The 817,777-nt window shown below is 72.2% G+C and carries 658 protein-coding genes, 6 tRNA genes, 3 rRNA genes, 26 pseudogenes and 5 riboswitches (1 of these 698 only partly in view); of the genes and pseudogenes, 428 read left to right on the forward strand and 265 right to left on the reverse strand.

Annotation, left to right across the window (positions count from 1 at the left end; translation table 11 throughout):
* The 7 genes from AY578_RS23165 to AY578_RS23195 form a co-directional block, all read left to right on the forward strand.
* Nucleotides 1-146, forward strand: partial view of a L,D-transpeptidase gene (locus AY578_RS23165; protein ID WP_215187902.1) — the final stretch only. 1,081 nt of this gene lie to the left of the window's left edge; 146 of the gene's 1,227 nt are visible here — the last part of the coding sequence; its start codon lies beyond the left edge, outside the window; its stop codon occupies nucleotides 144-146.
* A 152-nt stretch (nucleotides 147-298) separates the two neighbouring features.
* On the forward strand, nucleotides 299-1,540 hold the full coding sequence (locus AY578_RS23170; RefSeq protein ID WP_258905121.1) for a L,D-transpeptidase: 1,242 nt from the start codon (nucleotides 299-301) through the stop codon (nucleotides 1,538-1,540).
* A 117-nt stretch (nucleotides 1,541-1,657) separates the two neighbouring features.
* Nucleotides 1,658-2,425, forward strand: coding sequence for an enoyl-CoA hydratase/isomerase family protein (locus AY578_RS23175; protein ID WP_019524348.1), 768 nt, complete (start codon nucleotides 1,658-1,660; stop codon nucleotides 2,423-2,425).
* Nucleotides 2,426-2,604: 179 nt separating this feature from the next.
* Complete coding sequence (locus AY578_RS23180) at nucleotides 2,605-3,213, forward strand: ATP-binding protein (protein WP_078504567.1); 609 nt, start codon at nucleotides 2,605-2,607, stop codon at nucleotides 3,211-3,213.
* Between the two features lie 47 nt (nucleotides 3,214-3,260).
* Nucleotides 3,261-4,175, forward strand: a complete 915-nt coding sequence (locus AY578_RS23185) for a MerR family transcriptional regulator (protein WP_258905125.1) — start codon at nucleotides 3,261-3,263, stop codon at nucleotides 4,173-4,175.
* A 43-nt stretch (nucleotides 4,176-4,218) separates the two neighbouring features.
* On the forward strand, nucleotides 4,219-4,431 hold the full coding sequence (locus AY578_RS23190) for an EF-hand domain-containing protein (RefSeq protein ID WP_258905127.1): 213 nt from the start codon (nucleotides 4,219-4,221) through the stop codon (nucleotides 4,429-4,431).
* Nucleotides 4,432-4,549: 118 nt separating this feature from the next.
* Nucleotides 4,550-5,269: an NADPH-dependent F420 reductase gene (locus AY578_RS23195; RefSeq protein WP_258905128.1), complete on the forward strand. Its 720-nt coding sequence runs from the start codon at nucleotides 4,550-4,552 to the stop codon at nucleotides 5,267-5,269.
* Between the two features lie 15 nt (nucleotides 5,270-5,284).
* Here the strand turns inward: AY578_RS23195 and AY578_RS23200 are convergent, their stop codons facing one another.
* The 5 genes from AY578_RS23200 to gcvT all read right to left on the reverse strand — a co-directional run bounded on the left by AY578_RS23200 (nucleotide 5,285) and on the right by gcvT (nucleotide 10,385).
* A complete protein-coding gene (locus AY578_RS23200) occupies nucleotides 5,285-5,839 on the reverse strand; it encodes a glycoside hydrolase family 25 protein (protein ID WP_028961710.1) in 555 nt (184 codons plus the stop codon).
* Nucleotides 5,840-5,956: 117 nt separating this feature from the next.
* On the reverse strand, nucleotides 5,957-7,324 hold the full coding sequence (locus AY578_RS23205) for an L-serine ammonia-lyase (protein WP_136239243.1): 1,368 nt from the start codon (nucleotides 7,322-7,324) through the stop codon (nucleotides 5,957-5,959).
* Between the two features lie 166 nt (nucleotides 7,325-7,490).
* Complete coding sequence (gene glyA, locus AY578_RS23210) at nucleotides 7,491-8,750, reverse strand: serine hydroxymethyltransferase (protein WP_019524355.1); 1,260 nt, start codon at nucleotides 8,748-8,750, stop codon at nucleotides 7,491-7,493.
* A gap of 14 nt (nucleotides 8,751-8,764) precedes the next feature.
* A complete protein-coding gene (gene gcvH / locus AY578_RS23215) occupies nucleotides 8,765-9,142 on the reverse strand; it encodes a glycine cleavage system protein GcvH (protein ID WP_019524356.1) in 378 nt (125 codons plus the stop codon).
* A gap of 124 nt (nucleotides 9,143-9,266) precedes the next feature.
* Nucleotides 9,267-10,385 (reverse strand): glycine cleavage system aminomethyltransferase GcvT, encoded by a 1,119-nt coding sequence (gene gcvT / locus AY578_RS23220; protein WP_028961711.1) that lies wholly within the window; start codon nucleotides 10,383-10,385, stop codon nucleotides 9,267-9,269.
* Between the two features lie 36 nt (nucleotides 10,386-10,421).
* A riboswitch (glycine riboswitch) is annotated at nucleotides 10,422-10,545 on the reverse strand.
* Nucleotides 10,546-10,645: riboswitch (glycine riboswitch) on the reverse strand.
* Nucleotides 10,646-10,867: 222 nt separating this feature from the next.
* Between gcvT and AY578_RS23225 the strand changes: the two genes are divergently transcribed.
* The 10 genes from AY578_RS23225 (at nucleotide 10,868) to AY578_RS23270 (ending at nucleotide 21,674) form a co-directional block, all read left to right on the forward strand.
* A complete protein-coding gene (locus AY578_RS23225) occupies nucleotides 10,868-11,536 on the forward strand; it encodes an AAA family ATPase (protein WP_019524358.1) in 669 nt (222 codons plus the stop codon).
* A gap of 391 nt (nucleotides 11,537-11,927) precedes the next feature.
* Nucleotides 11,928-12,704, forward strand: a complete 777-nt coding sequence (locus AY578_RS23230) for an enhanced serine sensitivity protein SseB (RefSeq protein WP_258905141.1) — start codon at nucleotides 11,928-11,930, stop codon at nucleotides 12,702-12,704.
* Between the two features lie 118 nt (nucleotides 12,705-12,822).
* Nucleotides 12,823-13,605 carry an enhanced serine sensitivity protein SseB C-terminal domain-containing protein gene (locus AY578_RS23235; protein WP_019524360.1) on the forward strand — a complete coding sequence of 261 codons (783 nt, stop codon included), beginning with the start codon at nucleotides 12,823-12,825 and terminating at the stop codon, nucleotides 13,603-13,605.
* 434 nt (nucleotides 13,606-14,039) lie between these two features.
* Nucleotides 14,040-15,710, forward strand: coding sequence for an ABC transporter substrate-binding protein (locus tag AY578_RS23240; protein WP_028961713.1), 1,671 nt, complete (start codon nucleotides 14,040-14,042; stop codon nucleotides 15,708-15,710).
* A 107-nt stretch (nucleotides 15,711-15,817) separates the two neighbouring features.
* Nucleotides 15,818-16,822, forward strand: a complete 1,005-nt coding sequence (locus AY578_RS23245) for an ABC transporter permease (RefSeq protein ID WP_019524362.1) — start codon at nucleotides 15,818-15,820, stop codon at nucleotides 16,820-16,822.
* A gap of 1 nt (nucleotide 16,823) precedes the next feature.
* Nucleotides 16,824-17,783, forward strand: a complete 960-nt coding sequence (locus AY578_RS23250) for an ABC transporter permease (RefSeq protein ID WP_019524363.1) — start codon at nucleotides 16,824-16,826, stop codon at nucleotides 17,781-17,783.
* 6 nt (nucleotides 17,784-17,789) lie between these two features.
* Complete coding sequence (locus AY578_RS23255) at nucleotides 17,790-18,791, forward strand: ABC transporter ATP-binding protein (protein ID WP_019524364.1); 1,002 nt, start codon at nucleotides 17,790-17,792, stop codon at nucleotides 18,789-18,791.
* Nucleotides 18,788-20,026, forward strand: coding sequence for an ABC transporter ATP-binding protein (locus AY578_RS23260; protein ID WP_215048011.1), 1,239 nt, complete (start codon nucleotides 18,788-18,790; stop codon nucleotides 20,024-20,026). Before AY578_RS23255 ends, AY578_RS23260 begins: the two co-directional genes overlap by 4 nt.
* A gap of 71 nt (nucleotides 20,027-20,097) precedes the next feature.
* The gene (locus AY578_RS23265) at nucleotides 20,098-20,754 is read left to right on the forward strand and encodes a trimeric intracellular cation channel family protein (protein WP_019524366.1); all 657 of its coding nucleotides are present in this window, start codon (nucleotides 20,098-20,100) and stop codon (nucleotides 20,752-20,754) included.
* 59 nt (nucleotides 20,755-20,813) lie between these two features.
* The gene (locus tag AY578_RS23270; protein ID WP_019524367.1) at nucleotides 20,814-21,674 is read left to right on the forward strand and encodes a thioesterase family protein; all 861 of its coding nucleotides are present in this window, start codon (nucleotides 20,814-20,816) and stop codon (nucleotides 21,672-21,674) included.
* A 73-nt stretch (nucleotides 21,675-21,747) separates the two neighbouring features.
* On the opposite strand, the gene AY578_RS23275 is transcribed toward AY578_RS23270, so the two are convergent.
* Nucleotides 21,748-22,398 (reverse strand): TetR family transcriptional regulator, encoded by a 651-nt coding sequence (locus AY578_RS23275; RefSeq protein ID WP_019524368.1) that lies wholly within the window; start codon nucleotides 22,396-22,398, stop codon nucleotides 21,748-21,750.
* 114 nt (nucleotides 22,399-22,512) lie between these two features.
* On the opposite strand from AY578_RS23275, the gene AY578_RS23280 reads away from it, so the two are divergent.
* The 3 genes from AY578_RS23280 (at nucleotide 22,513) to AY578_RS23290 (ending at nucleotide 24,257) form a co-directional block, all read left to right on the forward strand.
* A complete protein-coding gene (locus AY578_RS23280) occupies nucleotides 22,513-22,680 on the forward strand; it encodes a hypothetical protein (protein ID WP_019524369.1) in 168 nt (55 codons plus the stop codon).
* Between the two features lie 47 nt (nucleotides 22,681-22,727).
* Nucleotides 22,728-22,994, forward strand: a complete 267-nt coding sequence (locus tag AY578_RS23285) for a hypothetical protein (RefSeq protein ID WP_019524370.1) — start codon at nucleotides 22,728-22,730, stop codon at nucleotides 22,992-22,994.
* A 93-nt stretch (nucleotides 22,995-23,087) separates the two neighbouring features.
* Nucleotides 23,088-24,257, forward strand: coding sequence for a cysteine desulfurase family protein (locus tag AY578_RS23290; RefSeq protein WP_136239238.1), 1,170 nt, complete (start codon nucleotides 23,088-23,090; stop codon nucleotides 24,255-24,257).
* A 24-nt stretch (nucleotides 24,258-24,281) separates the two neighbouring features.
* Here the strand turns inward: AY578_RS23290 and AY578_RS23295 are convergent, their stop codons facing one another.
* Nucleotides 24,282-25,004, reverse strand: coding sequence for an N-acetylmuramoyl-L-alanine amidase (locus AY578_RS23295; protein WP_161109014.1), 723 nt, complete (start codon nucleotides 25,002-25,004; stop codon nucleotides 24,282-24,284).
* 60 nt (nucleotides 25,005-25,064) lie between these two features.
* On the opposite strand from AY578_RS23295, the gene mnmA reads away from it, so the two are divergent.
* Nucleotides 25,065-26,195 carry a tRNA 2-thiouridine(34) synthase MnmA gene (mnmA, locus tag AY578_RS23300; protein ID WP_028961718.1) on the forward strand — a complete coding sequence of 377 codons (1,131 nt, stop codon included), beginning with the start codon at nucleotides 25,065-25,067 and terminating at the stop codon, nucleotides 26,193-26,195.
* Nucleotides 26,196-26,232: 37 nt separating this feature from the next.
* On the opposite strand, the gene AY578_RS23305 is transcribed toward mnmA, so the two are convergent.
* Together AY578_RS23305 and AY578_RS23310 are read right to left on the reverse strand one after the other, a co-directional pair.
* Complete coding sequence (locus AY578_RS23305; RefSeq protein ID WP_019524374.1) at nucleotides 26,233-27,012, reverse strand: alpha/beta fold hydrolase; 780 nt, start codon at nucleotides 27,010-27,012, stop codon at nucleotides 26,233-26,235.
* 81 nt (nucleotides 27,013-27,093) lie between these two features.
* Nucleotides 27,094-27,417, reverse strand: coding sequence for a DUF427 domain-containing protein (locus tag AY578_RS23310; RefSeq protein WP_136239237.1), 324 nt, complete (start codon nucleotides 27,415-27,417; stop codon nucleotides 27,094-27,096).
* 77 nt (nucleotides 27,418-27,494) lie between these two features.
* Between AY578_RS23310 and AY578_RS23315 the strand changes: the two genes are divergently transcribed.
* The 9 genes from AY578_RS23315 to gatB all read left to right on the forward strand — a co-directional run bounded on the left by AY578_RS23315 (nucleotide 27,495) and on the right by gatB (nucleotide 38,330).
* Complete coding sequence (locus AY578_RS23315; RefSeq protein ID WP_019524376.1) at nucleotides 27,495-28,034, forward strand: LOG family protein; 540 nt, start codon at nucleotides 27,495-27,497, stop codon at nucleotides 28,032-28,034.
* A gap of 18 nt (nucleotides 28,035-28,052) precedes the next feature.
* Nucleotides 28,053-28,751 carry an SDR family oxidoreductase gene (locus AY578_RS23320; protein WP_136239236.1) on the forward strand — a complete coding sequence of 233 codons (699 nt, stop codon included), beginning with the start codon at nucleotides 28,053-28,055 and terminating at the stop codon, nucleotides 28,749-28,751.
* A 131-nt stretch (nucleotides 28,752-28,882) separates the two neighbouring features.
* A complete protein-coding gene (locus tag AY578_RS23325) occupies nucleotides 28,883-29,884 on the forward strand; it encodes a methionine synthase (protein ID WP_019524378.1) in 1,002 nt (333 codons plus the stop codon).
* A 14-nt stretch (nucleotides 29,885-29,898) separates the two neighbouring features.
* Nucleotides 29,899-32,094, forward strand: a complete 2,196-nt coding sequence (gene ligA, locus AY578_RS23330; RefSeq protein WP_136239235.1) for an NAD-dependent DNA ligase LigA — start codon at nucleotides 29,899-29,901, stop codon at nucleotides 32,092-32,094.
* 260 nt (nucleotides 32,095-32,354) lie between these two features.
* The gene (locus tag AY578_RS23335; protein WP_019524380.1) at nucleotides 32,355-34,607 is read left to right on the forward strand and encodes a putative bifunctional diguanylate cyclase/phosphodiesterase; all 2,253 of its coding nucleotides are present in this window, start codon (nucleotides 32,355-32,357) and stop codon (nucleotides 34,605-34,607) included.
* A gap of 159 nt (nucleotides 34,608-34,766) precedes the next feature.
* Nucleotides 34,767-35,063 (forward strand): Asp-tRNA(Asn)/Glu-tRNA(Gln) amidotransferase subunit GatC, encoded by a 297-nt coding sequence (gene gatC / locus AY578_RS23340; protein WP_006130840.1) that lies wholly within the window; start codon nucleotides 34,767-34,769, stop codon nucleotides 35,061-35,063.
* Between the two features lie 6 nt (nucleotides 35,064-35,069).
* On the forward strand, nucleotides 35,070-36,566 hold the full coding sequence (gene gatA / locus AY578_RS23345; protein ID WP_136239234.1) for an Asp-tRNA(Asn)/Glu-tRNA(Gln) amidotransferase subunit GatA: 1,497 nt from the start codon (nucleotides 35,070-35,072) through the stop codon (nucleotides 36,564-36,566).
* Nucleotides 36,563-36,802 carry a membrane protein gene (locus AY578_RS23350; RefSeq protein WP_019524382.1) on the forward strand — a complete coding sequence of 80 codons (240 nt, stop codon included), beginning with the start codon at nucleotides 36,563-36,565 and terminating at the stop codon, nucleotides 36,800-36,802. Before gatA ends, AY578_RS23350 begins: the two co-directional genes overlap by 4 nt.
* Nucleotides 36,803-36,818: 16 nt before the next feature.
* Nucleotides 36,819-38,330 carry an Asp-tRNA(Asn)/Glu-tRNA(Gln) amidotransferase subunit GatB gene (gatB, locus tag AY578_RS23355; RefSeq protein ID WP_019524383.1) on the forward strand — a complete coding sequence of 504 codons (1,512 nt, stop codon included), beginning with the start codon at nucleotides 36,819-36,821 and terminating at the stop codon, nucleotides 38,328-38,330.
* Between the two features lie 69 nt (nucleotides 38,331-38,399).
* Here the strand turns inward: gatB and AY578_RS23360 are convergent, their stop codons facing one another.
* Nucleotides 38,400-39,203, reverse strand: coding sequence for an SAM-dependent methyltransferase (locus AY578_RS23360; RefSeq protein WP_215048005.1), 804 nt, complete (start codon nucleotides 39,201-39,203; stop codon nucleotides 38,400-38,402).
* Between the two features lie 185 nt (nucleotides 39,204-39,388).
* Between AY578_RS23360 and AY578_RS23365 the strand changes: the two genes are divergently transcribed.
* The 7 genes from AY578_RS23365 to AY578_RS23395 all read left to right on the forward strand — a co-directional run bounded on the left by AY578_RS23365 (nucleotide 39,389) and on the right by AY578_RS23395 (nucleotide 47,371).
* Entirely contained in the window at nucleotides 39,389-39,775 is a 387-nt protein-coding gene (locus AY578_RS23365) for a hypothetical protein (protein WP_019524385.1), read from the forward strand.
* 192 nt (nucleotides 39,776-39,967) lie between these two features.
* Nucleotides 39,968-42,214: an MMPL family transporter gene (locus AY578_RS23370; protein ID WP_019524386.1), complete on the forward strand. Its 2,247-nt coding sequence runs from the start codon at nucleotides 39,968-39,970 to the stop codon at nucleotides 42,212-42,214.
* Entirely contained in the window at nucleotides 42,192-42,761 is a 570-nt protein-coding gene (locus AY578_RS23375) for a GNAT family N-acetyltransferase (protein WP_136239231.1), read from the forward strand. Before AY578_RS23370 ends, AY578_RS23375 begins: the two co-directional genes overlap by 23 nt.
* A 47-nt stretch (nucleotides 42,762-42,808) precedes the next feature.
* Nucleotides 42,809-43,396 (forward strand): hypothetical protein, encoded by a 588-nt coding sequence (locus AY578_RS23380; RefSeq protein ID WP_136239230.1) that lies wholly within the window; start codon nucleotides 42,809-42,811, stop codon nucleotides 43,394-43,396.
* A 171-nt stretch (nucleotides 43,397-43,567) separates the two neighbouring features.
* A complete protein-coding gene (locus AY578_RS23385) occupies nucleotides 43,568-43,747 on the forward strand; it encodes a hypothetical protein (protein ID WP_028961726.1) in 180 nt (59 codons plus the stop codon).
* Between the two features lie 164 nt (nucleotides 43,748-43,911).
* Nucleotides 43,912-47,013 (forward strand): helix-turn-helix transcriptional regulator, encoded by a 3,102-nt coding sequence (locus AY578_RS23390; protein ID WP_258907479.1) that lies wholly within the window; start codon nucleotides 43,912-43,914, stop codon nucleotides 47,011-47,013.
* 43 nt (nucleotides 47,014-47,056) lie between these two features.
* Nucleotides 47,057-47,371 (forward strand): DUF6191 domain-containing protein, encoded by a 315-nt coding sequence (locus AY578_RS23395; RefSeq protein WP_215048004.1) that lies wholly within the window; start codon nucleotides 47,057-47,059, stop codon nucleotides 47,369-47,371.
* Here AY578_RS23395 and AY578_RS23400 read toward each other — a convergent pair.
* Nucleotides 47,364-48,506 (reverse strand): PQQ-dependent sugar dehydrogenase, encoded by a 1,143-nt coding sequence (locus tag AY578_RS23400; protein ID WP_161109063.1) that lies wholly within the window; start codon nucleotides 48,504-48,506, stop codon nucleotides 47,364-47,366. The genes AY578_RS23395 and AY578_RS23400 overlap by 8 nt on opposite strands.
* Before the next feature lie 121 nt (nucleotides 48,507-48,627).
* Entirely contained in the window at nucleotides 48,628-49,626 is a 999-nt protein-coding gene (locus tag AY578_RS23405; RefSeq protein WP_019524393.1) for an aldo/keto reductase, read from the reverse strand.
* Between the two features lie 75 nt (nucleotides 49,627-49,701).
* Here AY578_RS23405 and AY578_RS23410 point away from each other — a divergent pair, with 75 nt between their 5' ends.
* The 6 genes from AY578_RS23410 (at nucleotide 49,702) to serA (ending at nucleotide 59,685) form a co-directional block, all read left to right on the forward strand.
* Nucleotides 49,702-50,652 carry a 2-hydroxyacid dehydrogenase gene (locus tag AY578_RS23410; RefSeq protein WP_136239228.1) on the forward strand — a complete coding sequence of 317 codons (951 nt, stop codon included), beginning with the start codon at nucleotides 49,702-49,704 and terminating at the stop codon, nucleotides 50,650-50,652.
* Between the two features lie 402 nt (nucleotides 50,653-51,054).
* On the forward strand, nucleotides 51,055-54,084 hold the full coding sequence (locus AY578_RS23415) for a putative bifunctional diguanylate cyclase/phosphodiesterase (protein ID WP_258905242.1): 3,030 nt from the start codon (nucleotides 51,055-51,057) through the stop codon (nucleotides 54,082-54,084).
* Between the two features lie 231 nt (nucleotides 54,085-54,315).
* Complete coding sequence (locus AY578_RS23420; RefSeq protein ID WP_020700097.1) at nucleotides 54,316-56,166, forward strand: acetolactate synthase large subunit; 1,851 nt, start codon at nucleotides 54,316-54,318, stop codon at nucleotides 56,164-56,166.
* Between the two features lie 21 nt (nucleotides 56,167-56,187).
* Nucleotides 56,188-56,712, forward strand: coding sequence for an acetolactate synthase small subunit (gene ilvN / locus AY578_RS23425; RefSeq protein ID WP_019524397.1), 525 nt, complete (start codon nucleotides 56,188-56,190; stop codon nucleotides 56,710-56,712).
* Nucleotides 56,713-56,829: 117 nt separating this feature from the next.
* Entirely contained in the window at nucleotides 56,830-57,828 is a 999-nt protein-coding gene (ilvC, locus tag AY578_RS23430) for a ketol-acid reductoisomerase (RefSeq protein WP_136239226.1), read from the forward strand.
* Nucleotides 57,829-58,095: 267 nt separating this feature from the next.
* Nucleotides 58,096-59,685, forward strand: a complete 1,590-nt coding sequence (gene serA, locus AY578_RS23435) for a phosphoglycerate dehydrogenase (protein WP_019524399.1) — start codon at nucleotides 58,096-58,098, stop codon at nucleotides 59,683-59,685.
* 59 nt (nucleotides 59,686-59,744) lie between these two features.
* Here the strand turns inward: serA and AY578_RS23440 are convergent, their stop codons facing one another.
* A complete protein-coding gene (locus tag AY578_RS23440; RefSeq protein ID WP_202503512.1) occupies nucleotides 59,745-61,289 on the reverse strand; it encodes an MFS transporter in 1,545 nt (514 codons plus the stop codon).
* Between the two features lie 83 nt (nucleotides 61,290-61,372).
* Between AY578_RS23440 and AY578_RS23445 the strand changes: the two genes are divergently transcribed.
* The gene (locus tag AY578_RS23445; protein ID WP_019524401.1) at nucleotides 61,373-61,984 is read left to right on the forward strand and encodes a TetR/AcrR family transcriptional regulator; all 612 of its coding nucleotides are present in this window, start codon (nucleotides 61,373-61,375) and stop codon (nucleotides 61,982-61,984) included.
* Here AY578_RS23445 and AY578_RS23455 read toward each other — a convergent pair.
* Nucleotides 61,965-63,202 (reverse strand): annotated as a pseudogene (locus AY578_RS23455) (PucR family transcriptional regulator). The gene AY578_RS23445 and the pseudogene AY578_RS23455 sit on opposite strands and share 20 nt — an antisense overlap.
* A gap of 138 nt (nucleotides 63,203-63,340) precedes the next feature.
* Here AY578_RS23455 and AY578_RS23460 point away from each other — a divergent pair.
* Together AY578_RS23460 and pruA are read left to right on the forward strand one after the other, a co-directional pair.
* The gene (locus AY578_RS23460) at nucleotides 63,341-64,267 is read left to right on the forward strand and encodes a proline dehydrogenase family protein (protein WP_161109020.1); all 927 of its coding nucleotides are present in this window, start codon (nucleotides 63,341-63,343) and stop codon (nucleotides 64,265-64,267) included.
* Nucleotides 64,268-64,302: 35 nt separating this feature from the next.
* Entirely contained in the window at nucleotides 64,303-65,934 is a 1,632-nt protein-coding gene (gene pruA, locus AY578_RS23465) for an L-glutamate gamma-semialdehyde dehydrogenase (protein ID WP_019524404.1), read from the forward strand.
* A 67-nt stretch (nucleotides 65,935-66,001) separates the two neighbouring features.
* On the opposite strand, the gene AY578_RS23470 is transcribed toward pruA, so the two are convergent.
* A complete protein-coding gene (locus tag AY578_RS23470) occupies nucleotides 66,002-66,208 on the reverse strand; it encodes a DUF5988 family protein (RefSeq protein ID WP_019524405.1) in 207 nt (68 codons plus the stop codon).
* Nucleotides 66,209-66,545: 337 nt separating this feature from the next.
* Here AY578_RS23470 and AY578_RS23475 point away from each other — a divergent pair, with 337 nt between their 5' ends.
* From AY578_RS23475 to AY578_RS23490, 4 genes are all read left to right on the forward strand, one after another.
* Nucleotides 66,546-66,677, forward strand: a complete 132-nt coding sequence (locus AY578_RS23475; RefSeq protein ID WP_019524406.1) for a hypothetical protein — start codon at nucleotides 66,546-66,548, stop codon at nucleotides 66,675-66,677.
* An 89-nt stretch (nucleotides 66,678-66,766) separates the two neighbouring features.
* A complete protein-coding gene (locus AY578_RS23480; RefSeq protein WP_136239224.1) occupies nucleotides 66,767-67,810 on the forward strand; it encodes a 3-isopropylmalate dehydrogenase in 1,044 nt (347 codons plus the stop codon).
* A gap of 253 nt (nucleotides 67,811-68,063) precedes the next feature.
* On the forward strand, nucleotides 68,064-69,152 hold the full coding sequence (locus tag AY578_RS23485) for a branched-chain amino acid aminotransferase (protein WP_136239223.1): 1,089 nt from the start codon (nucleotides 68,064-68,066) through the stop codon (nucleotides 69,150-69,152).
* 277 nt (nucleotides 69,153-69,429) lie between these two features.
* Nucleotides 69,430-70,521 (forward strand): IS630 family transposase, encoded by a 1,092-nt coding sequence (locus AY578_RS23490; protein WP_215048594.1) that lies wholly within the window; start codon nucleotides 69,430-69,432, stop codon nucleotides 70,519-70,521.
* Here AY578_RS23490 and AY578_RS23495 read toward each other — a convergent pair.
* Complete coding sequence (locus AY578_RS23495) at nucleotides 70,518-71,951, reverse strand: cytosine permease (protein WP_019524409.1); 1,434 nt, start codon at nucleotides 71,949-71,951, stop codon at nucleotides 70,518-70,520. The two genes, AY578_RS23490 and AY578_RS23495, sit on opposite strands and share 4 nt — an antisense overlap.
* A gap of 153 nt (nucleotides 71,952-72,104) precedes the next feature.
* On the opposite strand from AY578_RS23495, the gene ureA reads away from it, so the two are divergent.
* From ureA to AY578_RS23525, 6 genes are all read left to right on the forward strand, one after another.
* A complete protein-coding gene (gene ureA / locus AY578_RS23500; RefSeq protein WP_019524410.1) occupies nucleotides 72,105-72,827 on the forward strand; it encodes an urease subunit gamma in 723 nt (240 codons plus the stop codon).
* Nucleotides 72,824-74,536, forward strand: a complete 1,713-nt coding sequence (locus tag AY578_RS23505; protein ID WP_258905270.1) for an urease subunit alpha — start codon at nucleotides 72,824-72,826, stop codon at nucleotides 74,534-74,536. The genes ureA and AY578_RS23505 overlap by 4 nt, the downstream gene beginning before the upstream one ends.
* A gap of 8 nt (nucleotides 74,537-74,544) precedes the next feature.
* On the forward strand, nucleotides 74,545-75,594 hold the full coding sequence (locus AY578_RS23510) for an agmatine deiminase family protein (protein WP_019524412.1): 1,050 nt from the start codon (nucleotides 74,545-74,547) through the stop codon (nucleotides 75,592-75,594).
* 59 nt (nucleotides 75,595-75,653) lie between these two features.
* Nucleotides 75,654-76,256: a TetR family transcriptional regulator C-terminal domain-containing protein gene (locus tag AY578_RS23515; RefSeq protein WP_019524413.1), complete on the forward strand. Its 603-nt coding sequence runs from the start codon at nucleotides 75,654-75,656 to the stop codon at nucleotides 76,254-76,256.
* A 341-nt stretch (nucleotides 76,257-76,597) separates the two neighbouring features.
* Nucleotides 76,598-78,199 (forward strand): citramalate synthase, encoded by a 1,602-nt coding sequence (gene cimA, locus AY578_RS23520; protein WP_215049361.1) that lies wholly within the window; start codon nucleotides 76,598-76,600, stop codon nucleotides 78,197-78,199.
* A gap of 87 nt (nucleotides 78,200-78,286) precedes the next feature.
* Complete coding sequence (locus tag AY578_RS23525) at nucleotides 78,287-79,636, forward strand: hypothetical protein (RefSeq protein ID WP_028961735.1); 1,350 nt, start codon at nucleotides 78,287-78,289, stop codon at nucleotides 79,634-79,636.
* A gap of 79 nt (nucleotides 79,637-79,715) precedes the next feature.
* Here the strand turns inward: AY578_RS23525 and AY578_RS23530 are convergent, their stop codons facing one another.
* Together AY578_RS23530 and hpnR are read right to left on the reverse strand one after the other, a co-directional pair.
* On the reverse strand, nucleotides 79,716-80,318 hold the full coding sequence (locus tag AY578_RS23530) for a YceI family protein (RefSeq protein ID WP_019524416.1): 603 nt from the start codon (nucleotides 80,316-80,318) through the stop codon (nucleotides 79,716-79,718).
* A 204-nt stretch (nucleotides 80,319-80,522) separates the two neighbouring features.
* Entirely contained in the window at nucleotides 80,523-82,022 is a 1,500-nt protein-coding gene (gene hpnR / locus AY578_RS23535; RefSeq protein ID WP_136239219.1) for a hopanoid C-3 methylase HpnR, read from the reverse strand.
* A gap of 290 nt (nucleotides 82,023-82,312) precedes the next feature.
* On the opposite strand from hpnR, the gene AY578_RS23540 reads away from it, so the two are divergent.
* From AY578_RS23540 to AY578_RS23550, 3 genes are all read left to right on the forward strand, one after another.
* The gene (locus tag AY578_RS23540; protein WP_136239218.1) at nucleotides 82,313-83,152 is read left to right on the forward strand and encodes an SDR family NAD(P)-dependent oxidoreductase; all 840 of its coding nucleotides are present in this window, start codon (nucleotides 82,313-82,315) and stop codon (nucleotides 83,150-83,152) included.
* A gap of 372 nt (nucleotides 83,153-83,524) precedes the next feature.
* Nucleotides 83,525-85,108, forward strand: coding sequence for an acyl-CoA carboxylase subunit beta (locus AY578_RS23545; RefSeq protein ID WP_215048780.1), 1,584 nt, complete (start codon nucleotides 83,525-83,527; stop codon nucleotides 85,106-85,108).
* Between the two features lie 15 nt (nucleotides 85,109-85,123).
* Nucleotides 85,124-85,315, forward strand: a complete 192-nt coding sequence (locus AY578_RS23550; protein ID WP_026243740.1) for an acyl-CoA carboxylase epsilon subunit — start codon at nucleotides 85,124-85,126, stop codon at nucleotides 85,313-85,315.
* A 495-nt stretch (nucleotides 85,316-85,810) separates the two neighbouring features.
* On the opposite strand, the gene AY578_RS23555 is transcribed toward AY578_RS23550, so the two are convergent.
* From AY578_RS23555 to AY578_RS23590, 8 genes and pseudogenes are all read right to left on the reverse strand, one after another.
* The gene (locus AY578_RS23555) at nucleotides 85,811-86,392 is read right to left on the reverse strand and encodes a GTP-binding protein (protein WP_026243582.1); all 582 of its coding nucleotides are present in this window, start codon (nucleotides 86,390-86,392) and stop codon (nucleotides 85,811-85,813) included.
* On the reverse strand, nucleotides 86,373-86,945 hold the full coding sequence (locus tag AY578_RS23560; protein WP_215048781.1) for a DUF742 domain-containing protein: 573 nt from the start codon (nucleotides 86,943-86,945) through the stop codon (nucleotides 86,373-86,375). Before AY578_RS23560 ends, AY578_RS23555 begins: the two co-directional genes overlap by 20 nt.
* Before the next feature lie 94 nt (nucleotides 86,946-87,039).
* Nucleotides 87,040-87,453, reverse strand: a complete 414-nt coding sequence (locus tag AY578_RS23565; protein WP_004983065.1) for a roadblock/LC7 domain-containing protein — start codon at nucleotides 87,451-87,453, stop codon at nucleotides 87,040-87,042.
* 10 nt (nucleotides 87,454-87,463) lie between these two features.
* On the reverse strand, nucleotides 87,464-90,790 hold the full coding sequence (locus tag AY578_RS23570) for a sensor histidine kinase (RefSeq protein WP_258905280.1): 3,327 nt from the start codon (nucleotides 90,788-90,790) through the stop codon (nucleotides 87,464-87,466).
* Between the two features lie 376 nt (nucleotides 90,791-91,166).
* Nucleotides 91,167-91,757, reverse strand: coding sequence for a GTP-binding protein (locus tag AY578_RS23575; protein ID WP_026243584.1), 591 nt, complete (start codon nucleotides 91,755-91,757; stop codon nucleotides 91,167-91,169).
* Entirely contained in the window at nucleotides 91,738-92,133 is a 396-nt protein-coding gene (locus tag AY578_RS23580; protein WP_006130593.1) for a DUF742 domain-containing protein, read from the reverse strand. Before AY578_RS23580 ends, AY578_RS23575 begins: the two co-directional genes overlap by 20 nt.
* 112 nt (nucleotides 92,134-92,245) lie before the next feature.
* Nucleotides 92,246-92,659: a roadblock/LC7 domain-containing protein gene (locus tag AY578_RS23585; protein ID WP_030216565.1), complete on the reverse strand. Its 414-nt coding sequence runs from the start codon at nucleotides 92,657-92,659 to the stop codon at nucleotides 92,246-92,248.
* Between the two features lie 9 nt (nucleotides 92,660-92,668).
* Nucleotides 92,669-96,303 (reverse strand): annotated as a pseudogene (locus AY578_RS23590) (sensor histidine kinase).
* A 606-nt stretch (nucleotides 96,304-96,909) separates the two neighbouring features.
* On the opposite strand from AY578_RS23590, the gene AY578_RS23595 reads away from it, so the two are divergent.
* The 9 genes from AY578_RS23595 (at nucleotide 96,910) to AY578_RS23635 (ending at nucleotide 100,961) form a co-directional block, all read left to right on the forward strand.
* Nucleotides 96,910-97,098, forward strand: coding sequence for a hypothetical protein (locus AY578_RS23595; protein ID WP_028961739.1), 189 nt, complete (start codon nucleotides 96,910-96,912; stop codon nucleotides 97,096-97,098).
* Between the two features lie 175 nt (nucleotides 97,099-97,273).
* Entirely contained in the window at nucleotides 97,274-98,050 is a 777-nt protein-coding gene (locus tag AY578_RS23600) for a fumarylacetoacetate hydrolase family protein (RefSeq protein ID WP_019523224.1), read from the forward strand.
* A complete protein-coding gene (gltX, locus tag AY578_RS23605; protein ID WP_078504513.1) occupies nucleotides 98,043-99,527 on the forward strand; it encodes a glutamate--tRNA ligase in 1,485 nt (494 codons plus the stop codon). Before AY578_RS23600 ends, gltX begins: the two co-directional genes overlap by 8 nt.
* A gap of 99 nt (nucleotides 99,528-99,626) precedes the next feature.
* Nucleotides 99,627-100,358: an HAD family hydrolase gene (locus AY578_RS23610; RefSeq protein ID WP_258905290.1), complete on the forward strand. Its 732-nt coding sequence runs from the start codon at nucleotides 99,627-99,629 to the stop codon at nucleotides 100,356-100,358.
* Between the two features lie 91 nt (nucleotides 100,359-100,449).
* Nucleotides 100,450-100,521: transfer RNA gene (locus AY578_RS23615), tRNA-Gln, on the forward strand.
* Between the two features lie 39 nt (nucleotides 100,522-100,560).
* A tRNA-Glu gene (locus AY578_RS23620) sits at nucleotides 100,561-100,633 on the forward strand.
* A gap of 62 nt (nucleotides 100,634-100,695) precedes the next feature.
* Nucleotides 100,696-100,768, forward strand: a tRNA-Glu gene (locus tag AY578_RS23625).
* A gap of 21 nt (nucleotides 100,769-100,789) precedes the next feature.
* Nucleotides 100,790-100,861, forward strand: a tRNA-Gln gene (locus tag AY578_RS23630).
* Nucleotides 100,862-100,888: 27 nt separating this feature from the next.
* A tRNA-Glu gene (locus AY578_RS23635) sits at nucleotides 100,889-100,961 on the forward strand.
* 47 nt (nucleotides 100,962-101,008) lie between these two features.
* Here the strand turns inward: AY578_RS23635 and AY578_RS23640 are convergent.
* Nucleotides 101,009-101,653 carry a MerR family transcriptional regulator gene (locus tag AY578_RS23640; RefSeq protein WP_019523227.1) on the reverse strand — a complete coding sequence of 215 codons (645 nt, stop codon included), beginning with the start codon at nucleotides 101,651-101,653 and terminating at the stop codon, nucleotides 101,009-101,011.
* An 87-nt stretch (nucleotides 101,654-101,740) separates the two neighbouring features.
* Here AY578_RS23640 and AY578_RS23645 point away from each other — a divergent pair, with 87 nt between their 5' ends.
* Entirely contained in the window at nucleotides 101,741-102,301 is a 561-nt protein-coding gene (locus tag AY578_RS23645) for a DUF4188 domain-containing protein (RefSeq protein ID WP_019523228.1), read from the forward strand.
* An 86-nt stretch (nucleotides 102,302-102,387) separates the two neighbouring features.
* On the opposite strand, the gene ndgR is transcribed toward AY578_RS23645, so the two are convergent.
* Nucleotides 102,388-103,101, reverse strand: a complete 714-nt coding sequence (gene ndgR, locus AY578_RS23650; protein WP_006130487.1) for an IclR family transcriptional regulator NdgR — start codon at nucleotides 103,099-103,101, stop codon at nucleotides 102,388-102,390.
* Between the two features lie 193 nt (nucleotides 103,102-103,294).
* Here ndgR and leuC point away from each other — a divergent pair, with 193 nt between their 5' ends.
* The 4 genes from leuC (at nucleotide 103,295) to AY578_RS23670 (ending at nucleotide 106,608) form a co-directional block, all read left to right on the forward strand.
* Complete coding sequence (gene leuC, locus AY578_RS23655; protein WP_019523229.1) at nucleotides 103,295-104,725, forward strand: 3-isopropylmalate dehydratase large subunit; 1,431 nt, start codon at nucleotides 103,295-103,297, stop codon at nucleotides 104,723-104,725.
* A gap of 6 nt (nucleotides 104,726-104,731) precedes the next feature.
* Nucleotides 104,732-105,325, forward strand: coding sequence for a 3-isopropylmalate dehydratase small subunit (gene leuD, locus AY578_RS23660; protein ID WP_019523230.1), 594 nt, complete (start codon nucleotides 104,732-104,734; stop codon nucleotides 105,323-105,325).
* Between the two features lie 277 nt (nucleotides 105,326-105,602).
* A complete protein-coding gene (locus tag AY578_RS23665) occupies nucleotides 105,603-105,833 on the forward strand; it encodes an SCO5555 family protein (protein WP_019523231.1) in 231 nt (76 codons plus the stop codon).
* A 136-nt stretch (nucleotides 105,834-105,969) separates the two neighbouring features.
* Complete coding sequence (locus tag AY578_RS23670; protein ID WP_019523232.1) at nucleotides 105,970-106,608, forward strand: HU family DNA-binding protein; 639 nt, start codon at nucleotides 105,970-105,972, stop codon at nucleotides 106,606-106,608.
* Nucleotides 106,609-106,707: 99 nt separating this feature from the next.
* Here AY578_RS23670 and AY578_RS23675 read toward each other — a convergent pair whose 3' ends face one another.
* Both AY578_RS23675 and cofC read right to left on the reverse strand, forming a co-directional pair.
* The gene (locus tag AY578_RS23675; RefSeq protein ID WP_031024169.1) at nucleotides 106,708-106,911 is read right to left on the reverse strand and encodes a hypothetical protein; all 204 of its coding nucleotides are present in this window, start codon (nucleotides 106,909-106,911) and stop codon (nucleotides 106,708-106,710) included.
* A 10-nt stretch (nucleotides 106,912-106,921) separates the two neighbouring features.
* A complete protein-coding gene (gene cofC / locus AY578_RS23680) occupies nucleotides 106,922-107,560 on the reverse strand; it encodes a 2-phospho-L-lactate guanylyltransferase (RefSeq protein WP_215188081.1) in 639 nt (212 codons plus the stop codon).
* Nucleotides 107,561-107,735: 175 nt separating this feature from the next.
* Between cofC and AY578_RS23685 the strand changes: the two genes are divergently transcribed.
* The 3 genes from AY578_RS23685 (at nucleotide 107,736) to AY578_RS23695 (ending at nucleotide 110,816) form a co-directional block, all read left to right on the forward strand.
* Complete coding sequence (locus AY578_RS23685) at nucleotides 107,736-108,557, forward strand: lysophospholipid acyltransferase family protein (protein WP_161232511.1); 822 nt, start codon at nucleotides 107,736-107,738, stop codon at nucleotides 108,555-108,557.
* Nucleotides 108,554-109,564, forward strand: coding sequence for an NAD(P)H-dependent glycerol-3-phosphate dehydrogenase (locus AY578_RS23690; protein ID WP_019523235.1), 1,011 nt, complete (start codon nucleotides 108,554-108,556; stop codon nucleotides 109,562-109,564). Before AY578_RS23685 ends, AY578_RS23690 begins: the two co-directional genes overlap by 4 nt.
* A 94-nt stretch (nucleotides 109,565-109,658) precedes the next feature.
* Complete coding sequence (locus tag AY578_RS23695; protein ID WP_019523236.1) at nucleotides 109,659-110,816, forward strand: D-alanine--D-alanine ligase family protein; 1,158 nt, start codon at nucleotides 109,659-109,661, stop codon at nucleotides 110,814-110,816.
* A 19-nt stretch (nucleotides 110,817-110,835) separates the two neighbouring features.
* Here AY578_RS23695 and AY578_RS23700 read toward each other — a convergent pair whose 3' ends face one another.
* Nucleotides 110,836-111,336, reverse strand: coding sequence for a DUF3515 domain-containing protein (locus AY578_RS23700; protein ID WP_019523237.1), 501 nt, complete (start codon nucleotides 111,334-111,336; stop codon nucleotides 110,836-110,838).
* 20 nt (nucleotides 111,337-111,356) lie between these two features.
* Entirely contained in the window at nucleotides 111,357-111,590 is a 234-nt protein-coding gene (locus tag AY578_RS23705; protein WP_004983019.1) for an Lrp/AsnC family transcriptional regulator, read from the reverse strand.
* A 206-nt stretch (nucleotides 111,591-111,796) separates the two neighbouring features.
* On the opposite strand from AY578_RS23705, the gene AY578_RS23710 reads away from it, so the two are divergent.
* Nucleotides 111,797-112,762, forward strand: coding sequence for a thiamine-phosphate kinase (locus tag AY578_RS23710; RefSeq protein ID WP_019523238.1), 966 nt, complete (start codon nucleotides 111,797-111,799; stop codon nucleotides 112,760-112,762).
* The gene (gene thiD / locus AY578_RS23715; RefSeq protein ID WP_020700041.1) at nucleotides 112,759-113,571 is read left to right on the forward strand and encodes a bifunctional hydroxymethylpyrimidine kinase/phosphomethylpyrimidine kinase; all 813 of its coding nucleotides are present in this window, start codon (nucleotides 112,759-112,761) and stop codon (nucleotides 113,569-113,571) included. The genes AY578_RS23710 and thiD overlap by 4 nt, the downstream gene beginning before the upstream one ends.
* Nucleotides 113,572-113,969: 398 nt before the next feature.
* On the opposite strand, the gene rpmB is transcribed toward thiD, so the two are convergent.
* Entirely contained in the window at nucleotides 113,970-114,155 is a 186-nt protein-coding gene (rpmB, locus tag AY578_RS23720; protein WP_004924906.1) for a 50S ribosomal protein L28, read from the reverse strand.
* A 266-nt stretch (nucleotides 114,156-114,421) separates the two neighbouring features.
* On the opposite strand from rpmB, the pseudogene AY578_RS33885 reads away from it, so the two are divergent.
* The 9 genes and pseudogenes from AY578_RS33885 to mutM all read left to right on the forward strand — a co-directional run bounded on the left by AY578_RS33885 (nucleotide 114,422) and on the right by mutM (nucleotide 123,461).
* A pseudogene (locus AY578_RS33885) lies at nucleotides 114,422-116,034 on the forward strand (DAK2 domain-containing protein).
* Nucleotides 116,035-116,172: 138 nt separating this feature from the next.
* Nucleotides 116,173-118,308 (forward strand): ATP-dependent DNA helicase RecG, encoded by a 2,136-nt coding sequence (gene recG, locus AY578_RS23735; RefSeq protein WP_258907490.1) that lies wholly within the window; start codon nucleotides 116,173-116,175, stop codon nucleotides 118,306-118,308.
* A gap of 83 nt (nucleotides 118,309-118,391) precedes the next feature.
* Nucleotides 118,392-118,979, forward strand: coding sequence for a 16S rRNA (guanine(966)-N(2))-methyltransferase RsmD (rsmD, locus tag AY578_RS23740; RefSeq protein WP_258905335.1), 588 nt, complete (start codon nucleotides 118,392-118,394; stop codon nucleotides 118,977-118,979).
* Between the two features lie 26 nt (nucleotides 118,980-119,005).
* Nucleotides 119,006-119,485 (forward strand): pantetheine-phosphate adenylyltransferase, encoded by a 480-nt coding sequence (coaD, locus tag AY578_RS23745; protein ID WP_006130469.1) that lies wholly within the window; start codon nucleotides 119,006-119,008, stop codon nucleotides 119,483-119,485.
* 113 nt (nucleotides 119,486-119,598) lie between these two features.
* Nucleotides 119,599-120,702: a F0F1 ATP synthase subunit B gene (locus AY578_RS23750; protein WP_258905336.1), complete on the forward strand. Its 1,104-nt coding sequence runs from the start codon at nucleotides 119,599-119,601 to the stop codon at nucleotides 120,700-120,702.
* A 131-nt stretch (nucleotides 120,703-120,833) separates the two neighbouring features.
* Entirely contained in the window at nucleotides 120,834-121,478 is a 645-nt protein-coding gene (locus tag AY578_RS23755; RefSeq protein ID WP_019523245.1) for a YceD family protein, read from the forward strand.
* A gap of 2 nt (nucleotides 121,479-121,480) precedes the next feature.
* A complete protein-coding gene (rpmF, locus tag AY578_RS23760; RefSeq protein ID WP_003951102.1) occupies nucleotides 121,481-121,654 on the forward strand; it encodes a 50S ribosomal protein L32 in 174 nt (57 codons plus the stop codon).
* A 19-nt stretch (nucleotides 121,655-121,673) separates the two neighbouring features.
* Nucleotides 121,674-122,492 carry a ribonuclease III gene (gene rnc, locus AY578_RS23765; protein WP_006130466.1) on the forward strand — a complete coding sequence of 273 codons (819 nt, stop codon included), beginning with the start codon at nucleotides 121,674-121,676 and terminating at the stop codon, nucleotides 122,490-122,492.
* An 84-nt stretch (nucleotides 122,493-122,576) separates the two neighbouring features.
* A complete protein-coding gene (mutM, locus tag AY578_RS23770; protein ID WP_258905401.1) occupies nucleotides 122,577-123,461 on the forward strand; it encodes a bifunctional DNA-formamidopyrimidine glycosylase/DNA-(apurinic or apyrimidinic site) lyase in 885 nt (294 codons plus the stop codon).
* Here the strand turns inward: mutM and AY578_RS23775 are convergent.
* On the reverse strand, nucleotides 123,434-123,835 hold the full coding sequence (locus tag AY578_RS23775) for a winged helix-turn-helix transcriptional regulator (RefSeq protein ID WP_258905402.1): 402 nt from the start codon (nucleotides 123,833-123,835) through the stop codon (nucleotides 123,434-123,436). The two genes, mutM and AY578_RS23775, sit on opposite strands and share 28 nt — an antisense overlap.
* Before the next feature lie 74 nt (nucleotides 123,836-123,909).
* Between AY578_RS23775 and AY578_RS23780 the strand changes: the two genes are divergently transcribed.
* The 4 genes and pseudogenes from AY578_RS23780 to AY578_RS23795 form a co-directional block, all read left to right on the forward strand.
* Nucleotides 123,910-124,359 (forward strand): GNAT family N-acetyltransferase, encoded by a 450-nt coding sequence (locus tag AY578_RS23780; protein ID WP_028961746.1) that lies wholly within the window; start codon nucleotides 123,910-123,912, stop codon nucleotides 124,357-124,359.
* An 83-nt stretch (nucleotides 124,360-124,442) separates the two neighbouring features.
* A complete protein-coding gene (locus AY578_RS23785; RefSeq protein ID WP_237490959.1) occupies nucleotides 124,443-124,820 on the forward strand; it encodes a hypothetical protein in 378 nt (125 codons plus the stop codon).
* 499 nt (nucleotides 124,821-125,319) lie between these two features.
* Complete coding sequence (locus tag AY578_RS23790; protein WP_019523251.1) at nucleotides 125,320-125,802, forward strand: hypothetical protein; 483 nt, start codon at nucleotides 125,320-125,322, stop codon at nucleotides 125,800-125,802.
* A 349-nt stretch (nucleotides 125,803-126,151) separates the two neighbouring features.
* Nucleotides 126,152-126,398, forward strand: a pseudogene (locus AY578_RS23795) (site-specific integrase); the annotation flags it as partial.
* Between the two features lie 20 nt (nucleotides 126,399-126,418).
* Here the strand turns inward: AY578_RS23795 and AY578_RS23800 are convergent.
* A complete protein-coding gene (locus AY578_RS23800; RefSeq protein WP_258905404.1) occupies nucleotides 126,419-127,786 on the reverse strand; it encodes a CAP domain-containing protein in 1,368 nt (455 codons plus the stop codon).
* A 175-nt stretch (nucleotides 127,787-127,961) separates the two neighbouring features.
* Between AY578_RS23800 and AY578_RS23805 the strand changes: the two genes are divergently transcribed.
* The 4 genes and pseudogenes from AY578_RS23805 (at nucleotide 127,962) to AY578_RS23820 (ending at nucleotide 134,348) form a co-directional block, all read left to right on the forward strand.
* Nucleotides 127,962-128,243, forward strand: a complete 282-nt coding sequence (locus AY578_RS23805; protein WP_020700042.1) for an acylphosphatase — start codon at nucleotides 127,962-127,964, stop codon at nucleotides 128,241-128,243.
* Between the two features lie 377 nt (nucleotides 128,244-128,620).
* Nucleotides 128,621-128,824 carry a hypothetical protein gene (locus AY578_RS23810; RefSeq protein WP_006130460.1) on the forward strand — a complete coding sequence of 68 codons (204 nt, stop codon included), beginning with the start codon at nucleotides 128,621-128,623 and terminating at the stop codon, nucleotides 128,822-128,824.
* A gap of 288 nt (nucleotides 128,825-129,112) precedes the next feature.
* Nucleotides 129,113-132,722, forward strand: a pseudogene (gene smc / locus AY578_RS23815) (chromosome segregation protein SMC).
* A 207-nt stretch (nucleotides 132,723-132,929) separates the two neighbouring features.
* Nucleotides 132,930-134,348 carry a sugar porter family MFS transporter gene (locus AY578_RS23820; RefSeq protein WP_026243587.1) on the forward strand — a complete coding sequence of 473 codons (1,419 nt, stop codon included), beginning with the start codon at nucleotides 132,930-132,932 and terminating at the stop codon, nucleotides 134,346-134,348.
* A gap of 248 nt (nucleotides 134,349-134,596) precedes the next feature.
* On the opposite strand, the gene AY578_RS23825 is transcribed toward AY578_RS23820, so the two are convergent.
* The gene (locus AY578_RS23825) at nucleotides 134,597-135,304 is read right to left on the reverse strand and encodes an SDR family oxidoreductase (protein WP_258905406.1); all 708 of its coding nucleotides are present in this window, start codon (nucleotides 135,302-135,304) and stop codon (nucleotides 134,597-134,599) included.
* Between the two features lie 61 nt (nucleotides 135,305-135,365).
* On the opposite strand from AY578_RS23825, the gene AY578_RS23830 reads away from it, so the two are divergent.
* A complete protein-coding gene (locus AY578_RS23830) occupies nucleotides 135,366-135,758 on the forward strand; it encodes a MerR family transcriptional regulator (protein WP_258905408.1) in 393 nt (130 codons plus the stop codon).
* 111 nt (nucleotides 135,759-135,869) lie between these two features.
* Complete coding sequence (gene ftsY / locus AY578_RS23835) at nucleotides 135,870-137,069, forward strand: signal recognition particle-docking protein FtsY (protein ID WP_258905416.1); 1,200 nt, start codon at nucleotides 135,870-135,872, stop codon at nucleotides 137,067-137,069.
* A gap of 99 nt (nucleotides 137,070-137,168) precedes the next feature.
* On the opposite strand, the gene AY578_RS23840 is transcribed toward ftsY, so the two are convergent.
* The gene (locus AY578_RS23840) at nucleotides 137,169-137,834 is read right to left on the reverse strand and encodes a bifunctional DNA primase/polymerase (protein WP_258905419.1); all 666 of its coding nucleotides are present in this window, start codon (nucleotides 137,832-137,834) and stop codon (nucleotides 137,169-137,171) included.
* A 447-nt stretch (nucleotides 137,835-138,281) separates the two neighbouring features.
* Here AY578_RS23840 and nsdA point away from each other — a divergent pair, with 447 nt between their 5' ends.
* The 5 genes from nsdA to ffh all read left to right on the forward strand — a co-directional run bounded on the left by nsdA (nucleotide 138,282) and on the right by ffh (nucleotide 146,057).
* Nucleotides 138,282-139,778, forward strand: coding sequence for a transcriptional repressor NsdA (nsdA, locus tag AY578_RS23845; RefSeq protein WP_136238600.1), 1,497 nt, complete (start codon nucleotides 138,282-138,284; stop codon nucleotides 139,776-139,778).
* 346 nt (nucleotides 139,779-140,124) lie between these two features.
* Nucleotides 140,125-141,465 carry an ammonium transporter gene (locus tag AY578_RS23850; protein ID WP_019523261.1) on the forward strand — a complete coding sequence of 447 codons (1,341 nt, stop codon included), beginning with the start codon at nucleotides 140,125-140,127 and terminating at the stop codon, nucleotides 141,463-141,465.
* Nucleotides 141,462-141,800: a P-II family nitrogen regulator gene (locus AY578_RS23855; RefSeq protein WP_006130453.1), complete on the forward strand. Its 339-nt coding sequence runs from the start codon at nucleotides 141,462-141,464 to the stop codon at nucleotides 141,798-141,800. The genes AY578_RS23850 and AY578_RS23855 overlap by 4 nt, the downstream gene beginning before the upstream one ends.
* 44 nt (nucleotides 141,801-141,844) lie before the next feature.
* Nucleotides 141,845-144,289: a [protein-PII] uridylyltransferase gene (locus AY578_RS23860; RefSeq protein ID WP_251144360.1), complete on the forward strand. Its 2,445-nt coding sequence runs from the start codon at nucleotides 141,845-141,847 to the stop codon at nucleotides 144,287-144,289.
* Between the two features lie 217 nt (nucleotides 144,290-144,506).
* Nucleotides 144,507-146,057, forward strand: a complete 1,551-nt coding sequence (gene ffh, locus AY578_RS23865) for a signal recognition particle protein (RefSeq protein WP_189903422.1) — start codon at nucleotides 144,507-144,509, stop codon at nucleotides 146,055-146,057.
* 97 nt (nucleotides 146,058-146,154) lie between these two features.
* Here ffh and AY578_RS23870 read toward each other — a convergent pair whose 3' ends face one another.
* On the reverse strand, nucleotides 146,155-147,009 hold the full coding sequence (locus tag AY578_RS23870; protein WP_258905424.1) for a methyltransferase domain-containing protein: 855 nt from the start codon (nucleotides 147,007-147,009) through the stop codon (nucleotides 146,155-146,157).
* Between the two features lie 587 nt (nucleotides 147,010-147,596).
* Between AY578_RS23870 and AY578_RS23875 the strand changes: the two genes are divergently transcribed.
* The 17 genes from AY578_RS23875 (at nucleotide 147,597) to AY578_RS23955 (ending at nucleotide 161,036) form a co-directional block, all read left to right on the forward strand.
* Complete coding sequence (locus tag AY578_RS23875; RefSeq protein WP_189903426.1) at nucleotides 147,597-148,193, forward strand: hypothetical protein; 597 nt, start codon at nucleotides 147,597-147,599, stop codon at nucleotides 148,191-148,193.
* Between the two features lie 282 nt (nucleotides 148,194-148,475).
* Complete coding sequence (gene rpsP, locus AY578_RS23880; RefSeq protein WP_019523266.1) at nucleotides 148,476-148,895, forward strand: 30S ribosomal protein S16; 420 nt, start codon at nucleotides 148,476-148,478, stop codon at nucleotides 148,893-148,895.
* 2 nt (nucleotides 148,896-148,897) lie between these two features.
* Nucleotides 148,898-149,137, forward strand: a complete 240-nt coding sequence (locus tag AY578_RS23885) for an RNA-binding protein (protein ID WP_003973401.1) — start codon at nucleotides 148,898-148,900, stop codon at nucleotides 149,135-149,137.
* An 83-nt stretch (nucleotides 149,138-149,220) separates the two neighbouring features.
* Nucleotides 149,221-149,784: a ribosome maturation factor RimM gene (gene rimM / locus AY578_RS23890; RefSeq protein ID WP_258905442.1), complete on the forward strand. Its 564-nt coding sequence runs from the start codon at nucleotides 149,221-149,223 to the stop codon at nucleotides 149,782-149,784.
* The gene (gene trmD / locus AY578_RS23895; protein ID WP_258905443.1) at nucleotides 149,781-150,614 is read left to right on the forward strand and encodes a tRNA (guanosine(37)-N1)-methyltransferase TrmD; all 834 of its coding nucleotides are present in this window, start codon (nucleotides 149,781-149,783) and stop codon (nucleotides 150,612-150,614) included. Before rimM ends, trmD begins: the two co-directional genes overlap by 4 nt.
* A gap of 130 nt (nucleotides 150,615-150,744) precedes the next feature.
* Nucleotides 150,745-151,095, forward strand: coding sequence for a 50S ribosomal protein L19 (gene rplS / locus AY578_RS23900; RefSeq protein ID WP_006130445.1), 351 nt, complete (start codon nucleotides 150,745-150,747; stop codon nucleotides 151,093-151,095).
* A gap of 45 nt (nucleotides 151,096-151,140) precedes the next feature.
* A complete protein-coding gene (gene lepB / locus AY578_RS23905) occupies nucleotides 151,141-151,884 on the forward strand; it encodes a signal peptidase I (RefSeq protein WP_258905444.1) in 744 nt (247 codons plus the stop codon).
* Nucleotides 151,877-152,977 (forward strand): signal peptidase I, encoded by a 1,101-nt coding sequence (gene lepB, locus AY578_RS23910; protein WP_136238605.1) that lies wholly within the window; start codon nucleotides 151,877-151,879, stop codon nucleotides 152,975-152,977. The genes lepB (AY578_RS23905) and lepB (AY578_RS23910) overlap by 8 nt, the downstream gene beginning before the upstream one ends.
* On the forward strand, nucleotides 152,865-153,833 hold the full coding sequence (gene lepB, locus AY578_RS23915) for a signal peptidase I (protein WP_037778337.1): 969 nt from the start codon (nucleotides 152,865-152,867) through the stop codon (nucleotides 153,831-153,833). Before lepB (AY578_RS23910) ends, lepB (AY578_RS23915) begins: the two co-directional genes overlap by 113 nt.
* A gap of 78 nt (nucleotides 153,834-153,911) precedes the next feature.
* Nucleotides 153,912-154,685, forward strand: a complete 774-nt coding sequence (gene lepB, locus AY578_RS23920) for a signal peptidase I (RefSeq protein ID WP_026243591.1) — start codon at nucleotides 153,912-153,914, stop codon at nucleotides 154,683-154,685.
* Nucleotides 154,675-155,202 (forward strand): NUDIX hydrolase, encoded by a 528-nt coding sequence (locus AY578_RS23925; RefSeq protein ID WP_019523273.1) that lies wholly within the window; start codon nucleotides 154,675-154,677, stop codon nucleotides 155,200-155,202. Before lepB (AY578_RS23920) ends, AY578_RS23925 begins: the two co-directional genes overlap by 11 nt.
* A 53-nt stretch (nucleotides 155,203-155,255) precedes the next feature.
* Nucleotides 155,256-155,564 carry a DUF2469 domain-containing protein gene (locus tag AY578_RS23930; protein ID WP_003993268.1) on the forward strand — a complete coding sequence of 103 codons (309 nt, stop codon included), beginning with the start codon at nucleotides 155,256-155,258 and terminating at the stop codon, nucleotides 155,562-155,564.
* Nucleotides 155,565-155,704: 140 nt separating this feature from the next.
* Entirely contained in the window at nucleotides 155,705-156,109 is a 405-nt protein-coding gene (locus AY578_RS23935; RefSeq protein WP_136238606.1) for a YraN family protein, read from the forward strand.
* Nucleotide 156,110: 1 nt separating this feature from the next.
* A complete protein-coding gene (locus AY578_RS23940) occupies nucleotides 156,111-157,733 on the forward strand; it encodes a YifB family Mg chelatase-like AAA ATPase (RefSeq protein ID WP_028961757.1) in 1,623 nt (540 codons plus the stop codon).
* Between the two features lie 311 nt (nucleotides 157,734-158,044).
* Nucleotides 158,045-159,238 carry a DNA-processing protein DprA gene (gene dprA, locus AY578_RS23945; protein ID WP_019523276.1) on the forward strand — a complete coding sequence of 398 codons (1,194 nt, stop codon included), beginning with the start codon at nucleotides 158,045-158,047 and terminating at the stop codon, nucleotides 159,236-159,238.
* Between the two features lie 286 nt (nucleotides 159,239-159,524).
* Nucleotides 159,525-160,367, forward strand: a complete 843-nt coding sequence (gene whiG / locus AY578_RS23950; RefSeq protein ID WP_019523277.1) for an RNA polymerase sigma factor WhiG — start codon at nucleotides 159,525-159,527, stop codon at nucleotides 160,365-160,367.
* 111 nt (nucleotides 160,368-160,478) lie between these two features.
* Nucleotides 160,479-161,036 (forward strand): TetR/AcrR family transcriptional regulator, encoded by a 558-nt coding sequence (locus AY578_RS23955; protein WP_136238651.1) that lies wholly within the window; start codon nucleotides 160,479-160,481, stop codon nucleotides 161,034-161,036.
* 37 nt (nucleotides 161,037-161,073) lie between these two features.
* Here AY578_RS23955 and AY578_RS23960 read toward each other — a convergent pair whose 3' ends face one another.
* Nucleotides 161,074-161,643 carry a M23 family metallopeptidase gene (locus AY578_RS23960; protein WP_420341332.1) on the reverse strand — a complete coding sequence of 190 codons (570 nt, stop codon included), beginning with the start codon at nucleotides 161,641-161,643 and terminating at the stop codon, nucleotides 161,074-161,076.
* 397 nt (nucleotides 161,644-162,040) lie between these two features.
* Here AY578_RS23960 and rpsB point away from each other — a divergent pair, with 397 nt between their 5' ends.
* The 12 genes from rpsB to AY578_RS24020 all read left to right on the forward strand — a co-directional run bounded on the left by rpsB (nucleotide 162,041) and on the right by AY578_RS24020 (nucleotide 173,982).
* Nucleotides 162,041-162,922 (forward strand): 30S ribosomal protein S2, encoded by an 882-nt coding sequence (gene rpsB / locus AY578_RS23965; RefSeq protein WP_019523280.1) that lies wholly within the window; start codon nucleotides 162,041-162,043, stop codon nucleotides 162,920-162,922.
* Nucleotides 162,923-163,076: 154 nt separating this feature from the next.
* Nucleotides 163,077-163,913 (forward strand): translation elongation factor Ts, encoded by an 837-nt coding sequence (tsf, locus tag AY578_RS23970; RefSeq protein WP_019523281.1) that lies wholly within the window; start codon nucleotides 163,077-163,079, stop codon nucleotides 163,911-163,913.
* 191 nt (nucleotides 163,914-164,104) lie between these two features.
* The gene (gene pyrH, locus AY578_RS23975; RefSeq protein ID WP_019523282.1) at nucleotides 164,105-164,863 is read left to right on the forward strand and encodes a UMP kinase; all 759 of its coding nucleotides are present in this window, start codon (nucleotides 164,105-164,107) and stop codon (nucleotides 164,861-164,863) included.
* Between the two features lie 120 nt (nucleotides 164,864-164,983).
* Nucleotides 164,984-165,541 (forward strand): ribosome recycling factor, encoded by a 558-nt coding sequence (gene frr, locus AY578_RS23980; protein WP_006136598.1) that lies wholly within the window; start codon nucleotides 164,984-164,986, stop codon nucleotides 165,539-165,541.
* A complete protein-coding gene (locus tag AY578_RS23985; RefSeq protein WP_136238607.1) occupies nucleotides 165,541-166,665 on the forward strand; it encodes a phosphatidate cytidylyltransferase in 1,125 nt (374 codons plus the stop codon). The genes frr and AY578_RS23985 overlap by 1 nt, the downstream gene beginning before the upstream one ends.
* A 133-nt stretch (nucleotides 166,666-166,798) precedes the next feature.
* Nucleotides 166,799-166,987: a hypothetical protein gene (locus AY578_RS23990; protein ID WP_028961762.1), complete on the forward strand. Its 189-nt coding sequence runs from the start codon at nucleotides 166,799-166,801 to the stop codon at nucleotides 166,985-166,987.
* A gap of 239 nt (nucleotides 166,988-167,226) precedes the next feature.
* A complete protein-coding gene (locus tag AY578_RS33890; protein ID WP_337662672.1) occupies nucleotides 167,227-167,739 on the forward strand; it encodes a pentapeptide repeat-containing protein in 513 nt (170 codons plus the stop codon).
* 317 nt (nucleotides 167,740-168,056) lie between these two features.
* Complete coding sequence (rlmN, locus tag AY578_RS24000) at nucleotides 168,057-169,163, forward strand: dual-specificity RNA methyltransferase RlmN (RefSeq protein ID WP_136238608.1); 1,107 nt, start codon at nucleotides 168,057-168,059, stop codon at nucleotides 169,161-169,163.
* 24 nt (nucleotides 169,164-169,187) lie between these two features.
* A riboswitch (TPP riboswitch) is annotated at nucleotides 169,188-169,293 on the forward strand.
* A gap of 76 nt (nucleotides 169,294-169,369) precedes the next feature.
* Nucleotides 169,370-170,458 (forward strand): thiamine ABC transporter substrate-binding protein, encoded by a 1,089-nt coding sequence (locus AY578_RS24005; protein ID WP_136238609.1) that lies wholly within the window; start codon nucleotides 169,370-169,372, stop codon nucleotides 170,456-170,458.
* The gene (locus AY578_RS24010; RefSeq protein WP_020700043.1) at nucleotides 170,455-172,110 is read left to right on the forward strand and encodes an ABC transporter permease; all 1,656 of its coding nucleotides are present in this window, start codon (nucleotides 170,455-170,457) and stop codon (nucleotides 172,108-172,110) included. Before AY578_RS24005 ends, AY578_RS24010 begins: the two co-directional genes overlap by 4 nt.
* Nucleotides 172,111-173,160 (forward strand): ABC transporter ATP-binding protein, encoded by a 1,050-nt coding sequence (locus tag AY578_RS24015; protein ID WP_136238610.1) that lies wholly within the window; start codon nucleotides 172,111-172,113, stop codon nucleotides 173,158-173,160. It begins immediately after the preceding gene.
* A gap of 24 nt (nucleotides 173,161-173,184) precedes the next feature.
* Nucleotides 173,185-173,982, forward strand: a complete 798-nt coding sequence (locus tag AY578_RS24020; RefSeq protein WP_136238611.1) for a maleylpyruvate isomerase family mycothiol-dependent enzyme — start codon at nucleotides 173,185-173,187, stop codon at nucleotides 173,980-173,982.
* A 98-nt stretch (nucleotides 173,983-174,080) separates the two neighbouring features.
* Here the strand turns inward: AY578_RS24020 and AY578_RS24025 are convergent, their stop codons facing one another.
* From AY578_RS24025 to AY578_RS24050, 6 genes are all read right to left on the reverse strand, one after another.
* Nucleotides 174,081-174,749 (reverse strand): LAETG motif-containing sortase-dependent surface protein, encoded by a 669-nt coding sequence (locus tag AY578_RS24025; RefSeq protein ID WP_136238612.1) that lies wholly within the window; start codon nucleotides 174,747-174,749, stop codon nucleotides 174,081-174,083.
* 314 nt (nucleotides 174,750-175,063) lie between these two features.
* Nucleotides 175,064-175,471, reverse strand: coding sequence for a VOC family protein (locus AY578_RS24030; protein WP_019523294.1), 408 nt, complete (start codon nucleotides 175,469-175,471; stop codon nucleotides 175,064-175,066).
* Nucleotides 175,472-175,571: 100 nt separating this feature from the next.
* Nucleotides 175,572-176,885, reverse strand: a complete 1,314-nt coding sequence (locus tag AY578_RS24035; RefSeq protein WP_258905458.1) for a hypothetical protein — start codon at nucleotides 176,883-176,885, stop codon at nucleotides 175,572-175,574.
* Entirely contained in the window at nucleotides 176,867-177,616 is a 750-nt protein-coding gene (locus tag AY578_RS24040; RefSeq protein WP_019523296.1) for an ABC transporter ATP-binding protein, read from the reverse strand. The genes AY578_RS24035 and AY578_RS24040 overlap by 19 nt, the downstream gene beginning before the upstream one ends.
* A 245-nt stretch (nucleotides 177,617-177,861) precedes the next feature.
* The gene (locus AY578_RS24045; protein WP_136238615.1) at nucleotides 177,862-179,235 is read right to left on the reverse strand and encodes an aspartate aminotransferase family protein; all 1,374 of its coding nucleotides are present in this window, start codon (nucleotides 179,233-179,235) and stop codon (nucleotides 177,862-177,864) included.
* Nucleotides 179,236-179,237: 2 nt separating this feature from the next.
* On the reverse strand, nucleotides 179,238-179,756 hold the full coding sequence (locus AY578_RS24050; RefSeq protein WP_037778339.1) for an Lrp/AsnC family transcriptional regulator: 519 nt from the start codon (nucleotides 179,754-179,756) through the stop codon (nucleotides 179,238-179,240).
* Between the two features lie 205 nt (nucleotides 179,757-179,961).
* Between AY578_RS24050 and AY578_RS24055 the strand changes: the two genes are divergently transcribed.
* From AY578_RS24055 to AY578_RS24065, 3 genes are all read left to right on the forward strand, one after another.
* Complete coding sequence (locus AY578_RS24055; RefSeq protein ID WP_028961770.1) at nucleotides 179,962-181,401, forward strand: gamma-aminobutyraldehyde dehydrogenase; 1,440 nt, start codon at nucleotides 179,962-179,964, stop codon at nucleotides 181,399-181,401.
* A 122-nt stretch (nucleotides 181,402-181,523) separates the two neighbouring features.
* The gene (locus AY578_RS24060; RefSeq protein ID WP_020700044.1) at nucleotides 181,524-182,057 is read left to right on the forward strand and encodes a hypothetical protein; all 534 of its coding nucleotides are present in this window, start codon (nucleotides 181,524-181,526) and stop codon (nucleotides 182,055-182,057) included.
* Nucleotides 182,058-182,066: 9 nt separating this feature from the next.
* Nucleotides 182,067-182,609 carry an HXXEE domain-containing protein gene (locus AY578_RS24065; RefSeq protein ID WP_026243595.1) on the forward strand — a complete coding sequence of 181 codons (543 nt, stop codon included), beginning with the start codon at nucleotides 182,067-182,069 and terminating at the stop codon, nucleotides 182,607-182,609.
* On the opposite strand, the gene AY578_RS24070 is transcribed toward AY578_RS24065, so the two are convergent.
* Together AY578_RS24070 and AY578_RS24075 are read right to left on the reverse strand one after the other, a co-directional pair.
* Nucleotides 182,604-183,296 (reverse strand): glycerophosphodiester phosphodiesterase, encoded by a 693-nt coding sequence (locus AY578_RS24070; protein WP_019523302.1) that lies wholly within the window; start codon nucleotides 183,294-183,296, stop codon nucleotides 182,604-182,606. The two genes, AY578_RS24065 and AY578_RS24070, sit on opposite strands and share 6 nt — an antisense overlap.
* 59 nt (nucleotides 183,297-183,355) lie before the next feature.
* On the reverse strand, nucleotides 183,356-184,480 hold the full coding sequence (locus AY578_RS24075; protein WP_106959516.1) for an adenosine deaminase: 1,125 nt from the start codon (nucleotides 184,478-184,480) through the stop codon (nucleotides 183,356-183,358).
* A gap of 656 nt (nucleotides 184,481-185,136) precedes the next feature.
* Between AY578_RS24075 and AY578_RS33895 the strand changes: the two genes are divergently transcribed.
* Nucleotides 185,137-185,388, forward strand: a complete 252-nt coding sequence (locus tag AY578_RS33895) for a DUF4190 domain-containing protein (RefSeq protein WP_019523304.1) — start codon at nucleotides 185,137-185,139, stop codon at nucleotides 185,386-185,388.
* 265 nt (nucleotides 185,389-185,653) lie between these two features.
* Here the strand turns inward: AY578_RS33895 and AY578_RS24085 are convergent, their stop codons facing one another.
* Nucleotides 185,654-186,244 carry a riboflavin biosynthesis intermediates N-glycosidase gene (locus tag AY578_RS24085; protein ID WP_136238654.1) on the reverse strand — a complete coding sequence of 197 codons (591 nt, stop codon included), beginning with the start codon at nucleotides 186,242-186,244 and terminating at the stop codon, nucleotides 185,654-185,656.
* 210 nt (nucleotides 186,245-186,454) lie between these two features.
* Between AY578_RS24085 and AY578_RS24090 the strand changes: the two genes are divergently transcribed.
* The 7 genes and pseudogenes from AY578_RS24090 to AY578_RS24120 all read left to right on the forward strand — a co-directional run.
* Nucleotides 186,455-187,990 carry a gamma-aminobutyraldehyde dehydrogenase gene (locus tag AY578_RS24090; RefSeq protein WP_028961774.1) on the forward strand — a complete coding sequence of 512 codons (1,536 nt, stop codon included), beginning with the start codon at nucleotides 186,455-186,457 and terminating at the stop codon, nucleotides 187,988-187,990.
* A 49-nt stretch (nucleotides 187,991-188,039) separates the two neighbouring features.
* Nucleotides 188,040-189,287 carry a polyamine ABC transporter substrate-binding protein gene (locus AY578_RS24095; RefSeq protein WP_258905462.1) on the forward strand — a complete coding sequence of 416 codons (1,248 nt, stop codon included), beginning with the start codon at nucleotides 188,040-188,042 and terminating at the stop codon, nucleotides 189,285-189,287.
* 4 nt (nucleotides 189,288-189,291) lie between these two features.
* A complete protein-coding gene (locus AY578_RS24100; protein ID WP_028961776.1) occupies nucleotides 189,292-190,479 on the forward strand; it encodes an ABC transporter ATP-binding protein in 1,188 nt (395 codons plus the stop codon).
* Nucleotides 190,479-191,408, forward strand: a complete 930-nt coding sequence (locus AY578_RS24105; protein WP_136238617.1) for an ABC transporter permease — start codon at nucleotides 190,479-190,481, stop codon at nucleotides 191,406-191,408. Before AY578_RS24100 ends, AY578_RS24105 begins: the two co-directional genes overlap by 1 nt.
* A complete protein-coding gene (locus AY578_RS24110) occupies nucleotides 191,409-192,209 on the forward strand; it encodes an ABC transporter permease (protein ID WP_019523310.1) in 801 nt (266 codons plus the stop codon).
* Between the two features lie 37 nt (nucleotides 192,210-192,246).
* Nucleotides 192,247-193,665: an NAD(P)/FAD-dependent oxidoreductase gene (locus AY578_RS24115; protein ID WP_258905463.1), complete on the forward strand. Its 1,419-nt coding sequence runs from the start codon at nucleotides 192,247-192,249 to the stop codon at nucleotides 193,663-193,665.
* 206 nt (nucleotides 193,666-193,871) lie between these two features.
* Nucleotides 193,872-194,228, forward strand: a pseudogene (locus AY578_RS24120) (chitinase); the annotation flags it as partial.
* Here AY578_RS24120 and AY578_RS24125 read toward each other — a convergent pair.
* The gene (locus AY578_RS24125) at nucleotides 194,167-194,802 is read right to left on the reverse strand and encodes a phosphatase PAP2 family protein (RefSeq protein WP_136238618.1); all 636 of its coding nucleotides are present in this window, start codon (nucleotides 194,800-194,802) and stop codon (nucleotides 194,167-194,169) included. The pseudogene AY578_RS24120 and the gene AY578_RS24125 sit on opposite strands and share 62 nt — an antisense overlap.
* A 474-nt stretch (nucleotides 194,803-195,276) precedes the next feature.
* On the reverse strand, nucleotides 195,277-196,611 hold the full coding sequence (gene gabT / locus AY578_RS24130) for a 4-aminobutyrate--2-oxoglutarate transaminase (protein WP_019523314.1): 1,335 nt from the start codon (nucleotides 196,609-196,611) through the stop codon (nucleotides 195,277-195,279).
* Nucleotides 196,612-196,889: 278 nt separating this feature from the next.
* On the opposite strand from gabT, the pseudogene AY578_RS24135 reads away from it, so the two are divergent.
* From AY578_RS24135 to AY578_RS24145, 3 genes and pseudogenes are all read left to right on the forward strand, one after another.
* Nucleotides 196,890-198,990: pseudogene (locus AY578_RS24135) on the forward strand (ATP-binding protein).
* 133 nt (nucleotides 198,991-199,123) lie between these two features.
* Nucleotides 199,124-200,685 (forward strand): annotated as a pseudogene (locus tag AY578_RS24140) (PucR family transcriptional regulator).
* Nucleotides 200,686-200,907: 222 nt separating this feature from the next.
* A complete protein-coding gene (locus AY578_RS24145; protein WP_019523317.1) occupies nucleotides 200,908-202,353 on the forward strand; it encodes an aldehyde dehydrogenase family protein in 1,446 nt (481 codons plus the stop codon).
* 62 nt (nucleotides 202,354-202,415) lie between these two features.
* Here AY578_RS24145 and AY578_RS24150 read toward each other — a convergent pair whose 3' ends face one another.
* Entirely contained in the window at nucleotides 202,416-205,259 is a 2,844-nt protein-coding gene (locus tag AY578_RS24150; RefSeq protein ID WP_215048058.1) for a glycoside hydrolase family 3 C-terminal domain-containing protein, read from the reverse strand.
* Nucleotides 205,260-205,626: 367 nt separating this feature from the next.
* On the opposite strand from AY578_RS24150, the gene AY578_RS24155 reads away from it, so the two are divergent.
* The 6 genes from AY578_RS24155 (at nucleotide 205,627) to AY578_RS24180 (ending at nucleotide 214,432) form a co-directional block, all read left to right on the forward strand.
* Nucleotides 205,627-207,315: an extracellular solute-binding protein gene (locus AY578_RS24155; protein ID WP_019523319.1), complete on the forward strand. Its 1,689-nt coding sequence runs from the start codon at nucleotides 205,627-205,629 to the stop codon at nucleotides 207,313-207,315.
* A gap of 25 nt (nucleotides 207,316-207,340) precedes the next feature.
* Nucleotides 207,341-208,405, forward strand: a complete 1,065-nt coding sequence (locus tag AY578_RS24160; RefSeq protein WP_136238622.1) for an ABC transporter permease — start codon at nucleotides 207,341-207,343, stop codon at nucleotides 208,403-208,405.
* On the forward strand, nucleotides 208,402-209,358 hold the full coding sequence (locus tag AY578_RS24165; protein ID WP_136238623.1) for a carbohydrate ABC transporter permease: 957 nt from the start codon (nucleotides 208,402-208,404) through the stop codon (nucleotides 209,356-209,358). Before AY578_RS24160 ends, AY578_RS24165 begins: the two co-directional genes overlap by 4 nt.
* Before the next feature lie 139 nt (nucleotides 209,359-209,497).
* Nucleotides 209,498-211,468, forward strand: a complete 1,971-nt coding sequence (locus tag AY578_RS24170; RefSeq protein WP_258905466.1) for a beta-galactosidase — start codon at nucleotides 209,498-209,500, stop codon at nucleotides 211,466-211,468.
* On the forward strand, nucleotides 211,465-213,684 hold the full coding sequence (locus AY578_RS24175; protein ID WP_258905467.1) for a glycosyl hydrolase family 95 catalytic domain-containing protein: 2,220 nt from the start codon (nucleotides 211,465-211,467) through the stop codon (nucleotides 213,682-213,684). The genes AY578_RS24170 and AY578_RS24175 overlap by 4 nt, the downstream gene beginning before the upstream one ends.
* A 34-nt stretch (nucleotides 213,685-213,718) precedes the next feature.
* The gene (locus tag AY578_RS24180; RefSeq protein ID WP_019523324.1) at nucleotides 213,719-214,432 is read left to right on the forward strand and encodes a glycoside hydrolase family 12 protein; all 714 of its coding nucleotides are present in this window, start codon (nucleotides 213,719-213,721) and stop codon (nucleotides 214,430-214,432) included.
* Between the two features lie 49 nt (nucleotides 214,433-214,481).
* On the opposite strand, the gene AY578_RS24185 is transcribed toward AY578_RS24180, so the two are convergent.
* Nucleotides 214,482-215,492: a LacI family DNA-binding transcriptional regulator gene (locus AY578_RS24185; RefSeq protein ID WP_215048056.1), complete on the reverse strand. Its 1,011-nt coding sequence runs from the start codon at nucleotides 215,490-215,492 to the stop codon at nucleotides 214,482-214,484.
* 273 nt (nucleotides 215,493-215,765) lie between these two features.
* Between AY578_RS24185 and AY578_RS24190 the strand changes: the two genes are divergently transcribed.
* The 7 genes from AY578_RS24190 to AY578_RS24220 all read left to right on the forward strand — a co-directional run bounded on the left by AY578_RS24190 (nucleotide 215,766) and on the right by AY578_RS24220 (nucleotide 225,081).
* On the forward strand, nucleotides 215,766-217,715 hold the full coding sequence (locus AY578_RS24190) for an acyl-CoA dehydrogenase family protein (RefSeq protein ID WP_136238625.1): 1,950 nt from the start codon (nucleotides 215,766-215,768) through the stop codon (nucleotides 217,713-217,715).
* A gap of 124 nt (nucleotides 217,716-217,839) precedes the next feature.
* Nucleotides 217,840-219,102, forward strand: coding sequence for a 1-deoxy-D-xylulose-5-phosphate reductoisomerase (gene dxr / locus AY578_RS24195; protein ID WP_136238626.1), 1,263 nt, complete (start codon nucleotides 217,840-217,842; stop codon nucleotides 219,100-219,102).
* Nucleotides 219,103-219,110: 8 nt separating this feature from the next.
* Nucleotides 219,111-220,403 (forward strand): M50 family metallopeptidase, encoded by a 1,293-nt coding sequence (locus tag AY578_RS24200; RefSeq protein ID WP_206310396.1) that lies wholly within the window; start codon nucleotides 219,111-219,113, stop codon nucleotides 220,401-220,403.
* A gap of 186 nt (nucleotides 220,404-220,589) precedes the next feature.
* A complete protein-coding gene (gene ispG, locus AY578_RS24205) occupies nucleotides 220,590-221,747 on the forward strand; it encodes a flavodoxin-dependent (E)-4-hydroxy-3-methylbut-2-enyl-diphosphate synthase (protein WP_136238628.1) in 1,158 nt (385 codons plus the stop codon).
* Nucleotides 221,748-221,849: 102 nt separating this feature from the next.
* The gene (locus tag AY578_RS24210; RefSeq protein WP_215189060.1) at nucleotides 221,850-222,698 is read left to right on the forward strand and encodes a GNAT family N-acetyltransferase; all 849 of its coding nucleotides are present in this window, start codon (nucleotides 221,850-221,852) and stop codon (nucleotides 222,696-222,698) included.
* Nucleotides 222,699-222,725: 27 nt separating this feature from the next.
* On the forward strand, nucleotides 222,726-223,289 hold the full coding sequence (locus AY578_RS24215) for a GNAT family N-acetyltransferase (protein WP_215189061.1): 564 nt from the start codon (nucleotides 222,726-222,728) through the stop codon (nucleotides 223,287-223,289).
* 88 nt (nucleotides 223,290-223,377) lie between these two features.
* Nucleotides 223,378-225,081: a proline--tRNA ligase gene (locus AY578_RS24220; RefSeq protein WP_215189062.1), complete on the forward strand. Its 1,704-nt coding sequence runs from the start codon at nucleotides 223,378-223,380 to the stop codon at nucleotides 225,079-225,081.
* A gap of 151 nt (nucleotides 225,082-225,232) precedes the next feature.
* Here the strand turns inward: AY578_RS24220 and AY578_RS24225 are convergent, their stop codons facing one another.
* Nucleotides 225,233-225,478, reverse strand: a complete 246-nt coding sequence (locus AY578_RS24225; protein ID WP_019526997.1) for a hypothetical protein — start codon at nucleotides 225,476-225,478, stop codon at nucleotides 225,233-225,235.
* A gap of 143 nt (nucleotides 225,479-225,621) precedes the next feature.
* Nucleotides 225,622-226,047, reverse strand: a complete 426-nt coding sequence (locus AY578_RS24230) for a helix-turn-helix domain-containing protein (RefSeq protein WP_240318796.1) — start codon at nucleotides 226,045-226,047, stop codon at nucleotides 225,622-225,624.
* A gap of 469 nt (nucleotides 226,048-226,516) precedes the next feature.
* Here AY578_RS24230 and AY578_RS24235 point away from each other — a divergent pair, with 469 nt between their 5' ends.
* The 3 genes from AY578_RS24235 to AY578_RS24245 are packed head-to-tail and all read left to right on the forward strand — an operon-like array spanning nucleotide 226,517 to nucleotide 228,407.
* On the forward strand, nucleotides 226,517-227,107 hold the full coding sequence (locus AY578_RS24235; RefSeq protein ID WP_215048052.1) for an RNA polymerase sigma factor: 591 nt from the start codon (nucleotides 226,517-226,519) through the stop codon (nucleotides 227,105-227,107).
* Nucleotides 227,104-227,931 (forward strand): BN159_2729 family protein, encoded by an 828-nt coding sequence (locus AY578_RS24240; RefSeq protein ID WP_202415756.1) that lies wholly within the window; start codon nucleotides 227,104-227,106, stop codon nucleotides 227,929-227,931. The genes AY578_RS24235 and AY578_RS24240 overlap by 4 nt, the downstream gene beginning before the upstream one ends.
* On the forward strand, nucleotides 227,928-228,407 hold the full coding sequence (locus AY578_RS24245; protein ID WP_019527001.1) for a hypothetical protein: 480 nt from the start codon (nucleotides 227,928-227,930) through the stop codon (nucleotides 228,405-228,407). The genes AY578_RS24240 and AY578_RS24245 overlap by 4 nt, the downstream gene beginning before the upstream one ends.
* A 441-nt stretch (nucleotides 228,408-228,848) precedes the next feature.
* Here the strand turns inward: AY578_RS24245 and AY578_RS24250 are convergent, their stop codons facing one another.
* From AY578_RS24250 to AY578_RS24260, 3 genes and pseudogenes are all read right to left on the reverse strand, one after another.
* Entirely contained in the window at nucleotides 228,849-229,754 is a 906-nt protein-coding gene (locus tag AY578_RS24250) for an aminoglycoside phosphotransferase family protein (protein ID WP_028961793.1), read from the reverse strand.
* Between the two features lie 51 nt (nucleotides 229,755-229,805).
* Nucleotides 229,806-230,270 (reverse strand): ferritin-like domain-containing protein, encoded by a 465-nt coding sequence (locus tag AY578_RS24255; RefSeq protein WP_019527003.1) that lies wholly within the window; start codon nucleotides 230,268-230,270, stop codon nucleotides 229,806-229,808.
* Nucleotides 230,267-230,834: pseudogene (locus tag AY578_RS24260) on the reverse strand (hypothetical protein). Before AY578_RS24260 ends, AY578_RS24255 begins: the two are co-directional and overlap by 4 nt.
* A gap of 221 nt (nucleotides 230,835-231,055) precedes the next feature.
* On the opposite strand from AY578_RS24260, the gene rimP reads away from it, so the two are divergent.
* From rimP to AY578_RS24305, 9 genes and pseudogenes are all read left to right on the forward strand, one after another.
* Nucleotides 231,056-231,574: a ribosome maturation factor RimP gene (gene rimP, locus AY578_RS24265; RefSeq protein ID WP_019527005.1), complete on the forward strand. Its 519-nt coding sequence runs from the start codon at nucleotides 231,056-231,058 to the stop codon at nucleotides 231,572-231,574.
* Nucleotides 231,575-231,576: 2 nt separating this feature from the next.
* A complete protein-coding gene (nusA, locus tag AY578_RS24270; RefSeq protein ID WP_019527006.1) occupies nucleotides 231,577-232,563 on the forward strand; it encodes a transcription termination factor NusA in 987 nt (328 codons plus the stop codon).
* Between the two features lie 101 nt (nucleotides 232,564-232,664).
* Nucleotides 232,665-232,985 carry a YlxR family protein gene (locus AY578_RS24275; RefSeq protein WP_078504666.1) on the forward strand — a complete coding sequence of 107 codons (321 nt, stop codon included), beginning with the start codon at nucleotides 232,665-232,667 and terminating at the stop codon, nucleotides 232,983-232,985.
* 148 nt (nucleotides 232,986-233,133) lie between these two features.
* Nucleotides 233,134-236,161 (forward strand): annotated as a pseudogene (gene infB, locus AY578_RS24280) (translation initiation factor IF-2).
* A gap of 177 nt (nucleotides 236,162-236,338) precedes the next feature.
* Entirely contained in the window at nucleotides 236,339-236,632 is a 294-nt protein-coding gene (locus AY578_RS24285; RefSeq protein ID WP_019527008.1) for a DUF503 domain-containing protein, read from the forward strand.
* A gap of 33 nt (nucleotides 236,633-236,665) precedes the next feature.
* Nucleotides 236,666-237,115, forward strand: a complete 450-nt coding sequence (rbfA, locus tag AY578_RS24290) for a 30S ribosome-binding factor RbfA (protein ID WP_019527009.1) — start codon at nucleotides 236,666-236,668, stop codon at nucleotides 237,113-237,115.
* Nucleotides 237,112-238,020 (forward strand): tRNA pseudouridine(55) synthase TruB, encoded by a 909-nt coding sequence (truB, locus tag AY578_RS24295; RefSeq protein WP_019527010.1) that lies wholly within the window; start codon nucleotides 237,112-237,114, stop codon nucleotides 238,018-238,020. Before rbfA ends, truB begins: the two co-directional genes overlap by 4 nt.
* Nucleotides 238,021-238,592: 572 nt before the next feature.
* A complete protein-coding gene (locus AY578_RS24300) occupies nucleotides 238,593-242,006 on the forward strand; it encodes a trypsin-like peptidase domain-containing protein (protein ID WP_258905470.1) in 3,414 nt (1,137 codons plus the stop codon).
* A 141-nt stretch (nucleotides 242,007-242,147) separates the two neighbouring features.
* On the forward strand, nucleotides 242,148-243,158 hold the full coding sequence (locus AY578_RS24305) for a bifunctional riboflavin kinase/FAD synthetase (RefSeq protein ID WP_028961796.1): 1,011 nt from the start codon (nucleotides 242,148-242,150) through the stop codon (nucleotides 243,156-243,158).
* Between the two features lie 16 nt (nucleotides 243,159-243,174).
* On the opposite strand, the gene AY578_RS24310 is transcribed toward AY578_RS24305, so the two are convergent.
* The 7 genes and pseudogenes from AY578_RS24310 to eccE form a co-directional block, all read right to left on the reverse strand.
* On the reverse strand, nucleotides 243,175-244,167 hold the full coding sequence (locus AY578_RS24310) for an ABC transporter ATP-binding protein (RefSeq protein ID WP_161108767.1): 993 nt from the start codon (nucleotides 244,165-244,167) through the stop codon (nucleotides 243,175-243,177).
* Nucleotides 244,164-245,213 carry an ABC transporter ATP-binding protein gene (locus tag AY578_RS24315; RefSeq protein ID WP_161108768.1) on the reverse strand — a complete coding sequence of 350 codons (1,050 nt, stop codon included), beginning with the start codon at nucleotides 245,211-245,213 and terminating at the stop codon, nucleotides 244,164-244,166. The genes AY578_RS24310 and AY578_RS24315 overlap by 4 nt, the downstream gene beginning before the upstream one ends.
* Nucleotides 245,210-246,145, reverse strand: coding sequence for an ABC transporter permease (locus AY578_RS24320; protein WP_161108769.1), 936 nt, complete (start codon nucleotides 246,143-246,145; stop codon nucleotides 245,210-245,212). Before AY578_RS24320 ends, AY578_RS24315 begins: the two co-directional genes overlap by 4 nt.
* Complete coding sequence (locus AY578_RS24325; protein ID WP_258905471.1) at nucleotides 246,142-247,098, reverse strand: ABC transporter substrate-binding protein; 957 nt, start codon at nucleotides 247,096-247,098, stop codon at nucleotides 246,142-246,144. The genes AY578_RS24320 and AY578_RS24325 overlap by 4 nt, the downstream gene beginning before the upstream one ends.
* Nucleotides 247,099-247,370: 272 nt before the next feature.
* Nucleotides 247,371-250,933, reverse strand: a pseudogene (locus AY578_RS24330) (SCO5717 family growth-regulating ATPase).
* Between the two features lie 259 nt (nucleotides 250,934-251,192).
* On the reverse strand, nucleotides 251,193-252,017 hold the full coding sequence (locus AY578_RS24335; RefSeq protein WP_136238637.1) for a hypothetical protein: 825 nt from the start codon (nucleotides 252,015-252,017) through the stop codon (nucleotides 251,193-251,195).
* Nucleotides 252,014-253,186, reverse strand: coding sequence for a type VII secretion protein EccE (eccE, locus tag AY578_RS24340; protein WP_370879076.1), 1,173 nt, complete (start codon nucleotides 253,184-253,186; stop codon nucleotides 252,014-252,016). Before eccE ends, AY578_RS24335 begins: the two co-directional genes overlap by 4 nt.
* A 338-nt stretch (nucleotides 253,187-253,524) precedes the next feature.
* Here eccE and eccB point away from each other — a divergent pair, with 338 nt between their 5' ends.
* Together eccB and mycP (AY578_RS24350) are read left to right on the forward strand one after the other, a co-directional pair.
* Nucleotides 253,525-255,048: a type VII secretion protein EccB gene (gene eccB, locus AY578_RS24345; RefSeq protein ID WP_019527757.1), complete on the forward strand. Its 1,524-nt coding sequence runs from the start codon at nucleotides 253,525-253,527 to the stop codon at nucleotides 255,046-255,048.
* A gap of 80 nt (nucleotides 255,049-255,128) precedes the next feature.
* Nucleotides 255,129-256,379, forward strand: coding sequence for a type VII secretion-associated serine protease mycosin (mycP, locus tag AY578_RS24350; protein WP_258905473.1), 1,251 nt, complete (start codon nucleotides 255,129-255,131; stop codon nucleotides 256,377-256,379).
* A gap of 28 nt (nucleotides 256,380-256,407) precedes the next feature.
* Here mycP (AY578_RS24350) and AY578_RS24355 read toward each other — a convergent pair whose 3' ends face one another.
* Nucleotides 256,408-256,719: a DUF397 domain-containing protein gene (locus AY578_RS24355; RefSeq protein WP_019527759.1), complete on the reverse strand. Its 312-nt coding sequence runs from the start codon at nucleotides 256,717-256,719 to the stop codon at nucleotides 256,408-256,410.
* A 338-nt stretch (nucleotides 256,720-257,057) separates the two neighbouring features.
* Here AY578_RS24355 and AY578_RS24360 point away from each other — a divergent pair, with 338 nt between their 5' ends.
* The 5 genes from AY578_RS24360 (at nucleotide 257,058) to AY578_RS24380 (ending at nucleotide 263,437) form a co-directional block, all read left to right on the forward strand.
* A complete protein-coding gene (locus tag AY578_RS24360; protein WP_019527760.1) occupies nucleotides 257,058-257,390 on the forward strand; it encodes a WXG100 family type VII secretion target in 333 nt (110 codons plus the stop codon).
* Between the two features lie 38 nt (nucleotides 257,391-257,428).
* Nucleotides 257,429-257,740, forward strand: coding sequence for a WXG100 family type VII secretion target (locus tag AY578_RS24365; protein ID WP_258905474.1), 312 nt, complete (start codon nucleotides 257,429-257,431; stop codon nucleotides 257,738-257,740).
* Between the two features lie 131 nt (nucleotides 257,741-257,871).
* The gene (locus AY578_RS24370) at nucleotides 257,872-258,393 is read left to right on the forward strand and encodes an SseB family protein (RefSeq protein WP_137207679.1); all 522 of its coding nucleotides are present in this window, start codon (nucleotides 257,872-257,874) and stop codon (nucleotides 258,391-258,393) included.
* Nucleotides 258,390-258,887, forward strand: a complete 498-nt coding sequence (locus AY578_RS24375) for a hypothetical protein (RefSeq protein WP_137207680.1) — start codon at nucleotides 258,390-258,392, stop codon at nucleotides 258,885-258,887. Before AY578_RS24370 ends, AY578_RS24375 begins: the two co-directional genes overlap by 4 nt.
* Before the next feature lie 23 nt (nucleotides 258,888-258,910).
* Nucleotides 258,911-263,437, forward strand: a complete 4,527-nt coding sequence (locus AY578_RS24380) for a putative T7SS-secreted protein (RefSeq protein WP_258905475.1) — start codon at nucleotides 258,911-258,913, stop codon at nucleotides 263,435-263,437.
* A 499-nt stretch (nucleotides 263,438-263,936) separates the two neighbouring features.
* On the opposite strand, the gene AY578_RS24385 is transcribed toward AY578_RS24380, so the two are convergent.
* The 7 genes from AY578_RS24385 to eccCa all read right to left on the reverse strand — a co-directional run bounded on the left by AY578_RS24385 (nucleotide 263,937) and on the right by eccCa (nucleotide 275,045).
* Nucleotides 263,937-264,272, reverse strand: coding sequence for a hypothetical protein (locus AY578_RS24385; RefSeq protein ID WP_136238642.1), 336 nt, complete (start codon nucleotides 264,270-264,272; stop codon nucleotides 263,937-263,939).
* A 574-nt stretch (nucleotides 264,273-264,846) separates the two neighbouring features.
* A complete protein-coding gene (locus tag AY578_RS24390; protein WP_258905476.1) occupies nucleotides 264,847-267,036 on the reverse strand; it encodes a PPE domain-containing protein in 2,190 nt (729 codons plus the stop codon).
* 1 nt (nucleotide 267,037) lies between these two features.
* Complete coding sequence (locus AY578_RS24395; protein ID WP_028961805.1) at nucleotides 267,038-267,454, reverse strand: hypothetical protein; 417 nt, start codon at nucleotides 267,452-267,454, stop codon at nucleotides 267,038-267,040.
* A 52-nt stretch (nucleotides 267,455-267,506) separates the two neighbouring features.
* Nucleotides 267,507-268,913: a type VII secretion-associated serine protease mycosin gene (gene mycP / locus AY578_RS24400; RefSeq protein WP_258905479.1), complete on the reverse strand. Its 1,407-nt coding sequence runs from the start codon at nucleotides 268,911-268,913 to the stop codon at nucleotides 267,507-267,509.
* A gap of 33 nt (nucleotides 268,914-268,946) precedes the next feature.
* Entirely contained in the window at nucleotides 268,947-270,506 is a 1,560-nt protein-coding gene (locus tag AY578_RS24405; RefSeq protein WP_258905480.1) for a WXG100 family type VII secretion target, read from the reverse strand.
* Complete coding sequence (locus AY578_RS24410; RefSeq protein ID WP_028961808.1) at nucleotides 270,506-271,027, reverse strand: DUF2563 family protein; 522 nt, start codon at nucleotides 271,025-271,027, stop codon at nucleotides 270,506-270,508. Before AY578_RS24410 ends, AY578_RS24405 begins: the two co-directional genes overlap by 1 nt.
* A gap of 55 nt (nucleotides 271,028-271,082) precedes the next feature.
* Nucleotides 271,083-275,045, reverse strand: coding sequence for a type VII secretion protein EccCa (gene eccCa / locus AY578_RS24415; protein WP_161108778.1), 3,963 nt, complete (start codon nucleotides 275,043-275,045; stop codon nucleotides 271,083-271,085).
* Nucleotides 275,046-275,207: 162 nt separating this feature from the next.
* Between eccCa and eccD the strand changes: the two genes are divergently transcribed.
* From eccD to AY578_RS24445, 6 genes are all read left to right on the forward strand, one after another.
* Nucleotides 275,208-276,677: a type VII secretion integral membrane protein EccD gene (eccD, locus tag AY578_RS24420; protein ID WP_258905481.1), complete on the forward strand. Its 1,470-nt coding sequence runs from the start codon at nucleotides 275,208-275,210 to the stop codon at nucleotides 276,675-276,677.
* Between the two features lie 211 nt (nucleotides 276,678-276,888).
* Nucleotides 276,889-277,176, forward strand: a complete 288-nt coding sequence (rpsO, locus tag AY578_RS24425; protein WP_006130415.1) for a 30S ribosomal protein S15 — start codon at nucleotides 276,889-276,891, stop codon at nucleotides 277,174-277,176.
* Nucleotides 277,177-277,691: 515 nt separating this feature from the next.
* A complete protein-coding gene (locus tag AY578_RS24430; protein ID WP_019527145.1) occupies nucleotides 277,692-279,905 on the forward strand; it encodes a polyribonucleotide nucleotidyltransferase in 2,214 nt (737 codons plus the stop codon).
* Nucleotides 279,902-281,281, forward strand: a complete 1,380-nt coding sequence (locus tag AY578_RS24435; RefSeq protein ID WP_028961811.1) for a M16 family metallopeptidase — start codon at nucleotides 279,902-279,904, stop codon at nucleotides 281,279-281,281. The genes AY578_RS24430 and AY578_RS24435 overlap by 4 nt, the downstream gene beginning before the upstream one ends.
* A 38-nt stretch (nucleotides 281,282-281,319) precedes the next feature.
* Entirely contained in the window at nucleotides 281,320-282,072 is a 753-nt protein-coding gene (gene dapB / locus AY578_RS24440; protein WP_019527147.1) for a 4-hydroxy-tetrahydrodipicolinate reductase, read from the forward strand.
* Between the two features lie 15 nt (nucleotides 282,073-282,087).
* The gene (locus AY578_RS24445; protein ID WP_019527148.1) at nucleotides 282,088-282,531 is read left to right on the forward strand and encodes a tetratricopeptide repeat protein; all 444 of its coding nucleotides are present in this window, start codon (nucleotides 282,088-282,090) and stop codon (nucleotides 282,529-282,531) included.
* A gap of 15 nt (nucleotides 282,532-282,546) precedes the next feature.
* Here the strand turns inward: AY578_RS24445 and AY578_RS24450 are convergent, their stop codons facing one another.
* Nucleotides 282,547-283,107, reverse strand: coding sequence for an SCO5741 family PH domain-containing membrane protein (locus tag AY578_RS24450; protein ID WP_019527149.1), 561 nt, complete (start codon nucleotides 283,105-283,107; stop codon nucleotides 282,547-282,549).
* 149 nt (nucleotides 283,108-283,256) lie between these two features.
* Here AY578_RS24450 and thyX point away from each other — a divergent pair, with 149 nt between their 5' ends.
* From thyX to AY578_RS24490, 8 genes are all read left to right on the forward strand, one after another.
* Nucleotides 283,257-283,997: an FAD-dependent thymidylate synthase gene (gene thyX, locus AY578_RS24455; protein WP_258905485.1), complete on the forward strand. Its 741-nt coding sequence runs from the start codon at nucleotides 283,257-283,259 to the stop codon at nucleotides 283,995-283,997.
* Nucleotides 283,998-284,220: 223 nt separating this feature from the next.
* Nucleotides 284,221-285,123 carry a 4-hydroxy-tetrahydrodipicolinate synthase gene (gene dapA / locus AY578_RS24460; protein ID WP_019527151.1) on the forward strand — a complete coding sequence of 301 codons (903 nt, stop codon included), beginning with the start codon at nucleotides 284,221-284,223 and terminating at the stop codon, nucleotides 285,121-285,123.
* Nucleotides 285,124-285,276: 153 nt separating this feature from the next.
* Nucleotides 285,277-286,962 carry a ribonuclease J gene (locus tag AY578_RS24465; protein WP_019527152.1) on the forward strand — a complete coding sequence of 562 codons (1,686 nt, stop codon included), beginning with the start codon at nucleotides 285,277-285,279 and terminating at the stop codon, nucleotides 286,960-286,962.
* Nucleotides 286,963-287,468: 506 nt separating this feature from the next.
* Nucleotides 287,469-288,996 (forward strand): 16S ribosomal RNA (locus AY578_RS24470).
* 307 nt (nucleotides 288,997-289,303) lie between these two features.
* A 23S ribosomal RNA gene (locus tag AY578_RS24475) occupies nucleotides 289,304-292,392 on the forward strand.
* 84 nt (nucleotides 292,393-292,476) lie between these two features.
* Nucleotides 292,477-292,593: ribosomal RNA gene (gene rrf / locus AY578_RS24480) — 5S ribosomal RNA — on the forward strand.
* The 16S, 23S and 5S rRNA genes sit together here, the layout of an rRNA operon.
* Before the next feature lie 99 nt (nucleotides 292,594-292,692).
* Nucleotides 292,693-293,370: a DegT/DnrJ/EryC1/StrS family aminotransferase gene (locus tag AY578_RS24485; RefSeq protein ID WP_258905488.1), complete on the forward strand. Its 678-nt coding sequence runs from the start codon at nucleotides 292,693-292,695 to the stop codon at nucleotides 293,368-293,370.
* 74 nt (nucleotides 293,371-293,444) lie between these two features.
* A tRNA-Thr gene (locus AY578_RS24490) sits at nucleotides 293,445-293,517 on the forward strand.
* 63 nt (nucleotides 293,518-293,580) lie between these two features.
* Here AY578_RS24490 and AY578_RS24495 read toward each other — a convergent pair.
* The gene (locus AY578_RS24495) at nucleotides 293,581-296,337 is read right to left on the reverse strand and encodes a SpoIIE family protein phosphatase (RefSeq protein ID WP_210636838.1); all 2,757 of its coding nucleotides are present in this window, start codon (nucleotides 296,335-296,337) and stop codon (nucleotides 293,581-293,583) included.
* Nucleotides 296,338-296,752: 415 nt separating this feature from the next.
* On the opposite strand from AY578_RS24495, the gene AY578_RS24500 reads away from it, so the two are divergent.
* From AY578_RS24500 to AY578_RS24545, 10 genes are all read left to right on the forward strand, one after another.
* Nucleotides 296,753-302,230: a HAMP domain-containing protein gene (locus AY578_RS24500; RefSeq protein WP_258905489.1), complete on the forward strand. Its 5,478-nt coding sequence runs from the start codon at nucleotides 296,753-296,755 to the stop codon at nucleotides 302,228-302,230.
* A 307-nt stretch (nucleotides 302,231-302,537) separates the two neighbouring features.
* On the forward strand, nucleotides 302,538-303,215 hold the full coding sequence (locus AY578_RS24505; protein ID WP_019526266.1) for a response regulator: 678 nt from the start codon (nucleotides 302,538-302,540) through the stop codon (nucleotides 303,213-303,215).
* Nucleotides 303,216-303,388: 173 nt separating this feature from the next.
* Nucleotides 303,389-306,157, forward strand: a complete 2,769-nt coding sequence (locus tag AY578_RS24510) for a DNA translocase FtsK (protein ID WP_215188190.1) — start codon at nucleotides 303,389-303,391, stop codon at nucleotides 306,155-306,157.
* A 252-nt stretch (nucleotides 306,158-306,409) separates the two neighbouring features.
* A complete protein-coding gene (locus AY578_RS24515; protein WP_019526268.1) occupies nucleotides 306,410-307,252 on the forward strand; it encodes a helix-turn-helix domain-containing protein in 843 nt (280 codons plus the stop codon).
* Nucleotides 307,253-307,345: 93 nt separating this feature from the next.
* Nucleotides 307,346-308,821 carry a 30S ribosomal protein S12 methylthiotransferase RimO gene (gene rimO, locus AY578_RS24520; protein WP_161107057.1) on the forward strand — a complete coding sequence of 492 codons (1,476 nt, stop codon included), beginning with the start codon at nucleotides 307,346-307,348 and terminating at the stop codon, nucleotides 308,819-308,821.
* A complete protein-coding gene (gene pgsA / locus AY578_RS24525; protein WP_258905498.1) occupies nucleotides 308,818-309,681 on the forward strand; it encodes a CDP-diacylglycerol--glycerol-3-phosphate 3-phosphatidyltransferase in 864 nt (287 codons plus the stop codon). The genes rimO and pgsA overlap by 4 nt, the downstream gene beginning before the upstream one ends.
* A complete protein-coding gene (locus AY578_RS24530; protein ID WP_019526271.1) occupies nucleotides 309,678-310,223 on the forward strand; it encodes a CinA family protein in 546 nt (181 codons plus the stop codon). Before pgsA ends, AY578_RS24530 begins: the two co-directional genes overlap by 4 nt.
* A gap of 109 nt (nucleotides 310,224-310,332) precedes the next feature.
* Nucleotides 310,333-310,713 (forward strand): helix-turn-helix domain-containing protein, encoded by a 381-nt coding sequence (locus AY578_RS24535; RefSeq protein ID WP_003993396.1) that lies wholly within the window; start codon nucleotides 310,333-310,335, stop codon nucleotides 310,711-310,713.
* Nucleotides 310,714-310,913: 200 nt separating this feature from the next.
* On the forward strand, nucleotides 310,914-311,384 hold the full coding sequence (locus tag AY578_RS24540) for a Dps family protein (RefSeq protein ID WP_019526272.1): 471 nt from the start codon (nucleotides 310,914-310,916) through the stop codon (nucleotides 311,382-311,384).
* 44 nt (nucleotides 311,385-311,428) lie between these two features.
* Nucleotides 311,429-311,704 carry a hypothetical protein gene (locus tag AY578_RS24545; protein ID WP_258905505.1) on the forward strand — a complete coding sequence of 92 codons (276 nt, stop codon included), beginning with the start codon at nucleotides 311,429-311,431 and terminating at the stop codon, nucleotides 311,702-311,704.
* A 118-nt stretch (nucleotides 311,705-311,822) separates the two neighbouring features.
* On the opposite strand, the gene AY578_RS24550 is transcribed toward AY578_RS24545, so the two are convergent.
* Together AY578_RS24550 and AY578_RS24555 are read right to left on the reverse strand one after the other, a co-directional pair.
* Nucleotides 311,823-312,656 (reverse strand): Fpg/Nei family DNA glycosylase, encoded by an 834-nt coding sequence (locus AY578_RS24550; RefSeq protein WP_019526274.1) that lies wholly within the window; start codon nucleotides 312,654-312,656, stop codon nucleotides 311,823-311,825.
* Between the two features lie 33 nt (nucleotides 312,657-312,689).
* Nucleotides 312,690-317,546, reverse strand: a complete 4,857-nt coding sequence (locus AY578_RS24555; RefSeq protein WP_258905506.1) for an ATP-dependent helicase — start codon at nucleotides 317,544-317,546, stop codon at nucleotides 312,690-312,692.
* Between the two features lie 106 nt (nucleotides 317,547-317,652).
* Between AY578_RS24555 and AY578_RS24560 the strand changes: the two genes are divergently transcribed.
* From AY578_RS24560 to AY578_RS24570, 3 genes are read left to right on the forward strand one after another with little or no spacing between them, the layout of a single operon-like run.
* Entirely contained in the window at nucleotides 317,653-318,681 is a 1,029-nt protein-coding gene (locus AY578_RS24560) for an AraC family transcriptional regulator (RefSeq protein ID WP_258905507.1), read from the forward strand.
* Nucleotides 318,633-319,310, forward strand: a complete 678-nt coding sequence (locus AY578_RS24565; protein ID WP_258907497.1) for an AzlC family ABC transporter permease — start codon at nucleotides 318,633-318,635, stop codon at nucleotides 319,308-319,310. The genes AY578_RS24560 and AY578_RS24565 overlap by 49 nt, the downstream gene beginning before the upstream one ends.
* Nucleotides 319,307-319,615 (forward strand): AzlD domain-containing protein, encoded by a 309-nt coding sequence (locus tag AY578_RS24570; protein ID WP_019526278.1) that lies wholly within the window; start codon nucleotides 319,307-319,309, stop codon nucleotides 319,613-319,615. The genes AY578_RS24565 and AY578_RS24570 overlap by 4 nt, the downstream gene beginning before the upstream one ends.
* Nucleotides 319,616-319,640: 25 nt before the next feature.
* Here AY578_RS24570 and AY578_RS24575 read toward each other — a convergent pair whose 3' ends face one another.
* A complete protein-coding gene (locus AY578_RS24575; RefSeq protein WP_258905510.1) occupies nucleotides 319,641-320,582 on the reverse strand; it encodes a hypothetical protein in 942 nt (313 codons plus the stop codon).
* A 78-nt stretch (nucleotides 320,583-320,660) separates the two neighbouring features.
* Here AY578_RS24575 and AY578_RS24580 point away from each other — a divergent pair, with 78 nt between their 5' ends.
* The 4 genes from AY578_RS24580 to recX all read left to right on the forward strand — a co-directional run bounded on the left by AY578_RS24580 (nucleotide 320,661) and on the right by recX (nucleotide 324,449).
* The gene (locus AY578_RS24580; protein WP_026244036.1) at nucleotides 320,661-320,855 is read left to right on the forward strand and encodes a DUF3046 domain-containing protein; all 195 of its coding nucleotides are present in this window, start codon (nucleotides 320,661-320,663) and stop codon (nucleotides 320,853-320,855) included.
* Nucleotides 320,856-320,914: 59 nt separating this feature from the next.
* Nucleotides 320,915-322,294 (forward strand): AI-2E family transporter, encoded by a 1,380-nt coding sequence (locus AY578_RS24585; protein ID WP_258905511.1) that lies wholly within the window; start codon nucleotides 320,915-320,917, stop codon nucleotides 322,292-322,294.
* A 226-nt stretch (nucleotides 322,295-322,520) separates the two neighbouring features.
* Entirely contained in the window at nucleotides 322,521-323,636 is a 1,116-nt protein-coding gene (gene recA, locus AY578_RS24590) for a recombinase RecA (RefSeq protein WP_019526282.1), read from the forward strand.
* A 3-nt stretch (nucleotides 323,637-323,639) separates the two neighbouring features.
* Nucleotides 323,640-324,449 carry a recombination regulator RecX gene (gene recX / locus AY578_RS24595; RefSeq protein ID WP_258905518.1) on the forward strand — a complete coding sequence of 270 codons (810 nt, stop codon included), beginning with the start codon at nucleotides 323,640-323,642 and terminating at the stop codon, nucleotides 324,447-324,449.
* A gap of 28 nt (nucleotides 324,450-324,477) precedes the next feature.
* Here the strand turns inward: recX and AY578_RS24600 are convergent, their stop codons facing one another.
* The 8 genes from AY578_RS24600 to AY578_RS24630 all read right to left on the reverse strand — a co-directional run bounded on the left by AY578_RS24600 (nucleotide 324,478) and on the right by AY578_RS24630 (nucleotide 331,126).
* Nucleotides 324,478-324,924: a rhodanese-like domain-containing protein gene (locus tag AY578_RS24600; RefSeq protein ID WP_258905520.1), complete on the reverse strand. Its 447-nt coding sequence runs from the start codon at nucleotides 324,922-324,924 to the stop codon at nucleotides 324,478-324,480.
* Nucleotides 324,921-325,466 (reverse strand): cupin domain-containing protein, encoded by a 546-nt coding sequence (locus tag AY578_RS24605; protein WP_019526285.1) that lies wholly within the window; start codon nucleotides 325,464-325,466, stop codon nucleotides 324,921-324,923. Before AY578_RS24605 ends, AY578_RS24600 begins: the two co-directional genes overlap by 4 nt.
* Nucleotides 325,467-325,574: 108 nt before the next feature.
* On the reverse strand, nucleotides 325,575-325,661 hold the full coding sequence (locus tag AY578_RS34140) for a putative leader peptide (protein ID WP_323807142.1): 87 nt from the start codon (nucleotides 325,659-325,661) through the stop codon (nucleotides 325,575-325,577).
* Between the two features lie 184 nt (nucleotides 325,662-325,845).
* Nucleotides 325,846-327,486, reverse strand: coding sequence for an FAD-dependent monooxygenase (locus AY578_RS24610; protein WP_258905521.1), 1,641 nt, complete (start codon nucleotides 327,484-327,486; stop codon nucleotides 325,846-325,848).
* Nucleotides 327,487-327,777: 291 nt separating this feature from the next.
* Complete coding sequence (locus tag AY578_RS24615) at nucleotides 327,778-328,683, reverse strand: amino acid ABC transporter permease (protein ID WP_019526287.1); 906 nt, start codon at nucleotides 328,681-328,683, stop codon at nucleotides 327,778-327,780.
* The gene (locus AY578_RS24620) at nucleotides 328,680-329,345 is read right to left on the reverse strand and encodes an amino acid ABC transporter permease (RefSeq protein ID WP_026244039.1); all 666 of its coding nucleotides are present in this window, start codon (nucleotides 329,343-329,345) and stop codon (nucleotides 328,680-328,682) included. The genes AY578_RS24615 and AY578_RS24620 overlap by 4 nt, the downstream gene beginning before the upstream one ends.
* Nucleotides 329,346-329,429: 84 nt before the next feature.
* A complete protein-coding gene (locus AY578_RS24625; protein WP_019526289.1) occupies nucleotides 329,430-330,266 on the reverse strand; it encodes a glutamate ABC transporter substrate-binding protein in 837 nt (278 codons plus the stop codon).
* Between the two features lie 83 nt (nucleotides 330,267-330,349).
* Nucleotides 330,350-331,126, reverse strand: coding sequence for an amino acid ABC transporter ATP-binding protein (locus AY578_RS24630; protein WP_026244040.1), 777 nt, complete (start codon nucleotides 331,124-331,126; stop codon nucleotides 330,350-330,352).
* Between the two features lie 281 nt (nucleotides 331,127-331,407).
* On the opposite strand from AY578_RS24630, the gene AY578_RS24635 reads away from it, so the two are divergent.
* Nucleotides 331,408-332,094, forward strand: coding sequence for a response regulator transcription factor (locus tag AY578_RS24635; RefSeq protein ID WP_019526291.1), 687 nt, complete (start codon nucleotides 331,408-331,410; stop codon nucleotides 332,092-332,094).
* 9 nt (nucleotides 332,095-332,103) lie between these two features.
* Nucleotides 332,104-333,537 (forward strand): sensor histidine kinase, encoded by a 1,434-nt coding sequence (locus AY578_RS24640; protein ID WP_019526292.1) that lies wholly within the window; start codon nucleotides 332,104-332,106, stop codon nucleotides 333,535-333,537.
* On the opposite strand, the gene AY578_RS24645 is transcribed toward AY578_RS24640, so the two are convergent.
* A complete protein-coding gene (locus AY578_RS24645; RefSeq protein ID WP_019526293.1) occupies nucleotides 333,516-334,511 on the reverse strand; it encodes a TAXI family TRAP transporter solute-binding subunit in 996 nt (331 codons plus the stop codon). The genes AY578_RS24640 and AY578_RS24645 overlap by 22 nt on opposite strands.
* A 131-nt stretch (nucleotides 334,512-334,642) precedes the next feature.
* On the opposite strand from AY578_RS24645, the gene AY578_RS24650 reads away from it, so the two are divergent.
* The 3 genes from AY578_RS24650 to AY578_RS24660 all read left to right on the forward strand — a co-directional run bounded on the left by AY578_RS24650 (nucleotide 334,643) and on the right by AY578_RS24660 (nucleotide 337,613).
* Complete coding sequence (locus tag AY578_RS24650; protein ID WP_258905522.1) at nucleotides 334,643-335,236, forward strand: DUF7010 family protein; 594 nt, start codon at nucleotides 334,643-334,645, stop codon at nucleotides 335,234-335,236.
* A gap of 72 nt (nucleotides 335,237-335,308) precedes the next feature.
* Nucleotides 335,309-336,835, forward strand: coding sequence for a tRNA (N6-isopentenyl adenosine(37)-C2)-methylthiotransferase MiaB (gene miaB, locus AY578_RS24655; RefSeq protein ID WP_028960148.1), 1,527 nt, complete (start codon nucleotides 335,309-335,311; stop codon nucleotides 336,833-336,835).
* Nucleotides 336,836-336,896: 61 nt separating this feature from the next.
* On the forward strand, nucleotides 336,897-337,613 hold the full coding sequence (locus AY578_RS24660; RefSeq protein ID WP_258905531.1) for a class III extradiol dioxygenase subunit B-like domain-containing protein: 717 nt from the start codon (nucleotides 336,897-336,899) through the stop codon (nucleotides 337,611-337,613).
* Nucleotides 337,614-337,681: 68 nt separating this feature from the next.
* Here the strand turns inward: AY578_RS24660 and AY578_RS24665 are convergent, their stop codons facing one another.
* Both AY578_RS24665 and AY578_RS24670 read right to left on the reverse strand, forming a co-directional pair.
* Nucleotides 337,682-337,951 (reverse strand): antitoxin, encoded by a 270-nt coding sequence (locus tag AY578_RS24665; RefSeq protein WP_161232638.1) that lies wholly within the window; start codon nucleotides 337,949-337,951, stop codon nucleotides 337,682-337,684.
* 24 nt (nucleotides 337,952-337,975) lie between these two features.
* The gene (locus AY578_RS24670; protein WP_258905532.1) at nucleotides 337,976-338,248 is read right to left on the reverse strand and encodes a hypothetical protein; all 273 of its coding nucleotides are present in this window, start codon (nucleotides 338,246-338,248) and stop codon (nucleotides 337,976-337,978) included.
* A 181-nt stretch (nucleotides 338,249-338,429) separates the two neighbouring features.
* On the opposite strand from AY578_RS24670, the gene miaA reads away from it, so the two are divergent.
* The 6 genes from miaA to hflX all read left to right on the forward strand — a co-directional run bounded on the left by miaA (nucleotide 338,430) and on the right by hflX (nucleotide 347,149).
* Nucleotides 338,430-339,368, forward strand: coding sequence for a tRNA (adenosine(37)-N6)-dimethylallyltransferase MiaA (gene miaA, locus AY578_RS24675; RefSeq protein ID WP_019526299.1), 939 nt, complete (start codon nucleotides 338,430-338,432; stop codon nucleotides 339,366-339,368).
* Nucleotides 339,369-339,476: 108 nt separating this feature from the next.
* The gene (locus tag AY578_RS24680; protein ID WP_258907499.1) at nucleotides 339,477-339,980 is read left to right on the forward strand and encodes a hypothetical protein; all 504 of its coding nucleotides are present in this window, start codon (nucleotides 339,477-339,479) and stop codon (nucleotides 339,978-339,980) included.
* A 467-nt stretch (nucleotides 339,981-340,447) separates the two neighbouring features.
* The gene (gene dapF / locus AY578_RS24685) at nucleotides 340,448-341,317 is read left to right on the forward strand and encodes a diaminopimelate epimerase (protein ID WP_019526301.1); all 870 of its coding nucleotides are present in this window, start codon (nucleotides 340,448-340,450) and stop codon (nucleotides 341,315-341,317) included.
* Nucleotides 341,318-341,613: 296 nt separating this feature from the next.
* On the forward strand, nucleotides 341,614-343,788 hold the full coding sequence (locus AY578_RS24690; RefSeq protein WP_258905535.1) for a RelA/SpoT family protein: 2,175 nt from the start codon (nucleotides 341,614-341,616) through the stop codon (nucleotides 343,786-343,788).
* A gap of 131 nt (nucleotides 343,789-343,919) precedes the next feature.
* Nucleotides 343,920-345,497: a M1 family metallopeptidase gene (locus AY578_RS24695; RefSeq protein WP_258905536.1), complete on the forward strand. Its 1,578-nt coding sequence runs from the start codon at nucleotides 343,920-343,922 to the stop codon at nucleotides 345,495-345,497.
* A 158-nt stretch (nucleotides 345,498-345,655) separates the two neighbouring features.
* Nucleotides 345,656-347,149, forward strand: coding sequence for a GTPase HflX (gene hflX / locus AY578_RS24700; protein WP_026244042.1), 1,494 nt, complete (start codon nucleotides 345,656-345,658; stop codon nucleotides 347,147-347,149).
* A 71-nt stretch (nucleotides 347,150-347,220) separates the two neighbouring features.
* Here hflX and AY578_RS24705 read toward each other — a convergent pair.
* Together AY578_RS24705 and AY578_RS24710 are read right to left on the reverse strand one after the other, a co-directional pair.
* Nucleotides 347,221-348,437: pseudogene (locus AY578_RS24705) on the reverse strand (trypsin-like serine peptidase).
* A 101-nt stretch (nucleotides 348,438-348,538) separates the two neighbouring features.
* Entirely contained in the window at nucleotides 348,539-349,762 is a 1,224-nt protein-coding gene (locus tag AY578_RS24710) for a trypsin-like serine peptidase (RefSeq protein WP_028960142.1), read from the reverse strand.
* A gap of 372 nt (nucleotides 349,763-350,134) precedes the next feature.
* Between AY578_RS24710 and AY578_RS24715 the strand changes: the two genes are divergently transcribed.
* Nucleotides 350,135-352,105 carry an ATP-dependent DNA helicase gene (locus AY578_RS24715; protein ID WP_026244044.1) on the forward strand — a complete coding sequence of 657 codons (1,971 nt, stop codon included), beginning with the start codon at nucleotides 350,135-350,137 and terminating at the stop codon, nucleotides 352,103-352,105.
* A 544-nt stretch (nucleotides 352,106-352,649) separates the two neighbouring features.
* Here AY578_RS24715 and lexA read toward each other — a convergent pair.
* Nucleotides 352,650-353,429: a transcriptional repressor LexA gene (gene lexA, locus AY578_RS24720; RefSeq protein WP_019526308.1), complete on the reverse strand. Its 780-nt coding sequence runs from the start codon at nucleotides 353,427-353,429 to the stop codon at nucleotides 352,650-352,652.
* A gap of 584 nt (nucleotides 353,430-354,013) precedes the next feature.
* Between lexA and nrdR the strand changes: the two genes are divergently transcribed.
* Entirely contained in the window at nucleotides 354,014-354,568 is a 555-nt protein-coding gene (gene nrdR / locus AY578_RS24725; RefSeq protein ID WP_136238806.1) for a transcriptional regulator NrdR, read from the forward strand.
* Between the two features lie 164 nt (nucleotides 354,569-354,732).
* Nucleotides 354,733-357,627, forward strand: coding sequence for a vitamin B12-dependent ribonucleotide reductase (locus AY578_RS24730; protein ID WP_019526310.1), 2,895 nt, complete (start codon nucleotides 354,733-354,735; stop codon nucleotides 357,625-357,627).
* A gap of 116 nt (nucleotides 357,628-357,743) precedes the next feature.
* Here AY578_RS24730 and AY578_RS24735 read toward each other — a convergent pair whose 3' ends face one another.
* Complete coding sequence (locus tag AY578_RS24735; RefSeq protein ID WP_258905543.1) at nucleotides 357,744-358,274, reverse strand: TerD family protein; 531 nt, start codon at nucleotides 358,272-358,274, stop codon at nucleotides 357,744-357,746.
* A gap of 157 nt (nucleotides 358,275-358,431) precedes the next feature.
* On the opposite strand from AY578_RS24735, the gene AY578_RS24740 reads away from it, so the two are divergent.
* The 3 genes from AY578_RS24740 to AY578_RS24750 all read left to right on the forward strand — a co-directional run bounded on the left by AY578_RS24740 (nucleotide 358,432) and on the right by AY578_RS24750 (nucleotide 360,762).
* Nucleotides 358,432-359,037, forward strand: coding sequence for a YdbC family protein (locus AY578_RS24740; protein ID WP_063823439.1), 606 nt, complete (start codon nucleotides 358,432-358,434; stop codon nucleotides 359,035-359,037).
* Between the two features lie 101 nt (nucleotides 359,038-359,138).
* Nucleotides 359,139-359,798, forward strand: a complete 660-nt coding sequence (locus AY578_RS24745) for a histidine phosphatase family protein (RefSeq protein ID WP_028960141.1) — start codon at nucleotides 359,139-359,141, stop codon at nucleotides 359,796-359,798.
* Between the two features lie 49 nt (nucleotides 359,799-359,847).
* Entirely contained in the window at nucleotides 359,848-360,762 is a 915-nt protein-coding gene (locus AY578_RS24750; RefSeq protein ID WP_019526314.1) for an ADP-ribosylglycohydrolase family protein, read from the forward strand.
* Between the two features lie 353 nt (nucleotides 360,763-361,115).
* Here AY578_RS24750 and AY578_RS24755 read toward each other — a convergent pair whose 3' ends face one another.
* Nucleotides 361,116-362,663 (reverse strand): MFS transporter, encoded by a 1,548-nt coding sequence (locus tag AY578_RS24755; RefSeq protein ID WP_028960140.1) that lies wholly within the window; start codon nucleotides 362,661-362,663, stop codon nucleotides 361,116-361,118.
* A 185-nt stretch (nucleotides 362,664-362,848) separates the two neighbouring features.
* Here AY578_RS24755 and AY578_RS24760 point away from each other — a divergent pair, with 185 nt between their 5' ends.
* The 3 genes from AY578_RS24760 to AY578_RS24770 all read left to right on the forward strand — a co-directional run bounded on the left by AY578_RS24760 (nucleotide 362,849) and on the right by AY578_RS24770 (nucleotide 364,962).
* Nucleotides 362,849-363,472: a TetR/AcrR family transcriptional regulator gene (locus AY578_RS24760; RefSeq protein ID WP_028960139.1), complete on the forward strand. Its 624-nt coding sequence runs from the start codon at nucleotides 362,849-362,851 to the stop codon at nucleotides 363,470-363,472.
* 94 nt (nucleotides 363,473-363,566) lie between these two features.
* Complete coding sequence (locus tag AY578_RS24765) at nucleotides 363,567-364,322, forward strand: ribonuclease HII (RefSeq protein WP_051101700.1); 756 nt, start codon at nucleotides 363,567-363,569, stop codon at nucleotides 364,320-364,322.
* Nucleotides 364,323-364,335: 13 nt separating this feature from the next.
* Nucleotides 364,336-364,962: a hypothetical protein gene (locus AY578_RS24770; RefSeq protein ID WP_019526318.1), complete on the forward strand. Its 627-nt coding sequence runs from the start codon at nucleotides 364,336-364,338 to the stop codon at nucleotides 364,960-364,962.
* Between the two features lie 126 nt (nucleotides 364,963-365,088).
* On the opposite strand, the gene AY578_RS24775 is transcribed toward AY578_RS24770, so the two are convergent.
* Entirely contained in the window at nucleotides 365,089-365,703 is a 615-nt protein-coding gene (locus tag AY578_RS24775) for a hypothetical protein (RefSeq protein ID WP_019526319.1), read from the reverse strand.
* Between the two features lie 212 nt (nucleotides 365,704-365,915).
* Nucleotides 365,916-368,081 (reverse strand): RecQ family ATP-dependent DNA helicase, encoded by a 2,166-nt coding sequence (locus AY578_RS24780; protein WP_028960138.1) that lies wholly within the window; start codon nucleotides 368,079-368,081, stop codon nucleotides 365,916-365,918.
* A gap of 141 nt (nucleotides 368,082-368,222) precedes the next feature.
* Here AY578_RS24780 and AY578_RS24785 point away from each other — a divergent pair, with 141 nt between their 5' ends.
* The 6 genes from AY578_RS24785 to AY578_RS24810 all read left to right on the forward strand — a co-directional run bounded on the left by AY578_RS24785 (nucleotide 368,223) and on the right by AY578_RS24810 (nucleotide 376,782).
* Nucleotides 368,223-369,869 carry a DUF4192 domain-containing protein gene (locus tag AY578_RS24785; protein WP_258905548.1) on the forward strand — a complete coding sequence of 549 codons (1,647 nt, stop codon included), beginning with the start codon at nucleotides 368,223-368,225 and terminating at the stop codon, nucleotides 369,867-369,869.
* Between the two features lie 86 nt (nucleotides 369,870-369,955).
* Nucleotides 369,956-370,714 carry an NUDIX hydrolase gene (locus tag AY578_RS24790; protein ID WP_019526322.1) on the forward strand — a complete coding sequence of 253 codons (759 nt, stop codon included), beginning with the start codon at nucleotides 369,956-369,958 and terminating at the stop codon, nucleotides 370,712-370,714.
* A 123-nt stretch (nucleotides 370,715-370,837) separates the two neighbouring features.
* On the forward strand, nucleotides 370,838-372,775 hold the full coding sequence (locus AY578_RS24795) for an ABC transporter ATP-binding protein (RefSeq protein ID WP_258905549.1): 1,938 nt from the start codon (nucleotides 370,838-370,840) through the stop codon (nucleotides 372,773-372,775).
* A 173-nt stretch (nucleotides 372,776-372,948) separates the two neighbouring features.
* Nucleotides 372,949-373,830, forward strand: coding sequence for a FadR/GntR family transcriptional regulator (locus tag AY578_RS24800; RefSeq protein WP_026244047.1), 882 nt, complete (start codon nucleotides 372,949-372,951; stop codon nucleotides 373,828-373,830).
* Nucleotides 373,831-374,258: 428 nt separating this feature from the next.
* On the forward strand, nucleotides 374,259-375,785 hold the full coding sequence (locus AY578_RS24805) for an RNA polymerase sigma factor (RefSeq protein WP_026244048.1): 1,527 nt from the start codon (nucleotides 374,259-374,261) through the stop codon (nucleotides 375,783-375,785).
* Nucleotides 375,786-375,939: 154 nt separating this feature from the next.
* Nucleotides 375,940-376,782: a S1 family peptidase gene (locus tag AY578_RS24810; protein ID WP_028960134.1), complete on the forward strand. Its 843-nt coding sequence runs from the start codon at nucleotides 375,940-375,942 to the stop codon at nucleotides 376,780-376,782.
* 513 nt (nucleotides 376,783-377,295) lie between these two features.
* Here AY578_RS24810 and AY578_RS24815 read toward each other — a convergent pair.
* A complete protein-coding gene (locus AY578_RS24815; RefSeq protein ID WP_019526327.1) occupies nucleotides 377,296-377,523 on the reverse strand; it encodes a DUF7455 domain-containing protein in 228 nt (75 codons plus the stop codon).
* A 439-nt stretch (nucleotides 377,524-377,962) separates the two neighbouring features.
* Between AY578_RS24815 and AY578_RS24820 the strand changes: the two genes are divergently transcribed.
* The 3 genes from AY578_RS24820 to AY578_RS24830 all read left to right on the forward strand — a co-directional run bounded on the left by AY578_RS24820 (nucleotide 377,963) and on the right by AY578_RS24830 (nucleotide 382,292).
* Nucleotides 377,963-380,089: a DNA gyrase/topoisomerase IV subunit B gene (locus AY578_RS24820; RefSeq protein ID WP_136238801.1), complete on the forward strand. Its 2,127-nt coding sequence runs from the start codon at nucleotides 377,963-377,965 to the stop codon at nucleotides 380,087-380,089.
* Nucleotides 380,090-380,238: 149 nt separating this feature from the next.
* Nucleotides 380,239-380,703: a DUF485 domain-containing protein gene (locus AY578_RS24825; protein WP_028960133.1), complete on the forward strand. Its 465-nt coding sequence runs from the start codon at nucleotides 380,239-380,241 to the stop codon at nucleotides 380,701-380,703.
* Nucleotides 380,700-382,292 (forward strand): monocarboxylic acid transporter, encoded by a 1,593-nt coding sequence (locus AY578_RS24830; RefSeq protein WP_028960132.1) that lies wholly within the window; start codon nucleotides 380,700-380,702, stop codon nucleotides 382,290-382,292. Before AY578_RS24825 ends, AY578_RS24830 begins: the two co-directional genes overlap by 4 nt.
* 85 nt (nucleotides 382,293-382,377) lie before the next feature.
* Here the strand turns inward: AY578_RS24830 and AY578_RS24835 are convergent, their stop codons facing one another.
* From AY578_RS24835 to AY578_RS24845, 3 genes are all read right to left on the reverse strand, one after another.
* On the reverse strand, nucleotides 382,378-383,058 hold the full coding sequence (locus AY578_RS24835; protein WP_028960131.1) for a response regulator: 681 nt from the start codon (nucleotides 383,056-383,058) through the stop codon (nucleotides 382,378-382,380).
* On the reverse strand, nucleotides 383,055-384,722 hold the full coding sequence (locus AY578_RS24840) for an ATP-binding protein (RefSeq protein WP_210636794.1): 1,668 nt from the start codon (nucleotides 384,720-384,722) through the stop codon (nucleotides 383,055-383,057). The genes AY578_RS24835 and AY578_RS24840 overlap by 4 nt, the downstream gene beginning before the upstream one ends.
* A gap of 63 nt (nucleotides 384,723-384,785) precedes the next feature.
* Entirely contained in the window at nucleotides 384,786-385,727 is a 942-nt protein-coding gene (locus tag AY578_RS24845; RefSeq protein ID WP_019526333.1) for a ferredoxin family protein, read from the reverse strand.
* 308 nt (nucleotides 385,728-386,035) lie between these two features.
* Here AY578_RS24845 and AY578_RS24850 point away from each other — a divergent pair, with 308 nt between their 5' ends.
* On the forward strand, nucleotides 386,036-386,275 hold the full coding sequence (locus AY578_RS24850) for a hypothetical protein (protein ID WP_019526334.1): 240 nt from the start codon (nucleotides 386,036-386,038) through the stop codon (nucleotides 386,273-386,275).
* A gap of 1 nt (nucleotide 386,276) precedes the next feature.
* Here the strand turns inward: AY578_RS24850 and AY578_RS24855 are convergent, their stop codons facing one another.
* A complete protein-coding gene (locus AY578_RS24855; RefSeq protein ID WP_258905554.1) occupies nucleotides 386,277-386,834 on the reverse strand; it encodes a DUF6082 family protein in 558 nt (185 codons plus the stop codon).
* 319 nt (nucleotides 386,835-387,153) lie between these two features.
* On the opposite strand from AY578_RS24855, the gene AY578_RS24860 reads away from it, so the two are divergent.
* The gene (locus AY578_RS24860) at nucleotides 387,154-388,212 is read left to right on the forward strand and encodes a CobW family GTP-binding protein (protein WP_258905555.1); all 1,059 of its coding nucleotides are present in this window, start codon (nucleotides 387,154-387,156) and stop codon (nucleotides 388,210-388,212) included.
* Here the strand turns inward: AY578_RS24860 and AY578_RS24865 are convergent.
* Entirely contained in the window at nucleotides 388,209-390,662 is a 2,454-nt protein-coding gene (locus AY578_RS24865; protein WP_019526337.1) for a DNA gyrase/topoisomerase IV subunit A, read from the reverse strand. The genes AY578_RS24860 and AY578_RS24865 overlap by 4 nt on opposite strands.
* A 567-nt stretch (nucleotides 390,663-391,229) precedes the next feature.
* Here AY578_RS24865 and AY578_RS24870 point away from each other — a divergent pair.
* The 4 genes from AY578_RS24870 to AY578_RS24885 all read left to right on the forward strand — a co-directional run bounded on the left by AY578_RS24870 (nucleotide 391,230) and on the right by AY578_RS24885 (nucleotide 396,075).
* Nucleotides 391,230-392,612 (forward strand): M16 family metallopeptidase, encoded by a 1,383-nt coding sequence (locus AY578_RS24870; protein WP_161231004.1) that lies wholly within the window; start codon nucleotides 391,230-391,232, stop codon nucleotides 392,610-392,612.
* Nucleotides 392,609-393,997: a M16 family metallopeptidase gene (locus AY578_RS24875; protein ID WP_161231003.1), complete on the forward strand. Its 1,389-nt coding sequence runs from the start codon at nucleotides 392,609-392,611 to the stop codon at nucleotides 393,995-393,997. The genes AY578_RS24870 and AY578_RS24875 overlap by 4 nt, the downstream gene beginning before the upstream one ends.
* Nucleotides 393,998-394,196: 199 nt before the next feature.
* A riboswitch (cyclic di-AMP (ydaO/yuaA leader) is annotated at nucleotides 394,197-394,362 on the forward strand.
* Nucleotides 394,363-394,374: 12 nt separating this feature from the next.
* Nucleotides 394,375-395,148, forward strand: a complete 774-nt coding sequence (locus AY578_RS24880; protein WP_019526340.1) for a M23 family metallopeptidase — start codon at nucleotides 394,375-394,377, stop codon at nucleotides 395,146-395,148.
* A gap of 222 nt (nucleotides 395,149-395,370) precedes the next feature.
* Nucleotides 395,371-396,075 (forward strand): GntR family transcriptional regulator, encoded by a 705-nt coding sequence (locus AY578_RS24885; protein ID WP_258905556.1) that lies wholly within the window; start codon nucleotides 395,371-395,373, stop codon nucleotides 396,073-396,075.
* Nucleotides 396,076-396,211: 136 nt separating this feature from the next.
* On the opposite strand, the gene AY578_RS24890 is transcribed toward AY578_RS24885, so the two are convergent.
* Nucleotides 396,212-396,493: an HPr family phosphocarrier protein gene (locus tag AY578_RS24890; protein ID WP_006136411.1), complete on the reverse strand. Its 282-nt coding sequence runs from the start codon at nucleotides 396,491-396,493 to the stop codon at nucleotides 396,212-396,214.
* Between the two features lie 174 nt (nucleotides 396,494-396,667).
* On the opposite strand from AY578_RS24890, the gene AY578_RS24895 reads away from it, so the two are divergent.
* From AY578_RS24895 to AY578_RS24935, 9 genes and pseudogenes are all read left to right on the forward strand, one after another.
* Nucleotides 396,668-399,523: a bifunctional acetate--CoA ligase family protein/GNAT family N-acetyltransferase gene (locus tag AY578_RS24895; protein WP_258905561.1), complete on the forward strand. Its 2,856-nt coding sequence runs from the start codon at nucleotides 396,668-396,670 to the stop codon at nucleotides 399,521-399,523.
* Nucleotides 399,524-399,574: 51 nt separating this feature from the next.
* Nucleotides 399,575-400,159 carry a DUF5998 family protein gene (locus AY578_RS24900; RefSeq protein WP_019526343.1) on the forward strand — a complete coding sequence of 195 codons (585 nt, stop codon included), beginning with the start codon at nucleotides 399,575-399,577 and terminating at the stop codon, nucleotides 400,157-400,159.
* Nucleotides 400,159-401,385: an alkaline phosphatase family protein gene (locus tag AY578_RS24905; RefSeq protein WP_028960121.1), complete on the forward strand. Its 1,227-nt coding sequence runs from the start codon at nucleotides 400,159-400,161 to the stop codon at nucleotides 401,383-401,385. The genes AY578_RS24900 and AY578_RS24905 overlap by 1 nt, the downstream gene beginning before the upstream one ends.
* 46 nt (nucleotides 401,386-401,431) lie before the next feature.
* Nucleotides 401,432-402,082: a thymidine kinase gene (locus AY578_RS24910; protein WP_019526345.1), complete on the forward strand. Its 651-nt coding sequence runs from the start codon at nucleotides 401,432-401,434 to the stop codon at nucleotides 402,080-402,082.
* Nucleotides 402,083-402,160: 78 nt separating this feature from the next.
* A pseudogene (locus AY578_RS24915) lies at nucleotides 402,161-402,233 on the forward strand.
* Between the two features lie 108 nt (nucleotides 402,234-402,341).
* A complete protein-coding gene (locus tag AY578_RS24920; protein ID WP_137208812.1) occupies nucleotides 402,342-403,478 on the forward strand; it encodes a leucine-rich repeat domain-containing protein in 1,137 nt (378 codons plus the stop codon).
* Nucleotides 403,475-405,232 (forward strand): ankyrin repeat domain-containing protein, encoded by a 1,758-nt coding sequence (locus AY578_RS24925; protein WP_215049310.1) that lies wholly within the window; start codon nucleotides 403,475-403,477, stop codon nucleotides 405,230-405,232. Before AY578_RS24920 ends, AY578_RS24925 begins: the two co-directional genes overlap by 4 nt.
* Nucleotides 405,233-405,334: 102 nt before the next feature.
* Entirely contained in the window at nucleotides 405,335-406,528 is a 1,194-nt protein-coding gene (locus AY578_RS24930; protein WP_136238792.1) for an AAA family ATPase, read from the forward strand.
* Nucleotides 406,529-406,539: 11 nt separating this feature from the next.
* Nucleotides 406,540-407,733, forward strand: coding sequence for a vWA domain-containing protein (locus tag AY578_RS24935; RefSeq protein ID WP_215048839.1), 1,194 nt, complete (start codon nucleotides 406,540-406,542; stop codon nucleotides 407,731-407,733).
* On the opposite strand, the gene AY578_RS24940 is transcribed toward AY578_RS24935, so the two are convergent.
* Nucleotides 407,730-408,458 carry an alpha/beta fold hydrolase gene (locus AY578_RS24940; protein WP_137208808.1) on the reverse strand — a complete coding sequence of 243 codons (729 nt, stop codon included), beginning with the start codon at nucleotides 408,456-408,458 and terminating at the stop codon, nucleotides 407,730-407,732. The two genes, AY578_RS24935 and AY578_RS24940, sit on opposite strands and share 4 nt — an antisense overlap.
* 150 nt (nucleotides 408,459-408,608) lie before the next feature.
* On the opposite strand from AY578_RS24940, the gene AY578_RS24945 reads away from it, so the two are divergent.
* Nucleotides 408,609-409,007, forward strand: a complete 399-nt coding sequence (locus tag AY578_RS24945) for a winged helix-turn-helix transcriptional regulator (protein ID WP_019526349.1) — start codon at nucleotides 408,609-408,611, stop codon at nucleotides 409,005-409,007.
* Here AY578_RS24945 and AY578_RS24950 read toward each other — a convergent pair.
* Together AY578_RS24950 and AY578_RS24955 are read right to left on the reverse strand one after the other, a co-directional pair.
* Nucleotides 409,004-411,133, reverse strand: a complete 2,130-nt coding sequence (locus AY578_RS24950; protein WP_215048838.1) for an SDR family NAD(P)-dependent oxidoreductase — start codon at nucleotides 411,131-411,133, stop codon at nucleotides 409,004-409,006. The genes AY578_RS24945 and AY578_RS24950 overlap by 4 nt on opposite strands.
* A gap of 109 nt (nucleotides 411,134-411,242) precedes the next feature.
* The gene (locus AY578_RS24955) at nucleotides 411,243-411,944 is read right to left on the reverse strand and encodes a TetR/AcrR family transcriptional regulator (protein ID WP_215048837.1); all 702 of its coding nucleotides are present in this window, start codon (nucleotides 411,942-411,944) and stop codon (nucleotides 411,243-411,245) included.
* A 112-nt stretch (nucleotides 411,945-412,056) separates the two neighbouring features.
* Between AY578_RS24955 and AY578_RS24960 the strand changes: the two genes are divergently transcribed.
* Nucleotides 412,057-413,412, forward strand: a complete 1,356-nt coding sequence (locus AY578_RS24960) for an MFS transporter (RefSeq protein WP_019526352.1) — start codon at nucleotides 412,057-412,059, stop codon at nucleotides 413,410-413,412.
* 1 nt (nucleotide 413,413) lies between these two features.
* Here AY578_RS24960 and AY578_RS24965 read toward each other — a convergent pair whose 3' ends face one another.
* Nucleotides 413,414-414,217 (reverse strand): VOC family protein, encoded by an 804-nt coding sequence (locus AY578_RS24965; protein WP_215048836.1) that lies wholly within the window; start codon nucleotides 414,215-414,217, stop codon nucleotides 413,414-413,416.
* Between the two features lie 207 nt (nucleotides 414,218-414,424).
* Between AY578_RS24965 and AY578_RS24970 the strand changes: the two genes are divergently transcribed.
* A complete protein-coding gene (locus tag AY578_RS24970) occupies nucleotides 414,425-415,273 on the forward strand; it encodes a sulfurtransferase (protein ID WP_026244052.1) in 849 nt (282 codons plus the stop codon).
* A gap of 106 nt (nucleotides 415,274-415,379) precedes the next feature.
* Here the strand turns inward: AY578_RS24970 and sepH are convergent, their stop codons facing one another.
* From sepH to AY578_RS24985, 3 genes are all read right to left on the reverse strand, one after another.
* Complete coding sequence (gene sepH / locus AY578_RS24975) at nucleotides 415,380-416,426, reverse strand: septation protein SepH (RefSeq protein WP_019526355.1); 1,047 nt, start codon at nucleotides 416,424-416,426, stop codon at nucleotides 415,380-415,382.
* A gap of 437 nt (nucleotides 416,427-416,863) precedes the next feature.
* Nucleotides 416,864-418,192 carry an FAD-linked oxidoreductase, L-gulonolactone oxidase family gene (locus AY578_RS24980; protein WP_136238785.1) on the reverse strand — a complete coding sequence of 443 codons (1,329 nt, stop codon included), beginning with the start codon at nucleotides 418,190-418,192 and terminating at the stop codon, nucleotides 416,864-416,866.
* Nucleotides 418,143-419,390: an MFS transporter gene (locus tag AY578_RS24985; RefSeq protein ID WP_028960112.1), complete on the reverse strand. Its 1,248-nt coding sequence runs from the start codon at nucleotides 419,388-419,390 to the stop codon at nucleotides 418,143-418,145. Before AY578_RS24985 ends, AY578_RS24980 begins: the two co-directional genes overlap by 50 nt.
* 150 nt (nucleotides 419,391-419,540) lie before the next feature.
* Here AY578_RS24985 and AY578_RS24990 point away from each other — a divergent pair, with 150 nt between their 5' ends.
* Complete coding sequence (locus AY578_RS24990; protein ID WP_136238784.1) at nucleotides 419,541-420,668, forward strand: ferrochelatase; 1,128 nt, start codon at nucleotides 419,541-419,543, stop codon at nucleotides 420,666-420,668.
* Between the two features lie 8 nt (nucleotides 420,669-420,676).
* The gene (locus AY578_RS24995) at nucleotides 420,677-421,486 is read left to right on the forward strand and encodes an inositol monophosphatase family protein (protein WP_028960111.1); all 810 of its coding nucleotides are present in this window, start codon (nucleotides 420,677-420,679) and stop codon (nucleotides 421,484-421,486) included.
* 220 nt (nucleotides 421,487-421,706) lie between these two features.
* Here AY578_RS24995 and AY578_RS25000 read toward each other — a convergent pair whose 3' ends face one another.
* Nucleotides 421,707-421,880 carry a hypothetical protein gene (locus AY578_RS25000; protein WP_019526360.1) on the reverse strand — a complete coding sequence of 58 codons (174 nt, stop codon included), beginning with the start codon at nucleotides 421,878-421,880 and terminating at the stop codon, nucleotides 421,707-421,709.
* A 441-nt stretch (nucleotides 421,881-422,321) separates the two neighbouring features.
* On the opposite strand from AY578_RS25000, the gene AY578_RS25005 reads away from it, so the two are divergent.
* From AY578_RS25005 to AY578_RS25020, 4 genes are all read left to right on the forward strand, one after another.
* Complete coding sequence (locus AY578_RS25005; RefSeq protein ID WP_003993508.1) at nucleotides 422,322-422,975, forward strand: response regulator transcription factor; 654 nt, start codon at nucleotides 422,322-422,324, stop codon at nucleotides 422,973-422,975.
* A 9-nt stretch (nucleotides 422,976-422,984) separates the two neighbouring features.
* Complete coding sequence (locus AY578_RS25010) at nucleotides 422,985-424,229, forward strand: sensor histidine kinase (RefSeq protein WP_136238783.1); 1,245 nt, start codon at nucleotides 422,985-422,987, stop codon at nucleotides 424,227-424,229.
* Nucleotides 424,230-424,621: 392 nt separating this feature from the next.
* A complete protein-coding gene (locus AY578_RS25015) occupies nucleotides 424,622-424,918 on the forward strand; it encodes a DUF4193 domain-containing protein (RefSeq protein WP_003993510.1) in 297 nt (98 codons plus the stop codon).
* 13 nt (nucleotides 424,919-424,931) lie between these two features.
* Nucleotides 424,932-425,876, forward strand: a complete 945-nt coding sequence (locus tag AY578_RS25020) for a hypothetical protein (RefSeq protein WP_026244053.1) — start codon at nucleotides 424,932-424,934, stop codon at nucleotides 425,874-425,876.
* A gap of 27 nt (nucleotides 425,877-425,903) precedes the next feature.
* Here AY578_RS25020 and AY578_RS25025 read toward each other — a convergent pair whose 3' ends face one another.
* On the reverse strand, nucleotides 425,904-426,374 hold the full coding sequence (locus tag AY578_RS25025) for a DUF3093 domain-containing protein (protein WP_019526363.1): 471 nt from the start codon (nucleotides 426,372-426,374) through the stop codon (nucleotides 425,904-425,906).
* A 92-nt stretch (nucleotides 426,375-426,466) separates the two neighbouring features.
* Between AY578_RS25025 and AY578_RS25030 the strand changes: the two genes are divergently transcribed.
* The 9 genes from AY578_RS25030 (at nucleotide 426,467) to AY578_RS25070 (ending at nucleotide 435,345) form a co-directional block, all read left to right on the forward strand.
* Nucleotides 426,467-427,051 carry a PaaI family thioesterase gene (locus tag AY578_RS25030; RefSeq protein WP_026244054.1) on the forward strand — a complete coding sequence of 195 codons (585 nt, stop codon included), beginning with the start codon at nucleotides 426,467-426,469 and terminating at the stop codon, nucleotides 427,049-427,051.
* Nucleotides 427,048-427,605 carry a dUTP diphosphatase gene (gene dut, locus AY578_RS25035; protein WP_019526365.1) on the forward strand — a complete coding sequence of 186 codons (558 nt, stop codon included), beginning with the start codon at nucleotides 427,048-427,050 and terminating at the stop codon, nucleotides 427,603-427,605. The genes AY578_RS25030 and dut overlap by 4 nt, the downstream gene beginning before the upstream one ends.
* Before the next feature lies 1 nt (nucleotide 427,606).
* Entirely contained in the window at nucleotides 427,607-428,359 is a 753-nt protein-coding gene (locus AY578_RS25040; protein ID WP_019526366.1) for a DUF3710 domain-containing protein, read from the forward strand.
* A 327-nt stretch (nucleotides 428,360-428,686) separates the two neighbouring features.
* Nucleotides 428,687-429,889 (forward strand): alginate lyase family protein, encoded by a 1,203-nt coding sequence (locus AY578_RS25045; protein WP_161107086.1) that lies wholly within the window; start codon nucleotides 428,687-428,689, stop codon nucleotides 429,887-429,889.
* Nucleotides 429,890-429,956: 67 nt separating this feature from the next.
* The gene (locus tag AY578_RS25050) at nucleotides 429,957-430,649 is read left to right on the forward strand and encodes an ABC transporter ATP-binding protein (protein ID WP_028960105.1); all 693 of its coding nucleotides are present in this window, start codon (nucleotides 429,957-429,959) and stop codon (nucleotides 430,647-430,649) included.
* A 222-nt stretch (nucleotides 430,650-430,871) separates the two neighbouring features.
* Nucleotides 430,872-433,418 carry an ATP-binding protein gene (locus AY578_RS25055; protein ID WP_215188174.1) on the forward strand — a complete coding sequence of 849 codons (2,547 nt, stop codon included), beginning with the start codon at nucleotides 430,872-430,874 and terminating at the stop codon, nucleotides 433,416-433,418.
* On the forward strand, nucleotides 433,415-434,092 hold the full coding sequence (locus AY578_RS25060) for a response regulator (RefSeq protein ID WP_215188173.1): 678 nt from the start codon (nucleotides 433,415-433,417) through the stop codon (nucleotides 434,090-434,092). The genes AY578_RS25055 and AY578_RS25060 overlap by 4 nt, the downstream gene beginning before the upstream one ends.
* Before the next feature lie 68 nt (nucleotides 434,093-434,160).
* Entirely contained in the window at nucleotides 434,161-434,559 is a 399-nt protein-coding gene (locus tag AY578_RS25065) for an OB-fold nucleic acid binding domain-containing protein (RefSeq protein ID WP_078504644.1), read from the forward strand.
* 3 nt (nucleotides 434,560-434,562) lie between these two features.
* Nucleotides 434,563-435,345: a DUF3159 domain-containing protein gene (locus AY578_RS25070; protein ID WP_019526372.1), complete on the forward strand. Its 783-nt coding sequence runs from the start codon at nucleotides 434,563-434,565 to the stop codon at nucleotides 435,343-435,345.
* 61 nt (nucleotides 435,346-435,406) lie between these two features.
* On the opposite strand, the gene AY578_RS25075 is transcribed toward AY578_RS25070, so the two are convergent.
* Together AY578_RS25075 and AY578_RS25080 are read right to left on the reverse strand one after the other, a co-directional pair.
* Complete coding sequence (locus AY578_RS25075) at nucleotides 435,407-436,075, reverse strand: potassium channel family protein (protein WP_019526373.1); 669 nt, start codon at nucleotides 436,073-436,075, stop codon at nucleotides 435,407-435,409.
* Nucleotides 436,075-436,746, reverse strand: a complete 672-nt coding sequence (locus AY578_RS25080; protein ID WP_019526374.1) for a potassium channel family protein — start codon at nucleotides 436,744-436,746, stop codon at nucleotides 436,075-436,077. The genes AY578_RS25075 and AY578_RS25080 overlap by 1 nt, the downstream gene beginning before the upstream one ends.
* 573 nt (nucleotides 436,747-437,319) lie before the next feature.
* On the opposite strand from AY578_RS25080, the gene AY578_RS25085 reads away from it, so the two are divergent.
* The 8 genes and pseudogenes from AY578_RS25085 to AY578_RS25120 form a co-directional block, all read left to right on the forward strand.
* A complete protein-coding gene (locus AY578_RS25085) occupies nucleotides 437,320-439,365 on the forward strand; it encodes an APC family permease (protein ID WP_019526376.1) in 2,046 nt (681 codons plus the stop codon).
* Nucleotides 439,366-439,434: 69 nt separating this feature from the next.
* The gene (locus AY578_RS25090) at nucleotides 439,435-440,763 is read left to right on the forward strand and encodes a class I SAM-dependent RNA methyltransferase (RefSeq protein ID WP_136238778.1); all 1,329 of its coding nucleotides are present in this window, start codon (nucleotides 439,435-439,437) and stop codon (nucleotides 440,761-440,763) included.
* A 419-nt stretch (nucleotides 440,764-441,182) separates the two neighbouring features.
* On the forward strand, nucleotides 441,183-441,548 hold the full coding sequence (locus AY578_RS25095; RefSeq protein ID WP_136238777.1) for a hypothetical protein: 366 nt from the start codon (nucleotides 441,183-441,185) through the stop codon (nucleotides 441,546-441,548).
* Nucleotides 441,545-441,826, forward strand: a complete 282-nt coding sequence (locus tag AY578_RS25100) for a hypothetical protein (protein ID WP_136238776.1) — start codon at nucleotides 441,545-441,547, stop codon at nucleotides 441,824-441,826. The genes AY578_RS25095 and AY578_RS25100 overlap by 4 nt, the downstream gene beginning before the upstream one ends.
* 679 nt (nucleotides 441,827-442,505) lie before the next feature.
* Nucleotides 442,506-442,814, forward strand: coding sequence for a hypothetical protein (locus AY578_RS25105; protein ID WP_161232246.1), 309 nt, complete (start codon nucleotides 442,506-442,508; stop codon nucleotides 442,812-442,814).
* Between the two features lie 477 nt (nucleotides 442,815-443,291).
* Nucleotides 443,292-446,702, forward strand: coding sequence for a P-loop NTPase (locus tag AY578_RS25110; protein ID WP_161107088.1), 3,411 nt, complete (start codon nucleotides 443,292-443,294; stop codon nucleotides 446,700-446,702).
* Nucleotides 446,699-447,634 (forward strand): hypothetical protein, encoded by a 936-nt coding sequence (locus AY578_RS25115; RefSeq protein WP_168713447.1) that lies wholly within the window; start codon nucleotides 446,699-446,701, stop codon nucleotides 447,632-447,634. Before AY578_RS25110 ends, AY578_RS25115 begins: the two co-directional genes overlap by 4 nt.
* 66 nt (nucleotides 447,635-447,700) lie before the next feature.
* Nucleotides 447,701-447,790: pseudogene (locus AY578_RS25120) on the forward strand (ISAzo13-like element transposase-related protein); the annotation flags it as partial.
* Here the strand turns inward: AY578_RS25120 and AY578_RS25125 are convergent.
* Nucleotides 447,781-448,086: pseudogene (locus tag AY578_RS25125) on the reverse strand (glycosyltransferase); the annotation flags it as partial. The pseudogenes AY578_RS25120 and AY578_RS25125 overlap by 10 nt on opposite strands.
* Nucleotides 448,083-448,883: a MerR family transcriptional regulator gene (locus AY578_RS25130; RefSeq protein WP_215047881.1), complete on the reverse strand. Its 801-nt coding sequence runs from the start codon at nucleotides 448,881-448,883 to the stop codon at nucleotides 448,083-448,085. The gene AY578_RS25130 and the pseudogene AY578_RS25125, both read right to left, overlap by 4 nt.
* A gap of 148 nt (nucleotides 448,884-449,031) precedes the next feature.
* On the opposite strand from AY578_RS25130, the gene AY578_RS25135 reads away from it, so the two are divergent.
* Nucleotides 449,032-449,184, forward strand: a complete 153-nt coding sequence (locus AY578_RS25135; RefSeq protein ID WP_237556981.1) for an SIP domain-containing protein — start codon at nucleotides 449,032-449,034, stop codon at nucleotides 449,182-449,184.
* Between the two features lie 34 nt (nucleotides 449,185-449,218).
* On the opposite strand, the gene AY578_RS25140 is transcribed toward AY578_RS25135, so the two are convergent.
* The 11 genes from AY578_RS25140 to AY578_RS25190 all read right to left on the reverse strand — a co-directional run bounded on the left by AY578_RS25140 (nucleotide 449,219) and on the right by AY578_RS25190 (nucleotide 469,999).
* A complete protein-coding gene (locus AY578_RS25140) occupies nucleotides 449,219-451,495 on the reverse strand; it encodes a hypothetical protein (protein WP_215047880.1) in 2,277 nt (758 codons plus the stop codon).
* Nucleotides 451,492-452,592 carry a hypothetical protein gene (locus AY578_RS25145; protein WP_137208790.1) on the reverse strand — a complete coding sequence of 367 codons (1,101 nt, stop codon included), beginning with the start codon at nucleotides 452,590-452,592 and terminating at the stop codon, nucleotides 451,492-451,494. Before AY578_RS25145 ends, AY578_RS25140 begins: the two co-directional genes overlap by 4 nt.
* A complete protein-coding gene (locus tag AY578_RS25150) occupies nucleotides 452,589-453,683 on the reverse strand; it encodes a protein kinase family protein (protein WP_158693597.1) in 1,095 nt (364 codons plus the stop codon). The genes AY578_RS25145 and AY578_RS25150 overlap by 4 nt, the downstream gene beginning before the upstream one ends.
* Before the next feature lie 184 nt (nucleotides 453,684-453,867).
* Nucleotides 453,868-456,681: a hypothetical protein gene (locus AY578_RS25155; RefSeq protein ID WP_258905601.1), complete on the reverse strand. Its 2,814-nt coding sequence runs from the start codon at nucleotides 456,679-456,681 to the stop codon at nucleotides 453,868-453,870.
* Nucleotides 456,682-457,072: 391 nt separating this feature from the next.
* Entirely contained in the window at nucleotides 457,073-460,495 is a 3,423-nt protein-coding gene (locus AY578_RS25160; RefSeq protein WP_258905603.1) for a tubulin-like doman-containing protein, read from the reverse strand.
* Nucleotides 460,496-460,608: 113 nt separating this feature from the next.
* Nucleotides 460,609-463,002 (reverse strand): vWA domain-containing protein, encoded by a 2,394-nt coding sequence (locus tag AY578_RS25165; protein WP_161231853.1) that lies wholly within the window; start codon nucleotides 463,000-463,002, stop codon nucleotides 460,609-460,611.
* 305 nt (nucleotides 463,003-463,307) lie between these two features.
* Entirely contained in the window at nucleotides 463,308-463,829 is a 522-nt protein-coding gene (locus AY578_RS25170) for a Pycsar system effector family protein (protein WP_161231852.1), read from the reverse strand.
* Complete coding sequence (locus AY578_RS25175) at nucleotides 463,826-465,139, reverse strand: hypothetical protein (RefSeq protein ID WP_161231851.1); 1,314 nt, start codon at nucleotides 465,137-465,139, stop codon at nucleotides 463,826-463,828. Before AY578_RS25175 ends, AY578_RS25170 begins: the two co-directional genes overlap by 4 nt.
* 20 nt (nucleotides 465,140-465,159) lie before the next feature.
* Nucleotides 465,160-467,973, reverse strand: coding sequence for a hypothetical protein (locus AY578_RS25180; RefSeq protein ID WP_258905604.1), 2,814 nt, complete (start codon nucleotides 467,971-467,973; stop codon nucleotides 465,160-465,162).
* A complete protein-coding gene (locus AY578_RS25185; protein WP_202503681.1) occupies nucleotides 467,970-468,962 on the reverse strand; it encodes a hypothetical protein in 993 nt (330 codons plus the stop codon). Before AY578_RS25185 ends, AY578_RS25180 begins: the two co-directional genes overlap by 4 nt.
* 311 nt (nucleotides 468,963-469,273) lie before the next feature.
* Nucleotides 469,274-469,999, reverse strand: a complete 726-nt coding sequence (locus AY578_RS25190) for a Crp/Fnr family transcriptional regulator (RefSeq protein WP_019526391.1) — start codon at nucleotides 469,997-469,999, stop codon at nucleotides 469,274-469,276.
* Between the two features lie 424 nt (nucleotides 470,000-470,423).
* On the opposite strand from AY578_RS25190, the gene AY578_RS25195 reads away from it, so the two are divergent.
* From AY578_RS25195 to AY578_RS25210, 4 genes are all read left to right on the forward strand, one after another.
* Nucleotides 470,424-474,581, forward strand: a complete 4,158-nt coding sequence (locus AY578_RS25195; RefSeq protein ID WP_019526392.1) for a SpoIIE family protein phosphatase — start codon at nucleotides 470,424-470,426, stop codon at nucleotides 474,579-474,581.
* Nucleotides 474,581-474,892 (forward strand): STAS domain-containing protein, encoded by a 312-nt coding sequence (locus tag AY578_RS25200; protein ID WP_019526393.1) that lies wholly within the window; start codon nucleotides 474,581-474,583, stop codon nucleotides 474,890-474,892. The genes AY578_RS25195 and AY578_RS25200 overlap by 1 nt, the downstream gene beginning before the upstream one ends.
* Nucleotides 474,893-474,998: 106 nt before the next feature.
* Nucleotides 474,999-475,412: an STAS domain-containing protein gene (locus AY578_RS25205; protein WP_258905605.1), complete on the forward strand. Its 414-nt coding sequence runs from the start codon at nucleotides 474,999-475,001 to the stop codon at nucleotides 475,410-475,412.
* Nucleotides 475,413-475,680: 268 nt separating this feature from the next.
* Entirely contained in the window at nucleotides 475,681-477,840 is a 2,160-nt protein-coding gene (locus AY578_RS25210; RefSeq protein ID WP_258905606.1) for a SpoIIE family protein phosphatase, read from the forward strand.
* Nucleotides 477,841-477,861: 21 nt separating this feature from the next.
* On the opposite strand, the gene AY578_RS25215 is transcribed toward AY578_RS25210, so the two are convergent.
* The 6 genes from AY578_RS25215 to AY578_RS25240 form a co-directional block, all read right to left on the reverse strand.
* Nucleotides 477,862-478,269, reverse strand: coding sequence for an NAD(P)-binding domain-containing protein (locus AY578_RS25215; protein ID WP_258905607.1), 408 nt, complete (start codon nucleotides 478,267-478,269; stop codon nucleotides 477,862-477,864).
* Nucleotides 478,270-478,542: 273 nt separating this feature from the next.
* A complete protein-coding gene (locus AY578_RS25220; protein WP_258905609.1) occupies nucleotides 478,543-480,750 on the reverse strand; it encodes a S1 family peptidase in 2,208 nt (735 codons plus the stop codon).
* 34 nt (nucleotides 480,751-480,784) lie between these two features.
* Nucleotides 480,785-481,285: a hypothetical protein gene (locus AY578_RS25225; protein ID WP_028960096.1), complete on the reverse strand. Its 501-nt coding sequence runs from the start codon at nucleotides 481,283-481,285 to the stop codon at nucleotides 480,785-480,787.
* Between the two features lie 64 nt (nucleotides 481,286-481,349).
* Nucleotides 481,350-481,739 (reverse strand): hypothetical protein, encoded by a 390-nt coding sequence (locus AY578_RS25230; RefSeq protein ID WP_019526399.1) that lies wholly within the window; start codon nucleotides 481,737-481,739, stop codon nucleotides 481,350-481,352.
* Nucleotides 481,736-483,736 (reverse strand): ALF repeat-containing protein, encoded by a 2,001-nt coding sequence (locus AY578_RS25235; protein WP_258905613.1) that lies wholly within the window; start codon nucleotides 483,734-483,736, stop codon nucleotides 481,736-481,738. The genes AY578_RS25230 and AY578_RS25235 overlap by 4 nt, the downstream gene beginning before the upstream one ends.
* 253 nt (nucleotides 483,737-483,989) lie before the next feature.
* The gene (locus AY578_RS25240; RefSeq protein WP_258905614.1) at nucleotides 483,990-485,234 is read right to left on the reverse strand and encodes an ALF repeat-containing protein; all 1,245 of its coding nucleotides are present in this window, start codon (nucleotides 485,232-485,234) and stop codon (nucleotides 483,990-483,992) included.
* A gap of 663 nt (nucleotides 485,235-485,897) precedes the next feature.
* Between AY578_RS25240 and AY578_RS25245 the strand changes: the two genes are divergently transcribed.
* Together AY578_RS25245 and AY578_RS25250 are read left to right on the forward strand one after the other, a co-directional pair.
* Entirely contained in the window at nucleotides 485,898-486,626 is a 729-nt protein-coding gene (locus AY578_RS25245; protein WP_019526401.1) for an endo-1,4-beta-xylanase XynA, read from the forward strand.
* A gap of 88 nt (nucleotides 486,627-486,714) precedes the next feature.
* Complete coding sequence (locus AY578_RS25250; protein WP_258905615.1) at nucleotides 486,715-487,833, forward strand: substrate-binding domain-containing protein; 1,119 nt, start codon at nucleotides 486,715-486,717, stop codon at nucleotides 487,831-487,833.
* On the opposite strand, the gene AY578_RS25255 is transcribed toward AY578_RS25250, so the two are convergent.
* Complete coding sequence (locus AY578_RS25255; RefSeq protein WP_215047873.1) at nucleotides 487,790-488,275, reverse strand: MarR family winged helix-turn-helix transcriptional regulator; 486 nt, start codon at nucleotides 488,273-488,275, stop codon at nucleotides 487,790-487,792. The two genes, AY578_RS25250 and AY578_RS25255, sit on opposite strands and share 44 nt — an antisense overlap.
* A 286-nt stretch (nucleotides 488,276-488,561) precedes the next feature.
* On the opposite strand from AY578_RS25255, the gene urtA reads away from it, so the two are divergent.
* From urtA to urtE, 5 genes are all read left to right on the forward strand, one after another.
* Nucleotides 488,562-489,815: an urea ABC transporter substrate-binding protein gene (gene urtA / locus AY578_RS25260; protein WP_215047872.1), complete on the forward strand. Its 1,254-nt coding sequence runs from the start codon at nucleotides 488,562-488,564 to the stop codon at nucleotides 489,813-489,815.
* 70 nt (nucleotides 489,816-489,885) lie between these two features.
* Nucleotides 489,886-490,770 carry an urea ABC transporter permease subunit UrtB gene (urtB, locus tag AY578_RS25265; protein WP_019526405.1) on the forward strand — a complete coding sequence of 295 codons (885 nt, stop codon included), beginning with the start codon at nucleotides 489,886-489,888 and terminating at the stop codon, nucleotides 490,768-490,770.
* Nucleotides 490,767-491,906, forward strand: coding sequence for an urea ABC transporter permease subunit UrtC (gene urtC / locus AY578_RS25270; protein ID WP_019526406.1), 1,140 nt, complete (start codon nucleotides 490,767-490,769; stop codon nucleotides 491,904-491,906). The genes urtB and urtC overlap by 4 nt, the downstream gene beginning before the upstream one ends.
* Nucleotides 491,903-492,688, forward strand: coding sequence for an urea ABC transporter ATP-binding protein UrtD (gene urtD, locus AY578_RS25275; RefSeq protein ID WP_215047871.1), 786 nt, complete (start codon nucleotides 491,903-491,905; stop codon nucleotides 492,686-492,688). Before urtC ends, urtD begins: the two co-directional genes overlap by 4 nt.
* Nucleotides 492,689-492,693: 5 nt before the next feature.
* Complete coding sequence (gene urtE, locus AY578_RS25280) at nucleotides 492,694-493,386, forward strand: urea ABC transporter ATP-binding subunit UrtE (protein ID WP_137208774.1); 693 nt, start codon at nucleotides 492,694-492,696, stop codon at nucleotides 493,384-493,386.
* 104 nt (nucleotides 493,387-493,490) lie between these two features.
* Here the strand turns inward: urtE and AY578_RS25285 are convergent, their stop codons facing one another.
* Nucleotides 493,491-494,867: a cryptochrome/photolyase family protein gene (locus AY578_RS25285; protein ID WP_215047870.1), complete on the reverse strand. Its 1,377-nt coding sequence runs from the start codon at nucleotides 494,865-494,867 to the stop codon at nucleotides 493,491-493,493.
* Between the two features lie 177 nt (nucleotides 494,868-495,044).
* On the opposite strand from AY578_RS25285, the gene AY578_RS25290 reads away from it, so the two are divergent.
* A complete protein-coding gene (locus AY578_RS25290; RefSeq protein WP_136237994.1) occupies nucleotides 495,045-495,845 on the forward strand; it encodes an SDR family NAD(P)-dependent oxidoreductase in 801 nt (266 codons plus the stop codon).
* A 61-nt stretch (nucleotides 495,846-495,906) separates the two neighbouring features.
* Here the strand turns inward: AY578_RS25290 and AY578_RS25295 are convergent, their stop codons facing one another.
* Nucleotides 495,907-499,449 (reverse strand): ATP-binding protein, encoded by a 3,543-nt coding sequence (locus AY578_RS25295; protein ID WP_258905620.1) that lies wholly within the window; start codon nucleotides 499,447-499,449, stop codon nucleotides 495,907-495,909.
* 149 nt (nucleotides 499,450-499,598) lie between these two features.
* Here AY578_RS25295 and AY578_RS25300 point away from each other — a divergent pair, with 149 nt between their 5' ends.
* The 5 genes from AY578_RS25300 (at nucleotide 499,599) to AY578_RS25320 (ending at nucleotide 504,973) form a co-directional block, all read left to right on the forward strand.
* On the forward strand, nucleotides 499,599-500,147 hold the full coding sequence (locus AY578_RS25300; RefSeq protein WP_258905621.1) for an SDR family NAD(P)-dependent oxidoreductase: 549 nt from the start codon (nucleotides 499,599-499,601) through the stop codon (nucleotides 500,145-500,147).
* A 57-nt stretch (nucleotides 500,148-500,204) separates the two neighbouring features.
* Nucleotides 500,205-501,473, forward strand: a complete 1,269-nt coding sequence (locus AY578_RS25305) for an MFS transporter (RefSeq protein WP_019526414.1) — start codon at nucleotides 500,205-500,207, stop codon at nucleotides 501,471-501,473.
* A 144-nt stretch (nucleotides 501,474-501,617) separates the two neighbouring features.
* Nucleotides 501,618-503,009, forward strand: a complete 1,392-nt coding sequence (locus AY578_RS25310) for an NtaA/DmoA family FMN-dependent monooxygenase (protein WP_026244058.1) — start codon at nucleotides 501,618-501,620, stop codon at nucleotides 503,007-503,009.
* The gene (locus AY578_RS25315) at nucleotides 503,006-504,217 is read left to right on the forward strand and encodes an LLM class flavin-dependent oxidoreductase (protein WP_258905625.1); all 1,212 of its coding nucleotides are present in this window, start codon (nucleotides 503,006-503,008) and stop codon (nucleotides 504,215-504,217) included. The genes AY578_RS25310 and AY578_RS25315 overlap by 4 nt, the downstream gene beginning before the upstream one ends.
* Nucleotides 504,218-504,289: 72 nt before the next feature.
* Nucleotides 504,290-504,973, forward strand: coding sequence for a phosphatase PAP2 family protein (locus AY578_RS25320; protein WP_136237998.1), 684 nt, complete (start codon nucleotides 504,290-504,292; stop codon nucleotides 504,971-504,973).
* Between the two features lie 138 nt (nucleotides 504,974-505,111).
* Here AY578_RS25320 and AY578_RS25325 read toward each other — a convergent pair whose 3' ends face one another.
* The 22 genes and pseudogenes from AY578_RS25325 to AY578_RS25430 form a co-directional block, all read right to left on the reverse strand.
* Nucleotides 505,112-506,437, reverse strand: a complete 1,326-nt coding sequence (locus AY578_RS25325; protein WP_019526418.1) for a glutamate-1-semialdehyde 2,1-aminomutase — start codon at nucleotides 506,435-506,437, stop codon at nucleotides 505,112-505,114.
* Complete coding sequence (rfbC, locus tag AY578_RS25330; RefSeq protein WP_019526419.1) at nucleotides 506,434-506,994, reverse strand: dTDP-4-dehydrorhamnose 3,5-epimerase; 561 nt, start codon at nucleotides 506,992-506,994, stop codon at nucleotides 506,434-506,436. The genes AY578_RS25325 and rfbC overlap by 4 nt, the downstream gene beginning before the upstream one ends.
* Nucleotides 506,991-508,196 (reverse strand): polysaccharide pyruvyl transferase family protein, encoded by a 1,206-nt coding sequence (locus AY578_RS25335; protein WP_215048201.1) that lies wholly within the window; start codon nucleotides 508,194-508,196, stop codon nucleotides 506,991-506,993. The genes rfbC and AY578_RS25335 overlap by 4 nt, the downstream gene beginning before the upstream one ends.
* A gap of 11 nt (nucleotides 508,197-508,207) precedes the next feature.
* The gene (locus AY578_RS25340) at nucleotides 508,208-509,155 is read right to left on the reverse strand and encodes a glycosyltransferase family 2 protein (protein ID WP_019526421.1); all 948 of its coding nucleotides are present in this window, start codon (nucleotides 509,153-509,155) and stop codon (nucleotides 508,208-508,210) included.
* 6 nt (nucleotides 509,156-509,161) lie between these two features.
* Nucleotides 509,162-510,457, reverse strand: a complete 1,296-nt coding sequence (locus AY578_RS25345; RefSeq protein WP_028960085.1) for an MATE family efflux transporter — start codon at nucleotides 510,455-510,457, stop codon at nucleotides 509,162-509,164.
* Between the two features lie 5 nt (nucleotides 510,458-510,462).
* The gene (locus tag AY578_RS25350) at nucleotides 510,463-511,746 is read right to left on the reverse strand and encodes a DUF4910 domain-containing protein (protein WP_019526423.1); all 1,284 of its coding nucleotides are present in this window, start codon (nucleotides 511,744-511,746) and stop codon (nucleotides 510,463-510,465) included.
* Nucleotides 511,734-512,759: an NAD-dependent epimerase/dehydratase family protein gene (locus AY578_RS25355; protein WP_019526424.1), complete on the reverse strand. Its 1,026-nt coding sequence runs from the start codon at nucleotides 512,757-512,759 to the stop codon at nucleotides 511,734-511,736. Before AY578_RS25355 ends, AY578_RS25350 begins: the two co-directional genes overlap by 13 nt.
* A gap of 4 nt (nucleotides 512,760-512,763) precedes the next feature.
* On the reverse strand, nucleotides 512,764-513,411 hold the full coding sequence (locus tag AY578_RS25360; RefSeq protein ID WP_026244059.1) for a PIG-L deacetylase family protein: 648 nt from the start codon (nucleotides 513,409-513,411) through the stop codon (nucleotides 512,764-512,766).
* Entirely contained in the window at nucleotides 513,408-514,208 is an 801-nt protein-coding gene (locus tag AY578_RS25365) for a glycosyltransferase family protein (RefSeq protein ID WP_019526426.1), read from the reverse strand. Before AY578_RS25365 ends, AY578_RS25360 begins: the two co-directional genes overlap by 4 nt.
* Nucleotides 514,205-515,440, reverse strand: coding sequence for a class I SAM-dependent methyltransferase (locus AY578_RS25370; RefSeq protein ID WP_028960083.1), 1,236 nt, complete (start codon nucleotides 515,438-515,440; stop codon nucleotides 514,205-514,207). The genes AY578_RS25365 and AY578_RS25370 overlap by 4 nt, the downstream gene beginning before the upstream one ends.
* Entirely contained in the window at nucleotides 515,437-516,702 is a 1,266-nt protein-coding gene (locus AY578_RS25375) for a glycosyltransferase (RefSeq protein WP_258905629.1), read from the reverse strand. The genes AY578_RS25370 and AY578_RS25375 overlap by 4 nt, the downstream gene beginning before the upstream one ends.
* Complete coding sequence (locus tag AY578_RS25380) at nucleotides 516,703-517,956, reverse strand: O-antigen ligase family protein (protein ID WP_370878989.1); 1,254 nt, start codon at nucleotides 517,954-517,956, stop codon at nucleotides 516,703-516,705.
* The gene (locus tag AY578_RS25385) at nucleotides 517,949-519,526 is read right to left on the reverse strand and encodes a right-handed parallel beta-helix repeat-containing protein (protein ID WP_258905631.1); all 1,578 of its coding nucleotides are present in this window, start codon (nucleotides 519,524-519,526) and stop codon (nucleotides 517,949-517,951) included. Before AY578_RS25385 ends, AY578_RS25380 begins: the two co-directional genes overlap by 8 nt.
* 9 nt (nucleotides 519,527-519,535) lie before the next feature.
* Nucleotides 519,536-521,479, reverse strand: a complete 1,944-nt coding sequence (locus tag AY578_RS25390; RefSeq protein WP_019526431.1) for a heparinase II/III family protein — start codon at nucleotides 521,477-521,479, stop codon at nucleotides 519,536-519,538.
* Complete coding sequence (locus AY578_RS25395; RefSeq protein WP_028960080.1) at nucleotides 521,476-523,674, reverse strand: bi-domain-containing oxidoreductase; 2,199 nt, start codon at nucleotides 523,672-523,674, stop codon at nucleotides 521,476-521,478. The genes AY578_RS25390 and AY578_RS25395 overlap by 4 nt, the downstream gene beginning before the upstream one ends.
* 16 nt (nucleotides 523,675-523,690) lie before the next feature.
* Nucleotides 523,691-525,628: an asparagine synthase (glutamine-hydrolyzing) gene (gene asnB / locus AY578_RS25400; RefSeq protein WP_019526433.1), complete on the reverse strand. Its 1,938-nt coding sequence runs from the start codon at nucleotides 525,626-525,628 to the stop codon at nucleotides 523,691-523,693.
* A gap of 3 nt (nucleotides 525,629-525,631) precedes the next feature.
* Nucleotides 525,632-527,191 (reverse strand): Wzz/FepE/Etk N-terminal domain-containing protein, encoded by a 1,560-nt coding sequence (locus tag AY578_RS25405; protein ID WP_136238006.1) that lies wholly within the window; start codon nucleotides 527,189-527,191, stop codon nucleotides 525,632-525,634.
* Nucleotides 527,188-528,557, reverse strand: a pseudogene (locus tag AY578_RS25410) (YveK family protein). The gene AY578_RS25405 and the pseudogene AY578_RS25410 overlap by 4 nt, the downstream one beginning before the upstream one ends.
* Nucleotides 528,547-529,806 (reverse strand): glycosyltransferase family 4 protein, encoded by a 1,260-nt coding sequence (locus AY578_RS25415; protein ID WP_019526436.1) that lies wholly within the window; start codon nucleotides 529,804-529,806, stop codon nucleotides 528,547-528,549. Before AY578_RS25415 ends, AY578_RS25410 begins: the two are co-directional and overlap by 11 nt.
* Entirely contained in the window at nucleotides 529,796-531,112 is a 1,317-nt protein-coding gene (locus tag AY578_RS25420) for a nucleotide sugar dehydrogenase (protein WP_019526437.1), read from the reverse strand. Before AY578_RS25420 ends, AY578_RS25415 begins: the two co-directional genes overlap by 11 nt.
* A 73-nt stretch (nucleotides 531,113-531,185) precedes the next feature.
* Nucleotides 531,186-532,664, reverse strand: coding sequence for a sugar transferase (locus tag AY578_RS25425; protein WP_215048196.1), 1,479 nt, complete (start codon nucleotides 532,662-532,664; stop codon nucleotides 531,186-531,188).
* Between the two features lie 841 nt (nucleotides 532,665-533,505).
* Nucleotides 533,506-538,020 carry a DUF6531 domain-containing protein gene (locus tag AY578_RS25430; protein ID WP_215048198.1) on the reverse strand — a complete coding sequence of 1,505 codons (4,515 nt, stop codon included), beginning with the start codon at nucleotides 538,018-538,020 and terminating at the stop codon, nucleotides 533,506-533,508.
* 96 nt (nucleotides 538,021-538,116) lie between these two features.
* Between AY578_RS25430 and AY578_RS25435 the strand changes: the two genes are divergently transcribed.
* Nucleotides 538,117-539,286, forward strand: coding sequence for a DUF6183 family protein (locus AY578_RS25435; RefSeq protein WP_020700060.1), 1,170 nt, complete (start codon nucleotides 538,117-538,119; stop codon nucleotides 539,284-539,286).
* Here the strand turns inward: AY578_RS25435 and AY578_RS25440 are convergent.
* Nucleotides 539,255-540,022, reverse strand: coding sequence for a GntR family transcriptional regulator (locus tag AY578_RS25440; protein WP_019523562.1), 768 nt, complete (start codon nucleotides 540,020-540,022; stop codon nucleotides 539,255-539,257). The two genes, AY578_RS25435 and AY578_RS25440, sit on opposite strands and share 32 nt — an antisense overlap.
* 374 nt (nucleotides 540,023-540,396) lie before the next feature.
* Here AY578_RS25440 and AY578_RS25445 point away from each other — a divergent pair, with 374 nt between their 5' ends.
* From AY578_RS25445 to AY578_RS25460, 4 genes are all read left to right on the forward strand, one after another.
* The gene (locus tag AY578_RS25445; protein WP_019523561.1) at nucleotides 540,397-541,674 is read left to right on the forward strand and encodes an extracellular solute-binding protein; all 1,278 of its coding nucleotides are present in this window, start codon (nucleotides 540,397-540,399) and stop codon (nucleotides 541,672-541,674) included.
* Between the two features lie 88 nt (nucleotides 541,675-541,762).
* Nucleotides 541,763-542,749, forward strand: coding sequence for a carbohydrate ABC transporter permease (locus AY578_RS25450; RefSeq protein ID WP_161231662.1), 987 nt, complete (start codon nucleotides 541,763-541,765; stop codon nucleotides 542,747-542,749).
* On the forward strand, nucleotides 542,746-543,579 hold the full coding sequence (locus AY578_RS25455; RefSeq protein WP_019523559.1) for a carbohydrate ABC transporter permease: 834 nt from the start codon (nucleotides 542,746-542,748) through the stop codon (nucleotides 543,577-543,579). The genes AY578_RS25450 and AY578_RS25455 overlap by 4 nt, the downstream gene beginning before the upstream one ends.
* A gap of 9 nt (nucleotides 543,580-543,588) precedes the next feature.
* The gene (locus AY578_RS25460) at nucleotides 543,589-545,079 is read left to right on the forward strand and encodes a glycoside hydrolase family 3 protein (protein WP_161231661.1); all 1,491 of its coding nucleotides are present in this window, start codon (nucleotides 543,589-543,591) and stop codon (nucleotides 545,077-545,079) included.
* Between the two features lie 139 nt (nucleotides 545,080-545,218).
* Here AY578_RS25460 and AY578_RS25465 read toward each other — a convergent pair whose 3' ends face one another.
* Nucleotides 545,219-545,812: a YdeI/OmpD-associated family protein gene (locus tag AY578_RS25465; RefSeq protein ID WP_210636688.1), complete on the reverse strand. Its 594-nt coding sequence runs from the start codon at nucleotides 545,810-545,812 to the stop codon at nucleotides 545,219-545,221.
* A 158-nt stretch (nucleotides 545,813-545,970) separates the two neighbouring features.
* On the opposite strand from AY578_RS25465, the gene AY578_RS25470 reads away from it, so the two are divergent.
* The 4 genes from AY578_RS25470 to AY578_RS25485 all read left to right on the forward strand — a co-directional run bounded on the left by AY578_RS25470 (nucleotide 545,971) and on the right by AY578_RS25485 (nucleotide 548,904).
* Nucleotides 545,971-546,366, forward strand: a complete 396-nt coding sequence (locus tag AY578_RS25470) for a cell division protein SepF (protein ID WP_019523556.1) — start codon at nucleotides 545,971-545,973, stop codon at nucleotides 546,364-546,366.
* Nucleotides 546,367-546,470: 104 nt separating this feature from the next.
* Entirely contained in the window at nucleotides 546,471-547,694 is a 1,224-nt protein-coding gene (locus tag AY578_RS25475; protein WP_028961690.1) for an ATP-binding protein, read from the forward strand.
* On the forward strand, nucleotides 547,687-548,067 hold the full coding sequence (locus tag AY578_RS25480; protein WP_028961689.1) for a nucleotide pyrophosphohydrolase: 381 nt from the start codon (nucleotides 547,687-547,689) through the stop codon (nucleotides 548,065-548,067). The genes AY578_RS25475 and AY578_RS25480 overlap by 8 nt, the downstream gene beginning before the upstream one ends.
* Nucleotides 548,068-548,433: 366 nt before the next feature.
* Entirely contained in the window at nucleotides 548,434-548,904 is a 471-nt protein-coding gene (locus tag AY578_RS25485) for a DUF6099 family protein (protein WP_136238020.1), read from the forward strand.
* Nucleotides 548,905-548,922: 18 nt separating this feature from the next.
* Here AY578_RS25485 and AY578_RS25490 read toward each other — a convergent pair whose 3' ends face one another.
* On the reverse strand, nucleotides 548,923-549,159 hold the full coding sequence (locus AY578_RS25490; RefSeq protein ID WP_136238021.1) for a hypothetical protein: 237 nt from the start codon (nucleotides 549,157-549,159) through the stop codon (nucleotides 548,923-548,925).
* Nucleotides 549,160-549,370: 211 nt separating this feature from the next.
* Here AY578_RS25490 and AY578_RS25495 point away from each other — a divergent pair, with 211 nt between their 5' ends.
* From AY578_RS25495 to argF, 5 genes are all read left to right on the forward strand, one after another.
* Nucleotides 549,371-550,294, forward strand: a complete 924-nt coding sequence (locus AY578_RS25495) for an LLM class F420-dependent oxidoreductase (protein ID WP_258905644.1) — start codon at nucleotides 549,371-549,373, stop codon at nucleotides 550,292-550,294.
* Between the two features lie 159 nt (nucleotides 550,295-550,453).
* Nucleotides 550,454-551,917 (forward strand): 3' terminal RNA ribose 2'-O-methyltransferase Hen1, encoded by a 1,464-nt coding sequence (locus tag AY578_RS25500; protein ID WP_136238022.1) that lies wholly within the window; start codon nucleotides 550,454-550,456, stop codon nucleotides 551,915-551,917.
* On the forward strand, nucleotides 551,914-554,484 hold the full coding sequence (locus AY578_RS25505) for a polynucleotide kinase-phosphatase (RefSeq protein WP_258905648.1): 2,571 nt from the start codon (nucleotides 551,914-551,916) through the stop codon (nucleotides 554,482-554,484). Before AY578_RS25500 ends, AY578_RS25505 begins: the two co-directional genes overlap by 4 nt.
* Nucleotides 554,485-554,621: 137 nt before the next feature.
* Nucleotides 554,622-555,845, forward strand: coding sequence for an arginine deiminase (locus tag AY578_RS25510; protein WP_019523549.1), 1,224 nt, complete (start codon nucleotides 554,622-554,624; stop codon nucleotides 555,843-555,845).
* A 73-nt stretch (nucleotides 555,846-555,918) separates the two neighbouring features.
* Nucleotides 555,919-556,926 (forward strand): ornithine carbamoyltransferase, encoded by a 1,008-nt coding sequence (gene argF, locus AY578_RS25515; protein WP_161107117.1) that lies wholly within the window; start codon nucleotides 555,919-555,921, stop codon nucleotides 556,924-556,926.
* 9 nt (nucleotides 556,927-556,935) lie between these two features.
* Here the strand turns inward: argF and AY578_RS25520 are convergent, their stop codons facing one another.
* Nucleotides 556,936-557,379: an ATP-binding protein gene (locus AY578_RS25520; protein WP_026243634.1), complete on the reverse strand. Its 444-nt coding sequence runs from the start codon at nucleotides 557,377-557,379 to the stop codon at nucleotides 556,936-556,938.
* A 318-nt stretch (nucleotides 557,380-557,697) separates the two neighbouring features.
* Between AY578_RS25520 and AY578_RS25525 the strand changes: the two genes are divergently transcribed.
* Complete coding sequence (locus tag AY578_RS25525) at nucleotides 557,698-558,525, forward strand: enoyl-CoA hydratase family protein (protein ID WP_019523546.1); 828 nt, start codon at nucleotides 557,698-557,700, stop codon at nucleotides 558,523-558,525.
* Complete coding sequence (locus tag AY578_RS25530) at nucleotides 558,510-560,888, forward strand: bifunctional salicylyl-CoA 5-hydroxylase/oxidoreductase (protein WP_258905649.1); 2,379 nt, start codon at nucleotides 558,510-558,512, stop codon at nucleotides 560,886-560,888. Before AY578_RS25525 ends, AY578_RS25530 begins: the two co-directional genes overlap by 16 nt.
* Nucleotides 560,889-560,900: 12 nt before the next feature.
* Here AY578_RS25530 and AY578_RS25535 read toward each other — a convergent pair whose 3' ends face one another.
* The gene (locus AY578_RS25535) at nucleotides 560,901-561,746 is read right to left on the reverse strand and encodes a PaaX family transcriptional regulator (RefSeq protein ID WP_019523544.1); all 846 of its coding nucleotides are present in this window, start codon (nucleotides 561,744-561,746) and stop codon (nucleotides 560,901-560,903) included.
* A 34-nt stretch (nucleotides 561,747-561,780) separates the two neighbouring features.
* Complete coding sequence (locus AY578_RS25540) at nucleotides 561,781-563,391, reverse strand: AMP-binding protein (RefSeq protein ID WP_258905650.1); 1,611 nt, start codon at nucleotides 563,389-563,391, stop codon at nucleotides 561,781-561,783.
* Nucleotides 563,392-563,509: 118 nt separating this feature from the next.
* On the opposite strand from AY578_RS25540, the gene AY578_RS25545 reads away from it, so the two are divergent.
* The 4 genes from AY578_RS25545 to AY578_RS25560 all read left to right on the forward strand — a co-directional run bounded on the left by AY578_RS25545 (nucleotide 563,510) and on the right by AY578_RS25560 (nucleotide 566,622).
* Nucleotides 563,510-564,637, forward strand: a complete 1,128-nt coding sequence (locus AY578_RS25545; RefSeq protein ID WP_028961682.1) for an acyl-CoA dehydrogenase family protein — start codon at nucleotides 563,510-563,512, stop codon at nucleotides 564,635-564,637.
* Nucleotides 564,634-565,032 carry a RidA family protein gene (locus tag AY578_RS25550; protein WP_136238027.1) on the forward strand — a complete coding sequence of 133 codons (399 nt, stop codon included), beginning with the start codon at nucleotides 564,634-564,636 and terminating at the stop codon, nucleotides 565,030-565,032. Before AY578_RS25545 ends, AY578_RS25550 begins: the two co-directional genes overlap by 4 nt.
* Before the next feature lie 41 nt (nucleotides 565,033-565,073).
* Nucleotides 565,074-565,898, forward strand: coding sequence for an alpha/beta fold hydrolase (locus AY578_RS25555; protein ID WP_258905652.1), 825 nt, complete (start codon nucleotides 565,074-565,076; stop codon nucleotides 565,896-565,898).
* 280 nt (nucleotides 565,899-566,178) lie between these two features.
* Entirely contained in the window at nucleotides 566,179-566,622 is a 444-nt protein-coding gene (locus AY578_RS25560; protein WP_136238029.1) for a DUF6299 family protein, read from the forward strand.
* A gap of 45 nt (nucleotides 566,623-566,667) precedes the next feature.
* Here AY578_RS25560 and AY578_RS25565 read toward each other — a convergent pair whose 3' ends face one another.
* Nucleotides 566,668-567,729: a PucR family transcriptional regulator gene (locus AY578_RS25565; RefSeq protein WP_028961679.1), complete on the reverse strand. Its 1,062-nt coding sequence runs from the start codon at nucleotides 567,727-567,729 to the stop codon at nucleotides 566,668-566,670.
* A gap of 587 nt (nucleotides 567,730-568,316) precedes the next feature.
* On the opposite strand from AY578_RS25565, the gene AY578_RS25570 reads away from it, so the two are divergent.
* The 4 genes from AY578_RS25570 to AY578_RS25585 all read left to right on the forward strand — a co-directional run bounded on the left by AY578_RS25570 (nucleotide 568,317) and on the right by AY578_RS25585 (nucleotide 577,171).
* Nucleotides 568,317-570,362 (forward strand): SPFH domain-containing protein, encoded by a 2,046-nt coding sequence (locus tag AY578_RS25570; RefSeq protein ID WP_019523537.1) that lies wholly within the window; start codon nucleotides 568,317-568,319, stop codon nucleotides 570,360-570,362.
* Nucleotides 570,363-570,486: 124 nt separating this feature from the next.
* Nucleotides 570,487-575,451 carry a DNA repair ATPase gene (locus AY578_RS25575; RefSeq protein WP_258905659.1) on the forward strand — a complete coding sequence of 1,655 codons (4,965 nt, stop codon included), beginning with the start codon at nucleotides 570,487-570,489 and terminating at the stop codon, nucleotides 575,449-575,451.
* Nucleotides 575,452-575,717: 266 nt separating this feature from the next.
* The gene (locus AY578_RS25580) at nucleotides 575,718-576,512 is read left to right on the forward strand and encodes an SGNH/GDSL hydrolase family protein (RefSeq protein ID WP_026243633.1); all 795 of its coding nucleotides are present in this window, start codon (nucleotides 575,718-575,720) and stop codon (nucleotides 576,510-576,512) included.
* A gap of 143 nt (nucleotides 576,513-576,655) precedes the next feature.
* Nucleotides 576,656-577,171 (forward strand): hypothetical protein, encoded by a 516-nt coding sequence (locus AY578_RS25585; RefSeq protein WP_019523534.1) that lies wholly within the window; start codon nucleotides 576,656-576,658, stop codon nucleotides 577,169-577,171.
* 213 nt (nucleotides 577,172-577,384) lie between these two features.
* Here the strand turns inward: AY578_RS25585 and AY578_RS25590 are convergent, their stop codons facing one another.
* The 5 genes and pseudogenes from AY578_RS25590 to AY578_RS25610 form a co-directional block, all read right to left on the reverse strand.
* On the reverse strand, nucleotides 577,385-578,632 hold the full coding sequence (locus AY578_RS25590; protein ID WP_019523533.1) for an MFS transporter: 1,248 nt from the start codon (nucleotides 578,630-578,632) through the stop codon (nucleotides 577,385-577,387).
* A gap of 177 nt (nucleotides 578,633-578,809) precedes the next feature.
* On the reverse strand, nucleotides 578,810-579,670 hold the full coding sequence (locus AY578_RS25595; protein ID WP_215048226.1) for an energy-coupling factor ABC transporter ATP-binding protein: 861 nt from the start codon (nucleotides 579,668-579,670) through the stop codon (nucleotides 578,810-578,812).
* The gene (gene cbiQ, locus AY578_RS25600) at nucleotides 579,667-580,416 is read right to left on the reverse strand and encodes a cobalt ECF transporter T component CbiQ (RefSeq protein ID WP_136238032.1); all 750 of its coding nucleotides are present in this window, start codon (nucleotides 580,414-580,416) and stop codon (nucleotides 579,667-579,669) included. Before cbiQ ends, AY578_RS25595 begins: the two co-directional genes overlap by 4 nt.
* 225 nt (nucleotides 580,417-580,641) lie before the next feature.
* Nucleotides 580,642-580,890: pseudogene (locus tag AY578_RS25605) on the reverse strand (energy-coupling factor ABC transporter substrate-binding protein); the annotation flags it as partial.
* Entirely contained in the window at nucleotides 580,887-581,606 is a 720-nt protein-coding gene (locus tag AY578_RS25610; protein ID WP_019523529.1) for an energy-coupling factor ABC transporter permease, read from the reverse strand. The pseudogene AY578_RS25605 and the gene AY578_RS25610, both read right to left, overlap by 4 nt.
* Before the next feature lie 30 nt (nucleotides 581,607-581,636).
* Nucleotides 581,637-581,819, reverse strand: a riboswitch (cobalamin riboswitch).
* A gap of 201 nt (nucleotides 581,820-582,020) precedes the next feature.
* On the opposite strand from AY578_RS25610, the gene AY578_RS25615 reads away from it, so the two are divergent.
* From AY578_RS25615 to AY578_RS25635, 5 genes are read left to right on the forward strand one after another with little or no spacing between them, the layout of a single operon-like run.
* A complete protein-coding gene (locus tag AY578_RS25615) occupies nucleotides 582,021-583,613 on the forward strand; it encodes an ABC transporter substrate-binding protein (protein WP_028961673.1) in 1,593 nt (530 codons plus the stop codon).
* Entirely contained in the window at nucleotides 583,610-584,602 is a 993-nt protein-coding gene (locus AY578_RS25620; RefSeq protein ID WP_019523527.1) for an ABC transporter permease, read from the forward strand. The genes AY578_RS25615 and AY578_RS25620 overlap by 4 nt, the downstream gene beginning before the upstream one ends.
* A complete protein-coding gene (locus AY578_RS25625; protein ID WP_161107126.1) occupies nucleotides 584,599-585,489 on the forward strand; it encodes an ABC transporter permease in 891 nt (296 codons plus the stop codon). Before AY578_RS25620 ends, AY578_RS25625 begins: the two co-directional genes overlap by 4 nt.
* Nucleotides 585,486-586,472 carry an ABC transporter ATP-binding protein gene (locus tag AY578_RS25630; RefSeq protein WP_258905666.1) on the forward strand — a complete coding sequence of 329 codons (987 nt, stop codon included), beginning with the start codon at nucleotides 585,486-585,488 and terminating at the stop codon, nucleotides 586,470-586,472. Before AY578_RS25625 ends, AY578_RS25630 begins: the two co-directional genes overlap by 4 nt.
* Nucleotides 586,465-587,124 (forward strand): ABC transporter ATP-binding protein, encoded by a 660-nt coding sequence (locus tag AY578_RS25635; protein ID WP_258905667.1) that lies wholly within the window; start codon nucleotides 586,465-586,467, stop codon nucleotides 587,122-587,124. Before AY578_RS25630 ends, AY578_RS25635 begins: the two co-directional genes overlap by 8 nt.
* A gap of 37 nt (nucleotides 587,125-587,161) precedes the next feature.
* Here AY578_RS25635 and AY578_RS25640 read toward each other — a convergent pair whose 3' ends face one another.
* On the reverse strand, nucleotides 587,162-588,229 hold the full coding sequence (locus AY578_RS25640; protein ID WP_258905669.1) for a hypothetical protein: 1,068 nt from the start codon (nucleotides 588,227-588,229) through the stop codon (nucleotides 587,162-587,164).
* Between the two features lie 198 nt (nucleotides 588,230-588,427).
* Here AY578_RS25640 and AY578_RS25645 point away from each other — a divergent pair, with 198 nt between their 5' ends.
* Nucleotides 588,428-588,937 carry a hypothetical protein gene (locus AY578_RS25645; protein WP_019523522.1) on the forward strand — a complete coding sequence of 170 codons (510 nt, stop codon included), beginning with the start codon at nucleotides 588,428-588,430 and terminating at the stop codon, nucleotides 588,935-588,937.
* A gap of 34 nt (nucleotides 588,938-588,971) precedes the next feature.
* Here AY578_RS25645 and AY578_RS25650 read toward each other — a convergent pair whose 3' ends face one another.
* Nucleotides 588,972-590,894: an SMI1/KNR4 family protein gene (locus AY578_RS25650; protein WP_258905671.1), complete on the reverse strand. Its 1,923-nt coding sequence runs from the start codon at nucleotides 590,892-590,894 to the stop codon at nucleotides 588,972-588,974.
* A gap of 140 nt (nucleotides 590,895-591,034) precedes the next feature.
* On the opposite strand from AY578_RS25650, the gene AY578_RS25655 reads away from it, so the two are divergent.
* Together AY578_RS25655 and AY578_RS34145 are read left to right on the forward strand one after the other, a co-directional pair.
* A complete protein-coding gene (locus AY578_RS25655; RefSeq protein WP_215049083.1) occupies nucleotides 591,035-591,265 on the forward strand; it encodes a hypothetical protein in 231 nt (76 codons plus the stop codon).
* Nucleotides 591,195-591,701 carry a protein kinase domain-containing protein gene (locus AY578_RS34145; RefSeq protein WP_370878990.1) on the forward strand — a complete coding sequence of 169 codons (507 nt, stop codon included), beginning with the start codon at nucleotides 591,195-591,197 and terminating at the stop codon, nucleotides 591,699-591,701. Before AY578_RS25655 ends, AY578_RS34145 begins: the two co-directional genes overlap by 71 nt.
* On the opposite strand, the gene AY578_RS25665 is transcribed toward AY578_RS34145, so the two are convergent.
* Entirely contained in the window at nucleotides 591,647-592,081 is a 435-nt protein-coding gene (locus AY578_RS25665) for an ATP-binding protein (protein WP_026243630.1), read from the reverse strand. The two genes, AY578_RS34145 and AY578_RS25665, sit on opposite strands and share 55 nt — an antisense overlap.
* Before the next feature lie 338 nt (nucleotides 592,082-592,419).
* Between AY578_RS25665 and AY578_RS25670 the strand changes: the two genes are divergently transcribed.
* From AY578_RS25670 to AY578_RS25705, 8 genes are all read left to right on the forward strand, one after another.
* Nucleotides 592,420-592,692, forward strand: a complete 273-nt coding sequence (locus tag AY578_RS25670; protein WP_028961666.1) for a helix-turn-helix domain-containing protein — start codon at nucleotides 592,420-592,422, stop codon at nucleotides 592,690-592,692.
* Between the two features lie 226 nt (nucleotides 592,693-592,918).
* On the forward strand, nucleotides 592,919-593,272 hold the full coding sequence (locus AY578_RS25675) for a hypothetical protein (RefSeq protein ID WP_019523518.1): 354 nt from the start codon (nucleotides 592,919-592,921) through the stop codon (nucleotides 593,270-593,272).
* A 7-nt stretch (nucleotides 593,273-593,279) separates the two neighbouring features.
* Nucleotides 593,280-593,921: a DUF5819 family protein gene (locus AY578_RS25680; RefSeq protein WP_258905679.1), complete on the forward strand. Its 642-nt coding sequence runs from the start codon at nucleotides 593,280-593,282 to the stop codon at nucleotides 593,919-593,921.
* 8 nt (nucleotides 593,922-593,929) lie between these two features.
* Nucleotides 593,930-594,946 (forward strand): HTTM domain-containing protein, encoded by a 1,017-nt coding sequence (locus AY578_RS25685; protein ID WP_251142888.1) that lies wholly within the window; start codon nucleotides 593,930-593,932, stop codon nucleotides 594,944-594,946.
* A gap of 21 nt (nucleotides 594,947-594,967) precedes the next feature.
* Nucleotides 594,968-595,819 (forward strand): serine hydrolase domain-containing protein, encoded by an 852-nt coding sequence (locus AY578_RS25690; protein ID WP_258905683.1) that lies wholly within the window; start codon nucleotides 594,968-594,970, stop codon nucleotides 595,817-595,819.
* A gap of 43 nt (nucleotides 595,820-595,862) precedes the next feature.
* Complete coding sequence (locus AY578_RS25695) at nucleotides 595,863-596,069, forward strand: hypothetical protein (protein ID WP_028961662.1); 207 nt, start codon at nucleotides 595,863-595,865, stop codon at nucleotides 596,067-596,069.
* 10 nt (nucleotides 596,070-596,079) lie between these two features.
* Nucleotides 596,080-597,531, forward strand: a complete 1,452-nt coding sequence (locus AY578_RS25700) for a phytoene desaturase family protein (protein ID WP_215049079.1) — start codon at nucleotides 596,080-596,082, stop codon at nucleotides 597,529-597,531.
* A gap of 180 nt (nucleotides 597,532-597,711) precedes the next feature.
* Nucleotides 597,712-598,785, forward strand: a complete 1,074-nt coding sequence (locus tag AY578_RS25705) for a hypothetical protein (protein ID WP_161232696.1) — start codon at nucleotides 597,712-597,714, stop codon at nucleotides 598,783-598,785.
* A gap of 7 nt (nucleotides 598,786-598,792) precedes the next feature.
* On the opposite strand, the gene AY578_RS25710 is transcribed toward AY578_RS25705, so the two are convergent.
* Nucleotides 598,793-599,260 carry a hypothetical protein gene (locus AY578_RS25710; protein ID WP_258905686.1) on the reverse strand — a complete coding sequence of 156 codons (468 nt, stop codon included), beginning with the start codon at nucleotides 599,258-599,260 and terminating at the stop codon, nucleotides 598,793-598,795.
* 92 nt (nucleotides 599,261-599,352) lie between these two features.
* Entirely contained in the window at nucleotides 599,353-599,577 is a 225-nt protein-coding gene (locus AY578_RS25715) for a DUF397 domain-containing protein (RefSeq protein ID WP_019523510.1), read from the reverse strand.
* A gap of 322 nt (nucleotides 599,578-599,899) precedes the next feature.
* Here AY578_RS25715 and AY578_RS25720 point away from each other — a divergent pair, with 322 nt between their 5' ends.
* Nucleotides 599,900-600,799 carry a helix-turn-helix domain-containing protein gene (locus AY578_RS25720; protein ID WP_258905688.1) on the forward strand — a complete coding sequence of 300 codons (900 nt, stop codon included), beginning with the start codon at nucleotides 599,900-599,902 and terminating at the stop codon, nucleotides 600,797-600,799.
* A complete protein-coding gene (locus tag AY578_RS25725) occupies nucleotides 600,796-600,987 on the forward strand; it encodes a DUF397 domain-containing protein (protein ID WP_026243629.1) in 192 nt (63 codons plus the stop codon). The genes AY578_RS25720 and AY578_RS25725 overlap by 4 nt, the downstream gene beginning before the upstream one ends.
* Nucleotides 600,988-601,072: 85 nt before the next feature.
* Here the strand turns inward: AY578_RS25725 and AY578_RS25730 are convergent, their stop codons facing one another.
* The 9 genes from AY578_RS25730 to AY578_RS25770 all read right to left on the reverse strand — a co-directional run bounded on the left by AY578_RS25730 (nucleotide 601,073) and on the right by AY578_RS25770 (nucleotide 611,201).
* Nucleotides 601,073-601,681, reverse strand: a complete 609-nt coding sequence (locus tag AY578_RS25730; RefSeq protein WP_136238044.1) for a dihydrofolate reductase family protein — start codon at nucleotides 601,679-601,681, stop codon at nucleotides 601,073-601,075.
* A gap of 58 nt (nucleotides 601,682-601,739) precedes the next feature.
* A complete protein-coding gene (locus AY578_RS25735; RefSeq protein WP_258905691.1) occupies nucleotides 601,740-603,317 on the reverse strand; it encodes a sodium:solute symporter family transporter in 1,578 nt (525 codons plus the stop codon).
* Nucleotides 603,314-603,592: a hypothetical protein gene (locus AY578_RS25740; RefSeq protein ID WP_158693619.1), complete on the reverse strand. Its 279-nt coding sequence runs from the start codon at nucleotides 603,590-603,592 to the stop codon at nucleotides 603,314-603,316. Before AY578_RS25740 ends, AY578_RS25735 begins: the two co-directional genes overlap by 4 nt.
* Nucleotides 603,593-603,657: 65 nt before the next feature.
* Nucleotides 603,658-604,716, reverse strand: coding sequence for a DUF2332 family protein (locus AY578_RS25745; RefSeq protein WP_240801014.1), 1,059 nt, complete (start codon nucleotides 604,714-604,716; stop codon nucleotides 603,658-603,660).
* A gap of 82 nt (nucleotides 604,717-604,798) precedes the next feature.
* A complete protein-coding gene (locus tag AY578_RS25750) occupies nucleotides 604,799-605,917 on the reverse strand; it encodes a citrate/2-methylcitrate synthase (RefSeq protein WP_240801015.1) in 1,119 nt (372 codons plus the stop codon).
* A 218-nt stretch (nucleotides 605,918-606,135) separates the two neighbouring features.
* A complete protein-coding gene (locus AY578_RS25755; protein ID WP_136238047.1) occupies nucleotides 606,136-607,353 on the reverse strand; it encodes a pectin acetylesterase-family hydrolase in 1,218 nt (405 codons plus the stop codon).
* A gap of 168 nt (nucleotides 607,354-607,521) precedes the next feature.
* Nucleotides 607,522-609,045, reverse strand: coding sequence for an FAD-dependent oxidoreductase (locus tag AY578_RS25760; protein ID WP_136238048.1), 1,524 nt, complete (start codon nucleotides 609,043-609,045; stop codon nucleotides 607,522-607,524).
* A gap of 51 nt (nucleotides 609,046-609,096) precedes the next feature.
* Nucleotides 609,097-609,792, reverse strand: a complete 696-nt coding sequence (locus tag AY578_RS25765; protein ID WP_206310368.1) for a TetR/AcrR family transcriptional regulator — start codon at nucleotides 609,790-609,792, stop codon at nucleotides 609,097-609,099.
* A 500-nt stretch (nucleotides 609,793-610,292) separates the two neighbouring features.
* Nucleotides 610,293-611,201, reverse strand: a complete 909-nt coding sequence (locus AY578_RS25770; RefSeq protein WP_136238112.1) for a restriction endonuclease — start codon at nucleotides 611,199-611,201, stop codon at nucleotides 610,293-610,295.
* A 239-nt stretch (nucleotides 611,202-611,440) separates the two neighbouring features.
* Here AY578_RS25770 and AY578_RS25775 point away from each other — a divergent pair, with 239 nt between their 5' ends.
* Nucleotides 611,441-612,238 carry an 8-oxoguanine DNA glycosylase OGG fold protein gene (locus AY578_RS25775; protein ID WP_136238051.1) on the forward strand — a complete coding sequence of 266 codons (798 nt, stop codon included), beginning with the start codon at nucleotides 611,441-611,443 and terminating at the stop codon, nucleotides 612,236-612,238.
* Nucleotides 612,239-612,866: 628 nt separating this feature from the next.
* On the opposite strand, the gene AY578_RS25780 is transcribed toward AY578_RS25775, so the two are convergent.
* Both AY578_RS25780 and AY578_RS25785 read right to left on the reverse strand, forming a co-directional pair.
* A complete protein-coding gene (locus tag AY578_RS25780; RefSeq protein ID WP_019523500.1) occupies nucleotides 612,867-614,396 on the reverse strand; it encodes a type II toxin-antitoxin system RelB family anti-toxin in 1,530 nt (509 codons plus the stop codon).
* Between the two features lie 93 nt (nucleotides 614,397-614,489).
* Complete coding sequence (locus AY578_RS25785) at nucleotides 614,490-614,693, reverse strand: DUF4236 domain-containing protein (protein ID WP_078504521.1); 204 nt, start codon at nucleotides 614,691-614,693, stop codon at nucleotides 614,490-614,492.
* Between the two features lie 454 nt (nucleotides 614,694-615,147).
* Here AY578_RS25785 and acnA point away from each other — a divergent pair, with 454 nt between their 5' ends.
* Complete coding sequence (gene acnA / locus AY578_RS25790) at nucleotides 615,148-617,871, forward strand: aconitate hydratase AcnA (RefSeq protein ID WP_019523498.1); 2,724 nt, start codon at nucleotides 615,148-615,150, stop codon at nucleotides 617,869-617,871.
* Between the two features lie 464 nt (nucleotides 617,872-618,335).
* On the opposite strand, the gene AY578_RS25795 is transcribed toward acnA, so the two are convergent.
* Nucleotides 618,336-619,328, reverse strand: coding sequence for an acetylxylan esterase (locus tag AY578_RS25795; RefSeq protein WP_215188194.1), 993 nt, complete (start codon nucleotides 619,326-619,328; stop codon nucleotides 618,336-618,338).
* A 254-nt stretch (nucleotides 619,329-619,582) separates the two neighbouring features.
* Here AY578_RS25795 and AY578_RS25800 point away from each other — a divergent pair, with 254 nt between their 5' ends.
* Genes AY578_RS25800 through AY578_RS25820 form a run of 5 tightly spaced genes read left to right on the forward strand, consistent with a single transcriptional unit; the run spans nucleotide 619,583 to nucleotide 625,350 of the window.
* Nucleotides 619,583-620,575 carry an ABC transporter permease gene (locus AY578_RS25800; RefSeq protein ID WP_019523496.1) on the forward strand — a complete coding sequence of 331 codons (993 nt, stop codon included), beginning with the start codon at nucleotides 619,583-619,585 and terminating at the stop codon, nucleotides 620,573-620,575.
* Nucleotides 620,569-621,450 carry a carbohydrate ABC transporter permease gene (locus AY578_RS25805; protein WP_028961648.1) on the forward strand — a complete coding sequence of 294 codons (882 nt, stop codon included), beginning with the start codon at nucleotides 620,569-620,571 and terminating at the stop codon, nucleotides 621,448-621,450. The genes AY578_RS25800 and AY578_RS25805 overlap by 7 nt, the downstream gene beginning before the upstream one ends.
* Before the next feature lie 59 nt (nucleotides 621,451-621,509).
* A complete protein-coding gene (locus tag AY578_RS25810; RefSeq protein ID WP_215188195.1) occupies nucleotides 621,510-623,165 on the forward strand; it encodes an ABC transporter substrate-binding protein in 1,656 nt (551 codons plus the stop codon).
* The gene (locus AY578_RS25815; RefSeq protein WP_258905704.1) at nucleotides 623,162-624,670 is read left to right on the forward strand and encodes a GH39 family glycosyl hydrolase; all 1,509 of its coding nucleotides are present in this window, start codon (nucleotides 623,162-623,164) and stop codon (nucleotides 624,668-624,670) included. Before AY578_RS25810 ends, AY578_RS25815 begins: the two co-directional genes overlap by 4 nt.
* The gene (locus tag AY578_RS25820) at nucleotides 624,667-625,350 is read left to right on the forward strand and encodes a hypothetical protein (protein WP_019523492.1); all 684 of its coding nucleotides are present in this window, start codon (nucleotides 624,667-624,669) and stop codon (nucleotides 625,348-625,350) included. Before AY578_RS25815 ends, AY578_RS25820 begins: the two co-directional genes overlap by 4 nt.
* Before the next feature lie 14 nt (nucleotides 625,351-625,364).
* Here AY578_RS25820 and AY578_RS25825 read toward each other — a convergent pair whose 3' ends face one another.
* Together AY578_RS25825 and AY578_RS25830 are read right to left on the reverse strand one after the other, a co-directional pair.
* On the reverse strand, nucleotides 625,365-627,323 hold the full coding sequence (locus AY578_RS25825; RefSeq protein ID WP_258905706.1) for an alpha-glucuronidase: 1,959 nt from the start codon (nucleotides 627,321-627,323) through the stop codon (nucleotides 625,365-625,367).
* A gap of 145 nt (nucleotides 627,324-627,468) precedes the next feature.
* Nucleotides 627,469-631,275 (reverse strand): GH92 family glycosyl hydrolase, encoded by a 3,807-nt coding sequence (locus AY578_RS25830; RefSeq protein WP_258905708.1) that lies wholly within the window; start codon nucleotides 631,273-631,275, stop codon nucleotides 627,469-627,471.
* A 674-nt stretch (nucleotides 631,276-631,949) separates the two neighbouring features.
* Here AY578_RS25830 and ngcE point away from each other — a divergent pair.
* The 9 genes from ngcE (at nucleotide 631,950) to AY578_RS25875 (ending at nucleotide 644,079) form a co-directional block, all read left to right on the forward strand.
* On the forward strand, nucleotides 631,950-633,293 hold the full coding sequence (gene ngcE / locus AY578_RS25835) for an N-acetylglucosamine/diacetylchitobiose ABC transporter substrate-binding protein (protein ID WP_019523489.1): 1,344 nt from the start codon (nucleotides 631,950-631,952) through the stop codon (nucleotides 633,291-633,293).
* Nucleotides 633,294-633,300: 7 nt separating this feature from the next.
* The gene (locus tag AY578_RS25840) at nucleotides 633,301-634,362 is read left to right on the forward strand and encodes a carbohydrate ABC transporter permease (protein ID WP_019523488.1); all 1,062 of its coding nucleotides are present in this window, start codon (nucleotides 633,301-633,303) and stop codon (nucleotides 634,360-634,362) included.
* A complete protein-coding gene (locus AY578_RS25845; protein ID WP_019523487.1) occupies nucleotides 634,359-635,267 on the forward strand; it encodes a carbohydrate ABC transporter permease in 909 nt (302 codons plus the stop codon). The genes AY578_RS25840 and AY578_RS25845 overlap by 4 nt, the downstream gene beginning before the upstream one ends.
* Before the next feature lie 231 nt (nucleotides 635,268-635,498).
* A complete protein-coding gene (locus AY578_RS25850; protein WP_019523486.1) occupies nucleotides 635,499-636,710 on the forward strand; it encodes an ROK family transcriptional regulator in 1,212 nt (403 codons plus the stop codon).
* Between the two features lie 134 nt (nucleotides 636,711-636,844).
* The gene (locus AY578_RS25855) at nucleotides 636,845-637,945 is read left to right on the forward strand and encodes an ABC transporter substrate-binding protein (protein ID WP_019523485.1); all 1,101 of its coding nucleotides are present in this window, start codon (nucleotides 636,845-636,847) and stop codon (nucleotides 637,943-637,945) included.
* 181 nt (nucleotides 637,946-638,126) lie between these two features.
* The gene (locus AY578_RS25860; protein WP_026243626.1) at nucleotides 638,127-638,918 is read left to right on the forward strand and encodes an ATP-binding cassette domain-containing protein; all 792 of its coding nucleotides are present in this window, start codon (nucleotides 638,127-638,129) and stop codon (nucleotides 638,916-638,918) included.
* On the forward strand, nucleotides 638,915-640,210 hold the full coding sequence (locus tag AY578_RS25865; protein WP_019523483.1) for a sugar ABC transporter permease: 1,296 nt from the start codon (nucleotides 638,915-638,917) through the stop codon (nucleotides 640,208-640,210). The genes AY578_RS25860 and AY578_RS25865 overlap by 4 nt, the downstream gene beginning before the upstream one ends.
* A gap of 257 nt (nucleotides 640,211-640,467) precedes the next feature.
* Nucleotides 640,468-642,402, forward strand: a complete 1,935-nt coding sequence (gene dxs / locus AY578_RS25870) for a 1-deoxy-D-xylulose-5-phosphate synthase (protein WP_019523482.1) — start codon at nucleotides 640,468-640,470, stop codon at nucleotides 642,400-642,402.
* Between the two features lie 180 nt (nucleotides 642,403-642,582).
* Complete coding sequence (locus tag AY578_RS25875) at nucleotides 642,583-644,079, forward strand: amino acid permease (RefSeq protein ID WP_019523481.1); 1,497 nt, start codon at nucleotides 642,583-642,585, stop codon at nucleotides 644,077-644,079.
* An 83-nt stretch (nucleotides 644,080-644,162) separates the two neighbouring features.
* On the opposite strand, the gene AY578_RS25880 is transcribed toward AY578_RS25875, so the two are convergent.
* On the reverse strand, nucleotides 644,163-644,558 hold the full coding sequence (locus tag AY578_RS25880; protein ID WP_136238057.1) for a PIN domain-containing protein: 396 nt from the start codon (nucleotides 644,556-644,558) through the stop codon (nucleotides 644,163-644,165).
* A 102-nt stretch (nucleotides 644,559-644,660) separates the two neighbouring features.
* Between AY578_RS25880 and AY578_RS25885 the strand changes: the two genes are divergently transcribed.
* Complete coding sequence (locus AY578_RS25885) at nucleotides 644,661-645,680, forward strand: PLL family lectin (RefSeq protein ID WP_019523479.1); 1,020 nt, start codon at nucleotides 644,661-644,663, stop codon at nucleotides 645,678-645,680.
* A gap of 51 nt (nucleotides 645,681-645,731) precedes the next feature.
* Here the strand turns inward: AY578_RS25885 and AY578_RS25890 are convergent, their stop codons facing one another.
* A complete protein-coding gene (locus AY578_RS25890) occupies nucleotides 645,732-646,814 on the reverse strand; it encodes an LCP family protein (protein WP_136238059.1) in 1,083 nt (360 codons plus the stop codon).
* Nucleotides 646,815-647,153: 339 nt separating this feature from the next.
* On the opposite strand from AY578_RS25890, the gene AY578_RS25895 reads away from it, so the two are divergent.
* From AY578_RS25895 to AY578_RS25915, 5 genes are all read left to right on the forward strand, one after another.
* On the forward strand, nucleotides 647,154-648,275 hold the full coding sequence (locus AY578_RS25895) for a PLL family lectin (protein ID WP_258905715.1): 1,122 nt from the start codon (nucleotides 647,154-647,156) through the stop codon (nucleotides 648,273-648,275).
* 371 nt (nucleotides 648,276-648,646) lie between these two features.
* Complete coding sequence (locus tag AY578_RS25900; RefSeq protein ID WP_019523476.1) at nucleotides 648,647-650,371, forward strand: stealth family protein; 1,725 nt, start codon at nucleotides 648,647-648,649, stop codon at nucleotides 650,369-650,371.
* Complete coding sequence (locus tag AY578_RS25905) at nucleotides 650,368-651,315, forward strand: hypothetical protein (protein ID WP_026243625.1); 948 nt, start codon at nucleotides 650,368-650,370, stop codon at nucleotides 651,313-651,315. Before AY578_RS25900 ends, AY578_RS25905 begins: the two co-directional genes overlap by 4 nt.
* A 9-nt stretch (nucleotides 651,316-651,324) precedes the next feature.
* Nucleotides 651,325-654,201 (forward strand): stealth family protein, encoded by a 2,877-nt coding sequence (locus tag AY578_RS25910; RefSeq protein ID WP_019523474.1) that lies wholly within the window; start codon nucleotides 651,325-651,327, stop codon nucleotides 654,199-654,201.
* A gap of 94 nt (nucleotides 654,202-654,295) precedes the next feature.
* On the forward strand, nucleotides 654,296-655,684 hold the full coding sequence (locus tag AY578_RS25915; protein ID WP_161107135.1) for a hypothetical protein: 1,389 nt from the start codon (nucleotides 654,296-654,298) through the stop codon (nucleotides 655,682-655,684).
* 92 nt (nucleotides 655,685-655,776) lie between these two features.
* Here AY578_RS25915 and AY578_RS25920 read toward each other — a convergent pair whose 3' ends face one another.
* The 5 genes and pseudogenes from AY578_RS25920 to AY578_RS25940 all read right to left on the reverse strand — a co-directional run.
* A complete protein-coding gene (locus AY578_RS25920; protein ID WP_161107136.1) occupies nucleotides 655,777-657,906 on the reverse strand; it encodes a 3-hydroxyacyl-CoA dehydrogenase NAD-binding domain-containing protein in 2,130 nt (709 codons plus the stop codon).
* Entirely contained in the window at nucleotides 657,903-659,120 is a 1,218-nt protein-coding gene (locus tag AY578_RS25925) for a thiolase family protein (protein ID WP_019523471.1), read from the reverse strand. The genes AY578_RS25920 and AY578_RS25925 overlap by 4 nt, the downstream gene beginning before the upstream one ends.
* Before the next feature lie 155 nt (nucleotides 659,121-659,275).
* Entirely contained in the window at nucleotides 659,276-661,099 is a 1,824-nt protein-coding gene (locus AY578_RS25930; protein WP_028961637.1) for a hypothetical protein, read from the reverse strand.
* A gap of 280 nt (nucleotides 661,100-661,379) precedes the next feature.
* Nucleotides 661,380-661,628, reverse strand: a pseudogene (locus AY578_RS25935) (substrate-binding domain-containing protein); the annotation flags it as partial.
* A pseudogene (locus tag AY578_RS25940) lies at nucleotides 661,626-661,829 on the reverse strand (hypothetical protein); the annotation flags it as partial. The pseudogenes AY578_RS25940 and AY578_RS25935, both read right to left, overlap by 3 nt.
* A 107-nt stretch (nucleotides 661,830-661,936) precedes the next feature.
* Here AY578_RS25940 and AY578_RS25945 point away from each other — a divergent pair.
* Nucleotides 661,937-662,116 (forward strand): annotated as a pseudogene (locus tag AY578_RS25945) (carbohydrate ABC transporter permease); the annotation flags it as partial.
* Nucleotide 662,117: 1 nt separating this feature from the next.
* On the opposite strand, the gene AY578_RS25950 reads toward AY578_RS25945, so the two are convergent.
* From AY578_RS25950 to AY578_RS25960, 3 genes are all read right to left on the reverse strand, one after another.
* Nucleotides 662,118-663,416 carry an HRDC domain-containing protein gene (locus AY578_RS25950; RefSeq protein ID WP_258905719.1) on the reverse strand — a complete coding sequence of 433 codons (1,299 nt, stop codon included), beginning with the start codon at nucleotides 663,414-663,416 and terminating at the stop codon, nucleotides 662,118-662,120.
* A gap of 445 nt (nucleotides 663,417-663,861) precedes the next feature.
* Nucleotides 663,862-664,524 (reverse strand): helix-turn-helix transcriptional regulator, encoded by a 663-nt coding sequence (locus AY578_RS25955; protein WP_006130493.1) that lies wholly within the window; start codon nucleotides 664,522-664,524, stop codon nucleotides 663,862-663,864.
* A 339-nt stretch (nucleotides 664,525-664,863) separates the two neighbouring features.
* Nucleotides 664,864-665,496 (reverse strand): DUF3000 family protein, encoded by a 633-nt coding sequence (locus AY578_RS25960; protein ID WP_019523465.1) that lies wholly within the window; start codon nucleotides 665,494-665,496, stop codon nucleotides 664,864-664,866.
* 204 nt (nucleotides 665,497-665,700) lie between these two features.
* On the opposite strand from AY578_RS25960, the gene hemE reads away from it, so the two are divergent.
* The 5 genes from hemE (at nucleotide 665,701) to AY578_RS25985 (ending at nucleotide 671,919) form a co-directional block, all read left to right on the forward strand.
* Nucleotides 665,701-666,768 (forward strand): uroporphyrinogen decarboxylase, encoded by a 1,068-nt coding sequence (hemE, locus tag AY578_RS25965; protein WP_136238063.1) that lies wholly within the window; start codon nucleotides 665,701-665,703, stop codon nucleotides 666,766-666,768.
* A 304-nt stretch (nucleotides 666,769-667,072) separates the two neighbouring features.
* Nucleotides 667,073-668,362, forward strand: a complete 1,290-nt coding sequence (locus AY578_RS25970) for an extracellular solute-binding protein (protein WP_136238064.1) — start codon at nucleotides 667,073-667,075, stop codon at nucleotides 668,360-668,362.
* A 10-nt stretch (nucleotides 668,363-668,372) separates the two neighbouring features.
* On the forward strand, nucleotides 668,373-669,314 hold the full coding sequence (locus AY578_RS25975) for a carbohydrate ABC transporter permease (RefSeq protein ID WP_215048527.1): 942 nt from the start codon (nucleotides 668,373-668,375) through the stop codon (nucleotides 669,312-669,314).
* Nucleotides 669,314-670,165: a carbohydrate ABC transporter permease gene (locus AY578_RS25980; RefSeq protein WP_019523461.1), complete on the forward strand. Its 852-nt coding sequence runs from the start codon at nucleotides 669,314-669,316 to the stop codon at nucleotides 670,163-670,165. The genes AY578_RS25975 and AY578_RS25980 overlap by 1 nt, the downstream gene beginning before the upstream one ends.
* Nucleotides 670,166-670,182: 17 nt before the next feature.
* A complete protein-coding gene (locus AY578_RS25985) occupies nucleotides 670,183-671,919 on the forward strand; it encodes a CocE/NonD family hydrolase (RefSeq protein WP_161231512.1) in 1,737 nt (578 codons plus the stop codon).
* Here AY578_RS25985 and AY578_RS25990 read toward each other — a convergent pair.
* The 3 genes from AY578_RS25990 to AY578_RS26000 form a co-directional block, all read right to left on the reverse strand.
* Nucleotides 671,908-672,951 (reverse strand): LacI family DNA-binding transcriptional regulator, encoded by a 1,044-nt coding sequence (locus tag AY578_RS25990; RefSeq protein ID WP_215048528.1) that lies wholly within the window; start codon nucleotides 672,949-672,951, stop codon nucleotides 671,908-671,910. The genes AY578_RS25985 and AY578_RS25990 overlap by 12 nt on opposite strands.
* A 52-nt stretch (nucleotides 672,952-673,003) precedes the next feature.
* A complete protein-coding gene (locus tag AY578_RS25995; RefSeq protein ID WP_136238066.1) occupies nucleotides 673,004-674,539 on the reverse strand; it encodes a glycoside hydrolase family 43 protein in 1,536 nt (511 codons plus the stop codon).
* An 87-nt stretch (nucleotides 674,540-674,626) separates the two neighbouring features.
* Nucleotides 674,627-675,505, reverse strand: coding sequence for a rhomboid family intramembrane serine protease (locus AY578_RS26000; protein ID WP_161107140.1), 879 nt, complete (start codon nucleotides 675,503-675,505; stop codon nucleotides 674,627-674,629).
* A gap of 132 nt (nucleotides 675,506-675,637) precedes the next feature.
* Between AY578_RS26000 and AY578_RS26005 the strand changes: the two genes are divergently transcribed.
* Complete coding sequence (locus tag AY578_RS26005; RefSeq protein ID WP_137209136.1) at nucleotides 675,638-675,988, forward strand: hypothetical protein; 351 nt, start codon at nucleotides 675,638-675,640, stop codon at nucleotides 675,986-675,988.
* A gap of 540 nt (nucleotides 675,989-676,528) precedes the next feature.
* On the opposite strand, the gene AY578_RS26010 is transcribed toward AY578_RS26005, so the two are convergent.
* Complete coding sequence (locus AY578_RS26010) at nucleotides 676,529-677,923, reverse strand: FAD-dependent oxidoreductase (RefSeq protein ID WP_136238067.1); 1,395 nt, start codon at nucleotides 677,921-677,923, stop codon at nucleotides 676,529-676,531.
* 37 nt (nucleotides 677,924-677,960) lie between these two features.
* Entirely contained in the window at nucleotides 677,961-678,983 is a 1,023-nt protein-coding gene (locus AY578_RS26015; protein WP_028961631.1) for a DUF4349 domain-containing protein, read from the reverse strand.
* 158 nt (nucleotides 678,984-679,141) lie between these two features.
* Here AY578_RS26015 and hemG point away from each other — a divergent pair.
* A pseudogene (hemG, locus tag AY578_RS26020) lies at nucleotides 679,142-680,601 on the forward strand (protoporphyrinogen oxidase).
* 5 nt (nucleotides 680,602-680,606) lie between these two features.
* A complete protein-coding gene (hemQ, locus tag AY578_RS26025) occupies nucleotides 680,607-681,338 on the forward strand; it encodes a hydrogen peroxide-dependent heme synthase (protein ID WP_019523452.1) in 732 nt (243 codons plus the stop codon).
* 4 nt (nucleotides 681,339-681,342) lie between these two features.
* On the opposite strand, the gene AY578_RS26030 is transcribed toward hemQ, so the two are convergent.
* The 3 genes from AY578_RS26030 to AY578_RS26040 form a co-directional block, all read right to left on the reverse strand.
* Entirely contained in the window at nucleotides 681,343-682,920 is a 1,578-nt protein-coding gene (locus AY578_RS26030) for an alpha/beta hydrolase (protein ID WP_215048932.1), read from the reverse strand.
* Between the two features lie 105 nt (nucleotides 682,921-683,025).
* Nucleotides 683,026-683,808 carry a TIGR04222 domain-containing membrane protein gene (locus AY578_RS26035; RefSeq protein WP_019523450.1) on the reverse strand — a complete coding sequence of 261 codons (783 nt, stop codon included), beginning with the start codon at nucleotides 683,806-683,808 and terminating at the stop codon, nucleotides 683,026-683,028.
* A 118-nt stretch (nucleotides 683,809-683,926) separates the two neighbouring features.
* A complete protein-coding gene (locus AY578_RS26040) occupies nucleotides 683,927-685,237 on the reverse strand; it encodes an MbnB/TglH/ChrH family RiPP precursor modification enzyme (RefSeq protein WP_215048933.1) in 1,311 nt (436 codons plus the stop codon).
* A gap of 205 nt (nucleotides 685,238-685,442) precedes the next feature.
* Here AY578_RS26040 and AY578_RS26045 point away from each other — a divergent pair, with 205 nt between their 5' ends.
* The gene (locus AY578_RS26045; RefSeq protein WP_028961626.1) at nucleotides 685,443-686,096 is read left to right on the forward strand and encodes a DUF7691 family protein; all 654 of its coding nucleotides are present in this window, start codon (nucleotides 685,443-685,445) and stop codon (nucleotides 686,094-686,096) included.
* A gap of 75 nt (nucleotides 686,097-686,171) precedes the next feature.
* Here the strand turns inward: AY578_RS26045 and AY578_RS26050 are convergent, their stop codons facing one another.
* The 3 genes and pseudogenes from AY578_RS26050 to AY578_RS26060 form a co-directional block, all read right to left on the reverse strand.
* On the reverse strand, nucleotides 686,172-688,238 hold the full coding sequence (locus AY578_RS26050) for a neutral/alkaline ceramidase (RefSeq protein WP_215048934.1): 2,067 nt from the start codon (nucleotides 688,236-688,238) through the stop codon (nucleotides 686,172-686,174).
* Between the two features lie 178 nt (nucleotides 688,239-688,416).
* Nucleotides 688,417-688,848: pseudogene (locus tag AY578_RS26055) on the reverse strand (alpha/beta hydrolase); the annotation flags it as partial.
* A 189-nt stretch (nucleotides 688,849-689,037) separates the two neighbouring features.
* Entirely contained in the window at nucleotides 689,038-689,757 is a 720-nt protein-coding gene (locus AY578_RS26060; RefSeq protein WP_215048935.1) for an aminoacyl-tRNA hydrolase, read from the reverse strand.
* A gap of 144 nt (nucleotides 689,758-689,901) precedes the next feature.
* Here AY578_RS26060 and gvpJ point away from each other — a divergent pair, with 144 nt between their 5' ends.
* Entirely contained in the window at nucleotides 689,902-690,270 is a 369-nt protein-coding gene (gvpJ, locus tag AY578_RS26065; RefSeq protein ID WP_258905723.1) for a gas vesicle protein GvpJ, read from the forward strand.
* Between the two features lie 90 nt (nucleotides 690,271-690,360).
* Here the strand turns inward: gvpJ and AY578_RS26070 are convergent, their stop codons facing one another.
* From AY578_RS26070 to AY578_RS26080, 3 genes are all read right to left on the reverse strand, one after another.
* Nucleotides 690,361-690,552, reverse strand: a complete 192-nt coding sequence (locus AY578_RS26070) for a hypothetical protein (protein WP_019523443.1) — start codon at nucleotides 690,550-690,552, stop codon at nucleotides 690,361-690,363.
* Between the two features lie 18 nt (nucleotides 690,553-690,570).
* A complete protein-coding gene (locus AY578_RS26075; RefSeq protein WP_136238074.1) occupies nucleotides 690,571-691,413 on the reverse strand; it encodes a polysaccharide deacetylase family protein in 843 nt (280 codons plus the stop codon).
* 98 nt (nucleotides 691,414-691,511) lie between these two features.
* The gene (locus tag AY578_RS26080) at nucleotides 691,512-693,038 is read right to left on the reverse strand and encodes an FAD-dependent oxidoreductase (protein ID WP_019523441.1); all 1,527 of its coding nucleotides are present in this window, start codon (nucleotides 693,036-693,038) and stop codon (nucleotides 691,512-691,514) included.
* A gap of 95 nt (nucleotides 693,039-693,133) precedes the next feature.
* On the opposite strand from AY578_RS26080, the gene AY578_RS26085 reads away from it, so the two are divergent.
* Nucleotides 693,134-693,493, forward strand: a complete 360-nt coding sequence (locus AY578_RS26085; protein WP_028961622.1) for an ArsR/SmtB family transcription factor — start codon at nucleotides 693,134-693,136, stop codon at nucleotides 693,491-693,493.
* A gap of 47 nt (nucleotides 693,494-693,540) precedes the next feature.
* Entirely contained in the window at nucleotides 693,541-694,026 is a 486-nt protein-coding gene (locus tag AY578_RS26090) for an SRPBCC family protein (RefSeq protein ID WP_019523439.1), read from the forward strand.
* A gap of 54 nt (nucleotides 694,027-694,080) precedes the next feature.
* On the opposite strand, the gene AY578_RS26095 is transcribed toward AY578_RS26090, so the two are convergent.
* The 3 genes from AY578_RS26095 to zapE all read right to left on the reverse strand — a co-directional run bounded on the left by AY578_RS26095 (nucleotide 694,081) and on the right by zapE (nucleotide 698,899).
* The gene (locus tag AY578_RS26095; protein ID WP_026243618.1) at nucleotides 694,081-695,478 is read right to left on the reverse strand and encodes an alkaline phosphatase PhoX; all 1,398 of its coding nucleotides are present in this window, start codon (nucleotides 695,476-695,478) and stop codon (nucleotides 694,081-694,083) included.
* A gap of 239 nt (nucleotides 695,479-695,717) precedes the next feature.
* Nucleotides 695,718-697,172: a SulP family inorganic anion transporter gene (locus tag AY578_RS26100; protein ID WP_028961620.1), complete on the reverse strand. Its 1,455-nt coding sequence runs from the start codon at nucleotides 697,170-697,172 to the stop codon at nucleotides 695,718-695,720.
* A 563-nt stretch (nucleotides 697,173-697,735) separates the two neighbouring features.
* On the reverse strand, nucleotides 697,736-698,899 hold the full coding sequence (zapE, locus tag AY578_RS26105) for a cell division protein ZapE (RefSeq protein ID WP_052183400.1): 1,164 nt from the start codon (nucleotides 698,897-698,899) through the stop codon (nucleotides 697,736-697,738).
* Between zapE and AY578_RS26110 the strand changes: the two genes are divergently transcribed.
* The 4 genes from AY578_RS26110 (at nucleotide 698,898) to msrB (ending at nucleotide 702,287) form a co-directional block, all read left to right on the forward strand.
* Nucleotides 698,898-699,692 (forward strand): pyrimidine reductase family protein, encoded by a 795-nt coding sequence (locus AY578_RS26110; protein ID WP_028961618.1) that lies wholly within the window; start codon nucleotides 698,898-698,900, stop codon nucleotides 699,690-699,692. The two genes, zapE and AY578_RS26110, sit on opposite strands and share 2 nt — an antisense overlap.
* Before the next feature lie 230 nt (nucleotides 699,693-699,922).
* Nucleotides 699,923-700,396: a hypothetical protein gene (locus tag AY578_RS26115; protein WP_026243616.1), complete on the forward strand. Its 474-nt coding sequence runs from the start codon at nucleotides 699,923-699,925 to the stop codon at nucleotides 700,394-700,396.
* Between the two features lie 80 nt (nucleotides 700,397-700,476).
* Entirely contained in the window at nucleotides 700,477-701,865 is a 1,389-nt protein-coding gene (murC, locus tag AY578_RS26120; protein ID WP_028961617.1) for a UDP-N-acetylmuramate--L-alanine ligase, read from the forward strand.
* A 14-nt stretch (nucleotides 701,866-701,879) separates the two neighbouring features.
* Nucleotides 701,880-702,287 (forward strand): peptide-methionine (R)-S-oxide reductase MsrB, encoded by a 408-nt coding sequence (gene msrB / locus AY578_RS26125; RefSeq protein ID WP_019523432.1) that lies wholly within the window; start codon nucleotides 701,880-701,882, stop codon nucleotides 702,285-702,287.
* 19 nt (nucleotides 702,288-702,306) lie between these two features.
* Here the strand turns inward: msrB and AY578_RS26130 are convergent, their stop codons facing one another.
* Nucleotides 702,307-703,683 (reverse strand): hypothetical protein, encoded by a 1,377-nt coding sequence (locus tag AY578_RS26130; protein WP_258905725.1) that lies wholly within the window; start codon nucleotides 703,681-703,683, stop codon nucleotides 702,307-702,309.
* Nucleotides 703,684-703,798: 115 nt separating this feature from the next.
* Here AY578_RS26130 and AY578_RS26135 point away from each other — a divergent pair, with 115 nt between their 5' ends.
* Together AY578_RS26135 and AY578_RS26140 are read left to right on the forward strand one after the other, a co-directional pair.
* On the forward strand, nucleotides 703,799-705,061 hold the full coding sequence (locus tag AY578_RS26135) for a molybdopterin-dependent oxidoreductase (RefSeq protein ID WP_136238078.1): 1,263 nt from the start codon (nucleotides 703,799-703,801) through the stop codon (nucleotides 705,059-705,061).
* The gene (locus AY578_RS26140; RefSeq protein ID WP_240801017.1) at nucleotides 705,028-705,525 is read left to right on the forward strand and encodes a hypothetical protein; all 498 of its coding nucleotides are present in this window, start codon (nucleotides 705,028-705,030) and stop codon (nucleotides 705,523-705,525) included. Before AY578_RS26135 ends, AY578_RS26140 begins: the two co-directional genes overlap by 34 nt.
* A 221-nt stretch (nucleotides 705,526-705,746) precedes the next feature.
* Here AY578_RS26140 and AY578_RS26145 read toward each other — a convergent pair whose 3' ends face one another.
* Nucleotides 705,747-706,961, reverse strand: coding sequence for a PucR family transcriptional regulator (locus tag AY578_RS26145; RefSeq protein WP_019523428.1), 1,215 nt, complete (start codon nucleotides 706,959-706,961; stop codon nucleotides 705,747-705,749).
* A gap of 183 nt (nucleotides 706,962-707,144) precedes the next feature.
* On the opposite strand from AY578_RS26145, the gene AY578_RS26150 reads away from it, so the two are divergent.
* On the forward strand, nucleotides 707,145-708,632 hold the full coding sequence (locus tag AY578_RS26150; protein ID WP_258905729.1) for an AMP-binding protein: 1,488 nt from the start codon (nucleotides 707,145-707,147) through the stop codon (nucleotides 708,630-708,632).
* Here the strand turns inward: AY578_RS26150 and AY578_RS26155 are convergent.
* Nucleotides 708,580-709,992, reverse strand: a complete 1,413-nt coding sequence (locus AY578_RS26155; RefSeq protein WP_161107151.1) for an MFS transporter — start codon at nucleotides 709,990-709,992, stop codon at nucleotides 708,580-708,582. The genes AY578_RS26150 and AY578_RS26155 overlap by 53 nt on opposite strands.
* 214 nt (nucleotides 709,993-710,206) lie before the next feature.
* On the opposite strand from AY578_RS26155, the gene AY578_RS26160 reads away from it, so the two are divergent.
* The 4 genes and pseudogenes from AY578_RS26160 to AY578_RS26175 all read left to right on the forward strand — a co-directional run bounded on the left by AY578_RS26160 (nucleotide 710,207) and on the right by AY578_RS26175 (nucleotide 717,358).
* Entirely contained in the window at nucleotides 710,207-711,901 is a 1,695-nt protein-coding gene (locus AY578_RS26160; RefSeq protein WP_215188222.1) for a fatty acyl-AMP ligase, read from the forward strand.
* Between the two features lie 26 nt (nucleotides 711,902-711,927).
* A pseudogene (locus AY578_RS26165) lies at nucleotides 711,928-713,460 on the forward strand (beta-ketoacyl synthase N-terminal-like domain-containing protein); the annotation flags it as partial.
* Between the two features lie 722 nt (nucleotides 713,461-714,182).
* Nucleotides 714,183-716,339 (forward strand): acyltransferase domain-containing protein, encoded by a 2,157-nt coding sequence (locus tag AY578_RS26170; protein ID WP_258905730.1) that lies wholly within the window; start codon nucleotides 714,183-714,185, stop codon nucleotides 716,337-716,339.
* A complete protein-coding gene (locus AY578_RS26175; protein ID WP_161107154.1) occupies nucleotides 716,339-717,358 on the forward strand; it encodes an alpha/beta hydrolase in 1,020 nt (339 codons plus the stop codon). The genes AY578_RS26170 and AY578_RS26175 overlap by 1 nt, the downstream gene beginning before the upstream one ends.
* A gap of 216 nt (nucleotides 717,359-717,574) precedes the next feature.
* Here AY578_RS26175 and AY578_RS26180 read toward each other — a convergent pair whose 3' ends face one another.
* From AY578_RS26180 to AY578_RS26190, 3 genes and pseudogenes are all read right to left on the reverse strand, one after another.
* A complete protein-coding gene (locus AY578_RS26180; protein WP_161107155.1) occupies nucleotides 717,575-718,327 on the reverse strand; it encodes a methyltransferase domain-containing protein in 753 nt (250 codons plus the stop codon).
* 1 nt (nucleotide 718,328) lies between these two features.
* Nucleotides 718,329-718,943: pseudogene (locus tag AY578_RS26185) on the reverse strand (TIGR04282 family arsenosugar biosynthesis glycosyltransferase); the annotation flags it as partial.
* Nucleotides 718,940-719,686: a glycosyltransferase family 2 protein gene (locus tag AY578_RS26190; protein ID WP_215189448.1), complete on the reverse strand. Its 747-nt coding sequence runs from the start codon at nucleotides 719,684-719,686 to the stop codon at nucleotides 718,940-718,942. The pseudogene AY578_RS26185 and the gene AY578_RS26190, both read right to left, overlap by 4 nt.
* Nucleotides 719,687-719,791: 105 nt before the next feature.
* Between AY578_RS26190 and AY578_RS26195 the strand changes: the two genes are divergently transcribed.
* Together AY578_RS26195 and AY578_RS26200 are read left to right on the forward strand one after the other, a co-directional pair.
* On the forward strand, nucleotides 719,792-720,523 hold the full coding sequence (locus tag AY578_RS26195) for a response regulator transcription factor (RefSeq protein WP_215189446.1): 732 nt from the start codon (nucleotides 719,792-719,794) through the stop codon (nucleotides 720,521-720,523).
* Nucleotides 720,524-720,528: 5 nt separating this feature from the next.
* On the forward strand, nucleotides 720,529-721,638 hold the full coding sequence (locus tag AY578_RS26200; RefSeq protein WP_019523419.1) for a sensor histidine kinase: 1,110 nt from the start codon (nucleotides 720,529-720,531) through the stop codon (nucleotides 721,636-721,638).
* 79 nt (nucleotides 721,639-721,717) lie between these two features.
* Here the strand turns inward: AY578_RS26200 and AY578_RS26205 are convergent, their stop codons facing one another.
* From AY578_RS26205 to AY578_RS26215, 3 genes are read right to left on the reverse strand one after another with little or no spacing between them, the layout of a single operon-like run.
* Complete coding sequence (locus tag AY578_RS26205; protein WP_215188202.1) at nucleotides 721,718-722,707, reverse strand: NAD-dependent epimerase/dehydratase family protein; 990 nt, start codon at nucleotides 722,705-722,707, stop codon at nucleotides 721,718-721,720.
* A 52-nt stretch (nucleotides 722,708-722,759) separates the two neighbouring features.
* Nucleotides 722,760-724,172, reverse strand: a complete 1,413-nt coding sequence (locus AY578_RS26210) for a sensor histidine kinase (protein WP_258907505.1) — start codon at nucleotides 724,170-724,172, stop codon at nucleotides 722,760-722,762.
* A gap of 38 nt (nucleotides 724,173-724,210) precedes the next feature.
* Nucleotides 724,211-724,900: a response regulator transcription factor gene (locus tag AY578_RS26215; RefSeq protein ID WP_215188203.1), complete on the reverse strand. Its 690-nt coding sequence runs from the start codon at nucleotides 724,898-724,900 to the stop codon at nucleotides 724,211-724,213.
* A gap of 293 nt (nucleotides 724,901-725,193) precedes the next feature.
* Here AY578_RS26215 and AY578_RS26220 point away from each other — a divergent pair, with 293 nt between their 5' ends.
* From AY578_RS26220 to AY578_RS26235, 4 genes are all read left to right on the forward strand, one after another.
* Nucleotides 725,194-726,351 (forward strand): ABC transporter ATP-binding protein, encoded by a 1,158-nt coding sequence (locus AY578_RS26220; protein WP_215048586.1) that lies wholly within the window; start codon nucleotides 725,194-725,196, stop codon nucleotides 726,349-726,351.
* Complete coding sequence (locus AY578_RS26225; protein ID WP_258905735.1) at nucleotides 726,348-727,046, forward strand: ABC transporter permease; 699 nt, start codon at nucleotides 726,348-726,350, stop codon at nucleotides 727,044-727,046. Before AY578_RS26220 ends, AY578_RS26225 begins: the two co-directional genes overlap by 4 nt.
* Entirely contained in the window at nucleotides 727,043-727,708 is a 666-nt protein-coding gene (locus AY578_RS26230; protein ID WP_137209112.1) for an ABC transporter permease, read from the forward strand. Before AY578_RS26225 ends, AY578_RS26230 begins: the two co-directional genes overlap by 4 nt.
* 75 nt (nucleotides 727,709-727,783) lie before the next feature.
* Nucleotides 727,784-728,740 carry an ABC transporter substrate-binding protein gene (locus AY578_RS26235; RefSeq protein WP_258905736.1) on the forward strand — a complete coding sequence of 319 codons (957 nt, stop codon included), beginning with the start codon at nucleotides 727,784-727,786 and terminating at the stop codon, nucleotides 728,738-728,740.
* Nucleotides 728,741-728,809: 69 nt separating this feature from the next.
* Here AY578_RS26235 and AY578_RS26240 read toward each other — a convergent pair whose 3' ends face one another.
* Genes AY578_RS26240 through AY578_RS26260 form a run of 5 tightly spaced genes read right to left on the reverse strand, consistent with a single transcriptional unit; the run spans nucleotide 728,810 to nucleotide 733,717 of the window.
* Nucleotides 728,810-729,406, reverse strand: coding sequence for a GTP-binding protein (locus AY578_RS26240; protein WP_019523411.1), 597 nt, complete (start codon nucleotides 729,404-729,406; stop codon nucleotides 728,810-728,812).
* Complete coding sequence (locus tag AY578_RS26245) at nucleotides 729,393-729,746, reverse strand: DUF742 domain-containing protein (RefSeq protein ID WP_019523410.1); 354 nt, start codon at nucleotides 729,744-729,746, stop codon at nucleotides 729,393-729,395. The genes AY578_RS26240 and AY578_RS26245 overlap by 14 nt, the downstream gene beginning before the upstream one ends.
* A 1-nt stretch (nucleotide 729,747) precedes the next feature.
* A complete protein-coding gene (locus AY578_RS26250; RefSeq protein WP_019523409.1) occupies nucleotides 729,748-730,179 on the reverse strand; it encodes a roadblock/LC7 domain-containing protein in 432 nt (143 codons plus the stop codon).
* Nucleotides 730,180-730,201: 22 nt separating this feature from the next.
* Nucleotides 730,202-732,664 (reverse strand): sensor histidine kinase, encoded by a 2,463-nt coding sequence (locus tag AY578_RS26255; protein WP_161107160.1) that lies wholly within the window; start codon nucleotides 732,662-732,664, stop codon nucleotides 730,202-730,204.
* A gap of 48 nt (nucleotides 732,665-732,712) precedes the next feature.
* Complete coding sequence (locus tag AY578_RS26260) at nucleotides 732,713-733,717, reverse strand: substrate-binding domain-containing protein (RefSeq protein ID WP_258905744.1); 1,005 nt, start codon at nucleotides 733,715-733,717, stop codon at nucleotides 732,713-732,715.
* A gap of 411 nt (nucleotides 733,718-734,128) precedes the next feature.
* Here AY578_RS26260 and AY578_RS26265 point away from each other — a divergent pair, with 411 nt between their 5' ends.
* The 6 genes from AY578_RS26265 to AY578_RS26290 all read left to right on the forward strand — a co-directional run bounded on the left by AY578_RS26265 (nucleotide 734,129) and on the right by AY578_RS26290 (nucleotide 741,093).
* Nucleotides 734,129-734,776 (forward strand): ScbR family autoregulator-binding transcription factor, encoded by a 648-nt coding sequence (locus AY578_RS26265; protein WP_019523406.1) that lies wholly within the window; start codon nucleotides 734,129-734,131, stop codon nucleotides 734,774-734,776.
* Nucleotides 734,777-734,850: 74 nt separating this feature from the next.
* Nucleotides 734,851-736,029 carry a damage-control phosphatase ARMT1 family protein gene (locus tag AY578_RS26270; RefSeq protein ID WP_137209108.1) on the forward strand — a complete coding sequence of 393 codons (1,179 nt, stop codon included), beginning with the start codon at nucleotides 734,851-734,853 and terminating at the stop codon, nucleotides 736,027-736,029.
* A 95-nt stretch (nucleotides 736,030-736,124) separates the two neighbouring features.
* Nucleotides 736,125-738,281: a germacradienol/geosmin synthase Cyc2 gene (gene cyc2, locus AY578_RS26275; RefSeq protein WP_028961601.1), complete on the forward strand. Its 2,157-nt coding sequence runs from the start codon at nucleotides 736,125-736,127 to the stop codon at nucleotides 738,279-738,281.
* Nucleotides 738,282-738,293: 12 nt separating this feature from the next.
* Nucleotides 738,294-738,764: a PDZ domain-containing protein gene (locus tag AY578_RS26280; protein ID WP_136238092.1), complete on the forward strand. Its 471-nt coding sequence runs from the start codon at nucleotides 738,294-738,296 to the stop codon at nucleotides 738,762-738,764.
* A gap of 189 nt (nucleotides 738,765-738,953) precedes the next feature.
* Nucleotides 738,954-740,081, forward strand: coding sequence for an aminopeptidase P family protein (locus tag AY578_RS26285; protein ID WP_019523402.1), 1,128 nt, complete (start codon nucleotides 738,954-738,956; stop codon nucleotides 740,079-740,081).
* Between the two features lie 64 nt (nucleotides 740,082-740,145).
* Nucleotides 740,146-741,093 (forward strand): aminoglycoside phosphotransferase family protein, encoded by a 948-nt coding sequence (locus tag AY578_RS26290; RefSeq protein WP_028961599.1) that lies wholly within the window; start codon nucleotides 740,146-740,148, stop codon nucleotides 741,091-741,093.
* Nucleotides 741,094-741,838: 745 nt separating this feature from the next.
* Here the strand turns inward: AY578_RS26290 and treZ are convergent.
* Nucleotides 741,839-743,584, reverse strand: a complete 1,746-nt coding sequence (gene treZ, locus AY578_RS26295) for a malto-oligosyltrehalose trehalohydrolase (RefSeq protein WP_028961598.1) — start codon at nucleotides 743,582-743,584, stop codon at nucleotides 741,839-741,841.
* A gap of 211 nt (nucleotides 743,585-743,795) precedes the next feature.
* Here treZ and AY578_RS26300 point away from each other — a divergent pair, with 211 nt between their 5' ends.
* The 3 genes from AY578_RS26300 (at nucleotide 743,796) to AY578_RS26310 (ending at nucleotide 746,285) form a co-directional block, all read left to right on the forward strand.
* Nucleotides 743,796-744,347, forward strand: coding sequence for an FHA domain-containing protein (locus tag AY578_RS26300; protein WP_028961597.1), 552 nt, complete (start codon nucleotides 743,796-743,798; stop codon nucleotides 744,345-744,347).
* A 142-nt stretch (nucleotides 744,348-744,489) separates the two neighbouring features.
* The gene (locus tag AY578_RS26305) at nucleotides 744,490-745,875 is read left to right on the forward strand and encodes a M14 family zinc carboxypeptidase (protein ID WP_019523398.1); all 1,386 of its coding nucleotides are present in this window, start codon (nucleotides 744,490-744,492) and stop codon (nucleotides 745,873-745,875) included.
* Entirely contained in the window at nucleotides 745,872-746,285 is a 414-nt protein-coding gene (locus tag AY578_RS26310; protein WP_202414606.1) for an SSI family serine proteinase inhibitor, read from the forward strand. Before AY578_RS26305 ends, AY578_RS26310 begins: the two co-directional genes overlap by 4 nt.
* A 937-nt stretch (nucleotides 746,286-747,222) precedes the next feature.
* Here the strand turns inward: AY578_RS26310 and AY578_RS26315 are convergent.
* The 3 genes from AY578_RS26315 to glgX form a co-directional block, all read right to left on the reverse strand.
* On the reverse strand, nucleotides 747,223-748,446 hold the full coding sequence (locus tag AY578_RS26315) for a M14 family zinc carboxypeptidase (protein WP_370878978.1): 1,224 nt from the start codon (nucleotides 748,444-748,446) through the stop codon (nucleotides 747,223-747,225).
* A 253-nt stretch (nucleotides 748,447-748,699) separates the two neighbouring features.
* Nucleotides 748,700-751,084, reverse strand: a complete 2,385-nt coding sequence (gene treY, locus AY578_RS26320; RefSeq protein WP_258905748.1) for a malto-oligosyltrehalose synthase — start codon at nucleotides 751,082-751,084, stop codon at nucleotides 748,700-748,702.
* Between the two features lie 156 nt (nucleotides 751,085-751,240).
* Nucleotides 751,241-753,376, reverse strand: a complete 2,136-nt coding sequence (gene glgX / locus AY578_RS26325; RefSeq protein WP_026243612.1) for a glycogen debranching protein GlgX — start codon at nucleotides 753,374-753,376, stop codon at nucleotides 751,241-751,243.
* 311 nt (nucleotides 753,377-753,687) lie between these two features.
* Here glgX and AY578_RS26330 point away from each other — a divergent pair, with 311 nt between their 5' ends.
* Both AY578_RS26330 and AY578_RS26335 read left to right on the forward strand, forming a co-directional pair.
* Nucleotides 753,688-754,929, forward strand: coding sequence for a DUF5919 domain-containing protein (locus AY578_RS26330; RefSeq protein WP_020700048.1), 1,242 nt, complete (start codon nucleotides 753,688-753,690; stop codon nucleotides 754,927-754,929).
* Between the two features lie 132 nt (nucleotides 754,930-755,061).
* The gene (locus AY578_RS26335) at nucleotides 755,062-755,829 is read left to right on the forward strand and encodes a 3'-5' exonuclease (RefSeq protein ID WP_019523392.1); all 768 of its coding nucleotides are present in this window, start codon (nucleotides 755,062-755,064) and stop codon (nucleotides 755,827-755,829) included.
* A gap of 143 nt (nucleotides 755,830-755,972) precedes the next feature.
* On the opposite strand, the gene AY578_RS26340 is transcribed toward AY578_RS26335, so the two are convergent.
* Nucleotides 755,973-756,836, reverse strand: coding sequence for a phosphotransferase enzyme family protein (locus AY578_RS26340; RefSeq protein ID WP_258905751.1), 864 nt, complete (start codon nucleotides 756,834-756,836; stop codon nucleotides 755,973-755,975).
* Between the two features lie 171 nt (nucleotides 756,837-757,007).
* On the opposite strand from AY578_RS26340, the gene AY578_RS26345 reads away from it, so the two are divergent.
* From AY578_RS26345 to mgt, 4 genes are read left to right on the forward strand one after another with little or no spacing between them, the layout of a single operon-like run.
* The gene (locus tag AY578_RS26345; RefSeq protein ID WP_026243610.1) at nucleotides 757,008-757,946 is read left to right on the forward strand and encodes a carbohydrate ABC transporter permease; all 939 of its coding nucleotides are present in this window, start codon (nucleotides 757,008-757,010) and stop codon (nucleotides 757,944-757,946) included.
* Complete coding sequence (locus AY578_RS26350; RefSeq protein ID WP_258905753.1) at nucleotides 757,943-758,776, forward strand: carbohydrate ABC transporter permease; 834 nt, start codon at nucleotides 757,943-757,945, stop codon at nucleotides 758,774-758,776. Before AY578_RS26345 ends, AY578_RS26350 begins: the two co-directional genes overlap by 4 nt.
* An 8-nt stretch (nucleotides 758,777-758,784) precedes the next feature.
* Nucleotides 758,785-760,086, forward strand: a complete 1,302-nt coding sequence (locus AY578_RS26355) for an ABC transporter substrate-binding protein (RefSeq protein ID WP_161107167.1) — start codon at nucleotides 758,785-758,787, stop codon at nucleotides 760,084-760,086.
* Nucleotides 760,087-760,141: 55 nt separating this feature from the next.
* Nucleotides 760,142-761,344 carry a macrolide-inactivating glycosyltransferase gene (gene mgt, locus AY578_RS26360; RefSeq protein ID WP_161107168.1) on the forward strand — a complete coding sequence of 401 codons (1,203 nt, stop codon included), beginning with the start codon at nucleotides 760,142-760,144 and terminating at the stop codon, nucleotides 761,342-761,344.
* 84 nt (nucleotides 761,345-761,428) lie between these two features.
* On the opposite strand, the gene AY578_RS26365 is transcribed toward mgt, so the two are convergent.
* Nucleotides 761,429-763,672, reverse strand: coding sequence for an MMPL family transporter (locus AY578_RS26365; RefSeq protein WP_258905756.1), 2,244 nt, complete (start codon nucleotides 763,670-763,672; stop codon nucleotides 761,429-761,431).
* A 389-nt stretch (nucleotides 763,673-764,061) separates the two neighbouring features.
* On the opposite strand from AY578_RS26365, the gene AY578_RS26370 reads away from it, so the two are divergent.
* On the forward strand, nucleotides 764,062-764,610 hold the full coding sequence (locus AY578_RS26370; protein WP_258905757.1) for a DUF1697 domain-containing protein: 549 nt from the start codon (nucleotides 764,062-764,064) through the stop codon (nucleotides 764,608-764,610).
* A gap of 190 nt (nucleotides 764,611-764,800) precedes the next feature.
* Here AY578_RS26370 and AY578_RS26375 read toward each other — a convergent pair whose 3' ends face one another.
* From AY578_RS26375 to AY578_RS26440, 15 genes and pseudogenes are all read right to left on the reverse strand, one after another.
* A complete protein-coding gene (locus AY578_RS26375; protein ID WP_136238096.1) occupies nucleotides 764,801-765,538 on the reverse strand; it encodes a sirohydrochlorin chelatase in 738 nt (245 codons plus the stop codon).
* 10 nt (nucleotides 765,539-765,548) lie between these two features.
* Nucleotides 765,549-766,439, reverse strand: a complete 891-nt coding sequence (locus AY578_RS26380; RefSeq protein ID WP_136238097.1) for an ABC transporter permease — start codon at nucleotides 766,437-766,439, stop codon at nucleotides 765,549-765,551.
* The gene (locus tag AY578_RS26385; RefSeq protein ID WP_028961582.1) at nucleotides 766,426-767,214 is read right to left on the reverse strand and encodes an ABC transporter ATP-binding protein; all 789 of its coding nucleotides are present in this window, start codon (nucleotides 767,212-767,214) and stop codon (nucleotides 766,426-766,428) included. The genes AY578_RS26380 and AY578_RS26385 overlap by 14 nt, the downstream gene beginning before the upstream one ends.
* 5 nt (nucleotides 767,215-767,219) lie before the next feature.
* Nucleotides 767,220-768,350, reverse strand: a complete 1,131-nt coding sequence (locus AY578_RS26390; protein ID WP_136238098.1) for an ABC transporter substrate-binding protein — start codon at nucleotides 768,348-768,350, stop codon at nucleotides 767,220-767,222.
* Between the two features lie 100 nt (nucleotides 768,351-768,450).
* Nucleotides 768,451-769,785 (reverse strand): sulfate adenylyltransferase subunit CysN, encoded by a 1,335-nt coding sequence (locus AY578_RS26395; protein WP_136238099.1) that lies wholly within the window; start codon nucleotides 769,783-769,785, stop codon nucleotides 768,451-768,453.
* A 2-nt stretch (nucleotides 769,786-769,787) separates the two neighbouring features.
* Nucleotides 769,788-770,726, reverse strand: coding sequence for a sulfate adenylyltransferase subunit CysD (gene cysD, locus AY578_RS26400; RefSeq protein ID WP_019523379.1), 939 nt, complete (start codon nucleotides 770,724-770,726; stop codon nucleotides 769,788-769,790).
* Nucleotides 770,723-771,292, reverse strand: a complete 570-nt coding sequence (gene cysC / locus AY578_RS26405; protein ID WP_019523378.1) for an adenylyl-sulfate kinase — start codon at nucleotides 771,290-771,292, stop codon at nucleotides 770,723-770,725. The genes cysD and cysC overlap by 4 nt, the downstream gene beginning before the upstream one ends.
* Before the next feature lie 5 nt (nucleotides 771,293-771,297).
* Entirely contained in the window at nucleotides 771,298-772,008 is a 711-nt protein-coding gene (locus AY578_RS26410; RefSeq protein WP_019523377.1) for a phosphoadenylyl-sulfate reductase, read from the reverse strand.
* Nucleotides 772,005-772,184, reverse strand: a complete 180-nt coding sequence (locus AY578_RS26415; RefSeq protein WP_019523376.1) for a hypothetical protein — start codon at nucleotides 772,182-772,184, stop codon at nucleotides 772,005-772,007. The genes AY578_RS26410 and AY578_RS26415 overlap by 4 nt, the downstream gene beginning before the upstream one ends.
* Nucleotides 772,181-773,896 (reverse strand): nitrite/sulfite reductase, encoded by a 1,716-nt coding sequence (locus AY578_RS26420; protein ID WP_136238100.1) that lies wholly within the window; start codon nucleotides 773,894-773,896, stop codon nucleotides 772,181-772,183. The genes AY578_RS26415 and AY578_RS26420 overlap by 4 nt, the downstream gene beginning before the upstream one ends.
* 161 nt (nucleotides 773,897-774,057) lie before the next feature.
* Complete coding sequence (locus AY578_RS33900) at nucleotides 774,058-774,141, reverse strand: putative leader peptide (protein WP_310887545.1); 84 nt, start codon at nucleotides 774,139-774,141, stop codon at nucleotides 774,058-774,060.
* A gap of 262 nt (nucleotides 774,142-774,403) precedes the next feature.
* A pseudogene (locus tag AY578_RS26425) lies at nucleotides 774,404-774,841 on the reverse strand (GNAT family N-acetyltransferase); the annotation flags it as partial.
* A gap of 82 nt (nucleotides 774,842-774,923) precedes the next feature.
* Nucleotides 774,924-776,198 (reverse strand): hypothetical protein, encoded by a 1,275-nt coding sequence (locus AY578_RS26430; RefSeq protein ID WP_136238101.1) that lies wholly within the window; start codon nucleotides 776,196-776,198, stop codon nucleotides 774,924-774,926.
* 207 nt (nucleotides 776,199-776,405) lie between these two features.
* Nucleotides 776,406-777,680, reverse strand: a complete 1,275-nt coding sequence (locus AY578_RS26435) for a GAF domain-containing protein (protein ID WP_136238102.1) — start codon at nucleotides 777,678-777,680, stop codon at nucleotides 776,406-776,408.
* 457 nt (nucleotides 777,681-778,137) lie between these two features.
* On the reverse strand, nucleotides 778,138-779,772 hold the full coding sequence (locus tag AY578_RS26440) for an acyl-CoA dehydrogenase family protein (protein ID WP_258905763.1): 1,635 nt from the start codon (nucleotides 779,770-779,772) through the stop codon (nucleotides 778,138-778,140).
* A 90-nt stretch (nucleotides 779,773-779,862) separates the two neighbouring features.
* Here AY578_RS26440 and AY578_RS26445 point away from each other — a divergent pair, with 90 nt between their 5' ends.
* Nucleotides 779,863-781,011, forward strand: coding sequence for a YihY/virulence factor BrkB family protein (locus AY578_RS26445; RefSeq protein WP_258905764.1), 1,149 nt, complete (start codon nucleotides 779,863-779,865; stop codon nucleotides 781,009-781,011).
* A 23-nt stretch (nucleotides 781,012-781,034) separates the two neighbouring features.
* On the opposite strand, the gene AY578_RS26450 is transcribed toward AY578_RS26445, so the two are convergent.
* Nucleotides 781,035-781,874, reverse strand: coding sequence for an NmrA family NAD(P)-binding protein (locus AY578_RS26450; protein ID WP_258905767.1), 840 nt, complete (start codon nucleotides 781,872-781,874; stop codon nucleotides 781,035-781,037).
* 81 nt (nucleotides 781,875-781,955) lie between these two features.
* Between AY578_RS26450 and AY578_RS26455 the strand changes: the two genes are divergently transcribed.
* On the forward strand, nucleotides 781,956-782,894 hold the full coding sequence (locus AY578_RS26455) for an AraC family transcriptional regulator (protein WP_033273953.1): 939 nt from the start codon (nucleotides 781,956-781,958) through the stop codon (nucleotides 782,892-782,894).
* A 9-nt stretch (nucleotides 782,895-782,903) separates the two neighbouring features.
* Nucleotides 782,904-783,605, forward strand: coding sequence for a helix-turn-helix transcriptional regulator (locus AY578_RS26460; RefSeq protein WP_191882781.1), 702 nt, complete (start codon nucleotides 782,904-782,906; stop codon nucleotides 783,603-783,605).
* 13 nt (nucleotides 783,606-783,618) lie between these two features.
* Here AY578_RS26460 and AY578_RS26465 read toward each other — a convergent pair whose 3' ends face one another.
* Complete coding sequence (locus tag AY578_RS26465; protein ID WP_093552126.1) at nucleotides 783,619-784,020, reverse strand: VOC family protein; 402 nt, start codon at nucleotides 784,018-784,020, stop codon at nucleotides 783,619-783,621.
* A gap of 197 nt (nucleotides 784,021-784,217) precedes the next feature.
* Here AY578_RS26465 and AY578_RS26470 point away from each other — a divergent pair, with 197 nt between their 5' ends.
* The gene (locus AY578_RS26470; RefSeq protein ID WP_258905769.1) at nucleotides 784,218-784,991 is read left to right on the forward strand and encodes an SDR family oxidoreductase; all 774 of its coding nucleotides are present in this window, start codon (nucleotides 784,218-784,220) and stop codon (nucleotides 784,989-784,991) included.
* Between the two features lie 28 nt (nucleotides 784,992-785,019).
* Here the strand turns inward: AY578_RS26470 and AY578_RS26475 are convergent, their stop codons facing one another.
* Nucleotides 785,020-785,928 (reverse strand): LysR family transcriptional regulator, encoded by a 909-nt coding sequence (locus AY578_RS26475; RefSeq protein WP_258905771.1) that lies wholly within the window; start codon nucleotides 785,926-785,928, stop codon nucleotides 785,020-785,022.
* 101 nt (nucleotides 785,929-786,029) lie between these two features.
* Between AY578_RS26475 and AY578_RS26480 the strand changes: the two genes are divergently transcribed.
* Nucleotides 786,030-786,677 carry a ThuA domain-containing protein gene (locus AY578_RS26480; protein WP_258905773.1) on the forward strand — a complete coding sequence of 216 codons (648 nt, stop codon included), beginning with the start codon at nucleotides 786,030-786,032 and terminating at the stop codon, nucleotides 786,675-786,677.
* A gap of 374 nt (nucleotides 786,678-787,051) precedes the next feature.
* Nucleotides 787,052-788,608 carry a carboxylesterase/lipase family protein gene (locus tag AY578_RS26485; RefSeq protein WP_258905775.1) on the forward strand — a complete coding sequence of 519 codons (1,557 nt, stop codon included), beginning with the start codon at nucleotides 787,052-787,054 and terminating at the stop codon, nucleotides 788,606-788,608.
* A 64-nt stretch (nucleotides 788,609-788,672) separates the two neighbouring features.
* Here AY578_RS26485 and AY578_RS26490 read toward each other — a convergent pair whose 3' ends face one another.
* Together AY578_RS26490 and AY578_RS26495 are read right to left on the reverse strand one after the other, a co-directional pair.
* Nucleotides 788,673-790,085, reverse strand: coding sequence for a PP2C family protein-serine/threonine phosphatase (locus AY578_RS26490; protein ID WP_370878979.1), 1,413 nt, complete (start codon nucleotides 790,083-790,085; stop codon nucleotides 788,673-788,675).
* 184 nt (nucleotides 790,086-790,269) lie between these two features.
* Complete coding sequence (locus AY578_RS26495) at nucleotides 790,270-790,770, reverse strand: hypothetical protein (protein ID WP_258905777.1); 501 nt, start codon at nucleotides 790,768-790,770, stop codon at nucleotides 790,270-790,272.
* A 108-nt stretch (nucleotides 790,771-790,878) separates the two neighbouring features.
* Between AY578_RS26495 and AY578_RS26500 the strand changes: the two genes are divergently transcribed.
* A complete protein-coding gene (locus AY578_RS26500; RefSeq protein ID WP_258905779.1) occupies nucleotides 790,879-791,412 on the forward strand; it encodes a 2'-5' RNA ligase family protein in 534 nt (177 codons plus the stop codon).
* A 144-nt stretch (nucleotides 791,413-791,556) separates the two neighbouring features.
* Nucleotides 791,557-792,087, forward strand: a complete 531-nt coding sequence (locus AY578_RS26505) for a hypothetical protein (protein ID WP_206310435.1) — start codon at nucleotides 791,557-791,559, stop codon at nucleotides 792,085-792,087.
* Nucleotides 792,088-792,101: 14 nt separating this feature from the next.
* Here the strand turns inward: AY578_RS26505 and rho are convergent, their stop codons facing one another.
* Both rho and mmuM read right to left on the reverse strand, forming a co-directional pair.
* Nucleotides 792,102-793,301, reverse strand: a complete 1,200-nt coding sequence (rho, locus tag AY578_RS26510; RefSeq protein ID WP_258905780.1) for a transcription termination factor Rho — start codon at nucleotides 793,299-793,301, stop codon at nucleotides 792,102-792,104.
* Between the two features lie 321 nt (nucleotides 793,302-793,622).
* Nucleotides 793,623-794,537 carry a homocysteine S-methyltransferase gene (gene mmuM / locus AY578_RS26515; protein ID WP_028961564.1) on the reverse strand — a complete coding sequence of 305 codons (915 nt, stop codon included), beginning with the start codon at nucleotides 794,535-794,537 and terminating at the stop codon, nucleotides 793,623-793,625.
* Nucleotides 794,538-794,634: 97 nt separating this feature from the next.
* On the opposite strand from mmuM, the gene AY578_RS26520 reads away from it, so the two are divergent.
* The 4 genes from AY578_RS26520 to AY578_RS26535 all read left to right on the forward strand — a co-directional run bounded on the left by AY578_RS26520 (nucleotide 794,635) and on the right by AY578_RS26535 (nucleotide 798,460).
* Nucleotides 794,635-796,929, forward strand: coding sequence for a winged helix-turn-helix domain-containing protein (locus AY578_RS26520; RefSeq protein ID WP_258905781.1), 2,295 nt, complete (start codon nucleotides 794,635-794,637; stop codon nucleotides 796,927-796,929).
* Between the two features lie 171 nt (nucleotides 796,930-797,100).
* On the forward strand, nucleotides 797,101-797,238 hold the full coding sequence (locus tag AY578_RS26525) for a LuxR C-terminal-related transcriptional regulator (RefSeq protein ID WP_258905784.1): 138 nt from the start codon (nucleotides 797,101-797,103) through the stop codon (nucleotides 797,236-797,238).
* Between the two features lie 385 nt (nucleotides 797,239-797,623).
* Nucleotides 797,624-798,139 carry a hypothetical protein gene (locus AY578_RS26530; RefSeq protein WP_028961562.1) on the forward strand — a complete coding sequence of 172 codons (516 nt, stop codon included), beginning with the start codon at nucleotides 797,624-797,626 and terminating at the stop codon, nucleotides 798,137-798,139.
* Nucleotides 798,140-798,262: 123 nt separating this feature from the next.
* On the forward strand, nucleotides 798,263-798,460 hold the full coding sequence (locus AY578_RS26535; protein ID WP_019523349.1) for a DUF8691 family protein: 198 nt from the start codon (nucleotides 798,263-798,265) through the stop codon (nucleotides 798,458-798,460).
* Nucleotides 798,461-798,485: 25 nt separating this feature from the next.
* On the opposite strand, the gene AY578_RS26540 is transcribed toward AY578_RS26535, so the two are convergent.
* Entirely contained in the window at nucleotides 798,486-799,901 is a 1,416-nt protein-coding gene (locus tag AY578_RS26540) for a DUF2252 domain-containing protein (protein WP_136239885.1), read from the reverse strand.
* A gap of 180 nt (nucleotides 799,902-800,081) precedes the next feature.
* On the opposite strand from AY578_RS26540, the gene AY578_RS26545 reads away from it, so the two are divergent.
* From AY578_RS26545 to AY578_RS26560, 4 genes are all read left to right on the forward strand, one after another.
* On the forward strand, nucleotides 800,082-800,519 hold the full coding sequence (locus tag AY578_RS26545) for an SHOCT domain-containing protein (protein ID WP_019523347.1): 438 nt from the start codon (nucleotides 800,082-800,084) through the stop codon (nucleotides 800,517-800,519).
* A 51-nt stretch (nucleotides 800,520-800,570) separates the two neighbouring features.
* Nucleotides 800,571-800,993, forward strand: coding sequence for a DUF7144 family membrane protein (locus AY578_RS26550; protein ID WP_019523346.1), 423 nt, complete (start codon nucleotides 800,571-800,573; stop codon nucleotides 800,991-800,993).
* A 128-nt stretch (nucleotides 800,994-801,121) separates the two neighbouring features.
* Nucleotides 801,122-801,949, forward strand: a complete 828-nt coding sequence (locus tag AY578_RS26555; protein WP_019523345.1) for a class II glutamine amidotransferase — start codon at nucleotides 801,122-801,124, stop codon at nucleotides 801,947-801,949.
* 60 nt (nucleotides 801,950-802,009) lie between these two features.
* Nucleotides 802,010-802,789: an isocitrate lyase/PEP mutase family protein gene (locus tag AY578_RS26560; RefSeq protein WP_028961559.1), complete on the forward strand. Its 780-nt coding sequence runs from the start codon at nucleotides 802,010-802,012 to the stop codon at nucleotides 802,787-802,789.
* A 12-nt stretch (nucleotides 802,790-802,801) separates the two neighbouring features.
* Here the strand turns inward: AY578_RS26560 and AY578_RS26565 are convergent, their stop codons facing one another.
* Complete coding sequence (locus AY578_RS26565) at nucleotides 802,802-803,380, reverse strand: TetR-like C-terminal domain-containing protein (RefSeq protein WP_136239886.1); 579 nt, start codon at nucleotides 803,378-803,380, stop codon at nucleotides 802,802-802,804.
* Between the two features lie 262 nt (nucleotides 803,381-803,642).
* On the opposite strand from AY578_RS26565, the gene AY578_RS26570 reads away from it, so the two are divergent.
* Complete coding sequence (locus AY578_RS26570) at nucleotides 803,643-805,364, forward strand: PHP domain-containing protein (protein ID WP_258905785.1); 1,722 nt, start codon at nucleotides 803,643-803,645, stop codon at nucleotides 805,362-805,364.
* Between the two features lie 48 nt (nucleotides 805,365-805,412).
* Here the strand turns inward: AY578_RS26570 and AY578_RS26575 are convergent, their stop codons facing one another.
* Nucleotides 805,413-806,666, reverse strand: coding sequence for an FAD-binding protein (locus AY578_RS26575; protein ID WP_258905787.1), 1,254 nt, complete (start codon nucleotides 806,664-806,666; stop codon nucleotides 805,413-805,415).
* Nucleotides 806,667-806,821: 155 nt separating this feature from the next.
* Here AY578_RS26575 and AY578_RS26580 point away from each other — a divergent pair, with 155 nt between their 5' ends.
* Both AY578_RS26580 and AY578_RS26585 read left to right on the forward strand, forming a co-directional pair.
* Nucleotides 806,822-808,144, forward strand: coding sequence for a radical SAM protein (locus AY578_RS26580; protein ID WP_019523340.1), 1,323 nt, complete (start codon nucleotides 806,822-806,824; stop codon nucleotides 808,142-808,144).
* Nucleotides 808,145-808,384: 240 nt separating this feature from the next.
* Nucleotides 808,385-809,895, forward strand: a pseudogene (locus AY578_RS26585) (cellulose binding domain-containing protein).
* A gap of 152 nt (nucleotides 809,896-810,047) precedes the next feature.
* On the opposite strand, the gene AY578_RS26590 reads toward AY578_RS26585, so the two are convergent.
* Nucleotides 810,048-811,169: a hypothetical protein gene (locus AY578_RS26590; protein ID WP_215189663.1), complete on the reverse strand. Its 1,122-nt coding sequence runs from the start codon at nucleotides 811,167-811,169 to the stop codon at nucleotides 810,048-810,050.
* A gap of 102 nt (nucleotides 811,170-811,271) precedes the next feature.
* Nucleotides 811,272-811,880: a TetR/AcrR family transcriptional regulator gene (locus tag AY578_RS26595; RefSeq protein WP_136239881.1), complete on the reverse strand. Its 609-nt coding sequence runs from the start codon at nucleotides 811,878-811,880 to the stop codon at nucleotides 811,272-811,274.
* Between the two features lie 111 nt (nucleotides 811,881-811,991).
* Between AY578_RS26595 and AY578_RS26600 the strand changes: the two genes are divergently transcribed.
* Nucleotides 811,992-812,444 (forward strand): anthrone oxygenase family protein, encoded by a 453-nt coding sequence (locus tag AY578_RS26600; protein WP_019523336.1) that lies wholly within the window; start codon nucleotides 811,992-811,994, stop codon nucleotides 812,442-812,444.
* Between the two features lie 120 nt (nucleotides 812,445-812,564).
* On the opposite strand, the gene AY578_RS26605 is transcribed toward AY578_RS26600, so the two are convergent.
* Nucleotides 812,565-813,194, reverse strand: coding sequence for an NUDIX hydrolase (locus AY578_RS26605; protein WP_258905791.1), 630 nt, complete (start codon nucleotides 813,192-813,194; stop codon nucleotides 812,565-812,567).
* A 627-nt stretch (nucleotides 813,195-813,821) separates the two neighbouring features.
* On the opposite strand from AY578_RS26605, the gene rsgA reads away from it, so the two are divergent.
* Nucleotides 813,822-814,934, forward strand: coding sequence for a ribosome small subunit-dependent GTPase A (rsgA, locus tag AY578_RS26610; protein ID WP_026243599.1), 1,113 nt, complete (start codon nucleotides 813,822-813,824; stop codon nucleotides 814,932-814,934).
* Nucleotides 814,935-814,989: 55 nt separating this feature from the next.
* Here rsgA and AY578_RS26615 read toward each other — a convergent pair whose 3' ends face one another.
* A complete protein-coding gene (locus tag AY578_RS26615; RefSeq protein WP_019523333.1) occupies nucleotides 814,990-815,994 on the reverse strand; it encodes a HEAT repeat domain-containing protein in 1,005 nt (334 codons plus the stop codon).
* A 7-nt stretch (nucleotides 815,995-816,001) separates the two neighbouring features.
* Nucleotides 816,002-816,682, reverse strand: coding sequence for a HEAT repeat domain-containing protein (locus AY578_RS26620; RefSeq protein WP_137209071.1), 681 nt, complete (start codon nucleotides 816,680-816,682; stop codon nucleotides 816,002-816,004).
* Between the two features lie 132 nt (nucleotides 816,683-816,814).
* On the opposite strand from AY578_RS26620, the gene AY578_RS26625 reads away from it, so the two are divergent.
* Nucleotides 816,815-817,777, forward strand: a 963-nt coding sequence (locus AY578_RS26625) for a bifunctional transcriptional activator/DNA repair enzyme AdaA (RefSeq protein WP_258905795.1), incomplete at its 3' end; no start/stop codon positions are given.

Consider the following 817,777-nt stretch of genomic DNA (forward strand, 5'->3'; position numbering starts at 1 on the left):
GCTGGTTCTTCGACCGCAGTCTGATCGGCGACGTCGTCGAGGTGGTGAACAGCAAGGACCGGACCGTCGCGCCGGACAACGGGCTCGGCGGCTGGAACATGAACTGGAAGGAGTGGAAGGCGGGAAGCGCGGTGAACGGCCGCTGACCGCACCCCCTCGGCCGGACCGTTGAACTTGGAACGGAACGGTGACAGAACCTCCGCACTTCACGCTCCTGGCCTGTGGTTACCATTCGCCGTGTGCGCGACAGGCGCGCTGGGGGGCCGGGTCCGGCCAGACCCGCCGAGGGGAGAAACAAGTGAACGTGGGGCCGATATCGGGGGCGTCGGTGGGCGCGCGGCGCGGCGGCAGGAAGCTGGCGGCGCTGGCACTCGGGGTGATGCTGGCGGTCACCGCCTGCGGCGGGGGACCGGAGCAGGGGTCCGGCTCGGGCGACGGCAAGGGCAAGGGCAAGGACTCCACGGCTGCGCGAAGCACGCAGTCCGAGGCCCGGGTGACGATCGCCCCGCGCGACGGCGCCAAGTCGGTGGAGACCAGCGGTGAGCTGAAGGTGACGGCCGCCCGGGGCAAGCTCACCGAGGTCGTCGTCAAGAACGCGAAGGGCAAGGCCGTCGAGGGCGCGATATCCAAGGACGGCGCCAGCTGGACGCCGTCCACCCACCTCGCCGCCTCCACCGCCTACACCGTGCACGCGGTCGCCGAGGACGCGGAGGGCCGCACCACCACGCAGGACTCCCGCTTCACCACCCTGACGCCGAAGGAGACGTTCATCGGGCACTTCAACCCCGAGGACGGCTCCACCGTCGGCGTCGGGATGCCCTTCTCCCTCAACTTCACCCGGGGCATCACCAAGCCCGACGACGTCGAGAAGGCCATCCGCATCACCACCGTGCCGGCCGTCGAGGTCGAGGGCCACTGGTTCGGCAACGACCGCCTGGACTTCCGCCCGCAGACGTACTGGAAGGCCGGCACCAAGGTCACCGTCGAGCTGAACCTGGACGGCGTCGAGGGCCGCGACGGCGTCTACGGCGAGCAGTCCAAGAAAGTCTCCTTCACCATCGGCCGCAGCCAGATCTCCGTGGTCGACGCCAAGAAGCACACCATGAAGGTGATCCGCGACGGCAAGGTGATCAAGAAGATCAAGGTCACCACCGGCGCCCCGGGCTACGAGACCTGGAACGGCAAGATGGTCATCAGCGAGAAGCTGACGGTCACCCGGATGAACGGCGAGACGGTCGGCTACGGCGGCGAGTACGACATCAAGGACGTCCCGCACGCCATGCGCCTGTCCACCTCCGGCACCTTCATCCACGGCAACTACTGGGGCGGCGACGCCTTCGGCAACCGCAACGCCAGCCACGGCTGCGTCGGCCTGCGCGACGTGAAGGGCGGCTGGGACAAGAAGGCCCCGGCGGCCTGGTTCTTCGACAACTCGCTGATCGGCGACGTGGTCGAGGTCAAGAACAGCGACGACGCGGTGATCGCGCCCGACAACGGCCTCAACGGCTGGAACATGTCCTGGGAGAAGTGGAAGGCGTAGGCCCTCCGTCCGTCCCTCCTACGGCCCCGGTGTCCGCACCGGGGCCGTAGGCGTGTCCGAGGGGTGTGAGCCACGGCACCGGCCCAGAAGGCGTTAGTCACCGTTAACCTGCTGGGCATGACCGTACATCTCGAAGTCGCCGAGGGCGTCGGCACGCTGCGCCTGGACCGCCCGCCCATGAACGCGCTGGACGTCGCCACGCAGGACCGTCTGAAGGAGCTCGCCGAGGAGGCCACGCGCCGCGAGGACGTACGCGCCGTGGTGATCTACGGCGGCGAGAAGGTGTTCGCGGCGGGCGCGGACATCAAGGAGATGCAGGCCATGGACCACACCGCGATGGTCCTGCGCGCCCGCGCCCTCCAGGACTCGTTCACGGCCGTCGCCCGCATCCCCAAGCCGGTCGTGGCCGCCGTCACCGGTTACGCGCTCGGCGGGGGCTGCGAGCTCGCCCTGTGCGCCGACTACCGGATCGCCGGGGAGAACGCCAAGCTCGGCCAGCCGGAGATCCTGCTCGGCCTGATCCCGGGCGCGGGCGGCACCCAGCGGCTCGCCCGGCTCATCGGCCCGTCCAAGGCCAAGGACCTCATCTTCACCGGCCGCCAGGTGAAGGCCGACGAGGCGCTCGCCCTCGGTCTGGTGGACCGCGTGGTCCCCGCCGGCGAGGTCTACACCCAGGCGCACGCCTGGGCGGCGAAGCTCGCCCAGGGCCCCGCGCTCGCGCTGCGGGCGGCCAAGGAGTCGGTGGACGCCGGGCTGGAGACGGACATCGACACCGGTCTCACGGTCGAGCGCAACTGGTTCGCCGGACTGTTCGCCACGGAGGACCGCGAGCGGGGCATGCGCAGCTTCGTCGAGGAGGGCCCCGGCAAGGCGAAGTTCCTGTGACGAGCAGTTGAAATCCCCGCAAGGGGCTTGCAGTTGACGTCATGTCTGATCCGGCCCCCTCGGCGGTACGCATTATGGGAGCCTTAACGCACCCTTAAGCCGTATCCGTGGAGGGGGCCCGTCGATTGCCCGAGCATGAGTCGTTTTCGCAGGTCGCGCAGGCCTTCGGAGCCATCGACATGCCCCTGGCACATGCCGGAGGACCCGGAACGGGCGGGGGCGCACGGGGGGCGTATTCCCTCGGAACGGCCCCGGCCGTGCCGGAGCGCCGCCATGATGGGGCCATGGCGGGGCTGGAAGGCATGGAACAGCCGCGGGGAGACGGACGCGCCATCGCGTCGCGCTGGTCGCCGACGGTCGAGGACGAACATGCCGTGCACGCGTTGGAGGTGCACGGCGACCCCACGGAGGGCGAAGTTCCGCTCCCGTCCCTTCCCGAGTCCGCCGCCGTCGCCCGCCGGCTGGTCCAGATCGTCATCCTGCGCCGCTGGGGTCTCACCCCGAAGCTCACCGAGGACGCCGTGCTGCTCGTCTCGGAGCTCGTCGGCAACGCCGTACGCCACACCGGCGCCCGCGCCTTCGGCCTGCGCATGCGGCACCGCCGGGGCTGGATCCGCGTCGAGGTCCGCGACCCGTCCCGCGCCCTGCCCTGTCTGATGCCGGTGCAGGAGACGGACATCAGCGGCCGCGGCCTGTTCCTCGTCGACAAACTCGCCGACCGCTGGGGCGTCGACCTCCTCTCCCACGGCAAGACCACCTGGTTCGAGATGCGCGTGGCGGACCGCTGACACCCGCGCTTGAGTCTCCACCCGCTGGAAGGCCCACACTCCCCGACATGACCCACGACGGCACCGGGCTCCTCACCATCGGGGCGCTCGCCCGCGCCACCGGCCTGCCCGTGCGCACCATCCGCTACTGGTCCGACGAGGGCGCCCTGCCGCCCGTGGCCCGGTCCTCCGGCGGCTACCGGCTCTATGACGCCGGCTCCGTCGCCCGCCTCGAGCTCATCCGCACGCTGCGGGAACTGGGCCTCGGCCTCGACGACGTACGCCGGGTGCTCACCGGCGAGGCGACGGTCGCCCAGGTCGCGGCCGCGCACGTGACCGCGCTGGACGCGCGGATCCGGTCGCTGAAGGTGACCCGCGCGGTGCTGTCGACCGTGGCCCGACGGGGCTCGACCGCCGAGGAGACGACCCTGATGAACCGACTCGCCCGACTGTCCGCCGCCGAACGCGCCCGCATCCTCGACGACTTCATGACGGAGATCTTCCAGGGGCTCGACACCGCGGACCCCGACATCCGGCAACGCCTGCGGTTCGCCGCGGCCGACCTGCCCGACGACCCCGCGCCCGAGCAGGTGGACGCCTGGGTGGAACTGGTCGAGCTGATCCAGGACCCGGAGTTCCGGGCCGCCATGCGCAGGATGATCGAGTTCAACGCCGCCGACCGGGGCCCCGACGTGCCCGGCGGCACCTCCCTGTGGTTCATGAGCCGCCTGATCCGCAGCGCCGGCGAGGCCCTGCGTGACGGCGTCGAGCCGGGCACGCCCAGCGCCGCGGCGGTGCTGCGCGACCTGATCGGCGACGCCGACCCGGCCGCCGTGCTGAAGCGCCTCGCGGCGGTGGCCGACCCGCGCCTGGTCCGCTACCGCGAACTGTCCGGCGTGGTGAACGGATGGGCCCGGCCCTCCGCCCACGCCGAGGAGTTCGGGTGGGTGGTCGCCGCACTCCAGGCGCAGGCCGCCGGATAATCTTGCCCGCGTCAGTACCAGCACGACGACGAGGGGCGAACCGGTGGCGGACATCGAGGAAGCACGCAAGCAGTTCGAGCGGATCGACACGAACGAGGACGGGTTCATCACCGCTGCCGAGTTCAAGACCGCGCTGGCCCAGGGCGGCGACTGGAACGTCACCGAGGCGGTCGCCGAGGCCGTCATCAAGTCGCAGGACCTGAACGGCGACAAGCTGCTGTCCTTCGACGAGTTCTGGATCCACCTGAACAAGTAGGACGGGACATTCCCCGGCGCCGGAACGCCGGCGCCGGGAATCCGCGCGTACGCCGTGCGGGGGGCGTACGGGCGACAGCGCACGGAATGGCCCGCCCGTCCCCGGGGTTGTGCCGATCATGGGGGTTTCCCCGGAAACCCCGGCGACATCGACCCCCGGAAGGGCGAGGCGAGCAGACATGAAGATCGGCATCATCGGCGCGGGCAACATCGGCGGAAACCTCACGCGGCGGCTCACGGCCCTCGGCCACGACGTGTCCGTCGCCAACTCCCGCGGCCCGCACACCCTGAAGGAACTGGCCGACGAGACCGGCGCGACCCCGGTGAGGGTCGAGGAGGCCGCGCGCGGCGCGGAGATCGCCGTCGTCGCCGTACCCCTCAAGGCCGTGCCGGACCTGCCCTCCGGGCTGTTCGACGAGGCCGCCGAGGGCCTGGCCGTCATCGACACCGGCAACTACTACCCGCAGCGCGACGGCAGGATCGCCGGCATCGAGGACGAGGGCCTCACCGAGAGCCGCTGGACCGAGCGCCAGATCGGCCACCCGGTCGTCAAGGCCTTCAACGGCACCTACGCCCGCGACATCCTGGACCGGCACCGCCCCGCGGGCGACCCCGAGCGCATGGCCCTCCCCGTCGCCGGCGACGACGAGGCCGCCAAGCGCAAGGTCCGCGACCTGATCGAGGAACTCGGCTTCGACACCGTCGACGCGGGCGGCCTCGACGACTCCTGGCGCCAGCAGCCGGGCACCCCGGTCTACGGCCTGCGCGGCAATGTCGACGACGTCACCCGCGCCCTGGCGGAGGCGTCCCCGGAACGCCCGGCGGATTTGCGCGGCTAGAACGGACCGGAGCCCTCAGGCCCCCGCCCACTCCCGCAGCGCCGACTCGCTGGAGAAGTCCGCCACGTTCTTGTCCAGCGGGTCGTCGGTGTACTGATGGAAACGCCAGTCCGCCTTGATGCGCGGTTTCCCGGCGGTGACGTAGTCGGCGATCCAGAGGCCGTCACCCGCGTAAGAGGTGGTGTCGTAGTTCAGCCAGAAATGCCGGTTGCAGTAGAGGATCACCTTGTGGTGGGGGCGGAGTTCCTTCACCTTGCGGATGAAGCGGTCCTTCTCGGAATTGCTCGCGTGCGAGCCGCCCCCGGTCGTCTCCCAGTCCACCGCGAGGATGTCCCCCCGCGTCTCGGGCGCCTTGCTGACGAAGTACTCGGCCTGTTCGGTGAGATTCCCCGGCCAGAGGAAGTGGTAGAAGCCGACCACCAGACCGGCGTCCCGTCCCCTCTTGGTCTGGGCGGCCAGTTTCGGATTCACGTACGAACGGCCCTCCGTCGCCTTGATGAAGACGAAGGAGAGGCCGTCCGTGTCGTACGAGGAGGACTGGTGGGAACTGACGTCGATGCCACGCAGCATGCAGGTTCTCCCGTGTGGTGCGGTGGGGGGACGGGAATTGATGGTTCCCCGTTTCAACCTGCTTGACGCAAAGCCCTGTTCAGCGCGGCCGTGTCGGCACCCGAGCCGGCAACCGGTTCAGCACTCGATGATGTTCACCGCGAGACCGCCCCGGGCCGTCTCCTTGTACTTCACCGACATGTCCGCCCCGGTCTCCTTCATGGTCTTGATGACCTTGTCCAGGGACACCTTGTGCGAGCCGTCGCCGCGCATCGCCATCCGGGCGGCGGTCACCGCCTTCACCGCGGCCATGCCGTTGCGCTCGATGCACGGGATCTGCACCAGGCCGCCGACCGGGTCGCAGGTGAGGCCCAGGTTGTGCTCCATGCCGATCTCTGCCGCGTTCTCCACCTGCTCAGGGGAGCCGCCCAGCACCTCCGCCAGCGCGCCCGCCGCCATCGAGCAGGCGGAGCCCACTTCTCCCTGGCAGCCGACCTCGGCGCCGGAGATGGAGGCGTTCTCCTTGAAGAGCATGCCGATGGCGCCCGCCGCGAGCAGGAAGCGCACCACGCCCTCCTCGTCGGCGCCCGGCACGAAGTTCATGTAGTAGTGCAGGACGGCGGGGATGATGCCGGCCGCGCCGTTCGTCGGGGCCGTGACGACCCGGCCGCCGGCCGCGTTCTCCTCGTTCACCGCCATCGCGTACAGGGTGATCCACTCCATCGCGAGCGCCTGCGGGTCGCCCTCGGAGCGCAGCTTGCGGGCGGTGGTGGCGGCGCGGCGGCGGACCTTCAGCCCGCCCGGCAGGATGCCCTCGCGGGACATGCCCCGCTCCACGCAAGCCCGCATCACGCGCCAGATCTCCAGGAGGCCCTCGCGGATCTCCTCCTCGGTCCGCCAGGCGCGCTCGTTCTCCAGCATCAGCGCGGAGATCGACAGGCCGGTCTCCTTGGTGAGCCGCAGCAGCTCGTCCCCGGTGCGGAAGGGGTACTTCAGCACGGTGTCGTCGAGCTTGATCCGGTCCGCGCCCACCGCGTCCTCGTCGACGACGAAACCGCCGCCCACCGAGTAGTACGTCTTGGCCAGCAGCTCCGCGCCGGAGGAGTCGTACGCCCACAGCGTCATGCCGTTGGCGTGGTAGGGGAGCGCCTTGCGGCGGTGCAGCACCAGGTCGTCGTCGAAGGAGAAGCCGATCTCGTGCGCGCCGAGCAGCCGCAGCCGCCCGCCGTCCTTGATCTTCTCCACGCGTTCGTCGGCCGACTCCACGTCCACCGTGCGCGGCGAGTCGCCCTCCAGGCCCAGCAGCACCGCCTTGGGCGTGCCGTGGCCGTGCCCGGTGGCGCCCAGGGAGCCGTACAGCTCCGCGCGCACCGAGGCGACGGAGTCCAGGAGGTCCTCGTTGCGCAGCCGCCGGGCGAACATCCGGGCCGCCCGCATGGGGCCGACCGTGTGCGAGCTGGACGGGCCGATGCCGATCGAGAACAGGTCGAAGACCGAGATGGCCACGGGAGGACTCCTCAGGGTTCGGCGGACGACGCTGTCCACCGGGGAAGGGCGGTTCAGTGGGCCGGACGGGGTGGTGAATCGTTCATGCGCCGCACGGTGCGGGGCACCGCGCCCACCGACCCAGTGTGCGCGATGCCCCGTACGTCCGTACAAAAAGCGGACGGAATTACCGCAGACCGGGGTACAGCGGGTGCTTCGCGGCCAGCGCCGCGACCCGGCCCCGGAGCGCCTCGGCGTCGTACGACGGCTTCAGCGCCTCCGCGATCACGTCCGCGACCTCGGCGAAGTCCTCGGCCGTGAAGCCGCGGGTGGCGAGGGCGGGCGTGCCGATCCGCAGACCCGAGGTGACCATCGGCGGGCGAGGGTCGTTGGGGATCGCGTTCCGGTTGACGGTGATCCCGACCTCGTGCAGCCGGTCCTCGGCCTGCTGGCCGTCCAGCTCCGAGTTCCGCAGGTCCACCAGGACGAGGTGCACGTCCGTGCCGCCGGACAGCACGTCCACGCCCACGGCCTTCACGTCGTCCCGCACCAGACGCTCGGCGAGGATGCGGGCGCCCTCCAGGGTGCGGCGCTGGCGCTCCTTGAACTCCTCCGAGGCGCAGACCTTGAACGCGACCGCCTTGGCGGCGACCACGTGCTCCAGCGGACCGCCCTGCTGGCCCGGGAACACCGCGGAGTTGATCTTCTTGGCCAGCTCGGCCGTGGAGAGGATCACACCGCCGCGCGGGCCGCCGAGGGTCTTGTGCGTGGTGGTCGTGACGACATGGGCGTGCGGCACCGGGTTCGGGTGCAGGCCCGCGGCGACCAGACCGGCGAAGTGCGCCATGTCGACCATGAGGTACGCGCCGACCTCGTCCGCGATCCGGCGGAACGCGGCGAAGTCCAGCTGACGCGGGTACGCCGACCAGCCGGCCACGATCAGCTTCGGCTTGTTCTCCTTGGCGAGCCGCTCGACCTCGGCCATGTCGACCTGGCCGTCGTCGCCCACGTGGTACGCGACCACGTTGTAGAGCTTGCCGGAGAAGTTGATCTTCATGCCGTGGGTCAGGTGCCCGCCGTGTGCGAGGTTCAGTCCCATGATCGTGTCGCCCGGCTTCAGCAGCGCGAACATCGCGGCCGCGTTGGCCTGGGCGCCCGAGTGCGGCTGGACGTTGGCGTGCTCGGCGCCGAACAGCTCCTTCACCCGGTCGATGGCGATCTGCTCGATCACGTCGACGTGCTCGCAGCCGCCGTAGTAGCGGCGGCCGGGGTAGCCCTCGGCGTACTTGTTGGTGAGGACCGAGCCCTGGGCCTCCATGACCGCGACCGGGGCGAAGTTCTCCGAGGCGATCATCTCGAGGGTGGACTGCTGCCGGTGCAGCTCGGCGTCGACCGCGGCGGCCACGGCCGGGTCGAGCTCGTGCAGCGGCGTGTTCAGAAGGGACATACGGCGTCGGCTCCTCAGCCCGCGATGAACGCGTCGTACTCGGCGGCGGACAGCAGGTCGGCCGGCTCGTCGGTGACCCGCACCTTGAACAGCCAGCCGCCCTCGAAGGGGGCCGAGTTCACCAGCGCCGGGTCGTTCACCACGTCCTCGTTGACCTCGGTGACCTCGCCGGAGACGGGAGAGTACAGGTCGCTGACGGACTTGGTGGACTCCAGCTCGCCGCAGGTCTCGCCCGCGGTCACCGTGTCACCGACCTCGGGGAGCTGGACGAAGACCACGTCGCCGAGCGCGTTGGCCGCGTGCTCCGTGATACCGACCGTCGCCACGCCGTCCTCGGCGGCCGACAGCCACTCGTGCTCCTTGCTGTAACGCAGGTCCTGGGGGTTGCTCATGGCCTGAATTCTCCTGTACGCGGGAAACTGCTGATGACGGGGAGGGCACGCCAAGCGGCCGGACGGGTGGGACCCCCGTGCCGCGGACGCGCGGGAAGCAGCCCGAAGGCCGGCTACGACGGTGTCACTTCTGCCGCTTGTAGAACGGCAGCGCCACGACGTCGTACGGCTCGTGGCTGCCGCGGATGTCCACACCGACGCCCTCGGTGCCCGGCTCCGCGTGGGCGGCGTCGACGTAGGCCATGGCGATCGGCTTGCCCAGGGTGGGGGAGGGGGCGCCGGAGGTGACCTCGCCGATCTTCTCGCCGCCGGCGACCACGGCGTACCCGGCGCGCGGCACCCGGCGGCCGTGGGCGACCAGGCCGACCAGGACGCGCGGCGGGTTCTTCTCGGCGCGCTCTGCGGCCTCGGCGAGGGCGGCGCGGCCCACGAAGTCGCCCTCCTTCTCGAACTTCACCACCCGGCCGAGACCGGCGTCGAAGGGCGTGAGGGAGGTGCTCAGCTCGTTGCCGTACAGCGGCATGCCCGCTTCCAGGCGGAGCGTGTCCCGGCAGGACAGACCGCACGGGACAAGCCCGTGGCCCTCGCCCGCCTTGGTCAGCGCCTGCCACAGCTCCACGGCGTGCTCCGGCTTCACGAACAGCTCGAAGCCGTCCTCGCCGGTGTAGCCGGTGCGGGCGATCAGCGCGGGGACCCCGGCCACGGTGCCCGGCAGACCGGCGTAGTACTTCAGGCCGTCCAGGTCGGCGTCCGTGAGGCTCTTCAGGATCGCCGGGGACTCGGGGCCCTGCACGGCCAGCAGTGCGTAGGCGTCGCGGTCGTCGCGCACCTCGGCGTCGAAGCCCGCGGCCCGCTCGGTCAGCGCGTCCAGCACCACCTGGGCGTTGGAGGCGTTGGCCACGACCATGTACTCGGTCTCGCCCAGGCGGTAGACGATCAGGTCGTCCAGGATGCCGCCGTCCTCACGGCAGATCATCGTGTAGCGGGCGCGGCCCGGCTTCACGCCCGAGATGTTGCCCACCAGCGCGTGGTCGAGGAGGGCGGCGGCCTGCGGGCCGGTGACCGTGATCTCGCCCATGTGCGAGAGGTCGAAGAGGCCGGCCCGCGTGCGCACGGCGGTGTGCTCGTCGCGCTCGGAGCCGTAGCGCAGGGGCATGTCCCAGCCGGCGAAGTCGGTCATCGTCGCGCCGAGCGACCGATGCAGGGCATCGAGCGCGGTGCGGCGGGGTTCGGTACTGCTCATCGGTCGGTCTCCCAGGGGGCATGACGGCGAGGTCGTTCCTCCCCATCTGTCATCGGAACCTGAGAGGTTCGCCATGACCACCGGTCCTACGGCGGTCAGGACTTGCACCTTGGGTGAGGCCGCCGGAGCACTGCGACGGCGGCCCGCTTTTCAGATGTGCCTCGCCCGCGCGGTAACGGTGCCTGAGAGATTCAAGGGAGGGACTTGCTCCTTCGGCGCCCCGGCGGCACAGGTGCCGGGGACTCTCCCGCGCGGATTCAAACGGCCGGTATGCAGTTGGCGCGCACATCATTGCACGCATCGTGGGACACCGGCAGGGGGCCCTTGCCGAGGGTGAACGGCTCGTGCAGGCTCGGTCACAGGGAGCTGTGACAGGCCTGTGTCGGAATGAGCACGCAACCGAGAGCGACCTGGCATTACCTTCTCTTTACACGCGGCGGGGATCGGACCTCCGTATCCGGCCCCAGGGGAGGACGACCACGGTGAACAGGCCCACGGCGTACGCCGGCACCACAGGCGTCGCGCTGCCTCGGCAGCACGCGTCCCGGGCCGCAGGCGCCCGGGACGCGGCTCCCGTCCCCCTCGTCCAGGACCTGCGGGCCCGCTCGGGCCGCAGCCCGCGCGCCCTGCTCTTCGGCCCCCGCGACCTCGTCGTCGTCACCGGGCTGCCCGGCAGCGGCAAGTCCACGCTGATGCGGCGCGCGGTGCACGGCGAACGGGTCGACTCCCAGGACGCCCGCGACCGCTGGGACCGCCGCATGCCCCGCCTGCTGCCCTACGCCGTCTACCGGCCCCTGGTGCGGCTCGCCCACTACGCCGGACTGCGCCGCGTGCTGCGCTCCGGCCGGCCGGTCGTCGTGCACGACTGCGGCACCCAGGCCTGGGTGCGGCGCTGGCTGGCCCGCGAGGCCCGCCGCCGCGGGGCCGCGCTGCACCTGCTGCTCCTCGACGTCCCGCCCGAGGAGGCCCTGGCCGGGCAGCTGGAGCGGGGCCGGGGCGTCTCGCGTTACGCCTTCCGCCGGCACCGCACGGCGTGCGCCCGGCTGCTGGAGGACGTGGAGTCCGGCCGGGTGCCGGGGGGCTGCGCCTCGGCGGTGCTCGTCGACCGGGACGCCGCGAACGCCCTGCGCCGGATCGGCTTCACCGGCTGACCGGTCGGCGTGAGTCCGGTGCCGGGCCGCCCCCTCGGTTTACTGGCCGGCGCACGCCCTGCGCGGGGGCCGGCCCTTCGGCTGACCGGTCGGCGTGAGTCCGATGCCGGGCCGCGACACAGGCCGACTTGGCCGGCGTGCGCCCGGTGCCGGATCGGCTTCACCGGCTGACCGGTCGGCGTATGCCCTGAATCGGGACGCGGGACCGGCCGACCGTCCGGGGCATGCCGGACGCCGGACCGGCCCTCCGGCCGACCGGCCGGCGAGCACCTCGCGCCGGGCCGCGGGCACCGGCCGACCGGTCCCCGAACGCCCTGTGCGGGACCGGCTCCACCGCTGACCGGCTAGCCTTTCCGTCAAGCAGTGGCATCAGGCAGACGGTGGGCGACAGATGGACTTCCCGGCGGACATCCCGGACCGGACGCACTTCCACCCGCACGGCGGGTGGCCCGGCAACGAACTGGAGGAGGCGCTCTCCGCCTCCCTCGGCGTCCCCTCGGCGGGAGCCCGCATCGTCGAGGTCCTCGGCCGCAGCTTCGTGTGGGTGCCCCTGCCCAACGGCGGCGGACCGCACAGCGGCCCCCTCGACCTGCCCACCATGGAACTGGACGGCCAGGCGTACGTGCCGGTCTTCAGCTCCGAGGAGCAGTTCCGCCAGGTCGTCGGCTCCCACATGGGCTGCACCATCGCGCCCGCCGTGGAGTTCGCCCGCGGACTGCCGCCGCAGGCCGGCATCGTCGTCAACCCGGGCGGCACGGTCGCCGTCCCGCTGCCGCCGGCCGCCGTGGCCGAGCTGTGCCGGGCCGGACGCTCCCCGTTGGAGGGCCCCGCGAGCGGCGGCCGCGTCCGGCTGTACGAACCGGACTGGCAGGACGACCCGGTGGACTTCCTCTCCGCCGCCTCGCAGGAGTTCGACGCCATCGGCGTGGTCGCGACCGCCCGCCGCTGCCTGGCCGCCGTCGAGACGGCCGACCCCGTGCTGTTCGTCGGCGTGGAGCTGCTGCACTGGGAGGGCGACCCGCGCGCGCTGCCGCTGGACGCCCTCGGCCGGGCGCTGGGCCGCAGCCCCGCCCGCTGGCCGGTCAACCTCGTCGTCCTCGACGTGGCCCAGGACCCGGTCGGCGACTGGCTGCGCGCCAAGGTCCGCCCCTTCTACCAGCGCGCCTGAGGCGCCCGCCCGATGCGCCGCGGGCGCAGCCTTCCGCGCACTGACCGCAGACCGCCGGAGGCCGTCGGCTTAAGCTAGGAGCATTGGCGGCAGGGTGTTGTACGGAGGGGCGATACAAGTGAGCGCTGGCACCGCGGCGGCCGGACAGGTCGAGCACATGCTGCGCCAGGTGACGCCCGGGCGTTACGACGCCTACGAGGCCTTGCTGCGCGCCCTCGCCACCCCCGCGTCCGGCAGGGTCTGGATGCTGCTCTGGCACGGCCAGGCCGGCTCGCCGGACGCCCAGTACGGGACCATGGAGGTCGACGGACACGGCTACGCGCCCTGCGTCACCTCCGCCCAGGAGCTGTCCGCCAGCGGCTGGAACCGTTCGTACGAGGTGGTCGACGGGCTCGAGGTGGCCCGCGCGCTCTACCCGGACCGCTACGGCCTCTGGCTCAACCCGCACGCGCCCGGCGGCGGCGTCGGCATCCCCTGGCTCGACCTGCGCCGCATCGCCGGCGGGCTCGACCAGCAGCCCGCCGGACCTCTGCGGCTGTCCGAACCGGCCATCGAGATCCCGCAGTTCTACGCCCTCCTCGCGCAGAACGCCCACCGCACCCCGGCCGTGCGCGCGCTGCGCCGCGCCTGGGTGCAGCCCGCGCTGGGCGCCCCGTACCTCGCCATCGGCCTGGACGTGTACGACACCTCGCCGCCCGCCGTGGAGTCGGTGCGGCAGATGATGCGGCAGTCGCTGCCCGCCGTGCCCGACGGACTGCCCGTCTCCACGGTCGCCCTGTCCGACGAGCACGACCCGGTGGCGATGTGGCTGCGTGTCAACGGGCGCCCGTTCTACGACCGTGAGGCGCACGCCCCCGCCCCCGCCGCGGGCTACGGCTATCCGCCCGCGCACCGCCTCTGACCGGTACGTCTTCCCGAGGCCCCCGGCGCGGCAGCCCCGCCGCCGGGGGCCTCGCGCATGGTGACGCAGCGTCACCCGTGTCCAGCATGTGGACAATGGGCGGTACTGAGGCTCCTGTCCCGACCCGTCTGCCGCTCGTTTTCCGTCAGATTCCGTCGATTGCGATCAGCGACCTTGTGCTGACCCCCTGTCACCTGCGGTTTCACCGCGCCTTCACGCCCATCCCGGGCTCCATGAGCGGCACTTGCCGGGGTGTCATTCATGTCCGCGGTGTTAAATCATCGCGCGAAGATGCCGGAACAGTCCCGTATGTCGTCTGTTCAGATCTCAGGTAGGTATCACCGCTATCCGGACTGTTCCTGACTCACTGCGAACGTCTGTAGTGTTCGGCCGGTCAAGATGCATCCACATAGCGGACCCGGAGTGGCCCCAGTATGCGCATATTCAAGACCCGAGCCGCTCGGGCGATCACGGCCGCGGTCGCGGTCGGCCTGATCGCCACGGGCTGCGCCAGCGAGCGGGACAGCGACAACGAGAGCGGCGGCAAGAAGGACACCTTCGTGTTCGCCGGTGCGGGCGACCCGGGATCCCTGGACCCTGCCCTCGCGAGTGACGGTGAGACCTTCCGCGTGACCCGCCAGGCGTTCGAGGCCCTCCTCGAGCACGAGTCGGGCGGCACCAAGCTGGTCGGCGGCCTCGCCGAGAGCTGGTCGAGCAACGACGCGGGCACCGTCTGGACCTTCAACCTCCGCAAGGGCGTGAAGTTCCACGACGGCGAGACGTTCAACGCCGCCGCGGTCTGCGCCAACTACGACCACTGGTTCAACTGGAAGGGCACCTACCAGTCGAGCGCGGTCTCCTACTACTGGCAGACCATCATGGGCGGGTTCGCGAAGAACGAGGACCCGGAGACGCCCGAGGCGAACTACAAGAGCTGCACCGCGAAGGACGAGAACACCGCCGTCATCGAGGTCAAGCAGCCCTCCGCGAACCTCCCCGGCGGCTTCTCGCTGAACGCCCTCGCCATCCACTCGCCGAAGGCGATCAAGGAGTACGAGAAGCAGGAGGCGACCGCCAAGGGCGACGCCATCACGTACCCCAAGTACAGCCAGGAGGCCGGCACGGTCGCCGGCACCGGCCCGTACAAGATCGTCAAGTGGAACAAGGGCAACAAGGAAGTCACCCTCGAGCGCTTCGACGACTACTGGGGCGAGAAGGCCAAGATCAAGAACCTGGTCTTCCGCACGATCGACACCGAGGAGGGCCGCCGCCAGGCGCTCCAGGCCGGTGACATCGACGGCTACGACCTCGTCGCCCCGGCCGACGTCAAGACCCTCGAGAAGGAGGGCTACGTCGTCCCGACCCGTGGCGTCTTCAACCTCTTCTACGTGGGCATGAGCCAGTCGGCGAACCCGGCCCTGAAGAAGAAGGAAGTCCGCCAGGCGATCGCGCAGTCGATCGACAAGGAGAACCTGGTCAAGACCCAGCTGCCCGAGGGCGGCAAGGTGGCCGACCAGTTCATGCCGGACACGATCGCGGGCTACTCCAAGAACGTCACGCAGTACCCGTACGACCCCGCCAAGGCCAAGCAGCTGCTGAAGAAGGCCGGCGCGCAGAACCTGACCATCGAGTTCTGCTACCCGACCGAGGTCACCCGCCCGTACATGCCTGCTCCGCAGGACCTGTTCGAGCTGATGAAGGCCGACCTCGAGAAGTCCGGCATCAAGGTCAAGCCGAAGGCCATGAAGTGGGCCCCGGACTACCTGGACGCCACCGAGTCCGGCTCCTGCGCCCTGCACATGCTCGGCTGGACCGGTGACTTCAACGACGGCTACAACTTCATCGGCACCTGGTTCGCCGGGTACGACAAGCAGTGGGGCTTCAAGGACAAGAAGGTCTTCGACGCGGTGAACGCCGGCTCGAAGATGGGCAAGGCCGAGGAGCGCACCGCCGCTTACGAGAAGGCCAACGAGGTCATCATGGACTACCTTCCCGGCGTCCCGATCTCGTCGTCCCCGCCGGCCATCGCCTTCGGCAAGAACGTCAACCCGCCGAAGGTGTCGCCGCTGACGCAGGAAGTCTTCTCCGAGGCCTCCTTCAAGTAGGCGAACCGGCAGGAAATCGATAACGGGGAGGTCCGCCCGGCCGTCGCAACTCGGCGGCCGGGCGGGTCCGTTCATGTAAGACAACACGCAAGAAAGGGGCAAGCGGGGTGCTGCGTCTCGTCGTACGAAGACTGCTCCAGCTCATACCCACGCTGCTCGGCCTGTCGGTTCTGCTCTTCCTGTGGCTCGACCGGCTGCCCGGTGGACCCGCCTCAGCGATCCTGGGGGAGAAGGCCACCGAGGCCGAAGTGGCGCGCATCAACCGTGCGCTCGGGCTGGACCAGCCCGTCTACGTCCAGTACTGGCGCTTCCTCAAGCGCATCGTCGAGCTCGATCTCGGCACGTCCACCCAGACCGGACAGCCGGTGTGGGACGAGTTCGTCCTGCGCTTCCCCGCGACCGTGGAACTGTCCCTCTTCGCGATCGTCATCGCGGTGGCCGTCGGCGTTCCGCTCGGTTACTTCGCCGCCCGCAACCGCGGCGGCTGGCTCGACGTCACCGCGGTCTCCGGTTCGCTCATCGGCATCTGTATCCCGGTGTTCTTCCTCGCCCTGATCCTCAAGGGCGTCTTCGCCGTGCAGCTCGGCATCTTCCCGAGCTACGGCCGTCAGGACACCGGCATCAACGCCACGGACGTGACCGGCTTCGCCGTCCTCGACGGCGTCCTCACCGGCGAGTTCGACGCGTCCTGGAACGCGATCATGCACCTGATCCTGCCCGCCGTCGCCCTGGCCTCCATCCCGCTCGCGGTCATCGTGCGTATGACCCGCGCCAGCGTGCTCGAGGTGCAGGACGAGGACTACGTGCGCACCGCCGAGGCCAAGGGACTCAAGCGCAGCGTCGTCCGCAGCCGGCACGTGCTGCGCAACGCGATGCTCCCCGTGGTGACCGCGGTCGGCCTGCTCACGGGCTCCCTGCTGTCCGGCGCGGTCCTGACCGAGTCCGTGTTCTCCTTCGGAGGCATCGGCTCCTTCATCCGGACCGCGATCGACGGCCGCGACTACCCCGTGCTCGTCGGCTTCATCATGTTCATCGCGATGGTGTACGTCCTGATCAACCTGCTGGTGGACCTGGCGTACAGCCTCATCGACCCGAGAGTGCGGGTGCACTGACATGAGCGTCGCCACCAAGACCGACAAGATCCAGCGCCTCGCGGAGCTCACCGCGACCAAGGAGACCAGCACCGGCGCCAGCCTGTGGCGTGAGGCGTTCCGCCGCCTCAAGAGCAGCAAGATGGCGATCATCGGCGCGGTCATCATCGCCGTCTTCGTCGTCATCGCCGTCGTCGGCCCGTACCTGACCCCGTACGCGCCGACCGCCCAGACCTGGCGCGGCGAGGTCTTCCCCAACCAGGGCAAGTTCGTCGGCCCGCGCGGCGAGAACTGGTTCGGCCTCGACCACCTCGGCCGGGACATGTTCTCCCGCATGTTGGTCGGAGCCCGCCAGACCCTGCTCGTCGGTGTCGTCTCCACCCTGATCGGCCTGGTCGCCGGCTTCCTGATCGGCGGTCTGTCCGGTGCGGCCGCGACCCTCGGCGGCGAGGCCGGCAAGCGCGTCGACTCCGTCATCATGCGCTTCATCGACATGATGCTGGCGCTGCCGTCGCTGCTGCTCGCGGTGTCCGTCGCCGCCGTCATGGGCCAGTCGCTCACCACCGTGATGATCGCGGTAGGTGTGGTCCAGGTGCCCGTGTTCGCCCGACTGCTGCGCGGCTCGATGCTGGCGCAGGGCGGCGCGGACTACGTGCTCGCCGCCCAGTCGCTGGGCGTGCGCAAGCGCCGCATCGTGACCTCGCAGATCATCCCCAACTCCCTCAGCCCGGTGATCGTGCAGGCCACGCTCTCCCTGGCCACGGCGATCATCGAGGCGGCCGCCCTGTCCTACCTGGGTCTCGGCAACCCCGACCCGGCGATTCCCGAGTGGGGCGTCATGCTCGCCCAGGCGCAGCGCTTCTTCGACAACGCGCCGATGATGGCGGTCTACCCCGCCGTCGGCATCATCATCACCGCCCTCGGCTTCACCCTCCTCGGCGAGGCCATGCGGGAAGCCCTCGACCCGAAGCTGAGGGGCTGAACCACCATGTCTCTGCTCACTGTCGACGAACTGACCGTCACCTTCGGCGGCCGTGGCCGCACGGCGTCCCGGGCGGTCGACGGCGTCTCCTTCGACGTCGACCAGGGCCAGGTCGTGGGCCTGGTCGGCGAGTCCGGCTGCGGCAAGTCCGTCACCTCCCTGGCCCTGATGGGCCTGCTGCCCGCGAAGGGTCTCACCATCGGCGGCCGTGCCGAGTTCGACGGCACGGACCTGTTCACGATGAGTCCGTCCGCCCGCCGCGACCTGCGCGGCAGCGAGATGGCGATGATCTTCCAGGACCCGCTGTCCTCGCTGAACCCGGTCGTCCCGATCGGCGTGCAGGTCACCGAGATCCTGGAGCGCCACCGCGGGATGAAGGGCGAGGCCGCCCGCAAGGAGGCCGCGCACCTGCTGGACCGGGTCGGCATCCCCGACCCGACCCGGCGGCTCAAGGAGTACCCGCACCAGCTGTCCGGCGGTATGCGCCAGCGCGCGCTGATCGCCATGGCGGTGGCCTGCGCCCCGCGTCTGCTCATCGCCGACGAGCCCACCACGGCGCTCGACGTGACGATCCAGGCGCAGATCCTGGAGCTGCTCAAGGAGCTCGTGGACCAGGAGGGCACCGCCCTGCTGATGATCACCCACGACCTCGGCGTGGTCGCCGGCCTCTGCGACCAGGTCAACGTGCTCTACGCGGGCAAGGTCGTGGAGTCCGCCGGGCGCCGCGAGCTGTTCGCCCACCCCACCCACCCCTACGCGCACGGACTGCTGGGCTCCATCCCGCGGCTCGACGCGCCCAGGGGCGAGCCGCTCAGCCCCATCCGCGGCTCGATCAACGACCGGATCGCCTGGGCCGACGGCTGCGCCTTCGCGCCCCGCTGCGACCGGTACGAGATGGGCTGCCTGACCGGTACCCCGCAGCTCGGCGAGCCGCGCGCGGCCGGTCACCAGGTGCGGTGCGTCAACCCCGTACTCGACGACGCGAAGGCCGAGGAGGTCCCCGCATGAGCCTGCTCGAACTGGACGGCGTCAAGGTCCACTTCCCCATCAAGAAGGGCCTCCTGTTCGACCGCACGGTCGGCCACGTGTACGCCGTGGACGGGGTGTCGCTGAAGGTCGAGGCCGGCGAGACCTACGGTCTGGTCGGCGAGTCCGGCTGCGGCAAGACCACCCTCGGGCGGTCCGTGCTGCGGCTGGTGGACATCACCGAGGGCTCCGTCGTCCTCGACGGCACCGACCTGGCGAAGCTGCCCGGCGAGGAGATGCGCCGCTTCCGGCGCCGGCTCCAGATGGTCTTCCAGGACCCGCTGGGCTCGCTCAACCCGCGGCAGAACATCGAGTCGATCCTGTCCGAGGGCATGATCGCCCACGGCATCGGCAAGGACCAGGAGGAGCGCCGGGAGAAGATCAAGGCCATCCTCGACAAGGTCGGCCTGCCCTCCAACGCGCTCGCCCGCTACCCGCACGAGTTCTCCGGCGGCCAGCGGCAGCGCATCGGCATCGCCCGCGCCCTCGTCCTCGAACCGGACGTGATCATCTGCGACGAGCCGGTCTCCGCGCTCGACGTGTCGGTCCAGGCCCAGGTCATCAACCTGCTGGAGGAGCTCCAGGAGGAACTCGGCCTGACGTACGTGGTGATCGCCCACGACCTCGCGGTGGTCCGGCACATCTCCGACACCATCGGCGTGATGTACCTGGGTTCGCTGGTCGAGGAGGCGCCGAGCGACGCGCTCTACGCCGAGCCGAAGCACCCGTACACCAAGGCCCTGATGTCGGCCGTGCCGGTGCCGGACCCGGAGGTGGAGGACAAGCGCGAGCGGATCCTGCTCACCGGCGACCTGCCCTCGCCCGCGAACCCGCCGACCGGCTGCCGGTTCCACACTCGCTGTCCGTGGGCCCAGGCCGAGCGCTGCGCGACCGAGCGTCCCCAGCTGCGGGACGTCGGCGGCGGCCACCGGGTGGCGTGCCACTACGCGGAGGACATCGCGTCCGGGAAGCTCCGGCTGACCAAGGGCGAGGTGGTCTCGGCGACCCGCGAGGGCGTGGACGACAACCCGGAGTCGAACACCGAGGCCGAGGACGCCCCGGCGAAGGTCCCTGCCCAGGCGGAGAAGGTCTCGAAGGACGAGAAGCCCGCCGAGGCGGAGAAGGCCGACGAGAAGCCGGCGAAGACCGAGAAGAAGCCTGAGAAGGCCGAGGCCGCCAAGGCCGACGAGGCTGAGGAGCCCGAGAAGGCTGTGTAAACGGCACACCCGAAAGAAGCCCTCGCCTTGCTTTGCAAGGCGAGGGCTTCTTTCTACGCCACAATATGTAAGTGCTTCAGCAACTCTTCAGCCCGTCCGTCCTGCACACGCTCGACCTGATCGGCATCTTCGTCTTCGCCATCTCCGGCGCCCTGCTGGCCGTCCGGAAGAACTTCGACGTGTTCGGGATCGCCGTGCTGTCCGAGATCACCGCCCTCGGCGGCGGTCTCTTCCGCGACCTGATCATCGGTGCCGTCCCGCCCGCCGCCTTCACGGATCTGGGGTACTTCGTCACCCCGCTGCTGGCCACCGTCCTCGTCTTCTTCCTGCACCCGCACGTCGAGCGCATCCAGTCCGCCGTCAACGTCTTCGACGCGGCCGGCCTCGGCCTCTTCTGCGTCGTCGGCACCACCAAGGCGTACGACTACGGGCTCGGCCTCACCGCGTCCGCCTGTCTGGGCCTGGCCACGGCGGTCGGCGGCGGTGTGCTGCGGGACGTGCTCGCCAACGAGGTGCCCTCGCTGCTGCGCTGGGACCGCGACCTGTACGCGGTGCCGGCGATCGTCGGCGCGGCCATGGTCGCCCTCTGTCTGCGCTTCGACGTGCTGAACCCGTTGACCAGCACGACCGCGGCCGTCACCGCCTTCGTGCTGCGGCTGCTGGCGATGCGCTTCCACTGGCGTGCGCCCCGCGCCTGGCACCGGCGTTCGACGGTCAGTGAGGAGTGAGCGAAGCCGGCGAGTGAGCAAAGCTACCGCTTAGTATTATCTTCTTGTACTGTTCACCCATGCCAGAAGCAGCCTCCGCACAGGCCACCCGGGCCGTCATCGGTGACAGTGAGTTCGACCGCGACACCGCGCTCACCCAGCGGGAACCCGGCGTCTACGACATCGACCTCTCCGCCGGCTGGACGATCATCAACGCCGTCAACGGCGGGTACCTGCTGGCCGTCCTGGGCCGCGCCCTCGCGGACGCGCTGCCGCACTCCGACCCCTTCACGGTCTCCGCGCACTACCTGACGGCCTCCCAGCCGGGCCCGGCGGTCGTCCGCACCGAGACCGTCCGCACCGGGCGCACGCTCTCCACCGGTCAGGCGTCCCTCTTCCAGCGCGACGAGCAGGGCAACGAGGTCGAGCGCATCCGCGTCCTCGCCTCCTACGGCGACCTGGACTCCCTCCCCGAGGACGTCCGTACGACGGCCGTGCCGCCCGCGATGCCGCCGATGGACCAGTGCTTCGGCCCCGAGGACGGCCCCGCCCCCGTCGACGGAAGCTCCGAGATCGCCGGCCGGCTGATGCTGAAGCTCGACCCGGCGACCCTCGGCTGGGCCCTCGGAAAGCCGTCCGGCAAGGGCGAGATGCGCGCCTGGTTCGGTCTCGCCGACGGCCGGGACCCCGACCCGCTCGCGCTGCTGCTCGCGGTGGACGCGCTGCCGCCGACCGCCTTCGAGATGGGCCTGACCGGCTGGGTGCCCACGGTCGAGCTGACCGTCCATGTGCGCTGCCGCCCGGCGCCGGGTCCGCTGCGCGTGTCCATCACCACCCGCAACCTCGCGGGCGGCTTCCTGGAGGAGGATGCCGAGGTCTGGGACAGCGCCGGCCGTCTCGTCGCGCAGTCCCGCCAGCTGGCGCGCGTGCGGCTGAGCTGAACCACCGGCGCCGAACTGCCGGTGAGGGGGCGGTACTGGGTCACCTGCGACCCCGTACCGCCCCTTCGCCGTGTCACCGTCCCCCGGCCGTGTCCGTCCCGTCGAGCCAGTGCCGGCGCCCCACATGGATGAGCCGCAGCTGACGGGCCGCCACCTTCGACACCCGCTCCCGCGCCCCGGGTGAACTCGCCGGCGCCTCCAGGAAGAGCGAGGCCGTGATCAGCATCTGGTCGACGTAGAGCTGGGCCAGCATCAGCAGGTCCTCCTCGCTCCAGCCCGCCGACTCCGCGTCCCCGGCCAGTGCCTCCCCGACCTCCGCCGTGAACCGGGCCAGCTGCTCCTGTATCGCCTCGCGGACCGGCCGTACCCCGCCGTGCCGCTCCCGGGCGACGAACCTCACATGGGCCGGGTGCGCGTCCACATGACGGGCGATCAGCTCGATGGCGCGCGCGATGCGCTCCTCGCCCTCGCCGGCCGGGGTCACCGTCGTCCGGATCATCGGGTGCAGGCTGCCCAGCGCCTCCTCCACCAGCGCCACGCCCAGGTCCTCCACCGACCGGAAGTGCCGGTAGAAGGCGGTCGGGGCGATCCCGACGGCACGCGTGACCTCACGCAGGCCCAGGCTGCTCAGGCTCTGGCCCTCCAGCAGTTCGAGCGCCGCGTCGAGGAGCGCCTGCCGGGTCTTCTGCTTCTGGGCCTGACGGATGCCGGACGTGTGACTCATGCCATGCAGTTAACAACTGTTCTCCCACATTGAAAAGTGAGAGCGACGCTAGACTGGGAAGTCAGTGAACAAGTGTTACTACAACCGTTCACCCAACCTTGGGGGATCCGACTCATGCTGTTCCTCGTCGCCGCACTGCTGCTGATGGGCGTCGTCCTCGGCGCCGTCGCGCACGCGCCGCTCACCTTCACCGTCGCCGCCGGCGCCGTCATCGCCGTCTGGCTCGGCATCTTCGCCCTGCGCGAGCTCCACGGCCACGACCGCGGCACCTCCGCGCACTGACCCGCACGGCCCGTCCGACCGCCCACCGACCGCAGGAGTCGATCACCATGCAGCTCACCGCACCGGCCGGCCGCCGCACCGGGATCCGCGACACCGACGGCATGGCCGTCGCGTCGTTCGTCCTGGGCCTGCTCGGCCTGCTCGTCCTCAACGTCTTCCTCGGCCCCAGCGCCATCGTGCTGGCGTCCGTCGCCCTGCTGCGGGGGACCGCGCGCCGCGGCCGCGCCCTCCTCGGCCTGGGCCTCGGCGTCGCCGACCTCGTGGTCCTCGCCGTGTTCATGCAGGCGGACGGCACGATCTCCTGGAGTTTCTGAGGGGCGGTTCCGCCGCACCCGCCGTCCGCGGGTCACATCCCGGCCACCGGAATCCGTGGGTCATGCACCGGGCCCCGTAGAATCGGCCCCACCATGGCTTACCTCGACCACGCCGCGACCACCCCGATGCTGCCCGAGGCGGTCGAGGCGCTCACCGCGCACCTGGGCGTCACCGGCAACGCCTCCTCCCTGCACGCCGCCGGCCGCCGCGCCCGGCGCACCGTCGAGGAGGCCCGCGAGACCCTCGCCGACGCCCTCGGCGCCCGCCCCAGCGAGATCGTCTTCACCTCCGGCGGCACGGAGGCCGACAACCTCGCCGTGAAGGGCCTGTACTGGGCGCGCCGCGACGCCGACCCGGCCCGCACCCGGGTCCTCGCCAGCCCCGTCGAGCACCACGCCGTCCTCGACGCCGTCGACTGGCTCGCCACGCACGAGGGCGCCACCGTCGAGTACCTCCCCGTCGACGCGCACGGCCGGGTCCACCCCGACACCCTGCGCGAGGCCATCGCCCGCAACCCCGACGACGTCGCCCTCGCGACCGTGATGTGGGCCAACAACGAGATCGGGACGATCCTGCCGGTCGCGGAACTCGCCGCCGTCGCCGCCGAGTTCGGCATTCCCCTGCACTCCGACGCGGTCCAGGCCTTCGGCCAGGTCCCGGTGGACTTCGCCGCGTCCGGGCTCGCCGCGATGACCGTCTCCGGCCACAAGATCGGCGGCCCGTACGGCATCGGCGCCCTGGTCCTGGGCCGCGAGCACACCCCCGTGCCCGTACTGCACGGCGGCGGCCAGGAGCGGCACGTCCGCTCCGGCACCCTCGACGTGCCCGCGATCGCCTCCTTCTCCGTCGCCGGACGGATCGCAGCCGAAGAGCGGGAGCGGTTCGCCCGGGAGATCGGACGGCTCCGCGACGACCTGGTCGCCGCGGTCCTCGAGGCCGTCCCCGACGCCATCCTCGGCGGCGACCCCGCCCCCGGCGGCCGCCTCCCGGCCAACGCCCACTTCACCTTCCCCGGCTGCGAGGGCGACTCCCTGCTGCTCCTCCTGGACGCCCAGGGCATCGAGTGCTCCACCGGCTCCGCCTGCACCGCCGGCGTCGCCCAGCCCAGCCACGTCCTCCTGGCCACCGGCACCGATCCGGACCTGGCCCGGGGCACCCTCCGCTTCTCCCTCGGCCACACCTCGACGGACGCCGACGTGGAGGCCCTCGCCAAGGCCATCGGCCCGGCGGTGGAACGAGCACGGGCGGCGGGACTGAGCTGAGGGGGTTCCCGGATCCCCGGGTGACTACGAACCCGGCGTGGGGCTCCCCGAACCCCCCGCCGGGGCGGCCGATCGTTTCTCCTCCGACTGTGCCGTGCCCGCGCGGCGGACCAGCTTGAGGTAGCGGTCCCAGTCCCAGTGGGGGCCCGGGTCCGTGTGGTCCGTGCCCGGGACCTCGACGTGGCCGATGATGTGCTCGCGGTCCACCGGTATGCCGTAGCGGGCGCATATACGGGCCGTCAGGCGGGCCGAGGCCGCGTACATCTCGTCCGTGAAGTCCTCCGGGCGGTCCACGAAGCCCTCGTGCTCGATGCCGACGCTGCGTTCGTTGTAGTCCCGGTTGCCCGCGTGGTAGGCCACATCCAGCTCGCGGATCATCTGCGTGATCCGGCCGTCCTTGCCCACGATGTAGTGCGCCGACGCCTTGTGGCCCGGGTCCTGGAACGCCCGCACCGCGCTGTCCAGGCTGCCCTGCGTGACATGCACGACCACCATGTCGATGCGGTAGTCGTCCGGCCGGTCGGCGCCGCGCCAGTTGGCGTCCGACGCGGCCACCCAGCGGGCGCCCGCGAAGTCGACCTCACCCGGCTTGCGCGGCTTGTCGATCCCGGGCAGCCGCCACCACAGCCGCGCCAGCTCGTCGCGCGCCACCGCCGCCGTGCCCGCCGCCGCCACGAGCCCGCCCACGATCAGCGCGCGCCGCCCGATGCGCCGGTCCCCGTCCTCGGATGCTCCCTTGGCCCCCATATGATCGTGAACGCATATCCGGCGGCCGCGGTTCCCGCGCCCCCGTACCCTGGAGGGGCTATGACTGACACCCCGCAGCGCACCCGCCCCCTCCGCGTCCTGGCCGCCATGTCCGGAGGCGTCGACTCCGCCGTCGCCGCCGCCCGCGCCGCAGAAGCGGGTCACGACGTGACCGGCGTCCACCTCGCGCTCTCCGCGAACCCCCAGTCCTTCCGCACGGGCGCGCGGGGCTGCTGCACCATCGAGGACTCCCGCGACGCCCGCCGCGCCGCCGACGTCATCGGCATCCCCTTCTACGTGTGGGACCTCGCCGACCGCTTCCGCGAGGACGTCGTCGAGGACTTCGTCGCCGAGTACGAGGCCGGCCGCACCCCCAACCCGTGCCTGCGCTGCAACGAGAAGATCAAGTTCGCCGCGCTGCTCGACAAGGCGCTCGCGCTCGGCTTCGACGCCGTCTGCACCGGCCACTACGCCAAGGTGATCCTCCGCGAGGACGGTACCCGCGAACTGCACCGTGCCTCCGACCTGGCCAAGGACCAGAGCTACGTCCTCGGCGTGCTCGACGACCGCCAGCTCGCCCACGCCATGTTCCCCCTCGGCGACACGGTCACCACCAAGGAGGAGATCCGCGCGGAGGCCGAGCGCCGCGGGCTCGCCGTCGCCAAGAAGCCCGACTCGCACGACATCTGCTTCATCGCCGACGGTGACACCCAGGGCTTCCTCGCCAAGCGGCTCGGCAAGGCCGAGGGCGACATCGTCGACGAGTCCGGCGCCAAGATCGGCACCCACGAGGGCGCGTACGGCTTCACCATCGGCCAGCGCAAGGGCCTGCGCATCGGCACCCCCGCCCCCGACGGAAAGCCGCGCTACGTCCTCGACATCTCCCCGGTGGACAACACGGTGACCGTCGGCCCCGCCGCCTCCCTCGACGTCGGCGCCCTCACCGCGATCCGCCCCCGCTGGTGCGGCTCCGCCCCGACGGGCCCCGGCACGTACACGGCCCAGCTGCGCGCCCACGGCGACGAGACCCCGGTGACCGCCGAACTCGTCGGCGAGGAGCTGCGCGTGCGCTTCGCCGAGCCGGTCCGCGGCGTCGCCCCCGGCCAGGCGGTCGTCCTCTACGACGGCACGCGCGTGGTGGGCTCGGCGACCATCGCCGCCACGGAGCGGGCCACGGCGGACGTGGCCTGACCGGCCCGGCCCCGGCGGTCCCCCGGGACCACCGGGATCAGCGCGAGAAGAACTCCGCCAGCACCGGCGCCAGGACGTCCGGTTCGGCCATGTGGGTCTGTCCCTCGAGGGTGCGGTACGTGCCCCGGGGGACCGACTCCGCGATCGCCCTGGCCGCCTGACGCATCCACACCGGGCTCGCGTCGCCCGCGATGGACAGCACCGGCGCCTCGATCTTCGCCAGCATCTTCCGCGGCACGCTCCCGTCGCCCATCACGGCGTCGTCGTACGCCAGGCTCGGCGCCAGCGCCTCCATGCCCGCCCACATCGGCGACTGCCGCGCGCTCCGGATCACCGCGTCATCGAGCCCGGTGAGCTGGAGGAAGAGTTCCACCGCGTCGCCCCGCCGCCCCTCCTCCAGGGCCGCCGTCAGGCGTTCCGTGTACCGGGCGCGCTCCGCCAGATGCTCCTCCGACATGGCGTACGGCGTCTCGTACACCGCGACCTGGCGCACCGGCAGCCCGCTCGCCGCCGCCCGCAGCGCCAGCGCGCCGCCCGAGGAGACGCCGTACAGCCCCGCCTCCCCGCCCGTCGCCTCGATCAGCGCAGCCAGGTCCTCCACCTCCCGCTCCACCGAGTACGGCGGTGTGTCACCGCTCGCGCCCCGGCCCCGGCGGTCGTAGACCACCACCCGGAACCGTTCGGAGAGCGGGGCGGCCAGCGGCGCCACCGTGGCGCCCGTCGACATCGCGCCGCTGACGAGGACGATCGTGGCGCCGCGGCCGGCGCTCTCGTAGGCGAGGGTGGTGCCGTCGCGCGAGGAGATGTTCTGGTCCATGTCTCACCAGACTGCCGCACGGCGCGGAAATCGTCGGTGAGGCGGACGGCGCGTCCGCCGATCACACCCCGTGCGCGCCGGTCAGCCCACTTCCGTGTCGTAGAAGCACAGGTGGTCCTTGATCGGCGCCACCGCCGGCTTCGGGTCCGGGTAGGACCACACCAGGTCGGGGGCGTCCGGCAGCGACCAGTACGACGCGGTCCCCTTGAACGGGCAGTACGTGTGCGTCGCCGACGGCGTCAGCAGGTCGAGCCGCACGTCCTCCGGCGGGATGTACCAGCGCGGGGGACAGCCCGTCTCGTGCAGCACCAGCGCCCGGTCGCTCTCCGCCAGCACGCGTCCGTCGCGCACCACGCGCACGCGCCGGCCGCCGGGCTCGACGGTGATCCGATGGCCTGTGGTCACGGCGTCCTCCTCGTCGTTCGGTCCACTCCTACAGCGTCCCCCGGGGCGGCCTTCTTCCCGGGCGTAGGCTGGCGCCCGTGAACATCTGTGTCTTCCTCTCCGCCGCCGACCTCGACGACCGCTACACACGCCCCGCGCGGGAGTTCGCGCGCCTGCTCGGCAAGGGCGGCCACACCCTGGTCTGGGGCGGCTCGGACGTCGGCCTGATGAAGGTCGTCGCCGACGGGGTGGAGGAGTCCGGCGGACGCCTCCTCGGCGTCTCGGTGGAGTTCCTCGCGGCGAAGGCACGCCCCGGCGTCGACGAGATGGTGGTCGCCAAGGACCTCGCCGAGCGCAAGCGACTCCTGCTGGAGAAGGCCGACGCGGTCGTGATCATGGTGGGCGGCACCGGCACCCTCGACGAGGCGACCGAGATCCTGGAGCTGAAGAAGCACGGCCACACCGACAAGCCGGTGGTGCTGCTCAACACCGCGGGCTTCTACGACGGCCTCAAGGAGCAGTTCCGCCGCATGGAGGACGAGGGTTTCCTGCCCCGCCCGCTGGCCGAGCTGGTCTTCTTCGCCGAGGAGCCGGTGGGCGCGCTGGCCTACCTGGAGGAGAGCCTGGGCGTCGCCTGACCGCGCGGTGATGCGAGCATGGCGGACATGGCTACACATGTGATCACCGGAGCCGGCTCCGGCATCGGCGCGGCCGTCGCGCGCCGCCTCCACGCGCGAGGGGACGACCTCGTGCTCCACGCGCGCGACGCGGGCCGCGCGAAGGAGCTGGCCGGCGAGTTCCCCGGTGCCCGCACCCTGGTCGGCGACCTGGCCGACCCCGACCGGCTCAGCTGGGCGTTCTCCCACCAGTCGCTGCCCGGCCAGGTCGACTCGCTGCTGCACATCGCGGGCGTCGTGGACCTCGGCCCCGTCGGCGATCTCACCCCGAAGAGCTGGCGCCACCAGCTCAACGTCAACCTCGTCGCCCCCGCCGAACTGACCCGCCACTTCCTGCCCCAGCTCCGCGCGAGCCGAGGCCACGTGATCTTCGTCAACTCCGGTGCCGGCCTCGCCGCCCACGCCGACTGGTCCGCGTACGCGGCCTCCAAGCACGGCCTGAAGGCCCTCGCCGACTCCCTCCGCCACGAGGAGCACGCCAACGGCGTCCGCGTCACGTCGGTCTACCCGGGCCGCACCGCGAGCCCCATGCAGGTGAAGGTCCACCAGCAGGAGGGCAAGGACTACGACCCGCAGAAGTGGATCGACCCCGAGTCGGTGGCGACGGCGATCCTCATGTCCCTGGACCTCCCGAGGGACGCGGAAGTGAACGATCTGACGGTGCGGCCAGGCAAGTAGAGCCTGTCCGGCGCTCGAGGACGAGGCCCGAAGGGCCGAAGGGGGGTCTGGGGGCGCAGCCCCCAGGGAACGGGAAGGGAAGGGGCGGCGGGGGCGAAAACCCCCGGCGCCCCACTGCGTACGCTTCCCGTGTGAACGACACCCTTCGCTTCGCCCCCGCCACCGGCATCGGCTCTCTCCCCGGCACGGACGCCAGAGAAGCCGCCAAGGCGGCCACAGGCAGCTTCGAGGACTTCCCCCACCTCCCCGAACTCCCCGCCCGAGGCCCCGGCGCCGACATGATCGGCCGCACCGCCGGCCTCCTCGTCGAGCTCTACGCGCGCGTGGAGCCCAGCGGCTGGCGGATCGGCGACCGTCCGGGCCGGGACACCCGCCGCGCCCGCTCCTGGCTGCGCGAGGACCTGGACGCGCTGGAGGAGTTCACGCAGGGCTACGAAGGACTCCTCAAGGTCCAGGCGGTGGGCCCCTGGACCCTCGCCGCGTCCCTGGAGCTGAAGAACGGAGAGGCCGCCCTCTCCGACCCCGGCGCCTGCCGCGACCTCGCCGCCTCCCTCGCCGAGGGCCTGCGCCTGCACCTCGACGAGGTCCGCCGCCGGGTCCCCGGCGCGCAGCTCGTGCTCCAGCTCGACGAACCGTCCCTCACCGCCGTTCTGCGCGGTCAGGTGAAGACCGCCAGCGGCTACCGCACCCACCGCGCCGTCGACCGCCAGATCGTCGAGGGCGCCCTGCGCGACGTCGTCGCCGTGCACGACGGCGGGCCGGTCGTGGTCCACTCGTGCGCCCCGGACGTCCCGTTCGCCCTGCTGCGGCGGGCGGGCGTGACGGGCATCTCGTTCGATTTCTCCCTCCTCACCGAGCGTGACGACGAGGCGATCGGTGAGGCGGTCGAGGACGGCACCCGCCTGTTCGCCGGTGTCGTGCCGGGCACGGACGCCCCATTGTCGGACCCTGCCGGTAGCGTCATGGGTGTCAGGACGCTCTGGCGCAGGCTGGGGCTGCGGCCGGGACTTCTCCCGGAGGCGGTCACGATCACCCCGGCGTGCGGCCTCGCGGGGGCCTCCCCGGGGTACGCGCGATCGGCGTACGCCCACTGCGTCCGGGCGGCGAGATCCCTCGCGGACAACCCTGAGTAACGGGAGGACACACGGTGGCCGGCGACAAGCAAGCGGAGACGACGAGCGTGCCCGCACAAGCGCGGGAGCGGCACGCCACGCTCGCCGAGCAGATCGAGGAGCACCGCTTCCGGTACTACGTGAAGGACGCCCCCGTCATCAGCGACGCGGAGTTCGACCGCCTGCTGCGCGAGCTGGAGCAGCTGGAGGAGCGCTACCCGGAGCTGCGCACGCCGGAGTCGCCGACCCAGAAGGTCGCCGGGTCCTACGAGACGGAGTTCACCTCCGTCGAGCACCGCTCCCGGATGCTCTCCCTGGACAACACGTTCAACGACGAGGACCTCGCCGCCTGGGCGGACCGCATCCACCGCGAACTGGGCGACCAGCCCTACCACTTCCTGTGCGAGCTGAAGGTCGACGGCCTGGCGGTCAACCTCACCTACGAGCGCGGCCGGCTGGTGCGCGCGGCGACCCGCGGCGACGGCCGCACGGGTGAGGACATCACGCCCAACGTCCGCACCATCGCCGAGATCCCGGACCGCCTCAAGGGCGACAAGGTGCCCGACGTCGTGGAGGTCCGCGGCGAGGTCTACTTCCCGATGGAGAAGTTCCAGGAGCTCAACGCCCGCCTGGTGGAGGCCGGCGAGAAGCCGTTCGCCAACCCGCGCAACGCGGCCGCCGGTTCGCTGCGCCAGAAGGACCCGCGGGTCACCGCCGCCCGCCCGCTGCACATGGTGGTGCACGGCATCGGCGTGCTCGAGGGCTACGAGGGCCTGACCCGGCTCTCCCAGGCCTACGAACTGCTGAAGCAGTGGGGCCTGCCGACCTCCCCGCACAACCGGGTGGTCGACGACCTGGAGGGCGTGCGGGAGTTCATCGCCTACTACGGCGAGAACCGTCACTCCGTGGAGCACGAGATCGACGGCGTCGTCGTCAAGCTGGACGAGATCCCCCTCCAGGGCCGCCTCGGCACCACCTCGCGCGCCCCGCGCTGGGCCATCGCGTACAAGTACGCGCCGGAGGAGGTCAACACCAAGCTGCTGAACATCCGCGTGGGCGTCGGCCGCACCGGCCGTGTCACGCCGTACGCGCAGGTCGAGCCGGTGACCGTGGCCGGCTCGGAGGTCGAGTTCGCCACGCTGCACAACCAGGACGTGGTGAAGGCCAAGGGCGTCCTGATCGGCGACACGGTGGTGCTGCGCAAGGCCGGCGACGTCATCCCGGAGATCCTCGGCCCGGTGGTGGACCTGCGGGACGGCAGCGAGCGCGAGTTCGTGATGCCGTCCGAGTGCCCCGAGTGCGGTACGCCGCTCCGGCCGATGAAGGAGGGCGACGTCGACCTGCGCTGCCCCAACGCCCGCACCTGCCCGGCCCAGTTGCGCGAGCGGCTGTTCTACCTGGCCGGCCGCAAGGCGCTGGACATCGAGCACTTCGGGTACGTCGCCGCCACCGCCCTCACCAGCCCGCTGGAGCCCGAGGAGCCGCCGCTGAAGGACGAGGGCGACCTGTTCGACCTCACCGTCGAGCAGCTGCTGCCCATCAAGGCGTACGTCCTCGACCAGGACAGCGGACTGCCCAAGCGGGACCCGAAGACCGGCGAGGAGAAGGTCGTCACCGTCTTCGCCAACCAGCAGGGCGAGCCGAAGAAGAACGCCCTGGCGATGCTGAGGAACATCGAGGCCGCCAAGGACCGCCCGCTGGCCCGGGTGCTCACCGCCCTGTCGATCCGTCATGTCGGGCCGGTCGCGGCGGAGGCGCTGGCCCGTGAGTTCCGCTCCATGGACCGCATCGAGCAGGCCACCGAGGAGGAGCTGTCCGCCACCGAGGGCGTCGGCCCGACCATCGCCGCCTCCCTCAAGGAATGGTTCGCCGTGGACTGGCACCGGGAGATCATCCGCAAGTGGAAGGCGGCCGGAGTCCGCATGGAGGACGAGCGCTCCGGCGAGGACGAGGGCCCGCGCCCGCTCGAAGGACTCACGGTCGTGGTGACCGGGACACTGGAGAACTTCACCCGGGATGGCGCGAAAGAGGCCCTGCAGAACCGGGGCGCGAAGGTGACCGGATCGGTCTCCAAGAAGACGTCGTTCGTCGTCGTGGGCGACAACCCAGGATCAAAGTATGACAAAGCGGTGCAGTTGAAGGTGCCGGTTCTGAACGAGGACGGTTTCCAGGTGCTGTTGGAGCAGGGACCCGACGCCGCGGCCGAAGTCGCCCTTTCGGCCGAGGAGTAGCGGTTGAAGCCCACCCGATAGGCGCATACCAGATGCATACGGGTGGCTGGGGCGCATTCGGGCAACCGTCGGCGACCGGTGCCCGTACAAGCCTTCAGCGGCCTACTGTTGAGATGTGCGCCTGCCGTGCCCAGTTGCGGTCGGGGCAACCCCCGTACCCGTGACGGGTCCGGGGAAGGGCTTTCCACAGCGGAGCCGCTGAGGGATGTCGGGCATCGGGCCGCGTGGCGTGGGCACCGCCGGCTGTGAGAGGGACGGGAATGGAACCGACCGAGAGCGCCGCCCCGGGCTCACGGCTGCGCCTGCGCCGCCTGGCGGTCGTCCGGCGGCGCGGCCGTGAGGACGGGCGGCCCGCGGAGCGACCGGACGCGCGGGGGCGCACCGGGTCGTGCGCCGCGGACACGCGCGACGCCGGCGCGGCAGGCCCGGCCGGCGGGCACGGCATCGGGGAGTCCGCGACGGAGACCGAACGGCACCCGTCCTGGCCCGCGTTGCCCACCGCGGTCGTCGCGGCGGCCGGCTTCGTCCTCGGGGCCGGCTTCCTGCGCGCCTTCACCGGCGGGCACGCCCTCTTCCCGTCCGGCACGGTCGGCTGGTCGCTGGCCGTGCTCACCGGCATCATCGTCGGCCACCTCGTGATGCTGGGCCGCTCCCGCTGGTGGGGCGGCACCGGCTCCGGCGCGGCCCTCACCCTCGCCGTGCTGCTGCTCTACGGCTGGGTCCCGTCCGGCATGGTCAGCCTCACCGTCGTCGTCCTGGTCGGCATAGCCCGCCGGGGCCGCTGGCGGCAGGGCGTGCTGCACGGCGCGGTCGACCTGCTCGGCATCGGCGCCGGAGCGCTCGTCCTGGCCGCGTTCGGCACCGTGCCGTCCGTCGAGTCGCCGTCCACCCCCGACACGTGGACCCTTTACACCGGTCCCGGCGTGGTGCTCGTCGCGGCCGCCTATCTCGCGGTCACCCGCACCCTGTTGTGGTACCTGCACACCCCGCGCTCCGGCCTGCCCACCGTCGCCCGCACCGCCCTGGTCCGCCAGGGCCTCGTCGCGGTCGCCCTGCTCGGCATCGCCCCGCTGGTGTGCGTGGTCGCCGACGCCAAGCCCGTGCTGCTGCCGCTGTTCGCCATCCCGCTGATCGCCCTCGACTCCACCCTGTGGATAGCCCGCGCGCGGGCCGAGGAGCAGCTGCGCGACCCGCTCACCGGACTGCCCAACCGGCAGTGGCTCCAGGAGCGCATCTGGACCGCGCTCGACGACGCCGAGCGGGCCGGCTCCCGCGCCGCGCTCATGCTCATCGACCTCGACCGCTTCCGGTCGGTCAACGACACCCTCGGCCATCTCGCCGGCGACCGGCTGCTCCTGCAGATCGCCGACCGGCTGAGAGCGGCCCTGCCGCGCGGGGCGGAGGCCGCGCGGCTCGGCGGCGACGAGTTCGCCGTGTTACTGCCCGCGGCGGACTCCACCACGTCCGCGACCCGCGCCGCCCGCGGACTCGTCGCGGCCCTCAGCTCCCCGCTCGACCTCGACGGGCTCACCCTCGTCCTGGAGGCGAGCGCGGGAGTCGCCGTCTTCCCGGACCACGCCTCCGACGCCGAAGGACTGCTGCGGCGTGCGGACGTGGCGATGTACCAGGCCAAGCGGGACCGCACGGGCGTCGAGGCGTACGAGTCCAAGCGGGACTCCAACACCCCCGACCGGCTCGGGCTGCTGGGCGACCTGCGGCGCGCCCTCGACGCGCACGAGGTGGAGCTGCACTACCAGCCGAAGGTCCGCTTCGACGGCCAGGTCGCCGGCCTGGAGGCGCTGGTGCGGTGGGTGCACCCGGAGCGCGGGCGAGTCCCCCCGGACGAGTTCATAGCCATAGCCGAGTCGTCGGGGCTGATGCCCCAGCTCACCGAGTACGTGCTGGAGACCGCGCTCGGGCAGGTCGCCGAGTGGCGGTCCCAGGGCCTGTTCGTGCCGGTCGCCGTCAACGTCTCACCGCGCGACGTCCACAGCCCCGGCTTCGCCGGCTCCGTCGCCGCGCGCCTGGCCCGGCACGGGGTGCCCGCGGGAGCGCTCCAGCTGGAGATCACCGAGCACGTGCTGCTCGAGGACCCGACGCGGGCCGCCGACACCCTCAACGCGCTGACCGGGCACGGCGTGAAGATGTCCCTCGACGACTTCGGCACCGGCTACTCCTCGCTGGTGCACCTGCGGCGGCTGCCGGTCAGCGAGCTGAAGATCGACCGCTCGTTCGTGGCCCGGCTCGCCGTCGACACGGAGGACGCGGAGATCGTACGCTGCACGATCGACCTGGCCCACTCCCTGGGGCTGCTCGTCGTCGCCGAGGGCGTCGAGGACGACGAGACGTGGGAACGGCTGCGGGACCTGCGGTGCGACGCGGTGCAGGGGTGGCTGGTCGCCGCCGCGATGCCGCCGGACGAGACCACGGCGTGGCTGCTGGCGCGGGGGTCGCGGGGGTGGCAGCGGCCCGCCGCGGCGTTGCCCGCGGCCACGGGTACGGCGGAGGACTGACCTCCGTCCGGGACACCCGCCGTGCCTCGGGTGCGGGTCCGCCGTGGCCGGCCGCGCGGTTCCCCGCGCCCCTCACGGGGCGAAGGGTTTCACGGGCACGGGTGCCCGCCCCATAGGATTGGTCCCAAACCACACACACTCACCCCAGAGGATCGCTGCATGCCTGGCATCACGCGCGAGGAGGTCGCCCACCTCGCCCGGCTGGCGCGTCTGGAGCTGAAGCCCGAAGAGCTCGACCACTTCGCGGGCCAGCTCGACGACATCATCGGCGCGGTCGCCCGCGTCAGCGAGGTCGCCGACCAAGACGTACCGCCGACCTCGCACCCGCTCCCGCTGACGAACGTCATGCGGGCCGACGAGGTCCGTCCCTCGCTCACCCCCGAGCAGGCGCTCTCCGGCGCCCCGGCCCAGGAGCAGCAGCGTTTCAAGGTGCCGCAGATCCTGGGGGAGGAGTAAACCGCCATGAGCGATCACATCATCAAGCTCACCGCGGCCGAGACCGCAGCGAAGATCGCCTCCGGCGAGCTCACCGCGGTCGAGGTCACCGAGGCCCACCTGGCCCGCATCGAGGCCGTCGACGAGAAGGTGCACGCCTTCCTGCACGTCGACCGTGAGGGCGCTCTCGCGCAGGCCCGCGCCGTCGACGCCAAGCGCGAGCGCGGCGAGAAGCTCGGCCCGCTCGCCGGTGTGCCCCTCGCGCTGAAGGACATCTTCACCACCGAGGGCATCCCGACCACCGTCGGCTCCAGGATCCTCGAAGGCTGGATCCCGCCGTACGACGCGACGCTCACCAAGCGCCTCAAGGACGCCGACGTCGTCATCCTCGGCAAGACCAACATGGACGAGTTCGCCATGGGGTCCTCCACCGAGAACAGCGCCTACGGCCCGACCGGCAACCCGTGGGACCTCACCCGCATCCCCGGCGGCTCCGGCGGCGGTTCCTCCGCCGCGCTCGCCGCGCACATGGCCCCGCTGGCCATCGGCACCGACACCGGCGGCTCCATCCGCCAGCCGGCCGCCGTCACCGGCACGGTCGGCGTGAAGCCGACGTACGGCGCGGTGTCCCGGTACGGCATGGTGGCGTTCTCCTCCTCCCTCGACCAGGGCGGCCCCTGCGCCCGCACGGTCCTGGACGCGGCCCTGCTGCACGAGGTGATCGCCGGGCACGACCCGATGGACTCCACCTCCATCGACGAGCCGGTCCCGCCGGTCGTGGAGGCCGCCCGCAGCGGCAGCGTCCAGGGCATGCGCGTCGGTGTCGTCAAGCAGTTCCGCGGCGAGGGCTACCAGGCCGGCGTCGTCCAGCGCTTCGACGAGTCGGTCGAGCTCCTCAAGGAGCTGGGCGCCGAGATCGTCGAGCTGGACTGCCCGTCCTTCGACCTGGCGCTCTCCGCGTACTACCTGATCGCGCCCTCCGAGTGCTCCTCCAACCTCGCCCGCTTCGACGGCCTGCGCTACGGCGTGCGCGTCGGCGACGACGGCACGCACTCCGCCGAGGAGGTCACCTCCCTGACCCGCGAGGCCGGCTTCGGCGACGAGGTCAAGCGCCGCATCATGCTCGGCACGTACGCGCTCAGCTCCGGCTACTACGACGCGTACTACGGCAGCGCCCAGAAGGTCCGCACGCTCATCAAGCGGGACTTCGACAAGGCCTTCGAGCAGGTCGACGTGATCGTCTCCCCGACGACCCCGACCACCGCCTTCCCGATCGGCGAGCGCGCCGACGACCCGATGGCGATGTACCTCGCGGACCTGTGCACCATCCCGACCAACCTGGCGGGCAACGCCGCCATGTCGCTGCCCTGCGGCCTCGCGCCGGAGGACAACCTGCCGGTCGGGCTGCAGATCATCGCCCCGGTCATGAAGGACGACCGCCTCTACAAGGTGGGTGCCGCCGTCGAGGCCGCCTTCGTGGAAAAGTGGGGCCACCCGCTGCTCGAGGAGGCTCCGTCGCTGTGAGTGCACTGACCAAGGCCAAGGGCTTCAAGAAGTCCCGGTCCGGTACGTACCTGTCCATGGCCGCCACCGCGTTCGGCGCGGTCGGCGTCGCCAAGCGGCTGAAGAAGGCGCGCGCCGAGAAGGACACCCTGGTCCTGATCGACGCCACCGTGTCCGCCGCCGCGATCGTCACCGGCCTCGCCATCCTCTACCGCGAGCTGAAGCGGCTGGGCGACGACGACGTCCTGCTGGGCTGAGAGGGAAGTTTTCACCGTGACCACCACGACCGACCTGGTGTCGTACGAGGACGCACTCGCGTCGTACGACCCCGTCATGGGCCTCGAGGTCCATGTCGAACTCGGCACCAAGACCAAGATGTTCTGCGGCTGCTCGACCGCGCTCGGCGCCGATCCGAACACCCAGACCTGCCCGGTCTGCCTCGGCCTGCCCGGCGCGCTCCCGGTCGTCAACGCGACCGGCGTCGAGTCCGCGATCAAGATCGGCCTCGCGCTGAACTGCGAGATCGCCGAGTGGTGCCGCTTCGCCCGGAAGAACTACTTCTATCCGGACATGCCGAAGAACTTCCAGACCTCCCAGTACGACGAGCCCATCGCCTTCGACGGCTACCTCGACGTGCAGCTGGAGGACGGCGAGGTCTTCCGCGTGGAGATCGAGCGCGCCCACATGGAGGAGGACACCGGCAAGTCGACGCACGTCGGCGGCGCCACCGGCCGTATCCACGGCGCGTCCCACTCCCTGCTCGACTACAACCGCGCGGGCATCCCGCTCATCGAGATCGTCACCAAGCCGATCGTGGGCGCCGGCGAGCGCGCCCCCGAGGTGGCGAAGGCGTACGTCCGTGAGCTGCGCGAGCTCATCCGGGCCCTCGGCGTGTCCGAGGCCCGTATGGAGATGGGCCAGATGCGCTGCGACGTCAACCTGTCGCTGATGCCGAAGGGCGCCGACAAGTTCGGCACCCGCAGCGAGACCAAGAACGTCAACTCGCTGCGTTCCGTCGAGCGCGCCGCCCGCTTCGAGATCCAGCGGCACGCGGCCGTGCTGTCGTCCGGCGGCACGATCGTGCAGGAGACCCGGCACTTCCACGAGGACACGGGGTCCACGACCTCGGGCCGCGTGAAGGAGGAGGCCGAGGACTACCGCTACTTCCCCGAGCCGGACCTGGTGCCGGTCGCCCCGTCCCGCGAGTGGGTCGAGGAGCTGCGCGCGGGCCTGCCGGAGCTGCCGCTGGTGCGCCGCAACCGGCTCCGCGAGGAGTGGGGGATCTCCGCCACCGACATGCAGGCCATCCTCAACGCCGGTGCGCTGGACCTGATCGTCGCGACGATCGACGCCGGCGCCGACGCGGCCTCCGCCCGCAAGTGGTGGATGGGCGAGCTGGCCCGCAGCGCCAACGAGTCCGGCAAGGCGCTGGACGAGCTGGCGATCACCCCGGCGCAGGTGGCCCGCGTCACCGAGCTGGTGGCCAAGGGCGACCTGAACGACAAGCTGGCCCGCCAGGTCATCGAGGGCGTCCTCGCGGGCGAGGGCACCCCGGACGAGGTCGTCGAGAAGCGCGGTCTGAAGGTCGTCTCCGACGAGGGCGCGCTCACCGCCGCCGTCGACGAGGCGATCGCCGGCAACCCGGCCATCGCGGACAAGATCCGCGGCGGCAAGGTCGCCGCGGCCGGCGCGCTGGTCGGCGCGGTCATGAAGGCCACGCGCGGCCAGGCGGACGCGGCCCGGGTGAAGGAGCTGATCCTTCAGAAGCTCGGCGTCGAGGGCTGAGCCCGTACGGCACGAGGGAAGGGGGCGCACCCGCCGGGTGCGCCCCCTTCCCTCGTGTGTCCGGCCGGGTCAGCGGCGGCGGCCCACCACGCGGGTGAAGCCCAGCGTGCGGCCCTGGTCGGCGCGCACCAGCCGCGCGTTCTCCCGGCCCATCCGCCGGTGGAACTCGTCGGTGTGGTGCTCGGCGACGACCTCGCTCCACAGCAGCCACTCCCGCCAGCCGTCCTCCAGCCGGTCGGCCGTCAGGACGTCCACCGCCCCGCTGCGCGTCCAGTGGCGGCGCCACCAGGCGGGGCTGTGGAAGCACCAGAACGCCGGCTCCCAGAAGGGCCGCAGGTGCTCCGGCGGTTCGCTGCCCTCGATCTCCTCGGCCAGGGACGGGACGACGACCCCGATCCGCCCGCCCGGCCTCAGCAGCCGGGTCAGCGTCGGCAGGTACAGGTCGTCGGTGCCGAAGTACTGGTAGGCGTCGACGGAGACGATCGCGTCGAAGGTCTCCTCCCCGAAGGGCAGGTCGTGCGCCTCCGCCAGGACGGGCTGGACGCGGTCGGCGACGCCCGCCTCGGCGATCCGGCGGGCGTTCTCGTCCGGGGTGATCCACAGGTCGGCGGCGGTGACCTGAAGGTCGTACTCCCGGGCGAGGAAGACGGACGTCATGGCGCGGCCGCAGCCCAGGTCGAGCACCCGGGCGCCGGGGCGCAGGGTGTCCAGGCCGAGGGCGGGGGCCAGCCACTCCAGCAGCCACAGCGCGTGCGGGCCCATCTGGTTGTCGACGGTCCACTGCGGATCGTAGGCGCTGCTGCGGGGGTAGCGGGGCAGGGTCAGGCGGCCGGCGAGGTCGTCGTGCGAGGTGTTCGGGGTGATGTCCGACATCGGTGAACGGGCTCCTTGAGGCCGTGGAGGGAAAGGGTCGCGTCGGAGGTCGGACGGACAAGCATCAAAGCACCTGCTTCGGCCGGCGGCGCACTGCCGCGGGGTGTCGGACCGAGGGACGCTAGCAGCCGTGCGGGTGGCCCCGCATCCACGTTTCCGGAGGTGAGGCGCTACGCTCCGGCGCCATGAGTGGACGCCCTGACTCCGACCTGCCCCCGGACACTCAGACCTCCCCGGAACCGGAGGGGGACGCCCCCGAGGAGGCCCCCGGGGACCACCCTGAGGTCGATGACGACGACCTTCTCGAGGAAGAAGACCTCCTCGCCGAGCAGGCCCGCCGCGCCCGCTGGGCCGCCGTCGGCACCGGAGCCGTGCTCGCCCTCGCCGGAACGGCCGCCGCGCTGCTCCGCGCCTCCGGGACCGCCCCGGCCCTCGTCCCCGTCGCCTACGCCTGCGGAGCGGCCGTCTGCGTCCTCGCGGCGGTGCTGGGCGCGCGCGGACGCACCCGCAGGTCGCTGTGGGCCGCCGTCGCGGGCGTCATGATCATGGCGCTGGGCGACCAGTTCGACTGAGACGAGCGGCCCGCGAACCCCCTGTGACCGGCCCCGGAGAAGAAATGTGAGTTAGTCCACGAAGGCGACAAACGATCATTTTCGCCTGTAACAGTGGCAGGGCATTGCTCATGCGTTCTTTGCGGACCGTTCGGCCGTTCGCCGCCGTTGTCCGCTCAAAGATCCACCCCGAGCCATACCGGGAGCACGCCTGTGGCAGCCCTAGCACGTTGGTGCGTTCAGCGCCGTCTGTTCACCGTTCTGCTGTGGCTCCTCGCCCTGGTCGGGATCGCGGCGGGCGCCTTCGTCGCCGGCTCCGCCTACTCGAACGACTACAAGGTGCCCGGCACCGAGTCGGGGCACGCCGCAGAACTGATGAAGGAGGGCTTCCCCTCGCTGGGGGGCGACAGCGACAGCGTGGTCTGGCACACGGCCTCCGGCACCGTCCGGGACAGCGGCGTCGAGCAGACCATGACCCGCACCCTCGACCGGCTCGAGGAACTGCCCGGCGTCGCCTCCGTGAGCGGTCCGTACGACGACGGGGGCGCCGGACGCATCAGCGCCGACGGCCGTACCGCCTACGCCACCGTGACCTTCGAGCACTCCGGCAAGGACATCACCAGCGGTGAGGCCGAGGCCGTGGTCAAGACGGCGAAGGCCGCCGAGACCGACGGGCTGGACGTCGAACTGGGCGGCAGCGCCGTCGAGCTGAGCGAGTCGTCCGGCGGGCACACCGCCGAGATCGTCGGCGTGGCCGTCGCCGCCGTCGTGCTGTTCCTCGCCTTCGGCTCCCTCGCCGCCTCCCTGCTGCCCATCGCCACCGCGCTGGTGAGCGTGGGCACCGCCTACGCGGGCATCGTGCTGCTCGGCCATGTGATGACCGTGGCGGACTTCGCGCCGATGCTCGGCATGCTGATCGGGCTGGGCGTGGGCATCGACTACGCGCTGTTCATCGTCACCCGGCACCGGCGCGGACTGAAACGCGGCCTGAGCGTCACCGAGGCCGCCACCAACGCCGTCGCCACCACCGGCCGGGCGGTCGTCTTCGCGGGCGCCACCGTCTGCATAGCCCTGCTGGGCATGCTGATCCTGCGTCTGAACTTCCTCAACGGCGTCGCCGTGGCGGCCTCGCTCACCGTGGTGCTCACCGTCGCCGCCTCCGTCACCCTGCTGCCCGCCCTGCTGTCGCTGATCGGCACCCGCGCCCTCAGCCGCCGCGAGCGGCGCCGGCTCGCCGAGCACGGGCCGGAACCGGAGATGCCCACCGGGTTCGCCGCCCGCTGGTCGGCGTTCGTGGAGCGCCACCCCAAGCTGCTCGGCGCGGTCGCCGTCGTCGTGATGGCCGTCCTCGCGCTGCCCACCTTCTCGCTCCACCTGGGCACCTCCGACCAGGGCAACGACCCGAAGACCTCCACCACCCGCCAGGCCTACGACCTGATCGCCGACGGCTTCGGGCCGGGCGTCAACGGGCCGCTCACCCTCGTCACCGAGGTCGACGACGCCCAGGACCGGCTCGCCCTGGACAACCTGGGCGCCACGCTGCGCACCACCGAGGACGTCGCCTCCGTGTCCCCGGTGACCTACAGCCAGGGCGGCGACACCGCCTTCCTCACCGTCGTACCGGAGTCGTCCCCGCAGTCGAAGCAGACCAGCGACCTGGTGGACCGGCTGCGCGAGGACGTGCTGCCGCGCGCCGAGTCCGGCACCTCGCTCGACGTGCACGTCGGCGGCGTGACGGCCGGCTACGACGACTTCGCCTCCGTCATCGTCGCCAAGCTGCCCCTGTTCGTGGGGGTCGTGATCGGCCTGGGCTGTCTGCTGCTGCTCCTCGCCTTCCGCTCCATCGGCATCCCGCTGAAGGCCGCCGCGATGAACGTGGCCGCGGTCGCCGGCGCGTTCGGCGTGGTCGTCATGATCTTCCAGTGGGGCTGGGGGAGCGATCTGCTCGGCCTCGGCAGCGCGGGCCCCGTCGAACCGTTCCTGCCCGTGATCATGGTGTCGGTGCTGTTCGGCCTGTCCATGGACTACCAGGTCTTCCTGGTGAGCCGGATGTACGAGGAATGGCTGGAGACCGGCGACAACCGGCGGGCCGTGCGCGTGGGCCTCGCCGAGACCAGCCGCGTGATCAACTCCGCCGCCGTCATCATGATCTCGGTCTTCCTCGCCTTCGTGCTCAGCGGCGACCGTGTGATCGCCATGTTCGGCATCGCCCTCGCCGCGGCCGTCGCCCTCGACGCCTTCGTACTGCGCACCCTGCTCGTGCCCGCGCTGATGCACCTCCTCGGCGGCGCCAACTGGTGGCTGCCGAAGTGGCTGGACCGGATCCTGCCCCGGATCAGCATCGAACCGCCCGAGTGCCGCGCCGCTCATGAGAGGCTGGCCGCCGTCACGGACGCCGGGGTCGCGGACGTGCTCGCGGAGGAGGAGCGGCAGCGGGATGTACGCGATACGACTGGGTGACGACGGTGCCGAGATGCGGCCCCTGGAGATCTGGCACGCCGAGGAGTTCCTCGCCCACCTGGAACGGGGCCGCGCGTTCATCAACCGCTTCGTCCCCTTCGGCTCCCGCGCCACCGACCTGGACAGCGCGCGGGAGGCGCTCCAGCGCTACGCCGATCTGCGCGCCGCCGACACGGCCTGGGTGCACGGGCTGTGGCTCGACGGCGCGCTGGTCGGCGGGGTCCTCACCCTGAACTTCGACGCGGCGGCCGGCACCTGCGAGCTCGGCTGCTGGCTGGAGCCCGCCGGCACCGGGCACGGACTGGTCACCCGCGCCATGCGCGTGCTGATCGACTGGGCCGTCGAGGAGCGCGGCATCCACCGCGTCGAATGGGTCGCCGCGTCCGGCAACACCGCCAGCGTCGCCGTCGCCCGCCGCCTCGACATGACCCGCGACGGCGTCCGCCGCGAGGCCCACCTTCACAACGGCGTACGGCACGACCTGGAGGTCTGGTCCCTGCTGGCCCCCGAGTGGCGCGCCCGCGCCACGCAGCCCGAAGATCGCTGACCCCGGCGTTAAGCGGAATCTCAGACGGTCTCCGTACGGTGCGGGACATGGCTGAGAAGACAGAGGACGAGACCGAAACCGGAACTACCACTACGACCGCGACCGCCGCGGACCCCGAGAAGCGGACGGCGGCGCGGACGGAGGAGCGGCCGGAGGAGGCCGTCGCCGGGCACGAGGAAGCGCCCGCGGCTGCTGAGGAAACCGCCGCCGAGAAGGACACCGAGCCGGCCGCGGCACCCTCCGGGACCGGACAGGGCGCGGCGGCGGTCGTCTCCGGGGCGCTCGGCCTCGTCTCCCTCACCGGTGGCTGGCCGGGCACGGTGGCCGCCGCCCGCGAGACCCTGGTGGGCCAGTTGCGCACAGCCGCCGACGCGAGCGTCGCCACCCAGATCAAGGAGGTCTACGGCGACGCCTGGGACGCCACCGCCCTGTGGGGCGGCCTGTTCGCCCTCGTCGCGCTGATCACCGGCGTGGCCGTCCTGGTCCGGCCCGCGTTCGGCGCGCCCGGCCGTGTCGCGCAGGCGCCGTGGATCAAGTCCGTCGCCTGGGCCGGCGTCACCCTCGGGGTGATCGGACTGCTGCTCGCGGTGCTCACGTACACGGGTGTGCTGCTGGGCCTGCCCGCGGCCTCCTGAGGAGGGCCCTAAGCACCCTCTTAGGTGCCGGCTTCCCAAGGCGCCCGACTTCTAAGGCGTCACCGCCCGCGAAGATATGGAACTCTCCCGATGCGGCCCGCCTGCCTTGGAGACGAAGGTGGAGGCATCGCAGAACGCGATGCCGACACCGGATCCGAGGGGGAAACCATCATGTTCGAGTTCGAGCTGCACCGGCTCCGCCACGACGAGCTGGTCCGCCGGGCCGAGGCGGAGCGCCGGGCACGCGAGGCGGTACGGGTCCGCCGCGCCGCCCGCCGGGCAGCCGCCGCACGCGGCGCCGAGCCCGAGAGCCATACCCGGCGCCGGTCCTGGTTCGCCCGGACCGCATGAGCACCGCCCAGGGGCGGCGGCCGCACGCAGGCGGCCGCCGCCCCGTCGTCGCCGCGCACACGGCCGGGGGAGACGCCGGGGACGGGAAGGACCAGAGGGAGGGGAGCGCCGTGCCGGTGCGCCCGGAGACGAAAACCGCTGCGCCGCCGCAGCGGGCGCGTGCGATGCTCGGGGGCGTGGAGACCAAGTCCGTCAGTCCCGTGTTCGTCGGCCGCACCGGCGAACTCGCCACCCTGATCGACGCGTTCGGCCGGGCCGGCGCCGGTGAACCGCAGGCGCTGCTGGTCGGCGGCGAGGCCGGGGTGGGGAAGACCCGCCTGGTCGAGGAGTTCGCCGCCGTCGTCCGCGACCGGGGCGGGGTCGTCGCCCTCGGCGGATGCGTGGAGATCGGCGCCGACGGCCTGCCCTTCGCCCCCTTCTCCACGGCCCTGCGCCAGCTGCGCCGCGCGCTGCCCGACGAGCTCGCGGCCGCCGCCGACGGGCAGGAGGAGGAACTGGCCCGGCTGCTGCCCGAACTCGCCGTCGCCGCCGCCCGCGAGGCCCGCCGCGACGAACACGGCATGGCCCGCCTCTTCGAGCTCACCGCCCGGCTGCTGGAACGGGTCGCCGCCGAGCACACCGTCGTTCTCGTCCTGGAGGACCTGCACTGGGCCGACGCCTCCACCCGCCATCTGCTCGCCTATCTCTTCCGCACCCTGCGCACCGGCCGCCTCGTCGTCCTCGCCACCTACCGCTCCGACGACATCCACCGCCGCCACCCGCTGCGCCCCCTCCTCGCCGAACTCGACCGGCTGCGCACCGTCCACCGTGTCGAACTGGGCCGCTTCAGCCGTGAGGAGGTGCACCGGCAGATCGCCGGCATCCTCGCCCGCGAACCCGAACCGGACAGAGTCGACGACATCTTCGAACGCTCCGACGGCAACGCCTTCTTCGTCGAGGAGCTCGCCGTCGCCGCCGACGAGGGCTGCCGCACCGGCCTCACCGACTCCCTGCGCGACCTGCTCCTGGTCAGGGTGGAGAACCTGCCGGAGAGCGCCCAGCGGGTCGTCCGGATCGTCGCCGAGGGCGGCTCCACCGTCGAGGACCGGCTGCTCGCCGCCGTCGCCGGACTCGGCGAGGACGACCTGATCGAGGCCCTGCGCGCCGCCGTCAACGCCGGCATCCTCACGCCCGCCCCCGACCGTGACGGCTACCGCTTCCGGCACTCCCTGGTCCGCGAGGCCGTCAGCGACGACCTGCTGCCCGGCGAACGCTCCCGGCTCAACCGCCGCTACGCCGAAGCCCTGGAGGCCGACCCCGCGCTCGTCCCCGCCGACGAGCGGCCCACCCGGCTGGCCAGCTACTGGTACCACGCCCACGACGCGGCCAAGGCCCTGCCCGCCGTCCTCGACGCCTCCGTCGTGGCCCGCCGGCGCCACGCCTACGCCGAGCAACTCCGCCTTCTCGAGCGGGCGATGGAGCTGTGGGACGCCGTCCCCGACACCGTGCGCGCCGGACTGCGGCCGCTCGACCACGCCGAGGCCTACCCGCCCCCGCCGCCCGGCTGCGACCCGTGTGACGACGACACCGCCACCCGGCCGCTGCGTTACCTCGACCTCCTCGCCGAGGCCGCCGTCGCCGGCCGTCTCTGCGGCGAACGCGAACGCTCCCTGAAACTCACCAGGCGGGCGCTGCGCCTCCTCGACGAGGACCCCGACCCGCTGCGCGCCGCCTGGTTCTGGGTGCAGCGCTCCCGGCTCACCCAGGCCCTCGCCCGCGGCGACGGCTGGGAGGAACTGGGCACCGCCCAGGAACTGGTGCGCGGACTGCCGCCCTCCGAGGTGCACGCCGAGGTGCTCTCCGCCGTCGCCGGCTGGTCGATGCTCCACGAACCCGGCCCCGACGCCATGGCCGACGCGGAACGCGCCGTCGAGTACGCCCGCATGGTCGGCGCGCACGACATCGAGCTCAACGCCCGGCTCACCCTCGGGGGCCTCATGGTCGACGCCGGCGACATCGAGGCCGGCCTCGCCGAGATGTACGAGGTCAAGGAGCGGGCGACCGAACTGGGCGTCGACATGGTGCTGGCCCGGTCCTTCGTCAACCTGCCCTCCGTGCTCGAAGGCGTCGGCCGCTCCGAGGAGGCCGTACGGCTCCTCGAGGAGGGGGTGAAGGTCACCCGGCGCCTCGGACTGCTGGACTCCGAGACGTGGGTGTGGGGCAACCTCGCCGAGTCCCTGCTGTCCGTCGGGCGCTGGGAGGACGCCGCCCGCGCCGCGGCGAGCGCACAGCGGATCGAACAGAGCGCCAAGCCGCGCGCCGGCGGCTCCGTGCGCCTGGCCCAGCTCGCCTACCTGCGGGGCGACACCGCCACGGCGGCCCGCTGCCTCGCCGAGGCCCGCGCCCACTTCGGCACCCACGACCCGATGCCCCAGTACGCCCTGCCGATGAAGTGGGTCGCCCTCCGCGTCGCCGCCGCCGAGGGCCGCCCCGAGGAGGCCCGCGCCGAACTGTCCGCCGCGCTCGACGCCGGCTTCCCGCCCGGCACCCAGCGCTACGCCTGGCCCCTGCTGCTCGCCGCCACCACCGCCGAGGCCGACCGGTACGGCGACCCCGCCACCGAACCGGGCCGCCCCGAGGTCCTCGGCCGGATCCGCGAGGCGGCGAGGAACCTCGCCACCGGGGTGCCCCTCTGGCAGGCCCACGACCAGTGGCTGCGCGCCGAACTGCTGCGCGCCGAGGGCCGGAGCGAGCCGGACGCCTGGGCCGAGGCCGTCGCCGCGCTGGAGCCGCTGGGACGGCCCCATGATCTCGCCTGCGTCCGCCTCCGGCTCGCCGAGGCGCTGCTGGCCGCCGGCGGGGGCGAGGACGAGCGGGCCCGCGCCACCGAACTGCTGCGCCTGGCCGACGCCGTCGCCACCCACCTGGGCGCGGCGCCGCTGGCCAGGGACGCCGCGCTGCTGGCCCGGCGCGGCCGCCTGGCGCTGACGCCCGCCCCGCGCGAGGAGCCGTCCCCGGAGCCCGCCGACCCGGCCGAGGCGCTCGGCCTGACCAGCAGGGAGCGGGACGTGCTGCGCCTGGTGGCGGCCGGGCACACCAACCGGCGGATCGCCGAGGAGCTGTTCATCTCCCCCAAGACGGCCAGCGTCCATGTGTCGAACATCCTCGCCAAGCTGGGCGTCTCCGGCCGCGGCGAGGCGGCGGCGGTGGCCCACCGCCTGGGCCTGTTCCCGGACGGATCCACCGGCGGATCCGGAAATCTCGCCGCCGCGCGACAATCGGTGTAGGACACAAGCGGCCCGGCACCCGGGGCCCTGCGGAAGGGGAGCGATGTTCAACGCCTTCGAGGAACTGTTCTCCCCCGGGCGCAAGCACACCCAGGACGAGCAGAAGCGCCTGGCGCTGACCCGGGAGGACGTCGGCGACGGCGACCCCGGACGCGGGCCCATAGACCTCGCCTCCGGGAAGGTCACCGTCCGCCGCCCGGCCCCGGCGGACGAGGAGACGGACGGTGCCGACGGCACGGGCGACGCCGACGGCACGGGCGACGCCGACACGGACGCCGCCGACGACACGGACGCCGCCGACGGCACGGGCGACGCCGACGGCCCCGGCGACGCCCCTGCGGGAGCGCCCGCTAGCTGACCTTCAGCTCCAGCACGCGGTCGTCCTCCGGCTTCGGGTCGCCCCGGCCGTCCGTGTTGCTCGTCACCAGCCACAGCCGGTCGCCGCCCGCCGCGACCACCGTGCGCAGCCGGCCGTACTCCTCCTCCAGGAACGCCTGCGGCTTCGCGGACGCCTCCGTGCCCTTCAGGGGTATGCGCCACAGCCGCTCGCCCCGCAGCCCCGCCATCCAGACGGACCCTTCGGCGTACGCGATGCCGCTGGGCGAGGCGTCCGCCGTGCTCCACTGCGCGATCGGGTTGTGGAAGCCGCCCTCGTCCGCGTGGCCCTCGGCCTCCGGCCAGCCGTAGTTGTCGCCCGGCGCGACGGCGTTCAGCTCGTCCCAGGTGTTCTGCCCGAACTCCGAGGCGAACAGCCGCTGTCGACCGTCCCAGGCCAGGCCCTGCACATTGCGGTGGCCGTAGGAGTACACGGGGGAGCCGGGGAACGGGTTGCCCGGGGCCGGCTCGCCGTCCGGGGTCAGCCGCAGGATCTTGCCGCCGAGGGACTTCTTGTCCTGGGCCAGCCCGGTGTCGCCCGTCTCGCCCGTGCCCGCGTAGAGCATGCGGTCCGGGCCGAAGGCGATCCGGCCGCCGTTGTGGACCACACCCTTGGGGATGCCCCGGAACACCGTGTCGGGCGCCCCGAGCTGCTCGCCCGCCGGCTTCCGCTCGTTGTAGAGCATCCGCACGATGCGGTTGTCGGAGGCCGAGGTGAAGTACGCGTAGATCATGTGGTCCGAGGCGAAGTCGGGGGAGAGGGCGATGCCCAGCAGGCCCCCCTCGCCCTCGGCCGCCACCCCGGGCACCTCGCCCAGCTCGGTCTTCTTCCCCGTCTCCCCGTCGATCCGGGTGATCGTGGCCTCGTCGCGCGAGGACACCAGAAGGTCGCCGTCCCCGACCGGGGCCAGGCCCCAGGGACTGTCCAGCCCCGTCGCCACCGTACGGACCACCGACACCGAGCCCTTCGCGGGCGGGGTCTCCTCCGCCTTCCCGGACGGGGAGGACGGGGCCGGGGCGGCCGAGGAAGCGGCGGCGTCCTTCTCCGGCGGCGCTCCGTCGTCGGAGGAGCAGCCGGCGGCCAGCAGCAGCGCGGCGGCGGCCAGCACGGCCGGCACGGCTCGTCGTTGCACGATCTCGTCCCTTCGACGCGGCGGGTTCTGTCTGTCATACACCGCTCGCGCCTCACAGGTTCCCGCTTCGCCGGCCCCGAACCTCGAAGCGCCGCGGGCCGGGATCTCAGTCCCACGACCCCTGGGCCGGCGGCAGATGCGCGATCTCCGCCAGGTCCTCGCCGGTCAGCCGCAGCCCGGCCGCCGCCGCGTTCTCCGCCACCCACCGCTCCCGCTTGGCGCCCGGCACCGGGACCACGTGGCGGCCGCGGCTCAGCACCCAGGCCAGGGCGACCTGCGCCGGGGTGACGTGCGCCCCGTGCCGGCGCGCGACCCGGCGCAGACCGGCCACGATCGGCTGGTTCGCCGCCATCATCTCGGCCGTGAACCGCGGGTGCCGGGCGCGCAGGTCGTCCGCCTCGAACCCCTCGCCCGGCGTCAGGGTCCCGGTCAGGAAGCCGTTGCCCAGCGGCATGGCCGCCAGGAAGCCCACGCCCCGCGCCTCGCACCAGGGCAGCAGCGTCTCCAGCGCCTCCGGCGACCACACCGACAGCTCCGCCTGCACCGCGCTCACCGGGAACACCTGCTGCACCCGCTCCAGCTGCCGGATCGTCGCGTCGTGCAGCCGCGCCCCCGGCCGCCGCGACGAGCGCGCCCCGACCGCGCACAGACCCAGCGCCCGCACCTTGCCCGCGCGCACCAGCTCCGCCATCGCGCCCCAGGTCTCCTCGACCGGGACCTCCGGGTCGGCGCGGTGCAGCTGGTAGAGGTCGATCACATCGGTCTGCAGCCGCCGCAGCGACGCATCGCAGGCCCGCTTCACGTACCCGGGGCGGCCGTTGGCCACGATGTGCTGGTCGCCCACCAGCAGTCCGACCTTCGTCGACACGAAGGCGTCGGCCCGCCGCTCCTTCAACACCCGCCCGAGCAGCAGCTCATTGGTGAACGGGCCGTACATGTCGGCGGTGTCGAGCAGGGACGAGCCCGCGTCCAGCGCCCGGTGCACCGCCCTCAGCGACTCCTCGCCGCGCTGCCTGGACGTGCTGTAGGCCCAGCTCATCGGCATGCATCCGAGACCCACCGCGCCCACCGAGAGCGCCGCCGCGCCGATCGTCCTGCGCTCCACCTGCTCGTGACCCTCCCTCTCCGGCCCCCCAACCTAACCTCTGCCGTCCTGGCGGCCTGAACTAGCCTCCGTGGCATGACTCCTGACGTGTGGCTTCCCATCCCCCCGGACGAGATCGACGGACTCCCCGAGGGGCCGCGCTACCACTTCTGGGGCGGCGGTGAGACCTACCCCACCGACCCGGAGGAGTGCGACGTCTACGTCGTGCCGTACATGAAGCCCGCCGAGGTGTGCCTGCGTCCGCTGCCCCGGATGCGGTCCGTACGCGTGGTGCAGACGCTGTCGGCCGGCATCGACCATGTGCAGCCCGGTCTGAAGGACCTCCCTCAGGGCGTGCGGCTGTGCAACGCGCGCGGGGTGCACGAGGCCAGCACCGCGGAGCTCACGCTCACCCTGATCCTCGCCTCCCTGCGCGGCATCCCCGACTTCGTGCGGGCCCAGGACCGGGGCGAGTGGCAGGGCGGCTTCCGGCCGGCGCTCGCCGACCGGACCGTGCTCATCGTCGGCTACGGCTCGATCGGCGCGGCCATCGAGGACCGGCTCGTCCCGTTCGAGCTCGCGCGGGTGGCGCGCGTCGCGCGCTCCGCGCGCACAACGGAGCGCGGGCCGGTGCATCCGCTCACCGAACTTCCCTCCCTGCTCCCGGAAGCGGACGTCGTCGTCCTGTCCACCCCGCTCACCGAGGGCACCCGGCACCTCGTGGACGCCGCCTTCCTGGCCCGGATGAAGGACGGCGCCCTGCTCGTCAACGTCGCCCGCGGACCGGTGGTCGACACCAAGGCCCTGCTCACCGAGGTGGAGAGCGGCCGCATCACCGCGGCCCTCGACGTCACCGACCCCGAACCCCTGCCCGCCGACCACCCGTTGTGGCGGGCGCCCGGCGTCCTGATCACCCCGCACGTCGGCGGGCCCACGTCCGCGTTCCTCCCCCGCGCGAAGCGCCTGCTGCGCGACCAGTTGCGCCGATACGTGAACCACGAGGAGCTTGGGAACGTGATCCTGGTGACGGGAACGGAAGACGCGTAGTCCGCTTCGAGTACCGTCCGCGACTCCCCGGGAGCGGTGGGTACTCGGCCAACCGTTGATCGTCACGGAGCGTAGAGAACCTATGTCCCTGAGTGACGATACTGGTGTATCGTCCCGACAGGGGCTGCGCGCCGCCGACCAACGGCGCGGGGGAGCGACACGGAGACTGTGAGGGGGGCGACGGGCGATGCACGGCCAGATGACCACCGATCCGACGCGGCGGATGCGTCGGCGGCGACACCGGCACGCGGACACGCACAGGCACGGTCAGCACATCCGGCGCGGCGGACGGACCGACGGCGCCGGCCCTCACCACCCACCCCGGCAGACGAGCCGGCGGACCCGGTCCCAGGCCCACCGGGGCCCTTGGAGCGCGGAGGCGGCGCGGACAGGGAGGGACCGGTGAGCGCGCCGCCGACCCCCGCCCTCGACGGTGCGCTGCGTCCCGCGTCCGCCCCGCGGACCCTGCTGCCCGCGGCGGCGGGCGCCGGCCGCCGCCCCGGCCCCGCGGCCCAGCTGGTCCTCGTCCTGGTCTGCGGCGCCTACGCCGTCGGCGCCGCGTTCGGCTGGGGGTCGGAGCGACTCGCCCTGGTCATGGGGGACTTCGGGCTGAGCGCCGCCGCCGCGGCCGCCGCCGTGTCCTGCGTGGTCTACGCCCGCAGCCGCCGCACCCGGTACCGGCCCGCCTGGATGCTGTTCGGTCTCTCCTCGGCCATGGCGTCCCTGGGCAACCTGGTCTGGGGCTGGTACGAGGTCGTGCTGCGCCAGGATGTGCCGAGCCCCAGCTACGCCGATCTGTTCTTCCTCTGCTTCGCGCCGCCCGCCATCGTCGGCCTGCTGGTGCTCGCCAAACGGCCCGTGACCAAGGCCGGCTGGGTGTGCCTCGGCCTCGACGCCTGGCTGATCGGCGGCTCGCTGCTCACCCTGGCGTGGAGCCTCGCCCTCGCCCAGGCCGCCAAGGCCGAGGGGCCGAGCGTCGCGCACACCGCGCTGTCCCTGGCGTACCCGCTGCTCGACATCGCCCTCGTCAGCATGGTCCTCGCGCTGCACTTCCGGCGCTCCTCGGTCAACCGCTCGGCGGTGAACACCGCGATCGGGGCGCTCGCGCTCACCGTGATGTGCGACGCCCTGTTCACCTCCCCGCTGCTGCACGCCGGCTACCACTCCGGGCAGATGCTCGACGCGGGCTGGTTCGCCGGGTCGCTGCTGCTGGCCTACGCCCCCTGGACCGCACCCCGGCGCGGCGCACCGGAGCGCGAGACGTCCACCCGCGTGGTCCGCGAGCACCTGCCCGGGCGGCGCACCGCCCCCGACCACCAGCACGGACCACCGCCCGGCGGGGGCGCCGGCCGGTACCAGCTCTCCCGGCCCATCGCCGGCTCCCTCGCCGCACTCACCCCGTACCTGGCGGCGGCCGTGTGCACCCTGGGGATCCTCTACAACGTCCTCAACGGCCGCAGCGTCGACCGGGTCGTGCTGATCACCGGGGGCACCGTGGCGCTGGCGCTCGTCGTGCGCCAGGGCATCATGCTCCTCGACAACATCACCCTCACCCAGGAACTCGCCCAGGCGGAGAACCACTTCCGCTCCCTGGTGCAGGGCTCCAGCGACGTCATCATGATCGCCGCCCCCAGCGGCGTCCTGCGCTACGTCTCCCCGGCCGCCGCCGGGGTGTACGGCCGCCGGGCGGAGGACCTGGTCGGCACCGAACTGGCCTCCCTGATCCACCCCGAGGACCTCGGCTGCGTGGTGCACGAGATCCGGCGGTTCCTCGCCGCCGACCCGGTGGAGGAGCCCACCACGCGCATCGAGTGCCGCTTCCGCTTCGGCGGTGGGGGCACCTCCCGCTCGGGCGAAGCCGAGAGCGGGGGAGGCTGGCTCAACGTGGAGTCCACCGTCAACCGGCACCACGGCGGCCTCATCTTCAACAGCCGTGACGTCACCGAACGGGTCCGTCTCCAGGCCCAGCTCCAGCACAACGCGGAGCACGACCCGCTCACCGACCTGCCCAACCGCGCCCTGTTCACCCGGCGCGTGCAGCAGGCCCTCTCCGGCCGCCGCGCCTCGGACCGGGGCGCCGCCCTGCGCGGCACGGCGGTGCTCTTCATCGACCTCGACGGCTTCAAGGGCGTCAACGACACCATCGGCCACCAGGCCGGGGACGAACTGCTGGTGCAGGCCGCCCGAAGACTCCAGGACGCCGTCCGCAAGGGCGACACCGCCTCCCGGCTCGGCGGCGACGAGTTCGCGGCGCTCATCGTCGGCGACGGCGTACGCGACCGGGACGCGCGCGAGCGGCACATCCTCGAACTGGCCGACCGGCTCAGAGTCACGCTCTCCCAGCCCTACGTCATCGACGGCAACGATGTCCGCGTCAACGCCTCCATCGGCGTCGCCTTCGCCGAACCGGGCATCGGCGCGGGCGAGCTGCTGCGCAACGCCGACCTCGCGATGTACCGGGCGAAGGCCGCGGGCAAGGGCCGCGTCGAGCTGTACAAGCCGCACATGCAGCAGGACGTCGTCCGCAAGGCGGAGCTGGCCACCCGCCTGCGCGCGGCGCTCCACCACGGCGAGTTCGCCCTGCTGCACCAGCCGGTGGTGAGCCTGGCGGACGGCCGGATCACCTCCGTGTGCGCCCAGGCGCGCTGGCGCTCCTCCCAGGGCGTGCTGTTCACGCCCGCGGAGTTCCTGCGCGTCGCCGAGGACAGCGAGAAGACCGCCGAACTGGGCCGCTGGGTACTGGAGGAGGCCGTCGAGCAGGCCGCCGAACGGCACGCGACGGGCCTGCCCGTACCCGTCGCCGTACGGCTGAGCGCCCGTCGGCTCCTGGACCGCTCGCTGCCCCTCGGTTCGGTCGAGGCGCTGCTCACCCGGCACGGCCTGCCGTCCGGCTCGCTGATCCTGGAGCTGGCCGACACCGACCCCCGGGTCTCCCTCGACGAGCTGGAGCGGCGGCTCACCGTGCTCAAGCGGCTCGGCGTACGGATCTGTCTGGACGGCTTCGGCAGCGGACGCGCGGCGATCACGGCACTCCGGCGGCTGCCCGTCGACATGCTGAAGCTCGACCGCAGCCTGGTCGACGGCGTGGCCGAGTCCGCTCGGCTGTACAAGATCACCCACGGGCTGCTGCGGATCGCCTCCGATCTCGGACTGCAGACCGTGGCCGACGGCGTGGACCTGCCCGGGCAGGCGGAGGCGCTGCGCGCCATGGGCTGCACCCACGGGCAGGGGCCGGCCTTCTCGGGGCCGCTCGACGAGTACCGGCTGCGCCGGGCGCTGGCCGCCGGGCGCTACCCGGTGCCGCACGCCCCGGCCGAGCCGGTATTGGCCGGCGGAGGCGGTTCCCCGGTGTACTCCACGGGGGTGACGGCGGTGCTCAAGAGCGCTACGACACTCCGCTCACATAATGAGACTCCCGTCCCACCCACTTGACAGTGAGTGTGCGCCGGGGGGAGGGTCAGTGCCATGCGCACCCGAATTCTCGTACTTGGAAAGCGCGTCGGCTGACGCTGAGCGACCAAAGCTCAGCGACCCACCACCCGGCGCGCTCCCCTCGCTTGCCTTACGGCACGAGGGGTTTTTTGTTGCACAGGCACCTGCCGAGCAGCACGCGTAACCCGCACGAACCTCGCAAAAACCCTCAGCATCGAGAAGAGAATGCCGATGACCGAGCAGGCCACCGGGGCCCATCACCCGCAGCCGCGGCCCCGTTCCGGAGGACAGCAGTCCGCCCCCGTCGAGCACGTCACGGGTGCGCAGTCCCTCATCCGCTCGCTCGAGGAGGTCGGCGCCGACACGGTATTCGGCATTCCCGGCGGTGCGATCCTTCCGGCGTACGACCCGCTGATGGACTCCACGCGGGTGCGCCACGTCCTGGTGCGGCACGAGCAGGGCGCGGGTCACGCGGCCACGGGTTACGCGCAGGCCACCGGCAAGGTGGGCGTCTGCATGGCGACCTCGGGTCCCGGGGCCACCAACCTGGTGACGCCCATCGCCGACGCGCACATGGACTCCGTGCCGCTGGTGGCGATCACCGGCCAGGTCGCCTCCAAGGCGATCGGCACGGACGCCTTCCAGGAGGCGGACATCGTCGGCATCACCATGCCGATCACCAAGCACAACTTCCTGGTCACCAAGGCCGAGGACATCCCGCGGGTCATCGCCCAGGCGTTCCACATCGCCTCCACCGGCCGCCCCGGCCCGGTGCTGGTCGACATCGCCAAGGACGCCCTCCAGGCGAAGACCACCTTCACCTGGCCGCCCGTCATGGACCTGCCCGGCTACCGGCCCGTCACCAAGCCGCACGCCAAGCAGATCCGCGAGGCCGCCAAGCTCATCACCTCCGCGAAGCGACCGGTCCTCTACGTCGGCGGCGGGGTCATCAAGGCCCGGGCCACCGCCGAGCTGAAGGTCCTCGCCGAGCTCACCGGAGCGCCCGTCACCACCACCCTGATGGCGCTCGGCGCGTTCCCCGACAGCCACCCGCTGCACGTGGGAATGCCGGGCATGCACGGTGCGGTCACCGCCGTCACCGCGCTGCAGAAGGCCGACCTGATCGTCGCCCTCGGAGCCCGCTTCGACGACCGCGTCACCGGCAAGCTGGACAGCTTCGCCCCGTACGCCAAGATCGTCCACGCCGACATCGACCCGGCGGAGATCGGCAAGAACCGCGCCGCCGACGTGCCGATCGTCGGTGACGCCCGCGAGGTCCTCGCCGACCTCATCCAGGCCGTCCAGAGGGAGCACGCCGAGGGCCACCGCGGCGACTACAGCGCCTGGTGGAAGGACCTGAACCGCTGGCGCGACACCTACCCGCTGGGCTACGACCAGCCCACGGACGGCTCGCTCTCCCCGCAGCAGGTCATCGAGCGCATCGGACAGCTCGCCCCCGAGGGCACGATCTTCGCGGCGGGCGTCGGCCAGCACCAGATGTGGGCCGCGCACTTCATCCAGTACGACAAGCCCGCCACCTGGCTGAACTCCGGCGGCGCCGGGACCATGGGCTACGCGGTCCCGGCCGCCATGGGCGCCAAGGCCGGCGCGCCCGACCGCGCGGTCTGGGCGATCGACGGCGACGGCTGCTTCCAGATGACCAACCAGGAGCTCACCACCTGCGCCCTGAACAACATCCCGATCAAGGTCGCCGTCATCAACAACGGCGCCCTCGGGATGGTCCGCCAGTGGCAGACGCTGTTCTACAACCAGCGGTACTCCAACACGGTCCTGCACTCCGGTCCCGACGACGTCAACCCGGAGGCGAGGGGCACCCGCGTCCCCGACTTCGTGAAGCTGTCGGAGGCCATGGGCTGCTACGCGATCCGCTGCGAGGACCCCGCGGACCTCGACAAGGTCATCGAGGAGGCCAACTCGGTCAACGACCGCCCGGTCGTCGTGGACTTCATCGTCCACGAGGACGCGATGGTCTGGCCGATGGTCGCCGCCGGCACCTCCAACGACGAGATCATGGCCGCCCGGGACGTGCGCCCCGACTTCGGCGACAACGAAGACGACTGAGCGAGAGAGACCGAAGAGATCATGTCCAAGCACACGCTCTCCGTCCTGGTGGAGAACACCCCCGGCATCCTGGCCCGGATCGCCGCCCTGTTCTCCCGCCGCGGCTTCAACATCGACTCGCTCGCCGTGGGCGTCACCGAGCACCCCGACATCTCCCGCATCACCATCGTGGTGAGCGTCGACGAGTTCCCGCTGGAGCAGGTCACCAAGCAGCTCAACAAGCTCGTCAACGTGCTGAAGATCGTCGAGCTCGAACCCGGGCAGGCGGTCCAGCGCGAACTCGTTCTGGTGAAGGTGCGCGCCGACAACGAGACGCGCTCCCAGATCGTCGAGATCGTCCAGCTGTTCCGCGCCAAGACCGTCGACGTCTCCCCGGAGGCCGTGACCATCGAGGCCACCGGGAGCAGCGACAAGCTGTCCGCCATGCTCCGGATGCTCGAGCCGTTCGGCATCAAGGAGCTGGTCCAGTCCGGCACCATCGCGATCGGACGCGGTGCCCGTTCGATCACGGACCGGTCGCTGCGCGCCCTGGACCGGTCGGCCTGAGACACCGGACGGGCGGCCGGGACACGGCCGGCCGCCCGTATCGCGAGACCCCCCACCTTCCCCCTCCCTCACCGTCATACGGTGGGACGCAACACCTGCACACAAGGAGAGAACCCAGTGGCCGAGCTGTTCTACGACGCCGACGCCGACCTGTCCATCATCCAGGGCCGCAAGGTCGCGGTCATCGGGTACGGCAGCCAGGGCCACGCCCACGCCCTGTCGCTGCGCGACTCCGGCGTCGACGTGCGCGTCGGTCTGCACGAGGGCTCCAAGTCCAAGGCCAAGGCCGAGGAGCAGGGCCTGCGCGTGGTGACCCCGTCCGAGGCCGCCGCCGAGGCCGACGTCATCATGATCCTCGTCCCGGACCCGATCCAGGGCCAGGTCTACGAGGAGTCCATCGCCCCGAACCTGAAGGACGGCGACGCGCTGTTCTTCGGCCACGGCTTCAACATCCGCTTCGGCTTCATCAAGCCCCCGGCCGGCGTGGACGTCTGCATGGTCGCCCCCAAGGGCCCGGGCCACCTGGTGCGCCGTCAGTACGAGGAGGGCCGCGGCGTCCCCTGCATCGCGGCCGTCGAGCAGGACGCCTCGGGCAACGCCTTCGCGCTGGCCCTGTCGTACGCGAAGGGCATCGGCGGCACCCGCGCCGGCGTCATCAAGACCACCTTCACCGAGGAGACCGAGACCGACCTGTTCGGTGAGCAGGCCGTCCTCTGCGGTGGCACCGCCGCGCTGGTCAAGGCGGGCTTCGAGACGCTGACCGAGGCCGGCTACCAGCCGGAGATCGCCTACTTCGAGTGCCTGCACGAGCTGAAGCTCATCGTGGACCTCATGTACGAGGGCGGCCTGGAGAAGATGCGCTGGTCGATCTCCGAGACCGCCGAGTGGGGCGACTACGTCACCGGCCCGCGGATCATCACCGACGCCACCAAGGCCGAGATGAAGAAGGTCCTCGCCGAGATCCAGGACGGCACCTTCGCCCAGACCTGGATGGACGAGTACCACGGCGGCCTGAAGAAGTACGACGAGTACAAGAAGCAGGACTCCGAGCACCTCCTGGAGACCACCGGCAAGCAGCTGCGCAAGCTGATGAGCTGGGTCGACGAGGAGGCCTGAGCCGATCCGTCCTGAGGGCCGGGGCACCACGCCCCGGCCCTTCGGGCGAACCCGGGGTAACGTCGGTGGTACGGCGTTGTCCATCCCGTCCGCCACGGACGGGTGATCCTTCCGAAGCGGCGTAAGACGACGCCCTCGGCGCCACTACACTGCTGCACTACATACGCGTCAGGCCCACAGCGTCGTGCGTCTTCCACGCGGCTAGCACTTCTTCACCGCCTGCGGCCGTCGGGACGGCCGTCCGCATTGGGACTTGTGAGGACTCACGTGAGCTCGAAACCCGTCGTACTCATCGCTGAAGAGCTGTCGCCCGCCACCGTCGACGCACTCGGCCCGGACTTCGAGATCCGGCACTGCAACGGCGCGGACCGAGCCGAACTGCTCCCCGCCATCGCCGACGTGGACGCGATCCTCATCCGCTCGGCCACCAAGGTCGACGCCGAGGCGATCGCCGCCGCGAACAAGCTGAAGGTCGTCGCACGAGCCGGCGTCGGCCTCGACAACGTCGACGTCTCCGCCGCCACCAAGGCCGGCGTGATGGTCGTCAACGCCCCCACCTCGAACATCGTGACCGCCGCCGAACTCGCCTGCGGTCTCATCCTCGCCACCGCCCGCAACATCCCGCAGGCCAACGCCGCGCTGAAGAACGGCGAGTGGAAGCGGAGCAAGTACACGGGCGTCGAGCTCGCCGAGAAGACCCTCGGCGTCGTGGGCCTGGGGCGGATCGGCGCCCTCGTCGCGCAGCGCATGTCCGCCTTCGGCATGAAGGTCGTCGCCTACGACCCCTACGTGCAGCCCGCGCGGGCCGCGCAGATGGGCGTCAAGGTGCTGTCGCTGGACGAGCTGCTCGAGGTCTCCGACTTCATCACCGTCCACCTGCCCAAGACCCCCGAGACACTGGGCCTGATCGGCGACGAGGCGCTGCGCAAGGTCAAGCCGACCGTGCGCGTCATCAACGCCGCGCGCGGCGGCATCGTCGACGAGGAGGCGCTGTACTCGGCCCTCAAGGAGGGCCGCGTCGCCGGCGCCGGCCTCGACGTGTACGCGAAGGAGCCGTGCACCGACTCCCCGCTCTTCGAGTTCGACCAGGTCGTCTGCACCCCGCACCTCGGCGCCTCCACGGACGAGGCGCAGGAGAAGGCCGGCATCGCCGTCGCCCGCTCGGTGCGCCTCGCCCTCGCCGGTGAGCTGGTCCCCGACGCGGTGAACGTCCAGGGCGGCGTCATCGCCGAGGACGTCAAGCCGGGTCTGCCGCTCGCCGAGCGCCTCGGCCGCATCTTCACCGCGCTCGCGGGCGAGGTCGCGGTCCGTCTCGACGTCGAGGTGTACGGCGAGATCACCCAGCACGACGTGAAGGTGCTGGAGCTGTCCGCCCTCAAGGGCGTCTTCGAGGACGTCGTGGACGAGACCGTCTCCTACGTCAACGCCCCGCTGTTCGCGCAGGAGCGCGGCGTCGAGGTGCGGCTGACCACCAGCTCGGAGTCGGCCGACCACCGCAACGTCGTCACCGTGCGCGGCACCCTGGCCGACGGCGAGGAGATCTCGGTCTCCGGCACGCTGGCCGGCCCCAAGCACGTCCAGAAGATCGTCGCGGTCGGCGAGTACGACGTCGACCTCGCGCTCGCCGACCACATGGTCGTCCTGCGCTACGAGGACCGTCCGGGTGTCGTCGGCACCGTCGGCCGCATCCTCGGCGAGGCCGGCATCAACATCGCCGGCATGCAGGTGGCCCGCGCGACGGTCGGCGGCGAGGCGCTGGCCGTGCTGACCGTCGACGACACGGTGTCCACGTCGGTGCTGGGTGAGCTGGCCGCGGAGATCGGCGCGACCTCCGCCCGGTCCGTGAACCTGGTCTGATCCGGTCCGGGACTCCGGGGGCGCCGCCCCCGGACCCCCGTTCGCCCTGAACGGGCTCGTCATCGGACGCCGGACGGGCTGAGATTCTCAGCCTGTCCGGCGTTTTCCGTGTCCGGGCGTACCCGGACGTTCCGCAGCCCGGCCACCGCGATCCCCGCCGCGAGCAGGAGCAGCAGCGCCCCGGCGATCGCCGCGCCCCGCATTCCCTCGGTGAACGCCTCGCGTGCCGCCGCGGCCAGGGCGTCTCCCGCGCGCCCCGGCAGTTCGGCGGCGACGGCGAGCGCCCCGCCGAGGGTCTCCCGCGCGGGCTCCGGCGCGGAGCCCGGCATCGCGTGCCGGTAGACGGCCGCGCCGATCGACCCGAGGGCCGCCATGCCCAGGGCGCCGCCGAACTCGGTGCCGGTCTCCAGCAGGGACGACGCCGAGCCCGCACGGTCCACCGGGACCGAGCCGAGCGCCAGATCGGTGAGCAGGGACATCACGACGACGATGCCCGATGCCATCACCCCGCACGCCGCCAGCACCAGCCACAGGGAGTCGGTCCCGGCCAGGGCGAGCAGCCCGTAGCCGCAGGCGGAGATGACGAACCCGGCGGTGACGACGTGCGCGCGCTCGGCCCCGCGCTGCACGATCGATGCGGCCACCGGGGCGGCGACGCCGATGAGGACCGACGGCAGCAGGCTCCACAGCGCGGCCTCCAGCGCGCTCTTGCCGAGCACCGACTGCAGATACTGCGTGGTGAAGATCGCGGAGCCCATCATTCCGAACGCCGACAGGGTGTTGAGGGCGAGCGCGGGACTGAAACCGTGCCCGCGGAACAGGGCGGGCGGGATCATCGGGGAGCGCGCGGTGCGCTGCCGGTGCACGAACAGCACGGCGAACAGCAGCCCGACGGTGATCGAGACGACGTAGCGGACGTTCCAGCCCTCCGAGGGCAGCTCCTTCAGGCCGTAGACCACGGGCAGCACGGCGGCCATGGACAGCGGGACGCTCGGCCAGTCGAAGCGGCCGGGGGAGGGGTCCCTCGACTCCGGCAGCAGCAGCGGGCCGAGGACCAGCAGCAGCGCCATCGCGGGCAGGTTGACCAGGAAGACCGAGCCCCACCAGAAGTGCTCCACGAGCAGTCCGCTCATCACCGAGCCGAGCGCGATGCCGCCCGTCATCACCCCGGACCACAGCCCGATGGCCTTCGCCCGCTGGCCGGGGTCGGTGAACATCGTGCGGACCAGCGCCATCGTCGACGGCATCAGGGTGGCGCCGCCGATGCCGAGGACCGCGCGGGCCACGATCAGCGTCTCCGCGGACTGCGCGTAGGCCGCGAGCACGGAGGCCGCGCCGAAGGCGGCCGCGCCGCACAGCAGCAGCCGGCGGCGGCCGATGCGGTCGCCGAGCGCGCCCATGGTCATCAGCAGGCCGGCCAGCACGAAGCCGTAGATGTCGAAGATCCACAGCTGTTGGGTGCCGGTCGGCTCCAGGTCGGCGCCGATCTCGGGGACGGCGAAGTAAAGGACGGAGACGTCCATCGAGACCAGCAGCAGCGGAAGCATCAGGACGACGAGCGCGGTCCACTCACGGCGGCCGGCCCGGTTCGGGTTCGGTGTCATGACGTCGACTGTACGCACGTATTATACGGCTGTCTAGAACGCTTGTATAAGACGCTCGTACGGGTGCGGGGTAGGCTGCGGCCATGGGACACCGTGAGGATCTACTCGAAGGGGCCAAGCGCTGCCTGCTCGCCAAGGGTTTCGTGCGCACCACGGCGCGCGACATCGTCAAGGAGTCGGGCACCAACCTCGCGTCGATCGGCTACCACTACGGCTCCAAGGACGCGCTGCTCGCGCAGGCCTACGTCTCCCTCGTCGAGGGCATGGGCGGCGCCTTCGAGGGCGACGGCGCCGTGGACGAGCTCGCGCCGGGATCGCTGGAGCGGTTCGAGCGGGTGTGGGCGAACATCATCGCGACCATGAAGGAGCCCGGCTCGGTGTGGCGGCTCAGCATGGAGGTGCTGGCCATGGGCGACCGGCTGCCCGAGGTGCGCGCCCATCTCGCGGCGGCCCAGCGCGAGGCCGGACGCGGTCTGGTGCCGCTGCTGATGGGCGGCCGCGAGGAGGACGTCTCCGACGCGACCGCCGACACCCTCGGCGCGTTCTACGTGACCCTGATGACCGGGCTGATCGCCCAGTGGACCTTCGACCCGGGCAGCGCCCCCGACGCGGAGCGGCTCACCGCCGGCCTGCGCCAGGTGGTCGAAGCGGCCACGTCCGCCGGGAACGGCGCTTCTACAGGCGGTGCGCCTTGAGCGCCATGTGCAGCAGCAGCCGGTCCTCGCCGTCGTCCAGGTCCAGGCCGGTGAGCCGCTCGATCCGCGACAGCCGGTAGTACAGCGTCTGCCGGTGCACGCCCAGCTCCGCCGCCGTGCGCCCGGCCTGGCCCGCGCAGTCGAGGTACACCTCGGCGGTGCGGGCCAGTTCCGTGTGCGCGGGGGACAGCAGCGGGCCGACGGCGGGGTCGTGGGCGGCGCCCGGGGACAGCGCGGTCAGCAGGCGGTACGGGCCGATCGACGCCCAGCGGGCCACCGGCCCGAGACGCGGCTCGGCCAGCGCGGCACGCGCCGACGCCGACGCCTCGTCCCAGGCCGTGCCCAGATCGGCCAGGCCCGTGCGGGGCGCGGCGATGCCCGCGGCGCCGGGGGAGGCCCGGACCGGCCCGTCGCCCCGCCGTCCCGGGCCCGCTCCAGCAGCCGCCCGGCCGCCGTCGTCGCCGGCGTCAGCACGTCGGCGGAGCGCAGCCGCAGCAGCAGCGCAAGGGATACGGCCGTCGCGCCCCACGGCAGCGTGCACAGCGCGGTCGCCCCCGGCACCGTACGCACCGAGGGCGCGTCGTCGGGGTCGGCGGACGGCCAGGGCGCGACGCAGACCACCGTGTGCAGGCCCTCCGCGCGGGGGCCGAGCGCGGTACGCAGCTCGGCCACCGCCATGTCCCGCTGCCAGCCCCGCTCCGCCGTCAGTACCGCCCGCAGTTCCCGCGTGAGGTCCGCGCCGTGCTGCGCCTCGTCCGCGAGCAGCGCGCCGATCCGCACCGTCACCCGCATGGCGGCCTCGAGCTGCTCCGCCGTGGGCCCGGGCTCGTCCTCCAGCAGCCACACATAGCCGAGGGCCACCCCGCGATGGCGTACGGGAAGGCAGACACGCCCCCGGTGCACGCCCGCCTCCGGGGTGCGGGGGATGTGGACCGGGCCGGTCGCGCGGGTGATGCCGAACCCCTCGAACCAGGCGCGGACGGCCGGTGTGGAGCGCCGGGTCAGGATCGAGCGGGCCCGCACCGGGTCCAGCGCCGACGGGTCGAGGTCGCCCTCGCTGTCGTACGCGCCGAAGGCGATCAGCTCGAAGTCCCGGTTCTCCAGGGTCGCCGGAGCGCCGAGAAGCTCCGAGATCTCGTCCACCAGCTCCTGGTAGTCGTCCCTGTATTCCGACGTCACCCGGGCATTCTGCCGCAAAAACCGGAGCCCTTCATACATCTGTCTGAGATCTCGCCCAGGGATGCGTGACGTCTGTCGATGGCCCAGGATCAGGGTCATCCTTAGGTTTCACGGTGGTTCTCCGTGCCGTCCCCGAACCGTCGGGTGGCGGCCTCTCGCAGCTTGTGGAGGTGCCCCGTGCTGGGTCCCGTGATTCTCGCCGCGTCGCGCAGCGACCGGATGCGACGCCTGATCTCGGCGGCCCCGGTGACCAAGCAGGTCGTCGACCGCTTCATCCCCGGTGAGACCGTGGACGAGGTCCTGCCGATCGTGCGGGAGCTCACCGACAACGGCCTCGAACTGACGATGGACGTCGTCGGCGAGGACATCACCACCCCCGAACAGGCCGAGGCGGCCCGTGACGCCTACCTGGAGCTGATCGACCGGCTGAAGCCGCTGGAGCTCGGCGAGCGCGCCGAGATGTCGGTGAAGCTGTCGATGTTCGGCCAAGCGCTCCCCGGCGGCCACGAACGGGCCCTCGCGAACGTCCGCCCGGTCGTCGAGGCCGCCGCCGAGATCGGCACCACGGTCACCCTGGACGCGGAGGACCACACCACCCTCGACTCGATGTTCGCCATCCATGAGGAGCTGCGGAAGGACTTCCCGCAGACCGGCTGCGTCATCCAGGCCTACCTCTTCCGCACCGAGGAGGACGCGCGCCGCCTCGCCGCCGCGGGCAGTCGCGTACGGTTGGTGAAGGGCGCCTACAAGGAGCCCGCCGAGGTCGCCTACCAGCAGAAGCACGAGATCGACAAGGCGTACGTGCGCATCCTGCGGACGCTGATGGAGGGCGAGGGCTACCCGATGATCGGGTCCCACGACCCGCGTCTGATCGCCATCGCCCAGGAACTGGCCCGCACCGCCGGCCGCAAGCTCGACGAGTACGAGTTCCAGATGCTTTACGGCATCCGCAGCGAGGAGCACCACCGCCTCGCCGCGGAGGGCCACCGCATGCGCGTCTACACGGCGTACGGCACCGACTGGTACGGCTACTTCATGCGGCGTCTGGCGGAGAAGCCGGCCAACCTCCGGTTCTTCGCCCGCAGCATGATCACCAAGGGCTGACACCACACCGCTCTAGATAAGGAGTTACGGAACCCATGGACGCTGTGACCCAGGTCCCCACCCCCGTCAACGAGCCGGTGCACGGCTACGCCCCCGGCAGCCCCGAGCGGGCCCGCCTCGAGGCCAAGCTCAAGGAGCTGGCCGACAACCCGATCGAGCTGCCCTGCACCATCGGCGGCGTCAAGCGGATGGGCGGCGGCGAGCGCTTCGACGTCGTGCAGCCGCACAACCACAAGGCCCGCCTCGGCACCTACGCCAACGCCACCCGGCAGGACGCGCAGGACGCCATCGACGCGGCTCTCGCCGCCGCCCCCGCCTGGCGCGCGATGGCCTTCGACGACCGCGCCGCGATCATCCTGCGCGCCGCCGAGCTGCTGGCCGGACCGTGGCGCGAGACCATCGCCGCCTCCACCATGCTCGGCCAGTCCAAGACGGCCCAGCAGGCGGAGATCGACAGCCCCTGCGAGCTGGTCGACTTCTGGCGTTTCAACGTCCACTACGCCCGGCAGATCCTCGCCGAGCAGCCCCCGGCCAACTCCCCGGGCGTGTGGAACCGCCTGGACCACCGGCCGCTGGAGGGCTTCGTCTACGCGATCACGCCCTTCAACTTCAGCGCCATCGCGGCCAACCTGCCGACCGCGCCCGCCCTGATGGGCAACGTCGTGGTGTGGAAGCCGTCCCCGACGCAGACCCACGCCGCCGTGCTGCTCATGCAGCTGCTGGAGGAGGCCGGGCTGCCCAAGGGGGTCATCAACCTCGTCACCGGCGACGGCATCGAGGTCTCCGAGGTCGCCCTGGTCCACCGCGACCTCGCGGGCATCCACTTCACCGGCTCCACCAAGACCTTCCAGTACCTGTGGAAGACGGTGGGCGCCAACATCGAGAAGTACCGCTCGTACCCGCGTCTGGTCGGCGAGACCGGCGGCAAGGACTTCGTCGTCGCCCACCCGAGCGCCGACCGCGCCGTGCTGAAGACCGCGCTGACCCGCGGCGCCTTCGAGTACCAGGGCCAGAAGTGCTCGGCCACCTCGCGCGCGTACATCCCGGCCTCGATCTGGAACTCCGGCTTCAAGGAGGAGTTCGCGGCCGAGGTGGACGGCATCAAGATGGGTGACGTCACCGACCTGTCCAACTTCATCGGCGCCGTCATCGACGAGCGGTCCTTCGCCAAGAACAAGGCCGCCATCGACCGCGCCAAGGAGGACCCGGCCTGCACGATCGTCGCCGGCGGCAGCTACGACGACTCGGTCGGCTACTTCGTCCGCCCGACCGTCATCGAGTGCGGCGACCCGGAGAACGAGGTGTTCCGCACCGAGTACTTCGGCCCGATCCTCGCCGTGCACGTCTACGAGGACGACAAGTACGACGAGATGCTGACCCAGATGGAGTCGGTGTCCGACTACGCCCTCACCGGCTCGGTCATTGCGGGCGACCGCGCCGCGGCGGCCTACACGATGGAGAAGCTGCGCTACGCGGCCGGCAACTTCTACATCAACGACAAGTCGACCGGCGCCGTGGTCGGCCAGCAGCCCTTCGGCGGCGGCCGTGCCTCCGGCACCAACGACAAGGCCGGCGCCCCGCAGAACCTGATGCGCTGGACGCTGACCCGCGCCATCAAGGAGACGCTGGTCCCGCCGACCGACTACACGTACCCGCACATGGGCTGACGTCCCGCGTGAGGTGACATGAGAGGGGCCGGGCGCATCACGCGCCCGGCCTTCGCGCTGTCCGGGGTCAGCCCGGCATCTCCGTCCGCTCCCACCACTCGTACACCGGCAGCCGCCCCTCCGGCGTGTCCGCCTGACGTGAGGTCGGCCGGAAGTGCTCGTAGCCGTTGCGCAGCTCGATCTTCACATCGGGGCCCGGGTCGGGGGCCGGGACGATCCGTTCGGGCAGATCGTCCGGCCCGCCTTCGAGGAACACCTTCGCCGTGTCGTTCATGCCGGTGACCGTTCCCCTCCCGCCCGGGGCAGTCGCCCGCCGGGGTCCGGGATCAGCCGAGTGGCCGAGCCCACATCGAAGAAAGCGCAGGTCAGCGGGGTGGTGAGGGTGCCGCCGTCTCAGATAGTAGGAAGCCCAAGTAATTGTGCAGACAGATGCGGCGGCCGCCCTTACTTTTGTAGGAGCCGAACGCATCGCTCCATCCAGCGAACGGCGGTTGTGAGCAGGCCCCGTGCAGGCGACCCCTGCGGCCACGGCTCCCCGCCCCTTCCGGCGTCTCGTGACCCTCCGCGCCTTGTCGAGTCCGCGCGTCTTTTCCCGAAGGAGTCGATCCGTCATGCCCGAGACGACCGTCCGCCGCCGCGTCCGCCGCTCCGCCCGCAGCGCCGAGAACGACCGCAAGAACGCCGCCGCCGCCCTGCAGCGCGCCCTCGACCGCCGGGACAACGGCGGCTCGACCGGCCACTGAGCCGCCGCCGGCCGGCCCCTGACACGCCCGAGGCGTCCGTATGCCGGACGCCCCATGTCATCCCGTGGGACGAGGAGTAGGGTGCCCGCATGTCTCGCAGCATCAATCTCGCAGTGATCCCCGGTGACGGCATCGGCCAGGAGGTCGTGGCCGAAGGCCTGAAGGTCCTCTCCGCCGTCCTTCCGCAGGATGTGAAGCTGGAGACCAAGGAGTACGACTTCGGCGCCCGTCGCTACCACGCCACTGGTGAGACCCTCACCGACGCCGACCTCGACGCGCTCAAGCAGCACGACGCGATCCTGCTCGGAGCCATCGGCGACCCGAGCGTCCCGTCCGGCGTCCTCGAGCGGGGCTTCCTGCTGAAGCTCCGCTTCGCCTTCGACCACCACGTCAACCTGCGCCCGTCGAAGCTCCTGCCGGGCGTCGCCACGCCGCTCGCCGGACAGCCCGAGATCGACTTCGTGGTCGTCCGCGAGGGCACCGAGGGCCCGTACACGGGCAACGGCGGCACCATCCGCAAGGGCACCGCGCACGAGGTCGCCACCGAGGTCTCCGTCAACACGGCCTTCGGCGTCGAGCGCGTGGTCCGCGACGCCTTCGCCCGCGCCCAGGCCCGCCCGCGCAAGAAGCTGACGCTGGTCCACAAGAACAACGTGCTGACCTTCGCCGGCCACCTGTGGACGAACATCTTCAACAAGGTGGCCGCGGAGTACCCGGACGTCACCACCGACTACATCCACGTCGACGCCGCGACCATCTACCTGGTCACCGACCCCGGCCGGTTCGACGTGATCGTCACCGACAACCTCTTCGGCGACATCATCACCGACCTCGCCGCGGCCGTCTCCGGCGGCATCGGCGTCGCGGCCTCCGGCAACATCAACCCGAGCCGCGAGTTCCCGTCCATGTTCGAGCCCGTGCACGGCTCGGCCCCGGACATCGCCGGGCACGGCAAGGCGGACCCCACCGCCACCGTCCTGTCCGTCGCCCTCCTGCTGCGCCACCTCGGTCACGACGCCGAGGCCGCCCGCATCGAGGACGCCGTCTCCGCCGACCTCGCGGAACGCGGCGGCCTGCCCGCCCGCAGCACCTCGGAGATCGGCGACGCCCTCGCCGCACGAGTAGCCGGCTGACCCGGCGCCCACCTCGACACACTCGAAGCCGCCGGGTCGCATCCGCACCCGGCGGCTTCGACGCGTTCCTCCGCCGGGTGACGTGTCAACGACCACCGGGCCGCATTCACCCTGTTTCTTCCGCTGCCTCCGCCGGGCGATAATCGAACGCGGAGCCGCGGATTGAGGGAATGCTCGGACGTCCTAGTACTGGCCACAGGCCGTACGGGCGTGTGCGCGGCCCGTCACTACAACCGGTGAAGGACAACCACTCATGACGACGCCCACGATCGAGCTCAAGCCCTCGGCCCACCCGCTGCCCGCCGCGGAACGCGAAGCGATCCTGGCCAACCCCGGCTTCGGCCGCCACTTCACCGACCACATGGTGACGATCAAGTGGACCGAGGGCCGCGGGTGGCACGACGGCCAGCTCGTCCCGTACGCGCCGATCTCCCTCGACCCGGCGACCACGGTCCTGCACTACGCGCAGGAGATCTTCGAGGGCCTCAAGGCCTACCGGCAGCCCGACGGGTCCGTCGCCACGTTCCGGCCCGAGAAGAACGCCGAGCGGTTCCAGCGGTCCGCCCGCCGTCTCGCCATGCCGGAGCTGCCGGTCGAGACGTTCCTCGAGGCGTGCGACGCCCTGGTCGCCCAGGACCAGGCGTGGGTGCCCGCGCACGGCGGCGAGGAGTCCCTCTACCTGCGCCCCTTCATGATCGCGACCGAGGTCGGGCTGGGCGTGAAGCCCGCCAACGAGTACCTGTTCCTGGTGATCGCCTCCCCGGCCGGCGCCTACTTCCCGGGCGGCGTGAAGCCGGTGTCCATCTGGGTCTCCGAGGACCGCGTCCGGGCCGTCCCCGGCGGCATGGGCGACGCCAAGACCGGCGGCAACTACGCGGCCTCCCTGCTCGCGCAGGCCGAGGCGGCCGCCAAGGGCTGCGACCAGGTGTGCTACCTCGACGCCGTCGAGCACAAGTGGGTCGAGGAGCTGGGCGGCATGAACCTGTACTTCGTGTACGGGGACAAGATCGTCACGCCCACCCTCACCGGCTCCATCCTGGAGGGCGTCACCCGTGACTCCCTGCTCGGTGTCGCCCGTGACCTCGGCTACGAGGCGGTCGAGGAGCGCGTCTCGGTCGATCAGTGGCAGCGCGACGCGGAGAACGGCACGCTGACCGAGGTCTTCGCCTGCGGCACCGCGGCCGTGATCACGCCCGTCGGCACGGTGAAGCGCGCGACCGGCGAGTGGCAGCAGAGCGGCGGCGAGCCGGGCGAGGTCACCCTCCGCCTCCGCCAGGCCCTCCTCGACATCCAGCGCGGCACGGCGGAGGACAAGCACGGCTGGATGCACAAGCTGGCCTGACGCAGACAGGGGGCCGGGGCGTCAGCCCCGGCCCCTCGTCCGTGTACGGCGCCACTAGGGCCTGTCCGGCGGATCATGCCGAGGACGCGGGGTCTGGCACGCCCATCTGCGGCGTTGTCGTCACTCGCCGACGCTCCGCGTCGACTCCCTCCTCCGCCTTGCAGCTGGACGCACCAGACCCCGCTCACCTGGGTTGCAAGACGCTGCGCCTTTCCCCCGACTTGATCCGCCGGACAGGCCCTAGTGACCTGAGTCGGAGATTCGTCGTTGGTTCGGTATGAGTCGTCCGGGTCCGAAGATTCCGCCGTTGTCGGTGACCGATGCCCAGCGGGCCGTGCTGGAGGGCTGGGTGCGTCGTCGCACGACGGCTCAGGCGCTGGCCCAGCGGTCGCGGATCGTGCTGGAGTGCGCCGAGGGGCACTCGATCATGGAGGTGTCCCGTCGACTGCGGGTCACTCCGGACACGGTCCGCACCTGGCGGCGGCGTTTCCTCGAACGGGGCCTGGACGGCCTGTCCGATGAGCCGCGGCCCGGTGTCCCGAGGAAGATCACCGACGCGGACGTCGAGCGGGTCATCGTCAAGACGCTGGAGGAGAAGCCGAAGAACGCGACCCACTGGTCGACCAGGTCGATGGCGGCGGCCACGGGCATGTCGCAGTCCGCGATCTCGCGGATCTGGCGGGCGTTCGCGCTCGCGCCGCACCGGTCGCAGACGTTCAAGCTGTCCACGGACCCGCTGTTCATCGACAAGGTCCGCGATGTCGTGGGCCTCTACCTCGACCCGCCGGAGAAGGCTCTGGTGCTCTGCGTGGACGAGAAGTCCCAGATCCAGGCTCTCGACCGGTCCCAGCCCGTGCTGCCGATGGTTCCCGGCACCCCCGAACGCCGCAGTCACGATTACGTCCGGGCCGGCACCACCACCCTGTTCGCTGCCTTGGAGGTCGCCACCGGCAAGGTTATCGGCTCCCTCCACCGGCGCCACCGGGCCGTCGAGTTCAAGAAGTTCCTGACGAAACTCGACAAGGAAGTCCCTGCTGACCTCGATGTCCATCTGATCCTGGACAACTACGTCACCCACAAGACGCCTGCCATCAAGCAGTGGCTGCTGGCCCACCCCCGCTTCCATCTCCACTTCACACCGACGAGTTCGTCCTGGCTGAACCTCGTGGAGCGGTGGTTCGCCGAGCTCACGCAGAAGAAGCTCAAGCGTGGCGTCCACCGCTCCGTCCAAGCCCTGGAACGGGACATCCGCAGCTGGCTCGCCGACTGGAACGAACACCCCAGACCGTTCATCTGGACGAAGACCGCCGACGAGATCCTCGACAAAGTCGCCGCCTACTGCCGACGAATCTCCGACTCAGGTCACTAGACCCGCTCCTCCTCCGGCGCCCGTACGGGGGTCACGGCCGCCGTGGCCTTTCCGGTGCCGCGCGTCGCCAGCACGTACGCCGCTCCGCCCACCGCGCCCGACAGCAGGAAGCTCGCGTCCACCCCTCCCGTCAGGGCGACCAGCGGCCCCTCGTACGCGGGCAGGGAGACGGCCAGGAGGCCGACGACCGAGCCGAGGGCCCAGGACGCCGTCGCCGGGATGTTCCAGCCGGCCGTGTACCAGTACGCCCCGCCCCGCGCGCGGCGGTTGAAGACCTGCAGGGCGTCCGCGTCGTAGACCCCCCGGCAGCGGACCGAGCCGATCAGGGTGATCACCGCCCACGGCGTCCCCACGGCCGTGAGCAGCAGCACGAACGACGTCATCGCGTCCTGCGCGGTCGACAGATGGTGCCCGGCGAAGACGCAGACCGTCGCGACCACCGCGACGACGTAGGTCGCCGTCGTGCGGGACGCGCGCGGCAGGATCGCGTCCAGGTCGAGCCCCATCGAGTACAGCATCAGCCCCGCGTTCCCCGCCGACCCGGCGGACGCGGCCAGCAGCAGCGGGATCAGGTACCAGCCGGGCGCGGCGTCGACCAGGGGCCCGGCGTAGTCGAGGGCGGCGCGGGCCGCGTACGCCGTGAACGTGCCGAACAGCTGCGGCACCAGCAGCCCCAGCATCAGCCCCAGCCAGGTCGCCCGCAGCACGCGCCGGGAGGAGAAGCGGGAGGGGGAGATGTAGCGGGTGTAGTCGCCGAGCAGGGTGATGAAGGCGATCGGCCCGGACAGCCCCGCGGCCACCGCGGCCAGCAGCCAGGTGGGCCAGTAGCCGTCCAGCAGATAGCCGCCCGTCTCCGGCAGCGCCTCGGTGGTGAAGTGCGGCGCGTACGCGAACACGCCCAGCACCAGCAGCGCCGTCATGCCGAACGCCAGCACCCGGGACATCGCGAGCAGCACCCGGTAGCCGTACACCGCGCCCGCCACCGTCGCCGCCGCGAGCAGCGCGTAGACCACGGTGTACGCCGTCCCGTCGGCCGGCAGGCCGAACAGCCGCCCCAGTACGCCCACCATCACGTCGCCGCCGATCCACACGGTCAGCGCGGTGTAGCCGAGCGCCAGCAGCAGCCCCACGACCGACCCCACCAGCCGCCCCCGCACGCCGAACTGCGCGCCGGAGGAGGTGGACAGGTTGGTCGCCGTGCGCAGCGACACCAGGGCCAGCGGCGCCGTGAACAGCGTGCCGACGACGGTTCCGGCCACCACCGAGGTGACCGACGACCACCAGTCCAGGCCGAAGGACGGCGGCAGCCAGCCGAAGACGATCACACCCAGGCAGAGGTTGGAGCCCAGCAGGATCGAGACGAGGTCCCGTGGACCGCTGGTGCGTTCCGCCTCGGGGATGGTGTCGACTCCGCGCAGTTCCCTCGGCATGGGCAGGTCTCCTTCAACGGTGCACGGACGAGTTTTGAGTGACGTTCAATGTGGCTTCTCCGGTCGCCTACGTCAATGGTTCCGTTCCTCGTTGCTCAGGTTTAGAGTGATGCTCTAATCGTGGGCGAGGGAAGGCAAGGAGGTGTTCACGGCGTGAGACTGACCCCGACGGAACGCGACCGGCTGCTGCTCTTCGGCGCGGCCGAGCTGGCCCGGGCCCGGCGCGCCCGGGGACTCAGGCTGAACGTGCCCGAGGCGACGGCCCTGATCGCCGACACCGTCTGCGAGGCCGCCCGGGACGGCGCGCGCCTGGCGGAGGCCGTCGAGCGGGCCCGGTCGGTGCTGGGCCCGGACGACGTGCTGCCCGGGGTGGCGGACGTGGTCACCGAGGTCCATGTGGAGGCCGTGTTCGACGACGGGTCCCGGCTGGCCGTCGTCACCGACCCCATCGGCGGCGGGCTCGGCGACGACGCACCGGGCGCCCTGCTGCCCGGTCCCGCGCACAGCGACCCCGCGCCGGAGGCGGTGGTGACCGTCACCAACACGGCCGCCGTGCCCGTCTCGGTCACCTCCCACTTCCACTTCTTCGAGGCCAACCCCCGCCTCGACTTCCCCCGCGCGGACGCCTACGGCATGCGGCTCGCGGTGCCCGCCGGCTCGTCCGTCCGCTTCGCACCCGGCGAGACCCGGCGGGTCGGTCTGGTGCCGATCGGCGGGGACCGCGTCGCCGTCGGCTTCGCCGGGCTCGTCGACGGCCCGCTGGACGCGCCGGGCGCCAAGGGCGAGGCGCTGCGCCGCGCGGCGGCCTGCGGCTACCTGGGCGCCACCGCCCCCGGCGACGACCGCCCCGGCGCCCCGGAAGGAGCGACGCGATGAGCCGCACCCTCGGCCGCGGGACCGGCGAGTACGACGGCCTCGACCCGCAGGCCTACGCCGCCACCCACGGCCCCCGCGCCGGCGACCGGATCCGCCTCGGCGACTCGGGTCTGGTGATCCGCGTGGAGTCCGACGCCCAGCGGTACGGCGACGAGTTCCTCGCCGGGTTCGGCAAGACCGCCCGCGACGGACTGCACCTGAAGGCCGCCTCGGTGCGCGAGACCTGCGACGTCGTCATCAGCAACGTGGTGGTGATCGACGCCGTCCTCGGCATCCGCAAGGTGTCCGTCGGCATCCGGGAAGGGCGGATCAGCGCGATCGGGCGGGCAGGAAACCCGGACACCCTCGACGGCGTGGACGTCGTCGTCGGCACCGGCACCTCGATCGTCTCCGGGGAAGGGCTCGTCGCCACCGCCGGCGCCGTCGACACCCACGTCCATCTCCTGTCGCCCCGCGTGATGGAGGCGTCCCTCGCCTCCGGGGTGACCACGATCATCGGGCAGGAGTTCGGCCCGGTGTGGGGCGTCGGCGTCAACTCGCCCTGGGCGCTGCGCCACGCGTTCTCCGCCTTCGACGCCTGGCCCGTCAACATCGGCTTCCTCGGCCGGGGTTCGTCCTCCCACGCGGCGCCGCTGACCGAGGCGCTCGCCGAGGGCGGCGCGTGCGGCTTCAAGGTGCACGAGGACATGGGCGCCCACACCCGCGCCCTGGACACCGCGCTCAGGGTCGCCGAGGAGCACGACGTGCAGGTGGCCCTGCACAGCGACGGACTGAACGAGTGCCTGTCGGTGGAGGACACCCTGCGTGTGCTGGAGGGCCGCACCATCCACGCCTTCCACATCGAGGGCTGCGGCGGGGGCCATGTCCCCAACGTGCTGAAGATGGCGGGCGTGCCGAACGTCATCGGCTCCTCCACCAACCCCACGCTCCCCTTCGGCCGGGACGCGGTCGCCGAGCACCACGGCATGATCGTCTCCGTCCACGACCTCAAGCCCGATCTGCCGGGCGACGCCGCCATGGCCCGCGACCGGATCCGGGCCGGGACCATGGGCGCCGAGGACGTCCTGCACGACCTCGGGGCCATCGGCATCACCTCCTCCGACGCACAGGGCATGGGCCGCGCCGGGGAGACCGTCCGCCGTACGTTCGCGATGGCCGGGAAGATGAAGGCCGAGCTGGGCGCGGACGGCGACGACGACAACGAGCGGGTGCTGCGCTACATCGCCAAACTCACCGTCAACCCGGCGATCGCGCACGGCCTCGCCCACGAGGTCGGCTCCCTCGAGGTGGGCAAGCTCGCCGACATCGTGCTGTGGCGGCCGGAGTTCTTCGGCGCCAAGCCGCAGCTCGTGCTCAAGGCCGGCTTCCCCGCGTACGGCGTCACCGGCGACCCCAACGCGGCCACCGACACCTGCGAACCCCTCGTGCTCGGGCCGCAGTTCGGGGCGTACGGCGCCACGCCCGCCGAGCTGTCGGTCGCCTTCGTGGCCCGCGCCGCCGTCGAGCGGGGCCGCGACACGATGCCCACCCGGCGCCGCCGCGTCGCCGTGCGCGGCACCCGCGGCATCGGGCCCGCCGACCTGCTGCACAACTCCCGTACCGGCGCCGTCGACGTCGACCCCCGCACCGGGCTGGTCACCCTCGACGGGGAGCCGCTGCGCTCCCGGCCCGCCGACTCGGTCTCCCTGAACCGCCTCTACTTCCTCTGAGGACCCGGATGAACACGCCCGCCGCCGACGGCTTCCGCATGCCCGCCGAGTGGACCCCGCACGAGCGCACCTGGATGGCCTGGCCCGGCCCCAACCCCACCTTCGCCGACCCGGAAGCCCTCGCCGCCGCCCGCACCGCCTGGGCCGAGGTCGCCCGTGCCGTGCGCCGCTTCGAGCCCGTCACCGTGGTGTGCGGACCCGGACAGTCGGCGCAGGCGCGGGAGCTGCTCGGCCCCGGCGTCGACACCGTCGAGCGGGAGCTGGACGACGCGTGGATGCGCGACATCGGGCCGACCTTCCTGACCGGCCCCGCGGGCCGGCTGGCCGCCGTGGACTGGACGTTCAACGGCTGGGGCGCCCAGGAGTGGGCCCGCTGGGAGCACGACGCGAAGATCGCCGCGCAGGTCGCGGACCTCGCCGGGGCCCGGACGTACCGCACGGACCTCGTCAACGAGGGCGGCGGCATCCACGTCGACGGCGAGGGGACCGTCCTGCTCACCGAGACCGTCCAGCTCGGCCCCGAACGCAATCCCGGCCGGACCCGGGAGGAGACCGAGGCGGAGATCCACGCCCACCTCGGCACCCGCAAGGCGATCTGGCTGCCGCGTGGCCTCACCGCCGACTATCCGCCGTACGGCTTCGGCACCCTGGGCCATGTCGACATCGTCGCCGCGTTCGCCCGGCCCGGCCTGGTCGTCGCCCACCACCAGCCGGACCCGGCCCACCCCGACCACGAGGTGACCGAGGAGGTGATCGGCATCCTCCGCTCCGCGACCGACGCCCGCGGCCGCCCCCTGGAGGTCGTCCCGGTCCCCGCCCCCACCAGGCTGGAGGCCGACGGCCACTGGGCCGACCACTCCTACATCAACCACTACCTGTGCAACGGCGGCGTGGTCCTGTGCGCCTTCGACGACCCCCGCGACGAGGAGGCCGCCGCCCTCTTCCGCCGTCTCTTCCCCACCCGCACGGTCACCCAGGTCGACGCCCGCCCGATCTTCACGGCCGGCGGCGGCATCCACTGCATCACCCAGCAGCAGCCGCGCGCGGCGGTCCGGTAGAACGTACGGGTGAACGTACTGCTCCCCGATACGCCCCGGCCCGCCCGGGAGACCGCCCGGTGACCCCCCGCCGCCGCACCCCCGCGCCCCCGCGTGAGGACGTGCTCGCCGCCGCCATGGCCATGATCGCCGAGCGGGGGCTGGAGAAGCTCACCATGGCGGCGCTCGGACGGGAGGTCGGGATGAGCAGCGGGCACCTGCTCTACTACTTCGGGTCCAAGGACGAGCTGCTGCTGCGCACCCTGGAGTGGAGCGAGGGGCGGCTCGGCGCGGAGCGGGCACGGCTGCTCGCGCGGTCCGGCACCGCCCGCGAACGCCTCGACGGCTACGTGGAGCTGTACGTGCCCGACGGACACCGCGACCCGCACTGGACGCTGTGGCTGGAGGTGTGGAACCGCTCACAGAACGCGGAGCCCGAGGCGCGCGACCGGCAGGCCGCCATCGAGGGCGCCTGGCACCGCGACCTGGTGGCGCTGCTCGCCGAGGGCGTCTCCCGCGGCGAGTTCCGCCCGGTGGACGCCGACCGTTACGCCGTACGGCTGCGCGCCCTGCTCGACGGTCTCGCCATCCACGTGGCGATCGGCCTGCGCGGCACCGGACGGACCCAGGTCCTGTCCCACGTACGGGAGTTCCTCGACGAGACGCTGGCCGCGGGCGCCTGAGCCCGGCCGGAAAGCACCGCCCCGCGTCTCACCGCACCGCGCCGGACGCCCGCATCCTGAGACGGGCGGTGGAAAGGCGGGCGGGTTGTGCCAAAATCCCCCCGTGCTCTCGTTCGCCACGATTATTGGCAGCAGGCGCGCCGGTCCGCAGTGACCGCACGTACGACACCGTACGGGCGGACACCGTCGTCCTCGACCCGCGCGCAGACCTCTCGCACCCGCGAGGGGTTTTTCTGTTTCTCGGCCCACCTGCAGCCGGGAACCGGGCGCGAGGGACCATGGGGGAACGGTGGAACCGGTCATTCCGGTAGACCGAGATCCAATACAGGAGCCTTCAGACCATGACCGCAACCAGCGAGCCCGACGACTCGTTCCACGTCTTCGACACCACCCTGCGCGACGGCGCCCAGCGCGAGGGCATCAACCTCACGGTCGCCGACAAGCTGGCCATCGCACGGCACCTGGACGAGTTCGGCGTGGGCTTCATCGAGGGCGGCTGGCCCGGCGCGAACCCCCGCGACACCGAGTTCTTCGCCCGCGCCCAGCAGGAGATCGAGTTCCGCAACGCCCAGCTGGTCGCCTTCGGCGCGACCCGCCGCGCCGGCACCACCGCCGAGCAGGACCCCCAGGTCAAGGCCCTCCTCGACTCCGGAGCCCCGGTGATCACGCTGGTCGCCAAGTCCCACGACCGGCATGTCGAGCTCGCCCTGCGCACCACCCTCGACGAGAACCTGGAGATGGTCCGCGACACCGTCTCCTACCTCCGCTCCCAGGGCCGCCGCGTCTTCGTCGACTGCGAGCACTTCTTCGACGGCTACCGCGCCAACCCCGCCTACGCCAAGTCCGTCGTCCGCGCGGCCTCCGAGGCCGGCGCCGACGTGGTGATCCTCTGTGACACCAACGGCGGCATGCTCCCCGCGCAGATCCAGGCCGTGGTCTCCACCGTCCTCGCCGACACGGGCGCCCGGCTCGGCATCCACGCCCAGGACGACACCGGCTGCGCGGTCGCCAACACCCTCGCCGCCGTCGACGCGGGCGCCACCCACGTCCAGTGCACCGCCAACGGCTACGGCGAGCGCGTCGGCAACGCCAACCTGTTCCCCGTCGTCGCGGCCCTGGAGCTGAAGTACGGCAAGAAGGTCCTCCCCGACGGCCGGCTGCGCGAGATGACCCGCATCTCCCACGCCATCGCCGAGGTCGTCAACCTCACCCCCTCCACCCACCAGCCCTACGTCGGCGTCTCCGCCTTCGCGCACAAGGCCGGACTCCACGCCTCCGCGATCAAGGTCGACCCGGACCTCTACCAGCACATCGACCCCGAGCAGGTCGGCAACACCATGCGGATGCTGGTCTCCGACATGGCCGGCCGCGCCTCCATCGAGCTCAAGGGCAAGGAGCTCGGCATCGACCTCGGAGGCGACCGCGAACTGGTCGGCCGGGTCGTCGAGCGGGTCAAGGAGCGCGAGCTCGAGGGCTACACCTACGAGGCCGCCGACGCCTCCTTCGAGCTGCTGCTGCGCACCGAGGTCGAGGGCAGGCCGCTGACGTACTTCAAGGTCGAGTCCTGGCGTGCGATCGTCGAGGACCGCCCCGACGGCACCCACGCCAACGAGGCCACCGTGAAGCTGTGGGCCAAGGGCGAGCGCATCGTCGCCACCGCCGAGGGCAACGGGCCCGTCAACGCCCTCGACCGCGCCCTCCGCGTCGCCCTGGAGAGGATCTACCCGCAGCTCGCCAAGCTGGAGCTGGTCGACTACAAGGTCCGCATCCTGGAGGGCAAGCACGGCACCCAGTCCACGACCCGGGTGCTGATCTCCACCTCCGACGGGGCGGGGGAGTGGTCGACCGTCGGCGTCGCGGAGAACGTCATCGCCGCCTCCTGGCAGGCCCTCGAGGACGCCTACGCGTACGGACTGCTGCGCGCCGGGGTGGAACCCGCCTGAGCTCCGGGGTCTCCGGACCGGCGGGCGACGGGAGCGCCCACCGGTCCGGATGCCCGTTTCGCGGCGTATTCGGGTAGCTTCGAAGATATGAAGGCCGCACCGTTGCGCACCCTCGTACGTCTGCTGATCGTGCCGGTGGCCGCCCTGCTGGCGGTCCTCCTGGCCGGCGCGCCGGGGGCGCACGCGGCCACGGACGTCTCCACCGTCGCCGAACACCTGCGCGAGAGCCCCGTCTACGTCGATCCCGACGCCCGCGACATCCTGTCGCAGTCCGACGCCGAGGCCCTCGCCAACAAGATCGAGGACGCGGACAAGCCCATCTTCGTCGCCGTCCTCCCGGCCGACTTCCCCACCCAGAACCTCTTCCGCGACCTGCGCACCGAGACGGGCATCACCGGCCTGTACGGCGTCCGCCTCGGCGACCGGTTCGACGCGCGCGCCGACAGCAGCGTGCTCAGCCGGCAGGGCGTGTCCAACCTGGTCGGGTCCGTGCAGGCCGCCGGGGACGCCAAGGCCCAGCTCAACGACTTCGTCGACACCGCGATCCGCAGCATCGACGGCGGCGCGCCCAACTCCTGGAGCGACGGCTCCGGCGACGTGCCCGTCGGCGGGCTGATCACGGTCGGGGCGCTGGTGGCGGCCGGCGGCGCCGGCGCGTACGCGGTGACCCGCCGCCGCAGGCGCCGTCATGAGGAGGAGCAGGCGGCCGCCCTGGAGAAGCTGCGCGTGGTGGTCGACGAGGACATCACCGCGTTCGGCGAGGAACTGGACCGCCTCGACTTCCACCCGGGCGAACCCGGCGCGGACGACGCGATGCGCGCGGACTACGAACGGGCCCTCGACGCCTACGAACAGGCGAAGTCGTACATGGCGGCGGCCCGCAAACCGGAGGACGTCCGGGCGGTGACCCAGGCGGTCGAGGACGGCCGGTTCGCGCTCGCGTCGCTGGCCGCCCGCCGTGCGGGCAGGCCGGTGCCGGAGCGCCGCCCGCCGTGCTTCTTCGACCCGCGCCACGGCCCCTCCGTGGCCGACGCCCTGTGGACCCCGCCCGGCGGGACGGAGCGCGAGGTGCCGGTTTGCGCGGCCGACCAGGCCCGTCTCGCGGAGGGCCGCGACCCCGAGGTCCGCGAGGTCGACACCGAGTACGGCCGCCGCCCCTACTGGGAGGCGGGACCCGCGTACGGCCCCTGGGCCGGCGGTTACTTCGGCGGCGGGCTGCTGCCCGGCCTGCTGGTCGGCACCCTGCTCGGCAGCATGATGTCCGGCCCTGGCTACGCGTCCGACTACGGCTCCGGGTACGGCGACTTCGGCGGCTACGGGGGCGGCGACGTCTCCGGCGCGGACTTCGACCCCGGTGACTTCGGCGGCGGGTTCGGCGGAGGCGACTTCGGCGGGGGCGGCTTCGGGGGCGGCGGGGACTTCGGCGGAGGCTTCTGACCCGGACGCGCGCCCCGGACACGCCGAGCGCCCGCCCTCCCGTACCGGGAGGAGCGGGCGCGCTCGGGTGCGGCCGGCGTCAGGACTTGCGGATCGCCGAGATGTCGAAGACCAGCTTGATCTTGTCGGACACCAGCATGCCGCCCGTCTCCAGGGCCGCATTCCAGGTCAGACCCCACTCGGAGCGTGAGATCTCGGCCTTGCCCTCGAAGCCGACGCGCTCGTTGCCGAACGGGTCCTTCGCGGCGCCGTTGAACTCCAGGTCGATGGTGATCGGCCGGGTGGTGCCGAGGATCGTCAGATCACCGGTGATGCGGTACCGGTCGCCGCCCAGGGCCTCCGCCTTGGTGGAGCGGAAGGTCATGGTCGGGAACTCGTCGGTCTTGAAGAAGTCCGCGCTCCGCAGATGGTTGTCGCGGTCGGCGTTGCCCGTGTCGATGCTGTTCATCACCACGTCGATCGAGGCCGTGGACTTGCTCGGGTCGGCGCCGTCGAGGTGCAGCTGACCGGAGAACTCCTTGAAGTGGCCCTTGACGTTGGTGACCATCGCGTGACGGGCGACGAAGCCGATCGTGGTGTGCGCCGGGTCCAGCTCGTAGTCGCCGGTCAGCGCTGCCAGGTCCGGGCTCACCGGGGTGTCGGTGGCGGTCTTGTCGTCGTCCTTGCGGCCGAAGAGACCCATGGTGTTCCTCCTGGGGACGGGGATGGGGACGGGATGATCCCGTTGAATGTTCAACTAACCGAACACCGCCCACCGTAGACCCATTCCCTTCAATCTTCAACATCTTTCGGGGGAGGTGTCGCGATCCGTTCGCTCGAACGCGTGAGAACGAGCGGTCGGCCTGAGCGGCCGGGCCGTAGGCGCCCGGCCGATGCGCGGCCCGGCCTAGTCCGGCAGCCGGCGGGCCGGGGCGCCCTGGGTCGCGCCGCGCGTGTGGATGTACAGCTGGCGCCGGTCGCCCACGTCGAGCCGCTGGGGGAGCGGCAGTTCGTGACGCACCGGACGCGCGTGGTCGGCGAGCTGCCGGCGCGGGTTGTAGACCTGGTTGAACTTCCACAGCATCCGGGCGAAGTTCGTCTGCCCGTGCGCCAGGTTGGCGGCCAGCACCCGCGCCGCCCCGAACGCCGTGCGCAGCCCCAGGTGCTTGCGGTTGATGACCGCCTGGGTGCGCACCAGCTCCTCGTAGAAGCGGTCCAGCGGCAGCGTGGTGGGCACCACCGCGTGCTGGATGTCGAACAGCCGGTAGTCCCGGGTGGTGAGCCGGCGCGACTCGGTGTGCCAGATCTCCGTGCCCGGGTACGGCGTCATCACCGTGAAGTGCACGATCTCCGGCACGGCCATCGCGAACTCCCGCAGCACCCGGAAGCGCTCCTCGTCCCAGGCCGGGTCCACGATCAGGTTGATGGCGACCCGGATGCCCATCTTCCGGGCCGTCTCCAGCGCCTTCAGGTTCTCGTCCGGGCTGACCCGCTTCCGGTACAGGTCGAGGCCCTCCGCGTCGATCGCCTCCATGCCGAGGAACATGTACCGCAGCCCCAGCCGCGCCCAGCGCTCGAACACCTCGGGGTGGCGCAGCAGCACGTCGGAGCGGGTCTCCAGGTAGTACTGCTTGCGGATGCGGCGCCGCTCCACCTCCGCGGCGATGGCGTTGCCGTGCTCCGGCCGGATGAAGGCCACGTCGTCCACGATGAACACGTTCGGCTCGCGGATCGCCGCCAGGTCGTCCGCCGCCGCCTCCGGGGACGCCTTGCGGTAGCTGCGGCCGTAGAACGTCCACGCGGAGCAGAACGAACAGTCCCAGGGGCAGCCGCGGGTGAACTCGATCGACGCGCACGGATCCAGCTCACCGATGAAGTACCGGCGCCGGCTGCGCATCAGGTCCCGGGCCGGCCGGGGCTCGTCGATGCTGTGCAGCATCAGCGGGGCGGGTCCGCGCCCCGACGCCGTCACGACACCCGGCACCCCCTCGACTCCGCCGTCCCGCACCGCCTCCAGCAGCGGCCCGACGGCGGGCTCGCCCTCGCCCCGGACCACGGCGTCGACGGCGCCCTTCGCCTGCTCGACGACCTCCTCGGCGACGAACGAGACGCTGTGCCCGCCGAGGAACACGAAGCAGTCCGGCAGCTCCTCCTTCACCCGCTCCGCCAGCCGGATCGCCTCGGGGATGTTCGCCAGGTAGTTCAGCGAGATGCCGAGCGCCTCCGGGCGGAAGGACCGCACCTCGTCGCGCAGCTTCCGCACGCTCAGCACCTGGAGGTCGACGACCCTCACCTCGTGGCCCGCCTCGCGGGCGGCGCCGGCCACCCGCTCCAGCCCCAGGGGTTCGAGCCGGAGGAAGATCTCGGAGTACATCAGGGCGCTGGGGTGGACGAGCAGCAGGCGCATGAGGGACCTCGTCACGGTGCCGGGAACAGGGCGGGACGTCCCTTTCGTAACCCGCCGCGCCGGGGCGCGTACTGCCCATACGCCCGCATGGCCCACGCGGCGGCACGCAGGAGTGGTTGCCCGGCGCGCCGCACCAGCCCCCGCGACCCCCGCGAATACCGGTGGTGGCGCCCTCCGGACGGCCGCCGCGGGGGCTGCCGCGACCGGGTCGCTGCGCTGGCGAGGTCCCCCGCACCGGGGGTGTCCTGAATGACGAGGCCCGCAGCGACAGCGCATGGGAGACCGTACTCGTGACCACCACCGGCTCCGATTCCACCTACGACCCCCCGGCGGACCCCGCCGTCTCCGCCGCGGCCGCGGCGGTCGAACAGACCCCGCCCCGCACGGACCGCCGCGTCGCCCTCGTCACCGGCGCGTCCTCGGGCATCGGCGCGGCCACCGCCCGGCGCTTCGCCGCCGGCGGCTGGCACCTGCTGCTCAGCGGACGCGACCGGCGACGCCTTGAGGAGACCGCCTCCGGCACGTCCGCGGTCCTGCTGCCCGCCGACCTCGCCGCCCCCGACGGGGCGAAGATGCTGGCCGAGGCCGCGCTGCGGGAGGCGGGACGGATCGACCTGCTGGTCGCCGGGGCGGGCATCGGCTGGGCGGGCCCCTTCCTGACCATGCCGCACACCGACATCGACCGGGTGCTCTTCCTCGACCTCAACGCCACCCTCCACCTGGTGCGCGAGGTGCTGCCCGCGATGGTCGCGGCCGGAAGCGGCCGGGTGGTGCTCGTCGGGTCGGTGGCCGGAGCGGTGGGCGTCCGCGAGGAGGCGGTGTACTCCGCCGCCAAGGCGGGCCTCGCCGCCTTCGCCGAGGCGCTCCGGCAGGAACTGCGCGACACCGGCGTCGGCGTCACCCTCGTCGTGCCCGGCCCCGTCGAGACGGGCTTCTTCGCCCGCCGTGGCCGCCCCTACCACCGCTCCTACCCCCGCCCCACCTCGGCCGGCCGCGTCGCGGCGGCGGTCTGGGACGCGGTGAGCGAGTCGCGGGACGACACGTACATCCCGTCGTGGCTCACGCTCCCGCCCCGCGTCCGTGCGCTGACGCCGGGGCTCTACCGGAAGCTGCTGGACCGCTTCGGCTGAGGGCGTCCGGGGCTCGCCCGCTCCCAGGGCGCGTACCGCTACGCTCTGCGTGAGCGACCCGACCCGAACGGGTGAACCCCGGGAACTTGGCTGGGATCACCCTGTACGGGAGGGGCCGGACCCCTTGAGATTTCCGGCTGCCGGACCCCGGCCGCGTCCGCGCTTCACTCCGGCAGAGGCATGCGCGACCCGCGTGTGTGAGGCGACTCTCAGCCGCCGGGCTTTGTGCGACCCCCACAAGCCGCAGGGCCTCTGAGCAGTTGGAATGCCTGCACAGCTCCCTGGTTCTGTTCAGTGCTACCAGGAAAAGACCCCGGAGACTGTGAGGAGTCGACGGCTCGCAATCAGCGGCGGGCTTCGTAAGGTCACTACATGACCGTTTTGGATGAGGCGCCGGGTGAGCCGACCGACGCGCGCGGACGTGTGGCCGAACTGCACGAGATCCGCGAGCAGGCACTGGCCGGCCCGAGCGAGAAGGCGACCCAGGCGCAGCACGCCAAGGGCAAGCTGACCGCGCGGGAGCGCATCGAACTGCTGCTGGACGCGGGCTCCTTCCGCGAGGTCGAGCAGCTGCGCCGGCACCGGGCCACCGGCTTCGGTCTGGAGGAGAAGAAGCCGTACACCGACGGTGTCATCACCGGCTGGGGCACGGTGGAGGGACGGACGGTCTTCGTCTACGCCCACGACTTCCGCATCTTCGGCGGCGCGCTGGGCGAGGCGCACGCCACGAAGATCCACAAGATCATGGACATGGCCATCGCGGCCGGGGCGCCGCTGGTGTCCCTCAACGACGGCGCGGGCGCCCGCATCCAGGAGGGCGTCTCGGCGCTCGCGGGGTACGGCGGCATCTTCCAGCGCAACACCAAGGCGAGCGGTGTCATCCCGCAGATCAGCGTCATGCTCGGCCCGTGCGCGGGCGGCGCGGCCTACAGCCCGGCGCTGACGGACTTCGTGTTCATGGTCCGCGACACCTCGCAGATGTTCATCACGGGCCCGGACGTGGTCAAGGCCGTCACGGGCGAGGAGATCACCCAGAACGGCCTGGGCGGCGCCGACGTGCACGCCGAGACGTCCGGCGTGTGCCACTTCGCCTACGACGACGAAGAGACCTGCATCGCCGAGGTGCGCTACCTGCTCTCCCTGCTTCCGCAGAACAACCGGGAGAACCCGCCGCGGGTGGACAGCTCCGACGCCGCGGACCGCCGCAGCGACGTGCTGCTGGACCTGGTCCCGGCGGACGGCAACCGCCCGTACGACATGGCGAAGGTGATCGAGGAGATCGTCGACGACGGCGAGTACCTCGAGGTCCACGAGCGCTGGGCGCGGAACATCATCTGCGCGCTGGCGCGGATGGACGGCCAGGTCGTCGGCATCGTCGCCAACCAGCCGCAGACGCTGGCGGGCGTGCTGGACATCGAGGCCTCGGAGAAGGCCGCGCGGTTCGTGCAGATGTGCGACGCCTTCAACATCCCGATCCTGACCTTCCTGGACGTGCCCGGCTTCCTGCCCGGCGTCGACCAGGAGCACGGCGGCATCATCCGCCACGGCGCGAAGCTGCTGTACGCGTACTGCAACGCCACGGTGCCGCGGATCTCGCTGATCCTGCGGAAGGCGTACGGCGGTGCGTACATCGTCATGGACTCGCAGTCCATCGGCGCCGACCTGACCTACGCCTGGCCGACGAACGAGATCGCGGTGATGGGCGCGGAGGGCGCGGCCAACGTGATCTTCCGCCGGCAGATCGCCGAGGCCGAGGACCCCGAGGCCATGCGGGCGCGCATGGTCAAGGAGTACAAGTCCGAGCTGATGCACCCCTATTACGCCGCCGAGCGGGGGCTGGTCGACGACGTGATCGACCCGGCCGAGACCCGTGAGGTGCTGATCCGTTCGCTGGCGATGCTGCAGACCAAGCACGCCGACCTGCCGTCGCGCAAGCACGGCAACCCGCCCCAGTAAGTGGGAGAACCGACGATGACGACACCTGACATCCGTGTGGAGAAGGGGCATGCCGAGCCGGAGGAGGTCGCGGCGATCGCGGCGATCCTGATGGCCCGCGCGGCCGCCCCGCAGACCGCAGCACCGGCCCACCGGGGCCGCCCCCGGGCCGGCTGGCGCCGCCTGGAACGCGAACCAGGCTTCCGAGCCCCCCACAGCTGGCGTTGACCCCAGAAGGGCCCCTCCTCTCCAGGAGGGGCCCTTCTGCAACCCCCTCAAGGGGCGCGAGGAACTGCGCGACCAGCCCCCGCCGGGCCGCACCCGGCGACGAACACTGCCCGGCACTTCCGTGGCCGTCGGGGGAGTCGCGCAACTCGGCGCCAACGAGGTGCCGCCTGCGCCCACCCGTGCCGCCCCGAGCGGCACGACTGCCCGCAGTTCAGCAGGGGCGCGGGGAACTGCGCGAACGACCCCCACCGGGCCGCACCCGGCGATGGACAGTGGGCGACACCTCGGTGGCCGTGTCGCGCTGCTCGGCGCTTACGAGGTGCCGCCTGCGCCCACCCGTGCCGCCCCGAGCGGCACGACTGCCCGCAGTTCAGCAGGGGCGCGGGGAACTGCGCGATCGGCCAGCGACTACCCGCACCCGGCGTCGCACCGCCGTACCCACGGAAACAGCCCCCGTGCCAAAAGGCACGGGGGCTGTTCTCACGTGGAAAGCGGCTAGCGCAGGCGCGCCATCAGCGCATGCTCCACCAGCGTGATGAGCGTCGACTTCGCGTCCGCCCGATGCCGCGCATCCGTCGTGATGATCGGCGTGTCCGGCCCGATCTGGAGAGCCTCCCGGACCTCGTCCGGGTTGTACGGCTGCTGCCCGTCGAAGCCGTTGAGGGCGATGACGAAGGGCAGTCCGCTGTTCTCGAAGTAGTCGACCGCGGGGAAGCAGTCCGCGAGCCGCCGCGTGTCGACGAGCACGACCGCGCCGATCGCGCCGCGCACCAGGTCGTCCCACATGAACCAGAACCGGTCCTGGCCGGGCGTGCCGAACAGGTACAGGATCAGGTCCTGGTCCAGGGTGATACGGCCGAAGTCCATGGCCACCGTGGTGGTGGTCTTGTCCCCGGTGTGGGTGAGGTCGTCGATGCCTGCCGAAGCAGACGTCATGACGGCCTCCGTGCGCAGCGGGTTGATCTCCGAAACGGCCCCGACGAACGTGGTCTTGCCCACGCCGAAGCCACCCGCCACCACGATCTTCGCCGAGGTGGTGGAGCGGGAAGGACCGCCGCTAGAGCTTGCGAAGTCCACTGAGCACCCTTTCGAGCAGTGTCACGTCTGGCTGGCCGCCGGCGTTTTCGTCGCCGCCGGGCTGATGGATGGCGACCAGTCCCGCCTCCGCCAAGTCGGCGACGAGGATCCTGGCCACGCCGAGAGGGATGGTCAGCAGGGCCGAGACCTCGGCCACCGACTTGATTTCCCGGCAGAGGTTGCAGATCCGCTGATGCTCGGGCAGCTGGCCCTGCATCTGGTGCGGCTGCGCGGTGGTGTGCACCAGCGCCTCGATGGCGAGCTGGTACCGCGGCCTGGTGCGGCCGCCCGTCATCGCGTACGGGCGCACCAGGGGGTTGTTGGACGCCCCGGCGGGCGACGCCTCGGGCGTGCGGCGCTGCGGCTGCACGGGCTGGATGCGCGGGCTCTGCGGCTGGTCGTACGGCGAGGGGCCGGGGCCCTGGGGCGCGTACGGCTGACCGTGCTGCGGCGTGGAGGGGTAACCGTACCGGTTCTGGGAACCGTCGTTCTGACCCTGGGCGGGGCCGTACGACCAGTTGCCCGCCGATGAACCGTCTGGGGGTGTTCCCACTTTCTCCTCCTCCGACTGTGCCTGGCACCCATCTCTGTGGAGCCGCGTCCCGAAACCTTACGGCCCCGGGACGCCATGTCGCACCGTCCGCTTGTCAGTTGAGAAGGCTCCCCTGGAGCTCCGCGCGAAGGTCCGGCGTGAGGACCGTACCCGCCCGGTCGACCAGAAGCGCCATCTCGTAACCAATGAGACCGATGTCCGCCTCGGGATGTGCGAGAACCGCGAGCGACGAACCGTCGGAAATGGACATGATGAAGAGGAACCCCCGCTCCATCTCCACAACCGTCTGATTCACGCTGCCGCCCTCGAAGATCCGAGAGGCGCCGGCGGTGAGTGAGGTCAGACCGGAGGCGACGGCCGCGAGCTGGTCGGCGCGGTCGCGGGGGAAGCCTTCGGACATCGCCAGAAGGAGTCCGTCGGCGGAGACCACCACCGTGTGGGACACCCCCGGGGTGTTGTCCACGAAGTTGGTGATCAACCAGTTCAGGTTCTGTGCCGCCTGGCTCATCGGGCTCACACTAACGCTCCTGGTTGTAGGTGCTGTCAGGACCGAAGCCCTGGCCGTTCGTTTCACTGCCTGCGGTGCGGCCTCGCTGGACACCGCGCCGCAGGTTGCTCAGCCTGCCCCGGACGTCCTCCGGGGCTCGGGAGACCTGTGGGCCCCCCTGGGGGGTCGTTTCGGCGGCTCCCTCGACCAGGTTGGCCTTCGGGACCCTCCGAGGCAGGCCGGAGGAGGTCACTCCGCCCGCCTTGGGCTTCCGGAGCGCCGAGGCCTGCTGCCAGCGCTCGTCGTTCGCCGAGCGCCAGCCGCTGCTGTCGCCGTTGCTCTCCGGGGTGTTGGCCGGGGGCTCCTGGCTGCCGTGTCCCGTGCCGCCCGTGCCGCCCGCGCCGTTCGCGGAGGACCCGCGGCGCGGAAGCCCGGCATCGGTCAGCGCGTGGGCCTCCGAAGGAGCCGGTCCCGGACGGTCGAAGCCTACGCTGTCCTGCTCGCGCGCGTCAGCGGCCTGCGAGGATTCCCCCTCCGGGGCCTGTGCAGGGTACTGGTCCTGGTAGCCGTTGCGGTAGCCGTCGTGCTGCGGCCAGTCGTCCTGCTGGCGCCGCTCGCCGAAGCCCGGGAACGAGCCCGTGGCGCCCGCGGGGGCCTGGCCGTTGCGCGGCTCGGCGTACGAGCCGTTCCGGTAGCCGCCGTTCTGCTGCTGGAAGCCGTCGTTCTGCTGGAAGGCGTCGTTCTGCGGCAGGTTGCCGTTCGGCGCGTAGTAGCCCTCGCCGTACGACTGCTGCTGCCGGCCGTCGTAGCCGGCCTGCCCGCCGTCGTCGTACGCCTGCTGGTCGTACCCGCCGCCCTGCTGCTGGTCCTGGTAGCCGTTGTCGTAGCCCTGGGCGTCGTAGCCCTGGCCGTTGCCGTAGCCGCCCTGACCGTCGTCGTAGCCCTGCTGCCGGCCGGCGAACTCGTCGCCGTAGCCGCCCTGCTCGCCGCCGTCCTGGGCGTTCCCGGCGGTCAACTCGCCCTGCTCCGGCTGCGACTGGGCCTCCAGGGCCGCACGCCGCTCCTCGCGCATCAGGGACCGGCCGACCGGGTCCAGCTCACGGATGTCGTCGGGGACGTCCGAGTAGCGGCTGTCGTCGAAGCCCAGCTCCGCGGCGGTGCGCATCGGCTGGCCGAAGTTCTCACCCTGGAAGTTCTGCTCCGGGATGATCTGCGAGACCATGAACTCGTCCTGGACCGGGGCCGCCTCGCCGCCACCGCCGTGGGTGATGGCGTCCGGCAGCATGACCAGCGAGGTGGTGCCGGCCTGCTCGCCCGAGGGGCGGAGCTGGACGCGGATGCCGTGCCGGTCGGACAGCCGGCCGACCACGAACAGACCCATGCGCTGCGAGATCGCGGCGTCCACGGTGGGCGGGTTGGCCAGCTTGTGGTTGATGTCCGCGAAGTCCTCGGCGGTGAGGCCGATGCCCTTGTCGTGGATCTCGATCATGATGCGGCCGTCGGGCAGACGGGTCGCGGTGACGCGCACCTTCGTCTGCGGCGAGGAGAACGTGGTGGCGTTCTCCAGCAGCTCGGCGAGCAGGTGCACGAGGTCGGTGACCGCGCGGCCGTGGATCTCGGCGTCCGGCACGCCGGACAGCTCGATGCGCTCGTACTGCTCCACCTCGGAGGAGGCGGCGCGCAGCACGTCGACCAGCGGGACCGGCTGGTCCCAGCGGCGGCCCGGCTCCTCGCCGGCGAGGACCAGGAGGTTCTCGCCGTTGCGGCGCATACGGGTCGCGAGGTGGTCCAGCTTGAAGAGGTTCTCCAGCTGGTCCGGGTCGGCCTCGTTGTTCTCCAGGTCGGTGATCAGGGTCAGCTGGCCCTCGATCAGCGACTGGTTGCGGCGCGACAGGTTGGTGAAGATCGCGTTGATGTTGCCCCGCAGCAGGGCCTGCTCGGCGGCGAGCCGGACGGCCTCGCGGTGGACCTGGTCGAAGGCGCGGGCGACCTCGCCGATCTCGTCCGTGGAGTTGATCGGGATGGGCGCGACCTTGGTGTCCACCCGGCCCGGGTCGGTCCGGGAGAGCTGGTCGACCAGCATCGGCAGGCGCTGCTCGGCGATACCGAAGGCGGCGTTGCGCAGCTGGCGCATCGACTGGCTCATCTGGCGGGCGACCATGCCGGCCAGGATGAACGCGGCGAGCAGCGCGAGCACGACCGCGGCGCCGGTGATGAAGGCGTCCCGCTGGGCGTCGGAGGCGATCTGCGAGGCCTCGTTCACGGCGGTGTCGGCGAGGTCGGACTCGATCTCGCGGTAGCCGTCGAACTTGAGGGTGTTCATCGCCCACCAGTTCTCGGGCGTGATGCCCTTGGCGGCGAGGTCCTTGCGGGCGGACTCGTCCGTGGTGGACAGGCGGCCCAGCTCGGAGATGAGCGTCTCCGGCTTGGCCGGCGGCGGGACGTAGTCCGGGTCGTTCTGCGCGGCGGCCTTCGCCATGGCGGCGCCCTCCGCCTGGATGCGCGCGGCGATCTCGTCCAGCTTGGCGTTGTCCGCCTCGGTGCCGCCGCCCTTGTACTCGTCGAGGGCGATGCGCTCGAGGTAGGCGTACGACAGGAAGGCCACGCGCTGGCTGGCGAGCTGGCTGTCGGTCGGGCCCGGCTTCACCAGCAGGTGCATGCCGATGGAGCGCTGCAGCGACAGAGCGGCCTTGGTCAGCGAGATCGCGTAGACCGTACGGCCGTAGCTGGTGACGTTGCCGGTACCGAGACCGAGCTCGTTGGCGATCTCCATCAGGGGGTGGGCGACGGCGACGTAGCCCTCCTCCGTCTCCACGCCCTTGAGCTTGGAGGTGTACGCGGCGGCGCGCAGCGAGGACAGCTTCGGCTCGGCCTCGCGGATGAGCTGGAGGCGGCGCTGCAGACCGGGCTTGTCCGGCACGTTCTGCGCGGCCTCGTCGAAGGCGTCGGCGGCCTTGTCGGTCGCCTCGCGTGCCTTGGAGACGTCCGGGTCGTCCTCGCCCTTGCCGCTCAGCAGCGGCACGGCGCTGACGTCACGCTCGTTGTAGAGAGCGTTGGCGTACGTGAGGGAGGCCCGCACCAGGCGGGCGGTGTTCTCGGCGTCCTGCGCCTCGGTCCACGTGTCGATCGAGCTCTTCACCTGGAAGCCGCCCATGACGAGGCCGACCAGCACGGGTATGAGCAGGATCGCGTTGAGCCTCGTGGCCACGCGCCAGTTCCGCGGGGACATACGTCCTCCGCTCTGTGCGGGCGCGGCCTTCGGCTCGGGACCGGGCACGGGGGCGGGCGCCGCTGTGCGCGGCGGCGGCGTGAAGTTGCCCCGGGCCGACGGCTCGGGACTGTTCTTGCTTCGCCTCACTCGACCAACAACCTCTCGGCGGTCGGCACCTTCGTCGTGCCGCAGTGTCTCAGAGCCCGGCATGCCATCGACTACTGAGTACGTCTTTGACCCATGGGCAGTTCAGGCATTCCAGCATGCCGACCAGCGCTCTTCCAAACATGGAAAGCGGGGGGTCCCGAGCGATGTAAGTCCCAGATAAAACGGTCATAAAGAGCGAGGGGCGCCAAATGACGAGGTCTTCGTGCGCACAGCGGTACCGCGCGACCGCGTCGCGTGTCGGCCTCACCCGATTCCTCTGCCGAAACGTTATGAACACCGGGGCCGGCCGTGTCAAAGGACACAGCCGGCACCTGTACATCTACGACAACCGCAGTATGCCGCTTTCGTTCTGCCTCTACCGGAGCCGCGCCATAAGGGCATGTTCGACCAGGGTGATCAGCGCACTCTTGGCGTCCGCGCGATGGCGGGCGTCCGTGGTGATGATCGGGGCGTCGGGCCCGATCTGCAGCGCCTCGCGCACTTCCTCCGGGGAGTAGGGCTGCTGCCCGTCGAAGCCGTTGAGGGCGATGACGAAGGGCAGTCCGCTGTTCTCGAAGTAGTCGACCGCGGGGAAGCAGTCGGCGAGACGGCGGGTGTCGACCAGGACGACGGCGCCGATGGCGCCGCGTACCAGGTCGTCCCACATGAACCAGAACCGGTCCTGGCCGGGCGTGCCGAACAGGTACAGGATCAGGTCCTGGTCCAGCGTGATGCGGCCGAAGTCCATGGCCACCGTGGTGGTGGTCTTGTCCCCGGTGTGGGTGAGGTCGTCGATGCCTGCCGAGGCAGACGTCATGACGGCCTCCGTGCGCAGCGGGTTGATCTCCGAGACGGCCCCGACGAACGTGGTCTTGCCCACGCCGAAGCCACCCGCCACCACGATCTTCGCCGAGGTGGTCGCACTTCTCTCGGAGACCGTCCCGCCGCTAGAGCTTGCGAAGTCCACTGAGCACCCTTTCGAGCAGTGTCACGTCCGGGGCGCCTGTCGCCTCGTCGCCGCCCGGCTGGTGCACGGCGACGAGTCCCGCCTCCGCCAGGTCCGCCACCAGGATCCGGGCGACGCCCAGCGGCATGTTGAGCAGTGCCGACACCTCGGCGACCGACTTCACCTCTCGGCACAGGTGGCAGATGCGCTGGTGCTCGGGAAGGAGCCCCATGAGCGCTGCCGGGTCGGCCGTCGTACTGATCAGTGCCTCGATGGCAAGCTGATAACGCGGCCTGGTCCGGCCGCCGGTCATCGCGTACGGACGCACCAGCGGCTGGTCGCCCTCGTCCTCGTACGGCTCCGCGTACGGATCATGAGAGGCGGTGGGCGGGGTCATGAATCCTCCGGGCGGGACAGCAAGTGGGTCAGTCAAGCTGTTTTCTGGGGCCGGTGGGGGGAATTGTGGCGGCCGGACGGTGATTTGGTGAGACGGGTGGTGCCGGGGCCGATCAGTGGAGCAGACTTCCCTGTAGCTCGGCGCGCAGGTCCGGGGTGAGGACCGCCCCCGCACGGTCGACCAGGAGCGCCATTTCGTAGCCGACGAGGCCGATGTCGCACTCGGGGTGCGCGAGCACGGCGAGGGACGAGCCGTCGGAGACGGACATGAGGAAAAGGAACCCCCGCTCCATTTCCACGACCGTCTGAGCGACGCTGCCGCCCTCGAAGATCCGTGAGGCGCCGGCCGTCAGGGAGGTCAGCCCCGAGGCGACGGCCGCGAGCTGGTCCGCGCGGTCGCGCGGAAAGCCCTCGGAGAGCGCCAGGAGGAGACCGTCGGCGGACACGACGACGGTGTGGGACACCCCAGGGGTGTTGTCCACGAAGTTGGTGATCAACCAGTTGAGATTCTGTGCCGCCTGGCTCATCGGGCTCAACTAACGCTCCTGCTGGTGAGTGGGCCGTGGGAAGCTGCCGGTCTGTGCGGACCCGGCCTGACGACCCTGTGCGATACCCCGACGGAGATTGGTCAGCCGGCCGCGCACGTCATCGGGGGCGCGCGAGACCTGAGGACCGCTCTGGTGGTTCTGCTGCTGAGCCGTGCCCGGGACGAGGTTCGCCTTGGGCACCCGGCGCGGCAGGCCGGAGGTGGTGACGCCGCCCGCGGCCGGCTTGCGGACGCGTTCGGCCTGCTTGACGAGCTCGTCGTTGGGCGAGCTGCGCCAGGCGGCATTGGACCGCTGCGAGCCTGTGGGGCCCTGCGGTTGGGGGGACTGCTGCTGGGGCTGCTGCTGCGGGGCGGCCGGCGCGGAGCCGTTGCCCTGCTCCTGCGCACCGCCCTGGCCGCCGCGGAACCAGTTGGTCTCCAGCGTGTCGTACAGCGGGGTGCGGCCGTCGCCCGGGCCGGTGGCCGGGGGCAGCGCCCACTGGTCGGACGGCTGGCGCTGCGGCTGCTGCGGGGCCTGGGGAGCCTGCGGACGCGGCGGGACGGGAGCCCCGCCGTTCACCTGCGGACGCTCGAACTGGCCCGTGCCGGACGGGTCGGAGCCGGGACGGGCGGGCAGCGCGTACTGGCCGGTCGAGCCGTTGTTCTGGCCCTGGGCCGGGTACTGGCCCGTGCCGTTGGCGTTGCCGTAGCCCTGCGAGGCGGGGAACTGGCCCGTGGAGGCCGGGTTCTGCGCGCCGTGGCGGCCGCCCTGCGGGGCGCCGAAGATGTCACCGCGGACGAACTGGCCCGTGTTCTGCGGGCCGTTGGCGCCGGGACGGCCGTACTGGCCGGTGTCCTGGCCGGGAGCGTGCTGCTGCTCGTCGAACCGGGGGATCTCCGCCGTGGCGCCGGGGCCCTGACGGTCGTCGAAGCGCGGCATCGCGGCCGTGCGGGAGACGTCCTCGTCGTGGCCGCGCGGGGCGTCCACCGAGGGGCGTGGCGCCGGCGGGCGGGCGTTCTCGTCGCCCCAGCTCGGCGTGCGCTGCTGGTCGCCGCCCGGCAGCTCCGGACGGTCGTTGCCGCGCGGCGGGAGCTGCGGACGGCGGCCGCGCTCGGGGGCGTTGCCCCGCTGCGGCGGCACCTGCCCCTGGTTTCCGGACGCGGCCTGCGGGGCGCTCGGGCCCTGCTGCCCGAAGCCGGCGCCCGCCGGAGCGGGACGGCCCTGCGGGGGAGCGGAGGGAGCGCCCGGGTCGAACAGCGAAGAGGTCTGGTTGCCCGCCGGGGGACCCTGCGGTCCCGGCCGCCGGGACCGCCCGAGCCGTCCCGCCCGGGCAGCGCGGCCGGGGCCCTGACCGGCCCCGAGACGCCCGCCGGGCGCACTCGCGCCGAGCGAACCGCCGCCGGACTGGCCGGCCCGGCGGAGCGCCGCGCGGCGGCGGCGCCCGCGGCGGCCTGCGCGGCGGCGGGACCGCCCGCGCCGCCCGGCTGACCGGGCTTGCCCTGCGGCTTCTTGCCGCCCTGGGCGACGTCGACGGGCAGCATGACCAGCGCGGTCGTACCGCCGGAGTCGGACGGGCGGAGCTGGATGCGGATGCCGTGGCGCTGCGACAGACGGCCGACCACGAACAGACCCATGCGGCGGGAGACGGAGACGTCCACGGTGGGCGGCGAGGCGAGCCGCTCGTTGATCGCCGCGAGGTCCTCGGGGGACAGACCGATACCGGTGTCGTGGATCTCGATCAGCACACGGCCGTCGGGCAGCGCGTGACCGGTGACCTTGACCTTGGTCTGCGGGGAGGAGAACGAGGTCGCGTTCTCCAGCAGCTCGGCGAGCAGGTGCACGAGGTCGTTGACCACGCGGCCGGCCACCTCGGTGGACGGCACGGCGGCCAGTTCGATGCGCTCGTACTGCTCCACCTCGGACGCGGCGGCGCGGAGCACGTCGACCAGCGGGACCGGACGGGTCCAGCGGCGGCCGGGCTCCTCACCCGCGAGGACGAGGAGGTTCTCACCGTTACGGCGCATACGGGTCGCGAGGTGGTCCAGCTTGAACAGCGAGGACAGCTGGTCCGGGTCGGCCTCGCGGGACTCGAGCTCGGAGATCAGCGACAGCTGGCGCTGGATCAGACCCTGGGAGCGGCGCGAGAGGTTGGTGAACATCGCGTTGACGTTGCCCCGCAGCAGGGCCTGCTCGGCGGCGAGGCGGACCGCCTCGCGGTGCACGTCGTCGAACGCCGCGGCCACACGGCCGATCTCGTCCCGGGAGTGCACACCGACCGACTCGACGGTGGTGTCGACGTCCTGCGGGTCCGACTCGGAGAGCTGCTTGACCAGGTCGGGCAGGCGTTCCTGGGCGACCTTGGTCGCGGTCTCCTCCAGGCGGCGCAGCGACCGGATCATGGACCGGGCCACGACGAAGGCGCCGACCAGCGACACACCGAGCACGAGAAGGATCAGCGCACCGGAGATGATCGCGTCGCGCTCGGTGGCGTTGCGCAGCTCGCGGGCCTTCTGCTCCATCTCCTCGAGCAGCCGGAGCTCGATGTTCTTCATCTGCTGGATCTTGGTGGAGCTGTCGTCCAGCCAGTCACGGTAGGAGCGCGCGCCCACCGACTGCAGACCGAACTCCGAGGCCAGCGCGCGGCCGGCGTACTCGTCGGTCGCCTTGATCGTGGGGTTGCCCTCTTCGATGGGCAGCAGCAGCTCGGCGGCGGAGTCCTCGCCGTAGATGCTCTTGAAGGCGCGCAGCTCGGACTTCTGGCTCTCCAGCGCGGACTGCGCGTAGAGCCGGTCGTTCTCGGCGATGTCGCCCTTGGTGGTGTTGCTCGCGGGCAGCGCGGCGGCCAGGACGGCGCGCTGGACCGACGCGTACTCCTTGGCGGAGGAGAACGACGCCAGGGCACGCGTGCGCTGGATCATGTCCGGGTTGCTGGTCGCCTCCGCCATGTCCTGCGACAGGTCGATCAGGTTCTCGATCAGGCGGTGGTAGCCCTCGACGCTCTGCGTGGAGTTGTTCTCCTGCTGGAACGCCGTGTTGCGGATCTTGGCGAGCTCGCTCAGGTCGCCGGCCAGCTGGACGAGGTTGTCGCGGACGCCCTTGAGGTTGCCGTCCTTGCTCGCCGCGTCGATCTCCTCGGAGCTGTCGAGGAAGTTCGACATCGCGCGGTCGGTCTTCTCGCGGTAGCCCTTGACCGAGAAGTCCGTGCCCTTGCCGCCGTGCGCGAGCGGACCGGCCGACTGGTCGCGCTCCTCCTGGAGCGCGTGCGCCAGCTCGGTGGCCTGCTTGGTCATGTCCGTCAGCAGCTTCATGTTGTCGAGCTGCTGGATGTCGTCCATCGACTGCTGGATACGCAGCGCGCCGAGCGAGGTGGCCGCGACCACCGGCAGCGCCAGCAGCGACACCAGGCGGGTCGAGATCCGCCAGTTGCGCAGGGCTATTCGCGAACCCGGGCCGACCGGGCCGGCGGGGGAGGCCGACGGGGCGGACGGGGGCGCGGACGGCGCGCCGGGGCGCTCGCCGCCGGGCGGGGTCGGGCCCTGGCTCTGGGCGTGCTGGGGCGAGGAGCTGACGGCCTTGGGGCCAGTCCCGCCCTGCGGCTCCGGCTCCGCCGAAGCGCTGCCATCCCTCTTGAAACGTCCCTGCACTAGCGTCGCAACCTCTGAACCAGGCGCCCCTCCGCGTGAACGGCGAGGCACGGTGTCGGCGTCATAGGGGCGCCCTGAATACGCCCCCGTGGTGGTCGTGATGATCCGGCGCCGGTTCCCCCATCTCACCGCCACTCGGCGCGTGGTCGCGCCCCCTGTGCGCCGGCTCGATCCCTGCGGCGGTCCGTGAGATTCCAGCACAGTGCCGGATCTCCAACAAGGCCCATGTGCTTACCCGTGACATACGTGACACCTCGTGTCCGCCCTATCACCAGCCGTAGACCGGGATCTTGCTCATTCCGGGCATACCGGGCCGGACCGTCGAGGGTGAGGCGGTGTCCCAGTCGGCATGATCAGGAGCGGAATGGTCGCTTCAGGGGGTCAATGTCCGATTCCGCTCACCCCGGAGTGCGTCCGGGATGCCCGGAATGTCATTCGCATCGTGAGCAAACTCACACCGAGATCACCGCTCCCGGCTCCCGGCCCCCGGGAATCGAATGTTTAGCCTGACGCTTTACAGAGGTGGCAGAACTGACAACCCGCGCCCGTCCGAGGATCCTCACGGACCCTCCGGGCGCCCGTGCACAGGACAGGGTCAAGTAAACAGTGAAGACGACGACGATGTTCCACAAGATCGCCAACCCGCGGCGCACCACGCTCGCGCACCTCGACGGTGCCGACGATCTGCAGAAGCCGGTCCAGCAGGAGCACCCCGTCGAACTCCCGGCCCAGACGGCCAACCCCAAGCGCACCATCCTCATGGAGATCCCGGTCACGGCCGGCGCCGCGAACTGACACACCGGTACGTACGCGCGGCCGCCGCGAAACGCTCAACGCGCGCCGCGCACCCACGAGGGGCGCCCCACCCGCCGAGGTGGGGCGCCCCTCGTCGGTGCGCCGGGCCGGTACCCCTGCGCGTTAGCCTGGAGCGTCAGACTCCAGCCGCTTCAGTCAAGGGGACCAGCATCCCGTGCGCATCGCCAGATTCTCCATCGACGGGAACGTCGCCTTCGGCGCGGTCGAGGGCGAGAAGCAGGACGAGCTCGTCCTGGACATCATCAAGGGCATCCCGTTCGCGGACTTCGAGCTCTCCGGCACCAAGGTCCCGGTGAGCAAGGTCAGGCTGCTGCCCCCGGTGCTCCCCAACAAGGTGGTGGCCTTCGGGCGCAACTACGCGGACCACGCGAAGGAGATGGGCAACGAGGTGCCCGACGCCCCCTTCGCCTTCTTCAAGCCCGCCACCTCGGTCATCGGCCCCGGCGACGAGATCCAGTACCCGTCCTTCTCGCAGGACGTGCACCACGAGGCCGAGCTCGCCGTGGTCATCGGCCGGCTCTGCCGCGAGGTCCCGCGCGAACGCGTCAAGGACGTGATCTTCGGCTACACCTGCGCCAACGACGTCACCGCGCGCGACGTCCAGAAGCGCGAGAAGCAGTGGGCCCGGGCCAAGGGCTTCGACACCTCCTGCCCGCTCGGCCCCTGGGTGGAGACCGACCTCGACCCGCACGACCTGACGATCCAGCTCACGGTCAACGGCGGCCAGCGCCAGCTCGGCCGCACCAGCGAGATGATCCACTCGATCGAGGACCTGATCGTCAACATCTCCGAGGCCATGACCCTGCTCCCGGGCGACGTCATCCTCACGGGCACCCCGGCTGGGGTCGGCCCCCTCCACGTCGGCGACGAGGTCGCCGTCACCATCGAAGGCATCGGCACTCTCACCAACAAGGTTGTCAAGCGTGGCTAGCGCATCCGGCTCCTCCGTCCGCGTCCGTTTCTGCCCGTCGCCCACCGGTAACCCCCACGTGGGCCTGGTCCGCACCGCCCTGTTCAACTGGGCGTTCGCCAAGCACCACGGCGGCACCCTGGTCTTCCGCATCGAGGACACCGACGCGGCCCGCGACTCCGAGGAGTCCTACAACCAGCTGCTGGACTCCATGCGCTGGCTGGGCTTCGACTGGGACGAGGGCCCCGAGGTCGGCGGCCCGCACGCGCCGTACCGCCAGTCGCAGCGCATGGACATCTACCGCGACGTGGCGCGGAAGCTGCTCGACGGCGGCTACGCCTACCACTGCTACTGCTCCCAGGACGAGCTGGACGCCCGCCGCGAGGCCGCCCGCGCCGCCGGCAAGCCGTCCGGCTACGACGGCCACTGCCGCGAGCTCACCGCCGCGCAGGTCGAGCAGTACCAGGCGCAGGGCCGTGAGCCGATCGTCCGGTTCCGGATGCCCGACGAGCCGATCACCTTCACCGACCTGGTGCGCGGCGAGATCACCTACCAGCCGGAGAACGTGCCGGACTACGGCATCGTGCGCGCCAACGGCGCCCCGCTGTACACGCTGGTCAACCCGGTCGACGACGCCCTGATGGAGATCACCCACGTCCTGCGCGGCGAGGACCTGCTCTCCTCCACCCCGCGCCAGATCGCCCTGTACAAGGCGCTGATCGAGCTGGGCGTCGCCAAGGAGATCCCCGCCTTCGGCCACCTGCCGTACGTGATGGGCGAGGGCAACAAGAAGCTCTCCAAGCGCGACCCGCAGTCCTCGCTCAATCTCTACCGCGAGCGCGGCTTCCTGCCCGAGGGCCTGCTCAACTACCTGTCGCTGCTCGGCTGGTCGCTCTCCGCCGACCAGGACGTCTTCACGATCGACGAGATGGTCGCCGCCTTCGACGTCTCCGACGTCAACCCCAACCCGGCGCGCTTCGACCTCAAGAAGTGCGAGGCGATCAACGCCGACCACATCCGCATGCTCGACGTGAAGGACTTCGCCGAGCGCTGCCGCCCCTGGCTCCAGCCCCCCCACGCGCCCTGGGCCCCGGAGGCCTTCGACGAGGCCAAGTGGCAGGCCATCGCGCCGCACGCGCAGACCCGGGTGAAGGTGCTGTCGGAGATCACCGACAACGTCGACTTCCTGTTCCTGCCGGAGCCGGTCTTCGACGAGGCGTCCTGGAACAAGGCGATGAAGGAGGGCTCCGACGCCCTGCTGCGCACCGCCCGGGAGAACCTGGCGGCCGCCGACTGGACGTCCGCCGAGTCGCTGAAGGAGGCCGTCCTGGCCGCCGGCGAGGCCCACGGCCTCAAGCTCGGCAAGGCCCAGGCGCCGGTCCGCGTCGCCGTCACCGGCCGCACCGTCGGCCTGCCGCTCTTCGAGTCCCTCGAGGTGCTGGGCAAGGAGAAGTCCCTGGCCCGCATCGACGCGGCCCTGGCGCGGCTCGCCGGCTGACCTCGCACCCGCCGAGCAGGGGCGGCCCCCGGACACCTCCGGGGGCCGCCCCTTCGCGTTCCCCGGTGCCCTCCCGCCCGTCCCGGTACCGTCGGTGGCATGGACATCCGCGCAGTGGTCTGGGACGTCGACGACACGCTGTTCGACTACACCTCCGCCGACCGTGAGGGCATGCGCGCCCACCTCGTGGCCGAGGGGCTGCTCGCGGGGTACGGCTCCGCCGAGGAGGCGCTGGCGCGCTGGCGGGAGATCACCGACCGGCAGTGGGCGCGGTTCGCCGCCGGCGAGGTCGACTTCGAGACCCAGCGTCGCGACCGCACCCGGGTGTTCCTCGGACGCGAGCTGACCGACGCCGAGGCGGACGAGTGGTTCGACCGCTACCTGGTCCACTACGAGTCCGCCTGGAGCCTGTTCCCGGACGTGCTTCCCGTGCTGGACGCGCTCGCCGCCAGCCACCGGCACGCCGTGCTCTCCAACTCCAGCCTGCACGTGCAGGACCGCAAGCTGCGGGTGCTGGGCGTGCACGACCGCTTCGAGGCGATCCTGTGCGCCGCCGAGCTGGGCGTCTCCAAGCCGGAGCCCGGCGCCTTCCTGGCCGCCTGCGACGCCCTCGCGCTGCCCCCGGAGCAGGTCGCCTACGTCGGGGACCACCCGGAGATCGACGGCCGGGGCGCCGCCGAGGCCGGGCTGCTCTCCGTGTGGATCGACCGCGCCGACGCCCACGCCACCCTCGAACCGCCGGTCGGTCCGCGCCGCATCGCGTCCCTCGCCGAACTGCCCTCCCTGCTGCGCGGCCATACTCGTTTTGGAGCGTCGACCTCCTTCAGGTAATGTTCTTCCTGCGCCGCGGGGAGCGGGCCGGAAGGCCGGAGCCCCGAAGCGCAGAACTTGAACGAGATCCCCTCCGGGGCTTGCGTTCCAGTGGCCTATGGTGTAATTGGCAGCACGACTGATTCTGGTTCAGTTAGTCTTGGTTCGAGTCCAGGTAGGCCAGCTCGCAGAGCTCATCTGCACCCGCGGATCACATCCGCAAGCCCCCGTTGTGTAGCGGCCTAGCACGCTGCCCTCTCAAGGCAGTAGCGCCGGTTCGAATCCGGTCGGGGGTACAGATCCTTCCCGCGAGGACAGTGAGGGTAGCTCCCCCTGTCGTCGATGCAGGATCGCTAGGGCCCCCGTTGTGTAGCGGCCTAGCACGCCGCCCTCTCAAGGCGGTAGCGCCGGTTCGAATCCGGTCGGGGGTACTGACTGGTCTAAACCATCATTGGTCTATGGTGTAATTGGCAGCACGACTGATTCTGGTTCAGTTAGTCTTGGTTCGAGTCCAGGTAGACCAGCAGGATCTGCGGAAACGCGTGATCCACGCCCCCGTTGTGTAGCGGCCTAGCACGCCGCCCTCTCAAGGCGGTAGCGCCGGTTCGAATCCGGTCGGGGGTACACCGGCGAAAGCCCTCCACCTCGGTGGGGGGCTTTCGTGCTGTCCGTCACTCGATGCCGTACCGGCGGGCCGACTCCTCCTCCTGCGCCAGCCGGTGCAGCGCGCGCAGCACCGGCTCGAACAGCACCGCGGACGCCACGGCCACCTCCACCTGCTCCTTCAGCGAGTCGTACGTCTCCATGACGTCGAGCTGCCGGGACGCCACCTGGTGCATCAGCCGCGCGTACGGCGCCATCAGCTCCGCGTCCCACGGGTAGCCGAGCCGCCGCAGTGTGGCGACCGCCACCACCAGCGAGCGGTGCACGGGGGAGAGGGACGCCAGCTCCCGCGAGGTCTCCCAGCCCAGCGACTCCAGCAGCCTGTCCACCTCCGCGCGGGCCGCCACCACGTCCGGGTCCTCCTCGTCCGGCTCCGGGTCCTGCGGCAGCGCCCACAGCGCCGCGCCCAGACGGATCGTGCGGCCCAGGGAGTCGTCGTCGACGTGGCTCAGCACCTCACGAGCCCTGGCCACCGGGATGCCGCCGACCTGGATCAGCGCGCGCACCAGCCGCAGCCGGCGCAGATGCTCCTCGTCGTACTCCGCCGTGGTCGCGTTGACGCGGCGGCCGGGCGGCAGCAGTCCCTCGCGCAGGTAGTACTTGATCGTCGCGATGGACACACCGCTGCGTTCGCTCAGTTCAGCCAGCCGCACCTCTTGCGCCTCTCATGGGATAGCGAGACTATCCAACGGTTCCTCCGGGAACCCGTCCAGGCCACCCTATGGATCCGGGAGTGAGGCATGCGGCGCAGGTTCGCCACAGCCGAGCGCACCACCGCGGCGGCGGAGGGCGACGTCGTCGTCCTGCTGATCGGCATGCGGATCAACCACTTCTGGGCGGTGCACCACTGGCTGCCCGTGCTGGCCTCCATGCCGCGCATGCTGCGCGAGCTCGGCAGGCGCCCCGGGAGCGGACTGCTCAGCCACGTCCTGCTCACGGCCTCCCCGCGGACCTACTACGTCGTCCAGTACTGGGAGTCCAAGGAGAAGCTCTACGCCTACGCGCACGCCCCGGGCACGGTCCATCACCGCGCGTGGACGTTCGTCAACGGCAAGGAGCGCGCGGGCAAGGTGCGCGGCCATGTCGGGCTCTGGCACGAGGCGTACGTGGTGCCGCAGGGCAACTACGAGGCGATCTACGCCGACATGCCGGCATTCGGACTCGCCGCCGCGCACGGGCGGATACCGCTGGAGCGGCGCGGCCGGCGCGCCAAGGACCGGTTCGCGTACCGGCCGGAGGGGTCCGCGCGGCCCGAAGGGGCGGAAAAGACCGCGCCGTCGGCGGTGGCCGACGGCGCGTGAGGCGGGGGAGGGGTCCGCCGCGGCGTTGAGGCGGACCCGTTCCCGCGAGGCGGGTTCGGTGGACGTGGGCCTGGAGGCGCGAGCCTTCAGGAGCGCCGGAGCGCCTCGGAGAGGCGGGCGGCGGCGTCGATGACGGCCTGGGCGTGCATCCGGCCCGGGTGACGCGTCAGACGCTCGATGGGGCCGGAGACCGACACGGCGGCCACCACGCGGTTCGACGGGCCGCGCACCGGCGCCGAGACGGACGCCACGCCCGGCTCGCGCTCGCCGATCGACTGGGCCCAGCCGCGGCGCCGCACGCCGGAGAGGGCCGTCGCCGTGAAACGGGCGCCCTGCAGGCCGCGGTGCAGCCGCTCGGGCTCCTCCCACGCCATGAGGATCTGCGCCGACGAACCGGCCTTCATGGTGAGCGTCGAGCCCACCGGTACCGTGTCCCGCAGTCCGGACAGGCGCTCCGCCGCGGCGACGCAGATACGCATGTCGCCCTGGCGGCGGTAGAGCTGGGCGCTCTCGCCCGTCACGTCGCGCAGGTGGGTCAGCACCGGGCCCGCCGTGGCGAGCAGCCGGTCCTCGCCCGCGGCCGCGGCCAGTTCGGCCAGGCGCGGGCCCAGGATGAACCGCCCCTGCATGTCTCGCGCCACCATGCGGTGGTGCTCCAGCGCCACCGCGAGGCGGTGGGCCGTGGGTCGTGCCAGTCCGGTGGCACCGACCAACCCCGCGAGGGTGGCCGGGCCGGACTCCAGGGCGCTCAGGACGAGTGCTGCCTTGTCCAGAACGCCGACGCCGCTACTGTTGTCCATGCAACGATACTTGCGTCTCACTCTGTGAAACGCAAGTTCAATTTCTCGTGGAACCCGCCACTCTTGAAGCACGAAGCAACGCGGCCCGTGGACCACCGGGCCTGACGGCGGACGCCCGGTGTCAGGGGCGCGGGCGCCGTCTCACAGATCTCTAGTTGGGCCGGAGGGCAACGTGCCGGCCGGAGGGAAAGCGATGGGTAGGACACTCGCGGAGAAGGTCTGGGACGACCACGTCGTCCGGCGCGCCGAGGGCGAGCCCGACCTCCTCTTCATCGATCTGCACCTGCTGCACGAGGTGACCAGCCCCCAGGCCTTCGACGGCCTCCGTAAGAGCGGCCGCCGGGTGCGCCGTCTCGACCTCACCATCGCGACCGAGGACCACAACACCCCGACCCTCGACATCGACAAGCCGATCGCGGACCCGGTCTCCCGGGTCCAGCTGGAGACGCTGCGCAAGAACTGCGCGGAGTTCGGCGTCCGGCTGCACCCGCTGGGCGACGTCGAGCAGGGCGTCGTGCACGTCGTCGGCCCGCAGCTGGGCCTGACCCAGCCCGGCATGACGGTGGTGTGCGGCGACTCCCACACCTCCACCCACGGCGCCTTCGGCGGACTGGCCTTCGGTATCGGCACCTCCCAGGTCGAGCACGTCCTGGCGACCCAGACGCTGCCGATGGCCCGCCCCAAGACCATGGCGATCACGGTCAACGGCGAGCTGCCCGAGGGCGTCACCGCCAAGGACCTGATCCTGGCGATCATCGCGAAGATCGGCACGGGCGGCGGCCAGGGCTACGTCCTGGAGTACCGCGGCGAGGCCATCGAGAAGCTCTCGATGGAGGCCCGGATGACCATCTGCAACATGTCGATCGAGGCCGGCGCCCGCGCGGGCATGATCGCCCCCGACGAGACGACCTTCGCCTACCTCGAGGGCCGTCCGCACGCCCCGAAGGGGGAGGACTGGGACGCGGCCGTCGCCTACTGGAAGACGCTGAAGTCCGACGACGACGCCGAGTTCGACGCCGAGGTCGTCATCGAGGCCTCCGAGCTGTCGCCGTTCGTCACCTGGGGCACCAACCCGGGCCAGGGCGCGCCGCTTTCCGCGTCGGTCCCCGACCCCGCCTCGTACGAGGACGCCTCGGAGCGGCTCGCCGCCGAAAAGGCCCTGGAGTACATGGGGTTGGAGGCCGGGCAGCCGCTGCGCTCCATCAAGGTGGACACCGTCTTCGTAGGTTCCTGCACCAACGGCCGCATCGAGGACCTGCGCGCCGCGGCGGACGTCATCAAGGGCCGCAAAGTCGCCGACGGCGTACGGATGCTGGTCGTCCCCGGCTCCGCGCGGGTGGGTCTGCAGGCCGTCTCCGAGGGCCTGGACGTGGTCTTCAAGGAGGCCGGCGCCGAGTGGCGGCACGCGGGCTGCTCGATGTGCCTGGGCATGAACCCGGACCAGCTCGCCCCCGGTGAGCGCTCCGCCTCCACCTCCAACCGCAACTTCGAGGGGCGGCAGGGCAAGGGCGGCCGGACGCACCTGGTGTCCCCGCAGGTCGCCGCGGCCACCGCGGTCCTCGGCCACCTGGCCTCCCCGGCCGACCTCGCCGCCGCCGACGACCGCACGCCCGCTGGAGTCTGATCAGTCATGGAAGCATTCACCACCCACACCGGCCGGGCCGTCCCGCTGCGCCGCTCCAACGTCGACACCGACCAGATCATCCCCGCCCACTGGCTCAAGAAGGTCACGCGGGACGGGTTCGAGGACGGGCTGTTCGAGGCCTGGCGCAAGGACCCCGAGTTCGTGCTCAACCGGCCCGAGCGCAAGGGCGCCACGGTCCTGGTGGCCGGCCCCGACTTCGGCACCGGCTCCTCCCGTGAGCACGCCGTCTGGGCGCTGCAGAACTACGGCTTCAAGGCCGTGATCTCCTCCCGCTTCGCCGACATCTTCCGCGGCAACTCGCTGAAGAACGGCCTGCTGACGGTCGTCCTCGACCAGAAGACCGTCGACACCCTGTGGGAGCTCACCGAGGCCGACCCCACCGCGGAGATCACCGTCGACCTCGAGGCCCGCGAGGTGCGCGCCGAGGGCGTCAACGCCCCCTTCGAGCTGGACGAGAACTCCCGCTGGCGGCTGCTGAACGGCCTCGACGACATCTCCATCACGCTGCAGAACGAGGCGGACATCGCCGCGTACGAGGCGAAGCGCCCGTCCTTCAAGCCGCGGACCCTCACGGCCTGACCCGCGCGCCGCCGAAGTCCTCGGCAGGGGTCGACTTTCGGCCACCGCGACATCGAAGCCCGTACCCCCGATCGGACCGATCGGGGGTACGGGCTTCTTCGTACCCGTTCGGCCCCGCGTGCCGTCTTGAGGGCCGCCAACTTGCCACGTTAAGAAGGTGGTTGCCGGGGTACACGTGTCACGTGGCCGTGGATCCCGGGTGTGTGCGGACGACCGTCGGGCGCGGCAGTTGCCCCCTGGGCAGGCGACAACTCGCCCCAGATGGCACAATCTGTGCATGGAACACGACGGCCAACTCCAGCTCTATACGGCGGTCGCGGTCCGGCTCAAGGAAGCGCACTCGAGGGTGCGCGCACTGCAAGTCCCGGAGGGCGTACGGATGGCGCTGACCCGGAAGCTGTTGGTCATTACGGCCGCGGCCAAGCACGATCTCGCCGGTGCGGCAAGGCGTCTGGAGCGGTTCATGGCGGACCTCGACGAGGGACGGATCCCCGACGAGGAACGCTGAACCAGTCGAGACAACCGAGTTCGTTGCGGCACAAGGGTGATTAGCCCGTTTCGTGTTTGATTTGCGGTATATATCTGCCTAACGTGCGAAAAAGCTTGAACACATTCGTTCTGGCGATGTCTCCGAAGGGGAAGACGTGAACAAGGCGCAGCTCGTAGAAGCGATTGCCGACAAGGTGGGCGGCCGCCAGCAGGCCGCCGACGCCGTCGACCACGTACTGGACGCCATCGTCCGCGCGGTCGTCGCGGGGGAGCGGGTCTCGGTGACCGGCTTCGGTTCGTTCGAGAAGGTCGACCGCCCCGCCCGCTACGCCCGCAACCCCCAGACCGGCGAGCGGGTTCGGGTCAAGAAGACCTCCGTCCCGCGTTTCCGCGCGGGTCAGGGTTTCAAGGACCTGGTCAGCGGCTCGAAGAAGCTGCCGCGCGGTGGCGAGGTCTCCGTGAAGAAGGCTCCCAAGGGCAGCCTCACCGGCGGCGCTTCGGCCACGGTGAAGAAGGCCGCGGCGAAGAAGACCACGGCCAAGAAGGCCGCCACCGCCAAGAAGGCGGCCGCGAAGAAGACCACGGCCAAGAAGGCCACCGCCAAGACCACGGCGAGCAAGACCACGGCGAAGAAGGCCCCCGCCAAGTCGACGGCCGCGGCCAAGAGCACCGCCGCGAAGAAGACCACCGCCAAGAAGGCCCCGGCGAAGAAGGCGACGGCCAAGAAGGCCCCCGCCAAGAAGTCGACCGCGCGCAAGACCACCGCCAAGAAGACCACCGCCCGCAAGAAGTAGCGGACGCCTCGTCCCCCCTTCGGGCAAGCGGTACTCACGTGTCGGGCCGGACTCCCCCGGGAGTCCGGCCCGCGGTGTGTCCGGGCGCCCCCGCGCGCGTCAGAACGTCTGCAGCGTCACCAGCGTGATCCGCAGGGACGCGCCCTCGCCCTCCGTCTCCAGCCGCACCCGCTGCCCGGGACGCAGCAGCCTCAGGCCGCCCGCGTCGAACGCCGCGGCGTCGAAGGGGACCGGGGTTCCGTCGTCCAGCAGCACCTGACCGCTGCGGCTGTCGGGGTCGTAGGTGTACGCGGTGGCCTGCATGTGCGGCAGCCTACTGCTGCCCCGCGGGCAGCCGCGCGGCGGCCGCGGCCGTGCGGGGACCGACGCCCAGCGCCAGGGCGGCCCGCAGATCCCGGCCGGTGTCCACGTCCTGGCGTACGGAGTCGACCGCGCCGAGGGGGAGCTCCACCGCGCCGGACGCCCGGTGCCGGGCGCGTGAACCGGCGCCGAATTGCGGCCGCAGTTCACGGCCGCGGCTCGCGGCGAGAAGGGTCGTGCCGATTCCCGCGGAATCCGCGAGAAAGGACCGCGGGAATTCCGCCGCCGCGTCCAGCACCCGGGCCAGTTCGGAAGGGCGCAGCGCCGGCAGGTCCGCGTTCAGCGCCGCCACCGAAGCCGCGCGGCGGGCGGCGCCCACCACCGTCGCGGCGTGGGTGAGCGCGGCGTTGAGCCCGGCCCGCGGAAGGTCCGGGACGGTCCCGGCGCCCAGCGCCGCCAGCTCGCGTGCCGCCAGGGCGTCGTTGGTGACGACCACCACATCGCGCACCGCCGGGCAGGCGAGCGCGGCGGCCACCGTGTCCTGGGCGAACGCCAGCGCCAGACCAGGCCGCAGACCGTCGTCCGCGGTGTCCGCCAGCCTGCTCTTGGCCTGCGGCAGGGGCTTCAGGGGTACCACCAAGGTCCACTGCACGAGTGTCGCGTCCCTCTCTTGTCACGGCCATTGTCACCCGGGGCGGCCGACGGCCGCGGCACCGGGCGTACGGTGTTCTCGACAGACCGGCGGCCCGGGGCGACACTTGTGCGGCCCGCCCGGCCTTGAGGGGGCCGGGACCTGGGCCAGTCGTCCGTAAGAGGAAGGTGTACTCGTGCCGCGCCGCAGAATCGGCTTCTGGTACCGCTTCGCCGCGGTGATCTGCAAACCGCCGCTGGTGGTACTGCTCAAGCGGGACTGGCGCGGAATGGAGAACATTCCGGCCGAGGGCGGATTCATCACCGCGGTGAATCACAATTCGCACATCGATCCTTTGGCCTACGCGCACTTCCAGTACAACACCGGCCGTGTTCCGCGATTCCTCGCGAAGAGCGGGCTTTTCAGCAAGGGATTCGTCGGCGCCGCGATGCGCGGCACCGGGCAGATCCCCGTCTACCGCGAGAGCACGGACGCCCTGAGCGCCTTCCGCGCCGCCATCGACGCCGTGGAGCGCGGCGAGTGCGTCGCGTTCTATCCCGAGGGCACCCTCACCCGGGACCCGGACGGCTGGCCCATGACCGGCAAGACCGGCGCCGCGCGCGTCGCCCTGCAGACCAAGTGCCCGGTCATCCCGGTCGCCCAGTGGGGCGCCAACGAACTCCTCCCGCCGTACGCCAAGAAGCCGCGGCTTTTCCCGCGCAAGACCAGCAGGGTGCTGGCCGGGCCGCCGGTCGACCTGTCGCGCTTCTACGACCGGGAGATGACGCCGGAGCTCCTCAAGGAGGCCACCGAGACGATCATGGCCGCGGTGACCCGCCTGCTGGAGGAGATCCGCGGCGAGAAGGCCCCCGAGACGCCCTACGACCCGCGCACCGAGCGGATGGAGCAGCGCCGCCGGACGCACGCGCAGCGCAACGGCCGCAACGGTCGGCAGGATCCCACCCGGGGCGAGCGCGCCGCCGTCAGGGAAGTACGCGAAGAGGGGCTGGGCACGTGAGCAAGCCGGTCAAGGCGGCCGTCTTCGGCACCGGATCGTGGGGGACGGCCTTCGGCATGGTCCTCGCCGACGCGGGCTGCGATGTCGTCCTGTGGGGACGGCGCCCCGAACTCGCCGAGGCGGTCAACTCCACCCGCACCAACCCCGACTACCTGCCCGGGGTCGAACTCCCCGACAATCTGCGGGCCACCTCGGACGCGGCCGAGGCCGCGCGCGGCGCCGACTTCACCGTCCTCGCCGTGCCCTCCCAGACGCTGCGCGGCAACCTCGCCGAGTGGCGGGACCTGCTCGCGCCGCGCACCGTGCTGGTGTCCCTGATGAAGGGCGTCGAACTCGGCTCCGCGATGCGGATGAGCGAGGTCATCGAGGACGTCGCCAAGGTCGGCCGGGAGCGGATCGCCGTGGTCACCGGCCCCAACCTGGCCCGCGAGATCGCCGCCCGCATGCCGGCCGCCGCCGTCGTCGCCTGCACCGACGAAGAGGTCGCCCGGCAACTCCAGACCGCCTGCCACACCCCGTACTTCCGGCCGTACACCAACACCGACGTCATCGGCTGCGAACTGGGCGGCGCGGTGAAGAACGTCATCGGCCTCGCCGTCGGCATCGCGGACGGCATGGGCCTCGGCGACAACACCAAGGGCTCGCTCATCACCCGCGGCCTCGCCGAGACCACCCGGCTCGGCGTCGCGCTCGGCGCCGACCCGCTGACCTTCTCCGGACTCGCGGGGCTGGGCGACCTGGTGGCCACCTGCTCCTCGCCGCTGTCGCGCAACCACACCTTCGGCACCAACCTCGGCAAGGGCCTGACCCTGCAGGAGACCATCGCGGTCACCAAGCAGACCGCCGAGGGCGTCAAGTCCTGCGAGTCGGTGCTCGATCTGGCCCGCCGGCACGGCGTCGACATGCCGCTCACCGAGACGGTCGTCGGGATCGTGCACGAGGGCAAGCCCCCTCAGGTGGCGCTCCAGGAGCTGATGTCGCGCAGCGCGAAGCCGGAGCGACGCTGAGCGACGGCCGGACGGCGGCCCCCCTCCGTTCGGCCCACGCACGGCGTTGCGGGCGCTGTATCCCCGCTCCGGCAGCGGGTACGCTCGTCGCGATATGAGCACCGAGAACCTCCCCCAGAGCCCCGACTCGCCGTCGCGCAAGCCGCGTGTGGCCGTCGTGTTCGGCGGGCGCAGCTCCGAGCACGGGATCTCCGTGGTCACCGCCGGCGCCGTCCTCAAGGCCATCGACCGGACCAGGTACGACGTCCTGCCGATCGGCATCACCCAGGACGGCCGGTGGGCGCTCACCGCCGACGAACCGGAACGCATGGCGATCACCGAGCGCCGCACGCCCAGCGTCGACCAGCTGGCCGAGTCCACGGAGGGCGCGGTCGTGCTCCCCGTCGACCCCGCGGACCGCGAAGTCGTGTACAGCGAGCCGGGATCGGTGCCCAAGGCACTCGGTGAGGTCGACGTGGTCTTCCCGGTGCTGCACGGCCCCTACGGCGAGGACGGCACGCTCCAGGGCCTGCTCGAACTCTCCGGCATCCCCTACGTGGGCTCCGGTGTGCTGTCCTCGGCCGTCGGCCAGGACAAGGAGTACATGAAGCGGGTGTTCACCTCCTTCGGGCTCAAGGTCGGCCCGTACCTGGTGATCCGGCCGCGCGAGTGGGCGCAGGACGAGGCCGCCGCCCGCAAGAAGATCGTCGACTTCGCCGGCGAGCACGGCTGGCCGCTGTTCGTGAAGCCCGCCCGGGCCGGCTCGTCCATCGGCATCACCAAGGTCGACGACCTCTCCGGTCTGGACGACGCGATCGCCGAGGCCCAGCGCCACGACCCGAAGATCCTCGTCGAGGCGGCGCTGCGCGGACGCGAGATCGAGTGCGGCGTGCTGGAGTTCGAGGACGGGCCGCGCGCCTCGCTGCCCGCCGAGATCCCCCCGCCGGACGCGCATGCGTACTACGACTTCGAGGCGAAGTACATCGACTCCACGCCCGGCGTCGTGCCGGCGCCGCTGACCGACGAGGAGACGGCCGAGGTGCGCCGGCTCGCGGTCGAGGCGTTCGACGCGGCCTCCTGCGAGGGGCTGGTCCGCGCGGACTTCTTCCTCACCGAGGACGGCGAGTTCGTGATCAACGAGATCAACACCATGCCCGGCTTCACGCCCATCTCGATGTACCCGCAGATGTGGCAGGCGACCGGCGTCGGCTACCAGGAACTCGTCGACCTGCTCATCCAGGCGGCGCTGCGCCGGTCCACCGGACTGCGCTGAGCCGGACCCCGCGCGCGTGTCAGGAGGCGATCCCCTCGGGGATCGCCTTCTTCACGGCCGGGGCCAGGTCGATCAGCACCCCCGTGCTGTCCCGCCCGTCGGCCACCTCGACCTCGACGTACGCCTCGCGGTTGGCGGTGGTGAAGCGCTGCACGCCGTCCTCGTGCCGCTCCATCAGCCAGTCGACGCCGTTCACCCCACCGGGCACCGCGTCGGCGTCCTGGCCGTTCGCGACCTTGGGATCGGTCATCTTCGGCGGCCGTGTGACACCGCACCGCAGTATGATCGCCACGCCGCCCCAGCCCGCGGTCAGTTCGGACGCGGGTTCGGGGTCGTCGCGGCTCTCACCGTCCACCGTCGCCGGCAGGACCTTGTCCAGGTTCTGACACAGCCCGGTGACCTTCGCGTCCGGGCTGGGAACCGCCGCGGACACGTTGTCGTCTGCCGAGGAGCAGCCCGCGACGGTGATCAGCACCGCGAGGGCGGAGCAAACGGCGTGCCGGTGACGGAAGGAGTTCACCGGGACAGGGTAGACGGGGGCTACAGATGCACCACCGGGCAGGTCAGGGTGCGGGTGATGCCGTCCACCTGCTGGACCTTGGCGACGACCATGCGTCCCAGGTCGTCGACGGTGTCGGCCTGGGCGCGCACGATGACGTCGTAGGGACCCGTCACGTCCTCGGCCTGGACGACTCCAGGGATCTTGCCGATCAGATCGGCGACGGTCGACGCCTTGCCGACCTCCGTCTGGATCAGGATGTACGCCTGTACCACGGAACCTCCAGGGCGGCCACGAGGATCATGTGGGGAAAAGGAACGCCACGGTATCGCGTCGCCGCTCGTCGCGGGGAGACCTGCGGGAACCGGGGACCCCGCGCCGGGGTACAGGCACGGGAGAAGTTGACGGTCAGTTCGACCGTAACGAGGACTCGGACGACCCGCGACCGGGCACGGACAGGGATAGAAGGGGCGTAAGGGAAATGAAGGGCACTGTTGGTGAGCTCGGGGAGTTCGGGCTCATCAGGGAGCTCACCTCCCGTCTCACCACCACCCCGGCGGTCCGGGTCGGCCCCGGCGACGACGCCGCCGTGGTCTCCGCGCCCGACCGGCGGGTCGTGGCCAGCACCGACGTCCTGGTGGAGGGGCGCCACTTCCGCCGCGACTGGTCCACGGCCTACGACGTCGGCCGCAAGGCCGCCGCCCAGAACCTCGCCGACATCGCCGCCATGGGCGCCGTGCCGACCGCGCTGCTGCTCGGCCTGGTCGTGCCCGCCGAACTGCCGGTGACCTGGCCCAGCGAACTCATGGACGGCCTGCGCGACGAGTGCCAGGTGGCCGGCGCCGCGGTCGTCGGAGGCGACGTCGTCCGCGGCGACACCATCACGGTGTCCATCACCGCCCTCGGCGACCTGCGCAACCAGGAGCCCGTCACCCGGGGCGGGGCGCAGCCCGGCGACATCGTCGCGGTGACCGGCTGGCTCGGCTGGTCCGCGGCCGGGCACGCGGTGCTCTCCCGCGGCTTCCGCTCCCCGCGCGCCTTCGTCGAGGCGCACCGGCGTCCCGAGCCGCCGTACCACGCGGGCCCGGCCGCCGCCGGTCTGGGCGCGACCGCCATGTGCGACGTCAGCGACGGACTGATCGCCGACCTCGGGCACATCGCCGAGGCCAGCAAGGTCAGGATCGACATCCGCTCCGGTGCGATCGACATCCCCTCGCAGATGAACGACATCGGGCAGGCCGTCGGTGTCGACCCCATGCAGTGGGTGCTGACCGGCGGCGAGGACCACGCGATCGTGGCGACCTTCCCGCCGGACGTGAAGCTGCCCGCCCGCTGGAAGGTCATCGGCGAGGTGCTCAACCCGTCCGCGCTGCCGCAGGTGACGGTGGACGGGGCGCCCTGGACCACCCAGGGCGGCTGGGACCACTTCGGGGACATCGAGTCATGAGCGCGCCGCCGAGGGTGCTCACGGTGGCCGGCTCCGACTCCGGCGGGGGAGCCGGCATCCAGGCCGACCTGAAGACGATGCTCGCGCTCGGCGTGCACGGCATGAGCGTGCTCACCGCGGTGACCGCGCAGAACTCCCTCGGCGTGCAGGGCGCCTGGGAACTGCCGGGGGAGGCGGTGCGCGCCCAGTACCGCAGCGTCGTCGACGACATCGGCGTACAGGCGGTCAAGACCGGCATGCTGTCCTCCGCCGAACTCGTCGGGACCGTCGCCGACTTGCTCGCCGACACGGACGCGCCGAAGGTCGTCGACCCGGTGGGCGTCTCCAAGCACGGCGACCCGCTGCTGGCGGCGTCCGCGCTGGACTCCGTCCGCACCAAGCTGCTGCCGGTGGCGACCGTGGTCACCCCGAACCTGGACGAGGTCGCGCAACTCACCGGAGTGCGCGTGGCCTCCGAGCCGGACATGCGGCGTGCCGCCGCGGCCGTGCTGGAGTTCGGCCCGCGCTGGGTGGTGATCAAGGGCGGGCACCTCGCCGGCGGCGCGTCCGAGGAGGCCGTGGACCTCCTCACGGACGGCACGGAGGAGCACTGGCTGCGCGCCCCCCGCCATGACAACCGCCACACCCACGGCACCGGCTGCACCCTGGCCTCCGCCATCGCCTCGCACCTCGCCCTGGGGCACACGGTCCCGGAAGCGGTTTCGGCGGCGAAGACGTACGTCACCGGAGCGCTGGCGTCGGGCTTCGCCCTGGGCGCGGGCATCGGCCCGGTGGATCACGGGTGGGCGCTGCGGCGCGGAGAAGCGTAGGACCCTGACGGCCGACGGGCGTGGGCCCACCCGGCAGGGCGGCAGAGCGGACGTGTCCCGTCGCCCCGCGGCCCGGGACGACCGCGTCGTGCCGCGACTGCCTGGACGGGACCGAACCGCGCCGTCGGGCGGCACCCGGCCGACGCGACCGGCACAGTCACGCGTCACGGCCGCCATCGACACCCCGCCGGGCGCAAGGCCGTCGGGCCCGGTCTCGGTCACCAGGCCGCCAGGCCCCGCTGAGCATCGAACGCCGCGTGCGGCGGCGCTCGCCCCCGTCGGTCACCCGGCCGTCAGGCCCACACCCCGCCGCCGGGCACAGCAAAAAGCCGGTCCACCGTGAGGTGGACCGGCCCGTTGCGGCGATACCGGCTGTGGCCGCGCGCTCAGCGATTGCGTCAGCGCGAGACCTTGCCGGCCTTGATGCACGAGGTGCAGGCGTTCACGCGCTTCGGCGTCCCGCCGACCACGGTACGCACACGCTGGATGTTCGGGTTCCAGCGGCGGGGCGTACGGCGGTGCGAGTGCGAGATGTTGTTGCCGAAGCCCGGCCCCTTGCCGCAGACGTCGCAGTTGGCAGCCACGGGTCACTCCAAAGACTTCAGATGCACTTACGGTTGATCCCGGCAGGCCGGGATCCAGATCCAGGACTCGGAAGAGCCGGAGGATCTGAGTGGCGTTGCCAGGGGAGACGCCCGATCGGATCGGGCAACCGGAGCAGCATACAACGGCTGCACCCGTACGACGAAACTAGCATGCCAGCTCACGGGGCCGCCTGCGGCCCTCTTCCGGCAGGCGGGGGCCCACCGTCTACGCTGCGTGCCACGTCCAGCAGCTCGAGGAGGCGCAGGTGCCGCAGGTGCCGCAGACGTTCGATGCTCTCGCGGTGCGTGCCTGGTGCGGTCTCGCGCTCGACGCGCTCGGACGGGCCCGCGAGGAGATCGACGCCATCAACGTCTATCCCGTGGCGGACGGCGACACCGGCACCAATCTCTATCTGACGCTGGAGTCGGCGGCCACGGCCGTGGAGGCGGTGTTCGCCGGTCACGAGGCGGGCGGCGGCGGGGATCCGGGACCCACCCTGGCCGACGCGGTCCGCGCGATGGCGCACGGCGCGCTGATCGGCGCGCGCGGCAACTCCGGGACGATCCTCGCCCAGCTGCTCCGCGGCATGGCCCAGGTGCTGGCCCGCGACGACGCCCCCGCGCACGCCGACGGGACCGGCCTCGGCCTCGCCCTGCGGCACGCGGCCGTCCTCACCGTCGCCTCGGCCGCCGCCGACGCGGCCGGGACGCCGCGGCGACTGCGGCGCCGTGGCCCGCGCCGCCTACGAGGGCGCCCGCACGCGCTCGCCGAGACCCCGGGCCGCTGGACGTCCTGCGCCCAGGCGGGCGTGGTCGACGCGGGCGGACGCGGCCTGGTGACCGTCCTGGCGGCGCTGGTCGAGACGCTCACCGGGACGACCCCGGGGAACGGCGGCACGCGGCCCGGGCTGCACGCGCGCGGAGGGCGCACACGTCGCGCTCCCTGCGCGGACGACGACGCCGTGCCGGGCCCGGCGCCCCGCCTTCGAGGTGATCTACCTGCTGGAGCCGAGGACGCGGCCGTCGCCCGGCTGCGGGAGCGGCTCGACGCCCTCGCGACTCCCTCGTCGTGGTCGGCGGCGACGGCCTGTGGAACGTCCATGTGCACGTCGACGACGCCGGCGCGCCGTGGAGGCGGGCGTCGAGGCGGGACGGCCGTACCGGATCCGGATCACCCACTTCGGTGACGGGACGCGCAGCGGGCGGGGCCGAGCGGGCGCCCGTCGAGCGCGTCCAGCGGGCCGTGGTGGCCGTGGTGCCCGGCGAGGGCCTGCCGGCCTGTACACGGAGGCCGCGCCACCGCCCCGGGGAGCCGCCCGCGAGCGGCGAGCTCGTCCAGGCCGTACGGCGCGCCCACGCGCGCGAGGTGGTGCTGCTGCCCAACGACGCCGAGCTGCGCCACACCGCCGCCGCGGCCGCCGAGCAGGTGCGCGCCGAGGGCGTCCGGGTGGCGCTCATCCCCACCCGGTCCGCCGTGCAGGGCATCGCGGCGCTCGCGGTGCACGAGCCGGAGCGCCGCTTCGACGAGGACGTGGTGGCGATGACCTCCGCCGCCGGCGCGACCCGGTACGCCGAGGTCACCGTCGCCGAACGGCAGTCCTGGACCATGGCCGGCATCTGCCAGGCCGGCGACGTCCTCGGCCTGGTCGACGGCGACGTGGCGGTCATCGGCCAGGACCTCACCGAGACCGCCCTGGCCGTCCTGGACCGCATGCTCGCGGCCGGCGGCGAGCTGGTCACCCTGGTCGTCGGCGACGGCGCCCCGGAGTCCGTCGCCGAACGCCTGGAGGCCCGGGTCCGCGAGGGCTACCTGGCCGTCGACACCGTCGTCTACCACGGCGGCCGGCAGGGCTCCGTCCTCCTCATCGGCGTCGAGTGACCCGTCCGCCGCCGCCCGGCGCGGACCGGGCGGGCGGCCCGCCGTCCCCGCTCTGTCAGTGGAGTGGTGTCCAATGGATCCGTGCCCGCACTGGACGAACCACTGAAGAGAGTGCTCGGCCCCGCCACCGCGAAGGTGATGGCCGAGCACCTCGGCCTGCACACCGTCGGCGACCTGCTGCACCACTACCCCCGCCGGTACGAGGAGCGCGGCCAGCTCACCCACCTCGCCGACCTGCCGATGGACGAGCACGTCACCGTGGTCGCGCAGGTCGCCGACGCCCGGCTGCACACCTTCGCCTCCAGCCGCGCCCCGCGCGGCAAGGGCCAGCGCTTGGAAGTGACGATCACCGACGGCAGCGGCAGGCTCCAGCTGGTCTTCTTCGGCGCCGGCGTCCACAAGCCGCACAAGGAACTCCTCCCGGGCACCCGCGCGATGTTCGCCGGCAAGGTCTCCGTCTTCAACCGCCGCCTCCAACTCGCCCACCCCGCCTACGAGTTGCTGCGCGGGGACGCCGAGGAGACCGTCGAGACCTGGGCGGGCGCGCTCATCCCGATCTACCCGGCCACCGCCAAGCTGGAGTCCTGGAAGATCGGCAAGGCGCTGCAGACCGTGCTGCCCAGCGCCCAGGAGGCCGCCGACCCGCTGCCGGAGTCGCTGCGCGAGGGCCGCGGCCTGGTCACCCTGTCCGAGGCGCTGCTGAAGATCCACCGCCCGCACACCAAGGCGGACATCGAGGAGGCCCGCGCCCGCCTCAAGTGGGACGAGGCGTTCGTCCTCCAGGCCGCCCTCGCCCGCCGCCGGCACGCGGACGCCCAGCTCCCGGCCGTGCCCCGCCGCCCGAGGCCCGACGGCATCCTCGCCGGCTTCGACGACCGCCTCCCCTTCACGCTCACCGAGGGCCAGCGCAAGGTCTCCGAGGAGATCTTCGCCGACCTCGCCACCGACCACCCCATGCACCGCCTGCTCCAGGGCGAGGTGGGTTCCGGCAAGACCATGGTCGCCCTGCGCGCCATGCTCGCCGTCGTCGACGCGGGCGGTCAGGCGGCCATGCTCGCGCCCACCGAGGTCCTCGCCCAGCAGCACCACCGCTCGGTCACGGAGATGATGGGCGAACTGTCCCAGGGAGGCATGCTCGGCGGCGCGGAGAACGCCACCAAGGTCGTGCTGCTCACCGGCTCCATGGGCGCCGCCGCCCGCCGCCAGGCCCTGCTCGACCTGGCCACCGGCGAGGCCGGCATCGTCATCGGCACGCACGCGCTGATCGAGGACAAGGTGCAGTTCCACGACCTCGGCCTGGTCGTCGTGGACGAGCAGCACCGCTTCGGCGTCGAGCAGCGCGACGCCCTGCGCGGCAAGGGCAAGCAGCCGCCGCACCTCCTCGTCATGACGGCCACGCCCATCCCGCGCACGGTCGCCATGACCGTCTTCGGCGACCTGGAGACCTCCGTCCTGGACCAGCTCCCGGCCGGCCGCTCGCCCATCGCCAGCCATGTCGTCCCGGCCGCCGACAAGCCGCACTTCCTCGCCCGCGCCTGGGAGCGCGTGCGCGAGGAGGTGGAGAAGGGCCACCAGGCGTACGTGGTCTGCCCGCGCATCGGCGACGAGGAGGACGGGGCCAAGGCGAAGAGGAAGTCCCCCGAGGACGAGGCGGAGAAGCGGCCCCCGCTCGCCGTCCTGGACACCGCCGAGCAGCTCGCGCGGGGCCCGCTGGCCGGACTGCGCGTGGAGGTCCTGCACGGCAGGATGCAGCCCGACGACAAGGACGCCGTGATGCGCCGGTTCGCCGCCGGCGAGGTGGACGTCCTGGTGGCCACCACCGTCATCGAGGTCGGCGTCAACGTCCCGAACGCCACCGTGATGGTGATCATGGACGCCGACCGCTTCGGCGTCTCCCAGCTGCACCAGCTGCGCGGACGCGTCGGCCGCGGCTCGGCCCCCGGACTGTGTCTGCTGGTCACCGAGATGCCCGAGGCGAGCCCCGCCCGTCAGCGGCTCAACGCCGTCGCGTCCACCCTCGACGGCTTCGAGCTCTCCCGCATCGACCTCGAACAGCGCCGCGAGGGCGACGTGCTGGGCCAGGCCCAGTCCGGGACCCGGTCCAGCCTGCGCATGCTCGCCGTCATCGACGACGAGGAGGTCATCGCCGAGGCCCGTGAGGAGGCCACCCGGATCGTCGCCGCCGACCCGGACCTGGAGCGCCTGCCCGCCCTGCGCACCGCGCTGGACGCGCTGCTGGACGAGGAGCGTGAGCAGTACCTGGAGAAGGGCTGACAGACTGGGGACCGGCCCCCGGCACGCCCGGACCGGCCCGGACCCGCACGAACCGACCCGCACCCACGACAAGGACCGAGGACATGACCCGCGTGATCGCCGGCGCCGCCGGCGGACGCCGCCTGGCCGTCCCGCCGGGGCAGGGCACCCGCCCCACCTCCGACCGGGCGCGCGAAGGACTCTTCTCCACCTGGCAGTCGCTGCTCGGCGGCCCCCTCGACGGCGAACGCGTCCTCGACCTGTACGCCGGCTCAGGCGCCGTCGGCCTGGAGGCCCTGTCCCGCGGCGCCGGGCACGTCCTGCTCGTCGAGGCCGACGCCCGCGCGGTGCGCACCGTCCGGGAGAACGTGAAGGCGCTCGGCCTCCCCGGCGCCCAGGTGAGGTCCGGCAAAGCGGAACAGATCGTCCGCACCGCGCCGCCGGAGCGGCCGTACGACATCGTCTTCCTCGACCCGCCCTACGCCGTCTCCGACGCCGATCTTCGGGAGATCCTGCTCACACTCCGCTCCGAGGGGTGGCTCGCGGAGGACGCCCTCGTCACCGTGGAGCGCAGCACCAGAGGCGGAGAATTCGCCTTCCCGCCGGGTTTCGAGGCCATCCGGGCCCGTCGTTACGGCGAGGGAACGTTTTGGTACGGTCGCGCCGCCTCTACGTGCGAAGACGCACGATGACCGGACCGGAGAGCGAGGAATCACCAGTGCGCCGCGCCGTATGTCCCGGGTCCTTCGACCCGATCACCAACGGACACCTCGACATCATCGCCCGGGCCTCCCGGCTGTACGACGAGGTCTACGTCGCGGTGATGATCAACAAGTCCAAGAAGGGCCTGTTCGAGATCGAGGAGCGGATCGACCTGATCCGCACCGTCACCGCCGAGTACGGCAACGTCCGGGTCGAGGCCTTCCACGGCCTCCTCGTCGACTTCTGCAAGCAGCGCGACATCCCCGCCATCGTCAAGGGCCTGCGCGCGGTCAGCGACTTCGACTACGAGCTGCAGATGGCCCAGATGAACAACGGCCTCTCGGGCGTGGAGACCCTCTTCGTCCCCACCAACCCCACCTACAGCTTCCTGTCCTCCTCGCTCGTCAAGGAGGTCGCGGCCTGGGGCGGCGACGTCTCCCACCTGGTGCCCGCCGAGGTCCTCACCGCGCTCACCGAACGCCTGCGCAAGGACTGAACGCGCCCCGCCGGAACGGACGTCAGGGGGCATCCGGTGTCCACCGGACGCCCCATGGCCGTACAGTCGTCCCGTCCGTCTCCAACACAGCTGTAGAGAGTGGCGAGCACACGGTGGACGTGCAGAAGAAGCTGGACGAGATCGTCGCCGCGGTCTCCAGTGCCCGGTCGATGCCCATGTCGGCGTCGTGCGTGGTCAACCGCGCCGAACTGCTCGCCATGCTCGACGAGGTGCGCGCGGCGCTGCCCGACTCCCTCGCCCAGGCCGAGGAGTTGATCGGCGGCCGCGAGCAGATGGTCGAACAGGCCCGCCAGGAGGCCGAGCGGATCATCTCCGAGGCGCACGCCCGGCGCGGCTCGCTGATCGCCGAGACCGAGATCGCCCGCCGCTCCCAGGCCGAGGCCGACCGGATCCTCGCGGAGGCCCGCAAGGAGGCCGAGGAGATCCGCGCGGAGGCCGACGACTACGTCGACTCCAAGCTCGCCAACTTCGAGGTCGTCCTCACCAAGACCCTCGGCTCCGTCGGCCGCGGCCGCGAGAAGCTGCTCGGCACCGGCCCCGGCCTCGACGAGCAGGGCTACGAGGACGAGGACGCCCCCGAGCGCAGCCACGACCCGGAGACGCTGCGCCGCAACGCGGACGCCTACGTCGACGTCAAGCTCGGCGCGTTCGAGGCGGTGCTCGCCAAGACGCTGGAGGCGGTCGGCCGCGGCCGGCAGAAGCTGCACGGCCGGATCGCCACCGACGACCTGGGCGCGCTCGCCGACGACACCACCACCGTCCAGCACTCCAGCGACGCCGACTACCTCGCCGACCTGGCCTCCCTCGCCGAGCAGGACGCCCAGGGGGGCCGCAGGGCCGAGCAGCAGCAGCCCGCGGTGCCGGACCAGCCGCCCCAGCCCCCGGCGCAGCCGTACGCCCAGCCGGAGCCCGTGTACGGCTACGACCAGCAGGCCGACCCCTACGGCGGCTACCAGCAGCAGTACGGCGGCGTCCAGGACCCGTACGCCCAGGCGGGCGGCTACGCCCAGCCCGACCCGTACGCGGCCTACCAGGGCTACGACCACTCCCAGCAGGCCTACGACCACGGCCAGCCCGCCCAGCAGGTCCCGCAGCAGCCCCAGCAGGGGTACGCGCTGGACGAGACGAGCCTGTTCGACACCAGCATGATCACGCCCGAGCAGCTCGAGGCGTACCAGCGCGAGCGGGGGCTCTAGGGTCCGATTGGGCCGTGGGCGGAAGGTCCAGTATCCTGGCTCTTCGGTCGCGCGTATGACCGCGATCCACGCTGCCCGGAACGCACCCGTACGGCAGCGACACCCTCTGAGCTCGAAGATCGAAAGCAGGAATGGCTCTGAACGCCCGCCTCGACCACCGCAACCCCCTCGTGTTCGACACGCACGAACTGGGGCGGCGGCCCGGTGCGCTGCAGCGCCTGACCCGTACGGTCGACGCTCCCCAGGACCTCGGTATCCAGGGAGTCGTCGGAGTGCCGGAAGGCGCCCCGGTGGAGCTCGAACTCCGGCTCGAGTCGGTCATGGAAGGTGTGCTTGTCACAGGCACCGGCCGTGCCAAGGCCGAGGGGGAGTGCGTAAGGTGTCTGGAGCCGCTCGAGCTGGAGCTCGAAGCGGACTTCCAGGAGATGTTCTCGTACCCTGACGCCGACGACCGGGGCCGCGTGATCGCGGAACCGGGCGACGACGCCGAGGACGACGAGGACCGGCTCCTCCTCGAGGACGGCCTGTTCGACCTCGAGCCGGTGCTGCGCGACGCGGTGGTGCTCGCACTGCCGATGCAGCCGGTGTGCCAGGAAGACTGCCCGGGTCTGTGCTCCGAGTGCGGAGCACGGCTGGCGGACGACCCGGACCACCACCACGACGCCGTCGACATCCGTTGGGCGGCTTTGCAGGGACTCGCCGGCACCATGAAGGACGGCGAGAAGGACGAGATGAGCGGCGCCGAAGCCGGCGTCGACGAGAAGCAGGAGAAGTAGCCGTGGCTGTTCCGAAGCGGAAGATGTCGCGCAGCAACACGCGCCACCGCCGGTCGCAGTGGAAGGCTGCGGTCCCCACCCTGGTTGCGTGCGAGCGCTGCCACGAGCCCAAGCAGCAGCACATCGCGTGCCCGTCTTGCGGCACTTACAACAAGCGCCAGGTCCTCGAGGTCTGAGCGGCTGGTGAGAGGCACTGTGTCCACGCCGAAGAAAAACTCTGCGGACAACCAGGCCTCGTCCCCAACGCTTCTGGAAGGGCGGCTCGGCTACAAGGTCGAGTCCGCCCTTCTGGTGCGTGCGCTGACCCATCGTTCCTACGCGTACGAGAACGGCGGTCTGCCGACGAACGAGCGGCTGGAGTTCCTCGGGGACTCCGTGCTCGGCCTCGTCGTCACCGACACGCTGTACCGCACCCACCCCGACCTGCCCGAGGGCCAGCTGGCCAAGCTGCGGGCCGCGGTGGTCAACTCGCGTGCGCTGGCGGAGGTGGGCCGCGGGCTCGACCTCGGCTCCTTCATCCGGCTCGGCCGCGGTGAAGAGGGAACGGGCGGCCGGGACAAGGCGTCCATCCTCGCCGACACCCTCGAAGCGGTGATCGGCGCGGTCTATCTCGACCAGGGCCTGGAATCGGCGGCGGAGCTGGTGCACCGTCTGTTCGACCCGCTGATCGAGAAGTCCTCGAACCTGGGAGCCGGCCTGGACTGGAAGACCAGTCTCCAGGAGCTCACCGCGACCGAGGGGCTCGGCGTTCCCGAGTACCTGGTCACGGAGACCGGCCCCGACCACGAGAAGACCTTCACTGCTGCCGCCCGCGTCGGAGGCGTCTCGTACGGCACCGGCACCGGCCGCAGCAAGAAGGAGGCGGAGCAGCAGGCCGCCGAGTCCGCGTGGCGGTCCATCAAGGCCGCGGCGGACGAGCGGGCCAAGGCGGCTCAGGAGGCCGAAGAGGTCGTCCAGGCCGCCGAGGCCGAAGCCTCCGGCAAGAGCGCCGACGCACCGTCGGCCTCCGCCTGACGCAGTACGCGCGACACGAGCGCCCGTCCCCCGAACCGGGGCGGGCGCTCGGTGCTCGTTCCACCGGTCCTGGGAGGGGACGCCATGCCCGAGCTGCCCGAGGTCGAGGTCGTACGGCGCGGACTCGAGCGGTGGGTCGCCCACCGGACCGTCGCCGACGCCGAGGTCCTGCACCCGCGCGCGGTGCGCCGCCACCTGGCGGGCCCGGACGACTTCGCGCACCGGCTGAAGGGGCACCGCATCGGCGTGCCGCGCCGGCGCGGCAAGTACCTGTGGCTGCCGCTGGAGGACACGGACCAGTCGGTGCTGGCCCACCTCGGCATGAGCGGCCAGCTGCTGATGCAGCCGCACGCCGCGCCGGACGAGAAGCATCTGCGGATCCGCATCCGCTTCACCGAGCCGCAGTCACCTGACGAGGGCCCGGCGGGCGACACCGAGCTGCGCTTCGTCGACCAGCGCACCTTCGGCGGTCTGTCGCTGCACGACGACACCCCCGAGGGCCTGCCCGACGCCATCGCGCACATCGCCCGCGACCCGCTCGACCCGCTCTTCGACGACGAGGCCTTCCACCAGGCGCTGCGCCGCAAGCGGACCACGATCAAGCGGGCGCTGCTCGACCAGTCGCTGATCAGCGGCGTCGGCAACATCTACGCGGACGAGGCGCTGTGGCGGGCCCGCATCCACTACGAGCGCCCGACGGCCGGATTCACCCGCCCCCGCACGCTGCAGCTGCTGGGGCACGTCCGGGACGTGATGAACGCGGCCCTGGTCGCCGGCGGTACCAGCTTCGACAGCCTGTACGTCAACGTCAACGGCGAGTCCGGCTACTTCGACCGCTCCCTGGACGCGTACGGCCGTGAAGGTCTGCCCTGCCGCCGCTGCGGGACGCCGATACGCCGGCGGGCGTGGATGAACCGCTCCAGCTACTTCTGCCCGCGCTGTCAGCGGGCGCCGCGCGCCGCGTCGTAACGCTCCCGGGCCTCGAGGACGGCGTCCATGCGGCCTTCGAGGAGGTGGATGAGCGCCATCAGCCGCTCGGTGACCTCGTGGCCCAGCGGGGTCAGTTCGTAGTCCACCCGGGGCGGGTTGGTCAGCTGCGCCTCGCGGTGCACGAGCCCGTCGCGCTCCAGCGCGTGCAGGGTCTGCGACAGCATCTTCTCGCTGACGCCGTCGACCCTCCGGCGCAGCTCGTTGAACCGCAGCGACCCCTCGTACAACGCCCCCAGCGTCAGCGCCCCCCAGCGCCCGGTCACATGTTCCAGCGTGCCGCGGGACGGGCAGGACTTGGCGAACACGTTGAACGGCAGGTCCCGGTCCTCCGGGGCCGACTGGGCGGTCGTCATAAGCTCAGCGTACTTCAGAGCAGCGCTCACCCAAGGGTGGCGCTTACTGCTGGTAAGCGAACGGGAGGCCGACCGTGCTGATCCGGGACGCCCGGCCCGACGAGGCCGGGGAGCTGACCGAACTGGCCCTCCGTTCGAAGGCCCACTGGGGCTACGACGAGGCGTTCATGGCGTCGTGCCGTGAGGAACTGACCGTCCGCCCGTCGGAGGTGGGGGAGCGGCGCGCCGCGGTCGCCGAGCGCGACGGCCGCGTCCTCGGCTTCACGACGGTGGACGGCAGCCCGCCGGAGGGCGCGCTGGGCATGATGTTCGTGGACCCCTCGGCCCTCGGCCAGGGCATCGGCCGCGCCCTCTTCGCCCACGCCCTCACCACGGCCAGGGCGGCCGGCTTCCACCGCCTGACGATCGACGCCGACCCGAACGCGGAGCCGTTCTACCGCGCGATGGGCGCGGTCCGGATCGGCGAGACACCGTCGGGGTCGATACCGGGGCGGGTGCTGCCGTTGCTGGCGGTCACGTTGTGAGGGCGGGGCGGCCGAGGGCAGGTGCCGACGAACGCCCCGCCCCACCGGGGCTTCTCCCGCCCCTGTTCGACCAGCCTGCGCGCATGCGCCATCTGGTGGAGTCGTTCGCTGTCGGAGCCCTCCGGCGCGGGCAGGCGATCGAGCAATTCCTCGGGCGTGCCGCGACGGAGACGCCGGCCGGAGTCCGGTGGGTGTCCGTGGAGCCGACGGAACGGGGCTTCGTCGTGACGCTCCACGCTGTCGAGGACGTGGGCGGAGGCCACTTCTGCGATCTCCTCGAGTTCCCGCCGCTCGACCCGGACGACGAGTTCGGCGAGGAACTCGGGGTCGAGCGGGAGCCGCTCGCCGCGATGGCTCTGGCCGAGGACAAGGCCGGGGCGGTCCGTGACCGGTGGGTCAATGCCGGTGTCGCCGGAGCCGAATACCGCGACTACGTGCGGGCCGGACGCCCCACCACGTGAAGGCGGGGCCGCCGTGGCGCGCGTCTGCCGACGCGGAACCCGCCACTGACGGCCCCTGCACGGGGTACGAGGGTGCTCCGACCCGCGCCTGGCTCAGTAGCCGAAGAAGTGGTGGGCTGGGTCCCTGACCTGCGACCACGCAATCGATCAACGCTGCAACCTGCGACTTAGCTGGCGGTGGTTGTCAGCGTTGGTCGCCCTTGGCTGCCCTCAGACGGCCCAGTGACGGCCCGAGAGGCAGCGGAGGATACCATTTCGATCATCGAAATTGCGTGTAGGCATCATGTAGATGTTGGGGTGGGTTGTGCGCAGGGGTTTGGTTTCATTGGGGGTCGTCGTGGCCCTTTCGGCGTCGGCTTGTGGTTCGTCGACTCAAGGGGTTGGTAGCGAAGAGGCTGTGGGAACGCCATCAGCGACCAGTGCGGCACCGGCTTCGCCTTCGGCGCCTGAAGGGTCGGCCTCGCCTTCCGCGTCCGAAGCGCGGAACAGCTTGGGGTCCGTGAGGCTGGCTGGTCAGCTCAAGTTCGGCCAGGCCTACGACTTCAAGCAGGACTCGAAAATCGACCGGACCGTCGCTGAGCAGGATGGCACGGTCACCGTGCTTGAGTACCGATCGAACGTCGCGCCTAATGCGGACCGGCCACAGGCCCTATACGACTTCCTGGACGGAAGGTTCTCTTGGTCCTCCCTCAAGGTGCGTGTCTGTCACGACGGGAGTGAGGGGGAGGCTGCTGATGACGACTTCGTGACCATCTCCGCGTGGCCATGGGCTCTTGAGTTGTCAGATGGCTCGCTAGCCAGTCCGTTCGCGGAAGACTTGGTTGGTTTTCCGAAGCCCTTGTATCCCACGGATGACGAAGAGCTCTATGCGGGAGCTTGCCGGACCGGGCACGTTGCCTTTGCGGTACCAGACGGCCAGAGCGTGGCGAGGGTTTTGTACATCAGGCAGAGTGCGCTTCCTGTCGCTTGGACCGATCGGTGATTCCCTAACCAACGGGCCATTGTTTCGGGGTGAGGTAGCGAAAGCACGGAACGGCTCGACTGTCGCACCGCGGTCGGCGTAGCGACTTTGGCCGGGAGCTGCTTTGGCGCGAGTGATCATGGCCCCGTAAGCTTCCGGCGCGTCGGGCAGTCTGTGGACCTGCCCGTTGAAGCGCGACGCTGGGGCCATGATCTTCGAGGCTCGCGCCAAAGTGGCTGGCTAAAGTCGCGGAGCCGACCGCCCCAGCCACGACATGTTCTGACCTCATGCCCGTGTGCCTGCCTCTTGGGCGGGAGCGGGCGACCGGCGGTGCCGAGCGGGGCGGAGACATGAGCGCGGGCGCCGCCGGCCGCCCGCTCGGCAGAACGGCATGCACGCGCTACGCCACTTCTACGCCTCGGTTCTTCTGGACGCGGGGGAGAGCAGCAAGGCTCTGAGCGAGTCCCTGGGCCCACCATGACCCGGGCTACACGCTGCGGACGTACACGCACCTGATGCCGTCCAGCGAGACCCGGACCCGGGCCGCCGTGGATCGCGTCTTCCAGGATGGGGACCCTACGGTAGACGGAGGGGAGACGGCCCAGGGTCAAAATTAGGTCTCTGAACTGCGGTTATCTCAGTAGCCGAAGTTCTGCGTCCACCAAGGACCGCCCGGGCCCAGGTGGACGCCGACGCCGAGGGTCTTGAAGTCGCAGTTCAGTATGTTCGCCTTGTGGCCGGGGCTGTCCATCCAGGCCTGCATGACGGACTCCGCGTCGGCCTGGCCGCGGGCTATGTTCTCGCCGCCGAGGTTGGCGATGCCGGCCGCCTGGGCGCGGTCCCACGGGGTGTCGCCGTCGGGGTCCGTGTGGTCGAAGAAGCCGCGGCCCGCCATGTCGTCGCTGAAGGCCGTGGCCAGCGCGGTCAGTGCGCTGTCCGCGGTGACCGGGCTGCAGCCCACCTTCGCGCGCTCGGCGTTGACCAGCCGCAGTACCGCCGCGGCGGCGGTGGCCTCGGCCGAGGTCTGGCCCTTGCCCTGGCTCTGGTCGCCCGCCTTCCGCTCGGCGCCGGGCGCCGTTCCGCGGTCCTGCGCCTGCTCCTCGGTCTTCTCCGGGGCGGCGGGGGACTCCGTCTTCTCCGGGGCCGTCCTCTCCTCCTCGGGCGCCTTCGCCGGCGCGCTCGGGGCGGACGGCGTCGCCGACGGCGCCGGGGAGGTCGCGCGGCCGCCGTCGCGGCTCGCGGGGGGCGACGCGTCGCGGCCCGGCGTCTCGACGGGGCCGGACGTACCGCCCTGCTCGGTCGGCAGGCTGGTCGCCACACCGGCGCCGGCCTGCACGTTGTCACTGGCGCCGCTGTCGCCGCCGAGCTTGTAGTTCTCCAGGCCCGGCACCGCGCCGGTGGCCACGGCGACCGTCCCGATGGCGACGGCGGCGGACACACCGAGCAGCCCGGTGCGGACCGGCGTCGCGGCCTTCTTCTTGCGGCGCCGACCGTTCGCCGGCGGCCGGTCGTCCGCGCCGACCGACGAGGTCACGCTGGTGCGGGCGGTCCGTACGGGGCGGGGCCGGGGCGTCACGTCCCACTCCGGGAGCGGGTCGCCGGCGAAGGAGTGGCCCGTGAAGTCGTACTCGGCGGTGCGGGGGCCCGGGACGGTCGGGGCGCTGACGGTCGGGGCGGTGACGGTGTCCGCGGCGGATGCGGTGTAGGCGTACGCGGCCGGGGCGGGGGCGGGGCCCGCGTCCGGGTAACCGCCCGTCGTCGCGAAGCCGGTGCCGCCGGCGGGGACAGCGGTCTCGTCCGTCGCGTACAGGTACGCCTCGCTGCGGGCGTACGTCTCCGCGTAGGCCTCCGGGTTCAGGTACGGCGCCGTGCCCATCGTGGGCGGGCCGTCGGCTCCGGCGCCTCGCGCGTCCAGGCCTTCACCGTAGGAGCCGTCGTGGTGGGTGACCCCGGCGGCGCGGCTCGTGGCGGCGCGGCCGGCGTCGGAGCGTCGGTGGCGTCCCATGTATGGCCTTCCTCGTCCTGGCGGTCGGCCGCGGCTCGCGACCAGCCCGAAACTCGACGATCACGAAACTCACACGAACGAGTGAGTTTCATATGAGATTCATGGGTGCGGACGCTACCGCATGACACACGGGGGCGGAGTGCCCGGTGTGACTTTGTCCGGTTAGGTTGCAGGCATGAGCGAGGATGTGCGACTGGTCGCCTGGGTCCGCGGACACGTCCAGGGCGTGGGCTTCCGCTGGTTCACCCGGGCCAAGGCCCTGGAGATCGGCGGCCTGCAGGGCTTCGCCCTGAATCTCGGCGACGGCAGGGTGCAGGTGGTCGCCGAGGGCCCCCGCGACCGCTGCGAACGGCTGCTGGAGTGGCTCCGGGACGGCGACACGCCCGGGCACGTGGACGGTGTGACCGAGATCTGGGACACACCCCGCGGCGGCTACGACGGCTTCGCGATCCGCTGACGGCGCCCGCCTGGCCGCCGTACCCAGGCCGGCGCGGCCCTCGCCCTGAGGCGTCCGGACGTAAAAAGTCCTGGTGATCGAAGCGAACGGCTTGTCAGAGGCAACTGCGCCCGCCAAGATGATCGCCACGCCCCGAGGACCCGCGAGGAACGCGACGCCGCCGCCGTCCGGCCGTATGCGCCCGGTTGTCCCCCAATACGGGGCGTGATCGTGTTGACCCTCAAACTTTTTGGTGAGACGCTGAAAGCCCCGCGCACCTTAGCTGTTTGGCATGGCTGAACGGCAGCACAACTCCAGGCCTGCCAAGCACCGCGGGTGCGAATCCCTCACGACCCACACCGCATCGGTCGGTCACTCATTGTGGAGGACCATCCATCATGGCAAAGGCGCTTCTCGGTTACGTCGGCGGCTCCGACCCGCGACTCCTCGCCGAGATGCGACGGCTCCAGCAGCGCGTCCAGGACCTGGAATCCGAGCTCGTGCGGATCCAGGCGGAGAAGGACGCCCTGAAGGCTGCCGCTTCTCACGACAGGATCATGGAGAGCGTTGACGCACACCAGGCGGAGCCTGCGCTCACCTGATCACTGCACGCTCCACGAACAGCACCGCAGTGGTCGGGCTTGCCCGTCACCACCGCCAGGCAGTCAGAACTGCAAGGGACGCTCCGGCGTCCCTTCTTTCTTCACCCCTCCGCGTCCCGAACCGCTGAGCCTGCCGTCTCCCCGCGGGGAGCCCCCGCGACCCCCGCGCGGCGCACTCTCTGTCCCGCGCACCTTTTCACTTCTCAACGTCTGGCATGCCCTGCGCGTTCACCCGCGAAACCGCGCGCTCATGGAGTGAGACATGCCCGCCCGGTAGAGTCCGACGGCGTGCACCTCAAGGCCCTGACCCTCCGCGGCTTCAAGTCGTTCGCCTCGGCGACCACGCTCCGGTTCGAGCCGGGCATCACATGCGTCGTCGGTCCGAACGGCTCGGGCAAGTCCAACGTGGTGGACGCCCTCAGCTGGGTCATGGGCGAGCAGGGCGCCAAGTCGCTGCGCGGCGGCAAGATGGAGGACGTCATCTTCGCCGGCACCACCGGCCGCCCGCCGCTGGGCCGCGCCGAGGTGTCCCTGACCATCGACAACTCCGACGGGGCCCTCCCCATCGAGTACTCCGAGGTCACCATCACGCGGATCATGTTCCGCAACGGCGGCAGCGAGTACCAGATCAACGGCGACACCTGCCGCCTCCTGGACATCCAGGAACTGCTCTCCGACTCCGGCATCGGCCGCGAGATGCACGTCATCGTCGGCCAGGGCCAGCTCGACTCCGTCCTGCACGCCGATCCCATGGGCCGCCGCGCCTTCATCGAGGAGGCGGCCGGCGTCCTCAAGCACCGCAAGCGCAAGGAGAAGGCGCTGCGGAAGCTCGACGCGATGCAGGCCAACCTCGCGCGCGTCCAGGACCTCACCGACGAGCTCCGCCGCCAGCTCAAGCCGCTCGGCCGCCAGGCCGCCGTCGCCCGCCGCGCCGCCGTCATCCAGGCCGACCTGCGCGACGCCCGCCTGCGCCTCCTCGCCGACGACCTCGTGAAGCTGCGTGAGGCGCTCCAGGCCGAGATCGCCGACGAGGCCGCCCTCAAGCAGCGCAAGGAAGCCGCCGAGGCCGAGCTGAAGAAGGCCCTCCAGCGCGAGGCGCACCTGGAGGACGAGGTACGCCGCCTCACCCCGCGCCTGCAGAACGCCCAGCAGACCTGGTACGAGCTCTCCCAGCTCGCCGAACGCGTGCGCGGCACCATCTCCCTCGCCGACGCGCGCGTGAAGAGCGCCACCCAGGCGCCCATCGAGGAGCGCCGGGGCCGGGACCCCGAGGACATGGAGCGCGAGGCCGCCCGCATCCGCGAGCAGGAGGCCGAACTGGAGGCAGCCCTCGAGGCGGCCGAACGCGCGCTGGAGGACACCGTCGCCCACCGCGCCGAACTGGAGCGCGAACTGGCCCAGGAGGAACGGCGCCTCAAGGACGTCGCCCGCGCCATCGCCGACCGGCGCGAAGGGCTCGCCCGGCTCAAGGGCCAGGTCGGCGCCGCCCGCTCCCGCGCCGCCGCGGCCCAGGCCGAGATCGAACGCCTCGCCGCCGCCCGCGACGAGGCACGGCAGCGCGCGGTCACCGCCCAGGAGGAGTACGAGGCCCTCCAGGCGGAGGTCGACGGCCTCGACGCGGGCGACGCGGAACTCGCCGAGCGTCACGAGGAGGCCAAGCGCGGACTCGCCGAGGCCGAGGCCGCCCTCACCACCGCCCGCGAGGCGGTCACAGCCGTGGAGCGCAAACGCGCCGCCACCCAGGCACGCCACGAGGCCCTCGCGCTCGGCCTGCGCCGCAAGGACGGCACCGGCGCCCTGCTCGGCGCGAAGGACAGCCTCACCGGGCTGCTTGGCCCGGCCGCGGAACTGCTGACGGTGACCCCCGGCCACGAGGTGCCGCTCGCGGCCGCCTTCGGCGCGGCGGCGGACGCCCTCGCGGTCTCCTCCCCGTCCGCGGCGGCCGACGCGATCCGGCTGCTGCGCAAACAGGACGCGGGACGCGCGGCCCTCCTGGTGACGGGCCTCGCTTCCGACACCGCGGGTGAAACCCCGCCCGGGGCCGCGGGGAACCGCGCACCCGGCCACGAAGCACCCGCACCCGGAACCCCCCTCCCCGCGGAGCACTTCGTCACCGGCCCCGACGACCTCATGCCGGCCGTACGCCGGCTCCTGCACGGCATCGTCGTCGTCGCCACCCTCGAGGACGCCGAGGAACTCGTCCACGCCCGGCCCGGCCTCACCGCCGTCACCGCCGAGGGCGACCTGCTCGGCGCCCACTTCGCGCACGGCGGCTCGGCCGGCGCGCCCAGCCTGCTGGAGGTGCAGGCCTCCGTCGACGAGGCCGCCGCCGAGCTGGAGGAGCTCGAGGTGCGCTGCGAGGAGCTGGCCGAGGCGCAGGAGGCCGCGGCCGCCCGGCGCCGGGAGTGCGCGGCCCTCGTCGAGGAGCTCGGGGAACGGCGCCGGGCCGCCGACCGGGAGAAGTCCGCCGTCGCCCAGCAACTCGGCCGGCTCGCCGGACAGGCACGCGGCGCCGCAGGCGAGGCCGAGCGTGCCGGGGCCGCCGCCGAACGCGCCCAGGAGGCTCTCGACAAGGCCCTCGCCGAGGTGGAAGAGCTCGCCGAGCGGCTGGAGACGGCCGAGGAGATGCCGTTCGAGGAGGAGCCCGACACCTCCGTGCGCGACCGGCTCGCCGCCGACGGGGCCAACGCCCGCCAGACCGAGATGGAGGCCCGCCTCCAGGTCCGTACGCACGAGGAGCGGGTCAAGGGGCTCGCCGGACGGGCCGACTCCCTGGACCGGGCCGCCCGCGCCGAACGCGAGGCACGCGCGCGTGCCGAGCAGCGCCGCGCCCGGCTGCGCCACGAGGCGGAGGTGGCCGCCGCCGTCGCCGCGGGCGCCCGCGGGCGCCCGCCAGCTGCTCGCGCACGTCGAGGTGTCCCTGTCCCGCGCCGCCGAGGAGCGCACCGCCGCCGAGGCCGCCAAGGCCCGGCGCGAGGAGGAACTCGCCCGCGCCCGCGGCGAGGGACGCGATCTCAAGGCGGAACTCGACAAGTTGACGGATTCGGTCCACCGTGGCGAGGTACTCGGCGCCGAGAAGCGGCTGCGGATGGAGCAGCTGGAGGCGAAGGCGCTGGAGGAACTGGGTGTCGAACCGGCCGGGCTGGTGGCGGAGTACGGTCCGCACCAGCTCGTGCCGCCCTCGCCCCCCGCCGACGGCGAACAGCTTCCGGAGGACCCGGAGCATCCGCGCAACCAGCCCCGACCCTTCGTGCGGGCCGAGCAGGAGAAACGGCTCAAGGCCGCCGAGCGCGCCTACCAGCAGCTCGGCAAGGTCAACCCGCTCGCCCTGGAGGAGTTCGCGGCGCTGGAGGAACGCCACCAGTTCCTCAGCGAGCAGCTGGAGGACCTGAAGAAGACCCGCGCGGACCTGCTCCAGGTCGTCAAGGAGGTCGACGAACGCGTCGAGCAGGTCTTCACCGAGGCCTACCGGGACACCGCCCGGGAGTTCGAGGGCGTCTTCTCCCGGCTCTTCCCGGGCGGGGAGGGCCGCCTGGTGCTGACCGACCCCGACAACATGCTCACCACGGGCGTGGACGTCGAGGCGCGTCCGCCGGGGAAGAAGGTCAAGCGGCTGTCGCTGCTGTCGGGCGGCGAGCGGTCGCTGACCGCGGTGGCGCTGCTCGTGTCGATCTTCAAGGCGCGGCCCAGCCCGTTCTACGTGATGGACGAGGTCGAGGCCGCCCTCGACGACACCAACCTCCAGCGGCTGATCCGGATCATGCAGGAGCTGCAGGAGGCCTCGCAGCTGATCGTGATCACGCACCAGAAGCGCACCATGGAGGTCGCCGACGCGCTCTACGGCGTCTCCATGCAGGGCGACGGCGTGTCCAAGGTCATCAGTCAGCGTCTGCGCTGAAGCGGCTTCAACTCTTCAAGATGTGAACCCCTGGCAGGGGAACGCTTCGACTCCTGCGTCTTTCAAGTCACAGCCGCCGACCTATTGACTTCAAAAGTTGAAGACATAGTCTCTGCAATGTTGTTTTTACCTTCAGGTGCCTACGGCAGAAACCTTGAAGGGCTGACCCCCCACCCGGCGATGTTGCCGGTGGCCCGAGGAGTACACGTGACCAGCACCGCGCAGGCACAAGCGTCAGGAGCCAGGACGGCTCATCCCGAACATCTCGGGCATGTCATCTTCATCGCCGCTGCCGCCGCCATGGGCGGCTTCCTCTTCGGCTACGACAGCTCCGTGATCAACGGCGCCGTCGAGGCGATCCGCGACCGCTACGACATCGGCTCCGCCGCGCTCGCCCAGGTCATCGCCGTCGCACTGATCGGCTGTGCCATCGGCGCCGCCACCGCCGGCCGGATAGCCGACCGCATCGGCCGCATCCGCTGCATGCAGATCGCCGCGGTCCTCTTCACGGTCAGCGCCGTCGGCTCCGCGCTGCCCTTCGCGCTGTGGGACCTCGCCTTCTGGCGCGTCGTCGGCGGCTTCGCCATCGGCATGGCCTCCGTCATCGGCCCGGCCTACATCGCCGAGGTCGCCCCGCCCGCCTACCGCGGCCGCCTCGGCTCCTTCCAGCAGGCCGCGATCGTCGTCGGCATCGCCGTCTCCCAGCTCGTCAACTGGGGCATCCTGAACGCCGCCGACGGCGACCAGCGCGGTCAGCTGATGGGCCTCGAGGCCTGGCAGGTCATGCTCGGCGTCATGGTGATCCCGGCCGTCCTCTACGGCCTGCTCTCCTTCGCGATCCCCGAGTCGCCCCGCTACCTGATCTCCGTCGGCAAGCACGAGCGCGCCCGCCAGATCCTCTCCGAGGTCGAGGGCAGCGAGATCGACCTCGACGCCCGCGTCACCGAGATCGAGACCGGCATGCACCGCGAGGAGAAGTCCAGCTTCAAGGACCTGCTCGGCGGCAGCTTCTTCTTCAAGCCGATCGTCTGGGTCGGCATCGGCCTGTCGGTGTTCCAGCAGTTCGTCGGCATCAACGTCGCCTTCTACTACTCCGCCACCCTGTGGCAGTCGGTCGGCGTCGACCCGTCGGACTCGTTCTTCTACTCGTTCACCACGTCGATCATCAACATCATCGGCACCGTGATCGCGATGATCTTCGTCGACCGCGTCGGCCGCCGTCCGCTGGCCATCATCGGCTCCGTCGGCATGGTGATCGGCCTCGCGCTGGAGGCCTGGGCGTTCTCCTCGAACCTCGTGGACGGCCAGCTGCCCGCCACGCAGGGCTGGGTGGCCCTGATCGCGGCCCACGTCTTCGTCCTCTTCTTCGCCCTGTCGTGGGGTGTGGTCGTGTGGGTCATGCTCGGCGAGATGTTCCCGAACCGGATCCGTGCGGCGGCGCTCGGCGTCGCCGCGGCCGCGCAGTGGATCGCCAACTGGGCGATCACGGCCAGCTTCCCGTCGCTGGCGGACTGGAACCTGTCCGTCACGTACGTGATCTACACGGTGTTCGCGGCGCTGTCGATTCCGTTCGTGCTGAAGTTCGTCAAGGAGACGAAGGGCAAGCGGCTGGAGGAGATGGGCTGACACCCCTCTTCCCTCTGCACCCGAGGGGTGGGGGTTACCTCCCCGCTGCTCCCGCCCCTCGTATGCCACCCCCCACCCGCCCTGGCTCGGATCTTCGAGCCGGGGCGGTGGCATGTTCCTGGGCGGGTGCGGGTTGTGCGGGGCCTGTCGCGCAGTTCCCCGCGCCCCTGAACGGGGTGGTGGCTGCGGAGTCGCATGGTGCGGCGCCGTTGGGGTTGAGCGCGCAATGCCCCGCGTCCCCGGGCGTTTCAGGCTGTGAGGAACTCGTGGAAGCGGGCGGCGAAGTGCCTCGGGTCCTGGCTCAGGGAGGACTTGACCATGGCGGTGAACTCGTCGGCCACGACCTCGTACACCTCGGACTCGACGCCGTCGAGGGCGGCTCGGGCGACCTCCGCCGCTGTCATCTTCGGTACGTCGAGGCCCTTCGTCATGTCGGTGTCGGCGGCACCGAGGTGGACCGAGGTGAGACGGGTTCCCTGTTCGGCCAGTTCCTGGCGCAGGGCGTTGCCCATGCTCCACACGGCGGCCTTGGAGACCGCGTACGCGCCGGTGCCGGGGAAGACGAACCACGACGCGGACGAGGCGATGGTGAGGATCGTGCCTCCTCCGTTGCCGGCCAGGACCGGCGCGAAGGCCCGGATCACGGACAGCGTGCCCCAGAAGTTCACCTCCATCGTGGCGCGGACGCCGTCGAGATCGCCGAGCAGGGTTCCGCCCCCGATCCCGGCGTTGTTGACCAGTAGGTCGACGTCACGGGCCTGCTCGGCGGCGGCCGCGACGGAATCGGGATCGGTGACGTCGAGGGCGAGGACCTCCACACCGTCAAGGTCGATCGACTCGGGCCGGCGGGCGGTCGCGTAGACCTTCGCGCCCCGCTCGGCGAGCTGGGCGGCGAGGTGGCGGCCGATGCCGCGGCCGGCCCCTGTGACGAGCGCGGTTGCTTTGTTGATGTCCATGCCGCGTACGCTAGAACCTCACGTCAGCGTGAGGTTCAAGCCGCGAGCAGCCGGAGGCGCGATGCGTATCGGAAAGGTCGCCGAACGGGCGGGGGTCAGCGTCCGCGCGCTGCGCTACTACGAGGAGCAAGGACTCGTCGTCCCCGCCCGCGGCGCTGGGGACCAGCGCGACTACGACGAGTCGGACGTCGAGCGGGTGAAGTTCATCCAGCTCCTCTACGCGGCCGGGCTGCCCAGCAAGGCGATCCTGCACATCCTGCCGTTCCTGGACACCCTCGTCGCCACGCCGGAGATGACGCGGCGGCTCACGGAGGAGCGGGACCGCATCCAGGTCCGGCTGGACGATCTGACCCGGGCGCGGGACCGGCTCGACGAGCTGATCGGCCTCGCCGGTCGGTACACGGAGTCGTCGACGGCCGAGTGCCGTCCGCCGCGGGAGCGGGCTTCCGCCTGACCGGCCCGGTGGGGGCCGGGCGCGCCGTTCCCCGCGCCCCTTCGGGGCGCCTCGGGCGGGGCGCGTCCGTATGGGGGGCGCGGGGCAGGCATGGCTGATACTGGACGGGTTATGGACATCGTCATCCTTGCTGTAGTCATCGCCGTGGTCGTGCTCGGCGCGCTCGGCGGGCTGATCGTCGGGAGCCGGCGCAAAAAGCCGCTGCCCCCGCCGCCGCCCGCCGCGCCCGACATCACCGCCCCGCCGGCCGAGCCGCACGTCGGCGAAGAGGCCGAGACGCCGCGGGAGGAACCGCGGCGCACCATCGAGGAGGTTGATCTTCCGGCGGGCGCCGGTCCCGTCATCGAGGAACCGCCCGCCGCCGAGGCTCCCGAGATCGAGATCCCGGAGCCCACCGCCGGCCGTCTGGTCCGGCTGCGCGCCCGGCTGTCCCGGTCGCAGAACGCCCTGGGCAAGGGCCTGCTCACCCTGCTGTCCCGCGAGCACCTCGACGAGGACACCTGGGAGGAGATCGAGGACACCCTGCTCACCGCCGACGTCGGCGTCCAGCCCACCCAGGAGCTGGTCGAGCGGCTGCGCGAGCGGGTCAAGGTGCTCGGCACCCGCACCCCCGAGGAGCTGCGCGCGCTGCTCCGCGAGGAGCTGATCACGCTGGTCGGTCCCGAGATGGACCGCACCGTGCACACCGAGAACCCCGACGGCGGGCCCGGCGTCGTCATGGTCGTCGGCGTCAACGGCACCGGCAAGACCACCACCACCGGCAAGCTCGCCCGTGTCCTGGTCGCCGACGGCAACACCGTCGTCCTCGGCGCCGCGGACACCTTCCGCGCCGCCGCCGCCGACCAGCTCCAGACCTGGGGCGAGCGGGTCGGCGCCCACACCGTGCGCGGTCCGGAGGGCGGCGACCCGGCCTCCGTCGCGTTCGACGCGGTCAAGGAGGGCAAGGAGATGGGCGCCGGCGCGGTGCTCATCGACACCGCCGGCCGGCTGCACACCAAGACGGGCCTCATGGACGAGCTCGGCAAGGTGAAGCGGGTCGTGGAGAAGCAGGCCCCGCTGGACGAGGTGCTGCTGGTGCTCGACGCCACCACCGGCCAGAACGGCCTGGTGCAGGCGCGCGTCTTCGCCGAGGTCGTCGACATCACCGGCATCGTGCTCACCAAGCTCGACGGCACCGCCAAGGGCGGCATCGTCATCGCCGTTCAGCGTGAGCTGGGCGTCCCGGTCAAGCTGATCGGTCTCGGCGAGGGCGCGGACGACCTCGCGCCGTTCGAGCCCGAGGCCTTCGTGGACGCGCTGCTGGGGGAGTGACACCCCCGGAGCCGTCCGGCCCCGTACGCGAGGAAGCGCCCGCCCCCGGAACCGTCGGGGGACGGGCGCTTCGCCGTAGGTCGCCGTATGTGAAGAGGGTCAGCAGCCCGAGCGGTGCGCCACGTACGCCAGCGTGCCCAGCAGCAGCCGCGCCTCCGGGGGGCGGGAGGCGGAGTCCAGGGCGGGGGAGCGGAGCCAGCGCACCGGGCCGAGGCCGGCGCGGTCCGACGGCGGCGCCGTGATGTGCGTACCGCCTCCCAGGCCGCGCAGGTCCAGGGCGGCCGGGTCGTCCCAGCCCATGCGGTACAGCAGGTCCGGCAGGGCCGCCGCGGCGCCCGGGGCGACGAAGAACTGGGCACGGCCGTCCGGGGTGGCGGCGACCGGCCCGACCGGCAGGCCCATCCGCTCCAGCCGCGCCAGGGCGTGGCACCCGGCGGGCTCCGCCACCTCGATCACGTCGAACGCCCGCCCCACGGGCAGCATCACCGAGGCGCCCGGGAACTCCGACCAGAGCGCCGTCACCTCGTCCAGAGGAGCGCCCGCGCGGATCACCGGCGCGTGCTCCAGGGGGTGGGCGCCCGGGGCCCGGCAGCCCGTACGCCCGCAGGAGCAGGACCCGGCGAGGGCGCGCACGCCCGGCACCACGTCCCAGCCCCACAGTCCCGTGTACTCCGCCACGACCGTGCCGTCCGAGGAGCGGCCCCGCCGCCGCGAGCCGGACCGGATGTCACGGATGCCCCGACTGATGCCGATCGTGAAGCCCATGCCCCCTCCAACGGGTCCGACGTACCGGTGGTTACGTAGCGGACGCAGTATGTGACTCTCTGTTTCCGGCTTCCCGGTGTGACCTGCGCCAACCAGCGCCTCGATGCGCGCGGGGTGGTGCGGCGGGTGTCGTGCGCCTCGGAGTGCACCGCTGCATCCACTCTTGTCTGTCCTGTGTCAAGTCAATCGCGGGACGGCGACGGTGCGTTCATTCGAAGGGGTGGCGAATGGTGGCGATTGAGGTTCCGCCATGGTGGGGCGGGTGATCATAGGGTTACTGTGTGTGCACGGCTTGGATGGGGCACATGCACTCGTGGGTATGCCGGAGGCAACTCGGCTTCCCGTTCGAAGGGTGGCAACCGCCGGACGGGCGGCCCCAACTACCGGCATTCTGATAGGGCTTGGCGCACTCGGCGACAAGTGGTCTTCAGGGATGGGGGCGTTCCAGTGAGCGGCAACGGCGGTGGCGGGACGAGTTCTGCGAGTGCGGGGAAGCGCCCGAACGAGCTGCTCACCTCATGGTTCGTCCGCAGCGGCTGGTCCAAGGGTGAGCTCGCCCGCCAAGTGAACCGCAGAGCGCGGCAGTTGGGCGCCAACCACATCTCCACCGACACCTCCCGGGTGCGCCGCTGGCTGGACGGGGAGAACCCGCGCGAGCCGATCCCGCGCATCCTCTCCGAGCTGTTCTCCGAGCGCTTCGGTGTCGTCGTCTCCGTGGAGGACCTGGGCCTGCGCACCACACGCCCGGCGCCCTCCGCGACCGGCGTCGACCTTCCCTGGACGGGCCCGCAGACCGTGGCCCTGCTCAGCGAGTTCTCGCGCAGCGACCTCATGCTGGCGCGGCGCGGCTTCCTCGGGAGCTCGCTGGCCCTCTCCGCGGGCCCGTCCCTCATCGAGCCCATGCAGCGCTGGCTCGTCCCCTCCCCGTCCTCCCCCCTGGCCAGGCCCGAGCCGGACGTCGCCCCCTCCTCGGCGCGCGCCCGCGGCCGGCTCTCCAAGCCGGAGCTGGACCTGCTGGAGACCACCACCGTGATGTTCCGGCAGTGGGACGCCCAGTGCGGCGGCGGACTGCGCCGCAAGGCCGTCGTCGGCCAGCTCCACGAGGTCACCGACCTCCTCCAGGAGCCACAGCCCGACGCCACCACCAAGCGGCTCTTCAAGGTCGCCGCCGAGCTCGCCGAACTGGCCGGCTGGATGTCGTACGACGTGGGGCTGCAGCCCACCGCGCAGAAGTACTTCGTGCTCGCCCTGCACGCCGCCAAGGAGGCCGGCGACCGGCCCCTCGGCTCCTACGTCCTCTCCAACATGAGCCGCCAGATGATCCACCTCGGCCGCCCCGAGGACGCCCTGGAGCTCATCCACCTCGCCCAGTACGGCAGCCGCGACTGCGCCAGCCCCCGCGTCCAGTCCATGCTGTATGCGATGGAGGCCCGCGCCTACGCCAACATGGGCCAGCCCGGCCGCTGCAAGCGCGCCGTCCGCATGGCCGAGGACACCTTCGCCGAGGCCGACGAGTGGGACGAGCCGGACCCCGACTGGATCCGCTTCTTCTCCGAGGCCGAGCTGTACGCGGAGAACAGCCACTCCTTCCGCGACCTGGCCTACGTCGCCGGCCGCAGTCCCACCTACGCCTCGCTCGCCGAGCCGCTGATGAAGCGCGCCGTGGAGCTGTTCGGCAAGGAGGGCGGCGAGCACCAGCGCTCCTACGCCCTCAACCTGATCGGCATGGCCACGGTGCATCTGCTCCAGCGCGAACCCGAGCAGAGCACGGTTCTCGCCACCGAGGCCATCAAGGCCGCCAAGAAGGTCCGTTCCGAGCGCGTCAACACTCGTATCCGAAAGACCGTGGACACCGCCGTACGTGACTTCGGGGAGCTCGCCGAGGTCGTCGAACTCACCGAGCGGCTCGCCGTCGAGCTGCCCGAGACCGCCCAGGCGGTCTGAACACCGAGGAACCCTGGACCCCGGCCGCGGCCGGCCCTCCCGAACTGCCCGACTCGGCTCCCCCATGCCAGTCATTCGGAAGGCCGGCCGCGGCCGGTCGTGTGTCTCCCCGGCCGCGGCTCACCGCCGTACACCGAAGATTGCGCCACGATAACGATCGGCGCGCCCCGGATCCGGCGGTTCACCGACCCGTAACACGCCGGGTGCCTTCGTCACGGCGGCGAAACAACGAGGGGCTTCCACCGAAACGGCGCTGCGCCAATCTTCATGGCGCATAACCGGCCCACCCCTCAATCCGCTCAAGGCTTCGCCCGCACGGGGCCGTACCAACGACGAGGAGACGCCGATGGCACAAGCCATCACCCTGGCAGCAGACGCGCCCACGCTGTCCGCCGCCAACACAGGGTTCATGCTCATCTGTTCCGCCCTGGTGATGCTCATGACCCCCGGTCTGGCCTTCTTCTACGGAGGCATGGTCCGGGTCAAGAGCACCCTGAACATGCTGATGATGAGCTTCATCAGCCTGGGCATCGTCACTATCCTGTGGGTGCTCTACGGGTTCTCCGTCGCGTTCGGCGACGACAAGGGCAGCCTCGTCGGCTGGAACTCCGACTGGGTGGGCCTGAGCAACATCGGCCTGACGGAACTGTGGGGCGGCACCACCATCCCGCTGTTCGTCTTCGCCGCCTTCCAGCTGATGTTCGCGATCCTCACGCCCGCCCTGATCAGCGGCGCCCTCGCGGACCGCGTGAAGTTCAGCGCCTGGGCGCTGTTCATCACCCTGTGGGTCAGCGTCGTCTACTTCCCGGTCGCGCACTGGGTGTGGGGCGAGGGCGGCTGGGCCTTCGACCTCGGCGTCATCGACTTCGCCGGCGGTACCGCCGTGCACATCAACGCCGGTGCGGCCGCCCTCGGCGTGATCCTGGTGATCGGCAAGCGCATCGGCTTCAAGAAGGACCCGATGCGTCCGCACAGCCTCCCGCTGGTCATGCTCGGCGCCGGTCTGCTGTGGTTCGGCTGGTTCGGATTCAACGCCGGCTCGTGGCTCGGCAACGACGACGGCGTCGGCGCGCTGATGTTCGTCAACACCCAGGTCGCCACCGGCGCCGCGGTTCTCGGCTGGCTCGCCTACGAGAAGATCCGCCACGGCGCGTTCACCACGCTGGGCGCCGCCTCCGGCGCGGTCTCCGGTCTGGTCGCCATCACCCCGGCGGGCGGCGCGGTCTCCCCGCTCGGCGCCATCGCGATCGGCGTCATCGCCGGTGTCCTGTGCGCCATGGCCGTCGGCCTCAAGTACAAGTTCGGCTACGACGACTCCCTCGACGTCGTCGGCGTCCACCTCGTCGGCGGCATCATCGGCTCCCTGCTCATCGGCTTCTTCGCCACCGGCAAGGGCCAGTCCGACGTCGAGGGCCTCTTCTACGGCGGCGGCCTCGACCAGTTCTGGAAGCAGTGCGCCGGTGTCTTCGGCGTCCTCGCCTACTCCCTCATCGCCTCCGCGGTCCTGGCCCTCCTCATCCACAAGACCATCGGTATGCGAGTCTCCGAGGACGAAGAGGTGGCCGGCATCGACCAGGCCGAGCACGCCGAGACCGCATACGACTTCAGCGGCGCGGGCGGCGGCGCGGCCCGGACGCCGGCCAGCAGCCCCGTCGCCCCGGCCGAGAGCAAGAAGGTGGACGCATGAAGCTCATCACCGCCGTCGTGAAGCCGCACCGGCTCGACGAGATCAAGGAGGCCCTCCAGGCCTTCGGAGTGCACGGTCTGACCGTCACCGAGGCCAGCGGCTACGGCCGCCAGCGCGGCCACACCGAGGTCTACCGCGGCGCCGAGTACACCGTCGACCTGGTGCCCAAGGTCCGCATCGAGGTCCTGGTCGAGGACGACGACGCCGAGCAGCTCGTCGACGTCGTGGTCAAGGCCGCCCGCACCGGCAAGATCGGCGACGGCAAGGTGTGGACCATCCCCGTCGAGACGGCCGTACGGGTCCGGACCGGCGAGCGCGGCCCGGACGCGCTCTGACAGCAGACCGACCGAACAGGAGTCGCCGGGTGACGAGGACGGACATGCACGGCCACGAACAGGACTCGGGACCCGGCGGCTACGCGGCGGCCCGGCTGCGCCTTCTCAACGAGAAGGCGCGGTCCGGGCCGCCGCGCCGTTCCGCCCTCGCCGGCCTCACCGACGAATGGCTCGCCGGACTCTTCGCGGCCGGCGCCCCCGGAGCGCGCGGGGTCTCCCTCGTCGCCGTCGGCGGCTACGGACGCGCGGAACTCTCCCCGCGCAGCGACCTCGACCTGCTGCTGCTCCACGACGGCGGCGACACCGAGGCCGTCTCCAAGCTCGCCGACCGCCTCTGGTACCCGGTCTGGGACCTCGGCCTCGCCCTCGACCACTCCGTCCGCACCCCGGCGGAGGCCCGCAGGACCGCGGGGGAGGACCTCAAGGTCCAGCTCGGCCTGCTGGACGCCCGGCACATCGCCGGCGACCTCGGCCTCACCACCGCCCTGCGCACCACCGTCCTCGCCGACTGGCGCAACCAGGCCCCCAAGCGGCTGCCCGCCCTGCGTGAGCTGTGCGAGGAGCGCGCCGCACGCCAGGGCGAACTGCAGTACCTCCTCGAACCCGACCTCAAGGAGGCCCACGGCGGACTGCGCGACGCCACCGCCCTGCGCGCGGTGGCCGCCTCCTGGCTCGCCGACGCCCCCCGCGAAGGACTCGCCGAGGCCCGCGGCCGCCTCCTCGACGTACGCGACGCCCTGCACCTGACCACCGGACGCGCCACCGACCGGCTCGCCCTCCAGGAACAGGACCAGGTCGCCGCCGAACTCGGCCTCCTCGACGCCGACGCCCTGCTCCGCCAGGTCTACGAGGCCGCCCGGGTCATCGCCTACGCCGGCGACGTCACCTGGCGCGAGGTCGGCCGCGTCCTGCGCTCCCGCTCGGTGCGGCCCCGGCTGCGCGCCATCCTGGGCGGCGGGAGGGCGCTGGGCGGCGGCAAGCCCGCGCCCGAGCGGTCCCCGCTCGCCGAGGGCGTCGTGGAACAGGACGGCGAAGTGGTGCTCGCCCGCGCCGCGCGCCCCGACCGCGACCCCGTGCTCCCGCTCCGCGCCGCGGCCGCCGCCGCCCAGGCGGGCCTCCCCCTCAACCTGCACGCCGTACGCCGCATGGCCGCCGGCGCCCGCGCCCTCCCCGCGCCCTGGCCCGCCGAGGCCCGCCAGCAGCTCATCACCCTGCTCGGCTCCGGCCGGCCCACCGTCGACGTCTGGGAGGCGCTGGAGGCCGAGGGACTGATCAGCCTGCTGCTCCCCGACTGGGACCGGGTGCGCTGCCGCCCCCAGCGCAACGCCGTCCACCTGTGGACCGTCGACCGGCACCTCATCGAGACCGCCGTGCGCGCCTCCGCCTTCACCCGCCGCGTCAGCCGCCCCGACCTGCTGCTCGTCGCCGCCCTGCTGCACGACATCGGCAAGGGCTGGCCCGGCGACCACTCGGTGGCGGGCGAGGTCATCGCCCGGGACGTCGCCGCCCGCATCGGCTTCGACGCCGACGACGTCACCGTCGTCGCCACCCTCGTACGCCACCACCTGCTGCTCGTGGAGACCGCCACCCGGCGCGACCTCGACGACCCCGCCACCGTGCGCTCCGTCGCCGAGGCCGTCGGCTCCCCGGGCACGCTGGAGCTGCTGCACGCCCTCACCGAGGCGGACGCCCTCGCCACCGGACCGGCGGCCTGGTCCTCCTGGCGCGCCTCACTGGTCGCGGACCTGGTCAAACGGGTCGCCGCCGTACTGGCGGGGCAGGCCCCGCCCGACCCCGAGGAATCCGCGCCCACCGCACAGCACGAGCGGCTCGCCCTGGAGGCCGTCGCCACCGGCGCGCCCGTGCTGTCCTTGCGGGCGCAGACCGAGCCGCCCGCCGAGCCCTCCGGCGACCCCGAACCGCTCGGCGTGGAACTGCTGATCGCCGTGCCCGACCAGGCGGGCGTGCTGCCCGCGGTGGCCGGCGTGCTCGCCATGCACCGGCTGACCGTGCGCACCGCCGAGCTGCGCTCGCTGGACCTCCCGGACGGCGTCGACGGCTCCGTGCTGCTGCTGGACTGGCGGGTCGCCGCCGAGTACGGCTCGCTGCCGCAGGCCGCCCGGCTCCGCGCAGACCTGGTCCGCGCCCTGGACGGCAGCCTGGACATCTCCGGCCGCCTCGCCGAACGGGACGCCGCCTACCCGAGGCGCCGCGGGGTGGTCGCCCCGCCCCCGCGTGTGACGGTCGCCCCGGCCGCCTCCCGGCACGCCACGGTGATCGAGGTCCGCGCGCAGGACGCCCCGGGCCTGCTGTTCCGTATCGGACGGGCGCTGGAGGACGCGGGCGTGAGCGTGCGCAGCGCCCACGCCGGCACGCTCGGCGCCAACGCGGTCGACGCCTTCTACGTCACAGGGACCGAGGGCCTGCCGCTCCCCGACGAGGAGGCGGTGTCGGTGGCGCGGAAGCTGGAGGAGACGCTGCGGGCGTGACATGCGGCGGTGCACGCGTTGAGCAGGGCGTGCTCCCCTCCGGCGCGGGGACGGACCGCCCGCTCAGCGGGTTCTGAAGACGGTCAAGGAATGCTCCTCGCGGCAGCGGGGGTCTGTCCCCGCCCGCCGGACGACGCGGGCGGGGACGATTTGCTTGCGGAGCCGGATACCCTGGAGGGCAGCCCAACCGCCCCCGACCCCGAGGACCGACGCCGCCGTGTTCGACACCCTCTCCGACCGCCTCAGCGCGACCTTCAAAAACCTCCGCGGAAAGGGCCGGCTGAGCGAAGCGGACATCGACGCCACGGCGCGTGAGATCCGCATCGCCCTCCTGGAAGCGGACGTGGCCCTGCCTGTCGTCCGCGCGTTCATCAAGAACGTCAAGGAGCGTGCGCTCGGCGCCGAGGTCTCCAAGGCGCTCAATCCGGCCCAACAGATCATCAAGATCGTCAATGACGAGCTGATCCAGATCCTCGGCGGCGAGACCCGCCGCCTCCGCTTCGCCAAGCAGCCCCCCACCGTGATCATGCTCGCGGGTCTGCAGGGTGCCGGTAAGACCACCCTCGCGGGCAAGCTCGGCAAGTGGCTCAAGGACCAGGGCCACTCCCCGCTCCTCGTCGCCGCCGACCTCCAGCGCCCCAACGCCGTCAACCAGCTCAGCGTCGTCGCCGAGCGGGCGGGCGTCGCCGTCTACGCGCCCGAGCCGGGCAACGGCGTCGGCGACCCGGTGAAGGTCGCCAAGGACTCCATCGACCACGCCCGCGCCAAGGTGCACGACATCGTGATCGTGGACACCGCGGGCCGCCTGGGCATCGACCAGGAGATGATGCAGCAGGCCGCGGACATCCGTGACGCGGTCAGCCCCGACGAGATCCTCTTCGTCGTCGACGCGATGATCGGCCAGGACGCGGTCAACACCGCCGAGGCCTTCCGCGACGGCGTCGGCTTCGACGGCGTGGTGCTGTCCAAGCTCGACGGTGACGCCCGCGGTGGTGCCGCGCTGTCGATCCGGCAGGTCACCGGCAAGCCGATCATGTTCGCGTCCAACGGTGAGAAGCTCGACGACTTCGACGCCTTCCACCCGGACCGGATGGCCTCCCGCATCCTCGACATGGGTGACCTGCTCACCCTGATCGAGCAGGCGGAGAAGACGTTCAGCCAGGAAGAGGCCGAGCGGATGGCCTCCAAGCTGGCGTCGAAGAAGGGCCAGGACTTCACCCTGGACGACTTCCTCGCCCAGATGGAGCAGGTCCGCAAGATGGGCTCCATCTCCAAGCTGCTCGGCATGCTCCCCGGCATGGGCCAGATCAAGGACCAGATCAACAACCTGGACGAGCGGGACGTCGACCGCACCGCCGCGATCATCAAGTCGATGACGCCCGGCGAGCGCCAGGACCCGGCGATCATCAACGGCTCGCGCCGCGCCCGTATCGCCAAGGGTTCCGGTGTCGAGGTCAGCGCCGTGAAGAACCTGGTCGAGCGGTTCTTCGAGGCGCGGAAGATGATGTCCCGCATGGCGCAGGGCGGCGGCATGCCGGGGATGCCCGGGATGCCGGGCATGGGCGGCGGCCCGGGCCGCGCCAAGAAGAAGCAGAAGCAGGCCAAGGGCAAGCAGCGCTCCGGCAACCCGATGAAGCGCAAGCAGCAGGAGCAGGAGGAGGCCGCGCGGCGCGCGGCGGCGGCCCAGGGCGGAGGTGCCTTCGGTCTGCCGCAGCAGGGCGGCAAGGACTTCGAGCTGCCCGACGAGTTCAAGAAGTTCATGGGCTGAGGCCGCTCACGACGGCCGGACGAACGCCGCAGGGGCGCTCTCCTCGTACGGAGGAGGCGCCCCTGCGGCGTTCGTTCGTTGTGGGTGCCCGTGCCGGTCAGGGCACGCGCGCGACGAGGTACCGGAACACGTTCGGCATCCACACGGTGCCGTCCGCGCGCTGGTACGGGTGGAGGGCCTCGGTCAGTTCCTTCTCGACCTGCACCCGGTCGGTCGCGGTGATCGCCGGGTCGAACAGACCCGTCGACTTCAGTCCCCGTACGGCGCTGTCCGCGTCCGCGTAGCCGAAGGGGCACGCCACCCGGCCCGAGCCGTCGGGCCGCAGTCCCGCGCGCTCGGCGACCCGCTCCAGGTCGTCGCGCTCGATGGGGCGCCAGGCGTCCGCGCCGCGCAGCGGTTCCGCCAGCTTGGCGGCGACCCGCAGCACGGTCGAGGTGGTGCAGCGCTCGGGCGGGCCCCAGCCGGCCAGCACCACGGCCGCCCCGCGTCCGGCCAGCGGCAGCGCCTCGGCGAGCAGCTCGCCCAGTCCCTCCGCGTCGCCGGCGAGGCACCCGATCGGTTCGAAGGCCGTGACCACGGTGTATCCGGCGGCGTCGGCGGGGCCCGCCTCGGCGGGGGAGCCCTGCACGATCCGGGTGCCGGTGCGCGTGGGGGTGTCCCGCTCGTCCGGCAGCAGCCGTTCCCGGGCGAGGGCCAGCCGGTCGGACGAGGTGTCCACGCCGGTGATCGCCGCGCCGCGGGAGGCCGCCATCAGCAGGGCCAGTCCCGATCCGCAGCCGAGGCCCAGCAGCCGGGTCGCCGGGCCCACGTCGAGTCGCTCGTACACCGCCTCGTAGAGCGGGACGAGCATCCGCTCCTGGATCTCGGACCAGTCACGCGCGCGTGCCCGCAGGTCCACGCGCGGGGCCGCCCCCGTGCGTGACGGGTGCTGCCGCACGAGCGTAGGTGTCATAGGTAAGCGCCCCAATCAGCCGAGAGTTGCCGCAGTGCCCGTTTTCCTGGCCCCCGTGCAGTGCGCCCGCACACCCCCCGTATGCCAGGTAACTCCGCCCTCGACGTGTCGTCCAGTGGAAGGAGGCGGCCGTTTGGTAGTTGCTCGTGCCAGTGGCAAGAATTCACATTCCGGTAATCGGGGGCCGCCCGGACGGTCACGGCGGGGACGTCCGCGGAACGGTTCCGGCCATCGGCGGCGGCGCTTCGCCGGGCGGGCCAGGGCCGGTTCGCGGTGCCGGGAGCGGACCCGGTAGGTTCTGCCGTCACGGCGTTCCGGGTGGACCGGACGCCGCCTCCCGCCACGAGCGCGGCCGAAAGGTCTCTTGCGCGGCCCGTGAGGCGCACGCGCACCGGCGCGTGCGGACCGGGTACACGCGGGGGCGTACGTCAGCCTACGCACCACCTTGCGGTGAGCTGCGAGGCTTCTCCGCAGATCAGCGCACCCGTGGTCGTCAGGACGCATCAGTGCCAACTGACGGGTACGTGCAAATTATTTGGGATGCCCCGGAATCGGAACACAGAGGCACCCAGGCTCGTTGTCATTACGTGAGCACGACACAGACACCACCTGTTCTCGCCGCAGAGCTGGCACAGGCGTGGGCCGACATTCAGCGGTACCACCCCGAACTGCCCGATCTTGCCGCGCCCGAGTCCCTGATCGGGGAGTCGTCGTCCGCGTGCGGGCACGAACTCTCCTTCGAGCGACTGCTGCACGAGGCAGTCCACGGCATCGCCGCCGCGCGCGGCGTGCGCGACACGTCCCGAGCCGGGCGGTACCACAACCGCAGGTTCCTGGCCATCGCCGAGGAGCTGGGCCTGGACCACCCCGAGGAGCCGCACCCGAGCAGCGGCTTCTCGCTGGTCACGCTCACCCCCGAGGCGAAGCGCCGGTACCGTCCGACGACGGAGCGGCTCCAGCGTGCCCTCAAGGCCCACACCGCGGCGACGGCGGGCGACAGCGCCCGCAGCTTCCGCGGTCCGGCCGCGCGGCACGGCTCGTCCGGCGGCGGGGTGCGCGTGAAGGCGGTCTGCGACTGCGGCCGCAACGTACGCGTCGTCCCGTCCGTGCTGGCGCAGGCGCCCATCGTCTGCGGCGGCTGCGGCAAGCCGTTCCGTATCCCGGAAGTCGTCGCGGCGAGCTGAGGCCCCGGCACCTCGTGGGTGCCGGGGTCCCAGCCCCGCCGGCCACCGGGCGCACCCGACGCGAAAAGCACATGCGCCGGGTGCCGCTTCGCCGTGCCCACGTGCGCTCACCCCGCGGCCGTCCGGCCCCTCAGGGTGTGGCACAATGGCTAGCTGTACTCGACAGCCGCACAGGACCCCTCTCTCCTCCGGCTGACGCGTCCATCGGGCACTCGGGTACCGCAACCCCACGCGGCCGTCCCGCCGTGCCCAACCACGTCAAATCCAGGAGAACCCACTCCCGTGGCAGTCAAGATCAAGCTGAAGCGTCTGGGCAAGATCCGTTCGCCTCACTACCGCATCGTCGTCGCCGACTCCCGTACCCGCCGTGACGGCCGGGCCATCGAGGAGATCGGCAAGTACCACCCGACGTACAACCCGTCGGTGATCGAGGTCGACGCCGAGCGCGTGGCGTACTGGCTCTCCGTCGGCGCCCAGCCGACCGAGCCCGTGCTCGCCATCCTGAAGAAGACCGGCGACTGGCAGAAGTTCAAGGGCGAGCCCGCCCCGGCGCCTCTGCTGCAGCAGCCCGAGAAGCCCGCCCGTCCGTCCTTCGAGGCGATCGGCGGCGACGACGAGGGCAAGGGTGAGGCCATCACCCAGAAGAAGAAGGCTGAGAAGAAGGACGAAGCTGCCGCTGAGTCCGCGTCGACCGAGGCCTGAGCATGCTCGAGGAGGCTCTCGAGCACCTCGTGAAGGGCATCGTCGACAACCCTGACGATGTGCAGGTCGCCTCGCGCAACCTGCGCCGCGGTCGCGTGCTCGAGGTCCGGGTCCACCCGGACGACCTCGGCAAGGTGATCGGCCGCAACGGCCGCACCGCACGCGCGCTGCGCACCGTCGTGGGCGCCATCGGCGGCCGCGGTGTCCGTGTCGACCTCGTCGACGTGGACCACGTCCGCTGACGCCGTAAGCAGCACCGGCTCGGGCCGGGGAGGGCCACTGGGCCGTCCCCGGCCCGCAGTCGTATGACAGGAGAACGAACACAGTGCAGCTGGTAGTCGCGCGCATCGGCCGCGCCCACGGGATCAAGGGCGAGGTCACCGTCGAGGTCCGCACCGACGAGCCCGAGCTGAGGCTCGGCCCCGGCGCCGTGCTGGCCACCGACCCGGCCTCCGTGGGGCCGCTGACCATCGCGAGCGGCCGGGTGCACAGCGGCCGCCTGCTGCTGCGCTTCGAGGGCGTCCACGACCGCACCGGCGCCGAGGCCCTGCGCAACACCCTGCTGATCGCCGACGTCGACCCCGAGGAACTGCCCGAGGGCGAGGACGAGTACTACGACCATCAGCTGATCGACCTGGACGTCGTCACCAAGGACGGCGAGGAGGTCGGCCGGATCACCGAGATCTCCCACCTGCCCACCCAGGACCTCTTCGTCGTCGAGCGCCCGGACGGCACCGAGGTGTACGTGCCGTTCGTCGCGGAGATCGTCACGGAGATCGACCTGGAGGAGCAGCGCGCGGTCATCGACCCGCCGCCCGGCCTGATCGACGACCGCGCCGAGGTGGCCTCCGCCCGCGACGCCGCGGAGAGCGGGGACGACGCCCGATGAGGCTCGACGTCGTCACGATCTTCCCCGAGTACCTCGACCCGCTGAACGTCTCCCTGGTCGGCAAGGCGCGCGCCCGCGGACAGCTCGGCGTGCACGTGCACGACCTGCGGGACTGGACGTACGACCGGCACAACACCGTCGACGACACCCCGTACGGCGGCGGTCCCGGCATGGTCATGAAGACCGAGCCCTGGGGAGAGGCGCTGGACACGGTCCTGGCGGACGGCTACGAGGGCGGCGCGCACCAGCCCGCCCTGATCGTCCCCACCCCGAGCGGCCGTCCCTTCACCCAGGAACTCGCCGTCCACCTCTCCGAGCGCCCCTGGCTGATCTTCACCCCGGCCCGCTACGAGGGCATCGACCGCCGCGTCGTCGACGAGTACGCCACCCGTATGCCGGTGTACGAGGTGTCCATCGGCGACTACGTGCTGGCCGGCGGCGAGGCCGCGGTCCTCGTCGTCACCGAGGCGGTGGCGCGGCTGCTCCCGGGCGTCCTCGGCAACGCCGAGTCGCACCGCGACGACTCCTTCGCCCCCGGCGCCATGGCCAACCTGCTCGAGGGCCCCGTCTACACCAAGCCGCCGGCCTGGCGCGGCCGGGAGATCCCGGACGTGCTGCTCAGCGGCCACCACGGGAAGATCGCCCGCTGGCGGCGGGACGAGGCGCTGCGGCGGACCACCGAGTACCGCCCCGACCTCATCGAACGCTGCGACCCCAAGGCCTTCGACAAGAAGGACCGGGAGATGCTGTCCATCCTCGGCTGGGAGCCGGACCCCGAGGGGGAGCCGTACGGCCGATTTTGGCGCAGGACCGGCGGCGTGGAACAATAGGCCGCTGTTGTGCGCCGTCAGGCGAGCGCCCCTGCCGCAGGGGGACACGACGCCCGCCCCGCACCGCACAGCCCGATCCGTTACCTAGTGCCGTTGATGACCTGCGGCATCAGCGAAGAAAGCAGACGACATGTCTCACCTGCTCGACTCCGTCGACACCGCGTCGCTCCGCAGCGACGTCCCGGACTTCCGTCCCGGCGACACCGTCAACGTCCACGTGCGCGTCATCGAGGGCAACCGCTCCCGTGTGCAGCAGTTCAAGGGCGTGGTGATCCGCCGCCAGGGTTCCGGCGTGCGCGAGACCTTCACGGTCCGCAAGGTCTCCTTCTCCGTCGGCGTCGAGCGCACCTTCCCGGTGCACACCCCGATCGTGGAGAAGATCGAGCTCGTCACCAAGGGTGACGTCCGCCGCGCCAAGCTGTACTACCTGCGTGAGCTCCGCGGCAAGGCCGCGAAGATCAAGGAGAAGCGCGAGAACTGAGCGCTTTACCGGCGTCATATCGCGGACGGATAGCATCTGGCCCCGATGGACACCGAAGCACAGCCGACGGAGCGCGACCGCTCCCTCCCTCCGCACCCCGAGGACTTCTCGGGCGCGCCGGGGCCGGAGGGGCGGTCGCGTTCCGCGTTGGTCCCGCGCTTCACGGACCGGCTGCCCGGCGGGCGGATCACCGTGACCCTGCTGCTCTGCCTGTTGTTCCTGCTGGCGGTCAACCTGTTCGTGGCGCGGCCCTTCGAGATCCCGAGCGGATCGATGGAGAAGGGATTGAGGGTCGGGGACCGCGTTCTCGTAAACAAGTTGGCATACACCTTCGGCGACGGACCCGCCCGCGGTGACGTGATTGTGTTCGACGGCACCGGGTATTTCGGTGACGCCGACTACATCAAACGGGTCGTCGGGGTGGGCGGGGACCATGTCGTCTGCTGTGACGGGGAGGGGAGGATCCGGGTGAACGGCCGGTCGGTCGACGAGTCGGGCTTCCTGTTCCCCGGCGACAGTCCCTCCGCGGTGCGCTTCGACGTCGTCGTGCCCGAGGGGCGGCTGTTCGTCCTCGGTGACCACCGCGGCAGCTCCCGCGACTCGCGTGACCGACTCGGGTCGCCCGGCGGCGGGATGGTGCCGGTGGAGAAGGTGGTCGGGCGCGCGGAGGCCGTCGTGTGGCCGTTCGGCCGCGCCGGCCGCCTGGCGCCGACGGACGCGTACGCGAAGGTGCCGGCGGGGGAGGCATCCGCGCACGCGGCCGCTCCGACGGGAGGCGGCCATGGGTAACCGCGGCAAGCCCCGCGGCGTGCCGGCCGGCGCCGCCGAGAACCTGCTGCCCACCGGGGCCCGGCGGGCCGTGTCCCCGGCCTCCGGCCGCACCCGCGCCGAGCGGCGCAAGCTGCAGCGCAAGGTCAAGCGCCGCCGCAGGCGCGGCGCCGTCAAGGAGATCCCCCTCCTCATCGGCGTCGCCGTCCTGATAGCGCTGGTGCTGAAGACGTTCCTCGTGCAGGCGTTCGTCATCCCGTCCGGCTCCATGGAGCAGACGATCCAGATCGGCGACCGCGTCCTCGTCGACAAGCTCACCCCCTGGTTCGGGTCCAAGCCGCAGCGCGGTGACGTCGTCGTGTTCAAGGACCCCGGCGGCTGGCTCCAGGACGAGCGGACCACGGTGAAGAAGGAGGACCCGGTCGGCGTCAAGCAGATCAAGGAGGGCCTCACCTTCATCGGTCTGCTGCCGTCGGAGAACGAGAAGGACCTGATCAAGCGCGTCGTCGGCATCGGCGGCGACCGCGTCCAGTGCTGCGACGCCCAGGGCCGCGTCACCGTCAACGGCGTCCCCCTGAACGAGGACTACCTCTACCCCGGCAACGCCCCCTCGCTGACGCCTTTCGACGTCACCGTGCCGGAGGGCCGCCTGTGGGTGATGGGCGACCACCGCGCCAACTCCGCGGACTCCCGCTCGCACCAGGACACCGACTACGGCGGCACCGTCTCCGAGGACGAGGTGGTGGGCCGCGCCATGGTCATCGCCTGGCCCCTCGGCCACTGGAACACACTCGACGAGCCCACGACGTACGCCTCCGTGTCCGACTCGGCGCCCGGGTCGATCGCCGGGGCCCCGTCGTCGCATAGGGTTGCCCCGGACGATCCCGGACAGCGTGAAGAGATTGTCCGACTCCCGAGCCCTGCGGAACTCCCGCTCGTTATGGGAGTGGTGGGCCTGCGCCGGGCATGGCGCGGGCGGCGGCAGAGAGTGAGGAGTCGGCGTGGGGGATGTGGCGGTAGGCGCACGGTCCGGTCAGGGCGGCGAGGAGCACCGCGGACACTCCGCGGGACCGGGCGACCCGGGCGCGGGCCACGCCGCGTTCTCCGGGAGTGACGGGCGTGTGGTCGAGGACGGCGGAGTGAACGAGGACGGGACGCGGACCGGCGGTCAGGAACCGGACGGCCCCGAGAAGGACCGGCCGAAGAAGCAGCAGCGCTCCTTCTGGAAGGAGCTGCCGATCCTCATCGGTATCGCGCTCGTCCTGGCGCTGCTGATCAAGACGTTCCTCGTCCAGGCGTTCTCGATCCCCTCCGACTCGATGCAGAACACCCTCCAGCGGGGAGACCGGGTCCTGGTCGACAAGCTGACCCCGTGGTTCGGCTCCGAGCCGGAGCGCGGCGAGGTCGTCGTCTTCCACGACCCCGACAACTGGCTCGCGGGCGAGCCGACCCCCGACCCCAACGCGCTGCAGAAGGTCCTCAGCTGGATCGGCCTGATGCCGTCCGCGGAGGAGAAGGACCTGATCAAGCGGGTCATCGGCGTCGGCGGCGACACGGTCGAGTGCAACGGCACCGGCCCCCTGAAGGTCAACGGCAAGGCGCTCAACGAGCCCTACGTCTACCCGGGCAACACCCCGTGCAGCCAGGACGACCAGGGAGGCCAGTTCAAGGTGAAGGTCCCCGAGGGCCACATCTGGGTCATGGGCGACCACCGGCAGAACTCGCGGGACTCCCGCTACAACACGGCCGACAAGAACCAGGGCTTCGTCCCCGTCGACAAGGTCGTCGGCCGTGCCGTGGTCATCGCCTGGCCGATCAACCGCTGGACCACCCTGCCCGTCCCGGACACCTTCGACCAGCCCGGGCTGAACACCCAGGCGCAGGACGCGGCGGCCCTGACGGTCGCGCCTCCCGCGCTCGCGCTGGCCGGCGCGGTGCCGTTCGTGCTGTGGCGGCGCCGTCGCGACTGAGGCGAGGAACCCCCGGTGCCCGCACCGGGGGCGCGGGAGGGCTGACCCGCCCGGGTACCGCCGGGTAGGGTGCCGCCCATGAGTGGTCAGAGCACGACGCGTACGGTCCCTGGCAGCGGCGGATCTGGCACGGCACGGACCGGCCGGACCGGGCAGGTGCTGTCCAACGTGGCCGTCGCGCTCGGGCTGGTGCTGTTCCTCGGCGGGTTCGCCTGGGGAGCGGTGGTCTACCGGCCCTACACCGTGCCGACCACCTCGATGGCCCCGACGATCGACGCGGGCGAGCGGGTGCTGGCCGAGCGCGTCGACGGCGGCGAGGTCCGCCGCGGCGACGTCGTCGTGTTCCGCGACGCCACGTGGTCGAACGCGCCCATGGTGAAGCGGGTCGTCGCCGTCGGCGGCGACACCGTCGCCTGCTGCGAGGACGGCAAGCTCACCGTCAACGGCAAGGAGATCGACGAACCGTATCTCCCCGACGACCCGATGGCGCGGTCCTCCGTCTTCCCCGAGGTGACCGTGCCGAAGGGCCGCCTGTTCCTGCTCGGCGACGAGCGCTCCGGGTCGCTCGACTCCACGGCTCATCTGACCGACGCCGCCGGCGGCACCGTCTCCCGCGACGCCGTCCAGGCCCGCGTGGACGCCGTGGTCTGGCCGATGGACGGCATGCTCGCCGAGCCCACCGGCTTCAAGACGCTCGGCCCGCTCTCCACACCCGGACCGCTGGCGAGCGTGCTCGCCGCGATCGTCGGCGGGGCGGTGCTGGTGCTGGCGGGAGCCGCGTACGGGCCGCTGGCCAAGCGTGCGGCCGCCTCCCGGGCCCGCGCAGGGGCGGGGAGCAGCGGTGGCCGCTGAGCCGGCCCCGGCCGCACCGGACACGTACGAGGGCGGGCTGCGCCGGGTCGCCCGGGTGGTGCTGCTCGACCCGCGGGACCGCATCCTGCTGCTCCACGGCCACGAACCGGACGACCCCGCCACCGACTGGTGGTTCACCCCCGGCGGCGGCGTGGAGGGCGACGAGACCCGTGAACAGGCCGCCCTCAGGGAACTCGCCGAGGAGACCGGCATCACCGACGTCGACCTCGGCCCGGTGCTGTGGCGGCGGCGCTGCTCCTTCCCCTTCGCGGGCCGTCAGTGGGACCAGGACGAGTGGTACTACCTGGCCCGTACGTCGCAGACGGCCACCGCGGCGACGGCCCTGACCGAGCTGGAACGGCGCAGTGTCGCCGGAGCGCGCTGGTGGACCTGCCCGGAACTGCAGCACGCCCGTGAGACGGTGTATCCGACCAAGCTCGCCGGGCTGCTGCGGACACTGCTCGACGAAGGCCCCCCGGCCGCGCCCGTGACCCTGGACACCGAAATCGTCCGGTGACTCCCGGGACTGGCGCACAATGGTGGGATCGCACGGCTGAAGGGGAACATGCCATGAGCGCCGAGGACCTCGAGAAGTACGAGACCGAGATGGAGCTGAAGCTCTACCGGGAGTACCGCGATGTCGTCGGTCTGTTCAAATACGTGATCGAGACCGAGCGGCGCTTCTACCTCACCAACGACTACGAGATGCAGGTCCACTCGGTGCAGGGTGAGGTGTTCTTCGAAGTGTCCATGGCGGACGCCTGGGTGTGGGACATGTACCGGCCGGCTCGCTTCGTGAAGCAGGTGCGGGTACTCACGTTCAAGGACGTGAACATCGAGGAGCTGAACAAGAGCGATCTGGAGCTGCCGAGCGGGTGAGGCAGAGCGGCCGTGAGGCTGTGAGGCGTGCGGGTTCACCCTCGCGGGTGGCGGAGTTGTCCACAGTCGCCGGGTTGTGCACGGGGCCCGGCGCGGGTCGGCGGTGATGCGTGACGGTTGGCGCCGGAGGTGGTGCCGACATGGACGCACGGCAGAACACGCAGGTACACGGTGAGCGCGGCGGGCAGGCCCGCGGGGCGCTCGGCAGGTACGGGGAGACACTGGCCGCGCGGCGGCTGACCCAGGCCGGGATGACGGTGCTGGCGCGCAACTGGCGCTGCGGCAGGACCGGCGAGATCGACATCGTGGCGCGGGACGGCGACGCCCTGGTCGTCTGCGAGGTGAAGACCCGCCGCGCCGATTCCTTCCAGCACCCCATGGCCGCGATCACCCCGGCCAAGGCGAGCCGGCTGCGCGGCCTGGCGGAGCGCTGGCTCCAGGAACACGGGGGAGCACCGCCCGGCGGCGTCCGCATCGACCTGGTCGGCGTGCTGCTCCCGAGGCGCGGCGCCCCCGTCGTCGAGCACGTCAGGGGGGTGGCCTGACATGGGATTCGCCCGTACGTGCTCGGTGACGCTCGTCGGCGTCGAGGGCGTGGTCGTCGAGGTGCAGGCCGACCTGGAGCCGGGAGTCGCCGCGTTCACGCTGGTGGGACTGCCGGACAAGAGCCTGACGGAGAGCCGCGACCGGGTCAGGGCCGCCGTGGTCAACTCCGGCGCCGAGTGGCCGCAGAAGAAGCTCACCGTGGGGCTGAGCCCGGCGTCGGTGCCGAAGGCGGGCTCGGGTTTCGATCTCGCTGTCGCATGCGCGGTCCTCGGCGCCTCGGAGCGGATCGACCCCCGCGCCCTGTCCGACATCGTGATGATCGGCGAGCTGGGCCTGGACGGACGGGTGCGTCCGGTACGGGGCATCCTGCCGGCGGTGCTGGCCGCGGCGGACGCGGGCTTCGAGCAGGTGGTGGTGCCGGAGTGCGCCGCCGCCGAGGCCGCCCTGGTGCCGGGCGTGTCCGTGCTGGGCGTGCGCAGCCTGCGCCAGCTCGTCGCGGTCCTCACCGACGAACCGGTGCCCGACGAGGAGCCCGAGGAGCCGGACCGGCCCGACCCGCTGATGGCGGGGCTGCGTGAACTCGGCGGCGGAGGAATCACCGGCATGAGCGGCGGCCCCGGCCGGTACGACCAGGAGCACGACCTCGCCGACGTCGTGGGCCAGCACGCGGCGCGCACGGCGGTCGAGGTGGCCGCGGCGGGCGGGCACCACCTTTTCCTGGAAGGCCCGCCCGGAGCAGGCAAGACGATGCTCGCCGAGCGGATGCCGTCCGTCCTGCCGCCGCTGGACCGCCAGGCGTCCCTGGAGGTGACGGCCGTGCACTCGGTGGCGGGCCTGCTGCCGCCGGGCCGCCCGCTGATCGACACCGCGCCCTACTGCGCCCCGCACCACTCGGCCACCATGCAGGCCCTCGTGGGCGGCGGCCCGGGGACAGGCCGGCCGGGAGCGGTGTCCCTGTCTCATCGAGGCGTGTTGTTCCTGGACGAGACCCCCGAGTTCAGCAGCAAGGCGCTGGACGCGCTGCGCCAGCCGCTGGAGGCGGGGCACGTGGTCATCGCGCGCAGCGCGGGCGTCGTGCGCTTCCCGGCGCGCTTCCTCATGGTGCTGGCGGCCAACCCGTGCCCCTGCGGCCGGTTCTCGCGCATGAACGACCGGTGCGAGTGCCCGCCCTCGGCGATCCGCCGCTACCAGGCCCGCCTCTCCGGCCCGCTGCTCGACCGGGTCGACCTGCGGGTCGAGGTCGACGCCGTCACCCGTGGAGAGCTGACGGCGGCGGGCGCACGGGGTGAGACGACCGCGACGGTCGCGGAACGGGTGCGTGCCGCCCGGGAACGCGCCGCCGCACGACTCCACGGCACGCCGTGGCGCCTCAACAGCGAGATCCCGGGCCGGGAGCTGCGCAGCCGCTGGCAGGCCGCGCCGGGCGCCATGGACGAGGCCGAGCGCAGCCTGGAGCGGGGCGTGCTGACCGCGCGGGGGCTCGACCGGGTGCTGCGGGTCGCGTGGACGATCGCCGACCTGGCCGGCCACGACCGCCCCGACGCGGGCGACGTCGCGCTGGCGCTGCAACTGCGCACGGGCGTGCCGCGCGGGGTGCCGATGGCGATCGGGGCGGGGGTATGAGCGGGGCGAGCGGGCCGGTCGGCCCGCCGTGGTACTTGGAGCCGACGGGTCCGGCCGGGCAGGCGGGGCGCGGTGACCGGCCGCGACCGACCGAGCCAGGCGGTCTGCCTGGAGGAGCCGGGGATGCCGGTCCGGCGCGACCACCCGGCCCGGACGGCCCGTCCGGGGATGCCGGGCAGGGAGGTCTCCCGCGACCGACCGGCCCGACCGGTCCGCCGGGAGGGGCCGGGGACGACGGCCCGGCGCGACCGATCAGCCCTGGCGGCCCTCCTGGGGAGGCCGGGCATCAGGTCGTCTCGCGACCGACCGGCATGGCGGGCCCGCCTGGAGCGACCACGCTCGACGGCGCCCCGCGACCCACCAGCCACGGCGGCCTCCTCGGCCGGATCTTCCTCACCCGCGTCCTCGAACCCGGTGACGAGACCGGCGGCCGCTGGGTGCGGGAGTTCGGGGTGGACGGTGTGGTGCGGCGGCTGAGGCAGCGCGGCGAGCCCTTGCCGGGCGTCAGTCACAAACGGTGGGCGGGGCTGCTCGCCCGGGCCGAGCGGGCCGACCCGCGCCGGGACCTCGCCGTCGCTCAGGACGCCGGCGTGCGGTTCGTATGCCCGGGGGACGCCGAGTGGCCCGGTCAGCTCGACGACCTCGGGGACACCCGCCCGCTCGGCCTGTGGGTGCGCGGCACCGCGGACCTGCGGCTCTGGGCGCTGCGTTCGGTCGCCCTCGTCGGCGCCCGTGCCTGCACCGAGTACGGCGCGTTCATGGCCGCCACCCTTGCGGCGGGACTCGCCGAGAAGGGGTGGATCGTCGTCTCCGGCGGCGCCTACGGCATCGACGGCGCCGCCCACCGCGGGGCGCTCGGCGCGGGCGGCGCGACCGTCGCCGTGCTGGCCTGCGGGGTGGACCGCCCCTACCCGCGCGGACACGCCGGACTGATCAACCGGATCGCGGAACAGGGGCTGGTGGCCGGTGAGTTGCCCCCTGGCGAGCATCCCACGCCCAGCCGCTTCATCCTCCGCAACCGTGTGATCGCCGCCCTCACCCGGGGCACGGTCGTCGTCGAGGCGGCCCATCGCAGCGGCTCCCTGGCGACCGTCCGCGCCGCCCGCCGCCTGGGACGCCACACGATAGGAGTGCCGGGCCCGGCCACCAGCGGCCTCTCCGCAGGGGTGCACGAACTGCTCCGGCAGGACGCGGTCCTCGTCACCGACGCCGACGAGATCGCCGAACTGGTCGGCGACATGGGAGAGCTCGCCCCCGAACGCAGAGGACCCGTCCTGCCCCGTGACCTGCTGGATCCGGCGGTCCGCCAGGTCCTCGCCGCGCTGCCGGCCCGCAGGGCGGCCCGCCCGGACGACATCGCCCGCACGGCGCAGACCACCCCGGACGACGCGATCGCGAAACTGTACGAGCTCCGAGCACTTGGTTACGTCGAACGACACGGCGACAGCTGGAAGTTGACGCGCCAGGCGATGATCTCGGTCCGGGGTGGTGCCGATGTCCGTTGACGCAGCGTGTTCGGCCGTCCGGGGGAACCCCGACACGCCCTGGAAAATACGTCAGTTGGGGTATCCGGGTGATCACGCAGAGCGACGGCTGTGCCCCGGCGGGACGGCCCCCGGAACGTATCTGCGCACGGCCCGGCCGCCGTTCTTCGCGCACCGCGACGCCGCAGTCACGCTACGCTCACGAGGGCTCATACACGGACAGCCCAGAACAGACACCAGAACAGACATCGGACAGACCACGCACCCAGGCAGTACCAGCCCACGGCAGAACGGCACTAGGCGACGAATGCCCCAGCACACCTCCGGGTCCGACCGGGCGGCGATCCCCCCAGCCGCCCGCGACGGTGGCAGCGTGCGGCCGCCCGCTCCCTCGACGCTCGACGAGCTGTGGCGGTCGTACAAGGCGACGGGGGACGAACGTCTGCGGGAGCAGCTGATCCTGCACTACTCACCGCTGGTGAAGTACGTCGCCGGCCGGGTCAGCGTGGGGCTGCCGCCCAACGTCGAACAGGCGGACTTCGTCTCCTCCGGGGTCTTCGGACTGATCGACGCGATCGAGAAGTTCGACGTCGACCGCGAGATCAAGTTCGAGACGTACGCGATCACCCGGATCCGCGGCGCGATGATCGACGAACTGCGGGCGCTGGACTGGATTCCCCGCTCGGTGCGGCAGAAGGCGCGCAACGTGGAGCGCGCCTACGCCACCCTCGAGGCGCGGCTGCGGCGCACCCCGACGGAGAACGAGGTCGCCGACGAGATGGGCATCACCGTCGGCGAGCTGCACGCCGTGTTCAGCCAGCTGTCGCTCGCCAACGTCGTCGCCCTGGAGGAGCTGCTGCATGCCGGCGGTGACGGCGGTGACCAGCTCAGCTTCATGGACACCCTGGAGGACACCGCCGCAGACAACCCGGTGGAGGTCGCCGAGGACCGGGAGCTGCGCCGCTTCCTGGCGCGGGCCATCAACACCCTGCCCGAGCGGGAGAAGACCGTGGTCACGCTGTACTACTACGAGGGCCTGACCCTGGCCGAGATCGGCAATGTGCTGGGCGTCACCGAGAGCCGGGTGAGTCAGATCCACACCAAGTCGGTGCTCCAGCTGCGCGCCAAGCTGGCCAGTTTCGGCCGCTGACCTGTCGCTGAGCCCGGCCGGTGCACGGGGTGACCGGCCGGGCGAACCCCTGGCCGCGGTGGGCGGGGCGTCCGTAAAGTGGACGTCGTGCCAAGGATTCGAGCGGCCTCCGTGGCCGAGCACCGGTCGATGCAGCGAGCCGCCCTGCTGGACGCGGCACGCTCCCTGCTGTCCGAGGGCGGTACGGAGGCGCTGACCTTCCCGGCCCTCGCCGAGCGCACGGGCCTCGCCCGGTCGTCCGTGTACGAGTACTTCCGCTCGCGGGCGGCCGTCGTCGAGGAGCTGTGCGAGGCCGACTTCCCCGTCTGGTCGGCCGAGGTCGAGGCGGCGATGGCGGACGCCGAGGGCCCCGAGGGCAAGATCGAGGCATACGTCCGCAAGCAGCTGGAACTGGTGGGGGACCGGCGGCACCGCGCGGTCGTCGCGATCTCCGCGAGCGAACTCGACGCCGGCGCCCGGGAGAAGATCCGCGCCGCCCACGGCGGGCTGATCGCGATGATCGTCGACGCGCTCGCAGAGCTGGGGCACGCCGAGCCGCGCCTCACCGCGATGCTGCTCCAGGGCGTGGTCGACGCCGCCGTACGCCGGATCGAGCTGGGGGCGGCCGAGCACCCCGACGTGATCGTCCGGGCGGCGGTCTCCCTGGCCCTGGACGGCGTCCGGGGCTGAAGCCGCCCTCCCGTCCGCCCAGGCGCCCCCGCGCGACTCAGGGCAACGGCGCCCCGAGCACCGGCAGGAGCCGGGACGGGCCCCGGTGCAGCAGCCACGGGGGCAGCAGCGAGAGCGGGTCCAGGTAGGTCTCGCCCCGCAGCAGACCCCAGTGGACGCACGGCGCCGTGCAGTGGGAGCCGCCCGCCTCCACCGTGCCGATCACCTCGCCCGCCCTCACCTCCGCGCCCTCCTCGACCGAGGCGCGGACGGGTTCGTACGTCGTGCGCAGCGGTGGATCCCCGGTCCCGGCGAGCTCCACCGACACGACGCCCTTCCCGGCCACCCGGCCCGCGAAGGACACCCGGCCGTCCGCGACCGCCCGTACCGGCGTCCCCGTAGCCGCGGCGAGATCCACGCCCCGGTGCCCGGGCCCGTACACACTCGCCGGCGGTTCCCAGCCACGCAGCACCCGCGGACGTACCCCCAACGGCCATGTACGGCCGATGGCCGGAACGGCGCCGTCGTCCGCGCCGGGGAGCGCCCCCACGACAGCCACCGGCGACCCGGCAGCCCCCGCCGCGAACAGCCGTGACGCCGGCGGCGCCAGCAGCGCCGCCACCGTCACGGCCACCACCAGCAGCAGCCGCACGCACCGCCTCGGCCAGCCCTCCCGCCCGCGCTCATCAGCCAATTCGCCCCGTTCGCGCCGCCCATGTCCCTCACTCCGTCCCAGTCCTCGCATGGCGGAAGCGTCTCCCGAAGACGTGGTCTCCGCCGGGACCTGTGGACGGACGGCCGGGTTGTGGACAACGGCGTCACCCGGCACCCCGCGGGTCCCGTACACTTCTGGTGGCGACCCGGGCCACCGGGTCGACTTCGCACGCCCCGACATCGGGACCGGTCACGGCCGTGGCCCGGTGTCAGCGCCCCTCGGTCCTTCGTGGCACGGCGCGTCGTGGGCGTCAGGCGCGGAAGCCGTCCGGCATCCGCGGCACAACCGAGAAATTCAAGGAGATACGGCCATGGCCGTCGTCACGATGCGGGAGCTGCTGGAGAGCGGCGTCCACTTCGGTCACCAGACCCGTCGTTGGAACCCGAAGATGAAGCGCTTCATCTTCACGGAGCGCAACGGCATCTACATCATCGACCTGCTCCAGTCGCTGTCGTACATCGACCGCGCCTACGAGTTCGTCAAGGAGACCGTGGCCCACGGCGGCACGGTCATGTTCGTCGGCACGAAGAAGCAGGCGCAGGAGGCCATCGCCGAGCAGGCCACCCGCGTCGGCATGCCCTACGTCAACCAGCGCTGGCTGGGCGGCATGCTCACCAACTTCTCGACCGTCTACAAGCGTCTGCAGCGCCTCAAGGAGCTCGAGCAGATCGACTTCGAGGACGTGGCCGCCTCCGGCCTCACCAAGAAGGAGCTGCTGGTCCTCTCCCGCGAGAAGGCGAAGCTGGAGAAGACCCTCGGCGGTATCCGCGAGATGCAGAAGGTGCCCAGCGCCGTCTGGATCGTGGACACCAAGAAGGAGCACATCGCGGTCGGCGAGGCCCGGAAGCTCAACATCCCGGTCGTCGCCATCCTCGACACCAACTGCGACCCCGACGAGGTCGACTACAAGATCCCGGGCAACGACGACGCGATCCGCTCCGTCACCCTGCTCACCCGCGTGATCGCCGACGCCGTCGCCGAGGGCCTCATCGCCCGTTCCGGTGGCGCCGGCGAGGGCAAGGGCGAGAAGGCCGCCGGCGAGCCGCTGGCCGAGTGGGAGCGCGACCTGCTCGAGGGTGAGAAGAAGGCCGAGGAGGCCGCTCCGGCCGCCGCCGAGGGCGAGAAGCCGGCCGAGGCCCCCGCCGCCGAGGCCCCGCAGGCCGAGGCCGAGCCCAAGGCCGAGCAGGCCTGACCGCTCCGTCAGAGCCGATGACGGCGGGAGCGGTGACATGACGTCCGCTCCCGCCGTTCACCCGTAGACCGGCGGTGGCCCGGGATCTGCCCACGAAGCGGTCCCGCCCCGCCGCTCTTCGAACCTCCAGACTTCGAGAAAGATTCACAGACTCATGGCGAACTACACCGCCGCCGACGTCAAGAAGCTCCGGGAGCTCACCGGCGCCGGCATGATGGACTGCAAGAAGGCGCTGGACGAGGCCGACGGCAACGTCGAGAAGGCCGTCGAGGCGCTCCGCATCAAGGGCCAGAAGGGCGTCGCCAAGCGCGAGGGCCGCTCCGCCGAGAACGGCGCCGTGGTCTCGGTCATCGCCGACGACAACTCCTCCGGTGTCATCGTCGAGCTGAAGTGCGAGACGGACTTCGTTGCCAAGGGCGAGAAGTTCCAGGCCGTCGCCACCGCGATCGCCGAGCACGTCGCCAAGACCTCCCCGGCCGACATCGAGGCCCTGCTCGCCTCCGAGATCGAGCCCGGCAAGACCGTCCAGGCGTTCGTGGACGAGGCCAACGCCAACCTCGGCGAGAAGATCGTCCTCGACCGCTTCGCGCAGTTCGGCGACGGCTACGTCACGGCGTACATGCACCGCACGATGCCCGACCTGCCCCCGCAGATCGGTGTGCTCGTCGAGCTGGACAAGCCGAACGCCGAGATCGCCAAGGGCGTCGCCCAGCACATCGCCGCCTTCGCGCCGAAGTACCTCTCCAAGGAGGACGTGCCGGCCGAGGTCGTCGAGTCCGAGCGCCGCATCGCCGAGGAGACCACCCGCGCCGAGGGCAAGCCCGAGGCCGCCATCGGCAAGATCGTCGAGGGTCGTCTCAACGGCTTCTTCAAGGACGCCACGCTGCTCGGCCAGCCGTACGCGCTCGACAACAAGAAGTCCGTCCAGAAGGTGCTGGACGAGGCCGGTGTCACCCTGAAGCGCTTCTCGCGCATCAAGGTCGGCATCTGAGTCCGCACCGCGACGGACGCGCGACCCCGATAGGGTCGACAGCAGTCGTTCGGACACGCGTCCACGCACGCGCGCGTGCCGGACGACAGCAGATCTGACGAGGAGGCCATTGCCGCATGGGATGCGAAACACGCCCCACCGGCAATGGCCTTCTTCGTATGTGCAACACGTGAAAGAGGCGGGATTCGACCATGACGACCAAGGCTGAGAAGAGCGACGACGGCAAAGTGCGCGGCCGGTTTCTGCTGAAGCTGTCCGGAGAGGCCTTCTCCGGTGGCGGAGGCCTGGGCGTCGATCCCGACGTGGTGCACGCCATCGCCCGTGAGATCGCGGCCGTCGTACGGGACGGCGCGCAGATCGCGATCGTGATCGGCGGCGGCAACTTCTTCCGCGGAGCCGAACTTCAGGTGCGCGGCATGGACCGTGCCCGCTCCGACTACATGGGCATGCTCGGCACCGTGATGAACTGCCTCGCCCTCCAGGACTTCCTGGAGAAGGAGGGCGTCGACTGCCGCGTGCAGACCGCCATCACCATGGGCCAGGTCGCCGAGCCCTACATCCCGCTGCGCGCCGTGCGCCACCTGGAGAAGGGCCGCGTGGTCATCTTCGGCGCCGGTATGGGCATGCCGTACTTCTCCACCGACACCACCGCCGCGCAGCGCGCCCTCGAGATCGACGCCGAGGCGCTCCTCATGGGCAAGAACGGTGTCGACGGGGTCTACGACTCCGACCCCAAGACCAACCCCGACGCGGTCAAGTTCGACGCCCTCGGCTTCGGCGAGGTCATCACCCGGAACCTCAAGGTCGCCGACGCCACGGCCGTCACGCTCTGCCGTGACAACAACCTGCCGATCGTCGTGTTCGAACTCCTCAAGGAGGGCAACATCGCCCGCGCCGTCAAGGGTGAGAAGATCGGCACGCTGGTGGGCGACCAGGCCGGGCACAACTGACCGGGGGATGGACAATGTCCTGCCGGTCGTGAACCGTGCAGGAAGAAGACGCGACGCAGCCGGCCGCCGACCCGACCGAGGACCGCAGCCGGGCCTACTCAAGACACGCAGGAGCAAGTGGTGATCGAAGAGACCCTCCTCGAGGCCGAGGAGAAGATGGAGAAGGCCGTCGTGGTCGCCAAGGAGGACTTCGCCGCGATCCGCACCGGCCGTGCGCACCCGGCGATGTTCAACAAGATCGTGGCCGACTACTACGGCGCGCCGACGCCGATCAACCAGCTGGCCTCGTTCTCCGTGCCCGAGCCGCGCATGGCCGTGGTGACCCCGTTCGACAAGAGCGCCCTGCGCAACATCGAGCAGGCGATCCGTGACTCCGACCTGGGCGTCAACCCGAGCAACGACGGCAACATCATCCGGGTGGTGTTCCCCGAGCTGACCGAGGAGCGCCGGCGCGAGTACATCAAGGTCGCCAAGGGCAAGGGCGAGGACGCGAAGATCTCGATCCGCTCCGTGCGCCGCAAGGCCAAGGAAGCCATCGACAAGCTGATCAAGGACGGCGAGGTCGGCGAGGACGAGGGCCGCCGTGCGGAGAAGGAGCTCGACGACACCACGGCGAAGTACGTCGCCCAGGTGGATGAGCTTCTGAAGCACAAGGAAGCGGAGCTGCTCGAGGTCTGATGAACGACTCTTCCTGGGGGACGCCGCAGACCGGGTACTGGGGGCCGTCCGACCAGGGACCCGGCCGGGGAGCTGTCCCGGCGGGTCCCGCGTACGATGCGCTCCAAGCACAGCAGACGCGGCCCATGCCCATCGTGCCTGAAGTACCCGAACACGGCGGAGACCAGGATGCGGACCGGGGGGCTGCTCGGCTGAGCGGCCCCCTGTTCCGAGACGAGCCGACGCGGGCCCGCCCCCTGCCGGGGGAGGTGCCGCAGAATACGGAGCCCATGCCCCACGCCCCGCAGCCGGCACCCGCACCGCAGAAGAAGACCGCGGGGCGGGACCTCGGCGCCGCGATAGGCGTCGGCGTCGGACTCGGCGCGGTGATCGTCGCGTCCTTGTTCTTCGTCAAGGCCGTCTTCGTCGGCGTGATCGCGGTCGCCGTCGTGGTGGGCCTGTGGGAGCTGACGACGCGGCTGGACGAGCGCAAGGGGATCAAGGCGCCCCTCGTGCCGCTGGCGCTGGGCGGCGCGGCCATGGTCGTCGCCGGGTACGCCCGGGGCGCGGAGGGCGCGTGGATCGCCATGGCGCTGACCACCCTGGCGGTGCTGGTGTGGCGCATGACGGCGCCGCCGGAGGGCTACCTGAAGGACGTCACGGCCGGCGTCTTCGCCGCGTTCTACGTCCCGTTCCTGGCGACGTTCGTCGCGATGCTGCTGAAGGCCGACGACGGCCCGTGGCGCGTGCTGACCTTCCTGCTGCTCACCGTGGTCAGCGACACCGGCGCGTACGCGGTCGGCTGGCGCTTCGGCAAGCACAAGCTCGCCCCGCGCATCAGCCCCGGCAAGACCCGCGAGGGCCTGCTGGGCGCGGTCGCCTTCTCGATGGCGGCGGGTGCGCTGTGCATGCAGTTCCTGATCGACGACGGCCAGTGGTGGCAGGGCCTGCTGCTGGGTCTCGCGGTCGCCGCGAGCGCCACGCTGGGCGACCTCGGCGAGTCGATGATCAAGCGCGACCTCGGCATCAAGGACATGGGCACGCTACTGCCGGGCCACGGCGGCATCATGGACCGCCTGGACTCCCTCCTGCCGACGGCCCCGGTGGTGTGGCTGCTGCTGGCGATCTTCGTGGGGGCGGGCTGAGGTTCGCGTCCTCCCCTCCTGCGGTGACATCGGGCCTCTGTCCTCTCGGACGGGGCCCGATTGCCGTGTACACGCCTCTCACGACCTGCGATCATGACCACGGGGATGGTCATACACACCGTGGGGGGACGCCGTGCGCAGCCTGATCGTGAATCTCGTGCTGGTCGTCGCAGTTTTCGCGCTGGTGCTGTTCGCGCTGGGCAGCGGCATGGGAGGGGTGGAGGTCTCCATCTGGCTGTGCGCGCTGTTGGCTTCGCTGGTGTTCGTGATCTCGCGGTACGTCCGCCGGCGCCGTGGGGTGCGGACGGAGCCGACGCACTGAGCACGTTGACCGAACTGCGTGATCGGGGCAGCGCGTCCTCAAGGGCCGCGGTCCTGGCGTTCGGTGCCTGTCACCGCCGTCTCGGCGAAGCGGAGCCTGACGGGGAGCGGGCGGACCGGCACTTCGCCCGGCTCCTCGCAGTGATCGCGGGGGCGGCGCCCTCGCAGGCGGCGGAGCGTGAGGCCGTCCAGTTGTTGCCGGCGGTGGGCAACGTGCCCGGTCACCGCTGTCCCATCTGTGTGAGGCCTGAGACACCCCTCCCCCGGCCGTCGGCCCCTGCGGGCGGTGACCTGACGGACGACGAGCGGGCGGAACACGCGGCTCGCCTGCGCGGACTGCTCTACCTGGCCTGCCCGGACGCCCCGGCCGGCGCGCTGGAGTACACCGCGGAGGCCATCACGCTGTGCGCGGAGGAGCCACCCGCGGAAGCGGTCCCGGAGGCGTCCCTTCTCGGCCGCCCCCGGCAGCCGTACGGAACGGACTTTCTGAACCTGTGCGGCGCGGACCTCCGCGGCGCGAACCTCACGGGAGCGGACCTGAGCCACGCGGACATGTACGGCGCGGACTTGTCGGGTGCGGACCTGTCCGGCGCGAACCTGAGCCACGCCAACCTGACGGGAGCGGGCCTGACCCACGCGATCCTGTCCGGCGGGGACCTGACGGACGCGGTCCTGACGGGCGCAGAGCTGACTGAAGCCGTCCTGACGGGGGCGGTGCTCGCGGGTGTTACGGACCTGCGTGTCCCGGAGTGAGGAGCGCTCGGTCCGCGAACGGCGGCCTTGGCTCACGACAACATCATGCGGGGCATCGTGGGCCTCATACGCCCGCCCCGGGCGGGCAGGGCCCGAGAAGCCGGCCATGCCGCGTATGACGATCCCGATCGAGAAGATGCGGCCCACAGCCCGTCTGACCGGCCCACGTACTTCGCACCGAGGGGCGCGCACCCCCGCCCGGGCCGTCTCCGGGCCGTCCGAGGGCGCTCAGGGGCGACCGGCTACGACCGCCCTCGACAGGTGTGGCCCCCGACACCCGCAGGTCACCCATCTCGATCTGCGACACTGGTACAGCCATGCCTAAGCCCGGAGAACTTACATTCGTCGCGCCGCGCGGAGCCAAGAAGCCGCCGCGGCATCTTGCCGATCTCACGCCTGCCGAGCGCAAGGAGGCGGTTGTCGCGGTCGGTGAGAAGCCGTTCCGTGCCAAGCAGCTCTCGCAGCACTACTTCGCGCGGTACGCGCACGATCCGGAGCAGTGGACCGACATCCCCGCCGGGTCCCGCGGGAAGCTGCGGGAAGCGCTGCTTCCCGAGCTGATGAGCGTCGTGCGGTACCTGTCCACCGACCAGGGGACCACCCGCAAGACGCTGTGGAAGCTGTTCGACGGGACGCTCGTCGAGTCCGTGCTGATGCGGTACCCGGACCGGGTCACCATGTGCATCAGCTCGCAGGCCGGCTGCGGCATGAACTGCCCGTTCTGCGCGACCGGGCAGGCGGGACTGGACCGGAACCTGTCCACCGCCGAGATCGTGCACCAGATCGTCGACGGCATGCGCGCCCTCCGTGAGGGCGAGGTGCCCGGCGGGCCCGCGCGGCTCAGCAACATCGTGTTCATGGGCATGGGTGAGCCGCTCGCCAACTACAACCGGGTGGTCGGGGCCATCCGCCGGCTCACCGACCCCGAGCCGGACGGCCTCGGGCTGTCCCAGCGCGGGATCACCGTGTCGACGGTGGGCCTCGTCCCGGCCATCCACCGGTTCTCCGACGAGGGCTTCAAGTGCCGCCTCGCGATCTCCCTGCACGCCCCCGACGACGAGCTGCGCGACACCCTCGTCCCCGTGAACACGCGGTGGAAGGTGCGCGAGGTGCTCGACGCCGGGTTCGAGTACGCGGCGAAGTCCGGGCGCCGGCTGTCCATCGAGTACGCGCTGATCCGGGACATCAACGACCAGGCGTGGCGCGGTGACCGGCTCGGGCGGATGCTCAAGGGGCGTCCCGTGCACGTCAACCTCATCCCGCTCAACCCGACGCCCGGCTCCAAGTGGACCGCGTCGCGGCCCGAGGACGAGAAGGCGTTCGTCGAGGCGATCGCCGCGCACGGTGTGCCGGTGACGATCCGGGACACCCGTGGTCAGGAGATCGACGGGGCATGTGGTCAGCTCGCCGCCACCGAGCGGTAGTCTGACCGGCGTCAACACATCTGCATATTCCGACAGGGGAGCGCCACAGCGCTGAGAGTGCGGCACCGGCCGCAGACCCTCCGAACCTGGCCCAGGTCATTCTGGGTAGGGAGATCGGTCATCACTCGAGCTGTTGCGCCCTGCCCGGGCCCCCAGGGGATCCGGGCAGGGCCGCGTCTCTTCCTGGTCACTCCAGGAGGAATCAAGTGGGCATCACCAAGAAGGTCACGGTCCTGGCCGTCGGGCTGGGGCTCGTCACGCTGTCCGCCTGCGGGTCGTCCAACAGGGACGACAGCGGCGCAGGCGGCGAGGGTTCCAAGACGGTGACCCTCGTCAGTCACAACTCGTGGGCCGTGTCCGAGGACGTCGTCGCCGCCTTCGAGAAGCAGTCCGGCTACAAGCTCAAGGTCCTTGAGGACGGCGACGCCGGGCAGGCCGTGAACAAGGCGATCCTGACCAAGGACAACCCCCAGGGCGACGTCTTCTTCGGCGTCGACAACACCCTGCTGTCCCGCGCCCTCGACAACGGCCTGTTCCAGTCCTACCAGGCCAAGGGATCGGATCAGATCCTGCCCGCGTACCGGGTCGACGAGGACAAGCACCGGGTCACCCCGGTCGACACCGGTGACGTCTGCGTCAACTACGACAAGGCGTGGTTCGAGAAGAAGAAGCTCACCCCGCCGAAGACCTTCGACGACCTGGCCAAGCCGGCCTACAAGGACCTCCTCGTCGTCGAGAACGCCGCCACCTCCTCGCCCGGCCTCGGCTTCCTGCTCGGCACCGCCGCGCAGTACGGCGACGACGGCTGGGCGGACTACTGGAAGAAGCTCAAGGCCAACGGCGTCAAGGTCGTCGACGGGTGGGAGCAGGCGTACAACGAGGAGTTCTCCGGCTCGGCCGGCGGCAAGAAGGCCAAGGCCGACCGCCCGCTCGTCGTCTCGTACGCCTCCTCGCCGCCCGCCGAGGTGATCTACGCCGACCCGCGGCCCGACACCGCCCCCACCGGCGTCGCCGAGGGCACCTGCTTCCGGCAGGTCGAGTACGCGGGTCTGCTGAGCAACGCCAAGAACCCCGAGGGCGGCAAGGCGCTGCTGGACTTCATGGCCGGCAAGACCTTCCAGGAGGACATGCCGCTCAACATGTTCGTGTACCCGGTGCGCAAGGACGCCCAGGTGCCCGAGGAGTTCGCGAAGTTCGGGCCGCAGGCGAAGGAGCCGCAGACCATGGACCCGGCGAAGATCGCCGACAACCGTGACCAGTGGGTCAAGTCGTGGACCTCGCTCGTACTGAAGTGAGCCCGCGCCGCCCCGGCTGGTGGCGCCGGAACGCGGCCCGGCTCGGTCTCATGGCCGTGCCGGCCGCGTTCTTCGCCGTCTTCTTCGCCTACCCGGTCGCCGCGATCGTCGCCCGGGGGCTGAAGACCGACGGCGGCTGGCAGCTCGGGCGGATCGCGGACGTGCTCACGCAGTCCGACATCCGCCAGGTGCTGTGGTTCACCACCTGGCAGGCCCTCGTCTCCACGGCCCTCACCCTGGTGATCGCCCTGCCCGGCGCCTACGCCCTGGCCCGTTTCGACTTCCCCGGCAAACAGGTGCTGCGCGCGGTGATCACCGTGCCGTTCGTGCTGCCGACGGTCGTCGTCGGCACCGCGTTCATGGCGCTCGTCGGGCGCGGCGGGCTGCTGGACGCATTGTGGGGCGTACGCCTGGACACCACGGTCTGGGCGATCCTCCTCGCGCACGTCTTCTTCAACTACGCCGTGGTCGTCCGCACCGTGGGCGGGCTGTGGGCGCAGCTCGACCCGCGGCAGGAGGAGGCCGCGCGGATGCTCGGCGCCTCCCGGTTCACCGCCTGGCGCACGGTCACCCTCCCGGCGCTCGCGCCCGCCGTGGCCGCCGCCGCGCTGATGGTCTTCCTCTTCACCTTCACCTCGTTCGGCGTGGTGCAGATCCTCGGCGGGCCGACCTTCTCCACCCTGGAGGTGGAGATCTACCGGCAGACCGCCGACCTCTTCGATCTCTCCACAGCAGCCGTCCTCACGCTGATCCAGTTCGTCGCCGTCGGCGCGATCCTCGCCCTGCACGCCTGGACCGTGCGGCGCCGCGAGACCGCGCTGCGGCTGGTCGACGCCTCGGTGACCGCCCGCCGTCCGCGCGGCGCCGGACAGTGGGCGCTGCTCGCCGGGGTCGTCGCCACCGTCGTCGTGCTCCTGCTCCTGCCGCTCGCCGTCCTGGTGCAGCGCTCCTTCGGCGGCGCCGGCCTCGCCTACTACCGCGCGCTGACCGAGGCGGACGGCGGGGTCTTCCTGGTCGCCCCGATCGAGGCGATCGGCAACTCGCTGAGCTACGCCGTCGCCGCCACCGTGATCGCCGTGGTGATCGGCGGTCTCGCCGCCGTCGCGCTGACCCGGCGCGACGCGGGACGGCTGGTGCGCGGCTTCGACGCGCTGCTGATGCTTCCGCTCGGCGTCTCCGCCGTGACCGTCGGCTTCGGTTTCCTCATCGCCCTCGACGAACCCCCGCTGGACCTGCGCGCCTCCTGGATCCTGGTGCCGCTCGCGCAGGCGCTGGTCGGCGTGCCCTTCGTCGTACGGACCATGCTGCCGGTGCTGCGGGCGGTGGACGTGCGGCTGCGGGAGGCGGCCTCGGTGCTGGGCGCGTCGCCGTGGCGGGCATGGCGCGAGGTGGACCTGCCGCTGGTGCGGCGGGCGCTGCTGATCGCCGCCGGGTTCGCCTTCGCCGTGTCCCTGGGGGAGTTCGGCGCGACGGTGTTCATCGCGCGGCCCGACAACCCGACCCTGCCGGTGGCCGTGGCGCGGCTGCTGGGACGGCCCGGGGACCTCAACTACGGGCAGGCGATGGCCCTGTCGACGATTCTGATGATCGTGTGCGCCGTGGCTCTGCTGGTGCTGGAGCGGCTGCGGACCGACCGGACGGGGGAGTTCTGAATGCCCACCGACAGCCCGACGCCCACCGGCAGCCTGCTGCGGCTCGAGGACGCGACCGTCCGCTTCGGCGGGCGGGCCGCGCTGGACTCCGTCGGCCTCGACGTCGCCGAGCACGAGATCGTGTGCGTCCTCGGCCCCAGCGGCAGCGGCAAGTCCACGCTGCTGCGCGCGGTCGCCGGACTCCAGCCGCTGGACGCCGGGCGGATCCTGCTCGACGGACGTGACCAGGCGGGCGTGCCCGCGCACAAGCGGGGCGTCGGGCTGATGTTCCAGGACCACCAGCTGTTCCCGCAGCGGGACGTCGGCGGCAACGTGGCCTTCGGTCTGCGTATGCACGGCACGCCCCGCGCCGAACAGACCCACCGTGTGCAGGAGTTGCTCGAGCTGGTCGGCCTGCCCGGGGCGTCCGGGCGGGCCGTCGCCGCGCTGTCCGGGGGTGAGCAGCAGCGGGTCGCGCTGGCCCGCGCGCTCGCGCCCAGCCCGCGGCTGCTGATGCTCGACGAGCCGCTCGGCCAGCTCGACCGGTCGCTCAGGGAGCGCCTTGTGGTCGAACTGCGCGAACTGTTCGGCCGGTTGGGCACCACCGTGCTGGCCGTCACGCACGACCAGGGCGAGGCGTTCGCGCTGGCCGACCGGGTGGTGGTGATGCGCGACGGGCGGATCGCCCAGTCCGGCACGCCCCTTGAGGTGTGGCAGCGGCCCGCCGACGCGTTCGTGGCCCGTTTCCTCGGCTTCGAGAACGTCGTCGAGGCGGCCGTCACCGACGGCGTCGCCGTCACGCCCTGGGGCAAGGTGCCGGTGCCGCCGGATGCCCCCGAGGGCACGCGGCCGCTGCTGGTGCGGCCCGCCGGGGTGCGGCTGGTCCCGGCCGGCGAGGGGCTGCGCTGCACGGTGACCGCGCGCACCTTCCGCGGCACCCATGTCGCCGTGCGCCTCCTGCCGGAGGACGCGCCACCGCTGGAGGCCGCCTGCGCGCTCAGGGACGCCCCTGAGGTCGGGGACGTCACCGGCGTGGAGTTCGACGCGGCGGAAATCGCCGTGCTCGGCTGATCGCCGTTGCCTAGGGTGTGCGGCATGACACGACTCGTACACACGCGCTACTGCGACGAGATCGCCCACCAGGTCGGGCAGTTGAGGGCGGTGGTGACCTCGGGGACGGACCTGTCCCGCACGGTGCCGACCACACCCGACTGGTCCGTGGAGCAGCTCGTACGGCACCTCGGCGGCGCCCTGCGCTGGGTGGCCCTGATGGTGCGGACCGGGGCCGAGAAGGAGGCCCGGGACGAGGACGTGCCCGACTTCGAGGGGCCCGAGGCGCGCGGGGACGCCGCCGCGTTGGACGCCTGGCTGGCGGAGAGCGGCGACCTGGTCGTCTCCGCCCTGCGGGAGGCGGGCCCTGACGCACGGGTGTGGAGCTGGGCGGGCGTCGACAACGCCGGCTTCTGGGCCCGCCGTATGACCCATGAGGTGACCGTGCACCGGGCGGACGCCACGCTCGCCGCCGGACTGCCCTACGACGTCGCGCCCGAGGTGGCCGCCGACGCGGTCGACGAGTGGCTGGAGATCGTGGAGTGGGCGCAGCGGACGCTCCCCGACGACGAGGTGCACGGACTGCGTGGCCCCCTGCGCACGATCCATCTGCACGCCACCGACACCGCCCCCGAGGTGAACGCCGAGTGGCTGGTGCGGCTCGACGAGGACGGGGTCTCCTGGCGCCGCGGCCACGAGAAGGCCACGGTCGCACTGCGCGGGCCGCTCACCTGGGTGCTGCTCGCCTTCTACCGCCGCATCCCGCTGGACGATCCCCGCATCGAGGTGCTCGGCGAGCGCGCGGTGCTCGAACACTGGCTGGAGCGGGCCACGTTCGGCTGAGGACGCGTACGCCACGGCGCACGTCGGGCTGACAGGCGCTCAACGGCGAGCGGCCCGCCCCCGGTTCAGGGACGGGCCGCAGGCGGTTCCGTGAGGCGTCAGCGCTGGCTGTTCGCCCCGCGGCGGCGCATGCCGAAGAACACCGCGCCGCCACCGATCGCGACCAGGGCGGCCGCGACACCGGCGATCACGCCGGTGTTGGAGTTGGCGCCGGTCTCGGCGAGGTTGGACTCACCGGCCGGGGACGGGGCGTTGTCCGACGTGTCCGCCGGGGGAGCGCTCTCCTCGGAGCTCTCCGACGGGGCCGGGGTCGGCTCCTCGCTCTCCTCGGCCGGGGCCGAGGTCTCCTGCGACGGCGTCGGCTCGGGGGACGGGGTCTCCTCGTCCTCCTTGCACGGCGTCGACGGCGTCACCAGGTTCGGCTTGATGTCCTGGTCCACGTACGGCTTGGCCGAGACGTGGATGCGGTACTCGGCGTTGGGCTTCCAGTCCTCCTCGAAGGTGATGGTGGTGCCCTCCTTGGACCCCTTGACCACCTGCTCGCCGACCTTCTCGATGTCGGCGCCGTTGTTCTGGAGGAACACGGTCACGGTGGCGGGAACGCCGGCCGGGTCGACGTCGGTGACGGTGATGACGCCCTTGTCACCGTCGCACTTGGCCTCGGCCGAGAACTCGTTGATGTTGCACGCCACGGCGTTGCCGGCGACACCGAGCGCGAGCGCGGCGGACGCGGAGACGACACCGAGGGCGCGCACGGAGCGGGTCACGGTACGGCGTGATACGGACAGAACTGCCACGTTTGTCCTTTACATGATGCGCAAATGCGGGGGGTTGAGGGAGGGGTGATGATGGATCAGCACTCCCATGAGGCTCCCAGGTCTATAAGCGCCACATAAGTAGTGTCAACGCATATGCCTACCGCAGGCCTGGGCTTTGCCTATTTGTTAACCACCCGCACGTTTACGCGCCGCGCGGACCGCGTCGATCCGGCCGAAGCGTCCGAGAACCGTCACCATCCGTGCGTACGACCGCAGTTGGGGTGGCGCCAGGTCAACAGCCCTGCCGCCACCCTACGTCGGCCTCAGCCCTCGATCGCCGCCGGGTCCATCCAGACGACCTCCCAGGTGTGGCCGTCGAGGTCGTCGAAGGAGCGGCCGTACATGAAACCGAGGTCCTGGGTGTCGCCGGCCACGGTGCCGCCCGCCGCCAGCGCCTTCTCCACCAGCTCGTCGACCTTCTCCCGGCTCTCGGCGCTCAGCGCCAGCAGCACCTCGCTGCTCTTGCGGGCGTCCGCGATCTCCTTCTTCGTGAACTGCGCGTACTTCTCCTTCGTCAGCAGCATCGCGATGATCGTGTCGCTGATCACGACGGACGCCGTGGACTCGTCGCTGAACTGCTCGTTGATGGAGTAGCCGAGCGCCGTGTAGAACTTCCGCGACGCGTCGATGTCCTCGACGGGCAGGTTCACGAAGATCATCTGCTGGTACATGACGGGGCCTCTCCCTCGCACTGTTGCCGTTTGAGGGGGTAGACCGAAGGGCCGCGCGGAACTCATCGCGCCGAGGGAAGGTTTTTTCGCCCGTCCTCGCTCAGCCGCCCAGCGGCCACGCCGACAGTTCGGCCACCGCCACGGTGAGCGGCCCGAACAGGGCGAGCAGCGCGACCGCGCGCAGGACGGCGGCCCGGCGCAGCGTGCCCGCGGGCGCCCCCAGCCGCCGCAGCGAGGCCGTGGTGTCGGCGTGCGCCTGCTTCGCCTCGACGGCCGCCGTGAGCAGAGTCGCCACCGTGCAGCCGGCCACCAGCAGCACCCCGAGCACCACGAGCGGACCGGCCGACGGGTCGTCCCGGTCGTGCAGCGACGCCATCGCGTACGCGGCCGACACCACCGCGCAGACCACACCCAGCGGGCGTCCGATGCGCGTCGCCTCCGTCATCAGCACGCGCCCGGCCAGCAGCCGCAGCGCGCCCGGCCGCACGGCCTGGAGCAGCCGCCCGCACAGGTGGGCGAGCGCGGGACCGACCAGGGCCAGTCCGAGGGAGGTCAGGGCCAGCCCGAGGAACGCGGCCGGACCGCCCCCGGAGCCGGTACGGCTCGTCAGCGCCTCCACCGCCACCCCCACCGCGAGCACCGCGACACCCCACGGCAGCCCCGACGGCGCCGCGGTCGGCACGGGCGGCGGGACGACGGCGGGGGAGCCGTCGGCGGTCTCCTCGGCCGCTTCGCCCTGTGTACCGTCCTGCTCCTGCGCCTCCGTGGCCGTGCTCCGTGCGCGCGCCGCGGCCCCGAACTGCCGCCCGAACCGCCCGTATGCGCCGAAGGACTCCCGCGCCGGGGTGCGCCGGTAGGCGCCGAACCGGCCGTACGTCCGTGCCGCCCGGCCCGCGCCCGTCACCGGCTCGCGCGGCCGCAGCGACATCGCCACCGCCGTGGACGCGCTCAGCGGCACCAGGGCCAGCAGGGTCAGCGCGGCCGGCAGCGGCAGGGGACGCCCGGCCGCCAGGAACTCCCGTGCGCCCCCGCCGAGGGGCATGCCGGTCAGGTCGCCGCGCAGCTGGAGGAAGACCAGCAGTGCCAGCACGGAACCGATCAGACAGGACGCGGCCGTGGTCGCCGCGGAGATCGCCATCAGCTTGACCGGGCCGAGCCCGACCGCCGACAGACCGGGCCGGGGCCGGGTCGCCGGATCGGTGCGGGCGACCGCGACCGCGAGATAGACGGTGGCCGCCAGCGGGGCCGTGCACCAGGCCAGCCGGAGCGCGGAGGCGGCGGGGTCGGGGTGGCTCAGGGCGTGGCCGAGGGCGCTCAGCAGCAGGAAACCCGTGCCGGCCGAGGCGCCCGCGACGAGGAGCCTGCGGATCTGGACGGCGGGCTGGGCCCCGAGGGTCAAACGGAGAGCGAGCACGCCGCCCGGCCTTCCGACTCGGCCGGTCCGGAGACCGGGGGGAGGTGCACGGTCCGTACGCACCGCCCGTCGAGCAGCGACACCGTGCGGTCGGCGAGGGCGGCGGTCTGCGCCTCGTGCGTCGCGAGGACCACGGTGATGCCGTGCGAGCGGGCCGCCGTGGTGAGGGTGCGCAGCACATGGGTGCGGTCGACGCGGTGCAGCGGCGCGGTCGGCTCGTCGGCGAACAGCACCGACGGCGCCGGGGCCAGCGCGCGGGCGATGCACACCCGCTGGCGCTCCGCGTGCGTCAGCTCCACGGGGTGCTTGCCCGCCCGGTCGCCGACGTCGAGGCGCTCCAGCCACTCCAGGGCGGCGGCCTTGGCACGGCGGCGGCCCGTGCCGCGCAGCATGAGGGGCAGCGCGGCGTTCTCCCACACGTTCAGCTCGGGCACCAGCACCGGGGCCGGGTCGATCCAGCCGAACCGGTCACGGCGCAGCCGCTCCCGGGCCGCCGGGCCCATGGTGTGCACGGGCACGCTGTTGAACCAGACCTCGCCGTCGTCCGCGCGCACCAGGCCGGACAGACACCGCAGCAGGGTCGACTTGCCGCTGCCGCGCGGGCCTGACACGGCGAGGATCTCGCCCTCCCGGACGCCGAGCGAGACCCCGCTCAGGCCGGGTGAGCCGTCGTCGTGCCGGAAGTGCAGGGCGCGCGCCCAGAGCACGTCGTTGTCCGGTGGGGCCACCATGGCGTACACCTCGGTTCGGATCGGAAATGCCGTGCGCTCTTCGGGTTAATACCCCGTCCGGGGGAACGAAGGGCGGGCCGATCGGTCACTGGGCACGCTAGGCAGGCGGTGGCGGACGGCAGGACAGCACGCGGCCCCGGGCCGCCGTTTCTCACTCGAACGGGCGGCTCCGGGGCCGGTGTTGATCATTCAAAGAGAAGATCGGTACCTCGGACGGCCTACGGTCATGACGGGCCGGGAAGGTCCTACAGCTTCGTCCACGCCTCCGTGAGGGTGGCGCGCAGGATCTGCTCGATCTCGTCGAAGGTCTCCTGGTTGGAGATCAGCGGCGGCGCGAGCTGGATGACCGGGTCGCCGCGGTCGTCGGCCCGGCAGTACAGACCGTTCTCGAACAGCTTCTTGGACAGGAAGCCGTACAGCACGCGCTCGGTCTCGTCGGCGTCGAAGGACTCCTTGGTCGCCTTGTCCTTGACCAGTTCGATGCCGTAGAAGAAGCCGTTGCCGCGGACGTCGCCGACGATCGGCAGGTCGTGCAGCTTCTCCAGGGTGGCGCGGAACGCGCCCTCGTTGTCGAGGACGTGCTGGTTGAGGCCCTCGCGCTCGAACAGGTCGAGGTTGGCGATCCCGACCGCCGCGGACACCGGGTGGCCGCCGAAGGTGTAGCCGTGCAGGAAGGTGTTCTCGCCCTTGTAGAACGGCTCGGCCAGGCGGTCGGAGACGATGCACGCGCCGATCGGGGAGTAGCCCGAGGTCATGCCCTTGGCACAGGTGATCATGTCCGGGACGTAGCCGAACTTGTCGCAGGCGAAGGTGGTGCCGAGGCGGCCGAAGGCGCAGATGACCTCGTCGGAGACCAGCAGCACGTCGTACTGGTCGCAGATCTCGCGGACCCGCTGGAAGTAGCCGGGCGGGGGCGGGAAGCAGCCGCCGGCGTTCTGCACGGGCTCCAGGAAGACCGCGGCGACCGTGTCCGGGCCCTCGAAGAGGATCTGCTGCTCGATCTGGTCGGCGGCCCAGCGGCCGAACGCCTCCGGGTCGTCGCCGTGGATCGGGGCACGGTAGATGTTGGTGTTCGGCACCTTGTGCGCGCCCGGCACGAGCGGCTCGAACGGGGCCTTCAGGGCGGGCAGTCCGGTGATGGACAGGGCGCCCTGCGGGGTGCCGTGGTAGGCCACCGCGCGGGATATGACCTTGTACTTGGTCGGCTTGCCGGTCAGCTTGAAGTACTGCTTGGCGAGCTTCCAGGCGGTCTCCACCGCCTCGCCGCCGCCGGTGGTGAAGAAGACCTTGTTGAGGTCGCCGGGGGCCTCGTGGGCGAGCCGCTCCGCGAGCTCCACGGCCTTGGGGTGGGCGTAGGACCAGACCGGGAAGAACGCCAGCTCCTGCGCCTGCTTGGCGGCCGTCTCGGCGAGCTCCTGGCGGCCGTGGCCGGCCTGCACCACGAACAGGCCCGCGAGGCCGTCGAGGTAGCGCTTGCCCTTGTCGTCGTAGATGTGGGTGCCCTCACCGCGGACGATGGTGGGGACGGGCGCGTTCTCGTACGACGACATGCGGGTGAAGTGCATCCACAGGTGGTCGTACGCGGACTTGCTGAGGTCCTTGGGGGTGTCGGTGCTCACGGTTATCGGGTTCCCCACATGTAGGTCTGCTTCTTGAGCTTGAGGTAGACGAAACTCTCGGTCGAGCGCACGCCGGGCACGGCGCGGATGCGCTTGTTGATGACCTCCAGCAGGTGGTCGTCGTCCTCGCAGACGATCTCGACCATCAGGTCGAAGGAGCCGGCGGTCATCACCACGTACTCGCATTCGGCCATCGCGGCCAGCGCGTCGGCGACGGCCTCCACGTCGCCCTCGACGTTGACGCCGACCATCGCCTGCCGGCGGAAGCCCACGGTGAGCGGGTCCGTGACGGCGACGATCTGCATCACGCCCTGGTCGAGCAGCTTCTGCACCCGCTGGCGCACGGCCGCCTCCGACAGACCCACGGCCTTGCCGATCGCGGCGTACGGCCGGCGGCCGTCCTCCTGGAGCTGCTCGATGATGGCGAGGGAGACGGCGTCCAACTGCGGTCCGCCGCCGTTCTTGGACTCGCGGGAGTCCCTCGGGTCTGCGCTTCGACTGGCCACGGGGCCACTGTGCACGACGTATCGACAGTTTCGCAAGGCTCGATCGATGAAATTCGTTGTTAACGAAGCTGTTGCTTGCGGATTTCGCAGATGCGGGGGGAGTGGGGGTGTTGAAAACGTCAGCGGTCCGTCTAGGGTGGGTGTCTCAGAGGTTGGACACCTCACATCCGTTCACACCCGACACCTCGGGCACCCACAAGGAACACCAGGAGGGCCTGCAGTGAGCACCGAGCTGCGTCGTCTGCGCAACTACATCGGCGGTGAGTTCCGGGACGCCGCCGACGGACGGACCACCGAGGTGGTCAACCCCGCGACCGGCGAGGCGTACGCGACGGCCCCGCTGTCCGGTGCCGCGGACGTCGACGCCGCGATGGCGGCGGCCGCCGAGGCCTTCCCCGGCTGGCGTGACACCACCCCGGCCGAGCGGCAGAGGGCGCTGCTGAAGATCGCGGACGCCTTCGAGGAGCGCGCCGAGGAACTCATCGCCGCCGAGGTGGAGAACACGGGCAAGCCCACCGGGCTGACCCGCACCGAGGAGATCCCGCCGATGGTGGACCAGATCCGCTTCTTCGCGGGCGCGGCGCGGATGCTCGAGGGCAAGGGCGCCGGCGAGTACATGGAGGGCCTCACCTCCTTCGTGCGCCGTGAGCCTGTCGGCGTCTGCGCCCAGGTGGCGCCCTGGAACTACCCGATGATGATGGCCGTCTGGAAGTTCGCCCCGGCGATCGCCGCGGGCAACACGGTCGTCCTCAAGCCGTCGGACACCACCCCCGCCTCCACCGTCCTCATCGCCGAGATCCTCGGCTCCGTCCTGCCCAAGGGTGTCTTCAACGTCGTCTGCGGCGACCGCGAGACCGGCCGTCTGATGGTCGAGCACCCGACCCCGGCGATGGCCTCCATCACCGGCTCGGTGCGCGCGGGCATGTCGGTCGCGGAGTCGGCGTCCAAGGACCTCAAGCGCGTGCACCTGGAGCTCGGCGGCAAGGCCCCGGTCGTGGTCTTCGAGGACGTCGACGTCGCCAAGGCCGTGGCGGGCATCTCCGAGGCCGGTTACTTCAACGCCGGCCAGGACTGCACGGCCGCCACGCGTGTGCTGGTGCACGAGTCCGTGCACGACGAGTTCGTCCAGGCGCTCGCCAAGGCCGCCTCCGACATCAAGACGGGCATGCCCGACGACGAGGACGTCCTCTACGGCCCGCTCAACAACCCCAACCAGCTCAAGCAGGTCGAGGGCTTCATCGAGCGGCTGCCCGCCCACGCGCGCGTCGAGGCCGGCGGCAAGCGGGTCGGCGACAAGGGCTACTTCTACGCGCCGACCGTCGTCTCGGGCCTCAAGCAGGACGACGAGATCATCCAGAAGGAGGTCTTCGGCCCGGTCATCACCGTCCAGTCCTTCACGGACGAGGACCAGGCCGTCGAGTACGCCAACGGCGTGGAGTACGCGCTGGCGTCCTCGGTGTGGACCAAGGACCACGCCCGCGCGATGCGGATGTCGAAGAAGCTGGACTTCGGCTGCGTGTGGATCAACACCCACATCCCGCTGGTCGCGGAGATGCCGCACGGCGGCTTCAAGAAGTCGGGCTACGGCAAGGACCTGTCGGCCTACGGCTTCGACGACTACACGCGGATCAAGCACGTGATGACGTCGCTGGAGGACTAAGGCCTTTTCGGCTGACGTTCGGCCCCGGACCGGTGCACCCGCCGGTCCGGGGCCGACGTGTTTCCCGGGAGCCGCCGCCAGGTGCTTTTGAACATGTTCAACTTCAGGCGTACGCTCCCGCCATGAGCGACAGAGCCGCCCTGCTCAAGGGCATTCGCGTGTGGCTGGTGTTCTTCGTCGTCTGTCTGGTGCTCAGCGGGGTCACGGCCTTCCCGCTGGTGCACGAACTGCGCTGGACCGAGGAGGCGTTGCGCTCCCTCGGGGCGCCCGAGCACCTCCCCGGCCTCATGGAGTGGATCGCACGCGTACGGGACGGGCTCGACACCGCCGACGCCGACCACCCCTTCCTGCTCTACGGCACCGACTGGCTGGCCTTCGCCCACCTCGTCATCGCGGTCGCCTTCCTCGGCCCCTACCGGGACCCCGTACGCAACATCTGGGTCGTGGACTTCGGCCTGATCGCCTGCGCCGGCGTCGTCCCGCTCGCCCTCATCTGCGGGCCGATACGCGGCATTCCCTTCTGGTGGAGCGTCGGCGACATGGCGTTCGGGGTGTTCGGCGCCGTCCCGCTGTACGTCGTCAGGCAGAAGATCAAGCGGCTGGAGGCGCTCACGGAGGCGGCTGTTCCGGGGGGCGCCGCCGTCCCCGCTCAGTAGCTTGGGCCCATGAGAAGTGAACGGGTGGGCGGGGCCGTCACGTGGGGGCTCCTGGGCGCGTGGGCCGTGCACGACCTGGAGGAACTGGCCACCGTGCCCTGGTGGTTGAGGCGGAACGTGCCCGAGCTGCGGAAGCGGTTCCCGCGGGTGCCGGAGGGTGTGTGGCGGCGGGCCGAGAGCATGGGGGCCGCCGAATTCGCCGCCGCCGTGGGGGTGATGGGGGCGGTCGTCGGCACGGCGTCGGCCGCCGGGCGGCTCACCGGAGGGCGGTCCGGCTTCTACCAGGGCGCGTTGACCGGCTTCGGGCTGCACGGCCTGATGCACATGGCCCAGGCCGCCGCCGTACGCGGCTACACCCCCGGCTCCGTGACCGCGCCGCTGGTCGTCCTGCCGTTCACGCTGTGGGCGCGGGGGCGGCTGCGGAAGGCCGGTGTGCTGCGTCCCGCGCGGCCGCGTGACGCGGTGGCCGGGCTCGCCGCCGCCGGGGCGGCCACGGTCGCCTCGCACGTGGTGGCGCGCCGGCTGCTCAGGTCGGCGCGCCGGCCGTCATGACGTGAGGCGGTCCCGCAGCGCGGACAGGACGTCGATGCGGTTGGTGGTGACCGAGTCCACGCCCGCGGCCAGCAGGCGGCGCATCGAACGGCGGGTGTCCGGGGTCCACACCGACAGCAGGTAGCCGTCGCGGTGGACGCGGTCCGCGAGGGCCCGGTCCACCAGGCTGAAGCGGTAGTTGAGCCAGCGCGGCCGGACCGCCTCCAGGAGCCCGGCGCGCGGCGGGGCGTGGGAGGTGTGGGTGAGCGCGATCTCCGCGTCCGGGTCCGCCGCCCGCACGGCCAGCATGGCGGGGGCGCCCGCGCAGTAGTACACGCGGTCCTCGGCGCCCTGGTCGCGGACGACGTCCACGATCCGGCGCACCGCGCGCTCGCCCGGGGCGCCGGGCAGGTCGATCATCACCCGGCTGTCCTCGGTCGCCGCCAGCGCGTCGGCGAGGGCGGGCACCCCGCCGTCGGTCACCTCGCGCACCTCGTCCCAGGTGAGGGACGCGAGGGGACGGTCGTGGTCCCACAGGCGGTCCAGCGTCGCGTCGTGCAGCAGCACGGGGACGCCGTCCCGGGTGAGCCGTACGTCGATCTCGACCGCGTCCGCGCCCCGCCCGATCGCCGAGCGCAGGGAGGGGAGGGTGTTCTCCCGGACGCGGTAGGGGTCGCCGCGGTGGGCCACGGCCGTCACGTTCTGCATGGTGCCCTTCGCGGGGGTGGGTCAGGTCGCGGGGGTGGGTCAGGAGGCTCGCGGGACGGTCAGGAGGTGAGCCAGGAGTCGGTGTACGTGTCGATCTCGGCCGCCAGCCGCGCCTTGCCTGCCGGGTCCAGGAACGACGCCTCGACCGCGTTCTTCGCCAGGCCGGCGAGGCCGCGCTCGTCGAGGTCCAGCAGGCGGGCGGCGACCGCGTACTCGTTGCCGAGGTCGGTGCCGAACATCGGCGGGTCGTCGGAGTTGACCGTCACCAGCACGCCGGCCCGGGTGAACTCCTTGATCGGGTGCTCGTCCAGGGTGGCGACAGCGCGGGTGGCGATGTTCGACGTCGGGCACACCTCCAGCGGGATGCGCCGCTCGGCGAGGTGCTGGAGCAGCTTCGGGTCCTGCGCGGCGCTGGTGCCGTGGCCGATGCGCTCGGCGCCCAGTTCGTTCAGCGCGTTCCAGACCGTCTCCGGGCCCGTGGTCTCGCCCGCGTGCGGCACCGAGCGCAGTCCGGCGGCGATGGCGCGGTCGAAGTACGGCTTGAACTGCGGGCGCGGCACGCCGATCTCGGGGCCGCCCAGGCCGAAGGAGACCAGGCCCTCCGGGCGCAGCCGGTCGTCGGTGGCGAGCCGCGTCGTCTCCTCGGCGGCCTCGAGACCGGCCTCGCCCGGGATGTCGAAGCACCAGCGCAGCACGGTGCCCAGTTCGCTCTCGGCCGCCTTGCGGGCGTCCTCGATCGCGTCCATGAAGGCGCGCTCGTCGATCCCGCGGCGGGTGGAGGAGAACGGGGTGATGGTCAGCTCGGCGTACCGCACCTGCTGCCGGGCCAGCTCACGGGCCACCTCGTACGTCAGCAGCCGCACGTCCTCGGGGGTGCGGACCAGGTCGACGACGGACAGGTACACCTCGATGAAGTGCGCGAAGTCCGTGAAGGTGAAGTAGTCCGCGAGGGCCTCGGGATCGGTGGGGACCTTCGAGTCGGGGTGGCGGGCGGCCAGCTCCGACACGATGCGGGGGGAGGCGGAGCCGACGTGGTGCACGTGCAGTTCGGCCTTGGGCAGTCCGGCGATGAAGGGGTGCAGGTCACGGACCTGTCCGGCGGTGGCCGCGGTGTCGTGGCGGTCGGTCAAGGTTCCTCCCCGGGAACGGCGTGCCCGTCCGGGTCGCGGCGGGACGCGGGTGATCGGCTGATCGGTGGTGCGGGGATCATCGTAGGCCCGGCGTACGCGGGAAGTGCGTGGGCCGTAGCATGACGGTTCGTCCGAGGAAGGGGTCGCAGCGCATGTCCGACGACGCACCGGCACCGGGGGCAGGGGACCGCACGGGGGAGGGAACGCCGTCGGCGGGTTCGTCCGCCCCTCAGGCGTGGCCGGCACCGGCCGACGGCGGGGCGCCGCACGTGGCCCCCCTGGACGGTTCGCTGGTGGACGCGCGGACCACGGAGACGGGTGGTCCGGCGGCGACGCGTGACGTCACGACCCCTGCGGGCGATCCGTGGGCGCTGCCCGGGGACCGGGCGGCGGGGGCCGGCGGGCCGGGGGAGACCGTGGTCGCGGGGGAGGGTGCGCCGTGGGCGGCGCCCACCGTGCACGATCAGCAGACGGTGACGTCTTTTCCGGCGGCCTCCGACACGGCGCCCTCCGGACCGTCCGGTCCGGCGTACGGGGGTGCGTGGGGGGCCACTGGGCCTGTCCGGCCGACGGGGGCCGATCCGTTCGCGCCACCTGCCGCGGGTGCGGCTGTGCCGCCGCCGCCCGTCGGGCCGGAGGGGCCGGGGCAGGTCCCTTACGGCTATCCGCACGCGGGGTACGCGGGTGGCGCACCCGTCGGCTGGGGAGGCGTGCCGCCGCTGCCGAGCAACGGCATGGGCGTCGCGTCCCTGGTGCTGGGGATCATCGCGGCGGCCGCGTTCTGTCTGTGGCCGGTGGCCATCGTGCTGGGTGTGCTGGCTGTGATCTTCGGGGCGATCGGGCGCGGCAAGGCGAACCGGGGCGAGGCGACGAACGGGGGGCAGGCTCTGGCGGGGGTGATCTGCGGGGCGGTGGGCAGTGCGTTGGCACTCACGTTCGGCGTGATCGTGCTGGTCACCTGAGCGGTGGGAGCGCCCCTTGGGGGCGCGGGGAACTGCGCGCCCAGCCACCGACTGCCCGCGCCCGGCGTTGCGCCCGGCGTTGAGGGGGTGCCGCTGCGCCCACCCGTGCCGCCCCTAGCGGCACGACTGCCCGCAGCTAGGGGGCTGCGGGGAACTGCGCGCCCAGCCAGGGACGGCTCGCACCCGGCGTTGAGGGGGTGCCGCTGCGCCCACCCGTGCCGCCCCTAGCGGCACGACTGCCCGCAGCTACGGGCTGCGCGATCAGCTACCGACCCCCCCGCAGTCGCCCCCGCGCCTCCATCAGCGCGAACCCCAGCAAATTAGGCCCCCGCCACCGGACCGGGTCGTTCGCCCCCTCCGCGTCCGCCGCCAGGCCGATCCCCCACACCCGGTCCACCGGACTCGCCTCGACCAGGACTCGCTCACCCGTGTCCAGAAGGAAAGACCGCAGCTCACCATGAGCTGCGAACTTGTGCACGCTGCCCTCCACCACGATCCCGAACCGCTCCCGCCGCCAGACCTCGTCGTCGAAGCCCCGGACCAGCCGGCCCGCCTTCTTCGCCTCCGACGGATGCCCCGCGGCCAGAACCCGCCGCTCACTCTCCGCGTCTGCGAAGAGGCGCGCCTTCGCCGCCATCATCCAGTGCTCCGCGGTCGCGTACTCCACGCCGTCGACGGTGAACGGGGACGGCCACCACTGGCTCAGGCAGCTCGCCCCGACGCGGCCGTCGGGCAGCGGACGGTGCCCCCAGAAGTGCAGGTACTTCACCCGCTCCCCGGCCCGCACCGCCTCGATCAGCGCCTCCCGGGACGCCACCGTTCGTGCGGTTCCGTCCACGCTCATCACCCCCGCCATGTCGTTCTGTGCGCAGAGCAGTCTCGCAGGCACCACGGACACTCCGTCCTGCCTTTTCCGTTGCCACTCGACACCTGGTCGACAGATTCCGTCGCGTAACCAAATGGCAACAACGGAATCACTTGTTGGAGTGCCTTCCCTCTGTCAGGATCGGCACTCAAATCGAGCTCAAGCCACGCCGCCCCCCTCGGGGACACGGAGGAGAGCGACATGCACAAACCCGGCTTCACCCCCCAGGACCGCTTCCCTGCCGCCGAACGCTTCGCGGACGGCGCGCAGTTCATCGCGGGCCGCCCGGCGAAGGGCACCTCGGGCCGCACCCACTCCGTGGTCGACCCGGCCACCGGCGCGGAGGTGTACACCTACGACCTCGCCGGCGCCGACGACGTCGACGCGGCCGTCGCCGCCGCGCGGGAGGCGTTCCCGGCCTGGGCCGGCTCCACCCCCGCCGAGCGCTCCGACGCCCTGCACCGGTTCGCCGCCGTGGTCGCCGAGCGGGCGGAGGACTTCGCCCGCGCCGAGTCGCTGCAGTGCGGCAAGCCGCTGAAGCTGACCCGCGAGTTCGACGTGCCGGGCACGACCGACAACATCGCGTTCTTCGCCGGCGCCGCCCGCCACCTCGCCGGCCAGTCGGCCGGCGAGTACTCGGGCGACCACACCTCCTACGTCCGGCGCGAGCCCATCGGCGTCGTCGGGTCCATCGCCCCCTGGAACTACCCGCTGCAGATGGCCGCGTGGAAGATCCTCCCGGCGATCGCCGCGGGCAACACCGTCGTGCTGAAGCCCGCCGAGCTCACCCCGCTGACCTCGCTGCTGTTCGCGCAGGCCGCCACCGACGCCGGCATCCCGGACGGTGTGATCAACATCGTCACCGGCACCGGCAAGGAGGCAGGCGAGCACCTGGTGGGCCACCCCGACGTGGCCATGACCTCCTTCACCGGCTCCACCGCCGTCGGCAAGCGCGTCGCGGAGATCGCCACCGCCACCGTCAAGCGCCTCCACCTGGAGCTGGGCGGCAAGGCCCCCTTCGTGGTCTTCGACGACGCCGACCTGGACGCGGCCGTCAACGGCGCCGTCGCGGGCGCGCTCATCAACACCGGTCAGGACTGCACGGCCGCCACGCGCGCGTACGTGCAGCGCCCGCTGTACGACGCGTTCGTCGAGCGCACCGCCGCGCTGATGGAGACCGTCCGTCTGGGCGACCCCTTCGCCCCCGGCACCGACCTCGGCCCGCTCGTCTCCCACGCCCAGCGCGACCGGGTGGCCGGTTTCGTCGAGCGTGCGCGTGCCTACGCGCGCGTGGTGACCGGCGGTGAGACACCTCTGGGCAATTTCGCCCAGGGTGCGTACTATCTCCCCACGCTGATCGCCGATGCGCCGCAGGACAGCGAGGTCGTGCAGTCGGAGATCTTCGGGCCGGTGCTGGTCGTCCTGCCCTTCGACACCGACGACGAGGGCATCGCACTCGCCAACGACACCCCGTACGGGCTCGCCGCCTCCGCCTGGAGCCGGGACGTGTACCGCACGGGGCGGGCCACCCGCGAGATCAAGGCGGGGTGCGTGTGGATCAACGACCACATCCCGATCATCAGCGAGATGCCGCACGGCGGCTACAAGGCGTCCGGCTTCGGCAAGGACATGTCCGCGTACTCGTTCGAGGAGTACACCCAGATCAAGCACGTCATGTTCGACAACACCGCGGTGGTCCGCAAGGACTGGCACCGCACCGTCTTCGGGGACCGATAGCAGCCAGGCCGCCCGACCCGCGGCCACTTCCCGAAAGGGCACCACGCGCATGGAGCAGTACGAGCCCGACCGCCTCTCGCCGGTCCAGCAGGCCGCGATACGGCGTAGTTTCCGCAACGGCAGGGCGGCCATGACCCGCCGTTCCCTGCTGCGCGCCTCGGCGGGCGGCGCCCTCGCGGTCGGCGGCCTGGGCGCACTGAGCGCCTGCGGCATCCCCGCCGCGGGGAACACCGAGGGCGGCGTCTCCGCCGAGGACCGCTCGGCCCAGGAGAAGACCGTGAACTTCTCCAACTGGACCGAGTACATGGACACCGACGACAGCGGACGCCGGCACCCCACGCTGGACGCGTTCACGAAGCGCACCGGCATCAAGGTCAAGTACACCGAGGACATCAACGACAACACCGAGTTCTTCGGCAAGATCAAGCCGCAGCTCTCCGCGGGCCAGGACACCGGCCGCGACATCATCGTCCTCACCGACTGGCTGGCCGCCCGTCTGATCCGCCTCGGCTGGGTGCAGAAGCTCGACGCCTCCAACCTGCCGCACGCCTTCGCCAACGTGGCCTCGTCGTACCGCACCCCCGACTGGGACCCGGGCCGCGCCTACTCGTACCCCTGGCAGGGCATCGCGACCGTCATCGCGTACAACAAGAAGGCGCTCGACGGGGTCGAGGTGAAGACCCTGTCCGACCTGCTGGACAACCCCAAGCTCAAGGGGCGGGTCGGGCTGCTCACCGAGATGCGCGACACCATGGGCATGGCGCTGCTCGACATGGACAAGGACCCGCGGTCCTTCACCGCCGACGACTACGACGCGGCCCTCGCCCGGCTGCAGAGGTCCGTCGACAAGGGGCAGATCCGCCGCTTCACCGGCAACGACTACACCTCGGACCTCACCAAGGGCGACCTCGCCGCCTGCGTCGCGTGGGCCGGTGACGTCGTCCAGCTCCAGGCCGACAACCCGGACATCGGCTTCGTCATCCCGGACAGCGGCTACATGCTCTCCAGCGACAACATGCTGATCCCCAACAAGGCCCGGCACAAGGCGAACGCCGAGCGCCTGATCGACTACTACTTCGAGCCGCAGCCGGCCGCCCAGCTCGCCGCCTACATCAACTTCGTCTGTCCGGTCGACGGGGTGAAGGAGGAGCTCGCGAAGCTCGACGAGGACGCGGCGAACAACCCGCTGATCCTCCCCGACAAGGCCATGCAGGCCAAGTCCCGTGCCTTCCGCTCGCTGAGCTCCGAGGAAGAGACGGCATTCGAAGGCAAGTTCGCGAAGCTCACTGGGGCGTGACGAGATGAAGACCACCGAAGAGACCACCGCGGCCGGCGGCGGCGACGTCCGCCTCACCGGCATCAGCAAGACCTACGGCGACTTCACCGCCGTGCACCCGCTCGACCTGACCGTCCCCGAGGGCTCCTTCTTCGCCCTGCTCGGCGCGTCCGGCTGCGGCAAGACCACCACCCTGCGCATGATCGCCGGCCTGGAGGAGCCCACCTCGGGCACCGTCCACCTAGGCGACCACGACGTCACCGCGCTGCCGCCGTACAAGCGGCCGGTGAACACGGTCTTCCAGTCCTACGCCCTCTTCCCGCACCTCGACATCTACGAGAACGTCGCCTTCGGTCTGCGCCGGCGCGGGATCAAGAGCGTGAAGAAGCAGGTCGAGGAGATGCTGGAGCTGGTCCAGCTCGGCGAGCAGGCGCGGAAGAAGCCGCACCAGCTCTCCGGCGGCCAGCAGCAGCGCGTCGCCGTGGCCCGCGCGCTGATCAACCACCCCAAGGTGCTCCTCCTCGACGAGCCGCTCGGCGCCCTCGACCTGAAGCTGCGCCGCCAGATGCAGCTGGAGCTCAAGCGCATCCAGACCGAGGTCGGCATCACCTTCGTGCACGTCACCCACGACCAGGAGGAGGCCATGACCATGGCCGACTGCGTCGCGGTGATGAACGCCGGCCGGGTCGAGCAGCTCGGCACCCCCGCCGACCTGTACGAGAACCCGCGCACCACCTTCGTCGCGAACTTCCTCGGCACCTCCAACTTCATCGAGGCCGAGGTCGACTCCACGGCGGGCGACGACATCGTGCTCAAGGCGGGCGGCGGCAAGCTGGTCCTGCACCGGGCCCGCGCGAGCGCGCCCGCCACCACGGGCGGCAAGATCCTCGCCGGGGTGCGCCCGGAGAAGATCTCCCTCACGCACGCCGACGACGCCGGCGAGATACCCGAGGGCCGCAACCGCATCACGGGCCGGATCACCGAGTCCAGCTTCATCGGCGTCTCCACGCAGTTCGTCGTCGACAGCCCCGTCTGCTCCGACTTCGAGGTCTACGTGCAGAACATCGACCGCGACCCGCGGCTCGCGCCCGGCGCCGAGGTCGTCCTGCACTGGAACCCGGCCCACACCTTCGGCCTCGACGCTGCCCAGTCCCTGCTTGCCGGGACAGTGGGCTCCGCGGGCGTCGAGACGGTCGAGGAAGAGGTCGCCTGATGGCCACGGTCACCGAGGCGCCGCCGACGCCGGCGCCCGTCGCCCCCGAGAAGAAACCGCCGCGCAAACGCGGCCGCTGGACGCCGTACCTGCTTCTGCTGCCCGGTCTGCTCTGGCTCGTCGTGTTCTTCGCGCTGCCGGTGATCTACCAGGCCTCCACGTCCGTGCAGACGGGCTCCCTGGAGGAGGGCTACAAGGTCACCTGGCACTTCGCGACCTACTGGGACGCGCTGTCCGAGTACTGGCCGCAGTTCGTCCGCTCGGTGCTCTACGCGGCCTCCGCGACCGTGCTGTGCCTGCTGCTCGGCTATCCGCTGGCCTATCTGATCGCCTTCCGCGCGGGACGCTGGCGCAACCTGATCATGATCCTGGTGATCGCGCCGTTCTTCACCAGCTTCCTGATCCGCACCCTCGCCTGGAAGACGATCCTCGCCGACGGCAGCCCGGTGGTCGGCGCCCTGGACGCGCTGCACGTCCTGGACGTCACCGCGTTCCTCGGCTGGACCGCCGGCGACCGGGTGCTCGCCACCCCGCTCGCGGTGGTGTGCGGTCTGACGTACAACTTCCTGCCGTTCATGATCCTGCCGCTGTACACCTCGCTGGAGCGGATCGACCCCCGGCTGCACGAGGCCGCCGGCGACCTCTACGCCAAGCCGTCGACCACCTTCCGCAAGGTCACCTTCCCGCTGTCGATGCCGGGCGTGATCTCCGGCACGCTGCTGACCTTCATCCCGGCGTCCGGCGACTACATCAACTCGGACCTGCTCGGCTCCACCGACACCCGGATGGTCGGCAACGTCATCCAGTCGCAGTTCCTGCGGATCCTGGACTACCCGACGGCCGCGGCGCTCTCGTTCATCCTGATGGCCGCGATCCTCGCCGTCGTCACGGTCTACATCCGCAAGTCCGGCACGGAGGATCTGGTTTAAATGGCCTTCGTCAATTGGTTCAAGCGCAACGTCGTCGTCATCGCGGGCCTGCTGACGCTCGCCTACCTCCTGCTGCCGAACGTCGTCGTCACGGTGTTCTCCTTCAACCGGCCGAAGGGGCGCTTCAACTACGAGTGGCAGCAGTTCTCCACCGACGCCTGGAAGGATCCGTGCGGGGTCTCCGGTCTGTGCGAGTCGCTCGGCCTCAGCCTGCAGCTCGCCTTCTGGGCCACCCTCGGCGCCACCCTGCTCGGCACGATGATCGCGTTCGCGCTGGTCCGCTACCGCTTCCGCGCGCGCGGCGCCGTCAACTCGCTGATCTTCCTGCCGATGGCGATGCCCGAGGTGGTGATGGCGGCCTCGCTGCTCACCCTGTTCCTCAACATGGGCGCCGAGCTGGGCTTCTGGACGATCCTGATCGCCCACATCATGTTCTGCCTCAGCTTCGTCGTCGTCGCCGTGAAGGCGCGCGTGATGTCGATGGACCCCCGGCTGGAACAGGCCGCGCAGGACCTCTACGCCGGACCGGCACAGACGTTCCTGCGGGTCACGCTGCCGATCGCCGCCCCCGGCATCGCGGCGGGCGCGCTGCTCGCCTTCGCCCTGTCCTTCGACGACTTCATCATCACCAACTTCAACGCCGGCTCGACCGTCACCTTCCCGATGTTCGTCTGGGGCTCCGCGCAGCGCGGCACGCCCGTCCAGATCAACGTCATCGGCACGGCCATGTTCGTGGTCGCCGTGGCTCTGGTGCTGGTCTCCATGGCCGTCGGCAACCGCCGCAAGCGGCAGAAGGCATGACCCGCTGATCCACAGTCCGCAGTAGGGAGTTGAGATCATGGCCCCGAGCGCCATGAGCCGTTGGACGCAGTCCCTCTCCGAGGCCCGGCCGGTCTCCTACTGGCTGGACGACCCCGGCCGCCCCGACCCCGAGCCGGCCCTGACCGAGCGGACCACCTGCGACCTGCTCGTCGTGGGCGGCGGTTACAGCGGACTGTGGACCGCGCTGATCGCCAAGGAGCGCGACCCCTCCCGGGACGTCGTGCTCGTCGAGGGCCGCGAGGTGGGCTGGGCCGCCTCCGGCCGCAACGGCGGCTTCTGCGCCGCCTCCCTCACCCACGGCCTGTCCAACGGGCTCGCCCGCTGGCCCGGTGAGATCCACACCCTGGAGCGGCTGGGCGCCCGCAACCTCGACGCCATCGAGGAGACGGTCGCCCGCCACTCCATCGACTGCGACTTCGAGCGCACCGGCGAGATCGACGTCGCCACCGAGCCGTACCAGGCGGAGGAACTGCGCGCCTGGTACGACGAGATCACCGCCCGGGATCTCGCCGACGGCATCGAGTACCTGGACACCGACGCGGTCCGCGAGCAGGTCGACTCGCCCACCTTCCTCGCCGGGCTGTACGACCGCCGGGGCGTGGCCATGCTCAACCCGGCCCGCCTCGCCTGGGGCCTGAAGCGGGCCTGCCTCGACCTCGGGGTGCGCGTGTACGAGCACACGCCCGCGCTCACCCTGAAGCAGTACGGCGCCGGCATGTCCGTCCGCACGCCGTACGGCGCGGTCCGCGCCCGCCGGGTCGCGCTCGGCACCAATGTCTTCCCCAGCCTGGTCCGCCGGGTCCGCCCCTACACCGTCCCGGTCTACGACTACGCCCTGATGACCGAGCCGCTCACCGAGGAGCAGCTCGACTCGATCGGCTGGAAGAACCGCCAGGGGCTAGGCGACAGCGCCAACCAGTTCCACTACTTCCGGCTCTCGTCCGACAACCGCATCCTGTGGGGCGGCTACGACGCGGTCTATCCCTACGGCGGCCGGGTGCGCGCCGAGTACGACGACCGGCCGGAGACGTACGCCAGGCTCGCGGGCCACTTCTTCACCTGCTTCCCGCAGCTGGAGGGGGTGCGCTTCACCCACGCCTGGGGCGGCGCGATCGACACCTGCTCCCGCTTCTCGGCCTTCTTCGGCACCGCCCACGCGGGCCGGGTGGCGTACGCGGCGGGATACACCGGGCTGGGTGTGGGCGCGACGCGGTTCGGCGCGGAAGTGATGCTGGACCTGCTGGCGGGGGAGCGGACCGAGCGCACGGAGCTGGAGATGGTGCGGAGCAAGCCGCTGCCGTTCCCGCCGGAGCCGTTCGCCTGGACCGGCATCGCCCTCACCAAGTGGTCACTGGCCAGGGCGGACGCGCACCAGGGCCGGCGGAACCTGTGGCTGCGGACGATGGACCGGCTGGGGCTGGGGTTCGACAGCTGAGGGGTGCGGGGCGGTGAGGGGAGCCGTCGGCGGCCGCGCGGGGGCTTGACAACCGAATTGGTCTGGACCAAATTGAGCGCGCTCCACCCCTCCAACTCCCCCTGCCCGGAGGCCCTTGTGGACCGCGCCAGACCCCACGCCCGCCGCCCCCTCGCCGCCCTGCTCACCGCCACCGCCGTCGCCGCGGCCGGCGTCACCGTCCTGACGTCATGGGCCTGGACGGCCAGTACCACTCCATGGGGGGCGCCGACTTCCACATCGCCATGACCGACATGCTGCTCACCGGCTTCCCGGTCGCGGGCGACGCGCACAACGTCTTCCCGCCCCTGCGTCCCGGCCAGGTCGCCGTCGGCATGCCCGCCACGGTCAACGCCGGCAACGGCCACGTGCCCCCGGCGGAGGTCGTCAAGACCCTCAACTGCCTGACGAAGAAGACCGACTGCGGCTCCTACACGACCCACGGCACCTGGCCGTCCCTGCGCGGCCTGATGACCTGGTCGATCAACTGGGACCGCTTCGGCGGCGGGGAGTTCCAGCGGACGTTCGACGGCTACTTCGGCTGACCAGCGCCACACCGGTCAGCAGCATCGCGCCGAGGCACCAGCTCCCCGCCACGTCCAGCGGCCAGTGGTAGCCCCGGCGCACCAGCCCGTACGAGGTGCCCAGGACCAGCAGGGCGCACAGCGCGACCAGCACCCGGCGTACGGCCGGTGACCCGAGGAGGGGGAGGAGCAGCAGGGTCGCCGTGCCGTACGCGACCATCGCCGTGGCCGTGTGGCCCGAGGGGAAGTAGCCGGTCGCCGGGGGGACGGCGGGGGTGCCGGGGCGGTCGGTCCAGGCCTTCAGCGGAACGACCAGTACGGGGACCAGGACCATGGCCGCCGCCCCGGCCGCGGGCGGGAGCCACCAGCGGTCCACACCTGTGGCGCGCAGCCGCCACGCCGTCATCGCCAGCGCGAGGGCCAGGACGGGCACGGCGACCGTGACGTTGCCGAGGTCGGAGAGGAGCTCGGAGGGCCGGTCGGGGTGGACCAGCGCGTCGCTCAGACGCTCGTCGAGGCCGAGGAGCGGGCCGTGGGCGAGGACCTGCCAGGTGATCAGGGCGAAGAGGACGAGCGGCACGACCAGCAGCAGCATGCGGGACAGCCTCGCAGGCGGAAGGGGGCGGACACGCCGGAGGGCCGGCACAAAGGGGGGTGTGCGCCGGCCCTCCGGGGAACGGCTTGCCGTGTCTGGTGCCCGGACGGCCGTCCGGATCGGAACGTCGCGCGCCCCGGGGGGTCTGGGGCGGGCGACCGTCCGATCGTGAGGAGACCCGGGACCCGCGGGCCCCGGTTGTGTGCGCGAGGGCACGACCAGGTCGAAGCTGGGGAGGCCCCGGCCTGAACCGCCCACAGTCCCCTGCGGGCGGGGTGTATCTCTCATCCGGGTAGAAACCTACGGCAGGGGGTCGCCCGGCGACAGGGCACACGGGGTCCTGTCATCCACCTCGCACACGTTCTTCACACGCTCTGCCGCTGTCCGGATCCGGCCGGCCGGCACAGGGGGTCCTGTGCGGCCCACCTGCCCCGACGCGGGATCCGGCACGGCGTCGGTCCGGAACCGACCGGGTCAGATGCGGGTGAAGGCCTGCTCGATGATGTCGAGGCCCTCGTTGAGCAGGTCCTCGCCGATGACCAGCGGCGGCAGGAAGCGCAGCACGTTGCCGTAGGTGCCACAGGTCAGGACCAGCAGGCCCTCCTGGTGGCAGGCCTTCGCCAGCGCGGCCGTCGCCTCCGGGTTCGGCTCCTTGGTGGCGCGGTCCTTGACCAGCTCGATGGCGATCATCGCGCCGCGGCCCCGCACGTCGCCGATGATGTCGAACTTCTCCGCCATGGCGGTCAGGCGGCCCTTCATGACCTCCTCGATCCGCTTGGCGCGGGCGTTGAGGTCCAGCTCCTTCATCGTCTCGATGGCGCCGAGCGCACCCGCGCAGGCCACCGGGTTGCCGCCGTAGGTGCCGCCCAGGCCGCCGGAGTGCGCGGCGTCCATGATCTCGGCGCGGCCGGTGACTGCGGCCAGCGGCAGACCGCCCGCGATGCCCTTCGCCGTGGTGATCAGGTCGGGGACGATGCCCTCGTCCTCGCAGGCGAACCACTGGCCGGTGCGGCAGAAGCCCGACTGGATCTCGTCGGCGACGAAGACGATCCCGTTGTCCTGGGCGAACGTGCTGATCGCCGGCAGGAAGCCCTTCGCGGGCTCGATGAAGCCGCCCTCGCCGAGCACCGGCTCGATGATGATCGCGGCGATGTTCTCCGCGCCGACCTGCTTGGACATCTGGTCGATCGCCTGCGCGGCGGCCTCCGGGCCCGCGTTCTCCGGGCCGGTCGGCCAGCGGTAGCCGTAGGCGACCGGCACGCGGTACACCTCGGGCGCGAACGGACCGAAGCCGTGCTTGTACGGCATGTTCTTCGCGGTCAGCGCCATCGTGAGGTTCGTGCGGCCGTGGTAGCCGTGGTCGAACACGACGACCGCCTGGCGCTTGGTGTACGCGCGGGCGATCTTCACGGCGTTCTCGACGGCCTCGGCGCCGGAGTTGAACAGCGCGGACTTCTTCGCGTGGTCGCCCGGCGTCAGCTCGGCGAGCGCCTCGGCGACGGCCACGTAGCCCTCGTACGGCGTCACCATGAAACAGGTGTGGGTGAAGTCGGCGAGCTGCGCGGAGGCGCGGCGGACGACGGCCTCGGCGGACGCGCCGACGGAGGTCACGGCGATGCCGGAGCCGAAGTCGATCAGACGGTTGCCGTCGACGTCCTCGATGATGCCGCCGCCGGCCCGCGCGGTGAACACGGGCAGCACGGAGCCCACGCCCTGCGCGACCGCGGCGGTGCGGCGGGCCTGCAGCTCCTGCGACTTCGGGCCGGGGATGGCGGTGACGACGCGGCGCTCCTGCGGAAGTGCGGTCATGCGGGGCTCCTGGGGGGTGTAACGGACGCTCGATGCTTCTTTTCCCGCAGGCTAGGGCGGGCCGAGAAGACTGGGCATGCTCCATGTGGGCGTTGTCCGGGGGTCCGGGTTGTCCGCGATGGACATACCCGCCGGACGGCGGCCGTGCCGACGCGGCGCGAAGGCGGTGTCCCGGCCGGATGCGGACCCCGGCCGTGCCATCGGTGGACCCCGCCTGTCGGGGCGTTAGATTGACCTGTCTGTAGGCGTACGAGGCGGCTGCTCAGGGGGCAGGGGCGATGGACAGCGAGGGTACCCAGGACGCGCGGGGCACGCAGGCCGGCCCCGTGCCGCGCCCGGCGGGACCACCTCAGGTACCGGCGGCGCCACCGCGCCCCGCGCACGCGCCGGGGACGCCGCCGCCCCCGGACGGCTCCACGTTCCTCGCCTGGCTGCGCACCCCACGCCCGGAGACGCTCCCCGGCATCTGGCGGTTCGGCCACCGGCCCCGCCCCGAGGAGGAGCCGGAGCGCATCCCCGGCCGTCAGCTGTTCAGCGGCGCGCTGATCGCGTTCCTCGTCGGCTGGCTGATCTGGTCGCTGCTGTGGAACGGCTACCTGGGCGGCTGGTGGCTGCTGCCGCTGTACGCGATGATCCCCGACTCCTGGGCCCAGCCGCACAGCTTCGCCTCCGTCGTGGTCGTCTACGCCTACTACGTGCTCATCGCCGGCGTCATCATGGTCGGCGTGGGCAGGCTCGGCCGCTGGGGCGAGATCTGGCGCCGCTACGGCCCGCCCGCCTGGCGCCGCACCCCTCGCGCCGAGCCCCCGCCCGCCCCCGAGGAGGACCCGGCCGCCTGGCCCGCGCTGGACGCGGCCGAGGCTCGCCGCCGACGGCCGCGCCGGGCTGATGCGGGACGTCGACCATGCCCGGATCGCCCGCGCCTGGCAGGGCGTGCGCACCGGCCGGCACAGCCTCGCCACCTTCACCGGGGCCGTGCTCAAGGACGGCGCCGCCGCCTGCCCGCACCCGTCCGGCGCCCGCGACCTGCCCGTCCGGCAGGCCCGCCACGACCTGCTCACCGGCCAGGTGCGGCTCGGCACCACCGCCGACGACCCGCGCAACCCCTACGCCTACCGCGGCGCCGGCCTCGCCCTCGGCACCGACCTGCTCGGCACGTCCATGCTGGTGGTCGGCCCCGCCGGGTCCGGCAAGACCGGCGGCGTCGTCCGGCCGGTCGCCGAGTCGCTGTGCCTCCAGGCGCTCGCCGGACGGACCGCCGTGGTGGTGGTCGGCGCGGCCGGCGCGGGCCTCGGCCCGTCCGACGCCTACGACGTCGTCATCCGCATCGGCAGCCCCGACTCCGTCTACGACCTCGACCTGTACGGCGGCACCACCGACCCCGACGAGGCGGCGGCCGTGCTCGCCGAGGCGCTCGTCGGCGACCTCGCGGACCCGCACCCCGGCAGCGACACCCGCCGCTCCACCACCGTCCTCGCCCAGCTCCTCGGACCGTTCCGCGCGGTGCACGGCCGCTTCCCCTCGGTGCCGGAGCTGCGGCAGCTGCTCGACGGCGCCCCCGCACCCCTGGCCGCCCTGCGCCAGGGGCTCCAGGAGGCGGGCCAGGAGTCGCTGCTGCGTGAACTCGACGCGCGGGAACGGCAGATGGGTCATCCCGGCGACGTCGGCGGCATCCTCGCCGACCGGGTGGCGCTGCTGGACCGGCCCGCCTTCGCCGGGTTCTTCGACACCTCCGGCGAGTCCCGGCCGTTCACCCTCAAGGCGCTCGACCACCCCGTCCGGGTACGCGTCGACCTTCCCGAGCGGGGCCACGCCGACGCCTCGCGGATGCTCGCGCGGCTGATTCTCGCCCAGTTCACCGCGAGCGTCACGGTGCGCGAGGACCGCTCCCTGTTCGCCTGCCTGGTGCTGGACGACGCCACCGGCGTGGTCACCCCCGAGGCCGTGCGCGGCATCCAGCGGCTGCGGTCCGCGGGCGCGGGCGTCCTGCTCACCCTGCGCACCCTCGACGACGTGCCCCGGCAGCTGCGCGGCCCGCTGCTCGGCGCCACCGGCTGCCGGATGGCGCTGTCCGGGGTGACCCCCTGGGACGGGCAGGACTTCGCCGAGGTGTGGGGGAAGGAGTGGACCGAGGCGCGGGACGTCACCGACCGGCAGATCATCGCCGAGAGCCCGGCAGGCAAGGCCGTGCACGCGCTGCGGCGGGCCATCACCGGCAAGGCGCCCACCGCTCGGGCGGTCACCGTCCGCCAGGTCGAGCGGGAGCGCTGGTCCGCGTCCGAACTGGCGCACGCGGTGCCCGCGGGCCACGCGGTGCTGTCGCTGACCACCGTGAAGGGGGAGCACGCGCCTCCGCTCCTGGTGGACCTGCGGGAGTGAGCGGCCGCGGCCGCCGGGGACCGTACGGTGAGGCAGAATCGACACAGGTCGTTCATACGAGACGGCCAAAAGATCACCGTTCTTGCACACCGACACCGACCCCCGACCGCCGAACCGAAGGCTCACCGCCCCGATGCCCCCGACGCTCGCCTCGCTCGTCCACCACTCCGCGCTCAAACTGACCGTGCGCGCGGGGGAGGACCGCCTCGACGCGCCCGTCCGCTGGGCACACGCCAGCGAGCTCGCCGACCCCGTGCCGTACATGGAGGGCGGCGAGCTGCTCCTGATCACCGCGCTGAAACTCGACGCGGAGGACCGGGACGCCATGCGCCGCTATGTGAAGCGGCTGGTCGGCGCGGGCGTGGTCGGACTCGGCTTCGCCGTCGGCGTCCACTACGACGACATCCCCGAGGCGCTTGTCGAGGCCGCGCGCGAGGAGGGGCTGCCGCTGCTCGAGGTGCCGCGCCGCACGCCGTTCCTCGCCATCAGCAAGGCCGTGTCCGCCGCGATCGCCGCCGACCAGTACCGCGCGGTCACCGCCGGCTTCGCCGCCCAGCGGGAACTCACCCGGCACGCCCTCACCGACGGTCCCGAGGGGCTGCTCGCCGCGCTCGCCTCCCAGGTCGACGGGTGGGCCGCGCTGTACGACGCCTCCGGGGCGGTCGTCGCCGCCGCCCCCGACTGGGCGGGCCGGCGCGCCGCCCGGCTCACCGCGGAGGTCACACGGCTGCGGGAGCGGCCCGCGCGCCCGCCTCCTCGGTCGTCGCCGGACCGGAGAACGAGGACCGGGTCGAGCTGCACTCCCTCGGCACCGGACGGCGCCCCCGCGCCGCGCTCGCCGTCGGCACCGCGTCCGCGCCCGGCACCGCCGAGCGCTACGCCGTCCACTCCGCCGTCGCGCTGCTCACCCTCACCACCGAACGCTCCCGCTCGCTGCACGCGGCCGAGCAGCGCATCGGCGCGGCCGTGCTGCGCATGCTGCTCGCGGGGGAGCCGGACCATGCCCGCGCGGTCGCGGGCGATCTGTACGGCGGGCTGCTCGACGCGCCGTTCCGGATCATCGTCGCCCAGGGGGCGGCGGAGGGTGACGCGTTGGGGGCCCTCGCCGAGGCCGCGGAGTCCGCGGCGGCGCGGTCGGGGGAGGCGGTGCTGGTGGTGCCGGAGGGGGAGCGGGTGGTCGTGCTGGCGGCGGACGGTGGCGCCGTCGTCGGCGCCTGCTGCGATGTCGCTGCCGCGCGGGAGGCCGCGCGGAAGGCGGATGAGGACGAGCTGGTCGTCGGGTTGTCGGCGCCCGCCGGCCCGATCGCCGCGTCCGCCGCTTACAAGCAGGCCGAGCAGGCGTTGTCCGTGGCGCGGCGGCGGGGGAGGGTGCTGGTGGAGCACGAGCAGATGGCCGCGGGGTCCGTGCTGCCGTTGCTCGCGGATGACGCGGTGAAGGCGTTCGCCGACGGGTTGTTGCGCGCGCTGCGGGACCATGACGCGACCGGACGGGGTGACCTTGTCGCCTCGCTGCGGGCTTGGCTGTCGCGGCACGGGCAGTGGGACGCGGCGGCGGCGGATCTTGGTGTGCACCGGCACACGCTGCGGTATCGGATGCGGCGGGTGGAGGAGATTCTGGGGCGGTCGCTGGATGATCCGGATGTGCGGATGGAGTTGTGGCTGGCGCTGAAGGCGACGGCGGCGGATTCGGGGTGAGGGGCGGGGGCCGTACGGCAGGAACGCCGGTGACTGCCACCCCCAGGGGCGCCGGGAACTGCGCGCTCAGCCCCCACGAACCCGCACCCGGCGTAGGCCAATCTGGCACGGACGTGTCCCGCACTACTCCGTCCCGGACAAACGCCGCCCCGCCGCCCCGCACCTACCGTGGTGCCCAGCAAACCCACGTACTCCTCCAACGCGGAAGGGCCGGGACTCACGATGACTTCCACCCACGCCTTCTGGCTCGCCGGCCGCCAGGCCACCGGCGAGACCGCCTTCGACGTCACCTCCCCCTGGGACGGCCGGGTCGTCGGCGCCGTGAGCGTTCCGACCGACGCCCAGGTCGAGGAGGCCGTGGCCGCCGCGTACGCCGTGCGGGACGAGTTCGCCGCCACCCCCGCCCACGTCCGGGCCGCCGCCCTGGACCACGTCAGCCGCCGGCTGGCCGAGCGCACCGAGGAGATCGCCCGGCTGATCTCCGCCGAGAACGGCAAGCCGATGAAGTGGGCGCGCGGCGAGGTCGGCCGGGCCGTGTCCGTGTTCCGCTTCGCCTCCGAGGAGGCCCGCCGCTTCAACGGCGGCGACGCCCAGCGCCTCGACACCGACCCGGGCGGCCAGGGCCGGCTCGCCTTCACGCGCCGCTTCCCCAAGGGCGTCGTCCTCGGCATCGCGCCGTTCAACTTCCCGCTGAACCTGTGCGCCCACAAGGTGGCCCCCGCGATCGCCGCCGGCGCGCCCATCATCCTCAAGCCGGCGCCGGCCACCCCGCTGTCCGCGCTGATCCTCGGCGAGCTGCTGGCCGAGACCGAGCTGCCCGCCGGCTCCTGGAGCGTCCTGCCGGTGCCCAACGACCGTATGCCCGCCCTGGTCCAGGACGAGCGGCTGCCGGTCATCTCCTTCACGGGCTCCGAGAAGGTCGGCTACGCGATCATGGACTCGGTGCCGCGCAAGCACTGCACCCTGGAGCTGGGCGGCAACGGCGCGGCCGTCGTCCTCGCCGACTTCTCGAGCGACGAGGACCTCGACCGGGCCGCGACCCGCATCGCCACCTTCTCCAACTACCAGGGCGGCCAGTCCTGCATCTCCGTGCAGCGCGTCATCGCGGACGCCTCGGTGTACGACCGGCTGCTGCCGCGCATCGTCGCCGCCGTGGAGGCCCAGGTCACCGGTGACCCGTCCGACGACGCCACCGATGTCGGCCCGCTGGTCAGCGAGGACGCCGCCAAGCGCGTCGAGACGTGGGTGGACGAGGCCGTCGCGGCCGGCGCCACGCTCCGCACCGGCGGCAAGCGCGACGGCGCTTCGTACGCGCCGACCGTGCTCACCGATGTGCCCGCCGACGTGACGATCTCCTGCGAGGAGGTCTTCGGACCGGTGCTCACGGTGCAGAAGGTGAACGGCGAGGCGGAGGCGTTCGCCGCCGTCAACGACTCCAAGTACGGCCTCCAGGCAGGCGTGTTCACGCACGACCTGCAGACCGCCTTCCGCGCCCACCGCGCCCTCGAGGTCGGCGGCGTGGTCGTCGGCGACGTGCCCTCCTACCGCGCCGACCAGATGCCGTACGGCGGCGTCAAGCAGTCCGGTGTGGGCCGCGAGGGTGTGCGGTTCGCGATGGAGGACTACACCTACGAGCGGGTCATGGTCCTCACCGGCCTCGCCCTCTGAGCGTCTGACACAGAGGGGCCCGGCACCGATGCGTTCGGTGCCGGGCCCTTCGCCGTTCCGGCTCAGGCCGTGAAGCCCAACCGTGCCACCCGCAGCGCCCCCTGCACCCGCAGCCGCAGGTCCCGTACCCCGCCGGGCGCCCCGTCGACGGGCTCGGTCAGCGTGACGTACGCGTACGGATCCCCCGTGGGTGCCTCCGGGGAGAGGGAGGCGAGCAACGGGCCGCCCTCCAGGGCGACTTCGACCGTGCCCGTGCCGGACACCTCCACCGACACCTCCCGCACCCCGGCGCCCAAGTCGCACCGGCGGTACAGCAGTTCGCCGTCCTTGCCGCCGAGCGCGGTCACCGCGTCGCCCGACTCCTTCGTGCGGTCGACGATCTCGGTGCCGCTCTGTTCGTCGAAGTCGGCCGTGTCCAGGCCGTGTTCGACCACCGGGCGCGGGGCGCCCGGCTCGCCCTCCAGGGTGACCGTGGTGCTCAGCCGCACGTCCTCGCTGGACGCGCCGGCCAGCAGTTCGTACGCCCCCGGCTCCACCCGCCACCGGCCGGCCGCCACGTCCCAGAAGGCGAACGCGGACAGCGGCAGGTCGAAGAGAAGGCGGGTGCTCTCGCCGGGGGCGAGCGTCACCCGGCGGTGGCCGAGCAGTTCGCGGCGGGGGCGCGGCACCGACGCGTTCACCGCCCGCCCGTAGAGCTGGGCCACCTCGTCCGCCGCGACCGCGCCGGTGTTGGTCACCTCGAAGGCGGCCCGCACCCCGGACTCCGTCACGTCGGCCGTCAACTCCCCGTAGGTGAAGGCCGCGTAGGACAGGCCGTGGCCGAAGTGGAACAGCGGGGCGCCCTCGAAGTAGAGGTAGGTCTGGCGGCCGCCGATCACGTCGTAGTCGAGGAGCTCCGGCAGGCCGGCGTCGTCGGCGTACCAGGTCTGCGGCAGCCGTCCGGCGGGGGAGACGTCCCCGGTGAGCACCCGCGCGAGGGCCGTGCCGGCCGCCTGGCCGCCATGCGCGGTCCACAGCACGGCAGGGAGGTCCGCCGCGTCCACCGCGTACGGGTAGGCGGACACCAGGGTGAGCACCGTGCGCGGGTTGGCGGTGCGGGCGGCGCGCAGCAGCCGCTCCTGCTGGGCGGGCAGGCGCAGGGTGGTGCGGTCCTCGGTCTCCCGGCCGTTGATGTGCGGGTCGTTCCCGGCGACCACCACGACCACGTCGGCCGCGGCGGCGGCGCGGGCCACGGCGTCCTCGCCGCGCTCGGTGACGACCAGCTCGAACACCTCTGGCTCGCCTTCGGCGGCCCGCACCCCGTCCGGGGTGACCCGCACGGGATGTCCGGTGCCCAGGTGGCGCAGCAACTGGCCGTCACCGTGCGGCTCCAGGCGGAACGTCTCCTGCACGACCCAGCCGCCCGGCTGGTCGGCGGAGGCGCGCAGACAGCCGTCGTCGGCGACGGAGAGGTAGCGGCCGTCCGGGGCGCGCAGGGTGAGCACGCCGTTCCCCCAGTCGACGAGGGCGAGTTCGGTGCCCTCCGGCGCGGTGGTGAGCGGCGGCAGGTCGGTGCGGCCCGCGAGCAGAGCCGGGTCCAGGGCGCCTTCCTCGCGCCGCGTCGTCTCCGGGGCGTCGGGCGCGGGCGGCACGTGGAGGAAGGCGCCGGCGGAGGTGCGCAGCAGGACGCGGTCGACGCCCTCGGCGAAGTCGACGCGGTCGGCGCCGAACCGCTCGTACAGGCCCTCCAGCGGGGTGGAGCGGTGGATCAGGCTGCCGCTGTACCAGTCGAGCTTGCACTCGTCGGCGAGCAGTCCGACCACGGCGATCCGGCCTTCCGGCGCGAGCGGCAGGAGACCGTCGTTCTTCAGCAGCACCACCGCCTGCTCGGCGGCCTCCTGGGCGAGCGCCCGGTGCTCGGGGGTGTCGAAGGCCCGCTCACCGGCGTACGGGTCACGGCCGGGGTCGAACTCGCCGAGCCGGAACCGTACCGACAGCTGCCGCCGGACCGCCGTGTCGATGTCCTCCTCGGTCAACAGGCCCTGGTCCAGCGCCCCCTTGATGCGGGCGACGACGGTCGAGCTGTCGGTGCCGTGGTCGGTGAAGCTGTCGACGCCCGCGCGCAGCGCCGCCGCCGTGGCCTCCTCGTGCGTGTCGAAGTAGTGCTCGGAGTCGACCAGGTTGGACGGGGCGCCCGCGTCCGAGCAGACCAGCAGCTCCTCGTCGGTCCAGGCGCGCAGATGCTCCCGCAGGTACGGCGACACATGGTTGGGGCGGCCGTTGACCAGGTTGTACGCCGGCATCACCCCGGCCACTGTCCCCGCCTCCACGGCGCCGCGGAAGGCCCGCAGGTCGTACTCGTGCAGCACGCGCGGCCGGACCGAGCTGGACGTGGTGTCCCGGCGCGTCTCGTTGTTGTGCGCCAGCCAGTGCTTGAGGACGGGCGCGGTCCGCCAGTACACCGGGTGGTCGCCGCGCAGGCCGCGGGTGTAGGCGGTGGCGATCGCCGAGGTGAGGCGCGGATCCTCGGAGTAGCCCTCCTCGTTGCGGCCCCACAGCGGGTGGCGCAGCAGGTTCACCGTGGGCGACCAGACGTTGAGGCCGACCCGCTCGTCGCGGGCGCGCATCGCGCGAGCCTCCCGGGAGACCGCCTCGCCCACCCGGCGCACCAGGTCCTCGTTCCAGGTCGCGCCCAGCCCGACGGCCTGCGGGAAGACGGTCGCCGGGCCCATCCAGGCGACCCCGTGCAGGGCCTCCTGGCCGGTGCGGAACGCGGCGACGCCCAGCCGCTCGACGGCAGGACCGAACTGGTGCAGAAAACCGATCCTCTCGTCCAGGGTGAGCCGCGACAGCAGATCGTCGATGCGCTCGGCGAACGGCAGGTCCGGGTCGCGGAACGGCGGCGTGGGCGGGGTGGGTGCGGTCACGTGGGTCCCCTCGGGATGGAGCGCTACGGCGCTTTCGAAGCGCTTCGATGCTCGATGGCCGCCAGGGTGGGTGTCAAGCATCCCGGTTGCTGGACCACTGAGTCCCCAGGTCGCCCCCAGGTGCACCTCGCCTGACTCTCCTCCCTAGTGATCGCGCATCCGTCTCAGGAATTATCGGACCGGGCCTTGTGTGCCACTGGGTGTTCACTTAACCTCGCAGCAACATCGAAGCGCTTCGACAGCGAGGCCGCCGTGATGGCGTGCACCTTCCGCCGGACGACCGCTTCCGATCGGCCAGTTCCACCGAAGACACCACAGCCGACGGCCACCTGCCGGGTGTCCTGGTGCGCCACGAAGGGTTGACGCAATGACGCCGAACGCCGCTTCCTCCTCCGGTCCGAGCCGGAGAGGCTTCCTCACCTCCACGGCGGCAGCCACCGCGGCGGTCGCCGTGGGGTCGCCGCTGCTGGCCGCCTGCGGCGGCGGGGGCCAGGAAGGCCGCAAGGAAGGCACCACCTCGGGCAAGGAAGCCGCGAAGATCCTCCCGGCGTTCGTGGCGTCGAGCGTCGTCACGCCCGACATCCCGGCGAAGAACGGCTCGGCGGTCGGCTTCACCCGGGCGATACCGACGGCCGAGCTGAAGACCTCCGTGCCGAAGACCCCTGGCAGCGGCGGGAAGCTGAAGATCATGTCCCCGTTCTGGGGCACCCCGCCGAAGGGCGACAACCCCTACTACACGGCGATGAACAAGGCCGTCGGCGTCGACGTCACCTGGCAGAACCAGGACGGCGTCACCTACGACCAGAAGCTCGGCGCGGTGCTCGCCTCCAGCGAGATCCCCGACGTGGTGGTCGTCCCCGGCTGGAACCTGATGGGCCGCATCCCCAGCGCGATCAACGCCAAGTTCGCCGACCTGGGCCCCTACCTCTCCGGCGACAAGGTGAAGGACTACCCGAACCTCGCCGCCGTGCCCACCGAGGCCTGGCAGCGCGGCATCTTCGGCGGCCGGCTGCGCGGCATCCCCATGCCCGCCCCGTACGTCACCGACATCGCGCCGCTGTACCGCAAGGACCTGTTCGCGAAGAAGGGCTACACCGTCCCGGGCAGTCCCGACGAGTTCCTGGCCTGGGCGAAGGAGGCCACCGATGCCAAGTCCAAGCTGTGGGCCTGCGACGACATGAAGTGGACGGCGTTCAACGTCTTCGGCGTCCTCTCCGGCGGCGACAAGGCGCTGTGGTGGAACCTGGAGGGCGACAAGCTGGTCAACCGCGTCGAGACCGAGCAGTACCTCGAAGCGCTGGAGTGGACCCGCAAGCTGTACGCCGCCGGGGTCGTCCACCCGGACGCGGTGCAGGGCAAGGCCGGCGGCGACGCGGGCAACCGGTTCACCGCCGGCGAGGTGCTGGTCTACAACCAGAACATCTCCGACTGGTGGGGCAAGACCGCCGAACAGCGCACCCAGAACGCCGACTTCGAGATGGAGGCGTTCGACTACTTCGGCCCCGACGGCGGCGACCCCACTTTGTGGGCGGTCCAGCCGGCCAACATCTTCACCTTCGTCTCCAACAAGGCCTCCGAGCAGCAGGTCAAGGACTTCCTGGCCCTCTGCAACTTCTGCGCCGCGCCCTACGGCACCAAGGAGTTCATGCTCACCGCCTACGGCGTCGAGGGCACCGACTACACCGTCGAGAAGGGCCTGCCGGTCAAGACCCAGCAGGGCGTCAACGAGGTCAACGGCGCCTACGACTACACCGGCAACCCGGCCCCGTACATCGCCTATCCCGACCTGCCCGAGGTCACCAAGGGGATGGTCGAGTGGCAGCAGCGCATGGGCGCCTTCACCAAGAAGTCGTCGTTCTTCGGGCTCACCGTCACCGAGCCCGCCCGCTGGTCCAACCTCGCCGACGACTTCGAGCAGCTCGAGGACGACGTGGTGCGCGGCCGCAAGAAGATCAGCGACGTGCAGCAGGCCGTGTCCGACTGGCGGAGCAGGGGCGGCGACGGACTGCGCGACTGGTACCGCAAGCTGCTCGACGACAACGGCTCGGCCGACTGACCCGGGGCGAGGCGAGGAGACGGCCGTGTCGCACAGCACGGTGCCCCGGGGCACGACCGAGGCGCAGACATCCCCGCAGGACGACGGCGGGACGACCGGGACCACCAAGGGCCCGGCCCCGTCCGGGAAGGGCGGGCGCGGGCCCCGCACGAAGAAGGCGGGACGGCTCGCGTTCGGGATCAGATGGCGACGCGACCGCACGCTGATCCTCATGACCGTGCCCGCCCTGCTGCTGGTCCTGGTCTTCAACTACGTGCCGATCCTCGGCAACGTGGTCGCCTTCCAGGACTACGACCCCTATCTCAGCGAGAACGGCTTCGTCGCCATCTTCGAGAGCCCGTGGACCGGGTTCGAGCAGTTCGAGCGGATCTTCGCCGACTCGGCCTTCTGGCACGCGGTGCGGAACACCTTCGTGCTGTTCCTCCTCCAGCTGGTGCTCTACTTCCCCGTCCCGATCCTGCTCGCGCTGCTCATCAACAGCGTGGTGCGGCCCCGGGTGCGGGCGGTCGCCCAGGCGGTCATGTACCTCCCGCACTTCTTCTCCTGGGTGCTCGTCGTCACCGTCTTCATGCAGATCTTCGGCGGCGCCGGCATCATCGCGCAGACCCTCCGCCGGCACGGCTACGAAGGGTTCGACCTGATGACGAACCCGGAGATCTTCAAGTACCTGGTGACCGCCGAGACCGTCTGGAAGGACGCCGGCTGGGGCATCATCGTGTTCCTCGCCGCCCTCTCCTCCGTCTCCAACGACCTGTACGAGGCCGCCGCCATGGACGGCGCGGGCCGCTGGCGCCGCATGTGGCACGTCACGCTGCCCGCGCTGCGGCCGGTGGTCGCCCTGCTCCTCGTGCTGCGCGTCGGCGACGCCCTCACCGTCGGCTTCGAGCAACTGCTGCTGCAGAGACAGGCGGTGGGCGTCGACGCCTCCGAGGTCCTCGACACCTACGTGTGGTGGAACGGCATCCGCAACCAGGACTTCAGCTACGCCGCCGCGGCGGGCCTCGTCAAGGGCGTGGTGGGACTCGGCCTGGTCCTCACCGCCAACAAGGTGGCCCACCTCATGGGCGAGCAGGGGGTGTACAAGAAATGACCGCCGTCCTCGGCACCCGCCCGGACCAGGAGAAGCCCCGGATGAAGAAACCCGGCCGCTGGTCCGCACCGCCCCGCCCGGTGTGGGAGGAGGAGCCGTCCCCCGCCGGACAGGCCGGCAAGGGGTTCGCCCTCGGCCTCGCCTGCCTGGCCATCCTCTTCCCGCTGTGGATCGTGATCGTCACCAGTCTGCAGACCAAGAAGACCATCGACGAGGCCGGCGGCCTGGTGGTGATCCCCAAGGGCATCACCTTCGTCGCCTACCAGGAACTCCTCGGCGGCGGACAGGTGCAGCGCGCCGCCCTGGTCAGCGTCGGCGTCACCGTCGTCGGCACGCTGTTCAGCATGGCCGTGTCCGTGCTGTGCGCCTACGGCCTGTCCCGCAGCGGCTCGCTGGGGCACCGCTGGATCCTGATGACCCTGCTCGCCACGATGTTCTTCGGCGCCGGGCTCATCCCGACGTACCTGCTGGTGCAGGCGCTCGGACTGACCGACACCTATCTGGCGCTGATCCTGCCGAGCGCGGTGAGCGTGTTCAACATCCTGGTGCTGCGCGCGTTCTTCATGAACATCTCGCAGGAGCTCGTCGACAGCGCCCGCATCGACGGGGCGGGGGAGTGGCGCATCCTGTTCCGCATCGTGATGCCGCTGTCCCGCGCGGTCATCGCGGTGATCTCCCTCTTCTACGCGGTGGGTTACTGGAGCGCCTGGTTCAACGCCTCCATCTACCTCACCGACCAGGACATGATGCCGCTGCAGAACGTCATGATCCAGCTGGTGCAGAAGCAGGAGCGGCCCGTCGGACTCTCCGCGCAGATCAACACGGGGCAGCTGTCGCCGCTGGCCATCCAGATGGCCGTGATGGTGCTGGCCCTGCTGCCGGTGGCCGTGCTCTCGCCCTTCGTCCAGAAGCACTTCAAGAAGGGGATGCTCACCGGCGCGGTCAAGGGGTGACCCCCTGTGCGGGACGCCTCCGGGCGTCCCGCGCCCGCGCGCATCCTCCCCGTCCGCCCCTTGCCCGAGGACCTGACATGCCCGTGCCCTCTCCCCGCCGGTGCCCCGCGCCCCCCGTCCCGTCCCGGGGAGCCGTCTGATGCCCCGCCTGGACGACGTCACCCGCGGCCGCATCCTCTACGGCGGCGACTGGAACCCCGAGCAGTGGCCCGAGGAGATCTGGGAGGAGGACGTCCGCCTGATGCGCGCGGCGGGCGTCAACTCCGTCACCCTCGGTGTCTTCTCCTGGTCCCGGATCGAACCCCGGCCGGGCGAGCGGGACTTCGGCTGGCTGGACCGGCTGATGGACCTGGCGCACGAGAACGGCATCGGCGTCGTCCTCGCCACGCCCACCGCCTCACCGCCGCCGTGGGTGGGCCGGCTGCATCCGGACACGCTGCCCGTCGACGCCGACGGCCACACCGAACTGTGGGGCGGCCGCCAGCACTTCTCGCACTCCAGCGCCACCTACCGCCGCCTGGCCGCCGCGATCACCGAGGACCTGGCCGCCCGCTACGCCGCCCACCCCGCGCTCACCCTCTGGCACATCAACAACGAGTACTGCACCCACGACCACGGCGACGAGGCCGCCGCCCGCTTCCGCATCTGGCTGCGCCACCGGTACGGCACCCTCGACGCCCTCAACACCGCCTGGGGCACCGCCTTCTGGAGCCAGACCTACGGCGACTGGGACGAGGTGCTGCCGCCCCGGCGCACCCACTACCTGAAGAACCCCGCGCAGGTCCTCGACTTCCGGCGCTTCACCTCCGACATGCTCCTGGAGTGCTTCACCGCCGAACGGGACATCGTCCGCCGGCACACCCCGCACCTCCCGGTCACCACCAACGTCATGCCGCTGTGGTCCGGGCAGGACGCCTGGCGCTGGGCCGAGGAGGAGGACGTCGTGTCCGTCGACCTCTACCCCGACCCGGACGACCCCCTCGGCGCGCAGCACGGCGCGCTCGTGCAGGACATGACCCGCTCGCAGGCGCGCGGCCCGTGGATGCTCATGGAACAGGCGGCCGGGGCGGTCAACTGGCGTGCGGTGAACCGCCCCAAGCCGCGCGGCCTCAACCGCCTCTGGTCGCTCCAGGCCGTCGCGCGCGGCGCGGACGCCGTCTGCTGCTTCCAGTGGCGCCAGTCCCGGCAGGGCGCCGAGAAGTACCACTCCGGCATGCTCGGCCACGCGGGTCCGGAAGGCCGCGCCCACCAGGAGGTACGCCGACTCGGCGCGGACCTGGCGCGCATCGCCCCGCACGTGAGCGGCAGCGCGGTCAGCGCCGACGTCGCGGTGCTGCACGACTGGCACGCCTGGTGGGCGGCCGACCAGGAGGGCCGCCCCTCACGGGAGACCGGCCACGCCGAACTGCTCGGCGCCTGGCACCGCGCCCTGTGGCGGGCCCATCTCACCACGGACGTCGTCCACCCCGAGCACGACCTCACCGGCCACCGGATGGTCGTCGTCCCGCAGCTCCACCTCCTCACCGACCGCGCCGCCGACAACCTCGTCGCGTACGTGCGCGGCGGCGGCAGCCTGGTCTGCGGCTTCGGCACCGGCGTCGTGGACGAGGACGACCGGGTGCGGCCCGGCGGCATGGACGAGCGGCTGCGCGCCCTCTTCGGCATCCGCACCCTGCACGAGTGGTGGCCGCTGGAGCCGGGCGCGACCGTGGACGTGGAGGGCGGCCTGCGCGGCACCCTGTGGTCGGAGGAACTGGAGGCCGACGGCACTGCCGAGGAGACCCTCGCCTACCGGGGCGGCGAACTGGACGGACTGCCCGCCGTGCTCCGCAAGGGCAGCGCCTGGTACGTCTCCACCCTCCCCGAACCGGACGCCCTGCGGGACCTGCTGGCCCACATCGCCGCCGGGGCGGGGGTGCGGCCGGTGCTGGAGGGGCTGCCGGACGCGGTGGAGGCGGTGCGCCGGGGCGGGCTGCTGTTCCTGCTGCACCACGGGCGGGGCGAGGTCACCGTGGACGTCCCCGGCACCCACCGCGACCTGCTCACCGGCGCCACCGTCACCGGCCGGGTCACCCTGGGCCGCTACGGCGTGGCGGTGCTGGCCCCATGAGCGGCGGGCCCGCGCACGGCACCTGGGAGCCCCGGCCCGCCGCCCGCTGGGAGGACGCCTTCCTGTGCGGCAACGGCCGGCACGGCGCCCTCGTCCTCGGCGACCCGGACGACGACCGGACCGTCGTCACCCACCACACCCTGGTCCGCCCGAACGACGACGCGGGCGGCAGGCACCGGCTGCCGCCCCTGCTGGCCGACGCGCTCCCCGGCGTCCAGGACCGGCTGCTGGCCGGTGACCTCACCGCCGCCGAGGACTTCACCGACGGACGCCCGCTGCAATGGGTGCGGCCCTTCCACCCGGCCTTCCAGATCCGCCTGCGCCACCGGGAAGGCGCCGACGACCTGGCCGGCTACCGCCGTCAGGCCGACTTCGCCACCGGCGAGGCCACCGCCCGCCACGACGGCCGCACCAGCCGCGTCTTCGTCTCGCGCGCCGACGACGTGATCGTCCAGCACGTCACCGGCCGCGACCTCACCCTCCGCCTCTCCCTGGACCACCGGCTGCCGAACGCGCCCGAGCGGCTGCGCGTCGGACACGGCGCCGTCCTCACACCGGAGGGCGCCCTGCTCAGCCTGCGCGCCCGCTACCCCGGGAGCGACCTCGCGTACACCGGGGTGACCGTGGCCGCGGTGACCGGCGGACGCACCGAACTCGCCCCGCCCGGGGTCCGGATCACCGGAGCCCGCTCGGTCCTGCTGCTCACCCGGGTGCTGCGGCACACCGGCGAGGCGGACGTGGTCGCCGAGGGCCGCGCCCTGCGCGACCTGCTCACCACGGACGGACCGGCGTACGACACGCTCCTGGCCCGGCATGTGGCCCTGCACCGCACCGCGTACGAACGGGTCACCCTCGACCTCGACGCCGACCCGGCCGAACGGGCGCTGCCCGGCTCGTCGTTGCTCGCCCGGCCGCGCAGCACCGCGCTGCTGGAGCGGCTGTTCGCGGCCGGCCGCCACCACCTGCTGTCGGCCGGCGGGATGTTCCCGCCCCGGCTCACCGGACTGTGGACCGGCGACTGGGACACCGCCTGGTCGGGCGGCTTCACCCTGGACGCCAACCTCAACCTCCAGACCGCGTCCGCCGCCGCGGCCGCCCTGCCGGAAGTCACCGAAGCCCTGGCGGCCTTGGTCCAGCGGCAACTGCCCCACTGGCGGGACAACGCCCGCGCCGTCTTCGGGGCCCGGGGCGTGGTCACACCCGCGCACACCGACGGGGAGTCCGGGCACAGCTACCACTTCAGCCGTGAGTACCCGCTCCACCTGTGGACCGCCGGCGCCGACTGGCTGCTCAAACCCCTCGTCGACCACGACGAGACCCACGGCGCCCGCGACCCGCGCACCGCCGCCGCGCTCGCCGAAGTGGCTGACTTCTACGAGGACTTCCTCACCCGCACGGGATCCGACGGACGGCTGGTCGTCGTCCCCTCCTACTCGCCCGAGAACCGCCCCGCGAACGCCGGCTGGGGCGCGCTCAACGCTGCCATGGACCTCTCCGCCGCCCGGCATGCCCTGCACACCGCCGCCGCGTACCACCCGCACCGCGCCGACCGCCTGCGCGCCCTGGCCGACCGGCTGCCCCCGCACCGGGTCAACGCCGACGGGGCGCTGGCCGAATGGGCCTGGCCCGGTCTGGAGGACACCTACGACCACCGCCACCTCAGCCACCTCTACGGCGTCTGGCCGCTGGACGAGATCACCCCCTACGACACCCCCGAACTGGCGGAGGCGGCCGCCCGCGCCCTGGAACTGCGCGGCCCCGAGAACGACTCCGCGCACGGCCACCTGCACCACGCCCTGATCGCCGCCCGGCTCCGGGACGGCAAACGGGTCGCCGACGCGCTCGGCCGGGTGCTCGACGGCGACTTCTTCCACGACTCCCTGATGAGCGCCCACTATCCGCGGCGGAACGTCTACAACGCCGACGCCGCGCACACCCTGCCCGCCGTGCTGATCGAGGCGCTCGTGCAGTCCACCCCGGACCGGCTGGTGCTGCTGCCGGCCCCGCTCCCGGCGCTCCCGAGCGGCCGGTTGACCGGCGTCCGCACCCGCTTCGGCGCCGCCCTCGACCTCACCTGGAGGCCGGACGGCGGCACCGCCGTGCTCCGGCCCGACCGCACCGCCCGCATCACCCTGTGGACTTCCGCCGGCGCCGAGCCGCTCCACCTGGCCGCCGGTGCGGAGCGCGTCGTACCGCTTCCGGCGGCGACGCGTTGACCAGGCACGTCCCCCCACCCATGGAAGGAACGCCATGGCACCGAAAACCCCGCGCGGGATCGTCCGGGCGCTGATCGCCCCCGCCCTCGCGCTCGGCGCGACCGTCGGACCGGCCTCCGCGCCCGCCCACGCCGCCGTCTGGAACTCCTGCGACCAGTGGGGCAACACCACCCTGGACGGCTACACCCTCTACAACAACATCTGGGGCTCCGGCGCCGGTTCGCAGTGCGTCTGGGCCAACTCCGGCACCAGCTGGGGCGTCTGGGCCGACCACCCGAACACGGGCGGCATCAAGTCCTACCCGAACAGCAAGAAGGTCATCAACAAGCCGGTCTCCTCGCTGAGTTCGCTCACCAGCACCTACCGGGTCACCGTCCCGTCGGTGGGCGCGTACAACACCTCGTACGACATCTGGGACACGGACTACGACTACGAGATCATGCTCTGGGTCAACCACAACGGAGCCGTGGGCCCGCTCGGCACCTCGCAGGGCACCGTGAGCCTCGGCGGCCACACCTGGAACGTGTACAAGGGGAACAACGGCGCCAACGAGGTCTTCTCGTTCCTGCGCACGTCCGACTCCACGTCCGGCACCGTCGACATCCTCCCCGTCCTGAAGTGGATCAAGGACACCAAGGGCTGGATGGGCAACGAGACCATCGGCGACGTGCAGTTCGGCTACGAGATCACCTCGTCCGCAGGCGGCCTCGACTTCCGCACCGACAGCCTCACCGTCTCGGGCGGCTGACACACATCCCCCTGTGCCGTCCGTACCGGTGCGGACGGCACAGGGCCGGTCAGCGCACCGGTGCGGGACCCGAACTCGCCCGGACCGTCAGCTCCGGCGGCAGCAGCACGACCTCGTCGCCACCCCGCCCGTCGAGCTTGGCGACCAGCTGCTCCACGGCCTGCCCGCCCATCTCCTGCGCGGGCAGGGACACCGACGTCAGCCGCACCGACGCCTGCAGGGCGACCGGTTCCGGGCAGACCGCCACCACCGAGACGTCCTCCGGCACGGCGCGGCCCTGCTGCCGCAGCAGGGCGAGGAGCGGCTCGACCGCCGCCTCGTTCTGCACCACGAAACCGGTGGTGTCCGGGCGTTCGTCGAGGATCCGGGCGACCGTCACGGCCGTCGCGTCGTACCCGCCCTCGCAGGGGCGGTGCAGCAGCCGCAGCCCGGCCTCCCGGGCGGCCGATCGCAGCCCGTCCAGGGTGCGCTCGGCGAATCCGGTGTGCCGCTCGTAGACCGCGGGGGCCTCGCCGATGACGGCGACGTCCCGGTGGCCCAGCCCGGCCAGGTGCTCCACGCACAGCGCGCCGGTGGCCTTGAAATCGAGGTCCACGCAGGTCAGTCCGGTGGTGTCGGCGGGCAGTCCGATCAGCACGGCCGGCTGGGAGGACTCCCGCAGCAGCGGAAGGCGCTCGTCGTCCAGCTCGACGTCCATGAGGATCATGCCGTCGGCGAGACCGCTGCCTGCGACCCGGCGGACCGCGTCCGGGCCCTCCTCGCCGGTGAGCAGCAGCACGTCGTACCCGTGGGTGCGGGCGGTGGTGGCGACGGCTATGGCGATCTCCATCATCACCGGCACGTACATGTCGGTCCGCAGCGGCACCATCAGGGCGATGATGTTGGACCGGCTGCTGGCAAGCGCGCGGGCGCCCGCGTTGGGGTGGTAGCCGAGCTCGCGGATGGAGCGCTCGACCCGCTGCCGGGTGGTGGCGGAGATCGACCGCTTGCCGCTGAGGACGTAGCTCACCGTGCTCGCCGAGACTCCGGCGTGCTGGGCGACCTCGGCGAGGGTGACCATCCGGCATCTCCCAGGTATGTGAAGCGCTTCGATACTGCGCTGAAGCGGCAAAGAAGCTTATGAGAACCGGTTCGACCCTAGCCCGCACCGGGTCACGATGTCCAGGCAGTCGAAGCGCTTCGACTGGCTACTTCCGCGCAACCGCCGCGGTAAGGGGTTCGGCCGGACGGCGGCACGAAGGGTGGTGGGGTCGCTACGAATCGGGTACATACGATCGAGTAGCACCGGTCCGTACCGCAATGACTCCATCCTATTCGCGGCGAGGTGAGCCTCATGTCCGCAGTACCCCAGACACCCCCGGCGCCGTCCCGGCCGACCGTCACCGAACGTGAGGCCCGGCAGGTCGCCGAGGCGGCGAGGGAGCAGGACTGGCGCAAGCCCAGCTTCGCCAAGGAACTGTTCCTCGGACGCTTCCGGCTCGACCTCATCCACCCCCATCCGCTCCCCGCCGACGAGGACGTCCGCCGCGGCGAGGAGTTCCTGGCCAGGCTGCGCGACTTCTGCGGGACGAAGGTCGACGGCGCCCTGATCGAACGCGAGGCGCGCATCCCCGACGAGGTGATCAACGGGCTCAAGGAGCTCGGCGCCCTCGGCATGAAGATCGACACCAAGTACGGCGGCCTCGGCCTCACCCAGGTGTACTACAACAAGGCCCTCGCCCTGGTCGGCTCCGCCAGCCCCGCCATCGGCGCGCTGCTCTCCGCGCACCAGTCGATCGGCGTGCCCCAGCCGCTGAAGATCTTCGGCACGCAGCAGCAGAAGGAGACGTTCCTTCCGCGCTGCGCCCGCACCGACATCTCCGCCTTCCTGCTCACCGAGCCCGACGTCGGCTCCGACCCGGCCCGCCTCGCCACCACCGCCGTGCCCGACGGGGACGACTACGTGCTGGACGGCGTGAAGCTGTGGACCACCAACGGCGTGGTCGCCGACCTGCTCGTCGTGATGGCCCGCGTCCCGAAGTCCGAGGGCCACCGGGGCGGCATCACCGCGTTCGTCGTGGAGGCGGACTCCGAGGGCGTCACCGTGGAGAACCGCAACGCCTTCATGGGCCTGCGCGGCCTGGAGAACGGCGTCACCCGCTTCCACCGCGTGCGCGTCCCCGCCTCGCACCGCATCGGCGAGGAGGGCCAGGGGCTGAAGATCGCCCTGACCACCCTCAACACCGGACGGCTCTCGCTGCCCGCGATGTGCGTCGGCGCCGGCAAGTGGTGCCTGAAGATCGCCCGCGAGTGGTCCGCGGAGCGCGAGCAGTGGGGCAAGCCCGTCGCGCTGCACGAGGCCGTCGGCTCGAAGATCGCGTTCATCGCGGCGACCACCTTCGCCCTGGAGGCCGTGGTCGACCTCTCCTCGCAGATGGCCGACGAGAACCGCAACGACATCCGCATCGAGGCCGCCCTCGCCAAGCTCTACGGCTCCGAGATGGCCTGGCTGATGGCCGACGAACTGGTCCAGATCCGCGGCGGCCGCGGCTTCGAGACCGCCGACTCGCTGCGCGCCCGCGGCGAACGCGCCGTCCCCGCCGAGCAGATGCTGCGCGACCTGCGCATCAACCGCATCTTCGAGGGTTCCACCGAGATCATGCACCTGCTGATCGCACGCGAGGCCGTCGACGCCCATCTGTCCGTCGCCGGCGACCTCATCGATCCGGAGAAGTCCCTCGGCGACAAGGCGCGGGCGGGCGCCGGCGCCGGCGCCTTCTACGCCAAGTGGCTGCCGAAGCTGGTCGCCGGACCCGGACAGCTCCCGGGCGCGTACGGCGAGTTCAAGCACGGCATCGACCTCTCCCCGCACCTGCGCTACGTCGAGCGCACCTCCCGCAAGCTCGCCCGCTCCACCTTCTACGCCATGTCCCGCTGGCAGGGGCGGATGGAGACCAAGCAGGGCTTCCTCGGCCGGATCGTCGACATCGGCGCCGAACTGTTCGCGATGAGCGCCGCCTGCGTCCGCGCGGAGCTGCTGCGCGGCCGGGGCGACCACGGCCTGGAGGCCTACCAGCTCGCCGACGCCTTCTGCCGCCAGGCCCGGCTGCGCGTCGAGGAGCTGTTCGGCCGGCTCTGGAGCAACACCGACGACCTCGACCGCAAGGTCGTGAAGAACGTCCTCGGCGGCTCCTACACCTGGCTGGAGGAAGGCGTGATCGACCCCTCCGGCGACGGTCCCTGGATCGCCGACGCCACCCCGGGCGAGAGCACCCGGGAGAACGTCCGCCGCCCGATCCGCTGAGCGCCCCGGGGAGGGGCCGGCCACGGCGCGCGTCCCCTCCCTCCGCTCCCCGCGCACGGCGGACACGCCCCCGGGGTGCCGGGGCGGGGGCCCGACGGCCGCCGCGACCGGACACAATGGGGCCATGACCGACGCTCCAGCCCCCCTCGCCGACCCGCACCTGGTGTACGACCCCGTCGCGGGAGACGGCCCGAAGGACGTGGTGATCCTCGGCTCCACCGGGTCGATCGGCACCCAGGCCATCGACCTCGTGCTGCGCAACCCGGACCGCTTCCGGGTCACCGCCCTGTCCGCCAACGGCGGCCGGGTCGCCCTCCTCGCCGAGCAGGCGCACCGCCTGCGGGTGCGCACGGTCGCCGTCGCCCGCGAGGACGTCGTACCGGAGCTGCGCGAGGCGCTGTCCGCGCGGTACGGCGCGGGGGAGCCGCTGCCGGAGATCCTCGCCGGGCCCGACGCGGCCACGCGGGTCGCCGCCTCCGACTGCCACACCGTGCTGAACGGCATCACCGGCTCCATCGGGCTCGCCCCGACCCTCGCCGCCCTGGAGGCGGGCCGCACCCTGGCCCTCGCCAACAAGGAGTCGCTCATCGTGGGCGGCCCGCTGGTGAAGGCGCTGGCCAAGCCCGGTCAGATCATCCCCGTGGACTCCGAGCACGCCGCGCTGTTCCAGGCGCTGGCCGCCGGCACCCGCGCCGACGTCCGCAAGCTGGTCGTCACCGCCTCCGGCGGGCCCTTCCGCGGCCGCACCCGGCAGGAGCTGGCGGCCGTCACCGTCGAGGATGCCCTCGCCCACCCCACCTGGGCCATGGGCCCGGTCATCACGATCAACTCCGCGACCCTCGTCAACAAGGGCCTGGAGGTCATCGAGGCGCACCTCCTCTACGACATTCCCTTCGACCGCATTGAGGTGGTCGTGCATCCCCAGTCGTATGTCCACTCGATGGTTGAGTTCACGGACGGATCGACACTGGCCCAGGCGACGCCCCCCGACATGCGGGGCCCGATCGCCATCGGCCTCGGCTGGCCCGAACGGGTCCCCGACGCGGCCCCGGTCTTCGACTGGAGCAAGGCGTCCACCTGGGAGTTCTTCCCCCTCGACGACGAGGCCTTCCCCGCGGTGAACCTCGCCCGGCACGTCGGCGAACTCGCGGGTACCGCCCCCGCGGTGTTCAATGCCGCGAACGAGGAGTGCGTCGAGGCCTTCCGCACCGGCGCGCTGCCGTTCCTCGGCATCATCGACACGGTCACCCGGGTGGTCGAGGAACACGGAACGCCCGACACGGGAACCTCACTGACCGTGCCGGACGTCCTCGAAGCGGAGAACTGGGCCCGTGCGCGGGCCCGCGAACTGACAGCCCGGACGGCGAGCGCGGAGGCGCGTGCATGACGACCCTGATGTTCATCCTCGGCATAGTCGTCTTCGCGGCCGGCCTGCTGTTCTCCATCGCCTGGCACGAACTGGGGCACCTGTCCACGGCCAAGATGTTCGGCATCCGCGTGCCGCAGTACATGGTCGGCTTCGGCCCGACCATCTGGTCGCGGCACAAGGGCGAGACCGAGTACGGCGTCAAGGCGGTCCCGTTCGGCGGCTACATCCGCATGATCGGCATGTTCCCGCCGGGCCCCGACGGGAAGCTGGAGGCCCGCTCCACCTCCCCGTGGCGCGGCATGATCGAGGACGCCCGCTCGGCCGCCTTCGAGGAGCTGCGGCCCGGCGACGAGAAGCGCCTGTTCTACACGCGCAAGCCGTGGAAGCGGGTCGTCGTCATGTTCGCCGGCCCGTTCATGAACCTGATCCTCGCGGTCGTGCTGTTCCTCATCGTGCTGATGGGCTTCGGCATCCAGCAGCAGACCACCACCGTCAGCTCGGTCTCCCAGTGCGTGATCTCGCAGAGCGAGAAGCGCGACGACTGCCGGAAGTCCGACCCGCAGTCGCCGGCCGCCGCGGCCGGCATGAAGGCCAAGGACAAGATCGTCGCCTTCGACGGGGTCCGCACCGACGACTGGGGCAAGCTGTCCGACCTCATCCGCGACAGCGCCGGCAAGAGCGTCCCGATCGTCGTCGAGCGTGACGGCAAGGAGGTGACGCTGCACGCCACCATCGCCACCAACATGGTTGCGAAGAAGGACGGCAACGGCACCTACGTCGAGGGCCAGTACGTCAAGGCCGGCTTCCTGGGCTTCAGCGCCGCCACCGGCGTCGTCAAACAGGACCTCGGCGAGTCCGTGACCTGGATGACCGACCGGGTCGGCGACGCGATCGACTCCCTCGCCGCCCTGCCGTCGAAGGTCCCCGCCCTGTGGGACGCGGCCTTCGGCGACGGCCCCCGCGAACCGGACTCCCCGATGGGCGTCGTCGGCGCCGCCCGCGTCGGCGGGGAGATCGCCACCCTCGACATCCCGGCCTCGCAGCAGCTCGCGATGTTCGTGATGCTCCTCGGGGGCTTCAACCTCTCCCTGTTCCTGTTCAACATGCTGCCGCTGCTGCCGCTCGACGGCGGACACATCGCGGGCGCCCTGTGGGAGTCGCTGCGCCGCAACCTCGCCAGGCTGCTGCGCCGCCCCGACCCGGGCCCCTTCGACGTGGCGAAGCTCATGCCCGTCGCCTACGTCGTGGCGGGGATCTTCGTCTGCTTCACGATCCTCGTCCTGATCGCGGACGTGGTGAACCCGGTGCGCATCTCCTGACCTGCCCGCACCACGACACCCGTTGTTCACGACGGCCCGGAACCCTGGTGTTCCGGGCCGTCGCCCTTTGAGTGGGTTTAAGAACGCGATGTGCTCGAGCCTTGGCCATTGCCGTAATCTCGGAGCCCGGAGCCCGCTGCTCACGGGGAGCCGGACCTTGATCCACGACTTGGGGTTGCACAGCAGATGACTGCGATTTCTCTCGGCATGCCGTCCGTCCCGACCACGCTCGCCGTGCGCCGGAAGAGCCGGCAGATCCAGGTCGGATCCGTGGCGGTGGGCGGTGACGCCCCGGTGTCGGTGCAGTCGATGACCACCACGCGCACGTCGGACATCGGTGCGACGCTGCAGCAGATCGCGGAGCTGACCGCGTCGGGCTGCCAGATCGTGCGGGTGGCGTGCCCGACGCAGGACGACGCGGACGCGCTGCCGGTGATCGCGAAGAAGTCGCAGATCCCGGTGATCGCGGACATCCACTTCCAGCCGAAGTACGTGTTCGCCGCGATCGAGGCGGGCTGCGCCGCGGTGCGGGTGAACCCGGGCAACATCAAGAAGTTCGACGACCAGGTCAAGGAGATCGCCAAGGCGGCGAAGGACCACGGCACCCCGATCCGCATCGGGGTGAACGCGGGCTCGCTGGACCGGCGGCTGCTGCAGAAGTACGGCAAGGCCACCCCGGAGGCGCTGGCGGAGTCGGCGCTGTGGGAGGCGTCGCTGTTCGAGGAGCACGACTTCCGGGACATCAAGATCTCGGTGAAGCACAACGACCCGGTCGTCATGGTCGAGGCCTACCGCCAGCTCGCCGAGCAGTGCGACTACCCCCTCCACCTCGGCGTCACCGAGGCCGGCCCGGCGTTCCAGGGCACCATCAAGTCCGCCGTCGCCTTCGGCGCGCTGCTCTCGCAGGGCATCGGCGACACCATCCGCGTCTCCCTCTCCGCGCCGCCGGTGGAGGAGATCAAGGTCGGCATCCAGATCCTGGAGTCGTTGAACCTGCGGCAGCGGGGTCTGGAGATCGTGTCCTGCCCGTCCTGCGGGCGCGCCCAGGTGGACGTGTACAAGCTCGCGGAGGAGGTCACCGCGGGCCTGACCGGCATGGAGGTCCCGCTGCGCGTGGCCGTCATGGGCTGCGTCGTGAACGGTCCCGGCGAGGCGCGCGAGGCCGACCTGGGTGTCGCCTCGGGCAACGGCAAGGGGCAGATCTTCGTGAAGGGCGAGGTCATCAAGACCGTGCCCGAGTCGAAGATCGTGGAGACGCTGATCGAGGAGGCGATGAAGATCGCCGAGCAGATGGAGAAGGACGGTGTGGTCTCCGGCGAGCCGCAGGTCGCGGTGGCCGGCTGACCGGGCCCTCCCGGCGGACGCGGGTTCCGGGGGCGGCGGCCCCCGGCATCCGCGGGTACAGTGCGGAAACCAGGCAGAACCCTTTTGTGTGAGGCCCCGCACGTGTTGACGCAGACCACCTCCCGGGTCCTCGAACCGAGCGACCTGGACGCCGCCCTCGCCGTACTCGACCGCGACCCGGTCGCCAACGCCTTCGTGACCGCGCGCGTTCAGATTGCCGGCCTCGACCCGTGGCGGCTCGGCGGCGAGATGTGGGGCTGGTACGAGGACGGCATCCTCACGTCGATGTGCTACGCGGGCGCCAACCTCGTCCCCATCTGCGCCACCCCGCGCGCCGTCCGCGCCTTCGCCGACCGCGCCCGCCGCGCGGGACGCCGCTGCTCCTCCATCGTCGGCCCGGCCGAGCCCACCGCCGCCCTCTGGCAGCTGCTCGAACCCCAGTGGGGCCCCGCCCGCGAGGTCCGCTCCCGCCAGCCGCTGCTGGTCACCGAGCGCATGCCCGACACCGTGGCGCCCGACCCGTACGTCCGCCGCGTCCGCAAGGACGAACTCGAGACGATCATGCCCGCGTGCGTGGCCATGTTCACCGAGGAGGTCGGCGTCTCCCCGCTGGCCGGCGACGGCGGACTGCTCTACCAGGCCCGGGTCGCCGAGCTGGTCGGCTCCGGCCGCTCCTTCGCCCGCTTCGACGCCGAAGGTAACGTCGTCTTCAAGGCGGAGATCGGCGCCGCCACCGACCGCGCCTGCCAGATCCAGGGCGTCTGGGTCGCCCCCGAGCACCGCGGGAAGGGCGTCGCCGCCCCCGGCATGGCCGCCGTCCTGCGCTACGCCCTCGCCGACGTCGCCCCCGTGGTCAGCCTCTACGTCAACGACTTCAACACCCCCGCCCGCCGCACGTACGCCACGGTGGGCTTCCGCGAGGTCGGCGCCTTCATGAGCGTGCTGTTCTGACGGGCGCGTCCCTGTAGTCTCCCCGGCATGCTGCGCTTTCCCGGTCACGGCCGCCCCCAGCCCGACGACATCGTGATCGGCCCCCTCGACCTCCCCTCCCACGTGGACGAGGCACTGGCCGTCCAGGCGGTGGCGTTCGGACTCGGCCCCGACGAGGTGGCCGTACGCCGGCAGATCGTGCTGCGTCACATGACCTTCCCCGGCGCCCGGGCCTTCGGCGCGACCGTCGCGGGACGCCTGGTCGGCTTCGTCTACGGCATGCCCAACGACCGCTCCCACTGGTGGTCCACCGTCGTCGAGCCCTATCTGCGCGCCCGCGGCCACGACGACTGGCTCGACGACTCCTTCGTCATCACCGAGCTGCACGTCCACCCCCGGCACCAGAAGCACGGCATCGGCCGCGCCCTGATCACCACGATCACCGACACCGCCGAACAGCCCCGGTCGATCCTGTCCGCGCTGGACATCGACAGCCCCGCCCGCCATCTGTACCGCTCGCTGGGCTACCAGGACCTCGCCCGGCAGGTCCACTTCCCCAGCGCCCCCACCCCGTACGCCGTCATGGGCGCCCCGCTGCCGCTGCGCTCCTAGGGCGTCGGGCGCCAACCGATTTCCGCCGTCCCGTCCCGCCCGGCTAACCTCGCCTTCATCACCTAGACGCAGCAGGAGTACAGGAACCATGGCGAACGCACCGGTCCAGCGCATGTCCCAGTTGATGGCGAAGACGCTGCGCGACGACCCGGCCGACGCCGAGGTCCTCAGCCACAAGCTGCTGGTCCGCGCGGGCTACGTCCGCCGCACCGCCGCCGGCATCTGGACGTGGCTGCCCCTCGGCAAGAAGGTGCTCGCCAACGTCGAGCGGATCGTGCGCGAGGAGATGGACGCCATCGGCGCCCAGGAAGTGCTCCTCCCCGCCCTCCTGCCGCGCGAGCCCTACGACGCCACCGGCCGCTGGGACGAGTACGGCGCCGAGCTGTTCCGCCTCCAGGACCGCAAGGGCGGCGACTACCTCCTCGGACCCACCCACGAGGAGATCTTCACGCTGATGGTGAAGGACCAGGCGTCCTCCTACAAGGACCTGCCGGTCATCCTCTACCAGATCCAGACGAAGTTCCGCGACGAGGCCCGCCCCCGCGCCGGCATCCTGCGCGGCCGTGAGTTCCTGATGAAGGACTCCTACTCCTTCGACCTCGACGACGACGGCCTGGCGCGGTCCTACGCCCTGCACCGCGAGGCGTACCAGCGGATCTTCGAGCGCCTCGGCCTCGACTACCGCATCTGCGCGGCGACCGCGGGCGCCATGGGCGGCTCCAAGTCCGAGGAGTTCCTCGCGCCCGCCGAGGCCGGCGAGGACACCTTCGCCGACTGCCCGAACTGCGACTTCGCCGCGAACACCGAGGCCGTCTCCTACGAGCTGAAGCCGGTGGACGCCGCCGGGGTGCCGGCCGCCGAGGACATCCCCACGCCCGACACCCCCACCATCGAGTCCCTCGCCGCGCAGCTCGGCGTCCCCGCCTCGGCCACGCTGAAGAACCTGCTGGTCAAGGTCGACGGCGAGATCGTCGCCGTGGGCGTGCCCGGCGACCGCGAGGTCGACCTGGGCAAGGTCGAGGCGCACTTCGCCCCGGCCGAGGTCGAGATGGTCACCGAGGCCGACTTCATCGCCCGCCCCGACCTGGTGCGCGGCTACGTCGGCCCGCAGGGCCTGGACAAGGTGAAGTACCTCGCCGACCCGCGCGTCGCGCCCGGCACCGCCTGGATCACGGGCGCCAACAAGGCCGACACCCACGCGAAGAACGTCGTCGCCGGCCGTGACTTCGAGGTCGACGAGTACGTGGACGTCGTGGTCGTCGAGGAGGGCGACCCCTGCCCCAAGTGCGGCACGGGTCTGAAGCTGGACCGCGCCATCGAGATCGGCCACATCTTCCAGCTGGGCCGCAAGTACGCCGACGCCCTCAAGCTCGACGTCCTCGGCCAGAACGGCAAGCCGGTCCGCGTCACCATGGGTTCCTACGGCGTCGGCGTCTCCCGCGCGGTGGCCGCCCTCGCCGAGCAGACCGCCGACGACAAGGGCCTGTGCTGGCCCGCCGAGGTCGCCCCGGCCGACGTCCACGTGGTCGCCGCCGGCAAGGCGCTCCAGACCGAGCTGGCCCTCGAGGTCTCCGAGAAGCTCGCCGCCGCGGGCGTGCGCGTCCTGGTCGACGACCGTGCGGGCGTCTCCCCGGGCGTGAAGTTCACCGACTCCGAGCTGATCGGCGTGCCCCAGATCCTGGTGGCGGGCCGCCGCTCCGCCGACCGCGTCCTGGAGCTGAAGGACCGCCGGACGGGCGAGCGTGAGGAGCTGACGGTGGACGAGGCGATCGCCCGCCTGACGGCGCGCTGATTCGCACGGCGCAGCCCCGGAATCGTCCCGGCCGCGGACGCCGTCGGTGTCCGTGGCCGGGACGACGCATGTCCGGAGGGCACACCGGCCCTGCCTGGGCGTCGCCCCGGGCGGAGGCTGTTCGTGGGGCGGCGGGCCTGAGGGGCGCCGGTCAGCACGCCTCCGCCGTCAGCGCGCGGCTCAGGATGCTCGCGGGGAGGTCGACGTGTTCGCCGCAGAAGCAGAGGAGGGCCGTGCCCGCGCCCTCGGGGGCGCCCAGGTCGACCGTGAGGAGTGCGCGCAGTTCCCGGACGACGTCGAGCAGATGGGCGCCGCGCGCCACCAGCACGCTGACCTCGTCCGGGTCCCACACCACGATGTCCGGCAGGTCGTCCGCCGTGTGAACGCGAATGCACATGACTGTCTCCCCAGGGGTGCGCAAGGGCACGGTGTTCCGCTTCGGGAGGCCAGCGGCTTCCGATCGTAGCGATGCCGGTGCGCACCTGTGGGGCTTTCGGGACATTCGTGGGGCGTCGGGAGGTTCCGGCCGTCAGGGGAGGATCAGGTGATCCTGCTGACCTGCAGCATGGCCTCCGCGTCCTTGATCAGCGCTCGTTGCCGGGCCTCCGGGAGCTGCCGGTACAGCTTCAGCAGCCGCGCCTCGCGCTCGTCGCGGCTGGGTCCCGGCACGGGACGCCCGACGGCCTCGAAGAACTCCTTGGGCGTCGTCCGCACGCCCCACCGCCGGAACACCTCGACCATGGCCCGCAGCTTCTCGGGCGGGATGCGGGACGTGCCGCGCGTACGGTTCATCCAGGCGTTCAGGGTCGGGTAGGAGATGCCGGCCTCGCGGGCGAGGTCCTTCTGCGTACCGCTCTGGGGAAGTGCGAGGAGGCGCTCGAGCAGTGCCGCCAGATCCTCACCCGGGGACTCCGGACCGCCCTCGGCGGTCCCGGGCGAAGATGGCAGAATCTGTCGGCTCGTCACGCGTCCGAGCATCGGTCATGCCCATCTACAAGCGCAAGTAGATTGCAGATCGATGGCCGGATCAGGGGGTGTGCGCCGGTGCATTCGGCCCCACTCGCGCTACCCTGCCCCGCCCTTCGTTCCTCCGTCCGCCCCCTCTGCGCCCTTTCACCCGTCGGTCGGAATATGCCCTGTCAACCTTGACCCGATCTTCATCTACATGAAGACTGTAGACGCTTTCGGGAGTCGGAACCCCTTGCGTCGACGGTCGGTTGCGCCGGCCGGACCCGTCCCGGCGTGCGCACATCCCTGTCCGCCGGTCCGCGTCGAACGCCCACCCGAAATCTACATCTACATGAAGATCGCAGACGTCGTGCGGTCGTGCCGGGCGGTCCGCCCGTCCTTGCCCACCCCTTACCGAGGAGCAACGAACGTGTCCTTAGCGACCACTTCACCCACCGCCGAGAGAACCACGGGCGGGAGAGACGCCGTGGGGAGAGCCCCCGTCGGGGGAGCCGCCCCGAGTGCGTCGGAGCCGGCCTGGCTGGCCCGGGCCCGCACCGGGGACCCCGAGGCGTTCGCCTTTCTCTACCGCGAGTACCGCGGCACGGTGTACGGCTATCTGCTGGCCCGCACCCGGGACCGGCACCTCGCCGAGGACCTGACCCAGGAGGTCTTCGCCCGCGCCCTGCGGAACATCTCCGGCTTCGCCTGGCGCGGCACCGACCCCGCCGCCTGGCTGACCACCATCGCCCGCAACATCCACCTCGACGAGCTGGGCCGCAGCCGCCACCGGCGCGAGATGCTCGTCGCCGAGTTCGGCGACCCCGGGCAGCCGGGCCCGGAACCGGAGACCCTGGTGCTGCGCGACCTGGACGCCGCCGACGCCCGCGAGACGGTGCACCGCGTCCTGAGCGCCCTCGCCCCGTCCCAGCGGGCGGCCGTGGAACTGCGGTTCCTCGGCGGGCTGTCCATCGAGCAGACCGCGCACACCATGGGCCGCACCGTCGGCGCGGTCAAGGCGCTGACGCACCGGGCGATGTGCCGGCTGCGGTGGGCGGCGGGGGCGGTGCCCGCGTGAACGAGTACCCGGACGCCGTCCCCGTCCTCCGCGTCACCGTGGCCGTGCCCGGCCTGCGCGACCTGTATCTCGCGTCCGTCTCGCCGCCGGAGGCGGTCGCCCTTTCACCGGGCGCCCTGCCGCACCCGAGCCTCCTTCCGCCGCCCGCGCCGACCGAGCTGGAACGCCAGGCCCTCGCCTGGGACGCGGCCCGCGAACGCGCCCGGTCCGTGGCCCTGACCATCGAGCGGGAGGTCGGCACCCACCCGGACGTCCGCACCGTGCGGGCCGACGGCGACACCGTGCACGTCCTGCTCAGCCTCGAACCGCCGTACGCCCGGTGGCCCGGCTGGTGCGCGTACTTCGGCATCACCGCCGCCGCCGAGTGCACCGCGCCGCACATCCTGGCGGGGGAGGGCAGCCGGGACGGGGTCCGCGTGACCGCCGCCGTCCAGCCGCTCACGTCCGGCCCGGACGGTGAGCCGGAGGGGGAGCACGCGCGGGGAGCGGACGCGGGGGGAGCGGACACCGAGGTGGAGGGGACCCCGGAAGCCGCAGCCGCACACCCCGACGACGAGCCGTCGCCGGACGGGCCGGCCGGGCCCATGCGCCCCTTCCTGCTCGGCGGCACGGCGTACGACCTGGCCCTGCCGTACCGCGACGCGCACGGCGAGACCTGGTACTTCCAGGGCCACCGCGCCTACGACGGCATGCCGCTGATGTCGCTCGACGGCCGCCCGGAGCGGTGCTCGCTGGCCCATGTGGCCGAGTACGCGGGTCCGTTGACCCCCGTGACGGAGTCGCCGTCGGAACCGGAACCGGCCCCGGACGAAGGGGACCGATGACCGCGCACGCACGGGAGGGGCTGCTGGGGCGGCTGGTGCGGCCTCGTCGGCCGGCCGCGGAGTCGGTGGACCGGCTGCGGCTGGAGCACGAACTGGCGGTGAGCCGGCTGCGGCTGGCGCGCTGGCAGCAGCACGCCGACGCGTACGAACGGCGGCTGGGCGACGCCGAGCGGGAGCGGGCGCACCTGTTGTCCTGGCTCGCGGCGCTGCATCCCGCCAGCGCGGTGCTGACCCCGCTGGGCGGGCCGGAACACGAGGGGACGCACCGGCTGTGTCTGATCGCCGGGGGCTGGCATCTGTCGTGGCACATACCGCCGGCGGATCTGGCGCTGTTCGCGCATGTGCCGTTCCGGGCGGAGTCCGGTGATGTGCATCCGGTGCCGGACGCGGTGGATCAGGGCGCGGTGATCCGTCGCCATGTGCGGCTGCTGGCGATGGAGGGGGCGGTTCAGGCGGGCCTGGCCGGCCCTCTCTGACCCCGGCACGGCCGAGACTCCGGCCGGCAAGCTCGGGAGGCCCGCCGACCGGAGCGCCCCCCTGCACGCGCAGGGGGGCGCACCCCCTCCGGCCGCCGCTGCGGGCAGTCGTGCCGCTGGGGCGGCACGGGTGGGCGCAGCGGCACCCCGGCGGCGCGGCACTGTTGTTACGGCGCTCAGCTCCGCTGTGCCGGTTGGTGTTCGGCTGCGGGCTGGTGGGGGCTGGTCGCGCAGTTCCCCGTGCCCCTCAGGGGCGCGGCACTGTTGTTACGGCGCTCAGCTCCGCTGTGCCGGTTGGTGTTCGGCTGCGGGCTGGTGGGGGCTGGTCGCGCAGTTCCCCGCGCTCCTTGAGCGTGCTGCAGGGGCCGGGGAGGCGTCACCCCGCGGTACGGGACCTGGGCGTGACGCCCGGCCCACCGGCGGCGTCACACGCCCCGCGTCCTAAAGCCAGCTCGCGAACTCCAGCAGGAGTTCCGCGTCCCTCTCGCGCCCGACCCTCCGCGCCCGCACCCCCGACTCCACCGCCCGGAACAGCGTCCACCCCCGCAGCCGCTCCCGGTCCACCTCCAGCGACTCCGCCAGGCGCCGCACCCGCCGCCGCGTCGTCGTCGCGCCCGACGGCTGGGCGATCAGGTCCTCCACACGGTCCCGGACCAGCCGCGCCAGGTCGAAGGCGTGCTCCCCGACCACCGGGTCGGGACCCACCGCGAGCCACGGCATCCGGTCCCCGGCCAGCACCTTGCTCTGCCGGAACGTCCCGTGCAGCAACCGGTGTTCGGGAGGCGACTCCAGCAGCTCCTCCCGCGCCGACAGCGCCGCGTCCACCAGCGGGGCCACCTCGGGCGCCTCGTCCGCCCCGGCCCGCATCGCCTGCGCCTGCCGCCCGGTGCGCTCGGCCACCGTCTCGAAGACGTGGCCCTCCGGCGGGTCCACCCACAGCCTGCGCAGGGTTCCCGCCGCCTCCAGCAGCGCCTTCGCCTCGGGAAGCGTCCGCACGGACACATCGGGGTGCAGCCGCTCCAGCAGCAGCACCCCCTCGGTGCCCTCGGACACCGGCTCGAGCAACTGCACCGCGCCCCGGCCGCCCCAGTGGGCCAGCGCCACCCGCTCGCTCTCCGGACGCGCACGGGGCGGCGCCAGCTTCAGCACGGCGGGCGTGCCGTCGGCCCTGCGGACGAGCACCACCAGGCTGCTGCGCCCGCCCGGCAGCTGCACCCGCTCCACCGTCAACTCGCGCCGCTCCACGGCCTCACGCGCCAGCTCGGGCAGCTTCTCCAGCCAGTCGTCACCCTCGGGCGCCGTCTCACCGAGCGCCCTCACCAGACGCCGCGGCGGTTCGAATGCCATGCGCGAGTCGTTCCTTCCTGATGTCACACGGTGCCGGAGCCCCCCGTCATGTCATGGCGCCGGCGCCGGGCCGCCCGGAGCCGTTCCGCTCCGCTCGGCGAGCCCAGGGAAGGCTACGCTCTCCCCGCTCCAGCGCACCGACCGCACCGCCGCCTCACGCATCGCCTCCGCCGCCGACCTGCGCCGTTCGCCCCCGCTGGAGCGCACCAGGTCGGCGTAGACGCCCGCCACCCGCATCTCCAGCTCCGCCGCCAGCCGCACCGCCGCGGCCGCGTCCGGCACCGGGAACGGCAGCGCGTACCCGGCCGCCGCCGCCACCGGCGTACCCCCGACGTCCTTCACGTCCCGCACCAGCGCGTCCCTGCGCGCCCGGTGCGCGTCGTACGCCGTGCGCGCCTCCGTGCGCCGCCGCTCACCGATCCGCCCGCCGACGACGCCGTAGCCGTACACCGCCGCGTGCTCCGCGGCGAGCGCCGCCTGCAGCGCCCGCAGCTCCTTGTCCTGCGCGTCACTCACCGTCGGGCCTCCGTCAGCAGGTACACGTGCGCGGCGCCGGACGCCGACACCGACGCCAGCAGCCGGGCCAGCTCGGCCGGCGCGGTCACCAGCTCCTCGGCCCGCCGGTCGGCGATCTCCCGCTCCGCGGCGGCCAGTTGCGCCAGCGCGTCCTTCTCGCTCGCGGGAACGGCGGGAGAGCCGGAGGCCGACGGTGACGACGACGGCGCGGCCGCCGCAGTGGCTTCCACGGAGGGGGCGGCGGACACCGCCGGCGACGCCGAGCCGTCCGCGCCCCCCTCGAACGCCTCCGCGTGCCGCACCACGTCCGCCCGCAGCGGACGCAGACGCTCCGCCAGCTTCGGGTGCGCGGCGGCGACCGCGTCGTACCGCGCGGCCAGCGCCCTGCTGTCCCGCCGCGCGCGCCCGGGTCCGCTCGGCGGCCGAGGGCCGCGCGGGGGCGGGGCCGCCCGGGTCGTCGGACCCGGCGGAACACCCCGCCACCAGCAGGGCCGCCGGGGCGGCGGCGAGCAGACTCCTTCTGCGCGGCCCCGAACGGGCGCGCGGAGACAGGGGGAACGACACGGCAGACGTCCTCGGGGGCTCGTGGCGAACGGGGCTGGAACAGGGATTCGGGCAGGGCCCGCGATCACCGTACCCGCAGGTCCGCCCGGCGCCCCTCAGCGGCACCCACGCCGACCGGGTGGACGGCAAGGGTGGACGGCAACACCCCTTGCGACCGGATACCCTTTGTGCAGACACGCGCACCGTCCCACAACAGCACACGCGGCCGAGGAGTCACCCGGATGAGCACCACCCAGAGCGAGAGGCTTCGAGAACTTCTGGAGCCGCTCGTCAGCTCCCAGGGCCTGGATCTCGAGGAGATCGCCGTGGACACGGTCGGCCGCAAGCGTGTGCTGCGCGTCGTCGTCGACTCCGACACCGGGGCCGACCTCGACCTGATCGCCGATGTGAGCCGCGCGCTCTCGGCGAAGCTCGACGAGACCGACGCGATGGGCAGCGCGGAGTACACCCTCGAGGTCGGCACCCCCGGCGCGGAGCGCCCGCTGACCGAGCACCGTCACTACGTGCGCGCCACCGGCCGCCTGGTGCGGTTCCAGCTCGCCGAGGGCGGCGAGCTGGTCGCCCGCATCCTCGCGGCCGACGACGAGGGCCTCGACCTCGAGGTGCCCGGCGTCAAGGGCCGCAAGGCCACCGCGCGCCGACTCGCCTTCGACGACATCGCCAGGGCGCGCGTCCAGGTCGAGTTCAACCGCAAGGACGACGCGTCCGACAAGAACAACAAGAAGGAAGAGGAGGCGTAGCCGTGGACATCGACATGAGCGCCCTGCGGGGCTTGGTACGGGAGAAGGAGATCTCCTTCGACCTGCTGGTCGAGGCGATCGAGTCGGCCCTCCTCATCGCCTATCACCGCACCGAGGGAAGCCGCCGGCACGCGCGCGTGGAGCTCAACCGGGAGACCGGACATGTGACCGTGTGGGCGAAGGAGGACCCCGAGGACCTCGAGGAGGGCCAGGAGCCCCGCGAGTTCGACGACACCCCGTCCGGCTTCGGCCGTATCGCCGCCACCACGGCCAAGCAGGTCATCCTGCAGCGCCTGCGCGACGCCGAGGACGACGCGACGCTCGGCGAGTACGCCGGCCGCGAGGGCGACATCGTCACCGGCGTGGTCCAGCAGGGCCGCGACCCGAAGAACGTGCTGGTGGACATCGGCAAGCTGGAGGCCATCCTGCCGGTGCAGGAGCAGGTCCCCGGCGAGACCTACCCGCACGGCACGCGCCTGCGGTCGTACGTCGTCCGGGTGGCCAAGGGAGTGCGCGGTCCGTCCGTCACTCTTTCGCGTACGCATCCCAATCTGGTGAAGAAGCTGTTCGCCCTCGAGGTGCCGGAGATCGCCGACGGCTCCGTGGAGATCGCCGCGATCGCCCGTGAGGCCGGTCACCGCACCAAGATCGCCGTGCGCTCCACCCGTTCGGGGCTCAACGCCAAGGGCGCCTGCATCGGCCCCATGGGCGGCCGTGTGCGCAACGTCATGGCGGAGCTGAACGGCGAGAAGATCGACATCGTCGACTGGTCCGACGACCCGGCCGAGATGGTGGCGAACGCCCTGTCCCCGGCCCGCGTCTCCAAGGTCGAGATCGTCGACCTGGCGGCCCGGTCCGCCCGGGTCACCGTGCCGGACTACCAGCTGTCGCTCGCCATCGGCAAGGAGGGGCAGAACGCCCGTCTGGCCGCCCGGCTCACCGGCTGGAGGATCGACATCCGGCCGGACACCGAGCAGGCCGGGGAATAGATCCAGGCCGCGATCCGCTGAGATCACGACAGCTTTGCTCGTGGCGTTGTTCGATTCTTGCCCCGGAGGGGTGAGGTCGGTCCGGGGAGGTAGACTGAGAAGTGTCTGGCCGGACACAGGCTGGCGCGTGCCCCGAGCGCACTTGCGTGGGGTGCCGCGAGCGAGCGGTCAAGGGCGAGCTGCTGCGGATCGTGGTGATGGAGGACGCCTGCGTCCCGGATCCACGCGGTACGCTGCCCGGCCGGGGTGCGTATGTGCACCCCGTACCGGCTTGTCTCGACCAGGCGGTGCGCCGCAGGGCGTTCCCGCGGGCGTTCCGCGTCCCGGGACCGCTCGACGTAAAGGCGTTGCGCCACTACGTCGAGCAGGCACAAGGTTGCCGATCAGCGGCCGAGACGCCGGCTGATCAGGCGACACGGTAAGAACTCGCCGTACGGAAACCCCCGTGCGGCCTGGTACCTCGCGAGTCGAAAGCAGGTCGAGATTGCGATGAGCACTCGATGAGTACGCGATGAGTACGCCCATGAACTAGCGACGGTCCGGACGCAACCCGGACCTCAAAGGAGCGAAGTGGCTAAGGTCCGGGTCTACGAACTCGCCAAGGAGTTCGGTGTGGAGAGCAAGGTCGTCATGGCCAAGCTCCAGGAACTCGGTGAATTCGTCCGTTCGGCGTCTTCGACCATCGAAGCGCCCGTAGTACGCAAGCTGACAGACGCCTTCCAGCAGGGCGGGGGCAACGGCAAGTCCGCCGCGAAGCCCGGCGCGCCCAAGAAGGCCGCCCCCAGGCCCGCCGCGCCCTCTCCGGCGCAGGCGGCGCGTCCGGCTGCCCCGAAGCCGCCGGCCGCCCCCAAGCCCGCCGCGGCCCAGCCGCCGGCGGCTTCGCCGGCTCCGTCGGCGCCCTCCGCGCCGGCTTCCGGTGCGCGTCCGACTCCGGGCCCGCGCCCCGCGCCGCGTCCGGCGCCGGCCGCTCCGGAGTTCCAGGCCCCGCCCGCCGCTTCCCCGGCCCAGTCCGGTCCGAAGCCCGGCGGCGCGCGTCCCGGTGCTCCCAAGCCCGCCGGCCGTCCCGCCGGTCCCGGTCAGGGCCAGGGCGGCCAGGGCCGTCCGGCAGGCCAGGGTCAGCGTCCCGGCGGCGGGGCGCCGCGTCCGGGCGCCCGTCCGGCCGGTCCGCGTCCGGGCAACAACCCGTTCACCTCGGGTGGCTCCACCGGTATGGCCCGTCCGCAGGCTCCGCGCCCGCAGGGCCAGCGTCCCGGTCCCGGCGCCCCGGCGCCGGTCCCCGTCCCAGGCCCCGGCCAGGGCGGCGGTCCCCGTCCGCAGGCTCCCGGCGGTGCCCGTCCCACTCCGGGCGGCATGCCGCGTCCGCAGGGCGGTCCCCGTCCCGGCGGCGGTCCCGGCGGTCCGCGTCCGAACCCCGGCATGATGCCGCAGCGTCCCGCTGCCGGCCCGCGTCCCGGCCCCGGCGGCCGTGGTCCGGGCGGTGCGGGTCGTCCGGCGGCGGCGCCGGTCGTCCCGGTGGCGGCGGCTTCGCCGGCCGTCCCGGCGGCGGTGGCGGTGCCGGTCGTCCCGGTGGCGGCGGCGGTTTCGCCGGCCGTCCGGCGGCGGTGGCTTCGGCGGCGGCGGTGGCCGTCCCGGCTTCGGCGGCCGTCCCGGCGGTCCCGGTGGCCGTGGTGGCACGCAGGGCGCCTTCGGCCGTCCCGGCGGTCCCGCGCGTCGCGGCCGTAAGTCGAAGCGGCAGAGGCGCCAGGAGTACGAGGCCATGCAGGCCCCGTCGGTCGGCGGCGTGATGCTGCCTCGCGGCAACGGCGAGACCATTCGCCTGTCGCGCGGTGCGTCGCTCACCGACTTCGCCGAGAAGATCAACGCCAACCCGGCGTCGCTCGTCGCGGTCATGATGAACCTCGGCGAGATGGTCACCGCGACCCAGTCCGTCTCCGACGAGACGCTCCAGCTCCTCGCGGACGAGATGAACTACACCGTTCAGATCGTCAGCCCGGAGGAGGAGGACCGCGAGCTGCTCGAGTCCTTCGACCTGGAGTTCGGTGAGGACGAGGGCTCCGAGGAGGACCTGGTCGTCCGTCCGCCGGTCGTGACCGTCATGGGTCACGTCGACCACGGTAAGACCCGGCTCCTCGACGCCATCCGCAAGACGAACGTCATCGCGGGCGAGGCCGGCGGCATCACCCAGCACATCGGTGCCTACCAGGTCACGACCGAGGTCAACGACGAAGAGCGCAAGATCACCTTCATCGACACCCCGGGTCACGAGGCGTTCACCGCCATGCGTGCCCGTGGTGCGAAGTCGACCGACATCGCGATCCTGGTCGTCGCGGCCAACGACGGCGTCATGCCGCAGACGGTCGAGGCGCTCAACCACGCCAAGGCGGCCGACGTCCCGATCGTCGTCGCGGTCAACAAGATCGACGTCGAGGGCGCCGACCCGACCAAGGTGCGCGGTCAGCTGACCGAGTACGGCCTCGTGGCCGAGGAGTACGGCGGCGACACCATGTTCGTCGACATCTCCGCCAAGCAGGGTCAGAACATCGACAGCCTCCTCGAGGCCGTCATCCTCACGGCGGACGCCTCGCTCGACCTGCGGGCCAACCCGAAGCAGGACGCGCAGGGCATCTCGATCGAGTCCCGGCTCGACCGCGGCCGCGGCGCCGTGGCGACCGTGCTCGTCCAGCGAGGCACCCTGCGGGTCGGCGACACGATGGTGGTGGGCGACGCCTACGGCCGCGTGCGCGCCATGCTCGACGACAACGGCAACAACGTCGCCGAGGCCGGACCCTCGACGCCGGTCCAGGTCCTGGGCCTGACCAATGTCCCGGGTGCGGGCGACAACTTCATCGTGGTGGACGAGGACCGTACGGCCCGTCAGATCGCGGAGAAGCGCGCCGCCCGTGAGCGGAACGCCGCGTTCGCCAAGCGCACGCGCCGTGTCTCCCTCGAGGACCTGGACAAGGTGCTCAAGGCCGGCGAGGTCCAGCAGCTGAACCTGATCATCAAGGGTGACGCTTCCGGTTCGGTCGAGGCCCTCGAGTCCTCGCTGCTCCAGCTGGACGTCGGCGAAGAGGTCGACATCCGCGTCCTGCACCGCGGCGTCGGTGCGGTCACGGAGTCCGACATCGACCTGGCGATGGGCTCCGACGCCATCGTGATCGGCTTCAACGTGCGCGCCGCCGGGCGTGCGCAGCAGATGGCCGAGCGCGAGGGTGTGGACGTCCGGTACTACTCGGTCATCTACCAGGCGATCGAGGAGATCGAGGCGGCCCTCAAGGGCATGCTCAAGCCGGAGTACGAGGAGGTCGAGCTCGGCACGGCGGAGATCCGCGAGGTCTTCAAGTCGTCCAAGCTGGGCAACATCGCGGGTGTCATCATCCGCTCCGGCGAGGTCAAGCGGAACACCAAGGCGCGCCTCATCCGCGACGGCAAGGTGGTCGCGGAGAACCTCAACATCGAGGGTCTGCGTCGCTTCAAGGACGACGTCACCGAGATCCGCGAAGGCTTCGAGGGCGGTATCAACCTCGGAAACTTCAACGACATCAAGGTCGACGACGTCATCGCGACGTACGAGATGCGCGAGAAGCCGCGCGTCTGACCGCAGCAGCACGCGATCGGGGCCGGTCGGCGGAAGCGAATTTCCGTCGATCGGCCCCGGCCGTTGCGTGTACGGTTCCCGTACCGGCGCCGCTGCGGCGCCCTTCCCCGGGGTACCGGCTCCGTCCGGGCCGGGGAGGTCCCTGATCCCGAACCGGCGGGTCATCCGGATGCACACATGTATGTGGGGACTCTGTCCTTCGACCTGCTCCTCGGCGACGTCCGCTCGCTCAAGGAGAAGCGCTCCGTCGTCCGTCCGATCGTCGCCGAACTGCAGCGGAAGTACGCGGTCAGCGTGGCGGAGACCGGGAACCAGAACCTGCACCGCAGGGCCGAGATCGGCCTCGCGGTGGTCTCCGGGGAATGGGACCACCTCACCGACGTCCTCGACCGCTGTGAGCGCCTGGTCGCCGCACGGCCCGAGGTGGAACTGCTCTCGGTTCGACGCAGGCTCCACAGCGACGAAGACTGAAGCAACACGTCAAGCACTTAAGGAGACGGACCAGTGGCCGACAACGCGCGTGCCAAGAGGCTGGCGGACCTCATCCGAGAGGTGGTGGCCCAGAAGCTGCAGCGCGGGATCAAGGACCCGCGGCTCGGCTCGCACGTCACCATCACGGACACCAGGGTCACCGGTGACCTCAGGGAGGCGACCGTCTTCTACACGGTGTACGGGGACGACGAGGAGCGGAAGGCGGCCGCGGCCGGCCTGGAGTCCGCCAAGGGCGTGCTGCGCTCCGAGGTGGGCCGTGCGGCGGGCGTGAAGTTCACCCCCACCCTGACCTTCGTCATGGACGCCCTGCCGGACACCGCGCGCAACATCGAGGACCTCCTCGACAAGGCGCGCCAGTCCGACGCCAAGGTGCGCGAGGCGTCCGCGGGCGCCACGTACGCCGGCGGAGCCGACCCGTACCGCAAGCCGGAAGACGACGAGACGGACGACACCGCCGAATGACCCAGAAGCAGACCCCGCCCGACGGCCTTGTCATCGTCGACAAGCCGTCGGGCTTCACTTCGCACGACGTGGTCGCCAAGATGCGCGGCATCGCCCGCACCCGCCGGGTCGGCCACGCCGGCACCCTCGACCCGATGGCGACGGGCGTCCTCGTCCTCGGCGTCGAGCGCGCGACCAAGCTCCTCGGCCATCTGGCGCTGACCGAGAAGGAGTACCTCGGCACCATCCGGCTCGGCCAGACCACCGTCACCGACGACGCCGAGGGGGACATCACCGCCTCCGCCGACGCCTCACGGGTCACCCGCGAGGCCATCGACGCGGGGATCGCCGCCCTGACCGGCGACATCATGCAGGTGCCTTCCAAGGTCAGCGCCATCAAGATCAACGGGGTGCGCTCGTACAAGCGGGCGCGCGAGGGCGAGGACTTCGACATCCCCGCCCGCCCGGTCACTGTGTCCTCTTTCTCCGTGTACGACGTCCGCGAGGCCGTCGCCGAGGACGGCACACCGGTGCTGGACCTGGTCGTCTCGGTCGTCTGCTCCTCCGGCACCTACATCCGCGCCCTCGCCCGCGACCTGGGCGCGGGCCTGGGCGTCGGCGGCCATCTGACCGCGCTGCGCCGCACCCGCGTCGGGCCGTACGGGCTGGACGCGGCGAAGACCCTGGACGAGCTCCAGGAGAAGCTGACGATCATGCCGATCGCCGAGGCCGCGGCGGCGGCGTTCCCCCGCTGGGACGTCGACGAACGCCGCGCCAAGCTCCTGACGAACGGCGTCCGCCTGGAGATGCCGGAGGAGTACGCCGGCCGGGGGCCGGTGGCGGTCTTCGGCCCGGAGGGGCGGTTCCTGGCGCTCGTGGAGGAGCAGCGGGGGAAGGCGAAGAGCGTGGCGGTGTTCGCCACGTGAGGATGGCCCCTTCGGGGGCCATTTTCGTTGAGGCTCGCCGCCCCTGGACGTGGTCCCGCTCCGCGCGCCGGGCGCCATGCCCCGGAGCTCCGCCCCGGACCCCGCTCCTCAAGCGCCGGAGGGGCTGGAGTGTGAGCGCCCGGGAGGGGCGTCCCCAGCCCGTCCGGCGTTTGAGGACGAGGCCCGCCAGGGCCGATGAGGGGGGTCTGGGGCGCAGCCCAGGGACGATGGGGGTCCCCCCGCTCGAGCGGAGCCGAGAGTGGGCGAGGGAAGGGGCGCGGGGGCGAATCCTGGGCGGCGGGCCCGCAGCACCCCCCGTGTCACAGAACCGACGGAGGCCGTCCGTGGAGCGGCGCGGCACGGGGTCGGCTCTGCGCCGCTCCACGGCCCCCCTCGGTTCCCCCACCCCTAGGGTCTATCCATCACCCCCTCCCTGTTCACCCTCACGTGCGGGCGCTCGGAGTGAACCGGGGGAGTGGAAGGGGGCGCGTTCCCCTGCCGCACTGCGCTGCTGATCACCGGGGCCCTAAGGTCACGGGCAAGGCACCAGGTACAGCACGGCAGGAGGCTCCATGATGCCGTCGCTCGACGCCCCGAGGTACGCCCTCGAGCGGTTCCGGCCCGCCGGGGACCCGCCGGCGGACCCCGGGCTGGTCGCGCTCCACGACCTGGCCGGCCGCCCCCGGGGCACCGGCTTCGTGGCCGACCTCCACGGCACCGTGATCACCGGCCACGAGGTCGTCGACGGCCTCCCCCGCCTCCTCCTGCACGGCGCGGAGGGCCGCCACAGCATCGTGACCGCCGACGCCGTCACCCCGCTTCCCGCCCTCGGCCTGGCCCTCGTACGCGCAGGCGACCTCGGTGTGGCCCCCCTCCCCGTCACCTCACGGGACACCGTGCCGACCGGCGCGTACGTGCGCATCCCCGCCGGCCGCTGGCGCGAGGCACGGGTGCTCGGGACGACCACCGTCACCTACACCGCCACCGACCGCACCCACCACGTCCCCGGCGCCCTCGAACTCGCCGTCGGCACGGCCGGCCGGGACGCGCTGCGGCTCGGCGGCGGAGCGGCCGGCGGCCCCGTGCTCGACCCCGTGACCGGCACCGTCGTCGGCGTCCTCGGCACCGCGCTGCGCACCGCCGCCTCCGACGTCGGCTTCGCCGTCCCCCTGCGCCCCACGGTTCCCGCCCTCGCCGCGCTGCTCATGGAGAACGCGGCCACGGTCCCCGCGTACGGGACCGATCTCAACCTCGCCGGTGTCGTCGGGCTCACCGCCGCCTCGGCGGCAAGGCGCGCCCCGCGGCCGATCGTGGAGCCGGTCGAACGGACCGCTGTCCGCGCCGAGTTGTACGCCTTCGAGCGCGGCGACGCGACCGTCCTGGGCCTTGTCGGCCCGCCCGGCAGTGGCCGCAGTACCGAACTCGCCGCCCTCGCCGCCCGCCGCCACCACGCCGGCCTCCCCACGCTGTGGCTGCGCGGGACCGACCTGTGCGAGGACGACACCTCCCTCGCCGACGCCGCCCGCCGCGCCCTGGCCCGGGCCGCCGCCGACGTGACCGCCTCGCTGCCGTTCCCGCCGCAGGACCCCGGCGACCTCGAGCCCGAGCGTCTCGCCGCGCTCGCCCAGGCGGCCGGACGCCCCCTGCTGCTCCTCCTCGACGACCCCGAGCAGATGGCGCCCGGCCTGTACCGGCGGCTCGCCGCGTGGACCGAGGAGACCGTGCGCCGGCTGCGCGCGACGGGCACCCGCCTGGTGGTGTCCTGCACCCCCGAGCACTGGGAGGAGGCCGGCCACCCGCCCGCCCTGCTGCACCACGGAAGCGCGTGCCCCGAAAACCTCCCGCCCTGTGTGGTCCTCGGCGACCTCACCGCCGACGAGGCCCGCGACGCCCGCGCCCGCTACGGCATCCCCGAGGGCGCCGTCACCGACGCCGACGCGGCCCACCCGCTGACCCTGCGCCTGCTCGCCGACGTCCGCTCCGACGTAGCCGCCACAGCGCCCGACGGCCCCGTCGACCGCGACGACGTCCTCGCCGCCCACCTGGACCTGACGTGCCTGCGGATCGCCCAGCGCCTCGCCGGGGGACTCGGCGCCCGCGGCACCGCCGTACGCCGTCTGGCCGTCCGGGCCGCCGGGAAGGCGCACGAGGCGGCCCGCCGCTGCCTCGGGACGGAGGACGGGGCGCTGGACCGGGCGTCGTTCGAGGAGCTGTTCCCCGTGTCCGGACCCGGGTCCGCGGTGGACAGCACCGACGCCACGGGGCCCGGCTGGGCGGACGCCGTCCTCGCCGAAGGGCTGCTCGTCCCGGCCGGGGACGGCTACCGGTTCGGGCACGAGGAGCTCGCCGACTGGCTGCAGGGCGCCCACCTCGACCTCGACGGCGCCCTGCACACCCTCGTGCACACCCCCGCCGCCGACACCGCGCCCGTGCCCCGCCACCGCATCGGCCCCGTCGCCGAGGCGCTGCTGTGCCTCGCCCGCCGGCACGGCCCCGCCCGGCTCGCCTCCCGTCTCGCGGACCTCACGCACGCCCTGGACGCCGACCCCGGCTCCTGGTGGGCGTCCCGCCTGCTCACCGGCGTCCTCATCCGCGTGCCCGACGCCGGCCCGTACACGGACGTGCTGCGGCTGCTCGCCGACCGTGTCGTGGCCTGGCGCGAGCAGCGGCGGACCGTCCCGCCCGAGCTGGGTCCCGCGTTCTGGACGCGGCTGCGGCTGCCCGTGGAGGCGCGCTGCGCCCTGCTGCGCCGCCTGGTCCTGGCCGACGGACCTCCGTGCGAGAGCGGTCCCCGCTTCCTCGACGCCGCCGCCGGACTGCTCACCGCCGACCCCGCGACCGTCCTGCCGTACCTCGTCCGCTGGTTCGACGACGAGCGGCCGCTGCCGGCCACCCCGCACGCCACCGTCGCGACCGCCGCGCAGGCCCTGCTGCACACCCACCGCCGCGCCGCGCCCGACGCGCTGACCGAGGCGCTTGTCGACAGCCCGCACCGGCGCGCCGACGAACTCCTCGCCGTGCTCGCCGAGGAGGAGCCGGGCGTCCTGTGCCGGGCCGTCGACCGCTGGGCGGAGGACCCCCGCCCAGCCCGCCGTGCCGCAGCCGTCACCCATGGCCTGCGGGTCGCGCCGTACGCCCGCGACCTCGGCGACCGCACCCTGCTGCGGTACGCCGCCCTCGCCGTCCTGGTGCGCACCGCCGACCGCGCCCTGCACGGCGGCGCCCTCGCCCTCCTCGTCCGTGACCCGGACAGCAGGGGACGCCACCTCGCCCGCGCCCTCGAACGGTTCGCGGCCGGCGACCCGCACTTCCCGGCGAGCGCGCTCACCGACGCCCTCACCACCCACACCGAACCCGTCCTCGAAGCGTTCCGTACCCGGCTCACCCAGGGCACGGACCCGGAGGACACCTTCCGCGCCCTCGCCGACGCCACCACGCCCGCCCTGGCCCGCCCGGTCGCCGCCCTCGTCCGGGAGGCGGCCGCCCGGCGGCCCGAGCTGACCGGCCGCGTCGCCGGGTACGCCGACCGCCGCATCGAGCTCGGCCCCGCCGCCCGCGCCGTGCTGCGCCTCCTCCTGACCGAGCTGCTCGACGGCGGCCCCCGCCCCCTGCGGGAGGCCCTCTCCGGCGTCCTCGCGGCACCCGGCACCTCCGCCTCGCGCCCCCTGCGCCGCGGCCTGCTCGACACGCTGCTCGAGAGGGAGACCGACCCCGGCGTGCTGGACGCGGTGCTGCGCGCCGCCGCCCGCACCACCGGTCCCGAACTGCGGGTGCTCGTCCACCGCACGGCACTGCTGCTCGTCCGCACCGCCGAGGGCGCCGTCCGCCTCGACCGCACCCTCGCCGACCTGGCCCGCCACGTGCCCGGCCTCGCGGCGGCCGTGGCCGGCTGGCTCACCGACGCCCCGCACGTGTGGGGACCGCTCGTCGGACCCGTCACCCGGGAGGTGATCGACGAGCTGACGGGCGCCGCCGTCCCCGTCTGACGCCACCCGGCGCGTGCACGTCGTCACACAGCCCCCATGCCGATGCGAGCCGGGGCCACCCGGCATGGCACTCTTAGAGCTGCGCAGAGAAGTCCACGGACTCGGGTTCGTCCGACAAGGTTTCGACAAGGAGCAGTCACAGTGCAGCGCTGGCGTGGCTTGGAGGACATCCCCCACGACTGGGGGCGCAGCGTCGTCACCATCGGCTCCTACGACGGAGTGCACCGCGGTCACCAGCTGATCATCCGGCACGCCGTCGACCGCGCCCGCGCGCTCGGCGTCCCCGCGGTCGTCGTCACCTTCGACCCGCACCCCAGCGAGGTGGTCCGTCCCGGCAGCCACCCGCCGCTGCTCGCCCCGCACCACCGGCGCGCGGAGCTCATGGCGGAGCTGGGCGTCGACGCGGTGCTGGTGCTGCCCTTCACCACCGAGTTCTCGAAGCTGTCGCCGGCCGAGTTCGTGGTCAAGGTGCTGGTCGACAAGCTGCACGCCAAGGCCGTCGTCGAGGGCCCCAACTTCCGCTTCGGCCACAAGGCCGCGGGCACGGTGCAGTTCCTCGCCGAGCAGGGCAAGGTGTACGACTTCGAGGTCGAGGTCGTCGATCTGTACGTGTCCGGTGACGCGGGCGGCGGCGAGCCGTTCTCCTCCACCCTCACCCGCCGCCTGGTCGCCGAAGGCGACGTCGAGGGCGCCGCCGAGATCCTGGGCCGCCCGCACCGTGTGGAGGGCGTCGTCGTCCGCGGCGCCCAGCGCGGCCGCGACCTCGGCTTCCCCACCGCCAACGTCGAGACGCTCCCGCACACCGCGATCCCCGCCGACGGGGTCTACGCGGGCTGGCTGCACGCGCAGGGCGAGGCGATGCCGGCGGCGATCTCCGTGGGCACCAACCCGCAGTTCGACGGCACCGAGCGGACCGTCGAGGCGTACGCCATCGACCGCGTCGGCCTCGACCTGTACGGGCTGCACGTCGCCGTGGACTTCCTGGCGTTCGTGCGCGGGCAGGCCAAGTTCGACACGCTGGACGATCTGCTGGAGCAGATGGGGCGGGACGTCGAGCGGTGCAAGGAGCTCGTCGCGGCCGCCGAGCAGAACGCCCAGAAGGCCGCCGAGCAGGCCGGTCAGCAGTCCGCCGAGCAGCACAAGGACGCCTGAGGTCCCTGCCGACGGATCAGCGTGCCGCCGCCCAGTGGCACGCGACCTGAGCGGTGTCGTCGCCGGTCAGAACCCCCGGGTCCCGCGTCCGGCACGCCTCGGCCACCCCGGCCCGTTCAGCCTCCCCGCCCGCCAGGATCTGACAGCGCGCCTGGAAACGGCAGCCGGACGGGACGCGGGACGGGTCCGGCGGCTCACCGGTGAGCACCACGGGGTCGCCGGGCGCCTCGGGGAGCACCGACAGCAGCGCCTGTGTGTAGGGGTGCCGGGGAGCGGTCAGCACCTGCTCCACCGGGCCGGTCTCGACGATCCGGCCCAGATACATCACCGCCACCCGGTCGGCGATGTTCCAGGCCAGCCCCAGGTCGTGCGTGACGACCAGCGCGGACAGGCCCAGGTCGTCGCGCAGACGCAGCAGCAGGGCCAGGATCTCGCCGCGTACGGACGCGTCGAGGGACGCCACCGGCTCGTCGGCGACGAGGAGTTCGGGCTCCAGCACCAGCGCGCCCGCGATCACCACCCGCTGACGCTGACCGCCGGACAGCTCGTGCGGATGGCGCAGGAAGAAGCGCTCCGGCGGCCGCAGCCCGGCCCGGGACAACGCCCCGGCCACCGCCGCCTGTTCGTCACCGCGGTGACCGTGGATGCGCAGCCCCTCGGCGACCGCGTCGTACACGGTGTGCCGCGGGTTGAGCGAGCCGCTCGGGTCCTGCAGCACCAGCTGCACCCGCTTGCGGTACGCCTTCAGGGAGCGGCCGGAGTACTCCAGGGGCCGCCCGTCGAAGGTGACGCCGCCCTCGGTCGGGGCGACGAGTCCCAGCAGGGTGCGGGCCAGCGTGGTCTTGCCGCACCCCGACTCACCGACCAGGGCGACGATCTCGCCGCGCCGGATGTCGAGGTCGACCCCGTCCACGGCCCGGGCGTCGGGCGCGCCGCGCCGCCCGGGGAAGGTGACGTGCACGCGGTGCGCGCGGAGCAGTGCGGTCGTCGTGGGGCTGGAGGGGGTCATGGGGTGCGGGGCCTCGCTTCCTTGCCGGGACCGGTGGTCTCACCGGGCGATGGGACGCCTTCGCGCGGCCGGGCGGGACCGGCGTCGTCGGGTCCGTCCCGCCCGATCCGTACGCAGGCCGCCCGCCAGGCCGTGCCCGCCTCGCGCAGGGGCTGGTCCTCGGTCGTGCAGGAGTCCAGCGCCACCGGGCAGCGCGGATGGAACGTGCAGCCGGACGGCAGCGCCGACGGATCGGGCGGGTCGCCGGGCAGGCCGCGGGGCGCGAAGCGTGAGGACGGGTCGCCGATGCGGGGGAAGGCGTCCGACAGGGCCCGCGCGTACGGGTGCCGGGCGTCCTCGTGGACCTGGGCGGCGGGACCTTCCTCGACGACCCGTCCCGCGTACATCACCGCGAGCCGGTCGCAGGTGTCGGCGAGCACTGCCAGGTCGTGGCTGATCATCATCAGCCCCACGTCCTGGTCGGCGACCAACTGCTCGATGAGGCGCAGGATCTGCGCCTGGATCATCACGTCCAGCGCGGTGGTCGGCTCGTCCGCGACGATCAGGCGGGGGTCGCAGGCGAGCGCCATCGCGATCATCACCCGCTGCCGCTGACCGCCGGACAGCTCGTGCGGGTACGCCGACGCACGCGCCGCCGGCAGACCCACCTGCTCCAGCAGCTCCCCGGCCCGCCTCCGGGCCCCGGCCGCCGTCGCGCGGCCGTGCAGCAATACCGGCTCGGCGATCTGGTCACCGATACGGTGCACGGGGTTGAGGGAGTGCATGGCGCCCTGGAAGACGATCGAGGCGCCGGCCCAGCGCACCGCCCGGACCCGGCCCCACTTCATGGCCAGCACGTCCTCCCCGTCCAGCAGGATCTCCCCGCCGACGCGGGCGCCCGCCGGGAGCAGCCGCAGCAGCGCCAGCGCGAGCGTGGACTTCCCGCACCCCGACTCGCCCGCGATCCCGAGCTTCTGGCCTGCCTCCAGCCGCAGGTCCACCCCGCGCACGGCCGCCGCGCCGCCCGCGTACGTCACCGTCAGGCCCCTCACCTCGAGCAGGCTCACCGGGACACCCCCAGCCTCGGGTTGAGGACCTGCTCCACGGCCCGCCCGCACAGCGTGAACGCCAGCGCCACCACCGCGATGGCGACACCCGGTGGCACCAGGTACCACCAGTGCCCGGAGCTCACCGCGCCCGCCTCCCGCGCGTCCTGCAGCAGCGCGCCCCAGGACACGACCGTCGGGTCGCCGAGTCCGAGGAAGGCGAGCGTGGCCTCGGCGAGGATCGCCGTGGAGATGATCAGGGTCGTCTGGGCGAGCACCAGCGGCATCACGTTCGGCAGAACGTGCCGGGACATGATGTGCCGGTGCCCGCCACCCAGCGCCCGCGCCCGCTCGATGTACGGCCGGGTCTCCACGGCCAGGGTCTGCGCGCGTACGAGCCGGGCGGTGGTCGGCCAGGTGGTCACCCCGATCGCCACCACGATGGTGAGCAGCGACCGCGGCATCACCGTGGCCAGCGCGATGGCCAGCACCAGCGTCGGCATCACGAGGAACCAGTCGGTGATCCGCATCATCACCGTCGCGTACCAGCCCTTGAAGTGCCCCGCCGTCACCCCGATCAGGGTGCCGATCGCCACCGACAGGACGGCCGCGAGCAGTCCGACCAGCAGCGAGACGCGTGCGCCCCAGATCACCAGGCCGAGCAGGTTCCGCCCGAACTGATCGGTACCGAAGGGGAATTCGGCGCTCGGCCCCTCCAGCGGTCCGCCGGGCGCGTCGGTCACGCTGTCCACGTCGTCGCCGACCAGCAGCGGGGCGGTGAGCGCCGGCAGCGCGAACAGCAGCAGGGCGGCGAGGCCGAACAACCCGGCCCGGTGGGCGCGGTACTGCCGCCAGAAACGCGCGGCCGAGTCCCGTCGGCGCCGCCACGCGAGGGAACGCGACGGGACCGCGAGCGCCGTCTGCTCCTTGATCGTTCCGTTCTCGGAAGTCATCGGCCCACCCGGGGGTCGAGCAGCGGATAGATCAGATCGGCCAGGGTGTTCATCACGATCACCGCGGCGGCGAACACGAAGAACAGCCCCTGCACCAGCGGCAGATCGGGCACGCTGAGCGCCTGGTAGAACAGCCCGCCGAGGCCCGGCCAGGAGAACACCGTCTCCACCAGGATCACCCCGGCCACCGTGCGGCCCAGGTTGATGAAAATCAGCGTCACGGTCGGCAGCAGCGCGTTCGGCACCGCGTGGCGCCGCCGTACGAGGTCGTCGCGCAGCCCCTTGGCGCGGGCGGTGGTGAGATAGTCGCTGCCCTTCTCCCACACATGCTTCGGCACGATCGGCACGTCCAGCGCCGTCATCGTGGCCTGCGGCTTCTTCAGCTTGATGACCAGCTGAGTGGGGCTCGGGGCCGTCACCTTCTCGAAGTTGGAGACGAAACTGCCGTTGGCGGTGGCCGCGCCCGGGTCGGTCATCATCGTGTTGAACGTCCACGCGGCGTCCTCGGCGGTGGCCTGCTCGCCGTCCGACCACGTGGAGTCGGAGCGGATCGTGTACGTCCAGGTCAGCTTGTCCGGGGAGGACTCCCACGTGGTGGCCAGACCCGGGACGACGTGGTTGTCCTCGGGGTCGTAGTTGGTGAGGTACTCGTAGGTGAGCCGGTGGATGCTGGTGTTGAGCAGCCGCACCGCGAGGAACGGGCTGAGCGAGTCGACGCTCTGCGCCACCGCGACCGTCAGCACCTTGCCGTCGTCGTCGGCGGCGTGGGCCTGCGACGGGGCGGGGCTGAGGGGCGTGGCGAGCCCGGCACTGAGCGCGAGCGCCGCGGCGCCGGCCGCCGCGACGAGCCGGACCTGGCGGGGGGTGCGGCCGAGAGGGGCGTGGGCAGGGGTGCCGAGTGGGGCGTGGGCAGGGGTGCGGTGGCGGCCGCCGTACTGATCGTTCGTGTCCATGGGCGCAGACCTCGTGTCGTCGATCGCACGGGTGGGACGGGTTGATCAGATGAGTGAGGGTGCGTCTATCAGCGGTCCGTGCGACCGTCAACGGCGCGAGCACCCCATGTGGCCTGCGGAAACGCTGAGTTGACGCAGAGTTTGCGCCCATTGGTCGAGACCGGTGACGCGGTGCTGGTGGGCGGCTGGCGGCGCGGATACGGGAAAGCGGCCCCTCGGTGGGAGGGGCCGCTTTCGGTTACGGGCGGGTGGGGTGGGTCGGGCTGCTGCGCCTACTGCCGGCCGGGGTACGGGGGGTAGGGCTGCTGGCCGGGCTGGGGCTGTTGGCCGGGCTGGGCCGGGGGCTGGGTGGGGTATCCCGGCGGCTGCGGCGGCTGCGGCGGCTGCGGCTGCTGCGGCTGTCCTGGCTGTCCCGGCTGGGCGTAGGGCTGGCCCGGGTGGGGCGCCTGCGGGTTCTGGGGGGCCTCGGGCGCCTGCTGGGGGTCCTGCGGCGGCTGGGGCTGCTGCTGCGGGTAGGCGCCCGGCTGGCCGGGGACGGCCTGACCCGGCACGTACGGCCCGGGGGCGGGCTGTCCCGGCATGGGCTGACCGGGAACCGGCTGACCGGGGTAGGGCTGGCCCGGGACCGGCTGGCCCGGCATGGGCGGGGCGGCGACCGGAGGCGGGTTGCCGTCGGACGTCCACAGTCCGTGCGACTGCTGGTGCCGGACGAAGTCCTCGGCGACCATCGCCGCGAGGTTGAAGTACGCCTCGCGCACCTTGGGCCGCATCATGTCGAGGTCGACCTCGGCGCCGGCGGCCAGGTGCTCGTCGAACGGCACGACGATGACGCCCCGGCAGCGGGTCGCGAAGTGGGACACGATGTCGTCGACCTTGATCATCTTGCCGGTCTCGCGCACACCGGAGATGACGGTGAGGGAGCGGGACACGAGGTCCGCGTACCCGTGCGCGGAGAGCCAGTCCAGGGTGGTGCTGGCACTGCTCGCACCGTCGACGGACGGCGTGGAGATGATGATCAGCTGGTCGGCGAGGTCCAGCACTCCGCGCATGGCGGAGTACAGCAGACCGGTACCGGAGTCGGTGAGGATGACCGGGTACTGCTTGCCGAGCACGTCGATCGCGCGCCGGTAGTCCTCGTCGTTGAACGTCGTGGACACGGCCGGGTCGACGTCGTTGGCGATGATCTCCAGACCGGAGGGCGCCTGCGAGGTGAACCGCCGGATGTCCATGTAGGAGTTGAGGTACGGGATCGCCTGGACGAGGTCACGGATGGTGGCCCCGGTCTCGCGCCGCACCCGGCGGCCGAGCGTACCGGCGTCCGGGTTGGCGTCGATCGCCAGGATCTTGTCCTGCCGCTCGCTGGCGAGCGTGGCGCCGAGCGCGGTGGTGGTGGTCGTCTTGCCGACGCCGCCCTTGAGGCTGATGACGGCGATGCGGTAGCAGGACAGCACCGGCGTGCGGATCAGGTCCAGCTTCCGCTGCCGCTCGGCCTCCTCCTTCTTCCCGCCCAGCTTGAACCGCGACCCGCCGGCCGCGGGACGGCTGCTCTTCGCCTTCTGCTTCTTGCTGTTGAGCAGGCGGTCCGACGACAGCTCGACAGCGGCGGTGTAACCGAGGGGCGCAGCACCGGGGTTGACCGGCTGCCGCTGGTCGTGCTGTACGGGCTGCGGCCAGGCGGTACCGGTCCGCGGGTCGACGGGGGGCTGCGGGGGCTGGGGTGCCTGGGGCGCTTGCGGGGGCTGGGCCTGGGGCGGGATGCCGGGCTGGGGCTGGTGGGCCTGCTGAGGCTGTTGCGGCTGGGGCTGGGGCTGGGGCTGGGGCTGCGGCTGTGCGGGCGGGGCGGGCTGCTGGGGGAAGCCGTAACCGCTGGGCTGGGCCGGGGGAGTGGGCGCACCCGGAGCACCGGCGGCGGGGCCGGGCTGGGGGAAGCCGTAACCGGCGGCCGGGTTGGCGGGCGCACCCGGCTGGGGCGTCGGCTGCGGCTGAGCGGGAGGCTGCGGGAACCCGTATCCGGGCTGCGCCTCGGGCTGGTGCTGCGGCTGGGTGGGCCCGGCGGGCGGGAAGCCGTACCCGGCGGGAGGTGCGGGCGGGGTCGGAGCCTGGGGCGGCTGCTGTGCGGCGGGCGTCGCAGGCTCGGCGGTGGGCTGGGGGAACCCGTAGCCGGGCTGCTGGGTGGGCGGCTGCGTGGGCCCGGCGGGCGGGAAGCCGTACCCGGCGGGGGGCGCGGGCGGGGTCGGAGCCTGGGGCGGCTGCTGTGCGGCGGGCGTCGCAGGCTCGGCGGTGGGCTGGGGGAACCCGTAGCCGGGCTGCTGGGTGGGCGGCTGCGTGGGCCCGGCGGGCGGGAAGCCGTACCCGGCGGGGGGCGCGGGCGGGGTCGGAGCCTGGGGCGGCTGCTGTGCCGCGGCAGCCGGCTGCGCCGGGGAACCGGCGGGGTTCCAGGCAGCGCCGGCTGGGGCGCCTGCGGCTGGAACGGCGGCTGCGGAGCGGGCGCGGCGGCCTCCGGCGCCTGCGGCTGCGGGGGCTGCACGGACCAGTCGCCGCCCGCCGGAGGGGCGCTCGGGAAGGCGGGCGCGGCCGGAGGCGCCGGAGGGGCGTCGACCGACGCCGGAACGGCATCCTCGGGCTCGTCGTCCTGCTCGCCCGCGCCGACGGCAACGGAGTCCTCGGGCTCGTCATCGGACGGCACGGCGTCCTGGGGCGCGTCCTCGGCCTCGTCATCCTGGGAGACTGCCGGAACGTCGTCCTCATCGTCCGCGTCGTCGGCAGCGGCGCTCTCGACGTCGTCGGGCCCGAAGGAGTCGACATCGAGAGCGTCAGACTCGTCGTCGCTTTCACCGGACTCGGAGGAGTCCTCGGAAGCGTCGTCCTTGGCGACGACGGGATCAACCGAAGCGTCGGAGCTGTCGGAGTCGGTGTCGGTGTCGGTGTCGACGTCGGTGCTGTCGGAGTGGGAGTCGGAGTCGGAGAGGGCCCCGTCCTCCTCCCCGGAGGCGACCTCCTCCCCGGAGGCGACCTCCTCCGCGTCCGCGTCCTCGTCCTGGACCTTCTCAGCCTCGGCCTTCTCCGCCTCGGCGGCGGCATCGCGCTCGGCGAACTCCCGCTTCAGGGCGGCGGCGGAGAAACGAATGGTGGCGCCGCTCTCGATGTCGCCCGAGTCGGTGCCGTCGGAGGGCTCGATGTGCTGCGACGGCCCCTGCCCGACGGGCATGACGGGCACGGCGGCAGGAGACACAGAAGCGTCGGAGGGAGCCGTCGCAGGCTTCTCCTCCTCCGCGTCCGATTCCGGCTGCTGCGGCTCGAACCCACTGCCGACAGGCAGCCGGGGCACGGCGACAGGCCCGCCGGAGGGCGGCGGGGGAGGCGTGAACGGCGCACCGGGCGCGGGCGCGGGCGCGGGAGGCGTGAACGGGGCGCCCGGAGCAGGCGCGGGCGCGGGCGGGCTGAAGGGCGCGCCGGGAGCCGGCGCGGGAGGCGTCGGAAGGGCGGACGGCCCGGAGGCCCCCACGGCGTGCGGAGGCGGAGTCAGGCCCGGCAGAGGCGGAATGGCCCCGGCGGACAAGGACGAAGAACTCCCCGAAGCCCCCGAACCACCGGAACCCGCAGACGAACCGGACGAGTCGCTGGAACCGGACTCGGAGTCAGAACCAGGGGTGGAAGCGGAGGAACCGGAGGCCGAAGCCGAAGTAGACGCCTCCGAGGCGTTCTGCGTGTACCAGGCCGGCGGCGCGTAGTCGATGGTGAACTCGCCCGTCGTCTCGACGGCGGACTCCGCGTCGGGCTGGTCATCGCCGGGGGTCGCCCAGCTCCCGTGCGTACCGTCCCGATCGCTGCTCACAGTTCCTCCTGGTTGGTCGAGCACCCTTGTGCCGTGCTGGGGGCGACCATCTGCCCTCCCCGTCAGGACGCCCGTACCCGTACGACAGGTTCTGGCGTCACACCGGTACCAGCCTAATCACCACGACAGCCACCCCGGGAGGCCCGTCCTCCGGGAACCCGGACGAAAGCCCGCCGACCGCAACGAACTCCCCCCGACGGAAAAGGCGCTGATCACGCGCCGCCCCCGTCCCCAAGGCGACGCCCTGACCGCCGGGACGTCAGTCCATCCGCCGAGGCGTACCGAGCAGTCCCACTTCCGCGTCGGTCGGCTGCGTCGTCACGTACTGCCGGTCGCGGTCGGAGCACCACAGGGTGACACCGTCGACGAGGGTCGGCAGGGCGTCGATGTCGGCACGGGGCAAGCCCATGGTGCGCCCCAGTTCGGCGGCCTCGTCCGGAGATATCCGCTGAACGCCCACAAGCCGGGCCTGCCGCACCAGCCGGGGGGCGACAGGGCTGAGGTAGGGCAGCAGCGTCAGCACCGACTGCCAGGGTCCGGACACCACGCGCCCCCGCGGAGGCCGCATTCCGCAGTCCCGCACCACCAGCACCGGGGTGCCGGCCGAGGCGCCCTGCGGGGGCACGCGCCCCACGCCGTACACCGAAAGCCCGTTCTGGCCGCCGCCCATGGCGTGCATCATCTGCGTCCAGGCCTGGGGCCGGCCGGTCTCCACGGCCACCCGCGCGCCGGTCGCAGCGGCCCGCAGCGCGAGCACCTGGGCGGTCCACAGACCGCCGATGAGCACGACGTCGTACGGCGTGGGCCGGTTCAACCCGAGGACGGCGGGCTGCCCTTGGGCGTCCACCCCGATGACGACACCGTCGTCCCCGATGGGCAGCGCGAGGCCGTCCAGGTCGTCCGCGGACAGGGTGTGCCGGCCATGGCGAGGCCCGAACAGCCCGAAGCCGAAACGCAACGAGCCACGAGCCCGCCGCCCATCGGCGTCCGGGACGGCCTGCCCGTCGCCCGCCACCGCGGCCGTACGCGGCGGCACGCCGTAGTCACCGGGCCCCTGCGGGCTCTGTGTCGTCATGGCCGTCACCGTGCGCCTCCGAGCGGCAAAGTGGCGAGCACGCCGGGCAGTTGCTCCCGGTCGAGCCGGGTCAGCGCAGCACCAGCGTCCCGGGCGGCGGCCTCCAACGCGCGCCGTGCCCCGGTCAGTTCCTCGGCGCTGCGTCCGGTCACCCGGAGGTGGCCGGTGAGCGACATCTCGCGCCGGTCGCCGGGGGAGAGGGTAAGGCTGATCGTGGTGGCGAGCGCGTGTACGCCGGTGACCCGGGCGACGAACTGGTGGAGGGACGTGCCCTGAGTGCCGCCCAAAGTGGGCCACTTGCGGATCCAGTAGGTGGTGTGGCGCCGGTTGTCGCAACGCCAGCTGCGGCTGGACTCCTCGGTACGCCGCTCCCGCCGGTCGGCCCGCCCCGCCTCGGCGGTCACCAGCGGATTGGCGCAGGCGGAGGTGGCGACGGCGGAGATCAGCTCCTCCTCGTCGAGCACGGTCGCACGGAACCCGGCGCCGGTCAGCCGGCTGGCCAGGTGGTCGGCGACGCGCACGACGCACTTCCGCGCGCCGAGCAGCCCGCCACCCCGGGCGGCCACGGCCTCCGGGCACAGTTCGGGGTCCAGCTTCAGCGCGATCCAAGTGATGCGCACCGCGGGAGCGCCGGTCTGCGCCTGCAGCGGCGCGTAATTGGTGACGGCGACCGACTGCGGCGGCAGATGCAACGCGGGCGCGGGCTGGGTGTGCAGCACCACCTGCGCCGACTCCAACCGGATACCGTCCACTTCGAGAGCGTCCCGCACCAGCGCCAACGGCAACGGCCGCCGGCTCCGCTCGGCCCGCAACGCCGTGGCGTCGGCCTCCACCTGCACCACAGCGGTGACGAAGGTCCCGTCCCCGACGATCCCGACGGGGCGGCGGTCACGTACGCCGTAGGAGGAGGTGCGCAGGGCCGGATCGCACTCGAGCACCGGCGTCAGTCCCGGCTCGGCCCCAGGCGGCAGTTCGAGGGCTGCGGCCCGCTTCTGCCGCGCCCGCAACGCCCGTGCGGTGGCGAGCCATTCGGGCAGGGAGCGCCCACGACGGCGGACCAGGGCGAGGACCGCCAACCCCACGGCGACGACCGCGCCCGGTACCAGCGCCGCAGGGCCGATCACCCACCCGACGAGCAGGAGGGCGGCGGCGATCTCCAACAGCACGAGTCGTTGCAAGCGGAACGAACCGCCGTGCCCCGTACGCACTCTGAGTTGGAGCGAACCCCGCGCCTGCCGGTCGTCGGCCGACGGCCCGGCGGCCCCCTCCGGCCCGATCGCCGGCGTTCGCGTCGCCCCCGCCGGGCCGCGCGCCCGCGTCCTCGAAGCCCTCACTCCATCCCCCGCTCTGCTCACAACAGCCTGAGCAACAACACCGTCAGCGGCTCAGAATGAGCTCGCGTACCCTACCCGTTCGCCGCACTCCGACGATCACCAGGCATAGTAGGGGGCCCGTCCGACAGCGGACGGCCGGGGATTCGCACCCGGGGCGGTAAATGGGGGAGCGGCAGGCACTGATGGCATCACGGCGGGACGAACTCAACGCCTACACCTTTGCGAAGCGGCGCATGCTGGCCGCTTTTCTGCAGCCCTCGCCGTCCGGATCGGAGGAAGGGGCGCCCCGGCCGCTGCGGGCCGTCGTCCCCAGTCTGGTCGTCGGCGTGCTGGTGCTGGGCGTCTTCGGAGCGTGGGGGATGTTCAAGCCCACGGCGCCCACGGGCTGGGACGAGCCCGGTACCCGGGTGATCGTGGGCAAGCAGTCGACGACCCGTTACGTCGTCCTCAAGACGGACGGCGTCACCCGCCTGCACCCGGTCCTCAACCTGGCCTCCGCACGCCTGCTGATGAAGGACGCGGGCTACCGGGTCGTCCAGGTCAGCGATGAGGTCCTCGACTCCGGCAAGCTGCCGCGCGGGCCGATCCTCGGCATCCCCTACGCGCCCGACCGCCTGCCCTCGGCCGAAGAGGCAGGCGAGGCCAAGCGCTGGGCCGTCTGCGCACAGCCCGGCGGCAAGGACGGGAAGGGAACGGTCCAGGAGGCCACGTTCGTGCTGGCCGACGCGGACCGGAAGAGGACCGACGACGCCGGCCGGCTGTCCGGCGGGGACGTCCTCTACGTGAGGACCCGCGCCGGTGAGCGCTACCTCGTCGACGCCCGCGGAACCGCGTACGCCGTGACCGGCGAGAAGTCCGACCCGCTGACCATCGCGCTCGTCGGCTCGCGCAAGCCCCAGCTCGTCACCGACGAGTGGCTCGCCACCCTGCACGAGGGCGACCCGCTCCGCTTCCCGGAACTCCCTTCCGGCGTCGGCGGCCCGGCGGACGTGCCGGGACAACTGTCGGAGGACGAGAACAGGGTCGGTATGGTCCTCAGGACGGAGACCGGCGAAGGAACCCAGCACTACGTCGTCCTGCCGGGCAAGGTGCAGCCGGTCACCGAGTTCACCGCGTGGCTGCTGATCTCCTCGCCGCAGACGGCCGAACTGAACATGAACGGCGAGGCCCGCACCGTGGGCCTGCAGGACTTCACCCCCGACCCCGAGCCCTTCGAGGGCCAGTCCGGTGACTGGCCGGACCTGCGCGTCCGCCAGGTCAACTCCTCCGACGGAGGACGGGACACCGTGTGCAGCGTGCTCCGGGACGTGGGCAAGGACAACTCGACGGTCCTCAGCACCTGGGCGGGCAGGGACTTCCCGGTGGAGATCACGGCCGACGGCACGAGCACGTATGTCACACCGGGAACGGGGCAGCTCTACACCCAGATCCAGGGCACGGCGTCCGACGCCGGATCCCTCTTCCTGGTGACGGACACCGGACTGCGGTACGCCGTCCAGGCGAACGGGGACAGCGACAGCGACACCTCGGACATCGGGGCCGATCCGGAAGGCGGGCCGGACGGCAGCCCCGAGCCCAGCGAGGCACAAGTCAAGCTCGGCTACCAGAACGTACGGCCGGCGAAGATTCCGCTGGCCTGGTCGGAGTTCCTGGCGAAGGGGCCGCGCCTCGACACCAACAGCGCCCGGCAGCCGCAGGGTTCGTGATCCGACGGCCAAGGGTGGACGACGCATGTCCACCTCGCGCGAACGGACCATGGACGACGGACGAGAAGAGGACCGAACCGGTGTCGCCGACGAAGGCCGCTCTGCTGGCCGCCGTAGCCCTGACCGCTCTTGGTGTCAGCCCGCCCGGAACCGGGGCCGCGCCCGACCAGGCCGGTCTTGCACGCCCGCAGGCGCCGGTGCGGCTCACGGGCAGCGGTGAGTGCACCTATCCCAGCGAGCGGCAGTTCAGGGCCCGCCCGTGGGCGCTGCAGCGCGTCCTGCTCGACGAGCTGTGGCAGGGCACCGACAAGGGCAAGGGCGTGCGGGTGGCCGTCATCGACACGGGCGTCGACGACAAGAACCCGCAACTCGCCGGGGCCGTCGACAAGGCGGCCGGGCTGGATCTGCTTGCCGGAGGGAAGGACGGCGACCCCACCGACGACCAGGTAGGGCACGGAACCAAGGTCGCGGGCATCATCGCCGCCCGGCCTCGGGAAGGTACCGGATTCGTCGGTCTGGCGCCCAACGCCACCATCATCCCCATCCGCCAGAACGACGCCGACAGCAGCGGCGACTCCGACAGCATGGCCCGGGCCATCGACCATGCCGTCGCCCGCGGCGCCGATGTCATCAACATCTCCCAGGACACCACCAAGCCGCTGTCCAACACCTCGGCCCTGGCCGAGGCCGTCCGCAAGGCAATCGAGCAGAAGGTCGTCGTGGTCGCCTCCGCGGGCAACGACGGCCTCGACGGCAAGCAGAAGAACACCTACCCCGCGGCCTTCGACGGCGTGCTGGCCGTCGCCTCCTCCGACCGGAACAACGAGCGCGCGGCCTTCTCCCAGACGGGAAGCTTCGTGGGGGTGGCCGCCCCCGGGGTCGACATCGTCTCCACGGTGCCCGGCGGCGGCCAGTGCACGGACAGCGGCACCAGCTTCTCGGCACCCTTCGCCGCGGGGGTGGCGGCTCTGCTGAAGGAGAAGCACCCCGGCTGGACCACGGCCCAGATCGTGACGCAGATCGAGCAGACGGCGGAGCGTTCGGTCAACGGCCATGACGACTTCGTCGGCTGGGGAGTGATCGACCCCGTCCGCGCCGTCCAGGAGTCCGACATCGCCGACCCCCCGTCGTCCCCCACCCCCGACCCGGGTGTGCCTCAGGCCAAGGCCCCCGACGTGGCCCCGTTCTCCCTGGCCGAGACACCGGCGGAACGCGACGAACGCCACGCCACCTACGCGCTGGGAATCACCGCCGTCCTGGTCGCGGTCGTCACCGGCACGGCTGTCGTGCTGCGCGACCTGCGCCGCCGCCGGCAAGCACGAGGAACCTGACGTGCCCGCCGCCGGCCCTTGCAGGAGGTCAGTCGGCGGCTGCCGCACCCTCCGGAGACGTCTCCAGGTCGAACTCACCGTCGCGCGCGCCCAGGACGAAGGCGCGCCACTCCGCCTCGGTGTACCGCAGCACCGTGCCGGGGTCGAGTGACGACCGCATGGCCACGGCGCCGCCGGGCAGGTACGCGATCTCCACCCGCTCCTCATGCGTCTCCGTGCCCGGGGCGCTGTGCCACTCGACGCCGGAGATGTCCAGCGCGTACAGCTCGTCCCGCTCGCGCTCCTTGCGCGCCTTGATCTCCTCGGGCGTCTCGCGCCCCTGGTCCGGCAGCTCTGCCATGGCGGAACGGTGTCCTTTCGTGACGTACCAACGATCCATCGGTCACCGTACTGGGGGTCGCTTCGCGAGACCCCCGGTTGACCGGATCACACGCTTCTGGCGGACGGTACCCGCCACGAACTGGCCTGTCCTCGCTTTGCAGTTGGAACCCCCACGTCAAGTGACTAAAGTGGCTTCGGTGCCACGAGTGTGGTACGGAACGGGGGCGGCGCGGCGCTGCGACCACGCGTCGCGCGGGGTGCAGCGGTTCTTGCCCGCCAGGACAGCCTGGATACCCATCCACGGCGGCCCGTCACGGTGGTCCCGGCCGCCGGTGCATCGAAGGAGGGCAAGCGACCATGAGCGTCAACTACAGCGACTCGGACCTGACCGAACTCGCGAACAAGATCCGCGACTTCCATACGGACGTGAGCAGCAGGGTGACGTCCCTCAACGCTGTCGTCGACATGATCCAGGCGGGCTGGCAGGGTGCCGCGGGCAAGGAGTTCGACTCCGTCCAGCGCGGCGTCAACCAGCACCTGAAGAAGATCCAGGACGACCTCGTCGACCTCGAGGACGTCATGCGGATGAGCGTCAAGGGCTTCAGCGAGCACGAGCAGCAGCGTGTCACGGAGATCCGGCAGGTGGACAACTCGTACCAGGTCACCAGCCGCATCACCGACCTCGCCTGACCGCAGCAACGCCGCCCGCTACCCAGGAGAAACGCACAGTGAGCGTCAATTGCGACCGCACCGCAGTCAACTTCGACACCGTCACCCAGGCCGCCCAGGACGTGCGCAAGACGGCCAAGGAGCTGTCCGACCAGCTCGAGGTCCTCATGCGCAAGGTCAAGGCCGTGGCCGAGACCTGGGAGGGCGAGGCGAAGACCGCCTACGGTGAGATCCAGCGCAGCAGCAGCTCGGAGATGGACCAGATGTGCCAGAAGCTGAACCGCATCGCCAAGCTGCTGGACGACTCGGTCATCGGCTACAAGGACACGGACCACGGCAACGCGGCCCGCTTCCGCATGCTGATGGGCTGACCCCCCGTCACCGACCTGAACGGACAAGAGGTGGCCCGCCCCGGGCCGCCTCTTGGCATGTGGGAAACACCACGAGCCGTGTCGCAAAGGCGCGTTGCGCGCCGTGAAGCGCATGTGTGATCTTTGGGCGCATGTGTGCGAACGGGGGAAGCACGGACACCACGGCTGCGCCGGAACACCCGGGTGAGCCGGACGACGAGACGCGCCTGGTCGAGGTCGTGCGACGCGCAAGGAACGGGGAGGCGTCACCTCATGACGTCTTCGAGACGTTCCTGCGGGCCCGCGTCTACTGCGAACGACCGGACGCTCCCGGTTTCCTGACCGTCACCGCGTCGGAGGTCCCGGGCGAGGACCAACCCGCCCCTCGGGGCTCCCGCATCCTCGACCTGGCCGTCGTCTCCGACGCCACCGATGCCACGGAGCAACCGACGCGGTTGGTTCCGGTGTTCACATCGCTGGATCAGTTCGCGCTGTTCACGGGCGGAGGAGCCTGGTTCTCGACGACAGGCGCCGACGTTCTCGGCCTGCTGCCGCCGGGGCTCGACGTGTGGCTGGACCCGGCCGCCGAGCATGCGGTACGCCTCACCTCGGCCGCCACGAGGATCGAGCCGGTCCTGCACATCTCGTACCGCTCCCGTGGGAGCGCGGCATGAGTGACGCCCAAGGATGGCTCATCCCGCTGGGCGCGGACGGAGGCGAGTTCAAGTGGGAGGTCCAGTTCCTCCAGTCGATCGCGCACCCCCTCGAAGAGTCCACGGCCGCCGCGCGGAAGATCTCCAAGGAACGCGCCGAGGCGGCCTTCGATCTGGCTTCGCTGGCCGGTGAGGACAAGACCGGGGCGAACGAAGTGACGGGCGCGGTCAACGACTTCCTCGACAAGTGGTGCCACGGCCTCGGCTGCATCGCGGACGACGCGGACGTGATCGTCGCCGCGCTGAGCGCCACCATCAACGACTTCCTGGTCACCGAGACCAAGACCCGGTACAAGGCCATGATGCTCGAGCGGCAGCAGCAGTTCGAGGACGACCATCCGGTCACCGAATTTTTCGAGGGGCACGGCATCGCGGAGAAGCGCACCGAGATCCGCGGCCGCCTGGAACCGGTCGACCGTGACGGCGGAACCGGCCCCGATCAGGCCCCGCGATAGAGGCAGGAGCAGGAACACCCAGCATGTCGGAGAAACGGTTCCTCTTCCGCCGCATATGGATCGGCCCCGACGACACCGTCCAGGACTGGGTTCCGGGAAAGCCCGCCGAACTCGACCGGCTGGTCAAGAAGCTCGGCGGTGCGGCGGCCCACTTCGGCGAGGGCGCGGAACAACTGCGCAAGCTCAACACCGATCCCTGGCAGGGCGAGGCCGCGGAGGAGTTCCGCAAGACGGTCAAGAAACTGCCCAAGGACCTCGACGAAGCGATGAACGCCTTCGTCGAGGCGGGCGTCGCCGTGCTCGCCTACCGCGAGGTGCTCGACGGGGCCCAGCGACTGACCCAGCGGATCCTCGACCACGAGGCCCCGCTCGCCCGCGACCTCTCGCGTCAGTACGCCAAGGCCGTGGACGACTACAACACGGCGGTCAAGGCCGGGGAGACGAGCCTTCCGACCCGGCCTCCCGAGACGGACCCCGGCAGAACGGCGATGGCCGAGCTCGTCGAGATGATCAACGGTGCGCAGGAGGACGTCGCGCAGGCAGCGACCACCGCCAGGCGGAGCCTCGACAAAGCCGCCGAGAAGGCCCCGAAACGGCCGAGCGGCTGGCAGCGCGCCACCGGAGGTGCGAAGGATGGCTGGAACGACCTCGTCGAGTTCGGCCTGGCGGTCAACCCGGGCCGGCTGCTGACCGAGCCGAAGGCCTACCTGCACGACGCGGCGATGGTCATAGACGGCGGCGTCAACGCGGTCAGGGACCCGATCGGCTTCTCGAAGGACGTCTACCAGGGCGCCTCCAACACCTGGGACGAGTTCCAGAAGGACCCGGCCCGCATGCTCGGGTACATGGCGCCCAGCCTCGCCGGGGGAGCGGCCTTCAAGGGCGCGGGCAGCCTGGCGCGCCACATGGACGGCCGTAACGCCCTCGGCAGTCCGACGGGCCTGGGCACGGCCGGCTCCCACGTGGACGGCAGCGACCCCGGCACCCACAGCGACGGCCACGCCACGCAGCACAACCCCACCGACCCGGTGGATCTGGCCACCGGCAAGATGTACATGCCGCAGACCGACGTGGCCCTTCCCGCGACGCTGCCCCTCCTGTTCAAGCGGCGCGCCGAGTCCGGCTACCGTGCCGGCCGCTGGTTCGGCCCCTCATGGTCGTCGACCGTGGACCAGCGGCTCGAAATCGAGCCCGAGCGCATCGTCTTCGTCCACGAGGACGGTCTGATCCTTGCGTACCCACATCCGGGGGAGGGTGGTACGAGCCTTCCCACGGAAGGACCACGCTGGGAACTGCGCTCCGAGTCCGATGGCTACACGATCATCGACCCCGCTGCGGGCCGCACCTGGCACTTCGCCCGGCACACCGACGCCCACGCGCTTCTGGAACAGATAGACGACCGCAACGGCAACCGGATCACGCTCGAACACGACGCCGACGGCACCCCCACAACCGTTACGCACAGTGGTGGCTACCGGATCCGTGTCAGCACGGAGGACCACAGGATCACCGCCCTCCACCTGGCTGGTGCCGCTCCCGACGGGGGCGACCAGGAGCTGATCCGCTACGGCTACTCCCCGGCGGGCGACCTCACCGAGGTGGTGAACTCCTCGGGCGTGCCCCTGCGCTTCACCTACGACGAAGCGGGACGCATCACCTCCTGGACCGACACCAACGACCGCGGCTACACCTACGAGTACGACGACCGCGACCGCTGCATCGCCGAGGGCGGCACCGAAGGCCACATGAGCCTGCGCATCGCGTACTCCGACCGGGACCCCGAGACGGGCCTGCGCACCACCACCGCCACGACGGGCACCGGACACGTCTACCGGTACTTCGTCAACGACCTGTGCCAGGTCGTGGCAGAGGCCGACCCGGTGGGTGCGGTGACCCGCTTCGAGCGGGACCGCTACAACCGCCTGCTGACCCGAACGGACCCGCTGGGGCACACCACGCGCTACACCTACGACGAGGCCGGCAACCTCACCTCGGTCACCCACCCCGACGGCAGCGAGTCGCAGGCCGACTACAACGACCTTCACCTCCCCACGACGGTCCGGCACTCCAACGGCACCACCACCCACCAGGCGTACGACCTCCGCGGCAACAGGTCGTCCACCACGGCGCCGACGGGCCACACCACCCGCTTCACCCGCGACGAGCAGGGCCGCCTGACGGGCGTCGTCGACCCTCTGGGCAACACGACGACGGTCCACTGCGACGACGCGGGACTGCCCGTACGTGTCGTGGACCCGCTCGGCGCGACGACGTCCTACGACCGTGACCCCTTCGGCCGGCCTGTCGCGATCACGGAGCCCACGGGCGCGGTGACGCGCCTCGAGTGGACGGTGGAAGGCCGCCTGGCCCGTCGCACCACGGCCGATGGCGGCACCGAGTCCTGGACCTACGACGGCGAGGGCAACTGCACGACCCACACCGACCGACTCGGCGGCACCACGCACTTCGCATACACGCACTTCGATCTGCTGACGGCGCGCACGGGTCCCGACGGCGTGCGCTACGAATTCGAGCACGACACGGAGCTGAACCTCACCCGGGTCACCAATCCTCAGGGGCTGACCTGGAACTACACCTACGATCCCGCGGGCCGCCTGGTCACGGAGACCGACTTCGACGGCCGCACCCTCACCTACACCTACGACGGAGCAGGTCGCCTGGCCTCCCGTAGAGACGTGCTGGGACAGACACTCTCCTACGAGCGCGACGCGCTGGGCCGGGCGACAGTCAAGCGCACACCCGACGGTGTCACCACTTACGCGTACGACCCGACCGGCCAGCTGATCGAAGCCGTCGGGCCCGACGGCACGACGGTGACGATTGACCGGGACATCCACGGTCGCGTCCTCTCCGAGACGGTCGATGGCCGCGTTCTCACCTACACCTATGACGACTTCGGCCGCCGCATGGCTCGCACGACCCCTTCGGGCGTGACCACCACATGGACCTACGACACGACGGGCCGCAGCGTCGGCATGACGGCCTCGGGACGCACCATCGACTTCGCGTACGACCCGGCGGGACGGGAAGTGACGCGCCGCATAGGTGAAGTGCTCACTCTGGACCAGGCGTACGACGCCCTGGGGCGCCTGACCACACAGTCGGTGACTGGCCCGGCCGGCCGCCCCGTGCAGCACCGCGCCTATTCCTACCGTGCCGATGGCAACCTGACCGCCATCGAGGACCAGTTGGCCGGCTCGCGCCGCTTCGAACTGGACCCGACGGGCCGTGTGACGGCGGTGCAGGCGGCGAACTGGACGGAGCGCTACGCCTACGACGAAGCCGGCAACCAGACGTCCGCGTCTTGGCCGACGTCCCATCCGGGCGGCGAGGCGACCGGCTCCCGCGATTACACGGGCACCCGCATCACCCGAGCCGGACGCGTCCGATACGAACACGACGCCCTGGGCCGCACCACCCTCCGCCAGAAGTCACGTCTGTCCCGCAAGCCGGACACGTGGCATTACGCCTGGGACGCGGAGGACCGCCTGACCTCGGTCATCACCCCGGACGGCACCCGCTGGAGCTACTCCTACGACCCCCTGGGACGCAGAACGGCCAAACGCCGCCTTGCAGCGGACGGGGAAACGGTCACGGAAGAGATCCTCTTCGCCTGGGACGGCACCACCCTCTGCGAACAGACGACGAGATCAGCGTCCCTCCCCAACCCGGTCACGCTGACCTGGAACCACCGGGGCCTGCACCCGATCACCCAGTCGGAACGCATCACCGCCGCGGACGCCCCCCAGCACGAGATCGACTCCCGTTTCTTCGCCATCGTCACGGACCTGGTCGGCACCCCTACCGAACTCGTCGACGAGCAGGGCGACATAGCCTGGCGCACCCGCAGCACCCTCTGGGGCACCACCACCTGGCCGACCTCCAGCACGGCCTACACCCCCCTCCGCTTCCCCGGCCAGTACCACGACCCGGAAACAGGCCTCCACTACAACTACTTCCGCCACTACGATCCGGAAACAGCGCGGTACTTCACGGCGGACCCACTCGGTCTGGCGCCGGCCTTCAACGTCAGCGCTTACGTGGCTAACCCGTTCACATGGAGCGACTCACTGGGTCTGGCACCCGACGGGTGCCCCAACGAAGAGCACCTCTTCCGCGGCACCACCCGAGGCTTCGACGCCAGCAGTGGCACTCAAGAGTCTGGATACACCCCAACTTCCACCGACCCAGGTGTTGCCACGGCCTTCGCCAGGCATTCCGAGCAGTACGGAGAAGCCGTGGTGCAAGTGATCCCCCGGAGCGCACTGGACGGTGTACCCCTGGAGTCAGGCTACATCCGAGCCGAAGCCGAGGTCGCGGTAGGCCTGCCGGCGTCAGAGTTGGCTCGGCGAGCAAGTATTCATCTGCCGTCGGACGTTGCACATGACATCCTTAAAGGAATGGGGATCCATGTACCGCAAGTAAGGACGTACGAGGGCATGAGCGACGCCTTGGAGTGGGACATCCCGAAGCTCACGTCGGAGCAAATCGCACAATTCCTGTCGGAGGCGTACAAATATGGAAAATGACAATGCGTGCGGGAAGTTGCAGATCTACTCCGTAGAAGATCGAGGGCCTACTCACGCCACTTGTGTCGTTCGCTGTGTAGGTGGGGTCGCTCGCACGGGACATCGATTCACCGCAAGCTCTGCGCCAGACTCCTTTGGTGAAAATATCTCTATTACGCTCACGCGTATCATCCGCTACGGCGAAACGGTGGATTTTGTTGATCCGCCTCACAATGCGAAAGTTGATTTCTCCGGCGAAGGCGTGAGTGTTTTGGAGCGAGGTGTGATCGTCGTTTCCCGGACGCTTTGACACGAGCGCCCAGACGCAGCCCTACCTACCGCAACCGTCAGCAGTCGTGGCGCAGTGGCGTTCCGCCCCCCGCGCCGACGCCGCAGCACATGCAGACGCTGTCGAGCCTGCTTTTCGCCCGCACCGCAGGACGTCACCATCAGACCCGCTACCGCGGTTATGGACAGTTGAGGCCCGGAAACGGCGCTTGCCGTGCTCGTCGTGTCTAGTTCACGCATGGAGTCCGGAAACGGGGCGGGGCGCTTCCGAGACGAATTCAGGGGAACTGTTGTTCGCGCGACTTCCTTGTTGTACTCCTCCGAGTCCTTCTCGAAGCCCTTGTCGATCTGCCCCAAACGTGAGTTGTCCAGGATGAGCCCTGCCTGCCTGCTTCAGGGAGTCGTACTCGGTACCGGAGAAGTTGGGCTTGTCCTTGCCCACCAGCGTGCGCAGGGCGCTGGACGCGACCTCGGCGAAGCGATCATTCGCTTCCCGCTTGAGATTCAACATCCGAGAGGTTCGCCGGCAACGAAATACGTTCTTGGCACTCGCCGACTCGATATGCATGCTTAGTGATAGCGTATGCGAAATCGGTAACTGCTTGACGCAGTTCCTCCCCTTTTGCGCGAGTCTCCCCGATCGTCCTTGCTTCGGTGATTAGAGAGTAGGACTGGACTGCCTCACCGGGATCGGTCCTTGGGGGAGTGCACGGAACGTATACGCTTACCAAACCGCCCGGCAGGGACAGAGCCTGCACTGGTCCCTTCCTGATCCGCACCAGCTTGTCGCCCCCACGCTTCCCCTTGTAGAAATTTATCCAAGTGGCAACGGAGGAATCAGAAGCCTGGGATTCGCCGGAGAGAGTAGATTCATCGCCGGAGTAGATGTAGCACGAGAAGAAGAAGTGTTGGCCGGGACTGCCGCTCCTGTCACCTTCTTCCGCGCTCCGGGAAGGTGGGAGAGCCCGTACAGCGGTCTCCCTGTCCACTGCGCCAGAGCATACTTCATGCGGAAGTTTCTCCAGCCCGTTGGTGAAGAGGAAGCGGTAACCGGTAAATCCTCCTGTGAGAAGGAGGCAACCCGCACCGATGTATAGCAGTGCCCTGGCATTCTTTTTCATGGATCTCATCACCGTCACAGCTCAGGCGCTCGGGCGCGCGTGTGTGTCTTCGAGTGCGCCGTCGCTGCGATTCCATCCGTCATTCACCGAGCCGCGGATCAGATCTCTGGTGGAGTCCACCGGAAGCTCGGAAGCGTGCGCTGCGATAGCATCGAGAGCAGACCACTGCGTCTGTTGTACGACAGAATCCTGGGCCCTGTTGAGATCCTTCCCTGTCCGATACAAAGAGTCATCCAGTGCTCCTTCCAACTGCTTACCGTCATAGAAGCGGTCGATGGCCATGCCTGATACGCCGGAGAAGAAGCCTCCAGCAGTTGCCGTAACAAGGGAGGAGACGGCAGGGAAAGAACTGGCGCCGACCCCGATTCCGGTGGCCACGATGGTTTTGATGAAATCTCCCTGCTTCTTGATGGCGTCGTTGTATTCCTTTTCGGTGCCGGTGGCACTCCCGATCCCGGAGTCTGCTGTCGAGTGAGCCACAATTCCCTGGATGTGGCCCGCGTTGTACGCAACCGTCTTGATCGCACTTTCTGTGCTTCCGTCGTACAAGGACGGATCGGCTACATGCGCCGCAAGAAGGCTTGCGGTATAGATGCTTTCACCATACTGAATTGCTGCCTTCCCGTCGGGGTCCCGGGCCACTTCGTAAAGGAAGCGTGTTACGTCCGTCCGGTCGAGCCCTTCGTACGCCTTGCTGGTTGTGAGGAGAGCTGCGTCGGCTCCGGGGCCAGCCAAAACGTTACTGATTTCCGGCATGTACGCCGAGGCAATGTGTCCGAAGCTCTCACCCAAGCCAGCCTTGGAAACGAGGCTGTCCCCGCCGCCAGATTCTGCGACCGCGTGGACGACGTTCTGGGCGATACCTACTTGTTCCCTGCTGTGAGGCGGAACCCCGAAGGCCGGCTCTCCTGGGGTGACACCAGTTACCGCTGCTTCCAAGGCCTTCCCCAAGGATTCGCCGCGGTCTGTGTACTTACTGCTCTCGAGCAAGTGGGTCAGATCGGGCTTGCTCGCCAGTGTTTCTGTAGCAGCCTCCGGGTTGCGGGAAAGTGCGTTCAGATAGCCGATCACGGGGTCTCGTCCGGTTTCCTTACCGAAAACAAGGTCGGCACCTCTTTGCCACATCTCATCCGTGTACTTCCCTTCACCGGCCGGAGCCTTGTCCACCTTCAGGAGGGCCTTGCCGTAGTCGTCAAGGAAGTCGGAATCGTACTTTCCGCTGCCCATCAGGCTGCTCATGACCTGGAAGCCAACCGCTCCGGGAGGGCGGTAGAAGGGGTCCCTGGAGTCAGCTTTAAAACTGATGTTTCCAGCGTCGATCACTCCCTGCTTCCACTGCTGCATAGCGCGAGATTCGGAGTGGGTCGCGTTGGCCAAGTTGGTGCTGAACTGGTCCTGAAACCCCTTCAGATCCTTCAGATCCGCCCCTTGAGCACCGGCATGGTTTTCCGACAGGTCGACCCAGAACTGAAGCGTTCCCTTCGCGCCGAGAGAAGTCGCGAACCTCTCATTGAACAGGGGGTCTCCCTCATGCTCCGCGAAGATGCCCCGCATGTGCTGGACCTGGGCCACGGAGAGGTCGCCCCCCTTGCGGGCGAGTTCGACCATCGCTTTGGCATCCTGGAGAGCCTCCTTCCTCCGCTGCTCCGCCTCTTTGATCGTGGTGGCGGTGTCCGTGTTGAACCCGCGCCCACTGCCGTTCGGGTCTGAAGTCAACGCATAGTGCAAGGCCGAGTCGGCGTCATCGGCATCCTTGAGGACGGATTCCACTCTCTTGTTGCAGTCCTGTACCGCGTTGAAATATCCTTTACTCAACGATTCGCGGTTCTCTACTGGCGCGGCAGAAGGGTCGCAGTAGACACGGCCTTTGGATGTGATCTTGAGGTACTTGTCTTCAGCTACATACTTCTCGATCTTCTTCAGTTCGTTCTTGGCTGCCTGAAAGGCGTCGAGTGCACTGCGCAACAGAGTGTGGACGTCGTGAGCCTCGTCAGAAGCCGCTTTCATTTGTTTTTCAATGAGGTCGAACTTCTCAAGAGCTTCAGTGGCTGTCTCACCCTTCCAGTCCGAGTCCCTGAGCCCCTTGGTGACGGTACTGCCGAAGGACCGGGCGATGGTGTCGAACTGTCCTGGCAAGCGCCGCCATGCGTCAACTGCGTCTGACAACGACGAGAGATTCACGGTGCGCAACTGTTGGTAGGTGATGGCCATGTCAGTTCTTGTCCCTGCCGTTGCCCGCTCGCTTGACGTCGCTGAGTCGTTCGGCCTCTTCAGCTTTGAACTCCGCTGCCGAGGCCTGAAGGTTTCCCTTGACCCCCTGCTCCAGCAGGCTCTCCAAATACCGCATCTGGGTGCGCCAGCGCTTCTGGAAGACGGCGACCCCCGAATCGGACTTGAATCCCTTCAGGCTGATGCCACTCGTCGCGCTCAGCGCCTTGTTGTCCGCGTCCATGAAGTTCTTGCGCACGGTTTCGGCGTTCTTTGATCTTTCCTCCAGCACGGAGGCGTCCACATGCAAGTGAGGTTGGGTCGTGCCACCCTCGGCAGGCAGCTGGTTCAGCTGCATGCTGCTCCGCTGCCGCGCGAGTGCGTTGCTGCGGGCCTGGCCCCACATCTCGTCGAATGACACGTCGGTTCCCTCGTGCTGTCCCGGATGGAAGATCGTGGCGGTGTGGCAGGCCTCAGAGATGCCGGCTTTGGTCGGACCCTGCCATCGGCGGCGGCGGGTTGGTGTGTCCCGGCGGTGGCCCGTAGGGCGGGGGCGGCTGCTGCGGCGCGTACGGGTAGGCAGAGGGCGGGAAGGGCGGAGCCGCCGGCGCGGGGGCCGGGCGCCGGCGACGGGCGCGGACCGCGGAAACGGCGACCGCCGCCGCGAGGAGAGCTGCGGCTCCCATACCCATGGCCACCCACGGAACGCCGCTGTCGTCCGAGTCATCCGCAGCAGATGCCGCGGGCTCCGCCTTCTCGGTAGCTGCCGTGCCGTCGTCCGCGTCCGTGGATGACGGTTTCTCCGTCGACGGAGGCGCCGAGGCAGCCGCTGCCAGGTCGGGCAAGGGGTATTCGTCGGCGGGGCCCGGGTCGCCCGGATTCTTCAGCGCGATGCGGGGCCTGACCATGCCGTACCCGACGGCGTCCGTGCGCTCGTCCCCGCTCTCGGGCTTCCCCGCCGTGTTCAGCATGACCCGCAGTACCTGGTGGTTGGTCCAGTCGGGGTGCTGGGACCAGATGAGGGCGGCTGAGGCCGAGGCGAGGGCCGTGGCCGAACTCGTACCTTCTCCTCCCTTGCAGACTTGGGTTCCGGCAAGGCAGGCGTTGACCATGTCGCTGCCCGGAGCGGTGAAATCGACCTGGGGGCCTCTCTGGGAGGAGCTCAGGACTTTGCCGTCCCTGTCGACCGCTCCTACGCCTACGACACCGGGCGTGGCCGCCGGATACTCCAGCAGATTGGACGCGTCTCCGTTGTTGCCGGCGGCTGCGAAGATCAGTTTGCCCTTGTCGATGGCGTATCGAACCGCCGAGGCAAGTTGCGGCGTTCCGACGTTCTCCCTGCCAGGCGTGTTCGGGTTGCCCATGGAGATGTTGATGATCTGGGCGTCGGTTCCTGCTGCGTAGCGGATTGCTCGCGACAGGACTCGCGAGTATTCCGCATTGCCGTCGACCTGCCCGAAGTCCTCCGTGGCATAGCGCGTCCGGATGGGAAGGATCTTGGCTTCCGGCGCGAGCCCGTACGAGCCGTAGAGGGGCCCTCGAGCGCCGGTTGCGGCGATGAGCGCCGCCATGCGGGTCCCATGGCCCTCGATATCGGTGTGCTCGTCGCCACGTTGCTTCGAGTAGTCCTTGCCGTCGAGAACCTGACCCTTCAGATCGGTCAGTGAGTCGTCGACACCGGAGTCGATGACCGCCACGGTGACCCCCCGGCCCTTGCTGACCTTCCACATCTCGTCCGCGCGCATGACGTCGAGATGCCATTGCATCGAACGGACCGACTCGGCGTGGGCCGGAGTGGCGGCGACGCCCACCAACAGCAGGCCGAGAGTGGCCGATGCCCACGAGAGGGGTCGCCGGGTTCGCTTGCTGCAGGTGCGCATGTGCCTTCCTGAGTAGGAGCGGGTGAGGGGAACTCAGTCGACCACGGGGGGTACTGCCCGCTGGTTCCGGCGACTCCAGGTCTCTTCCTCTTCCGAGAGATAGTCCGGCCTCTCGGAGCCGTCTCGCCGATCCCCGCGACGGGATGACGACGTCTGGACCGGGTGTGGGCCGGCTCCGGCGCGGGCGGCAGCGGGGCCATGGCTCGGTTCAGTCGCACCCGCCTGGCGTACCAAGCCCGCGCCACCGGGCGTGAAGGGGCGTGGGGTCGTGCGGCCTGGCTGGACCGGACGGTTGCCGATCACCCCGCCGGTTTCCGATGCGAGCCGTCGCGCCCCAGGGGCATTGCCGTGTCCCGGTACAGGACTTCCGCCCAAGGGCACACCAGGAGAAGATACGCGTCCAAGAGGCACTCGCCCTTGGCCGCTATCTGCACCGATGACCGTTCCACGCGGGATACCAGCAGAAGGACGGCCGGCCCCGGGGTATACCGGACGGCCTCCAAGGATTCCGGACTCGCGAGGCATACGCGGAACGCCCCCGCCGGTGCCCCCCTGACTCGGAAGCAGAGGGGGGCGAGTACCCGGCGAAGCTTGCGTGGGGCTGAGCGGACCCTGCGCACCACGGCCCATGGACGGTGGGGCGCCGATCGTCTGTGCGGGCAAGGAGACGTCAGGACGCGGCGCGTTGCCGGTGGGGGGCGCCGTTGCGTTGGTGGTTGCCGGGGCCCGAGTTTCCTGCGGTGTGGCTACGCCGTCGATATCCATGGTGGCGGGTCGTGAGTGAGCGATCTGCTCCGCGCTCGGAACAGGGGCCAAGTGGGGAGGCGTGCCGGATGCAGGACGCGTCGAACTCGGTGCCCCGGTTTCGTATCCCTCGGTGGTACGGACGGAGGATGCGCCTGTGGCGGACGAACCCTCAACACCCGGGGTGAAGTACTGCCCGCGTTCAGACGAGTCCTTCCAGCCCGAGGCTCCCAGATGCTGGGCCGGCGGCGAAAACGTAGGCGGCTGCACGCTGTTCACCTGGTACGCCGAGTACTCGTACGTCTGCGCCAGCTTCCGCAACTGCTGGATCGCCTCCGCCCGCGCCGCCTCCATCCGCTGCTGCGCGGCCGCGGCGTCGGACTGGGCGGTCCGCGCCAGCTTCCGTGCGTCGGGGTCGTTGCGGGCGCCCGGGTCCTGCGTCGCCGCGAGCGTCTTCCGGGCCTTCGCGAGGTCGGCCTTGGCCTGCGTCGTCTCGGACGTGGCGGGGATGGCCGCCTTGGCCTCGGCGACCGCCTGGGCCACCGTGGACAGCCAGCGGGAGGCGACTTCCGCGTACTGGCCCAGGCGCAGCGTCGCGGCCGCGCTCTGCCCGCCCCAGTCGCGGAAGGCGTCACCGCCCTCGCCCCGCCACTCGAGTCCCTTGACGTACGTCATGAGATCGTCGCCGATCTTGGTGATCGTCGACGAGGCCTTCGACAGCTTCGTCGCGAGTTGCGCGGCGCCCTCCGGGCTGGCCGAGTCCAGGAGAGCCACCAACTGCTCGTGGGTCATGGACTCGAAGTCGGTGCGGGCCGGCTGCGGTGTCCTGCGGCGTGCCTGCTCGCCCATCAGAAGCCAACCTTTTCCTCGGACTCGGACTGGGACACGGACGCGCGCGTGTCCGGCGTGGACGCCGACCGCTCGGCGTACGGATCACGCTCCGCCGCGTAGTACTTCTCCACCTCCGCGTTGACCGCCTTCATCCGCGCCTTGATATCGGCGTCCAGGTTCTCGTAACCCACCCGGGACGCCTGGACCGCGAGCCCCATACCTTCGATCTGCGCGTCCAGGGCCTTGGAGAGTTTCTCCAGCTCGTCGTGGACGATGGCGTACGAGTCGTAGAGGAACTGTGCTTCCTTGAACTCCGCGGAGCCCAGTTGCGACCGCTCGATGCGGTCCTTGCCGACCTTCGTCGGAGCGGCCTCCGAGTCGTCCAGCTCGCGCAGCAGGTCGTCCACGCGCTTCTTGAAGCCCGCCATGGCGCTGTGCTGGATGTCCAGCGCCATCGCGGGATTGACGTTCGACAGCGTGTCGAACGCCTTCCCCGTGTCCGGGACACCGCCGGTGCCGCCGCCCCCGTTCGAACTCACCTGGCCCGCCTCCCCGTTCCTCTCGAACGTCTCGTTCTGCGATCGGTCGATCACCCTAATGCCGTTGCGGAAGCAAGCCCACCTGAATCAGCGGCGTACCGCGCTTGCGCGAGACGAACACGCCACGCCCCGGCGGCATGGGCCGGGCCCGCACGTTGCCGAGGATGTCGCCCTCGCTGGGATCACCCGAAAGGATCACACCCTGGGCGCCCAGTTCCTTCAGGCGCTGCATGAACGACTCGTACATCGCCCGGGACGCCCCGGCCGAGCTGCGCGCGATGATGAACTTCACGCCCACGTCACGCGCGAAGGGCAGGTGCTCCACCAGCTGGCCCAGCGGGTTTCCGGAGCTGGTCGCGACGAGTTCGTGGTCGTCGACGACGACGAACAGTTGCGGGCCGCTCCACCAGCTGCGGTCGCGCAACTGCTGCGGAGTGATGTCCGGCTTGGGGGCCCGCTTCTCCATGAACTGGCGCACGGCGTCCATGTGCACCTGCATCGCCGACGCCATGGGGGCGTACTCGAGCAGATGGCTCTCCGGCACCGCCTCCAGCATCGTGCGCCGGTAGTCGCCGACCACGATCCGCGCCTCGGCGGGCGTGTAGCGCTCCGCGATCTGCTTGGCGATCAGACGCAGCAGGTTGGTCTTGCCGGACTCGCTCTCGCCGAAGACGAGAAAGAAGGGGTCGGTGTCGAAGTCGACGAACACCGGTTCCAGATTGGCCTCGTCGATGCCGATCGCGATGCCGTGCTGGGGGAACTCGAAGCCCTTGGGCAACTGGTCGGCGGGCAGCTTGCGGGGGAGCAGACGCACGGTCGGGGCCGCCGGACCTTGCCAGTTCTCCTTGACCGTCCGGACCAGGTGGGCCGTGGCGTCGGCCAGGTCGTCTGCGTCGGAGGACGAGTCGATCCGGGGCAACGCCGTCATGAAGTGCAGTTTGGCGGGAACTTGACCACGGCCCGGGACCCCGGTCGGCACGTTCATGGCGACCTTGCGGTCGAATTCGGAGTCCATCGCGTCGCCGAGGCGCAGCTCCAGGCGTCCGAGGATCTGGTCCTTGAGTACCGCGCGTACCTCCATGTAGCGCGAGGCGGAGAGGACCACGTGGATGCCGTAGCCCAGGCCCCGGGCGGCGATGTCGTTGACGACGCCCTCGAGGCCCTCGTAGTCGTTGCGGAAGTTGCCCCAGCCGTCGATGACGAGGAAGACGTCCCCCCACGCCTCTCCGGGCAGGTCGCCCGCCGCGCGGCGCCGGCGGTACGTGGTGATCGAGTCGATGCCGTGCGCGCGGAAGAACTGCTCGCGGCGGTTGAGGATGCCGGCGACCTCCGCGACCGTACGCCGCACGCGCTCCGGGTCGAGCCGCGACGCGACCCCACCCACGTGCGGCAGGTCGGCCACAGCCGTCAGGCCGCCACCGCCGAAGTCGAGCCCGTAGAACTGCACTTCGTACGGCGTGTGGGTGAGCGCGAAGGATGCGATCAGGGTCCGCAGCAGGGTTGACTTGCCCGACTGCGGGCCGCCGACCACCAACATGTGGCCTGCGGCGGCGGAGAAGTCCTGGTAGAGGACCTCCCGCTTCTGCTCGAAGGGCTTGTCGACCAGGCCGAGCGGGACCGTCAGGCCGCCCGGTGCGGAGTACTCCGCGGAGTGGAGCCCGCGCTCTGCGGAGACGGTGAGGGCGGGCAGCAGTTCGTCCAGCGCCGACGCCCGGTCCAGCGGGGGCAGCCACACCTGGTGCGCGGGGACGCCCTGCCCCTCCAGCCGCTGCACGACCACGTCCAGCACGGTGTCGGCCAGGGCGTCGTCCTCCTGCCGCGGCTCGGAGGTGCGTGCCCGGTCCGGATCCGGTGCCGCGTACACCATTGGCACGGGGGCCGCGGTGAACAGCGCGGGCCGCCGCTCGACGGGCGCGCGGCTGAGACCGGTTTCCGGGCCTGCCGTGCGGTACACGCCGGAGACGTACGCCGCCTTGAAGCGCACCATCTCCTCCGTGCCGAACTTCAGGTAACCCGAGCCGGGCACGGAAGGGAGATGGTAGGCGTCCGGCACACCGAGGGCCGCGCGCGACTCGGCGGCCGAGAACGTCCGCAGACCGATGCGGTAGGACAGGTAGGTGTCCAGTCCGCGCAGTCGGCCCTCCTCCAGCCGCTGCGAGGCGAGCAGCAGGTGCACGCCCAGCGAACGGCCGATGCGTCCGATCTGGATGAACATGTCGATGAAGTCGGGCTTGGCAGTGAGGAGTTCGCTGAACTCGTCGATCACGAGCACGAGCGAGGCGAGCGGCTCCAGCGGAGCACCGGCGGCGCGTGCCTTCTCGTAGTCGTGGATGTTGGCGTAGTTGCCTGCGGCGCGCAGAAGCTCCTGGCGCCGCTGGAGTTCGCCGCGGATCGCATCGCCCATGCGGTCGACGAGCGTCAGGTCGTCGGCGAGGTTGGTGATCACGGCGGCGACATGCGGCATGCGGGACATGCCCGCGAACGTCGCGCCGCCTTTGAAGTCCGCCAGGACGAAGTTCAGCGTCTCGGAGGAGTGCGTGACCGCCAGGCCCAGCACCAGCGTGCGCAGCAGTTCGGACTTGCCGGAGCCGGTCGCCCCCACACACAGACCGTGTGGACCCATGCCGTCCTGCGCGGCCTCCTTCAGGTCCAGCATCACCGGGCGGCCGTCCTCGCCGACGCCGATCGGCACCCGCAGGCGCTCCGGCGTCGACCGCGGCCTCCAGGTCCGCGCGACGTCCACCGCCGCCGCGTCCCCCAGCCCGAGCAGTTCGGTGAAGTCCAGGTTGGCGAGCAGCGGTTCGTCGTCGTTGCCGCTGCCCAGCCGCAGCGGAGCGAGTTGCCGCGCGAGCGCCTCGGCTGCGGGCAGCGACAGCCTGTCGGGCTCGCCCTCGTAGGCGACCCCGGCCCCGGAGTCGAGGAACAGCCGCTCCGGACGCACGACCACCGAGAGGTCCCCGCGGAGATGGTCCAGCTCACCGCTCACGACCTCGACGATGGTCACCCCCTGGATGCCCTCGGCGGCCGCGAACGCGGAGGTCGGCGGAACCATGCCGCCATCGAGGACGACGAGGATGTGCGGCTGGTCGAGGAGCGGCTGCCCGTCACGGCTGAACCGGGGGCGGCCCTCCAGCCGGTTCGCGAGCATGTGCTCCAGCTCGCCGAGGTCGTCCCCGAACAGGCGGCGCGTGCCGGCGCCGTCGAACGACCCCGCCACCTGGCAGTGCGGCAGCCACTTGGTCCAGTCCCAGCGGCCCACGGCTCCCGGAGCGGTCACCACGGCGACCACCAGGTCGTCGGGGGAGTGGAGGGTGGTGGCCTGCGCGACCAGCGCGCGCGCTGCGGCGTGGGCGCTGTCCGGTTCTCCGGAGACCGTCACGTGGTAGAAGGCGCGCAGGGAGACGGCGACCGGCAGACCGTCCAACTGACCGTGCACGGACAGGAAGCGCTGCATGGCGCCGGCGCACAGCGGCTCCAGCTCGTCCACCGGCGCTGTGTGCGGGGCGACCAGCGGGGTGGCCAGCTGCTGCGGTCCCAGACCCACCCGCACCTGCCCGAAGTCGGCGTCGCCGACGCGGCGTTCCCACACCCGGCTGCCCTCGGCGACCACCGCCCACAGCTGCTCGGGCGCGGGATGCAGGTACAGCTGCGCGTCCCGCTGGCGGCGGGCCGTCCCGCGCACCTTGCGGCGGGTCTGTGCGAGATACCGGAGGTAGTCGCGGCGCACGTCTGCCATTTGCCCCTGCGTACCCCTGCGGTACCGCACGATCTGGGCGACGACCATCGCGGCCGTCGACACCAGCATGACCACGCCCATGATCCGCATGAACGGGTGTGCGTTGGGAGAGGCGAAGTAGAACACCACCGACGAGCCCATGCCGAGCGTGGGCAGCACCTGCATGAGGACGCCCTCCTGCTGCCCGCGCGGCAACTCGGGAGGAGCTTCCAGTTGAAGCTCGTCCGAGGACACCTCGGGCGGCAGGGTGCGCGGTGGGCGCTTGACGACGATCTGGCTCACCGAGGCCTCAATCCCCCTGTGTGGACGGTCGGTTGTACACCGGCACCCCCGTGGTGACGGTCGTCCTCCACACCAGGGATCCTACGTGTCACCCCCGACAGAACTTGTCGGTAGGGTTGCGCCCCGCAGCGTACGCATCCGCGAAGCAGGGGGTCAGTGAAGGTGAGTACGACCACGGCGACGGGTTTCTGCAGAGTCACGGTGGTGGCCCCCGACAGCCGTATCGACGTGGCGCTCCCGGTGGACATCCCCGTCGCCGACGTCTACCCGGAGATCCTTCGTCTGACGGGTCAGGCCCAGCAGGTCGGCACTCCGACGGGATATCACCTGGTACGGCGCGACGGCAGGGTCCTGGAAGGCGCCCGCACGCTCTCCGACGAGCAAGTCCTCGACGGAGAGGTCCTCAGCCTGCGGCCGTTCGCCCACTCGCTGCCGCCCGCCGTGCATGACGACGTGTCGGACGCGGTCGCCTCGGCGGTGGTCCGCGACCGGCACCTGTGGAGCGACGACCTGTTGCGCGCCGCCGGACTGACCGGAGGCGCCCTGCTCCTGCTGCTGCTCGCGTTCGTCCTGTGGTTCACCGATCCGGTCCGGCACGACATGCACGGTCTGCCCAGCATCGTCGCGGGAGGCCTCGGCTTGCTGCTCACCGCCTTTGCGGGCGTCCGTGCGCGGGTCTACGACGACCGGGCCACGGCCGTAGCCCTGGGACTGGGCGCCCTGCCCCTGCTGCTCGTCGCCGGGTCGGGGATCATCGCGGCCCCGGCCGGGCAGGGGCCGGGGAAACTGCAGTTCATGCTGGGCTGCGCGGCGGTTCTGGTGGTGTCGGTGACCCTCCTCGCGTTCGCGCCCGGCTCGGACGCCCCCTTCGTGGCCGCGACCTTCCTGGCGGGGGTGGGCACCCTGGCCACCTTCGTCACGATCGTCACCGGAGCCTCCGCGACCGACGCCGCCGCCGTCTGCGCCCCCTCCGCGATCGCCCTGGTCGCCTTCCTCCCCGGTCTGTCCGTGCGCTTCGCGCGCCTCCCCATCGGCTATGCCGCCCCGCGTTCCGCCCTCCACGACGACTTCGAGGCGGACCCGTCGCAGGCGCCGGACGCCGAGGCCCTCGACGCCGAGCACATCGCCGCCCAGGCCCGGCGCGGGCACGAAATGCTGCTGGGGCTGGTGGGCGGCACGTCCGCCGTCGTCGTCGCCTCTGCGGCGGTCCTCGGCTTCTCGGACGACGTGTGGGCCCAGCTGCTGGCGCTCGCCGTGGGCCTGTCCATGCTGATCCGCGCCCGGCTGTTCCGGTACACCTCCCAGGTGGTCTGCGCCCTGGTCGCCGGCATCGGCGCCGTCGCGCTGCTGCTCGTGGGGATGGTGCTGAACCCTCCGGTCGAGGCCATGACGGAGTTCGTCCTGCACGGCGACAGGGGAGCGCTGGAACTGCGTACCCTGTGGCTGTCCGCGGCCGTGGCCGTCGGTGTCGCGCTGATCACCGCCATCGGTCTCGTCGTCCCCCGCAAGGGCCTCTCGCCCTTCTGGGGCCGCTTCCTCGACCTCACCGAGTCGGCCGCCCTGCTCACGCTCGTGCCGCTCTGCCTGGCCGCTCTGGGTGTCCTCACCGCGGTCCGGTCGCTGACAGGCTGAGGCTCCGGCGTGTCCGGCGTTCCCCGCAGCCGGGGGCGGAGGGCGGCGGAAGCCCTGGTACTCTGGCCCACGGCCGTATGTGTACGCACCCCCGGAGCCGCTCGCTCTGGAGGCCGCGCCCAGCGGATCCCCGCCTTCCGAGTCATGGAAGACCCCCCGAGAAGCAGACCGGGGGCACTCGGTGGCCACTCACAGATCATGAGGAGTACGCGTGTCGCTCGACGCCGCAGTGAAGAAGCAGATCATCTCCGAGTTCGGCACCAAGGAGGGTGACACCGGCTCCCCCGAGGTCCAGGTCGCTCTGCTGTCCCGTCGGATCTCCGACCTGACGGAGCACCTGAAGACCCACAAGCACGACCACCACTCCCGCCGTGGCCTGCTGATCCTCGTCGGTCAGCGCCGCCGGCTCCTGCAGTACCTCGCCAAGAAGGACATCCAGCGCTTCCGTGCGCTGGTCGAGCGCCTCGGCATCCGCCGCGGTGCGGCGGGCGCCAAGTAAGACGCCGTGAGGGGAGCGGTTCCCGGGACAAGGGGGCCGCTCCCTTTGCTGTACGTGCGGAGTGTCACTGCCCCTTTGTAGTGTGGTAGCACAACGCAAGAACTACGACTCAGCGTGATGACCGGCGCCGCATCGGGTATGCGACCCACGGACCATCACACCGGACGTCACCCGATGTCCCTCGCGGACGTCACCGACGTCCACCCCGGACGTCATCCGACGTCCACCCAGGAAGCCCTCCGGCTTCCGCCCGGACGTCACCCGACGCCCACCCAGGAAGCCCTCCGGCTTCCGCCCGGACGTCATCCGACGCCCACCCCGGACGTCACCCGACGTCCCCCGTACGAGGGGAAGCGCACCTCGCCGCCGCCGGTCCTCGGTAGTGGCCCCCGGGAGAGTCAACCCCGGGTGCTTCGATCGAAGACCGGCCCGCACCAGTGGAGCGCTTCTCCGCCCCGTCCCCTCGCCACACGGGCGAGCGGGGCGAAAGACGACAAGTAACGGAGAAAACGCTGGTGGAGAACGAGACCCACTACGCCGAGGCCGTCATCGACAACGGCTCCTTCGGCACCCGCACCATCCGCTTCGAGACGGGCCGCCTGGCCCGTCAGGCCGCCGGCTCCGCCGTGGCCTACCTGGACGACGACACCATGGTGCTGTCGGCCACCACCGCTTCCAAGAACCCCAAGGACCAGCTCGACTTCTTCCCCCTCACGGTGGACGTCGAGGAGCGGATGTACGCGGCCGGGAAGATCCCCGGCTCGTTCTTCCGCCGCGAGGGCCGTCCCTCCGAGGACGCCATCCTCACCTGCCGTCTGATCGACCGCCCGCTGCGCCCGTCCTTCAAGAAGGGCCTGCGCAACGAGATCCAGGTCGTCGCCACGATCATGGCGCTCAACCCCGACCACCTGTACGACGTCGTGGCGATCAACGCCGCCTCCGCGTCCACGCAGCTGGCCGGCCTGCCCTTCTCCGGCCCGATCGGCGGCGTCCGCGTCGCGCTGATCCGCGGCCAGTGGGTGGCGTTCCCGACGCACACCGAGCTCGAGGACGCCGTCTTCGACATGGTCGTCGCGGGCCGCACCCTGGAGGACGGCGACGTCGCGATCATGATGGTCGAGGCCGAGGCCACCGAGAAGACGATCAAGCTCGTCGAGGGCGGCGCCGAGGCGCCGACCGAGGAGGTCGTCGCCGCCGGTCTGGACGCCGCGAAGCCCTTCATCAAGGTGCTCTGCAAGGCCCAGGCCGACCTCGCCGCGAAGGCCGCCAAGCCGACCGCCGAGTTCCCGATCTTCCTCGACTTCCAGGACGACGTCCTGGAGGCGCTCACCGCGGCCGTCAAGCCCGAGCTCGCCCAGGCGCTCACCATCGCCGGCAAGCAGGACCGCGAGGCCGAGCTGGACCGCGTCAAGCAGCTCGCCGCCGAGAAGCTCCTGCCGGAGTTCGAGGGCCGCGAGAAGGAGATCTCCGCCGCGTACCGCGCGCTGACCAAGTCCCTGGTGCGCGAGCGCGTCATCAAGGAGAAGAAGCGCATCGACGGCCGCGGTGTCACCGACATCCGCACCCTGGCCGCCGAGGTCGAGGCCATCCCGCGCGTGCACGGCTCGGCGCTGTTCGAGCGCGGTGAGACCCAGATCCTGGGCGTCACCACGCTGAACATGCTGCGCATGGAGCAGCAGCTGGACACCCTCTCCCCGGTGACCCGCAAGCGCTACATGCACAACTACAACTTCCCGCCGTACTCCACCGGTGAGACCGGCCGCGTCGGCTCCCCGAAGCGCCGCGAGATCGGTCACGGCGCCCTCGCCGAGCGCGCCCTGATCCCGGTCCTGCCGTCCCGCGAGGAGTTCCCCTACGCGATCCGTCAGGTGTCCGAGGCCCTCGGCTCCAACGGCTCGACGTCCATGGGCTCCGTCTGCGCCTCCACCATGTCGCTGCTGAACGCCGGTGTGCCGCTGAAGGCCCCCGTCGCCGGCATCGCCATGGGCCTCATCTCCCAGGAGATCGAGGGCGAGACGCACTACGTCACCCTCACCGACATCCTCGGTGCGGAGGACGCCTTCGGCGACATGGACTTCAAGGTCGCCGGCACCAAGGAGTTCGTGACCGCCCTCCAGCTCGACACCAAGCTGGACGGCATCCCCGCCTCCGTCCTGGCCGCCGCTCTCAAGCAGGCCCGTGACGCCCGCCTCCACATCCTCGACGTGATGATGGAAGCGATCGACACGCCGGACGAGATGTCCCCCAACGCGCCGCGGATCATCACCGTGAAGATCCCGGTCGACAAGATCGGCGAGGTCATCGGCCCCAAGGGCAAGATGATCAACCAGATCCAGGAGGACACCGGCGCCGAGATCACGATCGAGGACGACGGCACGATCTACATCGGCGCCTCCGACGGCCCGGCCGCCGAGGCCGCCCGCGCCACGATCAACGGCATCGCCAACCCGACGATGCCCGAGGTCGGCGAGCGCTACCTGGGCACGGTCGTCAAGACCACGACCTTCGGCGCGTTCGTCTCGCTGCTCCCCGGCAAGGACGGTCTGCTGCACATCTCGCAGATCCGCAAGCTGGCCGGCGGCAAGCGCGTGGAGAACGTCGAGGACGTCCTCGGCGTGGGCCACAAGGTCCAGGTCGAGATCGCCGAGATCGACTCCCGCGGCAAGCTCTCCCTGATCCCCGTGATCGAGGGCGAGGACGACGACAAGAAGGACGACGCCGACAAGTGACGTCCCGTGGCTCCAAGGCGACGGCCCGCACCTCCTCGGAGGCGCGGGCCGTCGCCCGTACCCAAACCCTCATCAAGGGCGAGAACGGCATCGGCACGGTCCGCAGGACCACCCTCCCGGGCGGACTGCGCATCGTCACCGAAACCCTGCCCTCGGTCCGCTCCGCGACCTTCGGCATCTGGGCGCACGTCGGCTCCCGCGACGAGACCCCGGCCCTCAACGGCGCCACCCACTACCTGGAGCACCTGCTCTTCAAGGGCACGGCCACCCGCTCCGCGCTGGACATCTCCGCCGCCATCGACGCCGTCGGCGGCGAGATGAACGCGTTCACGGCCAAGGAGTACACGTGCTACTACGCGCGCGTGCTCGACACCGACCTGCCGCTCGCCATCGACGTGGTGTGCGACATGCTGACCGGCTCGGTGATCCGCGAGGAGGACGTCGACGTCGAGCGCGGCGCCATCCTCGAAGAGATCGCGATGACCGAGGACGATCCGGGCGACTGCGTGCACGACCTGTTCGCGCACACCATGTTCGGCGACAACCCGCTCGGCCGCCCCGTCCTCGGCACGGTCGACACGGTCAACGCCCTCACCGCCGACCGCATCCGCCGCTTCTACAAGAAGCACTACGACCCCACGCACCTCGTGGTCGCCTGCGCGGGCAACATCGACCACAACAAGGTCGTCCGCCAGGTCCGCGCCGCCTTCGAGAAGGCCGGCGCGCTCAAGGACCCCGAGGCGCAGCCGATCGCCCCGCGCGGCGGCCGGCGCGCCCTGCGCACTGCCGGGCGCGTGGAGCTGCTCGGCCGCAAGACGGAGCAGGCGCACATCGTGCTCGGCATGCCGGGCCTCGCCCGCACCGACGAGCGGCGCTGGGCCCTCGGCGTGCTGAACACCGCCCTCGGCGGCGGCATGTCCTCCCGCCTGTTCCAGGAGGTCCGAGAGAAGCGCGGCCTGGCCTACAGCGTGTACTCGTACACGTCGGGCTTCGCCGACTGCGGCCTGTTCGGGGTGTACGCGGGCTGCCGGCCCTCCCAGGTGCACGACGTGCTGAAGATCTGCCGCGACGAGCTGGACCAGGTCGCCGAGCACGGGCTGCCCGACGACGAGATCGAGCGCGCCATCGGCCAGCTCAGGGGCTCCACCGTCCTCGGTCTGGAGGACACCGGCGCGCTGATGAACCGTATCGGCAAGAGCGAGCTGTGCTGGGGCGAGCAGATGTCGGTCGACGACATGCTGTCCCGGATAGCCTCGGTCACCCCGGACGACGTGCGCTCGGTCGCCCGGGACATCCTGGGACGGCGGCCCTCCCTGTCGGTCATCGGCCCGCTGAAGGACAAGCAGGCGTCCCGGCTGCACGAGGCCGTCGCCTGACCCACCCCGGCACCACACCCGGTAAGGAAGCAACAGACATGAGCAAGCTGCGCGTGGCGGTCCTCGGCGCCAAGGGCCGGATCGGCTCCGAGGCGGTACGGGCGGTCGAGGCCGCCGAGGACATGGAACTGGTCGCCGCCCTCGGCCGGGGTGACAAGCTGGAGACCCTCGCCGAGACCGGCGCCCAGGTCGCCGTCGAGCTGACCACACCCGCCTCGGTCATGGGCAACCTCGACTTCTGCGTGCGCCACGGCATCCACGCGGTGGTCGGCACCACCGGCTGGACCGACGACCGCCTCGCGCAGCTCAAGGGCTGGCTCGACCAGTCCCCGGAGACGGGTGTGCTCATCGCCCCGAACTTCTCCATCGGCGCCGTGCTGACCATGAAGTTCGCCCAGATCGCCGCCCCGTACTTCGAGTCCGTCGAGGTCGTGGAGCTGCACCACCCCAACAAGGTGGACGCCCCCAGCGGCACCGCCACGCGCACCGCCCAGCTCATCGCCGAGGCCCGCCGCCGGGCCGGCAGCGCCCCCGCCCCGGACGCCACCACCACCGCCCTCGACGGCGCCCGCGGCGCGGACGTCGACGGCGTCCCGGTGCACGCGGTCCGGCTGCGCGGCCTCCTCGCCCACCAGGAGGTCCTGCTCGGCGCGGAGGGCGAGACCCTCACCGTCCGCCACGACTCCCTGCACCACAGCAGCTTCATGCCGGGCATCCTGCTCGGCGTGCGCCGCGTGGTGACCACTCCCGGCCTCACCTTCGGCCTGGAACACTTCCTCGACCTGAACTGAGCCGGTCCCACCCCTATGCGCGCGAAGATCTCCTACGCCCTCACGGCCGCCGTCCTGGTCGTCTACTTCGTCCTGGTCGGCAGCCGCGGCGTGCTGCTCATCAAGGCCGGCACGCTCCTCACGGTCACCTTCGGGGTAGCCGTGCTGATCCTGCCGGTCATCGGCGTGTGGTTCCTCTGGAAGAACACCCAGTTCGTACGGGACGCCAACCGGCTCGCCGCCGAGCTGGACGCCGAGGGCGGCCTGCCCGTGGACAACCTCAGGCGGCTGCCCAGCGGGCGGATCGACCGCGAGTCGGCCGACGAGATCTTCGCGCTGCGCAAGGCCGAGACGGAGGACGCGCCCGACGACTGGCGCAGCTGGTTCCGGCTCGCCGTGGCCTACCACGACGCCCGGGACACCCCGCGCGCCCGCAAGGCGATGCAGCGGGCCATCGCGCTGCGCAAGACCGCCTCCTGAGCGCGCGGGCGGGCATCAGGCGCGCCCGTACTCGTCCGCCCACGCCTCGACCGTGTCGGCCGCGCGGTCGAAGGCCAGCGGGTCGCGCCCCAGGAAGTCCGCGTTGTGCGAGGTCAGCAGCAGCGGCGCCTGCCCCTGCGCCGAGCGGCCCCGCCGGTTCATCACCAGCGCCTGCCCCTGCACGGTCCTGGGCAGCCCCAGCCAGCGCACCGGCTGCTGCACCGTACGCACCGCCGTGACCTGGTCCCAGGCCGTCGTACGCGTGCTCACGAAGGCCACGTGACGCAGCCCCCGGGCGCTCACCCACACCCCCATGCGCAGCAGCCGCAACGCGGCCACCACGATGAGCAGCGCGAACCCGAACACGGTGGCGGCCGACGCGGGCGTGGCCGTCGCCGCGATGATCACGGACGAGAACAGCACGAACGAGGCGAGCAGCAGCAGGACCGCGGCCGCGCCGACCCGCCAGGGGCCGGGCCGGTAGGGACGCCGCCAGCGGTCCCGGTCGTCGTACGGCAGCGCGACGTCGTCCGTCGTGTCGAAGGCGCGGTCGGCCGTCAGGAAGGGCAGGGGCACGGTGGTCCTCACTCGATCCATGCAGGGGCTGTGCCCGGTGAGGCTACCGATCTGTGTCACCCGTCACCAGCCTCGGGGGTCCGGACGGCCGCGCGTCCGCGCCGTAGAGTGGGCGGCGCCCCAGAAGTGATGGAAGGACCCTCCGCGCCGTGACCGACACCCCTGCCGACGACCTCAAGCCGAGTTTCCGCAGCGATGTGACCGTCGAGCTGGTGAAGCACACCGCGTCCGACGCCGACGTGCTGTTCGCCGCCCGTGTCTCGACCCTCGGCGAGCAGTCCCTGGACGAGCTGCAGAAGGACCCCGAGCGGTCCAAGGGCCTGATCAACTACCTGATGCGGGACCGGCACGGCAGCCCCTTCGAGCACAACTCGATGACCTTCTTCGTCAGCGCCCCGATCTTCGTCTTCCGCGAGTTCATGCGGCACCGGGTCGGCTGGTCGTACAACGAGGAGTCGGGCCGCTACCGGGAGCTCGAGCCGGTCTTCTACGTCCCCGACGCCGACCGCAAGCTGGTCCAGGAGGGCCGCCCCGGCAAGTACCGCTTCGTCGAGGGCACCGCCGACCAGCAGAAACTCGTCGGACGCGCCATGGAGGACTCCTACCGGCAGTCCTACGAGGCCTACCAGGAGATGCTGGCCGTCGGCGTGGCCCGCGAGGTCGCCCGTTCGGTCCTCCCCGTCGGCCTGTACTCGTCGATGTACGCCACCTGCAACGCCCGCTCGCTGATGCACTTCCTCGGCCTGCGCACCCAGCACGAGCTGGCCAAGGTGCCGTCCTTCCCGCAGCGGGAGATCGAGATGGTCGGCGAGAAGATGGAGGCCGAGTGGGCCCGCCTGATGCCGCTGACCTACGAGGCCTTCAACGCCAACGGGCGCGTCGCCCCGTAACGGGCGCCGTCCCGCGCCCCGGCGCGGCAGGCGAGCACTGATGTACGCATCAGCCGCGCGAAGTGTCCGTATTGCGACATTTCGTGAAGTTCATCTAGCCTGATCAAACGGGCCCGGCACTGCCTGAACCCCCGAGCAGGCAGTGCCGGGTCCCCCCTTGGCGGCCCTCCGTCGCCTCCCCCGAGGGAAGACCCCGACCTGAGCAACGAGTAGCGTGTAACCCATGGCTCCGACCTCGACTCCGCAGACCCCCTTCGGGCGGGTCCTCACCGCCATGGTCACGCCCTTCACGGCGGACGGCGCACTCGACCTCGACGGCGCACAGCGGCTCGCCACCCACCTGGTGGACGCAGGCAACGACGGCCTGATCGTCAACGGCACCACCGGCGAGTCCCCGACCACCAGCGACGCGGAGAAATCGGATCTCGTACGGGCGATCGTGGAGGCGGTCGGCGACCGCGCCCACGTCGTGGCCGGTGTCGGCACCAACGACACCCACCACAGCATGGAACTGGCCCGCGCCGCGGAGCGCGCCGGCGCCCACGGCCTGCTGGTCGTCACGCCGTACTACAACAAGCCCCCGCAGGAGGGCCTCTACCGGCACTTCACGGCCGTCGCCGACGCCGCCGAGCTGCCCGTGATGCTCTACGACATCCCCGGCCGCAGCGGCGTACCGATCAGCACCGAGACGCTCGTCCGCCTGGCCGAGCACCCGCGGATCGTCGCCAACAAGGACGCCAAGGGCGACCTCGGCCGCGCCGGCTGGGCCATCGCCCGCTCCGGGCTCGCCTGGTACTCCGGCGACGACATGCTCAACCTGCCGCTGCTCTCCATCGGCGCGGTCGGCTTCGTCTCCGTCGTCGGCCATGTCGTCACCCCCGAGCTGCGCGCCCTGGTCGAGGCGTACACCTCCGGCGACGTCCAGAAGGCCACCGAGATCCACCAGAAGCTGCTCCCCGTCTACACGGGCATGTTCCGCACCCAGGGCGTCATGACCACCAAGGCGGCGCTCGCGCTCATGGGCCTCCCGGCGGGCCCCCTGCGCGCCCCCATGGTCGAGTGCACGCCCGAAGAGATCGAGCAGCTCAAGATCGATCTTGCCGCGGGCGGGGTACAACTCCAGTAATCAGACTTCGCGCGCCCCGGGCGCGCAGAACGACTCCACAACTGAATACGCGGGCCACCGGTGCCCGCACATCCAACGACAACTGCTTCTGCACGAACGTCATGCGCGCCACGTGCCCAACCGGTACGTGGCGTGTGTGGTGAGGAGAGTCTTTTGAGTCATCCGCATCCTGAACTCGGCCCGCCCCCGCCGCTCCCCGAAGGTGGCCTGCGGGTCACCCCGCTCGGTGGTCTCGGCGAGATCGGCCGCAACATGACGGTCTTCGAGTACGGAGGCCGCCTGCTGATCGTCGACTGCGGAGTGCTCTTCCCCGAGGAGGAGCAGCCCGGAATCGACCTGATTCTGCCCGACTTCTCGTCCATCCGGGACCGTCTCGACGACATCGAGGGCATCGTCCTCACCCACGGTCACGAGGACCACATCGGCGGCGTCCCCTTCCTCCTGCGCGAGAAGCCGGACATCCCGCTGATCGGCTCCAAGCTCACCCTCGCCCTGATCGAGGCCAAGCTCCAGGAGCACCGCATCCGCCCGTACACCCTCCAGGTCGCGGAGGGGCAGCGCGAGCGCATCGGCCCCTTCGACTGCGAGTTCGTGGCGGTCAACCACTCCATCCCGGACGCGCTGGCCGTCGCCATCCGCACGCCGGCGGGCATGGTAGTGCACACGGGCGACTTCAAGATGGACCAGCTCCCGCTGGACAACCGCCTCACCGACCTGCACGCGTTCGCCCGGCTCAGCGAGGAGGGCATCGACCTCCTCCTCTCCGACTCCACGAACGCCGAGGTCCCGGGCTTCGTCCCGCCCGAGCGCGACATCTCCAACGTGCTGCGCCAGGTCTTCGCCGGCGCACGCAAGCGGATCATCGTGGCCAGCTTCGCCAGCCACGTCCACCGCATCCAGCAGATCCTCGACGCCGCCCACGAGTACGGCCGCAGAGTCGCCTTCGTCGGCCGCTCGATGGTGCGCAACATGGGCATCGCCCGTGACCTCGGATACCTCAAGGTGCCGCCGGGCCTGGTCGTGGACGTCAAGACGCTCGACGACCTCCCCGACAGCGAGGTGGTCCTGGTCTGCACGGGCTCCCAGGGCGAGCCGATGGCCGCGCTGTCCCGCATGGCCAATCGCGACCACCAGATCCGCATCGTCGAGGGCGACACGGTGATCCTGGCGTCGTCGCTGATCCCCGGCAACGAGAACGCGGTCTACCGCGTGATCAACGGCCTGACCCGCTGGGGCGCCAACGTCGTCCACAAGGGCAACGCCAAGGTGCACGTCTCCGGACACGCCTCGGCCGGCGAGCTGCTGTACTTCTACAACATCTGCCGCCCGAAGAACCTGATGCCGGTCCACGGCGAGTGGCGCCATCTGCGCTCCAACGCCGAACTGGGCGCCCTCACCGGCGTCCCGCACGACCGCATCGTCATCGCCGAGGACGGCGTGGTCGTCGACCTCGTCCAGGGCAAGGCCAAGATCGTCGGCAAGGTCCAGGCGGGCTACGTCTACGTCGACGGCCTCTCCGTCGGCGACGTCGGCGAGCCGGCGCTCAAGGACCGCAAGATCCTCGGCGATGAGGGCATCATCTCGGTGTTCGTGGTCATGGACGCCTCCACCGGCAAGATCACCGGTGGACCGCACATCCAGGCCCGCGGCTCCGGTATCGAGGACTCGGCGTTCGGCGACGTGATCCCGCGGATCACCGAGACGCTCGAGCGCACGGCCCAGGACGGGATCGTCGATCCCCACCAGCTGCAGCAGCTCATCCGCCGCACGCTGGGCAAGTGGGTCTCCGACACCTACCGGCGCCGGCCGATGATCCTGCCCGTGGTGGTCGAGGTCTGACGGATCGTCGAACGCCGCACACGCGTCAACCGGCAGCGGGGCGCCTCGATTTGCATCGGGGCGCCCCGCTCCAGTACGTTTACAACTCCTCCCGAGCGGGCACCCGGCCACTTCATGCGGTCGGACACCAGTGCCCGGTGAGGGTGGGAAAGCCGGCTCAGAATCTCTGATAAAGTCGGGTCCGCCGGAAAGGAAAGCGCGAAAGCGTCGACCTGGAAAGCACCGAGGAAATCGGATCGGAAAGATCTGATAGAGTCGGAAACGCAAGACCGAAGGGAAGCGCCCGGAGGAAAGCCCGAGAGGGTGAGTACAAAGGAAGCGTCCGTTCCTTGAGAACTCAACAGCGTGCCAAAAGTCAACGCCAGATATGTTGATACCCCGACCTGATCGGTTCGATCGGGTTGAGGTTCCTTTGAAAAAATACACAGCGAGGACGCTGTGAACGTCGGGATTATTCCTCCCGATGTTCCGCTCTCGTGATGTGTGCACCCGATTACGGGTAAACATTCACGGAGAGTTTGATCCTGGCTCAGGACGAACGCTGGCGGCGTGCTTAACACATGCAAGTCGAACGATGAAGCCCTTCGGGGTGGATTAGTGGCGAACGGGTGAGTAACACGTGGGCAATCTGCCCTGCACTCTGGGACAAGCCCTGGAAACGGGGTCTAATACCGGATACTGATCGCCTTGGGCATCCTTGGTGATCGAAAGCTCCGGCGGTGCAGGATGAGCCCGCGGCCTATCAGCTTGTTGGTGAGGTAATGGCTCACCAAGGCGACGACGGGTAGCCGGCCTGAGAGGGCGACCGGCCACACTGGGACTGAGACACGGCCCAGACTCCTACGGGAGGCAGCAGTGGGGAATATTGCACAATGGGCGAAAGCCTGATGCAGCGACGCCGCGTGAGGGATGACGGCCTTCGGGTTGTAAACCTCTTTCAGCAGGGAAGAAGCGAAAGTGACGGTACCTGCAGAAGAAGCGCCGGCTAACTACGTGCCAGCAGCCGCGGTAATACGTAGGGCGCGAGCGTTGTCCGGAATTATTGGGCGTAAAGAGCTCGTAGGCGGCTTGTCGCGTCGGTTGTGAAAGCCCGGGGCTTAACCCCGGGTCTGCAGTCGATACGGGCAGGCTAGAGTTCGGTAGGGGAGATCGGAATTCCTGGTGTAGCGGTGAAATGCGCAGATATCAGGAGGAACACCGGTGGCGAAGGCGGATCTCTGGGCCGATACTGACGCTGAGGAGCGAAAGCGTGGGGAGCGAACAGGATTAGATACCCTGGTAGTCCACGCCGTAAACGGTGGGCACTAGGTGTGGGCGACATTCCACGTCGTCCGTGCCGCAGCTAACGCATTAAGTGCCCCGCCTGGGGAGTACGGCCGCAAGGCTAAAACTCAAAGGAATTGACGGGGGCCCGCACAAGCGGCGGAGCATGTGGCTTAATTCGACGCAACGCGAAGAACCTTACCAAGGCTTGACATACACCGGAAACGTCCAGAGATGGGCGCCCCCTTGTGGTCGGTGTACAGGTGGTGCATGGCTGTCGTCAGCTCGTGTCGTGAGATGTTGGGTTAAGTCCCGCAACGAGCGCAACCCTTGTCCCGTGTTGCCAGCAGGCCCTTGTGGTGCTGGGGACTCACGGGAGACCGCCGGGGTCAACTCGGAGGAAGGTGGGGACGACGTCAAGTCATCATGCCCCTTATGTCTTGGGCTGCACACGTGCTACAATGGCCGGTACAATGAGCTGCGATACCGCGAGGTGGAGCGAATCTCAAAAAGCCGGTCTCAGTTCGGATTGGGGTCTGCAACTCGACCCCATGAAGTCGGAGTCGCTAGTAATCGCAGATCAGCATTGCTGCGGTGAATACGTTCCCGGGCCTTGTACACACCGCCCGTCACGTCACGAAAGTCGGTAACACCCGAAGCCGGTGGCCCAACCCCCTTGTGGGGAGGGAGCTGTCGAAGGTGGGACTGGCGATTGGGACGAAGTCGTAACAAGGTAGCCGTACCGGAAGGTGCGGCTGGATCACCTCCTTTCTAAGGAGCACTTCTTAACTCGGACTTGTCGGTCAGAGGCCAGCATGCGAGCGAACGTCCGCACTGGTTGCTCATGGGTGGAAAGCGTTGACTACTCGGCACACTCAGCCAACTCGGCCTGCTAGTACTGCTCTTCGGAGCGTGGAACGCAGACCACGGGGGGCGAGGGTGTCGGCACGCTGTTGGGTGTCTGAGGTACGCCGCATGGTCGCCTTCAGTGCCGCCCCAGTGCAACTCGAGCCGTATGGCTTGGGTGATGGGTGGTTGGTCGTTGTTTGAGAACTGCACAGTGGACGCGAGCATCTGTGGCCAAGTTTTTAAGGGCGCACGGTGGATGCTTGGCACCAGGAACCGATGAAGGACGTGGGAGCCACGATAGGCCCGGGGAGTCGTCAACCAGGCTTTGATCCGGGGTGTCCGAATGGGGAAACCCGCAGTCGTCATGGGCTGTCACCCTTGCCTGAACACATAGGGCAAGTGGAGGGAACGCGGGAAGGTGAAACATCTCAGTACCCGCAGGAAAGAAAACAACCGTGATTCCGGGAGTAGTGGCGAGCGAAACCGGATGAGGCCAAACCGTATGCGTGTGAGACCCGGAGGGGTTGCGCATTCGGGGTTGTGGTCTCTCTTTCATGGTCTGCCGCCATGAGACGAGTCAGAAACCGTTGATGTAGGCGAAGGACATGCGAAAGGTCCGGCGTAGAGGGTAGACCCCCGTAGTCGAAACGTCAGCGGCTCGTTTGAGAGACACCAAGTAGCACGGGCCGAGAAATCCCGTGTGAATCTGGCGGGACCACCCGCTAAGCCTAAATATTCCCTGGTGACCGATAGCGGATAGTACCGTGAGGGAATGGTGAAAAGTACCGCGGGAGCGGAGTGAATAGTACCTGAACCGTGTGCTACAAGCCGTGGGAGCGTCGCGTTGAGTGCTTGCACTCAACGTCGTGACTGCGTGCCTTTTGAAGAATGAGCCTGCGAGTTTGCGGTGTGTTGCGAGGTTACCCGGTGGGGAAGCCGTAGCAAAGCGAGTCCGAACAGGGCGATTTTAGTAGCACGCTCAAACGACCGAAGCGGAGTGATCTAGCCATGGGCAGGTTGAAGCGGAGTAAGACTTCGTGGAGGACCGAACCCACCAGGGTTGAAAACCTGGGGATGACCTGTGGTTAGGGGTGAAAAGGCCAATCAAACTCCGTGATAGCTGGTTCTCCCCGAAATGCATTTAGGTGCAGCGTCGTGTGTTCTTGCCGGAGGTAGAGCACTGGATAGGCGATGGGCCCTACCGGGTTACTGACCTTAGCCAAACTCCGAATGCGGTAAGTGAGAGCGCGGCAGTGAGACTGTGGGGGATAAGCTCCATGGTCGAGAGGAAACAGCCCAGAGCATCGACTAAGGCCCCTAAGCGTACGCTAAGTGGGAAAGGATGTGATCGCACAGACAACCAGGAGGTTGGCTTAGAAGCAGCCACCCTTGAAAGAGTGCGAATAGCTCACTGGTCTAGTGATTCGCGCCGACAATGTAGCGGGCTCAAGCGTACCGCGAAAGTCGTGTCATTCACACAATAGGGCCAACGCCTGTGTGGATGGGTAGGGGAGCGTCGTGTGCCGGGTGAAGCAGCCGCGGGAAGCGAGTTGTGGACGGTTCACGAGTGAGAATGCAGGCATGAGTAGCGATTCACACGTGAGAAACGTGTGCGCCGATTGACTAAGGGTTCTGGGTCAAGCTGATCTGCCCAGGGTAAGTCGGACCTAAGGCAGACCGACAGGCGTAGTCGATGGATAACCGGTTGATATTCCGGTACCCGCTGTGAAGCGTCAAACATCGAATCCAGTGATGCTAAGCCCGTGAAGCCGCCGGCTGAGTCTTCGGACGAGGTCGGGAGTGGGAGCCGGTGACCCGAGCTGGTAGTAGGTGAGTGATGGGGTGACGCAGGAAGGTAGTCCATCCGGGCGGTGTTGTCCCGGGGTAAGGGTGTAGCCGAGTGGTAGGCAAATCCGCCACTCATTGAGGTGAGACCTGATGCCGAGCCGATTGTGGTGAAGTGGATGATCCTATGCTGTCGAGAAAAGCCTCTAGCGAGTTTCATGGCGGCCCGTACCCTAAACCGACTCAGGTGGTCAGGTAGAGAATACCGAGGCGTTCGGGTGAACTATGGTTAAGGAACTCGGCAAAATGCCCCCGTAACTTCGGGAGAAGGGGGGCCATTCCTGGTGATGGCTTGCGCTCTGAGCTGGGGGTGGCCGCAGAGACCAGCGAGAAGCGACTGTTTACTAAAAACACAGGTCCGTGCGAAGCCGTAAGGCGATGTATACGGACTGACGCCTGCCCGGTGCTGGAACGTTAAGGGGACCGGTTAGCTCACCTTCGGGTGGGCGAAGCTGAGAACTTAAGCGCCAGTAAACGGCGGTGGTAACTATAACCATCCTAAGGTAGCGAAATTCCTTGTCGGGTAAGTTCCGACCTGCACGAATGGCGTAACGACTTCTCGACTGTCTCAACCATAGGCCCGGTGAAATTGCACTACGAGTAAAGATGCTCGTTTCGCGCAGCAGGACGGAAAGACCCCGGGACCTTTACTACAGTTTGATATTGGTGTTCGGTTCGGCTTGTGTAGGATAGCTGGGAGACTGTGAAGCTCGGACGCCAGTTCGGGTGGAGTCGTCGTTGAAATACCAGTCTGGTCGTGCTGGATGTCTAACCTGGGTCCGTGATCCGGATCAGGGACAGTGTCTGATGGGTAGTTTAACTGGGGCGGTTGCCTCCTAAAGAGTAACGGAGGCGCCCAAAGGTTCCCTCAGCCTGGTTGGCAATCAGGTGTTGAGTGTAAGTGCACAAGGGAGCTTGACTGTGAGACCGACGGGTCGAGCAGGGACGAAAGTCGGGACTAGTGATCCGGCGGTGGCTTGTGGAAGCGCCGTCGCTCAACGGATAAAAGGTACCCCGGGGATAACAGGCTGATCTTCCCCAAGAGTCCATATCGACGGGATGGTTTGGCACCTCGATGTCGGCTCGTCGCATCCTGGGGCTGGAGTCGGTCCCAAGGGTTGGGCTGTTCGCCCATTAAAGCGGTACGCGAGCTGGGTTTAGAACGTCGTGAGACAGTTCGGTCCCTATCCGCTGTGCGCGTAGGAGTCTTGAGAAGGGCTGTCCCTAGTACGAGAGGACCGGGACGGACGAACCTCTGGTGTGCCAGTTGTTCTGCCAAGGGCATGGCTGGTTGGCTACGTTCGGGAGGGATAACCGCTGAAAGCATCTAAGCGGGAAGCCTGCTTCGAGATGAGGACTCCCACCTCCTAGAGAGGGTAAGGCTCCCAGTAGACGACTGGGTTGATAGGCCGGATATGGAAGCACGGTAACGTGTGGAGTTGACCGGTACTAATAGGCCGAGGGCTTGTCCTCAGTTGCTCGCGTCCACTGTGTTGGTTCTGAAACCACGAACAACCCCATGTGCCACACATGGTGCGGTTGAGAGTTTCATAGTGTTTCGGTGGTCATAGCGTAGGGGAAACGCCCGGTTACATTCCGAACCCGGAAGCTAAGCCTTACAGCGCCGATGGTACTGCAGGGGGGACCCTGTGGGAGAGTAGGACGCCGCCGAACAATTCTTACAAGGGTTGGTCCCTGAACTTCGGTTCAGGGACCAACCCTTTTTTGTTGTCCGTCACTTGACGTTCACGTTGCCTGCCGAGCATCCCGAGTATGGGAATCGCTGCACTGCTCAGGGCGGCCGGCATAGGAGCCGGCGACGAGGTCGTCGTACCGGCCTTCGGCAACGTGGAGGTCGCGCGGGCCGTGATGCTCGCGGGCGCGCTGCCCGTGTTCGCCGACATAGACCCGGCGACGTACTGTCTCGACCCCTCCGCGGTCGGCGCGGCGCTGACTCCCCGCACCGCTGCGGTCGTTGCCGTCCACCGCTTCGGACACCCCGCCGATCTGGGGCAGTTGCGCGCCCTCGGACAACGGCGCGGTCTTCTGGTGCTGGAGCACGCCGAGTTGGACGCCTCCCGCGACGAGACCGCGCGGCGGCGGGAGCGGGCCGCGTATCTCGACGTACGGCTGCGGGGTGTGCGGACGCCCGGGGGAGGCGCCGGCCACAGCTACCAGCAGTACGTCGTCCGCGTACCCGGGAACGGGCGGCCCGACCGGGACGCCTTCGCACGTGCCGTACGGGCCAAGGGAGTTGCCTGCCGGATACCCGTGCCGACGCCCACGCACCGGCTGCCCGAGCTCCGGCGTGACGTGTCGCTGCCGGAGACCGAGCGGGCCGCCGACGAGACGCTCGCCCTGCCCGTCGACGGCTCCCTGACGAAGCGGGACATGCAGCGGACCGCGTCCGTGTGCAATGCGCTGGGAGGACTGCTCGCGCCGGCCCTCTGAGCCTGGTTGGGAGCACGGCTCCGTTCGGGGTATGATCTATTCCGTTGCCGCGAGGGAAACCGAAGCGACAACAGGCCCCTATAGCTCAGTCGGCAGAGCGTCTCCATGGTAAGGAGAAGGTCAACGGTTCGATTCCGTTTGGGGGCTCAAAGCCAAAAGGCCCCGCCCACTCGGGCGGGGCTTTTCGCATGCCCGGGCGCGGGCCGGGCGTCAGTCCTGCTGAAGGCCCGGCACGCGCATCGCGAGAATCGCCATGTCGTCCGACGGGGCGTCCGAGGCGAAGCGTTCCACCGCGCGCATGATGCGGGCCGCGACCGCGCCGGCCGTCAGACCCGTACACGTCGTCAGAACCTCGGCGAGACCGTCGTCGCCCAGCATCCTGGAGCCCTCACGGCGCTCCGTGACGCCGTCCGTGACGCACAGCAGGACGTCGCCCGGGTCGAGGGTCACCCTCTGCTCGTAGAGCTCCAGGTCCTCCAGGACGCCGAGCAGCGGCTGCGGTTCGGCTGCCGGTTCGACCGTGCCGTCCTGGCGGAGGCGCAGCGGCAGGGGATGGCCCGCGCAGACCACCTTCAGTTCCGCGCTGCCGTCCTCCTGCGGGCGCATCTCGCCGTACAGGAGCGTGAGGAAGCGACTGCGCTCGCCCTCGTCGAGGATCGCGGAGTTCAGGCGCTCCAGGACCGACGGGCCGCTCAGGCCCTCGCGCGCGAGGAGACGCAGCGCGTGCCGGGCGAGGCCGGTGACGGCCGCCGCGTTCGGGCCCGTGCCGCAGACGTCGCCGATGGCGAAGCCGTAGGCGCCGTCGCTGATCGGGAAGAGGTCGTAGAAGTCGCCGCCGACCTCGTTGCCCTCGCCGGCCGCGCGGTAGATGACCTCGACCTCGACGCCGTCGATCTGCGGCAGCTCCGGCGGCAGCAGACTGCGCTGGAGGGACTGGCTGATGGCCGTGCGCTCCGAGTACAGGCGGGCGTTGTCCAGGGCCAGGGCGGCCCGGCGGGACAGGTCCTCGGCCAGCTCCAGGATCTCCTGGCGGAAGTGCTCGTCGGTGGGCTTGCCGAGCGTCAGCATGCCGATGACGCGGTTGCGGGCCACCAGGGGCAGGACCACCGTCTCGCCGCCGACCGCGGAGGCCGTGGCGAGGGTCGGGCCAATGCCGGTGGTGACATGGCGGGTGGGCCCGCCGCTCAGGCCGAGGCTGCGCATGGACGTGCGCAGGGCGGCCTGGTGAGCGACCTCCGCGGGCGCCGACCAGACGCGGGCGCCGGGCGTGGGTACCGGGTCCGGCGGGGGGATCTTCGACAGCAGGGACTTGATGCCGTCGATGAGCTCCTCGTCCTCGTGCAGGACGTAGGACAGGTCCGGCTCGGAGGACTGGTCGGCGATCGTGTAGACCGCGCACCAGGTGGCGAGGGTCGGGACCGTCATCTGCGCCATCAGCGCCAGCGTCTGGTCCCGGTCGAGGGTGCCGGCCAGCAGGTCGGAGGCCTCGACGAGGAAGCTGAGGGAGCCGCGGCGCAGCCGTTCCAGCTCACCCAGGCGGGCGGACTCGACGGCCAGGGCGATGCGGTCAGCGGCGAACTGGAGGCGCAGCGCCTCCTCGTTGGAATAGCGGCCGGGCGCCTCCGCGGCGACCCCGAGGGAGCCGGTGAGACGGCCCTCGACCTTGAGGGGCACGGTGACGACCGAGCGCATCCCCGTGCCGTTGAGGAGCGGGACGGCGCCGGGGACGGCCGTGAGGTCCTCGTGGACGGCCGGCATGCGGGCGGAGCCGTAGCGGCCGGGGCCGCCCTCCACGGGGACGCGTGCGAAGCGCTGGCGGGCCGAGGGCAGGCCGGTGGAGGCGCGGACCTCCAGCTCCGTCTCGTCGTCGGTGGCGAGCAGCAGGAAGGCGGAGTCGCCGTCGAGCATGTCGCGGGCGCGCTCCACGGTGCGCTGCAGCAGGCCGTCGAGGTCGTCGGGGGCGGGGGAGCCGATGAAGACCTCGAACGGGTCGGCGCTCGGGCCCTCGGAGCCGCTCGGGGCATCGGTGGCGGGCGCCCGGAGCGGGGTCTGCAGAACCGCCCGTTCGTGGTCGCGTACCAGGAGACACACCGTTGACGGCTCGCCGTCGGTGTCGCGGACGCGCAGATGGGAGGCGTACACCGGGATGACGCGGCCGTGGGCGCCGCGGATGCCGTACGAGCCCTCCCAGCGGGACAGCTGGAGGGCGTCGGCGATGCCCGTGCCGGTGCCGGGGGTGTGCGGCCAGGCGGCGAGGTCGGTGAGGGGCTTGCCGGTGACCTGCTCCGCGCTGTAGCCGAACAGCTCCTCCGCGTCCTCGTTCCAGGCGGTGATGGAGCCGGAGCGGTCGATCTGGACGACGGCGACGCGGACCCGGGTGTCCGCGAGGGGCAGCAGGTGGGAGGGAAGGGCGGGACCGGCGGTGCGGGTGCCGACCGGGCGCTCGGGGAGGTCGAGCTGGAACCAGACGGTCTTGTGAGTGGGCGTGTAGTCGACGCCCCAGTGGCCGGCCAGGGCCGCGCAGAGCTGGAGGCCGCGGCCGCCCTCGCGGTCGGGGCTGCCCATGTCGACGGGGGAGCCCTGGAGGGGGATCTCACGCTCGGGATACCGGTCGGCCACCTCGATCCGGACGCCGTCCTCGCTGCGCAGACAGAGCAGGTCGGCGGAGGTGCCGGCGTGCACGACGGCGTTGGTCACCAGCTCGCTGGTCAGCACCACGGCGTCGTCGACGATGTCGCCGAAGCCCCAGCCCTGGAGGGTGTCACGGACAAAGGAACGGGCGCTCGCGACGGATCGTCCGACGGGCTCGAAGCTGGCGGCCGCGCGCGCGGTGATCACAGAACTCCTCGACCGGTTCTCGACGGGCATGGCTCCCTGGCCGGCCGGCTCGTGCCGCTGGTGCGGCAGGCCGTCCGTCGGCCGTGGGTCGTCCGGGGGCTGTTCCCCCGGGATCAGTCCGGTGGTCATGTTGTGCGGCCGCCCCTCCGATGCCCGCTCGTTCTCGTGCCACCGCCCAGGCCGGACGCGCCGGCGTGGCTGGACAGCCGCATGCAAGGTTACTTACCTTCGCGGTCCGAGCGGATGCCGGTCTGCAGTGTTTCCGTCCGAGGTGTTCGCCGTCCGGCGGGTGTGCGGACGATGTGCGAAGCTGCCGAACTGTTATGGCCTGGTTCCGCGGGGGTGAAACACTGGGCAGGCTTAGGGAAGGTCCGGGCAGGCAGTGTGGCGCCGGGGCCGGGTGGGCAGCAGCCCCCTGGCGGTGCCTCGGAACGTCGGGCAGGGCATCTCGGTCCAACAGGAACAGCAATCAGAAGCAACGGGAGCACCCTGGACGGTGTGACCGGGCACAGCGGTAACGGTCGACCCCTGCGGGAGGGACACAGTGGAGTCTGGCGCAGCGACGCGGAGCACGAAGACGACGCGCGCGAAAGGCGGACAGTCCCTGAGCAAGGCGGGGAAGGCCCGGGGCGGCACCGTGACGGTGGAGGCGGCGTCGATGAACCGCCTGCTGGGCGCCCTGGTGGCGATGCGGGACGGGAACTTCCGTAAACGCCTCACGGTGACCGGCGACGGTGTGATGGCGGAGATCGCCGCCGTCTTCAACGAGGTCGCCGACCGGAACCTGCACCTCACGGGCGAGCTGGCGCGCGTGCGCCGCATGGTGGGGCGTGAGGGAAAGCTCACGGAGCGGCTGGAGACGGGGCCCTCGGAGGGCTCCTGGGCGGCCGCGATCGACCATTCCAACGCCCTGGTGGACGACCTCGTACGGCCGGTCTCCGAGGTGAGCCGGGTGCTGTCGGCGGTGGCGGAGGGTGATCTGTCGCCGCGGATGGAGCTGCGGACGCAGGCGCCGGACGGGGCCGGGCATCCGCTGCGGGGCGAGTTCCTGAAGGTCGCGCGGACCGTGAACAACCTGGTCGACCAGCTGTCGACGTTCACCGACGAGGTCACGCGCGTGGCCAGCGAGGTGGGCACCGAGGGCAAGCTGGGCGGTCAGGCGCAGGTGCGGGGCATGTCCGGGTCCTGGAAGGACCTGACGGACTCCGTGAACACGATGGCGGAGCGGCTGACGGCGCAGGTGCGCGACATCGCGCTGGTGACGACGGCCGTGGCGCGCGGTGACCTGTCCCGCAAGGTCACCGTGCACGTCGAGGGGGAGATGCTGGAGCTGAAGAACACCGTCAACACGATGGTGGACCAGCTCTCCGCGTTCTCCTCGGAGGTGACCCGCGTCGCGCGCGAGGTGGGCACCGAGGGCGCCCTGGGCGGTCAGGCGCAGGTGCCGGGTGTGGACGGTGTGTGGAAGGAGCTCACCGATTCCGTCAACACCATGGCCGGAAACCTCACCGCGCAGGTGCGCGGGATCGCCGAGGTGACGACGGCGGTCGCCAACGGTGACCTGTCGCGGAAGGTGACGGTGCCGGCGCGCGGCGAGGTGGCGCAGCTGGCCGAGACGATCAACCAGATGACCGAGACGCTGCGGATCTTCGCGGACGAGGTCACCCGGGTGGCGAACGAGGTCGGCGCCGAGGGGCGTCTGGGCGGTCAGGCGAACGTGCCGGGCGCCGCGGGCACCTGGAAGGATCTGACGGACTCCGTCAACACGGTGTTCCGGAACCTCACCACCCAGGTGAGGGACATCGCGGCGGTCACCACGGCGGTGGCCAACGGTGACCTGTCGCAGAAGGTCACCGTGGACGTGGCCGGCGAGATGCTGGAGCTGAAGAACACCGTCAACACGATGGTCGACCAGCTCTCCGCGTTCGGCGCCGAGGTGACGCGGGTGGCGCGGGAGATCGGCGTCGAGGGTGAGCTGGGCGGTCAGGCGCAGGTGCCGGGCGCGGCCGGTACGTGGAAGGACCTGACGGACTCCGTCAACACCGCGTTCCGCAACCTGACCGGTCAGGTGCGCAACATCGCCCAGGTGACGACTGCGGTGGCCAACGGCGACCTGTCGCAGAAGGTCACCGTGGACGTCTCCGGCGAGATGCTCCAGCTGAAGAACACCGTCAACACGATGGTGGACCAGCTGTCGAGCTTCGCCGACCAGGTGACGCGGATGGCCCGGGACGTGGGCACGGAAGGCCGGCTGGGCGGTCAGGCGCAGGTGCCCGGGGTGTCCGGCACCTGGAAGGAGCTCACGGACTCCGTGAACTCGATGGCCGGCAACCTGACCTCCCAGGTGCGGAACATCGCCCAGGTGACCACGGCCGTGGCGCGCGGCGACCTGTCGCAGAAGATCGACGTGGACGCGCGCGGGGAGATCCTCGAGCTGAAGAACACCATCAACACGATGGTCGACCAGCTGTCGTCGTTCGCCGACCAGGTGACCCGTGTGGCCCGCGAGGTGGGCACCGAGGGCCGGCTGGGCGGTCAGGCGCAGGTGCCCGGTGTGGCCGGCGTGTGGCGGGACCTGACGGACTCCGTGAACGGCATGGCGTCCAACCTGACCGGCCAGGTGCGCAACATCGCGCAGGTGGCGACGGCGGTGGCGCGCGGTGACCTGTCGCAGAAGATCACCGTGGACGCGCGCGGGGAGATCCTCGAGCTGAAGAACACGCTGAACACGATGGTGGACCAGCTGTCGTCGTTCGCGGAGGAGGTCACCCGGGTGGCCCGCGAGGTGGGCACCGAGGGCATCCTGGGCGGCCAGGCGGAGGTGCAGGGCGTCTCCGGCACCTGGAAGGACCTCACGCAGTCCGTGAACGGCATGGCGAACAACCTGACCCTCCAGGTGCGCAACATCGCCGAGGTCACCACGGCGGTCGCCAAGGGCGACCTGTCGAAGAAGATCACCGTCGACGCCAAGGGCGAGATCCTGGAGCTGGTGACCACCGTCAACACGATGGTGGACCAGCTGTCGTCGTTCGCGGAGCAGGTGACCCGGGTGGCCCGTGAGGTGGGCACCGAGGGCATCCTGGGCGGCCAGGCGCATGTGCCGGGCGTCACGGGCATCTGGAAGGACCTGAGCGACAACGTCAACCTGATGGCGAAGAACCTCACCACCCAGGTGCGGAACATCTCCCAGGTGTCCGCCGCGGTCGCCAACGGCGACCTGACGCGGCAGGTCAGCATCGAGGCGCGCGGCGAGGTGGCGCAGCTCGCCGACACCATCAACACGATGGTGAAGACGCTGAGCGCGTTCGCCGAGCAGGTCACCAAGGTGGCCCGTGAGGTGGGCACGGACGGCATCCTGGGCGGCCAGGCGCATGTGCCGGGCGTGGCGGGCACGTGGAAGGACCTCACCGAGTCGGTGAACCAGATGGCGTCCAACCTGACCGGTCAGGTGCGGAACATCGCCATGGTCACCACGGCCATCGCCAAGGGTGACCTGACGAAGAAGATCGACATCGACGCGCGCGGGGAGATCCTCGAGCTGAAGACGACCATCAACACGATGGTCGACCAGCTGTCGTCGTTCGCCGAGGAGGTCACGCGTGTGGCCCGTGAGGTGGGCACCGAGGGCCAGCTGGGCGGCCAGGCGCGGGTGCGGGACGTGGACGGCACCTGGCGGGACCTGACCGAGTCGGTGAACGAGATGGCCGGGAACCTGACCCGGCAGGTGCGCGCCATCGCACGCGTGGCGACCGCGGTGACCCGCGGCGACCTGAACCTGAAGATCGACGTGGACGCGTCCGGGGAGATCCAGGAGCTCCAGGACTACATCAACAAGATGATCGCCAACCTGCGCGACACCACGATCGCCAACAAGGAGCAGGACTGGCTGAAGGGCAACCTGGCCCGTATCTCGGCGCTGATGCAGGGCCGCCGAGACCTGGAGGACGTCGCCTCGCTGATCATGAGCGAGCTGACGCCGGTGGTGTCCGCGCAGCACGGCGCGTTCTTCCTCGCGATGCCGCTGGTGGACGGCGAGGACCTGAACGCGGCCGACGAGGAGCAGTTCGAGCTGCGGATGCTCGGCTCGTACGGCTACTCGATGGGGTCGATGCCGACGTCGTTCCAGCCCGGTGAGGGGCTGATCGGAACGGCCGCGATGGAGAAGCGCACGATCCTGGTGGACCAGGCGCCCAGCGGCTACCTGAAGATCTCCTCGGGGCTCGGGGAGGCGCCGCCGGCGCAGGTGATCGTGCTGCCGGTGGTGTTCGAGGGGAAGGTGCTCGGCGTCATCGAGCTGGCGTCGTTCACGCCGTTCACGGCGATCCAGAAGGACTTCCTCAACCAGATCGCGGAGATGATCGCGACCAGCGTCAACACCATCTCGGTCAACACCAAGACCGAGCGGCTGCTGGCGCAGTCGCAGGAGCTGACCGAGCAACTCCGGGAGCGTTCGGCGGAGCTGGAGCAGCGGCAGAAGGCCCTTCAGGCGTCCAACGCCGAGCTGGAGGAGAAGGCCGAGCTGCTGGCCCGTCAGAACCGCGACATCGAGGTGAAGAACACCGAGATCGAGGAGGCGCGGCAGGTCCTGGAGGAGCGCGCCGAGCAGCTCGCGGTGTCGATGCGCTACAAGAGCGAGTTCCTCGCGAACATGTCGCACGAGCTGCGTACGCCGCTGAACTCGCTGCTGATTCTGGCCAAGTTGCTCGCGGACAACGCGGAGGGGAACCTCTCGCCGAAGCAGGTGGAGTTCGCCGAGACGATCCACGGCGCCGGGTCGGACCTGCTGCAGCTCATCAACGACATCCTCGACCTGTCGAAGGTCGAGGCGGGCAAGATGGACGTCTCCCCGACGCGCATCGCGCTGGTGCAGCTCGTGGACTACGTGGAGGCCACGTTCCGTCCGCTGACCGCGGAGAAGGGCCTGGACCTGTCGGTGCGGATCTCGCCGGAGCTTCCGGCCACCCTGCACACCGACGAGCAGCGGCTGCTGCAGGTGCTGCGGAACCTGCTGTCCAACGCGGTGAAGTTCACCGACTCCGGATCGGTCGAGCTGGTGATCCGGCCCGCCCGGGACGACGTCCCGCAGGCCATCCGGGAGCAGCTGCTGGAGGCCAGTTCGCTGACCGACCCGGACGCGGACCTGATCGCGTTCTCGGTGAGCGACACGGGCATCGGCATCGCGGCCAGCAAGATGCGGGTGATCTTCGAGGCGTTCAAGCAGGCTGACGGCACCACCAGCCGCAAGTACGGCGGCACGGGCCTCGGGCTGTCCATCTCGCGGGAGATCGCGCAGCTGCTCGGCGGTGAGATCCACGCGCAGAGCGAGCCGGGCCGCGGGTCGACGTTCACGCTGTACCTGCCGCTGCACCCGAGCGAGCTGCCGCCCAACGGCTACCAGCAGCCGCCCATGCCGGCGCTGGAGGCCGGTGACCTGGTGGCGTCGGCCGAGCTGCCCGCGCCGGAGGCCGAGACCCCGGCGGAGGTGACCTCGTACCGGGAGGCGCGGAACGGTCCGGCGGCGCTGTTCCGGCGCCGGCGCCGGGTCTCGCTCCAGCAGGACCAGCGGCCCTCCGCGGAGCTGGAGGAGTGGCCGGCCGTGGAGCAGGAGCCGCAGTCGGCGCGCACCCCGCGCAAGGGCATCCGCTTCGGCGGGCAGAAGGTGCTGATCGTCGACGACGACATCCGCAACGTCTTCGCCCTGACCAGCGTCCTCGAGCAGCACGGCCTGTCCGTGCTCTACGCGGAGAACGGCCGCGAGGGCATCGAGGTCCTGGAGCAGCACGACGACGTGGCGGTCGTGCTGATGGACATCATGATGCCCGAGATGGACGGGTACGCGACGACCACCGCGATCCGGCGGATGCCGCAGTTCGCCGGGCTCCCGATCATCGCGCTCACCGCGAAGGCGATGAAGGGCGACCGGGAGAAGGCCATCGAGTCGGGCGCCTCCGACTACGTCACCAAGCCGGTCGACCCCGATCACCTGCTGACGGTGATGGAGCAGTGGATGAGGGGGGAGTGAGACCGGCGGCGGCAGGGCATGCGAAGGTGACGGGGAACTTCCGAGGACGCGCGGGGTTGGCCACGCGTCGAGCGCGAAGTCGTGTAGAAGTGCGGTACACGGGGAACCTTCTGGTCTCCCGCAGCGTTTCCGGTACGTACACAGTGACATCGCGGTGACAGGGTGTGGCGACGAGCGGGGTGCGGCTACGATGACCGGCACAAGGACGGGCGGCGCAAGGGAGTCGTCCCCTGGGGCGGCACCCGCGGGTGCTGTGCCAGGTCCTGCGGACAGGGAGGGCCCCAAGCCGGGGCGAGGAGGGCGGGCCATGGTGCAGAAGGCCAAGATCCTCCTGGTCGATGACCGGCCGGAGAATCTGCTGGCGCTCGAGGCGATCCTCTCGGCGCTCGATCAGACGCTGGTGCGGGCATCGTCCGGGGAGGAAGCGCTCAAAGCACTGCTCACGGACGATTTCGCGGTCATTCTGCTGGACGTCCAGATGCCGGGCATGGACGGTTTCGAGACCGCCGCCCACATCAAGCGGCGGGAGCGGACCCGGGACATCCCGATCATCTTCCTCACCGCGATCAACCACGGCCCGCACCACACCTTCCGGGGGTACGCGGCGGGCGCGGTGGACTACATCTCCAAGCCGTTCGACCCGTGGGTGCTGCGCGCGAAGGTCTCGGTCTTCGTCGAGCTGTACATGAAGAACTGCCAGCTGCGGGAGCAGGCGTCGCTGCTGCGGCTCCAGCTCGAGGGCAGCGAGAAGGACTCGGGGGAGTCGAAGGAGTCCGCGGGGCTGCTCGCCGAGCTGTCGGCGCGGCTCGCCGCCGTCGAGGAGCAGGCCGAGGCGCTCACCAAGCAGCTGAACGACGAGTCGACGGACGCGGCCGCGGTCGCCACGGCGGCCCATCTGGAGCGCAAGCTCACGGGATTGCGGCGGGCGCTGGACGCCCTGGATCCCGGTACGGGAAGCCCGCCGTCGGTGTCCTCGCAGAACTGACCCCGCCCGCGCGGGCCTTGCTCGCGTCCGGGGGCGGTCCTCTTCCTGAGGGGCCGTCAACTCCGTGCCTCCGGGGCACCACGCGTCAGTTTCGCGCCGCGAAGTGGGCGACACGAACGGGTGAAGCATCCGCCACGCGTGTCACTCGCCGTCTCCCCCGGTAACCTCACACCATGGCCTCACGTCCCTCCGCAGCCAAGAAGCCGCCCGCGAAGAAGGCGGCCGCTTCCGCGAAGGCTCCGGCGAAGAAGGCCGCCGCCAAGAAAGCCCCGGCGAAGAAGGCGCCCGCCCGGAAGGCTCCGGCGAAGAAGCCCGCCCCCGCGCCGGCCCCGAATCCGACCAGTGCCGTCTACCGGCTCGTGCGCGCCCTGTGGCTGGGGCTGGCGCACGCCGTCGGCGCGGTGTTCCGCGGCATAGGGCAGGGCGCCAAGAACCTCGACCCGGCCCACCGCAAGGACGGCCTCGCGCTGCTGCTGCTCGGCATCGCGCTGATCGTCGCCGCCGGTACCTGGGCCGACCTCAAGGGCCCCGTCGGCGACCTGGTGGAGATCCTGGTCACCGGCGCGTTCGGCCGGCTCGACCTGCTGGTGCCGATCCTCGTCGCCGTCGTCGCCGTGCGGTTCATCCGGCATCCCGAGAAGCCCGAGGCCAACGGGCGGATCGTCATCGGTCTGTCCGCGCTGGTCATCGGCGTCCTGGGCCAGATCCACATCGCGTGCGGCTCGCCCGCCCGCGCCGACGGCATGCAGGCCATAAGGGACGCCGGCGGTCTCATCGGCTGGGGCGCGGCCGCCCCGCTGTCGTCCACCATGACCGACGTCCTGGCCGTGCCCCTGCTGGTGCTGCTCACGGTCTTCGGCCTGCTGGTGGTCACGGCCACCCCGGTGAACGCCATCCCGCAGCGGCTTCGGCAGCTCGGCATGCGGCTGGGGCTGGTGCACGAGCCGGAGCCGGACGAGTTCGGCGAGGACGACGAGCGCTACGAGGAGCAGTGGCGCGAGGCGCTGCCCCGGAGCCGCCGCGGGCGCCGCCCCGCGTCCCAGGAGTACGACCCGGAGAGCGCGGAGGAGGAGGCGCTGTCCCGGCGTCAGCGCCGCCCGCGCCGCTCCGCCGTGCCGCAGCCCGACGCCAACCGGCCGATGGACGCCGTGGACGTGGCCGCCGCCGCGGCCGCCGCGCTCGACGGCGCCGTGCTGCACGGCATGCCGCCCTCCCCGGTCGTCGCCGACCTCACCCAGGGCGTCAGCACCGGTGACTACGAGCCGACCACCCCGACGCCGGTCCCGTCCGCGCGCCCCCAGCAGGACGCGCCGAAGAAGGGCAGGTCCAAGCGGGACGCGCCCGCGCAGGAGGAGGGGACCGAGCAGCGGGAGCGGCCGCCCGCGGGCGTGCTCGACATGACCAAGGCGCCGCCGCGCGAACCCCGCGACCTGCCGCCGCGCGCCGAGCAGTTGCAGCTCTCCGGGGACATCACGTACTCCCTGCCCTCGCTCGAGCTGCTGCACCGCGGCGGTCCGGGCAAGGCGCGCAGCGCCGCCAACGACGCCATAGTGGAGGCGCTGCGGAAGGTGTTCACCGAGTTCAAGGTGGACGCCGACGTCACCGGCTTCACCCGCGGCCCGACGGTCACCCGGTATGTCGTCGAACTCGGCCCTGCCGTCAAGGTCGAGCGGGTCACCGCGCTCACCAAGAACATCGCGTACGCCGTCGCCAGTCCGGACGTGCGGATCATCAGCCCGATCCCCGGCAAGTCCGCGGTGGGCATCGAGATCCCCAACACCGACCGGGAGATGGTGAACCTCGGCGACGTGCTGCGGCTCGCGGAGTCCGCCGAGGACGACGACCCGATGCTGGTCGCCTTCGGCAAGGACGTCGAGGGCGGCTACGTCATGAGCTCGCTGGCGAAGATGCCGCACATGCTGGTCGCCGGCGCCACCGGTTCCGGCAAGTCGTCCTGCATCAACTGCCTGATCACGTCGATCATGATGCGGGCGACCCCGGAGGACGTCCGGATGATCCTGGTCGACCCCAAGCGCGTCGAGCTGACCGCGTACGAGGGCATCCCGCACCTGATCACGCCGATCATCACCAACCCCAAGCGGGCCGCAGAGGCGCTCCAGTGGGTCGTGCGCGAGATGGACCTGCGCTACGACGACCTGGCCGCCTACGGCTACCGGCACATCGACGACTTCAATCGCGCGGTGCGCGAGGGCAAGGTCAAGCCGCCCGAGGGCAGCGAGCGCGAGCTCCAGCCCTACCCGTACCTGCTGGTGATCGTGGACGAGCTGGCCGACCTCATGATGGTCGCCCCGCGCGACGTCGAGGACGCCATCGTGCGCATCACGCAGCTCGCGCGCGCGGCCGGCATCCACCTGGTGCTGGCCACCCAGCGGCCCTCGGTCGACGTCGTCACCGGTCTGATCAAGGCGAACGTGCCGTCCCGGCTCGCCTTCGCCACGTCCTCGCTCGCCGACTCGCGGGTCATCCTCGACCAGCCCGGCGCGGAGAAGCTCATCGGCAAGGGCGACGGGCTGTTCCTGCCCATGGGCGCGAACAAGCCCACGCGTATGCAGGGCGCCTTCGTGACCGAGGAGGAGGTCGCGGCCGTCGTCCAGCACTGCAAGGACCAGATGGCGCCCGTCTTCCGGGACGACGTCGTCGTCGGCACCAAACAGAAGAAGGAGATCGACGAGGACATCGGCGACGACCTCGACCTGCTGTGCCAGGCGGCCGAGCTGGTCGTCTCCACCCAGTTCGGATCCACGTCGATGCTCCAGCGCAAGCTGCGCGTCGGCTTCGCCAAGGCGGGCCGGCTGATGGACCTCATGGAGTCCCGTAACATCGTCGGACCGAGCGAAGGTTCGAAGGCTCGTGACGTTCTTGTGAAGCCTGATGAGCTGGACGGCGTGCTCGCGCTGATCCGCGGGGAGTCTGAAGGGTAGACGGCGGGAACACGGTCGTCGCGCCGGGACGTCCGGCCGGGTGATCGTGACCCTTCCGTAAGCGATCAACGAGCAACCGTTTCCCGTCGGCATACGTCAAGTTGAACGAAGTGTCGGACAGCAGGACGACCATCGGAATGTCGGGCCATTCCGATGGCGTACAAAGTACGAACGCCCGGTTGCCCCACCCCTTCGTACCCCACCTAGACTGAACCTCCAGCACAGGCGGCTACACGCTCGAAAGGCGCCCCCGTGTCCATCGGCAACTCCCCTGAAGACGAGCGTCCGTTCGAAGACGTTTCCGAGGAAGACCGCCCTTCCGTCTCGGTCGGCCGTGCGCTGCAGCAGGCGCGCATCGCCGCCGGGCTCACCGTCGACGACGTCAGTAGCGCCACCCGCGTCCGCATCGGCATCGTCCACGCCATCGAGCGCGACGACTTCGCGCCCTGCGGCGGCGACGTGTACGCGCGCGGGCACATCCGTACGCTGGCCAAGCATGTGAAGCTCGACCCGGCCCCGCTGCTCGCCCAGTACGACGCCCAGAACGGCGGCAGCCGCCCGGCGCCCACCCCGGCCGCGCCCCTGTTCGAGGCGGAGCGCATCCGCCCGGAGCGGCGCGGGCCCAACTGGACCGCCGCCATGGTCGCCGCGATCGTGGTCGTGATCGGCTTCGTCGGCTTCACGATGGTCAGCGGCGGCGACGACGGCGAGGCGACCGTCGCCGGCGACACCGAGCCGACCGCGTCGCCCACGCCCAGCCCCACCACCAAGACCGCCAAGCCCGTCGTGCCCGCGCCGGATCCGTCCGACAGCGCCATCGCCGCGGCCCCGCAGGACAAGGTGACCGTCAAGGTCGTCGCCGCCGACGGACCCAGCTGGATCTCCGCCAAGGACCACAACGGCAAGACGCTCTTCGCCGAGCTGCTCAAGAAGGGCGAGGACAAGACCTTCCAGGACAACTCCAAGATCGACCTGGTCCTCGGTGACGCCGGCGCCCTCGACCTGTTCGTGAACGGGAAGAAGATCGAGGAGGACTGGGGGCCGGGCACCGTGGAGCGCCTCACCTACACCAAGGGCGACCCCCAGGCCGGGTGACCGGCTCCACCGCACAAGCTCACCACGGGGTTGGCCGGGTCCGGCCAACCCCGTCGACATGGGGCGTCGCCGGGACGAAGTAGTCTTGAGCCCATGCCTGAACGCCGTACCGTCGCACTGGTCACCCTTGGCTGCGCCCGTAACGAGGTGGACTCGGAGGAGCTCGCAGGCCGTTTGGAGGCGGACGGCTGGCAGCTCGTCGAGGACGCCGAGGACGCGGACGTCGCCGTCGTCAACACCTGTGGATTCGTCGAGGCCGCGAAGAAGGACTCCGTCGACGCCCTCCTTGAGGCCAACGACCTCAAGGGACACGGGAGAACCCAGGCCGTCGTCGCCGTCGGCTGCATGGCCGAGCGGTACGGCAAGGAGCTCGCCGAAGCCCTTCCCGAGGCCGACGGCGTGCTCGGCTTCGACGACTACGCGGACATCTCCGACCGTCTGCAGACCATCCTGAACGGCGGCATCCACGCCGCCCACACCCCGCGCGACCGGCGCAAGCTGCTGCCCATCAGCCCGGCCGAGCGGCAGGAGTCCGCCACCGCGGTCGCGCTGCCCGGGCACGGCCCGGTCGACCTGCCCGACGGCCTCGCCCCCGCCTCGGGCCCCCGCGCACCCCTGCGCCGCCGCCTGGACGGCTCCCCCGTCGCCTCGGTGAAGCTGGCCTCCGGCTGCGACCGGCGCTGCTCCTTCTGCGCCATCCCCTCCTTCCGCGGCTCCTTCATCTCCCGCCGCCCCAGCGACGTCCTCAACGAGACGCGGTGGCTGGCCGAGCAGGGCGTCAAGGAGATCATGCTGGTCTCCGAGAACAACACCTCCTACGGCAAGGACCTCGGCGACATCCGCCTCCTGGAGTCCCTGCTGCCCGAACTGGCCGAGGTCGACGGCCTGGAGCGGGTGCGCGTCAGCTACCTCCAGCCGGCCGAGATGCGCCCCGGCCTGATCGACGTGCTGACCTCGACCCCCAAGGTCGCCCCCTACTTCGACCTCTCCTTCCAGCACTCCGCGCCCGACGTGCTGCGCGCCATGCGCCGCTTCGGCGACACCGACCGCTTCCTGGAACTGCTCGACACCATCCGGAGCAAGGCGCCCCAGGCCGGCGTGCGCTCCAACTTCATCGTCGGCTTCCCCGGCGAGACCGCGGCCGACCTCGCCGAGCTGGAGCGGTTCCTGAACCACGCCCGGCTCGACGCCATCGGCGTCTTCGGCTACTCCGACGAGGAGGGCACCGAAGCCGCCGGCTACGACGGCAAGCTGGACGAGGACGTGGTCGCCGAGCGGCTGGCCCGCGTCTCCCGGCTGGCCGAGGAACTCGTCTCGCAGCGCGCCGAGGAGCGGGTGGGCGAGACCGTGCACGTCCTGGTGGAGTCCGTCGACGAGGAGGAGGGCGTGTACGGCCGTGCCGCGCACCAGGCTCCCGAGACGGACGGCCAGGTGCTGCTCACGAGCGGCGAGGGACTGAGTGTCGGCCGTATGGTCGAGGCGAAGGTGGTCGGCACGGAAGGTGTCGACCTGGTGGCCGAGCCGCTCTTCGAGGGCTCGCCCGCGCGCACCGAGGAGGCGGGCAGATGACGGGTGTCCCGGCATCGGCGGCAGGTGGCCCCTCCGGCGCGAGGAGGGCGAAGGGCCCCGCGTCCGGGGGCCTGACACCGGCGTCCGGCCGCGCGCTCGCGCGGGAAGCCAGGGACACGGCTCCGGGCGGCTCCGGGGAAGGGCGGGCACGGCGTGAGGCGCCGAGCCCCGAGGAGGTCCACCCGCGGTCCTCGGACAGCACCGAGGCTGCGGAGGCGCAGGGCTCCACGCGTGCCCCGCGCGGCGGCAAGATCGCGGCGGCGGCCGTCGACCAGGCCAGCGTCTGGAACATCGCCAACCTGCTGACCATGCTCCGGCTGCTGCTCGTGCCGGCGTTCGTCATGCTGATGCTGGCCGACGGCGGCTACGACCCGGCCTGGCGCTCGCTCGCCTGGGCGGCCTTCGCCATCGCCATGATCACCGACCTGTTCGACGGTCATCTGGCGCGCACCTACAACCTGGTCACCGACTTCGGGAAGATCGCCGACCCCATCGCCGACAAGGCCATCATGGGTGCGGCGCTGATCTGTCTGTCCGCGCTGGGTGACCTGCCGTGGTGGGTCACGGGCGTCATCCTCGGCCGGGAACTGGGGATCACGCTGCTGCGTTTCCTCGTCATCCGTTACGGGGTGATCCCGGCCAGCCGGGGCGGCAAGCTGAAGACCCTCACCCAGGGCGTCGCCGTCGGCATGTACGTGCTGGCGCTGACCGGGTGGCTGGCGACGCTGCGGTGGTGGGTGATGGCCGCGGCGGTGGTGCTGACCGTGGCGACCGGACTCGACTATGTGAAACAGGCCATTGTGCTCCGCAGGCAGGGAATCGCCGAGCGCAAGGCGGCGTTGGAGGAGATGGAAGAGTGAGTTCAACGGCCACCGAGGTGGTGCGACTACTCACCGTGAACGGCGGGACGCTCGCGGTCGCCGAGTCGCTGACCGGTGGCCTGGTGGCGGCGGAGATCACTTCCGTCCCCGGGGCGTCCAAGGTCTTCAGGGGCTCGGTGACGGCTTACGCCACCGAACTCAAGCACCGGCTGCTGGGCGTGGACGCCACTCTGCTGGCCCAGCGCGGAGCGGTGGATCCGCAGGTGGCGGCCCAGATGGCGGCCGGGGTGCGCAAGGCGCTCGGCGCCGACTGGGGCATCGCCACCACCGGGGTGGCCGGCCCCGACCCTCAGGACGGACAGGCCGTCGGCACGGTGTACGTGGCCGTGGACGGCCCCTCCACGGACGGCGACGGTTCCGCCCCTGGCGGAAAAGTGCGCCATCTGCGGTTGAACGGCGACCGCGCGGAAATTCGTATGGAGAGTGTACGGAGCGTACTCGCACTGCTCCTCGCGGAGCTTGCGGGCGAACAGACCGGGAATGAGCGGGCACAGGATACGGAACGGAACGGGGGGTTTTGATGTTTGCAGCCCAGAGTGAACACGACATCGCTCCCCGCACGGCCGCGGCGCGAGGCGGTACGGTGGGGCGAGAAGGATGCGGCTACGCGGTCCGAGGAGGGAGCCACCGATGATTCTGCTCCGTCGCCTGCTGGGTGACGTGCTGCGTCGGCAGCGCCAGCGCCAGGGCCGTACTCTGCGCGAAGTCTCCTCGTCCGCCCGAGTTTCGCTCGGCTATCTCTCCGAGGTGGAGCGGGGGCAGAAGGAGGCGTCCTCCGAGCTGCTCTCCGCGATCTGCGACGCGTTGGACGTACGGATGTCCGAGCTCATGCGGGAGGTGAGCGACGAACTCGCTCTCGCCGAGCTGGCCCAGTCTGCTGCAGCGACCCCCAGCGAGCCCGTACCCACGCCGGTTCGGCCGATGCTGGGTTCCGTGTCGGTGACCGGTGTGCCACCGGAACGGGTGACCATCAAGGCGCCCGCCGAGGCGGTGGACGTCGTCGCCGCCTGAGCCCGGTGTCCGGCGCCCGCGCGGTGTTGAAGGTGTGAGATGCCCCGGTGAGGGCTCCTCCGGAAGATCCCGGAGGGGTGCCGCCGGGGTTTTCGCATGCCCGGACGGACATGGGGGAGCGGGGCGGGGCTGCGTTTGCCGGTGCGGCGACGGGCCGTCATCGTGGTTACGGAGGCGGGGGAACAGCCACGGAGGTGCGGATGTACGTCGTGAAGAGCCCGTTGTCCGACGAGAACCTGAAGACCGTTTCTGAGGCGCTGCAGGGCGCACTGGTCGATCTCATCGACCTTTCCCTGGTGGCCAAGCAGATCCACTGGAACGTGGTCGGACCGCGCTTCCGCTCCGTCCATCTCCAGCTCGACGAGGTCGTGTCCACCGCGCGCACCCACTCCGACACCGTGGCCGAGCGCGCCGCGGCGCTGGGCGTCTCGCCCGACGGGCGGGCCGCGACCGTGGCTGTGGGCAGCGGCATCGGCGTCACGCCCGAGGGCTGGGTGGACGACGCGGCGGCGGTGAGCGCGCTGGTGGACGCGCTGGGCGCGGTCATCGCGCGTATGCGGGAGCGGATCGCGGCGACCGAGGAGCCCGACCCGGTGACGCAGGACATCATCATCACGATCACCGCGGACCTCGAGAAGCACCACTGGATGTTCCAGGCCGCGAACGGGTGACCCGGCCGCGGGACCCGGCCCTTGCGCGGAGGAAGCGGCCCGCGGTGTGCCGGTGGGCCGTCGCCGTGGCGTTCACGGTCCTGTGGTGGTGGGCGGCGGCACGGCTGCTGCTCGTGCCCGGCGCCGGCGCCCTGGAGGGCGCGGTCGCGGCCGGCGGATGGGGACTGAGCGTGCTGCCGGTGCACTGTCTGCCCAAGGCGCGGGCGGACGGGGCGCTCGCCGCCGGGCGGTGGCGGCGGGCCTGGAGCGCGGGGCGCTCCCACGGTCGCCCTCGGGGCGGCCCTGTCGGCCAGGGCCCGACCGGCGGATCGAGCGGGTAAAGGAGCGGCGCTTGCAACCCGGGTGAGCGGGGTCTGGCGCGTCCAGCCCCACGCCCGCTCAGGGCAGTGAGAGCGGGCTTGCCATGACCCGTCCCCGGCATGATCCGCCGGCCAGGCCTTAGCGGGCGGGGCCCCGACGGCCTCGTGGCGCCGGGGCGGGGGCCGGTCCCGGCTGGCAGACGGGGCACCAGTACGTCGGGCGTTCGCGAGAGCCGTCGCCCTGTTCGGCCACCCGGATCGGCGTGCCGCAGCGCAGACAGGGGCGGCGGGCGCGGCCGTACACGTAGAGGTCCTGGCCGCGTCGGCCCGTGGTGTTGCGGATCGGACGGTCGCGGTTGAACTCCAGGAGCTTCCTGGCCAGCTCGGGGAGGCTCGCCATGCGGTCGGCGGGCAGCTCGCCGACGGGGAGCCAGGGCGTGACGTTGAGCAGGAAGCACAGCTCGCTCTTGAACACGTTGCCGATGCCCGCGAGGTTCCGCTGGTCCAGCAGGGCCTCGCCGAGTTCGCGGTCGGGGTCCTTGCCCAGGTTGGCCAGCGCGATGTCCGCGTCCCAGTCGGGGCCCAGCAGGTCGGGGCCGAGGTGGCCGACCGCGCGGTCCTCCTCGTCCTCGGTGCGGATCAGCTCCAGCACGGGGAGCCGGTAGCCGACGGCCGTGCGTTCGGCGTTGGCGAGGACGGCGCGGATCTGGTGCGCCGGGCCGCCGTTCCAGCGCTGCCCGGGCTCGAAGATCCGCCATGAGCCGTCCATCCGCAGATGCGAGTGCAGGGTCAGGCCGCCCTCGATGCGGGTCAGCAGGTGCTTGCCGCGCGCGGTGACGTCCAGCACCGAGCGGCCGGTGAGGTCGGACGTGGCGAAGCGGGGCACACGCAGATCGCTGCGGACCAGAACTCTGCCCGCGAGGGCGTCGTGCAGCCGTCGCGCGGCCTGCCAGACCGTGTCTCCTTCGGGCATGCGTCAAGGGTGACACGACCCGGCCGTACACGGTCAGGCGCGCAGCCGCAGCCCCCGCGGCGTCGCGACGAAGCCCGCGGTCTCCAGGAGGGCGCCCAGCGGGGACGTCAGCGCCGGGCTGCCGTTGACGCGCTCCACGGTGACCGTGCCGAGGGAGCCCGCGCGGGCCGCGTTCGCGAGCGCCTCCGCGGCCACCGGCAGCCTCGGGTCGTCGGCCGGGTCGGCTCCGGGATCGGCGGGCCAGGCCAGCACGGTCTTGCCGCCGCGCTCCATGTAGAGCGTCAGCTCGCCGTCCACCAGCACCACCAGGGAACCCGCCTTGCGGCCCGGCTTGTGGCTCGCGCCCTCCGGCGGCTCCGGCCAGCCCAGGGCCGCCCCGTAGGCGTTGGCCGGGTCGGCCGCGGCCAGCACGACGGCCCGGGACCCGCGGTCGGGGCCGGTACGGCGTCCGGCGAACGGGTCGTACGAGGGCCCGCCGCCGTTCTGCCAGGGCTGCTGCGCTCCCTGGGCGGCGAGGTCGCGCGGCGACACGTACTCACCGGGCTTCGAGGGCAGGTACGACATGTCGTCCCGGCCCTGCCCGAGCCCGTACGGGTCCGACTGCCCGCCGGACGGAGCGGGCACGTCCGGGGCCGTGTGCCCCTCCCCGCGCTCCCGGGCGTTGGCCACCGCGCGCAGGCGGTCCACGGCGCCGTCCATCGCGAACTGGGCGGCGCCGAGGCCCTCCACCACGTAGCCGCGACGAGCCTGACCGGTCTCCTCGAAGGCGGACAGCACCCGGTACACGGCGGAGAAGCCGCCCTCGACGCCCTCCGCCGCGACGGCGCCCCGGGTCACCACGCCGTGCCGGTCCAGCAGGGTGCGGGCCAGGGCGTGGGCGCGGACCGTGGTGTCGCCCTCGCGATCGGGCAGCAGCGACCAGCGGCCGGCGACGGTCGGCGGGCCCGTGCGGGAGGCGCTGCGGGCCGCCGCCGTGAGGGAGCCGTAGCGTCCGCGCGGCACCGCGCGCTTGGCGCGATGGGCCGTGGACCCGGCGGTGCGGCCGGAGCCGAGCAGGGCGCGCAGGGGATTGAGGGTGTCGTTGGTGAGCCGCCCGGACCAGGCGAGGTCCCACAGGGCGTCGGCCAGCTGCACGTCGCTCGCCTCGGGGTGAGTGGTGGCGCGCACCTGGTCGGCGATCTGACGGAAGAACAGGCCGTAGCCGCCGGACAGGGCGGCCAGCACCGACTCGTGCAGCGCGGTCGTCTCCAGCGGATGCGGGGGAGGCAGCAGCAAGGGGGCCGCGTCCGCCAGGTACAGCGACACCCAGCCGTCCTTGCCCGGCAGGGAACCCGCGCCCGCCCAGATCACCTCGCCGGACGCGGTCAGCTCGTCGAGCATGGCCGGGGCGTAGTTCGCCACCCGGGACGGCAGCACCAGTTTCTCCAGGGCGGAGGCGGGCACGGACGCGCCCTGGAGCTGCTCGACGGCGCGCAGCAGTCCGTCGATGCCGCGCAGGGAGTGGCCCTTGCCCATGTGCTGCCACTGGGGGAGGAACTGGGCCAGCGCGGCGGGCGGCACCGGCTCCAGCTCGTGCCGCAGCGCCGCCAGGGAACGGCGGCGCAGCCGGCGCAGCACCGCCGCGTCGCACCACTCCTGGCCGATCCCGGCCGGGTGGAACTCGCCCTGCACGACCCTGCCTGCCGCCGCGAGGCGCTGCAGGGCGCCCTCGGTGACGGCCACGCCCAGCCCGAAGCGGGCGGCCGCCGTCGCCGACGTGAACGGGCCGTGCGTGCGCGCGTACCGCGCGAGGAGGTCGCCCAGGGGGTCCTTCACGGGCTCCGTGAACGCCTCGGGCACGCCGACCGGCAGCGCCGTGCCGAGCGCGTCCCGCAGCCGGCCCGCGTCCTCGACGGCCGCCCAGTGGTCCTTGCCCGCGATACGCACCCGGATGGCGCGCCGCGCGGAGGCCAGCTCCTGCGCCCACTGCGGCTCGGCGCCCCGCTCGGCCAGCTCGGCATCGGTGAGCGGACCGAGCATCCGCAGCAGGTCGGCGACGCTCTCCGCGTCCTTTGCGCGCCGGTTCTCGGTGAGCCACTGCAGCTCGCGCTCCAGCTCCGTGAGCACCTCGGCGTCCAGCAGCTCGCGCAGCTCCGCCTGGCCGAGCAGCTCCGCGAGCAGCCGCGAGTCCAGCGACAGGGCGGCCGCACGGCGCTCGGCGAGCGGGGAGTCGCCCTCGTACAGGAACTGGGCGACGTATCCGAAGAGCAGGGAGCGGGCGAACGGGGACGGCTCCGGGGTGGTGACCTCGACGAGCCGCACCTTCCGGGACTCCAGGTCGCCCATCAGCTCGACCAGGCCGGGGACGTCGAACACGTCCTGCAGGCACTCGCGGACCGCCTCGAGGACGATCGGGAACGACCCGAACTCGCCGGCCACCTGGAGCAGCTGGGAGGCGCGCTGACGCTGCTGCCACAGCGGCGTGCGCCGGCCGGGGTTGCGGCGCGGCAGCAGCAGCGCGCGGGCGGCGCACTCACGGAACCGGGAGGCGAACAGCGCCGAGCCGCCGACCTGGTCGGTGACGACCTGGTCGACCTCGCCCTTGTCGAAGACGACGTCGGCGGCGCCCACGGGGGCCTGGTCCGCGTCGTACTCGGCGCCGGCCTTCGACGGCTCCTGGTCGAGCAGGTCCAGGCCCATCAGATCGGCGTCCGGCAGGCGCAGCACGATGCCGTCGTCGGCGTGCATCACCTGGGCGTCCATGCCGTACCGCTCGGACAGGCGGGCGCCGAGCGCGAGCGCCCAGGGGGCGTGCACCTGGGCGCCGAACGGGGAGTGCACGACCACCCGCCAGTCGCCCAGCTCGTCGCGGAACCGCTCCACCACGATCGTGCGGTCGTCCGGGATGTGCCCGCACGCCTCGCGCTGCTCCCTCAGGTACGACAGCACGTTGTCCGCGGCCCAGGCGTCCAGGCCCGCGGCCAGCATCCGCAGCCGGGCGTCCTCGTCGGGCAGCGAGCCCACCTCGCGCAGGAACGCGCCCAGCGCGCGGCCCAGCTCCAGGGGGCGGCCCAGCTGGTCGCCCTTCCAGAACGGCAGCCGGCCCGGCACGCCCGGCGCGGGGGAGACCAGGACCCGGTCGCGCGTGATGTCCTCGATACGCCAGGAGCTGGTGCCGAGCGTGAAGACGTCGCCCACGCGCGACTCGTAGACCATCTCCTCGTCCAGCTCGCCGACCCGGCCCCCGCCCTTCTTGGGGTCGGCGCCCGCCAGGAACACGCCGAACAGACCGCGGTCCGGGATCGTGCCGCCCGAGGTGACGGCCAGGCGCTGGGCTCCCGGGCGGCCGGTGATCTCGCCCGTGACCCGGTCCCACACCACGCGGGGGCGCAGCTCCGCGAAGGCGTCCGACGGATAACGCCCGGCGAGCATGTCCAGCACCGACGTGAACGCGGACTCGGGCAGCGAGGCGAACGGGGCCGCCCGGCGCACCACCGCCAGCAGGTCGTCGAACTGCCAGGTGTCCATCGCCGTCATCGCCACGATCTGCTGCGCCAGGACGTCCAGCGGGTTCGACGGGACGCGCAGGGCCTCGATCTCGCCCGTGCGCATCCGCTCCGTGACGACGGCGGCCTGCACCAGGTCGCCCCGGTACTTCGGGAAGACCACGCCCGTGGACACCGCGCCCACCTGGTGGCCCGCGCGGCCCACGCGCTGGAGGCCGGAGGCCACCGACGGCGGCGACTCGACCTGCACCACCAGGTCGACGGCGCCCATGTCGATGCCCAGCTCCAGGCTGGACGTGGCGACCACCGCGGGCAGCCGGCCCGCCTTCAGGTCCTCCTCCACCTGGGCGCGCTGCTCCTTGGACACCGAGCCGTGGTGCGCCCGCGCGATGACCGCCGGCGCGCCATGGGCGGCCCCGGAGCTGCCCATCAGCTCGGCGGGGGAGTGGTGCTCGTCCAGCGACTCGCCGGTGGCGCGCTCGTAGGCGATCTCGTTGAGCCGGTTGCACAGCCGCTCGGCGAGGCGGCGGGAGTTGGCGAACACGATGGTCGAGCGGTGGCTCTGCACCAGGTCGGCGATCCGCTCCTCGACGTGCGGCCAGATGGAGGGCTTCTCCGCGCCCTCCGAGCTCTCGGAGACGGGCGAGCCGCCCAGTTCGCCGAGGTCCTCGACCGGCACCACCACGGAGAGGTCGAACTCCTTGCCCGACTTCGGCTGCACGATCTCCGTCTTGCGCTGCGGGGACAGGAAGCGGGCCACCTCGTCCACGGGGCGCACCGTCGCCGACAGGCCGATGCGGCGGGCCGGCTTCGGCAGCAGCTCGTCCAGCCGCTCCAGGGACAGCGCCAGATGCGCGCCGCGCTTGGTGCCCGCGACCGCGTGCACCTCGTCGAGGATCACCGTCTCCACGCCCGCCAGCGCGTCGCGCGTGGCGGACGTCAGCATCAGGAACAACGACTCGGGCGTGGTGATCAGGATGTCCGGCGGACGCGTGGCCAGGGCGCGGCGCTCGGCCGGCGGGGTGTCGCCGGAGCGGATGCCGACCTTCACCTCCGGCTCGGGCATCCCCAGGCGCACGGCCTCCTGCCGGATACCGGTCAGCGGGCTGCGCAGATTCCGCTCGACGTCGACGGCGAGGGCCTTCAGCGGTGAGACGTACAGCACACGGCAGCGCTTCTTGGGGTCGGCCGGCGGGGGCGTCGAGGCCAGCTGGTCCAGGGCGGCGAGGAAGGCGGCCAGCGTCTTGCCGGAACCGGTCGGCGCCACCACCAGCACGTCCGAGCCCGCCCCGATGGCCTGCCAGGCCCCGGCCTGGGCGGCCGTGGGCGCGGAGAAGGCCCCCGTGAACCAGCCACGGGTCGCGGGGGAGAAGCCGTCCAGGGCGCGGCGCGGATCGCTGACCATGTTGTCCATCGTGCACCCGGCCACTGACAACCGGGCAGGTCCGGGTGCCGGCGGGGCGGCGTGGCGGCGGGTCCAGGGCGCCGGCGGGCCGCGTGACAATGACGGTATGGCGGAGACACGGAAGGAACGGGCGCGGCACTGGCGGTACGAGGAACTGCCCGGTGTCGACCTGCTGCGCGCCCGCTACATACGGAAGTCGTTCGTCCGGCACACCCACGAGCACTTCGTGATCGCCGCCATCGCCGACGGCGTCGAGGTCTTCCACCACGGCGGCGGCGACCAGTACGCGGGCGCGGGCGCCCTCGCCCTGGTGAACCCGGACACGCCCCACACCGGCAGGGCGGGCGTCCCCGAGGGCTGGCAGTACGGCGCCGTCTACCCGTCGCCGGACGTCGTGGCCGCGATCGCCGCCGAGACCACCACCCTGCGCGGCACCCCGGGCTTCGTCACCCCGGTCCTCGACGACCCGTACACCGTCCGGCTCGTCCACCAGGTGCTCCGGGCCACCGACGAGGGCAACGCGCTCGCCGCCGACACCCTGCTGCGGGTCGCGGTCACCCGGCTGCTGCGGCTCAACGGCGGCACGCTGCCCCGGCGCGAGGTACGCACGGCCGGCGCCCGCACCGCGGCACGCGCGCGTGCCGTGCTCGAGGAGGGCATGGCAGCCCCGCCCACCCTGGAACAGCTCGCCGCCGACCTCGGCACCAGCCCGTTCGCCCTGCTGCGCGCCTTCCGCGACACCTACGGCATGCCTCCGCACACCTGGCTCACCGACGCGCGCGTACGGCGCGCCCGGCGACTGCTGGACGCGGGGACGACACCGTCCGAGGCGGCCGTCACCGTGGGTTTCACCGACCAGCCGCACCTCAACCGGCACTTCAGCCGTATCGTCGGCGTCCCGCCGGGCGCCTACCAGCGTGAGCGCAAGAACGTACAAGACGCGCGGGGCGGGCTTTCCGTAACGTCCGGGGCGTGGCAGTGGAACGGACAGCAGAGCACGAGTACGCGGACATACGGTCCGATCACGGAGGGCATGACCCGGTCGGGGCCGGAGGGAAGCCGGACGGCGCCGTCGTCCGGGACGCCCTGGGCGTCGGGGTCGCCGTCGGACTCTCCGGGTTCGCCTTCGGCGTGACCTCGGCGGGCAGCGGGCTCAGCCTGCCGCAGACCTGCGCGCTCAGCCTGCTGGTGTTCACCGGCGCCTCCCAGTTCGCCCTGGTGGGTGCGCTGGCGGCGGGCGGCGGCGCCGTCACGGCCGCAGCGGGCGCGTTCTTCCTCGGCGTGCGCAACGCCTTCTACGGGCTGCGGCTGTCGCAGCTGCTGGCGCTGCCGCGCGCGGTGCGGCCGTTCGCCGCGCAGTGGGTGATCGACGAGACCACCGCCGTCTCGCTCGCCCAGCCCACCCGCCGCGCCGCCCGCCTCGGCTTCCTGGTCACCGGGCTCAGCCTCTACGTCCTGTGGAACCTCACCACGCTGCTCGGCGCGCTGGGCGCGGACGCCATCGGCGACACCGAGGCGTGGGGCCTGGACGCGGCCGGTCCCGCCGTCTTCCTGGCGTTGCTCGCCCCCATGCTGCGCACCGGCACCGAGCGGGCCGTCGCCGCGCTCGCCGTGCTCCTGGGGCTCGGCCTGCTGCCCGTGCTGCCGGCCGGCGTCCCGGTTCTGGTGGCCGCCCTGGCGGCTCCGGTCGTGCTGTGGGCGCACGGCCGCAGGACCGCCGCGCGCGCTCGCACGGAGGCTCACGCGAAGGAGGGACAGTGGTGAACATCTGGCTCGCGATCGGCCTGACCGTCGTCGGCTGCTACGCCGTGAAGCTCGCCGGGCTGCTGGTGCCCGCGGGCGTCCTCGAACGGCCCCTCGTCCGGCGCCTGGCCGCCCTGCTGCCCGTCGCCCTGCTCGCCGCCCTCACGGCCCAGCAGACCTTCGCGGACGGCCGAGCCCTGGTGCTGGACGCGCGCGCGGCCGGTCTGGCGGCCGCCGCGGTGGCGCTCCTGCTGCGCGCGCCGTTCCTGCTCGTGGTGGCGGCTGCCGTGCTGGTGACGGCGGGGGTGCGGGCGCTGGGCGGGTGAGCGCAGGATGCCCCGCCCGGCCGCCTCAGACAGGGCGGCCGTACGCGGTCAGGACGCGTAGCGCCTCGATCGTCGCGATGGGGCGTGCCTCCAGGAGCACGCCGGGGGTGGGCTCCTGGGCGCCCGGGAGACGGGGTGCGGGCCAGCCTCCGTCGTCCTGCTGCGCGGCCGCCAGCGCGTCCAGGGAACGGTCCATCTCCGCGTCGGTGAACCACGCCCGCGCCAGTGAGTCCGGGGTGCGGGCGTAGTCATGGGGGAAGGGGCGGTCGCCGGGGGCGTGACCGGAGGCGGCCGAAGTGGTCGGCCGGGCGCCGGACCCCTCCGGGTCGAGCACCACCAGCCCGTCCCGGCGTACCAGGTGCCCCAGCCGCTCGGCGGCGGCCTTGGCGCGGGCGCGGTCGGGGGCGTGGTCCAGGAAGAGCACCGCGGCCTCCACGTCACCGGGGCGGGCCGCCTCCAGGGACTCCACGGCCTGCCGGCAGAAGTCGGTCGCGCGGAACAGCCACGGGTGCCACACCTCGTTGCGGTGCAGCAGCCCCACCACCGGCGCGGTCGCCGACAGCGACCCGGGCGCGCGGGCCGCCCCACCGCCGTTCGCGTACGTGCCCACGGCCGGAAGCGCGCCCTCCGCCGTCGAGACGGACGTCAGGTAACGGCACACGTCCTCCGCGCGGCGCGCGTCGCAGCGCCCCACGGCGTCCAGCACCCCCAGCGCGCGTGCCGTGTGCGCAGGGAGGACGGCAGGTCCGCGCAGGGCGGGCTCCAAGCCGTGGCCGTAGCCGCCGTCGTCGTTCCGGTACGCGTCCAGGGCGGTCTCCACCGGGCCCGGGGCGCCGTCGCGGAAGTGGTGGGCGAACAGGCGCTGCTCCAGTACGCGCGCGGTGAGCCACACGAAGCGCTCCGCGCGCGCGAGTGCGCCGCGCGGCGGGGACGCCGGGGTGAGCGGTACGGCTGCGATGTCGGCCATGGCACCGACCGTAGGGGCGGGCACAGCCCCGCGGGGCCCGTGGCGGAGTGCCACCCCCGCAGGCGGGATACTGGGGGCATGCGGTTGACGGTTTTCTGGGAGCGCATGACGGAGTACTTCGGCGCGGGCTACGCCGACACCTTCGCGCGCGACCATGTCATGTCCGAACTCGGCGGACGGACCGTCCACGAGGCGCTGGCGGCCGGCTGGGACGCCAAGGACGTCTGGCAGGTGGTGTGCACCGTCATGAACGTCCCCCGGGAACTGCGCTGATCGTCACATAGGCCCCACGGGGGCGGACAGTTGTCGTGGCCGTGGGTGAGACTTGGGCCGTGGCAGCCACCGACGAGACCGGGCCCGCGGGCCAGAACACGACCGTGCCCGGCACGCCCCCGCCCGCCGGCCCGCCGGCGGAGCCCGCTCCCCGGGCGAACGCCCGGATGCCGCGATGGCTGCCGCGCGCCATGGTGCTCGCGCTCGCGCTGATCGCCGTCTTCCAGCTCGGCAGCTGGGCCTTCCACCAGCTCACCGGGCTGCTGATCAACGTCCTGATCGCGTTCTTCCTGGCGCTCGCAGTGGAACCCGCGGTGAGCTGGATGGCCGCGCGCGGGGTGCGCCGGGGCTTCGGCACCTTCCTCGTCTTCATCGGCACCCTGGTCGTGGGCGCGGGCTTCGTCACGCTGCTCGGCTCGATGCTCGCCGAGCAGATCATCAAGATCGTCGAGGACTTCCCGCAGTACCTCGACTCGGTGATCAACTGGATCAACACCCACTTCCACACCGAACTGCGGCGCGTCGACATCCAGGAGAACCTGCTGCGGTCCGACTGGCTGCGCAACTACGTGCAGAACAGCGCCACCGGCGTGCTGGACGTGTCCGCCCAGGTGCTCGGCGGACTCTTCCGGCTGCTCACCATCGCCCTGTTCTCGTTCTACTTCGCTGCCGACGGGCCCCGGCTGCGCCGCGCCATCTGCTCCGTCCTGCCGCCGGCCCGGCAGAGCGAGGTGCTGCGCGCCTGGGAGATCGCCGTGAACAAGACCGGCGGCTACCTCTACTCGCGCGGTCTGATGGCGCTGATCTCGGGCCTCGCCCACTACGTCCTGCTCGAGTTCCTCGACGTGCCCTACGCGCCCGTGCTGGCCGTGTGGGTCGGTCTGGTCTCGCAGTTCATCCCCACCATCGGCACGTATCTGGCGGGCGCGCTGCCCATGCTGATCGCCTTCACCGTCGCGCCCTGGTACGCGGTGTGGGTGCTGGCGTTCGTGGTCGTTTACCAGCAGTTCGAGAATTATGTGCTGCAGCCCAAGCTGACCGCCCGGACCGTGGACATCCACCCGGCGGTCGCCTTCGGCTCGGTCATCGCGGGCACGGCCCTGCTCGGCGCGGTCGGCGCCCTGATCGCCATCCCCGCCGTGGCCACGCTCCAGGCGTTCCTCGGCGCGTACGTGAAGCGGTACGACGTCACCGACGACCCGCGGGTGCACGGTCACCGCGGCCCGGACGGGGCGAGCGCCTTCGGCCGCAGGGTCCGGGGGCTGTGGGCCCAGCGGCGCCCGGAGAGCGGCGGCGCCGGGACGGCGGCGGGTGCGGGGGTGGCCGGTGCGGGAGCGGCCGGCTCCGGCGGGGGGGGTTCGGCCGGCGCGCGCGGCCGAGCCTGGCGACGGTGGGACGGCCGGGGCGCCGGGGCCGTCGTGAGGGGCCGGAGCCTCTGACGTCGCGGGGTGCGGATCCCCCCCGGCGGTGCGGCTTGACACGAAAATCGAACATCCATTCTTATGGAGGAGCCGGTGAGGCTCAACGCCGGGCGTTCTGCCCCAGTTCGCGTGGGTAGGGGCCCGGGTTATCCACAGGCCGGACGTGCGTCGGGGCGCGTTGTCAGTGGCAGGCGTTAGCGTCTTTGACGTGAAGCGATCGACTCAAGCAAACCGGGTGGAACCCATGGCAGGAACCGACCGCGAGAAGGCGCTCGACGCCGCGCTCGCACAGATTGAACGGCAATTCGGCAAGGGCGCGGTCATGCGCATGGGCGAGCGGTCGAAGGAGCCCATCGAGGTCATCCCGACCGGGTCGACCGCGCTCGACGTGGCCCTCGGCGTCGGCGGCCTGCCGCGCGGCCGTGTGGTGGAGATCTACGGACCGGAGTCCTCCGGTAAGACGACCCTGACCCTGCACGCGGTGGCGAACGCACAGCGGGCCGGCGGCCAGGTCGCGTTCGTGGACGCGGAGCACGCCCTCGACCCCGAGTACGCGAAGAAGCTCGGCGTCGACATCGACAACCTCATCCTGTCCCAGCCGGACAACGGCGAGCAGGCCCTGGAGATCGTGGACATGCTGGTCCGCTCCGGCGCCCTCGACCTCATCGTCATCGACTCCGTCGCGGCGCTCGTGCCCCGCGCGGAGATCGAGGGCGAGATGGGCGACAGTCACGTGGGTCTGCAGGCCCGTCTGATGAGCCAGGCGCTGCGGAAGATCACCAGCGCGCTCAACCAGTCCAAGACCACCGCGATCTTCATCAACCAGCTCCGCGAGAAGATCGGCGTGATGTTCGGCTCCCCGGAGACCACGACCGGTGGCCGCGCGCTGAAGTTCTACGCCTCCGTGCGTATCGACATCCGCCGTATCGAGACCCTCAAGGACGGCACCGAGGCGGTCGGCAACCGCACCCGCTGCAAGGTCGTGAAGAACAAGGTCGCGCCGCCCTTCAAGCAGGCCGAGTTCGACATCCTCTACGGCCAGGGCATCAGCCGCGAGGGCGGCCTGATCGACATGGGCGTGGAGCACGGCTTCGTCCGCAAGGCCGGCGCCTGGTACACGTACGAGGGCGACCAGCTCGGCCAGGGCAAGGAGAACGCCCGCAACTTCCTGAAGGACAACCCCGACCTCGCCAACGAGATCGAGAAGAAGATCCTCACGAAGCTGGGCGTCGGGGTACGGCCCGAGGAGGCCGCTGCTGCCGAGGCGGGCGCGGACGCCGCCGCCCCGGCCGAGCCCGCGGCGGTGCCGGCCCCTGCGGCCAAGGCCTCCAAGTCCAAGGCCGCGGCGGCCAAGAGCTGACCCGTGACCCGACGAACCGACTGGGCCGAGTACGAGTACGACGCCCCCGGTGTCCCACGGGGGAGGGACGCCGTGGGCGGCGAGGACCAGGCCGCCGGCGGTGACACGGCGTACGACGGCGCGGACCACGGCCTCCCGGAAGCGGGCGGAGGCGGAGGCAGGCGACGCGGCGGTCGTACGGCACGGACGGGTGGCTCGCGTGACGGCGGGCCACACGGTGGACGCGGGCGCCGACGCCGCTCCTTCGGCGAGGCGGCCGCGGCGGACGGAGGCGACTCCGACTCGGTGAGGGCGGAGCGGGAGGAACCTCCGGGGGACCCGGTGGAGCGGGCTCGGGCGATCTGCCTGCGGCTGCTCACCGGGACCCCGCGCACCCGGAAGCAGCTCGCCGACGCCCTCCGCAAGCGGGACATCCCCGACGAGGCGGCCGAGGAGGTGCTGTCCCGGTTCGAGGAGGTCGGACTGATCAACGACAGCGCCTTCGCGGACGCCTGGGTGGAGTCCCGGCACCACGGCCGAGGGCTGGCCCGGCGCGCCCTCGCCCGCGAGCTGCGCACCAAGGGCGTCGACTCCGCCCTGATCGACGAGGCCGTCTCCCGGCTCGACTCCGAGCAGGAGGAGGAGACCGCCCGCGAACTGGTCGCCCGTAAGCTGCGCGCCACCCGCGGGCTCGACCGAGACAAGCGGATACGCCGGCTCGCCGGCATGCTCGCCCGCAAGGGCTACCCGGAGGGCCTCGCCCTGCGCGTGGTCCGCCAGGCGCTGGAGCAGGAGGGCGAGGACACCGAGTTCCTCGGCGACGAAGGGTACTGAGCGAGCGCCCGACACCAGGGCGCCACGGCTACGCGGCCGCCGTCGTCACCGGCAGCCCTGCCGCCCGCCAGGCCTGGAAGCCGCCGACCAGATCGGTGGCCCGGCGCAGCCCCAGCCGGTGGAGGGACTCCGCGGCGAGGCTGGAGGCGTACCCCTCGTTGCAGATCACGACCACGCGCAGGCCGTGGCCCGTCGCCTCGGGGAGGCGATGGCTGCCGCGTGGGTCCAGCCGCCACTCCAGTTCGTTGCGCTCGACGACCAGCGCGCCCGGGATCAGGCCGTCCCGCTCCCGCAGGGCGGCGTAGCGGATGTCCACGAGCAGCGCGTCACCGGACCGCCAGGCGTCGTAGGCCTCCTGGGCCTCGACGCGGGGGTATCCGGCGCGGACCCGCTCCAGCAGCTCGTCGATGCCGGGCGGCCGGCCGTCGCCCTGGGCGGCGTGCACCTCGGCCTCCTCCGTCCCCGTCCCGCTCACTGCCAGTCCTCCGGACGCTCGACCTGCTCCAGGCGCAGGGTCTGGCCCGTGCGGCTGTAGCGGCGGATGCGCGGCAGCGGCGGGTAGTAGGCATGCACCGAGATCGCGTGCCGGTCCGTCGACTCGTTCAGCACCTCGTGCACATGGTGCCGGCCGAACGCCCGGCCCTGTCCGGTCGCCAGCCGCCGCTCACGGTCGACGCCCTCGGTCAGTTCGAGAGTCGTCCAGCCGTCGGTGGGGAGCCGTACGGCGAGCGAGTTCTCCTTCAGCTCGCCCGACGCGGTCATGAACGCGCCGACGGAGTCCGCGTGGTCGTGCCAGCCCGTGCCGGTGCCGGGCGGCCAGCCGATCAGCCAGGCCTCGCTGCCGCCCGGCCCTTCGAGCCGCACCCAGGTCCGGCCCTCGGGGTCGAGGGGGAGCGAGGCGATCAGATCGGCGTCGGCGACGGCACGCCGTACGAAATCGAGGAGTTCGGCCTGCGTAGGCGCGGACGCGGACCGGGATACGGACGCGGGGGCAGGGGCAGCGGGGGAGACAGACATATGCACCGTCCTGGTGGTGAAGTCGCGGAAGGCGCGCGTCGACGACGTCGTCCGGGAAGGCCGGGACGGACGGTCAGGGCGCGCGGAAAGGAGGGGGAACGTCGCGAATCAACAGGACGGGCGACACACGCAGCCCGCGTAGCGGAGGAGGTCCATGTGGACCCTCCGCCACAGGTGCACGCGGGTGTCGGTCATGAGCGGGAGTACACCATGGGGCCGCGAGGTGGTTCAACCGCTCGCCACGATGTGGACGTCGGCGTGGCGCGGAGGCTCCGGCGCTCGCGCCCGGGGCACGGAGGACGCGCCGAACGTGGTGGGGCGGGCGTGCGCGGGGCGCGGAGAACTCCGTCCGTCACGCGCGCTCAGCGCACCCCTCGCCTCACCGCGACCCCGCCCCCGCGTCCTCCCGAGCCCCCGCCTCGGCATCCGCGCCCGCCTCCGACGCCGTCCCGTTCACCGGTCCGCCCAGGGCCGTCTCCGCCGCCGCGTACATGTCCGCCGGGCGGACGCCGCTCAGGGCCGTGACGAGGTGGCCGTCGGGGCGGACGAGCAGGACCGTGTGGGCCGCCGCGCCCGGATAGCTCTCGGCGACCAGCAGTTCCGCGCGGTGCGGCAGCGCGGACACGGCGGCCGCCAGGCGCGGCATGATCCCGGCGGAGACCCAGTGCCGGCGTTCCCACACCCCCGTGCCCGGTGCGATCAGCACCACCAGCAGGGCGCCCCGCCCGAGCCGGTCCCTGAGCCGGACGAACGTGCCGTCCTCGGCGGTGACGACCACGTCCGTGACGGTCGCCCCGGGTGCCGTGGCGACCGGGGCCTCGCCCTCCAGACCGCCGGGAGCCAGGGGCGAGTCGGCGTACGTACCGGGCGATCCCAGCGCTCCGCGCCCGAGGTGACCGTCCGTCAGGAGCGTGTCGAGGCTGCGTGAGGAGCCGGGGACGTAGGTGCGCAGTCCGCCGCCGCCGCGCAGCAGCGGCAGTGCCTGGTCGGCCGCGCGCAGCCGGGAGGCGACGAGGGCGCGGCGCTCGGTCTGGTAGCTGTCGAGGAGCGCCTCGTGCGGGCCGTGGTGCCAGGCGAGGGCCAGTTTCCAGGCGAGGTTGTCGGCGTCGCGGAGCCCCTCGTCCAGCCCGTGCGTGCCCAGTGCGCCGAGGAGGTGGGCCGCGTCCCCGGCGAGGAAGACGCGGTCGGCACGCCAGCGCCGGGCCAGCCGGTGGTGGACGGTGTGCACGCCGGTGTCGAGGAGTTCGTACGGGGGCACCGTGCCGCCGTTCCAGCCGGCCAGGGTCTCCCGGATGCGGGTGAGCAGCATCTCCGGGGTGACCAGGTCCTTGCCCGGCGGCAGCAGCCAGTCCAGCCGCCACACCTCGTCCGGCAGCGGGCGGGCGATGATCTCCCCGGCGGAGGGGCCGGAGGTGCGCCACGGCGGGGAACGGTGCAGCAGCGCCTCGTCCTGCCAGGGGAGCTCGGTGCGCAGGGCGGCGACGGCGTGACGTTCCACCGCGGTGCGGCCCGGGAAGCGGATGTCCTGGAGCTTGCGCACGGTGGAGCGGGGGCCGTCGCAGCCGACCAGGTAACTGCCGCGCCACCAGGTGCCGGAGGCGCCCCGGGTGTGGGCGGTGACGCCGGACCGTTCCTGCTCCAGGGTGTCCAGCCGGCTGTCCACGGCGATCTTGACGAGCCGTTCGTTCTCCAGGGCGGCGCGCAGCGCGCCGGTCAGGACGTGCTGGGCGATGTGCAGGGGAGCGGCCTCGGCGTCCACGAAGGCCACCTCGTTCGTCACCTGCTTGCGCCGCATCGACCGCCATCCGGCCCAACGGAACCCCGCGTGGTCCAGGGACAGGCCGGTCAGCCGCTCCATCAGCGCGGCGGTGTCCTCACGCAGCACGACGGTGCGGGCGGGACGGGGCTCGTCCTTGCCCGGCCCCTCGTCCAGAACCACGCACGGGACGTCCTGACGCGCCAGTGCCAGCGCCAGCGTGAGCCCGACGGGCCCCGCTCCGACGACGATCACCGGGTCCACGGCGCGGCGCTCCCTGCTCGGAGTGACGTCGGGGAGGACGTGAGGGAACAGGGAGATGGAGCAGGGTGCACGATCACAGAACGTATGCAACCCATTGCCGGTGCTTGCGTCAAGTGACCGAAGAGCAGTGGCGATCATGAGCCGCCGCAGGAGCGGTCCCAGCATGTGACAGTTCATCACATGAGTCCACGGCGCATCGCTCATCCGCCACGGTGACGACGGCCGGTCACCGGCATGACTGTGGCCCGCCGTTCCCGGCGGGCCACAGTCATGTCAGGAGGGAGTCGCGCGTCAGACGCCGTCGGTCTTGTGCGGACCGCCGACCTCGGCCGCGTTGATGTCGTCGACGTCCTCGGCACCGAGCACCGCGCCCGTGCTGCGCTTGCTGCGGCGCAGGCGCGCCTCGAGCCAGGAGGCGAACGAGGTGAGGGCGAAGTTGAGCGCGATGAAGAGGACCGCGACCACGGTGAAGCTGGCGATCACGTTGGCGCCGTAGTAGCCGCTCATCGTGTTGGCCGAGGCGAGCAGCTCGGGGAAGGTGAGGACGGCGCCGCCGAGGGCGGTGTCCTTCACGATGACGACGAGCTGGCTGACGATGGCCGGGAGCATCGCGGTGACCGCCTGCGGCAGCAGGACCAGCCGCATCAGCTGGTTCTTGCGCAGACCGATCGCCATCGCGGCCTCGGACTGACCCTTGGGCAGCGACAGGATGCCGGCGCGCACGATCTCCGCGAGGACGGAGGCGTTGTAGAGCACCAGGCCGGTGACGACCGCGTACAGCGGACGGTCGTCGGAGCTGACGTCGGTGTACTCGGCGAACAGCGCCAGACCGAAGATCATCAGGACGAGCACGGGGATGGCGCGGAAGAACTCCACCACGATGCCGGCCGGGACGCGGACCCACGCGTGGTCCGAGAGACGGGCGATGCCGAGGACCGCGCCGAGCGGCAGCGCGATGATCACCGCGAGCACGGCGGCCTTCAGCGTGTTCTGCAGACCCGGCCAGATGTACGTGGTCCAGGCCTCGGTGCCGGTGAAGAACGGCTTCCACAGGGCCCACTCGAGCTGGCCCTTGTCGTCGAGGGTGCTGAACACCCACCACAGCAGGGCGGCGAGGGCGAGCAGGAAGACCACCGTGAAGATGACGTTCCGCCGCTTGGCGCGGGGCCCCTGGGCGTCGTACAGAACGGAGCTCATCGCTTCACCGCCACCTTCTTGCCCACCCAGCCGAGGAACAGGCCGGTCGGCAGCGTCAGAACCACGAAACCGAACGCGATGATCGCGGAGATCAGCAGCAGCTGTGCCTCGTTCTCGATCATCTCCTTCATCAGCAGCGCCGCCTCGGCGACGCCGATCGCGGCGGCCACCGTGGTGTTCTTGATGAGCGCGATGAGGACGTTCGCCAGCGGACCGACGGACGAACGGAACGCCTGGGGCAGCACCACGAGGCCCAGCACCTGGTTGAAGCTCAGGCCGAGCGCGCGGGCGGCCTCCGCCTGGCCGACCGGAACGGTGTTGATGCCGGAGCGCAGTGCCTCGCACACGAAGGCCGAGGTGTACAGGATCAGACCGAGGACGGCGAGCCGGAAGTTGATCGTTTCGAAGTCGTCCGCGCCGAGGCTGATGCCCAGGGTCTGGTTGAGGCCGAGTGACGTGAACAGGATGATGACGGTCAGCGGGATGTTCCGCACGGTGTTCACGTACGCGGTCCCGAAGCCGCGCATCAGCGGCACCGGGCCGACGCGCATGGCGGCCAGCAGGGTGCCCCAGATCAGGGAGCCGACGGCGGAGAGCACAGCGAGCTGCACCGTCGTCCAGAAGGCCCCCAGCAGGTCGTAATCTTCAAGAAAATCGAACACGATCTCCCGCGCTTCCGCGTGTAGGAATGCATGCCCCGGTGCGCCGCCCCGCGCAGGGGGCGGCGCACACGGTCAGGCGCTGCCTCAGCTCTTGATGTCGCCGATCTTCGGAGCGGGCTCGTTCTTGTAGTTGGCCGGGCCGAAGTTGTCCTTCACGGCCGTGTCCCAGCTACCGTCGGCGACCATCTCTTCAAGGGCCTTGTTGATCTTGTCCTTGAGGTCGCTGCCCTTCTTGACGCCGATGCCGTAGTTCTCGTTCGTCAGCTTGAAGCCGCCGAGCTTGAACTTGCCCTTGAACTGGTCCTGGGCGGCGTAGCCGGCGAGGATCGAGTCGTCCGTGGTCAGCGCGTCGACGGCGCCGTTCTGCAGACCGGGCAGGCAGGCGGAGTACGTCGGGTACGGCTGCAGCTGCGCCTTGGGCGCCAGCTTCTCCTTGACGTTCTGCGCGGACGTCGAGCCGGTGACGGAGCACAGCTTCGCGTTGTTCAGGTCCTCGGGCGACTTGATCTTGTCGTCGTCGGCGCGGAGCAGCACGTCCTGGTGGGCGAGCAGGTACGGGCCGGCGAAGTCGACCTTCTCCTGGCGCTCCGGGGTGATCGAGTAGGTGGCGGCGATGAAGTCGACGTCACCGCGCTGCAGCATCGTCTCGCGGTCGGCGCTCTTCGACTCCTTCCACTCGATCTGGTTCTCCTCGTAACCGAGCTTCTTGGCGACGTAGGTGGCGACGTCCACGTCGAAGCCCTCGTAGCCCTGCGGGGTCTTCTGGCCGAGGCCCGGCTGGTCGAACTTGATGCCGATCGTGATCTTGTCCTTGCCGCCGCCCGAGGACTCGTTGTCCCCGTCGCCGCCGCCGCAGGCGGTGGCGGTCAGGGCGAGGGCGAAGATGGTGGCCGAGGCGGCAGTGACCTTGCGGAGCTTCATGGTGCACATCCTTTTGACTGGTGAAGTGATGCGGCCCGGTCAATGTCCGGTGACGCAGGTCGGCAGGGGCGCGGCGCCGTGCCTCAGTGGTGCAGGATCTTCGACAGGAAGTCCTTGGCGCGGTCGCTGCGCGGGTTGCTGAAGAACTGGTCCGGCGTCGCCTGCTCGACGATGCGGCCGTCCGCCATGAACACCACGCGGTTCGCGGCCGAACGCGCGAAGCCCATCTCGTGGGTCACGACGATCATCGTCATGCCGTCACGGGCGAGCTGCTGCATGACTTCGAGAACCTCGTTGATCATCTCCGGGTCGAGAGCCGACGTCGGCTCGTCGAAGAGCATGACCTTGGGCTCCATCGCCAGGGCCCGCGCGATGGCGACGCGCTGCTGCTGACCACCGGAGAGCTGTGCGGGGTACTTGTCGGCCTGTGCGGCCACGCCGACCCGGTCGAGGAGGGCACGCGCCCGCTCCTCGGCCTCCTTCTTGTCCTTCTTCCGGACCTTGACCTGTCCGAGCGTCACGTTCTCGAGCACGGTCTTGTGCGCGAAGAGGTTGAAGGACTGGAAGACCATCCCCACGTCGGCACGGAGCTTCGCGAGCGCCTTGCCCTCGTCGGGCAGGGGCTTGCCGTCGATCGTGATCGAGCCGGAGTCGATCGTCTCCAGACGGTTGATGGTGCGGCACAGGGTGGACTTCCCGGACCCGGAGGGTCCGATGACCACGACGACTTCGCCACGGGCGATCGTGAGGTCGATGTCCTGGAGAACGTGCAACGCGCCGAAGTGCTTGTTGACGCTCTTCAGGACGACCAGATCGCCGGTCGCGGCCACATCTTCCTTGGCCACCGATACTTCGGTCATCGCTCTCAGGCTCCGTCCTCCTCGGTTTCGGAGGACAGTAGTAACCCTTCAGACCTGCGTCATTACATCTGAGGGGAATCTGAGCATCACGATCCGATAGCAATCGGACACCTGTCGTAGCACTTGTGAGCTGGAAAGCGTCCGCGCGAGGCAACGGTACAGAAGCGCAACCGGAATCCTCTTGACGTGGTCGTCCCTCATCGGCGTGACTGCAAGGTGCATCCCGGTGCGGCCATGATGGACACACCGGACAAACGGCCGACGAACCGAAGGGAGCCCTGGTGAGACTGCTGCTCGTCGAGGACGACAACCACGTCGCCGCGGCCCTGTCGGCCGTCCTGGCCCGCCACGGCTTCGACGTCACCCACGCGCGCAGCGGCGAGGAGGCACTCCAGGCGCTCGTCCCCGAGAGCGACGGCTTCGGTGTCGTCCTGCTCGACCTCGGCCTGCCCGACCAGGACGGATACGAGGTCTGCGGCAAGATACGCAAGCGCACCAGCACCCCCGTGATCATGGTGACCGCGCGCTCCGACGTGCGCTCCCGCATCCACGGCCTCAACCTCGGCGCCGACGACTACGTGGTGAAGCCGTACGACACCGGGGAGCTGCTCGCCCGGATCCACGCCGTCAGCCGGCGCAGCGTCCACGACGAGGCCACCGGCTCCACGGACACCCAGGTGCTCCTCGGCCCGGTGCGCATCGATCTGCCCACCCGGCAGGTCAGCGTCAACGGCACGCCGGTCCAGCTCACCCGTAAGGAGTTCGATCTGCTCGCGCTGCTGGCGCAGCGGCCGGGGGTGGTCTTCCGCCGGGAGCAGATCATCAGCGAGGTGTGGCGCACCAGCTGGGAGGGGACCGGCCGCACCCTCGAGGTGCATGTGGCCTCCCTGCGGTCCAAGCTGCGCATGCCCGCCCTGATCGAGACCGTGCGCGGCGTCGGCTACCGGCTCGTCGCGCCCGCGGCGTAGCGGGGCCGGGTGCACACACGACTCCTGCCGCTGCTCATCGTCCTGATGGCGGCCGTCCTGCTCGCCCTCGGCGTGCCGCTCGCGGTGAGCCTCGCCGGCGCCCAGCAGCAGAAGGTCGTCGTCGACCGGATCGACGACACCGCCCGCTTCGCCGCCCTCGCCCAGTTCGTCACCGAGCCCGCCGACACCTCCGGCGGCGACATCAACGAGCGCCGCGAGACCCTTGGCGCGGAGCTGCGCAGCTACCACGAGGTGTACGGCATCCGCGCCGGCGTCTTCTACCGCAACGACGCCCCCATGGCGCACGCCCCCGACGACTTCTTCCTGCCCCGCGCCGGGGAGGTCAGGGACGCCTTCGAGGAGGCGCTGCTCAGCCGCCGCAGCCACGACCCCGAGCAGGTGTGGCCCTGGCAGCGGAGCACCCTCGTGGTCGCCTCACCGGTGATCCGGGACGGCGACGTCGTCGCGGTCGTGGTCACCGACTCGCCCACCGGACAGATGCGGTCCCGCATCCTCCAGGGCTGGCTCGTCATCGCCGCGGGGGAGGCGGCCGCGATGCTGCTGGCCGTCGGCGCGGCGCTGCGGCTCACCGGCTGGGTGCTGCGCCCGGTACGCGTCCTCGACGCCACCACCCACGACATCGCCACCGGCCGGCTGAAGTCCCGCGTCGCCGAGGCCGGCGGACCGCCCGAGCTGCGCCGCCTCGCACGCTCCTTCAACGAGATGGCGGACAACGTCGAGAACGTGCTGGAGCAGCAGCGCGCCTTCGTCGCCGACGCCTCCCACCAGCTGCGCAACCCGCTGTCCGCGCTGCTGCTGCGCATCGAACTGCTCGCCCTGGAGCTCCCCGAGGGCAACGAGGAGATCGCCTCCGTGCGCGCCGAGGGCAAACGGCTGGCGCAGGTCCTCGACGACCTCCTCGACCTGGCGCTCGCCGAGCACAGCGCGCCCGACCTGCGGATCGTCGACATCGGCGCCGTGGCCGCCGAGCGGGTCGCCGCCTGGTCGCCGACCGCCGACGCCAAGGACGTCACGCTGACCGGCGTCTGCCCGCCGACCACCGCCTGGGCGGACCCGGTGGCGCTGTCCAGCGCGCTGGACGCGGTCATCGACAACGCGGTGAAGTTCACGCCGTCCGGCGAGACGGTGGAGGTGACCGTCGCCTCCCACGGCGACACGGCCACCGTCGTCGTCACCGACAACGGCCCCGGACTGACCGACGAGGAGCTGACCCGCGTCGGCGACCGCTTCTGGCGCAGCGGACGGCACCAGAACATCAAGGGCTCGGGCCTCGGCCTGTCCATCTCCCGGGCGCTGCTCGCCGCGGGAGGCGGCTCGATCACCTACGAACGGCACGAGCCGCACGGGCTGCGGGTGACCGTGAGCGTGCCGCGCAACGCCCCCGCGGGTGAGGCGGACGGTCAGGGCTTGACGGACCGGTAGTACCGGCGGGCGCCCTCGTGCAGCCGCAGCGGGTCGGTGTAGATGGCGGTGCGCACGTCGACGAGCTGCGCGGAGTGCACATGGGCGCCGATGCCGTCACGGCTCTTCAGCACGATCCGGGTCAGCCACTCGGTGAGCCGGGGGTCCGTGTCCGCGCGCGTGATCAGCAGGTTGGACACCGCCATGGTCGGCACGGCCGCGCCGAGCTGACTGCCCGGGTAGGCCGACTCCGGGATGTTCGTCGCGCGGTAGTAGCGAGTGGCCCTGCCCTTCTCGTGCACCTTCGCGATCAGCGAGGCGTCGATCGGCACGAACCGCAGAGCGGAGTCCTCCGCGTACTTCTTCAGCCCGTCCGTGGGCAGCCCGCCCGACCAGAAGAAGGCGTCCAGACCGTGCCCCAGGCGCCCGGGCCCGGTGTCGATGCCGTCCGCGGACGGCACGATGTCCCGCTCCGGGTCGATCCCGGCCGCCCGCAGCAGCCGGTTCGCGATCAGCCGCACCCCGGACTTCGGCGGCCCTATGGCGACCCGCTTGCCCCGCAGGTCGGCGACGGTACGGATGCCCGAGTCGGGCGCGACGGCGAGCTGCACGTAGTCGTCGTACAGGCGCGCCACCCCGCGCAGCCCGTCGGCGCCGGCGCGGCCCTCCTGCCGGTAGGTCTCCACGGCGTCGGCCGCCGCGAGGGCGAAGTCGGCCTGCCCGGTGGCGACCCGGCGGACGTTCTCCCAGGAGCCGTCGCTGGTCTCCAGCCGCACCTGGAGGTCGGGCATGTCCTTGTGGAGCGCGGTCCGCAGCAGCTCGCCGTACTTCTGGTAGACGCCGGCGCGGGTGCCGGTGCTCATCGTGATCGTCCCGCCGGGCGCCTCCTCGCGCCACGGCGCGACCCACCACAGCAGCAGCCCGAGCACCACGAGACCGGCGGCCGCGCCCCGCAGGGCCCGCCGCCTGCCGATGCGGGACAGCACGTGGGACATGCCGCGATCCTGCCAGCACGGTGCCCCCGCTGAACAGGGCGGAAATCACGGGGAGCGCGGCCTCGGGGCACGCGGACCGTGAAGTGGGAAAACCCCGGGCCGAGTTGACGCGGTCGCTGTAGCCTCCACCGATGACGTCCTCCACCGAGCCCGCGCCGACGCCGTCCGCTCCCGACGCCGAGTGCCTCACGCTCACCCGGCAGCTGCGGCGCCGGGGCACCGTCGTGCTGTCCGTGTTCGCCCTGGCCTGGGCCTTCGCGGGCGCCTCCGGCACCGGCACGGCGACGGACGCGGTGCCGGTGGCCGTCGAGGCGGCGGCGCTCGCGATCACGGCGGCCGCCCTGTACCTGGGCCTCCGCAAGGACGCCCGGCCGTCGCCCCGCACGGTGGACCTGCCGGCGAACTGGGCCCGCGGGGTGGGCCTCGTGAACGGCGTCGAGCTGCTGGCGATCGTCGCCGTGATCGCCGCGGCCAACGCCTCCGGACACCCGGAGTACATCCCGGCCGGCATCGCGCTCGTCGTGGGCCTGCACTTCTTCCCGCTCGCCCGGCTGTACGACCAGGGGCAGTACCGGTGGACGGGCGCGCTGCTCACGGCCGTGGCCGTCCTCGGCGCCGTGCTGGTCCTGGCGGGCGTGTCCGCCGAGACCGTACGGGCCGTGGTGGGTCTCGCCTGCGCGGCCGTCCTCTGGGCCTCAGCCTGTCACCTGGCCGTACGCGGCTGAGCCACCCGGCCGAACCGGGCGGGAGGGGAACACCGGGCGGAACCGCTCCGGGAAACGCCTACCCTTGTTGCCATGACCAGCAGCAGTGACCGGAGCCCCGCCGTGGACGTTCTCTCGACCAGGACCTACGAGATTCGCACCTACGGGTGTCAGATGAACGTCCACGACTCCGAGCGCCTCGCCGGGCTGCTGGAGGACGCCGGGTACGTCCGCGCCCCCGAGGGCTCCGACGGCGACGCCGACGTCGTCGTGTTCAACACCTGCGCCGTCCGCGAGAACGCCGACAACAAGCTGTACGGCAACCTGGGCCACCTCGCGCCGAAGAAGGCGAGCCGCCCCGGCATGCAGATCGCGGTCGGCGGCTGCCTCGCGCAGAAGGACCGCGACACCATCGTCAAGCGCGCCCCCTGGGTGGACGTCGTCTTCGGCACGCACAACATCGGCAAGCTGCCGGTGCTGCTGGAGCGCGCCCGCGTCCAGGAGGAGGCGCAGGTCGAGATCGCCGAGTCGCTGGAGGCGTTCCCCTCCACGCTGCCCACCCGCCGCGAGAGCGCCTACGCGGCCTGGGTGTCGATCTCCGTCGGCTGCAACAACACCTGCACCTTCTGCATCGTCCCCGCCCTGCGCGGCAAGGAGAAGGACCGCCGCCCCGGCGACATCCTCGCGGAGATCGAGGCGCTGGTCGCCGAGGGCGTCTCCGAGATCACCCTGCTCGGCCAGAACGTCAACGCGTACGGGTCCGACATCGGCGACCGCGAGGCGTTCAGCAAGCTGCTGCGCGCCTGCGGGAAGATCGACGGCCTGGAGCGGGTCCGCTTCACCTCCCCGCACCCCCGCGACTTCACCGACGACGTCATCGCCGCCATGGCCGAGACGCCCAACGTGATGCCGCAGCTCCACATGCCCCTGCAGTCCGGCTCCGACCCGATCCTCAAGGCGATGCGCCGCTCCTACCGCCAGGAGCGCTTCCTCGGGATCATCGAGAAGGTCCGCGCCGCCATCCCGCACGCGGCGATCAGCACCGACATCATCGTGGGCTTCCCCGGCGAGACCGAGGAGGACTTCCAGCAGACGCTGCACGTCGTCCGCGAGGCCCGTTTCGCGCAGGCGTTCACCTTCCAGTACTCCAAGCGGCCCGGCACCCCGGCCGCCGAGATGGACGGGCAGATCCCCAAGAAGGTCGTCCAGGAGCGCTACGAGCGTCTTGTCGCCCTGCAGGAGGAGATCTCCTGGGAGGAGAACAAGAAGCAGGTCGGCCGCACGCTGGAGCTGATGGTCGCCGAGGGCGAGGGCCGCAAGGACGACACCACCCACCGCCTCTCCGGCCGCGCCCCCGACAACCGCCTGGTGCACTTCACCAAGCCCGACCAGGAGGTCCGCCCCGGTGACGTCGTCACCGTCGAGGTGACCTACGCGGCCCCGCATCACCTTCTCGCCGAGGGCCCCGTCCTCGACGTGCGCCGCACCCGCGCGGGCGACGCCTGGGAGAAGCGCACGGCGGAGAAGGCGGCCAAGCCCGCGGGCGTGCTGCTCGGCCTGCCCAAGGTGGGCGTGCCCGAGCCGCTCCCGGCGGTCAGCGGCGGCTGCGCGGTCGACTGACCCGACAGCATCGGACCCGCCCCGACGGGCGGGTCCGTACGGCCGCAGTAGGCTGCTGATCATGCTTGTCGCCGCCGCAGCCTGCCCCTGCCCGCCGCTGCTCGTGCCCGAGGTCGCCGTCGGCGCCGCCCCGGAGCTGGACGCGGCGCGCGCCGCCTGCACGGACGCGCTCGGCGTGCTCGCCGCCTCCCGTCCCGACCTGCTGGTCGTCGTGGGCCCGGACGACTGCGCCGGGACGCATGCCTACCCGGCGGGCACCCCGGGCTCCTTCCGCGGCTTCGGCGTCGACCTGGACGTACGGCTGGGGGAGGGCGACGGGGACGGCGACGGCGCGGAGCTCCCTTACGGGCTGGCCGTGGGCGCCTGGCTGCTGCAGCGGACCGGGTGGGCCGACGCCTCCGTCGAGGGGCGGGGCGTGGGGGAGACCCTCGCGCCCGACGCGTGCCTCGCGGAGGGGCGGCGGCTCGCCGGGCGGGCGGACAGGGTGGCGCTCCTGGTGATGGGCGACGCCAGCGCCTGCCGCACCCTGAAGGCGCCCGGCTACCTCGACGAACGCGCCGCGCCCTACGACGCGGAGGTCGCCCGCGCGCTCGGCTCGGCCGACACGGCCGCCCTGCGCGCGCTGGACCCCGGACTGGCGCACGACCTGAAGGTGTCCGGCCGGGCGCCCTGGCAGGTGCTGGCGGGAGCGGCCGAGGGCGGCGCCGGTCTGTCGGGCGCGCTGCTGCACGAGGACGCTCCCTACGGCGTCGGGTACATCGTCGCCACTTGGTCGTAGGCGCGTACACGTGACCGAACGGCGGACGGCCGGGGCGTGATGCCCCGGCCGTCCGCCGTTCGTGCCGCTCAGGAGGCGGGGGGCGGTCCGGCCGGCGGCGTGGTGCCGCCCGCGTCCGGACCGGAGTCGTGCTTGTGCGCGAAGCGGTCCACGGCCTCCTTGGCCTTTCCCGTACCCGACTGGATCTTGTCGCTGTACTTGCCCTTGGTGCTCCGGTCGACGGTGTGCGCCGCCTTCTCCAGACCGTGCTGGATCTTGTCCTCGTGCTGCTGCGCGAGGCCGGAGACCTTGTCCTTGGCAGGGCCGAGCTTGGCCTTCAGATTGTCCAGGAGACCCATGATGTACCTTCCCTCGCGGCACGCTTACGTGCGGGCGCTGTCGCCGGCCTCGGTGTCGGCGGCCTTGCCGGACTGCTGCTTCGGGATGTCGACGCTCTCTGTGACGCCGGCCTCGTCGGACTCCTTCACCGGAGTCTCGGAAGCCGCCTTCGCCTCGTCGGCGACGGCCTCGGACTCAGGCGTCGCCGCCGTGTCGTCCGTACCGGTCCCCGTCTTCTCCCCGTCGCTCCGGGCCTCGGCCGCCGCTGTCTCTCCCGTGGTCTTCGACCTCCGAAAAAGTCGTGCAAAAACGCCCATATTCACTCCATACGTTACTCGTGCGGGCGAAATTCCGCGTAGCCCGGCGTGTCCATCCGTGTGAGCCGGGCGAGCGCCACCGTGATCCGGCGGCAGGAACCTCGAACGGGCAACGACCCGGCGGACCCCGCGTCACGTAACCCGTTCGAGAGCGGCCTGTGAGGTTTGGGAGACTGGATCGGTGAGCAGCGCACCCCACGCCCCCCGCGTCATCGCCGTCGTCGGCCCCACAGCGGCCGGAAAGTCCGATCTGGGTGTTTTTCTCGCCCAGCGGCTGGGCGGGGAGGTCGTCAACGCCGACTCCATGCAGCTCTACCGGGGGATGGACATCGGCACCGCCAAGCTGACGCCCGAGGAGCGCGGCGGCGTCCCGCACCACCTGCTCGACGTCTGGGACGTCACCGAGACCGCCTCCGTAGCCGAGTACCAGCGGATGGCCCGCGCGCGGATCGACGCGCTGCTCGCCGAGGGACGCTGGCCCATCCTGGTCGGCGGCTCCGGCCTGTACGTCCGCGGGGCCGTCGACAACCTGGAGTTCCCCGGCACCGACCCGGAGGTCCGGGCGCGCCTGGAGGAGGAGCTGGCGCTGCGTGGCCCCGGCGCGCTGCACGCCCGGCTCGCCGCGGCCGACCCCGACGCCGCCCGCGCCATCCTGCCCAGCAACGGCCGCCGCATCGTCCGCGCGCTGGAGGTCATCGAGATCACCGGGCGGCCCTTCACCGCCAACCTCCCCGGCCACGACTCCGTCTACGACACGCTCCAGATCGGCGTCGACGTGGCCCGCCCCGAACTCGACGAGCGCATCGCCCGCCGGGTCGACCGGATGTGGGAGGCCGGGCTGGTCGAAGAAGTGCGCGCACTCGAGGCGCAGGGGTTGCGCGAGGGGCGTACGGCGTCGCGCGCCCTCGGCTACCAGCAGGTGCTCGCCGCACTTGCCGGCGAGTGCACCCTGGAGGAGGCACGGGCCGAGACCGTCCGTGCCACCAAGCGCTTCGCGCGCCGTCAGGATTCGTGGTTCAGGCGCGATCCGCGGGTGCACTGGTTGAGTGGGGCCGCGGCGGACCTCCGGGAACTTCCGCAGCTCGCGATGGCGTTGGTCGAACGACCGGTTACAGCCTGATCACGTCCTGGCATCGGGACGCCCAGGCCGTCATCCGGGCCTGTGACACCGTGCCATCATCAAGCTTCGATCGACCAGTGGAGTCCTAAGTTGGGAGGGCGCGTGGCGATGGAGGCCGGCCCTCGCGACACCGCACACAGCACCGAGCATCTCGCCGCCGAGCGGGAAGCCCCGGAGCCGGAGAGCGGGCGTCTCAGCCCTGACGGCCCCGAGGAGACGCAGGGCGGTGTGACCGACGACGGTCCCGAGCCGGAGGAGATGTTCACCGGCGGGGACGAGGTCGAGGTCGAGCTGCGCCCGCAGCGCCGGCTGCGCGTCTGGCAGCTCGCCCCGATCGTCGCCCTCGGCGCGCTCGGCTCCCTGATGTTCGCCTTCCCGCTCGCCTTCGACTTCGGCGACAGCGGCGCGGTGATCGCCATGCTGGGGCTGCTGATCTGCTCCTGCGCGGCGGGCTGGGGCATGATGGCCGCCCGCAAGGTCGGCTACACCTGGCCGGGCCTGACCGCCCGCGGCTCGGGCCGCAAGTCCGACTGGCGCGTGGTGTCCGCGTACGCGGTGATGGTCGCGGCGGTGGTGGCCCTGGCGGTCTGGCGCGTGGCGCGCCTGCGCTGAGGGCCCCCGCTCCGCGAGGGCTGTCTCAACGCCCTCGGCGTTACCGCGCCCCGGCCGACGCGAACCCGCGCCACCGGGCGCCGCCGGCGCCGAGGCCCGTCCACATAGGCCTCGCGGCCCGCGATACCGCGTTCACGGCTGGGCTCGCGCTGAACCCACGGCTCTGAGCCCGACCCGCGCCGACCTCGCGGGGGCGCGGCCCGCCCGTGCCGGGCCTGCCTGTCGACTCACGCCGATCTGGGGCTCTGGCGGCCCGCGGGCGTCCGCCTTCTCTTCGCGACGCCGGCTCGCGTCATGACCCCTGGGGCAGGTCCGCCCGGGGGCCGGCCGCCGCCCCCTGGCGCCGGCCCTCGATGCCGCGCCATGCGGGCCGGCCCGCACTCCCCAGGGCGCAGGCCCGGGACGGTCCTCGCCTCGTCGTCCACAGGTGGCGATGCCGTCCCGCTCCCACCCCGTAGGATCGAGGAATGAGCACGCGGATCGCCTTCCTCAAGGGGCACGGCACGGAGAACGACTTCGTGATCGTGCCCGACCCCGAGAACGCCGTGGAGCTGTCGCCCGCGGCCGTCGCCGCGCTGTGCGACCGGCGCGCGGGGATCGGCGGCGACGGGCTGCTGCACGTCGTGCGGTCCGCGGCGCACCCCGAGGCGCGGTCCATGGCGGACGAGGCCGAGTGGTTCATGGACTACCGCAACGGCGACGGATCCGTCGCCGAGATGTGCGGCAACGGCGTGCGGGTCTTCGCCCGCTACCTCCAGCACGCCGGGCACGTCGGCGAGGGCGACCTCGCGATCGCCACGCGCGGCGGCGTCAAGACCGTGCACATCGCCAAGGACGGCGACATCACCGTCGGCATGGGCCGCGCGGTCCTCCCCGAGGGGGACGTCACCGTGGCCGTCGGCGACCGCAGCTGGCCCGCGCGCAACGTCAACATGGGCAACCCGCACGCCGTGGCCTTCGTCGCCGATCTGGCCGACGCGGGCGGCCTGTTCACCGCGCCCTCCTTCGCCCCGGAAGCCGCCTATCCGGACGGCGTGAACGTGGAGTTCGTCGTCGACCGCGGCCCCCGGCACGTGGCGATGCGGGTGCATGAGCGCGGCGTCGGCGAGACCCGCTCCTGCGGCACCGGCGCGTGCGCCGTCGCCGTGGCCGCCGCCCGCCGCGACGGCGTCGACCCGCGCCACACCGGCCTGCCGGTGACGTACACGGTGGACCTGCCCGGCGGCACACTCGTGATCACCGAACAGCCGGACGGCAGCATCGAGATGACCGGTCCCGCGGTCATCGTCGCCGAGGGCGCGATCGAGGCCGAGTGGCTGGAGAACGCCCTCGGCTGAATGGGGCGCCACATGATCTCCCGCCGTCCGGCCCTCGCCGCCGTCGATCCGCAGGACACAGCGGGTGGAAGGCTTCGGGATCATGGCTCACCGGCCACCCGATGGCGTGAAAACGACCGTGAACGGCCCGTCGCTCTTTGGAGTGATCCGTTTCACGGTCGGCCGGAGGCGGCCGGTCCGACCCCCCGCGGCTGGATAGCATCAGGCACCGGCCCGGACGGGGGATCAACGCCGTCTCCCAGGCCCGAGTCCGCCCTGGGGCGCCGTCCGCCGGATCCACGCAGCCGGAGGTGCTCATGAACGCGGAGGCCGCGAAACCTGCGACCCCTGGCCCGCTCGCACCGGGCCACGTCACACCGGCCGGGACGCGCCGCAAGTCCCGCCCCCGGCTCGACCTGCGCCGGCTGGGCCGCGCCGCCCTGCTGGGACCGTCCTCCGCCCGCGACCGGCTGCCCGACGCCATCGGCCACGTCGTCGAGGCGCACCGCGCCCATCACCCCGACGCCGACCTCGAACCGCTGCGCCGCGCCTACGTGCTCGCGGAGTCCTCGCACCGCGGCCAGATGCGCAAGAGCGGCGAGCCGTACATCACCCACCCGCTCGCCGTCACCCTCATCCTGGCCGAACTCGGCGCCGAGACCACCACGTTGACCGCCTCCCTGCTGCACGACACGGTCGAGGACACCGACGTCACGCTCGACCAGGTGGGCGAGGAGTTCGGCGAGGAGGTGCGGTATCTCGTCGACGGCGTCACCAAGTTGGAGAAGGTCGACTACGGCGCCGCCGCCGAGCCCGAGACCTTCCGCAAGATGCTCGTCGCCACCGGCAACGACGTCCGCGTGATGTCGATCAAACTCGCCGACCGGCTGCACAACATGCGCACCCTCGGCGTGATGCGCCCCGCCAAGCAGGAACGCATCGCCAAGGTGACACGTGACGTGCTCATCCCGCTGGCCGAACGCCTCGGCGTCCAGGCGCTCAAGACCGAGCTGGAGGACCTGGTCTTCGCGATCCTCCACCGCGAGGAGTACGAGAAGACCCGCGAGCTGATCGTCAACAACGCCGCCCGCGAGGACGACCCGCTCGCCGACGTCGCCGACGACGTCCGCAAGGTGCTCCGGGAGGCCGACATCCCGGCCGAAGTCCTCATCCGGCCGCGGCACTTCGTCTCCGTGCACCGCGTCTCCCGCAAACGCGGCCCGCTGCGCGGCGCCGACTTCGGCCGGCTGCTGGTGCTGGTGAACGAGGACGCCGACTGCTACGCCGTGCTGGGCGAGCTGCACACCTGTATGACGCCGGTGGTCTCCGAGTTCAAGGACTTCATCGCCGTCCCCAAGTTCAACCTGTACCAGTCGCTGCACACCGCCGTGGCGGGCGACGACGGCCAGGTCGTCGAAGTCCTCATCCGCACCCACCAGATGCACAAGGTCGCCGAGGCCGGCGTCGTCGCCCTCGGCAACCCCTACGCCGCCCCGCCGGAGGAGCAGTCCGCGGGCGACGGCGAGCGCGTCGACCCGACCCGCCCCGGCTGGCTGTCCCGGCTGCTCGAATGGCAGCAGGCCGCGCCCGACCCCGACACCTTCTGGTCCACCCTCCGCGAGGACCTCGCCCAGGACCGGGAGATCACGGTCTTCCGTCCCGACGGCGGCACCCTCGGCCTGCCCGAGGGCGCGACCTGCGTGGACGCCGCCTATGCGCAGTACGGCGAGGACGCGCACGCCTGTATCGGCGCCCGGGTCAACGGGCGGCTCGCCACGCTCAGCACCGTGCTCAAGGACGGGGACACCGTCCAGCTCCTCATGGACCAGGACGCGGCCTCCGCGCCGTCCCGCGAGTGGCTGGACCACGCGACCACCCCTGCGGCCCGCATCGCCATCCAGCGCTGGCTCGCCGCCCACCCCACCGCCGAGGACGCCGACACGCGCTCCCTGGCCGACGACGTCGAGACCCCCCGGCCGGCCGGGACGGAGGCCCCTCAGCCCTCCGGCGCCTACGCCCCGGACCCCGGGCGTCCCGCGGCCGCGCAGGTGCTGGTCGACCGGGACGGCGCGACCGTACGGCTGGCCGGCTGCTGTACGCCCGTACCGCCCGACGAGGTCACCGGATTCGCGGTGCGCGGGGGAGCGGTCACCGTGCACCGGACGGAGTGTCCGGCGGTGGCGCGGATGAAGAGCGCGGGGCGCACGGAGGTCGGCGTGCGCTGGGGCGAGGGCGCCGAGTGCCGGGTCACGCTGGTGGCGGAGTCGTTCGTCCGGCCGCACCTCCTGGCGGACCTCACCGAGGCGATGGCCACCGAGGGCGCCGAGATCGTCTCCGCCACCGTCGAACCGCCGGAACGGCAGCAGGTGCGCCACACCTACACCGTGCAGCTCCCGGACGCCGCCCAGTTGCCCGCCCTGATGCGCGCCATGCGCAATGTGGCGGGCGTGTACGACGTGAGCCGGGCGCAGCCGCAGGCGCAGGGCGGCTGAGGACGCCCCTCGGACCCGGCGCCCCCGGTCACGGCACCCGGCGCACACACCCCTGCGGTGTGATTACCCGATCGGGTGGGTCGGGAGCGCGCCGCCGCAGCCGTGCCCGCCCGCGCTGATAGCCGTGAGGCATGCCGCTCACCTCCCGGAACCCAGCGCTCCTCACCTCCCGTCGCCCCACCGCGCGGACCCCCCGACGCCCGGCGACCCGCGTCCGCCGCCGCACCGCCCAGGCCCTGCTCGCCTCCGCCGTCGGCGTCTGCCTGGTCGCCGCCGGCACTCCCGCCGAGCCGCTCGGCATCGGCGACCCCCTCTTCCCGCACCTCGGCAATCCCGGTTACGACGTGCAGGCGTACCACCTGGACCTCACCTATCCCGGCAGCAACGACCGGCCGCTCGAGGCCGTCACCACCGTCGACGCCCGGGTCACCGCCGAGCTGGACCGGATCAACCTCGACTTCGCCCACGGCCAGGTGCACTCCGTCGAGGTCGACGGCGAACCGGCCGTCTTCACCGGCACGGGCGAGGACCTGGTGATCACCCCCGACGACGACCTCGACCCGGGCGACTCCGTGCGCATCACCGTCCGGCACACCAGCGACCCCCGGCCCGCCGACCGTGAGGGCGGCTGGGTGCGCACCGCCGACGGCCTCGCCCTCGCCAACCAGGCCGACGCCGCCCACCTGGTGTTCCCGTGCAACGACCACCCCTCCGACAAGGCGATGTTCAGCTTCCGGATCACCGTCCCGGAGGGCTACACCGCCGTCGCCAACGGCCTCCCCACCGCCGTCGACCGCGCACCCGGCGCCACCACCTGGAGCTACCGCACCCGCAACCCCATGGCCACCGAACTCGCCCAGGTGTCCGTCGGCCGCTCCACCGTCCTGCACCGCGCGGGACCCCACGACCTGCCCCTGCGGGACGTCGTCCCCACCGAGCACCGCACCGCCCTCGAACCCTGGCTGGCGAAGACCCCGGCGCAGATCTCCTGGATGGAGGAGCGGGTCGGCCGCTACCCCTTCGCCACCTACGGTCTGCTGCTCGCCGACGCCTCCACCGGCTTCGCCCTGGAGACCCAGACGCTCTCCCTCTTCGAACGCGACCTGTTCACCGACCCCGCCCTGCCCGCCTGGTACGTCGAGTCGATCATGGTGCACGAGCTGGCCCACCAGTGGTTCGGCGACAGCGTCAGCCCCCGCACCTGGGCCGACCTGTGGCTCAACGAGGGCCACGCCACCTGGTACGAGGCGCTGTACGCCGAGAAGCGCGGCGGCAGGACCCTGGAAGCACGGATGCGCGCCGCGTACGAGTCCTCCGACGGCTGGCGCGCCGCCGGAGGAACGCCCGCCGCGCCGAAGCCGCCCGAGCCGGGCAAGAAGATCGGCATCTTCCGCCCGGGCGTCTACGGCGGCGCCGCACTGGTGCTCTACGCCCTGCGCCAGGAGATCGGGCAGGAGGCGTTCGACCGGCTGGAGCGCGCCTGGGTCGTCCGGCACCGTGACTCCAACGCCTCCACCGCCGACTTCGTCCGCCTCGCCTCCGAGACCGCGGGACGCGACCTCACCGGCTTCCTCCACGCCTGGCTGTACGACGACACCACCCCGCCGATGCCCGGCCACCCCGACTGGCGGTCGTCGAAGCGCGCCGTGACGGAGGAGCCCGGCCCGCACGGGCATCCCGCGCATCGGCCCGACGCGGGCGGGGAATAACACGGTGACGAGACGGGCCGTACCGTGCGACCATCGTCGGGTCCGCGCGACAGGGGAAACGGGAATCTCCCGGGGTACCCGGACGTTGTGGACAGTGACGGAAGGCCACTCGGCCGGATCCGTCGCCGCAGACGGCAACCCAACGACGTAAGGACCCAATGACCTCCTCTTCTTCCCCTTCCCAGGACACCAAGCGCTTCGCGCACAGCCATGCCGAGGGTCTTCGGGCCGATGCCCTGATGGAAGAGGACGTCGCCTGGAGCCTCGAGATCGACGGAGAGCGGGACGGCGACCAGTTCGACCGCTCCGAGCGCGCGGCCCTGCGCCGTGTCGCCGGCCTCTCCACCGAGCTCGAGGACGTCACCGAGGTCGAGTACCGGCAGCTCCGCCTGGAGCGCGTCGTGCTCGTCGGGGTGTGGACCTCGGGCACCGCGCAGGACGCAGAGAACTCCCTCGCGGAGCTCGCCGCCCTCGCCGAGACGGCGGGCGCCCTCGTCCTCGACGGCGTGATCCAGCGCCGGGACAAGCCGGACGCGGCGACCTACATCGGCTCCGGCAAGGCCGAGGAGCTGCGCGACATCGTGCTCGAGTCGGGCGCCGACACCGTCATCTGCGACGGTGAGCTCAGCCCCGGCCAGCTCATCCACCTCGAGGACGTCGTCAAGGTCAAGGTCATCGACCGCACGGCCCTGATCCTCGACATCTTCGCCCAGCACGCCAAGTCCCGAGAGGGCAAGGCGCAGGTAGCGCTCGCGCAGATGCAGTACATGCTGCCGCGGCTGCGCGGCTGGGGTCAGTCGCTGTCCCGGCAGATGGGCGGCGGCAAGGGCGGCGGCCTCGCCACCCGTGGTCCCGGTGAGACCAAGATCGAGACGGACCGGCGACGGATCCGCGAGAAGATGGCGAAGATGCGCCGGGAGATCGCGGAGATGAAGACCGGCCGCGAGATCAAGCGCCAGGAGCGCAAGCGCAACAAGGTGCCGTCCGTCGCCATCGCCGGCTACACCAACGCGGGCAAGTCCTCGCTGCTCAACCGGCTCACCGGCGCGGGCGTGCTGGTGGAGAACGCCCTGTTCGCCACCCTCGACCCGACCGTGCGCCGGGCCGAGACCCCGAGCGGCCGGCTGTACACGCTGGCCGACACCGTCGGCTTCGTCCGGCACCTGCCGCACCACCTGGTCGAGGCGTTCCGCTCCACCATGGAGGAGGTCGGCGACTCCGACCTGATCCTCCACGTGGTGGACGGCTCGCACCCGAACCCGGAGGAGCAGCTCGCCGCCGTGCGCGAGGTGATCCGGGACGTCGGCGCCACCGGCGTGCCCGAGATCGTCGTGATCAACAAGGCGGACGCGGCGGACCCGCTCACCCTGCAGCGGCTGCTGCGGGTGGAGCCGCACTCCATCGCCGTCTCGGCCCGCACCGGCCGGGGCATCCCGGAGCTGCTCGCCCTGATCGACAGCGAGCTGCCCCGCCCGTCGGTGGAGATCGAGGCCCTCGTGCCGTACACCCACGGCAAGCTGGTCGCCCGCGCCCACGACGAGGGCGAAGTGATCTCCGAGGAGCACACCCCGGAGGGCACCCTGCTCAAGGTGCGGGTGCACGAGGAGCTGGCGGCGGAGTTCGCGCCGTACGTTCCGACCCCGGCCGGCTGACCCGGACCGCGGACCACGACGAGGGCCCGCCCCCTGCCGAGTGCAGGGGGCGGGCCCTCGTCGTGTGCGGCTCAGCGGCCGCCGTAGGTCCTGCTCATGTTCTGGTACAGCGCCTCGGCCCCCGCGCCGAGCCGCGGGCCCGCGAGCCAGGTGTGGTCCAGCGGGCCGATCGAGGTGTTCGACACCAGCACCGTCTCACCGTTCACCACCCGGAACCAGCCGCCGCCGGACGAGCCGCCGGTCATCGTGCACCCGATGCGGTACATGTCCGGCAGGTTCGGGGCGAGCGAGAAGCGGCCCGGGGCGTCCAGGCACTTGAACATCCGCAGCCCGTTGTACGGCGGCGCCGCCGGGTAGCCCCAGGCGCCCATCGTGCCCGCCTGGGCCGCGTCCGGGTCGGAGAAGTCGACGTCGAGCGCGGCGCCGACGGTCTCCTCCAGGGACTTCGCGCCCTGCTCCGGCTGCACGTGCAGCACGGCGTAGTCGTACGCCGCCCCGTCGCCGCCGCTCTCCGAGCCGCCCTGGATCCAGCCGTTGGACGTCGACGCCCAGTCCGCCCACCAGTTGCCGTACGGGGCGATCTCCGCCGGGTCCGCGCCGCTCAGCTCGGCCTCGGAGCGGCCATGGTCGTTGTAGGCCGGGACGAAGACGATGTTGCGGTACCAGCCGCCGTCCGCGCCCGCGTGGACACAGTGCCCGGCGGTCCACACGAGGTTGGACTTCCCCGGGTGGTTGACGTCCTTGACCACCGTGCCGGAGCAGACGGCCGAGCCCTCGGGGGTGTCGAAGAACACCTTCCCGACCGGGGCCGCGTTCTCGTGGTACGGCGTCTTCTCCGCCTGCGCGGTCACCGGCGTCGGCTCAGGGTCGCTCAGCCCCTGGGCCGCGGAGGCGTCCTTCGTGGTGACCGTCTTCTCGGCCTCCTCGGCGTCCTGCATCCGCTCGGGCTTCCAGAGGCCCTCGATGACCGGGTTGACGAAGTCCCGCGCCTCGCGCAGCCACTCGTCCCGGTCCCAGTCCTTCCAGCCGCCGTCGCGCCAGTCGTCCACGTCGATGCCGTGGTCCTTCAACCGGTCGGCGAGGTCGGCCGGGACGCGGAGCCCGCCGCCCGCGTCGTCACCGGCTCCGGCCGTGCTCGCCGAGGCGTCGGGCCGGTCGGTCGCCTTGTCCTCCGTGGACCCGCGCCGCAGGCGGTCGCGGTGAGCGCCAGCGCGGCGAGCAGCGCGCTCGCGGCGAGGGCGGTCCGCCGTCCGCGCCGGCGCGGGACGGTCGGGGAGAGGGAACGCATGCTGTGGTGACCCCCGTCACTACTCAGAATTCGTGTGCCGCTGCGTCGGTGTTCCGTCGTCCGCCCCGGGCGCGCGGCGCCACCCGGGGCGGACGGTCCGGTCACTGACCGGCGAACTTCCCACTGACCGCGTCGTAGACGCCCTTGGCCTCCCTGCCGAGCCGCGGCCCGGCCAGCCAGCCGGTCGTCACCGGGCCGATGGAGGTGTTGGAGACCAGTGCGGGCTTGCCGTCCTGGCCGGCCGCGATCCAGCCGCCGCCGGAGGAACCGGCGGTCATGCTGCAGCCGATGCGGTACATCGTCGGGTCGGACGCGCTCAGCGAAAGCCGGCCCGGCTTGTCCTCGCAGGAGTACAGGGACTGTCCGTCGTACGGGGGCGCGGCCGGGTAGCCGATCGCCTCCATCTCCTTGATCTTCGGCACGGCGGGCGCGTTGAAGTCGACCGGCATCGCCGCACCGACCGTCTCCTCCAGCGACGTGCCGTCGCCGCCCTTCTCCGGGGTCACATGGATGACGGCGAAGTCGTACGAGGCGCCGTCACCGCCCGTCGCTCCGCCCTGCTCGATCCACTGGTCCGAGGTCTGCGCCCAGTCGCCCCACCAGACGCCGTACGGAGCGACCTCCTCCTTGGTGGCCCCGCCGATCTCCTTCGCCGACATGCCCGAGTCGTTGTACGACGGCACGAAGGCGATGTTGCGGTACCAGCCGCCCTTCTTGCCCGCGTGCACGCAGTGGCCCGCCGTCCACACCATGTTGGACTTGCCCGGGTTGGCCGGGTCCTCCACCACCGTCGCGGAGCAGACCATCGTGCCCTCGGGGGAGTCGAAGAAGACCTTCCCCGCGGTGGGCGCGTTCTCGTGGTACGACGGCGGCACGGCCTTCGCCTGCACCGGGTCCGGCGTGGGGTCGGTGACGCCCTGGTCGCCGGAGATGTCGTTCTCGTCGACCTCCGGCTGGTCGGGCTCGTCGGCCTCACGCATGCGGTCCGGGTCCCACAGGTCCTCGATGATCGGGTTGACGAAGTCCTGCGCCTCACGCAGCCACTTGTCCTTGTCCCAGTTCTTCCAGGCGCCGTCCCGCCACTTGTCGAGGTCGATCCCGTGCTCCTTGAGCCGGTCCGCGATGTCGTCCGGGATCTTGAGCTTGCCGTCGTCGGCCTCGGCCGTCGCCGAGGTGTCCGCGCTCGCGTCGGTGTCGCCCGACTCGCACGCGGTGGCGGTCAGGGCCAGCGCGGAGGCGAGGGCAACTGCCGCCAGCACGGGGGGCGTTCTGCGTGACCGCCTCCTCACGCGGCGAGCGGCGGACGACGGCCGTATGGATCGCATGATCTGAACTCCCCCTGAAATGAACGGTGGTGGTACGACGCCCGTCGTCACATCCGACCCGGACGAGTCGTTGGGCTGCTCCGACGGTTTGGGACAACGGCACCACACACTAGGCGTTCGCCGTGGGGGCCGTCCGACGGAACGGCAACGGTTCGGCTACAAGGCGTCTGACCTGGCCGGTCGTGTGCGGATCTCGTGGAGCGGGGGCGTGGGGCGCGGTGCGTGGTAGGGGTGGCGGTCCATGCGCGCGCCGCGCGCGGGGGTGGTGCTCCGGGCGCCGGGCCGCGCTTCGGGCGCGGGGCGCCGGCCGCCTCCGCGGCTCTCCGTGTGCGCGCACGATTGTCGGTGGGGGGCCGTAGGGTTGGTCGGGCTATGACTCAGCCCTCACTCCCCGAACTCCTGCATGCTGCCGTCACCGCTGTCGGCGGCACGGAGCGCCCCGGTCAGGTGGCCATGGCCGAAGCCGTCGCCGAGGCGATCGACGACGGCGCCCATCTGCTCGTCCAGGCCGGCACCGGCACCGGCAAGTCCCTGGGCTACCTGGTGCCCGCGCTCGCGCACGGGGAGCGGGTCGTCGTGGCGACGGCGACCCTGGCGCTCCAGCGGCAGCTCGTCGAGCGGGACCTGCCGCGCACGGTGGAGGCGCTGCATCCGCTGCTGCGCCGCCGCCCGGAGTTCGCGATGCTCAAGGGCCGGTCGAACTACCTGTGCCTGCACCGGCTGCACGAGGGCGTCCCGCAGGACGAGGAGGAGGGCCTCTTCGACCAGTTCGAGGCGGCCGCGCCCACCAGCAAGCTGGGCCAGGACCTGCTGCGGCTGCGCGACTGGTCGGACGAGACGGAGACCGGCGACCGCGACGACCTCACGCCCGGCGTGTCCGACCGGGCCTGGTCGCAGGTGTCGGTGTCCTCGCGGGAGTGCCTGGGCGCGACGAAGTGCGCGTACGGCGCGGAGTGCTTCGCCGAGGCGGCCCGCGAGCGCGCCAAGCTGGCCGAGGTGATCGTCACCAACCACGCGCTGCTCGCCATCGACGCCATCGAGGGCGCCCCGGTGCTGCCGCAGCACGAGGTGCTGATCGTGGACGAGGCGCACGAGCTGGTCTCCCGGGTGACCGGGGTGGCCACCGGCGAGCTCACCCCGGGGCAGGTGAACCGGGCGGTGCGGCGCGCGGCGAAGCTGGTGAACGAGAAGGCGGCCGACCAGCTGCAGACGGCCGCCGAGGGCTTCGAGCGGCTGATGGAGCTGGCCCTGCCGGGCCGGCTGGAGGAGATCCCGGAGGACCTCGGGTACGCGCTGATGGCGCTGCGTGACGCGTGCCGCACGGTGATCTCCGCGATCGGCTCCACCCGCGACAAGTCGGTCCAGGACGAGGACGCGGTCCGCAAGCAGGCACTGGCCTCCGTGGAGAGCGTCCACGACGTGGCGGAGCGGATCACCAACGGTTCCGAGTGGGACGTCGTCTGGTACGAGCGGCACGACCGCTTCGGGGCCTCGCTGCGGGTCGCGCCCATGTCGGTCTCGGGGCTGCTGCGGGAGAAGCTGTTCACCGACCGCTCGGTCGTGCTGACGTCGGCCACGCTGAAGCTGGGCGGCGACTTCAACGGCGTGGGTGCGTCGCTGGGGCTGGGCCCCGAGGGCGCGGAGGGGGACGACCTCCCGCAGTGGAAGGGCGTGGACGTCGGCTCGCCGTTCGACTACCCCCGGCAGGGCATCCTGTACGTCGCCAAGCACCTGGCCCGGCCTGCCCGGGACGGGGACCGCAAGGACATGCTCGACGAGCTCACGGAGCTGATCCAGGCCGCCGGCGGCCGCACGCTGGGGCTGTTCTCGTCGATGCGGGCGGCCCAGCTCGCGGCGGAGGAACTGCGCTCGCGGATCCCGGAGTACCCGATCCTCCTCCAGGGCGAGGAGACGCTCGGCGAGCTGATCAAGAACTTCGCGGCGGACCCGCGGACGTGCCTCTTCGGCACGTTGTCGCTGTGGCAGGGCGTGGACGTCCCCGGGCCCAGCTGCCAGCTGGTGGTCATGGACAAGATCCCGTTCCCGCGTCCCGACGACCCCCTGATGAGCGCGCGCCAGAAGGCCGTCGAGGAGGCCGGCGGCAACGGCTTCATGGCGGTCGCGGCGACGCACGCGGCACTGCTGATGGCGCAGGGAGCGGGTCGCCTGGTCCGCGCCTCGGGCGACCGGGGAGTGGTGGCGGTCCTGGATCCCCGCCTGGCGACGGCGCGCTACGGCAGCTACTTGAAGGCATCGATGCCGGACTTCTGGTACACGACGGACCGGAATCAAGTCCGCAAGTCCCTTGCGGCTATCGACGCGGCGGCCAAGCAAGCGGAGTAGGAACGGGGGCCTGGGCGCCCTGGTGCCCCGCCCGGGTGGGGTGGAGTCTCGCGGCCCCTGGGAGGCTGGAGAAACGGCCGCAGAGAGCCGCACACGCGCTCTTGCCCGCAGCGGGGCGGGGCCGGCCTGCGGCTCGGCGCCGGTGGAAGGGTGGGCGCCTACGCCCCGGGAGGGCGAAGGCGTGGCCCGCGGGAGCCCGCCGGGCTGAGCCCCTCCCGTCGGAACCGGTCCGGTCCGCGGCCGGCTGCCGCAACGCCGCGCACGCGAAAACGCCGCGCACGCGAAGTTGCGGGACGAAGCCGCCCTGCCCGGCGCATGTGGCCACGGCTCAGCGACTCCGGCCCGGCGGTGGCCGGAGTGTCCTCATCGGTGCGCGCCGGCACGGGGCGCCGTGAGCCGTGCCCGGGGCGTTTCCGGCAATACCGCGCGCTTTCAAGGGGCCAAGGCGCCCCCGGGCAACACAGGACCCCGGAACCGGCGCAGGGGTTCCGGGGTCCGGTCAGGGGCGGGGCGGGCCAAGGGGGTGGCCCGGCTCCCGTCGGGGTCAGACGCGGCGGAGGACGGCCACCACCTTGCCGAGGATCGTCGCGTCGTCGCCGGGGATCGGCTCGTAGGCCGCGTTGTGCGGGAGCAGCCAGACATGGCCGTCCTCCCGCTTGAACCGCTTCACGGTCGCCTCGCCGTCCAGCATCGCTGCCACGATGTCGCCGTTCTCGGCGACCGGCTGGCGGCGGACCGTGACCCAGTCGCCGTCGCAGATCGCGGCCTCGATCATGGAGTCACCCACGACCTTCAGCACGAACAGCTCACCGTCGCCGACGAGCTGCCGGGGCAGCGGGAAGACGTCCTCGACGGACTCCTCCGCGAGGATCGGGCCACCGGCGGCGATCCGGCCGACCAGCGGCACGTACGACGCGGCGGGCTTGCCGGCGGTGTCCGTCGGCTGCACGGTCGCGGCCTGGTCGGACCCCCGCACCTCGTACGCGCGCGGACGGTGCGGGTCACGGCGCAGGAAGCCCTTGCGCTCCAGCGCCATGAGCTGGTGCGCGACGGAGGAGGTGCTGGAGAGCCCGACCGCCTGGCCGATCTCCCGCATCGACGGCGGGTATCCGCGCCGCTGCACCGAGTCCCTGATCACTTCGATGACCCGGCGCTGCCGGTCGGTGAGTCCGGAGCTGTCCGCCCGGATGCCGGGAGGTCGGCCCGGCAGGGAGCGCTTGTGCGCCTCGGGATTCGTGGCTTCGTTCATCGCATGCACCGGCTCGATGCGGCCCTGGGAGCGGTCCTGGGCGGTGATGGCGGCACTGTCTGCGGTGGTGGTCACGTCGGCCCCTCTCGATGGTCTCCCTGCAGCACAACGGTAGATGCTTTCGAAAGGTTGCGCCAAACACACGTTCGAGTGAAAAATCGCGAATTGTGGCTCGCGTTCTTTCACCGAGGTGTATTGGTCGCCGCACTTCCTGCCGGACAAACGGGCCATTTGTTGTACTCTTCACCGCCGAGGTCTCCGCCGGGGCGGCGGCCTCGCGGTGCGCGGAGTCAGTCTGCCATCGTGGGGCCCCACGCGCGTGAAGCGACCCCGCCCTCTTCCGGAGCGGCACGCCCCCTCCCCGTCTCCGGCACGTCTTCTCCCCAACGGGGACGGGCCTCCGAGCGTGCGCGGGGAACGCCCGGGGGCGCCTCATGGGCAGACTTCCAGCTCCGGATTCCCCGTTCGGCGCGCGACACGCGTCTCACTCTCGATGTATGCGCCAATCCCCACATCTAGTGGTTGGATTGCAACAGCAGCCCAGAAGTTGTGGTCCCCCCGGTCTCCGAGGGCTCCGCGATCGCCTATGCTGGTGCTGCTTCGTGAGGCCCCTGGGGCCTGCGAGGTCATTGAGTCTGCTGTGAGGAGGGTTGGGATCCATGCACTGCCCCTTCTGCAGGCACCCCGACAGCCGTGTCGTCGACAGCCGTACGACCGACGACGGCACGTCGATCCGCAGGCGCCGCCAGTGCCCGGACTGCTCCCGTCGTTTCACGACCGTGGAGACGTGTTCGCTCATGGTGGTCAAGCGGTCGGGAGTCACCGAGCCGTTCAGCCGCACCAAGGTCATCAATGGTGTGCGCAAGGCGTGCCAGGGACGGCCCGTCACCGAGGACGCCCTCGCCCAGCTCGGCCAGCGGGTCGAGGAAGCGGTGCGGGCCACCGGAAGCGCCGAGCTGACCACCCACGACGTGGGGCTGGCCATACTCGGCCCGTTGCAGGAACTCGACCTCGTGGCCTACCTGCGGTTCGCGTCCGTGTACCGGGCGTTCGACTCGCTGGAGGACTTCGAGGCCGCGATCGCGGAACTCCGGCGGGCGGAGCGGCCCGCCGAGGGCGACGGGGGCGGCGACGGGGCCGCCCCGGGGAGCCAGGAAGACGACAGCGGGCAGGAGGGGACCGCGCAGGTCCCCGCGCCCGCTCCCGCCGGCTGAGCGGCGGTCCGGCCCCGGACGCGAGGGTCCGGGACCGGTTCGGCCGGCGGCGAAGAAGACCTGTTGCGGGCAGGCGAGTGGGTGCCCGCAGCATCAGACAGAACACCGTGCCACGGGAACATCGGGGCACTTCAGGGCGTTTTCGCCCGTATCAGGGAGGCGGCATGACAGAGACGGCGAGCGGTCCGGCACGTAGTTCCCGAGCCAAGGCGAGCAAGGCCGGCAAGGGACTTCGGGTCGAGCGCATCCACACCACCCCGGGGGTCCACCCGTACGACGAGGTGGCCTGGGAGCGCCGTGACGTCGTCATGACCAACTGGCGCGACGGCTCGGTCAACTTCGAGCAGCGCGGCGTGGAGTTCCCCGACTTCTGGTCGGTGAACGCGGTCAACATCGTCACCAGCAAGTACTTCCGGGGCGCCGTCGGCACCCCGCAGCGCGAGACCAGCCTCAAGCAGCTGATCGACCGCATCGTGAAGACGTACCGGAAGGCCGGCGAGGACAACAAGTACTTCGCCTCGCCCGCCGACGCCGAGATCTTCGAGCACGAGCTGGCCTACGCCCTCCTGCACCAGATCTTCAGCTTCAACAGCCCCGTGTGGTTCAACGTGGGCACGCCCCAGCCGCAGCAGGTCAGCGCCTGCTTCATCCTGTCCGTCGACGACTCCATGGAGTCGATCCTCGACTGGTACAAGGAAGAGGGCATGATCTTCAAGGGCGGCTCCGGCGCCGGCCTGAACCTCTCCCGCATCCGCTCCTCCAAGGAGCTCCTCTCCTCCGGCGGCAACGCCTCCGGGCCGGTCTCCTTCATGCGCGGCGCCGACGCCTCCGCCGGCACCATCAAGTCCGGCGGCGCCACCCGCCGCGCGGCGAAGATGGTCGTGCTCGACGTCGACCACCCCGACATCGAGGACTTCATCGAGACCAAGGTGAAGGAGGAGGAGAAGATCCGCGTCCTGCGCGACGCGGGCTTCGACATGGACCTGGGCGGCGACGACATCGCCTCCGTCCAGTACCAGAACGCCAACAACTCCGTGCGCGTCAACGACGAGTTCATGGAGGCCGTCGAGAAGGGCGGCAAGTTCGGCCTGCGTGCCCGTATGACCGGCGAGGTCATCGAGGAGGTCGACGCCAAGGCGCTCTTCCGCAAGATCGCCGAGGCCGCGTGGGCCTGCGCCGACCCGGGCATCCAGTACGACGGCGTCATCAACCACTGGCACACCTGCCCCGAGTCCGGCCGGATCACCGCGTCGAACCCGTGCAGCGAGTACATGCACCTGGACAACACGTCCTGCAACCTGGCCTCGCTGAACCTGATGAAGTTCCTCAAGGACGACGGCAAGGGCAACCAGTCGTTCGAGACCGAACGCTTCCAGAAGGTCGTCGAGCTGGTCATCACCGCGATGGACATCTCGATCTGCTTCGCGGACTTCCCGACCGAGAAGATCGGCGAGAACACCCGCGCCTTCCGCCAGCTCGGCATCGGCTACGCCAACCTCGGCGCCCTGCTGATGGCCACCGGTCACGCCTACGACTCCGACGGCGGCCGCGCGCTCGCCGGGTCCATCACCTCCCTGATGACCGGCACCGCCTACCGCCGCTCCGCCGAGCTCGCCGCGGTCGTCGGCCCGTACGAGGGCTACGCCCGCAACGCCGACGCCCACAAGCGCGTCATGAAGCAGCACGCCGACGCCAACGGCGCCGCCCCGCGCATGGACGATCTGGACAGCCCGGTGTGGGCCGCCGCCACCGAGGCCTGGCAGGACGTGCTGCGCCTCGGCGAGAAGAACGGCTTCCGCAACTCCCAGGCGTCCGTGCTCGCCCCGACCGGCACCATCGGCCTGGCGATGTCCTGCGACACCACCGGTGTCGAGCCCGACCTCGCCCTGGTCAAGTTCAAGAAGCTGGTCGGCGGCGGCTCGATGCAGATCGTCAACGGCACCGTTCCGCAGGCCCTGCGCCGCCTGGGCTACCAGGAGGAGCAGATCGAGGCGATCGTCGCCCACATCGCCGAGCACGGCAATGTGATCGACGCCCCCGGCCTCAAGCCCGAGCACTACGAGGTGTTCGACTGCGCCATGGGCGAGCGCGCCATCTCCCCGATGGGCCACGTCCGCATGATGGCCGCGATCCAGCCGTGGATCTCCGGCGCCATCTCCAAGACGGTCAACATGCCGGAGACGGCGACCGTCGAGGAGGTCGAGGAGATCTACTTCGAGGCCTGGAAGCTGGGCGTCAAGGCGCTCGCCATCTACCGCGACAACTGCAAGGTCGGCCAGCCCCTCTCCGCCAAGACCAAGGAGAAGGAGAAGGCCGAGGTCACGGAGAAGGCCGAGGAGACGATCCGCGCCGCGGTCGAGAAGGTCGTCGAGTACCGCCCGGTCCGCAAGCGCCTCCCGAAGGGCCGTCCCGGCATCACCACCTCCTTCACGGTGGGCGGCGCCGAGGGCTACATGACCGCCAACTCCTACCCGGACGACGGTCTCGGCGAGGTCTTCCTGAAGATGTCGAAGCAGGGCTCCACGCTCGCGGGCATGATGGACGCCTTCTCCATCGCCGTCTCGGTGGGCCTCCAGTACGGCGTGCCGCTGGAGACCTACGTCTCGAAGTTCACCAACATGCGCTTCGAGCCGGCCGGCATGACGGACGACCCGGATGTGCGGATGGCGCAGTCGATCGTCGACTACATCTTCCGCCGCCTGGCGCTGGACTTCCTGCCGTTCGAGACGCGCTCCGCGCTCGGCATCCACTCCGCCGAGGAGCGCCAGCGTCATCTGGAGACCGGCTCGTACGAGCCGGCCGACGACGAGGTCGACGTCGAGGGCCTGGCCCAGTCGGCGCCGCGCGCCCAGGAGCTGAAGGCGGTCTCCACGCCGAAGGCCGAGACCGAGGCGGCCAAGCCCGCCCCGAAGCAGGCCCACACCAGCGCCGAGCTGGTGGAGATGCAGCTGGGCATCCAGGCCGACGCCCCGCTGTGCTTCTCCTGCGGCACGAAGATGCAGCGCGCCGGTTCCTGCTACATCTGCGAGGGCTGCGGCTCGACCAGCGGCTGCAGCTGACGCCGACCCGCCAGGGCACTGCCCGGCGGTGAGACGGTGAGGGCGGTGGTACCGGGTTCCCGGTGCCACCGCCCTCGGGCGTCTTAGGCCCTGTACGCAGGGGCCGTTTCCCGGTGTCAGGCGCGGCGGGCGCCCATCGCGCGCGTGAAGTCGACCGGATCACCGTCGAAGCCGTGCACGCCCGCACGGAACTCCCAGGGGCCCGAGCCCTCCCGGACGAACTCCGCGACCGTGGCCGCCGTCGCGCCGAGCACGCGGCCGAAGTCGTCCTCCGCCAGCACGTCGTAGCCCTCACGGATGCGCAGCCCCGGGTTGCGCACCCCGGAGAACGTCCGCGGCGCCTGCTGTTGCTGTATGACGACGCCGACCACCACGCGCGCGTAGCGCGGGTCCAGGCGGTCCAGCTCCAGCGTCATCACCTCGTCGTACCCGAACCCCTTGCCGTCCTGGCTGTCCCGGTTGAGCGTGATGGTGCCGTCGGGGGAGCGGCTGTCGAAGTGCACCACGTAGACCGGGTCCCCGTGCGGGGCATCCGCCCCGTAGGGCGCGGCGACCAGATCGAGGTCGGTGGAGGGCTCCCCCGTCGGACTCGGATCCCACCGCAGCGCGATCTCGACCTTGCGGATCCCCTTGCCGATGCCGTTCACCCGTTGTCCCCTTCCTCGTGACCGTCCTGCCGGCACACCCCAACTACCGCAAAACCACGGCAGATTGTCCATCCTGCCACGCGTGCGCTCCCGGGCGCCGGTACGCAGTCGACGCGAGGGCGACCGGGGCCGCACTCCCTGGGCTTACGATGGCGCGGTGCTGGTCAAGTGGATTCGCTGCACCGTGGTGGACCGTCGGGGGTTCGAGCGGGGACAGCGGAAGTGGGCGGGGCTTCTGGGGGAGCCGGGATTTCGCGCGCAGGGCGGAGGCTGGAGCCGGGGGCGGCAGGACGTGGCGCACATCTTCTCCTTCTGGGAGAGCCGCGCCTTCTACGACTCGTTCATGGCCAGGTCCCACGACCGGCTGGCCTCCTCCCAGGCCGGCACCTTCAAGAACGCCCAGGTCCGACTGTTCGACCACCGCTTCGACGTGAAGACCGGGTTCGAGCCGCGCTTCACCGACGCCGATCTGATCCGGGTCGCGCTGTGCCGCGTCCACGAGGAACGCGCCGAGCACTTCGTGCTGATGCAGGAGAAGGTGTGGAACCCGGCGATGGCCGGCTCGCCCGGCATGGTGCGGGGGCTGTTCGGCGAGGCGCCAGGCAACGAATACCTCATCCTGTCGATGTGGCGTGCCGCCGCCGAACACGGTAAGTACCGCACCGAACGCGTGGAGCGACTGGCGCTGCGGGCGCAGACCGAGGCGGACGTCGCGGCCCTCGCGGGCGACCTCGTCGACATGGAGTCCGCCTGGACGGTGTGAGCGCGCTTCCGCGGTCGGGAGCGGCACACATGTGTGTGACAAATGCCGTACGGAACCCGCACGAGTGCCCGTAGCGCCCTCACCCGATCTAGGGTTTTGGCATGGCACGACCACGGCGCATCGTCCTTGTCCGGCACGGTGAATCAACGGGCAATGTTGACGACACCGTTTATGAGCGCGAACCCGACCACGCCCTCGGGCTCACCGAGCGGGGCAGGAAGCAGGCCGAGGCGACGGGCGAGCGGCTCCGCGACCTCTTCGGCCGGGAGCGGGTCAGCGTCTACGTGTCCCCGTACCGGCGGACGCTCGAGACCCTGAACGCCTTCCACCTCGACCCGGACCTGATACGCGTCCGCGAGGAGCCCCGCCTGCGCGAACAGGACTGGGGCAACTGGCAGGACCGCGAGGACGTCCGCCTCCAGAAGGCCTACCGGGACGCCTACGGCCACTTCTTCTACCGCTTCGCCCAGGGCGAGTCCGGCGCCGACGTCTACGACCGCGTCGGCGGCTTCCTGGAGAGCCTGTTCCGCAGCTTCGAGGCCCCGGACCACCCGCCGAACGTCCTGATCGTCACCCACGGTCTGGCCATGCGGCTGTTCTGCATGCGGTGGTTCCACTGGACCGTGGCGGAGTTCGAGTCGCTCTCCAACCCGGGGAACGCCGAGGTGAGGATGCTCGTCCTGGGCGAGAACGGGAAGTACACGCTGGACAGGCCCTTCGATCGCTGGCGCGATCCCGAGCCCTACCCGATCACCGGATAGGCGAGATGTACTGGAGTCGGCGAGAGCCGGATGGGAGAGTTGCGAGGCGATGACCACTGATCGTTCCCCGGAGGCGCGGCTCGAGCGCGCGCTGGCGAGCCTGCGCGGCCTGTCGGTGGGGGATGCGCTCGGCTCGCAGTTCTTCGTGCCGGTGAACTACCCCCTGCTCAAGCGCCGCGAACTGCCCGAGGGCCCCTGGCAGTGGACCGACGACACCGAGATGGCCTGCTCCGTAGTCGCCGTCCTGGCCACGCACCACCGCATCGACCAGGACGCCCTGGCCCACTCCTTCGCCCACCACCACGACTTCGACCGGGGCTACGGTCCTGCGGTCAACCGCCTGCTGCGCCTGGTCCGCGAGGGCGGCGACTGGCGCGAACTGGCCGCCGCCCTCTTCAACGGCCAGGGCTCGTGGGGCAACGGCGCCGCGATGCGCATCCCGCCCCTGGGCGCCTGGTACGCCGACGACCCCGAGCAGGCGACCCACCAGGCGGAGATCTCCGCCTACCCCACGCACCAGCACCGCGAGGCCGTGGTCGGCGCCATGGCCGTCGCAGCGGCGGCCGCCCTCGCGGCGGCGCCGGACGGACCGCCTGGCGCCGAGGACCTTCTCGACGGGGTCATCGCGCTGATCCCCGCGCGCAGTGCGGTGGGCGCGGGGCTGCGGCGGGCGCGCGACATGCTCGACTACGGCGACGCGGCCACCGTCGCGGCCGTCCTCGGCTGCGGACGGCGTACGACCGCCCACGACACCGTGCCCTTCGCGCTCTGGTCCGCCGCCCGCTCCCTGGGCGACTATGAGAACGCCTTCTGGACGACCGCGCAGGTGGGCGGCGACGTCGACACCACCTGTTCCATCGTGGGCGGGGTGGTCGCGGCCGGGCCGGCGGGGGCCCCGCCCGCGGAGTGGGTGGAGCGGGTGGAGCCGTTGCCGGAGTGGGTGACGCGGTCGGTCGAGGTCTGACGGCCTCGGTCTGTTGACGGCAGGCCGACCCCTTCGGAACTCTCCGTGTGCGACGGGAACTCTGCGTGACCGGCCGAGCGTTGTCGGTGTGTCGGCTGGTGGGCGGTGTGAGGTGCTGTGGGCCTTGCGGCGCTCGGGACAGGCTGACGCGTGTCGGTGTGGTGCCGGCGTGGGGTGCGGGCGCGAGTGTGCCGGGGGAGGGGTGTCGGATGGCCGTGTGGGCGGGAGTGCTGCTCGCGCTGTGTGCCGTGGTGCTGTCGCACGTGCTGCACGCGCGTCGGCCCGGGGTCGCCCCGCCGACCCCCGTGGAGTCGGCCGGTGCGCCGCCGGGCCGGGCGCGTGCGGTGGTCCCGTCAGCCGATGCCGGGTCCCGCCGTGCCGGACAGGGCCTCCAGGTCGCTCTTGCGGACCCGGATGACGAACCAGGCGACCGCCAGGGCCAGCACCGCCATCGCCGCCGCCGGGACGAACGCAGCGGAGATGCCCTGCGCGAGCACCTCGTGCCCCCAGGGCGCCGGAAGCTGATGGGTCTGGGCGAACTCCGCCTTCTGTTCCGCCGTCCCCTCGGCGAGGAAGGCCGGGACCTGCTTCTCCGCCTCGTCGCGGCCGGCCGTGCCGAACACCGTGGTGAGCAGCGCCAGGCCGACCGATCCGCCCACCTGCTGCATGGCGTTGAGCAGGCCGGAGGCGGCGCCTGCCTCGTGCTGGGCCACTCCGGAGACCGCGGTGAGCGTCAGCGTCACGAAGTTCAGGCCCATGCCGAAGCCGAAGACCAGCATCGGCCCGAGGATGCCGCTGACGTAGGAGCTGTCGGAGTCGATCAGCGTCTGCCAGGCCAGCCCGAGCGCGGCCAGCGTCGAACCGGTGATCATGAAGGGCTTGGGTCCGAACACCGGCAGGAACCGCTGCGAGATCCCCGCCCCGGCGGCGATCACGAACGTCACCGGAAGGAAGGCGAGACCGGCCTCGATCGGGGTGTAGCCGAGGACGTTCTGCACGAAGAGAACGATGTAGAAGAACATGCCGAACATCGCCGCGGCGAGGCTGAGCATGATCACATACGTGCCCGAGCGGTTGCGGTCGGCGAACATCCGCAGCGGCGTGATCGGTTCCTTGGCGCGGGACTCGATCAGCGCGAAGCCCGCCAGCAGGATCGCCGACGCGACGAACGAGCCGATCGTGACGGTGTCGCTCCAGCCCTCCTCGGCGGCGCGGATGAAGCCGTAGACGAGCGTGGCCATGCCGGCCGTCGACGTCACCGCGCCCGCGATGTCGAAGCGTCCGGTGTGCCGTTCGGACTCGTTGATGTACATCGGCGCCAGAACGGCGATCAGCAGGCCGATGGGCACGTTGACGAAGAGCACCCACCGCCAGTCGAGCCACTCGGTGAGCATGCCGCCCGCGAGCAGTCCGATGGCGCCGCCGCCCGCCGAGACCGCGGCGAAGACGCCGAAGGCCCGGTTGCGTTCGGGGCCCTCCGGGAACGTGGTGGTGATGAGCGCCAGCGAGGTCGGCGAGGCGATCGCGCCGCCCATGCCCTGCAGCACGCGCGCCGCGAGCAGCTGCCACGGCTCCTGGGCGAGCCCGCCGAGCAGGGAGGCGGCGGTGAACAGCAGGATGCCGGTCATGAAGACGCGGCGCCGGCCGAGGATGTCGCCGGCCCGGCCGCCGAGGAGCAGCAGCCCGCCGAAGGTCAGGGTGTAGGCGCTGACCACCCAGGTGAGATCGGTGGTGCTGAACTGCAGGGCATTCTGGATGTGCGGGAGCGCGATGTTCACAATCGTCGCGTCGAGTACGACCATGAGTTGACAGGCCGCGATGACGGCGAGGGCGATGCCGGGACGCCCTGGCCGGCGAGCCGCACCCGGCTTTGGATCCTGGAGCAAAGGAGAGGTGGTCACGATGGGTCCCCCACGGAAGAGTTAGTGAACGAGCGCGTTCACTGTTGCGTCAACGGTAGGAGCCCCCGACAGTGAACGCAAGCGTTCACTGAACGGCCGTCGTGTCGGCGCGTCCCCCTTCGGCGCCGTACGGCGGGTGCTTCATCCCCGAATGCCCGCTTCCTCTGCTCGTTGGAGAGAGTCAGATGGTTACTTCGAGCTGGGCCGCGGCCCAGGCTCAGACGGCCGCCTCCCGCCGCCGCGGCGCCGTACTGGAACGCGCGATCCTCGAGGCCGCGCTGGAGCAGCTCAGCACGGTCGGCTGGAACGGCCTGACGATGGAGGGCGTCGCCGCGGGCGCCCAGACGGGGAAGGCGGCCGTCTACCGGCGCTGGCCCTCCAAGGAGGACCTCGTCGCCGACGCCCTGCGTGCCGCACTGCCCGACTTCCGGGAGGCGCCGGACCTCGGAAGCGTCCGCGAGGACCTGCTGGAGCTGTGCCGCAGGGCCCGGGACGCCATGTTCTCCAAGCCGGGATTCGCCCTTCGCGCCGTCATTCACGAGTGCGACAACACCGAAGCCGAACGCTTCCACGCGGTGATCGTCAGCGGTCTCGTGGAGCCGACCCTCACGATGCTCCGCGAGGTGATCGAGCGCGGTATCGAGCGGGGAGAGGTGCGCCCCGACGCCGCCAACGGGTATGTCTTCGACACCATTCCGGCGATGATGATGTACCGCTCGAAGATGTGCGGCAGCGAATGGCCGGACGTCGATCTGGAGCAGATGATCGACCAGTTGATGGTCCCGCTGCTGCGCCCGCACCCCTCCTGACCGCACGCGTGATCACAAGGTGGTGACGGTGGTGTCCACAGTCCGGGAACCGGGGTGTCGCACGCCGAACCGGGCGGCGTACGCTAAGGGCGCCATGCCGTACGAACCACCTACTCACACCGTCGAGCGCTCACTCCGCGCCACGACCGGAGCGAAGATCGTTGCAGGTGTCGACGAGGTGGGGCGTGGTGCGTGGGCCGGCCCGGTCACCGTCTGCGCCGCGATCACCGGACTGCGCCGGCCCCCCGAGGGACTCACCGACTCCAAGCTCCTCACCGTCAAGCGCCGCACCGAACTCGCCGAGACGCTGCGGAGCTGGGTGACGTCGTACGCCCTGGGCCACGCGTCGCCCGAGGAGATCGACGACCTGGGGATGACCGCCGCGCTCCGCCTGGCGGCCGTCCGCGCCCTGGAGGGTCTGCCCGTCAGGCCCGACGCGGTCATCCTCGACGGCAAGCACGACTACCTCGGCGCGCCGTGGCGGGTCAGGACGGTCATCAAGGGCGACCAGTCGTGCGTGGCCGTGGCGGCGGCGTCGGTCATCGCCAAGGTCCAGCGCGACAAAATGATGGCCGAACTGGGCGCCGACCATGCAGACTTCGGTTTCGCGGACAACGCCGGGTATCCGTCCCCCGTGCACCGGGCCGCGCTGGAGGTCCGGGGACCCACCCCGCACCACCGGCTGTCGTGGGCGTATCTTGATGCGCTGCCCCAGTGGCGGCACCTCAAGAAGGCCCGCACCTGGGCGGAGGCGCGCGTCCCTGAGATCGAGGGCCAACTCGGCTTCGACTTCGGACCGGACGCTCGCACTGATGTGCCACCCGGCGCTGCCGACCGTGCCACCGTTTGATAAAAATCAGCTCATGCCTCTCATTCCCGAGGAGCCTCAGATTCACGAGAGTGCCCAGGGTCCCCGCGCCACGCCGTCCAGCGGCCGCACCGCGCCGACCCCCCGCCCCGTACCCGGTCCCCGCCCCGCGGCTCCGTCACGTCCCGGCCGTCCCGGCCCGCCGCGGCCGGCGCCTCCGGCCCAGCGCACCTCGCGTGACGCGGCCCCCGCGGCCAAGCCCGGCCCTTCGGCTGCGCCCGCTGCCGCCGACGGCCCGCAGATCCAGCTGATCCCGGCCTCCGTCGAAGGGGCGCTCGACGCCGCCGAGGAAGCCGTCGACCTGCTCCTGGACTCCGGCCGTGCCCCCGGCGACGTGCTGGTGATCACCACCGGTGAACAGCACCCGTGGGCCACCCACGAACTGTCCTTCGGTGAGGCGTCCTACTGGGCACAGCACGACGCCGGTGACGACGTCTTCTACACGGACGCCCAGGTGGCGGACCGTGCCAAGGCGCGTCCCGTCGTGGTGGTCGCCGTCAACGGCGGCCCCGAGTCCGTGACCGCCACCGCCCTGAAGGCGGCCCACTCCCGGGCCGGCGCGCTGCTGATCGTCTGCGGGGACCCGCAGCGCATCAACTCCGTGCTGGGTGCCGGGGTCTGAGCGGACGCCACGGCGCCGGTCGGCATCCGGGCGGGGGATCGTTCGTGCGTACGTGAAAGTCGGCGGCCACGGTGCCTTGTGCACCGGTGGCCGTTCGGTGCGCGGGGGCGGGCGAACGGACCGGCGTCAGCGGGCGGCCGCGCGGCGCAGCACGTCCGACGCGGCCCCTCCGGTGCGCGGAATCCGCGGCGGCGCCGCGGACATGGCGACCGGCTCCGGCTCCGAACCGGCGCTGGGATGGCGGCCGCCCCGGCCCTCACCCAGGACCTGCCAGCCGTCACGCGTCAGCGTGATGTACGCACCGCAGCGCAGCCCGTGCAGGGTGCAGGCGTCCCGCAGCCCCCACATCCAGGCTCCGTCCTCCTCCGTCCAGCGGGCGTCGCCCTCGCGGCAGTAGAGCAGGACGGCGGTGCGCACCGGGGTGCGGCGCCGCAGGTCGTGCGGGATGACCCGGCGCAGCTGGGCCAGCAGCGCGTTGCGGTACATCCAGCCGTCGGCGGAGGCGGAGCGCCGCGTGAACGACGCGCTCGCCCGGAGACGTTCGTCCGGATCGAGCACGGCGACGACCGCGGTCGCCGGGCCGGGACGGTGCCGGGCGTGCAGCCCGCTGACGACCTCGCGCGGACTGCGCAGCAGCGGGATTCCCGCGGCCGCCCACTCCGCAGGCTCGAGCACACGGTTGGCGGATACGGCGGACGACGACAGCGAAGCCGCCGAGGACGGAGCGAATCCGAAGGTCACGGTCCTCCCTTCGGCTACGCCCACACTGCGGGCGGTCGGATTCGGGGGAGCGCGCACGCAACAGAGCCCTACCTGGTCGGCGGGCGAGCCGTGCGGGTGCGTCCTTCAATTCTTCCTGTCGAACTTGGATGCGGCAACGAGCAATTGGGGCACGGGACCGTTATCGGCGGATCCGCGGCTAATATCCCCAGCCGCCGAATGCGGGCTTCCGGTCAGCCCTGTACGGCCAGTACCAGCGGCAGTACTCCCTGCGCACCCGCGCGCCGCAGCAGCCGTGCCGCGACGGCGAGTGTCCACCCCGTCTCGGTGTAGTCGTCCACCAGAAGCACCGGACCTCCGGCCCGCGCGAGTGCCTCCGCGAGCTCGGGCGGGACGGTCAGCGCGCCGGCGAGTGCCTTGAGCCGCTGGGCGCTGTTGCTGCGGGGGAGTTGATGCTGCTCGCCCGCGCTCTCCACCGTGCCGAGCAGCGGCAGCCGCCCGGTCTCCGCGATGTGCGCCCCGAGCGACCGGACGAGCTGGGGCCGCGTGCGCGAGGCGACGGTCACCACCCCGACCGGCCGGGGCTGGGCGTCGTCCACGCCGGGCGCCCAGCCGCCCGGTCCCTTGGCCCAGTCGGCGAGGACGCCCACCGCGGCCCGAGCGACATCGTCGGGCACGGGTCCGTCGGGCGCGTGCGGTGCGAGCAGCGGACGCAGCCGGTTGCCCCATCCGATGTCCGACAGCCGGCCGAGGGCACGTCCCTGTGCCGCCTGCTCGCCGGCCGGGATACGGCCCTTCAGGTCTACGCCGATCGCCGGGAGTCCGGTGGGCCACATGCGCCGCGGCTCCACCTCCACGCCCGCCTTGCCGAGGTCGGCGCGGGCCGCGTCCAGCGCCACGGCGGAGGCCTCGGCCGTGTAGCGGGCCCCCGCGCAGTTGTCGCAGCGGCCGCAGGGCTTGGCGCCCTCGTCGTCCAACTGCCGCTGCAGGAACTCCATCCGGCAGTCCGTCGTCGCCACGTAGTCGCGCATCGCCTGCTGTTCGGCCGCGCGCTGACGCGCCACCCAGGCGTACCGCTCGGCGTCGTACGTCCAGGGCCGGCCGGTCGCGATCCAGCCGCCCTTGACCCGCTGCACCGCCCCGTCCACGTCGAGCACCTTCAGCATGGTCTCCAGGCGGGAGCGGCGCAGCTCCACGAGCGGTTCGAGCGCGGGGAGGGACAGGGGCCGTTCGGAGCGCGCCAGCACGTCCAGCGTGCGGCGCACCGTCTCCTCCGGCGGGAAGGCCAGGGAGGCGAAGTACTCCCAGATCGCCTCGTCCTCCTTGCCTGGCAGGAGCAGCACCTCCGCGTGCCGGACACCGCGGCCCGCGCGGCCGACCTGCTGGTAGTAGGAGATGGGCGAGGACGGCGACCCCAGATGCACCACGAAGCCCAGGTCGGGCTTGTCGAACCCCATGCCGAGGGCGGACGTGGCGACGAGCGCCTTCACCTTGTTGGCCAGCAGGTCCTCCTCGGCCTGCTGCCGGTCGGCGTTCTCGGTCCGCCCGGTGTACGAGGCGACCACATGTCCGCGCCGGCGCAGGAACGCGGTGACCTCCTCGGCCACGGCCACCGTCAGCGTGTAGATGATCCCCGACCCGGGGAGCTGGTCCAGGTGGTCGGCGAGCCAGGCCATGCGGTGCGCCGCGTCCGGCAGCCGCAGCACGCTCAGACTGAGGCTCTCCCGGTCCAGCGGGCCCCGCAGCACCAGGGCGTCCGAGGAGCCGCCGGTGCCGAGCTGCTCGGCGACGTCGGCGGTCACCCGGGCGTTGGCCGTGGCGGTGGTGGCCAGGACGGGCACCCCCTCCGGCAGGTCGCTCAGCATCGTGCGGAGCCGCCGGTAGTCCGGGCGGAAGTCGTGGCCCCAGTCGGAGATGCAGTGCGCCTCGTCGACCACGAGCAGTCCGGTCGCGGCGGCCAGCCGGGGCAGCACCTGGTCGCGGAAGTCCGGGTTGTTCAGCCGCTCGGGACTGACCAGCAGCACATCCACGTCCCCCGCCTCGATCTCCGCCCGGACGGCGTCCCACTCCTCACTGTTGGAGGAGTTGATCGTCCGGGCGTGGACCCCGGCCCGGGCCGCGGCCTCGACCTGGTTGCGCATGAGCGCGAGAAGCGGGGAGACGATCACGGTCGGTCCGCTGCCCTGGGCCCGCAGCAGCGCGGTCGCCACGAAGTACACCGCGGACTTGCCCCAGCCCGTGCGCTGAACGACCAGCGCACGGCGCTTCTCGGCGACCAGCGCCTCGATCGCCCGCCATTGGTCGTCGCGCAGCCGTGCGGTGCCCGTGTCGTCGCCGACGAGACGGGCGAGCACCGCGTCGGCGGCCGTCCGGAGGTCCGTGTTGCTCGTGTGCTCCATGGGTCCCATACAACAGGACGGCGCCGACATCGGCTCAAGCCTGTGGACGAAGGCCGGCCTGCGGCGATGGGGGTGGCATGGACCTGATGGGACTTATCCACAGGAAAACCGGAATGTCGCAATCTGCGAGATGGTCACGACATGACGAACCAGAGCGGGACGACCGGTCCCTCCGAGAACAGTGACATCCCCATCCAGGGCGGGCCCGACGCGTCGGAGCCGCGCCGGGAAGCGGCCGTCGCCCCGGAAGCAACCGTTGGCCGGGAAGCGGCGGCGACCCGCGCCGAGGCGACCGCGCCGGTGAGCCGGGAGGACCGCCCTCCGCTCCCACCGGACCTGACCTGCACCGCCTACGAGAGCCACGGCGACCCGCAGCAGGTGACCCTGCGCACCCCGGCCGAGCTCGCCGACGCCGTGCCCTATCTCCTCGGCTATCGCCCGGAGGACAGCATGGTCCTCGTCTCCCTGCACGACACCGGAGGCCGGGGCAGGTTCGGCGGCCGGGCCAGGCTCGGCATCCCCGCCGACCCCGGTGACTGGCCCTCGGCCGCCCGCCAGCTCGCCCAGGGTCTGGTGACCGGCAGCGAGCGCCGGGGCTCCCGGCCCGAGCAGATGGTCCTCTTCCTGTGCCGGGAGCCGGGGCAGGGCGAGACCGGCCGGCAGGTCAAGGAGCGGCTGGGGCCGCTGGCCCAGGCCCTGCGGCTGGAGTGCGGAGCCCTGGACGTGCCGGTGATCGAAGCCCTCTGCATCTCCGACGGCCGCTTCTGGTCGTACTGCTGCGACGACCAAACCTGCTGCCCGGTCGAAGGGACGCCGATGGGTCTGCCCGGCACATCCGTGCTGGCCGCCGCGGCCGCCTACGCCGGGGTTCAGGTCCGTGGCTCCCTGCGCGCACTGCACGCCCGGCTCCAGCCCTGGGAAACCTCGGCCGCCCACGACCAGCGCCGCGCACTGGACGAGGCCGCGCTGAAACTGCTGCCCCGGATCGTCGACGCGGAGGACCGGAAAGCCGTCGCCGACGAGACCATGGAGCTGGCCGAGCGCCTCATGCGCCGCCTCGCCGACGCCCCACCCGTCTCCGGAACGCTCCCTTCGGACCTGCGCGACGACGAACTGATCACGTACGACGAAGCGGCCCTGGTGCTCCACGGTCTGCAGGACCGCCCCACCCGCGACCGCGCAGCGGCGTGGATGGAGGGCGACGAGGCGGCCCCGGCCCTCCGCCTGTGGCGTACGTTGGCACGCCGCTGCGTCGGCCCGTACGGGGAGTACGCCGCCGCGCCCCTCACTCTCGCCGGGTGGGTCGCCTGGTCCTCCGGCGATGAACTGGAGGCCCGGGAGGCACTCGCCATGGCCCTCGGGGCCGACCCGGACTATCTCTTCGCCCGTCTGCTGCACCAGGCGTGCAACGAGGGGCTCGACCCGGAGTCGATCCGCCGCTGCCTGCGGGGCGAGGGTGACGACGAGGACGAGAGCGAGGACGACAGCCCGGCCGAGGTGGGCGAGGCACCCGGTCACGGTGCGGGCGAGGCGCCGGAGCGGGACGCGTGCCGTGCCCCTGATCAGGACGCGGGTCCCGCGCCCCGGAGGCGCCGGATGCGGGCGTCCGGCCGCGCGGGGCGGTTCGCTCCCCGGGGAAGCGCCCCGACCGGGCGGGTGCCGCGCCCCCGCATGGCACCGGGCGGGGCCCGGCCCGGAGGCGCCGCGCGCCCCGGCGCCGTGAGCGGGCGCGGGCGCCGTCAGGAGGGTGTGCACTCGACGTCACTCAGGGAGGAGGCGGAGGAGTAGGGAGATGCCTGTACGGAAGGAGATCGGACGACGATCCGGCCGGTGAAGGGAGTGTTTATCGTCAGGCAGACGACTATGATCGCGGCATGCCCTACGACCCGTCAGCCTTTCCGCCTTTCGCCGTCACCGTGGACCTGGTCGTGCTCACCGTGCGACGTCACGCTCTGTGTGCGCTGGCGGTGCGCAGGGGAGAGCCTCCGTTCCAGGGGCGCTGGGCACTCCCCGGAGGGTTCGTACGGGCCGACGAGGATCTGGCGCAGGCGGCGGCGCGGGAGCTGGCCGAGGAGACAGGGCTGCGGGTTCATGATCCGGCCATGCCCACCCAGGACCACGGCGCCCACCTCGAGCAGCTGGCCACGTACGGCGACCCCAAGCGTGACCCGCGTATGCGGGTGGTCAGCGTCGCGCACCTCGCCCTCGCCCCGGACCTGCCGGCGCCCCGGGCGGGCGGCGATGCGAGCAACGCGCGCTGGGCGCCCGTGGACGAGCTGCTGCAGCAGGGCGGTTACGGCAGGGACGGCGAGCCGGTGGCGCCGCTTGCCTTCGATCATGCGCAGATCCTCTCGGACGGGGTGGAGCGCGCCCGTTCGAAGATCGAGTACTCCTCGCTGGCGACGGCGTTCTGCCCGCCGGAGTTCACCGTCGGTGAGCTGCGCCGGGTCTACGAGGCGGTCTGGGGCGTGGCGCTCGACCCGCGCAACTTCCACCGCAAGGTGACGGGGACCCCGGGCTTCCTGGTGCCCACCGGCGGCACCACCACCCGGCAGGGCGGCCGTCCCGCCCAGCTCTTCCGGGCCGGCGGCGCCACCCTGCTCAACCCGCCCATGCTGCGCCCCGAGGTCTGACACCGGAGAGGAGAGGGGAGGGGGCGGGGCCGGGGCCGGGACGCCTTCCCTGACCGTTCTCCCTCCGTGCAACGGGCCCTGCGGTGCCCGAAAAACCCGATATGGCGCGCTATCTTGCATCGGGTGATCCAGGCCATCGGACTGACCAGCATCCCCCGCAAAGAGCAGCCGCCCGCCGTCGACAACGTCTCCTTCGAGGCGCACGCGGGCCGCGTCACCGCTTTGCTCGGAGCACCAGGCGCGGGCAAGACGACGGTGTTGAGGCTCATGCTGGAGCTTCAACGCGGGCGCGGGATCACCTACTTCAGAGGCCGCCCGCTGCACCGCATCCCGCACCCCGCGCACGAGGTCGGCGTGGTGCTGGGCGACGTGCCGGGGCACCCCGCCCGCTCGGTTCGCGGTCACCTCCGCATGCTGTGCGCGGCCTCGGGGGTCCCGGCCCGGCGCGCCGACGAAGTGCTCGAAGCGGTGGGCCTGGTGAGCCTGCGCGACGAACGCCTCGGCAGCCTGTCGCGCGGCATGGACCGCCGCCTCGGCCTGGCCTGCGCCCTCCTGCCGGACCCGCACACCCTCGTGCTCGACGACCCCGCGCGAGGGCTCGCGGCGGGCGAGAGGCACTGGCTGCACGACATGCTGCGGGAACACGCGGCCCAGGGCGGGACGGTGCTGTGCAGCACCGCCGACCCCAAGGAGGCGGCGCGCTTCGCCGATCACGTGGTCACGTTGGACGGCGGACGGCTCGTCGCCGACCAGCGGGCCGCCGACTTCGCCCGCACGCGGCTGCGCCCCCGCGTCGTCGTCCGCAGTCCGCACGCCGCCCGCCTCTCGGTGCTGCTCGCCCAGCAGGCCCGTACCGCGCAGCGGTCCGTGGAGGTCGTACGGGAGGGCGGCAACCGCCTCTGCGTCTACGGCAGTACCTGCGCCGAGGTGGGGGAGACGGCCTTCCGGAACGGGATCGTCGTCCATCAACTGGCGGACGAGGTAGGGGACATGGGGCCGGGGGCGGGTACGGACGCGGAAGGCTCGCCGACGCCGGCGGCGGAGTCCCGGCCCGCGGCCGTAACCGACGCGCAGTCCGTTCCCGACCCGGATCCCGAAGCAGTGGCAGCCTCCGACCCCGGGCCGGAATCACCGACTCCCGAGCCTGAGGCCGCTCCCGCACCAACGACCCCGCCCGAGCCACCCCATCTCGCCCCCGACGACGACACCCCCCAGGCGGCACCCCCACCACAACCCGCCACCCCCAGCCCCGCCTCCGTCACCCTCCCGCCCCCCGTCCTCGTCCGCCCCGCGCCCACCCCCCTGCGGCCCGTCCGCTACGAGATCCGGAGGGCCGCCGGGGTGGCCACCGGTTACATCGTCGGGGCCTGCGTCCTCGCCGTGTCCGCGCTCACCGCCGTGCTGCTGGCACGCATCGGCCACACCCCGCAGCCGCGGCTGCTGGCAGCCTGGCCCGTGGAGTTGCCGCTGCCGCCCGCCGCGCTCGGGGCGGGGCTGCTCGGCGCGCTGGCGTTCGGTGACGAGTTCCGCCACCCCGCTCTCGCCGTGGACCGGGGGACCGTCCCGCGGAGGCTCGGACTGCTGACCGCGAAGCTGTTCGTCGCCTCGCTGACCGCCCTCGCCCTGGCCGTGCTGACCGTCGGCTGCACCGCGGAACTGCTCTACCTCGTCTACGGGAGCGAACTCGTCGCGCTCCCCGCGGACTGGCCCGCTCTCACCGCCGGGTGGCTCACCCTGGTCACGGGCTGCGCCTGGGCCGGAGTGCTGGCCGCGGGCGTCTTCCGGTCCACCACCGCCGGGCTCGCGGCGGTCGTCGCCGTGCCGCTTCTCGTCGTACCCGCCGTGCACACGATCACGGAGGGTCCCGCGGTGCGCGGTCCGGCGCCGCTTGCCGGGCGGTTGCGGGACGGGCTGCCGCTGCGCTGGCCCTTCGGCGGCGAGCAGCATCTGGAGGCGCTGCTGCGGCTGCTGGCCCAACCCGTGGGCGGGGCCATGGCGTTGTCGGTGCTGGCTCTCCTGTGCGCGTACGCGTTCACGGGTCTGCGGAGCCGAGTCCGATGACGTCCGTTGGAGACCGAGTTTGAGTTTCTCTGCCTTTCCCTGATCACAACTCCCCAGGAAAAGCTCATTTCTTTCCGATAAGGCGTCAATTGCGGCGAGGTGAGCGATCACCCTTTCGTGTGCTTTTCACCAAAGACCTCAAGGGAGTTGGAACCGACGCCGACAAAGGATGCGTGAGTACCCTTGCGCACACCATGATGACCGCCGCCCGCTCCGCCGACTCCGGCCTCGCGACCCCGGGCGAACTCGACCGCTACCCGTACGCGGAGACGCCCGGCACCGACCGGGGCCCGGTGTGGGACGGCGGGGATCCGGAGCTGGGCCGTGTGGGCCGGCGGACCGCGGGCACCCGCGGACGCGGGCTGCACGGACAACTGGTCCAGCAACTGGGACAGATGATCGTTTCCGGTGACCTGGGCGCCGACCGCCCGCTGGTGCCCGAGGAGATCGGCCAGCGTTTCGAGGTGTCCCGTACCGTCGTCCGCGAGTCGCTCCGCGTCCTGGAGGCCAAGGGCCTGGTCAGCGCCCGGCCGAACGTGGGCACGCGGGTGCGCCCGGTCAGCGACTGGAACCTTCTCGACCCGGACATCATCGAGTGGCGGGCCTACGGCCCACAGCGGGACGACCAGCGCCGTGAGCTGAGCGAGCTGCGCTGGACGATCGAGCCGCTCGCCGCGCGACTGGCGGCCGGACACGGCCGGGAGGACGTCCAGCAGAGGCTGACCGACATGGTGGAGATCATGGGTCACGCCCTCGGACAGGGTGACGCGCTGACCTTCGCCCGGGCCGACAACGAGTTCCACTCCCTGCTCATCCAGATCGCCGGCAACCGCATGCTGGAGCACCTGTCCGGAATCGTGTCCGCCGCGCTCCAGGTGTCGGGCGGCCCGGTCACCGGCTGTGAGCGGCCGAACGAGACCTCGCTGGCCCACCACGCCCGCATCGTCGACGCCCTCGCCGCGGGCGACGGCCCCGCCGCCGAGTCGGCCATGCGGCAACTTCTCACGGTCCACCCCGAGGTGGAGCGCGTGGTGCCCGCCCCGCGCGAGCACTGACCGCGTTTCCCCGACGGCTGGGTCCGGCCTGCCATCCCCCTCCTGTGGCGGAGTCGCGTCCGTGAGCCGTTCCCCGTCGGACCCTGCGGAACCGCCGGCGGTTCCGCAGGGTCCGACGGTACGAAAGACCTGACCCGGCCCTGGGGTGTCGGCCTCCTCGCCCCCGGTGCACGCTTCTGTCCTCATCTGCAAGGTTTTGACCGGTTACGGGGTGTGACTCGGGCCACGCGGAATGGGCGTAACGCTCCTGGGGAGAACGCGATGACCTAAGAGGTGACAGCCGCGGAGGGAATACGGACGCCGTTCACGGCGCTGTGCATCTTCCCGGCCCCCGCCCGCGCCGTCGGCCCATCCCCAAGCCGGCGGTCGGCCCCTGTCCACTGTGGACAGGGCCGGAAGCCGTTTTCCAACGTTCCGAGAGGTTGTTCGTGTCGGCCAGCACATCCCGTACGCTCCCGCCGGAGATCGCCGAGTCCGTCTCTGTCATGGCGCTCATCGAGCGGGGAAAGGCTGAGGGGCAGATCGCCGGCGATGACGTGCGTCGGGCCTTCGAAGCTGACCAGATTCCGGCCACTCAGTGGAAGAACGTACTGCGCAGCCTCAACCAGATCCTCGAGGAAGAGGGTGTGACGCTGATGGTCAGTGCCGCAGAGCCCAAGCGCACCCGCAAGAGCGTCGCAGCGAAGAGTCCCGCCAAGCGCACCGCCACCAAGGCCGTAGCGGCCAAGACGGCGACCCCCCGGAAGGCCACCGCCGCCGCGTCCGCGGCCCCGGCCGCCGACGCAGCCGCCGAGGAAGAGGCGGCGCCGAAGAAGGCGGCCGCCAAGAAGACCACCGCCAAGAAGGCGGCGGCGAAGAAGGCCACGGCCAAGAAGACCGCCGCGAAGAAGACGACGTCCAAGAAGGACGACGCCGAGCTGGTCGACGAGGAGGTCCTCGAGGAGACCAAGGTCGCGGACGAGCCCGAGGGCACCGAGAGCGCCGGCTTCGTGCTGTCCGACGAGGACGAGGACGACGCGCCGGCCCAGCAGGTCGCCGCCGCGGGCGCCACCGCCGACCCGGTCAAGGACTACCTCAAGCAGATCGGCAAGGTCCCGCTGCTCAACGCCGAGCAGGAGGTCGAGCTCGCCAAGCGCATCGAGGCGGGCCTGTTCGCCGAGGACAAGCTGGCGAACTCCGACAAGCTGGCGCCGAAGCTGAAGCGCGAGCTGGAGATCATCGCGGAGGACGGCCGCCGGGCCAAGAACCACCTGCTGGAGGCCAACCTCCGACTCGTGGTCTCCCTGGCCAAGCGCTACACCGGCCGCGGCATGCTCTTCCTGGACCTGATCCAGGAGGGCAACCTCGGTCTGATCCGCGCGGTCGAGAAGTTCGACTACACCAAGGGCTACAAGTTCTCCACGTACGCCACCTGGTGGATCCGTCAGGCGATCACCCGCGCCATGGCCGACCAGGCCCGCACCATCCGTATCCCGGTGCACATGGTCGAGGTCATCAACAAGCTCGCGCGCGTCCAGCGCCAGATGCTCCAGGACCTGGGCCGCGAGCCCACCCCGGAGGAACTGGCCAAGGAACTCGACATGACCCCGGAGAAGGTCATCGAGGTCCAGAAGTACGGCCGCGAGCCCATCTCCCTGCACACCCCGCTGGGCGAGGACGGCGACAGCGAGTTCGGTGACCTCATCGAGGACTCCGAGGCCGTCGTCCCGGCCGACGCCGTCAGCTTCACGCTGCTGCAGGAGCAGCTGCACTCCGTGCTCGACACCCTGTCGGAGCGCGAGGCGGGCGTCGTCTCCATGCGGTTCGGTCTCACCGACGGTCAGCCGAAGACCCTCGACGAGATCGGCAAGGTGTACGGCGTCACGCGTGAGCGGATCCGCCAGATCGAGTCGAAGACCATGTCGAAGCTGCGTCACCCGTCGCGTTCGCAGGTGCTGCGCGACTACCTCGACTAGGACGTAGCTTCCGCTACGGCCTGTCGCGCGCCGCTGTCCGTGAAGGCCCGGCCCCGCTCCAGGGGCCGGGCCTTCACGCTGTCGCGCGGGTGCGGGCCGCGATCACTTCCCTCACTGTGGGTGTCCAAGGTTCACCCCAGTGTGAGGAGCGTGCATGCGACGTCGACTTGCCAGGGCCCTGGCCCGGCCGCTGACCCTCGTGGCCGCGGGGACCGTCATACCACTGGCCTCGGCCGCTCCCGTCGCCGCCGACAGCGTCGTCGTCGGCGGCTTCCCCGTCGATGTGTCCCAGAGCCCGTACACCGTGGCGCTCTCCAGCCGTGACCGGTTCGGCGGTACGCGGGCGGGGCAGTTCTGCGGGGGTGTGGCGGTCGGACGGACCACCGTGCTCACCGCGGCCCACTGCATGGACCCCGAGGTGCTCGGCGCCTCCCCGGACCGGGTGCCCGACCTCAAGGTCATAGCCGGGCGTACGGAACTGCTCTCCGAGAGCGGTCAAGAGGTCGCCGTACGGAAGGCCTGGGTGAACCCGGACTACGACGGCGACACCAACTCCGGCGACTTCGCCGTGCTCAGCCTGGCCGAGCCGCTGCCCGCGGCCTCGGTCATAGGAATGGCAGGGTCGGGCGACCCTGCGTACCGCGCGGGCACGCCCGCCACGGTCTACGGCTGGGGGGACACCACCGGCTCCGGCAGCTACGCCGGCAGCCTGCACGGGGCGCGCGTACGGGTGCAGCCCGACTCCCTGTGCGAGAAGGCGTACTCCGGGGGCGCCAACGGCACCTACCGCGCCGAGACGATGCTGTGCGCGGGTGAGGCGGCCGGGGGCCGGGACGCCTGCCAGGGCGACAGCGGGGGGCCGCTCGTCGCCCAGGGGCGGCTCATAGGCCTGGTCTCCTGGGGAGCGGGCTGCGGCTGGGCCGGCAGCCCGGGGGTCTACACCCGCATCTCCGACGTCCTGGACACCCTGGGGTGGCCTGCGACGGCACAAAGCTGAGGGGCGCCTGCGGCCGCTGAGGGGCCTTGGCGGGGCCAAGCCTCCCAGGCCCCCGGCGGGCCCGGCGCGGGGCGTGTGAGCAGCATCTACGGCACTCAGCAGGGCCGCCGTGCTGTCACGGGGCCGCGTCCCATGACCCACGCCTGCTCCAGCCGCCTCCAGCGGCGCGGGGCGCCCATGCTGCAGTGACGGGCCGCGCCCGACACCTCACTGGGTGCCGGGTACCAGAGGAGCCCGCATGCAGCGCGCGACGGGGCCGCGCCCGACACCTCACTGCGGTGCCGGGCGCCGGAGGGGCTCGCATGCAGCGCGCTTGGGCTCAGAAGCGCACCTTCATCTGCGCCACGGTCGCGCCCGACCGTCCCAGCCGCCTCTCAGGCCACGGGCGTGCGACGGCCCCGCCCCACCCCAGCGGCAGCGAGAACGCAGACGGGCGGCGTCCTCCGCAAGGGAAGGACGCCGCCCGTTCGCCGGCCTGTGCCGGGCTGGCTGCTCGTCGTCGGACGCGAAGTGTCAGCGCTCCTCGTCAGGAGCGGCCTTCGGAGCGGTCAGCCGCTCCGTCTCGTCCTGTATCTCAGCGGCGATCTTCTTGAGTTCCGGCTCGAACTTGCGACCGTGGTGGGCGCAGAAGAGCAGTTCTCCACCGCTCAGCAGGACGACGCGCAGGTAAGCCTGGGCGCCGCAGCGGTCGCAGCGATCGGCGGCCGTCAGCGGGCTCGCGGGGGTCAGAACAGTAGTCACGTCGCCTCTTCTCTAGCTCGACGAGCTGTCGTACCAGGGTCAACATCCAACCAGCCCCAAAACGTTCCCGCTCGAGGCTTTTCCTCGAAAAAAATCTCCGAGGTGGCCGGCTGCTGCCGGTTGGCGGCGAATGTGCCGTAGTGCGTGTCTCTGTGTCGTACGGATTCGCGTCGTATCGGTGGTCGGCCCTCCCGGCTGGGTTGCCGGTTGTTCATGAGGACGTGCCCGGAGCCTAAATGGTTCATGCCTCGATGGGAACGTGATGTGTGCTTCACTCCATCGAGGGATCGAACACCCATGCGACTCTCGACTAGGGTGGGACCGAGACGAGGGTGGCGTTACAACGGCTCTACCAGGCCTCGGTACCCTCTCACCGGTGAACCAAGCCGCGCCCTTACCCAAGAGGGCCCCATCTGAAATTCAGCGAGGAGCGAACCGCGTGACCGCCGAGACGTCCGTGCCGTCGTCCACAGCGCTGCTGGCAGGAGCAGACCGGGACGGTTCCAACTACACCGCGCGGCACCTGCTCGTCCTCGAGGGGCTCGAGGCCGTGCGCAAGCGCCCCGGTATGTACATCGGGTCCACGGACAGCCGTGGCCTGATGCACTGCCTCTGGGAGATCATCGACAACGCCGTGGACGAGGCCCTCGGCGGCTACTGCGACCACATCGAGGTCGTCCTGCACGACGACGGCTCGGTGGAGGTCAAGGACAACGGCCGCGGCATCCCGGTCGACGTCGAGCCCAAGACCGGCCTCTCCGGTGTCGAGGTCGTCATGACCAAGCTGCACGCCGGCGGAAAGTTCGGCGGCGGCTCCTACGCCGCCTCCGGCGGTCTGCACGGCGTCGGCGCCTCCGTGGTGAACGCGCTCTCCGCGCGCCTCGACGTGGAGGTCGACCGCGGGGGCCACACCCACGCGATCAGCTTCCGCCGCGGCGTCCCCGGCGTCTTCTCCGGCCCCGGACCGGACGCGAAGTTCGAGCCCGGGAGCGGCCTGCGCAAGACCAAGAAGATCCCGAAGACCCGCAGCGGCACCCGCGTGCGCTACTGGGCGGACCGCCAGATCTTCCTCAAGGACGCCAAGCTCAACCTGGAGACCCTGCACGCGCGCGCCCGGCAGACCGCGTTCCTGGTGCCCGGCCTGACCATCGTCGTCCGCGACGAGTACGGGCTCGGCGAGGGCGGCAGCAAGGGTGAGGAGTCCTTCCGCTTCGACGGCGGCATCTCCGAGTTCTGCGAGTTCCTCGCCTCCGACCGGCCGATCTGCGACACGCTCCGCTTCACCGGGCAGGGCACCTTCAAGGAGACGGTCCCGGTCCTCGACGAGCACGGCCAGATGACGCCGACCGAGGTCACCCGCGAGCTCGGCGTCGACGTCGCGATGCGCTGGGGCACCGGCTACGAGACCACGGTCAAGTCCTTCGTCAACATCATCGCCACCCCCAAGGGCGGCACCCACGTCGCGGGCTTCGAGCAGGCCGTCGCCAAGACGATGAACGAGGTCCTGCGCGCCAAGAAGATGCTGCGCGTGGCCGAGGACGACGTCGTGAAGGACGACGCCCTCGAGGGCCTCACCGCGGTGGTCACGGTCCGACTCGCCGAACCTCAGTTCGAAGGTCAGACCAAGGAGGTGCTCGGCACCTCCGCGGCCCGCCGCATCGTGAACAACGTGGTCTCCAAGGAGCTCAAGGCGTTCCTGACCTCCACCAAGCGGGACGCCGCCCAGCAGGCCCGCGTGGTCATGGAGAAGGTCGTCGCCGCGGCCCGTACGCGCATCGCCGCCCGTCAGCACAAGGACGCGCAGCGCCGCAAGACGGCCCTGGAGTCCTCCTCGCTGCCCGCCAAGCTCGCCGACTGCCGAAGCGACGACGTCGACCGCAGCGAGCTGTTCATCGTCGAGGGCGACTCCGCGCTCGGCACGGCCAAGCTCGCCCGGAACTCCGAGTTCCAGGCGCTGCTGCCGATCCGCGGCAAGATCCTCAACGTGCAGAAGTCGTCCGTCACGGACATGCTCAAGAACGCCGAGTGCGGCGCGATCATCCAGGTCATAGGGGCCGGGTCCGGCCGGACCTTCGACATCGACGCGGCGCGCTACGGCAAGATCATCATGATGACCGACGCCGATGTGGACGGCTCCCACATCCGCACGCTGCTCCTGACCCTGTTCCACCGCTACATGCGGCCCATGGTCGAGGCCGGCCGGGTCTTCGCCGCCGTGCCGCCGCTGCACCGGATCGAGATCGTCCAGCCCAAGAAGGGCCAGGACAAGTACGTGTACACGTACTCGGACCGGGAGCTGCGGGACAAGCTCATGGAGCTCCAGAGGAAGGGCGTCCGCTACAAGGACTCGATCCAGCGCTACAAGGGTCTCGGCGAGATGGACGCCGACCAGCTGGCCGAGACCACGATGGACCCGCGCCACCGCACCCTGCGCCGGATCAACCTCACCGACCTCGAGGCCGCCGAGCAGGTCTTCGACCTCCTCATGGGCAACGACGTCGCGCCGCGCAAGGAGTTCATCTCCAGCTCCGCGGCCACGCTGGACCGCTCCCGCATCGACGCCTAGGAGCGCTCGGCCTCAGAAGGGGGGCCGCCGTCCCGGAGCATGACGGCGGCCCCCCTCCGTCATGCTCCCCGCACGCCCTGGTCACCTGATGGGGTGAAGCAGTACGGGAAGAAGAGTCAGGGAACTTCCCGTTCTGTCCATCCTTGGGTATGCAGCGAAGCAACGCGGGGGACGTGACCTACGACGATCCCTGGTACGACGCCCTGGCCTCGGGCTGGGGCGAATCCGCCGCGGCCGTGGCACTGCCGCCGGCCAGGCCCGAGCCGGCCGCCCCGCCCTCGGCGGCCGCCGACATCTACCTCGAGGTGCAGCGCAGCGCGGCCTTCCAGGAAGTGCGCCGCCGCTACCGGCGTTTCGTGGTCCCCGGAGCCGCCGCCTTCCTCCTCTGGTACGTCGCCTACGTCGTCACCGCCACCACCCTCCCCGGACTGATGGCGCGCCCCGTCGCGGGCGCGGTCAACGCCGGAATGCTCGCGGGTCTCGGCCAGTTCCTCACCACCTTCCTGCTCACCTGGGCCTATGTCCGCCACGCCCGGCTGCGGCGCGACCGCGCGGCGCTCGAACTGCGCTGGGACACCCAGGAGATGGCACGAGGCAGAGGCGGCGCGTCATGACGACCGACCACCGCACCACCGCCCTGCTGCTGTTCAGCGCCTTCGTCGCCGTCACTCTGATCATCACCACCTGGGTGAGCCGCCACCGCCAGGGCTCCGCCGAGGAGTTCTACGCGGGCAACCGTCTCTTCTCGCCGATGGAGAACGGTTTTGCCATCGCCGGCGACTACATGTCGGCCGCCTCCTTCCTCGGCATCTCCGGACTCATCGCCCTCGTCGGCTACGACGGCATGCTCTACTCGGTGGGCTTCCTGGTGGCCTGGCTGGTGGTGCTGTTCCTGGTCGCCGAACTGGTCCGCAACTGCGGCCGGTTCACACTCGCCGACGTGGTCGCCGCCCGGATGCGGGAGCGGCCGGTGCGCATCGCCGCCGGCACCTCCTCCGTCGCCGTCTCCGTGCTGTACCTGGTGGCGCAGATGGTCGGCGCGGGCAGCCTCGTCGCGCTCCTCCTCGGCGGCACCGGAGAGGCCGTGCAGGCCTGGACCGTGGTCGGCGTCGGCGCGCTCATGGTGATCTACGTGTCGCTCGGCGGCATGCGCGCCACCACCTGGATCCAGATCGTGAAGGCGGTCCTGCTGCTCGGCGGCACCGTCACCCTCACCGTCCTCGTCCTGCTGCGCTTCCACGGGGACGTCAACCGCCTGCTGCACACCGCCGCCGAACGCAGCGGCCATGGCGACGCGTTCCTCGCCCCCGGCCTCGCCTACGGCGGCGACTGGACCGCCCGCTTCGACTTCATCAGCCTCGGACTCGCCCTGGTCCTCGGCACGGCGGGCCTGCCGCACATCCTGTCCCGCTTCTACACCGTCCCCACCGCGCGCGCTGCCCGGCGGTCCGTGGTCTGGGCGATCGGACTCATCGGCGGCTTCTACCTGATGACCATCGTGCTGGGCTTCGGCGCCGCCGCCCTCATCGGCCCGGACGCCGTGCGGGCCTCGCACGCGTCGGGCAACACGGCCGTCCCGCTGCTCGCGCTCGACCTGGGCGGCGGCGCGGGCACCACCGGCGGAACGGTCCTCTTCGCGGTCGTCGCCGCGGTCGCCTTCGCCACGATCCTCGCCGTGGTCGCCGGGATCACGCTCGCCTCCTCGGCCTCCGTCGCCCACGACCTGTACGCCTCCCTGCGCCGGCCCGGCGGCAAGCCCCGCAGCGAGGTCGCCGTCGCGCGCGTCGCCGCCGTCGGCATCGGCGTCGTCGCGATCGCCCTCGGCCTGCTGGCCCGCGACCTCAACGTCGCGTTCCTCGTCGGCCTGGCCTTCGCCGTCGCCGCTTCCGCCAACCTGCCCGTGCTGCTCTACTCGCTGTTCTGGCGCGGCTTCACCACCCGGGGCGCCGTGTGGTCCGTCTACGGCGGTCTGATCCCGGCGGTGGTGCTGGTGCTGCTGTCCCCGGTGGTGTCCGGCAGCCCCGACTCCCTGTTCCCCGGCGTCGACTTCCAGCTCTTCCCGCTGCAGAACCCTGGACTGGTCTCCGTCCCGCTGGGCTTCCTCGCCGGCTGGCTCGGCACGGTCACCTCCACCGAGGTCCCCGACGAGGCCCGCCACGCCGAGACCGAGGTGCGGTCGCTGACGGGCGCGGGCGCGGCCTGACGAACAGCCGTTCCGGAGACGTACGGCGCCGGCATCCGTAGGGGAGGAGGGCACGGTTCCTTCCCCCGCCCCCACGAGCCGTGCCTCAGGCGCGGGTCGCCCACACGTAACGGTGTTCCGGGCGGCCCGCGTCCCCGTACCGCAGGGTCAGCGTGGCCCGTCCCGTGCGCTCCAGGAGCTTCAGATAGCGCTGGGCGGTCTGCCGGCTCACCCCGGTGCGTTCGGCGATCTCCTGGGCCGACAGCGGCTTCTCCGCGGCCGTCAGCGCCCGCCGTACGAGGTCCGCCGTGGTGGGGGAGTGCCCCTTGGGCAGCTGCGGCTCGGTCGCCTCCGACAGCGCGCCGAAGATGCGGTCCACCTCCGCCTGCTCCGCCTCGCCGCCGCCGTCCAGGGTGCGGCGCAGCCGCGCGTACGCCTCCAGCTTGCCGCGCAGCCCCGCGAAGGCGAACGGCTTGACCAGGTACTGCAGCGCGCCGTGCCGCATCGCCGCCTGAACCGTCGCCACGTCCCGCGCCGCCGTCACCATGATCACGTCGGCCTGGTGGCCGCGCCGCCGCATCTCCCTCACGACGTCCAGCCCCGTCTCGTCCGGCAGATAGTGGTCCATGAGGACGAGATCCACCCGGGGCACCGTCTCCACCCGCTCCAGCGCCTCGGCCGCGCTGTGCGCCGGACGTACGGCGTGGAAGCCGGGCACCTTGTCGACGTAGGCCGCGTTCACCCGCGCCACCCGGACGTCGTCGTCCACGACCAGGACCTCGATCACCGTGCCTCCTCGGCTGCCTTGGAGGGGGCGCCCGTGAGGGCGGCCGGCGGCTCCGGCTCGGTCAGCGCCTCCGGCAGGATCACGGTGAACTCGGCGCCCCCGCCCGGGGCCTCGCCCACGCGCGCGTCGCCCCCGTGCCGGTGTGCGAGCCGGCGCACCAGCGGCAGCCCGATGCCCCGCTCACGGTGGCCGGGCGGCTCCTTGGTGGACCAGCCCTCCGTGAAGATCAACTCCCGCTGCCCGGGCGGCACACCGGGGCCCGTGTCCCGCACCACGAGCACCGCCGTACGGCCCTCCGCGCGCAACTCGACCTCCACGCGCGCGTCGGGCGTACCGGCGACGGCGTCCAGCGCGTTGTCCACCAGATTGCCCACGACGGTCACCAGCCCGCGCGGGTCGACCAGCCGGTCCGGCAGGCGCGACCGGTCCGACAGCCTCAGGACCGCCCCGCGTTCGGCCGCCACCGTCGCCTTGCCCACCAGCAGCGCCGCCAGCAGCGGCTCCCGGATCCGCTCCGTGACCTGCTCCGACGTGGCCCGGTGGTCGCCCACCACCTCGCCGACGAACTCCACCGCGTCCTCGTACATCTCCAGCTCCAGCAGCCCCAGCAGGGTGTGCATACGGTTCGCGTGCTCGTGGTCCTGGGCACGCAGCGCGTCGATCAGCCCGCGCGTCGAGTCGAGCTCCCGGCCCAGCTGGTCCAGCTCGGTGCGGTCGCGCAGGGTGGCCACGGCGCCGCCGTCGTCCGTCGGCATACGGTTCGCGACCAGCACCCGCTGCCCGCGGACGGTGAGCAGGTCGGTGCCGGTCACCCGGCCCGCCAGCACGTCGGCCGTGCGGCCCGCGCCCAGCGCCTCGTCCGGCGAGCTGCCGACGGCCTCCTCGCCGATGCCCAGCAGCCGCTGCGCCTCGTCGTTCAGCAGACGGACACGCCCGTGGCGGTCCAGGGCCACGACGCCCTCCCGGATGCCGTGCAGCATCGCCTCGCGCTCCGCGAGCAGCGCGGCGATGTCGGAGAAGGCCAGGTCGCGGGTCTGCCGCTGGACCCGCCGGGAGATCAGCCAGGCCGCGAGCGCGCCCACCGCGAGCGCGCCGCCCGCGTAGGCGAACAGCCCCGGGATGGCATGGATCAGCCGCGCGCGGACGCTGTCGTAGGCGATGCCGACCGAGACCGCGCCGATCACCTCGCCGTCCGCGTCCCGCAACGGCACCTTGCCGCGCGCGGAACGGCCCAGGGTGCCCTCGTCGATCTCCATGACCTCACGGCCGGCCAGCGCCTCGCCGGGGTCGGTCGACACCAGGCCGCCGATCCGCTCCGGGTCGGTGTGCGACCAGCGCACGCCCCGCCGGTCCAGCACCACCACGTACTCCGCCCCGGTGGCCCGCCGGATCCGCTCCGCCTCCCGCTGCACCGGCCCGTCGGGCGTGGGCTTCGTGGCACGCAGGTCCTCGGCGATCTGCGGCTGCTGGGCGGTGGTCTGCGCGATCGCCAGGGCGCGGCGCATCGCCTGGTCGTCCAGCTGCTCGCCGAGCGGCGCGAGGAAGAGGCCGGTCGCCAGCACGGCGACTCCCGCGGCGATCGCCACCTGCATCAGCAGGACCTGGGAGAACACCCGCCGCGGCAGGCCGAGGCGCAGACGGCGAGCGGGGGTCGTGGGGGTCATGCCCCGACGGTACGTGGGGGAGGCGGGGGCGCCGTAGGGGGTGTGACGTGCTTCTCGTGGGGGTCAGCCGGCCATGGCCGCGGGGGCGAGCGCACGGACGTCGAGGACGTCCATCCGCGCGGGCGAGCCGAGGGGCGAGCCGCAGCTCTCCGGACGGGGCGGTCGGGAGGCGCCCTGCGCCACCTCGACGCGCCAGCGCCGCCCGTCGACGTGGGCGACGGTCACCGTCCAGTGGGGCGCGGCGCCCTCGGTCCGTACGACGCTCAGCGCCTCGGCGGCGTCCTCGCGCACGGCGCGCCGTACGGCCAGCTCGGCCGCCTGGCCGTGCCGCTCCCACGCGGAGGCGCCCCGGCACCCCTCGGTGACGATGCGGCCTTCCCGCACGCCGCACAGCACCTCCTTCACCGCGTGCGCCTCCGCCCGCCCGTAGGCGTAGCCGTACGGCAGCACCAGCACGGTGGGGGAGAAGCGGTGACCGCCGAGGTGGGTGACCTCCCAGACGCCCTCGACACCGGAGGACGCCAGCTCGGCTGCGAGGGGCCTGCCGAGCAGGGCGCAGCAGCGGTCGCGTTTGCCGTTGGTGCAGACGAGGGCGAGAGGGTCGCCGTCGTGGGGCGCGCCGCCCAGCACCGCGTCGAAGCTCGCGGTCTCGCCGCGGCCGAGGGCCGGGAAGTCGAGGTCGAGCAGGCGGGCGGGGTCGGTGGTGGTCGCGGAGTGCAGCCGGACGTCGCCCGGGACGGTGTGGGCGACGTACACGCGGCGCGTGGCGGGCATCCGGCTGTCCGCGTGGCGGCCGGGACGCCTGATGAGGGCGATGCGTACGCCGGTGCCCTTGGCAGCGGCCTCCAGGGCGCGGCCCAGGGCGGGGTCGAGATGGCTGGACGTGAGCGCCTTGGCACCCCACGGGCCGGGCTGCTCCAGCAGAAGCCAGGTCCGCGCGGTGGCCGCGGTCCCCGCGACGGGCTCGTGGAGCGCGCGGGAGACGGTTGAGCACGTGCTACTCACACAGGTGAGCCTAACCTGAGTTCCACTCCGGTGCCTTCTTGGCCCCCTGAGGTGCAATGCGCCCTACCTGCGTGGCATATGCCGAAAATGCCGGTGAGTAACAATGCTCGCGCACTTATCACCCTTGAGGGCTATTCCGGGAAAGTGAAGCCTCACGCCTTCGGGTTGCAGGGGTGTTACGTTCTCGGCGCGACCAGGTTCCACCCCTGTGCGCCTGTTTTCTTCAGCGGCGCGGACCTGCAAAGATACGCTCGCGCGTCGCGCGGCATCGAGCGCTGGTGCTCGTGCCCAGAGAACAGAGGAAATCAGTGAGTCAGATCGTTCGCCGTCTCGGCGTCGCTCCGCGTCTTCGAGGCAGTGCTACCGGGGCGACCTGCCCCGACTTGTTCGAGTTGGCCGATGGAAACTTCGCCGTCATCGGCACGGACGTCACTGATTCGCTGGAATCGCATCTACCCGCCGACGCTGCACGTGCCGACTATGAGCGCATCGTGGTGATTACCAGAGAAACCCTGGTCAAGGCGAAGCCGGACATCCCGGACGCTTAGGTCACTGATCGGTGGGCGGTTCGCCCACAACCCACCACTCGCCGGTGTCCGCTTCGTCTAGCTGCAGCAGAAGCTCGTCGATCATCTGAGCTATCTTGGCCTCCTCTGTCCCTTCGAGGCTGTCGCGATCGTGGCGTGTTGCTTCCCAGTAGTCCCTCACTATCGCGTTCTGGAACAAGGCTCTGGCGTGTTTGAAGAATTCGTCCAGGGTGAGGTTGCCGATGCGGTGGTAGTTCAGCAGGTTGGTGTACGCGGCGTTCGCGAACAGGTACTGTCGGCGCTTCTGGGTCGTGACAGGCACCTCGTACAGGTCCAGCACCTCGGCCAGTTCAGGGTCGTCAATTGCCTTGCTCAGCAACTCCCAGTGCTGCCGCTGCTGCATGGCCAGGTTGGCCCGCTGCTGATTGCTGGCCTGTTCTTCCAGGCGCTCAAGGCGCCGGTTGATCGCGTCCAACGTGCCCCGCTGTGCTGCCACCGCAGCGATTACCCCTGCAACCATCCCCAGACCGGCTGCGGTGACGGAGTGCAGCCTCCGCAGCCCCACGCTCTTTGTGCCCATGTCAAATACCCCCGATCAGGCCGCCGTCCGCCGGTCGTCGGGTGGTGGGTCGACTTCAGGGAACCGGCGAGCGGTGGGCGGCGCTTGCCGCCTTCCAGGGTGCCGAGCGGCTCTGATCGGCGGGAAGGCGGAGAGGAGGCGCACGGAGGGAAGCGAGGGTCGCACAATCCGGCGCCTTGTCAGACGTCTGCCCCGCGAATGCTGCTAACAATCGTTCACTTCGGGCTCGTTACGGGTACTCGTATCCTGGACCGTCAGTCGTTCGTCCGTGCGCACGCCGTCAGCGAGCCGGTGTGCGCACAGGTGTGAGAGGGGTCGTGTGTCGGAGCGGAGCAGCGGGCGGCAGATTCCGGTGGTCGTGCTGGCCGGATTCCTCGGCTCGGGAAAGACCACCCTGCTCAACCACCTCCTCCACCGCAGCGGCGGCAGCCGTATCGGCGCGGTCGTGAACGACTTCGGGGCGGTCGAGATCGACGCCATGGCGGTCGCGGGCGCCCTCGGCGACTCGACCGTGTCCCTCGGCAACGGCTGTCTCTGCTGTGCCGTCGACGCCAGTGAGCTCGACGAGTACCTCGAGCGGCTCGCCCGCTCCTCCGCCGGCATCGACGTCATCGTCATCGAGGCGAGCGGCCTGGCCGAACCGCAGGAGCTCGTCCGCATGGTCCTCGCCAGTGAGCTGCCGAACATCGTCTACGGCGGCCTCGTCGAGGTCGTGGACGCCGCCGAGTTCGACGAGACCAGGGCCGCGCACCCCGGCATCGACCGGCATCTGGCGCTCGCCGACCTCGTGGTCGTCAACAAGATCGACCGGGTGGACGACCCGGAACCGGTGCTGAAGACGGTTCGGGACCTCGTCGACCGCGCCGCCGTGGTGCCCGCCACGCACGGCCGGGTCGACCCCGAGTTCCTCTTCGACTGCCGGCCGAGCGAGGAGCGCATCGGGCAGTTGTCCTTCGACGACCTCCATCGGGACGACGCCCCCGAGCAGGAGCAGCACGCTCATCTGCACGCGGGCTACGACACCCTCTCCTTCGTGTCCGAGCGCCCTCTCGACCCCCGTCGCCTCATCGCCTTCCTCGACAGCCGGCCCGCAGGGCTCTACCGCATCAAGGGGTACGTCGACTTCGGCCCCTACGACGTGCGCAACCGGTACGCCGTGCACGCCGTCGGCCGGTTCCTGCGCTTCTACCCCGAGCCGTGGCCGGCCGGCGCCGGGCGGGCGACGCAGCTCGTGCTGATCGGGACCGGCCTCGACACCGGCGCCCTGCGCACCGAGCTGGACGCGTGTGTGAGCGACGACGCCCCACACGCCGACGACGAGGCCGGCATGTGGGGCGTCCTGCGCTACGTCCAGGAGGCCGAGGAACCCGAGGCCTAGACCGGCCCGGCCACCACGGCCACCGTCTTGCCCAGCGACACGCCCGAGCCGTCGCGGCGCGGGTCGATCTCCGGGAGCTCCACCGGGGTGCCGTTCTTCTGCGCCGCGCGCGCCGGGGCGGGGCCCGCCCAGGCCAGGGACAGGCAGTCCTCGCCCTTCAGGAACCGCTGGCAGCGCACGCCGCCGGTGGCCCGGCCCTTGCGCGGGTACTGGTCGAACGGGGTCAGCTTGGCCGTCGTCTGGACCGAGTCGTCGAGCGTGCCGCGCGAGCCCGCGACCGTGAAGACCACCGCGTCCGCCGCCGGGTCGACCGCCGTGAAGCTGATGACCTTCGCGCCCTCGCCGAGCTTGATGCCCGTCATGCCGCCCGCCGGACGTCCCTGCGGACGCACGATCGAGGCCGGGAAGCGCAGCAGCTGCGCGTCGTCGGTGATGAAGACCAGGTCCTCCTCACCTGTGCGCAGTTCGGTCGCGCCGACGATCCGGTCGCCCTCCTTGAGGGTGATGACCTCGAGCTCCTCCTTGTTGGAGGGGTAGTCGGGCACCACGCGCTTGACCACACCCTGCTGGGTGCCGATCGCCAGGCCCGGCGAGGACTCGTCGAGCGTGGTCAGGCACACCACCTGCTCGTCGTCCTCCAGGGACACGAACTCCGCCAGCGGCGCCCCGCCCGACAGGTTCGGCACCGGCATCGACTCCGGCAGCTGGGGCAGGTCGATCACGTTGACCCGGAGCAGCCGGCCCGCCGACGTGACCACGCCGATCTCGCCGCGCGCGGTCGCCGGGACCGCCGAGACGATCACGTCGTGCTTGACGCGCTTGCCCCCGGAGGTGTCGGTGAGCGGCCGGTCGTCGGCGGTGCGCGCCAGCAGACCCGTGGACGACAGGAGTACCCGGCACGGGGTGTCCGCCACCTGCAGCGGCACCGCGGCCGGCGTGGCCGCCGACTCCAGCAGCAGCGTGCGCCGGTCGTCGCCGAACTTCTTCGCCACCGCGGCCAGTTCGGACGAGACCAGCTTGCGCAGCTCCGCGTCCGAATCCAGGATCCGGGTCAGCTCCTCGATCTCCGCGTTCAGCCGGTCCTTCTCGGCCTCCAGCTCGATCCGGTCGTACTTGGTGAGGCGGCGCAGCGGGGTGTCCAGGATGTACTGCGTCTGGATGTCGCTCAGCGAGAAGTGCTCGATGAGCCGCTGCTTGGCCTGCGCCGAGTTCTCGCTGGAGCGGATCAGGCGGATGACCTCGTCGATGTCGAGCAGGGCCGTGAGCAGGCCCTCGACCAGGTGCAGCCGGTCGCGCTTCTTGCCGCGCCGGAACTCCGAGCGGCGGCGCACCACGGTGAAGCGGTGGTCGAGGTAGACCTCGAGCAGCTCCTTGAGGCCGAGCGTGAGCGGCTGGCCGTCGACCAGCGCCACGTTGTTGATGCCGAAGGACTCCTCCATCGGCGTCAGCTTGTACAGCTGCTCCAGCACGGCCTCCGGCACGAAGCCGTTCTTGATCTCGATGACCAGGCGCAGGCCGTGCTCGCGGTCGGTGAGGTCCTTGACGTCCGCGATGCCCTGGAGCTTCTTGGAGCCCACCAGGTCCTTGATCTTGGCGATCACCTTCTCCGGGCCGACCGTGAACGGCAGCTCCGTGACGACCAGGCCCTTGCGGCGCGCGGTGACGTCCTCGACGGTCACCGTCGCGCGGATCTTGAACGTGCCGCGCCCGGTCTCGTAGGCGTCCCGGATGCCGTTGAGGCCGACGATGCGGCCGCCCGTGGGCAGGTCGGGGCCCGGGACGTGCTTCATCAGGGCGTCGAGGTCGGCGTTGGGGTGCCGGATCAGGTGCCGCGCGGCGGCGACGACCTCACGCAGGTTGTGCGGCGGCATGTTGGTGGCCATGCCGACGGCGATGCCCGAGGCGCCGTTCACCAGGAGGTTGGGGAACGCGGCGGGCAGGGCGACCGGTTCCTGCTCCTGGCCGTCGTAGTTGGGCGCGAAGTCGACCGTGTCCTCGTCGATGGACTCGGTCATCAGACTCGTGGCCTCGGCCATGCGGCACTCGGTGTACCGCATGGCGGCCGGCGGGTCGTCGTTGCCCAGCGAGCCGAAGTTGCCGTGGCCGTCCACCAGGGGCAGGCGCATGGAGAACGGCTGCGCCATGCGGACCAGGGCGTCGTAGATCGACGCGTCGCCGTGCGGGTGCAGCTTTCCCATCACCTCGCCCACCACGCGCGCGCACTTGACGTACCCGCGCTCGGGGCGCAGGCCCATCTCGTTCATCTGGTAGACGATGCGGCGGTGCACCGGCTTGAGACCGTCACGCGCGTCGGGCAGGGCGCGGGAGTAGATGACCGAGTACGCGTACTCGAGGAAGGAGCCCTGCATCTCGTCGACGACGTCGATGTCGAGGATCTTCTCCTCGTACGGGTCGTCGGGCGGCGGGGTCTTCGTGCTGCGGCGGGCCATCGCTGCCGGCTCCTTGCTGAAGCGTGGGACGGGATCTGACGCGGACCATTGTGGACCTTCGCACTGACAGGGCGGGACCAGGACCCGGGTCCTGCCGCCCGGTTCGGCGCGGGTACGGCGGCGCGAGCAGGCTACGCGGCTCCGTCGCCGCGCACTTCGCGGGGTCGCCCTGCGGGCGGCGTCCGGGTCTTGGCGGGGCCGCCGCAGACCGCGCCCCCGCCTCCGCGCGGCCCCGTGACCGACGCGGCCCCGCATGAGCGTGACCCGCTCCCCGCCCGAGGGCGCCACCGTCCCCTCCGCGCACCGCCCCCCCGCCCCGGCGCACCCCACCCGCCCGCACCCCTCAGGCGCACGACGGCGCACCCCAGAGGCGACCCGGCGCACACCCCCCGTCACGCGCCGTGCGCTTCCGTCACCCCCGCACCACCCGCCCCACCAGGTTCTCGCTCTCGGCGTAGCCGCCCGGTCCGGGAACTCCACCGGCCGTCCGCACGCTTGCATACAGTGGCAGGACCGGCAGAAACGGCGGTGTCGACGACGACCGCCTCCGCGATCGAAGGGACGTACATGCCCATGGGTCACACGGCCACAGCCCAGGCAGGCTCCGGAGGCCTGACAGCGACCGAACACCGCCTGGCCAACGGCCTGCGCGTGGTGCTCTCCGAGGACCACCTGACCCCGGTCGCGGCGGTGTGCCTCTGGTACGACGTGGGCTCACGGCACGAGGTCAAGGGCCGTACGGGCCTGGCTCACCTTTTCGAGCACCTGATGTTCCAGGGGTCCGCCCAGGTGAAGGGCAACGGCCACTTCGAACTGGTGCAGGGCGCCGGCGGCTCGCTCAACGGCACCACCAGCTTCGAGCGGACCAACTACTTCGAGACCATGCCCGCCCACCAGCTGGAGCTCGCCCTCTGGCTGGAGGCCGACCGCATGGGCTCCCTGCTGACCGCCCTGGACGAGGAGTCCATGGAGAACCAGCGGGACGTCGTGAAGAACGAGCGCCGTCAGCGCTACGACAACGTTCCCTACGGCACCGCCTTCGAGAAGCTGACCGCCCTCGCCTACCCGGAGGGCCACCCGTACCACCACACCCCGATCGGGTCGATGGCCGACCTGGACGCGGCGACCCTGGAGGACGCCCGCCAGTTCTTCCGTACGTACTACGCGCCGAACAACGCGGTGCTGTCCGTGGTCGGCGACATCGACCCCGAGCAGACGCTCGCCTGGATCGAGAAGTACTTCGGCTCCATCCCCTCGCACGACGGCAAGCCCGCCCCGCGCGACGGCTCGCTGCCCGACGTGATCGGCGAGGAGCTGCGCGAGGTCGTCGAGGAGGAGGTCCCGGCGCGGGCGCTGATGGCCGCCTACCGGCTCCCGGAGGACGGCACGCGCGCGTGCGACGCGGCCGACCTGGCGCTCACCGTCCTCGGCGGCGGCGAGTCCTCGCGGATCTACAACCGCCTGGTGCGGCGCGACCGTACGGCCGTCGCGGCCGGGTTCGGCCTGCTGCGGCTGGCCGGGGCGCCGTCCCTGGGCTGGCTGGACGTGAAGACGTCCGGCGATGTCGAGGTGCCGGTGATCGAGGCCGCCATCGACGAGGAGCTCGCCCGGTTCGCCGAGGAGGGCCCCAGTGCCGAGGAGATGGAGCGCGCCCAGGCCCAGCTGGAGCGCGAGTGGCTCGACCGGCTCGGCACGGTCGCCGGGCGCGCCGACGAACTGTGCCGCTACGCCGTGCTGTTCGGCGACCCGCAGCTCGCCCTGACCGCCGTGAGCCGGGTCCTGGAGGTGACGGCCGAGGAGGTCCAGGAGGTCGCCAAGGCGCGCCTGCGGCCCGACAACCGCGCGGTGCTCGTCTACGAGCCCGTCGCCCCGGCGGCTGGTGACGCAGCCGCCGAAGCCACCGAAGCCGCCGCGGCCGCCGCCGACGAGAACGAGGAGACGTCGAAGTGACCGAGCTCGCCACGATGGAGTTCCACCCCCGGCCGCAGGCGGGCGAGGCCAAGCCCTGGGCCTTCCCGGCCCCCGAGCGCGGCTCCCTCGACAACGGCCTGACCGTGCTGCGCTGCCACCGCCCGGGCCAGCAGGTCGTCGCCGTCGAGGTGATCCTCGACGCGCCTCTGGACGCGGAGCCGGAGGGCCTGGACGGCGTCGCCACGATCATGGCGCGGGCCTTCTCCGAGGGCACCGACAAGCACTCCGCCGAGGAGTTCGCCGCCGAGCTGGAGCGCTGCGGCGCCACCCTCGACGCGCACGCCGACCACCCCGGCGTCCGCCTCAGCCTGGAAGTGCCGGCCTCGCGGCTCGCCAAGGGGCTCGGCCTGGTCGCCGACGCCCTGCGCGCGCCCGCCTTCGCCGACAGCGAGATCGAACGCCTGGTCCGCAACCGCCTCGACGAGATCCCGCACGAGCTGGCGAACCCGTCCCGCCGCGCCGCGAAGGAGCTCTCCAGGGAGCTGTTCCCGGCGAGCGCGCGCATGTCGCGCCCGCGCCAGGGCACCGAGGAGACCGTCGAGCGCATCGACTCCGCGGCCGTGCGCGGCTTCTACGAGAAGCACGTCCGCCCGGCCACGGCGACCGCCGTGGTGGTCGGCGACCTCACCGGCGTCGACCTGGACGCGCTGCTCGCCGACACCCTGGGCGCCTGGACGGGCTCCCAGGCGCAGCCGCGGCCCGTCCCGCCGGTCGTCGCGGACGACACCGGCCGCGTGGTCATCGTGGACCGCCCCGGCGCCGTGCAGACGCAGCTGCTGATCGGCCGTACCGGCCCGGACCGGCACGACCGCGTGTGGCCCGCGCAGGTGCTCGGCACGTACTGCCTCGGCGGCACCCTCACCTCGCGCCTGGACCGCGTCCTGCGCGAGGAGAAGGGATACACCTACGGCGTACGGGCGTTCGGCCAGGTGCTGCGCTCGGCCCCCGACGGCACGGGCGCGTCGCTGCTGGCCATTAGCGGCTCGGTCGACACCCCCAACACGGGCCCGGCACTGGACGACCTGTGGACCGTGCTGCGCACGCTGGCCGCCGAGGGCCTCACGGACGACGAGCGGGAAGTCGCCGTGCAGAACCTGGTGGGCGTGGCGCCGCTCAAGTACGAGACGGCCGCGGCCGTCGCGGGCACCCTGGCCGACCAGGTCGAGCAGCACCTGCCGGACCACTACCAGGCCGACCTGTACCGGCAGTTGGCCGCGACCGGCACGGTGGAGGCCACGGCGGCCGTCGTGAACGCCTTCCCGGTGGACCGTCTGGTGACCGTGCTCGTCGGTGACGCGGCGCAGATCAAGGAGCCCGTGGAGGCGCTCGGGATCGGCGAAGTCACGGTCGTCACGGCCGAGTAGGCGCGGCGGAACGCACGCGCGCGGGAGCCCCGGCGGCGGGAACGTCACCGGGGCTCCCTTATGCCCGAATTGGGGCGGAGGTTGCCTGTCTGCCCTGTGGGATGCGCTACAAAACCATGGATTCGTTTGGGGATTGCGAGATGTCCCGCTTAGCTTCGTGCGGGCTGTTCGTCGGGCAGTGCGCCGCATCCGCGGCACCGGACAGTCATCGCCGAGTCCCCGTACGGCGCGAGCCAGGGGAGCCGGGGACCCACACGTAGTCCCTGGGGTGAATCGGACGCCCGCGCGTGTCGCGAGGGTGTCCGTAGGAGACCTTCCTGCTCCGAACCCGTCAGCTAACCCGGTAGGCGAGAGGGAAGGAAAGGACCAGCTTGTACATGGCGTTCACCCGCGCCACCGGGAAGCACCGTCGTCCCAGCCGCGTCCAGCGCGGCACCGCCCGCGCCGCGGGCGTCGCGGCCCTCGCGGGCACCGGCGTCGTCGGCTCCTTCGCGGCCCCCGCGCTCGCCGCCGAACCGGCCGCCGCCCAGACCGGCCTCACCCCTGTCGTGACCCTCGGCGACGTGGTCGCCGACCGCATCGACGCCCAGGCCGCAGCCCAGCACGAGGCCGCCCGCGTGGCGGCCCAGGAGGCCGCGCGCAAGGCCGCCGAGGAGGCGGCCCGCGAGCGCGCCGTCGAGGAGGCGGAGAAGGCCCGCGCCGAGAAGGAGCGCGCCGCGCGTGAGGCGGAGCGCAAGCGCCTCAACACCTTCGTCTCCCCGATCCCCGGCTCCTACGTGTCGACCGGCTACCAGAGCGGCGGCGCCATCTGGTCGTCCGGCAGCCACACCGGGATCGACTTCCACGCCGCGAGCGGCACGCCCGTCCACTCCGTCGGCGTCGGCACGGTCGTCGAGGCCGGCTGGGGCGGCGCGTACGGCAACCAGGTCGTCATCAAGATGCACGACGGCACGTACACCCAGTACGGGCACCTGTCGTCGATCGGGGTGTCGGTGGGCCAGGAGGTCGCCGCCGGTGAGCAGATCGGCCTGTCCGGCGCCACCGGCAACGTCACTGGCGCCCACCTGCACTTCGAGGCGCGCATGTCCCCCGAGTACGGCTCCGACCTCGACCCGGTCGCCTACCTCCGGTCGCACGGCGTGAACATCTGAGGCGTCGTCGCGCCCTCCCCGCGGCGTAACCGACCCGCCCTCAAGCCCCGGCTCCCGCGAGCCGGGGCTTTCGCCGTTTTCGAACCCGTCCGCCCATGCGCCGCCTGTCCAAAAATTATGTATGGATTCCGGTCCGCCGTCGGAAATTGTCTCCGGTTGCAATAGAGTCACGAACGGACGTCAATCGTCGACGTTTCACGGGGATTAAGCCGGAGGTCGGTCATGCGTATTCCCGCGCACTCGGTGTGCACGGCGATCCGGGACGACATCGTCGCCGGTGTCTACGAGCGCGGGGGCCGGCTCACCGAGGAACTGCTCGCCCGCCGCTACGGGGTCTCCCGGGTCCCCGTCCGCGAGGCGCTGCGCACCCTGGAGGCCGAGGGGTTCGTGGTGACCCGGCGACACGCGGGCGCGTGCGTCGCGGAGCCCACCGAGCAGGAGGCCGCCGACCTCCTGGAGATGCGCCAGCTCCTGGAGCCGCTCGGCGCCTCCCGGGCGGCCCAGCGGCGCACCGACGCCCATCTCAGGGTGCTGCGCGGCCTGGTCAGGCTGGGGCAGGAACGCGCACGTCAGGGCAACAGCGACGACCTGCGCTCGCTGGGCGGCTGGTTCCACGAGACGCTCGCCCAGGCCTCCGGCAGCCCGGCGCTGACGTCGATGCTGACCCAGCTCAGGCACAAGATCGCCTGGATGTACGCGGTGGACGGGCCGCCCGACCCGGTCGCGTACTGGGCGGAGCACGGCGCCATCGTGGACGCCGTGGCACGCGGCGACGGCGAGCGCGCCCGGACCCTCACGGCCCTGCACACCGAGCAGGCGAACGCCGGACACCGGCTGCGGTTCGGCTCCGGAGCCGAACGCGCCGTCCGCACGGACCGTGTGAGGAACTCGCAACATCCCGTAAACATGACGGGCCTGCGCCATTAACACGAGTCCCGTATACAAAGAGGGCGGAAATCGCGGGGGCTTTTTCTGCTGCCCGGAAATGGGAATGAGAAAGGCCCGCCCGGTGGTCCGGGCGGGCCTTTCCGTGTCGCACGGCACTCGCGTGCGGAATTCGTGGTCAGACGGTCTCGGGGAGTTCCTCGAGACCCTCGGCGACCAGTTTCGCCAGACGGTCCAGGGCGGCGTCCGCGCCCTCGGCGTCGGAGGCGAGGACGATCTCCTCACCGCCCTGCGCGCCCAGGCCCAGGACGGCCAGCATCGAGGCCGCGTTGACGGGGGTGCCCCCGGCCTTGGCGATCGTCACCGGGACGCCTGCGGCCGTGGCGGCTCGGACGAAGATGGAGGCGGGGCGGGCGTGGAGACCCTCGGCCCAGCCGACGTTGACGCGGCGCTCAGCCATGTGTTGCTGCCCTTCGCTGTTCAGGGTTGTCTAGACCAGTCTTCCATATCGTGGCGCGTGCCCGGAGCGGCGTCCGGGACGGCCCGACGACCCCCGGGCCGCGGCCTCGGCCCGGCGGTCGTCACCACAGACTGCCTCGCGCCGCCGTCGGACGCGAGCCGTACTCTGGGGCCCATGCAGACCTCGTCGGACCGCCACGAGTACCCCGCCCACTGGGAGGCCGACGTGGTGCTGCGCGACGGCGGCACCGCGCGCATCCGTCCCATCACCGCGGACGACGCGGAGCGGCTGGTCAGCTTCTACGAGCAGGTGTCCGACGAGTCGAAGTACTACCGCTTCTTCGCGCCCTACCCGCGGCTGTCGGCCAAGGACGTGCACCGCTTCACCCACCACGACTTCGTGGACCGCGTCGGGCTCGCGGCGACCGTCGGCGACGACTTCATCGGCACCGTGCGCTACGACCGCATCGGCGCGGGCGGGCGGCCCGCGACCGGCGAGGAGGCCGACGAGGCCGAGGTCGCGTTCCTGGTGCAGGACGCCCACCAGGGCCGGGGCGTCGCCTCCGCCCTCCTGGAGCACATCGCCGCGGTCGCCCGGGAGCGGGGCATCCGCCGGTTCGCCGCCGAGGTGCTGCCCGCCAACACCAAGATGATCAAGGTGTTCACCGACGCCGGGTACACCCAGAAGCGCAGCTTCGAGGACGGCGTGGTGCGCCTGGAGTTCGACCTCGAACCCACCGACCGCTCCCTGGCCGTGCAGTACGCGCGCGAGCAGCGCGCGGAGGCCCGCTCGGTGCAGCGGCTCCTCGCCCCCGGCGCGGTCGCCGTCATCGGCACCGGCCGCGCGCCCGGCGGCGTCGGACGCAGCATCCTCGGCAACATCCGCGACGCCGGCTTCACCGGCCGCCTCTACGCCGTCAACGGGGCGCTGCCGGAGGGGGAGAAGGAGCTCGACGGCGTTCCCGCCTTCCGCTCCGTGCGCGACATCGACGGACCCGTGGACCTCGCGGTCGTCGCGGTGCCCGCCGAACGGGTCCCCGAGGTGGTCGCCGAGTGCGGCGAGCACGAGGTCCAGGGCCTCGTCGTGGTCTCCGCCGGCTACGCCGAGTCCGGCCCCGAGGGCAGGGAGCGCCAGCGCGCCCTGGTCCGGCAGGCCCGCAGCTACGGCATGCGGATCATCGGACCGAACTCCTTCGGCGTCATCAACACCTCGCCCGAGGTGCGGCTGAACGCCTCGCTCGCCCCCGACATGCCCCGCGCCGGACGCATCGGCCTGTTCGCCCAGTCCGGCGCCATCGGCGTCGCGCTGCTGTCCCGGCTGCACCGGCGCGGCGGCGGCGTCACCGGCGTCACCGGCCTGTCCACGTTCGTCTCCTCCGGCAACCGCGCCGACGTCTCCGGCAACGACGTCCTGCAGTACTGGTACGAGGACGCCGACACCGACGTCGCCCTGATGTACCTGGAGTCCATCGGCAACCCCCGCAAGTTCACCCGCCTCGCCCGCCGCACCGCCGCCGCCAAGCCGCTGGTCGTGGTGCAGGGCGCGCGCCACGGAGCCGGACCGCGCGGGCACGCCGTCCGCGCCACCCAGCTGCCGCACGCCACGGTCTCCGCCCTGCTGCGCCAGGCCGGGGTGATCCGCGTGGACACCATCACCGAACTGGTCGACGCCGGCCTGCTGCTCGCCCGCCAGCCCCTCCCCGCCGGACCCCGGGTGGCCATCCTCGGCAACTCCGAGTCCCTGGGCCTGCTCACCTACGACGCCTGCCTCGCCGAAGGGCTGCGCCCGCACCCCCCGCAGGACCTCACCACCGCCGCCTCCGCGGCCGACTTCCACGCGGCGCTCTCCCGCGCCCTGGCCGACGACTCCTCCGACGCGGTCGTCGTCACCGCCATCCCCTCGGTGGGGGAGGGCTCGGTGGGCGACGCGGCCCTGGCGGAGGCGCTGCGCTCGGCCGCCGCCGAGCAGCCCACCAAGCCGGTCCTCGTGGTCCACGTCGAACTGGGCGGCCTCGCCGAGGCCCTGTCCGCCGCGACGAGCACAGCGCCCCAGCCGGGCGCCGCCTCCGGCCCGGTCCCCACGGCGGGCGGCACACCGGCGGGGGAGCGCGCGGCACCCCGCACGGGGGCGGACGCCAAGGGCGCACCCGCACCACCCCCCGAGGGCGCCCACCCCATTCCCGCCTACCCCGCCGCCGAGCGTGCCGTACGGGCGCTCGCGCAGGCCGTGGCGTACGGGCAGTGGAGGCGGGACGCGGCCGACCCCGGCAAGGTGCCGGAGTACGAGGACATCGACGAGCGGGGCGCCGCCGCCCTCATCGACGGGCTGCTCGCCCGCGGCCAGGGCCTCACCCTCACCACCGAGGCCACCTGCGAACTGCTCGCCGCCTACGGCGTCCACGTCCACCGCGCCCTGCCCGCGCCCACCCCCGACGCCGCCGCCGAGGCCGCCCGCACCCTCGGCTATCCGGTCGCCCTCAAGGCGACCGCCCCGCACCTCAGGCACCGCGCCGACCTCGGCGGCGTCCGCCTCGACCTCGCCGACGAGGACCAGCTGCGCCGGGCGTACGCCGAGCTCACCGAGCTGTTCGGCGGCCCCGAGGAGCTGCGTCCCGTGGTGCAGCGGATGGCCCCGCGCGGGGTGGACACCGTGGTCCGCGCCGTCATCGACCCGGCGGCCGGCGCAGTGCTGTCCTTCGGGCTCGCCGGGGCCGCCTCCCAGCTGCTCGGCGACATGGCGCACCGCCTGATCCCGGTGACCGACCGGGACGCCACCTCGCTGGTCCGCTCGATCCGCACGGCGCCGCTGCTGTTCGGCTGGCGCGGCTCGGCGCCCGTCGACACCCCCGCGCTCGAGGAGCTGATGCTGCGGGTGTCGCGCCTGGTCCACGACCATCCCGAGGTGGTCGCGGTCACCCTGGAGCCGGTCGTCGTCGCCCCGTACGGCGTCAGCGTCCTCGGCGCCTCCGTACGCCTGGCGCCGCCGCCCGCCCGCGACGACCACGGCCCCCGGACCCTCCCCGCGTACTGACCCGGGGCGAGCGGTGCCTCGCAGTCGGTGGCCACCCGTAGGATGGGCCACATGGCCAAGACCAGTACGACGTCCCAGGGGCTGCGGGCGGCGATCGAGCGCAGCGGCTACTACCCGGCCCTCGTGGCCGAGGCGGTGGAGGCCGCCGTGGGCGGCGAGCCCGTGCGGTCGTACCTGGTCCACCAGGAGACGACGTTCGACCAGAACGAGGTGCGGCGGCACGTGACCGTGCTCGTCCTCACCGCCAACCGCTTCATCGTCAGCCACACCGACGAGCAGGCCGCCGACAGCACCTCCCCGACCCCCTACGCCACCACGTCCACCGAGTCGGTCAAGCTCGGCCGGATCTCGTCGATCGTGGTCAGCCGCGTGGTCGCCAACCCCGAGTCGTACACGCCGGGCACGCTGCCGCGCGAGATCGTCCTCACCATCGGCTGGGGCGCGGTCTCCCGCCTCGACCTGGAGCCGGCCGCCTGCGGCGACCCCGACTGCGAGGCCGACCACGGCTACACGGGCAGCTCGACGGCCGACGACCTGAGCCTGCGCGTCAGCGAGGCCGGTGACGGACCGGAGACCGTGCGCCAGGCGCTCGCCTTCGCCCAGGCCCTCTCCGAGGCGACCGCGGACCTGCACTGATGGCTCACCCCCCGCCCGCCGCCCACGACCGAGGACCCCTTGCCCCCGGCTGGGACACCCACCCGGAGCCCCTCGCGGTCGGCTCCGCGCCCGTCCCGGACTACGGCACCGGCTCCCTGGCCGACCTGCTGCCCACCCTCGCGGCGGGCCTCGGCGTCCCCGGCATGACCGCGGGCATCGGCGAGCTGACCCCCGCCGACCGCAACTGCGTCTTCCTCATCGACGGCCTGGGCTGGGAGCAGCTCAAGGCCCACCCGGAGGAGGCGCCGTTCATGACGTCCCTGCTGTCCGCCTCGCGCGGCGGCACCGGACGTCCGATCACCGCGGGCTACCCGGCGACCACCGCGACCTCCCTCGCCTCCGTCGGCACCGGCCTGCCCCCGGGCGCGCACGGCCTGCCCGGCTACACCGTGCGCGACCCGGACACCGGCGCGCTGATGAACCAGCTGCGCTGGCAGCCCTGGACCCCGCCGGGCGCCTGGCAGCCGTACCCGACCGTGTTCGAGCTGGCGCACCGCGCGGGTGTGCACGCCGCGCAGGTGTCCTCCCCGACCTTCGCCAACACCCCGCTGACCAAGGTGGCGTTGAGCGGCGGCACCTTCCAGGGGCGGCTGTCCGGCGAGGACCGCATGGACGCCGCCGCGGAGCAACTGGCCTTGGCCGACCGCGCTCTGGTGTACACGTACTACGCCGAGGTCGACGGCGCCGGCCACCGCTTCGGCGTGGACTCCGACACCTGGCGCGGCCAGCTCATGTACGTGGACCGCCTGGTGCAGCGCCTCGCCGAGCAACTCCCGCCGCGCAGCGCCCTGTACGTCACCGCCGACCACGGCATGGTGGACATCCCGTTCGACGAGACGCACCGCATCGACTTCGACGAGGACTGGGAGCTGAAGGCGGGCGTCGCCCTGCTCGGCGGCGAGGGCCGCGCGCGCCATGTGTACGCGGTGCCCGGCGCCGCAGGCGACGTGCTGGCGTGCTGGCGCGAGGTGCTCGGCGAGCAGTTCTGGGTCGCCTCCCGCGACGAGGCGATCGCCGCGGGCTGGTTCGGACCGGAGATCGACGAGCGGGTGTACCACCGGCTCGGTGACGTGATCGCCGCCGCGCGGGACGACGTCCTGCTCGTCGCCTCCGAGCGGGAGCCCAGGGAGTCGGCGATGGTCGGCAACCACGGTTCCATGACCCCTGCCGAGCAGCTGGTTCCCCTGCTCGAAGTACGCTCCTGACGCGCTCCGCCGTCCCTGCCCCCTGCCGAAAGGTTGCCGACCCCTGATGTCCGAGCTGGTGTTCTTCTGCGGAACGATGGACTGCGGGAAGTCGACCCTCGCTCTGCAGATCGAGCACAACCGGTCGGCACGCGGCCTGGTCGGCATGATCTTCACCCGTAACGACCGGGCCGGCGAGGGCAAGCTCTCCTCCCGTCTGGGCCTGGTCACGGACGCGGTGGAGGTGGAGGACGGCGCCGACCTGTACGCGCACCTCGTCGACCATCTCTCGCAGGGCCGCCGGGCGGACTACGTGATCGCCGACGAGGCGCAGTTCCTGGACCCCGAGCAGATCGACCAGCTCGCGCGCGTGGTGGACGACCTGGACCTGGACGTCTACGCCTTCGGTATCACCACCGACTTCCGCTCCAAGCTGTTCCCCGGCTCCCAGCGTCTGGTCGAACTCGCCGACCGCGTCGAGGTGCTCCAGGTCGAGGCCCTGTGCTGGTGCGGCGCCCGTGCCACGCACAACGCCCGTACGGTCGGCGGCGTGATGGTCGTCGAGGGCGCCCAGGTCGTCGTCGGGGATGTCACCGGCTCCGCGGACGAGATCGGCTACGAGGTGTTGTGCCGGCGCCATCACCGGCGCCGGATGACGGCGGCGACGGCGAGGGCGGCGGCGCTGGCACCGGATGTGCTGCCGGTGTCGTCGAGCTGAACGGGCTTGAAGGACCGGGTACTTTTCCAAACAAGTGATCGAATTCTGCGGCCGGTCCCGCTATGATCGTCGACTGGCAAGGCCGTAGCGCAGAGGTCGTCGCGCCCACGCATCAAGCTGGAGGACGTCGGTTCGAATCCGACCGGTCTTGCCGCCCTAGTCGTGGAGAAACGTCGACAGACGTCGGTCCGTCCTGGGCGGGCGGGGGCCATTCCGCCCCCGGCGGACCGGACACCGGCGACGGACCGGTGGAGTGGTGATGACGCAGCCGACCCCCGTGCGCTGCCCGGCGATCGAGCACCCGGACGTCCCGGCCGCCGATCCCGCGGGGCTGGACCCGCTGCTGGCCAGGCTCGGCTCGGACCGGACGGTGGAGGACGACGAGACCTTCCCGCTCGGCACCCTCCGCGCGGACGGCCGGGTCGACCTGTGCAAGCAGGGACTCGGAGCGGCGGGCGCCGCCCGGCTGATGCCCGCCACGGCCGCCTCCCCGCACGCCCGGCACGTGCTGCTCGGCACCAACGCCATAGGCGACGAAGGCGCGTTGACGGTAGCCCGCGCCCTCGCCGAGGGCCACGGCCTGCGCACCCTCTACCTCGGCTGCAACCGCATCGGCCCCGACGGCGTCACCGCCCTCGCCGACGCGCTCTCCGCCGACGGCACCGTCCGTGCCCTCTGGCTCAAGCGCAACCCGGTCGGCGACGACGGCGTCACGGCCCTCGCCGCGATGCTCCGCCGCAACACCACCCTGCGCACCCTCGACCTCGTCAACACCGGTGCCACGACGGCGAGTCTGCGCCTCCTGCTGGACGCCCTCACCGGCCGCCCGCACCCCGTGGAACGCCTCTTCCTCGGCGGGAACGGCCTGACCGCCGACTCCGCGGAGCTGCTCGCCGCGTTCGTCCGGGACGCCGGCGTGCGCGAGCTGTACCTGCCCGCCAACCACCTCGGCGACCGGGGCGCCGCCGTGCTCGCGGCGGCCGCCGCCGGCTCCGCACACCCCGTACGGCTCGGCCTGGGCGGCAACGGCATCGGTCCCGCCGGAGCACGCGCCCTCGCCGACGCCCTGGGCGGCATCGAGGCGCTCGACCTCGGACGGCCCATGTCGGAACGGAGCCTCGGCGCCCCCGCCAACGCCACCGGCGACGACGGCGCCCACGCCCTGGCCTCCGCGCTCCCCGGCAGCCCCCTGCGCCGGCTGGAGCTGCGCCACACCGGCCTCACCGGACGCGGCGCGAAGTCCCTCCTGGCGGCTGTCCCGGACGACTCCCCGCTGGAGTACGTCGGCCTGGGCCCCGGCCTGCCCCGCAAGGTGAAGCGCTCCTTCACCCGGCGTCTGCGGCCCATGACCGCCGCCCACCCCGACCTGCGCGCGACAGGGAGCGTCTACCGGTGAGCCGCCGCACCGCACCCGCGTGCTTCTCACCGGCGGAGGCGTCGAGTTGGCGCCGGATCCGCCGGTACGCCGTCCCGCGCACCATGATCGGGCGCGCGACCGAACGCCGTGTCGCGGGCGACTGGCGGGGCGCCTGCGCGGCAGCCCTTTTCGACGTCGGCATCGACCTGGCGGAGGTCGCCGAGCACTTCGGCCAGGACGTCGCCGACGCGCTGGAGGACGACCTGCGGCACCTGGTCCCCGATCTGGTGCGCTGGCACCTCCCCCGGAACCTCCACGGCTGGACCACCCTGGGCAACGACCGCACCGTCGTCCTCGCCCGCTACCGGCCGGCCGGCGCGAAGGAACGCCCCCGCGCCACGCCGTACCTGTACGTCACCACACCCGCGATGCGGCAGGGACCGCAGCGGGTCACCCTGAGCTTCGGCACGCTCCTCGACGAGGGGCCGGTCGGCGTCTTCGGCAGCACGACCGAGGACTGGCGGTACGCCCGGCACCTGTGGGACGCGCGGCACACCGCCGACCTGCGCGAGCACGCCGGCGGCCCCGGACGGCTGCCCTTCTTCGACGCGGAGGGCGGACTGCTCGGCCCGGACGCGCTGCCCTCCTCCGATCCCGGGGCGGGGGACGCGGCCGCCCGGGCCGAGTGGGCGACGCTGCTGCACGAGAAAGGGCAGGTCGCGGAGGCCTTCGCCGCGGCCGGCATCGACGCCGACCTGTCGGCTCCGCAGGGCGGCCCCGGCTGGTACCGGAGCGATCCGACGGGGCTCGTCGGCAGGTTCGCGCTCGACCACACCCGGCTCGAGCGGGAGGTCCGCCGCCTCCAGGGCGAGGGCGTCGGCGACCGCTTCCTGATCCCCGACGACTGGCGCACCCGGCTGCTGCTGGAACCGACGGCCACCGGTCTCGCGCTGAGGGTCGTGGACCACGACGAGGCCCAGGGCCTCCCCTTCCTGCCCGAGACGCTCTGGCGCAGGCTCCCCGACCTCGACCTGCTCCGGGTGGGCGGGATCGAGCGGGAACACCTGCATCCGCTGGTCGGCGAGCCCTTGTTCCCCGGCGTCCACCCCGAGGGCGGTGTCGGCGGCCCGCCGGGTCCCGACGCTCCCCCTACCGTCCGGGTGCGCTGCCGGGGCGAGTGGCACGAGGTCGGCTTCCGGCCGGGCGTCCTGCTCCGTATGCCGCACAGCGACGAGGAACAGCGGCGCGAGCGTGCCCTGCGCGCGTTCGGCGGCGCCGTCGCCGGATGCTTCGCCGTGGAGCAGACCTGGGCGTCGGGGGAGGGCCGGCTGCCGAAGGCGCTCCAGGCCCAGCGGGGCGACTTGTTCCTCCGCGCCCAGCACGGCGACACCGACGGCGTCCTCCAGCTCCTCGACATGGGCGTGGACTGCCGTGTCCGTGACGCCGGCGGCCGTTCCCTCCTGCACGTGCTGAACCTCGTCGACCACGAGCCGCTGCTGCCCCGGCTGCTCGCGGCGGGGCTCGACCTGGAGGCGAGGGACTCGCAGGACAAGACCCCGCTGTTCGTGGCGGTCGCCGAGGGCGGGTCACCGGCCCTCGTGGAGGCGCTGCTCGACGCGGGCGCCCGGATCGACGTCGAGGACCACATGGAGCAGTCGCTGGCGCACGTGATCCGCCGCTACCGCCGCTCCGACCTGAGCTTCCTCGAAAAGCGCGTGCGGGAGGAGTATCCGGACGTCGGCGCCGACTGGTGGGACGACTACCTGTCCCGCGACGACGAGGACGACGACTAGCGCGTCGGGACGGGCGGCCACCGACCCGCTCCCGCTCCCCGCTCCCGCGCGGCCCCGGCCCGCGCACCACGATCCCGCCCAGCACAGCGAGGAACCCCCGCCTTGACCACCGCCCCCGCCCCCGACCCGCTGGCCGCCGCCGACGCCCTCGTCTCCCGGCTGCGCGCCCGCCGCACCGAGCCTGCCACCAGCTCCCAACTGGAGGCCCTGGCGCTGGCGGTTACGGCCAACCAGCCCGTCCTCCTCTGGGGCGAGCCCGGCATCGGCAAGTCGGCCGGACTGGAACAGCTCGCCGCCGGACTCGGCCTCCCCCTGGAGACGGTCATCGCGAGCGTCCACGAGCCCTCGGACTTCGCCGGGCTGCCGATCGTCGGCGACGACCCGGCGGCGACCGGCGTGCCCATGGCCCCGCCGGACTGGGCGGTGCGGCTCCGGGACGCCGGGCACGGCCTGCTGTTCTTCGACGAGTTGTCCTCCGCGCCGCCGGCCGTGCAGGCGGCGCTGCTGCGGGTCGTGCTGGAACGCCGGGTCGGCAGCCTGGTCCTGCCCGACGCGGTGCGGATCGTCGCCGCCGCCAACCCGCCGTCGAGCGCCGCGGACGGCTGGCACCTCAGCCCGCCGCTCGCCAACCGCTTCGTCCACCTCCACTGGACCCACGACCCGGCCACGGTCGCGCGCGGCATGGCCGGAACCTGGCCGGAGGCGACGGTCCCGGTCGTCGACCCCGCCAAGGTCCCCGGCGCCGTGGCGCGGGCGCGCGGCGCCGTCTCCGGTTTCCTCACCGCCCGCCCCGGCCTGGTCCACCAGCTTCCCGGCGACGCGGAGACCCGCGGCCGCTCCTGGCCGTCCCCGCGCACCTGGGAGATGGCGCTGCGGCTGCTGGCGACGGCCTACGCGACCGGCGCGGGCCGGGAGGCCACGGCCGCCGCGCTCACCGGGGCCGTCGGGGACGGCGCCGGTATCGAGCTGCTGTCGTACCTGGAGCACCTGGACCTGCCCGACCCCGAGCGGGTCCTCGCCGACCCCGGCGCGTTCGCGCTCCCGGACCGAGGCGACCGGCAACTGGCCTTCCTCATCGCGATCGTGGCCGCCGTGCAGAGCGACCTCACCCGGCCCCGCTGGGAGGCCGCCTGGGCCGTGCTGGCCAAGGCGGTCGACGCGGGCGTGCCGGACGTGGCCGCCCGTGCCGCCGCCGACCTCGCGGCGATGCGCCGGCTGGACTGGCCCGTACCGCCCGGCATCGACGCGTTCCTCGATCTGCTGCAGCTGTCCGGGGCCCTGCCCGGCGGCCGCTGAGGCGAGCGGGCATGACGGACCCCCGCGACGGCCTGGACCGCACCAAACTCCTCGCCGCCCGCTACCGCGCGGCGCACGACCGCCCCTATCTGGCGTCGGCGCTGTACGCCCTCGGCATCGTGGCGAGCAGCGCGGTGCCGACGATGGGCGTGGACCGGCACTGGCGGTGCTACGTGTCGCCCGCGTTCGTCGACGCGACGCCCGTCGAGGAACTCGCGGGCGTGTGGATCCACGAGGTGGCCCACCTGCTGCGCGACCACCACGGCCGCGCCGGACGCCTCCCCGCGGCCGACCAGCGCGACCATTACCGCGTCAACGTCGCCCAGGACTGCGAGATCAACGACGATCTCCTGGCGGACCGTCTGCGCCTGCCCGCCGGACGCGTGGAACCCCGCCTCTACGGCCTGCCCGACGGGCAGTTGTTCGAGCAGTACCTGCCGGCGCTGCCCCCGCACGTCCGGGAACACGACTGCGGCTCGGGCGCCCACGGCACCCCCGCACCGTGGGAACTTCCGCAGGCCGGCGGCCCCGACGGGGTCGGCGAGGCCGAGGCGCAGGCGCTGCGCCGGCACACCGCCGAGGCGATGCGCGCCCACGTGCGCTCGCGCGGCTCCCTGCCCGGCGGCTGGCGGCGCTGGGCCGAGCAGGTCCTGGACCCCACGGTCGACTGGCGGCAGGCCCTGACCGGCGCGGTGCGGGAGGCCGCCGCCTGGGCGGGCGGCGCCGTCGACTACACCTACCGCCGTCCCTCGCGCCGTACCCCGGCGCTGCGCGGTGTGGTCCTGCCGAGCCTGCGCCGTCCGCTGCCCTGGGTGGCCGTCGTCGTCGACACCTCGGGCTCGATGGGCGACGCGGAACTCGCCGCCGCGCTGGCCGAGATCACGGGCGTCCTGCGCGAGGTCGGCGTCCGCGGCAACCGCGTCACCGTCCTCGCCTGCGATGCCGACGTGCACGCCGTGTCGCGGGTGACGTCGGCCGAGCAGGTCACGCTCGGCGGCGGGGGCGGCACGGACATGCGTGTCGGCATCGACGCCGCGCTCGCGTCCCCCGACCGCCCGTCGATCGTGATCGTGCTGACCGACGGGCTGACCCCCTGGCCCGCCGAAACCCCGTCCTGCCGTCTGATCGCGGCCCTGATCGGAGACGGCGCCCCCGAGCCGCCGCACTGGGTGGAAACGGTGCGCGTCCCGGCGGCGCCGGACTAACCGGCCACGTCGAGCAGCAGCTCGCTCAGCTCGACCGGCATCGTGATCATGCAGTCGTGGCCGGTGGGCAGCTCCCGCACCCGCGAGGGCGTCCCGTTGGGCTGGACCTCCGGCACCGGCCGCCGCACGATGCCCTCCGGGGTCGCGCCCACGCAGTGGACGTGGGTGCGGGGGACCTGGCGCAGCGCAGGGTTGTCCAGGCGCGCCGGCTGCTGGAGGCACAGCACCGGGTGGTCGGACAGCATGCCGCGCAGCCACTCCTGGTCCGCCGGGTCGGTCACCCCGAACAGGCCGAAGGGCGGAGGCAGTTCCGGCAACGGAGGGATACGCCACGGGGTGTCCGTGGAAGCGGCGGCGTCGATCAGGTGCTGGGTGACGGGCTGCGCGTCGACCGCGGTCTCGCCGTGCTCCGGCACCATCGCGTCCAGATACACCAGGTGCGCGACCCGCTCCGGGACCTCGTTCGCCGCCGACGAGATCACCAGCCCCGCGTAGCTGTGGCCGACCAGGATCACGTCGGTCAGGTCCTCGTCCTTGATCAGCCGGACGACGTCCTCGACATGGGTGTCCAGGCCGACCTCGGGGCCCAGCAGGTGCGCCTTGTCGCCGTAGCCGGTCAGGGACGGGCGGAGGACGCGGTGGCCGGCGGCCTCCAGCAGCGGGGCCGTACGGTCCCAGCACCGGCCGTCGTGCCAGGCGCCATGGACAAGAAGATAAGTCGACACGGGGGAGCCTTCCAGGAAAGGGGCATGAGAGGGCAGGCGGTTCCCTTCCGTGCCTCGGTACGCTTCAGGAACCGCCCGTTCATCGTGGTGCACCCGCCCGACCTGGGGCAATAAGGCACATTCCGGTGACCCGGTTCCCTGGAGGTAACCATGACCGCAGCCGACGACCCGTCACCGATGCCGCACCGGCAGGACCCGTGCCGCACCAGCGACGTCCTCGGCATCGTCGGCGACAAGTGGTCCCTGCTCGTCGTCCGCAACCTCAGCCAGGGACCGCGCCGCTTCACCGAACTGAAGCGCGCCACCACCGGCATCAGCCAGCGCATGCTCACCGTCACCCTGCGCAGCCTGGAACGCGACGGCATCCTCACCCGCACCGTCCACAACGTCATGCCGCCGCACGTGAGTTACGCGCTCACACCGATGGGCACGACCCTGCGCGAGGCCACCGCGCCGTTGCTGGAGTGGTCCCTCAGCAACCTGGACGGCATCCATGCCGCGCGGGACGCGTACGACTCCCGGCCGGAGACGACCCTGCCGCCCTCCTAGTCCGCCCGCCCATACCGCCGCCGCAACCCCTCCGCCAGCGGGGCCTCGGCGAAGGCGCCCGCCGCCACGCGTGCCGCGACCGTGCGGCGCACGATGCGGTCGGCCAGGGACGGGGCGTGGCGGGCCAGGGCCATCTCCGCCCGGCCGCGCCGTGTCGTCGCCACGTCGCGCGGGGCCCGGCGTGCGGTCACCGCGGCGACCACCGCCGACACCACGCCCTCCAGCGGCTCCGGCCGCGACACCCCGTCCAGGGAGAGGCCGGCCTCCCGCGTGCTGTCGTGGATCGGGCTGTTCACCATGCTCGGGTAGACCGTCGTCACGCCCACATGCGTGCCGACCTCCAGCCGCAGCGTGTCCGCGTACGCGGCGAGGGCCCGCTTGGACACCCCGTACGCGGCGGCCAGCGGCAGCGGCAGGACCGCCATCCGCGAGGCGACGAACACCACCCGGCCGCGCGCCCGTTCGAGGTGGGGGAGAGCGGCGGCCGTCACGTCCCACGCGCCCAGCAGATTGAGGCCGAGCTGCGCATGGACCTCCGTGGACGGCCGCAGCTCCGCCGGCGCCGGTCCGCCCCGGCCCGCGTTGTTCACCAGCACGTCCACGCCCCCGCCGAGCAGCCGTACGGCCTCCTCGACGCCCTTGGTCACCGACTCGGGGTCGGTCAGGTCGCAGCCCACCACCGGCACTGGCGCCGACGCGTCGGCATGCAGGTCCAACCCGACCACACGGGCGCCGAGTTCGGTGAACCGCTCGCCCAGTGCCCGCCCGAACGTCCCCGCCGCGCCCGTCACGATCACCCGCCGCCCCGCGAGCGGCGTCGCCTTCCGCACGCCCGCCAAGTCCCGCGCCACCTGGCGCAGATACTGGTCCACGTCGATCCGCATGTGCGGCCGTCTGTTGCCCCAGCGTTCCCGCGCGGCGTGCAGTTCGGTGGCGACCGACGCCAGCATCCGGTCCCGCGACGGCCTGCGCAGCCGCCCGGTCACGTACGCGGCGAGCAGCCGGCTCTGCGCCTCCACCACCGGCAGCGCCGATCCCGTCGACTGCATCAGTCCGACGAAGGACAGCGCCTCGTCGTCCAGCGGGAACACGTGCCGGTAGAGCGGGAGCCGGGCCGGGTCGGGCACCAATGCCGGGTCGAGGAACGGCACGGTCGCCCGGTACCCGGTGCACCACAGCACATGGTCCACCTCGTCCTCCTGCCCGTCCGAGAAGCGCACCCGGCGCCCCTCGAAACGCTCGATGCCCGCGCGTACGCCGATCTTCCCGGCGCGCACCAGCTCGGGGACCGTGTCGCTCAGCGTCGGGTGGTCCTGGAGCACGCCCTCCGGGGACGGCGGAAGCGCCGGACCCTCCGTGCCCCGCGCCGCCAGCCGCAGCATCGTCTGCGAGATCCGCTGGCGCAGCCGCCACGGCAGGACGGCGGCCAAGGCTCCGTTCCACTGGTCGGCCGGGCGGCCGAACAGCGTCTTGGGCAGCACCCACACCCCGCGCCGGGCGGAGATCAGCACCTCGTCCGCGTGCCCGACCAGCTCCGTCGCGATGTCCATCGCGCTGTTCCCCGTGCCGACGACCAGCACGCGGCGTCCCGCGAACTCGGACGGCTCGCGGTAGGCGTGCGCGTGGGAGGCGGTGCCCTCGAAGTCGCCGGGGTACGGCGGTTCCGGCAGACGCGGGGTGTGGTTGTGCCCGTTGGCCACCACGAGATGCGCGACCGTCTCCTCGTACGCACCCTCGGGGCCGGTCAGTTCGAGCAGCCAGCCGTCCTCGGTGCGCCGGGCGGCGGTCAGTTCCGTGCCCATCCGGAAGTGCCGGGGGACGTCGAAGCGCTCGGCGTAGTCCCGGACGTAGGAGAGAAGTTGGGCGCGGGTCGGGTAGTCCGGCCAGTCCTCCGGCATCGAGTGGTCCGAGAACTCGGTGCGCGGCTTGGACGTGTTGAGCCGCAGCCCCTCGTACGCGGCGGTGTCCGGAGCCGGCCGCCACAACCCGCCCAGCTCCTCGGCGCGTTCGACGCCGAACACCTCGACGCCCGCCTGGAGCAGCGCCTTCACGGCCGCGATCCCCGCTATGCCGCCGCCGACGACGGCCACCCGTCCCGGTCCCGCCGTGTCCCGCCCTGCACCCATCGTGTCCGCGCCCTTCCCGAGCCGCGCGGCCGTCCCATGAGGCCGCTCCGTGGAGTTATTCCAACGTGCGATGGATTATTACGTCGGACGAGTCACCGGCGCCAGACCCCTACGGCGTCTCCGTCCGCCCCGGCCCGTACAGGGCGTCGAGGAAGCGGCGCATCCACAGCCGGAACTCGTAGCGCTCCCGCTCCCGGTCGGCGGGGGCCGCGGCGGCCAGCGCGGTGACATGGCCGTGCGCCGCCCACACCAGGCTGCGCACCGTGACGTGCGGCGTGGTCTCCCGCACCGTCCCCGCCTGGGCGGCCTCAAGGAGCGCCCGCTCCACCTCGCCGTACAGCGGCAACGCGTACGCCTCGTCCAGACCCGCGCCCCGCGTCGGGTCCAGCCACCTGCGCAGCCACAGGAACGTGGTGTGCGGATGCTCCTCCAGGAAGTCCACGAACCCGTCCGCGAGCGCCCGCAGCGCCGCCGCCAGCGGCTCCCCGCCGGCCGGCGCGGCCTCCCGGAGACCCGCCACCAGCGGGGCCAGCGCCTCCCGCTCCGCCGCGTGCACCCGCTCGAAACAGGCGTCGTACAGCGCCTCCTTGGCGGGGAAGTGGTGGTGCAGGCTCGACACGTCGATGCCGACCCGCGCCGCGATGTCCCGCAGCGAGGTGCCCTCGGGTCCGCGCGCGGCGAACAGTGCCGTCGCCTCCCGCAGGATCAGTTCGCGGGTGGACGGGCCGCCGTCCCGCTCCGCCCGTCGGGGCCGGCCCGGTCCGCGCCGGGCGGGCCGCGCGGCGGAAGGTGTCTCGCTGCTCTTCCTCATCCGGCACAGTCTGGCTAGGATCCGCAGACCTCGCAATCCAACATTTGAGGGATTCATGAACGCCGCGACAGGATCCGAAGCCCCTCTCCCCGGACAGCCCACCCCCGCTGCGGTGACGGACGCCGGGGACGGCGCGGAGGTCCCCCGCCCCGCGCTCGTGCGCTACGCGCTCGGCTCGGCCGGCATGGGCGTCTACGTCACCGTCCCCGGCCTGCTGCTCCTGTACTTCCTCACCGACACCCTCGGGGTCACCCCCTGGCTGGCCGGTCTGGCGCTGCTCGTCCCGAAGGCCGTGGACATCGTCCTGCACCCGTTCGTCGGCTCCCTCTCCGACCGGGAACGCGCCCGCCGCGGAAGCCGGCTGCGGCTGCTGACGGCGGGTTGCGCCCTCGCGCCCGCATTCGTCGCCCTGTTCGCCGTCCCCGGCCCGGTGGCCGACCGTCCGTGGGCCGCCGCCCTGTGGGTCGCGGCCTGGTTCGTCGTCGCCAACGCCCTGTTCGCCGCGTACCAGGTGCCGTATCTGGCCACTCCCACCGACATGGAGATCGGCTACCACGGCCGCACCCGGGTGCTGTCCTTCCGGATGGTGGTCCTCACCGTCGGCATCCTCGCCGGCGGCGCGCTGGCCCCGCTGCTCGCGGGGGAGGGCGACTCGGTCGGCCGCTACGTCGTCATGGCCGTCGCCCTGGGCGCCTTCACCGTGGTCTTCCAGTACGTCGGCGTCGGCGGCGTACGCGACCTGCTGCCCGCGCGGGCCCCGACCGGGAAGACCGAGGACCGTCACGGACCCGCCCTCACCCAGGTACGGGACGTCCTGCGCCGCAACCGCCCCTTCCGCGTGCTGGTCTCCTGCTACCTCCTGGTGTCCACCACGACCCACCTGGTCCTCGCCGGACTGCCGTACTACGCACGGCACGAGCTGGGCCGCCCCGGCTTCACCACCGTCCTGATGGCCGCGTTCGTCGCACCCGCCCTGCTGACCACGCCCCTGTGGTTCCGTCTCTCCCGGAGCTGGGGCAAGCAGCGCTGCCTGCTGCTGTGCCAGGGCTTCTTCGTCGCCGGAGCGCTCGGCCTGGCGGTGGGGAAGTCGGCGGGACTCCTCGTCCCCGTGCTGTGCACGCTCGTCCTCGGCGTGTGCTTCGCGGGACTTCAGCTCTTCCCGTTCTCTATGGTCCCGGACACGGTCCGCGCGGCCGACGGCGACGAGACCGGACGCACCGGCGCCTACACCGGGGTGTGGACCGCGACGGAGGCCACGGGCGCCGCGGCCGGCCCCTACCTCTACTCGGCGGCCCTCGCCCTCGGCGGCTACGCGTCCGCGCGGGCCGGCGAGGAGGTCACCCAGTCGGGCGGCGCGCACACCGCCATCCTGCTCGGCTTCACACTCCTGCCCGCCCTCCTCATGGCGGCGGCGCTGGCGGTCCAGTCCCGGTACCGCCTCGACGCCCGCCTCTCGGCGCCCCGCTGAGTCACTCCGCCGTCCGCACCAGCGCGAACCGCGCCCCCTCCGGGTCCGCCACCATGGCGACGCGGCCGTGCTCGGTGTCCCGGGGGCCGCCGAGCACCTGGCCGCCGAGGTGCAGCACCTGGTCCACGGCGTCGTCGGTGTCCGCCACCGTGAAGTACGTCGTCCAGTGCGGCCCCCGGTCCCGGGGCAGCGCGTTGCCGAGGCCGTGGACGCCGGTCACCGGGCGGCCGTCCAGGCGGAGGGTCACGTAGTCCAGGTCGGCGGAAACGACCGGTTCCTCGTCGTAACCGAACACGGTCCCGTAGAACTTGGCCACATTCGTGGTCTCGAAGGTGGTCAGTTCGTTCCACGCCGGAGTGCCGGGCCGGCCGGTGACGCCGCCGACGGCACCGCGGGCCGTCTGCCAGATGCCGAAGACGGCGCCGCTCGGGTCCGAGACGAGCGCCAGCCGGCCCGCGTCGTCGGCGTCCAGCGGCCCCACGCCGACCGTCCCGCCGCACGAACGCACCACCTCGGCCGTCAGATCCACGTCGTCCGAGGCGAAGTACGGCGTCCACGCCGCGGGCAGCCGCCGGTCGGGGGACAGCACCCCGATCCCGGCCACCGGGTACCCGTCGAGCAGGGCACGCACGTACGGGCCCAGCGGGCGCGGGCCGGGCCGGAACTCCCAGCCGAACAGCGCCCCGTAGAACTGCTCGGTCGCGTCGAGTCCGCGCACCATCAGGCTCACCCAGCACGGTGTGCCGGGCGGGTGCCGGACGGACCCGTCGCCGTTCGGGCGGGCGTTCCCCCGTGCGTCGGTCATCGTCACTCTCTTCTCGGCCGCCCGTACGTCGGCCGTGTCCGCTCGCCCCCTGCGGGGGTCGTCCCGTGCCGGCGCGGCGGATCGTTCCCGCACCGCAGCCGACACCGTATGTGCCCGATCCCGTACGCCCGGTGACCGGATGTGCCCGGCCGAGCAGAGTAGCCGGACCGGGACGAGTCGGCCACCCCGTGCGCGAGGATGGTGACCATGAACGCCATCATCTCCGCAACCGAACTCGCGGACGCGCTGCGGTCGGAGCGTCCTCCGGTCCTGCTCGACGTCCGCTGGCAGCTCAGCACGGCAGCGGCGAGCGGTCAGCCGTTCGACGGACGCGCCGCCTACGCGTCGGGCCACATCCCCGGCGCCGTCTTCGTCGACCTGGACCGCGAACTGGCCTCCGCACCGGGCCCGCAGGGGCGCCATCCGCTGCCGGACCTCGACGTGTTCGGCGCGGCGATGCGGCGCGCGGGCGTGTCCGCGGGAACGCCCGTGGTCGCGTACGACGGCGGCATCGGGTGGGCGGCGGCCCGCGCCTGGTGGCTGCTGCGCTGGACCGGTCACCCGGACGTACGGGTCCTGGACGGCGGACTGCCCGCCTGGAACGGCCCGTTGGAGACGCGGGCGCCGACGCCGGCCGAGGGCGACTTCGTGCCGAAGCCGGCGGAGGGCGGCGTGCTGGACGCGGACGGCGCGGCGGCGCTGGCTCGTTCGGGGGTACTGCTGGACGCACGTGCGGGGGAGCGGTACCGGGGCGAGGTGGAGCCGATCGACCCCGTCGGCGGCCATATCCCGGGGGCGGTGTCGGCGCCGACGTCGGAGAACGTGGACGCGGACGGTCGTTTTCGGCCCGCGGCGGAGTTGCGCGCGCGCTTCGGTGAGATGGGTGTGGCGCAGGACGTCCCGGTCGGCGTGTACTGCGGTTCGGGCGTGTCGGCGGCGCACGAGGTACTGGCGTTGGCGATCGCGGGCATCCCGGCGGCGCTGTACGTCGGCTCGTGGTCGGAGTGGTCCTCGGACCCGCAACGGCCGGTGGCGGTGGGGCCGGATCCGCAGTGACGGGGCTGTATCGGCCCTGACGGGCCTCGTCCTCAAACGCCGGACGGGCTGATTCCAGCCCCTCCGGCGTTTCAGGAGCGGGGTCCGGGGCGGACCCCGGAGACAACTACTCCTGCTTCTTGCGCCGCGTTCCGAACACGATCTCGTCCCAGCTCGGCACCGCCGCCCTGCGGCCTGGGCGGACGCCGTCCGCCTCGGCCTGGCGGTCGGTCGAGCCGATGAGGCGGTCCCGGTGGCCGCCCACCGAACGCGGCATCAGCACATCCGCGTACGCGGACCCCGCGGACGCGGCCGGCGCCGGAGGTTCCTCCGCCTCGGGCTCGGACTCCGGCTCCTCGGCGGCCGGTTCGGTGCGCTCGGGCACCACCAGGTCGCCGCGGAAGCTCGGCACGGCCTCCAGCAGGCTGGTCAGCGAGTCGCGTTCACCCGAGGCCGTGGCCGCGGTGGACTCCTCGGCCGGCTCGGACGCCTGCGCGGGCAGGCTGGGCCGCTCGCGGTCGGCGGGGCGGTCCAGCGGACGGTCCCGCGGCAGCCGGGCGATGCGCGGCACGAACGGGAAGCTGGGCTCGGGCGCGGCGAGGTCGTCGGACTCGCCGATCAGCGAGCGGGCCTCGTCGTCGACGGCCTGGACGAGCCGCCGGGGCGGGTCGTACGTCCAGCTCGCCGAGTGCGGCTCGCCCGCGACCCGGTAGACCAGCAGGACCTCCCAGGTGCCGTCGTCGCGGCGCCACGAGTCCCACTGGACGGTGTCCTTCTCGGCGCCGCGCAGCAGCAGCCGCTCCTGGACGGCCTCGCCCAGCGGGGGGCCGGAGTTCTCACCGGGGCGGCGGACCGGCGTCTTGCGGGCGCGCTCGGCCATGAAGGCGCGCTCGGCGAGGACGGGGCCCTCGAAGCGGCGTACGCGGTCCACGGGGATGCCGGCCATCTGCGCGACCTCTTCCGCGGTCGCGCCCGCCCTTATACGGGCCTGGATGTCGCGGGGGCGGAGGTGGCTCTCCACCTCGATCTCGATCTGGCCGAGGCGGGGACGGTCGCCGCGCACGGCGGCGCGGAGCCGTTCGTCGATCGGAAGCGTGTACTCCGTGCTGTCCGCAGCCTTCAGCACCAGCCGTGTGCCGTCATTCGAGACGGCCACGACACGCAGTTCGGGCATGGGGACCTCCCGGGTGGTGCCTGCCGACGTCACGTGCGTCGCTGCTTCCGCTAGTCGAGTGTGGCCTGCCCGGGTGCAGCCTGCCACAACCTTGCCGAGTTGCCCGGCGTGTCGGGCGCGGGCCCTGGATCGCCGTTATGGCACGGTTACCTATTCGCAACGCTAAGTGACCAAATGCGTCACCCTGTGCAACTAGCCCCCTCCCGGCGGTCCTCCGAGGACCCGGGCACCCTGACGGGAGTCCGGACCCAGGGCTCGCAACAGTACTCCATTTGGGCCACGTGCGTGGATTGGCACGCCGTGCGAGTTCACGCAAGAGGTGGGACTTGGCCGCCGTTGCCCCACTCATCCACCCCTGGACGTGGGGGACTTGTGGGGAACTTCACGCAATCGTCAGATACGGAGGCAATGTCTGCGGCCTGACCGTGCCGTGGGCGCTACTCGCCCAGGACCCGCCGCAAGTAGTCGTTGCGGAACCGCCGTTCCGGGTCCAGCCGGTCCCGCAGCGCGACGAACTCGCCGAAACGCGGATACACCCGTGAGAGGTACTCGGCGTCACGTGTGTGGATCTTCCCCCAATGGGGTCGCCCCTCGTGCGCGGTGAAGATGCGCTCGGCGGCGGTGAAGTACCGCTGGTAGGGCGTCCCCTTGAACATGTGGACCGCCACGTACGCGCTCTCCCGGCCGGACGCCGTCGACAGGGTGATGTCGTCGGCCGGCGCGGTGCGCACCTCGACCGGGAAGCTCACCCGCAGCGGGGAGCGGTCCACCATCGCCTTCAGCTCCCGCAGCGTGTCCACGAGCGCCTCGCGCGGCACCGCGTACTCCATCTCCACGAAGCGCACCCGGCGCGGGGAGGTGAACACCCGGTAGGGGATGTCGGTGTACGTCCGCGCGGACAGCGCCCGGCTGGAGATCTGCGCGATGGCCGGAATCGTCACCGGGGCCGCGCGGCCCACCCAGTTGGCGACCTGGAAGACCCCGTTGGAGAGGAACTCGTCCTCGAACCAGCCACGGAGCGGCGGCACCGGGCGCTCCGGGCCCGCGCTGCGGTTGTTGCGCTTGGTGTTGGTGTTGCCGGTGTGCGGGAACCAGTAGAACTCGAAGTGCTCGTTCTCGGCGTGCAGCGCGTCGAACTCGGCGCACACCCGGTCGAACGTCATGGGCTCCTCGCGCGCGTTGAGGAGGAAGAGCGGCTCCACGGCGAACGTGATGGCGGTGACGATGCCGAGGGCGCCGAGTCCGATCCGGGCGGCGGCGAAGACGTCCGGGTTCTCCTTCTCGGAGCAGGTGAGCACCGAGCCGTCGGCGGTGACCAGTTCGAGGCCCTTGATCTGGGCGGCGATGGAGGCGGACTCACGCCCGGTGCCGTGGGTGCCGGTGCTGGCGGCGCCGGAGACCGTCTGCTCCATGATGTCGCCCATGTTGGTCAGCGACAGACCCTCGCGCGCGAGGGCGGCGTTGAGCCGCTTCAGCGGGGTGCCCGCCTCGACCGTGACCGTGCCCGCCTCGCGGTCGATCCTCCGAATCCCCGTCAGCAGCTGGGGGCGTATCAGCAGGCCCTCGGTCGCGGCTATGGAGGTGAAGGAGTGGCCGGTCCCCACCGCCTTCACCGGCAGTCCGTCCTCGGCGGCCCGGCGCACGGCGTCGGCCAGCTCGTCGACCGAGGCGGGCGTGACCTCCCGGGCCGGCCGGACGGAGACGGTGCCTCCCCAGTTACGCCACGTGCCGTTCCTCGCGCTCGTCGTGCTCGTCGTGCTGACCAACGAAGCCTCCCCGACCCGGCGCCGGCCGCTTGAGCCGGCGGTACCCGAGGAAACCGACCGCGACCGCGACGGCCCCGGCGGCCGCCGGAACCCCGTACCCGGCGCGCGCCCCGGCCGTGTCGATCACCCAGCCGCCGGCGGAGGAGCCGAGGGCGATGCCGACCGCGAGCCCGGTGCTCACCCAGGTCATGCCCTCGGTGAGCTGTGCGCGAGGTACGTGCTCTTCGATGAGGGACATGGTCGTGATCATCGTGGGAGCGATGGACAGACCCGCAACGAACAGCGCCACGGCCAGAAACGGCAAGTTCCCGACCAGTAGGAGTGGGATCATACTCACGGCCATGGCGCAAACGCCCAGCAGCCACCGGCGCTCGGGCGCCCCCGCGAAGTGCAGCAGTCCGAACACCAGACCGGCCACGCAGGACCCCAGGGCGTACACCGCGAGCACGAGGCTGGCCGCGGCCTTGTGTCCCTCCTCCTCGGCGAAGGCGACCGTCACCACGTCCACCGCGCCGAAGATCGTGCCCGTCGCCACGAACGTCGCCACCAGCACCCGCAGACCGCGCGAACGCAGCGCGGAGCCGCCGCCCTGGCGCGCACGCGGATGCGGCTCCGGCTCGGTGGCGCGCTGCGCGGTCAGCCAGAAGACGCCCGCCGCCAGGAAGCAGGCCGCCAGCAGCGGGCCGGCCTCCGGGAACCAGGCCGTGGACAGCCCGATGGAGACGATCGGGCCGACGATGAAGCACACCTCGTCGACCACCGACTCGAACGAATAGGCGGTGTGCAGGCTCGGGGTGCCGCGGTACAGCGCCGCCCAGCGGGCCCGGACCATCGCGCCGAGGCTCGGCACGCAGCCGATCCCCACGCACGCGGCGAACAGCACCCACTCCGGCCAGGAGAAGTGCACGGCGAGCAGCAGCACGGTCCCCGAGGACAGCGACAGCAGCGTGGCCGGGCGCAGCACCCGGCGCTGCCCGTACTGGTCCACCAGGCGCGACACCTGAGGGCCCACCAGCGCGGCGGACAGCGCGATGGTCGCCGAGAGGGCGCCCGCCAGCCCGTACCGGCCGGTCACCTGGGAGATCATCGTGACGACGCCGATGCCCGTCATCGACAGCGGCATCCGGCCGAGGAACCCCGCGGCGGAGAAGGCCTTGCTGCCGGGGGCGGCGAACAGGGCGCGATAGGGGCTGGGCACGGGGTCTCCGGAAGATCAGTAAGGTGCTATCGCAGTCGATACAGATTACCGGCGACATCACCCGTTTGCGCCGGTGATGTACGGCACCTTCTTTTCGCGGCACCCCCGGCCCCCGTGCCCGTTGTCGGCGCCGGGTGGGAGGATCGAGACATGTCTGACGTGCTCGATGCCAGTCCCTACGACGCCCTGCTCCTGCTCTCCTTCGGCGGCCCGGAAGGCCCGGACGACGTCGTCCCGTTCCTGGAGAACGTGACGCGCGGGCGGGGCATCCCCAAGGAACGCCTCAAGGAAGTCGGGCAGCACTACTTCCAGTTCGGCGGGGTCAGCCCGATCAACGACCAGAACCGCGCCCTGCTGGACGCCCTGCGCAAGGACTTCGCCGAGCACGGCCTGGACCTGCCGGTGTACTGGGGCAACCGCAACTGGGCGCCTTACCTGACCGACACCCTCCGCGACATGGTCCGCGACGGCCGCCGCCGCATCCTCGTCCTCGCCACCAGCGCCTACGCGTCCTACTCGGGCTGCCGCCAGTACCGGGAGAACCTCGCCGACGCGCTCGCCACGCTGGAGAAGGAGGGGCTGGAGCTGCCGAAGATCGACAAGCTGCGGCACTACTTCAACCACCCCGGCTTCGTCGAGCCCATGGTCGACGGCGTGATCCGCTCGCTCGCCGACCTCCCCGAGGACGTCCGGGACGGCGCGCACCTCGCCTTCTGCACCCACTCCATCCCCACCGCCGCCGCGGACACCTCCGGCCCCGTCGAGGCCCACGGCGACGGCGGCGCGTACGTCGCGCAGCACCTGGACGTGGCCCGGCTGATCGCCGACGCCGTCCGCGAGCGCACGGGCGTCGACCACCCCTGGCAGCTCGTCTACCAGTCCCGCTCCGGCGCCCCGCACATCCCCTGGCTGGAGCCCGACATCTGCGACCACCTCGAGGAGCGGAAGGCCGCCGGCGTCCCGGCGGTCGTCATGGCGCCCATCGGCTTCGTCTCGGACCACATGGAGGTCCTCTACGACCTCGACACCGAGGCCACCGCCAAGGCGCAGGAGCTGGGCCTGCCGGTGCGCCGCTCGGCGACCGTCGGCGACGACCCGCGCTTCGCCGCCGCCGTCCGCGAGCTGGTGCTGGAGCGCGCCGCGACCGAGAGCGGGCGGGACGTCACCCGGTGCGCCCTGGGCGCGCTCGGCCCCAGCCACGACCTGTGCCCGGTGGGCTGCTGCCCGGCCCGCGCCCCGCGTCCCGCCGCCGCGGGCGCCGACAGCCCCTACGCGTGAGGAGCCCCGTGACCGACCCCCTGCACGCGGAACTGCTGGAGCTGGCCCGGGAGGCCGCCCGGCGCGCCGGTGAGCTGCTGCGCGACGGCCGCCCTGCCGATCTCGCGGTCGCCGCCACCAAGTCCAGCTCGGTCGACGTCGTCACCGAGATGGACCTCGCGGCGGAGAAGCTGATCACCGGGCTGATCGCCGAGCGCCGCCCGGACGACGGCATCCTCGGCGAGGAGGGCGCCTCCACGGCCGGCAGCAGCGGCGTCCGCTGGGTCGTCGACCCCCTCGACGGCACGGTGAACTACCTGTACGGGCTGCCCACCTGGGCTGTCTCCGTGGCGGCCGAGCAGGACGGCGTGGCCGTCGCCGGCGCGGTGTTCGCCCCGATGCGCGGCGAGGAGTACCACGCGGTGCTGGGCGGCGGGGCGTGGGCCACCGGCGCGTGGGAGGGCGAGCGGCGCCTGGCCTGCCGGCCGTCGCCGCCGCTGGACCAGGCCCTGGTCTCCACCGGCTTCAACTACGTCGCCGACGTCCGCGAGGAGCAGGCCGAGATCGCCCGCCGCCTGATCCCGCTGGTCCGGGACATCCGCCGCGGCGGCTCGGCGGCGATCGACCTCTGCGACGTGGCGGCGGGCCGCCTCGACGGCTACTACGAACGCGGCCTCCACCCGTGGGACGTGGCGGCGGGCGCCCTGATAGCCCGGGAGTCCGGCGCCCTGACGACCGGCCGCCACCCGGACAGCCCCCCGACGTCCGACCTGACGGTTGCGGCGTCCCCCGGCGTGCTGGAACCGCTCCTCGGCCTTCTGAGGAAGTTCGGGGCGTAGGGATCGCCTGACGCCGCCGACCGTGTGGGACGCGGCCACGGTCCGGGCGGCCGCCGGCCCGAACGGCGGCCGGATGCCGGCTGGGCTGGGCCGGACCGCGTCCGTGGCGCCGCCGGCCGGGGCCTTCCGGGCGGCTGGTCGGCGGCCTCGCGCCCGCGTTCACGGCAACGGGCCCCGGTGGATCCGTCCACCAGGGCCCGTCGGGCGTTCCGTGCGCCGGTCAGGCGCTGTGGGCGCCGACTTCCACGCCGTGTTCGGCCGCGAGGCGGCGCAGGTCGTCGAGTTCGCCCTGTTCCACTTCGACGAGGAAGTCGTCGCCCTCGTCGCGGGCCCGCGACAGGTCGGACTCGGTCGCCTTTATGCGCTGCAGAAGTCCTGCGGTGAATGCGTCCATGCTGCGCCCCCTCGTCCTGGGTCGGTGGGTCGGTGGCACGGGGGTGTGCCGTCGGAAGGGACGATCACGTCCGTGGCGGATGCCCGGCGCCGCTCGGCCGGGCGGCGACGGTACCGGACATCCACGCCCGCTCTGCGGAAGCGGACCGTGTGCACCGCATGGTGGTGCGGTACAAGCAGAGCGTGATCGCGGGATGTAAACCCGTCCTCCCCAAGCTCCCTCCCGCGGAAACCTAACCTCGCGAGAAATTCTCGTATTCCCGCCCCGTTCGTCCGCACGTTCCCCGGCCCCGGGGCCGTCGGTCACCCCCTGTTCCGGCCGCCTTACAGCCGACTTACGGTCGAAAAGGGCAGGATGGAGGCAACAACACCCACCCGTACCCCCTGCCCGCGTGCGCGCCCTCGCGGCCCGCCGGGCGGGTCATGAGGAAGGACAAGCGACGTGCGCGTACTCGTCGTCGAGGACGAGCAGCTGCTCGCCGATGCGGTGGCCACCGGACTGCGCCGGGAGGCCATGGCCGTCGACGTCGTGTACGACGGTGCGGCCGCCCTGGAGCGCATCGGCGTCAACGACTACGACGTGGTCGTCCTCGACCGCGACCTCCCCCTGGTCCACGGCGACGACGTCTGCCGCAAGATCGTCGAACTCGGCATGCCCACGCGCGTGCTGATGCTCACGGCGTCCGGCGACGTCAGCGACCGCGTCGAGGGACTCGAGATCGGCGCCGACGACTACCTGCCCAAGCCGTTCGCCTTCAGCGAGCTCATCGCCCGCGTGCGGGCGCTCGGCCGGCGGACCAGCGTGCCCCTGCCGCCCGTCCTGGAGCGGGCCGGGATCAAGCTGGACCCCAACCGCCGCGAGGTCTTCCGCGACGGCAAGGAGGTCCAGCTCGCGCCGAAGGAGTTCGCCGTGCTGGAGGTCCTCATGCGCAGCGAGGGCGCCGTGGTCTCCGCGGAGCAGCTGCTGGAGAAGGCCTGGGACGAGAACACCGACCCGTTCACCAACGTGGTCCGCGTGACCGTCATGACCCTGCGCCGCAAGCTGGGCGAGCCGCCGGTCATCGTGACCGTGCCCGGCTCCGGATACCGGATCTGATCACCGACCATGGCTGCCACTCCCGCGCCCCCCACCGCGCCCCCCAAGCCCACCTGGGACCCCCGGTCGCCCACCCCGCTGCCGTGGCTGCGTCCCACCATCCGCATACGGCTCACGCTGCTGTACGGCGGCATGTTCCTGATCGCCGGCATCCTGCTGCTGTCGATCATCTACCTGCTCGCCGCGCAGGCCCTGCGCACCGGCAGCCAGCCGCTGTTCAAGATCGTCGACTTCGACGGCCTGAAGATCTCCAGCCAGGACTGTCCGGGCATCGCCGACGGCAACCTCTCGCTGACCGAGTTCAACAACGCGATCAGCGAGTGCATCGACCACCAGCGCCAGGTCGCCCTGGACAACCTGCTCAGCCGCTCCCTGCTGGCCCTGCTCGGCCTCGCCGTCATCGCCTTCGCCTTCGGCTACGCCATGGCCGGGCGCGTGCTGTCGCCGCTGGGCCGGATCACCCGCACCGCCCGCGCGGTGGCGGGCTCGGACCTGTCCCGCCGGATCGAGCTGGACGGCCCGGACGACGAGCTGAAGGAGCTGGCCGACACCTTCGACGACATGCTGGAGCGGCTCCAGCGCGCGTTCACCGCCCAGCAGCGCTTCGTGGGGAACGCCTCCCACGAGCTGCGCACCCCGCTGGCGATCAACCGCACGCTGCTCGAGGTGCACCTCTCCGACCCGAACGCCCCGGTGGAGCTCCAGCAGCTCGGCAAGACGCTGCTGGCCACCAACGAACGCAGCGAGCAGCTCGTGGAGGGCCTGCTGCTGCTCGCCCGCAGCGACAACCAGATCGTGGAGCGGGGCCCCGTCGACCTCGCGGAGGTGGCCGGCCAGGCCATCGACCAGGTCGCCGCCGAGGCGGAGTCCCGGCACGTCACGTTCCGCGGCACGCGCCGTCCCGCCGTGGTCCAGGGCAACGGCGTCCTGCTGGAGCGGATCGCCCTGAACCTGGTGCAGAACGCCGTGCGGTACAACATCCCGCAGGACGGCTGGGTGGAGGTCACCACGGACGTCCAGCACGGCCAGGCGGTCCTCGTGGTGTCCAACACCGGCCCGGTCGTCCCGGCGTACGAGGTGGAGAACCTCTTCGAGCCGTTCCGCAGGCTGCGCACCGAGCGGACGGGCAGCGACAAGGGCGTGGGCCTGGGTCTGTCCATCGTGCGGTCGGTCGCCCGGGCGCACGGCGGGCACATCTACGCGCAGCCGAGGGAGGGCGGAGGACTCGTGATGCGTGTCACCCTTCCGATCTGACATCATGCCCCGGCCCCGCCCCGTGTTCGCTTTGGGCGGAATTTTCGAGCACCCTCACGATCGAATTCATGTGTGATCGATCACAGGCGCGTCGATTCGGCCATCTACTCTCCGTGATCATGAACCCCGTCGTAAAGCCGGAAAAGTCCCGGTTTTCAGGGGTCCCGTTCACGGGAAGTACACGGTGAGGTGCCTTTGTAGTGCGGCATCGGGACCGTGTACGGTCCCCATCGCCATCCAAGCCGATCACTCATGAGGAGTCCGGTTGGGTGTCGATTGAGTAACAGACCTTGATGTGAGGCAAAATCTCCGCCTCAGGTCGGGCACAAGTCCGGCCTCTCACGCGTTACGTGCGCTGGAGACACCGCATACACCCAGAGGGGGAGAGCGACATGGCTACCGATTACGACACTCCACGCAAGACCGACGACGACGTCGACTCGGACAGCTTGGAAGAGCTGAAGGCCCGGCGGAACGACAAGTCGGCCTCGGCCGTGGACGTCGACGAGTTCGAGGCCGCAGAAGGCCTGGAACTGCCCGGTGCGGACCTCTCGAACGAAGAGCTGGCCGTCCGGGTCCTGCCCAAGCAGCAGGACGAGTTCACGTGCATGAGCTGCTTCCTGGTGCACCACCGCAGCCAGCTGGCCCGCGAGAAGAACGGCCAGCCGATCTGCCGCGACTGCGACTGAGGCGGGGTCGGCCGTGACTGGCTCGACCCCACCGCGGAAGCGCCGCTTCTTCTCGAAGGGAGCGGACCAAGGGTCCACCGAGGACCCACAGCACGACACGCGTGATCCCGAGCGAGGCTGGACCGGTGACGGGGCGGCCTCGCTCGAAGCGCCGGCCGGCCGGGGTGACCTCCCGGCATCCCTGGAGGTCACCGCGCCCGTGGCGCGCAGGCGGACCGCCGTCGTCCGGCAGAAGGCCCGGGAAGGCGTCCGCAAGGGCGGAGCACGCGCCCGCGCGGGCCTGGCGCACCTCGCCGACCGGATCATCGACATCGCCCCGCGTGTGCCCGTACGGGACCTCGCGACCCTGCGGGAGCAGTTCCCCGGGCTCGGACCCGAGGAGATCGCCGACAAGCTCGTGGCGGGCGCCGCCAAGGCCACCGCGACGGTCGGCGCCGGCGTCGGGGCGGCGGCCATGATGCCCGTCCCGCCCGCGATGCCGACGGAGCTGGCCGCCGAGGTCACCGGCGTCGCCGCGATCGAGCTGAAGCTGATCGCCGAACTGCACGAGGTCTACGGCGTACGACCAGCCGGCACCCTCGCCCAGCGCAGCACCGTGTACCTCAACTCCTGGTCCCAGGAACGCGGCATCGAGGCGACCAGGCCCTCCACCGTCAGCGCGGCGCTGAACAGCCGCATGAAGCGCGAACTGCGCCAGCGGATCATGAAACGCACGGTGCGCAACCTGCCGAACCTGATGCCGTTCCTCGTCGGAGCGGCCGTCGGCGCCGTGATGAACCGGCGCGACACCAGAAAGCTCGCCTCCCGCATCCGGGACGACCTGCGCAAGGTCCAGGTCCCCTGGGACGAACTGCCCGCGCTCCCCGAACTGGAGCGCCCCGCCGACGCCCTCCCCGAGCACGCCCTGGAGCTCGACATGGACGCCGGCCGCCACCGGAAGGACGACGGCCCCCGGTAAGCGCCCTGGGGTCCCGTGAGCGGGCCTCTACGAGGCGTCCGCCCCGTCCCTCGCCGCCCGGAGCGCCCGCGCCAGCCGCTCGGGCTCACGCGTGGACAGGAAGACGTACGGAGTGGGGTCCTCCGGGTCCGTGACCGTCACGCGCAGCGCGCCGGGGACGTACGCCCGCAGCAGCATGAACGCGCGCGGGTCGGCCTTCGGGCCGCGCCAGGCGCGCGCCTCCTCCGCGTCCAGCACCTCCGCGTCACCCAGCGCCGACGCCGGGATCTTCGCCTCGCCCGCGATCAGATGACCGTTCACGACCCGGATCCGCACCGAGCCGTACGCGCTCACCACGACCGCCGCCGCGGCGGTCCCGCCCGCCAGTCCGGCCAGCATCGGCAGCGTGCCGAACGGCAGCATGATCAGCGCGAGCGAGAGCCCGGCCAGGAGGCACAGGAACCACCAGGAGCGCGGAGCGGTGAGGCGTTCTTCGTACGGGGCGCCGGAAAGCTGCATGAAGCCAAGCTTGGCACGCTCCCGGCAGGGGCCCCGCGCCAGGGCGGACGCGTGCTCGGGCGCCTCACGGCGGGCGGGTAAGGTCTGCGGCTGTGAGTGGTAATTCCGCAGCTCTTCAGCCCCCCGCCGACGCCGTGCCGCCCGTGCGCCACCCCGACGCCCCCGCACCGGGCGAGCTCCTGGGCGCCCACTACGGGCAGTGCTTCGGCTGCGGCGACGAACAGCCCCACGGGCTGCACCTCCAGGCGCGCGCCGGCGAAGGCGTGTCGATCACCGCCGAGTTCACCGTGCAGCCCGCGCACCAGGGCGCCCCCGGACTCGCTCACGGCGGTGTGCTGGCCACCGCCCTCGACGAGACGCTCGGCTCGCTGAACTGGCTGCTCCGCGTCATCGCGGTCACCGGACGGCTGGAGACCGACTTCGTCCGGCCCGTGCCCGTCGGCACCGTGCTGCACCTCAAGGCCGAGGTGACCGCCGTGGCCGGACGGAAGATCTACTGCACCGCCACCGGACACATCGACGGCCCCGACGGACCGGTCGCCGTCCGCGCGGACGCCCTGTTCATCGAGGTCAAGGTGGACCACTTCATCGACCACGGCCGCCAGGAGGAGATCCGGGCCGCCATGGACGACCCCGACCAGGTCCGCCGGGCCCGCGCCTTCGAGGTGAACCCGTGAGCGCCGGCCGCGAGGCGCTCGAGGTGCTCATCCGGCGCGTCGACCCGGACGTACCGCTTCCGGCGTACGAGCACCCCGGCGACGCGGGGGCCGACCTGCGCACCACCGAGGCCTGCGAGCTGGCCCCGGGGGAGCGGGCCGTTCTGCCCACCGGGGTGTCTGTCGCGCTCCCGGAGGGGTACGCGGCCTTCGTACACCCGCGATCCGGCCTTGCCGCCCGCTGCGGCGTCGCCCTGGTGAATGCCCCGGGGACGATTGATGCCGGGTACCGTGGGGAGATCAAGGTGATCGTGGTGAATCTCGACCCGCGCGAGTCCGTGCGGTTCGAGCGCTTCGACCGGATTGCCCAACTGGTCGTCCAGCAGGTCGAGAGGGTGCGCTTCGTGTCGGTCGCACAGCTGCCCGCATCGGCCCGGGCCGAGGGGGGCTTCGGATCCACCGGCGGCCACGCCGCGGTGGAAGGTAAGAGCGGCACAAGCGTTCAGGCCGCCGAGGGCGGTACAGCGGGTGGGAATCGATACGCTTCGGTCGTATCCGACCGGGAAGGACAGTGACGTGTTCGGACGTCGCAAGAAGAGGGATGCCGCCGACGGTGCGGCCGGCGAGGCCGAGCAGGTCGTCGACGGTGTCGGCGCGGAGGCGGGCGAGGAGAACGGGCGCGTGAGGCTCGAGCCCGCGCCCCGGCCCGACGGGCCCTGGGACAGCTCCGAGGTCCGCGAGCCCGGCGAGGGCCGGGTCGATCTGGGCGGTCTGTTCGTGCCCGGTGTGGACGGCATGGAACTGCGCGTGGAGGTCGCGGGCGACGCGATCGTCGCGGCCACCGTCGTACTGCAGGACAGCGCCATCCAGCTGCAGGCCTTCGCCGCGCCCAAGCGCGAGGGCATCTGGGGCGAGGTCCGCGAGGAGATCGCCGCCGGCATCACCCAGCAGGGCGGCATCATCGACGAGGTCGAGGGCCCGCTGGGCTGGGAGCTGCGCGCCCAGGTCCCCGTACAGCTGCCGGACGGCACGGGCGGCTTCCAGGTGGTGCGGTTCGTCGGCGTGGACGGCCCCCGCTGGTTCCTGCGCGGAGTGATCTCCGGGCAGGGCGCGGTGCAGCCGCAGGCGGCGGGTCTGCTGGAGCAGATCTTCCGGGACACGGTGGTGGTGCGAGGGGACGGCCCCATGGCCCCGCGCGACCCGATCGTCCTGAAGCTGCCGAACGATGCGCAGATGGTGCCGGAGAATGTGCAGCAGGAGGAAGGGTCGCGGTTCGCGGGCGGGATGAGCCGGCTGCAGCGGGGGCCTGAGATCACGGAAGTGCGCTAGCGGAGTTTTTGTCGTGGCCCGCGGGGCCGGTCGTTCGCGGCCGGTCGCCGCGGGCCGCTGTCGTTCCCGGGGCCCCGCCCCGGACCCCGCTCCTCAAACGCCGGGGCCATAGGTAACCCGTCCGGCGTTCGAGGACGAGGCCCGCCAGGGCCGATGAGGGGGTCCGGAGGGCGGAGCCCCCGGGGTCGGGACGGGAAGGGGCGGCGGGGGCGAGTCACTTCGTGCGGCACCCCTTGACGCTGCATTGGTCTGGACCTACCGTCCCCGTTCAGCTCGGGTGTTCAAAGGAACGCCCACTGTTCATGTACGGGAACGGATGGCCCTCACATGTCCGCTTCACGCCCCCGACGTACCCGCCTCCTGTTCGCCCTCCTGACCACCGCCCTCGCCGGAACCCTCACCCTCCACCCCACCGCCCCACCCGCCCAGGCGGCGGCCCGCGCAACCTTCACCCACCCCGGCGTCACCGTCTCCAAGCCCCAGCTCGACTTCGCCCGCAGCAAGGTCCTCTCCGGCGCCCAGCCCTGGAAGACCGCCTACGACCGCATGGCGGCGAGCAAGTACGCCGACCTCAACCGCACCCCCACACCCCGCGCCATCGTGGAGTGCGGCTCGTACTCCAACCCCAACCTCGGCTGCACGGACGAACGCGAGGACGCGATCGCCGCGTACACCCAGGCCCTCATGTGGTACGTCACCCGCGACGCCCGCCACGCCACCAAGGCCATCCAGCTCATGGACGCCTGGTCCGCCGTGATCCGCGACCACACCAACAGCAACGCGCCCCTGCAGACCGGCTGGGCCGGCTCCTCCTGGGCCAAGGCCGCCGAGATCGTCAAGCACACCTGGACCGGCGGCTGGCCCCACCAGAACCGCTTCGCCACCGCGCTGCGCGACGTCTACCTGCCCGAGATCATCAACGGCTCGAACTCCAACGGGAACTGGGAGCTGACGATGATGGAGGCCGCCGTCGGCATCTCCGTCTTCCTGGACGACCGCGCCTCGTACGACAAGGCGATGGCGACGTTCCGCACCCGTACCGCCGCCTACGTCTACCTGGCCTCCGACGGGCCCCTGCCGAAGACCGTCCCCAGCCAGAACCTCGACACCCGCGACAAGATCGTCCGGTACTGGCAGAACCAGTCCACCTTCGTCACCGGCCTCACCCAGGAGACCTGCCGCGACCTCACGCACACCGGCTACGGCATCTCCTCCCTCTCGCACGTCGCCGAGACCAGCCGCATCCAGGGCCAGGACCTCTACGGCACCGACGTCGGCGAGCGGCTGCGGCACGCGCTCGGGTTCCAGGCGAAGTACGAGCAGGGCGAGCCCGTGCCCGGTTGGCTGTGCGGAGGCACCCTGCACCTGGGCCTCGGCCCGGTCACCGAGGTCGGCTACAACGCGATGCACAACCGCCTCGGCCTCCCCATGACCAACACCCAGGCGCTGACCGAGCGCACCCGCCCCTCCGGCACCAACAACCTGTTCGTCGCCTGGGAGACCCTCACCCACGGCGACAATCCCGCCTGACCCTGTTGATCGACCGGGCGCCGGACGGCGATACTGGCGCCCGGTCCACGGGGGAGGGCATCCGCACATGGGACGGACGATCACCGACGCCATGGTGCGCGTCGAGGACGTGCACAAGTCGTACGGCAGCGGCGCCGCCGCCGTGCACGCGCTGCGAGGCGTCTCCTTCGAGGTCCCGCGCGGCGAACTCGTCGCCCTCAAGGGGCGCTCCGGATCCGGCAAGACCACCCTGCTGAACATCGTCGGCGGCCTCGACACCCCCGACCGGGGACGCGTCGACGTCGACGGCCGGGACCTCGCCGGTCTCGACGAGGACGGCCTGCTCGCCCTGCGCCGCGACCACGTCGGCTTCGTCTTCCAGTCCTTCGGCCTCATCCCCATCCTCAGCGCCGCCGAGAACGTCGGCGTCCCGCTGCGGCTGCGCGGCGCGGACCCCCGCGAGCGCGAGGAGCGCGTCGAGCTGCTGCTGTCCCTCGTCGGCCTCGCCGACCACGCCGCCCAGCGGCCCGGAGAGCTGTCCGGCGGCCAGCAGCAGCGGGTCGCCGTCGCCCGCGCCCTCGCCAACAACCCCTCCCTGCTCATCGCCGACGAGCCCACCGGCCAGCTCGACGCCGAGACCGGACACGCCGTGATGGAACTGCTGCGCGCGGTCGTCCGCAGCGAGAACGTCACCGCGCTCGTCGCCACCCACGACACCACCCTCCTCGACCTGGCCGACCGCGTCCTCGAACTGAGCGACGGGCAGATCACCGAGCACTGACCGGCGGGCCGCCCGGCCCTCGCGTCAGGGTTGCGTCAAGGCCGGGCCCCGCGCCCCCGCCCGCGGTCGGGCCCCCGTGCACGGCGGCCTTGGGCCTGTCCGGCGGATCAAGTCGGGGGAAAGGAGCGGCGCCTTGCAACCCCGCGCCCCCGGCATGATCCGCCGGACAGGCCCTAACTAAGGTCGACTCCGCCAGGAGCACGACCGGAAGACAATGGGGCCATGGGACGCGGCAAGCTCAGGATCCACCTCGGCGCGGCGCCGGGCGTGGGCAAGACCTACGCGATGCTCGCCGAGGCGCGCCGCCGCGCCGAACGGGGCACCGACTGCGTCGTCGCCTTCGTGGAGACGCACGGCAGGCCCCGCACCGAGGCCCTGCTGACCGGCCTGGAGCAGGTCCCGTACAGATGGCTGGAGCACGGTGGCGCGACCGTCGCCGAGATGGACCTCGACGCCGTCCTCGCCCGCCGCCCCCGCGTCGCCCTCGTCGACGAACTCGCCCACACCAACGCGCCCGGCTCGCGCAACGCCAAGCGCTGGCAGGACGTGGAGGAGCTGCTGGCCGCCGGGATCGACGTGCTGTCCACCGTCGGCATCCAGCACCTGGAGTCGCTGGGCGACACCGTGGAGTCCATCACCGGCGTACGCGAGGCGGAGACCGTGCCGGACGAGGTGGTGCGCCGCGCCGACCAGGTGGAACTGGTCGACATGACGCCCGAGGCGCTGCGCCGCCGCATGGCGCACGGCAACATCCACCAGCCCGACCAGGTCGACGCGGCCCTCTCCAGCTACTTCCGCCCCGGCAACCTCGCCGCCCTGCGGGAACTCGCCCTGCTGTGGGTCGCCGACCGGGTCGACGCCCACCTTCAGCGCTATCGCAGCGAGCACGCCGTCTCCGCGATCTGGGGCTCGCGCGAGCGGATCGTGGTCGGGCTGACCGGCGGACCCGAGGGGCGCACCCTCATCCGGCGCGCCGCGCGGCTCGCGGAGAAGGGCGCGGGCGGACAGCTGCTCGCCGTGTACATATCCCGCAGCGACGGCCTCACCTCCGCCTCGCCCGGCGAGCTCGCCGCCCAGCGCACCCTCGTCGAGGACCTCGGCGGCAGCTTCCACCACGTCGTCGGCGACGACATACCGGCCGCCCTGCTCGACTTCGCGCGCGGCGCCAACGCCACCCAGATCGTGCTGGGCTCCTCCCGCCGCCGCACCTGGCAGTACGTCTTCGGCCCCGGCGTCGGCGCGACCGTCGCCCGCGACTGCGGACCCGACATGGACGTGCACATCGTCACCCACGAGGAGGCCGCCAAGGGCCGCGGACTCCCCGTAGCCCGGGGAGCGCCCCTGGGACGGCTGCGGCTCGCCTGGGGATGGACGGTCGGCACGGCGGGACCCGTCGTCCTGGCGGTGCTCCTCAGCGCCGTCGACCCGGGGCTCGCCATCGACATGCTGATGTTCCTCGCGGTGACCGTCGCCGCGGCGCTCCTCGGCGGACTGTGGCCGGCCCTCGCCTCGGCGGCCGTCGGCTCCCTGCTGCTCAACTTCCTCTACACCCCGCCCCTGCACACCTGGAGCGTCTCCGACCCGCGGAACATCGTCGCCATCGTCGTCTTCGTCGCGGTCGGCGCGTCGGTCGCGTCCGTGGTCGACCTCGCGGCCCGGCGCACCCAGCAGGCGGCCCGGCTGCGCGCCGAGTCGGAGATCCTGTCGTTCCTCGCGGGCAACGTGCTGCGCGGCGAGACCGGCCTGGAGGATCTGCTGGAGCGGGTCCGGGAGACCTTCGGCATGGAGTCCGCCGCGCTGCTGGAACGCGCCGGGGACGTCGAGCCGTGGACCTGCGCCGGACGGGCGGGCCGCGGCCGGCCGGTCGAACGGCCCGAGGACGCCGACGTCGAGGTGCCCGTCGGCGACCACATGGCGCTGGCCCTGACCGGCCGGGTGCCGCCCGCCGAGGACCGCAGGGTGCTGGCCGCCTTCGCCGCGCAGGCCGCCGTCGTGCTGGACCGCAGGCGGCTGCGCGAACAGGCCGACCGCGCCCTCGCCCTCGCCGAGGGCAACCGCATCCGCACCGCGCTCCTCGCCGCCGTCAGCCACGACCTGCGCACCCCGCTGGCCGGGATCAAGGCGGCCGTCTCCTCGCTGCGCTCCGAGGACGTCGAATGGTCCGACGAGGACCGCGCCGAACTCCTCGAGGGCATCGAGGACGGCGCGGACCGCCTGGACCACCTGGTGGGCAACCTGCTCGACATGTCCCGCCTGCACACCGGCACGGTCACCCCGCTGATACGCGGCACCGACCTGGACGAGGTGGTGCCGCGCGCCCTCGGCGGGGTGCCCGAGGACAGCGTCGCCCTCGACGTCCCCGAGACCCTGCCCATGGTCGACGCCGACCCCGGACTGCTGGAGCGGGCCATGGCCAACGTGATCGAGAACGCCGTGAAGTACAGCCCGCCCGGGGAGAAGGTGCTGGTCGCCGCCAGCGCCCTCGCCGGCCGGGTCGAGGTACGGGTCGTCGACCGCGGCCCCGGCGTCCCCGACGAGGCGAAGGAGCGCATCTTCGCGCCGTTCCAGCGGCACGGGGACGCCCCGCGCGGCGCCGGCGTCGGCCTGGGCCTCGCGGTCGCGCGCGGCTTCACCGAGGCCATGGGCGGAACCTTGAACGCCGACGACACGCCCGGCGGAGGCCTCACCATGACCCTCACCCTGCACGCGGCGGACGCCCGGCCGGAGGACGGCCGCGTCGCCGCCCGGAACGAAAGGCGGGCTTCATGACCCGGGTGCTGGTGGTCGACGACGACCCGGCCATCGTGCGGGCCCTGGTGATCAACCTCAGGGCCCGGCAGTACGAGGTCGACTCCGCCGAGGACGGGGCGGGCGCCCTGCGCACGGCCGCCGCCCGCCACCCCGACGTGGTCGTCCTCGACCTGGGCCTGCCCGACACGGACGGCGTCGACGTCATCCGGCGGCTGCGCGAGTGGAGCCGGGTGCCGATCCTGGTGCTGTCCGCGCGGCACGCCTCCGGCGAGAAGGTCCAGGCGCTGGACGCCGGCGCCGACGACTACGTCACCAAGCCCTTCGGCATGGACGAACTGCTCGCCCGGCTGCGGGCCGCCGTACGGCGCGCGGAACCCGCCGACGGGGGAGACGTGGTCGTGGAGACCGAGGCGTTCACCGTCGACCTCGCAGCGAAGAAGGTCCACCGAGACGGACGTGACGTACGGCTCACGCCCACCGAGTGGCATCTCCTGGAGGCGCTGGTGCGCGCCGGGGGCCGCCTGGTGGGGCAGCGGCAGCTGCTGCGGGAGGTGTGGGGGCCGTCGTACGGGACGGAGACCAACTACCTGCGGGTCTACATGGCGCAGCTGCGCCGCAAGCTGGAGGCGGACCCGTCCCGGCCGCGCCATCTCATCACCGAGCCCGGCATGGGCTACCGCTTCGAGAAGTGACGCGGAGCCGTTCGGACCGGGGAAGCAGGGGGTACGTAACCGTCAGTGCACCCCGGTACGCTTCAGATATGAGTGCTGTTCCTCGGTCCGAGAAGCCGGCAGGCCGGTTCCGCCGCATGCTCGACCGGCTCTCGTCCTCCCAGGAGGACCTGGAGTCGGAGGAGCTGCGCGAGGACGCCGCGACGGCCGGCTGCACGCGGATAGGTGACTGCCAGGACCGCGAGATCGTCACGGTTACTGGTACCTTGCGCACGGTCACGCAGCGTCCGCGCGCGGGAGTGCCGGCCCTGGAGGCCGAGCTGTTCGACGGCACCGCCGCGCTGGACGTGGTGTGGCTCGGCAGGCGCTCCATCACGGGGATAGAGCCGGGGCGCAAGCTGATCGCATCGGGCCGGATCGCCATGAGCCGTGGTCGCCGGGTGCTGTTCAATCCGAAATACGAACTGAGACCCCTCGGACGGGAGTAGCCGGTGACGTCGCTCGACAAGCCGACAACCGAAGAGACCTCCGCGGACACGTCCGCGGACGACGCCCGGGCGGTGACGGAAGCCGCCCTGTTCGAGGCGTTCGGCGGTGTCCGGGGCATGGTCGAGACGGTGCTGCCGGGGCTGCTCTTCGTCAGCATCTACACGGTCAACAAGAACCTGCACATGTCGGCGCTCGCGGCGCTCGGCGTGGCGCTCGTCATGGTCGTGGTCCGGCTGGTCCGCAGGGACACCGTGAAGCACGCGTTCAGCGGCGTCTTCGGCGTCGGCTTCGGCGTGGTCTTCGCGATGATGACCGGCAACGCCAAGGACTTCTACCTGCCGGGCATGCTCTACACCCTGGGCCTGGCCCTGGCGTACATCGTCACGGCGATGGCGGGGGTCCCGCTGATCGGCCTGATGCTGGGCCCGGTGTTCAAGGAGAACCTCTCCTGGCGCACCAGGAACCCGGGCCGCAAGAAGGCGTACACCAAGGCCAGCTGGGCCTGGGGCCTGATCCTGCTCGCCAAGTGCGCGATTCTCTTCCCGCTGTACTGGTGGGCGGACACCACCCAGCTCGGCTGGGTGCTGGTGGCGCTGAAGATCCCGCCGTTCCTGCTCGCCGTCTACCTGACCTGGGTGTTCCTGGCGAAGGCCCCGCCGCCGATCGACGTCTTCGCCGAGATGGAGGCGCAGGAGCGCGCGGAGGAGGAGCGGAAGGCGGCCGCTGCCGCGGGGGAGAACGCGGGCGAAGGGGCGCCGGCCGGCCGGCACCGTCGCCAGTCCTGAGGTTCGCTGTCGTACGTGAGGGGCGCCCGGATCACTCCGGGCGCCCCTCACGTTTCGGCTGTTACGCCTCCTTGCGGACCGACAGCAGGTCCTCCAGCTGCTCCTCCCGGGCCTGCGCGGCCACGAAGAGCAGCTCGTCGCCGGCCTCCAGGGAGTCCTCGCGGGTCGGCGTCAGCACCCGCGTGCCGCGGATGATCGTCACCAGCGAGGTGTCCTGCGGCCACTCCACGTCCCCGACCTGCGTCCCGGCCAGCGCGGACTCCTCCGGCAGGGTCAGCTCCACCAGGTTGGCGTCGCCGTGGCTGAAGCGCAGCAGGCGGACCAGGTCGCCGACGCTCACCGCCTCCTCCACCAGCGCCGACATCAGACGCGGGGTGGAGACGGCGACGTCCACGCCCCAGGACTCGTTGAAGAGCCACTCGTTCTTCGGGTTGTTCACCCGGGCGACGACCCGGGGCACGCCGTACTCGGTCTTCGCGAGCAGCGACACGACCAGGTTGACCTTGTCGTCGCCGGTCGCGGCGATGACGACGTTGCAGCGCTGGAGCGCCGCCTCGTCCAGGGACGTGATCTCGCAGGCGTCGGCGAGCAGCCACTCCGCCTGCGGGACGCGCTCCACCGAGATCGCGGTCGGCGCCTTGTCGATCAGCAGGACCTCGTGGCCGTTCTCCAGCAGCTCGCCCGCGATCGAGCGGCCCACCGCGCCGGCTCCGGCAATGGCGACCCTCATCAGCGACCGCCCTCCTCGTCGGGTCCCTTGGCGAAGGCCGCCTCGACCCGGTCGATCTCGTCCGTGCGCATCACCACGTGCACCAGGTCACCCTCCTGCAACACCGTCTGCGAGCTGGGCAGGATGGCCTCGCCGAGCCGGGTGAGGAACGCGACCCGCACACCCGTCTCGTCCTGCAGCCGGGAGACGCGGTGCCCCACCCACGCCGGGGAGGTGTGCACCTCGGCGAGCTGCACCCCGCCCGTGGGGTCGCGCCACAGCGGCTCGGCGCCCGAGGGGAGCAGCCGGCGCAGCATCTGGTCGGCGGTCCACCGGACCGTGGCGACCGTCGGGATGCCCAGCCGCTGGTAGACCTCCGCGCGCCGGGGGTCGTAGATGCGGGCGGCGACGTTCTCGATGCCGAACATCTCGCGGGCCACCCGGGCGGCGATGATGTTGGAGTTGTCGCCGCTGGACACGGCGGCGAAGGCGCCGGCGTCCTCGATGCCGGCCTCGCGCAGGGTGTCCTGGTCGAAACCGACACCGGTGACCCGGCGGCCGCCGAACGAGGAGCCCAGCCGGCGGAACGCGGTGGGGTCCTGGTCGATCACGGCGATCGTGTGCCCTTGTTCCTCCAGGGCGTGGGCCAGGGCGGAACCGACCCTGCCGCAGCCCATGATGACGATATGCATCGCGTTACACCGCGCTTCCTGCAGGCCGTGCGACCTTCATGACCTTCGTGCTCATGTCTCTCTTTCGGCTCGCCAGGCAACACGTCGCGGCCTGTTGGCGGCCGCCAGGCAACATCATGCCGGGGCCGGCGGGCGGTGACGCCCCTCGGGGGCGTCTCTGCATGCCGTAACCGACGGTACGGGCCTGGGCGGCCATACCGTCCGCGGCGCGGTGGGGGCCGGGCGCGCAGTTCCCCGCCCCCCTTTCGGGGCGCCTTCCCTCAGGGGCGCGGGCAACCCACGAGGACCTACCGGCGCGTGATGCTCCGCACGCTCGCGACAGCCAGCACCCCGAGGACGACGAGGCCGGCCGCTGCGCCGATGAGTTCTGCGGTCGTGTGCATGGGACCCTCCACGAGGCGTGGCGACAACGGCCGGTCATGTGGTCGTACAGGCATGGGACTCCCCCGAACTGCGCAACCCGCACCCCGGCGCCCCGACTTTTCACCCGGAGAGCAGCAGCCGTATGGATGCCGTATGGATCTGGGGTGGCGGGTGCGTCACCAGTCCCCGGACGGCTTACGATCCACACTTGTGTCCAAACTGACCGACGTGCCCAAACGCATCCTCATCGGGCGCGCACTACGCAGCGACCGGCTGGGCGAAACGCTCCTGCCGAAGCGCATCGCACTCCCCGTCTTCGCCTCCGACCCGCTGTCCTCCGTGGCGTACGCGCCCGGCGAGGTGCTGCTGGTCCTGTCCATCGCGGGCCTGTCGGCGTACCACTTCAGCCCCTGGATCGCCGCCGCGGTGGTCGTGCTGATGTTCACCGTGGTCGCCTCCTACCGGCAGAACGTGCATGCGTACCCCAGCGGCGGCGGCGACTACGAGGTGGCCACCACCAACCTCGGCCCGAGAGCCGGCCTGACCGTCGCGAGCGCCCTGCTCGTCGACTACGTCCTCACCGTGGCCGTGTCGATCTCCTCCGGCATCGAGAACCTCGGCTCGGCGGTCCCGTTCGTCGTCGAGAACAAGGTGGCCTGCGCGGTCGGCGTGATCGTGCTGCTGACGCTGATGAACCTGCGCGGGGTCCGGGAGTCGGGCACGCTCTTCGCGATCCCCACCTACGTCTTCGTCGCCGGCGTCTTCCTCATGATCGCGTGGGGCGCCTTCCGCGGGGTCGTCCTCGGCGACGACATGCGCGCGCCGACCGCCGACTTCGAGATCAAACCCGAGCACCCCGGCCTGGCCGGCTTCGCCCTCGTCTTCCTGCTGCTGCGCGCCTTCTCCTCCGGCTGCGCCGCGCTCACCGGCGTCGAGGCGATCTCCAACGGCGTCCCGGGCTTCCGCAAACCCAAGTCGCGCAACGCTGCGACCACCCTCGCGATGATGGGCCTGCTCGCCGTCACCATGTTCTGCGGCATCATCGCGCTGGCCGCCGCCACCGACGTACGGATGGCGGAGAACCCGGGCGAGGACCTCGTCCACAACGGCGTCCCGCTCGGCCCCGGCTATGTGCAGGACCCGGTGATCTCCCAGGTCGCCGAGGCCGTCTTCGGACACGGCAGCGTGCTGTTCATGATCCTCGCCGCGGCCACCGCGCTGGTGCTGTTCCTCGCCGCGAACACCGCGTACAACGGCTTCCCGCTGCTCGGCTCGATCCTCGCCCAGGACCGCTACCTGCCCCGCCAGCTGCACACCCGCGGCGACCGTCTCGCCTTCTCCAACGGCATCGTGCTGCTCGCGGGCGCCGCCACACTGCTGGTGTGCATCTACGGCGCCGACTCGACCCGGCTGATCCAGCTGTACATCGTCGGCGTGTTCGTGTCCTTCACGCTCAGCCAGATCGGCATGGTCCGGCACTGGAACCGGCTGCTGGCCGGCGAACGTGACCTGGCCGCGCGCCGCCACATGATCCGCTCCCGGGCCATCAACGCCTTCGGCGCCTTCTTCACCGGCCTGGTGCTGGTCGTGGTGCTGCTCACCAAGTTCACGCACGGAGCCTGGGTCGCCCTGCTCGGCATGTGCATTTTCTACGCGACGATGACGGCGATCCGCCGCCACTACGACCGCGTCGCCGAGGAGATCGCCGCGCCGGACACCCCGAGCGAGGACACCCTACGGCCGTCCCGCGTCCACTCGGTCGTCCTGGTCTCCAAGGTGCACCGCCCCGCCCTGCGCGCCCTCGCCTACGCGAAGCTGCTGCGCTCCGACACCCTGGAGGCGGTCAGCGTCAACGTGGACCCCGAGGAGACCAGGGCGCTGCGCGAGGAGTGGGAGCGGCGCGGCATCGACGTCCCCCTGAAGGTCCTCGACTCCCCGTACCGGGAGGTCACCCGTCCGGTGATCGAGTACGTCAAGAGCCTGCGCGCGCAGTCGCCGCGGGACGTGGTCTCCGTGATCATCCCGGAGTACGTGGTCGGCCACTGGTACGAGCACTTCCTCCACAACCAGAGCGCGCTGCGGCTCAAGGGCCGGCTGCTGTTCACGCCGGGTGTGATGGTCACCTCGGTGCCGTACCAGCTGGAGTCCTCCGAGGCGGCGAAACTGCGCGCCCGCAGGCGGCAGGACTGGGCCGCGCCCGGCTCGGTGCGCCGGGGACCCGCCGAGCGGGCGAAGGACAGCTCGTCGCGCACGTAGACTGGTGGGCTGTTGTCCCGGGCCGCCAGGCCCGCCCGCCCGTACCCGATGTTGTGGAGTCACCCCGCCATGCAGGCAGAACCGAGGAAATCACTGGTGGGGGAGGAGTACGAGGTCGAGATCGGCCCCGTCGCCCACGGCGGCCACTGCATCGCCCGTACGTCGGAGGGGCAGGTCCTCTTCGTCCGGCACGCCCTGCCCGGCGAGCGGGTCGTCGCCCGTGTCACCGAGGGCGAGGAGGGCGCGCGGTTCCTGCGCGCCGACGCGGTGACGGTGCTGGAAGCGTCGAAGGACCGTATCGACGCGCCCTGCCCGTTCGCCGGCCCCGGCCGCTGCGGCGGCTGCGACTGGCAGCACGCCAAGCCGGGCGCGCAGCGGCGGCTCAAGGGCGAAGTCGTCGCCGAGCAGCTCCAGCGGCTGGCCGGGCTGACGCCCGAGGAGGCCGGCTGGGACGGCACGGTGATGCCCGCCGAGGGCGACAAGGTGCCCGCGGGCCAGGTCCCGTCCTGGCGCACGCGCGTGCAGTACGCGGTGACGGCGGACGGCCGCGCGGGACTGCGCCGGCACCGCTCGCACGAGGTCGAGCCGATCGACCACTGCCTGATCGCCGCGGAGGGCGTCAGCGAGCTGGGCATCGAGAAGCGGGACTGGACCGGCATGGACTCGGTCGAGGCGATCGCCGCGACCGGCTCCCAGGACCGCCAGGTGGTGCTGACGCCGAAGCCCGGCGCGCGCCTCCCGCTGGTCGAACTGGACCGCCCCGTCTCGGTGCTGCGCATCGACGAGCGCAACGGCCAGGTGCACCGGGTGCACGGCCGCCCGTTCGTCCGCGAGCGCGCCGACGGCCGCACCTACCGGGTCGGCAACGGCGGCTTCTGGCAGGTCCACCCGAAAGCCGCCGACACCCTCGTCACCGCGGTCATGCAAGGCCTGCTTCCGCGCAAGGGCGACATGGCGCTCGACCTGTACTGCGGGGTGGGCCTGTTCGCGGGCGCGCTGGCCGACCGGGTCGGCGAGCAGGGCGCGGTGCTCGGCATCGAGTCCGGCAAGCGCGCGGTGGAGGACGCCCGGCACAACCTGGCCGACTTCCCCCGGGTGCGGATCGAGCAGGGCAAGGTCGAGTCGGTGCTGCCCCGCACCGGCATCACCGAGGTCGACCTGGTCGTCCTCGACCCGCCCCGCGCGGGCGCCGGCCGCAGGACGGTCGAGCACCTCTCCTCCCTGGGCGCCCGCCGCATCGCCTACGTCGCCTGCGACCCGGCCGCCCTGGCCCGCGACCTGGCGTACTTCCGGGACGGGGGGTACAAGGTGCGGACGCTGCGGGTGTTCGACCTGTTTCCGATGACGCATCATGTGGAGTGCGTGGCGATTCTGGAGCCGGTGAAGAAGGGCGTCTGACCTGCGGTTTTGCTGAAGAGGCAGGGTGTTCGACGTGTATTGCGGGAGCCAACACGTCGAAGCTCGTGCACCGGTCCCACCTGCGGTTTTTACGCTGGCGTGACAGGTGGGGCGGGTGGTTTTCGGGATTCCAACGCTCGTTTGACGCTGGAACTCGGCGGCAGGCGACATGCCGGAGGCTGCGCGCCACGTTGGCGGCTAGCCAGGACAGTTGCGCTGTGGGAAGAGCTGCGTGGCCCTGCTGCAGATGACTGCATCTGGCTACAAAGAGTGATGATCCAAGCGGTGGGGTCATGCTGCTGCGGGGGCTTTCCGTAGTGCTGGAACTTTCGATCGGGTGTTGTTTCAGGGGTGCGCTTGATATCTGCAGTGGTTCAGGTGCACGCTCGTCGGGACAGGGCAGGGAGAGGAGCGCGACGATGAGTGAGCCTGCGCAGGAGGCGGCCGACGTTTCGCAGCCGCCCATGCAGGTGGAGGCGATCCGCTCGGCCCTCGCGCAGGTCGCACCGGACCTGCTTCCCCGGTTCGACGAGGCGCGGGCGGCGGCCACGGCCAAGGCCCGGCTGAACGTCTCCGCGACGCCGCTGCGGAACTTCGTTCAGGGCTGGGCCGTGGAAGTGGCCATAGCGCGTAGGCCGGAGACGTCTGCCCGCCTCCGTGACTTGGAGGCGCGCGCGGCGAGGGCCGTCGGCCTGGACGAGGCACGCGCCATTGCCGCGGAGATCAGCAGCATCCGGCGTAGCGCCGCAGCCGAGGTGGGCCTTCATCAGGCGGGCGCTCGGTGAGCTTTGACGACCTCTGGGTATGGGAGTACGCCTTCCATGCCGAGGACGAGATCAGCTATCCGCAGGTCGTGCGGGACGAACTGAAGATCATTGCCGATCAGCTGGTCGAGATGGCGAACCTCGGTATTGATCCCGCCGAGCTCGGTGAGCCCACCTCGGGGACGGCCCGTCGGCATGACTTGCCGTGCGGAGGCTGGTTCACCACCCAGTCCCTGCCGTACAGCCGACCGCCCCTTCTTGCCGTGGTTGAAGTGATTCCACCGTTTCAACTTCTCTGAAAGATTTCCCGGGCGCGCGTGCAGGAGCTCGGTGCCGGTGAACTTCCACCCAGTCGACACCACGCTGCCGGCCAATGCAGCTGGAGGGACGGAGGCTGCGTGCATGACCGGGGGCTCGGCCATCCTGTGACCGATGCCCCGGCTCTCCGCCGCGTGCACTTGACCGCCCGCACGGTCGGAAGAAGTAGTCTCCCGATGGGACAAGGGCCGAGTCACGCAGTGGAGCGGCTGGCAGAACGACAGGACAGGCCCGGTAGTCGTCGGTGTTGAGCGACTCCAGGCGGCCGTAGGCATTGCCATGGTGGGCAGCAGCACTCCCCCTGGGCCGCCCCCGCCTGCCTTGACGTCCTGATTCCAGGCGTTGCTCCGGCCGTTGGGCCCTGTTTTGCAGCTCGGCCTGCTTGTGCTCCAGGAGCTTGCGGGCGAAGTGGCCGCCGCGCATCGTCACCATGACCTCGCGGTCCATGACTGGCCAACGTGTTGAGGCTGCCGATCGCCACTGTTCGCTCGTCGATCACTGCGGTCTTCCGATGCATGACGTTGACGGGAGGCCGCGCACCAGCACGAGACGGCCGCCCTCATGGGCCGGGACATTGTCGTGGTCCCCGGCGAGTGCTTGGACGTCGGGCGCGATCGGCGGTACCGTCGCACCCTCCTCGGTTCCTCCCCGACCAGTTGGATGCCCCTGCGCCTCGCAGGGCCCGAGCCGGACAGCGTCGAGACGAAGGGCTTCAGCGTCTCCGAGGCGGTGCAGAACGGCTCCTTGCTCACCTTGCAACGGGGCTTCCTCATCGCCAAGCTCAGCGAGCTGACGGTACGCGGACTATTGCGTGGCCGTGAACCGCGCCGCCTCACCCCCTCCGTCACCACTCGCCAGCACCCCGACAGAGACCCCCTGGGACCCGCGATCGAGGCCACCCTCGCGGAGCTCGGTGCCCGTGTCGCGGAGGAGAGGGAGTTGGAGCTCTTGCTGTCCGACCTCGTGTGAGGCGGCAGGGCATGCCGGGACAGGCGTTGCAGGGACACCGGGCGGTGTCCGACCCGCCCGGAGTTCGGACTGCGCGGATGACGGGAGCGGGTTTGATGTCCTCGGCGTCGATGAGGGTGCGAATGTCGTGCGGATCGGAGGTCCAGAGGGTGGCGCCGAGTCCGACTGCCGTGACGCAGTAGTCCCACCCGACTACCGCAGGATGCACAAGGCGCTTGTTTCCTGGGGGCGTCATGCTGGACTTGGCGGATCGCCAAGACGGGTGCGAAAACCGTTTCCTCCGTGCACAATTGACGGTCCGTCGCCTACGTCGGGGCGACCGGGGGTTATTCACCTGGAGACGACATGTCGGTGGGGAAGCAGGCCCTGTTCGAGCGGCTGGACAGGGGTCCGTCCTTCTTGTTCCTGGGGCAGAGCTATCTATCCATCGAAACGGGGCACGACCCGCTGGTAGGACCTCTAGCCAGGTCACTGGGTATGGACGACGTGCCCGAGACCGCCTACCAGGCAATTCTTGGTGCCGTCCCGGATAGCCGTGAGGCGGCTGTCAAGGCGCTCAATGATGCTGGACGTGCACTGGTACTGCCGCCGTCATTGAAGACCACGCTGGAGTTCCCTTGGAACGGCGTGCTCTCCTCGGCCGTCGATCCCTCGTGGCGGCTGGGTCTCAAACAGGACTGGCGGACGGTCCAGGAGACTGTGCCGCAGCGCGACCGGACGCGCCTGTCGCGCGACATGGCCGACGTCCAAGCGCTCATGCTCTTCGGAGGCGTTGATCAGCCGGTCGACGAGAGACCGCCCGCGACGAAGATGGAGTTGGCGCGACGCAGAGCGCTGGCAGCCGAGGCTCTGTCGCGGATCGTTACGGACGGACTGACCCCGCGGGGTTTGTTGGTGGTGGAGGGCTGGTCTCTCTGCGACTGGCTCGACCCCGAGACGCTCTACAGCCAGATCTGCGACGCGGTTCCGAACCAGGTGCACCTGTTCTCCACGACCGACGAAATCCTCGCGGACGAGTTCGTACGTGAGGCGATCAATCTCAAGGTGCTTGTCCCGCACCGGGAGACATTCGCCTCTCTGGTGGAGGAGGCGCGGAGCACCGGTCGTCTGAGCGACGGCGGCCCGACCACTACCTCAACCCACGCGGTACGCGTCGGCGACCGACGCCTGCCCATCGACCGGAGTCGCTGGCAGCGGATTCTGCCGCACGCCCGTCCGGTGGACGTGGACCTCCTCGACGATCCGCCTGCTGAGTCCAAGCATCGGCGCTTCCAGAAGTTCCGCGAGTTTCTTGGTGCGAGCGACGGTTCGCCGACCTGGTGGGCGCATGCCCGCGGCCTCCCCTTCCAGCGCAACTTCGAGAAAGACTTGACGGACTTGGTCGAAGATGCAGCCGCATCCCCGGAGCGACGGGGACCGCTTCTGGTTGTCGGTCAGTCAGGGACGGGGAAGAGCGTCGCTCTGGCTCGGCTGGCCTTCCAGACTGCCCGGACAGGTAGGCGAGTCGTCCTCCATATCCCGCGCAAGTCGACGCGCCCGGAGTTTCAGGCACTTGATGACTTCTGCCTATGGGCGGAGGAGCAGTCAGGGGCCAACACTCTGATCGTGTGGGACGGCATGTTGGAGCCTGAGGACTACCAGCGGCTCTTCGACTATCTGCGTAGCCGGGGCCGCAAGGTGGTCCTGGTCGGCAGTTGCTATTGGGACGAGGACCAGTTCGGCGACGGCGGTGGTAGAAAGCGTGGGCGGGCTGACAAACAGGTGAAGACGGCCCCCCGGTACCGGCGAAGTAGAGATTTCGTCGAGGCGCCGGCCACCATCGCCGGGAAAGAGCTTGACCGCTTCACCCGCTACCTGGCGGACTTTGGCATCGTCCTCAAGAACGCGGACGAGGCGGTCGTGGCCCGCGATCGGTCGTTCCTGTCGGCTCTATACCGCCTACTGCCCGACGCGCATGTTCCTCTGTCCCACGGCTTGGTGCTCGAGCTGAGGCGCTCCGAGGAGCGCCTGGGCAATGCCGCCCGTACGCGGATCAGCTACGAGCCGCCCACGATCATGGCGGCGGCCCTGGAGGAGGCCGGCCTGCTGCACGGCCTGGAAGCACTCCCGGACACCTTGGCAGAGGGGGCGTCCGCCTGGCAGGACGACCCATACGAGCGCCTCCTCAGCTTGATCCTACTGATTCACAGCCATGGCCTGCGTATGCCACTTGAGCTTGCCCTGCGCACCATCGGCCGCGACGGCGTCCGGAATCTTCCCGACCTGCTGAGTGGCATAGACATCATCCGCTGGGACGAGGATGAACAGGGCAACTACACCCTCGGAGGGCGTAACCAGTTGGAGGCAACCCTACTGACCGGCGCCCGCCGATGGGGGGAGGAGCGGGAGGCGGCTCAGATTGCGGAAGTGATCGAACTGGTCCGGCCTGATTCCCGAGCCCGTAATGGCGGCCCAGAGATCGAGTTCGTCATGGCGCTCCTCACCGCGATTGGCCCGCAGAAGAACCGGGAGCAGCGGAAGTACGGGGCCCAGTACCTGCTGATCGCTGACTCCATCGCCAAGCTGAGAATGATGGTCACCAACCCTGTGATTCATGCACGGCTCACCCACAAAGAGGTGAACATGCGGCGTGAGTGGGCGGTGTGGGACCAGCGTCGGCAGGGACCGGACGCCGAACTGCGACGCCGTGCTTTGAAGGCAGCGCAGGAGGCCGTGGACGAGGCGCTGCGGGAAGCGGAAGACTTGGGTCACCGGCGGGACATCCGCCTGAATCTCTACGTCGAGCAGGCCAGCATTCGTGGCTCCCAACTGTACGAATTGCTCCACTCCGGACCTGACGGCGGCGTTCCTCAGCCGTTGCCGAGTGAGGAGTACATTTCGGGCGAACTCGTGGAACTCAAGCGCAGCGTCCAGTCGGCTCTGGAGTGCGAAGCGACCAACTACTACCCGGTGGATGTGCTCTGCTGGGCGACCCGGGACACGTTCAAAGCGGGAGCGCTGTCGGACGAGGCTGCAGCCACGCTAGTCGGTGACTGCCTGAGCGCCCTGACAGTGATAGACCCGGAGACTCTTGAGCCCGGACAGGCTGGCCTCTACCACAGCAAGTTCGCGGAAATCGCCTCGCTGGCAAGCGACCATTTCCTGGCAGAGCAGCAGTTGAAAAAGCTTGAGGCGTACGACGAGCCGCTGGCCGCCTTCTTCTATGCCCTGAAAGTCAGTGGCTTCATCAACAATGAACCCGACCAGGAGGGCGTGCAGCAGGCTCTGAAGCATCTCAGGCGGAACCCCCTCCGGCTCCAAGATGAACGCTGCGTGCGCCTTGCCGTCGACCTGCTGTGGTTCGCGCGAACCGGTGAGCGATTCCTCTCTGGTGAGCGCCAGACCCTGCCGCTGGATCAGGCTGCCTGGCAGGAGTGCCTCGAGTTCACGGAACTTGCGTCGGCCTACGACGCGATGCCTTCGCTCAGGGTCCACTTCATGCGCGCGCTGGCGCTCTTCCACCTTGGCAGTATCGATCGGGCGATGGACGCGTTCCGAGACCTGGACCGGCTCTCACTGGAGCAGCGAGATCGCCGCCGCGTGATCAATGTCTACGTGTCGAGCTGGGAGGACGGTGCTCCCCGAGTCTTCCGGGCTCGAGTTCTGCGGGTAGATACGGACTTCCAGGGTGGTCGCTGTTGGGTCGAGGGGTACCAGCGGGAGCTCCCATTCAACCCCTCCGACTTCGGACCTGACCAAGCCGTCGAAGGAAGGACGCTTGACGCCTACATCTCGTTCAACATGATCGGTCCGCGGCTGGAGCCTCCGCGGAGACCTGGAGAGCGTCGTGGGCCCACGCTTCTGGGGCCTGCCGCCCGCCGGCAGAGCGAAGTGCGAGGTGCTCGGTGACAACGACGCATCCCACCCCGCCGGTCGCGCCCGAGGCCGCCTGGAATCGCATCACCGGCGTCCATCGGAATCTCGACCGGCTCGCCCGCCACCTGTTGAAGCGTTCAGCCGGCACGGACGTCAGTCTGCCTCCACCCGACTTCACTCACCCGCAGACCGCCTTCTTCTTCGCCACGATCTGGATGCGGGCGTGGTATTCGGAGGCATGGGCGGCCTCCAGCAGGTGGCTCTACGAACAGGCTGCGGCTCTGGGACACACGCCGCCCGAGAAGGACTTCGCGGACACGATGCGCCGGTTGCGCGCGTTTCTGGTCCATCACATGGACGCTTCGGTCTCCGAGAGCGAGGAGACCGAGCGAGTTTGCAACGAGTGGTTCGAGCGGGCCTGTGGGTCTGTCGTGCCCCAGTCCATCGTCGAATGGCAGCACTGCTTGGCCAGGCTGCTTGAACAGAACGAGGCTTACGCCCATTTCATGCTGGCCATAGCCAAGTCCGTCGAGCGCAGTCCTGAGAAGTCCACTTTGGTGCTGCAGTGGCGTGCCGCCTTGGAACGTCAGGACTATCCGCGTTACAGGAAAAGCCTTCAGGAGGCTGCGGGAGACCTGGGGCTTCAGCGGCTCAACGATCAGAAGCTGAACAGCATCCATGCCCGGTACCGGGTGCGGTGGGCCAGAGCACTTGAGAAGCTGGCGCACGACGCCGATTTCGAACGTGAGATCCGCCTGCGCGCCGAGTGGGCTCTTCTCGCCGACACGAGCGGAGCCTTGATCGTCTCTGCTTCGGACGTCATGGAGGCGCTCGGCCTTTCCCCCGGTCCCCAGGTCGCCCGCGCTCTGCGTCTTGCACAGGTCCTCCAGGAGTTCCACCCCGACGACTCGGCTGAACAGCTGCTGCAGCGCCTTTCCGTGCAGTGGACCGCTGTACGCCAGTAGCCGCACGCCGACAACGCCAGGGAGGTGGGCCGCGGGTCGGAAGCGCGGGCCATCCCCGTGGTTCTCATCACCATGAACTGGCGTGGCAGGCCCCTGACCAGCCACGAAGTCGTGGTCAACAGCATCGCCGCGACCCGCACCCGCACCGCCTGCACGTCCGACAGCAGGAGCAGGTCCGCGCCGTCGTCCACCGCGTCGGCGAAACCCTGGCCCAGTTCGGTGACGAAGGCGGCGGCGGTCCGCATCAGGCCACGCCTGCCCGTGACGTCACCCCGCGCCCGGGTGTCGGCGGGCAGGCCGCGGAACTTCAGTCCCGCCTCGCGTGCGAGAGGCGCGAACGTGTCCGTGGCGGCGAGGGTGACGTCGTGGCCGGCCTGGCGCAGTACGGCGCCCAGCCCCGTGTACGGGGCGACGTCGCCTCGCGACCCTGCCGCCGCGATCACGATTCTCATCGGCTTCCCTCGAGATCGGTGCGGTCACCGGAGTGGCGGGCGGCGTTGGCGTGCACCGCCTTGCGCAGATAGGCGGCCAGGCCGGGGCGTTGCTGCGACGGCGGTACGACCAGGGCGAAGGCACGCGGGTCGGCCACGAAGTCGTCCGCGATACGCCGGTGCATGTCGGGCGGGCAGGAGGTGAACCAGCGCGCGATGTGCAGGCGGTGTTCCTCGGCGAGGTCCATGGCCCGCCCGCCGCAGCTCGGCTCCCCCTCGTCGAAGGCCGCGAGCAACTCCGCCCGCCAGGCGGCGGCCTCGCCCATGAGGCGGGTCCAGTCCTCCTTGGTGTGGGCGTTCGCGCGCGCCATCGCCTCGCGCTGTCCCTCCGAGTGCGCCCACTTCAGCTCCGCCTCGGTGGCGTAGCTCAGGTCGAAGGCGACCTCGCCGAAGACCTCGAAGCGTTCCTCGGGGGTGAGGGGCACGCCGGTCCGCTGAACCTCGATGGCCCGTTCCGCGACCTCGGCCAGCCGCCGCAGCCTGGCGATCTCCTCGTTCAGTCGCCGCAGCCGGTCTTGGAGCCGCTCCAGGGCGTTCGCCTGCGGGTCGTCGAGGAGCGAGGCGATCTCCTCGAGGGGGAAGCCCAGTTCACGGTAGAAGAGGATCTGCTGAAGCCGGACCAGGTCCGCCTCGCCGTAGAGCCGGTAGCCGGCCGGGCTGCGGTCGCTGGGCGAGAGCAGCCCCGCCTTGTCGTAGTGGTGCAGCGTCCGCACCGTCACCCCGGCGAAGTCCGCGACCTGCCCCACGGAGTAGCTCATCCGCCTCCCCTTTCGTCGGCACAGAGCCTCAAGCCTGACGCAGGGGGAGGGTCAAGCCGTGCCCGGTGGAGGAGAGAGCCCTGCGGCGGCGCGTTGCTGGTGAGGGCGGAAGGGGGGCAGCCGGAGCTGGAGGGCGTGGAGGACCGCGTTGCCCCGGATCACCTGCGAGGCCCAGGCGGTCCGTGAGGCGCGGTCGTATCTCTTGACCGACCGGGGACTGCCGCGCCCGCAGGTCACCACGCGGGGCTACTGGCGCGTGGGCGCGGCGAACCATCCGGACCACGACTCCGGGGAGGACTGAGCCACCCCGCCCGCCGACCCCGGCAGCGGGGAGGTCAGTTCCCTTGCACAGGATGGGCCTTCTCGTACAGCGCGCGGGTGACGGCGAGCCAGGTCTCCTTCGGCAGCTCCGGGATGCGGTGCTCCTCCGCGTCGATCAGGAGTTCCTGGAGGATCCGGTGGTCTTCCGGCGCGTCGGACGAGGCGATCGAGCGCAGATACTTGGTGAGCCGCGGGACTTGGTGCTTCGTCGTCCGGGAGTCGACCAGCCAGGTGAAGAACCAGCGGACCATGCGGGCGGTGCGCCGGCTGTGCAGGTCGGCCGCGTACGGGTCGGAGAGGTCCGGGGGCGGCGTGATCCGGAAGTCGGCGGCCAGAAGGCCGGCCAGCAGCTCGCGGGCTGCCTCCTCCGCCTGGACCGCGTGCGGCAGGTGTTCGAGGATCATGTTCTGCGCCGCGTACGTCAGGGGCTGGCGCAGGAGCGACAGCAGGTCCTCGTGGTGGGTCTGCGACAGACGTTCCTCCGCGCTGTGCCGGAGGTCGGCGGCGCGTCCCGCACGGTTCGTCGCACAGGTCAGGTCCTCGGCCAGGGCGCGGATCTGGGACGTCCCCAGACGGGACCGGCGGCCCCTGTGCCCCAGCAGCTTCGAGACCGTCGACCGTCCTGCCACCGGCTGGTCGAAGAGCACCGGCAACGCCTCGTCCCGCAGGAAGCGTTGGTACTCCGGCGTCAGCCGGTCGGTGATCGCTCCCGATCCGGGGACCGTCGTGAAACCGGCTCCGGCCCCTGTCGTACGTCGGGTGGCGGGCGCGTCCAGGCCCTCCCGTGGCTGGAACTCAGGGGGCGCACTCGGCGCGGGCGGATACGGGGAGGAAGCGTCCGGCGGCCCTGGGTGCCCATGGTGGGTGACGGGACCTGACGGTACGGCGGGGGCGGGCCGCCCCGGTTCCTCCCAGGCGCCCGGCGTCTGCACGGTACCCGACGTCTCCCGGGTGCCCGGCGCCTGTTGCCGCGCCGTCGTCGGCTTCGCCTCCGGACCCGGCTGCGGGCCGGCCGACGGCGCTTGCTCGACCGGCTGTCGCTCCCACTCCGGCGAAGAGGTCCTGGCCGCGTCGGAGGCGGGGGCCTGCCAGGCCGGCGGAGTGGGCGACTCCCGGACGTCCGGCCGCGGCTGCGGCCGTTGCCGGCCGGGCGGAACGAGGTCCTGGGCGCGTCCTTGGGCCGGAACGGACGGAGCGGAGGACGGAGCCGGGGCAGGCGACGGAGCGGGAGACCGAACCTGGGCCGGGTCGGCCACGTGAACGGAACCCGTGTCCGTGACCTGCGCCCCGCCGTACCTGCCGGGCCACACCTCCCGGAGCAGGGCGTGGCAGCGCCGGTGTTCCGGGTCGGCCGAGTTCGGGTCGGTGTCCAGCAGCCGCCGGTACGGCACGTCGGACCGCCGGTCCAGGTAGTGGTCCACGAGCATGGTGGCGAGTTCGGCGGCGCGGTCCGTGCCGGGGTCCAGCAGATCGATCCGGCGCAGCCGGCCGTCCTCCGTGGGGGAGACGCGCCAGGCCGGGACGAACACCACCCGGTACGGCTGGTCGTCCCTCGTGTCGAAGGTGGCGAACTGCCAGCTCGCCGCTTCCCGCTCCCGGTCCAGAGAGGGGCCGAAGACGCACCACAGTCCCCACAACACCAGGAGCGCCGGCTCCGGCAGCTCCTCCGGCGGGGGCACAGTCCGATGCTCCCGGGCCCGGGCGTACGCCTCGGTCAGGGACTCGTCCAGTTCGCCCGCCAGGGCCGACAGCCGGGCCCCCGGGGTGCGGAGGAACTGGGCCACGAGACACACCAGCGGGCGCCGGACCAGAGGGACGTTCTCCCACATGCGGTCCCGCATGTCGGTGGCCAGGGCCTTGAGCCTGTCGCGTGACACCGGCTCGATCTCCCCTGTCACCTGGTCGGCCCAGCCCGGTGCGGCCCAGGGGGCCGCACCCAGACTGACGCAGTACAGCGGCACCAGATAATTCGCCGGACCCAGCAACGCGTGGCACACCGTGCTGTCGCGCCCCTGGGCGTCGGATCCCGGCGTGCGGCGGACCAGGAGGACGCGGCCGCCGGGGAGGATGTGCCGGACCACACTGGGTCGTTGCTCGCCGCCCATGACGCGCAGGACGGGGCCGAGCCGGTCGGCGAGGGCACGCGCCTCGGGCTCGGGGCAGGAGTGGGCGACCGCGGCGATCCCCGCGCCCCGGTGGCCCACGTTGCCGGCCCAGCGGAAGACGATCTGGTGCACCCGGTCGTCGGGTGCGGCCGTGTCGTCGGGCCGGCCGGGTCGTGCCGGTGTCACAGGCCCACCGCCGTCGCTCCGTCGGCGGCGCCGTCGTCGATCAGCCCGCACATCGCGAGCACCGACACCAGCGGTTCCAGGACCCGCAGCGGCCGGGTGCCGTGCGGGAACCGGCCCTCGTGGTCGTGACTGCCCGTCGCGGAGGCGAAGTGCAGGGTGCAGCGCAGCACACTGTCGAAGGGGGCGACCCACGCCTGCCCGGTGTGGTGGCGCAGGAACGCGTACGCGTCACGGCTCTCCTCCGCGAACCGGTCGGCCAGCCGCCCGTCCGGCGGAGGTTCGGCCAGCCAGCGGTCCACGGGAGGCTCGAACCGCACCAGATCGCTCTTGTTGACCACGACCGCCGCCGCCACCCCGAGGTACTGCCCGCTCGTGCGCGGCAGCCGGTCCAGCACGGTCTGGAACGCCGGATCGCCGCCCCTGGTGTGGCCGAGGTCGCCGCGCAGCGGGTCCAGGTACGGCATCGGCAGGGCCCGCAACGGGTCCACCACGAAGATCAGCGCGTCCACGCCCACCATGAAACGGGTCAGCGCATCGGTGCGACGCAGGTCCTCGCCGGCCAGGTCGAAGAACGCCACCGGCCGGGCCGTCCCATCGGGGCGGCTCAGCAGCAACGCGTCCACGAACGCCGCGAACTCGCCCGCGCTTCGGGTGTGTTCGAGCATCTCGCCGGACCGCAGCCGTTCCACCCGCTCGCTCATGAACGTCTGGTGGTCCTGCGGGTTCACCGACTGCATCTGGAGCCCGTACCGCTTCAGACCGCCGTCCGCGATCTCCGCGATCATCTGCGTGAGCAGATGTGTCTTGCCGGTGGCGGAGTCCCCGACCATCGCCACGGTCAGCGGAGCGCCGTTGGTCAGGTACGGCACCGGGATGTAGTGGGCCTGCCCGCCCTCGGAACTGCCGCACCGCTGATAGGCGGAGCGGAGGGTGTCGGCGAGGCGCAGCGGACTGATCCGCCGGTCCACGCGCAACTCCTCGAACATCTGCTTGTCGTTGCGGACGAACAACTGCTGTTCGTCGTACGTGATGATCTCCAGGCAGTACGGGCAGAGAACGTCCTGGGTGGTGGCCTCCGGCCCCATGGGAACAGTCATCGGCGGGTGTCTCCTTCGGACCGGCTCCCGCCGGGCTCGTGCGTGCCGGAGGTACGTCCTCCACTGATCCAGGTGCGCAGCCGGCCGCGCTCGCGGACCGGGTACTCGTAGCCGGTGAACGGCGGCGGCGCCTCGTCGTGCCGGGGCGGCGCGTCCGCCGTCCCGAGGTGCTCCTGCGCCGGGACGTACGGAGTGTGCGCCGTGGGAGGAGGGGGCGCGAAAGTGGCGTGCTTGCGGCGCCGGATCTCGTCGAACTCCCGGCGGTGCCGCTCCATCGGGTCCGGCAGCAGCGCGCCCGCCGCCTCGGCGGCGATCTCGGGCGCCAGCGTGCGCAGCAGCGCGTCCGGCGTCGGCCGGTCCGCGGCCTGACGGGCGAACACCGGTCCGAGCGTCTCCGCCACCGACCGCTGCGTGGCGAGGTCGGCCGGAGGCCCGTCGGGGCTTCCCGGGCGGCCGGTGACCAGGTGGTACAGCACCTGTGCCACGCTCCACAGCGCGTCCCGCGCGTCCGTCGTGCCCACCCCGGCCCGCTGCTCGGGCGAGGCGTAGGGCGGGATCCCGTACGGCACCCGGGGGCGCCCTGCCCGGACCACCGAGCCCAGGTCCCAGACCTGCACGCCCTGCGTGTCCACGCGGACGGCGCCCGGCACGATGCCCCGGTGCACCAGGCCGACGGCCTCCATCAGCCGTACCACCAGCACCAGATCACGCTCCACGACCCGCTGCTCGGCCATCGACACGCGCTCGGTCGGACCGGACAGCGGGCGGCCGCGCGGCACGGCGTACAGCACGAACGGCGTCAGGGTGTTGACGTCGTAACCGACCGGCGTCGGGAAGAGGCCGCCGAAGTGGGTGCCCGCGTAGGCGCGGTGCAGCGCCAGCGCGGCCGTGATCTCCGCCTGGAGCAGGGCGTACGCCTCCCGGTCCGCGCCCGCCTCGCGCGGCAGCCGGACCTGGAAGCCCTGCCAGCCGTCCTCGAAACGGACCGGCCGGGCCAGCGCGGGCGGCCGGACCAGACGGGGCCGGTCCGGACCGAACCTGGCCCGCACCCGATGCGTGACGCCCTGCGGCGAGACGAACGAGAACTCCACGGGGCCTTCCCGGGAGGGTGCGGGATCCTGTCGGCCGTCCGGCCGGAGGCCCGCCGCCGTGAACGGCTCCGCCGCCGGCCCGAAGCCGTCGGGGCGCGATGCGGGCCGCTGGTCGTTCACCATGACTTCCCCACTGTGTCGGTCCGTGTGCCCGGGGCACGGTCGGTCGTCGTCCTGACGCGGTTCACCGCTGAGCCCACTCCTCGCCCTGATCCGCGACGGTGCCGGTCGTCCCGTCGCCGGGAGTTGTGAGGGAGCCGTCCTGTGCCCAGGTGCGTACGCGCACGTTCTCCACCACACCGGCGCGCAGCGGAACCAGGCGCAGCGTGCCGGCGAAGCGGCCGGCCTCCGTCCACACCATCGCGGCCGGCTCTCCGTCGGGACCGCGCCCGCCAGGCGTCGTCTCGACCGACGGCCGTACGGCCTGGGGGGCGAAGGCGACGGACCGCGCCTCGGCCGGGTCCCGGCTGAGCAGCGAGAGCTGTGCGGGAGGACACAGCAGCAAGGGCCTGCCCTGCTCCGACCCGGTGTTGAGCACGTCCCTGACCCGCTGGACGCCGATGCCCAGCAGCGCCGCGGCGTCCGCCCGGGCCCGGTCCGGCCGGGCGTAGGGCGGAGTGGGCAGCACCCCGTTGTCACGCAGGCCCGCCCCGGCCGCCGCGATGGCCCGGGACACGGCGGTTTCCAGCGTCGCCGGTGCGCTGCCCCCGGGCCCAGCGCCTCCCGCGGCTCCGGAGGAGTCCGCGCGGCCGCGCAGCGCGGCAACCGTCGCGTCGGCCAGATCCGCCACCAGGGTCGGCACCAGATCGGGGCCGCCCTCGCCCGCACCCCGGTGCAGCCAGGGCGGGTCCACCGGAGGCACGGTCCGGGCGCGGTCCCCGGGTCCCTCGGCGCGCTGGCCCCAGCCGTCTCCAGACGCCTCGTCCGGTGCGTCGTCGGGCCAGTCGAGGTCCCCCCACGACGGCTCCGGCGGCTGTTCCTCCCCGTGCTCCGGTGCGGGGACGGATCCGGCCGGCGCGTGCGGTGCCGGGACGCTCGCCGGAGTTCCGTACGGTTCCCCCGCGTACGCCTGAGCCGTCTCCGGCCGTCCGGCCGGCCAGGACGACTCGTCCCAGCCGGGGTCGGACCAGCCGTCCGTACCGGCCGTACCCGTACCTGCCGTACCCGCGCCGGCCGTTCCCGCGCCGGGGGCGGACGGCGGGCCGGACAGCGGGTGTCCGGCGTCCGCCGCGACGGCCGCGCCCCGCAGCACCGCCGCGAGCGTCCGGGCGCCGTCGGCGAGCCGGGTGCGTTCCTCGGCCGCCCACCACTGGCGGTGCAGCGCGTCCGCCAGGGCCGCGTCCACCCGGGCCAGGCACGGCCCCAGACCGGAGATGCCTGTCGCCTCCCACCAGTCGGCGAGCCCCCGGCGCCACCACGCCCCGACGCACAGAACCGCGCCGAGCACACCGGCCAGCACACCCACGAGCACCAGCTCCCGCGGGACGCTCACCAGCAGCGTCAGACCGAACCCGGCACCCGCGCCCGCCGCCAGCGCCACGGTGCGGGCCGCAGCGGCCCCGTGCATCCGGCCGCCCGCCGCGCGGCCCGGCCGGACCGCGCGGGCCAGCGCGCCGCCGAGGAGGAACACCAGCGCCGGCACCAGCGCGAGCAACGTGCCGGGCCACGGCGCGAGCGCGGAGAGGAAGGCGGTGAGTGCCGTCGGCACCAGCCACCGCGCCCGGGCACGGGCGAAGTACAGCGGAACCGCGGCCGACACCCGTCCCAGGGACTGCTCCGGGCACGCCTGCTCCAGGTCCCCCAGCCGGGCGGCGGACGGCGTCGGGGCGACCCGTTCGGCGAGTGCCGTCAGCCGGGCCGCGACCGCGCGCAGCGGCAGCCCGGAGGTCAGCCAGTGCGCGGTGCAGCGTTGCAGTCCCTCGTCCGGGTCGCCGCCACGAGAGCGCCGTTCCCTCATCTCCGCGGGCAGTGCCACGCCCCCGTCGGACAGCCGGGCCAGCGCGTCGCCGCGCGGGACGCCGGGCGCGCCGCTGTCCCGGAGCACCCGGGCCACGACGTCCCGGTAGCGGCCGAGCGCGTCCGCCGCGCGGGCCGTCGACGCGGGCACCTCGTCCGCCGTCCGGCGGCCCGTCAGCAGTGCGCGGGCGTGGCTCAGTTCGTCCCGGTGTGCGGCGAGCGCGTCCAGGGCCCGCTCGCACGCGGTGCGGGCGGAGTCGGCCGCGCCGCCCGGACGCAGCAGCTCCGTCACCGGACGCTCAGGTCCCGGGCCGAGCAACTCGGCCAGCTGCCGCGGAAGTTCCTGCGCGGCCAGGGGCGCGGTGAGCGACGTCTCGGCCCCCGCGAAGCGGGCCAGCGCACCGGCCCACGCGCTGTCCCGCGCCTCAGGTGTCAGGTCGTGTTCCAGCACCCGCAGCGACAGGGTGGCCACCGACACCGGGGCGTCGCGCAGTTCGGCCAGCACCTTGTCGAAGATCTCCCGCACGCGCAGCAGATCGGTCAGCGCGGCCAGCGCCGCCTCCTTCTCCGCGCCGGGGTCGCCGGTGCCCTGGTCGTACCCCGCCCGCGGGTCGGGGGCCCACAGCACCCCCGTGTGGGACGACTGGAGCACGGACGCCAGCCGCAGCCGGCGTCCGCCCTCCGGTGCGGGGACATCCTCGTGCGGCATGTCCCGGTACGGCGGGTCCGGGTACGAAGCGGGCCGGTACGGCGTGTCCGGGGACGGGCTCACGGGGCGTCGCCGCTCCAGGTCGCCGGTCACCAGGCAGAGCAGACGCACCGCGCCCAGCGTCGGCGCGCCCGCGACCAGTTCGTACGCCTCGGCGTGCGCCGTCAGCCCGTCCGGGTCGTCCACCACCAGGAACCGCAGGTCGCCGGTGTGGTCCCGCGCGCCGTCCGGCAGCCGTGCGGCCATCCGGCGGCGCAGCCCGGAGCCGTCCTCGGGCACGTCCCGTCCGCCCCGGAAGTCGAGGACGACGACCGGGCTCTCCACGGCGGTCACGCGCTTCCCTCCCAGCTCTCGCGGGCGTCGCCGCCGGGCGTGATCTCCTCGTCGGGCCAGTCGGCGTCTCCGTCCGTGTCCGAGACGCCCCACGGCGCGGCCGAACCTGCGCCCGGCCAGCCGGTGTCGGGTTCGGCGCTGCGCGGGAAGGGCGGGTACTCCGGCGCCCGGGCGGGCGCCGGTCCCTGCGCGGGCCGTCCGGCCGGCGCGGGGCGTACCGGCCGGCCGGCGGGCGGTACGCCGCGCCGGGCCGGGCCGGCCGCACCACCCTCCGGACGTGGACGGTCCGCCGGGCCGGCAGCCGGGGGTGTCGGCCAGTGCCGGTCCGTTCGTCGTGGCGGCCGGCGACGCCACCCGCGGTCCGCGTCGCCGCCGTCCGTGCGCGGGCACCTCACCGGCGGGCGCGGACCGGGCGGGCGGACGCACGCCGCCGGCCGGCCTCGACGCCCGGCCTGCCGTGCGACGGCACGTCCCAGCCGTCGTCGCGGCGAGGCGCCCCGTCGTGCGGCGCGCCGCCGTACGGGCCGGCCTGCCGCCCGCCGTCCGCCGGTTCGAAGCGCTGCGGGAGTTCGGCGGGCCGCTGCTGCGAGGACCGGTCCCAGGCCCCGGCCTGGGACCCGCCCGGGATCCGGCCGGTGGTCCACGCGTCCTCCTCCGGGGGCCCTGCGTACGCGCCGCCGCTCCGGTTCTCGCGGACCCACTCCTCCAGGTCGCGCAGGGTGGGGTGGGCGGGGTTCTCGCCCTCCGGGAAGGGCAGGCCGAGCGCGTCGGGCAGGGTCTCCGCCCAGAACTCGCGCAGCCGGCGCGTCCAATCGGCCACCCGCGCGCCGTAGCGCCGCTCCCGCTCGTCCAGGAGCCGCAGCTGACGCGGCGCCACCTCGTGGACCAGCTGCAGATACAGCTCCGAGGGTTCGCTTCCCGAGGTGCCCAGCCCACGCGGCAGCGTGTTCATCACCACCTTGCAGTAGCTCTGCACGATGTTCTCCTCGGCCAGCAGCACCCAGCGCTCGTACGCCCGCAGCAGCCCGGCCCAGCTGGAGATGCCGTCCTGGTGGTCGGTGAGCGCCAGCTGGATGCCGAGCGCGTCCTCGCTGGGGTCGTCGTGCAGCCGGATGCGCAGCCGCTGCGGGGACGCGGGGTCGCCCTGGTAGTCGATCTGGCCGTTCCACAGCGCGCACAGCAGGCGGTTGAGGATGTGCGCCCGGTCGTCGGGCGTACTGGCCAGCCAGTCGTCCCGGTACCCGAGCCGCTGCCGCCAGCGCAGCACGTCCTCGTCGCGGCGGCTCTCCTGAGCCTTGGCCCACTGGCGCAGCACCTTGCGGGCCTCCGGCACCTCCGTGAGGCTCATCTCGCTGCGGAACAGCACCACGGAGATCGAGTCGGTGTCGACGGCACGGAACTCGATGGTCCGCTGGCTGTCCTGCGGCAGCCGCAGATGCTTCTCCAGATAGGTGTCCACGGCCGTCCGGCGCGAGCCCGGATAGGTGATGAGCACCTTCAGCCGTCCGTTGCCCTCGGGGGTGAACCCGGCCGGCAGCAGGCCGGCCAGCTTGTACCGGAACTGCTCCAGCGCCCGTGCGCTGACCTGCTGGGCCGCCTCGGCGTCACCGGCCTCGGCGGCCAGCAGCGTGCTCATCCTCGGCAGCAGCGCGCGCGACTGCCGTCCGTCGGGCCGCTCGGAGAACAACCGCTGCACCCGGTGCTTGAACGCGGCCTTCACCTCCGCCACGGCCGCGTCCGGGTGGTGCCTGCCGATCGCGAAGGCGCCGCGGCGCAGCTCGGCGTCGACCAGCTTGTGCATCAGTGCGGCCTCGTCGCCGTTGGGTCCGAGCTGATGGCTCTCCGCCAGACGCTCCATCAGCGCCTGGTAGAAACGGCCCAGGTTGCCCTGCGGGGGCAGCAGGTACGAGACGCCGGTGCGGTCGTCGTACAGCTCCTTGACCTGGGCCGCGTGGGCGCGCGGCTGGTCGTCCACGTGCTTGCGGAAGGCGTCGACGAGCGCGTGCACCTCGTTGCGCAGCAGGTTCGCGGCCTGCCTCCAGCGCGGTTCGTGCTCACTCCAGGCGCGGTGCCAGACCTTGTGGGCCCGCCACTTGTACCAGCGGTCCTGGGCCTCCAGCACGACGGCCACCTCGTCGTCCGTCCAGCGCGGACGCGGCCCCACCACCCGGCCCTTGATCCTCGGCACCGGCGGCGGCTGGAGGTCGACCCCGTTCGGCCGTGCCGGGTCCTGCCGGCGGTTGTCGAGCATGCCGAGGAAGCCGAGCCGGGCCACGGCGTTGGTCTCGTCCGGCACGCCCGACACCACCCGGCCGAGTGTGAAGAGGTCGGTCTTCGCCAGCAGTTGCTCCGCGGCCGTCCGCGGTGCGAAGCCCTCCACCAGCATCGGCATGCGGTGGGCGACCTGCCGCTCCAGGTCGGCCAGCAGCCGCCGCATCTGCTCCAGCCGGTCCCGCAGGGCCGTCTCGATCTCGCCGCTGCCGCGCGGCAGCGGGTCGGGGTCGGTCACCTCCAGCGGCTCGCGCCGCCACAGCTCGCCCAGCCCGGCGGCGGTGAACATCTCCCGGACCAGAGGCGCCGTCTCGTGCGGCACGGCGGTGGAGGGGTCGGTCAGCCCGGTCACCGCGTGGGCCAGCATCTTGGCCGCGACCAGTTCGGCCAGTTCGTCCAGCGGCGCCGTCATCGACGCGACCAGGCTGGTGGAGATGCCCTTGCGGCCGATACCGGTCGCGGAACGGGTCCGGCGGCTGACGTCGCCGTTGACGAAGTTGCTGGCGAAGGTCTGGTAGTCGTCGTCGCGTCCCCCGCCCTTCGCCTCGCCCAGATTGAGGTCGGTGCCGATCAGGGACACCACCAGGGACACGATGGAGCGGCGCAGATCATCGGGGCGGATACCGGCCGTCTGGCTGAACAGGAAGGCGGTGGGCACCGTGCCCGGCCGCAGCGACACCGGGTGGGTCTGCGGATAGCGGATGCGCAGCGACTCCCTGAGGTCCACGTCGCCCAGTTCCGCCTCCGCGTGCGGCGCGTTCTGCTCGTCGACCAGCCGGGACAGGTCCACCACCGCGCGGGCGGCGTTGAGTTCGGCCTCCCGGCCGCCGCCCTTGGCCTCGGGGAACGCCGACGGCATGACCACCAGCGGATAGATCCGCGCGCCCCGGAACCTCTTGTCCTTGAACGCCTGCCCGATCAGATGCAGGTAGTCCAGGAAGATGCCGGTGCCGGTGCCGCCTGCCACCGAGAAGGCCACGAACACGTCGCAGCCGTTGATGGTGTCGCCGCCGACCTCCTGGAGTTCCCCGCCGGCCCCTGCGATCGCGTCGATGGCCCGGTGCAGCGGGGTCAGCACCGGCGCGGGACCGTTGGCCAAGGTGGCGAACAGTGCGGCGCGGCCCACCGTGGGAAGCTGGCCGGCGCCGTTGCGCAGCGGGTTGATCTTGGGTTCGCCGCTCTGCGGCGGCAGCCAGTCGGACACCTCCTCGCGCAGCAGCGCGCGCAGCATCCGGGTCACCTCGGGCGAGCTCTCGTAGTCCGCGGGCAGCAGGTTGTGCGTGGCGCGCGAGGTGCGGCTGTAGGCCTGCCGGAGCGTCGCGTCCGCACTCAGGTGCGGCAGCCGGTGCAGCTCCGCGTCGCTGTAGTCCGCGTAGACGAACTGCAGGCAGGCGGGCAGTTCGTGCGGCAGCCTGCCGTTGCCGGTGAGGGCGGTGCCGTCCGGGCCGCAGAGCTCGGCGCGCAGCCGGCGCTCCAGTTCGGCGCCGATCAAACCGCCGGTGCCGCCGAGGCCGACGAACAGCATCGGCTGGAAGATCTTCATCGCTTCGTTTCCCCCCTGTCCGGTGCGTGGGCACCGGGCGCTGGACGGGTCTCAGGTCCCATGGGCGGGCCTGTCGTGGGTCGGTGGCGGCCGCACGCGCCGGCCGCCGGGTCTCAGGTGGCCTCGTCGAATTCGTCGTCGTACGAGGAGCCGCCGTACGGCGAGCCGCCGGCGGGGGAGCCGCCGTACGGGTCCCGGCCGCCGGTGCCGTACGCGTCACTCCGGGCGGACGTCGCCGTGACGGGCCGGCGCTGTCCGGGCAGCAGGTCCGCCAGCCAGCGGGGCGTTCCCGTCCGCGGGGCGGCCGTCCGTCCGTCGGCGCCGCGCTCCACCCGCAGCCGGACGTGGCCTTCCAACGGCACGTCACGGGCCAGCGCGTACGACTGGTCCCGCCCGTCCGGCGTGCGCAGCCGCACGCCGGTGCGCGGGTCGCGCTGCACGGCGTACCGGCCCATGGGGGAAGGGTTCAGCCGCGGGTTGGGGCCGTCCGGGTCCGACACGTCGAACCGGTACCAGGGGTCGCGCCTGCGCGGCACCGTCGTCTCGCTGGTGGTGCGCTCCCCGGAGTCGTCGGACACGGTGAGCCGGAGCAGCAGTCCCCCCGGCGAGACCCCCTCGCGCGCCTGCCTGCGATGCCACACGAACCAGCCGGCCAGTACCGCCAGGAGCACGGCGCCGGTCACCAGCGCCCACCACCAGCGGTCCCAGACCCGCGCGGGCCACGAGGGAACCGGGGTGACGTCCACCGTGACCAGCTTCGCGTCGAGCGGCCGGGCGGCCTCGTCGGCGTCCGACACCTCCAGCCGCGCGCTCAGCTCCCGCGGGCCCAGCCCGGAGCTCACGGTCAGCCGGCCGGCCTGGTCCACGGACTCGCCGGGGGCCAGCGTCACCTCGGTGAGGGAGAGGGCGAGGGCGCCCGGCTCGGTGTCCCGCAGCGACAGGCGCAGGGTGTGCGGCCGGTCCGAGTCGTTGGACGCCAGCAGCCTGAACGGCACGCTGCCGCCGGGGTGCGCCTGCGCGTCGTCCACGCGGAGCCCGGCGCGCACCTCGGGGTTGCGCGCGGCGGTGCGGGTCAGGAACGGCCGGTGGTCGGCGGTGAGTCCGACGGCACCGAGCACCCCGACGGCCTTGAGGGCGCCCTTCGCCGTGCGGGGGACCGTCACGGTGCCGGTGAAACGGCCGTCACCGGCGTCCTTGTCGCCGTCCTCCCCGTCGTCCGAGAGCGCGAGCGGCACGGGGTCGAAGCCGTCGCCCGTCAGCTGCCCGGACACCTTCAGCCTGCGCAGGTCAGCCGGGTCGACGACGCCCTGCTCGTCGCGGGTCTGGAGGGTCAGTTCGACGCGGGCCTTCTCACCCGGCCGGGGTGAGGCGGGCGTCAGGACGATGGAGGAACGCACGGCTCCCCGCCACTGCACGGAGACACTGGCCAGCTGGTCCCGGTGACCCTCCGGCGCGTCGAGCCGGACCTGCCAGCGCCCGGGTCTGGGGTCGGTGATGCGCAGCGACTCCACCTCGCCGCCCGCCCCGTTCAGCGTGAACGTGGAGCCGTCGGACCGGCTTCCGGGCTCGATCTCCCGGCCGCTCGGGTCGACGTACCTGGCCCGCACCGCGCGGTCGCCCTTGGAGACGACGATCGTGGCGAGCGTCGCCAGTGGCGAGAGCGGTACGGAGATGTCCGCCGGCGGGGTGTCCTTGCGCGGCGGGTCGCTGAGCAGACAACGGGCCCCGGCGAAGGCGCGCTGCACCGCGTCGCCCAGGGCCTGGGAGTCCGTCGCCCGGTCCGCGCGCGGACGGGCCGCCTCGAGGTTGGTGCAGCCGCCCCGGTAACCGCCTTCCGCCATGTCCCGCAGTGCGTCCATGTCGACGTCGTCGCCGAAGCCGAGCGGCCAGATCTGCACCCGGGCGGCGCGGGCCTCGGCCAGCGCCTTGACCAGCTCGCGGCGGCCGTTCTCCTCGCGGCTCTCCTTGTCCGTGCCGTAGGAGGGGCTGTCGCTCACGTCGAGCTTGCCGTCGGTGAGCAGGAAGAGGATGCGCGGTCGGTCGCCGCCGTGTTCACCCAGCCGGGTCACGGCCTGCCGGATCGCGCTCGGGAAGTCGGTCCCGGTGCCCTGGCCCTTGCCGCGCCGGGCCAGCTTGCGCAGGCAGCCGTCCATCTTCTCCTGTGCCACCGCGTCGAGCGCGGTCGTCGGGCACACCTCGTCCACCGGGCTCTGGTCGTCGTTGTCGGCGCTGGCGAACCCCAGGACGGTCATCCGCGACGCCGGGGAGATCTCCCCGACCGCGATCCGTCCGACGGCGTCCCGCTCCCGCTCCACGTCGGCCTCGCTCAGGCTGTTCGACTCGTCCACCGCGACGGCCAGGTCCACGGCGTCCGTGGCGCCGGCCGCGACCGGGGCGAGCGGCGTGGGCTGCGCCGTCCGCCCGAGCACGGCCGGCCCGAGGAGCAGCAGCGCCAGCACGACGGCGGTCCGCCGGACCCCGGGCAGCCCCCGGCGTCTCAGGGGCACCGTGGGGCTCGAACCGTCCGGCGCGCGGGCACCGGAGGCGGTGCGGACGTCGACCGTCCCACGGCGCCCCGTCGTCGCCGCACCCGCGTCATCCGTCGTACCGGCCCGGGATGCCGCGCGTCCGCCTCGTCCCCGTGCCGTGCGTCCCGCACCGCCGTACGCCGGTGCGGCGTCGTGTGCGTTCATGTCGTCCCCCTCCACTGTCACTCCATATGCCTGAATGTCGGGTGCGCGAGGCCTGTGAAGCCCCGCGTGTCCCGGTGCCGGCAGCCGGTGCCGCCTGTTCGCCCCCCTGCGTGCCGGGATCAGCCGAGCAGCAGCCCGGCCGTCGCCGCCAGCGCCCCCGGTACCAGCCAGACCGCCCCCCAGCGGATGCACCGGTACTTCCGGACGAGGATGTGGCTGTGGTCCACGGCCTGGGTCAGCAGCCAGGCGGTGACGTCCTCGCCCGCTCTGCCCACGGCCTCGGCCACGCCGCCCGCTCCGGTCGCCGCGTGCACCGCGACGACGTCGGCGAAGAAGGTGATGCCGGGCCCCACCCGCTCAGTTCCGCCGTGCGGCAGCACCGCCCGAACGAGTGACACGGAGCCCGCCAGCCACATCAGCAACCCGGCCACCAGCAGCACCAGTCCCGGCACGGAGGGCCGGTCCGGCGGGAGCTGCCCCGTCCCGACCACCAGCGGCGGCACGGCCAGGGTCACCGACAGCAGCACCGACGCCTTGGCGTCCGCCCGGCCGGTGTCCTCACGGACCGAGGCGAGCAGCTGCTCGGCGACGTAGCGGGCCTCCGGCACGATGGTCCCCGGCGCGTGGGGTGCGGCCGTCATCGTCCGCCGTCCCGGCCGTCCGTGCTCCCGTCCGACGGGTCGCCCCAGATGTCGTCGTCCTCGTGGGCCCCGCCACGGGATCCCGCCCAGGGGCCGGGGTCCGCCCCGGACTCCGTGTGCCCGGAATCCGTGTGCCCGGACTCCGTGTGCCCGGACTCCGGGCGGCCGGAGGGTTCGGCCTGGACGTACTCGAAGCCGTGGCCGTCGGTGTGTCCGGACGTGCCGTACGAGTCCGTCGCCGCGGGCGCGGCGGCCGGCGGCGCGACGACGTCCTGCGGCTCGCCCCACCAGTCGTCCTCCACCTGGTGCGGCGGTCCGGCCGAGGGCCGCGCCGTCCCGCGCCCCGGGGTGTCGTACGTCCCGGTGTCCCGCGCCGCCGTGGCGTCCGGCCAGTCCTGCGCAAAGGCCCCGGCGGATGCCGCGGGGGCCTGCGCGACCGGCGGGGGCGGCAGCGCGGTACGGGGCTCGAACCCCGACGACGGAAGCTGCGCCGTCCCCTGCCCGGGAAGCACCATCTGACGGATGTAGGCGTCCAGTTCAGGCGTGTTGATCCGCCCCTCGTGCGCCATCCGGATCAGGAACTCCCGGTTGGCGCGCTGGTCCTCGGCCTGGCTCTCCAGCATCATCTTGACGAGCCGGCCGACCTCGGCACTGTCGCCCGATGCCATCAGATACGCGTACTTCTCCGCGTCGGTGCCGTGCGCGATCGCCGCGAACCCACGGAAGCGGGCGGTCACCCGCTGCATCTCCGCCTCGTCCCTGCGGGTCCGGTTGACGAAGGCGATCTGTGTGCGGTCGGTGCCGACCTCGACGAACACGTCGGTGCGCAGTCCCACCTCGCGCCCGAGTCCCGCCCAGTGCCCCGCCTTGATGTCCCGCTGCACCGCCTGGTTGGCCTCGTGCGCCTGGTCCACGGAGTACCGGGCGGTGACGCCCTGAAGCCGGTTCACGATCTCAGGACCGAGGTCGTTCTCCACGCTGAACAGGCGCTTCTCCACGACCAGCCGGTAGTCGACGACCTCCCAGCGCAGCGTCACCCGGGTGTCGAAGAAGGTCGCCGCGCCGTGCGCCGGCAGCTTCAGCGTGAACGTGGTCGTGTGCCGTCCGCAGGCGACCTCACAGACACTCGTGGGCCGGGACCAGCGGCTGAGCCGGTCGCGGTGGTCGGCGCCCCGCGCGGTGATCACACTGTGCCCGCCGTCCTGGTAGTAGAGCACCGAGGCCACCTGCGCGCCGTAGTGCTTGAAACTCCGCCCCTGTACGGCCCGTTCACGCAGGAACGGCCCGGCGGGGTTGTCCGGGAGGGTCATGCCCTCTCCCTGTTCCACCGTCACCTCTGCTCCTCCCCCCGGCCGCCCTGGCCGCGTCCCGTCGCCGCCATCGCCGCCACCACATGGCGGGCGAAGGCAGCGGTCATCGGTTCTTCCGGCGCGTCCACCAGCAACCGCAGCAGCCAGCGCAGCCGTTCGGCGTCCCGACGGCCGCGGATCATCCGGGGCAGCAGCCACAGCAGCGCCTGGAGGATCTCCCCGCGAGGTCCGGCGGCATCGCTGTCCGCCGGCGACTCCCCGGCCGCCTGCTCGAACACATAGGCGCGGCCCGGCACTCCAGGTACCGCGGCGTCCGCCTCGGCGGCCCGCAGCCACGTGGCCAGGCCTTCCGTCGCGGCCTCGTGGGACAGCCGGTTCGCCAGCGCCCGCCACAGCAGGTCCGCCAGGGGCTCGGCCGCGCTCTCCACCGTCACGGCCACGGCCAGGGCCAGCGGCCAGTGCGCCCTCCGGGCCAGCTCCGCGTCGGTCGTCGCGACCGGCGCCCGGGGCACCGGCGGCCGTTCGTCCGTCCGGGTCAGGGCGTGCGGCCCGGCGCCGCCCGGCTGCCCCGGCGTCCTGCCCGCGAGCCGCACCCCGCCGGGCCTCCACACCCGGCCGGCGAAGGACGGTGCGGACAGGGCGGACTCGGCGGGCGGCTCGTCCGGGCCGTCGCCCGACTCCGCCTGCCACATGTCGTCGGTCCGCGCGCAGAACAGCCGTACGGCGCAGAGCATGGTGAGGTCGATCTGCTCGTCGGTGCCGTGCTCGGCCCACTCGCAGAGCACGGTGGCCGCCTCCCCGGCCCGGCTGCCGGCCACCAGCCGGGTCGCCCCGAACGAGGCGACGAGCGCATGGGCGCCGTCGTCCCGGCCGCCGATGCCGCACAGCAGCTCCATGGCCCGGCGGGTGTCGTCCACGATCCGGCCGGAACCGAGGGCCAGCGCCGCCGTCCAGCGCAGCGCCGGCACCGGGGCGTCCGCCCAGTCCTCCACCACACCCCGCACCGCCGACCGGTGCGGCTCGCGGCCGGCGGCCTGGTGGAGCGCGGTCGCGGCGAAGTAGCGGCGCCGGGTGTCCTCGGCCGCCGACAGCGGCCGGATGAGCTCCGCGAAGCCGTACCCGAGGTCGGCGGTGGCGAGTTCACCCGCGACCACGGCCGCGCGTACCCACACCTGTGGGCGGGGGTCGCCCGCCAGCCCGCGCAGCCAGCGCACCAGCGGGCCACGTGCCGCGTGATGGCGGTGCCAGACCTCGGCCAGCACCGAGCCCGCCAGCGCGGTGCCCCGGTAGCTGACCGTGCGGACCGGCACGGCCACCCCGCCCACCGACACCTCCTCACCGGTGCGCGCCTCCGCCCGGCAGGCGGCGAGCAGGCCGTCCAGGTCCTCCGCGAACACCGGCCGCCCGTGCGCCCGTCCGGGCATCCGTACGGCGAGGATCTGCTGGGCGAGCAGCTCGGCGGCGTCGGCCACCGAGCTGAGCGCCTCCCCGTCCAGCACCGCGAGCGCGATCCGGAACGAGGCCTCCCGCACCCGTGCCGCGGCATCGTCCATGAACGCGTCCGCCCCTTCCCGGTCCGGCGCGGGCGTCGGGGGCAGCGGGTCGGCCGCCCCCGAGAACCACTCGCGGGCCTGTCGGCGCGCGATGTGGCCGCAGCTGTCCAGGAGTTCGTCCCGGCTCACCTCGCCTCGCACGTGCTGGGCCACCCGTTCGGCGACCAGCTCCGTCTCGGACGGCCGCAGCGCCTCCGGCAGGATGCCCAGCGCGTCCAGGAACAGCGGGTGCTTGAGGATCTGTTCGCCCCGGCCCAGAGCGTCCGGGTCCGGGCAGTCCGCGAGGTGTCGTACGAGCTGCCACTCCAGCAGTTCCCCTGCGGGCGCCGGCGGACACGGCAGCCCGTAGCGCCCTTGCAGCAGATGACCGGCGGGCGACGTGGGGGAGACGACCAGCACCGCGTACGCCCCTTTCGCGGCGAGTCGCGCGGCCAGCGCGTCCAGGTGCAGTTCCTGCGGAGCCGTGAAGCCGGCCGCGCTCGCGGGAAGCTGGACCAGCAGACCGCCGCCGTCCGGCACACCGTCGGCGACCGCGCCCGGATCGGCGGTGAGCCGCCCCAGGTCGGACGGCGCGAGCCGGGTCACCCGGCCCCGGGTGAGGAGGACCCCCGTGCCCCCGCGGTCGTCGGGCTCCGCCGTCCCGGGCGCGGAAGTACCGGCCCCGGGCGCGGTGCTCCGGGCGGCGGCGGTCACCTCGTCCAGCAGGCAGAGCCCGGTGGTGAGGCGGCCGGTGCCGGGCGGGCCGCCCAGCACCAGGACACGGCGTGCGCGCAGCGCCCGCTTCAGCGTGGGATAGCCCGCCGGGGCCCGGTAGACCTGGCGCAGCCGGTCCAGTTCGTCCTCGGGCACGTCACCGAAGACGGGTGCTCCCGTGTCCCGGGCGCCGATGTACACGTCGCCGAAGTGCGCGCGGTCGAAGCTCGTGCGGTCGAAGACGCTGCTGTTGCCCCGGATGTCGAACCGGGCCTGTGCGGCCCGCTGGACCCGGGCCGCCGCGCGCGCCTCACCGGGGACCCCCGAGTCGGCCAGCGGGTCCCGGGTCGCCTCCCGGAAGCGCTGCTCCTGACGGTCCCGCTGCTCCGCGCGTTCCGCCTCGCCCATCCGGTCCCGGGCGCCGCCCGGGCCCGCCTCGCCGTCGGCGTCCTCGGCGGAATCCGGAACCGGCCGCCGTTCACCGTCCTGCCACGAAGGTTCGTCCCCTGCCCGCCACCGGTCCTGCCCGGTGGGTGCGTCCTGGGCTCCGGCGCCCTCGGCGCCCCCGTGTTCGTTCTGGCCGCTCACCGTCGTCCGTCCGTGAGGTCGTCGCCGTGCCCTTCCAGCCGGGTGCCGGGCGGGGCGGCGCGGTCCCCGGACCTCCGGCCGTCGGCGTCCCCGTCGCCCCGGCCTGCCGCGCCCGTGCCGCCCCCGAAGTGGACCGGTCCCTGGAAGGTGGCACGGTCCTGGACGACGCTGGGGCCGCCCTGCACCGTGATGTCCCAGTGGGCGCCGGATCCGGCGCCGACCGGCCACGCCTCCTTCCCGGCCGCCTGCCGTGCGGGTCCGTCGGCGAAGGGCCGGTCGCCCGGGGCCTCGGCATGCCCCGGGCCCCTTCCGGGTGGCCGGCCCTCCGCCTCGGCTCCCGTGGACGCGCCGCCCCCGTGCTCCCCCGAAGGCGCGTCCACGGGAAGTGTGTCGAACCCTTCGTCACCCGGCACCGCGGGCCGGGCCTCGCCCGGCACGTGGAACCACGCGGTCACCGGGCCCTCCTTCAGCTCGACCCGGGCCGGGCGGTACGCGGACGGCTCCACGAACCGTCCTCCGTGCCGGACGATCTCGTGGTGCAGCGACTCGGAGACCACCAGGACCAGATCGCGCCCCGAGCGGTCCAGCACCGTCCGGGTCACCTCCGAGTCCGCGAGCCGGCAGACCAGGTCCATGGCGTGGCCCGACAGACCCTCCTCGTCGTGCGTCACCGGACCCACGTGGAGTCCGACGCGCAGCCCGAGCGGGCGGGCCAGGTCCTCGTTCCCCGTCCGCTGCCGCTGGTGCACCTCCGCCAGCCAGGTGCCGAGCAGCCGGACCGGCGGGATGCGCGCGTCCACGGCGGCGATGAAGCCGTCCCCCCGGTCCTCCAGGTGCAGCATCGACCTCGCCACGCCCGCCGCCTCGAACGAGGCGTGGGCCAGGTCGTAGATCCGGGCGCGCATCCGCTTCTTCGCGCCGTCGAGGTAACCGCCCGAGCCCCGGGTGTCCACGCTCATCAAGGTCTTGTAGACGGCTCCGTCGGCCATCCGGCCACCCCCCTGTCGTGCCTGACTGACCGTCAGCATGGCGGCTCACGCCGGCTCGCGATGTGGCCGTTTACACATCCGGTGGCAGCACATGGATCCAGCGCCTGCAACGCACGCCCCGCGCGCTGCGCCGTTCTGCGCCCCGCACTCCAACACAACCTCAGGGACCCCTTGACGTGGACCAGTTGAGGTGATCTAGGGAAGGGGTGCCCGCGAGCGGGGGGCGGGGTGGGGGCCGAACCGTCGTCGGAGGAGGTGCGCAGTGGGGGCGGGAGCGGCGCCGGCGGTCGTCGGAGAACGTGCGCGAGGGCCTAGAACCCGATGTTTCCGCCGGCCGCCAGCAGGCGCAGCGCGTCGTGGTCGATCAGCTCGATGCGGCGGGGCCGGGTGCGGACGACCCCGGCGGTCCGCAGCAGCCGCAGCGACTTGGCGACCGCCTCGCGGGTGGCGCCGACCGCGTCCGCGAGGTCGTGCTGGGCGAACTGCGCGAGCACCGGGTACGCGTCCCCGGTTCCCGTCCCGTGCGTGGCCGTCGGTGCGGACGGCGCCCCCTGGAGGTCCGCGAGTTCCAGCAGCCGCCGGGCCACCCGCTGCAGCACGGTCAGGGAGGCCAGCGTGCGCCGTTCCTCGTCGGCGGTGCGCAGCCGCGAGACCAGCTGAGCCATGAGCACGGCCGACACCTGCGGATCGCGCCCGGCGAACGCGCGGAACCGGGCGCCCGGCACCACCAGGGTGCGGACCGGACCGAGCGCCGTGACGGAGGCGCTGCGCCGGATGCCGCCCAGCGCGGCCATCTCGCCCACGACCTCTCCACGCCTGCGCAGCGCCAGGATCAGCCGCGCCGACGACCGGTCGGTCGCCGTGGACACCACGGCCCACCCCTCGAGCAGTACCAGCACATGGCTGCTGTCGTCCTGCTCGTGCAGCAGGTGCTCGTCCGCCCGGAACGTCCGCTCGACACTGATCCGGAAAAGATCCTTCCGCGCTTCGTCGCTGAGAGCGTCGAGGAACGTGCGGTCCTGCACCACCAGAGCCATGTATCCGTCGCTTCCGGCAGAGGCCGGCGGTCCGGCCGAGGGGCGAGAGAAAGAGTGAGGCGGATGGGCCTGACACTGTACTCGCGCCCCGGCCGCGCCGTCCTGTACCGGCGGACACCGCCGTGACCTGTTCCACCGGCGCGCGGCTCCCTGCGGGGTGACATGGCCCGGCGAATGCGGGGCACGGGGGACCGGGACGGGAAGTCCACGTTCCCCGGCCACGCACACGGCACACGGGGCGGCTCGTGACGCCGTCGCGGTCGTCCGGACGGACGGCGCGAGGGGTCGCGGCGCACCGCCGTGTTCCGGCACGCGGCCGATGCCCCAGGGGCGGAACGCATGCCCGCGAAGGCGGACGGGGTGACCGCACGGAAGAACACGGGCGTGGCCGAAGGCACCGCCGGCATGAGAAAGAGGGGGTCGCGTGGAGCGTTCAGGCCTGCCGGGAGACGGCGTCGACGCGCAGGTGTTCACCTCCGACCCCGAGGTCGGCGCGGATCTCGCCCGTGTGGACTGGGCGGCGACACCGCTGGGCGCGCCGCGGGAGTGGCCGCAGAGTCTGCAGACGGCCGTCAGCATCCTGCTCTCCTCCCGGTTCCCGATGTGGATGGCCTGGGGCGAGGAGCTGACGTTCTTCTGCAACGCCGCCTACCGGCGCGACACCCTCGGCCGGAAGTACCCGTGGGCGCTGGGACGGCCCGCGAGCGAGGTGTGGGCGGAGATCTGGGGCGACATCGGCCCCCGTATCGACGCCGTGCTCGGCACGGGTCGCGCCACCTGGGACGAGGGGCTGCTCCTCTTCCTGGAGCGGTCCGGCTACACCGAGGAGACCTACCACACCTTCTCCTACAGCCCGCTGCGTGACGACGCCGGCCACGTCGTCGGCATGCTGTGCGTCGTCAGCGAGGACACCGAGCGGGTGATCGGCGAGCGGCGCATGGCCACCCTGCGCGACCTCGGCTCCGACCCCAGCGTGATCCGCACCGAGCAGGAGGTGCTGGCCTTCGCCGACCGGCAGCTGTCCCGCAACCCGCGGGACCTGCCCTTCACCCTCACCTACCTCTTCGACGGCGACGACGCCCGGCTCGTCGGCGCGACCGGCGTCACCCCCGGACCGCCCCTCGCGCCCCCCGTCCTCCCCGCATCCAGCGCCGAAGGCCCTTGGCCCGTCGCCGCGCTCGCCGACGGGGAGGCGCGGCTCGTCCCGCTGACCGGCGCCCCCTTCGACGGCCCGCCCGGCGGCGGCCGGCCCGAGCCGCCCGTGGAGGCGCTCGTGGTCCCCCTCCTCCAGCAGGGCAGCGCCCCGTACGGCTTCCTCGTCGCCGGGCTGAACCGGTACCGCGACCTCGACGACCGCTACCGGGGGTTCGTCGAGCTGGCCGCCGGACACATCGCCTCCGGCATCGGCAGCGCCCGCAGCTACGAGGCCCAGCAGCGGCGCGCCGAGGAACTGGCCGAGCTGGACCGGGCCAAGACCACGTTCTTCTCCAACATCAGCCACGAGCTGCGCACCCCCCTCACCCTGATCATGGGCCCCGTCGAGGAACTGCGGACCCGGCTCGCCGACGCGGGCGAGGACATACGGACCGAGCTCGACGCCATCCACCGCAACGGGCTGCGGCTCGGCAAACTCGTCAACACCCTGCTCGACTTCTCCCGTATCGAGGCCGGCCGCATGCAGGCCCGCTACGAGCCGGTCGAACTGGGCGCGGTCACCGCGGAGTTGGCCAGCGTCTTCCGCTCGGCCATCGAGCGGGCCGGGCTCACCTTCCAGGTGGACTGCCCCGCCCTGGACGAACCGGTGCACGTGGACCGCACCCTGTGGGAGAAGGTGATCCTCAACCTCCTCAGCAACGCGCTGAAGTTCACCTTCGAGGGAACGGTCCGCGTGACCGTGCGCCGCTCCGGCCCGCACGCGGTGGTCACCGTCGCCGACACCGGGACCGGGGTGCCGGAGGCGGAGATGCCCCGCCTGTTCGAGCGTTTCCACCGCATCGAGAACGCCCGCTCCCGGTCCAACGAGGGCAGCGGCATCGGACTCGCCCTGGTGCGGGAGCTCGTCGGGCTGCACGGCGGCACCATCGACGCCGCCAGCACCGAGGGCGAGGGCACCGCCTTCACCGTCCGCGTGCCGTTCGGCACCGCGCATCTGCCCGAGGGCTCCGTGGTGTCCGAACCGGCCGCCGTCAGGGCCTCGGCCACCGCCGACCCGTACGTCCACGAGGCCCTCCGTTGGCTCCCGGTGAGCCCGGAGGGCGCGGCGGACGGTGACGGCCCGGAGGGGACGGAGGCCGCCCCGCTCGGCACGGACGCCGGACCCGCCCGCAGCGCACGTGTCCTGGTCGCCGACGACAACGCCGACATGCGCGAGTACCTCACCCGCATCCTGACCGCCGGGGGCTACGAGGTCACCGCCGTCACCGACGGCGTCGAGGCCCTCGACGCCGCCCGCCGCCGCACCCCCGACCTCGTCGTCAGCGATGTGATGATGCCCCGGCTGGACGGGCTCGAGCTGGTGAGCAGGCTGCGTGGAGACTCCCGTACGGCGTCCGTGCCGGTGCTGCTGCTGTCGGCCAGGGCCGGGCAGGAGGCGTCGATCGAGGGGCTGCGGGCCGGTGCCGACGACTACCTGGTGAAGCCGTTCGCCGCAGCCGAACTGCTCGCCCGGGTCCGCGCCAACGTCGAACTGGCCCGGCTGCGCGGCCACCACCTGCGCTGGCGCACCGCGCTCGTCGACTCGCTCCAGGAGGCGTTCTTCGTCTGCGACGAGTCCGGCGCCGTCGTGGAGATCAACGCGGCGTTCACCGACATCCTCGGCTACGGCACCGAGGACCTGCCGTACGCCCCGGTCCACCCCTGGTGGCCGGACGCGGTCACCCATCCGGGCGCGCACGAGCAGGCCGGCGACGCCTTCGCCGGACTCCTCGAGAACGCGCGGGGCTCGTACACCGTGCCGGTCACCCGCCGCGACGGCCGGCGTCTGTGGATCGCGGTCACCTACAACAAGGCCGAGGACCCGGAGACCGGACGCCGTGTCACCGTCGGCACCTTCCGCGACGTCACCGCCCAGCACTACGCCGTCCAGCGCGAGACGGCGCTCGCCGCGCTCAGCACCTCGCTGTCCCGCGCCTCGAACATGCGCGAGGCGCTGTCCGGCGCCCTGGACCAGCTGCGGTCGCTGTGGCACGCGGACGTCGTGCTGGCAGCCGTCTTCGACGGCGACGACGCCCCCGCGCTCACCGCCACCGACCCGGACCTGCGCTGGGACGGCCTGCCGGAGGGACTGCGGGAACGGCTCGGCGCGCTGCGCGGCCGGCCCCCGCTGACCGTGGTCACCGAGCACAGCGCCGCGGGCGTTCTGCTGGAACACCCGCAGGGCCCGCTGACCCTGTGGGTCGACCTGGGCGGGGACCGGCCGTTCACCTCCGAGGACGAGCTGCTGCTGTCGCTGCTGTCCGGGCACCTCGCGCAGGGCCTGGTGCGCGCGCACCAGATCGACCAGCAGCGTCAGGCCGCGATCGCCCTCCAGCGCGCCATCCTCGGCCCCGCCCGGCTCCCCGACGGGTTCGCCGTCCGGTACGAACCCGCCTCGCGCCCGCTGGAGGTGGGAGGCGACTGGTACGACACCGTCACCCTGCCGGACGGGCGCACGGGGATCGTCGTCGGTGACTGCGTCGGACGCGGTCTGGAGGCGGCCAGCGTCATGGGGCAGCTGCGCAGCGCCTGCCGCGCCCTGCTGCTCCAGGACCCCAGCCCCGGCCGCACGCTGGCGGCGCTCGACCAGTTCGCGGCCGGTCTGACGGGCGCCCTGTGCACGACCGTGTTCTGCGGTGTGCTCGACCCCGCCACCGGGGAACTCACCTACTCCGGCGCCGGGCACCCGCCCGGCATCCTCGTCCACCCCGACGGCACCGTACGGCTGCTGGAGGAAGGGTGCGCCCTGCCCCTCGCCGTACGTCCGGGCCGTACGCGCCCCGAGGCCACGTGCTCCCTGCCCGCCCGGGCCACGCTGCTGCTCTACACCGACGGTCTCGTCGAACGGCGGCGGCTGCCCCTCAGCACCGGCATCGAGCGGGCGGGCCACGCCGTGCGGGAGGGCCGCGACATGCCCGTCGAGGACCTCGCAGGCGCGGTGATGGCGCGGCTCGCCCCGGCCGGCGGGTACGACGACGACGTGGCGCTGCTGCTGTACCGCCACCCCGCCCCGCTGGACATCACCTTCCCGGCCGAGTCCTCCCAGCTCGCCCCCGTGCGGAGGGCGCTGAGGGGCTGGCTGGCCCAGTGCGAGCTGCCGCCCAACGCGGTGCAGAACGTCCTCGTCGCCGTCGGTGAGGCATGCGCGAACGCCATCGAGCACGGCCACCGGCACACCCCCGGGGACGACGTACGGCTGCGCGCCGTGGCGCTGGTGGACAGCCTGCGGGTGACCGTGGCCGACAGCGGCCGCTGGAAGGACCCCCAGCCCGGCGCGAACGCGCACCGCGGCCGGGGCATGCCCCTGATGCGGGCGATGATGCAGCAGGTCACCGTCTCTCCCGGCCCGTCCGGCACCACCGTCGACATGCAGATGAGGATCGCCTGATGACCACTCCGCTCACCCTCGTGCCCGGACGGGGTCCCGACGGCGCCGGACGTCTCGCCGTCGGCGGCGAGATCGACATGAGCAACGCCGGCCGTCTGGCCGAGGCCCTGGACAGCCGTCCCGGCCCCCTCGTCGTGGACCTGACGGAGGTGGAGTATCTCGACAGCGCGGGGCTGAGCGTGCTGTTCGCCCACGCCGAGAGACTGGAGCTCGTCGTTCCGCCGTTGCTCGAACCCGTCCTCACCGTCTCGGGCCTCGCCGGTCTCGCCACCGTCCACCTCTCCGGCGCCCCGGACGCGCCGCAGGGTTGACCGGCCCGGACCGGGGAATCCGCAAGGTGCCCGTCCACTCCGGACGCCCGCGCGCCGGCGGCACCCGCCGCCGTACGCCGTACCGGAGCCCGACCGCCCAGGAAAGATGCCCCAGGTGAGTGACGCCCTCGGCACGACCGTCCGGTACACCGGCGAGTGCACCGCCGTGGTCGTCGTCACCGGAGACGTCGATCTGCACACCGCGCCCGAGCTGCGGGCGGAGGCGCGGACCGCGATGACCCAGGGCGCCCGGCATCTGGTCCTGGACATGGGCGGGGTGGACTTCGTCGACTCCACCGGCCTCAGCACCCTCATCGTCCTGCTGCACGCCACCCAGGACGCGGGCGGCTCGCTCCGCGTGGCGTGCGTGCCCGAGCGGCTGGTGCGCATGGTGACCATGACCGGCATCGCCGAGCTGCTGCCCGTGCACGAGACGGTCGCGGAGGCGCTGGCGGCGCTGGACGCGGGTGACACCGGGGACGCCGGGAACGCCGCCGGCGGGACCGACCCGTCCCGGTGACCCGCCCGTCAGGGCCCTCCGCCTTTTCACCGACGGGCGGTCCCGCACGCCCCTGCCCCGGCCGAGGGAACCCCGTTCGTTGCGCCACATCCCGTCATGGGCGGCGCCGTCCGGGGCAGCCGGGACGCCAGGACACACGGTCCGGCGGCGGACACGGACCGGTGCCGGGGGGAAGCGGCGCCGGACCGGCGTACGCGGCGGCGGAGGGGACGAGATGAGACCTGGGCGGGAACCGCGGACAGGGGAGGGGACACGCCCGTCACCGGCGGTGCGGGACCGGGACGACGACCTGTCGGTACTGTTCGGCATGTCCACCGCGCTGTTCGCCTCCATGGCGGGCCCTGCCCATGTGCTGGAGGCCGCGAACCCTGCGTTCTTCACCGCCATCGGGGGCGGACAACGGGAACGGACAGGGGTGCCGCTCGGCGATCTGATGCCCGAACTGGAGGCCCAGGGCTTCCTCCGGCTGCTCGACCAGGTCTACCGGACGGGGGAGCGGCACGTCGGCCGGGACACCCGCGTCGTCATCGGCGCCGGCAGCCGGGCCCGTGAGGCGTACTTCGACTTCACCTACGAGGCCCGCCGCGACGCCGGCGGCAACGTCGTGGGCGTCCGCATGATCGGCGTCGAGACCACCCAGGCCAAGCACGCCCGGCGGCTGGCCGCCGAGCAGCGCGCCCTCCTGGAGCAGATCGCCCGTCAGGCCCCGCTGCCCGAGGTGCTGGAGGGCATGTGCCGGGTGATCGAGGAGCTGTCGCCCGACGTCATCGTCTCGGTGCTGCTCGCCGACGAGGAGGGCCGGCGTCTGCACCACGGCGCCGCGCCCAGCCTGCCCGCCTTCTACAACCAGGCCATCGACGGCATCGCCGCCGGTGAGGGCGTCGGCTCCTGCGGCACGGCCGCGCACCGGCGCCGGATGGTGATCGTCACCGACATCGCCACCGACCCCCTGTGGGACGGCTTCCGTGAGCTGGCCGCCAGGGCGGGGCTGGCCGCGTGCTGGTCCACCCCGATCCTCGGGCGTGAAGAGCGGGTGCTCGGCACGTTCGGGATGTACCACCGCACACCGCGCGCCCCGCAGGACGCCGACCTCGCGCTGGCCGGCATGTTCGTCGACACCGCGGCCCTGGCTGTCGAACGGCACCACGCCGAGCGGGACCGGCGCATGGCCGACGCCCGGGAGAAGGCGGCCCGCGACGACCTCTCCTACCTGCTGACCGTCAGCACCGCGCTGGCGGGACCGCTGGAGGAGGGGCAGACGCTCCGCCGCCTCGCCGAACTGGCCGTTCCGGCGCTGGCGCCGCTCGCCGCCGTGGACGTCCTGGAGGCCGGACGGGTGCACCGGGTGGCGGCCGCCGCCGTGACCGGGCGCGCCCGTGAACTGCTTGCGTCCCCCGGTGCCGCCCGGGAGTTCCTGGAGACCGAGGACGACGCCGTCGCACGTGTCCTCGCCACCGGCCTCACCGAGGTGGCCCGCCGCACCCCGGCCGGCCCCGGACCGTGGGAGGAGCTGGGCGTCACCGGGTACCTCTGCGTCCCGCTCATGGACCGGGAGCTGCCCTTCGGCGTGCTGAGCCTCTACGCGACGGACGACGCCGCCCTCGACGGCCACCGGATCGCGCTGGCGGAGGAGGTCGCCCGCCGCGCCGCCTCGGCCGCGCACAACGCGCGCCAGTACGCGCAGCGCGCCGCCCTCGCCCGCGACCTCCAGACCGGCCTGCTGCTGCCGGACCTGCCCGACGTCCCCGGCGCGCAGATGGCCGCCTTCTACCATCCGGCGGGTCAAGGGCTCGACATCGGCGGCGACTTCTACGACGTCTTCCCCCGCGGGGACGGCAGCTGGTCCTTCGTCCTCGGCGACGTCTGCGGGCGCGGCGCCAAGGCCGCCACCACGACGGCCCTGGTGCGGCACACGGCCCGAGCCGTCGCCCCGCTCCTCGACGACCCGGTCGCCGTCGTCAAGGCCGTCGACAGAGCCCTGAACGACCGCAACGCCCAGCAGAACAACGGCTTCGTGACGCTGGTGTACGGCCATCTCACCCCGGCCGGGGACGGCCTCGCCGTCGAGCTGGTCCGGGCGGGCCACACCCTCCCCCTTCTGCTCGACTCCGGTCACACGGTGACCCCGGTCGAGGCCCACGGCGGCCTGATCGGCATCGGCGTCCCGCCCCGCCTCGACGCGGTCCGCTTCACCCTGCGCCCCACGGAGAGCCTGGTGCTGTACACCGACGGCATCACGGAGTGCCGGGGTGAGAACACGGAACAGTACGGGGACGCCCGCCTGGCCAAGGCCCTGGCCTCCACCCCGGCCCACCCTTCCGCAGCGGAGATCGTCCGGAAGCTGACGGAGGACATCCGGGCGTTCACGGACGGGCGGAGGGTGGACGACGACCAGGCGGCGCTGGTGGTGACGGCGGAGGGGCCGTGACGCACGGCGCGGGCGGTGAGGTCAGGCCGGCTCGCGGTTCAGGTCTGCTCGCCGAGGAGCCGGTGCGGCCCGGCCGCGGCGCGGTTGAGCGCCACGATGTCCTCGAAGGTCCGGTCGTCGGGTGACCAGGAGCCGATGACCGCCAGGACCGCCTCCCGCCGTACCCCGCCGTACCCGCGCGGCCTCGGGGCCGGCGAGCGCGAGAGCCCCGCGCAGCCGCCCGGCGTCCAGGCCGGTGCAGCAGGCCGGGGTCCCCGCCTGCATGCGCCACCCGTCGTCGGCCGTGCCCGCGTCGACCGGGTCGAACCCGGTGTCGTCGACCAGCTCCATGACCAGCTTCCTGGCGCCCGGATCGGTGCCGGCCACGGGTACGGCGAGGCGTCCGGGGGCTCCCGCGGGCCGGCCTTCGTGCGCGGGGGCCGTCTGCACGAAAGCGTTCCACGCGCGGACGACCGGTCGTCGGCGACAGCGCGGTCGAGCGGCTCGGCCCGCACGTCACGGCCGTACCGGTCACCGGGCTGCCCCCGAGGGAGGTCCTGCCGGCCTGGCCGCCCGAGTCCCGTGACGCACGCATCGCGAGCCTGCTCGACCTGGTTCCCGGTGACGGCTGATCCTCGCGGCACACGCAGACGGCCGCGGACGGCACAGGGCCCCGCCGGGACGCAGCCCGGCGGGGCCCGATGTGCGGTGCCGCGCTGGCTGCTAGCGCACCGCGTAACCGAAGTACTCGCCGTGGGCGGGGAGTCCGCCCTGGCCCGGCTGGTACGTGGTGGCGGGCGTGCTGGTGCCGCCCGTCACGGCGTTCGCGAACGGCAGGACGTGCACGGCACCGGTGGCGGCGGGACCGTACGGCATGCCGATGTAGAGGTTGCGCGGGGTGAAGTGGATGCTCGTGCCCATCTTGGCGCCGGCGCTCGGCGGTCCGGGGACGCCGTCGCCGTCGCCGGCCTCGATCCACAGGTCGTTGAGGCCCGACGCGCCGATCAGGGAGAAGGTGTGGACGGCGCCGGCGTCGGCCACGCCCGCGAGGTCCTCACCGGGGACACCCACGGCCAGCTTCAGCGTCTCGGCCGAACCGACCTCCCGGGGCGCGGTGTTGACCGCGCTCAGGGAGGAACCCGTGGCGTCGCCGGCCTCGATGGTGCCGGAACGGTCGTCGTCCGCGGTGCCCTGGTTGAGCGCGCGCACATAGGTCCACGTGCCGTCGCCCTTGAAGTGCAGGAGGAGGACGTTGCCCGCGCCGGCGAGCTGCGGGCCGCCGGTCGTGGCGGCCAGGGCCTCGCCAGGAGCCCCGATCGCGAGGAACGAGTCGGTGGCCGTGGCGGCGCCGGCCGGACGGTAGGCGACCAGCGCGAGAGCCTGGCCGAACTTGTCACCGGCCTCCGCCCCGGCGTTGATGTTCGCGTTGTCCTGGTCGAGGCCCGTGACGATGGTGGGCCGTCCGGCGGCGTCCAGCGTGTGGCTGAACACGGCCAGGTTGCCGGCGTTCGCGTCGCCGCCGATGGCGTCACCGGGGGCGCCCACGGCGATGAAGTTGGAGTCGCCCGCCACGGCAGTGCCGAAGGTGTCGTTCGCCTCGGCCGCGCCGGGGACGTTCGGCGAGTCCTGGCTGATGTCGATGCTGGTGTCGCCGTGCACGTAGAAGGCGGCGCCCGCCTTGGCGAGCGAACCGATCGCCTCGCCCGGCGCGCCGATCAGGACCCACGGCCTGCCCTCGGCGGTGGTGCCCGCATCCAGGGCGGCGCCCATCCGGTCGTTGCTCTCGGGCTTGGCGGTGGCGAGGGAGCCGGTGCCGGCGCCCTGCTCGAGGTGGCGGGCGGCCGGACCGCTGCCGAGGCCGTCCTTGCCGCCGAACAGGATGTCGACGAAGCCGGCGTCGGTCGCGGTGCCGAGGTCCTCCTCGGACGCGGAGACCACGAGGTCGGTGTAGCCGTCCTCGTTGTAGTCGACGGTCGCGAGGTGGTTGCCGAAGTGGTCGCCGGGCTCGGAACCGCCGGGCACCCAGTCGAGGTCCTGGGTGAGCTCCGCGGTGCCCTTGCCGCCGCCGTACACGACACGGACCAGACCCGCGGTCTTGTCACCGTCGACCGTGGCCATCGGGTCGCCGACGGCGATGTCCTCGACGGCGTCGCCGTTGAAGTCGACGATGCGGGTGCCGCCGGCCTTCTCCGCGACCCAGGCGGCGAGGTCGTCGACGCGCGCGACGACGCCCGCCGTGGAGGTCTGCGCCTCGTCGGTGCCGAGGCAACCGCCCTGCGAGGATCGGCTGGTGAGGCCGACGAGCGTGCCGCCGGACAGCACCGGGCCGCCCGCGTCGCCCATGCAGGCGGCGACCCCGCCCTTGCCGGTGACGTTCGCGGAGGTGGCCGCGGCCGAGTCCACGGTGTAGACGCCGGTGTGCAGCTGGTTCGGCGCCCACACGGTCTTCGTCCGGCCGTATCCGGCGAAGGTCAGCTCCGCGCCGGCCGCGGGCGCGCCGGCGGCGAACGTCGCCGGGGTCACGTTGGTGACGGGCCGGCTGAGGCGGGCCAGCACCACGTCGCGGTCGGTGCGCGGCACCAGCTCGACGACGCGGCGCTCGGCGCCCTGCGTGCCGTTGAGGTCGGAGCGGCCGACGACGGCGGTGGTGGCCTTGGCGGGGACGCCGGCCGGGACGGCGAGCGAGACGGCGGGGTCCTCGGCGAAGCAGCTCGCCGCCGTCAGCAGCCACTCGGGGTCGACGAGGACGGCGGAGCAGCCGCGGTCGTGGGCGCCGACGGTGATCTTCGCCGTGTAGGCGTACGTGGTGTCCGAGGCGGCCACCGGCGTGCCGCCGGTGACGGCGAGGGCGGGCGCCGCGCTCAGCGCGAGCGACCCGGCGGCCAGGACGGCGCAGAGCGCGGCCGGCCGAGGACGTCTGATGAAGGACATGAAGGTGGGTTCCGCAATCATGGGGAGGCGGGGCTCAGTTGGTGACGTGGATCTCGACCAGGACGTGCTCCCGGCCGTCGACGGACTCGCCGACGCCCGCCCAGGTGTCCGCCGGGATGTCGTACTCGACCTGGTCGTCCTCGGCCGTCATCTCCAGGTGGGTGTTGGCGGAGTCGTCCGTCTTCACCCCGTGCACCGAGGGCAGTTCGAGGGTCAGGAAGCCGGTGTCGGCCGTGACCGCGAAACAGACGTCCTCACGGTCGCGGGCGAGGAACCGCAGCAGGTCGGCCCCCGCGGCGCAGTCGGCGAGCACGATGTGGCCGTCGCCGCGCTTGAGGACGATGTCCTGCACGGCCAGGATCTTGTCGGCGTCCGGGTAGGCGTAGTCCTCCACGGCGTAGCCGGGCGCGTCGTCGGCGACGGCCTCGGCCGGGGAGCCGGCCGCGGCGCCGCCCTGGGCGAGCACCGCCCAGGCCAGCGCTCCGGCGGTGGCCGCGGCGCCCAGAAGGCGCACGAGTGCGTTGCGTGTGGTCATCACAGTCCTAGAAGGTCTAGAAGGTCGTGTCTGACGGGCTTGCGCCCATGGGGAAGAGGGCGGCTCAGTGCGCCCTGTCGTACGTCTGTGTGACGGGACCGTCGGGATCGAGGCGGAAGAACAGCGAGTCCTGGTCCTCCACGTAGAGCTGGATCCCGCCGGTGGCGCCGAGTCCGCCGTCCTGCACGCCCAGGTACACGAAGTCGTCGGACGTGTCCGGCTTCTCGTAGTCCCAGGTGCCGCTGAAGTCGGCCGGCTCGGCGCCCTCGTCCGTGGTGACCGCGGTGGCCGTGAACGTCCCGTCCGCCGAGAGCTCGATGCGCCCGCCGTCGTCGTTGCGGTAGACACCGGGCAGCTTCCGCGGGTCGATCTCCTCGCCGCACCCCGAGACGAGCAGGGCGGCCGCGGCGAGCACGGCGGACAGCCGCCGTGCCCGTGCCGTCCCGCGCCTCACGGGCCCAGGGTCACGTCGAACTCGATCACCTGGGTCTTGGGCGACATCGGCCCCTCGTCACCGACGACCTTGTCGACGAACGCGCCCACGGTGTCGCTCCACCAGTCGGTGTACCCGATGACCGGGGGGTGCGTCGCCGACTCGATGTCGGACTCGTTGTACGCGGTGTACCGCCAGGTGACCGAGCCGTCCGCGTTCTCCCGCACGGGAGTCATCCGGACCTGGTGCGAGCCGAGGAACGTGTACGCGAGGTTGCCGGTGAGCCCGGCCGTGGCGAGCGTGCCGTAGTCGGTGAGGTACTTGCCGACGCCGTCGAAGCCGCTGAGCTGGTAGTCGTACATGTACGTCTTGCCCAGCTGGTACTTCCCGGTGCGCTGCCACTCCCTGAGGAAGTACTCGATGACGCCCTTGGTGTGGGCGTGCTCGCGGTAGAGACGGGTGAACTCGTCGTTCGGGCCGAAGCACTGCGAGCGGGGGCCGTCGCCGTAGAGCCAGCTCCAGCCCAGCTCCCACGGGTTGGTGCTGTTGCGGTGCTCGATCGGGTCGCCGAACGGCGTCAGGCAGCTCTCCGCTCCCTCGGGCAGCCCGGTCTCGCCGTCGATCGGCACCTTCGCGTTGTCGATGGCGTCCTGGATCGCCTGCCGGATCGCCGCCTGGATCACCAGGATCCGCGCCTCGGTCGCGGCCCGCGCCGCCTGGGCGTAGGACTTGCCCGCCGCCAGTTCCGCCTGCCGCGCCTTCGTCGCGGAGGCCTGCGCGTCGGCGGCGTAGGACGCGGCGGTGGAGGCGGAGCGCACGGCGCGGTTGGCCGCGTCCCGTGCCACGGCGCTCGCCTTGCGGGCCGTGGCGGCCGCCTTGGCGGCGGTCTGTGCGGACGCGGCGGCGGAGGCGGCGGACGTTTCCGCGGCCTCGGCGTTCCTGCGGGCCTCCTCGGCGGAGACCTTGGCGTCGGCCGCCCAGCCCTTCGCCTTGTCGGACCACTCGGTGGCCTCGTCGGCGGCCTGACGGGCGAGCGCCGCGGCCTCGGAGGCGTACGCCGCGTCCTCGAGCGCGTCCTGGGCGACCTTGGCCGCCCGGGCGATGGCCGCGCGGATCGCGCTGATGTGCGTGGCGTGGTCGTGGTCGATGCGCGCGAACTCGTGCTGCGTCGTCCCGATGAACTGGCGCAGCATGTGCGTGTCGCCCTCGAGGGCGACCTGCGCCGCGGCCCGTACGTAGGGACCGCCGCTCGCCAGCAGCGTGGTGGCCGCCACCCGGTCGTCCTCGTGGACGGCCGCGGCGCGCTCCACGTGCAGGAAGGCGTGCAGCGCCTCGGCGGAGCCGTCCGTCAGGGCGGCCTCGGCGGCCTTCCGCACGGCCGAGCCGGTGGCGGGGTCCGCGAGGAGCGTGGTGACCTCCACCTCGTTGTCGTCCCGGGCCGCCTCGACCGCGCCCCTCTCCAGGAACGTCCTGACGGTGGCGGCGTCCTCGGTGCCCAGCGCCGAGGCGGCGGCCTCGGCCACCTTGCGCGTGGAGATCGCGGCGACGGCCGCGGCGTTCTCCGCGTTGTCCTGCTCCAGGGCGATCAGCCGGTCGGCCTCGATCCAGCGCAGGACGTCCTCGTCGGAGCCTGCCAGCGCGAACTCGGCGGCCTCCCGCGTCCAGGTGCCGGACCGTTCGAGGAGCAGGACCGCGGCCTGCCGTCCCTTGTCCACGGCCTCCCCGGTCCGGCCCTCGGCGAACGCCGTGTCCATCGCGGTGATCAGCGCGAGGAGTTCACCGGAGAGCCGCGCCTGCTGCGTCCGCTCCTGGTTGGCGCGCTCCAGGAGGTCGGTCTCCGCGCGCCGCTGCTGCTGGGCGACCTCGATCGCTTCCTCGGTCTCCTCGTTCAGCCGGGCGATCTCGGCCTCACGGGCCTCCTGTTCGACCTCCCGCGCCTCGGTGACGGCGTCGTAGGCCTTGTTCGCGGCCTCGACGGCCGCGTTCGCGGCGGCGGTGGAGCGGTTGGCGTAGTCCACGGCCTTGCCGGCGTTGGCGGCCGCCTCCTCGGCGGCGGCGGCCGCCTTGTCCGCGTGGTCGGCCGCGCTGTCGGCGGCGTCGGCCGCGGTGCGCGCGCGGCCGCCGATCTGCGGACAGGGTGGAGGCCGGCTCGCGGCGCGTGGCCCGGCCCGCGCGCTCGGCGATGGCGGCCTGACGCTGCGCCTCGGCGGCCTGGGACTGCGCGGCCCGAGGCCGCGCGGCGTCGGCGGAAGCGCGCGCGCTGCGGCCGAGTCACCGCGGCACCCGCGCGGCGATACCCGCGGACTCCGCCGCGTCGGAGGCGAGGGCCGCGAGCCGCGCCTTCGCGGCGACCGTGCGGACCCAGCTGACCATGGCCTTCGCGGCCTGCGCCGCCTGGTTGCGGCCTCTGCCATGTTCGCGTTCTTCGACGCGCTGATCGCGCGTGGTAGGCACGCGACGCGGCGCCCCCCGGCGCGGCAGCGCTGCGGCGGCGTTCGCGGCGGACACCGAACGGCGGGCCGCGGCCTGCGCGGTGCGCGAGGCGGACACCGCGGTCGACGCGGCGGCCGCGGCTCCCTGCGCGGCCCGTGCCGCCTTGTTCGCCGCCTTCGCCGAGCGCTGCACGTCCTGTTCGGCGGCCAGGGCCTCGGCCTTGGCCTCCAGCGCGGCCGTCTTGGCCTTCTCGGCCGCCTGGACCGCCTGCTCCGACAGCTCGACGGCCTCGTCGGTCTTGCGCTCGGCGAGCTTGCCCTCCGACTCCACGATCTTGACCAGCTGCTGGATCGTGGCGGTCTCCTCGTCCCGCGCCCGGGCGATGTACTGCCCCGTCGTCAGGAACCACTGGATCGCCCGGGGCGAGCCGTCGTCGAGCGCCCGCTCCGCGTACTGGCGCACCTGCGGCGAGGCGGTGACGAGGATCGACGTCACCTGGACGCGCTGGTCCTCGTGGAGCGCGTCGTACTGCCCGGTGCTGAGGAAGGACCGCAGTGCGAAGTCCGTCCCGGCCGTCAGCGCCTCGGAGGACTCGCGTTTCACGGCCTTGCCGCCGTGCGCGTTGACCGTGGTGACGGCCACCCGCAGGTCCTCGCGCACCGCGGTCTGGAAGCCGCCGCCGAGATAGGCGGCGACGGCCGCGTCCCCGCCGGACAGCGCCTCGCCGATGCCCGTGCGCGTGGCCTTGCCCGCGCTGACCAGGGCCTGGGTGAGGGCGAACCGGTTGTCCTCGGCCTCGGCCGCCGGCAGCCGCTCGCCGAGGAACGCGGACACCGCGTCCGTGTTGCCCACGAGCGCCGCCGCCGCGGCCGTCCGCACCGCACGGCCGCCCGTCCGGTACGCCCGTACGACCTTGGCGCGGTCGGTGTCGGGCAGCCCCGCGCCGCCGTCCGCCGGCACCGGGTCCGCCGCGTACGCGGGCCGGGACCCGAACACCCCCAGGGGCACCGCGGTCCCTGCCGCGATCCCGCCCAGGATGGCCAATGACTGACGTCTGCTGAATATCTCCCGTGCCTCCGGCATCGGGACCCCCTTCTCGGCTCCGAGGGGACATCCCGCCGCCCCCCCCGCGGTTCAAGGCCCCTATGGAAACGGGATCTTGGCGGCCCGTCCAACGCCAGAAATCACCTGGAAACAGGGGTAACCCTGGGTTACCCGGAGTGATGCGCGTCACGATGAGAAACGGTTGTAATGCTGTCGGTAACGAAGTGCCGAGGGCCGGGAATTGGCCGGAATCCGGCGGCTGGCAGCAGGCGCGGCTTCGGTGGACGGCGTGGCGTGAACTCGCCGATGGCCGAAATCTCGCGGGGTCGCGGGGTGGACTTCGTTATCTCGGGCCGGAGCGTCCGTGGGACGCGCCCGGGCGCGACGAAACTTTCGCCGGACGTGTACAGGCTTGCGAGTTGATCGCTTGGCGACGCATGCATCCAAGGGAAGGTATACGGCCTTCATGATGTGTGACCTGCGCTGATGGATCGCACCATTCCCGAAGTGTGAAGAGCAAGTTTCCGAAAGGCTGCCGAAACTGTTGACACGCCCATGTCGCCCTACGAACACTGTGGCCACCGCACGACAGCCAACCCCCGTGCCCCAGGCGTCACTTGGGAGCCACGGTGGTCGGCCCTGCAAGGCAGCGGGTGGCACCAGCCGCCCGGCCCCCCCACCAGCCTTCATTCGGGAGGACGCATGAACCAGGACGGCAAGCGGTACGAGTCCGAGCAGAACCCGCGCCCCTTCATGGGCCTGAGCCGGCGCGGCTTCCTCGTCGGCACCGGCGCGGGCGCCGCCGCGGCCGTCGCCGGGTCCGGGCTGCTGCTGCCCGGCACCGCGCACGCCGCCACCACCATCACCACCAACCAGACCGGGTACGACGGCATGTACTACTCGTTCTGGACCGACGGCGGCGGCTCCGTCTCCATGACGCTCAACGGCGGCGGCAGCTACAGCACCCAGTGGACCAACTGCGGCAACTTCGTGGCCGGCAAGGGCTGGGCCAACGGCGGGCGCCGGACCGTCCGGTACAACGGCTGGTTCAACCCGTCGGGCAACGGCTACGGCTGCCTCTACGGCTGGACCTCCAACCCGCTCGTCGAGTACTACATCGTCGACAACTGGGGCAGCTACCGGCCCACGGGTGAGTTCCGGGGCACCGTCTACAGCGACGGCGGCACGTACGACATCTACAAGACGACCCGGTACAACGCCCCCTCCGTCGAAGGCACCCGCACCTTCGACCAGTACTGGAGCGTCCGCCAGCAGAAGGTGACCAGCGGCTCCGGCACCATCACCACCGGCAACCACTTCGACGCCTGGGCGCGCGCCGGGATGAACCTCGGTGACTTCCGGTACTACATGATCCTGGCGACCGAGGGCTACCAGAGCAGCGGCAGCTCCACCATCACCGTCTCCGGCTGACGCCGGACACCTCGCCCTCCCCGGCCGGCGGTCTCACCCTGCGAACCGCCGGTTGGGGAGCTCCACCCGGGCCGCCATCATGGGGGCCATGCACAGTCCGCCGCCCCGTCTCCGTGCCCCCGAGTGGTTCACGGCCGACGGGTCGACCCTGAACGTCGCCCTCGTGTACCCGATGCGGGGGCCCGCCGGCATCTTCGGCCCCACCTGCGAGTCCTGCGCACGGCTCGCCGCCGAGGAGATCAACCGGGACGGCGGCGTGCTCGGCAGGGAGCTGCGGCTGCTGGAGGTCGACGGCGGCGCCGAGCCCCGGCAGGTCGCCGACGAGGTCGAGGCACTCGTCGCCACCGGCGCCGTGCACGGTGTCACCGGCTGGCACATCTCCTCCGTACGGCAGGCCGTCGCCCCGCGCATCGCGCACCGCGTGCCGTACGTCTACACCGCCCTGTACGAGGGCGGCGAGCGCACCGACGGCGTCTACCTCACGAGCGAGACGCCCTCCTGGCAGCTGCTGCCCGCGATGCGGCTGCTCGCCGAGGAGCGGGGTGTGCGCCGCTGGTTCGTCGTCGGCAACGACTACGTGTGGCCCCGGCGCACCGCCCGAGCGGCCCGGCGCTACGCCCGCGAGAGCCGGGGGCGCGTCTGCGGCGAGGCGTATCTCCCGCTCGGCGCCGACGAGTTCGCCGGGCTGCTGCGGCGCATCGAGCGCGCCGACGCCGACGGGGTGATCGTGCTCCTCGTGGGCGGCGACGCCGTCCGCTTCAACCGCGCGTTCGCCGCCGCCGGGCTCGACCGGCGCTGTCTGCGGCTGTCCACGCTGATGGACGAGAACATGCTCCTCGCCGGCGGCCCCGAGGCCACCGTCGACCTCTACAGCACGGCGGGGTATTTCGCCTCGCTCGCCGACCGCAACACCCTCGACTTCCACGGCCGTCACGCCGCCCGCTTCGGCGCCGACGCGCCCGTGCCCGGCAGCCTCGGCGAGTCCTGCTACGAGGGCGTGCGGCTGCTCGCCGCACTGGTCGAACGGGCCCGCACCCTCGACGTGTCCGCCATCGGCGCGACCGCCGCCGACGTCCGCTACGAGGGCCCGCGCGGACTGCTCGGCCTGGACGGACGGCATGTCCGCCAGCGCATCTACCTCGCCGAGGCGGACGGGCTCGACTTCAACGTCCTCGCCCAACTGCGCTCCCCGCACGGCCTGTTGTGACCCCGTCCGGCGCCTCCTCCCACGCGTCACCGAGCCGGGCCAGCAGCGTCCGCAGCACGTCCTCGTCCTTTGGGGTCAGCGGCCCCGCCTCCGCCCACTCCGCCCGCACCGCGCCCGACACCTGCTGCCAGCGCTCCAGGCCCCGTGGGGTGAGCTGCGCCAGGACGCGGCGCCGGTCCCTCGGGTCGATGCGGCGGAACACCAGGTTCTGGTCGACGAGCTGGTCGATCAGCTTCGTCAGCGTCGGCGCCGGCAGGAACGCGTGGCCGGCGACGGCCGTCATGGTGTGTCCCGCGCCGTCGGACAGCAGGTCGAGCACCCGCCATGCCTCCACGGAACAGCCGAACTCGTCGAGCACGGACCGGATCCGCGCCACCGAGAGGCGCTCGGCCCGCGTCAGCAGATGAAGCAGTTCCTCGGGCCGCCGGGGCCGCCTCGCCATTCCACTCCTCAGCATGCGTCCACAGAGTACGTCCCCGCCCCGGGGACGCGTCGAGCGTACCCGCCGACAACACTCCCCTTGCAGCGCATTGACCCGAACTGATCCTTTCCCGCGGAAGCAATAAAGGCGCGCCGGAATGCCGTTGGATACGGTTCGTCAATTGCGCGGAAACGCCGGGGAAACAGTTCCGCCCCAGGCTGTGGACGCACTTCGGCGACCGGCCCGGAGAGTCCACCCACTCCGTCCCCGCATCCCTCGAACGCCCCTGTGGGCAAGGAGGTTCCGCATGTCCGGCATCGGTATCAGCAGGCGAGGTCTTCTGACCGGTCTCTCCGTCCTCGGCACCTCCGCCGCGCTCGGCGCGTGCGGCGCCAAGACCGGCAGCGACACGTCCTCCGCGTCGGGCGCGAAAGCCGACACGTCCGGCGACACGGTGAAAGTGGGCCTGCTGAATTCGCTGTCCGGCACCATGGCCATCAGCGAAGTCACCGTGCACAACGCGCTTCTTCTCGCCGTCAAGGAGATCAACGCCGCCGGCGGCGTCCTCGGGAAGAAACTGAAGCCGGTCAGCCAGGATGGCGCCTCCGACTGGCCCACCTTCGCAGAGAAGGCGCAGACCCTGATCACCGACGACAAGGTGGCCGCCACCTTCGGCTGCTGGACCTCCGCCAGCCGCAAGGCCGTCAAGCCGGTCTTCGAGCGCAACAAGTCGCTGCTGTTCTACCCGGTGCAGTACGAGGGCCTGGAGCAGTCCCCCTACATCTTCTACGTCGGCGCCACCACCAACCAGCAGATCGTGCCCGCCCTCGACTACCTCAAGAAACAGGACCTCACCCGGCTCTACCTGGTCGGCAGCGACTACGTCTTCCCGCGCACCGCCAACAAGGAGATCCGCGCCTACGCGAAGGCCAACGGCATGGAGGTGGTCGGCGAGGACTACGCGCCGCTCGGCTCCACCGAGTTCGGCACCATCGTCAACAAGGTCAAGGACGCCGGCGCGGACGCCGTGTTCAACACCCTCAACGGCGACAGCAACGTGGCCTTCTTCAAGGAGTACAAGTCCGCCGGACTCACCGCGAAGAGCCTGCCGGTGCTGTCGGTGTCCATCGCCGAGGAGGAGGTCAAGAGCATCGGCACCCAGTACCTGGAGGGCCAGCTCACCGCCTGGAACTACTACCAGACCACCCCCGGCACGGCGAACGACAGGTTCGTCAAGGCCTACCAGGCCGCCTACGGCAAGGACAAGCCGACCTCGGACCCGATGGAGGCCGCCTACATCTCGGTGTACCTGTGGAAGGCGATGGTCGAGAAGGCCGGCTCCTTCGACGTGGCCGACGTGAAGGCCGCGGCCGACGGCATCACCTTCGACGCCCCCGAGGGCAAGGTCACCGTCGACGGCGCCACCCAGCACGTCCACAAGACGGCGCGCATCGGGAAGGTCGGCGCGGACGGCCTGATCACCGAGGTGTGGAACTCGGGCGCGCCGATCGAGCCGGACCCGTACCTCAAGGGCTACGACTGGGCCTCCGGCCTCTCCTGAGCCCCGCGCGCCCCTGCGCGCCCCGCCCGTCCCCGCCTGACTCCGTCCGTCCCCGATCCGGAGCCGCCTCATGACGGTCGTCCTCAACCAGTCCTTCACCGGCATCAGCATCGGTGCCGTGCTGCTGCTCATCGCCCTCGGACTCACCCTCACCTTCGGGCAGATGGGCGTCATCAACATGGCGCACGGCGAGTTCATCATGGCCGGCGCCTACACCGCGTACGTCCTCCAGCAGGCGGTCGGCAGCGCGGGCGTCTGTCTGCTCGTCGCCCTGCCGCTCGCGTTCCTCGTCGCCGGGGCGATGGGCGCGCTCCTGGAGTGGCTGCTCATCCGGCGGCTCTACACCCGGCCGCTGGACACCCTGCTGGTCACCTGGGGCGTGTCCCTCATGCTCCAGCAGCTCGCGAGGGACGTCTTCGGAGCCCCCAACGTGCAGACCACCGCCCCGGACCTGCTCACCGGGCACGTCTCCGTCGGCGGGGTGACCCTCGCCAACAACCGGCTGTTCATCCTCGGCATCGCCCTGCTGTGCGTCCTCGCCCTCACGCTGATCCTGCGGCTCACCCCGCTCGGCCGGCGCATCCGGGCCGTCGTACAGAACCGCGACCTGGCCGAGGTGTCCGGCATCGCCACCGGACGCGTCGACCGCACCACCTTCTTCATCGGCTCGGGCCTGGCGGGCGTGGCCGGCGTCGCGCTCACCCTGGTCGGCCCGATCGGCCCGACGATGGGCACCAACTACATCGTCGACGCCTTCCTGGTCGTGGTCGTCGGCGGCATCGCCCAGCTCAAGGGCAGCGTCATCACGGCCTTCGCGCTCGGCGTGCTCCAGTCGGTCCTGGAGTACTCCACCACCGTCAGTGTCGCCAAGGTCGTCGTGCTCGTCGCGATCGTCGTGTTCCTCCAGTGGCGACCCCAGGGCCTGTACACACTGCGCACCCGGAGCCTCGCATGACCACAACGACCTCACCCGCCGGGACGACGGCCACGGAACCGCCCGTCACCGAGCCCCCGGCGCCGTTCCTGGAGCGCTTCCGCGTCCCCGGCGCCTTCCTCATCGGCGCGGTGCTCCTGCTCGGCATCGCCCCGCTCGCCCTCTCCGACTTCCGGCTCAACCTCCTGGCCAAGTACCTGTGTTACGCCGTCGTCGCCGTCGGCGTCAGCCTCGCCTGGGGCCGCGGAGGGCTGCTGGTCCTCGGCCAGGGCGTCTTCTTCGGGCTCGGCGGCTATGCCATGGCGATGCACCTCAAACTCGCCGACGCCGCCGTCACCGGTCAGACCCTGCCCGACTTCATGCAGTTGTACGGCGCCGGTGACGCCCTGCCGTGGTGGTGGAAGCCGTTCGCCAGCCCCGCGTTCGCCCTCGCCATGACCGTGCTGCTGCCGATGGCGGTGGCCGCGGTGCTGGGCTTCTTCGTCTTCCGCCGCCGGGTGAAGGGCGCCTACTTCGCGATCCTCAGCCAGGCGCTGGCCGCCGCGTTCGCCGTCTGGCTCGTCGGCCAGCAGGCCACCACGGGCGGCACCAACGGCCTCACCGACATCCAGGGCTTCTTCGGCTACGACCTCGACGACCCGGTCAACCAGCGGATGGTGTACTTCGTCGTCGCCGCCGTGCTCCTGCTGCTGATGGCCGCCGCGCGGCAGCTGTTCGTCAGCCGCTACGGCGAACTCCTCGTCGCCGTACGGGACTCCGAGGAGCGCGTGCGGTTCCTCGGCTACAACCCGGCCAACGTCAAGCTCGTCGCGTACGTCGTCGCGGCCGGCATGGCGGGACTGGCCGGCGCCCTGTTCGTGCCCGCCGTGGGGATCATCTCCCCGGCGCTGACCGGCATCGTGCCGTCCATCGGCTTCGTCATCGGCGCGGCCGTGGGCGGGCGGGCCAGCCTGCTGGGCGCGGTGCTCGGCGCGGTCGCCGTCGCCTGGACGCAGTCCACCCTGTCGGACGCGTACCCGGCCGCGTGGACGTACCTCCAGGGTCTGCTGTTCGTGGTGGCGGTCGGCTTCCTGCCCGGGGGACTCGCCTCCCTGGTGACCGTACTGCGGCGCAAACGGCGTACGACCGACGACCCCGTGACGGGAGGAGCGGCATGAGCGGCGAGGGACTGACCGTACGCGGCCTGCGGGTGACGTTCGACGGGTTCACGGCCGTCGACGGCGTGGACCTCGACATCCGCCCCGGCGACCTGCGCTTCCTCATCGGACCCAATGGGGCCGGCAAGACCACCCTCGTCGACGCGGTCACCGGGCTCGTAAAAGCGAGCGGATCGGTCCGCTTCGGCGGTGAGGAGCTGCTGGGGCGGCCCGTGCACCGCATCGCGCGGCTCGGGATCGGCCGTACGTTCCAGACCGCCACGGTCTTCGAGGAGCTGACCGTCCTGCAGAACCTGGACATCGCCGCGGGGGCCGGACGCGGCCCGCTGACCATGCTGCGGCGCCGCAAGGGTGTGCCCGAGGAGGTGACCCGGGCGCTGGAGACCACCGGCCTCACCGCCCTGCGCGACCGCCCGGCGGGTGTGCTCGCGCACGGCCAGAAGCAGTGGCTGGAGATCGGCATGCTGCTGGTGAAGGACGTACGGCTGCTGCTGCTCGACGAGCCCGTCGCCGGCATGAGCCACGACGAACGCGAAGCCACCGGGCGGCTGTTGCGGCGGATCAGCGAGGACCGCACGGTGGTTGTCATCGAGCACGACATGGACTTCATGCGGTCCTTCGCGCGCAGCGTCAGCGTCCTGCACGCCGGCAAGGTGCTGAGCGAGGGCTCGGTCACCGAGGTGCAGGCCGACGCCCGCGTCCAGGAGGTCTACCTGGGCCGCGCCTCCGAGCCCGAACCCGAACCCGGGCCGGCCGCCGTCCCCGTCGCCGAGGAGGCGTGAGACCCATGCTGCAGATCCAGTCCGTGCGGGCCGGGTACGACCGCACCACCGTGCTGCACGGCGTGACCGTCGAGGTGCCGAAGGACGGCGTCGCGGCCGTCCTCGGCCACAACGGCGCCGGCAAGAGCACCCTCCTGCGCACGGTCATGGGGCTCCTCCCCGCGTCCGCCGGCACGGTCCTGCTGGACGGCGAGGACATCACCCGCCTCGCCCCGCACAAACGGGTCGCCCGCGGTGTGGCGTACGTGCCGCAGGGACAGCAGAGCTTCCCGCACCTCACCACCGCGGAGAACCTCCGGCTCGTCGCCGACGGCCGCCCCGACGGCCAGGAGGCCGTCGCGGAGGCGCTGGACCTCTTCCCGGTCCTGCGGGAGCTGTCCGGACGCCGGGCCGGTCTCCTCTCCGGCGGCCAGCGCCAGCAACTGGCCATCGCCCGCGCCCTGGTCACCCGGCCCCGGCTGCTGCTCCTGGACGAGCCGACCGAGGGCATCCAGCCGTCCGTCGTCGCCGAGATCGAGGAGACGATCCTCGCCCTGACCCGGCGCGGCGGCCTGTCCGTCCTCCTGGTCGAACAGCATGTCGGCTTCGCCATGCGCGCCGCCCAGCGGTACTACGTCCTGGAGGCCGGACGGGTCACGTCGTCGGGCGACGGGGGAGCGGAGGCGGAGGGGACGGTACGGGCGGCGCTCAGCGTGTGAAGTCCCGGACCACCGGGCGACCGGTTCCGTGCAGGGGCTCCGGCGTCGGGGACGCGGGCGGCGCGGGAGGTGCCGGCCGGGACGGCTGGCCCCTCGTCCGGGCCTCAGTCTCGGCCCCGCGCGTGACGGAAACGAGCGAGCCCCTCGGCGAGGTCGACCACCGGGTCCGGGTAGCCGAGGGCGTCGCGCCGCTCCGGCGGGAGGCGCCACGGCTCGTGGATCTGCCGGGCGTCGACGTCGGCGAGTTCCGGGACCCAGCGGCGTACGTACGCGCCCCGCGGGTCGAAGCGGCGGGCCTGGACCGTGGGGTTGAGGACCCGGTGGGGGCGGGTGTCGGTGCCGGTGCCGGCGGCCCACTGCCAGTTGAGCTGGTTGTTGACGACGTCGCCGTCCACCAGCAGGTCCAGGAAGTGCCGGGCGCCGATCCGCCAGTCCACGTACAGGGTCTTGGTCAGGAAGCTCGCCGCCAGCAGGCGCGCCCGGTTGTGCATCCAGCCCTCGTGGCGCAGCTGTCGCATGGCCGCGTCGACGATCGGGTAGCCGGTGCGTCCGTCCCGCCAGGCGGCGATGTCCTCGGCGGCGTCCTCCTCGCCGCGCCAGCGGTCGTCGCGGGTGCGGTAGTCACGCCAGGACGCCTCGGGGCGCGCCGCCAGCACCTGATGGTGGAAGTCGCGCCAGCACAGCTGACGCACGAACGCCTCCGCGCCCGGACCGCCCTGCTCACGGGCCCGGTGGATCGCCTCCGCCGCCGAGAGCGTCCCGAAGTGCAGGTACGGCGACAGCCGCGAGGTGGCGTCACCCGCGAGATCGTCGTGCCGGTCCTCGTAGGCGGCCATGCCTCCGGAGCGTGACCACCGTGCGAGCCGGTCCCGGCCGGCCTTCTCCCCTCCCGGCGGAAGACCGGGGGAGGTGCCGGACACGTCCGCGCGGACGGGCAGCGGCTCGCCGCGCACCCCCTCGGGGACGCGGACGGCGCGGGGCGCGGCGAGGGGCGTGCGTAGGGTCTGCTGCGACCAGCGGCGCAGGTACGGGGTGAAGACGCCGTAGTGGCCCGAGCCGGCCGGGGTCACCGCACCCGGGGCGAGCGCGGTGATCACCGCGTCGTGCACGCGCAGCGCCACCCCGGCGACGCCCAGCTCCTTGCGCAGCAGCTCCTCACGGCGGTGGGCGTACGCGGTCACGCCCGCCGCCATGTGCACTTCGGCGGCCCCGCACGCGGAGGCCACCGCGCACACCTCCGGCACGACCGGCCCCGAGCGGACCACGAGCCGCCCGCCGCGCTGTCGCAGCGAGGCGTCGAGGTCATGGAGGCAGTCGGCGAGGAAGGCCCGCCGGTTGGGCGCGTCGAAGCCGGCCGCGTGGATCCCCGGGTCCCGCACGAACAGCGGCACCACCTCGTCCGCCGACCGCAGAGCCGCGCGCAGCGGGGGGTGGTCGCGCAGACGCAGGTCCGCGGTGAAGAGGACCACGGAGACGGTCACGGGTCACTCCGGAGGTCGGGCGGCGGGAGGCGTCCGGTGCCGCACGGCGCGAGTAGCCACGAGGGGGGCGCGGGAAACGTCGCCGGTGGGTGCGGTGCGGCTGACCCGGACGGGGGAGGGGCGCGGACCCGGAGGGGCGCGGTGCGTGACCCGGGCGGGCGGGGTTACCCGTCGGGCATGACTGACACACGCCCCCTCGCACTGATCACCGGCGCGTCCAGCGGCATCGGCCTCGAGCTGGCCCGGCAGTTCGCGTCGCACGGCTACGACCTGGTGGTGAACGCCGAGGACGAGGAGCTGGACGCGGCGGCGCGGCAGCTGCGGGAGTCCGGCGCCGAGGTGCGGGCGGTGCGCGCCGACCTGCGGACCGGCGAGGGACGCTTCCTGCTCCTCGACGCGCTCGACGGCCTGACCGTGGACGTCGCCGTCCTCAACGCAGGGGTCGGCCAGGGCGGCGCCTTCGTCGACACCGACCTCGCCGACGACCAGGCGGTCATCGACCTGAACGTCACGGCGACCGTACGGCTGGCCAAGCCGCTGCTGCGGGCGATGGTGGCGCGTGGCGAAGGGCGGCTCGCCTTCACCTCGTCCGTCGCCAGCCAGATGCCGGGCTCCTTCCAGCCGGTCTACAACGCCTCCAAGTCGTTCGTGCAGTCCTTCGCGCAGGCGCTGGCGGAGGAGGTGAAGGACACCGGGGTGACGGTCACCGCCTTCATGCCGGGCCCGACGGAGACGGAGTTCTTCGACCGGGCGGACATGGCGGACGACGCCCGCATGGGCACCATGGAGAAGGACTCGGCGGCACAGGTGGCCGAGCAGGCGTTCGAGGCGATCGTGAAGGGCCGGAAGAAGGCCGTCACCGGGTCGCTGATGACGAAGGCGCAGGGCCTGGCCGGGAAGGTGCTGCCCGACGGCGTGAAGGCGGCGGCCCACCGGCGCCTCGCCGAACCGGGGACGGGTGACGGCTCACGGGACTGACCGACCCCCGGGGCGGGTGTTTCGGCGCGTCCGCACGAGACACCCGTGCACGGCAGGCGCGCTACGAGGCGCAGGCGACGCTAGGAGGAAGCCGATGTCGAACCCGCAACAGCCCGAGCTGCGGCGCAGCGACAAGGGCGCGGCCACACCACAGGACAGCGAGGCCCGCAAGGCGTCCCAGCCCGGCCGCGGCGCGGGCGGCCGCGCCCACGGCACCGACCGCGGCAACAAGGGCGGCGGACGGGGTGGCGGCAAGCCGCCGGAGCAGCGGCCGGACCACCCGGAGTAGGGGTCGATGATCGCAAGGGGCGCGCCCAGGGCTGGGCGCGCCCCTCGCGTGTCCGACACCGGTGGTGTCGGACACGTCCGTGCCCGTGCAGGCCTTGGCGTCGGCCCGACGCGGTACGGGTGGACCCGGTGGGCGGGTCGCAGCGTGCCGGGTGACCGGCAGTGGAGGCGGAGGTGGGCCGGTCGGCGGTGGGTGTCGCAGGCGAAGTGCGGCCGTCTTCCTCGCTGGGCCGCCGGGGGCGCGCCGGCGGGGGCCGTCGGCGTGGACCGCCGCGGCGGACGCCCCCGCCGTCGTGCCGGACAGGGCCGCCGCACCCGCCAGCCCCTCCAGGGACAGCGCCAGCGCGCGCGGCTCGGCGAGCGTGCGGGCGATCTCCAGGCTCTCCTCGTGGTACGCGGCCGCCGCCCCCGCGTCGCCCCGCAACTCCGCGACGAAGCCCAGCTCCGCCCGGAGCAGGTGGTCGCCCGCGTCCGACGACACGTCCGCGTAGGCGTCACGGAGCCGCAGCAGCTGCGCCTCGGCCGCGTCGAGGTCGCCCGAGCGGCGCGCGCCCAGAGCCAGACCCATCCCGGAGTGGATCTCCCCGTACTTGTAGCCCTGCTCGACGGCGATCCGGCGGGCCTGCTCGTGCAGCTCGCGGGCGCGGTCCCAGTCCCCGGCCAGCAGCGCCAGCCGCCCCAGCCCGGACAGCCGCGCGGACACCTCCGCCTCCAGCCCCAACTCCCACGCCATCCGCAGCCCTTCGTGCTGACGCCGCTCGGCGTCCGCGTACGCGCCCTTGATCTCGGCGAGCGCGGCGAGCGGCGAGACCGTCTGCAATTCCCCCCACCGGTCGCCGAGTTCGCGGTAGATCCGGGCGCTGCGCCCGCCGTCGCGGCCCAGTCCGGCGAGGTCCCCGCGCACCAGCTCCAGCGTGGCCCGCAGCCCCAGCGCGGCGGCCGTGCCCCAGTCGTCCCGCGCATCGGTGACCAGGGCGAGGGCGTGGTCGTTCAGCTTCTCCGCGTCGTCCGCGTCACCCGCGCTGAACAGCCCGTACGCGCACAGCCACAGCGCGCGGGCCCGCCGCACCGGGTCGGGCACGGCCTCCCCGGCCGCCGCGAGCCGGTCACCTGCGCCGCAACCCGCTCTCGGTGTCCCGTCGGCCACCGTGCGGTCCCCGGTCAGCAGCGCGAACGCCGTGTGCAGCAGACCGAGTTCGGCGTACGCCGGGTCGTCCGGGGAGGCCGCCGTCACCGCGGCCAGGCTGCGACGGGCCTCGGTGAGGCGGCCGCGCAGCAGCCACCACCACGCCAGCGCCGTCGCCAGCCGCACCGCGTCCCCGGGCTCGCCCGCCTCCGCGCGCCGCACCGCCTCGTCCAGCGCCGCCCGCAGATTGCCCGCCTCCGCGTCCAGTCGCGTCAGCCACGCCCGCTGCCCATCACCCCGCAGCAACGGCTCGGCGCGCTCGGCCAGTTCGCGGTAGTGCCGCAGATGCCGTTCCCGTACGGCGGCGAGGTCCTCCATCTCCCGCAGCCGCTCGACGGCGTACGCGGCGACCGACTCCAGCAGCCGGTAGCGCGGCCCGGTCGGGCCGTCCGCGACCACCACCAGCGACCGGTCCACCAGCCGCGTGACGAGGTCCGGGACCTCCTCGCGGGAGACGCCGTCCCCGGCACACACCGCCTCCGCGGCCTCCAGGTCGCAGCCGTCGCGGTGCGCGGCCAGCCGCCGCAGCACGATGCGTTCGGGCGCGCTGAGCAGCTCCCAGCTCCAGTCGATCATCGCCCGCAGCGTCTGCTGACGCGCGGGGGCGCCGCGCCGCCCGGACGTCAGCACCCGGAACCGGTCGTGCAGCCGCGCCGCCAACTCCCGTACGCCCAACGCCCGTACGCGGGTCGCGGCGAGCTCCAGGGCGAGCGGGATGCCGTCGAGGCGGCGGCAGATCTCGGCGACCGCCCGCCGGTCGGGCTCGTCCGGCGCGCCGGGGTCGCGTGGGAAACCCGGGGCAGCGGCGGCCGCCCGCTCCATGAACAGCCGAACCGCGTCCTCCGGGGACAGCGGCTCCACCAGGAACACCGCCTCGCCCGGCAGCCCGAGCGGTTCCTGGCCGGTGGCGAGGATCCGCAGGCCGGGGGCGGCCCCGAGCAGCAGCCCGGCGAGTTCGGCGGCGGCGTCGACCACGTGCTCGCAGTTGTCCAGGACGAGCAGGGTGCGGCGGTCGCGCAGCACGGCGGCGAGGCGGTGCGGAAGCGAGGGGGTGGCCGCGCCGGTGCCGGGCAGCGGGGCGGGGGTGTCGTCCCGGACGCCCAGGGCGGCGGCGACGACCTGCGCGAGGTCGGCGGCGGCGCCGGCGCGCAGGCCGGAGAACTCCACGAGCCGGACGTCGTCCGTGCCGTCCCGCTCGGCGACGGCCGCCGCCGCGAGGGCCAGCCGCGTCTTGCCCACACCGCCGGGACCGGTGAGGGTCACCAGCCGTGAGGCGAGGAGCAGTTGGGAGAGGCGGGTGAGGGCCTCGTCGCGTCCGACGAGGGGGGTGAGGGGAACGGGAAGGTTCGAGGGCGCGCGAACGGTGCCGGGGCGTACGGGCCGGCCCGCCGTGGACGCCGGCTCCACCTCCTGCCGCAGCACCGCCTCGTGCAGGGCGGCGAGTTCCGGACTCGGGTCGACGCCCAGCTCCTCGGCGAGGCGTCCGCGCAGGTCCTCGTAGGTCGCGAGGGCCTCGCCCTGGCGGCCCGCCGCGTACAGCGCCCGCATCTGCAGGGCCCGCAGCCGCTCCCGTAACGGGTGCCGCGCCACCAGGTCGGCCAGCTCACCGGCGAGGAGGGCGTGCCCGCCCGTCTCCAGGCGGGCCTCCGCCCGCGCCTCCAGCACGGACAGCCGCTGCTCCGCGAGCCGCAGCGCGGGCCCCCGGGCGAAGGACGCGTCGGCGAAGTCGGCGTACGCGGGCCCCCGCCACAGCTCCAGCGCCTCGGTGAGCAGCGCGGCCCGGGTGCCGGGGTCGCCGGCGGCGTGGGCCTCGGCGACCAGGGCGCCGAACCGCTCGGCGTCCACCTCGTCGCCGGCGTCGAGCCGCAGCAGGTATCCCGGCGGCTGCCGCACCACCCGCTCCGGGCCGATCACGCGCCGCAGCTGGGACACCTTGGCGCGCAGGGCGTCCGGCGGGCGGCCGGGCGGCGCGTCGCCCCACAGGTCGTCGATGAGCCGGTCGGCGGAGACCGGCGCCCCGTCGTGCGCGAGCAGGTCCGCGAGCAGCGCGCGGACCTTGGCCTCGGGGACCTTGACCTCCCGACCTCCGTCGTCCCGCACCACCAGTGGACCGAGTACCCCGAACCGCATGGGCGCCACCGTACCCGCCGCCCCCACGCCCCTGGGCGCGGCGACGGCCCGAAGGTTTCCCGAACGTCCCCCGAACCCTCCGGGCGCACAGTCGTCCCATGACCGGCGCCGGCGGGGACGGGCACCGTGGACGGAGGGAGCGGCACCCCATGACCAAGTACGCGCACACCGAGGCCCTCGTCGTGGGCGGGACCGGCGCCATCGGTCTGGCCATCGCCAAGCGGCTGGTGGAGGGCGGGGCCACGGTCCTGCTGACCGCCGGCACCGCCGAGGACCGCGCGTACGCCGCTGCCGAACTGGGCTCGTCCGCAGGGGTTCTCGAGCCGGCCGGGATCGAGGCCGTCCTGGCCGCACGCGAAGGCGACGGCGTCGACCTGCTCTTCGCCGGGTCCGTCCCGGTCGCGCGGCCCCTGCTGGGCCACCTCCGCGACGGCGGCGCGCTGGTACTGACCTCGCCGACGCCGTGCCCCGACACCGTACGGGCGCTGGCCGCCGAACTGGCCGGGCGGGGCATCCGCGTCAACGCCGTGGCGCCGGGCTGTATCGAGGCGCCGGGCTCCGGCGCCGCACCCCTGCCCCCGCTGGGCCGGCTCGGCGCCGCCGAGGAGGTGGCCCGCGCCGCGCTGTTCCTCGCCACGGAGGCGACGTTCACCACGGGCGCCCGCCTCCCCGTCGACGGCGGTCTCGGCACCCCCTGAACCGACGGGCCCCGCTCACCCCCCTGACATCCCACCCGAACCTGGAGCACATTCCCCATGAGCACCGCATCCGACACGGCACACGACGCCGCGGCGGCACCCGGCCCCCGGCGCGGCACGGGCGACGGCGAGGAGAAACTCCCGCTGTTCGCACTGCTGGCGCTCGCCACCGCCGTCTTCATCACCAGCCTCACCGAGACCCTGCCCGCGGGACTGCTGCCCGCGATGAGCCGCGACCTCGGGGTGAGCGAGTCCGCCACCGGCCAGACCGTCACCGTCTACGCCGTCGGCACGGCCCTCACCGCGATCCCCCTGACCGCCGCCACCTCCGCCTGGCGGCGCAAGACGCTGCTGCTCACCGCCGTGGCCGGCTTCGCCCTCGCCAACACCGTGACCGCCGTGTCGTCCCTGTACGGGCTGACCATGGTGGCCCGGTTCGTCGCCGGTGTGGCGGCCGGCCTGGCCTGGGCGCTGCTCGCCGGGTACGCCCGCCGCATGGCGCCCGTCCACCTCCAGGGCAAGGCGATGGCCATCGCGATGGCGGGCATCCCGGTCGCCCTCTCCCTGGGCGTGCCGGCCGGGACCTTCCTCGGCGACTGGCTCGGCTGGCGGGCGGCGTTCCTGTCGATGACGGCGCTGACGGTGGTGCTGTTCGTGTGGATCCTCGCGGTCGTGCCGGACTTCCCCGGCCAGCCGCGCGGCGAACGGCCCAAGCTGCTGCGCACGGTGCGCGTCCCGGGCGTCACCCCGGTCCTGTTCGTCACGCTCGTCTTCGTCCTCGCCCACACCATCCTGTACGCGTACATCGCCACGTTCCTCGACGACATCGGGATGGGCGGCAGCACAGGACTGGTGCTGCTGGTGTTCGGCGGCGCCTCGCTGCTGAGCATCTGGATCGTCGGCGCGCAGATCAACCGCCGGCTGCGGCTGCTGACCGTCGGCGGCGCCGTGCTGGTGGCGGTGGCGGCCGCGCTGCTGGCGGTCCAGTCCGACAACACGGCCCTCGTCTACGTCGCGGTGGTGCTGTGGGGCCTCGGCTGGGGCGGGGTGCCGACCCTGCTGCAGACGGCCGTCGGTGACGCGGGCGGCGAACACGCGGACGCGGCGCAGGCCATGCTGGTCACCCTGTGGAACGCGGCCATGGCCGGCGGCGGCATCGTCGGCGGCGTGCTGCTGGACGCGCTGGGCAGCGAGTCGTTCCCGTGGACGGTGGGGCTGCTCCTGCTGCCGGTGATCGCGGTGATCCTGTACGCGCGGCACGCGGGCTTCCCGGCGCGGCGGCCGGGGGCAGCGACGCCCCACGAGCCCTTCGTCGCGGGCGCATGAACACCTCGTGAAGCGCGGCCGGCCGCACTGTGCAGCGGGCGGCCGGCCCGTGCAGGCTCGGACCATCACCCCGTGTCCGGTCCCGACTCCCGTAACTCTCCAACTCCCGTGACACCGGACGGACTTCGCAGGAGGAGACGTACTGTGCCCCCAACCCGTCGGAAACAGGTGCACCTCGCCGCCCAGTTGCCCGGCATCCACAACGTCACCGTGTGGTCGGACCCGCGCTCCGGCAGCCAGATCGCCCTCGACTCGTTCGTCCGGCTCGCGCGGACCGTCGAGCGCGGCAAGTTCGACTTCTTCTTCCTCGCCGAGGGCCTGCGCCTGCGCGAGCACAAGGGCAAGGTCTACGACCTGGACATCGCGGGCCGCCCCGAGAACCTGACCGTGCTCGGCGCCCTCGCCGCCGTCACCACCCACCTGGGCCTCGCCGCCACCGTCAACACCACCTTCAACGAGCCCTACGAGGTGGCCCGCCGCCTCGCCACCCTGGACCGGCTCAGCGGCGGACGGGCCGCCTGGAACGTCGTCACCAGCTACGACGCCTTCACCGGCGAGAACTTCCGGCGGGGCGGCTTCCTCGCCGAGGTCGACCGCTACACCCGCGCCGCCGAATTCCTCACCGTGGCCCGGACGTTGTGGGACAGCTGGGCCGACGACGACCTGCGGGCCGACCCTGCCACAGGGGAGTACGCGCGAGCCGAGGCGGGCCGCTTCGCCCACCGCGGGCGGCACTTCGACATCTCCGGCCGCTTCAGCACCCCGCCCGGTCCGCAGGGCCACCCGGTGGTGATCCAGGCCGGCGAGTCCGACGCGGGGCGCGAGTTCGCCGCCTCCGACGCCGAGGTGATCTTCAGCAAGCACAACCGCCTCGACGTCGCCCGCAGCTTCTACCGGGACGTCAAACGCCGCCTGCCCCGCTACGGCCGCCGTCCCGAGGACCTGCTGATCCTCCCCACCGCCAACGTGGTCGTCGCCGACACCGACGCGGAGGCCGCCGTCCTCGCCGACGAGATCAGCCGCGAGCTGGTCAGCCCGCAGACCGCCATCGCCCACCTGGAGGCCGTCTGGGGCCGCGACCTCAGCGGCTACGACCCCGACGGCCCGCTGCCCGACGTCGAGCCCGAGGACGACGCGCACTTCCTCAAGGGCCATTCCGTGTTCCGCAAGGACCGCGCCGCGACCGCCCGCGCCTGGCGCGAACTCGCCCGCGAACGCGGCCTGTCCATCCGGGAACTGGTCGTCGAGGTCGGCGGCCGTCCCACCTTCGTCGGCAGTCCCCGCACCGTCGCCGACGCCGTCGACCACTTCGTCCAGACCGACGGCGCCGACGGGTTCGTCCTCGTCCCGCACCTCACCCCCGGCGGCCTCGACGACTTCGTCGACCGGGTGGTGCCGCTGCTCCAGGAGAAGGGCGTGCACCGCGCCGACTACACCGGCGCCACCCTCCGCGACCACCTCGGCCTCACCGACGCGCCCCGCCCCGCCTCCTGGGGCGGCCGCGGCGCCCACGAGCTGAAGGAGACCCCCGTATGACCGGCCGCCCGCTGCACCTCGCCGTCGCCCTGGACGGCGCCGGCTGGCACCCCGCGGCGTGGCGGGAGGACGGCGCCCGCCCCGGCGAACTGCTCACCGCCCGCCACTGGGCGGACCTGGTCACGGAGGCCGAGCGCGGCCTGCTGGACTTCGTCACCTTCGAGGACGCCCTCGGCCTCCAGTCGGCCGCCTTCCATCTCCCGGACGACCGCACCGACCAGGTCAGGGGCTCCTTCGACGCCGTCCTCCTCGCCTCCTACCTCGCCCCGCTCACCACCCGCATCGGCCTGGTCCCCACCACCAACGTCACCCACACCGAGCCGTTCCACCTCGCGATCGGCACCGCCACCCTCGACCACGCCTCCCTGGGCCGGGCCGGCTGGCGGCCGCAGATCGCGTCCCGCGCCTCCGACGCGGCCCTCTTCGGCCGCCGCACCACACCTCAGCTGACCGACGAGGACGTCACCGACCCGGAGAAGATCGCCGCCCGGCTGCGTGACCTCTTCGACGAGGCCGCCGACGTGGTGGAGGCGGTGCGGCGGCTCTGGGACAGCTGGGAGGACGACGCGGAGATACGGGACGCGGCCACTGGCCGTTTCCTCGATCGCGACAAGGTCCACCACATCGGCTTCGAGGGACGGTGGTTCAGCGTCAAGGGCCCCTCGATCACCCCGCGCGGCCCGCAGGGACAGCCGCCCGTGGTCAGCCTCGCCCACGCCTCCCTCCCGTACGCGTTCGCGGCCGCCGCCTCCGACGTCGTCACCGTCACCCCGCACGACCGGGAGGGCGCCGCGGCGATCCTCGGCCAGGTGGACGCGGCGGTGGCGGACGCCGGACGCGACCGGACCGAACGCCCGCTGCGGGTCCTCGCCGACCTCCTCGTCGTCCTCGACGAACGCCCCGGCGCCGCCGCCCGCCGTCTGGCCCGCCTCGACGAACGGGCCGGAACCGCCCTGCGATCCGACGCGGAGATCTTCACCGGCACCCCCGCCGAACTCGCCGGCCTCCTCCTCGACTGGCGCGCCGCCGGCCTGGACGGCTTCCGCCTCCGCCCCGCCGCCCTGCCGCACGACCTGACGGCGATCACCCGGGGCCTGGTCCCCGAACTCCAGCGCCGAGGCGCCTTCCGCACGGCCTACGACAGCACCACCCTCCGCGGCCACCTCGGTCTGCCGCGCCCGGTCAGCCGGTACGCGACGGCGGGGTGAGCGCGGCGATCACGGGAGCCAACTCCCTCTGTCCCACCGTCGGTTAACCTGAGAAGGGGGCGTTGCACGGGGGTGGGCGGCACGGTGACGGTGACGGACGGCAAGGTGACCGCCGCGGCGGTGCTGCCTGTGGCGATGCGCGGGCGTCTTGCCGTTGTCGCCGTGCTCGCCGGACTCGTGGTCGTCGGGCTCGGCTTCCGGTACGCCGGTGACGCCGGGCCCGGGCGGACGGACGCCCGGATCGGGGCGGCCGCGTACGGGGTCGGGGAACCCTGGTGGGACATCGCCAACGCGACGGACTTCCTGGGCGACCCCGGGGGTGCGCTCCTGCTGCTCACGGCCGGTGTCGTCGCCTGCCTGAGGGCCCGCCGGCATCGCGCCGCCGTGCTGCTCCTCGCCGGTCCCGGGCTCACCGTCGGCGCGACGCGCCTGCTCAAGCCCCTCGCCGCCCGCACCATCAACGGCGACGACAACCTGGCCTTCCCGAGCGGCCACACCGCCTTCCTCACGGCGTTCGCCCTCACCTTGGCGCTGCTCGCGGCAGGAAGGTTCGGGCTCGGCCCGACGTCCGGCACCGTCCTCGCCCTGGCCGCCGCCTCCGCCGCCGGCGCCCTCATGGGCTGGGCCCAGGTCGCCACCGGGGCGCACTACCCGACCGACACGGTGGGCGGCTGCTGCACCGCCCTGGCGGTGGTGCCGGCGGCGGCGTGGGTCATCGACCGGGTGGCCGACTCCCCACGCCACCGCCTCAGTTGACGGGCATCCCTCAGGACCCGCCCCTGAGGACCCGCCCCTGAGGACCCGCCCCTCAGGAAACGTCCGTCAGGACCCGCCCCTGAGGACCCGCCCCTCAGGGGCGGGTCCTCAAGACCGTCCCTCAGGACGCCCCCGACCTCACGCCCTCCGCCGGAACACCGGCCGTACCGGCCTGCCGCCCAGCCACGGCGTCGGATCGCCCGCGTCCAGTGCCTTGCGGTACACCGCACACGCCTGGCCGACCACGTCCACCGTGCGGTCGATGTCGGCCTCTTCCAGCGCGCCGCTCACCACGAACGACGGGGCCAGCACCCCGCCCATGAGCAACCGTCGCAGGAACAGCGTCCGGTACTCCTGCGACGGCCGGCCCCGCGCGTCCAGCGTCGCGAACACCAGGTTGCTGGCGCGGCCCCGGACCATCACATGGTCGGCGACGCCCATCGCGGCCGCCGCGTCCCGCACGCCCGCGGCCAGCCGCTCGCCCAGCGCGTGCAGCCGCGCCGTGACGCCCTCCTCCACGTACGTGGTCTGCACGGCCATCGCCGCCGCCAGGGCGTGCGTCTCCGCGCCGTGCGTGGTGGACAGCAGGAACACCCGGTCGCCGTCGTGCCGCAGCCCGCCGCGCTCCATCAGCTCGCGGCGCCCGGCCAGCGCGGACACCGCGAAGCCGTTGCCCAGCGCCTTGCCGAAGGTGGACAGGTCGGGGGTCACCCCGTACAGGCCCTGCGCGCCCGCCTCGGACCAGCGGAAGCCGGTGATCATCTCGTCGAAGACCAGCAGGCTGCCGTGGCGGTGCGCGAGGTCGCGCAGCCCGGCGAGGTAGCCCGGCGGGGGCTCTGTCTGGGTGGCCGGCTCCAGGATCAGGCAGGCGATCTCGTCCGGGTACCGGTCGAACAGCGCCTCCACGGCGGCCGGATCGCCGTACGGGAACGTCACCGTCAGATCCGTGGTCTGCGACGGGATGCCCGCCGACAGCGGCGTGGTGCCGATGAACCAGTCATCCACCGAGAAGAACGGATGGTCCGCGCAGAGCGCCACCCGCGCGCGCCCGGTGACGGCGCGCGCCAGCCGCACCGCCGCCGTGGTCGCGTCGGAGCCGTTCTTCGCGAACTTCACCATCTCCGCGGTCGGCACGGTGGCGAGGAACCGCTCCGCCGCCTGAGCCTCCACCACCGACGGGCGGACGAAGTTGCTGCCCCGGTCCAGTTCCCGCCGCACCGCCTCCAGCACCCGCGGATGGGCGTGCCCGAGACTCACCGACCGCAGCCCCGAGCCGTACTCGATGTACTCGTTGCCGTCGACGTCCCACACATGGGCGCCACGCCCGTGGCTGATGACCGGCGCCAGGTCCTGCGGGTACTGGTCGTCGCCCTTGGCGTACGTGTGCGCCCCGCCCGGGATCGCCGCGTGCAGCCGTTCGTTCACCGCCCGGGACACGGGCAGTTCCCACTCCTCGCCGCTCATGGCGCCTTCACCTCCAGCGTTCTCAGCACCTCCGCCAGGCCCGGCGCCTTGCGGTCCCGTTCCGACGTCAGCGTCACCGGCAGCGGCCAGGGGACGGCCAGTTCGGGGTCGTCGAAGGCGATCGTCACGTCCTCCGACGGGTCGTGCTCGCGGTCGATCCGGTACGAGGTGTCGGCGGTCTCCGTCAGCGCCTGGAAACCGTGCGCGCAGCCCGCCGGCACGTACAGCGTGGCCTGCGTGTCCCCGGACAGCTCGACCGTGGCCCGGCCCAGGTACGTCGGCGAGCCGGGCCGCAGGTCCACCACCACGTCGAAGATCCGGCCGTACGAGCAGCGGACCAGTTTCGCCTCGCCCTCGCCGGACCGCAGATGCATGCCGCGCACCACGCCCCGCACCGAACGGGAGAGGCTGTCCTGGACGAAGGCGTTCGGGTCGATGCCCACGGAACGCACCACGTCCGCGTCGAACGTGCGGCAGAAGAAGCCGCGTTCGTCGGTGAACGGCGTCGGCTCGAACAGGAGCGCCCCGGCGATCGCCGGGACCTCGGTCACCTTCATGGCGTCTCCTGACGTACGTGGTCGGGTGCGGCGTCGGACGCCGGTAAGAGCGCGTTCAGCGCCTCGAACTGCCGGCGGACGCGTCCGGCCAGTACCGGGTTGCCCTCGGCGAGGGTCCGCCGGACCTCCGCCCGGTCGCGCTCCAGTGCGCGGAACTGTTCCAGCAGCCGGCCCGCGTCGATGTCCCGCGCCGGGTGACAGTGCTCGCCCAGCCCCATGTCGGCCATCAGCCGGTCGCTCTTCGCCGCGTAGCTCACGGCGAGCGCCGGCGTTCCGACCTTCAGGGCGCACACCAGATTGTGGTAGCGGGTCGCCACCACGGTGTCCGCGACCGCCATCTCCTTCATCAGGTCACCCAGCGACGCCGTGGCGGCGGCGGTGACCAGCGGCGAGTCCACCGCCTCGAGGATCGCCTCGGTCACCGGCCGGTCGACGTCGTCGCCGGTGAGCAGCCGCACCGGCCTGCCCTCCGCGGCCAGCGCGCGCACGAACCGCGTCATGCCGTCCAGATAGCGGGAGCGCAGCTCCTCCGCCCGGTCCCGTTCGTCGTTGCTGCCGCCGAAGTCCATGACGCCCACGCACACCGGTCCGGGCGGCCCCGAGGGGTCGCCCGGCGGGGGAGTCGGCAGGGCGAACACCAGGTCGGCGTACACCTCGTCGCGCGAGGTGTCCACGCCCATCGCCCGTATCGCGTCCCGCGACAGCGTGTCCCGGTACGACCGGTACGCGGCCAGCCGCGCCGCCCAGCGGGTCAGCGCCCGCACCGGACGGCTGCCCGTCCCGGACGCCCCGACCCCGACCAGCGCGACCGGCGTGCGCAGCAGCCGTCCCGCCGCGCACACCAGGAACAGCGAGTACGGCATGCCCCACGGCCGCAGCGGCAGCGTGCTCTCCAGGATGCCGGTGCCGGGCACGATCACCAGGTCGTGCCGGCGCACCCAGGCCGCGATGCGGAAGGCGTCCACGAGCTTCCCCACGCCCTTGCCCGCGATGTCACCCGGGCGGGCGGCCGTGCGGTACTCGCCGCGGAACCAGTGCAGGCGTGCGGCCGGTATCCCGTACCGGGCCGTGACGGTCTCGGGGCCGCCGCACAGGGCGTCCACCTCCGCCTCCGGACGGTCCGCGCGCAGATGGTCCAGGACTGCCACCAGTGAGCCGTCGTTGCCGACGTTCCCGGAGCCGAACAGACCGAAGAGGCCCACCCGGGGAGACGTCACGCGCCACCCCCCTCGCGGCCGGCGACCAGGGCGTCGACGGAGATGTCCAGGGCGGCCGGGTCCACCGGGGCCCGGTCCTCGACCCGCTCGCCGGCGCCCGGCCGGACCCGGCTGGTCGCCCACGAGGCGAGATGCCGGTAGCAGGCGCGCCGGTCGGCGGGGGACAGCGGCGCCCGTCGCACCGCCGACACGAACCCCCACACGTACTCGGCGAGCAGCCGGGGCGTCGGGTGCAGCAGTCCTGCGCGGCGCGGGTCCAGGTTGACGCAGCGGGCGCGCTTGGAGGGGTTGGCCCGCTCGGCGCGGGTGGGGTGGTCGCGGCGGAAGTACAGCAGCTCCGGCACCTGGTGGAAGCGGCCGTGCAGGGTGATCTCGGCGACGAAGGTGCGGTCCGCGTGGTGGTAGCTGTCGTGCGGCTTGACCCGGCGCAGCACGTCGGCGCGCATCACGCCGTAGAAGTCGTCGCCGCCGGGCTCGAACAGCAGGCTGCGGAACCGCTCGGGCGCGTGCGGCGAGCCGGTGTTCAGCGTGTAGGCGTATGGCACCTTGACCTTGCCGTCGGCGTCGATGACCGCCTGGTCGCTGTGGGCGAGGATCACGTCCGGGTGCTCGTCCAGCGCCTCCACACAGCGCTTCAGCAGGTCACGGGCGTACAGGTCGTCGTGCGAGGCCCACTTGAACAGCTCGCCGCGGCACTGGGTGAAGACGTAGTTGTGGTTCGGCGCGGCGCCGATGTTCCGGGTCAGCGGGATGTACCGGATGCGGGAGTCCTGCTTGGCGTAACGCCGGCAGATGTCCTGGGTCCCGTCGGTCGACGCGTTGTCGGTGATGACCAACTCGAAGTCCTCGTACGTCTGGCCGAGCAGGGCCTCCAGCGACTCGGCGAGGTACTCCTCGCCGTTGTACACGGGTAGGCCGATGCTCAGCCGGGGTTGCGCGGTCATACGTCCTCACTTCACGGATGAGAGATCTCGGTGGTGCTCGCGCAGCGCGATCCTCAGATGCAGCCACCACGCGGCCGAACCGCACACGGACGCGGCCGCGGCCCCCCAGGCCGAGCCGACGGTGCCGCCGAGGGCCGCACCGCCGATCCCGAGACCGACGTAGCAGACTGAGGCGAAGATCTGGCACCGCAGACTGAGCCGGGCCGCGCCGAGTGCGCGCAGCCCGGCGGCCGCTCCGGTACCGACACCGGCCCCCGCGACACTGAGGGTGGCCGGAATGATGAGTTCCTTGGCGGCGGGCCACACGTCTCCCAGGACCAGCTCCCCAGCCCGGTCCGGCATCAGCAGCAGCACGCAGCCCCACAGCAGGGCGGCGACCGCCTGGCCGCCGCCCAGGAACAGACAGAACCGGCCGAGCCGGTGCGGGGCCTGCCGCAGCATCCGCGCCGCCTCGGCCACGGTGACCAGCGTCAGCCCCATCAGCACGGCCAGGAACGGGCCCTGCAGCAGTTCGGCGCCCCGGACGACGCCGACCGCGCCGACGCCGACGATGGCGCCGAGCCCGTACGCGCGCAGCTGGCCCGCGCCGCTCACGCAGGTGTTCTCGACCAGGTAGCGGTAGCCGAGGTCACGGTGGTCGCGGATCCACGGCCGGGCCCCGGTGAGCCGCGGCCGGATGCCGGACTGCGCCCAGCCGTACACCCCCGCCACCGCGGCCGAGCCGCCCCAGGCGAGCACGAACGCGGGCACGGTGCCCGCCTGCGCCGCCACGACCATGGCGGGGATCAGCGCCACGCCCCACACCACGTCGTTGACGAACGCCTTCCGGCCGACGCCGGCGGCGAAGAACGAGTACCGCCAGGCGTCCTGGAGCAGCAGCCCGGGCAGCACCACGCCCAGGCAGGCGAACGCCGCGCCCACGCTGCCGCCGAGCAGCGGCCAGAGCGCCACGCACAGCGCGCCGATGACCGCGCCGACGCCCAGCGAGGTGCCCGTGGAACGCGACACCGCTTGCCGCCAGGACGCCTCGGACACGCCGCTGAACCGCACCACGAGAGGGTCGGTGGCCAGCCCCCGGGAGACGCTGAGCACCACGCCGTAGGTCACCCAGGCCAGGCTGAACACGCCGAACGCGGTCAGTCCCAGCGAGCGCGCCACGTACACGCCCACGGCGAAGTTCGACAGGCTGGAGGCCGCCTGGTCGGCGAGCCCCCACGACAGGCGGCCCGCGACGGCCCGCGTGACGGTGCGGGCCGGGCGCGCCGCCGGCGCCGCTGTCGTCCTGTCCCCCTCGGTGGCCATCGGCCTCACGCCTTGACCAGTCCGGCGCCGTGCAGGGCGTCGGCCGCCGCGACGACGGTGTCGAACGGCAGACCGGCCCGCTCGGCCACGTCCAGCAGACCGTGCTCGCCGTCGGAGAGGCTGAGCACCCACAGCATCGCCATCTGGGCCTCCTGCGCGTCACTGCGGCCGCCGAGCGCCCCGTAGAGCCCGCGCCGGCCCAACTGCGGTTCCCCGTACGGGCTGAGGTTGACGTACCGCCGGTTCCGGTCGAGCACGGCGAACGCCTCCCGGCACACGGCGAGGGTGTCCTCCATCGCCTCCGGCGTCACGAAGTCCAGGTCGTCCGCCGAGGTGTGGTACTCCGGGTAGCCGGCGTACGGGGTCCGGCTGAGCGACCCGACCCCGAGGTCGAAGCCCGGCGAGCAGAACTGCCGCTCGTCGTAGCCGTACGGGGTGAACTCCCGTATCTCGTGCGGCCGTCCGGACGTCTCCAGGACGTACCGCATCACCCGGTCGATCTCCGCGTCCCCGCGCCTGCTGCGCTTGTACGTCAGCGAGCCGCGGTCCCCCGCGCAGGCCAGCACAAGACCGTGCCGCACCCGCTCCACCCGGCCGGCGTTGCGGGCCAGCCAGGTGATCGCCCCGATGGTGCCGGGCGCGAACAGGAACCGGTACGTGTAGTACGGCGTGCTCTCCCCGAGCGACCGGGCGAGGAAGACGGCCACCGCGATGCCGGCCAGGTTGTCGTTGGCCAGCGACGGGTGGCAGACGTGGCTGGAGACGAGCACCTCGTCGGGCACCTGTCCCGACACCACGTGCTCACCGTAGGTGAGGTGCCCGTCCGCGAGGGTGGAGTCGATCCGCACCTCGTACTCGCCGTCCGGCAGCGCGTCCAGGGTCTCCTGCGCGAGGCAGAAGCCCCAGTCCGGCTTGTAGTAACTGGTGCGGTACGGAACCCATTTCGGGTGCTCGGGCAGGGTGTGCAGATGCGGGCGCAGCTCCGACAGGGGCATTCGCGCCGACACCGGCACGCTGTACCCGAGCACGTGCAGGCTGGAGTCGGCGAGATCGACGACCCGCCGCCCGGACGGGTCGGCGATCCACGCCTCGCGGACGTTCCACTCCTGCGGCACCGTCCAGTCGAGCACCTGTGTGCCGGTGGGCACCTCGTGCACCTCCAGCGGCAGATGCTCCCCGACGACGTCCAGGGTGGCGCGCACCCCGTCGCCGGTGATGCTCCGGCAGAGCGGGTACATCCGCTCCACCAGGGCGTGCATCTCCTCGCCCGGCGTGGTCACGACCGCCACCGCAGGGTGTCGTCGACCGTGCCCGCGTCGGACGCGGCGCGCAGCACGGCGAGCCGGGTGAACCGCTGCTCGAACGCCTCCCGGGTCAGCCCGTGCGTCCGGTACTTGTCCGCCAGTTCGAGCGCGCCGCGCTGCACCGACCACTCGCACGCGAAGCCGGGGATCGCCTCCCGGAAGCGGGAGAAGTCCACCCGGTAGGAGCGCGGGTCGGCGCCCGTCTCGCCGGTGATGACCACCTTGGAGCCGTCCACCGCCTCCGCGACCTGCTGGGCGATCTCCGCGACCGTGACGTTGTTGGTCTCGCTGCCGATGTTGAACGCCGTGTCGTGCACCGCCTCCCGGGGCGCCTCCAGGGCGGCCGTGAACGCCCGGGCGATGTCCGCGGCGTGCACCAGCGGACGCCACGGCGTGCCGTCGGACAGCACCAGCACCTCACCGGACAGCAGGGCGTGCCCGACGAGGTTGTTCAGCACGATGTCGGCGCGCAGCCGGGGCGAGTAGCCGAAGGCGGTCGCGTTGCGCATGTAGACCGGGCTGAAGTCGTCGTCGGCCAGTTCGTGCAGGTCGTCCTCGACTCGCACCTTGGACTCGGCGTACGGCGTCACCGGGCGCAGCGGGGCTTCCTCGGCCACCAGTTCGTCGCCGCCCGCCGCGCCGTAGACCGAGCAGGTCGAGGCGTACAGGAAGCGCCGCACCCCCGCGTCCCGGGCCAGCTTCGCCAGCCGTACGGACGCGTGGTGGTTGATGTCGTAGGTGAGTTCCGGCGCCAGCGCCCCCAGCGGGTCGTTGGACAGGGCGGCCAGGTGGATCACGGCGTCCACGCCGGCCACATGACCGGCCGTGACGTCCCGCAGGTCCACCCGCGTCCCCGGAGGGTCCGCGGGCGTCGGCCCCAGCACGCAGTCGGCGAACAGGCCGGCGTCCAGCCCGGTGACCTCGTGTCCGGCGGCCGTGAGCACCGGGGCCATCACGGTGCCCAGATAGCCCTGGTGTCCGGTGAGCAGTACGCGCAAGGTTTCAACCCCCCAGGTCGACAGTGAGTTTGGTGACGGCGAACGCCTCGGCGTAGCGCGCGTTGCTTTCGATGCCCCGGATCCGGGCGAGCCCCAGGAAGGCCTCCCGGTCGTACCAGGGCCGGTGCCGCTGCGAGGGGTAGTGCTCCTGCAGCAGCCGCACCTTGTCCTCGGCCGTCTCCGGCGCCAGCGGCTGGTACACCACCGGACGGCCCAGGTCCCCGTCCCACTTGACGATCTCGTAGCCCAGCACGAGATGGTCGCGGAACGCGGTCGTCATCAGCTTCGCCAGACCACGGTGGTCCTGGTGCGCGTCCTCGGTGCGCGGGGCGAGCACCAGGTCGGGCTCGGTGCGGGCGCGCAGCTCCTCGACCGCGGCCTTCGCCTCCGCCCAGTGCGCGGGCAGCCGGCCGTCGGGCAGCTTGTCCACGGTCAGCCTGAGGTCGGCGCCCGGACAGAACGCGGCGAGCGCCTGCTGCTCCTCCTGCTCGCGCTCCGTGCCCCCGCCGGACAGCACCAGCGCGTCGACCCTGAGGCCCGGGTGGGCCCGGCACAGGGTCAGCAGGGTGCCGCCGGCGCCGATGGCGATGTCGTCGCAGTGCGCGCCCACCGCGACGACCCGCTCCAGACGCCCCGCTCCCAGCCGGATCACGCGCTCACCCCCGTCCCCGTGCGCTCCCGCTCCCACACGGCCCACGGACGGTCCCCCCGGGCGTAGGCCTCGTCCAGCGCCGTGCGCTCCTTGACCGTGTCGGTCGGCTGCCAGAAGCCGCGGTGCCGGTGTGCGACGAGCCTTCCCCGCTTGGCCAGTTGGGCACACCCGTCGGCGACGAGATCTCCGTTCTCGGGGATGTGGTCGAAGATCTCCTGGCGCAGCACGAAGTAGCCGCCGTTCTCCCACAGCGGCAGCTCACTCACCGGGGTGATGCCGCCCACCAGGCCGTCCTGGCCCAGCTCCACGCAGTGGAACGACGACTGCGGCGGCACCACCATCATCGACGCGCCCGCGTCCCGGCGGGAGAACCGGTCGATCATCTCCGGCAGCGGGGCGTCGGTGAGCACGTCCGCGTAGTTGGCGAGGAACATCTCGTCGCCGTCCAGATGCTCCCGCACCCGGCGCAGCCGTTCCCCGATGGGCGACTCGATGCCGGTCTGCGCGAACGTGATGGTCCAGTCCGCGATGTCGGTGGACAGCAGCTCGGTGCGGCCGCCGCGCAGCACGAAGTCGTTGGAGACGGTCTCCTCGTAGGTGAGGAAGAAGTTCTTGATGTGGTGGGCGCCGTAGCCCAGGCACAGGATGAACTCCTTGTGCCCGTAGTGCGCGTAGTAGCGCATCACGTGCCAGATCAGCGGGCGCGGGCCGACCATCGCCATCGGCTTGGGTAGGTCGTCGTTCGCCCCGGCGCGCATGCGCATCCCGTAACCGCCGCAGAACAGTACGACCTTCATCGCGAGACCTCGACAATGCTCAGTTCCGGGATGGGGAAGACCAGCCGGCCGCCCCACTCGTGCACGTACGCCAGCTGCTCGGTCAGCTCGGCGCGCAGGTTCCACGGCAGCACCAGCACGTAGTCCGGCCGGTCGGCGGCGATCCGCTCCGGCGGCAGGATCGGGATGCGCGTGCCCGGCGTGTACCGGCCGTGCTTGTACGGGTTGCGGTCCACCGTGTACGCCAGCAGGTCGGGCCGGATGCCGCAGTGGTTGAGCAGCGTGTTGCCCTTGCCGGGGGCGCCGTAGCCGACGACCGTCTTCCCCTCCTCGGCCGCCTCGACCAGGAACCGCAGCAGGTCCCGGCGCACCTTGGCCACCCGGGCGGAGAACTCGGTGTAGCCGGACAGCTCCTGCAGTCCGGCGGCCTTCTCCCGTGCCAGGACATCGGCCACCCGCCGGCTGGGCTCCCCGGCCGTCTCCTCGGGCCGCGCCCACAGCCGGAGCGACCCGCCGTGCGTGGGCAGCAGCTCCACGTCCACCAGGGCGAGACCGCCGCTCGCCAGCGCCCGGATCGCGGAGGCGACCGTGTAGTACTGGAAGTGCTCGTGGTAGATCGTGTCGTACTGGTTCTCCTCGATCAGGGTCAGCAGGTGCTGCACCTCGATCGACACCCAGCCGTCGTCCGCGACCAGGGCGCGCAGCCCCTTCGTGAAGCCGATGACGTCCGGGATGTGCGCGTACACGTTGTTGGCGACGACCAGGTCGGCCGGCCCGTGCTCGGCGCGCACCTCCGCGCCCGTCTCGGGGCTCAGGAACGCGGTGTGCGTGGGCACGCCCGCCTCCCGCGCCGCCGCGCCGACGTTCACCGACGGCTCGACGCCGAGGCAGCGGATGCCCCGGTCCACCACGTGCCGCAGCAGATAGCCGTCGTTGCTCGCCACCTCCACCACGAAGGAGTCCTCGCCGAGCCCGAGCCGCGCCGCCGCGTCCTCCACGAAGACCCGCGCGTGCTCCACCCAGGAGGAGGAGTACGACGAGAAGTACGCGTACTCGCTGAACGTCTCCTCCGGCGTGATCAGCGGCGGGATCTGCGCCAGCCGGCAGTCCGTGCACACCCGCAGGTGCAGCGGGTACGTCTGCTCCGGCGCGTCCAGCTGCTCCGCGGCGAGAAAGCTCTCGCACGGCGGGGTCGCCCCCAGGTCGACGACGCTCTCCAGCGCCGTCGAACCGCACAGTCGGCAACGTGTCATCTGCTTCCCCCATCCCGCTCGCGCAGGTCCCCCCGGCGCGAGCCCGTGTGCGTGTCCCCTCGCGACGGGTCCGCCCCGCCGTGTCCCGCGACCGCCGCGCGGTACCCCTCCTCCAGGCGCGCCAGCCCCACCTCCGGGCTGAAGCCCCGCTCGTAGCGGAGCCGGGCGGCCCGGCCCATCTCCCGGTTGCCTTCACCGTCCGCGGTGACCCGGCGCAACGCGGCCGCCAGCGACGCGGCGTCGTCCGGCCGGTGCAGCAGCCCGGTCACCCCGTCCTCGACCAGCTCGGTGAACGCGCCGTGCCCGGCGGCGACGGCCGGCACCCCCGCCGCCATCGCCTCCACGACCACCAGCCCGAACGCCTCCTTCCACGTCGACGGCGCCACCACGGCCACCGCCCCCGCGACGGCCTCACGGCACCGCGCCCGGTCGTACAGGCCGACGTAGCGCACGTCGTCCCGGCCCGCCGCCCAGGCCGCCACCTCCGCCTCCAGCGGGCCCGTGCCGGCGATCACCAGCGGCACGCCGACCCCGCCGGCGGCGGCGAGCTCGTCCCACGCGGCCATCAGCAGCCGTACGCCCTTCACCTCGGCGAGCCGCCCCAGGTACAGCAGGTGCTCGCCGGGGCCGGTGCGGCGTACGTCGGTCTCCGGCACGAAGTTGTGCTTCACCACCAGCCGTTCGCCCGGCATCCCCGCGCCCGCCAGCACCTCGCGCTGCGCCGCCGAGATGCAGAAGAACCGTTCCACGCCCGACCACCAGCGCCGCCGGTTCACCGACAGGCTCACCGCCAACGGCACGGTCGCCAGGCGGGAGTTCCGGTAGCACCCGTGCCGGACGGCGGGCAGCGGCGCCCGCCCCACGCACGCGGTGCACGGCGAGCCGTCCCGGTGCAGGGTGCCCGGCGGGCACACCTGCGTGTAGTTGTGCAGCGTGGCGACCGCAGGCACCCCGGCGTCCGCGCACGCGGCGATCACCGCGGGCGACAGCAGCGGGAACACGTTGTGCAGGTGCACCACGTCGGGACGCTCGGCGCGCAGCCGCTCCGCCAGCCGGGCGCGCACCGCCGGGTTCCACGGCACCAGCAGCGGGATCGCGGCCTTGGCGGGCAGCGAGCGGGCGGCGATCTCGTCGCTGCGCCGCTCGAACACCCCGACCCGGTGGCCGGCCTCCCGCAGCAGCGCGACCTCCTGGTCGACGACCTTGTTCTCCCCGCTCGGCTGCGCCGACGCGTAGCGGTTGTGCACCACCATGACGTGCATTCACGCCACCTCCTTGCCGTGGACCGGCCGCGCGACGGTCCTGCGGACGGGCTCCGGCGCAGGCGGCTCCGCCTCCGGCGCGGGCGGTGCGGAGGGCGCCACCAGCAGCGAGGCCGCCAGCGCCAGATGCAGCAGGTACGGCGAGGCGTCGCCCAGGCCCGCCTCCGTGTACGAGGCGAGCCCGCAGTAGGTGATCAGGAACAGGGCGCAGGCCCGCGCCAGCGACGGCGGCCGCAGCAGCGCGACCGTGGCCGGCACCAGCACGAACGCGGCGACCAACGCCACGCCCAGGAGGCCCTGTTCGTGGTAGACGGCGAGCCAGCTGTTGTCGATGGGCAGGCCGTCGAACGACTTGTCGCCGAGCCCCACCCCGAACAGCCGCTCCACGCCTGTGCGCGGCGCGTCCAGCAGCGCCTCCCACACCTTGGCGCGGCCGGTGAGGGTGGAGAAGTTCTCCTCGGTCTGCCCGCGCAGGAACCACGCCTGGAGCAGCGACCCGAACGCGACCGCGGCGACCGCCGCGCACACCAGCGCCCAGCCGAACCAGCGGCGGGCGGCGGCGCTGGTCAGCACCATGGAGCCGATCGCCACCACCAGACCCGCGAGCAGCCCGATCGTCGCCGTCCGGGTGTGCGTGAGGGCGAGCAGCGCCAGCGACGGCACGATCACCAGCGCGGCGCTCCGCCGGTCGGTGCGCCGACCGAGCACCAGCAGCACCGCGAGCCCCACGACCACCGCCGCGTACTGGCCGATCTGCGGCGGTGTCAGCGGCCACAGCGCGCCCACCAGACGGCCTCCGTACAGGTCGGGCAGGGCCGCGCCCGGCGACAGCACCAGACCGGCGGCGACCGAGCACAGCACCAGGAAGTACCAGCGGATGTGATACCGCACGAAGGTGGTGGACCCGTCCCACCAGCGGCTGACCAGCCACAGCGTGGCCACGAACACCGCGAACCGGCCGCACCGGAACAGCGCCCCGAACCCGGCGCTCAGGTCCACGCTGGAGATCAGGCTCGGCACCAGCAGCAGACCGAGCAGCAGCAGGAACGCGCTGGGCCGCACCCGCAGCCGCAGGTTCATGGCCAGCGCCAGCGCGAACGCGGCGACCAGGGCGCCCATCGTCACCATCTGGATCAGCGACCGGGGCAGCGGCACGACGGTCTCCGCGCCCGTGGAGCCGAGGGTGTTGAGGACCAGCAGCCCCCACACCGTCCCGACCGTTCTCGGAGTGTTCTCCACCCGCACGTCAACCACCGTCCCCGGAGCGGAAGGCGGACCCCGCGTCCTGCCGGTACGGCGCGCCTCGCCACTCCTGGAAGTCCAGCTCCCCGCTCGGGTCGTGCGCGACGAACGTCCACGGCCCCTCGTAGACGTTGTTCCGCCAGCGGTTGTGCTGCTTCAGGGTGACGGCGTCGGCGACCTTCTCGCCCATGTACGGCGACCAGTCCGGGTAGGTGCCGTAGTTGGCGAGGACCGCCATGCGGTCGCACATCGACGTGCAGTCCATCGCGGACTTGTCCAGCAGGAACCGGTTGTGGTGGATGTCCACCCGCTGGGTCCGCCACCGGCAGTCCGCGTACAGCGGCGCCTTGGCGATGCCGGGTTGCGCGCAGCGGTCGACGTCCTCGACGAGCAGCGTGCAGTCGGCCGAGGAGGTGTTGGCGGGGCTGTTGCAGAACCGGTCGGCGTTCTCCCACAGGGTGATCGCGTTCCAGTTGTCCTGGAAGAGGTTCCCGGAGATCTCCAGCGTGTCGGTGCGGGCCTTCACCCGGGGCTCGCCGCCGGACTCCGAGATGTACACGGTGGCGAACGGGAAGGTGTCGCCGCGCTCCGCGTACCGCCTGCCCTCCGCCCAGTTGTTCCGCCGGATGGTGTTGTTCCTGATCACCGCGTTGTAGCTGGTCTCGTACATCAGGGCGGCGCCCTGGTTGTCCTCCAGGACGTTGCCCTCGATCAGGAAGTCGTTGTTGTTGGTGTCCGCCCACAGTCCGGTGCCGCGGTTGCCGTGCACCCAGTTGCCGCGCACGTCCGCCCCGTCGACCGCCCAGAACTTCACGCCGCCGGTGCAGCCGCAGCCGGGCCGCTTGGTCTCCCAGTCGTGCCGGTTGTTGTCGGTGATCTCGTTGCCCTCCAGCACCAGGTCGCGCAGCGGACCCGACCCCTTGTAGGCGTTCATGCCGTACTGGCCGTTGCCGCGCAGGCAGCTCGCCCGCACCCGCTGCCCGGACCCGGCCATCAGCCCGGCGCCGGAGTTGAACTGGATCCTGGAGTGCTCGATCAGCCAGCCGTCGGCCGAGTCGTGGTTCACCACGCCCTCGTCGTGCGGCGCGACGAACCCCTGCACGGTCAGATGCCGGATGGTGACGTCACGCGCGCCGCCGCCGAACGCGTACTGGTTGGTCTTCCGGCCGTCGAGGACCGCGCCGGGCGCGCCGATGTAGGTGTCGCCGTCCTTGGGCTCCACCTGCGCGTACCGGTCGTCGGCCAGGCGGTGTCTTCCGGGCTTCAGCCAGAACGTGGTGCCGGCCGGGCTGGAGTTGGTCTGCGCGGAGAGATCGCCGGGCACCGAGGGGTCCACGGTCACCGCGCCGGACGGCGCCTTCGACGGTCCGGGTTCGGGCTTGTCGCACACCCGGGCCACTGACCGCGGCGCCCCGCCGGAGTCCTCCGGCCGCGTGCGCGCGTCCGCCCGTGACGGCCCGTCCGGCGTCGTCCCCGGCTCGGGCGTGCTCTCGCACCCGGCGGTCACCGCCAGCGCCAGGGCCACCCCGGCCGCCGACGCCCAGAGCCGCCGCCGGCGCACGTCCCCTCCACGCAGACCCATCGCAGCCCCCTAGCCGTCGAACCCGAGAACGGTGATGAACTCGGCCGTCCCGTCGACGGATCCGCTGCCGACCAGCGTGGTGCTCGGCACCTTGCGCCCGAACCCGGGGGAGTACCAGCCCAGCGGCGGATCGCTCTCCCCGCGGTGCGCCCGCCAGATGAGCCCGTCCGGCAGGCCGAGCACCGCCGAGCGGTCCTCGCCGTCCCGCGTCCAGGTGAGCCGCGCCCGGCTCCCCTCCAGCTCCGCCGTCACCGACGGGCCGAGGTGGAACGCCAGCCGCACCTCCCGGCGGTCCCCGCTCACCGTGTCGGTGATCCGCACCTCACGGCTCTCGTACGTGACGTCGACCTGCCGCCGGTGGAGCAGCGGCCGGTAGCCGTCGTGCTCGGCGCACCAGCGCGCCGCCTTCTCCCCGTCGGTGTCCACCTTCAGCACCCGGGTCACGGCGTGCCGCGTCCACAGGAACGGGCCGCCGGACACCGACTGGTCCCGGCCGTCCGCCTCGAGCGTGCTGTGGCCGAGCGTGGAGCGGAAGTAGCTCCGCCACTCGGGTTGGCCGTGGTAGCAGTACGTGCCCGGGTCGGCCAGCACGTCCACCCCGTCGTGCCGCACCTCCACCGACAGGGCGTCCGCGTGGGCGTGCGCGGCGATCGACAGGAACCCGTGCGGCCCGCCGTCGCAGCGGCACCAGATGTCCCCGGGCCCGCGCAGCACGGTCAGCCCCGCGTCCGCGAAGTGCGCGGGCCGGCTCTCCGGACGCGCCACACCCTCGCCGTACGGCTCGGTCAGTGAGGCCAGCAGCGGGGTGCGGACATCGGCGCCGGGCACCTCGGGCCACCAGGCGAGCCGGCCGAACACCGCCCCGCCGGTGGCCAGCAGCGACCCCCAGCGGTCGGTGTCCGGGCCGTCGAGCACCAGCCCGTGTCCGTCGTCCGCGTCGCCCTGACGGGGCGGGCGCAGCCGGTTGTCGACGACCGCCGCGAGCGCGTCCGTCATCCGCAGCAGCACCAGCCGTGTCGTCGCGGGCACGGTCACGCCCGCGGCGTCCGCCTCGGCCACCGCGGCCAGGCCCAGCTCCAGCACCAGCCCGTGGTACTCGCTGGCCAGCTCCCGGTTGATCCCGGACAGGAAGGTGTTGGCGCGCAGATGCCGGTCCAGGTCGCGCAGGGCGTCCGCCCGCCACCGCGGCGAGTACGGGAACCAGCCGAACGCGCAGGACGCGGCGAGCTGCCCGGCCGCCTCGGCGACCGCGTGATTGTTCGCCGACGAGCCCCGGCTGGGGAACGCGGCCAGCCAGCGCTGGTGGTGCCAGATCTGGTCCAGCGCCACCGGGTTCTCCTCGAACAGCGCGGGCGCCCCCGCCCAGCCGTCCAGCAGCCGCCGGATCCACACCCACGACAGCAGCCGGATGCCCAGCTCGATGCCGCTGACCCAATGGACGCCCCGCAGCGGCGGGTTGGCCTCCCACCACGACCGCAGATGCGCGGCCGCCCGCTCCGCGTACCGGTCGTTCCCGGTGAGCGCGTACGCGGCGGCCAGCACGGTCAGGTACTGGTGCCGGGACGGCTCCCAGATCTGCTTGATGTCGCCGACCGCCTCCTCGTCCCGGTACGGCACGTCGAAGGCATGGTCCAGCGGGGCACGCCGGCCGGTCTTCGGGTCGAACTGCCAGTCCGGGTCCGCCATGTCGTCGCGGACCACCCCGAAGAACTCGGCGCGCCCCGACATCAGCCGGTCCGCCTCGGCGACCAGACGCTTCACCGCGTCCGGGTCCACCGCGGCGAGCGCGCCCTCGGGCAGCACGGCCGTGAACCGGACGCCCGTCACCGGCGGCCGCTCGGGCAGCGCCGACCGCCGGCGCCGCCGGCGCACCGCGTCGACGGCCCGGCCGCCGGCCTCACGCGGCCCCATCCGGGACAGCCGCCGCAGGTACCACCCCGCGCTCATGCTCATCGCGCCCCCGCCAGGGTGACCGGGACTCCGCTCGCCAGCGCGGTCCGCACGGCGAGCGTGGCCGTCGTGGTGGCGGCCAGGGACTCCAGCGGCACCGGCATAGGGCCGCCCGTCCGCACGGCCTTGACGAACGCCGCCAGCTCCGCGTTCTGCCCCTTGTCCCGCGTCTTAGGCAGCCGTGAGCCGACCCACTGCCGGCGCCGCCCGTCGTACACGGAGGCCCGCGTGAAGTCGTCGAGCCGCAGCACCTTGCCGTCGGCGATCAGGTCCAGCGTCTCCTTCGGGAAGGACGCCGGGCCGGAGGTGACGTAGCTGATCGTCGCCGTGGACCCGTCCGGGTAGCCCAGCACGATCTGCAGGTCCTCGTTGCCGGCCGGGGCGGCCGCGTACACCGACACCGGGTCGGCGTCCAGCAGCCAGCTCGCGGTGTCGACGAAGTGCCCGCCCTCCCCGGCGAACCGGGACCCCTCGGTGTCCTGCCGCAGATACCAGCTGCCGTGGTCCAGTCGGCCCGCGTTGACCAGGTAGCGCAGGCTCGCCGGCCCGGTGCGGGCGCCGAACAGCTCTCGGGCCTCCCCGAGCAGCGGGGCGAACCGGCGGTTGAAGCCCACCTGGATCCGGTCGTTGCCGGACTCCTCCACCGCCGCCAGCACGGAGGCCAGCTCCTCCTCGGTGAGCGCCAGCGGCTTCTCCACGAACACCGCCTTGCCCGCGAGCAGCGCACGCCGGGTCAGCTCGGCGTGGGAGCTGTGCCGGGTCACCACGAACACCGCGTCCACGGCCGGGTCTCCGAGCACCGCGTCCAGGTCGGTGGTGGCCTTCCCGAAGCCGAACTTCCGCTGGGCGTTGGCCGCGGACAGCGCCGTGGTGGTGACGACCGTGGACAGCTCCACGCCGTCGCGGCCCGTCAGATGCGGCAGCAGCATCGACGACGCGTAGTTCCCGGCGCCGACGAACGCCAGCCGCACCGGCCCGGAGCGCCGCGCGGGAGCCGTCCGCCCGGACGGGCGCGCCATCTCGGGCACCCTGGGCACCGTCACCTCCGGCGCCTCGACGGAGGCCGCGTCCTCCCCCGGCGCGTACCGGAACAGCACCGCGACCGCCTTGAGTTCGCCCTCCTCGAGCCGCCGGTACGTCTCCACGGCGTCCTCGAAGCCGGCGACGTGCGACACCAGCGGCTCCACGTCCACGCCGCCCCGCGCGATCAGATCGAGGAAGCACCCCAGATTGCGGCGCTCGGTCCAGCGGACGTAGCCGATCGGGTAGTCGCGGCCCTGGAGTTCGTACTCCGGGTCGTAGCGCCCGGGCCCGTAGCTGCGGGAGAAGCGGACGTCGAGTTCCTTCTCGTAGTACGCGTTCCACGGCAGGTCGAGCCGGCACTTGCCGATGTCGATCACCCGGCCGCGGTCCCGGCACAGCCGCGCGGCCAGCTCCACCGGCTGGTTGCTGCTGCCGCCGGCCGCCAGATACACCTGGTCCACGCCCATGCCGCCGGTGAGTTCGGCGACCGCGCTCTCCACGCTCGCCGAACCCGGGTCGCCGCAGGCCGCCGCGCCCAGCCGCTCGGCCAGCTCGCAGCGGGACGGGTCCGGGTCCACGCCGACCACCCGCACCCCGGAGGCGTTCAGCAGCTGCACGACCAGCTGCCCGATCAGTCCCAGACCGATCACCAGGGCCACCTCGCCGAGCCGCGACTCGCCCTGCCGCACCCCCTGCAGCGCGATCGACCCGACCGTGCCGAACGCCGCGTGCCGGGGCGCCACCCCGTCCGGGACGGGGACGTAGAGGTTCTTCGGCACCCAGTTCAGCTCGGCGTGCAGCGCGTGCTCGTTGCCCGCGCACGCCACCAGGTCGCCCACCTTCACGTCGTCGATCCCGGCGCCGACCTGCTCCACCACCCCGCACAGCGAATAACCCAGCGGCGTGTACGAGTCGAGCTTGCCCATCACCTTGCGGTACGTGGCCGGCACCCCGTTGGAGGCGACGCTCTGCACGACCTTCGCCACCTGGTCCGGACGCGACCGCGCCTTGCCCAGCATCGACATGCCGGCCTCGGACACCTTCATCAGCTCGGTGCCGGTGGAGATCAGCGAGAAGGCGCTGCGCACCAGCACCCCGCCCGGCTTGCAGCCCGGCACCGGCACGTCGAGCAGCGCCAGCTCACCGCTCTTGTAGTTCTGCACTACCTGTTTCACGGAGTTCCTCTTGTCTCTACGCCGTCGAGGTGGGGGAGTCGTGGCCGGCCTTGGAGGTCGCGTCGCGGTACCAGTGCTCGAGGGTCAGCACATGCCAGAGGTGCTTGGAGAAGTCCCGCTGCCCGGCGGCGTCCTCGGCGGCCATGCGCGCCAGCGCCTCCCGGCGCAGGAAGCCGGAGCGGACCAGCAGACCGTCGTGCACCACCTCCTGCACCAGCGGGGCGAGGTCCCGGCTCATCCAGGCCCGCAGCGGGGCGCTGAACAGGCCCTTCGGCCGGTACACGATCTCCCGGGGCAGCACCCTCGTGGCCGCCTCCTTCAGCACCGCCTTGCCCTGCCGCCCGGCGATCTTGCGCGCGCCGGGCACCGCGAACGCCGCCCTGACCACCTCGACGTCCACGTACGGCACCCGCACCTCGGTCGACGCGGCCATGCTCGACCGGTCGGTGTAGGCGAGGTTGAGGCCCGGCAGGAACATCCGCGCGTCCGTCAGGCACATGCGGTTCACGAAGTCGTCGAGGGCGTTGTCCCGGTAGACGTCCGCGTGCTCGGTCAGCACGTCGTCGACCGCCGGGGCCAGGTCCGGGTCGAGCAGCCCGATCAGCTCCTCGCGGTCGTACAGGGTGTAGCTGCGGCGGAACGCGGTCTCCTCCGGAAGGCCCGCGAACGACAGGAACCGCTTCGCGAACCGCACCGACCGCAGCCCGCGCCGGCTCGTCGCGACCGGCAGCCGGTCCACGGCGGCGGCCACCCCGCGCCGCACCGGCGCCGGCACCCGCCGGTAGCGCACACCGATCAGATTCGCCAGATGCTTGCGGTACCCGGCGAACAGCTCGTCGGCGCCCATCCCCGACAGCATCACCTTCACCCCGGCCTCCCGTGCGGCCGAGCAGATGAGGAAGGTGTTGATCGCGGCCGGGTCGCCCACCGGCTCGTCCAGGTGGTAGGTCATCCGCGGCAGCAGGTCCTGGACGTCCGGGGCGATCTCGATCTCCCGCAGGTCCACCCCGAACTGTTCCGCGACCCGGCGGGCGTAGCGCAGGTCGTCCGGCATCGCCTCGAACCGCGCGTCCTCCGCCCGGAACCCGATCGTGTACGCGGGGATGCCGGGCCGGTCGCGGGCCGCCAGCGCGGTCAGATAGCTGGAGTCCAGGCCGCCCGACAGGAACGTCGCCACCGGCACGTCGGACAGCAGATGGAGCCGTGTCGACTCCTCCACCACGGCCGCCAGGTCCGGCAGATCACCGGACCGCGCCCGCTCCTGCCCCTCGGCGGCGACCTCCCGCAGATCCCAGAAGCGCCCCCGCTGCACCGAGCCGTCGGGCCGGCAGCGCAGCCAGGTTCCCGGCGGCAGCTTCTCCGCCCCGCGGAACGCGCACCGCGAGTCCGGCACCCAGTAGTACAGCAGCGACGCCACCAGTGCCGCAGGGTCCACCTCCAGCGACCCGCCCGTTACCGCCGCCAGCGCCTTCAGCTCCGAGGCGAACAGCAGCCCTTCGCCGCGCCGCAGCAGGAACAGCGGCTTGATGCCGAGCTGGTCGCGGGCCAGCACCAGCTCACCGGTGCGCTCGTCGAACACGGCGAACGCGAACATGCCGCGCAGCCGGGGCAGACAGTCCGTGCCCCAGCGCCGCCACGCCTCCAGCAGCACCTCGGTGTCCGAGGTGCCCCGGAACCGCACCCCGGCGCCCTCCAGCTCGGCCCGCAGCTGAGGCGCGTTGTACAGCTCGCCGTTGTAGGTGAGGGCCAGCCCCTCCGACACCATCGGCTGGGCGCCGGTGCCGGACAGGTCGAGGATGGCCAGCCTGCGGTGCCCGAGGTGAACCTCGCCGTCGCCCAGCGAGTGGGCGTACGTCCCGGACCCGTCCGGGCCGCGGTGGGCGAGGGTCTCGGTGAGCCGGTCGGTGACCGCCTTGCCGTCCGGCCACCGGTACGTGCCTGCGATGCCGCACATGAGCTACCGCGCCTCCTGGTCGCTGTCCGGGACCCGCGCCGCCCACATCGGCAGCCGTTCCGTACGGCGCGGGCCGTCCGTCACCGCCTGCACGGTGGGGTTGGACCCCGTGCCGTTCTGCCGGGCCGGCCGTCCCTCGCGGACGCGCGGCACCGGGAACGGCCCGTCCCACAGCGTCCCGTCCGTCCGGTCCCGCGGATCCGGGTCGACCAGCACCACGCCGGCCACCTCCACACGCCGGTCGGCGAGCTGCCGCGCCACGGTGTGCAGCCACGCGGTGGTGCCGTGCCCCGCCCGGACGACCAGCACGGCCCTGCTCGCCAGGTCGGCGAGGTCGGACCAGGCCGCGCCCGGCGCCACCGACGCCACGCCGATCCGGCGCCGGTCGGACGGCAGGGCCGCGGCCCGCTCCACCCCGACCACCTCCGGGTCGCCCGGCTTCCGCCGGCGCCCGGCGAGCCCGTGCCGGGGCAGGGAGTCGACCACGGCCACCGGCTCGTCCGCCGCCAGCGTCCGCGCCAGGTCCAGGGCGATCACGCCCGCCCCGCGCGGACAGCCCAGCTCCAGCAGCGCCAGCGGCTCCGTGGAAGAGCGCACCGTACGGGCCAGCGACGAGGTGAGCCGGGTCCGTGCCGCACGCTTGCGCCTGCGCCGCCACAGCAGGCCCGGCCGCAGCGCGGTCCTGGACAGCTCGGCGGTGACCGACGCGCCCAGATGGCGTGCGATGTCCCGGCGCAGCACCGGGCGGTCGCCCACCACGGAGGCGACCGCGGCCACCACCAGGCCCAGCACCAGACCGAGGACCAGACCGATGCCGCCGTCGGTGGCGAGGGCCTTCGGCAGCGAGTGCTTCACGGTGTGCGGGGCGTCCACGATCTGCGTGCCCGCGATCAGCCGGGGCGTGCCCACCCGGGCCTCCGCCGCCCGCTGCGAGAAGTCGCTGATGCGGGAGCTGAGTTCGGCGCGGCGGGCGAACAGCGTCTCCAGGTTCGCCGACTCCTGCGGGCTGCCCTCCGGCGGGCCGTCGCCGATCGCCTCGTTCACCTGGTCGAGTTCCTTCTGCAGGCGGTCGCGCTGCGCGATCAGCGTCGAGGCGTCGGCCGCCGCGGCCTCCTTGATCCGCCGCACATGGTCCGTGACGAACGCCTCGGCCACCGCCTCTGCGCGGTCCACCGCCTCCGCGCCGGTGTCGCCTGTCGCCTTGATCTCCATCAGGTTGTTGGTCAGGCCCGCGCCCTCGTAGTCCTCCATGAAGTCCTCGGCGCTCTGCGAGGAGTCGAGGGACTTCAGGGCCGCGTCGGCGATCCGCGTGGTGTGCAGCAGCGCCACGTCGGTCTGGATCAGGGTGCCCGGGTCGTTCGGCTGGTCGTCCTGGTGGGCGACCAGCACCTTCGCCACGGCGGTCGGCGGCGGGGGCAGCAGCACCGCCACCGCCGCCCCGAGCACCAGCCCCAGCAGCGCGAGCGAGCCCCACAGTCGGCGGCGTCTGCGCACCGACACCACCAAAGCCTGCAGATCCAGCAGGGGAGCGGCGGCCGTCGGCTCCGCTGTCGTACTCGTCATCGCGCACCTCCCCGCGCGCCGTCGCCGAGGGCGAGCGCCGGCGCGGCGGCCTCCCGCGGCGGGCCGGCGGACCGCGCCGGACGGGTCCGGACCGCGTCGGCCAGGACGATGCCGACGACGTCGTGTCCCGCGTCCGCGCACGCCTCGGCGAACCCGGCCAGTTCGGCGGCGGTGCGGGTGCCCGCGCTCAGCACGACCAGGACGCCCGACTCCTCCTCACGGTCGGGCACCAGCGGCGCCTCGGCGGAGACCTCCGCCACCCGCAGCCGCGGGTCGCCGCCGGCCTCCTCCACCAGCCGCTCCGCCGCACGCAGCGCGACACCGTCGTCGTCGGGCACGACGAGCAGCAGCCGCCGCGCGGCGACGCGGACGCGGGCCTGTACCGCCCCCCCCCCCGCCGGTACCGGATCCCCAGGCTCGCCTCGTCCCCGGCGACCGGCGGCGCGGGCGCGTTCCAGGGCGTGTCCAGGCCGAGCAGCCGGCGGACCGGGTGCCGCGAGCCGTCGGCCTCCGGCCGGCGCACGCCCTTCGCCGCGGGCACGTCGACCCCGCCGAGCAGCCCCGACCGAAGCGCGGCGGCGATCTCCCGCTCGGAGCGCAGCCGGCGGTTCACTCGCGCCGCGCCGAGATGCCCGACGACCGCGACCAGCAGGAACAGCACCGCACCGGCGGCGATCAGCTGCACCCGGGTCGGCGGGGCCTCGCCGGACGGCTTCGCCGCAGGGCCCATGACGACCAGGCGGGAGCCGGCCGTGCCCGACTGCGCCTGGTTCAGCTTCTCGACCGCCTCCTGCAGCGCGGTGCGCAGCTTCGCCAGCTCGGTGCGGGTCTGCACGCTCTCCACGGTCCGGCCGGGGTCGGCCGCGTCGGCCAGCTCGGTGATGCGGCGGCTGGTGGTGAGCACCGTCTGCCGCAGCTGCTCGGGACCGGCCGCCGCCGTCGGGTCGGCCGTCTCCTCCCCGATCCGCGCGGAGAACGCCACGAACTGCCGCGCCAGTTCGTCGGAGAGCCGCTGCGCCTTCGCGGGGCTCTCCGCCGTCCCGGAGATCTTGATGATGTTGCCGTCGGTCACCTCGGCGCGCACCCGCTTGCGCAGCTCCTCGCCGTCGACCCCGTCCCACTTCAGCGCGGCGGCCGTACGGTCGGTCACCACCGTGCTGGTGGCGATCTCCGCCTGGGTCAGCAGCACCCGCTCCTCCCAGGCGCCCGGCAGCAGCACCGACGCCGACGTGGAGTACCGGGGCGGGAACACCAGGGAGGCGCCGAGGCCGACCAGCGCCCCCAGCACGACGAGGGCCGTCAGCAGCCTGCCGCGCCCGCGGAGCATCCGCCCGACGGTGACCAGGCGTATCGCGTCATCGCTCAAGGGACGTGCCTCTTTCCCGCCCGCTGGGGGCCGCAGCGTCCGCACCGTTGCTGACGGCGGCCTCGTACGCGGCCAGCAGCGCCGCCTGCGAGTTCCGCCAGGCCAGCGGGCCGTTGATCCGTTCCTGCCCGTACTTCCCCATACGGGCGCGCTGTTCGGGGTCGTCCAGCAGCCGGGCGATCAGCGCGGCGAACTCGCCCTCGTCGTCGCCCTTCGCGTACACGGCGGCCTCGCCCGCGGAGACCCGCGCCTCCTTCAGGTCGAAGGAGACGATCGGCCGGCCCATCACCATGTACTCGAGGACCTTGTTCATGGTCGACACGTCGTTGAGCGGGTTGCACGGGTCGGGGGAGAGGCACACGTCCGCGGTGGACAGCCAGCGCACCAGGTCGGCGTCCGGCACGCGTCCCGTGAACTCCACCTGGCCGTCGAGCCCCAGCTCCCGGGACAGCTCCAGCATCGCGTCGAAGGTGTCGCCCGCGCCGACGAACACCGCGTGCCAGTCGGTACGTCCCTGCTCGTCGCGGAGCTTCGCCAGCGCCCGCAGCGCGTAGTCGACGCCGTCCTGCGGGCCCATCACGCCCAGATAACAAAGCAGATGGGGCTTGCCGCGCTTCAGCTCCGGCTCCGGGTCCACCGGGTGGAACCGCTCGGTGTCGGGCGCGCTGCGCACCACGAACACGTCCTCGGGCCGCCGCCCGCCGCGGCGCACGGCGACGTCCTTGTAGCTCTCGTTGGTGGCGAGCACCACGTCCGCCGCCCGGTACGTCGCCCGCTCCAGCGCGCACACGCCCCGGTACAGCAGGTCCTTGCCCCGCCCGAACCGGGACAGATACAGCTCCGGCACCAGGTCGTGCTGGTCGAAGACGAACTTCGCGCCCTGCCGCTTCAGCCGCAGCGCGGGCAGGAACAGCAGGTCGGGAGGGTTGCAGGCGTGCACCACGTCCACCGGACCGACCTTGCGGGCCAGCCGCGCGGTGTGCCACAGCGCGGCCCCGTACTCCTTGAGGTAGCCGGCCGGTCCTCCGGTGGCCGCGCGCAGCGGGTAGCGGTGGATCCGCACCCCGTCGATCACGGCCTCCGGCTCGGTGTCCCGCTTGGCGCCCCGCGGGCAGATGACGTCGACCTCCCAGCCGGCGTCGCGGAGCGTCCGGCACTCCTGCCACACCCGCCGGTCGAACGGCACCGACAGGTTCTCCACCAGGATCAGCGCGCGGCGGCCCCGCGCGCCCTTCGGCTCACCAAGCAAGGCCCACGTACCCGGGTTCGGCCCGGCGCGCGTCGGCGTCGGGGAGGCGGACGAGGTCGATGATCACGGGGTCGTCGCCGTGCGGCAGCGCCGACAGCACCGCCGGGTCCTTCGTGCCGACCAGGACGACCTCCGCGTGGTCCAGCACGTCCTCCACGGAGTCGGCGAGCAGCTGCGCCAGGTGCGGCAGCCGGTTCTCGATGTACTCGCGGTTGGCGCCGAGCAGCCGCGACAGGCTGACATTGGCGTCGTGGATGCGCAGGTCGTACCCCTTGCCGAAGAGCCGCTCCGCCAGCTCCACCAGCGGGCTCTCGCGCAGATCGTCGGTGCCCGGCTTGAACGAGAGCCCGAACAGGCCGACCTTTCGCTTGCCGGTGCGTTCCACCAGCTCCACCGCGCGCTGCAGATGCTCCTCGTTGGACGGAAGGACGTGGGAGAGGATCGGCACCGCCACGTCGGCCCGGTGCGCCGCGTGCACCAGGCTCCGCAGGTCCTTCGGCAGGCAGGAGCCCCCGAAGGCGAAGCCCGGACGCAGGTACGCGGGGCTGATGTTGAGCTTGCGGTCGGCGAGGAACACGTCCATCACCTGGTGCGAGTCCACCCCGAGCGCCCGGCACACCGCGCCCAGCTCGTTGGCGAAGCCGATCTTCAGTCCGTGGAAGGCGTTGTCCGCGTACTTGATCGCCTCGGCCGTCGGCACCGGCACCCGGAACACCTCGCCGGGCAGATCCTCGTACAGCGCCGCGACGACGTCGCCGCTCGCCGTGTCCAGCTCGCCGATGACGGTCTTCGGCGGGTCGAAGAAGTCCCGCACGCTGGTGCCCTCGCGCAGGAACTCCGGGTTGACCGCGACGCCGATGTCCACGCCCGCGGTGCCGCCGACCTGCTTCTCCAGGATCGGCACCAGCAGGCCCAGGCAAGTGCCCGGCAGCATCGTGGAGCGGAACACCACGGTGTGCCGCCCGCCCCGCTCGGCCAGCGCCGCGCCGATCTCCTCGGTGACCCGCTCCAAGTACGTCGTGCACAGGCTGCCGTTGGGCTCCGACGGGGTGCCCACGCAGATCAGGGACACCTCGCTGTTCCCGATCGCCTCGCGTACGTCGGTGGTCGCGCGCAGCGCCCCGCTGCCCACGACCTCGGCGATCAGCTCGCCGATCCGTTCCTCGACGACGGGCGCCTTGCCGTCGTTGACCAGGTCCACCTTCACCGGGTTGACGTCCACCCCGACGACCTCGTGACCCATGCTCGCCAGGCACGCGGCCGACACGCAGCCCACGTAGCCGAGCCCGAAAACGCTGACTCTCATGACCCGTTCCTCCCCCCGGGCAGGCCCCCTCGGCCTGCGGTCCGCACCCCGGCCGCCCCACGGCCGCCGCGCATCAGTAGGCCCCCTGTCCCTGCACCACGGCGCGCAGCGTCTTCCACAAGATCACCGTGTCCAGGGCGAGGGACCAGTCCTCGACGTACCGCAGGTCCAGGCGGACCGCCTCCTCCCACGACAGGTCGCTGCGTCCGCTGATCTGCCACAGCCCGGTGAGCCCCGGCTTGACCTTGAGCCGGCGCCGGATGTCCGGGCCGTAGGCGGCGCACTCCTCCGGCAGCGGCGGCCGCGGGCCGACCAGCGACATCGACCCGGTGAGCACGTTGAACAGCTGCGGCAGTTCGTCCAGCGAGTAGCGCCGCAGCACCGCCCCGACCCGGGTCACCCGCGGGTCGCGGCGCATCTTGAACAGCGGTCCGGCGCCCTCGTTGAGGCCGGCCAGCGCGGCGCGGGCGCGGTCCGCGCCGGGGATCATCGTGCGGAACTTCAGAATGGTGAACTCACGGCCGTCCTTGCCGACTCTGCGCTGCCGGTAGAACACCCCGCCCCGGCTGTCCGCCGCCACCAGCAGCGCGACCAGCAGCAGCAGCGGCGCGAACAGCACCAGCAGGAGCGTCGCGCCGAGCCGGTCGACGACGCCCTTGACCGCGCGGCGGCCGCCGGTGAACGCCGGCATGCTGACCCGCAGCAGCGGTATGCCGAGGACCGCGTCGACGTGCAGCCGCGGCCCCGCCACCTCCATCAGCACCGGTGCGACGACCATCTCGGCCTCGCTGCCCTCCAGGTTCCACGACAGCCGCTGCAGCCGGTCCGGCGACCAGTGGGGGTCGGGGGTGACGGCGACGACGCGGTAGCCGTCGCGGCGGACGTGGTCGGCGACGTCCGCCAGCCGGCCCACCACCGGCACCCCGTCCAGCCGGCCGCCGTCGAGTCCGGGGCCGTCGGTGGTGCACACCGCGTCCACGCGCCAGCCCAGATGCGGGTACTTGCGGGTGCGGGCGATCAGGTCGCGCACCGTGTCCGGGCTCCCGGCGGCCAGCACGGGCCGCAGACAGCGGCCCTCCTTGCGCTGCCGGTGCAGCCACAGGCGCAGCAGGTAACGCATCGTCATGGTGACGAGCGCGATCGCGGGAACCGCGACGAAGATCCAGAGTTTGATGTTGCGCGAGGTCAGGGCGATCCCGCCGAGCGCGAGCACGACGGTCGCCATGAACAGCGAGCGGCCCAGCCGCCGGAACTCCTCGGCGCCCTGGCCCAGCACGGTCGGCGCCCACGACCGGCTCACCGTCAGCGCCCCCAGCACCAGCAACCAGGTGCCGAAGGCGAGAATGCCCCACTTCTCGTGCCAGTTGGCGGCGTCCCGGACGCCGAAGAAGTTGCCGATCCCCGCGACGACGACGGCGGTCGCCACCGTGTCGCTCATGATCACGGTACGGCGGTAGCGGTGCTCCCAGTCGGCCGTGTCACGGGCCGGCGCCCCGTCCGCCAGCTGACCCCGTTCCGACGGGAACGGGCTGACCAATCCCCCTTGCCGCACAGAACCCCCCAGGTCCCCGGTGATGCGACGTGTTCGCCTGACACTGTCTGCGCCGGGGGGACCCCACCCCCCGAACCGCGCTGTTCCTCGCCACGGGAGGCCCCCGCCTCCCGCGCCGGCACGCCGGCTACGGACGGATGAAGAACAACGTGAACAACCTGTCGCGGCGGCAGCGGCACGCGGCCGCGCCGGTACATGGAGCCGAGCGGACCTGGCCGGTCCCTCAGGTGCGCCCCCGCACCCGAGCCCCCCCGGGGCTCAGCGGTGTGATCACCCCCACGCCTGGCGTCGGACGAACCCCTCCCCCCGGCGCCGGACTTAAAGATCATTCAATCGGTCGCCTCGTGCCCGAACACCCGAAGCAGGGTCAATCTAGACCATCGGGGCCTGTAAGAAGAGAGGGTGTGGGGAAATTGTGTTCAGGCGACGTGGCCGAATGCGCCGTCCGGAACCCGTCCGCGTGGGTCTCGCACCGCCGTCTCAACTCCCGTCGTACGACTGCGTGATGACACTTACGACCGGCGCCGACGGCATCTCGCCGGGCGTCCCGAGCGTCCGTCGGGACGGCGACTGCCGAGGTCCGGGCACACATGACGTACACATGAGCCCACTGCCCCCGCCGCGCCTCGAGCGCCTCGTGATACAGGGCCCCGGGACCGGAATCCCACGCACCGCACCCCGTTCGAACGATTTCGTGCACGTTCCACGGATGTCCGAGATTTACCCGCTGAACCGACCGTTCCGCAGGGCGGCTGGGGGGCTCGCCGACGAGGAGGGAGGCGGAGCACCGGTCGGTGACGCCGCCCGGTCGCTGTCGACCACGCGGGACCCGACCGCCGCCTCAGACCGGGTACGCCGTGTGGATGTGGCCGTCACGGATGACGACTTCGACAACACTGGTCTCTCGACCGCTGCCGTTCACACCTACCGGCTCGCCGTAGTCGAAGCGGTGCAGATGACTGTCCTGGCCTGCTCGGGCGCGGGGGTTGGGTATCGCCGGGGTTCCGTCGACACCTTCCCGAAGCCGTCGGCCCAGGACGAAGTCGTCGGCGTCCCAGAAGAAGTCCTCGTAGAACTCACCAGGCAGTGAGGGCTCAGGTCCGGTCGGGTCGGCGTTCTCCCGCACTCGGTCCTGAGCACCCGGGCCGTGCTGGCCCTCGATGTGGGCCTCGCGTTGCTCCGTGATGCCGTGTCTGCTGCTCTCGCAGTTGACCAACCCCCACGGATCGGTCCACCGAAGGGGGTCAGGGACGTACCCGTGGTGGTTCGGCGCCGGGGCGAGGCCCAGCGGATCCGGACTGACATAGCGGGCATTGGCGGGGTCGTAGTAGCGGCGGAAGTTGTAGTGGAGGCCTGTCTCGCGGTCGTGGTACTGCCCTGGGAAGCGGAGAGGGCAGTCGACGGGATCCGAGGTGTGGGCCAGCGGCGCGCCCCACAGAGTGGTGCGTGCCCGCCACGTGATCCGGCCTGCCTCGTCGACCAGTTCCGTGGGTGTGCCCACCACATCGGTGATGATGGCGTAGAAGCGGCGGTCGACCTCGTCCTGGTCCAGTTGTGCCAGCGCGCGGTTCGTGCCGGGAGCCCATTCCCAGCTCCTGGTGGGGCCGTCGACGGACTCGCTCTGTTCCGCCAGGTGGGAACCGTCCCAGGTGAAGACGGTTTCCTCTGCGGTCCGGCCGTCGTCGGACAGCCGCCGCTTGGCGACGCGTCGGCCAAGACCGTCGTACACGTACGCCCAGCGGCAGCCGTCCGGGGTCGTGACCTGAGTGAGCCGGTCCTCGGCGTCCCACTCGTAGGTCCATTCCCTCGTCCCCCCGGACAGCAGCTTGCGTGTCTGCCGGACGAGGCGCCCCTGCGGATCGTGCACGTAGGTGACGTGGCCGGCCCTGCGGATGAGGGTCCCGTCGTGGACCCGCTCCCCTTGCGGGCCGCCTTCCGGGGTGTCGGCGCGGCTGACGTTGCCCGCCGCGTCATAGGCGTAGCGCTCGGACCACCCGTCGGCCGTGACCGCCTCGACCCGGCCGAGGCGATCACGGGTGAACCCGCGGACGCCATGGGTCTGGTCCGCGACGGCCGTCAGGCTGCCGTCCTGTCCGTACGAGTAGGAGCGGTGCAGCAATGCCCGATGGAGAGTGTCCGAATCGGAGGCGGCTCCCGTCCGGACCGTCTGGCCGGTGAGACGGTGGCCGGCGTCCCACTCCTGGGTGAGTACCGCCGCCTCGCCGAGCCGTCGCTCGGTCTCGTGCCCCGACGCCCCGTAGCCGAAGGACAGGGAGTTCTCGGCCAGTCGTACTCGGAGGGGGCGGTTGTTGGCGTCCCATTCCCACCGACTGACGACACCTGACGGGGTCGTCCGCTCCACCCGCCTGCCGAGAACGTCGTACGCGGTGCGCAGTGCGCGTCCGTCACACTCCTCCGAGACGACACGGCCCGCCGCATCGCGTGTGAGTGTGAGGACGGTGTGGGGCGTGACTGCCCTTGTCAGCTGGCCGGCGGCGTCGTAGGCGAAGGTGGCGGCTTCCTCCCCGGAACGCCGTTGCACGACCCGTCCGCACGCATCGCGCATGTACGTGGTGATCTGCCCCGCACCGTTGGTGCGCCGGACCAGGCGGCCCGCCGCGTCGTAGGCGTAGGACACGGTGCGTCCGTTGAAGTCGGTCTCGCTCACGAGACGGCCCGCAGGGTCGTACTCGTAGGTCCATACGGCACCCGACGCGCTCGTCACAGAGGTGAGCCGCAACTCTGTGTCGTACGCGAACCACGTCGTCGAGCCGTCTGCCTCCGTACGGGCCCGCACCCGGTCGAAGTGGGTGATGGCGTGAGTCGTGCTCCGTCCGTCGGTGCCGGTGTGGCGGACGACGTTGCCTTCTCCGTCGTAGGACCAACTCTCGCTGCTGCCGTCGGCCATGACCCGCTCGGCCGGGAGCCCTTCCACCGTCCAGGTGGTACGGGTTGTCGAACCGGTGGCGCCGACGGATTCGACGATGCGCCCGAAGGCGTCACGGGTGACCCGGCTGGTCCCGCCCAGCGGCGCCGTGACGGCGTCGGGCAGGCCCAGCGGTCCGGGCTGGACACGGTGGGTCGCGCCGAGCGCGTTAGTCACGGAGAGGAGTGCTCCGGAGGCGTCGTGGACGTAGGCGGTCACGGCGCCGTCGACGTCGACCGTCGCTGTCGGGTTGCCGTTGTCGTCATAGGCGTACCCGCGCCTGCCGCCGGTCGGCAGAGTGATCCACACCGGACGGTCGAAGGCGTCGTACTCACAGCTCGTCGTCGTGCCGTCGGGCCGCACCACGGAGGTGGGGTTGCCGCGCTCGTCGTAGCTGAAGCGGGATGTGTGGCCCAGCGGATCCGTCCGCGAGAGCAGCCGGTTGTACGCGTCCCATTCGGCGTGCGTGGTGTTGCCGAGCGGGTCGGTCTGGGCGACCACCTGCCCGCGCTCGTTGTACCGATAGGCCGTGGTGTGGCCCAGAGAATCCGTATACCGCGTCTCGCGGGCGTCAGTGTCGTAGGCGATCGTGCAGGACAGGAATCCTTCTGCGCCGTCACCTCGGACGCACCGATCGGCGTCGTCGTACGAGAAGCGGTACCAGGAGCCGTTGCGGTCGGTCCAGGACGTGATGCGTCCCTGGAGGTCGTAGGTGAGCATGAACGGCAGTCCGCTGGAGTTGCGGATCTCGGTGAGATGCCCTTCGGTGCTGTACGCGTACCGCAGTAGCGTCGTGCCCTCGGGCCCGTCCGCCTCGTTGCGCAGCCGCAGTGCGACGATCCGGTCGTCCTCGGTGTCGATGTGCACATGACGGCCTCCGGAGTCGCGCACGGCGGTGGGCGCGCCGGATGCGTCCCGGTCAACGTCGATGCGCCGCCCGCCGCGGTCGGTCACCGCGGCCAACGGGAGGGTGAACGCCTCCTGCGCGGCGACAGGTGAGGCCGGTGGAGCGAAGTGACGGGTGCGGCCTGATGCGGGGTCGGTGATGCGGAGGGGGGCACCTGGCGCCCCGTCCCAGTCCAGGGGCCAGCGCGGTCCTTCGAGAGGCATGACCGAAGTACCGGGTGCGGGGACGGGATACACAAGGATCATGCCGTCCTCGGACGCGAAGACGGCTCCGTTGTCGTCCAGTTCGAGACGCTCGTCGAGCGTCGATGCCCAGGAGGGGCCGAACCACCGGCCCCAGTGGTAGGTCGACAGATGTGTTCGCCGCAGCACGAGGGGGAGGAGTCCGGGAAGACTGACGTCGGTCTCCTCCATGATCATCTCGCCGGAAACCATGTCGACGGGATCGCCGTTCTTGCAGCGCCCCTTGGCGGGCTTGCTCTTGCCGACGGCGTCGTCCGCCCCCTTCCGCAGCCCGCGTCCGAGCCCTTTGGTCATGGCCTTGAGGCCGCCTTTGCCCAGCGCCTTCATGCCTTTGGCGAGGCCGCCGAGGGTGGTGAGGCCCTTCATGCCGGGTATGCAGTCCAGTGCGGCCAGTCCGACGTCCCATAGGGACGCTTGTCCCTTGGAATACTTGTAGAGCGTGTCGGCCAGGACGACGAGGGCGGCGATGAGGACGATCGCGCCGAGGATCGGCCCGCCGATGATCAGGGCGACGATGCCGACGACCGCGACCACGATCTTGCAGGCGGCGACGATGTTGTCCCAGTTGTCGGTGAACCAGTCGCCGATCTCCTCCCACCACGACCGGTTCTGAATCCCCGCGTCGGAGGCCTCGTCGATCTTCGACTTCGCGTCCCGCGCCGCCTCCTCACGCATCTTCCGCGCGTCCGCGGCCATCTTCTTCGCCGCGTCCAGCGCGCTCTGCGCGGACGTCACGTCCGACTGCGCCTTCGTGTGCGCGCTCTTGGCGCTGCGCACGTCCCGCGTCGCGGCCCGCACCTTCGCCTCGTCGGGCTTGTCCGCGTCCGACTTCGACCCCGTCGGGTCGTCCTTGTACTTGTCGGCCTCCTTCGTCGCCCGCCCCACCCACGACTGAGCCGACGCCAGCTTCGACTTCGCCGACGTCAGGTCCGCCTGCGCCTCACGCGCCTTCGCCAACGCCTTGTCCGCCAGCGCCTGCGCCCGCTCCAGCTTCGGCCAGTAGTCCGCGAGCGCGTCCCCGCACATCGCGTACGACTTCTCCAGCTTCCTCAGATTCTTCGGAACGCCGGAGAACTCCTCCTTGAACACCTTCGCCGACTTGCCCGCCCACTCCGCCAGCGTCCCCTCACCGGCCATCCCCTTCACCAGACGCAACGCCTCGGAGACGTCATCGGCGAAGTCGTGCAGGAACCTCGCGAGCTTGCGCACCCGCTCCGGGTCACCGGGCGTCGGGTCCTTGTCCAGATCAAGGACATGCCAATCGTGTGGGCGGTGACCCATGAGCTCCCCCGTTGCGACGCTTCACTCGTAGAACGTGTGCCTGAGCAAAGCTACTTGATGTCATCCTCGTAGACTCGTGAGGTGAGTCATGACCGAGTGACACCTGGTGACGGCGCTTCCGAGCGGCGGCGATGGGAAGAGGCAGGCCCGGAGGAACTGGCGCGTCTGGCCGGGCAGCGGCCGGGAGAGCTGTTCGCGGCGGCGGAGCAGCTGTGCGCTGAAGCGTCCGGTGAGGAGTTCGGAGGGAGCCTGGCAGTGCGCACCGTCGGGCGCATCGCCGAGGCCCTCGCCGAGACGCGCTCCCAGGGCTGCGCCGCGTACGCCGTGGACATCGTGGGCCGACTGCTGCCCTGCGGAACTGTGGCCTGGGAGGAAGGGGACCGGATTCGGCGCTCGGTGGCCGCGAGGCTGGCCAAGGTGCAGCCTCTACGGAACCTCGAGCCCTTGTTCGGGCAGGTGCCGGACGGACTTCACGATTCTGAGGTCGAGACCCGGGCCTGTCTGCTCGGTGAGCTCGCGCTGCTCGGCACCGGGACCGGGCGAGCTCGTATGGATGCCTACGCCGAGAGGTTGCGCACGCTCGGGCACCCGCTGGCGTGGCTGCCTGAGACCCGGCTCGACATCGAGCACCGGTTCATGGTGAGGGTGCGCGGGCTCGGGGCGGTCAAGACCTTGCGGCAGCTTCGGGCCCGTTTTCCCGAGGTGCCGCCGAGTGAGACCGGTGCGGATGCCGGGCTGCACGCTGTCGGTGTGCCCGATGACGCCCGGGCTCAGGCGGCCGCACGGCCCTTCGTCGCCGGCGGGTGGGCGCGTACTCCCGAGGCGCGATTCTTCGTGCTGCCTGCGCCGATCGAGCCCGGTGACTTCGGGACGGCCCTTCTTCAGCGGCTCCCCCTGGATTGTCTGGAGGGCGACGGGACCGCGGTCGCCTGTATGACGACGCCCGATGACGTGCTCAACGAGTTGTTCTCCGCCGCGTATCACGGCGGGGCCGGTGGGCAGGGGCAGGGTGGTGCGTATGCGCGGCTCTTCGCGTGGGAGAGTCTGTACGCCCTCATGGGGCTACCCGCCGACGTGCCGTTCCTCGAAGCCGTGCGGACCACCCCCGATCACCGCTGGCTCCGCTTCCTCGCTTCCACCCCGTGGTTCCACCACGACACCGCCGACCTGGGCCTCGCCGTGCTCGACGCCTCCCGTACCCGCGTCGCGGTCCTCGCTGCCACCGACACCGATGTCATGGCGTCGGACGCGTCAGCACAGCCGTGAACTTGTAGCGGGAGCCCCGGTACACCGACCGCACCCACTCCACCGGTGTCCCGTTCTCGTCCCGCGAGTGGCGGGACAGCAGCAGCATCGGCAGGCCCACGTCCGTGGCGAGCAGGCCCGCCTCGCGCGGGGTCGCCGGCGACGTCTCGATGGTCTCGTCGGCCTCCGCCGGCCGCACCCCGTACACCTCGGCCAGCGTCGTGTAGAGGGAGGTGTAGCGGCGGAGGTTGCGGCGCAGGCCGGGGAAGCGGCGGGCGGAGAGGTGGGTCGCCTCGATCGCCATCGGCTCGCCGCCGGCCAGCCGCAGCCGCTCGATGCGCAGCACCCTGTCCTCCGGCTCGACCTCCAGCAGTGCCGCCAGCTCCTCGTCGGCCGCGACATAGCCGATGTCCAGGACACGGGACGCCGGGTTGAGACCCTGCGCCCTCATGTCCTCCGTATAAGAGGTGAGCTGAAGCGTCCGGTACACCTTCGGGCGGGCCACGAACGTGCCCTTGCCCTGGATCCGGTCCAGCCGTCCCTCGCTCACCAGCTCCAGCAGCGCCTTGCGGACCGTCGTACGGGACGTGCCGAACTCGACGGCGAGCAGCCGCTCGGCCGGCATCGGGGAGCCCGGGACGCGCTCGTCCGTCATCTGCAGCAGCCGCTGCTTGATGCGGTAGTACTTCGGCACGCGGTCCCCGCGGCCCGGCGCCCCCGTGCCGGGCCGGTCGGCGCTGCTGACGTCCGTGCTCATGTCCTGCCTTCCGGCTGCGGTGTCCGGCGCGCGGACGGCAGGGGGCCGGCCGCGGTGCACGTCGGCGGACCGTCAGGTGATCGGCGCCGCACGCTCGGCGATCCCGTTATAACGGCGCGCTCTTGCTTTGGTCTAGTCCAACCCTGGATCCCGTCCCTCTTTGGGTGGACATCTCCACGTCACACACGGCCCGTTGCCGTTACCCAGCCGTGAGTGGGGCAACCCTTGACACGACCATAGGTCTAGGCCAAGCTCCCCTTGCTGGTCTAAACCATTTAGCGGAAGCCGGGTCCCAGCCCGCCGAGCTGTTGCGCCGATGTCAGGGTCACCGCGAGGGCGTGGGTGTGCAAGGCATTCCTGAGGAGGGGTGGCGCGTGAAGCGCAAGCTGATAGCCGCGATCGGGGTCGCGGGCATGTTGTTCTCGGTCGCTGCGTGCGGTGGCGACGACGGCGGCGACGGCAAGAAGGCCGGCGCGGACGGCTACGCCGGACAGACGCTCACCGTCTGGGTCATGGACGGCTCCTCACCGGACCAGTGGCAGAAGGACCTCGCCGCCGAGTTCGAGAAGAAGACCAAGGCGAAGGTCAAGTTCGAGGTCCAGCAGTGGAACGGCATCCAGCAGAAGCTGACCACCGCCCTGTCCGAGGAGAACCCTCCGGACGTCTTCGAGATCGGCAACACCCAGACCCCCGCCTACGCCAAGACCGGCGGCCTCGCCGACCTCGCTGACCTCAAGGAGGAGATCGGCGCCGACTGGACCGAGTCCCTCAACGAGTCCTCCGTCTACGAGGGCAAGCAGTACGCCGCCCCCTGGTACTTCGCCAACCGCGTCGTCCTCTACAACAAGAAGGTCTGGGCCGACGCCGGCCTCAAGGACACCCCCAAGACCCGCGACGAGTTCTACGCCGCGCTGAAGACCATCGGTGAGAAGACCGACGCCGAGCCGATCTACCTGCCCGGCCAGAACTGGTACCACTTCGTCGGCCTGGTCATCGGCGAGGGCGGCGAACTCGTCAAGAAGGACGGCGACAAGTACGTCTCCAACCTCGACGACCCGAAGGTCGCCGCGGCCGCCGAGACCTACAAGAAGTTCCAGGCCCTGTCCAAGGCCCCCAAGGACAAGGACGAGGCCACCCCGCAGCAGGGCGAGGTCTTCGCCAAGGGCAACGTCGGCGCCTTCATCGGCATGGGCTGGGAGGCCGGCATCGCCGTCGAGGCCAACCCCGCCATCGAGAAGCAGATCGGCTACTTCACCATCCCCGGCGCCACCGCCGGCAAGCCCGAGGGCGTCTTCCTCGGCGGCTCCAACCTCGCCGTCGCCGCGGGCAGCCAGAAGCAGGAGCTCGCCAAGGAGTTCCTGAAGCTCGCCCTCTCCGACACGTTCGAGGGCCAGCTCGCCAAGGAGAACGGCGTCATCCCCAACAAGGAGTCGCTGCAGAGCAACCTCAAGGGCAACGCGCCCGCCGAGGCCGCAGCTCCCGCCGCCGCCGTCGGCGGCACCACCCCGCTGATCGCCGAGTGGGCCGCCGTCGAGAACGACCCCAACCCGATCAAGACGTATCTGACCGCCGTCCTGAACGGCAAGTCCCCGGCCGCCGCCGCGAAGCAGGTCGAGGGCGAGTTCAACAAGCGCCTGGCGCAGCAGCAGTAACAGCGCACGCGCTCCGACCGGAGCGGGGACCGGCCGACGGGACGGTCCCCGCCCCGCGTTGAGCACGCCGAGAAGAGAGATCGCGAGCATGACCGTGCAGACCGAACGGCCGCCCTCCTCACCGGCGGACGTCCGCAAGGCGGACGACCCCGCACCCGCCGGGCCCCGACCCAGAGCCGCGTCGCGGGCCGGCGCGCTCGCCCCGTACCTCCTGCTGCTGCCCGCCTGCGCGGCCACCGTGCTGCTGCTCGGCTGGCCGCTGCTGAAGGACCTGCTGCTGTCGTTCCAGAACCTCAACATGGCGCAGCTCATCCAGCACGTCACCGAGTGGAACGGCGTCGACAACTACAAGGAGGTCCTCACCGGGGAGGACTTCTGGCGGGTCACCCTCCGCTCCATCCTGTTCACCGCCGTCAACGTCGTCCTCACCATGCTGCTGGGCGCCCTCGTCGGTCTGCTGCTCGCCCGCCTGGGCAGGCGGATGCGGTTCACGCTGATGATGGGCCTGGTGCTGGCCTGGGCGATGCCCGTGGTCGCCGCCACCACCGTCTACCAGTGGCTGTTCGCGCAGCGCTTCGGCGTCGTCAACTGGGTCCTCGACAAGCTCGGCTGGCACGCCATGGCCGACTACAGCTGGACCAGCAGCCAGATGTCGACGTTCTTCGTCGTCACCCTGCTCATCGTCTGGATGTCCGTGCCGTTCGTCGCGATCAACCTCTACGCGGCGACCACCACCATCCCCGGCGAGCTGTACGAGGCGGCCGCGCTCGACGGCGCCGGCGCCTGGCGCAGCTTCACCACCGTCACCCTGCCGTTCCTGCGGCCGTTCCTCTACGCCACGACATTCCTGGAGATCATCTGGATCTTCAAGGCGTTCGTCCAGGTCTTCACCTTCAACGGCGGCGGCCCCGACCGGCTCACCGAGATCCTGCCCGTCTACGCCTACATCGAGGGCGTCGGCAACCAGCACTACGGCATGGGCGCGGCGATCGCGGTGCTGACCATCCTGATCATGCTCGGCCTGACCGCGTACTACCTCAGGATCGTGCTCAAGCAAGAGGAGGACGAGCTGTGAAGCGCTCGCTCTTCGGCCGCATCTGGCCCAACGCCACCGCCCTCGTCGTCTTCGCCGCCTGCATCTTCCCCGTGTACTGGATGTTCGCCACGGCGCTGAAGCCGACCGGCGACATCATCGCCGAGGACCCGGTCTGGTTCCCCACGGACATCACGTTCGAGCACTTCGGGACCGCGACGGACGCCGAGCACTTCTGGACGTATCTCCGCAACTCGCTCACCGTCACCTGTCTGGCCGTCCTCTTCTCCCTGGCCGTCGCGCTGGCCGGCTCCTTCGCCCTGGCCCGTATGCGGTTCAAGGGGCGGCGCGGCTTCGTCATCGGGTTCATGCTGGCCCAGATGGCGCCCTGGGAGGTCATGGTGATCGCGATCTACATGATCGTGCGCGACGCCTCCATGCTGAACAGCCTGGTGCCGCTGACCGCGTTCTACATGATGATGATCCTGCCCTTCACCATCCTGACGCTGCGTGGCTTCGTCGCCGCCGTGCCGAAGGAGCTGGAGGAGTCCGCGATGGTCGACGGCTGCACCCGCGCCCAGGCGTTCCGCCGGGTCATCCTGCCGCTGCTCGCGCCCGGCCTGATGTCCACGTCCATGTTCGGCTTCATCACCGCCTGGAACGAGTTCCCCCTCGTCCTGGTGCTCAGCAAGGAGTCCGGCGGCGCGCAGACCCTGCCGCTGTGGCTGTCCAGCTTCCAGACCCAGTTCGGCGACGACTGGGGCGCCACCATGGCCGCCTCCTCCCTGTTCGCCGTGCCGATCCTGATCCTCTTCGTCTTCCTGCAGCGCCGCGCCGTCAGCGGCCTCACCGCAGGCGCCGTGAAGGGATAACGCCACCAGATGACGACATTCACCACCGGCGCCTCCACCCTCACCCGGGACGCGCTCGCCGTGCTGCAGCCGGGGTTCACCGGCACCAGCGCACCCGACTGGGTGCGGCGCAGACTGGCCGAGGGCCTGGTCTCCGTCGCCCTGTTCGGCCGTAACGTCGCCGACCCCGAGCAGGTCACCGCCCTCACCGCCCAGCTGCGCGCCGAACGGGACGACCTGCTGGTGGCCATCGACGAGGAGGCCGGCGACGTCACCCGTCTCGAGGTGCGCACCGGCTCCTCGTTCCCCGGCAACCACGCCCTCGGCGCCGTCGACGACCCCGCCCTCACCCGTCGGGTGGCCCGCGAGCTGGGCCGCCGGCTCGCCGCGTGCGGCGTCAACCTCAACTGGGCTCCCTCGGCCGACGTCAACGCCAACCCCGACAACCCGGTGATCGGCGTACGGTCCTTCGGCCGCGACCCCGCCCTCGTCGCCCGGCACACCGCCGCCTATGTCGAGGGCCTGCAGTCCCACGGCGTCGCCGCCTGCACCAAGCACTTCCCCGGCCACGGCGACACCAGCGTCGACTCCCACCACGCGCTCCCGCAGATCGACCTGGACGCCACCACGCTGCACGAGCGCGAACTCCGGCCGTTCCGCGCCGCCATCGAGGCCGGCACGCGTGCCGTCATGACCGCCCACATCCGCGTCCCCGTCCTCGACCCGGACCGCCCCGCCACCCTCTCCCCGCGCATCCTCACCGGCCTGCTGCGCGACGAGCTCGGCTACGACGGTCTCATCGTCACCGACGGCATGGAGATGGGCGCCGTCACCGGCACCTACGGCCTCGAACACGGGGTCGTGCTGGCCATCGCGGCCGGCGCCGACGCGATCTGCGTGGGCGGCGGACTCGCCGACGAGGACACGGTGCTGCGGCTCCAGGACGCCCTGGTCACCGCCGTACGCTCCGGCGAACTGCCCGAGGAACGGCTCGCCGACGCCGCGGCCCGGGTCAGGTCCCTCGCCGCCTGGACGACGGGCATGCGCCGGTCGCCCTCCGCGGCGGACGACCCGGCGCCGGAGATCGGCCTGACGGCCGCGCGCCGCGCCGTCACGGTCACCCGTGCCGGCGGTCCCGCACCGGTCACCGCGCCCGTCTACGTCGCCACGTTCAGCCCCGCCCCCAACATCGCCGTCGGCGACGAGACGCCGTGGGGCGTCGGCGCGGAACTGGAACGCCTCCTCCCCGGCACGGACACGGGCCACTTCACCGGCCCCGACGCGGGAAGGGAGGCCCTGCGCGCGGCCGCCGGCCGGAGGGTGGTCGCGGTGGTCCGCGACGAACACCGGCACCCGTGGATGGGCGCGGCCCTGGACACGCTGCTGGCGGAGGGGCCGGACACGGTGGTCGTGGAGATGGGGGTGCCGCAGTCGGCGCCGCGCGGCGCCGTGCACATTGCCACCCACGGAGCGGCGAGGGTATGCGGCGTGGCCGCGGCGGAGGCGGTCCTGGCGGGCTAGCTCACCCTTGGCGGACCCCGCTCCTCAAATGCCGGACGGGCTACCAGCAGCCCCTCCGGCGCTTGAGGAGCGGGGTCCGGGGCGGAGCCCCGGGGTCGGGTACGGGAAGGGGCGGAGGGGGCGAAACGACCCCCGGCCGTCACGGATACAGCTTCTCCCCCCGCGCCAGCATGGCCACGAACTTCTCGATCCGCGCCGCCCGCGTAGCCGCCCGCTTCGCCTCCTCGATCCGGTGAAGGATCGCGTACCGGTTCCGGCTGTCCAAGCCCTCGAAGAACTCCCGCGCCCCCACAGGCGCCGCGTCCAACGCAGCCCGCAGATCGTCAGGAACGACCGCACTCCGCTGCCCCGCGTACGCCGCCTCCCACCGCCCGTCCGCCTTGGCCCTCTCCACCTCCCGCAGCCCGGCCGGCCGCATCCGCCCCCGCTCGATCAACTCGATCGCCTTCTGCCGGTTCACCGCGGACCACCGACTCCGAGCCCGCCGCGGAGTGAACCGCTGGACCCAGTACGTCTCGTCCAGACTCCGCTTCTGCCCGTCGATCCACCCGAAGCACAGCGCGGACTCCAGCGCGGTGGCGTAGTCGACCCCCTTCAGCCCGGACCCCTTCCGCGGAATCCTCAGCCACAGCCCCTCCGCATCCCCCTGGTGCTCCTCCAGCCATGCCTCGAACTCCTCCTGGGTCGAGAAACCCAGCACCGGCCCCACCGCACCACCCGTCTCACCAGCCATGTGCACATGCAAGCCGCGCCCGGGACCAAGGTCAACAGCCCACACGGATCGGGGTGTTGCGGGGCAAGCGATGGCGGAGCGTGTCGTTGTTGGGCCGAACGGGTGACCATGGGTAAGAATTGGCCGATGCAGACAGCCAGCGCGACAGGGGACGGAGCATGCCGGTGAGCAGCCACGATGTCACCGACGAACAGTGGGAGGGGCTCGCCCAGGTCGTGCCGCTGCGGGGCCGCGACGCATGGCCGTCCTCGGTCGGCCGCCGCGCGATGCCGGAGGCCAGGACGGAGGCGCGGCGCCGTTTCGTCGTCCTGCGTGTGAACGTCTTCGCGGACGCCCGCGAGGTGGCCGAGACCCTGATGTCCGGGATACCCGTCCTGCTCGACCTGACGGGCGCGGAACCGGACGTCGCCAAACGCGTCCTCGACTTCAGCACGGGCGTCGTCTTCGGCCTCGCCAGCGGAATGCACCGCGTGGACCGCAACGTCTTCCTGCTGACGCCGGAGGGCATGGAGGTCACCGGACTGATGGAGGGCGTGGGAGCGCCCGGCGCATGACGCTCCACGCGCCCCGCGCGCGAAGACCGGCGCGCCGTCCGTTCGTAGGAACGGCCCTCTGACGGAACGGTTCGGCGGCAGCGGAAGCGTTTAGCGTCCGGCGCATGACCCCGCCGCCCCCGCCCCAGCCGGTCGCGACGACGACGCCCCCGCCGCCCGCCGCACCACCCCCCACGCGCGCGCCCGTGGACCCCGGGCAGGCCCGGCGCCCCAACCTGCCGCGCGTCACCGAGCTGCTGCTCTCCGCCTTCGCCGGACACCGCGGCACCACGTTCCGCCTGGGCGACCTCACCCTGCTCGCCGGTCCCAGCGGCACCGGCAAGACCACCGCGCTGCGCGCCTACGAGGCGCTCGCGCGGCTCGGCGGCGGAGCCGAACTGGGCGAGGTGTTCCCGAGCCCTTCGGCCTGCGTCCCGGAGCGGGCCCGGCCTGACGCCCAGCGCCGCCGCGGCTTCCGCATCGGCTGCACCGCCGACGGCCCCGAGGGCCCGGTCCGCCTGGAGGTCGCCGTCCAGGCGGAGCCCGAACTGCGCATCGTGGGGGAAAGGCTGTCCGCCGACGGCCTGGTTCTCCTGGAGACCGCGCTGCGCGATCCCCGCCGGCGCACCGTGCAGGCCGCCTGGCACACGGGCGGCGCCACCGCGGTCACCCGCGCGCCCCTCCCCGACGACCGTCTCGGCACCGCGCTGCTGCCGCTGCGCGTCGCCGGCACGACCGCCGGGCAGCTCCGCGTGCTCGCCGCCGCCGAGCAGATGCTGGTGGCGCTGCGCTCCGTCTTCCCCTGCGACCCCCGCCCCGAGCGGATGCGGGACCCCGTCCCCGCGGGCAGCGGGCGGCTGCTCCCGGGCTGCGAGAACCTCGCCGACGTGCTGTGGCGCACCCGCTCCGAGTGCACCCGCCGCCACGCCCTGCTCGTGGACGCGGTGCGCGTCGGCTGCGCCGGACCCGTCGCCGACCTGCTCGCCGAGCCGTCCGCCGGAGGCCGCCTGGTGCGCGCCGTGCTCGACCGGGGCAACGGCGCCCGCACGACGCTGCGCCGGCTCGGCGACGGCGAACTGCGCTACACCGCCCTCGCGCTGGTCCTGCTCACCGGCCCCGGCGTGCTGGAGGCGGACATCCCCGGCGAGGTGCCGGCCGCCCTGCAGTGCCTCACCGTCCTCGCCGACAACCTCGACCGGGCGCAGGACCCGGCCCAGCGCGCGGCCCTGCTGGCGCTGGCGGCGCGGATGTGCGAACGGGGGCACATCCGCCTGGTCGGCGCGGTGAGCGACGCCACCTGGGCCGCCCGGGTGCCCGGGGCGACCGTGGTACACCTGAGGCGTGACTGATCCGCACGACGCGTCCCGGCCCGCCGACCTGCCCGCGCTCCGGCGCCGCCTCGCCGAGTTCGCCGCCGCGCGGAACTGGCAGCCGTACCACACGCCCAAGAACCTGGTCGCCGCGCTCGCCGTGGAGGCGGCCGAACTGCAGGAGATCTTCCAGTGGTTGACGCCGGAGGAGTCCGCCCGCGTGATGGACGACCCGGACACCGCGCACCGCGTCACCGACGAGGTGGCCGACGTGCTGGCCTACCTCCTCCAGTTCTGCGAGGTCCTCGGCGTCGACCCGCTGGCGGCCCTGGCCGAGAAGATCGACCGGAACGAGCACAGGTTCCCGGTGCCTGACCCGGAGCGGTCGTCCGGAGCTCCGCCCCGCGCTTAGGGCCTGTCCGGCGGATCACGCCGAGGACGCGGGGTCTGGCACGCCCGTCTGCGGCGTTGTCGTCACTCGCCGACGCTCCGCGTCGACTCCCTCCTCCGCCTTGCAGCTGGACGCACCAGACCCCGCTCATCTGGGTTGCAAGACGCTGCGCCTTTCCCCCGACTTGATCCGCCGGACAGGCCCGAGGAGCCATCCCTTCCACTCTCACGCTCGGTAGTCGAATGTTCGACCGGCCCTCCCCGGCTGTCCACAGATTTCGGACTTCCTCTGGCCTTTTGTCTCACAGAGCTTCACTCTGGGTAGTGAACAAGGGAGTGCAACGGATGCGGACGCGTGGGCAGCGCGTCGGACAGACGGGGGCAGCGCATGGACGCTGTGCGGCTCATCGTGACGAGCAGGAGGGCCCTGGCCGCCGGCGGCCAGGTTCCGGAGCTGCTGACCGAGGTGTGGCAGGCGCAGGCCCTGGCCCAGGCGGTAGGGAGCCGCCTGGCGCTCGTGGGCCCGCCCCAACTGCGCGACGAAGCCACGGGGTTGGCCGACCTGGCCTGCCGTGGCATCGGCGTCCTGGACCGGCCGCCGGCCGACTTCGGTGAGCCGCGCGCGGCCCGGCTCACCGAACTGGGCGACACCCGCGCGTGCCTGATGCACCTCGGCGGCCTGCTCGGCGACGTCGGCATCGCCCTCGTCGGCATCGCCTGCGCCGCCGGCGACGAGGCGACGTACTGGAGCTGTGTCGAGGCCATCGACGCGGCGGACGAGGCGCGGGACCGCGTCCGGGACATGCTCCGCAAACTGGCGGAGCGGGAGGCGGCGTTACCCCGGCGGGAGGCCGGCTGACCGCCGGGTCACGAGCCCTCAGACGCCCGGGCTGTCGCCCGACCCCTCGGCCGAGGCCCCCCGCGCCTCACCCCTCCCGCCGGCCCCCTGAAGCTCCGCGTCCAGCGCGGACAGGTCCGCGTTCAGCGCCGCCATCAGCATGTCCATCTGCGCCAGCAGACCCCCCTGCGGCCCTCCGGGCATCACCCCGCCCCGCTGCGGCCCTCCGGGCACCACCCCGCCCCCCTGCGGCACACTGCTCTGCTCCTCCGACATGACGGCCCCCTCGGCCCATGGCCCCGCCGGGGGGCCGACACGGTGACGCCCCGGCGTCACAGGTCCGGCGCGGGTGCCGGACGCTCCGGCTCCGAGCGAGCCAACGATCTTCCCCACCCCCGGTCACGACCGGCCGTACCACCGGCGTGCGGCGAGGCACGCCGAGGGGCCACGCGCGCCCCCGCCCCGGTGACCGTGCAGGATGGAAGGCATGGATCTTCGCATCTTCACCGAGCCCCAGCAGGGGGCCACCTACGACACTCTGCTCACCGTCGCCAAGGCCACCGAGGACCTCGGCTTCGACGCCTTCTTCCGTTCCGACCACTACCTGAGCATGGGCTCCGCGGACGGCCTGCCCGGCCCCACCGACGCCTGGATCACCCTCGCCGGACTCGCCCGCGAGACCAAGCGGATCCGCCTCGGCACGCTGATGACCGCCGCCACCTTCCGCCTGCCCGGCGTGCTCGCCATCCAGGTCGCGCAGGTCGACCAGATGTCCGGCGGACGCGTCGAACTCGGCCTGGGCGCGGGCTGGTTCGAGGAGGAGCACAAGGCGTACGGCATCCCCTTCCCCAAGGAGAAGTTCGCCCGCCTCGAGGAGCAGCTCGAGATCGTCACCGGTCTGTGGGCCACCGAGGCCGGCAAGACCTTCGACTTCCACGGCACCTACTACGACCTCACCAAGTCGCCCGCGCTGCCCAAGCCGGCCCAGTCCAAGGTGCCCGTGCTGATCGGCGGCCACGGCGCCAAGAGGACCCCGCGCCTCGCGGCCCGGTTCGCCGACGAGTTCAACATCCCCTTCGCGTCGGTCGAGGACTCCGCCTCCCAGTTCGAGCGGGTCCGGAACGCCGCCCGTGAGATCGGCCGCGACCCGGGCGAACTCGTCTACTCCAACGCCCTCGTCGTCTGCGTCGGCCGCGACGACCAGGAGGTGGCGCGCCGCGCCGCCGCGATCGGCCGTGAGGCCGACGAGCTGAAGGCGAACGGTCTGGCGGGTTCCCCGGCCGAGGTGGTCGACAAGATCGGCCGCTACGCCGAGATCGGCTCGCAGCGCGTCTACCTCCAGGTGCTCGACCTGTCCGACCTGGACCACCTGGAGCTGATCTCCTCCCAGGTCCAGTCCCAGCTGTCCTGACCCGGCGCGGGAGCGGGGCCGCACCCGTGAAGGGGCGGCCCCGCACCGCATATGCGCGAAAAATACGCGGACCCCCGCGACCCCTTGCCTGTACGTTGGGCCGACACCGTGAATCCCGGTGTTCTCCCCAGCTCAGAAGGTGTCTCGAGGTGTGACTCCGTGTTCCTGACGATCAGCACCACCGGCTCCGCGCAGCGCCCGGCGACCGACCTCGGTCATCTGCTGCACAAGCATCCCGAGAAGGCGCAGGCGTTCTCCACGTCGTACGGCACGGCGCACGTCCTCTACCCCGAGGCGGACGCCGAACGCTGCACGGCGGCGCTGCTGCTGGAGGTGGACGCGGTGGCGCTGGTCCGGCGCGGCAAGGGCAAGGGCCGCGGCGGCGCACCCGACGCCGCCCTGACGCAGTACGTCAACGACCGGCCGTACGCGGCCTCCTCACTGCTCGCCGTCGCCCTCGGCTCCGTCTTCTCCAGCGCCATGCGTGGTGTGTGCACCGCGCGCCCGGAGCTGCCGGACGCCCCGCGCCCGCTGCGTATCGAGGTGCCCGCGCTGCCCGCGCGCGGCGGCGCCGACCTGGTCCGCCGCCTCTTCGAGCCGCTCGGCTGGACGGTCACCGCCGAACCGGTGCCGCTGGACACGGAGTTCCCTGACTGGGGCGACTCCCGCTACATACGCCTGACCCTGGAGGCCCAGGAGCTCACCCTCGCCGAGGCGCTGCGCCACCTGTACGTGCTGCTCCCCGTCCTGGACGACGCCAAGCACTACTGGGTCTCCCCGGACGAGGTCGACAAGCTGCTGCGCGTCGGCGACGGCTGGCTGGCCGGCCACCCGGAGCGGGAGCTGATCACCCGCCGCTACCTCTCCCACCGCTGGTCGCTGACCCGGCAGGCGAAGGAGCGGCTGGAGCTGGTGCGGCTGGCCGAGGCGGACGACAGCGAGGTCGAGGACCTCGACAACGCCGTGGAGCCGGAGGCCGAGGAGGAGGAGCGGCCCACCCCGCTCGCCGTGCGGCGCCGCGAGGCGATCCTCGGCGTGCTGCGCGCGTCCGGAGCCGCCCGGGTGCTCGACCTCGGCTGCGGGCAGGGCCAGTTGGTGCAGGCGCTGCTGAAGGACCCGGCGTTCACCGAGATCGTCGGCGTGGACGTGTCGATGCGGGCGCTCACCATCGCCTCCCGGCGGCTCAAGCTGGACCGCATGGGGGAGCGGCAGGCGTCCCGCGTCACCCTCCTCCAGGGCTCCCTCGCCTACACCGACAAGCGCCTCAAGGGTTACGACGCGGCCGTGCTCAGCGAGGTGATCGAACACCTCGACCTGCCACGGCTGCCCGCCCTGGAGTACGCGGTGTTCGGCGCCGCCCGCCCCCGTACGGTGTGCGTCACCACCCCGAACGTCGAGTACAACGTCCGCTGGGAGAGCCTGCCGGCCGGGCATGTCCGGCACGGCGACCACCGCTTCGAGTGGACCCGCGAGGAGTTCCGCGGCTGGGGCCGCACCGTCGCCGAACGGCACGGCTACGACGTCGAGTTCCTGCCGGTCGGTCCTGACGACCCCGAGGTCGGACCGCCCACCCAGATGGCCGTGTTCCGGCTCGGCACCCCGAAGGAGGCGAAGGCCGCATGACGACCACCGACACCACCGCCACCGCCGCGCGCGGCCGTGCCCTGCCGGTCACCGACCTGTCCCTGGTGGTGCTGATCGGCGCCTCCGGCTCGGGCAAGTCCACTTTCGCGCGCCGCCACTTCAAGCCGACGGAGGTCATCTCCTCCGACTTCTGCCGGGGTCTGGTCGCCGACGACGAGAACGACCAGAGCGCCTCCCGTGACGCCTTCGACGTGCTGCACTACATCGCGGGCAAGCGCCTCGCGGCCGGCCGCCGCACCGTCGTCGACGCCACCAGCGTCCAGCAGGACGCCCGGCGTCAGCTGATCGACCTGGCCAGGCAGCACGACGTGCTGCCGATCGCCATCGTCCTCGACGTGCCCGAGGAGGTGTGCGCCGAGCGCAACGCGGCCCGCACCGACCGCGCCGACATGCCCCGCCGGGTCATCCGCCGCCACACCCGCGAACTCCGGCGCAGCCTGCGCCACCTGGAGCGCGAGGGCTTCCGCAAGGTGCACGTGCTGCGCGGCGTGGAGGAGGTCGAGCACGCCACCGTGGTCACGGAGAAGCGGTTCAACGACCTCACCCACCTCACCGGGCCGTTCGACATCGTCGGCGACATCCACGGCTGCTCCGCCGAACTGGAGGCGCTGCTCGGCAAGCTGGGCTACGTCGACGGCGTCCACCCGGAGGGCCGCACCGCCGTGTTCGTCGGCGACCTCGTCGACCGCGGGCCCGACAGCCCCGGCGTGCTGCGCCGCGTGATGTCCATGGTCACGTCGGGCAACGCCCTGTGCGTGCCCGGCAACCACGAGAACAAGTTCGGCCGCTACCTCAAGGGCCGCAACGTCCAGCACACGCACGGACTCGCCGAGACGATCGAGCAGATGGAGGGTGAGAGCGAGGAATTCCGCGCCGAGGTACGGGAGTTCGTCGAGGGTCTGGTCAGCCACTACGTCCTCGACGGCGGCAAGCTCGTCGTCTGCCACGCCGGCCTGCCCGAGAAGTACCACGGCCGCACCTCCGGCCGGGTCCGCAGCCACGCCCTCTACGGCGACACCACCGGCGAGACCGACGAGTTCGGGCTGCCCGTGCGCTACCCGTGGGCGGAGGACTACCGCGGCAAGGCCGCCGTCGTCTACGGCCACACGCCCGTCCCCGAGGCGACCTGGCTCAACAACACCATCTGCCTGGACACCGGGGCGGTGTTCGGCGGCAAGCTCACCGCGCTGCGCTGGCCGGAGCGCGAGCTCGTCGACGTACCGGCCGAGCAGGTCTGGTACGAGCCGGTGCGGCCGCTGCGCACCGAGGCGCCCGGCGGGCACGAGGGGCGCCCGCTGGACCTGGCGGACGTGCACGGCCGGCGGGTCGTGGAGACCCGGCACATGGGCCGGGTGGCCGTACGGGAGGAGAACGCGGCGGCCGCGCTGGAGGTGATGAGCCGGTTCGCGCTCGACCCGCGGCTGCTGCCGTACCTGCCGCCGACCATGGCGCCCACCGCGACCTCGCAGCTCGACGGCTACCTGGAGCACCCGGTGGAGGCGTTCGCGCGCTACGAGCAGGACGGTGTGGCCCGGGTGGTGTGCGAGGAGAAGCACATGGGGTCGCGCGCGGTCGCCCTGGTGTGCCGGGACGCGGAGACGGCGTCCCGCCGGTTCGGCGCGGCCGGGGGCGAGACGGGCTCGCTGTACACCCGTACCGGCCGGCCGTTCTTCGACGACGCCGACGTCACCGAGGAGATCCTCGGCCGGCTGCGCACGGCCGCCGGCGAGGCCGGGCTGTGGGACGAACTCGAGACCGACTGGCTGCTGCTGGACGCCGAGCTGATGCCGTGGTCGCTGAAGGCGTCCGGGCTGCTGCGCACCCAGTACGCGGCGGTCGGCGCCGCGGCCGGCGCGGTCTTCCCGTCCGCCCTCACGGCCCTGGAGGGCGCGGCGGCCCGCGGGGTCGACGTGGGCGAGCTGCTGACCCGTCAGCGGGAGCGGGCGAGCGCGGCGGCCGGGTTCACCGACGCCTACCGCCGCTACTGCTGGACCACCGAAGGGCTGGAGGGCGTGCGTCTCGCGCCGTTCCAGATCCTCGCCGTGCGGGGCCGCAGCCTGGCCGGGCTGCCGCACGACGGGCAGCTCGCCCTGATCGACCGCATGGTCGAGCACGACGCCACGGGCCTGCTCCAGACCACCCGCCGGCTCTACGTCGACACCGCCGACCCCGAGTCGGTGCGGGCCGGCGTGGACTGGTGGCTGGAGATGACCGGACGCGGCGGCGAGGGCATGGTCGTCAAGCCGGTCGGCGCCCTTGCCCGCGACGGCGCCGGACGGCTGGTGCAGCCGGGCGTCAAGTGCCGCGGCCGGGAGTACCTGCGGATCATCTACGGTCCCGAGTACACCCGGCCGGAGAACCTGGCCCGCCTGCGCTCCCGCTTCCTCGGCCACAAGCAGTCCCTCGCCCTGCGCGAGTACGCCCTCGGCCTGGAGGCCCTGGACCGCCTCGCCGACGGGGAGCCGCTGTGGCGGGGCCACGAGCCGGTGTTCGCGGTGCTCGCGGTGCTCGCCCTGGAGTCGGAACCGGTCGACCCGCGTCTGTGAGGCGCGCGGGGCGCGGAGGACCACCGGTACCTCCGCGCCCCGCCGCCCGCCGGGCGCCCCGCGCGCTTCCCGCGTGTGGCGGACGGGATTCGGCGAGGGCAGGGGTGAACCCGGGTCCGGGCGGTCAGGATGGAGGCATGACCTACCACGTCGACTCCGAGGCCGGGCGGCTGCGCCGCGTCATCCTGCACCGGCCCGATCTCGAGCTCAAAAGGCTCACCCCGAGCAACAAGGACGCGCTGCTCTTCGACGACGTGCTCTGGGTGCGCCGGGCGCGCGCGGAGCACGACGGTTTCGCGGACGTGCTGCGCGACCGAGGCGTCACCGTCCACCTCTTCGGCGACCTGCTCACCGAGACGCTGGAGCTGCCCGAGGCGCGGGCGCTCGTGCTGGACCGGGTCTTCGACGAGAAGGAGTACGGCCCGCTCGCCACCGACCATCTGCGCGCCGCGTTCGAGACGCTGCCCGCGCCGGAGCTGGCGGAGGTGCTGATCGGCGGGATGACCAAGCGGGAGTTCCTCGACTCGCACTCCGAGCCGGTCTCCGTGCGCTTCCATGTGATGGAGCTGGACGACTTCCTGCTCCACCCGCTGCCCAACCACCTCTTCACCCGCGACACGTCCGCGTGGATCTACGACGGCGTCTCCATCAACGCCATGCGGTGGCCGGCCCGCCAGCGCGAGACCGTGCACTTCGAAGCGATCTACCGGCACCACCCGATGTTCCGGGACGCGTCCTTCCACCTGTGGTCCGAGGGGCAGGCCGACTACCCGTCCACCATCGAGGGCGGCGACGTGCTGGTGATCGGCAACGGCGCGGTGCTGATCGGGATGAGCGAGCGGACCACCCCGCAGGCCGTGGAGATGCTCGCGCACAAGCTGTTCGCGGCCGGCTCGGCGCGCACCATCGTCGCCCTCGACATGCCGAAGAGACGCGCCCTGATGCATCTCGACACCGTGATGACCATGGTCGACGGCGACACCTTCACCCAGTACGCGGGCCTGCCGATGCTCCGCTCGTACACGATCGAGCCGGGCGGCGACGAGAAGGAGCTGAAGGTCACCGACCATCCGCCGGAGCACATGCACCGGGCGATCGCCGCCGCGCTCGGCCTGAGCGAGATCCGTGTGCTGACCGCCACCCAGGACGTGCACGCGGCCGAGAGGGAGCAGTGGGACGACGGCTGCAACGTCCTGGCCGTCGAACCGGGCGTGGTCGTCGCCTACGAGCGGAACTCCACCACCAACACCCACCTGCGGAAACAGGGCATCGAGGTGATAGAGATCCCCGGCAGCGAGCTGGGACGGGGGAGGGGCGGGCCGCGCTGCATGAGCTGCCCGGTGGAACGGGACGCCGTATAGAGGGCGCTGTATAGAATTGCAAGTAGTCGTATAGACTTCCATGGTTCGTGTCCCCCAGTCCTGGAGCGCCCCCATGGCGACAGTCCCGACCCCCCTCGCCGGCCGTCACTTCCTCAAGGAGGTCGACTTCACCGCGGAGGAGTTCCGCGGCCTGCTGGAGCTGGCCGCCGAGCTGAAGGCCGCCAAGCGGGCCGGGGCCGAGACGCCGTACCTGCGCGGGAAGAACATCGCCCTGATCTTCGAGAAGACCTCGACGCGCACCCGCTGCGCCTTCGAGGTCGCCGCCGCCGACCAGGGCGCCTCCACGACCTACCTCGACCCGTCGGGCTCGCAGATGGGCCACAAGGAGTCCGTGAAGGACACCGCGCGGGTGCTGGGCCGGATGTACGACGGGATCGAGTACCGGGGCGACAGCCAGGCCAAGGTCGAGGAGCTGGCCGCCTTCGCGGGCGTCCCCGTCTTCAACGGGCTCACCGACGACTGGCACCCCACCCAGATGCTCGCCGACGTGCTCACCATGACCGAGCACAGCGACAAGCCGCTCACGGAGATCGCCTTCGCCTACCTCGGCGACGCCCGCTTCAACATGGGCAACTCCTACCTGGTCACCGCCGCCCTGCTCGGCATGGACGTGCGGATCGTCGCGCCGAAGACGTACTGGCCCGCGCAGGAGGTGATCGACCGCGCCCGTGAGCTGGCCGCGGCGAGCGGGGCCCGGATCACGCTCACCGAGGAGATCGCCGAGGGCGTCGCGGGCGCCGACTTCGTCGCCACCGACGTCTGGGTGTCCATGGGGGAGCCCAAGGAGGTCTGGGGCGAGCGGATCGCCGCCCTCGCGCCGTACGCGGTGACCATGGACGTGCTGCGCGCCACCGGGAACCCGGACATCGGCTTCCTGCACTGCCTGCCGGCCTTCCACGACCTGGGCACCGCCGTCGGCCGGGACGTGTACGAGGCGCACGGCCTCGAGTCGCTCGAGGTGACCGACGAGGTGTTCGAGTCGGCGCACTCGCTGGTCTTCGACGAGGCCGAGAACCGTATGCACACCATCAAGGCGGTCCTGGTCGCCACCCTCGGCTGAGAGCCCGCGTCAGACCGGGCTGCGCTGGCCCGGCAGCCGGAACCACACCGCCTTGCCGGACTCGGTGGGGCGGTGTCCGCACGAGGAGCTGAGCATACGGATCAGCAGCAGCCCGCGCCCGTGCTCCTGCCACGGGTCGGGCAGGTCGAGGTTGGGCTTGGTGAGGTCGCGGGGCGGCTCCGGGTCCTCGTCGTGCACCTCCACCTGGAAGCCGGTCGGCAGCAGCCTCAGCACCAGCTCGATGGGGGTGGCGCCCGAAGTGTGCTCCACGGCGTTCGCCACCAGCTCCGCCGTCAGCAGCTCCGCCGTGTCGCAGTCGGCGGAGTGCTCCCGCTCGGCGAGCGCGGTGCGCACCAGCGCACGCGCGACGGGCACGGCCGCGGTCGTGTGCGGCAGCGCGACGCGCCAGGAGGTGGGGATGGCGGGGGGTTCGTACACAGCGTTTCCGTTCATGGAGCGGGCGCTCCCGTGTTCGAGTGCCCATGGTACGGCGCGCCTCTCCCGGTTCCGCTCCCGGGATGGGGGGAGCCACCGGAGCCCTGCCGGGCGCACCGACCGGGGCGCCGCGCCCCGGCAACCGCGGCCTACCCGCCCGGCGACCCCGCCTCGCACGCCCGGCCGCACCGTTACCGAGGCGTCGATGTTCCGTGACGCGTGTGACGGCGCCCGAACGGCGTATCGCGCACTCGTGACGACAGTCACCAACCGGTGATAACTTCGAGTGGCAGACCTCACTGAGCCGCGCAGTGCCCGCCCGAGGAGGCCGCCCTCATGAGTCCTTTCACCGGCTCCGCCGCCCGCACCGCGCGCTGGGAGCATCTGCGCGTCGAGATCGCCGACGGCGTCGCCCATGTCACCCTCGCCCGCCCCGACAAGCTGAACGCGCTCACCTTCGGCGCCTACGCCGACCTGCGCGACCTGCTCGCCGAGCTGTCCCGGGAGCGGGCCGTCCGCGCCCTGGTGCTGGGCGGCGAGGGGCGCGGCTTCTGCTCGGGCGGCGACGTCGACGAGATCATCGGCGCCACCCTGTCCATGGACACCGCCCAGCTCCTCGACTTCAACCGCATGACCGGCCAGGTGGTCCGCGCGGTCCGCGAATGCCCCTTCCCGGTCGTCGCGGCGGTCCACGGGGTAGCGGCGGGCGCCGGCGCGGTCCTCGCGCTGGCCGCGGACTTCCGGGTCGCCGACCCCACCGCCCGCTTCGCCTTCCTGTTCACCCGGGTCGGCCTGTCCGGCGGCGACATGGGCGCGGCCTACCTGCTGCCCCGGGTCGTCGGCCTCGGCCACGCCACCCGTCTGCTGATGCTGGGCGAGCCGGTGCACGCCCCGGAGGCCGAGCGGATCGGCCTGATCAGCGCGCTGACCGAAGAGGGCGGCGCGGACACGGCGTCCCGCGACCTGGCCCGCCGCCTCGCCGACGGCCCGGCCCTGGCCCACGCCCAGACGAAGGCGCTGCTCACCTCCGAACTGGACATGCCGCTGGCCGCGTCGATCGAACTGGACGCCTCCACCCAGGCCCTCCTGATGACAGGAGAGGACTACGCCGAGTTCCACGCGGCCTTCACGGAGAAGCGAGCCCCGAAATGGAGGGGGCGGTGACTCCCCCAGGAGCGCGCGGAACTGCGCGACAAGCCACAACGAACCCGCACCCGCCGACGAAGCCGAACGGCCCCCTGCGCGTGGCGGTCGTCGGAGGCGGCCCGGGCGGCCTCTACGCCGCCGCCCTCCTGAAACGGCTGCAGCCGAACCGCCACATCACGGTGTGGGAACGCAACACCCCCCACGACACCTTCGGCTTCGGCGTGGTCCTCTCCGACGAAACCCTCGGCGGCATCGAACACGCGGACCCGGAGGTCTACTCCGCCCTGCAATCCGAATTCGTCCGCTGGGACGACATCGACATCGTCCACAGAACCACCCGCCACACCTCCCAAGGACACGGCTTCGCAGCCCTCGGCCGCCGCCGCCTCCTGGAGATCCTCCACCACCGCTGCCGCTCCCTGGGAGTAGAACTCCGCTTCCGGGAAGAGGCCCCGGACCCGGCCCACCTCGCCCGGACCCACGACCTCGTCATCGCCGCCGACGGAGTCCACAGCACCACCCGCACCGCCTTCGCGGACGTGTTCCGCCCGCACATCACCGCGCACCGCTGCCGTTACATCTGGCTGGCCGCCGACTTCCCCTTCGACGCCTTCCGCTTCGAGATCGCGGAGACCGAACACGGCGTGATGCAGCTGCACGGCTACCCCTTTTCCGCCGACGCCTCCACCGTGATCGTGGAGATGCGCGAAGAGGTGTGGCGGGCCGCCGGTTTCGACGAGCTCGACGAGACCGAGTCCGTCGAACGCTGCGCCAAGATCTTCGCGGACGCGCTCGGCGGCCGGCCCCTCCGCTCCAACAACTCGGCGTGGACGACGTTCCGTACGGTCGTCAACGAGCGCTGGTCGCACGGCAACGTGGTGCTGCTCGGGGACGCCGCCCACACCGCGCACTTCTCCATCGGCTCCGGCACCAAGCTCGCCGTGGAGGACGCCCTCGCCCTCGCCGCCTGCCTGAGCGAGCAGCCCACGCTCACCGACGCCCTCGAGGCGTACGAGGCGGAGCGGCGGCCCGTCGTCGCCTCCACCCAGCGCGCGGCCCGCGCCAGCCTGGAGTGGTTCGAGAACATCGCCCTCCACCTGAACCAGCCGCCGCGCCAGTTCGCGTTCAACCTGCTCACCCGCAGCCGCCGCGTCACCCACGACAATCTGCGGCTGCGTGACCCGCACTTCACCGAGGCGGTGGAGCGCGGCTTCGGCTGCCCGCCCGGCACGCCCCCGATGTTCACCTCGTTCCGGCTGCGCGGACTCACCCTGCGCAACCGCGTCGTCGTCTCACCCATGGACATGTACTCGGCGGCCGACGGCCTGCCCAGCGACTTCCACCTCGTCCACCTCGGCGCCCGCGCGCTGGGCGGCGCCGGCCTGGTGATGACGGAGATGGTGTGCGTCAGCCCGGAGGGCCGGATCACCCCCGGGTGCGCCGGGCTGTGGAGCGGACGGCAGGCGGAGGCGTGGCGGCGGATCACCGACTTCGTGCACACCCGCGCCCCCGGTACCGCCATCGGCGTGCAGCTCGGCCACAGCGGCCGCAAGGGCTCTACCAGGCTGATGTGGGAGGGCATGGACGAACCCCTCGACGAGGGCAACTGGCCCCTGGTCGCCCCGTCCCCGCTGCCGTACAAGCCCGGAAGCCAGACCCCCCGCGAACTCTCCCGCGCCCAGCTCACCGACCTGCGCGAGCAGTTCACGGCTGCCGCCGTACGTGCCGCGCGCGCCGGATTCGACCTCCTCGAACTGCACTGCGCACACGGCTATCTGCTCTCGAGCTTCCTCTCCCCGCTGACCAACCGCCGCACCGACGCCTACGGCGGCTCGCTGGAGAAGCGGCTGCGCTTCCCGCTGGAGGTGTTCGACGCGGTGCGGGCGGTGTGGCCGGAGGACCGGCCGATGACCGTGCGGATCTCCGCGACCGACTGGGCGGAGGGCGGCACCACGGCGGAGGACGCGGTGGCGATCGCCCGCGCCTTCGCCGACCACGGCGCCGACGCGATCGACGTGTCCACCGGGCAGGTGGTGGCCGACGAGGAGCCGGAGTTCGGCCGCTCCTACCAGACGCCGTTCGCCGACCGGGTGCGCAACGAGGCCCGCGTCCCGGTGATCGCGGTCGGCGCGATCTCCTCCTGGGACGACGTCAACTCCCTGATCCTGGCCGGTCGTACGGACCTGTGCGCGCTGGCCCGCCCGCATCTGTACGACCCGCACTGGACGCTGCACGCAGCCGCCGAGCAGGGGTACGAGGGTCCGGGCGTGGTCTGGCCGCCGCAGTACCGCGCGGGCAGCCGCCCGCCCCGTACGGGCCGCACCGACGCGCCCAAGCCCCGCCTCACCCTCTCCGACCTGCCGCTCACGGAAGGCGCGTAAGAGAGGAACGCCTCAGTCCGCCTCGGCGGCGGAAGCGGAGCCGGACGCCGGGTTCACGAACTCCGCCCCCGCGTCCCGCAACCGCTCGTGCAGCGCCCGGAAGACGGCCGCCGAGCGCGTCCCCGGCCAGTCCGCCGGCAGCAGCGCGGCGGGCAGGCCCGGGTCCGTGTACGGGAGGTGGCGCCAGTCGTCCAGGGCGAGGAGGTAGTCCCGGTACGCCTCCTCCGGCGGGGTGTCCGTGCGCTGTTCCCAGGCGCGCAGCACCGGCGCGTGCCCCTCCAGGAACGCCTCGTGCGCCTTGGCGATCGCCTGCAGGTCCCACCAGCGGGCCACCGCCTCCGCCGTGGCCGCGAACCCCAGGTGCTCGCCGCGGAACAGGTCGACGTACCCGTCGAGCCGCAGCCGCTCCAGGGTGTGCCGGGTCTCCTCGTACAGCCGGGCCGGGGCGATCCACACGCCCGGCGCCGCCGTGCCGAAGCCGAGACCGGCCAGCCGGGAGCGCAGCAGATGCCGCTTCTGCCGCTCCGACTCCGGCACCGAGAACACCGCGAGGACCCAGCCCTCGTCGCCGGGCGGCGCGGTGGCGTAGATGCGCCGGTCGCCGTCCTCCAGCAACTGCCGTGCCTCGGGCGACAGTTCGTAGCCGGCCGCGCCCCGGTCGGTGCGGGCCGGGAGGAGCAGTCCGCGGCGCTTGAGCCGGGACACGGAGGAACGCACGGACGGCGCGTCCACGCCGACGGCGGCCAGCAGCCGGATCAACTCCGCGACGGGCACCGGGCCCGGCACGAACCGGCCGTAGGCGCCGTAGAGCGTGACGATGAGAGACCGTGGAGCATGCTGGTCGGACACGTTGATCATCTTAGGTCGTGTCCGCGGGGCCGTTTCCCCGGCATCAGCCCTGGTCGTCTCCGGTGCCGGCGCCCGTACGCAGCCGGAACCGCTGAAGCTTGCCGGTGGCCGTGCGCGGCAGCGCGTCCAGGAAGACGATCTCCCGCGGGCACTTGTACGGCGCCAGCTCCGTCTTCACGAACGCCCGCAGCGCCTCCGCGTCCCGCTCCGCGCCTTCCTTGAGCACCGTGTACGCCACCACGACCTGCCCGCGTGCCTCGTCGGGACGCCCGACCACCGCCGCCTCCACCACGTCCGGGTGGCGCAGCAGGGCGTCCTCGACCTCGGGGCCCGCGATGTTGTACCCGGCCGAGATGATCATGTCGTCGGCGCGGGCCACGTACCGGAAGTAGCCGTCGGGGTCGCGGACGTAGGTGTCGCCGGTGACGTTCCAGCCGTCCCGTACATAGTTTCGCTGGCGCGGATCGGCCAGGTAGCGGCAGCCGACGGGGCCCCGCACCGCGAGCAGTCCGGGCTGCCCGTCGGGCACCGGGACGCCGTCCGCGTCCTGCACGCGCGCCTGCCAGCCGGGCACGGGGACGCCGGTGGCGCCGGGGCGGACGGCGTCGTCGGCGGCGGAGATGAAGATGTGCAGCAGTTCGGTGGCGCCGATGCCGTTGATGATGCGCACCCCGGTGCGGTCGTGCCAGGCCTGCCAGGTCGCGGCCGGCAGGTTCTCGCCCGCCGAGACGCAGCGGCGCAGGCTGGACAGGTCGTGTCCGTCCGCCTCCGCCAGCATCGCCCGGTAGGCGGTGGGCGCGGTGAACAGCACCGACACCCGGTGCTCCTCGATCGCCGTCAACAGCTGGGCGGGATGGGCCTGTTCGAGCAGCAGGGCACTCGCCCCCGCGCGCAGCGGAAACACCACCAGACCACCGAGTCCGAAGGTGAAGCCCAGTGGCGGACTGCCCGCGAACACGTCGTCGGCGACCGGCTCGAGGACGTGCCGGGAGAAGGTGTCCGCGATGGCCAGCACGTCCCGGTGGAAGTGCATGCAGCCTTTGGGCTTCCCGGTCGTGCCGGAGGTGAAGGCGATCAGGGCGACGTCGTCGGCGGCCGTCTCCACCGCCTCGAACGGGCCCTCGGGCGCGTGGCGGTGCAGCAGGTCGTCGCGGGAGTCCCCGCCGAACACGGCGATCCGCAGGTCCGGGACCTCCGCCTTCACGAGGTCGTCGAGGGAGCGCACGTCGCACAGGGCATGCCGCACCTTCGCGAGCGCGCAGATGGTGGCCAGCTCGTGCGGGCGCTGCTGGGCCAGCACGGTGACGGCGACCGCACCCGCCTTCAGCACCGCCAGCCAGCAGGCGGCCAGCCACGGCGTGGTGGGCCCGCGCAGCAGCACCCGGTTGCCGGGCACCACCCCGAGGTCCGTGGTGAGCAGATGCGCCAGCCGGTCCACCCGCGCGCGCAGCTCCCCGTACGTCCAGACCTCGCCGTCGGGCGTACGGAACGCCGGGCGGTCGTCGGGCCGGCCCTGGAGCAACTCCGCGGCGCAGTTCAGCCGCCCGGGGTAGCGCAGCTCCGGCAGGTCGAAGCGGAGCTCGGGCCACTCGTCCGGTGGCGGGAGACGGTCGCGGGCGAAGGTGTCGACGTGCGCGGTGGGCCGTGGATGCATACCGGTTCGCCCCCTTGGCGTGGTGGGCTCGCATCAGGAGCGTATCGTGTTGGTGACGGCAGTCAACGGTTCGCGATAGCCTCGGCGGGTGGCCCACCGGCGAGGGAAGGGACCGGCGATGACCGCATTCTCGCTCGAACCGGAACAGCTCGCCCGGTGCGCGGAGCTGCGCACCCTGGCCGCCGAACGGCTCAGGCCGCTCGCCGAGAAGGGCGAGCCGGGCCGTGTGAACCGCGCGCTCGTCGCCGAGTTGGGCGCGCTCGGACTGCTGTCCCGGCTGTTCACCTCCGGTGCGCTGGACCTGTGCCTGATGCGCGAGTCGCTCGCCCAGGCGTGCACGGAGGCGGAGACCGCCCTCGCCCTCCAGGGCCTCGGCGCCCACCCGGTGCACGCCCACGGCACCCCCGGACAGAGGCAGCGGTGGCTCCCCCGGGTGAGTGACGGCACGGCGGTCGCGGCCTTCGCCCTCTCCGAACCGGGCGCCGGCTCCGACGCCGCCGCGCTGTCGCTGAGCGCGGAGCGCGACGGGCCGGACGGGTGGCGGCTCACCGGCGAGAAGTGCTGGATCTCCAACGCCCCCGACGCCGACTTCTACACCGTCTTCGCCCGCACCACACCCGGCGCGGGCGCGCGCGGCGTGACCGCCTTCCTGGTGCCCGCCGACCGGCCCGGCCTCACCGGCAGCCGCCTCGACATGATCGCCCCGCACGCCATCGGGGCCCTGACCTTCGACGGCGTGCCGGTCGCCTCCGCCGACGTCCTCGGCGAACCCGACGCCGGCTTCCGGGTCGCCATGGACACCCTCAACCTGTTCCGGCCCAGCGTCGGCGCCTTCGCCGTCGGCATGGCGCAGGCCGCCCTCGACGCGACCGTCGCCCACACCGCCGCGCGGGACGCCTTCGGCGGCCGGCTCAAGGACCTCCAGGCGGTCGCCCACCAGGTCGCCGAGATGTCCGTCCGCACCGAGGCCGCCCGCCTGATGGTGTACGCGGCGGCCACCGCGTACGACGAGGGCGCGGACGACGTGCCGCGGCGCTCCGCGATGGCGAAGCTGCTGGCCACCGAGACCGCCCAGTACGTCGTCGACACCGCCGTCCAGCTGCACGGCGCGCGCGCCCTGTGCCGGGGCCATTTGCTCGAACACCTGTACCGCGAGGTCCGCGCGCCCCGCATCTACGAGGGGGCGAGCGAGGTCCAGCGCGGCATCATCGCCAAGGAGCTGTACAAGAACCTGGAGGCCCGGTGACCGCCGAGCGCGTCAACCCGCCCGACCTGTCCCCGCCAGCCGGCTTCTCCCACGCCGTCGTCGCCACCGGCTCCCGCGTGGTGTTCCTGGCCGGGCAGACCGCCCTCGACGGCGACGGGAAGGTCACCGGCGACACGCTCCCCGAACAGTTCACCCGCGCCCTCACCAATCTCCTCACCGCCCTCCGCGCCGCCGGCGGCACCCCCGCAAACCTGGCCCGCGTCACGGTCTACGCCACGGATGTCGCCGCGTACCGCGAGCATGCGCGTGAACTGGGGCGTATCTGGCGTGACTTGGCGGGCCGGGACTACCCGGCGATGGCGGTCGTGCAGGTGGTGCGGCTGTGGGACGAGGAGGCGATGATCGAACTCGACGGGTTCGCCGTCCTGCCGTGAGCCGCCGGGCGCACCCGACCCGCTGCTCCTAGCCTGGAGCGATGCCGGAGATCGAGCTGAGCGCGGGCACCGTCGCGTACGAGGACACGGGCGGGGAGGGGCCGGTGGTCGTGCTGCTGCACGGGCTGCTGCAGGATGCCTCCGTGTGGCGCCATGTGGTCGCCGAACTGCGCACCGACCACCGCGTCGTCGCGCCGACCCTCCCCTACGGGGCCCACCGCACGCCGATGACACAGCCGCCGACGCCGGACTTGGTCAACGAGCTGATCGCCGAGTTCCTCGACCGGCTGGACCTGCGCGACGTCACGCTCGTCGAGAGCGACTGCGGACGTGCGCAGACGGTCGCGGCGCGGCATCCCGAGCGGCTGGCGCGGCTCGTGCTGATCTCGTGCGAGGCGTTCGACAACTACCCGCCGGGGCTTCCCGGGAAGATGATCGGGCTCGCGTGCCGGGTGCCGGGCGGGGTGCCGCTGATGGCGCGTGTGCTGGGCTGGAAGCCGTTGCGCCGGCTTCCGGTCGGCTTCGGCGCGCTGACGAAGCGGCCGTTGCCCGACGAACTGGTCGAACGGTGGCTCCGGCCGCTGCGGACGGATCCGGCGATCCGCCGGGACTTCCGGCACTACAACACGCATGTGCGGCGCACGGAGCTGCTGGAGGCCGCGCAGGGGTTGCGGCGCTTCGACCGGCCGGCGCTGGTGGTGTGGGCGACGGAGGACCTGATGATGCCGCGGAAGCATGGGCGCACGCTGGCGGAGCTGCTGCCGCGGGGGCGGTTGGTGGAGCTGAGGGGGACACGGACGCTGATCGCGCAGGACCGTCCGCAGAGGCTGGCTTCGCTGCTGAGGTGGTTCGTGGCGCAGGGCTGAGCGGGGCCCGGGCGCTGGGCCTCCTCGCGTGGGGGTGCGCGCCGAGGGGCGCCTGCGGGCCGGTGGGGGCCGTTCGCGCCGTTCCCCGCGCCCCTTCAGGGCCGGTGGGAACTGCGCGAACGGCCACTGCGGCAGGGGGTGCCCCTCAAGCCGCGGCCATGAGCCGCCCCCGCCGGAACGGCCCGGCCGGTCCGCCACCGAAGGGGTGACATGAGTGGCCGCGACCCCGTGCTGCGGGTAGGGCTGAAGATCCCTGATCCGTTCACCCCGGAGGTCCCTCGTGCCCGTACGCCCCCTCCTCGGCACGGCGTCCTGCGCCGCGCTGCTGCTGCTCGGCGCCGCCGCGGCGGCCCCCTCTGCGACGGCCGCGCCGTCCGCCCCGGCGGAGTACGTCACCGTCGACCCGGAGGGCCGGATCGCCGCCGACGGCACGGTCACCCTCACCGGCACCTACCGCTGCACCGCCGGCGAGGCGCCCGTCTACGTCAGCTCCTCGGTCAGCCAGAGCGAGCCCAACGTCAAGTACGGCATCGGAGGTTCCGTCGCCAAGTGCGACGGCGAGGAGCACCGCTGGCAGAACAGCGGCAAGGCCGCCGACGACGCCCTGAAGGCGGGCCCGGTCAAGGTGGAGGCGACCCTGCTGGAGCTGCGCGCGAGCGGCATCCTGCTCCTCCCCGTCCCGCACGCCGTCAGCCACCACGACGTCACCCTCGCCGAGGGCTGACCGAGGGCCGGCCGCGCACACCGGCTCACCACCGGCCCGTGGCGTCTACGCCGCCGCCGACCCCGGCCAGTCCAGCAGCCGCGCCCCGATGACCGCCGTCTGCAGCATGTACCGGTGCGCCGGGTCGCCGGGGTCGGCGCCGGTCAGCCGGTGGATGCGTTCCAGGCGGTACGTCAGCGCCCGTACGCTCAGCGACAGCCGGCGGGCCGCCTCCGCGGCGACGCAGCCGGAGTCGAAGTAGGCCGTGAGCGTGTCCAGCAGCGGCCCGGCGCCGCCGCGCGCCTCGGTCAGCGGACCCAGCGTGTTGTGCACCAGGTCGGCCATGGCCTGCCGGTCGCGGGCCAGCACCGGGTAGACCAGCAGGTCGGAGGCGCGCAGCACCGGGTCGTCCATGTCCAGCCGCTCGGCGATCTCCAGCGCGTTCAGCGCCTCCTCGTACGACTGGACCACCCCGCCGGGGCCCGACTGGGGGCGTCCGACGGCGACCTGGCCGCCGTCGGTCGCGGCGTGCGCCTGCTTGGCGAAGTGGGTGAGCACGTCCTGCTGGTGGCCGGGAGCGATGCACAGCAGCCGCCCGTCCTTGGTGGTGAGCAGGACGCTCCGGTCGCCGAACCGGGCGATCAGCGCGCGCTCCACCTGACGGGGCACCGGGTCGCCCTCCTCGTAGGTGACCGGGCCCCGGGCGACGGCGACGGCGTGCTCCTGGGACAGGCGCAGCCCGAACCGTTCGGCCCTCTCGGAGAGCCGGCCGAGGTCGCTGCGGCCGTAGAGCAGGTCGTCGATGAACTCCCGCCGTGCCGCCTCCTCCTGACGGACCGCCATCCGCTGGGCCCGCTCGTACCCTTCGGCGAAGGCGTCCACCGCCTGCTGCACGGCGGCCAGCGCGCCGTCGGCGTCCGCGCCGCGGGCCGGCCAGGCGCCGCGCGCGGCGGCGAGATGGGCGATGACGAGGGAGCGCAGACTGTAACCGGCCTCCGCCGCCTGTTCCCCGAGGGCGCGGCGGGAGGCGAGTTCGTCACGGGTGAGGCGTCGGCCCGTGGCCGCGACCTCGGCCAGTATCCGGGCGTACCCCTCCAGATACTGTTCCGGAATCTCTCGATCCGACACGTCGTCCCCTCGGCTTCCTCACACGGTCCTGATGCGTTCATGTCGGCGCACCGGCATGCAGACCCTAATGAACTTTGCCGGAATCCGGCAATGCGCGGTGCGGGCCGGACCGGGCAGCATGGCCCGCGGGGAGCACTGCGGAGGTTCCGGTGCCGGACACCGGCAGGTGGTGTCCGTGCCGGAACCGGAGGGGAGCGGTGCTGCCCGACGACATCGGCCGTCGCACGCACGGACCGCGAAGACGAAGACGGAGAGGGGGCGGGCAGATGCGGACCTTCGAGAACCGCGCGAACGGCCCTGCCGCCTCCCGTCGCACGGGGCCGCTGCACCGCACCGCCCCTGACGAACCCTGGCCGTCCCGGTCCCCGCGCACGCGTGGTGCGGACCGGGACGGTGCGGCGCGCCCGGCCGCGGAAGCCAGCCCTCCGCGCCCGGCGCGAAACCGTCTCGACGGCTGAGCCGTCTCCACCACCGTCCGACGCACCGCCTCGCCCCGGCGCGAGGCCCCACACCCTTCAGGCCCTCGCCTTCGAGGCGCCGCACACATCCGACTTCTGCCCGTAAGTCAGCCCAGAAGGACGTGTCCCATGGATGCCGCCACCGTGGGCATCGCCGTACTCGTCGGCGCCGCCCTGTTGCTCGTGCTCATCGGTCTGCTGCTCGTCACCAAGCTGTTCCGCAAGGTGGAACAGGGCAAGGCGCTGATCGTCTCCAAGCTCCGCAAGGTCGACGTGACCTTCACCGGCTCGGTCGTGCTGCCCGTGCTGCACAAGGCCGAGGTGATGGACATCTCGGTGAAGACCATCGAGATCACCCGCGCCGGCAAGGAAGGACTGATCTGCCGGGACAACATCCGCGCGGACATCCGCATCACGTTCTTCGTCAAGGTCAACAAGACCGCCGAGGACGTCGTCAAGGTCGCCCAGGCCGTCGGCACCGCCCGCGCCAGCGACCGCAACACGCTCCAGGAGCTGTTCCACGCGAAGTTCTCCGAGGCGCTGAAGACCGTCGGCAAGCAGATGGACTTCACCGACCTCTACACCAAGCGTGAGGAGCTGCGGTACCGGATCATCGAGGTCATCGGCGTCGATCTGAACGGCTACCACCTCGAGGACGCGGCGATCGACTACCTGGAGCAGACGCCGCTCACCCAGCTCGACCCGGGCAACGTCCTCGACGCGCAGGGCATCCGCAAGATCACCGAGCTGACCGCGGTGGAGCACGTCCGCACCAACGAGGCGCAGCGCAACGAGGAGAAGGAGATCACGCGGCAGGACGTCGACGCGCGTGAGGCGATCCTGGAGCTGCAGCGCCGGCAGACCGACGCGGAGATCAAGCAGAAGCGGGAGATCGAGACCGTGCGCGCCCGCGAGGAGGCGGAGACCGCGCGGGTGGTCGAGGAGGAGCGGCTGCGCGCGCAGAGCGCCTTCCTGCGTACGGAGGAACAGCTGGGCGTGCAGCGGGAGAACCAGGCCCGCGAGGTCGCCGTCGCCGCGAAGAACCGCGAGCGGGTCATCGCCGTGGAGAGCGAGCGCATCGAGAAGGACCGCCTCCTTGAGGTCATCGCCCGGGAGCGGGAGACCGAACTGACCCGGATCGCCGCCGAGAAGGAGGTCGAGGCGGAGAAGCGGGAGATCGCCGAGGTCATCCGCGAGCGCGTCGCCGTGGACCGTACGGTCGCCGAGCAGGAGGAGTCCATCAAGAAGCTGCGGGCCGTCGAGGAGGCGGAGCGGCAGCGGCAGGCCGTGATCATCGCGGCGGAGGCCGAGGCGCAGGAGAAGCTGGTCAAGGACATCAAGGCCGCCGAAGCCGCCGAGCAGGCCGCCGCGCACCGCGCCGCCGAGGAACTCACCCTCGCCGAGGCCCGGCTGAAGACGGCCGACCTGGACGCCAAGGCGAAGCTGCGGCTCGCGGAGGGCGTCCAGGCGGAGTCCGCCGCCGAGGGTCTCGCCGCCGTGCAGGTGCGCGACAAGGAGGCCGAGGTCATCGAGAAGGCGGGCCGTGCCGAGGCCGAGGCCACCGAGGCCCGGCTGCGCGCGGAGGCCGAGGGCGCCCGTGCCAAGGCGGTCGCCGAGGCGGAGGCCATCTCCGGCAAGCTGCGCGCCGAGGCGGCGGGACTCACCGAGAAGGCGGCGGCGATGGCCGCGCTCGACGAGGCGTCCCGCGGCCACGAGGAGTACCGCCTGCGTCTCGAGGCCGAGAAGGACGTACGGCTGGCCGGGCTCGACGTGCAGCGGCAGGTCGCGGAGGCGCAGGCCACCGTGCTCGCCACCGGCCTGGAGAACGCGGACATCAACATCGTCGGCGGCGACTCGGTGTTCTTCGACCGTCTGGTGTCGTCCATCTCGCTCGGCAGGAGCGTGGACGGCTTCGTGAAGAACTCCGAGACCGCGCAGGCCCTCGCCGGGCCCTGGCTGGACGGCTCCGCGAGCTTCACCGACGACCTGAGCCGGATGCTCGGCTCCGTCTCCACCTCCGACGTGCAGAACCTCACGGTGTCCGCCCTGCTGATGAAGCTGATGAAGCAGGGCGGCGAGAACACCGGGCAGTTCGAGCAACTGCTCGACAAGGCGGGTGAGTTGGGTCTGGCGGACACTCCGCTGGCCGTGCTGAACGGCCGTACCAGGGCCTGACCGCCACCCGGCCGGGAGCCGCCGCACAGGGGACGGCGGCTCCCGGCCGGCACTTTCCCGCGAGGCAGCCGTGACGGCACGTTCCCGCGAGGCAGCCATGCCGGCACCTTCCCGAGAGGCAGCCATGACCACCGGCACCCACGAGCCCACCCACGACACCGCCCGCCCGGGCGCCGCCCCGGACCCGACCGCCGGTACGGACCCGCAGCGGCCCACCGCGGCGGTCGACGGCGGCGCCTACCAGGTCCTGCGCGACCGCCTCACCGACCGCGCCTCCGAACTCGTCCGCCGTGCCGAGGCGTTGAACCGGCGCCGGGCCGAGGAGTTCGGCGCGCCCGAGCTGCGCCTCATGGGTACCGAGCGGCTGCGCACCGAGCGCACCGCCGTGCCCCGCGATGTCGTCGCCGTCGGAGACGTGCTGCTCTTCGGGTACGAGACCCGGCCCCGCCCGGAGCGGGACACCACCGTCGGCGACGTCCTCGCCGCCCACGACCGCGACCTGAACCGGCTGCCCGAGGACGCAGTGCCCGGCCTCCTCGACGACCCCGCCTTCCGGCGGGAGTTCGCCGCCCTGCACCGCTACTACCGGCAGGCGCGTCTGCTGCGGCTGCGCCGCGTCGAGGGCAAGCTGCTCGCCGTCTTCCAGACCGGCGAGAAGCCCGGCGACATCCGCGTCCTGCGCTGGACGGTCTCCGAGGACGGCCACGCGGAGTTCCTCGACGCCCGCGGCGACCGCGACCACGCGCGCGTCCCGCACGCCGACATCACCTGGACGCCCGCCACCCGCGAGGACCACGTCCTCGGCCGCCACCCGCACGTCTCCGTGCGCGGCGAGGTGTTCGTCGACACCCTCGGCGGCACCCTCACCGTCAAGGCGGAGAACGACACCGGCACGCCCGACGGCATCCACAGCGAGCCCGTCGACGAGCCCCTGCAGTCCCTCGCGGACGCCGACATCGCCCACGCCCGCGTCGGCCCCCTGATCCTGCTGCGGATCCTCCCCTACAAGGAGACCGCCCACCGCCACCTGGTGTTCAACACCCTCACCCGCACCGTCGTCCGCCTCGACGGCATCGGCCAGGGCTGCCGCCGGCTCCCCGAGGACCAGGGCATCGTCTTCCCCGGCGGCTACTGCCTCGCCGCCGGCACCCACAAGACCTACGAACTCGACACCGAGGGCATGGAGTTCGAGCGGGAGGTGCGCTCCCCGTACGGCGAGGACGTCCTCTACGCCTTCCACGCGCCCGCCCGCGGACGCGCCCTGCTGCTCTCCTACAACCAGATCCGCGAGGCCGTCGCCACCCCGATGCCCTGCCACGGCTGGGCCCTCTTCGACGACGGCCACCTCACCCTGCTGCGCCCCGAGGGCGACGAACCCGCCCGCGTGCATCCCGTGCAGCTGTGGGAGACGCCGTACCTGTCCGACGCCCGCGCCGCCGCGCAGCCGGTGGGGGAGGGGCCGCTGGCCCGGGTGGGCAACGCCGACCTGGTGCGCGGCATCTCCGACTGCCTGTCGCTGGCCCGCGCCGCCGCCGAGACCACCCCCACCGCCGAGATCTACGCGACCCTCGCCGCCGCCTGCGTGCGGGCCCTGGACACCCACCACTGGCTGGGCGACCCGGAGGTCGGCGACCTGCGCACCCCGCTGGAGGAGGTGCGCGCCACCGCCGAACAGGTGCTCGCCGAGTTCGAGACGGTCACCGACCTCACCCGCCGGGCCGCCGAGGCGCTCGACGAGGCCGCCGCACGGATCGCCGCCGTGGTGCGCCGGCTGCGCGGCGAACAGCCCCGCGAGGCCGCCGCCTGGGTCCGCGGCCTCACCGAACTCCGCCAGGCCCAGGGTCATCTGCTGACCCTGAAGGAGATGCGGTACGCGGACCACGAGCGCATCGACGCGCTCGCCGCCGAGGCCGAGGACGACCTCGCCTCCTTCGGGCAGCGCGCCGTCGCCTTCCTCGCCCGCGAGGACGCCTTCGCCGCCCACCACGCCGACCTGGAGCGGCTGCACGCCGACATCGAGGCGGTCACCACCACCGCCGAGGCCGCCCCGCTCGCCGCCCGCCTCGACGAACTCTCCGACGGGCTGCGCACGGTCACCGAGGTGGTCGCCGGACTCGACATCGCCGACGCCACCGTCCGCACCGGCGTCCTGGAGCGGGTCGCCGACGCCCTCGGCGGCGTCAACCGCGCCCGCGCCGGCCTCGACACGCGCCGCCACTCCCTTCTCGACCGGGAGGCGCGCGCCGGGTTCGCCGCCGAGCTGACCCTGCTCGGCCAGACCGTCACCGGCGCCCTCGCCGCCGTCGGCGACCCGGACGCCTGCGACGACCAGATGGCCCGGGTCCTCGCCCAGCTCGAGGAACTGGAGTCGCGGTTCGCCGAGTTCGACGACGTCCTCGGCGAACTCGCCGACCGGCGCACCGAGATCTACGAGGCGTTCTCCGCCCGCAAGCAGAGCCTCACGGACGCCCGCGCCCGCCGCGCCGGTCAGCTCGCCTCCGCCGCCGAGCGGGTCCTCGAGACGATCGCCCGCCGCAGCGCCGCGCTCGCCGACGCCGACGCGGTGAGCACCTACTTCGCCTCCGACCCGCTGGTCGCGAAGGTCCGCCGCAGCGCCGACGACCTGCGCGCCCTCGGCGACCGGGTGCGCGCCGAGGAACTCGACGGCAAGCTGCGCTCTGCCCGCGAGGAGGCCGCCCGCGCCCTGCGGGACCGCACCGACCTCTACGCCGACGGCGGCCGCACCCTCCGCCTGGGCGCCCACCGCTTCGCCGTCTCCACCCAGCCCTTCGACCTCACCGTCGTCCCGCACGACGACGGCCTCGCCCTCGCCCTCACCGGCACCGACTACCGTGTCCCCGTCACCGACCCGGCCCTGCTCGCCGACCGCCCGCTGTGGGACCGGCACCTGCCGTCGGAATCCCCGCAGGTCAGCCGCGCCGAGTACCTCGCCGCACGGCTGCTGCGCGAACACGGCCCGGACGCGCTCGCCGCCGCCGACGACCTCCCCGCGCTGGTCCGCACGGCCGCCGAAGAGGCGTACGACGAGGGCTATGAGCGGGGCGTGCACGACCACGACGCGACCGTGCTCCTCACCGCCCTGCTGCCCCTGTTCGACGGCGCCGGCACCCTGCGCCACGCCTCCGCCGCCCGCGCCCACGCCCTGCTGTTCTGGACGCACGGCACCACGGAGCCGGAGCGCGCCGACCGGACCCGCCGCGCCCGCTCGCTGGCCCGGGTCCGGGACGCCTTCGGCGCGCCGCCCGCGCTGGACGCGCTGCGGGACGAACTGGCCCGCGCGGTGGGGGAGTGGGACCCGGACGCCCCGGTCCGCCCGGAGGCGTGCGCCGCGTACCTCTTCGACGAACTCACCACCGGGCCCGACGGGTTCGTGATCAGCGCCCGCGCCCGCACCCTGCTCGACAAGTTCCGCCGCACGGTCGCCGGCGAGGCGTATGACGAGGACCTCACCGCCCTTGGTGACCTCGCCGCGCGCCGGCAGCTCGTCGAGGCGTGGCTCACCGCGTACGCGCGGGCGTCCGGGGAGGAGACGGACGCCGGGGACCTCGCGGAGGCCGTGGCCGCCGAGCTGTGCCCGGACGTGCCCCGCCACGAGTCGGACGCGCCCCTCACCGTCACCGTGGAGGGCCTGGTCTCCACCCACCCGCGCATCACCGACCGCCGGCTCACGCTGCGCCTCGACGAGTTCCTCGCCCGCACCGACGCCTTCCGGGCGCGCGAGGTGCCCGCCTTCCGGGCTTTCCAGCGCCGCCGCGCCGAGCTCGTCACCGGGGAGCGGGCGCGGCTCCGCCTGGACGACCACCGTCCGCGCGTGATGGCGTCGTTCGTCCGCAACCGGCTGGTCGACGAGGTGTACCTGCCGCTGATCGGCGACAGCCTCGCCAAGCAGCTCGGCACCACGGGCGAGTCCGCCCGCACCGGCACCGGCGGACTCCTGCTGCTCCTCTCCCCGCCCGGCTACGGCAAGACGACCCTGATGGAGTACGTCGCCCACCGCCTCGGCCTGGTCCTGGTGCGTGTCAGCGGTCCCGCGCTCGGCCACGGCGTCACCTCGCTCGACCCTGCGGAGGCGCCGAACGCCACCGCCCGCCAGGAGGTCGAGAAGATCAACTTCGCGCTGGCGGCGGGCAGCAACACTCTGCTGTACCTGGACGACATCCAGCACACCTCGCCCGAACTGCTGCAGAAGTTCATCCCGTTGTGCGACGCGACCCGCCGGGTGGAGGGCGTGTGGCAGGGCGAGCCGCGCACCTACGACCTGCGCGGCAAGCGGTTCGCGGTATGCATGGCCGGCAACCCGTACACCGAGTCCGGTGAGGTCTTCCGGGTGCCCGACATGCTGTCCAACCGGGCCGACGTGTGGAACCTGGGCGACATGCTCACCGGCAAGGAGGACGTGTTCGCGCTCAGCTTCGTGGAGAACGCGCTCACCGCGAACCCGGTGCTCGCGCCGCTCGCCGGCCGCGACCGCGCCGACCTGGACCTGCTGATCCGGCTCGCCTCCGACGACCCGACGGCCCGCCCGGACCGTCTGCTCCACCCGTACGCGCCGACCGAACTCGACCGTGTGCTGGCGGTGTTGCGCCATCTGCTCACCGCCCGCCGGACGGTCCTGGCGGTCAACGCGGCCTACATCGCGTCCGCGGCCCGCTCCGACGACGCCCGCACCGAGCCGCCGTTCCTGCTCCAGGGCTCGTACCGCAACATGAACAAGATCGCCCAACGGATCCAGCCGGTGATGAACGACGCCGAGCTGTCCGCCGTCGTCGAGGACCACTACGCGGCCGAGGCGCAGACCCTCACCACCGGCGCCGAGGCGAACCTGCTGAAGCTCGCCGAGCTGCGCGGCACGCTCACGCCCGAACAGGCCGCCCGCTGGACGGAGGTGAAGGCGGCCCACGTCCGCACTCTCACCTTGGGCGGCTCCGGCGACGACGCGCTCGCCCGCGCGGTGTCCGCCCTCGCCCTGCTCGGCGACCGCATCGCGGCGGTGGAGTCGGCGATCACCCGCGCGGCCGACCCCAGGCGCCTCCTCGCGACACCGCCGCGGCAGGACGGGGAGGGCTGAACAGGGGGCGTGGAAAGGGCCGTTCGACGAGACCGGTGCCGGGCCGCGCGGGGGGCGGCCCGGCACCCTTTTTCCGCCACAAAGTTGGCGTGAACATGGCGCATCCGAGGTTTATCTACGCGCGGAGCGCGATCGGTCAAATCAGTATTCGGGTCATAGCGGATGACTTTTCGGCCGGGTAGTTACCGAGTGGTATCCCGCCCTGCTACAACACCAGTTGCTCCCTCAACTACCGTCGCGAGTTTCGTCGTGAGAGGCGGACACACGTGTCAACGCGTTCACTGGGAACAACTCTCGCCACCCTGGTCCTCGGTGTGGCGACCGTCCTCGGCCTGGCACAACCTGCCGCGGCCGCCGGCCACCACTACGTGGCCCTCGGCGACTCCTACTCCTCCGGAGTGGGCGCCGGGAGCTACACCTCCGAGAGCGGCGACTGCAAACGCAGCACCGTCGCCTACCCCCAGCTGTGGAGCAACGCCAACGCCCCCGCGTCGTTCAAGTTCGTCGCCTGCTCGGGCGCGACCACGACCAGCGTGGCCTCCTCGCAGCTGAGCGCGCTGTCCTCCACCACCACCCTCGTCAGCGTCACCGCCGGCGGCAACGACATCGGCTTCGCGGACGTCATGCAGACCTGCGTCCTGCAGTCCGAGGCCACCTGCGTCGCCGCCGTGAACAGCGCCGTCTCGCAGATGCAGAACTCCCTGCCGGGCAAGCTCGACTCGCTGTACTCGTCGATCCGCTCCCGCGCCCCGCAGGCCCGCGTCGTCGTCCTCGGCTACCCGCGCTTCTACAAGCTGTCCGGCAGCTGCATCGCCGGCCTCACCGAGACCGAGCGCAGTGCCATCAACAACGCGGGCGACGTCCTCAACGGCGTGATCGCCAAGCGTGCCGCCAACGCCGGGTTCGCCTGGTCCAGCGTGGTCGACGAGTTCACCGGCCACGAGCTCTGCTCGGGCGACGCCTGGCTGCACAGCGTCACCATCCCGATCGGCAACTCCTACCACCCGAAGGCCGTCGGCCAGTCCTCCGGCTACCTGCCCGCCTTCCGCTCTGCGGTCTGACGGGACGACAACTGCTCACGCAGGCGGCAGCATTCCGTTTTGTCCTCTGGCGGACGCGCGTAGACCCCGGGCATCATCTGTCTGCTCCGCCTGCACAGCCGTCCCTCACACACCCTGTCCCCTCAGCAGGAAGGTCCCCCCACATGAAGACCCTCAAGGCCCCGAAGCTCCGCTCGGCCCTGACCGCCCTCGCCCTCGTCGTCGCCCCGGGCGCCGTGGTGATGGGCACCGCCGGTGAGGCCGCCGCCGTCACCAAGATCAGCCACGCCACCGCGACGTCCATGTTCAGCCAGGTCGGCATCACCTGGTCGTCGTCCGGCGGCTGCTCCAACCGCAACGTGTCCACCTGCACGTCCTTCGACCAGCTCAACCTGGCCACCGCCCAGGGCGCCCAGACCCTGAAGCGGGCCAGCGGCTGCGCGCTGAACATCACCGGCGGCACCGAGACCGGGCACGCCTCCGGCACGTACTCGCACTGGAACGGCTACAAGCTCGACTTCGGCAAGAACACCTGCGTCACCAACTACATCAAGAACTCCTTCAGCTACATCGGCGTGCGCGGCGACGGCGCCCAGCAGTGGCAGTCCGGCTCGGGCAACGTCTACGCCGACGAGGGCAACCACTGGGACGTCACCTACTACAACTGCGGGGGCTGCTGAACGGGCGCCCTCTGACAGGTGCTGTCACCCAATCTGACGTTTGCGCAGTTCCCCGCGCCCCGGGGTGTGCAGTGCGCCGCACCCCAAGAGTGAAGGGCGCGGGGGCAGTACCACACCCCTGGGGGCGCGGGAACTGCGCGAGCGGCAGGACAGGGCGCCGGCCTTGCGACGCACGGTCGGCCGAACACCCCGCCGCGGGCGCCGGTCACGCGCTCACCCCCCGGCGCGCTGCCCGGGCCGCTCCACGGCAACTTCGCCGGAGGCACCGGCACCGGCCCCGCCGTGACGGGGCCCGCGGGCACCGGCGGCAGGCGCCACCAGGACAGCCGCGGCGACGAACACCAGGACGACTACCATCGCCGGGCGCAGTCCGTAGTGATCGCCCAGGAAGCCGAGCGTGGGCGGCCCCACCAGGAACGCGACGTAGCCGATCGTCGCCACGAGGCCGACCCGGGCGGTCTCGTCGGGCCCCGAGTCGCCGGCCGCCGACAGAGCCACCGGGAAGCCCAGGGACGCGCCCAGTCCCCAGAACAGGACGGCGGCCGCCGCCACGACCGCGTTGTCGGAGAAGATGACCAGGCACAGACCCACGGCTCCGGAGACCGCGCTGGCCCGCACCACGGCCGCCCGGCTGTAACGGCTGAGGAAGAACGCGCCGCCGAAGCGTCCCAGGGTCATCGCGGCGGCGAATCCCACGAAGACGAGCGAGCCGAGGGCGGCGTCGAGACCGTGGCCGTCGACCATCAGCAGCGGCAGCCAGTCGTTGGCGGCGCCCTCGGCGAGAGCCATGGCCAGGACGATGGCCCCGATCATCAGCAGCCGTCGGTCCTTCCACACCTGCGGGCCCGCCGGTCGTGCGGAGTCCGAAGCGGGCACCGCGGCACGGACCCCGATCCCAGCGGGCACACCGCCGATGGCGTACCCGAACATCGCGGCCGTCACCGCGGCCACCGCCAGGAGGTGCCAGTGGGCGGGGAACGCCGCGGCGGTGGCCGCCATGCCGGCCAGGCCGCCGACGACGGTGCCCAGGCTGAAGCATCCGTGCAGCGTGGGCAGAACCGGCCTGCCGGTGATCCGCTCGACGTCGGCACCGTCCACGTTGATCGCCACCTCGCCCGCCCCGATCCCCAGGCCGAACAGGCACAGCCCCGCGGCGACCAGGGGCGCGGAGGCGAGGGCGGTGCCCCCGCCCACGACGACCACACTCGCGATGACGAACAGCGTGCCGAGCGCCGTCACCGGCCTGGTCCCGAACCGGGACACGAAACGGCCCGAACACAGGATGCCGGCCATGGAGCCGACGGACAGCCCGAACAGCACCAGCCCCATCTCCCCCGTGGACACACCCAGACGGTCACGGACGTCCGGCGTGCGCGTGATCCACGAGGACATGGCGACGCCGTTGAGGAAGAAGAAGAGGTACAGCGCCCGGCGGCGTCGGCGTACGGCACGGTCGGTCAAGGTGGGGCTCCGCCGGGGATGGTGGGAACGAGGGGCAGGCAGGCGACGCTCCCGCTCACCCACCGGGTTTGAACAAATGTACACATCGAGCCGCGAACGCCCTTCCCGAGGCCGCGTGCACCGCCAGGAGGCCGGCACCGCTGAACAGGCCCCACCCCCGTCGGCCGGAGACGGAACCTAGTCAGGACGCCGTTCCCCGCACTCCGGCAGGGCGGCCAGCGCCGCCAGTTCCTCCGGGGTGCGGGGACCGGCGTCCGCGGCGTAGGCCGGACCGCGCGCCCGCAGGAACAGGCCGGCCGCCACACCCCACGGCAGCCTCAGCCCCGCCGCCGTGAGGAGGTCCCGCCGGGACAGCATCTCCGCCGCCGGGCCGGTGTGCGCGCCCCACGGGGTGAGCAGCGCCGCGTCGTCGGCCCAGCGCAGGGCGAGGTCCACGTCGTGCGTCGCCATCACCACCGTCGTGCCGCCCGCCCGCAGACCCTCCAGGGTGGCCAGCAGCCGCTCCTGGCCGTCGGGATCGAGGCCCGCCGTCGGCTCGTCCAGGATCAGCACCCGCGGCCGCATCGCGACCGCGCCCGCGATCGCCGTCCGCTTGCGCTGCCCGTACGACAGAAGATGCGTGGGCCGGTCGGCGAGCGCGGCGATGTCCAGCGCCTCCAGCGCCTCCGCGACCCGCGCGCGCACCGCCGCGTCGGGCAGCCCCAGGTTCAGCGGCCCGAACGACACGTCCTGCCCCACGGACGCGGCGAACAGCTGGTCGTCCGGATCCTGCACCACCAGCTGCACGGTGCTGCGCAGCGCCGTCAGCCCCTTCCGGTCATGCCGCACCGCACGTCCCGACAGCAGCAACTCCCCGCCGTACGGCCGCAGTCCGCCGCTCAGCAGCCGCATCAGCGTGGTCTTGCCGCTGCCGTTGCGCCCCAGCAACGCCAGCGTCCTTCCCTCGCGCACCTCGAAGTCGAGCCCGGTGAACACCGGCGGCCCGTCCTCGTACGCGAACGACACGTCCCGCAGTGCCACCAGCACGGTTCCACTCACGACAGGGGCCTTTCCAGTACGAAGGTGAGGGCGGCCAGCGCCACCAGGAGCGCCACGCTCGCGGCCGTGAACCGGGCGGACACCCGCGCCTCGGGCACCAGCACGCGCAGGGCGCCGTCGTAGCCGCGGCCCGCGAGCCCGGTCTGCAGCCGCGCCGCCCGGTCGAAGGACCGCACGAACGCGGTCGCCCCGAGCCCGCCGAGCGAACGCCACGTCGCCGCGCGGGTGGTGTGCCCGAGCCGCGCCGCCTGCGCCCGGTGCACCCGGCGCACCGAGTCGAGCAGCAGAAAGCTCATCCGGTACGTCACCAGCGCCACGTCCACCAGCGGCGCGGGCACCCCGGCGCGCACCAGGCGCGGCAGCAGGTCCGACATGGGTGTGGTGAACGCGAACAGCAGCACGCCAAGGGAGGCCGCCGAGGTGCGCAGCAGCAACTCCCCGGCGCGCAACGGCCCGTCGGGCGCGGGCGACACGAAACCGCCGGGCCCGCCCACCCTCACCAGCAGGGTGAGCGCCCCGGTGACGCAGAACCCCAGCGGCACCCGGTACGCCCGCCACAGCCGCCCGGCCGGCACCCCCGCCGGGCCGAGCAGCAGCACCAGCGCGCTGACCAGCACCAACGCGGCGCCCGGCCACGGGGGCAGGGAGATCGCGAGGACGGTGAGACCGAGGCCGAGGACGGCCTTGTCCACGGGATGGCGGCGGCGCCAGCGGCTGCTGTGCGCCGCCGCGTCGATCGGCAGCACGGGCCTGTCAGCCCCGTCCGCCGTCGGCGCCGGAGCGCACCTCCGCGTCGTCCCGGGCGCCCGCGTCGCCGCCCCGCCGCCCCGCTCGTGCGTCCCGTCCGGGGCCCGCAGGCCGGCGGCCTGCTCACGCGCCCCTTCCGGGGTCTGAACGCCGGCCCGCTCCCGCTCCCGGGCCCGCGCCTCGCCCTGCCGCCGGCCACGCCGCAGCCCGAAGTAGTACGCCAGCACGCCCGCGCCGAGCGCCGCCTGGACGGCGAACAGCGCCGACTCGATCTCCCCGGACGGCGGTTCGTACAGCGGCGAGAACCATGGCTCGTAGTCCGGGTCGATCTCGGTGATCGCGGTCTCCGCCTCGCCGTCCGCGCCGGCGAACGGCTCCTCCTTGTGGTCGCCGAGCCCGAACGCCAGCGGGATCACGGCTAGAGCGGCGACGAGCAGCAGGAGCAGCGTGTTGATCTTCGCGTTGCGGCTCATCGGGCCACCGCCTCGGGCGACTCGGCCTCCGCGGCCCGCTTGCCGTCGGCCACCGAGGTGACCAGCACGCCGAGCCGGGTCAGCTCGCCCTTGCTGGACTGCACCAGCAGGCGCATCACCAGCACGGTCAGCAGCCCCTCGCTGACCGCGAGCGGGATCTGCGTGACGGCGAAGATGGAGCCGAACTTGCCGAGCGCGCCCAGGAATCCGCTGCCCGGGTCGGGGAACGCCAGCGCGAGCTGGACGCTCGTCACGCAGTACGTCGACAGGTCGGCGACGAACGCGCCGCAGAACACCGCGCCCATCAGCGGCACGCCGTACCGGCGCAGCAGCCGGTAGGCGCCGTACCCGGCCCAGGGGCCGACGATCGCCAGGGAGAAGACGTTGGCGCCGAGCGTGGTGAGCCCGCCGTGGGCGAGCAGCAGCGCCTGGAACAGCAGGGTGATGGTCCCGAGCACCGCCATGACCGGCGGCCGGAACAGGATCGCGCCCAGCCCCGTGCCGGTGGGATGGGAGCAACTCCCTGTCACCGACGGGAGCTTCAGCGCGGACAGGACGAACGTGAACGCTCCCGACGCGCCCAGCAGGAGCGTGCTCTCGGGATGTTCTCTGACGTCACGGACGAGCGACCGGGCTCCGTGGACGACGAACGGCGCCGACGCGACGCCCCAGGCGACCGCGTGCGCCGGAGGCAGGAAACCCTCGGCAATGTGCATGGCTCGGCAGACCCTCTCCAGCACCTCGTGGATGGTTGACGCGCCTTGGCCGGTCTCCTGGCTGACGGGTACCACCGCCCGTGCTCCGCCTTCCCGGGTCCCGAAGGACCCAGTGGCTGCCCGCGAGGGCCGGAGCCGGACTTCCCGATCACAGTGGCGAGGGCCGCACCGGTATCGCACCGATTTCCCGTCACCAAGGCGTGGTGACAGTAGTCCCCGCCGCGGCCCGGTGACAAGCGGCGACAGGGGCGCGCGGAGGGCGCCCGGCGGCTCGCACCCCGGCGCACACCTGCGCGTTCGGGCCCCGGGACGGCCGCCCGGGAACCGGGGGACTGGTCGGCCGGCGTTCCGGGCAAGGTCTTCTTGCAATTAATATGCAAGAGCGATTGACCGGCAACAGGGATGTGAGGTTCGATGACGACCCGACGACGCATACGGGGCGCCGCCGCCGTGCTGGCGACGGCCACGGCGGTCTCCGCCTGCTCGGCGCCGGGCTCCGGCGGCACGGACGCGGGGGCGGCCGGCGAGTCCGTGGTGATCGGCGTCTCCACCGAGCCCGACACCCTCAGCCCGCTCCTCGGCTACGGCAAGGACGGCAACTCCAAGCTGTTCGACGGCCTGCTCGCCCGCACCGCCGACATGACGTTGAAACCCGCCCTGGCCAGGGCGCTTCCGCGGATCACGGACGGCGGACGCACCTACACGTACACCCTGCGCGAGGGCGTGAGGTTCAGCGACGGCACGCCGCTGACCGCGCGGGACGTCGTCTTCACGTACCGCACGGTCCTCGACGACGACACCAACAACACCGCCAAGAGCGAACTCGCGGCCGTCGAAAGCGTCCGGGCGGTGGGCGACGACACGGTCGTCTTCACCCTCCACCACCCCTACGCGCCGTTCGCCGCCCGCACGGTGCTGCCGATCGTCCCCGAGCACATCGCCGGGAAGCAGGACCCCAACACCGGGCCCTTCAACACCAAGCCGGTCGGCACCGGACCGTACGTCCTCGTCGACTGGCGCAAGGGCGAGAAGCTGACCTTCAAGGCCAACCCGCACTACTGGGGCGGCGCCCCGAAGGTGAAGAAACTCACCATGGCGATCGTCGCCGACGACGACGTCCGCGCCACCCGGCTCCGCTCCGGCGACCTCGACGGCGCGGTCCTCCCGCCCAACCTCGCCGCCACCTTCAAGAGCGACGACGGCAGGAAGACGTACCGGGCCACCTCCTACGACGTCCGCGTCGTCACCCTCCCCAGCGGCAACCCCGTCACCGGCGACACCGCGATCCGCCGCGCCCTCGACCTCGCCGTCGACCGGCAGGCCATGGTCGACAAGATCCTCGACGGCGCGGGACGCCCCGCCTACGGGCCGCTGCCCGTCGACGACCCGTGGTTCGCCAAGGAGACCGAGCGGTCGCGCGACCTCGCGAAGGCCGGCCGCATCCTCGACGCCGCCGGCTGGACGAAGCGCGAGGACGGCATCCGCGCCAAGGACGGCCGCCCCGCCCGCTTCACGCTGTACTACCCCTCCGGCGACAAGGTCCGCCAGGACCACGCCCTCGCCTACGCCTCCGACGCCAAGAAGGCCGGCATCGACGTCCGCGTGGAGAGCGCCACCTGGGAGGTCATCGAGCCCCGCATGAACCGCGACGCCGTCCTCGCGGGCTTCGGCAGCACCGGCGACCCCGACTTCGGGCTCTACACCATGCTGCACTCCTCCCTCGCCGGCGACGGCTTCAACAACATGGCGCACTACGACAACCCGGCCGTCGACCGCGCGCTGGAGACCGGCCGCCGCAGCCAGGACCCCGCGACCCGCAAGGCCGCCTACGACGCCCTCCAGCGCGCCCTCGTGAAGGACCCCGGCTACACCTTCCTCACCCACATCGACCACCTGTACGTGCTCGCCGACCGCTGGAAGGGCCTCACCACCCAGACCGAACCGCACGAGCACGGCTTCGCCGCCGGACCCTGGTGGAACGTCGAGGACTGGCAGCCCGCGACATGAGTCACGCCCCCTGGCCGGCGGTGACCCGGCTCGTGGTGCGCCGCGCGCTGTACGCCGTGCCGGTGCTCCTCGTCGTCACCTTCGGCGTGTTCGCCGTCGCCGCCGCGTCCCCGTTCGACCCGGTGAGGGCGTACGCGGGCACGGCCGCGCTCGGCGCCGACCAGGAGACCCTGGACCGGCTGCGGGAAAACCTGGGCGTGGACCGGCCGTTCACCGCCCGCTGGTGGGACTGGCTGACCTCCGCGCTCGGCGGTGACCTCGGCCGGTCGGCGGTGATGCGCCAGCCGGTGGCCGAGGTCATCGGCGAACGCCTGTTGTGGTCCACGCTGTTGTGCGCCGTCGCGTTCGCCGTGGCCGTGCTGCTCGGCACGGTCCTCGGCGTGCTCGCCGCCCGCCGCCCCGGCTCCCTCGTGGACCGCGCCGTCACCTCCGCCGCGTACGTCCTGGAGGCCGCCCCGGTCTTCTGGATCGCGCTGCTCGCGGTGTGGCTGTTCGCCCTCCAGCTGGACGTCCTCCCGGCGGGCGGCCTCACCGACACCGGCAGCGATCGGATCACCTTCGGCGGCCTGGTCGAGCACCTGGTCCTCCCCGCCGGCGTCCTCGCCGTCTCCCAACTGCCCTGGTTCACCCTGTACGTCCGTCAAGGCGTCGGCGACGCGCTCGCGGAGGACCCCGTGCGCGGGGCGAGGGCGCGCGGCCTGAGCGAACGCACCGTGCTGCTCGGCCACGCCCTGCGCTCCGGCCTGCTGCCGGTGCTCACGCTGATCGGCTCCCGGGTGCCGGAACTCATCACCGGGGCGCTGCTGGTGGAGACCGTCTTCAGCTGGCCCGGCATCGCGTCCGCCACGGTGGAGGCGGCCACGGCGGTCGACTTCCCGCTGCTCGCCGCGCTCACCACGCTCGCCACCGCCGCCGTCCTCGCCGGCAACCTGCTGGCCGACCTGCTCTACGGGCTGATCGACCCGAGGGTGAAGCTGGAGGAGATGTGACGACCCACGTCGACGTGCCGGACAGGAAGTTGGCCTGGCGTGCGCACGGGACCGCCCGCCGCTCCACGCACGTCCTGCGGCTGCGCGTCTCCGCCGCCCTGGTCTCCGTGACCGTACTGGCGGTGCTGCTGGTGCCGCCGCTGGTCCAGCTCGATCAGCAGGCCGTCGACCTGGCCGTCAAGCTCGAACCGCCCAGCTGGGCGCACCCGTTCGGCACGGACGACGTGGGCCGCGACCTCCTGCTGCGGTGCGTCTACGGGCTGCGCGTGTCCCTGCTGGTGGGCGTGGTGGCCGCGCTCACCGCCACCGTGATCGGCACGGCCGTGGGGGCCGCCGCCGGCGCCCTCGGCGGCCGGGCCGACCGTCTGGTCATGCGTCTGGTCGACACCCTGTCGTCCGTGCCGCATCTGCTGCTCGGCATCTTCATCGTCGCCATGTTCCGGCCAGGCGTCTGGCCGGTGGTGATCTCCGTCGCCCTCACGCACTGGCTGTCCACAGCGCGCATCGTCCGCGCGGAGGTGCTGTCGCTGCGGTCCCGGCCGTTCGTGGACGCGGCCGTGTCCGGCGGGGCGAGCCGGTGGCGGGTGACCGTACGCCATCTGCTCCCGGGCGTGCTGCCACAGGCGGGCCTCGCCGCCGTACTGATGGTCCCGCACGCCATGTGGCACGAGTCGGCCCTGTCCTTCCTGGGCCTGGGCCTGCCCACGCACACCGCGAGCCTCGGCACGCTGATCCAGGGCGCCCGAGGTTCCCTCCTCGCGGGCCAGTGGTGGCCCACCCTCTTCCCGGGCCTGTTCCTGATCCTCCCCACCCTCGCGATCGCCGGCCTGGCGGGCGCGTGGCGGGAACGGATCAATCCGCGACGCCGATCGGAGCTGATGCTGTGACCCTCGTGCCGCTTCTCTCGGTACGCGACCTGTCCGTCCGCTTCCTGCTCCCCGGAGGGCGCCGGGTCGACGCCGTGTCGGACGCGTCGTTCGACGTGGCGCCGGGGGAGTGTCTCGCGCTGATCGGGGAGAGCGGGTGCGGCAAGTCCGTGCTGGCGTCCGCCCTGCTCGGCCTGCTCCCGGCCAACGCCCGCACCGCCGGCCACGCCCGCCTGGGCGACCTCGACCTGCTCACGGCGGACGAACGCACCCTCGCCCGCGCCGTGCGGGGCCGCCGTATCGGGCTGGTCCCGCAGTCCCCGGCGGCCCACCTCACCCCGGTGCGGACGATCCGCTCGCACATCGAGGAGACGGTCGCCCGCCTCACCGGCGTCCGCGGCCGTGCCGCCCGCCGGAAAGCCGCCGAACAGGCCTCGCTGCGCGCCGAGTTCCCCCTGGGCCACCTCGACCGGCACCCGCACGAACTGTCCGGCGGGCTGGCCCAGCGCGCCGCGACCGCCCTCGCGCTGGTCGGCGACGCCCCGCTGCTGCTCGCGGACGAACCGACCACCGGCCTGGACCGCGACCTGGTGGACCGCACGGTCGACGAACTGCGCCGCCACGTGGACGCCGGCCACGCCCTGCTGATGATCACCCACGACCTGGCGGCGGCCGAGCGCATCGCCGACCGGGTGGCGGTCATGTACGCGGGCCGGATCGTCGAACTGACCGACGCGGACCCCTTCTTCGGCTCCCCGGGCCCTTGCCACCCCTACAGCCGCGGCCTGCTGGAGGCGCTGCCCGAGCGGTCCTTCACCCCGGTCCCGGGTCTGCCCCCGGAACTGGGCAGCCTCCCCGAGGGGTGCGCCTTCGCCCCGCGCTGCGACCGGGCGACGGACGCCTGCGCGACCCTCCCGCTCCTCGGGAACACCGTCGCCTGCCACCACCCGGTACCGGCCGACACCCCCCGCACGACCCGTACCCCGGAGGACACCCGTGCTTGAGCTGCGCGCCGTCACCGCCGGCTACGACCGCCGCGCCCCCGTCGTCCGCGACGCGCACCTCACCGTCACCGCGGGCGAGGCGGTGGGCCTGCTCGGCCCGAGCGGCTGCGGAAAATCGACCCTCGCCCGGGTCGCCGCGCTGCTGCACCGCCCGGACGCCGGTGAGGTCGTCCTCGACGGCACACCCGTCCGCGGCTTCCGTCATCGGGCGCCCCGTGAGCAGCGCACCGCCATCGGCGTGGTGTTCCAGCAGCCGCGCCTGGCCGCCGACCCACGGCTGCGCCTCGCCGACCTGATCGCGGAACCCCTGCGGGCGACGGGCCGGCGCGCCTCGGCCGGCGACCGCGTGGCGGAACTGGCCGACGCCGTGGGCCTCACCCCGGACCTGCTCGGCCGCCGCCCGCACGAGGTGAGCGACGGCCAGCTGCAACGCGCGTGCCTGGCGCGGGCCTTGGCGTTGAAACCCCGGTGGCTGGTGTGCGACGAGATGACGGCGATGCTCGACGCGTCGACCACGGCCGCGGTGGTGCGGGTCGTGGAGGACTACCGCGCCTCGACGGGCGCGGGCCTGCTGTCGGTGGGGCACGACCGGACGCTGCTGAACCGCTGGTGCGACCGTACGGTCCCCTGGGAGGCGGTGGCCGCGGGCTGAGGCCCGGGCGGCCCGAGCCCGCCTCCCGGGGAACGGGTCACCACATCTGGGTGTCGTCCGCGAGGTCGCCCTCCCCGAGCGGGACGTCCCCGAACTCCTCGTCAGTGGCGGGCCCGCCGAAGGGGCCGGAGAGCATGCTGCTCATCAGTTCCTCGATGTCCAGCTCGGTGGCCCCGGCCGGCGCCTCGGGCTTCTCACCCTCGCTGACGCGCAGCACCAGCGCGAACTTCTTGACCTTCGCCGTCTCCGTCAGCTTGGCGAGATCGACGGACACCTCGGTCAGCTCGCCGTTCTTCAGCGTGAAGTCGGCGCTGACCTTCGTGTTCGGGGCATCCGCGACATCCTTGGCGGTGGGCAGCTCCTCGCCGATCGGCAGCTCGTTCCGCAGCGGCTTCACCGCGTCCAACAGCTCGGTCAGCAGCGTGCGGAAGGGCGCGGTCGCCTTGATGTGCTCGGTGCCGTCCGAACCGCCGGAGGTGGTGAAGTCGACGTTCTCGGCCACGGCCTTCTTCAGCGCGTCCGTCAGCTTCTTCTGCGTCTTGGCGTCGAGGCTGGGCTCGGCCGAGGGCTCCTCGGCTCCGAGGCCTTCCGCCCCGGACACGTTCTTGCCGGTCTCCTCCATCGCCTTCTTGGAGAGCTTGATCCACTGGCCTTCGAGGAGCTTCTTGAACGCCCCCGCCTGCGGCGGCAGTTCCTTCACCGACGGCATCGGATTGCCCGACATCTCGCCCAGCGTGGCGGCGTCGACGCGGGCGTAGATCCAGTCCCCGACCAGCCGGTACTCGAGGAGGGCGCCGTCAGGACCACTGAGCTTCATCGCCATCGCCGTGAAGTCCTTGTCCTCGGACTCCTTGATCGGCTTCTTCGAGTACATGGAGACGCTGATCGTCCCCTCGCTGAGCAGCTCGGCCATCTCGGCCGGCATCTCCTCACCCGGCTCCGACTGCTCGGCGTCCAGCGCCATCAGCGACTTCGCATCGGTGTCGAGGTCCAGCTCGAAGGCGATCGAACGCTCCTCGCCGAGCTTCTCGAAGGCGTTGTCCAGCTTCTGCCCGGCGGTCAGGTTCTCCACGGTGCCGCAGGCGGCGGCACCGGCGAGAACCATGCCGGCGACGGCGGTGGTGGTGAGGGTCTTGCGCAGTGCGAAAATGACGATCTCCTTGTCAAACGACCGGTCCGGTCGTCACATCAGACGACCGAGCAAGTCGAACGGTTGTATGGCAAATGCAAGTTCATGGGGGAAACGCGTACGGAAGTGGCCCGTGCCCGACTCACCGGCCCGCGCGCAGGGAAGAACCGGACCATGTCCACTCACACCACGGCCGCCGCGGGAGTCCAGGTCTGCTCCCTCAAACGGGACACCCCGCAGACCGTCCCGGCAAACAGCCCCTACACGGTGATCCGGTTCCCCTTTGGCTCCGCCGAGTCCAGCGACCGTTTCACGATGCACCAGGTCAACCAGCCCGACGGCTATGTGATCACCGACTGGGACAACGACCCCCGCTCCGGCCTGATATGGCCCAGCGTGGCCGGCTGGGGCACCCTGTACGCGATGATCCAGTGGGAGGCCGGCAACTACGACGAACTCCGCGACCAGTTCGTCCGCGACCCCCTCGGGCTCACCCCCAACCCCAATGACACCACGGCCACGGAACACCGCCCGCCGAGCCCCGGCATGCAGTGCTGGACCAAGAGCTGGGGCATCTTCGTCGACCCGTCCGTCCCCCTCGCGGTGCGGGCCACCCACGACGACAGCGTGGCCCGCAAGATCGTGCTGGCGGAGTTCAAGCTGGTGATCCACGAGGCGGCGTGAGGGCGGTGTGCGCCCGCGGGCCGGGGGCCAGGGGTTACGTTCGCGGCCTCCCGACGCTGATCGTGGCGTAGGCGAAGACCTCGCCCTCCCGGGGCGCGCGGTTCCAGGACCGGGTGGTCAGCTCCGGCAGGATGCCCTCGGCCAGCGCGTGCCAGGGGAGGGCGAGCCCGAACTCTCGCTCCAGGGCGGTCAGCAGACGCCGCTCGCGGTCGGTGTCGTCGCCACCGCTCAGCACCGGCGCCGGGTCGAGGGCCTCGGGCACAGGCCCCGAACGCTCGACGTCCGTGCCGCGCAGCGTGTACGCGTACAGCTCCTCGCCCCGCTCGGCGACCGAGAGGTGGAACAGCGCCGGGAGGTCGTCGCGACCGCGGCGTATCCACAGCACCACGGCGCGCCCGCCGCCGCGGGAGGCCTCGATGGCTGGGGAGACGAAGAGGCGCCCAGGCCCCCGAACCCCTGCGGCCGGGTCGAACCCGAACGCCCACCCGGAGCCCGTCCGTCCCACCCCCACCACGGCCCGGTCCTCCCACGGCGCGGAGTCGTCCCGCTGCCGCCTGACGTCGTGGGGGAACCACCCGGCGGGACGGACGGGCGGGGCGGTCAGGCCGGCCCCCGCGTTCTGCCCGACCAGACCGGGCAGCGCCTCCGGCTCCACGCCCTCCACCCACAGACACCGGTAGGAGCCGTACGGGGCGTTCCACCGCTGGGCCTCCGCGAGCCAGGACAGCCCCGGCGGATCGAGGTCGGGCACCGGCTCGGGCGCCACGCCCGCCCGTCCGGCGCGGGGCGTCGCCAGCAGCTCCCGCCCCCGCTCCCGCGTGACCACCGGTCCGAGCACCGGATCGGCCAGCAGTCCGAGCGGAGCCATGAGTTGCGGTACGGGCGGCGACCAGGAGGGCAACGCGGCCCGGATGACTCGCCATGCGCCGTCGGTGTCCCCCCACCGCGCCGCCTCCCGCGCCTCGGCGACGGCCTGCCCGAAGTCACCGCCAGGTGCGTAACGGTAGGAGCCGTCGCGCACCTGGGCGAGTATCGCGTCGGCGGCCGCTCGGACGGCATCGTCGGTCTCGGCGCCCAACGGGAACTGGTGGCCACCTGGGTGGGGGCGGCTGTCCCGCACCCGGGCCAAGGCCATCACGGGCACCAGCTCGTCCGCACAGCGAGGATCGGCGACAAGGTCACCGAAGAACATGCCCCCGCCGCTGACGCCCCGCGACAGCACGTCGAGCTGCCCCAGCATGCCCCAGGCCCCCGGCCGCCCGTATCGCCGCGCGACCTCGAGCAGTTCCCGTGCCGCTTCCCACCTCCCGCTCAACGCCTCCTCCCGTGCCCGCGCGACGTCGGCGTCCCGGGCGCGGGTGGTGTCGTTGGCGAACTCCGGGAGACGCGCCCGTCCGGAGTGGAAGGACTCGTACCGGCGCTGCATGTAGGCACGGAACGACGGATACCGGTCCGGGTACTCCCCGCTCCACCCCTTGTAGACGTACAGCGCCCACTCGCCGTGCTCGTCGGTGTCGCCCGGATCGAGGAGCACGTAGGACATGTCGGAGTCGGTCTCCAGTTGCAGCGCGCGCTGCCACATCCCGGCGAGCAGCACCTCCTGCTCCGTCGACCGCTCGTCCAGGTTCTCCCGGTACATCGGCGTCATGCCGAACGGATCCCCGAACCAGCCGATCTCGTGCGCCGCCCCGAGCTGGTAGATCGAGTCGTCGCGCAGACTCCAGCCGTTGCTCGCCAGAAGGAACTCCCGGTATGACGGCGGCAGCCGGGTCCCCAGGCGCCGCTCGGCGTCGGCCACCTCGGCCTCGGACGCCGGCGGAGCACCGAGCGCCGCCAGATCGGAGAGGGCCGTCTCGCCTTCCTCTTCCTCCAGTTCCATGGCCTCGTCCTCGCTCGGCACCCACTCGTCCTGCCAACGCCGCAGGAACGTCCCCCAGTCGAACCCGTTGTCGTCCATGCGCCGATGGTGGCAGCACCCACTGACAACGCTCGGTGCCTCCTTGGTCCCATCGCGCCGTCCCGGACGTGGACGAAAGTCGCAGGGCCGTCGACTTCCGCCCGATCCCTGACCGTTGCACGCGCCGCTGAACTGGCCGCATGCCGACCCGAACGTGCGAGCCGACCGCCGTCACCGCCCGCGCCCTCGCCCCCGACCTGGCGCGAGGCTTCATGCTCCTGTTCATCGCGCTGGCCAACTCCCACTACTTCCTGTCCGGCCGCCCGGTGCTCGGCGGCTACCCCCGGGACGGCTCGGCCGGTGCGCGGCCTGGCCCCCGGTCTGTGCCGGGCTCTGGGCGACATCCATGGAGCCGGGCTCGTACACCGTGATCTGAAGTCGTCGAACGTGATGGTCACCATCGACGGACCCAAGGTGATCGACTTCGGCATCGTCCGGGCACTGGACGGTTCGACCACCAGCGGTCTGACATCCACCGGGGTGGTGATCGGCTCACCCGGATTCATGGCTCCCGAGCAGATTCTCGGCGAGCGGCTCACCCCGGCCAGTGACATCTTCTCCCTCGGCGCCGTGCTGGCCTTCGCGGCGTCCGGGCGCCTCCCCTTCGACGCCGGCCGCGTTTCTCACCTGGCCCTTGTTCTGGTGGACGCTTGGGTGGACCGAGCTGAGCAGCCCCAAGGCACCGGCCGGCGACGTCGACTACCTGTACTGACCCAGAAGGATGGTCGGCTGAGGGCCGGCCGTCGAGGTGATCAAGCAACCGCGTCGACCAGATCCGCCCGGACCGTCTTGCCGGTGGGCGGATAAGGGACGCAGTCCCAGTGGTCGGCGAGGGCCGCGACGAGGGTCAGGCCGCGTCCGCCGGTGGACAGAGGGTCAGGCGTGGTGTCCGTGGGGCGGAGGTCTCCGCGGGCGTCGCTGACCTCGACGCGGAGGCGGCCGGCCGCAGGGTCGAGGGCGAGCGTGAGCCGGAAGCAGCGCCCCGGCACGCGGCCGTGCAGCACGGCGTTGGCGGCCAGTTCCGCGACGACCAGTTCGGCGCGCTCCACGAGGTCCCGCGAGACGCCCCAGGAACGCAGTTCGGCCACCGCGAGCAGCCGCGCCAGACGGGCGCCGCGCCGTGTGGACGACAGCAACTGCGTGAAGGTGCGAAGGGGGTTTGCGACGCGAGGTGTTGCGTGGTTCATGGCGTCAGACTGGCGGCTCGGTGCCGGCGGGCGCGAGTGCCGCGCCCCGTACGCGAAGCAGGCGTACGAAGGGGGAGAGCACGCGGTACGCCGGAGTCGCGCGGCGCTGTGTGAGGAACTCCGACAGGTGTCAAAAAGTGGTTGCTTTAACGAAGTTGACTGTAATTCAAGTCACCGGAAGGGCTTTCCAGCCACCGCGCGACACTAAACTGACCAGTAAGGAAATGATGCGGGCGACGCCTCGGTGCAGCGATTGACCACCGCTGCCGGCGTGCCCGCTTTGCCCTGCTGCGCCGCATTCGGCTCAGCGGGGGTACGTACGCAGGGGGAGATTTCACTTGACCACGGTCGTAGAGACCCGGCCGTTCGACGTTTCCGTTGACGGGGAGACGCTGGCACGCCTGACGTCCCGGGAGCGTGAAGTTCTGCGCTGCCTGGCGAGAGGCGAGACGAACCGCCTGCTCGCCCGGCGGCTGGGAATCGCGGAAAGAACCGTCCGGGCCCATGTCACGAGCGTCGTGCGCAAGCTGGACGTGGGATCCAGATTCGAGGCCAGTCTGGTGGCGTTCCATCATTACGAGGCCCTCTCCGAGGAGACAACCGCCTCCTGAGGCATTGCCTCCTACGGCATTGCCCCATACGGCATTGCCGCAAGAGGCATTGCCCCATACGGTCATGCCGCGAACGGCAATGCCGCAGGAGGCAATGGAAGAGCCCGCCCCACCCTGGCAGGCTCGACGGCGTCGTTGGCCGTGCGTCGACATATACCCGGAACACCTGACCGGGCGCACGGCCTTGCCCATATCTGGATTACCGTCCTCGGGAGAAACAACCCGCATGAACATCAAGAAGATCGTCACCGCCGCCGGTGCCGCCACCGCCGGCGTCGCCCTCTTCGTCGCCACCCAGGGCAGCGCCCAGGCCGCCCCGGCGCAGCCGGCCGCGCCCGTGGCCGCCGCCCAGCCGTCGCAGGGGAAGGCGCCGCAGGCCCTCGCCTCTCTCGTGGGCAAGGCCGCCAAGTCCGTCGGCAAGGCCGCCACCAAGGGGGCCAACAAGGCCACGGCCGTCGGCAAGGGCATGGCCGTGGTGGCGAAGAGCAACGCCGACAACATGCTGTCTCACGGCAGCATCTTCGCCCCTCCGGCCGATCTGCCGCAGGGCGTCTCGGCCGACTCGGTCTTCGACCGGTAAGCACCACGTGACGCACTCGTACCGCACCACCAGGAGGGCGGCGCTCGTTGTCGGCGGCGCCCTCCTGGGCGCTCATATGACCATGGCCGCCCTGTCGCAGGCGCCACTCAGTCCGGCGAAACTCGTCTACGGCGACCGGCTGGCGGAATACCTCGACCCGTACTTCTCGCAGAACTGGCAGCTTTTCGCCCCGACGCCCCTCTCCGACGACCGTGGCATTCTCGCGCGGGCCGCGTGTGCCGACGGATCGGTGACGCAGTACTACGACGTGTCGGCCCGCGGTGTGGAAAAGGCGCAGAATTCCCGCTTCTTCCCGTCGCGGGAGATCCGCATCGTCTCCGCGCATCTCCAGAACATCACCAGCAGCGAGGAACTCCTCAGAAGGATCCGCCAGCAGCAGACCAACGACAAGAAGCCCCTGCTGCCCCCGCTTCCCTATGAGAAGGCCACCGAGGCGGAGTCGGTGAAGGGACTGTCCCGGTACGCCTACGACCAGCTGCCTGCCGTATGCCACGGGGAAACGGTGAAGCTCCAGATCCGTATGTACGTGCACGAGCTGCCGCCGTGGTCGCAGCGTCACGACCCCTCCGCCGAGGGGAAAGTCCTGGTGCACGATTTCGCCTGGCAGAAAACCCGGGATCTGCGATGAAGAACTCCTTGAAAAGCATCACCGACCGGCTGGACGTCTGGTCCCTGCGTCCCGCGGCCGTCACCGGTGTCTCGGGAACGCGGGCGCTGCTCGGTTTCGTCGGGCTCATGTACTACGTGAGCCAGTACCAGGAGCGAAACTATCTGTTCGGCCCCGACGGGGTGCTCCCGTACGAGGACTTCAAGGCCCAGCTGACCGGCTTCAGCCTGTACACCCTGTCGGCGTCGCCCTGGTACTTCCAGCTGGTCTACCACCTGGGGATCGCCGCCGCGCTCGCGGTGATGCTCGGCGTCGGCGGCCGGCCCGGACTCGCCATGCACTGGGCCCTGTTGTGGTCGGTCTACCAGCGGCAGCCCGGCCTCCTGGACGGCGGCGACAACCTCGCGCACGTCGTCATCCCCTTCCTGCTGCTGACGCGCTGCTACGACCGGTTCGCCCTGCCCACCGGCCTGGCGAGCCGTCTCGCCCGACGGGTCCCGGGACACCTGCGGGCGTTGTCCGTGCCGTTCCACAACCTGGGCGTCCTCATGGTCGCGGCGCAGATCTGTCTGGTCTACGTCGTCTCCGGCCTCTACAAGGTCATGGGTGAGGAATGGCAGGACGGCACCGCGCTCTTCTACATCATGCGCGTCGCGGAGTTCGAGCTGCCCGGCTGGTCGCACCTCGTGTACGAGAACGACCTCCTGGTCGTCCTCGGCACGTACGGAACGGTCGCCTTCCTGGTCTACTTCCCCATGGGCGTGCTCGTTCCGGCGCTGCGTCCCTGGGCGGCGGCCGCGTCCATCTGCTTCCACCTGTCGATCGCGTTCTTCATGGGGCTGACCGGCTTCGCCCTGACGATGATCGCCTGCGATCTGGTCTTCCTGTCCGGCGCTCTCGACCGTGCGCTGATGTGGCTCCGGGAGAGGCTTCCCGGGTCCCGGACGCCCCCGGCGGACTCGGCGCCGGCAGACCCCGCGACGGCGGAGCGGCCGGGCGGAGAGAACACGACGCAGCCGACCGCGCCCCAAGCCGAACTCGTCTGACCGACAGGAGCGACAGACAGCATGCCCACCCCTCTCTGCCTGCTGGGCGGTGCCGGTGTCGAAGACCGGGCCGCCCACGGCCACGACCGGGACCGGTTCGTGGAAATCGGCTCTCTCAGCAAGGTGTTCACCGGAACCGTCCTGGCCCAGCTGGCGAAGGAAGGGACCGTGGGCCTCGACACTCCGCTGGAGAAGTACCTGGAGGAGGTGCCCGCCGGGACGGGCATCACCCTCCGGCACCTCGCCGAGCACACCTCGGGCCTGCCGCGTCTGCCGCCCGGTCCCGCCGGTCCGCCCGACGACCCGTACGCCGCCTTCACCGAGCAGGCTCTGCGCGCCTCGCTGCGCGAGCTGGACCGGGTGGCCACGGGCCCGCTGGGCAAGGAGGAGTACTCCAACCTGGGGTACGCGGTGCTCGGGCACGCCCTCACCACCGTCACGGGACGCCCGTACCAGCAACTCGTGGACGAGCACGTCCTGTTGCCGCTGGGACTGGACGCGGGTGCGGTGACCGCGCTGCCGCCGCGGGACCGGTGTCTCGTGCCACAGGGCCTGTTCGGGCGGCCCCGTCCCCGGTGGACGCTGACCGGGCCGATCCTGCCGGCCGGCGGCCTGTGGTCCACCTGCCGGACCCTGTCCCAGGTCGTGACCGGACTGCTCGTCGAACGCCGACTGGGCCCGCCCGCCCCCAGCTGGCAGCGGAGTGCGTCGATCACGTGGCACAACGGCGCCACGCGCGGCTCGTCCGTCGTGGCCGCCGCGCACGACGACGGCCGCTGGATCGTCCTGCACCGCCTGGGCGCCGCGGACCGCACCGACCGTCTCGCCAGAGAAACCCTCCTCGCGGCTCCCGCGCCGTACGGCCGGACCTGAACAACAACACCACCACCACCACGAAAGGTCCACGGGAAGCGTCTTGAGAATCACCTGGTTCGCCTGGCTGGCACAGCACGCCGACGAATACGGCTACAGCGACGGGCCGTTGCGCGCCTCGATAGGGACGGGCGCCGTGCTGGTGACCGCCGCGCTGTTCTGGTTCGCGCTGCACCGCAACCGGCCCGCCGCCATGGCCGCCGCCGGCGTCACGTGCGCCCTGGGCATCGGCTGGCTGGCCTTCCACTGAAAGGACCCTCATGACGGACGCCGTCGTCGTCGGTTCCGGACCGAACGGTCTCGCCGCCGCGCTCACCCTCGCCCGTGCCGGGCTCCGGGTCGAGGTGTTCGAGGCACACCAGCGCATCGGCGGAGGGCTGCGCACGGAAGCGCTGTTCGACTCCGAGGTGCTCCACGACATCTGCGCGGCCGTCCACCCCATGGCGCCGGCGTCCCCGTTCATGCGGTCACTCGACCTGGAGGCGCACGGCGTCCCCCTGCTGCACTCTCCCGCCGCCTACGGGCACCCCCTCCAGGGCCGACCGGCCGCACTGGCATGGCGTGACCTCGACGCCACCTGCGCCGGACTCGGCCGTGACGGGCAGCGATGGCGGCGGCTGATGCTCCCGCTGATGGAGCGTTCCGCGGACGTGGTGGACCTGATGCTCTCCACACAACGCACGCCGCCGAACCCGAAGGCCCTGGCCCTGCTGGCCACCCGCCTGCCGGCCCAGACCCTGCGCGTCGGCGGAGGCCTGCGCACGGAGGCGGCCCGGGCGCTCCTCACCGGTGTGGCCGCCCACGGCATCGGCCGACTGCCCTCACCGGCGTCCGCCGCTGTCGCCCTGCTGCTCGGGCACCTCGCCCACACCACCGGCTGGCCCGTCCCCCAGGGCGGCTCCCAGGCCGTCGCCGCCGTCATGGCCCGGCAGATCGAACGGCTCGGCGGCCGGATCCACACCGGTGTCCGGGTGGACGATCTGCGGGACCTGCCCACCCGCGGGCTCACCCTCCTGGACGTCTCGCCCCGCGAACTGGCCCGGATCGCCCCGCTGTCCCAGGGGTACCTCCGCGCGCTGTCCCGCTACCGGTACGGACCGGGCGCGGCCAAGGCCGACTTCCTTGTCGAAGGCGCGATCCCTTGGGCCGACCCCCGCCTGTCCCAGGCTGCCACGATCCACCTGGGCGGAGCCCGCGGCACGGCACCGCAACTGGCCCGAGCCGAGACGGCGACGGCCCGGGGGGTGAGGGTCCCGCACCCGTACATCATCGTGGTCGACCCGGCCGCGGCGGACCCGGCACGGGCCGTCCGGGGCAGGAGGCCGGTATGGGCCTACGCGCACGTACCGCACGGCGATCCCCATGACCCCCTGCCGACGATCCGCGCCGCCCTCGAACGCCACGCGCCGGGCTTCACCGACACGGTGATCGCCGAACGCGGGGTGTCGGCGGCGGAGCTGGGCGCGTACAACCCGAACTACGTCGGTGGCGACATCGCGTCCGGCGCGATGACCCTGTGGCAGACGCTGGCCCGCCCCGTCCCGCGCTGGAACCCCTACCAGACGCCCCTGCCCGGCACGTGGCTGTGCTCCTCGGCGACCCCGCCGGGTCCCTCGGTGCACGGAATGTGCGGGTACTACGCGGCGCGCGCGGCACTGGAGACATGGCGGAAGGCGGACCGGCCCGCGATCGCGCACCTGCTCGAAGGCTGACGCCGACCGCGACGACCGGACCCGGCCTCGCCGGCACTTGCAGCTCCCGGCCGGACTCGGACCCGGAGGCGCCCGGCGGCCGGGCCATGAGGAAGGCGGGAAGCCGGAACGGAGTTCCCGATGTCCCGGAGCCTCCGCGCAGGCGGGGGACTGTCGGTGGCGGGTGACAGGATCACCGGCATGGTTCTCGTACGTACCACTCCACCGCGGCCGGTCGAGGTGACCGAGCTGTTTCCCGAACTGGCCCCGCTGGCGCGTCCCGCGATCCGGCTGCATCCCCGCCCGGGATCGCCGTCGGTCAAGGACAGTTCCGTCGGGGGACCGTTGCTGTGGCCGGCCGACGAACCCTGGCCGCACTGCGAGGACGCGCACCTGCACGGTGACAGCGGCTTCCGTGAGTCACCCGCAGCGATACGGCTCGGCAGATACCGGCGGGCTCAGCAGCATGACGACTCCTACGGCCCCTTGTTCACGCCCGAGGAGGTGGCGGCCCTGGAGCAGAAGGCCGCGAGGCTCGAGGAGCGGCTCGACGCGGGCCCTCCCTGGCCCGATGAGTGCCCGGTCCCGCTGCTGCCCGTGGCCCAGCTGTATCTGCGCGACGTGCCCCTGCTGCGGCCGCCCGGAGAGGCCGATCTGCTGCAGATCCTGTGGTGCCCCTACGATCACGAGCCGGACTGGAAGCCCGCGACCAGGGTGTTCTGGCGCTCGGCCGCCTTGGTCACCGACGTCGTCGCCACGCCACCGGAACCGTACGAGGCCAACTACTCGGGCTATGTGCCGGAGCCGTGTCTGCTGGCCCCGGAAGCGATCACCGAGTACCCCGGCAGCCTCGATCTGAGTCCGGAGGTGAGGCAGGTGGTGGGGGACTGGAGCCGATGGCAGGCGGCACGTGCGGTGGTGGACGGATCGTACGAGGAGTACCCGGCGGAGTACTACGACGCCCACCTGGCCGACACTCCCGGCTGGAAGGCCGGCGGCTGGCCGCCGTGGGGCCGTACCGACCCGATCCCCCGGTACTGCGCCGTCTGCGAGGCCCGGATGGTCCCGCTGCTGACCATCGCCTCTTTCGAATGGGACGGCGAAACGTACGGTTGGGCGCCGCAGGAGGAGCGGGACGCCGCCTACGCCCGCGGCCACCTCGCCGGCCTGGACCCCGCACAGCCGACGCGGGTGGAAGTGGGCAGCACCGACAACATGCAGCTCTACGTCTGCCCGGAGTCCCCCGAGCACCCGCACACCGACTTGATCCAGTGAAAGCGGTCTATGCGCACGGGCAAGGCAAGTCGGGGGCCGCGCGGTTCGGGGAGCAGGTGACCACGGCGAGGGCGAGGTAGGCGGGGCGTTCGAGGTAGTGGCCGTACGACACGTCGCCGCCCGCGTGCAGCCGTTCGGCGGCGGCGTCCACCAGCCGGGCCAGGCGCGCGGTGTCCCGGTCGTGCTCCGTGGCGAACCGCGGGGCGTACTCGGCCAGGCGCTCGCCCAGCCAGGCCGCCGCCTCCTTCGCCTCCTCCCAGGTTCCCCGCACCAGCGAGGGGGGCTTGACGAGCCAGTACGCCGTCTCCAGGGGCGGAAGGTCCGACGTGCGGAACTCCGCGGCGACCTGGCGGTAGCGCTCGATCAGTTCCGGCCTGCTCCCGGCCGGGGGCGGATCGGGGTGCGGGGGCCGCCGCAGGGCCTCGTCGTCGAAGCGGGCCTTCGGGCCGGTCCAGAGGTAGGCGTGGTGGTGCACGTGCTGTTCCCGTTTCCGTGACGAGGAGTACCGGCCGGACGCGCGGGAGGAACGCGGTCCGGCCGGCGGCTGGGGGGAAGGGGAGGGAGGTGTCAGGCGCCCAGGCCGAAGCGGGCCGGGTCGATACCGGCGGCGTCCAGTTCCTCCGTGGTGAACCGCAGGGGCGTTACGTCCGGCCGCTTGCTGTCGCCCAGCGCCCAGGCGTCGTCACCGATCCGGGCCAGGGTCACGCAGCCCTCAGTGCAGGGGCCGCCGCACGCCTTCGTGAACGAGGCCGCGCTGATGTCGAGGGCGTAGAGGTTGGTTCCGTTCCGCATGACTGCACCTTCCAGCTCGTCTGACGCGGCCGGGTCCGGCCGCCGCCGCCCGTGAGGGGCGGGAGTGCACGGAGGGAGCGTGCCGCCTGGTGTTTCCGCAGGTGAGCGGTGGACACGGACGGCTCGTCCCGGATCTCCGTGACCTCAGAGTGGCGGTCGGACGGGGGCGGGGACGAGTGTGGCACCCCGTACGCTGAGTCAGCGTACGGACACGAAGAGTGGACGGTACGTCTGATGATCCGTCAGGCTTGGGGTGGAGCCAGCCGAGCGGTGTGAGAGACGTCGGCGTGGTGCGGTGCGGAGGCGAGGAAAGGGGCGGCGGATGGACGTGGTCGGGGTCGAGGGGGAGGCGACCGGGAGCGCCGGCGGGGTGCGGGCGGTTCCGGCGGGGCCGGTGGGGGAGTGGGAGCGGGAGCCGCAACCGTCGGACAGCCTGCGGACGTTCGGGGCGGTCGTGCAGGCGCTGCGCGAGCACGCGGGGCTGAGCCGGGCGGACCTCGGTGCGAGGGTCCAGTACTCGAAACACACGGTCGAGTCGGTGGAGTTGGGGCGCCGGATGCCGGACGAGGCATTCGTGGAGCGGGCGGAGGAGGCGCTCGGTAACACGGGTGCGCTGCGGAAGGCCGCGCGGCACCTGGCGCGGGGGGAGGCGGGGCTGGCGGCGTGGTTCCGGCGGTGGGCGAGGCTGGAGCGGGAGGCGGTGAGTCTGTGTACGTATGAGTGCCGGTTGGTGCCGGGGTTGTTGCAGTCGGAGGCGTATGCGCGGGCGGTGTTCGACAACAGCATCCCGCTGCTGACCGACGAGCAGACGGAGGCGCAGTTCACGGCCCGAATGGAACGGCAGGCCATGATGCGGGAGCGGCCGACCGTGCCGTTCGGCTTCATCGTGGAGGAGTCGGTGTTCCGGCGCGGGTTGGGCGGGGCGCAGGTTCAGGCGAACATGCTTGACCATGTACTTGAGCTGACTGCGCCGCGCAACGTGACGCTTCAAGTGGTGCCGTTGAAGTTGGAGTTCCACGGGTGCCTGGACGGGCCCGTCCAGTTGGTGGAGACCTCGGAGGGGCGGCGGCTCGGATACTCCGAGGGGCAGCAGAACGGGCGATTGATCTCCGACGCGAAAGAGGTGAGCTTGCTCTGCCGACGCTATGACACACTGCGCTCGCAGGCCCTCAACCCACAGGAATCCCGGGACCTGCTGGAGCGACTGCGAGGAGAGCTATGAGCAGCAGTATGTCGGAACTCGCCTGGTTCAAGTCCAGCTACAGCGGCACCCAGGGTGACAGCTGCGTGGAGGTCGCAATCGCCGAACAGGCCGTCCACGTACGGGACTCCAAGGACGTGACCCGCCCGGCCTTCGCTGTCGGCCGCGAAGGCTGGGGGCAGTTCGTACGGTTCGCGTCGGAGCGATGAGCGACTTGAAGGCGTGCCGTCCGCTGGAGTGGCGGACGGCACACCATCAGCGCGTTCGGGGCGGAGGGTTGGCTGCGAGGGCGCCTTACTCCCCGAGCGAAGCCACCGCCTCCTCGTAACCCCCCGTCGGTGGAGCCGTGTCCGGCCCGTACACCAAGTTCAGCACCCCCGTGCTGAACGTCTCCGACTTCAGCAGCTTCAGCGGGATCGACGACTCCCCCTCGTCGAACAGCCGCATCCCCTGCCGCACCGCGATCGGGTGCACCAGCAGTTGCAGCTCGTCCAGCAGCCCGGCCGCGAGCAGCTGACGGATGATCGAGATGGAGCCGCTCAGCCCGATGTCACCGCCCGGCTCCCGCTTCAGCGCGGCCGCCACCTCGGCGACGTCGCCCTGCGCCTGCTCCGAGTTGCGCCACTGGAAGTCGAGGGGGCTGCGGGAGAACACGATCTTCCGCATGTCGCCGAGCTGCTTGGCGAAGCCCGCGTCCTCCCCGCCTGCGGTCTCGCGTTCCGGCCAGGCGCCGGCGAAGCTGTCGTACGTCACGCGGCCGAAGAGCATGGTGTCGGCGTTGCTCAGACCCGCGCCCACGGCCGCGCCCATCTCGTCGTTGAAGTAGGGGAAGTGCCACTGGTCGGGCGCCTCGACGACGCCGTCGAGCGAGATGAACACGCTGGCCACGATCTTGCGGGACATGGGGTCCTCCTGTGCTGTCGGTCCGTGTACCGAATACGACCGTGGCAGCCCCCGGAACTCATCGCCCGACGGCACGCGAAGAGATGACTCCGGACGGCCGTCCCGCCCCGCCCGTCCGGCGCCGGCGGTCCGTGACACTGCCCAGCCATCCCAGCAGGAACCCGGCCGGCACCGTCACCACCCCCGGGATCGTCACGTCCCACAGCCGGAAGTCGTGCCCCGGCCAGATCGACGTCGGCGTCCCGGACGCGTACGGCGACACCGCGAGCGCGACCACGCACACCGCCGTCGCTCCCCACAGGCACCACAGCGCGCCGCGCGCGGTGAAGCCGGGCCAGTACAGGGCGTACAGCAGGACCGGCGCGAGGGCGGCCCCGCAGAGGGCGAGCCAGAGCGTGGAGACGACGACCAGGTTCCAGTCGGCGCACACGACGGCCACGGCTGCGGCGGCCAGCCCGGTCAGCGCGGCCGACCAGCGCGACGCGGTGCCGTCGAGCCGCCCGGCCGGCCGGTCACCGGAGGCGGCGGCCAGTACGTCCCGGCCGAGGGTGATCCCGGCGGCCAGGGTGACGTCCACGACGGCGGCCAGCGCGGTGAGGAAGAGGACGCAGGCGAGGGCTGCGACCAGGAGGCCGCCGTCGTCCAGCGCCCGCCCCAGCAGCAGCGGCGTGAACACCTGCGCCGACGGCCCGGCCTCCCGCAGCACCCCGCCGACCAGCGCCGCCGCGCCCACACCGACGACGGCGAGAGCCCCGTACAGCAGAACCAGCTCACCGAGCATCCACCGGCCGACGATCCGCGCCCCGCGCGGGCTCTTCGTCGCGATGGCCCGCATCAGTACGGCGGGCATGGCGAGCGTGGCCATGGTCATGCCGAAGATCTGCCCGACCCGGTTCACCGCCCCGACCCATCCGTCACCGGTGTAGCCGCCCGGCCGCAGGAACGCCTCTCCCGCCCCCGACCCGGTGGCGGCCGCGTCGAGCAGCCGCCCGAGGTCCCCGCCGAAGCGGTGCAGGACCAGGAAGGCGGCGACGATCAGCACGGGCAGCGCGATCGCCGACTTGACGATCATCACCACCCCCGTGCCCCGGATCCCGCCGCTGACGGCCAGCGCCGTCATCACACACCCGATGACGACGATGCACCCGGTCCGGGCCCCCGGCTGCCCGAGCACGGCAGCGGCCACATTCCCGACGACCACCAACTGCACGACCAGCAAAGGGAAACAGACCAGCAACGTCACCACACCCCATGCCACCCGCACACCGGATCCGCCGCTCCCACGGGCGTCCAGCAGGTCCGGCGCGGTCAGCGAGGCGTGCGCCCGCAGCGGCTCGACGACGAGCACGAGGAAGAGGAGCACCCCGACGATGCTGCCCAGCATGACGCCGAGCCCGTCGAACCCCGTCGTGGCGACCATGCCCACCAGCACGGTGACGGTCGCGACGGTGGTCGTGTCGCCGCCCATCGCGATGCCCTGCTGCCAGGACCGCAGCCGCCGGCTGTCGGACAGCACGAGCGCGCGGTCGTCCTCGTCGGCGCCGGTGATGACGCACAGCATCAGGCAGATGACGACGAACACGGAGAACACGGCGAACACGAGGGACCGGGAGGAGGGGTCGAGCAACGAGGTCACGCCGCCCACCTCCGGTCGTCCGCCTCCGCGGCTTCGACGGCGTCGACCCGCCGCCCGTACACGACCAGGCCGTGCAGCCCGACGGCCAGCGGCACCAGGACGGCAAGCGCCCCGAGACTCACACAGCCGAGCACGCCGACGCCGTACACCCCGGGCACGAGCGCGGCCCCCGCCACGTACACCAGCCACACGCCGGCGATCCGCACACCGACCCGCAGCCCCACCCCCAGCCGCACACGCTCCGCCTCGTAGAACTCCACGACAACTCCGCTCACATACGTCGGTTACGCCGATACGGGAGGTCGTGGAGTCAACCAGGGACGGAGGGGGTGCAGGCGAGTCACTGTTCCCGCGCCCAACCAGGACCGCGAGAGACGGTGCCGAAGCACTGCACCGGACCCGCGTCAGTCGAGAACGGCCGCGCGAGCACGGTCCCGTGCCCGTCGGCGAGGGCGTACGGGGCACCGTCGAGCGCGGCGACGAACAGGGTCTTCGGTGTGAGCGGGGCGTCGATCGGCGGGACCGAGGGGTCGACGCCCCGCGCCTCGAAGCTGATGCGGTGGGCGCCGAGGCGCGTGATCTGCTCGACGGCGCGGTGACGGGCCGGTTCGTCCAGGTAGGCGAGCGTGGCGGAGTGGGTGACGACGAGTGTGGCGGCGCGCGGGGCGCCGGCAGCCACCCGGGCGAGGTCGGTGGTCAGGTCACCGGTCGTGATCTGCACGCCTTCCTCCGCCGCGACGGCGGCCGCCGCGGTGAGGCGCGCCCGCCGGATCTCGTGCTCCGGCCAGACGAGGGTCTGGAGCCAGGCGAGTGTGTCGGCGTCCGAGGGATCCAGCGGACGCAGGTCGAGCCCCGCACGCCAGACGATGTCCGGCATGGCAGCGGGCGGGACGAGACCGCGGCCGAGGCGGACGTCCATGGAGACGGGGCCGGGACCGTTCACCGGTGTGAGGGCCGCCTCGCCGTTGAAGGTGTAGGCGTAGCGGTCCGGGATCAGGCACAGTCCGGCGGAGGCGCCGATCTCGAACAGGGCGATGGGACCGGGGAGTTGTTGAAGCCCCATGAGGAGCGCGCCGCAGCGGGCAGGCTCGTTGGTCTGCGTCGCCCGCGCCCGGACGGTCGCCTCGAACTCCGCCCAGCGGGTGGTGAGGACACCGCGCAGGGAGTCCACGTCACCGGGCCGCGCCCCATGCCATCGCGCGGCTGCGAACACCAGGTTGGGCTGCTGCTTGCCGGGCGGCAGCGACGCCAACGGTGCGAGGAGGCCGGGGTCGTCGGCAACCGCCTCCGCCCAACGCCGCAACGTGGGTGACGAATCGGCCGCCTGATGGACGGCGAAGTCGCGGTAGCGCTGGGCGAGGGCGTGCGGATCCGGATGCTTACCGGTGGTGTCGTTCATGACGGGAAGCGTGCGGGAGGCCCCCGGCCGAGGTCGACGTTGACCGCGTCAATGTGGGGCCAGCCAGGGCCCGCCCGACACGTCACGCCAGGGCGCGGGGCCGCAACCGCAGCCCGTGCGGGTACTCCTCCAGGGCGTGCGCCATGAGGCCGGGAATCCGGGCGAGGGTGAAGACGACCTCCCCGGCGTCGGCCGGCAGGTCCGCGGCAAGCGTCAGCGCGGCCAGAGCGACGTCGATGTTCGGGTACACGCTGTACTCACGTGCCACCCGCACGGCGAACTCGTCGACCGCGTCGGCCGTTTCGGGGGACACGGCGGCGACACGCTCCAGGAGCGGGGCCGCACGGGGATCGGGACCGACGTACACCTTGTGCCCGAACCCCGGAACCGGGGCATCGGGCACCGTGCGCGTGGAGATCCACGTCCGCAGGGCGGCCGTGGCGGCACGGCTCGCCCCCGCCTGGGCGCGGCCGCTCATCGCGGCCAGCCCGGTGAGGAGCACCATCCACGGGTCGGCGCCGACGCCGGCGGCGGTCCGGGCGGCCAGTGTCGAGGCGGTGAGTTCGTGGTCCACCAGCACGCTCAGCGCCACGTCGAGGGCGCGGGTGACGCTCTCGAACCACGCGCCGCCGGCGGACGCGGGCGTCCAGGCGCGAGCGAGCCGCTGGGCGACGGTGCCGTCCTGCGCGCCGGTCAGCGCCGCGACCGAGACGGCGACGGCGGTGACGGCGACGTCCCGGCAATGCTCGGGTTGGAGAGAGTCACGGCGTTCGTCCCGCGCGGCGCACCGCATCACGGTCCAGCGCACGGCGTCCGCACCCGCCGCCTCACCGGGCCCAGGCTCGTCACAGGCCGTGCTGCTCCACATGGCGTCGGACAGCCCGAGCACATGGCACGCCGTCCACTCGAACCCCCGGTCCGCGCAGTCCGACACGTCGACCTCACGGAAGGCGAGGCGGCCGGACGCGTCGAGCTGGGTGACCTCGGACTCGATCAGTGGCATGGCGCCCGCGCGCGGCCGGCTCCGCGCCCGGGCCAGCGCCAGCACGTCGTCCCGCCGGAACCGTGATACCCGCTGCCCTCCCGGCCCCGTCGTCACCTCCCGCGCGACGACACCGCGCGACACATAGGCGTACAGCGTGGACAGCCGTACCCCCAGGGCCTCGGCGGCCTGCTCGGACGTCATCCAGGGACTGCGCACCCCACGATGATGAGGCACGCGGCGCCGCAGTCACGAGAGCCGACGTCGACGCCGGCCGGACCCCCGGCCCTGGACGGTGAGGGACTGGCCGCCTTCTACGCGGCGGTCATCCAGGGAATGAACCAGCCGCCGTCGACGGGGCGACGCTGGACACACTGGAGCACGTGGTGGACGCGGCGATGGCGGCCTGGCCGGACGCGCCGGCGCCGTGGTGTCCTTCAGGAAAGCAGCCCCTGCCCGAGGGAGAGGTCCTCGTCGTCGACGACGTTGCGCTTGAGCCATGTGGAGTAGAGGACGTCGTCGGCCGTGCACGTGTTGTACAACTTGTTGGTCGTCAGGGTGTGTTCGGTGGTGTGCTTCCTCGGGTTGTGGCCCCAGTCGGTGAGGAAGAAGTTGTAGTGGAGGCCGGATCGGTCGAGGCGTGCGATCGATGCCTTGGTCTGGGCCGCCCAGTCGTCGATGAACGCCGCGGTCTCGGTCGACGTGTGGTTCAGTGCGGCGCCGAAGCGAGTGAGGGTGTCGTCGTAGAGCGTGTTGGCGTGCAGGTACTTGATGGTGCGGGTGACGGCGTCGCAGCGGTGAAGGAGCGCGTCCTCGTAGAGGTCGGTGCCTATGTCGAAGCCCAGGGTCTTCGCGCTGTCGGCCTGCCAGGTCGTGTCCACGATGTCGCGCCAGCGCTCGGAGACGAGTCCGACGCCGTCCGAGAGGCAGTAGACCTTCGAGTCCGTGTAGCGGTCGGCGATCTGCGGTGCGTAGAAGGCCGAGGCCCATGCGCCGGCGCTTTCGCCGGAGACGAGAACCTTGTCGGCCTCCGGGAAGTTGGCGTAGACCCATTCGAGCACGGCCGTCACATTGGTGCGCCCGTTGTGGCGGACCTCGATGGCCGTGCCGTTGTGACGGTAGGTGGTGACGGTGTCGCCGACGTGCAGGTCCCCGGTGCTGTAGGGGACGAAGACGAAGTTCCAGTCACGGAAGGCATTGGCGGTGTTGCGGCGGCCGGCCATTCCGACGAGCCCGGCGGGGAACAGCCGGGTCAGCGAGTTGAAGTAGAACATCCGCAGATCTCGCGTGTAGCCGCGCACGAGGCCGAGGGGACGGATCGGAAGGGCGGCGGTTCTGCCGTCCCAGCAGGCTCCGCCACCGGAGAAGTGGATCACGAGGTTGCTGGACGTGCCGCGCCGGAAGAACATCGCGTACGCGGAGCCGTCGGCGCTCACGGTTGCCTTCCCCAGGTCGACGGTGTGCCATTTGGCGTCCGCGACCTCGTCGATGCCGGCCGCGTGGCTCGGACGGCCGAAGAAGATGAAGTACACGTAGAGGAATCCCAGAACGAGTACGGCACCGATCACCGCCGCGGTCGCCGCCGCGTTCGTCCAGAGGCCGAGGGCGACCGCTGCGCAGATGACTGCGGCCACGGCCCACTTCGCTGCTTTCATGCGTTCACTGCCTGTCTGTGTCGTCGGAGTGCGTGCTCGGTGAGGTCGTGACAGGGCATCCGGGGGGGCGGGCTTATGCCTCCTCGACCAGGGCTGGGCCCCACTCGCCAAGGGCGGGCGCCGGTTCGGCCTGTACCGGCAGTGCGTGTGCGGGATATGCCGTGGTCTCTACCGGTGCGCGGCGCCGAACCAGCGGGTGGCCGCGTTCTCGAACTCCGCGGCGTCGGGGATGCTCTCGCGGGCCCAGGCCACGATGCCGTCCGGGCGCACGAGGAGGGCGCTGAAGCCGAGGCTGTCACGTACGGGGCCGGTGGCGTACCGGATGCGGCCCTGCCACTGCTGCGCCGTGGGTCGCAGTGCCTGATCGGCGGTGAAGTCCAGCGCGACGCCGTGGCCCGTCTGCAGGAGCTCTCCGAGCCGGGTGCCGTCCTCGAAGCAGAAGTCCGGGGCGCTGCTGCCGGCCAGTGGGTGGTTTTCGCCCAGGTCGTAGCGGTGGAACAGGCCGGAGGTGCGGCGGTGGACGTGCGTGGTGCCGTCGGTGGTGCGCATCAGGTCGTGGACCAGCCGGCGCAAGGCGGGGGCGTGGGGGCCCGGGGCCATGGTCGCCACCTGAGCGCGGGACCAGTCCAGGACGGCGGCGCCGACGGGGTGGCGCTCGGTGGTGTAGGTGTCGAGGAGGCCCTCGGGCGCGGTGCCGTGCAGGGTGGCGGCGAGCTTCCAGCCGAGGTTCATCGCGTCGCCGACACCGAGGTTGAGTCCCTGGCCGCCCAGTGGTGAGTGGATGTGGGCGGCGTCGCCGGCGAGCAGGACGCGGCCGTTGCGGTAGCTCGTCACCTGCATGGCGCGGTCGGTGAAGCTGGAGGCGTGGTGCACGTCGTCCAGGGTCACGTCGGTGCCGGAGACACGGCGCAGCACGCTCTGCAGGTGTTCGCGGGTCAGCGGCCCGGAGCGGTCGAAGGCGCCGCCGTCGAAGTCCAGCATGCCCAGGTACCCCTCGAAGGGCGTGCGCAGGAACATGCCGGTCCCGGTCAGGTTGTAGCCCATGGGTAACCGGTCGGGGCCGGCGAAGGTGACCTCGGCGACGTAGCCGGTGAACAGGGGGCCGGTGCCGACGAAGTCGAACCCGGCCAGCCGGCGCACCGCGCTGCGGCCGCCGTCGCAGCCCACGAGGTACCGCGCGCGGTACTGCCGGCCGGCCGCGGTGACGACGACGCCTTCGTCGTCCTGGCCTACCGCGGTGACCGGGGCGTCGCGGACGATCTCCACGCCCAGCGCGGAAGCCCTCTCGGCCAGCACGGTGGTGACCGCGGCCAGGCTGGTCATGAACCCTTCCATCACCGGGCCGGGCAGCCGGCGCGGCAGGACGGTGGTGTCGATGTCGGCCGGGTCCAGCGTCATGCCCGCGAAGTGGCTGAGCTGCCGCGGATCGGGCACTTCGACAGCGTCCGGATCCGCGCCGACCTTCCGCGGATCGGCGCCGGACGCCTTCATGGCTGCGTCCAGCAGTCCGCGGCGGTAGAACGTCTCGGCGGATCCGGCGTTCAGGCCCCGCAGCCCCAAGGGCAGTTCCCCTAGCGGCGGGTGCGGTTCCCGGTCCCGCTCGAGGACGAGGACGGAGCAGCCCGACAGGGCCAGCTCGTCGGCGGCCAACAGCCCGACCGGGCCGGCCCCCGCGACGATGACGTCATGCATGGGAGGTGTCCTTTCTCAAGACCTTGGCCGGCCCGCACCGCCGGAGCGTCATCACAGACGGGCGAGGCCGTCGAGAATGACGGCGATGCCCGTGAGGAACTGTTCGCGGTCGTCGTGATCCCTCATCTGACCGACGACGGCGTGCAGGAACGGATAGGCCTCGGGTGAGAGTTGCTGCCAGCCCGCCGAGGCCGCGTCCAAGTGCTCCTCGCGGTCGACGTCGCCGTCGATGCCGGAGGTGTCTCCTTCGATGCGGGCCTTCTGGCTGACCGCGCCGAGGATGTAGTGCACGAGCGTGGAGGCCGCGTCGAACCAGCGCTCCTGTGGCACACCGAGTGCCTGCACCTGCCGGCCGATGCGCTCGAAGATGCCGACCGTGACCACGCCGGCCGGGTTGCGGATTATCTGCAGGGTCAGTCGCGTGGCCAGCCACGGGTGAGCAGTGATCGCGTCGAACAGGGCCAGGGCGGCCACGCGGATCTCCTCGGTCGGCGTGGACGCCGCGGGAGCGGGCGCCGCGGCCAGCGCCGCCGTCACCACCGTCTGGGTCGCCGCGTCCAGCAGATCGTCGCGCTTGCCCACGTGATACGCGATCGCCCCTGCCCCCGTCGACAGGCGCTCGGTGAGGGCCCGTACGGTCAGGGCGCTCTCGCCTCCCCCGTCCAGCAGCTCGATGGCGGTGGCGAGGATCCGGTCCCTGGAAAGCACCTGATTACGACGCCCTGGGCGGCGCGTTGGCATCGTCATGCCTCCATGATGACATATTTAGTACGCTGCACCAACTTGGTGCTGCGTACCAAGTTGGGTGTGCGACCGCATCGATCCAGCTCGGAGGGTCGTGTCAGGTGCTGCGCAAAAGACCCAGAGATGCCGCCGCACCCCTCCGGGTCCCGCTGAGCAGCAGGTCGGACGGGGTGCGGCGGCGCGCGCCCCAGGGTTGGGTCCTGGGCCTTGCGTTCCTGGAGGAAGTCGCCGATGGCGCGGTCGAGTGCGTCGCCGTCCGCTGCGGCCAGGGCGAGGCGGACAGTGGTGGCATGGGGCGGGCGGATGAGGTTGGGTGCGCAGGCATGGACTCGCTCGGTGCTCATACAGACTCGACGCCCACATGATCACCAACGGCCATGCCTGTTCTACGTCCAGGGTCGCCGCCGACAGAAGTCGACAAGCTGTCACATCCAGTGCACAGCAGGCGAACCACCCACCTCGGCACTTCTGAAAGACCCTGCGTAACGGAGTGAGGCCGATCCTCAGGAGCGTTTGTTGAGCTTCTTGGCTTCGGTAAGGATGCGGCCTCGATCCATGAATCCGACACCGCGATCTCTAAGGATCTTGTCGACGTGGTGCTGCTTGCTGCCGGTACGGAGCAGACGTGCGGCCTCAGCCACCAGGCCATCCTGCTGGGTTGTGGAGGCCGCTGTGGCGCGGTCGTGCGTGGGATGTGGCACACGAGTCCTGCCCATCGTTGTCACCGGGCCTGTTTCTGGCCGGGAAACGACGGCCGCCCGGAAGGGCCGGATCTGGAGGTAGACGCGGATGCCGAACCGTGCGGCTATCAGGAACGTGCCGAGCGACCAGCACGCCAGGAGGATGCCTATGAACTTCAGGACGTCCAGGGCGAGCGGGCCGGTGTAGGTCTTGTCGTCTCCGATCGAGCCCAGCGGTGCCATGAGGAGACAAACACCCGCGACCACACGCCAGTTTCGCCGCCAGAACGTCTGTAGTTCGGCCGTTTCGGGGTTCCGAGCCGTTATGGGCACGGTGGATGCGGAGGAGCGGTGGATGCGGCGTGCCGCGTCGTTGACTGGCTTCATCGCGCCGTCCAGGTGATACCTGAAGAGCGCGATGTTCCACTCCTGGGCGTAGGCCACGGCGGTGGGTGCGTAATCGCTGCCGGTGAAGAAGATCAGCTGTGCGGTCGATCCGTACGGGCGCGCTCCCACGAAGCGTTGCAGTTCCGGACGCCCGACCTGGGCGGCCTGGTACTTGACCTGTCCCAGTGCGCCGGTAGCGCGGACATCGATGCCTGAGTCCGGGCCGCCTGGGCGTGCGGTGGCATCGGTATAGCCCCAGTGGCGCATCCAGCGGGCGGCGTTGAGCTCGGCCTGCTGCCACGACGAAATCTGCATCGGCTGCGGCGTCACAGCTCTTGGCGGCATCTCGGCCACGTTCCCCCTCGCTCCCGGCTCGGCAGATCACTGCGCAAGGCAGAGCAGAACGCACACCTGACAGAGGAATAGCAGGCCGGCGCCGAGCTGCCCCATGGTATGCGGTGTCGTGGTGACCGCAGTAGCGGGAAGCGGTGCAAAGCCAGCAGTCGAGGGTCGGCGTGGCGCCTCGGTCACCGCTACATGCCACTATGACGCGTCACATGAGGAGATGGGGGGCGACGACAGCCATGAGGTACGACCAGAGGCAGGCGGACAAGCTCGATGAGACGATGCTCGAATTGCTGCTGCCGACAAGCGCGGTGGAGTCACTGGGGCAGTGGCTAGCCGACTCCCAGCGCGGCCAGCGGTACGCGAACGGAAGTGGCCCTCACACCATCCCGTACGCGCCATCCACCTGGGTGGCCGTAACGCCCTGGCCCACCACCTTCGCCGACCGGGCGGCGGCCGATTCGGCCTCGGTGAGCCGAGCCGAGGTCGTGGCCGCGGTCCGGGCCGCGGAGCAGTCCGAGAGCTGGGCAGAGGCGTTCGTGGCCACGCAGGTGTGGGGCTACGGTGTTACGGGCTACGGCCCGTACCGCACTCGTCAGGTGCTCGCCCAGCCCAGCGCTGAGGCCGTCCTCACCGAGGCGGTGTCTCTGCTCGTCGACGAGGGCGCGGTCGCAGCCTACGAGGTGCTGCACACTCTCGATGGCCTCGGGCCGGCGTTCCTCACCAAATTCCTCTACTTCGCGGGCCAGGCGCTGTCAGACGTGAAGGGCCCGCGTCCCCTGATCCTCGACAGCGTGCTCGCCGGGGTCCTGCGCAGGCACGCCACGAAGGTTGGACGTGCGGTTGGCTACGAGTGGTCCGAGGCGGTCGCCAAGTGGATCTGGCGCGACAGCGGCTGGAGTTCCCACCGTTACGACGTCTACCTCCGGTGGATGTACGCCGCCAACGAGCGACTCGCGGCCGCGTCGATCGACTGGCCCACAACCCCGGACGTGCTCGAGCTGGCACTTTTCAGTGCCGTCTGGGACCCGGAGTAACCATATCGCCGGGGGTTCACCTTCGGGTGCCCGCTTGGTTCAGGTGCTTGTCCAACGGCCGCCGCCAAGTGCCGAGGCGTCGGACGTCAGCAGACGATGACCGCCCACCTTGGAAATGGTCCCGCCAGGTGGTGTAGGGGATCAAGCGCCGGAACCCGCAGATCGGGGCCGTGGCTATGTCGGGGTAGGTGTCCGGCCCGCCTCAGCAGGACGCCTGGCGGGCTGCCGCGCCGGGACGGCTGCACCGACGTCCGGCCGAGCCGCACGGATCGCCGCGACCAACGAGTACAGGTACGGATTGACCATGGGCCGTTACTTCGTGGGCGGCGACTGCATCAACACGAACCGCACTTGCCGTTCGCCGACGGGGACGTGGGGGACGCCACGGTCACCGCCGCTCCTCGGACGTTGCTAGGCCACTTCGACGACAACTCTCCGTAAAGGCTGACGGGTGCTCAGACATCTCTGACGCACCGTCAACCATTCAAGATCATCTTGCACGTGCGTTGCACAAGGCGCTGAAAAACAACAGTGATCAATGGAGTGCTGCGAAGGTGAGTACTCGCAGGTCAACTGGCGTGTTGAGGTGTGGTGCCCCTTGCCTCCAAGGGGCACGACACCACGCCTCTCAGATGTCCCGGAAAATCTCGATCTGCGCCCCGATCGAGTTCAGCCGCTCCGCCAGGTCCTCGTACCCCCGGTTGATGACGTACACGTTCCGCAGCACCGACGTCCCCTCCGCCGCCATCATGGCGAGGAGGACGACGACGGCCGGGCGCAGGGCCGGCGGGCACATCATCTCCGCCGCGCGCCAGCGGGTCGGGCCCTCGACCAGGACGCGGTGCGGGTCCAGCAACTGCAGGCGGCCGCCGAGGCGGTTGAGGTCGGTCAGGTAGATGGCGCGGTTGTCGTAGACCCAGTCGTGGATGAGGGTCTGGCCCTGCGCCACTGCCGCGATCGCCGCGAAGAACGGCACGTTGTCGATGTTCAGGCCCGGGAACGGCATCGGGTGGATCTTGTCGATCGGCGCCTCCAGCTTGGAGGGCCGTACCGTCAGGTCCACCAGCCGGGTACGGCCGTTGTCCGCGAAGTACTCCGGCGTGCGGTCGTGGTCGAGGCCCATCTCCTCCAGGACCGCCAGCTCGATCTCCAGGAACTCGATCGGCACCCGGCGGACCGTCAGCTCCGACTCCGTCACCACCGCGGCCGCGACGAGGCTCATCGCCTCGACCGGGTCCTCGGAGGGGGAGTAGTCGACGTCCACGTCGATCTTCGGCACGCCGTGCACGGTCAGCGTCGTCGTGCCGATGCCGTCGACCTTGACGCCCAGCGCCTCCAGGAAGAAGCACAGGTCCTGGACCATGTAGTTGGAGGACGCGTTGCGGATGACGGTCGTGCCGTCGTGCCGCGCCGCGGCCAGCAGCGCGTTCTCGGTGACCGTGTCCCCGCGCTCGGTCAGCACGATCGGGCGGTCCGGGGCGACGGCGCGGTCGACCACCGCGTGGTACTGCCCCTCCGTCGCGGCGATGTCCAGGCCGAAGCGGCGCAGCGCGATCATGTGCGGCTCCACCGTGCGGGTGCCGAGGTCGCAGCCGCCGGCGTACGGCAGCATGAAGCGGTCCATGCGGTGCAGCAGCGGGCCGAGGAACATGATGATGGAGCGGGTACGGCGGGCCGCCTCCGCGTCGATCGCCGCGAGGTCCAGCTCGGCCGGCGGCACGATCTCCAGGTCGACGCCGTCGTTGATCCAGCGGGTGCGCACGCCGATGGAGTTCAGCACCTCCAGGAGGCGGTACACCTCCTCGATGCGAGCGACGCGGCGCAGCACCGTGCGCCCGCTGTTGAGCAGTGAGGCGCACAGCAGTGCCACGCACGCGTTCTTGCTCGTCTTCACGTCGATGGCGCCGGAGAGCCGGCGGCCGCCCACCACACGCAGATGCATCGGACCGGCGTAGCCGAGGGAGACGATCTCACTGTCCAGCGCCTCGCCGATGCGGGCGATCATCTCAAGGCTGATGTTCTGGTTGCCGCGCTCGATCCGGTTGACCGCGCTCTGGCTGGTGCCCAGAGCCTCCGCGAGCTGGGTCTGTGTCCAGCCGCGGTGCTGCCTTGCGTCACGGATGAGCTTACCGATGCGTACGAGGTAGTCGTCTGCCATGGGGTTGAGGCTATCTCAGATATGAGATGGCACCTCTTCGGGGGGTCCATTCGGGTGACAGTCGGATGATGTGACGTCAATGTCCCCCGACCATCAGCTGGTCCGGCGGCTGCGGGTGGTGCGCCTCCACCCGAAAGGTCCGGGCAAATCCATCGATGTCGTACGTCGTCCCGTGCTGCTCCGTGTGTACCGGGGGCCGTTCTTCCCGCCTCCGGTGGTGATGGACCACGACTTCTTGTTGATGTTCAGCCGCACCCCCGGAAGGATCCGGAAACTCTTACGGAACGTGAGGGGCATCCTCGTCTCCCTGGTCGGGCCGCTGGGGCTTGTCGATGACTGGATGACTGACTGTGCCTCAGTCGGTTACCCCGGTCCGCCGCAGCCATGACAACCCGTGACAGCCGCCGGGCGCGGCGGCACCGTCTGGGCGGGCGCCGTCGGGACGTGGCGCCTTCCGGGTGCGGCGCCCTCCGGCCGCGCCAGCCGTGGCGCCGAGCCGCCCCCGGCGGGAGGGTGGGGGAAGCAAAGGAGGGAAGAGTGAAGGCGCGTCCAGGGGCCACACCGGAACCCGGGCATGACCATTCCGCCCCCGTGTACTAGAGTTATCTCGACATCGAGATATCTGCCGAGGCGCACCGCGGTCGCCACGCGAGTTAGGCATACCTAACTTAGCCTGACCTCACCGGAACGGCCAAGCCGGCGTGGCGGCACGATTGACGGTGGTACGCGCACATCAATGAAGGAGACTGTCGTGTCGGCGAACAGCTTCGACGCCCGCAGCACGCTGCAGGTGGGCGACGAGTCGTACGAGATCTTCCGGCTGGACAAGGTCGAGGGCTCCGCGCGCCTTCCCTACAGCCTGAAGGTGCTGCTGGAGAACCTCCTCCGCACCGAGGACGGCGCGAACATCACCGCCGACCACATCCGCGCCCTGGGCGGCTGGGACTCCCAGGCGCAGCCGTCGCAGGAGATCCAGTTCACGCCGGCCCGCGTGATCATGCAGGACTTCACCGGCGTGCCCTGTGTCGTCGACCTCGCCACGATGCGTGAGGCCGTGAAGGAGCTCGGCGGCGACCCGGCCAAGATCAACCCGCTGGCCCCGGCCGAGCTGGTCATCGACCACTCCGTCATCGCCGACAAGTTCGGCACGAACGACGCCTTCAAGCAGAACGTCGAGCTGGAGTACGGCCGCAACCGCGAGCGCTACCAGTTCCTGCGCTGGGGCCAGACCGCGTTCGACGAGTTCAAGGTCGTCCCGCCCGGCACCGGCATCGTCCACCAGGTGAACATCGAGCACCTGGCCCGCGTCGTCATGACCCGCGACGGCAAGGCGTACCCCGACACCCTGGTCGGCACCGACTCGCACACCACGATGGTCAACGGCCTGGGCGTCCTCGGCTGGGGCGTCGGCGGCATCGAGGCCGAGGCCGCCATGCTCGGCCAGCCGGTCTCCATGCTGATCCCGCGCGTCGTCGGCTTCAAGCTCACCGGTGAGCTGCAGCCCGGCACCACTGCCACCGACCTGGTGCTCACGATCACCGAGATGCTGCGCAAGCACGGCGTCGTCGGCAAGTTCGTCGAGTTCTACGGCGAGGGTGTCGCCGCCACCTCCCTCGCGAACCGCGCCACCATCGGCAACATGTCGCCGGAGTTCGGCTCCACCGCCGCGATCTTCCCGATCGACGACGAGACGCTGAGCTACCTGCGTCTGACCGGCCGCTCCGAGCAGCAGGTCGCGCTGGTCGAGGCGTACGCCAAGGAGCAGGGCCTCTGGCTGGACCCGAAGGCCGAGCCGGACTTCTCCGAGAAGCTCGAGCTGGACCTGTCCACGGTCGTCCCGTCGATCGCCGGCCCGAAGCGCCCGCAGGACCGCATCGTCCTCGCCGACGCCAAGTCGCAGTTCGAGCAGGACGTCCGCGCCTACGTCAAGGACGGCGGCGACGTCGACGAGGCGATCAAGGAGTCCTTCCCGGCCTCCGACGCCCCGGCCGTCTCCAACGGCGTCCCGTCCAACCCGGTCGAGGTGACCGCCCCCGACGGCACCACCTACACCCTGGACCACGGCGCGGTGACGGTCGCGGCCATCACCTCCTGCACCAACACCTCCAACCCGTACGTCATGGTCGCCGCCGCGCTGGTGGCCAAGAAGGCGGTGGAGAAGGGCCTGACCCGCAAGCCGTGGGTCAAGACCACCCTCGCCCCGGGCTCCAAGGTCGTCACCGACTACTTCGAGAAGGCGGGCCTGACCCCGTACCTCGACAAGGTCGGCTTCAACCTGGTCGGTTACGGCTGCACCACCTGCATCGGCAACTCCGGCCCGCTGCCGGAGGAGGTCTCCAAGGCCGTCAACGAGCACGACCTGGCCGTCACCTCGGTGCTGTCCGGCAACCGCAACTTCGAGGGCCGGATCAACCCCGACGTCAAGATGAACTACCTGGCGTCCCCGCCGCTGGTGGTCGCCTACGCGCTCGCCGGTTCCATGAAGGTGGACATCACCCGCGAGGCCCTCGGCTACGACCAGGACAACAACCCGGTCTTCCTGAAGGACATCTGGCCCTCCGAGGCCGAGGTGAACGACGTCGTGGCGAACGCCATCGGCGAGGACATGTTCTCCAAGTCCTACTCCGACGTCTTCGCCGGCGACGCCCAGTGGCAGGCGCTGCCCATCCCGACCGGTGACACCTTCGAGTGGGACGCAGAGTCCACCTACGTCCGCAAGCCCCCGTACTTCGAGGGCATGCAGATGGAGCCGGCCCCGGTCGAGGACATCACCGGCGCCCGCGTGCTGGCCAAGCTGGGCGACTCGGTCACCACCGACCACATCTCCCCGGCCGGCGCCATCAAGGCCGACACCCCGGCCGGCAAGTACCTCACGGAGCACGGCATCGAGCGCCGCGACTTCAACAGCTACGGCTCCCGCCGCGGCAACCACGAGGTCATGATCCGCGGTACGTTCGCCAACATCCGCCTGCGCAACCAGATCGCGCCGGGCACCGAGGGCGGCTACACGCGTGACTTCACGCAGGAGGGCGGCCCGGTCTCCTTCATCTACGACGCCTCGCAGAACTACCAGGCCGCCGGCATCCCGCTGGTCGTCCTGGCCGGCAAGGAGTACGGCTCCGGCTCGTCCCGCGACTGGGCGGCCAAGGGCACCGCGCTCCTCGGTGTCAAGGCCGTCATCGCCGAGTCCTACGAGCGCATCCACCGTTCGAACCTCATCGGCATGGGCGTCCTGCCGCTGCAGTTCCCGGAGGGCCACACCGCCGAGTCCCTCGGTCTGACCGGCGAGGAGACCTTCTCCGTCACCGGCGTGACCGAGCTGAACGACGGCACGACGCCCCGCACGGTGAAGGTCACCACCGACACCGGTGTCGAGTTCGACGCGGTCGTCCGCATCGACACCCCCGGTGAGGCCGACTACTACCGCAACGGCGGCATCCTGCAGTACGTGCTGCGCAGCCTGATCCGCAAGTAAGCACCCCAGCAGATCGGTCGAGGGCCGCATCCCCGCGTGGGATGCGGCCCTCGGGCGTTCCCGGTGCGCGCCCGCCTCCATGACCGATACGCGCGGTAACCGTTTACATCCCCGCTCCCCGGCGCTACCGTCCCTTCCACGGACGAGGTGGGAGCGCTCCCATATATGAGCGTGGCGGACCGGAACCCGTCGCCGGGGCGCCGCCACCTCGTCCGCCCCCACAGTCGCGGACGGGAGTGTCATGATCACGTCACCGCGCGACCGCGCCGGCGCGAGGACGGCCCGGCGCAAGGGCGACCGGGCCTTGTTCGTCGTTCTCGTCTGCGTCCTCGCCGCCTTGCCGGCGGCCGGCCTCGCCCTGACCGTGGGCGCCGTCACCCCCGCCCGCCCCGACGCGCTGCCCCGCTCCGAACTGCGCGGCCTGCTGCTCTGCCGCGCGGGCCCCCTCACCGGACCTGGTGCACTCACGCCCCCAACACCTCCCGCAACCATCCCAGTTGCCGCCGCACATGCAGCGCGTCCCCGCCCTCATGCCCGTTGAACGGGTAGGCGTGCAGGACCTTCTCCTCCTGGCCGCCCGCCAGTTCCGCGTACCGGTTGTACGCCGCGTACGCCCCGCTCGGCGGACACACCGTGTCGCGCAGGCCCACTCCGAAGTGCGCGGGCGCCTGGGCGCGGCGGGCGAAGGAGATGCCCTCCACGTAGGACAGGGTGTGGTGGACGGCCTCCTCCGCGCCCCGGTGCACCGAGAGGTATGCGCTGATCTCGCCGTACGGAGAGGCGTCCGTGAGGTCCAGCGCGCGCCGGATCCCGCACAGGAAGGGTGCCGTGACCAGGACCGCCGCGAGGTCCGGCACCAGCCCCGCGACCGCCAGCGCGACGCCCCCGCCCTGGCTGTTGCCCGCCACCGCGACCCGGGAGGCGTCCACGCCCGGCAGTGCGCGCACCGCGTCCACTGCCCGCACAGCGTCGGTGATCAGCCGGCGGTAGTGGTAGTCGTGCGGGTCGAGCAGCCCGCGTGCGGCCGGTCCGGGGCCGCCGGGCGCGGTGGCGTGGGGGTCGGGGGTGTCCCCGCCGCATCCGTACTGGTCGCCCTGGCCCCGGTTGTCCATCAGCAGATGCGCGTACCCGGCGTTGACCCAGGTGAGCCGCTCGTGGGGGAGACCCCTGCCGCGCCCGTACCCGGCGAACTCCACCACGGCCGGGAGGGGTTCGCTCACCCCGGCGGGGCGGCTGAACCACCCCCGCACCGGATCGCCCGCGAACCCGCGGAACGTCACGTCCGAGGTCTCCGTCAGCCGCAGCCCGTTGTCCACCGGCTCTGCGGAGAGCAGTGCGTCGCCCGCGTCCGCCGCCTCCTCCCGCGTGCGCGTCCAGAAGTCGTCGAAGTCCGCGGGTTCGGCGACGGCCGGGCGGTAGTGCTCCAGGTCGGCCGGGGGCAGGTCGAACGCGGGCACGCGGCACCTCGCAGGCTCGGACGGACGGCACCCCCGATCGTTGCGGGCGTACCGCAAGAAATTTCGGTGGACGGTAACAGATCTTGGCCCGGTCCCACACCGGTCCGTTGTGGACTTCCGTGCCGCCGTGACGCAGCAAAAGTCGCCTGCGCACCACCCATTGACAGCGCTTACTGCGGCTCATAAGTTGCCGCGGAGTTACCGGGAAGGGCTCGAAAGTTTCGGTTCTGTGTGAGGCACGGGAGGCCCGGGCAATGAGCAGCTCCACCACGTCGGCTCCGCCTCCGGGCACCCAGGAGCCGCCTCCGGCGCCCCCGCCACGGCGGCGCACCCGGTCACCCTCGCCCACCGGCTGGCGGCGCGCGCTGCGCAAGGACTGGCAGCTGTACTCGCTGGCCGTGCTGCCGCTGCTGTTCTTCCTGGTGTTCCGCTATCTGCCGATGCTCGGCAACGTGATCGCGTTCCGCCGGTTCGAGCCGGGCGGCTCGGTCTTCGGCGAGTACTGGGTGGGCCTGCGCTACGTCGAGATGTTCCTGTCCGATCCGACGTTCTGGCAGGTCTTCCGCAACACCCTGTGGATCGGCGGTCTGACGCTCGTCTTCTGCTTCCCCGTCCCGATCGTGCTCGCCCTGCTGCTCAACGAGGTCCGCCGCAGGTCGTTGAAACGATTCGTGCAGTCGGTGTCGTACCTGCCGCACTTCCTGTCCATCGTGATCGTCGCCGGCATCACGATGCAGATGCTCGCCACGGACGGCCCCGTCAACCATGTCCTCGGCTGGTTCGGGCACGACCCGGTCCGGTTCATCCAGGAACCCGAATGGTTCCGCACCATCTACGTCGGCTCCGAGATCTGGCAGACCGCCGGCTGGGGCACGATCCTCTACCTCGCCGCGCTCACCACCATCGACGAGGACCTGTACGAGGCCGCCCGGATCGACGGCGCGAACCGCTGGCGGCAGATCTGGCACGTCACCCTGCCCGGCATCCGCCCCACCATGATCACGCTGCTGATCCTCAACATCGGCACGTTCCTGGCCGTCGGTTTCGAGAAGGTCCTGTTGCTGTACAACCCGCTGACGTATCCCACCGCCGACGTGATCTCCACCTACCTCTACCGCACGGGTGTGGAGTCCAACAGCTTCAGCTACGCCGCCGCCATCGGCCTGTTCGAGGCGGTCATCGGCCTGGTGCTGATCACCTCGGCCAACCAGCTGTCGCGCCGCACGGTGGGGACGAGCCTGTGGTGAGCACCATCCGCCCCTCGCGGGGGTACCGCGTCTTCCAGGGCGTCAACGGCGTGATCCTCACCCTGGTCGTGCTGATCACGCTGTACCCGTTCGTGAACATCGTCGCCCGCTCGTTCAGCGGCGAGAAGGAGATCCGCGCCGGTGACGTGACGCTGTGGCCCAAGGGCTTCAACCTCACCACCTACGAGATCGTCTTCTCCGACTCGATGTTCTGGCGGAACTACGGCAACACCGTCCTCTACACGGTCGTCGCCACCGCCGTCGCCATGGTGCTGACCACCTGCTACGCCTACGTCCTGTCCAAGCACCACCTCAAGGGCCGGGGCGCGCTCGTCGGGATCGCCGTGTTCACCATGTTCTTCACCGGCGGCCTCATCCCCAACTACGTCCTGATCACCAGCCTCGGGCTGAAGAACAGCGTGTGGGCCATCGCCCTGCCGAACGCGATCAGCGTCTTCAACCTGCTGGTGATGAAGGCCTTCTTCGAGAGCCTGCCGTCGGAGCTGGAGGAGGCCGCGCAGATCGACGGCCTCAGCGCCTACGGCATCCTGCTGCGGATCGTGCTGCCGCTGTCCAAGGCGGTCGTCGCGACCATGGTGCTGTTCTACTCGGTGTCCTTCTGGAACTCCTGGTTCTCGGCGTTCCTCTACATGGACCGCACCGAGCTGATGCCGGTCACGGTCTATCTGCGCAACCTGCTCGCGGGCGCCACCGGAGGCACCGCCGCCGGCGCGGGCACCGAGAACCTCAGCCAGGTCAACGCCAACATCCAGGCGGTGACGATCGTGCTCACCTCGCTGCCGATCCTCTGCGTGTACCCGTTCGTGCAGCGCTACTTCGTCTCCGGCGTGATGCTCGGCGCGGTCAAGGGCTGACGGCCGCCGGCGCGCTCCACCCACCCCCTCCAGGCCACCCCCACGTCACAGGAGTCCCCGTGCAGAACAACGGACAGCTCTCCCGGCGCCAGATACTCGCCGCCGCCGGATTCCTCGGCCTCGCCACCCTCACCGGCTGCGGCAGCGGCGGCGACGGCGAGGACACCAAGGACCTGTCGAAGAAGCGCGACGGCGCCATGAAGAACTACCGTGCCGGACAGCAGTTCAAGGCCACCGAGCCGCTCACCTTCACCGTCCTGCACAACGACAACCCGGTCTACCCGTCGAAGAAGAGCTGGCTGTTCTGGAAGGAGCTCACCCGGCGCACCGGCGTCACCCTGGACGCCACCCCGGTCCCGCTGAGCGACTACGAGAAGAAGCGCAGCCTCCTCATCGGCGCGGGCGACGCCCCGCTGCTCATCCCCAAGACCTACCCGGGCGCGGAGACCGCCTTCGTCTCCTCCGGCGCGATCCTGCCGGTCAGCGAGTACACCGACCTGATGCCCAACTTCCAGGAGAAGGTGAAGAGATGGAACCTCCAGCCGGAGGTCGACTCGCTGCGCCAGTCCGACGGCCGCTCCTACCTGCTCCCCGGCCTGCACGAGAAGGTGCGCCAGCAGTACTCGCTGTCCTTCCGCACCGACATCCTGACCAAGCACGGCCTCGCCCTGCCCACCACCTGGGGCGAGGTGTACACGACCCTGAAGGCGCTCCGTGAGGAGTACCCGGACCGCTACCCGCTCACCGACCGGTGGAGCACCAACACCCCGTTCCCGGCGGGCGCGCTGTTCCAGTACCTCGGTCAGGCGCACGGCGTCCGCGCCGGCTGGTCGTACCTCAACACCACCTGGGACGCCACAGCGGAGAAGTTCGTCTTCACCGGCGCCACCGACGCCTTCCGCCAGGTCGTGGAGTACCTGCGCAAGCTGGTCGCGGAGAAGCTGATGGACCCGGAGAGCTTCACCCAGACCGACGAAGAGGCGGTGAAGAAGCTGCTGGGGGAGAAGTCCTTCGCGATCAGCGCCAACGCGCAGGAGCTGGTGCAGAACTACCGCTACAACCTCCAGCGGCAGGTCAAGGGAGCCACCATCGAGATGATCCCGGTACCGCTCGGCCCGGCGGGCCCCGTCGTCATGGGAGGCGGACGGCTGGAGAACGGCATGATGATCTCCAGCAAGGCGCTGGAGCGGGACGACTTCGTCGCCCTGATGCAGTTCGTGGACTGGCTCTGGTACTCCGACGCCGGCCAGGAGTTCTGCAAGTGGGGCGTGGAGAACACCACGTTCACCCGCTCCGGCGCGGGCTACCGGCTCAAGCCCGGCATCTCCCTCATGGGCTCCGACCCGGGCGCCCCGAAGGACCTGCAGAAGGACTTCGGCTTCTTCAACGGCGTGTTCACCTACGGTGGCAGCTGGGCCCTGGTCTCCTCGTCCTTCAGCCCGGACGAGAAGAAGTTCACCGACGTGATGGCCGCCCGCAAGGAGCTGCCCGTCGACCCGCCGCACCCGCTGCGCGCCGAGGAGCAGGAGCAGGCCACCCTCTGGGACACCCCGCTGAAGGACCACGTCACCCAGAACGCCCTGCGCTTCGTCCTCGGCAAACGCCCCCTCTCCGAGTGGGACGACTACGTCAAGGAGCTCAAGGCGAAGAACATGGACCGCTACATCGAGCTGCACAACCAGGCGTACGAGCGGTTCCAGAAGGAGAACGCGTGATCCACGTGCCCGCGGAGTCCGTCGGCCGGCTGTCCGACGCCTGGCGCGCCTGCGTCGGAACCGGCCGGCTCGACCTCGCCCTGCGCCGCGACTACCAGGACTCCCTCGCCATCCTCCAGCGCGACATCGGCTTCCGCCATCTGCGCGGCCACGGCCTGCTCAGCGACGGCATGGGCGTCCACCGTCCCTACGAGTGGCAGGGCGCCCGCCGCACCCACCACTCGTTCACCTACCTCGACCAGGTGCTCGACGCGCTCCTCGCCACCGGCATCCGCCCCTTCCTCGAACTCGGCTTCATGCCGCGGGAGATGGCGTCGGGCACGCAGACGGTGTTCTGGTGGGAGGGCAACGTCACCCCGCCCGCCGACGAGAAGGAGTGGACCCGCCTGGTGCGCGCGGTCCTCACCCACCTGATCGACCGCTACGGCCTCGACGAGGTGCGCACCTGGCCCGTCGAGGTGTGGAACGAGCCGGACCTGCCCCCGTTCTGGCAGGACGCCGACGAGGCGGCCTACCACCGGCTGTACGAGGCGACGGCGCACACCGTGAAGGAGGTGGACGCGGAGCTGGCGGTCGGCGGGCCCGCGCTGTCCCCGGCCGCCGACGGCTGGCTGGAGCGGTTCGCCGAGTTCGCCGAACGCCGGGACGTGCCCGTGGACTTCGTGTCCCGGCACGCCTACGCCTCCGGGCCCGCGCAGGACGTCCCGTTCGGCACCCACCAGACCCTCGCCCCGGCGAGCACCCTCCTCGACCAGTTCGCCCAGCCGCGTGCCGCCCTCGCGGGCACCCGCCTGGCCGGACTCCCGGTCCACATCACGGAGTTCAACTCCTCCTACCGGCCGGACAACCTGATCCACGACACCACGTTCCACGCCGCCTACCTCGCCCCCGTGGTGGCATCGGGCGGTGACCACGCCGACTCCTTCTCCTACTGGACGTTCAGCGACGTCTTCGAGGAGACCGGCATCCCCACCGCCCTGTTCCACGGCGGCTTCGGCCTGCTCACCCACCGCCAGATCCGCAAACCCACCTACCACCTGTACGCGTTCATGGCGCGGATGGGGGAGGAGCAACTGGCGTGCGGTGACGATCACTTGGTGACCCGGCACGCGGACGGGCGGATCACCGTCCTCGCCTGGGCCCCCGTCGACCCCACAGGGCGGACACCGGGCCCGGACCGGCACACCCTGCGCCTGTCCCTCCCCGCGCGGGGCGGCGAGCTGTTCGTGCGCCGCTCCTCCGTCGACGAGGAGCGCGGCAACGCCTACACCGCCTGGCGGCACATGGGCTCCCCCCGCTCCCCGCGCCCCGCGCAGCTCGACATCCTGCACGAGGCCTCCGAGCCCGCCCGCAGCCACTCCCGGCTCCCCGTCGAGGACGGCCGGACGGACCTCACCCTCACCCTGGCCCGTCACGAGGTCACCCTCGTCGAGCTGACCCCCGTGGACGACGAGACCCCGCCCTGGTGGGACGAGCGGCGGCTGCTCGGCGGGGAGGCGCCATGAGCACCGTACGCGCCGACGCCTTCGGCACCGGCCCGCTGTCCCGGGCCGCCGCCCTGATCCACACGCTCGTCACCGTCGAGGCCCTGCTGCTGCTCACCGCGGCGCCGGGCCTCGCCGGTCTCTTCCTGGTCACCCCCGACCCGGCCAACCTGCCGCTCGCCGCCCTCTGCCTGCTGCCGCTCGGCCCGTCCGCCGCCGCGGCCCTCTACGCCCTGCACCACCGCGGCGGCGACCTCACCGAACTCCGCCCGTCGAGCGCCTTCCTGCGCGGCTGGCGCATGAACGCCGTGCCCGCGCTGAAGCTGTGGGCGCCGCTGCTCGGCTGGCTCACGGTGATCGCGTTCACCCTCACCCACTTCCCGGCGACCGGACTGCCCGGCTGGTGGGCGTTCCTGCTCGCCGTGATCGGCGTGGGAAGCCTGCTGTGGGGCGCCCACGCGCTGGTGCTGACCGCCCTGTTCACCTTCCGCGCCCGGGACACCGCTCGCCTCGCCGCGTACTTCCTGGCGAAGCAGCCGCGTTCCACCCTGGGCGCCCTGTCCCTGCTGATCCTCACGGCTGCCGCCACCGCCCTGCTCACGGAGGCCCTGCCCGCCCTGTTCGCCGCGCCGCTGCTGCTGTCGCTGCTGCACGCCGGCCGCCCGGTGGTCGAGGAGACCCGGGACCACTTCACGGCCTGAGGCCGCGCGGGCGCTCAGTGGATCGTGCGCCCGTGCGCGTCCGGCACCCCGGACTTGCGCAGGAAGTAGCTGTTGATCTGGTCCCGCCACTCCCGCGCACTGCGCAGCTGCTCCTCGAACCGCTCCGCCACCCGCGCGTGCCGCTCCGGCTCCACCAGGTTCGCGAGGCCCGCCCACACCCGGCGGGCCTCCTCGGCCTCCTCCACGCCCTCGAAATGGGTGTCGTAGATGTGCTGGATCACCGTCTTCCCGCTGTGCAGCACATGGCCGTACGGGACGTGGTGGAAGAACAGCAGCAGCTCGTCGGGGCAGGTGCCGGGGGACTCGTAGAGCTTCGCCCACGGCTCGGCGTACTGGCCCGCGTAGCCGGTGCCGGTCGCCACGGAGCGGTCGACGCCGACGCCGTCCCGGTCGGCGAAGTGGTAGGTGCCCCAGGGGCTGTACTCGTAGCCGTCCACGCTCGGCCCGTAGTGATGGCCCGGCTGCACCATGAAGCCCACCCCGAGCGGCGCCGTGTACTTCTCGTACGTCCCCCAGGAGCCGTCCAGGACCGCGTGCAGCCCCTCGGCCAGCCGGCCGGGGCTGCCAGGGTGCGTCAGCGCGATCCACTCGTCGAGGACGGACCGCGGGTCCGCCGCCGGGTCCCACGCCAGCCGTCCGAAGGTGTACAGGTTCGCCTGGGCGAGGGGGTGCCCGGTCCAGAAGCGGTCGTCGCCGGCGTTGGGCACCGCGACCAGACCGTCCGCGAGCCGCCCCGCGGGCACCTCCCCGTCCGGGCGGAACCGCAGCACCTCGCTCCACATCGGGCCCAGCCAGCACGCGTGCTTCTGCTGCCCGGTGTACTCCTGCGTGACCTGGAGCTCCACCGCGAGCCGGGTGTCCGGCATCGCGCCGATCAGCGGCGAGACCGGCTCACGCACCTGGAAGTCCATCGGCCCGTGCTTCACCTGGAGCACCGCGTTGTCCGCGAACTCCCCGTCCAGCGGCGTGAAGTGGTCGTACGCGGCCCGCGCCCGGTCGGTCGAGCGGTCCCGCCAGTCCTGGCGGTGGTCGTAGACGAACGCCCGCCAGTGCACCGTGCCGCCGTGCGGCTCCAGCGCGGCCGCGAGCATGTTCGCGCCGTCGGCGTGCGAGCGGCCGTAGGCGAAGGGGCCCGGCTGGCCTTCGGAGTCGGCCTTCACGACGTACCCGCCGAAGTCGGGGACGGCCTCGTACACGCGGGCGGTCGTCGCAGCCCACCAGGCGCGCACGGCCGGGTCCAGCGGGTCGGCGGTGGGCAGCCCGCCCAGCAGGATCGGCGCGGCGAAGCTGACCGAGAGGTGCGTGCGGACGCCGTACGGCCGCAGAGCGCCGGCGATCGCGGCCACGTCCCCGATCCGGTCGGTCAGCAGCCGCGCCTCCGTGGCGTGCACGTTGACGTTGTTGACGGCGACGGCGTTGATCCCGCACGCGGCCAGCAGCCTCCCGTACGCCCGCACCCGGGCGAGGTCGCCGCGTGCCACGCCGTCCGCCCAGAACAGGGAGCCGCCCGCGTAACCGCGCTCCACCTGGCCCATCACCGGGTGCACGGCCACGTTGTCCCAGTGGTCCAGCATGCGCGTGGCGAGGGCCGGGCGGTGCGTGCGCGACGCCAGGTCCCCGGCGAAGGCGCCCTCGCCGAGCCGCACCACGTGGAACAGCCCGTACAGCAGCCCCCGCCCGCCGGACGCGGTCACCGTCGTGACCCCGTCACGGCGCTCGAGCGTGTAGCCCTCGTCGGACGAGTCCTCGCCGGTCAGGTCGAGGACCAACTCCGCCGCGTCCCCGTCCCGCACCACCTCGCCGCCGAACCGGGCGCAGACGCCGACGAGTTCGGCGCGCACCGTGTCCTTCAGCGGATCGGGGCCGCCCCGGACGAGTGAACGGCGGGCGCCGACCGCGCGGAACGCGGCGTCGGGCAGCCAGGCGGCGTCGAAGTTCCCCGAGTCCGTCATGGCCCCATTCTCGTGCACAGGGCGCTCCGGAGGTACCCGTGGTGATCGCGAAATCCCCCCGCGGTCACGGAAAGGGCGGCCACGGAAAGGGCGGGCACGGAAAGGCGGGCCCGGACCAGGTCCGGACCCGCCAGGCGAGCGTCGGTCAGCTCAGCAGCTCCACCTCCGCCAGCGTCGCCTCACCGGTCAGCACCAGCCGGTAGTGCGCGTACGGCTGAGGCTTCGCCACCGAGAAGACGCGGGTCTGCTTGTCCCAGCGGAAGGACTCGTCCGCCCGCCGGTCCACGTCCTGCCACGTCTTCCCGTCCGCGGAGCCCTGGAGCACCCAGCCGGTGGGCGCCTTGGCGGCCTGAGCGGAGGTCAGCGTGTACTGCACCGCCGTGGCGGCCTTCTCCACGGGCAGCTCGACCTCGGTCACCGCACCGCTGGTCTCCGAGGTGTTGTCGAACAGCGGGCCCTCGCCCTTCACCGCGTCCTCGCGCGGGGCGGGCACCTCGTCGTCCTGGGTGATCGACACCGGCGCGGCGTTCTTGCCGGTGCCCCACGCCGACGGGCGCGGACCCATGTCGAACTCGAGCACGCCCCCCTTGGCGATCGCCGAGTGCGGCAGCGCCGTGGAGTTCCACTTCTTGCCGTTGACCTTCAGGCCCTGCACGTACACGTTCTTCGCGCTGTTCTTCGGCGCCTTGACGACCAGGTCGCGGCCGTTCTCCAGGTGCACGGTGACCTTGGTGAACAGCGGGGAGCCGATGGCGTACTCGCCGCTGCCCATCACCAGCGGGTAGAAGCCGAGCGAGGAGAACAGGTACCAGGCGGACTGCTCGCCGTTGTCCTCGTCGCCGTGGTAGCCCTGCCCGATCTCGCTGCCCGTGTACAGGCGGGACAGCACCTCGCGCACGTTCGCCTGCGTCTTCCAGGGCTGCCCGGCCGCGTCGTACATGTACAGGGCGTGGTGGGCCACCTGGTTGGAGTGGCCGTACATGCCCATGCGGACGTCGCGCGCCTCGATCATCTCGTGGATGACGCCGCCGTAGGAGCCCTTGAGGTCCGGGGAGGCCGTCTCGGGCGTGGAGAGGTACTCGTCGAGCTTGTCGGCGAGGCCCTTGCGCCCGCCGTACAGGTTGGCGAGGCCCCGGCTGTCCTGCGCGGCGGTGAACGCGTAGCCCCAGCCGTTGGTCTCCGTGTAGTCGTAGCCCCACACCCGGGGGTCGTACGCGGAGGACTTCACCCGCCAGTCGCCCTTGAGGTCACGGCCCTGGAAGAAGCCGGCCTCGGGGTCGAACAGGTTGACGTAGTCCTGCGCCCGGTTCAGGAAGTACGCCGACTCCTCCTGGTAGCGCTTGTCGCCGGTCTTCCTGTAGAGCGCCTCGCCCATCTTGGCGATGCCGTAGTCGTTGAGGTAGCCCTCCAGGGCCCAGGAGAGGCCCTCGTGGGTCTCGGTGCTGGTGTAGCCGAGGAACGGCGAGGTCGCCATGCCCTTGCGGCCCACACCGGACGACGGGGGCACCACGGTGGCGTTCTTCAGCGCCGCGTCGTACGCGGCCTTCGCGTCGAAGGTGTCGACGCCCTTGACGTAGGCGTCCGCGAAGGCGACGTCCGAGGAGGTGCCCGTCATCAGGTCCGCGTAGCCGGGGGAGGACCAGCGGGAGGTCCAGCCGCCGTCCTTGTAGTGCTGCACGAACCCGTCGACCAGCTCACCTGCCTTGGTGGGCGTGAGGAAGGAGTACGCCGGCCAGGTCGTCCGGTAGGTGTCCCAGAAGCCGTTGTTGACGTACACCTTGCCGTCCACGATCTTCGCGCCCGTGTGGGCCGGCGTGTCCGGCTCCGGCATCCGCGAGAACGGCGAGGCGTACTTGTACGTCCCGTCGACCTTCTCGAAGCCCGAGTTCGGGTACAGGTACAGCCGGTACAGGCTGGAGTAGAGCGTGGTCAGCTGGTCCGTCGTGGCGCCCTCGACCTCGACCTTGCCGAGGATGCGGTCCCACTGCTTCCGTGCGTCCCGCTTGACGTCGTCGAACGAGGTCTTGCGGCCGATCTCCTGGCGCAGGTTGTCCTTCGCCTGGTCCACGCTGATCAGCGAGGTGGCCAGGCGCAGGGTGACCGTGCGGTCCTTGCCCGCGTCGAAGCTCAGATGGCCGCGCTCGCCCTCGGAGTCGCCGCCGGTGACCTTCCTGTCGAACTCGCCGTAGACGAACAGGCGGGTCGCGCCGGTGGACAGACCGGACTTGACGTCCGAGAAGGCGGTGAAGGAGGAGCCCTCCTTGTCCAGCGTCAGCCCCGCCTCGTCGGTGACGTTGTCGAAGATCACGCTCGCGTCGTCACCGGGGAAGGTGAAGCGCATCATCGCCGCGTGGTCCGTCGGCGCCATCTCGGCCTTCACGCCGTTCTCGAACCGGACCCCGTAGTAGTACGGCCTGGCGGTCTCGTTCTCGTGCCGGAAGGCCAGCTCGCGCGCGTCACGGCCGGTCTCCGGGGTGCCCTCGGCGGCCGACGGCATCACCTGGAAGGTCTGCCGGTCGCCCATCCACGGGCTCGGCTCGTGGCTCGCGCTGAACGCCTGGACCGTCGGCAGGTTGTCGTCGTTGTTGCCCGCCGCGTACTCGTACAGCCAGCTCTTGGAACCGGCGTTGGTCACCGGGGTCCAGAAGTTGAAACCGTGCGGCACCGCCGTCGCCGGGAAGGTGTTGCCGCGCGAGAAGCTGCCGCTGGAGTTGGTGCCGCGGGTGGTCACCGCATAGTCCGACAGATGCGCCTTCGGCGGCTCGGGCCGCACCTCCTTCAGGGCCACGTCGTCCAGCCAGCCGCGGAACTTCGCCGGGCCCTTGGGGGAGTCGTACGCCACCAGGATCCGGTCCACGGTCTTGCCGCGGGCCACCGAGCCGATCCGGGAGACCACGTTGTTCCACTGGTTGACGTACAGCACCTTCGACTCGCCCTGCCCGCGCGGGGTGAGCGGGAAGCCGTGCTGGTCGGTGGCGCGCAGGTCGCTCAGATAGGTGCCGTCGGTGAAGGCGAGGTCGACGGCGACGTTCGTGGCGTCGTAGTCGAGGTCGCCGTCCGCCATCGACGGGAAGACCCGGTAGGACAGCTGGGTGTCCCGCTCGACCTTCACATGGACGTCGAACACCTTGTTGTACGAGTACGCCCGCCCGTCGGCGAGATGCCGGCCCGCGTAACGCAGCGCCCGCACACCGGTGAAGCCCGCCCGCGCCTTGGCGGTCGGGGAGCCGGTCGGGCCGCGGTCCACCAGCGACAGCATGTCCTCGGGCACCGGCTGGTCCTCGCCGCCGGCCGCGAACTGCACATCGGCGAGCTGCACTATGTTGCCGCTGCCGTTCTTGGTGATCTCCAGCCGGAAGTGCCGGTACTCACCGACGACGGACTTCTCCAGCGCGTACGTCTTGGTCTGGAAGCGCTCCTCGAACGTCTCACCTGCGCGGGTGTCGAGGGTCGTCCAGTCCTCGCCGTCGGCGGAGCCCTTGAGGACCCAGTCGCGCGGGTCCCGCTCGTCGTGGTCGTTGGCGGAGGTGAGCGCGTACCGCTGCACCTCGACCGGCGCGTCGAAGTCGAACTCCACCCAGGCGGTGGGCTCGAACGCCAGCCACTTGGTGCTGGACAGGCTGTCGACGAGGTGCTCCTTCACCTCCCGGCCGTCGGTGTTCTCCGCGCTCGCGCGGACCTCCGTCACATGGTCGGTGACATTGCCGGGGATTCCGGCGCTGTACCCGCCGTTCACGCCGGAGGCGCGCTTGCCGCCGCCGCGCGTGGTCTCCACGGTGTTCAGCCAGTCCGGGGCGGGGTCCCCGGACTCGAACGACGAGGAGAACTCCCGGTCGGTCCTCGGCGGCGCCTCGGGGAGCGCCACGGCGACGCCCTGCGAGCCCGCGGCCAAAGCGAAGGCGGTCGTCGCGACGACCGCCGTTCCCCATCTGTGCCGAACCCTCTGTTGCATGCGCGAGCACCCTTCCTGCGCTGGACAACGTTGTCAATTGCAGTGCGCAAGGACCAGTAGTGGGTCAAGTGGCGTGTGATGTCAAGGGGTTGATTGTGGCATTCGCAAGCGATGGCGGGGACTTTTCCGTTGCGTAAGGTGCCCGAGGCTCTTATTTCCGCGAGGTCTCAACTCGGAAAAGACGTATGGGGAACCTTGCATTCGATCTTGCTCCGTCGGCGTGAAGTGGACTATACCTGTCGGCACTCCGGGGCAATCTTCACCGCACCCGACCAGTACCAGCCGCATTTCCTGCACGACCCAGCTTGACCCGAACGCGGTGCCGGGAAAGATCCGGTTCACCGCCTGAGTCCTGGAGAAGGCGAGGACTTGAGCATGGGATCCACCACCGGCGTGGGCCACCGCGATCCGGTCAGCCGGAGCGCGACAGCCGCTCCGGCCCCGGCGACCGTTGTGCCGGCATCGCTCAGCTGATCACCGGCGCCGCACCGAGGCTCCGAGACGACGGCGACAACGCCCCACGTACGGCCGGCGCACCACGGTCCGGCCACGGCGGGCGCACACGCAGCACACCCGTACCGATCCAACCGATCAGTGAGGATGCAGAGATGACCATTCGTGCCGGATCTCTTGACAGGCGGACGCTCCTGCGCGGGGCCATCGCCACCGCGGCGGTGGGCTCCTTCGCGGTCGCGTGCAGCTCTCCCTCCGGCAAGGACGGCGACGGCGACAGCGGGCCGAAGGGCGAGAAGAGCGCCACCAATCCGTTCGGCGTCGCCGCCAACTCCACGGTCGAGGCGGCCATCTTCGACGGCGGCTACGGCACCGACTACGTCGACTACACCAACCAGGTGCTCGGCGGCCAGGTCAAGGGCCTCAAGGTCAAGGTCGAGCCGGTCGTCGACATCGCCCCCCAGCTCCAGCCCCGCTTCGTCGGCGGCAACCCGCCGGACCTCATCGACAACTCCGGTGAGGACCAGATCGGCTTCCTCGGCATCCTCGACCAGCTGGAGGAGCTCGACGACCTCTTCGAGGCCAACACCTACGAGGGCAAGAAGATCGCCGACATCGTCTACCCCGGCGTCAAGGCCCCCGGCACGTTCCGGGACAAGTTCGTCGCGCTCAACTACGTGATGACCGTGTACGGCGTCTGGTACTCGAAGTCGCTCTTCGAGGAGAACGGCTGGACCCCGCCGAAGACCTGGGACGAGGCGCTCGACCTGGGCCAGCAGGCGAAGAAGAAGGGCAAGTACCTCTTCGTCCACGGCAAGGAGGCGGCGACCTACTACCGCACGCTCCTGATCGACTCGGCGATCAAGGAGGGCGGCGACGAGGTCCGGCTCGCCCTGGAGAACCTGGAGAAGGGCTGTTGGTCGCACCCGGCCGTCCAGGGCGTCATCAAGGTCATGGAGACCATGGTCAAGCAGAAGATGTTCGTCCCCGGCGGCTCCGGCACCCAGTTCCAGAAGGCGCAGGCGATCTGGAGCAACGACCAGAAGGCGCTGCTCTACCCGTCCGGCGGCTGGATCGAGAACGAGATGAAGAAGGCCACCAAGGCCGACTTCCAGATGACCGGCTTCCCGTCGATGACGCTCACCGACAAGCCGACGCTGCCCTACGAGTCGCTCCGCGCGGCCGCCGGCGAGCCGTTCATCGTGCCCAGGCAGGGCAAGAACCCGGCCGGCGGCAAGGAGGTGCTGCGGGCGATGCTGTCGGAGAAGGCGGCCGCCAACTTCTCCAGGACGAAGCTGGCCCCGACCATCGTCAAGGGCACCGTGCCCGCCGACGGTTACGGATCGACGGCGCTCGTCTCGCAGACGAAGATGCTGGAGGCCGCGGGCACCAACATCTTCAACTACATGTTCGTCGAGACCTACGGTCTGAACACCGACCAGCTGGTGCCGTTCAACTCGTTCCTCGCCGGCGACATCGACGGCAAGGGGCTGACCTCGGCCCTGCAGAAGATCTCCGACAAGGTCCGGGAGGACGACTCCGTCGACAAGGTCAAGGTCAGCTAGCACCGCGATGAAGGACACGACCCCCATTGCCAAGACCGCGAGCCGCCGGCCGAAGCCGGCCGCTCGCGGCGGGCGGCCACGGCGCCGCAAACTCACCTTCGACCGGGTGACGTTCTTCCTCGCGTTCCTCGGCGTCCCGCTGGCCATCTTCGTGATCTTCGTCCTGATCCCGTTCGGCGAGGCGATCTTCTGGGGGATGACCGACTGGCGTGGCTTCAGCCCGGACTACAACTTCGTCGGCTTCGACAACTTCACGAAGATGTTCCAGGACGACGTCTTCCTGAAGGCGCTGCGCAACGTCGCACTCCTCGCGGTCTTCGTGCCGCTGGTGACGCTGACGCTCGCCCTCGGGGTCGCCGTGGCCATCACCCTCGGCGGGCCCAGCAAGGGCCCCGTCCGAGGGATCCGGGGAGCGTCGTTCTACCGGATCGTCTCGTTCTTCCCCTACGTCGTGCCGGCGATCATCGTCGGTCTGATCTGGGCGCAGATGTACGACCCCAACGCCGGGCTGCTCAACGGCGTCCTCACGGGCCTCGGCCTCGACCGGTTCGACACGTTCGCGTGGCTGGGCGAGAAGGCGACGGCGATGCCGTCCGTCATGTTCGTCATCGTCTGGGGCCTCGTCGGGTTCTACGCGGTGCTCTTCATCGCCGCGATCAAGGGCGTCCCCGCCGAGCTGTACGAGGCAGCGAGGATCGACGGGGCCGGCCGGCTGCGCACGACGGTCTCGATCACCCTGCCGGCGATCCGGGACAGCGTGCAGACGGCATACATCTACCTGGGCATCGCCGCCCTCGACGCGTTCGTCTACGTCCAGGCGATGGTGCCGAACGGCGGCCCGGACAACTCGACCCTGACGATCAGCCAGCGTCTGTTCAACGTCGCCTTCGCCAAGCAGCAGTTCGGCTACGCCACCGCGATGGGCGTCGTCCTCGCCGTCGTCACCCTGGTGTTCGCGGCGCTGGTGTTCCTCGTCAACCGCCTCACGGGCGGCGGCGAGGGCGAGAGCAAGAGGAAAGCACCTGGGGCGAGAGCTCGGCGTGCCGCAGCCAAGGGAGGTGCCGGGTGAGCGTCGTCGCCGCCGACCGGAAGACGGCCAGTGACCGTGAACCGGCGAAGGACCGGAAGCTGACGCGTGTCGCCGCGGGCGGCGACCGCAGATTCGCGGCGATCTCGCACGCCCTGCTGATCCTGTGGTCCGTGATCGTGATCGTGCCCATGCTCTGGGTGCTGATGTCGTCGTTCAAATCGACCGGCGAGATCCTTTCGTCGCCGTTCTCGCTCCCCGATCACTGGCGGATCGAGAATTACGCGAACGCGTGGACCGACGCGAGCATCGGGAAGTACTTCCTGAATTCCGTGATCGTCGTGGTCTCGGCACTGATCCTGGTGATGCTGCTCGGTGCGATGTGCGCCTACATTCTCGCCCGGTTCGAGTTCCCCGGCCGCCGGCTGATCTACTACGTCATGCTCGCGGGACTGACTTTCCCGGTCTTTCTGGCGATCGTTCCGCTCTTCTTCCAGTTGCAGAACTTCGGGCTGCTGAACACGCGTCTCGGGCTGATCCTCACCTATGTCGCGTTCGCGCTGCCGTTCACGATGTTCTTCCTCTACGCGTTCTTCCGGTCGCTGCCGCACGACGTGTACGAGGCCGCGCTGATCGACGGCGCCGGGGACTGGCGGGCGTTCTTCCAGGTGATGCTGCCGATGGCCCGTCCGGGCATGGCGGCGGTGGCGATCTTCAACTTCCTGGGCCTGTGGAACCAGTTCCTGCTGCCGGTGGCGCTCAACACCGACCACGACATGTGGGTCCTCACCCAGGGCATGGCCGCCTACGCGTCCTCGCAGGTCTACGACATCGACTACGGCGCGCTGTTCGCGGCGATCGTGATCACCGTGGTGCCCGTACTGATCGTGTACTGCGTCTTCCAGCGGCGGATCGCCGGCTCGGTGTCGCAGGGCACCTTCCGCTGACGCCCGCCGCCGCTCCACCCGTCGTACGCAGGGGTCCGGCCCCGGAGAGACAGCTCTCCGGGGCCGGACCCCTGCGGCGCACCAACGGTAGTCGGCCGGACACGGCCAGGAACCGATTTCTGTCAAGGTCTTGACGTCACCGTGCGATTCAGCGGACTTTGGAGTTCATAACTTGTACAAGGCCTTCGTCGCCCCCTGGGTGACGCGGGCCAGGGATGAGGGTGAGAGTCAATGGAGACTCCGGGGTCGCAGTCGTCGCTGCACCGAGCCAACCTGGAGCGGGTCGTCCGAGCGGTACGTCTGGCGGGCTCCCTGACCCAGGCGGAGATCGCGAGGACGACCGGCCTGTCCGCGGCCACGGTCTCCAACATCGTCCGGGAGCTGAAGGACGGCGGCACGGTCGAGGTGACCCCCACGTCGGCGGGGGGACGCCGGGCCCGCAGCGTATCGCTGAGCGGGGACGCCGGCATCGTGATCGGGGTCGACTTCGGCCATACCCACCTACGGGTCGCGGTGGGCAACCTCGCGCACCAGGTGCTCGCGGAGGAGTCCGAACCGCTGGACGTGGACGCCTCCTCGACGCAGGGCTTCGACCGGGCGGAACAGCTGGTCAACCGCCTGATCGAGGCCACCGGCGTGGACCGGTCCAAGGTCGCCGGCGTCGGTCTCGGCGTGCCCGGACCGATCGACGTGGAGTCCGGCACCCTCGGCTCCACCGCTATCCTGCCCGGCTGGTCCGGCACCCGTCCCGCCGAGGAGCTGCGGGGGCGGCTCGGCGTGCCGGTGCACGTGGACAACGACGCCAACCTGGGCGCCCTCGGCGAGATGGTCTGGGGGAGCGGCCGGGGCGTGCGCGACCTGGCGTACATCAAGGTCGCCAGCGGTGTCGGCGCGGGCCTGGTGATCAGCGGGAAGATCTACCGGGGTCCCGGCGGCACGGCGGGCGAGATCGGGCACATCACCCTGGACGAGTCCGGCCCGGTCTGCCGCTGCGGCAACCGCGGCTGCCTGGAGACCTTCACGGCCGCCCGCTACGTGCTGCCGCTGCTCCAGCCCAGTCACGGCACGGATCTGACCATGGAGGGCGTCGTACGGATGGCCAGGGACGGCGATCCGGGGTGCCGCCGGGTCGTCGCCGACGTGGGCCGCCACATCGGCAGCGGTGTAGCCAATCTGTGCAACCTCCTGAACCCGAGCCGGGTCGTGCTCGGCGGCGATCTCGCGGAGGCCGGGGAGCTGGTCCTGGGCCCCATAAGGGAGTCCGTGGGACGCTATGCCATCCCCAGTGCCGCGCGCCAACTGTCGGTGCTTCCAGGGGCACTTGGCGGCCGTGCGGAGGTGCTCGGCGCCCTCGCGCTGGCGCTGAGCGAGATGGGCGATTCGACCCTTCTGGACGGCACGGCGACGGGGTCCCTCGCCGTGTCCGCCCCTGCCTTCACTTAGAGAACGGATGGCACCGTTGCCATCTCGTTAAGGATTTACTTCTTGACGTCGCACGTGCGGCCGAGTTGACTTCCAGCCACCTCGGCCGCAACGACGCGGCCTCGTCAGGGAGGTTTGTAGAAGTGAACACGCGTATGCGTCGTGCTGCCTTCGCCATCGCCGCCGGTGCGATGGCCGTCTCGCTCGCCGCCTGTGGCAGCGCCGCCGAGTCCGGCGACAAGAGCGACTCGGGCGACTCCGCCGCCAAGGGCGACAACATCAAGGTCGGTCTGCTCCTGCCGGAGAACCAGACCGCGCGGTACGAGAAGCTCGACAAGCCCTTGATCGAGAAGAAGGTCAAGGAGCTCACGAACAACAAGGGCGAGGTCGTCTACGCCAACGCCAAGCAGGACGCCAGCCTGCAGAACCAGCAGGTCGACACGATGGTGACCAACAAGGTCGACGTGCTCATCGTGGACGCGGTGGACTCCAAGGCCATCGCCGGCTCCGTGAAGAAGGCCAAGGACGCCGGCATCCCGGTCGTGGCCTACGACCGCCTCGCCGAGGGCCCGATCGACGCCTACACGTCGTTCGACAACGTGACCGTCGGCAAGACGCAGGGCGAGGCCCTGCTGCAGGCGCTGGGCGCGAAGGCCAAGAGCGGCCAGATCGTCATGATGAACGGCTCCTCCACCGACCCGAACGCCGCCATGTTCAAGGAGGGCGCGCACTCCGTCCTCGACGGCAAGGTCAAGATCGGGCGCGAGTACGACACCAAGGAGTGGAAGCCCGAGAACGCCAACGCCAACATGGAGGGCGCCATCTCCGCCCTCGGCAAGGACAAGATCGTCGGCGTCTACTCCGCCAACGACGGCATGGCGGGCGGCATCATCACCGCCCTCAAGGCCGCCGGCCTGAAGAACATCCCGGTCACCGGCCAGGACGCCGAACTCGCGGGCGTGCAGCGCATCGTGACCGGTGAGCAGTACATGTCCGTCTACAAGCCGTACCCGCAGGAGGCGAACGTCGCCGCGGAGATGGCCGTCGCGCTGGCCCAGGGCAAGTCGCTGGACTCCATCGCCAAGGACAAGGTCGACAGCCCCACCGACAAGGGGATCCCGTCGGTGATCGTCCCGGTCGTCTCGCTGACCAAGGACAACATCAACGACACCGTGATCAAGGACGGCATCTACACCGTCCAGGAGATCTGCACGGGCAAGTACAAGGCCGCCTGCGACAAGATCGGCCTCAAGTAAGCAGTCCCGCATCCCGTGACCGAGGGGAGTCCGCAGACCCGGACTCCCCCGACGGGACGACTGCCCAGCGCTTCCGCCGGCGCCCCGCACACACCAGCCCCGCAAGCTACGCGGGGCGCCGGACGGAACAACCCCCCCCAATCCCTTGCACAACCTCCCGCCGGGTCAGGCGGCGAAGGAGATGGTTCACGTGTCCGCTACGCCCGTGCTGGCGTTGCGCGGGGTCTCCAAGCGGTTCGGTGCCGTCCAGGCGCTCACCGACGTCGAGCTTGAGGTCCACGCCGGTGAAGTGGTCGCCCTGGTGGGCGACAACGGCGCCGGAAAGTCCACGCTGGTCAAGACGATCGCCGGCGTGCATCCCATCGATGAGGGCGTCATCGAGTGGGACGGCAAGGCCGTACAGATCAACAAGCCGCACGACGCCCAGAACCTGGGCATCGCGACGGTGTACCAGGACCTCGCGCTGTGCGACAACATCGACGTCGTCGGCAACCTCTACCTGGGCCGGGAGCTGCGCAGGCGCGGCGTCCTGGACGAGGTGGAGATGGAGCGCCGCTCCCGCGAGCTCCTCGACACCCTGTCGATCCGCATCCCCAGCGTCCGTATCCCGATCGCCTCGCTGTCCGGTGGCCAGCGCCAGGTGGTCGCCATCGCCCGGTCCATGCTCGGCGAGCCCAAGCTGGTCATCCTGGACGAGCCCACGGCGGCCCTCGGCGTCGAGCAGACCGCGCAGGTCCTCGACCTGGTCGAGCGGCTGCGCGAGCGCGGCCACGCGGTCATCCTCATCAGCCACAACATGGCGGACGTGAAGGCCGTGGCGGACAAGGTCGCCGTCCTGCGCCTCGGGCGCAACAACGGCGTCTTCGAGGTCAAGTCGACCTCGCAGGAAGAAATCATCTCCGCCATCACGGGCGCCACGGACAACGCCGTGACCCGTCGTGCGGCGCGCACCAATGGGGAGATCAAGAAGTGAGCACCGAGAAGACCTCCACCCCCACCGCCGAGGAACACTCCGTGGCGAACCCGGACGCGGCCGCCAAGGCGGTCACCGCGGTCGACCCCCGGCTGCTGGTGCGCGAGCAGGGCCTGCTGGGCTACTGGAACGAGTTCAAGCGGAAGATGAAGGCGGGTGACCTCGGCTCCATCCCCGTGGTGGTCGGCCTCCTGGTCATCTGGGCCATCTTCACCAGCCTGAACGGCAACTTCCTCACCGCCGGCAACTTCTCCGACATGTCCGTCGCGATGGTCGGCACCGGCATGATCGCCGTCGGCATCGTCTTCGTCCTGCTGCTCGGCGAGATCGACCTGTCGGTCGGCTCCGTCAGCGGTGTCGCGGGCGCCACGTTCGCCGTGCTGAACATCACGCACGGCATGAACGAGATACTCGCCCTCGTGCTGGCGATCCTCACCGGCACGGTCGCCGGCGCGATCCACGGCTTCATCTTCGCCCGGATCGGCGTGCCCGCCTTCGCCGTCACCCTGGCCGGCCTGCTGTTCTGGCAGGGCTTCATGCTCCAGATCCTCGGTGACAACGGCACCATCAACCTGGACTCCGAGGGCCTGGTCGTCAAGCTGACCAGCTACTACTTCAGCGACGTGGCCGCCGCGTACGGTCTGGCGCTGTTCGCGACCGTGGCGTACTTCCTCGCCTCGTTCTTCGACAACCGCCGCCGTGAGGCCGCCGGGGTGCCCTCGCGCCCGCTGAACGAGATCATCGTCCGCACGGCGCTGCTCGCGATCCTGGCCTTCGCCGTCGCGATCGTGTTCAACCAGTACAAGGGCCTGCCGCTGGCCGTGGTGATCTTCCTGGCCTTCCTGGTCCTCACGGACTTCGTGCTGCGCCGCACCTCCTACGGCCGCAAGGTGTTCGCGCTCGGCGGCAGCGTCGAGGCGTCCCGCCGCGCGGGTATCAACGTCGAGCTGATCCGGATCTCGGTCTTCGCGATCGCCGGTACGTTCGCCGCGATGGGCGGTCTGTTCGTGGCGTCGAAGATCGCCTCCGCGAACCAGGGCGCCGGTACCGGTGAGTTCCTGATGAACGTCATCGCGGCCGCGGTGATCGGTGGTACGTCGCTGTTCGGCGGCCGTGGGCGTACGTGGGACGCGCTGCTGGGTGTGATGGTGATCGTGTCCATCCAGTACGGACTGGCGCTGGAGGGCATCGCCTCTCCGGTGCAGTACATGATCACCGGTGGTGTTCTGCTGGCGACGGTCGTCATCGACGCCGTCACCCGGAAGACGCAGAAGACCGCGGGGCGGGCCTAGGCCTAGTCGTTCGGCTGCGGGACCGTCTCGGCTGGTCGAGCCCGCGCGGCGGAGCCGCACATCGATACGGTCCCGCGCCCCTTGAGGGGTGACCTGTGCCCGGTGCCTTCTCGGTGCCGGGCACAGGTGCGTCTTACGGGGGTACTGGCCGAACGGGTGATGTACGACGCACTGCCCCGGGAACGATCGGTTGAGCGGAAGATTAGACTCGACCCGCCCGGCAACAGCTCGATCAGCTCTACTGCAAGGAGGCACGGGTGCCGCTGCTGACCCGCATCAGGGGACCGCGCGATCTGGACCGGCTCACCCTCGAGGAGCTCGACCAGCTGGCCGGGGAGATCCGGACCTTCCTCGTCGACGCGGTCTCCAAGACCGGCGGCCACCTCGGCCCCAACCTCGGTGTGGTGGAGCTCACCATCGCCCTGCACCGGGTCTTCGAGTCCCCGAAGGACAAGGTCCTCTGGGACACCGGCCACCAGTCGTACGTGCACAAGCTGCTGACCGGCCGGCAGGACTTCTCCCGGCTGAAGATGAAGGGCGGCCTGTCCGGCTACCCCTCGCAGGCGGAGTCCGAGCACGACGTCATCGAGAACAGCCACGCCTCCACGGTGCTCGGCTGGGCCGACGGCATCGCCAAGGCCAACCAGCTGCTGAAGCGGGACGACAGCCACGTCGTCGCGGTCATCGGCGACGGCGCCCTCACCGGCGGCATGGCCTGGGAGGCGCTCAACAACATCGCCGACGCCAAGGACCGCCCGCTGGTCATCGTCGTCAACGACAACGAGCGCTCCTACTCGCCCACCATCGGCGGCCTGGCGAACCACCTGGCGACCTTGCGCACCACCGACGGCTACGAGCGCTTCCTGACCCGCACCAAGGACCTCCTGGAGCGCACTCCGGTCGTCGGCCAGGCCCTCTACGACACCCTGCACGGCGCGAAGAAGGGCCTCAAGGACTTCATCGCCCCGCAGGGCATGTTCGAGGACCTCGGCCTGAAGTACGTCGGCCCGATCGACGGCCACGACATCGAGGCCCTGGAGTCCGCGCTGGCCCGCGCCAAGCGGTTCAACGGCCCGGTCATCGTCCACTGCCTCACCGAGAAGGGCCGCGGCTACCAGCCCGCCCTCCAGGACGAGGCGGACCGCTTCCACGCCGTCGGCAAGATCCACCCCGACACGGGCCTGCCGATCGCCACCTCCGGCGCCGACTGGACGTCCGTCTTCGGCGAGGAGATGGTCAAGCTCGGCGAGGAGCGCGAGGACGTCGTCGCCATCACGGCCGCCATGCTCCAGCCGGTCGGCCTGGACAAGTTCGCCAAGCGCTTCCCCGACCGCGTCTACGACGTCGGCATCGCCGAGCAGCACGGCGCCGTCTCCGCCGCCGGCCTCGCCCACGCGGGCGTGCACCCGGTCTTCGCCGTGTACGCCACCTTCCTGAACCGCGCCTTCGACCAGGTGCTCATGGACGTCGCCCTGCACAAGTGCGGCGTGACGTTCGTGCTGGACCGGGCCGGCATCACCGGCACCGACGGCGCCTCCCACAACGGCATGTGGGACATGTCGATCCTCCAGGTCGTGCCCGGCCTCCGGCTCGCCGCCCCGCGCGACGCCGACCAGGTCCGCGCCCAGCTCCGCGAGGCCGTTGCCGTCGACGACGCGCCCACCGTGGTGCGCTTCTCCAAGGGCGCCGTCGGCCCCGCCGTGCCCGCCGTGGGCCGCGTCGGCGGCATGGACGTGCTGCGCGAGCCCGGTACCGACACGCCCGACGTGCTGCTGGTCTCCGTGGGCGCGCTCGCCCCGATGTGCCTGGAGATCGCCTCGCTGCTGGACCGGCAGGGCATCTCCACCACCGTCGTCGACCCGCGCTGGGTCAAGCCCGTCGACGAGGCCATGGCCCCGCTCGCGGCCAAGCACCGCGTCGTCGTCACCGTCGAGGACAACTCGCGCGTCGGCGGCGTCGGCTCCGCCGTCGCCCAGGCGCTGCGCGACGCCGGGGTGGACATGCCGCTGCGCGACTTCGGCATCCCGCCGCGCTTCCTCGACCATGCCTCGCGCGCCGAGGTCATGGCGGAGATCGGGCTGACCGCCCCGGACGTCGCCCGCCAGGTCACCGGCCTGGTGGCGAAGCTGGACGGGAAGTACGAGCGGTCCTCCGCGGACGCCGTCGACTCCGTGGAGCCCGCCAGGGACTGACCCGCCGCCACGCGCGACACGCCGTCACGGGGCGGTCGTGCGGGCGTAGCCCGGATGGGCCGTGCGGGCCACTGTGAAGAGTGGCGCGCGCGGCCCGTTCGCGTGAAGGCGCCCGCGCCGGGGCATACGCATCACGCCCCCTCTCGATCATGTCGAGGACGACAAGCGTGGGAGGTACCCGTGACAAGCCCCCTCTTCCGGACGAAGAAGGTCGAGCAGTCCATCCGCGACACCGAGGAGCCCGAGCACGCCCTCAAGAAGTCCCTGTCCGCGCTGGATCTGACCGTCTTCGGTGTCGGTGTCATCATCGGCACCGGCATCTTCGTCCTCACCGGCACCGTCGCCAAGGACAACGCCGGTCCGGCCACCGCCCTCGCGTTCGTGGTGGCCGGTGTCGTCTGCGCGCTGGCCGCGCTCTGCTACGCCGAGTTCGCCTCCACCGTCCCCGTGGCGGGCTCCGCGTACACGTTCTCGTACGCCTCTCTGGGTGAGCTGCCGGCCTGGACCATCGGCTGGGACCTGGTCCTGGAGTTCGCGCTCGGCACGGCGGTGGTGGCCGTCGGCTGGTCCGGCTACATCCAGTCGCTGATGGACAACGCCGGGTGGCAGATGCCCGCCGCGCTCGGCAGCCGTGAGGGCTCCGACGTGTTCGGCTTCGACATCCTCGCCGCCGTCCTGGTGCTGGTCCTCACCGGCATCCTGGTCCTCGGCATGAAGCTGTCCGCCCGGGTCACCACCGTCGTCGTCGCCGTCAAGGTGACCGTGGTCCTCGTCGTGATCATCGCCGGGGCCTTCTTCATCACCGCCGACAACTACGACCCGTTCATCCCGAAGTCCGAGCCCGTACCGGCCGGTCAGAGCCTCGACTCCCCGCTCATCCAGCTCATCTTCGGCTGGGCCCCGTCCAACTTCGGTGTGATGGGCATCTTCACCGCCGCCTCGGTGGTGTTCTTCGCGTTCATCGGCTTCGACATCGTCGCCACGGCCGCCGAGGAGACCCGCAACCCGCAGCGCGACATGCCGCGCGGCATCCTCGGCTCGCTGTTCATCTGCACCCTGCTGTACGTCCTGGTGTCGCTCGTCGTCACCGGTATGCAGCACTACAGCGAACTGTCGGTGGACGCCCCGCTCGCGGACGCGTTCAAGGCCACCGGGCATCCCTGGTTCGCCGGCTTCATCAGCTTCGGCGCCGCCGTCGGCCTGACGACCGTCTGCATGATCCTGCTGCTCGGCCAGACCCGGGTCTTCTTCGCGATGAGCCGCGACGGGCTGCTGCCCACCTTCTTCTCCCGGGTCCACCCGCGCTTCCGCACCCCGCACCGGCCGACGATCCTGCTCGGCGTCCTCATCGCCGTGCTGGCCGGCTTCACCCCGCTTAACGAACTGGCGGCGCTGGTGAACATCGGCACGCTGTTCGCGTTCGTCGTCGTCGCGATCAGTGTGATCATCCTCCGCCGCACCCGCCCCGACCTGCACCGCGCGTTCCGCACCCCGTGGGTGCCGGCGCTGCCGATCGTGTCGGTGGCCGCCTCGGTGTGGCTGATGCTCAACCTGCCGGCGGAGACGTGGGTCCGGTTCGGCATCTGGATGGCGATCGGCTTCGTCGTGTACTTCCTGTACAGCCGGACGCACAGCCGGATGGCGAAGGGGGAGGACACGACGTCACCGGCGGCCTGACCGCCGGACGGTCCCGCGGCCCCGTGCTCCCGGCCTGACCGGGGGTGCGGGGCCTTCACGCGAGGTGGCGTGAGGTGACCGGCTCAGTCGGTCCCGGGGCGGCGCGGCGCGGGCCGTACGGTACGCGGCCCGGCGACGTCGGCGCCCAGCTCCTCCACCCGGCGGCGCAGCTCGCGGTCGGCCGTGACGACGAGGACCGGACGGTCGCCCGCCTCCGCCACCAGGGCGACCATGTGGTCGTCCCCGCTGCCGGGCGCGGCCGCCACCCGGACGCCCGGGACCGGCTCCACACCCCGGGCCGCGCCCTCCACCACCAGCACGATCTCCACGGGCCCGGCGTGCCCGGGCACCCCCTGGGCCGCGAGATGGTCCCGCAGCCGCTCGGCGGCGCCACGGCGGTCCCGCCACCATCCGTCGGGCACGGACCCCACGACGTTCGCGGCGTCGACGATCACGAGCAGGGAACCGGCGTCTTCCATACGGTCAGGGTCCCACGCAAGCCCGGGCAATACCCCCGCGGGGGAGGCCGTACGGCGGGATCCCGCGTCCACGGCACGCACCGCAGTGCGTAAGGTGAACAGGTGAACGGCGACTGGCTTCTCCGCGGCCGCGACGGCCGCCTCACCGTCTATCTGAAATCGGACGACGCCGTCCTGTGCCGCGCGGAAACAGCACCCGGCGGCCCCTGGGAGCCCTTCCGCCGGGCCGGCGGCGACCTGGGGCTCCAGCAGGGACCCGCGGCCGTGGGACAGGGCGCGGACGGGTACGCCCATCTGGCCGCGTGGCGGCAGGCGGGGCCGGGGGAGTCCCGGTTGGTGCACTGCACGCACTTCCGGCCGCTGCTCGCCCCGCTGGACTGGTCCCCGGTGGGCCACCCCAACGGCAAGGGCGACCGCACGGGCACGCCCGCGGTGGCCGTGGACGACCGCAGGCGCGCGTACGTCTTCGTGCGCAACGCGGGCGGCGGGGTCAGCCTGCTGGTGCAGAAGGAGCGGGGCGGCTGGTACCCGTGGCGGGATCTGAAGGGCTCCGGCGTCCAGGACCAACTGGCCGCCGCGAGCCGGGAGTCGGGCCTGGTGGAGGTCTACGCGTCCACGCCGGAGCGAATACTCCACTGGCGTCAGGAGGAGCCCGGCAGGACGCCCACGCGGGACGAGACGGCGGACGTGGCCGCCCGCCCCGGCACCCTGCGCGCGCTGCGCACGTCCGCCGAGCGGACCACCCTCTTCTTCACCGGCCAGGACGGCGAGTTGTGGTCCTGGCGGCCCGGCAACAAGCCGGTGCCGGTGCTCCAGGCGGCGGGCCCCGGCCCGGTCGCGGCGGTGCGCTGCGAGATAGACGGCCACGACTGCACGGTGCTGGCGCAGCGCGCGGCGAGCGGCAGGGTGGCGTTCGCCGCGTACCCCACGGAGCAGGAACAGGCGGGCGCCTGGTGGACCGAGTCCGGCCCGCCCCTCCCGCCCACGGCGGAGGTCGCCCTGGCGGTCGACGCCCAGGGCACCTTGGTCGCCGCGACCCTCGACCCGGTGACGTCGACGCTCCGCGTCACGCGGCGGAAGGAGGAGGCGGGGCTGGCGCTGGAGGGGTGGCGGGAGGTCTGAGACCCCGCCGGGAGACGCCGGAACCGGCGTCTCCCGACCCAGGCCGTCAGGTCAGGAACCGCCCCCGGTCGCCGGGGACTTCTTCGCCGACTCCGGGATCTCCTGGTCGCTGCGGATGGCCTTCCACAGCGTGGACGCCTGAGGTTCGGCGGCCACCACCCGGTTGGGGTCCCGCTTGTCGTACGCGACGGGCAGCATGATCGTCTCCATGGAGCCCGGGTCGACCCCGTTCATGCTGCGCCCGAAGTCGGCGAGCGCGGTGAGGGAGGCGAGCTCGGAGTCGGTGGTCAGCGCCGCGGTCAGGGTGTCCGCGATCTTGTAGGTCTTGGTGGGGCTGCCCAGCAGGTCCTGCTTCTTGATCTCACCGAGCAGGGCGATCATGAACTCCTGCTGGAGACCGATACGGCCGAGGTCGCTGCCGTCGCCGATGCCGTGCCGGGTGCGGACGAACTGCAGGGACTCGGTGCCGTCCAGGCGGTGGGTGCCGGCGGTCAGGTCGAGGCCGCTGGACTTGTCGTGGATGTCCTGGTCGACGGTGACCTCGACGCCGCCGATGGCGTCCACGAGGTCCTTGAAGCCGGCGAAGTCGATCTCGACGTAGTGGTCCATGCGGACGCCGGACATCTTCTCCACCGTCTTGACCACACAGGCCGGACCGACCTGCGAGTAGATGGAGTTGAACATCACGCGCTCGGCCCCGGCCACCGTGGAGCCGTCCGCGTCCTTGCACTCGGGCCGGGCCACCAGGGTGTCGCGCGGGATGCTGACGGCGACGGCCTGGGTGCGGCCCTCGGGTATGTGCATCACGAGCGCCGTGTCGGAGCGGGCGCCGGCGATCTTGCCGGCGTTCAGTTCCGCGTTGTCGCCCGCGCGGGAGTCGGAGCCGAGGATCAGGATGTTCTGGCCGGAGGTGGGCAGCTTCTCCGGGCGGTCGTCACCGATCGCCTCGTTGATGTCGACGCCGTTGATGTTGCCGTCGAGATCGCTCCAGAGCCAATACGCGGCGCCGGCCCCCGCGACGAGGAGCACGGCCAGCGTCAGCAGGATCCACCGGCCGGTGCGCCGCCGACGGGGCGCCTCCTGTCCGCGCCGGCGGCGCGACGTGCTCGGGGTGTCGGTGGCTGGGGTCGTCATCCGATGGGTGTCCTCGTCTGTGCGCGGCGCATGGTGCCGGTGCGGGTAGTGCCGGAACTGCAGGTAGCCGGCCTGGCGGTGGCGCCGGGCGCGGGGTGCCCGGCACGCGGCTGCTCGGGCGAACGAACGGACAGACCCACGACCCCGCCCTGGCGTTGTACGACAGTGATCCACATCACGGAACGTCGTCCGCGGCGGGGAGTGGCGGGCGAGCGGCTCTCGTCCGTCACGGACCGGCGAGGTCGCCTCTGGGTGCCCGATACATGTATGCAGTGTGCATATCATGTGTGCGTTCCAGGTCCCGTGTCCATATCGGGTGAACGTTCCAGGGAGTCCGGCATGGCGATACGGGATCGGTCCGCGCGCACACCGCGCCGCGGCCGCGCCGGCGGAGCCGCTTCCATACCCGCGCGCCCGCCGGTGACCGGCACGGCGACCGGCTCCTGGCTGGTCCGCGGCAAGGACGGCCGGCTCACGGCTTACGCGCGCTGCGAAGGCGGTCTGCTGCGTTGGACGGAGAGCCGGCCCGGCGGTCCCGACTGGTCGGAACCCGCCGTCTTCCCTGTCGACGACCTCACCCACCTGACCGTGGCCCAGGGCGCCGACGCCTATGTGCACTTCCTGGGTCGCCGCGAGCGGCTTGCCGACGGCGGTGTCGAGGTCGACGTGGTGCACGCCGTGCAGTACCAGACCGGACGGCCTCTCACCGAGTGGCGCTCCCTCGGTAATCCGCACCGCACGCCCGAGAAGGCCGCGCTGCTCTGGGCGCCGGCCGCGGCGGTCGCCCCGTCCGGCGACGTCCACGTCTTCGCACGCAACGCGGGCGGCGGGCTCATGATGCGCAGGGAGGGACGGGGCGGCCGATGGGAGCCCTGGGCCGACCTGCGGGGGGCCGGTCTGCGGGACGGGGTGAGCGCGACCGCCGCGGCCGGGCGGGTCGAGGTGTTCGCCCCCGCGGGCGGCGTCGCGCTGACCTGGAGCCAGCCGGAGCCCGGCGCCGTGCCGCGGCGGTTCCCCGACGTACGGCCCGGCGCGCTCCCGGGATCGGCCGCCGCCCTGGAGACCGCGCCCGGTCGGCTCACCTGGTTCTGGAGCGACCCGGCCGGCGCCGGTCTGGTCTGTCTGCGGCCCGGCTCGTGGGCCGTCCCGCTGAGCGGCACTCCCGCGGACGGGGCGAACGTGCTGCTGCGTCAGGTGCTCGACGGGTACGACTGCACGGTCATCGCCCACCGGGGCCGCACCGGCACGGTGCTCGTCGGCGTCTGCGGGACGGAGGCCGAGGCGTCAGGTCTCTGGTGGGGGGACACGGGGCGAACCTGCCTGGGAGACCCGGCCCTGGCGCACGATGCCCACGGCAGGGTCGTGCTCGCCGTCATGGATCCCGACGGGGAACTGTGGGTGGCCAGGCAGGGCGATGGCCCAGGGCTGTCGTTCGCGGACTGGCTGCGGATTCCGTCGTGACGCTCTCACGCGGATACGGCAACAGCCGTAAAGGTTGTACGGATGTGGCATGTCTGACAGATCATCGACAAGGGCGATCACCGGTAGACATGAAGTGCTTGTAATGTAAACATTCCGCCAGGTCGGTGAGCAGTGTGTGACAACTGGTGGTCCTGACGGTGAACAGGCCGGTACGAACCGGCCCCCGTACACGGCACGCCGCGGATGCGCAGGCCGGCCAGGGTGGGGTCATTTCCCGGAGCGACGAGCTCCGGCCTTGATGTGAATGGTGCGGAAGTCTGGTGAGCCTCAACAACCCCGAGGCGAGCGCGCTCGTGTCGACATATCGATCTTTGGTGCCCGCAGGGGCGAGGCGCCGGATCGTCCGTCGGGTGCCGGGGCCGGTACGCAACTCGGTGAAGCGCTCGCTCGCGTCCGCCGACGCCGTGCGTTCGGCCGTGGTCGTCCGGGCTCTGGGCGGCACCCGTAAGGCCGGCAGGCAGGACGAACCGTGTGTGCGGGTCGTCCGCCTGGCCGGGCGACACCTGCGCGCCGTGGAGGTGCCTGGCGCCACCGCCTGGGCCGCCCGCGCCCGCAATCTGCACATCCTCGTCGCCCTCCTGGAGGAGGCCGGCATCGACTACTTCTGCGTGCGGGGCAACGGCTCCCGGACGCCGTGCGTGGCCGTGCCCGCGCGGTGGCGTGCCGATGTCGAGGAACTGCTGCGCGTCACCTGCGCCGAGCACCCCGGGTACGTGAGCCAGGCGTCCCATGGGCAGCCGAGGCCCGCCTCCGCGCAGGGCTCCTGGCGCGCCCTGCGCGGGCAGCGCGTGCTGCGCATGACCTGGGTCGTCTGCGACCCCAGCGGGAACCTGGTCTTCGGCCCCGACCAAGGGTGCGACATCGAGTTCTGGGCGGAGCAGGACGGCCGGCTGGTCGCCCCCCGCCCCAACAAGGTGGTGACCGAGGTCCCGGTGGACGCGGGGCGGTGCTGGGCGGAGCAGAACCGATTCAGCGTCATTCCCGCCGTCTACAACACCGGCCACGCCCGCACCCTGCCCGAATTCGCGGCCACGCTTCCCGACGACCACACCTTCCCGATCGACGTCGTCTACACCTGGGTCGACGACTCCGACCCGCGCTGGCGGGCGAGCAGGGACGCCGCCCGCGCGCGGCTCACCGGCATCCCCGGCGGCGGCCTGCACGACCTGGCGGCCAACGACTCGCGCTACACCAGCCGCGACGAGCTGCGGTACTCCCTGCGCTCCATCCACCAGTACGCCCCGTGGGTACGGAACATCTTCCTGGTCACCGCCGGACAGGTGCCGTCCTGGCTGAGCACCGAGTTCCCGGGCCTGCGGGTGGTGGACCACCGCGAGATCTTCTCGGACCCGAGCGCCCTGCCCACGTTCAACTCGCACGCGATCGAGAGCCAGCTGCACCACATCCCCGAACTCGCCGAGCACTTCCTGTACCTGAACGACGACGTGTTCTTCGGCCGTCCCGCCCACCCCGGCCAGTTCTTCCACGCCAACGGCCTGACCAAGTTCTTCCCGTCCAAGGCGCTCATCCCGTCCGGACGCGCCGGCACCGGGGACCTCCCCGTCGACGCGGCGGGGAAGAACAGCCGGGGCCTGGTCGCCCAGCAGTTCGGCACCGTCGTCTCCCAGAAGATGAAGCACACCCCCCATGCCCTGCGGCGCAGCGTGCTCGCCGAGATCGAGCAGGTCTATGCCAAGGCGCACCGGGTGACCCAGCACTCCCGGTTCCGCTCCCCGCACGACGTGCCCATCGCGTCGTCGCTGCACCACTACTACGCCTACCACTCGGCCCGCGCCACGGTCGGAGACATCCGCTACGTCTACATCGACCTGGCCGCCGACACGGCCCAGCGCCGGCTCGACAACCTCCTCGCCCGGCGCAACTTCGACACCTTCTGCATGAACGACACGGTCCCCGCCGCCGACATGGCGGCGCAGTCCCGGATGGTGGCGGGTTTCCTGGACGCCTACTTCCCCGTGCCCAGTCCGTTCGAGGCGGTTACCGGTGCGCCCGCACCGCACCGGCTCGCACCGCAGGCCGAGCGCATGGCGGAACTGGGGCACTCCGGCCGATGAGTCCTCGCCCCAAGTCCGCCGTGGCCCGTCCGGGCCGCGCCGCCCGCGCCCGGGCCGCCGCACTGCGCAACCAGCTCCTGCAGAGCGTCTTCCTGCCCCTGCGACAGGACCGGACCGCCCAGCTCCGGTACGCCGCCATCCTCGACGGCCACACCGTCAATCTGCACGCCCGGCTGCCCGAGTCGGCCGGCCTGCCCGAGAGCGCCGAGGTCGTCCTCAGCCGCGGCAGGCACACCTTCACCGCGGAGGCACGCGTGTACGAAGGGCCGGACGGTGAGGCCCTGGTGGACGCCGTCGTCCTGCTCGGCGCCGAGGTCGGCGGAGCGCCCACGGGACCCGGCCGCTGGCGGCTGCGGCTGCGCCTGCGCTCCGGGCGCCGCACCCGCGTCGTGCCCCTGCTGCTGGTCACCCCTCCGGTGCCGTACAGCGGACCCACCAAGCCCATGACGGCCTCCTCGGTCACGGGAGAACGGCACCGGCTAGGACGCTCCTTCAGGGGAAGCGCCCGCGTCGTCAGCACCGGGGCGCGCCCCTCGGCGGAAGTGCTCAAGGTGCACCTCACCCATGCCGGCGTCACCGTCGACTTCCGGCTCCTGGGCATCCGGGCCGAGCAGCCGTGGGCCGAGTTCGTCGCCTCCGGACGCCGGCTCGAACAGCCCGTCACCGGCCCGGCCCCCGGCATCCTGCGCGTCGACGTGCCGCTGGACCGGATGCCGCCCCGCGGAAACCGGCCCGACCACTGGGACATCGTCCTGTGCGGCGCCGACGGACGGCGGCTCCGGCTCGGACGCAGGCTGCACGACGTCCGCAACCCCCTGCGTGTCTTCGCCATGCGCAGTCTCGCGATCACCCCGCCGGGCCACCCGCCGATGATCGTCCAGCCCCGTTACACCCCAGCAGGCAATCTCCGGGTCACCTGCACGCGTATGCCCGAGGCAGGCTGACACCCACCGATGAAGATCACCTACTTGCTGACCACCGCCGACGCGGTGGGCGGCACCGAACGCGCCGTGTTCAACCAGGCGTCGGAGCTCGCCGGACGGCACGACGTCCGGGTCCTCAGCGTCTTCAAGAGCAGACGTGAGCAGTTCTTCACCCCGCACGAACGGGTGCGGCTCGACTACCTCGTCGACCTCGCGTCGGGCACCCCGCGCCCGTTCCGCGCCACCGGTATGGACGAGAGCGTACGGACGGAACTGGCCACGCAGCCCAGCCGGATCGTCGACCGCTCCTGGGAGGCGGCCTTCAGCAGGCTCTCGGACCTCGAGCTCGAACTCGCCCTCCAGACCACCGACACGGACGTCCTGGTCACCACGACCCCGGCCCTGATGGCACTCGCCGTGGAACTGGCGCCGGCGCGCGTCATCACGGTCCACCAGGAACACCGGGTGTCCGAACTGCGCGGCACCAGCGGCGAGCCGCTGCGCCGGTACACGCCCCGGCTGGACGCGCTCGCCGTTCTCAGCGAACGCACCAGGGACTGGTTCGCCGAGACCCTCGCAGGTGCCGCGCCCCGCCTGGAGGTCGTGCCCAACGCTCTGCCGGGAGGTTTCCGGCCGCGCTCCACCCTGCAGACCCGTACCGTGGTGATCGCCGGCCGCCTCGTCGCGGAGAAGCAGGTCGACCACGCCGTGACCGCCTGGGCCACCGTGGCCCGCGAGCACCCCGACTGGCAGCTGCGCATCTTCGGCGACGGACCGCTCAGCGGGGCCCTGCGCCGGCAGATCGACACGCTCGGGCTGCACGACTGCGTCCAGCTCAACGGCAACTCGCAGTACCTGGCGGAGGAGTGGGCGAAGGCCAGCATCGCCACCCTCACCTCCCGCAACGAGGCGTTCGGCCTGGTCCTGGCCGAGGCACAGGCGGCCGGAGTCCCGGTCGTCTCCTACGACTCGCCCAACGGCCCCCGCGAGGTGGTCATCGACGGGCAGACCGGCATCCTCGTGCCGCCCGGCGACACCGACGCACTCGCCTCGGCCCTGATGCTGCTCATCCGGGACACGGAGCTGCGCGGACGGATGGGGGCCGCGGCCCTCGCCGCGGCCAACCGCTTCTCTCCCGCGGTGGTGACCGCCACCTGGGAGCGCCTGTTCCACGAGCTGGTGGCGGAGCGCGACAGTGGCCGTCGCGCCGTCGTCAAGGCCGAACGGCAGGCCGTGCACGACGTCCGCAGCGGCCCCGACGGCACTGTCCCCGCGGCCGCAGCGGCCCCCGCCAGCACGGTGCGCACCTCGGACCAGCGCGCCCTGGAAGCACGCCTGCTCAAGCGGCGCAGACTGGTGAGCGACGGCGGGCAGATCTGCCGGCTGTTGGAGTGGGAATCCCCCTGGGACGCCGTTCAGCAGAACCTGGCGCTGGCGGCCGATGTGCTCGAGGGCGCCGACATCCCCTACTTCGTGGTCCGCGACCATCTGGTGCGGCACACCGTCGCGGTGCACGCGATGTACCGCGAGGCGGTTTTCAAGGCCCTCGCCGACCGGTACGCGCGGGACGCGGTGTACGCCGCCGTCCTCAACGAGGGGCAGAACACCGTGGCCACCGTCCTCGCCGGTCACGTGGCGGCGTACACCGACATGCCCTCGGCCGGTGTCCGGGTGTACCGGAACCTCGTGTCGCCCTCCCGTACCTTGCGCCTGGGCGCCGTCTACGGCTGCACCATCTCGTTCTGGGACACCGACCCCGACGACGAGAGCGGCTCGCACCTCAAGGCGCCGGCGCGCACCCTCATCGGTGACCGGGTGCCCAACTCCGCGCTGCGGCGCAGCGCCCGCACCCTGGGCGGCCGCACGTACCCCACGATCGAGCCCTTCCGCCGTGTGCTCCACGGCGACATCGGGTTCCCCGTGGACGCCGTCTACACCTGGGTGAACGGCGCAGACCTCGCCTGGCTCGAGCGCAAGAACGCCGCCCTGGCCGCGATGGGGATGGAGACGGAGGACGCCGCCACCAGCGCCGCGCGCTTCCGGGACCGCGACGAACTGCGGTACTCCCTGCGGTCCATCGACATGTACGCCCCCTGGATCCGCAACATCTACCTCGTCACCGACCAGCAGGTGCCCGAGTGGCTCGACCTCTCCCACCCGCGTGTGCGGGTCGTCGACCACACCGAGATCTTCGGTGACCGCGGCGCCCTGCCCACGTACAACTCGCACGCCATCGAGAGCCAGTTGCACCATATCGAGGGTCTGGCCGAGCACTTCCTGTACTTCAACGACGACGTCTTCCTGGGGCGCACGCTGCAGCCCGACATGTTTTTCCTCGGCAACGGGCAGGCGAAGTACTTCATGTCGCCCACCTCCGTGCCGATGGCCCCGGCGTCGCGCGACGACGAGTTCAACATCAGTGCCGCCAAGAACAACAGGGCCCTCGTCGAGCAGTCCTTCGGGCAGACCCTGGTCCACTCCTTCCTGCACGCGCCGCACCCGCTGCGGCGCAGCGTCCTCGCCGACATCGAGGAGCACTACCGGCACGCCGTGGCCACCACCGCGGCCAACCGGCTGCGCGACCACAGCGACGTGTCGGTCGCCTCCTCCCTGCACCACTACGTCGGCTTCCACACCCTGCGCAGCGTCCCCGGCAGCATCTCCTGCGGCTTCGTCAACGTCGGCCTGAGCGAGCACGCCCCACGGCTCAACCGGATCCTGTCCGTGCGCCCGCACGACGTGTTCTGTCTGAACGACTACCACGACGGCGACGTGCCGGAGGAGGAGCAGGACGCCGTTCTCGCGGCCTTCCTGCCCAGCTACTTCCCTGTGCCCAGCCAGTTCGAGACCGGGTCCCGGCGCAACCAGCTCGCCCACGAGGGCCGCCTCGGGGACTGGCCGCTGTGAGGCCCGCCGTCCGGCTCCGGCTCCACGGACGTCCGCCCCTGCGAGACACGGTGATCCCGTACGCCACGGCGTGACGGGACGATGTGAGGAACACATGAACAAGATCTGCGTCATCGGGAACTCCGTGGCCGCCCCGCGGACCGCCGAGGAAGCACCGCTCGCGGGCTGGGGCCAGTACCTCGGCGGCTTCCTGGGCGCCGGGTACGAAGTGCGCAACTACGCACGCGACGCCATGACCCTGCGTCGCTACTTCACCGGGCGGTTCGCCACACTCCTCACCGCTCTCGCCCCCGGCGACATGGTGTTCCTCGCCTTCGGCAACGTCGAACAACGCATCAACCAGCTCAACCGCCATCACGGACCGCGCGAGTACAAGGAGTACCTGCGTCTGTACGCCGAGGCCATCCGTGGCGAGGGGGCGATTCCCGTCCTGCTCACACCGGCGGCCCGCTGCGCGTTCGACGAGACCGGGAACGTCGTGAACACCCACGACGAGTACCCCGGCCTCACGCGTGAGGCCGCGGCGGAGACGGGCAGCCCGCTGATCGACATGACCGCCCTCACCACGAACATGCTTGCCGAACTCGGGCCCACACGGGCGCGCCGGCTCTACCGGTGGCTGGACCCCGGGGAGCATCCGAACCACCCCGACGGCATCATCGACGCCAGCCACTTCAACGACGTCGGAGCGCGCGAGGTGGCGCGGCGCGTGGCCATCAGCATGCTCGACACGGCCGGGCTGCCGCAGAACACGGTCGACCCCCAGACCCTCGCCGCAGGCACGATTCCCCCGGTGCTGGCCGAGTTCACCGTGAGCCGGCCGGAGCTGGCCCTCACCATGGCCCCGAGCGTGCCCGAAGGACCGGTCGTCGTCTCACCCGCGCCCGGGGAAGTCGTGGGCGCGGCACGGAAGCTGACGGGCAAGGCGCCTGCGGGAACCGGCTACGTCCTCTTCTACGAACAGGGCCGGTACCTCGGCGGCACCACCGTCTCCCCCTCCGGCACCTGGCAGTGGCGCCGCGTCGTCAACTGGTCGGCTGGACCGCACAGTGTCGACGTGCTCGGCGTCACCGGCAACGCCGTCTCGCCGACGGCCGTCGCCGAATTCCACGTTCTGGACCGGCTGGACCCCCCGGTGGTCTCCGGGCCCCGGCCCGACGGCTGGTGCGGCCCGCGGCCCCGTTTCTCGGGCACGGCGGCCCCCGGAACGCAGAAGGTGATGGTGCTGGAACAGGGCAGGCTCATCGCCGAGGCCCCTGTGCAGGAGGACGGGACCTGGCGGGTGACCCATGCCCACGACTGGCGGCCCGGCACCTACGAGGTGGAGTTCGTGTCGGTGTTCAGCGCCATCCACTCGCCGGCTGTTTCCCACCCGCTGCGGGTGCACGGCATCCCCGAGGACAGCTGGCTGAACACGTCGTTGTCCTCCCGGGAGCCCTGCTCGGGTTCGTGCGAGCACTACCCGGCGATGCCCGAGTGGTGACCCGCGTGCCGTAAGGCGGCACCCATGACGAAGGGGCCCCCGCCGGAAGGCGGAGGCCCCTTCACGCGTCACATCCGTGCGTCACACCCGATTCACGCCGGAACCGAGGCAACCCCCGGCTCCAGGAACCGCTTCCCGTTCACCCGCTCCGAGACACCCTCCCGGTCCAGGTACGGAGTGATTCCGCCCAGGTGGAAGGGCCAGCCGGCGCCCGTGATCAGGCAGAGGTCGATGTCCTGGGCCTCGGCGACGACGCCCTCGTCGAGCATCAGGCCGATCTCCTGGGCCACCGCGTCGAGGACGCGGTCGCGGACCTGCTCCTCCGTGAGGACCGTGTCGCCCTGCTTCAGCAGCGCCGCGACCTCCGGGTCGAGCTCCGGCTTGCCGGAGTCGTAGACGTAGAAGCCGCGCTTGCCGGCCTCGACGACCGCCTTCAGGTTCGGGGAGACCGTGAAGCGGTCCGGGAACGCCCGGTTGAGCGTCTCCGAGACGTGCAGGCCGATCGCGGGGCCGACCAGCTCGAGGAGGACCAGCGGGGACATCGGCAGGCCGAGCGGCTCCACCGCCTTCTCCGCGACCTCGACGGGCGTGCCCTCGTCGATGACGTTCTGGATCTCGCCCATGAAGCGGGTCAGGATGCGGTTGACGACGAACGCCGGGGCGTCCTTCACCAGCACCGCGGTCTTCTTCAGCTTCTTGGCGACGCCGAACGCCGTGGCCAGCGACGCGTCGTCGGTCTTCTCGCCGCGCACGATCTCCAGCAGGGGGAGGACCGCGACCGGGTTGAAGAAGTGGAAGCCGACGACCCGCTCGGGGTGCTGGAGCTTCGACGCCATCTCCGTCACCGACAGCGAGGAGGTGTTGGTGGCGAGGATCGCGTGCGCCGGGGCGACCGCCTCGACCTCCGCGAACACCTGCTGCTTGACGCCCATCTCCTCGAACACGGCCTCGATGATGAAGTCGGCGTCCGCGAAGCCCTCGGCCTTGTCCAGCACACCGGTGACCAGGGCCTTCAGGCGGTTGGCCTTGTCCTGGTTGATACGGCCCTTGCCGAGCAGCTTGTCGATCTCGGAGTGGACGTAGCCCACACCCTTGTCGATGCGCTCCTGGTCGATGTCCGTGAGGACGACCGGGACCTCGAGGCGGCGCAGGAAGAGGAGGGCGAGCTGGCTGGCCATCAGGCCGGCGCCGACGACGCCCACCTTGGTGACCGGGCGCGCCAGGCTCTTGTCCGGGGCGCCGGCGGGACGCTTGCCGCGCTTCTGCACCAGGTTGAACGCGTAGATGCCGGACCGCAGTTCGCCGCCCATGATCAGGTCGGCGAGCGCCTGGTCCTCGGCGTCGTAGCCCTTCTGCAGGTCGCCGTCCTTGGCCTCGGCGATGATGTCCAGGGCGCGGTAGGCGGCCGGGGCCGCGCCGTGCACCTTGGAGTCGGCGATGAAGCGGCCCTTGGCGACGGCCTGGTCCCAGGCCTCGCCGCGGTCGATCGCCGGACGCTCGACCGTGATCTCGCCCTTGAGGACGGACGCGGTCCAGATCAGCGACTGCTCCAGGAAGTCCGCGCCCTCGAACAGCGCGTCCGCGATGCCGAGTTCGTAGACCTGCTTGCCCTTGAGCTGACGGTTCTGGTTGAGGCTGTTCTCGATGATCACCGAGACGGCCTTCTCCGCGCCGATCAGGTTCGGCAGCAGGGTGCAGCCGCCCCAGCCGGGCACCAGGCCGAGGAAGACCTCGGGCAGGGAGAACGCGGGCAGCGCCGCGGACACCGTGCGGTAGGCGCAGTGCAGACCGATCTCCACGCCGCCGCCCATGGCGGCGCCGTTGTAGTACGCGAAGGTCGGCACGGCCAGCTTCGCCAGACGCTTGAAGACGTCGTGGCCGCCCTTGCCGATGGCCAGCGCGTCCTCGTGACGCTTCAGCAGCTCGACGCCCTTGAGGTCGGCGCCGACCGCGAAGATGAACGGCTTGCCGGTGACGCCGACGCCGACGATCTCGCCGTCCGCGGCCTCCTTCTCGACCTGGTCGATCGCGGCGTCGATGTTCGCCAGCGACTGCGGGCCGAGGGTGGTCGGCTTGGTGTGGTCGTGGCCGTTGTCCAGGGTGATCAGGGCGAAGCGCCCAGCACCCAGCGGCAGGTCGAAGTGGCGTACGTGCGCCTGCGTGACGACCTCACCCGGGAACAGCTCGGCCGCACCCTTCAAAAGCTCAGCGGTGGTGCTCACTTGTCCCCCTCGAAGTGCGGGTTCTCCCAGATGACCGTCGCGCCCATGCCGAAGCCGACGCACATGGTGGTCAGGCCGTAGCGGACGTGCGGCTGCTCCTCGAACTGGCGGGCCAGCTGCGTCATCAGGCGGACGCCGGAGGAGGCCAGCGGGTGGCCGAACGCGATGGCGCCGCCGTACTGGTTGACGCGGGCGTCGTCGTCGGCGATGCCGTAGTGCTCCAGGAACGCGAGGACCTGGACGGCGAAGGCCTCGTTGATCTCGAACAGGCCGATGTCGGAGATGGACAGGCCCGCCTGGGCGAGCGCCTTCTCCGTGGCCGGGATCGGGCCGTAGCCCATGACCTCGGGCTCCACGCCGGCGAAGGAGTAGGAGACCAGGCGCATCTTGACCGGCAGCCCGTTCTCGCGGGCGAAGTCCTCGGAGGCGATGACCGAGGCGGTGGCGCCGTCGTTCAGACCGGCCGCGTTGCCCGCGGTGACCCGGCCGTGCACGCGGAACGGCGTCTTCAGACCGGCCAGGTTCTCCAGGGTGGTGCCCGGGCGCATCGGCTCGTCGGCCGTGACCAGGCCCCAGCCCGTCTCCCCGCCCTCGGGGCTGGTGCGGCGCACCGAGATCGGCACCAGGTCGGCCTGGATCTTGCCGTTGGCGTACGCCTTGGCGGCCTTCTCCTGGGAGCGCACCGCGTACTCGTCGGCGCGCTGCTTGGTGATCGACGGGTAGCGGTCGTGCAGGTTCTCCGCGGTCATGCCCATGAACAGGGCGGACTCGTCGACCAGCTTCTCCGAGACGAACCGCGGGTTCGGGTCCACGCCCTCGCCCATCGGGTGGCGGCCCATGTGCTCGACACCGCCCGCGATGGCGACGTCGTACGCGCCGAAGGCGACGGAGCCGGCCACCGTGGTGACGGCGGTCAGCGCGCCGGCGCACATGCGGTCGATGGAGTAACCCGGCACCGACTGCGGCAGACCCGCGAGGATGCCCGCCGTACGGCCGATGGTCAGGCCCTGGTCGCCGATCTGCGTGGTCGCGGCGATGGCGACCTCGTCGATCTTCTTCGGGTCGAGACCCGGGTTGCGGCGCAGCAGCTCCCGGATCGCCTTGACGACGAGGTCATCGGCACGGGTCTCGTGGTAGATGCCCTTCGGGCCCGCCTTGCCGAACGGGGTACGGACGCCGTCGACGAAGACGACGTCCCTGACGGTACGAGGCACGATGGCTCTCCTCCAGGTACGGGATGCTGAGCGCTTGCTTACGGCCCATGCTACTTGCGGGTAACGTCGCTGCCCACCCCCGTCGGCCGGAGCGGCGAACATCACACGACCGGCCCCCGCGAACGAGGACCGGCCGTGTGCCGCGCAGGGTGGTGCTACGACCGCCAGAGCCGCCTGCGCAGGCCCCGGCGCAGCCGCGCCCGGGTGGAGACCCGCTCGTTCCGGCCGGAGATCCGGCGGGCCACCGAGGAGGCCCGGTTCTCCCGTACCTCCAGCTCACCGGCCTGGTGCGCGAACAGCCCGCCGCCGGTGCTCATCGCGATCTCCGCCGTGTACGTCCCGGGCGGCACGTCGGAGAGGTCCACGCCTTCCTTGTCCTCGGAGGTGAAGTAACCGAAGGAGTACGACCCGAAGTCGCCCGGCGCCATGTGCGGGCGCACCTTGTCCTCCCGTTTCACCGCCTTGAGGGCGACGGTGTGCGTGCTGTCCGCGCCGCGCAGCGTGAGGTAGTACGTCGAGTGGGTGGCGCGGTCGGCGTTGCGGCCGGGGAGGAAGAAGACGCCGTACACCCGGAGCTTCGGACCCTCCATCGCGAACCGCTTCAGCGCGAACACGGACCCGCCGGGTCCGGCCGCCGTGAGGTCGCGCTTGATCACCCGGACGCTCCTCGCGTCACCCCGGAGGACCACCTCGCGGCCCCCGGCGGCGGCACGCCGGTCGATCGCCCGGTAGGCGACCAGCGGCACCCTGCGGTCGATGTCCTCGCTCTCGCTGGTCACCCGGGCGAACACGTCGTACATACCGTCGGGCAGCGTGTCGAACAGCTCCCGCGCCTCGCAGGTGAATCCGCCGTCCTTGTAGGACGCGAAGTGCGTGTCGAAGTACTTCAGGTACAGCTGGTCCACCGGCACGGTCTTCGCGTCGGCCACCCACGCCTGCTCGTCCCGGACCAGCACCAACTGCTTGGTCTCCCGTGCGCCGGCTTCCTCGCCCTCCTCGGCGGAGACGCCGGGGAGGAAGGCGTGCCCGGACAGCGTGGCCCGCTCGGGGGTGAGCTGCGCGGCCGTCAGCACACCCGCCGCGGTGTCCCGCGCCCGCAGGTCCGACAGATGCTCGGCGGCCGCGTCGTCGTCCACCTCGTTGGAGCCGACCTGCACCTCGCCGAACCGCGGCACCGTTCCCTCGGTCAGCGCGTAGATGACGCTGAGGATCACCGACAGGCCCTGCCGCGTCACCTCCGCGTGCTTCACCAGGGCAGGCGATTCCACCATGAAGAAGTTGAAGTTGGAGTACTTCCGCAGAGCCGGGAGGAAATGGACGACGTGTTCCTCGTACTGGTAGTCCTTCGTCGAGGAGAACAGGTAGATGTTCCGGTCCAGGTCGGTGGTCTCCGCGAGCAGCTCCGGGAGCACCGAGTCGAGCCGGTCCACGTTCTCCTGCGGCTGGCCCTCGCCGAGCACCCACTCGCCGAGCACACCGTGCCCCTGGGAGTAACTGCCGATGAAGTACTGCGGCGTGGAGGCCACGATGTGCCGGTAGCCGTACTTCAGCGCATAGAAAATGGCCGCGCTGCCGCCCTTCGAGGAACCGGCGAGAACCACCGTCTCCCGCGCCAGACCGAGCTTTTCCCGGTAGTGCGTAATCAGTTCTTCGACGGCGTCGGAAACAGAGAAGTCCATCGCCCGCGCCACGTAGTACGACGGGCCTCCGTCGAACCGGTCGCGGATTCTCAGCACGTTGCACTGGACGCCCGAAAGGGCGGCCCCGAATCCGTACTTCGACCCCACGGAGGAAAACACCACGAGCAGGTTGCCGTGGTCGCCCGCAGCGGGCGTGAACTCGTACTCGATCTCCCAGTTGCCGTATTTCTCCACACGTATCGCGGGCGTGCGGATCGTCGCTGTCCTGTAGTTTTCGGACGTGTGGGGGAGTGTGTCCGAATGCTGCGGGTTGGCCGGGCGGACCTGGGTGGGTTCCATGAAATGGTGCCCCTTGTTCCTGTCAGAGATTTTCCGTTCGGAGTTCGGGCCGCTCCGCAGGAAACACTCTCCGACGTGGGGGTGCGGGCGTTTTCGCAGGAAGAGCAGCCGGGACGAGGCTAACCTATGCTCCCGCTGTGGAGCGAGAGGCGGACCTGAGCCTCGTTCCGCGTATTCCCGGTCATCGGCGGCGCATGCGGACAGTGCGCCGGAATTCAGGTCAAGTGACCCTCGTAACAGGGAACTTCCCCCGTACGGCCGACGCCGCCCCGGGGCCGGGTCACGGCGGGGCCGTGGAGCCCCGCGGGGTGAGGACCGGCGTCGGCACCGGGTGCGACCCCGGACCGTCCCCGGTGAACGTTCCGAACAGGGTACGCGCCACCTCCGCGCCGAAGCCGTGCACGTCGTGGCTCATCGCCGACAGGGTGGGCCGGGTCGGCCGGCACAGCTGTGAGTCGTCCCACGCCGGCAGCTACACGTCCTCGGGCACCCGCAGCCCCATCTCGGCCGCCACCGACAGCCCCGCCACCCGCTCCCCGGGCAACAGCGTCACCCGCCCCCGGTGGGCGGCCGCCTCCGGTCCAGCCGGTCCGCCTGGAGCAGCAGGTCCCGCACGAGCGTGCGCACGGTGACCGTGACTCCTCTCGGGCGCGAGCGCCGTCTCGAACTCCGGCCGCGGATACGGGATGTCGCGGGCCGCCGCCGGAAAGTGCAGCGCCGACAGCGGCTCCCGTGCTGCCGCCCCTCGCCGTGGTCCTGCTGACCTCGCTGAACACCTCCCGCGAGATGGCGGACGGCAGCGGCGCGCCCGCCCTGCCCATCGACCCGCTGAACTAGGGGATCAACGTCTGCAACGACTTCTGCATCCCCTTCTTCCCCATGCCCTCCGAGGACCTTGGCGTGATCTCGACGTCGCTGTTCCGCTTCATGGGCCCCTTCGGGGCGCACTGGGAGACGTTCCCGCAGCGGTTCATCTGCAACGGCTTCATGCGGGGAGCGACGAAGTGGACGACGTAGGTCAGGCGTTGTGGGCGGGTCCGGCGTTCAGGGCGGTGACCAGGAGCGGCGTGACCTGCTCGACCTGCCAGGGGCGGGCGCCGTGCGCGGTCAGGGCCGCGGCGACCGACTCGGGCGTGGCCGGGGACGGCGGCTCCCAGCAGACCCTGCGCACGGTGTCCGGCGTGATCAGGTTCTCCGCGGGCATGTTCAACTGCTCCGCGAGCGCGGTCACGCCCGCCCGCGCGGCCGACAGCCGGGCCGCGGCAGCCGGGTCCTTGTCGGCCCAGGCGCGCGGCGGCGGGGGACCGGTCACCGGCTGGCCGGGCTGGGGCAGCCGGTCCTCGCTCAGCGCCTTCGCCCGGTCGACGGCCGCCTGCCACTGCTCGAGCTGGCGGCGGCCCACCCGCTGGCCGAAGCCGTTCAGCGCGGCCAGGGCGTTCGGATTGGACGGCATGGCGAGGGCGGCCTCGACGATCGCGGCGTCGGACAGCACCTTGCCGGGGGAGACGTCGCGGCGCCGGGCGATCCGGTCCCGGGTCTGCCACAGCTCCCGTACGACGGCCATCTGCCGGCGGCGGCGCACCTTGTGCATGCCGGACGTACGACGCCAGGGGTCCTTGCGGGGCTCCGGCGGCGGCGCCGAGGCGATCGCGTCGAACTCCTGCCGCGCCCAGTCCAGTTTGCCCTGCCGGTCCAGGTCCTTCTCCAGCGCGTCCCGCAGGTCGACCAGCAGCTCGACGTCGAGGGCGGCGTACCGCAGCCACGGCTCGGGCAGCGGGCGGGTGGACCAGTCCACGGCGGAGTGGCCCTTCTCCAGCACGAAGCCGAGCACGTTCTCCACCATCGCGCCGAGGCCGACCCGGGGGAACCCGGCCAGCCGGCCCGCCAGCTCGGTGTCGAAGAGCCGCGTCGGCGCCATGCCTATCTCGCGCAGACAGGGCAGGTCCTGGGTGGCGGCGTGCAGCACCCACTCGACGCCGGACAGCGCCTCGTTCAGCGCGGAGAGGTCGGGGCAGGCGACCGGGTCGATCAGCGCCGTGCCCGCGCCCTCGCGGCGGAGCTGGACGAGGTAGGCGCGCTGCCCGTAGCGGTAGCCGGAGGCGCGCTCGGCGTCCACGGCGACGGGGCCGCGGCCCGCGGCGAAGGCGGCGACCACCTCGGCGAGGGCGGCCTCGTCGGCCACCACGGGCGGGATGCCCTCGCGGGGCTCCAGCAGGGGGATCGGCGCCTGTGCAGCAGAGGATCCGCCGTCGTCCGGAGGGGCGCCTCCGGTGGTGCGCAGTGAACTGTCTGCTGCGGTGTCGTGGGCGTCGGTCACCTGTCAAGAGTATCCGCACGGGCCGGTACCCGGCCCGCCCCACCGTCTGACGATGCCGCCGACCAGCGAAAACAGGCCGCCGCGCAGGCGCCCCTCAGGGGCGCGGGGAACTGCGCGATCAGCCACGGACTGCCCGCAGTCGCGGCGCGCGGCGCCTTGAAGCGGGCTGCGGCGGAGGCGCCCCTCAAGGGGCGCGGGGAACTGCGCGCCCAGCCACGGACTGCCCGCACCCGGCGTCGACGGGGTGCCGCTGCGCCCACCCGTGCCGCCCTGCGGCACGACTGCCCGCAGCTGCGGAGGCGTCCCTCAAGGGGCGCGGGGAACTGCGCGATCAGCCACGTACCACCCGCGCCCGGCACTGCGGGGTGCCACCACGCCACCGCGCCCGCCGACGCGGGGGCATCGGCGGGCGCGGACGGGGACGGGGACGGTCGGGAAAGAGGGCTCAGTGGATGATTCCGGTACGCAGGGCCACCGCCACCATCCCCGCACGGTCCCCCGTGCCGAGCTTTCGGGCGATACGGGCAAGGTGACTCTTCACGGTCAGGGCGGACAGGCCCATCGAGACGCCGATCGCCTTGTTCGACTGGCCCTCCGCAACCAGCCGCAGCACCTCGACCTCACGGCCGGACAGCTCGCGGTAGCCGCCCGGGTGGCTCGGGGCACCCGGGGGACGACGGTGCAGGCGGGCGGCCGCCGCGCCGATGGGGGCCGCACCGGGACGGGTGGGGAGCCCGAGGTTGGTGCGGGTGCCGGTGACGACGTAGCCCTTGACGCCGCCGGCGAGGGCGTTGCGCACGGCGCCGATGTCGTCGGCGGCCGAGAGGGCGAGGCCGTTGGGCCAGCCCGCGGCGCGGGTCTCGGAGAGAAGGGTGAGGCCGGAACCATCCGGCAGATGGACTTCGGCGACGCAGATGTCGCGGGGGTTGCCGATGCGGGGACGAGCCTCCGCGACGGACGAGGCCTCGATCACATCGCGCACACCGAGCGCCCACAGATGGCGGGTGACGGTGGAACGGACGCGGGGGTCGGCCACGACCACCATGGCGGTCGGCTTGTTCGGGCGGTAGGCGACCAGGCTTGAGGGCTGCTCGAGGAGAACGGACACCAGGCCTCCTGGGGTGCGGGACGGGGCCGGCTCGTGGGGGTGAAGCCGGGACGAACCGTGCTTTCAAGGTCACAGTCGTCTTCGGCAGCAAACCTGAAGTCCTTTAGGAAATGATCACGATCTGGTGAGTAACAATCCGGGCAATTCGGACGCACGATCGATCATTCGAAGATCGAACGGTTTCGGTCTGCGGCGAATCGCTTCCGAATGTGGCCGTATCGACAAAGAGACGGCCAATGAGGCATCCGTGAGGTTTGGAACAGGACATCTCTGAGAGGTCCACTCCGCGACTGGCCGAAACCCGACCCGCGGCAGGCGAGAACCGGCGACCCGTGAGGGTCAGCGCGACTGCGGCCCCCGCCGCTGCGGCAGCGTCACCACCGACGCGTCGCCGGGCGCGGCCGGCGGCAGCCCCGCCACCTGCGCGAGCAGATCGCACCATGCGACCAGATGGGTCGCCGTGTCCGGCACCCCGCCCAGCCCCTCCCGGGGCGTCCACGAGGCGCGGATCTCGATCTGTGAGGCGGCAGGCCGCTCGGACAGCCCGCCGAAGTAGTGGGAGCTCGCCCGCGTCACCGTCCCGCTCGGCTCCCCGAACGCCAGCCCGCGCGCGGTGAGCGCACCCGTCAGCCAGGACCAGCACACGTCCGGCAGCAGCGGGTCCGCCGCCATCTCCGGCTCCAGTTCCGCGCGGACCAGCGTCACCAGGCGGAACGTGCCGTGCCAGGCGTCGTGCCCGGCCGGGTCGTACAGCAGCACCAGACGGCCGTCGGCGAGATCCTCCTCGCCGTCCATGACCGCCGCCTCCAGGGCGTACGCGTACGGCGCGAGGCGTTTCGGCGCGGGGGTGGGCTCGACCTCGATCTGCGGCCGCAGCCGCGCGCCGCGCAGCGCCTCGACAGCGCTCCGGAAGGGCAGCGGGGGTGCGCCCCCGGGTCCGGTGGTGCTCCCAGCCTCCTTGGATTCGTCCATTCCGCCAGCGCCGTCCGACAGTCGTCCCTGAGCCGCAGCCATGCGGGGAAGATTAAGCGGAACGGGGCGTCGGCGCAGGGAGGGACACCCGCGCCGTCCGGGGGTGTCCGGATCACGCCGTACCCCCGTCGCGTGTCCCCGCTCCCCGCGATCAGGGCTCCCCGGCGGCCGGGACCGTTGCGGCGTCATGCGAGACTGGCCGGTGTGAGCGCCAACGTGAGCCCGACGGGCAGCCAGCCGACCTCGACGTACGACAGTGCCTTCCTCAAGGCGTGCCGGCGTGAGCCGGTGCCGCACACCCCGGTGTGGTTCATGCGGCAGGCCGGGCGCTCCCTGCCGGAGTACCGCAAGGTGCGCGAGGGCATCGGCATGCTCGACTCCTGCATGCGCCCCGACCTGGTCACCGAGATCACGCTCCAGCCGGTGCGCCGCCACCAGGTCGACGCGGCCATCTACTTCAGCGACATCGTCGTGCCACTCAAGGCCATCGGCATCGACCTCGACATCAAGCCGGGCGTCGGCCCGGTCGTCGAGCGGCCGGTGCGCACCCGTGCCGACCTCGACCGGCTGCGCGACCTGACCCCGCAGGACGTCCCCTACGTCACCGAGGCGATCGGGATGCTGACCCGGGAGCTGGGCGCCACCCCGCTGATCGGCTTCGCGGGCGCCCCCTTCACCCTCGCCAGCTACCTCGTCGAGGGCGGCCCGTCCCGCACGTACGAGAACGCCAAGGCGATGATGTACGGCGATCCCGGGCTGTGGGCGGACCTGCTGGACCGGCTCGCGGACATCACGGCCGCGTTCCTGAAGGTGCAGATCGAGGCGGGCGCCTCGGCCGTGCAGCTCTTCGACTCCTGGGCCGGCGCGCTCGCCCCCGCCGACTACCGCCGCTCGGTGCTGCCCGCGTCGGCGAAGGTGTTCGACGCGGTCGCCTCCTACGAGGTGCCGCGCATCCACTTCGGCGTCGGCACCGGCGAGCTGCTCGGTCTGATGGGCGAGGCCGGCGCGGACGTCGTCGGCGTCGATTGGCGCGTCCCGCTGGACGAGGCGGCCCGCCGTGTCGGCCCCGGCAAGGCGCTCCAGGGCAACCTCGACCCGACCGTGCTGTTCGCGGGCCGCGAGGCCGTCGAGACCAGGGCCCAGGAGGTCCTCGACTCGGCCGCCGGCCTGGAGGGCCACGTCTTCAACCTCGGCCACGGCGTCATGCCGTCCACGGACCCGGACGCCCTGACGCGGCTGGTGGAGTACGTGCACACGGCGTCCGCCCGCTGACCGTATACGACTGACCGTCGTCGGGCGGCCTTCGGGCCGCCGGTGAGGCCGGTTCCGCGCGCTCCCGCGCGCGGCACCGGCCTTTCGCGTACCCGGGCACCCTTCGCACCGGCCTCCCCCCGTCTTGTTCGGCACTCCGAACGGCGGTCGCTATGTCGGTAACGATTGGGCAACTTGCGAAAACTTTCTGTTGCTCCACCGACATTTTCGGCGGTAGACCTTGCCCAACTTCGCGGATGACTCGTTAGTTTGCGCAAACTAATCAGGATTTGGATCACTTGTGTCGACAGATCAGGAGCGCCCGATGACGAGGAAGACCCGCAGCACGACGGCTGCCGCGATCGGCCTGTGCTGCCTCGCACTCGCCGCCGCCGGATGTGCCGGTGGCGGTGACGACGGCGCGGGCGGCGGCGCGGCGACGGTGACCGTGTGGACGAACGCCATGGAGGGACGCGGCCTGGTGTTCTGGCAGAACGCCGCCAAGGAGTACAAGAAGCTGCACCCCGACGTCACCATCAAGATCCAGTCCGTGCAGAACGAGGACCTCGACGGCAAGCTGCAGAACGCCCTCAACTCCGGCTCCGCGCCCGACATCTTCCTCCAGCGCGGCGGCGGCAAGATGCAGGCCATGGTCGACGCCGGCCAGATCAAGGAGCTGCAGCTCACCGACACCGACCGGGGCAACGTGGGCGAGGCGGCCCTCGAGGGCGTCTCCATCGACGGCAAGATCTACGCGATGCCGCTCGACACCCAGCCCGAGGGCATCTACTACAGCAAGGACCTCTTCAAGAAGGCCGGCATCGCCGCGCCCCCGACGACGGTGGACGAGCTGAAGGAGGCCGTTGCGAAACTGAAGGCGATCAAGGTCGCCCCCATCGCGGTCGGCGCCAAGGACGCCTGGCCCGCCGCGCACTGGTACTACAACTTCGCCCTGCGCGAGTGCAGTCAGGAGACGCTGCAGGAGTCGGCCAAGTCGCTCACCTTCGACGACCCCTGCTGGACGAAGGCCGGCGAGGACCTCGCGGACCTCCTGGGCGCCGACCCCTTCCAGAAGGGCTTCCTCACGGCCACCTCGCAGCAGGGAGCCGGATCGTCGGCCGGACTGATCGCCAACCACAGGGCCGGCATGGAGCTCATGGGCAACTGGAACCCGGGCGTCATCGCCGACCTGACCCCGGACAAGAAGCCGCTCCCCGACCTCGGCTGGTTCCCCTTCCCGGCCGTCCCCGGCGGCAAGGGCGACCCCACCGCCATCATGGGCGGCGCCGGCGGCTACTCCCTGTCCAGGAACGCGCCCGAAGAAGCCCTCTCCTTCCTCCAGTTCACGGTGACCAAGGAGCAGCAGGAGGCCTACGCCGAGGCCTTCGACACCATCCCGGTGAACAAGGCGGCCCAGGGCGTCGTCACCGAGCCGTACAACATCTCGGCGCTCCAGGCGTTCAACAAGGCCGCCTACTCCATGCAGTTCCTCGACACCCAGTACGGCCAGAACGTCGGCAACGCCATGAACATCGCCGTGGTGAACCTGCTGGCAGGCAAGGGCACCGCGGCCGACATCGTCAAGGACGTCAAGGCCGCGGCGGAGAAGGGCTGACCGGACAGACATGAGCGACACCCTCGCCCCGCGGCGTGCGGCCGCACGCCGCCGGGGCAGGACGCGACTGGAGATCGTCGTCCTGTCCGCACCGGCCGTCCTCGTCTTCCTGGCGTTCGTGATCTTCCCGGTCGCGCTCGCCGCCTACTACGGCTTCTACCGGTGGAAGGGCTACGGAGACCCCACCGACTGGGTCGGCCTGAACAACTACCGGCTGATCCTCACCGACCCCGCCTTCCACGACGTCCTGTGGCACAACGGCCTGATCCTGGTGCTGTCCCTGGTCCTCCAGGGGCCCCTGGCGATCGGTCTCGCCCTGCTGCTCAACCGCCGGATCCGCGGCCGCTCCGCGATCCGCGTCCTGGTCTTCGTGCCGTACATCATCTCCGAGGTGATCGTCGGCACCGGCTGGAGCCTGATGCTGCAGAGCGACGGCGCCGTCAACGGCCTGCTGCGCGCGATCGGTCTGGGCTCGCTGGAGGCCGACTGGATCTCCGACCCGGACCTGGCGCTCTGGACGCTGATGGCCGTCATCACCTGGAAGTACCTCGGCTTCGCGGTGATCCTGATGCTCGCGGGACTGCAGTCGATCCCCGACGAGATCTTCGAGGCCGGGCAGATCGACGGCGCCTCCTACTGGCAGATCCAGCGCCGCATCACGCTGCCGCTGCTGGGGCCGACGATCCGCATCTGGGCGTTCCTGTCGATCATCGGCTCGCTGCAGCTGTTCGACCTCGTCTACATCATCTGGGGCCAGTACGTCTCGGGCACCGCCGGGACCTCCACCATGGCGATCTACATGCTCGCCCAGGGCCGCAACGCGGGCAACTACGGCTACGGAAGCGCCGTCGCCGTGGTGATGTTCGTGATCTCGCTGGTCGTCGCGCTGATCTACCAGCGGTTCGTCCTGCGCCGCGACCTCAGGGGCGCCGTCACCGAAGGGACCGTGTGATGAGCGCGACGACCACCCTCACCCGGAAGCCTTCGAGGCGCGACGGCGGCCCCGTCACCTACTTCGTGGCGCTGCTGTTCGTCGGCGTGTGCGTCGCGCCGGTGCTCTACATCGTGCTCGGGGGCTTCCGCACCAACGCCCACATCACCACCGATCCGGCCGCGCTGCCCGACCCCTGGGTCACCGTCAACTACCTCGGCGTCCTCAAGTCCTCGGTGTTCTGGGGCGAGTTCGCCAACTCACTGATCGTGGCGCTGGCCAGCACGGCCGGCATCGTCGCGCTCGGGCTGATGGTGAGCTTCGTCATCGCCCGCTACGACTTCCGGTTCAAGGGCGCCATGTACTCGCTGTTCGCGGCGGGCCTGATGTTCCCGATGGTCATCGCGATCACCCCGCTCTACCTGGTGATCAAGGACCTCGGGCTCGTCGACAACCTGCTGGGCGTGATCGTCCCGCAGATCGCGTTCGGCCTGCCGACGACCGTCATCATCCTCGTGCCGTTCCTGCGGGCCATCCCGAACGAGATCGAGGAGGCCGCCGCGCTCGACGGAATGAGCCGGCTGGGGTTCTTCTTCCGCATGGTGGTCCCGCTGTCGCTGCCCGGCGTGGTCACCGTCGGCATCCTCGCCTTCGTGGGCAGCTGGAACAACTACCTGCTGCCCCTCTACGTCCTCAACTCGCAGGCCAACTTCACGCTGCCGCTGGGCGTGCAGGTGTTCTCCTCGCAGTACTCCACGGACACCGCGAAGGTGCTCGCCTTCACCTCGCTCGCCATGCTGCCCGCCCTGGTGTTCTTCTCGGTCTTCGAGAAGCGCATCGTGGGCGGTCTCACCGGCGCGGTGAAGGGCTGAGGGAAGGGACCGCAGCCGTGACCGTCACCTCCCGGCCGACACCGGACCCGGTCGCCGAACGCCGGGAGGTGGCCTGCCCGTTGCGCGACGGAACACGGCTGCGGACCCTCCTGCTCCTCCCGCACGGCACCGGACCCTGGCCGGCCCTCCTCGTCCGCCACCCCTACGACGTGACCCGCGAGGAGGACGACGGGTACCTGGACGTCCGCCGCCTGGTCGCCGCCGGCCACCTGGTCGCGCTCCAGGACGTGCGGGGCCGCTTCGGCTCCGAGGGCGTCTTCGACCCCTGCGCCCAGGAGGAGGCGGACGGCGCCGACGCCGTGGCCTGGCTCGCGGCCCGCCCCGAGTGCGACGGCGCCGTGGGCATGTGGGGCGCGTCCTACGCCTCCGACACCCAGTTCGCCGCACTGCTCGGCGGAGCCCCGGCGCTGCGGGCGCTGGCCCCCGCCATGACGCCCGCGCTGTCCGCGCTCGACGGCTTCCGCTTCCGCGGGGGCGTGCCGGAGCTCGGCAGCACACTCGCCTGGACGCACTACGCCATCGCCCCGGACGCGATCGCCCGTGTCCCCTCCGCCCGCGAACGGGACGCCGAGCACCGGCTCCACGAGGCGACCGAGCAGGCGATCGCGACGGGCGAGGCGTACCGCGCCGGGGCCCTGCACGAGCAGCGGGACGCCGAGGGCATCGTCCGATGGGGGCTGGACCGGCTGCGGGAGCCGCTGGACTCGCCGCGTCACCGGGCGGGGAAGATCGTCGACCGGCTCGACGCGGTCGACGTACCGGTGCTGCTGACCGGCGGCTGGTTCGACGTGTTCCTCGGGCCGACCCTGGAGCTGTACCGGCGGCTGCGGCGCCGCGCGGAGGACACGGGAGGGCCGGCGCCCCGGCTGGTCGTGGGCCCGTGGACGCACGACGACTACTCCGGCCGGGCCGCGGGCCTCGACTTCGGCCCGGAGGCGTCCGCCGAGGCCGTGGACCTCACCGCGCTGCACCTGCGCTGGTTCGACGCGGTGCTGCGCGGGCGTGCGCTCGGCTCCCCGCTGGTACAGGTGTTCCTGATGGGCGCCGACCGGTGGGTGGAGGCGGACGTGTTCCCGCCCCGCGACGCGCGGCCGCTCGAGCTGTACCTGACCCCCGAGGGCGCCCTCGCCCCCGAACCGGCCGGGAGCGGGGGCCGGAGGCTCGTCAGCGACCCGGCGTCCCCCGTGCCGACGCGCGGCGGGGCGGTCCTGCTGTTCGCGCCGTTCGGGGCGGGCCCCGCCGACCAGAGGGCGGTCGAGGCACGGCCCGACGTCGTCTCCTGGCGCACCGGGCCGCTGGAGAAGGAGCTCACGGTGATGGGCGCGGTCCGTGCCGTCGTCCATCTCGTCACCACGGGGACGGACGCGGACGTGGTGGTCCGGCTGTGCGACGAACACCCCGACGGCACCAGCCGCGTCGTCGCCGACGGCGTGCGGCGGGCATCGGCGCGGTCCGTCGACCCCGTGACCGGCCGGGGCGCGAGGGGGCCGCTGGAGCCGGGCCGGGCGTACGAGATCGCCGTGGACCTCTGGTCGACCGCGCACACCTTCCTGCCGGGCCACCGGATACGCGTCGACATCGCCCCGAGCTCCTCACCGCGCTGGGACGTCGGCGCCAACTCCTACGCGCCGGACGGGGAGTCCGCTCCCGCCGTCACGGCCGAGCACACGATCCTCCAGGGCCCCGGGCGGCCGAGCCGGATCGTCCTCGACGTCGTCACGTCACCCGTGTGACACGGGGCCGGTCGAGGCGCGGACGACCAGTTCCGTCGCCAGCTTCATCCGGGCCGCGGCGCGGGTCCCGCGGTCCTCGCCCCGCGCGAGGTCGAGCAGCAACTTGACCGCCGCGGCGCCGAGTTCGGTGCTGGGCTGCCGTACGGTCGTCAGGCCGGGGGTGATGTACTGCGCCTCCGGCAGGTCGTCGAAGCCGATGACGCTGATGTCGTCGGGGACCCGCAGACCCCGCTCGCCCAGCGCGTCGTAGACGCCGAGCGCCATCGAGTCGGCGCAGGCGAAGACCGCCGTGATGCCCGGGTTCTCGTCGAGAAGGGCGTGGGTGGCGGCCGCCGCCCTGGCGCGGTTCCACCCGCCGTGGGTCACGGTCACCGTGGCCCGTCCGCCGGTCTCCGTGTCGGCCGCCCCGCGGAAGCCGTCGACGCGGGCCCGGCTGAACAGATGGCGGGCGTGCCCGGCGATCACGCCCAGCCGCTCGTGGCCCAGGGACAGCAGATGCTCGGCGGCCATGCGGCCGCCCTCCCAGTTCGCCACGCCGACGCTCGTCACGCCCGCCGGCGGTGTGGTCATCGGGTCGATCAGCACCACCGGGACGCCCGCCGCGAACAGTGCGCCGAACTGCGGCGACGCCGGGTCGACCAGCGTGCCGACCACGCCGAGGGTGCGCCTGCGCAGCACCCGCGACGCCCAGTCGCCCTGCGGCTCGGCGAGAGTCAGCACCACGTCGAGCCCCGCCGCGGCGGCCTCGCGGCCGGCTCCGGCGATGAGGAGGTTCGCCCACGACCCCTCGAAGTGGGTGACCACCAGGTCGAGGACGTCGGACCGGCCGTTCTCTTCCCGCCCGGCCTCGGACTTGCCGCCGCCCCTGCGGGTGTAGCCGACGGCCCGTACGGCCTCCATGACCCGCGCGCGGGTCTCCGCCGAGACGTCGGTCCCGCCGCGCAGCACCTTCGACACGGTCGGAACGCTCGTGCCGGCGGTCTCGGCGACCAGGGACAAGGTGGGACGCGTTCCGGCTGGTCGGGGTGGCATGGGGGACAGATTAGCCCAACCGGCGCAGGGCCCCGCGGCCTCGGGCGGTCCCTCACACGGCGGGCGTCGGAACGTACTCGAACCAGTCGAACGCGACCGACCCCTCCGTGGCGTACATGCCGATGACGCGGCCGGTGAAGCCCGCGGCGACCTCGGTGGAGAGATAGCGCCCGTCCAGTTCGGCGAGCGGGTGGGCGCCCGGGGCGGTGGGGTCGCCCAGCCAGAAGGCGAGGGTGTCCGGGCCGGTGGTGTGGCCGTCGGTGAGCAGGGGCGACGCGGGCACCAGGTCCGAGGTGCGGACGGTCACGCCGAGGGTCAGCGGACCGGGCGGGGCGGACCGCTGGGCCACGGTCTCGCTCAGCGGCCCGATCCGCGCCACGACGCGCACCTCGCCGCCGCCCACTTCCACCTCGTAGTGGTGGGCCTCGTCAAGGCGTACGCAGATCCCGCCGCGTCCCCTGCCCGGGTCGACCAGGGCGGTGACGCGGCAGTCGAGGTGCTGCTGGCGGCGGCCGACGAACGTGTAGCCGGGGGTGTCCAGGGTGGGGCCGGTGGCGCGCAGCACCAGCGAGCCGGGACGCTCCGTCAGCGACCAGGAGCCCTCCGGGCGGGTGAACGGCGAGATCCAGTGCGGGGCGAGGGCGGTCCCGTCGAAGTCGTCGCGGGCGGGCGGAGCCGGTACGGGATGCCAGGCGCCGCCGGGCGCCGCATGACGCTCCGGCACGGGCGCGACGACCGGCCAGCCGTCCTCGTCCCATTCCACGGGCGTCAGGAACGTCTCCCGGCCCAGGACATGCACGTCGGGCGTGAACCCGCGCGGGCGGACGCCGAGCAGCACCATCCACCAGCCGCCGTCGGGCGCCTGGACCAGGTCGGCGTGGCCGGTGTTCTGGATGCGGCGGGCGGTGCCGCTGTGGGAGAGCAGCGGGTTGCCGGGGGCGCCCTCCCAGGGGCCGCGCGGGGAGCGGGCGCGGGCCGCCGACACGGCGTGGCCGCGCTCCGTGCCGCCCTCGGCGATCAGCAGGTACCACCAGTCGCCGATGCGGTAGAGGTGCGGAGCCTCCGGGTACTTGAGGCCGCTGCCCGACCAGGTGGGGAAGGGGCCCTCAAGGACCGCGCCCGTGACCGGGTCGATCCGGGCCAGGTTGATGCCGCCCGCGGGTCCGGAGAAGGCGCACCAGCAGGTGCCGTCCTCCTCCCATGCCAGGTCGGGGTCGATGCCCTCGACGTCGATCCGGACGGGGTCGCTCCACGGGCCCTCGGGGCGCTCGGCCGTGACGACGAAGTTGCCGCCGCCGTCGACGTTGGTGTTGATCACCCAGAAGCGGCCGTCGTGGTGCCGGATCGTGGGGGCGTAGAGGCCGCCGGACGCCTTCGAGCCGGGGAGCGGCAGCGGCAGTTGGGCGGGGCGGTCGAGCACGTTGCCGATCTGCTCCCAGTGGACCAGGTCCCGGCTGTGGAAGAGGGGCAGCCCGGGGAAGTACTCGAAGCTGGAGCACACCAGGTAGTAGTCGTCGCCGACCCGGCACACGCTCGGATCGGGGTGGAAACCGCTGATCACCGGGTTGTCGTACGTGTGGTCGAACATGGTCCTCCCCATCGAACAGCGGCCGCTGGGGGGAGTCTAGGCCCGCGGACGATCAAGCGGGAGGTCGTTCCGGCAGCCGGGCCCGCGCTACCAGCCGGGTCCGCCCCGCCAACCCGGTCCGCCCTGCCACCCGGGGCCGCTTTCCCAGCCGGGCCGCGCCCGCCGGCCGAAGAGGATGCCGCGCGGCTCGGGCGGCGGGGGAGTGCCCGGCTTCAGCGGCCATGCCAGCAGCATGCCGACGACGAACCCGACGACGTGCGCCGCGTACGCCACCGTGCCCGCGTCCGTGACGCCCTGCCCGGTCGAGTACACCGCCTGGAGCGCGAACCACAGGCCCAGCACGATCCACGCGGGCAGCCGCAGCGGCAGGAAGATCAGGAACGGCACCAGCACCCAGACGCGTGCCCTCGGGTAGAGCACCAGGTACGCGCCCAGCACACCGGCGACGGCGCCCGACGCGCCGATCAGGGGCTCGCCCGAGTCGGCGTTCAGAAGAGCGAAGCCGTACGCGGCCGCGTAGCCGCAGACCAGGTAGAACAGCAGGAAGCGGACGTGCCCCATGCGGTCCTCGATGTTGTTGCCGAAGATCCACAGGAAGAGCATGTTGCCCAGCAGGTGCAGCCAGCCGCCGTGCAGGAACATCGCCGTCAGCACGCTCAGTTCGGGCGACTTCTCGTAGCGGGGCGGGCCGATCACGCACCCGGCGCCCCGCGGGCCCACGCCGGTGGCGCCGGTCGGCACGAGGCTCGGCAGCTGGTGGTGGATCAGCTCCCTGGGCACCACCGCCCACCGCTCCAGGAACGCCTCGAGGTGGCACAGGTCCGCCAGGCTGCCGCCGCCCCCGGTCAGGGAGCCGACGACACCGGGCGTGTACGCCACGAAGACGACGATGTTGGCGATGATGAGCGCGTACGTCACCCAGGGGGTGCGGCGCGCGGGGTTCACGTCATGAACAGGGATGACCACATTCCACTGGTGCCCGGACGGCCGCCGGTGAATCAACGGGCCCCTGAACGCCGCCCGTCCGGCGTGCGTATGTCTCGTCAACCGCCCGCGGCGCGGGGAAGGCGCCGCGGGGCCGACGTGAGGACACAGGCGATGAACGACCGAGTGACCGTCCCCGTGCACGCGCTGCCCGACGGCGAGGCCGAGCTGACGCTCGTGGTCCGCCTCCCCTGGGAGGACGTCGCCCGGCTCGGCCAGGAGGCGGGGCGGCTCGCCTCGCAGATGCAGCGGCCGGTGACGCTGGACGAGGCGGTGAGCCACCGCCTGCGGTCCGTGCGCGCCACCGCCGCGCACGCCCGCCCGACGGCCGGCGAACAGCCCCCCGCCGTCCCCCCGGCCACCGCCTCCGCCACGTCGGCGACCGGCTCGGTCTCCTCCCTCCCGTCCCGCCCGCCGGCCGAACAGGCCCGCCAGGCGATCGAACGGATCAACGGCACGGCGTGACGCCGTCCCGCACGGCGGCCGTGTCCCGGGCCCGGGACAGCCGACGCGCGCCGGGTACGCCCCGCCTGCCGGACACGAGCCGCACGCGGGACGCGCCCCGCACCGGCCCGCCACACGGGCCCGCACCGCCGGGCTCGTTCCTTACGCGGAGCGTGCGCCGGCCTCGCGGGCTGCGGGCTTGCGGCCGTGTACGGCCGGGGTCCGGTTCATGCTGGCGTGCGTCGTGCGTCGTGCGTCGTACGTCGTGCGTCGTGCGCCGGGCTGCCTGCCGGGTGTGTCGGGCGGGGCCGGGCGTGGGCCCGCCCGGACGACCGCCGCGGATGCCCAGCCGGTCCAGCCGTCCCCGCCAACGTCAAGCTGGTAACCCAGCTCGACCCGCCGCCGGGCCGGGGGCCGCGCGCACGGGCGTGAGCCACGCTTCCGGTTGCGGTGCACACGGCCCTGTGCGGCCGGCGCCCGGCTTCGGTCCGCTCGTACCGAGTGCCGAGTGCCGAGTGCCGAGCGCCGAGTGCCGGTCCGGCGGCCGCAAGTGGGCCGTGCTCACCGTCCCCGCACCTTCGCCGCCGCCTTCCGGGCCGCCACCTGGATCGGGTCCCAGACCGGGGAGAACGGCGGGGCGTAGCCCAGGTCCAGGGCTGCCACCTGGTGGACCGTCATGCCTGCCGTGAGGGCGACCGCCGCGACGTCCACGCGTTTGCCCGCGCCCTCGCGGCCGACGATCTGGACGCCGAGGAGGCGGCCCGTGCCGAGTTCCGCCAGCATCTTCACCGTCATGGGGGCGGCGTCCGGGTAGTAGCCCGCGCGGCTGGTCGACTCGATCGTCACCGCCTCGAAGCGCAGGCCCACACGGCGGGCGTCCTTCTCCCGCAGGCCGGTGCGCGCGATCTCCAGGTCGCACACCTTGCTGACCGCCGTTCCGACCACGCCGGGGAAGGTCGCGTAGCCGCCGCCGGCGTTCGTGCCGATGATCTGGCCGTGCTTGTTGGCGTGGGTGCCCAGCGGGATGTGCCGCAGCTGCCCGGAGACCAGGTCGAGCACCTCCACGCAGTCGCCGCCCGACCACACGTTCTCCTGCCCGCGCACCCGCAGCGACCGGTCGGTGAGCAGCCCGCCGCTGTCCCCGAGGGGCAGCCCGGCGGCCCGCGCGAGGGCGGTCTCCGGCCGTACGCCGATGCCCAGGACCACGACGTCGGCGGGGTACTCGGCGTCCGCGGTGGCGATCGCGCGCACCCGGCCGTCGGCGCCGGTGGGCAGCGCGGTGACCTCGGCGTCGTCGACCATCGTGATGCCCATCCCGGTCATGGCCTCGCGCACCAGCCGGCCCATGTCGGGGTCGAGCGTCGCCATCGGCTCCCGGCCGCGGTTGACGACCGTCACCTCGTAGCCGCGGTTGATCAGCGCCTCGGCCATCTCCACGCCGATGTAGCCCGCGCCCACGACCACCGCGCGGCGCCCTCCCGTACGGGACAGCGTGTCCAGCAGCGCCTGACCGTCGTCCAGGGTTTGCACCCCGTGCACCCCGGGCGCGTCGATCCCGGGCAGGTCCGGGCGGACGGGCCGCGCACCGGTCGCGATCACCAGCCTGTCGTACGACGTCCACGACTCGGCGCCGGACTCCAGGTCACGGGCGCGCACCCGCCCCCGGTCCACGTCGATCTCCGTGACCTCGGTGCGCAGCCGCACGTCGATGTCCCGCGCGCGGTGCTCAGCGGGAGTGCGGGCGATGAGCTCGTCCCGGTCCCCGACGTCGCCGCCCACCCAGTAGGGGATGCCGCAGGCGGAGTAGGAGGTGAAGTGGCCGCGTTCGAACGCCACGATCTCCAGCTCGTCCGGCCCCTTCATCCGCCGGGCCTGCGACGCCGCGGACATGCCCGCGGCGTCGCCGCCGATCACGACCAGCCGTTCCCTCGCCCCGTGCGCAGCGCTCGTGTTCATGCCGCCCACGCTACGGGGGAGGGGCGAGCGCGGTTCCTCAGGCGTCGCCGTTACCGGCCTCGGGGGTGTGCCCGGGGACGGGCGGGGCGACGGGCAGCGACCCCGTGCCCGTGCCCGGACCGCCGGACGTCGCGGGCTCCGGACGCGGGCGGCGCCGCAGCCGCGGGCCGATCAGCTTGACCCACACCAGCACGAGCAGCGCCGCCACCGCCGCGAACGGCAGGACCGCGCCCAGCGCCAGCATCAGCCAGCGCAGCAGGGTCACGAAGACGCCCCAGCCGCCCGCGAGCGCGTCCAGGAAACCGGGGTCCTCGTCCTCCTTCTTCTCCTTCTTCACCGGCGTCTCGGACAGCGTGAGCGTGATCGTGGCGAGGCTCGTGCGGTCCTTCAGGGACGCCTGTTGGGCGAGCAGCGACTCCAGGTCGGCCTGGCGGCTGCTGAGTTCGCCCTCCAGCGTCACCACGTCGCTCAGCCGGGTCGCCCGGTCCATCAGCTCACGGATCCGCGCCACGCTCGCCCGCTGCGACCGGATGCGGCTCTCCACGTCGACCACCTGGTCGGTGACGTCCTCCGCGTTCGCGCGGCGCTCGACCAGGGTGCCCGTGCCCTCCAGCGCGGCCAGCACCTTCTCGTACGCGTCCACGGGCACGCGCAGCACCACACGGGTGCGCTCGTGGCCCCGGCCGTCCCCGCGGGTCGTCTCGTCGCCGACGTAGCCGCCCGCGTTCGTCGTCGCGGTGCGCGCCTCGTCGAGCGCCGTCGGCACGTCCTTGACGCGCACCGTCAGGGAGGCGGTGCGGATGATGTGCTCCGCCGCCACCCGCGGCGCCGACGGGACGGAACGGTCCCCCGTGCCGCCGCCGGGCGCGCCCTGCTTCCCGGACTCGGGCCCCGCCTGCGCGGCCGCGCCCTCGTCCGCCGCCACCCCGGGTGCGGCCTTGCTGTCCGACCCCGCCCCGAGGTCGTCGGACGACGCGCCGCACCCCGTGACGAGAAGGGCGGCCGCCAGCAACGCCCCCGCCAGTGCGTGGGCGGATCGTACGGATCGTCGTGTGCGCATTGCGGGACTCCCCCTGCCGTGGTGACACTGACGCTCCTCAGACGCCGTGAGGGGGGCGGGCGTTCGGACCGTACGGTCGCGATGGGGTCACGGTAGGGACTCGGCGGGGCCACACGGCCCTGGCCGGCCCGCGCGCGGCGTTTGAGAAGGTGGAGGGCATGAGCGGATCACACACGGACGGCGGCCGGCACGCCGTCGTCGTCGGAGCGGGCATCGCCGGACTGGCCGCCGCGCACCGGCTGCTGGAGCACGGGGCGCGGGTCACCGTGCTGGAGGCCTCGGACCGGGTCGGCGGCAAGCTGCTGCCCGGCGAGATCGCGGGCGCCCGCGTCGACCTCGGCGCGGAGTCGCTGCTGGCCCGCCGGCCCGAGGCGGTCGGACTCGCCCGCGCGGTCGGGCTGGCCGACCGGCTCCAGCCGCCCGCCACCGCCTCCGCCGCGCTGTGGACCCGCGGCGCGCTGCGTCCCATGCCGAAGGGACACGTCATGGGCGTCCCCGGCACCGCCGCCGCGCTCGCCGGCGTGCTGTCCGACGAGGGCCTCGCCCGGATCGGGCGGGACGCCGAGCTGCCGCCCACCGAGATCGGCGACGACGTCGCCATCGGCGAGCACGTCGCCGAGCGGTTCGGCCGTGAGGTCGTCGACCGGCTCGTGGAGCCGCTGCTCGGCGGGGTGTACGCGGGCGACGCGTACCGCATCTCGATGCGCTCGGCCGTCCCGCAGCTGTTCGAGGCGGCCCGCGCGCACGCCACCCTGACCGAGGCGGTGCGCGCCGTGCAGGCCAGGACGGCCGCCGCCCAGCAGGCCGGTCCCGTCTTCACGGGCGTCGCGGGAGGCGTGGGCACCCTGCCGCTCGCGGTCGCCGACTCCCTGCGCGCCCGGGGCGTCCGCATCCTCACCGGCGCCCCGGTCACCGAACTGCGCCGCGAGGCCGACGACGGCTGGCGGCTCGTCGCCGGCGGCGCAGTTCGGTGCACGCCGACGCGGTCGTCGTCGCCGTGCCCGCCCCGGCCGCCGCGCACCTGCTGCGCGCCGAGGCGCCGGGCGCCGCCGCCGAGCTGTCCGCCGTCGAGTACGCCTCGATGGCGCTGATCACCCTCGCCTACCGGCGCGACGAGGCGCGGCTGCCCGAGGGCAGCGGGTTCCTGGTGCCGCCCGTGGAGGGCCGCTCCATCAAGGCGTCCACCTTCGCCTCCCGCAAGTGGGGCTGGATCGCCGAGGAGAACCCGGACCTGGCCGTCGTGCGCACCTCCGTGGGCCGCCACGGCGAGACGGAGATCCTGCACCGCGACGACGACGAGCTGGTGGAGCTGTCCCGGCACGACCTGAAGGCGGCCACCGGCCTGGACGCCGCCCCGGTCGCCGCCCGCGTGACCCGCTGGGACGACGGTCTGCCGCAGTACCCGGTCGGCCACCACGCGCGCGTCGCCCGCGTCCGCGCCCATCTCTCGGGCCTGTCCGGCCTGGCCGTGTGCGGCGCCGCGTACGACGGCGTCGGCGTGCCCGCGTGCATCGCGAGCGCGTACGCCGCCGCCGACCAGATCCAGGGCGACCTGCGCGCTGTGCAGCAGCTCACCGCGCACCCGGTGCAAAGCCTTCACGGAGGAGCAGGAGAATAAGGGACATGAGTGACGACGCCACCACCCCCGCGCCCGACCGGATCCCCAACAAGGGCAAGCTGGCCAAGGACCTCAACGAGGTCATCCGCTACACCCTGTGGTCCGTGTTCAAGCTGAAGGACGTCCTGCCGGAGGACCGCGCCGGCTACGCCGAGGAGGTCCAGGAGCTGTTCGACCAGCTCGCCGCCAAGGACGTCACGATCCGCGGCACCTACGACGTGTCGGGCCTGCGCGCCGACGCCGACCTCATGATCTGGTGGCACGCCGAGACCGCCGACCAGCTCCAGGAGGCCTACAACCTCTTCCGCCGCACCAAGCTGGGCCGCGCGCTGGAGCCGGTCTGGTCGAACATGGCGCTGCACCGCCCCGCCGAGTTCAACCGCTCGCACATCCCGGCGTTCCTCGCCGACGAGACGCCCCGCGACTACGTCAGCGTCTATCCGTTCGTGCGCTCCTACGACTGGTACCTGCTGCCCGACGAGGACCGCCGCCGGATGCTCGCGGACCACGGCAAGATGGCCCGCGGCTACCCGGACGTGCGCGCCAACACGGTCGCCTCGTTCTCCCTCGGCGACTACGAGTGGATCCTCGCCTTCGAGGCCGACGAGCTGTACCGCATCGTCGACCTGATGCGTCACCTGCGCGGCTCCGAGGCCCGCAGGCACGTCCGCGAGGAGGTGCCGTTCTTCACGGGCCGCCGCAAGGACGTCGCCGAGCTGGTCGCCGGTCTGGCCTGACGCCTCAGGCCCGGGGAGCGGGCGCCGGGTGCGGTGCGCAGGACGCGCGCCGGCCCGGCACCCGGCCCGCCAGCAGATACGCCGTCAGGTGCGCGTTCACGCACGCGTTCGCGCCGCCCGCGAGCCCGTGGCTGCCCGCGTCCCGCTCCGTCACCAGCGCCGACCCCGTCAGCCGCCGGTGCAGTTCCAGCGCCCCGTCGTACGGGGTGGCCGCGTCCCGTTCCGCCGCCAGGATCAGCGTGGGCGGCAGCGCGTCCTCCCCGGCGCGCACGTCCAGCGGCCGCTGCCGGGGCGCCGGCCAGGAGGCGCAGGGCAGGTTGGTCCACACGTTGTCCCACGTCTCGAACGGCGCCCGGCGCGCGAGCCGTGTGTTGTCCCGGTCCCACACCGCGAAGTCCGTCGGCCAGGGCGCGTCGTTGCACTCCACGGCCAGATACACCGCGCGCGTGTTCTCCGCCTCAGCCGCCGCCTCGGGCTGCTCCTCCGCCTGCTCCACCAGCGGCGCCGGGTCGCCCTTCAGATACGCCGACAACGCGTGCGCGCGCTGCGGCCAGTGGTCGTCGTAGTACGCCGCCTGCAGCATCGCCGTGTGCAGCTGCGCCGGACCGACCTTCCCGCCCGCCGGCTCCCGCGCCAGCCGCTCCCGTACGACGTCGTAGCTGTCGCGCACCTTCCGCGCGGTGTCGCCCAGCCCGTACACGTCGTGGTGGCGGGCGGCCCAGGCCCGGAAGTCCGCCCAGCGGTCCTCGAACGCGGCCGACTGGGCCAGGTTGTTGCGGTACCAGATCCGCTCCGGCGCCGGGTTCACCGCCGAGTCGAACACCATACGCCGCACATGTGAGGGGAACAGCGTCGCGTACAGCGCGCCGATGTACGTGCCGTACGACGAGCCGAGGAACGTCAGCCGGGTCTCGCCCAGCGCGGCGCGCAGCACGTCCAGGTCACGGGCGTTGTTCAGCGAGGTGTAGTGCTGGAGGGCGTCCCCCGCGCGCTCGGCGCACCCCCGCGCGTACGCCGCCGCGCGGGCCGCGCGCTCCCGCTTGACCGCCGCCGTCGGGTGCGGGGGCGCGGGCGCGGGGCCCTGATGGAAGGTCTTCGGGTCGGTGCACGACAGCGGGGCGGAACGGCCCACCCCGCGCGGCGCGTAGCCCACCAGGTCGTACGCCGCCGCCAGCCGCTTCCAGCCCGGGACCACGCCCAGCATCGGGAAGTACATGCCGCTGACGCCGGGCCCGCCCGGGTTGTTCACCAGGGAGCCCTGACGGGGCACCGCCCGCCCGGTCGCGGGGTCCTCCCCGGTGGCCCGGGAGCGGCTGACGGTGAGGCGGATCTGCTCGCCGTCCGGGCGGGTGTAGTCGAGCGGGACGCGTAGGGTGCCGCACTCCACGGAGGGCGGCAGCTCCTGTTCCTCGGCGCACGGGCCGAAATCGATCCCCTCCGAGGCGGCGCGCGCGGCGGCCACCGCGGTGCCGCGTGCCTCGGAGGCGGACGAGGATGAGGACGTGGACGCGGACGGGGACGGGCGTGCGGGGGTGGTGAGGAGCAAGGACCCGGCGGCCACGAGGGCGGCGGCGGTTCTCATCGGTGGGGGGATCCCTTCGGTGCGCTGCGGCGACGGCGACAAAAGGGATGTTTTCGGCACGCGAGGTGCCGGGCAAGGACCGCCCGCCGGGTGTCGGCGACGGGTTCACCACTCCACGCGCGGCTCCCGGTGCGCGAAGGCGGCGCGCACCTGCGGTTCGCCCACCGCGTGCACCCCGCTCACCGCGACGGAGGTGAGGTACGCGCGGTCGTCGTCGCTGTCGCCGGCCGCCGCCTGCCGCACGGAGGCCAGCAGTCGCTCCCCTGCCGGGGACGCCCAGGGGGAGGCGGGGCTCAGCTCGAAGCGGGCTATGGCCAGACAGCCCAGCGTGAACACCAGCGGCAGCGCGAACCACAGGGCGACCAGCAGGCGCGGCATCTGCGACGGCACCGGCATGAGCAGCGCGACGACGGCGAGACCGGCCACCGCGGGCACGGCGAGACGCAGCCGGCGCAGCGCCTCCGCGACGGTCCGCCCGTCGCCCTCCGGCACCGCGAGCCCGGCGCGCACCAGCCGCTCCGCCAGCGTACGCACCGCCTCCGCGGTCGCCGCGGCCTTCCGCACCGGCGCTATGGGCGACTGGCCTTCCGGCCCGATCGCCCCTATCACCGTGCGCTCCATGTCGTCCCGCCCGCGCGGATCGACGACGGTGGCCCAGCCGGTGTGCGCCAGCAGCAGCCGCCGCTGACGGGCCATCGCGACGAGCGTGAGATCGGCGACCCGCGCGGGCCCGCCGGACAGGAACGCCGCCTCGTACAGCGTCAGCCCTTGCCGCCCTCCCGCCTCTTCACGGGCGTAGGCCGCCTCACGCACAGCAGCACGACACAGCCGCAACCCGGCGAGCCCGGCGATCGCCCAGGCCAGCAGCAGGAGAGGTACCCAGAACATGAGTTGTTTGTAAGGGACACGGTCGCGGGAGCACCATGCCTTGTTCACGATCCGGACACAGTGTTGTGGGTATGTGACGTTCCGGCCGGGGGTGTTGCCTCGGGTGTCCCGGAGGGCGTCAGCGCCGCAGCAGGGCCCGGCGGGTGGCGCGGGCGAGGCGGACCGTCGGGCGGTGGGCGCGGGGGCGGGGGCCCGAGCGGTCGCGGTGCCACTCGCGCAGGGCGCGGCGCGTGCGGGAGTCGTCGAGGCGGCCGGGATGCAGGAGGTGTTCCACGAAGGCCATCGCGTCGTGCCGGTAGCCGCCCGTCATCGGACGGGTCCCCGCGTACGCGAGGAACGCCGGGCGGTAGCCGTCGCCGAGGATCTCCGGCAGTTCCGGGGCCACCTTCCCCACGACGTCCGCCCGCTTGGCGGCCAGCGCCCGCGCCTGCACCCGCATCCGCGTCCGGTCGAACCCCTCCGGCACCGGCGTCCCCGCGACCAGCGAGGACAGCACCGCGGTCTGGGCCAGCGCCAGCCGCTCCCGGGTGGCCTCGGTGACGGGCTCAAAGGCGGCGGGCCCCGGAACCGGCTCGGGCGCTGGAACGGCGCGGGCACGGGCGCCCGCCTCCACCGCCCCGCGGATCGCGTCCAGTTCGCGCCCCAGCTCCGCCGGGGCCGGGAAGTTCTCGTCCCGCTCCAGCAGCACGCCCGGGGGCGACACCCGGGAGGCGAGGTCGGTCAGGATGTCCAGCACCGGCCGCGGCACCGGGTGGGCGTGGCTGTCGTGCCACACGCCGTCCCGCTCGAACCCGCCCGCGACATGGACGTACGCGATGGCCTCCACGGGGAGTTCGCCGAGCGCCTTGGCCGGGTCCTCGCCGCGGTTGACGTGGTTGGTGTGCAGGTTGGCGACGTCGATGAGCAGCCGTACGCCGGTCCGGTCGGCCAGTTCGTACAGGAACTGCCCCTCGGTCATCTCCTCGCCGGGCCAGGAGAATAGCGCGGCGATGTTCTCCACCGCGAGCGGCACCGGGAGCGCGTCCTGGGCGATGCGGACGTTCTCGCACAGCACGTCGAGGGCCTCACGGCTGCGCGGCACCGGCAGCAGGTGCCCGGCCTCGATGCCGGGGGACGCGGTCAGCGGACCGCCCGCCCGCACGAACGCGATGTGCTCGGTGACCAGGGGCGAGCCCAGCGCCGTGGCCCGCTCGACGAGCGCGGTGAGCCGCCCCTCGTCGGGGCGTTCGGCGCCGCCGAGCCCCAGGGAGACGCCGTGCGGCACGACGGTCACCCCGCGCTCGCGCAGCCGCAGCAGCGACTCGGGCAGATGGCCGGGGCAGACGTTCTCCGCGACCACCTCGACCCAGTCGACGCCCGGCATGGCCTCCACCGCGTCCGCGATCTCCGGACGCCATCCGATCCCGGTCCCCAGCCGTACCGTCGTCATCCCCGTCCCCTCCTTCACCCCGGGCGTTCCCGCCCGGCCCCCGGTCCGTCCGCACGGGCGTGCCGGACGTGCCGGGGATATGACCCGCGGCTCCGCGCCCGAACCGTCCTCGGGCCGCCTTCAGAGGAACATTTGAGGTTGGGGGAGGGCCGTCGGGGAACGGATGCCTGACGCGTTGTCAGTGGGGTGCGGCAGGATGAGCGCCATGAGTCGAGTGATCACGTACAACACGGCCACGAAGGCCGGCGTCCTGTCCTACCTGGGAGCGGGCGAGAAGCTGACCGCCGAGCAGCACCGCGTCCTCGGCATGGTGCGGGAGCGGGCGGAGGCCGCCCAGGAGAACCTGGACGCACAGGGGCTGGACTGGGGGCTGCCGATACCGGAGGCGCTCGACCATCTCCTCGAGGGACGTGCGGACTCGACCGCGGAGTACGCGGCCGGCGCCTACGCCAGGGCCCTGCAGTGCGTCATCGACATGAACGGGTCCGACCCGTGCGACCTGGGCGTCTATTCCAAACCCGCCACCTTCTTCCTCGCGGTGGACGAGGAGCTGCGCCGGGCCGGGGTCGGCGAGGACCTGCTGCTGTACCCGCACGTGTTCTCGGGTCCGCCCGCGGAGATACCGTTCTTCTTCCCGCACGCCGTGGACGGCCCGCACATCGGCATGTTCCCGCTGGACAAGGCCAAGCCCGCCGCGGACGCCTACCGCGCGGTGGTCGACTCCGTGGCGCCCGACTTCCGCGACGAGGTCGGCCGGTTCGCGTCCGTCTTCGAGTCCGAGCACAGCGAGTGGGAGTACGCGACGAAGGCCATCGACTGGTACGACCAGGACACGATCTTCTTCTCGATCACCGGCTGAGCCGACGCCCCCGCGCCGGCTCGGACAGGCTCACCGCGCCGGCCCGGGCAGGCTCACCGCGCCGGCCAGGCAGGCTCACCGCACCTGGAACGCCGTCGACACACCCTCGATCGACGAGATCTTCCCGCCGAGGCTCTTCGCGTCGCCGTGGTAGACGACGCGGTAGGTGCCCGAGGGGGTGCCCTGGGGGATGTCCCAGGTGATGGTGACCTTGGACGCGGCGATGCCGTCGCGAGCCCAGTGGAAGCGGGTCGACCAGTCGCCGTCGTCGGCGACGGTGCGCCACGCGCCGCCGGAGTCGCGCCGCTCGATCCGCAGATACGTGTCGCCGCGGTGCAGGTCGTTGCCCGGGTGGGCGCCGGCGAAGACGACCTCGACGCGTTCCCCGGTCCGGTAGTTCTCCCGCGGCGGCACCAGCACGTCGCCGAACTTCCGGAACAGCGGCGGCGCGTCCAGCACCACACCGGGCTGGAGCGTGAGCGCCTTGCCGGTCAGGTCCGGCGGCTCGGGACCGAGCGGCAGGTCCGTGCCGTCGCGCAGGGAGACCGCCAGCTCGGACGCGGTCTGCTGGAGCGCGGGGAGCTGCCAGCGCCCGAAGAGGGTGCTGCCGCCCTCGTACTGCTGGGCGTCGTACTCCTCCGGCGTGGTCACGTAGTGGAAGTAGGAGTTGCTGTACCCGGCGACCAGCACGTCGTCCAGGTCCGCGCCGACGATCCCGGCGACCGTGCGCCGCAGCCGCAGGCCCGCGCAGACGGTGACCTCGCCGGGGATGCCGATGAGGTACAGGCCGCCGATGCGCACCAGCATCACCGGCACCCGCTCCTGCACCCACGGGTAGATCCGGTTCATCTCCCCGATCGGCACGAAGACGTCCTTCGGCGCCTGCGCCTGCTTCAGCTCGGGGGAGACCGTGTAGATGACGGAGTTGGAGATCGCGTCCCAGAAGGGGTTGTCGCCCTCGTCGAAGCCGGGGAAGGCCGGCCCGTCCTCCAGGCTGCCCGCCGCCATCGACGCGCCGATGCACGGCTTGGAGGTGCGGTGGGTCTTCCCGTCGCCGGTGAACTCCGGACGCACGGTGACGTCGGACAGGTCGATGTACACCAGCCGCGAGTCGACCGGCCCGGACAGCCGCGTGCCCGGCGTGTCCGCCTGCGCCGCGGCCGCCTCGTACTGGCGCAGCCCGCTGGTGCGGGTGGCCTCGAAGTCGGCGGGCGTCGTGGGCGGCACCAGGTCCAGGTTGGGCGACATGTCGCCGCTGTTGGTCTGGGCGAACGCCGACACGAACTCCGGTGCGCCGTCGGCGAGATAGTCCACGCCGTGGACCTCGCGCTCCCAGTGGTAGGCGGCGTAGCCCTTGTTGTCGGCGCTGATCAGACGGTTGTCGCCGGACATGCTGGTGCCGTGCACCGGGAACCAGTTGACCGCCCCGACCGTGCGGCCCTCCCGCTCCACCCGCAGCAGGGTGGTCAGGGTGTCGACGCCGTCCGGGAAGTGGTCCCGGTCCTCCTTAGGGTTGCGGTCGAAGGCGGTGCGCGAGCGGTTGGCGCTGACGCCGGTCAAGGTGCCGTGGCTGAGCAGCAGTTCGGACGGGGCGAGGTCCTCGTGCGCGTTGCGCGCCGCCTCGAACAGGCCGTCCGCCACCGCCTCGAAGGTCGCCTTGTGGAAGCCGAACGTCGTGGTGTTGTACAGGAGATGGTGCGAGTAGCCGCCGGGGCCCGCATGGGTGTGGGTGGCGGTGATGAGGACGTTCTGCTCGGTGTACGTGTCGCCGTACGCCTGCCTCAGCCGCCGCAGCACCGCGCGGTGCACGCTCTCGAAGATCATGGGGGAGTCGGCGACGATCAGCAGCACACGGCGTCCGCTCGTCTGCTCGGCCACGACGAACGCCCGCGCCCGCAGCCGGGTGTGGAGCCCCGCCGCCTGCTGGTCGAAGCGGCCGTAGCCCATCATGCCGACCTCGGCGACCTCACCCGTGGCGTCGGAGATCCCTCGGCCGACGAGATACCCGCCGCCGCTTCCCGAAGCCGCGGCGGCAGCGGCGCCCGGTGCGGCCAGATGCGCGCCCGCGAGGCCCAGGCCGGTGACGGCGCCCGCCCTGAGGACGGTCCTGCGGCTGTGCGAGGGAGGACGTTCCGCGGTCATACGCTGCTCCTCAGGCTCGGTCGGCCCCCGCCGGACGAAACATGAACAACATTCAAATTCCGCGCCTCATTGGTACACCGGCCGCCATGAACACGGCAAGAGTCGTGCGCGCGTACGACGCGACCGGCCCGGTGGTCCGTTTCTCACGGACCACCGGGCCGGCTCCCACACGGTGAAGCTATTCCTTGCCTTGGAGCGGCTCCCGCTCGCACACGGTCCCCGCCGCCGGCACCGTGCCGTCCAGCAGATACGCGTTCACGGTCTTCCGTACACAGGTGTTGCCGGAGTCGTACGCGCCGTGGCCCTCGCCCTCGTAGGTGAGTTCCACGCCGACGCTCCTGCCGAGCCGTTCCGCCATCCGCGCGGCGCCCTCGTACGGCGTCGCGGGGTCGCCGGTGTTGCCGACGAGGAGGATCGGCGGCGCGCCGGGCGCGCTCACGTCCGGGTGCTCGGCCTTGCCCCGCACCGGCCAGTCGGTGCACTCCAGCGCGCCCCACACCATGGAGTCGCCGAAGATCGGGGACGCCTTCTCGAACGCGGCGGCCTGTTCCAGCACGTCGTCGACGGTGTAGCGGTCGCTGCGGTCGGCGCAGGTGACGGCGGTCTGGGCGTCCTCCTCGCCGCCCCGCCTCCGGCTCCGCCCTCGCCGGCCGGGCCGCAGGCGGCCAGGGAGGCGGAGAGCAGGACGGCGCCGGACAGCAGGGCAGCGGCTGTCGTACGTCGTATCGGCATGCGCCCAGCCTCCGGCGGGCCTGCGGCAGCCGCACGGCCGTCCCATCCATCCGGAGGACGCCCCGGGTCAGCGCAGCGCCGGGTGGTCCGCGACCACGGTGCAGGAACCAGGGGCGATCTCCGTGAAGCCCGCGTCGCGCACCGTCGGCAGGCCGCCGCCGGTCAGCGCGGGCCAGTCGGCGGGGTCGGCGGTGCGCACGGCGAGCGGGAAACCGGCCGCGCGCCACGCCTCGCGGGCCGCGTCCGGGAGTTCCCACCAGGCGAGTTGGGCACCGTGTCCGGCCTGGGCCATCGCCTTGCCGGCGGACATCTCCAGCTCCGGGTTCATCCAGAGCGTGGGCGTGCCGGGGTCCGCGGGCGGCACCGGGTCAGGGTCGTCGAGGTCGGTGCCGGACACCTGGAGCCGGGCCAGGTCCTTGGGCCAGCCGTCCAGCGGCACCGGCGGGAACACCCGCACCTCGGCCGACTTCCCGGTCACGGTGATCCCGGGGAGCGCCTCCGCACGCCGCCACTCCGCGCCGCGCGCCCGCCGCACCACCTTGCGGATCCGTCCGTCCTGCCAGGCGCGGATCGCCTGCGCCCACTCGCCGTCGCCGACCGACCGCTCGTCGGTCAGCATCACCAGCACCGCGCGGGCCGCCGTCTCCAGCGCGTCCGTCCGCGCGGGCGGCGAGCCGCGCTCGATACGGACCACCAGCGGCAGCACGAACTGCGGCGCCGCGTCGCGGTCACCCGGGTCGGGTCGGAAGGGGCTGTCGGGGGCGGGTGTCGTCCGGTCGTCGTTCACCTGCCCAGTGTGCCAAGCGGGACGGGAGTGATGCCGGGCGGGACGAGGACGATGCCGGGCGGGACGGGCGCGACGCCGGGCGGCACCGGCGGACATCAAGGGGCGCCGAGGGGGCACCAGGGTGGGGGAAGGGACTGATGCGCGATGACTCAGGCGGTGCCGCAGCGTGGCGGAGGAGGAGGCTCCAGCGGTCTGTACGACGTGCTGGAGCTGATCCTCGACCGGGGGCTGGTGATCGACGCGTTCGTGCGGGTGTCGCTGGTCGGGATCGAGATACTCAAGATCGACATTCGCATCGTGGTGGCGAGCGTCGACACCTACCTGCGCTTCGCGGAGGCGTGCAACCGGCTGGACCTGGAGTCCGGCCCGCGCAAGCCCGTAGGACTGACCGAACTCCCCGACAAGATGCGCGAGTCGGGCTCCAAGGGAGCGGCCAAGGGCATCCTGTCCGGCGCGGCGGAGACGATCTCCGAAGCGTTCCAGTCGGCCCGCGAGGAGCCGAGGCGGCGGTAGCTGCACCGCGTCGTGAGCCGCGCGCGGGATCAGGGTCACGCCCCGCCCGGCGGACGGTCCCGACGACGGCGCGCACGGACTCGGCTCCGGTCAGCCCGAGCAGGCCGTGCGTTCCGCCTCCCGCCACTCGCAGACCGGGCACAGCGTGATGCCCTTGTACGACTCCGGGTACTCCGTGGGCTCCTGGCACTGGACGCACGCCGCGTACGGCGGGCCGTCCGCCTTCGGCGGGCGCTCGGTGCCGACGAGGCAGTAGTCGCGGTCGGTCACGTCGTCGCTCATGCCTCCAGCGTAGAACGGTCAGCCGCGTCCGTTCGCCGCGCCGATCAGCTCGGAGACCTTCACGAAGCGGTAGCCCTGGCGACGCAGCTCCGGGACGACCGTCCGTACCGCCTTCTCCGTCGTCGGGGCGGCGCTGCGGGTGCAGTGCAGGACGACCACCGAGCCGGGCCGCACCCCGTCCAGCACCTGCCGGGCCACCGCGTCCGCGTCCGTGGCGAAGGCGTCACCGCCGACGACGTCCCACTGCACGGCTGTGACACCGGCCGGAATCAGCGCCTTCAGCGCCCGCCGGTCGTAACAGCCGCCCGGGAAGCGGAAGTACGGCATCGGTTCGGGCACGCCCACCGCGCGGAACGCCCGGTACGCCCGCTCCACGTCGGCCCGCATCCGCTCCTCGGGCACGGTGGGCAGGCCGTAGCAGTCGGCGGTGAAGGCGTAGTGGCTGTAGGAGTGGTTGGCGACCTCGAAGAGCGGGTCACGACCGATGGCGCGGGCCTGGTCCGGGTACTCCTCGGCCCACCGCCCGGTCATGAACACGGTCGCCGGCACCTTCAGCGTCCGCAGCGTCTCGATCAGCCGCGGATGGTCGAAACGCTCGCCCGCCGCGGCCCGCGGGCCCTGGTCGGCGGTCATGTCGGCGTCGAAGGTGAGGGCGATGGTCTTCCCGGCGTCGCGCGGACCGTGCTCGAAGACCGGGACGACACCCTCGGGCCCCGCGGCGAGCGTGGGCGGCGCCGACGGGGCGGCGGGGGAGGGCGCCGGGGAGGGCGGCCGCGCGGCGGGACCTGCGGAGGAGCCGCACGCGGTGAGGGCGGCGGCGAGAGCGCAGGCGGCGATAACACGACGTGAAAGTGTGATCACCGTATGAAAGTAGGGTGCGAGTCGGCGGTAGCTGTCGCGGCTCTGGCGTAGACACTCACCCGGTCGGAGGGGCCGGCCCCTCCGACCGGGGGCGGGTCTCAGATGTCCCGCCGCTCCAGCGGCTTCGTCGCCGGCCCCTGGACCACGTTCCCCTCCGTGTCGAAGCGGGAGCCGTGACACGGGCACTCCCATGCGCGTTCCGCCGCGTTGAAGTCGACCAGGCAGCCCATGTGCGTGCAGCGGGCGGAGACCGCGTGCAGGGCGCCGTCGTCGTCGCGGTACACCGCCAGGCGGCCGCCCTCCGTGCGGACCACCGCGCCCTCGCCCGGCGGCAGCGCCTCCACCGGGGGCGACGGGCGCAGCCGGTCGCCGACGAAGTGCTTGGCGACCTGCGCCTGGTGCTTGAGGAAGGCCGGGGCCTCCCGCACGGCCGAGGCCACGCGCCGCGGGTCGTACAGCCCCGCCCACGCGCACTCACCGCCCGTGATCTGCGCGGTCAGCAGCCGGCCCGCCATCATGCCGCCGCTCATGCCCCAGCCGCCGAAGCCGGTGGCCACGTACGTGTGCCGGGCGCCCTGGTGCAGCGGCCCGACCAGCGGCACCGTGTCGGTGGGGTCGTTGTCCTGCGTGGCCCAGAAGTGCGTCAGCTCCACGCCCGGGAAGTGCCGGCGCGCCCACTGCGCCAGCCGGTCGAAGCGGGCGCGGGTGTCGCCGGTGCCCGGCGTGAAGTGCTCGCCGGTGACCACCAGCAGCCGGCGGGAGGCGTCGTCGCCGTAGGGCGCGGTGCGCACCGAACGGGAGCCGCCGTACGGGGTGATGTACATGCCCTCCGGGTCCAGCTCCGCCGGCACCGGCCCCGCCACGACCAGCTCGCGGCGCGGGGAGAGGCGGGTGAACAGCAGCGCGCGGTCGAAGACCGGGTAGTGCGTGGCGACCACGACGTCCCTGGCCGTCACGAACGCCCCGGTCGACGTCGACAGCCGGCAGGGCTCGCCCTCCTCCAGACCCAGCACGGTCGTGTCCTCGTACAGCCGCCCGCCGTGCGCCTCGATGTCGTCGGCGAGCGCCAGCAGGTACTTGCGGGGATGGAACTGCGCCTGCTCCGGCACCTCCACCGCGCCCGCCACCGGGAACGGCAGCCCCGTCTCCGTCACGAACGACGCGGGCAGACCCGCCTCCCGCGCGGCCCGCGCCTCCGCGCGCACCTCGTCCACCCGGTCCGCGTCCGTGACGTACGTGTACGAGCTGCGCCGCTCCCACTCGCACGCGACCCCCAGCTCCTCCACCACCCCGGCGGCCCGCTCGATCGCCTCCGCCTGCGACCGGGCGTAGAGCCGCGCGCCCTCGCTGCCGCGGGTGCGGCGCAGCTTGTCGTAGACCAGCGAGTGCAGCGCGGTGACCTTGGCGGTGGTGTGTCCGGTGACGCCCGCCGCGAGCCGGCCCGCCTCCAGCACGGCGACGCCGCGCCCCGCCCGCGCCAGCTCCCACGCCGTGCACAGACCGGCGATGCCGCCGCCGATCACCGCCACGTCCACGTCCAGGGGGTCGGACAGTGCGGGGCGGCGCTCCCCGCCGGGCGCGGTGTTCAGCCAGTACGAGTCACCCGAGTGCTGCTTCTGCGTCATGCGGGGGCGAGTACCCCGGCGCGGGGGCTTCACGGCGGGCGGAACGGGCGCCGCGCGGTTGCCGGCGGTCGGGCGCGGGCGTAACGTACAACCAAATGGTTGTAGATGGGATGGACGAGGCCGACCGGGCCGTGGACCGGCTGTTCCACGCGCTGGCCGACGCGACGCGGCGCGACATGCTGCGCCGCTGCGTCCGCGGTGAGCTGTCCGTGTCACGGCTGGCCGCCGCGTACCCGATGAGCTTCGCCGCGGTGCAGAAACACGTCACGGTGCTGGAGCGGGCGGGGCTGGTCACCAAGGAGCGGCGCGGACGGGAGCAGCTCGTGCGCACCGACCCCGACGCGGTGGCCCGCGCGCGGCAGGCGCTGGACGCGCTCGAGTCGGCCTGGCGGGCCCGCGTGGACCGGATGTCCGGCCTGCTCGCCGAGGAGGAGGACGGTCCGGACGCCGGCTGAGGCCCGCGTACGGAAGTGACAGGACGCCACAGGAAAGGACCGGACGGATGACTCTCACCCGTGTCGACAAGGACGTCGACACCCTCACGCTCACCCTCGTCGCGGACTTCACCGCACCGGTGGAGCGGGTCTGGCGGCTGTGGGCCGACCCGCGGCTGCTGGAGCGCTGGTGGGGCCCGCCCGGGTTCCCGGCGACCGTCGAGGAGCACGACCTCACCCCCGGCGGCGGCGTGAAGTACCACATGACCGGGCCGGAGGGCGAGAAGTACGGCGGCTGGTGGCGGATCTCCGCGGTCACGCCGCCGACGTCCCTGGAGTTCACCGACGGTTTCGCCGGCCAGGACGGGAAGCCGGACCCGGAGATGCCGGTCACCACGGTCCGGGTGACGCTCACCGGGCACGAGGACGGCACACGGATGGAACTGCGGTCCGCGTTCGACACCCGGGAGCAGATGGAGCGGCTGGTGGAGATGGGCATGGCCGAGGGCATGAGCCAGGCCGTCGGCCAGATGGACGCGCTGCTGAAGGACTGACGGGAGGGAGGAGGGCGGGCGCGGCACGCGCCCGCCCTCCCGCACCTTCCGGTGTTACCGGCGCCAGGGTCCGGTCACGGCGAACGTCGTGCCCGGGTCGTAGACGTTGACGTACATCGTCCTGCCGTCCGGGGCGAACGTGACGCCGGCGAACTCGCCCCACTGCGGGTCCTCGGCCGTGCCCGTGTTCTGCCGGTTGCGGGCCATCGCATAGACCTCGCCGTGCCGGGTGACGCCGAAGACGTGCTGGGCGCCGCCGCCGTCCTCACACACCATCAGACCGCCGCTGGGCGCGAGGCAGATGTTGTCCGGGGACTCGCCGGGCAGCTGGATGTCGGTGTCCGGGCCGAAGACGATGACCAGGGTGAGGCGGCGGCGGTCCGGGTCGTAACGCCAGATCTGGCCGTAGTGGTCGGCGGCCGAACCCTCGGAGCTGTGGGCGAAGGACGACACGAAGTAGACGGAGCTGCCGCCCCAGTAGCAGCCCTCCAGCTTCTGCGCGTGGGTGATGCCCTTCGGACCGAAGTCCTGGAAACGGATGGGCGTTTCGACGGCCAAGGGGTCGGGGACGTCCACCCACTCGATGTCGTCGAAGCGGGCGCCGATCTCCTGGATCGAGGACAGGTCCGGCACGCCGGGCACCCGCATCGCCTGGAGCTTGCCGCCCGCGCGCAGCGAACCGGTGCCGCCGAGCGGCTTCTTCGGCAGGAAGCGGTAGAACAGGCCGAAGGGGCGCTCGAAGGCGTCCTCCGTCTCGTAGACCACGCCCCGCTTCGGGTCCACCGCGATCGCCTCGTGCTGGAAGCGGCCCATCGCGGTCAGCGGCACGGCTCCGGTGCGGCGCGGGTCGGCGCCGTCCACCTCGAAGATGAAGCCGTGGTCCTTGGTGTAGCCGTTGGTGCCGGCCTTGTCCTCGGTCTCCTCGCAGGTCAGCCAGGTCTTCCATGGGGTGGGCCCGCCCGCGCAGTTGACGGCCGTACCGGCGATCGCCACCCGCTCGTCGACCACGCGGCCGCTCCGGTCGAGGGTGAGCGCGGTACACCCGCCCTTGCCCTCCGGGTCGTACGTCAGCCCGTCGACCACCGGGACCGGGACTCTGCCGGTGGCCCGGTTCTCGTGGTTGCGGACCAGATGGGTACGGCCCTGCCGGCCGGCGAAGGCGGACATGCCGTCGTGGTTGGAGGGGACGGGGCCCTCACCGGAGCGGAGCTGGTCGCCCTCCTTGGAGAGCACGGTGTAGCGGAAGCCCTTGGGCAGGTCGAGCAGTCCGTCGGGGTCGGGGACGAGGTCGCCGTAGCCGTGGTGGCCGAGGCTCTGCGCGGCCGCGGTCTGGGTGAACAGTTCGGAGAGGGCGCCGGTGAAGGCGATACCGACACCCACGGCGCCGGAACGGGCGAGCATCTGGCGTCGGGTTGTTGCCGTGGAGCCGTGGGGGGACCCGTTTTCTGACATGGGGAAACCTTCCTGCTGGCGGACAGGAACTGTGACCCCGCCGTGTCTATCACCTGCCGCCGATCACGGGAACCACGCGACCCGCACGTGTCCCACGAACCAGGCCCGGCCGCGGGGACCCACGGGGCGCTTCGACCCCCCGGCACCACCAGGTGCGGGGGTCGGTGCGGACCCCAACCCCACCACCAGGTACGGGGGTTGGTGCGGACCCCCCAACCATTGCACCGACCCAGGCCCCCTCACCGCGTCGTCAGCCTCACCGGCGGTGTGTCCGCCCCGCTGTGGCGTTCCGCCCAGTGGCTCAGGGCCGTGCTGACGGCGTGGTCCAGGTGGTGAAGGGCCGTGAGGTCCAGTTCGACCGGGCGGTCCTGGGGGAGGGACTCCAGGGTGTCCAGGATCTTCGGAAGGCGCAGGAACGTCGCGTTGCCGGAGAGGTGGACCTGGACGGGACCCGCGCCCTTGTCCATGACCTCCAGCTTGACCTTCGAGGACTCCCAGGCCGTCTTCACCACCGACAGGGCCAGCCCGATCAGCACGCCCTCGAACATGTTCACCACGACGATCGACACGGCCGTCACGACGAGGATCAGCGCCTCGCCCCGCTGACCCCGCCACAGGGAGACCAGCCCCCGGAACGGGATCAGCTTCCAGCCGGCGTGGATCAGGATGCCCGCCAGCGCCGGCAGCGGGATCCACGCGAGGGCGGACGGCAGCAGCGCCGCGAACAGCAGCAGCCACACGCCGTGCAGCACCCGGGACGCCTTGGTCCGCGCGCCCGCCTGGACGTTGGCCGAACTGCGCACGATGACCGCGGTCATGGGCAGTGCGCCGAGCAGCCCGCAGACCGTGTTGCCCGCGCCCTGCGCCATCAGCTCCCGGTTGTAGCGGGTGCGCGGACCCGTGTGCAGCCGGTCCACCGCCGCCGCGCTGAACAGGCTCTCCGCGGAGGCGATGAGGGCGAAGGCGACGACCGTGCCCAGCACGCCCACGTCCATGAGGACACCGAAGGCGTCCGGTCCGGGCGGCTGGACGGACCCGAGCAGCCCCGTCACCTCGACCGTGGCGACCGGAACCGCGAACGCCGCCGTGACCGCCGTCGCGAGCAGCACCGCGGCGAGCGCGCCCGGCACGGCCCCGGCCGGTCCCGGCAGCCGCCGCCACAACACCGTCACCACGATCGCGCCCGCGCCGACCGCCAGCGAGGCGAGAGCCTCCCGCCCGGCGAGCGCGTCCGCGGCGGCCCCGGGCATCCCGAGGATCTTGTCGACGCCGCCCGCGGGCGCCTCGAGCCCGGCGGCGGAGTAGAGCTGGCCGGCGATGAGGACCAGGCCGATGCCGGCCAGCATGCCCTCGATCACCGACAACGACATCGCCCGGAACCAGCGGCCGAGCCGCAGCGCCCCCATGGCGAGCTGGAGCAGCCCGGCGGCGAGCACGATCACGCCGAGCGCGGGGAGGCCGTAGGAGTCCACCGCCTCGAAGACCAGCACGGTGAGTCCGGCGGCGGGACCGGACACCTGGAGGCTGCTGCCCGGCAGCAGGCCGGTGACCAGACCGCCCACGATGCCGGTGACGAGGCCGAGTTCGGCGGGGACCCCGGAGGCGACGGCGACGCCGACGCAGAGCGGGAGGGCGACGAGGAACACGACGAGCGAGGCGGCGACGTCCTGCCGCAGATGCGGGAAGCGGTGCACGCCTGCCCTCACCGGGTCCGGCACGCGCGGCGGGCGCGGCGCTGGGCGTCGGCGGGGGGCGGTACGGCACCGGGGGCGAGGAGCCCGAAAGGGGTGGTGGCCAACGGTTCGGGGTGTCGGCCGGACGAGCGGGGGTGGTCGACGCAAGGGCGGTGCATCTGTTTCCTCCTGGCGCGTGTGGGGACGCGTCGGACACGCATGACGAGGACCGGTCCCGCTGATCACCGGCCCGCGTTGTGACGGACCGTATACGCGGATGCGAAGGCCGCGGGACGGGGTGGCCGAGGTAAAGCGACGGCAAGGCCCGGGGTGCGGCCGCCGGTCACCGGACCTCGCAACACGCGTACCTGACATGGTGGTTCGCACCGGGTGCCTCAGGTCCGCGCAAGGTCAACGATTGGTCAAGAAACACGGTAACCCTGCGTGGCTGTTCGCACCGGCTCATCGGAGGGCCACGCCGCACTCAGCCCGAAAAGAACACGTGGGTTGGCGGGATCGGTTCCGTGGCCGCCGATGGTCCGTTCGGGCATCGAACGCCCGTCCAGAGGGGTGGTGCGCGCGGGTCAGGAGGGGTGGTGGCCCACGGGTCGGACGGCGTCCGCGAGCCGCTTGGCGTCCCTGGCCAGAGCGGTGAGACGGGAGATCGCCCGGAAGTACTTCTTGCGGTAGCCGCCCCTCAGCATCTCCTCGCTGAACAGCTGGTCGAACGGCAGCCCCGACGCGAGCACCGGCACCTCACGGTCGTAGAGCCGGTCCGCGAGGACCACGAGCCGCAGCGCGGTCGACTGGTCCGGCACCGGCCGCACCCCGGTGAGGCACACCGCGCCGATGCCGTCGGTCAGCGCGCCGTAGCGGCTGGGGTGGACCCGGGCGAGGTGGTCGAGCAGGTCGGGGAAGGCGTCCAGCGACGCGCCCTCGGTGGCGTGGGCCACCCGGGTCACCACGTCGTCGGAGTACGGCGGCGGCGCCTCGGGCAGGCCCCGGTGCCGGTAGTCCTCGCCGTCGATCCTGAGCGCGCGGAAGTGCGCCGACAGGCCCTGGATCTCGCGCAGGAAGTCCGCCGCCGCGAAGCGGCCCTCGCCGAGCTTGCCCGGCAGCGTGTTGGAGGTGGCGGCGAGCGCGACGCCCGCCTCGACCAGCTTGCCGAGGAGGGTGGAGACCAGGACGGTGTCGCCCGGGTCGTCCAGCTCGAACTCGTCGATGCACAGCAGCCGGTGCCCGGAGAGCGTCTTCACGGTCTGCTGGAACCCCAGCGCGCCCACGAGGTTGGTCAGCTCGACGAACGTGCCGAACGCCTTGAGCGCCGGCTCGGCCGGGGTGGCGTGCCACAGGGAGGCCAGCAGGTGCGTCTTGCCGACGCCGTAGCCGCCGTCCAGGTAGACGCCGCGCGGCCCGGAGGGGGCCTTCTTCGGGGCCTTGCCGAAGCCGAACAGCCGGCGGCGGCCCGCGTCCCCGCCCGGCTTCCCGTCGAGACCCGCCGCGAAGCCCTCGAGGACGCGCACGGCCTCGGTCTGGCTCGGCTGGTTCGGGTCGGGGATGTACGTGCTGAAGCGGACGGCGTCGAACCGCGGCGGCGGCACCATCTCGGCGACGAGCCGGTCCGCGGGGACGTGCGGCTCGCGGGCGCACAGCGAGAGCGGAGCCACGTCGGCTATCGGACCGGGACGGGAGGCAGCGGAGGACGACACGGTCCCCCATCGTACGGGGCGTGGAAGACTGCCTGACATGCGACGCCTGTTCCCCGTGACCGATGTGACCGACGAGACGGCAGCCGCCGGCGGTGCGGATGCCGGGGAGTGGAGCCTGGCCGAGCTGGCCGCCGCGTACGCCTACCCGGAGCCCGGTCCGGACGGTCCCGCGCCCTGGCTGCGCGGCAACATGGTCTCCACCCTCGACGGCGCCGCCCAGCACGACGGCCGCTCGCAGCCCATCTCCTGCCCCGCCGACATGCGGATCTTCGGGGTGCTGCGGGCCCTCGCGGACGCGGTCGTGGTCGGCGCGGAAACGGTACGGCAGGAGGGCTACCGCCCGGCCCGCGCCCGTGCCGAGTTCGCGGCGGCCCGCGAAGCCGCGGGTCAGGGCCCGGCGCCCGCGATCGCGGTGGTCTCGGCGAGCCTGGACCTGGACTTCTCGCTGCCTCTGTTCACCTCCCCGCTGGTGCCCACCCTGGTCCTCACCGGCGCCGCCGCCGACCCGCAGCGCGTTGCCGCCGCCGAGAGGGCGGGCGCCCGCGTGGTCGTCGCCGGGGAGGGCGCCGGGGTGGACCCCGGCCGGGCCGTGCACGCTCTCGCCGAGCTGGGGCACACCCGCCTGCTGACCGAGGGCGGACCCCGGCTGCTCGGCCAGCTGATCGCCGCCGACGTGCTGGACGAGCTCTGCCTCACCGTCTCCCCGATGCTCACGGCGGGTGACGCTCAGCGCATCGCCGGTGGACCCTCGGTGACATTTCCGCGTCGGTTCACGCTGTCGTCGATGTTGGAAGAGGACGGATTCCTGTTCACGCGCTACCGGCGGGCCTGACCGGCACGGCCGGGCGTGCACCAACCGGAGGGAGGACAGCCGGTCCGACGACGCAGCCGCCGCCGGTCCGGCGATCGGCGGAACCGTCCGCCCGTCCCGTGCGGTGACGGGCGAGACTGAAACCGGCCGTACTCGCGCCCGTACGGGGAAGGATGATCTCCGCGGGGGCCTGGCTCGGCCCACGGAGCAGCGAGGGTCCGCGAGCCCTCCGAGGAGTAGAGGGGCGCCTGGTGTTCACAAGCGTACTGATGATCGAGAAGGCCCTGACGTCCGCCGACGTGGAGTTCGTCACCACCCTGCACGGCGACGAGCCGGTCGCCTTCCACGTCCTGCTCCAGCCACGCGGGGAACAGGCCGACCGGCTGCTGAGAGCCATCGACGACGTCGCGCTCGGCGAGATCGACGAGGCCGTGCGCGAGGCCGAGACCCCCGAGGGCGACGAGGCCCGGAGCATGGGGGAGCGGGCGCTCGAGGTGTCCCTGAAGGCGCTGCGCACCACCGGCGACACCGCCGAGGGCCGCCTCGTCGAGGACCACCCGCTGGACGCGCTGAGGAAGCTCGTCGAAGAGGTGAACGCGGACGAGGTGATCGTCCTGACGGACCCGCACTACGTGGAGGAGTTCTTCCACCGCGACTGGGCCTCCCGGGCCCGCCACAAGGTGGGCGTGCCGGTGCTGAAACTCTTCTCCCACAGCAAGGCATAGGCTGGGGCCGCGCTCTTGCGGCTCGGCACGCGAGGGCGCGAAGACCGTCGTCCCGCTCGTCGCACCACTGGGAGAATCGCATGGCACCCGGCCTTCCTACCGCCATGGACCGACCGCACTTCATCGGCATCGGCGGCGCCGGGATGTCGGGCATCGCCAAGATCCTCGCCCAGCGGGGCGCGAAGGTGGCCGGCAGCGACGCCAAGGACTCGGCGACCGCCCAGGCCCTGCGCGCCCTCGGCGTCACCGTGCACATCGGGCACGCTGCCGCGCACCTCGCCGACGACGCCAGCTGCGTCGTGGTCTCCTCCGCGATCCGCGAGGACAACCCGGAGCTGCGGCGCGCCGCCGAGCTGGGCATCCCCGTGGTGCACCGCTCCGACGCCCTCGCCGCCCTGATGGACGGGCTGCGCCCGATCGCGGTGGCCGGCACCCACGGCAAGACCACCACCACGTCCATGCTGGCGGTCGCCCTCACCGAGCTGGGCCGCGAGCCGTCGTACGCCATCGGCGGCGACCTGGACGCCCCCGGCTCCAACGCGCTGCACGGCGCGGGCGAGATCTTCGTCGCCGAGGCCGACGAGTCCGACCGCAGCTTCCACAAGTACGCGCCCGAGGTCGCGATCATCCTCAACGTGGAGCTGGACCACCACGCGAACTACGCGTCGATGGAGGAGATCCACGAGTCCTTCGAGACGTTCGTCGGCCGCGTCGTCCCCGGCGGCACGCTGGTGATCTCCGCCGACCACGAGGGCGCCCGCGAGCTGACCCGCCGCCTGGACGGCTCCGTGCGGACCGTGACGTACGGCGAGTCCGCGGACGCCGACGTGCGCGTGCTGTCGGTCGTCCCGCAGGGCCTGAAGAGCGAGGTGACCGTCGAGCTGGACGGCGCCCCGCTCACCTTCACCGTGTCGGTGCCGGGCAAGCACTACGCGCACAACGCGGTCGCCGCCCTCGCCGCCGGTGTGGCGCTGGGTGTCCCCGCCGCCGAGCTGGCGCCCGCGCTGGCCGCGTACACCGGCGTCAAGCGCCGCCTCCAGCTCAAGGGCGAGGCGGCCGGCGTCCAGGTCATCGACTCCTACGCGCACCACCCCACCGAGATGACCGCCGACCTGGAGGCGATGCGTTCCGCCGCCGGGGACGCCCGCATCCTCGTGGTCTTCCAGCCCCACCTGTTCTCCCGCACCCGCGAGCTCGGCAAGGAGATGGGCGTGGCCCTGGCCCTCGCCGACGCCTCGCTGGTCCTTGACATCTACCCGGCCCGTGAGGACCCGATCCCCGGCGTCACCAGCGAGCTGATCATCGAGGCGGCCCGCGCGGCCGGCGCGGACGTGACGGCCGTCCACGACGCTGCGGAGGTCCCCGCGGCGGTCGCGGGAATGGCCAAGCCCGGCGATCTGGTTCTCACCATGGGAGCGGGCGACGTCACCGACCTCGGCCCGCGCATCCTGGACCGTCTGTCGAACTAAGGGGCTGGAACCTCATGCCGTACGACGTGGAGAAGCCGGACGAGCAGTGGCGCGCGGAGCTGTCGCCGTCCGAGTACGCGGTTCTGCGCCAGGCGGCGACGGAACCGGCCTTCACCGGTGAGTACACCGACACCAGGACCGAGGGTGTCTACTCCTGCCGTGCCTGCGGCGCGGAGCTGTTCACCTCGGACACGAAGTTCGAGTCGCACTGCGGCTGGCCGTCCTTCTACGACCCGAAGGACACCGACGCCGTCGAGCTGGTCGAGGACCGCTCGCACGGCATGGTGCGCACCGAGGTGCGCTGCGCCCGCTGCGGCTCGCACCTCGGGCACGTCTTCGAGGGCGAGGGCTACCCGACGCCCACGGACCAGCGGTACTGCATCAACAGCATCTCGCTGAAGCTGCGCCCCGCCGGTTCCTGACCCGCAGGAGCCCTGCTCCTCACCACCCGGTCAGCACCAGGTGGTTGAGGAGCAGGGCCAGGGCCGCCTGCCCGGCGAGCCATGCGCGCGGACCGGGCAGGTACGCGCAGACGGGCAGCAGCCACAGGGCGAACGGCAGCCAGATCCGCTCCGTCTCCGCCTTGCTCATCCCGGACAGATCCGCGACCAGCAGCGCCAGCAGCGCGGACCCCACCAGCAGTGCCAGCCGGGGCGCCGGGTCGCGGAGGACGGCCGTACGGCCGGACCTCCCCAGCTCGGCGCCTCCCCGGCGCAGCCCCGCCACCGTCGCGGGGCCCACCATCAGCACCGTGCACGCCAGGTTCGCCCACACCCAGTAGCCGTACGGGCGGACACCGCCCGCGCCTTGGTAGTAGCGGGTCACCAGCAGCCGGTACGCCTCCCACCAGTCGAAGCCGAGCGCCGTGAACACGGCCGGCGCCACCAGGAAACCGGCGGCCACGTACGGCAGCGCCCGCAGCCGCCGCGTGCCCAGCAGCAGGACGGCCGCGGCGGTCACCGCGATCAGGGTGAGCCCGTACGACAGGTACACCGTCAGGCCGAACAGCAGCCCGGAGCCCAGGCCCGTCCAGGCCGGGCTGCGGCCGGTGACGGCGAAGGACAGCAGGGCGAGCGCCCAGGCGGCGACCGCCGTGAACCAGCCGTCGGCGGAGGCGCCCGTCCAAATCGCCGCGGGGACGAGGACGAGGAAGGGCGCGGCCCGGCGTGCGAGGTCCTCGGAGGCAAGCCGCCGCACCGTGACGAGGACGGCGACGGCCGCCGTGCTGCCGGCGGTGATGACGAACGCTCCGGCCCACGCCCCGCCGCCCAGCCCGATCCGGTCCAGCAGCACGAAGGTGAGCGTGGCGCCCGGCGGGTGTCCGGCCACGTGCGCCGGCCAGTTGTCGGGGGCGCCGAGGAGAATGTGCGCGTGGAAGTCCCGCAGGGTCGCCGGGATGTCCTGGAAGCGGCCGATCACCTGGAGGTACTCGTGCCGGGTGGTCAGCCGTCCGGCGACGCCCCGCTGCCAGCCGTCGGCCAGGGCCAGCGACCACGTCCAGGCGAGCGCCCCGCCCCACACGGTGAGCAGCAGCGGCCGCCACGGCAGCCGCGCCGCGACCGACGGCCCGCACGCCACGACCGCGACGGCGACCACGAGCGCGGCCGGGGTGCCCGGGCCGGCGTGCGGCATCCACTCGCCCACGAGGGGCGGCCATCCGACGCGGAGGACGCCGTAGCGGTTCTGCAGGTGTGTGCCGATCAGGGCGGCGGCCAGGACCAGCAGCGCGGCGGCGGCCACGGCGCAGGCGTCGGCCGCCGTGCCGCCGGGGCGGACACGCGGGCCGTGGAGGTCCGTGCGGTCAGGAGTGCGCTTCACGACGTCACACGCTAGGCCGCCCGGCCTGCGGCAAGCGGCTGACGAGCGGCGACGTCAGCGTTTCGTCACCGGTTGCGGACCCCTTCCGGGTGCCGCGCCGACCTACCGTCGGCACATGGCACGGTCCTCCCTCCCCGGCCGCCTCCCGCGCGGCCCCTTCTCGCCGGGCTTCTGGCGCAGCCCGCTGCGCGGCACCTGGTTCACCTCGGTGCTCGGCGTGGTGCTGCTCGCCGGCATCACGACCCTGTTCGTGACGGGTCTGGTGTCGTACGCGGCGTACAACCCGGATCTGTCGCCGGTGAACGACCGCACGCCCGACAAGGGCGTCCTCGGCTTCTACCTGTTCTCCTGGCCCACCGACCCGCCCTGGCTCTACCGGCTCACCCAGGGCGTCCACGTCACCCTCGGCCTGGGGCTCGTACCGGTGCTGCTGGCCAAGCTGTGGTCGGTCGTGCCGAAACTCTTCACCCTGCCGCCGGCCCGCTCCGTCACCCACGCCCTGGAGCGGATCTCGCTGATCCTGCTGGTCGGCGGCGCGCTGTTCCAGTTCGTCACCGGCATCCTCAACATCCAGCTGGACTACATCTTCCCGGGCTCGTTCTACCCGCTGCACTTCTACGGCGCGTGGGTCTTCTTCGGGGCGTTCCTCGCGCACGTGGTGCTCAAGGCGCCCGCCGCCTTCCGGAACCTGCGGCGCATGCGGCGCGGTGAGGTCGAGGAGCCGGACCCGGAACTGACCGCTGCGCGGCCCGACCCGCCGACCGTGACCCGGCGCGGGGCGCTCGGATTGGTCGGCGGGGCCTCCCTGCTGCTCGTCGCCACCTCCGCCGGACGCAGCATCGACGGGCCCTTGCGCCATACCGCCGTCCTCACCCCGCACGGCGGCCCCGATCCGGGCCACGGCCCCGGTGCGTTCCAGGTCAACAAGACGGCCGAGTACGCCGGGATCCGCCCCGACGACACCACCGAGGAGGCGTGGCGGCTGACCGTCACCGGCCGCACCGGCACCGTACGGCTGACCAGGGCCGACCTGCTGGCGATGGAGCAGCACGACGCCGCCCTGCCCATCGCCTGCGTCGAGGGCTGGTCCACCTCCGACCAGGCCTGGCGGGGCGTACGGCTGCGGGACCTCGCCGCGCTGGCGGGACACGACGAAGCGGCCGACGTGTACGTGGAGTCGCTGCAATTGCACGGCACCTGGCGGCACGCCGCCCTGAGCGCCGGTCAGGTCGCCGACGGACGCTCCCTGCTGGCCCTGGCCGTCAACGGCGCCGACCTGACCCCGGACCACGGCCACCCGGCCCGCGTCATCGTCCCCGCCGCGCCCGGCGTGCTCAACACCAAATGGGTCACGCGGCTGACCTTCGGCGAGCTGTGAGGAGAGGACTCGTGGCCAGAAGGACGCCCCGGCCCCCGGTGGGCAGCCCCTTCCATCTGCTGGTGCTGCTGTGCTCGTTCGCCCTCTGCGCGTACGCGGGCGTGCGGTTGCTCGACGGCGACCGGCTGATGATCACCGTGTGGTTCGTGGGCGCGGCGCTCGTTCACGACCTGGTGCTGCTGCCGCTGTACGCGGCCGCCGACCGCGCCCTGATCACCGTTACGGCCGGCCGCACGGCCTGGGTGAACCACGTCCGCGTTCCGGCCGCCCTGTCCGGGCTGCTGCTCCTGGTGTGGTTCCCGCTGATCTCCGGCCGGGTGTCGGAGCGGTACCAGGCCGTCACCGGCCTCTCCGCCGACGGCTTCGCGGCCCGCTGGCTGCTGATCACGGCGGCGCTGTTCGGCGGGTCGGCGGTGCTGTTCGCGATGCGGACGGGCCGCCGCCGGCCGGCACCCAAGGAGTAGGGCCTGTCCGGCGGACCACCGGGGCGCGGGGCCTGGCACGCCCCCCACTGCCCCGCGGCCCCACGGTCGCCGAGCCTGACGGCCCGTCCGCTGCTGCGGCTGATCCGCCGCCGTGCCCGGGTCCCGCACGACTGCGACTCTCACCTGAACACGGTCGGCCTGCAGTTCGACAGGCAGCCGGCACAGGAACCGGCCGGCTGACCGCCCCGGTGCGGGCCGGTTCACTCCGGCGGGCGGCGCAGCCGCAGTGAGCGCAACACCAGCTGCATTTCGAACTGCGCCGTCGGATCGCGCAGTTGGTCGCCGAAGACCTCCTCCAGCTGGCGCAGCCGGTACCGGACGGTCTGCGGATGCACGGCGAGCCGCTGGGCGACCTCGCTGGCGTTGCGGGCGCAGCTCAGCCAGCACAGCAGGGTCTCGGCGAGCCGCTCACGCTGGGGAGGGCGCACGGCGTCCAGCGGCCCCAGGTACTGCCGGGCGAGCGCGTCGACGAGATCCTCGTCGCGGAACAGCAGCAGGGTCGCCAGATGGTCGTCGCAGCGGACCAGCCCGGTGCCGGGCAGGACGCCGCGCCGTGCGAGGTCGAGCGCGTCGAGGGCCCAGCGCAGCGAACGGGCGCCGGAGTCGAGGGCGACGGTGGGCCCGAGCGCCGCGTTCAGGCCGCGTAACGCCGCCGCGACGGCCCGCTCCCGGCCCGGGCCCTGGGGATCGGGCACGATGATGACGCCCGGCTGCCCGTCGAACCGGGCGAGGAACTCCGTCGGCACGATGGGGCGCACGGGCCCCTCGGGCAGGTCGGCGACGGCGACGGCGATCTCCCGGGGCAGCGGCCACTGCGCGGTCCGGGCGAGGTCGGCGACCGCCTCCGGGGAGACCGCCGGGTCGGCCGTCAGCAGGTCGATCAACCTGCCCCGCCGCTGCTGCAGTTCACCGGCGGCGTGCAGCCGGGCCTCGGTGTACCCGGAGGTGGTCGCGGCGGCCATCTCGTCGAGGTGCAGGAACACGGTCTCGCCCAGCGCGATGAGCACGTCCGGCGGCAGCCGGTGGACCTCGAAGAGTTCGCACACCCGGCGCCAGGTCACCCGGGCGCCGATCCGCAGCGCCGCCTGGAACGAGTCGAGACTGCGCCCCTCGTCGGCCTCCCCCTTCCCGATCCGCCGGTACGTGGCCCTGACGTCCTCCGCGTCGCTCCCGGTGCCCGACAGCCGGGCGAGGAAGCCTTCCAGGGCCTGCGCCACACCCCGGTTGATGACGTGTGTGTACGTCTCGTCCGCGGGGCGGGCGTACTCGGGGATCTCGACGCCGATGGTCCGGACGACCTCCTCGGTGATCTCGTCGAGGAACGGGCGCAAGTGGTCCAGGAGTTCGGTCGGCAGGGCGGTGAGCGGCGCGTCACCGCGGGAAGGTCCGGTCCTGGTGCGGGCTCCGTCGGCCATGGCGCTCCCTCGGTGTGGGGGACATCAGGGGCCCGCGCACCGTACCGCCCGGTCGGTGCGCGGACTTGTCGGCGGCGGGCGGGATCCGGCCGCGGGGTATGTCATCGAAGTGACAACGAGACCGATTGTCCTGTGCGTACGGACACAAGTGGCCACAGGGTGTGATGGGTCACCATCCCGCACATGACGGATCTGTTCGAGCGACGGCCTCCCGAGGAACCCGGACTGGACTTCTACGCCTCCGGCGTGCCCTGGCACCTCCCCGTGCCCCGGGACACGCTGCCTGACCTGCTCGACGCCGCCGCCCACCGGTACGGCGCCCGTACGGCCCTGGCCTCGCGGGGGAACCGGACAGGCTTCCGCGCCCTGCGGCGGGCGGCCGCGCGGATCGCCCCGGCGCTCTCCCGGCTCGGACTGCGGCGCAGCGACCACCTGGCGCTGCTGCTGCCCGACTGCCCTGAGGCCGTCGTGCTCTGCCACGCCGCGTGGCGGCTCGGCGCGGTCGTCGTACCGGGCCGCCCCTCCGACAGCCGGCAGGTCCTGGCCCGCGCCGTGGTGGCCGCCGTACCGCGGGAGCGGCTCGGGGAGATCGCCGCGAGCGGGGACCACGGGTTCCTGCGCGCCGTCGTGACCGTGGAGACGAAGCCGCCCCGCACCCGTCGGCGGGACGCCCGGCCGCGGACCGCGGACGTGCCCCGCGAGGAGCCGTCCGCCGGGCCGGCCCGGACCGTCGCGGCGCTCCGGCCGGCCCCGCACACGCGGCACATCCCCGCCCAACGGTCCGGCTCCGGCGGGCCGTACCGCGCGACCGCCGCCCCAGACGCCCGTCCGGCCCGCGGGCCCGTGGACGTCGTGGCCTACCGGGACCTGGAGCGGCGGCCGCCCGACCGGCCGGGCGGGCTCCTCGACTGGGACTGGTCCGGCGGAGCGGACCCCGACGACGTCGCCGTCCTCGTGCACCGGCGCGACGGCACACGGGTCCTCCTGCGCCACCGCAACCTCGTGGCGGCGGCGCACCAGGTCGTCGCCTGGCAGGCCGCCCCGGCGCCACGCAGGCCACGGCTGCTGTCGCTGGTGCCGCTGTCGGACACCCGGGGGATCGTCCTGGTGACGGCGGCACTCCTGGCCGGGGCACGGACCGTGCTGGTGCCAGGCGGCGGCCCGTTCGCCGCGCTGAAGGCGGCCCGCCGGCACGCGCCCACCGTCCTGGTGGCGTCCCCCGCGGACCTGCGCCGCCTCCTGGAACGTCCCGCCCACGAACGGGAGGCCCTGGCCACCGTGCGCACCGTCGTCACGGCCCCGCTGGACGCCTCCACCGGCGAGCGGTTACGGGCGGCGCTGGACGCCCGCGTCGTCGAGGCGTACGGTCCCGCGGCCGCAGCCGGAGTCGCCCTGGCCAACCCGCCGACCGCGGACGCCCGTCCGGGCACCGCCGGACTGACGGTGCCGCGCACCCGGGCGAGGATCGCCGTCGAGGGCTTCCCCGACGTGGACGTGCTGCCCGGCCACGCCGGCGAACTCCTGCTGCGCGGACCGCAGATCGGTGACCACCCCGGGCGCCCGGCGGGCGGCTGGCTGCGCACCGGGCTCCTCGCCGTACGCGGCCCCGACGGCTTCGTCACGCTGCTCCGCGGCGGTGGCGGCCGGGACGCCGCAGCGCCACCGCACTGACCACCGCGCCGAGCAGGACGCAGCCGGCGGCCAGCCGCAGTCCCGTGTCGTAGCCGTCGAGGAACGCGGTCTGCGGGGCCACCCCGTCCGCCAGCGCGTCCCGTTCGGTGCGGGTGAGCACGATGCCGACCAGGACCACGCCGAACACCCCGCTGATCTCCCGTGCCGCGCTCACCAGGCCCGACGCCATGCCGGTGCGGGTGGCGGGGACGCCGGCGATCGACCGCACGGTGAGCGGCGTGGTCAGGGCCGAACCGACGCCGACGAGCAGCAGCCCCGGCTGCAGATCCGCGTAGGAGGCGTCCGCGCCGGTTCCGGCCACCAGCAGCAGCCCCCCGGCGACCAGGGCCAGCCCCGCCGCGATGGAACGGTGGGCGCCGAGGATCCGGGCGGCGCGTTCGGCGAACGGCGTGCACACCAGCAGGGCGCCGGCCAGCGGCAGGAACACCGCTCCCGCCTCCACCGGGGAGAAGCCGAGGACCTGTTGCAGGTAGAGGGCGGTGAAGAAGAACACGCCGTTGACGCCGACGCCCCACAGCACCTGCGCCGCGACACCGCCGACGAGGATCCGGTCACGGAGCATCCGCAGGTCCACCAGGGGCAGGAAGGCACGCGCCTCCACCAGCAGGAACGCGGCGCCGGTCAGGGCCGACAGCCACAGGAACAGCGGGACGGGGGGCGTGGAGAAGGTGTGCTCGCCGCCCTTCACCAGCGCGTAGGTGAGCAGGAACAGAGCCACGGCGGACAGGAGGACGCCCGGCACGTCCAGCAGTGAGGCGGACCACCGGCCCGTGCCGCGCCGGCCGGCCGACGGGACCGCCGGCACCAGCAGCAGGGCCAGCACCCCGAAGGGCACGTTGAGCAGGAAGATCCAGGTCCAGCCCCAGCGTTCGGTGACGAACCCGCCGATGACCGGTCCGAGCGCCAGGGCCAGCGCCAGGGACGCCGTCCACAGCCCGATGGCGGTGGCGCGGCGCCGGGCCGGCAGGTCCCTGGCGACGACCGCCAGGGACGCGGGCACGATCAGTGCGGCCCCGGCGCCCTGCACGGCACGGGCCGCCATCAGCGCCGTACCGCTGTCCGCCAGGGCGGCGGCGGACGAGGACACGGTGAACACCACGACGCCGACGGCCATGACGGCGCGCCGCCCGGCGAGGTCGGCGACCCGCCCGCCCGCGAGGAGCAGCGTCCCGAACGACAGGACGTAGCTCGCCGCGACCCACTCCAGGTCCGCGACGTCCAGCCCCAACTCCTCCTGGACGGTGGGCAGCGCCACGTTGACGACCGTGTTGTCCAGCGTGGTCAGAAACCCGGTCAGGGCCATCAGGACCAGTACCGCCGACAGCCTTCCACGATGCATGACCTCGCCCTTCCCGCCGGATGCGTCCCACGGATTGTGCGGGGGCGCGCGTCCCGGGCACTGCTGTGCGAGCCGTTGATTGGCGGGGCGGGAGTTGTCACCGCGCTGACAGTCGCTGTTGGACGGTCTGTCAACGGCCCGTCTTCTGCGACCACCGCACCGGAGCGGAACCTGAGGCCTCAGCCGAACCGCCCGTCAACACAGTGGAGTCGAGATGACCGACACCTCCGAACCCGCGCCGCTGCTGACCGACCGGCTCCGGCACTGGGCGGCGCACAGCGCCCACCGGCCCGCCGTCACGTACGTCGCCTTCCCCGCACCGGACTCGGCCGGTGTGCACCGCACGCTGAGCTGGCAGGGCCTCGACGCGCGGGCCCGCGCGGTCGCCGGGCGGCTGCACGGCACGGTGCGCCCGGGTGACCGGGTGGCGCTGCTGCTGCCGCAGGGCCTCGACTACACGGCGGCCTTCCTCGGCTGCCTGTACGCGGGAGTCATCGCCGTCCCCCTGTTCACGCCCGACCTCGCGGGCCACGGGGGCCGGCTGGCCGCCGTGCTCGACGACTGCGAACCGGCCCATGTGCTCACCGACGGGCCGTCGCGGGAGCAGGTGGAGCGGATGACCGGCGGGCGCCTGCCCGTGACGACCGTGGACGCGCTGCCGCAGGGCCCGCCGGCCACGGAACTGCCCCGCCCCGCCCCCGACGACGTCGCCTACCTGCAGTACACCTCGGGCTCCACCCGCAGCCCGGCCGGAGTGATGGTGACCCACGCCAACGTCGTCGCCAACGCCCGGCAGGCCGTCACCGCCTTCGACGCCGCCCCCGGACGCACCACCACCGTCGGCTGGCTGCCGCTCTTCCACGACATGGGCCTGGTGCTGAGCGTCGCCGCCCCCGTCCACGCCGGGTTCGCCTCCGTCCTCCTCGACCCGGTGGCGTTCCTGGAACGCCCGGTGCGCTGGCTGCGCCTGCTCGGCAGGTACCCGGGCGCGGTCAGCGCCGCGCCCAACTTCGCGTACGACTACTGCGTCACGCGCGTCGGCGCCGACGAGGCGGCCGAGCTGCGGCTCGACCGGGTGGCGGCGCTGCTCAACGGCAGTGAGCCGGTGCGGCCCGCCACCCTGGAGCGGTTCCTCGACGCGTTCGGCCCGGCCGGTCTCGCCGCCGAGGCCCTGTGCCCCGCCTACGGGCTCGCCGAGGCCACCGTGTTCGTCACCGCCGACCGCCGCGACGAGCCGCCGCTGACCGTGGAGTGCGACCCCGGGGCCCTGGCGGAGGGCCGCGTGGAGGTACGGCCCGGCGGCACGGCACGGCTCACCACGTGCGGCCGGCCGGTCGGCCAGGAGGTGCGCGTCGCCGACCCGGAGTCGAACGCCGTGCTGGACGAGGGGCGGGTCGGCGAGATCCAGGTGCGCGGGCCGAACGTGGGCGCCGGCTACTGGAAACAGTCCGAACGCAGCGCCGAGACGTTCCGCGACGGCTGGCTGCACACGGGCGACCTGGGCGCGCTGCACGACGGGAGGCTGCTGGTGACCGGGCGGCTGAAGGACCTCATCGTCGTCGACGGCCGCAACCACTACCCCCAGGACGTCGAGGAGACCGTGCAGTCGGCGCTGGACGTGGTGCGCCGGGACCGGCTCGCCGCCTTCACCGTCCCGCGCGAGGAGGACGGCCCGGAGGACCTCGTGGTGGTGGCCGAGGTCCGGCGGGGCACGGCGACCGACGGCGCGCAAGCCCGCGAGCGGCTGGCCAGGGCCCGGGCCGCGGTCGCGGCGCGGCACGGACTGCGGCTGGCGGAGCTGGTGCTGGTCGAGGCGGGCACGGTGCCGCGCACCTCCAGCGGCAAGGTGGCCAGGGCCGCCTGCCGGGAACGCCTGATCTCCGGCGCGCTGCGGGCGGAGGCGCTGTGAGCGCCACGGCGCGGCTCGTACGGGAGGTGCTGGTCGCGCGCCTCGGCGAGTGGTACGGCGTGCGTCCCGAGGACGTGACCGACGACCGGCCCCTCGCCGAGCACGGACTCACCTCACGGGACGCGGTCGCCCTCACCGCGCTCCTCGGCCGGGCCGTGGGACGCCAACTCCCCGCGACCCTGCTGTGGGAGACACCGACCCCGGCGGCGCTGGTCGCGGCGCTCACCGCACAGGAGGACCGGCCCCCGGCCGGCGTACCCTCCGCCGGAGCGGCGACGACCTCTTCCCCCGCCGCCGGGGCCCCGGTCGCCGTGGTCGGGGTCGGCTGCCGCTTCCCGGGCGGAGCCGACTCCCCGGCCGCGTACTGGCGGTTGCTCACCGACGGCCGGGACGCCGTCGGCACGGTGCCCGGGGGACGCTGGGAGCGGTTCGTGCCGGACGGTTCCGTCCTGCCCGCCGACCTCGGCCGGCACGGCGGCTTCCTGGACGGCGTCGAGGAGTTCGACGCCGAGTTCTTCGGCATCGCCGCCGACGAGGCCGTGGCCCTCGACCCGCAGCAGCGGATGCTGCTCGAAGTGACCCGCGAGGCCCTCGACCACGCGGCGATCCCCGCGCCCTCGCTCGCCGGCACCCGCACCGGGGTGTTCGTCGGGATCAGCGGCACCGAGTACGCCCATCTCACCGCCGGACGGCCGGAGTCGGTGACCCCGTGGACGGCGGCCGGCGCCTCCCTCGGCGTGGCCGCGGGCCGCGTCTCCTACGCGCTGGACCTGCGGGGCCCGAGCCTGGCCGTCGACACGGCCTGCTCGTCGTCCCTGGTCGCCGTGGACCACGCGGTGCGCGCCCTGGCCGACGGCACCTGTGACGCGGCGCTCGCCGCCGGCGTCAACGTCCTGCTCTCGCCGACCGTGACGCTCGGACTCCAGCGGGCGGGCGCGCTGTCCGCCGACGGGCGGTGCAAGGCGTTCGACGCGGCGGCCGACGGCATGGTCCGCGGTGAGGGATGCGGTGTCGTCGTCCTCAAGCGCCTCGCCGACGCCGAACGGGCCGGCGACCGCGTCCTCGCCGTGATCACCGCCACCGAGGTGAACTCCGACGGCCGTTCGAACGGCCTGACCGCCCCCAACGCCGCCGCGCAGCGCGCCCTGCTGGCCCACGCCCACGGCCCCGACGGCCGGCGGCTGGACTACGTCGAGGCGCACGGCACCGGCACCCCGCTCGGCGACCCCGTCGAGGCCGGGGCGCTGGGCGCGGTCCTCGGACAGGGCCGCCCCGCCGAACAGCCCCTGCTGCTCGGCTCGGTGAAGACGAACATCGGCCACCTGGAGGCGGCGGCGGGCATCGCCGGACTCATCAAGACCGTCCTCGCCCTCCACCACGACGAACTCCCCGGCCAGCTGCACTTCGCCGAACCCAACCCGCACATCGACCTGGACGCCCTGCGCCTGCGCGTTCTCACCGCCCCCGAACCGTGGCCCCGCTACTCCGGGACGGCCACCGCGGGGGTGTCGTCCTTCGGCTTCAGCGGGACGAACGCGCACGTGGTGCTCCGGGAACACCGTCCACGTGGACGCGGGAGCGCGGGCGACCGCCCCGCAGCCGTCGCCGGCGCCCCCGGCCTCCGCCGTGCTGTTCCCGCACCCGAAGCCGGCGACCCCGCGCGCGGATCCGTCGCGGGCGCCCGGGAACCCCGCGGTCCCGTAGGCGCGGAGGAGCGTCGCGGCCCTGGGACCGGCGGCCCGACGGAAACGGCCGGCGGCCCCGTTCACCGGCCTGGTGCCGTTCCCGCACCCGAAGCCGGCGACCCCGCGCGCGGATCCGTCGCGGGCGCCCGGACCCCGCGGTCCCGTAGGCGCGGAGGAGCGTCGCGGCCCTGGACCGGCGGCCGACGGAACGGGCCGGCGCCCTTCACCGGCCAGGATTCGGCCTCCCCTGGCCGGCGGCGGCGGCCGGGACCGTCGGCCCGCCCTGGTGCTGCTCGACGCTCCCACCGACGGCCGCCTGCGGGCCCCGCCGGTGAGCTGGCGCGGTGGCTCGACTCGCCCGCGGCCGCGGCGCAGGGCCGGCCGATGTCGGCCGGACCCTGGCCGGCCGCACCGGCCGCGGCCGGAAGCGCGCCGCCGTCGTCGCCCGCGACCGGGACACCCTCTCCACCGCCCTGCACCGTCTCGCCATGGGCGACCCGGACACGCACCTCGTCACCGCCGACCGTGCCCCCATCGCCCCCGACGACCCGGGCCCGGTGTGGGTCTTCTCCGGATACGGCTCCCAGTGGCCCGGAATGGGGCGTGAACTGCTCGCGGCGGAACCGGCGTTCGCCGCCGCCGTCGAGCGGCTCGAACCGGTGCTGCGCGAGCAGGCGGGCGTCTCTCTGCTCGGCGCGACGGAACCCGACGCCGACCTCACCTCCCTCACCGCCGTCATGCCGGCCCTCTTCGGCCTCCAGGTCGCCCTCGCCGAACTCTGGCGCTCCTACGGCGCCGAACCCTCGGCGGTGATCGGCCACTCGCTGGGCGAGATCGCGGCGGCGGTCACGGCAGGCGCCCTGGACGCGCCGACCGGGGCACGGATCGTGGCCTTCCGGTCCCGGCTCCTGACCACCGTGCGTGGCGGCACCATGGCCGTCGTCGACCTGCCCCCGCCGGACCTCGGCCGGATGACGGAGGACCTGCCGACCCTGCACGTCGCGGTGTACGCGTCGCCGGAGCAGTGCGTCGTCACCGGTTCGGCGCAGGAGGTCGGCGCGCTGGTCGCCCGGGTCACCGCCGAGGGCGGCTTCGCCAGGACCATGCCGGTGCCGGTGGCGGGACACTCGCCGGACGTCGACCCCCTGCTGGACGCGTTCGCCTGGGAACTGGGCGCCGTCCCGTACGGCGACCCCGTATGCCGGCGCTACTCCACGGTGCTGGACGACCCCCTCGACGAGGCCCCCTACGACACCGCCTACTGGCTGGCCAACCTGCGCCGCCCGGTCCGCTTCGAGCAGGCGGTGCGCGCGGCCGCGCGGGACGGACACCGCGTGTTCGTGGAGGTCGCCCCGCACCCCACCCAGGCCCACCCGCTGGCCCGCACCCTGGAGGCCGCCGGGGCGGACGAGGCGCTGGTCGTCCCGACGCTGCGGCGCGGCACCGACGACGCGACGTCCTTCCGTACCGCTCTCGCCACGCTCCTGGTGCACGGCGCCCGCGTCCCCTCGGCACGGGAGACGCTGCATCCGGACGGGCGGATCACGGACGTGCCCCCGCCCCGCTGGCAGCACCGCCGGTACTGGGCGGGCGAGGTCGTGCTGCCGCTGCCCGCACCGGAGTCCCGTCCCGCCGCGGCCACCCGGCTGGACCGGCTGCGTATGCTCGTCGCCCGCGTCATGGGCTTCGCCCCGGACCGGCTCGACCCGGACGTCCCGCTCACCGACCTGGGCCTCGACTCGCTCACGGCGGTCCGCATCAGGACCGCCGTGCTGGGGGAGTTCGGCTCGGCGCCGGAACTCGGTGTGCTGCTGCGCCAGGGCACCTTGCGCGGCGTGGCAGGCCTGCTCGACGACGCGCCCGCCCCGTCACCCGCGCCGCCCCTCGCACACCCCGGGGAACCCGTGCACGGCACGCCCGGAGTCCTGCGCTCGTTCCCCGGAACCGGACCGCACGCGCCCCTGTTCCTGGCGCACGCCGCCGGCGGCTCCTCCGACGTGTACGGCCACCTGGCCGCGCGCCTGGACGGACACCGGCCGGTGTACGGATTCGACCGGCTGGAACACCCGGACGACGTGCCCGCCCGGGCCGCCGAGTTCGCCCGCCGGATCCGGCAGATCAGGCCCGAGGGCCCCTGGACCCTCGGCGGCTGGTCGTACGGCGGAGTCGTCGCCCAGGAGACGGCCCGGCTGCTGAGCCGGGCGGGCGAAGTCACGGCACTGGTCCTCGTCGACTCGATCCTCCCCCTGCCGGCCCCGCCCGTCGCCACCCCGGCGGAGGAGGCACGGCGCCGCTTCGCCGGCTTCGCCGCGTACGTGCACACCGTGTACGGGGTCGAACTGGAGCTGCCCTACGTCGAGTTGGGGGCGATGGACGACACCGCGCAGGTCGATCTCGTGCTCGCGCTGCTGGAGAAGGCCGTCGACCTGCCGCCCGCCGTCCTAGCCCACCAGCGCTCCTCCTACCTGGACCTGCGCAGCGCGGAACGGCACAGCCCCGGCCCGTACCCGGGCCGCACCCTCCTCTACCGGGCGACGCGACCCGCGCCGCACACCGTCCGCGACGCCCGCTACGAACGCACCGACGCCACGCTCGGCTGGGACGCCCACTGCCCCGACCTGACCGTGACCGATCTGCCCGCCCACCACCTGGCGCTGCTGGACCCGCCGGCCGTGGACACCCTCGCCGCGGACCTGGCCCGCGCCCTCGACCCCTCCGGCCTCCCGCCGACGACCGCCCCGATGGAGCCCTGATGCGACGCACCCGCCGGCACCGCAGATCCCTCCGCACCCGCCTCGCCGCACTCACCGCCACCGCCGCGCTGCTCGCGACGGGCGGTGCGCTCGTGGCGTCCACCGCACAGGGCACGACGACGTCCGCCGGGGAGCGGACGGCCTCGGCCGCCGAGGTGGTCGGACGCCACTGGCTCGACGAGCGGACCGTCGATCTGACCGTCCGCTCCCCGGCCGTGGGCGCGGACGTCCCCGTACGGGTGCTGCTCCCGGACTCGTACGCCGGGGCGCCCGACCGTGAGCGGCCGGTGCTCTACCTGCTGCACGGCGCGCACGACGACCACACCTCGTGGACGCGGGAGACGGACGTCGAGGAGTTCCTGGCCGACAAGGAGGTCATCACCGTCATGCCGTCGGCGGGACCCACCGGCATCCCCACCGACTGGTGGAACTTCGGCCGCCGCGGGGCCGACTACGAGACCTTCCAGCTCGACGAGGTCACGGGGCTGCTGCGCGAGGAGTTCCACGCGGGGCCGGCCAGGGCCGTCGCCGGGGTGTCGACCGGCGGCTACGGCGCCCTGGCGATCGCGGCCCGCAGACCCGGTACGTTCGCGGCTGCCGCCTCCTACAGCGGCATCCTGGACACGACCGCGACCGGCATGCGCACCGTCGTCGGCGCGATCGTCGCCCGGGAGGGACAACTGCCGGCCGCCCTGTGGGGCAGCGCCGTCCTGCAGCAGGCCAACTGGTCGGCCCACAACCCCTACCGGCTCGCGGACCGGCTGCGGGGCACCCACCTGTACGTCTCGCAGGGCAGCGGCCTGCCCAGCGACGACTTCGGCAACCTCGAAGGCGCCGTGCTGGAGGGCACGTTGTGGTCGCAGGCACGGAAGTTCGTCGACCGGCTCGACGACCTCGGCGTACCGGTGCGGTCGCATCTGTACCGGGGCGGCACACACGCGTGGACCGCGTGGCGGGCCGAGTTCGAGACCTCCTGGCCCACCCTCGCCACGGGCCTGGGCCTTGACCCGGCCCGGTGACGGGGGACCGCCCCAAAGGGGGGCGGCCGCTCACGGGGCCCGTGACCCCGACCGCCCGAAAGCCTGGCGCGCCCGGCAACTCGGCGCGCGCGGTCGTTCCGAGGGCCGGACTGCGGAAGGCCGGGCAGTGCGCTGGACTTCCGGCGTCGGCGGTCGGGGCCCGGCGCCGGATGCTGGACGTTCCGGCTTCCGGGCCGCAGGGCCGGGCGGCCCTCGTCACCCGCGAGGGTCCGTCGGTGTGGCGGCCGGTGTTCGGGCCGGGGCCCGGAGGGCGACGAAGGCGCGGCCGTCCGTGGACCACCGGTCCTCCGCGCGCCACCCGCACGCCCGCGCGCGGCGCATCAGCGCCGGGGTGCCGAGGCGGGCCCAGGGGAAGGGGGCTCCGGGGGTGTCGCAGGGGCCGGTGACCCGGACGGTGACGCGTTCGTCGACGTCCGGGCACGGGACCGTCTCGGCGAGCAGCAGCCCGCCCGCCGTCAGCACCCGCGCCATCCGGTGCAGCAGCGCGGCCGGGTCACCGCCGATACCGATGTTGCCGTCCATCAGCAGCGCCGTGTCCCAGCGCCCGGTGCCGGGCAGCGGGTCGAACACCGAGGCCCGCAGCGCCCGTCCGCCACGCCGGACCGTGTGCGCCACCGCGGCCTCGCTCACGTCGATGCCGAGCGCCCGGCGCCCCCGCGCGGCGAGGGCGGCCACCAGCCGGCCGGGTCCGCAGCCCACGTCCAGCACCGCGCCCTCGCAGCGCCCCAGCACGTCGAGATCGGCCGGATCGGGCTCCGCGCACCAGCGTTCCACGTCCAGCGGCAGCAGCCAGCCGTCCGTGCGGCGCAGGAACAGCGGGCCCCGGCCGGCGCGCAGCGCGTCGGCGTACGGGTCGGCCGACCAGGCGGGGTCGGCGGTCGGGAGGGGACGGCCGGGGGCGCGCTGGGAGCCGAGGCGGGGCGTGGCCGTCGCGCGTGCCCCGCTCACGGCGGGCCGCCGTCAGCCGGGCCAGCCGTGCGGCGAACCGTCCGTCAGGCGCCGCGTCCGCCACGGCCACCGCGTCCTCGGCCGTGTCCACGTCCCGCAGCAGCGGCAGGTCGCGTACCCGCAGCCCGTCCAGCCGCCGCCGTTGCGCGGCCCCCGTGTACGGCGTCGACATGGGCACCCCCCGCAGCAGCTCCGGGTCCGGGTCGGCCAGGCCCAGAGCCCAGAAGCCGCCGTCCGCGGCCGGCCCGAACCAGGCGTCGCAGTCGGCGAAGTCCACCGTCAGCAGCTCCGGCGTCACCTGCGGGGTGTCCATGCCGATGAGCAGGGCGGGCCCGTCGCAGCCGGCGAACGCGGCGGCCAGCCGCTCGTCGAGACCGCCCGCGCACTGCGGCACGACCTCCACACCGGCCGGCAGCCACGGCCCCGGCTCCCCGTCCAGCACCAGCACCCGCCGCCGCGCGGGGGTGCGCGCCACCGCGTCGAGGGTGTCCGCGAGCGAGGCCTCCGCGAGCGCCGCCGCCTCCTCCGACGTGAACGGCGGGGTCAGCCTGGTCTTCACCCGGCCCGGCCGCGGCTCCTTCGCGATGACCAGCAGTGCCACCTCCGGCGCCGTCACCGCGTCATCCCCTCGCGCGCCGGCGGCTCCTGTTCGCGCGCGGGCGGCCCCTGGAGCACCCGGCTCATGTCCCGTACGGCCTGGAAGGTGCCGCGCCAGGTGCCGGTCACCTTGGAGGCGCCGGTGCGCGGGGTGTACGGCACGTCGTGCTCGGTGATCCGCCAGCCGGCGTCGGCGGCGCGCACCACCATCTCCAGCGGGTAGCCGCTGCGCCGGTCGGTCAGGTCCAGCGCGAGCAACTCCTCGCGCCGGGCCGCCCGCAGCGGGCCCAGGTCGCGCAGCCGCAGCCCGGTGCGGCGGCGCAGCAGCAGGGAGAGGGCCGCGTTCCCGGCGCGGGCGTGCGGCGGCCAGGCGCCCCGCCCTTGCGGACGGCGCCGGCCCAGCACCAGGTCGGCGGCGCCCGCACGGAGCTCGTCGACGAACGGCACCAGGTCCGACGGGTCCAGCGAGGCGTCGCAGTCGCAGAAGCAGACGACCTCGGCCGTGGCCGCGGTCAGTCCGGCGTGGCAGGCGGCGCCGAAGCCGCGCTGCGTCTCGCGTACGACCGTGGCGCCGAGTTCGCGGGCGATGCGGTCGGAGCCGTCCGTGGAGCCGTTGTCGACGACGAGCGCCCGCCAGCCGGGCGGGATGCGGCGCAGCACCCAGGGCAGCGCGGCGGCCTCGTCGAGACAGGGGAGGACGACGTCCACGGAGGCCGTTGGGCCACTCGGTGGTGGTTCGGGGGAGATGGTCACGGCTCTCACCCTACGAACGCGAAACGGGCGTACCGGGCATCGGCTCCTTACGAAACTCGGACGTCCGCGTCCGCCCCGGACGGTTCGCGCGCGCGGGGTGCGAGGCTGGACGGCATGGAGCAAGCACCCACCGGCGGCGGGGCCGGAGCCCGGGTCCTCGTCGTCGACGACGACCCCACCGTCGCCGAGATCGTCACGGGCTACCTCGACCGCGCCGGGTACGTCGTCGACCGGGCCGGCGACGGCCCCGACGCCCTCGCCCGCGCCGCCGCCCACCGGCCCGACCTGATCGTCCTCGACCTCATGCTGCCCGGCATGGACGGCCTCGAGGTGTGCCGCAGGATGCGCGGGCAGGGTCCGGTGCCGGTCATCATGCTCACGGCGCGCGGCGACGAGGACGACCGGATCCTGGGCCTGGAGGTCGGGGCCGACGACTACGTCACCAAGCCCTTCAGCCCGCGGGAGCTGGTGCTGCGGGTGGGGTCGGTGCTGCGGCGGGCGCGGCCGGTGGCGGACGCGTCCGCCCGTTCCGATGTGCTGGGGGCAGCGGGGCTCGTCGTTGATCCCGGGGCTCGGAAGGCCGTCAGGCACGGCGTCGAACTTGCTCTGACCGTCAGGGAGTTCGACCTGCTGTCGTTCTTCCTCGCGCACCCCGGGCGCGCGTTCACGCGGGAGGAGCTGATGCGGGTTGTGTGGGGGTGGGACTTCGGTGACCTGTCCACCGTGACCGTCCATGTACGGCGGCTGCGCGGCAAGGTCGAGGACGACCCGGCGCGGCCCCGACTCATCCGCACCGTCTGGGGCGTCGGTTACCGCTTCGACCCCGCGACGACCGAGGAGGACTGAGGCACGTGCGCGACGCTCTGCTCATCGCCCTGTTCGCGTTCCTCGGCGCCACCACGGCGGGGGTGCTCGGCGCGGGCGTCCTGCGGCTGATCCGGCGGCGGTCGCTGACCGCGCACCTCGCGGTCGTCGCCGCCGTCGCGGTCGCCGCGATGCTGGCGGGAACGCTGGCCGTCGCCCGCGCGATGTTCCTGTCGGCGCACGATCTGAGCGTGGTGACGACGGTCGCGGCCATGGCGGCGGTGGTCTCGCTGGTCACCGCGTTGCTGCTGGGGCGGTGGGTCGTCGCCCGGAGTCGTGAACTTGCCCTGGCCGCACGGTCGTTCGGGGACGGTGGGGACTTCGCCGCCCCGGACGGGCCAGCGGCTGCCGAATTCGCCGCCCTGAGCCGGGAGTTGGAGGCCACCAGCGTGAAGCTCGCGGAGTCGCGGGACCGGGAGCGGGCGCTGGAGTCCTCGCGGCGTGAGCTCGTCGCCTGGATCTCGCATGATCTGCGGACGCCTCTCGCGGGGCTGCGGGCGATGGCCGAGGCGCTGGAGGACGGGGTGGCCGCCGAGCCCGACCGGTACCTCAGGCAGATCCGTACGGAGGTGGAGCGGCTCAACGAGATGGTCGGGGACCTTTTCGAGCTGTCCCGCATCCATGCGGGGGCGCTGTCGCTGTCACCGGCGCGGATGAGTGTGTACGACCTTGTCGGTGACGCCCTCGCGGGGGCGGATCCGCTCGCCCGTGAGTACGGGGTGCGGCTCGTCGGGGACGGGGTGGAGCCGGTGCCGGTGGAGGTGGACGGGCGGGAGATGAGCCGTGTGCTGGGGAATCTGCTCGTGAACGCGATTCGGCGGACGCCGGCGGACGGGACGGTCGCGGTGTCCGCACGGCGGGCGGGGGAGGGGGTCGTGGTGTCCGTGACGGACGGGTGCGGGGGGATTCCTGAGGAGGATCTGCCTCGGGTGTTCGACACGGGGTGGAGGGGGAGCGATGCGAGGACGCCTCCGGCGGGGGCGGGGCTGGGGCTGGCGATCGTGCGGGGGATTGTGGAGGCGCATCGGGGGAGGGCGGTGGTGCGGAATGTCGAGGGTGGGTGTCGGTTTGAGGTGACGTTGCCTTTGGCGGGGTGAGGGGTTTCGTTCACCGCGGGCCGGTGGGGGCTTGTCGCGCAGTTCCCCGCGCCCCTTGGGGGTGCTGACCCCGCGTTTCTCAAGAAGCTGCGGCGAACTCCCTCATTCCTTGCTCGAAGGTGACCTCCGGCTTCCAGCCCAGGTCCGTTCTTAGGCGTGTCGAGTCCGCCGTGATGTGGCGGACGTCGCCCAGGCGGTACTCGCCTGTGATGATCGGCGAGGGGCCGCCGTGGGCCTTCGACAGGGCCTCGGCCATCTCGCCGACCGTGTGCGGGATGCCGCTGCCCGTGTTGTACGCGGTGAGGGCGCCGGCGTGCGGGTCGGACTCCAGCGCTGTCACGTTGGCCGACGCCACGTCCCGTACGTGGACGAAGTCCCGGCGCTGGTTGCCGTCCTCGAAGACGCGGGGGGCCTCGCCTCGGGCCAGGGCGGAGCGGAAGAAGGACGCGACTCCGGCGTACGGGGTGTCCCGGGGCATGCCCGGGCCGTACACGTTGTGGTAGCGCAGCGACACCGCCGAGCCGCCCGTCGCCCGCGCCCACGCGGCGGCCAGGTGCTCCTGCGCCAGCTTGGTCGTGGCGTACACGTTGCGCGGGTCGGCCGGGGCGTCCTCGGCGACCAGGCCCGGGGCGAGGGCCGCCCCGCACACCGGGCACGGGGGTTCGAAGCGCCCGGCCGCCAGGTCCTCCTCGGCGCGCGGGCCCGGCCGTACGACGCCGTGCCCGGCACACTCGTAGCGGCCCTCGCCGTACACCACCATCGAGCCCGCCAGCACCAGCCGCCGTACGCCCGCCTCCGCCATCGCCGTCAGCAGGACCGCCGTGCCGAGGTCGTTGCGGGAGACGTACTCGGGCGCGTCCGCGAAGCCGGTGCCGAGGCCGACCATCGCCGCCTGGTGGCAGACCGCGTCCACGCCGTTGAGCGCCGCTCGCACCGCGTCCGGCGCGCGGACGTCCGACGCCGGGTCGGTACGGACGTCGAACACGACGGGGTCGTGCCCGCGCGCCCGCAGCGCCGTGACGACATGGGATCCGATGAAACCGGCACCGCCGGTGACCAGCACACGCATGCCCTCACGCTAAGTCCGCGGCCGGTCCGGAAGCGGCTTCGCGCCCGGCACGTCACCGGTCCGTAAGACCCCGGGACGGCAACCGCACCGTGAACACCGTGGCGCCCGGCCTGCTCGTCAGGTCGATGTCGCCGCCGTGGGCCCGGACCAGGGAGCGGGCGACCGACAGGCCGAGTCCGCTGCCGCCGCGGTCGCGGGTGCGGGCCTTGTCGACGCGGTAGAAGCGGTCGAAGACCCGGTCCCGGTGGTCCGCCGGGATGCCGGGGCCCGCGTCGGCGACCCGCACCAGCACCGCGTGGGCGGTGGCGGTGAGCTCGACCGTGACCGGGGTGCCGGGCGGGGTGTGCACGGCGGCGTTGGCGAGGAGGTTGTCCAGCACCTGGCGTATGCGCTGGGGGTCGAGACGCAGGACCAAGGGCCCGGTGGTGCGGTCCGTCACCGTGAGCGGATGCGCCGGGCGGCCCGCGCGGAACGCGTCCGCCGCCCGCTGCACCAGCTCCCTCGGGTCGGTGTCCTCCGCCCGCAGCGGCCTCTCCACCTCCGCCGCGTCCAGCCGGGCGAGCAGCAGCAGGTCGTCCAGCAGGATCCCCATCCGCGCCGCCTCCGCGCGCAGCCGCGCCAAGTGCCGCTCCCGCTCGGCCGGTTCGTTCGCGGCGGCGTACTGGAAGAGGTCCGCGTAGCCGCGCACCGACATCAGCGGGGTGCGCAGTTCGTGCGAGGCGCCCGCGGCGAAGCGGCGCAGCCGCAGCTCCGCCTCCGCGCGGACCGCGAGGGAGTCGTCGATGTGCTCCAGCATGGTGTTGAACGCGGTGCGCAGCTCGGCCACTTCATGTCCGCCGTCGCGTCCGTCCGCGCGCAGCGGCAGCCGGGCCGCGGACTCGGTCAGGTCGTGCGAGGTGATGCCGTGCGCGGTGTGCGCCATGTCGCTCAGCGGCTTCAAACCGTGCCGCAGCATCCGCCGCCCGGACACCACCAGCGCCGTCAGCGCCAGCGCGAACACCACCACCTGCACGGTGACCAGCCGTTCGACGGTCTCCTCCACGTCCTCCACGGGGGCCGCGCTCACGAGTACCACCCCCGGCTCCACCTCGCAGCCGCGCAGCCGGTACGTGCCCTCTCCCTCGATCCGCGCCGTGCGCATCAGCTCCGTGTCGGAGTGCGCCATCGCCCGCGCCAGATCGGCCAGCGGCCGGGTGTCCTCGGGCACGTCGGCGGGCCGGCGCAGCGAGACCGAGCCGCCGCCGACGTCGTACACCGCCGTGTACCAGCCGTAGTACGGCTTGCGCCGTACCGTGCCGTGCGCCGCCGCGTCCTTGGCCTGCACCGCCTGGATGAGCTTCAGCTGCTTGCCCAGCTGCTGTTCGAGATAGTCCCGCATGTACGCGGTGAGGGCCGTGCCGACGACCGCGAACACCGCGAGCGACAGCACCCCGAGGCCCAGCGTCAGACGGGTGCCGAGCCGCATCCGCCGGTAGGCGTCCCGCAGCCGCCGGGCGGCGGCCCTCACTCGCCCGCCTGCCGGATCACGTACCCGAAGCCCCGCACGGTCCGGATCAGCGGCGCGCCGGTGGCGTCCAGCTTGCGCCGCAGCCGGCTGACCACCAGCTCCACCACGTTGGACCGGCCGCCGAAGCCGTACTCCCACACTTGGTCGAGGATCTGCGCCTTCGTCAGCACGGTCGGGGAGCGGCGCATCAGATGGCGCAGCACCTCGTACTCGGTCGGGGTGAGCGCCAGCAGATGCTCACCGCGCCGCACCTCCCGGGTGTCCTCGTCCATCGTCAGGTCGCCCACCCGCAGCACCGAGCGGGGGAAGCCGGGGCCCGTGCTGCGCCGCAGCACCGTGCGCAGCCGCGCCATCAGCTCCTCGACCGCGAACGGCTTGACCAGGTAGTCGTCCCCGCCCCGGGTCAGTCCCGCCACCCGGTCGGCGACCCCGTCCCGCGCGGTGAGGAACACCACCGGCACCATCCGCCCGGAGCGGCGCAGCCCGTCCAGCACGCCGAAGCCGTCGACGTCCGGCAGCATCAGGTCGAGCACCACGATGTCCGGGCGGAACGCGTCCGCGCGGCGCAGCGCCTCCTCGCCGGTGTGGGCGGTGACCGCCTCCCACCCCTCGTACCGGGCGACCGTCGCCACCAGGTCGGCTATCGGAGGGTCGTCGTCCACCACGAGCAGTCGCACTCTGTCCACCCGCCCATACTGCGCCACCGCCCCCCTCGCGCCCGAGGCCGCCGCAGGACCGGGATCCGATCGACAGCGAACCGACAGGAAACCGGAAGACGGCCTACATGTCGTCAGGTCGCGGAAGGTGGTTTGACCCGACGGGATCCGGGCAGGTGGCGGCGTGGCCCCCGGCCGCCCCGACGCCGGGGTCCCGCGTATTTTCCCGGGGTCTCGTCGGTGCCGACGTCTACACTCGACCGGCACACGGCGCGGGCGACCTCGGCCGACCATCTTCTGCCACCCGAAGGGCAAGCGGCGTCTTGATACGGATCGACTCAGTCACGAAGCGGTACCCGGACGGCACGGTGGCGGTCGACCGGCTGTCGCTGGAGATCCCCGACCGCTCGATCACCGTCCTCGTCGGCCCCTCGGGCTGCGGCAAGACGACCACCCTGCGCATGATCAACCGGATGGTCGAGCCCACCGAGGGCACCATCCTCCTCGACGGCGAGGACGTCCAGCGGCAGCCGGTGACCACCCTGCGCCGCAACATGGGCTACGTCATCCAGAACGCGGGCCTCTTCCAGCACCGCACCATCGCCGACAACATCGCGACCGTGCCCCGCATGCTCGGCTGGGGCAAGCAGCGGGCCCGGGAGCGGGCGGCGGAGCTGATGGAGCGGGTGGGGCTGGACTCCTCGCTGGCCGGGCGGTACCCGTACCAGCTGTCCGGCGGCCAGCAGCAGCGCGTCGGGGTGGCGCGGGCGCTCGCCGCGGACCCGCCGGTGCTGCTGATGGACGAGCCGTTCTCGGCCGTCGACCCGGTGGTGCGCAAGGGACTCCAGGACGAACTGCTGCGCCTCCAGGACGAGCTGGGCAAGACCGTCGTCTTCGTCACCCACGACATCGACGAGGCCATCAAGCTCGGCACGATGGTCGCCGTGCTGCGTGAGGGCGGCCGGCTCGCCCAGTACGCGCCCCCCGCCGAGCTGCTGTCGAACCCGGCGGACGCCTTCGTCGAGGACTTCCTCGGCGCCGACCGCGGCATCCGCCGGCTCTCCTTCTTCACCTCGGACGCGCTGGAGCTGACCACCGACGCGGTGGTCCCGGCCGACGCGCCCGCCGAACGCCTCGCCGCCGTGGAGGCACCGTACCTGCTGGTGACCGACGCCGACGGCCGCCCGCTGGGCTGGCGGGAGCGGGGGAGCGACGACGGCCGGCTGCTGTCGTACGGACGCCCTTTCCGCCCCGGCGTCGACTCGCTGCGGGCCGCGCTCGACTGCGCTGTCCTCTCGCCCACCGGCTGGGCGGTCGCCGTCGACGCGGACGGCAAGGTGACGGGCGTGGTCTCCCAGCAGACCATCGGCGAGGCCGTCCGCGCCGCGCACACCGAGGCGGAACCGGACGCGGCCCCGGCCCCGGATGCCGACCCGGGATCGGAAGCGACCCGCGGCGAGGACGAGAAGGTCGCCGGATGAACGGCTTCTTCGTCATCCCCAGCGACCTCCAGCACAGCTGGGCCGGCCTGATCGGGGTGCATCTGCGCGAGGCCCTGCTGCCGGTCGTCGCGGGCCTGCTGCTCGCCCTGCCGCTGGCGCTGCTGTGCAACCGGTTCCGCTGGCTGTACCCGCCGGTGCTCGGCCTGACGACCGTCCTCTACGCGGTGCCGTCCCTCGCCTTCTTCGTCGTGCTCATCGACTACACGGGCCAGACCGAGCTGACCGTGATGATCCCGCTGGCCCTCTACAGCCTGGTGGTGCTGGTCCCGGCGATCGCCGACGGCGTGCGCTCGGTGCCCGACGAGACCCTCTCCGCCGCCACCGCGATGGGCTTCGGTCCCGTACGGCGGTATCTCCAGGTGCAGTTGCCGATCGCCGCCCCCGCGATCATCGCGGGGCTGCGGGTCGCCACCGCGTCCAGCATCTCCCTGGTGAGCGTCGGCGCCCTCATCGGCAACCAGGGCGCCCTCGGCAATCTGATGGCCGCCGCGCAGAAGTACGACCGGCCCGAACTCGCGGCGAACGCCGTGCTGACGACGGCCGTCCTCGCGGTCCTGTGCGACGCCGCGCTGGTTCTCCTGCGCCGGGTGCTGACCCCGTGGATGCCCCGTTCCGGACGGGAGCGGACCGCCGCCCCGCGCGAGGAACTCCTCACGAAGGGCGCCGCCCGGTGAACGTCCTCACCTTCGTCCAGGCCTTCTTCGGCGACAGCGCGCACTGGCACGGCTACGACGGCATCCCGTCCCGCTTCCTGGAACACGTCCAGTACACCCTGCTGGCCCTCGCGGTCGCCGCGGCGATCGGTCTGCCCGTCGGGCTGCTGACCGGGCACACCGGACGCGGCGGCAACGCGATCGCCGTCGTCGCCAACGCCGCCCGCGCGCTGCCCAGTTTCGGCCTGCTGGTGCTCTCCGTGCTGCTCATCGGCTTCGGTCTGCTGCCCGTGATGATCCCGCTGGTCGTGCTCGCCGTGCCGCCCATCCTGGTGACCACGTACGAGGCGGTCCGCACCGTCGACCCCGCACCCGTCGACGCGGCGCGCGGGATGGGCATGCCCGAGTCCGGGATCCTGTTCCGGGTGGAGGTGCCGGTGGCGCTCCCGCTGATCCTCAGCGGCCTGCGGTCCGCCGCCGTCCAGATCGTGTCCACGGCCACCATCGCCGCCTACGTCAGCCTCGGCGGACTGGGCCGGTACGTCATCGACGGCCTCTACCAGCGCGACTACGAGAAGGTCGTCGGCGGGGCGACGCTGGTGGCGGTCCTCGCCCTGGTCACGCTCGCCCTGTTCTGGGCCGTGGGGCGGTTCGCGGTGTCGCCCGGAGTGCGCCGCCGCTGACATTCGATCAGTTGTACGACAAATGTGACCCCGACGTCCTTGACCGGGCGCGGGACGGCTGGATTGGATCGGTGAATGACTTCTACGGCGAAGAGCAGCAGATCGAGGACGAGGCACCACGGCGCGGCGGCGGTCGCGCTCGCCGCCGCGGCGGCGCTGCTCACGGGATGTTCCTCCGGGGACACCTCCGACAACCCGCTCGACGGCGACAAGGCGGAGGCGGGCACGGTCGTCGTCGGCTCGAACAACTTCGCCGAGTCCACCCTGCTCGCCGACATCTACGGCGAGGCGCTGCGCGCCAAGGGCCTGAAGGTCACCTACAAGCACAACATCGGCAGCCGTGAGACCACCTACGGCCTGATGAGGAACGGCTCGGTGACGGTCCTTCCGGAGTACAACGGCTCCCTCCTCGCCTACCTGGACGAGAAGGCCGCCCAGACCTCCGCCGACGAGGTCAACACGGCCGTGAAGGCGAAGCTGGACAAGCAGCTCACCCTGCTGGAGTCCTCGCCCGCCGAGGACAAGGACTCGGTCGCCCTCAACGCGGCGACGGCGGAGAAGTACGGCCTCACCGCCGAGTCCACGCTCGCCGACCTCAAGGAGGCCGCGCCCCGGCTGGTGATCGGCGGCTCGCCCGAGTTCCAGACCCGGCAGCAGGGCCTCAAGGGCCTGCAGTCGGTCTACGGCCTGACGTTCAAGAACTTCAAGGCGCTGGACGCGGGCGGCCCGCTCACCCAGGCGGCCCTCGCGCAGAACGAGGTCCAGGCGGCGGACGTGTTCACCACGGACCCGACCATCGTCAAGGAGAAGTTCGTCGTCCTGAAGGACCCGGAGAACCTCTTCGGGTACGCCAACGTCACCCCGCTGGTCCGCAAGGACGCGCTGCCGAAGGAAGGCGTCGAGGCGCTGAACGCGGTCTCCGCGAAGCTGGACACCGAGACGCTGCTCGACCTGGACGCCCAGGTGCAGCTGGAGAAGAAGGACCCGCTGGACGTCGCCAAGGCCTGGCTGAAGTCCGCCGGACTCGTCTGAGACCCGTCGCGGGGTGCGGCGGAACGGACCGCCGCCCCCCGCGGGTTCGACCTGCCGCACCCCGCGGGCTCAGCTCGCGGCCGCCGCCTGCGCGATCAGCAGGTCGATCAGCGCGATCAGCACGTCCCGCGAGGACTCCCGCTCCCGCGCGTCGCACAGCAGCACCGGCACCTCCGCCGGCAGCGTCAGCGCCTCCCGGATGTCCTCCACCGGGTACGGGTGCTCGCCGTGGAAGCCGTTGACGGCCACCACGAACGGGATGCCCCGGCGTTCGAAGAAGTCGATCGCGGCGAAACTCGACTTCGGCCGCCGTACGTCCACCAGGACCACCGCGCCCAGCGCGCCGAGGGCCAGGTCGTTCCACATGAACCAGAACCGCTGCTGCCCCGGCGTGCCGAACAGGTAGAGCACCAGGTCGTCCGACACGGTGATCCGGCCGAAGTCCATGGCCACCGTGGTGACACGTTTCTCCTCGACGCCGTCCAGGTCGTCGACGCCCAGGCCCGCCATGGTCAGCGGTTCCTCGGTGCGCAGCGGCCTGATCTCGCTGACCGAGCCGACCATGGTCGTCTTGCCCACGCCGAAACCGCCGGCGATCAGGATCTTGACCGTGTCGGGCGCGTCGCCGTCGGCGGACGCCCGGGCGTCGGTGTCAGAGCCGGCCAAGGCCTTCCCTCACTTTCTGCAGCAGGTCCGGATCCGGGGTGGTGACGGAACGCGGCGGACGGACGGTGATCCGCCCCGCCTCCAGCAGGTCGCAGAGCATGATGACGACCACGCTCACCGGCAGGTCGAGCCGCGCGGCCAGTTCGGCGACCGCCATCGGACGGGCGCACAGGCGCAGGATCCGCGTGTGCTCGGGCTGCGGCCGGGCCGCCGACTCCGGCTGCGGGTCCGCCGCCGTCACCGTCGTGATGAGCGTGAAGTCGGCGCGGCTCGGCCGGGTGCGGCCCCCGGTCAGGGTGAACGGCCGTACCAGCCGCCCCGAAGGGTCGCTCCCGCCCACCTCACACGCCTGGGTCTTCGGCGGAACCGCTGGTGTCCCGCGGGGCCGCGCTGAGGTGCTCGCCGATCTTCTTGACCAGCATGTTCATCTGGTACGCGACCACGCCGACGTCCGCCTTCGGGCCGGTCAGCACCACCAGGTGGGCGCCGGGTCCGGCCGAGGTGAGGATCAGGTAGCTGTGCGCCATCTCGATGAGCGCCTGGCGGACCGGGCCGCCGCGGAAGTCCATACTGACGCCCTTGCTCAGGCTCATCAGACCGGACGCGGTCGCGGCCAGGCGCTCGGCGTCGTCGCGCAGGAAGCCGGTGGACTTGGAGACCACCAGACCGTCCTCGGAGAGCACCACGGCCTGGTTGACGTCGGCGACCCGTTCCACGAGTCCGGTCAGCAGCTGGTCCAGCTGGGTGTGGGTGGCGGGCAGGGGGCGTGTCATGGCGGTGTTCCTTCGTCGGCGTTCAGCGGTCGGCGTCTGCGGTCGGGGTCGGGTGCCCGGAGGCGGGCGCGGGCACGTGGGTCGGCTGCCCGTCCTCGGGCTCGTCACCGGCGGCGTCCCGCGCCCGGAGCGTGCCCTGCTGGAAACAGGCCAGGGAGGAGGCGGCGTGCTCGGCGGTGAACTCGTCGTCGCCCGGCTCCTCGGCGGAGGGCTCCTCGAGCAGTTCGGCGGCGAGGCTGGTCTGCGGCACCCGCCGCGGGAGCGGGGCGAGACCGCCCTTGCGGGCGTGGCCTTCGGGCTTGGGGGAGGCGTCGGCGCGCGCGGGCGTGGGGCGGTCCTCGGCGGGGTCCGTGCCGCTTTCCCCGGGCGCGGTCCGGGAAGCGTCCTCGGAGTCGCCCCGGGTGTCCTCCGCGGCCACGGCGTCACCGCGCGACCGCTCCCGGGCCGGCAGGGGCCGCAGCGGGGAGGAGGCGTCCTCGGCGGCAGCGTCCTGCGCGGCGGCCTCCTTCGCGGGAGCGCCCCCGGAGCCGGACGTTCCCCGCGCCGTGTCCGACGGCTCGTCGGCCACGACGACCACCTCGCGCGGCAGCAGCACGATCGCCGTCGTCCCGCCGTACGGCGACGGGCGCAGCGTGACCGTGATGCCGTGGCGGTGCGCGAGCTGGGAGATGACGAACATGCCGAGCCGCAGGTCGTCGGCGAGGGCCACCACGTCGAACTGCGGAGGCTCGGCCAGATGGGCGTTGAGGGACGCGTAGTCCTCCTCGGACATGCCGAGTCCCCGGTCCTCGACCTCGACGGCGAGGCCCTTGGCGACCATCGCCGCCCGCACCGTGACGGGGCTCGGCGCCGGCGAGTACACCGTCGCGTTGTCGATCAGTTCGGCGAGCAGATGGATCACGTCGGCCACCGCGGGCGGCGCGAGCGACACCTCCTCGTCGGCGAACACCTCCACCCGCTGGTACTCGGCGACCTCGCCCACCGCGCTGCGCAGGATGTCGATCAGCGCGACCGGCTCGCTCCAGGTGCGGCCGGGGCGCTCCCCGCTGACGATGACCAGGTTCTCCTCGTACCTGCGCAACTGGCTGGCCGCGGAGTCGAGTTCGTACAGGCCCTTGAGGACCTCGGGGTCGGTGTGCCGGCGCTCCAGCGCGTCGAGCTTGCTGAGCTGGAGGTTGACCAGGTTCTGGCTCTGCCGCGCGATGCCCAGGATGATCTTCTGGAAGCCGCGCCGGGTGTCGGCGAGTTCCACGGCGGTGTGCACGGCGGTGCGCTGCGCGGTGTTGAACGCCTTGGCCACCTGGCCGAGTTCGTCGTGGCCGTAGTCCAGGGGCGTGGTCGCCGACTCGGGGTCGACCTTCTCGCCGCGTTCCAGCCGGGCCACGACGTCCGGCAGCCGCTCCTGCGCCAGGCTCAGCGTGGCCAGCCGCAGTCCGCGCAGCCGGCGGGACAGCGAGCGGGTGATGCGCCAGGACAGCACCGCGCACAGCAGCAGCGCGAGCAGCCCCGCCGCGCTCAGCGAGGCGGCCGTCACCAGCAGGCTGCGCGCCTCGCCGGCGCTGCGGGTGAGCAGCCCGTCGGTCTGCTGCCGGATCATGGCGTTGTACTGCGGGGCGATCCGGTCCATGGCGTCGGCCCACCGGTCGCGCAGGTCCGGCAGTTCGATCTCCTGGGCCTTCCCCTCGGACGGGGTGGCCAGCACCTGGTCCTCCACCGCCTCCAGGGCGCGCCACTCGGGGCTGGACAGGATCCGCTCGGTCTGCGCCTTCAGGTCGCCGTCGAGCGCGGGCATGATCTGGTCGGCGACCAGCCAGCGCCGGGTGTGCACCAGTTCGGCGAATGTCTGCCGGTGGTCGGCGTCCAGACGGCCGGACGGCCAGGCGAGGGTGAGCAGCGCGTCCTCCTGGGACACCAGTTCCGCCGCGTGCTCCAGTGACACCAGCGGCTGCGCCTGGGAGGTGAGGTCGCCGTCGTCGACCTGGGACAGCTCCTGGAAGGCGTGGATCTGGTCGTCGATGACCGACGTGTACTGCTCCAGCGCCTCCTCGGCGGTGATGTCACGGGGGTTGTCGATCTGGTCGCGGTAGTACTCCAGGCTGCCCACCGAGCCGAGCACCGAGTACAGCCGGTCCGAGATGCGCGCCGGCGCCTGGGCGATCGCGTCGGCCTGCCCCATGAGCCGTGCCACGGACCGGTCGGTGGCGCGCCGCTGGGTGTCCAGTGCGGACCGCGAACCGTCAGGACCGGCCAGCCACTCGGCGGTCAGCGCCCGCTCCCGCTGGAGGTCGAGCGCGGCGTGCGTGCCCATCGCGCCGGTGGACCGGCTCAGCTGGGTCTGCGACCGCAGCTCCAGACCCTCGGAGAACATGCGGATCGTGGTCACGCCCCACAGCCCGGCGAGGGCGACGCAGGGCACCAGGGCGAGCAGGATCAGCGAGAGGCGTATGGAGCCGAGACGGCGCCGGGCACCTGTCCGTCGAGACATCGTGGTCCTAGAGCTGTCGGGTGGTGGGGACGGTACGCACGGCGGCGGTCAGCGGGTTCCGGCGGCGGCGAAGGAGGCGACCGAGTCCGCCTCCGTCTTCGTGACGAACGCCGGCCCGGTGAGCACGGGCGCGGTGCCGCCGCCGCTGACGTTGCCGTTGGTCCGGTACAGCCACAGCGCGTCCACGGCGAGATAGCCCTGGAGGTACGGCTGCTGGTCGACGGCGAACCGGACGTTGCCGCCGCGCACGGCGTCCACCAGTTCCTCGTTCAGGTCGAAGGTGGCCACCTGGGCCTCGCTGTCCGCCTCGGCCGCCGCGTCCACGGCCAGGAGCGCGAAGTCGGCGCCGTTGGTGACCACTTGGTCGATGGACGGGTCCTGGCGCAGTTTCGCCGCGAGGATGCCGGAGACGGCCTGCTCGTCGGTGCCGTCCACGTACAGGTTCTCGCTCGTGCCGCGGAACGTCTTCTTCACTCCGGCACAGCGGGCCTCCAGGCCGACGTTGCCCCGCTCGTGCACCAGGCACAGCGTGTGCTTGGCCTTCAGCTGGTTCAGCTTCTCGCCGACCGCGCGGCCCGCGAGGCTCTCGTCCTGGCCGAAGAACGCCAGCAGCCCGGCCTTCTTCCAGGCGTTCACACCGGAGTTGAGGCCGACCACGGGGATGTCCGCGGCGCGCGCCTCGTTGACGGGGTCCTTCATGGCCTGCGGCTTGGCCAGGGTGAGCGCGATGCCGTCGACGCCGTCGCGGATCGCCCGGCGCACCAGGTCGGCCTGTCCGGACCCGTCCGGGTCGCTGAGATAGGTCAGTTCGATGCCGTCCTTGGCGGCCGCGGCCTCCGCGCCCTTGCGCACCCGGTCCCAGAACGCGTCGCCCTCGCTGCCGTGGGTGACCAGCGCGACCCGCAGGCCCCCGGAGCCGCGCGCGGCGCCCGCGCCGCCGTCTTCCGCGTCCGTGCCGGAGGAGGAGCACCCCGCCACCAGCAGACCGATCGCGGCCGCCAGGACCGCCGTTCGACGTCTCGGGATGCGGCGGGACGGGGGACGAGTGTTCATGAGGAGCGCGGACCTCGCTGTAACGGCTGAGCCAAGTGCAGGGGAGAGACGCCGGCGGGCCGGCCGCCGCGGGGTGCGGCCGTCCGGGTGACTCTCGCTGGCCGGAGCCAACCGCGTGGAACCACTGGTCGTCAAGTGAACAGCCACGCGAAGTGAGGTGCCGCTGCCGCATTGTGATGAACCGTGAGAACGTATGAAGCGGAAGCTCAGACTCCGTACGGAGCGAGGGGGGCGTGCGCACGGAAACCCCGCGTGCTGTTTCGCCTCGCGGCGTACGCCCCGTATGCCCGGTGTGTTCAACTGAGCCCGCCCGTGGGGGTGATGAACGTCAGCACACGGTGAGTTATCGTGTACGGGGCGTTAGAAACAAACGGCATGGACCGTCGCTTTCCGGCCACAGGAGTGCAGTCGATGGCAAGGCAGGTACGCGCCGAGAAGACCCGCGCGACGATCATCACGGCCGCCGCCGACCTGTTCGACCGGCAGGGCTACGAAGCGACCAGTCTCAGCGACATCGTCGAGCACGCGCGCGTCACCAAAGGGGCGCTGTACTTCCACTTCGCCGCCAAGGAAGACCTCGCCCACGCCATCCTGGAACTCCAGTCCGCGACCTGCCACCGGCTCGCCCGCGACACCGGCGCCCGCGGCCGCACCTCCCTGGAGGCGCTGATGCGCCTCACCTTCTGCGTGGCCCGCCTGTCCGCCGAGGACCCCGTGCTGCGGGCCGGACTGCGGCTCGCCACCGGCACCACCCGGCCGCGCCCTCCGCTCAGCCACCCCTTCACCGAGTGGCTCGACATCGTCTCGGCCCGGCTGGCCGCCGCCGTCGAGGAGTCCGACGTCCACCCGGACGCCGACATCGACGTCGTCGCCCACTCCCTGGTCTGCTTCTTCGTCGGCACCCAGGTCGTCGGCCGCGCCCGCGAGCCCGCCGCCCGCGGACCCCGCCGCACCGCCGAGATGTGGCAGCTCCTCATCCGCGGCCTGGTCCCCGTCACCCGCCGAGCCCGCTACCTCTCCCTCGCCGCCCGGCTGGAACGCGAGCCGGCCCCGCTGTGAGGTCCGGCGCGCTGTGGCGTCCGCTCCGCCGTGACGCCCGGCGCCCGGCCGTCCGGCGGGTTACGGTGAGCCCCATGCCCGACACCCCCGCCGCCCCCGTGATCGTCGCCGACGAGCCCGGCACCTTCCCGTACGGCGTGCTGGCCGAACGGCACCCCGCGATCCTCCGCCAGGTCGCCGAGGACACCCCCTACGGCCCCGAGCAGCGCCGCGCGCTCGACGCCCTGCTGGAGAACTGCACCGAGGGCGCGATCACGCCCCTGCCCGCCGACGCCCACGACCGCGACCGCTGGGCCGCCTGGGGCATGGACGCCCACGCCGGCCGCTCCTGGCACGACGTGCCCTGGCTGTGGTCCGAGAGCTGGTTCTACCGCCAACTGCTCCAGGCCGTCGGCTACTTCGAGCCCGGCCCCTGGCAGGGCATCGACCCCTTCCGCCCCGCCAAGCTCGCCGAGCTGGACGCGCCCGCCACGGACGAGGAACTCGCCGCGCTCGACGCCCTCGACGACCTTCCCGAGGACGAGCGCGCCCGCGCCCTGCTGCACGGCTCCCTCTGGGGCAACCGCGCCGACCTCGGCTTCCGCATGTCCGCCGAGGGCGCCGAGGAGACCGCCGCCGTCCCCGCCCTCGTCGCCGACGACAGCGACCGCCTGTGGTCCCTGCTCGACGCCTCCCGGCCCGGCACCCTCTGCCTCGTCGCCGACAACGCCGGCCGTGAACTCGTCCCCGACCTGCTGCTGATCGCCCACCTGCTCGCCCACGGGCGTATCGACCGCGCGGTCCTGCACATCAAGCCGCACCCGTACTACGTCTCCGACGCCACCGCCGCCGACGTCCTCGACGCCGTACGCCGCCTCACCGCCGCCAAGGGCGCCGCCGGGGCGTACGGACACCGCCTGCGCGCCGCCCTCACCGACGGGCGGCTCGCACTGCGCGCCCACCCCTTCTCCTGCGCGCCCCTGCCGTACGCCGACATGCCGGACGACCTGCGCGCCGACTTCGCGGAGGCGTCCCTCACCGTCCTCAAGGGCGACCTCAACTACCGCCGCCTCGTGGGTGACCGGTACTGGCCGCCGACCACCCCGTTCGCCGGCGTGACGGCGTACTTCCCCGGTCCGGTCGCCGCCCTGCGCACCCTCAAGTCGGACGTGATCACCGGACTCGCCCCGGAGACGGAGGCGGCGCTGGACGCGGAGGAGGGCGGGCGCTGGCGTACCGGCGGCACCCATGCGCTGATCCAGGTACGGACCTGAGCTTCCAACTCCCGTTTCCGGGCAGGTTTCACGCGAAGGTGTGATCACCAAGCGGGCGGCGGATGCGGCCGGAGCGGCACGGGTAGCCCCCGGCCATGACGCAGCCCTTCGAACTCCCGCACTTCTACATGCCGCACCCCGCGCGCCTCAATCCGCACGTGGACGAGGCCCGGGCCCACTCCACGGCCTGGGCGCGCGAGATGGGCATGCTGGAGGGCAGCGGGGTCTGGGAGCAGGCCGACCTCGACGCGCACGACTACGGCCTGCTCTGCGCCTACACGCACCCCGACTGCGACGGCCCCGCGCTGTCCCTGATCACCGACTGGTACGTGTGGGTGTTCTTCTTCGACGACCACTTCCTGGAGAAGTACAAGCGCACCCAGGACCGCGTCGGCGGCAAGGCCCATCTGGACCGGCTGCCGCTGTTCATGCCCCTGGAGCCGGGGACGCCGGTCCCCGAGCCGGAGAACCCGGTGGAGGCGGGCCTCGCCGACCTGTGGGCGCGGACCGTGCCGGCGATGTCCGCCGACTGGCGCCGCCGGTTCGCCGTCGCCACCGAGCACCTCCTCAACGAGTCGCTGTGGGAGCTGTCCAACATCAACGAGGGGCGGATCGCCAACCCCGTCGAGTACATCGAGATGCGCCGCAAGGTGGGCGGCGCCCCCTGGTCGGCGGGGCTCGTGGAGTACGCCACCGCCGAGGTGCCGGCCGCCGTCGCCGGGACCCGCCCGCTGCGGGTGCTCATGGAGACGTTCTCTGACGCCGTGCACCTGCGCAACGACCTGTTCTCCTACCAGCGGGAGGTCGAGGACGAGGGCGAGCTCAGCAACGGCGTGCTGGTCCTGGAGACCTTCTTCGGCTGCACCACGCAGGAGGCCGCCGACCTGGTCAACGACGTCCTCACCTCGCGGCTGCACCAGTTCGAGCACACCGCGTTCACGGAGGTCCCCGCCGTCGCCCTGGAGCAGGGGCTCACCCCGGCGGAGACGGCCGCCGTCGCCGCGTACGCCAAGGGGCTGCAGGACTGGCAGGCGGGCGGCCACGAGTGGCACATGCGCTCCAGCCGCTACATGAACGAGAACGCCCGCCCCGGCCCCTCCTGGCAGACCCTGACCGGCCCCGGCACCTCCGCCGCCGACGTCGGCGCGCTGCTCGCCCGCGCCGCCGCCGAACGGCTGCGCCCGTACCGGCACGTGCCGTACCAGAAGGTCGGACCGTCGGTCGTCCCCGACATCCGCATGCCGTTCCCGCTGTCCCTCAGCCCGGCCCTCGAAGGCTCCCGGCGGCACCTGCTGGAGTGGTCGCACCGCATGGGCATCCTCGGCGAGGGCGTCTGGGACGAGGACAAGCTCGCCAGCTGCGACCTGCCCCTGTGCGCGGCGGGCCTGGACCCGGACGCCACCCAGGAACAGCTCGACCTCGCCTCCGGCTGGCTGGCCTTCGGCACCTACGGCGACGACTACTACCCGCTGGTCTACGGCCACCGCCGCGACCTGGCCGCCGCCCGGCTCACCACGGCCCGCCTGTCCGCCTGCATGCCGCTGGACGGCGAGGAGGCGCCCCTGCCCGCCAACGCGATGGAACGGTCCCTGATCGACCTGTGGGCGCGCACCACGGCCGGGATGACTCCCGAGCAGCGCCGCCCGCTGAGGACGGCCGTCGACACGATGACCGAGTCATGGGTGTGGGAGCTGTCCAACCAGATCCAGAACCGCGTCCCGGACCCCGTGGACTACCTGGAGATGCGCCGCGCCACCTTCGGCTCCGACCTCACCCTCGGACTGTGCCGCGCCGGACACGGCCCCGCGGTCCCGCCGGAGGTGTACCGCACGGGCCCGGTCCGCTCCCTGGAGAACGCGGCGATCGACTTCGCGTGCCTGCTCAACGACGTGTTCTCGTACCAGAAGGAGATCGAGTTCGAGGGGGAGATGCACAACGCCGTCCTCGTCGTGCAGAACTTCTTCGGCATCGACTACGCGACCGCGCTGCCCGTCGTCGCGGACCTGATGAACCAGCGCATGCGGCAGTTCGAGCACGTCGCCGAGCACGAACTGCCCGTCGTGTACGACGACTTCCAGTTGTCGGAGGAGGCGCGGGCGGTCATGCGCGGCTATGTGACCGACCTGCAGAACTGGATGGCGGGCATTCTCAACTGGCACCGCAGCGTGGACCGCTACAGGGACGAGTACCTGTCCGGGCGGGTGCACGGCTTCCTGCAGCACCGGTCACCGGCGCCCCCGGTCCTCGTCTGACGGCCGGCCGCGATGGAACCCCACGCGCTCCGCCCCCGGCCGATGCCCGGCGCCCACACCTTCCCCCGGGCGGATCCCGCTCCCGCCGCCATCGAGGAGACGCCGCCCGCGCGCCCGCGGGGCCGGCGGGCGGCGGCGGGCCTCGCCCTGCTGCTGACCGGGGCCGTCCTGGGCGTCCTGGCCACCACATGGGCGGGCCGGGCGTCCGGTCCGGCCCTCACCGCCCGGCTCGGGGTGGAGGTGACCGACGACGGCCGGCCGGGCGCCCTGGTGGTCGGCGTCCAGGACCCCGGCCCCGCCCACACGGCCGGCCTCCGCGAGGGCGACCTGCTGCTCGCCGTCGGCGCCACCCGCGTCGACACGGCCGCGGACCTGGCCCACGCCCTCGCCCGCACCCCGCCGGGCACGGCGATCCGCCTGACCGTCCGGCACGCCACGGGCGGCTACCGACAGGTGACGGCGATTCCCGGAATCCTGACGTGAGGGGGGTGCCGGCCGGGCGCGCGGGGGTCGAAGGGGGCGCACGGATGCATCAGGACGTGGCGAAGCTGGGGATTCCGCCCCCGGACGGGCCGGCTCCCGGAGGCAACCCCGGCAACCGGCTCGCGCCGTACCCGTTCGGCGGGCAGGATGCTGCCCGTAGCCCCGACGTACGCCCTGGGAGGCACCCGGATGACCGGCACCGCGCCCGTGCCCTTCACCGCCGACGACTACAAGGCCCGTATGGACCGGGCGGCGCGGCAGGCCGCCGACGCCGGGCTCGCGGGGCTGCTCGTCGCGCCGGGACCGGACCTGGTGTGGCTCACCGGGTACGCGCCGCCCGCCGTCACCGAGCGGCTCACCCTGCTGGTCCTGGCCGCCGGCCGGGAACCCGTGCTAGTCGTCCCCACCCTGGAGGCCCCGGACGCCGAGAAGGCCCCCGGCGCGCCCGCCCTCGCCCTGCGCGACTGGACCGACGGCAAGGACCCTTACGCCCTCACCGCGGCCCTCCTCGACCACAAGGGGCGCTTCGGCGTCAGCGACAACGCCTGGGCGCTGCACCTGCTGGGACTTCAGCAGGCCCTTCCCGGCACCTCGTACGTGTCCCTCACCGAGGCGCTGCCGATGCTGCGCGCCGTGAAGGACGCCGCCGAACTGGAGCGGCTCGCCGCGGCCGGCGCCGCCGCCGACGCCGCCTTCGAGGAGATCAGGAACGTCCGCTTCTCCGGCCGCCGGGAGTCCGAGGTCGCCGCCGACCTCGCCGCGCTGCTGCGCCGCTTCGGCCACTCCCAGGTCGACTTCACCATCGTCGCCTCCGGCCCCAACGGGGCCAACCCGCACCACGAGGCCGGCGACCGCCGCATCGAGCGCGGCGACATGGTCGTCCTGGACTTCGGCGGCCTCAAGGACGGCTACGGCTCCGACACCTCCCGCACGGTGCACGTCGGCGAGCCCACCGACGAGGAGCGCCGGGTGCACGACCTGGTGCGCGAGGCGCAGGAGGCCGGCTTCCGCGCGGTGCGGCCGGGCGCGGCCTGCCAGGACGTCGACCGGGCGGCCCGCGCGGTCATCGACGGCGCCGGGTACGGCGAGTACTTCATCCACCGCACCGGGCACGGCATCGGCGTCACCACCCACGAGCCGCCGTACATGATCGAGGGCGAGGAGCGGCCGCTCGTCCCCGGCATGTGCTTCTCCGTCGAGCCGGGCGTCTATCTGCCGGGCCGGTTCGGGGTGCGGATCGAGGACATCGTGACCGTCACCGAGGACGGCGGACGGCGGCTGAACGACACGGAGCGGGGGATGGTGATAGTCGACTGAGCGGCACCGTCCGGCCCTTCCGCCCCGTCCCACCCTGCCTCTCCCGAACGGTTACGGCGCGACCATGACCCAGGCACCGACACCCACCGTTGACACCGTCCGCCGACTGGCCCGGTCCCTGCTCAAGGACAGCGGGCACGGCGCCGGCGCGTCCGCCGCCCTCGACGTGCGGCCCGCCGGCGACGGCGCCGACCCCACCACCTGGCTGGTGGGCACCCGGTACGTGCTGCACCTCGCCCCGGACCGTGCGACCGGCGCCCGCCGGCGCCGCGAACTGCGGCTGCGTGAGGTGGTGCGCCCGCACGTGCCGGTCGCGCTGCCCGTCTGCCTGGCGCAGGGCGAGTGGGCGCCCGGCCTCTTGTGCACACTGGAGACCCGCCTGGTCGGCGGCACGGCGGAGGAGAACACCGTGTCCGCCGTCGGCGAGACCGACCTGGCGGGCCTGCTCACCGGGCTCCACCAGGTGCCGGTACGGCAGGCCGAGTCGCTGGGCGTGCCCCGCGTGCCGCCGCGCTCACTGGAGACCCTGCGGCGGGCCGCCGGGGAGGCCGTCGAACTGCTCGACAAGGCGGACGAGTTCGAGGCGGCACGGCTGAGGCAGTTCACCCAGCCCGCGACCGTGCAGCTCGCCGCGCAGGCCGGGTCGGCGGTGCTGGTGCACCACGCCCTCACGGGCGGCAACCTGGTCGTCGGCGCGGACGGGCGGGTGCGGGGGGTGCTCGGCTGGGACTCGGCGGTGGTCGGCGACCCGGCCGAGGACATCGCGGGCCTGGCCCGCGCCGTCGGAGCCCCGGCCGCCGTCCGCGCGGCCACGCTGGCGGGCTACGGCGCCCGCCCCTGCCTGCGCGGCCTGTGGCTGGCCCGCTGCGACTGCGTCATCCACCTCGCCGAGGCCCTCGTCCACAACGACACGTCGACCCTGCCCTTGCTCCGCACCCGCCTCCGCCGAGCCTGGGAACCCATCATGCTGGAACGCGTCACGGACCTACGCGACAGCGACGCGGCGCCTTAGGGAGTCCGGGTGCGGGGTTCCTCCCCGCGCCGGCGCGCCCGTCGTGCCGTCGCGCGTCACGTCCTCCGAGTGGGCGTCGCCGCGCCGTGAGGCGCTCCGGGTGGGTCCGGCCACAGGGCCGGCGAAACCGTCCCGCGCCGAGAAGCCCGTCGTGCGGTCGCGCGTCACGGCCTCCGGGTGGGCGTCGCCGCGCCGTGAGGCGCTCGGGGTGGGTCCGGCCACAGGGCCGGCGAAACTGTCCCGCGCCGAGAAGCCCGTCGTGCGGTCGCGCGTCACGGCCTCCGGGTGGGCGTCGCCGCGCCGTGAGGCGCTCGGGGTGGGTCCGGCCACAGGGCCGGCGAAACTGTCCCGCGCCGAGAAGCCCGTCGTGCGGTCGCGCGTCGCTCCTCCGAGTGGGCGTCGCCGCGCCGTGAGGCGCTCCGGGTGGGTCCGGCCACAGGGCCGGCGAAACCGTCCCGCGCCGAGAAGCCCGTCGTGCCGTCGCGCGTCACGTCCTCCGGGGCGGCGTCGCGGCGGCGCGAAGCGCCCCAGTGTCCGGGCGCGGGCTGGTAGAACCCGTCTGGTGCCTGCGGCACCTGTCGTGCCGCGGCGTCACCGGCGCCGTGGAACACCCCAGGTGGCCTGGGCGCGAGCCGCGGTTCCGCCCTCCCCGCGCCGGCGCGCCCGTCGGAGCCGCGAGGTGCCCGCCGTAGCGCAGCCCCACGCGACCCTGAGCGCGGGGCGGGGCACCCCCGCCCCGCGCCCCTCACTCCTGCAGCAACACCACCGCCGACTCCCCTGGCAGCCGCAGCAGACCGTCCGCCCCGGGGACGTCCACCGGTTCCCACGCCGCCAGGATCCGGGCCTCGCGGGAGCCCAGGGGGATGTCCGCCGGTTCGGCGCCCAGGTTCACCGCCACGCGGACGTCGCCGCGGCGGAACGCCAGCCAGCGACGGTCCTCGTCGTAGGCCACCTTCGTGTCGGCGAGGTCCGGGTCGGTGAGGTCCGGCTGCTCGCGGCGCAGCGCGAGCAGTTGCCGGTACCAGGCCAGCATCCGCGCGTGCGGCTCCCGCTCCGGCTCGGACCAGTCGAGGCAGGAGCGGTCGCGGGTGGCCGGGTCCTGCGGGTCGGGCACGTCCTGCTCGGCCCACCCGTGCGCCGCGAACTCCCGGCGCCGCCCCTCGCTGACCGCCTTCGCCAGCTCCGGGTCGGTGTGGTCGGTGAAGAACTGCCACGGCGTGCCCGCCGCCCACTCCTCGCCCATGAACAGCATCGGCGTGAACGGCGCGGTCAGCGTCAGAGCCGCCGCGCAGGCCAGCAGCCCGGGGGAGACCAGCGCGGCCAGCCGGTCGCCCTGGGCACGGTTGCCGACCTGGTCGTGGGTCTGGCTGTACCCCAGCAGCCGGTGCGCGGCCACCCGGGTGCGGTCGAGCGGCCGGCCGTGGCGCCGGCCCCGGAAACTGGAGTACGTGCCGTCGTGGAAGAAGCCGTGGGTGAGCGTCTTGGCCAGGGCCTTCAGCGGGGCCCGCGCGAAGTCGGCGTAGTAGCCCTGCGACTCGCCGGTCAGGGCGGTGTGCAGGGCGTGGTGGAAGTCGTCGTTCCACTGCGCGTGGACGCCGTAGCCGCCGTTCTCGCGCGGGGTGATGATCCGCGGGTCGTTGAGGTCGGACTCGGCGATCAGGAACAGCGGCCGGCCGGTGTCGGCGGCCAGTTCGTCCACGGCCTGCGACAGCTCCTCCAGGAAGTGGCGCGCGCGGGTGTCGACCAGCGCGTGCACCGCGTCCAGCCGCAGCCCGTCGATCCGGTAGTCCCGCAGCCACGCCAGCGCGCTCTCCACGAGGTACGCGCGCACCTCGTCCGAGCCGGGCGCGTCCAGGTTGACCGCCGCGCCCCACGGCGTGTGGTGCGTGTCGGTGAAGTACGGGCCGAACTGCGGCAGGTAATTGCCCGACGGGCCCAGGTGGTTGTGCACCACGTCCAGGACGACGCCGAGCCCCAGTGCGTGCGCCCGGTCGACGAACCGTTTCAGCCCCTCGGGCCCGCCGTACGGCTCGTGCACCGCCCACAGCGAGACGCCCTCGTACCCCCAGCCGTGCCGGCCCGGGAACGGGCACACCGGCATCAACTCCACGTGCGTGACGCCCAGGTCGGCGAGGTGCCCGAGCCGTTCGGCGGCGGCGTCGAAGGTGCCCTCGCGGGTATACGTGCCGACGTGCGTCTCGTACAGCACCGCGCCGGGCAGCGGGCGTCCGGTCCACTCGGCGGTCCACTCGTAACGGTCGTGGTCGACGACGGCGCTGAGCCCGTCGGGGCCGTCGGGCTGGCGGCGCGACCGGGGGTCCGGCAGCACCGGTCCGTCGTCCAGCGCGAAGCCGTACCGGGAGCCGTCGTGCGCCTCGGCCTCCCCCCGCCACCACCCCTCCCGCTCGGGATCGCGCTCCAACGCGCGCGTGACGCCGTCGCACCGGAGCGTCACTCGGCCGGCCTGTGGTGCCCACACCTCGAACTGCACGGACGGTTCCCCTTCGTCTGCTCACCGTGATGAAGCGCCTCCATCGTGCGGCATGGGAGATCAATTCGCCGGGGGATCCGCCGTTTTGCGGCGGGTGTCGCGCGACGGACCGCGGCGCGGGCGAGGGCGCGGGCGGTGACGCAGGCGGGGGCGGGTCTTCCGTTTACGGGGTTTCTGGACAGCCCGCACCTGGCTGACCGACAATCACCGCGTGACGTCGTCCTTCGAGTTCTCCACGTACCCCGCGCGGCTCTCCGACGCGGAGCGCGACAAGGCGCTGAGCGTGCTGCGGGACGGCGTCGCCAAGGGCCGCCTGTCCCACGACACGTTCATCCGGCGCATGGAACTGGCGCTCGTGGCGCGGCGCGCCGACGAACTCGCCGCGCTCACCGCCGACCTCCCCCGCGAGAGCCGCCTCTCCCGCGCGGTGTTCGGCACGGTCGAGGCCGTCTCCGGGTTCACCGTCCGGCTGCGCCGGGCCTGGCGCGCCGAGAAGCTGCCGAAGCTGCTGCTGCCGCACCCCGCGCAGGGGCACCCGCTGCGGATAGGGCGCGACCCTGCCAACGGGCTGCGGCTCACCCATGAGACGGTGTCCCGCGTGCACGCCGAACTCACCCATCAGGGCGGCCTGTGGGTGCTGCGCGACCTCGGCTCCACCAACGGCACGACGGTGAACGGCCGTCGGGTGGTCGGCGCGGCCGTGGTCCGCGACGGCGACCAGGTGGGCTTCGGACAGATCACCTACCGGCTCGCCGCCAACTGACACGGATGTGCCGGCCGTTGACACGTGACGGTGTTGACGCGGCCCGGGCAGTCGTGACTGACTGTAGGGGGACCCCGCACTCCCCGTGCTCGTACTCCTTGTACGTGCCGCACCCCGCACTCCCGCACGGCCTGTACTTCCGGTGGACGACGGCGTCGCTTCGTGGAGGTGTGACCTGACGCCCCTCCTGAGCTATCCGACCGTCGACGAACTCGGCGCGCGGGCCGCCGCCCTCGCCGCCCGCCACCCCCGCGACGCGCGCCTGCGCCGCGTCGGCGTCTCCCGCGCGGGCACCCCCCTGTGGCTGCTGAGCGTCGGCCACGGAGGCCGCCAGGCCCTCGTCGTCGCGGGACCCCACGCCAACGAGCCGGTGGGCGGCGCGACGGTGCTACGGCTCGCCGAGCACGCGCTCGCCGACCGCCGCTTCACCGACGGCGCCGACGTCACCTGGAACCTGCTGCTCAGTCTCGACCCCGACGGCCTGCGCCACAACGAGCGCTGGCTGACCGGCCCGTACACCCTCGGCCACCACTTCCGGAACTTCTACCGCCCCGGTTTCCTGGAGCAGCCCGAGTGGCTGCCGGACGGCGCAGCGGCCGCCGCGCTGCCGGAGACCCGCGCGCTGCTCGCCCTCCAGGACCAACTGCGGCCCTTCCTCCAGTGCTCCCTGCACGGCGTGGACGTCGGCGGAGGCTTCGTCGAACTCACCCACGAACTGCCGGGCCTCGACCGCCGGGTCGCGGCCGTCGCCGCGCGCCTCGGCGTTCCGCGCGAACTCGGCGCGTACGACGCCCTGTACTGGCCGGGACTCGGCCCCGCCGTCTACCGCATCCCGCCCCCGCGCCGCCGCGACCTGGCCGCCGCCATCACGGAGGCGGCCGTGGAGTCGACGTGGTACCACCCCTACGGGTACGGAACGGTCACCGCGGTCGTGGAGGCGCCGATGTGGGGCGTCGCCGCCGTCGCGAACGGCGCCCCGCACCCCGACCCGGACGCCGAACTGCGGTCCGTCAGCCGCACCCTGCGCCGCGACACCGGGCTGCTCGGCGGCCTGGCGGCACGGATCCGCCCGTACGTCGCGGGCGTGCCCGACGCGGACCGGCTGCTCGCCCCGGTCGACGACTACCTCCTCGTCTGCCCGGGCCTCGCGGACGCCTGGGACCCCGACTGCGGGAACGATTCTGCGCATCCGCTGCCGCCCATGACGACCGCCCGCCTGGCCGCGCTGCGCCTCGCCGGCCGGCGCCTCGCCCTGCGCACTGCGGGGCTGCTGCACCAGCTCGTCACCCGCGCGGGCCACGATCCCACCGACGCGCTGCCGGCGTTGAACCGGCTGATCGACGCGCGTTGCGCGGACCTCCGGGACACGCTCGGCGCCCGCTGGATCCCCGTGGACCGCCAGGCGGAGTACCAGGCCCGGGTGATCCGCGCCGTGTGCGCCCTGGCCGTACGGGGGACACCCGAGGCCTCCCGTTCGGGTGAGCGGGACTGGGGTACCGGGCCCGCCGTGCCGATGCACCGGGAATGACGCACACCTCAGTGAAGACGGTCGGGGCCGGGCTGACCGCCGCAGCCCTCCTCCTGCTCGCCGGCGCGACGCCCTCCGCCCACGCGGACACCGGGAACTGGCTGATGCTGAGCGTCAGCCACGGGGAGAACACGACGGCCGGGACGGAGGACGGCACGCTGCTGCGCTGCGACCCGCCCGGCGGCGGCCACCCGCACGCGGAGGAGGCCTGCGCGCAGCTTTCCCAGGCGGACGGCCGCATCACCGCCCTCCCCGCGGAGGACGCCCTCTGCCCGATGATCTACGCCCCGGTGACGGCCCACGCGGAGGGCATGTGGCGCGACCGCCCGGTCACCTGGACGGAAACCTTCCCGAACACCTGCACGCTACGCGCCCACACGGGGGCGCTGTTCGCGCTGGACGGGACGTGAGACGTCCACTCGCCTGCGGCAGACTGGGGCGGGCCTGAGCGGACCTCCGCGCCGAGGCCTGACGCGGCCCTGGAGACGAGGCGGGCCGAGCGCCGTGGTCGGCGCCCGCCGCGCGGGCAGCAGCGCGAACGCCCCTGACGGGACGTGAGACCGCCTGCGCGCGGGGCCGCGGCCATGACGGCCCGGTGACGGCGGCGCCTTTCGCCGATGCCGTGGCCCGGCGTGTGCGTGGCACGTCGCCGGCCGTGCACGGCGTTCCGCGCTCCGACGCCCGGCGCGACGTGTCCGGCAAGCGTCCTTCGCTCGGGCGGCGGAGTCCGGCGACCGTCGGACACCGACGGTGCCCGGTCCCGTGGAGAACCTCGCGTCTGGGCACGAGGCGCGACGACCGCAGTGTGTCTTCCGTTCGGGTGCGGCGTTCGGCCGGCGTTGGACGCCGACGGTGTCCGTCCGCGCGGAGAAGCTCGCGTGGCGGCGTTCGGCCCGGCGGTTGGACGCCGACGGTGTCCGGTCCCGCGCGGAGAAGCCTCGCGCTCTGGGCACCGAGGCGCGACGACCGCAGTGTGTCCTTCCGTTCCGGGTGGCGGCGTTCGGCCCGGCGGTTGGACGCCGACGGTGTCCGGTCCCGCGTGGAGAAGCCTCGCGCTCTGGGCACCGAGGCGCGACGACCGCAGTGTGTCCTTCCGTTCCGGGTGGCGGCCTTCGGCCCGACCGTCGGACACGAGGGTGTCCGGTCCCGCGTGGAGAAGTCTCGTGCTCCGTGCACCGAGGCGCGACGACCGCAGTGTGTCCTTCCGTTCCGGGTGGCGGCGTTCGGCCCGACCGTCGGACACGAGGGTGTCCGGTCCCGCGTGGAGAAGTCTCGTGCTCCGTGCACCGAGGCGCGACGACCGCAGTGTGTCCTCCCCGGCCGGGGGCGCGCACCCGGCCGGCCCCCTCACATCAACCCCACCCGCGCCTGCCGCGCCGCCGCCACCACCGTGCGGGACTGGTGTTCCACCTGGTGGCCGACCGGGACCCAGCGGGCGCGGAAGCGGGTGGCGAAGGCGTCGCTCCAGTGGGCCACCAGGCGGTCCAGGCGGGCCGCCGCCTGGGCGTCGGTGTCCCGCAGGGCCCGCCGCAGCATCGCCGCCGCCCGCAGCGGCACCCGGCGCGCGAAGGCGTCCACGCTGCCGACGTAGGCTCGGGTGCCGTCCGCCGGCGGGGTGCGGACCAGGTCGGCGGCCAGCCCCGGCACCAGCTCCAGCACCCAGGTGGCCGCCCGCAGCAGCGGACCGCCGGTCTCGGCGGGCGGCGGTCCGCTCCGTACGTCCTCAAGGACGTGCCGCACCTCGCCCGCGTCCCGCAGCAGGCGTTCCGCCAGCGCGTGCATCGCCGTGTCCGGCGCCGGGTGCGGGGCCGGGTCGTCGACCAGGTCGCTCGCCCACATCGGCACCTCGACCACCGCGGTCAGACCGCCGTACCGGTGCGCGTGGTACCAGGTGCTGTGCCGGGCGTCGTCGCTCAGACTCGGATAGGCCGGGGCGGCCTCCGGCGCGGGCATCACGTGCACACCGGGCCCCGACGCGGGCCAGCCCGCCGCGTCCGAGGCCCCCGTCTCGACGGGGATGTGCAGCTCGGCCGCGGACTTGGCGAACGGCTCCGCCAGCCCGGGCACGTCCCGCGTCAACTGCACCCAGCTGCCGCCCAGATCGGTGCCGTGCAGGGACACCTGGAGGAAGGGCCGCAGCTCGTCGATCACCCCGGTCAGCGCCCGCGTCTCCGGCGGCAGCCGGTCCGCGGGCAGCACCGAGGGCGCCCACTCCGGCTGCTCGGGCCCGGCCGGGCGGAAGAAGCCCAGGTGGTAGTCGTACAGGCTGCGCGGCGCCGGCGTGACGTGCAGGCTCGCCCCGTCGGGGTCCGCGCACAGCAGGAAGTGCCAGGAGACGCCGTCCCGCAGCTCACGCTCGAGCAGGGCGCGCCGGGCCAGCGACAGCAGCGTCCCGTTGCCCGCGGGCTCGTTGGCGTGGGCGCCCGCCACGACCAGGACGGCGTCCCGGGCGCGTCCCACGGACAGCAGGTGCAGCGGCCGTCCCCCACGCGACGTCCCCACCTGCCGCAGCACACACAGCCCCGGCCACTGGACTGCCAGCGCCCGGGCGGAGAAGACCAGTTCGGACACCGTCGGATAGCGAGACTCCCGCAGCGGACCCACCCCCCGTCACCGCCCGCACTCGCACTGCGCAGTACCCCACGGTCGCGAGACGGTGTCAAGGGCGGTGCGGGGGAGCCGCCAGGGGGCGCTCAGGGGCACGCCATGGCCCCATTCCCGCACGTCCTGCGTCCCTCGCCGGACGCGCGTCCCACGGGTCCCCACCAGCCGTGCGCCGACCGCGCACCGACCCCGCACAGCGCCCCGACAACCGGAACCACCGTCACTCCGGCACCCGCTCCAACAGCGCCACCGGCGACGCGGCGAAGAGCTCCGCCACCCGCACGCCCCCCTCGAACTCCCGCCCAGGATCCCGGACATCGGCCCACCGCCCCGGCGGCAGCGGAAGCCGGGTGCCGCCCCAGCCGCCCGCCTCCGCGAGACGCAGGGACAGGCGGGTGACCGCCGTGACCACCGCGCCGGAGCGGACGAACGCCAGACAGTGGTCCGCCGCCGGCCCCTCGGCCGCCAGCGGCTCGTACGAGGCCGCCGGACCGAACACCTCCGGCCGCCGCGCCCGCAGCGCCAGCGCCGCCCGCGTCACCGCCTCCTTCTCCGCGACGTCCCCGAGACCCCCGACGCCCCCGCCCTCCCCGCCGTCCTCGCCGAACCGCGCGGGCCGCCGGTTGTCCGGGTCGACCAGCGCCCGGTACTCGCGCTCCGTGCCCTGGTAGACGTCGGGCACGCCCGGCATGGTCAGGTGCACCAGCGCCGCGCCCAGCACGTTCGCCCGGACGTGCGGCTCCAGCGCCTCCCGCAGCTCCGCCACCTTCCGCCCCGGCACCCCGCACGGCCCCGCCGCGACGAACCGCGCCACCGCCTCCTCGTAGGGCGGCTCCTGCTCCGTCCAGCTGGTGAACAGGCCCGCCTCGCGCACATGTTTCAACAGCGCCGCCCGCACCCGCTCCTCCTCGGCCGGGCCGAGCCCGAACACCGTCTGCCAGGCCGCCCACGCGGTCTGTCCGTCGGGCGCCGCCTCCCCGGTGCGAGACACCTCCGTGAGGACGTCCGCCCAGCGCCGAGGGCACTCGGTGAGCACGTGCAGCGCCGCCCGCACGTCCGCGCTGCGCTTGACGTCGTGCGTGGACAGCACCGTCCCCGTGGCCGGCCAGTCGCGCTGCACGCGCGCGCAGTACGCGTGGAAGCGGTCCGGCCCCACCGCCGGGTCGCCCGGCTCGCCGCCCACCTCCGTCGCCGACAGCAGCGGCACATAGCGGTAGAACGCCGTGTCCTCCACGGACTTGGCCCGCAGCGCCGACGCCGTCTGCGCGAACCGCGTACGGAACTCCCCGTACGCGGGCCCGTCCCCGTACCGCCCCAGCAGCAGATCCCGTACGACGTCCACCGCGCCCGCCTCCTCCGGGACGGCGAACGCGCGGCGGGCCTCGGCCGCGGCCTCCTCGGTCACCACCGTGGCCGCGTCCTCGGGGGTGTAGGGGCGGTACACCTCAAGCCGCACCAGCAGCTCCGTCAGCGCGATGCGCAGCGCCCAGGGCGCGCGGTCGCGCAGCGCGGTCTCGGGGGCGGTCGCGCACAGCCGGGCCGCCACCCGGGTGAGCCGGTCCAGCTCGGCGGCCAGCTCGTGCGTGAGCACCTTGTAAGCGGCCCTGCGGACCGTGGCGTCCCAGTCGCCGCCCCGGTCCGTCTGCGGGGCCGCGAAGGCCCGGTAGCGGTCCACCAGCTCCCCGAAGCCCGCCGGGTCCAGGAACAGCCCGTCGACGTGGCGCAGGGCGTCGTAGCCGGTCGTGCCTGCGACCGGCCACGAGGCGGGCAGCGCCTCGCCGTCGGCGAGGATCTTCTCCACCACCGTCCAGCGGCCGCCCGTCGCCTCGTGCAGCCGCCGCAGATAGCCGCCCGGGTCCGCGAGCCCGTCCGGGTGGTCGACGCGCAGCCCGTCGACCACGCCCTCGTGCAGCAGCTCCAGGATCTTCGCGTGCGTCGCCTCGAACACCTCGGGGTCCTCCACCCGCACCCCGATCAGCTCGGAGATGCTGAAGAACCGCCGGTAGTTCAGCTCGGTGCGGGCCAGCCTCCACCACACCGGGCGGTACCACTGCGCGTCCAGCAACTGCGGCAGCGGCAGCCCCGCCGTGCCCTCGCGGAGCGGGAAGGCGTGGTCGTAGTAGCGCAGGACGTCCCCGTCGGCCTTCAGCTCGTCCGCCACCTCGCCGAGCGGACCGCCGAGCACGGGCAGCAGCATCTGCCCGCCCTGCGCCTCCCAGTCGATGTCGAACCAGCGGGCGCGGGGGGACGACGGGCCGTCGCGCAGCACCTCCCACAGCGCCGGGTTGTGGCGGGGGGACATCGCCATGTGGTTCGGGACGATGTCCACGATCAGTCCGAGGCCGTGCGCCCGGGCCGTGCGGGACAGCTCCCGCAGGCCCTCCTCACCGCCCAGCTCCTCCCGTACGCGCGTCGGGTCCACGACGTCGTAACCGTGGGCCGAGCCGGGGACCGCCTCCAGGACGGGGGAGAGGTGCAGGTGGGACACGCCGAGCTCGGCCAGGTACGGGACGGCTTCGGCGGCTGCCTGGAAGGGGAAGGCGGGCTGGAGCTGCAGGCGGTAGGTCGCCGTGGGGACTGCCGGGGCACTGGGCTCAGGGGTCATGGGGACGTACGTACCCGCGTGGGCGCGTGTCGTGCGCCCGCTGCTCCGTTCGGGGCGGGGGCGGGAGGGTTTTCGACCCCGCCGCCCCTTCCCGTCCTGAAACCGGGGCTCCGCCCCGGACCCCGCTCCTCGAACGCCGGAGGGGCTGTCCAGTCCCTACGCCGGCCGTTGCAGCACCGTCAGGCTGCGATCGGCAAGCGTCAGCCTCGTCCCCGCCGACACCTTCGGACCCGTCCCCGGCGGCACGCCGTCCTCGCGGGCCGTGTCGACCACCACCTGCCACTGCGCGCCGTGGTCCACCGGCACCACGAAGTCCAGCGGCTTGGGCGAGGCGTTGAACATCAGCAGGAACGAGTCGTCGGTGATCCGCTCCCCGCGCTGCCCGGGCTCGGAGATCGCGTTGCCGTTGAGGAACACGGTCAGCGCCGACGCCCGCGCCGACTCCCAGTCCCGCTGGGTCATCTCCGCGCCCTCGGGCGTGAACCAGGCGATGTCGGAGAGGTCGTCATGGGTGCCCTCCACGGGACGGCCGTGGAAGAAGCGGCGGCGCCGGAAGACGGGGTGGTCCTTGCGCAGCCACACCATCGCGCGCGTGAACTCCAGCAGCTGCCGCCGGAGGTCACCCTCGCCGGCCTCGTCCTCGTCCTCCGGCCAGTTCACCCACGCCAGTTCGTTGTCCTGGCAGTACGCGTTGTTGTTGCCGCGCTGCGTGCGGGCCAGTTCGTCGCCGTGACTGATCATCGGCACGCCCTGGGACAGCATCAGCGTGGCGATGAAGTTCCGCATCTGCCGGGCGCGCAGCTTCAGCACGTCCGGGTCGTCGGTGTCGCCCTCGGCGCCGCAGTTCCAGGACCGGTTGTGGCTCTCGCCGTCCCGGTTGTCCTCGCCGTTGGCCTCGTTGTGCTTCTCGTTGTACGAGACCAGGTCGTGCAGGGTGAAGCCGTCGTGGCAAGTGACGAAGTTGATCGAGGCGAGCGGGCGCCGCCCGTCGTCCTGGTAGAGGTCGGAGGAGCCGGTCAGCCGGGACGCGAACTCGGCGAGCGTGCGCGGCTCGCCCCGCCACAGGTCCCGCACGGTGTCCCGGTACTTGCCGTTCCACTCGGTCCACAGCGGCGGGAAGTTGCCCACCTGGTAGCCGCCCTCGCCGACGTCCCAGGGCTCGGCGATCAGCTTCACCTGGGAGACCACCGGGTCCTGCTGCACCAGGTCGAAGAACGACGACAGCCGGTCCACCTCGTGGAACTGCCGCGCCAGGGTGGCCGCGAGGTCGAAGCGGAACCCGTCGACATGCATCTCGGTGACCCAGTACCGCAGCGAGTCCATGATCATCTGGAGCACGTGCGGGGACCGCATCAGCAGCGAGTTCCCGGTGCCCGTGGTGTCCATGTAGTAGCGGGGGTCCTCGGCCAGCCGGTAGTACGAGGGGTTGTCGAGGCCCTTGAAGGACAGTGTGGGGCCCAGGTGGTTGCCCTCGGCGGTGTGGTTGTAGACCACGTCGAGGATCACCTCGATCCCGGCCTCGTGCAGCGCCTTCACCGCCGACTTGAACTCCAGCACCTGCTGGCCCCGGTCGCCCCACGACGCGTAGGCGTTGTGCGGGGCGAAGAAGCCGATGGTGTTGTAGCCCCAGTAGTTGTTCAGCCCCATGTCGACCAGCCGGTGGTCGTTGACGAACTGGTGGACCGGCATCAGCTCCAGCGCGGTGACGCCCAGTTCGGTCAGGTGCTCGATGATCGCCGGGTGCGCCAGGCCCGCGTAGGTGCCGCGCAGTTCCTCGGGCAGCCCCGGGTGACGCATGGTGAGCCCCTTGACGTGGGCCTCGTAGATCACCGTGTGGTGGTACTCCGTCCGGGGGCGCCGGTCGTCCCCCCAGTCGAAGTACGGGTTGACCACGACCGACGTCATCGTGTGCGGCGCCGAGTCCAGGTCGTTGCGCCGTTCGGGGTCGTCGAAGTGGTAGCCGTAGACCTCCTCGCCCCACTGGATCGAGCCGCTGATCGCACGCGCGTACGGATCGAGCAGCAGTTTCGCGGAGTTGCAGCGCAGCCCCCGCTCGGGGGCGTACGGCCCGTGCACACGGAAGCCGTACCGCTGCCCGGGCATCACCCCGGGCAGGTACGCGTGCCGCACGAACGCGTCGCTCTCCCGCAGTTCGACCGCGGTCTCGGAGCCGTCGTCGTGCAGCAGACACAGCTCTACTCGGTCCGCGGCCTCCGTGAAGACCGCGAAATTCGTTCCGGCGCCGTCGTACGTGGCACCGAGCGGATACGCCTCGCCAGGCCAGACCTGCATGGACACGACTCTTTCAGGTGTACGGCGCCGGTGGGGACGCCTTGGCTCCGAGTGTCCCCGTGTCTCCCCGAACGGGCGGGATCAAGGGCGGGTCCACTTCCTACCCATGCCCCGGCCGCGACGGACCGCACCTTCTGTGATGTCCGCCATGAAACCGCTCGCCCGCCCGCCCGAGGACGGCGGAACGGTCGCTTGGACGGGGGAAGTTGGGAAACGACCCTGTCCATCGGGCTGCATCCCGCACCGCATGCGGAGTACTCTCCTTGATCGTTGGACGGGGAGTGCTCGGGGGACTGGAAGGCGGTGCGCGGGTGGGCTCGGGAGGGCTGGAACTGCCCCCTGGTGACGAGGGTCACGAGGGGAGCGGCTCCACGGACGTCCCGCCCGGTGCGGTGTCCCTGGCGCGGCCGATGGACGCGGGTTCGATCGGACCGGAGCTGGACTGGGGCGCGGACGCGTGGCGCGAGGTGCGCACGCGCGCGCAGCGGGCCGGCCGGGCCTACATCTGGCTGAACCTGGTCGAGCAGCGGCTGCGCGCGGTCGTCGCCGCCGTGCTGCGGCCCATCTACGAGCCCGTGCACGGCGACGACTGGGTGGTCGCCGCCGCCGGGCCCGCCGGACAGGAGTGGGTGCAGCGCGCGGTCGCCGTGCGCGAGGTCAGCCGCCGCAAGGGCTATCTGCTCGATCCGGCCGATGACAACGTGCTGTCGTTCCTCACCCTGCCGCAGTTGCGCGAGCTGATGGTGCAGCACTGGCCGTGCTTCGAGCCGTACTTCGACGACCGCAGGGACGTCGAGCTGGCCCTGGACGAGCTGGAGGTCACCCGCAACGTGGTCTCCCGCAACCGGGCGCTGTCCGAGGCGGTGCTGAACCAGGCGGAGCGGGCCTCCGCGCGGCTGCTCGAGATGCTCGGCGCGGGCGGCGACGTGCCCTCGGCGCGCCGGCTGCCGGTGGACGCGGTCGAGGACCTGGTCGGCGACCGGTACGCGGACGTGGTCGCCGTGCACCCGGACCGGGTGCGGCTGCTGCGCCAGTTCCCCGCCGAGGACATATTCGGCGGTGCGCGCAGGCTCGACGCCATCGGCATCGGCCTGAACCTGCTCGTGCAGAACTTCTCCGGCCGCCGGCTGGTGCGGCTCGCCGAGTCCGGCTGCCGGGTGCGGCTGCTGTTCCTCAACCCGGCCTCCAGCGCGGTCAAGCGGCGCGAGCGCGAACTGGGCATCAAACGGGGCGAGCTGGGCCGGTCCGTGGAGATGAACATCCTCCACATGCGCCGTGTGCGGTCCCGGCTGCGCGACCCGGGCGCCTTCGAGATCCAGGTCTACGACGAGACGCCGCGCTGCACGGCCTACCTGGTCGACGGCGACGGCTCCGACGGCATCGCCCTGGTCCAGAACCACCTGCGCCGCACCCGCGGCATGGAGGCGCCGGTGTTCGTCCTGCGCAACGGCACCAAGGTGGTCAAGCCGGGCGAGATCGAGGAGGGCGGTCTCTTCCCCACCTACCGCGAGGAGTTCGAGCAGATGTGGGCGGATTCGCGGCCGGTGTCCTGAACCTCCGGGTCCGTGTGTGTTCCCGGGGCCGCCCGGTCCGCCCGCCAAACGGAATGCGATCCTCTGGTTGTCAGTGGCGCGTGCGAGGGTGAAGCCACTGGGGGAACGCACCGCACAGAAGGGGGGCAGCCCATGGGCTGGCACCGGGAGCTGCTGATCGGCTTCGACCTGGAGACGACGGGGACGGATCCGCGCGAGGCGCGGATCGTCACGGGAGCCGTGATCGAGCTCCGCGCGGGGGAGACCCTGGGGCGCCGGGAGTGGCTGGCCGACCCGGGCGTGCCGATCCCCGCCGACGCGGTCGCGGTCCACGGCATCAGCAACGAGCGCGCGGCCGCCGAGGGCCGTCCCGCCGACCAGGTGGCCGACGCCATCGCCGGGGTTCTCGCGGCCTACTGGAAGACCGGCGTCCCGGTCGTCGCCTACAACGCCTCGTTCGACCTGAGTCTGCTCTCCGCCGAGCTGCGGAGGTACGGACTGCCGTCCCTGCGCGACCGACTGGGCGGCGCCGACCCGGCCCCGGTGATCGACCCGTACACCATCGATCGCGCCGTCGACCGCTACCGCCGCGGCAAGCGCACGCTTGAGGCGGTCTGCGCGGAGTACGGAGTGCGGCTCGACGCGGCGCACGACGCGACGGCCGACGCCCTCGCCGCCGCCCGTCTGGCCTGTGCGATAGCCGACCGCCACCCGAAGGTCGCGGCCCTCGGCCCGGCGGAGCTGCACCGCCGCCAGATCGAGTGGTACGCGGCCTGGGCGGCGGACTTCCAGGACTTCCTGCGCCGCAAGGGCGACCCGGCCGCCGTCGTCGAGGGCATGTGGCCGCTGCGCGAGCCGGCGGAGGAGCCGGTCCGGCCCGGGCACGCCCAGGGCCTTCCGTCCGGATCAGGCCGGCTGTGAGGCGCGGTGCGTCTCGGCCGTCCCGACGGGGTCCGTGCGTGCAGCCGCAGGGCGAAGGAGGACGGTGAGCAGCGGGGCAGCGTGCCCGGCCCCCGCGACGCCGGGACGAGCTGGGCGAGCGCCCTGAGGGGCGGCGGATCCGCTCAGAACGGGTACCAGCGCACGGTCTCGTTCCCGTCCCGCAGGGACGCCACCCGGCGGCGGAACTCGGCCAGCGCCTTGGGGTTGCCCGGGGCGTGCTGGGCGACCCAGGCGCAGCTGGCCGTCTCCCGCGCCCCGCGCAGCACCGAGCACCCCTCCCACTCGCGCACGTCCCAGCCGTAGGTCTCGGTGAACGAGGCGTAGGCCTCGTCCGGCAGGCCGTAGCGGTCGTGGGAGAGGGCCATCACCACCAGGTCGTGCTCGCGCAGGTCCGAGGAGAAGGTCTCCAGGTCGACCAGCACGGGCCCGTCCGGGCCGACGTGCACGTTGCGCGGCAGCGCGTCGCCGTGGATCGGGCCGCGCGGCAGCCGGGGCGTCAGCGCGGCCGCGGCCTTCGCGAACCCATCGCGCCGCTCGCGCAGATACGCCGCGTCCGCCGGGTCGATCGCGTCGCCCGCGAGCCGCAGCCAGCGCTCCACGCCGTCCAGCAGCTCGCGGGGCGGCAGGGCGAAGGGCGGAGGGGGCAGCGCGTGCACCTGCCGCAGCAACACGGCCAGGTCCTTCGGCCCGGCGGGCCGCACCGGGTCGGGCAGCCGGCGCCACACGGTCACCGGGTGCCCCTCCACCAGCAGCGCCTCGGACTCGGCGGGACGCACCGCGGGCACGCCCTGCTCGGCCAGCCAGCCGGCGACGGCCAGTTCGCGGCGGGCCCGTTCCAGCAGCTCCGCGTCCCGGCCCACCTTCACCGCCAGGTCCCCGGCGGCGAACACCGCGTTCTCCCCGAGCGCCAGCAGCCGCGCGTCCCCGGCGTCCCCGGGGAGCACCCCCGCGGCCTGAAGAACCTCCCGCGCCCGCGCCTCGTCCATCGCTTCCGCCTCCGTGTCCGTCCCGGGCCCCGCCGGGCGCCTGTCGTCCGGCCGTTCGCCGGCCAGTCTCGCATTCGCACAGGTCGGGTGGTGTGCGCGGGCCCTTGACGTGCGCTGTCGCGTTCACGACCATGACCGGGCCCACCCCCCACCTGCAAAGGGGCTGATGCCGTGACGTCGGTGACCGAGGCGAGGAGACCGGCGCCCCACGCGCCCGGGCCGAGCCGTCCGAGACGGCGTGCCGTCGACCACGGCCCGTGGTTCCTGGTGCTGCCCGCGTTGATCCCCATCCTGGTGCTCAGCGTCGGCCCGCTGCTCCACGGCATCCTGCTGGCCTTCACCGACGCCCAGTCCGGCCGTACCGAGCCCACCCGCTGGATCGGCGCCCTGAACTTCCGGGACCTGCTCCAGGACACCCTGTTCTGGGAGTCCTTCCGCATCGGGCTGGTGTGGGCGGTCGGCGTGACGGTCCCGCAGTTCCTGCTGGCGCTCGGCCTCGCCCTGCTGCTCAACCAGGACCTGCGGCTGCGCTGGGCGGCCCGCGCCCTGGCGATCGTGCCCTGGGCGATGCCCGAGGTGGTCGTCGGCATCATGTGGCGCATCACCTACAACCCGGACGCCGGCATCCTCAACGAGACGCTGCGCGACCTCGGGTTCGGCGGCGACCGGGACTGGCTGAGCGGCCTCGCCACCGCCCTGCCCGCGGTGATCGTCGTCGGCGTGTGGGCGGGCATGCCGCAGACCACGGTGGCCCTGCTCGCCGGACTCCAGAACACCCCGCGCGAGCTGCACGAGGCCGCGGCCGTCGACGGCGCGGGCGCCTGGCGCCGCTTCCGCACCGTCACCTGGCCGGCGCTGCGGCCCGTCGCCGTCGCCATCACGGCGCTCAACCTGATCTGGAACTTCAACTCCTTCGCCCTGGTCTACGTGCTCACCAACGGCGGCCCCGGCGGCCGCACCCGCCTGCCCATGCTGTTCGCCTACGAAGAGGCCTTCCGGTACGGGCAGTTCGGCTACGCGGCCGCGATGGGCTGTGTGATGGTCGCCGTGATCTCGGTGCTGCTCGCCGTGTTCCTCGTGGGCCGGCTCAGGGGAGGTGAGGAGCGTTGAGGACCCGTCCCGCCGCCCGCGCCGGCCAGTACACGGCCCTGCTCGCCTACCTGGTCTTCCTGGCCTTCCCGTTCGTGTGGCTCGCGTCCACCGCGTTCAAGCCGGCCACCGAGCTGGCCGGGCTGCACCCCACCTGGATCCCGCAGGACCCCACCCTCGCCAACTTCCGTCAGGCCTTCGACGAACAGCCGCTGCTGCGGGCCGCCCTCAACTCCCTGCTCACCGCGTCCGCCTCGGCCCTCGTCGCGGTCGCCGTGGCCACCCCGACGGCGTACGTCATGGCCCGCCGGCGCGGCGCCCTGGCGCGGGCGGCGACCGGCTGGGTGGTCGTCAGCCAGGCGTTCCCGTTCGTGCTGCTGGTCATCCCGCTGTTCCTGGTGCTGAAGAACCTGCGGCTCATCGACTCGCTGCCCGGCCTGGTGCTGGTCTACGTCGTCTGGTCGCTGCCCTTCGCCCTGTGGATGCTCACCGGCTACGTCCGTGCCGTGCCGGCCGAGCTGGAGGAGGCGGCCGCCGTGGACGGCGCCGGACGGCTGCGGACCCTGGTGTCGGTGACCGTGCCGCTGCTCGCGCCGGGCATCGCCGCGACCGCGCTGTTCGCGTTCGTCACCGCGTGGAACGAGTTCTTCTTCGCCCTCGTCCTGCTGAAGACACCCGAACACCAGACGCTGCCGGTGCTCCTCACCCGCTTCATCGGCGCCGAAGGCGTCGCCGACCTCGGCCCGCTGGCCGCCGCCGCGTTCCTCGCGACACTTCCGTCCCTGCTGGTGTTCGCGCTCATCCAGCGCCGCATCACCGGCTCCCTCCTCGCCGGGGCGGTGAAGGGCTGATGACCCGCATGACCCGCAATTCCCGCACGACCCGCGCAAGGTTCCTCGCCGGGGTCCTCGCGCTGACCCTGCTGCTCGCCGGCTGCTCCTCAGAACCCACCCGCGACGACGGCCGGGTCACCCTGCGCTTCCAGTCCCTGGCCTGGCAGCAGGAGTCGGTCGAGGCCACCAAGGAACTCGTCGACGAGTGGAACGCCCTCCACCCGGAGATCCAGGTGGAGTACGTCCAGGGCAGCTGGGACAGCGTCCACGACCAGCTCCTCACCTCCTTCGAGGGAGGCGAGGCCCCCGACATCGTCCACGACGCCTCCGACGACCTCGCCGACTTCGCGTACGGCGGCCACCTCGCCGACCTCACGGACCTGCTGCCCGAGCGGCTCACCTCCGACATCCCTGCGCTCTCCTGGGAGTCCGTCACCTTCGGCGACGGCGTCTACGGTGTGCCCTTCCTCCAGGAGCCGCGCGTCCTCATCGCCGACGCCGTCCGTCTGAAGGAGTCCGGCGTCCGCATCCCGACGCCCGAACACCCGTGGAGCTGGGCCGAGTTCCGCCAGGTGACGAAGGAACTGTCCGGCGACGGCCGCTACGGGGTCGCCTGGCCCCTCAAGGAGCCGGTCTCCGCCACCCTCAACCTGTCCCTCTCCGCGGGCGGCCGGCTCTTCCACCGCGGCGCCGACGGGAAGGTCACCGTGCGGTTCGAGGACGGCGACGAGGTCGTCCCGCGCACCATCAGCGAGCAGGTGAGCGCCGACCACAGCGCCTCGCCCACCACCCTCGGCAGCGGCGGCTCCGACACCCTGCCCGGCCTCTTCGCCGGCAAGTACGCGATGGTGCCGCTCGGCTTCTCGTACCGGCAGCAGATCGTCCAGCAGGCGCCGAAGGGCTTCCGGTGGCAGGTGCTGCCCGCACCCGCAGGGGCCGGCGGTCTCGCCCAGGGCGTCAGCCCGCAGACGCTGTCCGTCGCCGAGGACTGCCCGCACAAGAAGGAGGCCGTCGCCTTCCTCGACTTCCTCCTCCAGCCGCGGAACATGGTGCGCCTCGCGCTCGGCGACTGGATGCTGCCCACCGGCCGCCAGGCCCTCGCCGACCCGGCCCTGCGCACCCCCGAACACGGCTGGGCCACCGGCACGGCCCTCGCGGCCCATCTGCGCCCGGCCCCCGCCCAGTCCGTACGGGGCTACCCCGAGTGGAAGGACAAGGTCGCCACTCCGGCCCTCCAGGAGTACTACAGCGGCGCGATCGGCCTGGGGGAGCTGCGGAAGCGGCTGGAGAAGGACGGCAACCTGGTCCTCGCCCGGTACCAGAGGTGAGCGGCGCCCCGCAATGACGTTGCACGAGACGTCTCGTCTCGCTTAAGGTCGTCGCATGACCGCTCCCGCGCACATCGCCATGTTCTCCATCGCCGCCCACGGGCACGTGAACCCCAGCCTCGAGGTGATCCGTGAGCTGGTGGCGCGCGGGCACCGGGTGACGTACGCGATCCCGCCCCTGTTCGCCGGGAAGGTGGCCGAGACCGGCGCCGAGCCCAGGCTGTGGAACTCCACCCTGCCCGGGCCCGACGACGACCCCGAGGCCTGGGGCACCACCCTCCTCGACAACGTCGAGCCGTTCCTCGCGGACGCCATGCAGGCCCTCCCGCAGCTCGTCGAGGCGTACGAGGGCGACACCCCCGACCTCGTGCTGCACGACATCACCGCCTACCCGGCCCGCGTGCTCGCCCACCGCTGGGGCGTGCCCGCGATCTCCCTCTCGCCGAACCTCGTCGCCTGGGAGGGCTACGAGAAGGAGATCGCCGGGCCGATGTGGGAGGAGCCGAAGAAGACCGCACGCGGCAAGGCGTACTACGCCCGCTTCCAGGCCTGGCTGGAGGAGAACGGCGTCACCCTGCACCCCGACGACTTCGCCGGGCGCCCCGACCGCTCCATCGTGCTGATCCCGAAGGCGCTCCAGCCGAACGCCGACCGGGTCGACGAGCGCGTGTACTCCTTCGTGGGCGCGTGCCAGGGCGACCGGAGCGCCGAGGGCGACTGGCAGCGGCCGGCCGGGGCGGAGAAGGTCGTCCTGGTGTCGCTCGGCTCGTCCTTCACCAAGCAGCCGGCCTTCTACCGGGCGTGCGTCGAGGCGTTCGCCGGACTGCCCGGCTGGCACCTGGTGCTGCAGATCGGCAAGCACGTCCATCCGGTGGAGCTGGGTGACGTACCGGCGAACGTCGAGGTGCGGTCCTGGGTGCCGCAGCTCGCGCTCCTCAAGCAGGCCGACCTGTTCGTCACCCACGCGGGTGCGGGCGGCAGCCAGGAGGGGCTGGCCACGGCCACCCCGATGATCGCGGTGCCGCAGGCCGTGGACCAGTTCGGCAACGCGGACATGCTCCAGGCGCTCGGAGTGGCCCGCCACCTGCCCACCGAGGAGGCGACACCCGAGGCGCTGCGCACCGCGGCCCTCGCCCTGGTCGACGATCCGGAGGTCGCCCGCCGGCTGAAGGACGTCCAGGCGGAGATGGCGAAGGAGGGCGGCACGAAGAGGGCGGCCGACCTGATCGAGGCGGAACTTCCCGGACGCGGCCGCTAGTACGGCTCCGAGGAGACGGAAGGGGCCCGGCGTTGGCTGCCGCCGGGCCCTGGTCCGTGATGTCGGTGCCGGTGTGAGGGCCGGTCAGACCGGCACCTTCTCGCCCTCGTCGTCCCGCGTCCTCGGCGTGACCGCCGCCGGAGCCTCGTCGTGCGTGAGGTCGGGCAGCCGGTGCATCCATTTCGGGAAGTACCAGTTCCGTTCGCCCAGCAGGGACATCACCGCCGGGAGCAGCACGCCCCGGATCACCGTGGCGTCGATCAGCACCGCCGCCGCCAGGCCCACGCCCATCTGCTTCATGGACTGCATGGACAGCGTCCCGAAGATCGCGAACACGGCGACCATGATGACCGCGGCGCTGGTGACCACCCCGGCCGTGGTGACCACCCCGTGCCGGATCGCGTCCCGTGTCTCCAGGCCCCGCGCCCGCGCCTCACGGATCCGCGAGACCACGAACACGTGGTAGTCCATCGACAGACCGAACAGGATCACGAAGAGGAACAGCGGCAGCCAGGTGATGATGGCGCCCACGCCCTCCGCGCCCACCAGGGACGCGCCCCAGCCGTGCTGGAAGACCGCCACGAGGATGCCGTACGCGGCGCCCACCGACAGCAGGTTCAGCACGATCGAGGTGACCGCGACCGTCAGCGAGCGGAACGACAGCAGCATCAGCAGGAAGGCGAACACCACCACGAACGCGAAGACCGGGACCACCGAGCCGACCAGCTGGTCGTTGAAGTCCTTGTTGCCCGCCACCTGGCCGGTGATCGGCGCCTCGACCCCGTCGACCTTCCCCAGCGTCGCCGGCCGCACCTCGTCGCGCAGCTTCTCCAGGCTGGCGCCCGCCGCGTCCTGGTCGGAGCCGCCCACCAGCGGCACGTAGACGAACGCCAGGTTCTGCTGGTCGTGCAGCTTGATCTCGACCGGACCGCGCGAGGCGCCCGAACTGACCGCCCGCTCACGGAAGTCGGCCAGCGCCGCCTTCACCTCCGGCGCGTTGATGTCGTCCGCCTTGACGACCACCTCGGCCGGCTCGGAACCGCCCGGGAACGCCTCGTTGACCCGGTTGTACGTCTGCACGATCGGCAGCGAGTCGCCGAACTCCTGGTCCAGGGTGAGGTTCTCGGTCTTCATGCCGAGCGCGGGCGCGGCCACCGCGAGCAGGGCGCCGGCCGCCACCGCCACCGACAGCACCGGCCGGGCGAGGACCCGCTTCAGCACCGCCGACCAGAACCGGCTGTCGTTCGAGCCGCTCGTCCTCCGCCGCAGGAACGGCACCTTGCCCTTCTCGACCCGCTCGCCCAGCAGCGACAGCAGCGCGGGCAGCACCGTCACGGAGCCGACCATGGCGACGGCCACCACCATCAGCGAGGCCAGGCCCATCGCCTCGAACTCGGCGATCCCGGTGAACAGCATGCCCGCCATCGCCACGCACACGGTGACACCGGAGACGACGATCGCGCGGCCGCTGGTCGCGGCGGCGATCCGCAGCGCGGTCCGCGCGTCCCGCCCGGCCGCCCGCTCCTCGCGCTCGCGGCGCAGGTAGAACAGGCAGTAGTCGACGCCGACGGCCAGACCCACCAGCAGCATCACCGAGTTGGCGGTGTCGCTCATCGGCTGCAGATGGCTGACGAGCCCCATCAGGCCCATCGTCGCCACGATCGCGGTGATCGCCAGCGCGACCGGCAGCAGCGCCGCCACCAGCGCGCCGAACGCGATCAGCAGGATGCCGAGGGCGACCGGCACCGCCGAGTACTCGGCCTTCTGGAAGTCGTCGCCGAACGCGTCGTCGAACGTCTTCATCATGCTGGCGCCGCCGATCTCCTCGATCTGCAGCGACCCGTGCTCCTTCTGGACGTCCGCCACCGCGTCCAGCACCGGCTCGATCCGCTCACCGGCCGTCTGCGGGTCGCCCCGCACGTCGAACTGGACCAGCGCGCTGCGCCCGTCCTTCGAGACCGTGCCGCTGTCGTACGGCGAGGTGACGTCCGTGACCTGCCCGGTGCGCTCCACCGCCGCGACGACCGCGGCGACCGCCGACCGGAACTCCGCGTCGGTGGAGGTGGGACCGTCCTCCTTCGCCTGGACGAGCACCGTCTCCGAGGCCGGCTCCTCGATCCCGGCGTCCTCGATGATGCGGGCCGCGGTGCTGGTCTCCCTCTTGAGCTGGTCACCGTCCTCGACGTCGACCCGGCCCGCCGCCGAGCCGAGCCCCATCGCCAGCACCACGAACAGCACCCAGATGCCGACGGCCGCCCAGCGGTGCCGGGCGCTCCAGCCGCCGGCGCGGGCGGCGAGCCCCCGTACCCGCGCGTCTCCGTTCCCCATGACGGGTTCGCTCCCTCGTCCGCGGCGACGGCCCCCTGCCGCCACCTGACGTATCGACGGTATGGGCGGCATCCGCGCGTCTCGTCGTGCTGCCTGGTGAAGCCCGCGGGCCCCGGCTCATCCCGACGGCGCGGCCCGCCTCCCCACTGGGGAGGACCGTGGCCCCCTACACATGTCCGGGTCGGCGGCCCGGTGGATCAGGGTCGAGGGGCGGAGGGAGAGGAACCGGTTCCGGCCATTCCGCAACCTTGTTGAATAAGTCACAGCAGTGCGTTCAGGTTGCTCAGGGAGCCGCCCGTCGGTCAGAGTTGCGAGGCCCGCCCGCGCGCGGGCCCCCGGCCGTCGTGCCCACCCCCACGGGGCACGACGGCCGCACTACGCTCGGGCCCATGGCGACGAGATACGCGGCGCTGCTGCGCGGCATCAACGTGGGCGGCGGCAAGAAGGTCCCGATGGCCGAACTGCGCACCCTGCTGGAGAGCCTCGACCACGAGGACGTGCGGACGTACCTGCAGAGCGGCCAGGCGGCGTTCACCGCGGGCCACGGCGACGAGGAGTCGCTGGCCGCCGAGCTGTCCGGGGCGGTCGCCGCGCGCTTCGGCTTCGACGTGGACGTGATCGTCCGCGACCACGCCTATCTGAAGGGCGTGGCCGGCGCCTGCCCCTTCCCGACGGCCGGCCTGGAGCCCAAGCAGCTCCACGTCACCTACTTCTCCGCGCCCGTCACCGAGGACCGGTTCGCGGAGATCGACCGTGAGGCGTACCTCCCCGAGGACTTCCGCCTGGGCGACCGCTGCCTCTACCTGTACGTCCCCGACGGCCTCGGCCGCTCCAAGCTCGCCGAGCACCTGTCGAAGCCCCGCCTCAACAAGGGCGTGGTCGCCACCAGCCGCAACTGGAACACGGTGCGCAAGCTGGTGGAGATGACGGCGGGCTGAGGCTTAGGGCCTGTGCGGCGGATCAAGTCGGGGGAAAGGCGCAGCGTCTTGCAACCCAGGTGAGCGGGGTCTGGTGCGTCCAGCTGCAAGGCGGAGGAGGGAGTCGACGCGGAGCGTCGGCGAGTGACGACAACGCCGCAGATGGGCGTGCCAGACCCCGCGTCCTCGGCGTGATCCGCCGGACAGGGCCCTAGGCGCCCAGCGCCGTCAGCAGCGGTGTGCGGGCCGCGTCGTAGCGGTCCAGGAGCACCTGGGCGACCTCGGGGGAGGGGCCCAGCACGTCCGCCAGGACGTCGGCCTCGGCCGCGCCCCGGGCGATCCGGTCGGGCAGCCGTCCCGGCGCGAGCACGTACGGGGCGACGGCGACGCGCGCGCAGCCGAGCTCCCGCAGCTCCCGCACCGCGTCCTCGGTACGGGGAAGGGATGCGGAGGCGAACGCAGGCCGCACGGCGCACCAACCGGTGTGCCGCCACTCCCGCGCGATATCTGCGATCACTGCGATCGCCTCCGGGTCGGAGGACCCCGCCGAGGCCAGCACGACCCCGGTCGAGGACTTGTCGGCGGGCGTCAGGCCCGCCTCGTACAGGCGGCGTTCCAGGGCCGCCAGCAGCAGCGGGGACGGGCCGAGCACGTCCGCCTGGCGGATCCGCAGCCGCGGCGGCGCCTCGGACAGCACCGCGGGGATGTCCGCCTTGGCGTGGAAGGCCCGGGTCAGCAGCAGCGGCAGCGCGACCACGTCACGCACCCCCTCCGCGTCCAGGGATTCCAGCACCGCGCCGACGGACGGCACGTTGAAGTCCAGGAACCCGGTCTCCACCCGCAGCCCGGGCCGCCGGCCGCGCACGCGGCGCACCAGATCGTGCACGGTCGCGGCGTGCCGCGGGTCGCGGCTGCCGTGGGCGACGACGAGCAGGACGGGACGACGCAACACAGGCACCTCAGCTCTTCACCAGGAGTCCGCGGGTGCGCAGGACCCGGCGTTCGAGGGGGCTGAAGATCAGCAGGTCGACGGCGATGCCGACGGTGAGGATGAGCAGGATCGCCTCGAAGACCATGGCCATGTCGCTGGCGTTGCGGCCGTTCTCCAGGAGCTGCCCGAGGCCTACGCCGAGGTCGGGGAAGGAGGCGATGATCTCGGCGGCCATGAGGGAGCGCCAGGAGAAGGCCCAGCCCTGCTTGAGGCCGGCGACGTAACCGGGCAGGGCGGCGGGCAGCGTGATGTGCCAGGTGCCCTTCAGGCCGGTGGCGCCGAGGGTGCGTCCGGCGCGCTGGAACAGGGGCGGGACCTGGTCGACGCCGGAGAGCAGCCCGTTGGCGATGGACGGCACCGCGCCGAGCAGGATGACCGCGTACATCATCTGGTTGTTCAGGCCGAGCCAGATGACGGCGGGCGGGACCCACGCCACCGAGGGCAGGGACTGCAGGCCGGACAGGATCGGGCCGATCGCGGCGCGGATCAGCTTGACCCGGGCGAGGAGGAGGCCGAGGGGGGTGGCGATGACCAGGGCGAGGCAGAAGCCGAACAGGCCGCGCGAGACGGAGGTCCAGATATAGCCGAGGAGTTCGCCCTGCAGCCAGGCCTTCTCCACCACCTGCCAGACGTCGGCGGGCGCGGGCAGCTTGGTGGGGTCGTCGACGACCTTGAAGGTGATCAGCGACTGCCACACGGTCAGCACCAGCGCGACGGCGACGACAGGCGGGAGGATCTTCTGGGTGAGGGTCTGCCGGAACGGCTTGCGGGTGGTCTGCACCGTCTCCAGCGCGTCCAGACCCGCTTCCAGTCCGGCGAGGTCCCCGGCGTCCTTGGGGGTGGTGTCAGTGCTGGCCATGTCGGCGGATCTCCCCACGGAGTTGCTCGGTGATCTCGACGGACAGCTCGGCCACGGCCGTGTCCTCGATGCGGCGCGGGTGCGGGATGTCCACGGTCCACTGCCGGGCGATACGGCCGGGCCGGGAGGACAGCAGGACGACACGCTGGGCGAGGCGGACCGCCTCGCGGACGTTGTGGGTGACGAACAGGACCGACAGGCCGGTCTCCCGCCAGATACGGGTGAGTTCGTCGTGGAGGACGTCGCGGGTGATGGCGTCGAGCGCGGCGAACGGCTCGTCCATCAGCAGCAGCCGGCTCTCCTGCGCGAGGGCGCGGGCGAGGGCGACGCGCTGGCGCATGCCGCCGGACAGCTCGTGGACGCGCTTGCCGTGGGCGCCGCCCAGGCGGACCAGCTCCAGAAGCTGCTCGGCGCGCTCGCGCCGTTCGTTCTTGGGGGTGCCGCGCAGTTTCAGGGCGAGTTCGATGTTCTTGCCGGCGGTGAGCCAGGGGAACAGGGCGTGTTCCTGGAACATCAGGGCGGGGCGGCCGTCGGTGGTGATGCCGCCGGCGGTCGGCTTGTCGAGGCCGGCGACGAGGTTGAGCAGGGTGGACTTGCCGCAGCCGGAGGCGCCGAGGAGGGTGACGAACTCGCCGGGGGCCACGTCGAGGCTGATGTCGTCCAGCACGAGCTGCTGTCCGGCGGGGCCGGCGAAGGACTTCGAGACATGCTCGATACGGGCCGCGTGCGTGGCCGACTGCGTGCCGTCGGCGGCCTTGGCGAGGGTCGTGGCCATGGTCGTCACCTCCTGGGAAGCGTGTGTGATCCGGGTCGGGCGACGCCGAGTCCGGCGTCGTCGACGGCGGGCCGGCCGGCCGCCTGGAGGACCTTGCGGAGCAGGGACAGGTCGTAGATGCCCTTCAGGTCCGGCTGCTCCAGCAGGCCCGCCTCGACGGCGTGGCCCGCCTGGGTCCTGAGGGTGGCGGCCAGCGGGTCGTCCAGGAACGTGATCGACTTCCAGGCCGGATCGAGAACCTCTGCGGGCAGCGGCTTGCCGGTGTCGGCCGCGAGCCGCGCGTTGGCGGCCTCCTCGGCCTCCTCCGGGTGGGCGTTGATCCACCGGTTGGTCTCGACGGACGCCCGCAGCACGGCCTCGACGGCCTTGGGGTGCTTGTCGAGGAACTTCTGGCGGACGACGATGTTCGTGATCACGAACTTGCCGTCCGGCCACAGCGACGCCTCGTCCAGCAGTACCTTGCCGCCCTGCGCGACCAGCCGCGACGCGGTCGGCTCCGGCACCCACGCCCCGTCCACCGAACCCGACTTGAACGCGTCCGGGGTGACCTTGTTGTCGCTGCGGACGACGGTGACGTCGCCCTTGCCGCTCTGCGGGTCGACCTTCCAGCCCTGCTCGGCGGCCCAGTTGAGGAACGCCACGTCCTGCGTGTTGCCGAGCTGCGGGGTCGCGATCCGCTTCCCCTCGACGTCCTCGACGGACTTCACCTTGTCGGGGTTCACGACCAGCTTCACCCCGCCGGACGCCGAACCGCCCACGATGCGCAGGTTCTTGCCGTCCGCCTTGGTGTAACCGTTGACCGCGGGGGAGGGACCGAGAAAGGCGACGTCCAGGGAGCCCGAGTTGAGCGCCTCGATCGCCGACGGACCCGCGTTGAACACCGCGTACTTCGCCTCGGTGCCCTGGAGTTCCTTCTGGAAGAACCCCTTCTCGGCGCCGACCAGGGCGGTGCCGTGGGTGAGGTTGCCGAAGTAGCCGATCCGGACGGCGTCCAGACCGTCGGTCTTCGCGCCCGAGACGGCCTGAGCGGTGTCCTTGTCCTTCGCCTGGGACCCGTAACCGCAGGCGGCCAGGGCCGGCAACGGCAGCATGGCCGTCACCGCGAGGGCGCGGCGCAGGGCGGTCGTGGCAGACAAGGGGGACGTTCCTCTCGGTGGCGGCCCGGCGGTCACATGAGGTGGCCGGGCCGTCGGCGGATTCAGGGCAGTACGGGCGCTGCGGGAGGCCGGCGCGTGGTCAGAAGTCCCACCCGTCGTCGTCCGCCTCGTCGTCGACCGGGTCGGGCGAGGCGAAGGACTCGCCGACCATGCCGGCGGTGAGCGTGGTCCCGTCGTTGGGGTCGATCAGGATGAACGACCCGGTGCGGCGGGAGTCCGCGTAGGTGTCGGCGGGCAGCGGCTCGGCGGTGCGGATGGTGACGCGGCCGATGTCGTTGGCGGTGAGGTGGCCCGGGTGCGGGTGCAGGGACAGGTCGTCGAGGGTGAGCCGGGACGGGATGTCCTTGACGATCGCCTTGACCGTGCGGGTGCCGTGCTTGATCAGCACACGGTGGCCGACCCTCAGCGGCTCGTCGGCGACGTGGCAGACGGTCGCCTCCAGGTCCTGCGTGGTGGCCGGGGCGTCCTTCGCCGGGACGATCAGGTCGCCGCGGGAGATGTCGATGTCGTCCGCGAGGAGCAGCGTCACCGACTGCGGCGTCCAGGCGACGTCGACCGGCTTGCCCAGCAGGTCGATGCCGGTGATCGTCGTCGAGCGGCCCGAGGGCAGCACGGTGACCTCGTCGCCGACGCGGAAGGTGCCGGCGGCGATTTGCCCCGCGTAGCCGCGGTAGTCGGGGAGTTCGGGGCTCTGCGGCCGGATCACGTACTGCACGGGCAGCCGGGCGTGGCAGCGGGTCAGGTCGTGGCTGACCGGCACGGTCTCCAGGTGCTCCAGCACCGTGGGGCCGCCGTACCAGTCCATGTTCGCGGACGGGTCCACCACGTTGTCCCCGGCGAGCGCCGAGATCGGGATCGCGGTCACCTCGGGGACGCCCAGTTCGGTGGCGTAGGCGGTGAACTCCTCGGCGATCGCGGCGAACACGGACTCCTGGTAGCCGACCAGGTCCATCTTGTTCACGGCGAGCACCACGTGCGGCACCCGCAGCAGCGCGGCGATCGCCGCGTGCCGGCGGGTCTGCTCGACCACGCCGTTGCGGGCGTCGACCAGGATCACCGTCAGCTCGGCGGTCGAGGCGCCGGTGACCATGTTCCGCGTGTACTGCACATGGCCGGGGGTGTCGGCGAGGATGAACCGCCGCCGGGGCGTGGCGAAGTAACGGTACGCCACGTCGATCGTGATGCCCTGCTCCCGCTCGGCGCGCAGGCCGTCGGTGAGCAGCGCCAGGTCGGGGGCGTCCTGGCCGCGGCTGGCGGAGGCGCGCTCGACGGCCTCCAGCTGGTCGGCGAGCACCGACTTGGAGTCGTGCAGCAGACGGCCCACCAGGGTGGACTTGCCGTCGTCGACGGAGCCGGCGGTGGCGAACCGCAGCAGGGTGGTGGCCGAGAGCTCCTCGGTCGTGATCGTGCTCATGCTTAGAAGTACCCCTCGCGCTTGCGGTCTTCCATCGCGGCCTCGGACAGCTTGTCGTCGGCGCGGGTCGCGCCGCGTTCGGTGAGCCGGGAGGCGGCGATCTCCGTGATCACCTTCTCGATGGTGTCGGCGTCGGAGTCGACGGCGCCGGTGCAGGACATGTCGCCGACGGTGCGGTAGCGCACCAGGCGCTTCTCGACCGTCTCGCCGTCCTTCGGGCCGCCCCACTCGCCCGCGGTCAGCCACATGCCGCCGCGCTTGAAGACCTCACGCTCGTGCGCGTAGTAGATCTGGGGCAGTTCGATGTTCTCGCGGGCGATGTACTGCCACACGTCCAGCTCGGTCCAGTTGGACAGCGGGAACACGCGGACGTGCTCACCGGGGGCGTGCCGGCCGTTGTACAGGTTCCACAGCTCGGGGCGCTGGCGGCGCGGGTCCCATTGGGAGAACTCGTCGCGCAGGGAGAACACCCGCTCCTTGGCGCGGGCCTTCTCCTCGTCACGGCGCCCGCCGCCGAACACCGCGTCGAAACCCTCGTCGCGGATCTTCTCCGTGAGCGGCACCGTCTGCAGCGGGTTGCGGGTGCCGTCCGGGCGCTCCTTGAGGACGCCGCGGTCGATGTAGTCCTGCACGGAGGCCACGTGCAGGCGCAGGCCGTGCTCGGCGACCGTGCGGTCGCGGTAGTCGAGGACCTCGGGGAAGTTGTGCCCGGTGTCCACGTGCAGCAGCGAGAACGGCACGGGCGCGGGCGCGAACGCCTTCAGCGCCAGGTGCAGCATGACGATGGAGTCCTTGCCGCCGGAGAACAGGATCACCGGCTTCTCGAACTCACCCGCCACCTCACGGAAGATGTGCACGGCCTCCGACTCGAGGGCGTCCAGGTGGGAGAGGGCGTACGGGCTGTCCGTACCCTCCTCGACGGTGGTGGCTGCGGTCGTCATGCCAGTCCCCTTTCGCTGAGCACGGCGTATACCGCCGCCGCGGACTCCTGCACGGTCTGGTGCTGCGACTCGATGCGCAGATCGGGCTTCTCGGGCTCCTCGTACGGGTCGTCGACGCCGGTGAGCCCGGACAGCTCACCCGCCGCCTGCTTGGCGTACAGGCCCTTCACGTCACGGACGGAGCACACCTCCACGGGTGTCGCCACGTGCACCTCGACGTACGGCGTGCCGTTCGCCTCGTGGCGGGCGCGGACGGCCTCGCGGCTGTCGGCGTAGGGGGCGATCACCGGGACGAGCGCCAGCACGCCGTTACGGGCGAGCAGTTCGGCGACGAAGCCGATGCGCTGCACGTTGGTGTGCCGGTCCTCGCGGCTGAAGCCGAGGCCCGCCGAGAGGAACTCGCGGATCTCGTCACCGTCGAGCACCTCGGCCGGCCGGCCCTGTTCGCGCAGACGGGCGGCGAGTTCGTGCGCGATGGTGGTCTTGCCCGCACTCGGCAGACCCGTGAGCCAGACGGTGGCTCCGGTCGTCACGTGGTTCTCCTGGTTCGTCGAAGGCGCGGTCATGGCGGTCAGCCGTGCAGTCCGCACTCGGTCTTGGCGCGGCCCGCCCAGCGGCCGGCGCGGGCGTCCTCGCCCTCCAGCACACGGCGGGTGCAGGGGGCGCACCCCACGGAGGCGTAGCCGTCCTGCAGCAGCGGGTTGGTGAGGACGCCGTGCTCGGCGACGTAGGCGTCCACGTCGTCCTGGGTCCACCGGGCGATGGGGGAGATCTTGACCTTCCGCCGCTTCTCGTCCCAGCCGACGACCGGGGTGTCCGCCCGGGTCGGGGACTCGTCGCGGCGCAGGCCGGTCGCCCAGGCCAGGTAGTCCTTCAGGCCCTCCTCCAGCGGCTGGACCTTGCGCAGCTTGCAGCACAGGTCCGGGTCGCGGTCGTGGAGCTTCGGGCCGTACTCGGCGTCCTGCTCGGCGACCGTCTGACGGGGCGTGAGCGTGATGACGTTGACGTCCATCACGGCCTCCACGGCGTCCCGGGTGCCGATGGTCTCGGGGAAGTGGTAGCCGGTGTCGAGGAACACCACGTCCACCCCGGGCAGCGCCCGGGAGGCGAGGTGGGCGACGACCGCGTCCTCCATGGAGGAGGTCACGCAGAAGCGCTTGCCGAACGTGTCGGCCGCCCACCGGAGGATCTCCAGGGCGGAGGCGTCCTCCAGGTCCCGGCCCGCCTGCTCGGCCAGCTCCCGCAACTCGACGGTGCCGCGCTCGTCCGATACGGCCGTCATGCCGGGTCCCCTCCCGTGTCGGATCGGTCAAGACCCCGGGCGAGCAGCCCGAGGAACTTCAGCCGGAAGGCGCGGTTGCAGGCCGCGCACTCCCAGGCGCCGTGCCCTTCCTCGCTGGGGCGCAGGTCCTCGTCGCCGCAGTAGGGGCAGTAGAACGGCGCCGCCCGCTCACTCACGACAGGGCCTCCTCGGAGGCGCGGGTGACCCAGGACGCGAACCGCTCGCCGTCCTCGCGCTCCGCCTCGAAACGCTTGAGCACCCGCTCGATGTAGTCCGGGAGCTCGTCCGCGGTGACCTTCAGGCCGCGCACCTTGCGGCCGAACCCGGCCTCCAGGCCGAGCGCGCCGCCCAGGTGCACCTGGTAGCCCTCGACCTGCTCGCCCTCGTCGTTCAGCACGAGCTGGCCCTTGAGACCGATGTCCGCCACCTGGATACGGGCGCAGGCGTTCGGGCAGCCGTTGAGGTTGATGGTGATCGGCTCGTCGAACTGCGGCATACGGCGCTCGAGTTCGTCGATCAGCGAGGCGCCGCGCGCCTTGGTCTCGACGATGGCGAGCTTGCAGAACTCGATGCCGGTGCAGGCCATGGTGCCGCGCCGGAACGGCGAGGGGCGGGCGCTGAGGTCCAGCGCCTCCAGGGACTCCACGAGGGACTCGACCTGGGACTCCTCGACGTCGAGGATGATCATCTTCTGTTCGACGGTGGTGCGCACCCGGCCCGAGCCGTGCGCCTCGGCGACGTCCGCGATCTTGGTGAGGGTGGTGCCGTCGACCCGGCCGACGCGCGGCGCGAAGCCGACGTAGAAGCGGCCGTCCTTCTGGCGGTGCACCCCGATGTGGTCGCGCCAGCGCGACACCGGCTCGGCGGGCGCCGGACCGTCCGTCAGCTTGCGCTTCAGGTACTCGTCCTCGAGCACCTGACGGAACTTCTCCGCGCCCCAGTCGGCGACCAGGAACTTCAGCCGGGCGCGGGTGCGCAGCCGGCGGTAGCCGTAGTCGCGGAAGATGGACAGGACGCCCTCGTAGACGTCCGGGACGTCCTCCAGCGGCACCCAGGCGCCGAGCCGCACGCCCAGCTTGGGGTTGGTGGACAGACCGCCGCCGACCCACAGGTCGAAGCCCGGCCCGTGCTCGGGGTGGTGGACGCCGACGAACGCCACGTCGTTGATCTCGTGCACCACGTCCAGCACCGGCGAGCCGGAGATGGCCGTCTTGAACTTGCGGGGCAGGTTCGAGTACGCCGGGTTGCCCAGGACGCGGCGCTTCATCTCCTCCAGCGCCGGCGTGCCGTCGATGATCTCGTCCTCGGCGATGCCCGCCACGGGGGAGCCGATCATCACACGGGGCGTGTCCCCGCAGGCGGTGACCGTGGACAGGCCGACGCCCTCCAGGCGGTCCCAGATCTCGGGCACGTCCTCGATGCGGATCCAGTGGTACTGGACGTTCTGCCGGTCCGTGATGTCCGCGGTGCCGCGCGCGAACTCCTGCGAGACCTCACCGACCACCCGCAGCTGGCGCGTGGTCAGCGCACCGCCGTCGATGCGCACCCGCAGCATGAAGTACTCGTCGTCCAGCTCCTCCGGCTCCAGGACCGCGGTCTTGCCGCCGTCGATGCCGGGCTTGCGCTGGGTGTAGAGGCCCCACCACCGCATGCGGCCGCGCAGGTCGTTGGGGTCGATCGAGTCGAAGCCCCGCTTGGAGTAGATCGTCTCAATGCGTGTCCGCACATTGAGACCGTCGTCGTCCTTCTTGAACTGCTCGTTGCCGTTCAGCGGGGTGAAGTGCCCCGCCGCCCACTGTCCCTCTCCGCGGTGACGGCTCGCCTTGCGGCGGGGGGTCGCGGTGGCAGGCTTCTGCGCGGCGGCAGGCTTCTGCGGGGTGGCGGCCATGGTTGATACGTCCTTCGGGACAGCGGTGGATGGTCTCTCGGCGCGGGGCGCCATGCCGGGATGGGCGGCTCTGACCTGCGTCTACGCGCACACGGGCAGAGTCGTGCGCGTCCTTGCGCAGCAAAGGAGGGGAGTGGGGTGTCGGGCGCTGCTGGGTGCTCTCAGCGCGCCGGACAGATGGCGCTGGACATGCGGCCGAGGTCGACATGCCGCCGACTCACCAAGGCGATTCCAGTTCCAGGCATGGCGGAAGCCTGGCACGGCGATCTGGAGGCAGTCCACCGTTATCCGAAATGTGGACACCCTTGTCCCGGTATACGAGACAAGGGTGTCCTTGGTCACACGCGGTGCGAGCGGTCTTGCCGGAGCCGCTCAGGCGGAGTAAGCCCCCGGCCACGGGCCCGGCGTGGCCACCTCCGGCTCGTCCTCCACCTTGGTGTCGAACAGCCGGAAACCCCGCCGCAGATAGTTGTCCATGGCGTGCTCGCCGTCCTTGCTGCACGTGTGCAGCCACACCCGCGTGGTCGGCTTCACCCCCGGCCAGCGGTCCGCCAGGTCCCAGGCGCGCGCCACCCCGTACGACAGCAGATGGCCGCCGATGCGCCGGCCGCGGAAGGCGGGCAGCAGCCCGAAGTAGAGGATCTCCACGACCCCCTCGTCCTGCGCCTCCAGCTCCACGTACCCGGCCGGGGTGCCCCGGTCGTAGGCGACCCACGTCTCCACGCCGGGCCGCTCCAGATGCTCCTGCCACCGCGCGTACGTCCAGCCCAGCCGGTCGGTCCAGCGGATGTCGCCGCCCACCGACGCGTACAGGAAGCGGCTGAACTCGGGGGAGGGCACCTCGGAGCGGACCACCCGCACGTCCCCCTCGGGCACGGCGGCCGGACGGAGATCGGTGGGCGCGGTCTGCTCCAGGGACCAGGTGGTCACGGAGAGGGTCGTCATGTCCGAAAGACAACCATCCGGCACACGTCCCTGTCGAACGCTTGACCAGCAGACGGACGGCTCCGGACCGCGAGGACAGGCCCTAGCGCTCCAGCGCCTCGTCGACCGCCGCGAGCGGCAGCGAGAACAGTGTCCGCCCCGACTGCGACCACACCTCCCCGGTCGCCTGCCAGTACGACAGCGACGTCGCCGGCCCGCTCCAGCAGCGGTACGTCTCGTCCGCCCCGCAGCGCACCGGGCTCGCGCCCTTGGTGTCCTGCCGCCACAGAGTGCCGCGCTCCTCCGGCGTCCCCGATCCACGGCTCACGTACCAGTCGGACCGGTGCGCCAGCGCCCCGCGCACATGGGTCAGTTCCGTCTCGTACACCGCGACCGGCCGCGTCCGGAGCAGCGGGCCGTACTGCGGGCGGGGGCCGAACGCGTACCGCCACAGCCGGGTCGGGCCCTCCTCGTCGGGGGCCGTCGCCTCGTGCACCACCAGACTGTCGGGCGTGGTGGTGCGGTCCAGGGAGATCCCGCCGGGCCGCGGCGCGCCGGGGTCCGCCGTCGCGTAGGAGGCGACCGCCGGGAGCACGTACCGGGCGCCCGCCGCCGACCAGCCGCCGGGCACCCGCCCCACGGCCCGCGCGTCCACGGTGGCCCGCTGCACCCGGTCCAGGTCGTACACGTACAGCGCGCCGCCCTCGCCCCGCCCCGTGGTGACGAGCAGCTTGTCCTGGTACCAGACCATGCCGGACACGTCGGAGCCGAGCCCCCGGAAGTCCCGCCCGCCGTCCACCGGCACCGCGAGCAGCGCCCAGGTGTAGCGCGGCGCCCGGTCGTCGTCGGCGGCCACGAAGGCGATCCGCGCGAGCCCCTGCTCGGCGGGCGTGCCGGAGTCGCGGGTCCAGCCGGACAGGACCACCCGGTGCGCGCCCCAGCGGCCGTCCTCGTCGGCGTCCCCTGAGGTGGTGACCGCGCCGGCCCGCCAGCCGTCGGTGTCCCGCTCGGGCCAGCAGTACGCCGTCGTCACGGCCGGCTCCACGGGCAGCGCCCGCCGGTCGTCGTCCGAACAGGCGTCGGCGTCCTGGAGCGCCCCGTCCGGGTCGGCGAGCACGGCGCCCACACCCACGGCGGGACCCATCGACGCGGTGAGACGGCGCAGTTCGGCGCCCGGGACGGCGTGCTCGGTCAGCCGCAGCGGCGCGGTGTCGGCGGCCGCGGTGAGCGGCTTCAGCGCGCCGGGGTCGTCGGCGTCGGTGGCCTGCGAGGTGCTGATCATGGTGGCGGCCGCGGTGAGCGCCAGGGCCGTACCGGCCAGCGTGGCGCGCAGCGCCCTGCCTCTGTGGCGCCGGCGGTGTCTGCCGCGATGCTTCATGACGTCCTCCCGAGCGAGCCAACTGCGTCCGGTGATCCGCGGGTTGACCGTGGAGCAGGTGGGGCGGCCCGTCCCCGGATGCTACGGCAGCCGGACGCCGGACGGGACGAAGACCCTGCAATTTCACACGCGGGCCCCCGAGGGCACGTACCCATGTACAGGTCTACCCCGCCGGCGCGGCGGTTTCCGGCCAGATCCTCGGTGTCCTCAGCGCGAGCCGTGCACCAGCCCCGGGGCGGACGCCGTGCGCGGGAAGAGGTCCCCGGGGCTGTCCGGCAGCACCACCTCCACCTCGGCGGACTCCGTGAAGCGGTACGGCCGGTGCTCGAGCAGCGCCCCCAGATAGCGCCGCACGCGGGACATCTCCGCGCGGACCGTCACCGTGCGGGCCGGGTCGCCGAACACGTCACGGGCCAGGTCGGCGGCGCTGCGGCCCGCCCGGTGCACGGCCAGCAGATACAGCAACTCCGCGTGCCGCGGGCTCAGTTCACGGGACCACACGCCGGCCCCGTCGGACACCCGCACAAAGCGGCGCGGCCCGCCCAGGTCCAGCACGATCCGCGCGCCGGGACGCGCCGCCGGCTCCTCCTCCGCCCGCACCAGCCAGCCCCCGGCGAGCGGCTCCAGCGAGCACCTCCCCAGCGCCGGCAGCCACCGCCGGCCCGCGGACACCGACTTGGGCAGCGCAAGCCGCTCCGTGTACGGCATCCCGGTCACCGCCGCCGTCCACCCGTGCCGGTCCACCACCAGCGCCCGCCCGTCGGTCCGGGCCAGCACCGGCGCCGCCACCGCCCGCAGCCGCTCCAGCGACCGCATGTGCATCTCCCGCAGCCGCGCCTCGGCCAGCTTCGCCACCGAGTCCACCCACGGCAGCGTCGCCGGGTGCATGGACTCCAGCGGGCCGCTCACGTCGACCACGCCGATCAGCCGCCCGTCCCGCGGGTCGGTGATGGGCGCGCCCGCGCAGGTCCATGTGGCGTGCGACCGTACGAAGTGCTCGGAGGCGAAGACCTGCACCGGGCGCCCGGTCACCGCGGGCGTGCCCACCCCGTTGGTGCCGACGACGTCCTCACGCCAGTCCGCGCCGATCTCGAAGCCCACCAAGTCCGCCTTGCGCAGCACCGGAGCGCTGCCCTCCCGCCACAGCACCCGGCCCTCGTCGTCCGCCACCACCATGATGTGCCGCCCGACGTCCGCGACCGACAACAGCCCCTCGCGCAGCACCGGCAGCACGTGCCGCAGCGGCGAGGCCTCCCGGCGCCGCCGCACCTCGTCCATCGACAGCAGCCCGCTGCGCCGGCCGTGGTCGGGGTCCACCCCGCTGCGCAGCACCCGCTCCCAGGACTGCCCGATCACCGGGCGGGGAGGGACGGGCGCGGGCCGCCCCGACAGCGCGGCGGAACGGACCTCGTCGAGCACGCGCGCCGCGCGCACGGTGTCGACGGCGGCCAGATGCGACACGTCCATCGGCGAGAGCGCCACCGGACCTCCCGGAAGAAAACCTGTCGGACCCCAATACTGCCGTCTGCCCCGGATGAGGACGCTCAGTACTGGTACGGAAACAGCAAGTTGCAACCCCCTGCAACTCTGGTGACACGACCGCTCACTGATTGAAACTTGAGCGACGCCGTCCCGAGCGGCGTGCACGGCTCTTCGGGAGTCCGTGGCGGCGGGGGTGGTGCCGTGTCGGCGCAGCACCACCCCCGCGGCATGCCTGCCGGCGGCTTTTCGGAGTGCGCTCCGGTGGGGTGCCTCTTCGGGTGCGTCGGCGGACGCGGGTGCGTTGGGGTTGGTCGCGCGGTTCCCCGCGCCCCTGGGGGTGTCGTCGCTGGGCGGCGTGCCGGCCCGGGTGCGGCTCGGGGTGCGTCGGCGGGTGCGGGTGTGTGGGGGCTGGTCGCGCGGTTCCCCGCGCCCCTGGGGTGTTACCCCGAGCCGGGTCTCAGGGGTGCGGGTGGGCTCGCTCCACGATGGATGCCAGGTTCAGGGTGGGCGGGAGTGTGCCGAAGGCTGTGCCTGTTTCCGTGCTCAGGCGGCCCGCGCAGAAGGCGTCTGCCACCTCCGGGGGTGCGTGGCGGACCAGCAGGGAGGCCTGCAGGACCAGCGCCAGGCGTTCCGTCAGGCGGCGGGCCCGGGCCTCGGCGGCCTCCAGGTCCGCCAGGTCCGTCAGCAGGTTCTTGACGGCCGCGTCCAGGCGGTGGTCCGCGCCCCGGGCCTTCCCGACCTCCCGGAGGTACGCGTCCAGCGTCCCCGGGTCCCGGCGCAGCGCCCGCAGCACGTCCAGCGCCTGTACGTTGCCCGCGCCCTCCCAGATCGAGTTCAGCGGCGACTCCCGCACCAGCCGGGGCATCCCCGACTCCTCCACGTAGCCGTTGCCGCCGAGGCACTCCGCCGCCTCCACCGTGACCGGCGCGCACCGCTTCGTCACCCAGTACTTCGCCGCCGGCACCGCGATCCGCAGCAGCGCCCGCTCCTGCTCCCCGCCGTCGTCGTACGCCGCCGCCAGCCGCAGCGCCAGCGTCGTCGCCGCCTCGGACTCCAGCGCCAGGTCGGCGAGCACGTTCCGCATCAGCGGCTTGTCGAGCAGCTTCCCGCCGAACGCCTCCCGGTGCGCGCAGTGGTGCACCGCCTGCGCCACGGCCTGCCGCATCAGCCCCGCCGAGCCCAGCACGCAGTCGAGACGCGTGGCCGCCACCATCCCGATGATGGTGCGCACCCCGCGCCCCTCCTCGCCGACCCGGCGCGCCCACGTCCCGTCGAACTCGACCTCGGCGGAGGCGTTGGAGCGGTTGCCCAGCTTGTCCTTGAGCCGCTGCAGCGCGAACACGTTGCGAGTGCCGTCCTCCAGCACCCGCGGCACCAGGAAGCACGTCAGCCCGCCGGGCGCCTGCGCCAGCACCAGGAAGCCGTCCGACATCGGCGCCGAGCAGAACCACTTGTGCCCGGTCAGCGCGTACGTGCCGTCCTCGGCGAGCGGCCGCGCGGCCGTCGTGTTGGCCCGGACGTCGCTGCCGCCCTGCTTCTCCGTCATCCCCATCCCGAACAGCGCGCCGGCCTTCTGCCCGGCGGGCCGCAGCCCGCGGTCGTAGACCATGGACGTCAGCCGGGGCTCCCACTCGGCGGCCAGCTCCGGGTCGGTGCGCAGCGCCGGCACCGCCGCGTGCGTCATCGACAGCGGACAGCAGTTGCCGGCCTCCACCTGCGTCCACATCAGGAAGGCCGCCGCCCGCCGCACATGCCCGCCGGGCCGCGTCCAGGCCGCCGTCAGCCCCGCCGAGACGCCCTTGCCGAGCAGCCGGTGCCAGGCGGGGTGGAACTCGACCTCGTCGATCCGGTGCCCGTACCGGTCGTGGGTGCGCAGCCGTGGCGGGTTCTCGTCGGCCTGCGCCCCCCACTCCTGCACCTGGGCGGATCCGCACGCGCGCCCCAGCGCCGACAGCTCCGCGAGCCCGTCCTCCCGCGCCTCGGACACCAGGTGCCGCTCGACCGCCTCCACCAGGGCGCGGTCCGAGCCGAACACGTCGTACTGGACGAGCGGGGGAGCCTGGTTGGTCACGGTGTGCGTGCTGCCTGCCATGGGGCGAACCTACCCCGCCCCCCGCCCCGCCTCACGCGAGGACGGGGCCTGTGGGTGAGTGGGGCCGGGCGTGGCGGATACCTTTGGTTCGTGCAGCCAGCAAGTGAATCCCCAGACGCGCCCTCCGGTCGCCTCCACAGGGCCCGCGCCCTGTACCGGAACGTCTCCAAACGCCGGACGGCCTGGCTGCTGCTGAAGGACACCGTCAACTCGTGCATGGAGTACCGCATCCTGGGCCTGGCGGCCGAGGCGGCGTTCTTCACGCTGCTGTCGGTGCCCCCGCTGCTCCTCAGCCTGGTCGGACTGCTCGGCTACGTCGACGCCTGGACCGGCGCGGACACCATCCAGAGCGTGCAGCGCAACCTCCTGGACGCCTCCCGCACGGTGCTGTCCGACCGCGGCGTCACCGAGGTCGCCGAGCCGATCCTCAGAGACGTCACCAAGGGCGGCCGGCCCGACGTGATCTCCCTCGGCTTCCTGATCGCCGTCTGGTCGGGCTCCCGCGCGGTGAACGTCTTCATCGACACCATCACCGTCATGTACGGCCTCGACGGCGTCCGCGGCATCGTCAGGACCCGGCTGCTCGCCTTCCTGCTGTTCATCGTGGCCCTGCTGATCGGCTCGGTCGCGCTGCCGCTGATGGTCGCGGGTCCCGACGCGGTGGTGGACGTCGTGCCCTGGTCGACGACGGTCGTGCAGATCCTCTACTGGCCGGTCGTCATCCTGCTCTCGGTGGCCTTTCTGACCACGCTCTACCACGTGTCCGTGCCCGTGCGGTCCCCGTGGATCGAGGACGTGCCGGGCGCGCTGGTCGCCCTCGCCATGTGGGTCCTCGGCAGCTTCCTGCTGCGCATCTACCTCACCAACACCGTCGAGGGCCCCACCATCTACGGCTCCCTCGCCGCCCCCGTGGCCGTGCTGCTGTGGATCGGTGTGTCCGCCTTCGCCGTGCTGGTGGGGGCGGCCGTCAACGCGGCCATCGACCGGGTGTGGCCGGCCGCCGCCACCGCCGCGGCCCGTGAGGCCAACGAGCGGCAGCGGCAGGCGCAGGTCGCCGAGTACGTCGCCCGCACCACCGCGTCCGGGGACGCGGACCCCGACATGCCCTCCGAGTTCCCCGAACGCTGGTCGCGCTTCCTGCCCCCCGAGGACGTCACGGCCCGCCTGCGCACCCACTCCAAGTCCGCCCAGCCCCGCAACGGGGACGGCCCGGGCCACGACGACCGGCACCGCGACTGACGCGACGCGTCCCGGCGGGTGGCTCACTCCGTCCAGGAGCCGTCCGCCGCCGCCTCCCGCACGACGTCGGAGAAGTCCCGCGGCTCCCGGCCGAGCACCTGCCGCACCCCGTCCTCCACGCGCGCGTTGCGCCCGTCGAGCAGGGTCGCGAACACCTCGACGAGGAACGCGGCCTCCTCGCCCGGCACCCCGAACCCGGTCAGCGTCTCCCGGTAGGAGTCCGCCGGCACCGCCCGGTACGTCAGCGGCCGTCCCGTCGCCCGCGCGATCTCCGCCACCGCCTCCGCCCAGGTGAGCGGCCGCGGCCCGGTCACGGTCAGCGTCCGCCCCGCGTACCGCTCCCCTCCGGCCAGCGCGGCCACCACCAACTCCGCGACGTCCCGCACGTCGACGAACGGCTCCGCCACCTCGCCCGCCGGGAACACCAGCTCCCCGCCCCGCAGCTCCTCGGCCAGCGGCCCCTCCGAGAAGTTCTGCGCGAACCACGCCGACCGCACCACCGTCCAGTCCGCGCCGGACGCCCGCAGCGCCTCCTCCGCGGGCAGCGCCTGGTCCTCGCCCCGCGCGGACAGCAGCACCAGCCGCCGCACCCCCGCGCCCAGGGCGGTCTCCGCCAGCTCGCCGACCGCCTCCGCCGTCCCCGGCGCCCCGACGTCGGCCGGGTGCACCAGATAGGCCGCGTCGGCCCCGCGCAGCACGCCCTCCCACGTCGTCCCGTCCGCCCAGTCGAAGCCGGTCGCCCGCGACGCCGGCCGCACCGTCATCCCGGCCGCCTCCGCGGCCCGCGCCACCCGGCTCCCGGTCCGCCCGGAAGCCCCGGTGACCACCAGTGTCATGTCCTTCGCAGATGTCGTCCTGTCCATGTCTCCGAGTCAACTGCCGCCGCCCGCGCGGAACCATCGTCGAGCGGCGCGCCCGCATACGCCCGCGTCTACGCTGACCCCATGGACGCACTCACCGGTCTGCTGGAGGGTCCCCGCGCCCGCGGCGCGTTCATGATCCGGGCGTGCTTCGACCCGCCGTGGGCGGTGCGGGTGGAGGACCGCGCCCCGCTGACGGTGATGCTCCTCGTACGCGGCGACGCGTGGCTGCTGCCCGACCGGGGCGAACCGGTCCGGCTGCGCGCCGGCGACCTCGCCGTCGCCCGCGGCCCCGACCCGTACACCTGCGCCGACGCGCCCGGCACCGCGCCGCAGGCGCTGATCCTGCCCGGCGGCCGGTGCCACTACCCCGACGGACGGCCCCTCAACGGCTCGATGGACCTCGGCGTCCGCACCTGGGGCGACCGCCCCGACGGCGGGACCGTGCTGCTCATCGGCACCTACCAGCTGCGCGGCGAGATCGGCGGCCGGCTCCTTGACGCGCTGCCGCCGGTGCTCTCCCTCGGCGCCGACGTGTGGGAGTGCCCGCTCACCCCACTGCTGATGGAGGAGGTCGGACGCGACGCCCCCGGTCAGGAGGTCGTCCTGGACCGGCTGCTCGACCTCCTCGTCATCGCCGCCCTGCGCGCCTGGTTCGCCCGCCCCGAGGCGGAGCCGCCCGCCTGGTACGAGGCCCTGTCCGACCCGGTCGTCGGCCCGGTGCTGCGGCTCCTCCAGGACGACCCCGCCCGCCCCTGGACCGTCGCCGGGCTCGCCGGGAAGGCCGGCGTCTCCCGGGCCGCGCTCGCCCGCCGCTTCACCCGGCTCGTCGGCGAACCCCCGATGTCCTACCTCACCGGCTGGCGGCTCGCCCTCGCCGCCGACCGGCTGCGCGACACCGACGACACCCTCGCCGCCGTCGCCCGGCAGGTCGGCTACAGCAGCGCCTTCGCCCTCTCCACCGCCTTCAAGCGGGCCTACGGCGTCAGTCCGCAGGAGTGGCGGAACCGGGCCGCCGCGTAGCCTGGACCCGTGTACAGGGAGCGCGCGTCACGGCTGCCGGGCGCGGCCGTGTGGACCAGTGTCCCCGCCGAAGGGGACGGGCCGGGCCGGGTGCTGCCGGACGGCTGCATGGACCTGCTGTGGCACGACGGCCGTCTGCTGGTCGCCGGCCCCGACACCCACGCCTACGTCGACGGGAGCTCCGCCGGGCCCTGGTCCGGGATCCGCTTCCACCCCGGCACCGCGCCCACGCTGCTGGGCGTGCCCGCGCACGAACTGCGCGACCGGCGGGTGGAGCTGGCCGATGTGTGGCCGGCGGCGGAGGTGCGGCGTGCGACCGCCCGTGTGCACGGCGCACACCACCCGGCGCGCGGCCTGGAGGACGTCGCCCTCCGTCTGGCCGCGTCGGCCGGCCCGCCAGACCCGCTGCTGACCCGCCTGGTCGCGGCGCTCGACGCGGGCCGCCCGGTCGCGGGGACGGCGGACGCCCTGGGGCTGGGCGCACGCCAGTTGCACCGCCGTTCGCTCGCCGCCTTCGGCTACGGTCCGAAGACCCTGGCCCGTATCCTCCGCATGCGCCGCGCCCTGGCTCTGGCCCACGCGGGCGTCCCCTTCGCGGAGACCGCGGCCCGCGCCGGCTACGCGGACCAGCCTCATCTGTCGCGCGAGGTGAGGAGCTTGACGGGGGTGGCGCTGCGGGAGCTGGTGCCGCCGCCCGGCGCGGCCTCCTGACGCGGCCGTGAGGTCAGCCGCCCGTGGGGAGCGGGGAGAAGAGGTCCACCCCGTTGCCGTCCGGGTCGAGCACGACGGCGTACCGCTGCCCCCACACCGCGTCCCACGGCTTCAGCTCGGCACGGGCGCCGGACTCCACCAGCTCCGCGAACAGCGCGTCGACCTCGGAGGGGCTGTCGCACCGCACGGCCAGGGAGGTCCGGCCCTCTCCCGACGGCGGCCGCCACCCCGGGCGGAACGACCGGACCATCTCCTCGGTGTCCAGCAACAGCCGCATCCCGCCCGGCAGTTCCGCCTCCACATGTCCCTCCGCCTCGGCCCCTTCCGGGAACGCCAGCCCGAGCCGCCGGTAGAAGGCGACGGAGGCGGCCATGTCCGAGACGACCGTTCCGATGGCATCGAATCGTGTGCTCATGCGGCCGACGGTAGGGCGGGGACCGCCGGGGTGTCTTGAACGAATCGGACACGTGCCCCGGCGGAGGGCATAGGCGGCGCCTATACCCTCCGCTCGCTTTTCGTCTTTGATTCTCGTTTCCGTGCGTACGTACGGTCTTTTTCGTTGCACCCCATTTCTCACTTCCGCGGATTTCCCGCCGACGAAAGGACCGTCGTATGTCCATCGCACCGCACACCGAAAAGGCCGCCGAAACGCGTGAACTCACCGGGAGGCGCGCCCTCGTGACGGGCGGCACCCGGGGTATCGGGGCGGCCGTCGTGCGCCGGCTCCTCGACGCGGGCGCCGACGTCCTCACCACCGCCCGCTCGGCCTCCGGCACCGTGCCGGAGGGCGCCCGGTTCACGCAGGCCGACGTGCGCACCCGCGAGGGCGCGGAGGCGCTCGCGGAGGCCGTGCGGGACCGGCTGGGCAGCGTGGACGTCGTCGTCCACAACGCCGGCGGCGCCGCCCCGCACCCGGGCGCCCTGGCCATCCCGGACGAGGAGTGGCAGGAGGCGCTGGACCTCAACTTCCTGTCGGCGGTACGGCTGGACGCTCTGCTCGCGCCGGGGATGCGGGAGCGGCGCGCGGGGGCGATCGTGCACGTGTCGTCGGCCGTGGTGCCCGTTCCCGGCCCGTTGTTCCTGCACTACACGGCGGCCAAGGCGGCCCTGGAGAACTACGGCCGCGGGCTGGCCGCCGAGCTGGCGCCCGACGGTGTGCGGGTCAACACCGTGACCCCGGGCCGCACCGCCACCCCCGGCGGTGAGGAGACGCGCAGGCAGTGGGCCGCCCTGAGCGACACCACCGGCGCCACGGCGACCCCGCCGCTCGGCCGCGAGGGCCGGCCGGACGACATCGCCCAGGCGGTGCTGTACCTCGTCTCCGACCGGGCGAGCTGGGTCACCGGCACGAATCTCGTCGTGGACGGCGGCGAATTCCCGCGGTGAATGCGCGGTCGGTCGACGGCCGGTCGTTTCAGGAATTCCGGGAGATGGACACGCTTTCCGGCGCGGATCCCGGCCATTCCTCTTTCCGTAGAAGGTTCAGCAGCGTCTTCTCCGCCGGTCCCGCGTCCGGCCGGAGCACGGCGATGACCGGCCGGTGGAGGGCCGGAGACACCGGGCGTACGACGTGCTCGTGACCGGGCGGCACCGCCGACGCGGGCAGCAGCGTCACGCCCAGCCCCTCGGCGGCCCAGCGCACGGCCGTCGCCGCCTGGGACACCCGGGCGGCGGTGGCCGGTGTCAGCCCGTGGTCCCGGACCACCTCCATCAGGACGGCGTCGAGTGTGCTGTCCCGGTCGAACCGCACCCACGGCTCACCCTTCAGACCGGCCAGCTCGACCCGCTCCGAGTCCAGTCGCGGGTGCCCCTCGCCCAGCACCACGACCAGCTCCTCGTCGCCGAGGCGGTGGGCGTCGGACGGGGTGCGGTCGCAGGCCGCCATCAGCGCGAAGTCCAGCGCCCCCCGGCGGCACAGCCGGTCCAGCTCGGCCGCGCTGGGCTCCTCGAAGACGGTGATCTCCAACCGGGGGTAGCGCCGGCGCAGTTCGCCCAGGGCACGGGGCAACTGGCGGGTGCCGAAGCCCATCTGCACCGCGACCACCAGCTCGCCCACCAGGTCCTCGGCGCCGGCCCGCGCGGTCGCACGCGCCCGGCGGGACGCGGTCACGGCGACCTCCGCCTCCCGCAGGAACGCCCGGCCGACCGTGGTGGGCACCAGCCCGGTCGGCGTGCGGGCGAACAGCCGTACCCCGAGCTCCCGCTCCAGGCCGCGGATCTGCTGGGACACCGACGGCTGGGCCACGCGCAGCCGTTCGGCGGCCGCGGTCACCGAGCCCTCCTCGGCGACGGCCAGGGCGTACTCGTACTGGCGCAGGCTCATCGGCTCCGGCGTCCCCTTCTCTCGGTGCGGCGCGCTGACCGCCGTCGTAGGCGCGGGGCCCCGAGGGTGGGGGCCGCGCACGCGCGCGTAGGCTCCCGCGCATGGCCGACCCCGCCCTCCTCGTCTACACCCGCACCACCGACTACCGTCACGACTCCATCCCCGCCGCCATAACCGCCCTCCGTTCCCTGGGCGACTTCGAAATCCACGCCCACGAGAACCCGACGGCGCTCGAGCAACCGCTCGACCACTACGCAGCGGTCGTCTTCCTCTCCACCAGCGGCGACGTCCTCACCCCCACCGCCCGCGACCGCCTCACCGCGTACATCGAGAACGGCGGCGGCTTCGCAGGCATCCACGCCGCCGCCTGCACGGAGTACGACTGGCCCTACTACGGCGACCTCCTGGGCGCCCGCTTCGCCGGCCACCCCCCGATCCAGCCCGGCCGCGCCCTCGTGGAGGACCCCGACCACCCGGCGACCCGCCACCTGCCTCCCACCTGGGAGGTGACCGACGAGTGGTACGACTTTCACGTCAGCCCGCGCCCGACCGCGCACGTCCTCCTCTCCGCCGACGAGTCGTCGTACACCGGCGGCACGATGGGCGACGACCACCCCCTGGCCTGGTGCCGCACGCAGGGCGCGGGCCGCGTCTTCTACACGGCCCTCGGCCACACCGTCGAGGCCTACGACGACCCGCTCTTCCTCGCCCATCTGCGCGGCGGGATCACCTGGGCCGCGGCCCGCTGACCTCCCGCCGCGGCCCGCTGACCTCCCGCCACGGCATGCAGACGCCCGCCTCACGGGCCACCACCGCCAGGGTCGGCCCGGCCGCCGCCCGCGCATGCCCCGTTCGGCCCATCGGGCCCACCCGCCTCTCGCTCCGGGCAGAAAGCGCTTCCTGCTGGAGATCGGCGGCCGCGGGGCGGGAAGAACTCCGTCAAGCGACCTCGGGCCGCGCCTCGTTCGGAGAGGAATAGCGGGGGGTGGTGTGGTGCTGTTGTCGTTACCGGCGGGTTTTTGCATGTGCGGCCGGTGGGGTGCCGGCGCTGCGGCGCCCGGTGACGGCGCGGACGGCCGTGGACGCACGGACCCGTACGCGCGGGGCGAAGGGTGGTGGGCGTATGGCGGCCGAGGGAGAGCGGGCGATGCCCGTGGTCACGACGGCGCACGGCGCCGTGCGGGGACGCTGGGAGAAGGGGGTCGCCGTGTTCCGCGGCATCCCCTACGCGGCGCCCCCGTTCGGGCCGCGCCGCTTCCGGCCCCCCGTCCCGCCGGAGCCGTGGGACGGTGTGCGGGACGCCGGCGCGTTCGGGCCCACCGCGCCGAAACCCCCGTACAGCACCGCCTTCGCCGAGTACCTCTCGGACCCCGACATCGACGGCGACGACTGTCTCAACCTCAACGTCTGGACCCCCGACCCGTCCCCGGCCGCCCGGCTCCCCGTCCTGGTGTGGCTGCACGGCGGCGCGCTGACCAGGGGATCCTCCGCGGTCCCGGTGTACGACGGCAGCACCTTCGCCCGCGACGGGGTTGTCTTCGTCTCCCTCAACTACCGCCTGGGCGTGGAGGGCTACGGCCTCTTCCCGGACGCCCCCGCCAACCCCGGGCTGCGCGACCAGCTCGCCGCGCTCCGGTGGGTGCACGAGTCCGTCGCCGCGTTCGGCGGCGACCCCGGCCGGGTCACCCTCGCCGGCCAGTCCGCCGGAGCCATCAGCACGGGCGCGCTCGTCGCCGCCCCGCAGTCACAGGGGCTGATACGGCAGGCCGTCCTGCAGAGCGGGCCGCCCGAGTCCACGGAGCGGGACAAGGTGCGGCGCATGGTCCGCCGCATGGCCACCCGTCTCAAGGTGCCCGCCACCGCCGAGGCCTTCGCCGCCGTCGACCGTGAGCAGCTGCTGCGCGTCCAGGCGGACGTGGGCCGGCTCGGCAGCCCGGTGCTCGGCGGCCCCGCCTTCGGCGTCGTCGTCGACGGCGACCTCGTCCCGCGCGACCCCCTGGAGGCCCTCACCGACGGCGCGGCTCCCGGCGTCACCCTGATGACCGGCTGGACCCGCGACGAGTACCGGCTCTGGCTGGTCCCCGGCGGCCTCACCGAACGCGTGGACCGCCTCGGCGCCGTCGCCCTCGCGGGCGCGATGGCCCGCTGCCACTGCGGCAGCGAGGTCCCGCGCGGCTACCGCGCCCTCCACCCCGACGCCGGCACCGCCGAGACCGTCGGCCAGATGGTCACCGACCACCTCCTGCGCAACCCCCTGCACCGGCTGTCCGACGGCCGCACGGAACCCTCGTACGTCTACGAGTTCGCCTGGCCCTCCCGCCGCCCCGGCATGGGCGCCTGCCACGCCCTGGAGCTGGGCTTCGTCTTCGACAGCGGCGACAGCCCCGACGCCCGCAAGCTCGCAGGCGAGGGCGCCCCGCAGGAGCTGGCGGACGCGATGCACGGGGCGTGGGTACGGTTCGTCACCGACGGCGACCCCGGCTGGGAGCCGTGGGGCCCGCACCACCCGGTCCAGGTGTACGGCGACGGCGCCCCGCACGTCGTGCGCGGCCCCCGCGACCGCGAACTCGCCCTGTGGACGGCCCCCGAGGCCGGGCGGGCCGTCCGCACACCGCAGTCGCCGGAACTGCGCTCCGTGATCCGGCGCCTGCGTCGCAGCGGGGCCCTCCGCCGTACCTGAGGCACCCGTCGGCGCTGCCCCGGCGGCCGGGCCCCCGGAGGGGTGAGGCACTCAGGGTTGCTGCTCAGACGGCCGGTTCCCCCGGAGGGCGCGGCTCCGGGCAGCGCGTGCCGGCCGGGATCCGCAGGGCGAGCAGCGCCATGTCGTCCTGGCCGTCGCTCGGGTGGTGGTCCGCCAGCACCCGCACGAACTCCGTCAGCGGCCGTTCCGCGTGGGTGGCCGCGAGGTCCGCGAGGGCGGTCAGGCCCTCGTCGATGGAGTGCGCGTGGTGTTCGACCAGCCCGTCGGTGAAGAAGAGCAGGATCGAGCCGGCCGGCAGCTCGTGCGTGTGGTCGGGCCGTTCCATGCCGGTGCTCACCCCGAGCGGCACGCCCGGCTCGGCGTCCAGGTACTCCGTCTCCAGGTCCGGGGTGATCAGCAGCGGCGGGAAGTGCCCCGCGGTGCTCCAGCGCAGCATCCAGCCGTTCTCGTGCGGCTCGATCCTGGCCAGGCAGACCGTGGTGACCGGGACGTCCGCGGTGGCCTGCAGGGTGCGGTCCAGCTGGACGAGGACCTCGCTGGGCGGGGTGCGGCGGTCGTAGAGCAGGGCGCGCAGCATGCTGTGGATACGGGCCATGGCGGCGGCCGCGTCCAGGTCGTGGCCGCCGACGTCCCCGATCGCCACGCCGACCGTGTCGTCGGGCAGCACCATCGCGTCGTACCAGTCGCCGCCGAGCCGGCTGGGCCGGCTGGCCGGCCGGTACACGGTGGCCGCCTCGAAGGGGTTCAGGTCGGGGAGGGCGGGCAGCAGCAGCCGCTGGAAGCGCTCGGCGCTGTCCCGTACCTGCCCGAACAGGCGGGCGTTCTCGATGGCGATGCCGGCCGCGCCGGCCAGGGCGACGACGACGTCCTCGTCCTCCCGGTTGAACGGCCGGCCGTCGTAGCGCTCCGAGAGGTACAGATCGCCGTAGATCTCGCCGCGGACGGTGACGGCCACGCCGAGAAGCGTCCGCATCGGGGGATGGCCGGGCGGGAACCCGGCGGAGGAGGGATGCGCGGGGATGTTCTCGACGCGCAGCGGCTCCGGATCCTGGATCAGCAGCCCCAGCACCCCGCGGCCGTGCGGGAAGGGCACGCCGGACAGCGCGGAGCGCTCCTCCTCGCTCAGGCCGGCGGTGACGAACTCCTTCAGGTACTCACCGGACTCGTGAAGCACGCCCAGGGCGCCGTAGCGGGCGCCGACCAGATCCATCGCGGTGGTGACGATGCGCCGCAGCACGGCGGACAGGTCCAGCTCGCCGCTGATGGCGAGGACGGCGTCGAGCAGCCCCTGCAGCCGGTCCTTGGCGTCGGCCAGGGCCCGCAGCTGGGTGCCGATCAGCTCCAGCTCGCTGTCGAGGTGGAGCTTGAGGTCGGCTACCTGGGACGGCCGCGGGGCGGGGCCGGGCCCTTCCCGCCCGCTCTCGTCCCGGCCGTCCTGCTCGCTCAACGCGCACACCCCGGCGACGCCCCGGCGGCAGCCGCACGCCGCCCGCGACGACTCCGCCCGCCCAGCCCTCCACGCGAGGGGTACACCCGGCCTCCCGACACACCCGTGATCGAACAAAACCACAGCATGACATGGGTAAAGCGGGCATTTCCCCTATTGGTACGCCATCGGTATGCCGCCGCGCCGGCCACTCCTAGGCGGGGGCGATACGGAGGACGGCGGTCTTGCCGTTGACCTCGACGACGGTGAGGCGCATGACGTCGTTGAGGGTCGCGGCGGGACCCTTGCCGCAGCGGAGCCGTACGCCTCCGCCGCCCGGGGAGGTGACGCTGCCGCCGCCGGAGCATCCGGCGATGCTGTAGCCCGGTCCGTGGATCGGCGCGACCATCTCCACGTCGTCCCCGCCGACCGCGGTCACCTCGATCGGCCCGAGCCCGTACGACGCCGGAACCTCGAGGACGTCCCCGACGCCGACGGTGACCTCGCAGGTGCCGTCGGCGCAGGGGCCGGTGGGGGAGAGGGAGGGCGTGGGCGTCTCGGACGCGGATGTGGACGCGGAGGCGTCACCCGCGCGCGCAGAGGGGTTCTTGCCGCCACCGTGCCCGTCCCCGTCCCCGGAGGAACAAGAGGAGAGGGAGAGGACGGCCGCGGCAACGGCGGCGAGGGCGAGGGACGTTGTCGATGTGCGCACCATGCCCGCCATTGAAGGCGCGGACGTGCGTGAGGACGCGGACGTTGACCCACCCGCAACGCGGTGTTCGACGTGAAGGGGGGCGCACCGGCGCACACGTAGGCTTTGGCGGTGCGCACGGTGGAACTGTTGTTGGACGAGGCCGCGGATGCGGCGGTACGGGAGGCCTGGCGGCGGCTCGCGGACGCGGGGCTGCCGAGTCAGGCGCGCCACCGCTCACCGACCAACAGCCCGCATCTCACCCTGGCCTCCTGCCCGGAGCTGACGGCTCCGATCCGCTGGGAACTGGCCGAGGTGGCGGCCGCGTTGCCCCTGCCGGTGCGTTTCGCGGGCCTGATCCGCTTCGAGCGGCCGACGTCCGTCCTGGCCTGGTCGCTGGCGCCGGACGCCGCGCTGGCCGAGCTGCACCGGAAGGTGTGGGACGCGGTGACCTCCGACAACCGCCCCGAGACACTGAACCCCTTCCACGCGCCGGGCAACTGGAGCCCTCACATCACGCTCGGCCGCACCCGCCGCGCCGGCGCCTTCACCAGCCGCCGCATCCCGGCACTGCTCCCGGCACCCCCGCTGTCGGCCCACCTCGCGACCTTGAGGAGCTTCGACACGGAGACGGGGACGCTGGAGATCCTGACGCCGGGTGCCTGATTGCTCAGGTGCCGTTGAGCGCGTCGACCGGCGGCAGCGTTGAGCGCGTCGCCCGGCGGCACCAGCAGTTCGAGGGCCGCCGCAGGTACATCGCACGTCCGTTCGGCGTAGACTCCCCGTTCCACCTGACGGGAGGTCACCCGAGTGGTCGTCGCACGGATGGTCGCCGGAGCCGGTTCGATGCTGGCGATGCTCAGCCTGTCCGGCTGCGGACTCCTGTGGAGCTGCACCGACACGACCGCGGAGCGTGGTGAGGCGGGTGTGCGGGTGGACATCGTGGACACCGAGGAGCGACCCGTCGGCGTCACCGCCGAGGTGACCGGCTGGCGCAGGGAACCGCATCCGCAGGTGCCGCAGGAAGGTGACCAGATCCACTTCGACTTCCGCTTCGAAGGCGACACGCTGGGAAGCGACCCGGCGGTCGACGCCTGCGCGGTCGACGAGGAACGCGTGGTGCTGGGCTGTCAGACGGTCCACTCGATGACGGACTTCGGCCGAGTGGGCACGTACACCGGTGACGAGTACCTCACGGTCGACCATCCCGAACAGGTCGCCGAGGTCCTGCTGATCCCCGACGACCAGTCGACGCACGACCGACGGACCTGCGAGGACGACATCAAGGACGGCGGCGGGGTGCACCCGCCGGACGAGCCGGAACGGGGGGAGAAGCTGTAACTCGCGGGCGGGCGTCAGCCGTTCCGCAGCGTCGGGCGGACCTGGCGCAGGAACGTCGCGTTGTCCGGGGTCTCCCGCAGTCGCGTCAGCAGCGTCTCCAGGTCGGTCGCCGAGTCGCGGGAGGTCAGGGCGCGGCGCAGGCCCTGTGTGGCCGTCAGTTCCTCCGGGGTGAGGAGGAGTTCCTCGCGGCGGGTGCCCGAGGTGGTGATGTCCACCGCCGGGAACAGGCGACGGGACGCCGACTCGCGGTGCAGGCGCAGCTCCATGTTGCCGGTGCCCTTGAGCTCCTCGAAGAAGAACTCGTCCGCGCGCGACCCCGTGTCCACCAGCGCGGAGGCGAGGATCGTCAGCGAACCGCCCTCCTCCGTCTCGCGGGCGGCGCCGAAGAACCGCTTCGGGCCGGTGAGCGCACCGGCGTCCACCCCGCCGCTGAGGGTGCGGCCGCCGGGGCCCGCCGCGTTGTTGTACGCCCTGCACAGCCGCGTCAGCGAGTCCAGCAGGATCACCACGTCCTCACCGGCCTCCGCGAGCCGCTTGGCCCGCTCCACGACCAGCTCGGCGAGCGCGATGTGCTGCTTGGCGGGACGGTCGAACGTCGACGAGTACACCTCGCCCCGCACCGAGCGCCGCATGTCGGTGACCTCTTCGGGGCGCTCGTCGAGCAGCACCACCATCAGCCGGCACTCGGGGTGGTTCCCCGCGACGGCCGCGGCGAGCTGCTGGATGAGGACGGTCTTGCCGGTCTTGGGCGGCGCGACCAGCAGTCCGCGCTGCCCCTTGCCCACCGGCGCCAGCAGATCGACGACCCGGCCGGCGAGCCCGGACGCCCGGTGTTCCAGGCGGAGCCGGCGGTGGGGGTGGACCGGGGTCAGGTCGCGGAAGTGGGGACGGTCCGCGATCGAGGTCGGCGTACGGCCGTCGACGCGGGCGATGTCGGTGAGCGCCCGGCGGTCGCCGAGGACGCCTTCCACCAGGTCGCCCTTGCGCAGGCCGTGCCGGCGCACCAGGGCGGCGGAGACGACGGGGTCGGACGACCCGGCCACGAGGCCGGCGCCGCGCAGGTACCCCTTCCCGGTCGCGTCGACGTCGAGGACACCGGTGACGGTGACGTTCTGCGGCTGCTGGGGGTTCGAGGCCGAACGGCCCGAGGCCGGGCGGTCGACGGTCTTCCTGCCCGAGGTCCGACGGGCGGGGCGGTCGAGTGCTGTGGTCATGTGGAGGTCCTTTCGAAGGACGGAAAGAAGCAGAGAAGAAGAGCGAGAAGGGGGAACCGCGGTCTTCAGGGAGGGCGTGTGCGCGCCTCACAGCGGTGGGAACCTCACTGCGGTCGCCGTGCGACCGAGGGGAAAGCCGTACGCGGGCGGTACGAGAGCCGACGTGACGGCTGAGAGACGCCGAAGCGAAGAAGGTTTCGGCGGTGAAGACTGGCCCGGCGCCCTCACGGGGCGCTACACGGCACTCATGGCACCGTACCACGCTGCCGCCCCGGGGCACGAGGGCCCGGGGGCCAGGGGGCTGGAGAGGCGTAAGGCGCCCTACGCCCCCCGCAGCGTCCCCGTGACCGACGCGATCGCCTCCGGGCCCACCCGGCAGCACCCCCCGATCAGCCGCGCTCCCGCGTCCCGCCAGCCCGTCACCCGGGACGCCGAGAACGTGGGCTCGCCGGCCCAGGCGCGGGCCCGGGCGTCCCATCGTTCGCCGCTGTTCGGGTACACCACCACCGGCTTGTCCGTCACCCGTGCGGCGACGGAGACCGCGTGGTCCGCGTCCTCCGGCGTGCAGCAGTTGACGCCGACCGCGATCACCTCGTCCGCCCGCGCGGCAAGGGCGAACGCGTCCTCCAGCGGCTGGCCCGCCCGCGTGCGGCCGCCCGCCGCCGAGTACGACACCCAGGCGGGCACCCCCAGCCCGCGCACCGCCCGCAGCAGCGCCTCGGCCTCGTCCGTGTCGGGGATCGTCTCCAGGGCGAGGACGTCCGGTGCGGCGGACGCCAGGACCTCCAGCCGGGGACGGTGGAACCGTTCCAGCTCCGCGACGGACAGCCCGTAGCGGCCCCGGTACTCGGAGCCGTCCGCGAGCATCGCGCCGTACGGTCCGACGGAGGCCGCCACCCAGCGCGGGCGCGGCGCACCCGGGGCGCGCCCTGCCGCCGTACGGGCGCACTCCACGCTCAGCGCCAGCAGCTCCGCCGCCCGCTCCCGGCCGATGCCACGCCGCGCGAACCCCTCGAACGTCGCCTGGTAGCTCGCCGTGATCGCCACGTCCGCGCCCGCCTCGAAGTACGCGAGGTGCGCCGCCGTGACCGCCTCCGGCTCGTCCGCGAGGAGCCGCGCCGACCACAGCGCGTCGCTCAGGTCGTGACCGGCCGAAGCGAGCTGGTTGGACATGCCGCCGTCCAGGACGACCGGGCCGTCCGCCAGGGCCGCGGCGAGGGACTCCGTGGTGCTCATACGGCGACGCTAACCGAGGCCGCGGCCTCGGCGCGCCTCCCGGCCCGGCTGCTGGGATGCTGGAAGCAAGCGCGGCCCGACAGGGGCGGTGAGTGCCGTGACAACCGCACACCAGGGCGACGGCCGCCCGGCCGTGGACCACGACGATGCGCGGAGCGGGCCGTACGACCCGCACGGCGACCCCTTCCTGCGCACCCGCTTCGCCGTCCCCGCGCAGCCGGACACGTTCCTGCGCAGGGAGCGGCTGGCCCGGCACCTCGACGGCGCCCTGCGCACCCCCCTGACCATGGTGAACGGCTGCGCCGGCGCCGGGAAGACGCTGCTGGTCGCGGACTGGGTGGCCGGGCACCCCGAGCTGCCCGTCGCCTGGCTCACCACCGACACCGACGGGCAGGGCCCCGGCATGTTCTGGGCGTACCTCCTCCAGGCGCTGCGCACGTCCGGCGTGCCGCTGCCCGGCGACATCGCCTCCCCGGCCGACGCGAACCGGGTGGGCGACGCCCTGCCGGCCCGGCTCGCCGCCCTGCTCAGCGCACGGGACCGGCCGGTGGTGCTGATCCTTGACGAGTTCGACCGGGTCACCGCCCCCGAGATCGCCGCCCAGCTCGACTTCCTGCTGCGCCACTCCACACCCGGGCTGCGGCTGGTCCTCGTCACCCGTACCGAGCCGCTGCTGCCCCTGCACCGCTACCGGGCCGCGGGCGAGCTGACCGAGATCCGCGACGCGGAGCTCGCCTTCACGCCCGGCGAGGCGGCCCGGCTGATGGAGGCGCACGGCCTGCGGCTGTCCCCGGCCGCCGTGCGCGGGGTCGTGGAACGGACCCGCGGGTGGGCCGCCGGACTGCGGCTGTGCGCGCTCGCGGCGGAGGAGGCCCCCGACCCGGAACTCTGCCTCAAGGAGTTCGAGGCCGACCGCAGCGCCGTCGCCGACTTCCTGCTGGCCGAGGTGCTCCGACGGCAGGACGCCGGGACGCAGGAGCTGCTGCTGCGGGTCAGCGTCCTCGACCGGTTCGGCCCCCGGCTGGCCAACGCGGTCACCGGACGCGCGGACGCCGAGGCCGTGCTGGCCCGGCTGCACCGCGGCAACGCCTTCGTCCAGCACATCGGCCACGGCGTGTACCGGCTGCACCCCCTGTTCGCGGAGATCCTCCGCGCCCACCTGCGGATGCGCCGGCCGGGACTGGAACCCGAGCTGCACCGGCGGGCCGCCGTCTGCCTCCGTACGGCCGGGGCGCTCCCGGCGGCGCTCGGCCACGGCGCCGCCGCCGACGACTGGGAGTTCACCGCCTCCGCCCTCGTCGACGACCTCGCCCTCGGCCAGTTCTTCACCGGCCCCCGCGCCGACATCCTCGCCACCCTGTTCTCCCGCATGGGGCCACGGGGCGGCGAGGGACCCGCGCCGGAACTCGTACGCGCCGCCGCCCGGCTCTCCCGCGGCGACCTCGCCGCGGGCGCCGCCCGGCTGCGGCGGGCACGCAGCGCACGCGGGACGACGCACGGCGGTGAGGCGGACACGGCTGCCGTCCGGATGGGCTGCGCCCTCCTGGACGCCCTCGTCGCCCGCTGTCCGGCGCGCCCGGCCGCGCGAGGACGCCGTCCGCGAGGCCGAGGCCGCTGCGGGACCTCCTCCCCGCCGAACTGCTCGACCGGCACCCGGAGTTCTTCGCCTGCTCCTGGACCACCTGGGCCGTCCGGCTGTGGCGGGCGACTTCACGGGCGCGGACGCGCTGACGCGGGCGGCCGTGACGGCCCCGCGCCCCGGCCACCGCCTGCCCGCGAGACGCGCTGGCGCGGCTCGCCCTCCTCCGACGTCCTGCACGGCTGGCCGGACCGCCCGAACGCACGGCACGCGAGCCTCGCGGAGACGGAACGTCCGGACTCGCCCGCCCGCCTCCTCCGGCGTGGAGCGTCTCGTCCTCGCCGCCGTGCCGGGAGCGCGAGGAACTGGGGCGGCGCGGCGCTGCTGACACGGCGGGCGAGTGCATCCGCGCGAGGGACCCGTCCTGGAGGCCGGGCGCGCCCTGGTCCGCGCGCCTGCACCTGGCGCGCGGCGAGCCCGCGGCGGGTGGAAGGCGGTGGAGCCGGGGTGCCGCCGACGGCCGACTCGCCGTGGGCCCGGGCGAACGGCCTGGTCCGGCGGCGCCGACTCGCCGAGGGCCGCCCGCAGGACGCCGCCGCGCTGCTGCCCGAGGTCCCGCGACCAGCCCGCTGCGCGGTGGGCGCGGCACGGGTGCTGCTGGCGCCGGACGGCCCGAGCTGCCGTACGTCCTCGACCGGGCGGCCGTCGACGAGCACGCGGCCCTGCCGTGACGTACGGGCCGCGCTGGTACGGCCCGCCCCCGACCGCGCGGGGACACCACCGCGGCCCGCCGCCTGGTCACCCGGGCGGTGACGGAAGCACACGGGAGGCCTGCGCGCCCCCTGCCGAGACGGGCTCCTGGATCCGCCCTACCTGACCGCCCCCCGCCACGCCGTCCGTCCCGTCCGTCCCACCGGAACCCCGCCCCGCCGTCGAGGAACTGAGCGGCCGCGAACGGGACGTCCTGCGGAGGCTCGCCCTGCGATGTCCACGGAGGAGATGGCCGCGAACCTGTACGTCTCGGTGAACACGGTGAAGACGCACCTGAAGAACGCCTACCGAAAGCTGTCGGGGGCCGCCGCAGCGAGGCGGTACGGCCGCCCGGGAGCGGGCCTGCTGTGAGGCAGGCGCCGTCTCATGACGCCCGCCGGGCCCGTGGCCGGGGCCGCCGAGCGGAACGGCGGGCGGCGAGCGGGAAGCCCGCGCCGGGTACGACGCGCAATCCGCGCTCCGCGGCGGGCGGACACCGGCGCCGTCGGCGCGAGGCACCCGCGGCTGAGGCGTCCTCGCCGCCCGTCGAGGGGAGCCCGGCACAGGGCGGGCGCACCGAGCTCCGCACGGAGCCCCGACGGGCGGCGGACGGCGCCCGCATCGCCGCCGGCAGGCAGCCCGCGGACGCGGCACCGCCGGACGCCTGCCGCGGGACCCGGTGGCGCCGGACGAGCGCCGGCCCGCCGCGGGGGACGGGGCAGTGGCGGCGACGGGCGGCGCGCCCGTGCCGACCGCCGTGCGCAACCCCGCGACACAGGCGGACGAGCCGTCCGCCGCCCGCCGCACGCACGCCGACTACACCGGCGGTGTCTACGGGTCCATGCTCGCCGCCTCCGTCATCGTCGGGGCCGGCACGCTCGGGGCCTTCCCCCGGCTGGAGCTGATGCTCCTTCTCCTGCTCACCGGCGTGGTGTTCTGGATCGCCCATGTGCACGCCCAGCTGTTCGGGGCGCGGCTGGCGCGGCATCCGCCGGACCGTGCCGTCGTCGGGCGGGTGTGCCGGGAGGAGTGGACCATCGTCAAGGCCGCGGTGCCTCCGGCCCTCGCCGTGGGGGTCGGGCCGGTACTGGGGCTCGACGTGCAGGGCGGCCAGTGGTTCGCGCTGTCCGTCGCCGTGACGGGACAGGTGGGCTGGTCCGTGGCCGCGGCCCGGCAGGCGGGCGCGCCGGGGCGGCTGCTGGTGCTGTCGGCGCTGGTCAACCTCGTCCTGGGGCTGGTCATCCTGGCGAGCAAGCTGTGGCTGAAGCACTGACCCCGTCGCACCCCGAGCGGCTCCTCACCTGCCCGGGGTGAGCCGCGAAACCCCCGCGGGCCCGACCATCGGAAGGGTGCGGGCGTGGTTCGCCCGGTCCAGGCACCACCCGGGGAGCGGCTCATGCGCTACGAGATCCGCGTCGAGGGACAGCTCTCGGAACCGCTGATCCGCATGTTCCCCGAGCTGGACCACGTGACGATGTCCGGGCAGACCCTGCTGTTCGGGCAGGTGGTCGACGAGGCGCACCTCTACGGGCTGCTCGCCCGCTGCCAGTCACTCGGCCTGCGGATCCTGGAGCTGCGCCAGGTGCCGCAGTGAGCCCCCGACGGGAGGCTGGAGCCGCTCAGGGATGCCCCTCCGCGCGCACCCGCCCGGCCCGCACCGCCTCGCCCAGCGCCGCGAAGTCGAGTTCGTTGCGGTCGGCGTACTCCTGCGCGAACGCCGCGAGCGCCCGGTCGAAGCGGTCGCCGCGCCCCAGGTACGCGGCGACGGCGACCGGGTCGCCGGACCTCGCGTGGGCCCGCGCCAGGCTCGCCCCGCACAGGCGGGCGAACTGGCGCAGCAGAGAGGGGTCCATCGTCTCGGGCCGGGCGATGCCCTTCCAGTCGCGCAGCTGCCGTACGTAGAAGTCGCGGGGCCGGCCGTCGAGGCCGGTCGCGTGCGTCCAGCCGAGCAGGATGTCGCTGGTCGTCTGGATCAGCCGCTGGCCCTCCACCACCCGCCGGCCCTGGTTGTCGGGCTCCTCGCCGTCCGTGTACGGGGCGAGCACCGACTCCTGGGCCTCCTTGGCCTGGAGCAGCAGCGGATCGTCGTCGTCCCGGCCGAGCAGCAGCACGATCCAGCAGCGGGTGCCGACACTGCCGACGCCCACCACCTTCCGGGCCACGTCGACCAGCCGGTAGCGGCTCAGCAACTGCCGCCGGTCCGACGCCAGCGACCGCGCGTAGCCGTCCAGCACCGCCCGCAGCCCCTTCTCCTCGGCCGACGCGCCGTCCAGCAGGTCCCGCAGCGGGGTGATCAGCGGCGGGTCCGCCGCGATGCGCCGCCCCTCCGGCGTGGCCCGGGTGAGCTTCGCGTACGCCTGGAGGTGGGTGCGGCCGCGCGCCTTGCGGGCCGCCTCGGCCGTACGCCGCCGGCCCTCCGCGGTCAGGGAGGAGGCCGCCAGCTCGCGCAGCCGGTCGGCGTCGTCCTGCGCGTACCAGATGTCCAGCGCGCGCATCCCGGCGAACTCCCGCATACGCAGCCGGTACGCGGCCACGCACGCCCGCACCGCGTCGCTCTGCTCCGCCACGGTGAAGCCGTTCGCCCGTCCGGCGATCGCGAAGCTGGCCGCGAGCCGTTTGACGTCCCATTCGAAGGGGCCGGTGTGCGTCTCGTCGAAGTCGTTGATGTCGAAGACGAGATGCCGCTCGGGGGAGGCCAGCAGCCGGAAGTTCAGCAGATGTGCGTCCCCGCACAGCTGCACGGTCAGCCCGGTGTCCGGGAGCGGCGCGAGGTCGGCCGCCATGATCGCGGCGGCGCCCCGGTAGAAGCGGAACGGTGACTCCAGCATCCGCCCGTAGCGGACCGGCACCAGCTCGGACAGCCGGGCCGCGGACTGCCGTTCCAGCACGTCCACGGGGTCCGGCCGTCCCCGCGCCGGCGTGAACGCGCCGTGGGACGAGCGGGGCGCACGCCCCCGCGCCCGCTTGCCGTACGAGGCCCGCTCGGCCGGGGACGGGGAGGCCGCCCGCGCGTCGAACACGTCCGGTACCGCCATCGCCGTCCTCCCGTCGCGCACGGTCACGACTCCACGCCGTCCATCCCACCCCGTGGGCCCCGCCCGCCGGATCACCCGCGCCGGGTGAGGCGACCGGCACCCCGTACGGAACACGCTGAGGTCGGCACGGTGCGACGGCGCGCCGCGGGCGGGCGCAGAGGGCCCGCGAGCGAGGAGGAGATGACCGGCATGACGTATCTCGCGTACGACTACCCGCTGCTCAGCGCACTGCTGACGATGCTGGTGTTCTTCCTGTGGATCATGTGGTTCATCCTGCTCTTCCGGGTCGTCGTCGACGTCGTCCGCGACGACTCCCTGAGCGGCTGGGCCAAGACGGGCTGGCTGGTCTTCACGGTCGTGCTGCCCTTCCTGGGCGTCTTCGTCTACATCATCGCCCGCGGCAGGAACATGGGCAGCCGTGAGCTGGCCCAGGCACGCGCCCAGCAGGAGGCGCTCGACAGCTACATCAGGGAGACGGCGAAGGGCACGGGGGAGCCGGCCGGCAGCGTGGACGAACTGGCCCGGCTCTCCGAGATCAAGGCGCGCGGGGACATCACGGACGACGAGTTCCGCAGGGCCAAGGAGCTGGTCCTGAGCGGCCACGGGCCCCACTCCTGACCGGGACGTCCTGTCAGGGAACCGCACACGACACGGAACCGAGGCACAGCGATGACAGCCACACATCCGACACACGGCGCGCACGCGCCGTCGGCGAAGCGCGAGTGGGCGGGCGGCCTGACCGTCTTCGCCGCCGTCACCCTGATGCTCGTGGGGGTGCTGGACATCTTCCGCGGGATCATGGGCATCGCCGAGGACGACGTCTTCGTGACGACACAGAACTACGTCTTCAAGTTCGACCTGACGGCCTGGGGCTGGACCCACCTCGTGCTCGGCGCGATCGCGGTGCTCGTCGGCATGGGCCTGGGCCGGGGAGCCCTGTGGGCCCGCGTCTCCGGCGTGGTGATCGCGGGACTGGTCGTCATCGCGAACTTCCTGTCCCTGCCGTACTACCCGGTCTGGTCCGTGGTGATGATCGCCTTCTCCGGGTTCGTCATCTGGGCGCTGTGCGTGGGCGGCCGCTCCCGCACCTGACGCGGGACGCGTCCCGTGCGGCGGGACGGGTACCCGGTGGGGCGTGCGGTGTCCCGGCGGGCGCGGGCCTCACGGCTCACGCCCGCCGGGGCGTACGCGGGTTCCGTCCCGACCGGAAGGCGGTGGACATGTGCCGTTGGCTCGCCTATTCGGGCACACCGATCCTGCTCGAGAACCTGCTCTACCGGCCGGTCCACTCCCTGATCGACCAGAGCCTGCACGCCCGGATGGGCGTCGAGACCACCAACGGCGACGGCTTCGGCATCGGCTGGTACGTGCCGGACAAGGACAGCCCCGCCGTGGTCAGGGACATCGGCCCGGCCTGGAGCGACCGTAATCTGCGGGAGATCGCCGGGCACGTCGTCTCCCCGCTGTTCTTCGCCCACATTCGCGCCTCCACCGGCACGGCGGTGCAGCAGACCAACTGCCACCCCTTCCGGCACGGCCGCTGGATGTGGATGCACAACGGCGCCATCGAGGGCTTCCCCCTGCTGCGGCGCGACCTCGCCCTGGCCGTCCGCCCGGACCTCTTCCCGTACGTCGAGGGGTCCACGGACTCCGAGATGATGTTCTACCTGGCGCTCACCTTCGGCCTGGAGGACGACCCGCGCGGCGCCGTCGCCCGTATGACCGGCCTGGTCGAGCGCACCGGCCGCGCGCACGGCGTCGAGTACCCGATGCAGATGACGGTCGCGGTCACCGACGGCGTACGGCTGTGGTCCTTCCGCTACTCCACCCGGCGAAAGTCGCGGTCCCTCTTCTACAACACCCGCGTCGAGACGCTGAAGTCCCTCCACCCGGACGTGGCGTTCCTGCGCGACATCGCGGACGACGCCCGCCTCATCGTCTCCGAGCCCCTCGGTGACCTGACCGGAGCCTGGAACGAGGTCCCGGAGAGCTCGTACGGGGTGGTGCAGCCGGAGGGGGACGAGATGCACACGTTCACGCCGGAGTGAGCGCACCTGGCGAGGACCGTTCGGCGGGCGCCGAAGCGTCCCCGCCCTAGCGTGGCCCGTATGACGGACGACGACGCAGCCCGCCGCGCGGAGACCTTCGCCGCGCTCCACCACCAGGACCGGCCGCTCCTGCTGCCCAACGCCTGGGACCACGCCTCCGCGGCCCTCCTCCACGCCCACGGTTTCCCCGCCGTCGGCACCACCAGCCTGGGCGTCGCCGCGGCGGCCGGACTGCCCGACGGGACCCGGGCCACCCGCGAGGAGACCCTGCGCCTGGCCGGCGCGCTCGGCGCGCTGCCGTGCCTGCTCTCCGTCGACGCGGAGGACGGCTTCAGCGACGATCCCGGCGAAGTGGGCATGTATGCGGCGGAGTTGCGGGCGCGGGGCGCGGTGGGGATCAACCTGGAGGACGGGCTGGGGCCCGTCGACCGGCACGTGGCGAAGATCCGCGCCGTGCGCGCCGCCGCACCCGGGCTCTTCGTCAACGCCCGGACGGACACGTACTGGCTCGGGGACGGCGAGGGGGCGAGGGAGCGGGTGCTCGCGTACCGGGACGCCGGAGCCGACGGGGTGTTCGTGCCGGGACTGACCGACCTCGGCGTGATCGCCGGTCTGGTGCGTGCGCTGGAGGGCTGCCCCCTCAACGTCCTGTACGCGCCCGGCGGCCCGTCCCCCGACCGGCTCGCCGAGGTCGGCGTACGGCGCGTCAGCCTCGGCTCGCTGCTGTACCGGCGGGCGCTCGGCGCGGCGCTGGACGCGGTGGCCGCGGTACGGGAGGGACGGGACGCGGGGGAGGGCACGGTGCCGTCGTACGGGGAGGTGCAGAAGCTCGCGGGCTGAGCGCCCGACGGCTCAACCCGCGTCTCTTCGCGGCCAGTTCCGCAAGGTCAGGTGCAGCGCGTCGATCGTCCGGTCCCAGGACGCCTCCAGATCGCGCGGCGCGCCGAACGCGCCGGAGGACTCCAGGGCGCAGTAGCCGTGGAAGGAGCTGCGCAACAGCCGTACGGCGTCGGTGAGATCCGGCTCCTCCAGGCCGTACGCGCGGAGCAGCCCGTAGATGACCTCGGCGGTGCGGCGCATCTCGGGGGAGTCCGTCGCCGTGGCCTCGTCCAGGCGGATCTGGGTGGCGGCGTACCGGCCCGGGTGGGCGAGGGCGTAGCCCCGGTACGCGCTCGCGAAGGCGGCCAGGGCGTCCTTGCCGGTGCGGCCGTCGACGGCTTCCGCGATCCGGTCGGTCATCTCGCCGCCCGCCAGCAGCGCCATCCGGGTGCGCAGGTCCCGCAGTCCGCGCACATGCGTGTACAGGCTTGCGTCCTTGACGTTGAAACGCCGGGCCAGCGCGGACAGGGTGACGTTCTCGTAGCCGGCCTCGTCGGCGAGGTCGGCGGCGGCCGCGACGAGGAGGTCTGCGGTGAGTCCGGCGCGGGGGATGTGTGCCTCCGGCGGTCGGGCGGGCGGTTTCGGACAGGTGAATGTAGCCGACGCGGGCGGGGTTGCGGGTCGCCCGCCGGTGGGTAGTGGTTGCTGGCGTGGTCCCCGCGCCCTCCTGAGGGGCGCGGGGCCCCGCGCGACCGGCCCCCGGACGGCCCGCAGCCGTCGTGTCGGTGGCACGCGCCGGTCACTCCATGGACGACCGTGGTTCACACGCCGCCCGGATGCTCCACTGCGGCGCGTTCGAGACGAGGAGGCAGTCATGGGGCACGGGCACGGACCGCACGACCATCACCACCACGACAACCACGACCACGGGCCTGGCGCGTCCGCGCCGCTGCCCGCGGCCTTCGACACCTCCGTGCCCGACGAGGCGCTGACCCCCGAGCAGGCGTCCCGCCGCGCCCTGTTACGCCGTGCCGGCCTGCTGGGCGCGGGCCTGGCCGCGGGCACCGTGCTGTCCGGCAGCGGCACGGCCACGGCCTCACCGCCCGCGGACGCCCGAAGAGCCGACGCCGCGGCCCCGCGCCACGGATACCTCTGGCTCGCCGGCGACCACCACATCCACACCCACTACAGCAGCGACGGCAAGTACCGCGTCGTCGACCAGGTCCGCCAGGGCGCCCGGCACGGCCTGGACTGGATGGTGATCACCGACCACGGCAGCGCGATCCACGCCAGGATCGGCGTCGAGAACGTCAACCCGGACATCAGACAGGCGCGCGCCGCGTACCGGGACACCCTCGTCTTCCAGGGACTGGAGTGGAACATCCCGGCCGCCGACCACGGCACCGTGTTCGTCCACCCCGGACGCAACGAGGTCGCCGTGCTCAAACAGTTCGAGACCGACTACGACGGCATCGTGAAGGGCGCGGGCGACTCCAGCCCCGCCAACGAGGCCCTCGCCGTGGCCGGGATCCGGTTCCTCGCCGACCAGGTGCGCCGCCGCACGGTGGACGACGCCCTGATGCTCGCCCACCACCCCTCCCGCAAGGGCATCGACTCCCCGCACGAGATCCGCGCCTGGCGCGACGCCACCGGCCAGGACCGGCGGATCGCCGTCGGCTTCGAGGGCGCCCCCGGCCACCAGGCCGCCGGACTGCCCACGCCGCTCGGCCCGGGCCGCGCCCGCGGCTACTACGACGGCAGCCCCACCGCGAACTCGTTCCCCGGCTACCCCCTGGACAGCTACCGCACCTGGGGCGGCTTCGACTGGATGACCGCCACCGTCGGCGGCCTGTGGGACAGCCTCCTCGCCGAGGGCCGCCCCTGGTGGATCACCGCGAACTCCGACTCCCACCACGTGTACGCCGACACCACCGTCCGCGGCGCCGGCGACTTCCCCGCCAACGGCCGGCACGGCGCCCCCGTGTACGCCGGGAAGATCGACACCACGGCGGTGGACTACTGGCCCGGCCAGTACAGCCGCACCCACGTCGGCGCCAAGAGCTTCTCCTACGCCGCCGTCATGGACGGCATCCGCGCCGGCCGCGTCTGGGTCGACCACGGTCAGCTCGTCGACGGCCTCGACGTCCGCGTCTCCGGCGGCGGCCGCTGGACCACCCTCGGCGGCGCCCTGCACGTCCCCAAGGGCACGAAGGTCACGCTGACCGCCGACGTGGCACTCGCCGCCGACGCCAACTGGGCCGGTTTCACACCCCGGCTGGCCCGCGTGGACGTCATCCGGGGCGACGTCACCGGCCCGGTCGCCGACCAGGACACGTTCACCGCGCCGACGGCGGCCGTCGTCCGGTCGTACGACGTCGCGGCGTCCGAGGGCACCGTCCGGTTCACCTACGACCTCGGCCCGGTCGACCGCCCGCTGTACGTCCGGCTGCGCGGCACCGACGGCAACCGTTCCGCCGTCGGCGTCATGGGCGCCGAGGTCGACCCGGCGGGCCCCGCCCAGGACGTCTACGGCGACGCCGACCCGTGGCGGGACCTGTGGTTCTACTCGAATCCGGTGTGGGTGCTGCCGGAGTGACCGTGGGAGCGTGGGAGCCTCCCCGGCCCCCACGCTCCCCCCGGCCCGTCAGTCGCCCAGCACCCCCCGCACGAACGCGTTCCCGAACACGCCCTCCGGGTCCAGCTCACGCACCAGCGCGCGGAAGTCGTGCAGGCGCGGGTAGCGGGCCTGCAGTTCGGCCGGCGGGGTGGTGAAGACCTTGCCCCAGTGGGGGCGCGGCGAGAACGGGGCGAGGGCCTCCTCCAGGCGTCGCACCACCGGCAGCACCGTCGGCGTGTCCTCGATCCAGGTGAAGTGCAGCGCCACCGTGTCACGGCCGTACGACGGGCTCATCCACTGCTCGTCGGCGGCGACGGTGCGCACCTCGCAGGTCTGGAGCACGGGCGCCACCGTGTCCCGGATTCCGTCGAGGGCGTGCAGCGCGTCCACGGCCGCGCCCCGGGGCAGCAGGTACTCCGACTGGAGCTCCGCGCCGCTGCTCGGGGTGAACTCCGCCCGGAAGTGCGGCAGCCGCTCGTGCCAGGGGCCCGGCGCCCCGAACTGCTCGGTGCAGTTCACGCCGGGCATGCCCGGCACCGGATGCATCTTCTCCGTCGCGGGCGCCGCCCACGGGAAGTCGGTGCGCGGCCGGTCGGCGCGGTGCTTCACCCACACCTGCCGGAAGCCGGGCTCCCGCCAGTCGGTGAACAGGCTCACGCTGTACGCGGCCGACATCACCGCCTCGAACGTGTCCGCGTCCAGCACGTCGAGCGGCAGCTCGGTGAACACCCGCTGCTCCACCTCGTACGCCGGCTCCAGGTCCAGGGTGAGCGCCGTGACCACGCCGAGCGCGCCCAGCGCGGTGACCGCGCCGCCGAACCGCTCGTCGCCGCGCTCCAGGGTGAGCGTGGAGCCGTCCGCCGTGACCAGCTCCACCGCGCGCACGGACGAGGCGAGCGGGCCGTTGCCGACGCCCGAGCCGTGCGTGCCGGTGGCGACCGACCCGGCCACCGAGATGTGGGGGAGTGACGCCATGTTCCCCAGCGCCAGCCCGTGCCGGTGCACCTCGCGGGCCAGTTCCGCGTACCGCACCCCGCCGCCGACCCGGACCCTGCGCGCCTGGGCGTCCACCTCGATCACCGGGGGCAGCGCGGCCAGGGACAGCAGGACGCCGTCCTCGCCCGCGTCGGCGATGTCGTTGAAGGAGTGGCCGCTGCCCAGCACCCGTACCCGCGAGGCGTCGGCGACCAGGGCGCGCAGCGCGTCCGTCGTGTGCGGCCGGTGCAGCTCCTTGGCGGCGTACGTGATGTTGCCCGCCCAGTTGGTCACGCTCTCGGTCATCCCTCGTCCTTCCCGCCTGCGGGCCCGTGACATGGGCCACCTCGGAACCTACCTCGGGAGTGACCGGCGCCATGTGGGGGGACCCGCCGCCCCGGATGTCCGGCCGGGGGCATACCGTGAGGAGTCGTACGTCGGCACCGGGAGGAGAACACGCGATGGGCAGCCGTACCGCGCTGGTCGAGGATCTGATGGAGCGGTTCCCGCACGTTCCGCGCGAGGCCGTCTTCAAGGAGGACCTGCTGCGCGGCGGCGTGGCCTTCGACCCCTCAGCGCTCAGCGACAACGAGGGCGGCGAGGTCAAACCGAAGTCGTACTTCATCTTCTCCTTCGACCACGGCACCCTGCCGGAGCTGGGCGAGGCCGCGCTGCGCCGCCCGCCGGAGGAGATCATCCTCACCGGAGGACCGTACGACCTGCGCCGCACGGTCGTGTCCGTCCGGGTGAACCCGTCGTCCCCGTACCGGGTCGCCGCCGACGAGCACGGCATGCTCGGCCTCTACCTGGACGGCAAGCGGATCTCCGACGTCGGCGTGCCGCCGATGCCGGAGTACTACAAGCACAAGCTGTCCAACGGGAAGTCCGTGATGGAGGTCGCCCCCACCATCCAGTGGGGCTACCTGATCTACCTGACGGTCTTCCGGGTCTGCCAGTACTTCGGCGCCAAGGAGGAATGCCAGTACTGCGACATCAACCACAACTGGCGCCAGCACAAGGCGGCCGGCCGGCCCTACACCGGCGTGAAGGACGTCGAGGAGGTCCTCGAGGCGCTGGAGATCATCGACAAGTACGACACGGCGAAGGCGTCCACCGCCTACACCCTCACCGGCGGCGCCATCACCAAGACCGTCTCCGGCCGCGACGAGGCCGACTTCTACGGCCACTACGCCAAGGCGATCGAGGAGCGCTTCCCCGGCCGCTGGATCGGCAAGGTCGTCGCCCAGGCGCTGCCCAAGGACGACGTGCAGCGCTTCAAGGACTACGGCGTGCAGATCTACCACCCCAACTACGAGGTGTGGGACGAGTACCTGTTCAAGATGTACTGCCCCGGCAAGGAGCGGTACGTCGGCCGTGACGAGTGGCACCGCCGCATCCTCGACTCCGCGGAGATCTTCGGCGCGCGCAACGTGATCCCCAACTTCGTGGCGGGCGTGGAGATGGCCGAGCCGTTCGGCTTCAAGACCGTCGACGAGGCGATCGCGTCCACCACCGAGGGCCTGCGCTTCTTCATGTCGAAGGGCATCACGCCCCGCTTCACCACCTGGTGCCCCGAGCCGACCACGCCGCTCGGCAAGGCCAACCCGCAGGGCGCGCCGCTGGAGTACCACATCCGGCTGCTCCAGGCGTACCGGCAGACGATGGAGGACTTCGGACTCGCCTCGCCCCCCGGCTACGGCCCGCCCGGACCCGGCCGCGCGGTGTTCTCCGTCAGCTCCTTCATGGACAGCCTGCCGGCGACGGAGCCCGTCGAAGCCGTCTGAGCGACCGCCCGGGCGCGGTCCGGATGTGACAGAACTGCATACGAAAGGCCGGAACCGAGACGTTCCGGCCTTTCGTGCGTATGGTCCCTGCGAGGGGTCGCGGTATGGCCACACAAAGTGAAGAGAGCGCTTGTCAGTTGTGTCGGAGACGTGCAAAGCTCTCGTCCACTGCCGCGAGGTTTCCCTCAACTCCACCAGCCGGTATGGCGAGTTGACCTCGCTCGTGGATGCAGGAGTCTCATGCCCGACCTGCCGAGCCCTCAGGACGCCACCGAGGCGGCCCTGTTCTCCGAATGCTGGGACGCGGTGCTCTCCTACGCCGACCTGTGCACGGCGGGTTCGAGCGCCGCCGCGGAACTGGCCCGCGAGGCCTTCGCCGAGGGCATACGGGAACTGCGCGCCGCCGAGTCGGGAAGCGTGCGCGGGACCGGCCGCCGCTCCTCCAGGCTGCCCCGTGTCCCCCTCCTGCTGACCGCCGTGCGCACCACCGCCGCCGCGTGGGAGAAGGACGGACAGGGCCACAAGCTCGACCCCGAACTGCGGCTGTGGCTGCACTCGGACGAGGCCGCCCGCTACACCGGGCCGCCCCTCGAACGCCCCATCGCGCTGCGGGGGTTGCGGGACCTCCAGCAGGCGGACGCCGAACTGCTGTGGCTGGCCGAGGCGGAGGCGCTGCCGCTGCCCCTCGTGGCCCGCCGCCTGGGCCTCGACCCCGCCACCACGGCCGACGAACTCGCCCAGGTCAGCCGCCTGTTCCGGGACCGCTGCCACCGGAACCACCTCGACTCCCCGATGGACGCCGAGTGCCGCAGCTACGCCCGGCTGCTCGACGCCGTCACCCGCTCGCCCGCCGCGGACACCCCCGAGGACCTGTCCCGGCACCTTGCCACCTGCCGCCAGTGCGCGGAGGCCGCCGCCTGCCTGCGGCTGAACACCGGCACCCTGCCCGGCGCGCTCGCCGGCGGCGTCATCGGCTGGGGCGGCCTCGCCTACCTGGAGCGCCGCCGCCGCGCCGCGGAAGTCAGACTGGGCGCGGGGAACCCGGACGGGCCCGACGCGGACCACGACGACCCGGCGCGCGGACGGGACCGCAAGGCGCGGGTCGTCCGGCACGGGCCGATGGCCGCGGCGGTCCTCGTCTCGCTGCTGGCTCTCGCGGTGTCGCTGATGCCGTTCGGGGACGGCGGGGACCCGGGGACGCCCGCCGCCGACAACGACCGCGGCGGCCCGGTGGCGGCCCCCGCGCCGTCGCTCCCGCCGGTGGGCACGGCGCCGTCCGGCTCCGCCGGCCCGCACCGTCGTCGCCCTCGCCCCCCGGCGCCGCGCCGAGCCGCACCGCCCGGCCCTCCCGTACGGCGGACCCGACCCCCGAGCCCGACCCGGAACCCCAGGGCACGTCCTCGGGCGCCGCGGAGACCCCGGGCGCCGACCCGCCGGCCGCGTGCCAGGTCGACTACGACGTGCTCAACCAGTGGCCGGAGGGCTACCAGGCCGCCGTCACCGTGACGACCCGCCACACCCTGGACGGCTGGCGCGTCGCCTTCACCGTCCCGGAGGGCCACCGCGTCACGCACATGTGGGACGCGTCGGTGCACCAGACGGGGGGCCGGGTGACGGCCACGGCGGCCGACTACAACGCCGCCGTCGCGGCAGGCGGCCACCTGTCCTTCGGCTTCCTGACGGCCCGCCAGGGGCCGGACACGCGGGCATACGACTTCACGCTGAACGGACGGGTGTGCGAGGTGGCGTGAGACTGGGTCTTCGCGGCAATCTTCCGGCGGGCCTCGGAGACAGCGCCGTGCCCCGCACGGTCGTACGCCGGGTGCGGCCCGTCGGGGGCTGGTCGCGCAGTTCCCCGCGCCCCTTCGGGGCGCCCCCCGGGCTGCTGCTGCGCCCTGTCGAGTCAGCGTTCGTGGCCCTCACGCTCGTCCCGCAGCATGCGAAGACGTTCCTGCTCGCGCTTGCTGTACGCGGCCGTCCGGATCGCCTCGTCGCTCTCCAGGCTCGAACCCAGCGCCCCGCCCACCGTGGCGACCGATGCGACGAACCAGGCGAGCGTCCAGTACTGCCCGCCGTCCAGCGGGGTCCGGGTGACGGACATGTACACCCGGTCGTTGAGGATGAACAGCGCCCACAGCAGGTTGACGGTCATGAGGCCGACGTAGCAGACGAGCACCCCGAGCCCCAGGGTGACGACCGTCGAGGCGTTGTAGAGGGCCTCCCTCTGTCGCGCCTCCGGCGAGGCGTCAGTCGTCCTGTGCCACAGCCCAGCGTCCACGATCAGCCACCCCACCATGAGCACGATCGACCCGACGGTCGCGATGACGAGCCGCACCGTGCTCAGCGTCCCGGCGAGGCTCCATACGGTGGCGTTCACGGTCGCGATGGCCCCCGTGGCAAGGGCGGTCGCCAGGGCTTTCGACAGGCCGGGCACCAGCCGCCACGGCCGATTGGCGCGGACCATGCCGAGGAGGAGCCTCAGATAGCCGCGCGGCCCGGTGACCACGTACCGGAGGTCGACCGCCTCGTCGTCGTCGGCCCGGCTCCGGTGAATGGGCGCGAGACGGCCGACGAACGTCAGCAGCGGCTCACGCCGAGGGGTTCCGCCAGCCCCGGCGGTCTGCGCCTGCGTCAGGTTGAGCACGGCGTCCTCGACCGCACGCCGGGCCCTCCGCTGGAAACCCAGCCCTCCGAGTGAGGGAAGGGACAGCACCGCCATGCCGTGTTCATGGTCGAGATCCACGGCGAGCTTGCGCCCGTGCGTGTGAAGGGGAAGGTCGGTGAGAGCCACGACGACGTCCCAGTCCTCCTCACGTCCGCGCTCCAGGACCCGGCGCCGCAGGGTGGCCGGGTCCTCGGCCCCGGCGGTGAAGGGCTCACTGACCACGTGGACGTCGAACTCCCGCCCTTCGCCCGCCCTTTCGGAGAGCCGTTCGGGCAGTTTCTGGGCCACGCGGTGGGCGATCTCCGTCGGCGCGTCCGGATCCGCGAGGAGGGCTACGGTGGTGACGGCCTGGGACGACATCCGTATCACTGGCCCCTTCGCATGGGCTGGCCTGGCGCATTTCCGTGCCCATCATGTGCCCCAGGGGCGATGCGTGCGCCCCGTGACACGCGGCCCGGACGCTTACCCGAGCTGCCCGTACGCTTTCCCGGGTCGGACGACGGCCAGCCGCCCCACCAACAGTCCGACCCGCGCCTCCGCGTCCCCCGCCGGCAACCGCCCCGCCCGCGTCAGCGTCGCCAGCCCGTGCAGCGACGCCCAGAACACCTCCGTGAACAACCCCGGCTCGACCCCCTCTCCGGCCACGTCCCGCAACGTCTCCAGCAACGCCGCGAACCCGTCCTTCAGCGCCTCGGGCGTGTCCTCCGCCGCGAACGCCAGCCCGCCGTCCAGCTGGAACATCGCGTCGTAGACGGCAGGATTCCGCTCGGCGAAGTCCAGATACGCCCGCGCCAGCGCGGTGACCCGCCCCCGCGCCTCCTCCGTCGACGCGGAAGCCGCCCGCAGCTCCGCCGCCAGCTCGGCGGCCCCCTCCAGGGCCACCGCGCCGATGATCTCCCGCTTCCCCCGGAAATGGCTGTACAGCACGGGCTGGCTGTACTCGATCCGCTCGGCGAGCCGCCGGGTCGTGACCGCGTCCCACCCCTGCTCCTCGGCGAGTTCCCGCGCCGTGGCGACGATGAGCCGCTCCCGCTCCGCCCGCTCCCGCTGCTTGCGTTCCTGTACCGACATACTCGAAGCCTAGCACTGCTAGACAATCGAGCGGCGACAGTCTAGCGTTGACCCATCAGCTAGCAATGCTAGATCCAGCGCCGCCCGCATCAAGGGATCCAGGGGGATCACATGCTCAGCACACTCGAAGTGGCCACCGTCGTCATCGTCGGCCTGATGGTCGGCGTGGAGTTCTCGGTCGCCTTCGTCATGAACCGCGTCATCGACGCACTCCCGGAGGACAGCGCCCAGCAGGCCCACGCCCACGGCGGCCGCCTGCTCGGCGCGGTGATGCCGGTCTGGTACATCGGCTCGCTCGTCCTCGTCGCCGTATGGGCCGTCGCGGGCCGCAACCACCCCGACCCCGGCACGGGACTCCTCGTCACCGCCGCCGCCCTGCTCGTCCTCAGCGTGATCATGTCGGTGCTGCTGCTCGTCCCGATCAACAACCGCAACAAGACCTGGACGCCCGAGAACCGCCCCGCCGACTGGCGGGAGCAGCTCAACCGCTGGCTCCGCTACCACTACGGCCGTCTCGCCCTGATCGCCGCGGCCTTCACCCTTCTGGCCGTCGCCCGAGGCTGAACCGCGGCACGCGGGGGGCTCAGCTCACGGTGAGGGCCTTGACCAGCGCCGCGAACCGCAGCTCCTGACGCCGGGGAAGGGCGGGAGTGATTCCGCGGGCTCACCGGCGCGCCGCCAACGTCACTCCCACCCCGCCTCCGAGTACGGGCGCTTGGCACGCACATGGGCGATGGCCTCACGCGTGTACGGGACGACCCGCTCGGGCAGGGCGTCCGGGTCCCACCACTGCCACGCGAGACACTTGTCCGGCTCCCGCACCTGCGGCACCCCCGTCCAGGCACGGGCCCGGAAGACCAGCTGAAGCCGTGGCCGCCGGCCCGGCCCGGGGAGCTGGTGCAGTACGTGTACGAACTCCACGTCCCGCGGATCGATACACAGCCCGGCCTCCTCCTCGGCCTCGCGCACCAGACAGAGCACCGCGCTCTCCTGCTCGCAGTGCCCGGCGAGGAAGTGCCATGTGTTGGGCGCGAAGGCGGAGTTGTGATGCCGCAGCCCGAGCAGCACCCGACCGGCCGGGTCCTCGAGGTAGAGATGCGCCCCGACGATGTGCGGCACGGCTCCGGCGCCGTGGCGGACCGTGCGGCTTGGCACTGCGGCCCGGTCTGCAGCGTGCGTCCGCACCAGGTCGCGGGTGGAGGGGAGCATACGGAGCCGGTCCAGGTCCTCCGGCCGGAACCAGCGCAGCATCACTCCCTCCGTGAGCGGCAGCCGCGCGGGGTCGCCCTCCCACTGACTCGCGTATACCTGCACCGAAGCGGGCTCGCTTCCGTCATCGGACACTGTGACGACGGCGAAGGGTTCCGGAGCCGACAGCTCCGAAGCGGACGTGTACGCCTCACCTTTGGGTGTAGCAGCGGGCACTGACACGGAACGGGGGCACAAGGACCGGCCGGGGCGTCATCCGGCCAGGGGCGGTCGGGCAGCTGACCCCGCAATGACACGGCGCCCTCGGGCGAGGCGCCGAGCGCGGCCGGCACGCGTGACTCTCACCTGCCGCAACGCGTTCGGCTCAACACCCGTCCCGTCCCCGCTGCGATTGGCGAGAAGTTGGGGAGCGCGCGTGAGCTCCCCGTACGCGCGAGCGCAGAAGGCGGACGCCGGCTCGCCACCCGATGCGCCCCACAAACGGGTGCCGAGAAAAGAGATGGCGGGGCGCCCCCGCGCCCTCTAATGTGTGCCGGGTCGGCAAGGCGCCCGTGCAGTGGTGCCGTTCGTGGCGAGGGACTCCGGGAGGTGTGACCGATGGCCGTTTCCGTGATGGGCCGTGCCCGCATTCAGTCGTTCGTTTCGTTCACCTCCGTGGTCTCCGGCTGACCTCCTCTCACTCCGCGCGTTCGTCAACACGCGCCGCCGGGGCCGCCCTTCGAAGGGTTTCCCTTGAGTTTCTCCTCCTCTTCTTCCGTTTCCGCCTCCTCGCACTCCCTTGCTCCCTACGGCTGGGACGACGAGTGGGCCGACGCCTTCGCCCCGTACGCCGCTCAAGGGCTCGTGCCGGGGCGGGTGCTCCGGGTCGACCGGGGGCTGTGTGACATGGCCACCCCCGGCGGGGTGATCCGTGCCGACACCGAGTACGTCGTCCCCCGTGACCCGATGAAGGTCATCTGCACGGGTGACTGGGCCGCCGTCGACCCCGAAGGCGCCCGCCCCCGTTACGTGCGCACGCTGCTGCCCCGCCGTACCGCGTTCGTGCGGTCCACCTCCTCCAAGCGGTCCGAGGGGCAGATCCTCGCCGCCAACGTCGACCACGCCGTCGTCGCCGTGTCCCTCGCCGTCGAGCTCGACCTCGCCCGGATCGAGCGGTTCCTCGCGCTGGCGTGGGAGTCCGGGGCGCAGCCGGTCGTGGTGCTGACCAAGGCCGACCTCGTACCGGACGAGGTGACCCGGTCGTACCTCGTGCAGGACGTCGAGACGTCCGCGCCCGGCGTGCCCGTCCTCACCGTCAGCGCGCAGGACGGGGAGGGGATCGACGTGCTCGCCGCGGTCGTCGGCGGCGGGACCTCGGTCCTGCTCGGGCAGTCCGGCGCCGGAAAGTCCACTCTGGCCAACGTCCTCCTCGGCGAGGACGTCATGGACGTCCAGGCCACCCGGGACGTCGACGGCAAGGGCCGCCACACCACCACGACCCGCAACCTGCTCCTGCTGCCCGGCGGGGGAGTCCTCATCGACACCCCCGGTCTGCGGGGCGTCGGGCTGTGGGACGCCGGCACCGGTGTCGGCCAGGTGTTCTCCGAGATCCAGGACCTCGCCGAGAACTGCCGCTTCCACGACTGCGCCCACGAAAGCGAACCCGGCTGTGCCGTCCTCGACGCCATCGAGACCGGTGAGCTGCCGCAGCGCCGTCTGGACAGCTACCGCAAGCTGCTCCGGGAGAACCAGTACATCGTCGCCAAGACCGACGCCCGCGTCCGTGCCGAGCTCCGCAGGGACTGGAAGCGCAAGGGCGCCCTCGGCAAGGCCGCCATGGAGGCCAAGCGGGGGCGCATCCGCTGACACCTCCGACACCAGACCCCCCGCCGGGTGCCCGTCGCGGCACCCGGCGGGCGGCTCAGCCCTGCTCCCGCAGCTCCAGCACGTACCGCGCCGTCAGCGCCACCGCCCGGTCCCCGTCCCCGGTCAGCGCCTTCAGCGTGTCCGTGGCCGCCGGGCCCGGGATCTCCGCCAGGGCCTGCGTCAGGCGGCGGCGCGCGGACTGGTCCAGCGAGGGATCCGCCAGGCGGTCCGACAGGGCCGTCACGATCCGCGCCGCCGCCTCCGCGTCCCCCGCCAGCGTCCCCAGCGCGTCCGCCGCGTCGACGTCGTTCGCCTCCTCGACGACCATCCCCACCAGTTCCGGCATCGCCTCCGCCACCCCGCGCGCCCCCAGCTCCAGCGCCGCCGTCCGGCGCACCGACGGGTCCGCGTCCCCGAGCGCCTCCCGCAGCAGCGCCGTCGCCCGCTCGCCCGGGATCTCCGCCAGGCACCGCACCGCCCGCCCCCGCACCTGGGGCAGCGCCGACCCCAGCCCCGCCGCCAGCAGTTCCGCGCCCCGCTCGCCCTCCTGCGCCAGCGCCCACCGCAGGGCGCCCGCGACGTTCGGGTCCGTCTCGCTCAGCACCGCCTCCACCAGCGCCTCCACCGGCACCGGCGCCGTGTCCACCGACGACAGGGCCGCCCGCTGCCGCATCCCCGCATCCCCCGACCGCAGGTTCCGCAGCAGCGCGACGACCCGGAGGACCTCCTGCCAGTCGGCCGGTTCCGCCGCGTCGATCCGCTGGAGACGGGTCAGCAGCTCCGTCTCCCGCGCGATGCGCTCCCGCGTCCGCCGCGCCAGGTCCGCGACCAGACCGGACGGGGTGAAGCCGGGGTCGTCCAGGGCGCGGCCCACGTCCCGCAGCGACAGCCCGAGCGACCGCAGGCTCTCCACGTGGAAGATCCGCCGGATGTCCTCCTCCGTGTACGCCCGGTACCCGGCCGCCGTACGGCCCGTCGGCCGCACCAGCCCCAGCGATTCGTAGTGCCGCAGCATCCGGGGGCTCACCCCGGACCGCCGCGCCACCTCACCGATCAGCACCCCTGCCTCACCCCTCCTCACCGGGAGGCCCGCCCGGCCCCAGCGACACCACGCGCTTCGCCTCCTCCACCGCGTACGCGAACCCCGCCTCAGGGTCACGCCGCAACTGCTCCGTCGCGAGCGCGTGCGCCCGTACCCGAGGGTCCGGATGGCCCTCCGCCACGGCCCGCACCGGCGGGACCGCCGGCCCGCCCAGCTCGATCAGCGCCCGGCTCAGACTCAGCTGTGTCTCCCGCTCGCCCCGCCCGAGCTGCGACACCAGCGCCCGGGAAAGCTCCGCCGCCTCGTCCTCCGGCGCCAGCAGCACCGCCGTGCGCCAGGCGGTCCGCGCCACCTCGTCGTCCGGGTCGGTCAGCAGCGGCCGCGGCACCGCCGGCCACACGCCCCGGTCCCCGATCTTCGACAGGGTGTGCAGCGCCTGGCTCCGCGCCCGGGCGTCCGGCGACCGCAGCTCGGCCAGGACCCGCGGCACCGTGACCGTCTCCGGGTGCCGGGTCAGGGCCCACGTCAGCATGTCCCGCACATGGAACACCGGTTCCACCCCGCACCGCTCCACCAGCGGCTCCACGAACCCCGGGTCCGGGTCCGACCCGGCCGCCAGCGCCGCGCGCAGCCGTACCGAGGAGTCGTCGTGCCGCAGTCCCGCGAGCACCCGTGATGTCGTCGTCTCCGCCTTGGGCGTGGTCATCGGAGCACCTCCTGGCACGCCAGTGAAGACCTTCTCACCGTGTCAGGGTCAAACACGCGCCCGCAGCGCCCCTCGGGCTCCATGTCCGATTCCCGCCAGCCCGGCCCTCCCCGCCCAGGGACACTGGACCGTATGACGGACGAGGACAGCAGGTACGAGGCGGTGCGCAGCCGGGACGCGCGGTTCGACGGCGTGTTCTTCTTCGCCGTCGAGACCACCGGCATCTACTGCCGGCCCAGCTGCCCCGCCGTCACCCCCAAACGCGCCCACGTGCGCTTCTTCCCGACCGCCGCCGCGGCCCAGGGCGCGGGCTTCCGGGCCTGCCGGCGCTGCCGCCCCGACGCCGTGCCCGGCTCCGCCGAGTGGAACGTACGCGCCGACGTCGTGGGCCGCGCCATGCGTCTCATCGCCGACGGCGTCGTGGACCGCGAGGGCGTGGCCGGACTCGCCGCGCGACTCGGCTACAGCGCCCGCCAGGTGCAGCGGCAGCTCACCGCGGAGCTGGGCGCCGGACCGGTCGCCCTCGCCCGGGCGCAGCGCGCCCACACCGCGCGGGTGCTCCTGCAGACCACCGGACTGCCGGTCACCGAGATCGCGTTCGCCGCCGGGTTCGCCAGCGTCCGCCAGTTCAACGACACCGTCCGCGCCGTGTACGCCACCACGCCCACCGGACTGCGCGCCGCCGCGCCCCGCAAGGGCCGGCCCCGCCCCGGCGCCCCCACCGCCGGCGTGCCCCTGCGCCTCGCCCACCGCGGCCCCTACCAGGCGCGCCCCCTCTTCGACCTGCTGGAACGCGAGGCCGTCCCCGGCGTCGAGGAGGTGACCGGCACGCCCGGCGCCCGCACCTACCGACGCACCCTGCGCCTCCCCTACGGCACCGGCATCGCCGCCGTCGAGGAGCGCGCCCGTACGGGTCCGGGCGGCTGGATCGACGCCCGCGTCCACCTCACCGACCTGCGCGATCTGACCACCGCCGTGCAGCGGCTGCGCCGGCTGTTCGACCTGGACGCCGACCCGTACGCCGTCGACGAGCGCCTCGGCGCCGACGCCCGGCTCGCCCCGCTGGTCGCCGCCCGCCCCGGGCTGCGCTCGCCC

The sequence above is a fragment of the Streptomyces thermocarboxydus genome (genome assembly GCF_024760485.1).
In the GTDB taxonomy this organism is placed as follows: Bacteria; Actinomycetota; Actinomycetes; order Streptomycetales; family Streptomycetaceae; genus Streptomyces; species Streptomyces cellulosae.

Excerpts from the sequence above, each read along its gene's own strand:
- AY578_RS23175 (WP_019524348.1), top strand. The coding sequence starts at position 1,658 with ATGACCGTACATCTCGAAGTCGCCGAGGGCGTCGGCACGCTGCGCCTG.
- AY578_RS23180 (WP_078504567.1), top strand. The coding sequence starts at position 2,605 with ATGCCCCTGGCACATGCCGGAGGACCCGGAACGGGCGGGGGCGCACGG.
- AY578_RS23185 (WP_258905125.1), top strand. The coding sequence starts at position 3,261 with ATGACCCACGACGGCACCGGGCTCCTCACCATCGGGGCGCTCGCCCGC.
- AY578_RS23195 (WP_258905128.1), top strand. The coding sequence starts at position 4,550 with ATGGGGGTTTCCCCGGAAACCCCGGCGACATCGACCCCCGGAAGGGCG.
- AY578_RS23200 (WP_028961710.1), bottom strand. The coding sequence starts at position 5,839 with ATGCTGCGTGGCATCGACGTCAGTTCCCACCAGTCCTCCTCGTACGAC.
- glyA (WP_019524355.1), bottom strand. The coding sequence starts at position 8,750 with ATGTCCCTTCTGAACACGCCGCTGCACGAGCTCGACCCGGCCGTGGCC.
- gcvH (WP_019524356.1), bottom strand. The coding sequence starts at position 9,142 with ATGAGCAACCCCCAGGACCTGCGTTACAGCAAGGAGCACGAGTGGCTG.
- gcvT (WP_028961711.1), bottom strand. The coding sequence starts at position 10,385 with ATGAGCAGTACCGAACCCCGCCGCACCGCGCTCGATGCCCTGCATCGG.
- AY578_RS23230 (WP_258905141.1), top strand. The coding sequence starts at position 11,928 with ATGGACTTCCCGGCGGACATCCCGGACCGGACGCACTTCCACCCGCAC.
- AY578_RS23240 (WP_028961713.1), top strand. The coding sequence starts at position 14,040 with ATGCGCATATTCAAGACCCGAGCCGCTCGGGCGATCACGGCCGCGGTC.
- AY578_RS23250 (WP_019524363.1), top strand. The coding sequence starts at position 16,824 with ATGAGCGTCGCCACCAAGACCGACAAGATCCAGCGCCTCGCGGAGCTC.
- AY578_RS23255 (WP_019524364.1), top strand. The coding sequence starts at position 17,790 with ATGTCTCTGCTCACTGTCGACGAACTGACCGTCACCTTCGGCGGCCGT.
- AY578_RS23260 (WP_215048011.1), top strand. The coding sequence starts at position 18,788 with ATGAGCCTGCTCGAACTGGACGGCGTCAAGGTCCACTTCCCCATCAAG.
- AY578_RS23270 (WP_019524367.1), top strand. The coding sequence starts at position 20,814 with ATGCCAGAAGCAGCCTCCGCACAGGCCACCCGGGCCGTCATCGGTGAC.
- AY578_RS23275 (WP_019524368.1), bottom strand. The coding sequence starts at position 22,398 with ATGAGTCACACGTCCGGCATCCGTCAGGCCCAGAAGCAGAAGACCCGG.
- AY578_RS23280 (WP_019524369.1), top strand. The coding sequence starts at position 22,513 with ATGCTGTTCCTCGTCGCCGCACTGCTGCTGATGGGCGTCGTCCTCGGC.
- AY578_RS23285 (WP_019524370.1), top strand. The coding sequence starts at position 22,728 with ATGCAGCTCACCGCACCGGCCGGCCGCCGCACCGGGATCCGCGACACC.
- AY578_RS23290 (WP_136239238.1), top strand. The coding sequence starts at position 23,088 with ATGGCTTACCTCGACCACGCCGCGACCACCCCGATGCTGCCCGAGGCG.
- AY578_RS23295 (WP_161109014.1), bottom strand. The coding sequence starts at position 25,004 with ATGGGGGCCAAGGGAGCATCCGAGGACGGGGACCGGCGCATCGGGCGG.
- mnmA (WP_028961718.1), top strand. The coding sequence starts at position 25,065 with ATGACTGACACCCCGCAGCGCACCCGCCCCCTCCGCGTCCTGGCCGCC.
- AY578_RS23305 (WP_019524374.1), bottom strand. The coding sequence starts at position 27,012 with ATGGACCAGAACATCTCCTCGCGCGACGGCACCACCCTCGCCTACGAG.
- AY578_RS23320 (WP_136239236.1), top strand. The coding sequence starts at position 28,053 with ATGGCGGACATGGCTACACATGTGATCACCGGAGCCGGCTCCGGCATC.
- AY578_RS23335 (WP_019524380.1), top strand. The coding sequence starts at position 32,355 with ATGGAACCGACCGAGAGCGCCGCCCCGGGCTCACGGCTGCGCCTGCGC.
- gatC (WP_006130840.1), top strand. The coding sequence starts at position 34,767 with ATGCCTGGCATCACGCGCGAGGAGGTCGCCCACCTCGCCCGGCTGGCG.
- gatA (WP_136239234.1), top strand. The coding sequence starts at position 35,070 with ATGAGCGATCACATCATCAAGCTCACCGCGGCCGAGACCGCAGCGAAG.
- AY578_RS23360 (WP_215048005.1), bottom strand. The coding sequence starts at position 39,203 with ATGTCGGACATCACCCCGAACACCTCGCACGACGACCTCGCCGGCCGC.
- AY578_RS23365 (WP_019524385.1), top strand. The coding sequence starts at position 39,389 with ATGAGTGGACGCCCTGACTCCGACCTGCCCCCGGACACTCAGACCTCC.
- AY578_RS23375 (WP_136239231.1), top strand. The coding sequence starts at position 42,192 with ATGTACGCGATACGACTGGGTGACGACGGTGCCGAGATGCGGCCCCTG.
- AY578_RS23380 (WP_136239230.1), top strand. The coding sequence starts at position 42,809 with ATGGCTGAGAAGACAGAGGACGAGACCGAAACCGGAACTACCACTACG.
- AY578_RS23385 (WP_028961726.1), top strand. The coding sequence starts at position 43,568 with ATGTTCGAGTTCGAGCTGCACCGGCTCCGCCACGACGAGCTGGTCCGC.
- AY578_RS23390 (WP_258907479.1), top strand. The coding sequence starts at position 43,912 with ATGCTCGGGGGCGTGGAGACCAAGTCCGTCAGTCCCGTGTTCGTCGGC.
- AY578_RS23395 (WP_215048004.1), top strand. The coding sequence starts at position 47,057 with ATGTTCAACGCCTTCGAGGAACTGTTCTCCCCCGGGCGCAAGCACACC.
- AY578_RS23410 (WP_136239228.1), top strand. The coding sequence starts at position 49,702 with ATGACTCCTGACGTGTGGCTTCCCATCCCCCCGGACGAGATCGACGGA.
- AY578_RS23420 (WP_020700097.1), top strand. The coding sequence starts at position 54,316 with ATGACCGAGCAGGCCACCGGGGCCCATCACCCGCAGCCGCGGCCCCGT.
- ilvN (WP_019524397.1), top strand. The coding sequence starts at position 56,188 with ATGTCCAAGCACACGCTCTCCGTCCTGGTGGAGAACACCCCCGGCATC.
- AY578_RS23440 (WP_202503512.1), bottom strand. The coding sequence starts at position 61,289 with ATGACACCGAACCCGAACCGGGCCGGCCGCCGTGAGTGGACCGCGCTC.
- AY578_RS23445 (WP_019524401.1), top strand. The coding sequence starts at position 61,373 with ATGGGACACCGTGAGGATCTACTCGAAGGGGCCAAGCGCTGCCTGCTC.
- pruA (WP_019524404.1), top strand. The coding sequence starts at position 64,303 with ATGGACGCTGTGACCCAGGTCCCCACCCCCGTCAACGAGCCGGTGCAC.
- AY578_RS23470 (WP_019524405.1), bottom strand. The coding sequence starts at position 66,208 with ATGAACGACACGGCGAAGGTGTTCCTCGAAGGCGGGCCGGACGATCTG.
- AY578_RS23475 (WP_019524406.1), top strand. The coding sequence starts at position 66,546 with ATGCCCGAGACGACCGTCCGCCGCCGCGTCCGCCGCTCCGCCCGCAGC.
- AY578_RS23480 (WP_136239224.1), top strand. The coding sequence starts at position 66,767 with ATGTCTCGCAGCATCAATCTCGCAGTGATCCCCGGTGACGGCATCGGC.
- AY578_RS23485 (WP_136239223.1), top strand. The coding sequence starts at position 68,064 with ATGACGACGCCCACGATCGAGCTCAAGCCCTCGGCCCACCCGCTGCCC.
- AY578_RS23490 (WP_215048594.1), top strand. The coding sequence starts at position 69,430 with ATGAGTCGTCCGGGTCCGAAGATTCCGCCGTTGTCGGTGACCGATGCC.
- AY578_RS23495 (WP_019524409.1), bottom strand. The coding sequence starts at position 71,951 with ATGCCGAGGGAACTGCGCGGAGTCGACACCATCCCCGAGGCGGAACGC.
- AY578_RS23505 (WP_258905270.1), top strand. The coding sequence starts at position 72,824 with ATGAGCCGCACCCTCGGCCGCGGGACCGGCGAGTACGACGGCCTCGAC.
- AY578_RS23510 (WP_019524412.1), top strand. The coding sequence starts at position 74,545 with ATGAACACGCCCGCCGCCGACGGCTTCCGCATGCCCGCCGAGTGGACC.
- cimA (WP_215049361.1), top strand. The coding sequence starts at position 76,598 with ATGACCGCAACCAGCGAGCCCGACGACTCGTTCCACGTCTTCGACACC.
- AY578_RS23525 (WP_028961735.1), top strand. The coding sequence starts at position 78,287 with ATGAAGGCCGCACCGTTGCGCACCCTCGTACGTCTGCTGATCGTGCCG.
- AY578_RS23530 (WP_019524416.1), bottom strand. The coding sequence starts at position 80,318 with ATGGGTCTCTTCGGCCGCAAGGACGACGACAAGACCGCCACCGACACC.
- hpnR (WP_136239219.1), bottom strand. The coding sequence starts at position 82,022 with ATGCGCCTGCTGCTCGTCCACCCCAGCGCCCTGATGTACTCCGAGATC.
- AY578_RS23545 (WP_215048780.1), top strand. The coding sequence starts at position 83,525 with ATGACCGTTTTGGATGAGGCGCCGGGTGAGCCGACCGACGCGCGCGGA.
- AY578_RS23550 (WP_026243740.1), top strand. The coding sequence starts at position 85,124 with ATGACGACACCTGACATCCGTGTGGAGAAGGGGCATGCCGAGCCGGAG.
- AY578_RS23565 (WP_004983065.1), bottom strand. The coding sequence starts at position 87,453 with ATGAGCCAGGCGGCACAGAACCTGAACTGGTTGATCACCAACTTCGTG.
- AY578_RS23580 (WP_006130593.1), bottom strand. The coding sequence starts at position 92,133 with ATGACCCCGCCCACCGCCTCTCATGATCCGTACGCGGAGCCGTACGAG.
- AY578_RS23585 (WP_030216565.1), bottom strand. The coding sequence starts at position 92,659 with ATGAGCCAGGCGGCACAGAATCTCAACTGGTTGATCACCAACTTCGTG.
- AY578_RS23610 (WP_258905290.1), top strand. The coding sequence starts at position 99,627 with ATGGACATCCGCGCAGTGGTCTGGGACGTCGACGACACGCTGTTCGAC.
- AY578_RS23645 (WP_019523228.1), top strand. The coding sequence starts at position 101,741 with ATGCGGCGCAGGTTCGCCACAGCCGAGCGCACCACCGCGGCGGCGGAG.
- ndgR (WP_006130487.1), bottom strand. The coding sequence starts at position 103,101 with ATGGACAACAGTAGCGGCGTCGGCGTTCTGGACAAGGCAGCACTCGTC.
- leuC (WP_019523229.1), top strand. The coding sequence starts at position 103,295 with ATGGGTAGGACACTCGCGGAGAAGGTCTGGGACGACCACGTCGTCCGG.
- leuD (WP_019523230.1), top strand. The coding sequence starts at position 104,732 with ATGGAAGCATTCACCACCCACACCGGCCGGGCCGTCCCGCTGCGCCGC.
- AY578_RS23665 (WP_019523231.1), top strand. The coding sequence starts at position 105,603 with ATGGAACACGACGGCCAACTCCAGCTCTATACGGCGGTCGCGGTCCGG.
- AY578_RS23675 (WP_031024169.1), bottom strand. The coding sequence starts at position 106,911 with ATGCAGGCCACCGCGTACACCTACGACCCCGACAGCCGCAGCGGTCAG.
- AY578_RS23695 (WP_019523236.1), top strand. The coding sequence starts at position 109,659 with ATGAGCACCGAGAACCTCCCCCAGAGCCCCGACTCGCCGTCGCGCAAG.
- AY578_RS23710 (WP_019523238.1), top strand. The coding sequence starts at position 111,797 with ATGAAGGGCACTGTTGGTGAGCTCGGGGAGTTCGGGCTCATCAGGGAG.
- thiD (WP_020700041.1), top strand. The coding sequence starts at position 112,759 with ATGAGCGCGCCGCCGAGGGTGCTCACGGTGGCCGGCTCCGACTCCGGC.
- recG (WP_258907490.1), top strand. The coding sequence starts at position 116,173 with ATGGCCGAGCACCTCGGCCTGCACACCGTCGGCGACCTGCTGCACCAC.
- rsmD (WP_258905335.1), top strand. The coding sequence starts at position 118,392 with ATGACCCGCGTGATCGCCGGCGCCGCCGGCGGACGCCGCCTGGCCGTC.
- AY578_RS23755 (WP_019523245.1), top strand. The coding sequence starts at position 120,834 with ATGGCTCTGAACGCCCGCCTCGACCACCGCAACCCCCTCGTGTTCGAC.
- mutM (WP_258905401.1), top strand. The coding sequence starts at position 122,577 with ATGCCCGAGCTGCCCGAGGTCGAGGTCGTACGGCGCGGACTCGAGCGG.
- AY578_RS23775 (WP_258905402.1), bottom strand. The coding sequence starts at position 123,835 with ATGACGACCGCCCAGTCGGCCCCGGAGGACCGGGACCTGCCGTTCAAC.
- AY578_RS23785 (WP_237490959.1), top strand. The coding sequence starts at position 124,443 with ATGCGCCATCTGGTGGAGTCGTTCGCTGTCGGAGCCCTCCGGCGCGGG.
- AY578_RS23800 (WP_258905404.1), bottom strand. The coding sequence starts at position 127,786 with ATGGGACGCCACCGACGCTCCGACGCCGGCCGCGCCGCCACGAGCCGC.
- AY578_RS23805 (WP_020700042.1), top strand. The coding sequence starts at position 127,962 with ATGAGCGAGGATGTGCGACTGGTCGCCTGGGTCCGCGGACACGTCCAG.
- AY578_RS23810 (WP_006130460.1), top strand. The coding sequence starts at position 128,621 with ATGGCAAAGGCGCTTCTCGGTTACGTCGGCGGCTCCGACCCGCGACTC.
- AY578_RS23825 (WP_258905406.1), bottom strand. The coding sequence starts at position 135,304 with ATGGACATCAACAAAGCAACCGCGCTCGTCACAGGGGCCGGCCGCGGC.
- AY578_RS23830 (WP_258905408.1), top strand. The coding sequence starts at position 135,366 with ATGCGTATCGGAAAGGTCGCCGAACGGGCGGGGGTCAGCGTCCGCGCG.
- ftsY (WP_258905416.1), top strand. The coding sequence starts at position 135,870 with ATGGACATCGTCATCCTTGCTGTAGTCATCGCCGTGGTCGTGCTCGGC.
- AY578_RS23840 (WP_258905419.1), bottom strand. The coding sequence starts at position 137,834 with ATGGGCTTCACGATCGGCATCAGTCGGGGCATCCGTGACATCCGGTCC.
- AY578_RS23850 (WP_019523261.1), top strand. The coding sequence starts at position 140,125 with ATGGCACAAGCCATCACCCTGGCAGCAGACGCGCCCACGCTGTCCGCC.
- AY578_RS23855 (WP_006130453.1), top strand. The coding sequence starts at position 141,462 with ATGAAGCTCATCACCGCCGTCGTGAAGCCGCACCGGCTCGACGAGATC.
- AY578_RS23860 (WP_251144360.1), top strand. The coding sequence starts at position 141,845 with ATGCACGGCCACGAACAGGACTCGGGACCCGGCGGCTACGCGGCGGCC.
- AY578_RS23870 (WP_258905424.1), bottom strand. The coding sequence starts at position 147,009 with ATGACACCTACGCTCGTGCGGCAGCACCCGTCACGCACGGGGGCGGCC.
- AY578_RS23885 (WP_003973401.1), top strand. The coding sequence starts at position 148,898 with ATGCTCGAGGAGGCTCTCGAGCACCTCGTGAAGGGCATCGTCGACAAC.
- trmD (WP_258905443.1), top strand. The coding sequence starts at position 149,781 with ATGAGGCTCGACGTCGTCACGATCTTCCCCGAGTACCTCGACCCGCTG.
- rplS (WP_006130445.1), top strand. The coding sequence starts at position 150,745 with ATGTCTCACCTGCTCGACTCCGTCGACACCGCGTCGCTCCGCAGCGAC.
- lepB (WP_258905444.1), top strand. The coding sequence starts at position 151,141 with ATGGACACCGAAGCACAGCCGACGGAGCGCGACCGCTCCCTCCCTCCG.
- lepB (WP_136238605.1), top strand. The coding sequence starts at position 151,877 with ATGGGTAACCGCGGCAAGCCCCGCGGCGTGCCGGCCGGCGCCGCCGAG.
- lepB (WP_026243591.1), top strand. The coding sequence starts at position 153,912 with ATGAGTGGTCAGAGCACGACGCGTACGGTCCCTGGCAGCGGCGGATCT.
- AY578_RS23930 (WP_003993268.1), top strand. The coding sequence starts at position 155,256 with ATGAGCGCCGAGGACCTCGAGAAGTACGAGACCGAGATGGAGCTGAAG.
- AY578_RS23935 (WP_136238606.1), top strand. The coding sequence starts at position 155,705 with ATGGACGCACGGCAGAACACGCAGGTACACGGTGAGCGCGGCGGGCAG.
- AY578_RS23940 (WP_028961757.1), top strand. The coding sequence starts at position 156,111 with ATGGGATTCGCCCGTACGTGCTCGGTGACGCTCGTCGGCGTCGAGGGC.
- dprA (WP_019523276.1), top strand. The coding sequence starts at position 158,045 with ATGGCGGGCCCGCCTGGAGCGACCACGCTCGACGGCGCCCCGCGACCC.
- whiG (WP_019523277.1), top strand. The coding sequence starts at position 159,525 with ATGCCCCAGCACACCTCCGGGTCCGACCGGGCGGCGATCCCCCCAGCC.
- rpsB (WP_019523280.1), top strand. The coding sequence starts at position 162,041 with ATGGCCGTCGTCACGATGCGGGAGCTGCTGGAGAGCGGCGTCCACTTC.
- tsf (WP_019523281.1), top strand. The coding sequence starts at position 163,077 with ATGGCGAACTACACCGCCGCCGACGTCAAGAAGCTCCGGGAGCTCACC.
- pyrH (WP_019523282.1), top strand. The coding sequence starts at position 164,105 with ATGACGACCAAGGCTGAGAAGAGCGACGACGGCAAAGTGCGCGGCCGG.
- AY578_RS23985 (WP_136238607.1), top strand. The coding sequence starts at position 165,541 with ATGAACGACTCTTCCTGGGGGACGCCGCAGACCGGGTACTGGGGGCCG.
- rlmN (WP_136238608.1), top strand. The coding sequence starts at position 168,057 with ATGCCTAAGCCCGGAGAACTTACATTCGTCGCGCCGCGCGGAGCCAAG.
- AY578_RS24015 (WP_136238610.1), top strand. The coding sequence starts at position 172,111 with ATGCCCACCGACAGCCCGACGCCCACCGGCAGCCTGCTGCGGCTCGAG.
- AY578_RS24020 (WP_136238611.1), top strand. The coding sequence starts at position 173,185 with ATGACACGACTCGTACACACGCGCTACTGCGACGAGATCGCCCACCAG.
- AY578_RS24030 (WP_019523294.1), bottom strand. The coding sequence starts at position 175,471 with ATGTACCAGCAGATGATCTTCGTGAACCTGCCCGTCGAGGACATCGAC.
- AY578_RS24040 (WP_019523296.1), bottom strand. The coding sequence starts at position 177,616 with ATGGTGGCCCCACCGGACAACGACGTGCTCTGGGCGCGCGCCCTGCAC.
- AY578_RS24060 (WP_020700044.1), top strand. The coding sequence starts at position 181,524 with ATGAGCGACAGAGCCGCCCTGCTCAAGGGCATTCGCGTGTGGCTGGTG.
- AY578_RS24065 (WP_026243595.1), top strand. The coding sequence starts at position 182,067 with ATGAGAAGTGAACGGGTGGGCGGGGCCGTCACGTGGGGGCTCCTGGGC.
- AY578_RS24070 (WP_019523302.1), bottom strand. The coding sequence starts at position 183,296 with ATGCAGAACGTGACGGCCGTGGCCCACCGCGGCGACCCCTACCGCGTC.
- AY578_RS24085 (WP_136238654.1), bottom strand. The coding sequence starts at position 186,244 with ATGGCGGGGGTGATGAGCGTGGACGGAACCGCACGAACGGTGGCGTCC.
- AY578_RS24090 (WP_028961774.1), top strand. The coding sequence starts at position 186,455 with ATGCACAAACCCGGCTTCACCCCCCAGGACCGCTTCCCTGCCGCCGAA.
- AY578_RS24095 (WP_258905462.1), top strand. The coding sequence starts at position 188,040 with ATGGAGCAGTACGAGCCCGACCGCCTCTCGCCGGTCCAGCAGGCCGCG.
- AY578_RS24100 (WP_028961776.1), top strand. The coding sequence starts at position 189,292 with ATGAAGACCACCGAAGAGACCACCGCGGCCGGCGGCGGCGACGTCCGC.
- AY578_RS24105 (WP_136238617.1), top strand. The coding sequence starts at position 190,479 with ATGGCCACGGTCACCGAGGCGCCGCCGACGCCGGCGCCCGTCGCCCCC.
- AY578_RS24110 (WP_019523310.1), top strand. The coding sequence starts at position 191,409 with ATGGCCTTCGTCAATTGGTTCAAGCGCAACGTCGTCGTCATCGCGGGC.
- AY578_RS24115 (WP_258905463.1), top strand. The coding sequence starts at position 192,247 with ATGGCCCCGAGCGCCATGAGCCGTTGGACGCAGTCCCTCTCCGAGGCC.
- AY578_RS24125 (WP_136238618.1), bottom strand. The coding sequence starts at position 194,802 with ATGCTGCTGCTGGTCGTGCCGCTCGTCCTCTTCGCCCTGATCACCTGG.
- gabT (WP_019523314.1), bottom strand. The coding sequence starts at position 196,611 with ATGACCGCACTTCCGCAGGAGCGCCGCGTCGTCACCGCCATCCCCGGC.
- AY578_RS24145 (WP_019523317.1), top strand. The coding sequence starts at position 200,908 with ATGACTTCCACCCACGCCTTCTGGCTCGCCGGCCGCCAGGCCACCGGC.
- AY578_RS24155 (WP_019523319.1), top strand. The coding sequence starts at position 205,627 with ATGACGCCGAACGCCGCTTCCTCCTCCGGTCCGAGCCGGAGAGGCTTC.
- AY578_RS24165 (WP_136238623.1), top strand. The coding sequence starts at position 208,402 with ATGACCGCCGTCCTCGGCACCCGCCCGGACCAGGAGAAGCCCCGGATG.
- AY578_RS24170 (WP_258905466.1), top strand. The coding sequence starts at position 209,498 with ATGCCCCGCCTGGACGACGTCACCCGCGGCCGCATCCTCTACGGCGGC.
- AY578_RS24175 (WP_258905467.1), top strand. The coding sequence starts at position 211,465 with ATGAGCGGCGGGCCCGCGCACGGCACCTGGGAGCCCCGGCCCGCCGCC.
- AY578_RS24180 (WP_019523324.1), top strand. The coding sequence starts at position 213,719 with ATGGCACCGAAAACCCCGCGCGGGATCGTCCGGGCGCTGATCGCCCCC.
- AY578_RS24185 (WP_215048056.1), bottom strand. The coding sequence starts at position 215,492 with ATGGTCACCCTCGCCGAGGTCGCCCAGCACGCCGGAGTCTCGGCGAGC.
- AY578_RS24190 (WP_136238625.1), top strand. The coding sequence starts at position 215,766 with ATGTCCGCAGTACCCCAGACACCCCCGGCGCCGTCCCGGCCGACCGTC.
- dxr (WP_136238626.1), top strand. The coding sequence starts at position 217,840 with ATGACCGACGCTCCAGCCCCCCTCGCCGACCCGCACCTGGTGTACGAC.
- AY578_RS24200 (WP_206310396.1), top strand. The coding sequence starts at position 219,111 with ATGTTCATCCTCGGCATAGTCGTCTTCGCGGCCGGCCTGCTGTTCTCC.
- ispG (WP_136238628.1), top strand. The coding sequence starts at position 220,590 with ATGACTGCGATTTCTCTCGGCATGCCGTCCGTCCCGACCACGCTCGCC.
- AY578_RS24215 (WP_215189061.1), top strand. The coding sequence starts at position 222,726 with ATGCTGCGCTTTCCCGGTCACGGCCGCCCCCAGCCCGACGACATCGTG.
- AY578_RS24220 (WP_215189062.1), top strand. The coding sequence starts at position 223,378 with ATGGCGAACGCACCGGTCCAGCGCATGTCCCAGTTGATGGCGAAGACG.
- AY578_RS24225 (WP_019526997.1), bottom strand. The coding sequence starts at position 225,478 with ATGTGCATTCGCGTTCACACGGCGGACGACCTGCCGGACATCGTGGTG.
- AY578_RS24245 (WP_019527001.1), top strand. The coding sequence starts at position 227,928 with ATGACCGCGCACGCACGGGAGGGGCTGCTGGGGCGGCTGGTGCGGCCT.
- AY578_RS24250 (WP_028961793.1), bottom strand. The coding sequence starts at position 229,754 with ATGGCATTCGAACCGCCGCGGCGTCTGGTGAGGGCGCTCGGTGAGACG.
- rimP (WP_019527005.1), top strand. The coding sequence starts at position 231,056 with ATGAGCACCACCCAGAGCGAGAGGCTTCGAGAACTTCTGGAGCCGCTC.
- AY578_RS24285 (WP_019527008.1), top strand. The coding sequence starts at position 236,339 with ATGTATGTGGGGACTCTGTCCTTCGACCTGCTCCTCGGCGACGTCCGC.
- truB (WP_019527010.1), top strand. The coding sequence starts at position 237,112 with ATGACCCAGAAGCAGACCCCGCCCGACGGCCTTGTCATCGTCGACAAG.
- AY578_RS24300 (WP_258905470.1), top strand. The coding sequence starts at position 238,593 with ATGATGCCGTCGCTCGACGCCCCGAGGTACGCCCTCGAGCGGTTCCGG.
- AY578_RS24310 (WP_161108767.1), bottom strand. The coding sequence starts at position 244,167 with ATGACCCCCTCCAGCCCCACGACGACCGCACTGCTCCGCGCGCACCGC.
- AY578_RS24320 (WP_161108769.1), bottom strand. The coding sequence starts at position 246,145 with ATGACTTCCGAGAACGGAACGATCAAGGAGCAGACGGCGCTCGCGGTC.
- AY578_RS24325 (WP_258905471.1), bottom strand. The coding sequence starts at position 247,098 with ATGGACACGAACGATCAGTACGGCGGCCGCCACCGCACCCCTGCCCAC.
- eccB (WP_019527757.1), top strand. The coding sequence starts at position 253,525 with ATGGCATCACGGCGGGACGAACTCAACGCCTACACCTTTGCGAAGCGG.
- AY578_RS24355 (WP_019527759.1), bottom strand. The coding sequence starts at position 256,719 with ATGGCAGAGCTGCCGGACCAGGGGCGCGAGACGCCCGAGGAGATCAAG.
- AY578_RS24360 (WP_019527760.1), top strand. The coding sequence starts at position 257,058 with ATGAGCGTCAACTACAGCGACTCGGACCTGACCGAACTCGCGAACAAG.
- AY578_RS24370 (WP_137207679.1), top strand. The coding sequence starts at position 257,872 with ATGTGTGCGAACGGGGGAAGCACGGACACCACGGCTGCGCCGGAACAC.
- AY578_RS24375 (WP_137207680.1), top strand. The coding sequence starts at position 258,390 with ATGAGTGACGCCCAAGGATGGCTCATCCCGCTGGGCGCGGACGGAGGC.
- AY578_RS24380 (WP_258905475.1), top strand. The coding sequence starts at position 258,911 with ATGTCGGAGAAACGGTTCCTCTTCCGCCGCATATGGATCGGCCCCGAC.
- AY578_RS24385 (WP_136238642.1), bottom strand. The coding sequence starts at position 264,272 with ATGCATATCGAGTCGGCGAGTGCCAAGAACGTATTTCGTTGCCGGCGA.
- AY578_RS24390 (WP_258905476.1), bottom strand. The coding sequence starts at position 267,036 with ATGGCCATCACCTACCAACAGTTGCGCACCGTGAATCTCTCGTCGTTG.
- mycP (WP_258905479.1), bottom strand. The coding sequence starts at position 268,913 with ATGCGCACCTGCAGCAAGCGAACCCGGCGACCCCTCTCGTGGGCATCG.
- AY578_RS24405 (WP_258905480.1), bottom strand. The coding sequence starts at position 270,506 with ATGGGCGAGCAGGCACGCCGCAGGACACCGCAGCCGGCCCGCACCGAC.
- dapB (WP_019527147.1), top strand. The coding sequence starts at position 281,320 with ATGAGCAAGCTGCGCGTGGCGGTCCTCGGCGCCAAGGGCCGGATCGGC.
- AY578_RS24445 (WP_019527148.1), top strand. The coding sequence starts at position 282,088 with ATGCGCGCGAAGATCTCCTACGCCCTCACGGCCGCCGTCCTGGTCGTC.
- dapA (WP_019527151.1), top strand. The coding sequence starts at position 284,221 with ATGGCTCCGACCTCGACTCCGCAGACCCCCTTCGGGCGGGTCCTCACC.
- AY578_RS24485 (WP_258905488.1), top strand. The coding sequence starts at position 292,693 with ATGGGAATCGCTGCACTGCTCAGGGCGGCCGGCATAGGAGCCGGCGAC.
- AY578_RS24495 (WP_210636838.1), bottom strand. The coding sequence starts at position 296,337 with ATGACCACCGGACTGATCCCGGGGGAACAGCCCCCGGACGACCCACGG.
- AY578_RS24505 (WP_019526266.1), top strand. The coding sequence starts at position 302,538 with ATGGTGCAGAAGGCCAAGATCCTCCTGGTCGATGACCGGCCGGAGAAT.
- AY578_RS24510 (WP_215188190.1), top strand. The coding sequence starts at position 303,389 with ATGGCCTCACGTCCCTCCGCAGCCAAGAAGCCGCCCGCGAAGAAGGCG.
- rimO (WP_161107057.1), top strand. The coding sequence starts at position 307,346 with ATGCCTGAACGCCGTACCGTCGCACTGGTCACCCTTGGCTGCGCCCGT.
- pgsA (WP_258905498.1), top strand. The coding sequence starts at position 308,818 with ATGACGGGTGTCCCGGCATCGGCGGCAGGTGGCCCCTCCGGCGCGAGG.
- AY578_RS24535 (WP_003993396.1), top strand. The coding sequence starts at position 310,333 with ATGATTCTGCTCCGTCGCCTGCTGGGTGACGTGCTGCGTCGGCAGCGC.
- AY578_RS24540 (WP_019526272.1), top strand. The coding sequence starts at position 310,914 with ATGTACGTCGTGAAGAGCCCGTTGTCCGACGAGAACCTGAAGACCGTT.
- AY578_RS24550 (WP_019526274.1), bottom strand. The coding sequence starts at position 312,656 with ATGCCCGAAGGAGACACGGTCTGGCAGGCCGCGCGACGGCTGCACGAC.
- AY578_RS24555 (WP_258905506.1), bottom strand. The coding sequence starts at position 317,546 with ATGGTCAGCGATCCGCGCCGCGCCCTGGACGGCTTCTCCCCCGCGACC.
- AY578_RS24560 (WP_258905507.1), top strand. The coding sequence starts at position 317,653 with ATGGCGGAGACACGGAAGGAACGGGCGCGGCACTGGCGGTACGAGGAA.
- AY578_RS24575 (WP_258905510.1), bottom strand. The coding sequence starts at position 320,582 with ATGGCCGACATCGCAGCCGTACCGCTCACCCCGGCGTCCCCGCCGCGC.
- AY578_RS24580 (WP_026244036.1), top strand. The coding sequence starts at position 320,661 with ATGCGGTTGACGGTTTTCTGGGAGCGCATGACGGAGTACTTCGGCGCG.
- recA (WP_019526282.1), top strand. The coding sequence starts at position 322,521 with ATGGCAGGAACCGACCGCGAGAAGGCGCTCGACGCCGCGCTCGCACAG.
- AY578_RS24605 (WP_019526285.1), bottom strand. The coding sequence starts at position 325,466 with ATGTCTGTCTCCCCCGCTGCCCCTGCCCCCGCGTCCGTATCCCGGTCC.
- AY578_RS34140 (WP_323807142.1), bottom strand. The coding sequence starts at position 325,661 with ATGACCGACACCCGCGTGCACCTGTGGCGGAGGGTCCACATGGACCTC.
- AY578_RS24615 (WP_019526287.1), bottom strand. The coding sequence starts at position 328,683 with ATGAGCTCCGTTCTGTACGACGCCCAGGGGCCCCGCGCCAAGCGGCGG.
- AY578_RS24625 (WP_019526289.1), bottom strand. The coding sequence starts at position 330,266 with ATGAAGCTCCGCAAGGTCACTGCCGCCTCGGCCACCATCTTCGCCCTC.
- AY578_RS24630 (WP_026244040.1), bottom strand. The coding sequence starts at position 331,126 with ATGACCGAAGTATCGGTGGCCAAGGAAGATGTGGCCGCGACCGGCGAT.
- AY578_RS24645 (WP_019526293.1), bottom strand. The coding sequence starts at position 334,511 with ATGTCCCACGTGCTGTCCCGCATCGGCAGGCGGCGGGCCCTGCGGGGC.
- AY578_RS24650 (WP_258905522.1), top strand. The coding sequence starts at position 334,643 with ATGACGTCCTCCACCGAGCCCGCGCCGACGCCGTCCGCTCCCGACGCC.
- miaB (WP_028960148.1), top strand. The coding sequence starts at position 335,309 with ATGACCAGCAGCAGTGACCGGAGCCCCGCCGTGGACGTTCTCTCGACC.
- AY578_RS24660 (WP_258905531.1), top strand. The coding sequence starts at position 336,897 with ATGCTTGTCGCCGCCGCAGCCTGCCCCTGCCCGCCGCTGCTCGTGCCC.
- AY578_RS24665 (WP_161232638.1), bottom strand. The coding sequence starts at position 337,951 with ATGGGTCTCCTGGACAATCTGAAGGCCAAGCTCGGCCCTGCCAAGGAC.
- AY578_RS24670 (WP_258905532.1), bottom strand. The coding sequence starts at position 338,248 with ATGGGCGTTTTTGCACGACTTTTTCGGAGGTCGAAGACCACGGGAGAG.
- AY578_RS24680 (WP_258907499.1), top strand. The coding sequence starts at position 339,477 with ATGGAGGCCGGCCCTCGCGACACCGCACACAGCACCGAGCATCTCGCC.
- dapF (WP_019526301.1), top strand. The coding sequence starts at position 340,448 with ATGAGCACGCGGATCGCCTTCCTCAAGGGGCACGGCACGGAGAACGAC.
- AY578_RS24690 (WP_258905535.1), top strand. The coding sequence starts at position 341,614 with ATGAACGCGGAGGCCGCGAAACCTGCGACCCCTGGCCCGCTCGCACCG.
- AY578_RS24695 (WP_258905536.1), top strand. The coding sequence starts at position 343,920 with ATGCCGCTCACCTCCCGGAACCCAGCGCTCCTCACCTCCCGTCGCCCC.
- hflX (WP_026244042.1), top strand. The coding sequence starts at position 345,656 with ATGACCTCCTCTTCTTCCCCTTCCCAGGACACCAAGCGCTTCGCGCAC.
- AY578_RS24710 (WP_028960142.1), bottom strand. The coding sequence starts at position 349,762 with ATGCGATCCATACGGCCGTCGTCCGCCGCTCGCCGCGTGAGGAGGCGG.
- AY578_RS24715 (WP_026244044.1), top strand. The coding sequence starts at position 350,135 with ATGACTCAGCCCTCACTCCCCGAACTCCTGCATGCTGCCGTCACCGCT.
- nrdR (WP_136238806.1), top strand. The coding sequence starts at position 354,014 with ATGCACTGCCCCTTCTGCAGGCACCCCGACAGCCGTGTCGTCGACAGC.
- AY578_RS24730 (WP_019526310.1), top strand. The coding sequence starts at position 354,733 with ATGACAGAGACGGCGAGCGGTCCGGCACGTAGTTCCCGAGCCAAGGCG.
- AY578_RS24745 (WP_028960141.1), top strand. The coding sequence starts at position 359,139 with ATGGCACGACCACGGCGCATCGTCCTTGTCCGGCACGGTGAATCAACG.
- AY578_RS24750 (WP_019526314.1), top strand. The coding sequence starts at position 359,848 with ATGACCACTGATCGTTCCCCGGAGGCGCGGCTCGAGCGCGCGCTGGCG.
- AY578_RS24760 (WP_028960139.1), top strand. The coding sequence starts at position 362,849 with ATGGTTACTTCGAGCTGGGCCGCGGCCCAGGCTCAGACGGCCGCCTCC.
- AY578_RS24765 (WP_051101700.1), top strand. The coding sequence starts at position 363,567 with ATGCCGTACGAACCACCTACTCACACCGTCGAGCGCTCACTCCGCGCC.
- AY578_RS24770 (WP_019526318.1), top strand. The coding sequence starts at position 364,336 with ATGCCTCTCATTCCCGAGGAGCCTCAGATTCACGAGAGTGCCCAGGGT.
- AY578_RS24780 (WP_028960138.1), bottom strand. The coding sequence starts at position 368,081 with ATGGAGCACACGAGCAACACGGACCTCCGGACGGCCGCCGACGCGGTG.
- AY578_RS24785 (WP_258905548.1), top strand. The coding sequence starts at position 368,223 with ATGACGAACCAGAGCGGGACGACCGGTCCCTCCGAGAACAGTGACATC.
- AY578_RS24790 (WP_019526322.1), top strand. The coding sequence starts at position 369,956 with ATGCCCTACGACCCGTCAGCCTTTCCGCCTTTCGCCGTCACCGTGGAC.
- AY578_RS24810 (WP_028960134.1), top strand. The coding sequence starts at position 375,940 with ATGCGACGTCGACTTGCCAGGGCCCTGGCCCGGCCGCTGACCCTCGTG.
- AY578_RS24825 (WP_028960133.1), top strand. The coding sequence starts at position 380,239 with ATGCAGCGAAGCAACGCGGGGGACGTGACCTACGACGATCCCTGGTAC.
- AY578_RS24830 (WP_028960132.1), top strand. The coding sequence starts at position 380,700 with ATGACGACCGACCACCGCACCACCGCCCTGCTGCTGTTCAGCGCCTTC.
- AY578_RS24840 (WP_210636794.1), bottom strand. The coding sequence starts at position 384,722 with ATGACCCCCACGACCCCCGCTCGCCGTCTGCGCCTCGGCCTGCCGCGG.
- AY578_RS24855 (WP_258905554.1), bottom strand. The coding sequence starts at position 386,834 with ATGGGCACAAAGAGCGTGGGGCTGCGGAGGCTGCACTCCGTCACCGCA.
- AY578_RS24865 (WP_019526337.1), bottom strand. The coding sequence starts at position 390,662 with ATGGCCCGCCGCAGCACGAAGACCCCGCCGCCCGACGACCCGTACGAG.
- AY578_RS24870 (WP_161231004.1), top strand. The coding sequence starts at position 391,230 with ATGCCCATGGGTCACACGGCCACAGCCCAGGCAGGCTCCGGAGGCCTG.
- AY578_RS24880 (WP_019526340.1), top strand. The coding sequence starts at position 394,375 with ATGGCGTTCACCCGCGCCACCGGGAAGCACCGTCGTCCCAGCCGCGTC.
- AY578_RS24885 (WP_258905556.1), top strand. The coding sequence starts at position 395,371 with ATGCGTATTCCCGCGCACTCGGTGTGCACGGCGATCCGGGACGACATC.
- AY578_RS24890 (WP_006136411.1), bottom strand. The coding sequence starts at position 396,493 with ATGGCTGAGCGCCGCGTCAACGTCGGCTGGGCCGAGGGTCTCCACGCC.
- AY578_RS24895 (WP_258905561.1), top strand. The coding sequence starts at position 396,668 with ATGCAGACCTCGTCGGACCGCCACGAGTACCCCGCCCACTGGGAGGCC.
- AY578_RS24900 (WP_019526343.1), top strand. The coding sequence starts at position 399,575 with ATGGCCAAGACCAGTACGACGTCCCAGGGGCTGCGGGCGGCGATCGAG.
- AY578_RS24905 (WP_028960121.1), top strand. The coding sequence starts at position 400,159 with ATGGCTCACCCCCCGCCCGCCGCCCACGACCGAGGACCCCTTGCCCCC.
- AY578_RS24910 (WP_019526345.1), top strand. The coding sequence starts at position 401,432 with ATGTCCGAGCTGGTGTTCTTCTGCGGAACGATGGACTGCGGGAAGTCG.
- AY578_RS24920 (WP_137208812.1), top strand. The coding sequence starts at position 402,342 with ATGACGCAGCCGACCCCCGTGCGCTGCCCGGCGATCGAGCACCCGGAC.
- AY578_RS24935 (WP_215048839.1), top strand. The coding sequence starts at position 406,540 with ATGACGGACCCCCGCGACGGCCTGGACCGCACCAAACTCCTCGCCGCC.
- AY578_RS24945 (WP_019526349.1), top strand. The coding sequence starts at position 408,609 with ATGACCGCAGCCGACGACCCGTCACCGATGCCGCACCGGCAGGACCCG.
- AY578_RS24950 (WP_215048838.1), bottom strand. The coding sequence starts at position 411,133 with ATGGGTGCAGGGCGGGACACGGCGGGACCGGGACGGGTGGCCGTCGTC.
- AY578_RS24955 (WP_215048837.1), bottom strand. The coding sequence starts at position 411,944 with ATGAGGAAGAGCAGCGAGACACCTTCCGCCGCGCGGCCCGCCCGGCGC.
- AY578_RS24965 (WP_215048836.1), bottom strand. The coding sequence starts at position 414,217 with ATGACCGACGCACGGGGGAACGCCCGCCCGAACGGCGACGGGTCCGTC.
- AY578_RS24970 (WP_026244052.1), top strand. The coding sequence starts at position 414,425 with ATGAACGCCATCATCTCCGCAACCGAACTCGCGGACGCGCTGCGGTCG.
- sepH (WP_019526355.1), bottom strand. The coding sequence starts at position 416,426 with ATGCCCGAACTGCGTGTCGTGGCCGTCTCGAATGACGGCACACGGCTG.
- AY578_RS24990 (WP_136238784.1), top strand. The coding sequence starts at position 419,541 with ATGTCTGACGTGCTCGATGCCAGTCCCTACGACGCCCTGCTCCTGCTC.
- AY578_RS25000 (WP_019526360.1), bottom strand. The coding sequence starts at position 421,880 with ATGGACGCATTCACCGCAGGACTTCTGCAGCGCATAAAGGCGACCGAG.
- AY578_RS25010 (WP_136238783.1), top strand. The coding sequence starts at position 422,985 with ATGGCTGCCACTCCCGCGCCCCCCACCGCGCCCCCCAAGCCCACCTGG.
- AY578_RS25015 (WP_003993510.1), top strand. The coding sequence starts at position 424,622 with ATGGCTACCGATTACGACACTCCACGCAAGACCGACGACGACGTCGAC.
- AY578_RS25025 (WP_019526363.1), bottom strand. The coding sequence starts at position 426,374 with ATGCAGCTTTCCGGCGCCCCGTACGAAGAACGCCTCACCGCTCCGCGC.
- AY578_RS25045 (WP_161107086.1), top strand. The coding sequence starts at position 428,687 with ATGTCCGCTTCACGCCCCCGACGTACCCGCCTCCTGTTCGCCCTCCTG.
- AY578_RS25050 (WP_028960105.1), top strand. The coding sequence starts at position 429,957 with ATGGGACGGACGATCACCGACGCCATGGTGCGCGTCGAGGACGTGCAC.
- AY578_RS25055 (WP_215188174.1), top strand. The coding sequence starts at position 430,872 with ATGGGACGCGGCAAGCTCAGGATCCACCTCGGCGCGGCGCCGGGCGTG.
- AY578_RS25060 (WP_215188173.1), top strand. The coding sequence starts at position 433,415 with ATGACCCGGGTGCTGGTGGTCGACGACGACCCGGCCATCGTGCGGGCC.
- AY578_RS25065 (WP_078504644.1), top strand. The coding sequence starts at position 434,161 with ATGAGTGCTGTTCCTCGGTCCGAGAAGCCGGCAGGCCGGTTCCGCCGC.
- AY578_RS25075 (WP_019526373.1), bottom strand. The coding sequence starts at position 436,075 with ATGAGGGTCGCCATTGCCGGAGCCGGCGCGGTGGGCCGCTCGATCGCG.
- AY578_RS25080 (WP_019526374.1), bottom strand. The coding sequence starts at position 436,746 with ATGCATATCGTCATCATGGGCTGCGGCAGGGTCGGTTCCGCCCTGGCC.
- AY578_RS25090 (WP_136238778.1), top strand. The coding sequence starts at position 439,435 with ATGCAGGCAGAACCGAGGAAATCACTGGTGGGGGAGGAGTACGAGGTC.
- AY578_RS25095 (WP_136238777.1), top strand. The coding sequence starts at position 441,183 with ATGAGTGAGCCTGCGCAGGAGGCGGCCGACGTTTCGCAGCCGCCCATG.
- AY578_RS25105 (WP_161232246.1), top strand. The coding sequence starts at position 442,506 with ATGCCCCTGCGCCTCGCAGGGCCCGAGCCGGACAGCGTCGAGACGAAG.
- AY578_RS25110 (WP_161107088.1), top strand. The coding sequence starts at position 443,292 with ATGGACGACGTGCCCGAGACCGCCTACCAGGCAATTCTTGGTGCCGTC.
- AY578_RS25130 (WP_215047881.1), bottom strand. The coding sequence starts at position 448,883 with ATGAGCTACTCCGTGGGGCAGGTCGCGGACTTCGCCGGGGTGACGGTG.
- AY578_RS25145 (WP_137208790.1), bottom strand. The coding sequence starts at position 452,592 with ATGACTGTTCCCATGGGGCCGGAGGCCACCACCCAGGACGTTCTCTGC.
- AY578_RS25160 (WP_258905603.1), bottom strand. The coding sequence starts at position 460,495 with ATGAAGATCTTCCAGCCGATGCTGTTCGTCGGCCTCGGCGGCACCGGC.
- AY578_RS25170 (WP_161231852.1), bottom strand. The coding sequence starts at position 463,829 with ATGACGGCCGCACCCCACGCGCCGGGGACCATCGTGCCGGAGGCCCGC.
- AY578_RS25175 (WP_161231851.1), bottom strand. The coding sequence starts at position 465,139 with ATGACCCTCCCGGACAACCCCGCCGGGCCGTTCCTGCGTGAACGGGCC.
- AY578_RS25185 (WP_202503681.1), bottom strand. The coding sequence starts at position 468,962 with ATGGCCGACGGAGCCGTCTACAAGACCTTGATGAGCGTGGACACCCGG.
- AY578_RS25190 (WP_019526391.1), bottom strand. The coding sequence starts at position 469,999 with ATGGCTCTGGTGGTGCAGGACCGCACGTTCCTCGACGCTCTCAGCGAC.
- AY578_RS25200 (WP_019526393.1), top strand. The coding sequence starts at position 474,581 with ATGACCACTCCGCTCACCCTCGTGCCCGGACGGGGTCCCGACGGCGCC.
- AY578_RS25205 (WP_258905605.1), top strand. The coding sequence starts at position 474,999 with ATGCCCCAGGTGAGTGACGCCCTCGGCACGACCGTCCGGTACACCGGC.
- AY578_RS25220 (WP_258905609.1), bottom strand. The coding sequence starts at position 480,750 with ATGTCCTTCATCAGACGTCCTCGGCCGGCCGCGCTCTGCGCCGTCCTG.
- AY578_RS25225 (WP_028960096.1), bottom strand. The coding sequence starts at position 481,285 with ATGACCACACGCAACGCACTCGTGCGCCTTCTGGGCGCCGCGGCCACC.
- AY578_RS25240 (WP_258905614.1), bottom strand. The coding sequence starts at position 485,234 with ATGCCGGAGGCACGGGAGATATTCAGCAGACGTCAGTCATTGGCCATC.
- AY578_RS25245 (WP_019526401.1), top strand. The coding sequence starts at position 485,898 with ATGAACCAGGACGGCAAGCGGTACGAGTCCGAGCAGAACCCGCGCCCC.
- AY578_RS25250 (WP_258905615.1), top strand. The coding sequence starts at position 486,715 with ATGCACAGTCCGCCGCCCCGTCTCCGTGCCCCCGAGTGGTTCACGGCC.
- AY578_RS25255 (WP_215047873.1), bottom strand. The coding sequence starts at position 488,275 with ATGGCGAGGCGGCCCCGGCGGCCCGAGGAACTGCTTCATCTGCTGACG.
- urtA (WP_215047872.1), top strand. The coding sequence starts at position 488,562 with ATGTCCGGCATCGGTATCAGCAGGCGAGGTCTTCTGACCGGTCTCTCC.
- urtB (WP_019526405.1), top strand. The coding sequence starts at position 489,886 with ATGACGGTCGTCCTCAACCAGTCCTTCACCGGCATCAGCATCGGTGCC.
- urtC (WP_019526406.1), top strand. The coding sequence starts at position 490,767 with ATGACCACAACGACCTCACCCGCCGGGACGACGGCCACGGAACCGCCC.
- urtD (WP_215047871.1), top strand. The coding sequence starts at position 491,903 with ATGAGCGGCGAGGGACTGACCGTACGCGGCCTGCGGGTGACGTTCGAC.
- urtE (WP_137208774.1), top strand. The coding sequence starts at position 492,694 with ATGCTGCAGATCCAGTCCGTGCGGGCCGGGTACGACCGCACCACCGTG.
- AY578_RS25290 (WP_136237994.1), top strand. The coding sequence starts at position 495,045 with ATGACTGACACACGCCCCCTCGCACTGATCACCGGCGCGTCCAGCGGC.
- AY578_RS25295 (WP_258905620.1), bottom strand. The coding sequence starts at position 499,449 with ATGCGGTTCGGGGTACTCGGTCCACTGGTGGTGCGGGACGACGGAGGT.
- AY578_RS25300 (WP_258905621.1), top strand. The coding sequence starts at position 499,599 with ATGACCAAGTACGCGCACACCGAGGCCCTCGTCGTGGGCGGGACCGGC.
- AY578_RS25305 (WP_019526414.1), top strand. The coding sequence starts at position 500,205 with ATGAGCACCGCATCCGACACGGCACACGACGCCGCGGCGGCACCCGGC.
- AY578_RS25315 (WP_258905625.1), top strand. The coding sequence starts at position 503,006 with ATGACCGGCCGCCCGCTGCACCTCGCCGTCGCCCTGGACGGCGCCGGC.
- AY578_RS25325 (WP_019526418.1), bottom strand. The coding sequence starts at position 506,437 with ATGAGCGGCGAGGAGTGGGAACTGCCCGTGTCCCGGGCGGTGAACGAA.
- rfbC (WP_019526419.1), bottom strand. The coding sequence starts at position 506,994 with ATGAAGGTGACCGAGGTCCCGGCGATCGCCGGGGCGCTCCTGTTCGAG.
- AY578_RS25340 (WP_019526421.1), bottom strand. The coding sequence starts at position 509,155 with ATGACCGCGCAACCCCGGCTGAGCATCGGCCTACCCGTGTACAACGGC.
- AY578_RS25345 (WP_028960085.1), bottom strand. The coding sequence starts at position 510,457 with ATGGCCACCGAGGGGGACAGGACGACAGCGGCGCCGGCGGCGCGCCCG.
- AY578_RS25365 (WP_019526426.1), bottom strand. The coding sequence starts at position 514,208 with ATGAAGGTCGTACTGTTCTGCGGCGGTTACGGGATGCGCATGCGCGCC.
- AY578_RS25370 (WP_028960083.1), bottom strand. The coding sequence starts at position 515,440 with ATGACACGTTGCCGACTGTGCGGTTCGACGGCGCTGGAGAGCGTCGTC.
- AY578_RS25375 (WP_258905629.1), bottom strand. The coding sequence starts at position 516,702 with ATGCACGTCATGGTGGTGCACAACCGCTACGCGTCGGCGCAGCCGAGC.
- AY578_RS25385 (WP_258905631.1), bottom strand. The coding sequence starts at position 519,526 with ATGGGTCTGCGTGGAGGGGACGTGCGCCGGCGGCGGCTCTGGGCGTCG.
- AY578_RS25390 (WP_019526431.1), bottom strand. The coding sequence starts at position 521,479 with ATGAGCATGAGCGCGGGGTGGTACCTGCGGCGGCTGTCCCGGATGGGG.
- asnB (WP_019526433.1), bottom strand. The coding sequence starts at position 525,628 with ATGTGCGGCATCGCAGGCACGTACCGGTGGCCGGACGGCAAGGCGGTC.
- AY578_RS25405 (WP_136238006.1), bottom strand. The coding sequence starts at position 527,191 with ATGACGAGTACGACAGCGGAGCCGACGGCCGCCGCTCCCCTGCTGGAT.
- AY578_RS25420 (WP_019526437.1), bottom strand. The coding sequence starts at position 531,112 with ATGAGAGTCAGCGTTTTCGGGCTCGGCTACGTGGGCTGCGTGTCGGCC.
- AY578_RS25430 (WP_215048198.1), bottom strand. The coding sequence starts at position 538,020 with ATGGGTCACCGCCCACACGATTGGCATGTCCTTGATCTGGACAAGGAC.
- AY578_RS25440 (WP_019523562.1), bottom strand. The coding sequence starts at position 540,022 with ATGAGCACGGACGTCAGCAGCGCCGACCGGCCCGGCACGGGGGCGCCG.
- AY578_RS25450 (WP_161231662.1), top strand. The coding sequence starts at position 541,763 with ATGACCGTGCAGACCGAACGGCCGCCCTCCTCACCGGCGGACGTCCGC.
- AY578_RS25460 (WP_161231661.1), top strand. The coding sequence starts at position 543,589 with ATGACGACATTCACCACCGGCGCCTCCACCCTCACCCGGGACGCGCTC.
- AY578_RS25465 (WP_210636688.1), bottom strand. The coding sequence starts at position 545,812 with ATGGCTGGTGAGACGGGTGGTGCGGTGGGGCCGGTGCTGGGTTTCTCG.
- AY578_RS25470 (WP_019523556.1), top strand. The coding sequence starts at position 545,971 with ATGCCGGTGAGCAGCCACGATGTCACCGACGAACAGTGGGAGGGGCTC.
- AY578_RS25475 (WP_028961690.1), top strand. The coding sequence starts at position 546,471 with ATGACCCCGCCGCCCCCGCCCCAGCCGGTCGCGACGACGACGCCCCCG.
- AY578_RS25485 (WP_136238020.1), top strand. The coding sequence starts at position 548,434 with ATGGACGCTGTGCGGCTCATCGTGACGAGCAGGAGGGCCCTGGCCGCC.
- AY578_RS25490 (WP_136238021.1), bottom strand. The coding sequence starts at position 549,159 with ATGTCGGAGGAGCAGAGCAGTGTGCCGCAGGGGGGCGGGGTGGTGCCC.
- AY578_RS25495 (WP_258905644.1), top strand. The coding sequence starts at position 549,371 with ATGGATCTTCGCATCTTCACCGAGCCCCAGCAGGGGGCCACCTACGAC.
- AY578_RS25505 (WP_258905648.1), top strand. The coding sequence starts at position 551,914 with ATGACGACCACCGACACCACCGCCACCGCCGCGCGCGGCCGTGCCCTG.
- AY578_RS25510 (WP_019523549.1), top strand. The coding sequence starts at position 554,622 with ATGACCTACCACGTCGACTCCGAGGCCGGGCGGCTGCGCCGCGTCATC.
- argF (WP_161107117.1), top strand. The coding sequence starts at position 555,919 with ATGGCGACAGTCCCGACCCCCCTCGCCGGCCGTCACTTCCTCAAGGAG.
- AY578_RS25520 (WP_026243634.1), bottom strand. The coding sequence starts at position 557,379 with ATGAACGGAAACGCTGTGTACGAACCCCCCGCCATCCCCACCTCCTGG.
- AY578_RS25525 (WP_019523546.1), top strand. The coding sequence starts at position 557,698 with ATGAGTCCTTTCACCGGCTCCGCCGCCCGCACCGCGCGCTGGGAGCAT.
- AY578_RS25530 (WP_258905649.1), top strand. The coding sequence starts at position 558,510 with ATGGAGGGGGCGGTGACTCCCCCAGGAGCGCGCGGAACTGCGCGACAA.
- AY578_RS25535 (WP_019523544.1), bottom strand. The coding sequence starts at position 561,746 with ATGATCAACGTGTCCGACCAGCATGCTCCACGGTCTCTCATCGTCACG.
- AY578_RS25540 (WP_258905650.1), bottom strand. The coding sequence starts at position 563,391 with ATGCATCCACGGCCCACCGCGCACGTCGACACCTTCGCCCGCGACCGT.
- AY578_RS25545 (WP_028961682.1), top strand. The coding sequence starts at position 563,510 with ATGACCGCATTCTCGCTCGAACCGGAACAGCTCGCCCGGTGCGCGGAG.
- AY578_RS25555 (WP_258905652.1), top strand. The coding sequence starts at position 565,074 with ATGCCGGAGATCGAGCTGAGCGCGGGCACCGTCGCGTACGAGGACACG.
- AY578_RS25570 (WP_019523537.1), top strand. The coding sequence starts at position 568,317 with ATGGATGCCGCCACCGTGGGCATCGCCGTACTCGTCGGCGCCGCCCTG.
- AY578_RS25575 (WP_258905659.1), top strand. The coding sequence starts at position 570,487 with ATGACCACCGGCACCCACGAGCCCACCCACGACACCGCCCGCCCGGGC.
- AY578_RS25585 (WP_019523534.1), top strand. The coding sequence starts at position 576,656 with ATGAAGACCCTCAAGGCCCCGAAGCTCCGCTCGGCCCTGACCGCCCTC.
- AY578_RS25610 (WP_019523529.1), bottom strand. The coding sequence starts at position 581,606 with ATGCACATTGCCGAGGGTTTCCTGCCTCCGGCGCACGCGGTCGCCTGG.
- AY578_RS25615 (WP_028961673.1), top strand. The coding sequence starts at position 582,021 with ATGACGACCCGACGACGCATACGGGGCGCCGCCGCCGTGCTGGCGACG.
- AY578_RS25620 (WP_019523527.1), top strand. The coding sequence starts at position 583,610 with ATGAGTCACGCCCCCTGGCCGGCGGTGACCCGGCTCGTGGTGCGCCGC.
- AY578_RS25640 (WP_258905669.1), bottom strand. The coding sequence starts at position 588,229 with ATGGTTCTCGCCGGTGCCGCCGCCTGCGGCACCGTGGAGAACCTGACC.
- AY578_RS25645 (WP_019523522.1), top strand. The coding sequence starts at position 588,428 with ATGTCCACTCACACCACGGCCGCCGCGGGAGTCCAGGTCTGCTCCCTC.
- AY578_RS25650 (WP_258905671.1), bottom strand. The coding sequence starts at position 590,894 with ATGGACGACAACGGGTTCGACTGGGGGACGTTCCTGCGGCGTTGGCAG.
- AY578_RS25655 (WP_215049083.1), top strand. The coding sequence starts at position 591,035 with ATGCCGACCCGAACGTGCGAGCCGACCGCCGTCACCGCCCGCGCCCTC.
- AY578_RS25665 (WP_026243630.1), bottom strand. The coding sequence starts at position 592,081 with ATGAACCACGCAACACCTCGCGTCGCAAACCCCCTTCGCACCTTCACG.
- AY578_RS25675 (WP_019523518.1), top strand. The coding sequence starts at position 592,919 with ATGAACATCAAGAAGATCGTCACCGCCGCCGGTGCCGCCACCGCCGGC.
- AY578_RS25690 (WP_258905683.1), top strand. The coding sequence starts at position 594,968 with ATGCCCACCCCTCTCTGCCTGCTGGGCGGTGCCGGTGTCGAAGACCGG.
- AY578_RS25700 (WP_215049079.1), top strand. The coding sequence starts at position 596,080 with ATGACGGACGCCGTCGTCGTCGGTTCCGGACCGAACGGTCTCGCCGCC.
- AY578_RS25705 (WP_161232696.1), top strand. The coding sequence starts at position 597,712 with ATGGTTCTCGTACGTACCACTCCACCGCGGCCGGTCGAGGTGACCGAG.
- AY578_RS25715 (WP_019523510.1), bottom strand. The coding sequence starts at position 599,577 with ATGCGGAACGGAACCAACCTCTACGCCCTCGACATCAGCGCGGCCTCG.
- AY578_RS25720 (WP_258905688.1), top strand. The coding sequence starts at position 599,900 with ATGGACGTGGTCGGGGTCGAGGGGGAGGCGACCGGGAGCGCCGGCGGG.
- AY578_RS25725 (WP_026243629.1), top strand. The coding sequence starts at position 600,796 with ATGAGCAGCAGTATGTCGGAACTCGCCTGGTTCAAGTCCAGCTACAGC.
- AY578_RS25730 (WP_136238044.1), bottom strand. The coding sequence starts at position 601,681 with ATGTCCCGCAAGATCGTGGCCAGCGTGTTCATCTCGCTCGACGGCGTC.
- AY578_RS25745 (WP_240801014.1), bottom strand. The coding sequence starts at position 604,716 with ATGAACGACACCACCGGTAAGCATCCGGATCCGCACGCCCTCGCCCAG.
- AY578_RS25755 (WP_136238047.1), bottom strand. The coding sequence starts at position 607,353 with ATGAAAGCAGCGAAGTGGGCCGTGGCCGCAGTCATCTGCGCAGCGGTC.
- AY578_RS25760 (WP_136238048.1), bottom strand. The coding sequence starts at position 609,045 with ATGCATGACGTCATCGTCGCGGGGGCCGGCCCGGTCGGGCTGTTGGCC.
- AY578_RS25765 (WP_206310368.1), bottom strand. The coding sequence starts at position 609,792 with ATGACGATGCCAACGCGCCGCCCAGGGCGTCGTAATCAGGTGCTTTCC.
- AY578_RS25770 (WP_136238112.1), bottom strand. The coding sequence starts at position 611,201 with ATGCCGCCAAGAGCTGTGACGCCGCAGCCGATGCAGATTTCGTCGTGG.
- AY578_RS25775 (WP_136238051.1), top strand. The coding sequence starts at position 611,441 with ATGAGGTACGACCAGAGGCAGGCGGACAAGCTCGATGAGACGATGCTC.
- AY578_RS25780 (WP_019523500.1), bottom strand. The coding sequence starts at position 614,396 with ATGGCAGACGACTACCTCGTACGCATCGGTAAGCTCATCCGTGACGCA.
- AY578_RS25785 (WP_078504521.1), bottom strand. The coding sequence starts at position 614,693 with ATGCCCCTCACGTTCCGTAAGAGTTTCCGGATCCTTCCGGGGGTGCGG.
- AY578_RS25800 (WP_019523496.1), top strand. The coding sequence starts at position 619,583 with ATGAGCAGCTCCACCACGTCGGCTCCGCCTCCGGGCACCCAGGAGCCG.
- AY578_RS25820 (WP_019523492.1), top strand. The coding sequence starts at position 624,667 with ATGAGCACCGTACGCGCCGACGCCTTCGGCACCGGCCCGCTGTCCCGG.
- AY578_RS25825 (WP_258905706.1), bottom strand. The coding sequence starts at position 627,323 with ATGACGGACTCGGGGAACTTCGACGCCGCCTGGCTGCCCGACGCCGCG.
- AY578_RS25830 (WP_258905708.1), bottom strand. The coding sequence starts at position 631,275 with ATGCAACAGAGGGTTCGGCACAGATGGGGAACGGCGGTCGTCGCGACG.
- AY578_RS25840 (WP_019523488.1), top strand. The coding sequence starts at position 633,301 with ATGAAGGACACGACCCCCATTGCCAAGACCGCGAGCCGCCGGCCGAAG.
- AY578_RS25850 (WP_019523486.1), top strand. The coding sequence starts at position 635,499 with ATGGAGACTCCGGGGTCGCAGTCGTCGCTGCACCGAGCCAACCTGGAG.
- AY578_RS25855 (WP_019523485.1), top strand. The coding sequence starts at position 636,845 with ATGCGTCGTGCTGCCTTCGCCATCGCCGCCGGTGCGATGGCCGTCTCG.
- AY578_RS25860 (WP_026243626.1), top strand. The coding sequence starts at position 638,127 with ATGGTTCACGTGTCCGCTACGCCCGTGCTGGCGTTGCGCGGGGTCTCC.
- AY578_RS25880 (WP_136238057.1), bottom strand. The coding sequence starts at position 644,558 with ATGGAAGACGCCGGTTCCCTGCTCGTGATCGTCGACGCCGCGAACGTC.
- AY578_RS25890 (WP_136238059.1), bottom strand. The coding sequence starts at position 646,814 with ATGACGACCCCAGCCACCGACACCCCGAGCACGTCGCGCCGCCGGCGC.
- AY578_RS25895 (WP_258905715.1), top strand. The coding sequence starts at position 647,154 with ATGGCGATACGGGATCGGTCCGCGCGCACACCGCGCCGCGGCCGCGCC.
- AY578_RS25905 (WP_026243625.1), top strand. The coding sequence starts at position 650,368 with ATGAGTCCTCGCCCCAAGTCCGCCGTGGCCCGTCCGGGCCGCGCCGCC.
- AY578_RS25910 (WP_019523474.1), top strand. The coding sequence starts at position 651,325 with ATGAAGATCACCTACTTGCTGACCACCGCCGACGCGGTGGGCGGCACC.
- AY578_RS25915 (WP_161107135.1), top strand. The coding sequence starts at position 654,296 with ATGAACAAGATCTGCGTCATCGGGAACTCCGTGGCCGCCCCGCGGACC.
- AY578_RS25930 (WP_028961637.1), bottom strand. The coding sequence starts at position 661,099 with ATGGAACCCACCCAGGTCCGCCCGGCCAACCCGCAGCATTCGGACACA.
- AY578_RS25960 (WP_019523465.1), bottom strand. The coding sequence starts at position 665,496 with ATGGACGAATCCAAGGAGGCTGGGAGCACCACCGGACCCGGGGGCGCA.
- AY578_RS25970 (WP_136238064.1), top strand. The coding sequence starts at position 667,073 with ATGACGAGGAAGACCCGCAGCACGACGGCTGCCGCGATCGGCCTGTGC.
- AY578_RS25975 (WP_215048527.1), top strand. The coding sequence starts at position 668,373 with ATGAGCGACACCCTCGCCCCGCGGCGTGCGGCCGCACGCCGCCGGGGC.
- AY578_RS25980 (WP_019523461.1), top strand. The coding sequence starts at position 669,314 with ATGAGCGCGACGACCACCCTCACCCGGAAGCCTTCGAGGCGCGACGGC.
- AY578_RS25990 (WP_215048528.1), bottom strand. The coding sequence starts at position 672,951 with ATGCCACCCCGACCAGCCGGAACGCGTCCCACCTTGTCCCTGGTCGCC.
- AY578_RS25995 (WP_136238066.1), bottom strand. The coding sequence starts at position 674,539 with ATGTTCGACCACACGTACGACAACCCGGTGATCAGCGGTTTCCACCCC.
- AY578_RS26005 (WP_137209136.1), top strand. The coding sequence starts at position 675,638 with ATGAACGACCGAGTGACCGTCCCCGTGCACGCGCTGCCCGACGGCGAG.
- AY578_RS26010 (WP_136238067.1), bottom strand. The coding sequence starts at position 677,923 with ATGAACACGAGCGCTGCGCACGGGGCGAGGGAACGGCTGGTCGTGATC.
- AY578_RS26015 (WP_028961631.1), bottom strand. The coding sequence starts at position 678,983 with ATGCGCACACGACGATCCGTACGATCCGCCCACGCACTGGCGGGGGCG.
- hemQ (WP_019523452.1), top strand. The coding sequence starts at position 680,607 with ATGAGTGACGACGCCACCACCCCCGCGCCCGACCGGATCCCCAACAAG.
- AY578_RS26030 (WP_215048932.1), bottom strand. The coding sequence starts at position 682,920 with ATGAGAACCGCCGCCGCCCTCGTGGCCGCCGGGTCCTTGCTCCTCACC.
- AY578_RS26035 (WP_019523450.1), bottom strand. The coding sequence starts at position 683,808 with ATGTTCTGGGTACCTCTCCTGCTGCTGGCCTGGGCGATCGCCGGGCTC.
- AY578_RS26040 (WP_215048933.1), bottom strand. The coding sequence starts at position 685,237 with ATGACGACGGTACGGCTGGGGACCGGGATCGGATGGCGTCCGGAGATC.
- AY578_RS26045 (WP_028961626.1), top strand. The coding sequence starts at position 685,443 with ATGAGTCGAGTGATCACGTACAACACGGCCACGAAGGCCGGCGTCCTG.
- AY578_RS26050 (WP_215048934.1), bottom strand. The coding sequence starts at position 688,238 with ATGACCGCGGAACGTCCTCCCTCGCACAGCCGCAGGACCGTCCTCAGG.
- gvpJ (WP_258905723.1), top strand. The coding sequence starts at position 689,902 with ATGACTCAGGCGGTGCCGCAGCGTGGCGGAGGAGGAGGCTCCAGCGGT.
- AY578_RS26070 (WP_019523443.1), bottom strand. The coding sequence starts at position 690,552 with ATGAGCGACGACGTGACCGACCGCGACTACTGCCTCGTCGGCACCGAG.
- AY578_RS26080 (WP_019523441.1), bottom strand. The coding sequence starts at position 693,038 with ATGACGCAGAAGCAGCACTCGGGTGACTCGTACTGGCTGAACACCGCG.
- AY578_RS26085 (WP_028961622.1), top strand. The coding sequence starts at position 693,134 with ATGGTTGTAGATGGGATGGACGAGGCCGACCGGGCCGTGGACCGGCTG.
- AY578_RS26090 (WP_019523439.1), top strand. The coding sequence starts at position 693,541 with ATGACTCTCACCCGTGTCGACAAGGACGTCGACACCCTCACGCTCACC.
- AY578_RS26095 (WP_026243618.1), bottom strand. The coding sequence starts at position 695,478 with ATGTCAGAAAACGGGTCCCCCCACGGCTCCACGGCAACAACCCGACGC.
- AY578_RS26110 (WP_028961618.1), top strand. The coding sequence starts at position 698,898 with ATGCGACGCCTGTTCCCCGTGACCGATGTGACCGACGAGACGGCAGCC.
- zapE (WP_052183400.1), bottom strand. The coding sequence starts at position 698,899 with ATGTCAGGCAGTCTTCCACGCCCCGTACGATGGGGGACCGTGTCGTCC.
- murC (WP_028961617.1), top strand. The coding sequence starts at position 700,477 with ATGGCACCCGGCCTTCCTACCGCCATGGACCGACCGCACTTCATCGGC.
- msrB (WP_019523432.1), top strand. The coding sequence starts at position 701,880 with ATGCCGTACGACGTGGAGAAGCCGGACGAGCAGTGGCGCGCGGAGCTG.
- AY578_RS26135 (WP_136238078.1), top strand. The coding sequence starts at position 703,799 with ATGGCACGGTCCTCCCTCCCCGGCCGCCTCCCGCGCGGCCCCTTCTCG.
- AY578_RS26140 (WP_240801017.1), top strand. The coding sequence starts at position 705,028 with ATGGGTCACGCGGCTGACCTTCGGCGAGCTGTGAGGAGAGGACTCGTG.
- AY578_RS26145 (WP_019523428.1), bottom strand. The coding sequence starts at position 706,961 with ATGGCCGACGGAGCCCGCACCAGGACCGGACCTTCCCGCGGTGACGCG.
- AY578_RS26150 (WP_258905729.1), top strand. The coding sequence starts at position 707,145 with ATGACGGATCTGTTCGAGCGACGGCCTCCCGAGGAACCCGGACTGGAC.
- AY578_RS26155 (WP_161107151.1), bottom strand. The coding sequence starts at position 709,992 with ATGCATCGTGGAAGGCTGTCGGCGGTACTGGTCCTGATGGCCCTGACC.
- AY578_RS26160 (WP_215188222.1), top strand. The coding sequence starts at position 710,207 with ATGACCGACACCTCCGAACCCGCGCCGCTGCTGACCGACCGGCTCCGG.
- AY578_RS26170 (WP_258905730.1), top strand. The coding sequence starts at position 714,183 with ATGGGGCGTGAACTGCTCGCGGCGGAACCGGCGTTCGCCGCCGCCGTC.
- AY578_RS26175 (WP_161107154.1), top strand. The coding sequence starts at position 716,339 with ATGCGACGCACCCGCCGGCACCGCAGATCCCTCCGCACCCGCCTCGCC.
- AY578_RS26195 (WP_215189446.1), top strand. The coding sequence starts at position 719,792 with ATGGAGCAAGCACCCACCGGCGGCGGGGCCGGAGCCCGGGTCCTCGTC.
- AY578_RS26205 (WP_215188202.1), bottom strand. The coding sequence starts at position 722,707 with ATGCGTGTGCTGGTCACCGGCGGTGCCGGTTTCATCGGATCCCATGTC.
- AY578_RS26210 (WP_258907505.1), bottom strand. The coding sequence starts at position 724,172 with ATGCGGCTCGGCACCCGTCTGACGCTGGGCCTCGGGGTGCTGTCGCTC.
- AY578_RS26225 (WP_258905735.1), top strand. The coding sequence starts at position 726,348 with ATGAACGGCTTCTTCGTCATCCCCAGCGACCTCCAGCACAGCTGGGCC.
- AY578_RS26235 (WP_258905736.1), top strand. The coding sequence starts at position 727,784 with ATGACTTCTACGGCGAAGAGCAGCAGATCGAGGACGAGGCACCACGGC.
- AY578_RS26250 (WP_019523409.1), bottom strand. The coding sequence starts at position 730,179 with ATGACACGCCCCCTGCCCGCCACCCACACCCAGCTGGACCAGCTGCTG.
- AY578_RS26255 (WP_161107160.1), bottom strand. The coding sequence starts at position 732,664 with ATGTCTCGACGGACAGGTGCCCGGCGCCGTCTCGGCTCCATACGCCTC.
- AY578_RS26260 (WP_258905744.1), bottom strand. The coding sequence starts at position 733,717 with ATGAACACTCGTCCCCCGTCCCGCCGCATCCCGAGACGTCGAACGGCG.
- AY578_RS26265 (WP_019523406.1), top strand. The coding sequence starts at position 734,129 with ATGGCAAGGCAGGTACGCGCCGAGAAGACCCGCGCGACGATCATCACG.
- AY578_RS26270 (WP_137209108.1), top strand. The coding sequence starts at position 734,851 with ATGCCCGACACCCCCGCCGCCCCCGTGATCGTCGCCGACGAGCCCGGC.
- cyc2 (WP_028961601.1), top strand. The coding sequence starts at position 736,125 with ATGACGCAGCCCTTCGAACTCCCGCACTTCTACATGCCGCACCCCGCG.
- AY578_RS26280 (WP_136238092.1), top strand. The coding sequence starts at position 738,294 with ATGGAACCCCACGCGCTCCGCCCCCGGCCGATGCCCGGCGCCCACACC.
- AY578_RS26285 (WP_019523402.1), top strand. The coding sequence starts at position 738,954 with ATGACCGGCACCGCGCCCGTGCCCTTCACCGCCGACGACTACAAGGCC.
- AY578_RS26290 (WP_028961599.1), top strand. The coding sequence starts at position 740,146 with ATGACCCAGGCACCGACACCCACCGTTGACACCGTCCGCCGACTGGCC.
- AY578_RS26310 (WP_202414606.1), top strand. The coding sequence starts at position 745,872 with ATGACGCACACCTCAGTGAAGACGGTCGGGGCCGGGCTGACCGCCGCA.
- treY (WP_258905748.1), bottom strand. The coding sequence starts at position 751,084 with ATGACCCCTGAGCCCAGTGCCCCGGCAGTCCCCACGGCGACCTACCGC.
- glgX (WP_026243612.1), bottom strand. The coding sequence starts at position 753,376 with ATGCAGGTCTGGCCTGGCGAGGCGTATCCGCTCGGTGCCACGTACGAC.
- AY578_RS26335 (WP_019523392.1), top strand. The coding sequence starts at position 755,062 with ATGGGCTGGCACCGGGAGCTGCTGATCGGCTTCGACCTGGAGACGACG.
- AY578_RS26340 (WP_258905751.1), bottom strand. The coding sequence starts at position 756,836 with ATGGACGAGGCGCGGGCGCGGGAGGTTCTTCAGGCCGCGGGGGTGCTC.
- AY578_RS26355 (WP_161107167.1), top strand. The coding sequence starts at position 758,785 with ATGACCCGCAATTCCCGCACGACCCGCGCAAGGTTCCTCGCCGGGGTC.
- mgt (WP_161107168.1), top strand. The coding sequence starts at position 760,142 with ATGACCGCTCCCGCGCACATCGCCATGTTCTCCATCGCCGCCCACGGG.
- AY578_RS26365 (WP_258905756.1), bottom strand. The coding sequence starts at position 763,672 with ATGGGGAACGGAGACGCGCGGGTACGGGGGCTCGCCGCCCGCGCCGGC.
- AY578_RS26370 (WP_258905757.1), top strand. The coding sequence starts at position 764,062 with ATGGCGACGAGATACGCGGCGCTGCTGCGCGGCATCAACGTGGGCGGC.
- AY578_RS26380 (WP_136238097.1), bottom strand. The coding sequence starts at position 766,439 with ATGGCCAGCACTGACACCACCCCCAAGGACGCCGGGGACCTCGCCGGA.
- AY578_RS26385 (WP_028961582.1), bottom strand. The coding sequence starts at position 767,214 with ATGGCCACGACCCTCGCCAAGGCCGCCGACGGCACGCAGTCGGCCACG.
- AY578_RS26395 (WP_136238099.1), bottom strand. The coding sequence starts at position 769,785 with ATGAGCACGATCACGACCGAGGAGCTCTCGGCCACCACCCTGCTGCGG.
- cysD (WP_019523379.1), bottom strand. The coding sequence starts at position 770,726 with ATGACGACCGCAGCCACCACCGTCGAGGAGGGTACGGACAGCCCGTAC.
- cysC (WP_019523378.1), bottom strand. The coding sequence starts at position 771,292 with ATGACCGCGCCTTCGACGAACCAGGAGAACCACGTGACGACCGGAGCC.
- AY578_RS26410 (WP_019523377.1), bottom strand. The coding sequence starts at position 772,008 with ATGACGGCCGTATCGGACGAGCGCGGCACCGTCGAGTTGCGGGAGCTG.
- AY578_RS26420 (WP_136238100.1), bottom strand. The coding sequence starts at position 773,896 with ATGGCCGCCACCCCGCAGAAGCCTGCCGCCGCGCAGAAGCCTGCCACC.
- AY578_RS33900 (WP_310887545.1), bottom strand. The coding sequence starts at position 774,141 with ATGCCTGGAACTGGAATCGCCTTGGTGAGTCGGCGGCATGTCGACCTC.
- AY578_RS26430 (WP_136238101.1), bottom strand. The coding sequence starts at position 776,198 with ATGAAGCATCGCGGCAGACACCGCCGGCGCCACAGAGGCAGGGCGCTG.
- AY578_RS26440 (WP_258905763.1), bottom strand. The coding sequence starts at position 779,772 with ATGGCAGGCAGCACGCACACCGTGACCAACCAGGCTCCCCCGCTCGTC.
- AY578_RS26450 (WP_258905767.1), bottom strand. The coding sequence starts at position 781,874 with ATGGACAGGACGACATCTGCGAAGGACATGACACTGGTGGTCACCGGG.
- AY578_RS26455 (WP_033273953.1), top strand. The coding sequence starts at position 781,956 with ATGGACGCACTCACCGGTCTGCTGGAGGGTCCCCGCGCCCGCGGCGCG.
- AY578_RS26465 (WP_093552126.1), bottom strand. The coding sequence starts at position 784,020 with ATGAGCACACGATTCGATGCCATCGGAACGGTCGTCTCGGACATGGCC.
- AY578_RS26470 (WP_258905769.1), top strand. The coding sequence starts at position 784,218 with ATGTCCATCGCACCGCACACCGAAAAGGCCGCCGAAACGCGTGAACTC.
- AY578_RS26475 (WP_258905771.1), bottom strand. The coding sequence starts at position 785,928 with ATGAGCCTGCGCCAGTACGAGTACGCCCTGGCCGTCGCCGAGGAGGGC.
- AY578_RS26480 (WP_258905773.1), top strand. The coding sequence starts at position 786,030 with ATGGCCGACCCCGCCCTCCTCGTCTACACCCGCACCACCGACTACCGT.
- AY578_RS26485 (WP_258905775.1), top strand. The coding sequence starts at position 787,052 with ATGGCGGCCGAGGGAGAGCGGGCGATGCCCGTGGTCACGACGGCGCAC.
- AY578_RS26495 (WP_258905777.1), bottom strand. The coding sequence starts at position 790,770 with ATGGTGCGCACATCGACAACGTCCCTCGCCCTCGCCGCCGTTGCCGCG.
- rho (WP_258905780.1), bottom strand. The coding sequence starts at position 793,301 with ATGACCACAGCACTCGACCGCCCCGCCCGTCGGACCTCGGGCAGGAAG.
- mmuM (WP_028961564.1), bottom strand. The coding sequence starts at position 794,537 with ATGAGCACCACGGAGTCCCTCGCCGCGGCCCTGGCGGACGGCCCGGTC.
- AY578_RS26525 (WP_258905784.1), top strand. The coding sequence starts at position 797,101 with ATGTCCACGGAGGAGATGGCCGCGAACCTGTACGTCTCGGTGAACACG.
- AY578_RS26535 (WP_019523349.1), top strand. The coding sequence starts at position 798,263 with ATGCGCTACGAGATCCGCGTCGAGGGACAGCTCTCGGAACCGCTGATC.
- AY578_RS26540 (WP_136239885.1), bottom strand. The coding sequence starts at position 799,901 with ATGGCGGTACCGGACGTGTTCGACGCGCGGGCGGCCTCCCCGTCCCCG.
- AY578_RS26545 (WP_019523347.1), top strand. The coding sequence starts at position 800,082 with ATGACCGGCATGACGTATCTCGCGTACGACTACCCGCTGCTCAGCGCA.
- AY578_RS26550 (WP_019523346.1), top strand. The coding sequence starts at position 800,571 with ATGACAGCCACACATCCGACACACGGCGCGCACGCGCCGTCGGCGAAG.
- AY578_RS26555 (WP_019523345.1), top strand. The coding sequence starts at position 801,122 with ATGTGCCGTTGGCTCGCCTATTCGGGCACACCGATCCTGCTCGAGAAC.
- AY578_RS26560 (WP_028961559.1), top strand. The coding sequence starts at position 802,010 with ATGACGGACGACGACGCAGCCCGCCGCGCGGAGACCTTCGCCGCGCTC.
- AY578_RS26570 (WP_258905785.1), top strand. The coding sequence starts at position 803,643 with ATGGGGCACGGGCACGGACCGCACGACCATCACCACCACGACAACCAC.
- AY578_RS26575 (WP_258905787.1), bottom strand. The coding sequence starts at position 806,666 with ATGACCGAGAGCGTGACCAACTGGGCGGGCAACATCACGTACGCCGCC.
- AY578_RS26580 (WP_019523340.1), top strand. The coding sequence starts at position 806,822 with ATGGGCAGCCGTACCGCGCTGGTCGAGGATCTGATGGAGCGGTTCCCG.
- AY578_RS26590 (WP_215189663.1), bottom strand. The coding sequence starts at position 811,169 with ATGTCGTCCCAGGCCGTCACCACCGTAGCCCTCCTCGCGGATCCGGAC.
- AY578_RS26595 (WP_136239881.1), bottom strand. The coding sequence starts at position 811,880 with ATGTCGGTACAGGAACGCAAGCAGCGGGAGCGGGCGGAGCGGGAGCGG.
- AY578_RS26600 (WP_019523336.1), top strand. The coding sequence starts at position 811,992 with ATGCTCAGCACACTCGAAGTGGCCACCGTCGTCATCGTCGGCCTGATG.
- AY578_RS26620 (WP_137209071.1), bottom strand. The coding sequence starts at position 816,682 with ATGACCACGCCCAAGGCGGAGACGACGACATCACGGGTGCTCGCGGGA.